The following is a 922746-nucleotide window of genomic DNA, read 5'->3' on the forward strand; positions in this document are numbered from 1 at the left end:
TTTCACTTATGAAGCGACAGCGGGTGCAAATGCGGTATTCACGCTTACCGTTAATACCGATGGTAGCTATAACTTTACCTTGCAGGGACCAATCGATCATGCGCCAAACAGCGATGAATTGATCCTCAACTTCCCAATCATTGCGACAGACTTTGACGGTGATAGTACAACGGCAACGATTCCTGTCACGATTGTAGACGACAAGCCAACCATTACTGACTTAGATGCGATTTCTGTTGATGAAGATGATTTAGCGACGATTGGTTCAGATGGCACAGACCCAGTTTCAATTGATGGCAACTTCACGACGACGCAAGGCTCTGACCGCGTGGTGAGCTACCAGTTAGACGGTTCTGCAACTCCTGTCGATGGTCTGAAATCGCAAGGTGTCGATGTCACATTGGCGGAAACCGCAAATCCAGACGGTAGTTTCACTTATGAAGCGACAGCAGGCACTAACGCGGTCTTTACGCTGACGGTAAACACTGACGGTAGCTACAACTTCACCCTGCAAGGTCCAATTGATCACGCTCCAAACAGTGACGAGTTGATCCTCAACTTTCCAATCATAGCGACAGACTTTGACGGTGATACAACAATCGCGACTATCCCAGTTACGATTGTGGACGACAAGCCGGTCATTACTGATGTCGATGCGATTTCTGTTGATGAAGATGATTTAGCGCCGATCGGTTCAGATGGCTCTGCCCCGGTTTCAATTGACGGAAACTTCACTACCACACAGGGCTCAGACCGAGTAGTGAGCTACCAACTAGAAAGCTCTGCAACACCAGTTGATGGTTTGAAGTCGCAAGGTATCGACGTCGTTCTGAATGAAACTGCAAACCCAGATGGTAGCTTTACTTATGAGGCAACAGCGGGTGCTAACTCGGTGTTTACGTTAACGGTCAATACCGATGGCAGCTACAACTTTACGCTGCAAGGTCCGATCGACCATGCACCAAACAGTGATGAGTTGATCCTTAATTTCCCAATTACAGCAACAGATTTTGATGGGGATACGTCAACAGTCAGCATCCCAGTCACGATTGTTGATGATAAGCCAACCATTACTGATGTTGATGCGATTTCTGTCGATGAAGATGATTTAGCGAGTATTGGCTCGGACCAAAGCAATCCGGTTTCCATTAATGGTAACTTTACGACGACGCAAGGTTCAGACCGAGTAGTGAGTTACCAGTTAGATAGCTCTGCAACACCAGTTGATGGCTTGAAATCGCAAGGTGTCGACGTCGTTCTGAATGAAACGGCAAACCCAGATGGTAGCTTCACTTATAAAGCGACAGCAGGCGCTAATGCGGTCTTTACGTTAACGATCAACGCTGATGGCAGCTACAACTTTACGCTGCAAGGTCCGATCGACCATGCATCAAACAGTGATGAGTTGGTTCTTAACTTCCCAATTACAGCAACAGATTTTGATGGGGATACGTCAACAGTCAGCATCCCAGTTACCATCGTTGATGATAAGCCAACCATTACCGATGTTGACGCAATCAGCGTGGACGAGGACGATTTAGCGGCTATCGGCTCAGATCAAAGCAATCCGGTTTCCATTGATGGTAACTTTACGACAACACAAGGCTCTGACCGAGTGGTGAGCTACCAACTAAACAGCTCTGCAACACCAGTTGATGGTTTGAAATCGCAAGGTGTCGACGTCGTTCTGAATGAAACGGCAAACCCAGATGGTAGCTTCACTTATGAAGCGACAGCAGGCGCAAATGCAGTCTTTACGCTGAAGGTCAACACCGATGGCAGCTACAATTTCACGCTGCAAGGCCCAATCGATCACGCTCCAAACAGCGATGAGTTGATCCTTAATTTCCCGATTATTGCGACCGATTTTGACGGCGATATAACAACGGCAACGATTCCTGTCACGATTGTGGACGACAAGCCGGTCATTACTGATGTCGATGCGATTTCTGTCGATGAAGACGATTTGGCGAGCGTTGGTTCGGATGGTTCAGATCCAATTTCAATCAATGGTAACTTTACGACGACGCAGGGCTCTGACCGAGTGGTGAGCTATCAGCTTGAGGGCGCTGCAACGCCAGTCGATGGTTTGAAGTCGCAAGGAGTCGACGTTAGTCTAAACGAAACGGCTAACCCAGACGGTAGCTTCACTTATGAAGCGACAGCATGGGCAAATCCCGTATTCACTCTGACGGTGAACCCAGATGGCAGCTATAACTTCACGTTACAAGGTCCGATTGACCATGCTGCAAACAGTGATGAGTTGATCCTCAATTTCCCAATTATCGCGACCGATTTTGATGGTGATAGCACAGCGGCAACGATTACGGTTACGATTGTTGACGACAAGCCAACGATTGCTGATGTAGACGCAATCAGCGTGGATGAGGACGATTTAGCGACTATCGGTTCAGACCAAAGTAATCCGGTTTCCATTGATGGTAACTTCACGACGACGCAAGGTTCAGATCGCGTGGTGAGTTACCAACTAGACAGCTCTGCAACACCAGTTGATGGTTTGAAATCACAAGGTGTCGACGTCGTTCTGAACGAGACTGCAAACCCTGATGGTAGCTTCACGTATGAAGCGACCGCTGGGAGCAATGCGGTCTTTACGTTAACGGTCAACACCGATGGCAGCTATAACTTCACGCTACAAGGCCCAATTGACCACGCGCCAAACAGTGATGAATTGATCCTCAATTTCCCAATCATCGCTACTGATTTTGACGGTGATAGCACAACGGCAACCATTCCAGTCACGATTGTGGATGATAAGCCAACCATTACTGACGTTGACGCAATCAGCGTGGACGAGGACGATTTAGCGACTATTGGTTCAGACCAAAGTAATTCGGTTTCCATTGATGGTAACTTCACGACGACGCAAGGCTCAGACCGAGTGGTGAGCTATCAGCTTGATGGCTCTGCAACGCCAGTTGATGGTTTGAAGTCACAAGGTGTCGACGTGACACTAGCGGAAACCGCAAACCCAGATGGCAGCTTTACGTATGAGGCGACAGCAGGGAACAGTGCGGTCTTTAGGCTGACGGTAAACCCAGATGGCAGCTACAATTTTACGCTGCAAGGTCCAATCGACCATGCGCCAAACAGCGATGAGCTGATCCTTAACTTCCCAATCATTGCGACCGATTTTGATGGTGATACGTCAACGGTAAGTATCCCAGTCACCATCGTCGATGATAAGCCAACCATCACTGATGTTGATGCGATCAGTGTGGACGAGGACGATTTAGCGAGTATTGGCTCAGACCAAAGTAATCCGGTTTCTATTGATGGCAACTTTACGACGACGCAAGGCTCAGACCGAGTAGTGAGTTACCAACTAGACAGCTCTGCAACACCGGTTGATGGTCTGAAATCGCAAGGTGTCGACGTGACACTAGCGGAAACTACAAACCCAGATGGTAGCTTTACCTATGAGGCGACAGCAGGCGCTAACGCGGTATTCACGCTTACCGTTAATACTGATGGCAGCTATAACTTTACGCTGCAAGGTCCAATCGACCATGCGCCAAACAGTGATGAGTTGCTCCTCAATTTCCCAATCATTGCGACCGATTTTGATGGTGATACGTCAACGGTAAGTATCCCAGTCACCATCGTCGATGATAAGCCAATCATCACTGACGTAGATGCGATTTCGGTGGATGAAGACGATTTGGCGAGCATTGGCTCGGATGGTTCAGACCCAATTTCAATTGGTGGCAACTTCACGACGACGCAAGGCTCAGACGGTGTGGTGAGCTATCAGCTTGATGGCTCTGCAACACCAGTTGATGGTTTAAAATCGCAAGGTGTCGACGTGACACTAGCGGAAACTGCAAACCCAGATGGCAGCTTTACCTATGAAGCGACAGCTGGTGCTAACGCGGTATTCACGCTTACCGTTAATACCGACGGCAGCTATAACTTTACGCTGCAAGGTCCAATCGACCATGCACCAAACAGTGATGAGTTGCTCCTCAATTTCCCAATCATTGCGACCGATTTTGATGGTGATACGTCAACGGTAAGTATCCCAGTCACCATCGTCGACGATAAGCCAACCATCACTGATGTCGATGCGATTTCTGTCGATGAAGACGATTTGGCGAGTGTTGGTTCGGATGGTTCAGACCCAATTTCAATCAATGGTAACTTTACGACGACGCAAGGCTCAGATGGTGTGGTGAGCTATCAATTAGATGGTTCTGCAAACCCTGTCGCTGGACTGAAATCGCAAGGTGTCGACGTGACACTAGCGGAAACTGCAAACCCAGATGGTAGCTTTACGTATGAAGCGACAGCAGGCGCTAACGCGGTATTTACGCTTACCGTTAATGCTGACGGCAGCTATAACTTTACGTTGCAGGGACCGATTGACCATGCGCCAAACAGTGATGAGTTGATCCTCAATTTCCCAATCATTGCGACAGATTTTGATGGCGATACTTCGACAGCAACGATCCCTGTTACGATTGTGGACGACAAACCCAACATTACTGATGTAGATGCAATCAGTGTGGACGAAGATGACCTAGCGAGTATCGGTTCCGACCAAAGTAATCCGGTTTCCATTGATGGCAACTTTACGACGACTCAAGGCTCAGATGGTGTGGTGAGCTATCAACTAGATGGTTCTGCAACCCCTGTCGCTGGACTGAAATCGCAAGGTGTTGACGTTACTCTCAATGAAACCGCTAACCCTGATGGCAGCTTCACTTATGTGGCGACAGCTGGGGTGAATGCAGTATTTACGCTAACGGTTAATACTGATGGCAGCTATAACTTCACGTTGCAAGGTCCGATTGACCATGCGCCGAATAGTGATGAATTGATCCTCAATTTCCCAATCGTCGCTACGGATTTTGACGGCGATACTTCAACGGCAACCATTCCTGTTACGATTGTGGACGACAAGCCAACCGTTACTGATGTTGATGCACTCACTGTCGATGAAGATGACATCACAACCATTGGTTCTGACCAAAACGACGACGCCTTTATGTCAGGCATGTTCACGACCACAGAAGGTTCTGACGGCGTAGTGAAGTATCAATTAGATACGACGGCAGATCCGGTTGCAGGGCTGAAATCTCAAGGTAATGACGTAACACTTGCTGAGACCGCTAATCTTGATGGCAGTTATACCTACACAGCCACGGCTAATGGTAGTGCTGTATTTGAATTAGTTGTTAAGCCTGACGGTAGCTATACGTTCACCTTGCAAGGTCCACTTGACCATGCGACCAACAGTGATAGTTTGCAGATTGACTTCCCGATCATTGCGACCGACTTTGATGGTGATACATCATCTGAAACGCTTCCTGTCACGATTGTGGACGATAAACCGACACTTGGCGGTATTGTTGATACCAGCACGCAAACAGTGGATGAAGATGACATTCCAACGATAGGATCTGATGGTGCTCAATCGAATAGCATTACGGGTAACTTTATCGCGAATGATGGTTCTGACAGTATCGTTGAGTATGAGGTGTCCGATCTAAATTCTCCAGTTCAAGGTTTGCAGTCTGGAGGGCAAGACCTAGTGATGGTTGAAGTCTCTAATTCAGGCGGTGTTTCTGTTTATGAAGCGCGTATTGATGGGACCACGACACCAATTTTCCGCGTTACGCTTGATGCATCGGATGACAGCTATCAGTTTGATTTGCTTGGTGCGCTAGACCATCCTGATGCGGACGGAGAAAACCAGATCGTCATCAATTTACCTATCCAAGCGACCGACTTTGATGGTGATGTTTCTAATACGCAACTGCTACCGATTACGGTTGTCGATGATGTTCCAATCATTGATGGCGTAGTGGCTGGCAGCGAGCAGATTGTGGATGAAGATGACTTGCCGGCAGGCACTGACGCGGCAAGTGCCGAAGATACTGTCATCACAGGCACGCTGGATATCAATGAAGGCGCAGACCAAGTCGCCTCTATCCAGCTTAGCGATTTGACCACGCCAGTTGCGTCATTAATGTCTGATGGTCAGCCTATCTCTCTTGTGTTGAGTTCAAGTCTCAATGGGGTCAATGTTTACCAAGGCATTGCTGGTAACCCAGCAGAGGTGGTATTTGAGCTGACGTTAGATGCGACAGATAACTCTTATGAGTTTGACCTACAAAAACCACTTGATCATCCAGATGGTAATCAGCAAAACACCATTGTTATTGACCTTCCTGTTACAGCGACAGATAACGATGGCGATACGTCACCAGTGTTTACGTTGCCGATTACGGTAGTGGATGATGTTCCAGTCGTTACGCAAATTGATAGCTTGCAAGTTGACGAAGATGACCTTCCTTTGGGTTCAGATTTGTCGAAAGAGCCTCTGACCGTATCCGGTGAGTTTGAAGTAACCAGTGCCGATGGTATTGATTCGTTTGTTTTGGATCTGAGCACAAATCCAGTTCCAAACCTGAAATCGGGTGGGGAGGATGTCACCATTTCACCGGATGCAAGCGCGTCAACGGCAGATGCACTTGTCTACATTGGTCAAACTGCGAATGGAGCAACGGTCTTTACCTTAACACTCCACCAAGATGGTAAATACGACTTCGAACTGTCTGGTCAACTTGATCATGCGGTTAACTCAGACCAAATACTATTGAATCTTCCTGTTCAAATTACAGATGGCGATAACGATACAATTACAGCAACGTTGCCTGTTACCATTGTGGATGATAAGCCAACGATTGATGCCATTCGTCCTGGTAGCATCTTGTCAGTGGATGAAGATGACATCCCAAGTGAAGGCTCAGATACCACGCCTGAATCCAATGTTATTGGCGGTAACTTCGATGTTACTGACGGCGCTGACTCTATCGTGAGTTTCCAATTAGATAGCTTAACATCGCCTGTTTCAGGACTAAAATCAGGAGGTCAATCCCTTGAGTTGGTTGAATTCTCTAATGCTAACGGTGTCGTTGAGTATCGTGCTTACGTCCAAGGGACAACCGACACAGTATTTAAACTGACGCTTAATGGCTCTGCAGACAGTTATGAATTCGAGTTATTGGGGGCTTTGGACCATCCATCAGGCAGCGACCAAAACTCGCTAGTGATTAACTTCCCTGTCAATGCGACCGATTTTGATGGTGATGTCTCAAACAACATTACCTTACCGATCACCGTTGTGGATGATGTCCCGGCGATTATCAAAGTCGCGGACACAAGCGAACAAACAGTGGATGAAGATGACTTGCCAGGAGGCTCGGATACCACTAGTGGTGATTCTCGCGTACTTAATGGTGGTTTTGACGTTGTCGACGGTGCGGATGAGATTGTTAGTTATCAAATCTCTGATTTTGATGCGGTGGTATCTGGACTAACTTCGAATGGTTTAGATCTTGAGTTGAAGCCATTGCCTTCTGCCGGTGGTGTGACAGGTTATGAAGCCGTCATTGTGGGAACTTCAACGCAAATCTTCACGCTGACACTCGATGCGAATAACGACAGTTATCAATTTGAGTTATTGGGTCCGCTCGATCATGCGGTGGTTCAAGGTGAGAACACGCTAACGATCGATATTCCAATCACGGTCACCGATTATGACGGTGATACGTCTGCTTCACTTAATCTACCGATTACCATAGTGGATGATATTCCAGAAATTAAATCGGCGGATGCGCTTGCCGTGGATGAAGACGACTTAGCCAATGGCTCTCAAGCAACGGGTAAAGATAGCTTAGAAGCAACTGGCAATTTTGATACGGTTGAAGGGGCAGATACGGTTGTTTCTTATCAGCTTGATCTGACTTCGAATCCTATTCCTGGTGTCACTTCGGGTGGGTTAGCGGTGACTCTGGTACAAACTGGGGTAAGCAATAATAACTACACCTATCAAGGACAAACGCCAAATGGCAGCTCCGTGTTCACCTTGGTACTCAATGCAGACGGCTCTTACAAGTTTACGCTTGAAGGTGTCCTTGACCATTCTGTGCAGGGTGAAGACACTTTAATCCTCGACCTGCCTGTCTTTGCTACAGACGTGGATGGAGATACTGCGGGCATTAATTTACCTGTAACCATAACCGATGACGTCCCAACGTTATATGACGCATCGATTTCACGTGTTGAAGGTCAAAGTGGACGCACGGTTCGCTTGTTTAGAGACCCAGTAGAAGGCGACGATGATCTTGGCGCCGATGGTGCGCAAATTACCTCTTTCTCAGCGGACAATTCCGGAATTTACTTCAAGCAGAATGGTGTTGACTCCAGCTCAGTTGACCTCAATGGTAGTAATCAAACCGTCTCAGTCCATAAAGTATTAGATGGTGCCGATGCCGAAATCGGTGTTTTGATTGTTCGCACTAATGGTCGTGTGACATTCCGCCCTAACGACGACTTAGATCATACCGAAACAGATTCTATTGATTTCACTGTCAACGTTGTTGCTACCGATGGTGATGGTGATACAAGTGATGCAGATGTAGATATTTCGGTAAGAGATAGAAATGCTGAAATTAAAACGTCGACAGTAACCGCGTTTGAGGACCAAGGGCGCGGTGGTGTTGTCGCTGGTGTTGATTCAGCGAATACACAAGACAACCTGTCAACGTTAGATATCACTCCTGCAAAAGTGGACCTCGTCATTGATCTGCATGATATCGATCGTAATGAGAGTTTAGGCGATATCATTATTCGTGACGCGAACAGTTACGAAGGTACTTTCTTCTACCTAGATAGTGCTACTGGTAGCTATGTGGCGCTAACGACTAGCGGTAACAATGTTATTTTGGATGGTGCGAATGTCGAGCAGTCGTTCAGCGGCGAACTTGTGTCACTCGATAATCTATATTTCGTTCCTGACCGCCATGCTTCAACAGATGCAGCAGGTGTTGACCCTCGTATTCGTATTGAAATCCTCAACAACGGCGTAAGAGATCACTTTGTTGATGGTCGTTTAGATATTGAGGTGGATGCTGTTGCGGATATTGCTACGTGGAAAGGGACCAGTGACTTTGCGTATACGGTTGATGAGGATGCTAACAACGTCTCATTAAACATTGAAGCTGAAACGCAAGATAACAGTAATCCGGAAGCAATAGCCTATGAGTTTGTATTTACTGAAGGTGGTGCGAGCGCAACACTTGTGTACTCAGATGGTTCCGCTATCCCAGAAGTGGGTGGTAAATATCTTGTTGACGCAAACCGAATTGGTGAAGTCCAGGTTGATCCTGCAGATAACTTCTCCGGTCAGATCAAAATCGATGTGACAGCGATTACGACGGAAGGGAATAACCCGCTTGCTGGTAAAGATACCGCTCGCTCTGTGACAGAAGAAATTGTGATTGACGTGAATCCGGTTGCTGATGCCGGTAGTTTTACTGTTAACCGCATTAATATTTTTGAGGACAATGCGAGAACGCAAGACACCGTAGACCCAGTGACAGATCATGATCCACTTCAACTCAGTGAAGTGATTAAGATGACGCCTTCTGCAGATATAGATGGCTCGGAAGAGTTGTTTGTACGCATCGATAACTTCTCAATTGATGGTGTCACCTTAGTGTGGCTTGATAGCGGTAACCCAAGCCAAATCAACGTTGTTACTGACTCTGGTGGCAATGTTCTGTATTACGAAATTCCAGAATCGAATCTAGCGGATGTTGAGGTGCTTCCTCCAATTCACAGCAATGAAGACTTCACTTTCAATGTCGAAGGTATTGTGAAAGACAACGCATCACTTTCTTCTGGCGCCGCGCAGGATATCCGCTCATTAGGTACCCAGTCAGTGATCGTTTCAGTCAAAGGTGTTGCCGATATCCCGGACATTGAGCTGAACGATAAAACAGGGGTTTGGAATGTTTTTGATGATGGTAACGTTCGTGGTATCGAAGCAACCATTGACGAAAATGGTCAAGTCGATCTTGCATTTAGCGTGGTTTCCGGAGAACTGAAGGATAACCCTGCAGACAGCTCAGAAACCATTACGGTTCTTCTGTCGAACATTCCAGACGGTGTTGAACTGTTTGATAGTGATGGCTCATCCATCGATTTGACGTTTGTTGGATACGACGGTGCTGGTGAACCGATTTACGAAGCGAACATTACGGACGCAAATGTGAATTCAGGTATTGTGATTCGACCTGAAACCTCATCTACGGAAAATATCACGATCACGGCGACCACTATCGTGACAGAAAACGATGGTCATACTCGCTCTGTGGCGGGTGAGATCCGCGTTAAAGTGGCACCAGTTATTGATGCTCAAGACAACTATGTGGTGAGCTCTGAAGGTAATGAAGATACTCGCATCAATATCGATTGGGAGCCAACTGCAACACAAAGTCCGGATGCGGACGAATTCTTTGCCGAACTAACCATCAGTGGCTTCCCGAATGGCAGCACCGTATATGTTGGTGGTGTTGCTCAAACGGTAACAGGTGGCAGCATCACGTTGACGCCGGGAACCAATGAGTCAGAGCAAGATTTCTCGGCGCGAATAACCCAAGACGGATACATTCAGGTGCAATTGGAGCAAGACTCTAGTTTAGACTTCGATTTGAGCACGCAAGTGACGGTGAAGGAAATTGATGCTGAGTACGTAGATTCGGGTAATCCGGGCGAGGGCATAGCATCAACGGTCATCAATGGCACGGTCAATGTTCAAGTTAACCCAGTGGTTGAGCCAGAAGATTTAACCGGTCCAGTTTCAGGTCAAACACGTCTTCTTGTTGAAGGTACAGGCGGTGCTGTTACTGATACGGTACAGTCCGATACTCAGGGACGAATTGATTTCACTATTAATACTGCGGCTGGTGGTTCTGCTGATGCAAACATTATCAAGTATCAGGAGTTCGATAACTCTTCAGATGAAGTGGTCACCCAACTTGTGGTGCAGTTTAGTAATACTTCTCCAGAGATCTTGAATCAATTAGTTATTATTGGTGCTTCTAACGAAGGCGGTGGTCGTTGGACTATTACCGATGAAGAAAACTTCTCAATCATTGCGCCTGCTGGCTTAGATTTGACGCCAAACGACAACACGGATGACGGAGCAAACGGTGGTATCTCTTCGATTGGTCTTACCATCTATGCTCAAGTTAACGATTTAGGTGAAGATGCGTCAGAAGTCGACGCAACCGTGACGCGACAAACCGATATCACACTGGAGTTCCCAACTGATATCACGCCTCAAACTAGTGTAGCGGCTGATATAGAGCTTGATAACACGGTCCAAATTGATGGTAGCGAAGACAATGTCATTGATTTAGGTGTTCAGTTGGCATCGAAAGTCAGCACTATGAATGGCGATACAGTAGAAGACGTGCTGACGTTAGTGATAGACCCAACATCTCCAAGTGTACCGCCAGGTCTTGTTATTGGTGGTACCGATGTCGACTTTGTTAATGGCAAATATGTGTTCCAAGCGACGGTTGATGCAAGTGGAAATATCACTGGTTTGGACGGTCTCACTCTACGTGTGGCAGAAGACTGGGCGGGAGACTTTACCCTACCAGTACTATTTGTAACGACTGACACGCAGTCCGGTGACGAAAACTCAACGCTTGAGTCACTTCCTGTTCAGATCCTACCCGTTGCAGACGTACCAGGGTCCTCTGTTGATCAACCTCTTGATAGCGACGTCACTCCGGATGTGACGGTCGACATCACTGGCACACTTGGTCTTGATGCTAACAAACAACCAGTTAATGACCTCAATAGCGATGTTCCAACGAACGATGGTGTTGGCTACGAAGATGGCTTGATTCAGTTGAATTTGAACGTTGATTTTGCTGACGACCGTAACAACCTTCAAGCAGGACAAGAAACACTCACTAACGTGAAGCTTACGGTTGCCGATACAACACTGGGTGAGTTTGTTGATGCAAATGGCAATCCACTTGGTACAAGCATTGAGTTTAATGCTGCTGAGATTGCGGCAGGTGCACTTGATGAGGTGTTGTTTAAACCGAAAGAAAACTACCCTGTCGGTGGTGGTCAAAATACAGTTCAAATCAATATTGAAGGCGAGATCACCGATACTGCAGTTATTGACCAGACTACATTGGCAAACCCGGGTGATGATACGGACGTACGCAACTTCACCGACAGTGTGTCATTTGAAATCACTCCTGTTGTGGATGACATCACTATTAGCGGTGCCGATCCAACTCAGCCTATAGTGGTGACGGGCGATGAAGATACGTTGATTTCCTTAGCGCAATCAGGCTCTGGTGTGTCAGTGAGCCTGAATGACAATGATGGTTCGGAACAGTTTGTATCGCTGAAACTGACGGGTTTACCGACTGACTTTATCGTCACTTCAAATTCTCCTGATTACACCGTGAAGAACAATGGCGGCGGAGAGTGGAGTATTCAGTTGAAAGACTTGACGCAAACGTCAGTTGATCTCAGCGCTATTCAAATTCAACCGCCGAAAAACTTCAGTGGTGAAGCGGAGATCGGAATTACAGTCTTTACGCAGGAAGAATTACTTAAAGTTCCTACTGAACATACTGGTAATTTCAAAGTTGTGATTGACCCAATTGGTGATGATGTCGACGTTAACCCAGATACGCTTGTGTCAGGTAACGAAGGCGAAGACATCGATATCAACATAAATGCTCTAGTGGTCGACAATAAAGAGTCGATTGGTGATGGTGCAACGTATCAAGAAAATGACCCAGAAACACTTCGCGTCGAAATTTCAAACGTGCCAGATGGCGCAACCATTGCACTGGCAGATGGTACTCAGTTTGTGAACCAAGGCAGTGGTGTATTCGTCCTAGAAATCGATGCACAAGATTTGGATAAAGTGGTCTTCAATTCGGGTGATCGTAACGATAACTCTTGGAATGGTACGCTTGAGTTTAAAGTTCAAGCCGTGGATACCGGTCTAGATGGAAGCCAAAGCTTAGGCACTCCACAGCAATTTGATGTGAATGTTGAGGTTGAGGCGATTAACGACCGTCCTGAATTCGTTAATACCGTAGATGTTGAAACGCCGGAAGACACACCATTACTCCTTGATGGCTTTAGTGTTTCGGATGTTGATGCCGTTTTGGATGATCCGAGTGCTGAGTACGTATTGGATGTGACGGTCGATAGCGGTACGTTGGTTCTGGACCCTGCGCTTGTCACTACTTACAACTTAACTGTGCAAGGTGATGGCTCTGATACTCTTGAATTGAAAGGGACAGTGGCTGATCTCAACAATGCTATTGCCAATGGTTTGATAGAGTTCAACCCTGATTTGAACTTCTTTGGTGACGTTACCGTTGGCGTTACTGTCGATGACCAAGGTAACGAAGGTCTAGTGATCAGTGGCGTCGATGACACACTCAATACCAACAGCACTAGCTTTAATATCGAAGTGACTGAGGTCAATGATACACCAGAGACAACACCAGTTACCTTGCCGGATATCGAAGAAGACAGTGGCGTATTCTCTATTTCTGAAGCAGACCTAATTGCGAACGCGACGGATATTGAAAACGACAACCTCACAGTAAGTAATGTGCAGGTGGCGGATCCAAACGCTGGTAGCGTGAATTTTAATAATGTGACGGGAGAGTGGGAGTTCACGCCAGCGTCGGATTATAACGGTCCAGTCGAGCTCACTTACACGATAACAGATGATGGTACGACAGACGGCGCATTGGATCCTAAGTCGGTAAATGGCACCGCTTCATTCAATGTAACGGAAGTGAATGATGTACCAACCACATCACAAGTTGCGCTCTCTGACATAGCTGAAGACAGTGCGGCGGTCGAAATTACCCAAGCCGATCTGCTCGTTAACGCATCTGACATTGAAAACGACACCTTGACTGTAAGTAACGTGCAATTGGTTGATCCAAGTAGTGGCTTACTCACCTTTGATAGCATTGCGGGTACATGGTCTTTTACACCAGCGCCAGGTTACAACGGCACAGTAAATCTGACTTACGACATTACCGATGATGGTACAACCAATGGCGCTTCTGACCCACAGACTGCGTCAGGAACCGCAACCTTTGAGGTGACGGAAGTCAATGATGCACCAGTGACCTCTGAAGTGACGCTGAGCAGTGCGGAAGAAGATGGCGGGACAGTGACAATTACGGCGACAGAATTGTTAAGTAATGCCACGGATCCTGAATCGGACAACCTGACCATTAGTAACCTTGCTCTCGCTAATCCTACTGAAGGCGTTTTAACTCAAGTGAGCGCAACGGAATGGACGTTTGAACCTGCTTCAAACTTCTTCGGAGATGTGAATTTTACCTACGAAATCACCGACGATGGTACGACCAATGGTTCACCAGACCCAATTACGGTCGCTGGTACAGCAGTGATTAATGTTGAAGCTACCAATGATGCACCACAAATTATGGCAACATCGGTTACGGATACCATTAATGAAGCAGATGGGCAGAAAATCACAGGTATCAGTGTCAGTGATATCGATTTTACAGGTGCACAAGCGAACGAAATTATGACAGTAACACTCAGCTTGACCGAAGGCGATGTTCGTGTTGAGCCACCTGCGGGCAGTGGTGTCACTGTTGGAAATGGGATGGCGGGTGAAGTTATTCTTATGGGGACGCCTGACAATATTAATGCCGTTCTTGGGGCAACGGATGCTGCTGAAGGTGTATTTGTGGATGCAGGAAACGTTAACGCGGCTTCTATCTCGTTGTCTGTCAAAGTCGAAGATAATGGCGTCTACTTTGAGAATACAGCAGGCATGGCGCTAGAGGCAAACCAGGACTTTGCTATCAACGTGACACCGGTAGCTGACGCTCCGACATTAGGTATTGACCCTCAGTTTAACTACATTCGTCAAATTGCGGCGAGCCAAACGGCGAGTGCTCAAGGTTTAGCCATTGTCGGTATCATGGCGGCACTGACGGATATTGATGAAGTGCTATCTCTTGAATTAACCGGCGTACCCGCGAGTGCGAACGTGACCAGTGGTATTGCACCGTCAAACATTACGTTTGATGGCACAACATGGACGGTTCCAAGTGATGAGATTGATACACTGCAAATTGTCGCAACGGATACAAACAGCGGTATCGATGTGGGTAGTTACGATATCTCCGTAACGGCGGTATCAACCGAATCTAATGGCGATGAAGCGCAATCATCACCCGTTCAAATTAGTTTAGATGTTAGTAGCGATGGAGACGACATTGATCAATCGAGCGCATCGGATGACAGTTACCTCGCTGGTGGCGATACGGGCATTAGCCTAACTGGTGGTGACGGTGACGACCTGATCGTTGGTGGTGATGGCGATGACGTCCTTATCGGCGGTTTGGGTTCCGATATCCTAACTGGTGGCGATGGTAGTGATATCTTTAAATGGACAATCGATTCCGTAGATGAGGGGGCGATTGATACCATTACGGACTTCACCCTTAACGAAGACAGTATCGACCTACGCGAAGTAATTTCTGACCTAAGTAGCCCAATGATCGATATGGATGATTTGTTGAGTCATATCTCTGCAGACTACGATGCGTCAACAGAGGCTGTGTCATTGAACATCACGACCGATGCCAATGTTCATCAAACTATCGTGGTTGAACATCTAGGTGATTCAATTGATTTCAATGGGTTAACCTCTAATGAAATTGTTGAGTCATTGTTGAATAATAACGTTCTTGCCAATGGTTAAACGAGTGTAAAAGCAAAAGCGCGATAGCTCATAGAGTTATCGCGCTTTTTTGTGTTCAGTTTGTTGCTGTTCGACCGCTGACTGCTGGTAGATTACCGTTGCTCGCAGGTATTAATTAGGAGTGGCTTAAACGTGGATATCGAGTAAGCTGCCGATGACTTCGTTGTTTTTATCAACAACGGAAGCACCAATGCGATTGTAGGTTGAAGCTTGGGTGAGATTTACCAAGGGTTCGATTGGGTTAGAAGGCAAATCAGAAGCCTTATTGAACTCAAGTTCGTTGCCTTTTACTAAATCAACTTTATTGAAGGCGAGATCATTTTCTTTTATGAAGTCTTGCTGAATTTCATGCGCAGCACCTTCAGCCATCTTATGCGATAGCTGAATCATATTATATCCGGACTGTATTCCTGATACTGGCATGGTTACTCTCTCACTTGTTATGCTTTTGTTAGCATAGGAAGTGTTGATAATTCGTGCAAGTGCTTTATTTGAACTGTTTGATTACGCAAACAGTTTTGAAAGCATATCACGCTCTTCCGAAGAAAGAAGCGGACTCTCTTTTTTATTAAGGGATAGATTAATTTCACCTTGAAGTGACTTTAACTGAGAAGCCGTCAGTTCATTAATCTTCTTTCTTAATTCATAAAATTCTTGAGTAGTCATCGTGACCTCCCCACATTTCTTGGGTTTCTCCTTCATCAACCCACCTCAGCGACCCTCATGGTCACAATCAAACAGTGTTCTAATATGGTTAGATTAGATTTTGAGTGGTGATTTTTTGTCCGAGAAATGTCAGATGGTGTCAAATGACATGTAAGAATATTCTTATGAATAAGTCTGCTAATCATAAAGGAGTAGAATCATAACCTACTCCTCTGGAACAGTGTTCTTAATCAGTTTACGCGCACGGCAAACTTAGAAGCCAGTGAATGCAACTCGGGTAACATGCGATAGATTAGGTGAAGCTGTTGAAGCACCATTCGTGCAGAATGATCATCTTCATCACGCCACTCATTTAATCGTTGTTCCAAATTCGTGTCATCGATCGAGGACAAATCGCATTCTTCACAGTGTTGATGCAGTTGTCGGTACAGTACGTCTAGGTGCTGGTGAATACAACGGTGTGCATCCAGAACGAGTTGGTGAATTGACTCATCCTCAATCCTTGTCCGGTGTGCGCCCAGTGCTGAAATGTAACTCAACATCGCGTGGTTTAGCGTAAGGAAGCGGAAACTCTCATCCACGGCTGTACGGTACTTACCCGGTTCCGCCAGCATAGTGCTGATGGCTGAAGATAGGTTGGCATCGGTATTGTGCGCCTGACGACGAGCAATTCGATAGCTCAAGTTATCTTTCTTACCAATTCGGTACTGACCGATGATCTGTCCAAGATATTGCTTGTTGGCGTCGATTGCATCCGACATGACTTTATGCAGACGTTTTGATTGCCAATCAGGCAGAATCACCATAACAGCACCAACCGCTAACACACAGCCAATCAAGGTATCTGCAAGGCGAGGGAGCACCACAGCGTAGCCTTCGCCCAATTGGTTAAATAGGAACAGCACGAGTAAGGTGATAAAGCCTGTCGCATAACCATAGTTGTTGATGCGAAACGCAAAGAACATCACGCCGGATATCACAATGAAGACCAACTGGCTTTCTTGGGAAGGAAAGAAGGTGAGCAGTGGTACGCCAATCAACAAGCCCGCTAACGTGCCAATTACGCGCGCAGTAAGCTTCTGTCTTGTCGCACTGTAGTTTGGCTGGCAGACAAACAACGTGGTCAGCAATATCCAGTATCCACGATCAATATCGAACGCTTGAATGATCCCATACCCTGCAGTAAGCGCAATCGACATGCGTAAGGCATGACGAAACAACATTGAATCCTTGTTCAAGTTAGCTGAAATGCGTTGCCACATTGCTTTAAGCGTGTGCGGATTGGTGTCATCCAGCACGTCTTCTTCCAATCGTTCAGCATCTGGGTTGTTGATGTTACTCAACTGCTTTTCTACGGTAGCAAGGTTATTGAACAGGTACGTTAACTGAGCCAATAAGCGCTTCCAGTGACTTTGCTGTTGTTCTTCTAAATAACCCAATGAGTTTTGTAATTCCGCTAATGCCAATATGGATTGATCAGTGTGCGTGTACTCGTTTCCCAACCGAATCGCATGAGCGATATCGCGGCAAGCTTGGGCTTGAGACTCAAGCAAATACTTAAAGCGGAATAAGACGTCAGAGCGTTCGAATTCCGTCGCCAAATCTTGATAGCGATAATGGCTGGAACTCACGCGCTCGTGAATGTCTTGTGCAATAAAGTAGATATTGAGGAAGCGGTCACTCGGACCATCAATATGCCCGCGTTTGGAGCGGCTAAGCAGGGTTGCTTTACAAGCATTCAATGCATTTACGGTGGCTGCGTTTAATCTTGCTGCTTCAATACGCATCGGCTGCGGGGTTAAGTTCGTTACTGGATGAAACAGCTTGGCTTTCGCATCAAGGTAATTGGCGATTTGCAGGAACACAGTTGCCAGACTTTGCTGAACAGGCTGCATTGGCCAAAACATCTGCCAAATCATCGACATAAAGTAATACCACGCAGCGCCCGTTAAAAGCAGCAATGGTTGGAACCAAATATTGGTACTCTCATGTGCCCCAAGCATGGTGTAGATGGCGATCAACAATGAGCCAAATGCAATGCTGGCGTACTTAGGTCCGATTGCTCCTAGCATGATGAAGCCGAACGTCGAGATAAACAGACCGATCGCAAATGCCCATGGCGTATCAAATAAGATCTCTATTGAGAAAGCAGCAACCGCAAAACAGATAAAGGTGAGAAAGAGGGCTTTTATCCTACCTGTAAAGCTGTCATCACTCTCTGCAAGTGCAGCGGCAATGACACCTAGAATCAGGGGCGTGATTAATGTGTTTTGCTGGAAGTACCATGCGGGGATCACGACGCCTAGTAAAGTGATCAGAATAAGAATGCTGTAGTTGAGAGTTTTGTTTGCCCAAAAGAGGCGGAATTTTAAAGCTGCTTGCACGATGCGCCTTTCGTTGCCGGTGGAAAACGAGAGAAGTTTAACAAACTCACTATAGCGCGTTTATGACCTAATTTAATAAAAATCGTCACTTGCTCAGGAAATCAACAGATTTGTCATTGACTTAACGAATCTACACGGATGAAAGAATATACCGTTGTTCACAAATTCAACAGTAATGTGAATTTTAATTAAGAATACAGGCAGAAGGCGATTTGTGCTTCATCCATCGCTACAATTTAGCGGTCTAAAATGATATAAAACGGGAACCTCTATATCAAAAGGCGCACCTTTCATGCAGCTTACTGCCTCTAATAAAGCACAGTTTTTTATTCAAAATGAGTATTACCAAGTCGAAATAAAAGAAAACAGTGTTTTATTAAGCTCAGTGGGTAGTGAAGAACACATCCCGTTTACGATTTGGAATGGCAAAGTTAGCGTGAAACGTGGTCTTCTCTGGAGCTCACTTCAGTTTTTCGCTCATGAGCAAGATGGCAAGCAACAAAGCTGGCTTGTGCAAGGTTTACCTTGGCCGCAATGTCGTAAGTTTGCGGTCGAAGCCGTGCGTCAGTATCAAGATTGGCATAACACCCAATGCCGTAAACTCGCGGAATATCTACCCAAGTGGGAAGATGAGCTGTATCAACTCAAACATCTTCCAGCCTACTTACCTCACTCAAAAGTGCAGTCTTGGGTGACTCAACTGAACGAAGAGCTCATTGAAATCAAAACCAGTTTGGCAGAAGCGAAAATGCGCATGCCTAAACGTATGGCGGAGATTGAACCATGGCTTGCACAAACCTCGCAGACGTTGAGTGAGCGTAACCATGAATGGTTAGAGAACGAACGCCCAAACTGGGAAGTGCTGTTTAGCCGAATTGAATCTTCGCCGCTTAACCTTTCTCAGCAGCATGCGGTGCTCCTTAACGATGACCATAACTTGGTACTAGCCGGAGCTGGTTCAGGTAAAACTAGTGTGCTGACAGCGCGTGTGGCGTACCTTCTACAAAGCCATCAAGCGCAAGCAGAAGAGCTGCTGATGCTGGCCTTTGGTCGTGACGCTGCCAAAGAGATGAAAGAGCGATTGGTCGACAAAGTTGGCTTGGCGGCAGAAAGTGTTCGCGTTAATACATTCCATCAACTTGGTTTGCGCATCCTAAATCAAGTTGAGACTCAACCCGTCGAAATCAGCCCATTAGCGCTCGATGATAATCAGCGCTCAGCCTGGTGTATTGATTGGCTTAAGAAACATTGGATGACGCCAACAAACTTTAAGCGTTGGCAAAAGCATCTAGATAAATGGCCGATTGCGTACTTGAAAGGTGACGATGAGCTCGGCAGTCACTCGGAAAATCCTAAACTGATTGCTTGGTTAGATAACCAATTGTCTCAACTTGCATCGGTTGGTTTAACTAAGAAACAAGTACAAGAAAAGCTCGTTAATCACCAAGACTACACTCGTTTAAACAGTGAGTTGGCACTTTGCTGGCCGTGCTTTAGTGCGTGGCAAAAGATGCTCAAAGAAACCAATCAAGTGGACTTCCCAACCATGATCAGTCGTGCGACCGATTACGTTAAGAAAGGGAAATTCAGTTCACCTTGGCGTTTTATTATGGTGGATGAATACCAAGATATTTCTCCTGATCGCTTGGCGTTGATTGAGGCTCTATGTGAATCCACAGAGAAGCAAGCAGGTGCAACCTTGTTTGCTGTAGGTGATGACTGGCAAGCGATCTACCAATTTGCGGGCGCAGATGTGGATTTGACGACAGGATTCCAAGATAGATTCATTCATTCAACGGTGCATCACTTGGATACGACGTATCGCTTCAACAATCAAATTGGTGATGTAGCAAATACCTTTGTGCAAGAAAACCCGTCGCAATTACCGAAGACACTAAACAGTCACAAACAACGTAAGCAGAAAAGCGTTCACACAGCACCAAGCAACCAAGTTGAGAAGATTCTTGACCAGCTTAACCAACAGGCGAAGAAAACCAAATCTGTGTTGTTGTTAGGACGTAATCATTACCACAAACCAGACTTATACGATGACTGGTTGAAGCGATTCCCGAACTTGGATATTCGCTTTATGACTTGTCACGCGAGTAAGGGTAGAGAAGCAGACTTTGTAATTATCCTATCAGTGGACGAAGGGCAATTCCCTGCGAAGAAAAAACAAGCTCATATTGATGGTGCGCTATGTGAGTCGAAAGACAAGTATCCATACGCAGAAGAACGTCGTTTATTCTATGTGGCAATTACGCGTGCGAAGGAAAAAGTGTGGATCACGCACACGGGAGCTGGGTCCTCATTTGTACAAGAACTGGTAAATGGTGATTATCCCATCGTGACGTCAAGATAAGGTATACCTGTTATCTGATTACAACAAAGGCGATACTCAGTATCGCCTTTGTTTTACTTGTGATGAGTTTTATTTGTGACGAGTCGATCCGCTCAGAGGAATTAAGTGCGCTCTGCTATATATGCGTCGTAGTCTGGCACTTCAATATCAACTTCTTGGTCGATCAGTGGAGAGTTGAATAGGAACTTCGCTGTCGCGCGGTTCGTTGCTACAGGAATGTTCCAAACACTTGCAATACGTAGTAGTGCCTTTACATCTGGGTCATGTGGTACAGCATTTAGCGGATCCCAGAAGAACACAAGAACATCGATATTGCCTTCAGAAATCAGCGCTCCAAGTTGCTGGTCGCCTCCCATTGGACCACTGATCATGCTCTTGATCGCTAAGCCCGTTTCTTTGCTTAGCATGTGACCCGTTGTGCCAGTCGCATACAAGAAATGGCTTTGTAGCTTTTCTTTGTTCTCTTTTACCCAACGAAGCAGTTCAGGTTTGCAATTATCGTGGGCAACCAATGCCACATGTTTGTGCGCAGGCATGGTACGAGTTGTTTTTTGCATCAAGTTATTTCCGTTTTTATGATTTTAAAGTCGTTACGGTTCAATAAAACACACTTTTTGCCTATCAATCAACAGCCTTAACGCTGAATGTCGGCCTATATTCTGACGGAGATAACGATTCTTCAATTGTATCGTCGTGAAGTGTCTTTGGCGTCAATGGTTTGATCTGTGGAGACGCATGTTTTTCATACGGTTGATGACGCAAATAGTGCGTCGCTTGAAGGACAGACAAACGGCCTTGTTCCACCATCTTATCGGTTGGAGCGAATAACACCTTATGACGCAATAGTCCACGATACACACCATGACTGAGATACACGGAAACCAAACCAATGTCCTTGGTTTTGTTTGCACTGCGTAGTTCACTGATCGCGGCTTCGATCGCAACGGCACTACCGACAATGTAGTCGATATCGCCCATATCAATAACACGCTGAACTAGGTTACGCTGTAACTCTTTGTCATTGTCAGCCCAGTAAGAATCCACGATGTGAATATCGCTGTTCTTTATTGCTTCGTAGAAACCTGTGGTAACCGGTTTGGTACCACCACGCGTTCTTGGACCAAGCAGTAGGGCAATATTGGTTTTACCCGAGCCTTTAGGGTGCTTTTCTGCAAGGTATTTGCCGGCTTCATAGCCCATCCAATACCAGTCCACACCAACTACGCCTTTAAGCAGTTTGGTTTGCTCTGCATCAAGGTCGAGTTGATTTACGGTAGCAAATACAGGCGTATTACCAACCCAGTTTCTCAGGTTGTGCTCATAAGCTTGTGGATCAACGGTACCAAGGATAATGGCATCGGCACCCCATTGAGTGCACAAAGCCAATTGTTGCTCTTGGCGCGTTTTATTGGGATAACCGCCTGCCTCAAGTACGCGCAGGTTAACACCCAGTTTTTCCGCTTCGGAAACCATTCCATAGTTTACTGATAGCCAGTATGAATCCTTTAAATGAGGGTAAATGGCACAGATTTTCTCTGCTGCAAAACTCGGCACTGAAGCGAAAAGTGTCATTGCTAGCGCAGATTGTTTGAAAATTGTGCGAAATGAACGCTGATTTATAACCATGAAATGAAGTTCGTTGGCATAGATTAAGTAAACACTGCAAAATATAACGTAATATGTCGCCGAACACGAATATTAAGGTCAGGAAAATATGTTGCTAGCTACCGCAAGCATCGGTCGTAAACTGTTATTGTCCTTCATTGCGATGGCAATGTTGGTGATGTTATCAGCATTAATCGGTGTATCAGGGTTTTCTCTGGTGGCAAAAACGGAAAGGAACGTGGTAGATGCTGCCATACCAGCAATGATTGAAGCTCGACAAGTGTCAGAGCTCAGTACTCGCATCATTTCATCGGTTCAAATGTTGTCCAATGCGCAAAACGAACAAGAGCGTAAAGAGGCGGGGCGCGTCTTATTTGATCAGCTTGAGTCCTTACTTACTCACATCAAAGAGCTGGGTGGAGAGTCTTTTGATTCACAATTGCTAGAGGCATTGGAAAATAACGTCCAGAACGTCATTAACAACCTGGCGGAGTTAGGTGTCACGGTAGAACGCAAGCTTTGGCTAGCGAAAGAGATCGATACGCGTGTAGAAGAAATGCGCTTATTGAGTGAAGAGTTGGAGCAACTTACGCGTACTCAAGTGCAAAACACCAGTACCATTGCCGTTGCGAACGTGACGCATATTTATGATTTGCTTGAATCCAACAAGAAAGATCAAGTGTATCAAGCGCTAGATGCGTTAGTGGAAGTCGACCTAGACCTGACCGAACGACTTCACGAGCTGCATTTACTCGCCTTCAAGATGCTCAACCAAATTGAAGAAGCGCGCACACTGACTAACGTAGACCGCATTCAACAGATCCAAACAGCGTTCGAAGACAACCTAAAAATCATGAAACGCCGAGTGTTAGCGGTAGAAGACCCAACGCGCTCAGAGCAAATGAGCCAACTTCTTACTGAACTGGGTAAACGCCAAGTTGTCTTTACCATTTTGCTTCAACAATATGAGAACAACGAGCAGTCTCAGCAACTAATGCAAAAAACGCTTGAGCTTTTCTCTGAGTTAAACAGCACCGTAAACAAGCTGGTGGATGATTCTAACCAGACTACCCGTATTGCGGTTGAACAACTGACAAGTACCTTGAAATTTGCTCAGTGGTCGCTGACGGTCATTTCGATCATTGGTTTGATCATTGTTGTGCTTATTCTTTGGCGTGTGGTTTACGTGTCGGTCGTGAAGCGCTTGACAGAATACTCTTCGGCGCTGCTTTCTGTTGCGCAGGGCAACCTAGCGGTAGAGCTGGAAGTGAAAGGAAAAGATGAGCTAGCGCATATGGGGCAAGCCATCATTACTGCTCGTAATACGGCGCAAGCCCTCAAGGTGGTTGCTGAGGGCGAAGCGAAAGCCAAGCGTGAATTGGAAGAGCATAAAGAGCACCTCGAAGAGCTGGTTGAGCAACGAACTTCTCAGTTGAAACAAGCAAATCGCCGTTTGAATGAAGAGGTGTTGAACCACGCGAAAGCACGTAAGCAAGCAGAACAAGCCAGCCGAGCGAAGTCTGCCTTCCTTGCTACTATGAGTCATGAGATTCGTACGCCGATGAATGGTGTGCTTGGTACGGCACGTCTGCTGATTGATTCCGGTCTGAACCCAATTCAAAAGCGTTACGCAGAAATCATCAACCGCAGTGGTAAAACGTTGCTGGCGATTTTGAATGACGTTCTGGATTACTCGAAAATCGAAGCCGGACATTTGGAGATCCGCAGTTTAGGTTTCGACTTGCACCAAATGATAGAAGACACATTCCAGTTGATGAACGGCAAAGCGCAAGAGAAAAAACTGCTGTTCTCTTACCATATCGAAAGTGATGTAGGGCGTTACTGGAAAGGGGATGTTACGCGCATCAATCAAGTTCTAAATAACTTAGTGGGTAATGCGATTAAGTTCACCGAACAAGGTGAGATTGACATCTATGTCAGCTTAAACCCAGAAGATGAATCGCAAGTTCTGTTCGAAGTCTCGGATACCGGTATTGGCATTGCAAAGAAAGACCAAAAAACCTTATTCGATGCCTTTACACAAGCTGAAGGCGGTTTGAACCAAACTGGTGGTACCGGGTTAGGTCTTGCTATTAGCCGCCGTATTATTCAAGCAATGGGGGGCCGTTTGGATGTGGATTCGGATGAAGGACATGGTAGCCGTTTCTGGTTCTCCATTCCTTTAGAAGAGAGTGAGCCTGTAGAGACGGTTTCCATCGCGAGCGCTCGTTGTAAAGTGAAAGCGAAAGTTCTGCTAGTAGAAGACAATCCTGTAAACCGTGTTGTGGCGGAAGGTTTCTTAGAGAGCATGGGACACCAAGTTATCATGGCAGAAAATGGCTTAGAGGCGGAGCAGATCATTGACAAGCACGATTTCGACATTGCACTGGTCGATATCAACTTGCCAGATTGTAACGGTGCTGATTTAATCCACCGCCTTAAACGCATAGAGCGCAACAAACCAGCGGATAAAGCACTTGCACCAACGCCAATGGTGGCGGTTTCTGCTCATGTATTTGCTGAAGAAGTGGAAAGCTATTTGGCGGCGGGATTTGATGGCTACTTACCAAAACCTATGGAAAAAGAAGCTCTTGCTGCGCTCATCCAAGATATGTTGGATGGCAAACAGTTGCTGCTTCCTCAAAGCGGGGAATGCATCCCACATGATGAAATAACAACAACGACCGACAACAACGAATCGGCGGTCACAACAGACACGATAGCAGAGGAGCCAGCAATGGTTATCATCAACCCTAATGTGATTCAGTCAGACATGAAGATTTTGGGCAGAGAAAAGATGCTGCACATCATTGATTTGTTCAGACAAACCAGCGCTGATGTACTAAGCCAAATGGAAACGTCTTCAGAAAGCGGTGACAGCCGAGGCGTGAAAGATCTTGCCCACAAATTGAAAGGCAGCGCAGGCAGTTTAGGTCTGACGGCACTAATGAATACATGCCAATGTGTTGAGATTGCCGCTGAGCCATTGGAGGCGTACGCCACACACCAAGGTGCGCTAAAAGAGCAAGTTGATGAGTCGATTCATGCCCTTGATAACCTGATGGCTGAATAAACGTCTATTTTGCTACCTGCTTGAGCCAGAAGGTAAATTCGAGCAAGCAGATCAATGCCGATAAACAAAAACCTCCGGTTTACGCCGGAGGTTTTTTTCTATTCGGTCAGATCATCTTCCCACTCAAACCGAGTGTCTAATGCATAAGGATCATCTTCGAACGGATGCTCCATTCTGCCACGCAAGTATTCGAGTTGGTGCTCAAGCATGTTGACCGTATCGTAATCCCCCTCTGAGCAAGCAACGTAAATCTGTTGCTCGAGAGCGGCAATGTTGTCTCGGATACTCATGAGAACCCCCTTAAATCATCATCGATTCTCAAAACGATTATAGTCAAGTAAACCAAATTCGATCGGTTGATTTGTACGATACCAATCGTGGATACGATCGCTAAACGGCCAGAACTTTTCTGAGCTTCGGCGAATCGCAAAATTATCCAGTAACTTAACGTAATCTGACTCGGATTTTAGAGCACTAAATTGATCGACAAATTCTTTTACCTGATTTTCGTTAATTGAGAAAAACGCAGCTGGGTAACTGCCAACAACACCTCGAACGATGGTCATATCATCATTTGCGAAGTCACGGTTACTTTCTTCATCAAACAAACTAGAAATATTGATATGCGCGTTATTATGCAGCAGGGTAAACAGCTCATCTTGACCGGAATTACTGCGCACCATCAGCATGGTGATTTGCGGCACAGTTTGGAGTCCCTCTCCACGAACTTGGTTGATGCTTGCCAACTGCTGCTCACTCTCCACCGTTAGTGCGGTATCTACAATGTCATAACGTGGTAACAGGATAGGTGAAACCTGCTTGCGCAAGATGTCGAGCAGTTCGGATTTCGGGTCGTCAGTATGGTACACAACGCTAGTCGGTTGGCTAAATGGTGCGACATTACGCTGCAAAAAGTCGCTTAGCTGACGCGGTTGATCTTGGTACCAACTTGAGTGCTCTTGATGACGCATATCGGCAGGCAATAGGGCAATAAAATTACTCTCCCCTTCAAGACGAAGGAAGTCCATGAACATACGAGTGATCAACTGATGACCAAAGTTGCCGTAAACATCAAACCCAGCAACGAGAAGGTAGTGAATTCGCTCAAGTAGGGCATAGTCCAGCACCCAAGCTGTTTTTGGTTGTTCTCCGACTAAACCCTGCACGACAGATGCACTGTCAAAGTGGCGGAATACCGTTAGCGCTGCATTCGGATTGGTGTCGTTACCATCCCAAATCACATCCGTAGAAAGATGCTCGCCGTTTTTGAACCATTTGTTGATGAAGTCTGATTTAGCCTCTAGGTAACGAGCTTGCTGGCGTGAGTACTTCACCCAGTTTGTTACTGGTACGGTATTGCTTTCTAACTCGCCCGGAAGCTTCAAATTGTCTGCTTGGGAACGATAAAACTCGTTCACCTCGGGAATATCCGCTTTGTCTGGATCGAGGAAGAACACCCAGAAACGGTCGTTAATTACATTCAATGCTAATTGACCGCGACACACTGGGCCTTTGATGTAAGCCATAATGGTGTTTTGTGCATTATCCAGCATGAACTTGAAGCGAGATTTCACTGGTAGGTCAATGAATGCAGTCATCGGGTTAGCAGCGACTTCTGGCTCGTAGCTTGGCAGTTGTGCCACTTTGTAATCGGCATCAATGAACCACTTTTTCCAGTTATCAATGCGTTGTTTATTCAAGGCAAACGGCATGTGGGTCTTATCCACGATAGTGCCTTGCTCTGGAATAATACGGTAGTAAACGCGTTCCACTTTGGGGTCATCATATGGACGACGTGTGGTAATGCGTTTTACAGGCTCGCCGGGAGGCGTCGCAGAGCGAACTAATATAAAGAATCGAGGTTGTTCTCCATCTAATTCAGAGAAATATAGGTGAGATAAGAACAGATGTTCGTAAATGTAACGAGCAGCAAGTTGATTCTTACGAGAGCCCTTGTTGAGTAACGCTTCGTACTTGTCTACTTCTGTTTGTTGTTGCTCGGTTAACGGTACATGTGCGTTCATGATCGCGCCGTTCTTTAACCAAAGCATCAATGTTTGATACTCCGCTGAAGTTAAGTTCGGCATACCAAAAGGCATTCCCCATGTTGGGTTGTCTTGCTCATATTGCGCGTATTCTTCAATGGTCGGACAGGTTTGTTCACGATCGATAGAAAAATCGAAGCCTTCTAGCTGAACTTGGTCGGGAAGAGGGTGACGTTCCTTTTGTTGCAGCATTCGTGCAATTAGACCTGCATCCATGTTAGCCGCCATGCTCTGCTCACGTTCGTTAAGCACAGGATGGAAGCCAGCGTCACGCCACTCCTGAGTGGTTTGTGCATCTTCAAATAGACGAGTTGGGGCAGCGGCAGTGAGGCGAGTGCCTTCATATACTAAAGCTTTGCTTGCTCCGCGGTCTATGCCTTCTACGGAAGAAAGTTTGAGCTGACAAGGGGCATCGTAGCAGGCATGGCAAACCACACAGCGATTATCAACAATAGGTTTGACGTCATGTTGAAAGAAATCCGCTTGTGGCGTATCAATCGTTGCGGTTCGCTCGCGAACTTGCTCAGGACCAAACAGTTTATCGTAGTTTAGTCCTGCATAGGTCGCACAACCCGCAAATAGAGTGGCAATAGACAGTGTAAAAATTAAACGTAAATTCATTGAGTTATTTTGAGTAAATTGAATTTGCGTTAATTAAAGCAAAATACGCCGCTAAATACCAAAAATCGGAGCAATTCGCCCCGATTTCTGAGTTGTTATCGTTAGCTCAATGGCAATGTACTCACTCGAACCTAGAACGCGTAAGTGACGTTAAATCGGAAGTCTCGACCAGGGCTCGCATACCCTTGTGCTACTGGGCTTCCGATGTATGCCATGTATGAGGCATGGTCGAAGTAGTACTTATCAAAGACGTTCTTCACCGATAGGGTTAAGGAAAGTTCTTCATCAGCTAATGGCATCCAGTATGCGTAAACGTCATGCACACCATAGCCTGGCTTTTCTGGATGGACGGTTGGATCCGCTACATCGGTCAAGCGTTCAACAAATCGAGCATTCCAACCAAACTCAAGGTTTTCCATTGGTTGGTAGATAAGATCAAGTACCCAAGTATCACCAATCGATGTTCCCAATGTGGAATCTTCATCAGAAAGCGGTGTGCCGTTTAGCTCTGGACGGGATTGGTTGTAACTCAATCGAGCTGATACGTCAGCAATTGCATAGCCTAAGTAAGCGGTAACACCTTGGTTATCTAAATCGCCCACGTTGGTGTAAACCGCGCCTTGGTTTGTTACCACGTCTTTGATTGTGCTATCGAAGAAGGTGACGCCAGCAAAGAAATCATCGTATTGGTAATTTGCCCCTAGCTCTAAGTTGCGTGCTTCCTCAGGCTTACGATTTGGGTCATTTTCGCGGTAATCGATAACAAACAGTTCTTTGATTTGTTGACCACGGAACGCTTCCGCATAACTAGCAAATAGGTTCAAGCCTTCCAACGCATTGTAATTAATACCTACGTTAGGGCTAAAACCGTTTGAGTCGAAGTCTTGGTCCTTGTTATCGGTTAACTCGTACCAATCGTAACGAGCACCAGCGGTTAGAATGATGGTTTCTGTTAACATCCAATCATCTTGGACAATCAGACCATAGACTGTGCCTTTTTCTTCATCATCCTTTTTACCATCGTAGTTGGTTTCAAATTCCGATTTGTCTTTCTTGTAATCCAAGCCATAGACCAAAGTGTGGTCAGTCAATTTACTCGTGTTGAATATCTTTATACCAGTAGTCTGGGTCGAACCATCACTGGTGCCCCAGCGGGGGTGATCTTTATGAGCTAAGCGACTATCGGTGTAGTAGAGCGTGGTGTCTAAATTAAACGATTCGCTTGCTGCGTATTTGTGATTCAGAGTAAAAGTAGAACGATCGGTTTCTTGATCGAGAGGCGCATTTTTAAAGCTTGGCTGGAAGTGAGGGCGATTTAAACGTCGACCATCATCATTGCGGTAATCGTAACTGATAGATAAGTAATGTTCGTCATTCAACTGACCAGAAAGCTTTAGAAGCGCAATTTGTTGCTCTAACGCTGTGTAGGGTTGTTCCTGACCTTTACCGTCTTCGATGTTATCGCCGTCGACGTAACCAAATGAAGCCAGAAGACCAAGCTGATCAGCGACTTCTCCGTATAAACTTGCTGAAACCTTGTAACCCTCATTATTGGTGTAATAACCGCCTTTTAGCATCGCACCATAGGTTTCACCTGCGGCAAGGAGATCGTGTGCATCTTTAGTGGTGAACTTAATCGCGCCACCGAGTGCACCTGGTCCGTCTGTTGCACGACCTGTACCTGCACTCACATCAACTTGCTTGAGAAGTTCAGGTTCAATAGAGAGTCGACCTTGATGGTGGAATAGGTTACCGGATTGCTCCGCACCGTCGATAGATACATTCAACATGGTATCTTCCAGACCACGGACATAGACCTTTTGAGAAACGCCAGAAGAGCCACCGACGCTAACTTCTGCATCTTTACGGAAAATGTCGTTCAAGTCTTGCGCTTGGGATTTAGCGAGCTGATCGGAATCGATTGTGATATCGACGCCTTCAGGCGTATGCCCAGTAACTTCGACAATTTCGATGTCATCCTTGGCGTATGTCGCTTGTGATGCAACCAAAAGCGCGATGGTAAGTGGGCTTAGCTTAAATACGGTTGAAGCAGACACCGTAACCTCCATTGTTAATGAGAATTATTATCGAGTGAGATTTTGGTGATTCTTACACTCTGAGTAAACGACTTTTACAACTGTTACAATCCTTGCAGTGAGCTGGAGTTAGCGTCGTTTAGGTAATGAAATATCCATCGTCAATCCCTTTGGTTTTGCGTTGTAAGCGGTGATCTTGCCGCCTACTGCTTCGATGTGGCGCTTGGCGAGCGCAAGACCTACACCAAAGCCTTTTCGGGATGTAACTTGGTTATTTGCTTTAAAGAAGGGTTTGAAGATTTGTCGATACAGACTAGGGTCGATACCCGGACCTGAATCAGTAATCAAGATTTGATAATGATTGGATTTGGTGAGAACACGAATGTCTAACGTTTCTTTTGTTTGCGTGTATCGCAGACCGTTACGAATGATGTTCTCCAAAGATTGGCTGAGCGCCATTTGGTTCGAATCTTGTAGAGGAAGAGAATGATCTTGCAGCAATGAAACCTGTTTATCCGGGTATTCAAAACGCGCATCTTCTACGATGATTTCAATTAGCTCGGCGAGATCAAACGACTCGGTTCTTAAGTTTGGTTGCTCATTTTCAATCCACGCAAGGGTCAGTGTGTCTTCGGCGGTCGCTCGCATTTTTTGAGTATCGCTTTTGATTCGTTCTAGCATTTGCTCGCGTTCGATATTTTTATTTACGCAGTCAATTGCCATCTCAATTCGAGCGAGTGGGGTACGTATCTCATGTGACATGTCCGCAATAAGGTTGCGGTTGTGCTGAATTACATCTGACGTTCGTTCCGCCATTTTGTCGAAAGTACGAGCGACTTGGCTAATCTCGTCGCTGCCTAGTTTCATGGTATGCCCAATACGAGCAGAGTAATCGCCCTGACTGAAGGCTTGGCTGGCACGATGAAACTGCTGTAAGGGGCGCATAACATAGCGGTACAAATACACAGTAAGTGCTAGTAGAGAAAGAAAGGGAATCACAAAGCGAAACAACCAAAACGCGTGAGACATGTAGGTTCCCGGTCGCATTCGATCTGGTAGCAGAATCAAAAAATGGTATCCGAATGGAGAGAGTGGGACTTCCATAATTGGGTTGTCTGGGAAATCGAGGTGAATCTTCCACTCTACACTTCGACCAATTCCATAACCTTGCCAAAAACGTTGGTTGAGCGGGTTCCCTCCTTTTACGTCAAGATGGGATTGCAACACGGTTGCCCAAGTTGATTCTTTGATAGCAAGCTCTTCCAGCCAAACATCAAGTCCGTGCCAATCTTGTTGGTCAATGAAGGTTTGTGCGGTATTGCCCCAATCTAAAATTTGTTGACGATGAGACTTCTTTAAATAGCTCATTTTCTCGTTAGAGAGGATGGCAGCACTATGAATCAGAGAGAAAAAGATCACCACTCCAAGGGATAAGACGATAAATAGCCGCCAAAACAGCATTTTTTTCATTTAAAAATGTATCCCTTGCCATGAACGGTTTGGATGCGGTCGTTAGACATTCCCTCTGCGATGAGGCGCTTGCGTACTCGGCTTAAGTGCATATCAAGAGCACGGTCGTATTGACTGAACTGACGCTCTAGAACGGTCTGATAGAGAAAGGGTTTACTTAACACTTCACCGCGATGTTCGATTAAAGTCCAAAGTAACTTGAACTGAATCGGTGTGAGTTGAACAGGTTCCATTTCTGGGCGGTGATGAAGCGTAACGGAATGCGTCTGCTTACTGAGAAGAAGCTCTCTATCAGTGAGTTTTGTGGCAGAGTTAGGTTGTTGAATCAGTTGGGTTCGGCGCAGTATCGCTTCAACACGTAAGCTAACCTCGGTGAAGTTACAGGGTTTAGTAATGTAATCATCAGCACCACATTTAAGACCTTGAATCCGATATTCTTCCGCACCGTAAGCGGTGAGCATGACAACGGGGGTTTGCGACTGAGATCGAATCACATTGAGCACTTCAAATCCATCAAGGTTAGGTAGGTTCACATCTAAAATCACCAAGTCGAACGTTTGTTGATGAAATGCGCTTACTCCATCGTCACCACTGTACATAGAACTCACGCTGTAACCTTGCTCTTTGAGTAGTTCTGTGAGTTGAAGGTTGAGGTCGAGATCATCTTCAACTAACAAAATAGAAGGAGCAGTTGAGGGAGCACTAGAAGACCAGTTTTGATGAGAAGTGCTAGTGGCTGACGTTGGACTGAACATGTTGATGCATTACTCATTACTTGATAATGCGAACTATTATCAAAAATCAACTGGTGAAAATCAATGTGCTGAATGAGAAAGCTATCAGTTATTAGTAATAGAGCGTCAAAGTGCGACCTAATTAGAAGTTTCGTTATCTGAGAGGGAGGTGATGCGAACGTGTGATATAGGGCGGTCAATTATTAAAGAACAAGCGACCAACGGCTAAAAGTGAAAAAAGAAAACCCACCAGGCTGGCGGGTTTTTTCGGTAGTAGCAAAAGAAACTATTTCATTTTCTTAACTTCTTGCTGCAGTTGTTCTAGCTGTTTCATTTTCCCTTGTAGACCAAGAGATTGGTAGCTAATTGATGCAGGGTTCATCATTTGACCTTGCTGCATTGGGTAATCCGGTAGTGTCTTGAAGAACTCACCTAGCACGTCTTGGATAGGTACGAACAACCACATGTTGTCAGCCATCCAGCGCAGGTACATACCAGACTCGTGAGGCGCTTTCTCGAATGGGTCAGCACGTAGGTGGATGATCTTCGGCCAGTTTGGTGCGAAGCGTACAGCGTCCGTAATGTTACCTTCTAGTGTTGCGAAATGCAGTTTCCAATCGTTCCAGCGAACTGCGTTTAGCTCACCGTTTGCTGTGAAGTACAGTAGTGATTCACGCGGACCTTTCTCTTCTTTACCTTGGAAGTAAGGCATGAAGTTGTAGCCATCAATATGTACGCGCCAGTCTTTGCCATTTGCTTTGTAGCCTTTAGCCAGTTTCTCTTTCACGTCAGGAACGCCTGCTGCTGCCATCAGTGTTGGTAACCAGTCTTGGTGCGCCATCATTTCGTTGATCTTAGTACCTGGTTCGATTACGCCAGGCCAACGAACGAGCTGAGGAACACGCATACCGCCTTCCCATGTCGTGCCTTTTTCACCGTGGAATGGTGTTGCACCACCGTCAGGCCACGATACAGTCTCTGCACCGTTATCGGTTGAGTAGATAACGATGGTGTTGTCTGCGACGCCTAGCTCATCCAATTTGTCCAGTAGAATACCCACTTGATCATCATGCTCTAACATGCCGTCGGCGTAGATACTGATGCCAGATTTACCTTGGTATTTCTCTTGAAGGCGAGTCCATACGTGCATGCGTGTTGTGTTATGCCAGATGAAGAAAGGCTTGTCCGCTTTTACGGCTTTTTCCATGAACGCCAATGACGTTTCTAGGAATTCTTCATCGGCATGTTCCATACGCTTACGCGTCATAGGACCTGTGTCTTCGATCTTACCGTCAGCAAATGATTTGATTACACCACGAGGACCGTAGTTTTTACGGAATTCAGGGTCTTTCGGGTAGTAATATGTTTCTGGCTCTTCTTCAGCGTTTAGGTGGTAAAGGTTACCAAAGAACTCATCGAAACCATGGTTAGTTGGCAAGTGTTGGTCTTGGTCACCCAAGTGGTTCTTACCGAACTGAGCCGTCATGTAGCCTTGCTCTTTTAGCAAGTCTGCAATGGTCGGTGCCCAATCAGGGATACCGTGAGTTGAGCCTGGCATACCAATTGTAAGCAAGCCAGTACGGAACGGTTCTTGGCCTGTGATGAATGCTGCACGGCCTGCAGTACAAGATTGCTGACCGTAGTGATCAGTAAATAGTGCACCTTCGTTTGCGATACGGTCGATATTCGGGGTTTCGTAACCCATCATACCTTGGTTGTATGCACTGATGTTCCAGTAACCAACATCATCACCAAAAATCGCTAGGATATTCGGTTTGTCTGCCGCCACTGCTGCGCTTGAGGTTGCCAGTACGCCGAGACCGACAGCCAGCTTGCTCATTTGGTTAGCCATAAAAACTCCAAATTGGTTGAAAGTTGGAAGAGAAGCGTAGGAACCGCCTACGCTTCGTTGGCTATTAAGTTAATGATGCAATTGAAGAATGTCGCTTTATAGTGTTTATAACCATAAGTTATGCAGACGCGTAACTCTTTGTTTTCTTGGTTTAATATTCAAACCTTACCTTTTGTATGGAAAACTGAAGCGAGACTTGGGTCACGTTAATTTCCCTTTGGTTTAGAGCTTATAAGACCTTAGTTTTAACTTAATTTTAATTATGCTATTGGATTCGCATTAGTTTGTTTTGTGAGCTATACGTTTGTGTGCAGGATGCACTTTTCTAATACAGACAGAGGTTTATATGACAGCGAATTATGGCGTTAAACGCCGATTAGCGATTCTTGCCGCTGCTTTTATCGGCGCGACAAGTAGCAGTATCGCAGCAGAAAAACCGAACATTCTGGTTATCTGGGGTGATGATATTGGTCAGTCGAATATCAGCGCCTATACGTTCGGCCTCATGGGCTACAAAACCCCAAACATCGATAGAATCGCAAAAGAAGGTATGATGTTCACCGACTACTATGGCGAACAATCATGTACCGCAGGTCGCTCCACCTTTATTACGGGTCAAACAGTGCTGCGAACCGGCTTGAGTAAAGTTGGTCTTCCGGGGGCTGACCTAGGCTTGCAAGCAGAAGATGCAACGATTGCAGAAATGCTTAAACCTTTAGGTTATATGACGGGGCAATTTGGTAAAAACCACTTAGGCGATAAAGACGAACATCTTCCAACAAATCATGGCTTCGACGAATTTTTTGGCAACCTTTATCACTTGAACGCCGAGGAAGAACCGGAAAATGTTGATTACCCGAAAGACCCAGAATTCCGTAAGAAATTTGGTCCTCGTGGTGTCATTAAATCCTTTGCTGATGGCAAAATTGAAGATACGGGACCGCTCACTCGTAAGCGAATGGAAACCGTAGATGAAGAAACGCTAGATGCGGCACTTGATTTTATGGATCGTGCGGTGAAAGCTGACAAACCGTTCTTCGTCTGGTGGAATGCCACACGCATGCATTTCCGCACTCACGTTAAAGAAGACAACTTGGGCAAAACTGGCATCAGTTTTTATGCCGACGGCATGGTTGAGCACGATAACCATGTTGGTCAGCTATTGAAGAAAGTGGATGATCTTGGCATTCAAGATAACACTATCGTATTTTACTCCACTGATAACGGTCCACACATGAACTCGTGGCCAGATGCAGGTACAACGCCATTCCGTGGTGAGAAAAATACTAACTGGGAAGGCGCATTTCGTGTTCCCGCTATGGTTCGTTGGCCGGGTAAAATTGAGCCGGGAAGCGTGTCTAACGAGATCATGCATCATATGGACTGGATGCCAACATTCCTAGCGGCAGCAGGCGATGATCAAATCAAAGAGAAACTCCTGAAAGGCTATAAAGCAGGAGATAAGACGTTCAAAAACCACCTTGATGGTTACAACTTCCTGCCTTACCTAACTGGTAAAGAGGACAAAGGGCCACGTGAAGAAATCTTCTACTTTACAGACGATGGTGATTTGAGCTCACTGCGTTTCCGCAACTGGAAGATCGTATTCCTAGAGCAGCGCGCGAAAGGTACGTTGCAAATTTGGGCTGAACCGTTTACACCGTTGCGTGTGCCTAAGATCTTCAATCTACGCATGGACCCATACGAAGTCGCAGATATTACGTCGAACACGTATTACGATTGGTTGATCGACCATGCGTACATGCTTGTTCCTGCACAGGCTTATGTGGGCAAGTTCTTAGAAACATTCCAAGAATTCCCTCCAAGGCAGAAAGCTGCGAGCTTCTCACTTGATCAGGTGATGGAGAAACTGCAAGAAAGTCACAATAAATAGATTGATTGCAACCAAATGTGGGGCTCTTCGGAGCCTCTTTTTTTGCGCCTCGTTTGAGTTTTTCTTAAAACCTATGTAATTGCTTGTCTAAAAAGAAAAAACACTTCTATCTTTGATCAGAGAATAAAAAGAATCACACAAGGACAGTTATGACTCAGTGGGCAAGTTGGAAGCAGATCTTAATTGGTCTTGCAGTGCTCGTCAGTTTTTCTCTGTTTGCGCAGGAAACACCGCAATCAACCGCATCATCAACGCTCACTTACGTAGGCAGTGAAGCTTGCGTAGATTGTCACCAAAAAGAAATCAAAGCGTGGCAAGGATCTCATCATGATATGGCGATGAGGCATGCTGATGCACAGTCCATATTGGGTGACTTTAACGAGCACACATTTACATTCGAAGGAAAGCCAAACCGTTTTTATCGAAAAGGGGACGAGTATTGGGTCAATATCCAAGGTCCAGATGGAGAGTGGCACGACTACAAAATTAGCTACACCTTTGCGTGGGAACCGCTTCAACAATACATGGTGGAGTTTGAAGATGGACGAGTTCAGCTCATTCCTTTTGCATGGGATTCGAGAACCAAGCAACAAGGTGGTCAGCGCTGGTTTCACCTATATCCAGATACCACGCCAAAAGATGAATTCTACTGGACGAATACGGGGCAAAATTGGAACTTCATGTGTGCCGATTGCCACTCAACGAATCTAGAAAAGAACTACGACGCCAAAACCAATACGTATTCAACCACGTGGTCTGAGATCAATGTGGGTTGTGAAGCGTGCCATGGCCCTGCCAGCGAACATGTAGAGCTTGCCAAACAAGCGGAAAAATCTGGAAATACCATCGTCTCAGCGAATCACTATGGTTTTGATCGAGATTTAGGTCTGGCTGTAAAAGAATGGGTCTACGAAGAAGGGCGTAGTACGCTCCAGCCAAAAGAAATAGCGATGACGCACCAAGTTCAAACGTGCGCGCAGTGCCATAGTCGTCGTACGCAGCTCAACGAAACTGAAGATCACGTAAAAGGTTCGTTCCTAGATAAATATCGTCTTAGCTTAATCACACCAGAGCTCTATTATCACGATGGTCAAATCTATGACGAAGATTACGTCTACGGTTCATTTTTGCAATCTGCCATGGCAGAAAAAGGCGTTACTTGTACTAACTGCCATGATCCGCATACCGCAGAGTTGAAGATCCCAGAAGAAGCGGTTTGTGCTCAGTGCCATATTGCGTCTGACTACATGCCGGAAAATCACACTTTCCATGAGGCAAATACTGAGGCATCGCAATGCACAACTTGTCACATGTCAGAAACGACTTACATGCAAGTGGACCCGCGTCGTGATCACAGTTGGCATGTGCCGCGCCCAGATTTGAGTATGCATATTAATACGCCAAACGTCTGTACGTCTTGTCATGAAGACGAAACCAATCAGTGGGCAGATAAGAAAATAGGCGAATGGTTCCCGAATTCAAAATACCGAAATCAACAACACTTCGCGGTCGCATTTTACGCGGATTCTATTGGTCATCGTGGTGCGCCTGATGCATTAGCATATTCGGCTCAAGACGCATCGTTAAGCGATATTATTCGTGCGTCTGCTTTAGAACGTATGGGTGGCAATGCCGGACAGAACACTTTGGTTTCATTAGCGAGGGCAGTAAAACATGAAAGCGATATGATCCGTTTGGGTGCCGTTGCTGGTTCTTCTGGTTATGAATTTAGCGATCGTTGGCAAATTCTCGAACCATTACTAACTGACCCAGTATTGTCCGTTCGCGCTGAAGCCGCGGCTGCTTTGGTTCGTCATTATCCAGAAATGAATCCGCTGCAACGCGACAAGATCAAACAGCCGTTGGAAGACTACATGGCAATCCAGCGTTTCAATGCGGATCGAGGTTTTGGACGAACCAACCTAGCAAATGTCTATCGAGATCTTGGAGAAACAGGTAAAGCCATTGCGTCTTATCAAAAAGCCATTGAAATAGAGCCTTACTTTGAAAACAGCTACGCCAACTTAGCGGATTTGTACCGTACACAAGGTAACGACAGAAAAGCACTAGAAACCTTGATGGCAGGGATTGAAGCGCAACCTAAATCGAGTGCTTTGCCTTACAGCGCTGGTTTGGCATGGCTTCGTGTTGGAGATGGCGTTAAGGCAAACCAATATTTGAAACAAGCGGCTGAAACGGCAGAACACAACCCGCAATATTGGTATGTGTATGGCTTGGCGTTAGAGAAGAGTGACATACTCGCGGCAAGCAAAGCACTGAGCACAGCCTACCAAGTGGGTGGAAATCCGCAGCATTTGTACGCCGAGTGTGAAGTGTTAGCGCGCAACTATAAACAAGGGGCCGTAGCTTTTGCTTTTGAACAATGTGTTAAGCAGCTTGCAGAAGTGGCTCCAGCGGAGGTTGTTCAACGCTTGAGAGCCTCTATAAATCAATAGGTGCTGGATTGGTAGACTCCAACTGATGTTGAATTTGTTCTCTTAAGCGTTGATGGGCAGGGTTGTGCTCGTCGCGCTTATGGTAGACAAATTTATAAGGAATACGCTCTATTTCTATTGGACAATCAAGCACTTGTAATTTAAGTGCTTTACTCCATTTCATCGCAAACGAGCGTGACACGACACCGAGGCAATCACGTTGTGCTACATACATTGCCATACCTGCTAATGATGACGTCACGATCTCGACATTTCGCTCCTGAATCGGCTCTTTTGCCAACTGTTCAAAACCGGACGTGTTATTCCATTTTCCTGAAAACATGCAGTGATTCTCATGATAGAAGGCTTCTTTGCTGAGCGAACCTTGAATCCTAGGGTGGCTTTGGCGACAGATCACCATGGCGGGCTCGTCGTAAGCCGTTTCTATCACGAATGAGGAGTCCTTAGTGATGATAGTATCAATCACCAAGTCCATTTTCTGTTGGCGAATCTGTTCAAAAAGTAAGTATTTTTCCGGTGGAGATTCGTGGAATACCACGTTCTCAATTGGATTTAAGCTATGGAGCAAGGTTTCGGAGCAGCAAACTTGAAAAGAGGTACGTTCAGAAATGGCGTTGTCGACAATACTTACGGCTTGGCGAAACTGCGGCATCAATTGATAGGCAGTCGAGGTTGGTGCAATACCACGACCTTGTTTCACAAACAGCTGCTTGCCTACTACTTGCTCTAGTCGCTTTATTGAGGCGCTAACAGCAGGCTGTGTAACTCCTAAATGGTCTGCTGCTTTGGTGTATGACTGGTACTCAGCGACAACCAAAAAAGTCTGAATCAAGTTTAAGTCCATCTTCTTATCCATAAACTGAATTTATGTATTAACGTATCTGAACTCTATTTATCCGTCAAATTACAAGTTTTATCTTAATCAAATCTTGGCATCTGATTTCTCCCCAAGATTAGCAGCAACGGATTTATGGAGCTCTTTTATGGCAAACCACGATAAAAAACGCGGCAAGAAGTTGGTATTAAACGCTTGCACTCTTGCGATTGGAGCGGCATCAGCGACCGCTTATTCAGCAGAACAACCCAACATTCTCGTTATCTTTGGTGATGACGTCGGTTACTGGAACTTAAGTGCTTACAACGGCGGTATGCTGGCTTACAGCACTCCAAACATTGATAGTATTGCTAGAGATGGCGCTAAGTTTACGAACTTCTACGCTCAGCAAAGCTCAACCGCAGGTCGTTCGGCGTTCATTACGGGACAAATGCCAAAGCGTACTGGCTTGTCTAAAGTTGGTTTGCCGGGAGCGAAAGAGGGGATTTCTGAGAAAGATCCAACTATAGCGACATTGTTACGTGACCTTGGTTACGCAACGGGTCAATTTGGTAAAAACCATCTAGGTGACCGTGACGAACACTTGCCAACCAACCACGGTTTTGACGAGTTCTTTGGTAACCTTTACCACTTAAATGCAGAAGAAGAGCCGGAGAACGTAGACTACCCACAAGATCCTGAATTTAAGAAGAAGTTCGGTCCTCGTGGAGTGATCCATTCTTATGCGGATGGCAAGATTGAAGATACAGGTCCATTGACCCGCAAACGTATGGAAACAGTCGATGATGAGTTCTTAGATGAAGCAGAGAAGTTTATCGAGAAACAAGTCAAAGCTGACAAACCATTCTTTACGTGGTTTAACACCACGCGCATGCACAACTTCACGCACGTTCCTGATGAATACAAAGGCAAAACTGGCGCTGGCTTCTACGCCGATGGTGTGAAGCAACATGACGATCAGATTGGTCACTTGCTCAATAAGGTTAAAGAGCTTGGTGTCGACGACAACACCATCATTGTTTACACCACAGATAATGGTCCAATGATCAACTTATGGCCGGACGCAGGTATGACGCCATTCCGCAGCGAGAAAAACACGGGCTGGGAAGGCGGTTTCCGCGTTCCTGCATTGATCAAATGGCCAGGTCATATCCAAGCTGGCACAACGCTTAATGGCATTGTGTCTCTGGAAGATTTCCTACCAACCTTAGTAGCTGCGGCGGGCAATAGTAACGTCAAAGAGGAGCTACTCAAGGGTAAGAAAGTGGGCGATATGAATTACAACGTCCACTTAGATGGCTACAATCAGCTGCCATATCTAACGGGGAAAACGGGCAAGTCTGCTCGTAACGAGTTTGTCTACTGGAGCGACGACGGAGATTTGTTGGCTCTGCGCTACGGTAAGTACAAATATCACTTCATGATCCAAGAAAATGAAACGGGCTTGGATATCTGGAAGAAACCATTCACCAAACTCCGCGTACCACAAATTTATGATTTGAGTATCGACCCATTTGAGCGTGGCGATACTGGTATGGGTTACGACCGTTGGATGTACGAACGTTCGTTTTTGATGATGCCTGCCATCGAGAAAGTAAAAGAGGTCATGGAAACTTTCAAAGAGTACCCGCCGCGTATGGCTCCGGGCTCGTTTGTTCCGAAATAACGTTTTGTCCACAGGTCGATAGACCCTAGTTATTGTCCTTAAATACAGCGCCCAAATTGGGCGCTGACTTTCTTCTGCTTTCGAGATCGTTCTTTATGAAAAAACAAACTTACATTCATACCACTCAAATGGCATTAACTCCTCTCAAAACGGCATTTGCATCTAATAGTGATAAAGTCGAACGACGTTTTCACGTGATGGCGAAACCGGGCGGAGCAAAATGCAACATCGATTGTCAGTACTGTTTTTATCTGCACAAAGATGAATTACTCAATCAAGGCACTCAACCAAAAATGGATGATGCAACACTTGAGGCATTCATAAAGAGCTATATCGAAAGCCAAGACGGTGACGAGATTGTGTTTTCTTGGCAGGGTGGTGAGCCAACATTATTAGGTTTGGATTACTTTAAGAAGATTGTTGAACTGCAGAACAAATACGCTAAACACGGCGTTCGTATCGAAAACGACCTTCAAACCAATGGTCTTTTATTGAACGAGGCTTGGTGTCAGTTTCTGCATGACCATGGGTTTCTGGTTGGTCTATCGATAGATGGTCCTGAGTTTATCCACGATAAATACCGTAAAACCCGAAGTGGAAAGCCGACCTTTCAACGCGTCATGCAAGCCGTTGATTTGATGAAGCGTCATAATGTGTCATTCAACGCTTTGGTGACAGTAAACCGCTTTAACGCCAAATATCCGCTCGAAGTGTATCGCTTTCTTACTCAAGAACTCCGTGTCACTTATATCCAATTCACACCTTGTGTTGAACCTCGATCTTTCACTCAAACCGCTCCCCATTTCTGGAAAGAAAACATGTCTCCAAAACTTGGCAGCGAATTAGCAAAGCCGGGGCATTTGATGTCGGTCGTTACGGATTGGTCGGTCGATGCAGAAGAGTGGGGCGAGTTTCTGATTGCTGTATTTGAAGAATGGGTGAACAACGATCTTGGCAGAGTCTTGGTCAACCTTTTCGAAACCGCCGTCGCGCAAGTGATGGGGATGCCTTCGCAGTTATGTGTTAGCGCAGAGTTCTGCGGCAAAGGTCTAGCGATTGAACACAATGGAGATGTGTTTAGCTGTGATCATTACGTTTATCCGGAATACCAACTGGCTAACATTCATGACCGATCTCTGAATGAAATTGCTATCTCAACTCGTCAATACAGCTTTGGCATGGCGAAAAAGTCTTCTTTGCCGCAATACTGCCTCGATTGCCCGTATTTGAAATATTGCTGGGGAGAATGCCCAAAAAATCGGCTACTTACCGCGCCGAATGGTGAGGCTGGTCTAAACTACTTGTGTCCAGGAATAAAAATGTTCTTTGACCATTCGCTGCCAATTTTGGTTGGTATATCTACGTTAATAAAGTCTTACAACTCAAGTGAATATAGCGAATATAACCTTTAGTTATTACTTTCAGTCTTATACTCAACTTTTAACGCTCAGGCTCCCGTAAACTCAATAGGTAGACTATGAACCACGCACAACAAGCCATTAATGAATTAATCGAACAAACTGAAAAAAGTGTCATTGGACAAAGCCATGTGGTTCAGGCTTTGGTGATAGGGTTACTGACCAATGGTCACGTACTTTTGGAGGGTTTACCGGGGACGGCAAAAACGCGCTCGGTGAAATCGCTTGCCAATCTACTTAATACCAGCTTTGGTCGTATTCAGTTTACCCCCGACTTGTTACCTTCAGACGTTACGGGTACCGAAGTGTACCAAGAACTAGATGGCAAGCCTCAACTCCACTTCCAACCAGGTCCAATCTTTAACAGCATCGTATTGGCGGACGAGGTGAACCGTGCGCCAGCAAAAGTACAAGCTGCACTGCTAGAAGCGATGGCAGAAGGTACGATTACAGTGGGTGATAAGACGCACGTCTTGCCAGAGTTGTTCATGGTGCTTGCTACGCAAAACCCAGTTGAACAAGAGGGCACTTACCCATTGCCAGAAGCGCAGATGGATCGCTTTATCATGAAAGTGACCGTCGACTATCCAGAAGATGAAGCTGAGCGTGACATTATTCGTTTAGTGCGCAGTGAAGAGCTGGGTTCAGAAACCAGTAGTGAATTAGTGACGCCAAAACACATTGAGCCAGAGCTTGTGATTGAAGCGCGACGTCAACTGCCAAATATTACTGTTTCCGATTTGGTCGAGAACTACATCGTTGCGCTTGTGATGGCGACGCGTAAACCAGAGCGCTACGCGGATTCCCAGCTACAAAAATGGATCGAAATCGGCTCAAGCCCTCGCGCATCAATTTCGTTGGACAAATGTGCTCGTGCTTACGCATGGTTACAAGGGCGTGACTATGTAACGCCTGATGACGTACGTGCGATGGTGCCATCGGTACTTGGACACCGATTCTCACTTTCTTACGATGCACTTGCCGATGGTGTTGATCACCAGCGAGTGGTGCAAGAGCTGCTTGATTGTGTAGAAATCGGATAAGCAGGAGGGACTATGGCAAAGCCAACGCTTGCTCCTCAATCCCAAGGGCTCGATCCTCGCTTGTATTGTGATTACGCTCGCTTAGTGCGTTTACAAGCACAAGCCGAATCCTTCAGCCTGCTGCCTCACTTAAAAGCGGGCAGTGTGCTTTCTGGGCGGCACAACTCATTATTCCGTGGGCGTGGTCTGAACTTCGAAGAGCTGCGTCATTACCAGCTAGGGGACGACATCCGAAACCTAGATTGGAAAGTCACCATGCGCACAGGCAAGCCCCATGTGCGCAGTTACACCGAAGAAAAAGACCGCAATGTGATTGTTTGCGTTGATCAGCGCAGTGCGATGTTTTTCGCCTCTACCGAGGTCATGAAATCCGTGGTCGCTGCTGAAGTCGCGGCTATGTGTGGTTGGCGAGTATTGAAAGACGGTGATCGAGTGGGATTTGTTATCGCTTCTGACTCCGTTCTATATCACAGCAAAGCCCAGCGTTCACAAAACGATCTGCTTGCACAACTGAAACGACTCTCTCAAGTTAACCAGCGCTTAAATGTGGACTCGATTGATGCAGATAACGTGACGTTCAGTAAATGGATAGAACTCATCAAACGCATGAAACTAAAACAATCCACATTGATTTTTATTAGTGATTGGCGTGATTGCGAAGAGCACCACCTAGATCACCTTAAGCAGCTTCAACAACACAACGATGTTCTCGCGGTGATGGTGAGCGACCCTTTAGAGCAGTCGCTTCCTCAAGATTTGGCAAAAGTGAAATGGGTGATTGGTGACGGTCGTTACCAGCTCAACTTAGACAGCAAAGCCAAAGTCGACGCCGCCAGTGCCAGTTTGGTTGAGAAAGCGCAGTTAAAACGCCAATCACTGGCGCAACTAATGGCGATGAAAAAGCTGCCTCATATCGAAATCGATACATCAGGTGACCACATTACTCAATTCCAAAAACTCGTTGGAGGTCGATAAATGACAGACTTACACACGCCTCCAAGCACGTATATTCTGCGTGAGCTGCATGACGTTGCGGTGCCAGAAAGCGTAAGCTGGGTACCACAAACCATTGGTTGGAAGATCCTTGCCGTCATTGGTGCGATTGTACTTATGTATCTGGGTTACCGACTGCTGCACCATTGGTGGGATAACCGCTACCGTAAAGAAGCTATTGAAGCCATTTCTCGTTTGAATCCAGATGACGCGAGTATGCCCAAAGCCCTGTTCTCGATTTTGAAAATTGTATTGATTCATCTTGATAGCTCTCATGCTCGCTTGTTTGACACCGCGTTCCTGCGCAAGTTAGATGCGCTTAACCCTAAGCATAAAATGTTTGATGACGAAGTCTCTAAACGATGGCTGCAAAGTATCGTTGACCCAAGTGTTGAACTGGAAAAAACAGAGTGTTTACAACTTCTTGAACGCGCCACTAAGTGGGTGAAAGAGCATGATGAGAACGCTCAAAATATTGAAAAGCGCACGCTTGCCTACAAAGCGCGTGTATTAAAAGGAGGTCGCCATGGGTGATCTTCTTGCTTCATGGCTGGGCATGAGCAGTTTTGAGTTTGAGCATCCGCTTTGTTTCATCATCTTGCCACTGCCTTTGGTGGTGTATTTCCTCGTTCCAGCTTACCGCACCAAACAAATGGCCATCAAAGTGCCGTTTTTTAGTCAGCTTGTGGACGCCATTGGCGAAACGCCATCAGAAGGCGCAAGCCAACTGACTCCGAGCTGGTGGCAGCGTGCGACGCTGATTATTTCTTGGCTTTTAGTCGTGACCGCAATGGCAAAGCCGACAGTACTTGGTGAGCCACAGGTGCGTGAAAGCTTAGGGCGTGATGTCATGGTCGTTGTCGATTTGTCTGGCTCAATGGCAGAGCAAGACTTCACGTCCAAAACCGGAGAAAAGATCACTCGCCTTGATGCCGCCAAAGAAGTGTTGAGCGATTTTGCTAAAACGCGCAAAGGCGACCGCCTAGGTCTGATCTTGTTTGGCGACGCAGCATTTGTGCAAACTCCGTTCACGCCTGATCAAAAAGTATGGTTAGAGCTGCTTAACCAAACGGATGTGGCGATGGCAGGGCAGAGTACCCACTTAGGTGATGCAATTGGTTTAGCGATTAAGGTGTTTGAGCAAAGCGAACAGTCACGCACCGACGTAGAAGAGAACAAAGAGAAAGTCGCCATCGTGCTAACGGATGGTAATGATACGGGAAGTTTCGTGGAGCCGATTGATGCTGCGAAAGTCGCGAAAGCGAAAGATGTACGTATCCACGTGATTGCAATGGGTGATCCACAAACTGTGGGTGAAACTGCGCTAGATATGAATACGATCAAACGTATTGCGAAGGAGTCCGGTGGTGAGGCGTTTGAAGCGCTCAACCGTGACGAACTTGCTAAAGCCTATGATGAGATTGGTAAGTTAGAGCCCCAGCTTTATGAAAGTACCACGTATCGCCCCAAGCAAAGCTTGCATCATTATTTAATGGCTTTAGTCGTTGTGATGTACTTGACCGCGTTCACGTTAGCGACATTTAAGCGTCGTCGACTATCAGTGACCAGTGGAGCTTCCACGCAAGCAGAAAACGGAAAAGGGGAGCGCCATGTTTGATTCTCCTTTCTCTAGCATGGGACTAGAACAGTTCTTCACACAGTTCCATTTCATTCGTCCAATGTGGCTATTGGCGTTCATCCCAATGTTTCTTTTGCTTTGGTTAAGGTGGCGAGAAGAAGCCAAACCTAGCTGGAAAGACATTCTTCCAGAGCACTTACGTAAAGCCTTAACGATTGGTGATTATGGTTGGCGAAAGCAACTGCCGCTCAAGCTACTTATGGTGATAGTGGCGATTGCCATCGTCATCTGTGCCGGCCCTTCGTGGGAGCGCCAAGCTTCTCCATTTGGAGAGGATAAAGCCTCCATGTTGGTGGTGTTGGATAACAACGATTCGATGTTGCAAAAAGACCTTCCGCCAAGCCGTTTGGAGCGCTCTAAGCAAAAGATCCGCGACCTATTGGCAGCAAGAAAAGGAGGCAGTACTGGGCTAGTTGTGTATGCGGGGTCTGCTCATGTTGCGATGCCTGTGACGCAGGACAGTAAAGTATTCGAACCGTTTCTTGCTGCGATAACACCAGAAATTATGCCGGTTGAAGGTAAACTTGCTGAAACGGCGCTGCCTTTGATTGACCGACAATTACAAGATCAACCGGGTTCGACGATTCTGTTGGTCACGGATGGGGTTAATCCTGCAACTATTACCGCTTACAAAAACTACTTCGCTGACAAGCCTTATCAATTGCTTATCTTGGCTGCGGGTAACTCAGACATTGTTTCTAACAACCCGGTCGATTTGGACTCGTTAAATAATCTTGCCAGCGCGACTGGTGGACGCCTTGTGGAAGTGACGGTAGACAATAGTGACATAGAGAAGCTGAATCGTTTTGTTGAGCGAAACATGCAACTCAATGGTGAATCCTCAATGCCTTGGAAAGACATGGGTTATCAACTGTTGTTCCCAATTGCGCTCATCATGATGCTTTGGTTCCGCAAAGGGTGGTTAGTGCAATGGTGTGTTGTCGCGATGGTGTCAACGTCTTTGTTTATGACGCCAAAAGTCATGGCTGAAACGGTCTCGCTCAAAGCGGATAAGCCCGAAGTGGTGCAAGAGGTTACGGTCTGGGATAAAGCGTCTCAATGGTGGTGGGATTTATGGCTTACGCCAAACCAACAAGGGCAGCGCCTGTTCAACAAAAACGAATACCTTGAGGCAGCAAAGCACTTTACGGATCCGTTGCGAAAAGGGACGGCTTATTACTATGCTGGCGAGTACAAACTGGCTCATACGGCTTTCTTGGAGATGCAAAACAATCCATCAGATGCGGTAAAAGACTATGGCTTGTACAACGCTGCGAGTGCGTTGGCGCGTCAACGTGAGTATTTGGCAGCGCGTAATTTATTGCAAACACTGGCAGATAAAGACACCTTGAGCGATCAATTGCGACCAGACGTCGAGCACAACCTAAAAGTCATTGGTGGTATTGTCGAAGAGATAAACCGCACCAGTGAAAGCCAAGCGGGGACAACAGATGGACCCGAAGAGTCATTTGAACTGGGTGACAACCCGCAAACGGCAGATGGGGCAGACGAAAAAACCGCGGCTGAATTAATGCTGAAAGAGAAACTCAATGCGAACGAAATCCTTGGCAGCCAAGAACTGGCGGATAAGTGGTTAAAACGCGTAGAGGCCGACCCTAAGTACTTCTTGCGCGCTAAATTCCAAATTCAACTGCGTGAACCCGTGAAAGCGGAGCCGAAGCCACAACCGCAACAACAAGAAGAGGAGCAAGCACAATGATGAATGTATTCAAACTTGGCGCTGATTCTATTGTTGCGCGTCTAAGCACTATCTTGATGGTGTTTACTTTGTTTTTTACTGGTTTGGCGAACGCACAAGACATTCAAGACTTGCAGCGCAGCGATAATGTTGAATTGTTAGCATGGGTCGGTAAACAGGGAGCAGGGGCAGATACGAAAGAAGCGCCTAAGTTCAGTGTGAATGAGCAGGTGATCTTGTACATCGAAGTCGCAACGCCTCGTTGGTTCACCGGTGGTACACGCATTGGCAGCGTAGAAATCCCTAACGTGATTGCAAAGCAGCGTAACCAATTAGCAACCAACTATACCGAGCGTAAAGGGGGGAAAACATGGTCTCGTCAGCGTTGGGAAATAACCCTGTATCCGCAAGCCTCGGGACAATTTGTAATTCCACCGGTCGCCGTTGGTGTGCAAGTCTCTGCGCCTGATGGTTCGAAGGTCGCTGGCACGCTTTATACGCAGCCAATTAAGTTTGAAGCGTCTATGCCTTCTGGATTGCTCAGTGATGAGTCTGAATGGTTTACTGCGACTAAGGTGAGTGTGGGTCAGAAATGGACAACGTCTAACGATGAGCTGAAAGTCGGTGATGCAATCACTCGCACCATTACGATCAATGCACAAGACAGTTTGTCAGTATTGCTTCCAGACTTGTTATCCAATGATTCTACTGCCAGCTATCAAGCCTATCCTCAACCAAACCGCTTAGATGATAAGCAAACGCGTGGCGATTACCAATCGAGTCGCATCGAAGAAAGCGTGTATGTGATCCAACAGGGTGGTGAGTTCACCTTGCCTGAGCATACGTTCCAATGGTGGAATAGCCAGAGTAAACAGCTGGAAACGGTGGTGATTGAGGGTAAGACCTTCAAAGCCAAGCATACATTCAAATCCTTTGTTCGAGCTTATTCTGGCTGGTTGATTGGCTGCGCAGTGACGCTATTTGTTCTCGTTATCGCCGTCTTGAGCATTCACCGTTATTATCGTTCTCGTCCTACGCCTCCTTGGTTAGTGTTCAGACGAATGGTGAAAGCAAACCGATGGGGTGATGTTCGAGCAAGCTTGTATAAGCAGTTGAGAAACAACACAGGTGGTCTTGAAATGAGTAAAGCCAGTGACTCTGACGTTTGGCAGAAGCGTTCACAGCGCCTACAAGAGGGGCAGGAGGACGCAAGCTTGATGAATGCTCTTTGGAAAGGGATACAAGCGTTGAAGCCAAAACGCTTCAAGTGGGCGATACCTAAAGCCTTGCCACAACTCGATAAGCAGGCAAGCAATAAGAAATAAAAACGAAAAGGACGCTAGTAAAGCGTCCTTTTTTATATCCTTTAATAAACGTCATGTTGTTATTTTTGCGTGCTACAATGAGCGTGACCAAATAATATATTCTACATATATTTAATTCTTGTCACTTCGACGTTCTGCTTTTGATCTATTTTATCTTTATATTAAACAGGTTTATTAATCGGCTATATATTAAAAATAGTATATTTAAGATTATATAACCAATAAATCACTTTAATTCCTTTCGTGATGGAGTGTCACTTCCATGTGACAAGCTTTTCGTCTTAACCCTGATAAAGACGGCTTATTCAATGTATATTTCATTTTTGATTTGTTCAAATAAAATAACACTTCAAAAATGGAATGATAATTTGCAAGTTTTTCGATTTAGATTATTAAAATTATCGGTGTATATTTCTGGGGAAACGGAAATACGGAGTGATTCCGTTTTGATTTTTAAATATGTGAATAATAATTATCAGATTAAATTTAATTCTGTGTATTAAATTTATCTTAATATAATTCGTCGTCACTAGGCAGCTTTATTTTGTGAAGTTTAATTATCAGAAGTTTTAATTCGATATTATTTTAAAGGGTGATTTATGGAAGCTAATATTCACGACGACCCAATATTGGTGGCAGGCAAGAGGATTCTGATTGCTCAAGCAGCTTTGGGTCTGGTATTCATCGCGTATGAGTACATGCGAAGCGGGACTCTAAGCGCTGAATCAGCAATCACTGGGGTACTGATTGCGATTCTTCCATCTCTGTTTGGCATGGTATTCGCGTCCATTAAATCTAGGGTGAAACCAGAAGAGAGTTTGCGTGACCTCATGCATCTGAGTCGAAATATCAAAGTCATTTACACCATAGTGATGTTTGTTTTGACGTTTCGATTTATGGCTCTTCGCAACATCGTGGTCCTGATAGGCTTTTGTGTGACGATGTTTGGTCACTTCTTAACGCCGCTGTTCAGAGACCGCTTCGAAAGGAAGGCATAAATGGAGACTGTCCAGTCCGCTCATGAATATATTGAGCACCACTTGACCTTTCTCACCGCCGGCGACGGTTGGTTTGGAATTAACCTTGATTCCATGATCATGGTCTGGTTGACGGGGCTCGTTTTCATCCTTTCATTCCGTTATGCGGTGACGAAAGGAACGAAAGGAGTACCAGGACGATTCCAGTGTTTGATCGAGATAATATTTGAGTTCGTCGATGACATTGTAAAAGAAATATTTCAAGCGAAGGACAAGTTAATTGGTCCTTTGGCACTGACAATATTTGTTTGGGTGTTATTAATGAATGCCGTGGATTTGTTACCGATTGATTTAATTCCTGCACTTACTCGTGCTGTAGGGGTTGAACACTTCCGTGACTTACCATCCGCTGACGTCAATATTACGATGTCGATGGCATTAGGCGTATTTATTTTGGTGTTAGGTTATACGTTTAAAAACAAAGGCGTGAAAGGTTTTATTAAAGAGTTAACTACTCAACCATTTTCACATCCGTTGTTATATCCAGTGAACTTAGTTCTTGAATTGGTGACGTTAATTTCTAAACCAATATCTTTAGGTCTTCGATTATTTGGCAATATGTATGCAGGTGAAATGATCTTCATTCTAATTGCATTAATGCCGTGGTGGATGCAATGGGCACTAAGTGTTCCTTGGGCACTGTTCCACATTCTTATTGTTGTTCTTCAAGCATTTATTTTTATGGTACTGACCGTGGTTTATCTCGGCATGGCTGTTGAAGAGCATTAATTTCAAAAATCTTTTTTATTAATTAAAAAATTCAATTCTAGGAGTTGTTATGGATATCGTTAGCGCAGTTCTTTACGTGGCGGGTGCACTACTGATCGGTCTTGGTGCAGCGGGTGCCGCAGCAGGTATCGGTAACCTTGCAGGTAAATACCTTGAAGGTGTGGCTCGTCAACCTGATTTGACCCCAATGCTTCGTACTCAATTCTTCATCATGATGGGTCTTGTGGACGCGGTGCCAATGATCGGTGTTGGTATCGGCTTGTACATCATCTTCGCTGTAGCGTAATTCGAATTAATAATTTTCATAACGTTATAGAAGAGAGGGTGCTATGAACTTAAATGCCTCAATGTTTGGTCAGGCGATCTCCTTCGTGATTTTCGTTTGGCTGTGCATGAAATATGTCTGGCCACCACTTGTAAAACTGCTTGATGAGCGTCGTGCTGAAATTGCCCAAGGTCTTGAGCAAACAGAAAAAGCAGCACAAGAGTTAGAACTGGCAAAAGCGAACGGTGAAGCGCTGCTGACAGAAGCTCGCTCAAAAGCTCAAGCTATCATCAACCAAGGTAAGCAACGTCAAGAACAGATGGTTGCGGAAGCGGTTGATCTGGCAAATCAAGAGAAAGCGCGCATTGTCGCAGAAGGCAAAGCAGAAGTGGAAAGCGAACGCAGCAAAGTTCGCCAAGAGCTGAAAGATGAAATGGCGGATCTGGTGATTGAAAGTGCCAGCAAGCTGATTAATCGCAATCTGGATAGCTCGGCTAACCGCGACTTGGTGAACCGCTTCATCAACGAAATGTAGGAGGGCACATGTCCGAATTGACAGTGGTAGCTCAACCCTACGCAAAAGCGGCGTTTGATTACGCACGCGACGCAGAATGCTTGGACGATTGGCAACAAATGTTTGCGATTACCCAAGTGGTCTTGGAACAACCTAACACGCTTCTGGTCTTGAATGACCTTGATGAAGACGGTTCTGAACAACCATTGTTGGATCTGATTCTTCATGCTGGCGGTGAATGGTTGAATCAAAACTTCGAGAATTTTCTTCGCATTATGGAAGAGAACAAGCGCCTAAAAGCGCTCAGTGAAGTAAACGTTCAGTTCCAAGAGATGAAAGCGGATTACGAACGAACCATGACAGTAACAGTGCGTGTTTCAGAACCTCTGGATGAGGAACAGATGGCAAGGCTTAAACAAGCGTTAACCGAAAAGTACGGTAAAGCCATCACACTAGAAACACAACTGGATCCATCCCTTGTAGGTGGTGTGGTGATCACAGCAGGGCAGACCGTGTATGACGGCAGTGTCCTCACCAACCTGAGCCGATTGGCGACCAACCTACATGTGTAACGGGGTATAGAAATGCAATTAAATTCAAATGAAATCAGTGAATTAATCAGAGAGCGAATTGTTAACTTCAACCTCGAAAGTGAAGCGAGAAATGAAGGTACTATCGTCTCTGTGAGTGACGGCATCATCACAATTCACGGTCTTGCAGACGTTATGCAAGGCGAGATGCTAGAACTGCCAGATAACCGCTTTGCGTTGGCTCTGAACTTAGAGCGTCATTCAGTCGGTGCTGTTGTGATGGGTCCATATGCGGACTTGTCAGAAGGGATGAAAGTAAAAGGCACCGGTCGTATTCTCGAAGTGCCAGTTGGTAACGGTCTGCTAGGTCGTGTCGTGAACACGCTAGGTCAACCAATCGATGGTAAAGGCGCAGTGTCATTCGATCGTATGGACCCTGTAGAGGTCATTGCCCCTGGTGTTATCGACCGTAAATCTGTCGACCAACCAATCCAAACCGGTTACAAAGCGGTAGATTCCATGGTGCCAATTGGTCGTGGTCAACGTGAGTTGATCATCGGTGACCGTCAGACAGGTAAAACCGCGATGGCGATTGATGCCATCATCAACCAAAAAGAACTGGGCGTTAAATGTATTTACGTCGCAATTGGTCAAAAAGCATCGACGATTGCCAACGTGGTTCGCAAGCTTGAAGAACACGGCGCACTAGAAAACACCATTGTGGTGGTTGCGTCAGCATCAGAAGCGGCAGCACTGCAATACCTAGCGCCATACGCAGGTTGTACCATGGGCGAATACTTCCGTGACCGTGGTGAAGATGCGTTGATCGTATACGATGATCTATCAAAACAAGCGGTGGCTTACCGTCAAATCTCCCTACTTCTAAAACGTCCACCAGGTCGTGAAGCCTTCCCGGGTGATGTTTTCTACCTCCACTCACGCCTTCTAGAACGTGCAGCACGTGTTAACGAAGAATACGTTGAGCGGTTCACTAACGGTGAAGTGAAAGGCAAAACCGGTTCTCTAACCGCACTGCCAATCATCGAAACCCAAGCGGGTGATGTATCAGCATTCGTACCAACCAACGTAATCTCGATTACCGATGGTCAAATCTTCCTACAGACTCAGCTATTCAACTCAGGCTTACGTCCAGCGGTTGACCCAGGTATTTCGGTATCTCGTGTAGGTGGCGCAGCGCAAACCAAAGTGATCAAGAAGCTGTCGGGGGGTATTCGTACCGCGTTGGCGCAATACCGTGAATTGGCAGCATTTGCTCAGTTCTCTTCTGACCTAGATGAAGCGACACGTCGTCAGCTTGACCACGGTGAGAAAGTAACGGAACTCATGAAGCAAAAGCAGTACGCACCAATGACCGTTGCTGAGCAAGCACTGGCGATCTTTGCAGCAGAGAAGGGTTACCTCACTGATGTGGCGTTAAACCAAATCTCTCGCTTTGAAGATGAGTTGATGGCATTTGGTCGTACAAACGCGCAGCCGCTACTGGACAAGATCAACCAATCCGGTGATTACAACGACGAGATCGAGAGTGAGCTACACAGCTTGTTGAAAGAGTTCACTGCGCTGCAATCGTAGGACCACTAACAGGAGTCCGTTATGGCAAATACCAAAGAGATTCGCACCAAAATTGCTAGCGTGAGTAGCACGCAAAAGATTACGAGTGCGATGCAAATGGTCGCCGCCAGCAAAATGCGCAAAGTGCAGGAGAACATGCAGGCGTCCCGTCCTTACGCGGAGAACATGCGTAAGGTTATCGGTCACGTCTCGTCCGGTACGCTGGAGTACAGCCATCCTTTCCTTCAAGAACGCGAAGTGAAGCGAGTGGCTTACATCATCATCTCATCCGATCGAGGTTTGTGTGGTGGCCTGAACAGTAATTTGTTCAAAAAAGTATTGGCAGAAATGCAGGACTGGCAAGAGAAGGGCGTTGAAGTAGATACGACGCTTATTGGTTCGAAAGCAATCAGCTTTTTCCAGTCCCTCGGGAAAGTAATGGCACAGACTTCTGGGCTTGGTGATGCACCAAAACTGGAAGATATGTTGGGTGCGGTTAACGCCATGATGGAGCACTACTCCGAAGGCAAAATTGACCGCTTGTTCCTCGTTTACAACCAGTTTGTAAACACCATGGTGCAAAAACCAACGGTATTGCAGATGTTGCCGTTCCCTAAAGAAGACATTTCACGTGATAAAGAGGCTCGTTGGGATTACCTCTACGAGCAGTCTCCTCAAGACATTCTCAACCACCTGATTCAACGCTATGTGGAATCACTGGTTTATCAGGGGGTGGTTGAGAGTATCGCTTGTGAACAAGCCGCGCGGATGATGGCAATGTCTGCCGCGACGGATAACGCAGCGCAACTGATTGAAGACCTGCAACTGGTTTACAACAAAGCGCGTCAAGCGGCGATTACTCAAGAGTTGAGTGAAATTGTATCCGGCGCACAAGCGGTTTAGAGAGAGAATTTGAGGTTTAAATTATGAGTATTGGCAAAATCGTCAAAGTCATCGGTGCGGTGGTCGACGTCGAGTTCGAACAAGGCAAAGGTCCGAAAGTTTACGACGCACTGAAAATCAACGATGGTAGCAACGGCTCACTGATGTTGGAAGTTCAGCAGCAGTTGGGTGGCGGTGTGGTTCGCTGTATCGCAATGGGTTCTTCGGATGGTCTGAAACGTGGCCTAGAAGTGGAATCTACGGGCAACCCAATCACGGTACCTGTGGGTGAGGAAACCCTAGGTCGTATCATGAACGTGTTGGGTCACCCAATCGATGAATGTGGTCCAATCGGTGAGCAAGTGTCTTACGAAATCCACCGTGATGCACCAAGCTATGAAGAGCAATCTAACAGCACTGCGCTACTGGAAACGGGCGTTAAAGTTATCGACTTGATTTGTCCGTTCGCGAAGGGCGGTAAGATCGGTTTGTTCGGTGGTGCGGGTGTAGGTAAGACGGTAAACATGATGGAGCTTATCAATAACATTGCTAAAGCTCACTCAGGTTTGTCGGTATTTACCGGTGTAGGTGAACGTACTCGTGAGGGTAACGATTTCTACTACGAAATGAAGGAAGCGGGCGTTCTCGACAAAGTAGCCATGGTTTACGGTCAGATGAACGAGCCACCGGGTAACCGTCTACGTGTTGCGCTAACGGGCTTGACCATCGCAGAGCGTTTCCGTGATGAAGGTCGTGACGTACTGCTATTCGTGGATAACATTTACCGTTACACATTGGCAGGTACTGAGGTATCGGCGTTGCTTGGTCGTATGCCATCTGCGGTAGGTTACCAACCAACACTGGCAGAAGAGATGGGTGTGCTGCAAGAGCGTATCACGTCGACTAAAAATGGTTCTATCACGTCTATCCAAGCGGTTTACGTACCAGCGGATGACTTGACTGACCCATCACCAGCAACCACGTTTGCGCACTTGGATGCGACGGTCGTTCTGTCTCGTAACATCGCTGCTTTGGGTCTGTACCCAGCGATTGACCCATTGGATTCGACATCACGTCAGCTTGATCCTCAAGTCGTTGGTCAAGAGCACTACGATGTGGCGCGTAAAGTTCAGCAAACGCTGCAACGTTATAAAGAGCTAAAAGACATCATCGCTATCCTGGGTATGGATGAGTTGTCTGAAGAAGATAAGCGCTTGGTATCTCGTGCTCGTAAAGTTGAACGTTTCCTAACTCAACCTTACCACGTAGCAGAAGTGTTTACGGGTCAACCGGGTGTATTCGTTCCACTAAAAGACACCATTGCAGGCTTTAAAGCACTGCTTGATGGTCAGTACGATGACATCCCAGAGCAGGCATTTATGTACTGCGGCAACATCGACGAAGTGCTTGAAAAAGCGAAAAAACTGTAAAGCGCGGGAGGCAATATGGCCATAGCGGTTTCACAAAATACGTTTCAACTGAATGTGGTAAGTGCGGAGGGCACTCTTTACTCAGGTCCGGCACATGCTATCGCGGTAGCGGGTGCGGATGGTGAGTTAGGTATTCGTCCGGGTCACTCACCGCTTATCAGTAAAATCAAGCCGGGCGTTGCTCGTATTACTGGTGACTTGTCCAAGCCTGAAGAGATCCTGTATGTCTCTGGTGGTTTGGTCGAAGTCCAACCTGATGTGGTTACTGTATTAGCGGATACTGCGCTTCACGGTAAAGACATCGACAAAGCAAGGGCTGAAGAAGCTCGTAGAGCAGCGGAAGAAAACATTCGTGCTCATGTAGACGATATCAGCTTTGCACAGGCACACATGGAGTTGAACAAAGCATTGGCTCAGCTTCGTGCAGTTGAACTAACGATGAGAATTCGTTAGTCAACACTTCGGAATGCGGTCTGAAGGGTAACCAAACGGGGCAACTACGGTTTGCCCCGTTTTTTTATTTTTTATGGGGATTAGGTTTAGCAATGAGTCGTTTGTTGAGATAAGACGTATCAGTATTGCAAACACTTTTATATAGCGAGGAAAGCATGCTGGCGTTAGAATCCATCACCCAAATTCTGAATAACGAGTATCAAATTCAAATGAACCAACAATTTATGCTTCGTGCGTTGGAAGTATCACGCAACGCGCTGCCTGCCTGTCAGCCAAACCCGCCTGTCGGATGTGTGCTGGTCAAAAACGGTGAAATCGTATCAGAAGGGCACACACAAGCGATTGGTGGTAATCATGCAGAAGTGGAAGCCCTAAACGCATACAACGGAGACCTAAGTGACGTAACCGCGTACGTAACACTAGAGCCATGTTCATTTGTGGGTCGCACGCCAGCTTGCGCTAAAACCTTAGTGACTTGTGGTATCAGAAAAGTAGTGGTTGCTATGCTTGATCCTGATCCCCGTAATGCTGGTCGCGGTATCGAAATCCTAAAAGAAGGTGGCGTTGAAGTAGAAGTTGGCTTATGCGGTGAAGAGGCGAGTGCATTCTTGACCTCTTACCTAGGAAAATCCTGAGTGATTTTCAGAATATTCTTCGTCAATGCGAGGTTAAAACTCGCGAAAACATGCATAGACGCTCAAATCTAGTGTTCTGAGTCGTTAACTATCATACTGTTAGCTAAAATAAGGTCATGTCCTGTTTTATGTTTGCAAAATGAAGAGCACCGACTTAAACCTTATCCCCATTTTCGTGGCGATTTATGAAGAGCAGAACCTGTCTAAGGCTGCTGCTCGTCTTGATATTAGCCAACCTGCGGTGAGCAAAGCACTCGCTCGTTTGCGTGACATTTATGATGAGCCACTGTTCCACCGCAGCACATCGGGTGTCGAGCCGACCAGTTTTGCTATGGATATTTATCCTGCGATGGTCGCTGCGCTCAAAAACTTTACTTCTACCTTATCCGCCTCGAGCAGTTTTGATCCTAAAGTATCCAATCGTATTTTTTCCATCGCCTGCGTCTCAGTTGCCAGTTATGAGTTAATGCCGCAGCTCCTGCGCCAAATCCGTAAAAACGCGCCGAGTGTCGGTTTGGAAGTGCATCCTTTGTTCACGGAAGATTACGAAAGCGATCTGCGTTTACAACGATATGATTTGATTATCGATATGCCACCGCGTGGTCGTACTGTCCTCAAAGTAGAGCCTGTGTTTTCCGAGCGTTTGATGGTGGTGTGCAGTGCCGAGCATCCACGAATTCATGACTCTTGTTCTGTAGAACAATTTTTGGCGGAAGAACACGTCGTGGTTTCGCGTTGGCATGCGCGTAAAAGTTTGATGAATGAGGAAGATATTGCAGACCTAGCGCAAAGGAATATCGTGTATCGCGCATCTGGTGCAATGGAAATGCTGCCAGTCATTAATGGTAGTGAATACATCGGTATGCTGCCGTTGTCGACCATTCAACACTTTTCAAAAACGTATAATATTAAAGCCGTCCCGCTTCCTTTTAGTGACAAAATTCATGACCTTTGTGCAATCTGGCATTCTAGTCGTCACAATGAAAGTGCGCATCAATGGTTGAGAGCTCAACTCAAGCAAGCAGGGAAAGCAATCGAAGAGTAAAGGACCAGTATGAAGACAATACGAGCCATTCTAAACGGTAAGAAAGCCGGAACGCCTGAGCTTCGCAGTGAGATCATGCGAATGCGAGAACAAGGTGTGGATCTGCAAGTTCGGGTCACTTGGGAATCACAAGACATGACTCGTTTAGTGAGTGAAGCGGTCAATCAAGGAATGAAACGTATTGTTGTTGCTGGTGGCGATGGCACCGTTAACGAAGCGGTAACAGCTTTGAATCAGATTGAGGCGAACGTTCGTCCAGAATTGGCCATTATCCCAATGGGTACGGCGAATGACTTCGCGACTGCTACGAAAATCCCAATCATGATTCGAGAAGCCATCGAACTTGCCGTCAATGGTGACGCTGTTGCGGTAGACTGCGTTCAAGCTAATGATCGCTATTTTATTAACATTGCTGCAGCTGGCTTTGGAGCAGAAATTACCGCTGAAACACCAGTTGAACTGAAAAACTTTCTGGGTGGTGGTGCCTACACATTAACCGGTCTAGTGAAGGTGCTTGGCTTTAAACCTTATGATGGCTCCCTCATAATTGAGCAGGGCAGTTATCAAGGGGAGATCTTGGTTGGGGCGTTTTGTAATAGTCGCCTTGCGGGAGGAGGTCAAGAGCTTGCGCCAAATGCATTGATAGATGATGGCTTAATGGACATTACTTTGGTGCATCCATTCTTGCCCCATGAGCTACCTCAGGTCATTGATGAAATTCAAAATCCAACTGAGACTGGGCAGTTTGTTAAGCATACTCAGGCGAGTTGGTTGGAGATCGATTTCCCTAAAGCACTGCCTTTAAATCTTGATGGTGAGCCTTATCGTTCCCGTAAAATTCGATTTGATGTTAGATCTAAAAGTATTCGCTTGGTCCTACCGCCCAATTGCCCATGCTTGAGCGTTTGTTAAGAGACGCACAAAAGCCACCCAATGCGGTGGCTTTGTACTTAACAAGAGTAAGGATCTCGTTTGAACGTGTGGCTTATAGCTTTTGAATCGTATCGACGTCGATTTGAGTCTTTGTCCATTCAGAGTCTACTTCACCACGAATGGCAACGCGATCTTGCGGTGATACGTCTTGACCCATCCAGTCTTCGTTATCGATCTCGACTTGAATCTCACCTGTGTTGTCTTTGAATAGGTAAGTCTCATTACCAAGTGCTTGAACGATGTTACCTGTCAACAGTACATAGCTATCATCAGATGCATTTTGCGCCGCTTTTACAGTGCTGATTGCTGCGGTTTCAGGACCGTTGAAGGCAGCCAATGCAGAGCCAGAAATTAGGGCTAATGTTGTCGTAATAATCAGTTTTTTCATGCTAATGGCTTCCTAAGTTAGAAGTAGTAAGTAGAGCCTACGTTGATTGATGCTGTGTTTGCGTAGCTATCAAGCTGGTATTTTGCGTTCGCGCCGATGGTCAATTGAGGGAAGATTTTGTATTCCGCACCGATAGATAGCATTGCACCGAGCTCATTATTTTTTTCAGAACGGTGGAACAAGGTGTTGTTCATTTCGACGTCGTCATTCATAACAAGCTCATGTTCTTCTGATTGGCTTGCTTTGGATTCGTACTGAGTGTAAGTCAAACCTGCTTTAACTTTTGTTGTCCACTTTTCGTTTAACGCATAGCTAAACACAGGCGCTAACGTAATTTGTTTGGCTTTGATTGAAGCGTCCCAATCCATTTCATGATGGTATTTTTGACCCTTGATATCGACAATTCCAAGATTTTTGGAACGACCATCATCAAGATCAAATTGGTTATAACCCAGTTCTACAGCCCAAGAATCATTGATAGAGTAGCCAATGAAGCCACCAAAAATACCGTCTTCCAATTCAGGGTTCAGATTCACACCGTCAGCTTGAAAAGATGGTTCAAAATCGTGATCTGTGGTGCCGAATCCGTATTCCAAACCCACGTAAGGTGCTGCTGCAACCGAAAATGAGCTTGCTGCGAGAATCGTCAGGACTGTTTTTTTCATTATATATTCACCTCTTCGTTTCGATGGGAGGCATTTTGTGTGAAGAGTCGTGAAGTGTTCGTGAAGAAAAGACTAACGTTTGAAAATTAATAAAAAAACTCCTCACTAAGGAGGAGTTTGTCAGTTGCAAAGGTATGGTTAATACACCGTGCACCACTCATTTTTCATGTCAATGAGGTGCCAGTTATCACGCTGATTGGCTTCATCCATTGCTTTATCTAAATGACCCACGCTGGACTTGCGGTCGTATTTCCACTCACGCTCTTCGTCGGTGTGGTGAACGATCATCGCCATAGAGTTTGGTTGACTGGTTGCCCATTGCATCATCGCGTGGTCACCGTCTGAGTTACCAATCGCGAGAACGGGTTTCTTACCGATGATGTGCTGAATGTTCTCAACTTTACCGGCTTTGTCATCAATCGTGAGGATTTCACCTAACTTGGTCACGGTTGGCTTACCGTCGTTGTAGTCGTACTTGTATTTTAGCGCGCTGCCAATGATTTGCTCTTCGGGAATACCGTACACCTCTGGCGCCCAAACGCGCATAAAGTCCACACCGCCACCTGATACGATGTAAGTCTTAAAACCATGCTCTTGCAGGTAGCTGACCATTTCGCGCATTGGTTTGTATGTAAGTTCGGTATAAGCTTTGCCAAAGCGTGGATCTTTCGCGACTTTCAGCCAATCGGCGACTTTTTGCTGATATTCCTCTACCGTCATACCACTATGAGTGACCTTGACGATCTCAAGTAGCGCTTTTTCACCGCCTTTGAAGACGCCTTCAATATCGTCATTCAGTACAGATTTAAACGGTTCTTGTGTCTTCCATTCTGGATGGTCTTTTGCCATCAGTTTCACTTCGTCTAGCGCATACGCCAGTTGGAAGTAAAACGGTTTTTCTGACCATAACGTACCGTCATTGTCGAACACCGCGATGCGGTCTTGTTCTGCAATGAAGGTTTTTTTCGAAGCATCAGTAGATTGATCAACATAGTTAACAATCGCAGATTTACTTGCGCCATCTTTCCAAGAAGGTAGTAAGTTTGGATCGCAATCTAAAGCCATCGCCGAGAATGATAAACCAGATAAGACTGCAAGGGCACAGATGTGTTTCTTCATATTATTATTTACCTAAGTTAGAATGTATTGTTTGTATACATTTGAGGTTAAATGAGAACAACGTAGGTTTAGCCTCTTTCCCTAACCATTTCCCTAACCAAGAGACGTCTTAATTGGTAAGAATGCGCAAAGGGGCAGTCACGTCGTTTCTCATGCGTAGTCGTGCTTAATCAGCATCTTTCGCAAGGCGAAGTCCCATGTCCGACATAATTATAGACTGGCTGGCGAAGTCTCGGCGGAAATTCTCTGATTCATCAGCATCATAGGCAAAACTGCCGCCTCGTACGGATTTGTGTGCTAAGCCTGCTTTTTCGTCTTTAGCGTTGTTTGGATTTTCGGTTGGACCAAAGCGGTAGAAGGTGTCGTCATAAGCATCAATAACAAATTCACCAACGTTGCCTGTCATGTCATAAAGACCAAGTTCATTGGGTTGCTTTTGACCAACGGGGTGAGCTTGGTTTTTAGAGTTGTCCGCATACCACGCCACATCAGCAATGTTGTTCGAGCCTGCGTAAGTGAAACCTTGGCTCTTCTTACCGCCTTTCGCGGCAAACTCCCATTCTGCTTCTGTCGGCAAGCGGTAGTTTTCACCGGTCAATTCGTTCAACTTCTCGATGAAGTAATTCGCCTGCTGCCAACTCAAGTTATTAACCGGAATGTTTGCACCTTGGAAGTAACTCATTGAAGAACCCATGACAGATTCAAACAATTCTTGAGTGACCTCGAATTTGGAAATGTAGAAGCCGTCTACCTTTACTTCGCGTGCTGGGGTTTCTGCCTTCTTGGCGGAGTCGCTGTCCGATCCCATGACAAATGAACCGCCTTCAACCAACACCATGTCTTGATCAATGTTGAGCGCGATAGGATGCGATGATTGAGTTGCACAACCACTCATTAATACGCTGAATGATAGAATAGAAAGTGCGGTTAACGATTTGCTTTTAAATGATTTCATCAATAATTTCTCGCCAAAAAAGTCACGATAAATATTAGCAATAAACGCTATGAAAAAAGGTTATAAACGGTATAACAAGCCTCATGTATTAATGGGATTTATGATTAGGTCATCAAGGTGAGAATGGCACGCTTATGAGTGTTCTCAGCTGAATTTCATAACGAAAAAGGTGACGTATGCACATTACTCAAGGCCCTCAGTTCAACGGTAAAGCTTCTAAGCGTTTACATGTCATGGCAAAGCCTATTGGGGCGGCTTGTAACATTGATTGCACTTACTGCTATTACCTCAGCAAGCAGGACTTACTTGAGTATAAAAAAGGCTGCACGCCTGTGATGGATGAAGAGACGTTAGAAACCTACATTCGTCAGTACATTGAAGGGCAGAACACGCCGGAAATCATCTTCTCTTGGCAAGGTGGTGAACCAACGATGTTGGGCTTGGATTACTTTAAAAAGATTGTTGAGTTTCAATCTAAGTACAAGCCTGAAGGCGTGGCCATTTCTAACGATCTACAAACCAATGGCACCTTACTCAACGACGATTGGTGTGCATTTCTGAAAGCAAATAACTTCTTGGTCGGTTTGAGTATCGACGGTCCAGAAATGATGCACAACGCTTACCGAACCAACCGCGCAGGTCGTGGTACCTTTAACCAAGTGATGAAGGCTGTTGAACTGCTGCACAAACACGAAGTGAAGTTCGCAACGCTGACTTGTGTAAACAATCTAACCAGCCGCAATCCTCTTGAGGTATACCGATTCCTGCGTGATGAAGTACGCTCACCGCAAATGCAGTTCATTCCCATCGTGGAACAAAAAACGTTTCGTACTACCGCACCTCAAACATGGCAGCCGCAAGAGCAGCTGAAACAAGGTGACAAGCGTCTTATTCCTGGTCACAAAGACTCTGTAGTAGAGCCTTGGTGTGTGGCAGACGAGGCGTGGGGTAACTTCCTTATCGCGATTTTTGATGAGTGGATTCAACACGACATTGGCAAAGTGTTTGTGCAGTACTTTGAAGCGAGTGTCGAGACTTGGATGGGGCGCAAAAACCCACTTTGTACACTTGGCGAGATTTGTGGCAAAGGCTTGGCAATGGAACCAAACGGTGATGTTTTTGCTTGTGACCACTACGTTTATCCAGAGTACAAGATTGGCAACATCCACCACGAAAAATTAGACAAGTTGGCCTATGGTCCTGAGCAGCAAAAGTTTGGCTTTGCCAAGACTCGCTCGTTAACCAAGCAGTGCCAACAGTGTGATTACCAATTTGCTTGCTACGGTGAGTGTCCGAAAAACCGTTTCATCCGCACCAAAGATGGTGAACCCGGGTTGAACTACCTGTGTGCAGGTTGGAAAAAGTTCTTCTCTCATGCTGATAAGGCAATGGCATACATTCTTCGTGCAACGGGTAACCCTGTGGCACATGGCAAATACAGTGATTCAGTGCTACGCCAACAAGCGGCGAAGCGTCCTGTATTCGAAACCAAATTTTAAGGGGATTGATATGACATTCTCAAAAACACTGTTAGTTGTCGCTTTAGGTATCCCCGCAAGCCAATCTGTCATTGCACAAGATGAAACCTTGCTCGCACCAGACCAAGTCTCATCAGCGAGCGTGACAAGCGCTCAAAAAGCAAACTCAGCGCAGATGTCGCCACAGCAAATGGTTGCGAAGCTGTCTTACCAAGCGCAGGACATCAAACAACCCGTTGAAAAGCGTATTGAAGCACTGCACGAGTTGGCGAACTACCCAAGTCAAAACGCGCTGGTAGCGGTTGCACGCAGCCTTCAAGACCAAGATCCTGCGGTTCGTGAAGCCGCGATTGTTGGAGCAGAGCCATATACGATTGAACATCGTTGGCGCATGATTGAGCCATTATTGAGTGACCAAGAAACCATGGTTCGCATTACTGCGGCGACCAACTTAGTGCGTGACTTTTCTAACGTGAGCAGCGAGCAGAAGCAAACGCTTGAAGCCCCGGTTGCTGAACTGATCAGCTATTTAGAGAACAAGCAAGATAACGGTTCCAAACTGTTATTGGCGGATGTCTATCGTTGGCATCATGAATGGGATAAAGCGGATAAAATCTATCAAGCTTTGGTGATCAATCAGCCGGAGAATTCACAAATCTGGTTAAGCTTGGCGGACAACTACCGAGCGCAGCAACGCGATGCCGATGCAGTAAAGACGCTGGATTCTGCAATTAAGCTTCATCCTGACAACGCATCTTTGCATTACTCGAAAGCGTTAACGCTTGTGCGTCTTGATGACAAGAAGAGTGCAGCTTTAGAGATTGAGAAAGCAGCCAGCATGGCGAAAGATAACAGTTACTTCTGGTACCTCAATGGTGTATTGCAAGAAGAGTACAACCTAGACAAATCGGTGAAGTCTTTTGAGCAAGCGTATTTGATTTCTGGCGCGCCGGAGCAGCTTTATGCGGTTTGTGACATTTATGTTCGCTACGACAACCCGAAAACAGACGAGTGCTTGGGCGAACTAGAGAAAGTCGCACCAAGCTACGTGATTGATCAATTGAAAGAGAAGAAAGGGCAGAAGAACGCCAAAGTAAGTAACTAAGACCATTCTGGCTCTTTTCTAAGCTTGTGCTGTTATACCCAAGTAACCTCGAGATGCTAGGTTCAGCGAGAATGACTTGGTTTGTAGACGCGGCGGCGATTTAAAGATCTAGTCACTCTAAATCAAGAATCGACAACAAAGTATACAAGCCAAGACAGCTCGCCCTTCGGGAGCGTGTCATTGCCCCGGCCTCTGCGTCAAATAACTTGGAAAGAGCTGGCTATTACGCGGCGTCGTTTTCCTTGACCTCGAATCAATGACAACGCTCTGAATCCTGCATCTTGAAGTTACTTGGGTATACATAACAGACTGAGAACGGTACATTGAGGCGATTGAACTCCTTGATCCAACGCCATTGGTTATCTTGGAGTTTATCGCCTGGACCTTTCACCTCTATCCATTCAAATTTCCCTTCTTTAAATGCAATCAAATCCGGCATGCCGTTTCGATAGAGTTTCAGATCACTCAACTGCACGTTAAACAGTTCGACCAACAGGTCATTAGGGATGTGTTCAAGAGCTAGGGATATCAGCTCTTCGTTCACGTATGCCCAACTGACGAAGGGATTACTGATCCCAACTTTATCCCGGTATGTATCAAACAACGCCTGCGTCTTCCCTTGTTGAACTTGCTCAAGCGCATTGTCGATAAGTTGCTTTCTTTTGTCGGCAAAATCGGCGTGATACAAATCCAATGGTCGATGTTGATAAGCGTTAATAAATGCCCCCTCTATTGGTGCAAAAATCGCATCCCACAAAGTTAAGCCTAACAAGCCGTTGAGTAGGGTATTCTCAGAATAGAAAACGGTCCAACCTAAACTTTCGAAATGTGCCTTGGTTGCCAGTTCAACACGTTGCCGTGATAGATCCAATTCGATGTGGTATTCGCTGCATTTAGGCTTGGTGGCTCTCGGGACTTTCAAGCCTTGTTTACGTTTAACGCGTTGTTCGAGCTTCTGTGCCACCTCAAACTCAGAGACATCAATAGGGTGGGTAAGCATATCAGTGACAATGTCACTAAATAATTCGTTTTGTTCTAGCTTGTCGTATATGCGAGCACGACGCTCTCGGCTTGGCGCGAGTGTGGTCGTCTCAAACAGCGCAATTGCCATCTCAAGTTCGTTTATGCGTTCGTAATCACGGGCAATGTCGTTAATCATGTGCTCACGTTTACGGTCGACGTAGTGATGTTCAACCCGTTCTGGCATCGCTTCGATAAGAATGTCGAGATTCGCTTTTTGTTTTTTGTCACATTGCCAATAGAGATTGGAAAGTTCGTTGAGTTCGATAAGGCGATCGATTTGCTCTCTGCTCTCAAAGAATCGGCGCGCTTTACTTAACTGGTATTGTTCGAATTGGTGTAAGCCTAAATCGTCGAGCACGAACTGGCTGAGGTCTTGATGGGTATTAGCAAAAAACAGCGTCAGCAAAACATCAATCATGTGTGCGGAGTTAAGCTTAATCACCGTGAAATCCAGAGCCTCAAATAGCTCAAAACGCTCTTCACTCAGGCATGCTACTAATGCTTCTTTCTTGAGGGATTTAGGATGCTCAGGATAGAGCATGACGATCTCTGGCTTGGTCAGTAGATTCGCTGCTAATTCTTGCGTTGTTAGGTCAGGGGAGAGCGAGACAAAATCATGAGTTGCCAATTCATCCAAAGCCGACTGGATGTTCTCAATTTCTTGGTAGTTGAGTTTGTCGCTGCGAAACCAACACCCTTTACGGCTGTATAGGCGTACAAGAAGGCACTGCGCAGGCTTGCTTAAGCTCTGAAACGCGGATAGCCATTGATGTTCATCTTGGCTAAGTAAATCGCTGTACCACTTGGTAGCGTGCTGTGTGAGCTTAAAGAAGTTATCGAGATAGTAATCTGGTGCGAGTTCGACGGTGTTTTCCATAACCAACTAACAATAAAAAAGGCTTAACCCATAGGTTAAGCCTTTTTCGAATCAATTTCTGCAGATCTACTAGATAAATAGAACTGGACTGGCAATTAAGCGTTTTTCAGTTGTGCTACTTTCGCTTCAGTCAGTGGCTTAGTGATGAACGCCAGTACGATACATACCGCCATCATTGCCGCTGAGATAGTGTAAGCAAGCGTGTAACCGTCACCGTTAGTCATTGAGAAACCAACAACAGCAGCACCGATTGCACCACCGATACCCCATGCTGTGTATAGCACGCCGTAGTTAGTACCGTAGTTCTTCAGACCGTAGAATTCAGCCGTTAGAGTAGGGAATACTGCTAGAAGCGTACCGTAACCTACTGCTGCGATTGCTGTACCGATGATCAGCGTAAACTCAGTTTTGAACGTTGCGAACAGAACCATGTTGATGCCCTGTAGAACGAATGCTAGAAGAAGAGTACGAACGCCACCGATCTTGTCTGCAAGCATACCTGCTGCTACACGACCGCCTGAGTTAAATACCGCAAGGATAGACGCTAGGTAAACCGCGTTTGGCAGGTTCGCTTGAACGCTTGCAATAGTCGTGATGTTACCGATGATCATAAGACCAACAGAAGCTGCGAACGCGTACATGATCCATAGAGAGTAGAACTGTGGCGTTTTAAGCATTGCTTTCCAAGTTAGGTCGTCAGACTTCTTCACAACCTTAGGCGCTTGACCTTCTTTTACTGTAGGCTCTGCTGGCGTGTAATCCGCTGGTGGGTTGTTGATTGTTGCAGCTAGAGGAACTGCGATAGCAAGGATACCAACACCAAGAACTAGGAAGCTCGTTTGGATGCCCATGCTGTCAATCAGCGCAGAAGTCACAGGAGCTAGGTAGATAGCTGCTAGACCGAAACCTGCTGCAATGATGCCGTTAACCATACCTTTCTTAGATGCGTGGAACCACTTCATTGCTGAAGGAGAAAGACACGCATAACCAAAACCGATACCTGCACCAGTGATCACACCGAAAGTGATGTTCAGCATTAGTGGTGAGTTTACAAAACCAGACGCGATCATGCCTAGACCTGTTAGAACAGTACCTAGGATAAGGATCAAACGTGGACCCATACGGTCTTGAAGAATACCTGCAACAAGAAGACAGATAGAGAAAGTAATAGTTGCAGTCGCGTAAGGTGCAGATGCTTCTGCTGCGCTCCAGCCTGACTCAGTCACTAGTGCTTTGTTGAATACACTCCAAGCATACAGGATGCCAAGACAAAGGTTGATACAGAATCCTGCTAGCAGGATGCGCATAGCTTTATCAATCTTGCTCATTTTTGTTCTCAGTAATACCTCTTGGCAGATAGCAAAGAGGAGTCGGTTTAAAGATAGGGTTTACTCAAAATAAGTTTGCATTTTTCAACGCATAACGTAATGAGCGCGGATTATAACCAATAAATGTGTGATTGGAATCTCTTTTTACCCCTATTACTAAAAATAATTCGAAGCATTAAAAATGGTTGTAATGAGAGCGTTTTATATATGAAGGAAATGTTGATCTAACGTAAAGAATCGTTGGTTTGGTAGTGAGATCCTAAGTGAAACAAGGTTTATAGCTAGAGCATGGGTATTTGGCTCACAGTTTAAGCAAAAAGTTTCAAAATATTTTAGTGTTAATGTTCTGTAACAAAAGTGGGCAAAATAGAGACTGTTTTCTGTAAGTGCAGGATCTAAAGGGTTTATAAATTAGAGAATGTTAACTGCTTGTAATAACTCGATTCAAAAGGAGAGGGTGAACATAAATTGAGCAAAAAATGTGCTTGTAATTGCTAAATAGATAAGCAAAATAGGGCGCAAAATGAGTTTTCATTAATGAAAGGATGCTTTTCTCTACTCGTAGTGAGGTGACTTATGAAATTGTTCCTATTACTTATGGCTTCTGTTTCTGCAGGTGTCGCATCAGCAGATCACATCCATTCATTCATGCTAGGTCTTTCTATTGCATCGCTTGCAGTAGGTAGCTGCTACTTCTTCGCATTCCGTAGTTCGCGTTTCCCGCAGCTTGCTTTGTTCTTACTGATCTGTGGCATGTTATCTAAATTGACGATTACGGTAATTGGCGTAATGTGGGGTATGTCAGCCGAGCTTATTACATCTCCAATCGTGTTTGCTTTGTCTTACTTGTTCTTCTCATTAGCGGTAACCTACTTGTGGTTCAGCTATCGTCAAAGCATCACTAAGATTCCAGAGCGCTTTAAAGCTGCTTAATCAGCGTCACTTATAGCCGAATACAAAAACGCCAGCGATCATCGCTGGCGTTTTACTTTTTGCAGTTAAAGCGTCACGGTAAGCGGCGGTTCTGGAACTTCCAAGAAACACGCTATCACGCGGTACAATTCGCCTTCCGCGACGGTGATCTTACCATCAGACTCAATTGCTAAACGACACGCCTTAACGAACTGTCGCCGTTGAAGGGGTTTAAGTTGCAACAACAGCTCCAATGCAGCGCGACTTAAACGCCAGTTGTTGTTTGGCGCTTCCAATGTCGTTTCTGCAAATCCTAGCGAGGTGAGCGAAGCGTTGAATGCGCGTTGTGCGCCTTCTCGTTCTGAATGCGTGACCCACGCCAATTCACGTAGCAACCAGTGCACGCTTTCTTGGAGTTGCTTGAATGTCTTGTTTTGGCGAGTAGAGCCAAAAGGCGCAAGAAGCTGCTTTTCCAGCAAGTTAATGACGCACCATTCACCCAGTGAGTAGTGATTGTCCGTTTGAGACAACTCTCGCAACACTTGGCAAAGTCTGTTTTTCTGACCTTCACTCATTGATTTAAGTGCTGGGATGGCGAGCTCTAGCAGAGGAAGTCTTAAGTGCAGGGGCAAATCGTAATCCAGCCATGGTAACAGCTTTGCGTGCGAGACCATTGGAATATGACCTTTGATCATCTCACGTTGCACATCGCTGCCATCAAAGATCAGGAGCAATGCAATAAAGCGCGAACTGTAGGGTTCACGCGCAATGTCTACCAAGTCTTGGGGCAATTGGCTGATCAGTTGTTTTCCTGTGTCACTTAGTTCTGAGGAAGTTGGAGTGACACTTTGTGGTTCATGGTCTTGAGAGCCGAAATCGGCATCCGAAGCAAATCCGCTGACTTGTTCATGAGCAAACGTCGAAGCTTGGCTATGATTTCTGCGCGAAAAACTGCCGTCCCAGTTGGGTTCAATGCGACGGATTCGTTCTTCAAGAGGCGGGTGAGTAGCAAAGAAACCGGTGAAGCCAGACAAGCTGCTTTGTCCAAACATCATGTGGCTCATTTGGCTGCTCGCTTGCGCATCCAAGCTAGAGCCAGATGCGTGACCGCCAATCTTTTTCAACGCACCTGAAATACCTTGGTCATTACGAGTAAACTGAACTGCACTCGCGTCCGCCAAGAACTCACGTTGCCGTGAGATAGCTGCTTTGATCATTGAGCCAAATAAAGTACCAACCCAACCGAGCACCAAACACACAACCGCGATCAGCATGATGACAGCGAAGCCTTTATCGGAATCGGAAGAGCTTCTTGATGAACGGCTAGTGTAGTGTGTATTGTCGAGAACCAAGTGACCCAAGTGCGCAATACAAGTAATGCCGAACAAGACGCCAATCAAGCGCGTGTTCATGCGCATGTCGCCATTCAATACGTGGCTGAACTCGTGGGCAATGACGCCTTGCAGTTCATCACGAGAAAAGCTGTCGAGCGCACCTTGCGTGACACCTATAACGGCATCATCAATGCTCATACCTGCAGCAAAAGCGTTAATGCCTCGCTCTTCTGGCATCACATAAACAGGGGGGACAGGAATGCCAGAAGCAATCGCCATCTCCTCTACCACATTAAGTAATTGGCGGTGTTTTGTGTCCGTTGTATTTGAGGAAATAAGCTTACCTCCAATACTTTCAGCGACGCCACTACCGCCATTGGAAGAAAGTTCAGATAGGCGGAACATAGAGCTGATTGCGACGACCAGTGCCACACCTGCAAAGCACAGCAAGGTGTAAGTAATAGCGGTGCGTTGATCAAATGGCTCGCCGGTTACTACGTAATAAATAGTAATGGATAGTACGCTGACCAAACTTGTGATGATTAATACTGCTAAGGAGAACAGAAACACCAAAAGCCCGGTACGCTGACGTGCGGTATCTTGATGGTCGAAAAAATCCATTAGAACTCAACCTTTGGCGCTTCTTGGATTGCTTCGCTGTCTGCAAACTCCAGCAACTTACCATCTTGGAAGCCAAACATATTGGCAAACAAGACTGGTGGGAAAGTCTGTTTGTAAGTGTTGTAGCTGGTAACAGCATCATTGAAAGCTTGGCGAGCAAAAGCGACTTTATTCTCCGTGCTGGTTAGTTCTTCTTGCAACTGAGTCATGGTTTCGTTGGCTTTCAGTTCTGGGTAAGCTTCAACGACGACGTTTAACTTACCTAGTGCATTTTGTAGCATGCCTTCTGCTTGTGCCAGTTGGCTAATTGCCGCATCGCTGTCTGGCGCGTCACTTGCTGCTTTCAAGCCCGAAATTGCCTGGTTACGCGCTTGGATGACTCGCTCGAAGGTTTCTTTTTCGTGTTCCATGTAACCTTTCGCTGTGCTGACAAGATTTGGGATCAGGTCGTAACGACGTTTTAACTGAACCTCAATCTGAGCAAAGCTGTTTTTAAAGCGATTACGCAGCGTCACTAGTTTGTTGTAAATGCTGACCGCAAACACCGCGATAAGCAAAATGATGACGATGAAAACAATAAGTGAAGTCATAGTAAGTTCCATTTTGTGAATGTATTTGGACTTTATATAAGTAGTTGAGATATTAAGCAAATTAGACTTACTTATAATGTGCAATGTTTTGTAATTATGGGACGTATTGCGTATTCAGTACGAGGTGTCAAAGAGGGGAAAGGTGGTGACAAGGTCTGTGGAATAGAAATAAAAAAGCCCGACAAAACTGCCGAGCTTTTACGAACTAGATGATTGTGATTAGCGCTTACGCTGACATTGGTACAAGAACCATAGTACCGATGATCACAGTAATCAGACCCGCTAGAACTGGCACTGATGTGCGTTTTACTACCTCAAATGGGCTGATGTTTGCCATACCTGAAGTAGCAACGATTACGCCAGATACTGGCGAGATAGTACGACCTAGGTTAGAAGCTTGTAGCATTGGGATGATTAGGAACGCAGGGTTCAAACCCATTTTCGCAGCCAGTGAAGGAGCAAGTTCAACGAACGCGTAGAATGGTGCGTTACCAGAACCCGTTGCAATTGCTGCCGCCACGGTTAGACCTGTTAGGATAAGCATTAGTGCGATACCGCCTGCGCCTGCGTTATCCGCTAGGTGAAGAAGGTTGTCGATCGCACCGATAGACATAAGACCTTGAGCAAACACACCAGCAGCAACCAAAAGCATTACTACACCCTTAAACGCATCCGCCATGCCTGTGTAGCACGAGTCTAGATCTTCAAGAGATTTCTTACCGTCGAATTTATTAACAACGTAATGAATAACCGCACCTAAGAAAATCGAGCCAACCACGATCGTGTAGATATCTAGGCTTAGACCAGGGATTGTGCGACCGTTGAATAGGAAAACACCGATGATAGGTAGGAAAGGTAGCGCAGCGTAGAATGCTGGAGCATCTGCTTTGATCTCAGACACGTCGATTCTTTCCATTGGTGTGTTATCTTTCTTATCTAGGTATTTGTTCCAGAAGAAAGCGGCTGCCGCCATTACGATGATTGCACAGATAGAAACAGGAAGTACGGTTTGAACCGCAAATACGTCAAGCGCGAGACCAGATTTTTCTGCTGCGATAACCACGTCACCTGATGTTGGCGACAGAATGATTGCCGCTGGTGAAGCACACACTGCCACTGCCGCTGGACGAGAAATACCCATTGCCGTCATCATAGGGAATAGGGTCGCCATTAATAGCACGCCCAGACCTGTTGCTGAACTCACTGCAAGAGACATCAAACATGCCACGATGTAAGCCGCTACCAAAAGGACGTATGGAGACTTGATAACAGAAAGCGGTTTAGAGAACTGTTTTACAACAACATTGTTTGCGCCGATGTGTGTCATGTAAGACGCAAAACCACAAAGTAGCATGATTTGCATACCAAGACCGCCGCCACGGTATTGAAGCATGTATTTTACGTACTCTAGTGCGTCCGTCACCATATTACCCGTTGAGGTTACTTTTGATGGCAGAACGTCATGGCCAAGAATGCCAGTCATAAGAAGCAAACTAATACCTGCGGTTAATAACACGCCAGCAGCTTTGTAGCCTTTGACAATGAAATAACCCACAGCAATGGTCACTACCAAGCCAATTAAGAGCTCTAACATAGGGTTGTCTCCAGATATTATGAAAAAAAGAAAGAAACTGTTTCAGTTTATGTCTGGGAATTTACAGAATTCTTTCCTGTGGCACGAGACTAAATTAGAGCTAGCATGATCTAAAACAAATAATAGATTAATAAATAATTGCATTGGATTATATTGTTTAAATTACGTTTTTTAGGTGTTATGTACTAGTTTTCTGGATTTTAAAGAAACGAAAATATGAACATTCAATCGAATAAAAATTGCACTAAATGATTAAAAAGTGAGAAAAGCGATAGTTCGAGCTAGATCACGTTAAAGGGGCTTGGTTGAACAAAAAAGCTCCGAATTAACGGAGCTTTTGTTTTGACGTCTTTATATTGAAGCGCGATTTACACGTTACGCGTAGCGACGCACTAAGAGATTCCAACTGCGTTGTTGACGTTCAAATTCTTCCTTAATTTGTTGGTACTTTAATTTGGAAACGGAGCGCTCGTACTTTTTCACTACTGTTGCCGTTTTCTCGCCAAGTACTTCTTTGCGCGCTTCGTAGTACTCCTGCATGTGATGCACTAATGCGTCGAACTCCTTCTGAAGCTGATCGCGAATCGACTGGCTGTTTGGCTTACTCTCTAGTTTTTCTTTGGCTTTCTTCAATAACTGCGTCGCGCGTGCTTTTTCTATGCGAAACGTTGACGTCGTACGAAGCTTCGTTGTTAACCCCAGCCAAGAACAAGATTTGATCAGCCATTTGGTTGGATCGTAGTGCCACCAGTAAACGCCATTACGGTAATCGTTCTCAAAGATGTGATGGAAGTTGTGGTAGCCCTCACCAAAGGTAAAGAATGCCAAAATGCCATTGTCACGAGCAGTGTTTTTATCGGTGAAGGTTTGTTTACCCCAAACGTGCGCCAATGAGTTGATAAAGAAAGTGGTGTGATGGCTCAAGAACAGACGAGCAGCACCGACAATTAGGAACATTCCCCAGATATCACCGTATAGAAGCCCAAGAGCTAGTGGGAAACCAATGTTCGTTGCGATAGCCAAAGGGACATAATATTTGTGCTGCCACACGACGATTTTATCTCGCTTCAAATCTCGACAATTAGTGTACTCGTTCTCTTTTGATTTGTTGTAATCACGAAGCATCCAACCGATATGTGAATACCAGAACCCACGTTTTGCTGAGTATGGGTCTTTGTCGTTGTCGTCGACATGTTTGTGGTGAACACGATGATCGGATGACCAATGCATTGCACTGTTTTGAAGAGAGAAAGCACCACCGATGGCAAAGATGAATCGTAAAACTGGGTGAGCTTCGTAGGTTTTGTGACTCCAAAGGCGGTGATAGCCCGCTGTAATAGAGAGGTTGGTGAAACTAAAGGCAATAATGCCCCAGATCAGATGCTCCCAGCCTAAACCGAAGTGGTATGCATACCAAGGCAGTACAATAAAGGTGAGAATAAAACTGGCGGAAAATATCAATATATTCAACCAGATAAGTGGTGGTTTATTATGCTTCACAATGTGCCCCTAACTTTGAGCTAACAACTGTACGCCAGAATATCAGCGTACACGTGTAAGTCAAACTAAAGTTCGATGACTTTGTTTCGAGTTGTGACATTTCTATCGTTAAGCGAAAACTCGCAATAATTGGGTTTCGTTGGTGGGATATTTTGCTTTTAAACGAATAATGAGTAGTATTAATCAATGAGCTGTGGCTATAGATTTGTAAAATCTGCCAATAATATGCAGTTAATGAGGTGGAAAATGCCAAAGCTCGTTAGAGAAGCAATACAAGAACATAGGAATACGTAATGGAATTACGATTAGCGGAATATAAGGATTATGAACGCATAGCGCAGTTACACGCAGACAGTTGGAAGCGCCACTACCGTGGTGTGTTGAGTGATGGCTATTTGGATAGCGAAGCCATCGACGACAAACTGTTGATATGGCAAACGCGCTTAACCAATCCACCATTCAACCAACACATTGTTTTAGCCGAAGAGGGTGGTCTTCTTCTTGGTTTTGTTTGTGTGTTTGGTAATCATGATTTTGAACGTGGCAGCTTTATTGAAGCATTGCACGTAGATGACAGTTATCGCGGAAGAGGTATAGGCAAACAGCTACTTCTTGCGGTAGCGGAATGGCACCAGCAATACTTCAAGGACAGTGGTTTGTATCTTGAAGTCGTCTCTCAGAATGAACCTGCGGTTGAGTTTTATCAACATATTGGCGGGCAAGAGTGTCAGGAGCGAAACTGGAAAACTCCGGGCGGAAATGAAGTACTCGAAAAAGTGTTTCGTTGGTCTAACGCGCAATCACTAGTGAGTGGCATTGAAGAGAATGTTATTTACTCGTAACTCAGATTGAGTTTCCTTTAAACATACAAAGAGCAGCACGTCGCTGCTCTTTTTTGTCTGCATAGGGATACCACTTAGAAGGTGAGTCCTAGGGCTTTGAGTTCTTGTTCACATTGTTCAGCATTCTCAAATTGAATCGCAGAGATTCCAAGTTTTCGAGCGCCTTCTACGTTATAAGGCATATCATCAAGAAAAACCGTCTCAGCAGCGATAAGTTGATGAGTATCAAGCAAGCTCTGATAGATCTCAGGCTGAGGTTTTAGCAAACCAAGCTCGGCGGAAACCGTCGTTCCATCAAATAAAGGCCAAAACTCATAGGTTGTTTTTAAGTGTTCAACAATCTCAACAACATTATCGGTTAATGCATACACGGAATAACCAGCACTTTTGATGCGTGTGAGGAGTTCTACGCTGCCAAAGATCAGAAGTTGTGTTTGCTTAACATAGTAAAAGAATCGCTCACATTCGTTGAGAGACAGCTGTTTCTCTGATTGGTAACGCTCTTTCGCCTCAGCTTCTGTGATTAAGCCTTTGTTTAAATCTAACCATATATCGTTTGCGAATAATGCTTTAGCTTTTGCCTCAGCATCAACGTGGTTGCCCAATGTCAATCTGACGATTTCTAAAGGTGACCATCTCACCATGACGTTGCCGATATCAAATACGACATTCTTAATTGAGTTAGCTTGCATAGGTATCCTTGGGTTAATTTGATTAGGTACGTGTTCAAATTCCGGCAATATCTTAATTGCAATATGTTTATGTAAAAATTGTTGCGTATAATCCGGTTTTTCAAATACTTTTCGATGTTATTTGACTAATTATCACCTTTATGAATGTAACGGATTGAATTTAAAGCAGACCGTCATAAACTTTTGAACAACACCTCGCTGTTTATGTGCGATAACTAATATATAATTATAAGAAAACAATGTAATAGACAGTTAAACGTTAGGGCTGAGTTAATTAAGTAATAATATGGACGCGATTCGCAAAGTTTATCAGTACGCAGAGCCAAACCTTACCTTAGTAGGGTGGATGGGCTTTGTGGGCTTCCCAATTTATTACGTGGTATGGGAATTCATGTTCCCACAACCGTACGAAAACTTGCCACTGAGAATTCTCTGCTCTTTCTTGTTCTTTGGTATCATTTATCGTAACCGCTTACCATTCGAGTGGCGAAAGTATCTGCCGGCTTTTTATCAAGTCGCAATTACCCTTTGTTTACCTTGTTTCTTCTTCTATATGTTGTTGATGAACAACTGGTCAAATGTTTGGGTAATGTCGTTTATGTCGGCGATATTCCTTCATATTTTGTTGGTTCATATTACTTGGGTTATGTTTGCCCAGACCTTTGCTGGTATTGGTTTGGCGACGTTTTTCGCTTGGGTAGCTCAAGGCTTTCATATTGAGCTCACCATGGATTGGACGCATGTACCAATCTTCTTGTTCATTTATCTATTTGGTAACTTGTTCTACTTCCGAAACCAAGTGGAGCACGAAGCAAAAGTTTCCTTGGCTAAGTCTTTTGGTGCGGGCATCGCCCATGAAATGCGAAACCCACTCAGCGGCTTGTTGACTTCAATTGATGTGATTCAATCAGTGTTGCCCAACCCGAAAGAGGGAAGAAAAGCGCAATACGAGCTGAGTGACGAAGATGTGACCTTATTGCGTGAAGTCAGTGACGATGCAATGAAAATCATTCACTCAGGTAACGAGACCATTGATTTACTGCTAACTTCAATTGATGAAAACCGAGTGTCGCGTTCGACGTTCCAGAAACACTCGGCTCAATCTGTCGTTGAAAGTGCAATTGAAAGTTTTAGCTACAAACGAGCGACTGACCGTTTTGCCATTTCGTTGGATATGCGTAGTGAATTTGATTTCTTGGGCAGTGATACGCTGTTGAAGTACGTCATGTACAACTTGTTTAAGAATGCATTTCACCACCGAAGTTCGGAAGATTTTCATATCCACGTTACCATGTACAGTGACGATTTCAGCAATCAAATTGTGGTTACGGATAATGGTTCAGGCATCGCGCCTGATGTGTTACAAAGCATTTTCCAAGACTTCTACACTACAGGCAAATCGGGTAGTTACGGCTTAGGTTTGCCTTTCTGTAAAAAGGTGATGCGTTCATTTGGGGGGGACATTCGGTGTCAGTCAGAAGTGGGCGAGTGGTCGCAATTTACGATGACCTTCCCGGCGATTAACTCAAATGAAGTCAAAGAGATCAAAAGTGAGTTAACCAAGCTAAAAACCACACTCTTTGTGAGTGAGCAAAACATTCTAGTGTCTAAAATGACGGACATTGCTCGGTTTATGGGCTTTAGCCTTACGGTGTTAGACGTTGATGCTCTGCTCAAGAAGAAAGAATATGAATTTGAATACGATTTGATCTTTGTCGATATCGAAAGCCTAGACGCCCGAGGCAGTCATATGGACAAAATGGAGTCACTATTTTCATTCACTGAAGCTCGTATTGTTTATCTGTTTGAGCACCACCCAATTCAGAGAGCCAGAAAGGCATCTTTTGCGCCGATTTGGGTGGAAACACAAGCGTGGTTACTCAACACAAAAGCAACCATTGATCGTTTGCTATACGACGCCAACTATGTGGTTCCTCAGGTATCAACGAAGCCGCTAGATGCAACGAACAAACGAACGATTATGGTCGTTGATGATAACGAATCCTTGCGTAAGTTCACGGCAATGTTACTTGAGAAGCAAGGGTTTGAAGTGATCCAAACCGAAGACGGTCAGCAAGCTATAAGCGCATTAGATACAAATGACATTGATCTCATCTTAATGGACATCGAAATGCCAGTGATGGATGGGGTAGAGACATCTCGTCGAATTCGAGCGTCAAACAAACCTTATGCTTCCGTGCCTATCATTGCCCATACGGGAGACAGTTCACCAGTGACTCTCGATAAAATTGGCTCGTCTGGCATGTCAGATTTTATTGTCAAACCGGCAGATAAAAACAGACTGTTCGATAAGATAGCGAACTGGATTTAATTCCATCGCCTAACGCACTCATTGCCTAGCATCATTATTGAAGAACGGAATGACGATAGAGCTCAGCATTGTGCTGAGCTCTTTGTTTTTCGGCAGCGACAAGCTTCCATTCAATTGTGCCGTTATCGATTCGTTATGCGAATTCTAGTTCTGGATGGTTAAATGCTTCCTGACAAGCGGTAAGTACGTGGTCCACATCGCGAGAAGTCATATCTGCATTGATTGAAAATCGGATGATGTTTTTGTTCTTACCTGTTGCTGGGCGACAGAATACTGCACCAAACACATTACGTTCTTCAAGAAAGTCACGTACACGTTCCGTATTTCTCTCGCTACCGCACTCCAAAGCGACAATTTGAGATTCACTACGGATATTAAAGCCAATTTGTTTTAATCCTGTTCTTAGCTCTTTAGCTCGGTTGAACAGTAAGGTTCGTTTATCGTCAGCTCCCTTAATCACCTCAAGCGTTTTTTCTAAGCGAATCACTTCTTGCGGCAATACCGTCGAGCTAAAAATCGCTGGATACGCGACAAATGGGAGTGTCTTAGCCAGCTTCTCAGGACCAAGAATAGCCCCCGCACGGTATGCGAATGTCTTAGCCAAACTTACCGTAATGAAATCAACTTGATCGGTTAACCCTAACGCTTTCACAAGACCAGCGCCATTTGGACCGTGAGTTCCAAGTGAGTGGGATTCATCGACGACCAATGCACAATCAAATTCACGTGCCATTTCGTAGATGTCGTGAAGTGGGGCGATAGTACCAATCGTGCTATAGACCGAATCGACAACAATCACACCGGAGCCATGACGTTGGATCTGTTTACGCAAGTGGTTCATATTGTTGTGCATAAATGCATGCGCGTGTGCTCCCGCTGCTCGAATACCTTCCCATAACGACATATGCGCAAAAAAGTCGATATAGACGGGCGTATTTGGTGGGCAAATCGTTTGCAACAACCCGATGTTTGCCGCCCATCCTGATTGTGAGAGCAAGCAACTTCCCATTCCCACGTAATCGGCGAGTTGGGTTTCAAATGCAGGCTTGGAAGTATCATCTTGCAGGAAGATTGCAGACATTACTACGTTGTCGTCATGCTCGGTAATTGCATCACGATGTGCCTTTTGAATCAGTTGGTTGTGGGATAACGATAAGTAGTCGTTGCTTTGCATGACCACTGCTCCGGATTGTGGTCGCTTACCCAAAACCAAGTGCTTCTGGTTCTCGTTTTGTTCGATCAAGTCTTGAATATAAAAGTCTAGGCGTTCCTCAACAAAAGAAGGAAGAGGTTTCGTTTTCAGTTTATCACTCATAATAATTTCTCTTAGTAATACGAAAAACGCCAGCGCTGACAGTTATATAGTTTTAACTGATATGAGAGATGTGTCATTGCCAATGTTGCATAAGTTTGCGTACGCTTGCAAACTCGGTATTTAAGGGTTGGGTGCGGTTTGGAATTCCTTACCTTTCGGGAGTCTAACTATGATGGAGCTTAGAAAATAACCGTTAAAATTCATAGTAAATCACTATGAATTTGTTTGGTTTTTTCTACAAAAATTAACGAATAGATGTCAAATCACAACGCCATTTTGTGGCGTTTTAGAGTGGTTCGTTCCATTTAATGTGGTTAACGAGTCTGTGGATTTTCAAGCTGATAAAAAAGATATACCCACGTGACTTCGAGATGATGTCTTCAAGATGAGGATTTCAGAGTGTTGTCATGGATTTGAGAGCAAGTACAACCATCAAGTGGAGTATCAAGCTCTTTTCAGATTGTTATAAACCTGGAAAATAGGCGAAAAAAAGCGCGTATAAAACGCGCTTTAAAACAGTGATTGAATAGGAACTATCGTTTGTTTCGTAGGTAACGCTTACGACGTTCTTCTTTGCGTTTTGCTTTCTCTTCTTCTTTACGAGCGGTTTCGATTTCTACTTCGATCAGCTCTTGAGTAATCATCTCTGGCAACTCAAGGGTGATTTGCCCTAAGGTGCCCTGACGAAGTTCGTGTAGAAGGATTTCAGATACCTTGTGTAGGTCAACACGACCACCCGCACGAAGTGCTCCACGACGACGACCAATTTCTTCCATGATTTCGATATCAGACTCTGGAAGCTCTTCGATTTGATAACGCTCTTTAAGCTTCTCTGGGTAATGAGCAGCTAGGTATTCGACCGTGTAAAATGCCACTTCATCGTATTCCATTGCGGTATCTTTCACCGCACCTGTTGCTGCGAGTCGGAAACCACTGTGCGGGTTTTCAACTTTTGGCCACAAAATTCCTGGGGTATCTGAAAGTACGATGCCATTTTGTAGGTTAATACGCTGCTGACGACGAGTGACCGCTGGTTGGTTGCCTGTTACGGCAATCGTGCGACCTGCAAGAGTATTGATAATGGTCGATTTACCAACGTTTGGAATACCCATGATCATGGTACGAATGTTCTTACCAATTTCTTCACGGTGAGGCGCTAGCTTGCGGCAAAGCTCCATAATCTTATGTACTTCACTCGTCTCTGACGTAGTGATTGCCATTGCTTTTACGTTTTGCTCTTTCTCAAGGTGATCAATCCACACTTGAGTTAACTCCGGATCGGCAAGGTCGCGTTTATTCAGTACCTTTACTACTGGTTTATCACCGCGAATTTGGGAGATCATCGGGTTTTCACTACTGAAAGGAATACGAGCATCCAGTACTTCGATGATCACATCCACTTGCGGGATTGCTTCTTCGATTTCTTTACGCGCTTTGTGCATGTGGCCAGGAAACCACTGGATAGAGTTGTTAACCATCTGAAAAATCGCCTTATTGTTTCATGGTTATGCTGGTGGGTTAATCAATTTACCTACATCACTAACGAGGATGTTAAGGGGAGCGGGGTATGTTTCCCCACTCAATACCACTACAGCGAGTCATGTGAGGATCTTAACACTTTATTGGATGGGCGGAAATGTTAGAGCAAGCTGACATCGCGATATTTAAGGGCTTGAGCGTTGCTTTGGCTTCGCTTTGGTTAGTTTCGAATCGAATATCAATGCCTCGGTAATGATGTGCCTTATCACGATAAAGAAAATGACATCCGGGTGATTCGAGCGTCAGACCAACAAGGTGAGTTATGAGGCATGTTTGTTTAATTCTCTGATCAGCTCTGCGCGTTCAGTCCTTGCTGCTAACATCATTTGCATGTTCACCAGAGGAGGGCGCGCTTTTCTGATGTATTGTGCGTAATCAACAGGAACGCCATCAACGATCAACTCTATGTGCAGGTGAGGTCCGGTTGTTCTGCCTGTGTTACCTGAGCGACCAATAGCTTGTCCTTTCGTTACGTGGTCACCTACGCGAACGTTGCTGCGTGATAAGTGCAAGTAGCGGGATATAGAGCCATTTGTGTGACGGATGTTTATATAGTTGCCTGCAAAACGATTGTAGCGTGATTTGATGACGACACCGTCTGCAATACTTTTTATCGGCGTTCCAATTGGGACTGCATAATCTGTCCCTAAATGAGGAACAATCAAACCGGTTACTGGATGTCTTCTCTTTAAATTAAAGCCGGAGCTAATTTTGTAAGCTTTCGCTAGTGGAAATGAATAATAAGGCTTTTGAATTAGCTTATTTCCATATTCATCGTAAGCATTGTCTTTACCATCATTAATAATGAAAAAGTCTCTTTTACTACCTGAGTAGTAAAAAGAACTAATGTATCTTTCATTATAACTATTGGTTTTGATTTTTACTGAAAATCGGTCGCCTTTCTGTGCTGAACCAATAATGTTGAACTCATCTTCGATTAACCTGAACAAAGATTTGATCTCATGCGGGGACAATCCGGAATTAATTAAAGAGGCAACAAACGAGTAATCAATAATACCTGTGGTGATCTTGGTGCGTTGAAAGTGTGCTTCATAAGTTTGCTCGATGCTATTACTATTTATCTTATTGTAACTTGCTGTTTTTGCTGTTGATTTGGTGGGAGTGATATGAAGTTCTGGGGTGAGCAAGTAATGAGTCAAAGATACGCCAGCAATGATAACGAGTGCAATAAGAACAAGGGGTAAAGCAATGTGCTGAGTCTGCTGTCTTAATATTAAACTTGTCATTAAATCGAAATTATGCTTAGAGGCTAAAAATTGAGGGGAGTATAATATTTAAAATAAAATCTTACACGCCTTTAAAGGCAATTCCTGTGTTTTTACTAATTAAATAACGATAGATGTGAAGTGGCGCTGCTAAAGAGATTGAAAACTGCCTATTTTCTTAGCGTTTATGTTTGATTTTATGGTTATTTTGTCACGTTGAGAAAATTCTAGACAATAATATAATCGCGGCAAAATATACTCTGCCAAATTACTATGATCACTAAAAATACGCTAAAACCAACGTTAGGTCTCATGGCTGCTTCACTATTATTGAGTGCATGTGGCGGTGGGGGTGGGGGTGACAGCACGCCGCCAGCTAGGAAGACAGGAAGTATCTCAGGAAACGTTTTTGACGCTCCCGTCAATGGTGCGAAGATCGAGGTGTTTGAATACAAGAACGGAAAAGTTGGCAGGTTGCTTGCCAACACGACTTCTAACGCCTTCGGTGATTACAAGCTTGAATTCGAATCTTCATCGATGCCTTTGTATGTAGTTGCGCAACAAGGAAGCTATACCGATCCGCTTACGAAAGAGATCGTGTCGTCAAGTGCAGGTAAGACTTTGCGCCTAGAAGGTGTCGTCAACTTTAGTGAAGGCAGTAACCAGACATTAATGCTGACGCCTTTAACTAATATTGTTTCTGGTTTGGCAAAGTACAAAATTGCAGAAGGGGCATCTGGGGCGGATGCTATTTCTAAAGCATTGAGTAGTATCAATGGTATGTATGGGTTCAATGTCAATGAAACCACACCGATTGACATAACTAAAGGCGGTCAGAGTAGCTTTGCTACACCCGGACATCAGTACGGTGCGTTGCTAACGGCTTATTCTTCTTACTCTTATGATTTGATAGAGAAATACGGTCAGTCTAAAGACAATATATATACCTCAATGCATCTTGCAGACATTCAATTCCGCGATGTTATTGCAGACGGTCTTTTAGATGGCTTAGAAATTAGTGAGTCTACAGGTGCTGTTACTCCACTTACGTTTGGTCAGCAGAAAGTCACCAGTGACGTTTATACGCAAGATCTTTCGCAGCAAATTTTAATTGTGGTGAACGATCCCAAGCTCAATGTTTCTGGAACCGATGCTGATGATTACGTGGCGTTTAGCCAACAAGTCAATGATTTGGGGACTCATGGTCAGACTGATGGCGTTATTCCGCCTCGCGACGAGACGGAAATTGACACAATTCCGCCAACTGTTACTCGCACAGATAGTGACGTTTTAGCTGGCACAGATAACGTCGATCTCAGAATCAACGACGATATTGGCGTTCAATCTATTTCTGCTTATGTTGAATACAAGCTAAACGGCATTTGGTCAGGAGAATTTAAATGTAGTGACCAGCAAACTTCTGGTAGTGAGTTCTGTTCGGTAGATGCTGGCGGCTTTGAAGTTGGTGTTCGTGAAACAAACATCAAAGTAAGCATTGATACCAATGCGATTGATGCTGTAGAGCGTGATTCGGATACTGGTCTTTCTAATGTATCGGATGCTCGTTTGGTCTTTTACACTGCAGACGTTTTAGGTAATGAACTTGTTCCTGGCAGTAACAAAGGTCACTACGTTAATTTTTATTGGGATAATGACGCGCCTGTTATTACGGTGAGTTCAGCGAGCGCGATCAACAAGCAGCTTCCCGAATATGTGTTAAAAGGGACTGTTAAAGAGGCATCTCAAGACATTAAATCGGTTAACGTCTCCTTCAAAAACGGTTTACCAGAAGAGCTCAGTTGTACTCCGGTTATCACTGAGTCAGGCAGTGCTTGTGAATTCACCAGTAAACCTTATTCGACAGAAGAATTCTTATCTACGACCACGTTTGATATTACGGCGAAGGACACAAAAGATAATGTCGGTAAGCTAACATTTACCGTCAGTCGCGATGACCAAGCTCCAGCTCAGATCGTTGCTTACCCTGAAGGGGCGTCGATGAACTACGTCAATGTAAACCTTGATGGGGAGCGATCGACATACGAGGGTGTTTACACACAAGATACTTATACTTCTGATAACGTGCAGTCGAGTCGAGACTACTTGAAAATCGACTACGTCTACGCAAGCTCAGGTTTGAAATCTCTTGATGGTGTCGACTTCGCAAACTTTAACGTTAACTTATTAAAAGAAAAGAAAATTCCTTATGTAAAGGTTCGAGTTTCCGATGTGAGTTCAGACACTGTCTTGGGAACGAGTGCTGACAAACTGAAGCTAGTGGTCAAGTACTATGTAAGCCCAAACAATGATGGTCAATATGCCTTCCAAGAGAGAACACAAACAGTAGCTTCAACAGAAGACGTTACCGCAAATATTCCTCACGAAACGATCATGGACAGCAACGGTCGAGTCAGCGAAGTTATCTATTATGTTCCTTTCGTAAGAGAAATCCTTGGTGAAGGCTTTAAGAACGTTTCTGAAAACGCGAGCCAAAAGCTGGAAATCCAAACCATCGATGAATCTGAAAACGTGAGTGCTGCGCAAGTCGTTTACTTCAGAAGCAGTTTTGACTTGCCGACAATGACCGTCGTGACGCCTTTTATTGGTGCGCGAGTGCAATTAGAAGGGTTGAATCCCAATGGCGAATTCACATCTTTAGCTAGTTGTACCACCATCCAGCAACCTGAAAGCGATCAGACAACCGCGCTTGACGTCGCGGTGTGTGAAACCACAACTGATGTGGTGAATTACGAATTCATGCGCGTACGTTTAATCGGTGTAGAAGGGACGGATCCTCATTACTACCAATGGAAAGATGATGAGGGTAAAAAGGCGAGTGTAAACTTAAATAACGCCAATATAGGTGCATATTTTGAGCTTGATGGCTCAAACACTTATTACATCACTGAGCTTGCAACCTACCAAACGGGTTTGTTTGATTATCGTTGGAACCAAGTAGAAGCAGGAGATAAAACGTCAGAACGTGCATCGCAAATTCTTACTGATGTGAAATACGCTTTATCGGGTGCCAACAGTAACAACAGCTCATTCTTTGGCTTTGACCCGACCGTGACGGCTTATGCCACGAACGAGATGCTAGAGAAACCAATACCTAATGTTTTGACCAATGACTACTTACATCGATTCCTTGTTGAGGCCATCGATGGTTTGGCGCAAAACCTGCCGAGAAACAACTCTTCTGATTTTGCCTCTGCTATCTATGATGATCTTAGCTACGATGGTAAAGCAAATGGTCTTGGAGCTGGTGGTAACAAAATCAAACTAGATGATTATGAGTTCAGTTCTGACACTTACAGGAAAGACCTTGCTCAGTCGTATTACAACATCATGACGGGTAAGTATCAGATTCCTGATAATATTGCTCAGCTATATGCTGATGATATTTCACAGGCAAACCCAAAACTTGGCAATGACAGTATTTTTGATAGTGAAGGTGGAAGTATTGATGTATATCCACCGGAGAAAACGTTGAAGATAGTAACTGGTCGCCAAACGATGGTTGGTAACAAACGTTATGTCGCGGGGGAAGTGGTTTCCCAAGTCGTTTTGGAAGACCCATCAGGTATTGTCGAAAAGGGCGATAATGCACCTAAATTCAAAAGTATGTGGTATGCGGGAAGCAATCCAAATACGGCTATTCCACTGGATCTAAACATAGAAGAGTCAGGCGAGAGTGGGAAGTTCAAAAAAGAGTACTTCTTTACGCTTAACTCAGAGTCATCAGACTTAAAGGATATTATTGAATTTGCACTGGAGATAAGTGCGTTTGATACCAAAGGCAATGGTTATTCTGAGTCCAACCCACATGTAGAACGCCTTTATGTAGATAACGATTATCCGAAGGCGAGTTATGAGCCTCCCAAAGACATCAATGATGAAGAAATCAAAGATGGTGTTTACCTAAGCGTTAAGAATAACATTCACGATCTGACTTTTATCTTAGATGATGTCGTTGGTGATAAGCTCGATAAGCGTAGTCTTCTACTTTACAAAAGTTCAGGCGAAAAATATCCAGTTTCGTATGAGCAGTTTTATAAGAATGAAACAAAACGATTTGTAGTACGACTATGCAGCCAGAAAGACTGTTCGGGTCAAGGAGTCACCATCAACCCAGGGGATGGTAACTGGTTCGCAGTCGCTAGCGCAGAAGATAATTTGGGCAATGCCGTATCTGATGCCGATAGCGGTGCACCAAGGTTCCGCATCTACATCGATTCTGAAGCTCCAGTTGTTAATGATGCGAATATTGCTGAACGATTGGGTGGCAACAGTGTTTGGACACCGATCATTGATTGGGGCGAACTCAGTCAGGGAAGTAACGTAAAGATTGAGTTGAGCAAAGGTTCGGGTCAGACCCAGACATTAGAGGCGTGTGACCCTGTAGCAAGTAGTTGTGATGAACCGTACCTTGTTGGCGAGCAGCCAGATATTAAAGTTCAGTTGGTTGCAAATGCCTTTAGTTATGATGCTACCAATGAATTCTACGTGACGGCGACAGATACAGCGTATCCGAAAAACGAAAGTAGAAAAGGTACGTTTACCTTCAAAGTTGATAACGAAGGGCCAACTATTTTACTTTCTACCCCTTGGGTTGAAGACGCTTTAACAAAGGAAAATGCAGTCGTTGGTCGTAATTTCAACGTGCTTTTTGATGGAGTGACAGATGATTCGAAAATCACGGAGGTCTCGTTATTCCAAGTTGGACAAGCAGATGCGCTGAAAACATTCAAACCCGCAGAACCAAGCCAAAAGTTTCCCATGCCACTTGTCGAGAGTGATACTGACAAAATTGATATGCCGGGTGAAGGGAACAGTGTCAGCCTTTACGTCAAAGCGAAAGATATTCATGGCTTTGAGAGTCAATCCAACACAAATAGCGTCATTTTTGACAATCAAGGTCCAGATTTTAACTTGGTTGGTCACGATGAAAGTAGCTATTACGTCAACGATTATGTGTTTGAGCTGAGAGCCGTTGACTTGGGCGCAAGCGGCAATGTTTCTGTTGAAGGTGTTGATAGAGAAAATCTAGAGTTCTGGATATTTGAGGATGCAGAGCCGCCTTTTGGTACGCAAGGTACGGACATAGTTAATGCCGAAACTCTAAAGGTTCCTTTAGGTGGTTTGAGTGATGGTGAGCATACTATTAGGATCAAAGGTCTTGATGTTCGTGGTAACTCTTCCCAAAAAGATTTCCGGTTTAATGTAAGTAACAAGGTTCCTCAACTGGATTTAAAAATCACTAACGTTGCGAACGGTGAAACAATAGATCGCGTCGTATATGACGAAGGTGACATAAAGCTGACGTTAAAAGTAACGGATGTGAGTGGTGTAAAGAACATTGTTTCTACTTATAAATACTCCGGTGAGAGCAAAGCTACGGACTTTCAGTTCGATGAAGTTGTGGGTGAAGAGGGTACGTGGACTGCTACCTTGAAAGAGTCTGAGTTAAAAGCTGATGGTAACTATGAACTCAGTATTAGTGTTTACAACAATGTCCAGCATAACAGCGACGATAATCCATTAGTCAGCAAGATAAACCACACGCTTAGTGTTCAGCGTAATGGTGTTGCTCTTGATGTATTAAAACCAACTCAAGACTTTCAAAACTATGTCTCTAATGGTGTGCTGGATGTCACATTCACAACGCTAAGTGAAGTTAAAGCGCAGCAAATTCAGTGCTGGGTTCGTCAAGAGTACGATGGTAATGAAGCCCCTGATGAGAACGAAAAGCCAACTTCTGGCAAGAAGAATATATCTCCAGGACAAGAACCTAGTTGTACCGTTGACTCTGAAAGTACCTCATTGTCACCGGCAATATTGATTGTTCAAACTAAGGGGACGAATGGCGCGGTAGCGGTTCAGAAATTTGACTTTAAAATGATGGACTCAGACTCCCCAGTAGTCACTCAACCAGCTACTGATACTTATCAATTCTCTGGTGGTGAAGTAACCCACAACCCTGGTGATGACACGAAGTTTCTAGCGTTCGAGCTTATGTTTAAAGATGAATTATCAGGAGTGAACATCACCAATGAAGACAACTACCCTAAAATAATTCGGAAAGCGGGAGCGATTCCTTTTAGCGCAGAAAGTTGTGTATTAAATGCGGATGGTCAGGTTGTGTGTCGCTACAAGGAAAAGTACTCCGACATTATCCAAAAGACCGCAGTTACACATGATTACAAAGTAACAAACATTAAAGACAATGCAGGTAATTTAGCCCTAGATCATGAGTTTGAATTTTTGTTACCGACTGAAGATCCAATCGTTGAAATTATCAGCCCAAGTGAAGGCAACGTTCTAAATGGTAAAACTCTTGATGTAGAGTTTAGAGTGAAACTGAGTAAAAATTCAGAACTAGAAAACGTAGAAGTCACCTTTGGTGAAGAGTCCTACAATCTCAAAACGGATGATAACTTTGAAAAGTTCAAGCCTTGTGGTGTTGATGGAGAATATCGTTGTTCTATTTTCCATAGTGACCAATTAGAAAGCTCTCTAGAAAACAAAGCACTGACTGTAAATGTGACTGCCACAGATGTTTGGGATAACCGTGGAAGTGCAGCAGTTAAAGACATTCGATTCGATAATACAGCCCCAATTATTGGGGATGTGATCACGGTTTCAGAGCAACCAAACGATAAGGTTAGGTTCACTTTTGATGAGATGAGAGATGAAGTCAGTGGACTCGCTACGGTTAAATACACAGTGCGTGTGCTCAACTTTGAAGAAGAAAAAACGGAGAATGTGACCTATTTCGAGTTGCCTAAAGATCAGATCGCAGGTCGTGATGAAATCAGAGTTGAGGTTATCGCGACTGATGCTGTCGAAAACTTTGAGTCCGCAACAAAAACTGTTTATTTAAAAGCGCCAACAGTAACACTTGCTTTTGATGGCATTGCTGGCTTGCAAGGAAACAAGCTAGCGTTTGTAGATGAGAATCAATCATTTACGATTACCTCTAAAGATAGTGAGCACGTCAAGGCTTCTAGCTACTCTGTAGATATGATTCCGAAGGTTGGGGATACGCTTAATTTCAAGGGAAATATAACGTCATCAACGGTGTCAGGCACTATGGTGTTTGATGCCGATGACCAGGCTGAGTACACGTACAAAGTCACTGTCATAGATTCCATAGGACGTTCGATTACAGACTTTGAGCTTTTCGATAAATCTTATGATGCCAAAGGTCTCGACTCTGTTGTTGACCATGAGATACCAGTTATCACGGGTGTTCGCGCTGATCAAGTTTCTATGACTCCGACAGGTGATAAATACAATTTGGATGTAACCGCTTATGTTTCAGATAAAAACTTAAGTTCAGTCACATCAACGGCTGATAATGGGGCAGGGGTAATTGTTGGTCCACAATCAATCACACAGCCTGCCAACGATAGCGACCCGTATGTAATGCACTACCTATTATCAAAAGGAGACTACACGATAAAAGTAGTGGCGTCGGACCTCGTCAACCATAAGGCTGAAGAAACGATAACGCCGACAGTGGAAGCTGCAAGTGTCCCTGAACTCACAATATCGAGCTCTGGGAGTGCTCCATTAGCTGGTGGTGTTGAAGTTCAGCTTACGTTTAAGTTTACGGAAGACGTCAAAAACTTTGAGTTCTCTGATGTAAAACTCGAAGCAAGTGATGGAAGTGATGTTGGAGAGCTGAAGCTTCTATCTTGGAACAAAACTGATGACAAAACATGGACTGTCAACTACTTAACTCCAGAGAGGGCGGATAAAGATATAACCATACGAGTCGATGATGGTAGCTATGAGAGCGTCAATACTATCCCCGGAATTGGGGATAGTTTGCTTCTAGGGGTTGAAGGTGTGTTGCCAACACTGACTAAGGTAACGTTTGACCCGATACATCAGGAAATCGGCAAATCTGTCAACATCCAGCTTGAGTTCGACAAAGAGTTGCAAGAAGCGACTGCATCACTAGGAAGCAATAACGTTACATCACTAGCGGTGACCGCAAATAAGAAGGTGTGGACAGGCACAGTTGAGGTTCCGAATGTACCGGAAGCTAGCGTTGGTCTTGTTGTCAGTCAATATAAAGACTTAGTGGGTAATGTGGGCGAAAACAATGCCTCAAACGCATTGCCAATAACTCCAACCTTAACAGTTGAGAATATCCGTGATGTCAATTCAACTGACGCTGCGACAGTAGCAGTCAATGGCGGGAGCACACGCTTCGTAACCACCGACACATTAACCATAAAAGCGGTTGATACGGACGGTAAAGAAGTCACGAAAACCACCAGTGCGAATGCTCTAGGTCAATGGAGCACATCCTTGGATGTCACGAGTCTAAAAGACGGCACCATTACCGTGACTGTTAATGGCACGAACGATTTGAAAGCCGTGGCGAAAGAGGTGTCTACAATGTTCACTTTGACGCAAACCAAACCAACGGTTGATGATAGCCAAACGACTATTTCACCGCAGTACGCTGCGGCGGGTGAGACCGTCACAGTGACAGCTACATTCGATAAAGAAGTGACGACTCCAACAGGTTCAACTCTAGGTACTGCCGCGATCAACTGGACGCCACAGGTTGGCACTCACACCCAATGGGAAGGTTTAGTTCAAGTGGCAGCGGTAGCCGATTCAGTGAAGAGCGTAGAGTTAACGCTGCAAGGCTTTGAGGATGCAACTGGCAATGCTGGTGAGCCGTTCACATTGAGTAAGGCGTTAGCTATGACACCAACTTTAACGGTTGAGAATATCCGTGATGTCAATTCAACTGGCGCTGCGACAGTAGCAGTCAGTGGCGGTAGCACGCGCTTCGTAACCACCGACACATTAACCATCAAAGCGGTTGATATGGACGGTAAAGAAGTCACGAAAACCACTACTGCGAATGCTCTAGGTCAATGGAATACGTCCTTGGATGTCACGAGTCTAAAAGATGGCAGCATTACCGTGACTGTTAATGGCACGAACGATTTGAAAGCCGTGGCGAAAGAGGTGTCTACAACGTTCACTTTGACGCAAACCAAACCAACGGTTGATGATAGCCAAACGACTATTTCACCGCAGTACGCTGCGGCAGGTGAGACCGTCACAGTGACAGCTACATTCGATAAAGAAGTGACGACTCCAACAGGTTCAACTTTAGGTACTGCGGCGATCAACTGGACGCCACAGGTTGGCGCTCACACCCAATGGGAAGGTTTAGTTCAAGTGGCAGCGGTAGCCGATTCAGTGAAGAGCGTAGAGTTAACGCTGCAAGGCTTTGAGGATGCAACTGGCAATGCTGGTGAATCGTTTACTTCAAGCAAAGTGTTAGCTATCACGCCAACCTTAACGGTTGAGAATATCCGTGATGTCAATTCAACTGACGCTGCGACAGTAGCAGTCAGTGGCGGTAGCACGCGCTTCGTAACCACCGACACATTAACCATAAAAGCGGTTGATACGGACGGTAAAGAAGTCACGAAAACCATCACTGCGAATGCTCTAGGTCAATGGAATACATCCTTGGATGTCACGAGTCTAAAAGATGGCAGCATTACCGTGACTGTTAATGGCACGAACGATTTGAAAGCCGTGGCGAAAGAGGTGTCTACAACGTTCACTTTGACGCAAACCAAACCAACGGTTGATGATAGCCAAACGACTATTTCACCGCAGTACGCTGCGGCGGGTGAGACCGTCACAGTGACAGCTACATTCGATAAAGAAGTGATGACTCCAACAGGTTCAACTCTAGGTACTGCGGCGATCAACTGGACGCCACAGGTTGGCACTCACACCCAATGGGTAGGCTCTGTCCAAGTGGCAGCAGTAGCCGATTCAGTGAAGAGCGTGTCGTTAACGCTGCAAGGCTTTGAGGATGCAACTGGCAATGCTGGTGAATCGTTCACATCAAGCAAAGCGTTAGCTATCACGCCAACTATTATGCTCGAAACCATCAATGATGTATCAGGTGCGACAACGGTAACCGTCAATGGTACCAGTACTCGTTTTGAGGTAGATGACACAATCGAAATCAAAGCTGTTGATAGTGCTGGCGTAGAAGTAACAGGGAATACACTTGTGCTTGTCGGCGGAGCATGGACGATCGATTTAGACCTTTCAACCCTAAAAGATGGTGTCATTACTGTCTCCGCAAAAGGCACTAACGCGTTATCTGCGACAGCTGATGAGGAGAGCACAACATTCAATTACGACAGTACGACGGCTCTTGTTATTCCAACGTCTTGGGATAAACATCATGGTGATATCCCCTTGCTTAATGCAGCCTAATTGAAAGCGAGCTCTTAGCTCGCTTTTTTTACCTAGATTTAAGTGATCTAAATCAAACGATTCGCTTTTTATAATAATTTAACCGGATGATTCAATGGTCTTTCTACAAGGTGAATTATCTAGAATACCTATAAGTATTTTGTTTTTAGATGGTGTTGGTGTGATTGTGGTGGTCAATTTAGATATGTAATGGTGAATATGCCACGTTGAGAATATGTCGCAATATTATATAGTTACGGCTGATTGCTATACCCCAAGTATAGAGTTCTGCAAACGATAGGGTACAACCTATCACTTGTGTAATCGTATTGAAGTGACACCAACCTAGCATCACGTCAAAACGGTTATGCGTTTTTGTGGGTGTGATAAGCACTCACCTTTTTATTCACGCTTTCTCAGTAGTAATTAACCAACGTATTGTTACTGGGGAAGCTGCTCCCTTTAGAGCCTTGGCTTGCCGCTATATTTTGGTCTATTGAAATTGTTAACTTCTGCCCAAAAACGAAAAAAAAACCGATTTCTGAAAATATAACTTTTGAAAGGTTTGGGTGGTTATTGTGTCTTTATTGCTAGTGATAATTACCAATAAGCCTGTCTTTTTGTTGTTTTTAATGGTTTTAACTTTTTCGTCGTTTTCTCTATCTGATTGAATGTTATAAATTTAATTAGTAGCATTGAGCCACCAAATCGTACTTGTAAGCCTTATCAGCTTAAATGTCACCGCAACCATATTTACGATGTTGGTTGTGGAGAATCCAAATGCATTTAGTTTGCAAATTTATACCTAGCTCGAAGCTATCCTCCAACGAGCTATCTTATGTTCTTACGCCAGACGAGTGTATAGGGCAGCTTTCGCGTTTGCGAAATTCAGATGACATTCTTAGAAACCTCCCTAAAGAGTTTGCGCAAAAGATTTCTCTCTCTGCCAAGAAAACGACCAGCGGATTGTTAGCTGCGATCAGAATCGAATTGGGCAAAGGTAGCTGGGTTCCATTATCTTCCTTCGCTCGTAGGTCGCCATTAACGGATTCTCAGTTGCAAAGTTTCCCTAGGCTTAAAACACTCGTTGACTCTGTTTCTGCTTCGAATGAAAGCAAAGTTTCCAAAGCGGGTTATAAGCAGGTTACTGATGATGTAGCTCTAGTCCGCAGTTACACGCATGTACCTTCTGAGCCAAGCCCAGAACAAAAAATCGTTGTCGAGTTTGCAGGTCAGTGGGCTAGCAATGCAGCATGTTTGATGTTGGGTAAAACTGACGCTCAAAAAGAAAAAGTGACTGTAGGCAGGGTCGATACCGAGAACAAACACCGCAGCCTCGCGACGTTTAAAGATCTCGATGCTGAAGGCAAAACGCTTTATATCAAAATTCCTTGTTCCGACCAGCCTCAGCCAATCTTGCTTAAACTCGCCGAAGACCTTCAGCCCGTTGATAAAGAAACTCAGATGGATGAGTGGGATAACGTGTTAGTGCCAGTAGTTCCTCTATACAAATCGGGTTCTTCATGGGATGGCTACACATCAGGGCGTTTTTACGTTATTTGGAAAGGAGAAGTCTGGCGTGAGTTGCAAGTAACTAGCAATGGTTATTTTGCTGATGTAGACATAAGCAATAGCCGAAAAAAAACAACGGACACAAGACATGTCAATATTGATGGCTCTTCATTGTTCCCCGGTGAGAACGTTGCATTTGAACCATTCTCAATTTTGCAAGATGGGGTAGAAGTCTTTAGCGGTGAATTAGACATCAATGAGCAGGCAAGAGTGTTTAGCTTGGTTGCTGAGGAGGTCGAGATCAAGTTTGCCGGTTTTGCACATGAGCAAATTTTGGTTTCGACGAACCTTAGTCCCATGAAGGCCTCTTCTGCGCCGAGTGGTGAAGTGTTGGGTTATCCGCTGCCTCATATCTGGCTACCATACAAAATTAAAGGCGAATGCCAAGATGTGTATCTGTATTACTCGTCTCAAGCCTTGAGTGATGGTGCTGTCTCTGAGTTAGAGAGTAACTATCAATCGATGGCAATTTCACTATCCGAGATGTCGGATTACAGCAGCTCTAAAGGTTTTTACTCTACAAACGGTTTTTAAATTACCAACGCTATCTGAAAGTCAAAAAGTGAAGGCGGTTGTTAATGAGCAGAACAATTGTAATGTCGCGGCAGTAAACATACCGCCTTCTGGAAGCGAGATCATATTACGCTATCGAGTCCTTGCCTCCACCGATCAGCCCGATGATTATTTTATGTTACAAAATGAAGAACATGGATGGTCACAAAAAGCTTACTTCAGGTGTGCCACTGCTGATGATGATGGTTACCTAAATTTACGATTTTTCGGCTGGCCTGAAAAGGTTAAAGAAGTCGATATTTTAAGGGGGGCTCATGCATCACGAGGGAATGAAACTCTCGAAACGTTTAAGTTGCGCGAAAAAGTAAAAGTTACGGATTTATTAGGCTAAAAAATGAAAAAAACACTACTAATCACGTTATTAGGCTTAGCAATCATTGGTTGTAATGACCAATCTCAACAGAGTGCTTCCCCTGTTTCGAGTTCTGCGCAAACAGAGCAAGAAAAACACCCAGAACGTGTTTATGTCGGCGAGCAAAACTACTACGTAATGGAATCGGCAGTCACCAATGAGAATTGGGTATCCGATGACAAAATAAAACCTATGCCGGGTCAGTTCCCTAAATACTATATCTTTAATTCAGATGAATGGCCTAAGGAAGATATCAGCGATGCTAGCTCTTATGACCTGCCGCGTTTTCAATTTGCGTGGGCTAATGATGAAGACAAAGTGAACTTAAAAATTTGGAGCATGAAGACAGATGGTACAGATTTACGTTTAGTCGTAGAAGATACCGTTGGATATGGGGTTGTGCTAATTCGACGCTCTCCTAATTTACGTTACGTTTCATGGATTGACAGTGGTACTGGTAAGTACGTATACGATTTGGAAACAGGAGTGACAACTAAATTACTTGGAGGGGGCTATCCTGGTATGGTTTGGTCGGAGGATAGCCGTTTTCTATATTTTCACACAATGCCTGGGCAGAAAATTGATGCTTATAATGCGCGTTGGGATTCTGAAACAGGAAAAATAGAACCAATTGATTTTGGAATTGGTCCTGCGGCTGTTATGAAAGACAATCAGTTGATCACACTTAATGATTACGGATTAGTAAAAATAGACTTAGAAACTAAAGAAAGAAGCTATATCGACTTCGTTGATAGATTACCGGATAGCGACATCTTAATGAAATTTCGTTCGATAAGTCCTGATGGTCATTACGCTTGGGGAGAAAATAGTAAATACGATTTCTTCTTTGATATTAAAAACAACAACGTTAAAAAGTTCGCAGCAGAAGATGATTTCTTAAGGGCTCTCATTTTAGGGGCAGGTGCTCGCTTTAGCGCGCGTGACCGAGTGTCTTACATATCAGTAGTTGATCGCGAGAAAAAACAAACCTGGCAATGGTATGCATTGGGTACTGGCGAAATAGGCGTTGACTCAAATATGAGCCTGTACAATGGCTTGGCGAATGATGGCTTGTGGTTTAAAGGAGTTTCGCGATGAGTGACTTGCATACTTACGATAGGTCGTTATACCTCTTAGGCGCAACTTATCATAGAAGCAGAGATAAAGATCGAAACGTTGTCTTTTCCGACTGGAACCAAGAGAGTGATTTGACTGGTGACATTCAGTTAAAAAATGTTAGACCGCTCTCTTTTACCCCAATACTAATAGATGCACTATCTCAAGACTCTTTAACTTTGCCTAGGTTTTGGGGAAGTGATCAATATGGCAGGCTATGTAAGGTGTCTTACTTAAGTGAAGCCATAGAGGGTAAACCGCAAGTACTTCTTCGCCACAATAGCCCACTAACAACTATTGATGATGATCAAAGTTATGAGATGCTATTTCCACCCACTAATTTAATTGGTCAACTGGCACAAAGTTCATCCTCTATTACTCAAATTAAGGAACGCGTAAAATCCCTCTACACCAAAATGAGTCCTCGGAACAATAACCCCAGGCTTTTTAAACCGTCAAAAATTTCAGTAAAACAACTTGCAAGGCCATATGACGATGAACATGGGCAGTGGCTTACACAAGAGGAGAAGAACTACAACCAATGGTATGCAGACATCCAGTCGTCTGGTGTTGAGTTTATTGAAGGTTTCGTTGTTCCTACTGTAAATACAATCAGTATTGTATTTAGCAGCGATGTTTATGTTGGTGCGGAAGTGTCTTTACTAAAGTACGCAGATACCTTGAGTGATGCTCAGCAAGAAACAGAAGTTGTAATTGCACGTGATATAGTTAGGCTGCCATTTTATGTAGGTGAGGATAGAAGCTCTGAGGACTTTAACAACACGCTTCCGTCTGTAACATTTAATTTGCCCTCTGTAATAGACAAATCGATGGTAGACTCCCTAAACGACGAGCAAGAATTTGTTGTCGGGGATGGCTTCTACGGACTTAGAGTCCAATTCTTTGTTAAAGATTATTTAAAAGCGAATGAACGTCTTCAAAATAAAGTTCCTGAAGTTATTCAGTCTGGGAGGCTTCGATTTGAACGTAATAAATCCTCAGCGGTTACTGGTGTAGCAGATCAGGATTGTTATACCTACGAACTGAACGAAAAGGTAACGTTTAAATCAATCAGTGGTTATGGAAAACTTGCTATTGTGTGCGGTGACATGATCTCTCTTGAAGAATGTTTGTTTTATCAGTATCCCCAAGCGTTACCCTCAAATTACAGCGAGCTGATGACAAAAACTGGTAAATCCGACCCTCTCTCTGGTACGGGTGTCAATACACTCGGTTTAGCGTCAGCAATCAAAAAGAACGCGGAAAGTTTAGGCGAAGGCTTCCTAATGGGAGGGAATCCATTCTCAGAAGGCCTGAAAGAGACAATGTTCAGTGTAGCTAAAGGCATCTGGTCGGATATCGAGCAACAAAAATTGCCTGATTTAATGACTAGCAGCGTTGCGCTTGCTTTTGGCTTTTCAGCATTTAAGGAAAGCCGTAAAGAATTAGCCAAAGCGATAACATTTGCTAACCAAGGACTCGATTTTAACCAGGCGGCAGCCTTGGCGTTTCGCAAGAGCGGAATGAACATATCCTTTATTAAGCGTGAACTCGATGTGATAAAGGCTAGCTTGATCACGGGTACATTCAGTGAGAACTCAACACGACTCGCGAGGTCATGGTTTAATGGCTCCGTAATGGAGAAGATGAATCGCGCATTTCCGATTCTTGAATCTGGTTCTAGCCTAGTTGATTTGTACGATTTAGTACAAAAAGAAAACGAGCTTGAGAAGAAATCTCTTGAAGCCAAAGAAGATTTCGATGCGGTATCCCAAAGCTACCTTCAATCTATTTCGGTTATTAAAGCGTATCAAGAGTGGGCACAAGCGTTGGACGACGCTAAAAAACTCATCAATGGTGGTAATGGTGAGTCGATAGCTCACATAGTTGAGGACCGCCAAGGGTTGGCGATTCACATCAATTTTAAGTTCAACGAATGGCAATATGGCAATGAGCACGGCAAGCTGAGAACAGATATTAAACAAGTGTGCCAGAATTTGGCGCAATTGATGCTTGATAATCCGAGTTATAAGCTATCGATAGAGGGGCATGCGGGTAGGATTGGTTCTTCTGATGCGAACGATATAGTGGCTGCTAAACGTGCAAAGACTGTTACTAACGCGATTATCTCCATTGACTCCAACTTGGAAGAAAGGGTTTACACAGCGTCTTATGGCAATACTCAGCCGCTAACGGCTGATGGTACCAAGAGCGATATGTCGCAGACCGGAGACAGTGCACCTGCCGCCCTAGATCGACGAGTTGAAGTTCGATTGATTATTCCTAATTATCAAGTTGCTTTACCACCAAGCCGCAGTGGTATGGTGGAACTAGAGAAAGCACGCCAGTTACAGCAGGCATTGGATGTTGGCTTAGATGATACGCAGAAGGCGCAAGTCGCGGCGGTGTTAACTACTCTTAACGGGTTTGCGATGTTTACACCGCTAGCTCCGCTTGCTGCGGGCCTTTTGTACCTAAGGTCGGGAGCAGAGCTAGCAGACTGCGCGCTATCTGTGTTGGACGAGCTGATTACTGAAAAAGCCTATTCTGACTTTAAAGGACGTTATCAGAATATCGACCAACTAAACCAGTTAGGTAAAATCCATATCCGAGTCCTTCAGCAGTACAGAGATCTAGAAGTAACGATTGAGCGTAGTGAGATAAAGACACTTGATGAAGTTGAATCTCACCTGAAGAATAAAGAAACAGTGCAAGAGCTGCAGAAACGATTTTTACTCCGTGCACTTGCGCTTAATGGGCTTGTGGAACTGCTTGCTCGAATTTCACTTTGGAACCCTAATGTTCCTAAGTTGCAAGGGTTGCTTGAGGAATATCGGGTTAAGGATTACATCGATGTTTACGTTATCAATGATAACTGGGAGGCTCCGTTAAGTAGCTACAACACCATGGCTCAGAATTGGATACAACGAGTTAGGGATGATAAGTCAGGTGCAAGTGCTGCCCGTGCTTTTGCGCAATCTTGGAAAAATGAACATTCGCCACAATTGTCACCTTTGTTGAAGAGAGCTCGCATTCAAGGGGAGTTCAATAAAGGCTTCCCAGTACAAGCCCGTCTATATCAGGGGGATACGGACAATGGCTTTTCCGATTTCGCGAAAATGTTCGATAACAACGTGGAGGCGATTAAATCGGACGATATCGGCTTCAGCCGTTTGCTAGTTGATAGTAAAGGGGATGGGGTTTCTTGGAAGCCGCTTGAAGAGTGGATTTCCCCAAATAAAACCAATCGAATTACGCCTTTTACACGTGTTAAAGTACAGATCGTATTATCAAGTAATGCCTCTAAATCCAAGAAAAAGATATTTAAGACAACGCTGCAATACTGTTGTGAGCGGTCGCTTTGGGACTTTAAAGGGCCAAGCTTTGAGGTTTTGATGGCGCCGCGAAAAGCGGATGATCTAACTTTGTGCGGAAGCAACGATAAACTAAAAAGTTACTTTGACCAACACGCAGTTGAAGAGCATCTGACATGTGTTGAATTTGATCCAACATATTGGTTCGGTGAGTATGAAATCCCAGGTCTTAAGCCTTTATACTCAAATTACGAGATGCAAGACTTTGATAAGTGGAAACAAAGTGGAGAAGCTCGCTCAATGCAATACTATTTCACTGCTGATGGGAATACGTTGTCTCTAGCTGGTATTGAACAGCAGTTATCCAAGTTTAACTATGGTGTCGATGACAATAATACCTATGGCAAGCAGTGTTATCTGAATGGTGATGGAGAAGTCGAGTTTGATGGCTTACCACTTGTTCTATACGACGGTTTAGCGAATAGGCAAGTGGTGATTAACGAATATGATTTACTAATCGAAGAGTTTGTTAAAAGTGCTTCTGCTAAAAAAACTGAAGGTATTGCTCCGTATCTAAAAGGTGATGTTTCGAGCTTTAGTGCTGTTTCGAAAGGGAGTAGTTTTGAGTGGTTCGATGACAAAGCGCCAAAATCCTCCGCGCTTGATTGGTCCAATGACAAACCAGTTACCATATATGTCGCTTTGCTTTCCGAAGGCGGCGAAAAAGAGACATATAAGCGCATGATGGGAGAGGGCTATAGGGTGCCAATGCGGTTATCTTTGTCGATTGAAGAGCAAGAATCGATGTTTTCAAAAGATGCGACTGAAGGACCAAGTTTCTTTGGTTCACTGCTTGAAGTAGGCGAGTACACTTATACGAAAGAAGTCCCTTCTCCTTATGCAAAAGTAGAAATTAAAGAGGTGAGTTTCACTGAGGCTGATACTGAGGTTACATCGGACCTAGCATCTTTTGTGGAAGAGTTTCAGTCGAAAGTCAAAGACGCTCCTAATCGATACTTAGACCCATTTAATGACCGCAGAACGCTACACATTGTTAAGTTTGAGCTTAGATACACATCTCCTACGGGACGACGAGTGCCTACTTTGAGACCATTTGGTCCTATTGTAGACAAGAAAAAAGCAGAGTTCTTACCGGTGCATATTTCGGTATCCTCGCTATCGCAAACGGGGCTTGCACCCGGTGTAGGGGAGTATCCTATAAAGCAGTCTCAGAAATTGTCTTTGCCTGGTGGTCAAAAATACAGTGTGCAAGGCGTGCCTTGGATGGAAATTGAGGGAGATGCTTCTCGAATGAATGATTCGGCTTTTCTCTATTGGCAAAAAGAGTTAGCGAACAACCCAGTGAAACGAAAAGCGTGGATCGAGGATTGGATTGTGAAAGAACCGATGAATGTTAGTGCTCCGCAGCAAAAATCAATATAAAAAAACCGCCTTCGGGCGGTTTTTCTTTTCTTATCAATGAAAACTGAAGTAGGAGTTCTCGTTTCTCCAATCAACCCGCTGCAGAAATATCGTATTTTTTCATCTTATGGTTGAGGGTACTCATTGGTAGAGCCAACTGTTCGGCGGCTTTCTTGGTGTGCCAGTTGCAGGCATTTAAGCAGTCGATGATCACTGTGCGCTCGTACTGACTGACCACTTCCTTAAGACCCATCAAGCCATCGTCAGAATCAGAACGCCTTGGTTCTTGAACTGGCTGTTCAGGTTGCTCGGTAGCAGGGGAGACAGCATTAACTTCGAAGCTTGGCACATCTTCTAGTATTTGTTCGCCAAACTCGATGTGAGTGATGGTTTCAAAATCGGACAGTAGCACTGAGCGTTCGATGATGTTTTTAAGCTCGCGCACGTTACCTGGATATGGATAAGCAAGAAGCTGTTTACGGACGTTGGCACTTAAGCCTGGTGCCTGTGGTAAACCTAACGTGTTAGTCGTGTGCTGAACAAAATGTTCCGCAAGTGGAATAATGTCCGACTGACGTGCTCTCAGCGGTGGTAAGGTAATCGGGAATACATTCAAACGGTAGAACAAATCGGCACGGAATCGGCCATCTTTGATTTGCTGCATGAGATTACAGTGGGTGGCCGCGATTACGCGAACGTCTACCTCAATCTCTTTGCTAGCACCGATAGGGCGAACCTTACGCTCTTGTAGCACACGCAAAAGCTTTGCTTGCAGTAGCATTGGCATATCGCCGATCTCATCTAAGAAAAGCGTACCACCATTGGCTGCTTCAAACAGACCGACTTTGTCTTTATCTGCACCAGTGAATGAGCCTTTCTTATGACCGAAGAGTTCCGATTCTAATAATTGCTCTGGGATTGCGGCACAGTTCTGAACGATCAAAGGTTGCTCTGCTCGGTTAGAGTTTTCGTGAATGTATTTCGCGATCACTTCTTTACCAGCGCCCGTTTCACCACGCAATAACACATCGACAGGAAGGGATAACACCTTATCAAGTCGATTCAAGACATTGAGCATTTCTTCGCTCTCTGCAATAGGACCCTGATAGGTTTTTTGGGTACGCTTTTTGAGTTGAGTGTTCTCACGAAGCAGTGCTTGGTTATCGGCACTCAGGCTTTTGATCACTTGCCCATATTGCTCTAACCAAACCGCTTGGCGAATATTGCTTGCGGCCATGCGACAGAACTCGGTGAGTGCGGCTTCGTTGTCGATAACACTTAAGTCGAGCAAGACCAAGAGTCCAATGGTCTTACTTTCGCTATCAATCAAAGGCCAAGCCAGTAAATTCTCGCTCTTTAATCCAAGCGTCTGCTCAGTTAGATAAATGCTGTCACAGTCGTAGCCGTTGTACTTATACAACTCGTTAATCAACACCACCTCACCATTGCGAATGGCAAAGTTAAATGGGTCGTTCTCACTAGCGGAATCTATCTGCAATGCCTCCCAAGGGTGGGAAACAATCGTTTTATCGTTATGGTGAGCGGTACTTGGAATCAACGCCTGGCCAGTCTGATCCAAAACATAAATGATGCCGTGCTTTGCGAGGGTCATTTGTCTCGCAGCAGTCAACACGGCATCTAAGGTTTGGGTAAGCTGGCTGCGATCAGCCAAAGATTGACTGATCGCAAGTAGGGCGTTGCTAAGTTCGCTATGGTTAGCTGAACGCATAGGTTAGTGTTCCTTGCTCATCGACAGACACTTCGATTTGCGTATGTGAATCATCCTTGTCATGCACTAGTAGCTGAGTCGATAGCTGAGGCAGTAGTTGACGGTTGATGACCGCATCAATGTTACGCGCACCTGTTTCAGCAAGACGACAGTTACCAAGTACGAACTCAACCAAGTTATCTTCGTAGCTCATAGACAACTTATGATGACTCTGTAGACGCTGAGAGACTTTGTTGAGTTTGTGGTGAATGATTTCTGTCATTGCTTCATCAGACAGCGGAACAAATGGCAGTACCGACATACGTGCTAGGAGCGCTGGTTTGAAGTGTTGGTTCAACGTCGGGCGGATGGCTTCTGCGATGATGTTGGCATCGATGTCTTTTGATTGATGAACCAAAGATTCAATCTCATGCGTTGCAAGGTTGCTAGTCATGATGATTAGCGTGTTCTTGAAGTCGATAGTACGACCTTCACCGTCGTTCAGTGTACCTTTATCGAACACTTGGTAGAACAGGTTCAATACTTCTGGATCCGCTTTTTCAACTTCATCAAGCAGCACAACTGAGTATGGACGTTGACGAACGGCTTCTGTGAGCATGCCTCCTTCACCGTAGCCTACATAACCCGGAGGTGAACCGATTAGGCGAGATACCGTGTGCTTCTCTTGAAACTCAGACATGTTGATGGTCGTCATGAAGCGCTCACCACCAAACATTTGGTCGGCAATTGCACGAGCGGTTTCGGTTTTACCCACACCGCTTGGACCAACGAGCAGGAATACACCTGTCGGTGCGTCTGGGTTTCCTAGGCCGGCTTTTGCAGTTTGGATACCTTCAGACAGTGCATCGATAGCGTATTCTTGACCTTTGATGCTTTGTGCTAGGCTTTCTTTTAGTTTAAGAGTGGTTTCTGCTTCGTCTTGAAGCATCTTACCCATTGGAATACCAGTCCAGTCCGAGATCACGTGGCTGACTTCATCTGGACCCACTTCAAAGTGAACCAGTGGGTTGTCATTGCGGATTGCGTCTAGCTGTTCTTGGCAGGCTGAAATTGCAATGCGAACCGCTTCTTCATCCATTTCTGCGCATGGAGAAATGTCTTGCTCATGTTCTGATTCTTCATCAGTAATCTGCTGTTCTTCGTCGGTTTCACCAGACACTAACTCATGTAAACGAGAACGTAGTGCAATCATTTCTTCGATTTGCTCTTTCTCTTTGTGCCATTGTGCTTCTTGTTCTGCTAATTCTTCTTTTGTTGCTTCCATTGCCAGTTTTAGGTCTGGAATATTAGCAAGACTGTGTTTATCGCCTGTTTGTTGTAGCGCATCTCTCTCAAGGGCTTCGAGCTCGCGCTGTTGTGCAGCAAGCTCTTGTTGAAGTGTTTCTACAGACGCAGGAATGGCATTTAGACTGATGTTCACACGCGCGCATGCTGTATCTAGAACATCAATGGCTTTATCTGGCAGTTGGCGACCCGAAATGTAACGAGCTGAGAGCGCTGCAGCTGCGGTGATGGCATCATCGCGAACGTATACATTGTGTGATTTTTCGTAAGCAGGGCGCAAACCACGGATGATCAATGCCGCTTGTTCCGGAGAAGGCTCGTCGAGTTTCACAAGTTGGAAACGACGCGCAAGGGCAGGATCTTTCTCGAAGTACTTTTTGTATTCCGACCAGGTTGTTGCTGCGATTGTCTTGACTTCACCACGGGCTAGTGCAGGCTTTAGCAAGTTTGCAGCATCGCTGCCGCCTGCTTGGTTACCACCACCAACAAGTGTGTGTGCTTCATCGATGAAAAGAATGATAGGGGTTGGCGAGTTTTTCACTTCATCCAATACAGCGTTTAGGCGTTTCTCGAATTCACCTTTTACGCTTGCCCCGGCTTGTAGAAGTCCCATATCCAAGCCATAAAGCTCGACACCTTTTAGGTTGTCAGGCACATCGCCTTGCACGATCTTAAGTGCTAGTCCTTCAACGACGGCTGTTTTACCAACGCCAGGCTCACCAACCGCAATAGGGTTGTTTTTGCGACGACGGGCAAGAATGTCCACAATTTGGCGGATCTCTTGGTCACGGCAGAATACTGGATCGATTTCGCCTTTGCGTGCTTTACCAGTGAAGTCGGTCGTGAACTTGCTCAGTGCTGAGCCATCTTCACGAGCTTGAGTGTTTTCTGACGTGGCGACTTGCGCTTCGATAGAGTGGCTCGTTAGCTCTGCAAAGTTGCGTTTGAGACTATCAGGATTTACGGCTTCAAGGATAGAGGCGTAACTGTGTTGACCGTAACGTAGAGGGTTGCTAACAAGAGTAAGGAGCAGAGCACCGGAGCGGATTTGTGTTTCAGACAGATCTAAAGAAGAAACCAGCCAGCTTTCTTGTAACCATTCAATTAATAAAGCAGAAAAAACGGGTTTGCTGCCATTCCCTTTGGCGTTGGTATCGAGAGTGGATCGAACCGATTGTCTTAATAAGTTCTCTGAACAATCAAAATGACTTAATAAGACGTCAAAATCACTATTTGGTCTTTCTAATAGACTCAATAAATAGTGCTCAATTTGAACTTCGTTTGCTTTTTCAGAAACTGCAAGTGCAGCTGCGTCTTCTAGTGCAACTTTTGCTATCGGGTGTAGACGCTGAATTAATGAAGAAAGGTTTATATTTATCATGACCATTTAATTCTTTAGAGGAAAAGATGTAATGGCTATTATACTAAAAGTGACAATGCTCTTTTTTTATCAAGATGTTTTAACTAGCGTTTATTGGTGATTTTAATGAGAGTATTAGTGGTAATATTTATCGTGGCGAATCATACTTTGTTATTTTGAATTAATTAATAGTGAATATAACCAAAAGGCTAGGTTTATTAACTTTATTGTCTTGTTGTTATATGGTTATTTCCACTTTTTATATTCGAAACAATTTATTATTATTTGAATCCAATTTTTTTGTTTTTCAACCAATAAATTGTACTTAACAAATAGGTAAATAATGGCTGACTTCTTGTAAGTTATTGTATTTTATTGTTTATTTTAGTTGGCATGGAGTTTGAATATACTAAGTAGTCGCGGTGATAAGCGATTTGGTGATTAAACAAAACAGATTTTAGAAAAGGAAATAGCGATGCCAACTCCAGCATATATGTCTATCAACGGTGAAACTCAAGGTCACATTACAAAAGATACTTACTCTGCGGACTCTGTAGGTAACACATGGCAAGAAGCTCACGTTGATGAGTTCCTAGTGCAAGAGCTTGATCACGTGCTAACTGTTCCACGTGACCCACAAAGCGGTCAGCCAACTGGTCAGCGTGTACACCGCCCACTTGTTGTAACTAAAGTTCAAGACCGTTCTTCTCCACTACTATTCAACGCACTAGTATCTGGTGAAAAACTTCCTGAATGTGTGATTCGTTTCTACCGCACTTCAGTTCAAGGTAAGCAAGAGCACTACTACTCAATCAAACTGATTGATGCGCTACTTGTAGATATCCAAACTCGTATGAACCACTGTCAAGACGCAGCAACTGCTGACCGTGTGACAGAAGAAGTACTTAAGTTCACTTACCGTGCAATTGAAGTGACTCACGAAAACTGTGGTACAGCGGGTAACGACGACTGGCGTGCTCCACGCGAAGCTTAATTGCTCTTTGCGTAAAGATTCAGGGCCAACAATTGTTGGCCCTAATCCGATTATTTGTATCAGGTAAAAGATATGGTGAATGACGTAGAATTTAAATTTGAAGTGCCTGGATGTGGGCATGAATTTCGAGTAGAAAGTTTTCAAGTGAATGAAGAGCTTTCGAAACCTTTTCACATCAGTCTCTCATTACTTTCACTTGATCCAGATATCTCTTTTGATGCGTTAATACGAAAAGCGGGCACATTAACCCTTTATGGACAAGGTGTTGGTGCTGCACGTGTATTTAACGGTGTCGTGAATGAAGTTCGCTATTTGGGGACTGGGCGCCGTTTCTCTCGATACCAATTGGTTTTGGTGCCGCAAGCTTGGTTTTTATCTCAGCGTCAAGATTGTCGAATTTTCCAGCAGAAGTCTGCGCAAGATATTATTACTGAAGTGCTGGATGATGGGGCTGTCACCGATTATCGCTTCGAGCTTTCAGGCATATATCCTCCCAAAGAATACGTTCTTCAATATCGTGAATCGGACTTGCATTTCGTTCAGCGCATGATGGCTGAGCACGGTATGTGGTACTACTTCGACCATACTGATGCAAATCACACCATGGTAATAGTGGATAGTAATGATGCGATTGCACCTTTGGTGAGTTCGCCAATCAATGCTTCTTACATTGGACCGATTGTTTATCATGCTGATGGTGGTGGCGTTGCCGATCGTGAGCACATCTCCGATCTAGAGTTAGTTAACCGGGTGCGAACGGGTCAGGTTACGTACACGGATTATAACTATGAGCAACCAAAGATCCCGCAAGAGATGACGCATGCGGGCGATCTTGACCAAGACTTGAAGCAGTTTGATTACCCTGGTCGTTACGTGGACCCTGCGATGGGGCAGGTAAGAACGACGGAATGGATGTCTGAACATATTGTTGATAATCAACAGGTTGAAGCGAGCAGTGATGTGATGCGTTTAGCATCTGGTTACAGCTTTAATGTCAGTGAACATCCTCGCGCTGAAATCAACCGTGACTACCTCATGTTATCTGTCATGCACACAGGGCAAGATCCACAGGTGCATGAAGACGAAACGAGTGGTATGCCAACCACTTACTACAACCAGTTCTCTTGTATTCCACGCGATGTGGTATTTAGAGCGCCTAAATTGGCTGCACCTGTTGTTGATGGTCCACAAACCGCTGTTGTGGTTGGTCCTGCTGGTGAGGAGATCTACACCGATAAACTCGGACGAATTAAAGTTCAGTTCCATTGGGATCGCTATGGTGATAACGATGAGCACTCAAGCTGTTGGATTCGTGTAAGTCAATCGATGGCAGCGCCAACTTGGGGGGCTGTGTATTTGCCGCGTATTGGTCATGAAGTGGTCGTCACGTTCCTTGAGGGTGACCCAGATCGTCCGTTAGTGACTGGGGCTGTGTACAACGGTCTGCATTTCCCTCCTTATGCGCTACCTGAGAACAAAACGCGTACTACGTTCCGTACCCAAACACACAAGGGGACAGGCTACAACGAGCTGAGTTTTGAAGACGAAGCAAACCAAGAAGAAGTCTACATTCATGCTCAAAAAGATATGTCGACTAAAGTACTCAACAACCGTTACCGCGATATCGGTCAGGATGAGTTCTTAAAGGTAGCGCGTCATCAAACCAACGAAGTGCATGGTGACCACAAAGAAACCATTGATGGTCATAAGACTACGCAAGTAAACAGCACATTTACCGAGACTGTAGAGCAAGATGTAACCGTCACTTACAACGCCAACGAAACTCAGTATGTAAAGAATAACTCTGATTTAGAAATTGGCGATAACCGCACGACTAAGATCGGTAAAAACGACGATTTGGATGTGGGTGAAAACAGTAACCTGACGGTAGGGGCGTCTAAGAGTTCGGACATCGGTGCCGATGACAATCAAACCGTAGGCGGCAATTTAACGGTATCGGTCAAAGGTAACACATCATACAAAGCCGACGGTGCGACGCAAATCATCAGTGGTGACAAGATTGTGTTGAAAACAGGCGGCTCTTCATTAGTGATGAACAGTGATGGCTCAATCAAGCTGTCTGGCTCTTCAATCACCATTGAGGGCAGCGATAAAGTCGTCGTGAAGGGTGGTAACGTAGCGATTAACTAATGATGGAAAAACAACCACTTACTACAGAAACTATCACGAAACAGCAAGCCGATACTCCGGCTTGCTTTTCGCGCTTTGGAACCATAGTCGCCATCAACGAATCCACAGGCAGTGTTCGAGTTGATTTTGATGGAAATCCATTTAACCAACCACTTACCGCAAGGTTAGGGCGTGGCTTTCGTCGTTCTGAGTTACAAATGGCCATCGATAACCAGTTAAGTTGTCGAATTGAATTCCTGAACGAAGACTTAAGCTTGCCATTCGTGACGGACATATTCTTTTCCATTTTGGATGATTCTGACGAATTTGTATTAAGAGCCAAAAAGATGGTGATTGAGACAGAACAGGAGCTGATCGTCAAAAGCGGAGAGACAGAAACTCGCTATAGCGGGCGCGATGGTCGTATCACCACAAAGGCTAAGTACGTCACCTCTCAAGCAGAAAAAGCACAAAAAATTCAAGGTGGAACGATAGCAATTAACTGAGCACAACGAGCTGATTGTTAATAACTAACTAACCATTACTAACTAATTGCTACTAGTTGACTGCTATCGCGTTCTCGTACGCTAACAATGGATAAGTAGATGCGACAAAGAATCGGTGTCGAGCACCTAAAGGCACCTATAACCAATCAAGACGTTGAAGGTGCGTTGGCGAAAGCCGAACGTGCAGTGAGCGACCTTTCCCAACTGCCAGCAACATGGCTGACCTTTTGCAACGAAAAGCTTTCTATCGCCTCAGAGAGCCTCGGATTCTTAATTAGGCAAAGAGTCCAAATTCATAAACGTGGTTATCCAAGTCGTGAATTGGAGTATCTCAAGCTCATTGAGCGCCAAATTGCTGAGCTCAAGCAGGTTTACTTATCGTTTTATCGATTAGCACCGGGGTTGATTCATCAATTAAGAAACCAAGAGCCAGAAATCTATACCTGGATCATGCTTCAAGGAGAGTTAGGCTCAGAGCTTGATAACCTTTTGTGTGGTCTGAGTTTACTCGAAGAGCTAGACAGGCATACCGCTATGGTGATTGTTACGCAATCGCCAGTAGAGCATATCGATAGTGTGATGTCTGAACTTATCGAAGGTAAAGTGAAAGCCAGCGCGTATTATTTTGAGTGCCTACGTGTCCGCCAAGCATTGAGTGTTGCGTTGATTAAACGTTGGCACAAAGCGGAAATCATCCTTTCCAATATCGCTTTGCCATTACTGGCGTTGCAGGATGTGGAAGAGGGTATTGAATGGATCAACGACAATGCTAATGGCGAACAGTATCTGTTTGAACGTTTGATTACTAAACGCGACCGAGGCACTTGGTTCCGTCAGTATTTTGGTACTGAACGGAGTCAGTTGCCTTCTGATCAAATACTCACTTTTGCAAAATTATTGGAGCTTAGAGAGTTTGAAGTGTTTGATATTTCTTCTTCGTTAGCTCCTGTCGATTTTGCACTGAGTGGGGATCACAGGCTAGTACCTAGAATCATCGAACACTTGCAAAGTTTAGAAGAAGATGAAGGCGAAGTTTGGATTCAAGCATTGTATGTGGTCTACGGAAAACGTCTTCCCCTGACTCCGCAAGACATTGGTGTTGAGCATGAGTGGGGAGAGATTATCGATTTGCTTAACGAGTGGGTGGAAGATGAAAAGTATGTCCAAAACCTACCCAGTCGTATGGGTTATGCATTGAGCTTCGAATCTACTTTAGCGGCGATGCAAGATGCCAATGTTGATGTCATGTTCCGCGATTGGCTATGGCGTCAAATCTGTATTCAATCAAGAGCTTATGTGCCATGGGATATGGCTATGCCGATCCATCAGCAAGACTGGAACTTTAACAATTTAAAAGCCGCACCTTCGGCGATCGAACGATTCAACTTAAGGAATAGCAATGCAGTTATGGGATATTGAAGCCAACCCAGAGCTATCACTTAAAGGGCGTTTTCAACGTGATGAAAACGGCGATGAAGTGTGGGTTGTTGTCGCTAAACGTACTTGGCAATTCGATGGTGTGGTTTGGCACGAATTAGGTGAAAGTGAAATCTTCGATGATCCCCAATATTTGGGCGAAGAAGGCTTCTCTGCGATGAAAGTTGACCACGAGTTTGCGTATACCAAAGACAACACAGATGTACTTGTTTACGGCAAAGCGCGCAGCTACGCGAAAAAGCCAGTGACATACCAAGAGTGCCGAGTTCTGATTGATGGTCATATCGATAAAACTCTCGCTATCCACGGAGAGCGCGTGTGGGTTGAACACGGGGGGAGTATCACACTCAGTAAACCGACGCCCTTTATAGAAAGAGATATTGATTACACCTGCGCGATCGGTGGTGACTTACGTAACCGAATTGGCGGTGGTGTCGCTGATTCCAATCAAGCGTTACTTGAGCAGAAAGTGCCCTCGGTTTTCTACCCGAGAGAAGAGTGGAGTGCTACTTCAAAAAATCTGCGAGTGGCGGGCTTTGGACCTATTCCCCCATTTTTTGAGTCTCGCCAAAAACTGGCTGGCACGTTTGATGAAGATTGGATTGAAAATCGCAAACCAATGCTACCGCTGGACTTCGATAGGCGCTTTTTTCAAAGCGCGCCCACCGACCAACAATGCAAAGGTTTTCTTCATGGAGGCGAGCGTTTAATGATGAGCGGCTTTTGTCATGATGACACGCTTTCATTTCGCATTCCTAAAGAGAAGTATCGTGCAACCGCCACTTTCAAAGACGGCAGCTACCAGGTCGATATGGCGATGTATACCTTGTTCGTTGATACTGAAAAGCAAGCCGTATCAATCACTTATACAGCCGCGTTTCCCTGTCAAGGCAAAGAACATTTGTTGGTCTCTACGTCTATCACCCTATTAGAAGAGGTAAGCGAGCATGCCTAATTCAACCGGTCGTTACGTGTTAGGCATGGAAGTCATGACGCCTACAGGAATGAACCTGGACGTTGCTACTAGCGTGGCTAAGACGGACTTAGCTAGGTTTGATCAAATGGTCGGTAAAGACGGTATTGAACGATTTACGTTTGCCACAATCGAATACACGAAAGAGAGCGAATTATTTGGAAAAACCTGTGAGCTAACGGCTCACTTACTGGATTCCCTTTTGGTCCAACTACCTCGGTCCTTGAAGCCGATTCCGTTACTTATTTCTGTGCCAACGACAATTTCATTAGCGAAAATACAAGAGTGGCTCGGTGAAAGTGACTATTCTGACTTTCTTTCTGTGGTTGAAGCCGTGCATACAAGCGGTCCTAGCTTCGTGCTACAGGCAATGAAGTCTATGGATAAATACGACGCCATGATGTGCATTAGCGTGGACTCTACGGTGAGTTCGATGCAAGAGCTTATTGACGATGCGATGGTAATGAGTACGAATAACCCATGGGGTGTTATTCCGAGTGAGGGGGGAGCGGGGTTAATTCTTTGCAGAAGAAATACTTTAGAAACATTGAAACTTAAGCCTCAAGCACAGCTTGGTTATATCGACACAGAATTGAATACCGCAGACCGAAGAGGCATGTTTAGACTTGTGCAGCGAGTGAGTAAAAAACTTGATTCGTTTGGTGAAGTTTATTCAGACATGACAAACCTGCGCGCGCATACGGAAGATTATGGTTTTGCTCTAGGTGCTAAAGCAGAACGCTTTATTGATCCAGAACAACCTAATCTTATCAATGAGTTATGGGGGACGATGGGCAGTTGTTCGTCACTTGCGCTTATCGCGTTTACGGTTAAAAATCATCACTTTAACCAACCGGCATCGTTATTAATGTTTGATTTTAATGGCGACAAAGGGATGCTTCAATTATTGGCATGCTAGTGTGATTCTTAAAGTAATATCCTTGAAGTCTTTTCAAGAACCTTTACTCGATAAAAACAACATAATTGATGTAGTGAAAGCGTAAGTTAATGAGTCTAATAACTTAGTAATTATCACTAAAGTAATAGGTTTACCGTTCGTTTTAAATACCAGCCTTGAAACAAGGATGTTTCAGCAAATATTATTTCGGCCTAATAATATTTGTTCGATAAAAGAGTGCAAAGTGTCAGATAAGCAGGGAGCAGCCAAAGGTTATATTGATCAATTGGTTGTTAAAGCCATTGAGAAAAAGAAACAGAACGAGCAAAGATTGGCGCAAAAAAATAAGCCAAAGCTTGAGTATGTACTTTTTTCACAATTTGATGTGCTAGACACACTGTTATCGAAAAATGGTAGGACGACCGTCTATCATCTCGCCAAAAAGGGTCAACCAGAAAAACAAATCTGCTGTAAAGTCGTCAATGAAGACGCCCCAGATATTGCCAATAAAATGTTGGTCAATGAAGCAAGCAGATTAGAGCTCTCTCAGCACCCAAGCGTCGCTGATTTTATTAAGATCGGTAACGAATTCGAACGCCCATATTTAATGTACGAGTGGATTCAAGGTGAATCACTGGCAGAGAAGATGGAACGCCATTCCTCTAAAGGTTTTCGCCACGACCACATTGCTTGGTTAGTGTATCAACTTGCGGGTGCGCTGGAGTTTATGCACACCCGAGGTATTTGCCATCTTGATATTAAGCCGTCAAATGTTCTTGTTAGTGAGGGCGACTACGTTAAGTTGATCGACTTTGGTGCCGCGCGCTACATCGGTGAAACCGAGTCTCATGCTGAAGCGAGTTTGAGTTATGCGTCCCCCCTTTATCTCGAGACAGGTACGACAGAACCACAAGACGATGTTTATTCGCTCGCGCTATTAACTGGTCATCTATTTATTGGTTCGATCTTTGGTGATGCTTGGCACAAACAGTTAAAAGATCGCAAACGTCCGGCATTAATTCCAAACCATATTTGGAAACTGCTTAAGCAGGTGATTAATAACCCAAGAGGACACGGCTACACGGCAATTTCCTTTGCCCAGCAACTTGCACGTATTGACACTCAATCTATTGATTCACAATCGAATGCACCTATTTTTAGCAGTTTGCGCAATGCCGATTTATTACTGACACACTGTAAACCACAAGATAAAGCGAGTTACGGTCGCTTTAAAGTGCTAGAAGCGAGTTTGGTATTGAGTGTGGTGGCAGTAACGGGTCACTACTTGTACCAGCAGAATCAGCCAGAGTGGAAAACGATCGTTAAGTCGCAGCCTATCTCGCAAACGGAAACACCACTGGTGAGCACCATCAAACCAGCGCAAACGGCTTCTTTTTTGGCTCAACCCCCTTGGGCGATTGAAACTGCACTTAACGATATGGAAAAAGACGTGATTTCGACTGCGCCTTATCGTGAAGCTTACCAAGTACAACAAATGAAACTGTCTAAGTTGTACAAAAAGAATCAGGCTCAATTGACGTCTTATCAAGCTTTGGCGGATGAGTTACCAAAAACGCTGGTGGATTTACGCAAAGAGCTGGTCACGCTGCGAGAAAAACTCGTTGATGATGGAGCATTATTCCCATACGCAGACAAAACCTTGACCAAAGTGATGGCTGGTTTGAATGTTGCTTCGATAGATTCAATGAAGATCTCTGCTGTTGCAGGAAGTAAAGACGAACAGATTGCGAACTTAATCCTCGATGGCGAAGCAAAGCTTGCAGACGAAGAAATGAAAGCTGCTTGGTTATTAAATCAATCTGAAGCTTATTTCTATAGCCAAGTCTTGCCAAATAAAGTGATGGAAAATATCAATGCGTCTATCGATTCACACGCAAAAGATCACTTCTATACCAAAGCCATTGAAGAGGCTAAAGCCGCTAAAGCTTACTTTGGTAATACGCCAGAGCTCAACAAAAAGGTGACGGATCTCATTGTTGCTCGAAGCGAGTTCATTTTGTTTAGTACCGTCACTGAGCAATCCGTATTTGATAAACAAAAGCTGCACGATTCACTATCCGACCTTGAGCGAAATGCCCCAAAGAAATTTGGCGAAATTACCGACCTGCTTGAGAGCATGGCTAGAGACTCCATTGATAAAAGTCATCAACTTTCTCGTCCTGCGCGTGGTGCAATCGCGGTTGAACGCGCTCTGAGAGACTACTTAGCAGAGGGGAGAAGTTAATGTCAGTCATTGAAATTGAACGCTTGCTCGCTCCCATCTCTGATTCCGCACCTGTAGGTGAGGATGCTCGCTACGAATTTTGCTATGAAATGATGGAATCCGAAGTAAAGAAATTCGGCTCATTGTTTGGTGAAACGGTAGATTGGAGCGTCGTAAAAACACATGCCACTGAAGTTCTAGAGCATCACAGCAAAGATTTAAAAGCAATTTGTTACCTCGTTCGCGCTCTAACAGAAGAGTTTGGACTGCAAGGCTTTGAACAAGGTCTGAAGCTGCTTAGTGAGGCGTTAAATCGTTTTGGTGTTGAACTGTATCCGTCGCGAAAGCGAGGTAGAGATGGCGCAGTGGAGTGGCTGAACCATCAATTTAAGTTGGTGAGCAGCAAGTTGGCTGAAAGCCCTCAGTCTTGGGAATTAGTTTCAAGTTGTATTTCAACCATCGAAGATGTACAGCGTCAGTACGACGACGTTTATCAAGACTCGGAAGCGGACTTCTTCGAGATTCGTACGCAGTTAAATGTGTTGTCTCAACAAGTTGCTGTCGACAATCAGAGCGACGATGCAACAGCAGCTATAGAACAAGCGACACCAGCAGCACAGCCTGCCAAAGCCGAAGTGTTAGAAACGCCAGCGCAGAGTGATGTGCAAACTACGGCATCTAACACGGTTTTGCAGACTTCTAAACCTGCACCAGTTAAGAAAGCCGTCACAAAAGAAGTCGATATCGATACGGACTTCTCGTCGCCAACCGCTTCGAAACGCACCTTGAAGAAAGTCGCGGAAGTGATGCTTCATGCCAACCCAAGTGATCCTCTGGCTTACCGAATTTATCGTCATCTAACGTGGGATGACATTGACGGTCTGCCTGATCATCAAAACAATCAAACGCCTTTGAGTTTGGCGGTATCGTCCGATCAACAAACGGAATACCGAGATAAAGCCAATCAAGAATGCGATATCGACACCATCAAACGCTTGGAGCGCACATTAACTGATGCGCCGTTTTGGCTGACGGGTCACTACTTGGTGTCTTTGATGCTCAATAACTTGGGTTTTGATGACGCAGCAATTGCTGTGAAACAGGAAGTGAAGCGTTTTGTTGATTCGCTAGAGGGCATCGAGTACCTCACATTTAAGAATTCTTTGCCATTTGCAGATGAAGCTACCTTGAGCTGGTTATCGACTCAAGATGCAACTTCTTCGTCTTCTCAACCCGTTGTTCAAACGGTTGTGATTTCTGAAGAAGATTCGCTGCCGATGGAGGATATCACTCTAGAAAATCTAGGGGAATATGCCGCTGAACTTGCCCGCAAACTTGAGCTGGATAGCTCGGGACGTGGACAGTTCATGCTGTATTTACAATTGATAGCAGCTTACCAGTCTGTTGGATTATACCCGTTGTGTCTGCCTTATCTTGAGAAGGGTTGGGAAGTACAAAAAGCGTTTAATCTCGCGAGCTGGGAACCCCACTTATCGTCACAGTTAGAAGTCCTGATTCGAAAAACACTCCATCAGTTATTCAGAAGTAAGGACCTTTTGCCTGAGAAGTATGAAGAGTGGAAAGCAATTTATGACTAATTAAAGAGTTAAATAAGGAACTAATTATGTCACGTGACGGCTCGGTGGCTCCTAAAGAGCGAATTAATATCCGTTATGTTCCAGCAACTGGTGATACGCAAGATGACGTAGAGCTGCCGCTGAGCATGATGGTTGTTGGTGATTTTACTGCACGTGCAGATGAGACGCCAATCGAAGAACGTACTCCAATCAATATCGATAAAGACAACTTTAACGAAGTGCTAGAAGGCATGTCTCCAAACGTTAAAGTTAACGTTGAAAACCGTCTTTCTGATGAAGAAGGTGGTCAAATCGGCGTTGATTTGACGTTCCAAAACATGAAGGACTTCTCTCCTGAAGCGATCGCGAAAAGCGTACCTGAGCTAAACAGCCTGCTTGAGCTTCGCGAGGCCTTAGTTGCACTTAAAGGTCCTCTAGGTAACGTTCCAGCGTTCCGTAAGAAGATCGCATCGGTTCTTCAAGATGAAGAAGCGAGAAAGAAACTGTTGGATGAACTAAGCATTGGCGATGACCAAGAAGCGAAAGAAGAGTAAGGGATACCATGTCTGCAGAAGCACAAGCGCCAGAACAAGAAGCAGCCTTAGTTGAATCAGGCTCACTTCTGGATAGCATTCTTAACGAAACTCGTTTAAAGCCAAGTGATGAAGGTTTTGACGTTGCGAAACGCGGCGTAGAAGCATTCATCAGTGAGCTACTAAGCAGCTCGAACACAGAGAAAGTAGATCAATCTTTAGTTGATTTGATGATCTCTGAAATCGACCAAAAATTGTCTAAGCAGGTTGATGCGATTCTTCACAGCGAAGAAGTTCAAGCGATTGAATCAACGTGGCGTGGTCTTAAGTACCTTGTTGACCACACCGACTTCCGTGAGAACATTCAAATTGAACTGATCTCAGCGAAGAAAGATGAAGTTCTTGATGACTTCGAAGACGCACCAGAAGTGGTGAAGTCTGGTCTTTACAAACAAATCTACACGCGTGAATACGGTCAATTCGGTGGTAAACCTGTTGGTGCGGTAATCTGTGACTACGACATGTCAGCGTCGTCGCCAGACATCAAACTGATGGAATACATGGCGAACGTAGGTGCAATGTCTCATGCTCCATTTATCACGTCAGCATCGGCTAAATTCTTCGGTTTAGACAGCTACGAAGAATTACCAAACCTAAAAGATCTTAAATCTGTATTCGAAGGGCCACAGTACGCGAAATGGCGTGGTCTGCGTGAGCACGAAGATGCGCGTTATCTAGGTCTATGTACGTCTCGCTTCATGCTACGTACGCCTTACTCTGTAGAAGATAACCCAATTAAGGCGTTTGACTACGATGAGCAAGTGACAGATAGCCACGACAACTACCTATGGGGTAACTCAGCGTACGCAATGGCGTCTAAGATCAGTGAATCTTTTGCTAAGTACCGTTGGTGTCCTAACATCATTGGTCCTCAAAGTGGTGGTGCAGTTCAAGACCTACCGGTTTACAACTTTGAAGCAATGGGTCAAATCGAAACTAAGATCCCAACCGAGATCCTTGTTTCTGACCGTCGTGAGTATGAGCTAGCAGAAGAGGGCTTTATTGCGCTAACCATGCGTAAAGGTTCTGATAATGCAGCATTCTTCTCTGCAAACTCAGTTCAAAAACCAAAAGTGTTTGCGAACACGCCAGAAGGCAAACAAGCAGAGATGAACTACAAGCTGGGAACTCAGCTTCCTTACATGTTCATCATCAACCGTCTAGCACACTACATCAAAGTGCTACAACGCGAGCAAATCGGTTCTTGGAAAGAGCGTTCTGACCTAGAAATCGAACTGAACAAATGGATTCGTCAATACGTTTCTGACCAGGAGAACCCGCCAGCGGAAGTTCGTGGTCGTCGTCCACTGCGTGCTGCTAAGGTTGAAGTATCAGACGTAGAAGGGGACCCTGGCTGGTATAAAGTATCAATGTCTGTGCGCCCTCACTTTAAGTACATGGGCGCAAGCTTCGACTTGTCTCTAGTTGGTAAACTAGACCAATAGCCCTTTGCTTAAACCAACAAGCAGCCAGTGAAGACTGGCTGCTTTTTTCGTAGGACCGAACATGGAAAAAGGTTATCGTCTTTTAGAGCGGATCGAGCTAGGTGAACCAAAGAATTGCTACGAGAAAGTGATGTCTCACAAGCATTTGATCGAGTCCATTCATTCTCATCTTGCTGATTTGCTGAACACGCATTCTGGTAACGCGATGATAGACAGTGATTATGGGCTGCCAGATTTTAACGACGTGCTTTCCAACAATACGAACCTCGTTCGTCATATTCAAAAGAACATCACATCAACCATAGAACGCTTTGAGCCGAGGCTTCTGAATGTCGAGGTTCATTACCGTGAAGATCACCATAACCCACTACAACTCGGTTTTGGTATTCACGGCGAAGTTTCCCATAACGGCGGTAAAGTCCCAATGTCGATCGATGTCTACATGGGAACCGACGGTCAATTTAACGTTTAGTAGGTGCCACTTGAGTAACAGTAAATACTTTCAAGATGAACTCACGTATTTGCGCGAGTCGGGGAGTGAGTTTGCCAAATATCACCCGAAGTTAACTCACTTTCTCTCTGAAGGAACCTTCGATCCAGATGTCGAGCGACTGCTTGAAGGTTTTGCTTTTCTGACCGGGCGTATTCGAGAAAAGATAGACGATGAGCTACCAGAGTTAACACAATCGTTAATGACGTTGCTTTGGCCCCACTACATGCGCTCGATTCCGTCTTTGTGTATCAGTGAACTCAAACCACATACGGGCAGTGTTACTGAGAAAACCCTAGTAAAACGTGGCGCAGAGATGGCAAGCGAACAGGTGGAAGGTACTCAGTGCCTTTTCCGCACTTGTTACGATGTAAATCTATACCCAATCACGATTGCCAACATTGAACAAACCAACAGTCGCACCAGTTCGGCGATTGATGTCACGGTGTCAACCGAGCATGGACTTGAATTGTCTCGCATCGGTTTGGATACGTTGCGCCTACACCTGCATGGTGAGATTCATATCACTCGCACGGTGTTTTTATGGTTATTCCGTTATTTGGAATACGTTGAACTGGATGTCGGTGGCGGCTACAAACATCGTCTTGGTCCAGAATACGTTAAGCCAGTAGGGCATGAAGAAGATGAGGCGCTGCTGCCTTATAGTAAAAACTCATTTGCGGGTTATCGTTTGCTGCAAGAGTTCTTTTCTTTGCCAGATAAATTTATGTTCTTTGATATAAAAGGACTCGAGTGGCTAAAAGGCATCCCACAGCGTAGTACGGTGAAAATCAAATTCCACTTTAAGCGCGCATTGCCATCAGAAGTCGTGCTTAAAGATAAACATTTAAGGCTGCATTGCACACCCGCCGTAAACTTGTTCCAAAAGGATGGGGATCCAATTCGTTTAGAGCACCGCCGGAATGAATACAAAGTTCGCCCGCAGAGCAGCACCCAAGAACACTATGAAGTGTATTCGATTGAGCAAGTAGAGAGCTGGAGTAAAGATGAGCGCCGTCGCAAACCGCTTATCGAATTCGAGTCTTTTGAGCACCAAATCAACCAACGTGATAAACGAGAGTTCTACAAATCGAAGGTAGGCGAGCGAGTAAGCGGAAGGGGTTTAGAGCGCTATATCTCGTTCCATACTCACAATGGTGACATTGCGGATTTAGGTACCGAAACAGTATTGATGAAACTGCAATGCAGTAACGCGGACCTAGCCGAACGTCTGTCGGTAGGTGACATCACTTATGCAACCCATAAATCACCAACGTATGCGACGTTTAGAAACATCACAAAACCGACCCAATCGGTCAGCCCTCAGGTAAACGGCGAGCTTCAATGGCAGCTGATCGCCAATATGTCGCTCAACTATTTGTCTTTAGCGAATATCGATGTGTTGAAAGTTCTGCTCTCTACTTACGACTTTCATTCTCGTGTAGACAGGCAAGCACATCGCGCGTCGATTCATCGACTTGATGGCATTATTTCTTCAGAGATGAAACCAATCGACCGTGTGTTCAGAGGCGTTTCAGTACGTGGTAATCAATTTAAGTTGGTTACTAACTCTCAATTCTTCGTAAACGAAGGCGATATGTTTCTCATGGCAACGGTACTGAACGAGTTCATTCGTCTGTATTCGAGTGTGAACTCTTTTACCGAGCTGGAAGTGTTTGATGAAGCAACCGGGGAAGTTTACAACTGGGCAAGCCTCATTGGGCAGCAGACGATTCTATGATTAATACACTTTCTGATAAGTCGAATGAGTTTAGCTTCTACCAAGCGGTGTTGCTGCTTGAGAAGCATTACCAGCTTGAACCAAATTCTAACTTTATCGCAGTCGGTGAGAGCAAATACTTTCATCAAGAACGTATCGAGTTCAGTGTGTCGTCAAACCTTTGCTTTCCAAAGAGCGATATGGAATTTATCACCCATATGGAAAGAAACGGGCAGCAGTATTCACGCGTAGAAACGAACTTTCTTGGATTGCATGGTTCTAGCTCACCACTGCCAGCTTCTTATACTGAGAAACTTGCAGGGCGAGACCCAGATGACAATCCGGTAAAAGACTTTTTTGATTTCTTCCATAATCGCTATACCAGTTTGCTGTATCGCGTATGGAAGAAATACCGTTACCATGTACAGTATCAAAGTGGTGCGAACGACGCTTTTTCCGGGCGTATACTGCATTTGGCTGGTCTATCCGGCGTAATGCAAGATTGCGACGTCGCTGAGTTAGATCGAGCGAAAATTCTCTCTTACGTGAACCAACTGTCCACACGCACACGTTCTCCTAAGTTGATTTCAGGTATAGTTTCACACTACTTTTCGTTACCTAGTGTCCGTATCGAAGAGTGGGTATATAGACGTGTTGAAATTGCTGAGAGTCAGCGAAACAAACTAAACCGTTCCAATTGTGTGTTGGGTCAAAGCTTACATTTAGGGCAAAGCATTGCAGACTTAAACGGTAAGTTTAATTTGTGCATCGACAACATTGATTTTGAAACTTTTAAGCAGTTTTCTTACGATGGTGAGTTACATAAAACCTTAGTAGGTTTGATGCGTTTTATTTTGCGTGACCCGATGTCTTGGGATCTTAAGTTAACGGTTAACCTCGATACTATCCCTGAAAACCAACTGGGGAATGGGGAAGGGAACCAGCTAGGGCAAACATTTTGGCTTGGTAATCCGGGTGACAAAGACGCTAAGATTCGCCTGATTGGCAGCATCTAATGCTTAGCATATGATGGGGAAAACGCCAGTTACAATAAAGCCGCGAGTTGTTCGCGGCTTTTTCGTCTGTATAGAAGATTTGGCGGGAACCAAAAACTTATCGGCTGATTGGTTGATGAAGAACAACCGTCGTGTCGAGCTTCTGAATACCGCTAAAAGATTCAATCTCATTACATAGATGGTGAATAGACTGAAGGTCTGGTGCTTCTATAAGCGCGATAATATCGAAGCTACCACCTACAACGCTTGTCAGTCGTACCTCTGGAATTTCTTTAAGGGCATTTGTTACGTCGTTTTTTTTGCCCTTTTCGCAAGAAATCAGCAGGTAGCTGGCAGCTTTGCGACCTTCATTTTCAACGCGGATTTGTGCAGTGTAGCCTTTTATAATCCCCGTTTTTTCCAATCTATTAATTCTTTCTGCAACAGCAGTACGAGACAAACCGATATTTCGAGATAGATTCGCAATCGACTCTCGCCCGTTAGATAACAGACTGGAAAGTATTTTACGATCTAACTTGTCTAAGCCTTGTAAAGTCATGTTTGAAATCATGTGTTCTGCCTATTCTGGTTTTTATATTGTTATTAAATCGACTCTGGGAGTGTAAAGTTATACAGCTCAGCTAGAGTGAATGGGTTTTTCTGTGTCAAAGGGGTGATACGAAGGCTCAAATCCCTTCCTGACACTTTTATGTCACTGACGAAGCTACCGTTATGAGTGTTTGTCAGGGTCGAATCACCTAGCAATCTGTATATCGCCCACTGACCACTCTTATTTAGAACGTGTTGTTTGCCTTCGTCTGTCACATCTTGGATCGTGATTCTTATATTGAAGTCACCGTTCTGCGGCGGCCACTCCATTTCACGAATTCGGCTCGGACCATGATAGTAGTTGATATCAGTGTCTGAAATTTTCAGACTGGCTCTGATAGCACTGGAATCAAGGTCTAGTACTTTCGCACTGAACGGGATGTAAACTCGGTTTGTGCTCTTATTGATTAACGTATCGCGGATAACGTTGTAGTTGCGCAATTGCACCAATAGGGCAGGAGAAAGAGGCATGGTTTCGCCATCTACCTGTTTTGGTGTCCACAAGTTAGTATCGTAAAACGGTGCGAAGTTCTTCTGAATAAACGTGTCTAATAAACCACCTGATGCGAACAACAGCTCGAAGTCTTCAATTGAGATCTCTTCTGTCGCGTTCAGATCAAATGGGTATTTACCAAGCCCTAGCTCTTTAAACTTGGTGTAAATCTCGCTGTACCATTGGGTTTGAATGCCTTTTGCTGATTCTTTGATCATCACTGACCAGCTTTGCTGAACGACATCAAGTAACCAACTGCGCACTGGCTCTGGCGATTTCTGAGCAATCTGCTTAAGTTTAATCAATGGATCGGCTTCAGTGCTGTTCATTCGGTGCTGGGCTGCAGCAAGTGCGGCCATTTGCGGGTCTGGCGCATCAGCGATGTCTTTCATATAAGTACGAACACGGCTTAATGCTGCAATCGTTTCATCCCACGGAGTAGGGGAGTTAGGTGTTTCACTGACTTGAAGTTGGTTCAACAGGTGGAAGGCTTGTTCGACACGCTTCATTAACAAGTAGTCAGGCTTCACTACTTCTTCTACTGCTTCTGATGCCGAATCTGCTGCTTCTGCCAGTTTCGGGTTTACTTTGGCAATCAATGCATTCTTCTCGCCGACAGGAGAGAACTGAGTGTTGGCGTAGACTTGCTTTAACACCGTGGTCATCGGCGAAGATGGACCTGAAATTAAGTCGATAGCATTGGTTAGATCACCGACATTGTTGTAATGGTGGACTTTCAGTTCACTCAGTGCATTACGCCAGTAGTTGATGTAGTCATCGGTGTACTTCTTACGGACTTGAGTTTTGAACGCTTCTTGTTCTTGTTTCGTAGGGATCACGTGGTTAGATAAACCAAGAACCCAGTTGTCACTGATCACTTGTTGTGACATCAAATCCACACGAGGGCGATAGAAGGTACTAAAGCCTGTTGAAGTGTAAACCTTATCGATGACCAAGCGGTTATCGTCGAGTGGTTCGTTGAAAACGTTATTGAATTCGAAGCCAACCGCGCGTTGAAGATCGAGCGTACCAAGGTCGATGGCATCTGCTTGGTTCAATATACCAGCATAAACAAGATCTACGTTAGAGTGAGCAAGCAATGAGCGTCGAGTAGCGCGAACAATGTCCATGTTGATGTCGACAGGGGCAAACTGGGTACGGAAATAAGCATCCAAGTAACGCATTGCCTGATTCACAATATCTGGTTTGTCACTCAAATCGTTTAATGTTTGTAGCGTCTGACGACGTAGGAATTGAATATCGCGCTTGGATGGATCATTCAGCATTAAGTAGCCTTTGAGTAAAGGCAGTGTCGCAGTAATGTCGTGCTGATTATGAGTCAGTTCCAGACGGTAGCCTTTCTCAACAACTGGCATGAGCTGTTGTGAGACTTCTTTGAGCAGTGCTTCGTAGGCCAGTCTTGTCGTTTGGTCCAAGCGGCTGATGTTCAAAGGTAGTACTTCTTCATCAAGCGCACGAGAACCTTCTAACCATGCGCTGTATGAAGGTTGAATTGCACGAGTCGCACTCACTAATAGCTGATTAAAGCTTGCTTCTTGTTCTACCTGCCCTTTGTCGTCAATGCCGAGCAGTTGGTTAATCACACGCAAGTTGCTATCTAGTGTTGTGACAAAGAAATAGCCGCCGCCAGCTAATAGAATAATTGATGCCAGCATAGCTAAATGGCTTTGGCGCTGAATCAAGCGCAGATACGTTTTGTTTTCTCCCGCAAAGTCGCTCTCCGGTAAGATCTGAGAATCAATCAAGAAACGAGAGAAGTAAGGGGTTTCTGTAAGTTGTGTGTGCTCAGAAGCAATGATCGGCAAATTGAAGTAATTGCTGCAGCTTTTCGCCAACAAGTTGTACTTACGACCGCCTTGCAAGCTAGAACAGAAGAAGATCTCACGAATATCGAGAGAGTAAACACCACTGTTTGCATCACAAAGGCGTTCAAGTACATAACTAATTTCTGCTTGGCAAAGTTCAAACTGTTTTGGGAAAGCAAGAATGGCTTGTTTTTCGTCGATATCCGCTGAGTTTGCGGATGCGTCTAACGCATTCGTTTCCAGCACTTTCACTAAGTTACGGAATCCGTCACGATAGTACTCAGTGATTACGCCTTTCGCTTCTTTTAAAGGAATGGAAAGAAACTCTACTCGAGTCTTAAGAGAGCTGAAATGAACGTATTCTTTGAAACCATCTAGCTTATCAAGCTTAGACATCATCATGTAAACAGGCAGTGCTGAAGACGTTTTCTCGCTGATAGAGCTTAGTCTCTGCAACAGGGCAGTAATCGTGTAGTCTTTTTGTTCTGATTCTGAAACGATCATGAATTCAAAGTCTGTAAAGAATAGACATCCAGAAAATGGTTTTCTTGGGCGATGACGAATAACTTCATCAACGAATGTATTCCACAGTGATGCGTCGCTACTGGATACCTCTTGAAATACGAGGCGTTGGTCTGGTTTGACATAAACGGCACTGTCAGACTCATACCATTCAAAGAAGTCATTTTTTGCCGTACGAGAACGGTCCATCGGTTTAATCGCACTGGAATTAAACAAAAATTGGCGTCGTCCAGAACCTTTATTACCAATCATTAGATAAATTGGCTTTTTTCCAGCGTTAGAAAGAAGAGGGCGAATCACCATTGAAAGCGCCTCTTCTTCGGTTTCTAAACGTTGTGCTTTTGAGTTGTTCTTTTTCTTAAGCCACAGTGAAAACTGGAATATAAGATAAAAAGCAGCAATGACTCCTAGACCAATCCATAGATAAAGCTTATCTGCATCTTCGAGTAAGAATAAATATACTGCTGCAAATATTACAGCCAAGATTAAAGCCACTATGGTAGAAACCACGATCGGGTTTCTGAGTATTTTTTGTTTGAACATAAGCCTATAACTTCTTTACTTGTATTGTTATTTATTGTCGTTTGACGCAGTTTTTAACTGATTAATCTTATATAGGTAGGTGTTCAGTAAAAGGAGGGAGCGCTCAATTTCCTTTTGCTGCGCATTTTTTTCTGCAAACTCTATTCGACCCAGAAGGGGAAATAGCGAATTGCTATACTCATACGCCTTCTTAGAGTCTTTATCTGAATTCTGATTAGCGACATTAGCGAATACCGTCCTAGCATAGGTAAAGCGTTTGTATATGACATCGAATTCATTTTCGAAACGAGAACGTTGATCTAAAAAATTCTCACGAAGTTGTTGAGCTGAAGATGAGTCAGGGTAGATTTCCGTCAATTCATGAGTGAGCTCATCAATCGTATTTACTCTGCTTACTTTTACAGGATCGAGCGTCCAATCCGTCATCAACGTATCTAATCGTTCTATCGTTGCTGAACGTAAAGAGAGGGAGTGATCTTTGTTTTCAACGCTAAATGAGCCGACGATGTTCGTCAGCTCTGTCAAAGAGGCATGCTCAATCTCAACTTTTAGTGTCTGAAACTGATGTTGCTTATAAATAAAGTGAGAAGCCAAAGCCGCACCCAGTAGTCCAACCACGGAGAGCAGCACAACGCGGCTTGATTTGGATGTTTCAGGCTCTTGAGCTGGTGGTATATGTTTCGCATTGGTCTTCGGTGGTGGTGCGATATCAACTTTAATTCCAGTGACTGGTTTAGGCGGCTCTGGCTTAGTTTGCTTCGCTTCTAATGCCATGACTTCTTTGGCTTTCGCTTCCTTAATCTCTTCAATCCATTGATTCAAGATACGACGAATACGACCAAAAGATGGAGCCTTAATGCCATAGTGAAGACGCAACTCTTCCTCGATGCGTAAACATAATTGATGTGCCGCTTCGATGAGAGGAAGTTCTTCTGGTAAAACTCGTTGTTTTTTGATTCGTTTCTCGGTGTATTCAACCATCCATTCGATGGCATTGATACGAGCATTAGCCTTTGCGTGTTCAGGGTAGGCGGTGTACCAATACACGACACACAAATCAAGCAACGAGTTCAAACCCTCAACTAAGCCTTTTAAGCCATCGTTGTGGGTGGCGGCTACCGTAAAGTAACAGCTACATCGAAAGTCTTTACCTTGAGTGCTAAGAATCTTCTTTTGACAGAGTCTGAACAGTCTTCCATGAGACTCTTCCGGTTACTTTATTTAAGTTATTTATTTGACGCTTTATTTCGTCAAAATCATCTAAGCCATTAGGATTTGATCCACTAGGGTTACTTTCATCGATCGGTCTTCGAGTGAAGTCGCTGAAAAACATATTTTTTTTAATTCCAACTGATTATATGGAAGGCAGAAGTTGACCATTTAATTATAAATGCACTGCTATCATCTTTTTTTTGAGGGATTTTATAGGCAAAAGAAAGAATTTGAATCTTAAATAATATCTAAATCAATATAAATTAACTTAGTGTGATGTTCCTTCACAAAAAAAGTCGGTTATGTTGATTTGTTTGGTATTAGCTTTAGTGATGTATATTCCAATTGTTGAGACAAAAAATGAAATTAATGGATTTCCTAATATTAAGCGTAGTTATGAGAAAAGTTATTTTTTTGAATTAAGATCAAATTATTAAAATTAAGACAATGTCGGTCTCGAAAGTGTCTCAATATCGAAAACTAATCATTTGTTTAACATTTCTGAATCTAGATGATAGTGGGTTTTCTAATTAAGAGCGCGCTAATTTAGTTGTTTTGATTGTGACCACAATATCTGTACAAATAACCTTTGCCGATTTTATGAATATATCAGTAGTTATATTGCTTTTATTTATAGGTAATTTGCCTTATTTAATGGGGCTATTTTTAACCATATTGAAAAAGAAAAGAGACTTGATATCTTTCGTCCCTGAATATTATTACTAGGTTTTCCAAGAGGGATGAAATGCTAAAACCAAGTCAAGTTGGGCTAATCTCAGCCATGTGTTTGTTCTCTACTTTTGCTGTCGCGAAAGGTGAGCGGTATGGTGGCTCGGTCGGTATGCTTACGATTGAGAGCATTGACTATGACGAAGGTTCTAGCGGAGACGTAGATACGTTGCGGTATGGTCTTGTGCACACACGTCCGATCGACGAAAACAACAACCGCTGGCGCTGGTGGCTTGGTCTTAATTACCTTACGGAGGATGTTGACGCTCCTTCAAATGGGATTTACCAAGAGGTCACAAACTATGAGCTTCGTGTCGTTCCTCAATACGCACTGAGCTCTTGGAGTATCTTTACTCCATACGTTGGCGCCGGGCTTTCTCTTGGTTACTCGCAGTATTCGAATCGCTGGAAAGTAGACTCGGATGGCTTTCGTTACGAAAGTATTGATGACATCGACCAATTCGAACTTGGTGCAGTTGTTACTCTCGGCACTGCAATCAAACTGGGCAGTAACCCAGATGCACATATTCAGATTATTCCTCAAGCTTCCTACATTCTTCCGGTAGTCAATGACGGAGTTGGTGGGGTAGAGCTTTCTGTCTCTTTACTATTTTAAGGTTTAGCAATGCAAACACATCAGCTAGTCCTATTCATTTCAAAGTGTCCAGAGGAATACACGGGTGCCAAGCATATTGAAATGCCAGAAGGTGGCGGTTCAGTTGGTAGAGCGCCAAGCTGTACTCTCGCTTTGACAGATCACAACCGTTTTATTTCTGGTACACACTGCTTGGTCAGCGTATACGGAGACACTTTTTACATCAGTGATGTGTCTACAAATGGCACTATGGTCAACGGTAACAAGATCCTCAAGAACCAGCCGGTTTCGATTGTGGACGGTGATGTGATTTCTCTTGGTCAATACGAGATTGGTGTGGCATTGGAGCATGTTTCGGCTGCTCAAGACATTGCTGCGGATATTGCTCCAGAGCGTGTTTCCAATGACCCTCTTGTTAATCTTGGCGAGGCTGTGGTCGAGGAAGAGGAAAAAGTCGGTGCATTGGAAGATTTGTTCATGGAAACAAAACAAGACGATGTGGACAGTGATGACCCGATCGCTCATCTGAAGTTTTCGATGCAACGCGACGACGACCATCTTATTTGTGATGTCGAAAAGCCAGATGCTTCTCATTCCAAACCAATCGGAAATACACGACAAGTTGTTGATGATAGCTTTAGCATTCACTCAGAATTCGATATCCCTAATTTGATTCCAGAAGATTGGATGGCAGGTACAGAGACGAGCCAGGCATCAGTTGGACCAGAAATAGTGTCCGCTCAAAATCGCACAGTTATCCCAGAGGATTTTGCCAACTCCGAACCTCTTGCATCTCAAGCAGAGAGGGGGCGACCTGAAATCCATCAGTCTGGTTCGCAACCATTCGAGCAACGCGCTAATCCCTCAATTCAGCCGTCTCCACAAAGATCAGAACCTGTCGGTCACAAGTGGGAAGAGGTAACACAAGCCTTTATTCCTTCGACACAATCGTCTCAACAAGAAGCGAAAACTACAGAAACGAAAGTGGGCTTTGTTAGCAATGAATCGTTGAACCCAGAGAAAGAAGGCGCTTCCTCTGACATTAGTAAAGCCTTCTACGAAGGTTTAGGGATCAGTAATCCAGATTTGATCAGCGACGAAGCCTTGCTGTTTAAGCAAATGGGAACGTGTCTTCGTCTGTGTATCGACAATTTGCAAAAAGACCTTCATGAGGTGGAATCACTTAAAGGTGAACAGGGATTAACTGAAGCGGATTCGAATCTTGCGGAACTGATGTTGACGCTAAACAGCCAGAACCTTCTATCTCCTAACGAATTGGTAGAGCAAATGTTGGATGAGCTCAACGACCATCAAATTATTTTTAATAAGGCACTCAATGAGTTGCTGATCGAGCAGTCAGAGACGAATGACCCTGTCACGTTTGCAAGCGATGTGGCAAGTAAATCTATGTTCACCACTAAATCAAAGTTGTGGGGTGAATATGTGGAGTTTTACGCCAATAACCGTCGCCAGATGAATGAGATGTCATTGAAAGGTCTGATCAAGAAAAACTACACCAAAGCGATTAAGGGAAGTCATGCGTAGTATTGCGATGTTGCTCGGATGTGCTTTGCTATCCGGTTGTTCCATGTGGGACCAATTTAAAGAATCAACGGGAATTACACCCGAAACGTCCTCAGTCGAATTAGTGATTGAGGCATCTTCTGTGCTTAATGTTCGTGAAGGTGGTCAATCCTCCCCAGTTATTTTGCGTGTTCATGAACTGACATCACCAGTGCTATTTCGCAGCTTAGATTTCTTCGCACTGTTTGAAAACGACAAAGCGTCGTTAGGCGATGAATACATCAAACGTTACGAATACCAAATGCAACCGGGTGACAAAATCCATGAATTTTTGGAGCTTGACCCTGCCACTCGCGCTGTCGGATTTTCGGTAGCGTTTCGCGATATTGATGGCTCTTCTTGGCGCAAAGTTGAAGTGATTGAAGAGAAGAGTGAGTACTACATCAAACTTAAGTTAGAAGGCAGTGAGTTAATTTCTGACAACACTCGCGGCATTGAACAAGTTTACTTTTAAGGAATAAAATCATGTCTTTATACAATCCAGTTGTTTGGCAAGATGGAATGTTCATGAAGCCGCAGCACTTTCAGCAACTCGATCGTTCGCAAAGTAAACTGTCGAGTATGTTGAGCGCTAATGCATCGCCTTTGCATTGGGGAATTAAGCGTTTAGAGATTAACTCTCAGCTGTTAGCGCTGGGCAAAATTGGTATTACCCGCGCTGAAGGCATTCTTCAAGACCGAACGCCTTTTGACCTGCCGCTGCTCGCTGAACTACCAGAAGTAAAAGATGTCGATCCTTCAATTGCCGATAAAGTGGTTTATCTTTGTTGTCCATTACCCTCTGAGCGTTCTGAACTATTCGGCACGAAGAAAGACGGTGCTCGTTATACGATGGAATCGCAAGAAGCGGTCGATGCTTGTTATGATTCGGAAGACATGGCAAACATCGTAGTCGGTAAGCTTAACTTTTGCTTGATGTATGACCATGAAGACAAGAGTGCGTACACATCTATTCCAATTCTAAAGATCTCAGAAGTGAAGCCAGATGGCAGTGTCATCTTAGATGAGAGCTTTATTCCGACTTGTATTGATATTCATGCTTCAACTGTACTGAACAAGTTCGCAACCGAGTTTGCCTCTATGTTGAAACATCGCGCAGAGTCTATCGTTCAGCGTTTAGGTGTTGTTGACCAGCAAGGCGTATCTTCAGTTTCTGATTTTATGCTGCTTCAAGCTCTCAACCGATATGAACCATTGTTTTGGCATTTCGCCAGTGCAGAAGGTATTCACCCTGAGTCGTTTTATCGCATTCTTCTTCAAGCAGAAGGCGAGCTTTCAACCTTGTGTTCTGCATCTCGTCGACCAGTCGAGTTCACTAAGTACAACCATGGCGACTTAACCAGTTGTCTATCGCGTACGCTTGATAGCGCAAAAATGACGTTAAGTGTGATGTCAGAGCAGCGCGCAATCCCACTGACGTTGAAAGACCAAAACTACGGTATTAGAACTGCAGCGATTCCAGACAGTAAGATCATCGACACAACGACCTTTATCCTTGCGGTTAAAGCAGATGTTACTTTGGATGTTCTTCACACCCAGTTTGTTAGCCAAACGAAGATCGGTTCTATCGACAACATTCGTGACTTGATCAATCTGCAACTGCCAGGTATCGAGATAAAACCAATGCCAGTTGTGCCTCGTGCGTTGCCTTACCACGCTGGCTACACCTATTTCGAACTGGATAAGACAGGTGAAGAGTGGGCGGCACTGAAAAACACTGCTGCGATAGCGGTTCACGTAGCCGGCGACTTTGCTAACTTGTCATTGCAACTATGGGCTGTTCGTCTATGAGTTACGCAGAAACCGACGTTACCGTAGTTTTATTCCAACCAGAGCCTGGCAAACCTATGGAGGTGATGCCAGCGCCGGACCTGTCTCGTAATATCGCGGTACAAGACTTAAACATCGAAAACATGGGCATCAACCCTTTGGTCGACCAGTTCTCATGGTTGATCGCCAGTTTATCTTGCATGTCTTCGATTCCTTGGCTTGATGACCCAATGCCGTTTCGTGAGCAAGTGGCTCGTGAGATAAGAAAAGGCGAGCGTAAGCTCAATGAAATGGAATTGGATCGCGCATCCATTTTGGTCATCCGATACTGTTTGTGTGCCGCGATTGATGAATCGGTCTGCCGACAAGAGTGGGGCGCTAACAGTCATTGGAGCCAGAACAGTTTGCTATCCGAGTTTCACAATGAAACATCTGGCGGTGATAAGTTTTTCGTCATTCTCGAACGTTTAAAAGCCGACCCACGCAAATACCGTCACGTTATTGAATTTTTGTACTTACTGCTTCAACTCGGTTTTCAGGGAAAATACGGTCGTGAAGAACGCGGTAACGAAAAGCTCGCTGAAATTGGCAATACCATTTATCGCTTGGTACGAGACGAACGCTTGGCAGAGCAAGAGAAAGTCTCTCTCGTTAACCTTAAGGCCAAGTATCTTAAGAAGCCGTTAAAAAGGGTTGTCTCACCCAAGCTAATTTTAGGTATCAGCGCGATTACCTTCGCAATCATGTATGCCGCGACCTACATCGTCATCGATTTAAAGTTCCAGCAACTGCTTGAAGTGTATCGATAAACAGGAGATCTCAAAATGAGATCTTCTGCCAGTTTTCAGCTTTATCGTGAGTATTACTAGCTTATTAGTGAAATTCACTAGGTATTTAGAGAGATTGCAATATGCGATCTCTTTTATTATTCAATCAACAAAATTCAAATGGATTGGTTATGGGCGTAACAGTTGGTGCAAATGGACTTTCGATAGTTCATAAAGGCTCAGGTGGTGAAGCGAATGCAACGCTCCCAGATGTTTGTTTAACGAAGGTCGGCAAGCCGATCGTTCCTATCCCTTATGGCAACAATGCTAAATCAGCAGACCTTGCTGGTGGCACAACGACTATCTCAATGGATGGCGGCAACAGTGTCGCAATCAAAGGCAGTACATTCTCAAAAAGTACCGGTGATGCGGGCGGCGATAAAAAAGGCGTCGCATCCGGCACTATAGAAGCCGAAGCAAAATTCATCTCAGCCTCACCAACAGTCAAGTTTGAAGGTAAGGGCGTATGTCGCCTGTCCGACCAAATGACCATGAACAAAGCCAATACCATGTGTCTTGGCGGCGCTCAAAACCCCTCGGTTTCTGTTACGGAAGAGCAGGAAGGGACCTATACGGTTGACTTATACCTCTCATACTCAGACGGTGAACCTGTTCAAGGCGCAACTTATACTCTAACCGACCAATCTGACGCCGTATTTGAAGGAACATTGGATAACAGCGGTAAGGCTTCGGTCGGTGGCATTGCTCCGGGTGAGTTTGCCATTGAGTACGGCGAGGACAGCCGAGACTTTATGCCGAATGTGCCAACTAAGACCAATCCGAACTTTAATCCGAGTGCGAACGCTCAACTGATCATTGAAGAAACAAAGAAAGGTGAAGTTGGCTTCTGGGAAAATGCTTGGACGCGAATGTCTGGTGCTGCCAGTTGGATTTGGGGCGTGATTCTTGGTGATTTCAACGATGATGCTTCCGTTGAGCAAATCATCGCCAATACAGCGCTGACGATGATCCCTGTTGTAGATCAAGCCGCTGACGTGCGCGATTTATCAGCGAACATTATGACTTTGTTGACTGAAGAAGAGCGCGATAAGCCTGAAAACTGGTTAGCGCTTTCACTTACTCTTGTCGGCTGCGTTCCTACATTTGGTAGTGCAGTAAAAGGTACGTGTAAAGTTGCGCTAAAAGGCGGTAAAGGAACATCAAAAGATACTTTGTTAGCTGTTTTAAGAGGCATGGGTAAAGGCGATCCAGAAAAATTCTTGCGCACGTTAGATTGGATGGATTACGCCAAGCAAACCAGCCAAATTGTTAGTGATGTTTTAAAACCTTGTATTGAAGTGGCAACTGAGTTGGCTTCATACGCAAACAGAATGGGCGCAGACGAGCTTGGTGCGTATTTCTTGAAGTTAGCGGATGAGGTAAAAATCATCGACAAGATGGTACCCGACAAACTAAAAGAAGCGATGGGCGAGTTTGATGATCTTTTTGCTCGTATCTTAGGTAAGGGCGAGAAAACTTATCCAGCAAAAGTGAAACATAATACGGGTGAGTCTGCTCAGTCAGGAAAGAACTCTGCAAAGGCAAATGAGGAGAAAGGGACTAAAACAGTTCGTTGTAGAGTGTGTAAGCGGGCAATTGCCGATAAACGACATAAGAAAAAATGTGTCCTTCCAGGAAGGAAAAAATGAGTATGAGCAATAACGGTTTTTCTCGACATGTTTCTGGTGAAGCATTATTAAAGGCCAATCATATATTAGCTGAAAAATGTGATTGTCCTCTTACTGGACATCATCTGATTAGCTTTAATTTGTTCGAAAAGCTATCAACTCAGCGAACAGAACAGATGCGAAACAAAGAATACAGTTGGAACAGTTTAGACAATATAGTAATACTTCCCAGCAGTGACAAAGGTACTGCTAAAAAGGTTGCGTGCAAGTATCGTTTGCCTTGGCATTCTAGTGGTCATACGGGTAGAAATACAGTAAGTAAACTGAATCTTAAGAGTGATGAACAAGTGTACTCTAATTCAAAGCCTACCTCGATGTTAAATGGGGGGAATCCAATGAAGAGGGCTAGTATGCTGAACAGAGACAAAAATAAGATTAAAGCATATCCTTCTAAAGCCTATCATAAGTTTGTAAAGCAAGAATTGCTAGAGACGTTGGAAAAGCTACACTGTGAAATGCCACCTCCTGTATATCGAAAAGAACTGAATGATCTTTCGGAAAGAATTTGTGACATGATAAGTGAATTTACGATATTGCTTCACAATACAGGAGATGACTTTTCTCCAAAAGGAAATGGTTGTAGAAGCTCAGATTGTCAGCAAAGAACACACAAAAATACGACTTGGCCGGAGATAGAAGAAATATGGAGTGGACTTTTTTATAAGAAAGCCCTTAAGTTCAATTATCTAAAGGTTGCTAGTAAATTATAGGTTTAAGATGGAAATAGCATACATAAATGAGGACTTTAACGAGGGTGAATCATTATTTACTGCCGTTGATAGTCGGTCGTCTTTCTATGATGATAATGATTTCACTCCCACTTCTTGTATAAGTGAGATTGTGTGGAAAGATGATGATATCTATGAAATTGAAGCATTAGATTTAATCAGAGGTGGTGCTTTTAATGTCACTAAGCCTATTGCTGAACTAATTATGAGTTTCGACCCATACGGTGTTGAAGTTTATCCCGCAAAATTAACCTGTTCCGGAGACGGAGTGTTAACTGAGCGCTACATAATAGCAGTAGATAACTTAGTAGATGTCGTTGATTATGATAAAAGCATAAAAGTGACTGACGTAACTACCCGTTTTTACTTATCTGATGAAAAGATTAAGGAACTTCCGGATAGCAAGAGGCACGTTTTTAAACCTGTCGGAATGACAAAAACGTTCTTCTCAATCGAGTTGTTTGAAGCGCTTGTCCGTTTAGATGAGGAGGGTAAAATAAGTACTAGTATCGTTGCCTTTTCATTTGATACATCCGAAGAGACGCCCCGAGTCTAGTGTAAGTAGGTAAATAGAATAATGACTAACTACATAGTTTTATCTAAACAATCTTTGACTGACTTCCCATTCCAGCAAAGCCCTAAGCCAATAGTGCCAGTAGAGCCAGATTTGCTTTTGGAAATGACCTTTTCTCCAAAGCTATTTATCATCAGTGATATTGCGTCAAAAGTAGAGAAACTGGTCGTACATGGAGTAGAGTGGCTAGACGCTCGTGTCGATTGTTCTCCAAGCCAACCATCTGATGATGAAATTAAAGTTTATGAAGATTATCGTATGCCTTACATCCATCAAACTTATAAATTGACGGATAAAGAAAAACAATACGGTAAGTTGAACTGGTTAGATATCGAGTCAACAGAGTTTGACTTCTCTAAATTAGAAAATATTCCCTTAGAGGAACGATTAATATTTAAACTAGAAGAAGATTTTGGCTTAGTTTTTATTCACCAAAGTGTGATTGACCTTCTGAAAAAAGACGTCAAAGACGTTTGGGTAAGAGATGTATAGAAAGCGCTGAAAGGCGCTTTTTCATTTGTTACAAGATGGAGTCTAAAGGTAGGAAAATAAACCATTTTAATAGCTAAGATAATGCTCCCAGTACTATAGAAGTAAAAGCATTTTTCTATAGTAGTCGTCGCTGGAAAAATAAAGTAGGGTATATATGTATTTTGCATTGATCTCAGAAGATTACTACGCATCTAGTACTAATTTCACTCCCGTTGATAACAGAGAGTCAATGTACAGTACGAACATTTATCATCCTTCTTCATCTGAGAACCCTATCATCTGGCAAGATCTTGAAGGAGGCAGTATCAATTCTGTTGGACCCATTGTTGATTGTGGTGACCTTTCTGTCAGTGCCAATTTTGCTCAAATGCTGATGAGCTTTGACCCTTATGGTATAGAAGTTTACCCTTCACTTTTGAAAGCAGATAATGGAGTTACTGAGGGGCGATATTTAATTGCAGTCAACAATGTAATAGATGTACTCGATGAGGAAAAGTCGATCATAAAAACTTCACCAAGAAGTGGGAAAAAATTGGTGCATGTGCTTTATCTTTCTGAAGAAAAACTAAAGAGCATACCACTAAACAAACGGATCGCCTTTCGAGTAAAAGGTGCTGAAACAGTGATGTTTTTTTGTGAAGAGTTTTTTAATGAGGTTGGCTCTTTATCGGAATTTGATGTTTTAAGAAAAGCTAAAGTTAGTACTCTAGATAGAGCACCAAAGTTTTAAGGAATTACGATGAAAGAACAATATCATTTATTAACTAAACAAGACTTAGGTAACTTCCTATTCCAACAAAGCCCTAAACCAATAGTGCCTGTAGAGCCCGATTTGCTTTTGGAAATGACCTTTTCTCCAAAGCTATTTATCATAAGTGATATTGCGTCAAAAGTAGAGAAACTGGTCGTACACGGAGTAGAGTGGTTAGATGCTCGTGTCGATTGTTCTCCAAGCCAACCAACAGATGATCAAATTAAAGTTTATGAAGATTATCGTATGCCTTACATCCATCAAACTTATAAATTGACGGACAAAGAAAAACAATACGGCAAGTTAAACTGGCTAGACATTGAGTCAACAGAGTTTGATTTTTCTAAACTAGACAATGTTCCTTTAGAAGAACGATTAATATTTAAGCTAGAAGAAGACTTTGGTTTAGTGTTTATTCACCAGAGTGTGATTGACCTTCTTAAAAAAGACGTTAAAGACGTTTGGGTAAGAGATGTATAGAAAGCGCCGAAAGGCGCTTTTTTAATACCTATGAATAAAAATACTATATACGTTGCTCTATAAAGCCAGTGTCTTAGTGTCACATTTATTACTAAACTTCGTTTAGTTAACCACGTGATTGCTTCATACATCCTTTTTGCTGTTCGCTTTTTATACTGCCTGTAAATCAATCACAACGACTTACAGGTAGTTTTAGATTATGAGTACGAATGCAAAAGCATGGGTAGAAGAGATTGTTTTACCGACTTACCCGACGGGCAAAGTTGACTCGAATCCGTTATTTTTGGAAAACCGTGTTTATCAAGGCTCTTCTGGCTCCGTATACCCTTACGGCGTGATCGACAGTATATCTGATCATCAAATAGAACAGACATATCAAGCGGTATATATCGAAAATGATTATATAAAAATCATGCTATTGCCTGAGCTTGGTGGGCGCATTCATCGTGCGTACGACAAGATGAAAAAGCGTGATTTTATTTACTACAACGAAGTCGTTAAGCCGGCTTTAGTTGGACTACTTGGTCCTTGGATTTCTGGTGGTATCGAGTTTAACTGGCCTCAACATCATCGTCCGACAACGTTCATGCCTACAGATTTTAAGATTGAAGAGCATGAAGATGGATCCGTTACCGTTTGGATTGGTGAAGTTGAACATATGTACGGTTTGCAAGTAACCGCTGGCTTCAAACTTTATCCGAACAAGGCGCTTGTCGAGATAACAGGCAAGGTATATAACGGCAACGATACTCCTCGACAGTTCCTATGGTGGTCTAACCCCGCGGTAAAAGGTGGTGATGATCATCAAAGTATCTTCCCACCAGATGTCACTGCGGTATATGACCATGGCAAACGAGATGTTTCGGATTTCCCAATAGCGACTGGGGAATATTACAAAGTCGACTATTCGCCGGGTACGGACATCTCGCGCTACAAGAATTTGCCTGTTCCTACTTCTTATATGGCAGATAAGTCCGCTTATGACTTTGTTGGCGCTTACAGTCATGATGAGAAAGGAGGGTTGTTGCATGTGGCTAATCACCATGTCTCTCCTGGCAAAAAGCAATGGACATGGGGAAACTGTGATTTTGGATTAGCCTGGGATCGCCAGTTGACCGACAGCAATGGACCTTACATCGAATTGATGACTGGGGTTTACACCGATAACCAACCGGATTTTACTTGGATTGATAGTCATGAAGAGAAAAAATTCACTCAACATTTCCTTCCATATAGCAATTTAGACAACGTTCATAATGCGAACACGGAAGTCGCGATTAAGTTGGATCGAAGCGGGAGTTTCGTTGAATGGGCAGTTTACGCTATTTCTGAGATTGCCAACTACGAGGTGGTTATTTCGGACAAAGCGAGTGTACTTGCTAAACACCAACTGACAATGACTCCAGGTGATGTGGTTGAAGAAAGCATAGAGCTTGCTGAGAGCACGCGCTTAACCATCACAATCTTGAATGAGGAGGGGAGAGTATGCCTGTCCTATCTAGAGCATATTGACGCTAAAGATGAACCAACGCCCGATCCTGCCTCCGCACCAGAAAAACCTGAAGATGTATCGAGCGTAGAAGAACTGTATTTCATTGGACAGCATTTACAGCAATATCACCATGCAACGAGTAATCCAGCGGACTACTACCAAGAAGCCCTCAAACGCGACCCAAATCATTATGCAACCAACGTCGCGATGGCTTCGCTTGCTTATGATCGAGCGGATTATCAAGGCACACTTAAATATTCTGATGCCGCTTTGGAGCGTGCTCACAAGCTCAACAAAAACCCTTTATGCGGCAGAGCAAGCTACCTTCGTGGCTGTGCAAATGAAAAACTGGGGCGTCTTGATTCTGCCTTTAGCGATGTATTTAAAGCAACGTGGAGTAGTAATTGTCGTGATACTGGCTTTTTCGCCGCTGCTCGCATTGCCACAAAGCAAGACCGTTTAAATGAAGCATTAGAATACGCGGAAAGAGCACTGGAACTGAATGGTACTCACTACCAAGCTGCAACATTGAAGGTGTTTTTGCTTAATGCATTGAACCGACACGCAGAGGCTCTTCGTTTTATTGATGAACAAAGTGAGATGCAGCCTCTTGGTTATGGCATTTCATTCGAAAAGTATCAGTTAACTCGCTCTGATATTGACTTATCAGCGTTTAAGCAACTTATGAATCAAAGAGAAGCTAACACGATTCATCTTATTAACTTTTATCTTTCGATTGATGCAAAAGAGCGCGCTAAAGCGGTCTTAGCTCTGAACGAGAGCACAGGTTCAATGAGTTTGATTTATAAAGCGTATTTAGTCGATGAACCCGAACAGGCGGAAGCCTTATTAGATGTCGCTGCCGATCGATTTAACGACAATGTTTTATTTCCGAATACCTTAGCCGAAGTTGAAGTTTTAAGTGCTTTTTCAGGGCATTACTTTACCCAATATCTACTGGGTTGCTTCTTCTATGCGAAACGAAGCTATTCAAGAGCGGTATATCATTGGGAAACAGTACTAAGGCTCAACTCACACTATGCGCCCGTACTTCGAAATCTATCTGTCCATGCCTATAACAAGCGTCGAGAGCTGGATAAAGCGATTTCTTTGATGGGGTTAGCATTCGAGTTGTCTCCGAGCGATGCCCGAGTTCTCTATGAACTGGATTACTTGAAAAAAGCGGCGGGTGATACGCCATTAGAACGACTTGCTTTCTTGAAGGCAAATCTAGAAGTGGTCAATCAGCGAGATGACTTAACTGCAGAGCTGCTTAATTTGTATAACATCTGTGGTGAGCTCGAACTTGCACAGACATGCTTATCTACAAGGCAGTTCCACCCTTGGGAGGGGGGAGAAGGTAAGGTGACAGGGCAGTTCATCGTCAATAAGCTGAGATACGCATTGCAGTTTATGCAACAACGAAGCTTCAATAACGCGCTTGAGTTATTGAATGACGCTCTGACTTATCCAACAAATTTGGGTGAAGGTCGCCTCGTTGGTCAAACTGACAATGATATCCACTATTTCTTAGGGCGTTGCTACCAAGAGTTAGGCGAAAGAGAGTGTGCCAATCAGCACTTTGCTCTTGCAACTCAAGGTAAACAAGAGATTAACCAAAGCCGTTACTATAACGATCAACCCGCTGATTACTTGTTCTATCAAGCGGCTGCAATGCACCAATTGGGAGATACCGCACAAGCAGTATCACTGTTTGAGGATATGGTGTCTTGGGCGGACTCAGAATGGAATGCGCCCGTAAAGGTCGACTTTTTTGCTGTATCACTCCCAGCGTTAATTGTTTTTGATAGCAATTTAACAACAGAACATCAGCAACACTGTTTATTTGTAAAAGCAATGGGTCAATTTGGCTTAGCTTTGACAGATGAACGTCATGGATTTGAAGATTTTGAACTTACATTGCAGGCACTGTTAGGACAAGCGCCTGCTCATACAAAAGCGAATCTATTAAAAGAAATCGCACAACATCGCTATGCGTTTGGCTGTAACAGTCAAAATTAATGGATAGGTCACTCCCGGTGACCTATCACCTGGGGTGACTCTAAAACAATAACTTTAATAGATATGTACCTCTACAAGGATTTACTATGCGTAAAACAAGCGATCAACTCAATATGAGAAACATATGGCTCATCAGTCTGGTGGCCGCCTGTGGTGGATTATTATTTGGTTATGATTGGGTCGTAATCGGTGGTGCCAAACCATTCTATGAGGCTTATTTCAACATTACGAATGCGTCATTGTCTGGATGGGCAATGAGCTCAGCGTTAATCGGCTGTATGGTTGGGGCATTTATTGCCGGCACCGTGTCTGACAAATATGGGCGTAAACGTCCGTTAATTTTAGCGGCACTGTTATTTGTTATTTCTGCATGGGGAACGGCCGCTGCCGATAGTTTTAATGCGTTTGTGGTGTTCCGAATTATAGGTGGCGTTGGTATTGGCTTAGCGTCAGCATTGTCACCGATGTACATTGCTGAAATTGCGCCTGCTGATAAACGAGGAAAATTTGTCGCGATAAACCAACTGACCATCGTTATTGGTGTACTTGCTGCTCAAATCATTAACTTATTGATTGCGGAGCCTGTTGCTTCCAATGCAGCGCAAGCGGATATTTTGCAATCATGGAATGGTCAAATGGGTTGGCGTTACATGTTTGGCGCCGAACTTGTGCCTGCATTTGCGTTTTTACTGCTCATGTTTGTTGTGCCTGAATCTCCACGTTGGTTAGTAAAAATGGGCATGGTAGACAAAGCGAAAGCTACATTGCTGCGTATTGGTAGCGAAAGTTATGCGTCTCGCACTGTGCAAGAGATCGAAAGTACCTTGTCTGCAGAAACTCGTTCACTTCCGTTTAGTGCGTTGTTTAAGCCAGATGTGAAGCCAATTTTGGTGATCGGTGTTGTTCTTGCTGCTTTCCAGCAATGGTGTGGTATCAACGTCATCTTTAACTATGCACAGGAAATCTTTGCCTCTGCAGGCTTTGATATCAACGATACCTTGAAGTCGATCGTTGCAACAGGATTGATCAATCTCGTGTTCACCATTTTGGCGATTCCTTTTGTTGATAAAATTGGTCGACGTAAGTTGATGATTATCGGGTCGGCTGGCTTGACGGTGATTTATGGTTTGATGTCAGCCGCATATGCCTATGGAATGCTTGGTTTGCCGGTATTGATGCTCGTCCTTATCGCGATTTCTATCTACGCTTTGACGTTGGCACCAGTGACTTGGGTTCTTCTTTCTGAAATGTTCCCGAATAAGGTTCGTGGCACCGCGATGTCGGTCAGCACGTTGGCACTTTGGGTCGCGTGTTTCGCACTCACTTATACGTTCCCACTGCTTAATGCGGGGTTAGGTGCTTCAGGTTCCTTCCTACTTTACGGTGTTATCTGTGCCTGTGGTTTTGTGTTCATTTACAAACGCGTTCCAGAAACGAAAGGGCGCTCTTTGGAAGAACTGGAAAAAATCCTTGTTACTCGTGAAGCTGCGGTAGGTAAAGAGGTGAACGCATAACTCACTCAGTGCTCTCTATAGAGTGAAAATAACAGAGTAAGCTTCAAGAAGGTCGCTATTAAGGTGACCTTCTTTGCGTTTAAATTGGGAGTTACGTATAGAGGTTATCTAACTCTTGCTCAACCCATAGGTAGCTCATCCCGACTATTCGCTCAATTTGCGTTAAATGCCCGAACGAGACTACGGTGAGATCTTGTTTACGAGCATTCTCGTCTTCGAATGGATTAATGAGTGTTTGTTGTGTGATTGTCTTTAACCAACATTCACCTAGAGCACAAGTATTTCCATACAAGATGATTTTGTTGATGTTGAGTGTGATAAGAAAGTTATAGAGAGATTGTCCAAGAACTGTGGCTGCGTGCATTGCGACTTCCTGTGCAATTGGGTCGTCGTTTTGATACAGCTTAATAAAATCATCGAATACAAAGTCATCGATACGTACAAGCTTGGATGCGTTTTCCTGACGGGAAAGGTATTGCTTACAAAGCGCTGTGGAACTGGCTTCCGTCTCTAAGCAGCCTTCTCGACCACAGCCACAAATGATGCCGTTATTCGCGACTTTAATGTGACCAATCTGCCCACTGCCAAACATCTTTCCTCGGTATATGTCATTGTGGATCAAGAAAGAAGAACCGATACCGTAATCAACGTTGAGTACGCAAAAATCTTCACCGTGATGCCCGTCTAACCACTTTTCAGCTAAGGCTAGCATGACGCAATCATTGTCGACTAGGACCTCAACGAGCAAGCGTTGCTCAAGAAGATATTTTAGCTCGATAGGTTGTGTCCAAGGAGCTTGCGGCATTCGCATGGAAGATCCTACATGAGTATCCACTTGCCCGTGTACGGCAATAGAGAGTCGATAACTAGTATTTGGCTTGGACTGACGGCAAGCAACAATAGCCGTCACGATATCCTCAATTAGTTCGTCAGGTGTTTGTGGGGTAATGGCTTGATCAATAAAGTCCGAAGAGGGCGTCATTTCATTATCGACCATTACCGCTTGGATACGGGTAGGAGAAACACTCATGCACACGGTGTAAGGGCGATCACTTGATACTTTGTACAAGCCGCCAAAGTTACCCTTTGTTGCTTTGGATACACTGAAGTTTTCTACTCGACCTTGCTCAACTAAAGCATCAACAATCTTACTAATAGCAGGAATGCTAAGTTGTGTTTCACGAGCTAACTCTGATTTGGTCATGCCTTTGCTTTTATACAGCAATGCCATCACAAGGCGACAGTTGTAGTGTCGAACTTTTTGATTATTCAACCCCTTATGGGCGCCAGATTGAAATGGTTTGTTAGGCATTGTTCGAACATGGCTCTTGGATGGTTTAACGTAGAAGGTGCTAACTAAATTCTGTTTAGTTATCTCTGTGACTTTGTTATCAGTTGTTGAATATCTAACTGCATAAAGTAGCTATAAACAAACATATCATAATGAAGTGAAGGTTTATCGATGGCTACTCACACTCTGAATAATGGCAAGTTGAAGTTGGTCGTGAATGAGGCTGGAGGGTGTGTTGATTCATTTCAGTATATTAACGGATTCACCTTTGATGCGTTGAGAGCCAGAGTCAATACTTCCAACGGCTTTGCCGGAGATTCAAGTATGTTTCCCATGCTGCCAATGGCGAATCGTATTCGCGGAAATCAATTTGTTTGGCGTGGGCATAAAGTCGTGCTGCCGGTTAGTCGTGCCATCGATGATATGTTTTTCTTGCATGGAAATGGATGGATTTCTGATTGGGGATTACTGACCAAAAACGCAGGTGATGACTTTTTGGAATTAGAGTTAACGTCAAGTATCGACGGCGTATGTGAATACCATGCCAAACAGTCTTATCAACTGTGTGATGACGCCCTTATTGTTACCATGGTTCTGACCAACCTTGGGGATGATGCTTTTCCTTTCGGGGCTGGCTTCCATCCATTTTTCTCAGTTCAGCAAGATACACTTGTAGAATTCCCGGCGACAGGTTTTTGGTTTGAAGATAAGCAGAATCTTCCTGATCGTTTCGTTAGGCACATACCTTCAGATTACAACTTCAATAGCGAAAAAACAGTGCCCGATTTATGGATCAATAATGGATATCAGATGAGCGATAGCGGAGTTATGGCGTCGCTAAGGCACAAAAATGGGGTGTCAGTATTAGTGTCGAGCCCTTGCCGTTACCTGCAAGTTTATAAGCCCTCGGGTGAAAGCAACTTCCTTTGCCTTGAGCCTCAAAGTCATTATGTTGATGCGCATAACTTTGGTTGTGAAAGCCTGAGCGTTTTATCGCCGCAAGAAAGTATGCAAATCAGTATGTGTATACGAATTGTGACATGAACTTGATGTGAAATGTGCCATAAAAAAATTGGTATGAAAGCCCCTAGCGATAGGGGCTTATTCTTTGGAACCATTTATTCTGCAGAACTATTGGATAGCGAGTGTTAGAAATAATGGAATAGTGGAGGTTCGTGCATTAAGAAGTTTTGATGAGAGATGTTCCAAGCATAGGCGCCAGCAAGCGTGAACACGACATAATCTCCAATATCGAGGTGAGTAATGTTTTGATTTCTTGCAAGAACGTCTTTTGGCGTACAAAGTTGACCGACGAATGTCGCGTGTGAGTGCGTAATCGGCTGTGATATGACTTTGGGTTTATTACTCGCTAAAATCGCAAATGGATGATCGTGACTTTGTGCCGCAGGGGTGCGGAAGTGATGTGTACCACCACGCGCAATGACAAAGTTCTCGCCCAAGTTTTGCTTGATGTCTAACACTTCCATAACGTAATAGCCGCATGGTGCAGAGATGTAACGTCCGCATTCAAATCGCAGTTTCCAATCTTGAACTTGTTCTTTCGCGATCAAAAACTCTAACTTGTCGCAAAATTCAATCCAAGGGAAGTGCTGCTCATTATTTTGGTAGTTAATGCCCATGCCTCCGCCAAGGTTGATCATTACTTCATCCAGCTCAAATTGTGTTTGCCAAGCTTTAACGACTTGGAAGTAAACTTGCATTAATGCTAGGTGACGATCTACCTCGAGTTGATGAGACATTAAATGGAAGTGGAAACCTTTTAGGTGCACGTTTGGAAAATCATGCAGCAGAGTGAGGGCGTTACTTAACTCGCTTTCATCCAATCCAAAAGGCGTGGGTTTCCCACCCATGGCGAGTTTGCTTAAGGTGATATCGCCAATATCGATGTTCATTCGTAGAAAAATCGAGGCAGAACGGTTCAGCTTTTCTGTTAATGCACCAATGCGATGCAATTCAGTGAGACTCTCGACATGAATAGCATCTACGTTGAGCTCAATCGCTTGCTCAAGTTCGCTTGGCATTTTGCCCGGACCACCGAAGATCAAGGGCATATTGAGTTGCTGTTCGTGTAGATGAGCAAGCTCTCCGCCGGACGCAGCTTCGAAACCATCGACATAAGGCGCGAGTGTTTTCAAGATTGGCTCTGATGGGTTGGCTTTCGCGGCATAAAACAGCTCTACATTTTTGGGTAGAACGTGTTTCATCTGTTTAACGTGTTGCTCCAGCGCCTTTAGGTCATAAAGGTAGGCACATAGTGGCTGCATGTGTTGCTCTGCCAATTGCAAAACTTCTTGTTGGACGTGCAACGGAAGCTGTGAAGAATTAAGCATGATTGGCTCCTTGGTGATTCGCCCATGGCACTGGAACTTGGGTGTAGTTGGATTCTTTATCCGCTCTTTGCATTAAGCGCGTAGTAAAGTTGTTTTTGCTCGGGAAACTGCCGCCGTTTATCAAGGATTCAAGCTCAGGTTGTTTGCCATTGACGGATTGCCAGCGAACAATTGCGCTTTTAACCGAGTTCCAAAGCGTTTTCTCAAGCGTTTGGTCTCCTTCCGCAATAAAGAAAATGGCTTCACTGATGTTGTTGATGAAGGTACAGTAACCAATACGATTCCAACCTTGCGCCCGGCTGTAATAAACCGATTGGCGAGCGCGTTCAGAAAGCTGGTTCAATGACTCCGGTGACCAGAATTCTGGAAGCAATTTGGTGCCTTCTAGATCGCGTATCCACACGCAGCAGGGCATGCCTTTTTCAAACCCAATGAGTGTGTTTTGCAAATGAGGCTCAAATGCGACGCCATGTTTAAAGTAGTAGTTGAATACGCCGGGAATTAAGCAGTGTAAGTAGCGCTCAAACCATAAAGTCGCGATGTCGTGGTACGTTGTTTCTGATGCTTGTGCTTTGGTTTCTAATTGAGCAGCGATACAGCTGTCGCCATTGCGATCATAGGCAAATAGTGCTCCCGCTAACGTTGGTTCTAGTACATCAATTTCACACAAGGATAGGTTTTCTCGATATAGGATACCAAACGACTCTCGGGCTTTCGTCAGATCTTCTTTTTGCTCGGAATCAATCGATTCCAAGTTGATGGTAGTGGCAAAAGGTTCTGTCATCACTTTGAAAACCGGATTCTGTAACTGCTCACTTTCTTTTATCGGATGCAAAATCGAGCTCAGTTGCACCGCACTATCGAGTTCATACCATGCGTTTTTACGGACACAATTGGTCAAGCGGACGTTAATCGAGAACTTGGCGAACCATTCTGTTTCAGGGTGGTACATGGTACGCACCGATGATGTCGGCAGCATTTTTTCTCCGCCTAGCCCTAATGGCGTCATTTTGCCTTGTTCAATCGCTCGTTGAACTAATGGGTTTTGCAAGATCGTGTAGCTCTCCCATGGATGGCAAGGGTAGAGGGTGGCGTCTCCAGAGTGCGGCTTTTCCGGTGCCAATTGCTCAATCATCGACTTAGGAGTATGACGTTCATCCGAGCGAAGCACATCGAGCAACGTATTATCCACTTCAAACCAATATAGAGGGACGCTGGCTCCCACTTCTGGTGAGCATGCTAATAGATCATCCATACTCACGCCGGAACGGCTTTTTGGCGTTGGGTGGAAGGAGTGCCCCCAAAGCAATGATTGCTCTGAAGCGATAAAAGCATTGTGCTGTTGAGGTCTTGTGTTTGCGTTTAGAAATTGCTCCGTTACCAACAGGCTATTTTCCATTTGAGCCACAAGCTCGTTGTTGAATGGAATCGTTAACACTTGTTTTAGATAGTTCAGTAACAGTGTCAGTGTTTGGATTGCATCTAATTTATGCCATCCAGAGCCCGGCATTTTGCTCCAGGGCATATCAATCAGTTTGACTTTACCAAGCTGACTCACGTACTCAGCAGGCAACAACAAAACACCGTTTTGATGGGGAAGATGAATGCCCACGCGCTGTTGTTGTGAATAGTTACGCTTCAATGTTTGTGGTAAAGACGTTGAACGGTACTGCCATTCAACTTGCTTGTTAGGGATCGCGTATTCGCGTAGATAGCAGTTGACGACGCCCGTTATGGTGTTGAGCTGAGCTTTTCTATTGTTGAGTTGTGCTTGGCTTTTCGCAAGCGTTTCGCTTGGAGACAATGGCGTTTGTAACATGTTGATGTCCAAATTTTGAATGGATGATCAGTGCGATAAGAGTCAAAGTACTGACCAACGCAGAAAGGAGAAAAGGAACGTCGAGCGAATAGAAGCGGATAATAGAAGATGCGCTAAGACCTGCGGCAACTCCGCCCCATTTAGACATTGCATCAAAGCGAGAAAACACTTTGCCGCATTGTTGCCTATTAAGTCGGGTTGCAAGCGCTTGATGTAAACCTTGGTAACAGCAAACCATGCCACAGCCAAACACGATGCGAGCTACGATCAGTAAGACTTCATGTTGAACGAGGTGCATGACGCAACTGAGGGAGAGTAAGGCAAACCCCAACCAAAGTGTACGTTGCTGCTGGTGGCGGTTGATCTTCTCTGAAAGTGCATGAATCTTGGTTGCAAACACAAGATAAACACCATGCGGAAGCGCATACAAGAAGCCGATCCATGCCGGATTCACGTTGCCGTATTGCTCAACATAAGGCGAGAAGTACGGGAAGGTCACTACCATAGCGAAAGCAAAGCTAAACTGAGCACCAAACACCCAATATAAAGCACGTAACGAGCAGTCCGACATAACATCAGATTTGTCTACAAGAGCGTCCGATTGGGGGGAAGGCGTTTCGGTTTGATCGACGGGTAGGGTAAGCGTGATCGCAAATGCCACAAGTGGCAATACGGCTAACCACAGGTATGCATTCAGCGGGTTGGATTCCGATAACGTCCATCCTAGCCCAATGGGTGCCACTATCAGAGCCAAACGAGCAGATAGTTGGGTTTTATTGAGCGTTTTACTCAGTGCTTTCGCATCTTCTATTTGGCTTGAAAGGTAGCTATTAGACGCTGCCATTGTTCCGCCAAACGTTCCTTGAATAATGAGACCAAACACAAACATAGGTAGCGTTGTTGCTAAGCCACACAGCATAAACCCCGCGGCGAGACCAACTTGAGCGCGCAGTAGAGAACGGCGTCTGCCGTATTGGTCGGCAAACTGCCCCCAAAAACGAGCGGCCATAGCAGTGCAGAAGGTAGGGAGAATGAACAAAACACCTGCCCAGTCTGCATTTATGTGGGCTCCCAAAGTGGGTAACACCGTCGGTAAGAACAACGGCATGCCTAACGCAGCAAATGCAGCGATAAAATGGCAAAGCAGTACGCTGTAGATGAGTTTGGTCATGATTAATTAGCTCACGCTCTGTTTAATGGCAGTGAGATAAGCATGTTGAGCGTCTTCGCTGGTTAACAACAAGAAGTTGGGCGCGGATAACCCATAATATTTGTTGATATCGCTTGCTCCTGATGCTTCTTTGGAAAGTAGACTCCCTGAGCTCAACAAATATTTGGCGTACAAATCTGGGGAATCAAATAAGAGTTCGCGTGCCAATTTTGTTTCGTGACCTTGTGCGCCTAAGTCGTCGATATAATAAGCGAGGCTTCGTGCGACTACTGCGTACAAAGAGGCGCTTGAAGCAATCCCTTTCGCTGCCATTGCCTCTACAATCGCGGCAATATCCAGTTGTAGCGTAATCGTGGTAAACATCTGACCCAACGCGAGTTCATTATCGACCTTAATTCGTTGATCCAGTAGTTGATCGCACTGAACAGGGGAATGCTGTTCAAACGCTTTGAAACGATTTGGCCAGATACGAGCGGCGTCATTGTCCTTCATAGCTAACGTCATTTTGCCTTCTTTATTGAACGCAATGATGGCGTTTTGCTGATTGGATTCCAAAGCAATGCCATAACGCAACCAAAGAGTCAGATGCACTTTACATAACAGATCAACGTAGTCGGTAAACCAAGCCAATGTATCTTGCTGGTAGTATTGTTCAGCGAGATGCTCAAGGAATAAGCGACCATCAGGCATTGGACTGGCAAGGGCTGCAACAGGCACTAATGCTTGGTCTTCGCAGTGGTGAACAGGGTATTCGCGCACAATGTAAGCGAACGTTTTATCATCGCCAACGTGCCCACCATGCTTTTCGTTACAGTGGAAAAGCGTGCCACTTAGCTCACTATCACTTTGCTCTAAATGCGTTAACAAACGCTCAAACCAATGACCGTCATACAGTGTCGATGGTTTAATAAGACGAATGTTCTTAGTTCCTAACGAACGCATAATAAGTGGCACTTTTATATGAACATTCGGTGTTTGGTTCACTACCACAGTGCGCACCGATAAGGTTGGTGTCACCTCGAGAAAAGCGAGTGGCGCTTCAATCACGCCTTCAGGTAGTGACTCTAAACTGCGTAAAGTCAACGGATGAGCAGGGAACAAGTCATGACTCAGTGAAAAGTCGGCAGGCAATCCAACTTGCTCCATTGTTGGCCAGCACTCAGGAGGCGCAGAGGTTAAGGTCACTAGTGATTTATCAATGGCTAACCAACGCAAAGTAAAACTCTTGGCAAACTCCGGTGCATATTGCGCTAAGTCATTATCACTCAGTCCAAATTTTGCTCGAGCTGTCGGATAGTATGGATGATCCAAATATGAAGCGATTTGGTCTGCTTGTAACAGTTTACGTTCCCAACCATTGAGTTCCGATATTGGCTGCATCAATGCTGCTGAGTTTTGCTCGAATGCTTTGTCACATAAGCCTTTATGCTTTTCCGCACATTCGAGTTCTTGTAGATATCCATCGAGTAACGAATGAGAGCTTTCGTGAGCACAAGCTTTTAATACTTCAATCCAATCGCGGTAATGTTGTTGTGATTCAACGGCTCCATTTTTCTCTACAAACCAGCAGGTTGGCGCATGGTGGTTAGTCACGCCGTAGACCCATCGCTGCATGTAATAAAAAGGCGTAACAGGTAAGTAAAGATTTAAATCTTGTGTTGAGAAGGCGAGCCAAGTTTGGTCTGCGCCATAAGCATTGATGTTCAATTTGTTGGGTAAAGCATTAATGAAAGCGCCTTGAGAAACTAAACCAAATAAATCTTCGCGTAGACACGTATCGATTAAACGCTGGGTGAGATATAAAACGTTGTCGTTCATGCCGTTACCTCTTCGACTGGCACAAGGTTGAAAGTGGCGAGAGCCTGTTTGAGTGAAGGCTGCAATGACTGTCCGGATGGTGAGCTAATGGAAATCCTGGCTAGGTAGTCTTTGTTTGAATAGCTTTGTTGGATGTGCTCTCCAGCGGGCTTAAGAACCTGTTGTTGCGTAACAATATCGCCTTCTTGATGAATGAAAGATGTTGATGTACCCGCTATGGTTCCGCTCGTGTCGGCGACAACATAGTGCACTTGAGCGCTACCTTGGATAGTGAAGTCCAGTTCAAGTTTGTCGCCAAGATGCAGTTTTAAAATGGTGCTAAACCACTGATGATGGCTCAGGTTATTAAGTAGAAACTCGCGTCCATCTCCGATACTGCGATAATTGACCTCCACCAACACGGGACCGGAATCGGTGATAATAAATTCGCTATGGCACACGCCGAATCCGACACCAAAAACTTTCAACTGGCGGAGGCATTCGTCACGAAATTGGACGCTGTGAGTACCATTCCAACACGCCGCCATCTCGATAAAGTGCGGTGGGGCAGACAGTTCGACATCAAACCCACCAACGGCGAGTAAGTTATCGCCATCCCCTAATGTTTCTATTGTGATAAGCGGGCCCTGCAAAAACTCTTCAACCAAGACAGGAGTGGTTGGGTGTTTTTGCCAGAATGCATCGCAATAATCCCCAAGTGCGGCATCGGTGTCGCAGCGTTGAACATCCAAACTTGCAACGCCTTCCTTTGGCTTTGCGACGACAGGGAAATTGAGTGTCTTGCGAGGCGATGAGTCACCTTGATGCAGCAAGATACTTGGTGTGCTTGGCAATGATTTGTCATTGAGGACTTGGCGAGTTAGGTGCTTGTTCTTAGCTTTTAACGTCACAGTCCAGTCTTTAGCGGGCAAGTTAAAGAATTGAGCACAGATAGCCGTTGAAGTTTGCAAATGATCGCTGTTACTAAAAATAGCGCTAGGGTGTAATTCGTGCTCCGTGATGACCTCGATGAGTTCAAGTGGATTGAAAACATCACATTCTAGAATGTCATCGGGGGTGAACTGGTTATCTTCACTGGCCAACTTGAGATGGTTGAGCTTGTGGTCAGTGATTAACACGACGTGAAGACCCATCGCTTTTGCTGCAGGTACGAAGCCGTGGGTGACTGCATCATTAACGACATGACTCACGATGATCATCGTTGATTTCATGGGACTTTCCTAATTTTTCTAACGTTGTTACTGCGTGCTCACAGTCGGCTTCCAATGCGTCTCTTTCGCGGCATTTTAGGGAAAGCTTTTATTATTATTCTGATTTTATTGATTATTTTGTTATTTCCCCAGTTACATGGGGCAAACAAATATAGATCATAATTTTTATATTGCAAACACAAATGATATTGGTTTACATTCGCACCTGTTGGCAATTTTATAAACTAACGGAATTAAAAAAATGGAAATGAAGTTGACCTTATCCCCATTAGCATTAGCTATAGGTGGAACGTTAACTGCAGTGGCAGTCATGCCGAGTGTATCGGCATCGGAAAACGTTGAAGCGAATGAAACCGTACAAGTTGTTGGTCATAGGTACGAAGGTTACGCCGAGCACATGCCACAGTCAGGCACCAAAACGGACGTTGAATGGTTAGACGTTCCGCAAGCGGTATCGGTTGTGACTAAGACTGAAATGCAAGATCGCGGAGCAGTGCGCTTAGTTGACGCGCTAGATGGTGTCGCTGGTGTGAACAATACCTTAGGCGAGGGTAGCCGAGATCAGTTTGTGATTCGTGGATTCGACGCCCTTAATGATATGTATCGTGATGGAATGAGAGATGACGGTACATTGCAGTCCTACCGTAGTCTGGCAAACATTGAACGTGTCGAGGTGGTAAAAGGACCTGCTGGTGCGCTGTATGGTAGAGGCTCGGCGGGTGGCATCATTAATTTGGTGACCAAACGTGCTAATGGTGACAATTTCACGAATGTGAATGGCAGTGTTGGCAGTAACAATCAATTTGTTGGTCAGATTGATAGTTCTATGGCATTTAGCGACAAGGTCAATGGTCGTATTAACTTAGAGTATCGCCAAGCAGACTCTTACGTAAACCATGTCGATTCTAATGATTTCTTTATTGCACCGACGATTCGCGTATTGCCTGCTGATGGGCATACCATTGATTTTGATGTTGAATATGCCCATCAAGAGCTAGTTCCTTACCGAGGTGTGCCATCAAAAAACGGCAAGCCAGTTGACGTTTCAGAAAGCACGTTCTTTGGTGGAACCAATGACTACCAAGAATCGGACAGCCTTCGTATTGCAGTTAATTATGAATGGCGTTTAAACGATGAATGGGCTTGGACAAACCGTGCTTCATACAACCGCATTGAACTGGAACAAAAGGGCACTCGTCAAGGTGCTGTTGTGGGTGATGAAGTTTCTCAAACGGTGAACAATTTTGGCTACGACCCTCGCACAACAACGACTCTGCAATCTGAGTTAGTTTGGGAGACAGAATCCAACCAAATGATGATTGGCGCAGACTATAACCAGATCAATATTGATTTGACTTTAGCCAGTGACAAGACGCTGCCTCCAAAAAATATTTACAACCCTACAGTAGGACCAACGCCAAACCCTGGCTTTAAACCTTTCCGTGATAACACGACCACAACAGCGGGCATCTACATTCAAGATGTTTACACGTTTGGTGATCTTTCTGTGATTGGTAACGTGCGTTATGACTCAATGGATCTTGAGCAGCAAAAAGCCGGGGCAGCGAAAGAAGATCTCGACGATAACAAAGTCAGCTACCGTGCTGGTTTGGTCTACCGAATTAACTATGACATGTCTGTGTATGCGAGTTTAGCGCGTTCATGGCAGTTACCTTACTCTGGTATTTACATCAATCCAAAACTGGCTGAATTTTTCCATACCGACATGAAAGAAGTTGGCGCAAAAGCCTATCTATTAGACAACGCTCTAATGCTGAACGCTGCTGTGTTCCAAATCGACCAAGAACAACCGCAAACCAATATCGATGGTGATGTGATCAATAAGATTGAAGCTCGCCACCAGGGTATCGAATTGGAAGCGCGCGGTCAGATCACGCAGCAATGGGATATCTCAGTTGGTTATAGCTACCTTGATGCGGAAGACAAAGACACGGGTAAAAAACCAAATGACGTGTCTGACCATCTGTTCTCATTGTGGAGTACATATCAGCTTGATGACAACTGGCGTTTAGGCGGTGGTGTTAAGTACGTAGGTGACCGCTACGCTGGTAACGATGAAGCGGTGGCACTTGGTGATTACACTACAGTGGATTTGATGGCTGCTTACACAACAGGCCGTCACAAAATCCAAGCAAACGCTTACAACGTGTTTGATGAGAAATACATCCTAGGTGCCACCAATGGCAAGTCTGGATTGAACCAGATTGGTTACGGTGCGCCAGCAGAATTCATGCTCAGCTATGGATACCGATTCTAATTATTTTCGAATTCTCGCTACTTGTTAGCGAGCTTTCTTACCTCGTTTTGAGGATTGTTAGCCCATAGGGTCAAAGCCGCTTTTTTCTCTTTGACCCTTACTTCTCTTAAAGGAGACCCCCATGCTTTACCAAAATATGGATGGTAACCCCCAAGCTAAGCTGCGTTTAAGTTTGCTTGCGACCGCGATTGCTTCTGTCACCTCCATGAATGCACTTGCTGCCTCTGAACCTCAAACCACTACGATGGAGACGGTTGTTGTCACTGCGAGTGTTATCGGCAATTCAGCAATAGAAGATGTAAAAGAATACCCAGGAGCACGTACGGTCCTGACGAGTGAGCAAATTGAAAAGACGGCCGCTCATTCAATCGATTCAGCGCTGCAAAGTGTACCTGGTATTAAGGTGCAAGATGAAACTGGTACCGGTGTACTGCCTAACATTTCGGTTCGAGGCTTAAAAGCAAGTCGCAGTGGTCATGCTCAGTTCTTGATGGATGGTGTCCCTCTTACGCTGGCGCCATATGGTCACACCGGACAATCCATTTTCCCAGCAACGTTATCCATGATTGATCGCATCGATATTGTACGTGGTGGTGCGGCTGTTCAATATGGTCCAAACAACGTGGGTGGCGTCATTAACTTGGTGACTAAACCGATTCCAAACACTTGGCAGACTGAAATAAGTAATCGCTTAACTGTGTTTGAAGGCGGCGATACGCCACTGAACGACTTCTATTTAAGAACGGGCGGGTGGTTAACGGATACGTTTGCAATTCAATTAGAAGGTAACTTTTTAAAAGGCGAAAGCTTCAGAGAACATTCTGATACAGACGTAAAAAACTTCCAAGTTAAAGCAAACTGGTTGTTGAGCGACACTCAAGAGTTGCAAGCATTCATTCAAAGGTATGATGCGGACACACAAATGCCCGGTGCCTTGTCGCCAGACGATTATAAAAAAGATCGCAACCAATCTAAGCGTCCTTATGATGAATATCAGGGGAAATCAACGCGTTGGAGTTTGAAATACATTCAAGACTTAAATATTGCGGACAGTGCAGAGCTGCAAGTTCAAGCCTTTGGTCATAACTCTGAGCGTTTCTTCCAGTGGGGCTTTAATGGCGCAGGTGGTCACTGGGCAGATCCAGCTTTGCCTTCAACTGACGTGCGTACTTCCCCACGAGAGTTCAAAGTATATGGAGTAGAACCTAAGCTCGCGATGCACTTTGGCGAAGGCAGTGCGGTGACGCAAAACTGGATCGTTGGTGCTCGCTATGTAAATGAAGACATCGACTACAAGCTGACTCAAACTCCAATTGCTGGCGGTGCGACGAAAGTACCTCGTGATTGGCATTTGGATACCGATGCATTTGCTGGCTATATTAGCAATGAAGTAGGTCTGTTTAATGATACGTTAAAAGTAACTCCGGGCATTCGCTACGAGTCTGTCGACATGACGTTTGATGACTTAGGAAAAGCACAGAGTACAGATAACAAAGTGACGGAATGGCTACCGGGTCTAACGGTCGCGTATAATCTGACTGAGCAATGGGTTGGTTATGCGAACGCTCAGAAATCGTTGCGCGCACCTCAAATTGCATACATTCGAGGTTTAGGTAAAGAGGGCAGTGAGCTTGCGTGGAACTACGAGTTGGGTGCTCGTTATACACATGATTCAACCAGCTTTAACGCTGCTTTGTACCGCATTGACTTTAAAGACCAACTACAATGGCAAAGTGCAACCCAAACCTTTGAAAACATTGGTAAGACGCTTCACCAAGGTATTGAGCTATCGGCTCGTTACGTTCCTGAATCCGTACAAGCACTTAGCCTAGGTGCAAGCTACAACTACTTAGACGCAACGTTAGAAGAAGAGGGCGCAAATAAGGGCAATCAACTGCCTTATACGTCAAAACATCAGCTTAGCTGGGATGCTACCTACGCGTTCTCAAAAGTAGATACAACACTATCTGGCTACTATTTCAGTGACGCATATTCTGACAACGCAAATACGAGTGACGAAGACGTGACAGGTGCGAAGGGTAAAGTACCGGCTTACATGGTTTGGAACTTCAACCTTGGTACTGATCTGTACAAGGATGACAAGGGTAAGCTACGTATGAATGTTGCCGTGAACAACTTGTTTGATGAGGACTACTATTTCCGAGGTATTGATACCAGCCCTGTTGGTCGATACCCGGCGCCGGGACGTTCTTACACTTTGGATCTGAATTACCAGTTCTAACTCGTTATTGTTTGATGTTAACACAATTCAAAGTCGCTAATTTACGTTGGCGACTTTCACGATCTTAGTGTTGGGGATATAAAAACATGGAAAACGAATCTCGGTTTCTATCGATGAACTTACGGCTTGCTGCATTTCTCTTATTGTTCATAAGCGTTATGTCTTTTCCAAGTTCAGCAAAAACTCGTGTCGTACAAGATGAACAGGGGACATTTAAATTAGAAAGCACACCCAAACGCGTTGTCGTTTTGGAGTTTTCTTTTGTGGATGCGTTAGCAGCAGTTGGTGTGTCGCCCGTCGGTGTTGCAGATGACAACGATGCATCAAGAGTGATCACAGCAGTACGTGATTTAGTTCAGCCATGGCAATCTGTTGGTATGCGTTCTCAGCCGAGTTTAGAGGCTATCGCTGTGCTAAAACCGGATTTGATCATTGCGGATGCAGAGCGCCACCGCACGATCTATCAAGACCTCAATCGCATCGCACCCACGTTGCTGCTAAAAAGCCGTGGTGAAACGTATCATGAAAATCTAGAGTCTGCGCGTAAGATAGGAATCGCACTTAACAAGCAAAAAGCGATGAACAAGCGCATTCAATTGCATCAACAAACCATGGCTGAGTATAAGCGGCATTTTGCGCTTAAACAGACGGTACAGTTTGCGGTGGTGTCAGACAAAGGTATGTGGCTCCACAGCCCTAAATCCTATGCTGGTGGTGTTCTTAGCGAGTTAGGCATTACGAGTCCGCTAGTGCAGGCTACGGAAAAAGCTTATCTGCCTGCGAGCTTTGAATTGCTATTAAAAACAAACCCGGATTGGTTGCTGATTGGTGCATACTCGCAACCGAACATCATTGATGAATGGAAAAAGAACCCGTTGTTCAAGTTGTTATCTTCAGCAAAAGCACAGCATATTGTTGAAGTGTCACCGGAGCTTTGGTCTCTTAATCGAGGCATGCTAGCAGCAGAGAAAATGGCGCAGAACTTAGAACAGATTTTGGGTTCGTCATGAACAAAGCAACGATATTGAAAGAAAGCCCTCATCAGCCTCAAGTGCCATGGAAAGCGATGTTTGTTGTCGCTATTGTTTTGGCTTTGGTTCTGACAGGGTACGTAGCTTCAATGCTTGGCTGGTCAAACTTTTCACTCACACTCAATGATTTAGTGGGGTATTGGTTTTCATTTGATGAAACCAACATGAGCCATCAAATCCTTGCTACGTTACGTGCTCCGAGAGCGTTTGCTGGGTTAACAATTGGAGCTTGCCTCGCTGTTGCTGGTTTATTGATGCAGGGTTTGACGCGCAACGCGTTGGCATCGCCCTCAATTTTAGGTATTAACGCTGGTGCAGCGTGTTTTATGGCTTTCGCTGCCATTGGCGTGCCGATAGTCAGCGATATCAACCCAATTCTTAATGCTGTACTTGGCGCACTACTTAGTGGCGTTTCTGTAATGATGCTTGGTGGTTTTTTTTCTATTCGCTCGCATCCTCTGCGTTTGGTTTTAGCAGGTATAGCAGTTAGCGCTCTACTGCTTGGTCTTACCCGAGCGGCGCTTATTCTTGCGGATGACATGGCTTACAGTGTATTGCATTGGCTGACGGGGTCTTTAGCAAGTGTGGACGAGGAACAATGGAACCAACTGTGGCCGCCAGCATTGACTGGATTGGTTCTCGCAATGGGGTTGGCTCGCAATCTCAATTTACTGGCTCTTGGAGAAGAAGTCGCGGTTGGATTAGGTAGCAACATCCAGATGACTCGGCTCGTTACGGGCATCACTATTGTTTTATTGGCGGGAACGTGCGTTGCCATTGCGGGGCCTATTGGCTTTGTTGGTCTTCTTGTTCCTCACTTAGTAAGACCAATAGTCGGTCATAACTATCATTTACTGATCCCATGCTCGGCACTGATCGGGGCGGCTCTGGTTGCTTGGTCAGATGCATTATCACGTGCCATCGCGTTTCCCACTGAAACACCGGTTGGCGTGCTTACCGCGTTGATTGGCACACCTTGTTTTATCCTTGTTGCGATGAGGAGGTCTTAATGCTTCATCAAACAAAACTGGCATTGTTGTTTGGGTTTGTTGCTTTGGCTGCTGTTGCGAGCTTATTAGTTGGAGCCGCTTCGCTTTCTGCTTCTCAAGTCATGACGCTCCTTGTTTCTTTTTCAAACGACGACTTTGTTATTCATCAATACCGCTTTCCTCGCACTTTACTCGCAATTGGCGTTGGAGCTGGGCTCGGGTTATCAGGATTATTAGTTCAAGGTGTGATTAGAAATCCGCTAGCTTCTCCGGACTTGATGGGAATTAGCGCAGGAGCGGGGTTAGCGGCAACGGCAAGTTTGGTATGGTTTCCTAATACCTCACTCAGTTGGCTACCTTTGATTGCAATGGCAGGAGGTCTATTTGCAGCAGGTTTCATTGCGATGGCGGCTTGGCGTTCAAAACCTACACCTGCAAGATTAGCGTTAATTGGTATCGCCGTTAGTGCTTTTCTCGCCAGTGGTATCGACTTCTTGTTGGTCACGCATCCCATTGAAATCAACACTGCGATGGTTTGGTTAACAGGTAGCCTTTGGGGGCGAAACTGGCAGCAAGTGCCTTTCATTTGGGGGGCGCTCTTATTGCTGATACCGCTAGCGCTGTGGTTAGCATGGCGATTAGATGTCATGGGGTTGGGTGAAGAAAGCGCAACCACTTTAGGGGCGAAGCCAACGCAGATCCAAGTGGTTGCGTTGTTAGCAGCGGTGCTTCTAGCCAGTATCAGTGTATCTGTTGCCGGAACGATTAGCTTCGTCGGACTATTAGCGCCACATTTGGCCCGTTTGTTGTTTGGGCATAACCATAAATTGTTGATTCCCGGATCTGCACTGGTTGGCGCATTACTGGTTACTTGTGCTGATGCCTTGGCTCGTGGGATTCAACCACCGATTGAATTACCTGCTGGAGTGCTTACATCCGTTATCGGAGCGCCTTATTTTATTTTTCTTCTATATCGTTATCGAGGTTGGTAATCATGCTAAAGACGCAGAACCTTTCCGTCGCCTATGGCAAAAATACAATCATTCCGAATTTGTCAGTCTCAATACCAAAAGGGAAAATTACCGCGTTGATAGGACCAAACGGCTGCGGTAAATCGACGTTATTGAAGACATTAGTAAGGATTAACAAACCTTTATCTGGTGATGTCTTTTTTAATGAAAAACCGTTGTCGAGTTATGGAGATAAACGCCTAGCTCGCTCGTTATCACTGTTGCCCCAAATCTTAGTAAGCCCAGAAGGAATCACAGTAAGAAAACTGGTTGAGTACGGTCGTTCTCCCTATTTATCCCATTGGGGAAGGTTAGGGAAGGATGATAAAACGATTGTGGAACAAGCAATGCATGATACAGGCGTATTCGAATTTGCCGATAAACCGGTTGAATCATTATCCGGCGGGCAACGTCAAAGAGCATGGATTGCTATGGTCATGGCACAAGATACAGAGGTCGTGATGTTAGATGAACCTACCACCTACCTTGATATGTCGCATCAAGTCGAGTTGATGAATTTGATGCAACAAATGAATGCCAATGGAAAAACCGTGGTGGTTGTCTTGCATGATCTTAACCAAGCATGCCGTTACTGCGACCATCTCATTGTCCTTGAACAAGGTCAACTTATTGCAGAGGGGTCACCGGATGAAGTGTTTACTGAGTCATTACTTGATGAGGTTTTTGACCTGAAAGCGAAAGTATTCCGTGACCCGATTTCTGATACTCCGATGTGTGTTGCTGTCTAATAGACGCAAGATAACTTGCCCTTCAACAGTGACCAATTATTGGTTGCTGTTGATTGAAAACTACTACAAGTTTAATCGTTTCGATAAAAATTACTCAGCGTAAAATAAGGTGGTTTAAAATGAACCGATAGGGTGCTAATGGTACACTGTACTCATATAGATACATTGTCATTTAGCGTTTGAACCACTCCCCCCGCTAATTAGCTAACCAAGCGTTCAAACGTTGAGAAATACCTTATGCGTTTGTCGTTCAGCTTCGTTTTTGCTTCTTCATTTGGCGTTGTTACGCCTGTGTTTGCCAACTATGACCTCGATTCTCTGTTGGAGATGCCTTTGTGCTCTCTAGCGGAAACCAAAGTGGTCTCAGCTACTCGTACCTCTCAGTCTTTGGCGGATACGCCAGCGTCCGTTTATGTTATCACCGCTAAAGAGATCAAGCGCTCAGGAGCTCGCTCTGTCGCTGATGCGTTATCTTTGGCACCCGGTCTTCATGTCGCTAAATATTCTAACTATGATTGGGGCGTGACGGTTCGAGGCAATAACGAAACGCTCAACAATAAAATGTTGGTGATGGTCGATGGACGTAGCGTGTTCAACCCGATGTCGTCTGGTGTGGATTGGGATCTCATTCCAGTCAGTATGGACAGCATTGCTCAAATCGAGATTGTACTCGGTCCTGTTGGGACGGTTTGGGGGGGAAATGCCGTCACTGGGGTAATTAACGTTATTACAAAAGAAGCAGAGGGCTCACCAAAAGGGCAGCTAGCCGCCAGTTTCGGCAACTACGACTATCGTGAGTATCAACTTCATCATGCTGGTGCAGTTGGTGAGTATGCCAATTACAGTCTGTATGGTGAATTTGTAGACCATATGCCTTGGACCAGTGAAGAGGCTAGGGTACAACCGTTTCAACATTTCAATGTATATACCGAGCGTTTTGGTGGGCGTTTGGATTACCAGAAGCGTGAACACACCCTAAGTGTCCAAGCCGGCGGTATTCGTTCTCGTGAAGATTACAACTGGGGTAATTATCAGCCGCATATGATCATGCCGGGCTCTGAACCCATGCGTACCTACGAAACAGAAATGACGATGCAGGAGTATTTCGTCGGCGGTCATCATATTTTCGATCGTGCCAATGGTGATAGCTGGGAAAACGAAGTCTGGTTTACGTACAGTTCTAATGATAGCACTCATGCCAATGCGCAGTTTTTTCGAACCGACTTAGACTCTCACTATACCTTTTCCGATCTTTGGGGAACGGAGTTTACCATTGGTGGAAACATTCGCCTTATTGACGAAAAGTTCGGTACGTTTTCAAAGTATGATGAACTCACCATGCCATATTTGCGCGTGGCAGAAGATCCTGATTTCTTAAATCAATCTTATGGTCTATACGCAAACTGGAGTGTGCCACTGACGGACAGAACCAAATTAACCCTTGGTAGTCGATGGCAATATAACAACCTTACTCATGATATCGACCCACAACCCCAAGTTCGCTTGAGCTATGAGCTTGCCGATAACCAAAGGATTTGGGCTGGCTGGGGTAAAGCAATCGTAACCCCATCGCGTTTGGAGCTGAGTACCTACATGCGTGAAAATCAGTACATGCAACATGTGCTATTTAGCAATAACCAATATTACGATTATTACTACAGTGTGCTTCTCGAAGGAAATGAAGATTTAGATGTAGAGTCAGTCTCGACTTATGAAGTGGGCTATCGTCTTTGGGATGACAATGCATTGCAATTCAGCGTGGGAGGTTTCTATACCCGCCATGAGAATATTCGAGTTTATAAGACAGAATCTGCTACTCAGAACATCATCACGGGTGGTTCTTCTCCAGGTACGGTTGGCACCGTTGTGGAGCAATATACCTCCACGCTGGTTGATCCTATTTGGAGTGAAAGCTTTGGTGGTGAAGTTGCGGTCAAATGGCAGCCCCGAGATGATGTACAGATCAATGCTAACTACAGTTACAAACGCATTGTTGGTCATTGTGAAGGTGATATTTGTGGTACAAACAATGCGGTAAAACGCAGTATCGAAAACGAGCCAAATCATTTTGTGAACGCGCAAGTGATGTGGGATATCACAGCTCAATGGTGGGTGAGTGTCAGTGGGCAATATGTGTCTGAATCCAAGTTGCATAAAGACTACGAGTCTGCACTAAACCCAATCAACGTGGCGAACAAAGATTATAACTGGCCCGAAGTCGTGTCTTTTGATGCATCCATTAGCTGGCAGTATAACGACTGCCTGCCAGAGATCACGGCATCAGTTGAGAATTTAGGCGCTGACCAGAGCAAAGAGTTTCCAACTAACTACAGTTCTTTTGCTAATGGCACTCAATATTGGCTAACGCTAGATTGGAATTACGCCAAATGGTAAAACGAACAGAAAAGGTTGTCGTCGTTAAATGGCTGATAGCTTTTTGGGCGCTGCTTAGTGCAACATTTGCGTTTGCTCACTACGAAGATGCGGATTTAAAAGCCGTGTATTTGTATCGTTTTGCCCTGTTGGCGGATTGGGTGGCGACGGGCGAACCTGTTGCTCCTGTAGAATATTGCGTATCTGAAAATGACTCGGTCGCAGAGCACCTCCAACGGATCGTCGCACGCAAACCTCAATTGTCACGGTTTTATGATTTATCCAAAGGCGAGACGCCAAGTTCTTGCCATATTTTATATTTAACTCAGGCGGATAGTTCAAAAATAGCCACCAGACGAGAACAGTTTCCCCATTCACTCTTAATTGGTGACGGAGATAAGTTTATTAAAAAAGGCGGTATGGTGGCATTTGTGAAAGAGAACAACCGCATCCGGCCCATGATATCTCGCAGCCACATTGCTCCAACAAAAGTCCAACTACGCGCGCAATTGTTGAGTATTTCTATCTTAGCTGAAGATGAGGTGGCTCCATGATCCGTTCTCGCCTTGCTCGGCTGCCTTTGCGTCACAAAATGATGCTTCCAACGTGGTTGATGATAACTTTGATCGTGATTGGTTTAGGCACCTTAGCCATACAATACTTGGTGATTGCGCAAGAAAGTGCTTTAGATCGCCGAATCAATATCCTTGGTCAAGGCGTGGCAAATACACTTCAAGCATCCTTGATGTTTGACGATGCGTATTCTGCAAAAGAGCAATTGATTAACTTAAGCTTTGACCCAGATATTATTTCTGCTGTGGTGATCAACCAACACGACCAAACCATCGCTTCTATTGAAGATTTACCAAAAGAGTGTGCTTGGCATGGTCGTGAATTGTTGTGCGCTAATCAAAGCGTAGTCATGCGCCACAATGATGTATTGTTAGGAGGGGAGAAGCTCGGTGCACTTGAGATTTGGGTTTCGCTTGAAAGCTTGCTAATTCATGAACGTAAAATGTGGTTATCCTTGGGTGTGATTGTCCTGTTACTCTCAATCTGTGCTTGGGCATTAGCCAAATTATTGCATTCATTAATTTCGCTTCCTTTGTTGTCTTTACATCGCTCAGTTGAACATATGGGGCGGGTCGGTGTTATTCGCAAAGCATTACCGGTTTATCATCAAGATGAAGTGGGGAAACTGACCGAGTGTTTTAACGAAATGACAATGAGCCTTGCTGAGCGAGAATCTCAAGTGGCTCAAGTCTTGAAACGAGTTGAAGACAAAAACCGTTATATTCGAAGCGCGCTCGATGCGATGCAACGTTGCGTTCTTGTTGTATCGTCGAATGAGCAAGTAACCTATTTCAACCCAGTGGCAGAAAGCGAACTTCGTGGCATAGAAGTGAACTCCAATGCCCGCAATTTGTTGATGAACTACTTTGAGCCTCAGCTAAAAATCGAGCGCATTATGTTTGCTATTGACACGCATACCACGGTAGAAGGAATCGAGGTACGCAGTGTCGATAAAACTAAGCGCTACCTTATTTCTTGCAACCCGATGGATACTGAAAAGAGCAGTCTGATTCAGCTTCGAGATATCACGGAGCACGCGCTGTCAGAACAAAGACGCAAACTTTTGGATTTGATGTTTGACCAAAACCAAGACGCTATTTTAGTACTCGATCGTGCTTTGAATATTAAGACGCAGAACAACTCAGCGACGCAGTGGTTTGGTGAAGTGGATGCGCTTAAAACACTGGAATTGCTTTCTCCATTTGAAGCAACAAAAGCGATCAAGTTACGCTTATTAAAAACAGGACATTACAAAACGCATGTGGAGCTGAAAAACCAGCAAGGTCGGGTGATACCATGTGAGTTGAAAGTGCGAGTATTAAAAAGTGAAACGGGCAGAGCTGAAGCCTTTGTGGTTTCCTTTACTGATTTGACGATAGATATTGAACTCAAACGTCTCAATTATCAGGCAAACCATGATCCCCTGACCGGTCTTGCCAACCGTGCTAAAGCGGTTCGTCGACTCCAAGAGAAGCATGATGTTGGCGCATCACAACACATCTTATTTGTGGACTTGGATGGTTTTAAGGCCGTTAATGACCAATATGGACATGCAATTGGAGACCAATTGTTGAAGGTTGTGGCGCAACGATTAATGAACTGCGTTGCACGACGCGATCTGGTTTCGCGCTTGGCTGGAGATGAGTTTTTAATTGGGGTCCGTGATGCGTCGAGCAGTGAGCCTATTGCTAGGAGGATCATCGAGAGCCTCGAAAAACCGTTTCTTCTGGGAGACGTGACGTGTGAAGTTTCTGCAAGCATAGGTATCAGTTATTGGTCTCGTGAAGACTCTGCGACGTTAGATGAAAAGATCAACGAAGCGGATGTTGCTATGTATTTAGCGAAAAAAGCGGGGAAAAACCAGTACCACAGCGGCGCCGAAACGGTTTGTTTACTTGATTGACGGAAAACCATGTCCTTGGGCATGGTTTTTATATTACGCAATTTGTTGAACATGCGATAAACGTTGAGCTGTTTAGTTGTTGAACAGCACATTTCAGTTTAATGATGGGATATCCTACCCAAATATGTTGTAGTCCAAGGTGGATAATCTTGTCAGAATGTCCTGACTAAAATCAAAAAAATGCTTTTATAACAATGAAGTAAACACAATTCAAAAATTGTCGAAGTTTGACATTTATGCTGTGCAAATTAGTCTGATCTCCCAAGTTGTGGAAGTCGTTATGTTCAGCATTTTAAGAAAAACAGTCATACTTTTTGTCGCATTTATCGGCACAATCTCTCCGTCATAAATAAAAGCCTAATCTGCCACACTTTGCTTTTTTAACTGCGGCTCATATTTGATTGAATATGCAGTGGATAGCTCAACCTCCAAATGGTTTCTAAGGATGTAATTAATTCTCATTATTAATTATGTTGTGTTAGCTTCTTTTATCGAGTTTGCTCATGTAGAGCAGACTGATGAAAAACTCATCGACCTGCACGTTTATAGCCACTCTCTATGAACTTTACGGTTAGTCAAAGTAAACATGCTCACTTTCTATTTTTAGCTACATTCATAGTTATTTCTATGTTATACACGTATTGATATTATTTTTATAAATAATAAATTGTTTAAATAAATCACAGCTATGCAAGAAGAATGTTCTAAATTCCAATTCAAGGAAGCGATTCGAAAGGGTAGCAAGCATCATGGTAAGAAGGATTTATGACCAACCCTAAGTTAGTAATCGTGGAAGACGACCAAATTTTAAGTGAAATGCTACAAGAATATTTTGAGAGCCAGTCATTTGATGTTGTCAGGGTGGCTGATGGAGTAACAGCCTGTGAACAAATATTGGCGATTCAACCTGATATTGTGCTTCTGGATTTAATGCTCCCTGAAGTAGATGGACTCACGATCTGCCGTCAGGTGCGCAGGAGTCAATTTAATGGCAAGATTTTGATTTTAACAGCAAGTGACGACGATTTTGATCATGTGGCGGCGCTAGAAACTGGTGCTGACGATTTTGTAAGCAAACCTGTACAACAACGAGTTTTGTTGGCAAGGGTTCGCACATTGCTTCGCCGAAACCACGAACTATCACCTAACGATAATGAACTGCATTTCGGTAAATTGTCTCTAAATAAAACGACTAAGTCGTGTGTTTATGCAGGTCAAGACATTACGATGGCTGAGAGTGAGTTTGAATTACTTTGGTTACTAGCTTCCTCACCCGAGCAAGTGCTGTCACGAAGCTTTTTAACTCAGCAGATTCGCGGAGTAGAGTATGACGGTTTTGATCGTTTCATCGATAATAAAATAGTAATTCTTCGTAAGAAGCTAAACGATATAAGTATGCCACCAAAAAAGATTATTACCGTGCGCGGTAAAGGGTACTTGTTTGTTCCGGAGCGCTGGTAAGGGCGGCCATTTTTAATGCGAAGAATCTATTTTGAATACTTGGCGGGTTTAACGCTAATCTTTCTTATAAGTATATACTCCTATGCATTTCTCGTTTATCAGGTTGGCACAGACTATGAATATATTCTAAGAGACCATCAAGCTCAGGCTTCCCAAGAGCTGATCAATATCATTGCGAGTGAAAAGGGGATAGATGAAGCCGAAGCTATCTTGCAGGACTACGCAAACAAAACGCGGCAACTGTTGCGTATCGTGGACCATAAAGATGCACCGGAAATGGTGCAAAAAGCGTTTACCAATCGAGAAATATACGCTTATTACTATGAGGAAGACTTTCTTTGGTTGCGTTTACCGGGAAGTCAAAGCGTATATGAATTATCGGATGATAAAGAGTCGTTCCTCAGAAAGAAGATAAAACTGGAAAATCGTTTGATTTGGGTATTTGCGATTACTGGGTTTGCTTTTAGTGGTCTATTCTTAGTTTGGCGGATAAAACTTCGCTTAAAAAATCTTGAACTTGTAACTATCGCGTTCTCTAATGGCGACTTAATGCAGTGCGCTTCAGAAAAAAATAGTATTAGGCTTGGTACTCTTAACCGTAGCTTTAACGTCATGGCAGATAAAATACGTGACTTAATTAATAGCAACAAGTCACTAACTAATGCAGTTGCTCATGAGCTTAGAACACCAATTTTTCGCATTCAATGGCAAGCTGAGTTGCTCAGTGATTTAGCGCCAACGGACAAGCAGGCGAAAGCTATCTCACGCATTCTTGCAGATACACAAGAAATGGAAGATATGGTCGATGAGCTGCTCTATTACTCTCGACTAGAGCGTGGTAATTCTGAACTACAATTGCAACCCGTAGATTTGAATCATTGGCTAGAAGAGCGATGCGCACTATGGCAAAAAGAGACTCAACTTACTTTGGTGAAGGTGCCGCTTAACAAGACTGTTCCGTTACATGTCGACCTTAAGTTGTTTAATCGTGCTATTGATAACATCGTTCGTAACGCGTTTAAATTTGCTGAATCAAAGATTGTTATTGAACTGTGGTATAACGATGTGGAAGTCGTCGTGGAAGTTCATGACGATGGAAAAGGTGTCGAATCTCAGCATTGGCCGTTTTTATTTGACCCGTTTTACAGTGCAAATACCGCAAGAAGTAAAGGAAAAACAGGTCATGGTCTTGGACTTGCGATAGTAAAACAAGTATGTGAACGGCACCAGGCTCAAGTAGCGGTCAGAGATAGCTATCTTGATGGCGCTTGCTTTTCGCTCTCTTTTCCTCGTATTGACGGGTGAAGTCGCGTATCTTTGCTTTGCTATTATCTTCGTCTCTATGTTTCCCTTTTCCAAGAAAGCTGCTTTCTTACAGGGCGATTAGAGTTATTTCTTAACTCTAATCGCTCTGTGACACATCTTTGGATCGTATGTGCCATTTTTGTCGCGAGCGTCTCATACGTATCGGTTAAAAAGCCAGGGGAGTTTACGCCAGACTTTATGAATCATTTATTATGTTTTGAGATCATATTTCGCCCCCAAATATCTCGACCGATCAAGCTGACCTAAATTTATCCCCAATTAACTAATCAGTAATCGGATACTCTAGAGTGAGTAACTATCAAAATACAAAAAAAAGCTCAATTTAAAACGTCATTACATGCTTCCTTAATAGCTCAAACTAAAATCTGATGGAGCGACTTTGAAGCTTAAAATGAGCGCTTGAGTAACGATGTTGCTTTTGTTTCTTTGTTAATCATCTAGAGTCTTTTGTATTCCTATGTACGCAAATGTAACCATTTGACTACGTTTTATCATTAATTATATTGATGCGCAGTTGTTATAAATAGAGTTTGACGAAATAAAATGGTTGCATATTTATTGAAACGTTTCGCGTTAGTTGTACCGACGTTTCTAGGGATCACAATACTTATCTTCGCAATTACTCGCTTTGTGCCGGGAGGTCCGGTGGAGCGCATGTTGGCAAATATGCAGCCACAAGGTGATGGCGCTTCGGTTAGTGCTGTAGTGGGACAAAACTCTGCGCTATCTGAAGAGCAGTTGGCAGACTTAAACAAGTTTTATGGTTTAGACAAGCCAGTAACAGAAGCTTACGTTGATTGGTTGTATCGTTTGGTTCAATTCGACTTAGGTGAATCGACTCGTTACTACGAGCCAGTAACTGAGATGATCTTCGAGAGGTTGCCAGTGTCTGCGATGTATGGCGGTATCACTTTCTTTATTAGTTACTTCATTTCGATCCCGCTTGGTTATTACAAAGCATTAAAGCACGGTAGTGTTTTTGACTCCGTTTCGTCGATCATGATTTTCGTTGGATATGCGCTACCGGGTTACGTAGTTGGTGTGCTACTTATCACATTGTTCAGCTATCACCTAGAGTGGTTCCCTATGGGGGGATTTGTCGATGACGACTTTGATGATTTCACCACACTTTCTGAGCAGGTGACGGACATTCTTTGGCACGCAGTATTGCCTTTAATTTGTTACTTAATTGGTGATTTCGCTACGTTGACCATGACGATGAAAAACAACCTGATGGAAAACCTTTCTTCGGATTACATTCGAACAGCGATTGCTAAAGGTCTGCCATTTAGACAAGCAATTCGTAAGCATGCACTTCGTAATAGCTTGATTCCAATTGCAAGTCACTTTGGCAACTCGTTACTGTTTTTCATGACGGGCTCATTCTTAATTGAGGTGATATTCGATATCAATGGGATAGGTCTGCTTGGTTACGAGTCGATTGTAGAGCGTGATTACCCAGTAGTAATGGGCATTGTTGCGATTAACGCATTGGTGCTGCTATTTGGCAATATTTTATCTGATGTGTGCGTTGCGCTTGTCGATCCTCGCGTGAAGTTTGGAGCGTAATCATGTCTCGATTAAATCTATTCACTCTCAATCCGTTGACCAGGAAACAAATCAAGCGCTTCAAGGAGATCAAGCGTGGTTACTGGTCACTTATGTTGTTGTCGGCACTATTGATTTTATCTCTGTGTGCAGAAGTACTCATCAATAGTAAAGCGCTAGTCGTTCGTTACCAAGGTGAGTACTTCTTCCCAATCTTCTCGGATGTGTATTCGGGTAGCAACTTTGGTTTGGACTATGCGGCAGAAACCAATTATCGCGATCTTCAACAGAACTTTGAATATGAGAACAATGGTGACTTTGTGTTATTGCCATTAGTTCCTTGGAATGCGTTTGAGCAGGACTTTTCAGGTAGCTTTCCGCCGAATGCTCCGGATTTTGAAGCGCAACACTACCTAGGTACCGATGTTATTGGTCGCGACATTCTCGCACGTTTGGTTTACGGCTTTCGAACGGCGATGGGTTTTGCATTGCTGACAATGAGTATCGCCTACGTCATTGGTGTCACGGTTGGGTGTGCGATGGGTTTCTTTGGCGGGAAATTCGACTTAGTGGTGCAGAGGCTAATTGAAACTTGGTCTATGGTACCGTTCCTCTACGTGATTATGATTTTGGTCTCTATAGCGCAACCCACCTTTATGTTGTTTGTTCTGATCAACGTGGCATTCAGTTGGATGGGTATCACTTGGTATATGCGAACCATGACATACAAGGAGTCAGCACGAGAGTACGTGTTGGCTGCCAAAGCTTTAGGTGCCTCCACTGCTAGGATCATCTTCCACCATATCTTGCCCAATACCATGGTGATGATTGTGACGCTAGCTCCTTTCACTATTGCAGCGAACATAACTGCTCTAACTGCGTTGGATTATCTGGGGCTAGGTCTTATTCCACCAACGCCAAGTTGGGGAGAGCTGTTGCAACAAGGTAAGTCGAATTTAGATTCACCTTGGATTGTGGTGTCTGTGGTAACAGCGATTGTTTCTGTGTTGGTAATGGTGACCTTCATTGGTGAAGCTATTCGCACCGCCTTCGACCCGAAAAAATACACTCTATATATATAGAAACAAGGAAGTAATCATGTATAGATTTGCACTTATTTCACTGTTGCTCAGCGGCTTGGTTCAGGCAGGTGAGTTGCCGAGTGACCTGCAATGGCAAAGCAATTGGCAAGATCCTGTTTTTGCATCGGACGAGGCTAAACGTGGCGGAACTCTGCGTAGCTATATGCTGAGTTTTCCTCAAACTTTGCGCTCTGTGGGGCCTGACGCGAACTCCGGCATTCGCTTTTACATTATGGATGGCACGCCAAAGCTTGCTCAACGTCACCCAAATACGGGGAAGTGGATCCCTCAACTCGCTGATGAGTGGGCGTTTTCTGATGACTACAAAACCGCTTACTTCAAATTGAATCCTAAAGTCAAATGGTCTGATGGTGAAATGGTAACGGCAGATGATTACCTGTTCATGCTAACGTACTACCGCTCTAAAGACATTATTGATCCTTGGTACAACGATTTCTTCAGAAACACTATCGCAAGCGTTGAGAAATTCGATGACTACACGATCTCTATCACAGTCTCTGAGCCAAAGAGTAATGATGAACTGATGGTGCTACTTAACACACCAAATCACGGGTTACAGCCGCGCCCGCGGCATTACTTTGCCAATATCAATGACCAAAACGGCGATGGTATGGACGACAACTTTGTTCGCAAATACAACTTCAAAGCGGAGCCAACGACATCACCTTACTACATCTCAAAGATCAACAAAGGTCGCAGTATTACTTTCAAACATGTAGGTGACAATTGGTGGGGATATGGCAACAAGTATTATCAGAACCGCTTTAATGTCGACAAATTGCGCATCAAGGTGATTCGCGATTCAGACATTGCACGTAAACACTTTGAGAAGGGAAAGTTGGACACCTTTACCATGGTACTTCCGCAATTGTGGCATGAGAAGACGGATTCAGCCCCCTTTGCGAAAGGCTACATTCAAAAGTTTTGGGGCTTTAACCAAACATCGCAAGGTGCGGGTGGTTTGTGGATGAACACCTCGATGCCGCTACTAAGTGACATTAACGTTCGTAAAGGGATCACTTTCGCAACAGACTTTGACGGCATGATCAAGAATGTACTTCGCGGTGACTACTCACGCAAGCCTCATGCAATGGGCTATGGTCATGGCGATTACGACCTGCCAGATGCGAAGGCACCTGCGTTCGAACCAGAGCTAGCTATCGGTTATTTCGAAGCGGCTGGTTTTACCAACATCGGTCCTGACGGTATTCGAGTCAATAAAAACGGTGAGCGCCTCAGCTTCAAAATTACCTACGGTTACAATATTTGGACGCCTCGTATTGCGTATCTAAAAGAGCAAGCCAAGTTAGCAGGATTAGAGCTTAATCTGAACTTGGTGGATGGTTCGGCAGCATTCAAATATATCTTAGAGAAAAAACATCAACTGGCATTTTTAAATATGGGTGGCGGAGAGTTACCAGCATATAAAGAGTACTTCCACTCTAGCAATGCAAACCGGGTCCAGACCAACAACCATACGAACTACAGTTCGTTAGAGTTGGATCGTGAGATTGAGGCATTCAACTCCGAGTTTGATGCCGATAAGAAATATCAACTGTCGAGAGAGATACAGAAATTAATCTCAAATGCCTTTGTGATTGTGCCTGGCTACATGGTCCCTTATACGCGTGATGCACACTGGCGCTGGGTCAAGTACCCCAATAACCCGATGACTAAGAAAACTGGTGCGATGTTCAACATTTTAGGTACCAGCAATTTCTGGATTGATACCGAATTAAAACAACAAACTCAGCTGGCTTATAAAGAGGGCGAAACTTTCGAACCTGTCACTGTGATTGACGAGCGTTACAGGTTATAGGACGAAATACTAAATGAAGCAACAAACAGTACTAAAGGTACGCGATTTAGAGGTGGAGTTCAGCATCGATGAAGGTACCGTCAAGATCTTAAAGGGTGTCTCATTTGACGTGCGAGCAGGTAGAACTTTGGGCTTAGTTGGGGAGTCGGGTAGTGGAAAGAGCGTTACATCAATGTCGATCATGGGACTGTTACCTAAACCATACGGGCAGATAACTAAAGGTGAGATTTGGTATCGCGATACGGATCTGACCAAGATGGTCGAAAGGGATTTGTACCAGATGCGTGGTAACCGCATCTCAATCATATTCCAAGACCCAATGACGGCACTTAACCCAGTTCAAACGGTTGGTAATCAGTTGGTGGAAGTACTTGACCTGCACCATAGTCATATGTCTAAAGCAGAAAAGGTGGATTACTCGATCGGCTTGCTGGAAAAAGTAAAAATTCCTATGCCAGAGCTTAGGTTTCAAGAGTACCCGCATAACCTTTCTGGTGGTATGAGACAGCGAGTGATGATCGCAATGGCTCTTGCTTGTAAGCCTGATGTGCTTATCTGTGATGAACCGACGACGGCGTTGGATGTGACGGTTCAAGCCTCAATCCTAAAGTTAATGAAGGAGCTTCAGGAAGAGACAGGCATGGCGATGATTTTCATTACACATGACTTAGGTGTTGTGGCTGAGATCTGTGATGACGTTGCCGTGATGTATGACGGACGTATTGTCGAAAACGCTGATGTGTTCGAGCTCTTCGATTACCCAAAACATCCTTATACCAAGAGATTGCTTAGTCTGATACCTGACTCAGATTCAGAGTCCAAACAGGCGATACAGGTTGTTCCTATTGATCTTTCACTTTTCCCTGAATACCAGGGGGCATCGTAATGGCTGAGCTATTAAGAATTGAAGGGTTAAAACAGTATTACCTAACGGGTAAGGGGGTCTTCAAAAAAGGTTATGTGATCAAAGCAGTAGATGATGTTTCATTTAGTTTAGAGCAAGGCCAAACGCTCGGACTAGTGGGTGAGTCTGGCTGCGGTAAAAGCACACTTGGTCGCACTATTCTCAAACTGTACGAGCCGACGGAAGGTAAGATTTTCTTCGAAGGAAAAGAGATAACGCATTTGAACTCGAAGCAGATGAGACCGCTTCGACGCGAGATGCAGATTGTGTTTCAAGACCCATTGGAGTCACTAAATCAAAGACACACTGTAGGTGGTATCTTAGAAGAGCCCTATAAGATTCATGGTATTGGTACACCAGCAGAAAGAAAACGATGGGTATTGGAACTACTCGACAAGATCGGTTTGCCGCACACTGCAGTGAATCGTTATCCTCATGAGTTTTCTGGTGGCCAAAGACAGCGTATCGGTATCGCTAGAGCAATCGCACTTAAGCCAAAACTACTTATCTGTGATGAGTCAGTATCGGCTTTGGATGTGTCGGTGCAAGCTCAGATATTGAATTTACTGCTAAAGATACAAAAAGAGATGAACCTATCAATCATATTTATCTCACACGACTTGTCGGTGGTTAAACATATTTCAGACCACGTAGCAGTAATGAAAAAAGGGAAAGTTGTCGAAATGGGAACCGCGAAAGAAGTATATTCATCGCCAAAGAATGAATATACGAAAGAGTTGTTATCCGCTATTCCAATTACACACCCTTCACAACGAATAAAAAATACAAGTCAGGTGGCTAATAACTATTAAAAAGACAAACGGATTTAAATAGCAGAAGGACAGTATGAATAAAACAAAAGTATTGCCAATTCTATTTTTGGCAACGCCCTCTTTTGTGCTCGCAAACAACTTGAATGATGAGTGGGACGAGAGTGACAAAAAGAGCGCATGGTCAGGATATGTGAGTGCCGATTATTCGCGTAATGGCTACGAAGACAGTGCTTACTTAGCTAATCGTTCAGCTTCGGCTACGGGCGTATTACGCTATGCGGTTTCTGACAAATCTAGGTTGCAACTCGTGGTATCTGGATATCACCAACAGGATGGAGATGTTTATGGTACTCGCGGTCAGTTCTGGAATGACACCTCGTTATCATGGGCTTACAACGGATTGTTTAATCCGACAGAAGGTTCATCGGTAAGCGGTGAAATTAGAGCGATATTTCCAACCTCAAAGTCTTCTAAAAGAAATGACCTTCAGTTTGGAACGCGTTTAAAACTTCGGTGGAGTGCTGCATTTGATGAGTGGTTAGACGGTCTGACGCTTAGCAATACAGTTCTGCTACGAAAAAACTTCCATGAATACAAAACCGCTGGTGGTTATCAGTTGATTGAGTATAGGCTGAGTAATCAATTTTCTGTGGATTATGCATTTGCAGACGACTTTTACTTCAATATTTTCTTAATGCCGAGGCAGTCGTGGAATTATCAAGGTAACTCACTGGATCCGACTATTTTACATGGAGAAGAAATTGGTTACCAAATGACAGAGAGCATTTCTATGTCAGTTGGTATGACAAACAGTGTAGGTTATTACAATCCAGATAAAGGGCAAAACCCGCTGAATGATCTGATTGATTTAAAAAAGATGACCTATTACGCAGTGGTTAATTATCAGTTTTAGCGAGATAGCTAATTAATAAAAAGACATCGTTACTTAAGAAACGATATAACTATAAATACAGGGACATTATGTTTAGAAAAACAATAATTGTAGCAAGCATCGCTGCTGGACTCAGTGGATGTGGAGCCGAGGATCGCGCTTATGACACAGTTGAAAGATCCGCAAAAGAGGTGACAGTTCAATCTCTAGATACAGAATCGTTGTGGATGTACATGCCTTCAACTGGTGAAGCACCGCGTTACGCTTTAACGCAGCGTGGTTTTTTTCAAGGCGATCCAAAATTAGTGAAGCTACGTTTTGACGAAACCAATGGTATTTACGTCGAAGCGCTTGACCGTGACAAAGTTGATTCTCTGGAACCTAGTCGTTGGGACTCCGAAATCAACCGCGTACCAGTATTGAAAATTCCAGGTGAATTCAGGCAGTATCGTTGTGCCGAAAATGGTTACGGTGAATGTACCAACAAGGAAGAGATCAATAGAGACGAGAACGTCGATTGGTCGACTGCGACACACTTCATTCCGGATTACGAGAATATTGAATCGTTATCGGAAGACACGCTTAGCACTTGGTACACCGCGAGCAACGTAGCAGAGAGTGCCGATCCACGTGTTATCTCATACGAATACAACCCGGAAGAGGGTGTAATTAACGTCGAAATTGAGCGTACATATACAGCAAACCCGGATGATCAATATAAGTTCGGCGGTTTAGAAAACTTGTCATTCAAGACTCGTTTTTTCTACTCTCTTGTCAAGCTGGACAAACTAGCAAGCCCTAATTACAAACCTGTTTATTATCAAGGGCAAGATAGCGCGTATTACGGCTTCTTTAATGACAGCAAGGCAGTGAAAACACACACAGGTGAGAGCGATGTTCAAGGCTCACGTTTTGCTTACATTAACCGTTTTAACCCAAATCTTGAATCGATTGATTATTACCTAAGTGATACTTACTTTGATGAAGGTAATGAAGTCTACCGTCAGCTGACTATTGACACGATGAAAGAAGTTAACGAGTCACTCGAAGGAACTGGTGTACCACCAATCAGAATCGTCAATACCAAAGAGAAAGCAGGTATTAAATCTGGTGACCTACGTTACAACGTTTTCAACTTGATTGATGAACCAGTTGACAATGGCTTGTTGGGTTACGGTCCATCTGCAACTAACCCGTTAACGGGTGAAATCATTCATGCCCATGTTAACCAATACCTTGGTGTTATTCGTACCACTACTCGTCGTTACTGGGACGACTTAGCGATGCGTTATAATCGTCAAGAAATCGCTAAGCTTGCACCGAAAGATGACACTGCGACAGATAGTGGCGATGCTGACAGCGATACCGCACCTGTGGTCGCTGAGCGCACTGACATTGATGTGTTTAACGACATGATCACGGCTGACCGCGGTCCAGATCAGTTCGTACCCCAAGTGACTGAAGATGAAATGGCTTTTGTTGGAGAAGGTACGTTTGTAAATGAAGTGCCTAAAGCAGACCTAGATCATAAGTTCGATGTGGACAATAAAGAGCTCGCTCTACAAACCTTCTACAAGCGCCAAGATATGCTTAAGCGATTCTCAGAGCAGAACGTTTATAGTGAAGACGCTATGTGGTTAAGTACCAATGCGAAAGGTTTGATTTCTGGTATCGACTACGCTGATGGTGGTTATTTTGCTGATGCCAAGCAAAACACCATGAAAAAATGGAGTGAATTGAGTTTAGAGCAACAAAAGTTAGCCAGTGAAGCGATCTCTGAGCATATGTTTAAGTCTACATTGATCCATGAGCTTGGACACAATTTAGGTTTAAGACATAACTTTATGGGTTCAGTAGATAAGGCGCATTTCTACACAGCTGATGAGCTAGCAAACAGCAGCCTTGGTCACCAAGCTAAACCTGCGGCTTACAGCTCGATCATGGACTACGGTGCATCAATTTTTGATGAGTTGTTGGTGTTTGGTAAATACGATAAAGCGGCTCTAAAGTTTGCCTATGCCCGTGAAATCGAAACCAATGAGTTTATTGGTGAATCAGTTCGAGATAAGACGGGTGCCCAAGTTCGTAAGACATACTCACTTGCAGAATACGATCGCAAGATGAGCGAGGATTACAACACCTATCCTACAGGCGTAATTGCTCACTTGCGTGCGAATGTGGGTACTGACGATATACCTGAGTTGGCGAGCTACCGTTTTTGTACAGATGAACATACGACAACAAGCTTAACGTGTGATCGTTTTGATGAGGGCACATCGCTAACAGAGATCACTGAATTCCGAATTCAGCGTTACTACGACAGTTACGAAACGGCGAACCGTCGAAATGGTCGTGACTTTTTCTCTCAATATCACCAATACGAATACTTTTGGCAACGTATGTATGAATTCCAAAAGATACGTGACATAGTCGAAAATGTTGGTGAGATCGATTTTGTCTTCGCACGCTACATTGGTGCTAATACCACCAATAACAAGGGGCAAGTGTTTGAGGAGATTGCAGAAAACAATTGCTTAGATTGGCGTGGAAACCCTAAACCGCTAGACAGTATGTCAGCAGGGCTCCGTCCTATCTGTGATACATACAATGCGGCAAACTTAGCTGCTGACTTCTTCTTAGATGTACTGACAGCACCAGATAAAGTTTGTGAGCTTGAAGAGCTAAGTGGTATTGATGGTGTACCTAATCGTTATCGCTTCGCAAAATTGTCTGACCTTTGGCTGACATACCAAACGGGTATGTCACTGAACCGCGATGTTCCAACTAGCTGTTTCGATGAGGAACTCGTTCAAATACTTAAAAAGCAAGCCAACGAAATCGTGATGCGCTCAGAAACGCGTGATGGTCATATTTGGTCGAGCTTAAAAGCAAATAATCCATATCAGACAGCTTCTAACTCAGTAGACTTATTGGGCGTGTGGCCAGACAAACTGCTAGCTGCACAAATGTTGGTTCGTCGTGATTCGCCTTACATTGCTACAGAAAACTCAAGCTTGGCGCTGATTGATCTGTCAGACAAGATCACTAAACTGTATACGCACCTATCTGATTTAGCGGGTCGACCTGAAGCGCGTCAAGCGATATTCGTTGATGGTAATGGTGATTACGTTGAAACGGTGCTTCGCTACCAGCCGAGTTTGACTCAAACAATCGAGGCGGTTCCATCATACTTGTGGCCAATGAAACGTTATTTTGTCATGGGCGGACAAGAAGCATTCGAATATTGGACGGAAGGGTCGCCACAAGACTCGGTTGTCCCTTACTTCGGTACTTTGCTAGCAAACTTGATGAAGTACAATCGTGCCAATGAGTACGGGTTGGGTGACTCTGTACGTGGGCTAAGTGATTCAATTGCGATCAACCTAGCGAACAGTGCAACCGCAGATCCGAACGGTATTAACTTTACATGGAAGGGTATGAATTACTCCTTGAACTCACGTAACTCGTTAGCTAATGCGGTTGCTTCACGTGCTTTGTACCAAGATGAGCAAAAAGCTCGTGTTGAGAAACTAAATAGTTTGCCATATCGCGTTCGAAATGCATTGTCTGTATTTAAAAATACACGTGACCGCAATGAAGCCCGTATCATTGCAATTGGTGATAAAGATGCACTTGTAGCCCTTCGAGATACAACAGGTTTTGCACGTTTTACTATGTTTGACAAAATGTTTGAAGAGTACGAAGAAGATGGCAACAAATGTCTGCGCTTTAAGGTGGATGGTGAGTCTGATGAAGATCATATGAAGCGTAAGTGTAACTCTCTAACTCGCCTACAAACAGCTCAAAACAGTGCGATTGGTAAGTTTGAAGGTGATGAATTAGACAAAATGTTTGATGTAGCACAGATCTTTGGTGACCAAATTGCTGAGAACAATACGAGTTCTCTCAACGCCTCTCACAAAGAAGTATATGACTACGATCCAGAAGAGCTAAGGCTTTGGAGCTCGAATGAGTATGTAACGTATCGACGTGCCTTTGAGCAGTTCCCTTTGTATAGTGACTAAGTAAAAAGGCTAAGTAGGCAAGGGTGTCATATGCGTAAAAACCGGTTTAGCTTTTGGCTGACCGGTTTTTTTTGCATGGTTTTTTATATTGCGCAATTTGTTGAGCATGCGATAAACGTTGAGCTGTTTAGTTGTTGAACAGCACATTTCAGTTTAATGATGGGATATCCTACCCAAATATGTTGTAGTCCAAGGTGGATAATCTTGTCAGAATGTCCTGACTAAAATCAAAAAAATGCTTTTATAACAATGAAGTAAATACAATTCAAAAATTGTCGAAGTTTGACATTTATGCTGTGCAAATTAGTCTGATCTCCCAAGTTGTGGAAGTCGTTATGTTCAGCATTTTAAGAAAAACCGTCATACTTTTTGTCGCATTTATCGGCACAATCTCTCCGTCATATTCCTTTGCTAGCGATGAGTCTAGTGAAACCGTGCTTGTCGGTGTGATAGCGCTACGCTCAGAAGATCCAGAAATCGGCAACAAAATTGGCACTTATTATGGGATCAACCTCGATTACCTGACTAACATCGCCAAAGTGCTCAATCTTGAACTTGAGTTACGTTCATACAATACGATTCCAGAACTGTTCGCTGATATTGAGAATGGCACGATAGACGGTGCTGTTGGTTTTAGTAAGTCGCCGGACAGAGAATCTCGCTTTATCTTCTCGGATGCTTTTTTCTCTAGCACCATCGCGGTTTGGTATCGTGAAGACAGCTATTACCAACGTGATCCACGAGAACTCCAATGGGTTTGTGTTATCGGCACCGTTTACTGTGAATACCTCGAAGACATGGGGGCGACGAAAGTCCGCACAGTGGAAAGTCGCCCTAAAGCCTTTGAAGAAGTCAGAGGCGGTCGTGCAAACGCTTTGATCTCAAGTTACGTTGCTATCAACCAATATTTAGACGAGAACGACATTGTCAATGGTGCGGTTGATATTCCCAGTTGGCTGAATGAAGAAGAATCGAGATTTATAGCTTCCAAATCAAACCAAGCGCTTGTTGACCGTATTAACAAAATTTTAAGCTGGGAACGCAATGGTAAAAACATTCGCTCGGTTGCGTCTACGAACCCATATCATGTCAACGACAAACTGCTGGTGGAATACCGAAGAGATTTAGAAAACAAGCAAATCATTACCTACAGCAGCAGTGAAGAAGCGTTTCCTTTCTTATTCAGAAACCCTCACACCGATGAGTTGGACGGGTTTCTGCCTGATTTCATCGATTTGATCCAGTCTCGCACTGGCTTGAAGTTCGAATATCAAAAGCCTAGCAGCAGCTTAAACAGTGGATTGACGGCGTTCAATGCCGACTTAGTTCCTGTGGCTTATGTAGAGAATCCACCCTTATCAGATTGGTTAGTCACCAAGCCGTTCATGCACAACAACTTTGTTGCAATAGAAGCATTGGACCCGAAAGAGCATCCCGCACACGACGCGCGATCTGGCATTCTAATGAGTTTAAAAAAACAAGGTTTGGTCAATCTCGACTCATGGAAGGAAGAGCGCTTTACTCGCTATGAAGACCTTAGGCAACTGTTGACTGATCTCAAACAGGGCAAGATTGAAGTTGCGTATATCCCTGATGACATCGTGCATAGCATGATCGCGCAGGACAACATTGATGGGTTGCTGATCAGTGAAAAAGATACGCTGACCTTGTCGATTGCTTTTGCGGTAGCGGACCATAACACCAAGCTAAAGAAAATACTCGACAGCATCATTGATACCATTGATGCCAAAGAGATAGAAAAGCTTAATAGAACTTACCGAAACTTCAATCTCGTCTACGGTTACGATGAAGAACATATCTTCACCATGATACTGATTGTTGTGGTTGTGTTTGTGATCCTCTTGGCGGTTGCGTATTTCGTGTTGGCGCACCTTAAACTCAAAGTCAATTTGGCAGAGCTAAACGCAACGAATGAGGAGAAAGAGAAGCAGTGGTTGATGGAGATTATTCAAGAAATCAACAGCATTGTTTTTATTCACGGCGAAGATAACCAAATTCAAATGAGCAATTGCTCTTTATATAAAAACCATCGTTGCAAAGGCTGCACGATTCAAAGTCGAAAAAGTGCCAAACCTTTGGTCGACAATGTGATCGAATTGCGTCAGGTGATTGCAGGTAAACGCATCGCAGATATAACAGCATCCAATGGTTGTAAGCTTGGTATTCAGCATGTTTACCGAGAACGTAAAGCCATTCTTTCTCCAAGTAGCAAAAAGAAATTTGTCCTGACCGTACTTCAAGATATCACTGAGCAAAAAGAGCGAGAGTTTGCGTTAATTGATGCGCAAGAAAAAGCGCAAACTGCGGTTCGTTCTCGAGAGAATTTCTTGGCAACCATGAGCCATGAGTTAAGAACACCACTTTCCGCTGCGCATGGTCTACTCGACTTGTTAGACCGTCAGACCAGCAGTGAGGGGAGTAAAGAGCTTATCACCCAAGCGATGCGCTCACTAAACCACTTGAACCTGCTGGTGGACGAAGTCCTTGATTATTCCAAGCTAGAAGCTGGTCAGTTGAAAGTGACGCCAGTAAAAACTCATGCTGTAAACACCTTGTGTGACGTGATTCGTAGCTTTGAACCAAAAGCGTCCAGTAAAGGGTTAGAGTATCGAGTGACCTTCAAACCCTTCTTAAATCCATGGTTGAAAGTGGACGCAGTGCGCTTAGTTCAAATCGCGACCAATCTACTCTCCAATGCCGTTAAGTTTACCAACGAAGGAGAAATCAGCGTCAGCATTGCCGTTCATGAAGGGCGATTGATCTTAAAAATCGCGGACACAGGTATCGGTATGACGGAAACGCAACTCGAAGGTATTTTGCAGCCGTTTGTTCAAGCAGATGACACCATTACGCGCAGGTACGGAGGAACAGGGCTTGGCTTGAGTATTGTCGACCGCCTCGTGGACTGCATGGGAGGGGAGTTATGTATTAATTCCCAGTTCGGTCTTGGCACCACGATGGTTGTGAAGTTGCCTATTACCTTCTGTGAACCAGAGCCTCAAGCGGCACTGTCTTATACATTTTCACCGATGTTACCTGCCAATGTCCGTGATTGGTGCCTTGTGTGGGGGATGGCGTCGACAGATGTGAAGCCAAATTTGGTGGGGCAGTTTTCACCGCAAGGGAAATACCAAGGACTAAACCTTGATTGTGGCAGTAAAGGAAGCTGCGAGTTAACACCGTCAGAAGCCAAGTATCCAGATACCTTACTGGCGTTGCTGCGTCAAGATTGCACCTTAAAGCCGACAGCTGAAACGGAAGACACGAATAGCAATCTTGATTGGAAGCACGGCACTGTTTTGGTCGCAGAAGATAACCCGATCAACCAAAGCGTGATCACGATGCAACTGCGAGAACTTGGCATTGAGCCTGTCATCGTAAGTAATGGTCTTGAAGCATGGCAATACGTGAATCGCGATCATCAGGTGGCGTTGGTTCTTACAGATTTTCACATGCCCGAAATGGACGGTTTTGAGTTGGTGAAGAAGCTCAAAGCAGCACCAGAGCTGGCTTCAATACCTGTTATTGGTGTCACCGCGGAAGACTCTCGCTTAGCAAACGAACGGGCTAAACACATTGGCATCGATGACATTCTTTATAAACCTTATGACCTTGAAAAGTTAAGGTCAAAACTGCTGCCGTTCTTAGGGCAAGAGAAAATGGCACAGTGGCCAGAATGGATTGAGAAATTTAGAAAGCAAGACGCTAAGGAGATAGCCAACGTTTTTAAAAGCTCAATGACGCACGATGTGGCAAACCTAAAAGCTGCGACAAGCAAACAAGATAAAAAACGCATTATTCACGGCATAAAAGGCGCGCTTGGCGCCATTGGAGTAACTATTTTAGCGGAGTTATGCATTGAAGCCGAGAAGGCCAGTGATGGTGAGTTTGAAGTTCATGTCACCGACCTTATTGAGCGCATAGAACAAGAAATCAACCTTGCAGAACATTGGATTAGAGCACATGAATAAAGATCTTAAAGCGATGGTGATTGATGACCATCCACTGCAAATCACTTTGCTAAAGCAAATGTTATCTCGGCATGGGGTTGACGTCTCGACATTCGATAATGTTGATAGCGCAATTCAGCACGTCAAAACATCGGACGTGGACATTATTTTTTGTGATTTGCAGATGCCGAATAAAGATGGTGTCGACATGATGATGATGCTCAACCAAATCGGCTACCAGGGAAAGGTTGTGTTAGTCAGCGCGATGGAACTGATGATTGTCGCCACCGTTAGAGCGATGTGCGAATCGTTCAGTTTCGAGGTTCTCGGTAAACTTCTAAAACCTTACGATGAAGAGCAAGTGGTCAAAATGCTCAACAAGTCGGGTGTTCAACCAGCGAAATTCACTTCATTTCAGCAACAAGTTTGCGTGCAAGACCAAGAGTTTTTGTTTGCTTTGGCTGAGGGGCGAGTTAAAAACTACTACCAGCCACTAGCGGACGCAAACACGGGAGAGATCATAGGTTATGAAGCCTTAGCGCGTTGGTTTCATCCCATTTACGGCGTTTTAGCTCCGTACAACTTCCTTTCTATTGTGAAGCGCTGCCATTTATCTGCGGAGTTGTTTGATTCGGTGTTTAGTAATGCGTTATACGACATGAAGAACCGTGGGCTGAGGTTACATGTTTCACTGAATGTTGATCATGACAACTTAGAAGATCCGGAATTTGCGACTCGCTTTATCGAACGTTGCTGTGAGCATGGCATCAGTCCAGACCAGTTTACGATAGAAATTACTGAGCGAGACACGTTTGAGACCAACGCCGCACTTTACAAGAACCTACTTAAATTCCGAATGAGTGGAGTAACCGTCAGCATTGATGATTTTGGTACGGGATCATCATCGTTGGAAAAGCTCGCTCAACTGCCTTTTAACGAACTGAAAATAGACCGATCTTTCATTCAAGGTTTGGTCAATGACCCTAAAAAGAAAAATATAGTATTAGCCATCTGTGCACTCGCAAAAAGCTTAAACATTAGTGTTGTCGCAGAGGGGGTGGAAGACGAACCGACGCTAAACGCGATGCGCCAATACACGGTTGACGTATGTCAGGGCTATTACATCGATAAACCAATGCCATTAGAAGCAATAACGATACTGAAATAAAAGCATGATGAATAAACTGAACTATCTGATCTTTGATGATCACCCGCTGGTTTGCATTGCCATTAAATCTTTGGTCGAGAGCCTAGGCACTGCAAATGATGTTTTAACGGTAACCAATTCAAAAGACGCCTTAAAAATATTGAAAGAGCAACAAATTGGGCTGCTCATTTTGGATGTAAATCTCGCTGATTGCGATGGCTACGATTTCTACAAGCGCATTAAATCGCACGGTTTTGCAGGAAAAGTGATCTTCTTTTCTGCGGAGACAAGTCATATGTATAGCCAAATGGCATTTCGCTCTGGTGCTGATGGTTATGTATGTAAATCAGAAAACCACGAAATCTTAAAAGACGCGATTGAGGCTGTTTCCAAAGGTTATTCGTTTTTCAAATTCAAGCAGAGTGTTGAAGAGCATCGTAATGTACCAGCGTTATCCAGCCGTGAGAGTGCAGTGATGAAGTTATTGCTGCAAGGGAAAACCAATCGAGACATCGCGGATGTACTCTCGATCAGTGATAAGACTGTAAGTACCTACAAGCGCCGAGTTTTGGATAAGTACAATGTGAAGAATATCGTTGAACTCTCTAAAGTGCTCGGTACGTAGTAGGAGAAAGAATGAACCTGAGAAACGTTTATTTGTCATTCTTCTTTGCTGTGCTTTTGTTTGTGACCTCAATGACCATGATTGGAGCCATGCTCATTTCTCATGAGGTGAAGCAATTTAAAATCTACACACAAGGCATTTCAAAAACCAAACAAAAAGTCATCATGCTAGGGCTCTTATTGGAGTCTGAGCTAGCGCGTTATGAAGGAACTTCGGCTAAGGAGATTACTGATGCGACCGAGTTCAGCTTTCAAGATGCGATTTACAAGCTTGATCCAAAGAGCGAGCTAGACTTTGTAGAAGCCGTTGCGCGTAAAGTGCTACATGAAGCTGAAGGTTATTTATCCAATGTCTACGAGCGGATTGATATCGTCCTTTATTTTCGTTCATACACAGGAAACAAGTTGATTCTTGAAAATGCTATTGATGGACTACAAGATTTGACGGAGCCTTTTGATATTGATTGGTGTAAAGAGACAAATTCTTGTTCGTTGGCGGCATGGAAAGATCAGTTGTCTGACCGTATTCTGATTTCTAAACCTTTTAAAACCACCTATTCGGATAGTCGAGCCTTTAGCATTATTAGCCCGGTCTACTTCAAAGGGGAGTTGGTTGGTGAATTTGGAGAGCAAATCTTTCTCGATTCGCTAAAGGCAGAAGGAAAGCAACTCAAAGTCGATATTAATAACGGAAATAAGCACATTGTGGTGTACTTTCCTCATTATCCTTGGCCTGAGTTTGCATACACTCAAACGTACGTAGCAGATAATAATAACCTGATTGTGTACAAATACCCGTTTAGCAAGATACTTATCGATTTTGGCTGTTTGTTCTTTGTCTTTTTTGTTGTGATCTTTGCGTATTATTCAAAAGCGCAAGAGTCAAAAGAGAGCAAAATTCAACTGGCTAACGCAATCAGTGACGCAACGAAAGACGAGCTAACCGGGTTGTTTAATCGAAAAGTGTTCAAAGAGCAGGCTTTTAAGAACAAGATTAAGATGACACCGTTTACTGTGATTGCCATTGATGGCGATCGAGTTAAACGAATTAACGATAAATTTGGGCACCACGTTGGAGATGAAGTCATATCGATAATTGCTGACTCCATGAAAAAGGTCTTTCGGTCGACGGATTATCTTATTCGCACGGGAGGCGATGAGTTTATTGCGATATTACCCGATTGCAGTGAGAGCAAATCGTTAATTTTGGCGAAGAAATTACGCGCTGCAGTGAAAGAAAATCGCTTAAAAAGTATGGACGTAGAAGTGAGTGTCAGTACTGGTATTGCAATGAGCGCTGAACATGAGACGCTGAACAACGTCATCATGCGCGCTGATGAGGACCTTTATGAATCTAAGCGTCACCGTAGCTAAGTAGCTAAGTAGCTAAGTAGCTAAGTAGCTAAGTAGCTAAGTAACTAAGTAAACAAGTAACTCAGTATCCAAGTAGGTTAAGTAGCTAAGTAACTAACTTAAGACAGTGTCTTAAACCTGAAAATTGCTTTAACTGGCTTTAATGTCATTAAGCAACGGTATAAGAGTTTGATAAACTTGACCAAAACGTGACTTTGGTCTTCTATAGTAAAGCAGCCTTACTCATTAGGCTGCTTTCTGTGTATTTGGCTGAAGGTAAATAAAGAACTCAATTTTCATCTCTGACCCTATTTGGTAGCTGTGCTGTGAATAAAGATCTCGACCTAAACCTACTTAAAATACTGGTGCTACTGGAGCGTCATCGTCAATTGAAACCCGTTGCGAAAGCATTGGGCAAGAGCGAAGCCTCTATCAGCAAATACCTAACTCGCCTGCGTACTCAATTGGAAGATGAACTCTTTATCCGCCATGCACATCACTTTGAACCAACGGATTATCTAAAGCGTAAATTACCAGAAATTACTGATGCGCTAGGGCAGTTAGAATCTTGTCTAGTTCGCCGTGAGTTCGACCCTCTCTCGTACGAGAAAAGCATCTCAATCTGCTTGCCTCAATCAGCACAACAGTCATTTGGTGATCTGCTTCTTATTGATTTAATGGAATTATTTCCTAATGCCTACATCAATGTAGAAAGCAGTACGGATAGCACAATAGACGATATCTTGGTTGATAAAGTAGATATGCAATTGCATTACTTTAACGAAGAGTATCCAAAAACCATCCATCAACAATTTATTGGTTATGCGCCAGCTGTCATCGTGGTACCCGAAGAGCTTGGGATCAACGATCTCGAAACCGCGTGTAAGCTCGATTTCATTTTGCTTGAGTTAGCCGGTTGGAAGGATAGGGAGCAGGTGACCAAGCGAGCGCTCGAACAAAGTGGGATTAATATAAACCGTGTTGCGACGATTGGTAATATCACGAGTCTACTCAAAGTCATAAGAAGCAAGGCTGCAGCGACAATATTACTTGAGTATCAAAAGCCAATTGAAGGCTATACCTTTATCCCTGTACCGGAGAGTTTTTACCCTCAAGGGCGACCAAAGGTCGTGATACAAATGAAGCAATCTCATCGCTACAACTCGATGCATCAGCTATTAACCGATGCTATCGCGAAGTACGTTATTTCTTAGCAGCACAAGCTGCCGCATTCATCTTGCGGAAGTGTATTAAGTAGCTCTACAACGGACTCGGCATGGTATTTCTTCAATATGCGAGTCTTATAAGTACTGATGGTCTTTGCACTTAATGACAGCTGTTCAGAAATCTTCTTATTTGAATAGCCTTGAGCCAAATAATGGAAGACCATTGCTTCACGGTTCGATAAAGCAACGTTACCGCTTGATTGATTGTGCGTTGCTTTAAACATGGAATAACCACGCGTCACGCTAACAATCGCATCCATAATGGTCTCTTTCGATTCATTCTTATTTAAAAATCCATGCGCACCCATTTCAAACGCGGCTTTGGACAAGCTGCTGTAATCGCGAGAGGAAATAAATAAGATTCTTCCTTGATAACCAGTTGCCAGAATGTTCTTTGCCAAACGCATACCGTCTCTGTCACCTAAAACTACATCTAAAATAACCAAGTCAACAGGCTGGTTGCGAATGAGCTCCATAACTTCGGCACTGTCAGTTGATTCTACAACGTTCACAGTTTGGAAAGCGTTTTGAACAAGAGAAGCGAGCGCTTCGCTATATAACGGTTGGTCGTCGATAATAAGAACGTTATTCATATTTTGTGCCTCACCTTATATTTCAATTTACTTGCCGCTTCCATTCAGCACTCATTTAACGAGAAGGGATTGTAGGAAAAATCCTTGCCGTGTGGGTGAAAATGACAATTTCATTATTTGAAAAGGTGTGTCTCATTTTTTAGAAAGTGTCGCGTGGTAGATTATGGAATCAAAGAGATACGGCACGAAAGAATCACTGACCTCAGTTGAAGTACCAATCTTTCTTTGCTGTCGGAAAAGGCTTACATATTCGAATAAATTCAATAATAACAACAAGATAGTGTTGTTTGTGTATTGGGGCGAGTTTGCGACTTATCCGTTAGGTTTTTAGTATTTCCACTTGCTGTTGTTATGGAGTATGCGGAATGCTTAATAGAATTAAAAAAATAAAACATAAATTTTATCTGATCTTGAGTGCCGTTATTTTGGTGCTGTCTACAGTGTCTGCTGTTGGCTTTTTTACGACCAAACAGGTCAATTCAAATTTTATTCACTTTCAATCAATCGATGAGGCGGCTTTTGAAGCGACAGACGTTGAAGCAAATCTGTTGAAGGCTCGAATCAATGCATTGACGTATCGTACAAACCGCGACCCTCAATTTTTTAATCGAGCAATTGAAAGCTTGAAATTAGCGCAACAAGAGGCACAAAAGCAGGCTTTGAAGTCGACAGATAATGAACGGAAGGGGCGCTTTGAAAAAGTCACCTCGCAACTCGAAAGTTATATAACAAACTTAACTGAAGTTTCGCAATTAATGCGAGAACGTGACGCTTCTGTTCTTGAACTGGTTTCTTTTCAAAAGCAGATTGAAGCAAAAATATCGCGACGACTGAGTGAGTCAGAAGTGCTTAGTAAGCAACGTTCGGAAGTTTCTCGCGCAGCTATGGTATTTAAAGCGTTGACGCAAGAAGCTACGGAGTATCTGTTAACCAATAACGAGCAAGATTACGAACAGTTTCAAGATCAGCTATCGCAATGGAAAAGTGATTTGTCCAAGTTAAGCTTCGCAAGCCAAGAACAACTCATTGAACTGACAGAAGGCTTTGCTCACTCGTTGTCTCAAGTTGCCAGCACGATTCGGACTCGAAACGATCGTTGGGAAGTACTTAAAGAGATTGGTTTTGATATTGCTGAACAACTGAATGGCATCAGAGTCGATGCCGTTAATGATCAAAATGCATTGAAAGATGAGATTCAACAATCCACTGAAGAGGCAATCATCAATGTGACGTTAGCCTTGTTGATTGGATTGCCAATCGTCACCTTCTTATCTCTGTATATTTCGCATGATATTACCGCGAATGTTCAGTTTGCTAAGCAAGTAGCTGAAAAGCTGAGTCGTGGTGAAATCGGGATGAGGCATGATCAGGTGAAAGGGAATGATGAAATCGCTGAAATGCTTGATGCGTTGCACCATATGGAAGCGCAGCTGTATAAAACGGTGTCAGGTGTGGTGTCTTGTAGTGACTTGCTTGCTTCGGCATCAGAAGAGTTGTCGGCAGTAAACGGAGAAATTCTGACGAATGCACAAGCCCAGCAATTAGAAACTGATCAAGTTGCCACCGCGGTGAACCAAATGACGTTAGCCATCACCGAAGTCGCCCAAAGTGCGAGTGGGGCATCACAAGAAGCTGCGTTGGCGACGAATGTCTCTGAACAAGGACAGACTGTCATGCAACGAGCCATGGAGCAGGTGGGCGGTTTAGCCACGCAAATGGGAACCATGAGCCAAGAGGTGGCTACCTTGTCCAATGGGACAGCAGAGGTTGCGGATATTACGGAAGTGATTCAAACCATTGCTGAACAGACAAACCTTCTGGCACTCAATGCAGCGATTGAGGCCGCGCGTGCTGGCGATCAAGGTCGTGGTTTTGCTGTTGTAGCAGATGAGGTGCGTCAACTGGCTCAAGAAACCCAGAAGGCGGTAGAAAAGATCGGTCATCGCATCAGTACGCTGCAACAGAATACGACTCAGGTGGTTGATTCCATTAATGCTGGGCAACGCATGCTAGAAGAAACGGTACAGCAATCAGCCTCAGCGAATGAAGCCTTTGTGAGTATTTCGGGGAATATTGAACAGACGAATGCGCTTAACACTCAAATCGCTACGGCGACGGAAGAACAAAGTGCCACGGCTGAAATGATCAATCAAAGCGTGGTATCGGTACGCGATCAAGTGGAGCAAACCGTTAATATGATTCAAGACTGCAATCAGGCAACAGATGAGCTAGCAAGAATGTCGGTTAACTTATCTGATCAAATTCGATTCTTTAAGCTGCAATAGAGAGATGTTAGGAGCGAAATTTTACCTGATGGTGTATTTATACTTGCAGCTAAGCAATGAATCAGTAAAGATCGCGCTTTTACCTAAGTTTTGAGTCCGTTATGAGCCAATCTTCTTTTGAATCTATTGTTCATTCACGTCGTTCCGTTAGAAAGTACGATGCGAATGCCGAATTTAACCATGATGATGTAGCCAAGGCGCTGGCGTTGACCACGCTTAGCCCAAACAGCAGTAATATGCAGATGTGGGAATTTCATCGAGTGATTTCAGCGGAGAAGCGAGCGAAATTAGCCGACTTCTGCATGGGACAAAATGCGGCAAAAACGGCGAATGAGTTAGTCGTTTTTGTGGCGACTACTCATAACTGGGAAGAGCGCGCAAAGCGCAACGCAGAGACTGTGCGCCAAGCTTTTGAAGGCCGTGACGACGCTGCTGCCAAGCGCGCTCTAAAGTATTACGAAAAACTTATCCCAATGGTTTATAACAATGATGCATTTGGCATACGCGGAGTGGTACGCAAGTTATACAGCTGGTGGCTAGGTCGAAACAAACCGATGGTAAGAGAAGTCGCTAAAAGTGACGTACGTGTTTGTTTGCACAAGAGTGTTTCTTTGGCAGCGATGACTTTTATGTACGCGATGAGAGAAAAAGGCTATGACACTTGCCCAATGGAAGGCTTCGATTCAAAACGTGTAAAACAGTTGCTTAATCTAAGAGACAGTGATCAAATCACCATGATCATCAGTTGTGGTATCAGAACCGAAGAAGGGGTTTATGGCGAGCGTCATCGCGTAGATAACGAAGCGGTCATTAAAACTCACTGATTCTTTACTAATTATGGCTAAACTTTTTGTTTTCCCTGCCGTTAACTTAAGGAGCCCAGCTGCAATATTGAATACTTGAATGTGTTTTGTACAAAAATGAGACAAATTTTAAGCATTTGATATAGAAGTGTGCAGTCAGCATCCTTTTGATTATTTACAAATTCTGTCTCAACGACTACAAAAGGACTCTTGGATTTTTTCGCCTGTGAAGTGATTCTCTGTGGCATTGCATCAAGCCTTTTTCTTGGTGCGTATTTTGGATAATTGTGTTTATGAGTAACGTAACCAGCACTATATTGACTGAGAGTGGTACCAATGAGCTTGAAATCATTGAGTTCCACCTAGAAAAACAGATGCCAGATGGCAGCACAAAAACATGTTATTACGGTATTAACGTCGCTAAAGTTCGCGAAGTGATTCGCGTACCAGAGACTACCGATTATCCGAACGCACAACCGCATATGATTGGCGTGTTCTCTTCCCGTGAAGTGTTAACTCCGTTGGTGGACCTTGCTGGTTGGCTTGGCGTTCCGACTCGTCGCGACTTAGAGCGTAAGTTTGTGATTGTGACGGATTTCAACAAGATGACGAATGGCTTCTTGATTGACAGCATTTCACGCATCCACCGTATTTCTTGGAATGACGTAGAATCACCGAGCCAGTTCCTAGAAGCTGGTGAACAGGACTGTGTGGTTGCTGTTGTTCGCAAAGATGGCAATCTGATCATGATCCTCGATTTCGAGAAAATCATTGCAGACATCAACCCAGAGCTGAGTATGGAAAAATACGACGTAACGGGTGATAAATCGGTTGACCTTAACCAGCGTATGGTTGGTAAGCGTAATGCGAAAACCGTTATGGTTGTGGACGATTCAGCGTTTATTCGCTCACTGATTCAAGATACTTTAGCATCAGCAGGCTATAACGTGATCACATGCAAAGACGGCGGTGAAGCTTACGAGAAGTTAATGAGTCTCATCGAAGTAGCGAAACAAGAACAACTGCCAGTGCGTGAGCTGCTTGATGCTGTTGTTACCGACGTTGAAATGCCGCGTATGGATGGTATGCACTTGGTAAAACGACTACGTGAAACGGAAGCCTACAATGAAATGCCAATCGTGATGTTCTCTTCTCTGATGAGTGAAGATAACCGTGCGAAAGCACTATCGCTAGGGGCAAATGACACGATTACTAAGCCAGAGATTGGTCGTATGGTCAATATGATGGATAAATACGTGTTTAACTTTGCATAAGCAGAGAACAAGATGACAAAAGGCTGCCGATTGGCAGCCTTTTTTGTTATTTAGGACAAGGTAAAATTTCTAGTTTATAACTTTTGTTTTTACTCATCGGTGGTCCATATAAAATACCACATTGAGTAAGGCTTGCACGAGGGTCGTCTCTTGGAGCGATAACCATCTCTCGAGTAAAAGAACCGGCCTCGTGATGAAATGTCTTCCAGTCGGAATTGCTGCTCTCATTTATTCCTTGAATCAGTAGACCAATAGTGTGGTCATCTGCATCTGGGTAACCATATAGGAAAGTGCATTGCATCGAGTCACTTGTCTTACAGCCATCAAATGGCAGGTTAGTTGCAGGGTAATCTGTCTTTTTATTAGAGACGTAAGGTACGCTTTCTAGTCCCGCAGTTGCCATTTTTCCATACCCAATGGCAAGAGCTGATGCAATTGCACCTTTCATTCCTTCCAAACGCGCTTCGCGAGCATCATCTTGAATGTTTAAGAAGCGGGGTGCGGCAGTGACAGCAAGGATGCCAAGAATTACGATTACAACAACAAGCTCAATTAAAGTAAAACCTGATTTTCTTTTCATAAACCATCTTTAAGTTAGGTTGATACGATAGTCTAATATTTATTTGTTATTTAGTGTCTTAGACTGTGAAATTCTACGTGTGGTGAATTTTGATAGTGCATTCACTCTATAAAAGCCGCTGATTATAATGTCGATTTTGTGTTCTGGATAGAGGAGTATTGATAAATTAAACATTGCATCTTTGTACAAAATTCGAAGTTGCAGAAAGTGAGCCTCTAAAGTTCGGTTATTGAAATATTTTGATTGTGTTTTAGATAGGTTTGGTGAATCCTACGCAGGGCGAGAGTAGGTGAATAATAGATAATTTATATTTAACTAACTCTCTAATAAATAGATAAAATATAAGAACGCATCGATGGAATTCGATTCTACTAATTTGCTTGCAATGGGGCTGATTTTCCTCGGCTCTTATGTACAAACGGCTATTGGCTTTGGCTTGGCTATTGTCGCGGCTCCACTACTTATTCTATGGGCTCCGGAATACGTTCCTGCTCCCATCTGTTTAGTTGCATTGTTTATTTCATTAATGAATGCGATGAAGCACCGCAGTAATGTTGAACTCGGTGGTTTGAAGATGGCGTTGATCGGTCGTATTCCCGGATCGTTAGCGGGTGGGGCGCTGTTGTTTTATGTTTCGACAGAAGCGTTAACGCTTTGGATTGGTTTTCTCGTGCTTTTTGCTGTGGCTGTGAGTGTCTTACCTTTTCGCATTGAGCCAACACCAGGACGCATGACGTTTGCAGGTTTCTTTTCGGGGCTCTTTGGTACAAGCTCCGCGATCGGTGGACCGCCAATGGCGTTACTACTTCAGCATCAAGAAGCGAATCAGTTACGTGGTAACCTTTCTGCTTTCTTTGTGTTTAGCTCTATTATCTCGTTGGTGGTTCAAATTCCGGTGGGATTCTTCAATCTTCATCATTTGATCATTACTTTGCCCTTACTGCCTGCAGCCGCATTCGGCTATTGGTTGGCAATAAAAACAACACAGTCCTTGCCTAAAGAAAAAGTGCGTTTCGGTGCGCTAGCGCTGTGTTTTATTAGTGGAATTACCGCGGTAATTCAAGGCCTAGCCTTATAGCGAATATTGGTCCTTTTGTTTCGCTTTACAAACCAAATTTGCTCTATAGAATCGCGTCACTTTTTTATTTGTCGAGTCAGTTATGAACAACAATCGTTACGGCAATTTTATGGCTGCACTTTCCTTTGTTATCTGGGGATTGTTGCCTGTTTACTATCGCTTTCTGCCAAATGCATCAATGGATGAACTGTTGGCGCTGCGCATCATTGGCTCTGTACCTGTGGGGTTTCTATTGGTACTGGCGATCACGCATCACATGCCGAAATGGGCTGCTATCTGGAAAGATAAAAAGTCCCTTTGGTATACCTTTGTTGCAAGTAGCCTAATGTGTATTTCTTGGGTTGCATTCACTTGGGCGTTAACCAATAACCGTGTTATTGATGCGAGCTTAGGCTTCTTTATTGGACCTTTGGTTTCTGTTGCGCTGGGTGTTTTTGTCCTTGGTGATAAGCTGTCAAAAGGTCAGTTCATTGCCATTCTTTTAGCAACTATCGGTGTGGTTTATCAGGTTATCCAATATGGTCAGTTACCATTAGTGGCGCTGACAATGGGCTTATTCTTTTCTCTTTATGGCTTATTTAAGAAAAAGATTAACTTTGATTGGAGTACAACACTCTTTATTGAAGCGGTGGTGCTTACCCCAATCGCATTGGCATATCTGATGTTTAAGCAATGGACGATCGGTGAGTTATCTTCAACCGTCGATATGACCACGTTCATGCTTTATTTAGGAAGTGCGCCAGTAACTATTCTCCCACTGATTTTTTATTCGATTGCGATCCGAATTACTAACCTGTCGACAGTAGGGTTGATGCAATACATTGAACCGAGTCTTCAATTTGTATTGGCTGTCGTGTTCTTTGGTGAACTATTCGATAGTGTAAAAGCGGTGACATTTGCTTTTATTTGGGTGGGTCTGCTGTTCACGATCTGCGAAGGTATCGCCAAGCTTTCTAAGCGTAAAAAGCTCGCTAACCACTCTCTTTGATGATTTCTTTCTTTAGATTTATAGGGCTAATTTATACCCAAGCAACTTCGGGATGCCCGGTTCAGGTAGAATGCCTTGGTTTGTAGACGCGGCGGCGATTTAAAGATCTAGTCACTCTAAATCAAGAATGTATGTATTTTATAAATGTGTTTTTTATAGAATAATTAGCTCACAATAATATTTAAAGAAGGAAGTTTTATGGTTACCGCGCTTTACGCATCTATTCTCGCATTACTGCTCATCTGGCTCGCTTTTCAAGTCATCAAGCAACGCCGCAGCAACAAAATCGCTTACGCCGATGGTGGAGTTGAGGCGCTTCAAATCGCTCGCAGCGCACAAAGCAATGCCAGTGAATACGTTCCTATCACTCTCATTTTAATGGCGTTATTAGAATATAACGGCGCTTCGCTACTGTGGATACACCTTGCTGGTATTGTATTTGTGATTGGGCGTGTGATTCACGCAAAGGGAATTCTCGGTGAGGATTTAAAAGGTCGAATTACAGGGATGAAGTTAACCTTCTTTACTATGATTGGTTTAGTAGCCCTTAACTTGATCTATTTACCTTACGGGAGCTTATGGTAAAAAAATCGACATACTTACCGCCTGCATGGCTATTGGTGTTTGTTGGACTGGTTCTTAATATTGCTGCGATTATCTTAACCAGTGTTGTGTTAGATAAACTCGGTAAAGAGATCAGTTTACTGGCTGAACAAAAAGCCGATAACCTCTATTCGATACAACTCGCTTGGAATAGTGTCGAAACATTGGAGCGAAAGCGGGAAGTATTGTTGTTGCATTTGCACCTTGCTCAGAGTGAACCTGTTTCAGAAGAAATGAACCAAGTGTTGAGAGGGCATTTGTCAGCATGGACAGGGCAGGAAGTAAGTCCAATCCAAATTGAACAGTTACCTAATCTGATGTCTGAGATCAATCAGGCGCAAAATAACTATCGTAATCGTATAGACAGCTATTACCTTGCCAACTTGGAAACCACGGAAGTGATGACAGGTTTGGAAGAAAAGATGGCTTGGTATAAAAGTATTGGTTTGTTTCTTCAAGTCTTCGGTTTGGCATTAATTTTAGCGCGAGATCTCGCCCGTAAGCCATAAATGAATTGAAGATTGCATTTGCATATTGCAAGGTCTTGTTCGCAATATGCAATGAGTGGAAAGTGGTTAATGTGATTATTCGTTCAATTTGACTGCAAATGATTAAATAACAATCGGTTTTACTGCATCGAAAAGTTGGCATGTCTAATGCTTTAGTTTATATGACCCTTTTAAGCCGAGGGTCACCTAGCCAACTGACGTTGTTAGTGAACCAGATTGTTCACAGAAATATATAGCCAATCACCCGATTGTGATTGGCTTTTTTTATTCTTGTTAGCCAGGGAACACAGGTCCTGAAGTCTGCTGACTCTAGCGAATGTTGATAGTGTTGTCGCGCCTGTCGTACATGTCTGGGGTGGTGTGCAGACCGCCAGCATATCCAGCCGCTTCCAATGTTTCTCTCACTTCTCGCACATCTGCCGCCGTCACTTCCTGCTGTTGATCCCCGAGATGCATACGTACAAAGGTAATGAGCTCGGCTAAACGTGCGTCAGAGAGGATATCCTCAAAACTTGCCATCGGCATGAAGTTACGCTCCGGATCAATATAGGTAGGCTGCAAGCCACGCACCGTTACCGCAATAGTGTTGAATGGGTCACTGTGCATGATGATGCCATTATTCAAGAGCGTTGGTGCAATAGGGTCTCGACCTTTACCATCGTTCCCATGACACGCGCCACACGTTTGCTTGTAAGTAGCATAGATCGGATCTTGATAGGCAGCTTCATCGAACCCTTTCGGCTCTAAAGGCACCGCATCGGCAGCAATGAAGTTGTTTACGTCACCGCTGAGTAGGTAATAAGACATGGACTCGATGTCTTCGCGCGTCATCAAACTCAAGCTGTTTTTGACCACGTCAGCCATCCCGGCAAAAGCGGTACCTTTGTCTGAGTGACCAGTGTGCAAGAAGTCGGTTAGTGTTTTCTCATCCCAACCACCCACATACAGCTCTGTAGACGTAATGTCAGGTGCGTTCCAACCATCTATCAAGTTGCCTTGGAAGATGCGTTCAGGGATTAGCGCTTGAGCAATGTTACGCGGCGTATGGCACTCTGAACAGTGCCCTAAACCTGCCACCCAATATTTACCTTTCTGCCACTTCTCGACGTCCTCCACCACGCCCTCAAGCTCTGAAGGTAGGTTGTAGTCGATAGGATCGGTGTCCATAAAGACAATGTTCCAACCAAGGAGACCAAGGCGAATGTTCGATGGGAACATCATGTGGTTTTCATCGTTACGACGCGCCACGGCAGGGATAGACTGCATGTACTCCCACAAATCCGTCATATCTTGTTCAGTCAGATATTGATATGAGGTGTAAGGCATAGCAGGGTAGAGATAACCGTGTTTGCCTTTACCTTTCACGAGTGCATCACGAAAGTCATCATAGTTATACTCACCAATACCTTCACTGGCATGAGGCGTGATGTTAGTGGAGTAGATAGTACCAAAAGGCGTAACAAACGGCAGACCGCCCGCAAAAGGTTCGCCACCTTCCGCACTATGACAAGCGACACAATCACCGGCGTGTGCCAAGTACTCGCCACGTTCGACAGACTCGGCATTAAGCGCTGAGAGTTTTTGCTCTTCCTCTTCGCCTGCTTTATGGATGTAAGCGCCAATGGCGAGGATCTCGTTTTCGGAAAGCTGGTTTTCAAACGCTGGCATCAGATTGTTCAAACCGTAATTGATGGTGTGTTGAATCTCTTCGATGCTGCCGCCATGAAGCCAAACGCTGTCTGACAAATCAGGCACACCGGTTTGTTGGTTTGCGATGGAGCCATCTCCATGGCATGAAGCGCAGTATTCCACAAACAGACGTTTACCAAGTTCAACTTTTACCTCTGGCACGTCACTGTGGCGTTGATTGAGAGAGGCGAGGTAATAGGCGACTTTATTTACTTCGTCTTTTCTCATTACCTCTACCCATCCCGGCATAGCACCGTTACGCCCTTTTGCGATGGAGTGAATAATGGCATCGTCATCTCCACCATACATCCATTCTTTATCGATAAGGTTAGGAAAGTGTTTTTGCCCTTGCGCGTTATCTCTATGACAAGCGGCGCAATGGGTCTGAAACAGCATGCGTCCAGTGCGTACTATGTCGGTATTTTGTGCAAGTACCGCCAAAGAGGTGTTTGTTACTCGGCTAAACTGCTGATCGAGTGTGGTCGAAGGTGAGCTGAGTTTGTCATTTCCTTGGTCATAATTCACCAATCCTTTCCATTCACCTAGCCCTGGATACAACACTAAATAGCCTGCAGAGAGTAAAAACGCGACAGCGTAACTTATAAACAGCAGCTTAGGTGGTGGGGCATCTTTCTCATCTATGCCATCAAAAGAAGCAATGGTGTGGTCTTGATCTGCTTTGTGGTTGCTTCGCCAATACTTGACGATAACACTCACCATAAGGGCAAAAAATATTATGGTGCAGGCAACTGCCCACCAGTTCCAGAATGTGCTCATGGTGCCACCTCCTGTGCTGTGTCTTGACCAAGGCTTTGAAGGTAACGAATCAAAGCTTCACCCTTGGTTTTACCTCGAATTTGTAGACGTGCGTCTGATATCTCTTGGTCGGTATAGGGTACGCCTAACGTACGCAGTGTTTCCATCTTGTTGCCAATGGCATTACCAGACAGAGTGTGCTCAAACAACCAAGGGTAAGCAGGCATGATGGATGTTGGTACAACTTGGCGTGGATCGATAAGGTGCAATACATGCCATTGGTCCGAATATTTCCGACCTAGGTTGGTTAAGTCTGGTCCAGTACGTTTAGACCCCCACAAGTTTGGGAACTCGTAAATATCATCAGACTCTTGGTTAGCGCGACCATTGCGCTTGATTTCAGGTTCCAATGGGCGAACCATTTGTGTGTGGCACACATGGCAACCTTCGCTGATGTAGATATCGCGCCCCGCAAGCTCAATTGCGGTTAGGGGCTTAGCTAAACTGCCTTTGGCGATGTCATCCGTGCGAAGAATATTCGGCACAACCCAAACTGCGAGTGAAAAAGAAGCTACAACCACCGTGGTGATGATTAAGATGATAACCGAGTGAGTAAAGTCTTTGCTCATCTTATGCCTCCTTTGCCACTAGTACGGATGGAGAACGCACGGTCTTATACAAGTTAAACGCCATCAGGAACAAACCAAGTACAAAGAGTGCGCCACCGAAGAAACGTAAGAACAACCATGGCGCTTTAAAGTTCATGGCTTCAATAAAGCTGTAAACCAGTTCGCCATTCTCGTTTTGGGTTAGCCACATGTAGCCTTCGCCAATGCCTGCAACCCAAAGTGCGATAGCGTAGATGGCGACACCAGCATGGGCTAGCCAGAAGTGCCACTTGATCAAACGCTGCGACCAAAGTTCGGTTTTGTTCCAAAGACGAGGGATGAAGTAGTAGAACACCGCTATACCGGACATGCCTACCCAACCTAATGCACCGGAATGAACGTGCCCGATCACCCACTCGGTGTTATGCGCTAACATGTTGAACCAGCGAATCGCCAATAGAGGTCCTTCAAATGTGGCCAAGCAGTAGTAAAGAATTGCCGAGAAGAAGAACAGGCAAATGTAGTCAGACTTGAGCTTCTCTTTGTTTTGTAGAAGTGTCATCGCACTGTTGAAAGCGCCTGCCCAAGAAGGAAGCCAAAGGATGAGAGACATGATGATGCCAATGTTTTGCACCCAAACAGGTACTGATGAATAAACCAAATGATGAGTACCTGCCCAAGTGTAAAAACCAACCAAGCCCCAAAAGTGGATCACAGACAAACGGTAAGAGTAGATAGGGCGGTCAGCGGCTTTAGGTATGAAATAATAGTTCATACCAATCACACCGGCAGTCAGCAAAAAGCCCACCGCGTTGTGCCCCCACCACCATTGCACGATAGCGTCTTGCGCTCCGGCAAACACAGAATAGGACTTCATCAAAGAGACGGGCATGGCAAGGTTGTTCACGATGAAAATCATCGCAATAACAATGATAAAGGCGGCGAAGAACCAGTTCGCAACGAAGATATGGTCAACTTTCCGCTTCGCAATCGTGCCGAAAAACAGCACAGCGTAGAGCACCCAGACCAAGACGATCAGTACGTCGATTGGCCATTCTAATTCTGCATACTCCTTAGATGTCGTGTAGCCAGCCGGTAACGTAACGAGTGCTAAGAACAGCACCAATTGCCATCCCCAGAAAACCATCCAAGATAAACTTTGATTGAAGAGATTACAGCGTCCGGTGCGTTGAGCGATGTAGAGAGAAGTACCCATCAAAATGTTGACGACAAAACCGTATATCACGCCGGAAGTATGTAATGGTCTCAGGCGACCGAATTGGAAGTATTGAGAATCAAAGTTGAGCACGGGCCAATATAACTGCGCGGCAAGAATGACACCGATGATCATCCCTGCAATAGCCCACACTAACGATGCCAACACAAAATACTTCACAACTTGAGTGTTGTATTGAGTTGCTGCTTGTTCCATAAGAACGCTCCTCGTTTAAGGCTGCGGCTCGTTACCTAACTGTGAGTAGTAATGGGCGATGTCTTCGATATCTTGATCAGAAAGTGCGTCAGCTTGCTGCTGCATTAATACCGCCAGACCACTTGTGCGCTCACGCGCTTTGTAATCCTTCAAAGACGAAATTAGATAGCTCTTTTTCTGACCGCGCAAATTCGGGTAGGCGTCGATAGTAGAAATTCCGTCGGTACCATGACACGTCATACATACTTTCGCCTTTTCCTTACCAACCTCAAATTGAGCATCGGTATTGGTGTCGGATGCGAAGGTGATCGGAGAGAAGCACATAGTGACGACGAGAGTCGTCTTCAGCACTGTGCTCATGCATTGTGTGTTCTTTAATCTCATCACTGATTCCCTAGTAATTTGAATGCGTTTTCACTAACTTGGGCGTTTTACAAACAGGTTCTTCGCTCTTATTCGTGAGGTGAATGAACGGGTTTGTTTTTTATTGTTGTAGGTTAAAGAGTAAGCAGGTACTGGCGATATCGCTATGTACAAGCCGATTTAGTTGTGGTTTTCATTACTAATACGCGCCAACTCGATGGATTGGACAAAATCACTACCAATAAAACTAAAGTGAAAAGAGGTGCTTAGCTTTTGCCTTTTGAAAAATGGTGAGTTTTGTTTGATTTGAGTGGGCTCAGTATTGTTTTAAGAGGATGAAGGAAATTGAAAACCGCCCTGATTTATACCCACTAGACTTTTAAATCGCCGCCGCGTCTACAAACTAAGTTATTCTCGCTGAACCTAGCATCTCGAGGCTACTTGGGTATAAGCAAGAGCGGTTAGAGAATAGGAGATCTTTCAAAACACATTATCGACCGCGGTAGATCATCATGTCGTAGATATGTGTGATGGATATTGGATCGGCTTCGATAGTACTCACGCGAAAAGAGGAGATAAGACTAAACAGAGAGCCGAGCGCAATTGGAGCAATGATAAGCAAGGCGATCAGAATGAAAAAGAGTACGGTTGAATGTCTCATAAAGCACCTCCTGACGTCTGTTTTGTTTCGTTGCTATTGTAACATTTTGCCCCGAATTTAGACTTAGGTTATTCCGTACTGTATTTGAGTTTTTACCTAAAGGATTACTTGTTATTCTGATGGTTTCAAATAACAAAATAATGACAGGGTTTCACAGTAATTTTCTCGATGATGAATTAGTCACAATGTATACTGTGAACGCTTCGCAAACGTTAACACTCCTCAGTCTAAGTACACATTTAGTCCAGCATTTGCGATGTAAATATAACTAGCAATCACGCATTAAAATCAATGATATATGAACCCCTTACGAATCCTTCGTAGGGTCTTTTTTGTGAGTAATTATGTTTAACTCAGAACGCAAAGCTGCATTCGTGCTCGTCGCTACTACGATGATCGCGGCATTAGGGTGGATCTTCTCTAAAGAAACCATTCAAGGTCTCCCACCATTCGGATTTATCGGTCTGCGATTCACTATCGCTTCACTGTGTTTGTTGCCTCTGTGTATCAAACCGCTTCGTGCTGCCAATAAGAAAGATATTTTTGCCGCGGCAGGCGTTGGTGTGCTTTTGGGAGGCGCGCTGATGTGTTGGATCTATGCGATTTCAATCAGTGATACGTTAGGTGAGGGCGCATTCATCATGAGCCTATCAATGCTGTTCGTACCCATTGTCGCGTGGATTATGTTTCGTCAAAGACCTCAACGAATTTTTTGGGTGTCACTACCAATCGCGATTCTTGGCTTAGGGTGTTTGTCTTTAGCTGGTGGTTGGCAACAATCTAGCAGTCAGCTGTGGTTCTTAGGCGCTGCTTTGATGCTCGCTCTGCACTTCAACGTAAACAGCAAGTATTCGCAAAAATTGCCTGTGTTATTACTGACGTGCATCCAATTGTTTGTCACGGGTTTGATTGGTTTGTTGATTTCATCTTTGGTGGAAACGGTGCCAACTGAAGTATCGGCGTCTATCTGGATTTGGTTTGCGCTGAGTACGCTTTTGGCAACCAGCTTGCGTTATGTGATGCAAACCATGGGACAAAAGTTTGTCCAAGCGGGTAACGCTGCACTGATTATGATCCTTGAACCTGTCTGGACAGTGATCTTGAGTGTGATTTGGTACGGCGAAGTGCTGACCTACAATAAACTCGTTGGTTGTGCGCTTATCTTATTCTCTTTGGTGATCTACCGAACTGGCGGTAGACTCCGTTTTCCCAAACGGGCGTAATTCAGTTTATAGAGCCAGCGAATTAACCCTCGTTGGTTTTTCATTCCTTTTCACTTTTAGGCAGGATGCTTTCCATGGCAAACACAGAACATCAAGAGACGCTGGATTCACTCGATAAAATCAGCGTGTGCTTGTATCGCTTTGGTATTACTTTGTTTGCTATGGCGCTGCTTGTTTTTTCGGTTCTTGTCTCTGGTGCAATTTCTAGTTCACCATTGGTTTACCAAACCTCAGTCATTGCGCTTTGTGTGGCTGGTGCGTTATCTGCCGCGAACGTTCATGTTTACAGCAAACACGTACGGGCCGTGATCAGTTGGGCGTCTTGGATTGGCTTGGTATTGATGGTGAGTGACTTGGAGTTTCAGCGCACTTGGTTAGGGCTTGGCTTTATCTTTGTGACCTTTTCGGGCATTGCGCTTAAAGAGTCTTTTTGCTTTAAAGTGCCAGGCTTGAAGATGGTGCCCGCGTTTCTCGTTTTAGCAACGTTTGCGCTGTGGTTTAACCTTCCAATCCTTGCTGCCATTACTATGTTGTTGGCTGGCTTGGTAATGGGCTTTCTGTCTTTTGCTAAGTGGCGTATGCCGCTGCATTTTGATATCGGTATCAAAGCGAATTACGAGATCTAACGCTGCTTTAACGCCAGCGAGACTTTTGAGGTCGGTTGGCGGTTTAACTCTTCACTGATCATCCATCCGGCTTTTGCCAGCAACTCCAAATCTACTCCGGTCTCGATTCCTAAGCCTTGGCAAAGGTAGAGCACATCTTCGGTGGCAACATTACCTGACGCGCCATGAGCATAAGGGCAGCCCCCAAGCCCAGCCACACTACTATCAATGGTATTGATGCCCATCGTTAAGGCTTGGTAGATATTCGCCAACGCTTGCCCCCATGTGTCGTGAAAATGCACCGCAAACTTATTGGTTGGGACTTTTACTTGTACGGCTTCTAACATTTTAGCGATGCGTATCGGCGTGCCTGTACCTATGGTGTCTCCAAGTGAAACCTCATAGCACCCTAATTCCATCAGCAGGTGAGCGACTCTTGCGACTTGCTCGGGCTTGGTTGGCCCGTCGTAAGGGCAGTCTGCCACGCAAGATAAGTAACCCCGAACGGGAATGTTATGCTTTGCTGCCAATTCCATTACTGGTTCAAAGCGGGTAAGACTATCCGCAATCGAGCAATTGATGTTGTGTTGGCAAAAGCCCTCCGATGAGGAGGTGAAGATGGCGACTTGGGTAGCACCGGCTTCTAGCGCCTTTTCAAAGCCTTGCACATTAGGCGTTAGTGCTGAGTAGATGACGTTGTGGCGGCGGGTGATTTTCTTCATCACATCGAGTGAATCCGCCATTTGAGGTACCCATTTAGGCGACACAAAAGACCCTGCCTCAATATGGGTGAGTCCTGTATCAGAGAGCAAGTCGACTAAGCGGATCTTGGCTTGCGTGGACACCAGTGATTCGTTTTGCAGACCGTCTCTCGCACCCACTTCGACAATATTTACCTTGTTTGGCAAATTCATTTCTTGCCCTTAGCTGGCTTGTTTATCCAACCCGGTTCTCGTTTCTCCAGAAAGGCTTGCAAGCCATCTTGTCCTTGCGGCGATACGCGAATGTCGGCGATGAGCTGGCTCGTGTATTGGATAAGCTGACCATCAATCGGATTTTGGTGGCATTGATGACATAACGCTTTGGCTTTTCGCATCGCATCTGGGCTATTGAGCAGCAAAGAATCAATCAAGCTTTCTACCACGGCTTCGATTTTATCCAGCTTATGAACCTCATGCACAATGCCAAACTTTTCAGCCTTAGCGGCGTTAATCACTTCGGCGCTGAGTATGTAACGACGAGCTTGTCGGTTGCCCATTGCTCGCATGACATAAGGAGAGATGGTTGCTGGAACCAGCCCCAGTTTGACTTCACTCAAGCAGAAGTTTGCATTCTCCGCTGCGATGGCGATATCACAGCAACAGATCAAGCCCAATGCGCCACCAAAAGCGGAACCTTGCACAACCGCAATAGTAGGCTGAGGGAAAGCGTCCAATGTATGCATCAGACGTGCAAGGTTCTGCGCGTCTTCTAGGTTTTGCTTTCTGGTGCTACTTGCCATGGATTTCATCCAATTCAAATCAGCACCAGAGGAGAAATGTTTGCCGTTTCCTCGAAGCACTAAGCATCGAACATCGGTACGCAAGGCGAGGTAGTCCAGCCTGTGGATCAGCAGATCAATCATGCAGGCATCAAACGCATTGTGCTTCTCTGTGCGATTGAGCGTAAGCGTTGCGACGCCGAATTCATCGACGTTCCAAAGTACTTCATCTTGTCGTTGGGTATTGGGGATGATACTCGGTTGATGATCCTGCATGTGACGTCCTTTCTTCTCTACATTGCTACATTCTGAATATGCCAAAGTTGCTGTCAGGAATTGGCGCATTGAGCGCGGCTTTTAAGGCTTGAGCCAATACTTGACGCGTCTCTTTTGGGTCGATAATGCCGTCATCCCATAAACGCGCGCTGGCGTAGTAGGGATGCCCTTGAGACTCATACAAGTCTACGATAGATTCTCGGAATGCACTTTCTTCGGGCTCTGGCCATTCTTCACCTTGGCGTTTTTTCACTTCTCGACGCACTTGAGTGAGCACGCCAGCGGCTTGTTCTCCGCCCATGACGGAGATTCGTGCGTTTGGCCACATCCACATCATGGTTGGGTCATAAGCACGACCGCACATGCCGTAGTTGCCTGCACCGTAAGAGCCGCCAATAATCACGGTGAACTTAGGCACATCCGCACACGCAACCGCCATCACTAGTTTCGCGCCGTGTTTGGCAATGCCTTCCGCCTCAAGTTTTTTGCCCACCATAAACCCAGTGATGTTTTGCAAAAACAGTAGGGGAATTTTGCGTTTGGCACACAGCTCAATAAAGTGCGCGCCTTTCTGTGAGGACTCAGAAAACAAGATGCCGTTGTTAGCCACAATGCCAATCAGATGGCCGTGAATTCGTGCGAAGCCACATACTAAGGTCTTGCCATAAAGTGCTTTGAATTCATCGAAGTCTGAGTCATCAACCACACGAGCGATGATCTCTCTAACATCAAAAGACAAGCGCAGATTCGCATTGACGATGCCATACATCTCTTCGGCGTCGTAACGCGGTGGTAAAACCGGTTTGTCGCTTTGAATGGGGAGTGATTGATTGGTATTGGAGACAGCTTCGCGTGCCAGTTGCAATGCGTGCTGGTCGTTTTCTGCGTAGTAATCGGCAACGCCAGACTTACGACAATGCACGTCGGCTCCGCCTAGCTCTTCATCGGTGACAATTTCACCCGTTGCGGCTTTTACTAACGGTGGTCCTGCCAAGAAGATGGTGCCTTGTTTTTTGACCATGATGGAAACGTCCGCCATCGCAGGCACATAAGCGCCGCCTGCGGTACAAAGCCCCATCACAACTGCGACTTGAGGAATGCCTTGCGCCGACATTCTGGCTTGATTGAAGAAGATCCGCCCAAAGTGCTCTTTATCAGGAAAGACTTCAGCTTGATGAGGAAGGTTCGCGCCGCCAGAGTCCACCAAATAGACGCAAGGTAGTTGGCAACGTTGGGCGATCTCCTGCGCGCGTAGATGCTTTTTCACCGTGAGTGGGTAGTAGGTGCCGCCTTTGACGGAAGGATCGTTGGCGATCACCATGCATTGAATGCCTTCAATGGTGCCAATGCCCGCAACGACACCTGCGCATGGAATTGATTCTTCATAGACGTTCCAAGCGGCGAACTGTCCGACTTCAAGAAACTCGCTGCCTTCATCCAAAAGGTTCATAACACGCTCACGAACGGGCAGTTTTCCTTTCAGGCGTTGGCGGTCAATGGCTTTTTGTCCGCCACCTTGTTTGATGGCTTTGATATTGGCTTTAAGGTTGCTCACCAACTCGGTCATGACCGCTTTATTCGACAAAAACAGCTCGTCGGTTGGCTTGGTTTTACTTTTAATGATTGCCATAGTGACTTCCTTGTCGTTGGGTTAGCGAGATTCTTCGAACAACTCTCGTCCAATCAGCATGCGGCGAATTTCAGAAGTGCCAGCACCAATCTCATACAGTTTGGCGTCACGGAGTAATCGCCCAGTCGCGTATTCGTTGATGTAGCCATTGCCGCCTAGCAGCTGAATGGCATCGAGGGACATTTGCGTGGCAAGTTCGGCGCTGTAGAGGATCACGCCAGCGGCGTCTTTACGTGTGCATTCACCTCGGTCACAGGCGGCTGCGACAGCATAAACATAAGCTTTGGCGGCGTTCATGCGTGAATACATGTCAGCAAGCTTTCCTTGCACGAGTTGGAATTCACCGATGGATTTGCCGAACTGTTTGCGGTCGTGAACATACGGAACCACTTCGTCCATACAGGCTTGCATGATGCCAAGTGGACCGGCTGCTAATACCACGCGTTCGTAATCCAAGCCACTCATCAACACTTCGACACCACGGTTTAGTTCTCCCAAAACATTCTCTTTTGGAACGACACAATCTTGGAACACCAATTCACAGGTATTCGAGCCGCGCATACCAAGTTTGTCGAGCTTCTGCGCATGGCTAAAGCCTTCAAACTCCCGCTCAATAATGAAAGCGGTGATGCCGCGAGATCCACTATTGGGATCGGTTTTCGCGTAAACCACTAAGGTATCGGCATCAGGGCCATTGGTAATCCACATTTTGTTGCCGTTCATCAGATAATGGTCGCCTTTATCTTCGGCTCGTAGCTGCATACTAACCACATCAGAACCTGAGTTCGGCTCACTCATGGCTAATGCGCCGACGTGAGAACCATCAATGAGCTTAGGTAGGTACTTTTCTCGTTGAGCAGGAGAGCCATTGCGAAAGATTTGGTTAACACAAAGGTTGGAATGCGCGCCGTAACTGAGCGCGACAGACGCCGAAGCTCGGCTGATCTCTTCCATCGCAACAACATGAGCAAGATAGCCCATGCCTGCACCGCCAAACTCTTCGTCGACGGTTACGCCAAGCAAGCCCATTTCACCAAACTTGGACCACAGATGATTGGGGAATTGGTTGTCGCGATCGATGTCTGCGGCGATGGGGGCGATATGCTCGGTGGCAAACGCGTTGACGTGGTCTCGGAGCATATCGATGGTTTCACCAAGCCCAAAGTTGAGTGGGGTGTAGCTGCTTTTCATAACATTTCCCTGTTGAAAGTACTGCGGTTGTTAGTTCGAGTTACACTGCTTGGGCTTGGAAATTATGGTTATTCTTGTTTTAGTCGTTATAAGTTTGTAGTTATTGGCTGTTAGCTTTATTGTCGCTTAGCGCTTGTTTACAGCGCTCTTTGGCGGTTTCTAGCTCGTTCATCACAACGCTAATATCATCCAGTTGCTGCTGTAAGTGCGCTTGTTTTTCATCAATGATGGTTAGCATTTTAAGCAGCTGACCATCGCTTTGTTGGGTATCGTACAGCTCGAACAACTCTCGAATTTCCGCAAGCGAAAAGCCCAATCGCTTACCACGTAAAATCAGCTTGAGACGGATCTTATCTCTGCGTTGGTATACACGAATGTTGCCTTTTCGTTCCGGCTCTATCAGCCCGACATCCTCATAAAAACGAATACTTCGGGTCGTGATGTCGAACTCTTTGGCGAGGTCACTTATCTTGAATTTATCCACTCGGTTTTTCCCTCTAATGAATAGTTTTGGCTTCTTAAAATCCCTTCAAGCCTTGAACTAAACGGTCTAGCTAAAAGCATGAGAGTAAATTTGTGTTGTTATTAATGTGTTTCTTTACGTTAACGTAAATGTTAGTGCTATGCTTACGTAAACGTCAAGAAATCACAGTGCGAAAATTCATCGTTTTATGAGAGGCTGGAGTGACACCACATTCTGTGTGAAAGCTCCGTGGTAGCAGGTGTGAGGGATGAGTTCGTGAACTGTGAATTATCGTCAGAAGGGACGAGATCATGGGAAACGACATCTGGATTGTCAGTGCAAAGCGAACGCCAATCGGGCGCTTTCAAGGTCAGTTACAAGGTTATTCAGCACCTCAATTAGGGGCATTTGCTATCAAAGCGGCAATGGATGCGAGTGGTGTTAGCGAAGTTGACGAAGTCTATATGGGCTGCGTATTACCTGCGGGGTGCGGACAAGCACCAGCCAGACAAGCAGCGCTAGGTGCAGATCTTCCACTGACGACAGGCTGTACCACCATCAACAAAGTGTGTGGCTCTGGCATGAAAAGCGTCATGTTAGCTCACGATCTTATCAAAGCGGGCAGCATTCGCAGTGCCATTGCTGGTGGTATGGAAAGCATGACTAATGCGCCGTACCTGCTTAAAGAAGCACGTAACGGCATGCGAATGGGTCACCAATCTACTCACGACCATATGTTTCTCGACGGTCTTCAAGATGCGTATGAGGGGCACTTGATGGGCGTTTATGCGCAGCAAACGGCTGACCGCTCTGAGTTTACTCGTGAACAAATGGATGAATGGGCAATCCTATCCGCGACAAGAGCATTGGAAGCGCAAGAGCAGCGTCTGTTTGACGACGAAATCTCACCGGTAGAAATCACGACTCGTCATAGCACTTCAACATTGGATTACGACGAGCATCCACGCTCCATCAAGCTCGACAAGATTCCCCAACTCAAACCTGCGTTCGATAAGAACGGCTCGGTGACGGCTGCAAACTCAAGTGCGATATCCGATGGTGCTGCAGCCTTGGTGTTAATAGACTCGCAGGTGGCACAGCATCAAGGTCTAACGCCATTAGCAATCATCAAAGGGCACTCGACCCACGCCAGAAAGCCCGCCGAATTTACCCTCGCGCCCGTCTTTGCGATAGAGCAGTTGTTATCTCAACTCGATTGGTCAGTAGACGAGGTCGATCTTTGGGAGATCAATGAAGCCTTTGCTGTTGTCACGCAAGTCGCGGTACGCCAATTAGGCATCGATAAAGACACAGTAAACATCAAAGGCGGTGCGTGTGCGCTTGGGCATCCAATTGGCGCAAGTGGAGCTCGTATTTTAGTGACTCTCATTCATAGCCTGCGCCAACTGCAATCGCTTGGTGTAGATGGTGACAACAACAATAAAAAAGTGATGCGAGGTGTTGCATCACTTTGTATCGGTGGTGGTGAAGCCACTGCTATTGGTATCGAGATACCGCTTTAATTCCAATTACGACAAACGTTAACAAAGGACTAGATTATGACTCGCACGGTTCCCTTATTCATCGATGGTGAGTTTCGTGAATCTCAAGCAACGGATTGGGTAGAAGTGACAAGCCCTGCCACCAATGACGTGATTGCGCGCTTGCCATGCGCAACGGATGAAGAGATGCACGCGGCAATTGAAAGTGCAAAAGCCATCTTTACCTGTTGGAAAGATGTCGCCGTGTCTGAGCGTGCGCGTTTAATGCTGCGCTACCAACATCTACTTAAAGAACATCATGATGAATTGGCGACGTTACTTTCTCACGAGACGGGCAAGATCTTTGCGGATGCAAAAGGGGATGTGTGGCGTGGTATTGAAGTGGTCGAGCAAGCTGCCAATATCGCCAGCAACATGATGGGAGAAACCGTCGAGAATGTTGCGACCGATATCGACAGTTATTCGCTGATTCAACCGCTTGGGGTGTGCTGCGGTATTACGCCGTTTAACTTCCCTGCCATGATCCCTTTGTGGATGTTCCCAATCGCGATTGCGAGCGGAAACACTTTTGTTCTTAAACCTTCTGAGCAAGTGCCTCTCACGTCAATTCGCTTGGCTGAACTGTTCGAAGAAGCGGGTGCACCAAAAGGTGTGCTACAAATCGTGCACGGTCGTAAAGAGCAGGTCGATTTGCTGCTGAAACATCCCGATATCCAAGCCGTTTCTTTCGTTGGTTCTGTACCCGTAGCGCAATACATTTACACCACAGGCACACAGAACTTCAAACGTGTTCAAGCCTTTGCTGGCGCGAAAAACCATATGGTAGTGATGCCAGATGCGAACAAAAACCAAGTGGTGAACAACTTAGTTGGCTCTTCGGTTGGTGCGGCAGGGCAACGTTGTATGGCGATATCCGTTGCGGTGTTTGTAGGCAGTTCGAAAGAGTGGATTGCCGACCTAAAACAAGAAATGGCGAAAGTGCATCCGGGTGCTTGGGATGACGAGAATGCCGCGTATGGTCCTTTGATCAGCGCACAAGCAAAACAGCGTGTGCTTGGTTTGATTGAAGAAGGCAAACAACAGGGCGCGGTGTGTGAACTTGATGGTAGCCAATGTGAAGTAGAAGGCTTCCCTGAAGGTAACTGGGTCGGTCCAACCTTATTCAGCGGTGTCACCACCTCGATGTCGATTTACACCCAAGAAATCTTCGGACCTGTTTTGGTGTGTATTGAGGTCGACACGTTACAAGAAGCGATAGAGCTCGTGAATTGCAACCCATACGGCAACGGCACTTCCATCTTCACTGCGAATGGTGCGGCGGCGAGAAAGTATCAACATGAGATTCAAGTCGGTCAGGTAGGTGTGAACGTACCGATTCCAGTACCTTTGCCATTCTTCTCGTTTACTGGGTGGCGCGGCAGCTTTTACGGTGATTTGCACGCCTACGGCAAACAAGCGGTGCGCTTCTACACCGAGACCAAAACCGTGACGGCTCGTTGGTTTGATGACGATATCCCAACCGGTCCAAACCTGACTATTAACTTGCGCTAACGAAGTAAGGAGCTCATATGGATTTTGAACTCAACGAAGATCAACGTATGTTTGCCGACACGGCTCAGCAGTTTGCGGCAGAGCGTTTAGCGCCAATGGCAGCAGAGTGGGATGAAAAACAAATCTTCCCGAAAGACATTCTTCGAGAGGCAGGAGAGCTTGGTTTCTTGAGCCTCTATACCCCAGAAGAACAAGGCGGTTTGGGCTTAAGCCGTTTGGACGCGTCTATCATTTTCGAGCAACTCTCCATGGGGTGCACATCGACCACCGCATTTATGACCATTCACAACATGGTGACTTGGATGGTCGCGAGCTTTGCGACCGATGAAGTGAAAGACACGTTCTGCCCGAAACTTATTACGGGTGAATTCCTTGGATCTTATTGTTTAACCGAGCCAAACGCAGGTTCGGACGCGGCGTCTCTAACGACTTCTGCGACTAAGCAAGGTGATAACTACATACTCAATGGCGGCAAAACCTTTATCTCTGGCGCAGGCGATACCGACGTTTTAGTCGTGATGGCGAGAACCGGCGATGCAGGTGCGAGAGGCGTATCTGCGTTTGTTGTCCCCGCCGATGCAGACGGCATTAGCTACGGACGTAAAGAGCCGAAGATGGGCTGGAACAGTCAGCCAACACGCGCGGTGACCTTCGATAATGTTTCTATTCCTGCCTCACATTTGCTCGGTGAAGAGGGACAAGGGTTTGTGTTCGCTATGAAAGGTTTGGATGGTGGACGCATCAACATTGCTACCTGTTCGGTCGGTACGGCTCAGCAAGCGCTGAATCAAGCGGCGCAGTACATGCAAGAACGTAAACAGTTCGGCAAATCATTAGCTCAATTCCAAGCATTGCAATTCAAACTGGCAGATATGGCAACCGAGCTTGTCGCTGCCCGCCAACTGGTGCGGTACGCCGCAAGCAAGTTAGACCGAGGTGACCTAGACGCCACGACTTATTGTGCCATGGCAAAACGCTTTGCAACCGATGTCGGCTTTCAAGTCTGTGACCAAGCGCTACAGCTTTACGGTGGCTATGGCTACATCAAAGAATACCCAATGGAACGCTATTTCCGTGATGTTCGAGTGCACCAGATTTTGGAAGGCACCAACGAGATCATGCGGTTGATCATCGCGCGTCGATTGCTCGCAGAAGAGTCCGCATTGCTATAAGTGCAGCCGACAAGCTCTGCTTTTATTCATAAAGCTCAGGTCATTTTCATCAAGAAAGGATTCAGAGATATGTCACTAACAGAACAACAAGCGATTCAACATACCATCAGCAATCATGTTGCGGTGGTGACCATGAACAACCCGCCCGCCAACACTTGGACGTCACAAAGCTTAACCGCGTTGAAAGAGCTAGTGTTGGCGCTAAACGACAATAAAGACGTTTACGCTCTAGTGCTCACAGGAAGTGGAGAGAAGTTTTTCTCTGCAGGGGCAGACCTCAAGTTGTTTGCTGATGGCGATAAAGCGGTTGCGTTAGAGATGGCGCGTATATTTGGTGAAGCCTTTGAAACGCTCTCTGCATTTCGAGGGGTTTCCATTGCTGCCATCAACGGCTACGCCATGGGAGGCGGATTAGAAGTCGCATTGGCGTGTGATATTCGTGTGGTGGAAGAGCAAGCCGTACTGGCACTGCCAGAGGCGAAAGTGGGATTACTGCCTTGTGCTGGTGGTACGCAAAACCTAACCGCATTGGTCGGCGAAGGTTGGGCGAAACGCATCATATTGTGCGGTGAACAAGTCGGTGCAGCACAAGCGAGAGAACTTGGCTTAGCAGAAGAAGTGGTGGCAAAAGGTGGAGCGCTTAATAAAGCTATTGAGCTTGCAGAATCGGTTGCCAATCAATCGCCTTCTTCGGTAACCGCATGTAAAGCACTTATCCAAAACATGCGTTCAGCGCCACTCAAACATGGTCTGATTAAAGAGCGAGAGCTGTTTCTAAACTTATTCGATACCGAAGATCAAACCGAGGGAGTTCGTGCCTTCTTAGAAAAACGTAAACCCAACTGGAAGAATCAATAGGAGGTCGCATGACAGGGAAAGTAACCATTAGCGAAATAGGTTGTTTAGACGGCGTGCACCGAATTGGTATCGCGACGTTAGACAACACGGCTTCTTTGAATGCGTTGACTTACGACATGTTGGCAGAGCTCAACGACCAACTTATCGAATGGCAAGATGACCCTGATTTGGTGTGTGTCATCCTCAATGGCGCGGGTGAAAAAGCGTTTTGTGCAGGGGGCGATGTACGAACCATGTACCACGTCATGCACGAAAAAAGCAAAGAAGAAACTGCCGAGTTCTGCTCTAACTACTTCTCGCTCGAATACGAATGCGATTACCTGATTCATACCTACCAAAAGCCAATCATTGGTTGGGGAGAGGGCATTGTGATGGGCGGTGGCATGGGCTTATTTATGGGCACCAGCCATAGAGTCGTCACGCCTAAATCTCGTCTCGCGATGCCAGAGATCAATATCGGACTTTACCCGGACGTGGGTGGTACTTGGTTCTTAAGCCAAATCGACCCAGAGGTAGGTTTGTTCCTTGGGTTAACCGGTGCAATGGTGAATTCAAGTGACGCTGTCACTATAGGGCTGGCAGAATGGTTGCTGCTGGAAGAGCAATATCCGGCGCTGCTTGAAGAGCTGAAACAAGTCGACTGGGGCTCTGCCGATGCCAAATCGCTTGTCAGTGCGTTACTTCAGTTGATGGAAGATCAAGTCATCGACAGTAAGCCGACAACTCAGATTTGCCCTTATCTCGACCAAATTAAAGAAGCCTGCAAAGGCTATGACTTAAATCAGATTGCCAAAAATATTCAAGCAATGGAAGGCGAGACTCAATGGCTTGAGAACGCACAAAAATCATTTGTTGCGGGCAGTCCGATCACCGCACATATCTGTTTTAGGCAAGTCAAAGAGTACCACCGTTTATCGTTGGCGGATTGTTTCCGTCTAGAGCTAACCTTGTCAGTTCGCAGCGCATTACTCGGTGAGTTTGAAGAGGGCGTGCGCTCTCGGTTAGTTGATAAAGATGGCAATCCAAAATGGATGTTTAACAGCGTCAGTGAAGTCGATGAAAGCGTCATCGATAACTTGTTCACTTCTCTTTGGTCAGAAGAGGAACATCCACTTGCACAGCTAGGAAAATAAGGAGAAACAACATGAGTACCATTGCATTTATTGGCTTGGGCAACATGGGCAGTCCAATGGCACAAAACCTATTGGCGTCAGGGTTTCACGTGCAAGTGTTCGATGTGGATGTGAACGCGGCGAAGCAACTTGAACCGTTTGGCGCGGTGGTTGCTAGCACGTTAGAAGAAGCCGTAGATGGCGCAGGAACCGTTATCACCATGCTACCAGCAGGTGCACACGTGCGCGCGGTGTACTTAGGGGATTTACACGGTGGTGTCGGTCTGCTCAATATTGTGCAGGACAACGCATTACTGATTGACTGTTCGACCATCGATCCAGATTCTGCTCGCTTGGTGGCGAACGAAGCTCAGAACAAACGATTGTTGTTTGTCGATTCTCCCGTCTCTGGTGGTGTAGCAGGCGCAAAAGCAGCAACGCTGACCTTTATTGTTGGCGGTTCGGACGAAGCGTTCTCTAAAGCCAATGCGATCTTGCAATACATGGGCAAGAACGTGTTCCATGCTGGTAAAGCGGGCGATGGTCAGATGGCAAAAATCTGTAATAACCTGATGTTGGGCATTTTGATGTCGGGAACTTGCGAGGCGCTCAATCTCGGCATTGACCATGGTCTCGACCCGAAAGTCTTATCCAATATCATGCTGCAAAGCTCTGGTCGAAACTGGGCGTTGGAGCTCTATAACCCATGCCCCGGCGTGATGGACTCTGCGCCAGCGAGCAACCAATACAATCCGGGCTTTATGAGCAAGTTGATGCTAAAAGATCTTGGCTTAGGCTTGGATGCGGCGTTGCAAACCAACTCTTCTGTTCCGATGGGCTCTTTGGCTCGTAATCTTTATGCATTCCATAACGCAGCAGGTCATGCAGAACTCGACTTTTCAAGCTTGTTTGAATTCTATAAGAACCAAAAGGGTTAAAAGAGAGATTTCCTATCACGCTCGTTCCTCGCTGTAGGGAATGACGGTGTCGGCGAGGCTACGACTGCCATTCACCTTATCTGGACGAGCTCGATAGTTTCTAAGTAAATAGGTTCTAGGCAAACAGTTTTTTCTAGACAAGCTTTTAAGCATGGAAGTTATTCAGTAATGGAGTACAGATATGGATTTAAAAAACAGTGTCATTGCAATCACAGGTGCGGGGCAAGGGTTAGGGCAGATGATGGCAGTCAGCCTTGCTCAAGCGGGAGCGGATTTAGCGTTGCTTGATGTTAACGAAACGGGACTGCTGAATACCCAAGAACAATGCCGGATGCTCAGTGCCAAAGCATTGATCTATCGACTTGATGTGACCGATGAATCTGAAGTGGAAGATACCTTTAATGAGATTCTTCAAGACTTTGGGCAGCTAAATGGCTTAGTTAATAACGCTGGCGTTTTGCGAGATGGATTGTTAGTCAAAGCCAAAGACGGCGAGATCACCAAGATGTCGCTTGAGCAGTTCAACCTAGTGATGAACGTCAATGTCACGGGCACCTTCTTGTGTGGGCGAGAAGCGGCAGTCAAAATGATCGAGAGTGGCTCGAAAGGCGCCATCATTAACATCTCCAGCGTGGCGAGAGCGGGCAATATTGGACAAACCAATTACTCTGCCTCGAAAGCTGCCGTCGCAACCATGGCAACAACATGGGCAAGAGAACTCGCCAGATATGGTATTCGCTCTGCAGCTATTGCGCCCGGTGTCGTCAAAACGGCAATGGCAGATCAAATGAAACCAGAAGCCATAGACCGACTGCAAAAGATGATACCCGTCGGTAGGATGGGGGAGACGAGTGAGATTGCTCATGCCGTGAAATACATTCTCGAGAACGACTACTTTACAGGGCGAGTGCTCGAAGTGGATGGGGGAATGAGAATGTAGCATTGAGCTATTTGTTTCTAACAGCGAGCGCTAGTTAAGTAGCGCTCGTTTCTTTTTAGTGAGTTCATTCGATTAACAATTGAACCAAACATCACTCTCAAAAAGTACTTGGTATTAATCTGGTAAATTGGATTGCCTAAATAATCATTTGTCGTATAAATGTCATGTAAATAGTATGTGAATTCATAACTATGATGCTGGTCACGCTTTACTTAATTCGTACTTTCTAATGTAGCTCACACTCTCGCGCCGAATACGCAACTGATTACTCTTCTCGTTTGCGTTGTTTAAGTTACTGTAAAGAAAAGGATATACGTTGTAGTACGTTAATATTGCGCACCTGTTTTGCTATTCCTTTATCAATATTAGCTTTCATAAATGGAACGTTAGTTTCCATCTGTGGCTAATGAGCTTTCCTTTTTCCCTCCGCATAATGCGCTCGAATGTAACAATGTATTTCAAAGTGTAACAATAAACTCACGTTGTGAGTGTGGTTTTAACCATCAAGCAACTTGATACCTCCCACCAAGAAGTCCATTGCTGCACAAGCTCAACACAAAAATATTCTAATGACCAAGACAACCAATCGCAGGGCTTGCTCTGTTGTTGGCTAACCATCGAGAAAGTTAATGGAAGCTTCAAGATACAAACGCATCTTAGCGAGGATAAGTTTGGCAGGAACCATTCTTATGCTTTCAGGGTGTAACTCTGCTCTACTTGACCCGAAAGGTAGTATTGGCGTTCAGGAAAAAGAACTGATCATTACAGCGCTTTTACTGATGCTGATTGTCGTGATCCCCGTGATTTTAATGACAATCTACTTTGCTTACCGCTACCGAGAGTCGAACACTGGCGAGGAATACGCTCCAGAGTGGGCGCACTCGACCAAGATCGAAGTGGTGGTGTGGACGATTCCAATCATCATCATCGCGATTCTGGCAACCATCACTTGGCGTTCTACTCATGAGTTAGAGCCATCCAAGCCCATCGCAAGTGACGTCAAACCCATCACCATTGAGGTAGTGTCACTCGACTGGAAATGGCTGTTTATCTACCCAGAAGAGAACATTGCGACAGTGAACTACGTGGCGTTTCCGAAAGATGTGCCGGTTCAGTTCAAACTGACCTCAGACAACATCATGAACGCGTTCTTTATCCCGCGTCTCGGTACTCAGATATACGCGATGCCAGGCATGGTGACCAAGTTGAATCTGATAGCGAACCACACTGGGGATTACAAGGGCTTTGCTTCTAACTACAGCGGTAAGGGTTTCTCGCAGATGAAATTTACCGCAGCAGCAATGGAAGATCGCACTGCATTCCTGAATTGGGTTCAGCAAGTGAAAGCCAGCCCTGATCGAATCGAAGACTGGGATCAATTCCGTGCGCTTGCATCACCAACGGTGGCGGAGCCTGTGAAGATGTTCTCTAGTATTCCACCATTTTTGTTCACTGACGTCGTGACCCAGCATCCGGGTTCAATGAACTGTTTGCCGGAAAATCTAGGATAATCGCAATGTTTGGAAGATTAACACTTGAATCAATCCCTTATCACGAGCCGATTATTGTCGTCACTCTAGCGGTGATCGCGATCGTTGGATTGGCTGTCGTTGCGGCGATAACCAAAGCGGGTAAGTGGCAATACTTATGGAATGAATGGTTTACTTCGGTAGACCACAAAAAACTAGGCTTTATGTACATCGCCGTGGCAATGGTGATGTTGATTCGTGGCTTTGCTGATGCGGTCATGATGCGTAGCCAACAACTGCTGTCTGCGGCAGGCGAGAGCGGTTATTTACCACCACATCACTACGACCAAATCTTTACTGCCCATGGCGTAATCATGATTTTCTTCGTGGCAATGCCGTTGGTGATTGGTTTGATGAACATCATCGTACCTCTGCAAATTGGTGCTCGTGATGTGGCATTCCCTTACCTAAACAACCTAAGTTTCTGGCTGTTTGTTGTGGGTGTGATCCTCACCAACATGTCACTTGGTTTGGGTGAGTTTGGTCGTACTGGTTGGTTGGCGTATCCGCCGCTGTCTGGTATTGAGGCAAGCCCCGGAGTTGGGGTGGATTATTGGATATGGGCGCTGCAAATATCTGGTGTCGGCACCACGCTGACAGGCGTGAACTTCTTTGCGACTATTTTGCGCATGCGCACGCCGTCTATGCCAATGATGAAGATGCCAGTGTTCACGTGGGCTTCCCTGTGTGCCAACATCCTAATCATCATTTCATTCCCAATCCTAACCGTAACCATCGCGCTACTAACGTTGGATCGCTACATCGGTACGCACTTCTTCACCAATGACCTTGGCGGCAACGTAATGATGTACGTCAACCTGATTTGGGCATGGGGTCACCCAGAAGTGTACATCCTGATCTTGCCTATTTTTGGCGTGTTCTCTGAGGTAACGGCAACCTTCTCATGCAAGAAGCTGTTTGGTTACACCTCGCTAGTATGGGCGACCATTGTAATTACGATTTTGGCGTTCGTCGTTTGGCTGCATCACTTCTTCACCATGGGCTCAGGTGCAAATGTGAATGCATTCTTCGGCATCGCCACCATGATCATCTCTATCCCTACCGGGGTGAAGATCTTCAACTGGCTATTCACCATGTACAAAGGGCGAATCCGCTTTACCACGCCGATGATGTGGACGGTTGGCTTCCTGATTACCTTCTCTGTGGGTGGTATGACGGGCGTACTGATGGCGGTTCCGGGGGCGGACTTTGTTCTGCACAACTCCGTGTTCCTAATTGCGCACTTCCACAACGTAATCATCGGTGGTGTGGTATTCGGTTGTTTCGCAGCAATCACATACTGGTTCCCGAAAGCAACTGGCTTCACCATGAACGAAGCGTGGGGCAAACGTGCATTCATTTGCTGGATTGTCGGTTTCCTAATGGCGTTCTTACCGCTTTATGCACTGGGCTTTATGGGCATGACGCGTCGTCTAAGCCAAGACCTTAACCCAGAATACTTCCCATTGTTGGCAGTTGCAGCAGCAGGTACGGCAGTGATTGCGCTTGGCGTGGTTTGTCAGTTCATACAAATCTACGTGAGTGTTCGTGACCGCGAACAAAACCGAGACCTAACAGGTGACCCATGGGGCGGTCGTACCTTTGAGTGGGCGACGTCCTCACCACCGCCGTTCTACAACTTTGCACACCTACCAAAAGGTGATGTGCTAGACGCGTTCTGGTACCAAAAGCAGAGTGGCGAATTCGATCCAACCAAAGAAGTGGAATACGAACGCATTCACATGCCGAAGAACACACCAACAGGTATCTATGTGTCTGCATGGGCATTGGTATTTGGCTTCGCAATGATCTGGTACATCTGGTGGCTAGCAGCAGCAAGTTTTGTTGGCATCATCGTGACGTGTATCCAGCACAGCTACAACGACGACGTGGATTACTACGTTGAAGTAGAAGAAATCAAAGCGATTGAAGCGGAGCGTCGAGCTCAACTTGAAGAAGCGAAGAAAAACGAAGTGAAAGACAACGATAAGAAAGACGATCTGGAGGTGACCTATGCAAGCTAATGTTGCGGTTCACGACCACGATCATCACCATGATTCTGCAGGCATTAAGCTGTTTGGTTTCTGGATTTACCTAATGAGTGACTGTGTATTGTTTGCGACTTTGTTCGCGACTTACGCAGTACTAGAAAGCGGATCTATTGCGGGTCCAACCGGTAAAGACATTTTCGAACTGCCGTTCGTGTTTGTAGAAACCATGTTGCTGCTGTTCAGCAGTATCACGTTTGGCTTCGGCATGATTGCGATGAAGCGCAAAGACGTTGCAGGTTTAAAACGTTGGTTAAAAGTGACCTTCTTACTTGGCGCTGGCTTTATCGGGATGGAAGTGTACGAGTTCCATCACCTGATTGTTGAAGGCTATGGTCCACAAGAAAGTGCATTCTTGTCGGCGTTTTTCACTTTGGTTGGAACACACGGTCTGCACGTAACCTTTGGTTTGATCTGGCTAGCTGTGTGCTACCACCAACTGTCAACCAAAGGCTTGAACGATAACATGTCGATGCGATTCCAGTGCTTGAGCTTGTTCTGGCACTTCCTAGACATCGTTTGGATTTGTGTATTCACCATCGTTTACTTATTGGGGGTTATGTAATGGAACAACATCTAGATACAGGTGCCTCTGATTACGTAAAAGGCTTTATTGCGTCTCTGATCCTGACCGTGATTCCTTTCTACTGTGTGTGGGCGCAAGTGCTGCCAGATACCGCAACTTATGCCGTGTTATTTGGTTGTGCGATTGTGCAAATCTTTGTGCACTTTAAGTACTTCCTGCACATGGAAGTGAAAACGTCAGAAGGTCAGTGGAACGTGGTGTCACTGATGTTTACCGCCATTGTTGTGTTGATTCTGATCGCTGGCTCGATCTGGATCATCTACAACATGAACGTCAACATGAAGTTGTAGGCTAGGGTATGCTGAAAAGTTATTTGTCTATTACTAAACCGGGCATCATTTTCGGCAACCTGATTTCTGTTGCGGCGGGGTTCTTCCTCGCCGCAAAATCAGAACCCGTTAACTTTCTGTTGTTGCTAACAACGTTAGTTGGCGTGGGGCTTGTGATTGCATCAGGATGCGTGGTGAACAACATCTTCGACCGCGATATCGACCAAAAAATGAAGCGCACGCAAAACCGTGAATTGGTGATGGGAAACATCAACATCGACGCGGCGTTTGTCTATGCTTTGGTGTTGCTGCTTAACGGCACAGCGTTATTGTTCCAATTGGTGAATCCGCTCTCGGCTGTGGTTGTACTCTTGGGTTACGTGTTTTACGTCTTCTTCTACACCATGTGGTATAAGCGAAATTCGGTCTACGGCACTTTAGTCGGCAGCATTTCTGGCGCGGTTCCTCCTCTGGTGGGCTACCTTGCTGTGACGAACTACATCAGCTTAGAAGCGATTTTACTCTTCATTATGTTTTGCCTCTGGCAGATGCCGCACTCTTACGCGATTGCCATGTTCCGCATGCAAGATTACCGCGATGCAGGCATTCCTGTTCTTCCCGTTAAAGAGGGCATTACCAAAGCGCATCAACATATGAAGGCGTACGTGGTTGCTTTTGGTGTGGTTGCTATTGGGTTGTTTATGCTGGGTGAAGCGGGTTACGAGTATTTAGCGGTCTCGGCAGCAGTGTGCTTTATGTGGACACGAGTGACATTCCAAAAAGTGAATTACAACAACTACATCCAATGGTCCAAAGCGGTGTTTAAGGTGTCGTTATTGGTCGTGATGAGCATCAGTGGCGTGCTTGGCTTAGAGTTGATTCCACTGCCGTTTATTCATTAAAGAGCGTATCTACGTGATTTGCTCTTTATGATAAACATATGTATTGCATTTTTATTGATCTGTTGTCGAAAAAGTAATGCCTAAATTTTCTTACTAAGTAAAGCCTAGTTAAATTGGTTACGTTTAACATGTTTGTTCATAAATGAGTTTTATCATATTTCGACTAGGCAATATAAAGTGCTATTAATAATAGAGAAACCAGTAGGAAAAAATAGAGCTAACAAAAGTAGCGATGTAAGGAAAATCCAAGCCCTTCTAAATGTTTCCAATCGTAAAAAGGGTCTACCTATCATCAATATAACTGGAGTGTTTGACGAAAAAACATCAAAATCGCTGCTTAATTTTAAGAAATCCACCCAACATAAACAGCTATTAGATGAAAGTGTCACACCCAATGGGAATACTTTTAAAGCTCTTAAAGAAGTTTTAGCTACTACGTTTACAGTTAAGTCAATTAGTCCACCGAAAGAAGGAGTGTTAACTTGGAACTCGGAAGGTAATGAGGGAGGTAGGTTTCATAGTAGAAAACTACATGTACCAAGTGAAAACTCAGGGCTTACACTAGGGAGAGGTTATGATTTGAAGCTCAAATCAATCACAACAATTCGTCGTGACCTTGCATTTTCTGGGGTCAAGCAAGAGAAAGCCACAATATTACTCAAAGCTAGAGGTTTAAAAGGTGCTCAAGCGCGAAGCTTTATAATCGATAATGATTTATTAGATTTTGAGCTAACAACCGATGCTCAAATTAAGTTATTCAAAATTAGTTATGATCATGAAAAGTCAGAAGTCATTAGAATTTGCAGAAAGTTAGATGTAGTTAATCGCTACGGAGTTACAGATTGGGATAATTTAGATGAGAAAATAAAAGAAGTTCTTGTTGATTTAAAATTTAGAGGTGATTACAGTCCTGTAACGAGAGTATTAATTCAGCCTATTGTGGTAAGAAATGATGTTGAAGCATTCAAAGAAGTAATGAGTAATCGTGCTAATTGGCAGAGTGTGCCTCAAGATAGATTTGAGGCTAGAGCTAAGTTCCTACAATAGCCTTAAGGTGATTCCTATGACTAATTTGAAAAGTATCTTGTTGTGCATCGTATTTTTGATTCCTTCTAGTGCTTACGCTGAACTCCCTGCATCTTTAAGTTCTGTAAGTAGCTATCGAATAAATGAGCAGTTAGTGCGGATTGCGATTCACAATATGGAAATAAATCCTTTAATTGAGGTAGATACCATTGATACACCCAGTTATAGGCTCAATGATTCCAAGAAGATAAACTCTATTTTATTAGATAAAGAGGTTTTAGCTTTTAGTGACTCTGCAGGCGTTTTTGTCGAAGATTACGGAAAACGAGGCACTAAACTGTTTTTTGTATTGGATTATTTTTATTTGCAAAGTGGGAGTGTCCTTGTCGACTGCGAAGTCTCATTCAACAAAGGAAAAATCATGCAGCCAGAATGCTCAGTAAAAGAATACGAAGAGGTAGAGTAGAGTTTGTCCCGTTTACCTATTTATCTCACTAAACCTTAATCCAGATTAAAGTTTTGCCGCAGTTTCGGCGGTAAGGTTCGCGTCGCTCATCGCACTGAACAGAAATTCAGAGAAGGAACAGCCATGCTTTGTGTATCGCTGTTCCTTTTTCGTTCCTGCTCGGTAGTGATCTATACCCAAGTAACCTCGAGATGCTTGCATCAGCGAGAATGACTTGGTTCGTAGACGCGGCGGCGATTTGAAGATCTAGTTACTCTAAATCAATAATCGACAACAAAGTATACGAGCCAAGACCCTTACTATTTGCAAAGAGGGCCCTTCGGGAGCGTGTCATTAATTCGATCTCTGTGTCAAACAACTTGGAAAGAGCAGGCTATTCCGCTGCGTTGTTTTCCTTGATCTCGAATCAATGACAACGCTCTGAATCCTGCATCTTGAAGTCACTTGGGTATGTAGAACTAAAAGACAGATTTTAAGAGGACTGGACTTGAGCATTTTGTTTTCAGAAGCCCGCATTGGCAACATGACACTAAAGAACCGCTTTGTACGTAGTGCTACGTGGGAAAATATGGCGACAGAAGACGGTCATATGACCGATAAGTTGTACGACATTTATGAAGAACTTGCCAAAGGTGAAGTGGGTCTGATCGTTACTGGCTACGCAAACATCGTAGAAGAAGAGAAGCCGAACGCAGGCATGATGGGGATCTACAACGACTCTTTCATCGATGAATACAAAAAGCTGACGGATCTTGTCCATGAGCATGACGCTAAGATCGTCATGCAGATCGCTTACGGTGGCACAAAAACGACCTTCAACGTTGGTGAGCGTGTGATTTTTGCCCCAAGTGAAGTGCCAGAGCGCGGCACCAAAACGGAAGGCAAAGCGATGACTCAAGATGAGATTGACTACATCGTTAAAGCATTTGCGCTAGCGAGCAAGCGTGCGCAAGATTCTGGCTTTGATGGTGTAGAAATCCACGCGGCGCACACGTACTTGATCAACCAGTTTTTAAGCCCATACTACAACCGTCGTGAAGACCAATATGGCGGCAGTCTTGAGAACCGCATGCGTTTCCTTATGGAGATCTATGCCGAAACACGCAAGCTAGTTGGTGATGATTTCCCGATTCTGGTGAAGCTGACAGCAACAGAATTCTTCGATGGCGGTTTGACGTTCAATGAAACGCGCATTGTCTGTAAGAAGCTTGAAGAAGTGGGCGTGGATGCGATCATTGTATCGGGTAACATTCACGGCAACGCAAGCACCATGGTGGGTGAATCGTTCGACGGTTACACGCTACAAGAAGAAGGCTACTTCCATGAATACGGTCAAGTGATCAGCCAAGATGTGAACGTACCGGTAATTACCGTAGGTGGCTTAAACGACTTCTGTGCGATCGAAAACTTGGCTGTAAATACCAAGATTCAATTCTTCGCGCTTTCTCGTCCGTTATTGGCAGAGCCACAATTGATCAAGCGCTGGAAAGACGGCAACCGTGCTGAAGTGGACTGCGAACGTTGCTCTAAGTGTCGTACCAAGCGCGGCAACTTCTGCGTGGTTTACAAGCGCAGAAAGTAAAACATCCGAAACGGGCAGCTTGTGTGTAACTGCCCGTTTTATGTCTCCGGTCACTCCCTTTAGTCCAGTCATTGATTCTCCTTTCACAAACAATTCACGCTTTAATTGTTACAGTTTGCAGTCGAACAATCGCGAGAGCTGTGATAGTTTTCGCTCGCACTTTTAAATCTAATTGGTTGTATTAATGAAGAAAATTGTACGTTTGGTTGGCGTAGTCTCCACTCTTTGTGCCCAATCTACTTATGCCATGAGTGAGAAAGATTGGGACGTGTTGACCGATCTTGGCGCGTATGGCTTGGTCGCAACGGCGGCGGCTGTTCCGGTATACAAAGCGGACTGGGATGGCTTTTGGCAAGCTGGCTTTAGTATTGGTGCTGCGTCTGGTGTTGGCTTAATTGGTAAAACCACCATTGATGCTGAGCGTCCAGATAAAAGCGGCAACGACAGTTTTCCTTCTAACCATACGGCTAATGCTTTTGCTTCGGCTACTACTCTTTATTTGCGTTATGGTTGGGAAGCAGGTTTACCTGCATACGGTGTTGCCACATTAGTCGGCTATGGCAGAGTAGAGGCGAAGAAACACTATTGGCGAGATGTGTTAGCTGGTGCTGCATTGGGCACATTGAGTGCTTACGTGTTTACAGATGCTTATGATGAGAATGTTCAACTCGTGCCTTGGGTGACAAGTGAAGATGTCGGTGTTTCAGTTACTTACCGCTGGTAATTTGAGACCCGATAAAAAAGCCTCGGCATAAACCGAGGCTTTGTGTTACTAAATTCTAAAACGTTCGTGATTAGAACTGAGCTTTAATCCAGATCATGCGGTGGTCAGAAGAAACGTCCTTACCGCTCCCTTTCTCACCAATGCGAGGATCGTTAAATAGCTTACGACCTTCTTCATAAGATGCAGCCCAGTAAACGCCAGAATCCACAACGTTTAGGTTTGCTGATGGCATAGCGTAGTCAACACCTAGACCAAATGTTGAAGTAATGCGATTTGGAATTGGGTGAGTAGAACTGTCGTCCACTGCGTGTTCTGCTGCGCCAAAGCTTGTTGGGTAAAGCTCGCCATTCATCACGTCTTGGTTAACTAATGGATCATTGTGGAATGCTTGCATGATCTCACTAAAGCCATCACCATCCAATGGGTCAAGGTTTTGGTCGCCCATCATGACGAACTTCGCACCTTCTGCCAGACCGCCTTTCTTACCAGCATCATCGTAGAAGTAGTCTTTACCCTGTACGTAATGATGCCAGAACTCAACCTCTGCACCGTTTTGTACTTTGTTTTTACCTGTATCAAACACTGGTGGGGTCGGGTGTGACATAAGCAGGTGAACAACTTCATCGCCTTTTTCTGTTGGGATGATAATTGGTGCGTCTACGTGGTTTTTAGAAGACAGACGAATTTGCTCCCACTCTTCAGTAGTGTACCAATCGTCACCACAGTCCATGCCTTCAGGGAATTTGCTTGGGTCGTCGCATAGCGTGATGGTAGGGATCTTAGCGCCTTCCATATCTTTCCATTTAAACTCTTGGAAAGTACGTGTGTTGTCTGTGTCGATTTTGTATTTAGACATTAAAGCGAACGCGTATTGACCGTGGTAGTTACCAAAGCCCCAAGCGTCACCAGGTAGTTTGCCTTTTACGCCATCGTTATCTAAGTCTAAGCCACTATTTAAGCCAGTATTTGTCGAGTAAGACTCCGCGTACGGGTACTCGATAGGCTCTAGATCAGCTTTACCGCCTGCACCTTCAAGGCTTTGTGCGATAGAAAGGTAGTTTTTCTGGAAGCCCTCTAGCGCGGCTTTGTTTTCGCCAGTGCCATCGTTATTGTATTCCGCCATCATCAGAACATCAGGGCGGTTCTTCTGGATGATTGCTGCTACGTTACGGATCTGAATGACTTTCTCAGCCATTGCTTTGTCTTCCGCAGCAATTGATTTATCAAGGTACGCAGTAACGAGCTGAGTTTGTTTTGCTGGTTCAACTTGCATTTCTGCAACAAGAGCTTCGAAAGTATAGCGATCAAAAGAGAGGTTATAAGTGGCGATCTTTACTTCTTTAGGTTGAACATTCACATATTCAGTATCGTCATTGCATCCGGTAAGTAGGGTCGCACCAATGAGGAGAGCAAGAGGTGTTTTTATATATTTCATGAGTATGTCATACCTTATAATTGGATTCGCGCAAATACTAAAGTTATCAGTAGCTTTTGTAAGCGACATGAATCACACAAACGATTGCGAATTTGCATGCTTGTTCCGGTTTTGTGTGATTTGTGCAATAAATGCATCACTTTCAACAGCAGAAGTTTATATACAAACTGTTAAATAAAGGTGTTTATACCCAAGTGACTTCAAGATGCAGGATTCAGAGCGTTGTCATTGATTCGAGAGTAAGGAAAACAACGCAGTGTAATAGTTAGCTCTTTCCAAGTTGTTTGACGCAGCAATCGGGTCAATGACACGCTCCCAAAGGGCGAGCTGTCTTGGCTTGTATACTTTGTTGATGATTCTTGATTTAGAATGCTAGATCTTTAAATCGCCGCCGCGTCTACAAACCAAGTCATTCTCGCTGAACCCAACATCTCGAGGTTACTTGGGTATATTCTATTTAATTCAAATGAACTTATTTTTCTTATTAATCGATTCGACGTTTACGTGAAGTCACTTCAATTTTGTTGGTAAGCGCTTTTTATTTATAATGTGGATTCACAAGAAGTGAGGACGACCTCACCGCTCTTATCACTATCGGGGACGACCCCAATCATTTGGAATCTCTCAATGGCTTGGGCAATTCTATTTCTCGCGGGGCTATGCGAAGTGGCATGGGCGGTCGGTCTTAAATACTCGGAAGGCTTTAGTAAGCTTGCGCCGTCTGCCTTTACGGTCGGGTTTATGGTGTTAAGCTTTTGGTTACTTGGTATTGCACTTAGAACATTACCTCTAGGCATTGCCTACGGTGTTTGGGTCGGAATAGGGGCTATAGGAACTGCGATTGCCAGCATCTATTTATTTAATGAACCAGCCACGTTAATCAAGCTCATCAGCTTGCTGCTCATTGTTGCCGGTATTGCTGGCTTAAAGTTCGCCGCTTAATCTAGTTGAGCTGTCAAAAGAAAAGCCAGAGTCTTGCTCTGGCTTTTGTTGTTTGAAACAAAGGGGCTCCTTTATAAAGAGCTTATTATCGCTTCATAAATGGCAGTTTTAGGTGCTGTCCAAAGACATTAATCAAAGCGCCAGCCACGATGAGAGCTCCCCCCAGATATGTCCATGCCGCAGGCAGTTCTCCAAAGAAGACGATACCTAACACAACAGAAAAAATGATCTGTACATATGAGTAAGCCGATGCTTTACCAGCTTCTTGTGTTTGCATTGCCTTCGTTAACCCCAGTTGTCCTATCTGAGTAAACACACCAACCAAAACAAGCATCATTGTTAGATACAAATCCGGCATGACGAATTGATCGCCAATCAAAAGAATCGATGCAGGCAGCGCCACTAATGGGAAATAAAAGATGATGACAGAGCTGTCTTCTGTCTGGCTTAGCTTACGCACGATTACATACGCAATAGAGCTGCCAAATGCGCCTAAGATAGCAATCATCACACTGAACATTGGTAAGGCATGTTCGGCGTCTGGACCAGTTTCTGGTCGCACCATGACGTAGACCCCAAGTAAACAAAGGGCGATACAAATAAACGTCGAGAACTGGATACGTTCTTTAAGGAAGAAAACGGCGAGTAAGGCAGTAAAAACAGGGTGGATATACTGAAAAATGGTCGCTTCAGCCAGTGGCAAAGTCGTAACGGAATAGTACACGCACATCAGAGCCATGGTTCCAACGGCACCGCGAGCAAAGAGCAAGGGCTTATTATTACCCCAAACGGATATACCTTTACGTTTTACATCGAGATAGCTGATCACTAACGAAACCAGCGCCCTAGCGGCTACGATTTCAAATACGGGAATGCCGTGTAAGCTAACGTGCTTGACCGTGGCAGACATCAGTGCAAAACCAAACGCGGACAGCACCATAAAGCGCACGCCAATGGGAATCATTGAGTTGAGTGAGTTAGGCATCTTACTGCTCGTTTATTGCGGGAGATCGCACTTTAGCACACTAAACTCACAAAAAGATCAGTACGCTGGGATAAAGCCCGCGTTTCTTTTTGAACCGAGGTAGACTGTCTTGTTCAGAGTAAAAACAATAATTTCTAAAGGAAAAGTGGATGATTCCTATTCAAGCAACGCATGTGTCCGGTGTGGTGATTTCTGAATTCGACGGCATAAAGAAAATGCTATTACTAGAACGAGTGAAAGGCGGCTATTGGTGTCATGTCGCTGGTGGTGTCGAAGAGGGGGAAACTGGCTGGCAAACGATCGTACGAGAGCTTAAGGAAGAAACACAGATTGAAGATGTAGAGCTTCATACTGCAGACTTTCTCGAACAGTTTTATGAAGCGCACAAGAATCGAATCATGGTTATTCCTTGTTTTGTATTATTCTGCAAGCCAAATCAAACAGTAACGCTTAATCATGAACATACCGACTACCGTTGGTGCACGTTAGAAGAGGCAAAACAACTCGTACCATTTGCCAATCAACATCACCTGTACGAGCATGTATGGAAACACTATGTTGAAAGCGAACTGACGCCATTCACTTTGATCAAGCAAAGTTAACTACGGAATCACTATGTACCAAGGCTATGAACAACATCAGGCACTACAAATTACTGAGCGTATTTCCATTGAGCCTTTGCTGACTAAACATGCTTCTACCTTGCTCTCTGTGGTTAATGAGAGTCGGGAGAGTTTATCTCAATATCTACCTTGGACAGACTGGGTCACTAACCGTAGAGAAGCGGTGGCGTATATTTCTCAACGGATTAATTCCAATGCTCTCGATGCTTATTGGTTTGCGATAAACCTAAATCAAGAGTTTGTCGGTGTGCTTGGTATCAAAGGCATCGAAACACAAAGCAAAGCAACCGAGATTGGATATTGGTTGGCGGAGAAAGGTCGGGGTCATCAAATAATTGATTTGGTCTTGATGAGTTTGGTGCCACTGATTCGAGAAAGAGGCAATGCAAAAGCGATCCAATTTCATTGCATGGAAGACAACATACCAAGCATCAAAATTGCAGAGCGCGCTGGTGCGACGCTAAAGGAATACATTGATCATGATTTTGAGATGCTCGACGCCAGTCAGCGTTTGGGCATTTATGAATTGCATTTGAGAGAGTCGTAACGCATGAACATCAGTATAGATAAAATCACTTGGCAAGATGCGATGCCAATTCGCCATCAAGTACTTTGGGCAAATAAACCCATCGAACATTGCAAAGTAGAGGGCGACGAGGAAGCGGAGCATTTTGGCGCATTCGTCGACAGCGTATTGGTGGGGGTGGCGTCGATATACCGAGATGACAATCAAGCTCGATTGCGCAAGTTTGCTATCTTGCCTGAGTATCAAGGGTTGGGTATTGGTTCATCCATGATTCGATATGTGTTAGAAAGTCTTAAGTTCTCACCTGTTGAATATTTCTGGTGCGATGCGAGAGAATCCGCACTGGCTTTTTACGAAAAATTTGGGATGAACGTTGAAGGCGAACGCTTCTACAAATCTGACGTCTCTTACTACAAGATGAAATTTGCGCTTTAACCGAAACAAATCTGAGTTTGAACTCTAACTTCCTTATTGCGTTAATAGTCAGGATGTTGCCCTTATGTTAACTTTAAATCATACATAAGTGCGACATTGCCCTAGATTGGGTGCACAAGGAGAAAATCATGAATGCGATCGTCGACGTCGAAGTTGGTCAACTGCTGCAACAAAAATTGGATAAGCTCAAAGCTGCATACAATGCCGAACCTTATCCGGGTTTAGAGGCAAGAAAACAGAAGCTTAACCTTCTTAAGCAGACTATTTTGAATAACCAGCAAGCGCTAGTGGAAGCCTTAAGTGAGGACTTTGGTTACCGCTCAGAATTTGATACAGCAATGACGGATGTATTGCCGACGGTTGCTCAAATCAATTACACCTTAAAACGCCTTAATAAATGGTGTAAGCCAAGTCGCCGTCATTCTGGTTTGTTACTTGCCCCGTCTAAAGTCTCCGTTGAATATCAACCTGTTGGTGTGGTGGGTATCATCTCGCCTTGGAACTTCCCAGTAATCCTCAGCTTATCGCCATTAGTCACCGCGCTTGCGGCAGGTAACCGAGTGATGATGAAACTCAGCGAATTTACACCGATGACCAACAAGGTGATTTCTGAGATTTGTCGAGCATTGCCTGAAGATGTCGAGGTGGTTGAGGGTGAAGCCGAAGTGGCTCAAGCGTTCAGCAAATTATCGTTCGATCACCTACTGTTTACTGGCTCTACTAATGTTGGTCGCGCGGTTGCTCGTGCTGCAGCGGAGAATTTAACCCCAATTACCTTGGAGCTTGGTGGTAAGTCTCCAGTTATCGTGGCAGATGATGCTAACTTGAACAAAGCAGTTGATGCGATTTTGTTCGGTAAATGCATCAATGCCGGACAAATTTGTGTTGCGCCAGATTATGCCTTTGTACCAGAGGGAAGGGTTAACGAGTTCGTCGCACACTTCTTACAACGCTTTGAAGCGCTGTACCTCAAAGGTCAAGAAGAACAAGGTTTTACTCATATCATCAATCAGCGTCAGTACGACCGATTAAAGGCGGTATTGGAAGATGCCAAAGCCAAGGGCGCGGAGTTACATACCGTGCCTGAAACGAGAGCAGAAGGTCGACGATTATATCCGCACTTAGTCACCAATGTTTCGGAAGAGATGACCATTATGCAGGAAGAGATCTTTGGTCCTCTTATGCCAATCAAGCCTTACCGTGATATCCAAGAGGTCATCAGCTACATCAACCAGAATCAACGCCCACTTGCGCTCTACATCATGTCAGAAGATAAGAGCATTATTGAGCGAATTACCCGTAACACTCACAGTGGCGGGGTCGGAGTGAACGACACGATTTTGCACGTTGGCGCGGAAGACGCACCATTTGGTGGTATTGGTGAATCTGGTATCGGTCACTACCATGGCGAGGAAGGGTTTAGAACCTTTAGTCACGCCAAAACCATCCTGAATACACCAACGTGGCTACCTCGTGTAGGCATGTTGCTGGAACGTCGTGGCATGGCGATCAAAGCATTGCAAAAGTTCTTTATGCGTTAACGCTATTGATATTGGAACTTCAAGAAAAACGTTCTGCGGTAGAGCCGGAGGTCTATGACTGACTCATATTAGCTGCTGGGCAAACAAATAAGCGCACCTTAACATATCGTCGTGGTGCGCTTTTTCATATTTATACCCAAGTAACCTCGAGATGCTAGGTTCAGCGAGACTGACTTGGTTTGTAGACGCGGCGGCGATTTAAAGGTTTAGTGGGTCTAAATCAAGAATCGGCAACAAAGTATACAAGCCAAGGCAGCTCGCCCTTTGGGAGCGTGTCATTGACCCGATTGCTGCGTCAAACAACTTGGAAAGAGCTGGCTATTACACTGCGTTGTTTTCCTTGCTCTCGAATCAATGACAACGCTCTGAATCCTGCATCTTGAAGTCACTTGGGTATAGTTTCTTTGTTTCGTTAACATCACTAGCGCTAAACGCCGTCGCTATTCTAGATGTTTAAACTGCAACGCGACCAATCGTTGATACAGTTCACAGCTTTGCATCAATGATTGATGGTTACCGATATCAATCAGTTCGCCACCGTCGAGTACTGCAATTTTATCTGCGTGCTGAATTGTCGATAAGCGGTGTGCGATGATCAACGTAGTGCGGTCTTTCATCAAGGCTTCAAGCGCTTGTTGAACATGATGTTCACTTTCACTGTCAAGTGCGCTGGTGGCTTCATCAAGCAGCAGAATTTTCGGATCTTTTAGAATTGCACGAGCAATGGCAATTCGCTGTCTTTGACCGCCAGATAGCCTTACGCCACGCTCACCTAAAAAACTATGATAGCCGTCAGGTAGCTTTTCGATAAATTCATGAGCATGGGCTTTCTTTGCTGCTTCAATCACTTGTTCGTCTGTGGCTTCCGGATTACCGTAGCGAATATTGTGGAATACATCATGGCTAAACAATGCGGGTTGCTGTGGGACTAATGCCATTTGGCGGCGAAGATCGTTAGGATCGAACTGTCGAATATCTTCACCTCCAAACAATACATGTCCTTGCTGCGGGTCGTAAAATCGTTGTAGCAGCTCAAACAACGTTGTTTTACCGGCACCAGAAGGACCAACCAAGGCTAACACTTTCCCTTGTTCTGCTTTGAGATTTAATCCTTTAATAGCTGGCTGATCGGGGCGAGAAGGGTAGTTGAAGTTCACTGAGTCAAACGTGACTTCTGCAGGCATGCGGTCGGTAATAGTAAGGTGATGGCTTGGTGCACTGATATCACTCTCAACTTGCAGGATCTCAATCAATCGTTCGGTTGCACCAGCGGCTCGTTGCAATTCTCCCATCACTTCAGAAATAGTGGCAGTAGAGGATGCAACCATGATGGCATAGAACACAAACGCAGCTAAATCACCAGCCGACATCTTGCCATGAATAACGTCACTGCCACCTACCCAAAGCATGCCTGCAATAGCGCTGAAAACAATCACAATAACGCCGGAGATCAAGATTGCGCGCTGTTTGACGCGTTGTCTGCCTACCTCGTAGGCTTTTTCTACTTCGACAGCAAACGCTGCGCGTTCATGCTGCTCTGAGCTAAAGCTTTGCACCGTTTTTATGTGTTCTATCGCTTCGCCAGCGTAGCTGCCCACATCCGCCATTGTGTCTTGGCTTTGACGCGATAAAGCACGAACGCGCCGACCATAAACTAATATCGGCACCAAGACAAAAGGCACAGACGCCAAAACTATCAAAGTGAGCTTAACGTTAGTAGCGAACAACATAATGATCGCACCAAAGCACATCAATGCACTGCGCATCGCCATGGAAAACGACGAACCAATAATGCTCTGAAGTAGAGTCGTATCAGTCGTGAGGCGAGACATAATGTCGCCGCTGCTGTTGGTCTCAAAATAGCTCGGATGCAGGGTAATCACATGATTAAACACCGCAAGGCGAATATCTGCGCTGACGCGTTCTCCAACCGAAGAAACCAGGTAGAAGCGGAAGAACGTTCCAACGGCAATACATAAAGTGACGGCAACAATAAACTGAATCGCGTTGGTTAGCTCTTGTAATGATTGCTGAGCAAAGCCTTGGTCAATCAGGATACGTACGCCATAACCGACGGACAACGTTAGGCTTGCTGTCGCAACAAGTGCGACTAGGGCAGCAGCGACACGCCATTTATAAGGCGAAATAAAGGTGTTGAGTTTAAGAAGAATGCCAAGGTTTTTATTATTTTTACTGCTCATGAGTAGCTCACAAAGCTTTATAGGTACTTGGCATAGTAAGCGACTTTTTGAGACGTGACCAGTGGCGCGTCCGATTCGAGTCACGGTTCATTCGTTAGAAAGAATACAGTCTCATGGAACCTAATTTCTCACTATTTGTTATTGGCATATGCTAATAATGAGGGCTACAGTTCATATCCCATTACCAATGAATAAGCGCCTCTCGCCTTTGAATGTTGAGTTAGATGCATGATTCGTGAACGCTCTTATTAAAGCAGCTTAAGTTCAGAGACGTCTCAGATACAGAAGGATTTTATGTCACACCACAACCCCAAAAACCACCAGCAGTGTGCAGTGTGTTGCCAGCCATTTTTCAACGCCAACGATACTGTTCAGTTTTCCCAGATGCCGAATGGCGGCGTGCAGTGCGAAATCGTACCAACAGAGAAAGTTCAGGGATATCAAGGTGTCATGCAAGGCGGAGCAATCTGCGCTTTGCATGACACGGCTATGACCCACTGCCTTTTTGCTCAAAAGATATGTGCAATGACAGCAAAGCTCGAGGTTCGCTTTATCAAACCGGTTCCCCTTAATGCCATCATTCGCGTTGAGGCGCATTGCGTAAAGAGCAAACGAGGAATGTTTCTACTGCAAAGCGAAATCTATGTAGGGGAACAATGTTACTCAAAAGCAGAAGCGAAGTTCATGCAGCATGTTGTCGACGCCGAATATTGACCTCAAAAGCCATTGGGATTATCGATAACATAAACCCAACCTCCATCTACATAATGCATGACTTCCAATGCCGTTCCTTGTATCGCGTTTTTTGTCTGAGTTGCACCTTGCGAAGTGTTCATTATTTCCCAATCTGAACGCACCATGGCAATGTCATCATTAATGTGGATGGAAACGCGCTTTGTATGCATGGTGACATCGCCTTTCATAAAACCTTCCAATACGCGTTTTATCGCTTCTTGCCCTTTGGCTTGATTGCCTTCTTTATCCAAAATAAATACCGCATCTTGATGGAAAAGTGTTCCTAATCCCTCCAAATCTTTATCCGCAAAGTATTGACCAAATAATGCATGTAACTCTGATGGTGTTTGTGGCTTCGGATAGAGCGTCTCCGCATGTAAACCAAGTGAGACAAAAGAAATAAACAGAAAAATATATCGCATAACGTAATCCTCTAATTATTGCCTCAGGCAGTTTTCGTCCCTTTGCCTAATTGCCAATTCAAGATAGAACGGTTAGTTACGAATTAAAATTAGCTTCCCAAAAGTAACTAGTTACTCTCAGGTAACTAATGGTCTGAGGTGTAGTGTTTGATTACACTGGCGGTAAAAAACGGATTAGGGAAGGGCGATGTCGTCAAAAGTAAATCATCAAGTACAGCCTGTTGGCTATTGCAGCGTGGATAAATACTTAACATTGATATCGACTAAGTGGACTGCTCACATCGTTTGGTTGCTCGGGCAACAAGAAGAGATGCGATTCGGTCAAATTCGCAAGCAATTAGCGCTGGTTTCAAGCAAGGTGCTCACCGAACGCTTGAAGTTACTGTGCGAATATGGGTTTGTTTGGCGAAAACAAGAAGACACTATCCCTGTGACTGTGAATTACGGTTTAACCCCAAAAGGTAGAGAGTTTGCTAGTGTTGTCGACATCATAGTCCAAAAAGTTGATGACTGGGATGCCGAGTAGGTTACGCATCTAACCCTTTAGAACCCTTATGTAGAAACTAATAGATATGTTGATTGCATCTGATTGTGGAATGAGACTGAGAATTAACATATACCTGTATTACCGACCTTAAAAAAGAGTCACAATCATTACGGTTTTGACGGGTTGATTTATGAAATTTAATACATCTATTGACGATAATTTTGCTTCTTTCTACGACAGAGAGAACGACAACTATGTCTTTGTCGAAAGTACGGATAATGAAAACTTTGATGTAACAATAGGTACGGCAAGCGGCGCGACTTTGGTAGGTACTGTATCTGCAAAAAATAATGAGGAGCTGAATGCTAAGCTCGGAGCTCTGTATCAAGGTTTTATGATGAAAAACGAGCGCGATTCTTAACGATTAGGTATTTCTAATCATAAACAACCATAGATTATTTACCTTTACTATGATGCTTGAGAACAAACATCATAGTCGCGAGATCTAAGCGCGGTTTTTCGCGAGTAGCAGATCGACTTTCCCTTTCGCTGTTTTACTCACGGTTTGCATAAACTTAAAGCTTGGATTGTGAATGCCGGATTGCTCCAAGCCCTCGACCATTTCAATCCAGAGTTTTGCTGTCATCTGTGCATCGGCTAACGCTCGGTGAAAAACGCCGTCATTATCGATGTTTTTGAAGCGAACTAGTTCTCCGAGTTTATGAGAAGGAGCATCTTGAATTAAACGTCTTGCCACTAGCAATGAGCATGCAAACTCGCCTGAGTAACCACAGTTGATTCGTTCAAGCTCCGCATCGAGGAAGCGCTTATCAAAAGATGCGTTGTGGGCGATAAGATTTTCACCGGCAATGAACTCGCTGAATGATGCCATCACTTCATCGCAGCTTGGTGCGGTGCGTAACATGTTATTGGTAATGCCAGTGTAACCCTCGATGAAAGAACTGACTCTAAAGCCTGGGTTCATCAGTTGCTGAAAACTATCGACAACCTCACCGTCGACTAATTTTACTGCACCGATTTCAATGGCGCGGTCACCCATATTCGGAGAGAGACCAGTGGTTTCAAAGTCGAGTACGACAACAGAGTTAGCTTGGGGCATGAAAGTTTTCCAACTGAACGATAAGGGGCAAGAGTATCAACGAAACGGATACAAAAAGAAAGGTTATGATGGGTAGACTGTGTGAGTTAGGTTATTTACTATTCTTGATTCATTCCAACAAAGACATTGCGATTGCGCGCTCTTTAAACGAGCGCTTTTAGCTTCGAGGGAAATTATGGAAACGATCATCAAACAAGCAATTGAGCTGCGAAAAGAAGCTAAGTATCAAGCGTCGAGAGCGTTACTTACAACACTACTAGACGATGAACATTTTGCCGCAAAAGCGCACTTACAAATCGCTTGGTCGTACGACAATGAAGGCAAAGAGCAAGAAGCAATCGGTCATTACTTGTCTGCGCTTTCAGGAACACTCTCTTCGCTAGAAAGATTTGATGCTTTGTTCGGCTTAGCGAGTACCTACCGAAGCCTTGGCGAGTATTCAGAAGCATTAAGCTATTTTGAACAAACGTTGGATGAATACCCTAATGCGATCGAAGTTCAGCCTTTTTATGCAATGTGTCTTTACAATGTGGGTCGACATAAAGAAGCCACATCATTGTTACTCGAACTCTTAGTGTCCACCACCAACAGCGATGCAATTAAAGAGTATCAGCGAGCTATTTCTTTGTACGCTCGAGATCTCGATAAAACTTGGTAGCTTTTGGTTCTAGTAATCATCAAATATTCAAAAAAGATTCACTACGCGCGGCATTTACGCCTTGTTGTTTTTATCATTAAAGTGGTGTGTTAAAGCTTCATTAAGGCGCTTGCTCACCGTTTTAAAGTGTTACATCCATGGAGAGGACAATGGAATACTTTCAGTACTATGGGATCGACTGGGTTGCGATGGTACTTACGTTTCTTGCCATTTGGCAAATCGGAAACAAGAACAAAATTGGTTTCATCTTAATGATGTGCGGAAACACCAGTTGGGTTGCAGTCGGGTATCTCACAGGCAGCGTGGCAATGATAATCGCCAATATCATCTTCTTCTCTATGAACCTACGAGCCATCATCAAGTGGTCTCAACCTGACGACGAATCAAAAGTGACGCCAGTTGAGCAATAAGCGGTAAATTGAACAAGTGCAGGAGAGGGGACGGGTTTATTTAGTGTTCTTGTTATGTATTGAGTGTTTCAAATGCTCGACAAACGTTTCAAATGCTCAATAAACATCGGGATCTTCTTCGCTACGTGCTTTCTGGAAGCGTAAAAGGCGTATAACACCAAATCTTCTGGCTTGTATTCAAGTTCAACGACTTCCAGTACTCCGGATTGTACGTCTTCATAGCAGAACGCTTCGGGAAGAATAGCAAAGCCAAATCCTGCTAACGCGCCGGCTTTAGCAAGTTGCCCACTATTAACCTTAAATGCAGATTGTACTCGTTGAGTTATCTGCTCTCCTTCTGAGTTTTTGAAAACCCAAGGCATTCCTTTCAATGCAGTAAAACTGCTAATACAAGGAAGGTGTTTTAAATCGTTAATTTTGAAAGGTTTTTGGCATGCTTGCAGCAGTATAGGTGAGGCGACAACAACGCTAGACCAGCGCTTAATCTCTTTGGCAATCCAATTGCTGTCTTCAAGTTTTCCACGATGAAAACTCAAGATAACATCAAACCCATCAAGCAAATCCTCTTTAGGGCTTAGGTTGGTCTCGCAACTCAATGAAATCGCAGGGTGTTGAGAACAGAAAGAGACAACCGCTCGCGCCAACTCCGGTGAATCTGGCATTAAAACGTTAAGTTGTCCCGTGACTTGATGTGAGTGTTGCGTGACTTCTTCGAGCGCATCATTCAGTTTGTCCAAAAGAGGTTGCGTACGTATGTAGAGGTGCTCTCCGGCATCTGTAGCGCATATTCTTCGGGTTGTTCTATCAAACAATCGCACATCAAGTTGTTCTTCTAGTAAAGCAATATGGCGGCTGACATTTGAAGTCGGCAGGGATAAAAACTCGGCGGCTCTCTTAAAGCTATTGTTTTCATAGACACAATGGAAGCTCTTTAGCCATTGCTGATCAATTCTCTCAAGCATTTTGGTTTATCCCATATTATTGGATTATAAAGCCCGTAAAGTGCACTTTATTACTTGAAACAGGTTTATACAATGCTCGATAACATTATTTCTAAGTTGAAGGATCCCAATGAGTTGGCTAGAAAAGCTATTAGATAAAAAGAGCATCATCAGTACGCGCAAAGCATCCATCCCAGAGGGGGTATGGACCAAGTGTCATTCTTGCGAACAAGTTTTGTATCGGCTCGCCCTTAAGGAGAACCTAGAAGTTTGCCCAAAATGCCAACATCATATGCGGATGTCAGCGCGGCATCGTTTGGATAGCTTTTTGGATAAAGGGGAGCGGATAGAAATTGGCAGTGAGTATGAGCCAACAGATATGCTCAATTTTAAGGATAAAAAGCGCTACAAAGAACGTATCGCACTTGCTCAAAAGAATACAGGAGAGAAAGATGCATTAGTTGCAATGAAAGGCGAGCTACTAGGTTTACCCATTGTCGCCTGTGCATTCGAGTTTTCATTTATGGCAGGTTCAATGGGGTCGGTCGTAGGGGCTCGTTTTGTTGATGCTGTCGATACAGCAATAGAAGATAATTGTGCATTAGTTTGTTTTTCAGCTTGTGGTGGCGCTCGTATGCAAGAGTCCTTAATGGCGTTAATGCAGATGGCAAAAACCAGTGCAGCATTAGCACGTTTGTCTGATGCACGCTTGCCCTATATCTCGGTATTGACTGATCAAACGTTCGGCGGCGTCTCTGCAAGTTTGGCTATGCTGGGGGACATCAACATTGGTGAACCTGCAGCCAAAATCGGGTTCGCAGGGCGTCGTGTGATTGAACAAACCGTGCGAGAAAAGCTACCGGATGGCTTTCAACAAAGTGAGTTTCTACTTGAGCATGGCGCTCTTGATATGATCGTACAAAGGCAGGATATGCGAGAACGAGTAGGTGGGCTAATAGCAAAGTTGACCAATACAAGTATCCAGATAGATGCAGGGTAACTTTGTCTTGTTGACATATAAGCTTGCTGCTTTGTCACGGTTTTTTTACTGGGAAACAAGGAAGACCAGAAGCGCGGTCTTCCTTGATAGTCTGATACGAGAATATCTTCGAGAAGGGTTTAGCGTTATCTATTCGTCATATTGTACTGAATAGTTTGGCTAAAGCTTGGCAGTGTGACCTCTAGCAGTGCCACATCTGGCAGAGTATCACCGTCGCTGTTCTGGTATTGATAGCGGTATGTGCTGACTGCATCGCCAGCGGTTTGTTTCATTGATTTGATTGGATGGAAGGCAAGACCAAAGAAATCTAAGTCTACTTTCCACTCTTTCACTGGATCTACATAGTAAACACCATAAACCAATGAACCATCATCCACATACTCCATTTCAAAGGTTTTGCTGCCTTTGCCGAACAACTTCTGAGTTGCTTTTTTGATTTCGCCATTCGGGTAGTATTGCAGCAAGAGGGTACTCTTTTCCTTTGGTGTCGAGAGCTTAACCTCACGGATTTTTCTTAACTTACCATCTTCATGGTAGGAGTAATGAAATTCGCGAACAGACATATCGTCGCCAGACTGCGGTACTTGGCGGCGTTGAAGAAGTTTGCCATCAGCACTATACGTATATTGAATTCGATATGTCGCGATAGGTGTACCGTTAAGATCGGCAGCCTCATCCTGAAAGACTTGCTTATTCTCAACATCAACTTGACCGAGTTCGTTATAGCTGTATTGAGAGATGAAGTTTTCTTTGGTGTGTCTAACGTAACTGTTGATTGAGCCGTGCTTCATTAGCGCACGTGCAGATTCCAAAAAGCCTGCATCGTTATAGGCGTAGTCAAATGTACTGTCTGCGTAGTCGCGCTGTGTTACTCGTCCTAGCTGATCGTATGAGTACGCGCCAGCTACAGTCAGTTGCCCTTGGTTAGACTTTGCTATTTGTGTTAAGCGAGATTGGTTTGCAGTGACCAGACCTTGGTCAATGTAATCTTTAAACACAGAATAGTGTTCGTAAGCCGTAGCGTTAAATGCAGCGAAAATTGCCAGACCGGCGAAGCTTCTTTTAATGTTCATAGTTAGTAGCCTGTTATTTATGGTTTTTATTAATTTTTCAATCGGAAGAGAGGTTTAACTCGACCGATGTAAGTGTTCTCAATTTCAGTATCGAGAAGCAAAGCTGAGCTTATCAGTAGGATTTTATAAAGTAAGCACAAATATGATAATAATTATCATTTAAACTTATTTGTTTGAGATTGATTCAAAGAAAAAGCCAATGAAAACGCTCAGAGACCATAAAAAGAGGGGGCATTTTGAAACCAGAAGCAATGTGGTGAAGTGACCTGCCTACATTGCTGTATCGCCAATATCAGCATGCCCGGTCGTTGTTTAATCAGTTGCGCGGCAATGTCAGGGAATCTTACTAATATGCGAGCTTACTAACACGCCATACGTGACACTTAATGTATTCTTACTGGAAGCGAAGAAGAGGAATCTATCAATGTCAAAAAGCTCCAAGCTTCAGAATGAAGACAAACTGGTTAAGAAGGCACTAGAGATTGGCGGGAAGATGGCGAAGCTACAAGGTTTTGACCTTCCTCAGTCACCACAACCTCTAAGAGTAAAAGCGATTTATCTATTCTTGGTCGATGCAAAACAGATAACGCCACTGCCGGAAAGCAAGCTAGACGGCGCAAGCATCAAACACAGACTGGCAGTGTGGATACACAGTGCTTTGCCAGATAACGACCCTCTAAAGTAGAAAACTCAAGAAGTCGCATAGGTCATTAATTAACATAGACCATTAATTAACAAGGCGAGCCAAATGGTTCGCTTTGTTTGATCTTGGCTAGTGCACCGAGGCCTTCTAATGTTTCGTTATTATTGATTTACAAAACAGAATCAAAAGGACTAAAGATAAACCAAGAGAAGCGCTACAATGCACGCGTTGCGAGAGAGCAACCAAGTAGACTCATTCACAGAAACCTTAAAGTAACCATACATGTCTAAAGATTTCGAATTCACCACAGAATACACACTCGACAAACCATTCTTTGCTGAGTGTTATGATCAAACTAGCCAGCCAGTTAAGTTCCCACACGCATACCTGAAAGGGATCTTGTTTCTTATTTTTGGTGTGGTTTTATTGGAGTTTGAACTGCTACCTAACGGTTATGTGGGTTGGTTCTTTATCGTATTGAGTGTGATTGAAGCGTTCAGCGTGTACTGCAAGCGAACGTGGTGGCTGTGGCGTCAAACCATTAGTTCAAGCCGTGGCAACAAAGTGGTGTTTGAAGTTAACGCGGATGGCGTGCGCTACAAAAGCGGTAAAATCGATCGCAGCCTCGCTTGGAAAGAAATCGACCAACTCGAACAAACCGATTTGGGCTTTATCCTTCATATTGGTAAACAACGCCAATACATTAGCAAATCTTGCTTAAATGAAGAAGTCATCGCGTTTATGGTAGAGCAGCACGCGGCATCGAAAGCGAGCTAACAAATTCTTACTTTCAAAAAAGGCGAGCCAGTGGGTTCGCCTTTTTTACTCTTAGGATTTGGTGTTCATGAGGTAGCTCTGATTCTGACTCAAAAACTGAATCACTACATTCGGCGCCACAGATGGGTCATTCCAGCGAGCCTAGGCGAGACTAGGAATCTACTCACCGCGCGTTAGGTTCTAATAACAGAGCAAATTTGGGGGAGTTATTAAAATGACGTCAAGCAAACGTTTATCAAGAGCTGAATAGAAATTTTTATGCAATCAATTATATATCGCTTTTGAAGATTCAATTTTTACCTGTATGATGTACGGAAACTTGCAGCTCATGATTTAGCAAACTAATTAGTGGACCTTGTCCTAGCGGCTCATCTTTGCCCTATTGCGTTTTATCATTAAAACCCTTCACACTTTGTTACGCTTTCATTTGACCAAGTTTATCGAATAAATCAATATGCTATTTATTGACTACTAAGTGGATGGTTGTCAGAACCTATCTACCTCATTGATACAAAGGTAAAAACGTGGAATTTTTTGTTGGGGCTATCATCATTTATATTCTGTACAAGCTGATAACTGGGAACTCTAAGTCCAAAACTTCCAACAGCTATGAGTCTTCCCAAAATAATACAGTCTCAAAGCCTTCTGCTCAAAAGAGTGATGCTTACAGTACGCAAGCGATATCAGTTTCCTCTTATAATGATAGTGATGAAGAGTTTGCAACGTTTACAATTCGCACAAGTTTTGGAAGAGAAACTGAAAAATCGCCTAATAAACAAAAGGGTCGTTGGGTTGGCGAAAGTGAGCAACTGACCATTAACGGAAGAAGGCTTCACAAAGGTCTTTTTTACTGTGGTGGTGTAATGAAGTCACTTGATGGGTATGGGTTAGAACCATCTCTTGTTGATGAGGAACGTCCCGCATCAAAACCTTCAATGGACATCGGAGCGGAATTATATACCGACGAAACACTAGGGTACTGGCCAAGTTATTCCTCTTTATCAAAAGAGTGCAGAGGAGCCTATCTAGACTGGTTAGCATCTGACCGCTCTGACCCAAACACACCAATCGGATACGTGTTCATTTACTTCTATGGTTTTGAAAGAAGAATCATTGAAAATCAAGCTAACTCTCAGGTATCAGATCAAGAATTTACCATAATATTTGAAGAGGTATTACGTCTTCATAAAGTGTTCAATACAAACCGCTCTTTTAGAGGATATTCGGCTAATTTTCTTGAATTGATGGCTTTGCTCAGAGCTACTCTACTTGAACAACGGATTACAAAAGTACCAGACACAAAGAATGCACTGTCATTCAAGCTGAAACTAGCCAAAACCGTAGTTAATGAGCAACCTGTTGGGGCGGAGTTAGCGTTAGACTGGTTAACAAATTCACTTGAGTATTCACTAAAAACACCGGCTCGCCGGTGTGAAGATGAGTTTCGCAAACTTTTCGAAATAAGATTCTCTCAAAAATTTGGGGAGGGTATATCAGTTAAGCCAAACAAAACAAAGCTTCGACTCTCATATCATGCGGCAAGCAACGGGATTAATGGTTTCGACTTAAACCTGGAAGGGTTGCCTGATCCTAGTATTCTCAAAGGCCCTATAAACAAGCTTATTCCTATTGCAGAGCAGTGCACGGAAGAACTAAGTAGCTATAGTCGCTATTTAGGCAAGGCTGATACCTCGAAAAATGATATAGCCGCATTGATGTTACTCCCAGAAGAACTAGCAAATGAATCCAACTCATCAGTCATTGGATCTTTCAAATCATGGGCTGTTCAAGTGGTTCAGAGTAATAACGGGATAACGACAGTGAAAGAGTTTTGGTCTCACACTGGAATACCGCTTCCCAAGGCTATGAACAAGAAAGAAAACGAGCTCCTTATTCAACTTGCTGCTAAAGCTGATATAGGTATCGCCCCGGATATGCGTTTTCATCAAACAAAGTTCAAAGCTGATGGCAACATTGTATTGTTCTCACCAGGTCATGGTGAATTTTTTGAACCTAGTTCGGCTTTCAACCAAGTAAGTTTGTGGATGAGGCTTGGCGCAATGGTGGCTACTATTGACGGTATCGTTGACCAAGATGAAAAAATGACGCTGCAAAAATTACTTGAGCATGATGACCGACTCTCTCCATCCGAGAAACGCTCATTGAATGCTTACTTGACGTGGCGACTTAATACCCCGGCGAACACCGCAGGGTTAAAAGCAAGAATAGAGCAGCTCAACTCTCCACAAATTGATTCCTTAAAGAAATTTATGATTTCAATTGCTCTTTCTGACGGTAAGGTCGATTCATCTGAAATAAAACAAATAGAGAAACTCTATACATGTTTGGGATTGGATAAATCACTTGTCACGAGCGATATTCACGACCTAGCATCGACGAGAGTACCTGATTCCGCCTTTCCAAAAACGACCGACGAAATCGGAAGTAACTTCCAGTTGGATGAGAGCATTCTGGCGATGCATGAGAGTGATACGAGCGATGCTAAGAGCATGTTAGAAAGCATATTTGCGGTTGATATCGAACCAGAAATAGAGATGATGAACTCGTTCTCTACAGGTTGTGATGGGTTGGATAACGCGCATAAAAATCTGTTTGATATGCTACTGAGCAAAGAAACATGGCCGCGAAGTGAAGTTCAAAAACTATGTAGCAAACTGAACTTGATGGTTGATGGCGCGATAGAAACTATCAATGATTGGGCTTACGAAAAAGTAGATGCTCCTGTCTTGGATGATGATGGTGATATTTACGTCGATCTAGAAATTGTGAAAGAATTAGAAGGTTAAATGATGGTTGCAAAAAAAATACGTGCAAAAGAAAGAGATGCAATTATCCAATCGCTGAAATCTGGTGTAACTCCCAAAGTAGGGATTCAGCATATTCAAGTTGGTCGCGTTAACGAATTAAAAGCGCTTCTTCAAGACATTGAGCGGATTTCCGATGGAGGCTCAGCCTTTAGGCTTATTATTGGAGAGTATGGTTCAGGCAAAACATTTTTCTTGAGTGTTGTTCGGGCTATTGCTTTAGAAAGAAAGTTGGTAACTGTTAATGCCGACTTGTCTCCAGATAGACGAATGCATGCATCTGCTGGGCAAGCCAGAAATCTATACTCAGAGTTAATGCGTAATATGTCCACGCGAAATAAACCAGATGGAAATGCGCTAACTAGTGTGGTCGAAAAGTTTATCACTGAAGTGAGAAAGGAAGCTGATGCGACAGGAAAAAGCATCAATGCAGTTATCCATGAAAAGCTATCTTCAATTTCTGATCTTGTTGGCGGTTATGACTTCGCAAAAGTAATCGAGGCTTATTGGGTTGGACATGAACAAGACAATGACACTCAAAAGGCTAATGCCATAAAATGGCTTCGTGCTGAATATTCAACTAAAACGGACGCTCGCAAAGATTTAGGCGTCAGAACAATAATTTCAGATTCGTCTTTTTATGACGCGCTCAAAATAATGAGTCTATTCGTTCGCCAAGCGGGATATCAGGGGTTGCTCGTTAACCTCGATGAAATGGTAAACCTGTATAAGTTGAATAACACAACGGCTAGGACTTCTAACTATGAACAGATATTACGAATTCTCAATGACTGTCTACAAGGCACTACTGAGTATTTAGGTTTTTTACTTGGTGGAACGCCTGAGTTCCTCCTTGACCCTAGGAAAGGTCTTTATAGTTACGAAGCACTTCAGTCGAGACTCGCGGATAATAGCTTTGCGAAGCAAGCAGGCATTATCGACTACTCATCTCCAGCACTGCACCTTGCAAGCTTGACCCCAGAAGAGCTCTATATACTACTAAAAAATTTGCGTCATGTTTATGCCGAAGGTGACGAAAGTAAGTATCTTGTTCCTGACGAATCCTTAATCGCATTTCTAAAACATTGCAGTCAGACTATTGGACAAGCTTACTTTCGAACTCCACGTAACACGATAAAGGCTTTTTTGGATATGCTGGCGGTAATCGACCAAAATCCAACGATAAGCTGGGACGATCTGCTTCCAACGCTTGGAATTGAAGATGAGAAGCCTTCTGACGTTGAACTTGAATTAGATGAAAACGTGGATGGTCTCGCTGACTTCAAATTATGATAAATGAACATGAAAAGCTCGATGTTCGAGTTCAACGCTGGATATTTAAACAAGGTTGGACAAACCTACGAGAAATCCAATGCCTAGCTATTGAGCCGATTCTTTCAGCAAAAACTGACCTTGTTATTAGTGCTTCTACAGCTGCGGGAAAAACTGAAGCATTTTTTCTTCCAGCAATCAGTGCTATAGCTAGTCAGGATGAAGGAGTAGGTATCCTTTATATCAGTCCGCTAAAAGCTTTAATAAATGATCAAGATAGGCGTTTAGAAAGCCTATCAGACTTAATGGATATACCAGTAACCCCTTGGCACGGGGATAGCTCTAAAAGTCGAAAGAATAAGTTAAAAACGGCACCTGCGGGAATTGTCCTAATCACTCCCGAATCGCTCGAATCGTTGTTTATCCGAGATTCTGGCTGGGTGAAGTCTGCATTTTCTGATTTGAAATATATCGTTATTGATGAGTTTCATGCATTTCTTGGCACAGAGCGCGGACATCACTTACTTTCTTTGCTTCACCGATTGGAACATCTTCTTGAGAGTTTGAAGAAGCCGATTCCTAGGGTTGCTTTGAGCGCAACTCTTGGTGAGTTAGACAAAACACCGTTGTCACTTCGTCCTAATCAATCTATGCCATGTAAAATAATAACGGACTCGAATTCGACATCTGTACTTAAGGTGCAAGTCAAAGGGTATTTGAATCCCGCTCAGGTCGATAGTGAAATACCAATTGATGCTGAATACAAAATCTGCCAAGACCTGTTCAAGTTTTGTCGAGGAGGGAACCATTTAGTCTTTGCAAATAGCCGGAATAGAACTGAAAGCATTGCTGCAACGCTTAGCGATTTTTGTGAGCAGCAGTGCGTGCCGAATGAGTTCTTTCCTCACCATGGCTCGCTTGCGAAGGAGTTGAGAGAAGACCTAGAGAAACGTCTTCTAAAAGAGCAATATCCTACAACGGCGGTGTGTACCATGACTCTTGAGTTGGGTATCGATATTGGCAAAGTTAATTCCGTCATACAGGTTACGTCTCCTCACTCCATTTCGAGCCTGCGACAGAGAATGGGACGCTCAGGAAGGCGTGGTGATCCTTCTGTACTGCGAGTGTTGATTGCGGAGGATGAACTTACAAAAGATTCAAATGTTTTCGATATACTCCGCCTAGAGTTAATACAATCCCTAGCAATGATTAGGCTACTCATAGGTAGTAAATGGTATGAGCCCGCTGATACGTCCCTTTACCACTTTTCTGCACTTCTACATCAAATACTTGCTGTTATAGCTCAGTGGGGGGGCATTCGGGCTGCGCAACTATTTAACTTGCTCTGTAAAGAAGGGCCATTTCAGAAAGTTGGCGTAGATCACTTCAAAGGCCTTCTTGTCCATATGGGGAATACTGATCTAATTACTCAGTTAGGTAACGGTGAATTAGTTTTAGGTCTATTGGGTGAGCGTATTACAAGTCACTATTCGTTTTATGCTGTATTCAAAACACCAGAGGAGTACAGGATTATTAGTGGAACAAAAGCGCTGGGAGCACTTCCTATCGACTCACTTGTGTTAGTTGGGCAGAAAATTGTGTTTGGTGGGAAACGATGGAGAGTGATTGATATCGATAGTGACAAAAAAACCATTTATGTTGAACACGCTAAAGGTGGTAAAGCACCAAAATTTGGGGGTAGTGGGATTACAATCCATGACGTTGTTCGCCAAGAAATGTTTCGCATACTCAAAGATGGTGATTACAGAATTTCAGTAGGTAACACAAAAGTGGATTTTGCCGATTCGATTGCAAGAGAACAATTTAAGGAAAGTGTAACCTTTTTTCAACTATCAGATTTAGCGGAAAAACCGCTATTGAAAGCTGGTGACAGTACTTATTTGTTTACGTGGTTAGGTGATAAAGTAGTCAACACTATTGTAGCTCTCCTCATCATGAATGGATACGAAGCTAGTGCATATGCCGGAGTCATTGAAGTAGAAAAAACGTCCTTTGAGGGCGTTAAGTCGACTTTACGTATTCTAGCTTCAAGACAACTACCTAGTGAGACAGAGTTAGCCAAGTCTGTATTGGAAAAGCAAATTGATAAGTTTGACGAGTTTTTGCCTGAGGACATTCTCTCTATTGGGTATGGTACAAAGGCGTTTGATATTAACGGGGCTAAAGAGTGGCTTGTTCTTGTTTGATACTTAGATCTTCCCGATACCTGACTTAATCTATATATTTCTAAATTAAGTAGCAACACTAGCGAACTTCTGTCCAAAAATGAATTACAAAATCCTCATCCAACAAAAAGGCGAACCAATCGGTTCGCCTTTGTCTATTTAGATTCTACAAAAATTAATCTTCGTAGTTATCGATGCTTGGGCACGAGCAGATTAGGTTACGGTCGCCGTATACGTTATCTACGCGGTTTACTGTTGGCCAGTACTTCCAAGATTTGGTTGCTTTAGAAGGGAAGCAGCCAAGCTCACGAGAGTATGGGCGATCCCATTCATCTTTCGCTAGGTCAACTTGAGTGTGTGGCGCATTAACAAGCGGGTTGTTATCTAGCGGCCATTCACCATTCTTAACCTTCGCCATCTCTTCACGGATTGCGATCATCGCATCACAGAAGCGGTCTAGCTCTTCTAAGTCTTCCGATTCTGTTGGCTCAACCATGAGCGTGCCTGCTACAGGGAACGACATGGTTGGCGCGTGGAAACCGTAGTCCATTAGACGCTTCGCGATGTCTTCTTCGCTGATACCTGTTTCTTCTTTCAGTGGACGAATGTCAATAATACATTCGTGCGCTACACGACCGTTTGAGCCACGGTAAAGAACAGGGTAGTGAGGGCGCAATTGCTCCATCACGTAGTTCGCGTTCAGAATCGCTACTTTCGTTGCGTCTGTTAGGCCAGCTTTGCCCATCATTGCGATGTAAGCCCAAGAGATAGGCAGGATAGACGCGCTACCCATATCTGCTGCGGATACTGCGAAGTTTTCGCCGTCTGCACCGTTTTCAATATGACCCGGTAGGAAAGGTGCTAGGTGCGATTTTACACCGATAGGCCCCATGCCTGGACCGCCACCACCGTGTGGGATACAGAAGGTTTTGTGTAGGTTTAGGTGAGAAACGTCTGAGCCAATAAAGCCTGGCGTTGTTAGACCAACTTGTGCGTTCATGTTTGCGCCGTCTAGGTAAACCTGACCGCCTGCGGCATGAACCATTTCACATACTTCTTTCACTTGCTCTTCGTACACGCCGTGCGTAGAAGGGTAAGTGATCATGATGCTTGATAGGTTGTCTTTGTGCTTCTCGATTTTCGCTGCTAGGTCAGTGACGTCGATGTTGCCTTCTTCATCACACTTAACCACAACCACTTTCATTGACACCATAGACGCTGTTGCAGGGTTAGTACCGTGCGCAGAGCTTGGGATCAAACATACGTTGCGGTGACCCTCGCCACGGCTTTCGTGGTAGCGTTGAATCGCGATAAGACCTGCGTACTCACCCGATGCACCAGAGTTTGGTTGCAGTGAGAATGCGTCGTAGCCTGTGATTTCACATAGCTTCTCTTTCAGATCTTTTGCTAGTGCTGCGTAACCGGCTGCTTGTTCTGCAGGTGCGAACGGGTGGATCGAACCAAACTCAGGCCACGTTACTGGGATCATTTCTGCTGCTGCGTTCAGCTTCATCGTACAGCTGCCCAGTGGGATCATGCCGTGCGTTAGTGAGAAGTCTTTGTTCTCTAGCTGTTTTAGGTAACGCATCATCTGTGTTTCGCTGTGGTGTGTGTTAAACACAGGGTGCGTTAGGTATTCTGTTGTGCGGCGCAGTGCTTCTGGAATCGCTGCAAATTCGTTGCCAGCAATTTCAGTTGATAGTGCTGCGACTTCTTCTTTCACGCCGAATACTGCGAATAGGGCTTCTACGTCTGCCACGGTTGTGGTTTCGTCGAAGCTTACACCTAGCTGAGTACCCAACTTACGTAGGTTGATGTCTGCCGCTAGTGCTTTTGCGTATAGCTCTTCAGTTTGTGCACCAGTATTGATGGTGATGGTGTCGAAGAAGCTGTTGTGAGCAAGCTCGAAGCCGCCTTTAGTCAAACCAGCAGCTAGGATGGCTGTCATGTGGTGCGTACGACGAGCAATCGTACGTAAACCTTCTGCGCCGTGGTAAACCGCGTAGAAAGACGCCATGTTCGCTAGCAGCGCTTGAGCGGTACAGATGTTTGATGTCGCTTTTTCACGACGGATGTGCTGCTCACGCGTTTGCATTGCCATGCGCAGTGCTTGGTTGCCGTTGGTATCGATAGAAACACCGATAACACGACCTGGCATAGTACGCTTGTGCTTGTCACGTGTTGCCATGAAGGCTGCGTGTGGACCACCGTAACCCATAGGAACGCCGAAACGTTGTGCCGAGCCGATTGCTACGTCTGCGCCCATTTCACCCGCAGGTTTTAGTAGGGCAGAAGCCAATAGGTCAGTCGCTACCGTTACCAGCGTTTTGTTCGCTTGTGCTTTTGCGATGATGTCCGTTAGGTCACGAACTTCACCTGTTGTGCCTGGGTACTGAACTAGCGCGCCGAATACGTCTTGCTCTGGTAGTGATTCTAGAGAACCAACTAGGACTTCAAAGCCGATGAATTTCGCACGAGTTTTTACCACTTCGATGGTTTGTGGGTGAACGTCGTCAGCAACGAAGAATACGTTACTCTTGCTCTTACCCGCACGCTTACAAAGTGTCATCGCTTCTGCTGCTGCCGTTGCTTCATCGAGCAGTGACGCGTTCGCGATTTCCATACCAGTAAGATCCATTACCATTTGTTGGTAGTTTAGAAGCGCTTCTAGACGACCTTGTGAGATCTCCGGTTGGTAAGGGGTGTAAGCGGTGTACCAGCCCGGGTTTTCCATCACGTTACGTAGAATTACGTTTGGCGTGAAGGTGTTGTAGTAACCCTGACCAATGAATGTACGTTTAACTTGGTTCTGATCGGCGAACTTACGCATTGCTGCCAGCATGTCTGCTTCGCTTTTCGCTTCTGCCAAGCTCATTGGCTGCTCTAGGCGAATTTGCGCTGGTACGGTTTCGTCGATAAGCGCATCAAGGCTTACTGCGTTGATCGCTTCCAACATTTTTTGTTGGTCAGATTTGTTTGGTCCATTGTGGCGAGCAACGAACTCGTTTTGTGTGCTGAGGCTTTGAAGTAATTCAGTCATTGTCCTTTACCTACTCCTTGGTTCGGGTAACGGATTTACGCTACTGATAATCTAAATTATACGTCCGAACCTAGAAAAAAAGCTGTCCACTAATCGTTATGCTAGGGGACAGCTTTCGTCTCATCCTAATTACTCTTCTTCGATAGAGCTTAGGTATTCTTCCGCATCTTTTAAGTCATCCAACTCAGATGGGTTTGAAAGCTTCACTTTCACAATCCAACCACCTTCGTATGGTTCTTCGTTGATTAGCTCTGGGCTGTCTTCAAGCTCTTCGTTGATTTCAACTACTTCGCCAGTGATTGGTGAGTAGATGTCTGAAGCGGCTTTTACTGACTCAACCAAAGAAAAGCTTTCGCCCGCTTCGACTTCATCTTCCACGTCTGGTAGGTCAACGAAAACTACGTCACCTAGCATCTCTTGAGCGTGCTCTGAAATACCGATAGTTACTGTGCCGTCACCGTTGTCACGTACCCACTCGTGGCTATCTGTAAACTTCAGTGTTTTGTCCATTGCTTAATCTCCAAATAACTTGTCAGGATAGTTTCTGATTTAATAAATCTTTTATTGGTAAAGAGGGTAACGACTGCAAAGCTCTTTCACTTGCTTGCGTACGCGTTTTTCTACTTCTGCGTCACCTTCTGGGTTGTTCACCAAACCGTCCAGTACGTCACCAATCCAATTACCGATGAGTTTGAATTCTTCAGTGCCAAAGCCGCGGCTTGTACCCGCAGGCGTTCCTAAACGGATGCCCGATGTAATCATAGGCTTCTCTGTGTCGAATGGGATGCCATTTTTGTTACATGTGATGCCTGCACGCTCTAGTGCTTCTTCTGCTTTGTTACCTTTCAAGCCTTTAGGGCGAAGGTCAACCAGCATTAGGTGTGTGTCAGTACCACCGGTTACGATGTCGCAACCGCGAGTTTGCAATACTTCCGCTAGAACTTTTGCGTTGTTGATCACTGAATCAATATAAGTTTTGAATTCAGGACCAAGCGCCTCACCGAACGCAACTGCTTTAGAAGCAATCACGTGCATCAGTGGGCCGCCTTGCAGACCTGGGAATACCGCTGAGTTGATTTTCTTAATGATATCTTCGTGATTGGTCAGAATCATACCGCCACGTGGACCACGCAGTGTTTTGTGGGTTGTAGTCGTAACCACGTGTGCGTGAGGAAGCGGGCTAGGGTGCGCGCCTGTTGCGATAAGACCGGCGATGTGCGCCATGTCGACCATAAGAATCGCGTTTACTTCGTCTGCGATTTCGCGGAATTTTGCAAAGTCGATAGTACGTGGAATAGCACTACCGCCTGCGATGATCATTTTAGGTTGGTGCTCAAGTGCTAGTTGGCGAACGTCTTCGTAGTTGATTTCTAGTGTTTCGCGGTCAACGCCATATTGAACTGCGTTAAACCACTTACCAGAAAGTGCAGGGCGTGCACCGTGTGTTAGGTGACCACCTGCGTCCAGAGACATACCAAGAATAGTGTCGCCAGGTTGAAGTAGTGCCAGTTTTACTGCGCCGTTTGCTTGTGCGCCTGAGTGTGGTTGAACGTTTGCGTATTCACAATTGAAAAGTTTTTTCGCGCGTTCGATAGCAATGGCTTCCACTGTATCTACGTGCTCACAACCACCATAGTAACGGCGACCTGGGTAACCTTCAGCGTATTTGTTTGTTAGGCATGTGCCTTGAGCTTGCATTACCGCTTTAGACACGATGTTCTCAGAAGCGATAAGTTCGATTTGTTCGTTTTGGCGAGCGAATTCTGCCTGAATTCCAGCAAAGACAGCGTCATCTGTCGCGGAGAGGTTGGTAGAGAAAAAGTTTTCCAAGCTGTGGTTAGGGTAACTCTTGTTCATGGTAGTTGACCTTCCAAATCTGAAAATGAACCCGCAGTAGAAATAGTTGTTTGATTGCGATGGTGGCTCATTTGTCCTCAAAACAGCTGAACTGCATAGCAGAACAGAGTGACTTTCGACCCGAATAAGTGGGTTAAAACTCCGTCGGATTGTGGTTTCTCTTGTCCAATCTCTTACGGAAATGTGCATCTCTACATCTAACAAGTTGGTAACATAGCGCTTGCGGAACGAACAATCAACCAAAAATTTCCTATAGGAAACGAGATTTCTGGTTTTGTTAACAAGAGCACGCTTTAATTAACTCGGTGGACTTTTATCCATTATAGGGTTCATGCACAATGCTAATAGGAAGGAATAAAGGATATTTACAGAGGGATTTATGGCAGAAAGTATTTACGATGAATACCCGTCAATGACGTTGGCGAAAGAGCAACAAGACCAAAATATTGAACCGCTTAAGCTCGGTCAGCGCATTAAAGATATCCGCTCTAAACTTGGTATCACTTTGGAAGAGGCGAGCCAACGTACTGGACTTGCGCGTTCTACGTTAAGTAAGATCGAGAATGAACAGATTTCTCCTACCTTCCAAGCGATGCAAAAGCTAGCTCACGGATTGCAGATCGATATGCCGCAACTATTTGAACCGCCAAGGAAAAAGGTGGCAACTGGGCGTCGCGATGTGACCAAAAAGAAAGAGGGCAAACCGCACCCAACCCAAACTTACGAGCACGAGCTGCTGGCGACTCAACTTTCCAATAAGAAAATGATGCCTTTTAAGAGCCAAATCCGTGCCCGCAGTTTTGATGAATACAAAGACTGGGTTCGCCATGATGGGGAAGAGTTTTTACTCATCTTATCAGGTGAAGTTATGTTTTATTCTGAGTTCTATGAGCCTGTTGTATTAAGCGAAGGCGACAGTGTGTATTACGATGCGAACATGGGTCATATGTTGACCAGTGTGAGTGAGGAAGACGCGCACATTTTGTGGGTGACTGCCAAATAGTGATAAATAGTTGTAAATTTCCTATAGTGAAAGCAAACGATTGCTATCTGTTTTGAATGCGTTATGATGGCGCTCTGTTGATGATATCTCACTCAACAGAGCGCCTTTTTTGTGCGTTTTGTTGTGATTAAAATGTTAAAAGTCACACTTTTGAAAGTCGAGCGATGTCTTGTTCGTGCAAAATTGAATCAAGCGTGTTTATTATTGGAAACACATTGAATGCCGACAGCATTCTCGGGTCTATCTAAATGGAGACGAAAATGACTCAAGAACTTCTGAAAACACCACTGCATGCACTTCATGTTGAAGTAGGCGCAAAGATGGTCCCGTTCGCGGGTTACGACATGCCAGTTCAATACCCACTAGGCGTTAAGAAAGAACACTTACACACACGTGATGCAGCAGGTCTGTTCGATGTTTCTCACATGGGTCAACTTCGTTTGATTGGCGATGGTGCGGCAGCTTTCCTAGAGACGTTAGTTCCTGTTGATATCGTAGATCTAGGCGCAGGCAAGCAACGTTATGCGTTCTTCACTAATGAGCAGGGCGGTATCATGGATGACTTGATGGTCGCGAACCTTGGTGACCATCTGTTTGTGGTTGTGAACGCAGCATGTAAAGAGCAAGACATTGCACACCTTCAAGCGCATCTTCCTTCCGGCGTTGAGCTGGAAATCATCGATGATCGTGCACTGCTTGCGATTCAAGGTCCTAAAGCAGCAGAAGTACTAGCGCGTTTTGCTCCTGAAGTAGCAGAGATGCTGTTCATGGATGTTCGCAAAGTTGAACTACTAGGCGTTGAGTGCATTGTTTCTCGTAGTGGTTACACTGGCGAAGACGGTTACGAAATCTCGGTACCGGCTGACAAAGCAGAAGAGCTTGCTCGTAAGCTAACTGGCGAAGAGGAAGTAGAGTGGATCGGTCTTGGTGCTCGTGATTCACTTCGTCTTGAATGTGGTCTGTGTCTATACGGTCATGACTTAGATACAACGACGACTCCTGTTGAAGCAAGCCTATTATGGGGCATCCAAAAAGTACGTCGCGCAGATGGTGAGCGTGCGGGTGGTTTCCCTGGTGCAGACATCATTCTTAAGCAGATCGAAACAAAAGACGTTGCTCGTAAGCGTATTGGCTTGGTTGGTCAAACAAAAGCGCCTGTGCGTGAAGGTGCAGAACTGTACGATGCAGATGGCAACAAGATTGGTGTAGTAACCAGTGGTACAGCAGGTCCAAATGCTGGTAAGCCAGTTTCTATGGGTTACGTGCGCGCCGATCTTGCGGCTATCGGTACAGAGCTATTTGCAGAAGTACGCGGCAAGATGCTACCAATGACGGTAGAAAAAATGCCTTTCGTACCGCAACGCTACTACCGTGGTTAATTAAAGCTCGTCATTCCAGCGAGCCAAAGCGAGACTAGGAATCTACTTCCCACGCGCTGTATAGCTATAGTGTCGCGTTTAGGAATAAGCAACTATTAAGTAGGTTCCATTTCGTTTCCTCTTTGAAACGAAAAGCATAAACAAAAATGCCGAGCAAATTGCTCGGCATTTTTACGTTATTCTGAAGGTGTTGATTACGCGCTTAATTCTTCAATCGGGCAACACATATCGATAACCACTTCACTCAATTTGTCTGGGTGAATCATGTCTTCTTTATTCACACTAAATTGGCTTGCCATGATGGTGTTGAACAATTCCCAGTGTCTGATCAGCATCTTGTCGCGGTTGTTTGCGTCTTCTGGCCATGTCTCTTGCATCATTGGAGCTAGGCTAATCGCGCCATGAGCAAATACCAGCATTTGCCATTTTGATTCCCACTGATCGATTTGGTATTCAGGGTATTCAACATTGTAGTCCGCAAAGAGGTCGGTAAAAATCGCTGCAAATTCGTCTTTCGATCTTAAGAAGTATTGCAGTAGCGCATCATCGCCTTGGCGAATTGCGTCAGCAATCATCTGCACTGGGTGAGGGTTAACCAGCGCGAACGCAAGCATTCTTACCATGAATAGGTAAATCTTCTGATTAGACGGGGTGTTTGCTGGCATTTCGTTAACCAGCTGCGCCATGTAACCCTGCATGAACTCGTCCATGGCATCACTTACGGCTTGCCAGATCTTCTCTTTGCTTCCGAAGTGGTGGCGAATCAAACTATGGGAGACACCAGCCTTTTCACTGATGTTTCGAAGCGAAACTCGTTCATAACCTAACTCACAGAACATATCTGCCGCGACTCTAAGAATCAGGCACTTAGTTTGCTCAGCGGCTTCAGCACTCCTACGGCCTTGCTTTCTCTCTGTCATAGTTCGAATTTTCCCGAATATTATTCAACGCGCTTATTTTTACCAGAAACCGGACGATTTGACTAATTATTTTATTATCCATGTGGAAAATATGTTGATCATTTTTTTATTGTTCTTATACTGCACGGCTGTGTAGTAAATGAAAAGTCGATGGAGAAAGCCAGTGCGAAAACAATACCTAAAGCGCACATTTGTCGGAGCAGCGGTGGCATTGAGCCTCGCTACGATGCTGACAGGGTGTAACAAAGCCGTATCAGAACCGTCCGAGCCATTAATCAAACCTGTAAAATTACTTGCTGTTAATGATCTGACTGTTGCCGATTCCGATGCATTCCTTGCGCGAATAGATGCAACGTACAGAGCCCAACTTTCATTTCAGGTTGGTGGCGAAATTGAGAAGTTGATCGTCAGAATGGGCGAGGAAGTGAAGCAGGGCGATGTCCTTGCAACGCTAGACCCAAAAGATCTGCAATTGGCGCTTGATGCGTCGCAAGCGCAATATTCGTTAGCGAAAACCCAATGGGAACGCTCGAAAAGTTTGTACAACAAGAAGCTGATCAGTACTGATAGCTATGACCAGCAAGAAACCCAGTACAAAGCCGCACTGGCAAACCTTGAGCAAGCAAAAACAGATTTAAGCTACACAGAGATTCATGCACCGTTTGATGGTGTGGTTTCTTACACCTACGTGAAGCCGTACCAAGTTGTCGCGGCGAAACAAGAAATTCTAAACCTTATCGACAATACCACGTTGGATGTGTCGTTCACTTTGCCCGTCACGTATGCAGAAGCGGTGTCACTGAACACATTAAAAGACGCGGAAATGTGGGTAACGATGGATAGCGAACCAAACAATCGCATTCAAGGCACATTCAAAGAGATTTCGACTCAGCCAAACGCAGACACTAACAGTTATGAAGCGATTGTGACCATTACTCGTCCGTCTGATCGTAACTTGCTGACGGGGATGACAGGTCAAGTTCATATCGCTAAGCAAAATGTTTCGGATGCTGTGATGCTGCCAAGCGCGGCGTGGGTAAGCAAAAGCGAAACTCAAGGCGAAGTATGGGTGATGGACAGTGAAACACAACAGGTGAATAAAGTGACCTTGTCACTAAATGAAAATGGTGGTGTGGAGTCGGGTCTAGACAAGAGCGACTATGTTGTCATCGCGGGTGTTGAGCGCTTAGTTGAAGGTCAAGTGGTGAAAGCTTGGGTTCGTGAGGAAGGTATCTAATGAAACGTTCACTATTTACAGTTTCTGCTATTGCGCTTGCAGTGCTGACTGGTTGTAACAGCAACGAAGAAGCAGCTGTTGAACAACCTTTGTATGTGTCGACGGTCTCTGTCGATGTTCCAGTAAAGAGCCAGTTCCGCACCTTTAAAGGACAAGTAGTGCCTGCTGAACAAACTCCGATTGCGTTTCGCCGAGCCGGTGAGGTGCAACATGTGTTGGTGAAAGCTGGTGACACAGTCAAAGAAGGTCAGATGATCGCTAAGCTTGATGACAGTAAAGAGAAGCAAGCAGTCAATGATGCCGAGGCGCAATACACGCTTGCTATTCGTCAGCTTAAACGTGGGGAAGAGTTGCACAGCCGCCAAATGATTTCGAAAGCGGAGCTAGACGAACTAACGGCAAACAAGGAGCTGGCAGAAGCGAACTTCTATAACGCGACAAACCAGTTGAATTACACCCGTTTGTTTGCCCCGTTTGCAGGCAAAGTTTCTGACGTATTTAAAGAGCGTTTCGAGCGTGTTGCGATTGGTGAGCCGGTTTTAAACCTTTATCAAAGTGACAAAGTGTACGTTCGTATTGAGCTGTCAGATAACGTATTAGCAATGGTGAATCCAAACACTCAAAGCATTAGTTACCAACCTCAAGCAACGTTCTCAGGTGATGAAAAGCGGTATAAGTTGAACTACTTGGAGCACACCAGTGAGCCAAATGCGCAAACACAAACTTACCAAATGTACCTGACGATGCCTCAGCCTGAGCAAGAGATTTTGCCGGGCACAAGCGTAAGCGTGTCGGTTGATATGGTAGCGGCAGGCATTACGTCTATTGATGGCTACAACATCCCAATGACAGCGCTGCAAGCGGGCAGTCATGACGGTGAGTTTTTCGTTTGGAAATTAAATGGTGACGCGGTCACAAAAGTTGCCGTGACCATCAATCAAGTTAATGGTGAAGGTGCGATTGTGTCCTCGGGTGTTGCTCAAGGCGATGTATTAGTGAATTCCAGCTTACGCAAACTTCGTGAAGGTAAGCATGTGGACGTGGTGGAGAAAGTACAATAATGAGCATTGCTGAATACTCAATTAAGAACAAAGTCATCAGCTGGCTGTTTATCGTTATTCTTGCGATCGGCGGTGTAACGTCGTTCTTAGAACTTGGTCGATTAGAAGACCCGGCATTTACCATTAAGGATGCGATGGTGGTTGCGACTTATCCGGGCGCGACCTCTAAAGAAGTGGAAGAAGAACTAACTTATCCGCTTGAAAAAGAGATCCGTAAGTTGCCTTATATCGATAAGATCACGTCAACGTCTTCGAGTGGTATGTCACAGATTATGGTGAGCATGAAGATGGACTACGGTCCTGATGAACTGCCGCAGATCTGGGATGAAATGCGTCGTAAGATCAACGATTTGCAACCAACTTTGCCGCAAGGTGTTCAATCTCTGCAAATCATTGATGACTTTGGCGACGTGTACGGCGTGATGTTAATGCTCACAGGTGATGACTACGATTACATCGAACTAAAGCGTTACGCGGACCAACTTACGCGTGAGCTTGAACTTATCGACGGTGTGGGCAAAGTGGACATTGCTGGTGATCAGCAAGAGATGCTTTTCGTTGAAATATCTCTTGATCGTTTAGCTGCGCTTAACCTCGACATGAACGTGATTTCTGGTTTGCTGAACCAACAGAACAATGTGGTTTCTGCTGGTGAAGTGATGGTGAACGGCGAGAGTCTAATTATTCGTCCTAGCGGCACATTAAACACCGTAGAAGCCTTGGAGAACCTGATTATTCACGGTCGTGATACAGGTAATCTGATCCGCCTAAAAGATGTTGCAACCATCAGCCGTGGTATTCAAGAAAAACCGGGCAATGTTCTATTGTTCAACGGTAAGAAAGCGATCAACATTGGTATCTCGTTTGCGTCAGGTGTGAACGTGGTAGAAGTGGGGCAACGTATTGAAGCGGAACTGGCAAGCCTTGAAACGATCAAGCCTGCTGGTATCGATATGAACTATTTCTACAACCAGTCACAAGAAGTGGATGACTCGGTAAAAGCGTTTGTTATTAGCTTGGCAGAAGCGGTTGCGATCGTGATTATCGTACTGTTGTTCACCATGGGGCTGCGTAGTGGTTTGATCATTGGTTTGGTTCTGCTGTTGACGGTATTCGGTACCTTCATATTAATGAACTACAACAATATCGAGCTGCACCGTATCTCGCTGGGGGCACTTATCATTGCCCTCGGTATGCTGGTGGATAATGCCATTGTTGTTGTCGAAGGGATATTGGTTGGTCTTAAGAAGGGTCGTACTAAAGTTCAAGCGGCAACGGATATTGTAAAACAAACCCAGTGGCCATTACTTGGTGCTACCGTTATTGCGATCACTGCTTTCGCACCTATCGGTTTATCTCAAGACGCGACGGGTGAGTTTATGGGCTCGTTGTTCTGGGTATTGTGTTTCTCGCTATTTTTAAGCTGGATTACTGCAATTACGTTAACGCCGTTTCTAGCAGATCTTCTATTGAAAGAAGAAGACAAAGGCGCGGACGCTGAAGATGAAGACCCATACAAAGGCTGGTTGTTCGTTGCATTTGGTGCGTCTTTGAAACTTGCACTTCGTTTTCGTTGGTTGACCGTTGCCGGCATGGTGGCGTTACTTGTGGGTGCAGTGGTTGCGTTTGGTAGTGTTAAGCAACAGTTCTTCCCACCTTCAAATACACCGATGTTCTACGTTGATATGTGGATGCCTGAAGGCACAGATATTCGTGAAACCATCAAGAAAGCAGAAGAAGTAGAAAGCTACATTCGTACGCAAGATGATATTGATTTTGTTTCTGCCTCGATTGGTCAAGGTTTGCAGCGTTTCGCTCTGACTTACCAGCCGGAAAAGAGTTACGAAGCTTACGCACAGTTCCAAGTTCGTACTACGGACCGTGACAACATGTTCAAGCTTCTGCACAAGCTAGACGACAATCTAGCGAAGACGTTTGATAAGCCAACGTTTCAGTTCAAGCTGATGGAGTTTGGTCCGTCGCCAGCTTCTAAGATTGAGGCACGTATTACTGGTCCAGATCCACAAGTGCTGCGTGAGCTAGCAGTACAAGTAGAAGACATTCTGCACACTGACCCAGGCGCTCGCAATATTCGTCATGATTGGCGTGAGCGTACTAAAGAGCTTGTACCGGTATTTAACGAATCGAAAGCGCGTCGCTTAGGTATTTCGAAGCAAGATCTTTCAAGTACGCTACAAATGGCGTTTGGCGGTAGCACACTAGGCTTCTTGCGCGATGGTACGCATATTCTGCCTATCATGACGCGTCTACCAGAAGCGGAGCGTGTTGACTTTGAATCGCTGCAAAACGTGAACATTTGGAGTCCATCGTTACAGACGTACATCCCAGTTGATCAAGTGATTGACGGTGTGAAATTGGATTGGGATGAGCCGTTGATTCAACGTCGTGACCGTAAACGTACTCTAACGGTACTGGCTGACCATGACGTATTGAGTGACGATACCGCGGCAAGCTTGTTTGCTCGTGTACAACCAAAAGTGATGGCGCTACACATTCCAGAGGGGTACGAAATTACTTGGGGTGGTGAATACGAGTCATCAAAAGATGCGCAAGAAGGGCTGTTTGGCTCATTGCCAATGGGTTACCTATTAATGTTCATCATTACGATGCTTCTGTTTAACTCATTAAAGAAACCACTGGTTATTTGGTTCACGGTGCCGTTGTCTATCATCGGTGTGGCGTTTGGTCTTCTGACGACAAACATGCCATTCAGCTTTACTGCTTTCCTTGGTCTGCTGAGCTTAAGCGGTATGATTCTGAAAAACGGTATCGTACTTCTAGACCAGATTAACCTTGAGCTTGAATCAGGCAAGGATCCTTACTTAGCCATTGTTGATAGTGCGATTAGCCGTGTTCGTCCAGTAAGTATGGCAGCACTGACAACGATTCTGGGTATGATTCCACTCGTGTTTGATGCTTTCTTCGGTTCAATGGCGATTACGATTATGGCAGGCCTTGGTTTTGCTACAGTGCTAACATTGATTGTCGTTCCAGTCATGTTTGCAATTCTGTTTAAGATCAAACCAACCACTGCATAAGGGACCAACCTGACTTCTGTCAGATTCCTGCCTAGCCCTGGGGATTTTCCTCAGGGCTTTTTTGATCTTGGCGTATAGGGATGAGAAACGAGATTTGAGAAGAAAAAGAGTAGATAAAAGCGAAAAAGACAAAGTGGGTGGTTTGGTGAACACTTAACGGATTTTTATGATTTTCTTGCAAGCGATTGATAAATGATGCGTATACTAACAAAACATCATGATTAAAAGAGCGAACGCAAATGATAAATCGTGGATTACACGGACTCTTCCTTCTAGGTTCACTAACGCTTATTGGCTGTTCTTCTACAGACAGTGTTTCTACAAATACCACAGCTCCTGAAGCACCTGTGGAAATCAAAAGTGTCGATGCGGCAACTATCGCAACTTGGATCGACCAAAGCATTTTGAACCCTGAAGGGCTTTCTTTAGAAAACGATAAAATTCGTTACCTAACAGGCTCAGCGGATTTAAATAGCGATGGAGTAGCGGAGCACTTTGTATTGCTTCAAGATCGCTATTTCTGCGGCAGTGGCGGTTGTAGCGCGTATATGTTTGACAACAACGGCAAGGTTCTTAACCGCATGTCAGTTACGAGAACGCCAGTTGTTTTGGCTGACAGTTACAGCAATGGTTGGCAAGACTTTATTGTGTGGAGCAACGGCGCATATCGTCAAATGAGCTTCAATGGTTACACTTACCCAAGTAACCCGTCGTTAGAGCCAAAAATTGACCGTGATACTAAGGTACAGACTGCGCTTGCTTATGTGATGGCAACTGAACTGTACCAGCAAGATGGTTATGACATTATGCCGGCAGAAGACCAAGAAATTTGGACGCCAGCCAATGTTTATCATTTTACGTTTAAGCATTACGGCGACCCACACAGTGTCTACCAAGCGACGGTAGACATGAACACGGGGGATGTCGATATTGAAGCGGTACCGATGCAGAAGTAGGTCGTACAAAAGTACATGATGAAAAAATAAGTATCGGTTAAACAGACCCGAACAAGAAAAGGGCGACAGCTATTAAAATTAGTGTCGCCCTTTGTGGTTTCTATGTGTTTGCTTTTTCTTTGATTATTAGAACTTGTACGTTGCGCCCGCATAGAAAGAGCCGATCTGGATGTCGGTATCTTTGCTCGAACGGGTTGAATCGACGTTGAAGTGGTCCATCTCATACGCCGCACGGAAAGTGATGTTGCTAAGCTGATGTGGTGTATATTCAAGACCAGCGCCGACGCGAAGTAATAACTCGTCTTCGTCAGGTCCTAACCCTTCCGGGATATCAACCGAGATATATCCCAAGCCTAATGTCGCAAATGGTCGCAAACCGTTGTCGAAGGTATAACCAATATTTGCCGCGACGGAGACACTGTTTACATCCAAATCTAACGGGGTGTGCTTAAGCTTAATAGCACCATAATCTGTGTATTGTGCTTCAACACCAACGATACGATTGAACTGATACCCTCCGATAAGTTTAAAGGTTGTACCGTCACCATCGAGCTGTGTGAATGGGTCATCATCGCTATAGGTAGTATTACCGATACCACCTCCCAAATAAAAACCGGACACGTCTTTTGAGTCATTTGCTTGGGTTTGAATACTGCCTAGTGCTAGAAGAAGGATGACTGCTTTTCTCATTGTTATTTACCTCTGTATTACTGTCTGTCTTGTTGTGTTTAAAACAGTGTTCATTATCCGAGTGAGGCGATGAAAAACTAAACTAAAAGTAAACAAAAACCAAATAATTTCAATCGATTTAGATACTTACGAAATTGTGTGTTTTTTGTGTAATCAGTGGCTGTTCATCGTAATTTATTAATGATGCAATGCAGAGCTGCTGGGTGATTCAGTGCGATGGTGTGAATTGTGAACACTGAGAGATTTCTGATTTGATTTTGCAAACCTAACCTATAATTCAAGGAGTTGAGAAAATAGTGAGACTGTATGCATAGAATCTATTTCGCCAATTTAATCCTCGATCCGACGACAAGGAAATTGTCCAATTCACGAGGCAGTGATGTACCGTTAAGACCGCTCCCTTATCAAGTGTTGAACCTGTTGATTGAAAAGCAGGGTGTTCATGTCACTCGAGAGGAGTTATTTGAAACGTGTTGGGATGGTTCGGTAGTCACGGATCAAGCACTAACTAATGTCATCTCGGGCTTGAGAAAGAAGCTAGGGCAGTTGGATGCAAAAGGCGTAAAGATAAAAACCGTTAGCAAAATTGGCTATTTACTAGAAATTGATGACGACGCTAAACCCACTAAACAAAAAGTGCAGATCCCGGATTTAGAAACATTGGAACCAGAGTCCGCCGAAACGGTTAGAACTTCCGTTCAAAGACCAACAGAATCGCGAGATAAGGCATTGAACTTGGCACCAATGCTGAGTTTGCTACTTGTTTTAGCACTTGGAGCAGTATTGTTTTTTCGTCCTTTCGCGCCACATCCTGATTTCCTCAATAATTCTGAATATGACGACTTTTCCGTCTCTGAAACGGACTTTTATTTTTACGACCTCAAACATGATGAGCTTAATCTTTCGGCTTTGGCAACCAGTCTGAATGAGGATTCATTTCCTGTCTGTCCGGCAATTGTTTATTTACGCGTTTCCGAGTCAGCTTATCAAGAAGGTGCGTACATTTTGCGTGCCTTTGCGTTTGCTAAAAATAGCAATAAGAACGTCAACTACATTAACTTCTCACTTGAGATTGAATCGTTAAAAGAGACCATCTTGGAGAGCATGAGGAGGGCGGACGCAATATGCAAATGAACAAACTCGCCGTGCTTAATATCGGATTGACACTCGCTTTAGTTGGCGTTGCCGTACATCAAAAGTACTTTCAGTCGGATGAGATTACTGGGTCCCGCTGGGCTTGTGCGACCTATGAAGAGGACTTTATCACGAAAGGCTATCGACGATACGAGCACATCAAAGATCGCTCTGTAGTGGTGTTTAGCTCCGATAGGGATATGTATATCTTTCAAAAAGGTTCACTTCTGACTAAGACGGGTGAAAGTAAAGAATACGAAATGATTTTCAATGGTAAGTATAAGGTCGATGGACATGAGTTATCAGTGGATTATCAAAAGGTAAGCTGGAATCACCAACCGACAGAAAGCGAAGTGTTTATCCGCGACATGAACTCGTATGTTGGAACGAAAACGGACTTTATTTATAAAGTTGAAAATGACCGTTTGTTCTTTTTCAATCAAAGCGAAGCAGAGGAAAGTAACTTTGTTTGTTACCGCATTTAGTCATTCATTCGTTTTTTCATATTTAGTTATCTGACCACGCTTCTGTTCGCCTCTCTACAATAAAAAACACCTCCCAATGCCGAAGCAGAGGGAGGTGTCGAATGCCAAATCGAGGGAGGCATTGTTAATCGTTAATCAATCGTTGCCTAGGTGAGCACAAGCTGACCGTTGACGATTAAGCAGCGGCTTGTTGTTTCGCTTCTGCTTTGTTCTTTAGGAACGCGTAAGTGAAACCCGTTACCGCTGTACCTGCTGCGATTGCTACCAAGTACATCAATACCGGAGAAATTGCATTAGGGATTAACAGTACGAACAGACCACCGTGTGGTGCCATTAGTTTTGCACCGAACAGCATAGATAGTGCACCCGTTAGTGCGCCACCGGCCATACATGATGGGATTACACGCATTGGATCTTTCGCTGCAAATGGGATTGCACCTTCAGAGATAAAGCACAAACCAAGAACGAATGATGCTTTACCTGCTTCACGCTCGCTTTGTTCAAATTTGTTTTTCGCAATAAATGTCGCAAGACCCATACCAAGTGCTGGGACCATGCCTGCCGCCATGATTGCAGCCATAGGAGCGTAAGTTTGAGAAGCCAATAGACCTACACCGAATGCGTAAGCTGCTTTGTTTACTGGACCACCTAAGTCGAAACACATCATTGCGCCAAGGATAATACCTAGTAGTACAGCACTGTCAGAACCCATGTTGTTTAGGAAGTCTGTCAGACCGTTCATGATGCCTGATACCGGACCACCTACGATGTAAATCATAACTAGACCAGTGAACAAGGTTGCCACAAATGGGATGATCAGAATCGGTTTAAGTGCTTCCATCGATTGTGGAAGTTTCACTTTATCTGCAAGGAACTTCGCGGCATAACCAGCAATGAAACCCGCAGCAATACCACCAAGGAAACCAGCGCCAGTTGAGCTTGCAAGCATACCGCCGACAAGACCCGGAGCCAGACCTGGGCGGTCAGCAATTGAGAATGCGATGTAACCTGCAAGTACAGGAATCATCAGAGCAAAAGCGGAGCCGCCACCAATGTTCATCAGAGCAGCCGCTAATGTGCCTTCTTCTTTAAACGCTTCGATACCAAATACGAAGGATAGGGCGATGATCAAACCACCAGCAACAACCACAGGGAGCATGTGCGATACACCTGTCATTAGGTGTTTGTATGCGCCTTTCTTCTCTTCAGTCGCTGATGACGCGCTTGACGAGCCAGAATGTTGGTATACGGTTGCTTGTTCAAACGCTTTGTCCATCTCTTCTGCGGTTTTCTTCAGAGCTGGACCCGTTTTAGTGCGGTACATCTTCTTGCCGTTGAAGCGGTCTAGTGGCACTTCGATGTCGGCAGCGATGATTACCAAATCTGCGTCTGCGATTTCTTGGTCAGTGAGTTGGTTTTTCGCGCCTACTGAACCACGAGTCTCCACTTTGATTTGGTGACCGCGGCGTTTGCCTTCTTCTTCCAGTGCTTCCGCCGCCATGAAGGTATGCGCTACGCCTGTTGGACATGCCGTAATTGCAACGATTTTCTTCGTCGCTGATGCATTTTCAACTGGTGCCGCAACAGTTGTTGCTTGCGCTAAGGTTGCTGCGCTTTCTACTGCAGTTTGTAGGAAAGCAGATGCATCTTTAGCTACGTCGCTGATATCTGATAAGTAGACTTTTTTACCTACGAAACGAGAAGTATCAACTGGAGTGTTAGCCGCAATTACGATCGCTTCTGCTTGTTCAATGTCAGCTTCTGTTAGTCGTGTTGGTTCAATCACGCTTGATTGGCATTCAATCTTCGCATTCCAACCTAACTTAGCGGCTGCTTGTTCTAGTAGACCTGCCGCAATGATGCTGTTCGCAACACCACTTGGACAAGCTGTAATGATGGCAATATTCATACTGATAACCTTCTGTTCCTTAGTTTTTGTCTAAGTTAGTATTAGGGTAAAGCTCGGTTACTTGTGTTTGGAGCTTGATGTTCTCCAGTTCTTCCTGACTGGTTAAGCCAACGCCAACTTGGCTAACTGCAAGAGCAGAAAGCGCGGTAGCGAAGCGGAGTAAGTCGTTTTTCGGCATCACTTGCATGTGACCCCAGCACAAGCCCGCAACAAGCGTATCGCCTGCACCAACTGTGCTTACAACATTCATTCTTGGTGGTTGTGCGCGTAGCCATTCACCTTGGTTAAGCCACATCACACCGTCAGCGCCCATTGACACAACGATGTTCTCAATGCCTTTATCGCTAAGTGTTTGCGCCGCGATTTGGCATTGTTCTGGTGTGGCTAGGTGTTCGCCAACAAAATCACTGAGTTCTTCATCGTTTGGCTTGATCAACCAAGGATACGCTTCGATGCCTGCACGTAATGCGGCTTTACTGCTATCAAAAAGCACTTTCTTACCTTGTTGGTGCAGCGCTTCAATCCACGTTGCGCATTGCTCTGCGCTTACGCCGCCAGGTAGGCTGCCGGCAAGAACAAAGTAATCGTGTGTTTCTGCAAGGCGGAATAGGGTTTGTTCAAAGCGAGCGATTTCTTCTGGCGTGACTTGCACACCAGGGAAGTTGATATCGCTGACTTGACCATCTGCCTCAACCAGCTTTACGTTGATGCGCGTTGCGCCTTCGACTTCAACAAACTCGTTGTGAACCTTGATGTCGTCGAAAAGCTGGTGGAACAGTTCAGGATTGTCTTTGCCTAGAAAGCCAGTCACTGTCACGTCCGCACCTAAGTCACTCAGAACTTTGGCGACATTTACGCCTTTACCAGCAGCATGCAGGTTGCTCTTTTTTACTAGGCTGACCGATCCCACTTTTAGTGAATTCAGTGAACCCGTTAGGTCAAGGGCAGGGTTAAGCGTAATAGTCACGACTTTGTTTGTTGCTTTTGTCGATGAAATTGTTGCTGTCATGAATCCGTCCCTTAACCTTCACCAAGACCAGAAGCGATTGCTTTACCGATGGATTCGAGAGCTTGTGCTGCGTCTGGACCTTCAGCAGAGAATTGAAGCTGGTGACCGTGTTTTACACCAAGCGCAATAACTTTCATTAGGCTCTTTGCGTTTACTGGTTTAGCATCGCCATCTAAATTAGCAACACGGATGGTTGATTCGAATTTCTTCGCTTCCGCGACCAGCATTGCGCCCGGACGAGCGTGCAAACCGTGCGCGTTCTTAATCTTGAACACTGCAGTGTTGCCATCTTCAGATGCTTCGCTTGCTACTTCTTCGCCTTTGAATAACGCTAGAACTTGCTCTGCAGAAGCATCAAGTAACTTGTTGTGTTCGTTGTTAAACACAAGCTTTGAAATTGTGCTTAGGATCGATTGGTGCGCGTTATTGCAAGCAGCAAACGCAACTAGAGCACGAACTTTCTCGCCTTCAAACTCACAGTCATTCGCTGTTGATACAAAAGAAACACCAGTGCGAGTTACTTGCTTATCGCTACCGACTAGCCACAGAGCTTGACCAAGGTGCGTCGGTGTTTTCGTCACAAGATCCGCAACGAATTCTGCACCAGCACAACCTGTATTCTTAAGTAGACCACCCGCAACCGCGCTCATTTGAACCATGTCGCTTGCAGGGAAGAGAAGTTGAATTAGAGAGGCATCGAAATCTGCTTCTAGCTGAACGTCACCATGAAGTAGGGCAATGATGTCATCTTCGCTTTTCGCATTGCGTAAGCGCTCTTCAGCACCGTCTGCGCCCAATACTTTTGTTAGCTGCTTTAGGATGCCCAAGTGCTCGTCTGATTTTGCCGCGATACCAATAGCGACGAAAACCTTATTGCCGTCACCCCATTCAACACCTTCTGGGAAGTGGTGAACCGCAACACCCGTGGTTTTAACCATTGAGCGTGTGTCTGTGGTGCCGTGAGGAATTGCGATGCCGTTACCCAAGAATGTTGAGTTTTGGTTTTCACGGTTTAGCATGCCCTCTACATAGCCTTGTTCTACCAGACCTTTGTCTGTCAGGCTTTGAGCGATGTTTTTAATCGCTTCAAACTTATCTGTAGCGGATTGAGATAGGGTAATGTCGTTCTTACTTAGCTTAAGCATGGTGCTTCTCCAGCCTTAAGGTATCTATTTCTAATTCATCTTGGCTACGCGGCTCGTTCTTCGATGCGTAACCTTGTGTATCTATTCTTTGCTGAACCGCTGTTCCTGTTAACCAGTATTGTTTGCTACGAAACTGCTTAACCTTAACAATAAACTGAATCGATTCAGCAATTGGTCAAATTTTTTAAAACACTCAGCGAAACTGTTTTTAAAATCAAAACTTAATCATCCAGTGATTGATTGCCTATAAAGCCTAGCAAAGCAAACCTCACTTGCTGTTTTTTGGTGATTCTCGTCAATTTTTAAGTTTTGCTGAATCCTTTCAGCTTTTATACTGAATCGGTTCAGCATATAATTCAACTTATCGAAGGATCGTTGATGTATTAATATGATCCTGCGCACAGAATAGGGCTTAGAATATGACACTGGATGAAATAGCGAAATTAGCTGGGGTTTCAAAGACGACAGCAAGCTATGTGATTAACGGGAAAGCGCAGAAGTACCGCATTAGCGAAAAGACTCAAAAGAAAGTCATGGCGGTGGTAGAGCAGCACAATTACAAACCGGATCACGCGGCTTCTTCTTTACGTGCGGGAAACTCGCGTTCGTTCGGTTTGATCATTCCAGACCTAGAGAACACCAGTTACGCACGTTTAGCAAAACTGATTGAGCAAAACTCTCGTAAAGCAGGTTACCAAATCCTGATTGGTTGCTCGGATGATAATCCGCAAACGGAAGAGAAAGTGGCTGAGGCATTGGTTAGCCGTCGTATTGACGCATTGTTTGTCGCAAGTAGCATGCCGGCTGCCAGTGAGTATTACTTAAAGCTGCAAAACTCGGGCACGCCAGTTATTGCACTTGACCGTCCAATGGATGATGAGCATTTTTGCTGTGTGATCAGTGAAGATTTTGACGCGGCATTTGAGTTGACTGAGTCGGTTTTGTCCTCTGAAATCAAATCGATTGGGCTTATTGGCGCTTTAGTAGAACTTCAAGTTTCTAAAGAGCGTGAATTGGGTTTTCGTTCTGCTTGCCAACAAGAAAGCAAAGATGTGCTGGTAGGATATGGTCAGCATTTCTCGCGAGAAGAAGGCAAGAAAGTGCTAGAAAGTTGGATTGCGAATGACGAATTACCTGATGCGTTAGTGACTATGTCATACACCTTACTCGAAGGGGTGTTAGACGTTATGTTAGAAAAGCCGGAACTGATGGCGAAAGTGCGCCTAGCAACCTTTGGTGATAACCGTCTATTGGACTTTTTGCCAATCAAAATCAATTCTTTACCGCAGCAGTTTGAACTCATTGCCGACAGCGCGATGGAGTTGGCGCTTAATGCGTCTGCAAAACGCTACAAGGCTGGGGTTGAGTTGATTCCACGTAAGATTGTGAAACGCCACATCGACGCTAAAGCTTAATCTCTACCGTCAGCGCCACAAACGCGTGGTCGCTGGCGTTTTTATCTCGCTCAAAAGACGGGTTAATTAAGTGCGCATCCAGCACTTCATATCTCGTCACTTCCGCTATCGATATGTCTGCATGAGCATCGAATTCCTGCGATAGCAAGATGTAGTCCAACACATTTCCTTTTGCGAAGTGGTAATGCGTTGCTGGGCGTGGCTCCAGAGTTGGCGCTACTTGCAATTCCCACCCATCATTTAGTTGCAAATCAGTGACGCTGTCACCGTAATGTTCAATCAAAACCTTATTAACGCTTGTGGATGTGATGGCTTGGTTCATGTCTCCCATTAACACGGTGGGCATTGAGTCGCGTGCATACTGCTTTTGCATTGCGTCGCATAGCATGGCTGCTTCCCAACCGCGTTGTTGTGTTGATAGCCAGCGCGCAATTGGTTTGCTTGCATCTGCAGGTGCCTCTGAATCAGCCGGTCTTTGTGATTTTAAATGCGTAACATAAATTGCAATATGCCCAATGATAGGGTGAACGATGATTGCTCGAATTGGTTTTCGGCTGAAAGGGGGCGCAGAGAAATCACCGAAGGCGTTGAGCGTTTCTTTATCGAAAGTGACGGCTTCATAACTTTCAATTGGGAAGCGGGACGCGATTGCCACTACAGGACGAGAGTAGATGTAGTCACCCTCAATATGCGGTGTATCGACACTGGCAAAGTGCTGATATCCCATTGTAGTAAAGAAGGCTTTGGTTTCTTCAATGCTGAACACTTCTTGTAAGCCGATGACATCCGGGGCGAGTTGCTCGAGCTGTGATTTTGTCCAAGTGAGTTTGTCCTGCCAGTCGTCGAGGGAGTAAATGTTCTCGAAGTCATAATACGCGCCAGGTGGAGCAACAAAGTTGAACAGATTGGCGGTGGCAAAGGTAATGCAGTTCTTATTAGACAAAATATTGCTCGTTCAAGGAGTTATTGGGTGAGTATATACCCAATTGGACAAGTTGAGTGAAGATCACGTTTCTATTTGTACGCATTCCGTTTAAACTCCGTTCATCAAGAAAAATGAGTAACGAACATGACCCAAGATTACGAACACGAAGAGTATTTAGAAGGCGAAGAGATTGAGATCGAAGCGATCGGTATCGACGTCGACGCGCACCCAATTGAGCTGTACAAGCTTTTCAAAATCGCAAACTTGGTGAGTGGCGGTGGTGAAGCAAAACACATCATCGAAGAAGGTTATGTTGCGGTAAATGGTGAGCTAGAAACGCGCAAGCGTCGCAAGATGTATGACGGCGATTTCTTCGAGTTCAACCAAGAATACTATGTCGTTGTGTGCGATGCGCCAGTAACTGAGCCAGAAACTGCGGAGCAAAAAGCAGAGAAGAAGGCGAAGAAGGACGCACAAAACGCGCGTAAAGAAAAATCTCGTTCGAATAAGAATGAGAAAAAAGCTAAAGGTCCTCAATCGACGGGTCGTAAAGCGGCGCACAAAGAGCGTAAGGCACAGAAAGAAGCATTGTCTCAATCTGCCAAGAAAGGTAAGAAAGAAGACAAGCCTCAAGTGAGTCGCGATCCAAAGAGTGGGCGTAACTCTATCGACTTCTTCTAAGTGATTTACCTATAACACGGATAATTTCACAAGCGCCGCTTCGGTTATTGACCAAGGCGGCGCTTTTGTATTTTGCGGTTGTTGATTTGACTGATAAGAATTTGGGGCTGATTGGTTAGTGTAAAACTTCGCTGTTTTGCGCGTGTTTGGTCCAGTGGTTAATCGAGTTTGGCTTAGCTAGGTAAAAGCCTTGGTAGTAATCAAGATTAAGCGCTTGCATAGCGGAGAGCTGCATGTTTTCCTCAACCCCTTCAATAACAACTTTCGCATTCATCTCTTCAGCCAGTTCAACTGCATTGGCAATCGCAAGCGTATCGCCAGAGCAGTAATCAAGAAGGTAAGAACGGTCTATCTTGATAATGTCGGGACAGAGTTGCTTAACGCGTGACATATCAGAATGGTGGGAACCAAAGTCATCAATGGCGAAAAGAAAGCCATTAGCTCGCATTAGTTGTACCGCTTGGATCAGTAATTCAGTATCACCACACGACTCTTCAACCACCTCAAAGACCACATCAGAGGGTTCCATACCTAGCTCATGCAACCGCTTATACAGCAAACCGTTATCTTTAAAACCCATGTCTTTGGTCAGTGTTAATAAGGTTTGCGGCATGACGTTTAGAAATAGTTTTATCGGCGAACCTGCGAAATGACGTGCAAAGTTTCGGATATGAATTGCCCGAGATAGAAACTCCATACAAAGTCGGAAGTAGGTATCTATGCTGACATCGGCAAAGAAAAGATCTGGACGAATGTTGGCTCCGTCTGCGCCTCGAATGCGCAATAGGGCTTCCATCCCGATCATGTTTTGGTGTTTATCGAAGATTGGTTGATAAACACTATGGAAAGTATATTGATTGAGCACGACGTAATATTCGCCAAGGCTGTCCTGCCTTATGTATTGCTCGTAATCGGACTGCTTCTTTAACTCCATGAAAAACGCCAAAAAAATAGCATGAGAGCGAATGTAACAGGATGGAATTCGGATTTGAAGCGCTAGGCTGTCTTAATTTTGAAGCCCTTTGAGTTAATTTGAAATAGATTCCGATTTTTTCTCGATGTATCTAAAAAACATTGATAGACCGAAACAAATCAGAAAGTAAACCAAGCCCACAATTAGCCAAATTTCAAAAATGTAACCGGAAGAGTTTGCCATCTCGGTACCAACGAAGGTCATTTCTTGAATCGAAATCAGTGAGACGATAGATGTGTCTTTGACTAAGGAGATGGTTTGACCTGCCAATGCTGGCGTAATAGCTTTGAGCACTTGTGGGGCAATGATAAAGCGATATTTGACCCAACGAGATAAACCGAGAGAATCTGCGGCTTCCCACTGTCCTTTATCGACACTTTGTAAACCAGCACGAACCACCTCAGCAATGTAAGCGGAAGAGAGCAAGCCTACGCAGAGAACTCCTGACGCTAGGTTCTCCCACAAATTCGCCGGACCAAAGAAGAAGCTTTGCAGTGCATTGGGTTCGCCGCGATAGTTGCGAAGTAGATCTTCTAACCCAAGTAACGGGATTAATTGGTTTGAAATAAAAAAGTAGAAAATAAAGACGAATACCAATGGTGGAATATTTCTTACTAACTGAATAAACGCGTTGGCAGGTGTGCGAAACCAAGCCGATTCAGAGAAGCGGGCTAAGCCAAGTAGGGTGCCTAATATAAGTGCGAAGCTAATGCCCCATATACTCAAGCGTAACGTTGAAATCAAGCCTTGAAAAAAATATGGCAGCCCACCATCAGCACGCGGAGTAAACAACAAATCAATGGCTTCTTTCCAATGCCAGATGTAGTTCACCCCTACGGTGGAGCGGTGGTAAAGCCAACCCCCAACTAACGCGCAGATGGCAAGCAACACCCAATCAAGTAGGTTAAAACGGTTTAAGAAAAAGCCTGACTTTGTTTTGGTTGGTGCAACACGAGTGGTGGTTTGTCCGCTCAAGGTTTGACTCCGATAGTAAAGAGAGGACCGACCCTTCATTCGAGTCGGTCTGTGTATTTGATGTATTAGTTTTTACGTTTATTGACCGTGTGCCACTTGGTCTTGCCAATCCAGTGTTGAGAACCAGTATTCGTAGCGCTCATCTAACCAACCGTCTTGGGTACGTGCTTCAATCCATTTGTTAAAGAAGTCTTTTTTGTCTTCTTCACCTAAGCGAACGGCAAAGGCTTCGTTACCTTTGGATAGACGCTCAGTAAATGGAATGAACAACTTATCCGCGTGTTTGATCGCTTCATGCTCAGGTTTAGGGCTCGATGCAATCACCGCATGTGCATTGCCGTTTAGAACTTCTTGGAATGCTTGTGCGTCATCATCAAATTGAAGGATTTTTGCTTTCGGGAATGTTTCACGCGCTACTTGAACGGTAAAAGCACCACGACGAGCTGCAATTTTCACTCGGCGAGAATCAAAGTCAGAAAACTCGCTAAAGCCAGCTGCCAGTTCTTTGTTCGCTGCAACTTGAACACCCGAGTGTGAGTAAGGTTCAGTGAACAGTACGCTCTTAGAACGTTCTGGAGTAATCGACATACCGCCAATGATAACGTCAAATTTCTTGGCTAGTAGAGCAGGGATGATACCGTCCCATGCTGTTGGTACGAACTCAACCTTCAGACCAGAATCTGCGGCTAGGCGTTTAGCGACATCAATTTCAAAGCCAATCAGTTCGCCTTGTTTATTTCGCATTGCCCAAGGTACGAATGTCGACATACCAACGCGAAGTGTGCCTCGTTCCTTGATTTGATCTACGTTTGGTGTTGCTGCTTGCTCATTGGCTAACGAAGGTAGAGCAATCGCAAGCCCCAATAATGCAGTAATGGTCGCTTTGAATAACTTCATGTTATCTCCTTATAATTTGCGCCAACTGGCTCCTAGTTTGTGTTCTAGCCAAGCGGATAAGCCAGAAAGTGATAATGTGAGAGCAAGGTAGATTGCTGCCACAGTAAACCAAATTTCAAATGGCATCGCCGTTTCCGATACGATGTTTCTTGCCTCGGTCGTTAAGTCGAATATTGCCATAACACTCACAATCGAAGAGTTTTTAATCAATGACACGACTTCGTTCGTCAATGGCGGCAGGGTGCGCTGAAGCACCTGCGGTAGGATCACGTCTTTGTATGCAAAGAAAGGCGATAAACCTAAGGTCTTCGCTGCTTCAAATTGACCTTTTGGAATGCTGTTCAAGCCTGCTCGGAAGATCTCTGCCGTATATGCACCTTGGAAAAGCGACAACGCCAACACCGCAGTGCTGAATCGATCTAAACCAATGACTGGTCCAAACACAAAGTAGAGCAGGTAAATTTGTACCAACAGCGGCGTATTACGAATCAGTTCCACATAAGCTGTGCCAATCGCGTTGCCTACTTTGGAATTGCTCAAACGCAATAAAGCGGTGATTAAACCAATGACCAAAGTGAAGAATAGACTAATGGCAGAGATTTTTAAGGTAACGATGAGACCATCGACCAATTCTGCTGGCCACCATTCACCATCTTCGTAGAAGGCAATGTAGTCTGGCACGCGCTCCCATTGCCATTGGTAGCCCATGGCTTGAGCTCCTGAATCGAGCACCCAAATAATCGCAATCAAAAGAATCGCGATTTGTAATATGGCTTGTAAGACCGGTTTAAGGATTCGAACAACCATAGGCTAGTAGCTCAGGATTTGATTTAAGAATGCTTGCGTACGTGGGTGTTGTGGTGTTTCAAATAGTGCAACGGGGGAGTTCATCTCGATGATTTCACCTTCGTCCATAAACACAACACGATTCGCTACTTTCTTTGCAAAGCCCATTTCATGCGTCACACAAATCATGGTCATGCCGCTCTGCGCCAGTTCTACCATGACATCTAATACTTCGTTGATCATCTCTGGATCAAGTGCTGATGTTGGTTCGTCAAATAAGAGAAGGTCCGGCTCCATACAAAGCGAACGGGCAATGGCAACACGTTGCTGCTGACCGCCTGATAGTTGAATCGGATATTTGTTTGCTTGCTCTTCAATGTTGACGCGCTTGAGGTAGTGCATCGCTCGCTCTTCTGCTTCTTGCTTCGACAGTTTTAATGTACGAATTGGCGCGAGAGTAAGGTTTTCTAAAACGGTCAGATGCGGGAATAGATGGAAGTGTTGAAACACCATGCCGACTTTACCCGGCTTATGGGTTTTGGCGTTAGCTGGTTGCTCAAAGACGTTGAGTTCACCTTCTTGGATAGATTCTAAGTGATTGATACAACGAATAAGAGTGGATTTACCTGAACCGGAGGGACCACAAACAACAACGATTTCACCGGTATGTACTGAAAAATTAATATCTCTAAGTGCGTGGTATTCTCCATACCACTTGTTTACGCCGCTGAATTCAACAACGATATTTTTCTCTTTCAAGGCTGCCAACTTTTAGAATAAATTTCTTTCTACAATAACAAGTTATTAACCGTATTGCACCTGTTTATAAGGGTTAAACTGTCCAACTGGTGAGCAAATAACTCATTACAAAACTACCTGATAATGTAGTCAATTTTAAAGAAAACGGATCACTATCGCGAAGACAGACATGGTGATCAGAAACTGAGCTGAATAGTAGGTTGTCATGACGACTTGACGTGAAAATATCGAAGTGCTGCCAAAGCGCTCAAAGGCAAGCACAACGCCAGACATAGTGAAGATGAAACTGCCAAGCACCGCGAAAGCTGACGATTGTGTTTTACCACTTGCGTAATACTCCATCGCCATCCATAGCATCGTCATCAAAACAAAGATGTAGCTAGCAACGGACCATTTTTCTTTACCCAAGTCGGGCTTAAAGAATGAGTAAGCGCAAAGTCCAGCGCCGAATACAGCAAATGGGAGCCAAGGGGTGAAGTGCCAGGCTGCCATATTAATGAAGCCCAAGGCGTAACTGATCTGTGCGAGACAAAACAGTTTGATCCCAAAAACAAACTTATCTTTTGGGTGCATCATGATTAAATCACCGATCAGAGACAACGAAAGTCCGGAGATTACCCACTTTGTGTAGGGAAGGTGACTGGCTGGAGACATGAGTAACATGCCAATCATAGCGATGAGTGGCAGTGGTTTGGTCAGAAAGAACAGCCACTTTGGACCAGTCTTAATGCTGATGATATGTATGAGCGCACAAGCAATGACAATCAGCCACATACGATTAACTCTTGAATAGACGACATTACGCTCAATGTTTGATGAGCAAGCTAAAAAGGACACTTCGAATAGTAAGCACTTGGTTTGTTTTTAGTCATTGGCTTACATAAACACATCGAACTATCGCCTATTTGTTATTTTTCTAGCAGAAAAGTTCAATATTTATTGCATTGTCAGTGTTCGGCTAAATTAACATAAAAAAACGGTATTGTGTCTACGAGGACACAATACCGTTAAAAAAGGCAGTATTTTGATAGATTGAGTCGTTAAGCGACTGCTAGGTCAAGAATCTGGCGGCTGCTTTCAAGATCGATTGCTTGGTTTTCACCAAGAACAGTCATGCCATGTTTGCTCAGTTGTGCGATCACTGAGTCAATTGCTGCTTCGCGGTCATCACCGTAACCTTCTAATTGTGTTGCTACACCTAGTTGGTGGTAGAAAGCTTCGATCGCTTGGATCGTGCGCTCTGCCAAATCATCACCATCAGACAAACCAAATACGTTGCGACCCATTTGCTCAAGCTTAGGACGCTTAAATTGCATTTGGTTGCGAAGTAGGGATGGTTGAATGATTGCAAGTGAACGAGCGTGGTCAACATGCCACAATGCTGTAAGTTCGTGACCGATCATATGCGTTGCCCAGTCTTGTGGAACACCACTACCAATTAGACCGTTGAGTGCTTGGTTTGCTGTCCACATCAGGTTTGCGCGCCATTGGTCGTTGTCACGTTCTTCAAACTGTTCGCCCAGAACTTTTAGGTTTTTCAGTAGTGCTTCTGCATAGCCGTCTTGAACCATTGCACCAGTAGGCAGTGTTAGGTACTGCTCACAAACGTGTACCCATGCATCTACGACACCGTTGATCAACTGACGCTCTGGGAGTGTTTTCATTACATCAGGATCAAGGACCGCAAATTTAGGCTGCACGGCAGGAGCAAGAAACGCCAATTTATCTTGAGTTTCCTTTTTGGTGATAACTGCGCCCATGTTTGATTCTGAGCCGGTAGCTGGAAGTGTCAAAATCGCGGCTAGTGGTGTCGCTTCTGTCACTTGATGTTTGCCAACCATGATGTCCCAGCCATCACCGTCGTATTTTGCCGATGCTGCAACGTACTTAGAACCATCAATAACCGAACCACCACCTACGGCAAGGATAAAATCAACGTTTTGTTCTTTTACGATTGCAACGGCTTTATCTAGCGTTTCTTTGGTTGGATTTGGCTCTACACCTGAGAACTCAAGCCACTCGCGGCCTTCTAGAGCTTGCGCGACTTGGTCGTAAACACCGTTCTTCTTAATTGAACCGCCACCATAAATGACAAGTACTTTTTGACCGGTAGGGATCGCGTTTGTAATTGCGGCGATTTGACCTTGTCCGAAGAAGATTTGAGTTGGGTTGACGTATGAAAAGTTCATTATTAGACCTCTTGCTTCCATTGTGAGGAGAGTGAATACATGCATATTAGTATGCGTTGAGGTGCCTTAGTAGGTCGATTTCTGTAATTTTTTTGCCTATTTCTACAAATGTGCGTTCGTTGTGCTGGAACTGTAATCAGAACTCCAAGTATAGTGCGTGGAAAGTTATTGGAGTGACACAATGAAGACACTTGCTCAGATCATGCAACAGTACGCCACTAAATTTGATTTGGACAAATTAGAAGGCATTAAAGAAACCGCTATTGACGGCGTGTGGTTTTATCGCAGTAGCAAAGGCAACAACCGCCAACCTTTTGTTTATCAATCTGGAATCATTGTTCTCGGGCAGGGACACAAGAACATCCATATCGGTCAGACGCCAGTTCGCTACGGACCAGATGACTATTTGGTGGTTGGAGTTCCTATGCCTTTAGAATGTGAAGCCATTGCCGTCGATAATGAGCCGTTGCTCGGGATGTCAATTGATATCTCGCCTGCGATGCTGCAAAAGCTAGTAAAGAAACTGGAATCGCAACGCTATAGTAATGTATGTGAAGACGAGACCCGTTGTGGTTTGAAGTCAGTTCGAATGAATGAGCAGATGCTGGATGCGTGTAAACGTTTGATGACGGCTTTGTGCGATGATCTTGAAGTTGCAATGCTTGGCGACATGTTACTGGAAGAGATTGTCTATCGAACATTAGTGAGTGAGTCAGGGCATGTTTTGTTCGAATTAGCACATCAAGAAGGGTCATATGCGCGCGTGGCGAAAGCGCTTAACCGCGTTCATCAAGAGTACCATGAACAACTAAATGTTCAGACGCTAGCTGAAGAAGCGAACATGAGTGTTTCAGCGTTTCATCAAGCCTTTCGAAGCGTAACGCTTGAATCACCTCTGCAATACATCAAAAAGGTTCGCTTAAATAAAGCACGCGAATTAATTCAGTTAGAAGGAAGACGGGTAAACGATGCAGCACGTTTAGTTGGTTACAGTAGCCCATCACAGTTCAGTCGAGAGTACAAGCGCCACTTTAACGAAACTCCAAGATCAACAAAGGCTTAGTGATCTTTATTTCAAAATTACGACTTTTTTCGTCTTTTTTAATAAATTGCGATCGACATATTTATTTGAGTAATAAAATTAGTTATTGGTGCAAAATAAGATGTCTTTTGTTGCAACGTTTTAGTGGATTCTTGAGAGGTGTTGCTGAAAATTTATAAATATATAGTGTGAAACTCTGTAGTTGTACTTAAGTTATTTTACGTCGAAACAAAAGTAATAGTGCGCGGTAGTTAAGCGTATTTTGTATTGTATTAACAATAACTTAAGGAAGAGCAATATGCACCTTAGAAACGGGAAAGCAGTGAAGAGTGTATTTACACTCAGTACGTTAACTGCATCTTGTCTAATGGCTTTCAACACCTATGCGGCGGTTGATTGTGCCCCTCTAGAAGTTTGGGATTCGTCAAAGGTTTACAATGGCGGTGACCAAGTTCAACACGAAAACAACGCTTACAAAGCGCGTTATTGGACCCAAAACAACAACCCTGCGCAATCAGGTCAGTGGGGTGAATGGGAAAGCCTAGGCGCATGTGGTGATACGGGACCTGTCGATCCACCTGTGAATGAAGTACCGACGGTTACGTTAACATCACCTTCTGCGTCGGCTTCGATCACCGCCGGTGACGTGGTTAACTTAGCTGCGGATGCCGTAGATACTGACGGCACAATTAGTAAAGTTGAGTTCTTTGTTGATGGTGCGCTGGTTGGCACTGCAACAGCTGCGCCTTTCACGGCTTCATGGACGGCAACTGAAGGTGCTCACGAGTTCTCTACCAAAGCGTATGATGACAAAAATGCAGTGAGTGCGGTTAGTGCTGTCACTCTTGATGTAAATGCAGGTCAGCCAGGCAACGAAGCGCCAACCGTTGATGTTGCTCTATCTGCAACTTCTATCGAACTTGGTGGCTCAGTCACGGTAACTGCGAATGCTGCTGATGCAGATGGCACAGTCGCTAAAGTTGAGTTCTTCGCTGCGGGGGCGTTGATCGGCACCGCAACAGTTGCACCTTATGCCGTTGACTTTACGCCTGCACAAGCGGGTAGCGTATCTGTTTACGCGAAAGCAACGGACGATGCTGGCGCAACAACAGATTCTTCACTTGTTTCATTGACCGTCAATGGCGGCGCAGTGACGTCGAACTGTCGTCCTGACGGTCTGTACCAAACAGCGGGTCTAGATGTTCCTTACTGTACTATTTACGACGAAGAAGGTCGTGAAAAAATGGGTGCCGATCACCCACGTCGTGTCATAGGTTACTTTACTAGCTGGCGTAGTGGTGATGACCCACAAGCAGCATATCTAGTTAAAGACATCCCTTGGGATCAACTAACTCACATCAACTACGCGTTCGTAAGCATCGGCTCTGACGGTAAAGTTAATGTTGGGGATGTGAATGATCCAAATAACCCTGCGACGGGCAAAACGTGGCCGGGTGTTGAAGTAGATCCAGCGCTAGGCTTTAAAGGTCATTTTGGTGCATTAGCGACTTACAAACAGAAACATGATGTTAAGACTTTGATTTCTATTGGTGGTTGGGCTGAAACGGGTGGTCACTTCGGTGCAGACGGTAACCGTGTTGCTGACGGTGGCTTCTACACGATGACGACTAACGCAGACGGTTCAATCAACCATGCGGGTATCGAGAAGTTTGCGACATCTGCTGTTGAAATGATGCGTACATACAAGTTCGACGGTCTAGACATTGACTACGAGTACCCAACTTCTATGGCAGGAGCGGGTAATCCTTACGATAAAGACTTCATGGAACCACGTCGTCCATACTTGTGGGCGTCTTACCAAGAACTTATGAAAGTGCTTCGTGAGAAGTTGGATGCAGCATCAGCACAAGATGGTCATCACTACATGCTAACGATTGCAGCGCCTTCTTCAGGTTACTTGCTACGTGGTATGGAAACCTTCGACGTTACTAAGTACCTAGATTACGTAAACATCATGTCTTACGACTTACACGGTGCTTGGAACGACCACGTTGGTCATAACGCGGCACTGTTCGATACAGGTAAAGACTCTGAGCTAGCACAGTGGAATGTATATGGCACTGCGGCTTACGGTGGTATCGGCTACTTGAACACGGATTGGGCATACCATTATTTCCGCGGTTCAATGCCGGCTGGTCGTATTAACATTGGTGTTCCTTACTATACTCGTGGTTGGCAAGGTGTGACAGGTGGTGAAAACGGCCTTTGGGGTCGTGCAGCATTACCAAACCAGTCTGAATGTGCGCCTGGTACAGGTGAAGGTGAGAAGAACAACTGTGGTCACGGTGCTCTAGGTATCGATAACATGTGGCACGATACTGACCCTAAAGGCAACGAAATGGGCGCAGGTTCTAACCCAATGTGGCACGCGAAGAACCTAGAGAAAGGCATTTGGGGTTCCTATGCCCAAGCGTATGGTCTAGATCCAGTTAACGACCCTTCAGACCAATTGGTTGGTACCTACACGCGTAACTATGATGATGTTGCGGTAGCTCCATGGCTATGGAACGCAGAGAAGAGCGTATTCCTTTCAACAGAAGATAAAGCGTCTGTTGAAGTGAAAGCGGACTACGTTATCGATAAAGAGATCGGCGGTATCATGTTCTGGGAGCTTGCGGGTGACTACAACTGTTACGTACTAGATGCGAACGGCAACCGTACAACGATAGATGCAACTGAACAAGCGTGTGCTGCTGGTAATGGTGAGTACCACATGGGTAACACGATGACCAAGGCGATTTACGATAAGTTTAAGTCTGCAACGCCTTACGGAAACAAGATCGCGACAGGTCCGATTCCAACAGAAGCAGTAGACATCGCTGTTAGCGTTGGTGGCTTTAAAGTTGGTGACCAAAACTACCCAATCAATCCTAAGATCACGTTTACGAACAACACTGGTCAAGCGATTCCTGGTGGTACAGAATTCCAGTTTGATATTCCTGTATCAGCACCGGATAACGCGAAAGATCAATCTGGTGGTGGTCTAAGTGTGATTGCTTCTGGTCACACTCGTGCAAACAACATCGGTGGTCTAGATGGTGTTATGCATCGCGTATCTTTCTCTCTACCTGCATGGAAAGATTTACCAGCAGGCGGTACTTACGAGCTCGATATGGTTTACTACCTACCAATCTCTGGGCCTGCTAATTACACCGTAATTTCTGGCGGTAAAGAGTTTGCGTTTAAGTTTGAGCAACCAGATCTACCAATTGGTGACTTAAACTCTGGCACCGGTGGTGGTGGCGGTACTGAGCCTGGTACTTGTGACACTGCAGGGTTAGTTACTTACCCAGACCTGCCACAAACTGATTGGCAAGGTAACCCAAGCCATGCTAACCAAGGTGACAAAGTGATTCACAATGGTGTGGTATACCAAGCAAACTGGTGGACTGCATCAGAGCCGGGTAGTGATGGTAGCTGGACAACAGTATGTAATATCTAATCCAAATTGAGTGGATGACAAAAGCGCGCGATTTACATCGCGCGCTTTTTTATTTGGTGAGCTTGGTTTTTCTCTATTGATGATTACATGAGAGCAAAAAAGCTAGAACTGGTAACCTTCCGGAATAACTACGATGCCTTTTTCAGAAACATGGAATCGCTTTGCGTCTTCAATTTTGTTTATTCCAATTTGAGTATGAGGGGGAATTCGAACGTGCTTGTCGATAATACAACTCACCAACTGACAGCCTTCTCCAACTTCGACATCATCAAAAATAATGCTATCTACGACAGTTGCACTATCATGAATGCGCACATTTGATGCTATCACTGAGTGCTGAACAGACCCTCCCGAATTGATAACGCCATTGGCGATGATTGAGTTTATAAAAATACCTTCATTACCTGTGGCTGATGAAACGGTTCTTGCTGGTGGAAATTGCGCTTCATAAGTGCGAATCGCCCAGTTAGGCTGATACAAATTCATTGGTGGTACGGGTTCTAAAAGGTCCATATTGGCTTCATAGAAAGAGTCAATTGTACCTACATCGCGCCAGTAGCAATCTTTGTCTACACGACCTTTACTGCCACAGAATTTATAAGCGTAAACGGATTGAGTATCGATGAGCTTTGGGATGATGTCTTTGCCAAAGTCATGGTTGGAATCGTCGAGTTTCGCATCTTCTTCAAGAGCGTCTTGTAGTACGTCCATATCAAAAATATAGATACCCATAGAAGCCAAGCTTTGAGTTGGATCATCTGGCAGAGTAGGTGGGTTTTCTGGTTTTTCGACGAAAGATTCGACCAAACCATTCTCTTTGATGCCCATGACCCCAAAGGCGGTTGCATCTTCAACAGGAACATCCATACAAGCGACCGTTAACTTCGCACCGTTTTCTTTATGCTCTTCGAGCATCGCTGCGTAATCCATGCGGTAGATATGGTCACCAGAAAGAACGACGACGTACTTTGCATCGTTTCGCGAAAGTAGCCACATATTGTGGTAGATCGCATCGGCTGTACCTTCGTACCATGCACCACCTTTGCGCATTTGAGGTGGAACTGCCGTTATGTACTCACCAAGTTCGGGATTAAAGATGGACCAACCATCTCGCAAGTGTTTCTGTAGTGAATGTGATTTGTATTGAGTGAGAACCAATATCTTGCGTAAACCTGAATGAAGACAGTTAGTTAGCGTGAAATCAATGATACGATACTTACCGCCAAAAGGAACCGCTGGCTTGGCTCTATCATCGGTGAGAGGGCTTAACCTTGACCCCATACCACCGGCTAAAATTACCGCGAGTGCATCTTGCATAATCTTCCCTTTCCCTTATCTTACGTGCCTCGAAAGCGCTCTAAAGCTTGAGGAGTTAGCCAACTGCTGATTGCTATTCGATGTGCACAGTGAGTGTCCTTTAGTTTTTAGAAATCGTTTTGTTATATACCCTAGTACAAGATTCGAGCCATAGAATTTTATCAATGAAATCAATACATTTTGATAAATGAAGCGTTAACTTTGCACTACATTAGGGAGTGGGGAAATATGTCGTGCACTAAATTGGTGAGACCGGAGTGACCAAAGGTTGTCTATAACCCGATTTACAATGTAAAGCGGCGTTAAAACAATGAGGTAACGGGGGACGGGCAGAAATTAAAACAGGAGCTCAAAGGCTCCTGTCCATTGTAGAAAACAGCAGTGAGGCTATGACAGACCGATGATGTTACCTTGATCATCAAGGTCTAAGTTCATAAATGCAGGTTTGTCTGGTAGCCCTGGCATGGTCATGACGTTTCCTGAAAGTGCGTATACAAAGCCTGCTCCGGCACACAAGCGAAGTTCGCGAATCGGAACGTTAAAGCCACTAGGTGCGCCTTTAATTGCTGAATCTGTACTGAGCGACAACGGCGTTTTAGCAATGCACACAGCTAAGCCGTCAAAGCCAAGCGTTTCAAAGTGCTTGAGCTGCTGTTTTGCTAGATCGCTCATCTCGATATTTGATGCACCATAACCAGCTTCACAGACCGCCATCAGCTTTTCTTTCAATGATTGCTCTTTCGTGTAAAGAGGGGTGAACTCCGATGGATTCTCGCATGCTTCAACAACATGCTTAGCAAGCTCAACGGCACCGTCACCGCCTTTTGCAAATGCGGTGCTGATGGCAACTTTTACTTCAGGATTAAAGCGTTCTATTAAAGACTCTAATTCAGACAACTCTTCTATAGAATCTTGCGGAAATTGGTTGATCGCAACGACAGCAGGAATACCGTATTTATGAACATTATTGATGTGCCATTTCAGGTTTTCAAACCCTGCTTCTAATGCCATTTGATCGGGGTTGAAAATCGAATCCGGAATAGCCATGCCCGGACGCAAATCGTAGTGACCGGAGTTTGCTTTTAGGCCGCGTAATGTCGCAACAATCACAACACAATCAGGAGCTCGACCAGCCGCCGCCGCTTTTATATTACAAGCTTTTTCGAACCCCATGTCGGAACCAAAACCCGCCTCAGTGACAACGTAACTAGATAGTTTAAGAGCAATTTCGTCTGCAATGATAGAGGAATTACCGTGAGCGATATTAGCAAATGGACCTGCATGAATAAGGGTTGGCACACCTTCTAGGGTCTGCATTAATGTTGGAGCTATTGTCTCTTTGAGAGTGACAGCCATTGCACCTGCGACTTGTAAGTCTTCTGTGGTAACCGGTTGTCCCTCGATATCGTATGCCACGACAATACGCCCAATACGCTGACGTAAGTCTTTAAGATCTTTTGCTAGGGCAAGGATAGCCATAAGCTCAGAGGCTGCGGAGATATCAAAACCTTCACTACGTTCAAAACCGTTAATGGTCTTGCCTTCTTCATTCAGACCAATCTTCACCATGCGTAGTGCACGATCGTTGTGGTCCATTACACGTTTCCACGTGATTCGGTCAACATCGATTTTAAGTGCTTTTAGTCCAGTTCGTGTCTCGAACGCCGCGTAGCCTTCTCGTTGCTCGTGATAGAGACGAGCGTCAAGCGCGGCGGACGCAAGGTTATGCGCTGCGGTAACCGCGTGGATATCACCAGTGAGGTGCAGGTTCAACTCCTCCATTGGTGCAACTTGAGAGTAACCGCCGCCAGCTGCCCCACCTTTAACGCCAAATACTGGACCCATTGACGGTTGACGAATACATGCCATGACCGATTGATTGATTTTAGATAGCCCCTGAGATAAGCCGATTGTTGTAACGGTCTTACCTTCACCCAAAGGAGTAGGGGTAATCGCAGTGACCAACACTAACTTCCCGTCTTGATTTGTATTGAGGCGTTCAAGACATTGGGGATGAACTTTAGCTTTGTGTTTTCCGTGTGTATCAAATTCGTGCGGCAAAAGACCTGCATTTGCTGCGACAGTAGCGATAGAAGACAACGGTGTGTTTCGGCAAATTTCAATATCAGACTGCATGGATACTCCAAAAAAATGGCTAACACGTGGCGTTCAACATCAAGCAATCGAAAGACTGTATTGCTGTTGCGCAAACGTTTGCGCGAGAATAATACTGGTAAAATAAGAGGTGTAAAGCAGTTCGTGCGCCTTAGCGTGCTACATAATAACAAAAAACACTAAATACTGCGCTAGATCAAAACAAAAAGGTCACCAAACGGTGACCTTCGCATATTTTTCGCTCTAAGTGCTTGGTTCTTAGCGATCCCAGTAGGTTTCTTCTAGGCTATCTTCACGCTCTGGTAGAGCACGGGATAGGCGAGGAGAGTGTTGGGTTAGCACTTCGTAACTTACACGGTTAGCGTACTTACAAATTTGAGATAGCGAAGAGTAAGTCAGACAACGTACTTCGTGTTTTTCTGAGTTAGGAACTTCTTTCTGGTGGAAAGAGTTGGCAGCCATGTCGTGCAGAAGAGCAGATAGCGCTGCATCACCAGCACCGTTGGTATTCTTAATCTCAAGTGGTCCACCTAGGTAAGGACCGATATGAGAGTACACTTTCATCGGCTGTTTACAGTCTTCTTTGCGCATAGCACGGCTAAATTCGAACTTGTTGAACTCATCAATTGAGCCTTCAAGGATATCGTGCGTTGTTTCGCGTTTCACTTGTTCTTCGGTGTAACCAGCCATGTATAGACCATCAGGACCAGCAGTACACAAAACAAGGTCTACCCACTCGAGTGCTTTGTCTGCGGCAGCAAGTGGATCAGTTTCTCCAGTAAGCGCAGCGCCTTCTTCCTCGTTCATTGCAACAACAGATACGTTGTCTCGAATGTACTCTTGCCACCACTCAGCGTTGCCTTCGATCACGTATTTTGTACCCAGCGTTAGTACAACAGGGACGTCGTGCTTCTTAGCAAAGTCGATCGCTTTTTGAACGGCTTTTGGCATTGGGTCATCTTCTTTACCACGCATTAGGTAAGATGAAACGACAAGAGCAGAGGCTTTTTCAAACACCTCTTCAGGAATGCTGTCAGGAGCTAGTTGGTTCATGTGACCTTCGTTAATTGCGAAAGTACGTTCACCATCTTGAGAAATTAGGGTGTAGCAGCGACCAATAGGACCATCTACAGTTTGCAGGTGGTTAAGGTTCATGCGTGAAGAGGTGCGGCACAGGTAACGGTATGCGAAAGAACCGACTTGAATGTTCTTAGACATAACACCAAGTAGTACAGATTTGCTGTCTGCCAATACAGAGTAGTTGTGCAGAGTGTTACCGATAGTGTCGCCTGGGTATTGATGAGTAATCAGACCTTGCTCTACTAACTCTTCATATAGTGCGTCTGCTTTGCTCTCTTCAAGAACGAGAGAATGACCTTTGCTAAGGTTGTATTTTTCTAAAAACGCATCGTCTACGCGCGCTTCGATATCTACGATGGTTTGACCAACGCCGACAATCGTAGGGCGGTACAGCTTAGGCGCCTGTCGAATTTGGTTGACTAATGGATCTCGAGCGTGAGTTGGGAAGTAGTGTTTAGATTTACGCTGTCCAGGAAACTTCATGCTTGTTCTTGAGTGAGAAAAAAAGAGGCGGGATTGTATCACAAAATTTTGAAAATCGTTGTGTTTTATTACAAAGAAATTCGCCCGCTGAAAAATGCAGCGGGCTGGTGTTTTTAGCAGCGATTTGGGGTTAATTTGTAGGAGTTACAGTCGGTTCGACGTAAGCTTTCGTGCCCCATAATGGCACCGTTGACAAGCTATGTTTGAAGCTGCCCTCGGTCTCTTTCGTGGTGTATGACAAGTAAAGTAACGTTTGGTTCTCTGGATCGTAGATTCGACGCACTTTCATCGTTTTAAAGAAGATACTTTTCGATTTTTTGAATACCACTTCCCCTGACTTGCTCTTGTCTATTTTTGCAATCATTTCTGGTGTGATATCACCGGTTTGACGACAAGAGATTGAGCTGTCACTCGGATCAGACAAACTTAGGTTCGCTTCAATAGAAGCAATATGACAAGTTACGCCAGTTACGACTTCATCTTGTAGGTGACCAATTTTAATGTCTTTCATTGTGAACATGCCTAGTGAGACGTCGCCCACTTCATTATCACTACACCCAGCCAAGACCGTTACCAAACCTAAAGCAAGCAAGCTTTTTTTCATTTTTCATCCCTTAAATAGGCTAATTTATTGATTCAATTTATCAGACGCACACGATTAAAACAAAATTTGGCGTTACCTCAGGAGTTTAGCTAGGTTTGTAAGAGGCTTCATGCTAATGTACCGCTCCAGAGCAGGTGAGCACTACATTTCTAATCAAAGTCCTGTCTTTTTTACGCTGTCCAAAATTGAACTAGCAGCGCTTAAGGTAAGAAAATGAACGAACAACAGTTAGAAAGCATTAAAAGAAAAAACGAGTGGCTGCATGATTTAGTAGAAGTTGAATTCCCTACTAAAGAAAGTTTGGAAGGTCGTGAAATTTACAATCGTATGCTTGAGCAGAAAACCTACGAGGTGAGTAGTAATACGTTGCTCTTAGACAATGAGTCAAACTTATCGGTAGAAGACATATTCTTAGTTGATTTTCATCGACTTACCGTGATGTTTTCAATTCTTCAATCGCAGCGTTGGGCAGACAAGCACGAACAAGAAATGATTGTTGAGTTCCTTACCCAAATCATCCTTACACCAGAATTTGAGTTGTATGTCGGATTTAAAGAAGGGGAGCCGGTTGGTGCCGCGATTGTAAGTCAATATGAAGGCAACACCCTTATTTCTGATTTAGTGGTTTCTCAAAATTTAGATAAACGCCAGTTTGTCTGTGATTTAGGAAAAAAGCTGAACCACGATCAAAAGTTGAGTGAAACAATAGTCATTGAAAATTGATCGATATCGGTTCCCTAAAGGGAATCGATGTTTAGAATGTGCAAAATCTTCTTTTTCTCGGCTGGGTAAAACATGTTTAAGCGTTTGACGCGTTTATTGGGTCTTTTGTTGTGCCTAGGGACGGCCGCAGTCAATGCTGACAATACTGATTGGGAAATCGAACGAGTACTGGTGTTACACTCCTATGAGCCTTCATATCAATGGACCAGTGATATTCAAAAAGGCATAGAAGAGGGCTTCAAACAAACGAACAGCGAAGTAAAGCTGTCGATTGAATATCTGGATGCAAAGCGAGTGCATACCGATGGCTATTTTAGACGGATGGCCAATTACCTTAAGTTAAAATACAAAGACTATGAATTTGATGGTGTCATCATTTCTGACGATGCCGCATTGCAGTTTGCAAAGCGATACCTTGCGAATGATGAACGTTTTACCCCTCTCGTAGCGGTTGGAATAAATGACGCGGACGCCACGCTTGATACGTTGAGTTCTTCTGGGAGCGTGCTTTATGAACAAGACCGAGTCGCCGAAAATATTCTGCTTATCAACCAGCTACGTCCTCAAATCAAGAACCTTTATTACTTAGCTGATCGTAGCATGACGTCTGAGCTTATTCATGAGCGTGTCGTTGCGGAAATGAAAAAGTTTCCTCAGATCAACCTAATCGAGCTACGTGATCAAACCCTTGATGACGCATCAAAGCAACTAGAGAACATAAGCCCAAATGATGCGGTTCTACTCACTCATTTTAATACAGAGGCAGAGCAAGGGCATTACCACTCTTATCAACAAGTGGCGCATGTTATTGGTGCAAAAAGCGCCGCTCCTGTTTTTGTTCTGTGGGAAATGTACCTCGAAGAACCGGGCATTTTAGGTGGTTTTGTCAACCGCTCTGAACAATACGGCTACGAGGCTGCTGAGTTGATGGCTGGGAAATTGGGGTTGTCCATGACCAAAGTGGATGATGAGCTGATATCCGAGGCCGTTCTCGATTTTACTGCTATCCAAAAATACGGAATCAGCCGTTACGATATTCCTGAAAGTGCACACATCATTAATGCGCCACCACCGGCGATTCAAGTAAACATCAAATTGCTCTTGTTTGCTTGTGCGCTGATTATTCTGTTGTTTCTGGTCATCGTCAGTCAGTTTATGACCATGCGCCAACGTAAAGTCATTGACCAAAAGAATCGAAAGATCGTAACGCTACAAAAGCGAACGTTGAGTGTTCAAAAGGAAATGATTCACATATTGGGCGAGGCGATTGAATGCCGATCTGGGGAAACTGGGCAGCACGTAAAGCGCGTCGCGAGACTATCTGCCACTCTGGCGGAATTTTATGGTCTTAGCCATCGCGAAGTGGAAATGATTGAAGTCATAAGTCCAATGCATGATGTGGGGAAAATCTCTGTACCTGAATCCATCCTAGATAAAAAAGGTAAGTTGGATGCAGATGAATGGGAGATCATGAAGCGTCACACTACGAAAGGCTTTGAGTTACTCAATAATCGTGAAGGTGAAATCACCAAACTTGCAGCCATCGTCGCACACGAACATCACGAGCGTTGGGATGGAACTGGGTATCCAAATGGCTTAAAAGGTGAAGATATCCACTTGTTTGCGCGCATTGTTGCGATTGCAGATGTCTTTGACGCTCTATTTACCGAGCGATGTTACAAACGCGCATGGACAACTGAAGAGGTCGTTGAGCTGTTCAGGCAAGAAAAGGGCAAACACTTCGACCCTGTCTTGACTCAGCTTCTGTTAAATAATTTGGATGATTTTATAGAAGTGCGTTATTTGTACCCAGATAACGAAGTTTAATGCTAATTACCACGCTAAATGAAGTTTCATCTTTCTTAATTTTGGCGCTTCATTCGGTGATCTTGCTTAAAAAAATGTTAATTGCTCTTTCTCATTTCTACGAAATGCCAAGTCTGTCGTTTAAACATTTCTAAACTTACCTATCATGGGTATACATATTTAGTACAAATAAATAAGTCAATAAGTTCAAACTTAATTGAACAGCAGAGTGTGTAATATTCGTTGGCGGGGGACTGGCGTATGGCTATTAACAATATTAAATGCGTCATATTCGATTGTGATGGGACCTTGGTAGACAGTGAACGTTTGTGCTGCCAAGCATTGGTGAATGTGTTTAGTCAGTATGGCGCTGAAATGAGCTTCGATGAGTGTGTCGAGCATTTTAAAGGCGGTAAGTTGGCAGACATTCTCCGTGATGCGAAAGAGTTGATGAGCGTAAATGCCTCTATTGATGTTCTTGAACCGCAATATAGAGAAGAGTTACAAAAGCTATTTGTGCGTCACTTGCAACCAATGGACGGGGCAAAACGGCTTATTCAGTTCTTAGATTCGCACAACATTGAATATTGTGTTGCTTCTAATGGTCCTAAAGACAAGATTGAGTATTCACTAGAGCTGACAGGGCTATTGGACGCATTTAAAGGCAAAGTATTTTCTGCATTTGATGCGAATAGTTGGAAGCCGGAACCGGATCTCATTATGTACAGCGCAATGAATATGGGCTTTCTCCCTAGTGATTGCTTGTACATTGACGATACGCCTAAAGGAGTGGAAGCTGGTTTAAATGCAGGCGTAAGAACCATTCAGCTTTATAACGGCGCACCGATTAATCTAGTAAACGATGAGCGCGTTATTCAAATTTCACACCTTGATGAACTAAAAGAGCAGCTCTTAGGCTGCTCGGTTTAGTGACAAACATTGCTTAAACTATGGATGTGTTTGAATTTAGTTTGTAATAACGGGGTTTGATGCAAGCATTGGATAGATGAAAAGTTTTTTGTATGGAATCCACAAGAAGCACATGTGAATTTCTCGCCATCTGATGAAATCATATATTCATCGCATTGGCATAGGGGACACTGAAGATCATCAGTGTCTTTTGTTTTGTTGTAATTATTCATATTGTTCACCAGCAGCAAATTTTATTGGCAATATCTAGAATAGCGGAACGTCTAACCTTTGAACATTCTTTCATCAAGTTCAGAGAATTATTTCGATTCACTTCAAAGTAAAGTGATTTGATATCCAGATAATGCTTGATTAGCAAAATTTGTATACTCAAGTGCATCAAGGTTACAAGTGCATCCAGGTTACATAGTACCTTGCGTTGTTTTCCTTGCTCTCGAATCAATGACAACGCTCTGAAGTCACTTGGGTATAACAATAAAATCCACAACAAATAAAAAGGGCTCCTTACTCGGAGCCCTTTTTTGTCTTAATTTCGGTTATGCTGTGCGGTAGCGTTTCAATACTTCACCAAGCGAGACAGACGCTTGCGTTAACGCAGCAACCCCACTTGTTGATTGTTCTGCTACTTCTCTGATCGTATTAGATTGAGAACGAATGTCTGACAGTTCAGATGCAATGTCGTTTGCTACTGCGCTTTGTTCTTCCGCAGAGGTTGAGATTTGAATACTCATATCCATCAGTGAACGTGCTGAGTCAGCAATCGCTGTTACATCACCACCGATTTCATCAATCAGTTGGCTACTAGTTTGCGCTTGTTGAACGGTACGATCTGTAATAGAAGCAATGTTTTGGCTCTCGACCTGGAGCTTCTCAATCATAGCTTGAATTTCAACCGTTGCCTGTTGGGTGCGACTTGCAAGTGTTCGAACCTCATCAGCAACCACAGCGAAGCCACGACCTTGTTCGCCAGCGCGAGCCGCTTCAATGGCTGCATTTAGTGCGAGTAGGTTGGTTTGCTCAGAGATCGCATTGATGGTGGTGATAACGTCGTTAATTTGCGTTGTGTTTTCGTTCAAGCTGCCAACAGAAGCTGACGCTTGCTCAATGTAGCTCGATAAAGTTTCAATTTCGGTGATAACACTCTGTACGCGGTTACGACTGTTCTCAATCTGTTGCGCATCTTGGTCTGATTGAAGCGTTGCTTGCTGAGAAACACTCGATACTTCTTTGGCTGATGCTGTCATTTCTTCCATTGCCGTCGCAACAGAATCTAATGTCTGGTATTGATGTGCGATTTGCGTTTCGCTTAGCTTCATATCTTGTTCGAAGGAAGCCGATGTTTCGCTTAGGGTATTTGCGTTATCTTTTACGCTGTTTACTAGCTCGGTCAGAGTATCCATTGACTTATCGAGCGCACAACCGATAGTGCCGAACTCATCGCGCCCTGGATGAAAACCTAATCGTGACGTTAAATCGCCGTCGCCAATCTTTTCAGTTGTAGTGTACAACACCCACAAAGCACCACCAATAAAGGTTGCTACCCAATAAGAGAATAGGGCGAACGGTACAGCCCAAAGTAAGCTTAGAAGGAACGTAGTTAAAGCCCCTGACTTCGCTTGTTGATATTGGCTAGATAAGTTTTCAGTGAGTTGAATAGCTTGACCTGATTTTAATGAAGAATAAACGGTCACCGTACCGTTTTCAAACTTCGCATCGTTGACCGAGCTTACGTTCACAACGCCATTGATGCTGCGTAGGCTATCTGGTTGTGATTCGACCACACCCGAAAGCCGAGCTTGCGCAGCAATGATCGACTGCTGCTCAAATTGTTGAATGTCATTGAAATAGCGGCTGCCTGCCACTGAAGTTAAAGTCACTAGGAACAGAAGGAAAATGACCCACATTTTGTCGTTGATAGACATTTTGATAAACAATCTGTCTATCGTTCTAAACTCAACTTCTCTCATTTATAGCTCCATTTGAGATGAAAACGGTGTTGAACAAACTTATAGTTATATCGAAACAAAATATGCGCGGCTTATCAGCAAAATATGTAACAAGTGGCTAATCGATTTCAAAATATGAGATCTGAAGCCACCTATAACGGTACATCATATCTATTAATGACAGAAAACTAATTGAAATCTGACAATTGCATGCATATGAAATGGTAGTGCTTTGGCGTTGGTGTCTGGTTTTTTGGGAATATTGACCGCAAACGTTTACTTATGATTTCTGTCATAGCTTTCCAAAACTTTACTTTTCGCTGTCATGAATGTGTCATATAAAGGCTATAAAAAGGAGTTGCTGTCATCGATAAAGAAGAAGTTATGGCAGTAGAATCGAAGCATGAATGCTTCAGGAGATGTAACACAAAGGAGGTCACAATGAGCGACCAATACCAAAACGACGAATGCCTAGAGATGCTTGATGCACTCGAAATCGGTATTATCTTGTCGGACTACATTGGCTCAGAAGAAGAAGCCGAATAAGTACAATTAGTACTCTCACCGCGTCACTACAGACGTTATACTAAGTTCATGTAAGACGAGCCAAAAGGCCACTCACAGCGTCTAATGAACTTTCTAGCCCACCTGCATATTGCAGATCACTGTAATAGCCATTTAATGGGAAACTTGCTTGGAGATTTCGTAAAGGGAGATCCAAGCAAGCAATATCAAGCTGATATTTCCAATGGTATTAAACTCCATCGTTTTGTGGATCGTATCACCGATCACCACGCTATTGTCGAAGAATGCAAACCACACTTTACTGGCGTTGCACGACGCTTTGCACCTATCGCTCTTGATATGTTTTGGGACCACTGTTTAGCCAAGCATTGGCATTCTTTTAGCGAGCAATCTTTAGATTCCTTTGTTCAATATGCTTATCTTCAAGTGAATGAACAAATATCAGAACAACTGCCTCCACGATTTTTGTTGTTACATAGTCGTATGTGGAGTGGTGGTTGGTTGCAGTCTTATCAATACTTAGAAAACATCGAATTTGCCCTTCATCGGATGTCGCAAAGAACGCCGCGTATGGCAGACCTCACGACGACGTTTGAGGTTCTGGATAATGAATATGAACAATTGGAAGGGAAGTTTGCTGCGCTGTATCGAGATGTGTTGAGTCAATCTGCTGAGTATCATCAACAGCTAATTAATTCATAACGCATTGACTGCTAAAGGTAGTATGCCCAAAGGCGCTCTGGTAAACTCTGCGCTCCAAAAATTAAGAGGTTTATCATGTCCGTTAATTTCGCTGATCTTGGCATTGAACAACCGTTGGTTGAGACCCTAGGTGGTTTGAATATTGTTACGCCGACTCCTGTTCAGGAAAAATCGATTCCACACGTACTGGAAGGTAAAGATCTGCTTGCTGCTGCACAAACCGGTACAGGTAAGACAGCGGCATTTGGCTTGCCAATCATCCAGACTGTTCAGCAACAGAAACGTAATGGCACGCCGCAAGCACTGATTCTCGTGCCGACTCGAGAACTGGCTCAGCAAGTGATGGACAACCTCACGCAATACTCAGCAAATACTGATCTTAAAATAGTGTGTGTTTACGGTGGCACGAGTATTGGCGTACAAAAGAAAAAGCTTGAAGAGGGCACAGACATCCTTATCGCAACACCGGGGCGCTTACTTGACCATTTGTTTAATGGCAACGTAAACATTTCTAAAACAGGCATCCTTGTTTTGGATGAAGCGGATCGTATGTTGGATATGGGTTTTTGGCCTGATCTGCAACGTATCCTTCGTCGTTTACCACAAACGAAACAGACCATGCTTTTCTCAGCGACGTTTGAGAAGCGCATTAAAACCATTGCTTACAAATTGATGGATTCTCCGGTCGAGGTGGAAGTATCACCAGCAAATACGACGGCAGAAACAGTGAAACAAATGGTTTACCCAGTCGATAAGAAGCGTAAACGCGAACTGCTAGCGTACTTAATTGGTTCACGTAACTGGCAGCAGGTATTGGTATTCACCAAGACTAAGCAAGGCAGTGACGAATTGGCTAAAGAGCTTAAACTGGATGGCATTAAAGCGGTTTCTATCAATGGAGATAAATCTCAAGGTGCTCGTCAGCGTGCGCTTGACGAGTTCAAAGAAGGTAAAGTACGTGCGTTAATTGCAACTGATGTTGCCGCTCGCGGTTTAGATATTCAACAACTTGAGCAAGTCGTTAACTTCGATATGCCTTTTAAGGCGGAAGATTACGTCCACCGTATTGGTCGTACGGGACGTGCGGGTAAATCTGGTCTTGCGGTTTCTTTGATGAGTCGTGATGAAGAGTATCTATTGCACGCCATTGAAAACCTGCTTGACCAACGCTTACCGCAAGAGTGGTTAGAAGGCTTTGAACCAAGCTTAATAGAAGAAATTGAACCTGAACGTAATAGTGGTGGTCGTCGTAAGAGTCGTTCTGCAGAAAAACGTAAGATGAAGGCAAAACTGGCAATCCATAAAAACCGCGGAAAAAACCGAAAATAAAAAGGTGATTGCGATTATCAATAACCTTGATTACGCAGTCTTTGCTTCTTGGTACGCTTCAAGCGTTTGAGGCATTGCTAATAAGTAGCCTTGATACATATCGAAACCGAGTTTTTTCATTAAGTTAAGTTGATGCTCGGTTTCAATTCCTTCAATAACGGTTTTTGAGTTCACATCTCTCGCTAGCGAGAGTGCTTCCATCAAACACGAAAAGTCGCCATTTTCGTACCTCAATAGCAATGACCGATCTATTTTTATGATGTTCGGTTTTACGCATCTAACGCGCTCAATCGTTGAGGCATCAATTCCGTAATCATCAATGGCAAGCATATAGCCATTATCACTGAGCTCTTTCGTAGCTTTGTAGAGGAAGTTTTCATCACTTGCATCAAGTTCAACTAACTCCATGACGATTTGCTTTCGGCGCAAGCCGGCTTCGACGATGGATTGATTTAGCAAATTACTATAAGACATGTCTTTTGCCAGCATCTCTGCTGCTTTTGGTAAGACATTTAAGAACAGCTTTTTATTGCTAAACTTGGACTGACCGAAATTGCTGATGTGAATGAGTCGACTTAAGCGCTCAACATTGATTTGATCTTCACTGGGGATGCTCGTTGAGTGAAAGAATTGGTCTGGTCTAATCATGAGCCCATCTTGATTGCTGATACGTACCAGCGCCTCAAGACCGATGATAGAAAGATCTTTCTGATAGATGGGTTGAAATACGCTTCTCAACGTCAGTTGCTTATATTGTGCGACGTATTGTCCATCTAATTGTTTTGAAATGCAGCCCAGTAGCTGCGAGATACTCATCATTATTGTTTGTAACCTAGACCAAGATACTCTCACTGATGCCTAACTGATTGTTGTGCATCTAGTTTTACTTCAGTAAGTCGAATCTAATTGTGCTGAAGGGGTCAAGGCAAGAGAGTTAGCTTGTATTGAATGGAAATATCGATCAGCCTCAAACAAATAGATGAATAGGCTGATAATCTACCTGTTGCAATTTGATGTTACCACTGTAAAACCGCGTACAGTTGAAGGTACTTTCTGACCAGTTGTTGCTTGTTTGAGCGGCGCAAAGGATGTCCAAATTTAATGTAGCAAGGGCTGATACCAAAGCGCGTATCCAGGGAATGGGTAAGCTGTGACTCGCTGGTAAACAATGTGATGCCTTGCTCGGTATATTCATTAATTGGCTCAGGTAGCTCACCCATCCACCAATGTAATAACTCTCGACTGGTTTTACTACGGCTGATCCAATGATCGCTCACCAAAAATAGTAAGTCATTCGGCTGTAATGCATAGCCGTACTCACTTTGCCATTCAGTGATAGAAGAAAGTAGGTTTTCGCGGCATGAATTGCCTGCACTGACCATATGATGGCTTAATACCCAGACCGTACCAATTTCAGATGAGATGCGATAATGGTGAGGTAAATCTGGGGCATCAAGTACTTCAATTGGTTTGATGATACTACTGTAACCAAAGTGACGAAATGTGTGCTCCATACGTCGTGTAAATGCAAGACCGAGATGGTGTTCACTCATACCTTGGTTATGTACCGCAGGATAATGCTTCTCACACAGTTTGAGACAATCGTCCTGAAAATCATTGACACTTTGAATGACTAAGTCGAGTAGCAAAGAATATCCCTTAACGGTTAACAATATGAACGGCGAAAGGTTAGCATAGTCCTTTTAGGATAGACTAATTTAGATAGGCAACTTCTTGATCTAAACATCAAAATTGAGAATAGAGTTCCGTAGGTAAAATATGATCAAACTAGAAAGAGCACAAAAAGAAACATTGGCGACAGCCATTCAAGATTACATGCAGGACGAACTGAGCCTTGAAATCGGGCAATTTGACAGCGAATTTTTGATTGATTTCATCACAGAAAAACTCGCACCGATCTATTACAACAAAGGGATTGAAGATGCAAAAACAGTAATTGAACGGCGTATGTTAGAAATGAGCGATGAACTGTATGAAATAGAACAAGAAGTTCAGATCTAAGTTTACGTTTTACAAACGATTTTAAGTTCCTTCAAATTTTTCGAACAAGATGTTTTAACAAGCAATATTGGTTAGATGTAAAGGATGGTAAATAATCTGTTTCATACAAGGTAAATAAGTTAATGTTGTGTTTCTTGCTCAACATCAACTTAGGAACATATCTAGGAACGTGAGATGGAAACACTGGTAAAGAACTACAACCTACCTGCACGATTTATGCATTGGTTATCAGCACTTTGCATCATCGGTTTGTTTGCTGTGGGTTTGTGGATGGTCGACCTTAGCTACTACAGCGAATGGTATCGTACGGCGCCACATTATCACCGCTCTGTGGGCATTCTATTGGCAATACTTACTTTGGCTCGCATCGTGTGGAAACATGTGACGGCGTCACCAAAAGTAGAAGGTAAACCTTATGAAGTGGCTGCAGCAAAGGCGGCACATGGTGTGATGTACTTATTGCTCATCACTATCTTTATTTCAGGTTACCTCATCTCAACATCTGATGGTCGCGGTATCGAAGTTTTTAATTGGTTTACGGTACCAGGCGCAGGGGAGTTATTTCCCGGTCAATCAGATATTGCGGGTGAAATTCACTTCTATGCAGCTTGGGCTGTAATCCTAATGGCTGGTATGCATGCCGCTGCTGCACTAAAACATCACTTTATCGATAAAGACAACACATTAAGAAAAATGTTAGGAGCTTCAAAATGAAAAAGTCACTTTTCGCTACAGGACTAGCAATCGCTATGGCACTACCGTTTGGTGCTAACGCTGCAGATTACGTTATCGATACGAAAGGCGCTCACGCATCTATTAACTTTAAAGTAAGCCACTTAGGTTACAGTTTCATCAAAGGTCGTTTTAATACATTTTCTGGTGACTTTTCTTTTGATGAAAACAACATTGCTGATTCGAAAGTAAACGTAGTGGTTGATACAACTAGCCTTGATTCAAACCATGCAGAGCGTGATAAACACATCCGTAGCGGTGATTTCATCGATGCAGGTAAATACAGCGAAGCTACGTTTAAGAGTACAAAAGTTGTAGACAAAGGCAACGGTAAGCTAGATGTAACAGGTGACCTCACTCTTCACGGTGTCACTAAGCCAATCACAATCGAAGCAGAATTTGTTGGCGCGGGTAACGATCCATGGGGTGGTGAGCGTGCGGGCTTCATTGGTCAAACCCGTCTTGAGCTTGCTGATTTCGAAATCCCTGTAATGGGCTCATCGAGCTACGTTGATATGGAATTGCACATCGAAGGTATTAAGAAGTAATTTCTTGCTCTTGTGTGTATAAATAAAGAAAGCGCTCTAAATAGAGCGCTTTTTTATTGGTGCCAACTTTTGTTGTTAGTTGTTAGTTGTTAGTTGCTGGTTGTAATAGTTTTATGCTGTTTCTAGAACGTTATCTTCAACTAGGTTTAGACGCTCGCCATATACCGGACGAAGAGCTTTAAGAACTTCACTACGTGTCACCACACCAACCATCAGACCGTTTTCTAGTACAGGCAGCACTTGAGGCTTGCTTACTTTGATACTTTTCGCGCGTTCTTCTAAAGAAAGAGAAGTAAAGCGAGTCGCCATGCCCATGCTCGTCGTTGGGTAAAGTTGTTCTTTATCGATACATAAGAACTCAACAACGTCGACTAAGCGGTCATTTGCATCAATTGCTACTACGTCACGGCTCATCAAATCGACAACTTTTTGTTCTTGAGCTGGGATGTAATCTTGGCACCATAATTCAACCATTACGTCGTGTGCTGAGAAGAAACCAACCAAACGGTTTTCAATGTCAACAACAGGAGCACTGATTAGATTGTTGTCCAACAGGGTATCTAGTGCAGTTGATACTGGCATTTCTACGCTCAGAGTAACTGGGCTCGGGTTCATGATCTCTTTTACAATCGATGCGTTTTTCATAGTGCGTTCCTTAACTGACGTGAGTGTTGTAGTGTTTGTAATTGATGCAACTTTTGCTGCTTTAAGTTCTGGTCGACGGTAAATGCACCAGTTAGCTAAACCAACCAATACTGCACCACCAACGATATTGCCTAGAGTCACTGGAATTAGGTTTGCAGTGATGAAGTGACCGACATTCAAATCTGCATATTGAGAAGCTGGTACACCAACCGCAGTCCAGAAAGATTCCGGTGCGAAGTTTGCGATAACGATACCTAGCGGTACCATGAACATGTTTGCCACACAGTGCTCAAAACCACTGCTAACGAACATCGCGACTGGCATGATGGTCATTGCTGCTTTGGTCATAGCGTTTGCCGAGCTGAATGTCAGCCAGATTGCAAGACAAACCAATAAGTTACATAAAATGCCTAATGCAAAAGCTTGTACCAATGTATGGTGTAGTTTGTGCTGTGCGATGTTGAGTGCGTTTAAGCCCCATTGACCTGCATCCATTTGGTACAAGCCCGCCGCACTTACCAATGCAAGTAAAAACATTGCACCGATGAAGTTACCCACATAAACCTTGCCCCAAATCGACAACATTTTGCCGAATGAGATTTGTTTGTTTGCCCATGAGATGCTCGAAAGCACTGAGCTGGTAAACAACTCACCACCGCAAATGACGATGAGTATCAAACCCATACTGAATGCTAAACCACCAGCAAGACGGCTAAGACCCCAACCTGCATCCGCACTACCTGTTGTCACTGTGATGTAGAACAAGAATGCTAAACCGATGAATGCGCCTGCCATAATTGCCAAACCCAGTGTCATGCCGCTGGTTTTGTTTGCTTTACTAAGTGCAAACTTCTCAGCTTCAGCCATCATTTCTTTTGGAGAGAAATACTGGATATTTTGAGAGCTGGTCACCGCCATAATGACTCCTTAGTCTGTGGTTCCATATGAACTCCTTGGTTAGTGAAATCGAGACGTTTTCTGTACTCGAAAGAGAAGGTGTTATTGTTTTTTGTTGCGATGTTCCCGAACCGCATATCCAGATTAAGCAGGTCAGAGCTACAGGTAAAATTGATAATATTTAGAATCCTCATCAAATTATTTGATAAGTTCTTAAAGGCAGGTAAAATGAACCTCATTGCGTATCGACGCATGTATTTTTGGGTTGCGAGAGTATGGGGAATACTCGCCAATTAGGGAGGACACTTTGCGCTACTCACTTAAGCAATTAGCGGTTTTTGACGCTGTTGCAGATACCGGCAGTGTAAGCCAGGCCGCGGATAAACTGGCTCTGACACAATCGGCGACGAGCATGTCGCTTGCTCAGTTGGAAAAAATGCTTGGTAGACCTTTATTTGAAAGGCAAGGCAAACAAATGGCTTTAACACATTGGGGGATGTGGTTAAGACCAAAAGCAAAGCGTTTACTGCAAGACGCGCTACAAATTGAAATGGGTTTTTACGAGCAACACTTGTTGAGTGGGCACATTCGATTAGGCGCGAGTCAAACACCTGCAGAACACCTAGTTCCTGACCTTATCAGTATCATTGATAATGATTTTCCAGAGATGCGTATCTCCTTAGGCGTACAGAGTACTCAGGCCGTCATCGATGGTGTCTTGGATTACAAATACGATCTGGGCGTGATTGAAGGTCGCTGTGACGATAACCGTTTACACCAAGAGATTTGGTGTCGAGACCATCTTACTGTAGTCGCAGCGTCCCACCATCCATTTGCGCGTAACTCATCAGTGAGCTTAGCTCAACTTGAACAAGCGAAATGGGTGTTGCGAGAACATGGTTCTGGTACTCGCAAGATTTTTGATAGTTCGATTCACCATCTTATTGAAGATTTGGACGTGTGGCGTGAATACGAGCACGTTCCAGTTCTAAGAAGCTTAGTATCCAATGGTCAGTATTTGACGTGCCTGCCTTATCTTGATGTAGAACGTTACATTGAAGCTGGTGATTTGGTTGCGCTGAACGTACCTGATCTGAAGATGGATCGAACATTATCGTTTATATGGCGTGCTGATATGGCGGAAAACCCATTGGTTGACTGCATCAAACGTGAAGGCTTACGCATGATGAAAGGCAAACCTTCAGTGCTTTAAGCGATATTCGAAACAAAATGATCGCATCTTAGTAAAGGCTCTGCATTGTGCAGGGCCTTTTTTGTCATCTATTGCTTATTTCGCCCAATTTATTGTGATTTTGTTATTTTCGAAATCTGTTGATTTATCGGTTGCGTCAAATTTAACGTGTAAAACATGCAACGTTATAGGATGTTAATGCGATCTTGATCACCGAAGTCAATGAGGGATGTGCCTAGTATTGACTGCCTGATTTCAATGTATGAAGGCAGTTTTCGAACCAAGTGGTACGAAACTAGTCAAGCGGGTAAGAATACCATGACCACACTTTTAGCAATTTCAATTACAACTGGCATTCTCTCTGGCGTATGGGGCTGGATCGCTATCTCCCTTGGTCTGTTGTCTTGGGCAGGCTTTCTTGGCTGTACAAGTTACTTTGCATCCCCGACAAGTGGCTTAAAAGGGCTAGCAGAAAGTTTGATCACCAATATGACAGGCGTATTTTGGGCGTTGGTAATCATTTACGGTTCAACTTACGTAGGTGTAGAGATTATCGGTTATGTAATTACTGCTGTAGTCGCGTTCTTTATGTGTATTCAAGCGAAGCAAGCTTGGCTAGCGTACATCCCTGGCACTTTCATTGGCTCATGCGCCACTTTTGCTGCAGACGGCAATTGGCAACTTGTAGTGCCATCGCTGATTTTAGGTGGCGTGTTTGGCTACTTAATGAAAGCAACAGGACTTTGGTTACATGCGAAATCAGCCGCTACTTCTTCGCTCGCTGAGCAAGTACAGTAGTGAACCCCCGATCTTATTTGTATCCGCTGTGTGTTGAGACTTATCCCGCTCAATACAGTTAATCAAAATTACTGATTCTTGATACAAGCACACCAGGTTGGTGTGCTTTTTTTTATTTATACGCTTGTTAGGTGTTTCCGTTTGCCATGGTAACGACACGTTTCAACGTCCAGCGCAGTAGCACAGGGATGCAATCTACACCTCGCTCCTCACAATGAGCGACAATCGCTAAGGCGAGATCGGGTTTTGCTTGTTTCTTCAGAACGCGATTTACGACTTTCTTTGCTGGGATTGGGTGCTCATGAGGAACTTTGATAATGTCCTTAAAGAAAAGTTCGAAACCATTGTTATAGAGAAAATGCTCGATGTCTCTGTCAGGTAATTCCGTTAAGCGATGGCGTTCTTGGTCGTTATCCAAATGCGCTCTTACTGTATGAGCGTATTTCTTACCCGCAGGATCTCCGTCAGTGACGACGTGCCAATCTATCCCAAATTCTTTGGCGACTTTGATCAGAGACTTCAACCCAGACTGGGCAAATTCAACGATTTGTACGCCTTCTGCCGCTAAGTCATACCCGCATTGACGTGCCAGTTCGTTAAATAACCAAACTTCTGTTTCACCCTCAACCAATAGCCAGCAACGAGCAAATAGGGCACCAGCACGATGAAAACGAATGTGGAAGCCAATCCGACGGAGTTGGTCGACACTAAAGCGGTTTGTGTTGAGTGACTTTGCAATGGTTCGATCTGACAAACGAACTAATCGACGAATCGATGCCAACGGTACAGAGCCGAGTAAACGGGCACTGTTTGTGGTGAGAATCTTCTGCATCGGAAGCAGTTGCAACAAGCTCCAAGCGCGGGATAGATGAGTAGGATGTAAACGACCTTCTGGATCTTCAATGATCAAGATGGGACGTGCACAACGTCTTAAATCTGTCGGGCCTTTGGCTTGTAGGTACGCGTTTAACAATCCCATAAGTAGTAAGCGAGTTTGCTTGTTATTCGTCTCTTTCAAAAACTGCGATAACCCTTTTTCAGCAGAAGGGCTGGCATAGAACAGACCGTCTCGCGGTTTTCTCGGGTGACCTTTCTTCACGCTTCGGAATGCAAAATAGTGCTCGACTAACGTGTGCATTGAATCAAGACTGCTGCGAACTTCACCTTTGTTCACATGACCAGGCATAGCAAACAGGCGACGGCAGGTATTATTAATGCGTTTTTCTATACGAGCATTTTTGTTGTCACCATTAATGTGATTGGGTTCGGGGAAACGGCGTGAGTCGCGTAATCGGATTACTGGGTGAAGGGTCATCAGTTCAATTGCGAGTTTCTCTGCATGATGCAGTTGCTTCGCTTCGCCATCACAGTCCAAGAATGCGTACTTGGTTGTGATGTGGTGGCCATCTCTACTGGCACTTAAACGGTAATAAATGACGTGTTCGTTGTCTTCGTTGATGCACCATGTAGGTTTAATGCGACGATAACGTCCAGCATTCACTTCTTGTTTATCTTGAGATTTAAAACAGAGTACGACTTGAAGATGCTGTGTTTGTGGGTGCGAGATGGAATAGTCGACGTGGAAGTCCGTCATTTCAAATTGATAGAGAGAGCCATCTGCAGGTAAGGCGAGAGACAGGGCGTCGAGTAGGGAGGATTTACCCCAAGTGTTCTCACCGATTAAGGTCGTCAGTTCGTCAAAAGAGAGTGAAAGGCGTTTAATGCCTCTAAACCCAGAGATTTCGATGCGTTCTAGTCTCATCTCACTCCTCCTTGCAATTATTTGAATTATCGAGAGTTCTTTTGCTCCTCATAAGCATATATGAAATTGATCATGGCAAGTTAAGCTCAGTTCACAAATTTAAGAGCATTCATCCTATGAATAGAGACCGTTTAGGCGTAAAGTCACTTTCAAACTTGTACGCAAGATGAATCTTGATCACGTAAAAATGAAATGACAATTTCTCTGTTTCATAAAATTCATGATTCTGTCATGATTCAGTTCTAATAATGATGTCCAAGTAACCTCGAGATGCTTAGTTCAGCGAGAATGACTTGGTTTGTAGACTAGGCAACGATTTGAAAACCTAGTGACCCTAAGTTAAAAAGCGTTAACAACGTATACAAACCAAGTCAACTCGCCCGAAGGGAGCGTGTCACTGATTCAATTTCTTTGTCAAACAATTGGGAAATAGATGACTATTACGCTGCATCGTTGTCCTTGAACTTAAATCAGTGACATCGCTCTGAATACTGCGTCTTGAGGTCACTTGGGCATTTCGGAATGAAAAGAGAGAAGATGACAATGAATAAAAATCATAAGCCAGTCAGAATCAAACTGGCACACATCAATGACACTCATTCCTACTTTGAGCCAACGTCATTACAGCTAAAACTCAATATTGATAACGAACGCACACTAGAGCCTTACGTGAGCGCTGGTGGGTTTTCACGTATCGCAACACGCGTAGAACAGCTTCGTGATGATGCCCAACGTCAAGGTCAAGGCATGTTGTTTTTACACGCTGGCGACTGTTTTCAGGGCACTCTGTACTTCTCGTTATTCAAAGGCAAAGCAAACGCCGACCTATTAAACGCGCTTAACATCGATGCGATGGCTCTGGGCAATCATGAACTTGATATGGGTAATGAACCGGTTGCTTTGTTTTGTCAGCGTACCAACTTCCCGTTGCTTGCAGGTAACTGGGACTTATCCAATGAATTGCCAACTAAAGATCACCGCATGGGCGATTGCGATAACGTATTGAGCTTCGACACTGAGACTCAAAGCGCGCAATATCTGGTGAAAGAATTTCACGGAGAGAAAGTTGCCATCTTTGGTTTGTCTATCGACAAGATGAGCGATATTGCCAACCCAGATGCCGACACACCATTTATCTCTGCAATAGAAACAGCAAAACATACTGTTGAAAACATCCACCAAGCGGGTATTAAAAACATCATCCTTTTGAGCCACTTAGGTTATGAAGGGGATCTCGAGCTTGCAGCTCAAGTGGATGGCATTGGCATCATAGTCGGTGGTCACAGCCATAGGTTACAAGGTAACTTTACCGCTATTGGCTTAGGCGAAGATGACCCATATGGCGTCAAGGTAAACGATACTTATGTCGTTCAAGCTGGTTATCACGCATTAACCATGGGGCATTGTGTTCTTGAATTTGATGAAAATGGCACCGCGACCATGTTAAGTGGTCAAAATGAATTGCTACTCGGAAGACGCATTTTCTGGGATTCGACACTAAATGAGCAGCTTGACCAAGGTGTGTTTGAAGAAGCGTGTGACTTTATTCATGGTCAACCAAACGTAGTTGTTTGTAAAAAGCACCCAGAGACACAAGCGATCTTAAATGATAAGTACATCCCAAGAGTGCGTAAGCTTCAATCACAAGTAATTGCAAATGTGGCAGAGAAGAAGCGCCATGTACGTATTCCTGACGAATTTGGCGGAAGCGAACTTGCTCCAGCAGTAGCGCATTCATTCTTGTATGCGCTTAACAAGCGTGGGCACAAGGTTCAATTTGCCATTCATAATGCGGGAGGTGTGCGTACTTCTCTCAATCCGGGAAATATTACCGTGGCAGACGTTGCCGGACGATTGTTGCCATTTGCCGTTCCTATCGGTTTTTATGACGTACAAGGCAAAGTTGTTCGTTTAGCATTGGAAGGCGCGATCAATAATGCACTTAACAATGGTGTTGAAGGCACTGGTTCTGGTAGCTACCCATACACACATAATTTGAACTTTGAATATCAAGCCGATGCGCCAAAAGGACAACGCATTAAAAACCTAGAAATTTTTGATGGTAAGCGTTGGTGTGAGATGGAAGATGAGCTTTGGTACCGTGGTACTTCGTCTGCTTATACTATGAAAGGTAAAGAAGGTTATGAAGCGTTGCTGGATATGAAAGGTGAAGGCTTTGTCAGTAATCTTTCCATGGCAGATTGCTTTGTTGAACTACTAACGGACGAACCAAACTGTTTGAACCAAAGTCACAAACTTTACTCGCAGAAGAATCAATAACCGTTATTGGTATCTTTTTTGCTCACTCCCTAATGCACATGCGATGAAGAGGGAAGAGAGTATGTGGAAAAAAGATTGGGCTGACGCAGCGGTTGTCGTTGCTTGGGTCGCAGTTTGGTCAACACTGGTTTACTTTGTACCGCTAACTGGTTTTTAAAGATCGACTATTCAACAAATGAGGGGCGCATAAGTGCTCCTTTTTTGTATCTGAACCGGCTTGAATTCATGATGTTGATAAACATTCTCCACAAAATACTTTGTTTTTATCGATAACGATTTTTTGTTGGAGATCGACGCAAGCAGGGGTATGATGGCGGCGTTTGGGGAGTAGTTAGCGCAAGTTTATTTATCGTCATCTCGTTAAGCATCAGCTTATCCGGTAAATAAAGGTGTCACTTGATTCATCACGTGATCACTTCAACGAGACCAACGCATTCATTGGCTAGCAGACACATGGGTAATGTGACTGCTGGTTTGTATTGTTTGCGGAAGGTCAGCCCGAATAATGTCCTTCCGCGTGGGAGGAAGCATGTCTCTTATCGAAAATACCACCCAATTATCCCAGTCTGTTCCACTACAAGAATCACTGACAATGTACGGTGCATTCGGTCTATTTACTTTGGTTTTAGTCGCCCTCGATATCTATCAGACTCGTGGCGGCGTAATTACCATGAAAAAAGCAATTGGTTGGAGCGTATTCTGGTTCTTATTAGCGTTTGTCTTTGCAGGCTCTATCTATTTCTTCTGGGATTATTACGCGCCTCATAGCGTTTATACTCACGAAAAAGCGACCATATCATTCTTAACTGGTTACTTGCTTGAGAAATCGTTAAGTGTCGATAACTTGTTTGTGTTCGCAATCATCTTTGCGCAATACAAGGTGCCAGAGCATTTGCGTCCACGCGCTCTATTGTGGGGTGTGATTGGTGCGTTAGTTCTACGTGCAATCATGATCGCAGTAGGTGCTCAATTACTTGCTCAATACCATTGGGTGCTTTACCTATTCGCAGCATTCCTAATTTGGACTGGTATTAAACTGGCGCGAGATAAAGGCGAAGAAGAAGAGGTGAACCCATACCCTGAGCAGTTCATTCGTAAATTCTTACCAGTGACAGAAGAGTATCAAGGTAACCACTTGATCTTGAAACAAGCAGGTAAGTGGGTTGCAACGCCAATGCTGATCGTTGTTGGTGTGATTGCAGTGATGGACGTGATGTTCGCACTGGATTCGATCCCTGCAATCTTTGCGGTAACGCGTGAACCGTTCTTGGTATTAGCAGCTAACGTGTTCGCTCTGCTTGGTTTACGTTCTCTGTACTTTGTACTGCAAGCAATGTTGGACAAGTTTGTGTACCTAAAACCAGCGCTGTCAGTGATCATGATGTTCATTGGTGTGAAGATGCTACTGGTTGGCACGCAATACGAAATCCCAACGGTTTGGTCATTAACTTTCCTAGTAACAGTGATGACGACAGCGGTTATTGCTTCTATCTATAAGAACAAAGAAACCAATAGTTCTAGCGTTAAAATTACTAATCAAAACTCTTAATGATTTTGTAAATTCAAAATCCTTCGAAAGATTATTTGGTTAATTAATTGTTGCAAATAGACTTGGGTTTACCAGCCTAAATCCAAGTTATTCAACTAAAGATTCGCTTTGCTGAATAGATATTCAGCTGCTTGGGTTTTGTATTCTTAAGGGTTGTAACAGATTTGTTTTATAAGAAAATCTAATCTGAATGACTAAATTTTGTCATTTTTTGCTCAAAGAAAAAATGACTAATATACAACCAACAAAACAAATTACTGCTTTATAGAGAGGCAATCATGGCACAAGCAATGCAAATGACAAATGTAGCTTTACCAACCTCTATGGATAAGAAGACCTACGCGGTTAACTTCAAAGGATTGATTGCTCACTTACTGGATATTCTTTTCGTAGACAACTCTGCACCTCGCAGTTACTACGCAGAAGACCTATCTGCACACATTCAGAAAGACATCGGTATGTACCGTTAATCTGAATGGAAAGCGAATTCGAAATGCCGGCTTAATCGCCGGCATTTTTGTATCTGAAATCGCTACACCTAAGACCGCATTGAAAGCTATCTCTTGCTCGTACGGTCATAGTCAGTATCAAAGAAAAGGAGCTGCCTATGATTAACGCGATTGCACTTGCTGCTATTACCAGTCTTTCTGCATCACAAAGTTGGGTTCATGAAGGACAGCCCGCACAAGTGATAGAGCTATTTACTTCAGAAGGCTGTTCAAGTTGCCCACCTGCAGACAAATACCTTTCTACGTTTCAATCCAACCCTGATTTGTGGGAAAAGTACATTCCTGTCGCATACCACGTTGATTATTGGGACTATCTTGGTTGGAAAGACAAATTTGCAAAGCCTGAATTCTCTCAGCTGCAACGTTTGTATCGCGCTTATGGCGCGGTAGGGAGTGTCTATACTCCAGCATTTGTCGTTGATAGTGAAGAATGGCGCGGCTTTTTTAATTGGCGCAAGCGCGTATTACCCAGCAACGACAACGTAAAAGCCCAATCATTGACACTAGAGCGCTCTGGCAACCAATTCTCTTTACGGTTTGAAGAGAAAGGCTCGTATGACGCAACGATTGTGTTTCTCTCAAGTAATGAAACCACATCAGTTAAGCGCGGTGAAAATGGAGGGAAAGTACTAGAGCATGATTTCGTTGCATTGGAGAAACAACAAGGTCGCTCAAAGAGTGGAGAGTGGACGTTTAAGCTCAATCAGCCCATCAACAACATTGATGCTGTTGCGGCGTGGGTGACTGAGCCAGGGACTTTTAATCGTGTGCAGACTGTCGCGGGTGAGATTCGATAAATGAACTAGAGGGATGCCTTCCAATCCGAAAGCGCTTTGATGTGTTCTGGTCCAATACCGCAGCACCCACCTATAATGGTAGCTCCGCGCTGATACCACTCTTTTGCAAAGGTTAAGTATTCGTCTGTTGACAGTTCTCGCATCGCTTGTAATGCGCTGTTGGCTTCGTGATTAGATTTGATTGCGGTGAAGTTGTTCGCGTAAACCCCAATTTCAATATCTAGCTTGTGTTGGTCTAAAACTGCTCTGGTATCACTGACCGCTTTTGCCATTACTTCAGGTACCGAGCAGTTAAAGTAAACGCTGATGGTATTGGTGCTGTCTGCACTTTGGGCAATATGCTCAATAGCTTGGATAACGGTTTCCCCAGAGCGCAACAACGCGGTTTCCAATGAGTCATCACTTAAAGAAAAGGCATACGCAGTAGGTTTGGTGCTGCTTGTGAAGACTCTTTGTAAACACTTTAGCTCCTCTAAACTGCATATGGTCTCCGCTAGCCAAAGGTCTACATAATCTTCTTGAGCTTCAAACAAAGTCTTGAAAATGATTTCACCTAATTTGGGTTCGAACAGATCTGGTCGATAACTACCAAGCGCTGGTGGAATACAACCAGCTACTAGAACGCGTTCCGGTGACTTATCTGCACATTCACGAGCAATTTGGGCTGCAAAGCGTGCTAGTTCGCTACCTTGTTGTTCGTAAAGTTCTTGTCCCAGATGGAATGGTACACAAGCATAGCTGTTGGCAATGATGATCTCTGCGCCAGCGTGGATAAAGTTGTTATGCGCTTGGTAAACGAATTCTGGCGATTCAATCAGTGTTTGTGCGCTCCAAAGTGGTTGAGAGAATGGGGCTCCCATGCGTTTCAGCTCTCTTCCCATACCGCCATCAAGGATGGTTAACTTTTTCATACTACAGTCCATCTTAATTCTTCCTTGTTGAACCTTAAATGAAAACGGCTATGAACGAAAGTGACGAGCGGAAAAGGATAGGTCGTGTAGGTGGGTAGATTAGTAGTGAGCTAGATAAGACAAAAGGTGCGGACTGTAGAAACGAAAACGGGGTTCCAACTGGAACCCCGTTCAATTCGAAAGTAATGTTGGGATTACTTCTTACGGCAGTACTCAGCGATCACGTACATTGACTGACCACCGTTTGCCTTACCTGAAACAAGTTTAGGATCATCACCAAGGCTGATACCGCGAATAACAGTACCTTGTTTGATTACTTGGTTTGTACCTTTAACTGGTAGGTCTTTGATTACTGTTACATCGTCACCTTTCTTAAGTTCAGTGCCGTTGCAGTCAACAGTTTTATCGTCAGCAGACATACCTTTCATTGCCCAGTTCATTTGCTCTTCTTCCATGTACATCATGTCAAGAGCATCTTGAGCCCAGCTTTCTGTGTTTAGGCGAGTAAGTTGGCGCCATGCAGTTACTTGTACTGCAGGAACCTGACTCCACATGCTGTCGTTCAAGCAGCGCCAGTGGTTAATGTCTTTAGGGTCTTCGATCTCACCATGACACTTATCACAAACCATGATAGCAGTATCAACCGTTACGTTGCCGTGTGGTGGCACAGCGTAAGCAGTTAGTTGAGTTTCAGAAGAACACAGTTCACATTTTGACTCGCAGCGAGCAAGCAGAGTAGCTTCGATAGACATAAGGACTCACCTTAGTAATGTTTTTTGGTGGCGGTATTATCCACTTTATCCTGAGAAATAAAAGGGTGTTAGAGAATTAAAGGCGAGATTTTACAATATTCCAACCTGAAAGGAGTGAAGATGTAAAATATTGGCTAAACAAATAATACCTAGAATATAAATAAGGGTGTTGATTGTTTTGAATGATGAATCAGTTGCATTGATGAATGTTATCGATGGTAGGGAGATTGATTGAAAATGCCCCCTGACTTGACAGGAGGCAAAGGATCTAACGTTCGATAATTTGTACGATTTGGTCTTGTGAGATACTCATTTCTTTGCCATCCACGTCTTCATACTCGTACATGCCAGTATCTTCATTGAGATCTGGTTTGCCATACGAGGTGATGATTTTCCCTTCATTCGTTGACATAAGATATTGGCTGCTGCCGCAAGCGGCAAGAAGTAGTGCAGTGGCAATCACGGTCAATACGCGCATAGAGTTTTCCTTTTCAAACAAGTGAGTTAGACAAAGACATCGTTTTAACTATAGCAGAGGAAACTATGAGTGGGTCTGAAAGGCATAGAAACAAAAAAGCCCAGTAGAAACTGGGCTTTGAGGGGATGTACAAGATTATTTTAGTACTGTCGCATTACTTACTTTGCTTAGTGCATCATCCACTACAAAATCAGCATTCTCAGCCTGCATTTCTGCGTGGTGAGGAAGGTCTGCCAACGTACCTGCCGGAGAGGCAAACGTGCTGTGTGATGCCGTTGCGTTAAATTGGACAAAGCTTGCTGTTGCATTCACAGCAGTGTCTGAGCTGTTAACCGTTTTCAAGCCTAGCTTCTTCGCAAGTGGCTCGGTACCTGCAAATGGCGCATTAGGTACGTTGTTTGGAACGGTTGCATCACCATCTACTTCTGTCATGAAGAATGGTGTTGATAACGAACCAGTCTTCATAAGATCAGCAGCATTTGTGAACGGGTCAACGGTATCAAGTGTTGTTTGCGCAGCATAGATAAAGCTAGAGAAACCAGCGTTTAATTGAGCCAGAGCTTCAGGACTTGCGCCTTTCTCAAACGTTTCGTAACACACTTTATCGCTAAGTTCTGCACAAGATGCATCTGCATAACTAGCATAGTCTGCGGAAGCCGCGTACGCTAGGTTATGTTTGATTTGCGGACCAAAGTTGGAAGAGCCAAGCAGTAAGTTACCGATTTGACCACCAGAGTTTTGGATAGATGCACTACTGAAGTTGTACAACGCATCTGCTGATACTGAGCCCAGAGAGTTGTTTGCCGCTGCAACGGCTGACGTACCAACGATGCCTCCTAATGAGTGACCAAGCATCTTAACTTTTGAGCCAGTTGCTGGGTTAAACCCTTTAAGTGGGCTATTCGCAAGAAGACCCGCTTGAGCAGAAACCACAAGACTTGCGCGAAGACCTAATACGTCAAGGACACTTTGGCGAAGGTTATCACGCGCTACTGCCAAGTTAGACAAGTTCAAATATGCTAACACGTTTGAATTTGCAGAACGTTGGTCATCCAAGCTACGAGTGCCATGAATTGGTAAGTCGATAGCGATCACCGCTACGCCAGCTTTAACCATGTTAAAGGCAAAAGCGTAAGCATTTTCTTTTGCTGAAGTAATACCATGTTGATAAATCACAACGTTGGTCGGCGTGCCAGCTTCTGGAGTGAACAACAGGAACTCGACATCTTCTAGAGACTTAACCGCTGGCACTGGTGAGTATCGAGTGATCACTCGGTCACTATCCAGTGGAGTGCCGTCAGATAGTTTTAGATTGGCGCCAACAAGTTTTAGCTGCTCTGTAGGATCAGTAGCGAGCTTGCTCACATCAACAGGGTCATTTGCAAATTCACCACTAGACAACTGCTGAATTATGCCTGCTTGTTCATCTTTGTTTGATAAAGCGGCTTGCAGTTTCACAAGGCTTGGCATTGCTGAAACCATTGGCTGCATGTTCCAGTCAGCACCTTTCTCTAGATAGTAAGGTAGTCTCACCACACCCTGAGTTACGTTGACTGAAACACCGGCATTCGTGTAAAGCCCTTTTATTGCGGTCTTTGTTGAGTCTAAGTCACTGATGTATTTGTTGAAGTCTTCATCTGCGTCTAACGCAGTAATGAAGTCTTGAGTCGCACCCAATGACATCGTGTATGCAGTCGCAAGGTCGACCGAACCTGGGTTAGTGTCATTCTTGTAAACCGTGTTGAGCGTGTTTGCTCCGGTAGCAAAACCGGTTGCGGTTACGCCTTTCACTGCTGCAAGTGTGTCACCTACCGACTGTGTGCTAAACCATGATGAGTAGATGATGTCTGAAGGTACAACGTTTAGTAAGCCAGATTGAGTAGCAAGACCAAAGATTCCTTCAACCGCCGTTGTTGCAGCTTGTAGAGAAGCAAGATCACCAGATTCGTATACGACTTCTTTCGATTTTGCCGTCGCGTAACTACCGGATGTACCGATTGCGTCGCCATTTACATCTTTTACTGCTTGAGTCACTGCAAAAATGTATTCGCTTGATTCATCGAATGAGTCTGCGAATTGGATGTAAAGACTCTTACCACTTGATACGACTTGGAAGTCTGCATCAGCAGTTGCGCCATCTTGGATCTTTAAAACTTTTTCGATTGGGTTTGTCTTACCATCCCAATCGGTGATGCGTTGATTTAGCTTAATAACGCTAATACCCGACGTTACTAAACCATCAGCGAAGCCTGCACCGTTGAAATTCAGAACGATTGGCATTGATGTTGACCAACCATCCATGGTGTTCATGGCGGCGCGAGGGTTGGTTAGCGCATCATCACCACCAGTCGGCAGACCGAGCGTGCCATCTGTTTTATCCATTAGCAAGTAAGAAGGCGCTGGTACATCAGCATTCGAACCTTGAACCGTGAAACTAACCGACGTGTTACGGTCAAGTAGTGCCTGAACCGCAGGTTCAAACGTTGTGGTATCTGAAGTGCCTGAGCTAGAAGTGTCGTCACCACAACCTGCAAGTAGGATTGCAGAACAAAGCAGTGATAATTTAAACGTATGTTTCATTGGTTTACTCCGTTAATCCTGATTATTTGAAGGTGTAGTTCATCTGTACAGCACTGATGTAAGCCGTACCTTCTGAATCAAATGTGATCTCTTGATCTGCTGCGTTTGTTTCAGTGAACGAGCCAGACTTACTCTTAACAAAGGCAAAACCAGCATCGAAGCTTAAGTTTTCTTGCATTACATAAGTCACACCCGCGCTGTACCAGAAACGGTCGCTATCAGGAATACTCAACGTCGCTTTACCCGCTTGTTCGTCAAATGCGATACCAGCGCGTAATGTCCATTGATTGTTCAGAGTATATGTACCACCGAAAGAGTAGCGGTTATTGTCTTCGTATTTCTCAGGTTTAAAGAAACATTGACCAGCGGTGCCGTCGTTACATTGTGGGCTCGTCGCTTTTAGTTCTTTAAATGTGCTCCAATCTGTTTGCTGCCAACCGTAGTGGATAGCCCACTTGTCGTTTAGTTGGTGGAATGCAGAGAGTTCGATGATAGAAGGAAGCGAAATTTGTAGTCGACCATCGACTTTTGGTGCCGTTGCGATGCCAGAGTCATAGCTACTGAACTCACCATTGTCGAAGTCTAAATCCACTTTAGAGCGATAGCCGAAACCAAAGCGGTTATTTTCGTTGTACTCATATAGCGCACCGATGTTCCAGCCCCAGGCAAACGTATCGCCTTCCATACCAATTAGGTTGTCAGACTTTTTACTACCAGGACCAAATAGGGGAGCTAGGGCACCTTTATGGCGAGTCAATTCCGCTTGTGCGTAGACAAGGTTAATACCACCACCAACACTGAATTGTTCATTGATGCGGTAAGCAATGTTTGGGTTGATATTTACAGACAGCAAAGAAGTATCGCCTGCCATATCACCGGCAGAGATATCATTCGGGTAGTCAGTGGCAACACCGTAGGTTGTGAACATACCAAGACCCCAAGCCCATTGATCGTTAATAGGACTAATGTAGTAGCCAGCAGGAACGATTTGCAGCGGAGCTACGTCTTTTGCATGTTCTTTATGGTAAGTGTCGTAGACGTTAACTTCAGGATCGACGATGGATAGCGCACCTGAAAACTGAGCTTCTTTAAAAAGTGTCATCGCAGCCGGGTTACGCGCTAAAACGCTTGCGTTATCCGCAACCGCGCCTTCACCTGAAAATGCTCTACCAAGACCAGATGCCGAGTGTTCAGCAACCTGAAAGCCCGCAGATTGGGCATTACACGCAAACAATATTGAAATTGTAAGCAGAGAGCAGTGCTTCTTGTTCATCCTTGACCCTCCTAGGGTGTCATTATGTTAGACCGAAGTCTTTGTATTTGTTGTATGCCTTTTACACCAGTTGCTGTCGGTTAGAATTACAACTGCAATGTAAATATAATGTTAATTGTATGTTTATTATCTTGTCAAAGATTAGACGTATATTGCGTTTTAAATTTGATGCATAGGTCAAACAGCAATTAATAAGGTCATGTATTATGGTGATATTTTTATAGCAAATGGTACGACCAGACTTGTTTTGTAAATCTTATGGTTAATCGCTAACCAAACACCTGTTGTTAACATGCTTTGCGTTCTATTCCATTACAGGCATAATTCCCACTTTGTGTTTATCGCATTGGAAATCGCGTTGGAATTACTACACATCGAATTTTTGGGGAAATCGCTTAGGCTGGAAGGTTCTATGGCGGGTTGGCAACAACTGTTTTGGGATAACACTTTGGTATCACAAATTGATGCTAGTGATGATGATTCCGGCAAGACGCAACATCAATTCAAACTTTCTTCTGGAGAGCAGGTATTGACCTGCCAACTGAGCTGTGAGTTAAATTGGCAACCTTTTGACTTCAAATATCAAGCTACGGTTAATGAGGCTCTTGTGGCTGAAGGAACTCGCAATGAAAAGGATATTGAGCAACAAGTTCCAGTTGAGCCGCCACCAACAGAAAAGCGCTTTAGCATCATTGGTCTTATGTCGCTGGGAATGAAAGCGCTTAAGAGTGCGAAAGTGATTAAGGTTGCGTTAGCGTCTGCGAGTTTAGCTGCCTACTCATGGTTGTTCTCGATAGAGTTCGCGCTTGCGCTCGTTGCATGCCTGGTCTTTCACGAATACGGGCATATCCGTGCAATGAAATACTTCGGTATGAAAACGAAGGGGATATATCTCATTCCTTTTTTGGGCGGGTTGGCGCTGAGCGATGAAAAGATCAATACACGCTGGCAAGACGTTGTTATCTCGATCATGGGACCTTTCTTTGGATTGGTGTTGAGTATTGTATTTACAATTTTGTACTGGGTGACGGGAGAGATGATCTTTGCCGGCCTTGCGGTATTTAACGCCTTGTTAAACCTCTTTAACCTATTGCCGATTTTACCTCTAGACGGTGGACATGTACTGAAGAGTATTACTTTCTCCATGAACTCATGGATTGGTCTAGCCGGTAGCGTCGCGACTGCAGCATTGGGTATCTATATTAGCTACGCATTCGGTTTAACGTTGTTGGGATTCTTGCTCATCATGGGGATGTTGGAAGTTGTGGTGGAGTGGCGCACAAGACACCATAGTCATTTGTTGCCTTTAACTCGATATGGGCAGCTTTTCTCTTTCGCTTGGTATCTAGTGTCCATTGGAGGCTTCATTGCTATCATTTGGTATTTTGCGGGTCTTGGCGACAGCCTGTTAAGCCTGCCACTGCAAATCCTTGGTACGTAAAGAGCTAATGCGAATTAAATAAAAAGAAAGCTCCCAATGGAGCTTTCTTTTTGACTTCTATTTGCTCGTTTAACTCGTTTGAGAAAGCGAGCTAGAGAGTAGTAGGTTGCTTACACTAGATTGGCTAAGCAATTTAACCACATTTCGGTGCTTTTACGTTTGAAGCAGGCAGCGTTTTAATCGTCGCCTGCAAATCACGAATACGCGTGCTGTGTGATGGGTGAGTAGAGAAAAATTCTGGCGGTTGGGCGCCACCAGCCGCGCTCATATTTTTCCAAAGATCGACGCTTTGATTTGGATCGAAACCTGCTTTCGCCATGTACCCTAAACCCACGATATCTGCTTCGGACTCTTGCGTACGACCGTAAGGTAAAATTACCCCATATTGCACGCCAACACCAAGCGCTGCCATTGTCATTTGTTGGTATTGTTTATATTCAGATGCACCAATTGCGACATTGGCTAGAGACAATCCAGCATTTGCTAATTGGCTTTGAGACAGACGCTCATTACTGTGGTCAGCAAGTACGTGTGCAACCTCGTGACCAATTACGGTCGCTAGCTGATCTTGGTTCTTCGCCACTTTCAATAAGCCCGTGTATACACCAATCTTCCCTCCAGGAAGGGCGAAGGCGTTGACTTGGTCACTATCAAAAACGACCACTTCCCAATCTTTAAAGCCCGGCTGAGGAGGGATAGTGTCTGTGATTTGCTTCGCCACGCATTGAACATAAGCGTTGGTCTTTTTGTCTTTGCTAATCGGTATTTCTTTCTTCATTTGCTCGAAAGATTTGGCACCGAGAGAAGACATCTCTTGGTCGGAAAACATCAAGATTTGGTTTCGACCTGTCGGTGAAGCGCTACATGCTGTTAAGCCAGCCACGGTCATAAGAATTGAGGCTTTAATCCATGTTCTCATAATGGGGTCCATAAGTATTTTTTCTGTTTTGTACCAATAGTATAACGCTTAGTAAAGAAACTTTAAGCCATTCTCGCTTAACGACGTATCTCTAGGTTATTTGGGAATACATAAATCACATTATGTGATGCGTTGCGCCTTGAAGTAACGATGCATTCAGGTCTATGCTAGACGCACTTTTAAAGACTGAGCACCAGTGCAATACTGGATGAGATAAGAGCGAACAAATGAGTATCTGGAAAAAGCCAATCGACTTGGACATTCTTAACGCCACATCAAAAAACACCATGATGGAACACCTGCAAATCGTTTACACCGATTTTACTGATGATTCGCTATCAGCAACCATGCCTGTTTGCAGTTTTACACATCAGCCACTGGGTATGCTTCATGGTGGTGCGTCTGTCGTCTTGGCAGAGACTTTAGGCTCGCTCGCTGCAAACTTTTGTGTTGGAGAAGGCAGTTATTGCGTTGGATTAGATATTAATGCTAACCACGTCCGTGCAATGCGCAGCGGCTATGTCATTGGCACTGCAAAGCCCGTTCATCTCGGCGTCTCAACTCAGGTGTGGCAAATCGACATCGCTGATGAACGAGGTCGATTAGTTTGCACCAGCCGACTGACGATCGCCGTGAAACACCAAAAAGAAAAGTCACATTAACGAGTAGAAGACGAACATGGTTATTGAATTTTCTCTTGGTAAAATCATCGCAACGCAGCGAGAAGTCGTTATTAAACTCAATGGTAGCGGCATGGTTACAATGCAAGCACAAGTCGATGCGATTCAGTTACTTGGTCGTGGTGCAAACGTTGTTTTGGCACATGGTGCAGAAACAAAATGGTCGATCAAACTCGATGATGAAGATCAATTACGCCAACTAGCGCAAGAAATTGGTATCGACATTCAATAATTTGCATGTCTAGGTTTGCACTTTTTGCAAAAAATGAGGAAACTTAGTTTATCGTTATGAAAACTAAAATTTCCTCTTTATGAGTAGCCCTCGTTTACGTGTTCAATTCGAAACACTGTTTGAAAAATTCTCTGGTAATAACACGGAAGTTCAACTCGAAGATATTACCGATGCACTTTTCTGTACTCGCCGAAACGCTCGAATCGTCCTCAATAAATTAGAGGAAGAAGGGTGGATTGAATGGCATCCAGCCGCTGGTCGAGGAAAGCTTTCTACACTCATTTTTAAACGTAATCGCAGTGATGTTAGCGAGAACCTCGCACGCCGTTATCTAGATGAAGGTAAAATTGGTCAAGCGTTGGAGGCACTAGATAATGACGCCGCCAAGCTTACCCAAGTTATTCAAGGTTATCTTGGTCTCCAACATCGTCAAGGTGAGCAAGTTGTGCGTTTGCCGTACTACCGACCACTTGCGATGTTGAACCCTCAAAAGCCGATGCGCCGTTCTGAGCAGCATATCGCGCGTCAGGTATTCAGTGGATTAACTAGACTGGATGATAATGAACACCTCCAACCGGATTTGGCGCATTATTGGGAAGCGCTTTCAGACACTCATTGGCGTTTCTATTTACGTCGAGGTGTTCGTTTTCATAACGGTGAACTACTGACTACCGACTGTGTCATTGAGAGTATTAGTGCGTTAAGCGAGTTGAATCTTTTCTCTCATATCGAAAATGTAATGTCGCCAGAGCCTTGGACGGTGGATATTCATCTTGTTCGTCCAGATAAGTACTTACCACTCGCTCTGAGTGAATCCCAAGCAAAAGTACTCTTACCGAGCACGCTGCGTTCGGAAGAATTCGATAGAAAGCCAGTAGGGACTGGACCATTCCAAGTGAAAGTAAATGACGACAAGCGCTTAATTTTGACTGCGTTTGATGGCTACTTTGGGTTACGTCCTCTGTTAGACCAAGTAGAGGTGTGGGTGATCGATGAAGCCTATTCGTCAATGGTTTACCCAAGCTTGACCAAACCCCAAATGGATAAACAAGCCTCTACTGACGAGGTTGAGCTGGATCCCGGTTGCACTTTCTTACTACTGAATAAAAATACAGGTGTTGCAAAAGACCCACGTTGGGCTGAGTTTCTTAGTCAAACATTAAACAGTTACCAGGTGTATGCTCATGTACCTCAAGACAAAATCATAGAGCTGGGTGTGTTACAAGCCTTTGGCTTAAAGCCGGGCTGGATCGATCTGAGACCAAGTGTTGCGGGTGAAGTACCTCAGAAAGAGAAAGTTATTTGCGTCGCTTACCAAAAGAAGCACCCAATGTTTCCTGTTATTGCTAAAGCGATCAAAACCTTGCTAAAGCCACATGGTGTTGAGGTTGAGTTCATCCGTTATGACACGCAACCACCGTCACCAGAAGAAGTGGATATTTGGATCAAAGCAATGGGGATCGCCACCAACCGTAACGATGCGCTCGCAGGATGGTTGTTAGATTACAGTGACATTGACAAATTCAGTGCTGGATATGATTTCTCTGGTTGGGCAGGGCTGGTGGATCAATGGCGTGCTGGTCAACACAGCGATTTCCCAGCTCGTGAGTTAGGTAGGCAACTTGTGAAGAGCTGCCAAGTGATCCCTATGTTCCATTGTTGGCTAGGCGTAAACAAAGACCATAGTGGTGCGCTACAAAACGCCAAATGCAATGCGCTAGGGTGGTTCGATTTCAGCAACGTATGGGTAAAACCAAAAATAGAGAAAGATGGCGAAACCGAATAAGAAGCAACCGACTAAAACCGTCGAGATATATTGCGCCAAATGTAAAGCGCAGCTGTTCAAGTACCGCAAGGGCGGCAAAGGTGCCCTCGTTAAATGTTTTAAGGAACGTATTGTTGAAGACTTTACCAACACGCCTTGCATTTGCCCTGGTTGTGAACAAGAGTTTGCAAGAGACACCTTAGTAAGAGGAACGCCTGCCTACAAGATGATTGGTGGTAAGGTTACGATGAAGTAAGAGTAAGTTATGAGCGAACAACACGAATACTGTATGGTCTTGAGTACTTCTGGTACAGAGAAGAACCGGGACGAAATCATCAAAGGGCTACTGGAAGGGCAGTTAGCCGCTTGCATTCAGACGATGGCAATAGAGAGTCATTATGTGTGGAAAGGTGAAGTCTGCAGCGACAATGAATGGTTGTTGATCATCAAGACACGCAAAGATCTCTATGCATTAGTAGAAGATAAAATAAAAGACCTGCACGAGTATGAGGTCGCTCAAATCGTACAGGTCCCAATTGTCGAAGGTTTTAACCCGTATTTAGAATGGCTTCGCCAGTCTACGCTGAGTTGTCAGTAAAAGTAACGACACAATTGCTCCCATGGTGTCGCACAACATGTCTTTCTGGGCATCCCATATATCACCCTGTGAACCCAGAAAGGCAATACCCTCATCACCACCAGCTATTGCCGCATACCACCATTCAATGATTTCGTAACCAGCTGCGAGTGACATAATCGCAAACAACGCAAACCAAGATGCAAATCCGGAACTGATCCTTTTCTTATTAATTAGATATTCAGCAATAGGATAGGCATACAAGCCGATAGAAAAGTGAGCGACGCGGTCAAAGTTATTACGCTCAGAGCCAATTAAGTTATTAAACCAATCAAATGGGACTTCTGCGAAGGTATATTTTGCGCCGATCGTATGAAGGCATAACCAAATAAACATCAGTACATAGGCTGTGTTACTAAACTGATAGCGAATAGACAGTGCCCAAATGGCAATAAGAATACCAATAGCTGGTACGATTTCCGCGAACCAAACTGCGCGTGAACTTGGCTCGAGTGCAGAATATAGAAAAACGATGGCGTAGAAAATGGTCAAACCCAACAGGGTAGAAGTGCTTTTCATACAGAAATTGATCCTTCAATTAAATACTGTCTCTATGATTACACTTAATTGAACGGTGTGCAATTAATAAATTTAACAAGGAGATGATTACTTTTTATGTTGATATATTGCCAAACTGCTCAACAATAAAACGTTTGCGCGTAAACATTTCATTAAAGTTTGATTTACAACATACCCATCCATAGAATTCACCGTTCAGTCTAATAAAAAAGAAGTAAAGTCATGAAACTGGAAACTGTCGATTATCTTGCTGACGATGCTGCTCAACAGTTCGTCACCTCACTGCGCGAAACGGGTTTTGGTGTTCTTAAGAACCATCCAATTCCTCAAGAGCTGGTCGAATCTATTTACAAAAACTGGTACGAGTTTTTCTGCTCAGAGCAAAAGAACGATTTCCACTTCAATGTTGAAACACAAGACGGATATTTTCCACCATCAGTTTCTGAAGTTGCGAAAGGTCATTCAGTCAAAGACATCAAAGAGTACTTTCACGTGTACCCTTGGGGTCAGATGCCAGAACAGTTAAGAGAAGAGATTTTAGAGTACTACGAGCGCGCTAATGCATTTGCTCAAGAACTGCTTGGTTGGGTAGAAGAATACGCACCAAAAGACGTTCAAGAGAAATTCTCAATTGCGCTGTCAGAGATGATTAACAACAGCGATAAAACGCTACTTCGTGTTCTTCACTATCCACCAATGACGGGTGAAGAAGAGCCTGGCGCAATTCGTGCTGCCGCGCACGAAGACATTAACTTACTAACGGTTCTGCCAGCAGCAAACGAACCTGGTCTGCAAGTAATGAGCAAAGAAGGTGACTGGTTAGATGTGCCATGTGACTTCGGTAACTTGATCATTAACATCGGTGATATGCTGCAAGAGGCGTCTGGTGGCTACTTCCCGTCAACAACGCACCGCGTGATTAACCCAACTGGCGGTCGCCAAGAAAAGTCGCGTATTTCGCTTCCGCTTTTCTTGCACCCGAAACCAGATACGGTACTTTCAGAGCGTTACACTGCGCACAGCTACCTGATGGAACGTTTAAGAGAATTAGGCGTTATTTAAGTTAACGAGATCTTGCTTCAAAAGGCTGATGGTTTATGACTGTCAGCCTTTTTGTGTTTATGGTACAAATTGACTAGCTTTATATAACAGGTACTTAAACGGTTAGGGGATACATGGACGAACAACTCAATGTTTGCCAAAACAGTCAGCAATACATGGAAAACCCATTGTTGTGGCCCATTTTAGACATCCTCAGAAAGCAGCCTTCAAATTGGAAGGTGCATACTTTAGCTCATGAGCTCAGCCAAAAGGGCTACATACAACAGTTAGATGAATCTCCGGATAAAGATCTTTTCAAGCGAAATTTCTTATTAATGAACGCGCTCTATCAATTGCAAGAAACGCTTTATCCCGATGGTTGGTTGCAAGTCGAAGCAATGAATATTGTGCTTATGTCCGCCATAGAAGCCTCTCGCCACAGCGTTGATACCAATGATCCCCTAAGAGAGTATTACCTTGATTGGAAGAACTACGAAGCGGACGAAGGCGAGGTGCGCCGACTACTTAATGATTTCTGGAGTCGATATCAACGTTACATCGGGGGAAATGTCTCTGATGACCTAGACCGAAGTAAAGCACTACATTTGTTTGAGCTAGATGCAGACGCAACCCGAACTGAGATTCGCCGACAATGGCGTAAGCTGGCATTACGTTGGCACCCAGACCGAGAGAACGGTAATGCAGATAGGTTTAGAGTGCTATGCAATGCTTGGAACGTACTTCGAAACGGATAATGAATTCATTTTAAGTTACATTGTCACGTATTGGGCGTCATGATTCGTACAAGATTAAAAAGGCAGCGTTTATCGCTGCCTTTGTTAGCTGTTCGTTGGGTATTAACGAGAAGGTTTGAACTGAGACTTACGCATACGGTTCAGCGCTGCCATTACGTCCAATGTACGAGGTTTCGCTAAGTCGCCTTGTTTAGGCAAGGTCGCGTACCATTCACCAGTAAGCATGTCTTCGATTTCTTTTGCAGGGTGGTTACACCAACCCGGAAGTTGAGCAATTTGGAACCACAACCAACCAATCGTGTTTACTTCATCCGCTGACTCAAGTTGCTCAAGCGCACTTAGATCTGCGAATTCTTTACCGAAGCGAAGAGAATCTTTGCCTTTTGCATTCACACGGAACTTGCCGTCTGTCAGGATGTTCATTAGCGCTACACGGTTTAACGCACGAGGGCGGAATGTTTGCAAGCTTTCTTCTGACTCGTTGTGGCGCTGAGTCGGATGCTGTGCAATAACTTGCTTCGCTTTTTCTGTTACATCAACTGCTTGGTAATCGTGCATTTGGATAACGGTATCTGCAACGTCTAGGTAGTCACCTGAGCCACCCATAACGATGATGGTCGAGATTTCAAGCTCATCACGCAATTGTCCGATGCGATCTACCAAAGGCGTTATAGGCTCGTCGCCTTTGGCAACCAATGCCTGCATACGTTCATCACGAATCATAAAGTTAGTTGCTGACGTATCTTCATCAATAAGCAGTGAACTAGCGCCGGCCTCGATAGATTCTTGCAACCAAGCGGCTTGAGAGGTTGAACCAGAGGCGTCTTGCGTAGAGAAATCTGACGTATCTTTACCCATTGGTAAATGGTTGATGTAGTTAGATAAATTCAAGTGATGAACGCAGCGACCGTCTTCTGCACGAATCTTCATCGCGTTCGCATCAGTGACGATGTATTCGCGACCATCACCAGGGATGTGATCGTAAATAGAGCGTTCAATTGCATTTAGCAACGTTGATTTACCATGGAAGCCACCACCAACAATCAATGTGATGCCTTTTGGAATACCCAAACCTGTTACGTAACCTTTGTTTGGCGCATGCAAAGTTACTTGAAGTGACTCTGGCGCTTTAAATTCAACCGCGTCTTTCATCGGCAAATCACAGTTACCTGCAATACGCGGAAGGATGCTGCCATTCGCCACAAAAGCGACTAGATTGTTTGCTTCAAGTTGCTCGCGCAGAGACGCTTGGTCTTCAACCACTTTACAGTGCTCAATCAATGCGTCTTTGTTCAGCTCGCGCTCTAATGTTGCGCGACGAATAAACTTCGGCAAGTAGAAAGTCAGAATGTTATTCGCTTTTTTGCCAAGAACAGAGCGACCTTCGGCAGGCAGGTTAACACGGAAGCGAAGCTCAATACCTTCGTCAGTGAAAAGTACTGCCGTATTGTCCAAAACGGTTTGACCGCTAAGTGAGATAGCTACGGTATTCTCTTGCTTTGCAAACTCATCAAAGCTACGTGCAATGAAGTCACGAGCTGCACGCTGGAATGCTGGAGATTCATCTTTTAGCCATTCGAGACCGGTCAAAGACCACGCGCGAGTTGCACGTAGGCGAGAAGCAGATGCGTACGGGTCACCTTGTACGTAGTCGATGTACAAGTCGAAATCACCGAAGTCGTATTGACCTTTGATTTGTTGGTATGCGCGGTAGTTCTGCTTTTCGATTTTTTTAAGCGTGGCAGTCAACTGATCCATGAAGATAATGGCCTTTTTATTGGAAGCGGGCGGCGATTATAGAAACCACCGCCAACAGAGTAAAGGAAATGCTTAGGAAGAATAGGTGTATTGACCACCTAATAGGTTTTGATTAAACAAACTTTGTTCGAATTCATTACAAGGCATTGGCTTACCATACAAAAAACCTTGTCCGATATCGCAGCCTTCACCAATTAGAAACTGCTCTTGTTGGCTGGATTCAATACCTTCAATGACAACTTGGAGATCAAGCTTTTTAGCAATATGGATAATGGAACAAATGATGGCTCTGTCATCGTCGGATTTTTCCATCTGCTGAACAAAGCTTTTATCAATTTTAATCGCGTCAAAAGGGTATTTCTTCAAGTAACTGAAAGAGGCATAGCCTGTCCCAAAGTCATCTAGTGACAGTGTAACACCAAGCTTGTGTAGTTTATTCAACGTGTTACGTGCAACGACTTCATCTGCGATTAAAGCGCTCTCAGTCACTTCTAGCTCAAGGAAGTGTGCTGGTAGATGGAAGGTTTCAAGTAGATGTTCTATCTGTTCGGCAAAGTTAACGTTTTGCAATTGTATAGGCGAAACATTAACGGCAATTTTGAAGTTATCCACTAACTCAGACCATTGCTTGGCTTTGTCTATGGCTGTGCGTAAAACGAATGAACCCACCTCAAAGATCAAGCCGTTTTGCTCTGCCATATGAATTAGCGCTTCATTTGAGACATCACCCAAGACAGGATGACGCCAACGTAACAGCGCTTCTGCACCTATCCATTTGTGTGTGTGGGGAAGCACCTTAGGTTGGAAGTACAACATCAGGTCATCATTACGAACTGCCTGTAGAAGATAGCTTTCTAATTGATTGTGGTTGTTGAGATCTTGCGTATGACTTTCGCAGAAATAATTGTATGACTCGCCAGACTCTTTGCACAACAACATTGCATAGCAAGCATTTTGCAGCAGTTGCTTGGCATGGCTGTTTCGATGAGCTTGGACGACACCAATGTAAGAATGAAGATGCACTTCATTGTCATCGATATAAAAATTGCCAACGCTCACATGAGTAATTTCGTCGAGTAAATGTTGGACTTTCGGCTCGATATCCTCGCCTGAAACAATGAGCACAAGATCGTTGGAGCTTGGTCGCCCTGTGACAAAATAACTGGATTCACTGTGACCAAGACGAAAGCGAAACTCCTTCAACACTTCGTCGAAAGCTTCGAATCCGTATTTGGTTTGGATGCTACGGGCGTTACTGAATCCAATGTTAATCACGACCAAAGATTGCTCGTCATGGTTGATGGACTCAATGACTTCGTCTAGTTGTTCTTCTAAAGCAGCGCGGTTAAGAAAGCCAGTGCCTTGGTCATGAGTTTGTTGATAGTTGACTTGTTTCTCGGCAGCTTTGCGTCTGTCGATCTCTTTCGTCAATGAATAACTGAGTTGCGCAAGGTCGGTTGTGCGCGTTTCGACTCTGTTTTTTAGTTCGCTATTTAGCCTTACTAATTTGTGTTGCTGGAATACAACCGCAAGTTGTGCCTCGATAGATTCTTTGAAAGAACTTAATAACTCACGGTAGGTATCGCTGTATTGGTTCTCTTTAGTATCTAGCATACAGATGGTACCGAAGGTTTCACCGTTCGGCCAGTACAAGGGCAGACCACAATAGGAGATCATACCAAGTTTGATATCCGGGTTGTCTTTCCACTCCTGGTCTTTGAGTGCATTTGAGACCATGAGTTCGCGCTTGTGTTGAATGACATGTTCACAATACAGACCATGTCCAAGGGCTTCTTTGTCACCCACTTTATAGGGGTTATTTTCCGTTTCGCTAGAGGTATTGACTTCGATATGCTCTGGATGCACACGCATGATAAGCGTAGTGGGAACATCCGCAATGCGGGCTAACAAGTTGACGATGTTTTGCCAACTTCTCCGCATCGAATCGGGGATCTCATAATCCAAGGTTTGCAATGTGCCCATAAAGGTAATCCTTTCCCGTAAGTTCACGTCCTGTGAATGAAAGTCGTTGTAATTTTTATGTGAGCTTATTCTTGTTGTTGAGTAGTTATTTAACCATTCGTTTAGTTTAAGTATAGGGGCGGCAGAACCCGAAACAAAAAAAAGTCCTGAAAACCTTTCAGGACTTTGAAATACTTGGCACTATCTCAGTAGTGAGACGCTAGAATCCAAGTGCAAGCTTATGGCTTGAGCGCCTTGAGTGCTTTCATCGATATATCTTGAGAGTAATCGACGCCTTCAAAGTTGAAGCCATTTAGCTTCATAAATTCGTCTTTGAATCCAGCATAGTCACCCACTTGTTTGAAGTTATCTGCGTTCATTTGTGAAAGAAGTTCACTGACTTCTTTCTGAACTTGAGGATCTAACTCCAGATCATCGATTCGAATCAAACGTTCACCATCGACAGGTACTTTTTCTTGGTCGTACAACTTCGTCGTGAACAGACGTTGCATTTGCTCGATACAACGTTCGTGGGTGCCTTTTTCCTTCATCACACGATACAGAGCGAGTAGGTAAGGACTGAGAGCAGGAATAAAAACACTCGCTTTTGTGACAAGCGCTTTACACACGGTCGCGTAAGCGCCACCACCAAAGTTTGCCATCTTTATGTTCAATGCATGACTGGTTTGGTGTAAATCGACTTTTGCACGACCTAGCGTGCCATCAAGATAAATTGGGTGTGTGACTTCGGGTCCCATGTAAGAGAAGGCGATCGTTTTGCAGCCTTTTGCCACCGATTCAGAGTTGATCAGCGTATCGATCCAGCTTTCCCAATCTTCTCCGCCCATCACCTTAATTGTTGCTTCAGCTTCTTCCTCTGATGCTGGAGCAAGAGTGGAGTCTATCCACTGATCGTTTTCCAGCATAATCGATGCACCAGTGACAGATTCACCAATAGGTTTGATGACACTGCGCCAAAAATCGTCAGATTCTGCCTTCGGACGAACACCAGTCGCCAAGCTGTAAATGACTAAATCTACTTCACCTTCAAAGTGAGTTTCGATAGCTTCGATTACTTGGTTGCGCACAGAATCAGAAAAAGCATCGCCCACGATGTTTACTGCTGTTCGACCGTGATGAGTTGCTTCTTCTTTAAAGTAAATGTTGTTGTACCAACCAGCACTACCAACGCCCTTATCAGATGGTCCACGCTCGAATGAAACGCCGATCGTGTCGGCCTCAGCGCCGCCAAAGGTGAGGGCGATGCGAGCAGCCAATCCGAAACCGGAAGACGCACCGATGATCAAAACCCGTTTGGGACCATTTTGGATCTGCGGAGCTTGTTTTACGTAATTAATTTGCTCTTTGATGGAAGCGCGGCACCCATACGGATGTGCCGATCGAGCTACAACACCTTGAATTAACGGTTCTATTTGCATTGTTATTATCTAACCTTGGTGAATAAGATGCCGAGTAGAGTAACGTAAAGTTTGGTAAAACTTATTGAGCTAGACCATCAAAATTAGAGATGTTTAACCAATTCTTGCGCAACGAAGTCTGCGATAAAAGGCTGAGCTTCTGGTTTTGGGTGCAGACCATCATCCATCATCCATTCAGGTTTAATGATGACGTGCTCTAAGAAGAAGGGCATCAGAGCCACTTTTTGGTGTTCAGCAAGCTTAGGGTAAATATCGTAGAACATATCGCTATAGCGCTTACCGTAGTTTGGTGGCACACGGATTTGCATCATCACAACATCCGCACCAGAATCTTTGATCATGGTAATCATTTTCGATAAGTTCGACGTAATAAGTTTAGGTGGGAATCCACGAAGACCATCGTTGGCACCGAGTTCAATAAGCACAACGTCAGGAGTGTGCTGCTCAAGGAGAGCTGGCAAACGCGCAAGACCATTACCTGTGGTGTCCCCTGAGATACTGCCATTTACAACTTTTACATCTTGACCATGTTCTAGTAACGCATCAGGAAGTAAGCTAGGCCAACTCTCTTCGATTGGCATTTGATAGCCAGCGCTTAGGCTGTCACCCAAAACAAGCAACTTTTCGTTCGCCTGCGCAGAAGCGGAAAGACAGAAAAAAAGAACTAAGGAAAGTATACGAATCATGCAAACACCTGTACTTAAAGCACCTATTGTTCAAGCTAATTTAGTTTCTAAACAAGTCTCTACTAATCAAGAACATTTAACAATCCTTAAAAATGTAAATGTTGACATTAGAAAGGGCGAGAAGATTGCCATTGTTGGTACCTCTGGCGCGGGCAAGTCTACATTGATGACACTGCTCGCTGGATTAGATACCCCAACCTCAGGCGAAATCACCTTATTAGGGCATGAGCTTTCAAAGTTAGACGATGAGGCTCGTGCAAAAATTCGTGCGGACTCGTTGGGCTTCGTATTTCAAAGCTTTCTTCTCATCCCAAGTTTGAGCGCATTACGAAATGTCACGTTACCTTGTCTTCTACGTGGTGAAGCTGAAGATGATGCAAGAGCAAAAGCATTGCTGACAGCGGTTGGGCTGGAAAAGCGTCTCGACCACTTACCAAGTCAATTGTCGGGGGGAGAACAACAGCGTGTCGCTCTTGCAAGGGCATTTATGACTCAGCCAGAACTGCTGTTTGCCGATGAACCAACGGGAAACCTCGACCATCAAACCGCCGAAAGAGTCATCGAGCTTCTGTTTGATTTGAATGAACAGCATGGCACAACCTTAATACTGGTTACTCACGACAGTCATTTAGCCAGTCGTTGTGACCGTGTATATCGAATGGAAGCAGGCGAGTTGCAGGAGGAGGTGATATGTCCGTGATCTCTTCAAGTGAGCAAGACTCAACTCAGATGCCTAAGCAGGCTAAACAATCGCCAAACAAAAGCTTAGTACGTTGGAGTTTGGGTGAAATCCGTCAAGGAAATCTATGGCCGATCAGTGTTGCCTTGATTCTCGTGATTGCCAGTATTTTTGCGCTCTCGGCTCTGGCAGAAAGAATGGAGCAGGTGATCGTTAAGCAAGGTAAAGATGCGTTAACAGCTGATGCTGTTTTTGTGTCTGCTAACCCTATACCAAATACTTTGTTGGCTGCTACCGACGAGATGTCACGCTCTACCATGACACGATTCGCTACCATGGCATTCAGTGATACTGGCATGCAGCTTATCTCTGTTCGTGCCGTTGATGAGCAGTACCCTCTGATGGGTGAATTAGTCTTGGACAATAACTCAGCCGGCCACGTCAAAGAAAACCAGCTATGGCTTGATGAACGCATCATGGCGCAGCTTGATGTTAAAAAGGGTGACGCTGTCACTATTGGTGATGCGGACTTTATCGTTTCAGGTGTAGTTTTGATGGAACCAGGTTTGAGCTTTAACCCATTCCAACAAATGCCTTCAGCCTATATTCATCAAAGCGATGTTGAAAAAACAGGGGCAATCCAGTTGGGGAGCCGTGTTCAATATCGTTTGTTTTTAAAAGGCGACGATGCAACATTAACGCAACTGCAAGACAGTACTGAATTGTCACCAAGTGATCGCTGGAGAACGCAAGATACTGCAAGTCGAAGTAACGAAGTCTTCGAACGAACAACTCAATACCTGTCTTTGACGGTTGCTATTGTTATCATCATGGCGGCAACGACGTTGGTTTTGACTTGCCAAAGCTACGTGAACAGCCGAACGCAAACCATCGCAATGTTGAAAAGCTTGGGGGCGAGTCGCCGCTGGATTGAAAAGTGGCTTTTGATTCAAGTCACTATTTTGCTGCTTAGTGCCAGTATTGTTGGTCTGCTATTAGGTAGTGGTTTGGAGTATTTATTGCGAATTCCCCTCAGGGATTTGTTGCCTAATCCACTGCCTAGTTACGGTGTCACTCCTATCTTGATTTCAGTTGTATCAGCGGTTCTTATTACTGTTCCAGCGCTTGGGATTCCCTTACTCGGATTAATCAAAACACCTGCTCTAGAAGTTCTTCAACAAGGTTCTGGCAAACGCTCTTGGAAACGCATGTGGCTTATCTTAGTGCCCGTCGTGCCTTTGCTTATCCTTTATGCAAACAACACTCTGGTTTGGATTGTACTTGCGGGCATTGCGATGTTATTTGTCGTGCTTGCGGCAACGAGCGTTGCGCTCACTAAGTTATTTGCTCGAGTTTCTACTCGGCCAGCAATGAAGCTTGCACTCAGTCGAATCAATCGCACACCAGTTACCAGTGGTTTGCAGTTTGGCGCTTTATCGCTTTCTCTGATGTTACTTTCGATAATTTGGTTAGTACGTAGCGATATTCTTGCTGATTGGTCGAGAACACTTCCTGCGGACGCACCTAACGTATTTGCTTTGAATATCGCTGATTACGAACTAGACAGTTATCTAGAAACATTGGACAAAAACAACGTGACGCGGTCACGAGCTTTCCCAATCATTCGTGGTCGATTAGCAGAAATTAATGATGTAAGCGTTAAAGAGATTAAATCAGAGGGGCAAGGCTCAGATGCCGTGAGTCGTGAACTTAACCTCACTTGGGGGGAGACACTTCCTGAGTACAACGATGTCATATCTGGTGAGTGGAAAAACAAAGCCAGTGTATCGGTAGAAGCACAGGTTGCAGATGAACTGGGTATCGAACTTGGTGACAAATTGCGGTTTGTTATTAACAGCCAAAACTTCGATGCCACTGTTGATAGCATTCGTCATGTTGAGTGGCGTGATATGAAGCCTAACTTCTATTTCATCTTTTCGTCTGACGTGATGGCAAGCTTACCAGGCTCTTATTTGATCAGTTATCGTATCGACGATGATAACAATGCATTGTTGACGTCGATGTCACGTGCACATCCGACGGTCTCCGTACTCGATATTCGAACCATGGGTGACAAAATCCAAACACTTATCCAACAAATTGTATCGGCAATCACCATATTGGCATTGCTTGGTGTAGTGGCTGGTCTTTTGCTGATATTTACATTGCTTCGTTTGAGTTTGTCTCAACGCCAGCAGGAAATTCGACTCTATCGAACATTGGGGTCAAGTAAGAAGCGTATCAACACTACGCTATGGGCTGAATACGGCATTATGGCAATGGTGGCGAGTGGCGTTGCAGTGTTTGCAGCAGAGGTCTGTGTTGCTGCTGTGATGAAATATGGCTTTGAGCTTAATGCGCAGATCCACCCTGAATTGTGGATAGCTTTACCTTTCGCTACGTTTGTTGTTCTTGCTTTAGTGGTAATGAGCCTTTTGAAAAGATTGTTAACGCCAGTAAACACTTAATTAGCCTCCGTTTAACTACCGCGGATGCACTCCATGACAGTTTTATTTTAGTTATCCACAAAAACGGTGGATAACTTTTGGGATAACTGAGTTGTTAGTAAAGTGGGGTGTTTCCGCAGGCTTTATGCCATGGGTGTTAGCGTAAAAATATTATTCACACAGGGTCAAAAACACGCTTTCCTAACAACCTCGTCAAGCACTTTTTTCGGAAATTTTTTGCTCTCAAAAGTAACTTTTGACGTATACCGTTAACAAACGCAAACCCATGAACTTTTTGTGATTTTAATCATACTCAAACCCGAGTAGAATCGACACTAAGTAAAGATTTCTCCTTATAAAATTTTCAGTGAAGCAATGAAGTCTGAGTTTCCAAATCGTAAAGATAAACACATCGCTATCGTTGGTGGTGGCGTAGCAGGTTCAACTGCTGCGATTCACTTTGCCGAGTTAGGTTTTAAAGTGTCCGTAATCGAAAAAGGGGTATCGTTGGTGAATGGTCCCCCAATATGCCATTTGCATGCCGGCGGCAACCTGTATCGAGAGATTTCTGAACAACAATGTTTAGATCTTCTAACCCAGTCTATTGAGACGATTCGCTTGTATCCCCATTCACTGAATATTCGTCCGACTATTATTGCTGTTCCGTATTCAGACGGTGGTGATCCAGAAACTTTGTTACCACGACTGGAAGTGATTAAACGTGCTTACCAAACGCTGGTTGTCCAAGACGCTCGAAACCAAGTTCTAGGTGAACCTGATGAGTACTACAAACTCTACTCGAAGGAAGCGTTACTACAACTTGCGAGCCAAGCTCAACCAGAACAGCCTCAAAGCATTGATGAATGGTGCATCCCATTTGCTCAGCATGCCGATCTAGATGAGCTTAAATACCCGGTTGTGGCGGTTCAAGAGTATGGTTGGAGCGTATTCCGTCTTGCTGCAATCGCGAACATGACTTTAGAGCAGATGCCAAACGTCGATGTAATTACACAAGCGGAATTGGTGGAGTCTCATTGGAATGGTTCTGCTTGGACTTTGGCTTATACAAAAGATGGCTCTGAACATGCGTTGAACTGCGACTTCTTAGTGAATGCGTGCGGTTTTGAAACCGGAGTCGTGGACGACAAGGTAGGTGTCCGGCGTGAACGTCTTGTTGAGTTTAAGGCAGCATACGTCACTCGTTGGAACGAATGTACTCAACAATGGCCAGAGGTTATTTTCCATGGTCCTCGTGGTACTGATAAGGGCATGGCTCAATTAACACCTTATGGCGATGGTTATTTTCAACTACATGGGATGACCAAAGGTATTACGTTGTTTGACGATGGTTTAGTCGAAAGTTCACAGGCTTCTGCGCAGCCAGAACTACCGACAAGTTTGTTATCGAAAATACGACATGGTTGGCGTCAAGAGATACTTGATGAGCGTACCGACAATGCGATAGCACACATGGCGCAGTTCATTCCAGATTATCATACGGCAGTAAGAGGTGGTAAGGCGTTATTTGGTGCTCAGCAGATCCCAGGGACAGATCCAGTACTGCGAGCCGCGGACGTCACGTTTGAAGAAAATAACTACGCGCGTATCGAAGTGGTTAAAGCGTCGTCTACATTACTCGCTGCGCAGAAAATGGCGCAATATTGGTTTGATATTGAACCTAGCGATAACGTCGAGCAGCAGCATCCTGTGACTGTCCATTGGACTGATCAAGAAGTAGAGGATTGTGCGATCAAACTGACCTATGAGCGTGGTTATCCGCAAGCATTAGCAGAGCGCTACGGTATGTAACATCCGCGCTTGATACTAAACTACAAGAAGGGCTCAATAACCAAAAAATTGAGCCCACTGACACCATACATCTTGTAGACCTTGTCTATCTCCTCGTATAAAGCTCACGGATTGTCCCGGTTTTGCCTGAGCCAAGCGCGGCAAATCAATCCTAGCGACGCAGCCAAACTTAGGATACCCCCCAATAGTCTGATGATCATTTAACAAAATGATTGGTTTCCCGTCGTTTGGTATTTGGATAGACCCAAGCGCAATACCCTCAGATAAAATGCCATCGTAAGGAGGAGTGATAGTTTCACCTTCTAGGCGATAACCCATGCGATTCGAGTTTGGCGATATTTCAAATATCGTGGAATAGAAACGGTCGATCGCTTCTTGAGAGAAGTCGTTGTATTGATAACCCTCAATAACGCGAAGCTTGATAGGAAGGTTATAATCAGGCTTAAAACGAAAAGTCATTTGCTTGGACTTTCGGCTAGGGAGTGCGTGTGGGTTGAAACTTAAGATGTCTCCAGCTTTCAATGCCAAGCCATTTTGTTCGATGCCTCCTAAGGATTCTCTTAATACTGTTGATGAACTTCCTAAATGTTTCTCGACATTAAAACCGCCTTTCACGGCTAAGTAAGCTCGAAGACCATTGCGTGGCATTCCAAACTTAAGTGTTTGTCCTTTTTTTAACGAAAAGTCAGACCAATTGGTGAGTGCTATTCCGTCAATAGAAGCGTTTAAATCGCCCCCACAAATAGAAAGGTGACAGTCTTCTAGTGCTTTGAAGCTGGCATTCCCAAGCGTAATTTCAATGACTGAGCAATTTACAGGATTCTTTAATAGATGATTTGCCCAACTGTAAGCGTAATCATCAACCGGACCGCCTTGCGTAATACCAATATGAGCGAGCCCAAAACGACCGAAATCTTGAATCAATGAGAGTGGACCTGGTTTCTCTACGATTAAACCTGAAAAACTCATAATTTGCCCCCTAAATTGATGTATTCCTGTCTTGTGATTGAACTAAAAGTGACCTTGTCACCAACTTCAAAAGGAATAAATGGAGGCGTATCAGTGAACAACGAGATGGGTGCTCGACCTATGATGTTCCAGCCTCCAGGGCTATCTGAAGGGTAGACAGCGGTTTTACTGTCCGCTATCGCGACGCTGCCGGCTGGAACGTGAGTGCGGGGGGTATTGTGTCGTGGCATGTGTAATGCCTTTGGTAAGTCTGAAAGAAACGCGAACCCTGGCGCAAAGCCGATTGCTGATACCGTGTAAACCGTTTTGGTATGCAACTCGATCAATTCAGCCAACGGCAAACCAGCATCGTTGAATCGTTCTAAATCGAGCGCGGTCTCTTCTGAGTAGTAAACCGGAATGGAAATGTAGTTAGGTTGCTTATTATCCATCGAGCGGACATCAAAACGAGTAACGAGTTGGTTCAATTCTTTGAGGATGATGGATTCGTTAATTCTAAAGGGCAGGTAATCGATCAAAATAGTTCGGTATGACGGAACAACATTCATGATAATGAGGTTAAGTTTATCGGCAATCTGATGTGCTAACTCACCAATGTGTTCGACGGTCACCGCTTCATGAAAGCGAATCAGAATACTGCATTCAGAGATAGGAGAGATTGAAAACTGCCCTTGATTCATTAATTTCCTCCGGTGTAGAGACTTTGGCGAATCTTTTGAATCAATGCGATGGATTCGTCATTATCTCCGTGGACACAAATTGTGTCAGCTTCTAACAAAATATATTGACCCGATGCCGTTTTGACTCTTCCTGATTCAGCAAGCATTTTGACTTGTTCTAATATAGCGTGTTCGCTGTTTAAGACCGCATTAGGTTGTGTTCTGGGTGTGAGCATTCCATCATCTTGATACAGACGGTCCGCAAAGGCTTCAAATAACAGAGGTACATCAAAATCATCTGCTATTTCGAGATACTTTTCATTTTCTTGAGAGGCGAGGATCATTAGTGGAACTTTAAAAAGTGCCGCTGCTTTCACTACGGCGAGAAAAACGCCATCGCTTTGCATCATATCGTTATAAAGCGCACCATGGGGTTTGATATACCCTATGTCGGTATACTGCGCTTTGCACAAAGCTTGTAACGCGCCAACTTGATAAATCACCATGTTGGTAATTTCATCATTGGTCATTTTTAAGCTCCGACGACCAAAGCCTTGTAGGTCGGGATAACCAGGATGAGCACCAATTTCAACGTCGTGTTGGTTAGCGAGAGTAATCGTATCGTGCATGACATTAGGATCAGATGCGTGAAATCCACAAGCGATATTCGCCATGTCAATGTGAGGCATTACACTCTCATCGGCACCCATTTTCCACGCGCCAAAGCTTTCGCCCATGTCGCAATTCAGTGTCAGTTGCTGGTTATTCAATGTCATACGTTTATAAAAGTCCAAAGTATGCTCTAAAAATGCAGGAAATTACGTTTAAGTTCAGTGACTAACTTCATTCTTCAAGAAGAAGATTATCAAATGAAGTGGTGAAAAGATCGTCGTGTTCTTTGAAATGATCCGAAATTTTAAGAAAATCATGACTAATCAGTCTAATAATTGAGATTTACGGCTTCATTTCAAGATTTGTCGTGTTAGTCTTGGCTCTTCTTTTTTGTGTGATAGTTTGCATAGCAATCCTTTCGTTATTTTGATTGCTTTCTGCGACAGGAATATATATGTCATTACGAGCAAAGCTAATATGGCCGATTCTCGCTTTCATCACGGTCATCTTTGTTACATCTCAAAGTTACACGTCATATAACACTTATCAGTCCGCCAAACATGAATTGGTCGAACAGACCAAAGTTCTGATCAATGATGCTTCTCACTCAATTAAAGATGCGCTTGCAACAAAGAACAAGCCAAAAGCGCAAACCATTTTGGCTGATCTGCTTAAGAAGCCAAACGTATCACGCGTAAAGCTTTACGACAAAGACAATAATCCATTTGCTGTATTTGCTTTGGATGGCTTTGCTGCACCTTCGCCGACAGTTAAAGAGCGAAGTCGTCTGCATGAAGTAGGATACGCACTATCTGCACACTTTCTGTACGTTTTTGAGCCTATTATTCACGAAGGACAAGTCATCGGATCGATTAGGGTGACGTTGTCACGAATCCCATTGTTCGAAGTACGAGATGCATTGCTACAAGACGGTGGGCTGTTCTTAGTCATTCTTTTAGCTGGTGGAGTTATGTTCTACTTTGGGGTTGAACGACGAGTTCTTCGTCCCATAGAGGAAGTCAATCGAGCGTTGCAAGATTTAGCTAACGGGCATCACCTTAGTGGAAGGATTCACCATAAATCAAAAGACGAGGTCGGTGCATTGGTCGCTTCTTTCAACTTTATGGTTGAAAAACAGCAGCGACTTGAAAAGCAGCGCAAACATAGCTTGGAAGTGCTAGAGCGCCGTAAGGTGTTCGCCGAAGAAGTGATTGATTCTATTCAGGATTCGTTAATAGTCACGGACAACTTAGGGAGAGTGATTCATTGTAATACTGCTACGCAACGTATTTTTGAACATACTTACCAAGGGATAGAAACGGCAAACATTTGCGATCTAATCCAGACCAAGACGCCAAACGAGCTTGGACAAATACTAAGCCGAGGGCTTGAATGTGATGATATCCACCTGGAAAGTGGTGAAGGGAAGCAACAGCTAAGTTTAACCAGTCGACGCTTAGCGAAAAACGGCTATATGCTTTTCGTAATTCAGGACATCACAGAGATTGAAGAAGCGATGAATCGCCAAAGAGTAGCGGGTCGTGTATTTGAAAGCAGTCAAGATGGTTTAGTGGTGCTTAACCACCAAGGCATTATTACCATGGTTAATCCAGCAGTGACGAAGCTCGTCGGTGTAGAAGCTGACCAATTAGTGGGTAAGCCGTTCATCAAATCAATTCGCTGGAGAAAGCTACAAGCTATGATGCCGAGCATTCAAGAATCTATTGAAAACTATGGTATGTGGCAAGGAGAAGTGATTGAGAAGAACCATCTAGGTCAACTCGTTCCAATGTTTGCAAAGGTTAATTGCATTAACAAGAGCGATGACCAAAACACTTATGACATGGTCATCATTCTAACCGACCTATCAAGTGCAAAAGAGATGGAGCGTTTGGAGTATCTTGCACATCACGACGCCTTAACCGGGTTGGCAAATCGTTCTAAGTTCCACCTAGAGCTCGAAGAATTGGTACAAAGATCAGGCTATTTGCGCGACGAATTCGCGGTACTTTACTTGGATTTAGATGGCTTTAAGAATATCAATGACACTTATGGTCATGATGCAGGTGACGAAGTGCTCAAACAAGTGGCAGACCGGATGGCTGCGGCAACTCGGCATAGCGATTTGATTGCTCGTTTATCGGGAGATGAATTTGTCATGTTGGTCAACCCAGCAAATCAGAAGGTCGTAACAAGGATTGCAGAACAGTTACTTGAAACGGTTTGCTCTCCAATTGAATACCGAGGATCCCTGCTTAAAGTTGGCGTGAGCATTGGTGTGAAACTGGTTGGCGTTAACGAGCGTGACGCAACGCGTATTCTTAAGAGTGCCGATACAGCAATGTACCAAGCTAAGAAAGCAGGTAAAGGTCAAGCAATTTTAATGGGTTGCGAATCCCCAGAGACTGTTTAACTGTGGGCTAAAAACCTTTAGACTAGCGCGATTCGCGTCAGAAGGATATATAACATGAAAGTACTTGTTACGGGTGGTATGGGCTACATTGGCAGCCACACTTGTATTCAAATGATCGAAGCTGGTATGACGCCAGTGATCCTTGATAACCTATACAACAGCAAACCTACAGTGCTTGAGCGCATTGAAAAGGTTTGTGGTGCAAGACCTGAGTTTATTGAAGCGGACATCCGCGACAAAGCCGCGCTTGTTGAAGCAATGAGAGCGCACAACATTGAAGCTGTTATTCACTTCGCCGGTTTAAAAGCAGTGGGCGAGTCGGTAGAAAAACCGCTTGAGTACTACGATAACAACGTTAACGGTACGCTAGTGCTTGTTGATGCTATGCGTGAAGCAGGAGTTAAATCCATCGTATTTAGTTCTTCAGCGACAGTATATGGTGATCCTGCATCTGTGCCTATCACTGAAGACTTCCCAACTAGCGCAACTAACCCTTACGGTCGTAGTAAGTTAATGGTTGAAGAGTGTCTAACAGACTTCCAAAAAGCGAACCCAGATTGGAGTATTACGCTTCTCCGCTACTTCAACCCTGTTGGTTCTCATCCAACGGGTGAGCTAGGTGAAGATCCTCAAGGCATCCCAAACAACCTAATGCCTTTTGTCTCGCAAGTCGCAGTAGGTCGTCGTGAGTTTTTATCTGTGTTTGGTAGTGACTACCCAACAAAAGACGGTACTGGTGTGCGTGACTACATCCATGTAATGGACCTATCTGATGGTCATGTCGCCGCTCTTGAAAAAGTTGGCAATAAAGCTGGCCTGCATATTTACAACCTTGGTACCGGTAATGGTTATAGCGTTCTTGAAATGGTTAAAGCATTTGAAAACGCATCAGGCAAAGAAGTGCCGTTTAAGTTAGTTGATCGCCGCCCTGGTGATATCGCGGAATGTTGGGCTGACCCTTCAAAAGCTGCAAACGAACTTGGTTGGAAGGCTGAGCGCACGTTAGAAGAAATGACAGGTGATACTTGGCGTTGGCAGGCAAATAACCCTCAAGGTTACCCTGACGCTTAAAAAATCAAGTTTTACATATTAATAACAAAAAGGCGCACTTCTGCGCCTTTTTTGATCTAAATCGGAAAAATTCGTAAATTACTGGTTAAAAGGTAGCTTAGATAAATAGAACTGCTAAACTATGTCCGACTCTTAATTTAGGTCGTAAATTTTCTTAAGACTATCGGGGTAGTTCATGGAACTTGGTCTAATCATCGCTTTCATCGTGGCAGCAGCAATCATGGTGAAAAAAGAGATGGCAAAGCAGTAAGTTTTCATTTTTCATTCTTTTCTTAACATTTTTGAAATGAAAACGCGTAAAAAAGTCAGCATATTGCTGGCTTTTTTGTTTTTGTAGCGCAAGTTCTTCGTTTATGACTCATTTATCAATCATTTTCGCAATGTCGCTGCAGATAGTTAGCTTTGTTTGAAAGTGGAAAAACAAAAAAGCACCCAACTAAGCGGGTGCTTTACGAACAGTTTTATAAATTGATGTCACTTAGAACTGGTAATCTACAGAAATTGCCCAGTTACGACCCGGTAAGCTATGGAAGTCTTTGTTGTCCGTACTTTCGAGACCGCGAACATCTTGGTATGTCCAGTATTTCTTATCAAATGCATTGAACAAGCCTGCTGTCAGCGTTAGGTCTTTGATAGGCATGTAATATGCGGTTAAGTCCATTACACCGTAACCTGCCGAGTCAATTTGGTCATCACTAGACCAGTCATCTTTCTTAGCTGCAAGCTTAAGAGATGCAAGACCACCAAAATGATGCTCGACGTTGTCGTAACCTAAACCAAGTACAGAAGACAAAGGAGCGACACTATCTAGTGCTTTACCTGTTGTTTTATCTTCACCATCTAGGTATGTCACAGATACTCTCGTGTACATACCTTTAGGGGCGTCAAAAGCTTCATCTAGCAAAAGTGTAGAACTAAATTCAACACCAGAAATGTCGACTTCATCTCGGTTTACGATCGTGAATCGGTCTTTATTTGGATCGATTTTTGGTAGTTCTTCTGAGTCGATAAAGTCTTTGTACTGAGTGATAAAGCCTGTAAGTTCAAACTGCGCAAAGTTGTTTTGACCACGGAAGCCAATTTCGTAAGAAAGGCTTTTCTCGGCTTCTAAATCTGGGTTAGGAACGAATTCAGCACCAGTGTCGTATTCATAGTAAAGCTGCTCAACTGTAGGTGCCTTAAAGCCCTGACTGATTTGGGCAAAAGTACTTAGTTTGTCGTTAAGGTGGTAAACCGCGCCCAGTTTCCCAGTAAATGCGTCATTACTGTTCTTACCTCGTTCGGTAGTAAAGCCTGCGTCAGATGTTGGATCCGCTTCAAATGAATCGTAACGGATGCCCGCATTTAGTACTAATGTATCGTTAAGTAAGAATGCATTGTCTTGAAGGAAAATACCCCATTCGGTGACGGTGGCATCAGGGATTGTCGTTGAGCCAGGTTTACTAGTGCCATTGTCGTGGTAAATATCCACATTCGTTAGACTAAAATCTGTCACCACAGAATTTAGACCGTAGGTCAGTTCGTGAATTGCATTTCCGGTTGTGATTACCTTGTCGAACTGAGCATCAAACTGAAGCGACTCGTCTTCAGCTTGACGTAGGCGAGTGCGATCCCCGTTATAGCCAATGTAACCTAAATGGTCAGTGACATTAGCGAAGTTAGAGTTTTCGCTCTCTGTGACCTGATAGTTAAGGTCTAATTTCATTGAGTCGAAAGCTGCATTTGCTTTAGTGAGTTCGTAGTTTACGCCATAACGCGTACGTGTCATTTCATCACTAGCTTTTGCGTTAGCATAAGTAACGCCAGGTCTTGGACCAAAATTAAGTGTGTAGTTGCCACGACGATCGTTTTCATCGTAGTTGTAGTTATAGCGCTCGAAGACAAAGCCGAGTTTGTTGACATCGTTAATGTTGTAATAAGCTTTTGCCAAAATGTTATTTAGATCTTTGTCTGCTGGGTTCTCAAGACCACGTGCTGAACCATCAATGTCGGAACCATCACCGTAGGTTTCAAGCTCGCTGCCGGTAGAGTAAGTTCCCATCAATAGTGTTTCAAACTTGCCACGGCGCATTGCCCAAGTTAACGTGTTCTTGAATTGTTCGTCTGCAGAGAAGTAGCTCGATTTAATGCCAAAACGAGTCTCGTCACCGTCAGTTTTTAGAACGTCTGAAGGATCTTTTGTCTTAAGAACAACAACGCCACCCATTGCATCAGAGCCATATAGGGTAGAGGATGGACCCTTGTTAATCTCTATACTGGTCAGTGTGTCGAGTTCAATCGCGTTCGGATAAATTGCTTGAACCGCACCGCCCCCTGGATTGAAAGGAGTAGCTTGCTGAACGCCATCAATCACAACTTTCACGCGGTCGCCTTCCATGCCGCGAATGTTAAAGCCCGAAATGCCAAAACGACCGGAAGTGGTTGCTTCCACTCCAGGGGTATATTGAACGGCATCATAAAGGTTCTTTGAAAGTGTGCGGTCAATATCTTTTGACGATACGGTCTCAACTGAAGCTGAAACATCATTAACGTTTTGTTCGGTACGAGTTGCAGAGACGACAACTTCATTGAAAGTTGAGCTTTCTTCTGCGTATGCACCTTGTGATAGGGCAATGAGAATAGAGGCTGACAAAATTGATTTTTTATACATTGGCTTCAATACCTTAAGTCCATAATAGGCAATAACAACGTGCGGTATCTTAGTTTATGCAAATGGTAATTACTATCATTACTATTGTTATTTAGTGTTATTTTTGTCAATGGAAATTTGTGCTATGCGCAACCTAGTCTTTATTTATCAATCTGTTATATTGTTTAAAGTCATTTTCTAGTATAAATTTTTAAATACCACTACTGTGATTTAAATCACGCAAATAGGGAGCTATAGTGCAGAGCCCAATCACTTTAGAAGCACTTCATATCTTGGATGCTATTGATAGAAGAGGAAGTTTTGCTGCTGCTGCGAACGAATTAGATCGCGCGCCTTCTTCGCTTAGCTATCAAATTCAGAAACTGGAACAAGATCTCGATATCATCATTTTCGATCGTTCAGGTCACAAAGCACATTTCACAGAAGCCGGGAAGTTAATTCTTGAGCGTGGTAGGGCAATTCTGCAAGCTAGTGAGAAGCTTGTTAATGATGCAACGCTCCTGGCCAATGGCTGGGAACTTGATATTACGGTGGCTTTTGATGGAATTATTCCTATTTCAAATTTCTTCCCAATGGTAGATGCGCTATCTAACGTGAGTAGTACAAGGGTGAGGTTACAAGAAGAGATTCTTGCGGGAAGTTGGGAGTCGCTAAATACCGGAAGGGCAGACTTATTGATATGTCCGGCTCTCGATACACTTCCGCAAGATGTTAAGGCCGAAAAAATTGGTAAAATGAGTATGGTTTGGGTCGCCGCTTCTGATCATTATGTGCATAAACGAAGTGGGGATTTTGATGACAATGCCCGAGAAAAATATCGCGTTATTGCGATTGCTGATACGGCAAGAGAGCAGCCAGCGCTATCAATCAATGTAATGCAAAAACAGCCAAGACTCACAGTGACCAATTTCCCTGCCAAAGTTGAAGCACTAACTTCCGGGTTAGGTATTGGGACGCTACCAAGTCAAATCGCGGAACCTTTAATAGAGAGTGGCGTTCTTAAACGCATTGAAGGTACGGAAGAACAGCCAATTGATATTATTTTAGCGTGGCGCAGAAATACGATGGGCGAAGCCAAATCTTGGTGCGTACAATACCTTAAGAAAAATTGGCGTCTCAAATAAAAAAATCCCAGCATATGATGCTGGGATTTTTCGTTAAGAAGTGTGTTGATAACTAAAATTCGTACTTCGCTGTAATAGCCCAGTTACGACCGGCTTGTGTTAGGTCTTTATTCTCAGTTTTCATTCCGCTTACATCATTCCAACTGTAGTATTCTTCGTCTGCCACATTAAATACTCCCGCTCGCAGGGTGAGATCTTTAATTGGCTTGTAGTATGCAGTTACGTCAACAACAGTTGCTGAAGAAATTGGTAGGATGTCATCACCATTGATATCACTGCTGTCTTTCGACGCAGTGTAGTTAACCGTTAGTGAAGAACCCCAGTTTTGTTCAGAGTCGTAGTTGAAGCCAGCAACTAGATTCCATGGGTTAACACTGTTTAATGGATCGTTGTTTCCGTCTTCACCTTCAGTATAGGCTGCAGCAACTCGAGAACTAAAGCCTTTTACTGGCATGAACTTATCCCAAGACAGTTGGTTGGAAAATTCAATACCTTTGATTGTTGCTTTACCAATGTTCACGGATTGGTAAACCGCAGGGTCGATACCTGGAATGAAGCTGCCTGAAACTTGTTGTCGCTCGATAAAGTTATCGTAGTCACTGTAGAATACCGCGACTTCACTGCTTGAAATGTCGTTGTTGTGGCGCCAGCCAAACTCATAAGAAATACTTTCTTCTGCTTTCAAGTCTGGGTTTGGTTTGTTTATGTAACCGTGCATCGGGTTACCAAACGAGTAATACAGCTCTTGAAAATCAGGTGCGCGGAAACCTTGGCTTATCTGGGCAAACAAACGGTGTTGTTCGTTTAGTTTGTAGATCGTGCCTAAACGAGCAGTAAACGCGGAGTCAGAGAACTTTTTGTATTCGTTATCAGGGTTACCACTTGGGTTGTCGCTAGCGTTGCCAGGATCGGTTTCGAATGAGTCGTAACGAACACCAGGAGTGATGATGAAGTTGCCGACGGTAATCTCATCTTGTAGGAAGACTCCGTAACGACGTTCACTTGCCGATGGGATGTAGAAGATCTCTTTATCCGTCCCACCGCTATTGAACTCTTTGTTTATGTTCTTAATGTCTTTATCTAAGTAAGACGCACCATAAACGATGTAATGTTCAGTGCTACCAAGCGTTAGGTACTTATCTAACTGCACGTCGAACTGGAAGCCTTCATCGCTGTAGGTGTAATCTTTGCGTTGATTGTTCAAGCCTTTGACACGATGTGTTATACCAGTTTCGTCTTTACTTAAGTAATCTAGTTGCCACGTTAATGTGTCAGCAATTGATGCTTGAGCGTCCCAAATATGCTTAATACCGACTTGATATTGTTCAGTTGTATCTTCGCTTCGTCCATCCGTGTAGCCATCATATGATTGAATGCCATCACCTTCATTGCGAATGTAGTTACCGCTAAATTCAAGTCTATGTGCTTCGTTTAACTGATATTGTAATTTCACTAAAAGGTTATTGGCAGAGGTATCGGCATCCGCTAAATCACCAAAGTTATCAAGCTCGCTACCATCACGGCGAGTGTAAGCAACTAAAGACTCAAGGTCCCCGGTTTTGTTTGCAAGAGCTACCGATTCGCTGAATGTATTGTCTTCTGAAGAGTAGTTAAATTTCGCATGACCACCAAAATCACGACCCTTTAAGAAGTCCGAAGGGTCTTTCGTTTCGAAAGCTACAATGCCACCAATTGCGTCAGAACCATGCAAAGATGATGCTGCACCTTTTACGATTTCCACTGCTTTAACAAGATCGGTGTCAACTTCAACACGAGAAGAGTTAATAAAGTTATTGCCTGAATCGAACTGGTTACCTTGAGCAACACCATCAACTAGAACTTTAATTCGGTTGCCTTCGATACCACGAATGTTGATACTTTGAACACCTTGTCGGGCATTCGTCTCGACGGTAACTCCTGGCGTGTATTTAAATAGATCATCAAGACCGGTAATCATGCCATCTTCGATGTCTTGGTCTGTGACGACTGCAACTGACGCAGCAGTATCCTCGATTTGGCTATTTGTACGTGTCGCAGTAACAACGACTTCGTTAAAAGTTGAGTGTTCTTCTGCTTGTGCACCGTGAGCTAGAGCTAATAAAATTGATGCTGACAGAATTGATTTTTTATACATTGGTTCTAACACCTTATATCCATGATAGGCAATAACAACGGGCGATATATTATTTCACGCAAATGATAATTACTATCATTATTGTTATCACTAAAGTGGTGGTTAGGTATGTAAGAGAAATGACCTTTTTGTATTTAGTACATAAAATTCAACAAGATAGCTTTTTATGACATAAGCTCGACGATAAGTTCTATAAAATTAGCAAATGAGATGTCGGTCACGTAAATTGCAGTTTGATGAAAAAGCAGGCATGCGCCAGTGTGATTTATTGGTGTTTACGTATTGTTGTGGTGCATGGGTTATGGCGGTAGTTATGCATGATTTGCGATTGGTTTATTATTTTATGAAATGTTTACTCAGGTTATCCAACAAAGTCTGAAGTTAGGAGAATAGGTAGGGCTGAAAACTTACAGCCCAAATCTTTGCTTTATCAGATATCATTTTCGTTTGAGTGGTAACACCATATCTGCAGTGCCATCTGCAAATTGTACGTCCAACTCAAATCCTAAACTTTGTGCGAGTGACAGCATGCCTCGATTGGTTGGCATTGTCATTCCGGAAATCTGCTTGGTGCCTTTTGCTTGGCAGTAACTAATGATTTTTTGCATCAGTACTTTGCCCAGACCTTTACCCTTTAAATCTGATCGGACCAAAATCGCAAACTCTGCATCACTATTATCCGGTGTTATCAGAGCACGAGATACACCAATAATGGAAGGTCCATTATCATCAAAGGCAACAGCAACAAATGCCATTTCACGGTCGTAATCAATTTGGGTTAAATTTGCGAGTGCCTCATGATTGAACTCCCCAACATCGGAGAAAAACCGATTGTAGAGATCTTCTTTAGATACGCTATTTATAAATTGAGCGTGAATTGGCTCATCCTCAGGAAGAATTGGGCGCAACAGAATAGGTTGCCCGTCACGTAATGTCACTGTCTCAACAAACTCTGCGGGGAAAGGACGAATAGCTAAGCGTTCCTGCGCATCTCCATGGTACTTTTTGAGTGTCACGTCTGCGTCGATTATGGTTAATTCACTACCTGATACCAATACTGGATGTATATCCAGGCTTTCTATTTCTGGTAGTTCAACCGCCATTTGAGATATGCGAACCAGAAACTTTGACAGTTCGTTCACATCAATCGCGTCTTTATGCTTTTGCAAGCGAACTTTCCCTGATTTCAACGCAATTACCACTAAATAACGAGCTAGGTTCATATTCAGTGGTGGCAATGCCGCAACCGCATCTTGAGTGATGTTCCAATCTGAGCCTCCTTGTCCGAGCAAAATCACTGGACCGAATACTTTATCAACCGCGATACTAATTCTGAGCTCCTCAGCACTACCTAGTTTCGCCATTCCTTGGACCAACAACCCTTGTAGGTTCGCCGCTGGATAGCTCAACTTTGCGGTGTCGAGAATGGCTTGCGCGGCGCTAGATACCTCTTGGCTATTACGCAAATTGAGTGCAACACCATGTACATCAGACTTATGAGGAATATCGGGAGAGCGAAGCTTTACCGCGACCGGGTAGCCAATATTTTCCGCCATATGGACCGCTTCAGTAACTTCAGAAGCGATCCAAGTCGGAAGAATATTAAAGCCAAACTGTTCAAACAAAGGGCTGGTTTGATGCGTATCCAGCATTACTGTTTGTTTGTCCAGTAATTGTTCGTTTACCCATTCACGAGCTGAACTCACGCTACCGGAGTGTAAAGGTTCAGCGGTTGTTGGAGTTTCCATCAATTGTTTTTGATTTCGTCGGTATTCGACCAAATGCATGTAAGCAACGACAGCACTTTCAGGTGTTCTATAAGTTGGAATGCCCGCACGTGTAAAGGCTAGCCGAGCCTCTCTCGATGTCTGCTCACCAGACCAATTGGTTAATATATTGAAATGCTTATGTCGGGGATGAGCTTGAATTGCTTCAATCACAGCGTTCGCGGTTTCTAATGAATCCGACACCGCTGAAGGGCTATGCATTATTAAGATGGCATCAGCACAGTCTCCGTTCATCAGCGCGTTTATGGTATCGACATAACGTTTCTTTGTTGCATCTCCTGCAAGATCAATAGGGTTAACACCACGCCAACTAACAGGCAATGCGGACTTTAGTTGTTCGACAGACTCTTCATTTAACGTTGCGAGCTTGCCGCCTCTTTCAAATAGAGTATCGACTGCCATGATTGCAGGACCGCCGCCATTGGTTACGATAGCTAGGCGTTCGCCTCGAAGCGGAACCGAATGTGTCAACGTTTCTACTGCCGCAAATAACTCGTGCGTATTACCCACACGCAGCATACCCGTTCTTCTTATCGCAGAATCGTAGATAACATCCAATGAATCAGTGTTGCCATCGCTAAATGGGCGAGCTTGTGATGACCTACCAGCTTTGAGAACCAAGATACGACGGTTTCGTGACGCTGCACGTGCTGCTGACATAAAGCGTCGAGCATCTTTAATTGAATCAACATAAAGAAGAATGGCTTCGGTCTTTGCATCCATGCTTAAATAATCAAGCAGTTCTGCAAAGTCGATGTCTTGCCCTTGACCGATTGAGATAAAAGAAGAAAAACCAATATTCTTGTCGTTTGCCCAATCAAGAACCGTGGTACACACTGCAGCGGATTGAGAGATGAACGCAATTTTACCCGGTTGCGCTGCCACTGGAGAAAAGGAGCAGTTGAAGTTATGCCAAGGAAGAATTATCCCGAGGCTATTTGGTCCTAAGACTCTTATGTTTAGATCAGAGAAATCGATACTTTCAACGTCATCTGAAATGACGATGGCAAACTCCGTGCCGCGCTGATCTAATTCAACAAGCAGTTGTTTATTGCGTGACACATTGGTACAAAGAATGGCGATATCTGGGGTATAGGGCAGGGAGGCGACGTTAGGGTATGCGATAACACCAGATACAGACTTATATTTCGGTGTCACGGGCATGATTGCACCACCGAACCCGCTCTGAAGAAGATTCCGCATTACTATTTGCCCTGCGCGTAACTCTTTTTGAGAGGCGCCGATTACCGCAACAGAATTAGGTTTGAAGAGTTTTTGTAATTTATTCATTCTTTCTCCTTGGCCTCTTACGCCTAGAACGGTTGGTCACTCCTCATACAATCATAAACGAATAAGCATCTCTTTAAATATGGACAAAGCAGACATTGGCTCAAAAGTGAGCCAAGCGTACAGAGTTTGTGTCACTCATCACATGAAAATCACAGTTTATTGTGTTTGGTGCTTGATAAAATGACCTGCTATCGGCATGATTTATCGTAATATTTATTTAGAGCGTTTGTTACTCCATGAAAAAAATCGCAATCATCGGCTTATCAGTACTGCTTTCTGCTTGTGCTTCGGAAACTTACATCACAGATGTAACCTCAGAAAGCTACCGTGAGGACTACCAAACTCCTTCAGTTTCAAAACCTATTATGTCGTCTGAAAGCGCTGTAGTAGAGAAAGATGTAGAACCAACAGTTGTTAAAATGACTGCGAAGCCTGAAGAGAAAAAGGTAGTTAAGCTGACACCGAAAGAGCAGGTAAAACCAGTTAAGATCGTACCGCCAAGCAAGAAACAAGCGGGTATCCAGCGTTTTGGCTATACCATTCAAGTTGTCGCGGTTGGAAGCCAAGCTAAAGTGGATCAGTTCGCTCGCCAGCTTCCTCAAAATGGTCAGCCAATTTGGGAAAACTACAAAGTAGTGAACGGTACTAAGTGGTTCTCGGTACTTTACGGAGACTACGCAACAAGTGCAGAAGCAAAGCAGGCAATTTCTTCTCTGCCTGGTCATTTTCAACAGCTTAAGCCATTTGTGAAGAGTATCGATGCCATTAAGAACTCGGCATATCCTACGCTTAATAAGCTAAATTAATTTACGAAGAGAAGGGAGCGAAATGCTCCCTTCTTTTTTGGTCAAATCCTATTCGAACAGCATTCCTCACAGTAAAATAACTGTACGTTACTACTCAAAGGTTTATCATACTGAATAGTATCTTTTGGAGATCACGGAAAGATTGATTCATGATTAAAAATATCCTTTTACTATGCGGTGGCGGCTCTTCTGAGCACGAAATTTCACTGTTATCTGCTAATTTTGTTGAGCAACAGCTAAACCTCATCGAAAACGTGAACGTTACGCGTGTAGAAATTAAAAATGAAGGTTGGGTGACTAACCAAGGTGAGTTGGTTTACTTAGATCTCAACACCAAAAAATTGTGTTCTGACAACTTAAGCTTAGAAGTCGATTTCATTGTCCCTTGTATCCATGGTTTTCCTGGCGAAACCGGTGATATCCAGTCTATGTTCGAAATCGCAGGCATTCCATATTTAGGTTGTGGACCAGAAGCAAGCAGTAACAGCTTCAACAAAATTACTTCGAAACTATGGTACGACGCGATTGGTATCCCAAATACACCTTACTTATTCTTGACTCGTAACGACGAGCAAGCTCATGCGCAAGCATTACAAGCGTTTGATAAATGGGGTAAAGTTTTTGTCAAAGCTGCACGACAAGGTTCATCTGTTGGCTGTTACAGTGTCACTGAAAAGGATGGTGTAATTCAAGCCGTTAACGATGCATTTGGCTACTCTGAGCAAGTTTTAGTTGAAAAGTCTGTGAAGCCGCGTGAGCTAGAAGTCGCAGCGTAGAAATGAATGGTCAACTGTTCATTACTAAGCCCGGAGAGGTCATTGCTCCAGATGGCGCGTTTTATTCTTATGATGAGAAGTACAGCAGCTCAAGCCACTCTTTGACAGAGGTTGAAGCAAAGAACTTAACAGCAGAACAAGTTGAAGCGATTCAAATTGCTTCTGAAACCGTCTTTAAACAGATGAATCTGCGTCACTTATCTCGCATTGACTTCTTCTTAACAGAAGATGATGAGATTTATCTGAATGAAGTCAACACCTTCCCAGGTATGACTCCAATCTCTATGTTCCCTAAAATGCTGCAGAACAACGGTCACAAGTTCCACGAGTTTTTAGCAGATTGTATTAATACTGCAATCTAAATAACGTTACCGTCGTTTGTTTTGTGGTAGAAATAGGCATAACTGAGCGATATAACAACATTAATGTTTGATTATTGCTCAGTTGTAATTATGATTGTAAAAAAGCACTAAATAGATGGCTCAGTGGTATGGCAATTTCAAATTATAGAGGTTTTAACCTGCAATCAGGCGGACCTGATGGTAGCGTTTGGAAGGTAAAAATCAAAAACCACGTTTTACAAGGCAGTTTGACGGCGGTAAAAAAGAGCATAGATTGGTGGTGCGACACCGCGTCTATTATTGATCCAAAAGAGTTTGCAACTTTAGGTCAACGCGCACAAAGCACTAACAGTCCACAAACTGAAATATTTAACGGCTACACGATAAAGAACGACACTGGCGAGCCAAACGCTTGGTATTGTATGTTCAATGGCAAACTGATCAAAGGCGGCAAAGCTGCGATTCAGCGCCATATCGAAGCGTATTTAGTTGCAAAACAGAAAGCGCTACAAGCTCAACAACAAAAGAAATAAGAATATGACACTCGTATATTCAACAGAAACTGGTCGAATCAAACCTGAAGAAGAGAAGATCGAACGTCCTAAAAAAGGTGATGGTATTGTTCGCATTCAACGCCAAACTAAAGGTCGTAAAGGCAAAGGCGTTTGTATCGTAACTGGTTTAGATTTGGATGACGCGCCATTAAAACTACTGGCAGCTGAACTGAAAAAAGTTTGCGGCTGTGGTGGCTCAGTGAAAGATGGAAGCATTGAAATTCAAGGAGATGCGCGTGATAAGATTAAAGCGCACCTTGAAAAGAAAGGCATGACAGTCAAGTTAGCCGGCGGTTAATAGTATAAAAGAAGCCCTATGAGGGCTTCTTTTTTTTTAATATCCAGGGATGCAATCTCAGTAGATAATCAATATTGAATACTGACTAGAACTCATACTTTTCTAAAAATCAAAGAGTGTGCTAATAGCAGAGCAAGCAATCGCAGATTGATAGATCCATATTAGCTATTTTATGGTAAATCGCGGTTATGTTTAATGACACTCATAAAAAGCCTCATATTTTAAAATCTGAGAGGGATAGGAGCCCAAACGAAGAAAGAATTGGCGTACGTTGATATTCTATTTAACATAACACATATAATGCGCACCAAGGGGTTGGAATTTAACAATTGCTAACTCTTTGATTAAGCCTTTCATAAGTATCTGATAACCAAGCCGTAATTTTTAATTTTGCTAGTTTTAAACGTTTAAGTCATTTGTACTATTGCTGACGATTGTTTTGCACAGTCCATTAAAAACGCCTAAATGCCCGACCGCCACATTATGATGCGTTCGGTTACGGCGAAAACAACAAGAAAAATATTTTTAGTCAGTTATCCAATATGCGAGCGTTGTCATGTTTCACGAATCATTCCGCACACTCTTTTGGCGTGAGTTTAAATCTATTAAGCAAGGCGCTGATTACTTTCACGTAACCAAACCAACCGTTGTTCGTTGGCTTGATGGCACTATGCCTGTTAATCCTATGGCAGAAAAGTTTCTACTCATCAAATCACTTGGTTACTTGCCTAATGATATTCGTTGGTCTGGTTTTCGTGTCTGTGAGAAACGAGCCATTATCATCACGCCGTCTGGTCGGGAATTCAGTCCGAAGGAATTGGAATGTTTTGTATTTTGGCGTGACGAACATCGCCAACTTGTTGAAAAGTTTGGGCATATAGACCAACCAAAGGTCTATCCTGCTAAAGAAAACGTGTTGCCGTTTGAAGGCGGTCGTCGAATGAAAGCCGCCAATTGGGTTCCAACAAAAACTAAAAGAATAAAGCACTAAACTGATTTTCTATGGCTCTCAAAGACTCACCCCAATTAACAGTAAGCATGCCTATGATAATTTGAATAATGATTAGAGCGAATACATACTTCGAATACTTCTTATGATACTGAAGGTTTTTTGCCTGTATGACTTCATTAATAATTTCTTTCTCGAGCATTATCTCTGCTTCGAATTTATTTGTTTTTTCTTCAATTTTCTTTAAGTATTTTTTTAAGTAATCTTTGTATTGCTTACCTTCGTAATACAAAAAGCCACTATTATTTATGTGTTCATTAAGTGTTGATAAGGATTTTTTTTGTTCGTTAACAAGCATACTTATCGCTTGTATTTTTTCATATTTTTTATTTATATCGAGTTTTTTTGTTAGAGTTAAACTATAATTTTCGTGGATTTTTTTATCTATCTTTTGTATGAGGAATAAAAACGCGTAAATATTATGGGAGTTTATTGCGTTATGATATGTTGAGCTAAAGTCTGGATTTAAATCACCTAAAAAGCTTTGTCTCTCTGAGTGATTATCTTCTCTCAAATATATGTAATCAAAATCATCTAAAAGTTTATAAGGACCTTTAGGGAAAAGAAGTTCATGATAGCTATTACTAAAGTCCATACTTAACGGCTTGATTCTGTCATCTATTACTGTTTTGTACCCTTTTATTTCATGTCTAGATTCATTAATGAATGACTCCTGTATATATACATCTAAGGACATCGAACTTTTATGTCTTACTTTCTTGTTGAGGTTTAATTCCTTTAAGATGGCGTCAGCGTAGTTTTTTGCCTCTGATTTTAGAGTGCTTAAATTGTTTTTTATTGTTGTTTCTGCTTGTTGTTCAACTAACTGATACTGATAGACACCGTAAAACTTACTAAGTGGGTTAATGGTTAAAGTTTTTTCTTTGGTGAGAGGTGGATGATGGGAATGTCTTTTATTAGTGCTGTAGCCTCATCGCTGGTTTTTAAGTATATAGATATATAAACCTTTCCGCGACTTAATGATATTCCTGACACACTACTATCATTAAACAGGGATGAGTTGTGTTTTATAGTTTTAGATGTGAATTTCCTCAGGGAATAATTTACATTTGCAGGCATGAAATACCCTAGGCTAACAGCGTGTTCACCTGATGATTGAGGTTCTAGTAAATACTTTTTTTCGCCGCTTTTTCTCTGCCACTTGTTTATTATATCGATGTCCCGAGTATTTAACTCCAAAAGCAAATGAACTCCAGCAACCCTCCATTTAATTTCTGGATTAATTAAGCTAATTGTATTGTAGTGGTGTTGTGCGTATGAAGATTCATCTGGCGAGCAGTAACCCTTAGCTGCGCATAATAATTTTCTACTAAAGAACTTTGGGTATTTCATTACGACATGCATAAGTCTATCGTGTATTTTAAATGTAATGCTCATTTTCAATAAGACTATGGTCAAGCAAAACAGTTGTTTGCTTGACCATTTTTCTGGTTAAGATTCAGATTCGGATAGTGAGAAAAAATTAGGTGACGTAGTGTTAATTATGACCTCTTCATCATCGAAGTTTTTTAATTTGATTAGTACTCCTTCAGTGCCCACTACTGTTAAACCGTAAGTTTTTTCTTCACCTTCGGTGCCTGTAATGATGTTTACTTTTTTTCCAATATACGGGCTAAACATTGTTACTACCTTATTTTTCAAACGAATATTTCAATTCACGCTACAATTGTAGCGATACTACCTGATAGTGCATCGTTTTTGTTGCATAAGCAAGATGTGGCATTCTCTATTGAACAAAAAAGCCGAACCCCATCGCTAAGGTTCGGCTTTTTTAGGCTTCTGATTTTGGTGGACGTCGATGAAAACGAATTGGAAGCCTGTCGAGGTCAGTCGACGTGCCAAATGTATTGGCTCCCTGCCCGTTGTTGGAATCCTCTTTGACACTGAGCGAAAAGACTAAGCAACCAATTGAAGCTGACTCCCTACCCATCTAACGCACTGTTAACAAAGGTACGTTTAGGATTACTGCTCCTTACTATTCCTTACATACATCAATAAGCCTCTCCTATATATTCTTTCGCAGCTCTAAATAAAACAATATAAATAAGACAAGACAGGTAGGAGAACCATCGTATGGTTATTTTCACAGCGGATTCGCTAGCATTGATGCTGGATTTATTAAAACAGGCAGATTTCAAAACCAACCATTTCTATTTTAACAATGGTCATCAGCAAGATCAGGTTGTCGGGTTAGACATCCAATATGAGGACTTTGAATGCAATGGCTCTTTTCAGCGCTTAGAGACCCGTTATCGCTTAAAGCTAACCAATGGTGAACGAGTTGAATTTTGGTTCAACCGTGGTCAAATGAAGATCAACACGATTAAAGCATCACAACCAATGACTGACATTGGTACCCCAACTCAAATTTCGCAATACAACTTCTAATTTTCTCTCTGCTTCATGCAAAAAAGCCGAACCCCATCGCCAAGGGTTCGGCTTTTTAATAGGCTTCTCACTGATCATTGGTACGTAAAACTTAACTTTCTTGAAGCCTGTCTAGGTCAATAGACATGACAAAGGTAGCGAGTCGATTGCCAGTATGTAAATCATCATTAGTGTAGGTCTGAAGCTCGTCGCAAGGTTTAAGTTTTTGGCTTAATGTTTGTACATGATGCTTAGACGGGTAATACATTCCTTTCTCGAAATAATGTAATTCAAACTTCTTAGTCTCGTTTCTTCCTGGTTCTTTTTTACTGCTCCGTGTGACCATCTAGAGATGTACGGCTATTTGAACGAGAGCGTGAATCTACACTTGGCTCTGTTCCAGTCTTTCGTTGTGACGCGGTAACTACTTAGTAAAACGCTTACCCCTCCATAGACACGCATAGATGTAACTTGAAGATCATTTACATCGATTCTACTGCTTTAGATTTTATTTCTTCATACCCCTAATCCGATTGTTTTTTGATGTCGCCTTATTTTAAGGCGGGAATTTGTGTCTCGACCAAATTTTGTTCGCAAGCGCTTACTGTTCTCTAATAGCCCGGTATTCACAAGCTAAGTTCTGAAAATTTGTTGTGACGCTGTCTCTTTTAGATTTTTACAGCATAAATCACTACCCAAATTATTCGCAAATAATCGATCTGTAATTAAATTACACAATGGTTGGTTGGCATTGTTCGTCGTGGAGATTTATTCTTTTGTAACTCATTGAAATATAATCTATTTGCGTTGTTTTTATGTGATTGTCATACATTCACACCAACCTGGGCGTGTGAGGGTTAATATAAATTAGTAAAATTTTACTAATTCACTACACTAGTGGTAACGGTTGTTTTGCACTTGCTTTTGGTGACGTGGTCACGTCGGATTTTAATTGATTGGCGGGACTATTGCTGCGGGAGGACTTGATTTTCGATAGATACAAAAAAGCAGGGTCATTGCCCTGCTCTTTGGAATTTTCTTAGCTTTGTTGCTTTGCTGCGTATTCGGCTCGAATCTGCTCTGCAACAATCTTGATTGCTTCTGCTGTGCTCGTCCCTTTCGTCATCAATTCTTGGATGCGCTCAACAGCTTGTTGTTGTTCTTCGTGGGACAGAGGTGGTAAATCGTCAAACATAAAAAAGCTCCTCATTGTGAGGAGCTGACTATAACGATTAGCTTAGTAGGTCGCAAGGAAATTAATTGAAGCCCCCATTGCGTCTTCGTTAGTGTACTGTGCGGCGATATCTACTTCGATTAGATTTAACGGTGACAGTCCGATACCTGCAGTAATTGTGCCTTCGTCATCCGAACGCGCTAGGTTTTTCATGTAACCGCCACGTAGAGCTAGTTGACGCAGTACATCGATTTCGAAACCGGCACGAATCATTTGAGTGTTGTCATCGAACGTAGAAAACTTTTTCTCTTCATTCAAATCGTAGTCAACGCTGAAGCTAAAGTAGTCCGCTACGTAGCCTGCACCCACAGTGTAAAGAGGACGCATGCTGTACTCATATGAATTGATGTTGTAATTATTTCCGCCCTGAGTGAACGTAAACGCTTTTGTTTTCACATCACGACCAATCAAGTTTTTAGCTGAAATACCTAATCGGTAAGGACCGAAGAACCATAACGCTCCGGCATCCAGGTTAAACATGGTTTCTGCGGTTTCATTTTCGCGAAGATCTTTGGTATCGAAAGACGCAAAACTTGTAGCGTATGAGTAAGTGTATATACGCTGCAGTTTTGGAGTGATACCAAAGGACAAGTGTTGATTCATGAAGTTAGCGTATTTCGCTAAAGAGATCCCCGCCTCTGCTACACCGATTGAAACGCCGCGAACGTAGTTTTTGTCAATGTCCGTAACGTCGTTAACTTCCGGTTGAACAAAGGATTCGGTATAGAGCTTGCCGTAAGCGGTCGCAGATAGGAATTTGTTAGGGATACCAACAGCAACAACACCACCGATATCGAAATCCATTTTTTGACCGTTGATGCCATTCAGACCTTTTGCGATCTCTGCTGGATCTGTAAGTTTGCCAATTCTTTCGATTTCATCAATCAGACCGTTTTGGTCGTTATAATTGATACCAAAACTTGGCACGATCATGCCTGCATCATCGTTACGACGATAGATTGCGGTCAGTGCTGGGTTAAAGAATGGCGCGGTTAGGTAAGAGGCAGATACAGTGCCCACTCCACCCATCGCATCACTGCGTGCTTCAATTGCGTAAGTTGCAGCAGAAGCAGCGCCGGAGAACAGCGCTGCAGTCATGGTGGTGGCTAAAATTTTGAATTGTGTCTTCATACTACACTTGTGTTTTCGTTCTTCCTGAACTTATATCGGCACAAATGTAATTTCTTTAGCTATTCTTCGAGAGAAACATCATAGGTTCGGCTAATAGTTTGAGCTTGCTCAACAATAATGTCACCTTGCCAACGACGACTGTTGATACTTACAGCTAAAACATAGCGATCATTTGGTATTCCCTCTAACTCTAATGAGTTTGGATAGTTCGACTCATACGTTTTTTTCCACACTTGTTCATACTGGCCTTCAACGTAATCGTAAAGTCCGACTTCAAGTTGTGGTAGAGGACAATGTGGGTTGCGTAGCGCGCTCTTTTCTACTTTCCAATTTTCTTTGGAGGTCCAACGAACATATTGTGAAGAATTTGAATCACCTAATATGACCCAAGTTCTGTAAGTGCGTTTGTCTTTTGTCGTCACAGATAGGTGGTATAAGCCAGCGTCTAGTTTACCCGTAAGGTTATAGCGCTTGAGGAAATTACGTTCGTTGGCTAATTCCGTCCCTTGTTGTGGCTCTTCGTAGTTAAAAGAACTATCCGCCGAGATTGAGCTATCAACCCAACGACGAAAAGAAATGTCATCGATGTCGGTTGTTGCACGTAGCTTAACGACTAAGCGATAGGTATCACGCCCGGGGCTTTGTATGGTTTGACGGATAACGTTAATCCCGCTTATCCACTCCGGTAGAGTCACTCCCGTTAAAGATTTTCCACAGTCTTTTGATAGTGATTGAGCAAGCAAGTCATTAAGGTGTGGTCTTAGTTCTTTATTAGGTTCACTTTGCCAAAGTTCGACAAGAGAGTTGAACATGCCACCGAGGTCATCTTCTAAAAGATGTTGGTGTGCTTGTGTCAGCGGTGTGTTGGATTGAAACCAGTCCGTTGCATGGACTGGTTTCACTAACAGTAATGATAGAACTACAGGAAGTAGTGTTTTCATTCTTGTTCTTACGCTTTCATCTTGTAACCAACGCCGCGAAGCGTTTCGATTTCAAGACCTGGTAACTTCTGGCGAAGCTGCAGTACGTGTGTGTCTACAGTACGTGTGGTTGGGAAATGGTTGTAACCCCATACATGGTCAAGTAGCTCATCACGAGTAAAGACACGACCTAGGTTTGATGCTAAGAACAATAACAAGTCAAACTCGGTACGAGTCAAAGTGATCATCTCCCCTTTGAAAACGACTTCGCGTGTTGCACGGTCGATTTCTAGGTCTTTAGTCATGACTTTATCGGCATTACCTTGTTCTGCTGAATCTGGTGCACGCAACTGTGCACGAATACGTGCAAATAGCTCCGCTTCAGCAAACGGTTTTGTTAAGTAATCGTTCGCGCCAGAGTCAAGACCCGCAACTTTATCTTTAACTGTCACCAGTGCAGTCAGCAGAATAACTGGGACATCTTTAATTTTTTTCCATTCAGGAAGTGATTGTACCGAATCACCATCAGGCAGTTGGCGATCGAGAATGACTAAGTCAGCCTTTTTCCATTGTGGCTCAACGTCTGAAATACGCTCCACATGTAAACACTCATATCCTGCTTGTTCCAGGCTTACTAACAGGCCGTCAGCCAAGTTTTTATCGTCCTCAACGAGAAGCAGTGTCTGTTTCACAAGGTATCTCCAATATAAAGGTTGTAGGTGGTCCCATTAGGGACATTTTTCCGCCCATGCGGCCTACCATTGATTCAACTATTGTTAATCCAAGCCCTAGTCCGCTCTTACTAACAAACGGTTTTCTTAGGTTTGCCCAATCTTTTGCAGTCAAGCTGCCGGCATCTATGACTTGGATAATGATTTTTTCTGCACTGGTTTCAACACGAAGTTCTACCGGTGCTTCGCCATACTTCAATGCGTTACGCAGCAAGTTATCGATACAGGTCCCGAGCCAATACACGTTAACTTTAGCAGCTACATCTTCATTAATTTTGAAAAGTACAGCGTTATCAAATTCTTCTTCAATCTTATATTCTAGCCATTCTGCAACGGATGGAACCCAGTCTGTTGCAAGCATTTGGTTATCAGATTGCAAATAATCTTTACTTGCTTCTGCTAACTGGCGTAATCGGCGCGTATCTTCACACAATCGACGGAATTCATCGTAGACACTTTCCGGAAGGTGTTCAAACTCTCGACGAAACCCTTCTACAGTTAGCGACAATGATGCGATCGGCGTTCTCAGTTCGTGCGTTAAAATTTGCAAAACCAACATGCGGCTACGCATTTCTTCACGTTTGCTATTCCAACGATATACCGCCCAACCGATCACCAACAAAATGTTGGCGATGACGAGGATGATCATACTGATCCGCAACACTTGCGAGTGATCTTCCACATCCCAACAAATGTTGCCACGTTTTACGAAGCAGCTTCGGCTTTCTGATGCTAAACCGTAAGACAGTCCTGCGTTTGCAACGTTCTCCTGCCATACGTTTTTAGCGAATACAAAATAATGGTCGCCACGGCGAAGCCACAGTTCTTTGCCTTCAATGAACATACTTGCGCCAGCGATGAGTGCATTAATTGCATCGTCATCCATGTTTTGCAGGCTAGAAAGCAGTTCATCCCCTTCATCATTACTTCTCTCTTTGATATGCATGTACTGAGCAAGTTTGTTACGTAGCTCAGGATACTTTTCCGCATAACGCGCTGCGTATGTACCACCACCAGGGTGGATCAGACCGCTTCGAGAAAACCAACGTGGTGTAAGCTGCGTCCCTTTACATATGGCACGCGTAAACACCAAAGGTTCAGTAATTAAAGGGCTTAACGGTAATTTTCCGCGACATGTGTTCGCCAAACGGTACAACTGCTGGATGTCTTTCAGCGGGTAATCTGCGGTTTGTGGCAGCATTGAATCCGGAGAAAGCAACTTAGTTGGGTAGTTAGATTGCAGTATGCGTATATCATACGATTTAAGAGCCACTTCATAATTAAATAGCTCTGTAAATGTATCTATTCGTTCTGGTAATGAATCTGCAAATGCGGGTGCCGAAAAAAGTGGCAGCATTAGAGCAGAACGGAGCAAAAACTGTTTAATCAAACTGTTACCGTTACTTGTTATATTAGCCAGAACTATACATCAATAAACAAGCAAATGACATTAGACGGCTTAAGGATTTGCAGTACTATAACATTGAAAGAGCACAAAAAAAGGCCAGCGAATGCTGACCTTGATTAGTTTTAAAGCAACTTATTTTAAAGTGCTTTGAAAATCGCCTCGACACTTTCTTTCGCATCACCGAATAGCATTGAGGTGTTTTCTTTAAAGAACAATGGGTTCTGAACACCTGCATAGCCAGTATTCATTGAACGCTTGAATACGACTACGTTTTGCGCGTTCCAAACTTCTAATACAGGCATACCTGCAATTGGGCTATTTGGATCTTCTAGTGCTGCTGGGTTAACTGTATCGTTCGCGCCGATAACAAGAACCGTATCTGTTTCTGGGAAGTCATCGTTGATCTCGTCCATTTCTAGCACGATATCGTAAGGAACTTTAGCTTCCGCTAGCAGTACGTTCATGTGGCCAGGTAGGCGACCTGCTACTGGGTGAATACCAAAGCGAACTTCGATTCCTTGAGCGCGTAGCGTTTCAGTAATCTCGTGAACAGGGTATTGCGCTTGAGCTACTGCCATACCGTATCCCGGAGTGATGATCACTGATTTTGAGTTCTTCAGCATTTCTGCAACTTCTTCAGCAGACGTTTCACGATGCTCGCCTTGCTCTTCATCACTGGAAATCACAACTTCTTGACCAAAGCCGCCTGCAATTACACTCACGAATGAGCGATTCATTGCTTTACACATGATGTAAGACAGGATAGCGCCTGAAGAACCAACCAGTGCACCAGTCACGATCAGAAGATCGTTTGCTAGCATGAAACCAGCCGCTGCTGCTGCCCAACCTGAGTATGAGTTCAGCATTGAAACGACTACTGGCATATCTGCACCACCAATCGATGCAACCAAATGGTAGCCGAATGCAAACGCTATTAGCGTCATGATGACCAATGCGAACATGCTGCCGTCAGCTTTTACGAAGTAAATCATAAGAAGCGTAGAAACGACGATCGCCGCAAGGTTCATTTTGTGCTTGTGAGGCAAGTTAAGTGGCGATGATGAGATGATGCCACGCAGTTTACCAAACGCTACGATAGAACCGGTAAAGGTCACTGCACCGATGAATACACCAAGGAATACTTCAACAAGGTGAATCACGTGTTCAGCGTGCATACCGGCAAGGTCAGTTGAAACTGGTGCTGGTGGCTCTAAGTAGCTGTTAAAGCCAACAAGTACTGCTGCCATACCTACAAAGCTGTGTAGAATCGCAACCAGTTCTGGCATTTCAGTCATTTCTACTTTCTTCGCGTAGTGGATACCGATACCACCACCGATCACCATTGCAATAATGATCCACGCAAAACCTTCCGCATTTGGGCTGAAGATCGTCGCGATAAGCGCGATCGCCATACCCGCAATACCGTAGTAGTTACCGTTTCTTGCCGATTCTTGTTTAGAAAGTCCCGCGAGACTCAAGATGAAAAATAGCGCAGCAATGATGTATGCCGCTTGTACTAATCCTGCAGACATTGGTTACTCCTATTATTTATCTTTGCGGAACATTTCAAGCATACGTTTGGTCACGGTAAAGCCACCAAAGATGTTAATGCTTGCAATGAGAACAGCAATGAATGATAGGAAGGTAACAACGCCATTACCCTGACCGATTTGTAGCAGTGCACCTACTACGATAATGCCCGAAATCGCGTTCGTTACAGACATTAGAGGAGTATGCAGTGCATGTGTTACGTTCCACACTACGTAGTAACCTACCACACACGCCAACACAAACACGGTGAAGTGAGACAGGAAAGCTGCTGGAGCGACAGACGCTACCCACGCAAACGCACCAACGCCTACTGCCAGTGCACCAAACTTCTTAACTGGAGACGTTGGTTCTTCAACTTTAGCTTGTGGCTTAACAGGTTCTTGTGGTTTAGCTTGTGGCTGCGCAGACACCTGAATCGGTGGTGCAGGCCAAGTAACCTCGCCTTCTTTCACTACAGTGACACCGCGAAGAACAACATCTTCAAAATCAATGTTGATGTTGCCATCTTTCTCTTTGCACAGCAGCTTTAGAAGGTTTACAAGGTTGGTCGCGTATAGCTGAGAAGATTGCGTTGGTAGTCGACCTACCATATCGGTGTAACCAACGATTTTCACGCCGTTAGCCGTTGTGATGACTTGATCTTTTACAGTGTATTCACAGTTACCGCCATTTGCTGCTGCAAGGTCAACGATAACGCTACCGGCTTTCATACTATCCACCATCTCTTTGGTGATTAGCGTCGGAGCCGGTCTACCCGGAATTAGTGCGGTGGTGATGATGATATCAACGTCTTTAGCTTGCTCTGCGTACAGCTCAGCCGCTTTTTTGTTGAACTCATCTGACATTTCTTTCGCGTAGCCGTCGCCTGAGCCCGAGTCTTCTTTGAAGTCTACAGTCAGGAACTCTGCACCCATCGATTCAACTTGCTCTTTTACTTCAGGACGAACATCAAAAGAGCGAACGATAGCACCAAGACTACCAGCAGCGCCGATCGCCGCAAGCCCCGCAACACCGGCACCTGCAACCAACACTTTCGCTGGTGGAACTTTACCTGCTGCCGTAATTTGACCAGTAAAGAATCGACCAAACTCATGTGCAGCTTCAACCACGGCACGATAGCCGGCAATATTAGCCATAGAAGAAAGTGCGTCTAATGCTTGCGCACGAGAGATACGAGGAACGGCGTCCATTGCCAGAACGTTAATGTTCTTGCTAGAAAGTTGTTCCATTAACTCTGCATTTTGAGCAGGCCAGATGAAGCTTACTAGTGTTGCGCCATCTTGTAGTAATGCGATTTCGTCGATGCCTTTCTCTTCATCCACGAGCGGCGCATTGACTTTAAGGATTAAGCCTGATGTCCATACTTCTTCACTAGATACAATTTTCGCCCCTGCGGCTTCATAAGCTGCATCGTCGAAACTGGCTAGCACCCCCGCTTGAGATTCGATAGCGACATCGAACCCCAACTTAATTAACTGCTCAACCGACTTTGGTGATGCAGCTACTCGCGATTCACCTGCGAGTATTTCTCTAGGTACACCGATTTGCAAAACGCATACTCCTTGTATACATATCAATAATTAGTCCCAAAACAGAGCGTAGCTCTACTCTAATTCTTTTTTATTTCTATCTGTTTACGACGCAAGATAAATGCAAACGAATGATGGTGTTTGGGGTCACCCACTTGCATAGTCACATCTTGACTAACAGCCCTGTTATTATTCTGTTTTTATCTAACGTCAATCTTGACTTCAAGTGTTTTGTAATAAAAATACTAAATTTCATTACATATAACGCCACGGAATGAATAATTCTCCACTTCGCGCTGAAAAATAACAACGATTAGCATGACTAAGCAGAGGTCTAACCAGACACGCTCTAACTGCTTATTTAACAGATATTTAAGCCTAAAAAAGAAAGAGAGCCATCAGCATATACACTAATGGCTCTCTTTAAGATGATTCGTATCAAGTTGCAGTGAATTCTTAATCGAAGATCTTTTCACCCATTTGGTCAATAAACATCTGCGATTTTTTGAGCATCAGTTCATTGGCGTCTTGCTCTGAACCCAATAAATCAGAACGGATAAAACGATGTGACTTCACTTCGCCATCAAAGTCTTTTTCGATACGTCCAGCAATACGGTACTGACCGCCTTCTGAAAGGCTTTCTTGATAGATTAGGTACCCTTTGTACTCAACTGGTTCAACCGTTTTTACTTCAGCAGCTTTTTCACTGCCACCGAACAAGCGTGAAAAGAATCCCACGGTTCCTCCTTGGGGATGCCCACTATCTGTACCTTCTCTTAGATACTAATGAACATCGATTATTTTATGTTGACGTTGAGGATCGGTTTTTCGAACCAATCCAGTTCTTTGTCTTCATCATAACTGGTATGGGACAAAATTACAGGCACATCATTGTTACGATTTTTGCGTCTGTCTTCTAGGATCATTGCCGCTGCATTTTGGACTGCGATATCAACACTTTGCTTAAACTGAGCCAGCTTTCGCTCAGGAAGTGCAGAAAGAAAATCGATGTCGTGTCGAATATAAACCGGTTTTAACTGTATAAGCGCGAGACAGGCAATATCGGCGAGCTGCTCATTGTCAAACTCATCGATATACTGCTCTGAAGCAAGCACCTGTCCTACCAAAGTTTCCATGTAATTGTGTACGTCTGAACTGATCTGCATCGATTTTCTCCTTTGTTCAACACTTTGAAAGTATAGCACCCACAAGTTACATGCAACTTGTTGATTGCTCTTAATTTAATCAACCTCTCTCTTTTTGTAAGCATTGACTGTAAAATGCTTGGAAATTTCCTAAATATACGTATTCTTGTTAGTTTTGAAAGCATGTGAATTTATACTGTTCACACGCGGTATTAATTGAATGCTTAATGTAACTCATTAGATATATTCAACTATTTGAAGGTAATTTGTAGTAGATGGCTTCATCTTTAATGACCTCCCCAGGCTTTAGGTTTCTATTCCCAATTTTGTTATTGGGTATGGTCAGCGTGGGTATGGATAGCATTATTCAGATGACTCAGTCGAACTGGGGAATCGCTGCAAACTTGCCGTATATTTTGCTCGGCTGTGCACTACTAATGTGTTACTCGTTCAAGCAAGGTCGCGAGTCCATGGTGTGTATCGCGATGCTCCTCGCTTATTTTGTGATTCAGCACCGCTTACAAGTACCACTTCAAACTGGCACAGCTCTTTTAGAGCTTACCATCCTCGCAAGTTTGCTTCCTGTGTCTTTCTTAGCTGTTTTTCTCTTCAATAAAGAAGGCTTCGATTCACGAGCAACCCTAACGTACATGTTGATGTTGATCCTGTTTGTGTTTTGGTCTTACGTAACATTGACGTATTACGTCGAAGGCGGCTTTGAACAGTGGACTAATGGTATCTTGTTTATCGTACCGAGTATCTCCAAGCTTCCTTTGGTCTTGGTGCTTTACTGCATTGGCATTGTTTGCTTTCTTGGAATCTTGGTGCTTAAGAAGAACAAGATCATCCATGCAATGACCTATTCTGCAATGGTTCTGGCATCAGCAACGTTTATTTTCTTCGATGTTCAATACATATCTAGCACCATGTTCACGCTAACTGGATTGTTGATCATCATCTATTCAACATCAGCAAGTCATCAGCTGGCATTTACTGACAGCCTGACGCTCATCCCAAGTCGTCGTGCATTAGATTTAGACTTAAAACATATGGGGCGAAAGTTCACCATTGCGATGCTCGATGTGGATCATTTTAAGAAATTCAATGACACCTATGGGCATGATACTGGTGATGATGTATTGAAGATGGTGGCTTCTCGCCTAATGAAAACCCAGGGCGGCGCCAAGGTATACCGCTTTGGTGGAGAAGAGTTCACGATCGTTTTCAAAGGCAAGTACACCGAAGATTGCGAAACGCATGTGGAAGAAGTTCGCGAACTGATTGCACAATATGAAATGATTCTACGCGATCAAGACAACCGTCCTGAAGATAACAAACAAGGTCGTAAAAAACGTGGGAATACCGTTCCGAAGAAGAAAACCGTGTCAGTAACGGCAAGTTTTGGTGTGGCAGACAGCCGCAGTGCTCGCAATCCTGCTGATGTTATTAAGTTAGCGGATGACGCCTTGTACAAGGCGAAAAAAGCAGGCAGAAACTGCGTTAGGTTCTGCCACGCTTAATCCGTATGACATCAATGTACGGACATTATGCTTGGTTGAAGAAAAGCACCAAGCTTCCCCCCTTGAATGCACTACCATAGTTCAGGCTCATCCCCACACCGATGTTAACGACAAACGGAATTTTGACTGGAGGAGTCATCAACCAGCCCATACTTGCTTCGTAGTAGTGGTCTGTGTTTAACGGCTTTTTCGTGTCTCCACCAATGTCTACACGATTAAAACTGGTATAAAACGATTGGACCATATTTTGCCAAATAGCCAACCGATAGAAGACTTTCACGCCATTGACCCAGTACCAACCTTCGGGATTAATAGCATCATCTCCCTTCCCTAGATTGATGCCAAAACCATTGAAATAGTGCGGTGAGGACCAAAAGTACCACTGTCCAAAATGACCGTAAGGGCTGTATTTTACAGTCGCGTTAAGTTCACCAACCATAGCTACAGAGCTCGTGTTGACATAAACGCCATCAATCTGGTCTCTATAGTCTTCTAATGTATCACTCCGGTACGCATAATTATTTTGGTAATACATGACGTGTGTACCTGCCGCCGCGCTTAACGTTACATTTCGGTTGAGATACGCTTCCTGTTCGACTTCTAAGTAGCCACCAAAAGTCAACTCATCCATTTCGTCGGGTGTACTCGACTCAAATGCGGATATTTTTTGTTGAGCAGACAGTAAATACCCCCTTCCATTTACCTTAGTTTGATAAGGAGAATAACGATAATGGTTAACGGGAACACTGAATGGCAAAGACATCACAGAGACTTTTTTTCGTAAATCGATGGATTCACTGTCACCCAAAGATTCATCATCAAGGTTAAGGAACTCATTAGGGTCGAAGTTTGAAAATCCAAACGTGAAAACGTCGCTGTCAGAAAGCACAATGCTGGATGCAAAGTTATAATCGAACTCTTTTTGAAGTTGTTTTTGAACCGTACTGGAATAAGAAGAAGTAGAGGCGAAAACCATCGCCAGACAAGCCAACTTACGCATAACTCTTATGTGTTTGCTATCGCCGTTCCATGACTTGGTTTATGTGCTTATGTTCCTATTAAGCAAAATGGGGCGCGATTTTGGCTTGGAGAAGAAATAAATGCAAATGTTTTCTTTATGCCTAGGAGGGGTTGCGTTTTCAAGCGGTTTTATGCTGGTTTATTAAGCAGTATTTGTTTGGAAGGCTAAACGACACAGTCCTTGCCTCGCCTAAAATAATTTTGACTAGGCGTCCCTCATCCGAACAAAATTCAACCGAGAGAGATAGACTGACTCCACTCTTGATTAAAGAACAAAACCAAACTGCCGCCTTTGAGTGCGCTGCCGTAGTTGATCGTCAGACCTAGTCCGACATTGTCAATCCAATCGGATTTGAATGGCGGTGTCATCAACCAGCCGACGCTTGCTTCATAATAATGTGAAGTATTCATCGGTTTACTGGTATCGCCACCTACGTCTACTCGATTGAAGCTTGTATAAACAGACTGAACCGTGCGACCTACCTTAGTAAAATCATAGAAAAGCTTTACGCCATTGACCCAGTACCAGCCCTCAGGGTTACCCACATCGCCATTATTACCTTCGCCCCAGCCGGCACCGTAAAAATAATGCGGCGAAGACCAAACATACCATTTCCCCCACTTTTCATTTTCTAAGTATTTGAGCTCAGCATTAACTTCACCAACCAATGCCCACGCATCGGTATTGAGGTATATGCCCTCTAGATAGGGCTTCAAGTTATCGAGAGCATCGCTACGGTAATCATAGTCGTTGCGATAATACATAAAATGGGCACCTGCTGCGGTGCTTAGCGTGAGGTGTTCAGAGAGAGTGTCTTGACGTTGTAGTTCATTGTACGCGCCTAGAATCAATTCTTTGTTTCGGTCAGGTCTTTTATCATCGTTTACCGTGACATCTTGATCAATACTGAGTGCGTACAACCTGCCTTTTAAGTTGTATCGAGCCTTCGTTTGTTCGTTGTCAGTCAGTGAAAGGTGATAAGGTAGCGTCGAAATTGCGACCTGTTTTCTCAAATCAATCGAATCTTGGGTACCAATATCCTCATTGTCGATATTTAGGTATTTGTTTGGGTCAAAATCGTGAAATCCTAACGTAAACACATCACTATCGGATAAGACGATGCCAATTGCGAAATTACGCTCAAACTCTTTTTGTAAGGTTTGCTGTACTTGCGCTGAATTTGCAAAAGTAACAGTCGAAATAAGTGACAATGTCACTAGCATGCATCTCATTCTATCGTGTTGATTTAACTTGCATTTACTACAGTGTACGTATTGCGACCTAGCGACTTTGATGTGTAAAGTGCTCTATCTGCAGTCGCATATAATTCAGCGACATTATCCTTACCTGTTGGCTGAAATGCAAATACACCCTGTGACACTGTCACTCTATTTGCAACGCTAGAGTATGCATGTGGGTAATCTAAGAAGTACATCGCTTCTTGGATTCGCTCCGCCTCTCTTTCTGCGGTCTGGGCGTCTGTACTGTTCAGTAAAATGACAAACTCTTCACCGCCGTAACGACCTACATATTCCCCTGAACGGCAGAATGTCGCTTTGAGTTGGTTTGCGATTGCTTGTAAGCATCGATCCCCCTCTATATGACCGTAGTTGTCATTAAATGGCTTAAAGAAGTCTACATCGAGAAGAATTAACGCCATCGGCATATGATGGCGACCATGCCACGCGATCATGGTTTCAAGTTTATGATCGATATAGCGTCGATTATACAGCTTTGTTAAACCATCTTCGTTCGCCTGTTGCTGCAGACGTGAATTCATTTCTTCAAGTTGCGCGGTTGCTTGCTTCAATTCACGACGCATGTGGGCAATACGCTGCATTGCCATAAGTTTGGAATTGAGCACCAATTTGTCGACCGGCTTTATCAAATAGTCATCACCACCCGCCTCTATCGCTTTCGCGATCATTTCTGGCTCTTCATGGCTACTTAAGAAGATAATAGGAATCCAATCCGGGAAGGTTTCTCTGATATGAAGCGATACTTCGAAGCCATTCATGTCGGGCATCGCAATGTCGAGCAATACGAGCTCTGGGTCGAAGCTTTCATAGGTATTGAGTGCTTCCAGCCCGCTTCCAACGGCTTTAACTATATGACCTTGTTGTTTTAATCGGATAGCCAACTGCATTCGGTCTAGTTGAACATCATCAACTAACAGAATGCGCATCGATGTCCCTGTCGGTTGCATAGCGCGTTCCATTCTTTTATCAGTCTTTATTAAACATATATCATACTCACAGACTTGTTGCATTACGCGACAAATTTAGTGCTATATTTTTTTGTTGAACGGTCACGTAATCAAATAGTTCTTATGGTAGCTATTTGATGCATTTGGTATTAATATTCCCGCCTTTTGTAACGAGAGCCACTGTAATCTGGTTACACTATGCACTAAAAGTAATGTGCGCACTTATGTACTAACAGGACTTACCATGTCAGAAGCAACTAACAACGAAAGTAAAAAAATCGATCTAGAAACTATTTCTCCAGAACTGCGCAAAGTTATCGAGTTTGACGAAGTTCCTGAGCAAATGTTCGAGATGGTTACCTCTATCCATGAAGTGTCTGAAGAAGCTGTTCGTGCATCTTGGGATGAAATGCCAGCGAGTGCACAAAACATTCTGGACAACTTCGAGCAATTCCACGCTCTAGTATCTGTTGGTCAAGCTTTTGCTGGCCTAAATGTAATGGAAGAATTCCCGACACTAAATCTGCCAGAAAACATGACAGATGAAGACAAAGAAGACTACCGTGCTCAACTGCTAGACAATGTTCTACACAACTGCGTGAAAGACATGGTTAAGCAACTTAAGAAAGCACGTCGCGATCCTCTTCTTAAACGTGAATTCAAAGAAGTATTCGTGAAGTAATTCCGAAACTCTTCAAAATAAAGGCCGCATCTGCGGCCTTTTGTGTATTTGAGGTTCTGGTAATCAGTGATGAGCTAACGCAATATCTCGTTGTGTAACACTTACGCCTTTTATCTGAGCGTAGACGGCATCGCCGACTTTTAGGTTCAAATCGTCCAATGCCCATGGCGTAATCGTTGCCCACAAATGGCACTCTTCATCTAGTTTGAGCGAAACGGTAATACTTTGCTTGTCTTCACCTGTATTCAGCTCTTCTATGGAAGCGACTGTTGCTGCCAATACGTTACGAATAGAGGTGCCAACAGGCTTCTCTAATGCAATAGAAACATCGTTCGCACGTACTTGAAGACGAATTGGCGTATTAGGTTCACCATCCACCTTTTGAACCCACAAACAAGCACATGGCGCGAGTTTTACACACGTCAATGCGTACTTATCATGATGCGTTGCGATCTTTCCTTCAAACAAACTACTGTGGTCTGAGAACGACTGCCAAGGGCGCATGGCATGAGAAGCCCACACATCTTCTAACTTGCCAGACATCATGATTCGCCCCTTGTCTAGAATCGACAGGTGCTGCGCTAAACGTAAGATTTCTTGCAAGCTATGCGTAACGTATACGATTGGAATATTGACTTGCTCAGACAGCTCTTCCAAAAATGGCATTACTTCACGCTTACGCGGCATATCTAGAGACGCCAAAGGTTCATCCATCAAAAGTAGATTAGGCTTGGAAAGAAGCGCTCTTGCAATAGCGACACGTTGCTTTTCACCACCGGATAAAGAGATTGGAAAGCGTTTCAGTAGCGGCTTAATAGCGAGCAGTTCTGTCACCTTATCAAAATAATCTTCATCTTTTTCCACGACACCGTAGAGTAAATTGCCTTTCACGGAGTAATGCGGGAATAAACGCGAGTCTTGGAAGACATAACCGATTCTGCGTTTATGCGTGGGTAAATTAATGCCAACATCGCTATCGAAAAGAACATGTTCCCCAATGGACACTTTGCCTTGTTGGGGTGTGACCAATCCGCTAATCACATTGATTAACGTTGTTTTTCCTGCTCCTGATCGACCAAATAAGGCACTTATTCCGTTACCCGGTAACGCCAAGTCAATATCAAAGTCAGTTTCGCCAAGTAATTGTTTAAATTGAATTTTGATACTCATCGCTTAGCTCCCAGACGTGAAGCCGCTTTACGATTTAACCATTCAGAGATCATTAAGGTCGACAGTGCTAAAGCAATGGAAATAACGCACAAACGAGCAGCTTCTATCTCTGCTCCTGGCGTTTCTATGAAGTTGTACATCGCCAAAGGAATGGTTTGGGTTTCGCCTGGTATGTTAGAAACAAAGCTGATTGTGGCACCAAATTCACCAAGGCTACGGGCAAAAGACAACATCGTTCCGGTAATAATTCCGGGAATGGTTAAAGGCAATGTGATCGTAAAAAACACCTTCAAAGGTGATGCGCCTAACGTCGATGCGGCATGCTCAAGTTTTGGGTCAACATTATCTAAACTCAGACGGACGGAACGCACCATTAAAGGTAGAGCTACAACAACACAAGCAACCACCGCTCCCTTCCAGTTGAAGCTGAATACCAAACCAAAATGTTCATATAGCCAATTCCCCAAAAAGCCTTGGCGACCAAGCGAGATCAGCAATAGATAACCTATTACTACTGGCGGTAAAACCAATGGCAGATGGATCAAGCTGTCTAGAATAGACTTACCTATAAACTCTTTTCGTGAAAGTAACCAAGCAAAAGCAATTCCCAAAGGAATCAACCACAGGACAGCATATGCTCCAACTTTAAGGCTCAGTATTAAGGCTTGGTATTCAAGTTCTGTCACTCTATGCCCTTTTTATTGAAAACCGTACTGTGCAAACACTTTTTTAGCATCGTCCGATTTCAAATACTCGAAAAATTGCTCGGATTGCGTAGAGTCTTTAACAATCGCTGCTGGGTAAATGATGTCCGCGTGAGAGTCATTTGCAAACTCGCCCACCACTTTTACTTTATCTGTTAAAAGTGCGTCCGTCTTATACACCACGCCCAATGGGGCTTCGCCACGTTCAACGAGCGCTAAAGCTAAACGAACGTTCTTTGCAGGTGCAATTTGGCGTTCTAGTTTCTTCCAAACACCAAGGTTGGTGAGCGATTCTTTCGCGTACATACCAGCAGGAACAGATACAGGGTTACCTAAAGCGAGACGATTACCTTCTAATGCTTGGTTCCATGCATTTGCATCTGAAAAATCAAAAGGCTCGATTGTTGAGGCTTTTGGTGCAATCAAAACTAGGCTATTTCGCACTAAATTAGTGACACTGTCATTTTTTACTGCTTTTGATTTTACTAAGTAATCCATCCACTTAGTGTTTGCCGAGATAAAAATATCTGCAGGTGCGCCGTTTAAAATCTGGCGAGCGATAGACGAAGAACCCCCATAAACAGGCGTGACCGTTACGTCATACTTTGTCTCGAATTGTTGTGCAATATCGTTGACCGCGTTGGTCATTGACGAAGCTGCGTAAACTTTTAATTCAGTTGCTGCGTTTGCTGCTGATGAAACGCTCAATATTGCCACTAGGCAAGCATGTATTTTCCATGCTTTCATAAAAACACTCCGGTTCTAGGCAGGCAGAAGTTGAAACTGTGGAGCTATCTGTCCACTTTTATTTGTGCTTCAAACAGTTAAAAACTGGTTTTATTTGAACAGAAAGTCAAGATTCATATGTTGTTCTATCGCATCCGCAATGCGATTAATGCCCTGTTCTTTTAACTCTTCAAAGTCTTGTTGTTTGATTTGAGTGCCGTTTACCCACTCTGAAACCAAGCTCAACACGTCTGCCTCATCGAAGAACCCGTGTAGGTAAGTTCCCATAATTTGGCCACATTCACTCAGCGATCCTTCTGCCTCCCCAGAATTTAACTTGAGAGGTTGAGCGCTCTTAACTTCAGTTCGACCAACGTGAATCTCATAGCCTTTCACGTCTGCTGTCTTACCGTTTAGGCAAAGCTGCGCTTGTGTATGCGTTAACTGTTTACTGTCGGTTAGAGTTGTAGTGATGTCTAACAAACCAAGACCTTCACTACAACCAGGCTGACCCTCTACGCCATTTGGGTCGTCAATTACGTTGCCAAGCATCTGGTAACCACCACAAATGCCAATGACTTTGCCACCCAGACGGATGTGACGTTGAATATCTTTATCCCAGCCTTGGCTACGTAGATAATCCAAATCGTCTCGAACTGACTTAGTACCCGGCAAGATCACGAGGTCGGCTTTGTCGATCTTTTCGCCCTTGCCAACGTAGCGAAGGTTAATGTCTGGATTAAGACGCAACACATCAAAATCGGTGTGATTACTAATGCGGGTTAATACTGGTACCACAACATTGAGTTTCACTTGTGAAGACAGCTCTTGCTGTGCCGTAATGGCATCTTCTGCTTCGAGGTTTAGCCCGTGAAGATACGGCAATACACCCAGTACAGGCTTGCCCGTTTTCTCTTCTAACCAATCCAGACCAGATTCAAGCAAGCTGATGTCGCCACGGAAGCGATTAATCACAAAGCCTTTGACGCGAGCTTGTTCAGATTTGGATAGTAACGCTAGCGTCCCATACAGATGGGCAAACACACCACCACGGTCGATATCCGCGATAATAATAACGGGTACGTCGGCTTCTTCTGCAAAGCCCATGTTGGCGATGTCATTTTCTCTTAAGTTAATCTCTGCCGGACTGCCTGCTCCTTCAATCATGACGGATTGGTATTCATCCACCAGTTTTGAAAATGAGTCCAATACGGTTCCCATTGCCACTTTTTTGTAATCATGAAATCCGACAGCATCCATGTTCGACAAAGCTTTACCTTGTAAGATGATCTGTGCACCTGTATCGCTGTTCGGTTTGATTAGCACTGGGTTCATGTGAACGGTTGGTTCGACATTACACGCTTGCGCTTGCACTGCTTGAGCACGCCCAATCTCCCCACCATCTTTGGTTACTGCACTATTTAAGGCCATGTTCTGTGGCTTGAATGGGGCAACCTTTATCCCTCTACGGGCTAGTACACGGCATAAACCTGCCACAAGGACGCTTTTTCCGGCATCAGAAGTCGTGCCTTGTACCATTAATGAAGGGATTGGTGATTTCATGAACGTTTAATAAGAGAAAAAAGAAGGTGAACAATCATAACGTTATCTCAGTATCGGACTCAAGAAAATGAATCGAATATGAATGTTCGAATCAGTAATGGTTCAAATACGGTTTGTTTTAATAGCACCATCAAAAACGAACACCTATATAGAGAAACCAAATTATGAAAAATACTGTAATCGCTACTATCGCTGCACTTGCTATCGCTCCTACTGTTGCAATGGCTAAAGACCACAACCACGGTCAATCAAGCATCCAATTTAATGGACCTGTAACGGTAGAAAAGGTAGATGCGTTGATCAAAGAATCAAGCATGTTTACAGAGAAAGACGTTGTCGTAGAAGGCAATCTACTACGTCAAACTCGTGCTGACCAATTTATCTTCAGCGATGGCTCTGGCGAAATCATGGTTGAATTGGATGATGATATTCGACTAACAACTCCTATTGACCAAACCACAAAAGTACGTCTATTCGGTGAGTTTGAAGGCGGAAGCAAACCGGAAATCGAAGTCGAACATTTAGTTGTGATGTAGTTCTGCCCTTTCAACGCCAATTTGGGCAATAAAACATTGATCATGCGCACTTTGTCCTAGTGCATAGGGTGACGGGAAACACCTATAATGATATTTTGTAAATCTTGGTCTGCATTTTGCAGGCCTTTTTTTCGTTCGTATTATTTTTTGCCGGAGACACCCATGCTAGGTAAAGCTCTAAAGGTAGCAACCTTTGGTTTGTGCGCTGTTTTGCCACTTGCCGCACACGCTAACAATTTCAATTACAACATGATGGAGTTCCGCATGGGTACAAGCCCAGGCACGTTTGGCGGCGAAGTCACAACATACTTTACAGAAAACACGCATTTTATTGGACGCGCAGACAGTGAGTTCAGTGGTGACTGGGACATCGCCGGTGGTATTGGCTTTAATGGTCCGGCAGGTCAGTTTGCTGATATCTATGGTCAAATGCTGGTTCACAACATTAAAAAAGACAGTGGTGATCTTGTCGGTGACGAATGGAAGACCGAAGTTAACATCGGTACTCGCGTTTGGTTTATGCAGAACATCGAATTGCACGGTCGAATTGGCCAATTAATCGATAATGACGATTCAAAAACGATTTACAACCTTGGCGCAAGGTTCCATTCGACTCAACAGTTATCTTTAGGTGCTGATTTGAAAGATAACGGTACTTACGGTCAACAACTTGTGTTGTCAGCGCGTTTCGCTTACTAACTTCTACAGGTTAACCAAGCGAACTAAAACTCGGTTAACTTATTGAAAAAATTAAAAAAGCCTCTCAGTTGAGAGGCTTTTTTTTGTTTCAGTTTCCAAACGATGAACTACTTACCGCTTGGTTTGTTTTGAACGTATTTTTTTGATACATCCACAACAGCGACATCTCGGAAAAAGCTACGTCCTAAGAGCATCGGAAACTTCATATGTCCACGCTCTGTTAGAGTAAACTCGGTTTGCTCTTTTAGGTCGCCTACCTGGATGTAAGCAACAACAACTGGACGTTTATCAACATCTTCCGAAGAAGACTGACGTATCTTTGCCCAACGCTCTACTGGAAGTTTAAATTCTTTACTTGCTTTACCGTTGATATCGATTTTGAACTGAACCCAATCTTTACCATCACGCTCGAACGGAACCACTTCGGTTGCGCTGATAGAAGACGTTGTCGCTCCTGTATCAATGCGAGCTTTAAATGTGCGGTCAATCGCTGGTACGTAAACCCATTCTTCTGCACCAAGGACCAGCATGCCATCAGGCGTTTTTTGAACCTTAGCTGGCTTTTCTGGTTTTGGCTCCGGCTTTTTCTCAGGTTTTGTTTCCGGTTTTTGTTCCGGTTTCACCTCAGGTTTTGGCTCGATTTCAGGTTTTACGTCCGGCTTCTCTACCGGTTGCTCCACAACTGGCGTTTCTGGCTCAGCAGGCTCAGTGGTTGTCGGTGTAGATGTACAAGCAATAAGACCGCCGCTCATCATTAGCGGCAGAATCAGTTTCCAGTTCTTCATTAACTCTCCCAATTAACGTTGAGATACTTTTTGGATCGCGTCAGCAACGTAAGGAATATGAGTTTCGGTCAAACCAGCGATGTTAATACGACCATCACCGACACCATAAATGCCATAATCTTCACGCAGTTGCGCCATTTGGTTTTCACTAAAGCCTAGCACAGTAAACATGCCTTTGTGGCTCTCGATGAAATCAAATTGATCTGTATTATGGTTGTTTCTCAATTCGTTACACAAAGTTTGACGAAGATTCAGCAAGCGTTGCTGCATTTCGCTCAATTCTTGTTTCCAAACTGAAGTAAGGTTGGCATCTTGAAGAATGGTTTTCACCAATGCTGCACCGTGATCTGGCGGCATAGTGTAAGTTGAACGTGCTAACGTCAGAAGCTTACCTTTTGCATTCGCCACGTCTTGCGTGTTTTTACCGATCACAATCGCAGCACCAGTACGTTCACGGTACAAACCAAAGTTCTTAGAACATGAGGTTGTGATCAGCATTTCTTCTACGTTGTCAGCCATAAAGCGGAGACCTTTTGCGTCTTCCTCTAGACCGTCACCAAAGCCTTGGTAAGCAATATCCACAAATGGGGTAAAACCGTTCTTTTGCGAAAGCTCTGTAATTGATTGCCACGCAGAAAAATCAATATCTGCACCCGTTGGGTTGTGGCAACAGCCATGCAGAAGCACGACGTCAGAAGGACCTGCTTTAGAGAGGTCTTCTAGCATTTTCGTTGTATCAACTTGTTTCGTTTCTGGCGAGAAGTAATGGTAGAACTTCACCTTAAGTCCGGCCGCTTCCATCACTGGCTTGTGGTTTACGTAGCTTGGGTTTGAAATCCAAACCGTCGTATCTGGTTGTGCAACCTTCATTAGGTCACCCAGCATACGCAACGCACCGCTTGCACCGGGCGTTTGAATCGCTGCCACACGATCTGTTGCTGACGTACCCGTCAGAAGTAGATCGATCATGCTTTGGTTGAATTCTTCACAGCCTGCAAGCCCAACGTAGGATTTGGTCTTTTGGCTTTCGACAACCACTTCTTGTGCCATTTGAATGGCTTTCATGATTGGCGTTTCACCAGCGCTGTTTTTGTACACGCCAATACCAAGGTCAACCTTGTTTGGACGCTTATCGCCGCGGTATGCGACGGAAAGAGATAAAATAGGATCTAATACGGGAGTTGGTAGATTAGAAAACATGAAAGTCATAACCCTTTGAAATTCAAGTATCGAACCTCACGGTAACACTTTCGTTAAAAATGGCGAAATGATTTTTCACACATTTCGCCAATTAGAGTACAAAATTCTGGTGCCTAGGGAATTTTATGAACTCAATCGGTCATAAAAAGAACGATTCACTCATTGAAGTTTGAATCTAGCTTACCGTTTTTCCTAAATTCGCGCGGAGTCATGTTGGACCAAGCTTTAAATCGTGTACTGAAGTTTGCGCCTGTTGGGTACCCTACTATTTCACCGATGTGCTGAATTGACCACTCTGTTGAGCGCAACAAACGCGCGGCATACTCCATTCTCATACGAGTTAAGTGTGCCATTGGGCTTCGCCCAAACTGTTGTTGGGTCAAACGATGCAAGTGGGGTTCAGAACATGGGTACAGGGCTGCAAGTTGTTCTACCGTCCATTCTTTATGGAGTTGTCTCTGAACCAAATCGAATACGCGGCGCAACTTTAACTGGTTGCGTGATATGGAATCTGAGTGCGGCATATTCAGCATGAGCTCTAACTGGGCAACACTGTGTGCGCCGACTTCACCACCGTAATCGATAGGTAGATTGATACTTCGCAATAGAGTCTGAATGCAGAAATACATCACTTCTGGTGCTGGTGTAAGTTGATACTCAATCTCTTCATTCACCATCGACCATTCTTTGTCTTGTGAGAGAAACACCCATGCGATTTGCCACGTTTCGTCTTCCATTCCAAAGCCATTTTCAATACCTGCTGGCACGATCACCAACGATCCTGGCTCCAGTTCATAACGACATGCTCCGCTCTCCAACCAGCCTTTGCCACGAACCGTGTACAACAACATGTGTTTCTTCTGATTTTTGCGATAAACGGAAAAGAACTCTCGGCAAGTGGCGATTCCACATTGAACGATGCCTCTTTCTTCAAGAGCAAGCACGCGAGTGTGGTCGATGAACTCTTGATAGGTCTTTTCTGAAATGGTGTAACGTTCTTGCTTCTCTTCCATGATTCGATGGCTCACAAATGCACTCACGGCAAACGTGTTCTATCAAACCACCGATAAACACTGGATAGTTTGACAAAACTTTTGGATGTCTTCGAAAAATACACCGCTAAATCATACGGATAAACTACTCGCATTGTTCTTAGAGGAGAAATGCGATGCTCTTAACACGTCAATACATAGACAAAGCATTTTGGAAAAAACTGATTGCGATCGGCGTTCCTGTATCGCTGCAATCCATGCTGTTTTCGTTACTTGGTGCCATCGATATTTTTATGGTGAGTCAGTTAGGTGAATCGGCAACAGCGGCGGTTGGCGTTGGTAACCGAATCTTTTTCTTTAATCTCGCCGTGGTGTTTGGATTGTGTGGTGCAGTAACGGTTTTAGCCTCTCAATATTATGGCTCTGGAAACCTTTCTGGCATACGCAGAACACTCGCCCAATCCTGGTTTATTTCGCTGGTAGTTACTTTGCCATTCATTTGGCTGTACGTGGTTTATGACAAAGAAATCGTCTCTTTTATGGCGGACGATCCTGAGTATGTTGGTTATGCGAGAGAATACTTAGTAGTGACTGGTTTGAGTCTCCTAGGTACCGCCGTAGTCGTTCCCATTGAGTCGGTATTGAGATCCGTCGGTGAGGCGAAGATGCCAACTTACGTCAGTATTGCCGCCATCGTTGTGAATGTCTTCCTCAATGCCGTTTTGATCTTTGGCTTACTCGGATTTCCACAATGGGGGGTGTTTGGGACTGCTGTCGGTACTTTTATCTCACGCTTTTTCCAAACTGGGGTGCTGGTTTACTTCTTTTGTCGTCGGTATTCACATCTGCTCCCTACTCTTTCAGATTGGCGTGAAGGCACAGTAAAGAAGTATCGAAACAAATATTTCAAAGTTTCTATGCCAATGCTGATCCACGATGCGTTGTGGACTGGCGGTTTGATTGTCTACAGCATCATTTATGGTCAGTTGGGCGTAACAGAACTGGCGATTATCTCGTTCCTATCACCAATTGAAGGCGTATTAATTTCAACCTTTATGGGATTCGCTGTTGCCGCTTCTGTACTGTTGGGGAATGACATTGGTGCCCAACAATATGACCGTGTAGAGAAAACCGCTTGGTGGTATGTATTAACGAGCGCAGTGTTGGCAACCATTTTGTTCTTTGCCGTATGGATTTGTTCACCTTTGATTTTGAATTTGTTAGAGATGAGCCCGCTCACAGACAAACAAATGGCGTTAAATGTATGTTTGGTACTCGCATTAGGCATGATACTGCGAGTGTTTAATATGGTTGGTATCGGAGGCGTATTAAAGAGCGGCGCTGATATTCGCTATAGCATCTTCATTGACACGTTTGGTCAATGGGCGATTGGTATTCCACTTACCTACTACACTGGGATGGTGTTAGGTTTACCACTGCATTGGGTGTTGATGTCCCTACTGGTCGAAGAATTAGTAAAAGGCATTCTAACGACTCACCGAATTCAGTCTAAGCGATGGATTAATAACATGGTTGATGATGACACTAGTGTGACAGCGTAACTGCATCGTTATGCTATAGTTGTTGAGTTGAGCTCAAAACAGAACGACTTCATCAATCAAAGCTTAAAAAGAACTCACACCAAAAGGGCACATTCGAAATATCCGAATGTGCCCTTTTTATGTTTGGCTTTTCTTGAGTTGGAACGCTTAAAGCTCAGTAAATCGATGGATAATTTGATTCGAGCTGCCTCGCCATTCTAGGTTGAGGTCTCGTTTATCTTGCTCGTATTTGCCATCGATTAATGTGTCGATGTATTGCGTCACTTCGCGCTGCGCATCGTCTAGCTCTTCAAGCGTGTAACCTGTCCAAACCCAAATATCTTTGCCTGGGCACTCTTCTCTTACGCGTTTTACAAGCTTAAGAATATGCGGCACGTTCGCTGGATGCAAAGGATCACCACCAGACAGAGATAAACCACGGCGTTTGATGCGCGTGTCGTTTAGGTCTGCAATGATTTTGTCTTCTGCTTCTTGCGTGAAAAACACACCAGAATCCAAGCGTTGCGTCGACTGGTTATAACAGCCACGGCACTGGTGTACACAGCCCGACACAAATAGCGTGCAGCGTGTACCTGGTCCGTTAACAACGTCAATTGGATAGTATTGGTGGTAGTTCATAATCGTGCCTTGTTTTGCTGGCTAGAAAAGAAAATCAACCCACGACAGGTTGATTTTCATTATTAGGTTTGAGCTTAAGTAAACCTTACAGGTGCTTAACTCGACGCTTCACTTCTTCTTGCTTGCCGAAGTTAAATGGACGCGCATCTGGGCTGCCTAGGTAGCCACAAACACGGCGTGTCACTGACACTTTGGTTGAATCGTGGTTGCCACAGCTTGGGCAAGTGAAGCCTTTACTTGTACAGTCAAACTCACCGTTGTAGCCACACTCGTAACACTCATCAATTGGCGTGTTTGTACCGTAGTAAGGTACGCGGGTGTAACTGTAGTCCCATACGTTTTCTAGTGCTTCAACGTTACGTTGCATGTTCGGGAACTCGCCGTAACAGATAAAGCCACCGCTTGAGATTTCTGGGTAAGGCATCTCAAAGTCGATCTTGTCGTACGGGTTCACCTTCTTCTCAACATCTAGGTGGAAGCTGTTGGTGTAGTAACCTTTGTCTGTTACGCCTTCAATTACACCGAACTCTTTCGCGTCGATGCGGCAGAAACGGCTACATAGGTTTTCACTTGGCGTTGCGTATAGGCTGAAACCGTAACCAGTATCTTCCGCCCAACCGTTTACTGTGTCTTTCAGGTGCTTGATGATTGCTACTGCTTTTTCACGTAGAACAGCGTCATCATAAACGTGCGCTTCTGTACCGAATAGCGCGTTAATTGTCTCGTGTACACCGATGTAACCAAGAGAAATAGACGCACGACCGTTCTTGAAGATATCTGCAATTGCGTCGTCTGCTTTCAGACGAACACCACACGCACCTTCCATGTAAAGGATTGGTGCAACACGTGCTTTCACGTTTTCTAGGCGAGAGATACGTGTTTCTAGTGCTTTACGTGCAAGACGTAAGCGATCGTTTAGAAGCTCGTAGAATTTCTCTTCACTGCCGTTTGCACGGATAGCGATACGAGGAAGGTTCAAGCTCACTACGCCTAGGTTGTTACGACCTTCGTGAATCAGCTCGCCGTTTTCTTCGTAAGTACCAAGAAAGCTACGACAGCCCATAGGTGTTTTGAATGAACCCGTTACTTCCACTACTTTGTCGTAGTTAAGAATGTCTGGGTACATACGCTTAGACGCACACTCAAGCGCAAGTTGCTTGATGTCGTAGTTTGGATCTTCTGATTTGTGGTTCAAGCCATCTTTGATGCCGAATACCAGTTTAGGGAATACCGCTGTTTTACGGTTCTTACCTAGACCTGCAATACGGTTCTTCAGAATAGACTTCTGGATAAGGCGTGATGCCCAGCTTGTACCAAGACCAAAACCAAACGTAACGAATGGTGTTTGACCGTTCGCCGTGTGCAGCGTGTTTACTTCGTATTCTAGAGATTGGAACGCGTCGTAACACTCTTTCTCTGTGCGCGCTTTTGCGAACTCTTCTGGCTCAGCAATGTTCCACTCTTTTGCGATCTCTAGATGTTTCTCGTAGCTTGTGATTACGTACGGTTCTAGAACTTCATCAATACGGTTGATGGTTGTGCCGCCGTAAATGTGGCTCGCTACTTGAGCAATGATCTGTGCTGTTACTGCTGTTGCAGTCGAGATTGATTTAGGAGTATCAATCTCAGCGTTACCCATTTTAAAGCCGTGCGTTAGCATGCCTTTAAGATCGATAAGCATACAGTTAAACATTGGGAAGAACGGAGCGTAATCCAAATCGTGGTAGTGAATATCACCTACTTCGTGCGCTTGAACTACATCGCGTGGAAGGATGTGCGTCTTCGCGTAGTGTTTCGCTACGATACCAGCCAACAAGTCACGTTGAGTCGGGATTACTTTACCGTCTTTGTTTGCGTTCTCGTTGATTAGGTCTAGGTTGCTTTCTTCGATCAGACCTTCGATTTCGCGAGTTAGTGCGCTTTGCTTTTCACGAGCGATGTCGCGATCGTGGCGGTATTCAATGTAAGAACGTGCTAGGGCTTTGTAAGGACCTTGCATGAGTTCATTTTCGACTAAGTCTTGAATCTCATGGATGTGAACTTCATCGTGATCCTGAAGCTGTAACTCAACTGCCAGAGCAACATTTAGTGCATAAATGGCGACATCTTTGTCTTTGTTTTCCGCTGCAGCTTCTACTGCTGCTTGTATACGATCCCTGTTGAACGGAGCTCTTGAGCCGTCACGCTTGATTACGATTGGTTTCACTTTTTCTCCTTACCCCAGCATACTCACAGAGTTATCCACAAACACACTATATGGGGTTATTTTTTATTCTGCTGACACAATATATTGTGGCGTATTTAACGAGAAGCACCAATTGAAAACATTGATTTTGATCAATAAAAAATGGGTAGCGAACAAGAACAAATCGATCTTATTGGCGTTGATCTCACTTGCGAAGAAAACTGTGAAAATTGCAAAATTGGAGCGAAATCCACTTGCTTTTTTTCGAGGTCTTATAGGATAAAGGATGGAAAGGAATGCGCTAAATTATAGGAGTGCGATAGACCAAAATGCGATCACTTTTTGTTACGGTAATATTACTTTTTAGTTCTCTTTCATTTGCTCAAAATTCCGTCAAATTAACCAGCTGGAATATTGAATGGCTATCTATAGATGGTGGAAAAGTGTCTAGAACACCACAAGATTTTGAAAAACTGACCCACTATGTGGATAAAACACAAGTCGATATTCTCGCTTTTCAAGAAGTCGAAAGTGTCGCCGCAATCCAAAAAGCCGTTGGCAATGATTTCACTATTTATCTGTCCGATCGTTCAAACGCCTCCAACCGACACCTTCAGTTCAATGACACCAATCAATACACCGGTTTTGCGGTACGTAATGGTATGAGCGTGTTGGACAAACCAGACTTTTCTATCACACGAGGCAACAGCAAGCTCCGCTTCGCCAGCTACCTTGTCTTGAATCCAAACCAAGACAACGAGACTCACCTACTCTCTGTGCATCTAAAAGCGGGATGCAGTGGTGCGTATCGCAATAATCGCGATTGTAAGATCGTGAAACAACAAGGACAGGCACTAGCCAAATGGATAAAAGCGCGCGAGGACAACAAACAACAATATGTGGTACTTGGCGACTTTAACCACAATTTGGGTTATCGAGGAGATTGGTTATGGGACGTGCTATCGGACAGTACCAATGCAAAGCTAGTGACCAAAAATACCAAAGCGGAATGTAAAGTGCGTTCTAATCGTAATCCGAATAAAACCCACCAATTCCGCTCTGTGATCGATCACATCATAGTGAGTGGTGATTTAAAGGCGTCGTCAGGTGTTCAAACCGTTTTTAAAACACAAGATGTGCTCGACTATAAGCTGAGTGACCATTGCCCAGTTTCTACTACGCTCTCATTTTAACGTTGAAAAACTCTTTTTAGCATTGAAATTCGCTCTTTATCGACTAACCATTGTTTTAGCGGTGAATGACCCAACCAACATTGCCGCAATAAATAGCAGAACTTGTGTGTTGCCAGTAAAAAGGCTGGCAACCGCAGGTCCAGGACACACACCGAGTAAGCCCCACCCAATACCAAACAGTGCTGCACCGCCAACTAACTTTTTGTCTATCGCTTTAGAAGTTGGACAGACAATCTCATCACCAAACACAGATTCGCTTCTTGGCTTTATTAATAAAAGATAAGCAGGAACGAACACCGCAAGTGCTCCGCCCATAACGAAGGCTAAGCTTGGGTCCCACGCGCCGGTAATATCGAGGAAGCCGATCACTTTTGCCGGATCAGCCATACCGGAAATCACCATACCAATACCGAAGAGCGCACCAGAAAATGCAACGATAGAAATTTGCTTAATACTTTTCATTACCTGAGTTTTCATAACGACACTATTCCTTACGAGACTAGTAAGACGGTTAACATGGCGGTTGCCATAAAAGTACACGTTGCGACTACAGAACGGATAGAGAAACGCCCCATCCCACAAATGCCATGACCACTTGTGCAACCATTACCGATACGTGTACCGACGCCAACCAGTAAACCAGCAACGACAACCAAACCAAGAGAGCCGCTGTACTCAGTTGGTACATACCCGCCAAGAGCATAAACAGCAAACACACCGCCCAATGCCATCGCAATTAAGAAGACAATTCGCCAAACTCGGTCCGCATTCTCAACGGCACCATTTAAGATCCCGCTGATTCCAGCGGTCTTGCCATTGAAAAGCATCAATACTACCGCTGATGCGCCAACCATGACGCCGCCCAAAAGCGACATCCAAGGAACTTCAAACATAACAGCCACCCGTATAAAGTTTTGAATTACTGCTTACAGAAAACTTGGTTAAACGCCTCGATCAGCGGACCAACTCTTTCATCAGAAATCGAATAGAACACCTGCTGAGAAACCTTTCGAGCTTTGATGATGTCGTGTTTTCTCAATACGGTGAGGTGTTGTGAAAAGGCTGATTGGCTTAATGTTGAGCCTTCAAACAGTTCACCGACCCCTTTTTCGCCTTCAATAAGCTTGCACATCACGATTAAGCGCTCTGGATGAGCCATTATTTTAAGTAGCTCACTCGCTTCGGTCGCACTTTGTAGCATACTGTCGCCCATTCTTATGCCTCTTCATCAATACGTTAAGTTTTATTAGATATTACTAATTAATATTATTAAGTCAATGCTAATGTAGCTAAATTAACATTAGACATGACTAATTTATTTAAGTAAGGTGTAGGCGTTTTCGATCATTCAGTAGGAGAAATCCATGAGCAAAATCGTGATTATTGGTGGTGTTGCTGGCGGTGCATCTGCAGCAGCTCGCGCTCGTCGTCTTAGTGAAGACGCAGAAATCATTATGTTTGAACGCGGTCCATTTGTGTCATTTGCAAACTGTGGCTTGCCGTACCACATTGGTGGCGATATCCAAGAACGCAGCAAACTGCTTCTTCAAACGCCTGAGAGCTTTTTAGCGCGTTTCAATGTTGATGTTCGTGTAATGAACGAAGTGGTTTCAATTAACCGCCAAGATAAAACGGTTACGGTTAAGAACCTACTTGATGGTTCAGAATACCAAGAGAGCTACGACTTCCTTCTACTGAGCCCTGGTGCAGGTCCAGTTGTGCCGCCTATTCCGGGTATTGATAACCCATTGACGCACTCGCTGCGTAATATTCCAGATATGGATCGCATCATTAAGACGATCGAAACCAACAAAGTGGAACACGCTACGGTCGTTGGTGGTGGTTTCATCGGTTTGGAAATGATGGAAGCCTTCCACCAGCTTGGCGTAAAAACCACATTGGTTGAAATGGCGGATCAAGTGATGACGCCCGTTGACCGAGAAATGGCCGGTTTTGCTCATGCAGAAATCCGAGAGAAAGGCATCGACCTGCGTTTAGGCGTTGCTCTATCTTCTGTTGAATTTGTGGCGAACCAATCTGTCGCTAACATAGAAGCGGGTGAAGATGACACACACCAACACCTTCAAGGAAAACTGACGCTGTCTCTAAACAATGGTGACCAGCTTGATACCGATATCCTGATCATGGCAATTGGTGTACGCCCTGAAACAAAACTCGCGCAAGAAGCCGGTCTTCAAATTGGTGCACTAGGCGGTATTTACACCAACGAATGCATGCAGACCAGCGATCCTTCTATCTATGCCGTTGGTGATGCGGTTGAAGAGAAAGACTTTGTCACTGGCGAACAAACCCTTGTTCCGTTGGCAGGTCCGGCAAACCGTCAAGGTCGTATGGCTGCAGACAACATGCTTGGTCGCCAAGAAACTTACCAAGGTACGCAAGGCACGGCGATCTGCAAGATCTTTGATTTAGCCGTCGCTTCTACTGGTAAAAACGAGAAACAGCTAAAACGTGACAACATCACTTATGAAAAAGTGTATGTCCACACAGCCAGCCACGCGAGTTACTACCCTGGCGCAGAAACTGTGTCGTTCAAAATGTTGTTTGATCCAGCAACCGGCAAAATTTTAGGTGCACAAGCAGTAGGTAAAGACGGCGTTGACAAACGTATTGACGTAATGGCAGTTGCTCAGCGTGCTGGTATGACAGTAGAACAACTACAACACCTTGAACTCACTTACGCGCCACCGTATGGTTCAGCGAAAGATGTGATTAACCAAGCGGCTTTCGTTGCGAATAACATCATTAAAGGTGACGCAACAGCGATTCATTTTGATGAAATCGACAACCTCTCAGAGGACCAAGTTCTGCTCGATGTTCGTAATCCGGGAGAATTGGAATCTGTCGGCTTCATTGATGGCGCAATCAATATTCCTGTCGACCAACTTCGCCAACGTATGAATGAACTGCCGAAAGACAAAGAGATCGTGATTTACTGTCAGGTCGGCTTGCGCGGTAACGTCGCTTATCGTCAACTGGTCAATTCAGGATTTAAAGCACGTAACCTACTTGGTGGTTACCGTACCTATAAGTTCGCAAGAGCTTAATCTCTGAATTTTAAATATCTAAGGTTTAGGACTGAAAATAAAAAAGGGGCACATTATGTGCCCCGTTCTACATTTCAGATTCGACCAAATGAATTATCTTGGTCGCTTTTTCGAAGTGATCGAGTTGATGAATTTGAATCCACCAAGTCGCCGCTTCCATCAATAACTCAGGATTGTCATTCTTATTAGCGAAAAAGGCATAAAAGGACACGCCAACATTGTCGCCTTTCTGCTCTATTTTCTTCTTACACACCTGAATGATTTTGTCTCTTAACGCGATGTTCATTGCCTTTCCCTTTCTCTTTGCGACAGCAAAATTAGCCCAAAAAATAGAATAACTGTATTTATATACAGTTATTCTTAGTAAGGCAAATAAACATAATCATCTAGATGAATATTCTCGCACGAAGACCTAATACCCAAGTGCTGCTTTTGTTCGAAAATGCTGGGTCTTTGATGTATTGAATATCCGGTGTGATTTGGATGTAGTCGTTCAACTGCATGTTGTAGTATAGCTCGGCAGTGAACTGTTCAGAGTCATCCACACCATAAGCGTGCTCTAGGTTATCGTTAACATGGCTCCAGTTAACCGCGAAGCCTAGGTTGTTGGTTGGTTTACCTAAACCAAAGTAACCAATCCCCACCGTTAGGGAACGATCATAAAGTGCCACATCGCCTTCCGAGAAGCCACCACGAACAAATGGCATTAATTGCTCTGTAGCAAAGTAGCTTGCTGAAAAGTTAATACCCTGCCCGCTGTCCTTATTCGTCAGGTTATGTTGCGTGTCGCCATCCAAATGCCAAGCGGTTAAATGAACGTTGTCGGTATAGATTTGGTCTTGTGACGCCGTCCAACCCAGTTCGAACGTCGTAAGCAGTTTATGATCGTTGAATAAGGTATCAAAGCCATCAAATGGTTCATCTGAACGCCCTTTACCATCTGCCACACCTGCAACCATATAGAAGTTATCAGTCAGCATGTGGCCGACAGCTAAGCCGAGAATTCCATCATCCGGTAGACCAATCGAGCCTCCACCAGTACTGAATGCAAGGTTACTGAATCCGGTCCACGGACTGGCTAAAGCGTATGTATCAACATAGTCAGTGGTATCTAAGAAACCCACCATGAACGAGGTTTTGCCACCATTGAGCTTTTGTTTCCAATATAGGTTAGTTAGACGAGCACCTTGATCACTGTATGCTGGACCAATCATGCCCGCGTAACCTAAACCGTTACCGATAAAGCTAAATTCTTTCGGTGACAGATCGCTATAAGCATGGCGGTGTTCGACTTTCCAAACCAATCCGCCCGTATTGCCAGATTCAAGTCCAACAAGATTCCAACTACCATAAAAACGAGCAACACCAGCACTTGCGGTATCTTCACCGCCAGTTTGCGGGTCTGACGCCGTTAAGCCAAGCGCTTGGTAATCCAAACCAAACGTTAAGTTATGATCTTCCGCTAGTGACTCTCGCCAAGTGCGTTTTTCACGAGCATTTTCAGCAATGGTATTATCAACCGTATCAGGGCTACCAAAGTTCGCCGCGTTAATCGATGACGCCATTACAAGTGAAAGAGCGATAAAACTAAGCTTTGGAACAGTTACTTTCATGTCTGGTTTCTCATTAAATTGATTTCTAGAAAAAGAGTTTAATGATTCAGCGTTTTGAAAATTGCCATTAAGTGACAGCTCACTGCTTTTTGTATTTTCGGTGGTGTACTCTTATCGATAAGGTCGAATTGAAACCTCGTCCATCTGGTAGATGGTTTCTACGTTCGAAGCTCCGTCGGAGTATGAAACATCCGCCTTAGTCTTTTTCACATGCAGATCCCCTTTCACCCAAATTGGCTCGTAAAGAGAAGTCAGTTTCAAACCTTTCGGATAATCGACCAAAACAATCTGGTTTGCAGGTGGCGGTGGCGTATGGATGCAAGCGCCCATAGTTGGAACAAGGAAAAATTTTGTGACAACGTCATTGTTAAATTCTACTGGCGTTACAAAGCCAGGAATTTCATAAGTATCTTCAGTAAGTGTTGTGTTTGGCATTGATGCCAACATACGACGATGCTGAGTAATCTCTTCGCGCTTTTTGAACAACCATTCAATGTCTAAGTCGTCAGCTTTTAAGCTGTCTTCTAATTCTTTCATGGTTTGTTTCTGTTGCTCATTAAGATTTTGAGCATCACGGTATCTTGCAAGAGAACCAAGTTCAAAAAGTTGTTGGTCTGTGAGTTTTACAAATGGGTCTTCAATCTGAGGGACATCCACTGGCAACAATTGCTCCCAGCTTAATTGATCGGCGGATACATTTGATGAAGCCAGCAAAACTAAGCCAGCCAATAGGTACTTCTTCATACGTTCCCTTGAATAGTTCTTTGTCTTTTAGAGAAAAATTTGGGGACAATAGCGCCCCCAAATAGTCGAAAGAGTTTACTACAAGGTATTCTTGTGGATCTTGCCGTCTTTCATAATTACTTTGAATTTATCTTGGTAATCGTTAAGAATTGTGATGTCCTGCAGAGGATTCCCATCCACCAGCACTACATCAGCGTAAGCGCCCGGCTCTACAACGCCGAGTTTTCCGTATTTATATGGATTCATGCCGCCCGACCAGCTTAGTACTTCTGCGGCATTCGATGTGCCCATCTTCATGATCTCATATGGTGTAAATCCGACTTTCTCCATCCAAACCATGTTGTCTGCTTGGCGCGTATTGTATGCAGGACCAAACATATCGCCACCAGTAACAATCAACAGGTCATATTTACGTGCCCATTCGAACATTTGCTTCGCGCCTTCGTTTACTTTGGTCGCTTTGGCTTTTTGGTCCGGACTGAAGAAGGTGATCTTTTCAGGTTCAGCAAAGGCTTCAAGAGACATCACCGCTTGTGCAGAAAGTGCCACACCCTTTTCTTTCATTCGCTTAATGGTTTCTTCGGAAATTAAAAAGTTATGCTCAATCACTTTTACGCCAGCATCAATGGCACGGTTAACCGAACGATCGTGATAAGCATGCGCCATAACGTAGGTACCGTAATCTTCTGCTACGCCAACAATCGCTTCCATCTCTTGTTTAGAGAATTGCGTCATGTGAATTGGATCGAACTCGCTCGCAACACCACCGCCAGCCATGATTTTAATCTGCGTCGCGCCCGAACGTAGGTTCTGACGTGCAGCACGACGAGCTTCTGTTTCGCCATCGACGATATAGCCAAAGCCGTGGCGTTCAAGATCGTCAACGCGTCCTGGAACATCGTTAAAGCTACCGGTATCCGCGTGACCACCAGTTTGACTCAAGAAGCCCCCCGCTGGGAACAATCGCGGTCCCTCAAGCAAACCATTGTTGATGGCTTTTGCGATACCAAGAATATTACAGCCTGCATCACGAGCCGTCGTAAAGCCTTGGTCGAGATACTGCATCATGGAAACATGAGCACGAGCTCCCATCGCCATTTGATCATAACCATCTCTACCAACCAACATGCCTTCTTGAATACACATGTGGGAATGCATGTCGATTAAGCCAGGAATCATGGTTAAGCCTTCGCCATTAATTGTCGTTGTTTGCTTATCAGCTTTAATTGGTTTCGGTGAGATTTCCTTAATCATGTTATCCACGACTAAGACATTCTGGTTTTGAAGTAGCTTTTCATCGGTGCCATTGAAAACATCAACGTTAGTAAACAGTGTCGATGCTGCATTCGCGTTTAAAGCAAATGCACAAGATAGCGCAACAAAAGAAAGGTTCTTCTTAGAAATTGTCATTATTACACCTACGTTTTTTGGATAGTTGGGGTCCATTTCCTATAACTTCCCTGTCAGAACAGCGGTGTTATGAGGGCATCTATTTCAGTGATCACCAAAAACGACTGATCAGGCAAAAAACATATGAAACAGACGGCTTACGTTAAAAACATAGAAGTCATCATGACGACTTTCAAGGCGGCTTAATTGCCTTTACACGACAACATGCGGATATTGTGAAAGAAATGCGAGTTGAGACAAAAACCTCCGATTATTCAGAGGTTTTATGTGTAACTCATTATGACAAGGATTGACGGTACGCTTTAGGTGTCATGTTCATCATTCGCTTAAATGCACGCGTGAAATGAGCAGAATCGGAGTAGCCTGTTTTGAGCGCAATGTGCGTAATACTGAGGTCTCGGTCCGCTAAAAGCTCTAGCGTTTGTTTAAGCACCAAGCCTTCTATCACTTCTCTATACGTCGTATCCTCATTTGCTAGCCTCCTTTGTATGGTGCGAGCATTCATGTCAATCAGTTCGCCAGCAAACTGGATAGAGATCTTACCCATCGAGAGATAAGGCGTGAGTGCCCTTGCTAATGCGTCACTGAACTTATCATCCTCTCCCCGAATACTTTTACTTGGCGCCGTTTGAGATGGCGTGAAAGCAATCGGCTGGTTAATCCATTCATTAGGGATTGAGATCGCAGTAACCGGTCTACCTGTAAAGAACTGCGCGCTTTTCATTCCTGGTAATAGATTGAATGGTTCGGCTTCTACATCTTGAATCCCGACTTCTGCCAATCGCCATTGGGAGCCAACAAGCTTTTTGAGCAACTCATTCATGAACATCGCGGAGAACATTTCTGCGTAGCGGAACCATTCTCTTTCTGCGTTCTGTTTTTCTCTGACCAGCCACCATTTCCCGCCGCGCGACTGAACAGAAAGACTCACGTTATCGGAGATTTGTTTAAGCAGTTGGGATACATCTTCTAGCGCTGCTTTTAGCGAGTGAGTTTGAGTAATTTGGTTTGCAAATCTAGGCACATAGATGTCGTGACAAAGTGTCCAAGTAAGCAAAGCAAACTTCTCTGGTGATGCTCTTTCACCTAAGGTTTGAAATACCGACTTTAATGCACTTTCTGGCACAAACGCATTAGAGGATTGGCTGGATAAGATATCCTGTGGCATACGTGCGGTTTCAAGTAAGGAATGAATATCACCATCAAGCTCATTGAGCATCGTGGCAAACAGCTTTACTTCTTCCGAGTGGACCAAAGGAATATCTGTATTGGGCATACAAGCTATCATCTTAAAATACCAAGGATTATTTTAGTTTAAGCACAAACTTCCGGGCTGTCATTAGTCACAATCCAAGTGCAATTTGATAATGAGAGACGACTCACTCTGAACAGAAGAGCCAACGCACATTGGCATTCAACATAGACCATTGCCTGTTCAAGAACTTGCCAATTCACGCCACAGATACGTTCTATTCACTTTTAAAGCACTATTTAAAGCGCTATTTATACTTCTATGAATGTGATGATTTTCACGCTTTCTTAATCAGCAATCGTTTTCTAGGAATTTTTCCTAGTCGATCTAAGCCCTCCTCTCATGTAGTTAAAAAGAGGACTCTCTACAATCGCCAGCAGTTAAAAGAAAGCGAGCACGCAAGTGCATCACACTAATACAAGAGAGTTCACGATGTTAAAATTCCTTGAACAAGTCCGGAAGCCTACCCTAGACCTTCCAGTCGAAGCGCGTAGAAAAATGTGGTTCAAACCATTTATCCAATCTTACCTAGTGGTATTTATTGGCTATTTGACGATGTACCTGATCCGTAAAAACTTCAACGTCGCACAAAACGACATGATTTCTACTTACGGTTTGTCGATGACAGATCTAGGTTTGATTGGTCTCGGTTTCTCGATTACTTATGGTATCGGTAAGACCGTGGTTTCTTACTATGCCGATGGTAAAAACACCAAGCAGTTCCTTCCTTTCATGCTTATCCTTTCTGGTCTGGCAATGCTTGGTTTCAGTTTCAGCATGGGCGGTGGCAGCGCAAGCTTGTTCTTGATGGTGGCGTTCTACGCACTAAGTGGTTTCTTCCAAAGTACTGGTGGTCCTTCTAGTTACTCGACCATTACTAAGTGGACACCGCGTAACAAGCGTGGTTCTTACCTAGGTCTTTGGAACATGTCTCACAACGTAGGTGGTGCGGGTGCTGCTGGTGTGGCTCTGTTTGGTGCAAACTACTTGTTCGACGGTCACGTAATCGGCATGTTCGTGTTCCCTTCTATCATTGCGATCATCGTTGGTTTCATCGGTATGCGCTATGGTAACGACTCTCCTGAAGCCTACGGTCTAGGTAAAGTAGAAGAGCTATTTGATGAAGCAGTCAGCGAAGAAGACGAAGCGGCTGAAGGCAATCAAATGACTAAGAAAGAGATCTTTGTTGAATACGTTCTGAAAAACAAAGTGATCTGGCTATTGTGCTTCGCAAACATCTTCCTTTACATCGTGCGCATCGGTATCGACCAATGGTCAACGGTTTACGCATACCAAGAACTTGGTCTATCAAAAGAAGCAGCAATCTCTGGCTTCACCCTATTCGAAGTGGGTGCGTTAGTCGGCACATTGATGTGGGGTTACTTATCTGACCTTGCGAATGGTCGCCGTGCGCTAGTGGCTTGTGTTTCTTTGGGTTTGATCATCGTATCACTTGAGTTCTACCAACACGCAACCAGTGAGTTCATGTACCTAGCGTCGCTATTTGTTCTTGGCTTCCTAGTATTTGGTCCTCAACTGCTTATCGGTGTTGCGGCGGTTGGCTTTGTTCCTAAGAAAGCAATCAGTGTGGCAGACGGCGTAAAAGGCACATTCGCTTACCTAATTGGTGACAGCTTCGCGAAATTGGGTCTAGGTATGATTGCAGACGGTACACCAATCTTTGGTCTAACGGGTTGGAAAGGCACGTTCGCTGCCCTAGATACCTCAGCAATGATTTGTATTGTTTTGCTTGCTTTCGTAGCTATCGCAGAAGAGAAAAAGATTCGTCAAAACAAGAAGAAGCTTGAACTCGCAGAAAACCAAGCTTAATCAAACAGCGCGCTTTGCTAGTCAAAGCGCGCTAGATCATTAAATAAACTTGGTCAATTTAGTATCATAGAAGGTTTTTATTGAGCTCTCTATATCAAAGGTGCCAAAGGATTGTCTCCTATCTAGCGCCGATTGGTATTGAGCTCATTTTCGTTTGTGTATTGCTGAAGTTTGGTATTTAAGATGATTAACGTAGCGCTTGTTGATGACCATGTCATTGTTCGTTCTGGATTTGCTCAGTTGTTGAGCCTTGAGCCAGACATGAATGTTGTAGGTGAATTTAGCTCGGTAGCAGAAGCTCGAGTGGGATTACCTGCGTGCAAGCCAAATGTAGTTATCCTAGATATCTCGATGGCAGACGAAAGTGGGCTTACCCTACTCTCCGAAATCCCTTCAGGCATTGCTTGTGTCATGCTTAGCGTGCACGACTCTCCCGCAATGGTTGAAAAGTCACTTAAACTCGGCGCAAAAGGTTACCTAAGTAAACGTTGTAGTCCTGACGAGTTGATTCAAGCCGTACGAACCAGTGCTTTGGGCGGTTGTTATTTAACGCCTGATATTGCGTTGAAGCTCGCGACACCAAGTGACAAAGCGGCAACGCTGACTCAACTGACTCGCAGAGAAAACGAAGTGTGCCAATTATTGGCTCGTGGTTTAGATGTCAAATCAATCGCCACTGAGCTTGGCTTAAGCCATAAAACCGTTCACGTTCACCGTGCAAACGCCATGGATAAGCTTGGCGTGAAGAACAACGTTGAGCTCGCCAAACTGTTCTCGCAAGAGTCGTTTTAATGCGTAGCTACACCATCACCTCCATTTGCGGTCTATTCATGACAGGATGCTCGTGGTTCTGTCTGTGGGTGATCGCTTATTACTTTGTGAACGATGCAGAGCTTGCGATCTTGTTGTTCCCCTTCGCGTTGCGTTTGGGTCTAACACTGCACACGCGCACAAAGTATTGGGCAACGATTTATCTCGCCGAATGGGGATTGACCGTTGCTCTTGCTCTACTTCTTGAACAGCCGCAATGGCTAATGGTGTTGGTTGCCAGCTTCCTGAGCATGCCGGTTGTTTACCTTGCTAAGCGTTATTACAAAGGCGATCAGAACCAGCATTTAGCGATTATGGCGGCCGTGTTGCTCGTGACGTCTTGTATTAACGTACTAGCGGTTGGTTATCATGTCCAATCTGTCTACATGGCATGGTTAGCTAGCATTGCTGGCGGTTTGTTAGTTCTGCCAATGTGCTATTTGCTTTGGAACTATCTCTTCCAAAGCCCTTGGTCACCGCTGACCTCGAATTTGTTAGCCAACGAAGTTCAGTTCAAAGTTCGTCATATTCTGCTATACAGTGTGTTGTTGATTGCCAGCATTTTGGTTCAAACCAGCCTGCCGGATGAGTTAAAACGCTTCGCACCTTTCTGCATGGCAATCCCAATCATTGTGCTTGCGCTACGCTACGGCTGGCAAGGTGCACTGCTTGCGACCATGTTAAATAGTATCGCGCTGATTGCTGCGCGAAGCGGTGTTTCGAATCTGGAAATCACTGACCTTCTGTTATCCCTTTCGGCACAAACCCTAACTGGCATCATGCTCGGTTTAGCGGTGCAGAAACAAAAAGATCTTAACCAAAAGCTTCGTGGCGAATTGTCGAGAAACCAAACCTTGTCTCGACAGCTCATCCAAGCGGAAGAGTCGGTGCGTCGCGACGTGGCAAGAGAACTGCACGATGAAATTGGTCAGAACATCACAGCGATCCGTACCCAAGCGAGCATCATTAAGCGGGTCGATAACGCTGAAATGAACACACGCTGTGCCGACATGATCGAAAACCTATCACTCAATGTTTATGACACCACCAAACATCTGCTGAGCAAACTGCGTCCGAAGATGCTCGATGATTTGGACTTAAAAGACTCCGTTCACCAGTTAACCCGTGAAATGGAGTTCGACAATCATGGCACTCGCGTTGTGCTTGATTGGCAAGGTGACTATGAGTCTTTGGGCGACACGCTAAAAGTCACCCTATTCCGTTTATGCCAAGAAGCATTAAACAACGCAGCTAAATACGCGAATGCGACGTCTATCGTTATCGAGCTCTCTATTAAGGAGAACATTTCGTTGAACATCGCTGACAACGGCATTGGTTTCAAAACCGAAGACTGCATGAAAGGTATGGGCGTTCGCGGCATGCAAGAACGCGTGCAAGCACTTGGCGGCAAAATGTATATCTACTCTTTGAACGATCATGTGGATGGCACGCAAATCGCCATCACATTACCTAAGGTGTAACGAGCATGTTTGGATTATTTCAGTCTCCGAGCTATAACCAAGCTCCCCTTAGCAAAGACCAAGTGGACGAACGCTACCGCTATTGGCGTCTACACATCATGCTGGGTATGTATCTTGGTTATGCCGGCTTTTACTTCACTCGTAAAACGTTTAACTACGCTGCACCCGCGATGATTGCTGATTTAGGTTTAGATAAAGCCGATATTGGTATGATTGGTACGCTTTTCTACATCACCTATGGTTTATCGAAGTTTATCTCGGGCACCATATCTGACCGTTCTAACCCTCGCTTTTTCATGGGTGTCGGTTTAATCGCGACGGGTCTTATCAATATCGCGTTTGGCTTCTCTAGCTCTTTGGTTGCACTCGCTGCTCTTTGGGTGATGAACGCTTGGTTCCAAGGTTGGGGCTGGCCTTCGTGCTCTAAGTTACTTACGACGTGGTATTCGCGCTCAGAACGTGGTTTCTTGTGGGCAATTTGGAACACCGCCCATAACGTAGGCGGCGCTTTAATTCCCCTACTCGTTGGATTTCTTACATTCCATTACAGCTGGCGAGAAGGCTTTATCGTACCGGGCGTTATCGGCGTCATTCTTGGTGTCATTGTTTGTTGGCGCTTACGCGATAAACCGACCACTCAAGGACTGCCAACGGTTGGTCAATGGCGTGATGACAAGTTAGAACTCGCGCAAGAAAATCACGGGCAAGGTCTGAGTTATAAAGAAATCCTCAAACAATACGTGTTCAACAACAAGTACATTTGGTTGCTCGCATTTAGCTATGTACTGGTTTACATCGTGCGCACCGCCATCAATGACTGGGGGAATTTGTACCTGACAGAACAACACCACTACAGTCTAATCAATGCCAACGCAGCATTGTCGATGTTTGAAATCGGTGGCTTTGTTGGTTCTCTAGTGGCTGGTTGGGGATCGGATAAACTGTTCGGTGGTAACCGAGGTCCAATGAACCTCTTGTTTGCCGCAGGCATATTCCTATCTGTCGCCGCACTGTGGTTGATGCCATTAACCAACTTCGCATTCCAAGCTGCTGGGTTATTCTCGATTGGTTTCTTCGTATTTGGTCCACAAATGTTGATTGGAATGGCAGCAGCGGAATGTTCACACAAAGATTCCGCTGGTGCAGCAACGGGCTTTGTTGGTTTGTTTGCCTACATGGGTGCCGCACTTTCTGGCTACCCATTAGCATTGATTCTTGAAGAATACAGCTGGACAGGATTCTTTATCACCATCTCGGTATGCGCAGCCGTTATTGGCTTGCTGTTGTTACCGTTCTTGCAGGCTCAACCTTCAAGAAAGCCGCTCGCTCCCAAGCTTAGGTTGTAGACACCTGGTTGTAGAAGCGACTTCTACACCTCTTAGGGTGAGTTAACCACTCACCCGTCCAATCTCCACTATTTTTTGCTTCCGATTCAGTTCGGAGGGTTTTCTACGGGTAAAATTCATGAATTCGAATACTATTTCATCAAAATGCTTCTTCAAAATGGACAATAAGATCCAAAACTACGACTGGGGAAGCCGCACGGCTATCCACGATTTATTTGGCTTTGCTAATGAAGCTCAACAACCTCAAGCCGAGGTTTGGATGGGTACGCATCCGAATGGTTGCTCTATCGTTAAACAAGGAAGTACTGCCGCTTCGAGTACAGTGGTTTCATTATCAGAATTGATCAATCAGGATCCGTCAGCGTTTCTATCGCAAAGCACGGCAGAAGCCTTTGGTGACCTACCTTTCCTATTCAAGATTCTTGCAGCAGATAAAGCCTTGTCAATTCAAGTGCACCCAAACAAGCAAGATGCTGAGATCGGTTATGCAAAAGAACAAGAGTTAGCTGTACCGCTGAGTGCATTCAATCGTAACTACAAAGATGCCAACCACAAGCCAGAACTGGTTTACGCCCTAACGGAATATCAAGCAATGAACGGCTTTCGTCCGTTTGATGAAATCATCGCTGAGTTCCGCCTGTGTGACATTCCTGAAATCAACGACTACCTAGAACAGTTTGAGCGCAATCCCAACCAAGATGGGTTGTGTCAGTTCTTCGTAGAGATTCTTTCCATGGAAGAAGCACGCAAGGTTAACGCAGTGGATCACTTATTAAGTTACGCAGCAGCCAACCAAGTACGCCCGGTGTGCGAATTGATTTTAGACCTTGCTGCTCAGTACCCGAATGACGTGGGTTTGTTTGCCCCATTACTGCTGAATGTTATTACGTTAAAACCCGGTGAAGCCATGTTCTTAAGCGCAAGAACGCCTCATGCTTACATCAAAGGCACTGGTCTGGAAATCATGGCGAACTCAGACAACGTACTTCGTGCTGGTTTAACACCAAAACACATGGATGTGGAAGAACTGGTTAAGTGTACCGACTTCATCCCAAAACCAATGAATACGCTACTAACCAAAGCAGCAGTCAACAGCTGTGAGCACAACTTCCCTGTCCCTGTACAAGACTTCAAGTTCTCTGTCTTCCAAGAGCCAAAAGATCAACAAGTTGAGATGAGCAGTGCGGAAATCTTAATGCCGATCGATGCAGACGTAACGCTTCTTGCAAAAAGCGGCGAAACCTTAGTGCTTGGTAAAGGGCAATCGGCTTTCATTCCTGCTTATGTGGGTAGCTACACAATCCGTTGTGAAGGTCGCGTTGCTCGTGCATTTAATGGCTAAGTTCATTTTCTCTTAAAGCAAAAATGGCGGAGACTTTTCACCTCCGCCATTCAAACCATTCATTTGTTTGCTAACTCTGTGCTTGAGCCAAACGAATACTCACCAAACTTGCCACCATGATGGCTAAGTAAAAGCTCCCGACTATCGCTTCAAAGAAAACGAAGAACTGAGCCACTGGAACCGTTGGTGAAATGTCACCATAGCCCACTGTCGTTAATGTGATAAAGCTAAAGTACAAAGCATTAAACAAGTTCGACAGCCAAGGTTTTGCTTCTAATCCAGTGAAAGAGCTTGGGAAAAACTCCAACACCAACAAGTAAATCACCGCCCACGCAAGCCCCAGTAGCAGATAGATACAAATCGAACCGATGATGTGGTTTGTCGTGACCGACTTGGTCAAAACCACCTGCTTTAGCGCCGAGTATATATGTGAAAACAAGAACACCAATAACGCACCTAGCGTCAAAATGGACAGATCTAAATGCTCTAAAAACGACATACCATAGGAGATGACGGCCACAATCAGTAACACACCATACCATGTACGATTGGATTTGTTCTTCTTGTTGATGCCTGCAATCGAAGCGCCTAGCGTCACCACCAAAATAGCAAGAACAAATTCCTGCCCATCTGGATAAAACTGATGCATCACGGCACAGCCAAAAAACAACGCAATAAGTGCAAAGAACAAAAAGTAAAAGTTATCTTCCCTGGTCATCGGTTTCATGATGCCACCTCTGCTTTGTCTTCCTCCTTCGCTTTTTGGTCCATGCTCAGTGCTTTGTTTGCTTCAGTGTCATCTTCATCTAACCAGTTCACCATCAACTGGTAAGTCAGGCTCAATACCACAGCACCAACAAACAGACCTACGATACCAGACATTGCCATACCACCCAGTGCACCCAACAGTGTCACAAGCATCGGTGTGTCAGAACCACGGCTTAGAAGTACTGGTTTCAGTACCGCATCACTCGCGCTCACCAAAATACACCAGACTAGGAAGATGCCAGCAACCAGTGTCGATTCGACGCTAAACACGTAAATAATCGCAGGAATCAATGCCAGAATCGGAGGCAACTGAACAATCGCAATCAGAATCACAGCAACCATCCAAAGCGCAGCAGCAGGAACGCCAACTGCGACCATACCAACACCCGCCATGACAGATTGAATCAGTGCAACGCCAATCACACCTTGAACGACACTGCGAACGGTCGATTTTGAAAGGTCAATCAACGCTTCGCCTTTCTTGTTGGTGAGGCGGTCTGCTAGCTTGGTAAAACCTTTTTGGCAAACTTCAGCATTGCTCATGAACGCACCTGCAATCATGGTCGAAATGATGAACTGGATGAAACCACCACTTACCGAGCCAACAATAGATGCTGCTTGAGAAAGGAAGCCTTTCACTTGTTCGCCATACTTAACCAAGAAGCCTTCCATGTTGGTCGATGCGTAGTTAATCACAACGAACATTTTGTCGCCCACGACAGGGATCTCTTTTAAGCTTTCTTGTGGCTTAGGTACAACTAAGGTGCCGTCTTGCAGCCCAGTGACGACCTCGGTACCACTGGTATATAGACCGGATGAGAGCGCGATAAGTGGGATTAAGAGTAACAGCACACCAATAGTGCTGAGGAGTGCGCTCGCCTTACCTTTTGAAATACCTAAGCGATTATGAAGGGACATCATGACTGGGTAGAGCGCGATGGCAATAATACCGCCCCACACGACCAACATAATGAATGGACTGAGGATAGAGAAACACCACCAGATCAGTAACGCTACGGCTCCGATCTTGATAGCGGCGTCTATCGCCTGTTTAGAGAAATCACTTGAAGCTTTCATAGCGTTACCTTTTCACTGTCTGTTAAGTGTTATGTTTGCAAAAACTTCCATTGTCGGGTTTCCAAAAAGAGTGATGCGAGGATCATGTACGTCCCGACCAACACCAATTGGAAGATTCGGATAAATGTATTGCTGTCGATATCTCCGGAGCTCATTAGCGTGCTGCCGATCAAGACAAGCAAGGTACTGAACGCCGTAGCGAATATCGGTGCCTTCTCTGGCACGGTGTAAATCTTCTTCCCTATCAATACCGCCAATAACGCAATAAAGGCGGTGTAAAAGAATATGCTTGGCACAATGGCAAGAATCGAGAATGCCAAGATGGCAAGTATCCCGCCGATACCGTTACTGATGATTAAGAACGCGCTTAATTTGACTGACTTCTCTGACGTAATCATCAAAGACAGCAACGCGACAAACATCATGGTGAGCAGCGCTTCTGAAATCTGAAAGATAAAGAAGAAGCACACCACAGGAAACGAAATCAACATGGCTCGAAATGACGCATGCCAACGTTGTTCTTTACCAATTGGTGGAGCCGCATAACCCGCGAACTCACTGTCAGGCTCTGGTAGATAAATATGAACCAGAGCAAAAATAACCACCGATACCGCACCAGAAATCGCCAAACCGCTCGCGAGCACCAAGGAAATCGCTGGGTTATTTATTGCCATAAACGGCAACATCAACACCGCAATCAACAAAATGGTCGCGAACAGATTCCATTTGGGGTCAGTAAACAAGTAGTAACCCCATGCCATCATCAAACCGACGGCAATCAGTAGAACAATTGGGTACTGAGTAATGCCTCCTGAAAGAAGCAGCCCCAACCCCATGGTGGCAATCAATGCCAGCAGCAACTCGTAAATCGTTTCTCTATGAAGGTTTGGCTTATCGACCAAGAACTTCGCGGTAAATACCGGCGCGACAAACGCCAGTTGCCAATTAATCCAAGCAGCGAGAAACACCGCCAGACCTACACCAATGGTGAAGCGCAGAATCCGGCGTTGAGTTGCGTTATCAATGCTCAGATTATCGGACATAAGACAGTACGCTCAGTAGACGAATCCAAAGTTTGCCGAGGGTGTTGAACACGAAGTTGTCACCGCTGTAAACAATCACGTCTGCTTGACCGCCAACACGTAGCATTCCTGTTACCTCTTCACGATCAAACTCGATAGCGATTGGTAGCATTTGCGTTTGGCGTAACCAGCCTGTTTGTTGGTTGGCTTGCGCGAGCTTACCCGCTTGTTGGTTTTGTCCCCAATCGACACCCCAGTCGATGCTGCTGACTTTGCCTTTGATGACTTTGCCAGGAACAAAATCGAGGGCGATTTCTACTTCGTCGCCAATGCTGACGTTGCCTAAGCTGTTTTCACGGAAGTACGCTTCAATCCAAATGTCTTCTGTCGACACAAACGTCATGATTGGCTGACCGGCTGAAGCGTAGAAGCCTTCGGTCAAACTGAAGTTCGAAACACCACCTTGAGTTGGCGCACGAATCACAGTACGTTCTAAGTTCAGTTGAGCTTGCTCAAGTGCCAGCAATGCTGCTTTGACTTGGCTGTTTTCTTCACCTTCTGCGCCAAGTTGTTGTTTCGCTTTTTCAAGATCCGCTTCTGCATTTACTACGTTTGCTCTCGCCGTTGCCAATGATGCTCTGGCTTTGTCTGCATCCGATTTAGAAACCACACCTTTCTCTGCCATGGCAAGAACACGGTTGGCTTGCGCTTCAGTGTTTTGGCGTTCAACAATCGCAGACGTTAACCTTGCTTGAGCCGAAGCGATTGATGCGGTTTGCGCGCCAACGTTTTGCCCTGCGATTTCAAGATTCTCTTCGGCTTGCTTTACCGCGATTTCATAGTCAGATTTATCGAGAACGGCGAGCTCATCGCCTTCTTCAACAAGTTGGTTCGGACGAACATTAATATTGAGGACATTGCCAGAAACCTGGGGCTTTATTGGCACGATATAACCTTTAACACGTGCATTGTCGGTCACTGGAATGATGCGATCTGACACAATGCTGAAGCCGAGCATGACAACAATAAATAAAAGCAGATAGTTGGTGACCGTCTTTACTTTGTCTTTTTTATTCGTCTCTTTGTTTTCCGCCACTTCCGTTGGCTGTTTCTCGTTTTCGTTCTCGGACATGTTATCCCCTTGCCATTGAATAGATTGAACATTTTAAGAATATACCGTCCTGTCCAACCTGCCATTAATTGAAGAATAAATAGCGAGCTATATCAAAAACCGTGCGTTATGCGCTAAGATTGGTTGAAGGTCACTTGGGCATACATGGAGTATTCGCTTGATGCCAAATCAAACATTTCATCTACCCGTTATTCAGACTAACTATGCTCGTATTCTGGTCGAGGTCTTTGCCGACTATGGCTTGGACAAACACAAATTGCTCAGTGATGCCGGTTTGCCTGCGGACTTATTCCAGACCGAGAGTGACTACATCCCATCTGAATCGATAAAGCGTTTGATTCATTTAACTTCTTCTCAACTGGGCATTACAAAATTTACCGACTTATTAGTGTTAGTCTTCCGCCGCCGCGTCATACCTAATGTCCTGCATCAGTTTGTGTCGTTTCAAACCATCGGCGCATCAATGCAGCACATTGATGAGATATTCAGTTTAGACTCCCCCGGCAGTAATGTTTGTTTCGAAACCCATCATGGTCACGCTTGGTTCTGTCGTTTCTCTGAACAAAAAGACACACAAATTGCGGACTGGTCTGAAGCATTTGCTGTTATTTACATCACGGAACTCATCAGCATTTTGACCAAAACCACTTGGCATCCAAGCAAGGTTCGCCTACAAGGAAGCAACAGTGACATCGTAAAAAGTGTTGTACCTAGCCAGTGCCAGATATTCGTAGGTCAAGAGAAGACTGGTGTTTACATTCCCGATGACATTCTTAACGTACCCATTCAAATATCAGACTCACAGTTAGGCACTGAACCAAGTCAGATTCAGTGGCATACGAGTTTTACCGATAGCGTGTTTGAACTCCTGCGCCCTTATGTGCGAGAGCGTAATTTGTCGATAGAAGAAGCGGCTCAATTGCTGAGCTATTCTGTTCGAACCTTTCAAAGAAAGTTAAAGAATGAAGGGACTTCTTTTCGACATATTAAGGAGTCATTGATGTTCTCTGTTTCTTGCGAATTGATGGAAGAAGGACACTCTCTCACTTATATATCCAATCAACTTGGCTACACCAGTATTTCGCACTTTTCGCGCGCCTTTAAAAGAGTGTCCGGGTTATCTCCTAAAGTGTATAAACAGTCTATTGCGCTGAACGCATCCAGCACTTCGTGACGTTATACTGCTCAATCCATTTGAGGCTTGGTACTTGGTAATTGCTTGAGCTTGGCTTGCATCAGTGTTGCGAGGTCTATCTCATCACACAGCACTTCTACGTCCTGAACTCGAAAGTAAACAATCATACGTTACCCTCAATTGAAAACGTGGGGCTATTATGCCGTGGCGCAAACCAAGTTATTTACCATTTTACGCCACTCAAACACATTTCAATCCAATCATTTTGAAGTCTCAAATTAGAGTAATTCATCCACTTTGCACAATCTTTACAATAGGAAGAATTTACCGACTTGCCCGTTTCTTATCTTCCTACGTCGACGTTATACATGCTTTATAATGCCGTATTTTCAATGCGTTATATTAATACCCCATCGTATTCCTTATTTGTTATCTGATCGATATCAAGCAATATTCCGCTCAAGCCGCGCATTGTTCAATTTGAAGCTGAGCAGCCTTTTGTTGCAAAACGTATACACGGGATTGTAATCACGTTTTGTATCACTACAATTCCAAACCAAATGAATAAAGAAACGTTTGTATGCCGAAATTAAATTTAGACAGCGCAAGGAAAAGCTCTGCACTTTCTGAGAATGGAACCTGCGAAAAAGTACAATCGGCATTAGAACCGAAATACCACAAGCCAGAAAAGAAACTTTGCCTCAGTGCAGGTCTGACGGAGAAGCACATTCAACGCCGTTGGAACGTGCTGGAATCGATGACAGACAAAGATCTTCTCTTAGATCCTTTCACGCAATCGCATTACCACCAATACGCCAACAACATTGAGCACTTTATTGGCACGGTAAACGTTCCTGTTGGTGTTGCAGGTCCTTTGCGTATTAACGGTCTGTACGCAAGCGACGACTATTTAGTACCACTTGCAACAACGGAGGCTGCATTGGTGGCGTCTTACAACCGCGGAGCCAACTTAATTACTGCTGCTGGTGGTGCGAGTACCCTTTTGATCAGCGAAGGTGTGAGCCGTACTCCCGTGTTTGGTTTCCAATCACTTGCAGAAGCAGCGCAGTTCGTCAGTTGGGTAGTGACTCAATACGATATCTTCCGTAAAGAAGCGGAATCAACCACTACGCACGGCAAACTCAAAGACATCAACGTTAACATTGAGGGCAATCATGTTTACCTCGTGTTTGAATACGTAACGGGCGACGCGTCTGGTCAGAACATGGTGACCATCGCGACGCACAAAGTTTTCCATTACATTCTTGAACACAGTCCAGTCACTCCGCTTGATGCTTACCTAGATGGCAACTTGTCTGGTGATAAAAAAGCCAACGCACACACGTTGCGTTCAGTCCGCGGTAAAAAAGTATCCGCTGAGGTTACAATCCCTGCGGCATTGGTTGAGAAATACCTGCACACGACACCAGATGCCATGGTGAAATTTGGCAAGATGAATACGGTCGGTGGATTACTAAGCGGCACTATCGGTATTAATGCGCACTATGCCAATGCCCTCACCGCTTTGTACATCGCATGCGGACAAGACGCGGCTTGCGTTGCAGAATCAGCAGTTGGTATTACTCGAATGGATGTGGATTCTAACGGCAATCTATATGCCTCCGTAACTTTACCAAACATCATGGTTGGAACTGTTGGCGGCGGTACTGGCTTACCAACTCAGAAAGCGTGTTTGGATATACTTGGCTTGCATGGAAATGGCAAAGCAAAAGCGTTGGCAGAAGTGGCAGCTGGTCTGTGTTTAGCGGGTGAGCTTTCTATTGTTGGTGCTTTCTGTGCCGATCATTTCTCCCGCGCGCACCATAAGCTAGCAAGAAAATAGTCTCACGAAATCCAATAAAACCACTCTTTTTTAGGCTCTGTTAACCTTTCGAACTGATTTTTGCAGCGAATTGTTGGTTACTTTTACAAGGCAAAGACTTTGCTGTGTAGATAGCCTACACGAGAAGTTGATAACGCAATACAAATGACCAACAAACGCTGCCCGAAGGGTTCGGTTAGTCGCCCCCGGCGAAAATCGTTTTATGCTTTGTTTAGGAATATTTGCTTAGAATGACTAGGCGTCCAATCCGAACAAAATTTAACCGCGAAAGAGCAACAGATCCTCATCGTAGAGTGGTTTCTATTATTAAACCCAAGAAACTACGGTTGCAGCGCACTACTGTATAAATACACAGAACACATAAAACCCTCATCTTTCGTGAACGGTTTAACTCGTCACGCTTGATGGTTTCATTTCTTATTCAAAATTTCTTTAAAAGCTCATAAAACCACAACTAAGTGTTATATCAATTTGCACTTTTCGGTCAAACCTGACTCAAACGTTCTCGTTCTCAAAGTATGAATTCAAAAAAGTTTCATATTTTATTTGAGATGGCTCACATCACATTGCTCACCGATTATTCAGTCACTTATTATTTTTTCTCATTAAAAATTAACCTTCAGCAAGACTATTTTCTGCAATTAACAACTTTGATAGTGATTTTTACCGTCTATAATCCGTTCTGCAGCTGCTTGATTTAACTGAATTTATTAATTAGCTCATTAAGAGCTTCATTACTCCCGTTAAATGGATTTAAGTCGTTCCTTTGGGTAAGAGAGTTAACGATGAAACGTCAGAAGCAAAATGAAATTTCTTGTTGGGTATTGGGCTTTGTTGCCATGCTGCTGTTCTTTGTGGGACCAGTGTCGGCTGACGAAGACGACCCTGACCAAGCGACCGCACGATTTTTATATCAAACGACATTTGGTCCAACTCCTGCTTTGATAGACCAGATAAACCAAACCAGTTATGACACGTGGATTACAGAACAAATACTTCTCCCACCCACCTATCACAGTGATCTTTACTTCACTCCTTTCAGCAAAGGAGCCCAAGCAAATAGAGAAAACGCTTGGTATCAAATTGTTTTAACCTCCGAAGATCAACTGCGTCAGAGAATGGCGTTTGCATTAAGTCAGATTCTGGTGGTCTCAAAAAATGGCGGTTTCTTATCGAGCAAGCCAACCGGACTAGTCAGCTATTACGACTTACTCGTTGAGAATGCGTTTGGCAACTATAAGGATTTGTTGCTCAAAGCGGCTAAACACCCTGCAATGGGAAATTACCTATCTATGATGGGGAGTACGAAAGAAAACCCAACAACCGGCGCACTACCTGACGAAAATTTTGCTCGCGAACTGATGCAGCTCTTCACTATTGGGTTATATCAACTCAACCTCGATGGCAGTGTTAAGTTTAATCATGACACCGAGCAACCCCTTGCTACCTATTCACAAAACGATATTCAAGAACTCGCTCGAGCTCTAACTGGCTGGAATAAGTCGGATGTCGACTTTGTGTTACCAATGCGAGTGGTAAACAGCCTTCATGATACCAACGAGAAAGTCGTGCTTGGGTCCACTATCCCTGCTGGTTTAAATGCAGAAGAAGAGCTCGAACTTGTCATTGATATCTTAATGGCTCATGACAACATCGCCCCTTTTGTTTCTAAATTGCTCATTCAGCGATTTGTCACCTCAAACCCAACGCCAGAGTACATTGCTCGCGTTGCTAGTACGTTCAATAACAATGGCAAGGGCGTGAAAGGCGATTTGCGCGCGGTAATTAAAGCAATTCTTCTCGACGACGAAGCTCGAGGATTGACATCGAACCAACCAATTAAAGTTAAAGAGCCAATCTTGGTCATCACTAATTTCCATCGCGCTGCTGGTTTTACTCTGACAGCGGCACGTTACGACAACGCAGTATCCTTGATGAATATCGCGAATCAAGGACCATTGCGCTCTCCATCCGTGTTCAACTTCTACTCTCCTGATTATCAGCCGTCAAAAGACTTTGTCTTTAATGGTTTAGTTGCACCGGAATATGAACTGTTTGATTGGTCGGTATACACCGAACTGGTGAACTTCATGCTTTATAGCGTGCGCAAAGGTTCCGAATCGACTTACACGCTCAATATGGATGAACTTTATCAACTCCTCGATGACCATAACGCTTTGGTTGATCGTGTCGACATGCGTTTCTTTGCCGGAACCGCTTCACCAGAGCTAAAACAACTCATGATTGAGGTGCTCGATAATTACCAAACCAGTTACGTACCGAAAACCAAACTTGCTTTAGTGATTTTCACAGCAATTTCGGGCAGCGAATTCTACATTCAAGATTAGGAGCGGATTATGAAACTCTCACGACGCAACTTTATGAAAGGTACCGCTTCTTTGGGTGCTTTTGCTTCTGTCGGCTTATCAGGCTACGCACTCGCAACACCGAGCAATGACTTCCGTGCTTTGATCTGTGTTTATATGGATGGCGGTAACGATGCAATCAATACCTTCTTGCCACTCTCCGACTTTCATTATGATCAATATGCCAGCGTGCGCGGTAAGTTATCGGTCGCAAAAAATACCGTCATTCCGATTGACTTAAACGCCAGAGATAATCGAGGAAATGACGTGCCTTTGGGGATGCACCCTAAGTTGGCTCGATTAGCGGAGGTCTTTGAAAATGGCGATGCGACGGTCGTCCTGAACAGTGGCGTACTTGAACAGCCAATGTCAAAGCAGATGATCGAGTCTGGCGAAGTGCCCTTACCGGATCAACTCTTTTCTCACAACTCGCAGACCAAAACTCTGATGCGTGGCGGTATGGATACGTTTTCAAACCTTGGTTGGGCAGGACGTATGCTCGACATAATGGGACGAACGTCTGAGATTACTCCACTCTACAGTGTTCATGGTGACTCCTTATGGTTGCGCTCACTTGAACATAGGCAAACAGTTTTGAAAAAGGACCGCGCCGTCCAGTTGAGTGCGATTGGAAACCCGCTTTACAAAGAAGTGTACGACCAGTTGTTAGCCACTTCTCCCGATAATCCATTCAGCGGGCATTTTAATCTCATGGTGGATGAATCAATGACTATGAGTGGTGTGTTAGCTGAGCAACTGCACAACGTCGACAATGCGCCACTTTTTACCTCTACAACGCTAGGGAAACAGATGCAGACGGTTTACAAGCTTATCGCAAGCCAGAGCCAATTAAACCAACAACGACAAGTGTTCTTTGTTAAACATACCGGTTACGATGTTCATGATTCACAGCTTTCAAAACATCCTGCATTGCTAGAAGACTTGGCGACTAACCTTTTCGCTATGTATCGCGCTATTGACGCACTTGGAATGCGTGACAATGTCACTACATTTACCATGTCTGACTTTGGGCGACGCATGACAAATAATGGCAATGGTACCGATCATGGCTGGGGTGGACATCAATTTGTGATGGGAGGCGCGGTAAATGGTTCTCAACCAATTGGAACTTGGCCCGAATTGATACTAGGTGGTGAAGATGATTACTCTAAAGGGCGTTTGATTCCAAGAATCGGCACTGATCAAGTAGGTGCAACCTTAGCTCAATGGATGGGCATTACTGATGGGACAGCAATGGATTACGTGTTCCCAAATATACGCAACTTCCCTTCCTCTAACCTTGGCTTTATGTCATAGCTGCTGCAATCCAGTACCCAAAAAAGGGAGCATTATGCTCCCTTTCATTTATTGAGTTTGATATCTCATTTAAGCGTCTTCGCTGCGTGGTCGTTCATTACATAGCTTGATTGCACGCTCTAGAAGTTCTAATGCGGTCTTATCGCTTTCTGGTAATGCCGCTTCACTTTCGCCAATTGGCGTTACGCGGTCACCCCATTTCAACACAGCAGCGCCCCATGTCAAACCAGCGCCAAATGCAGCCAATAACATGTTATCACCTGGCTTCACGCGACCTTGCTCAAGAGCTTCACACAATGCGATTGGCACTGTTGCTGCTGATGTGTTGCCGTAGTTTTGAATATTCACGAACGCTTTTTCTTGTGGGATACCAGAAAGGTCACACAGCGTTTGGATGATACGGATGTTCGCTTGGTGCGGGATTACCACGTCGATTTGATCTGTAGTTAACTCTGAAGCTTTCAGAACCGTTTTCGCAGCCAGCCCCATGCCTTTAACTGCGCGTTTAAAGATCTCTTGACCAACAAAGTTGAAATCCCAATAACCGTTGTCTTCAGCGAAGCGGTCCATGCATGTACCAAACTTAGGAACAGAGAGAATGTCTCGCCCTTTTGCATCACAACCAATTTGTGATTGCAGAAGACCCGTTTCTTGCTCTGTACGTGTCAGAACGACTGCACCAGCGCCATCACCGAACAATACTGCCGTATCACGCATTGCCCAGTCGATGTAGAAAGAAAGACGTTCCGCACCAATGATGATCGCATTACGGTAGTTGCCCGACTGGATCAAACGCGTACCAGTTTCAAGACCGTAGACAAAACCCGTACACGCCGCGTTTAAATCAAACGCGGCAGCAGAGCGAATACCAAGGTTTTGTTGCACCTTAGAGGCAATGTTTGGAATAAGAGAATCAGGAGAGCATGTCGCAACAATGATAAGGTCGATGTCACTCGCTTCCACGCCAGCACGAGCCATCGCATGTTGCGCAGCTACCGTTGCCATGTCCGACGTATTTACGTGGCTAATGCGACGGTTTTCAATACCAGTACGGGTGCGAATCCATTCATCTGAAGTTTCAAGGAAAGTGCTAAGGTCGTCGTTAGAGAGCGAAGCTGGTGGAAGGCATTTTCCCCAGCCAGTAATTTCAGCGTAGTAATTTGTCATCGCAGACCTATTTATTGTTGTATTTTAATGAAATTTCTTAGAACCTGTTCGGGTCCAAATACAAACCTGTCATATCGTATTTCGGCAGGCTAAAAAATAAGTATACAAATTATGAAGCAGACTGGTAAGTCATGTTTTCATCAAGTTGTCATAAAGGAAGAAGTCATGTCATCGTTTAAAACTCGTTGCCCGTCTTGTGGCGGTTTAAATCGTGTCCCTAATGAGCGAGTTGCAGAAGCTGCAAGTTGCGGTAAATGTAAGAACGCTTTATTTGATGGTGCGCCTGTAGAAGGCACCATCGATAACTTCTCAGCACTACTAGAGAGTGACACTCCAGTTGTGGTTGATTTCTGGGCACCATGGTGCAATCCATGTGTTGGTTTTGCTCCTGTTTTCTCGGATGTCGCACAAGAACAGACCGGAAACGCTCGTTTTGTCAAGATTGATACTGAGGCTCAACAACAATTGGCGGCTCAATTCGGTATTCGTAGTATCCCTACCATCATGGTTTTTAAGAATGGACAACGCGTTGACATGATCAACGGAGCATTACCAAAAACTCAATTCGATCAGTGGCTAAATCAAGCACTTAACAAATAAACCCCGTCGCCAGCCTCGCTCTCGGGCTGGCGTTTTTATGCAGCATTTCCTCATAGAATTTCGATAAATAACTTTTGTCGAAACGACTCAAATATATCGTTTTACTTGCCTATTAATTAGCCTCATATTCGCGCCGAATAACCCCTGATTTTTACTTAACTTATAGGCGCAAAACATTGGAAAACACAGCCATTCCTGCAGCATCACCACGAGTCACAGTTCCTGTCGTAGCACTGTCTCTTTATGCAGTGGCATCAGGCTATTTGATGAGCTTGATCCCTCTTATGCTTGGTGAATACAACATCTCTGCTGATTACGCGAGTTGGTTGGCGAGTGTGTTCTATGGCGGTCTATTGTTTGGCGCCATGTTCTTTGAGCGAATCGTTCGCAGTGTTGGGCACCGTAAAGCGTTTGTCGGTAGCTTGGCAGCCTTTTCTCTGACAATCATCGTTTTGCCGATTATTCCTAATGGTATGGTATGGCTATTTGCACGCTTTATTGCGGGCATCGCAGTAGCGGGCGTATTCGTCATCGTAGAATCATGGCTAATGTCTGGCGATGAATCCTCACGCGCAAAACGTTTGAGTCTATACATGCTTTCTTTGTACGGCGGTTCTGCGCTTGGTCAATTTGGCATTGGCATTCTTGGCGTAAGTGGTGGCGTCCCTTTTGTTGCCATCACGACACTGATCTTGATGGCGATGCTAGTGCTACTATTTATCGACTGTGAGCAACCAAACAGCCATGAGTCTACTGCACTGTCGTTCAAACAGATTTCTAAACTAAGCCACGCAGCAATCATTGGTTGTGTTGTTTCTGGTCTTACTCTGGGAGCAATTTACGGTCTGATGCCAGTAGAGCTCGCAAACCGTAAAATCAGCCACCAAGACATTGGTACTTTGATGGCGTTAGTGATTCTGGGCGGTATGTTGGTTCAACCTATGGTGACAACCTTAAACAAGTACATGGCACGTACTGTACTAATGGCGTTCTTCTGCATCCTTGGCATTTTCTCTATCGGACTGACTTTCATTTCTTCGTCAGCGGTGGTGTTGGCGTTGGCGTTGTTCCTATTGGGCATGGCGACATTTGCTCTATACCCAATTGCGATTAACCTAGGTTGTGAAGGCTTAGACGAGCGTTTCATCGTGTCTGCAACGCAAGTCATGTTGTTTAGCTACAGCGTGGGCTCAGTAGCAGGTCCAGTGGTTGCTGATAAATTTATGGGTCAAATGCACGGTTTGTTGGGCTACTTATTTGCAGCATTACTTGCAACTTGCATTTACATGCTAATCGCAGCAACTAAATCCAAGCACCAAATGGCGGCAGGTTTGTAATTTTTAACCTGTCCCAACCAGACAAAAGAAACGAGGGTTCATGCCCTCGTTTTTTTGTTTCTGAAATACTCTACTCTTTAAATCATTGGGGAATTAAAGCGGCTCATTAGTTTTGATTCTCCAATAATTTCTTGCGATAACGTGTTGGCGAACTGCCGTAGAACTTTTTAAATCGGTGCGTGAAGTTGTAAGGATCACGATAACCCAATCGGTTTGCTATCATGACAACCGACCAAGCTGGATACTGTAATAAGTCCGCCGCTTTGTGCATGCGAAGCTCAATTAACTTGCTCCTCGGACTCATGTTGAATAATTGTTTGGACAGTCGGTTAAACTGCTCTTCACTTATAAAGCATCGCTTTGCCATCTCGGCGACCGTCCAAGGTAGGTGCAGTTGCCCTTCCACTTCATTAAATAATGTTTGAACGCGAGAAAGCGAACTACTGATTGGCGTTTCGACACTTTTGACTAAACGTTGCACTTCGCTGATCAATAACTGACGAAAACCAGTACGACCGCCTATCTCATTGTAGAGCAAGGTCATTAACGCCCAAATTTGCTCTGAACCTTGGAAAGGCATGACCGTCTGACCAAGATCCGACAGATGCCGCCAAGAACCTGCATTCTGAGGTAGTAGCCAAACCATTTTCCAATGATCTTTGTCAGGATTCATTTCAAACCGAAAGCACGTATCGACAGGCAAAATGGTCAGCGTATAAGGTTCTATCTCTTTGACAGAATCGGGGGTTATCAGAACGCCACCACCTTCAACCGTAAACAACAAAGTATGCACACCAACTTTGTTTCTTTCGACATGATAACCATCACGTAACTCAGCCAAGCCTGCCATAAAAATGTCTGCACGATGCCACTCAGGAATCTCTGTCAAAGTGAGAAAGCGTTCCTTACATGCAGGAGCCAAGTACACGTCATCTTGCCATTCCGTTTTGGTTGCAAATTGCTCAATGACGGATTTGCACAGCTTTTGTGGTTTTTCACACATGTATTTCCTTTCCTATACGCTTTATATTCCTCTCAAAATTTGAGGAGTGACTATGGCAAACAACATTGGTATCGAAAATAGTGCTAACCCTTTATATAACGGGCTACTTAAGCAGATTGTCCGTTTGGGTTTTCCTGTCGCCATCCAGAGTGCTTTGGTAGCAATACTTGCCTTAGCCGATGTTCTCATGGTTAGCGATTTTGGTAAAGAAGCAACCGCAGCTGTGGGAATTGCATCAAAATGGCATTTTGTCGCCATAATGATCATGGCAGGTTTAGCATCTGCAAATGGCACACTTGTTGCGCAATATTGGGGACGAGACGATGCCGTAAGTGCAAAAACCGTCACCGGTATTGCGATTCGTTTTGGTCTAAAGGTGCTTATTCCTGTCACTCTAATTATCACAGTTGGCAGCGAAGTGATCATGCGCCTACAAACCAGCGATATTCAAGTCATTGACCTTGGTTCTACCTACCTTTGGTATGCGTTCCCTGTGTTGCTACTGACTCACATCATTATTGTATTAGAAGCCAGCATGCGCTCTTCTGGTGACACCGTCACTCCGCTATTAATGGGAGCAATGACTATTGTGCTCAATATCGCTCTGAACTTTTGGCTCATTAAAGGCGGGCTAGGTATACCTGCAATGGGTGTTGCAGGTGCGGCATTAGCGACGACGATTTCTCGCTTATTCCAAGTACTAGCCATGATTGGCTATATGCGTTGGCGTAAACATTGGTTATTGGAAGTAAAAGAAGGGGCTGAACGCCCCTCTTTGTGGCTCTCTTATCGCCGTTTGGCATTACCAATGACCTTAGGCGCGCTACTTTGGGCCATTGGTACGATGGTGTATCAAATGATTTTTGGTCACATGGGCACGACAGAACTCGCGGTGTTTAGCATGTTAGGTCCATTCGAATCTCTGTGTTATTCCATCTTTTTTGGAATCTCTGTTGCGTGTTCAGTGATGATTGGGCAGTCGTTAGGGCGTGATGAGTTTGAACAAGCTCAGCACATGGCAAGCTTCTTCATTAAAGCGGTGTTTGTGTTTGGTATTTCGATTGGCGCATTACTGCTACTAAATCGAGAGTTAATCATTGCAGCATTGAACCTAGATAACTCAGAACTTTACCCACTCGCGGCACCCGCAGTCGTGATTTTATGTAGCGCGATTTGGCTCCGCATGCTCAACATGATCATCATAAACGGCATTATTCGAGCGGGTGGCGATAACGTCTTTTGTTTACGCATGGACTTTATCGCGATGTGGATGACTGGATTGCCTTTGTGCGCCGTCGCCGCGTTCGTCTTAGACTGGGAGTTTAAATACGTTTACGCACTAATGATCGCAGAAGAAGTAGTGAAATTGGCACTGTGTTATCGTCGATACACGCAAAAGTATTGGATCAAGAATCTCACCGTTGTTACGACTTCTTAGTACGTTTTTAACTAGGCTTCTTGGCTTCGCGTTCTGCACTCATTCGTTTGTGGCGATTCGACACATTTGCAGCTGGTTTATTTGGAACCTCACGCTTCTCATGCACCAAGTGCCGAATCGCTAAGATCGGGTGCTTGAGTAACATTCTCGGTCCTGAATAACGCATCACTAAACGCATTTGCTCTTTAGGCTCCGGTTTATAGCAATGTATTGGGCATTTATTGCAAGTCGGCTTGTCTTCTCCGTAAGGACAACGATCAAGCCGAACTTCCGCATATTCTAACAATTCGCGACATTCCGCGCATAGCTCACCTTTTGTGCCATGGTGGTCTTTACAGTAAACCTCGACCATCGCCTTGACGGTTTTAAATTCAGTGGCGAGTTTACCTAACAAAATGTCGCTCATTTTTTTCCTCTAACTAAAACAGATTCATACCCAAGTGACTTCAAGATGCAGGATTCAGAGCCCTATCATTGATTCGAGAGCAAAGAAAACTACGCCGTGTAATAGCAAGCTCTTTCCAAGTTGTTTGACGTAGCCATTTGTTTGACTAAAAAACCAAGTCATTCACGCTGAACCTAGTATCTCAGGTTACTTGGTATAACCCAGAGACCTTAACAATAAGGCTTTGACTAAAAGGACTTTAGTTACTTATCTGGTTACAACTCCATCGTATAGAGCTGTAAAGTTCGACCATTATCGTAAGTCTGCTCAACGCGTTCAAACTGAAAACCCAATTTTTCTAGCAAACTTATACTGCGAATATTGTCATTATTGGTGATAGCGACCAAGTTTTCTATATTCATTTCCTCACGAGCAAAATCCACGACGACACTTGCGGCTTCTTTCGCGTAACCTTTGCCATAAGCGCTAGGCAGATAACCGTAACCAATATCAAACGCTGTTAATGTATCGCGTTTAACCAAACCACAAATGCCAACTGGCTGTTTATCATGGTTGGTTTCAACCACCAGCAAACTGACACCCTTAAGTTCCTGCATTCTTAACATGTTATCTTGGATGTAACGCTTGGCTTCTTCTAGGGTTCGAATTTGTTTGTCACCGACGAAACGATAAAAGTCTGGCTGGTTGTAGAGTTCTAAAATAAACGGCGCATCTTCTACACTGACAAGACGCAGTGTGAGGCGCTTGGTAGTAAGTGTTTTCATAGGGAATCCATTAGGGTTGTAACTTGGCGGAAAAATCACTATCCTGCCCCGCTAAATTAAAGGACCAACACCATGAACCGCAAGAAGAAAATTAATTCGATTTTAAAAGCGAAGCAGAAAAAACAAAATGCAAAGCTTCATAAGAGCAATAAGCCTCGCTACATCTCAAAAGCAGAACGCGCGAAGATGGAAGCGGAACAGCAAGCTAATGAGCAAACTTCACAAGCCACTGAAGAAACTCAAGCAACAGACGAAGCATAAAAGAAAAGCCGCATAACGCGGCTTTTTTTATCCAAATTTAACGTGCTTATTTGTATCTCAGATACGGACTTTTAGTACTCAAGGCTGTAGTTAAGCGTGAACGTACGACCTCTTCCCTTATAGTCATAAGCAGCAGACTCATAGTGAGTTGCGTATAGGATTTGCGCACGTTGTCCCCACACCGTGGTGTAATCCTCGTTAAACAGGTTTTGGATTCCGAATCCTAATTGACCAACAGGCAGTATCACGCTGCCTAGCAAATCAAATGTTGTGTATCCATCTAACTTGTTGTTCGCATCATCTTCGTAATCGAACATAGTTTGGCTTTGTAGACGCACAGAGTAATCGTTTTGGTACCATGCTGCCCAAGCGTTCGCTTTAGATGTACTTGCCTTACCAGCACTCAAATCTTCCCATTTACCATTGGTCTTCAGTTCAGATACGACATAATGACCGGAAGCACCAACAAGAATATCGCTGGTTACCCAGTAGTTAATGTTTGCTTCCGCACCATACACACGTTGTTCGTCATCCACACTGGTAATCAGCAAAGTTTTACGGTCGTATTTGATTGAGTTATCTGACAACGAGTAATAACCCGCTGCTTGAAGAGACAACGCTTCCTTATCTAAACGGTAACCAATTTCGTAACTGTCCGTTTTAATGCCTGACAATTTAGAATCAGATACATTGATGCTGTCCTTTAGTGCGTAATGACCATTTGCATCTACTGCATCGTAACTGCCCTGACCATAGTATTTCGCTGGGTCCGCCAGTTGGAAACCTTGGGAGAAGTTAGCCCAAACTTGCGACTCATCATTCAACCGATAGATAGTGCCAAGGTTGAATAGGTTAACTGAGTAATCTGTACTGCCACCTGGTACTGAATCAGCCGACGTTCCCGCTCCTGCAGCAATCTTCTTCTGCACACTATAAGCGACAAAGTCATCAACTTTGTTATCCATGTATTGATGGCGATAACCTGCTTGTACAGACCAATCCGAAGTAATTTGGTAGTCCCCTTGAATAAACAATGCGTAAGAGGACACGTCTACGCCAGGGTAACGACCAACTTGTGCATACGTCTTGTTTATCAAGTTTCCAGAATTATTAGCAATCGTCGAATCGAAGAGTGCTTGGTTACTGTCGAAACGATCAAGATAAGCATCAATACCATAGATAAGATTAAAATCGTTCCAATTCTTCGCTAACGCCAGACGCCCTGCAAAAACCTCTGTTTCTTGCTGAGAAGCACTTTGGAAATATGGTGTGAAAGTTTGGTCTTCACTTCGATAGGACAACTCACCAATCAATTGATGACCTAATACAGACTCATGGCTGTAACTTGCACTTAGAAGAACACGTTCTGTGCCGTGTTGGCGATCAGATTCAAATCCTTTACGTACATCGACGAAATCGCGCCCCACAATGTACAGACCATAAGGCGAGTCTTGTTGACTATCATAGTATTGCGCAACTAGGCTAAGCTGGCTTTCATCTGACGTTTGAATCTCCGCAGAGCCCATCACATCAAGCGTTGAATTGTACTGCAGTGAACCTTGTGAGATGTCCGGCGTGACAATGTCACCATTACCATCATAGAAACCCTGAGTTTCGCCGTACACCACCGAACCACGCGCACTTACTTTGTCGTTTCCGCCAGAGACAGATTGGGCAACCTTATAATCAAAATCGTCACCACCATTAAAACCGGTCGTACCGCTCACGTAAGATTCAAATGCAAGTTCATCTGACGTCGCTTTTTTTGTGACAATATTTATCACACCACCCGTTGCGCCGGCACCGTATATCGATGTCGCACCGGATAACACCTCAATACGTTCAATATTGAATGGGTCATTCGCGTCGAGTTGACGACTGATTGGGCGTGAGGATTGTAATGACACCCCATCGATCATAACCAACATTGCACGCCCACGGAGGTTCTGCGCGTAGTTAGTTCGGCCACCCGTACCAACGTCTAATGACGGAATCGTTGCCGATAAGATGTCACCAAGGTTTTTTCCTGCTCGGTATTGTTGAGCGATCTGCTCTTGATCAACTAACCAAACCGTACCCGGAATGTCTGAAATGGACTTAGGCATAACACTGCCAACCACCACTACTTGTTCATCCGCATTACTCTGTTTGCTTATATTAGATTCTTCTGCAAGTGCTTGAATTGCATAGCCACTGCTCATCGCAAGCATGATGAGATTTAAAGAAAACTTCCTTTTTATCATTGTCTTTATCTTTTTATAAATTACAGAGTCGACAATAATACTCATTCTCAATCATAAATCGAGCACTGTTACATATGTTATATGTTTGTTACTTTACGGTACTTCGAGATTTGACGAGTTGCTTATTTTCCTCTGTTCGAGGGCAATCTTCGCACAGTTTTCGCCCTTCACATTTGTAGACTAAACAGCAGCTTTTTCGGACTAATTTCAAAGGACGCTCGTCTGAAAAAGCGTACAGGGATGATGTATTTTCAGAACTTAACCCAAGCGCTTCCAACCACAACTTGGCATGCTGGTGAATGAGCTCGTCACTAAATTGAGGAAAATGTTGCTGGAGTCGAATCAAGCATGCCATCACACCATCAGACATCAATTGATGAGTAAAGCCCGGGCGTATACGAGTCCAATCACTCATTTGAATCTGATAGAAGTCATAAAGTGCACGTATTTGCTTACCAGCTTCGACAATCAGTTCTTCAACTTCACCATGAATATGCTGTTCATCAGCAAAGCGGTAACCCGTGACAAACCCTTGCTGCACGTATTGCCCCATCCCCCGTAGATTTGGCAAAGTGTGAAATCCATAGATCGAAATGAATGCCACATACATAGGCTGCCAACAAAGCAGGTCCCATGTTCGAGTTAGCCAATAGGCTTTACCCGCTTCAGGATGCGCTTGAGAAAGCGATTGGTAGAGTGATTGTACAATTGGATTGATGTCGTTATCGATATGGATTGCACTAGCACCAATCTCACCAATACTGCCATGTAAGAATGGCGTGACTTCCTTTGAGTAATGGAAGAGTTGCGGAAAAAAATGCTCAGACATTGTTGTGTTTACGTACGTTTTTGTTTGAACGCAGTTATACGCAAGCCAAGCAGTCAATGCAAATAATTATCAGTAATGCTTACGCCATATCACTTTGACGTGCCACAGGGCATTAAAATCAATAAAAAGTCCCAAATAAACGGCAGTAAAATAAACCATTAAACCGCGAAGATGCACCAAAATGGTTCGGTTTAACGTCAGAACTAGTGGATAAAAACATTCCAACAACACCAGCTCAAAGGCAGCGTAACACTTTGGCTCCGTAGCGTGAGTTATTCCCAATTATTAGACATTACTATTTCCTATGAAATGGAATGTGAACAAGGCTAAGTATTTTTTTCTTGAATATAGAAACAATAAAAGTCCCTGTTTCTAATAAGGAAATTAAACATGTTGTATCTTGAGTTTCTATTTTTGCTCGTGATGCTGTATATCGGTTCACGGTATGGCGGCATTGGTCTTGGTGTTGTTTCAGGTATTGGTTTGGTCATTGAGGTTTTTATCTTCAAGATGCCACCAACCTCCCCACCCGTCACTGTAATGCTGATCATCCTTGCGGTGGTTACTTGTGCTTCCATTCTTGAAGCCGCTGGCGGTTTGAAATACATGTTGCAGGTAGCCGAGCGCGTACTGCGTAAGAACCCTAAGCGCGTTACCCTCATTGCACCGTTCGTCACTTACTTTATGACCTTTCTACTTGGTACTGGTCACGCGGTATACTCCATCATGCCAATCATTGGCGACGTTGCGTTGAAAAACGGCATTCGCCCTGAGCGTCCGATGGCTGCGGCATCCGTTGCTTCTCAAATCGCAATCACGGCATCACCAATTTCAGCCGCTGTGGTTTACTACCTAGCACAGCTGTCTGACATTCAACACGAAATCACCTTGCTATCGATTCTTCTCGTAACAGTACCAGCAACCTTGTTTGGTACGCTGTTGATGTCGCTATACAGCTTGAAACGCGGTAAAGAGCTTGAAGATGACGAAGAGTACCAAGAGCGTCTAAAAGATCCGGTTTGGCGTGAGAAAATCTTAAACACAACGGCAACTTCTTTGGACGAAGTGCTTCCAGCGAGCGCACGCAACTCTGTTTTGCTGTTCATTCTGTCGATTCTTGTGATCGTCGTTATTGCGATGTGGCCGGAAGTGCGAACCATCGTCGATGGCGCGAAGCCAATCAGCATGGCGGTGGTTATTCAGATGATGATGCTCTGCTTCGGCGGTATTATTTTGCTTGCGACCAAAACCGACCCACGTGACGTGCCAAACGGCGTTGTTTTTAAATCCGGTATGGTGGCAGCGATTGCTATCTTCGGTATTGCATGGATGTCAGATACCTACTTCCAATACGCGATGCCTCAATTCAAGTCCGGCATTGTTGAAATGGTAACCAACTATCCTTGGACATTCGCACTCGCGCTATTCATCGTATCAGTAGTAGTGAACTCTCAAGCAGCAACAGCGCGTATGATGTTACCTGTTGGTCTCGGACTAGGCTTGGACCCTGCACTGCTTATCGGCTTAATGCCTGCGGTTTACGGCTACTTCTTTATCCCTAACTACCCTTCTGATATCGCGACAGTAAACTTCGATACTTCAGGTACGACTAAGATTGGCAAGTGGTACTTCAACCACTCATTCATGTCTGTGGGTTTAATTGGTGTGATTGGCGCTTGTTGCTTGGGTTACGTGCTAGGACAAATGATCATTCCTTCGTAACTAACCAACTTATAGTTTGGAGCGAGTCATTGTACGTTAATGTACAGCCTGAAGTGACTCGCCCTTTCTTTATTCTCAAAGCTATATACAGCGAGAAGAAGTTAAAGAAGAAAGTCGTCATCGACAGCAACAAAATGGTCCGCGCAATCAATCAAGGTTTGGGAAGTTAACTTTGGTACGCCATACACTGTGACTTTCTTGTTAAAGCGTTGCTGAATGCGTTCCACCAACAAACTAAAATCGCCATCGCCAGATACCAGAACCACTTCATCCACTTCCGGCGCAATCTCAATCGCATCTAGTGTAATACCTACATCCCAGTCGCCTTTCGAGCTCCCGTCACGACGTTGAATATAAGGTTTAAGCATCACCTCAAACCCAACACCACGCAAAATATGGTGGAACTGACGCTGTTTTGGGTCATTGCTCGCAATGGCATAGGCACGCGCACTCACCACTTCTTTTCCTTGTGTCGCGACATACCAAAACTGGTTGTAATCAAAATTGCTGCGGTACGCTTCACGACAGGTGTAATACACGTTCTGTACGTCGACTAAGATTGCGATCTTTTGTTTGCTTTCAGAGTTCATCTATTTAATACGCTTTATTTGTTTGCCGCATACCCTATGCCACTTTGGACCAAAGCACAATGAGCTAATTCCACTAAACTTACCGTATAACGTGATAAACGAAGTCTCGCGTTTCAAGGAGGGAGCCATGAACAAGTCGACGTTAGCCCTTTTGCTTGCATGCCTCATATCAGGCAATGCGTTTGGTTATCCAGCACACTCACAGTACTGGCCACATCGCAGTGTCCTATACTTTGCCCCTGCGAATGACGACCACGTAAAACAGTTTTTGCTCGAAGCTTTGATGAATGAATGTGAATTGGAAGACCGCGATGTGATCACTTTAGTGATTGCAGAGGACGGTTTTACTGAACCTTCATGGTTAAAAGAAGAGTTCGATTTGAAAATGCTGGCTGCTCTCTACGAAGTCAAAGCAGGTCAACACACTGCGATTCTTTTGGGTAAAGACGGAGAAGAGAAACACCGCTGGGGTGCGAAGACTGATTGGCAGTTCATCAACGATTTGATCGATGAAATGCCAATACGAAAAAGAGAGATGCAACAGAAACGCAGTCCTTGCGCGATCTAATGCTTAAGACTAAGTCTTCAGTTATTTTCCAAACCAATCCAATTTGCTGTGCAATTGCGTCACGCTGCCAACCACAATCAACGCAGGGCTCACTGCTTGTTCTGCCATATTAGATAGCTCGTTCAGCTTACCTTGGAATACGCGCTGCTCTGTACGTGTGCCGTTTTCAATGATAGCGCATGGCATCTCTGGGTCTAATCCATGTGTGATAAGCTTATCCATGATATGACCGCTTTGCTTCAACCCCATATAGAACACAAGCGTGTTGTTTGACTGCGCTAGCGAGTGCCATTCAATCTCACGGCCATCTTTTTGTACGTGGCCAGTAATGAACTGAACGCTTTGCGCGTGGTCACGATGCGTTAATGGAATACCTGCGTAAGCCGTTGCACCCGCAGCAGCTGTGATACCCGGAACCACTTCGTATTTGATGCCGAATTCTGCTAGCTCTTCTAGCTCTTCACCGCCACGACCAAAGATAAATGAATCGCCGCCTTTTAGACGTACAACGCGTTTACCTTCTTGCGCTTTTTGCACCAAGATTTGATTGATTTGATCTTGAGGCACGCAGTGAAAGTCCAACTTTTTACCTACGTAGATCATCTCTGCTGATGCGTGAGCCAATTCTAGAATGTCTTTCGACACCAATCGGTCATACACCACAACTTCGGCTGCTTGAATGGCTTTTAAGCCTTTTACTGTCAGTAAATCTGGGTCACCCGGACCTGCACCAACAAGAGAAACAAAGCCGCTGTTTAAAGATGAGTTAACAGTTGTCATATCAACGCCTATCGAAAAATTTAGATATAAAGAGAGACTCTTGGCAAAGAAACGCTTTTTATAGCCAAATAGCTTATTAGTATATGGGAACGAGGTTCCCTGCTCTGGAATCCTTCATTTAAGGAATGACAGGCTTTTCGCTTTGCTTGTTATCGCATTAGATGAGCAGTATTTGTTGAACTGCTCCTATATGAGTCATTCCCGAAAGCGACGAAGGAGCGTAGTCGGGAATCTCTCAGTTCAAGTCCAAAGAGAGTCCCGACTTGTTCATTATCTAATATTGGCAATAAACCTCGATTATTTAGCCATTGCAGGCTGTGCTTTTACTTCTTCTTCAGCATTGATAGAAGGCGCAGTTTTAGCGTGAGTTAGGTACAGTGGAATACAAGTCATCACTAGACCACCAACGATGTTACCTAGGATGGTTGGGATAAGGTTGAAGTTCAACCAAGTCGCAATACCGAAATCAGCACCTAGAATCATACCTAGTGGGAATAGGAACATGTTTACCACTGTGTGCTCAAATACTAGTGCGAAGAAGATGAAGATTGGGAACCACATCATTGCTACGCGACCAGATACTGAACGCGCTGTCATGTTGCCGATAACGCCTAGACACACCATTAGGTTACAGAAGATGCCGCGAACGAAACACGTGATCCATCCGTCCATACCCATGTTTTCGAAACCAAGACTACGTGCTGTAGAAACAGCGACGAATTTCTTCGCTACTGCGTTCAATTCTAGAGAGAAGTTACCTGTTAGAGAGATAGCCACTAGGTAAGCAACGATTAGAGAACCGATTAGGTTACCCAAACCAACCAACCCCCAACAACGGAAGATACGACCCCAAGTGATACCAGGACGGTTTGCAAATTTAGCTAGAGGAGCCAGACCAAAAACACCTGTTACTAGGTCGTAACCCATCACACTTAGAATCACGAAACCAACTGGAAAGACAAGCGCACCCACAACGCCCACGCCCGTTTGTACGATAGTCGTAATAGCCACAACCACCGCTAGCGACAGGATGATACCCGCCATTGTACCGCGGAGTAGCAAATCGCGAGTACTAGTGTTGGTTTTCGCTTCACCCACGTTGATCATGGTTTGAACGAATTCTGCAGGCTTAAAATCAGTAGACATGAATGTGTCCTTATTCAAAAAGTGAAAGTTAAAAAATTAAAGATTGAATAGAGAAAGGCTTCCCGTTAACTCAGTAACATCTCGCTTCCCTGTCCCCCGCAGATGACTCTGGAAAGCCTTTACCTATTAAATCTAGATGTCGGTTCATTCCCTCCCCCTTAGAGGAGGGAATGGAAACCACGCTTATGCAGAAATCTCTACTTCGCCGTTGGTTACGCGCGTTTTGTACGCTTTCACGCTAAAACGCTCGTCTTCCATGCACGCACCTGTAGTCAGGTTAAAGCGCTGCTTTTTAAGTGGGCTTGCAACCCAAAGCTCGCCTTGGTGCTCACAGATCAAACCGCGAGAAAGCACGTTTGATTGGAAGAACGGGTCTGTGTTGCTGATCGCCAGCACTTCTTCTGCTTGTTTTGGGCGGAATACCGCAACTTGCTGACCATCAACCAGTGCACAAACACCCGTGCCCGGTACGATGTCGCTGATTTGGCAAATCTTTTCAAATGACATAATCAACCTTCCCTTATGCTTCAGTGATCGCTACGTGTAGGATGTCGCCTTTCGCTTCAGGGTGTTTTTCCGTGAAGGTTGCTGGGCGGTGCTGTTCACGCTCTTGTACAAACACGACGTTTTCATCGCGCTTGTCAGAGTTGATGAAGTGCGCGAAGCGAGTCAGTTGTGATTCGTCGTTGATAGTCGCAGTCCACTCACACTCGTATTCGTCGACAAGCTTCGCTACGTCTGCTTCTAATTGCGCGTTGATGCCAAGTTTGTCGTCAACAATCACTTCGCGTAGGTAGTCAACGCCACCTTCCATGTTTTCCATCCAAACTGATGTGCGTTGTAGTGGCGCAGCAGTACGGATGTAGAACATCATGAAGCGGTCGATGTACTTGATTAACGTTTCTTTATCTAGGTCACTTGCAAGTAGGTCTGCGTGACGAGGTTTCATGCCGCCGTTACCACATACGTACATGTTCCAGCCTGCATCAGTCGCGATGATGCCAAGGTCTTTACCTTGTGCTTCCGCACACTCACGAGTACAGCCAGAAACACCGAACTTCATCTTATGAGGTGTACGAATGCCTTTGTAACGATTCTCGATGTAGGAACCTAGACCAACAGAATCTTGAACACCGTAACGACACCACGTTGAGCCAACACATGTCTTCGCCATACGAAGTGCTTTTGCGTACGCTTGACCTGTTTCGAAACCAGCGTCGATAAGCTTGCGCCAGATCTCTGGAAGATCGTCTTTTTGAGCACCAAACAGACCAATACGTTGAGCACCGGTTACTTTGGTGTATAGGTTGTATTCTGCAGCAACGTTCGCTAGCGCACCCAGTGCTTGAGGCGTTACTTCACCACCCGCCATACGTGGGATCACAGAGTAAGTACCGTCTTTTTGGATGTTACCTAGGAAGTTGTCGTTCGTGTCGTGCAGTTTAACCAGTTGTGGCTTAAGAATGTGCTCACCCCAGCAAGAAGCCAAGATAGAACCAGCCAATGGTTTACAAACTTCACAGCCATAACCTTTACCGTATTTTTCTAGAAGCTCATCAAACGTTTTGATCTCTTCAATGCGGATTAGGTGGAATAATTCTTGGCGTGAGTATGCAAAGTGCTCACACACGTCGTTCTTCACTTCGATGCCAGATTTAGCAAGCTCAGCATTTAGAACAGAAGTGACTAGAGGAATACAACCACCACAGCCTGTACCTGCGCCAGTCACGGCTTTGATGTCGCCCAATGTGTGGTGACCATCAGCAACCGCTTGTGCGATCTTGCCTTTGGTTACGTCGAAACAAGAACAGATTACTGCGCTTTCTGGTAGAGCGTCTGCACCTAGTGCTGGTTTCTCAGCGCCTGCGTGTGCAGGAAGGATCAACGCATCCGGGTGCTCTGGCAGGTCGATTTCATTCAACATAAGTTGAAGCAGGTCGCCGTAGTCAGAGGTGTCACCGACCATAACCGCGCCAAGTAGTTTCTTGTTGTCTTCAGAAACGATAAGACGTTTGTAAACTTCTTGCTCTTCGTTTTGGTAAACGTAACTCTTACAGCCTTCGGTACGACCGTTCGCGTCACCGATTGAACCTACTTTTACACCAAGAAGTTTCAGCTTCGCAGACATGTCAGCGCCTTCGAATTTGCTTTCTGTGTTACCTAGCAGGTGATCAACGGCAACTGTCGCCATCTTGTAACCAGGAGCAACCAGGCCGTAGAACATTTCGTTCCAAGACGCACACTCACCGATGGCGTAGATGTTCTCATCAGAAGTCTGACAATGGTCGTTGATAGCAACACCGCCACGAGGTGCCACTTCTAGCTCCATTTGGCGCGCTAGTTTGTCTTGTGGACGAATACCTGCGGAGAATACGATGAAGTCTGTTTCTAGCTCTGAACCGTCAGCAAAACGCATAACGTTGCGTGCATTTGTGCCTTCTGCCGCGATCTCAAGCGTGTTTTTGCTAGTGTGAACGTTCACGCCCATGCGCTCGATCTTTTGACGAAGTTGGTTACCACCAGCTAGATCAAGTTGCTCAGCCATTAGCTTTGGTGCGAACTCAACAACGTGCGTTTCTACACCTAGTGCTTTCAATGCACCAGCTGCTTCAAGACCTAGCAGACCACCACCGACAACAACACCTGATTTGCTCTTCTTCGCACACGCTTCGATCGCTTTAAGATCTTCGATAGTGCGGTAAACAAAACAGTCTTTGCTTTCGTGACCTTTGATAGGTGGAACAAATGGGAATGAGCCAGTAGCAAGAATCAGCTTGTCGTATTGAACTTCACGACCAGTGCTTGAGTAAACAATGCGGTTTTCACGGTTGATGTTAATCGCACGCTCACCGATCAACATGTTAATGCCGTGTTTCTCGTAGAAGCCTTCTTTCACTAAAGAAAGTTCATCTGCAGTATGGTGAGAAAAGTAAGAGGAAAGGTGCACACGGTCGTATGCGACACGAGGTTCTTCACAGAAAACCGTAATGTCCATATTAGACATATCAGCTTTCTCGACTAAGTCTTCGATATAACGGTGGCCTACCATACCGTTACCGATGACTACTAGCTTCAACTTGCTCATTGTACTTCCTAAGGGTTAGGTTCTTATAACTGAGCGCATTGTTAAATGTGAAAGAAAATTAATACATGATGTAAATCAATTACGGAATCAAACTACCCTAAAGGGGTAGATAGGTTAAAACCCTCGATTTAAAAGGGTCTAACGGTAAATTTGCTACATCTTTGTGTAGTAATTCATCACCGAGAAAATAAACTCTTAACATTTCTTCATAAATGAAATGAATCTATTTGGCTGGTACGTGTTGAAAACGGTTTAGCAGTATTGAATTTGCTTGAAAAAATTCAACATTTTATGATGCGATAGAACTAGCTCAGAGTAAGCCCTACTCTTTTACACCATTAGGCTGTGCTGATTATATTTCAATTGGTTTGTCCATAATCACAACGTTGCGTCCTTTATCTTTGGCTAGGTATAAGTTTTTATCCGCAACCTCAAAGGCTTGTTCGAGTGCTTTCTCGCATGCATCCACACTCGGATAAGGCGTTATTTTTGTCAGAGGCACCGCCCCTACTGAAATGGTCACAACTTGTGATGGAAGATTTTTGGCATGTGGAATGGCTAAAGCCTCTACGGCTTGTCTTAAATGTTCTACCTTTGCTTGAAGCACATCTAAGGTATTCCCGTAAACAAGCAAGGCAAACTCTTCGCCGCCTAATCGAAACGAAGGTTGGTCTTTACCTAAAAACGAGCGAAAGAGTTCAGCAACATCACATAACGCGTTATCCCCTTCGATATGTCCGTATGTGTCATTAAACTTTTTAAAGTTATCGATATCGCACAAAACGAAGCAGGCATAATTCATACTACCTACCGTTTGCTGAACAAACAGTGGTGCAGTACGTTTATACAAGTAACGCGACCCTAATCCCGTCAAGGCATCAGTATCAGTTTGTTGACGAAGAACGCGCAACTGGTTTTTGATTTTCGTAATCAAGCTGGAATATGAACGAGCTAAGTCACCAATTTCATCCGATCGCTGAATTTCAGGAATATACGATTGGTCGATCTTTTCAATGTCTTTTTTCATCGACATTGAAAGACGCTTGAGTGGGCTAACAATCCACATGGTGACCATGTATATCATCACCATAGAGATTAACGAAGCGATTAACGCCTCATTAAGCAGCTCTTTAATTAGCGTCGTTTTGATAGTGTCGAGTTTACTTGCATCTAATACCGCCCAAATGTAGCCACCGTTTACGTTTCTTAAAGGCAGACAAACATGAAGCACCGATAGATTGGCATCGTAGTAGAAGTCGGTTTGTCGAAGATAATCTTTTGTCCATGGCAGATTGGTATCTTGATTGAGCCCCTTGCTGATTTGTAGTGCCTCTAAATCAACCTTTGCTTTGTTGATAAGGTATTGGAGCTTATTACGCTTAATTTCATCTGTGTCAGGCGTCGCTGCCAAGATGTGCTCAAGGTTCCCCTTTTGCGCTTGGAGCGCCCTTACCTCCTGATCGCTGACATCAATTCGCCACACTTGATTGGATTGTGCCAAATATCGAACTGCCACTTTTTGTTCTTTGTAATCTGACGTGCCGGAGACCTCAACAAACAGTAGACCATCGATGGCTCTGAAGTTCTCTTTGGTCGAAGGCATCATCAAGTTTGCGTAATTACGACCCGCTATAGAGCCGGAGAGAAACGTCATTTGTGAAGACAGATGCGTTTTCGCCATAATCACTGCATGTTCGATACGCATATCCCATTCACTTTGGAAGCGCGTATAGGACAACCCAGAAATAATGGAAATCACTAAGACCAGATGCGATAAAAAAAGCATCTGGTTTATCGTCAACCAACCGAAAACTCGATTACTCACTTTGGACTACTGCTTATCTTTGTACACATCCAAAACGGGCTCTGCGCAAGTACCGTTTATACAGATGTCCTGATAAGTAGTATGGCAACTTTGACAAAACGAAGGCGCCAATGAAGGATGTGTATGGCTAATGTCTTTTCCTTTACGGTCATAGCTACCATAAATTGCCATACCTCCAATATGTTCTGTCACCCACACGATACCTTCTACTTCTGAAATCGCCACCGCAGTCGGTCCATCTGTATACGGACCGTGAGTTTTGTATTGCTCTATTTTGTTCGGATTCACTCGGATAGTAAGTGGTGACCCCTGACCATTGTTGATCCAGCTGTAGGCTCTTACGGATTCTTGAATAAATAGTGAAGTATCTGGCGGCAGGACAGTATCTGCAGGTAGGTTTTGTGACTCTTTAACAACGGGCCAATCTTGCCACCCTTCTGGGTAACTTGCCATTGACGCTGCAAAAGCAGTATAAGATGCAGTGCTCATCATCAAGACTACGATTTGCCTGCCCAATTGTGTTAACACGTGTGTTTCTCCATAAACCGAATACGCTCTTCCTGAGCAAAAAGACTAACACTTTCATATATTAACAAGTGTTAATATATGATGTTATCAATTAGCCCTTAGTAATGCACATAGTTTATAGACAACAACGTTCTGTTAATACAATTGAATGATCAAATTGGGATCATTGAGCAATTATGCCCAGCCAAAAATCAGGGTGAAATAGAATTAAGAGTTAGATGTAAAGGTTATTGATACTTTTATCGAAGAATCACAACGAAAAGGCGAATTCTCACGACCGATTGGTCAGAGGTCTGAATTGAAACAAGAAAGAGAATGGAGGCGCCTCCCGGAGTCGAACCGAGGTCCACGGATTTGCAATCCGCTGCATAGCCACTCTGCCAAGGCGCCATAGTGTTTCGTATTGAAACTTTGAAAGGTTCGTCAGAGCGTTTGCTCTTTCGATTATCACCACGTTACTAAACCGAGATAAAGTCGTTTATCTTCAACGACTTCGTTTTAATAAGCAGCAATTATACAGTAAACATTTAATAGATATGTAATGGTACTTTATTGAATGGAGGCGCCTCCCGGAATCGAACCGAGGTCCACGGATTTGCAATCCGCTGCATAGCCACTCTGCCAAGGCGCCTCAACTGGAGCGACACACGAGGTTCGAACTCGTGACCTCAACCTTGGCAAGGTTGCGCTCTACCAACTGAGCTAGTGTCGCATAATTTGAGATGGTGCCCCGAGCCGGAATTGATGGTCCGACACTTGGTCGGTCAACTCGACGGCGGGATATTAAATTCACCCACTCAATTTTCGGATGGTGCCCCGGGCCGGACTTGAACCGGCACAACGCGAACGTCGAGGGATTTTAAATCCCTTGTGTCTACCAATTCCACCACCAGGGCAACGCAATCAATGCGATGGTAACACCATCTGTTCTAACGACCTTCGCCGTGAGAACGAGGCGTACTTTAACGGATTAAGATTTTAGGTCAACAACAAATTTTGTGTTTTTGATTCATACGGTTAAAAAGCAAACTTATTAGATCATACAATCACCAACTCGAATAGTATTTCATCGCTCACTTTGCCAACCGCAAGCAGAATTTGAAAATTCTTCTGAACTAAATTCGATGTTGACGTGTAGATCTACGTCATTAAGTTTAAGAATTCAGCGTTTGAATTAACCCCAGGGTCAAAGTTTGATTTTAGTTCCCCATAATCGAAAACCGGGCACTAAGCGCCCGGTTCTTATACATACAAACGCTCAGTTTAAAGCTTAAATCGAGAAAGTTCCGATTTTAAGTTATTCGCTAAGAGGTTCAATTGTTGCGCTTGCCCAACAGCATCCACCGCATCACTTGCCATGACTTCACTCACTTCACGAACCGACTCAGTATTAGCATTTATTTCCGCAGTCACTAGTGATTGCTCTTCTGCAGCAGACGCTATTTGTGTTGCCATATCACTAATCTGCTGGATCGCCTCTCGGATTTTTGACAGACTCTCGCCAGCCAAGTTAACGTCATGGACACTAGTTTTTGCCATGTCATGACTTTGTGTCATCACTTTCACTGCACCATCTGTAGCTTGTTGCAAGCGCTTTATCTTATCCTCAATCTCTTCTGTTGAAGCATGTGTACGTTGCGATAGCACTCGTACTTCATCTGCAACGACAGCAAAACCGCGCCCTTGTTCGCCAGCTCGCGCCGCTTCAATAGCCGCATTCAATGCAAGTAAATTAGTTTGCTCTGCAATTTCTCGAATTGTCGCTAAGATGGTTGCAATCTGATTTCCATGTTCCTCAAGCTCGCTAATTATGGAAACAGCATTGGTAAGTTCATCAGCAAGTTCGTTGATTGACAACTGGCTTTTTTCCATTTGTTTAAAGCCTTGCTCACTAAGTTCAACAGAATGGCTTGCACTTTTCGCTGTGTTGTCAGCATTTGAAGCTATTTCAGCCGTCGCAGTCGCCATTTCAGTTACTGCGGTAGCGACCATTGTAATTTCATCTTGTTGCCTACTAACACTTTCATTACGTTGCGTCGCATTTACATTGGCATGATCAGCGCCTTTCGTCATCGCCGTCGAAACTTCGCTAACATTTTTCATCATTTGACGTAAGCGATCTACGAATACGTTGAACTTATCTGCCAATTGACCAACTTCATCTTGGCTAGATACCTGTAGTCTTCGAGTTAAGTCTCCTTCACCTTCTGCAATATCAGCCAGCGCCTCACTTACACGACCAAGTTCAACTAACTGACGCGCAACGAACCAAGAGGTAGCAATTGCCATAACAATTAGAACAAGCAGCCCCGTGGTAATTTGACTACTAATCATGTCAAATAACGGTTGTTCTAACACGCTCTTGTCCATTTCAATAACGAGTAACCAATCGGTATTTTCAATGGGTTCTGCCATCACGACTTTATCTTGCCCATCAACAGTAGTGAAAATTGTAGCTAAGTTTTGAGACGCTTGATTTAAGCTGTCAATATTTAGCTCAGGTGCAATCTCAGAGACCTGTTTCAAGATAAAGTCTTTGTTTTTATGCGCAACGACCGTACCTTGACGATCGATTAGAATTGCTTGACCAGCACCAGGCACCTCAATTGCCAACACGTCTTTTATCAACTTATCCAAAGCTAAATTAGACGCTGCGACACCGATAATTTGTTCATTTTCAATAACAGGGTCAGTAAGTGTCACAACGAGTGTTTGCATAGTTACACTAACATATGGTTTCGTTGTTATTGCTTTGTTTTCCGCCAACGTTTGCTTGTACCATCCACGTACGCGTGGATCGTACCCAGATTTGTTTAACGAAGGATCGTGACGAAACATCTCTCCTTGTTTGTTGCCGTAATAACTAAGACCGAAACCACCAGAGATTAAGGTTTGCCGTAAGTGAGGAACAATATCCAATGAAGTATCGAGCTGAATTTGTCGCTTCAAGCCATGTACCGCTTGCTTCTTGTCATAAAACCAATCACCAATACCTTTTGCATTTGCATGTAATATATTTCGACTTTCACTTTCTATTGCTTGCCAACTATTGGTTTGAAAGGTCTTGTAGCCAATAAAAAGAAGAATCGCAGATGTGATTGCAATTGCCAAAACGACAGAGAAAACCATTTTCCTCTTTAGACTTAATTGCATAAATAGAGCCTCTTATAAAACCACTGATAAAAAAGAATTTTCTCATCTAAGCAATTCTTTTTCAGCGATATAAATCTCACATCAATTCAATTGGTTACATATAATCATCCATTTGTGATTTGCATTCAATTGTGGGTACATATAAACAGTGCGATTTGTTTAATCAACCATTAGGCAATAAATCTAGTTAACGTTTTTCTTCTTATTCATGTCATTTTAATATTCTAGTTTTAAAATCTTCTCTTGATACCGACAAAGTAAATCAACGTGAAGCCATTAAAACGATACCAATACGAACGCTACGCCGTGCTGTGTAATCTCGCTTATCCCAGAGTATTTAGGCAGACACGTTATGGATTTGACCCTAATGGGCAGCGGATCATTAAAAACGAATTTGGCAAAACCATGATCCGTGTTTTATGGAGTAAAAAACGTACTGAGGTCGTTGTGGTTATTAAAGGCTCGCACAGTATTACCGATTGGTTGCTGAACTTTGCCATGTGGACTCGTAGCTGCAAGCGATTAGGACTTAACTATCGCATCCATGCAGGTTTCTACCATTTGTTGTTTCAAGAAAGCCAACCTTCTCGAAATGAAGATCGTCTCGGTTTGAGCGTGATTGAGCGGCTAGAAGCCACCGTTGTACCTCTGATTCTACAGGGTAAGCGCATCACCATTACTGGACATTCGTCGGGCGGCGCAATTGGCAGCGTGTTTGCCGACTATATCGAACGTAAGTACCCAAAAAGCATCAAACGAGTGGTGACATTTGGTCAACCAGCGATTGGTGATTGGACATTCAAGAAACGCTATCGTTTAAGCCACAAAACCTATCGAATCTGTTGCGACATCGATATTGTTACTTTTATGCCTCCGGTACCTTTTCTTTATTGGCATGTAGGTAAAATGTTGTGGCTTTATAATGGAAGAATTTATGAGAACACGCCAACGTTAATGCGCCTTGGGCGTTCTTTGGTAAGTTGGTTGATCCGCCCTTTTTCCTATCACTTAATGAGCAAGTACATTCGCAACAAAGACTTCTTTGATGAGCGTTAATCCATTACTTCGCTTTCTTGTGATTCAGCGACAGATACAAAAAGAGCCAGTATTAAACTGGCTCTTTGTTCTTGGTTCAGAATTACAAAGACGCAATTTCTTTATCAAGTTGGTATTTGTTGTCAGTAACGATGCGCTCTAATACTTCGACGCGCTGTTTCAGGTCGTCTATTTGTTTGTTAAGACCATCTCGCTCTTCTTGATTCATCAGTTTACGCTCAGAGATTTCGAGCGATTTTACTTCCTTGCGATGATTAAGAATCAACTTAACGATACCACCACCGAATATTGCACCGAATATAATCGCAATAGTTGCAACTTCCTGCATAGATTCCTTTCCTTAATCTGCCTACTGATAATGCTCAACAATAAAGTTACGCATTTGTTTCATGAATATCAAATAAGACATTGATTAAATGCATGCTATTTTCGAAATTGGTCACACCTGCAACTCTGCACTCGAGATTATTTAACGCCAACCCAAACAGAAACCGATCCGCCGTTCACTGGGAATTCCGCCCATCCACTAGCGTTAGTCCATACTTCTTCGGTACGAATACCTAGTTTATCGACATAACGTGTGCTCGGTGAACCCGTGTACATCCACTTTGTTCCGCCAGGACCATCACTCATGATAACCGCCATAGAGTTCGGATGTTCCGCATCCCCTTCTCGTGTCCAACCAATCACATCCCAGTGGTCAAGGTAAGAATGTTGTTTACCATAAGCATAATCTTTACGTGCTTTCACCAATTGCTCAATGTAAGGCACTTTCACCATGTTGATGTCGTGCCCTTTATCGCTGTATTGCGCACCGTAGTAATCTGCGTAGAAGACTGACGGATAACCTTCCTCACGAAGCAAAATGAACGCGTACGCAAGTGGTTTGAACCACCAATCCACCGGAGACTCTAAGGCCTGTAGTGGTTGCGTATCATGGTTCTCAACCAGTGTTACTGCTTTCACTGGGTTGTCTTTCATTAAGGTGCCATCCATGATTCGGCGCATATCGAAGTTGCCACCAGAGCGTGAAGCGTTATAGAAGTTCATATGTAACGGAGCATCAAACAATGACATGCTGCCAGAAGTCTTAGTGATAAAGTTGTGCAGATTGTTCACGTCGTAGTTCCAGTACTCACCAACGGTAAAGAGCTCTTTACCCGTTTTCTTACGCAAGTAATCGATCCACTCTTGTAGGTACTGATATTTGATGTGTTTAACCGCGTCCATTCGGAAGCCATCAACACCCGTCATGTTTAAGTACCATTCACCCCAATCTTTCAGCTCTTGCTTTACTTCTGGGTGATCCATGTCTAAGTCTGCGTACATGAGGTAGTCATAGTTGCCTTTTTCAGAACTGACTTCCCAATCCCATGCTTTACCATCACCTTTGAATTTAAAGATCGCTTTCTCTTTACCTGCGTCATCCCAATCGACGCCATCAAAGTGATACCACGTCCAATGGAAGTCTGAGTATTTATCGTTACGTCCTGGGAAGCTAAATTCAACCCATGCTTCAATCCATTTATCGCCAAGTTCAATATTGCGGTTATTCCAATCCACACGCTTGGTATCGACCCACGACTTGCCATCTGCACCGCCACGATGGTTGAACACTACGTCACCATAAATTTGGATATTGTTTTTGTGTGCTGCTTTGATGGCATTTAGATATTGGTCTTTGGTGCCGTACTTAGTTCGTACCGATCCTTTTTGATCAAACTCCCCTAAGTCATACATATCGTAAACACCGTAACCAACGTCGTTGCTACCACCTGCGCCTTTATATGCTGGTGGCAACCACAGCGCTGTAAAACCGTTGTCGGATAGTGCTGGCGCATTGTTTTCAACTTGTGTCCAGAGTGCGCCGTCATTTGGCACATACCAATGGAAATACTGCATCATAGTTCCATTTTGTGCCGCCAATACCGGCGAACTCAGCAGCAAAGTTAAAGGTAAAAGTGTGGGTTTAAGGTTGAATGTTTTCATTATTTTTCTCTCACGTTTTAGAACGAAGTTCGAACTTAGAGAGCCAACATGACGACTAGAAGAGATCCAACTAACCGTCTGTTGTACAACAAAAAGTTCGGACTACAATCGTGGAGAAATTATCACCAATCACCCTCTACAATTATTGAGTTGTGTAACATTTATAAAACCGATAACTAATTGAGCGCAATTATTGAATCACGATCAAATAATCAGGGAGGAGATAACCAAAAAGCGTAGCGAAATTGAGACTTAAGCGATGAATTATCATGCTTTAAAACGAAAAAAAGCCCGTCATGATGACGAGCTTTCGAAAATAATGGAGGCGCCTCCCGGAGTCGAACCGAGGTCCACGGATTTGCAATCCGCTGCATAGCCACTCTGCCAAGGCGCCTCAACTGGAGCGACACACGAGGTTCGAACTCGTGACCTCAACCTTGGCAAGGTTGCGCTCTACCAACTGAGCTAGTGTCGCATAATTTGAGATGGTGACCCGAGCCGGAATTGATGGTCCGACACTCGGCCGGTCAACTCGACGGCGGGATGTTAAATTCACCCACTCAATTTTCGGATGGTGCCCCGGGCCGGACTTGAACCGGCACAACGCGAACGTCGAGGGATTTTAAATCCCTTGTGTCTACCAATTCCACCACCAGGGCAACGCAATCAATGCGATGGTAACACCATCTGTTCTAACGACCTTCGCCGTGAGAACGAGGCGTACTTTAACGGATTAAGATTTTAGGTCAACAAAAATTCTTATAATTATCAACCAAATGAACAATAATCACCCTTTTTGACTGAATCGCAATCGTTAAGTTCAATAATCACCCATTAATATTGAGCTAACCGTACCACCTCACAGTGTCAACCAACCTGTTAACCATTGCTTCACAAACAAACGACCACACTAACCGCTATCTATCAGATAAACATCAGCTTTTATCCTTCTGCCTTTGTCGCCCCCATCCGCAGGTGAACACTGTGTACACCTCTTAACAGTTATTTTTGAATGCGCATTCATTAGTTAATTCATATTTTCAATGACTTAAGGTTTGGTTCATTTCTTGCTCTTAAGTGGGCAACCAACGCACAGTCTTTTGGGTGAATAATGCTAGCGTCACCTTAGAAGCTCGTTTGGTCAAGGAATGAGGGTTCTGCTCTTAAGTCGCTGATTAAGTGTCAGTCATACCGTAGACACTATGGTGTGTTCAGCCGCTCATATAACCCTCTTGTTCAAACTTTCGAATAAAAAGAAGGTCAATGATGGAACGATTAATACACAGCCGATTAAACAAGGTAATGAGTGTCATCCTTGTCAGTTCGGCAGCATTGTATGGCGTAACGAGTCATTCTCCTGCTCAAGCGGAAGCCTATAACCTCTCACCAACAGAAAAACTCTGTATGGCAGACGCTTATTTGCAAGAGCCGGGAAACTCATTACCAAGAGATGCTTTAAACTGTACCGCTAATGACGTCGAGATCACGCAAGTGATTCCCGTCGATCCGAATGCAGAATGTAACCTTGGAGATACCTTCTCTTTCCAAGCTGACGTTACCGTGCGAACCAACGCAAACGAACGATACGACACCACCTTTTATCTTCCTTTAACTGAAGCCAGCCCTCAGGTCGTTCAAGGTAATTTTAGAAACTGTAGCATGATCCTACCCGTGCCAGGAGGAAGTGGTGAGACTGCTGATGCTCAATTGGATGGCGACGCATGTGGTGACATCACTAAAGCTTTAGGTCCAGACGAATACACACTGCTTAACGAAACCATTACCATGCTCTGTTCAGATAACGACGGCGACAACCGAGCCGACTTTACCTATTGTGCGGCATGGGACAACATAGAGCGAGATAACTGTACGATCGATGAAGATCCGTACGCTGGTCAGATCCCAAATACCAAATCTAAATGTAACTGTGACACCTTTAATATTGATGTGTTCATTAAACCGTCACCACCAGATATCGTCAAATCTGAAGGTGCGCCTAGCTCTCACCCAGAAGCAGGCGGCGAGTTTACCTTTAATCTAAGCTTCACTAACCCTAACGCCCAAACATCGTTATTCATTAGTGCATTAACCGATGAAATCGACATTAACGGCGATGGAACTTATGACGTTAGCTTCGATCTTTGGGGAGCGACCTCTGGCCCTGCAATGGCTGACGGTGTTTACCTTACATCGACTAACTGTCCAGTCGGTACACCTCTGTATGAAGTGGCACCGAGCGCAACCTACAGTTGTGAGTTCAAAGTCTTTGTCGTAGATAGTGACCTTCCGGATATACCAAATCCTGAGCTCTATAAAGACGTTGTCAAAGTAACGTTACAAGACAAGAACGGCGATCCTGTTGTGAACGGCGATACTTGTCCCGTTGGGGTTGGCAACGCGGCACTTGGCGATCGTTGTAGTGTCGAACGACAAGTCCAGATTACCAATATCCCACCAGCGATTAGCGTAGTTAAGTCAGCGGATAAAAATGAAGTACTTGAGCCTGGAGAAAATGTCACATTTACGTTCGACGTGACTAACGACTCCGGTACATTTGATTCTCCTATCGAACTCGTGAGCTTAGTCGACACCATCTATGGTGATCTAAGCGCAATTGGGGCTGAGAGTGACTGTCTTGATAACCCTGTAACGATAGCATTTGGTGCAACATACAGCTGTACCCTAAGCGTTTTTGTTGCTGGCGATGCAGGTGATAGTTTCACAAATACAGTAACAGCAACTGCGAGAGACAACGAGAATGATACCGCGACAGACATGGATTCTCACACTATTTTGGTATTGGATGTACCTTCTATGATCACTCTAGAAAAAACAGCCAATCCGACATCAGTGTTTGAAACGGGTGATAACCCAACCTTGTTCAGAGATGTTGATTACACCTTCTACTTTACGGTCAAAGACACGATAGATGACGTCTCAACATCCGATACTGTGGTCTTCTCTAGCCTAAATGACGACCGTTTCGGATCACTCACAGACGAGTGTATGGTAGACATGAAAAATGGCGGCGCTATAACGCCAACCGGGTTAAACGGGTTTGAGTTAGACCCAGGCGAAACAGCAAGCTGTACCATCACATTACAAGTCCAAGGTAATGCCGGTGATAGTCACGTTAACGTTGCTACTATTAATGGTACTGACGAGGACGGTCTTGGTGTAAGCGCAATGGATGATGCAACAGTAACGTTTGATCCACTTGCTCCAGATACGGATATTGCCTTCGCACTTAGTGGTTTGATCATTATTCAACTTACCAACGCGTCTGAAGTGGACAATGTCACGTTAACTGGTTTGACTCTGCGTGGCGTTGATATTATCGACGGTAATGGCAATGCCAATTTTACCATCTTTAATACTCAAGGCGGCACCCACAGTGGTATGACATATCCACCTTGTAATATCGGACAAGAGCTCGGTTACAGCGGTTCTGGCAACAACGTTTACACCTGTGCGTTTACTGTAGAACTTCGACCTGGTCTGGAAAATACCGACCCTATTACCTTCCAAGCGCAAGGTGTACTTGACGGTATTGTAGCAACGGTTGAAGACGATGATGGTGATGCGTTAACCAACTTCGTATCTATCGAAGTCAACACTGTCGAGTAACCAACACATAGAACTTCACGTTCTTAACATTAAAGGGGCACCGTCATTGCCCCTTTTCTCAATCCATACAAGGGGATATCACTATGTTGAAGTATGGAAAAAGCATTTACGTTATGCTGCTGTCGGTTCCGCTGGTCATTGGTTGTCAACCAGCCAATGATGAGAAAGTTGAATCCGAATTAGTCGCATTAAGACAAGAAGTAAAAGACTTAAAAGCAAAGGTTGAAAGCATTAACTCAGACATTGAGTTAGCTAAAGAAAATGCAGCCAAAGCAGCCAAACCAAAATTCAGGACTTTACCCGATCAAAAAGACTTTGATGGCAATGGAACTATTCCGTCTATGGGTGATGACAACGCGACAATCGCGATCATCGAGTTTTCTGACTACCAATGCCCTTACTGTAAACGCTTCACCGACAACACATTCGCAAAGATTAAAGAAAACTATGTCGACTCAGGAAAGGTTAAGTACTTAACAAGAGACTTTCCACTTGGGTTTCATCCACAAGCTAAAGGTGCCGCAATTGCTGCCAATTGTAGCTTTAAGCAAGGTGAGTATTGGCCAATGCGACACGCTTTGTTTTCAAATATGCGCAACTTAAATACCGCTTTGTACCAAAAAACCGCAAGTGACTTAAAGCTGGATATCGACAAGTTCTCTGCGTGTCTTGAAGATCCTCAAATGGCAAAAAATGTAGAAAACGACATTGCCCTTGCATCCACTCTTGGTATTCGTGGTACACCAAGTTTTGTTGTCGGACGTATTGAAGATGGTCAATTAGTTGGCGCAAAACTGGTTGTCGGAGCTCAAGATTATCGCGTGTTCTCCGCACTGTTTGACGATCTTCTTAAGGCGCCTAAATAGCCGTTTCACTTAGCGCTAATATAAACCCAAAGAGGCAATAACTTTCGCTATTGCCTCCTCTATCGCGCAGCTCAACAAACTCTATTTACTGTTTCCTTTTCCCTTATTACCACCGCCCTCACTCGTGCTGCTTAACTGGATGGAAACCATTGCGGTCGCTGTATTTTGACCATCAGATATGGTGTAGCTAAAGCTATCGCTCCCTTTAAAATTCTTCGCCGGTGAATACACTAAGCGCCCAGAACTGTTTAAACTGACTGATCCCTTAGAGCCTTGAGTAAAGCCAACGACTTGCAGTTTATCTCCATCAGGATCACTGTCATTTGCAAGCGCATCAATCTCGGTCACCTCTTTTGCCGTCAACGCGACTGGATCATCATTAGCGACGGGAGATAAGTTTGCGATCACTAGGATGCGATATTCGACAACGCCATTAGCCACGCCTTCACCGCTTTCCGTTGATAACGCATGAACTTGAATCGAATACTCACCCTCGGTTGCATTCTCTGCAGAAGTAACCATCACCTCAACATTCGCCTTCTGCCCAGACTCAAGCGATAGTTGGCGAGTCGAGCTACTCCACCCACTTGGAACATCTGCAGAGATTGTGTACGACACAGAGTCGCATTCAGGACCATTCTGGCTCGTCAACGTCGCGGAATACACCAAGGTGTCACCGGCATTGCCCTCTTGAGTCAAAGAAGAAAAGGTCAACAATGGAGGGCTTAGCTCACAAGTAGGCGCCAAGTCAGCTACTTTATAAACACTGCTCGCTCGTGCATTATAACTAGCGTCTCGTGTATTGGTTGCTATCGCGTCAATGCTGTAACTTCCTGCTTCGGCCGAAACGTCAGAAGTAACACTCAAACTAATAGATGTCGTTTCACCCGAAGCTAGTGAAGCAACGCTGTTAGTCGTAACCCACCCTTCAGGCACATTGGCATTGATTTGAAAATTTGCTGGCTCACACGCTTGACTATCATTATTGGTAATCGTTGCGGTGTAGTTAGCTATTGCTCCCGGTTCGAACTCCGCCGCTGAGTTTGCAACGAGCGTTAACGTTGGATTAGCCATCTCACACGTCTGAACGCTTGGTTCAATTTGATAAACCGCTGGAATACTGGTGACCAATGCTAAATCAGTGCTATTTTCCGCCTTCAGCAGAATGTCGTAACTGCCTTCTTGTGCTGAATCACTCGACGTTGCGCTAATTTCTACCGCTTTCGTCTCACCAGAAGCCAGTGTCAAAGATGCATGCGTCGATGACCAACCAGATGGCATATTTGCGCTCACATTAAATGACGTTGACGAGCAAGCATTCGTATCGTTGTTCGTCACGTTCAACTTATAAGAGGCAGAAGAACCAGCAACACCACTCACCACTTGACTGGATGCAAGATCAATTGAAGGGCTTGCCTGTACGCATAATTCATTATCAAAGGTCACATGTATGCTAGCTGCATTGGCATTTGTCCACTCTGTCGTAATGGTAACGCCTGCTTGAACATCAGTATACGTTTGGCCGACAAGCAGAGCGGATTCATCAAGATCTCTCAGACCACTATTTGGAATCATATCTAGCATCAAGTTACTTTGGGGGTCATCTTCTGTCGCTAAGTGGAAAATTACCCCATCCGTAATGCCCGATTTGCCTTCAACAAAGCTATCAAACCCAATCGCTTGGCGATACTCAAGGTAATACCACAATGGTTTACCTGTTACTTCATCTGTGCCACGTCTAATTTTCAATCCTTTTGCACCACCACTATGCGGTGTTTCAACAGGTTCAAGTAAATACCTGCCGTCAGCCTCAACAGAAACAACGTTTCCTGAGTTTGTACTGATCCAGCCTAAGAGCTCCTTGCTAAAGGCATTAAAATGACCAGTGATGCCTGACATACCCATGATATCAAGCGCATCACCATATTCTGCCGACGCGCATCGATCACCAATAATGTCAGCGCCACAATCGAGATCTTTGGCGTGATGTAAGCCAAAGTTGTGTCCAAGTTCATGCCCTACAGTGCGCAGAGTTAAAGAACCATTCACATAAGCTTTTGATGGATTACCGCCAACGGTTCCTTTGCCTGTCCATCCGCATGCTGAGTTTTCAGGAAACACGTAAACAATTCGAGCATAATTACCAAAGTTAATGCCATTGTCTCGGGCAACATCTTCAGCGGTAGTGTGAATTGTCCAAGTGTCGCACGTAGCATTCATTGGCAAAGTATAGTAACCAGCGACATCGCCCGTTAACCATACTTGGTTATCTGAGTTTTCTTTATAAAAGTCATTAACTTGGCCGAACACAAGCTCTCGTGTTTCTTCGACTGACCATGGTGTCTGCGTGTTATCTAGAAAGTTCAATAACATCACCAAAGTAAGCTGTTCACCAAATGAACTCGTGGTCACTTGTGTCAAGCCAGTCCCGTCTGTAGAAGTCGTGTTACTTCCATCAGCCAAAACCAATACATTAGATGGGTCCTGATTCAATGCCAACACATCTAATTTTTTACCCGTTTTCTTGATGTTGATCCCGCTAACGCGTACGTTGTTGCCATCTCGCAACCCCTTAGCGACCGCGTGATTGGGAAATTTGACTTCGATTCGCGTGTTTCCAGAATTCAAGATGTAACGAAGACGACTGGAGTGCGTTTTCTCATCATCTTCATAAAACACTTCCAAAGCGCCTTCTAACTGCTGCTCTTGCTCAACAAAGCCTTGAAGCTCTGATGGAATAAGCTTGCGTTGCTTGTTGTTAAAAGCGACTCTTGTTGCAAGGTCTGAGTCGATGTCAGCCAATTGTGCAATAGTTTCCTGTCTCGACTTGAGCAACATTAATGCTTCTGAAAAATAACGTAATTTAGCTTCGCCATCATTATTCTTGTAATTATCAATCGCGACCAATAGCTCTGAGTTCTTCTGCTGTATTTTTCTTTTAAAACTTCTTTTATCAACAGAAATTTTCTCTTTTGATTCATGTACATCAAAATGTGTATGGTGGTGTTGGTGAGTATTTTTATTAGTTACATCATTTACATATACAGCCAAGGTGTTTGACGAAAATATAGCAAGGGATATAACAGCAAGTTTTAGAACGAATCTTTTATTTAAATTAACACTATTAACTGGTAAATAATTATTAAAATTAAACATAATTATATTTTAGATTTATATCTTATTATGGATAGAGAACAACAACGTCTTATGACTTATGATTCAAGTCAAAACGGGTTACTGATTTGCTTGCATTTCTACTACAGAAAGCCGTTCGACCAAGTACGACATTACTAAAATCAATGAGCAATAATACCCTCACCTATTTTTACAGAATTCAAATCTACATAGAGTGACGCACATTACTATAACTTCACATGGCGTATCTATGCGCATATAAAGAAATAGAACTGTATTAGGTATTAAATTTAAAGTACAAGTAACCCAAGGTTAATCTGAGTTATATTTAACCTGAACTTTAATTTTGGAGGACGCTGTAAGTAACTAATGCAACGATGCGGATATAAAATCCTTATAATTATTAATTCAATTTCATAATTATTACTTCCTTTAAATATCTCTCGAAGGAAATATTACCAAACAGAACGATTAAAAACCAAACAATTCATAACTCAACCTAATAGTTTTTAAAATGCATTTTTAAATCATAATGATAGAAAGCAACACAATACTGTCTTATTAATTCGATAGACTGGATTCCATGTGATCTACCTCTAAACAGACGTTCTCTGTAGGATTACAAGGTAAAAAACAAAAAGAGCCGCATATGTCAGCGGCTCCTAGAGTCAATACTCTTACCTTCTAAGCACAACAGTTACAGTTGCGCTTGTAGCGGTCCATTTTACCTATGCCTGGGTTAAAGGTGTTGGTCGGGTCAAGTTGATGATAGAACTTTTGTAGCGAGTTTTCTGCTTCATATAAGTGACCTACGTTGTGTTCTGCTGGGTATTTCGCGCCACGACTATTTAGGTGCTCCAGCATCAGTTTCTTCATCAGCTTGGTGTCTGTACCCTTCTTAAAGATGTAGTCTTGGTGGAACACATAACACATGAAATGCCCATAATAGAGAGACTTAACGAGGTTCTTACTTACTTCCTCAGGTAATGTTTCTAACCATTCTTCATCGTTACGACGTAACGCAATGTCGAGAGCAACAATGTCTTCCACTTCCTTGCGGTGAATGGTTTCGTAACGAATTGCTGCACCTGCCGCTGCAAAACGGTGTAGATACGCTTTCTTACCCTCTTCTGGTGTACATTCGAAGAAGTCACTATCGTGCTCAGCTGCCCAAACCTCTTTGAGGTATTTCTGCGCTTCGGCAATACCGCCGTCACTCATTTTAAGTACAAGATGGTGCTCGTACTTATCACGGTATTCCAACATGCGCTTAGGAAGGTGCTGTGGGAATAGCTTGCTTGCGTAGTAGAGAATAGTATCTGGCAGGTATTTACTGACTAACGGTACACGCTCTAAGAAGTTTTCAACCTTAGCTTTTAGCGAGAACATCTTAGGCAGATTGTCCGTGCCTAATAAATCGATAGAAAGGAACACGTCTTTACCGTATTTTTCCGCCATGTTGAAGATGTCACGGTGAAGGTACTCCCCCATCTCTGGCAAGTTTTCGAATTGAGTAAGGAAGTCTTTTCTCAGCTTGGTCAATTTCTCTGGATCGTTAGTGCCTAAATAGAACACCTGCTCTTTCTCTGGGATTGGATAGCTGTCAACACGAACCGCAAACACGCCCAGTTTACCCGCACAACCGCTCGCCTCGTACAGACGACGTTTGTCGGCATTAAAGCGCGATGGGATATCAGAAGTCACATCACGAACACGTTCGTCGTATTCTTTATCCGACGCCATGCGTTCATCATGAATCACTTTATCTGGGTCGAAATTACCATCTTGGATGTTCTGTAAGATCTCTTCAGGCGTCGAGCCTAATCCTTCAATACCAAGGTGGTTAACAAGATTGAGCTTACCGTCTTTGTCCACCTGAGCGAATATGGCTAATTCTGTGTAAGCAGGACCACGTTTAACCAAAGCGCCACCAGAGTTGTTCGCAATACCACCTACAACTGTTGCTCCAAGAGAAGAAGAACCAATCACCGAATGCGGCGCGCGATTAACTGCTCGCAACTCTTTTTCTAACGAATGCAGACTCGCCCCCGGAAGACAAACGGCTTGCTTACCCCCGTCTAACAGATAGATTTGCTTCATCTTGGTGATATTGATCACCACCACATCGCGGTCGTAATCACTACCACTTGGCGCTGAGCCTTCGGTCAGACCCGTCTTAGCCGCCTGCATGATGATGATGCAATTATTGTCGACACATTGTTGGATGACCTTCCACTGCTCTAGCAAAGTGTTAGGAAAAACCACCGCCAATGCAGTGCCACTTCCTGAGCGAAAACCACTGCGGTAATACTTGGTTTTGATTTGATCGGTAAGGACATTTTCTTCCCCAACAATGGTGACAAACGCGTCGATGAGCTGCTTCTGTTTCATATCCGTATCTCTAGTTATTATGCCCAGCCAATATAAGTAGTCCGAATCTGAACGTCCATGCCACCAAAGTCCGATAACGACGCCCAGATCAAGTTAACTACATTAATTACCCATACATTCAATCACTTAAAATTCTCAGACCTGTAAAATCAACAAAGAAACTTATCGTTTCCAAAAAGAAACAATAGCAAAGTACATTGTTAACAAATGTGCACGATATCGAAGAACAAGAAAGTTAAAAGGGATGACAAGGCTTTGTATTCCTGACCTTGTCAGAATATTGAGTCAGAACAAAACCACAACATGTGAATACCATGACGTTATAGCAGCGTTATATGGCTGTGACATTGCCGATCAGTGAAGAAAATAGTTAGAGTGGAGAGTTTAAAATTTAGAGCAAATCCCTTCAATCAAAGGAGAATCACTCCTTTGAGAAAAGTTGAGCCACTAGAATTGATGGCTACGACTTTGAAAGCACTGATAGAGATGCTCGATAAAGATCTTAATCTTTTCTGGTTGCTGACGAGTGTATGGGTACACGGCATAAATACCCAAGCACTTAGCCGTTTCGTCTTTAAACAACTGAATCAGTTTGCCTTGCTGTAAGTCTTCATAAACCAGCACCCGAGGCACATAAATAATACCTTGCCCTAGCAAAGCGACGTTACGTAACGCAGATGAGTTATTGGTACATAGATTCCCATCTACCTTAACCTGATACACCTCATCATCACGCTTGAAAACCCACTCACGTGCACCTGTCTCTTGATAGGCGTAAACCAAACAGTTGTGCTTAGTGAGATCGTCCGGCGTTTTTGGTCTGCCATGTTTGGCGACGTACTTAGGCGATGCACACACAATCCAGTTTGCATCAACAAGCTTGCGTGCGATTAGGCTTGAGTCTGGTAAAACCCCAGTACGAATGGCTAGGTCAAAACCTTCGTTGACGATGTCAGCAAACCGGTTGTCCAGTTCCATATCAATGTTGATATCAGGGTAGGCTTGGTTGAATTCAGAAATAACCGTAGGAAGGATAAGTTCACCAGAGATGGTAGGTACCGTAATCTTGATATTGCCGGATAGGTTCTTGCCTAATCCAACAATGGATTCTTCAGCAGTTGCGACGGCTTGGTAAACGCTACGTGCATGTTCGAAGAAGGATTGCCCTGCTTCTGTCAGTTTTAGCGTGCGTGTGGTTCGATAAAGCAGTTGAACGCCTATCTCCTGCTCTAATTTGGCAATACGCTTACTGACGACCGACTTAGTAAGTTCCATTTGTCTTGCTGCGGCGCTGAATGAACCTTGCTCAACCAAATGATAGAAAATAATGTAGTCGTCGGTATTTCTCATGTGTCTTCACTGCTTCCTTGTTGAAGAACATATTGTAAAGGGCTTTAAAGCTAAATGCTGGCTGAGAAGTCACACTTGAGAAGCGCATCTTTCTGTATGCAAACACTCAACGAGTGCTTGTTCAGCTTGCCAAGCATCAGATACAAAAAAACCAGCTTTCGCTGGCCTATTGGTGATGCTTCCTCATCTGGATATCGCCATTGCCATACCCAAAAATATGGAGGCGCCTCCCGGAGTCGAACCGAGGTCCACGAATTTGCAATCCGCTGCATAGCCACTCTGCCAAGGCGCCAAATTGTTTACGCTTAAAGGCTCTGCCCCGCTGCGTTGGTTGCTACTTTACGGATTCAGGAAATATAGTCAAACAAAAATCCAAAATTTCTGTTTGTTTGCTTTGTTTTAAACCAATCCGATGTTAATTCGACCTAAACCGTCCAGATTTACTCACTTTGGTTAAGACAAATCAAAACAGATAGACAAAAGAAAAGCGGCAATCAGTGCCGCTTTTCTCTCTTAACTCTCGTGGTTAACCGTTGGCAACGCGTTTAAACAAGCGTCCTACTACGTTTGGATGGTAAGACCAAGTGTGGTCAAACATCGACATTAACGCTGGGTTGCCGTACTTCGACAAGCTAATGGCATGGAATCGGTTCTTCTTCGCTTTTAACGCGTCGACTTTTGCAAGCAATTCATCTTGCTGTTTTGGCGCAATGAAGTCTGAAATAACAACCATGTCGGCGTTTTTGTATTTGTCGCTGTTCATCAAATCGATGGATTTAATCAACGTTGGCTCCAAATCCGTACCACCATGGAAGCTGTAAGTTAAAAAGTCGGCAGCTTCACGTAAGCCATCCTGACGCGTTAACTCGTAAGTAATGTGCTCAGTGGAGAAGATAATCACATAACAGTCACGTTGTTCAGCCAGAGCGATTTGCATCAGTGCATAAGCCATAGCTTTAGCACATTGCTCTGGGAAGCCACTCATCGAGCCTGACGCATCAACACAAACGATAAACGGTCCTTTTTCAACGTCCACCGCTTTATGATCTGGTTTGTGCGCTTTTACCTTACGCAGTGTGCGAGACTTACCTTGCGTGCGGTAGTTCATCAAGCGTTTATCAACCAAATGCTTGTAGAACACCACTTCCAGCTCTGGGTACGCCAAAAACATGGTTTCGTTCGGGAGCAGTTTGTTGAGGTCGTCACTTTCATGAATACCGACGATATCGTCTGTCGCTTCGTCACTCTTTTCCTCAACCATTTGCAGCTCTTCTGCTGGTGCGCGATTGAGGTCAGGATCGTTTACTTGCCCCGCCATGCGACCAAGCTGTTCTGCGATTTCTTGCAAGCCTTTGTGCTTTTTAAGGAACTCTGCGTGGCGCTTCATCACGGTTAAGTCTGTTTTACTCAACTTAGCTGAAGCCATATCCCATAAGCGCCCTACGCTTTCTTCGTCACCGGACTCCGTCACTTTATCCATGTTGCGCATGGTTTCCATACGTTGATAAAGGTCGTTGAGGACTTTTTCTTTGTTCTCTTCAAGCTCGGAAACTTGTGCTTGTTTGATTGCTTCTGCAAGGCTTTGATACCACTGGTCACAGAAGTAATGGGGGAACATTGGGTTGTTCACCCCCTTGTTCTTCTCCATCATGCGACGCGCTTGCATGTAAAACGCCGAGTGCCATTCAAGCTTCTTGATCACGTCATCAATGCGCTCAAAGAACTCGTTCTCATCCCAATAAATGACTTCTTGGTAGAGCGCGAGTTCTTGTTGAAAACGTTCTGTCTCACAGACTTTCGTCATGCGCTTTTTCACGTTGCCACGCCATTTGAGCAGGTGGTTTTTCACTGAGGATTTCATGCCTCGGTTTTCTGCCATCATCATGACTTGTGAACGCGCCATTAAATCGTTTACCGCACTATCAATGATGCCTGAATCCGCCACCATAAGCGCTAAGTTGAGTCCGTCTGCACCTAACATGTCGTCTCCTTAAGAGAAAAACTGATGTAAGTTTTTGAAGCGTTGAATGATCTTCTCGCTTTCACCTTGGATAGACTCAAGTCTCTGGCTCACTTGTTGCAGACTCGACTCCATTAGACGTGGTAACTCTGGATCCACGAAACTGTGTGGTAATGCGCCATGGAAGTTGGCTTTAACCTTACGCATATGATGTTCAGCTTCACTCAATTGGCTGACTGCTTTTTCGCTCTCTGCCAACCATTTCTGGTATAGCTCAACGTCTAAACCTTGTTGGGTAACCAAGCTCACCAACACGCCGCGGTTGGCAATGTCACGGATCACTAGGTTGTTGGCAGCATCGACATCAAAACGCAGACGACACATATTGGTGTTTTGGTTCACGTAACCATACACATCGCCATGACCTTCTTTGATCACTCGGTCAAGCTCGTCTTTTGGCACGTATACCCAGCGACTGTCGCCCTTCTCTGATTCAGAGACCGACATGTTGCTTTGCAGAATAACCAGCTTAACCAGATTCATCGCCGCGCCTACTTTGTAAGTTTTCGCTTTGGATGTATCGAAGCTCATGGTTTCTTTGCGAAGCAGACCTGTTGCCGCTTCTGCGTTTAGCGTCATGCGATATTTGTCTTCAAGTTCATGTTGAACATCAACCAAAGATTCACGACAGTATTCGATCTCTTGTTCTGCTTCTTGCTGGTCAAAGGCATGCTTAAGAGCGAACTCTTGAATCACACCGCGAACGACATCGCGTGACTCAGGGCTGTTCCATAAACAATCTTGAAGTAGCAGAAGATCAAGTGGATTGATCTCGTCACGCCCATTAAAGAACGCACTTGCTTTAAGCAGCTTGACCGCTTTCTTCCAACGGCGGTCTGACACGTACATGTCTGTTAATGATGCGTCGCCAAACTCAGACTCAACTTTGGTTTCCAACATGGTTTTTAGTTGGAACAGCTTTTCGAATGCGTTGTCGGTCAGAGTAAGTTTGTCGAGTTGCTGCTGCCAGCGGTGGTATTCTTCGTCTGTGATCGCCAAGCCCTCTGGAACTTGCGCTTCTTGAGACGTACCCACTGTCAGCATGGATTTGAAGTTTTGTTTATCCTGAATGCGGTTTACAAACACGCGCACCAACATACGGTCGTAAAGTGCGTCCAAGCCACTGTCTTCATCTGGCAGCTCGTTTGATGCAGAAACCAAAAGACGCATCGGTACACGTTCGATATCGCTACCGTTTTTAAATGTCTTTTCGTTCACAACGGTCAACAGCGTGTTCAGAATGGCAGGACCTGCTTTCCAAATCTCATCAAGGAAAACGACTTGCGCCGTTGGTAAGTAGCCTTGAGTAAGACGGACATAACGACCGTTGTCTTTTAGCTCTTGAATGCTCAATGGACCGAACACTTCTTCAGGTGTTGAGAAACGCGTCATGAGGTATTCAAAATAACTGCTATTATCAAAAGCTTGGATAAGTCGTTTTGCGATTAAGCTTTTTGCGATCCCTGGAGGACCAAGAAGGAAGACGCTTTCGCCGGCAAGAGCGGCAAGAAGACAAAGTTTGATGGTGTGTTCGCGTTCGTAAACGCCATCAGTTAACGCTTTCGCTAGCTTGTTGATACGCTCTGAAAGAAGCGCCTTTTCTGCATTAGATGCGAAAGATGGTTGAATCATAGAAGCTCCGGCTGTTGAACTGAGGCTGTATATATAATTTTATACATTTGTTATCACTTTGTTACAAGCGTATTTTTTAGTGAACCTCGTTTATACCAGATGCTCTTCGCGCGCGTGCGCGAGCAACCATAGTTTTCATTTATGAGACATAACTCACTGAATGGGCTGGTCTCGCAAGAGTATGAAACCATTTTCTTCTTTTGTTTCCGGTGGTTTGTGGTTAATGTGCAAAACACGTCAATGCGCGGTTACAGCTAGGATCCACAACTGCATGAGCAATACAATTCATAAATGGAAGCAGATTTCTCTGGTCGAAGAGGAAGTTAAACTACCAACTGGTCGGATGATCACACATACCACTATCCAACACCCCGGTGCTGCCGTTATCTTACCTATTACTTCAGATGGCAACATCGTTCTTGTTAATCAATTCCGCCCCTCTCTTAACAAATGGCTGCTTGAATTGCCTGCTGGCACACGTGAAGGCGATGAAGATCCTTTGCACTGTGCTCAAAGAGAGTTGGAAGAAGAAACAGGATACAGCGCCGAAAAGTTCACATCGCTTGGTCAAGTTACCCCTCTTGCTGGTTTCTGTGATGAAATCCAGTACTTGTTTGTTGCCGAACAACTGAACAAAACCAATCGATACGAGTGTGACGACGACGAAGTGATTGAAGTAGTGACATTGTCACGAGAAGAACTCGAACAACAAATTATTCAAGGCATTATTACGGATGCCAAAACTATCGCTTGCCTAAGCAAAGCTCGTCTTTGCGGTTATATTTAGGTCTTTTCGACCGAGGAGAGAATTATGGACTTTCGATCAGATACCGTTACGCAACCTACACAAGCAATGCGTGAAGCAATGTTTACCGCTCCTGTCGGCGATGATGTGTACGGTGATGACCCAACCGTTAACGAGTTAGAGCAATTTGCGGCTGAGCTTGCGGGCTTTGAAGCGGCAATGTTCACGACCTCTGGTACACAAGCAAACTTACTTGGCTTAATGGCACATTGTGAGCGCGGTGATGAATACCTATGTGGTCAGCAAGCGCATAACTACAAGTACGAAGCTGGCGGCGCGGCGGTACTGGGGTCTATTCAACCTCAACCGATTGAAAACAACCCAGACGGTACTTTGCCATTCGATAAGCTAGAAGCTGCTATCAAGCCAGATGACGCGCACTTTGCACGTACTCGCCTACTTAGTTTAGAGAACACCATCAACGGTAAAGTGATTCCTCTTTCTTACCTTGCAGAGGCTCGTGAGTTCGTAAACAAACATAACTTGCAGATGCACCTAGATGGCGCTCGCGTATTTAACGCAGCTGTCGCGCTTGATGTTCCTGTGAAAGAGATTGGTCAGTACTTTGATTCAATGACTATTTGTCTGTCGAAAGGATTGGCTGCCCCTGTTGGTTCGCTACTGCTTGGTAGCAAAGAGTACATCGCAAAAGCACGCCGCCTAAGAAAAATGGTCGGCGGTGGTATGCGCCAAGCGGGTATTCTTGCCGCAGCCGGTAAACTAGCCCTTACCGAGCAAGTAGAACAGCTAAAACAAGACCACATCAACGCAAAAACCTTGGCGGAAGGTTTAGCGGAATTGCCTGGTTTCTCCGTTAATCCTGAGTTTGTTCAAACCAACATCGTCTTTGCCAAGCTTGATCCACAAGTGGATATTGCTGGTATCGCAGAAAAGATGAAGGAGCAAGGCATCACGATTACGCCAGGAAACCCAATCCGCTTCGTGACGCACAAAGATATTTCGGCACAAGACGTCGATACCTTCCTATCTAGCCTTAAATCTCTGCTTTAACTTGATTTTGATCATTGAGCTTCCCCTAAGGGGAAGCTTTATTCTATGCGCTTTCAAGAACTACAATGAGTGCATTTCATGCTTAGATACGTGCTTCTAACGTCTCTTCTTCTTTCTTCCTCTGTTGTGGCGAAACCTTTTGGTGACGTTGATAAAGGCAAACTTAAATCGCCAAGCTGTGTTTACTGTCATGGTTCGAACGGCATGACGACAAACGACGCTTACCCTAATCTAGCCGGTCAGAATGCTCAGTACCTGTATGATTCTATGAAAGCCTATCAAGATGGGCTTCGCGTGGGTCCTTTGGCTGAGATGATGGCAGCCCAGTTACGCATGCTGAATGATGAAGATTTGCGCGATGTTGCCGCGTTTTATTCAGAACAAACACCCCATGCAGAAAAGTGAATAATTATGGGACTTGTGAATCACCACAAGTCCTAACTCCGTTTTCATTCGCACAACAACTAACCAAAACAATTAACCATTAAATCATTGATAAGCAACTCAACCCTCTCCAGATCAAATTATTGATGAATTTATAGTTCATCAAGTCAGTTAATATTGACTTTTTATTCTATTTTATCGATATTTCATGCTTTCTATAATTCGACGTGAAATAGGTTATGTCTCACACACACGCTCAGCCATCGGAATCGGCGGCAACCCCAAAATCATGGCAGATGCCTGATACCCTCATTTTGATCTTCATTGTTGGTATTCTTGCTGCGATTCTTACCTACTTAATCCCTGCTGGTCATTTCGATAGCCAACAGGTGACCTACATGGTCGACGGTGCAGAAAAAACTCGTACTGTTATCGATCCATCTTCTTTCTCTTATGCAACCGACGAAAACGGTGAATTGGTTTACAACAAGGTTGGACTGTTCGCTTCAGGCGGTGGCATTGGTCTAATGAACTTCCCATTCGAAGGTCTGGTTTCAGGCTCTAAATGGGGCAGCGCGATTGGCGTTATCATGTTCATGCTGGTTATCGGTGGCGCATTTGGCGTGGTAATGCGCACAGGCACAATCGACAACGGTATCTTACGTCTTATCGACAAGACCAAAGGTAACGAAGCGCTATTCATTCCAGTTCTGTTCTTGCTGTTCTCTTTGGGCGGCGCAGTATTTGGTATGGGTGAAGAAGCCGTTGCATTTGCGATTATTATCGCACCACTAATGGTTCGTCTTGGCTACGATGGCATCACTACAGTAATGGTGACCTACGTTGCGACTCAGATTGGTTTTGCAACGTCTTGGATGAACCCATTCTCGGTAGCAATCGCGCAAGGTATTGCTGGTATTCCGGTTCTGTCTGGTATGACTGTACGTATGGGTCTGTGGGCTGGCTTTACACTTATCGGTATTGCTTTCACTATGATTTACGCAGCGCGTATCAAAGCAAACCCTGAGCTTTCTTACAGCCGTCGTACTGACAAATACTTCCGTCAGCAAGAGCTAGGTGACCACGATTCTCGTTGGAACCTAGGTGACACCCTAGTTATCCTTACGGTTATCGCAACGACAGTATGGGTTGTTTGGGGCGTAGTGGCTAACGCATGGTACATCCCAGAAATCGCATCTCAATTCTTCACAATGGGCTTTGTCGTTGCGATTATCGGTACGATCTTCCGTCTGAACGGCATGACGCTAAACTGTGCGGCTGACGCATTTAAAGAAGGTGCAGCAATCATGCTTGCCCCTGCTCTATTGGTTGGTTGTGCGAAAGGTGTATTGCTTATCCTAGGTGGCGGTACTACTGATGAAGCGAGCGTACTGAACTCGATCCTGAACAGCGCTGGTGGCGTAATCAGCGGTCTTCCTGACGTTGCTGCGGCTTGGTTGATGTATGTTTTCCAATCGATCTTCAACTTCTTCGTGACTTCAGGTTCTGGTCAAGCAGCGCTGACAATGCCTCTATTGTCTCCTCTTGCAGACATCGCTGGTGTTACTCGTCAGGTTGCGGTTCTAGCATTCCAACTTGGTGACGGTTTCACTAACGTTATCGTTCCTACTTCAGCGTCTCTAATGGCAACACTGGGTGTATGTCGTATCGACTGGGGTGACTGGGCGAAATTCTGCTGGCGCTTTATGCTATTACTCTTTACCCTATCGAGCATTGTCGTCGTCGCAGCTCACGTGATGGGTTTTGCGTAAACTGATTACCAATATCCCCAAGCAACTTAAACGCGAAAGCGGAGTTTGGGTATAAAGAATAAGGCGAGACAAGTTCTCGCCTTTTTTAATTCAAGCCGTATGGCAAACAAGCATCGAAGTAAGATGTTTTGGAGTGACAACTTTAATGGCAACACAATTTCTGGATGACGTAATTCAAGGTCATCAAGTCATTCAATCTCTAGACGTAACAGACTTGCCTGCAGGCGAGCATAAGTTTTGGTTCCGTATTGCAACCAACGCCCTCTCTCAATGGCAACATTTGCCTGTGTTGGTTTTCAAAGGCGAAAAACCGGGTAAGAAAATCATGATCACAGCAGGTGTTCATGGTGACGAATACAACGGTGTTTTAGCGGCGCAAAAGACCGCTCGTGAACTGATTGGTAAAGACATCGCAGGTACTGTAACTGTCGTTCCGACCATCAACCTGACGGGTATGCTGAACCACAGCCGTGACTTCTTCTCTGCGGATCCAGATGCATCTCCTGCAAACTTAAACCGTTTCTTCCCTGGTGATGCAAACGGCAACGAAGCAAACCGCTTCCTGTTTGCTTTATGGAATAACCTTCTTAAGCCGAACGCAGAGCTGGCGATTGATTTGCACACTCAAACCAGTGGTGCTGCTTACCCACTGTACGTGTTTGCCGATTTCCGTATCGAGCAATCTCTGGAAATGGCTCGCCTTATTAACCCAGACGTAATTCTTAACGATCCGGGTGACGCAGGTGTACTTGAAACCGTCTGGAACAACAGCGGTATTCCAAGCATCACCATCGAGGTGGGCATGGGTCGTTACACAGAACAAGAGCTGATCGACCGTACCGTGACTGGCATCTTCAATATCCTTGCTCGTCATGACGTAGTGACCAGTGAAGTTGCAGAGATCACGCCTTGCCTAGAAGGCAAAGACATTATCAGCATTCGCGCTGAATTAGGTGGTTTTGTACTACCACAAGTGAAGATGATGGATAAGGTAGAACAAGGTCAATTAGTTGCGATTCAATACGACAGCTTTGGTGATGAGATTCAGCGTTACACTGCCCCAACAGAAGGCACGGTACTGAGCCACAACATTGAATCGATCCGAGCACCTGGCTCTTTGGTTGTTCGACTGATCAAGTAATACCTTTAAATTTAATTGTTTGTAATTTCAGACTGTTAGAATCAAACCAATAACACAAAGCCCTGCATAACTTGCAGGGCTTTTCTTTGTTGCTCTCTTCAACATGCTTCAGCTAGGCTCTGCGTGACAATGTCACCAATAAAACTAAAGCTGCACACAACATAAGAACAAATCCAAGGTTTTGAATCATTCCAGCTAAGCCTAAACCTGAACCAATCATCAAGTAGTACATTAATCCTAGCAATGCCCCTGCACTGCCCGCTTGCTCCTTGTAATCAACCAAAGCGGTACTCAGTACATTTGGAATGGCGATACCAAATGCCATCACAATGAATAACATTGGCGCCAAGAACCAAATCGATGTTTGCAGCATAAACACACCGAAGCCTCCGATGATCAAAAATGCTGATGCAATCCAAAGCAAATGCGTTTGTGAGCGACCTTTTGCTAACAATGACTTGTTCATCAAACTGCCGATTAAGGTACCAACGCCCAATATCACACCGCTGTATCCGAACTGCTCAGAACTTAGTCCGAGCTGCTCAAAAGTGAATGCGCCCAATTGGTAGTATGCGAATAAAGCAATGTTGTAGAGCGCAACTAACAACGCAGATTGCCAGATTTGAGCATCTTTCAACATTCGTCCAAGTAATGAACCGATGTTTAGCGGCTGCTTTTGAGTTTGTGTTTCAGGTAGATTAACCGCGTTGTAGCACAGCAAAACAAGCGCCAAAATAAACAACGTAAAGAACACGACCTGATAGCCACCGAGTGCTGTTAACTGACCACCGAGCAACATGCCAATCACAGGGCTAATGGAAATACCCATGCCCATAACGCTAAATACTTTGCTTAGCTCATCACCTGAAAAGCTGTCTCTTAGCATGGTTTGTGTCACGACCGACCCAACCGCAATACCAAAAGCACTGAACGCGCGAGCTATCATCATCACATCAAAGCTTTCTATTTGCATCGCGACCAAAGCAGATACGCCGTAGACCAGCAACCCTGCCAACATGGTCGGGCGTCTGCCCCACTTATCTGCCAAGATTCCCCAAATCACCACGCCAATAGCAAACGCGGAAAAATAGATAGATAGGGTTTGCGCCGCTTGTGAATACGTCACAGCAAATGACTGAGCAATATTACCTAGCGCTGGGCTGTATATGGTCTCCACAATTTGCGGAAACATCAGCATCACCACCATCAACCCAATAGAAGGTTTCGTTTTCATTTTTACCTCTCTGTCCCACTCCTACAGATGTTTAAGTGGGTAACGAACTTAACTTGGCGTGCAGTATAGAAGGCGTTATGCTTTACCCATTAACAACATTAAAACCAAAAACATCAAGATTCGGACAAATGGCAATTATTGAAGATAATACTCGATTTGATGCGGACGCGATTGCCGCGAGTGTAGTTGGCATCGCTGCGGATGTCGGCAAACATGATTCCGGTATGCACGAACACAAGAAAGGACAATTGCTTTATGCGCCACAAGGCTGCATGACGTTCGCACTCGATAACTCTATTTGTACCTTACCACCAACTAAAGCTGTATGGATTCCTCCACATACTTCTCACAGAGCCGTCATGACTAACGTTGTGGCTTACCGTTCACTCTATTTCGATTGCAGTAAATACACCTGCCCTGATGAGATAGTGATGATTGAGGTGAACGATCTTTTAAAAGCACTGATCGACAAAATGGCGTTATGGGAGTGGGATATTGAAGAAATAAAAACTCAGGCAACGAGCACTTTATTTTGGGAAGAGTTTTACCAAGCGAAGCAGTTTGAATTCTCTTTACCCTTGCCTTCTGATCGACGTTTAACAGGGTTTCGCAAGGCAATGACCAAGGGTGATTTTATAGCTCCTGAGTTAAACCAACTGTCACAAACCGTTGGCGCGAGCAGCAAAACTATCACTCGCCTATTTAAGGCTGAGACTGGCATGTCTTATCAAGATTGGCGTCAACAATGGCGGCTACTTAAGGCTATTGAGCTCTTATGTGAAGAAAGACAAGTCAGTGATGTTGCCCATTGTTTGGAGTTCTCATCAGACAGCGCATTTATTGCGTTCTTTAAGAAACAAACCGGACAGACACCACTGAGTTTTATGAAGCACAGATCGTTGTTATAAGGCGATCATTTCGTGTGTTATTTGGTTTGGTCTACGAGAATTAACTCGTCCAACGCAAAGCCTTTCTCTTTTGCTACTTGTTTAAAACGCTCGACGGTTGCTTTATCGACGGTTGGTGTGCGTGACAGTAGCCATAGGTAGTCGTGATTGAAACCAGAGATAAACGCGTAGTCGTAGTTCTCACCTAGCTCAAATACGATGTAAGACGAATAAAACGGACCGAAGAAAGACACTTTTAGATGCCCTGTATTTTCACCATCAACGAAATACGCTTTGCCATCAGCTTGCGTCCATTCTTTATCTTCTTCTGAATAACCTCGGTTGATAACCGTTACGCCACCATCCTCACGGAGCTCGTATTCAGCCGTCACATTCGATAAACCGCGCTCAAAAGAGTGATCAAGACGCGCAATTTCATACCACTTGCCTAGATATGGTTGAAGTTCAAAGTTATTGACTGGCTCCACACCGTCCGGTTTAGACGTACAGCCAAACAACGTTATAAGGGACAAAAGTAAAAGTGTTTTAAGAGATTTCATACAGCTACCTGAAATTAAACTAGGGTCTGATTTTACTATAGAAGATAAGAAATCGATCAAAAACGAATGAGCCTAAATTCTCCACAGGACAGTCCTACGTCTTGGAAACCTTGTAGTGCTTCAAACACATTAAAGTGGCTCACGACAACAACCTTTCGATATTGACGGTAGCATTCCAGCACCGACTCAGCCCGTGCTTTTAGCTCATCAACATGTTCGTAGCGACTGTCGGTCATTGGAATACCCGCTTTTAACAGCTCTCGGTATTCGAGCCAGCGTCGGTCTCTCTCATTCAATGTAATGTAGCCGCCTTCTTTGTCAGCACGCCACTCTCTCAAGTCATGCTCAACAAACAAAGGCAAATCGCGATGACGATTGAGAATTTCTGCAGTTTGAAGGGCTCTTGTATAAGGAGAGCTGATGATGATTTCAGCATCATTGAAGACTGGATGATTGAGTTTTTCTTGCAGCACGGGCAAGTGCTCTCGGCAAAGCGGCGCATAGTCCTTCTCAAGTTGGGTCATCTGCCGCTCATCCGATAACGTAAAATCTGGCACGCCATGCCTTACAAATACAATGTCCATATTGTGGTGATCGTCCTTGTTAAATTGCTATTGAGAAATTGGAGTCAGTTTTAGATAGGAGTGCACTTCTCCATTTTTGTATTCAATCGCAGAGTGGATGGAAGGTTCACGGTTTCCCACAACAGAAAGTTCGTAAGTATTTTCACCTTTATAGATCGTGATATGAAGTACACCAGCCTCTAGCTCCCAATGCCCTTTGGTATGAAGGCGTCCAAACAAGGTGTATTCATCGAGTGAACCAACCGCATGCAAGTGCACCTCTGTGATGTAGCCACCCGTGCAGCTCTTGATCCAGCAACGATCACTGACTTCTTCGAGGCGTATTTCTCTTTTGCTTGCCTTCCATTTTGAGAAACGTTCGGACTCTGCAAACGATGCTTCGATATCGGAATGTTCTTTGATGGGCGCACCTTCAAGCTCGCGTAAGCAAAGCTGAACCCAACTAGTTATTTGCATGGAATGTCCTTAAGGTTTCAATTGCCCTTTTTAAACCTAAACGTGGGCTGCTTAATACTGGAATGTCGACATCAACTAATGATGCAGCACCTGACATCGAAGCCTGTGCCAGTACGATTACGTCATAATCACGAGCCTTTTGCTCTATTACCGCTTTTATCTTGTCGTAATAGCCTTGGTTATCTTGGTCGAGAAAACGCTCCCAAGCCCCTTCAACCACAAACGTATCTAACTGACGGATACAATTGCCCTTACTTGTCTCAAGTAACGCCAAGCTAGGTTCAATGGTTGTCGATAATGCCGCGAGTAACAACACTCGCTCATGAGTGACAGCTTGGTCACCCATCGCGCGGTCGATACGCTGAACATTGGTTCCCTGCTCCGTAAGTGATTCAGCAAAGCGACCAATTGAGGAGCAGGTACAAACCACCAAGTTTGCTTGTTCAGAAAGCTCGCGTACTTTGCCTTGTACGGATTGTTCCACCTTAGATTCGTCCACCCCAGCAACCAGACGCTCTAACAAGCCAGCATCGGCAAAGTGTGCGACTTTTAAATCAGGTGCGAGCTCTGTCATCAGTTCGGAGAAAGGTGGAATGTGTACGGGTGAAGTATGAAGAAAATATAGGTCGTATGGCTTCATGCTAAGTCGTCGATTTTTAGTTCAATTTCGACAACTTAGCACAAGGCGATGGGAATTAATGCGATCAGAGTTACTGTTGTGCTTCCCAAAGACCAAGAAAGTACTTGCCGTAAACCACTTCGGTTTGTAGATGCATAATCAGTAAAAATGCAATTAAAGCTAATATAAAGCGATTGAAATAACGACTGACTTTGGTACGGATTTTTATATCGAATACACCGATATGGATACCAACATAGGCAAAGGGGTAAACCAACAAAACAGCGAGTAACCAACCTAGGTAGCCGGATATCGCCATTTCTTCGTAGCCGATCATAATACCTCCACAATGAATACGACGGGAACGTTATTGGGGTCTGTTAATCTCTCGAGCTGATTTTTGCAGCGAAAGGTCAACAGACCCTAGTATTCATCATCTAACGGAGGCGGAATGTCAGGATTTACACAGCTGCGAGCCGTTGCCAAAAAGTCACTTAAATAAGTTACTTATCTATTTATAAAATCTTGAGAACCAAGAAAATCTTGTGCCATTTTTGGTGAAGTGATGTGGATGAACTCGATAGGCGAACCTTTTAAGTCATCTTTCAATTTTAAATAACGCTTCCGATTCTTTCGGTAATTCTTAACCGACCACCAAATAATCGAGTCTGTACTCAAAAACGCTTTTCTAAAGCTTTCTCTATTGCCAGTTCCTTCCCAAAACTCTTCTTGAGTCCATGCCCTTTTAATAGCACGAGTTATGGAACGATAAGTGGTGATAGAACGTGAATAATCGAGCCAGATGATGGTATCGACTCTTTGCCATTTGTATGGTTGTGTTCGGCTGTAATTCCCGTCGAGTACCCAAGCGTCTTGTTGAGTTACGTCCACGACTTTATCGAAGAACGTCTCATCATCGAGTTCTTTCCAATCGGGAAGCCAGAACAACCTGTTCATTTCTATGTACGTGACACCTAATTTCATTGCAAGCTGCTTTGAAAACGTCGATTTACCGCTTGCACTGCTGCCTACTACATTGATCCTTTTCATTAAATCCTCCTAGGTGACCGTACCAAATTGACAAAGAGCGACGCATTCCAACTATAGGTAAGTCTGGAAAATGCGGAGGCGGGATATTAATGATTACGCTTTAAAGTTCTAGTGTAGGTTCAATAAGATGTGAAGTTACGCGCATAAAAAAGCCTCCAATTAAGGAGGCTCGCAATAATTCATGAGCTAATTACAACTTATCCCATGCGTCTGACCAATAAACGGTTTCACCAGGCGCATAAGAAGGGTTTGAACACCACCCAGTGTATGGCCATGGTTTACATTGATACAAGTTGCCATCTGAACCTGTGACAATGTCACCTGCTTCATACGCTTTTCCAGATTCATACGGAGGGTAACTGCTGCCATCAGAAACAATCACAGAGCGTTGAGCTGTCGTAGTTTGATTAGCACTGTCCGTTACGCGGTAAACCAAGTTGTAGACACCTAGCACGTTAATATCTACGCTGCCCTCCACACGCACTTGATCAGTCAAATCACCGTCTTCTGCATCCGTGGCTTTTACACCTGCCATTGGGTCAAATGCATCACCAAGCTGGATAGTTGTATCCGCGACACCTTCAAACTCAGGCACAAGACTGTAAACAACAACCGTTCTGCTTTGCTTGGTTTCATTGTTGTCGCTGTCTTTTACACTGTAAACCAAAACATAAGTGCCAACGGTGTTCACATCAACTGAACCTTCGACAGTAATGCTGTTAGTTAGGTCTCCATCTTCTTTATCAGATGCGGTAACACCTGCATACGGATCAAATGCACTACCGTGATGCACACGAACATCGTTGATGCCGCTAAACACCGGTTCGCCTTCACTTGGCGGTGGTGGAGTCTGACCGTGGATAAACGGACCGTAATCCTTCACAAATTTTTCACCGTACGCCTGACCATTCTTGTTGGTGCCCATATCCCAGTTAACTGACCATGTCATTACGCCACGAAGTGCCTGCCCTTGCGCTTTAAGTTGGTCAAACGCGTCGTAAAGATCTTGAGGATCTTGTACAAAGCCCGTTGCTGCTGCATCAATGTTAGATGGAATACCAAACACCAATTTGTCATGCGGAATTTTATGGAAACCACGTGTACCGTTCGATAGAGAGTCTGAAATGTAGTAAATGAATTCTTGTTTTAGCGCATCATTGTTTTGTGCAATCCAACCCACACCTTCAACCCAAATACCATCACCACCTTGGTTGTAAAATTGAGGGTTGATCCAATCATAGTACCCTTCTAATCCAGTAATATAAGGAACGTATTTGCCACCTTCTGTTAAGTATGGAAACTCAGGCGCCATCGTAATTAGGAAGTTTTTGCCCTGCTGTTGATAGTGTTCTTTTACAAGGCGAAGTGCAGCTGGGATTACTGTTTGGTTGTCTGACGCGGTTACTGCAGATTGCTCTAAATCGATATCCAGACCATCAAAGCCGAACTTATCAGTAAGGCGGATGATCTCTTGTGCGAATGCTTGCTCATCGCCAGTTTTCAGCTCGACGTGCGCATCTGCACCACCAAGCGCAATAAGAACGGCGCGTCCTTGTTGGTTTAGTGCGCTAATTTGATCAATAAATTGTTGTTCTGAAAGACCAATATTTGGATCGAGCTTAAAGGTTGGAATGCGGCCTTCGCTGGTATTGAACACCTTCATGAAAGAGACGTTAACCACATTGTACATTGGGTCAACTTCATCCAGCGTCACACACGGCGCATTACCGCCCTTGTAACCAGCCCCATCGCACCAGTTATGCCAATAACCGACTACAACACCGCCATCTGGATTCACCATTTCATTAGCGGATGCTACGTTTGAAAGACCACTCAAACCCAATGCTACTGCTAGATATAGCGCTTTTTGCTTCATCGTGTTACCTCTCATCCATTTTGCTTCATCACAACAATCATTCAGCACTTTATATTAGTGCCTAATGAATTTTTATTGGATTATATGGCTGTATTGCGAAAACAGATACACGTGCAAAGTTATGTTTTCCAAGTCTATTTTATAATTGTGATCTTAATTCACGACGCGAAATGAATAGGGAATTAGCGTTCGCTCTTATGCGTGACTTACTAGCAAAATTAGGCAAAAAGTTAACCAAAATCTATTTTTTGGAGCTCGCTCGCAACGATTTAATCAGGATTTAACCCTGTTCATATAAAAAGTTTGCACAACGTAGACATTGGGCTGGAACGCCAACTTATATAATGCGGGCTTACATAAATAGAGGTTATTTTTATGAAATTAAAAACAGTGTCAGCTTGCGCAATCTTGGTTTTGCTTGTCGGATGTCAGCAAAAAACTCAAGATGAAGCGACACAGTCAACAACCTCGGCAGATGTATGTAATACACAAGGAAATATGCCAGGTGGGTGGAACGAATTCGATGCTACCCCAGACGCTCAAAAGGCAATGGCCTTTGTCCTAAACAAAATGGAAACTCTCGCTTCGTTTAAACAGATCTTGTCCGTTCATGCACAAATTGTGAGTGGTGTGAACTACGCGATAGAGTTTGAATTGAATGACGGATCAGTTTGGAACACGGTTGTTTATCGCAACCTTGATGGTGAATATGCGATTACGCAATCACCGAAAGAAGGTCGCTTCTGCGAACAATAAATGCTTCGAAACTGAGAACCAAAAAGCCCCGCTATTTTACACCGTAATTTAGTGGGGCTTTTTGTTTGTTCATATTTTCCAGTACTGATTAAGAATCAAATGCCATCTGAGACTTCACAGAAACTGTAGAACCAAGTCGCGACGGTTCGACATCAATGCGTTGCGCCATTTGCTCTTTCAGCTCGGAAACGTGAGAAATCACGCCAATCATGCGACCCGTTTGTTGTAAGTCGACCAAGGTTTGAATCGCAAGATCCAAAGATTCCGGATCTAAGCTGCCAAAACCTTCATCAATAAACAGCGTATCCAAGCGAATACCGCCACTGTAAGACTGCACAACATCAGATAGACCGAGCGCTAATGCCAACGCTGCCATGAAAGATTCACCACCTGATAACGTCGCAACATCACGCGTTTTACCTGTGTAGCTGTCCTCTACTACCAAATCCAAGCCTCGTCCTGCCGCACCTTTAAAGCCTTCAGTTTTACGAGCCAAGATATAACGACCTTTACTCATCAGACTTAAACGCTGTGACGCTTGAATCAATACATCGTCTAATAACACACCAAGGACAAATCGGTGCAGACTGATGCGGCTACCCGTTTTACCGCTTGCAACGTCATACAAGGTGCCAAACACTTTATATTCGTCTTCTAACTTAGTGTTCTTGTCATGTAACGTCGCGATGTCATTACGGACTTTCTCTAGACGTTCAAACAAAGAGCGCGTGCTATCAAGCTGATTACGCGCTTCAACGTAACTTTGCTGATTGCTGTTTAGCTTAACGTTAAACCCTTCTAAATCTGGCAACACCAAGTCTTTCAACGTTGAACTTAAATCTGCCAATGTTTGTTCTAACTTGATTTGAGTCAGTTTGAACGCATCAATTTCTTTCTGCCAAACCTGCATCTCGGCTTCATCAGCTTTACATGCTAGGAATTGCGCTTCGTCCTCGAATGCACTCGCCAGCAAAGCCTGGTTCCAATCAGCTTTGGCTGTGTTCAAACGATCGAGTGCCTCATTCAACCACTGTTGATTGGTTGTCAGTTGGCTTTCAATATTGGTCTTCGCCAGCACCGCTTGTTGCAAATGGTTTTGTGCAGACTCGAATGCGGTATTTAACTCCGCAATCTGTTTTTGAATCGCAATAATATCTTGCTCAAGAACTTCAAGAGATGAGTACTTAGCATCTAACGAAGCAGAGAGTTTAACCAGTTGCTCTTGGTTCACTTTTATCGTCGATTCATTCGCTGCCATCTGGTTTTGCAGATCATTGATCTTACCTTCCCCAGTAACACAACGCTGGTTTAGCTCATTGACGCTTTGTTCCAGCTGAACCAAGTTAATCGATGACAATTGCTGTAAACGTTCATTGAGCTGCTGCATAGACGCTTGTAACGCGCTTAAATCCATTGATGCGGTTTGGCCAAGCTCAACGGATAGTTGCTCAATCTGCTGCTTGTATTGCCCGATTGCGATATTGTGCTGCTCCAATTGATTGCTCAATTGGTTAAGCGCAACTTGCCCTTCTCGCTCCGTATTTCGAGCACGCTGAACTTGCTCTTTTGTTACCTCTTCACCAACAAATTGAGCGGGTTGAGGGTGTTCTACACTACCGCACACCGGACACATTTCACCGGCCCGTAAGCGCTGAGCCAATACAGCAGCTTGAGCATTGTGCCAGCTCAATTCAAGTGTATCTGCTGAGCGTTGAAGTTCTACGTATCGCGCTTTTGCTTGGTCAACCGAAGCTTGTTTGCTAGGCGTCAATGCACCCAACTTAGCTAGCTCTTGGTTTAAGCCTGTTAGCTTCTGTAGGTCTTGCATCAAACGTTGTTGCTGTTTTATCTCTGCCTCTACGCTGCCAATACTAGCGACATCAAATCGAGCTTGATCCAGTGACTTCTGACCTTGTTGCGCCTCTAGCGTTAACTTCTCTTTCAGAGCGATATATTTCTTAAGCGTTACCTCAAACTCGGATTTTTGCGTCAAACCTGCGTTAATGGCTTTCTCTAGCTCAGACTTTTCAACCAACTTTCCTTTCATACCTTCAAGTTGGTATTGCTGCTCTGTCAGTTTTGGCAATTGTGCGGCTTGTTCTTTCGCGGTTTGCAATGCGCCTTCTTTGGATTTTACCGCGTCATTTGCCACAGTAAGATCTTGAGATAGCTTAGCTACTTTTTGCTCAAGTTCTTGCGTTTGCTTGGAGGCGCTTTGTAACGTGACATAAGGCAACTCAACCTTGCTTGCCTTCTTCGCATTGTCTAACTGCAATTGACGTGATGAGACAGCATCGCTCTGTTCCAAATGTTGCTTCAATGCAATTTCGGCTTGCTCGCGCTTTTTAAACTCATTGCTCAGCGCTTCTGCTTTTTGCAGTTCAGTTTTTAGAGCATTTAATTGCGCCAGAGATTCTTGCTCTTGCTTTTGTACAGATTCAAATTGAACAGATAAGGCTTCGCGCTGCTCTGTCAACTCCACTTCAGAAGAAACACCAGCCACCTGCAGTGCGCCTCGAATTTGGTTATCAAACTCGTCTTTGGCTTTGCTAATGGCACTCGCTTTGTCTTTCAGTGCATATTCAATCTTCTTGTAGATATCCGTTTGGAATAGCTGACCAAAGATCTCTTCCCGCTCTTTGGATGTCGCAAGTAACAACTCTCGAAACTTACCTTGTGGCAACACCATCACTTGGCGGAACTGAGTTTCGTTCAAGCCAATAATATTGGTCACTTCTGTCTTTACTTGCGTTGTTTTGCTAGTGATGAGCTTTTCTTCGTCCGTAATCTCATACAATGCTGCGGTATGCTTACGCACCGTCATGCCCTCACCACGCGCTTTTGGCGCTTCTTGTTCTGGTGAGCGAATCACTCGATAAGACTTACCGTGCAACGAGAACTCTAGTGTCACTTCAGTCAGCAACGTTGGTGCTGCCATATCGCAACGCATTTGAATACCTTGGCGCTCATTACCCGTCGTTTCACCATATAGAGCAAAACAAATCGCATCGAGGATCGAGGTTTTACCCGAACCAGTAGGACCGTTGATGAGAAACAAAGGGTTAGTTCCCAGTTTGTCGAACTCAATCGTTTCTGTTTGAGCAAACGGACCAAAAGCCTGCATTGTCAGTTTAATGGGTTTCATATTTGGTCCTTACTGAGCTTGCTGAGAAAGTTGTTTGATAATGTCACTGATCGCTTGATCTTGTTCTTGCGATAATTGGCCGTCTTGCGCTTCCGAAAAGAAGTCTCGGAACATATCTATCTCACTTCTCGCCAATTTCGCTTGCGCCATTTCTTGCTCGACACCAATTAACATGCCCGGTTTTTCTAGGTGCAAAACATTCGGGTAAACAGTACGTAGCTTTTCCATTGGGTTTAAGATCGCGTGCTTATCCATCAAACGTACCAACAAGTAGTCTTCGTTTTTCGGATCGGTTTTGCCCTGCTCTATCACTTGTTCAAGTTCACCTTCAACGATTCGCATCTCATGAGGTGCAGTAAGGTTAAAGTGCTCTGCCGAGACAAACCCGTTTTGGTCAATTTCCACCAGCGTGAAACCTTTCTTCTGATTTTGTTCACCAAAACTGTATTTCATCAATGAGCCAGAATAACGAATGTATTCTTCGCCTTTTTTCTGTGGCTGATGCAAATGCCCCAACGCCACATAGTCAAAGTTGAGGAAATGCTCGTGACTGACGCGGTCGGAACCGCCAATCGAAAGTGGACGCTCAGATTCAGACTCAATGGCACCATCGACAAAGCAGTGGCTGACCAACACGTTGCGTTGCTCTGGTTGGAACTGTTCAGCGATTTTCTCAGCAAGTAGCTTGTGCGCTTGGTCGTGGGTCGAAACGGGTTCTTGGTAGGTAAAACGGACTTGCTCTGGGTCGTTATAAGGCATGCCATAAAAAGCAACTTGCCCTGCACTTTCGGTTTCAATAACAACAGGGGTAAGCATGTCTTCGAAATTACTGATAATGTGAAGACCCGCATTTTTCATCTGTTCTGAACCAAAACCCAAGCGCTCAGCACCATCATGGTTGCCAGAAATCAGAATCATCGGCGTATTTAGCTCCCCACAGATTCGCTTCACCACTTTGTTAAGTAGTTCAATTGCGATAGTTGGTGGGACAGAACGGTCATAAATATCACCAGCAACAACAACCGCATCAACAGGGTTGTTTTCAATGTAATGGATTAACTGGTCAAGAACGGCTTGCTGATCGTCAAGTAAAGAGACGTTATGAAACTGTCGACCGAGGTGCCAATCTGAGGTATGGATAAACTTCATTCGAATTCACTTTCTGCCATCAATATGGCGCTATCTTATTATCCCACTAGGATATCGTGAGTTCGTAAGCTTTTCATGTGGTTTGTGGCGTATGCTGAAGTTAAAGTATAAACGAGCTAATTGTGCGTTCTTCAAATCTACCAACCATAAGCATCTGAGATTTGGCGATATAGTTCCTCATACGCATCTTCTTCATTTTGACATTCAGTTACAGACGTAATTCTTCCTTGACTGTTGTATACAACTTGCCAAGAATCATCTCGATTGACCACACACAAACACTCACCATTTTTTAGTCCATCTAGGCTATAGGATTGATGAGGTACTTTTTTCAATTTATCAGCATTCATAACAAAGCGAACTAGTGTAGAGTTTTCATTATTCATTTGCGTTTATATCCTTTGCCTAATTTATTTGCACAAACCCGCTCATTATTTAGGGGGAAAAGACATGCCCTAAGAACTCGGTTTACCTATCTAAAAATTCTACGTCCAACCGCTCGACACAGAGACAAATAAACTGGCCATCCAAATATGCATAATCAGACTCTAAAAAACCATCACAAATCTTAAGTCCAGCGTCTATGGTCCCACCGCTTAGTCTACCTAATAGCTTATAAGCATAGGTACTATCGACCCTTGTCATACTAGTTTCGTCTGCACTTTCCTGCTCTGTTAATTCAAAGTCCAACATTTCAAATGCAACGGGATATTCTTGCCCAATATACAATTCATAGGGGCACACCCCGGCAAAACAGGTTAATTCGACACCATTAACTTCAAGCGTAACTTCTTCTTCAATATCTGGGTTTAAGCTAAGAACTCTTGCCTTGTGTGTGATCACTATTCAGCCAAACTGATTGTTTAAAAGATATCTATCTAGATCGATACTGGGTAAACAAAAGAGCCCACAAAGCGTGAGCTTGAGTTTTGCTATGCAGGACGGGTTAATCTCTGTGACTTTTAAGGACATTGCCGACCATTGACGCCATATCGATAATTTCGGCTCCCCCTAAATCCGCCATAACCTGTAAAAATACATGTAGATCTTCTTTGGTCATAGCATCTGCGGACTTCTTGCCCCCCATAAATAGGTAAGGGGTAAACACCATCACTTCTTCTTTACCCACTGGACCATGTTTTTTAATCGCAGACGGAAAGAGAGGTTTTGAACTAACTTCTACGTCTATATATTCTTTATCTTGAAAACCGAAAAAGCTTTGAATTGCAATATTAGCATCGCCTTTAGAAATGTCTTTTGCGTGTCCTTGATTTGTCATTATCCAATTTAAGTGTGTCGCTATATCGAGTGACGTACCTGTTCGCTCTCCCCACAAATAGAGTTGACCATAGGCGCTTCGAGCGATCACATGGTAGTTGTCATAGTGTGCGAACTCTGTATCGTCGAGAAAAGATTCAAGCACATCTTCAAATTCTGCGGGATTGGTGATCCAGAATAGACCATCGTTAAAGCCAGAGAAACCGACCATTTGCCAGTATTTAAGTAGCTGATCTGGAAGTATGCCTCGATATGCTTCAACTTGTTGGTCAGTCGCCTGAATATGTTCGGTCGGCTCGCCAAACTCTTCTATAAACATTTCAAAATATTCGTCATTCAACTTATTTAATTCCACGTAATGGGCAGCGATCCAGCGAAACATTCATTTGGGTATCTGGTCCTAAAGTTTCGAATGCACGTTGCGCTTGCTCATCCGTCTGAGATAAGCGCGATTTTGTGCGCCACTGAGATCCCCGCCGGATATCGTGAGTTCGTAAGTTTTTCATGTGGTTTGTTTTGGACGAAACTTTAAGAATACAAATTATTTCCCCGAAAGAAGTGGTATCCTGATTATCAAAATTTTCGCCCAGACACTGCTCGATTCAATTACACTCCCTTCCTAATTTCTTCTTTAAGCTGAACTAATGAGTTTACGTTAGCTAACTCCAGATGAAATGAGTAATCCATGTCAACCACTTGGAGAGGTATCATGAGCAGAGTTTTCAATTGAAGAACAAAATCTAGACTATTATCATCAATTCCATCGACAGTTATTGTTTCGAGGTCATCACTCAATCGAACAATGTAACTCTCATTATTTACAGCGTACTCTGCCTCAAAAACAGAGCCAATAAAATTTCCTTCTTTGTCATTTCTAACACCTACTATCTTTCTAATTTGTTGAACAACGGTATCTTTATCAAATTGTTCATTTTCACCAATAAATAGTAATAGTTTACTCATATCATCCCCCTCCTGACTCTTTGATTGATGTCGTAACAACCTTAACATGCCCTGGTATTTTATATTTTTCGATTAGTGACTGAAAATAAGGCTTTGCTAGAGGCTCATTAATTCTCACCTCCAACTTGTTAAACGGAACCTCAGAATCCTTTAAAACAGCGTTCAATCGTTCAAATTCATGTGCTTGCTCCTTGCGAATTTTTTCACGCAAAAATGGCGGAATCTTAGAGTCTTCAATAAAAGGACTTCTGCTCTTTTTATCAACAAACTTTGCTTCAAGAATTACAGTTCCTTCATAGCCATCAATGTCTATTGATGTCCCCCCTCCAAAGACTCGATAGTTCCGAGGCCCAGTCTGTTCTATTTCAAACAGATTGGCAGGTCGGTTTGAAGGCGTGACTTTACTATAAAGCCGTGACACATAATCGTCTATATGCGTACTTACATTATCCGCGATATTATTGCCATGACCTTCAATTTTGTCGAGCTCACTGACATACTTAGTCGCCATAGCCCCTTGCCCGACAACAGGAACCATTGCAGAAAGTGACATTCCCGCGTTAACAAAGTCACCAGTTACTCCATACAAAAAAGTATTAACTGCGTCAGGAATAATTCCGACTCCGGGCAGCATACCCGCGGCATCGAGTGCCATATGAACATCGTTAATACTTAAAGCTGAATGATGCGGGGACGAATACGCATGTAGCTTGTAACTAGGTGAAGCTTGAGTAATTGTAGCTTGATAATTCCCCGAGCCCATTGCGTAGTACACCGACTTCTCAGGCGAATTATCGTTGCGCCCCGCTAGAACTGTATGCGACTCCTCTTTTGCACATAAACCCAAAGGATCAACCCACGAGACAGGGTTTGGTGCGAATTGATAGTGGTTAGTTCCACCAAGCAGCCCTAGGGGATCGGGTTGGATAAATCGACCTATTTGAGGATCATAATAGCGTGCTAAATTGTAATGCAGACCAGTCTCAATATCGAAGTACTGCCCCTGTAAGCGAAGGTTGTTTTTAACCGTCTCGATTTCAACGTGAGCAAATCCAAAGGTATCGTATGTTGCTTGCCAAACTACCTGCCCTTTAGAGTCCACCAAACGTTCTGGGGTTCCGATTTGATTACATTGGAAAAAATAACACTTGCCGTTTTCAATAAGAGCAAGCGGAACTACGCTGTTTGGTTGATATAGATACCACCGATAACCCGAACGCGAATACTCGCCGACTAGATGACTTCCTTGCCAAATAAACTCGGTGGTTCCATTTTCGCTGATTTGCTTCGTTCTGCGTCCTAGTGCATCATATTCAAATTGACACAACCGCCCTTCAGTCTCGACACTGATTAACTGTCCTTTTGCATCATAAGCACAATGCTGTTCCCACCCATTGCCTTGAGTGCGGATTCTATTGCCTAGCTCATCGTAGTCGTACCTTACGCCGTTATATTCAACCAGCCGATCATAGTCTAGCTGTGCACTTTCATCATTAAAATTACCAAAACTGTCAAAGGAATATGACTTTTCTAAAGTCTGTGTTTTTACTCTTTCTAATTGCCCAAGTTCATCATAACGGTAATGCAACGCCCCCTTTTCACTATCAACGATAAGAGACAATAAATGCTGCGCGTTGTAATGATACTTACGCTCGAAACCAGTCCATATTTGGCGCTTCAAGCGACCTATTCCATCGAACTCTCTTAGCTCTTTTCCCGCGCTATAAGTGATTATCGATAAACGTTGTAATTCATCGTATTCAAACTTAATTGAATCTTCTCTCTCAGAGCCGTTTGAATGAATCGTTAATCTACATACCGTGCCAAATTGGTCATGCTCATATAGAACCTCTGTTCCATCGTCATAGCGTTGAGAACGAAGTAAACCGTTATCTTGGTATTGATTGACGAAAGAAAAGCGTCCCTGCTCCTCACTCACCAATTTCGTGCCAGAATACGTATATGAAATATTAGAGAAACGGTTGTGCGCGCGAGTTAATTTACCACCTAGAGTATGTTGGTAATGGTTCTCTACACTTCGATTTTTGCCACTGGCTTTAACTTTTGCAACCTGTCCAAGCTCATCATATTGAAACGAGATCAGAATAGAGCAATGTGATATTTGACTTAACCTTTCAGCTCGGTCATAGGTGTAATTGGTCTTAATTCGATCGAAGTTAATTGTCTGGCTTATATGACCGTCAGGTGTGTACTCAAACTCATATTTGCAGCCATCCGAGCGCTCAATGCTCGTCAGGTTTCTTTCCGAATCATAAGAAAAAGAAAAAGCACTCTGATCTTGTTTCACTATCGCTGTTGGCTGGGCTAGATGCCCCCAAACAATATCTATAGAACCTCGTGGCGTGCAGATCTGTTTAACTCGACCAAAATCATCATATTCGTAACGATGCTCTCGAAATGTTTGATCTTTTTTACTTTGAAAATATAAACGGGTAAGTAAGTTGTTTTCATGTCGCTCAAAACCAGCAATCAAATCATGGGGATAAGAGATACCATTGATACGTTCATATTCGTCATAGCTATAACGAACCAAACACTGGTTTACTTTCTTTGCTAGCAGCTGGTTTGCCTCACTCCACCACCATTGAGTACGAGTTCCAACATCGCTGTTCTGCTCTACTTGTCGACCGTGTTTATCAAACAACGAATGTTCTTTTAGCCCGTTTTTGTATTGGTGCATGACCAACTGACCTAAAGCATTAAACTCTCTTATCTCAACTTCACCGTCAGGAAAACAATGCTTTATACATTGACCAAATTCATTGTATTCAAAATCTTCGATCGCCCCTGAAGAATGCACTTTTTGCTTCATCAAGCCAAACTCATCGTAGAAGTGGAAAGTGTAGCTTTTATCCGGATTAGTCGTGCACGCTAACCTCCCCATAGAATCGTGCTCATATGCCATAAGTCTGGATTCAGGGCTTATGCATTCAAGCAATTTTCCATTTTCATCATGCTTATATTGCCATCGGTTTCCTAACGAGTCCCAGTAAGTTGACTCGTATAACCCGATATCAAACCGATAGTCATAGACGCCTTCATCCCCCCAATTTCGAACACATTTTGCATCTTTTCCTTCACCCAACCATTCAAAATAATGAGAAAAACCAGTCGCTCGCGTTCGCTTAACCAGTAGGTTCGAGTCGTTGTATTGATACTTTTCTATGAGACCGTTTTCGTTCTTGGCACAGATTAAGCGACTACCTGCATCGTAATCATATTTTGCTAACACGTGGTTTGTTTTGGGGGTTCTGATTTCTACAAGCAATCCATGTTCGTCGTACTGAAGTTCAAGTTTTGGTTTCTGGTTGACACTGACTCCAACCACTCTGTGATTGCGAGAGTATTCAAGGTTCACGGTTTTCATGTGACCCAGACGAACTTCACGTGCGACCCACAACTCGTCTTTCAAATAAAACTTAATTTGAACTTCGTTTCTCAATGACACGAGTCGATAACCATTTTTGTGGAACAGGCAGCTTGCACCAGAATAAGCTTGATAACTAATTCCGCCGATCTCCACACTAGGAAATTGAATCGTGTCTCCTACTTCATCCATAAAAAGCCAACCTACCACGTTAGACTTTTCATCTAATACATCCATTAGCTCGTATTGAAATATATGCCTCCAGCCAAAGCCTAAAGATGTACTCGTATCACAGAGAGAAGAGCGATACGTACGTAACCACGTCAAATGAAAAGGTAATCTAACATCCACTAAAGATAAGTGTTCTTCACCTGTCACCATCGACACGGGATCGCCAGCTTTAACATGACGTTTACTGCTTTCATCTTGAGGAGAGAGACTTACAGAACTGCTCGCATTAACACGTTCAGAACGCGACAATACCCTCGCACCTTTTGACGCCTTTAGAGCGACAGGTTGTGGAATATTTGTTGGTGGATAGAATGTTTTAGGGAGTAACTTAGGCAGTTCTGATACAAACAAAACACGATCATATAACCCTTTAGCGAGTAGCTGGTCGAGCTCTTCTATGCCTTTATCTTCATACTCATGAGCAAATGACACTTCTTTACTCGTCCAAGAGGCGAGTTCTCTTAGGTCATCCAATGATGCAAAATGAAATTGCTCAATAAAAACCGCTGCACAGTTTTCGGTGCCAAATTCTTTTTCAATACCAACATTTAAACGTTGATGAGAAAAGCAAAATACGGCACCACTTAACGCTTTAAGTTTGACAATCCGTTGTAAGTTCATCTCTTCAAGTTACTCATTAACCCAGCGATACAAAACGCCTACGGCATATCCATACCGTTCAACGTCAATTTGCAATCCGCAATAATTTGATATGTTTCTATTTGCTTGCTGCTGGTAAACACAGAGCGCTTTTAATAAACCATTACAAGGACCTAAGGGACCCGTGATCGAATCTATTAGCTGATAGGAAGTATCCGCTGTTATCCAAGGAGATAAGAACTGAATAGACTCCAGCCATACTGGCTCTTCTCCTTCTATAGACAGAGCGAGTTCGTCTAGAAGATGAGTACAAACAAGCCCCAGTTGTTTGGTGATATTTGATGTCGCCGTATCAGTCCCTTCAAAGTCCAAATCAACAGCAACCTTGTAAGGACGTAGTCCTCTATGCCCCATGGAACAACGCGCCATAACTAACGAATCAAGACCATATCCAGAATCGATTGCGTTTATAGCGACGACCCACACTGAGTTATTTTTTTTGACCAAGCGTTCAATACTGTTAAGAGCCATCAAAAAAGAGGCATTACCATATGGATAAAGGGCAATTTTATCCGCCTCGACTTTGCTAAATATCGACAGAAACGAAGCGATAACTCTTCGCAGAATGTTCTTATCGGTGATATTTGGCAGCAACAAGAAAACATGACCTGAAATATCCCGCTTGCTCAGATAGTTAGAATAAGAATCAAGCGTATCAATAATAGAGAGAGAGTCGCTCTCTTCAAAGTTCGATACAGAGAATTCTGACGGCTTTAACGTATGATTAGTGAGCTGCGATATTGAAAATTCTTGGTCTCCCAACAAACACAAGCTTGGCTGAAACATAAGCCCCATCTATCCACCAATGACTACCGTTGGGTTGCCGACTAAAATTTTACCGCCGTGAGATGTCGAATCCCCTAGCCGTGCTGCCGGTTTCCCGTTGATTTTCACGCTAGAAGAACCCGAAGAGATGCTATCCGGTGGACCAACACAAATTAGCTTATCGCCTTTTCGTGCAGCAGGGAGGCCTGTGATTTTTACGTTTGCAGACCCCATTATGACAGGTCCTCCGACGTGAGGAATTTTCCCTGTCTTTTTGGGACATATGTGAAAGCTACCTATTACTGCTGCTGGTTTTCCCATTTCTGCGCGCCTTAATTAAGAGAAATTTGCCCGGCTTTTAGTGCGATGGCAGAGCCATTAATCGAGATCTTATTACCCTTAATATTGATCTCGCCAGAACTCGACATTTGAATCGACGCCCCACCAACCTTAATTTCAATACTTTTTCCTGCATTAATTGATAGTGCCTTACCAACATCTAAAGATTGATTCTCACCTACTTTAAGGTCGGCACTTTTACCCACTTCTTGGCGCAATTCATTGGTGACTTTTTCTTTTTTATTGTTCTCTATAGAAATATCTGCACAGTCTTCGATTACCATTTGAAACAGCTTTTCTGCGTGTAAGTAGACATGCTCATCTCCAGGCTTGTCTTCAAACCGAAGCTCGTTGTAGTTATTTCCCTCTTTTTGTACAGAGCGAGATTTGTAACCACTTTGAGAAGCTTGGTCCGGTAATTTGTATGGTGTCTCTTGAGTTCCATTGTAAAGAGAGCCGGTAACTATAGGCTGATCCGGGTCGCCATTAACAAAATCGACAATGACCTCTTGACCAACTCTTGGGTGGAAAATACTACCCCAGCCATTACCCGCGCTAGCGTGCGCAACGCGAATCCAGCATGAACTGTTAGCATCATATTTACCTTGTCTATCCCAATGAAACTGAACTTTAATTCGTCCATGCTTATCAAGGTAAATCTCACCATCCTCATTTCCAGTAACAATCGCGGTTTGAAGACCTCTAACTTGAGGTCTTCGAATATGAGTTTTTGGACGAAGCATGGTTTTTGAACCGACGCAGTGGAAAGACATTTTAAAACCTTGAGCTGACGTCCCACCTTGCCCAGTTTGATTGAGCACTGACGCAGACATGGAAACCGAAGAAAGGACAAACTCTTTACCTACACGGCTTACATCTTCATGTTTTTTAAATTTAAATAATTTACCAACAGTAAAGGTTCTGCAACTTGCTTCACCACTACATTGATAAGCATCTTGTTGTAGCGACTCAATTGCATGCTTGTTGCGTAAGGAAAAATCATCTTTAGTCTCAGTTTCCGCGAGATATTCATAGTGCTCACTAACTGGTACCGAAAAATATTCACTCTTTCCATTCGCTTGGTGCATCGGATGAGACAAAGGCTTAAGCATATCAAAGCCTGCTTTACATGTTTTTTTAGTCGTCAGTGTTTGGGTCTCATTCCATGAACTAATGTGGCTTACTTCACTCGTACCTGTTGAATGATTAACAAAGAACTCTTCCCCTGACTCGTAGTAATCAGCGTCATCAAAAAATTCAATAACATGGGAAGATTCTGTATGCGAAAAGCAATAAGCAACTCCCTCTTCAGACAGTAACCGCTCTATAAATGCCAGATCAGTTTCGTCATATTGAACTTTATACGCATACTTGGGGTAACTTCTTAGAGTTTTAAAACTGAACTCAACATCATGTTCTGATAGAATCAATGAAATTATTTCTTCTATGCTTTTATTTTGAAAAATACGGCAGTTAGTGCGGTAATCAGAAAATCGAATTTTAGGCTCGATATACAAATCTATGTTTTTGTAATTCTCACCATGCTCAACTGTAGTAACCCTTGAACCAGTTAATCTGGCTCTAGATACAACCCCATGAAAATAACGAGGTTTAGCGCTAACAGATGGATGATTATCCATCGTGATCAAGACCTCTTTTCCAATGATGTTATTCAATTCCTCATGTTGTTCGTTAAAATAAGCATGAGCATACAATGAAAAAAGTTGGGATACAGTCTCTTTATATTCAAAGGAATTAAGAATTAACGTATCACTCCCAAATGGTGAAGAAATTCGTATAAAGTTATTTTTCTGAGATGCTTTTTTCATTAGATACTTCTTTATAAAATAGCGGGAAGAAAGCTCTTCCCGCAATACAATTACATTTGCTGACCTTTAACACCGCTGTAGCCATATACTAATGGCGCAGATGTGTTGTTCTTATCGTCAGTAGGTGTAACTGTCATCATCATTTCAGTGTAAGAAATAGTGATTGTTTCAATTGGACGATCGTCCTGGATTGACACAGAGTAGTTTGAAATCATTGCATCGGTAAGTTCGATTTTCATGATCTCTTCTACCTTTTCACCTTGCTTGGTGATGTGGAATACCGCTGGTTTACCTTTACCAATGGTAGCTTCTTTAAATAGGTCCGGTGATGAACGGTCTTGAAGCTTAGTGATCGTCAAATCGTATAGACGTGTTGCACTTGCTTCGCGGTCCATCGCTGTACCAGTGTACGATGAAATTTCACGACCAACACTCCAATCTACAGATAGTAGAGTAATTAGATCCTTGTACTGTTCGGCTGTTGCCTCACCTTTAATATCTGCATATTTAAGATACGTGTTAGACTGCATGCTAATCTCCTATAGCATTATTAATGACATATTACATAGTAATTTTATATTTTAATCATCAATTAAAACTAATGATTAATGTATCAAAAACCAATTTTTAAATACGATATTTTATATCTTGTATTTAGATTTAATATAAGCGTTATTTTAAATGTAAAATGCTTATTACGAAGCAACTCTCATATTAATTTCATTTTGAAATAATTGTTATAAAAGTGAGACAGTTAAAGAATTAACTTCACCCTCGACCTTAATCTCTTTAAAATTCTTACCTTTAAGAATCGCCGTAAGGATTTCATGCGATATTTTAGGCAACAGTGTATTTTCAATGGTTGTTTGTATGACCCTTGCTCCACTTCCTGATTCATTACTACTAGCAACAATATTATTTATTAATTGATCACTCACTATCAGCTCTGAGGAATAGTTTTTTCTAATTCTATCTGAGATTTTTTTTACTTTTAGGTGAGTAATATTTTTCAATACTGTTTCGTCTAGTGGTAAGTAAGGTAGGACATTTACACGTCCCAAGAAAGCAGGTTTAAAGTCCGCAATTAAATCATCTCTCAACGCATTTTTTAGGGCGCCAACATCTGGTGCTAAGTCAGGGTCTTCAAACAATGACATTGTTGTATCTGTACCAGTATTTGCCGTCATAATGATAATGGTATTTTTGAAGTCAATGTCTCTACCTTCACCATCTTTGATCATTCCCTTATCAAACACTTGATAAAAGATATCTTGGACACCTGGGTGCGCTTTTTCCATTTCATCTAAAAGAATGACGCTGTATGGCTTCCTTCTCACCGCCTCCGTCAACACACCACCTTCACCATAACCGACATAGCCAGGAGGAGAGCCTAATAGTAATGAGACTTTATGTTCCTCTTTAAACTCTGACATGTTGATCGTGGTAACGTTTTCTTCACTACCATACACCTTTTCCGCTATTGCTAATGCGGATTCAGTTTTACCGACTCCGCTTGGTCCAATAAGCAGAAACACCCCGTTTGGCTTCGATTCATCTGTAAGTTGGGCACTTGCCGTTTTAATCACTTCCGACATGGTTTCAAGAGCATGATTTTGCCCTACAACTCGTTTAATTAAACTCTCTTTTAAGTTCAATACTGCCTTAATCTCGTCATCTTGCAGCTTACCTAGCGGAATACCAGTCCAATCAGAGATTACTTCGGCGATCAATGCATCCCCTACATGAGAGAACACCAAAGGCTGAGCATTCGTACCGAGTTGTTCTTCAATCTCGATCAATTTTTGTTTGTCAGAATCTGACGGAGATAGGAGGATTTTATTACGTAAGGCTTTTGCATCTTCAACCCAAAGTTGTTCTTGTTGCCATTGCGCCTCAAGAGTAAGTACAGAGTGAGAGAGCTGGTCAATCTCGATTCGAATATTCTCTATCACATCACTATGGTCGCGACCAAATTGAGACTCTTTAATCAGTTGTTCTAATTCTGCTTGTTTTAGCTGCATTGCCTTTTTGTTGTTATCCAATACACCGGGTATTGAAGATTGACTTAAGGCTACGCGTGAACACGCTGTATCTAATACAGACACCGCTTTGTCAGGAAGTTGTCGACCATTGATGTATCGAGAAGACAGTTGAACAGCGGCTTCTAATGCTTGGCTGGTAATATATACGCCATGATGGTTCGACATCACATTCAATAAACCGCGAAGCATATCCACTGCAACTTCCGGAGTGGGTTCATCTACTTTGACCACTTGGAAACGCCTAGTCAGCGCTGCATCTTTTTCAAAGTACTTTTTGTACTCAGCCCAAGTTGTTGCAGCAATAGTTCTTAACTCACCTCTTGCGAGTGCTGGCTTTAAAATATTAGCAGCGTCACTTTGCCCCGCCTGACCACCTCCGCCAATCAGACCATGAGCTTCATCGATAAAAAGAATAATCGGTGTATCAGATTGATTAACTTCTTTTATGACGTTTTTTAGGCGGTTTTCAAACTCACCTTTCATTCCTGCTCCGGCTTGTAGTAAAGCCATATCTAACGACTTAATAGCAACACCTTGCAATGCTGGAGGGACGTCACCTTCGACAATTTTTAGGGCTAACCCTTCTACTACAGCCGTTTTACCAACTCCCGCCTCCCCTGTGAGAATTGGGTTGTTTTGGCGTCTTCGCAGCAATATATCTACCATGAGTCGAATTTCGTTATCACGCCCAACAACTGGGTCAAGCTTTCCTGCTTTAGCTTGTGCTGTAAGATCAACAGTAAATTGCTCCAAGGCAGTGCTAGTTTGTTTTGCTGCAGAAGTTGCTACCTGCTGCGATTCATTGAATGCAGGCAATGTCGTCACTTCAATTTTATTTAATTCAGGACAAGGTTGATTTATCGCATTCGCTAAGGAATCATCCGATAGATAAGCACTTAATAGATGGATACAGTTGAGTTCATGTGCGTCAAACTCTATTGTTGCTATCATCACTGCATTTTGCATCACAGTAACAGTGTGGGTTGCAAGTCCCGGCACCGATTCACAACCCGTTTTGTATTTTTCCAATTGCGACAATAACTGTGTTTCAACCAGTTTCGGGTTTACATTAAACTTCTTAAATACTTCAACATAAATCTCTGCGGGATGCTGGAGTATGGATAACAACCAGTGGGTCATCTCTATACTATGATGAGTACGAGAACTCGCCATTGCAGCCGCTTGTTCAAGCGTTTCTTTAGCGACAGGAGACAACCTTTCGACCAACGCTGAAAGTGATAGTAAAGCCATTGTGATTCCTTTAAATGGTGATAGTTATTTCGCGATCTTCAGTTCGCTTATGTTTAGATAAAACCGTACCAATCCCTAGTTGACCATGTCGTTTAGTAATGCACACCTTGGGCAAATACTTATGACGTGTAGTGAGCTTCCACTTAATGGACTTATGTTTGCCTACATACTCATGGACCAAAGACTTAACTGTGTTTATGTATGGGTTATTGGGCAGTAACTGACTGACTTGCTCTGTACTCGTTGGTATTAGTTCGATCATCACTGCTGCATTTATGTTCCACGCCTTTGCGCCTATAGATGCGCCTCTACCGACTTGAGCAAATTGTCCTTCCGGCGTCGACTTTCCACCTAATCTCGTCTGTTCTTCCTTTGATAAACGTAACCATTGCCCTTGAAGCTCGTGTAACCTAACGTCACACCCTGTTAGGTCTTCAATAATGGTTTTTAGTGCGCCTTTACTTCTGTTTCTCGATGCAAATAAGCCGGCGTAGTGATTAATTAGGTGGTCAGAGTGACCTGAAACAGCTTCTAGACTGTTTATGAGAGGGGAACGAGCCCCTTTAGAATGTTCATGTGCCTGAACTGATATCTGACTCAACTGCCAACTACGGTAATACAACGAAAGTAAGCGGTGATTGAAAATATCGTAGAAATCCACCATCGCTCCGTCGCCTTCTTTTTGACGACTAATCGCAAGTTCACTGTAATGATGGGGTAACACGCCCTGTTCCCCTGTCAGACCAATTAAGTTTGTTTCTAGTATCAGCCTATCGTTGCCAGAGCGATGAACATTGGAAAGTTGTGCGTTTTCATAACCTAGCGTTGAGTTTACTTTTAGATCTACCTTTTCATTTTTAGGTAATGAATCGCTCCCCAATTGAGCCCCAGCTTTAAGTAATCCCAATTCAATGAGGTGAATCGCTTCAAACAATGGTCGCTTTTTCAATTGTTGAAAAAAATCCACCTCATTCATAACAATACCTTTTCACCAAGCATTGCAGGCCATCGATGAAATACTTTGTCCGTAGATTTCGTCTTTACCTCTAACTGTGTAAAAATATTTACCTCAGCAAATTGCGCAAAATACACTGAAAGTACGCATCCTAAGAAAAAGGTTTGCTCTTTAGATAGCATTTGATCAGAAACGGTAAGCACCAGCTTTACTCCATGAGCAAAACCAACTCTTCCCTGTTCATTAACCCTTCCTGTGGTTTGTTGATATTCTAATTTTACTAAGGCGTCGATAAGTGCTTTGGTCTCAGCTGTACCCGCAAATGCATAGAGTTTAAGTCGTTGTTTTAACGTTGCTAGACCTGTCTCATCAGTGAAGTGGGAAAGCGTTAATAATTTGGTTAGTTGCCAGCGGCTGCCTTCATCCATATCAGGTCTGATTGTTTCAGTCATTGAGACCAAACATTTTACTTGCTGAAAATTGTCACTTACTTTTGGTAGCAATACGTGTGGCAAACCGCCACCAAAAGGCAATTTTTGGGGCATGTTTCTATTACAACACTCTGCCTTAACTGAAAGTAACCAACTGTCATGGCTATCGAATTCAAACTGTTGATGTTTTTTATTAACAAAAGAAATATAGATATCCCTACCTGGTTCATCAAATCCCCCCGCCCAGTTCTTATCTTCTCGCCTCATTACCCAAAACAAATCACTTTTGTTCATATAATGGTTATGCTCGCCAGCGAAGTAACTGGGTAAATTCTTATAAGACTTGTTCCAGTTATTCAAAGTAACATCCGTGATCGCAACTACTTCACTGCAATCAGCACTTTGATGCCCAGGAGACATCTGATACTCATACTCTGAAGCTTCTAATCGTGTTGGCTCCATAGTGCTTTCGTACAAGTTAATGATTGGAACACACCCTAAAAGCACACTTTCTTCATCTACTTGTTTTGGTAACCAGTCATCGTCGATATCAAAGTAAAAACTAATATCGAGCTCGCCTTCTATCTCTAATCTTTCAAGTGCGAGATCCTGCAGCTCAAAAAACATAAACTTTTCAGGAAAATGTAAATACTCCACTAACATCCTCGCGGATGAAAAGCTGCGCTTACTATAAGGAATGACTTTGTGAGAATCATGAAATCCCACTGCGTGTAAGTGGCGTGATGTCAATGACGCAATTTCTTTGCCGTTTGCTGAAAGCGATATGCCTATCAGACTTTTGAACAGAAGTTGATATAGCCTTTGTGTGAGTTGAGTTTGACCATTCAGGTAAAAGCGCAGCGTCTCAACCCCCATGTCAGCAAATGTCGCCCCACTCTCATTTGAATTTAACCTCAACTTAAGCATCGAGTGCGCATTTGTTTCCCAACGAGAACCTATCGATGCCAAAGGGGCATTATCAAAGCTTCCTTGTGAAACGTCACAAGGGTAAATCTGTGTGTCATAACATGTTTTAAATTCGCACTCATCAAAACCGGGTGCACTGATCTTTACTTTTTCTCCAGCAGGTATATCAAAGGGTGATGACGTTGACCCATTACACTTCATTCTGATGATCGACATCGAGGGTATTGGAGCATGAAAGTCTGGGTGTAGTTGCCCCATTAAAGACTCAGTAAACTGCGGATAACTGTTATCCAAACTCTGGCGAATTCGCGCCGTCATGAACGCGCAACCTTCTAACAGCCTCTCTACATGAGGGTCATCTACTTGTTCTTCGTTAATACCCAAACGCGCAGCAATCTTTGGGTATTGCTCGCCAAACTCCTGCCCTTTGTGGCGCAAATATGCCAACTCGCGGTTATAGTACTTCAAGAACTCTTCGCTCATTTTGCTCTACTCAATTTCATGCCTAAATTTACGGGTTCAACTTCGGTATTAAACGTCACGTCGCGCTCACTATTTCCTATAAGGCACGTTGCATTTATCTGTAACCTTAAAGTGCGATTTACCGCACTCTTTTCCTGCAGTATATTGACAACCGGCGACGATAAACGCGGTTCAAATTCACGAATGGCCGCTCTTACAATGCCGCAGAGCTGCCCTTGTCCTTGCTGGCTACTGAATGGCATTGAAGAGAAATCAGGCAGACCATAATTTAAGATTGATTTATTCGCTTCTTTTAACTCAAACGGGACTTCTCTCCACCCAATCCGACTGTTCAACATCGACTCTAAATCTCTCAATAAATTGTCTATCAGCAACTGTTGAGTGAGTGGAAAGTCTTTATCTTCTCGGGATTGAGGATCATTATCGATTAGCTTATCAAGTAAGGATGCTGCCAGTGCCATCTAAACCTCTATGCAAGCTCTGCGATTTCTGACAATTGGTTTAGCTCAAAAATAGGTACTGCTTTGTCCCCAACCAACCAACACTTTTGTCCTGAACCTACGAACAACTCGCTAGCGCCAAGTTGTATCCAATCCGTTTCTTTGGCAAGCTTTTGGGCGTCTGTAGATGAGTCTATGTATGTGAGTGGCATGTGCCCCTCTCCTTCACCTAAACCCTCAATATCAAACTCCACAGGTCGCCAAACATTTTCAAGTAATGAGCTTGGATCCTTCACTTCTAAATATTTAATATTTTTAATTGGGACAAGAAAGTAGTTTCCCGCAGTAGAAAACAGCTCGACATAACCAGACAAACGGTCGTCGATATCCCTTACCTCATCGGTCATACTTCCATTTTGAGAAAAGCGTTTAGTGGTTCTTCCTTTTTCAAGCTGCTGCGCCAACTCATAACCACTTTCATAGTCTTTATTTTTGATGGCAAGATTCAACTCGATGATCAACTCGTTAACCTTTGAATCACCCTCAACAAACTGCGCAGTTGCAGCCCCCTCACTAAAGTCTTTACGGGCTTGCGCCGCTTTTACAAGATGACGCAATTGACTCGCACCTGCTAAATATTCCGGAAATAGCTTGATCGATTGAATCAGTTGATCGTCCGCTCGCTCCAAATCACCGTTAATACAAAGCAGCTCAATGAACGAACTTCGCAAGCTTGCATCTTTCGGGGCAGACTTTATCTCTTCAATTAATAGAGTAATAGCTTGCTGCAATTGACCTTCAGATAAGGCTTTTTTCCATGTTGTCATCGTTTTCCCTTACACCACCTGCTCCGGTGATAACTCCGTAATTAATTTGACCGCCGAAACCATTTGATCGAGTTGAAAATGAGGTCTTAAATGCACTACTGAAAAGTAATGCCCTGGCGAATCGCGTTTTTCTTTAACTGTTATTTTTGCTTCGTTGAGTGGATACTTTGCTCTGAGTTCATCAGAAGCTTCATCAGAAGCAGTTGTATATTGGTGAAGCCATTGCTGAAAATCCCGCTGGATTGAATCAGAATCTTGATACCCACCAACCTTGTCTCTTCCCATTACCTTTATGTAATGTGCGATTCGAGATACACATAATGTATATTGCAGCATCGAAGTCAGCTTAGCGTTCATCGTTATGTTCTGGTCTTCAAATAACTTCGGCTTATGGATAGACACACTGGATATCATGCCGACTAAATCGGTTTCTGCGACAGGTGACATCGTAATGAAACCGCAATCGGATATCTCTTTCTCTTTACGCTCTGATACCTTCAGATTTAAAGGGCTCCTATCTCGTGTGTTTTTACTCATAAGCTGAACAGAACTTCTTGTTGGAGCTAGAATGGCTCCTTGGGTGTAATCCCCTTGCTTCACACCTCTCATGTGAGTAAACCAACCATGTTCTTGATAGGTTCTAATTGCGATGGCGGCGAAACAAAAAGCGGCGCTACCCCACAACAACTCTTGTTCTGATTCAACAATCGTCTCCTCGAACTCAAACGCCTCTATCCGAGAACCATCTTTGATATAAGGCTGCCTAAAAAGAACATTAGGCGCTGCAATACCTATAAACTTTGTATCTTCTGATTCTCTCAAGCGTTGCCACTTCCCATACTCAACTTGATCAAATTGAGAAGTAATGTCTGTGGTAGATGACAACTCCGAAAAACGATCAACCCCAAATACACTTGGTTGCGCAGACATGACAAAAGGACTAAACGCAGCTGCTGCTGTCTGGGCAATCTTACCCAATACCGACAAATCCCGATCAAAGTAGTTTTGGTTAGGGTCATGTCGAAGCTCATAATCACCAACTATCAGTCCAAATGGCTCACCTCCAGCCATGCCGTATTCATTTTGGTAAAGCAGTTTAAACAAAGCTGACTGGTCGAATTCGATTGCTTTTAAAGCATCTTTACTGACTTCTTCCCATGTCGACGATAAAAGCTTTATTTTTACCAATTCACCAGATTGACCGTCTGTTTGTTCACACAGATACTTAACCCCCACCCAAGATCGCTCCAACTGCTGATATCTCGGGTGATGAATGATTTCATTTAGTTGTTTCTGTAACAATTGATCTATTTGATTGATGGTCATAATCAAACTGCGACGAAATTCAGCAACACTTCTGCTTTTGGTACCTTCTAACCAAATTTTTGCCGAGTGTATTGAATCTTCTGTTTCGACAAACCGAGTAATCCAGTAACTATTAAGTTCCGCACACCCAAGCGGACTAAACTCATGCTTTAGCTCGCTTGGGTCTAAGAAATTCAACGCTGTATCGTTAGTCATTTTTACACACCACAGGAGGGAAAGTGTGGTTGACCCATAAAGCCAACCACAATTCACTTAACCACCCGATTGAGGGATTTTTGCAACTAAGCGTAATGAAGTCGTAAGCTCTTCCATCTGTAACCAAGGCTTCAACCATGCTACTGCATTGTAAGAGCCTGGCGCGCCTGGAATCTCCTTAACCTGCACGCGAGCATCAGCCAATGGGTATTTCGCGCGGATTTCCTGACCGCCTCCTTCAGATGCGTTCACATAACTTAAGATCCAACGGTTCAACCATGATTCAACATCTTCTGCTTCCATGAAGCTACCGATCTTATCGCGAGCCATCACTTTCAAATAATGGGCAAAACGCGATGTCGCCATCATGTAAGGTAAGCGTGCGGAAATTGCAGCATTCGCTGTCGCATCCGGAGAGTCATGATTTGCTGGTTTCTGACAGGTTTGCGCACCAAAAAACACGGCATAGTTTGTGTTTTTGTAATGACATAATGGTAAGAAACCAAGTTTACCTAACTCCGCCTCTCTGCGGTCAGTAATACCGATTTCTGTTGGGCATTTCATATCAGGATCGCCATCATCACTCATGAAGAAGTGCGTTGGTAGATTGTCTACACGACCACCACCTTCTGCACCTCGAATCGCTGTACAGAAACCATACTTTGAAAAAGCATCTGTGAGCTTCGCACCTAGTACATACGAAGAGTTCATCCAACAGTAGTCGTTGTGTTCTGCATTAGTCGCAATGCCGGAAACAGCGTCAACATCAAACTCCTCAAACCCAAACTCTTCAACTGGAGAAGTCGCTTGACCATAAGGCAAACGTGCTAGCACTTTCGGCATGGTTAGGCTTACAAAACGCGAGTCAGCACTTTCGCGGAAGGAACGCCATTGTGCGTATTCCAATGACTCGAATACCTTATCCAAATCGCGAGGTTTAGATAATTCCGTCCATTCATCAAAGCCAAACAAAGCCGGTGAAGCCGCCGAAAGAAACGGCGAGAAACCAGAAGCAGCAACGTTAGACATCAGGCGCAATGATTCGATATCTTCCGGATGGTTTGTAAACTCATAGTCACCGATAAGCGCACCATAAGGCTCACCACCAGCACTACCGAATTCAGACTCATACACCTTCTTAAAGATTTGGCTCTGATCAAACTCAACCGCTTTGCTTAAATCCTTATGAAGCTCTTTTTTCGTCATGCTGATCATGCGAATTTTCAATGCTGAACTTGTTTCCGAGTTCATCACTAAGTAATTTAAGCCTCTCCAAGAGCCCTCAAGCTTTTGTAGTTCTGGGTGATGCATGACTTCAGACAATTGTTCCGAAATCTGTTGGTCAAGAAGCGTGATTGCTTCACGGAACGTCACCGTTAGGTTCTTATTCCAGGAAACGGTACCTTTCATTGCTTCTTCTGTTAATGTCTTGATCAACTCTTCGGCACGAGAAGCTTCTGTTTGCTTTGTTGCACCAATCGCCTGCTCTAGGAATGATGACGTTTGTTGCTCTACCGTTGGATCAAGTTGTTTGTCAATTTGAGTCGTCATTACTATGCTCCCTCTGGATTATCTACAGAGCTTGACTCGCCCAGCTTTAACTCTCCAGCCAACTTTGTCAGGTTTTCCGTGTTGTTTAATACATCCTCTAGAATGTTTTCTAACTCTTCTGAGCGGTCGACCTTCGTCATCAAGTCACGAAGTTTATTTCGGGTTTCCATCAGTTGGCGTAAAGGATCAACTTGATTAACAATCGCTGCGGGCTCGAAGTCCTGCATAGATTTAAAGCTTAAATCCACTTCAAATTGCGAGTCATCTTTCGCCAATTTGTTTGCGACTTTAAACTTCACTGATGGACTCATTTTTTTCAAAACATCATCAAAGTTGTCTCGATCAATCTGAATGAAACGTCGGTCTTTCAAAGGCTTCAACGCTTCGGTATTTTGTCCAGCGAAGTCGCCCATTACACCAACCACAAAAGGAAGCTCTTTTTTAAGCGTTGTTCCTTCGGTTTCAACATCATAGGTAATGTGAACACGAGGCTTCCTTACTCGTGACAGTTTCGAGTGAATACTCGTCATACCGTTCTCCCTTCCTTAATTTTCATTTTGTTCTGCTATGCCAACTAAACGGAAATAGCTTCTCTTTGCATCTCCGTCGGAGATCAATTCCGCCAGTAATTCCGGCAGAGGCATTCCACACCAACGAATAATCTGTTCGATGGAGTAAGAAACTGGTGAATGAGGCTCACTTTCTCTAAAGAAGTCTGCCACCTTTTGTAACTGTTCAATCGCTTGCTCGCGTGATTGCATATTTGTTATTAGCAATTCGCTGTTGTTAGCTGACTGGCTTGTGACCGTAGTCGGCTCGTTAGATTCCATATCAGCCTCTTCAATCACCTCTTTCGGTGCCTGAAAGCGGTCACCAAGCAAATGCTTTAATGCCGAGTGTATTGAATCAAGCTTTTTTGAGATGTAAGAACTTGGGGTAACGTCTCCAACAGCATCATCAAGCTTTTGGCTAAATTGGTTAAATGCCCTTATGCCGAACTCAAGATCAGTGATCAAAGTCCTGTAAAACTCATCAGAGGTGGATTTAACGGTATCGCTGATTTTCGACAGTTCCACAGCACCTTGCTCGACTTTGTAACGTCGTTTATCTTCATCAAGTCGCTCTAATTCAATGGCTTGTTGGTATTCCCAAAATGCGTAAGCTTGCTCTACCCCCATATCCGTAAGCGGAATCGAAGCCAGTGGAAAAATTAAGGTACCTTCACTTTCGATACCGTTTAATCCAATGATTGCAGAAATACGAGTCTCGATTCCGTCTTCATCAGGCATGGGATGCAGCTGTTCCCAGAAATGATCAATAAAGTGTGATGCTATCTCGTATCCGATCCCCATTCCGCGAAAGCCATAAATACGTGTCAGCGCCTCAATCAGCCAAGCGACAAGCTCCAAATCCTTTGACTGAGAAGTCAGAACTTCTGGAACTTCATCAATGAAAACACGCCAAAGGTTGGTGTGGCTGAGTATGCTTTCTTCTTCAATAATGGCGTTACGCTCTGTATTGCGCGCAGCCATCCTGTGGTCTTTTAATCTGTAATAAGCAGATTGAGGAGATACGTCCTCACGAGGGTCCACGCCCGTTGGTTGATCAGCAGAGACAGGTTGTAGTACTGGTTCTAACCACTCGAACGCTTTGATTAGGTCATCCACGCACTTTACTCCTCAAGAAAACAGGAATGGTCGCGTCATCTTGCTGATTTTCAGCTATTTCATTTTGATCACAGCATACTTTGACCAACGCACATGTGACGTTGTCACTAGCACCTCGAACTAACGCAGAGTGCATCAAGGCTAACCCTGCTTGATTGACTGAATCAGCATAGAGCGTGTTGTGTATCTCGTCATTGGTCAGTTCTTTAGAGAGCCCGTCGCTACACAACAGAAATTGATCACCGTTCGAGAGCTGACCGGAGATTTGGTCTATCGTTACTATTTCATCGACACCTATCGCACGAGTTATGACGTTAGCTAATGGGTGTGATTCTGCATCCTCAATCGCTAATAACCCTTGTTCGACCAGATCCATAACTTGGCTGTGATCTCTTGTTTTTTGCGTGAAGCTCCCTTCTCTCAGTTGGTATATACGGCTATCCCCAACCCACAAACAATGAAAATATCCGTCCTGCATAAATAACAGTACAAGTGTTGTCCCCATCGTTTTACCTTCTAAATGCTCTTTTGCGTAATCAAAGATCTCTTTGTTTGCTTGCTGAATAACACCTCTCAACTCATCAATGTGGGTTGTCTTATTGTCTTTTGCATAGCGGGCAATCTTATCGACCAACATCTGACTGGCGATGTCTCCTGCACAATGACCACCCATACCATCTGCTACGACCCACAAACCAAGTTCGGACATATCAAGTAATGCATCTTCGTTATATGGACGGACCTTTCCTGGATGAGTCCTCGAAAAAGTAAAGTAATTCCAATTCATTCGCTGATACCTACCAGTTCCACTCTTGCCAGTTTCCATCTAACATTGCCGCATATTGACCTATTGAAGGCAGTCCCGACGTAATCAGCATACAGGGCGATATAGTTGCCGACCCTTCAGTCCACCAAAAACAAGGTTTTTTGTATTCCTTACCTAATATCTGATTTAAAAGACCATTCGCAGATAACTGTGGGGTGTTCTCATAAATGGTTGAAAGTTTGCTTTTGTAATGTACTAACGGTACTTCTGCCGTAGGAACATCATCTAAAACTGTCTTATCCGAGTCAGTGAGTCTTCGAGCCCATGCATCAAATACAAAGTCGTCATTGAGTACAGCGACGGCAAGATCTTGACTATTTTGAGTCCACTGACTCTGTTCCCAATAATCCACAGCACTCCCTTCGACTGGTCTCACAACGGTGAAAAAGAAGTAGCGTCCCGCAGAGTCAACACTCGGTATGACACTCCCAATGTAAGTTGCGTCTTCCATGTAGGAGATATCCAGTGCAAAGTGCCAAATTGGAGCCGTGAGAAAGTATTGATGCCATCCTTCGCCCAATTGTTCTCGGCTAACAGCTATTATTGCTTGCTGCCAATCATGCCATCGTTCAGTAAACTCTTGAGAAAGCCCATTTTTAACAAAATCCCCTTTTGCAGGCATTTTTCCAATGTAGCCCCAACAGGGTGTTATAGCGTTTGAGGACATCGAAAACTCTCCATCTCGTTAGACCAAAACGGGTTGATCGCACTTGAAGGGATGAGTTCCAGTTGAACTTTGTTTCCTTTCAAATCGATCATAACGATATTGTCATTTCGCGACTCTGGACGCGCTTTTAGCGATTGATCAAGTAATTTGAAAATACCCCACTCACCTTCGTAGGTATGTGCAATCTCGCGTTTTGATTCTGGTGGAGTAAAGACGATTCGAGTTTGGTCTTGCCCTGCGGGCCAGCTTAATGACTTCGCGCGAGCAGGACCGTGCTTATAGACTAAATCTTGCCCACCCAGCTCCAGTACAAAACGAGTAATATGCTGATCTAAATAAACAGGTTTCATTCCAAATTCGACGCGCAAAGAATTGTCCGGCTCAAAGAAAGTTTGTCTTATCCGTTTGGCTTTCTGGAATACTGCGAGTGTTTCTGGACGAACACCAATTTCTTTTTCAAGCTTCCAACGTCGAGTTGAAGTGTCTACAAATGGTTCTAAATACTCCTTAAAGAAGGCATCCATCGTTCCGCCGTAACCGAAAAACCGCTTAAAATCTTTGAGGCGAACTTCCTTCGAGGCATTAGGAACAAATGGATAGCGACCAGCAATTGAGCTTCGATATGGTTTAACCACCTTTGTTAACCATAATTGATTCAAGTGATCTTTAGACCCATTCTCTGCAAACTTAACTGACTCTTGAGACAGTTCTCCTAACCATTGATTAAATGGCTTTGGTAACAACTCCCTTGCACGTTCAAACGACGCAGCAACATCTTGGGTAACTGTTCCATCGAGAATGCTCTTGTATGCAATTTTTTGATTGTTACCCGAACTTGATAAATCAGACAGGTAAGAGCGCAAATTGACCATTGCTGTCTGAATATCTTCAAAATCTTGTTCATCCAAACGTAAGATTTCAGTAAAGTGGGATTCGACTTCTTTACCTGGCAAGGAAACATTAAAGCTATTCTCTTCAGGTAAATACATATCTAACTTGTCAGCGGTATTGGAAAACTTCACTTTAGCAACCTTCCCTGCCACCTCTGACGCCGCTTTTTGGTTCTCTGACAAGACAACTTTGGTCAAACCAACCTCTTTTTGAATCGCACGCAATAATGATTCAATTGGTCTCTCAACCCCCGACAACACTCTTGCTTGAGTAGAGGCTAGATCAAGGGTTGGCGCTTGCTTAAGCTGAATGTCTTCAATTAAGTTTTTCCACTCATTCACATAATCTTGGTAGTAACGTGCTTGTACACCCTGGATTGCACTTGCTTGGTCAATTTCATGCGCTTTTAAATCGTCTCCATATACCCAGTTCTCTTCCATTAACCCTTTCACAGTGCGGTTAATTTGAATTTGGAAAATGCTGTGAAACCCGTTATACGTGTAAAAACCGGAGATCCCTTGAGACAGTGGTTTACCGCTCATTCGCTCAAATTGTTCTAACCCTTTTGGTCCCAGAACGTCTGTTAATCTGAATGACGGCACATGACTTTTTGAAAATTGTAACTTCATGCGTTGGTAAGCACGCTCAGGCAAAGACATTTGAGTTAACACTTCTCGAGCACTCTCTACAGCTGAGTCATTAAATGAGAAACCTCTTTCGTTGCTTTCCAGAAGGTTATTAGTGTGCGTCATTAGACGGTCTCTTAGTGATTCATTAAGAGCGCCTGGATAATGTCTTTCAAAATAAAAGCCAAACCACGCTAATACTTCTTCTTGTTGATACTTTTCTGGGTTAAACAACATTAGGTAAGTTTTAAGCGTTTCGTATAGATACTGACGATGCTCTTGGTTTCCTTCCATTTCTGAAATCAGGCTATCAAGCACCAGAGGAGCGAAGTGTTTGGTTAGAGCAGACGTGTAGGCGTTATTTGCCGCTTGAGAGACTTTGTCGCCCTGATACAAACCAAACTTCTTTATTGCATCCGAATTTCCGTAGTCGCTTTGCCTTCCCAAAGGTAAAGTCATGATTCGGTCGAGTGTTTCTATCGCGCTGATAATGTCTGATTCAAAATCTAAACTATCTGCACCGATCATTGCTTTTATATGACCTGTCTCTTTGTTGGTTTGGGTGATAAGTGTCGAGTTCCATTGATAACTCATAAACCACGTTCCAATCGCTCCGCATAACGCGACCGCACAGCCGATGTAAACGCCTCGATGGAGCCAACTGGATTGCTTTTGATAATGACGATTGACTGTCCCAAGCAGTTGCTCTTTGAAGATGACTTGATCAAACAAGCTTCTAACGAAATAGCTGTGAGATCCGTGGTGCTGAGCAGATAAACCTAACTTCCCTAGCCCGAGCCCGCTGCTCGATTCGTTCATTAGCCGGCTAACAGGGATACCGTCTTGAACCGAGCTAACCATAAACACGCCTCGAATAAGGGTGGGCTCTTCAAAGCTGTTCTGAGCAAATATTTCTGTAAGGAATTCATCTAGGTTTGCTTGAAGCACTCGAAGTTGCTTTGGAAATTCAAAGATCATCGCGCGCTTATCAAGATCATCCTCTGTTTCCAGAATGCGCAGCATTCGGGCGTCCAATCGCTCAAGTAGATGATGAAACTCTTTATTGAAAAGAGAAACGACACCGCGCTCATCTTCGCAATCTTTTGGGAACATAAAACCGAATAGCTCTTCACGCTCTTCTTTGCTCAGATCCGCGAAAAACTCATTAAACCCCGCCACCAGATCCATTTTTGTAAGAAGAACGTAAATTGGAAACTGCATACCCAGTTGGTTTTTTAGTTCCTGTAAACGAGACTTTATCGCCCTTGCATGCAGGCTCCTTTCCGTGCGTGTTTGCGACATAATGCTAGCTAAGCTGATTGTCACAATTGCGCCGTTAATTGGTCTCTGTGTTCGATATTTTTTTAACAGCCCAAGAAATCCATGCCATGCCTTAGCATCAACTTTTTCTTGGCTATCTTGTGTCGTATAACGACCAGCGGTATCAACAAGAACCGCTTTGTTTGCAAACCACCAATCACAATGGCGTGTTCCCCCAACACCTGCAACAGAGTCCGAACCTAATGAATCCGCTAACGGAAACTCCAACCCAGATTGCTTAAGAACTGTCGTTTTACCTGTACCAGGAGGACCAATCAGTACATACCAAGGTAATTCGTATAAGCTACGTTTACCTTTATGTGTTTTGGTAACCACTTTGATTGCCTGCTCTATTCTGTCTTGCAGCACATTAATTTCTGAGGCAGCTTCTTTATCAGATTGCGAGTCCACCTCTAACAGGCTTTGAATTGTTTCGTCTTCTTTTACTTTTTGCTTATGTTGCTTTGTAAGATTGAACACACCCCAAACGAAAACTAATACCAGGATGCTAACCAAACGCTGAAAGTCAGTTTTTAAGGGCTCATATCCCGCAACAGTGGTGAGGGGACCTACGACCCAAATAAAAATTGAGCACGCAGCAACACCGACTAAACCGATAAACCAACGTTGAGTAAATATTCTGCCTACTTCTCGGATACTCATTTATCTCACTTTCCTTAGTTTGCAACCATAAGGTCAATTTCGATTCGGCGGTTAAGCGCACGATTTTCATCAGTAGAGTTTTCAGCAAGGGGTCTTGCATCACCAAGCCCTTCAGGAAGGACTCTTCCTTCCAGTGCACTGTTCGCAATCAACTGTTCAGACATCGCCGTTGCACGAGCAAGGGAAAGATGCCAATTGGACGGATATTTACTGGTAAAAATAGGGTTATCGTCAGTATGTCCAGTGACCAAAATCTTCCCTTCGGTTGTTTCTAAAGTGCGAGACAACTTAGATATAACAGGTTGGATATATTCAACGACTTCCGCACTACCTGACTCAAACAAGTCTTGAGCTTTGAGAGAAATCCGAACTCTGTCGGATAGAGCCTCAACAGTCACCAGTTCTTTATTTATCTCGGTTGCTAGATACATAGAAACGCGTTCAGCAACTTTTATTACTTGAGAATCGGACGTAGGAGCCATCTCTGTTTGATTAGGTGAGATGAGATTAATTAAACTGGCAAAGGTTTGATTTGAAGCCTTGTTAAGGTCATAGCTGAAGAACATAAAGATACAGACCAATATTGCCAATGTGACAGAGCAAACCACCCATAAAGGCGCACGTTCCGCCACTTGCGAACCATTTAACAAACGGCTTTCAATATTGTCGCTTAAGCGTTGCTGTAACCCTCGACCGTTTGACTTTAAAACGCTAACAACTTGCTTTCTCAAACGACGGTGTGTTTCCAGACCATTTTTTTCTAATCGATATTGCCCTACGAAACCTAAAGACATACACACATACATGAGTTCCAAGAGATCAAGCTGAGTCTCAGGGAATGACATGCATGTTTCTAAATGCTGAAAAAACGCCTCCCCACCTTGACTGCTAGAATAGAAAGAGGTCAGCAACGAGTCGTGACTCCATGTCGATTGGCTACCCCAATTTGTATTCAAAACTGCTTCATCGATTGCGCAGCATAAGCAGTAACGAGCGGTATCTATTGTTTCCAGATTTATGTTTTGTTGACGTAGTCGGTTTTCGTAGTCTCTTAACTTTTGTGCCAACGTTTCTTTTAAAAACAAGACGTCAGAGTGACTCGCTGTTGCTCGAATCTGTCCAATAATAGAAAGTATGCCATTAGCTTCAGCTAAAATCGGGTTGCTGCCAAATGCGACCACTGAGTCATTGTTGACCACTTCAGGATTCTTTGAGATCACAACTGTACTATCGGCAGATTTTGGTACTGAGATATTAGCGTTTGTTGGTCTTCCACCTGGTGTTGGCTTTATTATTGTCTGTTCCATAATGACGTAACCTGTTATTGGTTAATGCTCCATAGCTCTATGTCTGAATTCGGGAATTGACCAGATAGCTGAAGAGCAATACCGCCACTCTCTTGGAGACGAACCCAGAATGGTCCTTTCTTAATCACTTCAAAATACACATACCCCGTTTGATAAGGGATCTGTCGAGGAACAACATTGAGTGGTGCAACGTTAATACCGTTGATTTGATTATTTATAAGATCTCTAATTTGTTCTGCTGGTCCCAACTTGAGTTGAGCTGGTACCAAACGTCTAATCTCATCAGTACTTGTATCTGCTTTTACTGCCAAAACAAACTGGCTTGATTCAAGAAGTCGCTTATCAGGTAACGGTGTCACTCGAATACCAAGTTGTCGAACCTCCAAAGGAAGTTTATTAGCCGTCTGATCTAGAACAACACTCAGGTATTGGCTTAACACCTGATTAAGCTCTGAAATCGTAGAGGTCAGATTTGAGTGTTCATAATCAATAAGCAAAGGAGCGCGCTTATTTTTACTCGAAAAAGTCGACAACTCACCAACATATCCTCGTAATAGCGTGACAAACTCTAAAGGGTGAACTTGTTCTAACTGCCCCAGATGTCTAAGAATCGTTTCGTAGCGATTGAGCATTTGAAGCATGATGAAATCGACAGCTGAAGCAGATGCCGCTTTGCCTTGCACTAAACGTTGAGAAACCACATCAGCACGGATTTTTGTCATTCCCGTTACATTTTTTAGGCAAGCCAACATTGCTTGATCTTTAAGCACATTGAGATGTGGCGGCGTATACTCTTCATCAAGAAGAATTGCGCCTTCCGCAGTGACTTCTTTAATTTTAAGAATCGGTAACTCAACAAAACCTGACAAGTTGTCATTGCTTACTTTAAGCGCAACATTCAACGACGCCACTTGAATGCGCTCTTCATCCTGACCAGTTTGCACGTCTATAACGTCTAGATCGTTTAACACATATCTGCTGACAACACCTTCACTAACATCCGCAATCGTTTTTTCTTTAAGGCTCGATGAAGCAACGACCACTTTAACTAATGTGTTTTGAGTTCCCTTTTCAACCAGTAATGGCGGAAGAACTTCATTAACGTTCTGCAATTCAATAAGAGTCATATCAGGAAGAATCGCTTCGAGTTTCTCGATTTCTACCACGCCTTCTTTCAAACTGTTCGGGTTTATACGAACTTGATACACGCCCCAATTATAAGGCTGTTGAAAACGGTTCAATCCCTTAAACTCATGCTCAATTGCACGCTCGCTTTGCTGGAAATGTTGAGGACGTAAAAACATCCCCTCACACCATGCTGTGTGGGAGTAATCTGCCATTGTTTAGTCGCCAAGTGAGGTTATTTAACGAATATAGAAAGGTCGTCTAGGTGAATTTGGTAAGTGTTGTAACCGGTCTGATCTACCTCAATCACCTGCCTCCAATTGGAGTTTTCGATGTCACGGAATGCCGCGACTAAACCTAAATACTGAGTTTTTGGTGACATGCTTGCGTGATAAATATCTTCCTGACCAGGCGTTAAAGAAATTTCATATTTGTTCACTAAATCAGGACCTAAAACCGTGTCATAGCTTTCGTACAGCGAAAAGAAATCCTGACTTTCAAAGACGGTTGAAGATGTCAATTCAAACACATAAATCACAACAGGCGACGGTCTGCCATTTGAATCTGGGTTGATATTATGTTTGGCGGTGAGCGCTAAATCAGCATAGGGATCAACTACTAGGTTTGCCGCTGAACAACCAACTAAAACTGCCGTAATAAATAGAAGTAAGGTCTTCATTATTGTTTTCATCATCATTCCTTAATTTTTACTTCTCAGTGCATTTTCATAATGCTTTGCAAAATCTTCCAAATAAAAAGGTGATTCCTTATTTATAATTTCATCCGTTAATTGATAATGAATACCTTCAAATTTCTTCCAGCTTTGAGCATATTTTCTTGCTGGAATTATTTTATTGAAGAAACTATCACTTGACATTGCATCGGAGTAAATACTTGATGGCTCAACTAACGACATAACACTTGAAACGGTACCTTCGACACCTTTCATCAACGCTTTTTCATGGTTTTCTATATCAACAAATGCTTCTTTAATTGCTATGTCTGCTCGCATAAAACTAGCAGTGTTTCGGTTGTATAAATTATGAATAGCATCTTCTAAATTAGCGGAAAACTTTAATGGATTATTTTCTGACTTTCGAAAAGCGGTATGGTTTAAACGATTATTTTGTTTAAACTCAGCTCGATTATGTAATGTTTCCATTAACCCCAGTAGCATCAAAGAAAACGACTGGCCTAGTTGCTCGAACCACTGTTCTCTATTTTCGTCTGGAACCATATTTGGGTTGATACCCAGACCTCTGACGAAGGCTTGTTGATTTTTGCTTTCATTTTTTACCAAAGGCTTCGGAGCGCTAATCGGGGTAGACGCATGAGGGGATACTTCTTCAACACTCGGCTCTTGTGCTTCTAAAAAGTCATCCATCAGACCAATATCAAGCTGAAACTCAGAAGGCGCACTGTCTCTTAACAGATCCGCTGCGTTCAAGCCAAACTCATCATGAGTTAAATTTCGGTCTACATCACCAACAGCTAACTCATTGATAGTATTGTGTACTCTATTGCTATCATCGATAATTCTTTCTTCTAAACTTACTTGAATTTGATAATCGCCGAGGGCCACGACATCGCCATGGTTGAGTGCCAATTCATTTCCTTGACCAACCGGCGTCACGGCATTATTTACAAAGGTACCATTCGTCGATAAGTCTTTAATCAAGTACTTTTCACCAAATTTGATCAGTTCACCATGCTTACTTGATATGACTCTTTCAGGGTCAGGCAATGTCCAATCACACTGTTCAGAGCGCCCAAAACTGACCTTGTCATGTTCACCTGTCGCATCAAAAACGAACTCAGTGTCAATCTCTGGAGTGAACTTATGAAAACTTGTAATGGTTAAAACCAACGTCATGTAAACCTCGCCAAAGGAACTGCTTAATATATAAATTTAGTTCTTAATAGTTAGGCAACCACTTATTAACACTAAGATTAATAATGCCTAATCAAATAATAATTGTATTTCACGAACGGAATAATGAATTAATTTCTCAGCAAAGCAATCTAGGATTATTACGCAGAACAAAATATACAACGAGGTTCAAATTTTTGACGCTTAACTTTTCATTCGTCAAAAAACCGATGTTAGCTTAACCGAGAAATCTTCATTTAATCATTTTTCATTAGCAGATGAGTTATATATTCACACCATCATTTTATATGGAGCCTCGTGATGGACGACAAAAATAAAGACAGTTCTATAAATAAAGAATGCAGTGGCGATAAAACCAAAATTGTAAAGACTCAAAAAAGAGAAAATACAAATGACAATAAGGGCAATATAAACAATGAAGGCTCTGCCCTAAATAATAATGAAACAAATACAAAAGTGTCTCAGAACCTAAACACAATTCCACCAGCAAATAAATTAGTGCGTAATATTGATAATGATGATAAGCAAACTCGATCTGATTCATTGCTCGGGGAGACGGTAAAAAACCGTTATGAAATTGAATCTTTGATCGGTCATGGTGGTTTATGTGACGTCTTTTTGGCGAAAGACAAAATTCTTGAATCTTCTGGAGCAGATGTCCCCTATGTCGCATTAAAGGTACTACAAAAAGAGTATGCGTCTCAGCCAGAAACCGCCCGCATGCTGATTCGTGAAGCACAACAAACTCAGAAGCTTAGTCACCCCAACATCATCCGAGTCTACGATTTTGGAGTAGACGGAGAAATCTATTTCCTCGTGATGGAATATGTTGATGGGGAGACATTAGAAGGACTTATTCAACGCTCTAGACCGGACGGGTTAAAGTACAACGCCACCCTTTCAATTCTGAGCCAAACGTTAGATGCATTATCGTATGCACATTCACTTGGTGTGGTCCATGCAGACTTAAAGCCCGCAAACATCATTCTCACTTCGGAAGGTAAAGTGAAGTTGCTGGACTTTGGCGTCTCTAAAACGCACCAACTGAAGCATGACCAATATGCAGCAAAACGAAAATCACAAGACACTGACACGCTGGGTTATACACCGAATTATGCCTCACTTGATATCTTGTCGGGCAAAGAACCGAAACAAAGTGACGATCTGTTTGCGTTTTTCTGCATTACTTTCGAGTTGCTGAGCTGCAAACACCCATACGGACGAACCCCAGTCAACGAAGCGCTTAAAAAAAGCGTTAAAGTAAGCAAGCCATCTCATTTTCCATTTTCAAAGTGGCGCATCTTCTCTAAAGCTTTTGCTACTGGTGTCATCCCTTCTCAGCTCAGCGCTACTGATATCAAGCACCTGTTAAATAAGAACCGTTGGTCACTTTATTCAGGTATAGCCGCCAGTCTTGCCTTAATGGGTTTGTTAGGTACGTTCTATCAACAACAGCAAAATACCATTAACCAACTCAACCTTACTCTCATAGAAAAAGATCAAGCCATCGAATCTGCAGAGCAACTGTTAAATACGCTTCCGGAGCAAACCAAAGCGTTAATTGACAACAAACAAGGGATACACCCAGTGATTGCTGCTGGTTTCCTACGTTTGTATAAACCGCATATCCTTGGAGAATTTGAAGCAAAGATCGATGACGTACTTAACTCTGATGTAACGACTTATCCAAACTACAAACAGATTGAATCCATCTTACAGCAAGCAAAAATCTATTACCCAGACTCCCATAAAATCGAAGTTTTGGCATTGGATATTCAATCAAGCAAACACTCTACTCTGCTTTCTATTGCGAGACAGATAAACAGCCACTTAGAAAAATCCTTGTACACCCAGCAAGACGAGGCTAAATCTATTTACGATCTCAAAAAGGAACTCCATGAAATACATAAAGAGTACCCTTTCACTCCTAGCTCGTTGGCAAGCGAAGTCTTTGGTCAACACCTCAATGAAGCGCTAAAAATGCGCGATGCAGCAGCTTTAGTCACACTCATCAAAGTTGGAAACTCCTTTTTTGCTGAGTCTGAAGAACATCAGCAAAATTTGGCGATCAGCAATACAATGAAAGATGCGGTATTGGAAATGAAACTTTACGAGACCGCAAAAGAGAGCTCAACGCCGTTGCCTTTCCCTGCTGATGCTGCACGATTGTTGTATCAGGAAGAGTTTGAAGGACTGCACTACCGACTCAACCAAGCTCGCACAACGGTTAACCTAGATAAGCTCGTCAAAGATATTGATGCATTTTCTGAAAATTTCCCGCCGGGTTTCCAAGATATTAATGATCTGCGATTCCAAACCGCCGATAAGTACCTACAGTTTTCTGACATTCTTTTAAACAAGCGGAAGTCTAAAAGTGCGAGGCGTGCGATGAAGAAGGCAAACGAGCTGTTAAAACGCGTCGAAACGGAAGCTGAACAGAGTTAATGACTACAAAAGTTGATGAGGGGCATATCGCCCCTTATTTTAACGTAAAAGCGCTTGCCTTTATGCAAACTGATGACTAATTTTATTTTAGAGTGTGCTAATCCGTATAAATAGGTAGAAGTTTGACCACAGGGAAGATCGAAGTCGATAACATCAGCATTTTAGTCATTGATGACTGTTCAACCTCTTCAACGTTGATCAAGCATCAACTCGTCTCGCTGGGAGCCAAAATATCCAACATTACCTGCGTTAACAATGCGCAGCAGGCGTTGAGTGCTACTAAGACTCGCTTTTACTCGTTCATCATTATGGATTATCACCTGTCTTCTAAGTTGACCGGGCTTGATCTAATTAACCTGATGAGTCGAGCGAAATTGATATCAGACACAACAGCCGTGCTTATGATATCTGGTGACGCTACGCAAGAAACCGTGCTCACTGCGCTTTCTGGTCGTGTTAGACATCTACTTACTAAGCCGCTTCAGACAAAAGCACTACAAACTAAAATGCTCACTGCTTTACAAGAGCAGCATCACCTTGCTGAAGTAAAACAATACCTTAGCAAAGTTTCAGTGCTTTCTCTCAATGATGTTGCGCAACTGCATAAGAAATACGCGACCAGTGTTTGTGTTGAATCACTCTTAATTGATACTTTGATTGAAGCGAAACAGTTTGAGGTACTAGAGAACTTCCTTCCTTTTTGCAACGACAAAGAACACGCGAGTCGAATTTGTGCTGAAGCATTCCTACTTCACCAAAAAGGTAAGATCCGTGAAGCTGTTGAAGTCCTTGCAAATTACGTCACACACAATCCGCTTTGCTTAAGGGCTATCGATAATCTTGTCGGGCTTTATGAAACCTTAGGGCAACACAATAACGCCTCTATACTTGCAAACCGAGCCTTTGAACTCACCCCTAGTAGCAGTGCAAGACTGATTACTGTATCTAGGGTTCTGTCAAAACTCGCTCAGTTCGAGCGACTGTACGACGTTGGTTACCTTTACGCATCCAATGTTTCATCCACGGATACTCAGTGGCTCGCTGCGATGAATACTTATGTTGACTTGATTAGTGAACATTTTAAGACACTCACTAATGCAAATGACAAAAAGAAAGTACTCCTAAAGCTCAATGAATTTTGTTTGCTCGCTGAGAAACAGCTTAATCGTAACCAACAAGTTGATTTAGCCGCTTTTAAGCAGATGATGCAATGTAAGCTTCTTTTACTAGAATCACGTCCGGAGTACGCCCACAGAAAGCTAATGCACTCACTTAGCTACTACTACGCAACGCCGAACAAAGCACCTTTACTGCTATTAAAACAAGCCATTCCTTTGATGGATTTTTTCGGCGAGTTTGCTATCAAGCGTTGCTTGTTAACCTTACTTGCAGCGAAGTCAGGAACCGCTTTAAAACTCAGCGAACAAAAGAACTCCGATGACGAGACATTAGGCAAAAGATACCCTTTCTCAGTCGAAATGCGCCTCAAGCGGCTATCGGATAACAACATTGAAGCGACAGACATCATTTTGGATGAGAGCATTGAATTCCTTTCTCAGCGTCCACTACCACCAAATTGGTCTAACTGGCTCAAAGATTATCTTTCGGGATCGTATTCGACCCAGTTACCAATACCTTTTAACTTACAAGCCACACAGTGGAGATGAATAATGATCAATTTCGAAGTGTTGAATACCTACATGGACAACGATGTCGACATTATCTTTGCTGTTTTCTCGACTTACATGGAAGACTACGAAGATGGATTAGAAAGAATCAACCAACTCAACGCAGAGCAGAACTGGGGGGACTTATTCTTATTATCACACAGCTTAAAAGGCATCCTTTCTAGCTTTGGAGAAGAGTCAGCTGTAACCGCATTGAGCAACATTGAGGAGCACACAAGAGACAATATCGCACCGGATAGCGGGGATCTAGCTATAGTTAATAAAGAGCTGGTGACGATAAACCAGCAAATAACAGATTACTTATCTAACATGGATCAGTAACAACACTATAAAAAATATACGTTAATTGGAATGCTAGGCTATGAATAACACGAATTTTAAAGAGTTGATAGATTCACTTAAGGATCTGACTCCAACTCAAAAAAAATACTTAATAAGTCAAACTCAACTCTCTTTGGACGAAAGCGAACTTCTTAAAAACAAGGACTTACTTACACCCGAAGAGCTTGAGCTTTTGCTTGCAGTGACAAACGCGAAGTGAAAGCGAGACGTTAGAAGCTAACCTACTCATTAGTTTACTTTAATGCTCTAGTTCACTTTGATTTCTAACTAGGGGTAAGCGAGCCTTACCCCTAGTTTTTATCAAATAGACACCCATCTTGAGGTTACTTGGGTATAGGCTTAATTTTCATTCATCTTGCCTTGGTATTCTTGCTGTAACTTTTCCTTTTGATCTGCTTTTACTTCCGCCCAGCTTCCGTTGTTTTCAATCGCTGTCACCCGAGCTTGGTATTTCTCTACTGCTCGATTTAAAACAGAATAAGGGTCAACGCCCTGCTCTTTTTCTAACGCCATCAGGATATTTAAGTAGTTCCACAACACATCGCCAAGTTCATCTTCTAGATAACACTGACGCTCTTTAGCGATCTCTTCGCTGACTTCTTCAAGCTCTTTGTGTAGCGCATCAAAATACGTTTCTGAGCCTCTATACCAAGTGTTGTTCTTGTCGTATTCAGCTTTGCGCTGAGCAATGTCAAACAAGGCTTTAAAGCTCTCCATTGCTTTCTCCTCTTTACACCAAGATTTGTGCTTTCAATTAGATAGTCACTCACTCTAAGTAATTTAAATTCAAAAAGAAAGCATCCGTTATTCACCTCATTTTTTTCAGTATCATCACAAACAAAGTGAACTTAAAGCCTCTCATTAATAACAATATGTTATGCAATCAATAACCAATGATAATTTCATGTTTTCAATGTTAGCCATTATCTTAATCCCAATGACGTTGTTTGTTGGGGCACGGTTGTTGTTCGAACAACACCTAACAAGCCGAGATAAGAAGGTTAAATATGAAATTTCTTCACACTATGATCCGCGTTGCTGATCTAGATAAGTCCATTGAGTTTTACACCAAAGTTCTTGGTATGAGCGAGCTTGATCGCTTCGAAAACACGGAATACCGCTACACGCTCGTATTTGTGGGCAACGCAGACCAACCAGACAGCGCGACGATTGAGCTGACTTACAACTGGGACACAGACAGTTATGACCTAGGTAATGCGTTCGGTCACATGGCATTAGGTTGTGAAGATATTTACGCTGCATGCGACAAAATCAAAGCACTTGGTGGCAATGTCGCTCGTGAACCCGGCCCAATGAAAGGCGGTGAAACTCATATCGCATTCATCAAAGACCCTGACGGTTACCAAATCGAATTGATTCAAACAAGCAAATAACGAGGTTAGTCATGAAAGATACATTGTTTCAACCTGTACAACTTGGTTCTCTAACGCTTCAGAACCGTATCGTTATGCCGCCAATGACTCGCTCTCGTGCAAGCCAACCTGGTAACGTCGCAAACGACATGATGGCTGAGTACTATGCACAGCGCGCATCTGCGGGCTTGATTGTTGCAGAAGGCACACAGATTTCACCTATGGGTCAAGGTTACGCTTGGACACCGGGTATTTACAGCCAAGAACAAATCGCAGGCTGGAAAAAAGTCACTGACGCAGTACACGCAAAAGGCGGTGCGATCTTCGCTCAGCTTTGGCACGTAGGCCGTGTGACCCACCCTGACAACATCGGCGGTGAGCAACCAATTTCTTCTTCTGCACTAAAAGCAGAAAACGTGAAAGTGTTTATCGATAACGGCACGGATGAGCCTGGTTTCGTTGACGTGGTAGAACCACGTGAGATGACGAAAGAAGACATCAAAGTGGTTATTGAAGAGTACCGTCAAGCGGCATTAAATGCGATTGAAGCGGGCTTTGATGGCATCGAGCTGCACGCAGCAAACGGCTACCTTGTAAACCAGTTCATCGATTCTGAAGCAAACAACCGTACAGATGAATACGGTGGTTCAGTTGAAAACCGTCTACGTTTCTTGGGTGAAGTGGTTGAAGCGATGACTCAAGCGATCGGTGCTGAGCGCGTTGGTGTTCGTCTTGCTCCGTTTACGTCACTAAACGGTACTGTAGATAAAACACCAGTAGAAACTTACACAGCTGCTGCGGCGCTGCTTGATAAGCTAAACGTTGTTTACATGCACATTGCAGAAGTAGACTGGGATGACGCACCAGATACGCCTGCTGAGTTCAAAACAGCCGTTCGTGAAGCTTACAAAGGCACTATCATCTATGCTGGTCGCTACAACACAGAGAAAGCGGCTGAAGCTCTAGAAAGTGGCCTGGCAGATATGGTTGGCTTTGGTCGTCCGTTCATCGCTAACCCTGACCTACCGAACCGTATCAAGAACGATTACCCATTAGCGGCTCACGATCCTGCGACGCTGTTTGGTGGTAACGAAAAAGGTCTGTTGGATTACCCAACTTACCAAGCAAACTAAATTGCTTCGCTTGCCTAGTTCAGCCGACTTATTTAAATAGGCAAGTTGAATAGACAAAAACCCCGCAGATGCGTTTGAGTGCATCTGCGGGGTTTCTTTTTAGCGTCCGGTGTTGTCTGACATTATGGTTTTGGCATTAGAGTTTTCTCTAACGACGCTGACAAGAAGTGCAACCACGACAAGCCGAGCGTGTGGTTTTATCCAACAAACTTCGCTGCACTTTGCAGTATGCGTTCTTTAATGCACGGCGAGCCGCAAACCAATCTTCAGGCTTAGTCAGAATCAAATAGCCATTGAAGCGCTTCACTAACTCCACTCTGTGTTTATCAATAAAGCGGCTGTCAAAACCAATATCGAAGTAATCCAAAGCTTCTTCGATACAAGTAAAGCTGGCAATCTTGGCTTGAATATCGTTTTGGCTCATAGCCTCGTTTCTGAGTTTGTTCACTTGGCTTTCAGTATAAAAACTTCCGTTCAACCGTTCTTTGATTTACATCCGTAGCACGTCATTTTGCTAGAAACCGCTGAGTTTTAAATTTTCAAAATGAAAATCAATATAAGAAGTCATCCTGCAAAACTCTTCTCATCTTCAGAATGCTTTTTAACTCACTGATTTTATGAGCCTAATTTTTGGTGCGCATTTTGCGTTAGTGAGTTTGTTGACTAGGGAGAGATGATGATGACTTACCGAGCAGAAATAGATGGATTACGAGCGATTGCCGTCCTATTAGTGATCTTTTTCCACGCAGACATCGAAGCGTTTGCTGGTGGCTTTATTGGCGTAGATGTGTTTTTCGTGATCAGTGGCTACTTAATTACCACAATTGTGATAAACGATTTGGATAAGAACCAATTCAGCCTTGCTGATTTCTACGAGCGCCGCATTCGCAGGATTCTACCCTTACTGCTGTTGGTTATTGCAGTGTGTTATCTACTCTCTTGGTGGCTGTTCCTTCCACATGCACACAAAGAGGTGGGCGAGTTTTCTGTGTCTTCCATTCTGTCCGCTTCTAATGTTTTGCTTTACCTCAAAGGGCACAATTATTTTGGGCTGGAAGAACAAGCCAATCCGCTCTTTCATACTTGGAGCTTAGGTGTAGAAGAACAATACTACATTGTCATCCCTCTTCTGCTTATGCTTCTGGCACGTGGCAAACTCATGTCTTACCTCACCTTCTTCATTGCGGTGTTTGCACTAAGCCTGATGACTATTTGGTACGCCAGTGGCGATCCTGATTTCGCCTTTTACATGATTTTCTCTCGTGCGTGGGAACTGGCGGCGGGCTCTCTGATTGCCCTAGTGATGCGCAAAACCGTCATCAAACCCAACAACACCTTAGCAATGATTGGTTTAACGCTAGTTCTCGCCTCTGCTTTGTTGTTTGATAAATCAAAAGATGGCGCTGGGCTCATGCTGTTAATCCCTGTGATTGGCACCGCACTTATCATCTTGTTCTCATCCAAAGACAACACGCTGGGTAAAGCTCTAAGCCTCAAATCAGTGGTTTTTGTTGGGTTGATCAGCTATAGCCTTTATTTATGGCATATACCATTGCTGGTTTTTTATCGCTACGTACTTACTGCCGGACAAGAGTTCAGCCTAGCGTTTTATCTTGTCGCTCTATTTGCCTTTTCTTACTTAACTTGGCGCTTTGTTGAAAAACCTTTCCGTAGCCGCAAGAAAATCGGCATGAGCACACTTGCTGCATCACTTGTGTTAGTCACCCTGCCGCTGCTTGCTTTTGGTGTCGTCGGTCATAAAAATGGGGGCTTTCCAGACCGTAGTGCGTTTTTCGAAGCTATGCGTGTAAACAATGGCTATGGCATTGCATGTAATGGTAATACAACCATCAACGACACTTGTTCATCATCTTCAGAGCCTACTGTCGCAGTATTGGGTAACAGCCACAGCATGGTCTTTGTTCAGCAACTCTCGAATGACACACCAACGGGAGTTGTCCAGCTTACGCAAGATTCTTGTGCGGTGGGTTATGTCGACATGATTGCAGGAGTCAATAATCTATCGTGTCGAAGCTTCTTCACCGATGCAGTAGAAACCATTCAGAATACGCCTTCAATTCGACGCGTGGTGATTTCTTCTAACTTCAATAAAGAGCTCTCTAAGCAAGACTACCAAGCTTCGCTCACCCATCTATTGAACGAGTTAGAAGACAGAGAAATCGTTGTCTTTGGTCCAACACCTTCTGCACCGCATGCTATTGGCGAATGCTTATGGAAAGCGCAATTGTTTGGTGACAACACAGGCAATGAATGTGACTTTTCGCCGAAGCAGTCACACCCGCATCATGTAGCGACGCTGGCAGCGTACTTTGACCAATTTGAACATGTGGAGTTTGTCGACCTTACTAACTACATCTGCCAAGAGGGTAAATGCGCAATGAAAGTGGGCAGCAACAATGCCATGTACACCGATTCAAGCCACCTCTCTTACAAAGGCGCAGAAATTGTATTGAGTAGCTATCAAAAGGAGTTGAGTGACAATCAACAACTCACTGCTCAACATTAACCCAATGACAAAAGGAAGAGAGCTCAGCGCTAACCCAAACGCTGAGCTTTTTTATTTAAAGATTCTTGGGTCGAAAGCAAAATCAAGCTTCTCTGCTTTCTTCAGGATCTCTTTCATCTTGGGATGGTTTGGATTGACGACGTAGTTGTTGTCACGAGGCGAAATCGTTGAAGGCACTTGCAGTGCAGCAAACTCAGGATGTGGATCGTTGAGAAACTGGTCGCCAATGTATTGTGTGGATTCACTAGCAGGAATGGAGCGCCAAGCGACTGGTAAGTCTTCTTCATCCAGTGCAGCAATTAAGTATTCCGGCATCTCGATACGATACAAATCGTAAAGCTTGGTTATCGCCGGATCGTTGTTTACATGAACGAAAACTTCTAGCGAGCAGAGAGATTCGGATTGAGAAAAGTACAGTGCTTCGGTTCCTTTGGAGTTCCATCGCCCACCGTATAACTTGGCACCGATTGGGCTAAATGGAGACTCAGAGAACTTCTTTTGAGTCAGTCGATAGAGCTTCATATTACGAGAATACCCCGTGCTCTAGTCTTCCAATCAAATCTTTGACGATTTCAAAATCAACCGTGGTTGAAACCATGTCTAATGGGCGCTTGCCGCCCAAACCGTAAACATTTTCCCGCATCCAACCTAGTGCGCGTTCTTCATCATCAAACAGTTCTGTTGCTAGCTTAAGTAGCATCGCTAAACGATAGATGGCATCACTCTCTTGCGTGTTGAAGCGTTCTTCGTTTTTGAGTCGACGTTTGATGGTGCTCACTGGGATCAATGTGACGTGTTGGAATTCGCTTTGAGAAAGCTTCACACGCTCGACGATATTACGGTATACCTTTGGCTCAAAGCCTTTATGAACCGCATCGGTACGACCGGTTTCGGCATCTTCAATGCCCAGCATAAACCAGAAGTTTGCCTTGTGAGGCAGCTTCGGTTTAAAGCTTTTTAATGTTGCCGTTGCCATACTGAGCTCCTATAGACCAAATGGTCTTATTATTATGGTCCATATGAGCTCAATTATCAATCGCACAAATTGCAGCCACAGTAAAACAGGCGCTAATCAGAGCAAGAGAAACGTTAAGGCTTGTCTACGCCTACGTATTTCACTCCAGAAAGCAACGCCATATCGCGATTCCAAGTGGCGAGGTCGTGTTGATTAAACTTGCTGAGATCATCGTGTCCACACGCTCTTGCCATCACTTGCATCAACTCAGCCGAGGCTTCAAAGAAGTTCTTCAATTGAACCGAGGCTTTATCCACATTCAACCGCTGTCTTAAGTCGACTTTTTGTGTCGCAATGCCTGCTGGACAATTGTTGGTATTACACATTCTCGCGGCTACACAACCTATCGACTGCATCGCACTGTTAGAAATCGCAACGCCATCTGCACCGAGCGCCATCGCTTTTACAAAGTCCATTGGAACACGCAGTCCACCCGTGACAATTAACGTGACACGGTCACTCATACCTTGTGCATCCAGATAACGTCTTGCTCTAGCGAGAGCGGGAATAGTTGGCACGCTGATGTGATCACGGAACATAGCAGGCGCTGCGCCCGTACCTCCTCCACGACCATCCAAAATGATGTAATCCGCACTGGCATCGAGTGCGAATTGAATATCTTCTTCGATATGGTTTGCACTGAGCTTGAAGCCTATCGGGATACCACCTGTCACTTCCCTTACCCGATCTGCAAACTTTTTAAAATCTTCTGCGGTATGCAGATCTTTAAACGTCGGGGGTGAAATCGCAGATTGCCCTTCGGGAATGCCACGCACTTGCGATATTTTACCCACATTTTTATTGGCTGGTAGATGACCACCAGTCCCTGTTTTTGCTCCCTGCCCACCTTTAAAGTGGAAGGCTTGAACATTGAGCAACTTAGATTCGTCGTAACCAAATTGCGCACTCGCCAACTCATAGAAATAACGCGAGTTCGCTGCTTGCTCTTCTGGCAGCATGCCACCTTCTCCGGAACAGATTCCGGTTCCGGCTAACTCCGCACCTTTCGCAAGTGAGATTTTGGCTTCTTCTGATAGCGCGCCAAAGCTCATGTCAGAGACAAACAATGGGATTTTTAGTACCAGCGGCTTCTTCGCTTTTGGACCAATCACCAATTCGGTTTTGACTGGCACATCCTCCATCAGAGGTTTGGTTGCCATTTGTGCGACCATCATTTGCAGGTCATCCCAATGTGGCAATTGGTCTCTCGGCACACCCATCGCCGTCATCGGTCCATGGTGCCCTAACTTTGATAGCCCTTCTCTTGCCAGTTGGTGAATAAACTCAACTGTGGGTTCTTCTTGCGTCGCCACTGCAATTGGGATCTCGTTATGTCCAGCTTGGATACCCGGACCTTCTTGTCCCACTTGCTCAGAGGTGAACTGCTTATGCGTCCCATCGCAGAAAGGCGCATTTGCGGTGTGTTTACACTGACACAGATACGCATCTTCATCCTTCTCAGCGACAAAGCTCATGGGTTTAAAATCGGTTCCGGCGTGGGAGCCATCACAATAAGGTTGGTTCTTAGATCGCCCGCATCGACAAAAGTAATATTCTTGTCCTTGCACAAGCTCAACTTTGATGGGTTTGTTATCCGCTATTACTGGTTTGCTCATTTTGCTTCCCTTTTTCAATGCCATACTCTGTGGTTGGCTTTCAGTAAGCGTAGAACAGCTCAAGTAAAGCGTCAGGGGAATAGAGATTTACCTATACTTTATGTGGGTCTCAACACTCTGGAGGCTAACATGACCATGTCAACCCGGCTCGACCACTATTTGACTGAGCATCATATTCACTTTCAAACCGTGAATCACAGTCATAGTAATAGTTCGCTGCAAAGCGGTGTTGCAGCGGGTATCCCTCTCAATAACTTGGCAAAAGGCGTGATTTTGGAAGATCACCAAGGTCGTCATATGATGGCTGTCTTGCCTGCGAATAATAAAATCAGCTTGTCTCGATTGAATGACGAGCTCAACGCCTCTTTCCATTTAATCAAAGAAAGAGAAGTCTATCGTTTGTTTACCGATTGCGATAACGGCGCGATACCTCCGGTGGGTAGCGCTTATCACATGGCAACCATTTGCGATGAAATGCTCGCCAATTTAGAGCATGTGTATTTGGAAGCAGGCGATCACGAAACCTTGATTAAGTTGGATAAAGAAGCGTTCCGTGAACTGATGGGAGAAAGTCGTTTTCTACGTTTTAGTAGTCAGGTATTTCATTAGTCTTAAGCTGCAATGAATGCAGTGCCTAGAACAAGTTGGCTCTTGTTGTGACGATTTCATTTTGAATTGCTTTCGCGACAAGAGCCTTTATTCGTCCTTATCTTCAGCGTCTTTAATCTCCTCAACCAAACCCGCCCTGTCAATTCGATAATGCGCGAGATCGTGAGCAAGAAAGAGATGACCAGAGTAAGCTGTTTGAGCTTCTTGCCGAATCTGCTCGATCGAGACTTCCGCTTCAGGGCTAAATTGATAACGAGGACTAAAGTGAGTGAGAATCAAGTTCGGGACTTGTTTTGCCTGCGCATAACTGGCGACTTGTGAGGAATAGGCGTGACCGACTTCTCCTGCTCGCTCTTTCATCGCTTCTGAGTACGTTGATTCATGTACCAACAGGTGCGCGCCTTCAATTAGACTATCGAGCGTTTCTGGTTTGTCGTTATCACCACAAATAATCACTTTTCTCGGTGGATGTGCAAGCTTAGTAAACGCCTTACTCATTAAGGTTTGACCTTGGTACTCCACATCATTACCCCGCACAAGTTCTCCCCAGATAGGTCCCCTCGGTATGTTCAATTGCTCAAGCTTATCGATGTCTGGATACATACGAATGGTTGACTCTTCAAAACAGTAAGCAAAGCTAGGAACACGATGGGAAAGTGCAGTTGCGGTAATCGTAAACTGACCAATTTCAATCGAATCAAACTGCTCTACTTCAATGAAGTGAAGTTCAAATGGTAGATAGAGTTTGGTGAACGCCTGAGTCGCTTCAAACCACTGTTTAATCCCCTCTGGCGCAATGATCGTCAGAGGATCTTTGCGGTTATTCATGCCTGCACTGGCGAGCAAGCCCGGTAAACCATAGCAATGGTCACCGTGAATGTGAGTAATACAGATAGCTCGCAAGTAATTCAGTGATAACGGAGTGTGTAGCAATTGGTGTTGAGTCGCCTCTCCACAGTCAATCAGAAACCACCCTTTCCCCTTGCTCTCCAGCAAAGCAATCGCAGAAACATTACGGGATTTAGTTGGAACCCCAGAGGACGTTCCTAAGAAATACAGCTCCATATGACTTCTCATTCCTTAAGTAAAAGCTCTAATCACTCATAAAGTTTAGCATTCGATTCAGTGATAAATTGCATGATTCTGACCGATTTTAACACTAAGCTTTAAATATCAATTAAACATCCGTTTAAAACAAGCGTACCAAAACACACTAATTACCATTCACTATTCTATAACACTTAAGCCGCACTTTTTGAGTGGACATCAAACACCACAGGGCTTTTTCGTGAAACATCCACGATGTATAAATAGAGCTTAACTATAACATTTACAGATATTTATACCCAAAACTACAAACCATTAGTTATATGAGATGGTAATAACAAATCCTGAAACTCAATGTTACAACTATGTTAATTATTTTTATGCTTGAGTTGAGTGTTTAGCAAATAACCTACTCATCCCCTGTATAGGTTATTAGGCACTTTTATTTAAAACGCATCCTAAAAACACATGGAGTTTCAGAGTGATATGAAGACAAGGAATGCAAAACTCGCGCTTGCAATAGGTATAGCGCTCAGCTCCCCTAAGTTATACGCCGCTGGATTTCAATTATCCGAACATTCTGCCGCTGGTCTAGGGCGCGCCAATGCAGGCGAAGCCGCCATAGCAGACGGCGCATCGGTGGTTGCCCATAACCCTGCTGCCATTACGATGTTCGATTCTTACCAATTGTCCGTAGGTGCTGCTTACATCATGCCAGAAGTTCGCGTAACCGGTAACGGACCTTCAGAATCCTTTAATAATCAGCTAACCAATAATGACGTCGTCGACAATGTGGTTGTGCCATCTTTTTATATCGCAGCCCCAATCAATGACTCGTGGTCATGGGGGCTTGGTATCTTCACAGACTTTGGTTTGGCAACCGAATACCCTGATGACTACTTAGCCGGACCGATTGGTGGGGAAACCAGTTTAGAAACGATTAATTTTAACCCTACCATCGCCTACCGAATCAACGACGAGTTCAGTGTTGGTGTTGGCGCTAGCATTGTTTATGGTAAAGCCAAGCTCACACGTACATTGGGTATTCTTGCCGATGCCATCAATGCCGATACGGGTGCAAACTTTGCACGCACAGATATTGCAAAATCACTCGATGGTGATGGCTGGGGTTACGGTTTTAACCTCGGCGCACTTTGGGAGATCAACGAGAGGCACCGTTTCGGATTAAGCTATCGATCTAAAGTGGATGTGAATTTCGAAGGCGATTATTACTCAGACATCCCAAGTGCGATTTCGATGCCGGGTCAAACCGTGACGGGTGACCTAACCCTAAACCTGCCGAGCATTACTGAGCTCTCTGGTTTCCATCAGATCACTGACCCACTGGCTATTCACCACAGTGTAATGATGACGGGTTGGGATGTGTTTGAAGAAATCCGCGCCACCGTTGATGGGCAAGAAGTTCTGCAAAAGGATGAGAACTTCGAAAATGCCTTCAAATATGCGTTTGGGGCAACTTACCAACTCAACCCTTCCTTCACTCTGCGCGCCGGTATTGCTTATGACGAAACGCCTAATGTGAACGACAAGAGCATTAGCTTGCCAGATTCCGACCGAATCAATTACAGCTTTGGTGCCACGTACGCCTTCAATCAAAACAGCCGAATCGACTTTGGATTCACCTTTATTGATGCCGAAGAAGTCACGTTCACTGAACCGCTTGAGCCGCACGCTCTACCGGGTGTTGATATCGCTTATCGCTCCGAAGGGGACGCCTACATATACGGAATCCAATACAACCACTCTTTCTAATTATTCCTGACTGAGTCAATAACACTAATTACAGGGAAGCAAATCATGCACGGAATAAACAAAACGGTTGTCGCTGCACTCATCAGTTCTGGTCTTTTGATGGGTTGTAACAGTGACGATTATGATGAACCGCAAACCTCTAGCGGTTATGAATTATCTGAATACGGTACACCAGAATTATGTGGCAACGGTCAGGAATGGGCGAGCGCAGAACAAGTCACCGCAATTGAAAACCTGGTCGAACTTGCCGAAGACAACAGCGTGGTAACACTGCCCGCTGGTTGTTTCAAAATGAACAATCAATTGACGGTCGATTCGAAGAATAACCTCGTCTTACGTGGTGCTGGTATCGACCAAACCTACCTCGACTTCAGTGGCGTGGATGGCAAAGACGGTATTGCCATCAGTGGTGGTTCGAACATCACCGTATCCGATCTCCAAATTGCAGAAGCCTCTAAGAACGGTCTTAAAGCCGACGGGGTTGAAGGCATCATTATTCGTGATGTCGCAGCGGTTTGGCTCGAAGTGCCTCGTGCACGTGACGAAGATGGCAACCTACGCGGCACTTACGGCATCTATCCAGTAAAATCTCAAAACGTCTTGATTGAAGATACATGGAGTTACGGCAGTGCCGATGCGGGTATCTATGTGGGTCAAACCATCGGTGCAGTTATCCGTGACAACGTAGCGGAAAAGAACATTGCCGGTATCGAGATTGAAAACAGTTCGAATGTGGATGTCTACGACAACTTAGCGCTAGGAAACACGGGCGGTGTGCTGCTGTTTGACCTACCGGGCGCTACCACTATTGGTCGCTTAATTGATGATGTACGTATCTTTGATAACGTCATTCGTGACAACAACTTAGAGAACTATGTTGATACCACGTGTCAAAATGGGCTTGGCGGCTGTGGCGTGGTAGGCATCGTCCCTCCTGGTACTGGCGTCGTCATTCTGTCCGGACGTAATAGTGAGTTCTTCAACAACGCGATTACTAACCACGACTCAATGGCACTTGCTATGACGAGTTACTTGTTGGTGAACGGCGATCCCAACGCTTACAGCCCTCTCAATGGGACATCTGAAGGCAATGCCGTTATGCAGGGCTGGAACCCTGTTCCGACCAACATGTATTTCCACGACAACACCATTACCAACACGGGCGCCAATCCAAATGGTTCTCTGATTGAGGATATGATTTTAGCGTACACATTGAATCATCAAGCCTTCCCTGCTCTGTTTTATGATGGCGCTGGTGAGTCACTGATTCGTTCACAGATGTTTGCACCATTGCGTGATGCGCTCAACGGTATGACAGGAACAACCAACTGGAATTACCTTACCGAGTTTACCGATGCAGACAGCAACTGTTTAGTGAACAATGGCGCAAGTGTCGGTGTATTGGTTGATAACATGGACCCAACCGCCATTGGTCGTTATGCGGAAAACCCAGCCAATGCAGATTTCTTATACGAGAAAGAGCAAACAACGCTACTTACCGCTGGTTGTGATTCTAAGACGCCATTAGACATCAATACCGTCACAATTAATGGCGTGGTGTATGGCTACAATCAAACCGAAGACGGAGCGACGGATCCTGATAATCCAGATACACCAAACGGTATCGTCGGCAACGCAAGCTGCGCCCTAGATGACGTGACGGGTATTAACTGGGATGCGATTACTCGTGAAAGCGCGACATACGGTGAAAACTGTGTGAGCTTGTCGCAATACAATCTGTTTGAAGATGCCAAAGATCCAACACAAAATCTTAACTTAGCGGCATCTGCGAAAGGTACTTTGTATGAGATGAACGTTGAACTCTTTACTGACTACGCACGCAAATACCGCTTTGTTGTGATGCCGAACGAAGCCTCTGCAGGCTATCGTGAGCAAGAGGTGTTCGACTTCCCAGTCGGTACCGTATTGATCAAAACCTTTGCGCTACCTTCGAGTACTGAGAATGCTCGTGGTGAAAACGAAGAGCTCATTGAGACTCGCCTATTGATTCGTCGTGACAGCGGTTGGATTGCCTTGCCTTACGTATGGAATGAAGACAAAACCGACGCTTACCTGACTGCCGTATCGGTACCCTTTGAGCGCAGCGTAGAACATAACGGCGAAACGCTTAATTTCACTTATGAAGTACCAAGCCGAAATGAGTGTACCTTGTGTCACAAAGTAGAATCTGATGTCTCCGATCCTACTGGTAACACACAGCCAAAAGGTTTCTCTCCTATTGGTCCTAAAGCTCGTAACCTAAACAGTGCTCAAGATGTCTCTGATGGCTCGCCAGTCAACCAACTTGTACATTGGGAAACGCTGGGGCTATTTACAGAAGCTTTACCAGATACACCAGAGAACTTACCTAAGACCCCTGTCTTTGATACCGAAGCGGGAGCAAGTAATCTAACGGATACTGAGCTACTGGATTACGCCAAAGCGTACCTTGATGTGAACTGTGCGCACTGCCATCGCACCGAAGGTAAAGCGGCGAGTAATCCATTCAAGTTTGAATACTGGCGTGAAGGGATCAGTGAAATGGGTATTTGCGCTCGTGGTATCACCTTCCACAAAGGCCCATCTCCGTATGTGATTGTACCGGGTAATCCAGAAAACTCTGTGCTGCACTACCGCATCAATGTCGACAACGGAAATATGATGCCAGAACTAGGCAGACACGTTGTTCACGATGAAGGTGTTCAGTTAATTGCCGATTGGATTAACTCAATTGATACCACGGGCTGGAGCTGTGTAGAGTAATAATATCAATGGCTACCAAGTGTTTAAGTAACCATTAACTTACTTCAACTAGCCGTATTAAAGGCAAACGAAATAGAAGAGCATATGAAAAGTCTCCAGCTATGCCGGAGACTTTTTGCGGTTTTATGCTTAATCCAAATTGATTTAGTCTTGTGGATTCTCTTTCGCGTTGATTTCTGCGTAGGTGTGAAGAAGCTCAGTTAGCGTTTTCACCCATGCAAAAACATCGTTTGGTGTATTTTCTAATAGCTTTTCAACTTGCGCGCAGTGCGTTTCAAGTGTGATCGCTTCTTCTAAACGGAATGAAATCGCGTAGAAATGCCACAGCACAAGCCGAGTCATTCGCTCACTGTTCTGCTTCGCATTATCGGATTCATCAAATGCTTGCTGAATTTCGCTTAGCGCGATTGCAGTCATACGTAACATTGCATCTAGGCGCGCCGATAACATACGGTCTTCGCTGTCTACTTCTTCTTGATCAAAGGTAAACAGCTCGTTCATCACATCTTCTGGCACCATTTTACTGATCATGCGAGCACTGAACTCTTCCAGTTCATGGCGAGGCATAGTCACAAGACAATCGAACGTGTAATCACGAAGCATAAAATCACTCTATATCAGTTATAACTTTTAGAGTGAGCATTCTAAGGGCTGTGATTTCAATTGCCAGTGTTTCTTTTGTTGGATGTCCAACGAATCTTGTTCACGTCGCCTTAGTCGGTAGATTTGCTCTTCTTAAAATACTGGAACACTTTCCAAACAGCGAACGCTGCCACGCCAACGATCAATGCAGAGCGAAGGAGAATGGGCGCATCGTGTTCGAGTTGGGTTGCGTGAGGGACAATGCTTGCAAACAACCTACTGGCAAAAAGCAGCCCCATCACCAACATAATAACCTTGTTCATACGCGCTACCTTTCAAAGTCGAGTCCCACGCACCAAACGCAGTTATCGAGTTATTTGCTAAATAAGAGCCTTAGCCCTGAGTTAACTTAAAAGAATGCGCGCCATGATTGTCGTCGTCAACACCGCCGAGGTCTGAAAGTCGGTAAGCTAATATTGCATATTTGAGGAAGCGCCAAGTGATGCCAATCAATTACTCTCTGGCTGCCAACCTTAACCCCCGAAGAACACATCCTGTCCCTTATTTGACCATAAATCGTAGTTTTTCATGACTTTGGAGAACTGGGAGCTTTGAATGTACCCGTGCAACCTCGCTTTTAACTTTGGGTAAGGGCTTTATAGAGATCACGAATTTTCATTTGAAATTCCACCACTTTCAAAAAGAGGAACTTGCCTCCATCAAAGTTCACCGCATTTAGTACGGCTTCCTGTGTTTACAATATTTATGAAATCAACAGCTTTCAAACGTAACACTCAGTAGGCTCACCTATGAACAACGAGGCAAAACAACTTTTTCACCATCTGTGTCATCAATACGACGAGCTGTCTCAAGACTTAGCTACTCGCCCTTTTCCTGAGCTATCGGAAACCATCCGTCACCCACTCGGTTATTGCTTTGTTCGTTGCTCTATCGGCAGTCAACGTTTTTCAATAGTGTCGATCAAGTTTGATCCTTCGGTACGAGGTCAAGGTGTGCTAACGGCTTTTATCAACTACATCAAAAGCAATCCACATCACTACCAAGGCGTTGAAGTTGCAATCATCGAAAACCAAAATTTAGCGAAAAGGTTACTGTCCCTTGGGTGGGAATACAAATCCTTGTTTAGCAAACTTTTCTTCTCCAAAAAGCCCACGCTCGTTAAAGACTTTCAATGCGCCTAGTCGTCGCCTTTTAGCATATCGATAAATGCTCGTCTTGATTCAGCAGACATATCACGATGTGTCGTGTATGCCACATGAGCACTTTCCTTAGCAGCTTTCGTAAGCTCAATGCTCCACAAGGCATTTATCTGGTTTGGCACTAGTGAGTAACGTACGTCAATGATACGCCGTTCATTGTTGGGATCTCGTACGACAAAGCCATCAGAAAACCATCGGAATCGCTCAATATCTGCGGCTTGCTGTGATGTACGGCTTAACCAAGGAAAATCTTTGCTGACATCTAATTTAGTCACAGATTCACCAGTATAGATTTTTATGTACGTCCCTACTCTTATGGCGTCCACATAGTAGTTACCATCAGCTTCGTAGATGACTTTCCAAACCAGAATGTTTGCGAACGTGGGTTTAGCTTCTAATCGCAACGGCACATGTTGTCTTGCTTTAGCCACCTTCCATCCAGCCTCTTCTGCTCTTTCTCTTTGAATCACTCCGAAGGAGAGATAAGCGAGAGTCCAAATTAAAGCGATTCGCCCGTACCAAGGGTTACGTTTCCAGAACGCAAACAGAACACCAATTAAAATTGGAAGCGTAAAGAGAAGATCGATAACAGAAACCGTATTCCACGAATAACGAGCATTGGTTAGCGGCCAGAACAGTTGAGTGCCGTAACTGGTGCACGCATCCAGTAAACCATGTGTCGCGTAACCAAGTGCGCAATACCACCAGCTTTGTTTGAACGATAACCCAAACCTTTTGCCGAGCATTGGGTATAAAGCCAATGCACAGAGCAAACTACCAATAGGAATGAACACCAATGAATGGGTGAATTGTCGGTGGTATTCAAGAAACAACAGCGGGTCGCTCGAAGACTGAATCAGAATGTCTAAATCTGGCGCCATGCCCGCAAGCATTCCAAGCACACCTGCCGCCACTAAATGCTGTTTTTTACTTGCCGACTGAGACAAAGATGCCCCAACGAGTCCTTGAGTTAACGGGTCCATCGGCTATGTTCTTTATTTTGTCTAAAAACCAAAAAGGTTGGCTGCATAAAATATCCGTATTTAGTGAACTCGAGAAAGGAACGACATAGCGCATCAAAGTGATTGAACCTCTGAGTTATTTGCACAAGAGCACTACCTTTAGTGTAGAAGGAGTCCGTTACTTCCGCCTCTATTACGCTATAATCTGACACCTTACCTTTTGAGTATAAGTTTGAGGAAACTCAATCAACGCCAATTCCGAGGAATGCCTTGCAATTAACCAGCTTTAAATACAAAACGCGAAAAGGTCCTGACTATCGTCATGGGGAGCAAGTGTCGTTCATCGATATTAAAGAGACCTTTGGCATTGGTGGTATCCGGATTGGCAAATGGGTTAATACGGAGGAAAAAGATCTCGCTGCAAACTTGATCTTTGATTCTTTGGCTGACTTAGCTTATCTCTTAGCGTTGCCACCTTCCGCCATAGGGCTAAGAGGCAATTTGAACCTCGCCTTCGGTACAGGTGGAAGTAAAGGTGTTCAAGCGCATTATGCACCGAATCAACGCGAACTTGCTTTAGCTAAGAATGCAGGTGCTGGTGCACTTGCTCATGAGTTCTGGCATGCGTTCGACCATTACATCGCAGAAAAAGCGTTTGATATTGGTGATAGATCAGGTCCACAACGTAAGACGATATTTGCCAGTGATTGCTGGCTGCATAACGCAGAGCATTTCCCTCACCCATTAAACGAGCGACTGCTTAAGATTTTCGATACAACTTTGCTCAGTGCCGACGGACAAGATAAGCACGATTACGTGACTCGAAGCGTTAAAGCGGATAAAGCAATGGGCGCTAGTTACTTTTCTCAACCTACGGAGATGATGGCAAGAGCATTTGAAGCCGTCGTCGAATCTTGCTCGGGCATCGAAAACTCTTATTTGGTTTCCGGCACAACTAAGGCGGACACCATTATCGTCTATCCAGACATTGCTCATCGCCAAGTCATTCACCAGGCACTGCAAGCTTATTTCAGACCGCTTGGTGAGGCATTGAGCCGATAGCAAAGAATAGCGACTATGCGCCACGAGATATCATGATTTCCCAGTACAGACCTTTACCACAGAACTAAAAAAGGTTTATACATAAACTTATATTATTCAAAGTGCTGATATTTCATGACGCTAAAACAAATTCTGCAAATCCGTAATGTCCGCTGCTTCTTAATGTTCCGAAGCAGCTACTTTGCGCGATTCTACTATCCAGTGTTCACTCTACTCTATTTAGATTACGGCTTAACACTGTCTCAATTTGCGATGCTCAACGTGGTTTGGGCTGCAACCATCGTGCTAGCTGAAGTCCCTTCCGGTGCATTTGCCGACACATTAGGACGCAAACGACTAGTGGTGCTATCTTCGATAGTGATGTTCATCGAAATTGCAATGATCGCCTTTGTCCCTACAGGAAATCCCACTTTTGTTTTCATTGTATTTTTGATTAACCGAGTGTTGAGTGGCTTAGCTATGGCATTGGCAAGCGGCGCAGATGAAGCGCTGGCTTACGACACGCTAAAAGAGCAAGGCAAAGAAGATTTGTGGCCACGAGTGCTGCAAATCCAACTTCGACTGTCTTCGAGTATCGGTATAGTCGTCACCCTTTTGGGTGCAGCCATGTACGACGTCAACTTTATGGCAAGCGTTTATCATTTCTTAGGATTCGCAGAGCCAGAGTCTACACAAGACATCATGAGAATCCCCGTCTATGCGACCTTGTTTGTAGCAATGATTGCTATCTACTCGGCATTCAGCATGAGAGAAGCGAAAAAAGTCATCCCGAGCAACAGCAGTAAGTTAGCGTCCACGATGGAGAGTATGAAGCTGACCCTCAACACGGCAAAATGGGTATTGTCGACGCCTTATGTATTGTTCATTCTTCTCTACTACAGCTTGTTTGAGCATACATCACGTATGTTTTTAACCATGAATAGCCAGTACTACCGTGCCATTGATATTCCGATTATTTACTTTGGTTTTATTGGTGCAGGCATCAGTGTGTTGCAGATTATGTTGGCAGGACAAAGTCGTCGTTTAGCAGAAAGCATGGCTCCGAAAACGTTCATTGCAATAATGGGGTTTGCGAGTATGGCGACGTATTATTGGATTAGCCTTGGATGGTCTATTTACGGCGTCATTCCGGCGTTGATCCTTATCTTCATCATTATGACGATGAACATTTTCATTAGTTATCATCTCAACAAGAAAACGGAATCTCACAACCGAGCGACGGTACTTAGCTTTAAAGGTTTAATGTTTAACCTAGGCTACGGCTCAATTGGTATTCTTTATGCCTATTACTACAAGTTAATCTCGCAAAACTATACGCAAGAACAGATCGCACAGCACATCGATTTCATCGCTTCGCTATCTTCATTCTTTTATTACTTTACGTTCTTGTTTATCGCCATCAGCGTATTTTTCTACTTTAAAGATAAGAAGCAGACCATTTTCTAACCGCAGATATTGGCGATTCAACCCCATCTAAAGATACCAAATAAGGCGAACCAAACGGTTCGCCTTTGTGTAAACAGATAGCGATTTCTAACTACCTCAATTCAAACAACTCTCGATGAAATGACTTCGCCGGTAAACCTAACCTTACAAATGCTTTCTCAAGTGTCTTGCCTAATTCTGATGGTCCACAGTACCACACACTGCAATGTCTAGTACCTTCTACACACTCTGTGACTTCTGCATTTCTGAATCGACCTTGTACACTTGTGTTCTTCGTATATAGCGTAACACCAGCCTTCTTTGCTCTTTGTTTTAGCTCCTCCAAAAGTGGCTTATCTTCTTCTCGATAGCTGTAAAACAAGTACACCGTTTTGCTCGTACCAACTGTCTCTATCGCAGTTAAAAATGGCGCAATACCAATGCCTGCGGCAAACCAAACTTGTCGTTCTGCATTATCTTGAAAATTGAACCGTCCATACGGTCCTTCAATACGCGCAGCTTGTCCAACCTTTAAAGAACCTTTCAACGCAGAGGTGTAATCGCCATTCGCTTTGATCATGAGCCTTACTTCACCATTTTGATGGTAAGCGGAAGCTAAACTAAAAGGATGTGGGCGCTCGTTATCACCAAAATCGACAAAGGCAAATTGACCTGGTTGATAAACAAACTCCGCTGAATCAACTTTGAGCATGACTTCAATGCCATTACTGATCGGCTTGATACTTTGTACTTTGGCATCATGGCATTTCTTCTTACCATTCAAATTAAAGATGGTCATGAAGCACCCTACCGTTGCTAACCCACTCATACATAAGAGAATGGCTCCGGAAGGGGTTATCCATAGACTCGCCTCAAAAAACATCACCATGTGTAAAACTAAAAATAAGTATAAATACGGAAGCACTTTGTGGGTGAGTTGGAAGACGTTGTGCTTAAACTTTTTAATCCATGCGATCAGAACAAACGCAGCGGAAAGGTAAAAGCCATACTCACCAATAAGCTGAGCAGGGTCGCCCATTGCATCTATTAGTTTCCAAAACGGAAAGGTTTCATTCTTTGGCTCGATGTAACCAAAATCCATCGCGAAATCATCGCTTAGAAATGCCCCCCAGTGAAACAGAGCTGAAAAGACTGCCGAGATCCCTAAGTATTTGTGCAGACGGTATTGCTTATCTAATCCGCCTAACCAGCGTTCCAATGGCCAATGTTTAACAGATAAAATCACGCACAACGACATAAGCAACATTGACACAATGCCGCTGTAGTTAACCAAATAAGTGCGCACCTGCCAAAATAGGGACCATTCAAGAGTTGGAGTTCCAATTTGCAACACAACATAAGGGACAAGTAACGTAATGAGTACAACACCAAAATTGAGCATCAAATTTCTATTCATACAACGAGTTCAATCCAATCATGACTTTAATCGTCACTAAGCTATCAATAGAAGTGTGAAAAACTTGTATAGCTCGAACCCTCCAGACCATCAGGGATGGGTTGAACGCTAAAGTTCGTTAACGCAGCGATAGACGCAGTACGACAATTCTATCGGGACGAGCTTGTTCAATGCCGTATTCACATTTCTTTTACACCGTCACCTACACTATGGAGACGACAATAAAAGACCTCTCTCAGATGAAATTAGCGCTTAAGGAGAACTCAATGAAAAAACTCATATTATGTATCGCCCTAACCGCTTTTGGTGTGTTAAGTCTGCCAAGTTATGCTGCCGCCGATGCAGAAATCATCAGTCAAGAAGATGCCATTAAAGCAGCGCTAGGGGCGTTAGATGTTGAGGTGCTAGGCATTCGTCACGATGAACCTGATACCCAGTGGGATGTGTTTATTAAACGTGGAGATAAAGCGTACGAAGTCGAGGTTGATGCTCTCACAGGTAAGATTGTTGCGGCGGAAGAGGAAAGTCTAGCCGAAGTTCAAGCAGAACTTTCTGGCGATCTTTCACATGAAGGCGTGATTGGCGATGTCGATAAATAACGAGTGAGTTAAGGGCAACATAAACCGCTCCTATTAATCTCACTTTGTGTATTCCGCCCTTCTAATAGCCCATCGAAAAAAGGCGAACCAAATGATTCGCCTTGGGCGGACAGTAGGAAAGGAATTTATCGAAGACAGTTACAGCTTATCAGCGTCAACGACTTTTATGGTTGTCCAATTAGAGTTGGCATCTTGGATGAAGCCTTGTGTATCTTCCAACCAGCGCTTTTGCACCGATTTATCAAGATTCAGATATAGTTTGCCGTCTTCAATTTTCCACGCTTGAGGGTCAGTTTCGAACTTTTTACCCATCGCTACACCAAATGCACAGTAACCACCGTATTGTGGTGCGTAAGCTTGTGGATCCGTTTTGAATTGATCACGGTTTGCCGCATTAGCAAAGTGGTAGATAGCATTGTTGTAAGTGGCTGAATATTCAGGCTTGCCTTGCACTGCGCCATTATCTGTAAAGTACGCAACTGGGTCATATCCCTTGATCGCAAGATCATTAGCATCAACGCTCATGCCTACATCCGCAGCCATTAATGAAAAACTGGTTCCGAGTAAAGCGGTCATTAAAGTGAGTTTTCGACCAGTTGATTTAATGCGTGACATAGTAAGCTCCTTGTCTGTTTGTTTACCTTGTGTGAATAAATTAGCGGACTCTTCCGGTCTAAAGAGGGACTAATGACCAAAAAAATACGCAAATCGTTCGGAGGTAAAATGGACTTGTTATCACAGCTGATGGAACACTTCTCAATACGGACTGGTGTTTTCTATTCCGGGCATTTGTGTGGCATTTCTTCATTTCAATCAGACCACCACAACAGAGGTCACCTTCATGTACTCAATGCGGGTGATTTAATCTTGACGCCTGCAGGAGAAAATCCAAAACGGCTCACACAACCTTGCGTTATTTATCTGCCGAATAATACCCCTCATCGATTGGAAGGAGGTGAAGACAGTAAATTGGTGTGTGCAAACGTGGATTATAGAGGTGGTCAGATAAATCCTTTGTTGTCCGTATTACCAGACGTGATAGTCATCCCCTTTGAAGCTGCGCCAAACTTAACACCGGTATTAGATATGTTGTCTCAAGAAGCCAGCAAGAACTCCGTAGGACAGGAGTTTTTGATGGACAAGCTAAGCGACACTCTGATGGCTTTGATCTTCCGTCACTTAATTCAAGAGCAGAAAATCGAGCACGGTCTATTTGCCGCCCTTTCCCACCCTCGCCTTGCCAAGGTCATTACTGAAGTGCATCAATTACCACCTCGTCACTTTCATATCAATGAAATGGCGTCCATCGCTGCGATGTCTCGGACTCAATTTATCGAGACCTTTAAACAAGTGGTTGGTGAAACTCCGGGGGATTATGTACAAAAGTGGCGAGTATCGGTCGCGCAATCGATGTTATTGCAAAATAAGCCGTTGAATTGGGTCTCTGATGAAGTCGGCTACAGTAGCTATTCTGGCTTCTCCCGCGCTTTTCAAAATGTCTCAGGAATGTCACCACGTCGCTGGTTACAAGAGCAAAAGGATGAAGTTGTTTGACGCAGCCATTTGTTTGACTAAAAAAGCGAGTCAAAGACATGCTCCCAAAGGGCACTCTTTGCAAATATAAGGGCCTTGGCTTGTATACTTTGTTGCCAATTCTTGATTTAGACCCACTAAACCTTTAAATCACCGCCGCGTCTACAAACCAAGTCATTCTCGCTGAACCTAGCATCTCGAGGTTACTTGGGTATAACTACCAGAGCTGAAAAAACGGCTATCGTCTCCCTGCGTACAAGTCCCTACCACCGAGCCAAGCACTGATAAAGCCGTAAAGAGCAAGATAAGGACAAACAACAGCATCTTATGCTTTCAATCCTCGTCAATCTGAGAAGTAACAAATTCATCGATGAACAGCTTTCCTGCAATCGAATCAATCGCGGCGATGGCTCCTCCCGAACCGTGGTAGGTTTCAGCATATAGATTGAATACTTGACCACAGGTTCGACAGGCAAAGTAGTTACAGATTAAATCATTCCACCCTTTCCGATTTACCATCTGAGAAAATGGCTCACCCCAACTGCCGTAACCCAAGTATTTAAGCGTTTTAGCCTCCGTTCTTTCATTGAGAAAGCACATTGCATTCGCCAAATCTTTAGGGTTGTTTATTTTTCTCACAGCATCTGAACAATCTTCACAACTCATTTTGGTTTTCCAGTTCACCTTTAACTAAATTTATTGCTGTCGTTCAAAATAAGTACCTAGCTCATGAACGATGTGTTGTTGTAAGCCCTCCCGATTGCAAAGCATGATCTGAAGGTCTCGGTTATGTGTTCGGAAAAAGAGTGATAAACCACTTTCATAAGGAACGAAGTTATGGTCAATAAACACCATTTCCTCATCAACTTGATACCGCTCACCGTTATAATCATAAAATTCTTTTTTGACTCGGTAGCGAACACCAGGATGTAAAACACTAAAACTCTTATTTTGACAAGTGTTGTTCATTTTTCTCAACGACCCTATTCTGTGGCGTTCAACCTAATATAAGTAATCCGGCGACCTAACCGCTAACAACGGAGCCAATAAATACCGTATGTTTCGGGTCATTGTTGAAGTCGATGATTGAAGTGCGATGCGCTTGTGTTGTTATCAGTAAGCGTTGCATTTGTTTCACGCTTTACCACAGCAGATAGCGAATCTATTAAGGTAAACGCTGGTATGTCAGGTTGGGAGCCAGAAAAACCTTGTCACAGCAAATTGATTCCGAATTGCTTTGCTACTAAGTTTGTCAAAGCAAAACAAGCTACCGATACTACGCAGCTAATTAATAGCGTCAGCCAAAAGGAGTATTTGGTTAGCAAATACGGGAAGAGTAAAAACATTGGCAACGTCGGCACGACAAACCAAAACGTGTAGAAAGCGTGGTTGGACAGTTTTTCTGTGCCTTGACCTTCAATATACATCCATACCAGCGCCAAAATAGTCACCGTTGGTAAGGCTGCTACCAAGGCACCAAGTTTGTCACTTCTTTTCGCCACTTCAGAAATTAATACGACGATTGCCGCCGTGGTTAAGTACTTGGTCACTATCCATAGCATTGTATTGCACCTTCAATTCACTTCGATCCGCTCTTAAAGTTAAACAAAAACAAGGCCTTGTTTACAAGCTGATAACCTAATATCTGTGAGTCTTCTCAGACATCAAGTAAAGCTATAGGCATACTATTTGAGACTTCATTCTTAACGAGTCCAACACACTTGATTTCGCCCTGAGTTTTTCGCTTTGTATAACGCTCGGTCCGCTTCTCTTAATGCGTCTTTTAGAGAGTCTGTGCCGTCAAAATAGGCGACCCCAATACTTACCGTGATATCAATGTACATATCATTGATAAACACGGGCGTATTCGCCACTGTTTTTCTTACTCGCTCGCAGTATAGGTATGCTTGTCGAGCGTTAGTGTTTGGCATCAACAACATAAATTCCTCACCACCAGTGCGAGAAAGAGTGAAATCATGGCTCGTGTTTGCTTCGCATAGCTTAGAGAACTGAGCTAATACGATGTCCCCCACCTCATGACCATAAGTATCATTAATGCTCTTAAAAAAATCGATATCAAACACAGCAATTGAGCCTGCCGTATTCTCTTTTCTTAACACCTCAAACTTAGTCTCAAGACCACGACGGTTTAGGAGTCCAGTTAAGTAATCGGTATGCGCTTCATTTTGCAGGCTATCTCGCTGCATTTCTGAATGACGAAACTTGTTGAAGTACCTCACCGGTGTTGTCACCAATATTAGTAGCGTCAACAAAGTGGCAAAAATAACCACTCGTGGGATCAAGCCACTGTCCTCTGGCGATATTGAGATTTGCCAATTGGTGTTAAAAATCGTCACGATGCCAGTATGAATGTCACAATCAATCTCACCTTTAGAGCTGATCACTTTGTCATAATAGTTGCTGTTATCAGGATCATAGCCAACAACAGAGTAACGATTCACGTGGTTTTGGTTTAATACTTGCTCTAGTTTGCTAACGATTGATTCTAAATAGATAACGGAAGAAGAAAAACCAATGAAATTCGCATCGTCTGAGATACCTTTTCTGAGGATGAATGCTTGCTTACCATTTTGAACTAAGGTGACGGGACCTATAATCGTGTTTTTCTTACAGTTTACAGACTGGTTTGCCCCAAGTTTTCGTGTTTGGTCTTCAAGAACGTTGTGACCAATTGCCGCTTTATGCTCGTCGTAGGGATAAGCATATTGCACGACCCCTTTTGGAAGGTATAACAAGGCATCCACATTGGTATAAGTGGATAAAAGCTTACGACTAAGTTTATTAAACTCTGCTGATGACATGTCATGGTTCTTAGAAAGCACCACAACTTCTTTCAATACTTCAGCCGTAATCAATGCGTCATTAAAGATGACTTTCATCTCTTTATTGATAGCACTGATAACTTGTTCAGATTCTTTTTCGTTATTGATGGCGGTTAGTTTTGTGGCGAGTAATTCCGTTAGCAATAATACCGAAATTAAAAATACTACTTTGATGCCCCAACTCATTACAACTGTCCTAGATTAACCCACTCTCCCTATCCCTAATTCAACAACTAAAATCCGTTTAGCTTTCATTCACTGCAATTCTGATCAAGATTTGAACTTGATGCATTTAAGAAGCGGCGATTATACGCATAATTGTATACTGTTCGATGATCAAAAGGTGTCGTTACGGATAAATATTTTTATCAATCAACAGTAAATTTCTATCGATCGATTTGATTGATCGACACAATCGATTCTATTAATTAAAAATATTGACCGACACGGCAAAAACTTAATGCCTAAACTGATGAATTTTCAAACAAATCTAGCCATTTTCTAGAATTGTCACTGATAATCGTCTGGTTTACATGAGCGACAGCAAACAGAGCCAAATTTACTCGTCAATTAAAGGCGAGCTAAAAACTCGCCTTTAATCTTATATCGACAATCAAGCTATGAATGATCAGTTAATGTCTTGCACCTTCATAACCAGTTCTTCCCAGTTTCTTTGGTTTTCGATATCGTGCTCTAAACCTTGGTCATCGGCAATTTGGAAGCGCTTAACCGCTGGCGTTTTACTGGTTGCTTGGTAAAGCCAGTAAGCTTCGGCTTTCAACGCTTCATCGATTGGCTTATCGATTGACTCGTACACCATTTGCTTACACGCATTAATAGATTCAGTTGGGAACTTGGAAATTCGCTGCGCTAACTCATCAACATAAGGACCAATCTCATCAGGCTCCAACGCTTTGTTTATGGTGCCGTACGCTTCTGCTTCGTCCGCATCGAAGTCGCGAGCACTCAAGATGATTTCTAGAGCACGTCCTAAACCAACCTGGCGTGCCATCCGAGATGCGCCACCACCGCACGGTAAGATGCCCATGCCAACTTCCATCTGCATAAATTTGTATTTACCGCGTGCGGCAAAGCGCATATCACATGCCAATGCAAATTCATGACCACCACCACGGGCAAATCCCTCCAACTTAGCAATCGTTGCTTGTGGTAGCTTGCTGATCCTTTCTAACACTGATTGAAGGTCAAGCAATTTCGCTTCTTCACGAGAAACAGCTTCTGTCGACATTTCTTTCAGCAATTCGGTGTCGTAATGACAAACCCAAATTTCTGGATTAGCAGATTGGAATACAACCACTTTCACGTTACGGTCACGTTCCAGACGTAGCGCTAAACCGTTCAAATCCGTCAACATTTCCTGCCCTTGTACGTTTACCGTTCCAAAATCAAACGTAACATAAAGAACGGCTTCTTCTTGTTTTGCAGTAAATGTTTTGTAGCCTTCGTAAGCCATATCCATTTCCTTTTTCCAATAAAAACATAACGTTGCGATTTACTTAAGCAACGCAATTAACGTTACGCCTCTGAAAAACATCAAACAATGATTTATAAATTGAAACAGTATTTACGAAAACTAAAAGGTTGTTTGTCCGTTTACGACTAATCGTTAAGTTTCCAGCACTGATTATTTGCATTCACAAGCAACTAGAACAGCGACCTTCTAGTTGCTCGAATGACTATCAACAAGCGCACTTCACATGGGCTTGTGCGATCCCACGGTCTAACTGCCTATTCATAACTAACTTAATCCTTGGACTCTTTAGCTTCTGTTTTCTCTTCCTGAAACTCTTCACTCTCTACGACATCAACAACGTCCTGAGTTTCCGTATCGACCCACTTCATAAACACCTGATAACCAGCAGCTAAGAATGCAGCGCCAATAAACATACCCAGTATACCGCCAGACATCATGCCGCCAACGGCACCAATAAGGACAATAGGCATCGGGACTTCTAACCCTCGCCCGAGAATCAATGGTTTTAAGAAGTTATCAATCAAGCTAGCGGCGATCAGTAAGATGGTAAAGATCACGTTATGAACCGTTCCGCTGTCCCCCGCCCACAACAAACCAACGGCGACTAAAGCAATAATAGTGACCGGAAGTTGAACGATAGCGAAGACTAGTGCGATAAGTGTAAACAAGGCTGCGGCAGGTACGCCGGATAATGCAACGACACCGCCAAATGCCATTGCTGTTAAGAAAGCAATACCAATGATGCCCACGGCGACTTGCCTGATAGTTGCAGTGGTAAGTTGGTGCAAATCCGGACCTCTTACTTCATCGGTAAAACTAATGAAGATCTTACGTATCGACCTAGCCGCAGGTTGTGCCCAAGCAAGCATGATCCCCGCAATAATAATCGCACCAATCAGCATAAACACACTTTTCGCCGCACCTGTCGCACTGTCAACAAACCAACTAAAGAACCCTTTAATTTGTGGCTGACGCTTTTCAATAAAAGTTGGTAGATCGTCCGCCGCTTCATACCAAACCGCATGAACTTTTTCACCGACCAACGGCCAGGTTTTCACACTGTCTGCTGGCTTGGTGATTACCAAAGTGCCATCTCGGTAAGACTCAAACGCACCTAAGGTTTTAGAAGCAAAAGAGTTGCCCACCATTGCTGTTGGCGTGCCGAGAATCAGCACACCAATAATCGCGATCAATGTTGCCGAGCGCGCGGAGCTTAATCCGAGTTTTCTTTCAATAACAAGTTTGACTGGATAAAGCGCAATAGCAAGGACTAACGCCCAGAGCAAAATAGGTAAAAAAGGTAAGAATGCCCACCAGCACACAATAACGATAAGCGTCGTGATTGAGAATCGTATCAAAGATGTGGTGAACGCTTTCGCCAGTATTTTCTCAAGATTTTCATTTGAATTATTCACTGTTTATCCCTTTGGTTTCACGTCATATCCCCATCATCTGATGATGGATAACGTGTCAATTTGTCCAAGCACAGTCATTGTCCGCGCATTACACAAGTGGATGTTTTAGAGCCCCACTCTGTAACGCAAAGCTCACTTATAAAACCTAGTACAACCTCCCGTACATTCAACGGTTTAATGTTGAGTTGTTTATGAAGTCGATGTTAAGAAGCGTTATTAAGTGACCATATTCTGATTTTGCGGTTCTCTATTTCCACTTGTATAACGCGCACTTTATATTGCTCACTTTGTTGCACTATTTAAGCAGTAAGGGCAAAAAGATGTCAGCACTCGAACTTATGCGTTCAGGAAAGGTTTATAACTGTCTAGACGAAGAACTTCAGCTCATGCGGGAGCGCACATGTGAGCTCATTTTCAACTTCAACCATGAACCCAACGCAGCAAAGCGTCATGCACTTCTCGTTGAAATAGGCGTCAATCTTGGTGAAGGTGCTTATATCCAAGCCCCGTTGCAATTGACGTATGGATGCAACCTTTCAGTGGGCTCGCATACTTACATTAATTGGGATGCCATCATCATAGACAACGGACAGGTAACCATTGGCGCGAACGTGATGATTGGTCCGCGAGTTCAAATCTACACCGCTGCGCATGCTTTAGAGACAGAGCAACGCCTTGCTGGTGATGAAACTGCAAAACCTGTAACCATAAAAGATAAAGTATGGATTGGTGGTGGTGCGATCATTATGCCGGGCGTGACGATTGGAGAAGAAGCTGTCATTGGTGCTGGATCTGTCGTAACGAAAGATGTGGCTCCGAGAGACCGCGTTGCTGGTAACCCCGCTCGCTCCATCAAAAAAGACTGACAAGCTTGTCAGCAGAGGGAATGGAAAACCGGAGAGATTCAACGGTTTGTAGAGGTCACCAACCGATATACTCTTTCTTTTCTTTCAAGGACTTGCTTTATGTCTTTTTCGACAAAGTCGTTAATAATAGCGTTCTCTCTCGCCACCAGTTCGGTGTCACTGGCGGCGACAATTGAAAACTCAGCTTCAAACGAAACAGTTTCCCAAGACGCGATTGCAAATAATGCAGCATCAACGACCTTTCCATCTACACAGACATGGCTAAACCACATCACAACAGGCTTAGCCCCTTACTGGAAGGATGAGAAAGCTTACGGAGAACCTGTTGGAAACTTCCCCACTTTCCGCTGCAACGATGGTCGCAAACTGAATACAGCCAATGTTTGTCCTGAGTTAGATCGAGGTTGGATTACTCCTTATTTTGGTCGTGAATATACGCGGATGAAGTCGCGCCAAACCTACGCCTATGGGGTGCTTTTCCACCTAACTGGAGACACTCAAGCCCTTGAACTAGCGAAGCAAGGGGCTTATTACCTAATAAATGAATTGCAAGACAAAGAGCATGGCGGCTTTATTTCGTTCACGCAAAACAAACAAGCTGGTTTAAAGTGGACACAGAGAACTTCGCAAGACCAAGCTTACGCACTCGTTGGGCTTGCAATGTATTACTACCTAACGGGCGATCCTCTGGTAGAAAAAGTGCTTATTGATCAGCAAAAATTTATCTTCGATAACTACAGACTAAACGATGAAGTAGGGCTTGCTTGGGTTTTACAAGATGGAGATGAGCAAAGTGCAAAACAGCATGAGTTGGTTGCACAATTAGACCAAATTAACGGCTATATGCTTTTGGTCGCTCCCCTATTGCCTGAGCCACATCGAACGAAGTGGCTCAGTGACCTGACCTGGTTAACAAATACATTAGTCCAACATTATCACTCAGATAAAGAGCAACGCTTCTACGGTGCAATTCATCATAAAGCCGTCATGCAGCCAAACGCCAAACATAACGATTTCGGTCACACCATTAAAGCGTATTGGATGACTTACCTTGTCGCAGAACAAATAAACAATGCCGATTGGAAACAATTTGCGAAACAAGGCATGCGAACGACATTAGAGCGAGCGCAATATCAACAACAGTTTGAACCAGTTAGCGCTTTTTTTTCTCCCGAACTGCAAAGCGAATGGGCGAATCAATCCATCCCTGCTTGGCAAAGCCGCCCTTATTCTAACGGCAGCTCTTCTTGGGAATGGGCAGAGCTTGACCAATCAGCAATGACACTTGCCATATTAGATAACAAGGTGGGAAATGTACTGCCATACACCACACGTACTTTTATGGATGCATGGGTTGATCATCAATATGGGGGCGTCGGTCTCGATCCAAAGTCAACCAAAGCGTTTCATTGGGGCAATGGTTATCATCAATTCGAGCACGCATTGATTGGCACCTTAACGTCTGGTGCACTAAACCATCAGCCAGTAACTTTGTATTATGCAAATGCGAGCAAAGGGCAATCCGATTTCACGCCTTATTATTTCCAAGGCAAAGTGGATAACGTCGAACGAACGGCGCAAGGCGAAATTCAAGCTGTGACCTATAGTAACATCACCCCATAACCACACTTTGGATACATATCGGCAAACAAAAAGGCGACTCAATGGTCGCCTTTTGCATGCTTGTTGTGGGTTAGATTCTGAACGAGCCGACGTAATGATCAAGCGTTTGCGAGAGCTCAGCCAGTTGTTGACTCGATTGCTCTAATTGCTCACTTGCATTTAGACCGAGCTTCACTGAATTGCTCACCGTATCCATGTTCATGTTGATCTCGTTGGCTACTGTCGATTGTTGTTCTGTTGCCGTTGCAACCTGAGTATTAATATCCAGTATGGTCATTACCTGTTTAGAAATCGCTTCTAGTGCTTGTCGAGCTAGCTCCGTCTCCGTAGTTCCTTCTTCGATCAGAGCTTTACTGTTCCCCATCGAATTCACGGCATTTTGCGCTTCGTCTTGCAAGCGTTTGATCATCAGGTCAATCTCATCGGTTGACTGCGCGGTTTTCGTCGCAAGGTTACGCACTTCGTCGGCTACCACAGCAAAACCACGGCCTGCATCACCAGCACGAGCGGCCTCAATTGCAGCATTAAGTGCCAATAAGTTCGTCTGTTCTGAGATACCTCGAATCACCTCAAGGATTGAACCGATCGATTGAGTATTATCTGCCAAACTTACGATGATGCTGGACGTGCTGTTCATCTCGGTTTCAAGGTTTGTGATTGCCGTAGTGGTCTTTTGCAGCATCTTGTAGCCTTCTTGCGTTTCATCCGTTGCAGTACTTGCCGCACTCGCTGCACCTGCTGCATTCGATGCAATTTCGTTAACCGTCGCAATCATTTCATTCATTGACGTCACCACCAGCATGGTTTGCTCGTTTTGCTCCTGCCCACGAGTCAACGCCTGTTGAGATTGCTCACGTAAGGCAGTTGCAGAGCCATTCAATGCAACACCAGTGCTCACCACTTGCGAAATAATGCCATAAACCTTTTCGACAAAGACATTAAATGCTGATGAAATCTGAGCCACTTCATCATTACCTTTTGTTGGCAAACGAACAGTCAGATCGCCTTCCCCTTGGGAAATGTCATGCAGTGCATTTTTCAATACAGATAACGGCTGCATTAAGTGGCTTAGCAGAAGTGAAAGTAGTAGCACGCAGAGTACAAATATCACGATCATTGAACCAAGTTGGTAACTAATAATACCGTTCGTTGCTTGGCTCACTTCCGTAATTGGAATACCGATATCGAACGTGCCGTAGAGTTGACCATTCACGTAGATTGGAGCCATGATATCGAACACCCACACTTGCTGCACATCCGCGTACCACTTCGAGTATTGCTGCACACCTTTGGTTGCACCCGCCACTGTATAGTCATCTTCGTACTTCTTGTTTAGCTTTTGTTTATCACTGTGTGCAACCGCCGAAACATTGCTATCGATTACAATGGCATAACTAACATCTGAGCGTTGCTTTAACTGGTCAACTAACGCTTGGAGATCTTGGACCGGATGGTTTGAGTTCTCTAAAATGTAACTTGCATTCTCAGCTAAGAACTCAGCCTGAACCTGAGATTTGTTCAAGATGATGTCATCGATTTTCTGACTGGAGATAAAGTAGGTAGACGCCATACTCGCCATGACAGCAATGCCAAACATGGCACAAACGGCTAATAGGATGATTCTTTTCATTATGGTTGTCTCAACGCAAGCGATTAATTTCTATCAACGGGGTTAATTAAGCCGATGACTTGGCATTACTCTCTTTGCCAACCCATTCTCCCGCGACACTGGTTTTAACTATTCAGTTACGTTATCCGCATCAAATGCAACAACTTTAATAAAATGAACCATTTTTATATCAGTATCACACTTTTATAGAATAACCATGTAAGCCGTGTAGATTTATCAACACCTAAATAAGTCATTGCTAATTAGCAAGTTTCTGACAAACAATACGCTCTCATAATCATTCAAATTGATATTCGAACATCATTAATGCACAGTTAATCACATCGAAAAAATCACCAAAATTAATCGATTTAATTCCTTATTAACTTTTATAAATCCGGACTAGTATCAAGGGGAACAACCGTTCAACGTATATAAGGCTAATAATAATGAAAAAGACTTTATCCACCCTAAGCATTGCGCTGGCGCTGTTTTCAAGTGCTTCATTTGCTGCTGACAACTACACATTAGATTCAAACTTTTCTTCAGTAAGCTTTGCTACCATCAAGAACCAGTTTGTTGTCGAGCCAGCGACCATCAATACTCTTTCCGGCACATTAGACAGCAATGGCAAATTTGATGTTGCTATCGATCTAAATAGCATTGAGACAGGTATCCCTATTCGTAACACCCGTCTTAATGAAATCTTCTTTGAATCTGCGAAACACGCACCAGTAAAAGTGACAGGAAAAGTTGATTGGGCTTCTCTGGGTGAAGGCTCACACAAGGTAAAAGTACCTGCTGAAGTAACGCTGTTTGGTAAGACAAAATCCGTTGAGTTTCCGGTTGTTATCCTAAACGCTGGCGATACGGTAATGGTGAGCTCAAGTGCACCTGTGATTATTGGCGCTGCTGACTTTGGTATTCCTAGTAAGAACTTAACTGACCTCGCGGCAACAGTTGGCGGGATTAAGATTTCTGATCGAGTTCCACTCACTTTGAATCTAACCTTTAAAAAATAGTTAGATTAAGTGGACACAAAGGCTTGGAGGCTCACCAAGCCTTTTTTCTTTCTACACGCCTTCAACCAACCGTACTGTGCGGCTTACGACGACTGACTTTGCTTAGTCACATTAAATGCCATACTCCGCAATACGTCGTTCTTATTCACAAAGTGATGTTTCAACGCTGCTAACGCATGTAGCAACACCAAGCTCGCGAGTGTGGCACAGCCAAAACGGTGAACCATAAAAAAGAACGCATTCACTTCGGCATTAGAAATTGGGTTTGGAATGGTAAACAGCCAAAAGAATGGATACTCATGTTTAAGCATTAGAAAGCCACTAACAAACACTACAAACATCACCAAATAGATAGCGCCATGTGTGAGTTTAGCGATGCTTTTCTGGGTATTAGAAACCGATTTTGGTAACTCTGGGGCTTTACGAAAGAATGACCACCCCCAACGTACAATCAATAACACGGAGGCGATGGTTGCAAACGACATATTGAGCGTAGATAGAACATGGAACACCTGCGGCATATCCATAACGAATAACATGCCGTAGCCTGCAAGCGTTGCATAAATGATAATCACCGCCATAGCCCAATGTAGCCATTTACTGAACGCATCGTAGTGTTGAGTGGAGGTATTTTGGACGCACGGAATCGCTTTCTGGTGCTGACCAGAATCTAATCTCGACATATTGTCACCACTTAATTAGTTTGAGATTTGCATGGGAATACGACGAGAGAAGGCTTTCCCATGATGAAGATTGAAGAAATAACGGAAGGCATTGAGCCTTCCGTCGTTCAAGTAGATTACAAGATGAGGTAGGTACTACTTACTTACATTGATCATGTCGTTAAAGTAGTCAACTTGTTCTGCCATACTCAAACCTTGGTTGTTTGAACCCAACGTCCACATGAAGAAACCACCATAACCGTTATCTTTCTGCCATTTAGCACGGTCTAGGTTGTTCTGACGCGTTTCAACAAAGTTACCACCTGGTGCCCACTGACTGTTGATCGTGTTACCTAAAACAATCTTCGACTTGTCTCCAATATATTCAGCATAGTTCGCCATCGCGACATCGTATAGGAAGTTTCGACCAGCGTCGTATGTCATGACGTTGAAGAAATCAAAGTCATTTTTAGTCGCTTTGAGTAGATCAATGACTTCACCATGATGCGATGAGCGACCAGATGGCTCAACATAAGAACAGTTTTCGAATACGTTTGCATTCATACACTCGACAGGGTCGGCACCTACATGATAAGTGGTCAGGGACAGCACTTTGGTGTTGCCGACTTTCTCACGGATCAGTTTGATCAATGCCGTTAAGTCTTGGTTCTCTTCGTCTGTGATTCGAGCGGCTTTTTCGAAGTCGAAATCCAACCCATCAATATGCACATAACCAGCTAACTGATACTTGCTGTAATCACAGCTGCCATCTGGTTTTGATGCAAGACACTCACCTTCCATCTCTTCAGGTTTCAGGTTCTTCTTGTACACAGGGAATGGCGTGTGGACCAATTCAACCAATCCAGTCGCGACCGCTTCACGGCTTTGTGGGGTGCTGATCGCCGACCAAATACTTTCGTAAGTTTGGCCCCCGAACGCTACCATCATCGTGACGTTTTCATTGTCATGCTTAAGCGTTGACCAAGCGAGGTACTGCGTTGGCATCCAATCTGGGTTGTAATCCGGCGGTGTGAGCATGCCGTCAGAGATCGTGATATTACCGCTTGAATCCCACTTACCAAATGACAATAGGTAACCGTCTCCTTCTGAGTTGAACAACTGCTCGTAGTCATTTAGACCCCAAGATGTTAGGTAACTGATAGAGCGATCTGGGTTATCAACTAAACCGCCACCGCCCGTGCTTTCTTTAACTGTAATGTTAGATGTCGCTGAGGTTTGCTCTTGGCTTGCTGTGTTTACCGCTTTTGCCGTGATGGCATAAGCCCCCTTCTGCGCACCTAGCCATTCATACTCGTATGGCGCTTCGGTATCTTTGAACAGTTCATTACCATTGGCGATAAAGCTTACAGAAGTAATATCACCTTCGTAGCTCTTTGCATCCGCTTTGATAGAAATCGCACGACCTTCGAAGTAGCTAGAACCATCGACAGGAGATGAAAGCGAAACCACCAAGTCCTTGTCAGTGATAGCCAAAGAAATTGGCGCAGCTTCTGCACTCGCACCTTGATCATCGTATGCAATAACCGTCAATGTATATTGACCTTCAACTTGAGCAGGAACCGTGATGGTATAAGTATCGCCCTGTGAAGGTGTGCCTGAGGTTGCTACCACTTGTCCATTCAACTGAACGTCAACGCGAGCAACTTCGGTATCATCCGTTGCATCAACTACCACATCGAATGCTTGGTTTGGTGCGATTTTTTGTCCATCTTGAGGGGACTGAACCTTAACAACTGGCACAGGGTTCGGATCACATTGCCCTACTTCATTCCATGCGTCTTTCCACGCATCAGGATAATCAGGGTGGCCGGTGCCCGGTGTCCAAACCGGATTACCACACCAACCCGCGACGGTACATGAGTAAATATTGCCAATATTCGTGACTTCATCGCCTACTTTGTATGGCACACCATCTTCGTACTGAGGAATATCGCCACAACTTGTGCCCGTGTCTGTGACCGTAATGGTTAGGCTCTTGCGTGAATTATGCTGCTCGTCATCCTGAGCTTCAGCGCGAAGCGTTGTTGACCCCGCAGTGTGTGCCGTCCAATCACATGAGAAATCTTGAGTCGCTTTCGCGTCTAACTGACATACTTCAGCATCGTTGGCGAAGAATTTGACGGTTGTTAAATCATCATCTGCATCAGAGACATTGGCCGAGATTGTAATGGTGTCACCTTTTTGGTGAGAAGAGCCAGCGTCTGGTGAGATAAACTCAATCACAGGTGGATTTGGTGCAGTAGATTCCGATTCAACCGTTACTTGAACCGTTTGTTCTGTCAGTTTCTTTCCACTCTCATCGAATGCCATGACCGCAATCGATGCTGCGCCAATAGTGTCAGGGAGCCAGGCCTGTTGATACTCTGTCGTGCCTTCTACAACAGGTTGCTCTCCCAATTTGATGTTGTTTACCCAGAACTCTAGTTTGGTTGCACCTTCACCCGCAATATCCGTGATGATGTCTACATTTGTGCCAGTATAAACCACTGAGTTTTGTGCAGGAGCCAAAATATCGAGCGAGAACTCAGGTGGAGGAACGACTTCACCATCGACTTTCACTACCACTGAATTTTCAAACGCATTCAGATCCGTCAACTCTCCACCGAAAGAAATCGTCAGTACCGCAGATTCTCCAGAAGCAAGCTCGCTATCTACCCAAGATCCTTGCGGAAACTTCAGCGCGACAGAGTTCAGTACACCGTTAGATTGTGTCGTATGAGAGATTTCCCATGACGGATACGAAAGGTGATTTGACGCCCAACCGATGTCATTGATTGCTACAGGCAATACGAACTCAATGACAGCTTCACGCATGTCTGCCGTTTCAGAACCTGTGTTCTTGATATCTAGCTTATAAGTGCTCCAGTATTCACTTTCTGATTGAGCAACCGCATCAGTACTAAACTCCGCAGCCATGGCTTGTGAAATAGGATTCAGTAATAAACCGGAGCAAAGCATTGTTAGCCCTAGCGTGCGATAACCAATGGAGTTTGTCTGCGTAGCACTGCTCTTTCTTAGATACATAATAAAGTCCTTAGTCTTATATTAATTATTTAGGTACTGCACAAAGACCTGCAATTAATGTTTCATTTGTGTTTTGCAAGCACACTTAATTTATAAATAAAAATAACCAAGGCAAAAATTCATTATTGTTTCTGGGATAAATATCAAAATTTATTTCTCTATAACTATTTATTGTTCAATTTATAAACCAATAAGTTATAAATGAAACATCAAAATAAAAGAAAAAGAATAAACTTAATTAGATTATATTAATTTAATCAAAAGCTAGCACTAATCACCGGTCACCACACACTATAAAAGCAACCAAAAAGAGAGTAAAAGCCTTTAAAAACAAAAAGATAGAGCCACCACCCTTTCTTAAAGCACTTTGCTCGCACCAAAAACAATGAACTAAAAGTCAGCGATTTAAAATCAACAATGAAGATATATTATCCACCCATTGATTGGAGTTATAAATTAAATCAAACAATAATGATTTAAAATAAATACACTTGGTAAAATAGGAAATAGTAGTAAGCAAAGACAATGGAACTTTATGGAATAAATATCACATATTTATATCGCGTAAAATGAGTTATGCTCCTATAAAAATAGAGTATAAATTCTATTTTTACTGTCATTTAAATGCAATAATTAACCGACTCATCCCATAGGCTTATTCTTCTGATATGCTTTATTTTTCATCTATTTTAAGAACCTAATACCTAGTTCGCTAAAAACAAAAAAGGCAAGCGAAAATGCTTGCCTTGATGCTGCTATACCCACTAAGAGGATTGTTTGTTCTGCATTGTTTGCGCACTACTGGCACTTTGCTCACGAGCAACCAAATCATCAAATTCAGAGACTCTTGCTAAAAAAGCTGGCTTGTCTTTAGTAGAAATGGAACTCGCTAATGGTAAATCCGCTTTCATAGCATCCACTGCACGATTACGTACCAACACTTCGAAATGAAGGTGTGGTCCAGTTAATCGTCCTGTCGCTCCCGACAATGCAATCTTCTGCCCACGCTTAACATGGTCGCCCTTTTTGACGAGAAAACGGCTTAGATGCAAATAACGCGTTTTATAGACACTATTGTGCTCTATCACTAAGTATTTACCCGCATAAGGATGGTTACGAACCGCTATCACCTTGCCATCGCCAGTTGAGTAAACCGGGGAACCAACTGGTGTTGCGAAGTCCGTACCGTTATGCGGAGAGATTCGTCCCGTAACAGGGTGTTTTCGGTAAGGGTTGAATGGAGAGGTAATACGACGGAACTGTTTGTCGATCGGATAACGGTTAAATGCTTGTTCAAGGCTGTTACCTGCTCTGTCATAAAAACGACCGTCCTCCGCTAAGAATGCTTCAACGTCTTTAGCTCGCATTTTGATCGCGATGCCCTGCACTTCTGCATTACCAGTAAAGTGATCATCAAGATATTGTCGATTCACCAATACATGAAAGCTATCACCAGCACGAAGCTCACGAGCAAAATTTACTTTGTCACGTAATACGCGAGTGATGTTAGCAATCTGCGTTGTGGTCAATCCTTGCTTATGCGCAGAAGAAGAAAAACTGCCATTGATCGTGCCTGAGTACATTTCTTCACGCCACTCTCCCGGCTCCTCAATAAAGTCATAAGCAAACGTGCCATCGTCGTTTTGCGTATAGACCGCGCGTTCGACAAGGCTTTCATGGAAAATCACTTGTTTTAGGGTCTTAGTATCTCTATCTACCACGAGCTCAAGGTGGTCGCCTGGTTTGATGGTATCGAGCTTCAGTGACGTTAAGTCAGCTTCAAGAAGCTTTTGAGTGGTGTCGTATGATACCCCCCATGAGGAAAAGATCGTGCTGAGCGTGTCACCAACTTTAACGAAGTAGTGAATACGCGCGATGTTGTCATGCTTTTTGACTTCACGTTCGGGATTTTGAGGTGTTTCATTTGTTTGAGTCTCGTTTTTTTGAGCGCTCTTTAGTTCTGAATAAGGCGTGACCTTAATGGTGATTTCTTCTGGTTTCGTTTCTGCTTGATAGGTGAGATAAGCTGCAAGAGAGAATGCGGTAGCAGCGACAGCAATTAAGGAATAACGAACAAACTTCATAGTACTAGGGTTAACTGAGAATAGTAATTGTTATGTTATAACATCATGCAGGAACAATTTAAACGTTACGTATTTGAGAACTTTGTTTCTAAGCTTTGCTATTCTCACTAAACGTCTATTTTGCTTAGATAAACCTTACAACAAAAAAGGGAAAATTATCTTACCCTTCCCTATGATTACTAAATCGTTTTGAAGTTCCATCCTCTTTGATGAATTGAAAAGTAAACAAACTAAACGCACATACCTGATTTCAGCACCGATCAACATAGAGCAACGGATACTCAGAAATGAGCTGAAGTTAAGGTACAAAGTACGCTTTTAGCTCTTCGATAAAGACTTTGACCTTTCTCGGTGTGTTAGAGCGTGCTCGATAAAGCGCGTAGACCGTTCTTGTTGGTAATTGGTAGTCTTTCAGTACTTCTATCAATTCGCCCTTACACAACTCATCTTCCGCCAATGCTCTTGGAAGCATCGCAACTCCATAGTTTTGTTTTAGCGCCGTTTTCACTGCCTGTACGCTGTTAACGGAAAGAGATGGTGACACCTGCACATCCAGCTCTTTTCCCGCTTTGTTAAATCGCCACACCTTATAATTCTTTAAATTTGGGTCTTCGATAATTCGATGAGAATGCAGATCTCTCGGTTGCAAAAGTGAAGAAGAGGCTTCTAAGTATTGCGGCGAGGCACATATGATATTCCTGTTTTCAGTGATCTTTGTTGCGATCAAATCTGAATCTTGCCTAACCAAACGACCAGATCGAATTGCTACGTCATACCCTTGTGAGGAGATATCATCTAAACCATCATCAAGCAGCAAATTCACTCTTAGCTCCGGATATTTATCACTGAAACCGCAAATAAACGGCATGAGCAAGATTTCTGTCAAACCATTTGGCGCGAGAACATTCAAGGTGCCAGAGATTTCATTACTATCAAACCTCATCGTGTCATTCAGCGCTTCAAGTTGCAAAATCAGAACATGTGCTTCTTGATAATACTGATGACCAGCGTCCGTAAGAGACAGCGCCTTGGTTGAGCGATTCATTAATCGCGTTCCAAGATACGTTTCTAGATCTCTAACATTGCGACTCACGAGAGATTTAGACACTTCTAGTTTCTTAGATGCGCCCGTAAAACTGCCTTCCTCTACGGTGCAAATAAACGATTTAATTAGCGTGATTAAGTTCATCAAAACATTCATTGTTTACTATTTGTTGACAGACTATCGACCTTATCTGATCTATTCAAGCTTCATTTTTTGATTAAAAATCCCAGCAATTCAACAAACAAAGAGAAGATAAATAAATGGAAAGTAAACAAGTCCAAACCATAAGAAATTACTTTAAGATTTGTGTTGACGGTAAGGCAACAGAACGTGTGGGGGAATTTTTCGCTGAAGATGCTCTTATTCACCGCCCTGATTGTGGAAAAACCTTAAAAGGGTTAGTCGAATTTGAAGCCAAGTTGAAATCTTGCGTAACTGAACGTTATGAGAGCCTTGAGACAAGCTTTCAACGCATTGTAGAAGCAGAAGATCAAGTGGTTGTCGCCCTGACTCACAAAGCCAAAAATGCAAATACGTGGATGGAGTTCGATGTATCAGGTAAAGACGTTACATGGACAAGCCTCACCTACTTTCGCTTTAACCAAGAAGGTAAAGTGATTGAAGAAATCGTAGAGCGCAACGAGTTAAGCATGGCAACTCAACTTGGGTTAACGATCACACAATAACCAATGCTGTTACGTAAATGTGAGGGCTCACAAATGGAGTCCTCTTTTTACATTCGATCTATAAGATTATTCAGGCTACCACTTCACGATACCCAGCGTGACTTTAACACCGCCGACTAACGTTGAACCACCATAGTCTTTTGCTAGGCGCAGCAAAGTGTCATGAAAGCCCAAGTTTGGAAATGCCGCTTCCACTTCTGCAATAACTTCTTTACTCAAACCCTTACGAACGCTGCCTTTGGTTGCATCAATCCAGTCTGCTTTTCGGCATGCTTCGATGACTTTCTGGTGCGGCCCTTTATACGGCGAAATCTTATGGTGCCAATGAATCGCACCGCACAAAGCATCAGGATCTAACCCCCACTCAAAGTGTTCATTATCTGCCAAAGCAACCGCTTCAGAAGGCTCGAGATAAGCCAATTCATGGTCAGTCCACAAACCAATGTCGTGATAAACAAATGCCGTTTCAACTAACTGCTCGTACTGCTCATCATTGCCGAGGAAATGCATCGCATAAGTGATGGTTCGATAAACATGATTACGATAGCCCGGAAAGTCATCTCCGATTTGATCTTTGTATTTGGCAAACAGCAATTCGACGCGTGGCCGATCTCGTTTGATTTCTATTTGCGACATGTTTGGTTTCCTCAGATAAAGTCTTTAAAGAATTATAGACTTTGTCTTTTCGTCGGGAGTTATCACCACCGTAAAGCAATTGCGCTCCCCTTGATGTGATACAGAAAACGCGTTTGTCATTTGGGCTATGAGCATCAAACCTCGCCCTGAAGGCATCCAACTCTCTTCATCGAATAGATTTGGCGTCTCAATTTGCTTTGAGATGTAACTTTGGAAGGTTTCATCAGAAATGCGATTGCCATAATCAAATACACGCACTTCTATGTTGTGCTGCTCACCTTGTGTTAGTTCGCATTCTAACTCAACCGTTTTTCCGGTTTGTTCTTGATAGGCATGGATGAAAGCATTGTTCATCAACTCAACCACACACAGCTCAAGGGTTTGCGCGACATGAGAAGAAACCGAATGTTGTTGAAGGAATTCAACCAATTCGAGACTCGCTTGGCGTGAAACTTCTAAAGACGCTTGATAGGATTTCTGGAATACCGAACTTGTCGACTTAACGGCTTGCGATTGTGCACAGCCCAACCATTGCACTTTCAACAAGCTCACATCATCGTCGATTTCTGGTTTTCCTTGCCAGTTTTGCACTTGCTCCAAAACGGCATTGGTCTGTGCCTTTTCTGGCATCGCTTTACTCTCTTCGATGTTGGATAGCAGCCGGTCAATGCCGTAAAGCTTCTCGCCTTGCTTGGCTTCCAATAAGCCATCGGAGAAGAACCAGAGCGCGTCATTGGGCTTGAGTTGGATACTTCCACCTTGGTACATCATCGGCTCCAATGCCCCGACGATGAAGTTGTTGTCGCCAACAAGTTCCAAGCAGTTGTGTTCCGTCTGTTGCCAAACAAATTTAGGGTGCCCTGCTGTGCAATAATTCAGTTCACCGGTTTCGGTGTTCAACACGGCATATTCGATAGTGAAATAGAGTTTGCTGTTTTGCGTTTGCTGGTAGCGTCGATTAAGCCTTTCAATCACAGCTGCAGGCTCACTGATGCGGTACTCGTTGTCGCTCCAGTCTAACGTTATCGACTCCGATTTGTTACGTTGTGACAAAGTTTGTTGAATCGAGAATGCCATTAACGCCGAAGAAATACCGTGCCCGGAAACATCGAAGACATAAAACGCAACGTGGGACTCATCGAGCTCGACATAGCCCAACATATCCCCACCGATCTTGGTACAAGGAACATAAGTGAAGCTAAATTGTGCCGTGTGAATCTGTTCTTCAACGGGCAAGAGTTGTTCCATTAACTCTCCGGCAGAATCCAAATCCTGCTGAATGGTCTGATACGCTAAATCGAGCTCTTGGTTTTTTGTCGTGAGCGTGTTGTGCAGTTCTAAGGTACGAAAGCCCGCACGGATACGCGCTTGTAGTTCCTCTACAGACGTCTTCTTGTCGACAAAGTCATCGGCGCCTGCATCCATGCCTTTGATGATGGATTCTTGATCGTTACGGGAAGAGAGAAGCACAAAGAAGATATAACGAGAAAACGCCGACGATTTAAGCTCACGGCAAAGCTCAATGCCACTGATGCCTGGCATCATCAAATCACTGAGGACAAACTGAATGTCAATTCGGTGAGTCAGCACTTCTAACGCAGACTCACCATCTTCAACGGCAATGACCTCGTACCCTTGCTTTTGCAATGCACTGGTCATGTAGAGCAGGACCGTTTTGCTGTCGTCAACCAACAATATGGACTTCATACCTCTCCTTGCCTGTTTGCTTTATTGCGGCACGCTACTCATGGATTGTGCATCTCTGAAACGGCTGTAATCTTCCGCTAAAAGTTGATGTTGATAACGAGTGTAAGACAACGCCTCATTCGAGATGACGATTTGGTTTTCTTTTTCCATCAATTGCCCACGCAGCAACTCGATTTGTTGATGCTGCTGACTGTGGTTTTGATACATGGCAACGAGTCCGCACACAGACGCTACGAGCAGCGTACACAACACGCCATTGATGGTTTTACTTCGAACACGCATAACCTCTCCTTGTCGCTTGGTGTCCTTCATTACTTGGTGAAGTCCAATAATGATTGGGACGTCTACAAACTAAGAACTCAAGGTTCCAAAACGCCGTGAGAGCCAATTGATGTTGTTTCATTAACAGAGTTAATTATAGGAGAAAGGCAGAAAAAGAAGAGAAAACCTGAACAAATTGAAGATCTTTGCGCTTAAAACGACAAAAAGCAGCAAGTCTACAAAAGCCTTGCTGCTTAGAAAAATCACGCTAGAAGTTAACCTTGAAACGCTTCACGCACCGATACTTGTTCAAACCAACGAGCAATATTTGGATAGGTTTCGAACACTTCAATACTCAAACCATTTACGGCAAAACCAACAAAAATGTAGCCGGTAATGTCTACGATGGTGAAGTTGTCCGTGGCGATGTGCTCACTTTCTGACAAGCGTTTGTCGAGAATTGGTAAGAATTCTAATACGCGGGACTTCGACTCATCACCCCACGCAGCCACACAGTTTTCACGGTCTTGGTAAATTGCTGTGATATTGCGAAACGCCTGAAAAGCCGTGTACAAACCTTGGAATTCGACAACACGATGCCACATTTCCACCTGAGCACGTTCAAGCTGGTTAGCACCAAACAGCGCCAGATCATTTTCAAACGCTTCATCTAGGTAGCGACAAATCGCCACGCTTTCGCAGATCGCTGTGCCATCATCCAGTTCTAGTAGAGGCACTTTACCGTTCACGCTTTTCGATTTAAACGGTTCAGATAGGTTATCGCCCTCACGAACGTTCAGCGCAATTCGCTCAACCTCGCCACCGATTTCCTTTAGAAAAATGCTAACTCGCTTACAACTTGGAGTCATTGCGGTTTCATAGAGCTTCATTTCACATCCTTTTATCTTTTTCTAACCGATTGGTTAGGATATACTGTAGCCAGTTTATAAACGATCAGTCAAGAACTTCACTATCAAAAATTTTCAAACAGTTGTGGGTCTGTTTGCTGAGCGAGATTTTTGATGCCGTTTGTGAGTTCACATGAATTTGGAGGCTGATACCCAAGAATAGATGGGTATTCATCATATTGGTTCAGTTCGAACGCTAGAGGTTCTCTGTACCATCCCTCCAAAGCAATTTAATTACCCGATAAGCAGACCCAGGCAGGTAATTTATGGCAAGAAAAGCCAACTTCGACCGAGATGAAAAGCTTCTCGTGGCTATGGATGTGTTTTGGCGCAAGGGCTTTGCGAACACGTCTATCTCGGATCTCACCGACGAGTTGAACATCAACCGCTTCAGTCTTTACAACACCTATGGTGACAAGCAACAGCTCTACTACGAAGCGCTCGATACCTACTTGAAAAAGGTCTCGCTACCGTCACTGAATGATTTGGAAAAAGACGACGCGTCCTTACCTGAGTTGGAATCGTTCCTTAAATCTTTTGCTGATCTGCAACGTAAACGCAACTGTGGGTGTTTTATCCAAAATGCGTTGATTGAGCACGCTGGTGAAGACGATGATGTACTGCGCAAAGGGCATTTTTTGTTTGACCATCTTATTGACATCATTGCGGATGCGCTGACCAATGCACAAAAAGAAACCTTAGTGCCGAAAACGCTGAAACCAGAAGAGCTTGCTCGTTTTGTTCTCAACAACATGCAAGGCATGCGCGTACTTGGCAAAGCCAAACGTTATGCCGATTTGGATACGGCGCTTGCCTGCTTGCTGGTTTTGATTAGGAAGTGACATGTCGATTGAAGTGATAGCGGTACGTCTTACCAAAGGCATGGACTTAAAGCTGAACCTAGCGAAATTGGTCGAGCAGTATGGTATCAAAGCAGGCTCGATTGCTTCATGCGTTGGTTGTGTCTCTGACCTCAACCTTCGTTTGGCAGGTGCAGAGAGTACGTTAACCAAACAAGAGCCATTTGAAATCGTCTCTGTGATGGGAACCCTAACGGCTGAACATCAGCACGTTCATATCTCGGTGTCTGATCGTGAAGGACGAGTCTGGGGTGGGCATTTGCTGGAAGGCACAGTGATTGATACTACCGCAGAATTGATCATCCATTCTTACTCAGAACTTGAGTTCACCAGAACGATGGACGACTCGACTGGCTATACCGAACTACAAGTGAATCCTTCCAAATAGTAAACAGCTCCAGAACCATACTGTGGTGTCTCTGGAGCTTTATTCGCATGTCTCTCACGCGAAGAATTCACTCATATCGAGCAAGCTAACTTCGGAGATCATTCTTCGACTAAATAACAAACCTGATTATCGTCAACCGTTACTTGCCACGTTTTTAGACAGTGCGCTTCGTCTTCCAAACACTGCCCGCTCTTTAAACTGAAATGCTGTTTGTACAGTGGTGATGCAACACACATCTCACCATCAATATCACCGACAATCCCTCGACTCATCACATAAGCCTTACCAATTGGGTCCCAATCCTGAACAGCGTACACACCGCTATCTGGAATGTAGAATAACGCGACATGCTCGCCTTCAATCAATACAGTGGCACCGATGAACGGCATTAAGTCATCAAGCTGACACAATTTCACTTTGGTTAAAGCTGCCATTTACACCTCCTGTTTCACTGGAATACGCTGACCGCGCACGCGCTGGTACGGCAAGACTTTGCTGCCTGACGTGCTGTTCAAGAAAGGACGGAAGCGTTGCAGTTTTTGAGGATTATCCAACGTACTCTTCCACTCACATTGATAGGTATCTACGACTCGTGCCATTTGCTCATCCAATGAATCACATAGATTCAGAGAGTCATCCAAAATCACTTGCTTAAGGTAATCTAAGCCCCCTTCCATGTTCTCCATCCACACCGACGTACGCTGCAAGCGATCTGCGGTGCTGACGTAGAACATCAATACTCGGTCGATCATGGTGATCAACTCTGATTTGGATAAGTCGGATGCAAACAAATCCGCGTGTCTTGGTCTCATGCCGCCATTACCGCAAACGTATAGATTCCAGCCGTTTTCAGTGGCGATCACCCCAATGTCTTTACTTTGCGCTTCCGCACACTCGCGAGTACAGCCCGATACGGCAAACTTAAGCTTATGGGGCGCTCGCAATCCTTTGTAGCGGTTCTCTAACTCAATGGCTAATCCAACTGAATCATCAACACCATAACGACACCAAGTAGAACCCACGCAAGATTTCACGGTGCGCACCGATTTCCCGTAGGCGTGCCCTGTTTCAAAACCGGCATCGATTAAGGTTTGCCAGATTTCAGGAAGCTGTTCTAACTGCGCGCCAAATAAATCCACGCGCTGACCGCCAGTGATCTTGGTGTATAGATCGTATTGCTGAGCAACTTCGCCTAGCACGATAAGTTTGTCTGGTGTGATTTCGCCGCCCGGAACACGAGGTACAATCGAGTAAGAGCCGTCTTTTTGCAGGTTTGCCATAAAGGCATCATTAGAATCTTGCAGAGATTGATGTTGAGGCTCCATGATGTGTTCATTCCACAAAGAAGCGAACACAGATGCCGCCGTTGGCTTACAGATATCACACCCATGCCCTTTGCCATACAGTGCAATTAAGGTGTCGAAGTCTTTGATTTGTTCCACTTGGCAAATATGGAACATCTCTTGGCGACTAAGCTCAAAGTGCTCACAAAGGTAGTTGTTAACCTCTACCCCCATGGCTGCCAATTGAGTATCCAATACCGACTTGACCATATTGCTACAGCCACCACAGCCTGTACCGGCTTTGGTGTTAGCTTTAAGGTCTGTGAGGTTGGTGGTTCCGGCTTGAATCTCGGCAACTAAGTCGCCTTTTGTGACGTTGTGACAAGAACAGATAATGGCGCTGTCTGGCATCTCTCCATCAAGCATTCCGGTATCAAACAGCAGGTTCGCTGCGTGGTCTGGCAGGACCGTTTTGTTCAAATAACACTGTAAGAGCGCATCGTAGTCACTGTTGTCACCAACGAGAATCGCACCAAGCAATTGGGTACCACTCGCATCTACCACCAGCTTTTTGTAGATGCCTGCAACCGCATCTTGCAATACCATTTCTTGTGCGCCTTCGGTTTGCATTTGTGCATCGCCGATAGACGCCACATCTACCCCAAGCAGCTTAAGTTTAGTGCTCATGTCTGCACCTTTGAAACCTTCGCTTGGCATCCCAGTCAAGACATCGGCAGTGGTTCTCGCCATGGTGTAACCGGGTGCGACTAAACCAAAGATCTTCTGCTCCCAAAGGGCACATTCGCCAATCGCGTAAATGTTCTCATCGCTGGTTTGGCATTGGTTATTAATCACAATGCCGCCTCGCTCGCCTATTTCTAGCTCAGCCAGCCTTGCCAACTCATCTTGAGGGCGAATACCTGCGGAAAAGACAATCACATCCACTTCGAGAGGATCTTTGTCTTTAAACACCATACGATGCTTAGCCGTTTCACCATCGCAGATTCGCTCCGTACCCGTTGAGGTGTGAACGGTTAACCCTAGCGCTTCAATCTTCTCTTTTAGCACTAAGCCAGCACCATCGTCTAACTGCACGGGCATCAGGCGAGGAGCAAATTCAATAACATGAGTTTCTAACCCCAATAGTTTAAGTGCGTTTGCCGCTTCTAAACCCAACAAGCCGCCGCCAATCACTGCGCCCGTTCTTGCGCCTTCACATGCTTTTTTGATTTGTGAAAGGTCATCAAGCGTGCGGTAGACAAACACGTTGTCTCGGTCTTTACCTTCAATTGGAGGCACAAACGGGTAAGAACCGGTCGCGAGCACGAGTTGGTCGTAACCCAGCACATCTTCACCATCAAGCAGAAGGCGCTTTTGTTCTCTGTCGATGCCTGTTACTTGGCTGCCAAGTACGAGTTGGATGCCATGCATGTCGTACCATTCTTGGTTACTCAGCATCAAATCATCATGAGATTTGCCCGCAAACAAAGAGGACAACTGTACACGGTCATACGCGATAAAGCGCTCTGCACCAATCACGGTAATTCGGTGCTCCAAATGCGCGTTTTTCTGTACCAATTGCTCGACAAGGTGTTGCCCGACCATACCATTACCTACCACAACGATGTGGCTCAATGCGTTCTTTACTGGGATCGTTAAAGGACTGTTCATTGCTGCCTCCTTATGCCGTTTGCGCTGCGGTTTTGGGTTTGTCTTCTTTCGAAGCAGGAATCTCGACTTTGGATTGCTTCTCGTAAAGGAACTTCAGCACTGCTTGTCGACACTTCTGATACTGCGCATCATCTGCCAGTGCGACACGCTCACGAGGGCGAGGTAGATTCACTTCTAACACTTCTCCAATGGTTGCTGCCGGTCCGTTAGTCATCATCACGATTTTGTCGGATAGCAACACCGCCTCATCCACATCGTGGGTAATCATGATGACGGTGTTGTTTAGCTCGGCTTGAATCTTCATCAGTGCATCCTGCAAATGCGCACGAGTTAACGCATCCAACGCGCCAAATGGTTCATCCATCAGCAAAACCTTTGGTTGAAGTGCCAGTGCTCTCGCAATGCCGACTCGCTGCTTCATACCACCAGAGATTTCATCCGGCTTTTTGTGCGCGGCATGCTGCATTTGAATCAACTCCAAATAGTGATTCACTTGCTCCTGAATCCACGCTTTGCCCTTTTTGCCGGCAATTTGTTTTACAGCTAGCTCAACGTTTTGATATACGGTGAGCCAAGGCAACAATGAATGGTTTTGGAACACCACTGCGCGGTCAGGTCCTGGTCCAGCTACTTCTCGTCCATCGACGATCACGCCGCCATCTGTTGGCATGTGTAGCCCTGCAACTAAGTTCAATACCGTTGATTTACCACAGCCAGAGTGACCAATTAGGGATACAAACTCGCCTTTATTGATTTGTAAATCGACGTTCTTAAGCGCGATGAACTCGCCATCTGGCGTTGGGAATCGCATCCCTAAACGCGTTAGATCTAATAATGCTTTTTCCATGATCGTTTCCCTTATCTCAACGCTTGTTGTTTATTCCAAGACAGCCACTTTTGAAGTTGCAGCATGCCTCTATCGAGCATCAAACCGATAAAACCAATGGTGATGACTGCCACCATGATGCGCCCCAATGATGCCGAGCTGCCGTTCTGGAATTCATCCCAAACGAACTTGCCTAACCCCGGGTTCTGAGCGAGCATTTCTGCCGCAATCAACACCATCCAAGCGATACCTAAAGAGAGACGTAAACCGGTGAAGATCATTGGAATGGCAGAAGGTAAAACGATAGTGCGAATGTGCTGCCACCACGAAAGTTGAAGCACTTTACTCACGTTGATTAAGTCTTTATCAACGCTCGTTACGCCCACAGCGGTGTTAATCAGCGTCGGCCATAAGCTACACAGCGCCACAGTGATCAGAGAGTTGATGAACGACTTAGCAAACATCGGATCATCACTCACATAAGTGGCACTCACCACCATAGTGACGATAGGCAGCCAAGCTAAAGGTGATACGGGTTTGAGCAGTTGAATGATTGGGTTGAACGCTTGATACAGCCCTTGATTCAGACCAAGCACGATGCCAAGTGGAATCGCAATGACAGTCGCCAACAGAAAGCCGGCAGTTACAGTCACTAGGCTTGTTATGATTTGGTCGAAGAACGTCGGCTTACCTGTGTAGGGACGAATCTTCACTGTCGCATCTGGATTTTTGGCTAATTTTGCAGCATTGCGCTTTTCCTGACGCTCGATAAACGCTTGTTCCTTTTCTCGCTCTTGCCAATGGTCATCGACAAGGTTGCTGAACTGCTGAAAAGTTTGCACCGGTCCCGGTAGCGTACCTAATGAGGTTTGCACTTCTCTCGCTGCTAAGTGCCACATTGCCAAAAAGATCAGCAAGCCAATAACGGGCAAAAGCACCAACCGACTTCGGTTCACTACCTGCTTAGCAGGAAAAAGGGAAATGACATTACTAGACATACTCACTCCTAAGAAATTTACATCCTTGTTGCCACAAGCGAATTCCCTCGCCTGTGGCGTTTATCGTTATGGTTAAACCTTGTCTTTTCCTTTAAGCCCGATAGAGAACTTCTCTAGATATTTATTTGGCTCGCGACCGTCATAAACGATGTTGTCGATAAAGTGTGTTTGCGGTGCACGGAAACCATCTTCAGCACTGAAATCTGGGAAGTCTTTTTTGCTCAACACACCATCTTCAATTAGCGCTTGAGCTGCTTGTTGGTAGATATCTGGACGGTAAACCTCTTTTGCCACATCCATGTACCAATCATCGGATTTCTCGCTTGAGATCTGTCCCCAGCGACGCATTTGGGTCAGGTACCAAATCGCATCGCTGTAATACGGATACGTGGCGTTATGACGGAAGAACACGTTGAAGTCTGGCACGTCTCGTTTGTCGCCTTTCTCATATTCAAATGTGCCCGTCATTGAGTTGGCGATAACTTCGGCATCGGCTCCGACGTATTCGCTTTTTGATAGCATCTTCACTGCCTCTTGGCGGTTGGCATTGTCGTTTTCATCCAACCAATGTGCCGCTCGAATCAAGGCTTTCACTACGCGAATGTGCGTGTTTGGATACTTCTCAGCCCAAGCTTTGGAAACACCAAACACTTTCTCTGGGTTGTTCTTCCAGATTTCGTAGTCGGTCACGACTGGTGTGCCAATGCCTTTGAATACGGCTTGCTGGTTCCATGGTTCGCCCACGCAGTACCCTTTGATCGTGCCCGCTTCCATCGTCGCTGGCATTTGTGGTGGCGGTGTAACACTCAAAAGAACATCAGCATCCAACTGGCCACTGTTATCGCCTGAGTCTGGTGCGTAAAAGCCTGGATGAATCCCCCCTGCCGCTAACCAGTATCGCAACTCATAGTTGTGCGTCGATACAGGGAACACCATCCCCATGTTGAACGGTTTGCCTTTATCCAGATAGCTGTCGACCACAGGCTTCAGTGCATCCGCTTTGATTGGGTGAACTGGCTTGCCATCTGGTTGCTTTGGAATGTATTGCTTCATCTGCTCCCAAGTATCATTGGAAACCGTGATTGCGTTGCCGTTCAAATCCATACTGAACGCGGTAATCACTTCTGCTTTTGTGCCGACACCAATCGTCGCGCCCAATGGCTGACCAGCAAGCATGTGCGCGCCCGCAAGCTCACCATCGATGACTCGGTCTAATAGCACCTTCCAGTTTGCTTGCGCTTCTAAAGTGACGTACAAGCCTTCGTCTTCAAAAAAGCCTTTCTCATAAGCAACCGCCAGCGGTGCCATATCGGTTAACTTAATAAAACCAAACTTCAGGTCTTCAATTTCTGGCTCACCCAACTCTGCCTTTACGCTGACCGTGGTGAATACCGATAACGAAATTGCTGACACTTTCAGCATCGAACTCCATTTCATTGGTTTGCTCCCATAAAAAAAGCGCCACTACTCCGAAGAGCAGTAGCGCCGTTGCTAAGTCTACAATTACCGCCGTTGATAATTGAGATAAGCGATTCAACAATAAACCCAATTCTTCTAATCCAATTACTGTGCCAACTTATTTTTTACAGTAAATACAATAGATTAGTATATCTTGTCGTTTGTTATTCCCTGTTATTGCTTGCTGATAGTGCAACACGCACCACGTTAGAAAACGCACCCTACCCCCAAAGTGGTAGAACAACTAATCCAACACTTCCAAAGTAGTTATCAAATTCTTGGCAACCTGTGCGAGCGTTTGGCTCGATTGCATGGCAGATTTTCTAAGCGCTTTATAAGCCTGATCTTCATCAACGCTGTGCATCTTCATAAGCAGACCTTTGGCTTTTTCCACCAGCTTGCGCTCTTCGATCTTATGGGTCAGCGATTCAATTTCCGATTGCATACTTTCGAATTTCGCTCTCACTAATGTCGCATGTTCAATCCAAGGTTGAAGCGCAAACTCACTATCGTGGGGCATGAGCACATAGTCCATTTTTTCTGATAACCGATTGATATCATTGGATGATAATTGCTTTAAGACGATAAGAAGTGGTGCCGATTTTCTGCGGCAGAAATCGACGATCAAACGCAGTTCCGCGGTTGGTTGCTGCCATCCAACCACAACGCTTGCTGACGGTTCTCGTTGCATTAACGTTTCTAGTTGTGCCAATTGGCAACCGATGATGTTGTCGTAATCTTTGCTCAATAAGCCGGACAATCGAGCCTGCTCTTCGAGGCTATCGCAGCATACTATGATGGGTGTTTTTGACGTTGATTGAGTCATGCACATTCCTTGTTTATATCTCACTCACTAAGAGAGACATAACAAGGAATGTGCCAACTAAAGTTGAAGCGTTTTAACTAGAGGCGAGATGTTCTTTGAAGAAGCCGAGTGTGCGTTCCCAAGCGAGTGCTGCTTCTTCCGGTGCGTAGCGTGCTGTTGAGTCGTTATGGAAGCCGTGGTTGACGTTCTCATACATTAACGCTTGATACTGTGCGTCGGTTGCGATCAATTGCTGCTCATAAGCAGGCCATGTGTCGTTAACACGCTTATCGAGCCCTGCAAAGTGAATCATCAACGGTCCTTTGACTTGCTTTTGGATCTCTTGCGCCGCTGGTGTTCCATAGAAAGGCACACCTGCATCGAGCTCTTCTGGCATTACCGCGGCAAGCATGTTGACAATGTATCCACCGAAGCAGAATCCAACCGCGCCCAATTTACCGTTGCCACCCTCGTATTGTTTGAGGAAGTTCGCGGCTGCAATAAAGTCTTGTTCGATCTTGGCTCTGTCCATCTCTTTCTGCATGGCGCGCCCCTCATCGTCGTTCCCCGGATAGCCGCCGAGTGGATAAAGTGCGTCTGGAGCGAAAGCAATAAAGCCATCTTTTGCAAGTCGTCTTGCGACATCTTTGATATAAGGGTTCAGACCTCGGTTTTCATGGATCACCAACACGGTCGGCGATTTTAAGGTCTTCTTCTGTGGCATCACCAAATAACCACGCCCTACTCCATGCCCATTTGGAGATGGAAAGGTTTCGTAAGTTGCTTTGATGTCAGGATCGTTAAATGAAACTTGTTCTGCAAGTGCGTAATTCGGGGTTAACGCATCGACCAGGGCTGTCATGCTAAAGCCAAGCACCGCAAGGCCACCGAGCCTGTTAAGAAACTCACGGCGCGTGATTTTTCCGTGGGCGTATTCGTCGTACCAATCGAAGGCTTCTTGCGGGATAGGATGAGAAGCCTTTTTAGTGGGAGTGGTATGTTTTAGAACCATTATCCATGTCCTCTGTGTCTTACCATATGGGAATTTCTAATTCTCAAACGCGAAGTAAAGAATGAGCGCAATTGAGGTCAAAACTGCAGTTTCACCTCTCTGATACGGAGCAAGGTGGTGAAACACATCACTGGTGAGCTAGGATCTTTAACCTTCTTCAAACAATAGATAATGGATTCAGATTCAACAACTTTGCGTTGTTTGTTTTGAGTGGATTTGTCTAAAACCAATACTTTGGTTTAGCCAGTCAACTCAAAATTACTCGTAATGACAGTACGTCTGCCAATAACTAAAGGCACGTTCAAAGGCTTTTTCTCGATCATGCATTTGTGCAAACAAGACCACTGTCATTGTGGCGAGAACCGTATTCGCCATTTGGTTCATGTCATCTTCTGACGTCCCAAACGGGCAGTTCGCAGGCATTGGCACCTCAGATAGCATTTGCTCCGTCCAGTAATGCGATGTCACACCGCTTGTTTGGCTTAACCACACTGTTTGGCTTACTTTTGGGTTGTATTCTGACTCACCTGATTGTCCTTTGAATGACACAACGGCATGAGCGGTTTGACCAATCTCGTATTCGACTTCAGCATGAAGTTGTTGGAATCCAGGATGGAAGCTACCACGAATACCAATCGTTGCTTGCCCCGGGTTCAATGCACGAACCACGGTATTGATCGGCGTTCTAAGCCCATAACGATTCTTCCAACCGATCATGGTTTCTGCTTGAGCCGCAAACGCACTCAGCGGCAGATACACAATGTTTTGTGTTTCTAACACACGCTTTGCGTCTTCTGCTGATTCCGCTTTCGTAATAGCAAAAGTGTCGAGGTAATCTTCGGCGTGTAAACGACCAGATTGACGGTCGTGATAGCCATGCATTAACACTTTATGACCATTATCGGCAAGGATCTTCGCTGCCAACAGGTGCCAAGGCTGACCTGCTGCTTCACGTTTGCCTGCATAACATGGCCAATCAATGTCTGCACCAATAGCTGGCATGCGGGATTGGAATGCTTTCACAAAACCAGCGATTTCTTGTTGAGTCTCGTTCTGTACGCGGATCAGCATCAATAACATCGCCATCTGATCGTCGTCGCACTCACCGTTTAGGTATTCATCCATAACTCGAAACGCTTGGTCAAAGTTCAGTGGTTTTCTGCCACGCTCGCCACGACCGACTGTTCTGATACATTCCAAAATGCTGCTCATATTCCCTCGTATTCCGTCACTGACTGTACGGTTTCTATTAGTTGTTCGCGCAGTTTGACAACTTCTCCCATCACAATCAATGCTGGGCTCACGCCTTTAAGTGTAATCGATAAATCATTGAGCTGATTGAGTTGTGTAGCGTGTACTTGTTGCTGTGGACTACAACCATGAGTGATGATCGCGACAGGGAAATCTTCTCTCAAACCAGAGCCTATTAAACCCGTTTGTATTTGCGTTGCTTTTTCTAACCCCATATAGAAAACTAACGTTTGTCCGCTTTGCATCAGTTGGCTCCACGCTTCAAATGCGCCTGTTACCACTTGCCCCGTAACAAAGGTAACGCTGCGAGCAACGCCACGATGAGTCAGCGGAATCAAGCTGTTTGCTGAACAACCAATCGCAGCGGTAATGCCGGGGATAACTTCGTACGCGATTGAGTGTTTAACGAGCGCTAACGCCTCTTCGCCTCCACGACCAAATACGAATGGGTCTCCCCCTTTTAAGCGTACAACTCGCTTTCCTTGTTGAGCGAGCGACACCATCAAATCACAAATTTCTTCCTGACCAATACTAGGTTGTCCGCATCTTTTGCCCACGTAAATCCAATCGGCTTGTGGCGAAGCCAACTCCAAAATATCTCTGTTAACCAAACGGTCGTACAGCAGAACCTCTGCCGACATAATCGCTTTCACAGCCTTCACGGTTAACAAGTCAGGATCGTGCGGCCCTGCTCCAACAATCGACACAAAACCTTTTTGGTTCGCATCTAGAGTTGCGTTGTTATTTTCTAAAAGTTGGTTCAGTTTGCTTGCTTGATCATGCTTAGAAAAGCGAGACGAGCGTTCTTGTTTCTGACTCGCTTGTCCTCTCTTAAACCAAGACTTTTGATAAGGCGCTTCCATGTGCTTATCCTCTTTGTGACTTACTTTATTTGAATAGCCAGACTTTGCTGGTTCGCTTGCTGCTTGCCCTTTTGATGCTGATGGCTGTCGACCATTTGTTTGATTTGAGAGACGCACGAGCCACAGTTAGTACCGCATTTGAGTTTGTTTTGAAGTTGGGTCACTGACGTGCAGTCTTGTTTCTCCATCGCGTCATGTATTTGTTTATCGGTGACGCGGAAACAACTACAGACCAGTTTGGCACTGCTTTGCGATTGAGTGATGGTAAGCAGTTGCGATAGCTCCATAGGTTTGCCAATCAAGCCAGTAAAGTTGGTGTAGTCGGTTTGAATTGGTTCACTAGACACCACTAAAACAGAGCGAATGATACGAGCGTCTCCAACAAGGTCGTAATCCACCGCTAGCCAACCCTGGGCAATATCTATCGTAATCCTGCGGCTCTTTTGCGTTCGACAAAAACTCTGCTTCTTTGGTCTTTTATCGTGTGCAAAGCGCCAAATGCCCAAATTGCTTTCTGCTTGAAATGCGCTGTAAAGAAATTTGCCGGAATCAAACTGTGTACCGATGAACATACCGTAGGTTTTTACCGCCGCGTCTTGCACTTCAACATAAGATGACTTAAACGCAGGTTGCCCAGAAATAGGGTCTTTTGCGCTGTTTACTATTGCGTTAACACCGCTTTCACCGCCATATCGACCTGCCCAGTGCATTGACATAAACAGCTCTTGAAAACCTAAACCTTCATCAATGGCAACTTTGGCATAAATACTGGTGTTTGAAGTGGGCTGGAACAGCTTGGTGAGTTGTCCTGCTTTTAAGCGACTTTGAGTAGCAGAGAGTGTGTTCATGTACACGGTTGGTTCTAATTCAGAGGCGGCAAGGTGTGCGATATGCCCTGTGCGCGTCATGGTATGCCATTGATCGCGTTGTCTGCCCGTATTTAGCCACCAGCCTTTTGTTCTCTCTAAGCGTTGAGGCAATTCGCTGGTCACGACAAAACGCGCTTTTCCATCTGGGTGTGAATAGACGCCATCAGAAAAAGGGCGTACTCCTCCCCATTGAGTAGGCTTCCAAGCTTCGTATTCTTGCTCGGTTAAGTTCGCGTGTTGAGAAAGATCTAGCTTCAATGGCGAATCTGCATTCATGCCTGTCATCGCCGCATACTCCCTGAATACCGCGTGTTCTGAGGTAAATGCAAAACCACTCTTGGTCTTCTCTAGTTCACACAAAGCTTGCCCAACTTGGTTTATCGCCCACCAATCCGATTTTGCTTCACCGGGAGGTGTTTGAAACTGACGCTGCCTTGAAAGTCGACGCTCAGAGTTGGTCACCATGCCTTGCTTTTCCCCCCACCCGGCGACGGGCAACAACAGGTTCGCGTAATGCGCTACATCCGAATCCGCTGTGATATCGGAAACAACCACAAATGGACAAATCTCTAGCGCACGTTTTACCAATTGGTTGTCTGGCAAAGACACAACTGGATTGGTTGCCATGATCCAAAGAACTTTAATCTCACCGCGCTCTACCGCCTCAAACAGCTCGACGGCTTTTAATCCGGGCTTAGTGGCAATCTCCGGTGAATCCCAAAACGCCTGCACTTGCTTGATAGACTCTGCGTCAAAAGCGCGATGAACCGCTAACTGGTTTGCCAATCCACCGACTTCTCGCCCACCCATCGCATTCGGCTGACCAGTTATAGAAAAAGGACCGCAACCAGCTTTCCCAATCTTACCTGTCGCCAAGTGTGTATTAATAATGGCATTGCCTTTATCGACACCATTTTCAGCTTGGTTAACCCCTTGGCAAAACAGCGTGATTGCGGTTGGGCTTTGTGCGAACCATTGGAAGAATGTCGTGAGTTTTTCTTCTGATATACCAATGGAAGACGAGAGATTAGTGACATCGTAACGCAAATCAGAAACTTCTTCTGCAAGCGCCTCAAACCCGTCGGTATAGGAATTTATGTATTGAGAATCAACGTATTGCTGCTCAATAAGAAACTTAAGCAGCCCGTTAAAAAGTGATACATCCCCATCGTTTTTAATCGGTAGATGCAAATCGGCTTGCTGTGCTGTGACCGTTTCACGCGGGTCAATGACCACCAGCTTGAGATTAGGATTGTTCTCTCTCGCTTGTTGAATACGTCGAAATAAAACAGGGTGCGTCCAAGCGGTATTAGCACCGCAAATTATCAATAGCTCAGTCTTATCTATGTCATCGTAATTGACAGGAACGACATCTTCACCAAATGCTCGTACATGAGCCGCAACCGCCGAAGACATACACAAACGCGAGTTAGTATCAATATTCGCGCTGCCGACGTAACCTTTCATCAATTTGTTGGCGATATAGTAGTCCTCTGTCAGCAACTGACCAGAAACGTACATCGCGACCGAATCCGGTCCAAACTCCGCTTTCGCTTGATGAATCTTTTCGGCAATCAGATCCGTGGCTTGTTGCCATTGCACTTCTTGCCCTTGAGGTCGCTGCTTGGTAACAAGCTTTGGATACAACAACCGTGACGGCATATTTAAACTTTCTGCCAATGCCACACCCTTTACGCACAATGAACCCGCATTCGCCGGATGACACGCATCCCCAACAATTCCTTTGGCATTAACCTCAACACCACATCCAACACCACAATAGGGACAAGTGGTTTTCTTGCATCCTTGCGACATTAAGCCCCCTGATTTTTGCTTCCAATGGCGAGCTAAAAGCGAAAAAAAACCTCTCCCGAAACGAGAGAGGCTGCATTGCCTATAAAAGCTCAAAAAAGTAATACCCTATCCGCTTAACCGCCTGCTAAGGGAAAGCGGCGCATCGAGTTAACGATGAACACAATCTAATTTGCAATCCCAATGCCAACTATGAATACCATTCATTTTCAATAACTTATAAAGATCCGTTTTCTCTTTATATTTGGTTGTGCACTGATTAGGTGCGGATTTGTTTCACAGAAGTGCAGCACTAGCGAGCGAATTGCATCACCAAGCGCGGTTCTTGATCGCCAAAATAGTTATCCTCTTCCGCGACCACAACAAAGCCAAGCGATGAGTACAGTTTGAAGGCAGGTATATTGTCAGGATCAACGGTCAGCTTCACTACTGAGCCTGTTTCAACTTTACTTAGCACCTTATCCACTAGCAAACGCGCAACCCGCTTGCCTCTGTGTGTCGCATCTACCGCTAATGACAGAATCCATTGCGTGTTTTGTTCATCACTTGTCGCCATCAGCACATAACCAGCTATTTGCCCTTCTTCTTTGGCCACCAACAAACCTTGAGACCAACAATCAAATGCTTGTCGAAAGAAAAATTGAGGGTAAGCGTGATGACCAAATAACTTGTGCTCCAGTGTATATAGAGCTGCTAAATCATTTTTATCTGCTGAGGTGATCTGCATTGGCAATGTTTCCTTATAAAACTCTCCGAGTGAATATAGTTGCAAAGCGCGATAAAACCTAACGATTTCATGCAGTTCACATTGATATACCCAAGTGACTTCAAGATGCAGGGTTCAGAGCGTTATCATCAAGTTGGGTGACGCAGAACTCAACTCAATGACATGCTCCCGAAGGGCGAGTCTCCTTGGGTATACTTCCTTTTGCTTTGGTCAGACCAATTCTTGATGATGAGAGCCAGTTTTAACTAATGGAACGTCATACCAGTTTTTATTTGATTGTTGGTCGTTTTTTGTTGAATAATCGCCGCTCTTATATACAAAAATAATAATAACGAGACGAAAGCAGTCGTCCTTATTGAGCAATCAGGCTCATTAGCAAGCGAGTGATTACGAAAATGTACCGCTAGCGTGTACGTCAGCGCTTCAATTAAGTTGTCATAATTAGAGTTGAATAATGTCGATGTCTGGATTCGAGCAAATCAACCCTTTGCTCGATTATAAAAATAAAAAGTGGTGGCAGTCTTTAGGCATTCAAACCCTAATTTTTTGCGCGATACAAGTCAGTTATAGCCTGTCTAATTTCTATGTTATCTCGCAAGATCGTGTCCATGTACTCTCTTTCACAGCCGCTTTTGTCGTTGCTGTGACCTTAAGATACAGTTGGCGAGTATTGCCGACCATTGTCGCGAGCCTGCTATTTTACTATACCGTTTTCTCCCAGCGTCCTTGGGAGATGGCGCTATTATTTGCCTTCTTTTTGCCCACCCTGCCATTACTATTTTGCCAACTTTATCGCGCTGCATTGAAGCGTGTACTGGCTTACAACTTCACACTAAAGTTAGGTTACTTCGCCATTTTAATCGGCATTCTTTACCCAATAGCGAACACCGTACTTTTGCTTCTGATCAGTACACTGCTTGGAGGAGCGCCAGATTTTTCTTTTGAGTTTATCGCCTATTCAGTTTTGAGCGCGATTTTAACGCAAATGGTACTGACCCCTTTATTAAGCCTAGGACTGAGCTACGTGTTAGATGGTGATAATGCGCCCTATTTAAAGCTCGACCGCGCCATGATGGACGCCCATTCCAGTCCTTTGCATTTCAGACTATGGCTGATGATTTGTGCGCTTTTCCTTGTGGCGGCTATATCAACGACTAACCCACTAACACTCAACACCTTGAGTTTAATTTTGCTTTGTCTGGTAGGCATGGCGTTAGGCAAGTTTGGCTTGGTACGACCAATGTTGGTAGGCGCCGCCACTTTATTGATTTGTATCGAAAGCATCATAAAACGCTTCAACGCCGATATTCTCTCTAGAGAGCAAGTTTACGCCATGCTTTTGGTGTTGTTTGTTCTCACCATGCTTACGTTTATGCTTGGCGCTCACACGATTAAAAACTACGTCACCACACGCAATGCCATTCGTAAAGAGCGTATCGACAGCTTCACGGGGTTGTACAATCTCGCGCAACTTAAAGACGATGTCGCAAAGCACACGAATGCTACTTTGATTTACATAGACCTTGAGCCTACGTTGTCGAAGCTAAGTGGTCTAGGGCATCATGGTAGAGCGCAATTAATGAAACAGCTCAGTCAATATCTCGCATCAAATACTGAGCACTTACAGCGCGCCTACCTGCCTCCTTTTGCGAGTGGTTTACTCTGCATCGCGCCCCGCTTACCAAACATGGAAAAAGAGCTCGATACTCTGATTAGCCTACTAGATAGCTTCTATTTTTACTTCGACGACAAAGCTATTAGTCTCGTAAAACGAACGATTCAGTGCGCTTCAATCTTTGGCAATAGTAACCTTGATCCACTTATCTCTAAACTGTGTGAGCAACAAGCTCATCAGCAAAGCTGTGTGAGTTGGGTAACCCACAACCACCAGCAATCTAACACACTCAATCAACTCAGCTTTATCCAACAGTGCTTTCGTGAGAATCAGTTTGAGCTCTATTGTCAGCCGTATCGCGCCCTGACGCTAACACCTCAAGCCGCGCATTTCGAAATCCTTCTGAGGTTAAAGCCAAGCCAAGGTGAGCTCATGTCACCTGCTGAGTTCTTCCCGTTGATCAATGAGTTTGGACTCGAATTAGAATTAGATCAGTGGGTTATTGAATACACGTTCAGCGCACTAAAGGCGCAAGTGGAAGATTGGAATCTTGTTGGACGCTGTGCCATCAACTTGACCGCTAAGGCACTCAATTATGAAGGGATGGCGGAAGACATACAGGCAGAAGCTAGGTTGCATCATATACCAATGGATAAACTGTGCTTTGAGATAACCGAGTCGGATGCGCTGCGCAATGAACCCATCGCTATTCACAATCTCGACCTTCTTCGCGCATCGGGGTCGACTATCGCATTGGACGACTTTGGTACCGGATACGCCAGTTTTGACTATTTACGTCGCCTCCCACTGGATGTGCTCAAAGTTGATGGCTCTTTTGTAAAAAATATCGTTGATAGTGAAAACGACCGAATTATCGTTCAAGCCATCAGCCAAGTTGCCACCAGCATGAAATTAGTAACCGTTGCCGAATTTGTGGAGTCACAAGCACATATTGACACCCTAGAGTCGCTAAATATTCAGTTTGCTCAAGGGTTTGGTGTTGCTAAGCCACTTCCCTTACATGATTACCTTACAAAGTTATCGAACAAAGCTTAACCACAACATCTAAAACCAAAAAATCGTTAAATTTCACGATATAGTTTCAGTTTTAATATGTAAAATTGAAACTATATATCGCTTTTTGCAAATTTTCATGGTTCGATAATTTACACCACTGCCTTTTCACCAGCATGATTCACCACTCCACCAATGTGATAACAATCACTAAAACATATAACATCCGCGCGATTATTATTTTTATAAAGGCGAGTTTTAAGTGAAAGAATCTCGAGAAACGTTAAATTTTAGTGAATTAAACACAACAAATAATTGGACAAAACATGATACTCACTGGGTATTAAGCTTGTTTGGTACTGCCGTGGGTGCAGGCATTCTATTTCTTCCTATTAACCTAGGCATCGGTGGTTTCTGGCCCTTAGTTGTTATGGCGATCCTCGCTTATCCAATGACTTACTTAGCGCACCGAGGTCTTGCTCGCTTTGTGCTGTCATCCAAAATCAAAAATGCAGACTTTACAGATGTTGTAGAAGAGCACTTCGGAGCGAAAGCTGGTCGTTCGATTTCGCTGCTGTATTTTCTTTCTATCTTCCCGATTCTACTTATCTATGGCGTAGGTATTACCAACACCGTTGACAGCTTTATGGTCAACCAAGCGGGTATGGAGCCACTGCCACGTGCCCTACTATCTGGCGTATTAGTATTCAGTTTGATTGCTATCATGATGGCGGGTGAAAAAGTGATGCTACGTGCGTTCGCTATCATGGTTTACCCGTTGGTTGCGATTCTGGCGTTTCTTTCATTTTATCTAATGCCAAACTGGAGCATGCCAGTGATGGATGCACCAGAAATGTCATCTTTCGCAAGCACAATGTGGCTGGCGATTCCAGTCGTCATCTTCTCATTTAGCCACGCTGCGGCGATCTCAAGTTTTGCGAATGTACAACGCCGACACTATGAAGAAGGTGCCGATGTAAAATCAGAGCTGATCTTGCGCCGCACAAGCATTATGCTGATCGCATTTGTGCTGCTTTTTGTCTTCTCATGCGTGCTTGCTCTTTCCCCGGAGCAATTGGCAGAAGCAAAAGCACAAAACGTATCGGTATTGTCTTACTTAGCTAACGCAACAGAAAACCCATTCATTGCAACTTTGGGGCCACTTGTCGCCTTCGTTGCCATTACTTCTTCATTCCTTGGTCACTTCCTTGGCGCGCGCGAAAGCCTGAATGGTTTGATCACTAAGCATTCTGATATGCCAAAACGACGTGTTGATCACATCAGTGTAGTCGTACTGTTTGTGTCTATTTGGATTGCAGCAATCATGAACCCAAGCATACTAGGCATGATGGAAGCTCTATCAGGTCCAGTCATTGCCATGATCTTATTTATTATGCCGATGTTAGCGGTATATAAAGTGAAAGGGCTGCAGAAGTATCGTGGGAAAGCATCTACATACTTTGTACTAATGACAGGTATTGTTGCAGTAAGTGCGTTGGTTTTTAGCTTGTTGAGTTAAGAAAAGAGATTTAGGCGAGATTTTCAGGGGAATACCTTATTTTTTATTAAGGTAATTCCCTGAATTTTGCTATGGTTTTCTTATCAGTGATGATTCGTTACTGTCTCATTGAATGAGAGTGAAAACACCTGCGATCATCAGTACTGAAGCAATACAAGTACGACCGATAATACCGAAGCGAGAAGGTTGAATCATTTCGTTGTGCATAGGCAATCTCCTTTTTGATGGGAACAGCCAGTTTTTCATGGCTTAATAACACTATGTCTAAAAACGCCTTTTTCCACAAGACATAGCAATATTAAATATTTATGACAACGAGATGAAATTTTAGAGATCAACCGTTTTTTTAAGGCAGATCCCTCTCTTTGTTTGCTAACTCACTCTCCTCTTTTAAGCTTCTAACAACTTCAGTTCGTTTATATCTGGTTAGGGTTCATCAGCCGACTCTCTCCTTTCTCCAAAGTCCTTCGTTTTTTAAATTCCCGTAATGTCAACCCTCTACAAACATTGATCTGATAAAGGTTTTACAAGCATAGATAGACTGCCTAAATCTATGGGTAATCACTCAGAATAAGTGATAGACTTCACATGTGTTTCAATTATAAGAGTCAGCTCTTATCACCAAACTAATGCTTTTCCCGCTTAAAACGTTACGAACTATTTTTCCGATTGTCCTAAGTACACTTTGTCTGTCTTCTAGCTTTGCCTCTGAACAACCAAACAAAGAGAGTTACCTAAGGCACCATATCGCTAAAGACGATTATCCGATGCTTGAGTTCTACTTTGACTCCATCGGCAAACCGCGATCAATTAAATCCAGTGAACTTTCACTACCTAAAGACGCCTCACCAGAATCCCAAGCTCTGTATTATTTTGCTCGTATTTATCTTGAGCGTTATGAAGGTGTTCCTCTACCTAAAATCCCAAACCTAGTCGAATTCGGTACCATTCATAATTTGCAGTGGGTTATTGCCGAGGCAAAACTGAATCAAGCAGTAGAATTGGTGGAGGCCGATGAAGTCTGGCAAGGTGAACTTCTTCTTCATGACGTTATTAATATCTCTCGAAAAATTGGCTATAACTCCCTTCAGGGACGCGCCTACCGTTGGTTGGGAAATGCCGAAGTTCAACGCTCTCAGGTCCAAACAAGTCTAAAGCACTATCTAACTGCTTATGACTTGTTGGAAAATTCAGAGTTCGAAATTCAAATCGCGATGACGCTCAACAACATTGCCTCTCTGTATATGGAATTATCAGATTGGGATCGTGCAAAGACTTATCTAGACCAAGCATTAAAAGGCTATTTAAACAGCCAAGAGAAGTACGACAATAGCCTTTTCTTAGCCATTATGTACGCAAACTTGAGTGTCATTAACTTTGGGATGGAAAAGTACGAGGAATCTGAGCGTTACTTCGAAGAAGCAGCCAAACTATCAATGGCGACAGGGTCAGTTAGAATTAAGCATAACTCGGTATCTAACCTATCCCAGCTACTCAGCACGCTTGGGAAAATGGAAGAATCCTATCAGTTGGCGCAAGCTTGTTTAGATTTACCCAATCCACAAAACCTAAAAGGCATGAAAGCAGCATGCTATGAAGCATTTTCAGAAGCTTATCTTCAAGATGGTAAGTTCGAGCAAGCGATAAAGAGTGCAAATCTCGCCTTAGAAGGGTTAAGTGAAACAGCAAGTGCAGAGACCAAACAAAAAATGGATCTGTATTTAGTTCTTATCCGAGCAAACCAACAGCTTAAGCATTTCGAAGAAGCATTCAACGCATTAGAGCTTCTACGCAATCTAGAAAAGAGCTTTGAAAATCATATTCATGGCGACGAGATGATTAATATCAAACTCGATTTGGAAGCAAAACTGGCACAAAAAGAACTGACTCTTTTAGAGGCTAAGAATGCTTTGCAAGCTTCTGAACTTGAGTCGCAGCGTTATCGCGAAATCTTCTACTTCTTTGTTGTCGCCGTCATTGGTTTTTGGTTGTTCCGTTATATCAGGCAGATGAACCGAATCAATGAAGTACTTGCACAAGAGAACACAACGGACCCATTAACTAAGGTACACAATCGCCGCTTCTTACCGAACTGGCTCGATAATATGGCGCGCAGAAGCCCAAGTCGTCGATTTGCTCTCGCGATCATCGATATTGATTACTTTAAAGTGTTCAACGACCAATATGGTCATGATTTGGGCGACAAAATGTTGATGCATGTGGCACGAATACTCGATGAAGCCACACGTTCTGGCGACTTGCTGGTTCGCTGGGGCGGTGAAGAGTTTGTGCTTCTCTTCGAAATTAGCCATGCCGACGACTGTGCAAAAACATTGGACCGTTTGAGACTTGCGGTTGAAAACAACAACCTATCGGTTGACTCTGACTCCATGGGCGCGACAATCTCTCTTGGCGCGGTTAATGAATTAAGCGCGCAAACCATCAAACAAGAGTGGGATAAGTGGTTTTTCGCTGCTGACCAAGCTCTGTATGATGCAAAGCAAGCTGGTCGTAACCAGTACAAGATTCACTCGACGTCATAGAGCAGAACAATGAAGAAAACATGGATTTTTGCTGCGATTGCGCCTTTGTTTTTAGCAGCATGCAGCAATCAACAAGCTGCACAACTTGGGATGAGAAGCAGCAGCGTCAACGTATACGCTCAACAGATGAGTAACATGCAGTTGTGTGAGACCTTGTATTACAATCGCGCTTCAAACCAAACTCGTGTTGCGATTGGTGCTGAGTTCAACCGTCGAGGTTTAAACAAGCGTTGGTGTGACCAACAATATAAGCAACTCTACATTGAGAAAGTGGTCGACGGTCTGTTGTCTCGTAAAGAGAAAGCCCCTACAGAACCTGAGGCAACCATACAACCTGCCATATAAATCACCCCATTCCATAAAAAGCAGGAAATTACACTAATATTCCTGCTTTTCAAACACGCTATATTTTCACCAAATATCTAGAATCTTACGTACCTTCAAGTGGTTAACACTAAGATACTGTCGTGCGTCGAAAAACAAAAGTAAATAAGATGTAAACAGTTTTCGTCTCCATTTTTAACCGCTAGCTTTGTTTAGACCTGTTTAAAGGAGTATCGAACAGGAAGAAAAATTCCAAACAAAGACATGAGGTCACAAATGGAAACACGCATTAATCGCCTATTCGCTGCGATGTTAGCAGTAGGCATTTCACCTGCCGTCTCGGCATACGATCCGCTCTATTCTGAGCAATGGCACCTAAACAACACCGGACAAACTGCGTTTGCAGCGAACCCTGCTGTTGCCGGTAACGACCTAAACACAACACTCACTCAAGCAATGGGCATTGCTGGTGTTGGCGTTAAGGTTGCGGTCATTGATTCAGGCGTACAGATCGATCACCCAGATCTTGCAGGTAACGTAGTCACAGGTAGCCGAAACTTCATCGAAGACTCTCCTTTCCCATCAGATTATCCGGTAGACGCAAATGGTCACGGTACCGCGGTTGCCGGTTTGATCAGTGCCGTTGGTAACAATGGCGAAGGGGTTCGCGGTGTCGCTTCTCGCTCTTCTCTTATGGGCTTTAACTGGCTCGCAAACCAAACTCTTGAAGGTTGGTTGATTTCTCACGGTGCAGATGCGTCAACAAGCGATGTTCGTGTATTCAACCAAAGCTACGGCTTTAGCCCTCTTTCCCCAATTGCTTTCGATGAAAACGATCCACAGTTCAAATTGGAAGTGGATGTGATGAAAGACGTCAGCGAGAATAACGCTTGGGGTCGCGGAGCCGTGTTCGTAAAATCAGCAGGTAACGGCTATCGTTACTTCAATACGGGTCGATTCTTTGTATTACCGGGTGACTTCTTTGCTGGCGGTGGCAACAAAGGGCTACCTATGCACAACGCAGTGCAGTCTTATGACAACTCAAATTACTACAACTTAGTAACCAGCGCTTTGCGTGCTGATGGTACCCGCGCAAGTTACTCTTCAGTGGGTTCAAACGTTTGGGTTGCAGCGCCTGCTGGTGAATACGGTCAAGATTTCCCAGCAATGGTCACCACCGACTTGATGGGTTGTGAACAAGGTCAAAACACCAGTGCTGATCTTGGTATTAACGGTCTCCATGGTGGTACAGAGCAAGATCCAAACTGTAACTACACCAGCACAATGAATGGCACCTCATCTGCAGCGCCAAACACTTCAGGTGCCATTGCTGCCATCATGTCAACTAACCACGCACTGACTGCTCGTGACGTTCGTGCGTTACTTGCAGAAACAGCAAGTGTGACAGACGAAGATCACCCAGGAGTGCCACTTGAGTTCGTTAATAATCAAGGCGAAGTTGTTAGCTATGAAGCGATTTCTCCATGGCAGACGAACGCAGCTGGCGTTAATTTCCATACGTTCTATGGCTTTGGTGCTGTAAACCTAGACGAAGCAATGAAACGTGCACGCATGACAAACAATGTTCTGCCAGCACAAATCATTACGCCTTGGGCAAGCAACTCGACAGAAGTCAGTGTTCCAGACGCAAGTCTAGCGGGCGGATCATCAGCCATCGCTATTACTGATGACATTACGGTTGAATCGGTTCAAGTGAAGCTAACACTGGACCATTCACGTCTACCAGATTTAGCAATCGAGCTGATCTCTCCATCAGGCACTCGCTCTGTTCTACAAACGCCTCGCAACGGTCTGGTTGGACAATCACTGGATCCAAGCATTGCGGGTTACGAGAACCAACTGATGCTTTCGAACCACTTCTATGGTGAAAACGCGAAAGGTGAATGGACGCTACGCGCTATCGATACTAATGGTGATGAAGTGTTCTCATTCATTGCATATTTCAATTCTTCAGCTATCTATGATGTACCGATGGCGAACAATGCTAAGCCAGGCGTTATCAAGAACTGGTCTATGCGTATCTTTGGTCACTAAGGAGTCATTCACATGAAATTTATGGCATTTTCGATTTTGGCTCTATCAACGTTGGCAACTGCCGTACAAGCAGAGCAACAATTAGCGGAGCAACCAACACCAGACTTGTTCATCGCGTCTGATGCAGTAGAAATTAACGGTCAAGATTACCGTAAACTGTCTGCCGACAACCTTTCAGAAGCCGCTGAATTGCATGCAGGTGACGAGGTGTTTAAGAATGCATTTAGCAATGTATCAAAAGCAACCGGCCTTATCTTTGTCACGGTAAAAAATCCAGCAGACGCTAAAGCAGTAGCAAAAGAACTCAAACTTGAAGTTGTTTTCGCTCAGGGCGAATCAGCAGTATTCAAAGCCTCTGAAGGACAAGACCTTTTGGGCATCAGTGACTATCTGAATGCTGACAGTCGCGTAAAAGCGTCTAAAATTGAATTAAACAGCGGTAAATACCGTGCACAATAATTCTCTAGCAAGAGAAGTTGGCTTTTAATCAAAAATACCTCAGCAATCGCTGAGGTATTTTTTTAAGAAATGAAGAAACACGTAAAACTAACGACTTTACAACAAGCTCGCTCCCGAGAAGCTATCAATCGACACCCATTCATTATTGAATAAAGTTGATTAGTTTCTTAGCGATATCCGTATTGTTTTGCGAACCAATAAACTGCTCAGAGCCTTTACCATAAGCGAAGACCTGAACATCGACTGCGGTATGTCCTTTCGTCGTCCAGCCGGTATAACTCTTCTTATTGATAATATCCTTCACTTCTTTGTAAAGCGCTTTAGCTGGCTCTTCACTCAACTTTGCGTATGCTAGTTGTCGACTTTGATCTTTAGTTAATGCCCAATCTACGGACTCATTCCACGTCGCGGTCATATCGTGAGATTTGGCCAAAGACATCGCCAACGGCCACGCTGTAGTATGAACGCCCTTAATAGCTTCTGTATCCCATAAATACTGACCATTAGCGCCGAGGGTTAAACCACCCGTGGAGTGGTCCGCCGTAACGACTAAAAGCGTATCTGGGTGAGCATCAACATAAGCTTTTGCCAGTTCAATTGATTTTGCAAAGTCATCCATTTCTGCCATCGCACATGCAATGTCGTTCGCATGAGCACACCAGTCTATTTGACTGCCTTCAATCATGACGAAAAAGCCGTTATCTTGGCGTTGAAGTAAGGACAACGCCTTGTTGGTCATCACTTGCAATCGAGTTGGGTTTTCATCCAATGCGAACGGAAATGCTTTATCTGCAAACAAGCCAAGAGCAGGCAAGGTTTGCAACGCCGGAAGTTGTTTGAAGTCCGTAATATACTGATACCCTTGCTCTTTAAACTCTTCAACTAAGTTACGATCATCTCGTTCGAAATAACGGACACCACCTCCGAGTAACAAGTCGACTGGCAATTGATCATCCACTTTATTGTCGACGTAATCATTGGCGATTTCATCATAGTTTCGGCGTGATTCGTTATGTGCGGCAAAACTCGCTGGGGTAGCGTGATTGATCTGCGAGGTTGCGACAAGCCCCGTCGTCATACCCTGCTCTTTTGCCATCTCTAACATTGTCTTAATTGGCTTCTTCTCAGCATCAACCGCAATCGCACCATTGTAGCTTTTGACCCCTGTGCTCAATGCCGTTGCACTCGCAGCGCTGTCAGTGACATAAGTAGCATCGTCTGGATAGGTTTTCGCCATACCGACTAAAATTGAGTCAAATACTGTTGGTTCTATTTCTTCTGTACTTGGATCATCGTGGTAGTAACGATATGCAGTCGTAAAAGCAGGTCCCATGCCATCACCAATCATGTAGATGATGTTTTTAGGGGCTTCATCCGCATAAGAAGTAGACGCAAATAAGCAGGCAGTAATTAGGGAATATTTAAGTTTCATATCTCATCCATGACATAATGCGATGGTGCTATTTATCCAAGTAACTGAGAGGTACTTGAGCATCGCACTCATCAACTTGGTTATCGTTCTAATTGATTAATCAATATTATCATGCAGTTGGATTGAAACATGGTGTTTCTTCATACTTTTACAACGCACATCATTTCTTGAAGACAATTACCTCGGTCAACAAATCTGCTTTCTCTGTCTCATTGGGGTTGTTCATATAGCGTTCGATCCCTAACGGCTTGGTTTTCACTTTAATGCCATTTTGTCGCGTTAGGTTCATCACCAATGACCACGCGTTACCTAAGAACCAGTATTCGCCCTTATGTTCAACGACATAAGTATCACTGGCGGGGATAGTTCCAGCAACAAACTCGCCAGTCGCCACGACTCCTGCTTGTACTGGCAAGCACGTGATAAACTCAAAATAACCACGCTTCATGTCCATCGAAAGGTAGTAGCAAAACAACTCTCCAGTAACGGGGAGGTTTTCTTTTTCTGCCATTTCAAACAAGCGTTCGACATGCTGCTGCATAATAGGACCAATCTCTGAAATAGTTCCTGCCCCAGCCAAGCCAATGTAGCTGACTTCGTTTTGTTTCCGGGAACCGAGGTCTTTAAGTTGAGATAAGACTTGCCCGGTTTCCAACTGGCTTTTTAGCATACGTAAACCGCGGTCATAATCCATTTCAATCATGGACTTAAACATCCCCTTAAGGAAGAATAAAAACCAAGGTACACGGGATTGCATCATCCATTCTACTGCACACCCCTTCTGTGACGGCGTCACAACCAATGTCACTTTCGCCTGACTTTTAAATGGTCGAAAGAAGTGTAACTCCATATCAAGGCGATGCTCTTGTGTACTTTCCAGTACCACTGCCCCTGTACCTATACGTTTACCATTCCATTGATATCCTGAGCCAACTTTTCCTTGTTCTTCGCTGTACGTAAGTTCGCAATCCGGTTCCAAAATTATCCATGGTGACCATTCGGGCCAATGGGTAAAATCTTTCAGATAATCGATGATTTCACTTTGCGTCTTTTCGATTTCGATACTTCGGCTGACCTGATAAGAGAGCATAACCATTCCTTGGGTTTCATTTTTACTCTTATGAGTCTAATTCAAATCGAGATTTTTTCTTGTTTCACTGGCAGTTAGGAACAAAAAAGCCAGAGTCGAGGCTCTGGCTTTACAACTAACCGTTTATGAGTGTGTTACCAGAATTTAATAATCTGATGACTTTACGATCGAAAATCAACCGTAGCGGTAAACCTTACGCCATCATCATCCAGTTCAAATGGCCAACTCATGCGCTCACAAATACGTTCGACAATAACTAAGCCACAACCATAACCTGCATTGTAGGTTTCATTACCATCGTGTCGATTAACAATAGTAAGTTGCGTGCCTATCAACACGATTTCAATATCGCCAATACTGTAGCTAAACGCGTTTTTGATCAGGTTATTAATTACAATCGTCACAAAACTCTCTGGGGCATGAACGAGCCCACTCTCATTTTCGCTCAGGTTGTATTCTGCTCCCTGTTTAGCAAATAGAGGTGCAAGCTCAGCTAACTGCTGTTTTAAGCATGTGGTTAACGCATGATCGGCATAGTGTTGCGGCTCTACCTTCTCTTTACCCAATAGTAAGAAGGCTTCCGTTAACACTCTCATTTCCTCACAAGCCGATTGCATACGTGTGATAGCTTTGTGAGCAATGGGCGGTTGATCCGGTACGCGAGCCAAAATGTCTGTTGAGCCTTTAATAACCATAATGGGTGTGCGCAGTTCGTGAGAAGCAAAGCGACTAAACTCTTGCTCACGACGAAAATACCCTGCGATTTCATTTTTACTATCTAACAGAGTCTGTTCAATATGACGAGTCTCGCTGAATTTGGTATCCACATCGAAACCCGGTTGGTCAGGTGGCATTCGCCCTATTTTGTCTTCAATCTTGGCAAGTGGACGCGACAAAATGCGCACCATATAGACACCGTAGCCAACCATGATCAAAGAAAACAATCCACCTAAAAAGAATGTAAATTGGTGCAGCGAGCTTTCGTATTCATCCAAGTAGTCATCCGAGTCATCTTGAAAGACAATGTACATCAAGCCTTTACCAGACGGGTGATCAAACACGACAAAATGCTTATCCTCCTCGCCTAAAAGGTATTCATAGAAACCGGGAAACTTGAAAGACAACAGCCACTCTGGTGTTGGTGCTTCACTCCAATAAGAATCAAATTCTAGAACGTTAGGAAGCGGCGCATCCCACCCCATGTTTTGGAAGTTCTCTTGGTACAGCTCTACCTCTGTATCTAACCAGTGGTGTAAGCTCAGTACTTCGAGTTTGTTCTCCGCTACATAAATTAACGACCAAAATAAGGTAAACATCGCAAAGGTCATTAAACCAAATCCCCAGCGGATCTTGCGATAAATACTTGGGTATTCTTTATGCTTTGAGTCGGTAACCTTGTCCATGAATCGTCTCTAGTCTGGAATCATCAAAACCCTTGTCGAGCGCCGTTCTTAAACCATAGATATGGCTTCTCAATGCATCGCTGCCTGGAGGCTCATCACCCCATACATTATCAATTACTTCGGTACGAGACACCGCTGCAGGCGCGCGCTTTAAAAGCAGCTTTAGAATTTTTGTTTGAATACGGCTGAGTTTGATGTGTTTACCATTGCGAGTCACTTCATCGGTTCTCACATCTAAGCTTATGTCTGCAAACTTTAACGTGCCAATATCTTGCCTTGGACCTCGATTGGCTAATGCATGTACTCTCAAGCTAAGTTCTTGCATGGCAAATGGCTTCATCAAATAGTCATCACCACCAGCATTGAATGCCGCGACTTTATCATCGAGAGTATCTTTGGCAGTCAAGAACAAAATTGGGGTACCACAAAGTTGCTCACGACGGAGTTTCTCGACTGTACTGATGCCATCAAGTTTTGGCATCATGATGTCCATAATGATGACATCATAATGATTTTCTTGAATTAAATTTAGCGCAGCCTCTCCATGGTAAGCGCAATCTATCGTCATTCCTTCGAGCTCTAGATAATCCGCAATAGTTTCTGAAACATTGTGATTATCATCGACAATTAATATTTTCATAGGCTCACGTTTCTTCACGAACACTTCACGATAAGCGCCATAAGATACAACCAAATTCATAAATAAGCTTTCAAAATAGGTCGATATCATGAAAAAATTAGCGCTTGTAGCGGCAGTGGGTTTGGCATTATCAGGTTGTGGTGGGTCTGGAGGTAGCGATAACCCTTCTACACATCCTACGGAAGGAGAGTCAACTCAACCTGTAGCGAAACCAAGTGCGGCTATCGGTACCGTAGAGTCTGTAAGTAGTGAAAACAGTTCAATCACAGTAAATGGCTACACTTACCGCGTATCAGAAGTTATGTATGGTGGTAAACAAACCAACCTTGCTTCTGTGAAGCCTAACATGATGGTTCAAGTTGGTTCTGGTCAGGAAAAATCGTCTAGTGCACCCGTTGTTGTAACACTAGAACCAACCATGACTGGTCACATTAAGATCATCGACAAAAACGCGGGCAAGTTCACCATCAATGGTTTTGAACTTGTCTATCCAGAACTCATTAACTCAGATATTGACAGTGGTGACTGGGTAATGGTGTCGTCTCTACCTGCGGCGAACAACCAATACAAAGTACTTTCAGTCGTAAAATTTGAAATCAGCTTGTCTGATCAAGATGAAGTTGAAGGTCGAATTTCAAGCATTGACCTTAATAAGAAAGAATTCAAACTTGGTGCAAATGTGACTGTCGCTTATGACCGCATTGCGGATCTACAAGTGGGTCAATGGGTGGAAGCAGAAGGCTCTTTCAATGGCAACGTTTTTCATGCCTCGTTAGTTGAAGTTGAAAGCTACAACCAACTACAAGGAGAAAATGATGTTGAAGGTATCGTCACTTGGGTAAACCAAGACCAGAGCGCCTTCGAGCTTAACTACCGCGGAACATTTATCATTGATGGCAAAACTTGCTTCCAAAATGATGATGACGCACCTTGTAACCCAGCGTTGATCGCCAATCTAGCCGTCGGCTCTGAAGTTGAAGTGACTTCTGTCATGGGAACATTGAACACCCCGGTTGCAACTCATGTCGAGTTTGAAAAGCCAGACTGGGCAGATGATAACGAAGAAGATTGGAACGTTAATGAGTTCGAATGTTCTGGCTGGGTAGCAAACCACAAAATTAACGGCGTGGACACCGCAACTTTCGACATCGATCATTGTTGGAATGATTTAAACCAAACTATCGATAACTCTAGCGTGGTCGTAAATAGCAAAACAATGTTTGAAGATGGTCTGTCATTTTCAAACATCGCTAATAAACATGTAGAAGTGGAAGGTACTATCATCAATAACACAAATGTTGCACTTGAGATTGAGCCTTGGGAATCTGACGACTAAGTCAATATAAATACAACAAACACAACTAAGAAGCACCGCCTTTGTGGTGCTTCTTCCCTCTCTCGTATCGTCTTTTCTTTTCAATTTTTACAACAGATACGTATGACCAAATGAGGGATTAACAATGCGTAAAATGACACTACCTCTAATTATGCTTTTCGGTGCTTGTATTTCAGCAAGCAGTTTCGCGGCAACAAACAACGATAATACATCAGAGCGATTAGAGTCTTTTGAGTGCACAGGCTTAGTAAACAGTTACGACGCAAACTCCCGAACTTTCGTGCTTGCTTGCCAAAACGATCATGGACCAGAATTCCAAACCAAAACGGTTGTGATTGATACCAATACTCAGCTTAATGGCGTACAAGAAGCGAACTTAGACGGTGCGACTATTGAAGTTGATGGTGTAGTTGTAAACGATCAAAATATCGCAAGAGAAATCGAGGTCGCGAACGACTAAGGCTCCGAAATTACAACAGAAACTCACAAGTGTCGCGTCTGCGGCACTTTTCTTTTCCTGCAAACTCATATCACTCAGTTACACTTAATCCATGTTGACATGAAGACGGTAACTGTAATGAGCAAACGTAACCTTGCCCTACTTCTCCTCCTATTTGGCGCAACCTCTGCGGACGCTGGCGTATTGGACCCAGACTGTGACGCAGAAAAAGCAGCCAAAGCAACAGCCACTAAAGCGGTAGTGGGAGTCGGTGGTCGATGCGCACCAAAAGAAGCCTTAAAAGACAGCACGGTGGAAGCCGGTAAAGACGCGCTACCCGAGGAAGGACTTGCAGGTAAGGCCGTCGACGCTGCAATGCCAGAGAAAGAGAAGAAACCTATTAAAAACACAACCAAGAAGATCATCACTGATTAATCGTCAGCCTGAAGTGAGTCGATTGGTGAAATATGGGTTTAGAGTAAATGAAAAGAGCGTCCATCTGGACGCTCCTTTGTTTTTCGTTCGCGATGCTTAAGCCACTTCGGTCTGACCAATCCAGTGGTAATGATGGTTGGCTTTCTTACCTACTAAACCAAGTTTAGCTAGTTCTTCAAATACTTTGTCGACTTCTTCTGCCGAGAGCCTAAACTGCTTCGCCACCGCTTTTTTGGTGCAAGTAATTTGGTGACCTTTTAATGCGTCACTCACCTGCTCTAATAACGTTTTTGACTCTTCTGGTTCAAGCTCTTGTTGCGCTTCAGGCTCGGCTTCCTCTTTGATATGAGGCAAGTATCCCGCTGGCTCTGGGTCAATATCTCGGATGTTTGCTAACGTTATCCCGTCGTTACGACGGAAGAAATGGCGGAAGCGATTCTCTTCACCAATCAAACCCACAAAGAAAGCAGCAAAGAAATCCAACAAGATAGATAAGAACACCACCAAGCCCAGCTGCGCCTGAGAAGATGTCGTTCCAAACGCTTTCGCTAAGCTGTCGATAAGACCAATCACCGAACCTTGCGCCACTGGCGGTAAGCTATCACGCTCTGTTGCTAAACGTTGCTGCTCTTCACGTAGCTTCTTGTTCTGCTCTTGAATGCGCGTTACGCCAGTCGCGATACGCTCCATCTCGATGTACTTTTGCGCCGCCATGTTGTTCAGTTCAATCTGCTTATCGATTGACGCGATCTGACGGTTGTACGCTTCCACTTTCGCTTGTTCTACAGAGATATGACTTTGGGCGCTGTTGGTCGCGCTGTTGATGCCACCGATACTGCCGCCAATAGAGATAGCGGCAAGCACCAAATAGAACACTAACGCCGTTATGGCTCCGGTGTAGTTTCTGTGTGCACGACGCTCACCGTATTCATACCAAGCGTAAAACTTACCCGCTTCAAAGATGATCGCCAGACCGCCAAATAGCGCCTGCATCATTGGGTTTTCGTCAATCGACAAAAACAGTAAAAGAGAAAAAATAGTCGATGCTAAAATCGCAGCGCCGGTAAACGCGTATACGCTCACCATTGCAAATCGACCTTTAGGATATCGATATCCGATCTGTTGTTCGTATTTCATTGGAGAAATTTCTTAAGATTCCGCAGCCCTTATATGACGGGCGCTTCAAGCAACTACAAAGGTGCGGAGAATACCGTATCCTTTATTAAATTACTGTCATAATTCCGTTAATGGAAAACAAGTGAGGAATAGATAATCAGTTTGAATTGAATCAGTGCGATTCTAGCACGCAAAATCACCAGCTCAATTTGCGACATTCAGCGCACCAATAGGTTTGATAGCTTTCCGAACGATAAATCTTTGCGATATGTGTTCTCAGAATAAAAAACCGCAAAACAAATAAAACACACTCACATCACCTTTTTATAAACTCGCGATTACAATTTGATGTTCGTTTGTTACTATCCTGCGCCGAAACATAGTCTTACAGCCAATTAGCGTATCTCCGCTTCATAATAAAAAGTCGTATGGACACACTCAGAACACAGCATGGAAAGAAAGCGATAAGCGCAGTCATGATCATCATCGCTGTGCTGTTTCAGCTGTACCTAACGTCTACTGCGGCACTGAACCCTACGCAAATCCACAGCGAGAATTGGCTAAACCAAGTTCAAGATGAAAAGGTGTTGCTGTGTACCGCTGATGGCTTTAAATGGGTGGATATTAACGAACTGATTGAAGCCAACGCACTGCCCAATTCTGAATTTGTTCAAGATCTTAACCTGCACGATGGCTTTCAGTTTGAATGTCCATTATTACAAGCGGCGCAATTCTTTATCGCTATCGCGTTCGGTCTGTATCTGACTACGCTCTCTTGGTTAAGACGCACCAAGCACGTTTTCACTCCCTATCATTTCGCAGCTTGCGGAAGAAAAGTTTACAAATACGTAGCGCCCAAGCAATCTCCGCCTTGTGTTTTCCACACCTAAATACTCAACGAAGTAGTCGGTAAATAAACATAACGTATTAATCCTATCAAAGAACCGATAGAGAACAGCCAGATTTAAAAAGGAAAACACAAATGATCAAACTGATGAAAACCACAGCCATCGCTCTTGTCGCTTTATTGGCAAGCCCACTCAGCCTTGCTCACGAATACGAAGCAGGCAAGATTCACATCGATCATCCTTGGAGCCGCGAAGCGCCACCAAATGCACCAGTAATTGGCGGTTTCTTCCAGCTAAGTAACCTAGGTGACGCTGATGACGCGCTGATTGCGGCTTCAACACCGATTGCTGACCGTGTTGAGATTCATACTCACACGAAAGAAGACGGCATGATGAAGATGATTAAGATTGATGAAGTTGTGGTAGAGCCTCAGCAAAAAGTGGAATTCAAGCCAGGCAGCTTCCATCTCATGATCTTCAACCCAACCCAAACGCTAAAAGAAGGCGACCGTTTCCCTGTGACTTTGACGTTCAAAAAAGCAGGTAAAGTGGAAGTCGAAATGGCGGTTGAGAAGAAAGACCACATGGAAAAGCACAAGCACCACCATTAATCGCTTAAACGAAAACAGCCCGCTACTTCAGCGGGCTGTTTTTCTTTTGGTGCCTATGATTCTAGCCGTGTGCACCTTTGGTTGTGCTGATGTGCACTTTAGAGATTCCCTACTCGCTCGTTCCTCGCTCTAGGGAATGACCCTATTTAGTCTTCTGTCAAAGTTTGAGTGGCTCAGTGCTCAGCACATTAGCCAAACTCCCCTCGTCATTCCTACGAGCCTAGGCGAGATCAGGAATCTAATAGCAGCTAACTCAGTCTTACTTAAAGCAAACCTCTGCCCAGCGCGCTAGACCTGCGGTGACCGAACCAAAGTAGTTGCCACTCACCACTGGAATGTTTGGCAATACTATCTGCACTGCATCACGCAAAATAGGTGAACGTGCCGAACCACCAGTCATAAAGATCGCATCCGGTTTTACGCCCGCTTGCTCTACTGCTTCAGTAACCAAAGCCGTCATCTTATTCTTCGGTGATTCAATCGCTTCAATCATCTCATCACGTTGAACATCGACTTCAATCAACTCAGACAACAAGTTAATGCCCGCACGGTAAGACGCTTGGTCAGACAACGCGACTTTGGCTTCTTCTGCGCGACGCACGATGTTGTAGCCTAGCGACTCATGGTAAACCTCTAACAAACGAGCCAGTTTCTCAGGCTCTTGTGCTTGCTTGTGCAGCAGTTTCAACGCCGCTAAGTTTTCACGTGAGTAGAAATCGCTCTGCGCTTCCACATTGTTGATCGCAATTGGATTCCAGAACTGCGTGGTTGGCATCATGATGCCCGATTCCATCTTGCTCTCCATACCGAATGGGAACATCAGTTGTTTGAATGCCAAGGCGATATCCAAATCGTTACCACCAATACGCTGACCACTGTGCGCCAACAGACTTGCGGTACGGTCGGCTTTACCTCGCCAAGATGGTCCCATCTGAATCAAAGAACAGTCAGTCGTACCACCACCGATATCGACCACTAGTATGGTTTTATCTTCGGTTAGCGTTGCTTCGTATTCCAGACCTGCCGCTACCGGTTCAAATTGGAATTCGATGTTCTGAAAACCAGCACGTTTTGCTGCTCTTAAAAGAATGCCTTCCGCTTGAATGTTCGCCGTCTCACCGCCACGACCGTGGAAGTTGATCGGACGACCAATCACTGCATCAGTAATAATTTGCTGCGCGCTGTTCTCTGCTTGCGATTTGATGTTGTCCATCATGGCGCAAACCAGATCTTCAAAGAAACTCAGCTGAACATCACGCAGACCAGAAGCACCGAGGAAAGACTTTGGTGACTTCACGTAATAGATATCGCGAGGATCTTCCAAGTAGCGATTCAATGCCGCTTGACCAAACGCCATGTCTTCTGGCTCAAGTTCAATACTTTCCTCACGATTAAGGTTAATCGCGCGACGCAAAACCTGCTCACCAACCTGATCGAAAGGTTTGATGCTGCGATGACGGAACAAGTGTTCAGACACCGATTCACGCGTTGGTGCAGCAAGGGTGGAAGGAATGTAAGGGCTATTCCCTTCAAGGTTTAAAAGTTGCGGTTCACCTTGTTCCATTTTCGCCACCGAACAGTTCGCGGTGCCGTAGTCAAAGCCGATATACATAAGTCCTCCCACTGACGAAAAAAAGGTCGGCAATCCTACCTCAACCTCAGTGGAATTACTACCGCAACTCAATGAAATAAGTGGCGCTTACTCTTTCTCGACAGGTTCTTTCTTCATTGATGGCAACACAACCGCAAGCAACAAAGCCAACAGCAGAAATACCGGAGTGAGCGTAAGCCCATGCCAAATGGAGTATCCGTCGTGGAACAACCAGAAAATGCCGACAGTCAGCAGGTAGGCAAAGTAACTGCAGAACACCAAACTGATCGCAACGAAGCGAGTACGATTGATGATTAAGATTCGCACCAAATACTGACTCATGATCCCCGCGCAGTGCACCGCCATTTGCCAATTAATGATGAAACACGCCAGTGCGACGAACCCAGATATTACCAAGGCATCGTGCGTGTTGAGAATGAAGTAGCTGCCAAAGCGACTGATGATGACGGAGTAATCGCCCTCGTACACTATCGACCATGATATGGCGTTTGCCGCAGCGACAAAATTGGCGAAATAAGCGATGGCATAGAAGGTAGTTTGAGAACTGAATGGCTGAAAGACCTCGGAGCAATAGCCCTGCCATTCTTTTTGATTTGACGTTGGTCCGACCCAGTTACGTTTTTTGTTCGGCACTCGCTCTGCAAACGCAGGACCATTACGAAACAACAACCAGAAAATATACAGCGCAAGTGCGACTAAGAGTATTGTAAGCATACCCTTTCCCCTCCAGAAATGTCCTTTTCCACTGCCAATGGCGTTGGGGTCGTAAACTGCACTTCCCTGTTTTTGTGCTTAATCTTGTTTTAATGCATTGTTAAACATCATAAACGTACTCAAAACGGCAGTGACGACTTTATCACTACCGTTATTAAGGTTTAGCACACGATGGACGGAATTGCTGAATCTGGATAGACCAAATAGGAGGGAAAGAAACGGTCTACCCAAACGAATTATGCTTCGAGCTTTTCTTCAAACACGCCAAGCTCACGACCTAACCAAATCGCACGCTCGGTATGATCACGCAGCTCGTTGTCACTGACTGGATGAATCAAAACCGAAAAACCGCCACGAATAGTATCAAGCCATGCGATAAACTCATCACTTATCGATTCAACATGCAGCTCAAACATCGGCATCTTATGTGGACCAACCAACTTGCACACTAAAGGGAAAACGCGCAAAACATCTTGGCGTTCTTGACGAATGATCTCATTCAAGGCTTGAGCTTTATCCTGCTGCTGAAGCGGGAAGTAAACATGAATGTGGTACATAACTTCTCCATGCGTATCACTGACTTTCATTAGTCGCCACACTACCTGCATTCAACTATCGAGGGAAGCGACAAATTCAAATCTATCGTCAAAGCGTGACGGAGAGATTAACGTGTTACTGGATCTGCGCGGATATGGTTGATAAATCACTCAACCTGTCGAATTTTACAGCATAATTTTATTACAAATTTCCTGTCAAACTCAGTGATTCCCTTCAACTTCGAAAACGTACAATTCAAAAAAGCAGTGTTTTATCCTAGAAAAGTACGGTGTAAGCGAAACTTTACTGTGGGTTACAACTCAAATTAAAGCATAATTTAACATTTTGTTTACACTTACTGTATCTGGTTATACCAAGATTCATCACTGGATTAGGCGGTGTAAACAGCAGTAATAAATGACGCCTTGTGTTTTACCAGAACACACTTTTGTTAGAGAGACGAGCACCAAAAGCATCGATAACTATCAAAACAACTGCAATCCTAGGTATGACCTTTTGCGCTGATATCAAAGCCTGAGTACCCATACAGGCTGAGATCGAAATAATGAGCAGCTGCAGTCCAAAAGACCCGCAGCGTCAAAAGGAGCTTGAGATGAACGTTCAGGCATTACCCATGCATCGGTTTATCGACCATGATGGGAACCTCGTCAGCCAACTACCCAACTGGGCTGATCTCGAAACACTGGTCGGGTTTTACCAAGACATGGTATTAACTCGCACCTACGATAACAAAGCCGTTGCCCTGCAACGCACTGGTAAATTAGGCACCTATCCATCACACCTTGGCTCGGAAGCCGTTGGGATAGCGGTAGGCAGAGCGCTAAAAGCCAGTGATGTGTTTGTTCCTTATTATCGCGACATGCCCGCCATGTGGTGTCGTGGCATAGGAATGGAAAAGAACCTGCAATACTGGGGAGGCGATGAACGCGGCAGCGACTTCGCTCCTGAAGGTAGCCCTTTTCCTAGCAAAGATCTGCCCTTCTGTGTCCCAATCGCAACCCAGTGTACCCATGCCGTTGGTGTTGCAGCAGCACTGAAAATCCAAGGCAATCACGATGCGGCTTTGGTGATGTGCGGCGATGGCGGCACTTCCAAAGGCGACTTCCTTGAATCCATTAACTGTGCGGGCGCATGGAACATCCCATTAGTCTTTGTGGTGAACAATAACCAATGGGCGATCTCCGTACCGCGCAGTTTGCAATGTGCTGCGGAATTTCTCTCAGAGAAAGCCAAAGGTGCTGGCATCCCCGGTATTACGGTGGATGGCAACGATGTCGTCGCGGTGTTTGATGCAACAATGACTGCCCTCGAACGAGCCAGAAAAGGCAAAGGTGCAACGTTAATTGAAGCAATAAGTTACCGCCTGAGCGACCACACCACCGCCGACGACGCGACCCGTTATCGAAACGAGGACGAGGTTCAAACTGCTTGGCAATATGAACCCGTTCGTCGACTTAAAGCCTTCCTCACCAATCAAGGTGTTTGGAGTAACGAGAAAGAGCAAGAGTGGCAAGCCCAGTGTAAAGAACAAGTTGAACTCGCCGTTGAACGTTATCTCAACATGCCGAATCAAGCGCCTGAAACGGGCTTCGATTTCCTTTATGAATCCCTACCCCAAGAGCTTCATGCGCAAAGGGATGAGCTAATCAACAAAGCAATGCGAATGCAGGGAGGGAAACATGGCTGAACTCACGTTAGTTGAAGCAGTGAACCTCGCACTGCACCATGAAATGGAACACGATCCGAATGTCATCGTCCTAGGTGAAGATGTGGGTGACAACGGTGGTGTATTCCGCGCCACTGTAGGACTCAAACAAAAATACGGTCTTAAGCGTGTTATTGACACACCTTTAGCTGAAGCGCTTATTGGCGGTGTCACTGTGGGCATGGCAACGCAAGGTTTACGACCTGTGGCAGAGTTTCAATTCCAAGGCTTTGTCTTTCCTGCCTTGGAACATTTAATGTGTCATGCGGCGCGAATGCGTAACCGTACTCGTGGTCGACTCACCTGCCCTGCGGTATTCCGAGCGCCCTTTGGTGGCGGTATTCATGCACCAGAGCACCATTCTGAAAGTGTCGAAGCGTTGTTTGCTCACACCGCAGGCTTTAAGGTTGTGATTCCTTCATCACCGCAACGCGCTTATGGTTTGCTGCTTGCAGCCATTCGAAGCAACGATCCAGTGATGTTCTTTGAGCCAAAACGTATCTATCGCACAGTGAAATCTGAAGTGGTGGATAACGGCGAAGCGCTACCTCTCGACACATGCTTTACCCTACGCAAAGGTCGCGACATTACGTTAGTGACTTGGGGGGCATGCGTGGTCGAATCACTGCAAGCGGCTCAAACGCTGTCCAATCAAGGTATCGAAGTTGAGGTGATTGATTTAGCCAGCATCAAACCCATTGATACCGCGACCATCTTCCGTTCGCTTGAGAAAACCGGACGCCTATTGGTGGTACATGAAGCCAGCAAAACCTGTGGTGTCGGCTCAGAACTGCTAGCCAGAACCGCAGAACATGCCATGTGCCTACTCAAAGCGCCACCAAAACGTGTCACAGGTATGGATACCATCATGCCGTACTACCGCAACGAAGATTATTACATGATTCAGGAAGAAGACATTGTGCTCGCCGCGCGCGAACTCGTGGAGGATTGGAAATGAAGACGTTTAACTTACCCGATCTCGGCGAAGGTCTCGCTGAGTCAGAAATTGTGAAATGGCATATTAGTGTTGGCGATATGGTCAAGCTCGATCAAGTGGTGCTTACTGTCGAAACAGCAAAAGCGACCGTGGACGTCCCCGCGCCTTATGGTGGTCGTATCGTGAGTCGTCATGGCGAAGAAGGCGACGTAATCAACATTGGTGCTCTACTTCTGGAAATCGATGAAACGGGTGCAGAGCAAACCGCCTCCGAACAGAAACAAACTGCCGATGCAGCAACCGTGGTCGGTAATGTCTCCCAACATGCACACAGCGTGAATGTGGATGATTTCTGGATTGGTGGCGAACACAATCCATCACCTGATAACCTCATTACTGCGCTTCCTTCTGCTCGCCTATTGGCGAAGAAACTGGGTGTGGATTTAGATTTGGTCAAAGGTAGTGGTCCGGATGGTTTGATCGTCGATGCCGATATCTACGATGAAGCGGGCAAACAACGTCCAGGTACAGAAGTACTCAAAGGCGCACGCCGAACCATGGTGTCGACGATGGCGGAATCTCACCATAATGTCGCAGCGGTCACCATTACTGAAGAAGCGGTGTTGGAAGGCTGGAAGCAATGTGAAGACATTAGTATTCGTCTGGTCCAAGCGATCGTGCATGCGTGTCAGGAAGAGCCTGCTATGAATGCATGGTTTGATGCTGAGACCATGACGCGTTGTGTCCACAGCACGGTGAACATCGGTATCGCAGTAGACAGCCGACACGGTTTGTACGTGCCTGTTCTTCGACATGCTGATGAATACGAACCTCAAGAGGTACGCCGTTGGTTGGACCAAACTGTACAAGGCATACGTGAACGCAAGATTGGTCGTGAGCAGTTGCAACATGCGACCATTACGCTTTCGAACTTTGGCGCAATTGCAGGCATTTACGCAACGCCTGTAGTCACGCCGCCACAAGTCGCGATTGTCGGTGCAGGTCGAATCATTGAGAAAGTCGTAATTCGAGACGGACAAGCTGTAGCAGTCAAAGCCATGCCGCTGTCGATTACGTTTGACCACCGTGCATGTACCGGCGGCGAAGCAGCAAGGTTCACAAAAGTACTGGCAGAGCACTTGAGAAAACCGAGTGTTTAGAGAACGTTTGTCATGAATAATAAAGGGCTTCCGATTGGAAGCCCTTTGTTTTGAGGGTGAATTTAAAGAGAGTTCCCTACTCGCTCATTCTTCGTTCTGGCGAATGACGCTGTGTGGTGTGTACTCAAAAAGAAGCACCGTAACAATCTGATACTTAGAAGGAAACTCTAGCGCGTCATTCCAGCAAGCCTAAGCACGACTAGGAATCTAATGGCAACCAAAGCTGAAGCAACTTCATAGACATAAACCCACAGCGCACTTTGATAGCAGATTCTGAATCACGCTCGTTCCTCACTGTTCAAAATGACGACTTAAAGTAGTGAGTAAGGAAGAGATTCCCTGATCGGTCATTCTTCGTTCTGGCGAATGACGCTGTGAGGTGTGTACTCAAAAAGAAGCACCGTAACAATCTGATACTTAGAAGGAAACTCTAGCGCGTCATTCCAGCAAACCTAAGCGCGACTAGGAATCTAAGAACAACGAACACCGAGGGTCTTTCGTAGCAATGAACCCACAGCGCACTTTGATAGCAGATTCTGAATCACGCTCGTTCCTCGCTGTTCAGAATGACGACTTAAAGTAGCGAGCAAAAAAAAGATTCCCTACTCGCTCATTCTTCGCTCTAGGGAATGACGCTGTTTGGTTTGCACTCTGCAAAAATCGCCTCAAAAATCTGATTTTCATAAGGAAACTCTAGCGCGTCATTCCAGCAAGCCTAGGCGCGACTAGGAATCTAATGACAACGAAAGCTGAAGCACCTTTATAGCAATAAACTAACCGCGCACTTTGACAATAGATTCTGAATCACACTCGTTCCTCGCTGTTCAGAATGACGACTTAAAGTAGTGAGCAAGAAGAGATTCCCTACTCGCTCATTCTTCGCTGTAGGGAACGGCGCCCGACAAATACCTAACTTAAACCTTCTCCAATAATTCCGGCATAATCTCAAACAGATCACCAACCAAACCATAATCTGCGACTTGGAAGATTGGTGCTTCAGGATCACTGTTGATCGCCACAATTACCTTGGAATCTTTCATCCCTGCCAAATGCTGAATGGCTCCGGAAATACCCACGGCAATGTACAGTTGAGGCGCGACAATCTTACCCGTTTGCCCAACTTGCAAATCGTTAGAAACAAAGCCTGCATCTACCGCAGCACGTGATGCACCAATTGCACCACCAAGCTTGTCGGCAAGCTGTTCCACCAGCGCGAAATTCTCTTTACTGCCTAACCCTCGACCACCCGAGACAACAACGTTTGCCGCAGGTAGTTCTGGTCTTTCACTTTCCGCTTTTTGCTGTGAAACAAATTCGCTGTACTCAGCCTTAATGACCGTTTCTAACGTCACGACATTCTCTATTACTGGTGAGTCAGACACCGCAATTGCGTCAAACGCTGAACTTCGAATCGTCATCACTTTGGTAGCATCGTCCGAACGAACTCTGGCTAACGCATTACCGGCATAGATAGGGCGAACAACCGTATCGAGCGATTCAATTGCAATCACATCTGACAGTTGCCCAACATCCAGTGAGGCAGCGACACGGGGCATCAGGTTCTTGCCGAAGGTACTCGCAGGGGCAAGGATATGCGAATAATCCCGACCAACTTCGGCAATCAAAGTAGACAGGTTTTCTGCCAATGCATGTTGATATTCGGAAGCATCAATCGCAATGACCTGTGAGATACCTTGCACACACTTCAACTCATTCAATACTGAGCCGCACTGATGCCCAACTAACAAGGCGGTGACAGGCAAAGAGGCACCGTTTTGTTGAATTTGAGAAGCTGCGCTCAGCGCACGTAACGTATCCACAGAAAGTGATTGGTTGTCGTGCTCCACCACGACCAAGGTTGCTAACGGTTTGTTTTCCATGGTTATGCCTCCTAAATCACTTTCGCTTCATTTTTGAGCTTGTCGACTAACTCGCTCACACTGCCAACCATCTCACCGGCTTTACGGGCAGGCGGCGTCATGACTTCCAGCACTTGCTGAGAGCGCTCAACACTCACACCAAAGAAGTCTGGCGTCATTACCGATAGCGGCTTCTTCTTCGCTTTCATGATATTCGGTAGCGAGGCGTAACGCGGTTCATTCAAACGTAAATCCGTACTGATGATCGCAGGCAAATCCAGTTTGAGCGTCTCTAAGCCACCGTCGATCTCTCGCGTAACCAGAACCGCTTCCCCTTCTACTTTCACTTCCGAAGCAAATGTCCCCTGCGGACGATTCGTCAGTGCCGCCATCATTTGCGCGACTTGGTTGTTATCCGTATCGATTGACTGTTTACCCAGAAGCACCAATTGAGCCTGCTCTTGCTCCATCACAGCTTTGAGTAACTTCGCGACCGCAAGCGGTTCTGGTGACTGTTCAACATCAATATGAATCGCACGATCCGCACCTAATGCGAGCGCTGAGCGCAATTGTTCCTGACAACTGGTGTCACCAATCGACACCACTAACACCTCCTCTGCTACCCCAGCTTCTTTGAGGCGTACTGCCTCTTCCACCGCTATTTCACAGAATGGGTTCATCGTCATTTTCACGTTGTTAGTTTCCACACCGGAACCATCAGATTTCACTCTTACTTTAACGTAAGGGTCAATTACACGTTTAATCGCAACCAGTACTTTCACATTCCCTCCTAGCAGATCGCAAAGCGATACGCGTCCTAGCAATTGGGTCATGCGTGACAAAGATTTTTGTTAAAGCTCAGTTTTTTCATTATCTTGCTAACAAAAAATGCATTGTGACATTGTCACTAAAAATCTCTATCACGCCCTATTACGTTACCATTTGAGCTTAGTTTAGTTTACGTTTACGTCAACTGGACTATAGTTCTTTATACGAGCACTGCGTAATAGAAGAAGCACCTGAAACACAGAGAAAGGTTTCGCATAAAGGAAGCAAGAAGATGGAAAGAGAATGCATGGAATTTGATGTGGTGATTGTCGGCGCCGGACCTGCAGGTTTGAGTGCAGCATGCCGCTTAGCGCAACTCAACCAAGAACGTGAAGGTGAGCCGCTGTCTATTTGTGTGGTAGAAAAAGGCTCAGAGGTTGGTGCACATATCTTATCTGGCGCGGTATTCGAAACGCGTGCATTAGACGAACTCTTTCCTGATTGGCAAAACATGGGCGCACCGCTTTCCGCCGCGGTAAAAAACGATGCCTTCTTGTACCTAACCACAGAGCTTAATCACGTTCGTGTTCCCCACTTTCTTACCCCCAACCCAATGCACAATGACGAAAGCAACTACATCATCAGCTTGGCGAACTTATGTCGTTGGTTAGCAGAACAAGCAGAATCACTTGGTGTCGAGGTCTATCCCGGTTTCGCCGCATCCACGATTAACTACGATGCGTTTGGTGCTGTTACAGGGGTAAACACCAGCGACATGGGTTTGGACAAGAAAGCGGAAGCCAAACCCAACTTTGAGGCAGGTATTGAGTTAAAAGCCAAATACACCGTATTCGCCGAGGGGTGCCGAGGTCATCTTGGCAAAGAGCTCATTCAACGATTTGGTTTAGACGATGATAAACAACCGCAACATTATGCGCTCGGGCTCAAGGAGATTTGGGAGTTACCTGCCGATGCCAAAGACCAATCAGGCAGCGTGATTCATTCTGCAGGGTATCCTCTGAGTGAGTCCAACACCACGGGTGGCGGTTTTCTCTATCACATGGAGAACAACCAAATCGCCGTCGGGCTTATTGTCGACTTGAATTACAGCAATCCTTACTTAAGTCCGTTTGACGAATTTCAACGCTTTAAGCACCACCCTGCTATCGAACAACATTTGAAAGGCGCTCAACGTATCGCTTACGGTGCAAGAGCCATTGCAAAAGGTGGGTTGTCTTCTCTACCGAAACAGCAATTCCCCGGCGGTTTATTGATTGGTTGTGATGCAGGTACCTTAAACGTCGCTAAGATCAAAGGCAGCCATACAGCGATGAAATCCGGTTTGTTAGCTGCAGAAGTCATTGCCGAAGCATTTATACAATCCAATTCGGAACCGGATTACCAAACCAAGTTTGAAGGTTCATGGTTGTATGAAGAACTTAGTGACACACGCAACTTTGGTGCGAACATTCACAAATTCGGCAGCGTACTCGGCGGCGCACTTTCCACCTTCGAACACAATTTGTGGCAGCCTCTGGTGAAAAAACCAATACCATGGACAATCACAGATCCTTCGCACGATCATGAGCAGCTGAAACCAATTGATGAGTGCCAACCTATTCAATACTCGAAACCAGATGGTGTAATCAGCTTCGATAAACCTTCATCAGTATTTTTGTCCGGTACACAACACGAAGAAAATCAGCCTTGCCACTTGCAACTCACCTATCCTCATATTCCGATTCAAGTCCATTTGAAGAAGTTTGATGAGCCGAGCCAACGTTACTGCCCTGCTGGTGTGTATGAAGTGGTAGAAGTAGAAGGCGAGCGAACATTTCAAATTAATGCCGCAAACTGTGTGCATTGCAAAACCTGTGACATCAAAGATCCATCGCAAAACATCACATGGAAAGCACCAGAAGGTGGCGGCGGACCAAGCTATCAAAACATGTAGAAACGTTAGTATGTTTACGATCTAACAAATGGATAAACAAACCGATTGGCAGAGCATCATTACTCCTGCCAATCGGCAAAATGATCAAGTAGAAAATCAATAGCCAATCGCGCTCGTAGAGGCAAAAAGTGACGATTCTGATACACAATCCAGCTGCTGTTGCCGCTTCCCCAATACGGCTCTAGGATTGGCACCAAACGACCAGACGAAATAGCATCGTTGAAACTGCTCTTCGGTAAGTACGCCACACCTAATCCTTCTGCACAGGCTTGCAAGACCGTGTTTGCATTATTGCTCTTCCATCTGCCCTGCACTTTTACGCCATCTAAAGGCTTGCCGTCTTTTTCAAACAACCAAACGTCTTTGTTGGCGATGATGCAGCTATGGCGCTTGAGTTGCTCGGGGTGCGTTGGTAAACCATGTTCATCGAGATAACGCTGACTGGCTGCCGCTGCCATGGGACGATCCACCAGCTTTCTCGCAACCAAGCCTGAATCACTCAACCTGCCATAACGAATGGCAAAATCGAAGCCATCTTCAATAAAGTTGACCATGCTGGTATTGAAGTTGATCTCTACCGTGAGGTTAGGATGTTGCTTGGCAAACGTCATCAAGGCAGGCGCTACATGGTTCTCAGAAAACGCACCAGCGGCGCTCACGCGTAACGTACCGCTCAATTGAGTTTGCTGCGTGGTGAGCTGTTCATTGGCTTGCTGAAGCCCAATCACCAACTCTTTGCACTGTTGATAATACGCTTGTCCCGCTTCCGTTAGACTCACCATTCTTGTCGAACGCGCTAACAAAGCGACACCTAGTCGCTCTTCTAATCTTGTGACTTGGCGGCTGACGTGACTAGTACTGCAACCTAACTGTTTTGCCGCTGCAGAAAACCCTAAGCTCTCAGCAACCGTAACAAACTCATTGATGCCTTCAAAACTGTCCATACTTACCTTTGCTATATAGCAATAATGTTTTGCCAATTAATCGTATTATCACTTATTTGTTTAGCAATTAGTATGAAGGTGTTCAACAAATACACGTAAGCCAAAAAGGAAACCATCATGAAGAAAGTACTCATCATTGTGACGAACCATGCGACTCTTGGTGAAACTGACCAAGCAAACGGAACTTACGCGCCAGAGCTCACTCATGCCCTTAGCGAACTACTAGGTGTAGGATTCGATTACGACATTGCCTCTATCAATGGCGGGCAAGCACCACTGTACGGAACCGACATCGAAGGTGACGCAGTGAACGAGAAAATCTTGGCAGATGATGATTTCCAGAACCGCATCAACAACACGATTCCAGTGTCACAAATCAACGGTGACAACTACGATGCGATCTTCTATCCGGGTGGTTTTGGTCTTCTTTCAGACCTGGCGAGCAACGAAGACTTTGCCAAAATTTCTGCGAAACACTATGAAGATGGCGGTATTGTGGCAGCAGTTTGTCATGGTCCGGGCGCTCTTCTCCCTATCACGCTTAGCAATGGAGAAAAACTGCTTGCGTCTAAATCAGTGACAGGTTTCACTCGCGAAGAAGAGATTGACTTCGGCACTATCAACGATATCCCATTCCTATTGGAAGAGTCCCTTGCACGCGGCGCAGCGCGTTATTCCAAAGTGCAACCATGGCAAGAGCTTGTGGTCGTGGATGACCGAGTCATCACAGGTCAAAACCCAACGAGCGCACATGGCGTAGGTAAAGCAATCGTGGATCTATTGAGCTAGTCCCTAGACACTCTGCCCACGAAGAGCAAAGGAAAGCCGCATTCATGTCGCTTTCCTTTTTGTTTGTCGTCTATTTCACTATTCAGCCAAGACCGTTCAGTTCCCTCGCCCCTTCCCAATACAATAACGAGTGATACCTCGCAAAACTTGAGTTACTTCAAACTCATCTACTTGTATTTCTTTGATTCATTGAAACTCACCAAAGATTGAATCAAGGTAAGTTAACAATTCAATAACAACAAGTCAGGACGACAATGAATAATGAATTAGTACTAAAAACACCTGATGTGCTCTCCATCCATGCCAGAGTTTTCCATCCTGAAAGCGAGGTAAAAGCTGGCATCATCATCAACGCAGCTACCGCAGTTAAGCAAAGTTATTATCAACGTTTTGCTCAATTCCTCGCGCAAAATGGTTATTTGGTGGTGACCTATGACTATCGCGGTATTGGTCAATCCGCCATTCAAGATACGCGCGATCCTCGCTTAACAATGCAAGCATGGGGAGAAAAGGACTTGGCTACCGTCATTGATTGGGCGACAACCCATCACCCTGCACTCGATTGGCATTGTATTGGGCACAGCGTTGGCGGTCAGATCATAGGTTTAGCGGCAAACAACACGGTATTTAAAAGCGTTTACTGTGTTTCCTCTCAAAGCGGATATTGGGCAAATTGGGAAGGCATTGCTAAACCGCGCATGTTTGCTATGTGGTATTTCGCCGTTCCAGTGTTATCAACGCTGTTTGGCAAAGTTCCCGGAGTCTTTCTTGGTGGCGAAGCTCTACCAGAATGCATTGCCAAACAATGGGCATACTGGGGACGCGATCCGCACTACATCATTGATGAGAACGGCACACCAATCCGCATTAATTTCGAGCAAATGATCTGTGATATTAAGTTCAAACTGATCGATGATGATATGGACTTTGCACCGCCGAAATCCGTCCATCAGCTTGCCAGCTTTTACTGCAACGCGAACGTCGAAATAGAGACAGTAAAAACAAAACAACTGGGCACCAAAGTTGGACACTTTGGCTTCTTCCGTAAGAAACATGAAGACGATCTCTGGTTAGATGCTCTAGCTTGGCTGAACAACCAATATCCGAGTCAGATAGAGTCGGTGGCGTAATGCGATATTATCGCCATTCCTCATCAATTCCGGATATAATGCCGCCCTTGTTCCAGCTGATGAATCATGACAATGCGAAAATACTACGTAACTGAAGGCGACACGACGTCTAAGAAAGAGAAAATTGCCTACCCAAAACTGGCGCTATGTGACCAATGTGTGGGTAGCTATGTTGTGATCAGTGAAGGCGAACGCACGTACGAAGAGTGCGCTAAATGCGGTGCGGACGATTAACGCTAACGCGATAAGTTAATGATACGAGGCAGGTTTGAATCTCTGCCTCATCTTACTCTTCCAGAACTGACTCTTCGCGCAATAAAACACAGCCTTTATAATCCATCAGCCCTTGTGTGACGTGCACTTCACCTTGTTTTGAAACAACCACTGCCTCGATACCCTGTTGCTGATTTAGGTACGACATCGATTCTTCTACGCTTGATAAAAAGCCGGCGGTACTCCAAATTTCACCATCGACAGACAGGCGAGAGATAATCGTCAAACTGGCGATATCGGTTGAGATTGGCATTCCCGTTTTGGTATCCAACAAGTGATGATAACGCTGCCCGTTGGATTCAAAAAATCGCTCATTGATACCCGATGTCACCATCGACATGCCTTGTAAAGGTACGACGCGAAGGACGTCACCACGCTCTGATAATGGGTTCTGAATGCCCACATTCCATGCTTTGTTACTGTTATCTGGCGAATGACCGATGGTCAGTACGTTCCCACCCAAACTGATAAAACCGCTTTGCACGCCTGCTTCAACCAGTTTGTTCTTTACCTGATCGGCGAAGTAACCTTTAGCAATCGCGCCCAAGTCTATCTCCACCCCCCTTTGAGCTAAGAACACCGAGTGGTCATCTTCGTTCAAAATGATCTTGGTAGGATCGACCAAGGATAACTTGTCGGTAATCACATCATGAGACGGCACTTTGGCATCCTTAAAACCAATTCGCCACGCTTTTACAAGCGGACCAACTGCAACGTTAAACGGGTTTCTTGTGTCTTCACTGTATTGTTTAGCAAGCTTAATCAGGTCAAATAGGTCATCTGCTACCACCACAGGCGCAATGCCCGCATTTTGGTTGACGCACATCAGCTCAGAGTGGGATTGATTGACCGTAAATCGCTCTGCATAATCGGCGAGTTGGGCATAGGCTTCTCTGATCAGTTGCTCACCATTCGAGTGATACACCACCACATCGATAAAGGTGCCCATCATCTGAAATCTGGAGCTGTATTTATTGATGCTCATCGATTTCTCCAAACGCTAAATACGGAAAAAGAGGGAAGCATCACTCCCCTCTTATTTATTACCTATCTTGCTCTGTTTCTCTCTTGAATGAGTGCTTAAACAAGATCAGAAACACTTTCACCAGCGATACGACCATAAGTGAAGATATCGATCAGCGCGTTACCTCCGAGACGGTTACCCGCGTGGATGCCACCCGTTACTTCGCCTGCTGCGTACAGACCTTGAATAACTTCGCCATCTTTACCAATCACTCGCGCCTTAGTATCAATCTTCAAGCCGCCCATTGTATGGTGAACTGAAGGCTGACGTGGCGTCGCGTAGAAAGGTGCTTTTTCCACTTTCAAACCGAATGCACTCTTATGGAACTCAGGATCCTGTCCTGCATCCACACAAGCGTTGTATTGTGCGATGGTGTTCGTTAGCTCTTGCGTCGGAACGCCAATTTTCTCAGCCAACTCTTCTAGCGTATCAGCTTGAATAATGATGCCTTCTTTGATTTCGCGCTCGATGGTTTCATCTGATGTATTCGCTGCGGTTTGACGAATGTTCTCATCCGCAATCATGTAGATCAGACCACCGTTATCGAAGAACGCCTCAGAAAGCACGTCACGGCTACCACACTCATCAACAAAGCGCTTACCTTGCTTGTTCACGAATACAAAGTTCTCTGGTGGCACAATCAGACCGGTTAGCAGCGCACCTGATTTAGGGTCACCAACTGGCATTAATTGCACAAAGCCCATGCCGACTAATTCTGCGCCCGCTTTCTCACCAATTTCGATGCCGTCACCAACCAATGCTGGTGAGTTTGTGGTCTTGATGTCGTCCGCGATTTCTTTCCAGTAGGTGTTGTACTTTTTGATCATCTGAGTGTTTGCGCCGAAACCACCAGAAGCCAATACCACGCCATGATTCACATGAAGGATAAGCTCAGTACCGTCCGCTTGAACCGCTTTGATGCCAACCACTTTACCGTTATCAACCATCAAATCCGTTGCACGTGTATCTGTGATGATGCGACCGTTTTGTTCTTGAATGCGTTTTGATAGTTTGTCGACAAACTCTACGCCTTTTGGACGTTTAGGTTTGTGTGCACGACGCCACAAGGCACCAACAGGAATCTCAACAACGCTACGGTCAAAATCAATGCCCTTCTCACTCAACCAATCAATGGATTCCATAGAGCGAGATGTTAGGGTTTCAACCAAATCGTATTGACCATAAATCGATTCACCGTTTAGGTCGGTACGTTTACCGCCAAGGTAGGTTTGAATGCGGTGTAACTCGACAGAATCAAACAAGTACTGCTTGCCGTTTTCAAGGTCTGTAAAGTAACCGTCTAGTTGTGCTTTAAGTACTTTGAAATCTTCAAGGTACTCACCCGCAAACTCGGATTCCGCTGTTTTCGCTAGCAGCATCAAGGTTTCTTTTTCGCCAGGGAGTGCTGGGAAATCACCTTGCCATTTTGGTTCTGCCGCGTTCACCCAACCGCCAGTACGCACCGTGTTACCACCGATTGCAGGGAACTTCTCAAGCAAAATAACCGACTTACCTTTGTCTAGTGCCGTCAAGGTTGCACTCAAGCCAGCACCGCCGCCACCAACAACCACGATATCCACGGTTTCTTCGATGGTTTTCGATGACCATGCCACCGCTTCTTTGGCTTTGCAGCGCAGTGCTTCTGAGTTACCGCCCGCCAGATCAACCGCGTTCGATACGCCGTCCAGTACCGCTTGGCTGCTGACTGTCGCGCCTGAAATCACATCGATGTTCAGTGTTTGTCCATCAAGAATTTGTTGAGGAATACGTTCAAACGCTGGGTTTGCGATGCCGTCCGATTCTTTTGAAGAGTCCACCACAATGTTGAGGATTTTATCTTCAGAGAAAGTAACGGTAACCGGCAAGTCACCATTGTGACCACGACCATACGCCGTGTATTCACCGGAGTTAAACTTGATTGGAACGTTCTGCAGCTCTTTGATGCGTTGGTGCTTCAATGCTTCTGCTGCGCTGTCCACAATCATGTAATCCATAATTTCCCAAAGTGGTGTTGGGATTTGCAGCGCTTCTTGTTGCGCGATGTCCGCGAACTCAGCACAGATCTCATCGTTAAGCGCTTTGTTTGCCCAAGTAGGTTCAACCAAATAACCTTTACCGACACTAACCATGTCGTAACCTTGCTCAAGTGCGTTTTCTGCATCTTTGCGTTGAGCAATGCCACCAACACCAATCACTGGCACTTTCGCCACACTTTCAGATTGAAGCTTACGGTATTTGTCGATTAGCGGCTCTTGGTCCTCAGGCGTAACGATCGAGTTACGTAACCAGCTACCCATTGAGAAATGGAAGTAATCCAAGCCGTGAGTCGCAAGCTTATCTAGTAGGAACATGGTGTCATCAAAGCGGATGCCCGGCTGTTCAATCTCTTCAGGAGAGAAGCGGTAACCGATGATGAAATCAGATTTGTTATGTTGCTCAGCCACTTGCTTAGTTTTTGCAAGTACAGCCAGTGGGAAAGAAGCACGTCTTTCAATGTTGCCACCCCATTTGTCGTTACGACGGTTTGAGTGTGGCGAGAAGAATTGCTGAATCAGGTATGTGTTTGCGCCGTGGATTTCAACGCCATCGAAGCCAGCAAGGATTGCACGGTTTACTGCATCACCAAAGCGCTCGATCATCTCTTCGATTTGTTCTTTGGTCATCTCAAGTGGTGTTTCAGCGTTGTCACGTAGCGCAGCGACAGGGCTTGCAGAAATCGGTTGGTGTCCGCCATTGAACTCAGGATTTGCCATACGACCCGCATGGTAGATCTGCAGAATCGCTTTGGAGCCTTTTGCTTTAATCGCATCGGCAAGTTTGGTTAAACCTGCGATTTTGCTGTCGGTATCAATACCAAGCGCACCAGGGAAAGCACGACCGTAATTTTCTACAAACGCACTCTCGACAATGATTGCCCCTGCATCACCAGAACGTGCCGCGTAGTAGTTGATCATCTCTTGCGTTACGCCGCCATCAAAGAATGCAGACTGAATCGTCATCGGTGCCATCACGATACGATTGTGCAGTTTGACCCCTGATTGAAATACAATTTCATCGACTAACTGAGCCATAAATAGTTTCCTTTAACAGATTAATTCTCATATCAAAGGCACCTCCAATTCGACCAACGCACCACAAGTGTTTTTGATATGAAAACCAACGCCCTCATTCGATAACCACAAAAATATTATTGATTTGACCGTATGAGTAAAATGAATACTTTGCATTTTAGCTATGAATGATGCGCATTAATTAAAGGCTAAGTGGTTTGATTTGAATGGTAAAAATTTCAGGAAATGAAGTGCAATGCCTTAATGTTTAGTTAGGCGTTAAACCTTTTCCAAACTGGAATATAACGAGTAATTTAAGTGCTAACTTGCGAAGAAAAGGTAAAAGCGAATGGGGTAACTAGACGAGTACTCAGCGACTCAACAAGCCTACGAGGTACGGATATTATCGCCGTTATCTGTACCCCGTATTTTTATGTTTCGGTACTATTGTTGACAGTAGGGTTACAAAACTCAGTGAAATAGCTCTAGAATTCGAGGGTCTATTTGAAACCAAGGTTTGTCATGTTTGAGCGCATATCTTTCTTATTGTTTGGCAGTTTACTGTCATGCTTGGCGCATGGAGAAACCTTGCAAAATCGCTGGCAAGAGCTCTACCAAAATACATGGCAAAACACTCCATATGCCCTTACACAGAACGAATTGAGTCGTTATCCACCAGCCTTATTAAAAAGTAGTGCACTCTATCCCGACTTCAAAACGTTTACTTGGCATGATTTACGACTCTTAAACGCCGCCGCGACCCAATGCCAAAGCATAAAGTCAGATAACGCCAAACTTAACCGAGCGATAGAGTTTGAACTGGCACTTTGTAGAGGAAAACAATTAAAGCCGGACTGGTTTAGCTCAAACAATGTCATGCACCCAGCAGGCGGTAGTTATGCCGATCGATACCTCAAAAAATATAATAACATTGAGCCACAATCATTAATGGCAATTGCACCATTCACCACAATTTCCAACCCAATTAACCCCTTACATCGGAAGCTGGGTTCCCTTTCTCCGCAAGGACGAGATGCCCTGCTAAATGGTTATCGAGCATGGTTAGAGGCTGATACCCTATGGCTTGGGAATGAAAGTGGCTTAAAAGCGGTGTCTGCTTCGGTTTGGCAGCCGCTAGCTCAAAAAGCCAATCTGTCTTTACAAGGTGAGAATTGCGCTTTTACTTACAGTAATTTATGCATCGCAGAAAGAAACACATCGACAATTTCATGGCAGATCGTGCTTACTCTTTTAGGAGGCATTTGCTTAGCTTTTATTGCTCGAGTGAGCTTTATAAAGCATAAACAACGTCGAGAAAAACGTTTTATTTTACAGTTGCTCACTCATGAACTTCGAACCCCTATCACTAGCTTAGGGCTAACTGTAGATATATTTCGCCATCAATTTGATGATATGGACGAGACATTACAAGATACGTTTTGGCGTTTGGTTTCAGATTATCAGCGCCTTTCGCAACTTACTGAGAACAGTAAGACCTATTTGAGCACCTCAACATCAGATAAGTTGTTGTATCAAACCGCATCATTAGAAGAATGGCTAACCTACTGCTGTGAGAAAAATAATGTGAGATATCAACTCAACCAAGATAAGCAACTCAGCTTACCTTATTACTGGTTAACCATTTGTCTTGAAAACTTAGTCAAAAACGCTCAACAGCATGGAGCCGGAGCCATCACTGTGCATGTTCAAGTTTCCCAAACACTGACGATAGAAGTGCAAGATGAAGGTCAGTTCCCTTCTTATTGGCAACGGTTATTTCCTTCAAAAGCGGCTCATTCAAACAACATGGGGATTGGTTTAGATATTGTGAAACATTTAATGAAGATGGCGAATGGAAAACTCATCATTCTTCGTAACCCTACTCGTTGTATATTGGAGCTACCTTATGAAGACCATTCTGCTGATTGAAGATGATGAACTACTCGGTCAAGGCTTGGTTGCCTTTTTCACATCTCATCAGTTCAAGTGTTTGTGGGCGACCAATGCCGAACAAGCCAACAAACTCTGGTATAAAGCGGATGTGATAATTTTAGATCGTCAGCTAAATGACGGAGATAGTTTACAACACTTAGCTCAGTGGCTATTGCTGAAAGCGGTACCTGTTATCGTTTTAACGGCAAAAATAGAGGTTGAGCAACGTATTGAAGGACTAATGGCTGGCGCAAAAGATTACGTTACTAAACCATTTTCTAGCGAGGAGTTACTTGCAAGAGTACTCACTCAATTGCGCCCTCTTGGTTCTAGTTTGTTGACATACGAGAATATCGAATTGGATTTAGGGCAAAGAGTAGCGCGAGTTAAACAGCTGAACATTGCGCTAAAACCGAAAGAATTCCAGTTACTATTGCTGTTAGTTCAAAACCAAGGGCGAGTTTTTCACCGAGATGAATTGCTGAACAAAATTTGGGGGTATGAAGCCTTTCCCAGCACTCGTACCGTAGACAACCACATATTGCACTTGAGACAAAAACTGCCAAGCTTGAACATTGAAACACATCGCGGTGTAGGTTATCGACTTCGTGAGGAACAAAAATGACACGAGTATGCAAAAGGCTCCTATTCGCTTTAGCCGGTGCGGGGACGGTTTTGTCGACTTATGCTCACGCAAACCTATTTACAGCCTCTCCGCTGGAACATACTTATCAAGCCACGTTGACTCATCAGCCTCAGTTGGCTTGGCAAGAGCTTTTTCTCGCTCTACGTCAGAATGAAATCAGTAGCAAATACTGGGTTCCTATCAAGAATGAACTCCTATCCCAAACCGCTTGTGGAACGGAGCTGAGTTCAGGGAAGAAATTGACGTCACAACTCACGCTTGGTGTGATTAGGCGATTTGGGCTCACCTCTCAAGGTTATCAAATCCGCCTTTCTGTTGAGCAATACACGAAAAATCAATCCGTTACACTCACATCGCCAAATGGTGTTGCATTACTTAAAGGTAACTTGATTGCCAACCCACAGTATCAAGAAATCGAGAGCATTGACCTGCTGCAAAAACCAGTCTCGGGAATTTACACCTTATCTCTTGGAAACCAGAAAATAGATTTACTGATTGCAATTCCGGAAGGTGCACCATGGTTATCTCTGGAAAATAAAGAAGGGCACAGAACAGTCGAAACAACTTTGCCAAGTAGCGTCTCATCTTGCCCAAAAGCCATGGCAACGTGGCAATGGTTTGATAAGAACTACAATTTGCTAGGCAGTACGATCCCATTTACCCATTCTCTTGAAGGCATTCCTAAACAACCGTTCACCGAGGACAAAGCAGAACATTTGACTGCAAGTGTTGAATTAGTTGAGTTTCAAAATGGCGTGCAAATTGAGTATATCCAGCGATTAGCCATCCCCTATCGATGAATAGAGACATATAGGTGACACGCGCAATATCGCACTTCGATTAAATGACGTTATCGTTAATTGGAGTTTAATTATGTCACCCAAAAAAGTTTTACTGTTTCTTTTTCTTAGTAGTATTAGTCTTATCGCAATCAGACCAAGTTTTGCCCGACCTATACACCTTCACGATCAAAACAACCAAATCTATATTGCACCGCAAACACTGGAAATTCGTTGGAATACATTATCCATAAACGAAGCCTCATTAACCGTCGACAAACAGAAGCAACAAAGTTATGAGATTCTTAAAATGGCAAAGAATCTTGTTTCTTGGAAGCTTATTCCTAGCCAAATAGAAGTCACAGCAAGATTATCAGACTCGAGGCTCGACCTTTCCTTTGACTCTGGATCAAACACGACCGTTTCTCGCCAAAAACCAATGTCTCTGAATTGGTTTGATCTCAATGAAAATCGAAGCCAAACGCTTCTATTACCCCTTAGCGAGGGAATGCGAATTCCTATCTCTAACGCGCAATGGGCTGCGTTCCTCGAAGATAACTATTCGGGTTCAAACACGACACAAGATCTCAAAATGCCATTTTGGACAGTCGAACAAAACGGCAAGTACATCAACTATCTCATTACAACGCCAACCAATAACCTACTCAACTTCGAACGCGTCAATGGACGAATTAATATGTCTGCGAGCCATCACTTTACGCAACTTAATAAAGATGAACCCTTTAAGTTGCAAGTATCGATTGATGACACGCAGTTGAGCGGAGCAAAAGCATATCGTCTATGGCGCCAACATGAAGGATTCAGCGATCCTCTCAGTGCAAAAGCAAAACGCAATGCCAATGTAAAGAAACTCATTGGAGCAAGCCACGTGTATTTGTTTGGTAAAGGTCCGCTTAGCATTAGTGATATAAAAGACTGGTGGGGTCTGAAGAGTTGGTATTTGACACAATCCAATTTGACAGTACCAAGCTCCGCAAAACAAGAGCTAGACGCACTAAAAAAACAGCAAAAATGGTTTAGCCAGTATCACAAGCAACTGCTGCTCGATTCAATTATTGACTCGTTAACGACAAAGTTCCCTGTCTCTTATCCAACCTTAGACAACAATACTATCCAAGATCAGTACCGCGCGGCTCAATCTATTAAGACCTACTTAGCAACGCATGCTGGTCGCTATTTGAATGGCACAAATACTTGGGGACAAGCGCTTTCATCTGGCATGCTCGATAACTTTCACAAAGCGGGATTAGCTCATCTTTGGCTTGGTTTTGATAATTGGATGCCAAGCTTCTATAACCCACAACTTATAGATACCGCGAAACAACAAGGCTATTTAGTTGGCGTATACGATTCTTATAACACTGCGATTCACAAAGGCAGTAACGACGGTTGGTTAACGGCAAACTTGCCTGAAGAAATGCGCCTAGGGTGCGCAATTGAACTCGCTAGCGGAAAAAAGAAATCTGGCTTTCGAGGGAATGGATATTATCTCAACCCGAACTGTCACTTGGACTATGTAAAGCGTCGGATGTTAGATATTGTTAAATATGGTCACTTTAATAGTCTTTTCTTGGATGTCGATGCGACCGCAATGGCAAGAGAGGATTACCGCGACAACAGTGGCGAAAATGACATGCTTGACGCGTTTAATCAAAGATTAGGTTGGTTGGCAAAACAAAGCGACCTTGTTTTGGGCTCTGAAGACGGCAACGGGTTAACCACTAAAGGCATTGCATTTGCTCACGGCTTAGAAACGGTTGGCTTTGGTTGGATTGACGCCGACATGACGAAACATCGCCAATCTGAGTATTACCTCGGTCGTTGGTACCCAGACCAAAAACCAGAGTATTTCTTTAAATCTGCAAAAGTAAAAGAGCCCTATCGTTCACTACTCTTTGCACCTCAATATCGTGTTCCCCTTTATCAAACGGTATTTCATGATGAAGTGATTAACTCTCATCATTGGCATACTGACAGTCTAAAATTCAGCAATGTAAAAATGGAGCGCGATCTAACTGCGATGTTGTACAACACCCCAGCGATGGTACATCTCACTCGAGATGAAGCTCTGACAGGTCAAAGCAAACGAATACAAGCGCTAAAGCACTATCAGGATGGCTTCGCTCCTATTCATCAACAGTTGTGGAACCAAGCGTTAGTGGATTTTTCTTGGTTAGATTCTGAGGGTAAGGTCCAGCAGACAACCTTTGAGAATGGCAGCCAAATCATTGCTAACTTCTCATCTTCTCCTTATGACAACAATAATATCGCCGTACAAGCAGGTTGCATTTATGCACAACTAAGTAATGGGCAAAAGATAAATTGGTGCAGTCAGGCGCAATAATCCAAAGGGAACAATCTAATTTCTACTGACACTTTCTCTACAGTGGTTACTTAGACGTAGACTAAGCAACCACTGTAGAGGGGTGACTTTAAACCTCTACCCCAGCTTCATCTTCTTCTACGATATCCGTTTCTTGACTCGCCTCTTCCAACCATTGCTTTAGAGATTCACTTGCTAGCGCCTTCTGTTGGTAAGCTTTGGCACCTTCCGATAACTCGATGCCATAAGTTTGGAAACGCAATGCCACAGGTGCATACATAGCATCTGCAATCGACCATTCTCCAAATAACCAGCCGTTCGGATGCAGCTTGGCTTGTTCTGCCCAAATAGCGTCAATGCGAGCAATATCTTTACGTGCACCTTCAGTTAAATCGACTTTTCTGCGCGCGCGGATATTCATTGGGAGTTCGTTTCTTAAATCAAAGAAACCCGAATGCATTTCTGAAGCGATGGCGCGTGCTTTAGCTCTTTCTGCAGAGTTGCTTGGCCATGCTCTACCTTGCAAGTATTGCTCGTTTACGTATTCCAAAATCGCTAATGAATCCCACACTGTTGCATCGCCATTCATCAAGACCGGTACTTTCGCCGTTGGTGTAATATCTTCCAAGGTCTTATAAAAATCTTCCGTGAATAACTTGAGCTTGGTGACTTTCACATCCAGTTTGAATTGAGAAAAGATCAGCCATGCGCGCAGTGACCAGCTTGAGTAGTTTTGGTTAGCAATAAACAGTTTCATGACGCCTCCATGCGGTTCGTGTTTTGATTACCCATTCACAATATCTGATTGTATTTAAGGGGACTAACGGATAGTTTTGATAGAACACTTCAACAAAAACGATGGATGAGTTTTAGATATGGATATCGATGCGTTGCGCAGCTTTCTTGCTTTTGTAGAAACGGGAAGTTTCACTCGTGCTGCCAAGCAGATCAATCGCACCCAATCAGCGTTTAGTGCACAAATGCGTAAGTTGGAAGACGAGCTCAGTGTCAGCTTATTTGAAAAAGAAGGTCGCAATCTTGTCTTAAGTGAAGCGGGATTGGCACTACGCTCTCATGCAGAGCAACTAGTCAGCTTGCATAATCAAGCGCTGAAACAGGTGAAACGCTATGAAAATAAGCGTCCTCTTCGCTTAGGTTGTCCAGAAGATTACAACGACAATATCCTGCCTAAAGTCATTCGTGTATTACAACAATCTGAACCCACGTGTTCGATTCAAGTCTTCAGTGAGCCCAGCATCACCTTGAGAGAAAAGCTGGATGAAGGAAAGCTAGACGCCGCTATTGTGACTAGAGCACCGGACAGTGAAGAAGGTTATTGGCTAGCAAGCGACAAAGGCGTGTGGATTGCTCACCCTGATTTTAGCATCGAGACCGCCCAACCTCTCCCTCTTGCCCTTTTCCAAACCGACTGCAAATACCATGCGGCAGCGGTAGACGGATTAACCAAACGTGGTATCCCTTATCAACTACTGGCGTGTTGCAATACAGCATCGGCACAAAGAGCGATTGTACGTTCAGGCATGGCTATCGGTGCTATGGGCAGTATTAGCGTTAGCGATGATCTCGAGATCTTAAACGATATGCCATCGCTGCCTTCCGTGGATATCGTTTTAGTCACGGGTGTTGAGCCTCATCCAATACTGGATAAAGAATGCTTGGCGCAATTGGTTGAGTTAATGGCTTAACCGGATTAGCTAGCCAATCACAAAGTTAAATTCGCCTGTTAACCGCCCGTCGATTCGTATAGTTTCAAACTGCAGATAATCACGGGCTTTACCTCCCCACCATTCATCGCCAGTATTGCCTTTCAAGTACAACTGAGTGGTCAGAAGTTCTTGATTATCTCGCCACAACTTAACGTGAATATGCGGTGGGCGAGAAGCATAACGTACAGGGTATAAGGTCTGAAACAAGTAGCGACCATCCGATTGAGTTTCGACTGCGCCAAAGCCAGCAAAGTGAGCATCAAACTTATCGTTATTTGGTTGCTTAGGATGATCGTAAATCCCCTGCCCATCGCATTGCCAGATTTCTACTTTGATGCCTGAGGCAGGGTTTCCCGATGTATCTAATACTCTGCCTTGCAACACGATAGGTTCACCGGCCAAGCCTTCTGATTGCAGAATCAAGTTTTGACGAAGAGGAATATCCACTACTGGATAAAATGGTCCTTCTGTTTGTGCTGGCGTCGACCGCATTGGTGTTTTCGCTTTTAAAGAGGGGGCGAACAACAATGTCCACAGTGCTAAAAAGTGTCTTCTTTCCATGATGCCACCAATGCAATTGGGTTGAATTAAGTTTGGTGGAACTCGAGGAATTTGCCATGACAAATATAAAAAATGCCCCTGCAAGAGAGTCATTCGCAGAGGCACTGTGGAACTAAACGATGAGTGTTGATTGAAGGATTATGCGGCTTCGAACGCCAATGCTTTCTTCTCTACCTGACGGAAAATGAGAGTCAGCACACCATTTACCGTTAAATAAAATGCGCCTGCAATACCAAATACCGTCAACGTATCGTAGGTTTGTGCGTTAATGCGCTGCGCATAACCCATCAGATCCATGATCGTAATCGTGCTTGCTAGTGACGTGCCTTTGAAGACCAAAATCACTTCGTTCGAGTAAGCCGGAACAGCACGGCGAATAGCGTATGGCAGAAGCACTTTCAGTGTTGCTGTTTTGTTCATGCCTAATGCACGACACGCTTGCCATTGACCGGAAGGAATCGCGTTAAACGCTCCTTTGAACAACTGAGTGCTGTAAGCAGCGGTATTGAGTGCTAGTGCTAGCATCGCACAGAACCAAGGTTGGCTTAACCATGTCCAGAATACGCTTTCTCTTACGACATCAAACTGACCTGGACCGTAATACACCAAGAAGATCTGCACCAACAAAGGTGTACCAGTAAACAAGGTGATGATGCCACGACTTAACCAATTCAAACCCGGAGTACGTAAGATCAGAGTCAGCGTCATCATCAAAGCTAAGAGACAGCCCACCACCAAAGAAGCGGCGGTCAATTGAAGGCTAGTGCCTAAGCCATCCAGCATTTGCCAAACGTGTTGTTCGTTCATGCGGTAGCCTCCTGTCCCATACTCATGCCTTGAATTGAGAACTTCTTATCAATCAGTTTTACGGCACGTTGCGTAATCAAAGTAATGCCTAAGTAAATCGCCGCAGCAGTTGCGTACCATGTAAACGCTTCATGCGTCGCTGCAGATGTTAGCTGTGCTTGCTTCAATAAATCCGTTACGCCAATCAGTGATACAAGCGCGGTATCTTTCAGCAAAACCAACCATTGGTTAGTTAAACCTGGTAGCGCGTGTCTTACCGCTTGTGGCAAAACAATGCGAACAAAAGCGTGTGCTTGACTGATGCCGAGTGCACTTGCTGCCTCTCTTTGCCCTCTTCCAACGGCTTTCAATGCGCCACGTAGAGTTTGAGAAGCATAAGAAGCGAAGATTAACGACAACGCCACCACGCCAGACAAGAACGGGCTAACCTCTATAAAGTCTCCGGTGATTAAAAACAGAACCTGCGTCGAACCAAAATAGATGAACAACACGACAAGGATTTCTGGCAAGCCACGTACAATCGTCACAAACGCCGTCATTGGCCATTTAACGAAAACGCGGCGAGACATTTCACCACTGGCGAATACCACTGCCAGAATCAAACCGACTAATAGGCTTGTGAAGGCTAGCTGGACAGTCATCCAACTAGCTTGAACAAGCGATAAAGAGTAACCCGTTAGTGCCATATTACTTACCGAAGTACTTGTTGTAGATTACGTCGTATTCGCCGTTTGCTTTCACTGTTTTCAGTGCTGTGTTCAGCTTGTTCACTAGCTCGTCGTTACCTTTGTTTACTGCGATACCGAAACCGTTACCGAAGTATTTAGGGTTAGTGACGTGCTCACCCACGTAAGCTAGGTTATCTTCTTTCTTGAACCATTCTGCTACGACTGCTGTGTCACCGAATACAGAATCAATACGGCCATTTTTCATATCGATGAACGCGTCTTGGTAGCTTGAGTAAGGAACCGCGGTTACGCCCGGCATTTGCTCAATCAGGTAGCTTTGGTGTGTTGAACCGTTTTGAACACCAACACGCTTACCTTCTAGTGCTTTTTGATCAGCCACTTTTTCTTTGATAGAAACAAACGCTGCTGAGTTGTCGTAGTAAGGGTCAGAAAAGTTCACTTGCTCCAAACGTGCATCAGTAATATCCATTGCAGAGATAGCCGCATCATAACGCTTGAATTTTAATGCAGGGATCAGGCTGTCAAAAGACTGGTTGTGGAAGGTACATTTTGCTTCCATTTCTTTACATAGTGCGTTCGCCAGATCCACATCAAAACCTTGGATTTGGTTGTTTTCATCCATGTATTCGAACGGTGCGTAAGTCGCTTCCATCGCAAATTTGATCTCTTCTTGTGCTGCTGCGTTCGCTGAGACAAGGCCGATTAGTGAAGCTAGTAGAATCTTTTTCATTGCAATACTCCGTGTGTACTTAGTGGGCTGACACTCGCAATGACAGCCGAGCTTATCTGTTAAATAGACTGAACTTTAAAAACGTAATTTAGTGATTTAGGTAATCGGCAAACTGAATGGTTTGCGGATTAACAAATGCGTCGTGCGTACCGTGCTCTACGATGTGCCCTTTTTCTAGGTATAGAACATGGCTAGCGATTTTCTTGGCGAAATCCACCTCATGGGTCACAACAACTTGTGTAATTCCCGTTTCGCTTAAATCATTAATGATCTTGACCACTTGATTCGTAATTTCAGGGTCAAGCGCTGCGGTAGGCTCATCAAAAAGTAAGACTTCTGGTTTCATCATCAGCGCACGGGCTATCGCCACACGTTGTTGCTGACCACCAGAAAGTTGCATCGGCCATGCATCCGCTTTGTCTGCCAAATGCAGCGTTGCGAGAATTTGCATTGCCTGCTTCTTCGCTTCTTCTTTATCCATGCCAGAGACTTTGACCGGAGCCTCAATCAGGTTCTCCATCACTGTCATGTGTGGCCATAGATTGTACTGTTGGAAAACCATGCCCACTTTACGACGAAGCGCTAAACCTTGTTTCTCTTTGATTTCAGTTGAAAAGTCGAATGCGTCATCAGCGATGTTTAATTGCCCGTTATCCGCGCCTTCAAGAAGGTTAAGAACACGTAGTAGAGAGCTCTTCCCTGCACCACTTGGACCGAGTAACACCAGCGTTTCACCGCTTTCACAATTAAAACTGACATCGTGTAAAACTTGGGTATCGCCGTAAGATTTATTGATACTTTCAACTTGAATACTCATGCTGCCATACTGCATTAATTGTCATCTGGGAGTTATACTAGCAAGAAAGAGATTTTATGCAATAAAAATGTATAAAAATTTAGATTGTTAATTTTTTGTATAATAAACAACCAACATAGCAGAGTATATGACTGGTGCAATGAGTTTAGGTTTTAACGAGATTTGTTGAAAAACCTAATGGAAAGGAAGTCAATGAAAGGCAATAAAAAGAGAGGCATGCGCCTCTCTTTCGTTGGTGTTAAGTCTTAATCTTGAACGATATAACTTAGTTCAACTTAAACATGCTGACACTATCACGAAGCTTATTCGACATCGCAATCAAGGCTTCTGATGTATCCACATTGTCTTGAACATCTACCGTCGTATCGCGTGCAAGATCATTCACGTTAATCACGCTTTCGTTGATCTCATGCGCCACCTGAGATTGCTCTTCAGCCGCAGTGGCAATTTGGTGGTTCATATCTTGGATTCGTTGGATTTCATGGCGAATCTGGTCTAGAGATAACGTCGCCTCTTCTGCCTTATCAAGCGTGCGTTTTGCACTGTCCGAGTTGTCTTGCATCAGCAATACCGACTTGTTCGCTTGCTCTTGCAGAACTTCAATCATCGATTGGATCTCATTGGTGCTTTGTTGCGTTTTCGTCGCAAGAGAGCGAACTTCATCCGCTACTACAGCAAAACCGCGACCATGCTCACCAGCACGTGCAGCTTCAATAGCAGCATTCAGTGCAAGCAGGTTCGTTTGATCAGCAATGCCACGAATCACATCCAGAATACCGCCGACATTTTCCGTTTCAGTATGAACGTTACGTATCACCTGTTGGACCTGGTTGATGTCGTTTACAAGCGTCGTAATATCAGAGTTCATTTGAGCAACAACCGTCAAACCTTGCTCTGAGCTGTTATGTGCATCGCTTGATGAGCTTGATGCCTCAACCGCACTCTGGGCAACCTCGGCCACCGTTGCTGTCATCTCGTTCATTGCGGTTGCAACTTGCTCCAGCTGCATCATTTGAGATTTAGATGAGCCATCCACTTTGATAGATGAACGCTCCAGCTTGCTCGACGCTTCAATAAGCTCTTCCGAAGACAAATTGATGTCGGTGATCATAGTCTTCAACTTATCTGCCATTAACAGTGTTGAACGATACACACCAATGTCACTGCCTTTTGCAGCTGGAATATCGGTCAGATCACCATTCGCAATCTTGTCGACTAGACGTTCAATCTCTTTCGGCTCACCACCAATTGGGTTGTATAACAACTTTTGAATTAACAATGACGCACCTAGCGTGCCAATAATAATGAACACGAGACCAGAAACTAAGTTGGTGATCACTGCTTCACGAGACGTCGCTTTAATGTCTTCCCAGCTCGCGAAAGCCCAAACGGTCCAACCAAGCGCTTTCGAACGTTCAGATACAACGTAAAACTCACCACGGTCTGGAACCGTGTAAGAGTGTGAGCTAGATGCATCACTCGCGTACTGCTTGTATGAAGGTCGTAACTCAAACAAATCTTCGCCGACAAGCTGCTCTTCATACGCCGCCATCAAGTAACCATCTTCACGAGCAACAAAAACATTGCTGTCTTCCGCCAACCCATTAATGAAGCGAGTCAAATCGTTCATCAGCAGACTCAAACCAACAATCGCCACGACCTCACCGTTTCGTTTTACCGGAATAACGAGAGAAATAGACATCTGTCCCGTGCTCGCTTTAAACGGCTTAGTTACGACTTGGTCCTGCCCAGACATCGCCTTTACATACCACTCCCTTTGCAGCTTTTTAGCATTAAAAGTTGGATGCAGACCTTTTGAATCTGAATCGTAAAGAGTTCCGTCAGGAAGCGCGATAAAGTAGTTGGAAACCCCTAGGCTCTTTGTACCTTGAACCAACATCTCCACCATACGGTTATCAATAGATGCAGTTTGGTTGTTGACTTCAATGGCAGACGCTGTCGCTTCTAAGCTCGTAAAGTAAGTTTGGATCTTTTGTTCAACAGCTGACGTTATTAAATGTGTACTGGTAGAAAGGTTAGTTTGGTAAGAGTTTGTGGAAGAAGAGTTAATTTGGTTGTAACTCAACACTGAAATAATAGTTACGATCGTAATTATTAAAATACCTATTGATGCTAAAAGTTTATTCTTTGCATTCATGCGACATTTATCCAAAAGGGTCAAATGTTTACTTATTGTAAACAAGCGATTAAATAAAATACTTATATTTTTTCTATCTGACTTTTATAAGTGTATATAGACAAAAAAAGTTAGTTTCATATGCACTTTCAATATAAGAAAGTGGCAATGAACTGAATAAACAAAAGGCGGCTAGCCGTGTGAGGACTATCTAGCACAACTTCGGATTTATACGCTCTATATGCCAAAACTGAAAGAACCCCAGCGAGGCGAACTATATTGCCACTCTATTTTACCTTTATGAGTTTATTTTGATAATCATTTTGATGAATAACTCAACAAAGATCACTTTTAAAATATAAAATCTGATGCTTATTTTAGCTCTTCATGAAATACCATCGTAAATACGTAAATTTTCATTTTGAAAAGAACTAGAAATATCGAAACTTTTATTCTTCAAGTTTCATTTTTGAGACAGTAAATATTAATTTTATAAATTACTGAATAGCGACAACTATTGATTCGATATAAAAGTGATAAACCAAAAGACACACTCACCCTTCCTTGAATTGGTCATACCTATCGCTAATACTTCTTCTTAATTTGATTCGCAATTTGAGTAATCAACATTTTTGATTGGGACAACTCAATGATGAAGCCAATGCATTTTATGCTCTCAGGTTTGGGCGCTCTGAGCTTACTTTCTGCGCCTATGACATGGGCAGCGACAGCGATCATTCTACCGGGGTTACATGAACAAGGCGTTGATATGCAAGATACCCCAATCTCAGCCGCTGCTGCTATTGAATGGGAGCTAGAGAATGCCGATGTTGTTTTTGGAACGTATCCAAACAAAGCCGATAACGAGCGCGTCAAAGCCATTGGCTACATGTACAGCCAAAAACTTGAACTCAATACAGGTTGGGTAGAAAACGATATTCGCAACGAGGCAGAGCTGAATGGGATTGATTACGAGGATTACTTTCTCCATTTTGCCGAAGACACCATCATCGCCGAGGTAGACAAAACTCATGGCGAAAATACCCTGCTTAATCGAAAACCGATGATCGTTGGCTATACCGCTAGCGCCGACCACGCCGGTTTTTGGCTATATCAATCACCGCCATGGGACGCTGACGTATTCGGTCAAGCTCATAATGGCGGGGCGCTCTATGTTTATCACTCAGAAAAGTTCGACCGCTTAGCTTTTAAGTTCACCCAATTTGCTCAAGGTGGCAGCTTCACCATTGAATACCCTTCCTCTGTCGATTCGTTCGGTCAGGTAACAGAATGGACAAGCTTCGATATTAAGAAAGACAAAACCGAGAGCATGACCAAAAACCAGACTGTAAACTGGTCTGTTCCTTCAGATTGGGTTCGTGCCACAACGCACGATGGCAGTGGACAAACCTATGGCGGCGGTCAGTACTTTGGTTCGACCTTCTTGCGAGATGGTGGTCGCTTGTATGTCGCGAGAGTGACTTGGCATGATGACAATATTAAGAATCGCCCTCACCTAAAAGAAGTGAAGCTCAAGAACAGTTTTCCAACCGTTAAGTTGACGAATGCACCAACGGCAACACCTGACGGAAAAACGATTCAACGTTGGCGCAAAATTCGTGGCTTTGATAAATCTGCGGATCTTAACCAAGACAGTTATCTCTCTTGGAATGAATATAAAAACCGCTCAAACAAAAATGCGACCGCTCGTTTCCGTTGGGAGTCTCGAGTCATTCCATTTGGGCGAATGTGGAACCAAACCTCCTCGTGGGCATTAACCAATCTCGGCAATCCCAACTTTGCCAACGCAGTTCACCACTATTACCAAGCAGAATGGGCGAAACAAGGCTTAAACGGTGCATACAATGACGATACAAACAAACTGCTTGGTGCAAATCAGTTCTACATCTATTCCGGTGGTATGGTAGATGAACTTGGTTTGGTTGCAGGAAGCCAAGCCGCTGATGATGCGTACAAAGCTCAGTTTTCGACATTTTTAAACAAACTGGCAACGCTGGATCCGGATGTGCTAATTGGTCTCAACATAGGCACGGCAAACTTATATGGTCGCAATGGACAGAGTCATTTAGTTAAAGCAGGTTCCCTGTACTTACGGGAGCACTATCTATTCCCTTCTATTGGCTTTAGTGGCTATGCAGGTTTGGCTAAATTCTGGGATAACGCCGCTCTCGCCAAAGTAGGTCAGAAAGTGATTTACCAAGCAACAACACGTTATGGTCGAGTTCAGTACTTCGGTAACACTGAAGACAATTGGAAGCAGGATCAATACTCTGCACTAGCAGCGTTCTACTTAAATCACCACTCGGGATACAGCTATTTTAATCAATGGAACAGCGGTTATCTGTACGGCAGCAACAACACCACTGTCGACAACTTCTGGAAAGCCGGAGTACCCAAAAACATCGCTTATCAACCAAGTGCATTACTTGCCGTTGATCTAGGCGAACCAGTAAATCAAATCCCAGAAGGCTTTACAGCAATACCTTTGATGATGTCTACCAGCACTCCTTCAGCCGCTGATTACACCGTGGTTGGTGACTCTTCCATGAATGAAGTGGTGCACGCAGATCTGCCCGATGGTCTTGCTCACGTCCTACCGACATATACCTATTTTGCCTTTCGCTCAGAGGAGTCCATAGTTTCCGATGGTCCAATTGAGATGGTGTTAGCAAGAGAATTTAGCAAAGGGCGCGTGTTATATCGCACAGATTTTTTTGGCAAAAGCGCGGACTATTTTACTGCGCCCAAAATCACCATCACGCTAGACAAACCAATGCGACCTGTCGACAAGGATGGCAATGTCGGAGACTATGTTTCCGACATTCATATTGGTGGATACGAAGGACTGTTCTTACTGTATTGATCCGCGACTTAAGCCCCCTTTCCCGCAACCTTGCTCAACATCCTTCATGTAATTATCGCACTTGATTATCAAATCATTTTTGACAGTGACTCAAAGCGTTCGCTATTTATCCCTTCCTATCTTGAGCCTACTATCACTTCGAAAACACAGTGCACGACTCAACTTCGCACGAATAAAAATAAGGAATTCAGTATGACTCAAACTAACACGTCAAAAGCTATAAAACTCGGTGTCACTAACCTCTCATTTCATCGTGTCACTGCTTCTCTTGTCAGCCATATACTCAATGATATGGGTTTTAAGGTCGAGCGTATTTATTCACCCCATGAAGAGAACTTCTCAAAGCTCAAATCTGGTGAAATCGACATGCTTTCTTCGGCTTGGTTACCATCAAGTCACGGCATTTACAAAGCATCGGTAGAAGAAGTACAACCCCTACTGGAGCTCGGCTTACACTACGAACCTTACGCACTTTGGGGTGTACCAGATTACGTTCCAGAAGCACTCGTATCAGAAGTGAGCGACCTGACTAAACCTGAAGTTGTAGCGAAAATGAAATCCGATATTCAAGGCATCAACCCTGGCGCAGGCATTACGCGCTTTTCGATCAAGATGATGGACGAATACTCGCTGACCGAAGCAGGTTATCGTTTCCACACAGGGACGGAAGAAGATTGCTTTACTGCATTTGAACAAGCGGTGAAAGAGAAACGATGGGTTGTTGTGCCACTTTGGAAACCTCAATTTCTTCACTATAAATACGCAATTAGAGAGCTCACCGAACCGAAAGGTTTGTTAGGCATTATTGATAAAGCCGTTTTACTACTGCGTAAGGACAAATCAGATAAATTTACTCAAGACGAGTTAAACCAACTGGACGCGCTCCGTTTCTCAAACGATATCATTGCGGAATTGGATTACAAAATCAGTCGTGAAGGGCGAGATTTAGACACGGTGACACGTGAGTGGTTGGATAACCAAGCGCAATAGACTTAAATACAATCTCAGTGCCTTGCCGTGCTTAACGCGTATGGCAAGGCTCGGTGCGCTAGTACATGGCATTCCCGTTTGCTGTCTCTTTCGGTATTTCCTGCAACGCATCCCAATGCTCGACAATCTTACCGTTTAGATCAAAGCGGAAGAAATCCATCGTTACATAGTCCACATCATCAGGCCACGTCTGATGAGTATGCAGTGCCACCAAATTCCCCTCTGCAACTGCGCGAACAAACGTAATATCTTTGTTGGGATACTCTTCCTGCATTCGCTCGAAATAAGCGATAAATGGCTCGGTACCGTTACCCACTAACGGATTGTGCTGAATGTATTCATCCCCCACGTACAGCTCGACCGCTTTTCTCGGTTCTCCTCGATACGCCATCTCATAGAAAGCTATGGCATTGCGCTTATTCTCTTCTATATCGATTTGCATGGTGCTCATTTGATTCTCCTTCGTCATGCAAACAACCTGTCATTAGCGTAGTTGAGAATCATAATCCTGCTTTATATACCCAAGTGACTTCAAGATGCAGGATTCAGAGCGTTGTCATTGATTCGAGAGTAAGGAAAACAACGCAGTGTAATAGCTAGCTCTTTCCAAGTTGTTTGACGCAGCAATCGGGTCAATGACACGCTCCCAAAGGGCGAGCTGCGTTGGCTTGTATACTTTGTTGCCGATTCTTGATTTAGAATGACTAGATCTTTAAATCGCCGCCGCGTCTACAAACCAAATCAGTCTCGCTGAACCTAGCATATCGAGGTTACTTGGGTATATTAAACGAAAAGAGGCAGCATTCAGCTACCTCTCTGTCTATTCCCAATGATGCCGTTTTGGTTGCGCTACACTAACTCGCCCGCGCCTTGCTCCGAGCGTTCACTGTTCTCAACAAGGAAGACTGTGGCAGTTTGTTTAAGAGCTTCCCATTCTGCGTCTTCAACAAAGATACCCTCTTCCCACGACGTTTTCTGCGCACGATTCAGTTCATCTCCATCAATATGAATTGCGTAACCTTGTGAACTTGCTTCGATATCAAAATCCGTTACGGCAAGCTCTATCGTCATACTGTGATAATCGGTACTGTTGTCTTCAATCTGATCAGAAAAGAATACCTCTGGTGCAATCCGCCCACGGTTTAACACATACAAGGTTCGCTTTGGGCTAGTGCCATTAACCCACTGAGCACGGCACGCAATGCCTTTGGCAGATAGCCTAACTAGCTCACTAAACGCTAACCAACGATTGTGGCATTGTTTGAGTGTGATGGTGACGCTCTTGCTGTTGACCATTTTCTCAAGCGCAAAATCCAACACCGCCGGTAAATGACAGGCGATACTGCCATTGTGTAACTCGACTTCGATATGAGAGTCGGTGTTACTCGTAATAGTGACCGCGCAATCTGAATCTAAGTTGAGAAACAGGCTGGCGTTGTTGAAGTGACGCACGCCGTGCAAACCCACCATTTGCAGATCCGCAACCATATTGGCAATCACATCAGCTTCACCGCAATGACGGCGCATACCAAGAAAAGCTTTGTTTACCGCTGCTACCAGCTCGTTATGCGAAACGATCATAATGCAAAACCTCCAGTGATTTTTTGATTGTCGCTTTGCGCGATTTCTTCATGCTCTGGCATGGTTGGGAAAATCCACGTATCGCTGAAACGCGGGTCCTGAATCTCATCAAGCAATGGTGCGCCTTGGAAAAAGGTCACGCGCACCCATCGGTCTGAACGCGGATCAAATTTAGTCGCACCAAAGATTGCTAATTTACAGCGTAGTAGATGCATCGGTAGTGCGTCTTCACGTAGTACATTCATCTGGATATCGCCCATTTCTCGATTGCCGAGCGTCCATACACGACGAGTGATTGCACGATACTGCGGATGCTGCAGTAAGAACTCCGCCAACGATGTTTCTGGCTGGCACGTTTGCAGCGCATGGTAGAGGCGGTTTACTTGTCGCCCTATATCGAGTGGCAACTCACGTTCTTCACCGATTTCTTCCCCACGAATGCCTAGTCTCGGTTCTTCTTTGTCTTGTGAGCGATACCAGAACCAATAGTTGTTCTCTGGTAACGTGTAGTCGGCATCGATTGACCAATGGTATTTGCTCTCTAGTATTTGCAAAACATCTTGAACGCTTTTACCACCAGGAATAGAGAGTGACTCATCGGTGTTCATTTGGTTTTCAAATTCATCAACCAAAGACGGGTAAAGCTCGATCAAACATGAAGTTAGGATTTCTTGGGCTTCCAAACTCATGGTTGTGGTTTGTTTGATCAAGCTTGCCCAATTCGAGTGCTCTGCCATCAAAGCATTTAAGTTAATTTGTAGCGCTTGGAGATCCGCAATCGCTTGATAATTAAGCTGATCTTGATGTTCATTGATTGTTATCACTTGCTCTAAGTGTCGCTGTGCTTTTTTAAGCAGGGCTTTTAACGGCAGCTCTAACTCGGTAGATTCACATGGCATGGCAAGCACATTGGCAATAGCACGCTCACGTGATGTCATCCATTGGTCGACAATACATGGATGGTTGATTAAATATGGCGCCATACCCAAACCAGTTGCATTCCCCACACCAAGATAGCGCTGCAGGCCTTTGTGAAGTGCAACTGCATTATCTCCGCCTTTTTTCGCAGCAAGGTAATGAACCCAATCTAAACTGAATTCACGCAGCATATAAACGGCACACATTTGTGCACTGAACGATTGGTTGAAATCAGGGTTGTTCTCCAGCAGTTTAAAATCGGCAATACCAAATTTACCGTTACCATAAACGGCGGTGGTTCTTAGGATGTAACCCACTTCTGCTAGTTCCGAAGGCTCTGGCTGCTCACCTTTAGAAAGCGCATTCACAATGTGTTCAAACACACGAACACTCTTATTCGCACGAGCAAGAACAAGCACGTTGTTTGGATTGCGCCCCGCTTCTTGCAAAGGCACATTGGCTCGAAGTTGCTCTAACAACTCAACATTAACTTCACCTTTGACCAGCGCAAAGGTTACGTCCCATTTTTCAGCAATGACTCGGTCGTTACGCTCTTCATCAGCAATTTCATCGCAAAAAACAACCAAGTGATAAACGTGTTCCGGCGTCGCTAATTTGTAAATCACATGACCAAAACCGCGTGGACACAATTGCCACTCATGCTTGCTCACTCGCCATTCCTGACTCGCCATTTTTCGGATCAAGCTTCGTACAAAGCTGATTCGATTTTGGTGCATAGCCCCTAGCCTGTCTGGCGCCATCACAATTGCAGCGTTGCGAAGTGTTGTTTCAGTGTAAGTAGAACGATGTGCATCCATTTTGCTCACCACCTATTTTTTATTGTAAGAATAAGGGCTTGTGCGGGTGTGGGGAGGCTTCACCCACACAAGCGCCACGTTATTGGGTTTGATCTTTTTGTTATAACCGTTGTTATAGCCCTTGCTCTTTCGCCATCTTCATAGCGATCTGCGGTGCATTCCAAAGTGACGGTAACAGAATTAATGACACTGGAACGGCTGTAATCACGATGAAGGATTGCAGGGCTGATATACCACCAGAGCCAAGTGAGATGAGAATCAACGCCGTGATACCCATAGCCACGCCCCAGAAAGTACGAATAATCGCATTTGGTTCTGTCTCACCACTGATCACAACACTGATGGTGTACGTCATTGAGTCACCGGTAGTAACGATGAAGATCGTGGTCAAAATCAAGAACAAGATTGAAACAAGTAGTGGCATTGGCAGTTGTTGAGTCACTGCGAGTAACGCGCCCGGTAAATTGAAGCCTTCAAATGCTGCACTCACACTGCCTGGGTTCGCAATTTCAAACGCTAAGCCAGAGCCACCAACAATGGTGAACCAAAAACATGTAGTAAGCGGAGCAACAATGCTGATCGTCGAGATAATTTGACGAATACTGCGACCACGAGAGATACGTGCAATGAAGATCGCCATCATCGGTCCGTAGCCCAAGAACCAGCCCCAGAAGAATACTGTCCACCAGCTCAACCAACCTTCATCACCACGGTAAGTTGCCATTGGGATAAAGTTATCCAGCATGGTACCCACGCCTTGAATATAGCCATTAAAGATAAAATCTGTTGGACCAAATAGAAGGATATAAACCATCAACACCAACGCGAGAATCACGTTGTATCGGCTCAGCATTTGCATGCCGCGGTTTAAGCCACTTAAAGCTGATACGGTGTACAACACAATCGCAAATAAGATGATGATCAACTGTGTGGTAAAGCCATCAGGGATATCAAACAATGCATTTAACGCGTAGCTAACCTGTAAACCTAGGAACCCAATCGGTCCAATGGTTCCAGCCGCTACGGCGATGATGCAACATGCGTCAATCAGCGCACCCGTTTGACCTTTTAGCGCTCGCTCACCCAGCACTGGATAAAGCAAGATACGAGGTTTTAACGGCAGTCCTTTATCGTAGTGTAAATGCATGACCACGATAGACGTTAAGCTGCCAACAATAGCCCACGCGAGAAAACCCCAGTGCATAAACGACTGTGACAACGCATTAATGGCACCTTGCTGAGGATTGTCTTGCGGACCATACAAAGGTGGAGGACTCACGTAGTGCGCGATAGGCTCTGCCGCCGCCCAAAATACGCCGCCGCCAGCTAAAAGCGTACAGAAGATGATTGCCATCCAACGAAAACCATCCATTTCAGGCTTCGTTGTTCCGCCTAAAATCACCTTGCCTGTTCGCCCTGCAGCCAAGCCAAGACCAATAAGAAAAGTGAGAAGAAGCAGTATCTGCCAGTACGGGCCGAAGACTTTTACTGACCACGCAAATCCCGTATTAACTAACGTTGATAGCAACTCTCCATCGTAAAGCGCGATAGCGACGAACAAGGCAATAAAGCCACCGCTATACCAAAGTGCCGGGTTACTTAACCCTAACTTATCCGGTGAATTTTCCGTTGCTGAAGTGTCGTTGTGTTTTGCTTGTTGCTTCTTTGATGACACGCTCATCGTTGAAGCTTTCATGCTATTGGTTAGATCAGACATACTCTGACTCCAGAGGTTTATTGCAGCTGCCATAACGGCTACAAAAAGTGACTTTAACACTCGCCTTGTTATTATTTTTTGAGCGAGCTATTCCATGTTTATTTGGGTTACGACCTAGCTCGCCTCCAGCCCTTCTTTAAGAAAGTTAAACCAGTTCTCACCCAGGATTTTTCCTGCCTCGGATTCACTGAATCCATGACGCATTAAGCCGTTGTAAATGTTCTCCATCCCTTTACTGCCACTAAACCAAGGCAAAGCATCAGGCCACCCCGCATTACTAGCGGAGCCTTCACCATAGTCCATTGCTTTGGACCAACGACCGTTGCGCATCCACTCAAGCACTTGTTGTGGTTGGTTTAAACAAAGATCACTGCCGATGCCTAAGTGATCCACACCGAACTGATCGGCAGTTTTCGCGACCATTTGGCAGAAATCTTCTAGCGTGCATTGGCTTCCGTTTGGAAGATGGAATGGGTAAAGACTAAAGCCAATCAAGCCGCCACGTTCGGTGAGCGCTTTAATGACCTTGTTCGATTTGTTGCGCAGAGCATCATGAGCAAACGTTGGGTTCGCGTGACTAATACAAATGGGACGTGAAGAAAGGTCAATCGCTTCCAACGTTGAACGCTCAGCACTGTGGGACATATCGATGATCATCCCGACACGATTCATCTCTTCGATGGCTTGTTTACCAAAACGCGTGACACCAGAGTCGTTCTGCTCATAGCATCCTGTCGCCAGCAAGCTTTGGTTGTTGTACGTCAACTGCATAATCAGCAAGCCTTGACGACGCATGACTTCTATTAAGCCGATTTCATCGTCAATTGGGGAGCAATTCTGTGCACCAAAAAAGACGCCAACCTTTCCCTCAGCTTTTGCTTTCTCGACGTCAGCCATCGAGTAAATAGGCATAATCAGGTCTGTATTTTGTTCGAATCTCAGGTTCCATTCGGCAAAGCGAGTTAAGGTTTCTCGTGCATTTTCATGATAAACAATCGTCGCATGCACAGCCGTAATACCACTCGCCTTCAGCGTTTGGAAGTATTCTCGATCCCAATTGCAGTACTGCAATCCATCAATCACAATCCGTTGTTGGTACATAACCACTCCTTAAACGTTAATAAGCCTTTAAGGTTGGGCAGCGGAATGCTCGGCTGCCCTATTTCACTTAGTAAGGACGTTGATAAGCGGTTTTCACCACGGTGTAGAATTCTTTTGCGTATTGACCTTGCTCGCGTGGACCAAAGCTCGACTCTTTACGACCACCAAACGGCACGTGGTAATCCGTTCCTGCGGTTGGTAGGTTGACCATGACACAGCCGGTTTGCACTTGTTGTTTGAAGATGGCGCTATTACGAAGGCTTTGCGTGATGATGCCGCCCGTCAACCCAAAGCGAGTATCGTTTGCTACAGCAATGGCTTCGTCCAAGTCAGAAACTCGAATCACGCTTGCCATTGGCGCAAACACTTCTTCTTGGTTCACTTCCCAACTGTTTTGCGTATTGAGGAAAAGAGTTGGCGACATGTAGAAACCGTCATGCTCTAAGTTCAAGCGCTCGCCACCGAACGCTAACTCGGCACCGCTTTGACGTGCTTTCTCGATCCATTCGAAGTTGGCATTCAATTGGTTTCCATCAACAACAGGTCCCATGAACACACCGTCTTCTAAAGCGTGACCGACTTTAAGTTCACTCATACGTTTGATCAGTGCTTCCACGTAGGCATCGTGAATACCATCCATGACGACAAGGCGAGAAGACGCGGTACACTTCTGACCTGCTCCAGAGAAAGAGCCTGCAATGGTTGCTTCAACGGCAATTTGAATGTCTGCATCATCGGCTACCACAAGTGCGTTCTTACTGCCCATTTCTAACTGACAGCGCACAAAATTCGGTGCCGTTGCTGCCGCTACTTTACGTCCGGTATCCACAGAGCCAGTAAAGCTCACACCATTTACATCTTTCGAGTTGATAAGCGTGTTACCCACTTGCGAGCCGCTGCCCAACACAAGGTTGAACGTGCCTGCTGGTAAGCCTTGACGATGGATAATCTCTGTCAGTGCAACTGCACTAGCAGGCGTTAGGTTAGCGGGCTTCCACACAACGCTGTTGCCGAAAGCAAGCGCTGGTGCGATTTTCCATGCAGCCGTTGCGGTTGGGAAATTCCAAGGAGAGATAATGGCGATAACGCCGACGGCTTCACGAGTGACCTCTACGGAAACGCCTGGACGGACAGAAGCTGCGTTATCGCCAATTTGACGCAGCACTTCCGCCGCGAAATATTGGAAGAATTGACCAGCACGGTAGATTTCACCGCGACCTTCAGCAAAAGGCTTGCCTTCTTCACGTGAAAGCAGCGTACCAAGCTCATCACAACGAGCAATCAGCTCATCACCAATCGCCTGCAAAACCGCTTGTTTGCGCTCAATCGGCGTTTTTTCCCACTCTGGCTGCGCAACTTTCGCGGCTTGAATGGCTTGTTCTACTTGACCTTCACTCGCTTGAGCAAAATCGCCTAAACTCTCACTGATGTCTGAAGGGTTAATGTTCGCAACCGTATTAATACCGGATTGCCATTCGCCTGCAATGTAGAGAGATTTCTCTGCTTGAACATTATTGATAAAAGTCATTGCTCTGTCCTTATTCTTCCTGACGTCTGGTGATCGCCACCAGCTCACTGATCTCACTGACAAAGCCCGGTGATGAGGCTTTGATTATTATTCTTTACTCTGGTTGACTCGCTGATGCGTACACCACAAACTCCACCAGCATCTCTTCACGCGCTAGTCCTGCCACAACCATAGCGGCACGATTAGGGTAAGGTGCGTCAAAATACTCAGCGTAGACTTGGTTAACCGTTTTTAAGTACTCACGATCCGTCACATAAATCAGCACTTGCAGAACAGAATCTAAAGACTCCCCTGCACACTCCAGCGTGTGAACGAGATTATTAAAGGTTTGACGAGTTTGCGCTTCGATACCGCCTTCCACGACAGCACCAGTATCATCAATCGGGATTTGCGCGGTGTATAAAGTACCATTGTTGACGATTGCCCATTCAAGCGGCGCTTTAGAGGCAAACAATGCAGTTTTGACTGGGTATTTTTTCGTAGAAGTATTCACGTGCCTTTCAACCTTTGTAACAACCTTGTTTCAAGATAGTTAAATACTGCACATTGACAGGCGATAAATCGAACGGTAAATTTTTTACATTTGATAAGAAAAATCTATCACCTTATTAAAACTAAGGTAAATAAAGGGATTGCAGAGGTTTCGCCGTGAGTATCAAGCTTCAACAATTAAAGCATTTTGTGATGGTGGTCGAGGAAGGTGGCTTTCGAGCCGCTTCACATAGAGCAAATCGCTCTCAAGCAGCACTGTCGACATCCATAAAAGAACTAGAAAAGATACTTGGTCAGAGCCTATTTGAATCTGGAAATAAATCCAAACTCACACCTTTCGGCGAGATCTGCCTGCCTAAGATCATTCAGTTTCTCAACATCTATAACGCACTGGATAATGACTTGAAAGCCGCCGCCGCAGGGCAGCAAGGGCGGGTACGCATCGCCAGCGTTCCTTCTGTTGCTGCCAAGCTGATTCCCAGTGTGCTCGGCGCATTTTGTGAACGATACCCGAATGTAGAAGTCAGCCTAATTGATGATAACGCCGCTGGCGTCGAAGCGCGTTTGTTATCAGGCGAAGTGGATTTAGCGTTGGGTAACCCATCACACTTGGACGAAGGCGGTATCGAGTTTACTCCGTTAATCTCTGACCCCATTGGTGTGGTGTGTTTGAAGGATAACCCTATCGCTCAGCATCCGGAAGGTATTGAGTGGCAAACGCTGTTGGAACAACCTTTTATTCGCAACGGAACTTGCACCCTACTCGATCCCACTCCTGCGCGCGCGTTGAGTGAACAAGCTTTGTATTCTGTTGAAAACATCACCTCTTTGTTCTCAGTCCTTGAGCTCGGTATTGGTGTCACCACCTTGCCAAAATTAGCGTTCCCAACCAATGAAACTCGATTAGTTTGGATTCCGCTTATTGATCCACCTTTGAAAAGGCAGGTAGGAATCTTTACCTTAACGGACCGAACAATATCGCCTCAAGCTAAAGCTTTCCATGAGCTGTGCATTCAATACTTAAACTACCAAGGGAATGAGGAGTAACAGTATCGATAAAATCGTTACTCGCCTCTCTCCAAGACGAAAAAAAGCCCTTTCCAACCGGAAAGGGCTTTGACTTAGTTCCCAAAATTTTTGCCGTTTTACAGCAGTTCCACCGACTGTTGAGCGATAACCCACTCTTCATTGGTAGGAATAACTAGCGCTTTCGCACCAAGTAACTCAGATGTAGCAACAACACCTGCGTTACCAAATCGTGCATCTTCATTACCTTTCACATCTTCAACAAAACCTAGAAGTTTTAGGTTGTTTAGGATTTCGCGACGAATTGGCATAGAGTTTTCGCCAATACCGCCAGTGAAGATGATGCCGTCGAATGAATCAAGAGCAGCAAGGTAAGACGCGATGTATTTAGACACACGGTATGTGAATACTTGGAATGCTAGAGCAGCGCCTTCGTGACCTTCTTCCATCGCTTCCAAAATACCGCGTGCATCGCTTGTTAGACCTGAAACACCTAAGAAGCCAGAAGCTTTGTTCAATGAGTTGAACACTTTCTCTTGAGACCAACCTTTCTTCAGTAGGTACTCAATGATGCCTGGGTCAAGGTCACCACAACGTGTACCCATCATTAGACCAGACAGTGGCGTGAAACCCATAGACGTATCTACAGATTCGCCGTTGTTGATTGCACAAACAGAAGCACCGTTACCAAGGTGAACAGAGATGAAGCTCGATTCTTCAACCGGCTTGTTAATCATCTTCGCAGCTTCGCGACTTACAAAGTAGTGGCTAGTGCCGTGGAAGCCGTAACGACGGATGCCGAAGTCTGAGTAAAGCTCTTTCGCGATTGCACCAGTGTAAGCTTTTGCAGGCATTGTTTGGTGGAAAGCAGTATCAAACACAGCAAACTGAGGTAGCTCAGGGAATGCCGCCATTGAAGCACGCATACCAATCGCATGAGCAAGGTTATGTAGAGGAGCCAAATCACTTAGCGCTTCTACGTCTGCAATAACAGACTCATCTAAACGGACCGTTTTGGTAAACTTCTCACCGCCGTGAACCACTCGGTGACCAACAGCAACAACATCTTCAATTAATTTGTACTCTTTTACTAACTCAACTAGTTTTGCTACTGCAAGTTGATGGTGATTCTCATCGCCTTGAATAGCGTACTCAAATTTCTCACCGTTGAATTTCCAGCTCATACGAGCGTCTGATAGACCAAAGCATTCGCCCAGACCACTTAGCACAGCATCGCCAGATTGAGAGTCGATTACTGCAAATTTTAGTGATGAGCTACCAGAGTTGATCACCAGTACAAACGAATTAGACATGAAATAGTTTCCTGTTGTGGAGCAGAGGTTGTAATTGCGCTTCCGCGCTGCGTACTTCTTGTTTGTGCTTTCTATTATTCAATAATTTTTTAATCTTTCAACTATCTTTTAGCATTACTTAATTAGTTGAACATTTTTTGTTGATCTACGACAAGTTTGAATTTTATTTGAAGACTAAAAAATATGTGTTGTTACAACAAATGTATGAATACTCATATTTGTACAAAACCTAAAGTATGAGCTACGTTGTTTATTGGGGAATGAAAATTAACAAACCTATCAATAGGTCAGAATGATAACGTGCCTACTTTTGCCTTTGTATTGGTCATCATAGGTCTCATGTTACTCTGCTGGGGATGGCAGATGACAAGAAATATTTGCTCGAAAACAGACGTTCCTGGTTGGATAGTTCTGTTGATTTTGATCACCGGGTTCATATTTGCTTATGCGGCTTTTCTTAACGAAATCATCCATAAACCTGCCGCTTCTTTACTCGAAACGGGAGTCGCTCTACTGTTGCTTGGCGGCAGCATATTCATCGTTTTGATGATTAAATGGAGCAACGATTCGATTTTAGAACTTCACGAAATCGCTGAACGCGAGAAGCACAATGCTGTTCATGATTCATTAACTGGTCTGCCCAATCGCAAATACTGCTTAGAATCGATAGACAACCGAGTTCAACAAGGAATCCCCTTCTCTGTCATCTTATTTGATGTCGTTAACTTCAAACAAATTAACGACGCCATGGGACACTTCTGCGGTGATCAACTATTGATTCAAATCGGTCAAAGGTTACAAGAAGAACTGGCAGGAGAAGACCGCCTCTTTCGTGTAGGCGGTGACGAATTTGTGATCCTCACTTCATGCGCTTGTGATCACACTGGCACTGCATTGATAGAAAAGTTAGACCATGCGATGGCTCAACGCTTCCATCTTGATGAGTTTCAAGTGTCATCACGTGTTGTATTCGGCTTAAGCACTTATCCGAGCGATGCAGAATCAAACGATCTTCTCATCAAATTTGCGGATATCGCCATGTATCACGCAAAACGCAATGGGCAATTGATGGCGTTCTACAATGAAGACATGAACGTTGGCGCGAAGTACCAGCTCGAAATCTCCTCACGCATCCAGTGTGCATTAGACAAAGAAGAGTTCCAGCTGTACTACCAGCCATTAATTGATGCGCGCTCTAACCTTGCTGTGGGCTTTGAAGCCGTCATCCGCTGGCGCGATAGTAATGGAAAAAATATATCCCCAAATGATTTTATTCCTATTGCCGAAAGAAGTAATCAAGTGCATAGCATCACCATGTGGGTGCTCAACCAAGTTGAAAAAGATTTGCACACTATGAGCGAACAAGGAATAAACCTACCTGTACACGTTAACTTATCGGCTAAGGATCTCTCTTCTAACCGCTTGTTTTCTAGACTAGATAAGATGCTGTCAGACAATCCGCACTTCGCCGATATGATCAGTCTTGAAATCACAGAGACCATGGCTATTGACAGAGTTCGGGAACTCAACCCTCTCATTCACCAAATCAAAGGACTGGGTATAAAAATCAGCTTGGATGATTTTGGTACAGGCTACTCTTCCTTGTCTTTACTGCGCGACTTGCCTGTCGATCAAATTAAGATTGACCGCTCTTTCCTTTGTACAGCAAGTAAGACTGAAGGCACTCGTTCGATTGTGGAGAACACCATTGCGCTCGCACACGGTCTTGGGTATTCAGTGGTTGCAGAGGGAGTCCAAGACATGGATACGCTTCACTTCTTACGTAGTCGAGGCTGTGACATCATCCAAGGCTACTTATTCTGCCCTGCACTACCGTTAAACGAAGTGATAAGTTGGGTAAACACCCATGACGAAGAACAAAGCCGCATTCGACGCGCATAAAAAAACCGAGCACTTAGCTCGGTTTTTAAATTTATCTAGTGATTAAGCAATTATGCTTCTTGTGAGCGACGACCACGACCGTGACCACGTTCACCACGGTGTGCACCACGGTGGTCACCACCACGGTTACGATCGAAACGACGTTCGCCACCTTCACGGTTACCATCGCGGTTGCCGTCACGGTTACCACGGAAGCCACCTTCGCGACGACCGCCTTCACGACGACCACCTTCGCGGTTGCCATCACGGTTGCCACGGTAACCGCCGCCATCACGACGACCGCCATCGCGACGACCACCGTCACGGCGACCACCACGAGACTCACGGAAGTCATCGAAGTCACATACTACAGCACCAACATCTTGTTGACGGATACGTAGCTTGCTTAGCTTGTTCGCAGCATCTGAAGTCATTGCTTTAGGTAGCTGAACGAATGTGTGACCTTGTGCTAGCTTGATTGCACCGATAGAGCCTTTACCTAGACCTAGTTCGTTTGCAAGAGCACCAACGATGTCTTTAACTTGAACGCCTTGCTCGCGACCAACTTGAAGCTGGTAAGTATCCCAGTCTTGGTTGTTGAAGTTGCGACCACCGTCACGACCACCTTCACGGCGCTCTTTACGACGTTGCTTGTCACGCTCAATCGCTTCAATCATTGGGTCTTCGCCAATGTAGAATAGCGGGCGTTTACCTTGCTGACGCTTAAGAAGCATTGCAGCAAGCATTGTTGGGTCGATTTCTAGAGAAGTTTGTAGCTTCTCAACAAGCTCTGCGAACTTGTCTAGAGCTTTGTGCTCTTTCTCTGCTTCCAGTTCAGCCGCTAGCTTGTTTAGACGAGCTTCTGCAACTTGGTCACGTAGAGGAAGTTGGATTTCTTCCATAGATGACTTAGTTACGCGCTCGATAGTGCGAAGCATACGGATTTGGTTAGTGCGAACTAGAAGGATCGCTTTACCTTTACGTCCAGCACGACCAGTACGACCGATGCGGTGGATGTAAGACTCAACATCGAATGGGATGTCGTAGTTAAATACGTGAGTAATACGTGGAACATCAAGACCACGTGCAACAACGTCAGTTGCAACTAGGATATCGATAACACCTTGTTTGATGTGATCAACAGTACGTTCACGTAGAGACTGAGGAATATCACCGTGTAGTGCAGCAGCTTTAAAGCCACGTGCAGATAGCCAATCAGCTAGACGCTCAGTGTCTTGACGAGTACGTACGAATACGATTGACGCGTCAGTTTCTTCAGTTTCAAGAAGACGAGACATAGCTTCATCTTTCTCTACACCCTTCACTACCCAGAACTGTTGTTGAACTTTGTCTACAGTGTGGTTTTTACCAGCAACGTCGATAGTTACAGGATCACGTAGGAAACGCTCAACAATGTTTTTAAGCATTGGAGGCATAGTTGCAGAGAAAAGAACGCGCTGTGCAGATTCTGGAGCGTGCTCCATGATTGCAGTTACGTCGTCCACGAAACCCATGTTTAGCATTTCGTCCGCTTCATCAAGTACGAAAGTGCTAACTTCGTCTAGATGCAGACGTTCACGGTTGATAAGGTCTTGTACACGACCAGGAGTACCAACTACTACGTGTGCACCGTTTTTAAGTGCACGCATTTGATCTACGATAGATGCACCACCGTAGATTTCTAAAACTTTAAGACCCTTGATGTTTTTACCAAGGTTCTTCATCTCAGCCGCAACCTGAATCGCTAGCTCACGTGTTGGAGCAAGTACGATTGCTTGTGGTTTACGTTGGTCAAGATCAAGCTTGTTTAGAAGAGGCAGAGAGAATGCTGCCGTTTTACCTGTACCCGTCTGTGCTTTACCCAGCGCGTCAGCACCTTCCAACAGGTGTGGGATTGCCGCAGCCTGAATTGGAGTTGGTGACACGAAACCCATTCCGTCTAGAGCAGAAAGGATAGAATCATTCAGAGATAAATCGCTGAATTGAATAACAGAATCTTGCATTGGGATCCTACTTAATTAAACAAAAAAACAGTCCCATATGCTCTTCCAATTCGATACTGATCCATCCAATTACTAAATCCGTTCAGACAGGAGCTAGTACAGTACACAACCGCGATAAGCCATTAGGGACGACTAAGGGAGGCGGATTATTCCTTAAATGCATAAAAAAAGCTAGAAAAAATTGAATTACATCACAATTTATTCTCACTAATGGTATTATTCGCATAAATTTCCACCTCTCCCCCCATTCTCCGGAGAGAAAAGCACCAACAAGCTGTTCAATTCATCAATAATTCACAGCGAATTTCTGTGCTTTAGGTAGTAATAATAGTGCGCAATGATTATAGTGTGCCCAATTCCAACGGTAAGTTAAGAAAAGATGTTTCAAGATAACCCGCTATTAGCTCAGCTTAAGCAGCAAATCCAAGAAAACCTGCCTAAAAAAGAAGGCTCAATCAAAGCAACCGATAAAGGCTTTGGCTTCCTGGAAGTGGACAGCAAAACCAGCTTCTTCATCCCACCTGCGTACATGAAAAAGTGCATGCACGGCGACAAAGTCGTTGCCATCATCCGCACTGAAAACGAACGTGAAGTCGCAGAACCACAAGAACTGCTAGAACAAGCCGTAACTCGCTTTATTGGCCGAGTAAAAATGTTCAAAGGCAAGCTAAACGTAGCTCCTGATCACCCACAGCTTAAAAAGCTTTCTCTTAAAGCAAAACTAAAGAAAGGTCTAAAACCTGACGAATTTGCTGAAGGTGACTGGGTTGTCGCGCATCTTATTCGTCACCCACTTAAAGGTGATAACACTTTCTTTGTAGAAATTTCGGAGAAGATTACCGATTCAAACGACAAGATCGCGCCTTGGTGGGTAACGCTTGCTCAGAATGATCTACCAAACTCTGAGCCAGCAGGCATCGAGAACTGGGAACTGAAAGACGACGCCGATCTAGAACGCGTAGACATGACACATGTTCCTTTCGTAACTATCGATGGTGAATCAACCAAAGATATGGACGATGCACTTTACGCGAAGAAAACAGAATCTGGTGATTTCGAACTGACTATCGCAATCGCAGACCCAACAGCGTACATCACACCTGAAGATGATATGGATAAAGTGGCGCGTGAACGTGGCTACACTATCTACTTACCAGGTCGTAACATCCCAATGCTACCTCGTGATCTAGCGGACAACCTATGTTCTCTAATTGAAGGGGAAATCCGCCCTGCTATCTGCTGCACAGTGACAGTAAATAAAGAGGGCGTGATTGGTGATGACATCAACTTCTTTGCAGCGAACATTAAATCACACGCTCGTCTAGCTTACGATCACGTATCAGACTGGCTAGAAAACGGCAGTTCAGACGTATGGCAACCGTCGGAAGAGATCGCGACTATCGTACGCGACCTATTCGACTTCTCTCGCGCTCGTGCTGAATGGCGTGAAAAGAATGCCGTGGTATTCCCAGATCGCCCTGACTACCGCTTCGAGCTAAGCGAAGACAACGACGTTGTTGCAATCCATGCTGACATGCGTCGCAGCGCAAACCGCCTAGTTGAAGAATCTATGATCACGGCAAACATCTGTGCGGGTCGTACGCTACGTGAAAAGTTCGAAACGGGTGTATTCAATACGCATGCTGGCTTCAAAGCTGAGAAGATTGAAGAAGTAGTTGAACTGGTAAACCCAGAAGGCGCACTAGAGTTCACTGCTGAATCTATCGCGACACTAGAAGGCTTCGCAGCGCTTCGCCGTTGGTTGGGTGAGCAAGAGACTTCTTACCTAGATAACCGTATCCGTAAGTTCCAAACGTACAGCGAAGTGGGCAATCAACCTCTTCCTCACTACGCAATGGGTCTTGATATCTACGCAACTTGGACTTCACCAATTCGTAAATACGGTGACATGATCAACCACCGCATGCTGAAAGCTGTGATTTTGAACAAAGAACCGGTTCAAAAGCCAGACGATGAAGTGGGCGAAGAGCTAGCTCTACACCGTAAACACCACAAAATTGCCGAGCGAAACGTGTCTGATTGGCTATACGCACGCACTCTTGCAGACGAGCCGAACAAGCAAACGTGTTTCACAGGTGAGATTTTCGATATTAATCGTGCCGGAGCACGTGTTCGACTTCTCGAAAATGGTGCAGCAGCCTTTATTCCTGGTAGCTTGATTCTTGATAATAAAGAAAGAATTGAGTGTAACGGCGACAACGGTACCATTTCTATCGATAAAGAAGTGGTATACAAGTTAGGTGATACATTGGAAATCGTTCTAGCAGACGTGAACCAAGAGAACCGCAGCATCGTTGCAAAGCCAACCCAGGTATTCGCTGATAAACCAGCACCACAAACAGAAGAAACTGTGAGTGAGTAATACCGATTGAAGTTTAAAGGCGCTCAATGGAGCGCCTTTTTTATATGTCATGCAAAAAGATAAGAACGAATATGCCGAACATTGAGATCATTCGCTTTAATCACTTCACTGCCCGCAAAAGTGAACGCTACACCGCCACTCACAATGGCTTATATGTTGTTGAAGAAGGCTCACTCATCATTAACCAACCAAGTGGTGAGCAAATTGAATTAAATGCAGGAGACTTCACTCTATATAATTCTGCAGACCTACGCAGCGCTGAAGCTAAGCCCGGAGTGTTTAAAGCACTCGCGCTTGTGTTTGATATTGGCTTGTTTAGCGAGTTTAAATCTACGCATCCAGGCGTACAGTCAGAGACAGAAGAGCGTCGCTTCTACCCTTTCTCTTCAGAAAGCCAATCATCAATTGTAAAGCTTAAAGACACGTTAATTCAGTTAGCAGACAATAAAGCGCCACAATACGCCCAAGGTCATATTGCGCTTTCCTTGTTATCACTGATGGTTGAAGTACAGCCGGACATCTTATCGATCATTGATGACGCAAGCAGTCTCACTGCCTCTCAGAAGGCAATTAAGTACATTGAAAAGAACATCGAGAAAGACATCACGTTGGAAGCGCTAGCAACACACATGAGCATGTCTATCGCGACATTGAAACGCAGACTAGCAGCAGAAAACCTTTCGTTCTCGCACATTTTGAAGGTGAAACGCATCAACCACGCAGCAACACAACTGCGAGTGTCACAAAAGTCGATTACTCAAATTGCATTTGAATCCGGCTTTAAGAGCGCCGCACACTTTAGTACTGCGTTTAAATCGATTTATAGCATTACACCAAAAGAATTTCGTAGCCAAATCGCAAAGTAACGCTTGGTACGTTACGCATTAGCAGATAGAGAAATCTGTTAATCCCAGAAACACGCTTGAGGATCGCTTTCTAATTCGGCGAGAAGCACCTCAAGCGTTTCACTACTTGGTAGCTTTTCATAAGGCACCCACATCAACTCCTCTCCACGATATGTAGGCACATAGAAACACCAAAGTTGAGTGTTGGCATCAAATAGAATTTTAGCGATGGGAGACGTGTATTCACTGTGTTGTGAATCAAGTAAGAAGTGTGCGTGATAAAGCTCTACACCGTTCTCTATGGGCTCGTATAAACACTTCCCTATCGCTTCTACTGGCAAATTGACATTACGCCTAGCGCAGAGCGTTTGAACCAACTTGTGCAAGCGACTGGTCGCCATTTGAGACACGGACATGAGCGTACTCCTGATATGTTGTTCTTAGTATATACCCAAGTGCCTGAGAGAGGCAGAAATCACCATCGGGGCATGCGCCCGCTCAAACCTAGAATAACACCCCATCTGATGCCGAAAAGCTAACTGTGTCACCTCTTTCGTTTCAAATCAGTAAAATCCACTCATCCTACATTACTGATAGTTATCAACTTAAAGTGAGTGCAATCGATCTTTCGCTATGGATATCAACGACCATTCACAAAAGTGTAACCTGAACGAAATATGATGAGCGCTGCTTTATACCGTATTTGGAGTTAAATATGTTACGTCTTTCTGTGGCGACCTTACTAGCCATGGCTTTGTCTCTTCCTTCTGCTATGGCAAAAGAAGTCAACATTTCAGGTTCTACCTCTGTGGCACGCGTAATGGATGTACTGGCTGAAGAATATAATAAAACGCACCCTGACGATTACATTGCAGTACAGGGCATTGGATCAAGCGCTGGTATCACTATGGTGAACAAGGGCGTGGTTGAAATTGGAATGAGCTCACGTTATCTAACAGAAAGCGAGAAAGGCGAAGATCTCAACGTATTCCCTATCGCTTATGATGGTCTTGCTGTTGTCGTTAACCGCACTAACTCTGTAACTAACCTTTCGGAACAACAACTGTTTGATATCTACAAAGGTAAAATCGACAACTGGAAACAGGTGGGTGGCTTAGACCAACCTATCGCCGTTGTAACGCGAGAAGCCTCTTCTGGCTCTCGTTATAGCTTTGAAAGCTTGCTAGGTCTCACTAAGATCATCAACGACCGTTTGGTATCAGACATCAATCCGAACAACTTGGTGGTAAACAGCAACAGTATGGTAAAAACCATTGTGAACCATAACCCACACGCTATTGGTTTTATCTCGGTAGGCTCAGTTGATCGCTCTGTAAAAGCCATTCAGTTTGAAGGTACAGACCCAACCGCAACTAACATCGCTAACCACAGCTACAAACTCGCTCGTCCATTCTTAGTTTTGTACAAAGTGGATGGTTTAGATAAAGCAGGTAAAGACTTCGTGAAGTTCCTGAAATCGGAGCAAGGTCAAAAAGCGATTGCAGATTACGGCTACACCCCTGTAAAAAGCTTTAATCAATAAAACGCAGACACAAAAAAGAGAGCCAATTTCGGCTCTCTTTTTCGTTTGAATCTTTGAATTCGATTAGAAGTGCAATTGAATCACTGAAACAACTACAGCACCAGGTCGACGTACGCCTTCAATTTCTACTTTGATTTCACGCTCAATCTCAAGACCTTTCTTAATTGGCGTAATTTTAGTTAGCGTACTTGATGCACGTACGTTGTTGCCCGCTTTTACTGGGTAAGGGAAACGTACTTGGTTCAAACCTAGGTTCACCACTAGTTTTGCTGTTGGGAACATTGGTTTTTCTGGATCCACAGAATCTGTCAACTTAGGCAACAGCGCTAGCGTTAGGAAGCCATGTGCAATCGTTGTTTTGAATGGAGATTCAGAAGCCGCACGCTCTGGATCTGTATGAATCCATTGCATATCTTCGGTTACAGAACCAAATTGATTAATGCGCTCTTGAGATACGTGAACCCAATCACCTACATGGATCACTTCACCCACCTTCTCGCTTAGCTCATTAAATAGAACTTGCGCTTCAGGCTTTAGCACGATTGGCTCAGGTTGGGGGATCACCTCTTCGTTCACCGCTGGTTGCTGGTGATCGCGAACTTTAGAAAATAGGAAGCTGCTTTGTGCTCGACCTAAGAAGTCACTCCAGTAATCGCGTAGCGTTGGAGACATCCAATTCATAAACTCTGATTGGTGAGCAGAAATCGCACCAACTTTGTCTTTAAATAGATTCGTGACTTTCATAAAAACCCTTAGATAAATTCAGCACAACTGGCTATACCAGTTAATTTTGAATTAGTTCACAATATGTTGCAAACACTTTCGGGCGAACACATGTTTACTCAAAGTCATTTTATTCTTACTTTTCATTAAGATAGCAATAAAACACTATTTTATTAAGTAACCACAACATAAAGTAAATACTCTACAAAATACTGTAACAAGCGCCCTTTTGAGCATTCCATCAGACTTCATCCGTCTATAGGTGTGACCACAAAACAAGCAAACAGTTCTTTTTCATTAAAACAATGCTTTACAACGTTTATGCCTCCCCCTATCATACGTCCCGCAACGGAGAGATGGCTGAGTGGTTGAAAGCACCGGTCTTGAAAACCGGCATACGTTAATAGCGTATCTAGGGTTCAAATCCCTATCTCTCCGCCATATTTAGAAAGCTCGTTGAGAAATCAACGAGCTTTCGTCGTTTTAGCATTTGGAAAATTACGGGATTTCTATATCCCTAATCGTGTGCGCCCCCAGCACTTCCCCACATTCCGGTAAAAAGCCCGCTAAGAGATTAGCGGGCTTTCCGTATTTCAATGATTTAAAGGGATTAGCCCAAATCCCTCCTTAAATGCAAGCCCAGACTAGGCGTCCCCGAACTCCGGCATATTCGCCGTGTGACAGCTAGGGAAGAGATTCGAGACTCCCTGCGATTCAGCGATTCATGATCAATATGACTTGCCCACCTGCGTTGGTGTTAGAGAGTAGAACTCGCCCATTCAGGTAATTCGCTAGCTCGTAAATAAGTAACATACCAATACCAAAGCCATCTTTGGGTGAAACGTCGTTAACCTTGCCACTATTGAAAGCCTCAATCGTGGCTGGTTCAAAACCATCGCCATCATCACTGATCTTTACAACGTCAACGTTTGGATAAGCCATAAATACAACTTCGATTTCAGAATGACTGTAACGACTCGCGTTCGAGAGAATGTTGAGTAGCAATACTTTAAGTACCCTCTTGTCGGTAAATACAAGTTGCTGTGTGTTCACACGTTTGATTTGTCGCTCACACCCCTGAGCCTCTAACGCAAGATCTAAAATAGCTTGAAAACTGATGAACTCTCGTTGTAAAGGGACTTCTTTGTTCAAGATTTTAAGTAGATGTAAGCTCGATTCACACAGAGTATTTAGGCTGTTTACCTGAGCCCCTAAACGATTCACCAAGAAGGTATTGTCCACACCTCCCTCTTCCATCATGTCGCTAGTAAGTTGAATAGCAGAAAGTGGAGTTCGTATATCATGAGGCAGAGCGGCAAAGATCATTTTTTGCCTTGTCATCAAAGAGTCGATAGCTTGTGCCATCTGATGTTGATTATTGATAAGTGTTTTGATCGCCTCCGGACCAACGACATCGGTTCTTGCCTTAAAATCACCTTTGGCATAACGACTCGATAGGTACTGGAGAGACTGAATGCCATTCGTCCACGTTCTCAGTGAAACAACCAGTACCAGTAAAGTGCATAGAATCTGAATTAAGTCTTCAGCCAACTCAACCCACATCAGCTTTTTGATGATGGGATCATTCTGATAAGCGGTACTATTAAAGGTCGCTCGAATATGGCGATCTTGATATTTTCTCGTCAGCGAGTATTCATCTTCATCTACGCGTTGTAGCTCACCGGTCGCGACATCACATTGAAACAACCAAATCGCATCTTTCTGTTCTTCCAAGGGAGGGCGAGACTCAAAACCATTCAGAACCAACTCCACACGATGAAAGTTAAACGCCTCTTCTAATGCATTTTTGTAATCTTGAATAAACAGTTTAGATAGACTGGCACTGATTGCATACCCCAACAGCAGTGATGCAAAGATTTGTAGGATAAAAGTTTTCATCTTACAACAACCGGATAGTTCAAATAGAAACCTTTCGTGCGGCGGTTTTTAACCAAGTCTATATCTGGAAGAAACGACGCTAGCTTTTTGCGGATAGAAGAAATTCGCATGTAGACCGAACGATCTTCACAGTGATAAGAAAAGCCATGAATTTGTTCAAATAATTCATGTACTGGAATCGGTCGGCTCTCTTTAGACAGAATTTCTAACAGCTCAAACTCTGAAGGTGTTAAAGGAATCTTTACCTGCTCGTAGAGCAAACATGTCGCCTTTCTTTCAAGTATAAAAGGGCGTTCATCGATACTTGGCACCTCGTGAGAATAGTGCCTCGCTAGTGTGATTTGTCTTTTGATTCGCTCTCGCAAAGCATTAGTGCGTATGGGTTTGGTAATGTAATCATTCGCCCCTAGTGCTAAAGCATTGGTTTCTGTGATTTCATTGTCATTGGCAGTCATCATAATTACTGGGTAGTGATGCCCCTGCTCTCTCAACGACTTGAGTACGCAAAGCCCCGACGTATGAGGGAGTTGAATATCGAGTAACACTAGCTCAGGATTTAATTCCACAATGTGTTCTACGGCATTCTCACCAGACGTAAGGCAACTGACCTCATAGCCCTCTACAGTAGAAAGAAAGTAACACAGCATGTCTCTCAACTGCTGATCATCTTCTACGATAATGACGTTTGGCATGGAATGGTTCTCCAAATTTATCGTTCGGTTAAAACTCAAAAGTCATGACTTAAAGTATATATACCTACGTGACTTCAAGATGAGGATTCAGAGTATTGGCTTGGATACTTTATTGCCGATTCTTGATTTAGGCTCACTAAACCTTTGAATCACTGCCGCGTCTACAAACCAAGTCATTCTCGCTGAACCTAGCATCTCAAGGTAGCTTGGGTATAAGCCATATTTGTTACTTGTATTGACTAACAGCGGTTGCCGCGCAGTGTATAGAGGTGAGGTTTCACTTTCTTTAAGCGAATGTAAGCACACGACGAAAAAGCGCTCGATATTGAGAGAAGATACTGAATTAACAGAAAAATTAATTTGAGAGTTTTAAAGAAACTTGGCATTCCTTTGCCAAGTAACCAACAGAAGAGTAAAAACTAGATGTGTTGTTTCGCGATGTTGATCGCTGCTTCTAGATCTGGAATGGTCGTTAGTTCAGGAACGCGTTGTACGAATAATATTTTATTGTCTTTATCCGTGACTACAATGCTTCGGGTTAGCAAACCTAGCTCTTTAATTTGAGAGCCCGTTTTTAAACCAAACTCATGCTCAGCCGCGTCTGAAAGGTAAGTAGCATTCTTAAGAGAATGGGCTTTGATAAAGCGTTGCTGAGCAAAAGGCGTATCTGCACTCACTGCATAAAACTCAATACCCTGAAGCTCACTTTGGTGCGCAGAGATGTATTTTGACAACTCTATTGCTTGTTGAACGCAAACTGGTGTATCGACAGAAGCAAGCACGCTATAAATCTTAACTTTGTCAGATTTAGCACTGGTATCGTATGAATTCAGTTCTGACGTCAGTAAAGTAGCAGAAGGCATATATTGCCCAACTTTTACTGACTCACCAATCAGGTTGAATGTGTTCTCTTTCTCAAGTGTGACAATCTCGCCTGCCCCCAACTTTGCGTGGTCAGTGCTTGTCATAAATTGAGCCAACGCGGAACCAGAAGCTAAAGCGGTAAGTAATAATGTAGCCAATTTCATCCTAGTACCCCAAAGCCTTCATCACTGCGTCGTAGTTTGGTTCCTCAGTGATTTCTTTAACCAACTCGCTATAAAGTACGACTCCCGACTCATCAATGACGACAACCGCACGAGATGCCAAGCCTTTAAGGGCACCTTCGCTAATGTTCACGCCGTAGCTCTGAGTGAACGAAGGGGAGCGGAAGAAAGAAGCAGTTTGCGCAATATCGATGCCTTCTGCACCACAAAAACGCCCTGTTGCAAAAGGTAAATCCGCTGAGATGTTAAGAATCTCAATTTCCTTTTTCGCTAGCTTCTGGTTAAAAGTACGAACACTAGTCGCACATACTGGTGTATCAATACTCGGGAAAATATTGAGTACAACTTTTTTACCGCTTAAGCTTTCTAACGGAAAATCGTTAAGTTCTGCTGAGCATAAAGTAAAGCTAGGCGCTTTCTGACCGACTTGCGGGAAAGAGCCTGTGATACAAACTGGATTTCCTTGAAAAGTTACCGACATGATTTCCTCTTTACGTATTTAATAATTTTAATTATGTGAGCGATATTTTTATCGCGGAGAAATAATACTCTCGTTCAAAACAAATCAAACTAAGCAAATGTAAGTGATAGACTAACTATTAGATTGAATCTGTGCGTTTAGGGCACGACCCTTTAATTCCAACTTGGTTAATAGAACACCAATGAGCAACGGAATTAACATGAATAAAGAATGGTCCGATATTACTTTACCGGTCATATGAGCGTTGATAGAAAGGGCTACTAAAGGAAATATTAGAAAACACAGTGAAGCGACGAAAGGAGAAGATACTTTACCTAGTTTAAAGTAAGCCACAATACCACCGACACTTGCAAACACGCCAAGGTAGCCAACAGCCAACATAGATTGGGTAGAAAACACCAAGGTATTTGGCTTTTCAAACAGGAATGAGCTGATTAAAAGCAGCAGCGCAGCAATAAAACTTGGTGTGGCGTTGTAGGTAATGACTTGAATATCAGCACAATACTTTTGCACCACCACATACATCACTGCATGAATCAGTACCGCAGTGATCAGCGCAACGGAACCAAGAATGATTGTCTCTCCTCCGATAGCAAGTTCATTCGACAAAATCACACACAAACTCACAACTGCTGCAAATACACCAAATATCTGATGCGCTGCTAAGCGAAGTCCAAGAAATATCATTGATGTCATCATGACCGCAATAGGCATGTTGGCAAAGATAATAGAAGCTAATCCAGAGGAGATAAACATCTCGCCCGCAATCATTAAGGTAAATGGGATAGCAAAATAAAAAATAGAGACCACAATAACCCAGTGTTCTTTACCTCTTGGAAATAACAATGGTTGGTTTAATAGTCTTGCCAAGAAAATTAGAATGGGGCAAGCAATAAGAAAGCGCATTCCCGTCGCAAATAAAGGAGGAATCGTCGATACGGCTACTTCCATAGCAAACCAGGTCGTACCCCAAATTATGCAAACCGAAAAAAACAATAATATTGTTAATTTGTTTTTGAACATCTTGAAACTCGTTATATAAACTTGAAAAGAAATTTTCGTCACTAAATATCGCCGCCTATCTAGGAGAACTTCGGTAACGTTTATCAGAACTGTCAGGTTTGAGGAGCACATTAGCGTCCACGTTGGCTTCCAGGTTCCGAATGAGGGTCACCATAGTGATAACATTTTTAACATTCAATCCGGGGTGTGTAAGTGCGGGTAAGGAATTGTCAGCCTCAATACTCAACAAGACTAATAATACGCATCTACTTTTGAGGTCACATTTCACCCAATAAACGGGCTTGTCTCGTAGCAAAACATTGGCATTAGAAAGAGTAAGCTTGGTATAACAAACAAAACGACAATAAATCATGGAAGAAAGACACAATGCCGATTCAATTTCATCAGCTTACTGCAAAGGAAAACACTTCTACTCTCTCTATCGACGATTGGCAGATTGACGCCGGACAATCTTGGGGAATTTTTAGCTCTGAAGGCGATATTGGCTCAATGCTTGGCGACCTACTGTGCGGAGAAATCAAGCCAGAAACAGGCGAATTGAAGCTCGAAGGTTACCATATCGCGCAAGTATCTCTTTCTGAACAGCAAAGGTTGTTGGAGTTAGAGATCGAAAAAGACGATACAGACTTTCTTGATCGTATTGACCAAGGTAGTTCAGTTTATCGATTGATTTTTGAGATCAGCCAAGATGACAACTTAACTCGAGCACTCATTGAAGACCTCGACCTATCTCATTTAACCGAAAGCGGATTTCGAGTGCTTTCAACGGGTGAAACACGACGCGTAATGCTTGCTAGAGCGCTTGCAGCAAAGCCTGACTTGGTGTTGTTAGATAACCCATTCACTGGTTTAGACGTCGCGCACCGTGCTTCACTAGCGGCTTATCTTCAAACATTGTCTCAATCAGTACAAATGCTGATTACCTTCTCCCGTGAATCTGACATGCCTGACTGGATAGAACGCATTGCGCTGTTCAACGGAGGCAAACTTGACAGCACCATGGGCAAACAAAGTTGGGATCAGCACCCTATCATCGCGCAAATAAAATCCCAGTCCGAGAAGCAAAGCGAAGAGATGATGACGTTGATTCGCCAACACCAGCATTCAACGCACTTCGATAATCCAATCTTCGAGCTAAAAAACGGTAAGGTGGAATACACCGAAAAGACCATTTTTACTGATTTAAACTGGCGTATAGATAAAGGTCAGCATTGGCAAGTAAAGGGACCAAATGGCTGCGGTAAAAGCACGTTGTTAGGGCTGATATTTGGCGACCATCCGCAATGCTATAGCAACGATATCCATATCTTTGGTAAGAAGCGTGGCACCGGAGAAACTATTTGGGAAATCAAACAACACATTGGCATGGTTTCTTCGGCGTTACATCTTCAGTACCGAGTCAACTGCAGTGCCTTGGAGGTGATTCTGTCCGGCTTCTATGACTCAATAGGTCTTTATTCACAACCAAGTAAAAAAGAAATCAGCATAGCCAAAGAATGGCTAACGATTCTCCACATGACGCAGTATGAGAAAACGTCGTTTAAACAATTGGAATACGGACAACAACGCTTACTTTTGATTGCTAGAGCGATTGTAAAACAGCCTACCCTGCTGATTTTGGACGAACCCTACCAAGGTCTGGACTACTTAGGACGAGTGCTAGTAAAGAACACCTTAGAGCTGATCGCCAAAGAGCACCTAAGCCAGCTTCTCTACGTTTCCCATTATCAAGAAGATGGCTTAGACAGCATTCAGAATTATCTCGAGTTTAAGTTTGATCAAAGGGCTCAATGTTACAAAGGGCACATCGAATAAGACGCCTACTTCGCATTGCCGACCACTTCTGCGTAAGGGAGTGGTTTGGCATACAAGTACCCTTGATGAAGAGTTACGCCTAGCGATCTTAAGTGGGCAGCTTGTTCCTCTGTTTCTACCCCTTCAGCAATAAGATCTACGTTCAGATCACCCGCAAGCCTGACGATAGCGTTGAGCACTGTCGAGTTCACGCTCTCGATGCCAATAGTATCAATAAAACACTTATCTATTTTTAGATAGTCTACCTTCATATGCTGAAGGACTGCTAAAGCTGTCTGACCAGTACCAAAATCATCTATCAGGACTGGTATACCATGCACTCGCAGCGCAGCAATGTGTTTTCTCGCACTGTCATCAATCAACTGCCTTTCAGTGATTTCTATGCTCAATTCGACATTGTTTGTTTTGAGCTTGCGATGAATGTTCTCGATCTTTCTTATTACCTGAGAACCAACGAGGTATCCAGGAGGCACATTCACTCCCAAATGAATTGGCGTTTCAAACTTAACTTTAGAGAAATCGTTCGACACTTTTTCGAGAACGTAATCGGTCAGCGATTCGACTAACCCATTGCTTTCTGCCGCAGGAATGAACTCATCGGGTGATATAAAGCCTCTTAATTTGTGAGGCCAACGAATCAACGCTTCATAACCAAATGCATGCCCTGTTGTCGCGTCATATTGTGGTTGGTAATAAAGCAAAAGATCTTGGCGTTTTAATGCCTTTCTTAGTTCGGAAACCAGACTACGTTGTGGGTCAACAAAACGATGAATAACGACAATGAGTAAGTAGAACACCAACAAAATAGGTACCGCAGAGATTGCGTAGGAAAGCAGTTTTTGATCGACATAGATATCACTCGCCTCTATCAGTGCGTCGTAATTAAACTCGTTTGAATGGGCTAATGACACCGCATTCTGTCCGTGCTTTGAAGCGTTTTTAGGTGCCGACGCTCCGCCAACAAACATCGCAGACCGCTTCAGACGTACATCGTTACGATAACCAACAGTGACGCCAAAATAATCGCGATCAACGACAGTAATCGCTTTATATTCCGGACGCTTTTCACTTTTGGTGATCAGAAAAAGAACCTGTTCTTCGTAACCTTTAAGATGACCGAAAGACAATTGCCCGTTGCTATAAATATGCGTGTAATCGGTCAAAGGTCGAGACATCGCGCCTTGTTTTGACGAGCACACTATTTGATCCCCCTTCACAATGAGCATTTCATCAATGTCACGTTCGAACATCAGGTTCTGTTGCAGGGCTTCACAACGCTCAGGGTTAATCAGTGCTGTCCTATTTTCGGTCTTGATCTGAGAGAGGATCTCGTCCGCCACTTGGACATTTTTATCCAATATATGATCGAGGTTTCTCTGAATGCTTTGGTTTGCTAAATAAAACACCTCCGCAACAATCAATGGCAGCGGGAGCATGTAGATAACGGCTTTTTTCAAAAGCTCTTTATTTATCATCAAAAAGATGCCTTTTTTCAATCCGAATTAGTAATATCAAACGATTACTCTTCATTTATCAGCAAGTTAGAAACAACGTTTCATTCACCCCACTGAAAGCACTTCCACTGATTGAGTATGGTTAACAAGACTCAAAGTGGCAAATATAACAATAACTTATTGATATGTAGCTCATTTGCGAGACAGAGGTTATCAGGTTTCTTTACTCAGGTACGATGCGTGAAGAGGAATTCACATAAAATTTGCGTTTGGTTGGTCACTCAAAATCTGGTTGGCTTTCGCTATCTCTAAAGAACAGTAACCATCAAACGAGGGCTGCCAATTTACCTCTAAAATATTAATATGCCATTTTCTCACTGTATGAGAATATCCACTTCTAATTATTTTCCTTTTCTCAGCAACTAAGAATTATAGTTGTTGCATACTCATTATCACGTTACAACACACTCATGACGACAAACAAAGCCAACGCTAACCAAGTCAACGAAAAGGCGCTGCAATTGCTAATGCAAGTCGCAGTTAGTCCATTCCCAGTGTCTGCGAAAACACTCAGTGAACAACTGAATGTGCCTTTAAGCAGTCTTTATAGACACTTAAAGCTCCTCAAAGAGTGGAACTTGATAGAGGAAAGCGTGCACGACAAAACATTTGTGGTTGGTCCTGCCGCCTTGCTGTTAATGCACAGCTATGAGACCGCTCAACACGGTTTGGACATGGTAGAAACCATCCTTGCTCGTTTGGTTCAGCAAACCGGCGAAATGGCAGCTTATATGGTGCCATCTGGTTATCGTGCGCTTTGTGTCAGACAAAAAGAGAGTATGCAGGCGCTTCGATGCAGCTACGTCCAGGGTCAAAGTCAACCATTGCTTCGTGGCGCCTCATCTAAGGTGATGCTGGCTTTCATGCCTCAAAGTCGTTGTGAAAAGATCTTACGCCACTTTGGTCAAGATCATCGTCTCAACGAGTGGGAACAGGAACTCAGCACCATTCGTAAGAACGGATACGCTGTCAGTACATCAGAAATCGATCCTGGTGTATCTGGCATCAGTGCACCAGTCATGAAAGGAAGTAAACTGATTGGCGCCGTCTCGGTCATGGCTCCGGCTCACCGAGTCGAAAAGGATAAGCAGCGTATCATTTTGCATGTGTTGCAGGCAGCGAGGGCGTTGCCGCCAGAAAGGTAATTCATCATGTTGAGCTTTTTCAAACGTTACAAATTTCATCGAGCTGACAAGCCAATTCATCACTACCCTTTTTCATTTATGACGGTATGTGAGCATTTAGCCCCAATGAGCCGCGGAACGTTTGAATTAGCTGATCAAAGCTTAGAAAATGCCAGCGATTGGCTATATCAGCAACATGATCAAGGCTCAGCAGCCAACCTTGGGCACTTTTCCCATCATCAAATCGAGACTGGTGATTTTCAAGAAGCACTGAGCTTATCTCTTTCTCGTCATTCCGTTCCCGTTGTGTTGTCCAATTGCACAGAAGCAGTGCTATCTATGCTGCCCGTTGTCGTTTGTGATGATGACGAAGTGGGCATTATTCACATTGGTCATAAAATGAATTTAAACCCAACACTTGAGCCTCGTGTTGGGTCTGCGTTCCATTTTGCGTTATCCCGTTACCAAAACGTGCGATTGTTCTTTGCAGGCTCTAGTGAGCAAGATACCAAACAAGAAGTATGGGAATACGCAGAAGACCAAGGCTGTGACTGGGTAACCGACCGAGAGTTCTGCTTTCGTCACCGCAACCATCTAAAACAACAAATGGGTAACTACTTAGATCACTGCAATCAAGTGATTGTCTCGATTGATTTGGCATCACTACTGACCAAAAACAGCCTTGATGGAACACCAGCTCTCGATATTCAAATGGTGTTACGCACCATTCGTTTGTGCTTGGTATCTGGCAAAGTAAAAGCCATTCAGTTAGTCGGCGATCGAGATAGACTTGTATACTCAAAACAAACCAAAGCGATCCTTGAAGAGCTGTACCAAATGGCACCTTTAATTGATCACGCAGCCTAATATCTTTGCCTACTGAAACTGAGAGCCAATGACCATTCGTTGGCTCTGCTGCACTTCGTACAAAAATCACCCTTTCTTATTATTTTTTAACAATTTATTACGTCAAAAGTGCGACACAGTTCAGCTCCACATCTTGAACTAAGATCACATTCAAGTTTTAATACTCATCATATGAACTTGGAACAACATACGAAATAAAAAATAACCACAGTTCAATAAGTAAGCGTTAAATAAAAAATAGTACAAGTCGTTGAATCATTCTCTGTGAGTCCATTGCTCACTCTCGCTTGGTGCCATTAAGTTCCACTAAATTTAGGACACTTGATGATGCGCTTTATTAGCATTTTAAGTACAGCATTACTCTTACCCGCGATGGCTGAGGCAAAAGTTTATGATCTTGCCGATATTCCAACGTTGAACGAAATTTGTGCGGGTGATGGATTCACAGTGCAAGGAAACCTCTACACCTGCTCTAGTTCCATTAGCATCCCTGAAGGTGCTCACATCACCAACTCAAAACCCACCCCTCAAACTGCAACGATCGTTGCTTACGGCAATGTTGAGCTCAAAGGGAAAAACAATATTGGCTCTGAAGCAACGCCCATTAATATCAAGACCGAAGGTGGGGACTTTGAGATCATCGTCGAAAATACTGGAGAACCAAGCAAGATAGTCGGTAATTTAACCTCGCATGGTCTGCTTTCTATCAAAGACACGATTGTTTTTGGTCATGTCAAAAGTGCAGGTGGCAGTATTTTAATCAAAGGACGATCCAACTTTGTGTTTGGCGACATTCATGCTCTTCGAAAAGTAGAACTTGAACAAACTCAGGTAGATGGTGACGTCTATGCCGATTCTTCGAGCTCGAACATGTTAGACACATCTCTATTGGCGAAAGACAGCGTGGTCAATGGCAACCTGAAGAGCGCCGGCAATATCAAGCTAGTTCAAGCAAAAGTCTGCGGAGATTTAAACTCAAAAGGTCAACACATCTTTTCAGAAGGCGGTCGGAGCCAAATTGTTGGCAATACGAGTGCATTTGCAACAGTCGACTTTAAGAATATCGATATCTTTGGTACCAACAACCTAACCAATAGCGTTAAAGGTAACAAAGTCACCATCGATGCCATAAGTAACGTTTACGCACCTAAATTAGCAATAAACTCATTTCAAAAAGCCACGCTGCAAGATACCTCAATATGTGGCTTTGTTTACTCTGCAGTTGCGATTGATACGGTTCCTGCAAACTACTGCGGCTTTGACGATGCAGATTGTACATACAGCAACCAAGTATCAAAGTTGTGTCCGATACCAGAAGAGATACCAATCTGCGATATTACACCACCAACTGATGACGATTATGACCTTATCGTCTCACCGACAGATGATATGGCATTAATGTGCGGTGACGATTTACCGGTTTTTACCGTAAAAACAACAAACAAAGGGGAAGCTGCGAGTGCAAAAGTTGTCGCTGCGTTATCTGATCCAAAATTGTTTTCGCTGCAAATGGTCGAAGGCAAAACCGAAGTTGACGAAAACACCTTTATTTCAAACGATGAAGGAACACTGATCATTAAGGTCATCCCGAAAGACATAGACTCAATCGCACTGGATGCAAGCTATAGCCTAACCTTCTCTCTGCTCGACGACACTAACAAAACTCAAGACGTAAAGTTCATGTTTACGCCTTTCATGTTTGAAGCTTACTCGGTCATGTCTGGGGAGTCTCTGGATGATATCAAAGTCATTGCGGGTAAGGAGAAAGATGTACACATGAGATTGCTCGCGTGTACCTCTGGAGATCAACCCGTTATCGCTTCCAATTACAATGGGTCACCCACAGTTAATCCAACAATTACACAACCTAAAAGTGGCAAGTTCGGTGATTTTAAGCTTTTAAACGACTTTAAGAATGGTGAATCAGAAGAGTCGAAGTTGAAAACCTATGAATCAGGGCAATTTAGAGTCGAATTATCGGATAGTTTTCAATGCGCTGATTATAAAGACTGTCCAAGTAGTGGCTCAGTCCCGGTCACAGGGCATTTCAACGTTAGTTCTCGTCCTTGGACTTTGGCTATCTGTGACGGCTCTACCCCACTTGCCTCAGGCACATCAGAAAGTGGAGAGGGTTTCATCGCGGCGGGAGACTACTTTTCTCTTTCAGTAAAACCCATCGTTTGGCAAAACAAAGCGCTGCATACGGATGAAGTAAATACCTCGAATTACTGTAACGCCAGAGTAACGAGTAACTTTATGATGGAGGATGCTCCTGCGGCCAGCATCGTCCTTACCAGTTCACAGCACACACCAAAGGCAACTGCCGAGCAGACTCATACCTTACTGCGCAGTTCAAATACCCTAAAACTGAGCCATACCGAGAGTGAAAACTCACGCTATTACTTCTCTCAGCTAGTTTGGGACGAAGTCGGCAGCTTAAAAATTAAAGCGCAGCTCGATACTACCTATCTGGGAATGACAGTGAACACAGGCTACCGAAATATCGGTCGCTTCTATGCCAAATACTTCGAGGCAAAAGATGCAGAATGGCAATACCCTGAGAAGCAAGACTTCATCTATATGAACCAGCCATTTGAGCAAGTTACCTATGATGTTGTGGCCCTTAACGCCAAGGAGAAAAACATCGAAAACTACGTGCATTTTAATCCCGCTTTGCGCGAGAGTTTTTACCTTGGGGAACTCAGTGACTATACGAACCGATTTATTCCACCAGCAGCAAACAGCGCGGTATGGAACCTAGAGGCAGGAGCAAGCGTTGGAACTTTCACTATTGTTAAACCAGCAAACCATGCGACTTGCGAGAACAGTCCTTGCTGGAAGAAAGATGAAACCGATGGACGCTATCCAGACGGACCATTCAACAAAGTAAAAGACAATACAACAACCAAGACAAAAATAGGTTTGGCTTTCATCAAGCCAGTCGACGAAATTCACTTCATTGACGACACTCATATTCTGAAAGAGCAGCCAGATATTCGCTTTGGTAGACTCAACTTTAAAGATGTCGGGGGCAACCAAGGCATGACCATAAAAGTCCCACTGGATGTCGAAGTTTGGCACAACGGACGCTTTGTTACCCACTTTGACGACAGCGCGACCACGGCAAATGGACAGCATCATTCACGCACGCCAATTTGGTCCAACTCTGCTCCTGACAACACTAAGTTATCTGGTGAAGGCACCATGTTGGCTGGCAGAACCTACGATATCGTAGCCAGCCAAGTCGATTCCGCACGAGAGCAAGTTCGATTCCACTTAGACTTAAGCGACAAGGGAAACAACTTACCTTGGCTTAAATACAATTGGGATAAGAAGAGCAAAGCCGAAGACAACCCACCCACTGTGGTCACCTTCGGGATTCATAGAGGGAATGACCGCATTATCTACCGCGGAGAACCGAACTTCATTGGTATGAATTAAACCGTTTGTATTTCCCCAGATCACCGAGGTGATGGTTAGGTATCGTAAGTATAAACACAAACAAAAACGCCCCTCGTCATGAGGGGCGTTTTTTATATTCTGAAGTTAGTTAGAAGAGCGACGTGCTTTCAAACGTTTTACCATTGCTAGGCGACGTTCAGCTGAACCTTGGTCTGTTGCCGATTGGTTCGGGTTGTTACGACGACCTTGGCGGTTCTTGAAAGCTGGTTTTGAGTTTAGCTTCTCAATGTACGTTTCACGTTGTTTTGGTTCGTAACCTGCAAGTTCGATACGGCGAATACGCTGTTGAATAAGGTTTTCAACCTGTACTACCGTTAGCTCTTCTTCGCGGTTAACAAACGAAACGGCGTGACCTTGCTTACCAGCACGACCTGTACGACCGATGCGATGAACGTAATCTTCCGCTAGGAATGGCATATCGTAGTTCACAACGTGTGGTAGATCTTCAATATCCAACCCACGCGCTGCAACATCCGTTGCGACCATTACACGAGCTTTGCCCGTTTTGAATTCTTCTAGCGCACGACGACGAGCACTTTGCGCACGGTCACCATGACAAACAACCGCTTTAATGCCATCAAGCTTAAGCTCTTTTACTACATCGTTCGCTGTTTCTTTGTAGTTCACGAACACCAATACTTGCTTCCAGTTTTTACGACCAATTAACTCAGAAAGCAGTTCTGTTTTACGTTCTTGATCCACTGGGTAAAGGACGTGCGCAACCGTCTGTGCAGTCGTGTTCGCACGCTCTACTTCGATACGTTTTGGCTTGCGCAGAATGTCTCTCGCCAATAGGTTTAGCTGGCTAGACGTCGTTGCTGAGAACATCATGATTTGTGGGTCAGTATCCACATCCAGCATGATCTTACGTACCGCATGGATAAAGCCCATGTCCAAGATACGGTCTGCTTCATCAAACACAAGAAACTCGATGTTCGCCACTGACACATTACCTTGTTCAATGTGCTCTTCAAGACGACCTGGCGTCGCCACTAGAATGTCAACACCGCGCTCTAATGCAGAAATTTGAGAAGACATCTTGCGACCACCAAAGATCGCAGCAACCGATAGCTCAGTATACTTAGTGTACGCTTTAATGTTATCTGCGATTTGCTCTGCTAGCTCGCGAGTTGGAGCCATGATAAGCGCACGTGCCGTTTTACGAGATGCACTACGACCAGATTCCAACAACTGTTGAATCATAGGTAGCGAGAACGCGGCAGTTTTGCCCGTACCCGTCTGTGCAGTGGCAAAAATATCATGACCTTTACGAGCCATTGGAATCGCCTTCTGTTGAATTGGCGTTAACTTCTCATAACCGCATTCTGCCAGTGCTTTTACCACTTCTGGCGCAAAACCTTGAGATGAAAATGACATTGAGCGTATTCCTTAAACAAATCACTAAATAGCTTTAAAAATTTTAGCGGTGCACTATACCCGAATTCGAGTGATTTATCTCACTTTTCTCATGCGTTCACGTAAAAACTCATGGAATCACGCGAGTTTCGATTCGGTACTCTTTATTTTATGCCCAACTTTCGTTTACTGAATGAAGAAATAACGATTTTTCCCCGATTTCTTCGCTTCGTACATCGCCATATCGGCTTGGTGCATGAGGTCATCAAACGTGCATTCCGGCTCGCAGGAATAGCAGCCACCTATTGAACTGGTCACTTGATGGAACTTGCCCTCTACCACTTCGATTGGGTCTTGAATTAAATGAATAAGAGACGCCGCGTAATGCTCAGGATTTTCCATATGTTCGGTATTGCTCAAAAGGATGGCGAACTCATCGCCACCTAAGCGAGCGAGCAACGCTCTAGAACCGAATACACGACGCATTACCGATGCAATGTGAACCAGTGTTTTGTCCCCTGCAGCATGCCCATATTCATCATTAATGAACTTAAAGCCATCCAAATCGAGATAGATCAAACACGCCTTTTTGCCCTCTTTAAAACAACGCGCTAGGGTTAGCGTCGCTTGTTCTTGAAATGCAGCTCGGTTCACTAATCCTGTTAAGCTATCGTGGTGTGCAAGGTAATGAATGCGTTGATTATCGGAGAAAGCACGTAGCTGGAATCGAGCGATAAAATACGCCAGAGCGACAGCCAAAACCATACCCACTTGTATTAACCATTGACGTTCGTAAATGCCAGTACTGATCTCTTTGCGTTTCGCAAAATCAACATAAGACACCAACTTCCATGCTGTTGAGCTGTTTTCGCTCACATGGTAATTCTGGAAACAATAGGGGTTAATTCTGTCCACAGCGCCAACAGACTCTATGGTCATGATGCCATGTTCAGTCTCAATCTGACCGGATTGCGTTTGCTTGATTTGAGCAGCTAATTCAGGGTAAGCATTGTAGACGGTCTCTTGTTGCCTATCGGAATACATAAACGCAAATTCTGCGTCTCGGTTTTGCTTGTTAAAAAGGAAATAGCCGTCTTTATTCAAAAGCATGTAGTTAGTACCCATGTCGAGATTGAACAACGCCATACCTTCCATCAAGTACTTGGCTAAGTAGTTAACCACCACGATCCCGCGCTTGTTTCCTTGCTTATCAAATACTGGCGTCGCCAAGCGGATCATTGGTTTGAGAGGAACTTCGATCTGTCCGTGTTCTATATTTAGGTCCAGAGGAGATACATAGATTTTACGGCATCCAAGTTTAAGGGCTTTTGAAAAATAGTAGCGTTTCGCTTTATTCTGTAATTCTTTCTTAGGTACGACTTCAGAATGACCACCATTAAAGTTGATTCGGATAACTTCATTACCCTGCATATCAAGATAGCGGAGCTGGTCATACACTTCTTTACGTTGACTCACAGCCTCTAGAATCGAATTCAAGCGAGATAATTCAGCACGTTGCGCTTGTTCAGAAGGAAGCTCAAGGGTTTCATAAACTCGTCTCGCTGCCATGATATCCGCCAACAGAGCCGTCTCTCTCACTACCGACCCCATCACCCACTCAATGTACTGTTTCTTGCCTTTTAATAGCGCTTGTTGCTGCACACGAATATTGCTTTTAGCCGCTTCTTCCGATGCTGATTTGTCGTAATGAATGATGGCGCCAAATACGGCAACTAACAAAAAGAAAATCGCGACAAAGCGTAAACAAAAGAACTTCAGTTCCGAGAGGGTAAAGGTAGGATTCAAGAGATCTCCGGTTTCTTATAGCGCGAGAAAACCGGCGATTATAGTGATACGCGTCGCATATATATAGAGCAACGGCGATAATAAATTTCTATCGTCTCAATAACAAGATTCTATCGAAAAAGACCCAAGTCGATACTCAGGTCTTAATTTTGAGCACTTAACGCTCAGTTATCGATGCCACAAAGCTTAAGTAGAATCGCTTCTAGCTGGTCCCATGGCATTAGTTGTGAGTCGATCACCTCAAGACGAGATTCGAAACCTTCTAGGCTCATTTGGTTTACCGACACCACGCCATTTGCCACGTTAAACGCGAAACAACCTTGGTCTGTGTTAACAACCGCTTTAACACGTTCTGCTGTCAGATCCGATAACATGGAGAACAGTTGATCAAAATTAAAGTGGTATTCGGCACCAAACAACCAACCACAGCTGTAATAGCCCTGTCCTTTGTTTTCTTTACGGATGAACGCTTCGCCAGGAGGCAACTGAAATTGTGGCTCTTGATGCGCGTGATCATGATGATGAGCTTCGATATGAGAAGAAGCACTACCGTGCACGCGTTCAATATCCAACACTTCAATAGGAAGATCACCATCATGAATCAGTTTGCTGAACACTTTTGAAGGCGATTGGTCCGTCACCCAATCGTTGAAAACATCAATGTCATGGCTGGTACACAGATCAACTTTGCTGCCAATAACCACATCCGCGCTATCTAGCTGATCGACGAAGTTCTTATTTGATAGGTACTTCTCAACGCTGAGGTTACGAGGGTCCACCAGCGCGATGGTCGCTTTTAAATCAACATACGGCAGGTACTGATCAGAAGTCAGCGTTGCAATGACTTGCTTTGGATGCCCCAAGCCCGTTGGTTCAATAAGAAGACGATCAGGTTTTTGGCGTAACAATGCTGTAATACCAACAGACATCGGCACACCAGCCGTACAACACATACAGCCACCAGGAACTTCTTTGATCATTGCGCCCTGGTCAGTCATCATCGCGCCATCGATACCAATCTCGCCGAACTCATTCACTAACACTGCCCAGTTTTCGTTTTCTGGTTTGTTTTTCAATAAGTTCAGAATAGTCGTGGTTTTACCGACGCCAAGAAATCCCGTCAGTATGTTGGTAGGTACTCGATTTGACATGCTTTTCTCCGACAAGCTTGTGCTTTAATGCTTAGCCAAAGTATACGGAGAATGTGACATGCTTCAACGCTTTTTATCTCGGGAGTTTAAGCCCTGATGAAGCGCTTTTGCTTTAGTTTGCTGTGATCGTTCGTAATAACCAAACGCATCTGCATTGCCTACGCCAGATAGATGCATGCTGGTATGAATGACACAAGTAAAGAACGCCACAATGGCAACGAGTATAGGAAGCAGTCCGAGAGTGTTTTCGAATTTTAGGGCCGCAATAGCCAAAGCGAAAACAACCGCAGAGGAAAGCGCAATGATCTTACTTCTATTGCTTTTCATGATAGTTCGCCTTTTTTATTGAAACGAGAGAGCAAAATGAATGAGTTAAACTCTTTCATCTGTCACCTCAATGCTACTCCTTTCATAGCCCACAAAATTTGAGCAACTTAACAGATACAAGAACACCGAGTGATGCGCCTAATGGCAGATGCTCGATGATATCTCATCAGCAAATCTGCCCTGCGGTCACGGCGATATCTGATTCATTATCTATGGCTACTTGAGCCAATCGCGCCAACCCTTCAACAATGACGTCCAGTGACATCGTAGGCTGGTTGCCCGAGCTATCTTGTTCTGGCAAAAGTGGGATATGCACAAAACCATGACGTACCGATTTATCGCGTAAATAATGTTGAACACCATAAAAGAGATGATTACATACGAAGGTCCCTGCCGTGTTTGAGACTTGGCATGGAATGTTTTCTTGTTGCAGTGCTCTTGTTATCGCCTTAATCGGTAACGTCGTAAAATAAGCATCCGGACCATCAGGGATCACTGGTTCATCTATCGGTTGATGACCACCATTATCCGGAATACGAAAGTCATCCACATTAATTGCAACGCGCTCAGGAGTAATCGCAGTACGTCCTGCCGCTTGACCAACTGTGATAACAATATCGGGCTGATGCAGTTCTATTGATTCAATCACTGCTTCAATGGATTCATATCGAGTAACAGGCACTTGGCACATTACCACTTCACCCCCGTCGAGTTTTCTACCGTTTAAGCGCTTTACGGCCTCTAAGGCAGGGTTGATAGATTCCCCACCAAAGGGGTCAAAACCAGTAATCAAAACTTTCTTCATAGTGGCGGGTCTCATAGTAGTGGTCTTAACGAATTGTTGATGATGAATTTACAACAGCTTAGCTTTAGAACGTGAAGCATTATTACATCGCTTTTCCCACCCACCAAAGATTACGCTGCGCTTCGGATTGAAAATCTGAGATCCACCCTGATTTCACCATTGCTTGCTTGAATTCAAACCACGCGCATGCCCCTGCTCCTCGTCTCTTGAGCCATTTGGTTAGTACAAATCCTTTCTTGGTTTCTGTCCGTAACTTAGGTAGAGTACGCGACCATTAAGTATCTACAATTCGAAGAGATTGAATACGATGAACATTGATAATCAAGTTATCGAAACACTAGAAGAGCTTGAAGCCTTCTTACACCTTATTGAAAGTGGCGCACTGGGTCTTGAGGGCGTAACCGGTGTGGCACTTGCGACAACGAACACAGATGGTCGTCCATTTGTGGCAGTATTGGGTGACAAACACCAATTGATCCTTGGTCGTTGGGTTTCTCAGCACGTTTACGATAACGGTAAAGACATCGTTCGTAACGGTCCACAGCGTAAACACTAATCGAATGTTTTTACCTCTAATCTTAGAGGATTCTAAAACAGTAAAGCTCGCTTAAACAGCGAGCTTTTTTATGTCTACTGTCAGAGGTTTAAGGTAATTCCTACAAGCCCTGTTTGGTTTCTAAGCTATTGTTCAAAAATAAAAAATAAGCTTGCCACCAACGACTTAACTCGTGACATTTCGCTGACAAAACTGCGAAAGAAACTCCTAGAATTTATCTCGGAAGCGATTCTAATGTTCGTTTCCGGACACCATCGCAGAGCAGTGTTCCTAGTTGCTCTGTTTGCCTCGTTTAGTCCGCTTGACAGCCTTGGACTAAGCGGGGCTTTTTTCTGGCATCAACGAAAAGATAACGGCTAATTAGCGAACCCAAGTGAGCTCGATTGTTTCTCTTCGTGAGAACATCTCGATATGAGAAGCCACAACAGCCTTCACTTTTACCAACAATTCTTCAGATTCCGCTTCACAGATAACCAAGAGGCACTCCCCTTCCAACCTAAATTCCGTGCTTCCGACAGGAAACGTCACTAAGCCCTTTTCGTCATTCCAAGTCGCAGGTACCTTGCGAGCAAAATGGCGACATAAGGTGACGAGGTATTTACTCGCATGCTCGCTTTCGATTTTCGTCGTTTCTTTGATCATTGGTTTACACTTCCCTTCATAAACAAATCTCTCTCGCTAGGCTGTACCTTTCGAGCTCTCCAGAATAAAAAATGGCTCTCTGATGAGAGCCAAATAGCTAAGGTTGTTATACCCAAGTGACTTCAAGATGCAGGATTCAGAGCGCTGTCATTGATTCGAGAGTAAGGAAAACAACGCAGTGTAATAGCTAGCTCTTTCCAAGTTGTTTGACGCAGCAATCGGGTCAATGACACGCTCCCAAAGGGCGAGCTGCCTTGGCTTGTATAATTTGTTGTCGATTCTTGATTTAGACCCACTAAACCTTTAAATCGCCGCCGCGTCTACAAACCAAGTCAGTCTCGCTGAACCTAGCATCTCGAGGTTACTTGGGTATATTAGAATTGATAAGCCGCCGATAACTTATAGTTACGCCCTGGCTCGTAATCATCCAAAGTAATACCTCGGGCCGTCCCCGAACGAGATGCATGAGACGTATATAGCTCGTCAAAGACGTTATCGATACCAAACGTTACCGATAGACCATCGATGTCAGAAGGCACCCATTGTGCGTACAAGTTATGTACATCGTAGCTGTCTTTCTTAGGTTGACCATCAAACACATTGTCTTCTTCAAGAACAAACATTGAGTTCCAACCAAAGATGGTTTCTAGCGAATCAGATTGGTAATCCAACGTCAGCGAGATGCTGTCACCCATATCAATACTGCGACCATTGCCGCCCGCGACAGGACCACCAGTATCTTTGTTCTCTGTATCTGATTTAGAGTATGACAGTTTGCTACCGAAGCTTTCATAACCATAGAAGGCACTTGCTTCGAAGCCCTTGATTTCCACATCACCCAAATTGTAAATAAGATAAGTTTTCGTAGTACGTTGGTACTCTTCAGCAATGTAGTTATCAATATCAGTTTGGAAGAAGGTTAAATTTGCACCAAATGAATGCGCATCCATGGTTTTGTCAAAGCGCACGCCACCTTGTGTGTTTTGCCCCGTTTCTGGTTTCAAACCATCTTGTAGGTAAGCCACATCTTGGTAAGCGATAAAGGTTTCCATTAATTCTGGACCTTTAAAGAGTGAACGAGAGCTTGCAAATAGCGTCCAGTCTTGTGTTATTGCCCACTCTGCTGCCAGTGCCCATGTCACTTCATCGTAATCGTTGTTACCTGTTTCTGCTTTGCGCTGGTAATCGTCAAAACGCAGCCCCGCTGTGATGGAGAGAGCATCAGAAATGAAGAATTGGTCTTCAACGAATAACGCTGTAGAGACCGCGGATTCATCCATGAACTTACTGCTGCCGTAGTAACTCTCCGAAGTCTTATCCATGTAATCAAGACCGTACGTCGCACGATGATCAAAATCACCCAATGTCAGCAGTGATTGGAATTTTGCACTCAAACCAAAGTTCTGGTTTTTCGCCGTGTTTTTCGACAAACGATTTGCCGGCCAACGCGGTGCCATTACGGATTCATCACGAACAATTTCAGTCTCGGTGTTGTAAAGTGTTACGTCACCTTGGTGTTGATCGCCTCGCAATTCATAACTAAGAGTGACCGTGTCACGATCATAATCAGTCGGAATCAATAAGTTGTTGGATAGACCATTGTTCGCGCCACCAGACATATCAGGTCGTGGATTGTAATCACCACTGTCACGGTACATGTCGTAAGAGATTTCAATGCGATGGATATCACCAAATTCGTACCCTAGTTTACCCAGGATATTGTAAACGTCACCTTCCGAGCCAAAGGTTTTATTTCCGTCACCATCTTTAAAGTCATCACGCGTCACATAGTGACCGTAGACCATAGCGTCCACGCTTTCAGACAACAGCCCATAAAGCGTTAAAGAGCCCTGTTGGTTATCATTAGACGCATAACCACCGTAAACACGCGCACCAAAGTTTTCATCGTAACGCAGCAGATCACGTGCATCTTTGGTTTCAAAGTACACCGCCCCACCAAGACCACTTTGAGTTACCGAGTTATTACCCACTTGGATATCCGCTGACTTCAAAATGTCCGGGTTAAGCGTAAGATTACCAATATGGTGGAACATGTTGGCGTGCTGAGAGGCTCCGTCCAAACGGATATCAAGGTCGGTTTCACCAAGACCGCGAATCGTAATGCGTTGGTTGACAGAGTGCGTACCACCCACATCAACGCCCGGAATATCACGAAGTAAATCCGACATGTGATCGGCTTGCTTGAGCGACATATCGTCAGCAAACATTGATTCGGTGTTGCTGGATACTTTCGTCCCCCATACAACTACCTCTTCGAAGTGAGAGTCTTGATCTTGAGCTAAAGCTGGATGGGCAAGCGCCATCCCCACTGCTAGGTATAGGCTTGAGAGCTTAATTGGTGAGCAAACTGGGCTTTCCATAAACGTCTTCCTAAATATAAATGATAATAATTCTCACGCATGATAGGATCTCAATTCATAAATACAAAGACGAATCACTTATGCAAAATCGCATAGGTGTTATGAGGAAACGTCAAATGGCGGCAGAGACCAAAAAAAGAACTAAAATTGCCAAAGTAGCTCTCACCAAAAAGCTTGAGCAGACGGAAAAACAAATAATTGTTACGCAAGGTCAAAGCAGCCAAACTCAGCTTGCTGAAGGGAAATTTCTCTCCTACCAATACAACGACCAGATCTTTGTCCATGGCGGACGATGCATCGAATTAGTCGATTCCAATATAGTCTCTACTGCCCATTCAGCCCTACTGATTACTATCCTTCTTGAGGGAAAGCTATCTTTTGGCTATGACGATCTTCAATTCGACTTTGACGCTAACAAAGCACCACAAGGTGTGGTTGTTAACCTAGCAAAACCCGCTAACTTCCGCCGCTCACTTATTCAAAATAACAGAATGAATAAGATCAACATTCTTATTAAACCACCTTGGTTAGAATCGAGAATGGCGGGAAATTGTGGACACAAGCGCTTCATTGAAACTCACCAAGCTTTTTACACACTGGAGCTTAATGAGACGTTAATTGAGCTTGCACGCTCTCTCACTCAACGTGAATCTCCGACAAATATGAAAGATCGTATAGAGGTCGAAAGCTTGATTTACCAAGTGCTTTCCCACTCAATCGGGCAAATGCCTGACGATTACTGCGCGGTATGTGAAAAACAGCATCGCTCCGCTGACACTCGCGTAGAAAATGTGGTCAGTTACATAGAAACACATCTCGATGAAGGTTTAACCTTAGAGCGTCTAGCAAAAGAGTTTTCAATGAGCGTTTCAAACCTCCAACGACGTTTCAAACAGGCTTTTAATATGACCATTAATGGTTACATCCGCCATCGCCGCTTAGAGATCGCTCGCCAGCATTTAGAACGCGGATTAGTGACTATCACAGAAGCGGCATACGAAGCGGGCTATCATCATCCATCAAACTTTACCAACGCCTTCAAGAAAGTATTTGGAGTTCCCCCACATGAAGTCGTCAACAGCCATTGAGTATACCCAAGTAACCTCGAGATGCTAGGTTCAGCGAGAATGACTTGGTTTGTAGACGCGGCGGCGATTTAAAGGTTTAGTGGGTCTAAATCAAGAATCGGCAACAAAGTATACAAGCCAAGGCAGCTCGCCCTTTGGGAGCGTGTCATTGACCCGATTGCTGCGTCAAACAACTTGGAAAGAGCTGGCTATTACACTGCGTTGTTTTCCTTACTCTCGAATCAATGACAACGCTCTGAATCCTGCATCTTGAAGTCACTTGGGTATATATCCATATAAATTTGCTCTCAAAGCTATTTGGGAAGACAAACACTTGGCGTTATACTCGCGAGAAAGGTTATCTGAAATACAGAGGTCATCATGAATATTGGTGCAGTTGCGAAACTAACGGGGTTGTCTTCTAAATCGATTCGTATGTATGAAGACAAAGGCATCATTTCATCACCAGCTCGTAGCGATTCAGGTTATCGCGAATATTCTGACAAACACATCCAAGAGCTCAACCTTGTTTCCCGGGCAAAAAATGCGGGATTCTCACTGCAAGAATGCAAAGAATTTGTGCAACTGGCGCATAATCCAAATCGCAAAAGTAGCGAAGTGAAAGCGCGTACGATGGATAAGCTTCATGAAGTGGAGCAAAAAATCGCTCACTTGTTGGAAATTAAAAAGCAATTAGAAGGTTGGGTTTCATCTTGTCCGGGCGATGCCGAGAGCCGATGTCCAATCATTGATGAGCTCACCAAGTAAGCTCATCAACATTTCTATTTCGGTTTACAGGGCTATTGTTCTAGTAAGGTACTGTTTTAACGTAATTCTGTTTTAGTAAATATAGCTTTAATGGTAAGTACACATACGCTTGCCATTAAGCTCAATGATATTAAAAGGTGTCTCGTAGATATCTTCTAGCGTGGACGCCTGAATTACCTCATCTACCTTGCCACTGGCAACCACTTTACCCTTCTTCAGAGCAAGGATCTCATCGGAATAACAAGCTGCAAAATTAATATCGTGGATCACCACCACCATAGCTTTATTCATATCATGCGCAAGACGTTGAACGACTCTCATGATTTGAAGCGAATGCTTGATATCAAGGTTATTCAATGGTTCATCGAGGAAAACATAATCCGTATCTTGGGCTATCACCATCGCAATAAACGCCAACTGTCGTTGACCACCACTCAATTCATCTAAGAACTTATCTTTAATTTCTTTCAGATCTAAGTAGTCGATTGCTTGGTCGATAATCGCATGGTCATCTTTGGACAAGTTGCCTTTTGAATAAGGGAAGCGCCCAAACGATACCAATTCTTTTACGGTAAAACGCATCGTAATCGTGTTAGCTTGACGTAATACCGCCAGCTTTTTCGCAAGTTCTTTGGTGTCCCAATCTGCAATCTCTTTGCAGTCGATCATGACACTACCACCATCTCGCTCGGTCAATCGTGACGCCATGGACAGCAAGGTACTCTTTCCTGCTCCGTTTGGACCAATAATCGATGTCACCTTCCCTTTCTCAAATTGGGTATCCGCGCCATCAACCACTTTGTTGGAACCAAATGCTTTGGTTAATTTATCTATAACGATCATGTTTATACGACTTTGTTTCTCAGCAGTAGATACAAGAAGTAGATACCACCAATAAAGTTAATCACTACGCTCAGCGTCGTTTCAAATGAAAAGACGTTTTCTATAATCCATTGCCCCGACAATAAGGCACAAATTGCCATCAAAGAACAACCTATTAACAAGGTACGATGCTGGTAAGAGCGGAACATCTCACGGCTCAAGTTTGTCACCAATAAACCAAAGAACATGATTGGTCCGACTAAAGCCGTCGAAATGGCAATGAGAACCGCAGAGAGAATAAAGACATTGCGCGTCACATTAGGGACATCAACCCCAAGACTCTTAGCATTGTCTTGGTCTAGCCAAAAAACATCTAAAGTACGATGCATGCGATACAACAACCAGCAAGCGATGAGCAATATTGGTGAACTGAGATACACCAAGTTCACCTTCACATTATTGAAACTCGCGTACAGTTTAGATTGCACAAACGCAAAAGTATTTGGGTCCATAAGAAGGGAAAAGAACACCGCAATGTTGTTAAACAACTGCCCAAAGATCAGCCCAACCAATAGCAAAGTGATGAGATTGCGCCCGCCTTTTGAAAAATAAAACCCAAACAGCAATAGCGAAAATCCCACCATGACCAGCACAGCAATCGAGAAGTTGATGTAGACATTCAGAACGAGAGCGCTTAAACCACCAAACAACAAAACAATCAGCACTTGCGTTAACACATACAACGCATCAAACCCCATGATGCTTGGAGTAAGAATCCGGTTGTGGGTAATGGTTTGGAACACCAACGAAGATTGAGCAATCGCAATACCCGCCAATACCATAGCTAACACTTTAGGCACACGTCGCGACAAAAAGTACTGGTAGTTATCTGCTGTTAAGCCAATACCAATAAACAAAAAAGCAAAAAGCAGCGCGACAGCTGCCAATAAGAACAGTTTCTTGGAATCACGCACTTTGCTTACCTCGCAACAACATCGCGATAAACACCACTCCGCCCAAGATGCTGATCACGATTGAAATCGGCATTTCATGAGGGAAGATGATCAATCGGCTAACCAAGTCACAAGCTAAAACAAGTATTGCCCCGTACATAGCGGTAAGCGGGATATTGCGTTTGAGATTATCACCGTAGAAGTAACTGACTAAGTTTGGCACGATAAGCCCAAGAAATGGCAGTTGACCTACGATCATCACCACACTGGCTGACATTACCGACACCAAAAGTACGCCTAACGTCACCACTTGCTGATAGTTCAGCCCAAGGTTTACTGCAAAGTCTTTACCAATGCCAACCGCAGAAATGCGTGCCGCAAATAGGTAACTTAAAAGAGCGACGGGAACAGCAATATAAAGCAGCTCAAAATCACCACGCAAAATGTTTGCAAAGTTTGCCACGCTCCATGCTGACAGGCTTTGTAGTGCATCGTATTTGTAGGCAATGAAAGTAGTAACAGCGTCAACAACGTTACCAAAGATGATGCCCACGAGTGGCACAAACACGACGCTTTTGAATTGAATACGTTGAATGAACTGGACGAACATCAAGGTACCCAGGATAGAGACAGCAAAGACAAGCCAAAGCTGTTCGCCATTACCAAAAAACACCACACTCATTACGTAACCAAGCATGGCACACTCAATCGTACCTGTTGTTGAAGGCGCGGCGAATCGGTTTTGGCTAATTTGCTGCATCACTAATCCAGCGATGCTTAGCCCTGCTCCCGCAAGAAGGATGGCAAATAAACGCGGAACCCGGCTAGTAAAGAAAAGTTCTAGTGCTTTTGCATTGCCCGAAAACAACTGTTGGGGTGTCATATTTGCCACCCCAACAAACAACGATGCAACGCTTAGAACAACAAGAACAAGCAATAACTTTTTCAAAGTTAACCTCAGCTAGCTTCGCTTACAGATCGATCGTGTGTTTAATTTCACTCACCATCTTTTCCGTTGCGGTCACGCCGGACATTGCTAAATACCATGCGTCAACATCTAGAAAAGTAATTTTCTTGTTCTTGTAAGCCGAAGTCGCTTTAACCAAATCGTTATCCAGCGCTTTAGCGAGGTCATGATCAGACTTTGCGTGAAGTGAATTTCTATCAATAACTAGAATATTTTTCGGATTAGCTTCGCGAATAAACTCATAAGAGATTACATCACCGTGCGTGCCTGTTTTGAGGTTCTTCACTGTTTCTGTAAAGCCAAAATCTGTGTAAATCGCCCCAAAACGAGATTTCGCACCAAATGCACTGATGTTGTCACCAATACTTAGAATCGTAAGCGCATCATTATTATGAGCTTGGTTATAATCACGAATTGCTTTGAATTGAGCGTCTAACTTTGTAATTTTTTGCTCGACCTTATTCTCGATATTGAAGATTTTGCCAATATTTCGCCATTGTGCTTTGGTCCCTTGCCAGTAATCTTCATTCTCGCCTGAAGCAAATACTACCGTTGGGGCAATTTCACTTAACTCATCGTATTTTGACGAACCGCGAGGACCAACCAAAATCAAATCTGGTTTTTGCATGTAGATGGTTTCGAAGTCTGGTTCGAACAGACTACCTGCCGATTTGTAATGAGCTTTACTGTACTTAGATAAGTACTTTGGAAGATGGGAGGCGTTCGATACTGCTACAGGGTCAATACCAAAACGATCGAGTGTATCGAGTGGACCAAAGCCAATCACAACCACACGTTTTGGCGATTGTTCGACTTCTGTCGTTCCCATGTAGTGATCGATTTTGACGGTTGCAGCAAAAGCAGGTGAGATTGTTAGCAGCGAAACAAGAGCCGCACTGACGAGTTTTTCCATTATCCTAAGCCTTAAATGAGATCCATTATCATGCGCATTCGCAATATATCGTTACTCAATCAGGCATTCAACCGATTCTTTAATAACTTTATACCCAAGTAACCTCGAGATGCTAGGTTCAGCGAGAATGACTTGGTTTGTAGACGCGCGGCGATTTAAAGGTTTAGTGGGTCTAACAACGAATTACACCTCACCAATATCGAATTTGAGACGGTAAGCGCAAAGTTATCAAATTAATATTTATCACTTTAATGAATGTTTATACTTCTTTTAAATGACTCACTAAAAAGGACTAGATAATGAAGAAGTTAGCATTGGTTTTATTTGTAGCAGCACAGCTAATGGCATGTACGGAAGTTGGCAGTGAAGCGTGGTGTAACGATATGAAAGAGAAACCAAAAGGCGATTGGACTGCTAACGAAGCTTCTGATTTTGCTAAGCACTGTGTTTTCTAATTCAGAAATAAGCGCTTATAGCTCTTAGTAAAAAGTGCTCATGATGACCCACAACATTGTATTTCGGAATTCTAACGTTGTGGGTTATTCGTAAGCATCAAGAAATGTTTTTAGTGCCGCTTCATCAACAATCTCAAGCCCCTGCTCGCCTTTTCTGATCAAACCTTTGTCCATCAGATCTTTTACCGCTCGACGATAAACGCGTCCTGACGTGCCAAATCTTTCCGCTTCTTGGTTTACTTTGTCAAACCCACCCAACAAGGTGTTGGTCTGCTTTTGTACTAGCAAATCATAAGCAATGTTGTAAGTAATTGGGTGCAACAAGCGATTGGTATAGATATCCATTGAATCTTGATAATCCTCCGCCAAAGCAGAAGCAAAGAAAAACATCATGTCAGGTTGCTGATGCAATGCCTCAGTCAGTTTTTGGATGCAGATAATATCTACTTGCATATGTTCATCGGCGACGACGTTCCACTGACAAGGCGTTTGCGTGAAGTACTCCATTTCACCATAGATATGATAATCGCAATTGGCTTCACCCAATTGAAAACGACGACCGTTGACAGCAATAATACTCATTGAAACTCGACCGACTGGCACAACATACAGATATTGAAGCTGCTCACCTTGGCGAAGGATCTCTTCACCAGAGTCAAAGTATCGACTGCCGATTTGGCATTGATAGATTAAGTCACGAAACTCGGCACTTTTCTGTTCTAGAAAGCTTTTGAAACGTCCGGTTGAGTAAGGGCTGATTTTCACGTGAGTTTCTCTTTAATGACAACAATCTCAAATAGATTGTACTCGCTAGAATCGTTTGATGACAGCCAATAAAAAAGCGACACCAAAGTGCCGCTTTAAAAATTAACTAAGCTGTGATCCAGTTAACTCTGCGCAATTAAGGCTTCAAGAGCAGCGTAAGACGCTAAACGCTCCCCTTCCATCATCACTTGCGCTTCGTCTACGTACTGTCCTACACCTTCTTTCACATCCTGCTGATACAAAACCACATTGTTCAAGATAGAAGCAACGTTTAGACCACGCAGGCGACCGACGGTAAACAGAGCCGAGGTTTCCATATCCGCGCCGAGAATACCTTTCTTGTTCCAGTATTCACAAATCGCTTCTTCGTCGTCGGTGTAGAAGCTGTCATGGGAGCGAACCACACCTAAATGATAGTGCGCCTCTTTTTCGGCTAAATAGCTATCCAGCGCTTTCAGTAACGAAAAGCTTGCGTAAGCCGGATACGAAGAGCGAACGTATGCTTTCGAACCACCTTCGTCTCTTACTGCGCCTTCAGCCACTATCAACTCACCGAGTTGAATGCCTGATTGCATCGCACCAGCCGATCCCACACGAATCACGTCTGTCACACCACACTGTTTTAGCTCTTCCACCGCAATGATCATCGAAGGGGCGCCTATGCCTGTACTGCATACTGAGATTTGCTTACCTTGGTATGTGCCAGTAAACACTCTATATTCACGGTTTTCAGAGACCAATTCTGCGTTATCAAACAACGCGGCAATACGGTTTGCTCGATCTGGCTCACCACAGACGATCACTCGCGATGCTATCTGGGTGTTGTCTACGCCAATATGAGGTTGTTTCATCATTGGCTTAACCTTGCGCTGTCGCTTGAGTTAAGGTCTTGTCACCATTGCGTTGCGCACTACGTGCCCATTCTCTTGTGCCGTTTGCTGCGATGAACATTAGAATCGCGTATTGAACCGACATTGCGTACACGCCTTGTGTTGCGTAAATACCAACGCTGATGATGTTGATTACGACCCAAAGAATCCAGTTCTCAACGTACTTACGTGTCATTAAGATCTGCGCCACGATAGACAGAACGGTCATAGTTGCATCCCAGAATGGGAAAGCATCTGGCTCCAACACAGGTTCAGACAAACCTGCACCGAACACATTTAACGTATCAACGGCAATGTTAGCCAACGCGAAAAAGAATGGGTCGATATAGATGGTTAACAGCGCAATCGCAACAATGCTTACTGAACCTGTCGCGATGAGCTTCTGCTTGCTTAACCAGCGCACCTCTAGTGTCTCACCTTGTGCATTTGGTCTTGTCCACGCATACCAACCATAAATGTTGGCGCAGAAGAAGAACAATTGAAGCAGAAGCAATCCGTAAAGCTGAATCTGGAAAAAGATAACGGCGAAAAGTGTTACGTTCAGCAAACCGAACAAGTAGTTAATGGTTTTTTCTTGGCTCGCAAACCAAATACAAAGCAGACCGAAAACCGTACCAAAAGCTTCGATCCAACTCATCGCATAGCCACCACCAATAGGAATATTAACAAGGGTGTTATTGATGTCTAACAGGGCAAATAGGTCCATGAAGATGTCCTTTATTATTGTGCTTGGGATGTGCTCATCTTATTGCCTCGCAGCAAACAAAAAGGAGGACATTTGTCCTCCCTTCGATGTACCCGATCATAAATCAGATCAATACTTGCTTTAAAGTGCCTGAACCACACTTATTCCTTCGCCACTATTTAGGATTCATGTCCCAAGTAACGCTTCTTGAAAGATGATGCCGCAGCAAATAGTGCTGTAGCTATGAACGTAAATGCGATACCCAATAAGTAAATGAATTCTTCATTGGCAAGCAACTCATAAACACTCAAAGAAAACACGAATAAGACTAAGAGAATATTGATACGGTGAAACCACGGTCTCTTAACTGAATGCAGTGCGTATCTCTTGACGAACATAAAAATTTTCCATTTGCTACAATAATTTATAAATCTATTTATAGACCCTTTTAATAATAAGCTTTTTGGAATATTTCTACACGAAATCTTTTACTTTACGCGCAAAAAATCACATTTTGTTGGGCTTATTGTTCAAAAGGCGTGGGGTTGCTTCCTAAATCCTTATAAAAAGCACCTTCAATAAAAGTATAGGTTTATAACTTATTGAGAATGAATAAATTTTGAGCTAAGAGAGACGCTTCACACTTTTACGTTCAATCAGTGTCGGCTCAAGTTGCACAACCTGAGCTTCGTCAGACTTATCATCCAATTTACGCAACAATGTCTCTACAGCAGCTTGTCCAAGACGGTACTTAGGCTGATGAATTGTGGTGAGGGATGGCGACATAAACTTAGCGATGTGGATATCATCGTAACCAATGATAGAAAGCTGCTCTGGTACTTGAATACCCAACTCATTTGCCGCGTTAATTGCGCCCATGGCCATCATGTCGTTGGAAACAAAAATAGAACTTGGTAACGGTCCACGTTCCGCCATTTTTTTGAAGGCTTGATAACCACCTTCGCATTCAAAGTCCGATTCAACAATCCAGTTGGCGTTGAACTCAAGCTCTGCTTCGATCATCGCGCGTTTGTAGCCTTCGTAACGCATTTGCGCTTGATGCTTAATTAATGGTCCAGTGATACAACCAATCTCTTTGTGACCACAATCGATAAGGTATTTGGCTGCCAAGTAACCACCACGAAGTGAGTTATCTTGGATCTTATCGCTTGTGAACAGCATTGGTCCCCAATCCATCACTACAACTGGAATATCAGGGTAACGTTCGAATACATCAATGCGCTCCCCTTCTAACGATGAACACATTAGAATCAGACCATCAACTCGCTTTTGTAGCAACGTATTGATGGAATCACGCATGCGTTCGTTATCGCCTTCAGTGTTACACAGGATCAGGCTATAGCCTTTATGGTAGCAACTGCGCTCAACACCTTTTACGACTTCACCGAAAAATGGGTTGGTTGAGGTAGTCACCAGCATACCAATGGTTTTGGTGCGATTGACTTTGAGGCTACGCGCCAAAGCTGAAGGCGCGTAGTAATTGAGCTCTTTGGCAGCGTTGTTGACTCGTTCCGAGATCTCTTCGCTGACAAAGCGAGTTTTGTTAATAACATGGCTCACAGTTGAGGTGGAAACCCCTGCCAGTTTTGCGATGTCTTTCATCGTTGCCATGTTATTACTCCTTAATTAGTTTTTAACCAGAAACTCCTCAACCTCTTTTCGGGTTGGAATGGAGGTTTGCGCGCCAAAGCGAGTTACTGAGATCGCTGCTGCTGCGTGGGCAAACTTAATCGCTGATTCTAAAGGCAAGTCTTCCAATAAACCAGTGACTAATGCCCCATTAAACGTATCGCCCGCCGCTGTGGTATCTGTTGCTTCTACGCGGAAACCAGGAATGATTTCACCGCGACCGTTTTGACTCAACCACACCCCTTTCGCACCGAGCGTGATCATTACAATTTCAATGCCTTTCGAATGCAGGATGTTTGCCGCTTCTTGTGCGCTGTCATCGTCCGTTACCGTCACACCTGTTAGTACTTCCGCTTCCGTTTCATTTGGTGTGATGACATCAATGCAAGACAGTAACTCATCAGACAATTCACGCGCCGGCGCTGGGTTCAGAATGACGTTGGTTTTGGCATCTTTCGCGATTCGCGCAGCTTTCTCGATGCCGCACATTGGCGTTTCTAGTTGCATCAACAAGTAATCAGCCTGACGAATGCGCTCTAGATCTGGCTCAATCGCCTCTGCAGTCAGCTTGGCGTTGGCTTCTGCGGAGATACAAATGCTGTTCTCGCCGCTGTCCGCCACTTGAATCATGGCAATGCCCGTTGGGCAGTTCGGCTGCATTTTCACGCCAGCAATATCGATGCCATCCATTTTGAAGTTCTCACGAATGTTGATGCCGAATGAATCATCACCCACACACGCAATAAAACCGATATCTGCGTTTAATCGAGCTGCCGCAACAGCTTGGTTGGCACCCTTGCCACCTGGGATAACTTGATAGTTGCGACCATGCAGCGTCTCGCCTGGACGAGGGAAAGAAGGCACTTGAAGAACATGGTCAGCGTTTACACTACCTAACACCACTAACTTATTCATACGGTTATCCTCGGTTCTGAATGAACCCTTTATATTTGAACAGGAGTAATAGGTTTACGCTCTTTGAAAAAACGTAAGCGTATTACGATTCAAATAGATTCAGTTTTCTAACGTACCATTTTGTTGTTTGGTATGACCCAACACATTCATTGGGTCATTCCATTATCTTCAACAAAGAAGAATCACTGAGTTGGGAGTTAAACTTACTTAGTCACGACTTTAAGCGGAACAGGAATGTACTCCTCAACCTTCTCACCTTTCAATACTTTGTCGGCCGTTTCTACACCCAAAGCACCAATAAGATCTGGCTGCTGCGCGATAGTTGCTGCTAGCTTGCCACGATTAACTGCTGCAATGCCGTCGTCAGTGCCGTCGAAGCCAACGATGAGTACATCTTTACCAGACGCTTGAACTGCGCGAAGCGCACCCAGTGCCATCTCATCGTTCTGAGCAAATACTGCTTGAACGTCAGGGTTCGCTGCAAGCAAGTTTTCCATTACGTTCAGACCTTTAGTACGGTCAAAATCAGCAGGTTGGCTTGCTAGTAGCTCCATGTTGCTGCCCTTCACTGCTGTCATGAAGCCTTCACCACGCTCACGCGCCGCAGACGTACCGGCAATACCTTCTAGCTGGATAACTTTCGCTTTCTCACCTACTTTTTCCATGATGTAGTGACCAGCCATTTCGCCACCAACTACGTTGTCAGAAGCGATGTGGCTCACTACGTCACCACGGCTTGCACCACGGTCTAGTGTCAACACAGGGATCTTAGAACGGTTCGCCATACGAATTGCGTTTGACACAGCGTCTGAATCTGTTGGGTTAATCAGAATCGCTTTTACGCCACGAATCGTTAGGTCTTCGATGTTTGACAGTTCTTTACTCGGGTCATTTTGCGAGTCCAGTACAATCAAGTCGTATCCCAGTTCTTTCGCTTTCGCTTCTGCACCGTCTTTCATCGTTACGAAGAACGGGTTATTCAATGTAGAAACTACAATCGCCATTGTATCTTGAGCGTGCGCCGCTACCGATACGGTTGAAGAAAGAAGTGCAGCAGAGATAAGAGTTGCGAGTTTTTTCATCGTTCTAGTCCTTTGTGTAGGGTGAGCCAGCACACGTCCTCTGGCTCGGTTTGTATTCAGGATGTAATGGAGCTCTTTATTTTAAATATCAATTACTTGTTTTTGTTGTCTACCAGTACTGCTAGCAAGATAACCACTGCTTTCGCAATCATTTGGTAGTAAGAAGAAACATCGAGTAGGTTCAGCGCGTTGTTTAGGAAGCCGATGATTAGAGCACCAATCAATGTTCCCATTATGCGACCTTTACCACCCATCAAGCTGGTACCGCCAAGAACAACCGCTGCGATAGCGTCTAGCTCGTAGCCCATACCCGCTGTTGGTTGTGCCGAAGACAGACGAGACGTCACGATAATGCCAGCAAGCGCTGCCAACATACCGCAGATGGCGTATACACCAATTTTTACACGGTCAACGTTGATACCAGAAAGGCGCGTTGCTGATTCGTTGCCACCAAGTGCGTACACGTAGCGACCAAAACGAGTGTGGTTCAGTAGGTACCAAGCTGCCGCAAAGACAATCACCATCAACCAAACTGGAACCGGGATACCAAGTGCGTAACCTGTACCAAACCATGCAAATGCATCTGCTGTGTCAGTAAAGCCCGTAGAGATAGGACGGCCGTCGGTGTAAACCATGGTTACGCCGCGTAGTAACGTCATGGTAACCAGTGTTGCGATAAAGGCTTGAACCTTACCTTTGGCAATGATGATACCGCTGATCGCCCCCAAAGCTGCACCAGCGAACAATGCAGTCGGAACTGCGATAAGCACAGGCACTTCTAATGCAATCATGCTCGCGGCAAACGCACCACATAGTGCGAGTACAGAACCTACGCTTAGGTCGATGCCTGCGGTCAGGATAACCAACGTCATACCTACCGCGATGATTGCGTTAACTGAGGTTTGACGAAGGATATTAAGAATATTGTCTACCGTAAAAAAGTTCGGGTTCAAAAATGACACGACAACAATCAAAAATAACAGTGCAATCAGTGACTTTTGTTCAATCAGCCACTCTTTAGTGAACAGCTTCTTGCTGCCCGTTTCGTTTGGTTTGCTCATGGTATTAGTACTCATGCTGCTTCCTCATTGATCTTCTTGCCTACGGCACAAGCGAGTAGTGTTTCTTGGTCGGCGTCTTTCGCATCAAATTCGCCCGTGATTCGACCTTCGTGCATCACCATTATGCGGTCACTCATGCCTAGCACTTCAGGCATCTCAGAAGAAACCAAGATGATGCTCATGCCATCGGCTTTAAATTTGTTGATTAGCTGGTAGATTTCTTTCTTCGCACCCACGTCGACGCCGCGAGTTGGCTCATCCAGAATCAGAACTTTGGGTTTGGTCATCAGCCCTTTTGCGATTGCCACTTTCTGCTGGTTACCACCAGACAGGTTGCCAATGATTTGGTCTCGGGTTGGCGTTTTGATGTTGAACAGTTTGATGAAGTCTTCTACCGCCACGACTTCTTCGCCATGTTGGATTTGGAAGCCTTTGGTAAGTTTATCCAGTGCACACAGAGACATGTTCTCCTTCACGGATAAGCCAAGCACCAAGCCATCGCCTTTACGGTCTTCAGAGATGTAAGCAATACCATTCGCCAAGCCATCTTGTGGGCTAACCGGGTTAATGGTCTTATTGTCTAAGTTGATGACGCCACGCTCACTTGGTAGCGCGCCGTAAATCACTTTCATCAACTCTGTACGCCCCGCGCCCATCAAGCCTGACACACCAAGGATTTCACCACGTTGAAGCGTGAAGCTAATGTCATGAACACCCGAGCCCGTCAAACCAATCACTTCAAGACAAACATCACCATGCGTCACATCGATACGCGGGTATTGCTCTTCCAACTTACGACCAACCATCATTTCGATGAGTCCATCTTCGTTGGTGTCTTTAACTTGGCATTCGCCAATGAACTTGCCGTCACGTAACACAGTAATGTCATCACAGATTTCGAAGATTTCTTTCAGACGGTGTGAGATGTAAACGATGCCGCAACCTTGGTCGCGAAGTTCGTTAATCACTTTAAACAGCGATTCCGTCTCTTTGTCGGTCAACGCATCCGTTGGTTCATCCATGATGATGACTTTGGATTCGAAAGACAGCGCTTTGGCAATCTCCACCATTTGCTGCTCACCAAGACTTAAATCACCAAGCAATGTTTTTGAAGAGTGCTTTACGTTAAGGCGTTGAAGCAACTTATCTGCTTCTTCGTACATTCTGCTCCACTGAATACGTCCCATCGTGCCGGTAAATTCACGACCTAAATAGATGTTTTCAGCAATCGTCAGCTCAGGGATCAAGTTCAATTCTTGGTGAATGATACTGATGCCCGCTTCTTGAGAATCACGCGGACCTTTAAACGCCGCTGGCTGACCTTGATATTTGATGCTTCCTGCATCCATGTGGTAGATGCCTGTAAGCACTTTCATCAAGGTCGACTTACCTGCCCCGTTCTCGCCCATCAGCGCCATCACTCGACCCGGGTATACATTAAGGCTGGCTTTATCCAACGCCTTAACACCCGGGAAGGCTTTCTCAATGTCGCTTAGTTGTAGAATGGCTTGAGTCATAATTTGTCCTCAATTAGTTGTGGCTTAAAACACCACGCCAGCTTGGAAAATCACGTTCGCATACGGTGTGCACTCGCCTGTTCTAACAACAGCGCGGCTTTGTTCTGTACGAACTTTAAAATCTTCATGCGATACATAGTTAATCGCGATTTGCTTACCTGTTTGCTCACTCTCTTTGGTTAGTTCAGAGATCAGCGCATCGTGGTGAACTGGGCTAACTGTTGCGAATTCTTCAGCAATGATGACCCCTTCAATTTGGGACTCAGACAGAATCACGCGAACGGTATCAAGGAAACCAGGTACGCCATGAGTCAACGCTAAATCAATACGTTGTACATGATCAGGAATTGGCAAGCCCGCGTCACAAATGGTGATTTCGTCGGTATGACCCAGCGTCGCCACCAAGTAAGAAATTTCTGAGTTAATTAGGGTACTTTTTTTCATCTCATCGACCTTTCGGTTACACGTTCATACAACTGTGAGTGTCTCTCTTGGACTAATTTCTATATTGACAAAACACTCATCGAAACGTTTCGATGCAATAATAGAACGCCAAGGAGAATTGACCAGTCGCAGATCGATAAGGTGTGAGAATGATCCGTAATTGAGTGCTAACTGATTAAGAAAAAGATATTGAGGTCACACTTCGCCATCGAAACGTTTCGATGATATCTATTGAACGGGAGAGAGACTTCCATTCAATCGGTATTAATCTGAATTCATAAGTCGGACGAATGAGTTGAAGACCTTTTCGCTGGAATAAATCTGTTCAATTTATGAGACGGTGACACCTGTGAACATGAAAAAACCTCACACAGCATCACAAATATCGGAAACCTGACTGACTTTCGAAAAACACACACTTACAATTTCCTCGAATACAAGGAAAGTATCATCATCCGTTCGATACCTCAGGTAGGCACCAATAGGTAATACTCTCAGGTTAGAAGCGTTTGTAGGGACACAAACGGAAAGTAAGAAATACATGAAATTAAGCAACAGAGTCGTTTTGCTTGTCGCCCCTGTCATTCTAATTAGCGCGCTGGTGTCGAGTTACATCATCTATAGCATTCAAAAAGTCACGCTAATCAAAAGGGAAGACAGCTATATCCAGCTGCAAATGGAAAAGCTCGCTGGACAGTTTCGCCAAGCCAACATTTTTCTCAACAGTTATGCCTATACCTTGGGTAAAAGCGAGGTACTGCAAGATTATTTTGTAAATCATGATAACCGCTATCGTGAGAGGCAACTGTTCAAACGTTTAGATGAAACCATAGAGGTGCTCAGCCACGGGTACCGAGGGGATGCCAACATGGCGATCCTCGATGGTAGACAAGACCTTCTCTACTACACCGAAAATCAATATTACGAATCAAATGGTCGAGTGGACCCTAAGATCCTTGAGTATGTCGACAAAAGCTATAAAGCCAATGGGGATGTCAGCCATACCGGTTTTATTTACAACAGCAGCGGGCAAAGCATTCTATTGCAATATGAGTTGTTTGATAAACGTACCGGAGAACCCCCGTTAAGCTTTGACCCACAAAACGTTTTCTTTGTTATCGTGTCTGTGTCACTCGAAGCGTTCAATGACATCAAACATGAGATCGAATTTGATACGCACAGCGTGATTACCTTTTCTGACAAGCCGATTATCTTAGATATTCCCCTCGCCCAGACGATTGAACTTCTACCCCATTTCTATGCCATTTTATCGCCAGCAGAATATCTGATGTGGAATAAGGTCGATAAGGTCTGGCTAGAACTGGCATTGTCGTTTGGCATTGCCTCGTTTTGTACCATCACATTAATTGTCTTGGTGCTGTATCGTTACGTACTTAGCCCGGTATCCCACTTAGACAAACAGCTTAGAGAAATTGAGTCCAACAAGCGTGCTAACATTGAAAAACTAGACACTGATGACGAGATTGGACGCCTTTCTTCTCGCTTCTTTGATATGTATGAAGAGCTGAACAACGTCTACCACAAGACCAAGCGTTTGGCAGAAACCGACCACTTAACTCAACTTGCTAATCGTCATCGCTTCCACGAACTTGCAAGCCGTGAACTGGCGGATCCTTCAGATCAGCTTTGGGTAATTTATATTGACCTAGATAACTTCAAATACGTCAACGACAAATACGGTCACGAACTGGGCGATAAGTTGCTGCAAGTCTTCTCCAGACACATCAAAAATGCGTGTCAGAAGTTCACTCAACAATACAATAGCCCATGTTTCGGTGCGCGTTTGTCCGGTGATGAGTTCGCAATCTTACTCAGTTCTAATCAAGAGAATAGCGATATACCCGATCTGTTTGCCGCGGAGTTGCTAAAGCCAATTAACAACTTAACTCAGTCAGCGAAAAACTCATTTCCAGTAACAGCCAGCGTGGGTATCGCTCAATACCCAACAGACGGTGGTGATATCGCCAAGCTCTTATCGAGTGCAGACGCAGCAATGTACCAAGCTAAGCGTGCTGGTAAAAACCAATACGCTTACTATTCTGCAGCACTCAATATCGAGGCTCAACGTCGTAGCCAAATTGAACGCGCATTGCGCAAAGCTAACGTTGAAGAAGAGTTTCATCTTGTTTTCCAACCATACATGAACAGTAATGCCAACGAGATAGAAGGCTTGGAAGTCCTATTACGTTGGGAAGCTGAAGGGATCGGTTCAGTACCACCAAAAGAGTTCATTCCTATTGCTGAACAAACCGGTTTGTTCGAAAAGATTGACCGCTGGGTATTCGCGAATGCCATGGCGGAATACCACCAGCTCAAAAATATCTTTGGGAAAGACATTATTTTGTCCATCAACTTATCGTCTGCAGAACTGAACTCACTGTCTATGGCGGAATTCATCCATGATAAAGCATCACAAAATGGTGTTCCTGCGCATTGTATTGAGCTAGAAATTACCGAAACTTTTGCGTCTGATAAACAAGGTACAGCCCTACTCGATGAGCTATCGAGACTAGGTTACAAACTGGCAATAGACGACTTTGGTTCTGGTTATACTTCTTTGACGCAGTTAGTGCAGTACCCGGTACAGAAAATCAAATTTGACCGGGAGTTTTTGTTAACCCTGATGAACACCGATAATGGGCATGTCATCAAACCAATTATAGAATTGTGTCATGCACAGAATAAGACCGTTACGGCTGAGGGCATTGAGCATAACGTGATGCACGAGTGGCTTTCTTCTTACCGCTGCGACTTTATGCAGGGCTATTTGTTTGGCAAGCCAATGAACAAAGAGCAACTCGATCATTGGTGGAAATCTGCAAACGATCAGCCGTTCAAGAGCACGCACATCGCTTAGTGGGTGAAGCAAATCTTCAAGAAAAAAGCAGCATTCTAAGTGCTGCTTTTTCGTCTTATTACGGCTTGCAAAAGTTTGCCGAACCTATTTTCAATTACATGCGTTTCAGCATATTCAGAGTAATGTTTGCAGAATTGTCTGCAGTTGCCTTCTTCAGGTCTGAGTAAACAACATCTGCTGAGCCATCCGCTTTATCAGAGATCGTACGGATAACCACGTAAGGTACGTTGAATGCATCTGCGACTTGACCTAGCGCTGCGCCTTCCATTTCTACCGCCATCGCGTTGTATTCTTGGTAAATACCGGTTACCTTCACTTTGCTCGCAATGAACTGGTCACCTGATGCGATAATGCCTCGATAAACACTCTCTTTCCCAAGTGTGTCAACGGCAGCATCGAATGCATACTTTTGCAGTGTTTTATCGGCGTAGAAGTAACGCTCTTCATAATCAGGCAGCAAGCCTTTCGGCATGTTAAATGCGGTTAGGTCCACATCGTGTTGCACCAAACGCGTAGAGACGACCACGTCTAGCGGATCCAATTTCGGATCACTTGCGCCCGCAATTCCTGTAAAAATAAGTTGGTCAACACCGAAAGATTCAATCAGAAGGGTTGTCGTCATCGCTGCATTGACTTTACCAACACCCGATTGAGTCACAACGACCGTTTTTCCCTCTAACTCACCCATATAAAAGCGATGGCTACCGATTTTCTTTACTTGTTGATTTTGGATTTTTGGTAATAGCGCTTCAACTTCAACATCCATCGCACCAACGATACCGATGGTAGAACCTGCAACGGAAGGAAGTGAGTACGCAGCAAGCATGAGAGCAAGAGATTTCTTCAACATGGGAGTCCTGAAATGTAATACGTGTCACCAAAGTGTGACGCGACGCAGATTATACAACACATCCCAAACCAAGCAATCGTTTGCATTGGTCAATGCATACTGATTGGCTAAGAAATTCTCAATTAATGAGAAAGACTTAGCCATTTTTGGTTTTCATTGAAGAAGCTACACGCTCTTTTGCGCTAACGGTTGGCATAAAATAGTCACACGCTGGACGTTTTGCATCAGTGGGATGCCCCCATGCACCGCAAATATCTGCGCTACCTTTTTGACGAGTAAACTGGCGGCATTGCCCGCATCGATAGTTCATCACTCTTCCTTGAGTTCGTTGATCTGATTAAGCCTGTTAAGCGAAGTCTCACTTTGAGTCGAGGGCTTTTTCTACCGCTGCTTTCGCGTGGATTTCAGTTGTGTCATAAAGCTTGACGTCAGTGTGCTGAGATTCAACTAACATCGCGATTTCAGTACAACCCAGAATGACTGCTTCAGCCCCCTGTTCCACGAGTTTCTCAATAATAGTAAGGTAGTGTTGGCGCGAATCATCATGCACTTCGCCTTTACACAATTCGTTGTAGATAACGTCATGAACAATCGTCTGGTCATCTGAACTGGGTACGACGACATCAACACCAAATTTATCGATAAGTCGCTGCTTATAGAAGTCTTGTTCCATGGTAAAACGCGTACCAAGTAAACCAACCTTCTTAATGCCATCCACCACAAGCTGCTCTGCGGTCGCATCGGCAATATGAACAAGCGGTACATTAACAGCCTGCTGAATTTGGTCTGCGACTTTGTGCATCGTGTTTGTACAAATCAAAATAAAATCTGCACCGCCCGCTTCCACTGATTTTGCTGCCTGCGCGAGAATGATTGCAGTATCATCCCAACGGCTTTGGTGTTGCAGCGTTTCAATTTCGGCGAAATCGACGCTGTACAAGCAGACTTTACCTGAATGCAAACCACCTAAGCGCGCTTTCACTTCTCGGTTAATAATTTGGTAATAGTTTGCGGTAGACTCCCATGACATGCCACCAATCAGACCTATCGTTTTCATTTTCTTCCTTGTATATTTAGCTTTTGTTCAACTTTTACAGAAACTAGCATAACTTACTGAAAGAAAGGTTTATTTTTGATCAATGTTTTATACCCAAGTAACCTCGAGATGCTAGGTTCAGCGAGAATGACTTGGTTTGTAGACGCGGCGACGATTTAAAGATCTAGTCACTCTAAATCAAGAATCGGCAACAAAGTATACAAGCCAAGACCCTTACTATTTGCAAAGAGTGCCCTTCGGGAGCGTGTCATTGCCCCGCTTTTTTAATTAAACCAATGGCTGCGTCAAACAACTTGGAAAGAGCTGGCTATTACACGGTGTTGTTTTCCTTGAACTCGAATCAATGACAATGCTCTGAATCCTGCATCTTGAAGTCACTTGGGTATACAATTCATTTAAACTATTTATCAGAAAAACTTTATTTCAAATGTACTCGTCATTTAATCATTAATTAAAAATATTATGACTATCCACAAACATTATTTATTGAGAAGTCATCATTAAATACCGATTTTTAATACATGCCTTAATCTTTGATATTCACTTAAAGCTATGCGATCCACTTCTGTAGCAACAGGCGCATTTATTATTGGATACCAATTGACAGATTCTGCTTCTAGGCTCTGAATATCTCCCACCCAATCAGTGACTACATAATAATGAAGCAATTGAAGTTCGGTGGTTGGGTGATATAAAGAACACAAATACCCGCACCTTTGCGGTCTGATGTTTAGCTCCTCGTCTAATTCTCTCAGCAATGTCATGGACTGACTTTCGCCTTGTTCCATGTGCCCACCGGGTATCGCGATCATACCTGGGTCAGAGTCCTTGTCCTTCGATCTTGTTTCTAATAACACTTCATCATCCTTAACTAGGATAAATGAGACACACTCATGAACTTCCATCTTCAATGCCTTCTGCTAACAGTTTTATAGCACGCTAACATAAAAAGTTTGGATGATGTGGATGGTGAACACGAATAACTTAACGATATACAACAATCTAGCTGGCCGTTTGGTTGAATATGCCCCGCAACCCATAGTAGCTATCAATACATTCACCTTTATTCAGTCATGATTTGTTACGACTAGGATCACAGTCTAAAAACTTTTCTCCGAATGACCAGTTAGAAATAAGTTCATTGAATTCAAACAATATTTTTATTAAAAGTATAATTAAACGATGTTTTATTGAGTATCCATCTCAGTAAATATTGGTAAACACAGTTTTATTAATTAGCCAAATCGGCTAGTATTTGTTCTGAAGATTTTTAAAGTCATCAATTAACCTCTCAATATTGATTAAATTCAGTAAGTTAGTTGGATAGTCTTTACCAAATACTAAAAATATTTGAGTAATAGGCGTCGCTACGCATAATAAGCAACATTGGGAATAGAGTTAAATTGATGAGCATGCTGTATTAACGACTGCACGAAGCAATCGCTAAATTTGTTGCACCAAGAGTTTTATTTAGTACAAATGAAAAAGCTATTTTTATTATTGATATGGACATCGCTGGCAGTTTCTCCTTTTGCCTTTGCTCATCATTCAGGCAAAGCGACAGAAACAAAAGCCACTAAACAACTTGTTGAAAAGACATATAAAGAAGCCAAGTTGGAAGGCGTCATTGACTTCAGTTTATTCAATGATGCGTTCTTAGCTTATAAGAAAACCTCAGACCGCAAAAAGCCACTTTTGACTATCATCGATTACAGTAAACCATCTACTGAAAAACGCTTTTATGTGGTCGACTTGGACAAGAAGAAGCTCATTTTTAATACTTATGTCTCTCACGGCGTAAACAGCGGCAAGAAGACCGCAACGAAGTTTTCTAATGTTGTGAACTCTCGTAAAACTTCTCTAGGAACATTCTTAACCGATACCACATACTATGGTTCTAACGGTTATTCACTTCGCTTGGATGGACTGACATCCGGCGTTAACGATAAAGCACGAGAGCGTTACATCGTGGTTCATGGTGCAGACTACGCGAATCCTTCTTTCATTAAGAAGAATGGTTATCTTGGTCGCAGTTGGGGTTGCCCCGCTCTACCACAGAAGCTATCACGAGAAATCATCGACACCATTAAAGGTGGCAGTGTTATCTACGCTAGCGCTTGAAGTTTCTTGACCTAATGTTGAAAAGGGAGCTGATACGCTCCCTTTTTTAATGCGACAAAAAACTGTTCATCCTTTCAGCAAGTCGTTAGTATACGCAAGCGCCACCTTCAGGCAGCAAACGAATATCGATTCCATAGTGTTTTAGGGTTAGTTTTGGTTCACGTATTTCGCCTTTTGCTTTTGTTGTCACTCTCCCTGTTCTCAGGGCAAATGCTTGCAGCGCAAAATCAGCCATCCTCAGAATTCCACTACACGCATTCAGAAAAGCTTTATAAGCTCACTCAATACGATTATCACGCAATAAAAGCGCCTTATCGTGCATGGAATACTCGCGACTCTTGGAGTCCAGACGGTTACTTTCGTCACCTAAAACGTGATTTGCTTGGTTTACTCCCTTGTCGCCGTACATCCGGTAACGATGGTGATTTACCACTAAATATAACGCCCGACTATCACCTGTTAGTCGCGTTTTTGTCTCCATCACTGTTGGACATAGCGCTCAAAGCAACGCCATTACCCGATGCTGCCGATGTATTTGCATACCGTCGCTCGTATCATCTAGCTAGATGGAAGCAAGCCAATTTACTGTACGTGTTTGCACACAGTCGCGACGCTTAGCTCGCACATTGACTGTACTGACACAATATGGAAACCGTCAGTACCAGCCATGGATGATCTCATCTGAACACCGAATTAACTCGAGATCCTGATTATGAAAAAAATCGCGACTATTGCCACTTTGGCGCTTATTACTTTATTCACAACAACTACGCACGCAGCAAAACCAGAAGAAATGAGCAACAGCGTTCTGATGGAGTGTGCCAATGCTTCTAACGCACGAACAGCGGTTCCTGAGCACCGTGCAATGTTTCGTCATTACTTAATGGCAGAACGTGGGTACACATTCAGCCAGCTTTCTTCGGCAGAGACCGAATTCAAAGCAAAAGGCATGGATGAAACCAAAATGGAACAGCTCTACAAAACTGAGTGCAAAGAAGCAGGCGAATACCTTTATAACAATGGTTACTGATTCCAGCTCATTTCAATTTACGTAGAGAACCAAAAAGGCGCGATCATCGCGCCTTTTTTGCTTTTCGAGCTTCAGGTTTATAAGACTATGGCAATTGCGGCGTGGTTTTCGATTTACTCCAAGCCTTACGCACCTTCACCAATACAAAGCTCATAATGGCAATGGTCAGGGTAATCACCGGTGCAGCCATCAATCCCATGGTCACAATCTTGTTAAGCTTCTCTGGCAGTAGAGGCAATAATAAGCCTAAACCACACAGCAGCAGCGTCCATAGAATCGCACTCAACCATGCGAAGTAATGGAACTTACTCACGCGATTAACGCGCAAACCCATCATTAAAGGCAGCAAAGAACGCACAACCGGAATAAAGCGCGCACAAAACAATGCAATCAAGCCATGCTTACCAAGTAACATGTCAACTTGCTCCAAGCGTTTTGCGGGAACTGCATTTACCCAACCCTGCACCTTTGGTAAACGGTTTAACCATTTGCCTTGTAGGTAAGCAGCCCAGCTTCCCATTGCCGCACTCACTACGATCACTAACATGATCATCACTGGGTCCAATACACCCACCGCCGCTAAAGTGCCTGAAAGCACAACAACACTATCACAAGGGAAAGGCGCCGCAGGAATAAAACCACTCTCAAGAAAAATAAGCGCACCCACAACAAAGTAGATAAGTCCTGCACTACCGGGTGCCATCAGTGCAGTAAAATCCTGGTGCCACAAAGCAAACAGCACCTGCGCAATTGAATCAAACATAACAAACTCCTAAACATCACAATCAAACTTCGAAAATTAATGAATAGGAATTACCGCGCATGAATAAAGCGATAGATCAGGTTGGACTCTTGCCCTGCCCCCAGCCGATATTTGGAGTGCGAATAAAAGATTTGAATGACAGGCAACGCTACGTCAGTAAACTCGCGTTTGTTGAAATCCTGCACGTCATTTAGCCAACGTGCAGGCAGCACATCGAAATCATCCGAATCTGGCGACGTATTGGAATGGTTGACGCGGAGTGCATTGCGGCTGAATAAACTCACAGCGACTTTACGTGAAGGAGAAAACGGTGCTTTCTCTAGATGCGCCTCACCATCAATCAATGAAGAGGTGTAACTGACGGCGTAGGAGATTTTTGGTGACGGTGAAGCCTGACTCAACCCAAAAGCCATCAGCGCAACAAAGAGTCCTAATACAGAGACTAAGTAAGCACGCACAGAATTCACCTAAACCACAACGATACGCTGTTGTAACTCCGTGCGTGCAAATTTGCAATTCAAATTCTTAATCGATAATAAAAAGAGCGTTTTGCAAATGATTGTTGGCGCGATTAGGCGATGATTTAACCTTCAATTTACTCTTTAGCATAAGGGTAGTTTTCAAACATTTTCGTGACTTCTTCCGAGATCAACTCTTCGCGCTTTTCAGTACTCATTGACTCGGTGAGCTTACGGCTAGAAACCCCCTTCCACACCACTTGATTGGCTTTAGTATCGACAAGCTCAACGACCAATTTGCCGTACTTCTTCTCTTTGTAACGCTCAGGACTGGACGTCACCACACCAAAACTGTTCCAACCGTAACCGACACTAAAACTTGAACCAGAAGATACGATCTCCGATTCTTTGATAATGTCGTGGTGCACATACAGATCACCGCCGCTTTTCACGCGCGACATTCCTTTTGATTCCAGTTGAGCTGCTAACCCTTGCTCAATGCGACGAGCATCCAAACTGGTTGGGGTGTCTGATTGTTCACCAAAATCAAACGTCTTGTAGGATGAGAAATCCGCTTGCTTGTCAACATCAGTGGTTACCGTGGTACAAGCAACCACCGAGATAGCAAACAACATTGCCAATAAACCTTTCCACATACTCTTTCTCCTCTCTCTATCGAGCCGGTCTCTCGGCAAGTTGTGGTATTCAATCTTACGAACCTGAGAAAATATTGAATCATTTCAACATTTAGTCTTGACCATGAATGCCAAGTGTTCAAATTCAAGACGTAATAGAGACTAAGAACAGAGTAAAACACTGGTTGAGAAAGAGAGTGAAATCGTATTCAGAGCGACATATTGCCAACAGTGCTGTGCGCTTTTTGAACGAATCGGTATTTATTTACTCACTAAGCAACTTATTGAGCAAAAAAGACTTTTCTTTTGCACTCAATCTGGCATATTGAATGAGTCCTATCGATGCGCGGGCATCGTATAATGGCTATTACCTCAGCCTTCCAAGCTGATGATGCGGGTTCGATTCCCGCTGCCCGCTCCAAGCTTTCCCTAAGCTAACTTTTTATCAGTTCCCTAAAATACCCTTTAAACTCGTACTTCATTGCTATCATGCTGTGGCTGTAATCGATCTCTGTATTTGCTACCTCTAACTGCAGGCATAAAAAAGCCCCTGCAGAGTGCAGGGGCGCGTCTTCGTTATTGTGTTCCCCATATCTTTGGGGTTAATCCAACTGAAGTGTCGTGAACGTGTCGTTTTTCAGCCCGCCACCAGCGCGTTTCTTCATGGTGACCTCAACCGATCGCTTCCCTTCATTGATGCGATAACGTATGGCTTGAGCGAGATATTTATCATTTCGCTTGAAGTCCCTAGCATCAATCTTTAACGTACGATTCTGACGATTCACCGTGCAGCGGTAATCCCAATCGTTTTTGCCATTTTTCAAAGCCAGCAAAATACGTTGACCCGATGTTCCCGCTGATTTAATCCCGCGAGGCTGCTTATCAATAGCCAGTGCCAACCCTGCTTTACACAACTGATCTGCACTAAAAGCAGGTGCTGCGTATGCGTACCCAGAGCTGAGCATAGCGGCGGTCATCGTTACAATTGAGAAAACTCGATTAAATGTCATCGTCCGTTCCTTAAAACTTACAAAACAACGTACGCATTAAAACAACATCACCGAACACTGTCAAGCATTAATGGTATGGCGTTTAGTTAATCATTCAGAACAGTTACTCAATTGTATCGGACGGTGGAGCAAACAAGCACCGCCAGCGCTGACGCCAAGACAAATTGGGACGGGTCACCTCTTTGAACATGTCTTTCCATTCTGCAAACGTCACGGTAATAGGATTAAAGCTGTTAACGGGCTTTGAGATGCCATAACGGACGGTTTCTACTTCAGGCTCGAACGTCCCGAACATGCGATCCCAGATAATCAATACACCAGCGTAATTTTTATCAATGTATTGACGATTCACACCATGATGAACTCGGTGATGGGATGGTGTATTGAAGACCCACTCCAAAGGGCCAAGGGACCGAATCGACTGAGTATGAACAAAGAATTGCAGACCAAGATTGAGCAGTACAACAAACACCACCCATTTAGGATCAAATCCAATAATGACCAGTGGCAACCAGAATAACCACATACCCGCTAGTGGGTACATCAGGCTTTGGCGAAATGCGGTACTGAAGTTCATACGCTCTGAACTGTGGTGCACCACGTGCGCTGCCCACATCCAACGGATACGATGGCTTGCTCGGTGGAACCAATAATAGAAGAAATCTTGCAAGACCATGAGTAACAGGAAGGTAGAAACCGTCATCTCGATATCAAACAAGCGCCAACCAAACCACCACAAATACAGTTTAGCGATCAGCAGTCCTGTTAAGATATCTGTCGCTTGATGAAGCCCAGCCAATACAAAGTTACACACGACTTCTGGCAAGTAATATCGCGCACTCTCAGGTAATCGACCACCACGTTGCCCAAACCAATATTCTGCCGCAATACAAAGAAAGAATATTGGTGCGAGCAACATCAACAATAAATCAGGATGTTCCGTAATCTGTGACCATTCCATAGTCCGTTCCTACCATTTCGCGTAATGATCTTCGGTGAGCCCCATCACCTCATCGAGTTCGTGTTTAATGCCATTGTCATCAATCAAATAACCAGAAAAGTAACCGACAAACTGACGAAAGTTACTCTTCAAAAACCAGAAGTTCTTTTTCTCTGATCGTTGATTTTTAGGCTTGAAGATCAAGTCGATGCGCTTGTCTTGTGAGGTAATTCGCCATGACGCTTCTTGATGCATGCGAGAAAACTCGAACTGTACAGGCGGCATCAAGTGGCGTTCGCCATCAATCCATATGACGTTTTCACAATACCCAGTTTCATTCACACCAGCCGCAAGGTTCAGTCCTATCCGTTTGTCTTCCCTTTGGTGATTGATGCTCGCCCATCGCCAACTGGTCTCTCTGCGCATGTAACCAGCAGAGAAATCATACCCAGCGACTGCGTTGGTGAGATCTTGTGGCTGCCCTTTCACACTCATTTGACCTTGTATAGCGAGCGCGTTGTGTTTTTGAGTGTAGGGTCCAGCCCGAATATGCTGTTGGCGTGCAGAGCATCAAAGGCAAACTTTCTGGCTCAGGCGTTAACCTTATGTCAGCTTGAATAAGGTCTGTTGAAAGCTGTATGTGCCAGAGTCCATTTTCAATGTTGAACTGGATGGTGTCACTGGCGAGATAGGCTTGGGCTGTTCCAACTAGAAGGTTGTGTTTGATAGCCCATATTGAGCGGCTTTAGCCACTGCTGCTCAACAAGTTCATGAGTTTCGATATCAAACACATAGCAAAAGCCAGACGCCAAATAGCGAATATCAGCAATCGCGACACCAATGATGTATTTCTCTGTCACGATCGAGATGAACTGGAATTGCTTATAGTCGAATCGCTTACGCCAACTCGATGCAGGCTGGTCCATCTCATTAAGATACTGAAACGCATCCAACTGAAGCGATTCGGGAATCGATGCTAAATGACCAAATTGAGGTAATCCATTCGCTTGAATAAAGGGATTCAAAGGCGTTTGCACATCCATGCTCGCTATTAATCAATGACACACCATTCGATATTAACATTAATTTAACAACAAACAGTTTGCGCCACTGCACAACATTGATTCACATACCGACTTAAAATGAACCAAAATGTGAAACCAGTCACCCATATTCAAACTATTAAACGGTTAATTAGAGCTTTATACCCAAGTAACCTCGAGATGCTAGGTTCAGCGAGACTGACTTGGTTTGTAGACGCGGCGGCGATTTAAAGGTTTAGTGGGTCTAAATCAAGAATCGGCAACAAAGTATACAAGCCAAGGCAGCTCGCCCTTTGGGAGCGTGTCATTGACCCGATTGCTGCGTCAAACAACTTGGAAAGAGCTGGCTATTACACTGCGTTGTTTTCCTTGCTCTCGAATCAATGACAACACTCTGAATCCTGCATCTTGAAGTCACTTGGGTATAACTTAGGTTACACAACAAGCAAGATTATGAAAGCTTCACCTCACTAACGCTTTTAATGGCTCATTCTCCTAATCCAATAACTCTGTCACGACGTCGGTCTTTACAGAGTTAGCGATAAAGCAGTTTTCATGTGCCATATGATGCATTTTTTCTAACTGTTCACGTGTCGGCTGTTTGTCTCCTGAAAAGACAATGTTTGGTCTAAGTGTCACTTTTGAAACCCACTCTTTACCATTTTCTCCCGTTGTAAGTTCGCCAACCGCTTCATCTACGTAGGAGTCGATCACATAACGGCGTTTAGCAGCAATAGAGAGAAAGACCAGCATATGACAGCTTGAAAGTGCCGCAATAAACGCTTCTTCTGGGTCCACATTCTCAGCTACAGATAAAGGCAATGGAACAACATGAGGAGATGGCGAAGCAGGAACACAAAGCCCACCATCAAACTGCCAAACGTGCGCTCGGCTGTATTGATTATCACTGAAAATTTCGTCGGTTTGACGTTGCCATTTAATCACTGCGGTATGTTGACTCATTGCAATTCCCTGCCCTGTCGTTTCGCACTCCAAAAGGAGATGATTTCAAAAGAGAGCTAAGTAGACCACAACCTAGGGCTTACTCCCACTCACAAGGCAGAAAATGCGGGTATAGAGCGATCAAATCACTTGGTTTGAATCTGTTTGTTGCTTTCGGCAACGGTCAATCAAACGCTGCCCTTGATGAATATTAACTTGCAGTCGGTTGATCAACTTTTGCAATTGTTCAATATCAGGAATCTGCTTGTTCTTAACTTGAGTTTCGATTTCTAGCGCCTGATTCGCCAGTGTGTCTAACCCAAGATTCAACGCCATCCCTTTAGCGGTGTGCAAGGTGCTGTAAAGTGACGATAAGTCTTCTGCCATGAAATACTCAATCAACTCATCAACCGATTTTTCGAAATCATTCACTATGCTTTCAAGCAGATCTAACAGTGCATCAGGCTCCTCTTTGAGCATTTCTACCGTCTCAGAATGAGTCAGCTCTTCTTCTGTCAGTCTCAGCCTCTCAATTGGTTCACGATGTAACTCAACCACGTTTTCAGCTTGATCCGATACGTCATTTTGCACAGGTAAACGAGAGGCAAACTGCTTGAGCGCATCAGCAAAGCTCTCTCGCTGCAATGGTTTGGTCAGTACATGGTCAGCACCCGCGTCGATAAAGTTATCGTGCGCTTCTCTAAACACATCGGCGGTGTAAGCAAACAATAAGGTCTTCACACCAAGCTTCTCTCGGATAAATCGCGTCGCCTCAACCCCATTCATCTCCGGCATGTGATTGTCCATCAGTATCAAGTCATATTGGTTCTCTTGTGCTTTCTTAGTCGCAATCAAACCATTCTCAGCAATCTCGACCGTATGCCCTAACTTTTCACAGAAACCTTTCGCTACAATCGCATTCACACGGTTGTCTTCGGCAAGGAGAATGTGCAGATTGCGTTTATTTTCCTGCTGTTGCTCGGCTTTGGTGTTTGGCATTGCCGGCTGTTCTTTCTCTACCCAAGGGATAGGAAGATCCACTAAGAACTGAGTCCCAATGCTCTCAACACTCTTGAGCTTAATCTCTCCACTCATCAATTCAGTGAGCTTTTTGACAATCGCGAGACCAAGCCCTGTACCTCCAAACTTACGCGTGGTAGAGGTATCAGCCTGTTCGAACGAGTTAAAAATGCGACCTTGTTTATCTTCCGGAATACCAATACCAGTGTCGTTCACCGAGAGGAGAAGACGTTTTCTTTGTTCATCAAGCTCAGCGCGGATCAATACATGCCCATCACCCGTAAACTTCACGGCATTGCCTGCGAGATTGAACAAGATCTGTCGAATACGCGCGCAGTCACCGTTAAACTCGATGTTTTCTGGCACTTCGTTCTCGACGTAAAGCTGAATGTTTTTCTCTTCGATTAAAGGCTGAATCGCACTACAAACTGGGGTTAGCACTTGAGGTAAATTGAATGGTGCGGCTTCTAGTTCCAACTTGTTCTCTTCAACTTTAGAAAAGTCCAAAATGTCATTGAGAATCGTCATGAGGTGTTGACCAGAGTCCAAGATCACTTTTACATGCTCTTTGGTTGTCTTTTCTTGAGTTTCGCTGGCGATGATTTGCGAAATGCCCAATACACCATTCATTGGCGTTCTTAACTCATGGCTCATGGTTGCTAAGAATTGTGACTTGGCTTTTGCCGCACGTTCCGCCTTTTCTGTCGCTTCAGTTAATTCGTCATTGAGATGTTTGAGCTTATTCACACGATGTTGAGTTTGCAGCACAAATACGGTTACCAATAAGATGATGGACAAAAGAACAAACACCCATGTGAGTCGAGCTTCACGCTGTGCGATCTCAAGTAACTGGTGTTCAGAATACTCAACAAACTCAAAATAATGGCTTTCTAAAATCTTGTTAGTAAGCAACTCTATCTTTCGCTCACTTTGGCGCAGTCGATTCAAGAACAATGAGATGTTTTGACTTTGAGGGTTATCGCCTTGTAATGCGGCATTGGTTAGAAAGTTAAAATAGTGCTTCTCTAACCAAGAGTCATCATTTTGCGCCGCAAACTGACGTTGATAAATATTGTGTAGAGTGAGTGACTCGTACTGGTTTGCAACTTGAACACCAATTAACATGTCCAGGGTTTGCGTCGCATCGCGAACCTTACCATCAAATTGAGCTACGATATTTTTTACACGATTTTTCGTAGGCGTAAATTCAAACCAAATTGACTGTTTGAAAACCGTACATAGATTCTCGGCGGCAAGTTCAAGCTCAACCAAACTTTCGGTAATTTCGTACGTTTTTCTCTCTTCCATTGAATAGCGATTGACGACTCTGTCTCGGGCTTCTATCAAATGGTGACCAATTTCAGAAAGCGATGCGTGCAACCCTTGAGTATTTTTTGAATTCACATGGCTCATGCACGCTAACACCGCCATTACGGCAATAACGACGAATAAGGCGGCGTTCACTAAACGGAATTTATTCATTTTCAAACACCTCCAAAATTGCAGGTCTTGGGGCGCTCAAGGTCTTAAGGAAGGCTTCGATATCTGCCACGTTATCGTCGCTCATCGTTACACCCAATTGAGTCTGCGACATGATTTGTATGGCATCCGATAACTTATCAATTTGCCCATTGTGAAAGTAAGGGCTGGTTTGTCCTACATTCCGTAAGCTTGCCACTCGAAAGTAGAACTTGTCTTCTCCATCAGAGGTTCTTAAATGCCGTCCTGTGTCGAGGTTGTCATCAGGTACTTGAAAATAGCCAAACCGTTGAATCATCGCCCCACCAATATTTCGTCCTTGATGACATTGAACACAACCCACTTGCTGAAAAGTCTCCCAGCCTCGTATTGCCTGTTCATTCATAGCATCTGTCTCACCAAGCAAATAAGCATCAAATGGAGAACTTGGTGTCTGGAGCCCTTTAACAAACTCCACAATTGCACGCTTAATGTTGTTCACATCAATACTTCGGTTATCCGCTTGCTTAAAAAGCGCCTGATATGACGGCTTGGTCTGAACATATTTTTCTATCTCTTCCCAATTAGAGTCCATCTCCAATGGGTTTTGAACTGGACCATCGATCTGAGCCATTAGCGAGTTTGCTGTACCATCCCATAGAAATCGATAATTTAAGGCGGCATTAAAAACGGAGATTGAATTGCGAGTGCCAACGCCATGCACCCCAGTAGAAACAGGTGTCAATTCTGCCCCATTCGTCGAGAGATCATGGCAAGTCTCACAACTGATCGTGCCATTAGATGAAAGCTTTGGGTCTCGGAACAAGTGCCAACCAACTCGAGCTAGATCCATGTCGATCGTAGGTTTGCCATCAATTGGTTGCACCAACTGAAAATTCACTTCGTCATCATGCGTAGTACCAGCAATAGCGAAAGCGCAAAAACCTATCATCAAACATCCACATAACCCTTTTGTGGTAAGCCTTTTGTTCATAGTTCTGGGTATCCTTACCTAACCTCTTAATATGAACTTAGTTGCTTTTGATTTTTTTTCCATTACTGCCCGTATGGATATTGAGCACCCTCCCATAACTTATTGATTAATCGTGCGCAAGTTTGCACAAATCCCCCTCTTTAATATCAAGCAGAACTTGTCGACAGGACAAACATCCTTGATTGGCGGAAAGTGGCGAAAAGCTATACGATTCCGCCCCCTTTTTTGGATTCCGTCCTTGGCTGGAAATTTGAACCTAGTGAAACTTTTCGCTTTCATCACCGCATTACTTACTACTCTTTCATTCAACGCCTTTGCTCAAGACTTTCTGAGCTTTGAAGAGAGAGAGTTTCTAAACAACAAAGAATCACTAAAAGTCGGTGTTCTCGAAGGTGACTGGCTACCCTATTGGGGAGACCTAGCATCAAAAGAAGGCATCAACATCGAATACGCGGAATCTATGTTGCACGACTTGCATGTTGGTGCTGAGTACGTGCCATATAAAAGCCTCAACACTTTATTTGATGGCTTGGAAAGCGGCGAAATCGACTTAACCGTCGGCTTTGTTGCGACTCAAAAACGTGCGCAACGCTTTCTGTATTCTCAACCTATTTTCAATACGCTAAGACTGATATGGCTTCGAGATGACAGCCTCGCAGACAAACCTCTTGATGAGCTGAAATGGGTTTGTGTTAAAGATTCCAGCGCGTGCGACCAAGTTCACGCTCTGGGGTTCAAACACGTTCATGCTGTTAAGAACAACTTAATGATGACAGCATCACTCAACAGTGGCGCTGCTGATGCTGCTGTCGTGGGTCTCTCTACACTGAGTTCTTACGGCTTTAAAAATCCGAATGGTGAACTTGTTGGTAAGGTGGTTTACAACCGATCTCTTAAACCGGGAGAGGTCACGGTGTTTACTGGCAAGAACTCACCAAAGCTGATGAGCATCATCGACAAGTACATTAAGCACTCGAAAGAGTCTAAACATAGTCGTTTACACATTGAAGCCAACATCAACATTCTTCACAACGAGTTGATGTTGGATATTTTGAAGCAGCAACAAGGGCACAAAACAGTTCGTTATACGATTCAAGATAACGTATACCCATTGTCTTACCTCGACCGAGAAACAGGTGAGCTAAAAGGCTATGTCCATGACTTATTAAAGCTTATGGAACAAAAGAGCATGATCAAATTCGAATACGTGCCAACAAATGGGCGTGATGTCGATTTGATGCTTCAAGAAAAGATGGTCGATTTACTGCCTGCAAGAAACATCAACCTAACAGATAAAAAGCGCTTTATTACCACTCGCACACTTGGGTTCCTTCAATATGGTTTTATTGAGTCACTCAACGAACGAGCGAAGAAATCCGTCGCGATTCTGGATCGTTCAGGGAACTTCTACCCTCATTTTCTCGAGCATCCAGAATATGAGTTTGCTGCGGTCTATAGAGAGTTTGACTGTTTGATGAAAGCGTTTGAAGACGGCGACATTTCTCACGCATTCGTCAACCAAAGCCTGATTGACAATCATTACTACGGTGGTCAAGGGGTGAAGTTTAAGCCAGCGACACCACCCAACGATATGCCGTTGAAAATCAAATTGGGTATGGAGTTAAGAAAAGACTCGGAGTTTCTGCGCAGAGTACTAAACACGGTACTTAAGATCACGACCGACGCTGAACTAAAACAGTTAATGGATCGCCACAATAAAGTAACGGTTCAATACGGTGTCGACAAAGAAACCGTCGTCATTTGGGCGTTGGGTGGCGTCTGCCTTTTATTGGTTGCAGTACTGATTTACATCGTTAGAACCGGACATCTGACTCGAACCATCAAACGCAAAGAATACGAAACTCAGATTCGCCAAAAGCAAAACAAGTGGTTGTCGTCCGTACTGGATCAACTGCCCAATAAAATTCTGATATCGGATGACAATAACAAGCAGATTCTGGCAAACAAGCCGTTTATTAACATGCTTTCGCGCTGCAATGTCGATAAGAGCATTCCAGATGATGAACGAGAGCAAGTGCTCAAGTTGACCCGAGAGTGCGTAAACACAGATTCAGAAAGCTCAGAAACGTCTTTATGCTCTTTGGGAGACAAACACTACCGCGTTCGTAAGCAGACCCTACTCCACCCGGAAGAAGGGGCTCAATATTGCATGACGGTTTTTGATGACATCAGTGAACTTAAACAGAAAGAAACCGCACTGAAAGCATCCAACTTAAAGGCAATGCAAGCGATCGAGGCTCGCGAGCATTTTCTAGCCGTGGTTAGTCACGAACTCCGCACCCCAATCGCTGCAATGTTGGGCTTAATGGAGTTGTTAGAACAAGATTTAGAACGTTCAGAAAGCAAAGAGCTGCTAAAAAGCGCAATGCAATCTGCAGAGCGATTACAGCTGCACGTCAACGACATTCTAGATTTTTCGAAGATTGATGCGAACCAACTTCAGTTGGATGTTCATGCAGGCAATGTTTATCAAGAGCTTGGTTCAACATTAAGAAGCTTTGAGAAAGCCATAGAGCAAAAATCGTTAGCGTTTGAGTTGAACTGGACTCCGACGCCGCATGCGTTGGTGGTTCTTGATTGGTTGCGAGTCAACCAGATCATCAATAACTTATTGAGCAATGCCGTTAAGTTCACCGAACACGGTAAAGTCATTGTGAGCGTCCATGTCAGCAAAAATCAGCTTGAATTTAGTGTACAAGACACTGGGTGCGGCATGAGCACGGCGCAATTGGCTGCTCTTTTCCAACCTTTTGTCCAAGGGGATAAAAGTATCAGTCGCCGCTTTGGGGGAACTGGGCTTGGTATGTCTATCGTCAAAAGCTTGGTCGACATCATGGAGGGCAGCATTAAGGTTGAAAGCCAAAAAGAGCAAGGCACAACCATCAAGGTGCAACTTCCGATGACCAGTCAACCGCTTGATTTGACTGCTTTGGTTCCGGTTTATACAGAAAGCAACCAAGTCCAGCGTTGGCTGAATACATGGCAAGTCACGCTAGATGAATTTGAGAGCAAGCATCATGTTGTCGAGGTAGATCCGCATTACTCTAATGTGTATCCCGATTTGATTTTGCAGAAATTGAACCGTAATACGACCACGCAAAGCCCTTTGGAACTAACAGAAGCGTATCATTGGGATGGTCGTGTGTTAGTCGTCGATGATGATGCTATCAATCGACTGCTATTTAAGCGTCAGTTTGAAAAGCTGGGGGTTAATTGCCAGCTTGCAGCCAGTGGCATCGAAGCCATTGAGGTGTTAGAACAAGCGCAAGGCGACAATACGATCACCTCTTTTAGTTTGGTGATTACTGACTGCCACATGCCTGATATGGACGGCTACCAACTGACTAAGGCACTCAAAGCAGATAGTAAGTTTGCCTCTATTCCCGTTGTAGCGTGTACCGCAGAAAACTCACGTAATGTGATTGAAAAAGCGGAACACAATGGCATGGAAGCAGTACTGTTTAAGCCATACAACTTGGGCGATCTACAAGCCTTATGCGAGCAATACTTATCGAGAGCGTTTAACAGTGAGCGTCAAGAAGGCTGGCTTGAAGACTACAGCTACGAAGAAAAGCTCGAAATGGCACAGGTGATTTGTGAGGCTTTGAGCAATGATATTGCGTTGATTCAATCTGGAGAAGAAAGCCTCAAGTCCATCGCGCACCGCATCAAAGGATCAGCCGCCGCCCTCAACTTAGTCCAGCTTGGATATGTGGCAATGCAATGTGAGTCTTCAGTAGGCAGTGAGCAAGAAACTCAGGCTCGCACCGCGCTTATTAACGAATTAGCAACCATAGTCAGTACCACACAACAGTGGCTGGAAATGAGTGAGAGCAATTAATTGAATATTTTGATTGTTGAAGACGATCGACTACAAGCAACTAATCTTAAGATTTTGCTCAATCGTCTGTTTGAGGGCACGATTACTATCGTCCATCGAGGTGCTGAAGTCACGACCATTTGCGAGACTCAGCCTGTCGATCTGATGTTCTGCGATATTGATTTGCCAGACATTAACGGGGTGAACCTGTTGTCCAACCTAGCAGAAAGCGCTCGCCCTAAAGGTGTCGTGATTTTAAGTGCAATGAGCCAAGATGTGGTCGAAATCACCTACAACATGTGTTTGTCTGCGGGTTATGGCTTTGTTCGAGCGTTAACTAAGCCGATCTCTCATCAGCAGTTGAATCAGATCTTTAATGAGTTCAAACAATACACATTGGAAGAACAAGTGGTGTCCTTGCCCATTTTGATGGGTAGGGATGAAATTAGCACTGCTTTTGAGCAAGGTTGGTTTCTCAACTATTACCAACCTCAATACTCCGCGAAAGATAACCGCCTGATCGGCGTCGAAGCATTGGTGCGTTGTCGACATCCACAACACGGCATTATTGCACCCGCACAGTTTATTACTGAGATTCAGGCTCGTAACGAGTTAGATAAGCTGTTCTGGATTGTATTAGAGAACGCGCTGCAAGACATGTCTCAACTGAAGGCAAATATCAATTTATCGGTAAACATGAATCAAAAAACACTCAAGCAACCTATGAGTGCTCGCTTGTTTGCGTTGTGCGATCAATACCAAATCGCACCTGAACGCATCACGCTTGAACTCACAGAGGACGAAGTATACGACTGCAGCGTCACGTCCTTGGCGAATCTCGCTAACTTACGTTTAACAGGCGTTGGCTTAGCGATTGACGATTTTGGTACGGGTTACTCATCACTCAGCCAACTGGCAACACTGCCATACACCGAGTTGAAAATTGACCGTCAGTTCATCAAAGATGCGTTGACGAACTTCAAAAGCCAGCAGATCACCATATCGAGCCTACATCTAGCTAAGTCTTTGGGGCTTAAGTCAGTGGCAGAGGGTGTGGAAGACACTGAAACGTTAAGTTATTTGCGCGAACTTGGTGTGGAACTGTACCAAGGATTTGTTCGCTGTCGCCCTATTCCCTTTGAGCAGTTGGAAGCTTTGATCTAATTCTAGCCAGTGGCTGTTCATTCGCGGTCACATGGTTCATATGATGAGTCTCTTTGAAATGAATACCAAATCTTTCTCACAGTACAATGTGTTAATCGTCGACGATGCACCTATCGTGGTACTGACATTACGTAACATGCTGACCAAGCTTGGCTTTTCTGACAAACGCATCTTCACCGCTCGCTTAGCCAAGGGGGCGGTTTCCATTGCTCACCAAGAGCGTATCGATCTGATCATTTGTGACTATAACTTCGGTCGAGGTATGAATGGCAAGCAGCTGTTTGAAGAACTAAAACATCTCAAATTACTCAACCATGACACGGTGTTTATTCTAGTGACCGGTGAAAGCTCTGCGACCATCGTACGCGCTATTATCGAGCTAAAACCAGACGAGTACCTACTCAAGCCTTTTAATTCCATTACGTTGCGAGAACGCATCTCAGCAGCGGTGAAACGCAAGAACGTGTTGCAGGCTATCTATCAAGCAGAACTCAATAACGACTCTCACGTCGGTTTAGAAGCATGTGAAGAGCTGATGCCTTTTCATCCCGAGTATTTTTTCATCATTGAGAAGTTCCGCGCTGATTTCTTAACGCGCCTAAAGTTGCATCACGAAGCCAAAATCGTCTACGAACAAGTTATCGAGCGAAAAGACGTTAACTGGGCAAAAATCGGCTTGGCGAACACATTGGTTTCTCTGGGGGAAAACGACGAAGCACAACGCCTAGTGCGTACTCTGCTAGAAGAGTCTCCGAACAACGTAGAAGTACGTGAATGTGCCGCGAACTTCAATATGCTGAACCGCGAAGTGCCACGAGCTATCAAACACTTGGAGCTAGCAAACAGCTTGGTTGAAGGAAATTCAGAACGTGAACTGGTGATTGTAAACTTATGCCTTGCAGAGCACGATTACCACTCAGCATTGCAGCACTATCATGCGTACATGGATATCAACAAAGATACCTATCGCAACAACACCTTCTCTAAGCTAAATTTGATCCGTAATTTGCTTTACTGCGTGCGAAAATTAGAAGGTCGTGAGGATTTGCTGGCTCAGGCGAAAAACTTGTTTAAGTCGATCACAAGCGGACCTGAAAACAAGGCAATTCAAGATGAACTCGATTTGATTGCAGCGCATATCGCCATTGAAGAAAATCAGTACGTTGCCGCATTTAAAGTGCTCAGCGATTTGTATCGCCGTAAACCTTTCGCTCACTTTTATGCACAATTTCACCTCGCTTGGTTATTGCATGAGATGAACTTCGAATCTGAGTTTTCTCAAGCCATCACTTGGTGTTTTGAAAACCTACAAACCGACTCAAGCGATACCATTCTATCGAGTAAAATTGCCCTCGGTCGCTCTTTAGAAACCGACAACGCGGAGCGCCAAGCTTGGATGCAGGAGCAATACAAGAAGATTCGTGCAGCTGAGCAAGATTACCAAGCCTTGATCGATGCCTTAATTGAGCTTCAAGCACGTTGCCCGTTGCTGAGAACGGTGTGTATTAACATCATCAAAGTGCTAACGCGTGCTTTCCCGAGCAACAAATCGTCATTGGAAGTCGAACTGCTAATTAAGCGCTGCGACAACATTGTGAAACAATTGGTTTCTAGTGAAGAGCTTGAGAAAAGCGGCTACGACAAGTTTCTTTTTCTGGCTCAAGATCGATGTCAACAGATGTCTGTGGTGAACACCCCACCTACGCAACCAGAACTGGCAAACTAGACAGTAAAAAGGGGCTCAATGCCCCTTTCATTTCGGATTACAGGTTGAAGAAACGGTTAATCCAAGTCACCTCACCAAACGCAATCAAATCGTAGATAGTGAAGAACACCGCACAGATAACGGCAAGCTTCACCAATCGAATCGCAATTAACATCATAACTTCCCACTTACCTTCTTGTCTGAGTGTCGTTGATTCCTCGCAGTTTACTGGTTTTCTTACGATCCACAACGCATGAAAACCCAGATTACGTGAGAAAGTGTGTATCACAGCCTAAGCACCTCCCCCTTGTACATTTGCTTATACATTTGGAGGCGACGGATAAATCCATTCTCTTGTCCACGCGTATCTATACCCAAGTAACCTCGAGATGCTAGGTTCAGCGAGACTGACTTGGTTTGTAGACGCGGCGGCGATTTAAAGGTTTAGTGGGTCTAAATCAAGAATCGACAACAAAGTATACAAGCCAAGGCCCTTACTATTTGCAAAGAGTGCCCTTTGGGAGCGTGTCATTGACCCGATTGCTGCGTCAAACAACTTGGAAAGAGCTAGCTATTACACCGCGTTGTTTTCCTTGCTCTCGAATCAATGACAACGCTCTGAATCCTGCATCTTGAAGTCACTTGGGTATATACTTTAAATAGCGTTTTCAATAAGTCCCAGTGGTAACACAAGGAGGGCTGTATGAAACAGATACGATTGTGGCTTCTTCCCCTACTCTTGTTTGCCAGCCAAGCGCTAGCGAGCACCGTTTGGGTATTGCCTGTCAAAGGCGCGATTGGTCCTGCCCTGAGTGATTATCTGTCGCGAGAAATTGAAGAGGCTCAGCAAAACGGCGTTGACCTCGTCATACTAAAAATGGACACACCGGGCGGGCTTGATAGCTCAATGAGAGACATCATTCACGCCATCACTACATCCACTATCCCTATCGCGACTTGGGTCGGTCCTTCAAGCTCTAGGGCAGCCAGCGCAGGCACCTACATTCTGCTCGCTAGTCATGTCGCCGCCATGGCAGAAGCCACCAATCTAGGCTCAGCTACGCCCGTTTCTCTAGGAGGTGCACCGCAACAGCCTTCTAGTGCCGACGACAAAGACAATGACGAATCGAATGATGAATCATCAGGCAAAAACTCCGACGAAGTACCTGCCAAAACCGCAATGGAAAAGAAAGTTATCAACGACGCCAGAGCATATATCAAAGGTTTGGCTCGCTTGCATGGCAGAAACGCAGAGTGGGCAGAGAAAGCCGTCAGCGAAGCTGCAAACATAGACGCTTCAGAAGCGCTAGAGTTAAACGTTATTGATTACATTGCTAACTCGCCCGAAGACTTGGTCACTGCCATCAATGGCACAGAGGTCAAAGTGAACGGCAAGCCGTATCAGCTGACGTTAGATAACCCAACGTGGGTGGAACGCGTCCCCGACTGGCGTGCAGAAATGTTGGCGGTGATCACCAATCCCAACGTGGCTTATATCCTGATGCTGATTGGTATTTACGGTCTGTTATTAGAGTTCTACAACCCTGGCATCGGCTTACCAGGTGTGCTCGGTGGGATATGCTTGTTACTCGCCATGTATGCCCTACAAATGATGCCAGTGAATTACGTTGGTTTAGGGTTACTGCTGCTCGGTATTGCTCTGATGATTACTGAAGCCTTTAACCCGAGCTTTGGCATACTCGGCTTAGGTGGTGTCGTTGCGTTTGTTCTCGGCTCGATCTTCCTAATGGACAGCGACATCCCCGGCTTCCAAATCGCTCTGCCATTGATCATTGGTATCGCTATTTTCTCTGTTGGGTTAATCGTGATTACCGTTGGCTTGCTGCTTAAAATTCGCAGCAAAAAAGCCACTACTGGACTAGAAACTTACCCGGGCAAGCTCGCAGTTGTGAGCGATGATTTTGTTGATGGAACAGGGCTTGTCCAGCTGGATGGTGCTTTGTGGCAAGCCAAGGCTGACGCCCAGCTCAAACAAGGAGACCACGTCACCGTGGTAACAATTAAAGGGTTGACCTTAACCGTGAAACCCAGTGACCGCCCTAAGGAATAGGAGGCGCGTATGATGCTCTACACTGTTGCCGTTATCATTGTTTTATTGGTTGCACTGGCAACGCAAATGTTCAAGGTGCTGCGTGAGTACGAGCGCGGCGTGGTGTTCTTCCTCGGTCGCTTCCAAGAAGTAAAAGGACCGGGCTTGATCATCTTGATCCCTTTCATTCAACAAATGGTTCGCGTTGACTTACGTACCATTGTGCTAGATGTCCCAACCCAAGATCTAATCACCCGTGACAACGTATCGGTCCGAGTCAACGCCGTGGTTTACTTCCGAGTTGTTGACCCACAAATGGCGATCAATAACATCGAAAGCTACAGCGATGCCACCAGCCAGTTAGCACAGACAACGTTGCGCTCGGTACTTGGTCAGCATGAACTGGATGAGTTGCTTTCTGAACGTGAACGCCTCAACAAAGATCTGCAATCCATACTCGACCAACAGACCGACGATTGGGGTATCAAGATCGCAACGGTTGAAGTGAAACATGTCGATCTTAACGACAGCATGGTGCGCGCCCTTGCCCGCCAAGCCGAAGCAGAGCGTAACCGCCGTGCGAAGATCATCCACGCAACCGGTGAATTAGAAGCTTCCAACAAGCTAAAAGAAGCGGCAGAAATGCTTAACGAAGCACCAAATGCGTTGCAACTTCGATACATGCAGACGCTCACTGAAATCACCACAGACAAGACATCGACCATCATCTTCCCGATGCCGATTAATCTCGTCGAAGCAGTTTCCGATATCGCCAAGGCTGTGAAGAAAAATCAGAGAGAGTCGGAACAAGAAAAAGAGTAAACCTGGTGGTCACTGAACAGGGAAGTAGAAAAAGGGAGTAGCTGTGTTCTACTCCCTTTACGAGTTCAACATTGATTGAACTTATGCGTCGGTGCACTCTTTCTTCATAATTGCCAATCCAGTTTCAAAGCAGTGACGCCATGCATACTCGACCCTTTCATCAAAGTCAGGATCACATTGGGCGACGGTTTCTAACAGGCTTTCAAACCAGACATCGATATCTTCAGGGGCGACGCCAATATTGTTATGCCCGTGCTTGTGCCCGTATTTCCGCATCATATCACGAGCATCTACAGAGGTATCCGCCATCATCACAAACACGATAGATCCTTTAAGCATCCGGATTTGCTTTTTCATGTCCACGCCATCGAACTTTTGTCTGAAGTTTTCACCTTTCGACCAAAAGTTCTCATAGAACAAATCAAAGAAGTCCTCATGGATTACGCAGCGTTCGTAGCTGTCGTTAAAAACTTCGATTACGTTCATCCCCTAGCCTCCAACCAACTTATCTATTTTCATTATGAATGTAATTTGATAATCCTACCAAGCTCGTTGGGACGGTTTTGTGGTTTCTGAACGTCGGCATACGAAGAATGCCAACCTGCCCTTCAGCCGTTCAAATTCGATTTTCAATAAAAAATAGAAAGTGATTTAAACGAAACACGTATTATCAATTCGATAAAAGTCGATATTATGGACTCACTTTCGAGGTACGCATGGTTGTCGATGCTAAGCGCATCCTCATTTGTCTAATAATATTAAGAGGATATAAACGTGTCTCATCAAATCATTACAGACCTAAACAATCGTTACACAGCTAAAAAATACGACGAAGAGAAACGCATCTCTCAAGAAGATATGGCAATCATCAAAGAAGCAATCCGCCTATCTGCGTCTTCTATCAACTCTCAGCCTTGGAAATTCATCGTAATTGAGAGCGACGAAGCGAAACAGCGTTTCCACGACACGTTTGCTAACATGCACCAGTTCAACCAACCGCACGCTAAAGCAGCATCTCACACTATTCTGCTAGCGTACGATCCACAATTCACTAAAGAGAAATTCGCGAAGCGTGTTGATGCTGAAGTGACTTCTGGTCACCTACCAGCAGACATGTACGACATGTTCATGGGTGCTTACGCATTTGCTGAAGCAAACACAGATGAGAACGGCTACAACGGCGGTTGGACGAAAGCGCAAGTTTACATCGCGCTTGGTAACCTACTGCACACACTAGCGCGTCTAGGTATCGACTCTACTCCAATGGAAGGTGTTGACCCAACGCTGATCGGCGAAGAGTTCAAAGCAGAACTAGACGGTCACGTATGTGAGGTTGCACTAGCAATCGGCTACCACAAAGACGGCGAAGACTACAACCACGGTCTACCAAAAGCGCGTCTAAACATGGATGACGTAATTACTACTCTTTAATGAGTCTCGTCTCCTAGCTCCTTGGTTCCTAGCCTAGAGCTTAGCTATCTAAATCATTGTTCAAATTGAAAGAGCCGTACTTCTTAGTTTCTAAGTCTAAGAGTACGGCTCTTTTTTTGTCTAAAATCCACTGCCTACATTGACGTAGATTGCGCTTTCTTCATCGCTTATCGCGTAGTCCATTCCTAAGTGCAACCCATAGCGACGAGCGATCTGATAACGAAAACCGACGCCACCCGCTTTTACTCTGTTTTCCTTTTCTTCAGACTCTTTTTGAATCGCTTTGCCTTCGCCATAAAAAGCAGAGACTTTCCAACGATGAGTAATGCTGTAGGTGAGCTGACCTTGTAGCGTTTCGATTTCATCCCCTTGATAGCGGTAAGAAGAGACACCGCGAAGCGAAACATAAGGCTTTGCCGTTGGAGACACAAATAAGTCATCTTGTTCGAAGCGCTGATAGTTTCCTGCTAAACCAAGTGTCCATTTCTCAGTCAAAGGAATGAAACCTTCCCCTTCGAGATTGAGATTACGATAGTTGTAATCACTGCCGATGGCATCATCGTAGAACATATAATCGGCACTGATCCTAGCGCCTTTGGTTGGAAAAAAGAGGTTATCTCTTGTGTCGTATTCCAGCTCTAATCCCAAACCCGATGTGAAATTCTCGTCCCCTAATGTCAGTTCCATGATGGTTTCAACGAGTTTGATGTCCGACTCAACCTTAGACTTTGCCAATAACTGTTTTACGCCAACCATGATAGGCGTGTCTGCAATGCGCACTTGCACCTTTTGTGAGAGTGCGGCAACCGAGGTGGTGGTGCCAAATCTTAAGTCTTTTTGAATTGGGCCAAACGATAACTGTTTATACAAGTCCAGATTTGCAACCCCAAAGCCACCAACACCGATGTAACGAACACGATCATTGAGCCATGAATGACGATGTCCCCCAAAGACAAACCATGTGCCATTTTCTGTCCCTAAAGCGCCAGCAACGGTCATTGCAGCAGGAACAAGTTGTGCACCACCATCAATCGCATCTAGTGCCGCTTGCTTGCGCTTGTTTTTCTCTTCTTCGGTTTCATGGAGAAACAGTCCTGCAACTCCACCACCATAACCAACGGCAGGTTCAGTAATCAAAATGGGAATAGGCAAAAATCCGTGGGCGTTTTCTGCGATGTAATGCCCCATATCAAATTGTCCGTCAATTGGGTCATAGAATGAGGCGAAAGATGGAAATGCCAATAAAACGGATGTAGAAAGTAACGCACCTTGGCGTTGGCGATTCATAATAAATCCTCAGATAAAAAAAGCCGGGCAGTAACGACCCGGCTGAAAATTCTGCATCCGTGCAGCAGACATATAGATAAAACACTTTTTGCTCTGGGTGACCCCATTCGCAAGGCTAGATTAAGGCAAAATAGTGATATCCCATACTCTCGTATAGAGGGTGTGATCCTTCAAAACTTCTAGCCGGATATTTCGAGTCAGATAAAACGAAAACAAGGCTCGAAATGAGCCTTGTTGGAATGAAATGAGTCTTTGGAATCAACGACGATGGCTGTCTTCGAATCGCTGGCGATAGTTATTTATCACGGTCATCAGCGATTGCTTGATATCACCAATCTGTTTGGAGTGTGGACACCATAGTGCAAAACCAAACTTGAACCCTTCAAGCATCTCGGCAGATTCGACAGGTTCAATTGAATGGTTGGCAAACTCAGTGTTAGCAAAGGTTTTAGGCAGTAACGCCCACCCCAAGCCCGCTTCGACCATTTTTATCACGAGGGCAAGCTGATCAACTTCTTCGTTATCAGAGCTAACGATGATCTTCTCCGCCATGCCTTCTTCGATAAATGAGCGTAAGACAAATTGCTTGCTGCTTTTCAATGCGGTTAAGACTTCATCTTTCTTCAACTTAGACAACTCTCCACCTTTTTGTGCAAAAGGGAAAAACTCGAAATGCCCAAGGAAGGTGGCATCAAAACTGTGCATCGCCTGACTATCATGAACATTCACGATACCGAAGTGGAACTCACCACTAGCGATCCCTTTTTTGATGTCCTGTTTATTCCGGACAAAGAAGTTCACTCGCATTAACGGAAAGTCACGTAACAACTGCTGGCGAATTTCAACCAAAGCACGATGCGGAATCACACTAGAATAGGCGATATTAACGCTTTCTAATCCACCGTAAGAAAGACTCAGTGCGACTTTATCGAAAGTACGAGCCTGTTCGATGGTTTGTTTAGCATAGTGGTACAGATGGTGACCATCTTCTGTTGGCTCTACCGAACGACCGACTCGTTCAAACAAGTTAACCGCAAGTTGGTCTTCAAGATTGGTAATTACCTGCCCTATTGTGGTTCGGTGCTTATTGAGTTTGACCGCCGCCTTACTAAATGAAAGCTGTTCATAAACGGTCACGAACGCGAGAAGTTGTTCAAAGCTAAAATTCATAGGTTGTGCTTACTTTTTAGAGTTATCTAATTAAATTATCACAAGATAGTAGAATTGCTACTCGGTAACGGTAACAAGCTGCGTTTGAATTCCTTCTCGACGACATAAAAAAACCTACTAAAGTCAGTAGGTTTCTTCCATCTTAGTTGTACTCAACAACGCGAGCCAAATAGTTAAATTCACCCGAGTCACCATGATAATCGCGGTAAACATCCACACTAAAATACTTGGGTTGATCGGCTTGAATATGGTCAACGATCTTCTGTTCTAATGACGTTAGCGTTTCACCCGTTTGCGAATACACAAACTGCTTGTTCACTTTTTCCAATTTGCGTTGCTTTGCTTCTTTGTGTGAGACATAGTTGTTGATCTCTTCCCACTTACCCACGTACTCGACCGCCACGTAACTCGAGTTCTCATCAATCATGATGAAGGCTGCACCTTCTTCTTTAATGGCAGACAGTTGCTGCATGTCGCTGTCGACTTTTTGCTGGTCAAGGTGAGCACCACTTTGTGCAAATGCAGTCGCAGAAGCAGTGAGCATCATTAACGTTAGAACGGCTTTTTTCATTGTGTTTTTTCCTGTATTAAGGGAGTTCAGTCACCCAAAGTTGTCCTTGGGTGGCTTTTTTGAATCCATATTCGTAAATCGTTAGCAAGTAATGTTGGTCGAACATGTCTTTCGTCACTTTGGCGTATCCGAAGTCTTGGTCGATGTAAGTAAACTGCATCTCAATATCGTTGATTTCACTGATGTATTTCATTCGATAGAGATCACCACGAGTTTGCGCTAACGTAAGGCTTGAGACACTTTTCGATACCAAGTCCAAACCTTTGTCTTTTAGTGGTCGGTACGGTGCTTTCAAAGCACCATTGCGAATCACATCCAACTGAGGTGCTTTTTCTAACCCCAGAGCCTCTGAAATTTGTTGATAGTTGAAGTTAGACGGATTAAAGAACACCTGCGCTGCGAGACCACCATCTACGTGTAACTCTTCAAGTGTCTCCCCATCATGTTCAACATCGATAAATTGTGGAGGGAAAACACCTGGGATCGATGCACTTGCGGCAAGCACTTTGTAGATCAATTCTGATTTGTCCGCTAAGTCGCTGTTCGCAATCGCGCCGATGTTCCAAATTACTAATTCACCTGAATCAAAATGGGTACTGCCGATAAAGAGGCGTTTACCATTGCGATGTTGCTGTGCCATCGCCTCAATCATTGGCTCAGGGTAAGCATCCGCAATGAAGTCATAAAGGTTCTCGCCATCAGTAAACGCATCCTTAAACAGTGTGTTTAAAAAGTTCTTTTTACCCAGAACGCTTTTGTCGTTGATGTTGAGCATGACCTCTTTCATCTTTGGCATTGCATCACCACCGATGAAAACAAATGGCGCAATTAACGCACCTGCGCTGATGCCGGTAATGATGGCGTAGTCTTTCAGCTCACTCTTTTCCTGTAAGCCCATCAAAACGCCAGCACCATACGCGCCGTTTACGCCACCACCCGATAAGGCCAAAATATTGAGCTGTTCACCTTCTACTTTGATTGGTGTGGTTTGATTGTGTGCCGAATAAAGGAAATCAGGCGCTTCATTGGCCCACATTCGAAGCGGTTCTTTCGGTGTTGAATTTGCGATTTCAACGTCTTTGTAGTTGCTTGGAGAAACGCGGACATCCAGCGTATGAGGTGAACTGCAAGCCGCTATCAAAAGCGAGAGTGCTATCGTTACACCAGAGGAAATTAAACGATTCATAGTCAGTCTCATTTAATGTTCTCTGGCGTATGACCAGAGACTCAGTTTGAAGTTAATTGGGTCAAAATGAAGTCCGTTTCGTTGTGTGGAGTTACTATAGCTAGACGCATCAAAACGCGTTAATCGCAGATGTAGGACGCTATCCATCAATGCAATAACGCACAGATTTTGTAACGCCGTGCCTAACTTCTAGTCGTCACTGTACGCATCCATCTGCGCCTTAGTACTAGGCGATTTTCACGACATTGAACTCATGAGTGGGTTCGACAAATTCATATTGGCCGTTGATCGTCTGCAGTTCCCATGTGCCATAGCCTTTGGTGATCTCTAATACGCCATAAACCGCATTGTGTGCATGACGAAATGCTGCGACAGGAGACATCTTCTTCACCAAACAAGAAGTGAAAATTGCAGAAATCAAATCCCCAACGCCCACTGGTTGCTGGTCAAAATCAATACTTGGACGCTGAGCTAAATAACACGCTTTCGGTGTCGCTAAGATCATACTGAAGGCATCATCTGTTAGCGCATGCAGGTGTTTCACCAATACCATCTTTGGTCCCAGCTCTAGGGCTTTTTTGCATGCAGTGACCGCATCATAAAGGGAGTCAATTTTCACGCCCGTTAGCTCACTCAGTTCAAACTGGTTTGGAACAATCACATCAGCGATGGGCAACAAACTATGGCTGATCGCTTCTTTGACGCCATCCTCTACAATGCAGCCTTTATCTGGATCACCCATCACTGGGTCGCACACGTAAAGCGCGCTGTGGTTACGCGATTTAACTAAACTGACGGCTTCAGCGACGGCGCGGCATTGCTCTGCGCTGCCTTGATAACCGGATAGTACCGCACCGCATTCACTGAGCTTTTCAATATTGTCCAAACCGCGCATTAATGAACGAATATCGTCAGAGCCGAATCGTTGTCCCGTCCAGCCTTGTTGGTATTGCGTATGATTTGAGAACTGAACCGTGTGAATTGGCCAGACTTCAAGCCCCATTCTCTGCATTGGGAAGACTGCAGAACTGTTTCCTGCGTGGCCATAAACCACATGAGATTGAATAGAAATAATGCTTTTCATAAGTCACTCTTAATTGGGAAGTTTGTTAGCTTGGCGACTAAATAAACACAATGCCGCGCACTGTGCTTATTTGGTCGGAATAGCCTCGACAACGCCGAGGCTTATTCTTAGTCAGGCTGGATTAATTAGCCTTGGAACTCAGCAAAGTACTCATCCAACACTTTGCGTGTTGCACGACCGATAAGCTCGTATTCGTGGTGAGTAAGGTTTGCTAATGAAACTCGAACTGATGCGTGCACTACATCGAAGCCTTGGCCTGGAAGTAGGATAACGCCGGTTTCATGTGCAAGGCGGAACAGGAAGTCTTTGCCCTTCTCGCTCGCTTTGAACCATTCAACGAAGGCTGGTCCGTACAATTTGCCGCCCAAAGTGTCGAGCTCAAGCAGTGTGTAGTAGTCCACACGATCTTTGTTTTCTTCAATTTCTACACCCATGTTTTTGTACAGAGTTTTGTAACGCTCGCGGATGATGCGTTTACATGCTTCTTTGTAGTTTTGTTCTGAGTCCATCAAGCAGTTCAATGAGAACAACGCCATTTGAACTTGTTGAGGAAGAGACAAACCTGCTGTGTGGTTAAGCGCTACGCTGCGGCTGTCTGCTACGATACGGTCAATAAACTTAATCTCACGAGGTTCCGGAGTCAGCGTTTTGTAACGATCGTCCAACTCAAGTTGACGCGCTTCAGGAAGGCTGCGCATTGCATCGTCAAACACGTTGTTGTGTTGAATCGCAATCGAGCCTAAACGCCAGCCTGTTGCACCGAAGTACTTAGAGAACGAGTAAACACAAAGCGTGTTGTATGGCAATTTCGCGAACAGTGAGACAAAGTCGTCCGCAAATGTGCCGTATACATCGTCAGTCACAATGAACAGGTCGCTACGTTCGTTGTTTACGAAGTTTGATAGGTTATCCAGAGTTTCGTCCGAGAACTTCACCGACGCTGGGTTTGCTGGGTTCACGACACAAAGCAGTTTGATGTCTGTATCTGCAAGTTTTTCGATTTCAGACATCGGCAGTTGCCATGTTGTCTCATCCAGACGTAGCTCAACGATTTCCAGTTCGTATTCACTAAGCTCTGGGATCTCTAGGTACGGCGTAAAGATTGGAGTGATTAGCGCAACCTTGTCACCTTTCTTTAATAGACCGTTGTTGAACATAGTTTGGAAGGTGTACGTCATAGACGCTGTACCGCCTTCAGTTGCAAACAGATCGAAGTCTGTTGTCATTGGCATTGGGCCGTACATCTCTTCTGCAATGTATTGCTTCACAACGGTTTCGATGTTCGTCAACATACGTGGTGGCACTGGGTAGTTACATGCAAGGTATGCGTTAACCAGTTCATTCAAGAATGCTTGTTTCTCTAGACCCAAACGGTCTTTTGCGTAGCTCAACGACTTTTCCAAGAACTGCACGCCTTGGTCTTTCTTATTGTCGTTTGCAAACGTGTCGAAGCGCTCAACAATGCCCACACCATCAGGAATGCCACCGAAGCCACCATCTAGGTATGAGTAAGTGCGCTCAGCTTCCAATACTGCGAATTCACCCAAACGAATGAACGCTTTACGTGGTAGCGTCGCTAGAAAGTTAGGGTTACCACGACCAGCATCTAATAAGGCGCGGTCAGGAACAGTTTGTGCCACTTCAATAAGTTTATCTTTTAATTCAAATGGGCTTAAATCTGCAAATTTTGAAAAATCAATTGTTGTGTTTTGCGTAGTCATAATATTTACCTGAATCTATTATTTAATGAAATTTGGATAATACTTCCCCTATCGCCTATTTAATTAGGCGATAAGCGTGTTCGAATTTATTTAAATTACATGCCTGCGTTTAAAGTAATAATGCCGACAATAATTGGACCCCATAGGGTAAGCAGTACATTAGCCACTGCATAAGTCACTGTGAATGAGAATACTGGCGTTGCGTTGCCTGTTTTTTCCATTAAAGCCGCGAATGCTGGGTTCGCACTTCGTCCACCTGTAACACAACCTAGTGCTTCAACTGGGTTCTTAATCTTCAATACAAAGTATGAGAAGAAGAACGAAATAAACTGAGGAATAATGGTCACAGCCATACCAAGGAACAACAGAGACATACCGTGTTCTTTGATGGTGTCGACCGCTTGAGGGCCTGCCTCTAGGCCAACAATGCCCACAAATGCTGCCAAACCGAAATCTCGAATGAAGTTCGCCGCACCTTCTGGGAACTGAGCAACGTGGGGATTGCGGCTACGCAACCAACCGACGATCAAACCTGAGATCAAACAACCTGCACCAGAACCGATGGTGACGGGAATACCTGCAATCTTAAAGCTGATGAGACCAATCAATAGACCAAGCACCATACCCATACCAAGCACAATAAAGTCCGTCATGGTTGCAGAGCCCATGCGTTGACCGATGTTTTTCTCAACGCGATTAATGTCTTTTGCTGTACCTGTAAGCTGGATGACGTCGTTTTTCTTCACCACAAGATCCGGTGTCATTTCGATAGAGCTGCCTTCACGAATGTAATCCGTCACATAAATACCGCGCATTGAACCTTGATTCGAAGCCTCTTTGATCTCTTGCAGCGACTTACCAATCAGTTTGCGGTTGTCTGCGATCAGTTGACGGTTTTCTTCAATAACTTCATAGCCTTCTGGAAGTGCAATCTCATTGTCAGCCAAACCATCTTGCAGCTGATGTACCGCATTACGACGACCTGTTACAACAATGACATCCCCTTCTTTCAGTGCTGTGAATTTGTCCACTTCTAGCACTTTGCCATCACGTTGAATCAATTCAATACAAGCAGCTAGAGCGTGTTGGTTTAACTGAGCTAGGGTTTTGCCTGCTAGCCCGCCATCTTTGCTCACTTTAAATGCTCGTGTAACCAGCGCGGTTACTGCGTTGAATTCACCCGGCGCTAGATCGCGCTTACCATTTGAGTTTTTCTCTTCTAGAGCAATCGCTTCTGCTCGGATATCCCACTTCATCAGTGTTGGGAATACCCATGTCACCATAAGAATTGGACCAAGCGAACCAAAGATGTACGTAACTGCGTAGCCTACTGCGACGTTGGTCTGCATTAGGTGTTTCGCTTCTTCTGTCACACCACCAAGACGTGCGATCGCATCACCCGCTGTACCGATAATTGCCGATTGAGTCAAACCACCAGCTGCAAGACCTGCTGCCGTACCTCTGTCTAGATCAAACATCCAAGCTGCCGCTAACACACAAAGCAGACCTGAAACCGTCATAACCACGGCAGAAAGTAGAATGTTGATGGTTCTAAAGTTCAATGCTTTGAAGAACTGCGCACCACCTTGATACCCTACTGCGTAAATAAAGAGCGCAAAGAAAATGCTTTTTACGCCGGGATCAATATGAACACCAAATTGCCCAATAATTACACCCATTAATAATGTTCCGGCAACACCGCCAAGAACAAATCGACCAATGGTAATTTTACCAACCATATAACCGAGAGAGAGCGTAATAAAGAGAGCAACAAATGGTGCCATGTCAAAAAGGTTAGAAATAATTTCCATGACAATTTTACTCTTATTAATAAATATAAAACTCAAATAATCTAACGAATAATCTGTCACTCATATTTGTTGGATTATTTAATTTAAAAAGCATCTCGTTTGCTTCGAAGCGAATATTAGGAACAAAAACTCACAACTCGTAATCCCATTTGAAGGACGAAACCATCACTTCGCATATTCAAACGCAAACATTGAAAAATAATTGTCGAAAATTTAATAACTTAGCGTTCTGCAATGAACATCAAATAAATCGCAAAATAATTTTATTTTTGTTTTCGCTCTCCAAAAAACGATTTGGTTGCATCATTCCCTCTATATAGCGCATAGCACCTTTCGTTTGATGGATTAGATCCTCCAAAAGCGATTATCACGGATGCCATCATTTGCCTTATCTTTCCATTCATCAAGTTAATAGAGAAAAACACCATGAACTCAATGCCACATGAACTTGTGTGGGGCGAAGTTTACTTCCCACCCTTGTTGCTGGTTATTGCATTGGCTTACATGCTCACCATTTTGGTCGGAACCGTTGCTACAAAACTGGGTATCCACAAATACGTTGCATTTCCTGCACTCGCAGAGCTGAGTCTAATTGTGATTTTTACTGGCGTTATTGGTCAATTCATTACCATCTTTTGAGGCAAACCCCGTGATTAAACGTTATCTCATCACATTGCTACTGCTTTGTGCCGCTGGCAGTGTGATTTTCAGCTATTACCAGTCGTACTCAAGCAGCCCTTGGACACGAGACGGTCAAGTCAGTGCATACATTGTCTCAATCACGCCGCGTGTGACAGGACAAGTCATTAACGTGTATGTTGAAGACAACTCTCAAGTGAAACAAGGCGATTTACTGTTTGAGATCGACCCAAGCATCTATAAAGCGGCATACCACAAAGCGTTGGCGACTCAAAAGCAAGCGGTCGCTCTGTTAGCAAAAGCAAAAAACGAAGAGCAGCGAGCACTTAAGTTAGAAAAACGCACCCCAGGCGCGGTACCAGTACTGACATTGAACAACCTAAACAATGCGGTAGAAACGGCGGTTGCCAACGTGGAACTTGCGAAAGCCAATGTAGAGGAAGCCAAACTGAACCTTGATTACACCAAGGTTTATGCACCAACGAATGGTTACATCACTAATTTGAACTTACGCGTCGGTTCTCAAGTGGTCGCCAACTCTCCGGTCGTTGCCTTAATTGATGAAGACAGCTTCTGGATAGAAGGTTACTTCAAAGAGACAGATCTGGTAGGCGTCAATCCTGAAGATACCGCTTACGTAACCTTGATGATGCACAACGATGTGCAACTAAAAGGTGAAATCAAAAGCATCGGCTACGGTATTGCAAAGCAAGATGGCAGCACAGGCAACGATCTCCTGCCAAACGTCAATCCGAACTTCCAGTGGATTCGATTGGCTCAACGTATTCCCATCAAAGTAAAACTGGATGAACTGCCAGACGATCTGCAACTTCGCGTGGGTATGACGGCTTCTATCAAAATCATTAAATAATTCGGTGATTGTTATGTTCAGCGCCTCTACCAAAGAAGCGATCAAAGCTGCGCTCTCTATCGTTATCGCGATCTGCCTTGCCTTATGGTTTCAATGGGAGAAACCTTACTGGGCGGCAATTGCGGTCGCGGTGATGGCATTGAACGAAAGCTTCGCACACTCGATAAACAAAGGTAATAACCGATTGCTGGGAACCTTATTGGGCATCGGTTATGCCTTCTTTCTTATCGCGATGTTCTCTCAAGACCGCTTTTTGTTCCTCACCTTCTTCACCTTGTTTTTGGGTGTGTGCATATTTATGTCGAGCGACGAGAAGTACGGCTATGTGTTTACGATCGGTTTTGCCGTGTGCTCAATTGTCGCCTGTATGGGGGGCTTTGATAATCAAGCAACATTTCACTTCGCCGTCCTTCGTATGCAGGAGACGATTCTTGGTGTGATCACCTTTTCGGTTGTGTATCGCTTAGTGTGGCCAGTAAACACGGAACAAAACTTCGTCCAGCGTTTTGAGACAAGCCGTGAGGCAATGCTTAACGCCATGAATAACCCTCACCACATTGATATCGAAGCACTGGAAACCAATACGACTAACATAGAGAAACTGTTCCAACTGATCAGCTTGCCGCTCACTGGTAGCTACCATTTAAAAGAGCATCGTCAGCTATGGCGCGCGCGTTTAAATGAGATGGCACAGCTCCAAGACCGATTGCTAGAACAAGCCGATAAGACGCAACGTAATGAGCTTGATTGGCCGACGTTAGCACAGCAACTTCAAAGCTTTGATATTAAAAAGCCAAGTACATCGTTAATTGGCGACGTCCCTTTTGTCATGCTAGGCGATAACAATACTATTTGGCATCATGAGCATCGAACCTTCATCCAGCATTTGAATGAAGACAGAAGAAAGGTACTGCAAGGTGTCTCCATGTTCGTGACGTCGCTGTTGATCTGGATTTACCTTCCTGTGCCCGGAGGGTTCATTTTCCCTATGCTGGCCGGTGTATTCTCATCTCTCGTTCCTACCATGCCTCCGAGCATTATTAAGGATGCTTTTTTTGGAGTAATAGGCACGGGGACGGTAATCCTTCTGCAATACATTTTCTTAATGCCAATGATGACCGAGCTATGGCAACTTGCCTTATTCTACTTCATCAACATCATCGTGATTTGGAAGGTCTTTTCCACACCAAAACTGATGGTACATAGAATTCTAGGCATTAACTTATTGGTTGTTTTGACATCGGGTGCGCTCAACTTAACCCCAGCGTATCGAATTGAAACGCCATTGCTGATGCTGGTAAACATTATGATCATTTTGATGATTGCCAAGTTGTTTACCGATCTGTTCCGTGTTCGCGTCACGGCCTAAGTGTCACCTCCGTTCTTGAAACTAAAGCCCTGCATTGCTTTTGCTCTGCGGGGCTTTTTGCTTTGTTCGCTGCCCTATTCCTGCCTCATTCATAAAGCGAGGATAGTATCCATCAAAAGCGATTAACGGGATTTCTCTCCCCCCCATAAAATCCTCTCATTGATTTACGAAATGCAATTAAAAACGCTGCATTCACAACATCAATCACAGCAAACACATCTATCTAACTGAACAAGAAGTTCAGTGACACATTAACTGTCTGAGTCTCGAAGGTTTGAGGCTATTCAGAGTGGAAATCGTCATGAGTTTTTTTGAAATACGCGCTAGCAAGACATCTTCTCTTACTGTGCTAGCGAGCGCACTAATGCTTACTACCCCCACTTTTAGCTTCGCCGCAGAAGAGACAACTTACAACGAAGTCATGGAACAAGGTCGCCAGCTCTTCGACAAATACGGTATCAGCCATGATCTACCGAAACTGGCCATCAGTTCACTAGTGCAAGGCGAGCACTTGGTAGAGCATGCTCACCGAACCGTTCAAATCGGCAACGAGGTACGTGATTCTTCGGTGTTCCTTGTAAAAAACACCGACAGCAAGGGCAATATTGATCTACGCATCAAATACAACCCTGAAGAGCTGGATAAGAACGAAAAAGTGTTGGATGAAATCGAAGCCTTCACACGCACAGAATATCGTCTGCGTAATTACGCAGAGAGCTTTGATTCTTCATCGGTACGAGCAAAAGAAGATCAAAACGGCAATGTCATTGTCAGCTTCAATTACTCAAAATACGGGCTTCCACAAGACATCGCCTATTTTCGTTTCTTAAGCGTCGATATTGAACTCGTTAACGGTGAGCCAAAACGCATGGTCATCACTAACGACAAGCCTTTCACACACCACAAATACAAGGTGGATACGTACCATCAAGAGATCCGCTTTCAAAAGCTGGATTCTGGCAAACTTGTGATTGCGAGCAAACACACTGAAATTGTTGGCTCAAGCAAAAACAAGCCATTGAAAATGGTCAGCACCCTTAAACCTGTCGCAATCTATGAGGATGACCTTGGTGTGCAAGTGCTGGATGAGAAACGCTTGAACGAAGTTTCTGACCCACGCATGCAAGAAGCCAGTGTAAAACTTGATCGTATCTTCCCGTTAATGGGCGATATGGTGCGTCGACAAGGCATTGATCTGCCTCTGCCGTTTGGTGTGTCAATGGCCTACCGTAACCAAGATATGAACATCCCATTCAATGACTTCACTATTGATGGCGTGCGTCTAAACGACCTATTCGACCCAGAAGACACCGTCGGGATTGTGAACGCAGAGAGTTTCAGTGTTCGTGGTGACGTGAACATCCTTCCTTTTTGGAACGTGTTTGGTTACGTCGGCAAAATCAATGTCGATGCGAACGTGGATGCGGGATACACAGGCGAAGGTGGCCAGTATCTAAAAGACAAGCTTAATGATCGTCTACCGGGCTTAGGCGACAAGTTTTGTGATGGTTTGTCTGCCCTATGTAATCGCGGGCGACTGAACGTACCCATTCACCTTGAATACGATTTGCGCGGTGTCGGCACAACACTCTCGGTTGGTTACAAAGAGTTCTTTGCTTCTGTAACTGGCACGTACTCTCAGACACGTTTAAAAGGCTTGGATGATTGGGGTGACGGCATTGTTACCGTTCAACCGATGCTTGGTTATCAGTTGGTCGACTACCGTACCCAGTTCTTTGTCGGTGCTGAATATCAAGGCTTGGACTCTCGTATGGATGGCCGAGTAAAAACCGGTGATATCGAGTTCGATTACGACATCGGTGTCGAGCTTAACGAGTGGGCATTCCTAACAGGTTTTAATAAGCAAATCGGTAAGAACTACAACCTGACCATGCTTTACAACAAAGGCGAAACACGTGACTCACTGACCTTGAACTTGGGTTACCGCTTCTAATCGCACAAAGAGATAACACACTTAGAAATAACACATTGGTAGGCCATTGGATGGTAGGACTGCATCCTACAAAGGCGATTATTGAAACTGTCACCGATGCCCTACCATTTGAGCCATCAATACAACAAGCCATCCAACCATTCACGGATTAATACCAAAGCGTCAGGACGTCGCTTGTTAGATGCCGTTTAACATTTTCGGTGTACGCACCAAATGACTTTTTGGACATAACAATGACTTTACTCAATCGTTCAACTTTAGCCATTACCATCACTCTTGCCTTAGCTGCCTGTAGTGATGATTCAAGCAAACCTAGCGTTCCTTACGAACCGGAGCCATTACAACCGTTACCACCAGAACAAATCTCTTTGGAAATTGGTGATGCGACCATTCAGACCACTAAAGAGTCCCTTGTCATCACGCCTCTTGATGAGGATGAAAAGCTGGCAGCGGTAGAGACGTTCAAAGGTATCCAATTTGCGCAAGCAGACCGCTTTCAGCACAGCATTGTTGCTCCACTTGAAGGCGATGTTGATGCGACTCAGTTCGGTGATGCGTGTCCGCAGTTAAAAACCACCACACAAACGCAGTCAGAAAATTGTTTGAACCTAAACATTTGGCGACCTGCCGGGACAGAAGCGTACGCAGATTTGCCAGTTTATGTCTTTATTCACGGTGGAGACTTTGAATACGGCGCAGGCTCAGAACCGCTGATTCATGGTGATATGGTGGTTGCACAAGGTGCTGACGATGGTAACCCGTTTATTGCTGTTACTTTTAACTATCGTTTGGGCTTGCTGGGCAGTGTTTGGGTCGATGGTTTGGACAACCCTGAGGGCGGTAACTTTGGCCTAGGCGATCAAAAACACGCGCTTGAATGGGTTCAACAAAACATAGAGGCATTCGGCGGCAATCCGCAAAACGTGACACTCATGGGTCAAGGTGCAGGTGCTATGTCGGTGGGAATTTTACAGCAATCAAAAGGCAATGCTGCAATCGCAGGTGAGCACTTTCAACGTGCCATCATGCAAAGCAACGCTTACGGCTTTGAATATAAAAGTTACGATGTTGCCAAGAGCCAAAAACCAGAACAAAGCGTTGAAGATCTTGCGTTACTGCCACTTGAAGAGGTTATGAAGGTACAGAGCGAGATGCTTGATCCTATTCAACGTCTTAAGAACTGGGTACTGACCGCCGCGAATATTCCGGTTATCAGTCCAACACGCGACAACAGCCCATTAGCTACGTTGATGCCATTTGCGCCTTACATCGAGCATCGCCCACCAGCGTTTCTAGTGAAAGAAGTACCAGGCTATCACTTTACTGAACAAGCGATTGAGAGTGAATGGATCGTACCGACGGTAATTGGCTCTAACAGCGCAGAAAGCAATACTCTGGGCATGCTACCGAGCCTGACATTTTTGATCCCAACTATTATTGAAATCTTGAGCCAAGAGGCGCCAGAAATCATTGAAAGTGGTGACGAAAACTTAATCGTCGAATACATGGTGGAGTGGCTAGAATCGGAAACGAACTTAAACCGTTTACGCGCTGAATATCGTTCATTACTCAGCGATTCAGCTTCGATTGAACTCGATATTTCTGACTTATTGGAACTGCTGCCTAGCACCGCTTATGAGGCGATGACTAAGTTGTTCTTCGGTTTGGGGAACTCCGACTCAACCACTGAGTTACTTGCTCTGGCTGACTTCTTCCCTAACGATGAAAGTGAACTGAATGGCGCGGCCAAAAACATGCAGCAATTCAAAACCACGTTGCATGATTTGCTCTTCACGGGTCCAAACCGTCATAAAGTTTCAACTGAAGAAGCAACAGGATCAACGCCAAGCTTCTACTACTTTGACTACACACCTGGATTCAACGTATGGACTTACAACACCAAAGGTGAAAATGGCGATCTCGACGTGGGTGATTTACTCAAAAGCATCAGTTGTATTGTGGGCGTTTGTAATGCATCGGAATTACCATTTGTGTTTAATAAGGCATTAAAGCTTGATGGTTCAAGTGTTCGCCCAGGTAGCAAAGACAAAGCAATGATGAACGAGCTCTCTCGTATGTGGTTTAGCGAGCGTTTATTTGAAGACTTCCAATACAACAGCGCGACTGATCGAGTATTGCTGATCGATAACGATGGCGGTATTCAATCCACACAAGACTGGGACAATGCTCATCACTCAGGCATCGATCCAAAACTGCGCCAAGGTCGCCTCAACGGTCTAGAGGAACTTGGGCTGATTCTGAGTTACATGTAACGTTATCTTCAGTTACTAAAAACTCGTTACCAAATACCTAAAAGCCAGTTCGCTGGCTTTTTTCATCCTTATTCCTTGAACATAATTAGGAAGGTTTACTCATGTTTCCTAACGCCTTTCGCGCTCTGCTGATCTTTACCTTCAGCGTGCTATTGGTTGGCTGTGCCCAGCCCTACCCTCAAGTTGAACCGGATTTTGAAGCCAATTGGCAAACGACTCAGCATCAAGCCGAAGTTTACTTAATTCCTACCGCTCCGGAAGCCTTTGCGCGTCGCGTTGAGCTGGTAAGAAATGCTCAGCAAAGTATCGATATGACATACTTTTCTTGGGAGAATGACACGCTTGGTTTGATGCTACTCAATGAACTCAAACAAGCAGCAGATAGAGGTGTGCAAGTTCGACTCACTCTCGATGATTTATTGGTGTTTAACGAGAAATGGCTTGCTGATCTCAGCGCTCACGACAACATTCAAATCCGTTTATTCAATCCGTTTGATTCACGTAAGTCAGGCTGGATTGGTCGCGCCGTCAACTTCTCTACTCACCAACAACGTTTGGACAACCGTCTACACGAGAAGTACTTCAACGTCGACCATCAATGGATGATTGTAGGTGGACGCAACATTGGTGACGACTATTTTGGTTACAGCCGCAAAGCCAACTTCTTTGATATGGATGTCTTGTTCAAAGGCAGCATTATTCGAGCGTTCGACCAGAACTACCAACAACTTTGGGACAGCGAGCATGTCACGCCAATAGAAAACATCGTTAAAGTTACCCCAAACTATTCCGCGTTTACTAAAGCGCTTAATAAAGGTGAGAAAGACAAAAGCATCATTCTGGCTGAAATTGAAAAGCAGGTAAAACAACTGACCAGTCCCGACTTCATCAACGCGCAAGTCACCCCCGTTTTCGACTCATTAAACAAGTTAGAAAACAACAAGCCCTACTTTAGAAAGCGGGCCGAACACCAAGTTTGGCAACAAATAACCTCTGCGTCCAAAGCAGTGATCTCAACGCCTTACGTGGTACCGAGTGATGGTGAATTTGCCTTTATTGATACCTTGATGGAGCAAAAAGCGGACATCACGTTAATGACGAACTCGTCTGCCTCTAATGATTCTGGCTTTATTCCGGCTTATTACGAGGAGCACCGCCAAACCCTGTTGGATAAGGGCGTTTATATACTTGAGTACAAAAACCAAGCGAAAAATGACGACCATTACTTCCGCGCGGATACTTATTATCACAACAAGACGGTGATACTCGATGATCGGCTGACTTATATCGGCTCATCAAACTTCGACCCAAGATCGGATTTCCTCAATGTGGAATTTGGTGTGTTGGTCCAAAGCGAAGCCTTTGCAGAACATGTCATGCACTACTTAACTCGACAACAAGATGAACTGTTTTGGCGAGTATCTCGAGATGGACAAGACCAAACTCAGTGGCAATCAATGAATGAAATCCATACTAAGAATCCAAACTATGGTGGATGGCATAAGGCGCCTAACTGGATATTCAAGAAACTGAATGGTGAGTTCGAACTCTAAACAATCAAGACTTAAAAAGGCTCTCTATCTGCAAGGATGAGAGCCTTTTTAATGCCCGCTAAAACTGCGTGCCTAGTGAGAAGTGAACGCGGAATTGGTCTCCTTGAGGAGCATCTAACCCGTAAGCAAAATCCACTTTGACGGGCACGTATTTTGAATTCCATATCAAACTCAACCCTGTACCACTTTTCCAATCCACCTTATCGTTGAAGGCATCACCGACATCATAGAATGCCCCAAGCCACAGTTGGCGGTAGACCTGATATTGATATTCCAGCCCAGCAGTAAACATGTAACGAGCACCGGTTAAATCGCCATTTTCATCTCTCGGAGAGATAGACTCATAACCATAACCACGAAGATTGCCATCACCTCCCGCAAAGAAGCGTAATGATGATGGGATATCGCTCAAAGTGTCAGCGACATTAATGCCAACATTGGAACGAGAGTGAAACTTGTGTTTTTCACTAATATCCCAAGACAGCACACTATTGCCCTCAATACGCAGCAAACGAGAATCGGAGAAAAAATTAGGGTCTGAGTATTCCAATGAGTAAACGTGACGGTGCTTTACTTCTAATTGATCGTTCTTGCGATCAAGCAGTGAAAATGTCACCCCCGGTAATAACAACTGTGATTCGTTATTCTCCGACGCTTGTCGATAACTCTCTTGCAAATAACGAACGTGCATGGTGCTTTGCCAATCACTGTCTAACTGCCAGTGCTTCTCAAACGATAAATCATTAGAAAAACTCGATGTATCTCGATAGTCGACATGCTTAGATTCAAACTGAATCCCGTAGTAATCCGTTAGAACATTTTGGGTGGGAATTTTGTAACCAAGTAATAGTGATTGTTCCGGTTTGGAAGCGTACGCTTGTGCCTCAAAACTGTGTCCACGTGAGTTGTACCAAGGCTTGGTCCAGTTCAGCGAAGCGCGTAATCCTAAGTCTGTCGAATACCCACCACCGACTTGCACAATATTGCGTGAATTCGGCTCTGCGAGCACTTCTATCGGCACCTTATGACCATCGGATATCTCCTCGAAATCCGCTTTCACAATCACACTGCGAAACCAATCAGTACTGGAGAGGTCGGCCTGATATTGACTCAATTTCAAAGTATCAAAATCGTCGCCCCGCTCAAACGTTCTCATCGCTTCTATTCGTGCAGCTTCGATACCCGACGTAAGGACAGACAGCTCTCCAAATTGGTAACGAAAACCACTAGAGAAATGCAGATTCACATGAGCTTGATTCAAACTTGGAATGACTTCCAAAGACGATTCGATAAAACGTCCATCCAAGTAACCTTTTTGCTGAGCCAAAGAAATCAAGTTTCGCTTTAGCGTATCGTACTCAGAATGAAGCAACGGCTGCCCTTGTTTAAGTTGAGCTTGATTGATTAGTTCGATGAAATCTTGATCGTTACTGGCCTCCCCCGACACAGCAATATTAGATTTTTTGACCAACATCACCTCCCCCGCGTCAACCTCAAGCGTGATGAGATCATTCTCTGATCTCTGAACTCTGAGCTTGGAATGGTAGTAACCAAAAGGATTTAACGCTGACCTAACCAGCTTATTGAGTTGGCTAATAGAAAGGTTTTCAGCCGGCACTTCAGCTAATGGCGAGAGGTAATATTCTAGGTTCTTCTCCAGTGGTTTTGATAAGCCTTGTATAGCAAATTCTGCTGCCAAAGCGTCACCAAAAGGAAGAGAAGCGAATACAGAAATTCCAACAAGTTTTTGGACAAGAGAAGCCACAGATCTGCCTAAGTGAGTTTGACACTCAACTAGGCTAAACGTACTACAGAAATCACGTTAATCGTGTATGTAGGATGATTACCTACAAACGCTTACGAGAAGATAACCTCATGCACCTTCCGCACCACTCTTACTCTTTCTCTCCTAAACTAAAACAAGTCACGCGATACACGCTTCAAACGTTTGATTTGTGAATACAGTAGAAACGGTAAAAGTCATAAACATAAATAGGAGATGCTCATGCCGACTGTGGACTTGCTTCTGAAAACTTCAATTATTCCATCAAGAAAGGTGCTGATAAAGACTCTTGTTTACGCCTCTAAGACAAATTCGCCTATCAAGATTTATGGAGAGGATTATCGTAGAAGCGAAGATCACACCTTTTTTGATTTCATTAGTGATAAAGCGCGAGATGCCAAGCGTACAAACGATAGATACTTAAATTGGACTATACAAGTACTTGAAAAAGTTGCTCTTATAGCGAAAGAAGAAGACTTAAAATACGAGCTAGATTTTATACATTTGGACGGACGGAAATGGATCTCACAGCTGATCAGAGAGTCAGGTAATAACAACACGCTCTTTGTTGACGCAAAGAGTATCAATATATCGCACGAGCTGATGTCAGCTTTGATAACCGAGAACAAAAACTTGTTCTTACTCACTGACAAGTCGTGGTCAACATCAACCCTAGTGCTCGGAGCGATAGATCCATTACACAGGGACGACGAAAGCGGCACTATAGATCGGGCAATAATCAAAGCAGGATTGCGTCTTTCTGACACACTGGCACAAAGTTTCAAGCTTGTTTATTGCCAATACGTCGCGGAATATTTGACAGAATTCAGTCGAGAAATATTACAAAGCCAGAAAGAAGGGGTATTGGACTTCCTCAAAGATAAAAAACTTAACTCGGTTCCCTTAACCTTCATCAGAGGAAACCCTGACTTCGCCCTTGTTGAAGCAGTGAAAATACACAAAGGAACGCTGTTAGTGCTTGGTGCATGCCGAAGAAGCAGCGCATCTCGTTACTGGATGGGAAGTACCGTAGATAGCCTATTACAATCTCCTCCATGTGATATGCTGCTCGTAGCTGAGCATTAAAAGCTACCTCTCCCTCCTATTACAAGGACGCAATTATGAGTTTCATAATCGAACATTGGGACTTTTCGAGTGAAAAACCGATAAAAAAGGAGAACTCAACTGAAGTCATAGAAGCTGATCATTGGTATCACTGTGAAAGAGGTCACCTCGCTATCCGAGGCTGGCTAGAGTTCAACGCAATACCAAGATCGACGATAGATAACTTGCTTGCAGACGAGAGCCGCCCTTCTTTCCATCAACTGGATGGAGAAAACTTTTTGCTCATCTTACGCGGTGTCAATATGAACGCTAACGCGTCACCAGAAGACATGCTTAGTATCCGAATTCTCTATTACAACGGCGCACTAATCTCAACACGTAAAACACCATCCCGAGCGATCATGGATATTAGAGAGGCTCTAGCGGAAAGGAAGGGACCGCAAAGCCTTGCTAGCCTGTTGAACTATATTATTGATGGGTTAAACGGCAAGATTGATACGTACTTGGATTTTATCGAGAATACATTGAACGAATTCGACGTAAGTGATGAGTCAACTTACAACCATATTTCAGCGCAAAAAGCACTGATTTCAATAAAGCGATTCATACGGCCGCAGCAATACGCGATTCGAGATTTGATTGAGTCTGAAGTCCCATTAGTGACAACAAGGCCACACCAGTATCGGTTTGCTCATAACAATATCATTCGAATTAACGAAACCATCGATTTCTTTCTTGGAGAGATCGAGCTGTTTCAAGAAGAAATTAGGCACCTACGGGATCAAAAGACAAACAAAAATAGTTATCTCTTCACCTTGGTCGCTACCATCTTCCTACCTACTAGCTTTTTAACTGGCCTACTAGGAATCAATATTGGAGGCATGCCTGGCGTCGACTCCTCGATGGCATTTACATGGTTTTGTATCGCTCTTGTTGTAATATTTGGGCTCGAGGTGGTTTTACTAAAGTATTTAGGCTTCACAAACAAAAAAGAGCCATGATAGCGGCTCTTTATTGTTCCAAAGTGTAATCGGCCTACGCTACTTGCTTGGACTTAAAGTTACCAAGCAGCGCGTCGTACAACTCATTATCACTCAACACACCCACTAGCTTGTTCTCTTCTACTAGCAATATCGGCTGGTTGCTGCGTTGCTTCAGTTCAATCGCCTCACGCATGCTGATGTCTGGGTTAGCTTGAACGACCGTGCTTTCGCCGATGTCATCGAGCGTGGTTGAATCGCTTTCCCAATTCACCAATGACTTATCGGAATCCACTAGCGTGACACCTTTCAGCTCTTGCTCGACCCAAATCTGCTTATCTGCACACACCAATACGCGGTCATTTTGCTGCTTAAGCTCGGTGCTGGCTTGCATCAATGAACGACCTTTCAACACGTTAAGCGGATTAGTGTGAGCCACAAAGTCCGCCACATAGTCGTTTTCTGGCGCAAGGATGATTTGCTCAGGCTTGCCGTGTTGAATCAGTTTGCCCGACTCCATAATGGCAATGTTGTTACCGATTTTCAGCGCTTCATCTAAGTCATGGCTCACAAACAAAATCGTCTTGTTGAGCTTTTCTTGCAGTTGAATCAATTCATCTTGAAGCTGAGCGCGAATCAGTGGGTCGAGCGCAGAAAACGGTTCATCCATTAGTAAGATATCGGTATCCATAGCAAAAGCGCGAGCCAAGCCAACACGCTGCTGCATACCGCCAGAAAGCTCATGCGGGAACTTACTCTCCCACTCGCTTAGCCCAACCATTTCTAGTTGTTCACGCGCTTTTTTTCGACGTTCCGCTTTGCCAATGCCCTGCATCTCAAGACCAAACGCCACGTTATCCAATACAGTCAACCACGGCATCAGCGCAAACTTTTGGAACACCATCGACACGCGATGAGTACGCAAGTTACGTAGAGTATGCTCGTCACAATTGGCAAGCTCTACCATATCTTCACCATCTTTGATTTTGAGGGAGCCGCGAGAGATCTCATTCAAACCATTAACGGCACGAAGTAAGCTGGATTTACCCGAACCGGAAAGTCCCATCAATACACAGATCTCACCTTGTTTGACGCTCATTGAGACCTTATCAACACCAACCACTTGTCCGGTTTGATCAATGATCTCTTGGCGCGACTTACCTTGGTCTAAAAGCGCTAATGCTTGCTCTTGCTGCTGACCAAACACAACGTCGAGGTTTTCAATTGTAATTGCATCCATGTTATGCCTCCTTTTGGTTTGGTGCTTTGCACAAACGGTCGAGAATTATCGCGACCAAAACAATCGCTAAACCCGCTTCAAAACCTTGAGAAATGTTCACGGTGTTCAGTGCTCGTACGACTGGTTTACCCAGACCATCGGCACCGACTAGCGCAGCAATCACCACCATAGAAAGCGACAACATAATGCACTGGGTAATACCCGCCATAATACTTGGCAGAGCCGCTGGAAGTTCGACTTTGAATAACAATTTCATGCGGCTGGCACCAAAAGCTTTACCCGCTTCAATCAGCTCTTCTGGCACTTTTGTGATGCCAAGGTAAGTGAGACGAATCGGCGCGGCGATGGCAAAGATAATAGTAGAAATCAGCCCCGGAACGATGCCTAAACCAAACAGAACCAATGTTGGGATCAGATACACAAACGTTGGTACGGTCTGCATTAAATCGAGTATCGGGCGCAATAAGGTGTACAACCACGGGCGATGCGCCGCCATAATGCCAAGCGGCACGCCAATTAATACGGAAATCGTTGTCGCAGCGAAGACGAGAACAAAGGTTTCCAGCATTTCTTGCCAGTAGCCGAGGTTAAGAATAGTCAGTAGCGCCAGCACGATAAACACAACTAAAGGAATGCTGCGGTGTAGGAACCACGCAATCGCTGCGGTCATGATGATAGGTGCTGCCGGTGGCATCCATTTGAAAATATCCACCACGAATAGAATGATGGTTTCGAGAAAAATAGAGATAGCATCAAAGAAACCCGACGCGTTCATGGTTAACCAATCCACGCCTGTTTCCATCCATTCGCCCAACGGAAGTTTGTTGTCCGTAATAAAATTCACAATAAAACCTTTGTGTTAATAGGCGGGCATCGCTGCCCACCTTTTCCTAAAGAGAGGAATGATTAAGCGTTTGTTTTTAGGTAAGAAGTAATCGCTTGTTTTGCATCTTTGCCGTCTAGCGTCTTCACGCCTTCTAGCCACGCTTCAAATTGTTGTGGGTTAGCATTCAACCATTCTTGCGCCGCTTTCGCTGGCTTTTGTTTTTGGTTTAGAATCGCTTCCATCAACTGGTTTTCCATCTCTAGGCTGAACTCTAGATTCTTAAGCAGTTGACCCACGTTTTGGCACTCAGATAGGTAATCTTGGCGCACGTTAGTGTAAACATTTGCACCACCATAGTTAGGACCAAAGAAGTCGTCACCGCCAGATAGGTATTCCATCTCAACATTGCTGTTCATTGGGTGTGGTGCCCAACCTAGGTAAACGATCCATTGGTTACGACGCACAGCACGAGACACTTGAGACACCATGCCCGCTTCGCTTGATTCCACTAGGCTAAAGTCTTTCAAGCCAAATGCATCGCTGTCGATCATATCTTGGATCAAACGGTTACCATCGTTACCCGGCTCGATGCCGTAGATACGATCTTTAAATTTGTCGGCATTTTTTGCCAAGTCTGCAAAGCTTTTCACGCCTGCGTCATACACGTACTTTGGCACAGCTAGTGTGTATTTCGCGCCTTCAAGGTTTGCGCGAACGGTTTCCACTGTGCCAGCTTCACGGTATTTGGCGATATCGCCTTCCATGGTTGGCATCCAGTTACCTAGGAATACGTCGATGTCGCCGTTTGCCATTGAAGAGTACGTCACAGGTACAGACAGAAGGTCGGTCTTGGTTTTGTAGCCCAAGCCTTTGAGCAGTTCAGAGGTAACCGCTGTGGTTGCAGTAATGTCTGTCCAGCCTACATCGGCAAATCGAACAGTTTCACATTGGTTAGCGTAAGCACCTGTCGCTACTGCACTCAGCGCGATAGATGAAAAGATTTTTGTCATCGTAGACATGTTTAAATTCCTTGTAATGATTACTGACTTTATGAGATTGAGCTTAAGTCTCTTTTCGGCGGACGCATTCTTTGCGTCTCTTGCCAGTTCGGAGCAATCCAAACCGGTGTGTTATTCGATTCTTCGAGTACGTTCCCCAAGATCATGTCCGCGGCACGCTCTGCGACCATGATGGTTGGAGCGTTTAAGTTGCCATTCGGAATGGTTGGGAAGATGGATGAATCCACCACGCGCAAGCCTTCAATGCCGCGCACCTGGCAGGCTTCATTCAGAACTGCCATTGGGTCATCGTCTGCACCCATTTTGCAACTACACGAAGGGTGGTAAGCACTTTCCACGTTTTGCTTCACCCATTCATCAATCGCTTCATCGTTGGTGATGTTAAGACCCGGTTGGATCTCTTCACCGCGGAACGCATCCATTGCAGGTTGGTTGAGGATTTCACGCGTTAGACGAATACAGTCTCGCCAATCCTGCTTATCTTGTTCCGTCGAGATGTAATTGAACTCGATTTTTGGCTTGTCATTTGGGTTGGCAGAAACCACTTCAACGCTACCGCGACTCTCTGGCTTGTTTGGACCAACATGTACTTGGAAGCCGTGACCATCAAATGCCGCACGCCCGTCATAGCGCATTGCTGCTGGTAGGAAGTGATATTGAATGTTTGGCGATTTCAATCCTTCACGAGAACGGATGAACGCACACGATTCAAAGTGGTTGGTTGCGCCCAGACCTTTGCGCGTCAAAATCCACTCCGTACCAATCAAACCTTTGCTGATCAAACCTAACTTGCTGTTAAGCGTTATCGGCTGTTTACAGTGATACTGGAAGTACACTTCGAGGTGGTCTTGCAAGTTCTTACCCACGCCTTCTAGAGCGTGTTTCACTTCAATGCCCGCTTTTTCAAGCACAGTCTTAGGACCAATACCCGAAAGTTGCAGCAGTTGTACCGAACCGATAGAACCTGCGCTCGACACCACTTCTTTGTTGGCGAAACACTGTTTGATCTTGCCGGATTGCTCGAACTCAATGCCGACCGCTTTCTTACCTTCAAGTAAAATGCGATGAGCAGTTACGCCTTTCATCAAGGTGAAGTTGCTGCGCTTTTTTGCACGGCTTAAGTAAGCGTTAGAGGTAGAAGCGCGCACGCCTTTGTCTACTGTCATGTGCATAGGGCCGAAGCCCTCTTGCTGGTAACCGTTGTAATCTTGCGTTTCTGGGTAACCTGCATCTTTACCCGCTTCGATAAATGCTTGGTAGAGTGGATTCAGCTTCATGTCGTTGCCGTTACACGTCCCTACTGGACCGCTGTCGCCACGGTATTCGTCTGCGCCGCCTGTCCATGTTTCCGCTTTACGAAAGTAAGGCAGACAAGCTTGGTAGTTCCAGCCTTTTGCACCTTCCGCTTCCCATTCGTCAAAGTCACAAGCATGACCACGAACATAAACCATGCCGTTGATCGAAGAGCTACCGCCTAACACTTTGCCGCGTGGACAATGCAGTTGGCGTCCGTCTAGTCCCTCTTCCGCAACAGTTTCGAACTGCCATGCGTACTTTTCGGTGTTCATTGGGTAAGACAGCGCCGTTGGCATTTGGATGAAGATGCTCTTGTCTGAGCCACCTGCTTCCAGCAGTAGGACTTGGTGCTGACCGCTTTCACTCAGGCGATCCGCCAAAACACAGCCTGCCGAGCCAGCACCGACGATGATGTAATCGTAGTGTTGTTGCATTACAAATCCTCCAGACTGATTACGCGTAAGGGCTGTCAAAATCGCCCAAATGCACTAACACGCTCTTGGTTTGGGTGTAATGCTTAAGGGTCTCAACGCCGTTTTCACGTCCAATGCCAGACAGTTTGTAACCGCCAACGGGCATTTCAGCTGGAGAGTCACCCCAGGTATTAATCCAACAAATGCCAGCTTGGATTTGATGAATGACGCGGTGTGCACGAGAGAGATTTTGCGTGAACACACCAGCTGCAAGTCCGTAATCGGTGTTGTTAGCGCGTGCAATCACGTCGTCTTCATCACTGAACTTAAGCACTGACATCACAGGACCAAAGATCTCTTGCTGCACGTGCGGCATGTCGTCTTCGCAATCAATGAAAACCGTTGGCACAACAAAATTGCCGCTCGCCAAACCGTTTTCTGTGACTTTGTAGCCGCCGGTTAGTAGCGTTGCTTTGCTTGCTTTCGCTTGTTCAATTGCGGAAAGTACTTTTGATTCGTGCTCTTTGGAAATTAGTGCGCCAATTTGGGTTTGCTCATCAAGCGGATCGCCAACCACCAGCAGTTCAGTACGCTTCTTAAGTTGAGCGACGAAATCGTCATAAATACCTTCATGAACGAACACGCGAGTACCGTGTGTACAAACCTCACCTTGGGTGTAGAAGTTTGCGACCATTGCTGCAGAAACCGCATCGTCTAGCTTGGCATCATCAAAAATGATCATTGGAGATTTACCGCCAAGCTCCATGGTCACTTGCTTTAGCGTATTGGCGCTGTCACCCATCACGACTTTGCCCGTACCGGATTCACCTGTGAAAGAGACTTTAGCGATGTCTGGATGTGCAGTGAGCATCTGCCCTACTCGGTAATCACCTTGAATGACGTTGAACACGCCATCTGGCAACCCTGCTTCGCTGTAGATTTCTGCCAGTTTGAGCGCGGTTAACGGTGTTTCTTCTGATGGCTTAAAGATCATCGCATTACCCGCAGCAAGCGCAGGGGCAGATTTCCACATCGCGATTTGAATTGGGTAGTTCCACGCACCAATACCTGCACAAATGCCCAGAGGCTCGCGGCGAGTGTAGAAAAACTGCGATTCATTCAGCGGTTGCTGTTCGCCATGCATGCTAGGCGCAAGGCCTGCGTAGTATTCAATGACATCCGCGCCCGTTGCAATGTCTACGCAATTCGCTTCCTGAATTGGCTTGCCCGTATCCGCGACTTCTAGTGCCGCCAGTTCATCGTTTCTTTCACGAAGTAGCGCCACCGCTTTAAGCAAAATGCGGCTTCGTTCTGTCGCCGTCATTGCAGACCAAATCGCAAAACCACGTTTGGCAGATTCAATTGCCGCTTGCATGTCTTGCTGGTTAGCCTGCTTCACATTTGCAAGCGGTTCACCATTGGCTGGATTGTATGTGGTGAAGTGTTCTTCTGAGCATCCTAGGTGCATGGCACCATCGATGTAGTGTGCTTTCATATCCATTTGAAGGTTTGACTCTTTATTTTAGTTTTGAGTAGAAGGTGAGCTGTTTATCGAGATAGTCGTTGATGATGACGCGCGCTTTCTCGGCATCGATGCCTTGCGGGTTGAGCGTTCCGCGCAGCCAAATGCCATCAATCAGTGACGCAATACCATGCGCTACGAGCTCTGCTTGGTCTTTATCCAGCAAAGCTTTTAATTCTTTTTTTAGATGAGAAAGGAGTCGTCGTTCATTCACTCGTTGCAGACGTTTGAGTTGCACGTCATGCATGGAGTACGACCAGAATGCCAACCAAGTTTTTGCCACTTGGTTCTCGGCTTGGAAACCCACAAAGTTGCCGTCGATGATGGCATTAATACGTTGATGATGCGCATCAGCTGGCAGCTGGCTTAAGTTCTCTTTGATGGTGGCAGAAAGCTGGCGCAGGATTTCACGCATGGTCTCTTCTAACAAGCCGTGCTTTCCACCGAAATAGTGATTAATGATCCCTGTTGATACCCCTGCTTCTTTGCTGATCAACGAGATACTCGCGGCGTGCAAACCTACTCTGTCGATGACCGACATCGTCGCTTTGACTAGCTGCGGTTTTCTGATTTCAGGCATCCCAACCTTGGGCATTTTGCATCCTTGTTATTTTTAATTGAACGGTTAGTTAAATATAAAATGCCTTAAATTTAGTTCGAACTCAAACTAATTATCTAGAAAAAATGACAGGTACAGCCGAATCATTTCGACTACAATCATTACTAAAACTTGAGAAAAGATAGAGCTTACGAAGATTTAATACGTAAAAACAGAAAAATAAAAACCTTTAAAATCAACAATTAGAATTTTTATAACGCAAATTATAGATACAAAGACTCATGAAGACCCCGTTCTTATCAAAAGTACAAACAAAGACAAATACAATGAGCTCAAATATTTTCTACACATTTTATTTTTAAGTTTGTTAATTGACCAAGGAATGGCATACCACTTCATCACATCAAGTTCATTGCACTAGGATGTAAACACCTTGTGGCAGTCAAGATCATTCAGTTTGATGACATTCTTTGTTTTTGTTGTCCGGTTTGGACAATAAAATGTCCGCTATCAACATGTGAAGTTCACTTTGCCAAAGACATACTGAATCCCATAAACGCAGATACTAATGAGGAGTCAGATATGTCAGCTCAACCACTTTACGACATTGACCAACCAGAAGCGGCGCTTCGTCCAACGTTAGAAACATTGAAAAGTGCTTTCTTAACCATTCCAAATCCAAGCGCTGGCATGCGTATTGAACGTCTTCAAAGACTGCACTCAGCTTTGTTAGCCTATCAAGACCGTCTCATAGACGCGGTAGATCAAGATTTCAATGGGCGCTCAAGTGCTGAAACCTTGATGATCGAGCTTCTGCCTATTCTTGAAGGAATTCATTACAACAAGAAAAACCTGCGTAAGTGGATGAAACCATCTCGTCGCAAAACGCCTTTGATGTTGTTCGGCGCGAAAACCAAAGTGCATTACCAACCACTCGGTGTCGTCGGCATTGTTGTACCTTGGAACTTCCCTATTTTCTTAGGTTTATCACCTTTGGCTGGCGCGCTGGCGGCGGGTAATTTGGCAATGATCAAAACTTCTGAATTTGCCCCAAAGACGGGTGAAGTGATGAAGCAAATGATCTCCGAATATTTCACCTCTGACGAGGTTGTCGTGGTCAATGGTGGCGTTGAAGTCGCGACTGAATTCACCAAATTGCCGTTTGATCATATTGTTTTCACTGGCTCAACTCAGGTTGGTAGCATTGTAATGCAGGCGGCAGCACAGAACCTGACTCCTGTGACTCTCGAATTGGGCGGCAAATCTCCTGCCATCATCCACGAAGACTTCCCTATTGAAGAAGCGGCTAAACGCATCGCTTTTGGTAAAGGTATCAACGCTGGGCAAGTTTGCGTTTCACCCGACTACATTTTAGTGCCAAATGGCAAGGTGGATGAGTTTGCAGAAGCATTCAAAAACGCCATCTCCAAGCATTATCCAACCATGCGTGACAACCCAGATTACACCTCCATTATTACAGAGAGGCAGCGCGATAGACTGGCTGAAAACATTGCTGACGCGAATCAAAAAGGCGCAGAAGTGATGGTGATAAACCCAGCAAACGAAGACTTCTCTGGGACTCGTAAACTGCCTATGCATGTGGTTAAGAATGTCACTCACGACATGCGAGTGATGCGTGAAGAGATCTTTGGTCCAATTCTGCCGCTAGTACCTTACGAAACGCTTGATGACGCCATTCAATACGTCCAAAGCAAAGATAGACCGCTTGCCCTGTACTACTTCGACTGGGATCAGGGCCGCATTGAGAAAGTGGTAGACAACACACATTCAGGCGGCGTGTGTATCAATGAAGTGATGACCCATACCATGGTCGATGATATGCCATTCGGCGGTGTAGGACCTTCGGGCATGGGACACTACCACGGTAAAGAAGGCTTCTTGAACTTCTCGAAAGCAAAATCGATTGTGATCAAAGGTCGCTTTGATGCGAGCCAGTACATCTCTGCACCTTGGGGAAATAAGATGTTCAACTTCTTCACCAACTTCCAGTTGAATCGTCTGAAGAAATTCTAGAACCAAACAGCCCTAATGACGCTCAAAGTCATTAGGGCTATTTGTTATCAACACGTTTTCTTAATGCTGCCAGGTGAGAAACCGAACTGCTTTACAAAGGCTCGAATAAAGCTCGCTGGCTCGGCATACCCTACTCGCCATGCGACGGTTTCTACGTTCAAACAAGAAGCTTCAAGTAACTGTCGAGCAATGATCAAACGCGTGTTGGCATACAGTTCTCGATAAGTTGTCCCTTCATCACTCAAACGCCTTCTTAAGGTTCGCTCTGTCATTGAGAGCTTGTCCGCGACCGCACTGAGCGTCTTCTCTTCTGCGATATCTTCGAGAACCACTTCTTTCACGCGCTCGGTCCACTGTTTCTCTTCACCTTCTCCCTGAGCCACAATGGCATCACACTGCTCCAGACAAAACTTCAAGGTAACCGGATCGCTTTTTGGCAGTGGCTGATTGAGCATAGAATGAGGAATCACCAACGCGTGGTGTGATTGCCCGCCTTTAACATGAATACCAAGAACCTGACTAAGTTTGTCGATGTGTTCCGGGTTATCTAGCGTGGTTTTCAGATAAAGGTCTTCCAGTGCGGACAAAGGTAATGCTTCACGCATAAAGTTAAGCGTAACGGCGGTATGCCTCTCTAAGATGAAAGGCGTTACTCGCTCAGACAAACCAGACATGCCAAAGCTCAGCTCACCACCTTCTTGCGTCTCTTTGAAAGTCAGTTTGGCAATCACCAAAGAGAGCGCGACATAGTCGATTGCTGTGTTGAACGCCGCACGCATCGTCGGACTGGTTAGTATCGCAAACCCCCAAATGCCGAACACATTCACATGCATTTGCTGACCTATTTCAGCACCGAGCCCCACTTCACTTGGCGCCAGTTTGACGTAGTTTTCTATCACCGCAACTTCTTGCGGCATGGTGAGTTTAAGATCGTCTTTGACAAGATCTTGCTCTGTCAGCCCTGTGCCCGCTAAGCATTCCTCTAAAGGAATACCTCGCTTCTGTGCGGTATCACAAATCAATCGTACGCTGGTTATCGATCTCATAAGTGTCTCTGTAGGTGAACAAGGCTTACGAGTTTGAATTTTAATGCAATCATGCACTTATGCATAAACCATAACTTCCTGATTCAGGTATTTCCTTTTAAGCGAGAGTACTGATAGAAGTATAGAGCGTCAATGCTGAGAAGATAGTCAAAGCACATTGCATTGATGTGAGCTATGTTTCTCGCTCAGTTCAGCCTTGACACTTACTTGTTGTATCGATTCATCTTCAGAGCTACACACTCGGTTTCGACCCAATGTCTTAGCACGATAAAGCGCTTTGTCTGCTCGGCGATAGCTTTGCTCTACAGAACGGCTGATCGTCGTAATTCCGCCACTGATCGTAATACCCAATACACTTTTCGATTGAATAATTTCTTTAAGACGATAAATCGCTTCAAATGCATTGCGAGTATTAGTCTCTGGCATGATGATAGCAAACTCCTCACCGCCAACACGTGCAACAATGTCTGTCTCTCGGCACTGCGCTTTCATCAAGTTCCCGAGGTCTTTAATCACCTCATCCCCAACATCATGACCGTGTTTATCATTAATCTGCTTGAAGTGGTCTATATCGATAATAACCAGTGCGGTATTAGACACCGCGTAACGATCAGCAATACTCGCATGACGCGCCAACTCCTTATCGAAACGACGGCGATTCCAACAACCCGTTAGTGGATCTTTTTCGGCAAGGTTCTTCAGTTTATTCTCCAACCGCACTCGATGGCTGATGTCTCGGAAACTAAGCACATAACGGTCGCTCATTCCCATCCCCATTTTATAATGAGTAATGTGCGTATCTAGCGTTAGATGGTCACCAAAACGGTTGGTCACTTTGATTTCACCTTTCCAGTTGGCTTTCGCGCCTAACTTGGTCATCGCTTTGTTTAAACAATTGAAGCCATACTGTCGCAGGTTTTCACCATTCAGTTGTTCGCGTGTATAACCTGTCAGCTTAGAAAAACTCTTGTTCGCAAAATCGACTCGTAAATCTTGGTCAAGAATGACGACACCAATCACCGAGTGCGCGGCAATACTCGCGATCTTTTCGTCAATGCGTTCGCTCTCAAGATAATAATTACGAATAACCATCAATAACCCGATGGCAAAAAGCATCAGTGCCTGCCAACTGTAATCATACGTAAGTGTGTAAATACCCCAGCCGGTTATCGTCAACAGATAAACAATGGGCAGCAACTTCCGTTTATTGTCGTTAGTAAATTGTCTCGCATTCATGACGTATGCTCCGAATAATTCAATGAGCAGAGGTTATTCAATTCGGAGAATAGAAATTTACCAATTCGCGCCACTGGTTTATCGCTAACCTCGCTCTGACAAAACAGACAAAGTGATTGATTGTTCGCAAATGTCGCTTAATGGCAATTTTTGTTATCCATTTCTCCCTACCTTATTCGTCAACTTATTTGAATTAGGAAACAGAAATGAAAGCACGCAATGCCCTTTTAATCTTATTGACGAGCACAATTGGCTTTAACGCTTACGCGATTACAGACGCCAGCAAGATCGGTGCGAATGCAGGAGCAATGAGTTATTGCTACGACCACGTCGCCTCTGGCAAAGACAAATCGAAATACCGTTTGTTGAAGCTGAAAACACTGGAAGAGTATCAAGACCTAGACAGCGGTGACCGAGCAAGAGCCTTAGTAATGAAGAAAGCCGCTGAAGATGGCGAATACCTTGGTGACCCGTTAGATAAATCTCGCTGTAACAGCTTAAGAAAAATGTTGTTCGTAAAATATTAGTCGATCAAGTGCCCGACAAAGCCATCACTGTTTAGTGGTGGCTTTTTTGTATCTGTAATCCACTCATCATAAATTCACCTTGGTTATTTATAACCATTCCAAGCAATACTCATTTTCTATCTTTACGTGCGAGGTGGCGCCAAATGGTAAGTCCCTAATCTCACTTATTCCTACTATATCGCTACAGGGTATGCATTGAGCGACAGGAGTCCCCCACTTAAAAATGAGAGACCAACATGACTTACGCAGAGTTCAAACAAACTGATTTACACACGTGCCTTACTGTTACTGGCGAATTGATTGTAACGATTGGTAAAGTTGCTTTTAAAGCCGTAAAAATTCTAAGCAAAGCCTTTGGCTGGTTGGTAATCAAAACCTATCGTTATGTGATGAAGTAAGCCCTACAAGCCCTTTCACCAAAACCTTTTTAGTCCGAACCGCGCCTTATTTAAGGCGCGGTTTTTTGTTTGCCTTGTTTGTATTTCATCAACCCTTTTATGCTTTATCCAAGTAGCCTTGAGATGCTTGGGACATCTCCTTCCCCTATCTTTTTTCTTTACGCACGCCAGCTAATAACCAACCAGTAACGATGTCGCGCTAAGAGATGAAATCTCTGCCTCTGTCTTCTCCTATACCGCTTAATTTATGGTGTTCTCCCTTCGACACTCCCGTGGTAGAACATAACTAAACTCAATGCTAGAAGAACACAAAGGCGCACTCGATAGCCAATACGGATGAGTTTAAAATGGGCACGATGGTTTAACACGAGTAGATGTTGGCAGTAAGAACCAAATGGATGAAGCCAACAATAGATTAGCCGAGAAGGTTTTTGAAAAGTGACATACACTCTAATCCCAAGACGCAAAAAAGGCGCTCGATGAGCGCCTTTGAAAACAGGATAACTTGTTTATAATGTGTTCTTATAAACCACACCATCTTTCATGATGACTTTCTTAGTTTCGTCTTTCATTACACAATCAACACCCTCAAGTGGATTCCCGTCGACGATAAGTAAATCTGCATACGCACCTTCCACAATTTGACCTAATTTGCCTTCTTGATAAGGGTGTTTGTAAGTCGACAATTCAAACAAACGGCCACAGTTTGAAGTTGCCATGCGCAGTGCAGTGATGGTGTCGAACGTTTTTTCAATCGCACCAAGCTCTTGCATCTGACTTTCATGAACGTTTGCTTTACCGACACAGTCAGTACCAAACGCTAGGTTTTGAATATCGTATTTCTTGATAAGCTCAGCAGACTTAAACATTGCCTTACCAACGCGTTCTGTCTTGCGGTAAGTCTCTTCGTTTGGCAGCGGGATCTTACGCTCCGCAATCAGTGATGACGTGAAGTATGACGGAACAAGCCAAATGCCTTTCTCTTTTACAATTTGAGCGATTTCATCATCCATAATAGTAGCGTGCTCAAAGGACATTACACCTGCTTCTGCTGCACGTTTCATCGCTGGTGCTGTGTGAATATGAGCCGCGACATAGGTACCATAGTCGCTTGCCGCTTCCACCGCTGCTTTCATTTCATCTAACGTGTATTGCAACGTATCCAGCGGGTCGAAGGTAGAGGATGCACCACCACCTGCCATCACCTTGATTTGGGAAGCACCCATAAACAGTTGCTCACGAACAGCTTTTAATACTTCAGCACGACCATCCGCGACTTTAAACGCGCCCGTTTTCATCAGTGGCGAGTCTTCATGACCGCTCGCTAGACGTTCTTGCGCTTGGTTTTGGCGGTAGTCTGAGTGACCACAAGTTTGCGAAATCGCCGCCATACAAGGCAAAATTCGAGGACCTTTGGCGTAACCTTTATCGATGCTGTTTTTCAAGCCCAGTGTGTTGCCAGCAACATCGCGAATGGTCGTAAAGCCACGCATCAACATCTCTTCAGAAATTCTCGCAGAACGAATCGCAATCTCTTCTCTCGTCATACCATCTAGCTCATTAAAGCCTGCTGAAAGCGTGATGTGTACGTGCGCATCAATCAAGCCTGGCATCACCGTTTTGCCTTCTGCATCGATGATTTGCTCAGCATTCGAGTCATCCACTTTCCCGATTTGTGTGATTAAGTTGTTTTCAATCAGAAGGTCCACGTTCTTCAGAAGTTGCTCATCCACACCGTTAAACACGTTTGCATTTTTAATTACGATACTCATGGTTTCTATCTCCGAGTCAGTTGTCTCAATACAGGTGCATCATATCGAGCGGTTGAGAGATAGAATTGCCATTTCACGACAAGTGCACATTCTTGGTCTAAGCAGTGAATCAACAACAACCAGAAAAAGTGTCGGAGTATGAGTGTTAAATACCAAGGAAGCAGACAAACAAAGAAACTCTGACCAAGAATTGTCAGAGTTTCTTTAGTTCACAGTAATCAGTGAGTGGCTTGGAGATGCTGCTCTACGTTGAGTTGAAGTTGATGGATTTGATCAATCGCACTAGGCGTACCTTTCGCGAAATCGAAAGGCTCATTATTCAGTGCGCACACCGTCCCAATAACTTCACCTTTAAAGGTGATTGGCACACCGTAATACACACCGAGACCAAATTTCACTAAGTCTTCATTGCCCTTCCACTCTTCATCCATACTTGCATCCGCCACCAGCAACGGCTGTGCAGTATCAACGACGCGTTCGCAGTACAGCTCATGACAGCCTTGTTGATTACTTTTAGGACCAGCATCACCAACGTGGTAAATAGGTTGCTCATTCGCCGCAAACACCACCATTTGATCCGGCTTAGATTCCATAATCAATAAGGAATGCAGTTGAAACTGATGGGCGATATTTTCGAGTTGAGCTGTCAGCTCATCACGATAATTGGCTAATTTGATAAAAGGCATCGTATTTCTTACTCCTATAGATAGCTATTCACTTAAATCCGTTTTCTTATGGGCTAACTGATACTTCACGGCATTGTCGTAACCCATGTATTTACCAAGCTTTTTCTCCGGCACCGAAGTCAGATCCACGACAATCAAACCATCTAGCGTATAGTTAAACGCTGGGTCGACATTAAAGCAGACTAACTTGCCATTCATGCTCAGGTACTGTTTGAGAAGCACCGGAATTCCCATACCACGTTCAAGACGACTGAGCACTTTGGATAACAAAGGCAACTGAGAGAGTGAGCTCAACATATCCGGTCGCCAAAATTCTTGATCGTTTCTCTCTAAAGGCGTTGTTGGCGAAACCAATTTGGCTTTGTCATTATCGTAATAATGAACCGACATAACGGAGGCGATGAGCTGCCTTGCCACTGGGCTATAATCGTTGCTGATGCTTACGGGACCAAAGAGATGGGTGTACTTTGGGTTGCGCTGAACAAAAGAGGCAATGCCCTTCCACAATAAGAGCAATGAGTGCATGTTGCGTTGGTATTGCTTCGCAACCACCGAGCGCCCCAGCTCAATCGAGCAACCTAGAGTTTTGATAAACGCCTCATCATATTTGAACAAACTGGTTGAATAGAGGGCATGAATTCCGCCTTGTTCAATCAGCTCATCAACCAGACCTAAACGATAAGCACCCACAAGTTCTCGGTTGGTTTTATGCCAAACAAAGAGCTGATGGTAGTTGGGATCAAAGAGGTCGACATCACAGCTCAAGCCGCTGCCTTCTCCAACATCTCTAAAGCTTTCTTCTCGTACGCGCCCAATCTCACGCATCATTTGCGGCATTTTTGGTGTAGGCGCACAGTACACTTCAAAATCAGCCTGCTCTAATAATTTAAACTCAGACAGATCCAGAAGTTCATTTTCTAAAGTCTCTGTAAGAATAGGCGCAATTATTGGTTCTGCATGAAGAGTTTGTTGAGTGAGCTCCTTGCGACTGTCCATACTTCCCATTAAATAGGTGTTCAAACGGAAGTACTGGGTAATATCTTCATCATTTTCAAACCCTTGTATCTCGCGATAAGGGATTGGATTGCCGACTGAAACAGAAATGATCTCACCCGACTTATTGAGAAGTTCTCGTCCCAGCAGTGCCGTTCTAAGAAGCGGATGAATTCTCCCTGCTTGATAAAATAATTTGCTGTTCATACCACTTATAAACAAAGGCACAGTCGTCGCTTGAGCATGCTTAACAAATTTTGCTACTGAGTGACTCCATGTTTTATCAGTGATTTTATTTTCACTGGCTTGCCAAGAAGAGACTTCTCCAGCAGGGAAGATAATCAACACCCCACCTTCTTTGAGATGTTGGTTCGCCGCTTTAATTGCTCGTCGATTGGTTTGCTTTGCCTTTTCACCACCAAACACATTAACACCAATAAACAATTCATCCAGCTCAGGAATTCGCTTTAACAGTTCGTTAGCAAGCACTTTGACATCCTTGCGCACTTGGGAAATCAAGGAAGCTAAAATGATCCCTTCAATTCCACCAAACGGATGGTTAGCAACAACCAAAACCGAGCCGTCACTGGGAATATTCTCTAAGCTGCCATGTTGAACTCGATATTGAGTACCAATTCGAGCAAGCGCTTCATGCATAAATGAATGACTATCTTCAGGTAACGGTTCTTGCTTGTACAAGGAATCTAACTTGGAAAGCCCAGTAGCCCACTCGACAACAGACTCACCTATTCCAAATGGCGTTTTTCTTGATAACCGGAAAGGACTTTCAACCATATTAGGCTCCTTTCATTAGCAAGGTGTTTGTAAAAGAGCCCTGAGCTCTAATATCGCGAATGGTTAAGAAAATAGCGGATAGCCAAACAAGGCAAGCCATACCAAATAGCAATCCACCATCATTACCTATCACTTCGCCCGTAGCGCTAAATTCAGGCATGACAACACCTAGCGGCGTAAACAAGTGGAATAAAATGGCTCCTGTCATAATCCCAACGGCCATTGTTGAACCAACACCATGGAAACGAGTAAACAGTAAAATGGCTGCAATTAACTCAGCAGTCCCAATTAAATACCCGCCATAAACACCAAACCAATGAATCCCTGACCATTCTCCTAACGTGCCAAAAATATGATCGGTTTCATATGAACCAGTAAACTTAAAAAATAATGATTGAATAAAAACGAAAGCAATAAAAATCGAAGGTAGATGTTTCTTTGGAATAAATGTCATGAGATGAACCTTATTATTTCTGAGTCTTATTACTGCTGAATCAATGTTGGCCAGTTTTTATCGGCTGCAGCAATATGTCCTGCGCGGTCATCATCCCACCACTGCTTCACTTCTGCGTCGTAATTTAGATACAGCTTGCCATCAACAATTGCCCATTGTTTAGGATCCGCAGGGGCAAAATCATTTTTAGCGGATACCGCCCATGCACAATAGCCACCATACTGTGGCGCATAAGCTTCTGGATTTTCTATAAATTTATTTAAATTATCTTGAGAAGAAAAATACCAGTCTGCCCCTTTGTATTCAGTTTTCCAGTTACTGTTTCCTTTCACAGGCTGACCTTCTGTAAAATAGGAGACCGTGTCATAACCGCTTAATGCCTTATTACTAAAAAATCCGGTATAAATTTCATCTTCCGCAAAAGAAGAGAAGCTGATTAATACCATCAGTAATGCGAATAATTTTCTCATCATTAAATTCCTTATTCGGAAATACGTTCTATCGAGGTATTGCCCTCACTAAGAAGGCATATTCACTGCGTGATTTCTTTGGTGCTAATAAAAAGACAGGACAAATGAGATAAAAATTACAAAGAATTGAAAATTAAATAAGAAAAGTACTGAATAACTGTTTTACGGCGTGAAGTTGAATAACAGATGTCCCCATTCATCACCCGTTGTTGGGGTATCCATACCCAAATAACCTCAAGATACTTGGGTATAGATCAATGCTTTTAGTCTGTCATCGGGTACAGCTGCGTCAGGACTTTCTCTTCTCGCCATGCTTGAATGAGAGCACCCAGTGTCGGCGTTTGATACCCTCGCAGCTTCTGCTTTGATCCGATTTGATAAAGTAATCGGTACTGCTTTAGCAATGTGGCGAAGATATGAGTTAGTGGTGTATCGCTATCCCAGATATGTGCCGCTTCACTGCTCGCACCATTAATCTCTAAGATATCAAAATGTTCACCATTCATTAGAGCATGAATATCTTTAAACTTGATATCCAATCGCCCGTAGTGGAATCCATTAAAATCCCCTAGCACTTGATCGAGCTTCTTTTCTAGCTCTTGCGTAATGAATCGGTTACCATCGCGAAAAATGGCACCACGTGAATGGCTTCCCGCAAAGGCTAGTTGAAATTCTTCACCTTTCGCGACGATCACTTCTAATTGCTCACTGTGCCTTGGTAAATAAAGGTGCTGTAACTTACCAGCCCTTGGACACTTCTCGATAAGCTGCTTAAGCGTAGACTGCCCATCACCAATCACTCGAGGGGAATATTTTAATGTCAGTGAGATGATTTTCCCTCGGGTTTCGCCTGGCTGCCTGACGTAAAATACCCCAGCTTCAGCGCTGTACTCTGATTTCTTCTGTAACAGGAAACGTCCATCAACGGGAAACGTTTTAATGTAGCTTCTTAGCTGTTCATCCGAACGCAATAACTTCACGCCAGCACCACGGCAACCAAGATCAGGTTTCGCCACCAATGGATACTCTAAACTCGATCGTTTTAGCTGCTGTGTTGCGTCTTCTAAAGCAGTTTCAAGCTGTTCATGCGTCTTAGTTAATGTGATAAAAGGCAATATCCACTGCTTAGTTTTGTCTCCCGAAGAAGCGAAAATGTCATGCTTGGACTCCCCCACCATACCGCTTAACTTGATTGAAGGGTTTGCGATCAAAGGTAATGCCCAATCTCGGTGGATAGCGCTGAGGACCGCGCTTTGAATCACCACGGGTGTATAAAAAAACCAAGCTGGTAAAAACTCAAACGGAGAGACTACTCGCTTTGGTTCTTGAAGAATGGGCATACCGGCATTAACCATTCCGTTTGGGATCATTTCAACGTGGGCGAGTTTCACCATATGTGTTCCTTAACAATGTTCTTGAAATCAGTTTGTTGAGCAGCAACATCACGACCAATCCAATCGGAATCAACAAACTGTTTATTTGATGTTGTTGAAGCCATTGCATGCTGCCTAGTTGGAAGAATGAGCCAAAAATCAACGCAGTCCATAAACTCGTCGCGCTTAACACGGCGATGAGAAACTTCATTTTGGGCACATCCAAAAATCCGCTAAGCGTAAATCCTACAGTTCTTAATCCGGGAATAAACCGGACGATGAATAACGTAATGAAAGCTTTATGATGAAGTGTGCGTCGCACGCGCCTAGCACGTTGATATCGAAGCAAGCGATAGCGGAAAAAACGTACCTTTTGTGCCAATTTCCCCAGCCAATAAAGCCCTATGTCTCCTGTGGCGATACCTGTAAAAATCGCCAATAACGCAAGAGGTGTTGGCATCACTTGCTCTACCGCTAAAGTAGCGGCAGTAACGATAGCCAAATCTTCAAGTAAGTATGACAACAATACGACTCCGAGAAATAGCATCGACAAAGGCACATTGCCTTGATACAGCCAAGCTTCTAACGTTGCCACTTCACTCATATTCTCTGTCCCATTGCTATTCACTCGTCATTCAAGGCCTCTACGAGATGATTTTTCGATCCATATTGATGAACAGAAATAACTAGAGGCTATGGTTAAAGACAGGATAATCAGTAACAAAATTTCACTGCAATACAGAGAAAGTCGATAACGCCCAACGTTGTTGCGTCAGTCGAATTCAGGAAGTTTCCAGTAACAGGAACAAAAAGAGCCGCGAAATGCGGCTCTTAAATGTGCTTGTTTATACCCAAGTAACCTCGAGATGCTAGGTTCAGCGAGACTGACTTGGTTTGTAGACGCGGCGGCGATTTAAAGGTTTAGTGGGTCTAAATCAAGAATCGACAACAAAGTATACAAGCCAAGGCCCTTACTATTTGCAAAGAGTGCCCTTTGGGAGCGTGTCATTGACCCGATTGCTGCGTCAAACAACTTGGAAAGAGCTAGCTATTACACCGCGTTGTTTTCCTTGCTCTCGAATCAATGACAACGCTCTGAATCCTGCATCTTGAAGTCACTTGGGTATACTAATAAGATTTAAAGGGGGAACGATGTCTTAGTTCATGTTCACCATACAAATGAACTTATTTGTATCAAATGCTTGATCCAATTCTTCATGCTTCTCCGATGAATACACTTTGCCATCTTTCGTCCAGTAATCTCCCGGAGATAGATAGGTGTAGAGGCGCAAGTATTCATAAGCGGCTTTGTTTGGCAAACGAGACGATAGACGCTCACAATATTTCTGTGCGTCAGCCTGGCTTAAGAAGATGTCATGAGACTTTTTGTTACCTCTGAATCTTGGCAATAGGTAAGTAAAGGCTTCATCTTTGTACAGTACCTTATTGGTGTAACGCTGAAGATCGGGCTCTTCTGCAGACTCCACCTCAGCGACGACTTTAGGCGGTAACAAACTCTCAGAGAACCTTACTGTATCTTTGGGTTGAGCCTTTTCACTGTTCGCATCAGTCTTGTCTTCTACCGCTAAACGCGTAGGAACCGCCTTCGGAGCACTGGCTTTACTCGCAAACGGGAAAAAGTAGTCGCCACCATTTTTAAGATTTAGCTTTAGCGACTGGGTTTTATGATTGTTCACGGCTCGCACACTATAAATACCCACATAGTTGCCCGTTACATCCACTCGCTCGCCAGAGCCGACTTCCTGGTCATTGATGTAAAAAACCGTTTGTGGTGAGTTTGAACGGAACACAAAGCGCACGTTATCAAGATCAAGTGCTTGTCTCAGTTCAACCTCTGTATTCGCACTGTAATTGTGCTTGTAGCTTGCGTCCGCAGTGAAAGAAAGGTCGCCGTTTAATTTTTGGTTTGCATCCACGACTTTAAAGCTCGTGAGTTTGATTCGAGATAAACCACCTTTGCTTAATACAAAAGCGTTCTTGATAGAAGGGAGATTTCGGTTTACGCACGTTGATAAACTTTCCGCAACGTTACACTGCAATTGACCAGAATAAGTATCGTTTATCACACGTTTTGATTCATTCAAATGACGCGCTTTTATCTTTTCGTACAGAGCAAGGAGTGCGTCATTCTTCACTCGCTCGATTTGACTTGCCTCTTGTTGGTCTTGTGACAATTGCTGCTTAGTTTCGACCAACAACTTCCCTGCGGTTTCAATTTCCTTTTTCATTGAATTCACTTTGGCAGACATATTGCGCAAAGTCAGAATTAAGGATTCGTCATATACACCATCAACCAACTTGTCTTTCAAGCGATTAGAGTCAGATTTGATCATCTCGACATTGGTCGCCAATTTGATCTTGGTGGACTCTATTTCAGCATTCAATTTATTGTAGTGCGAGATGTTTTCATCAATTCTCAGCGCACTGTACTGCTGGTCGTAAGCAGTATTAATGCTGTTTAATGTATCTTGCTCGTTAAAGTTAATGAGCTCTGAGGCAGCGATCGTACCACTCCACGCTACCCCCACCATAATGGCTATTATTGTTTTAGATTTACCCACTGCCACTCCAAATTGACCCACCACGACACCATTGTTGTTAATGCTTCACCTTGCGTTTTAGGCAAGGTGAACGCTCTACGATTAAAACCTATTCCGTTGGCTTTACTTCGTCTGGTTTTATTTGATCTGGTTTTGCCTGATCATTCTTAGAAGCCCATATTTCTGAGCGTCTGTTTTGTGCTCGCCCCTCAGCGGTTGAATTCGACGCAATCGGCTGAGTTTCACCAAATGAACGAACGACAATACGGCTTTTATCCACGCCTTGCGCAATCAAACCGTTAGACGTTGTCAACGCACGTTGCAAGCCTAACGATTGGTTATAGCCTTCAGAGCCCTTGCTGTCGGTATGACCATCTACCGCAATAGCACTATCGCTATTTTTAAGCGAACCTGCGAGTTGATTCAGAGCTTTGCTGCCCATTGGTGTTAAGTTGGATTTATCAAAACCAAAATGCAGACGCGCAACCAAGCCATCACCTTGATGATTGTTATTTTGATTGCTAATCCATGTCGTACAGCCTGTTTGATCCAACCCTAACTTTGATTTACCTGCCAATGCTTGTTTGAGCTCACCATTGTTAGACTTCTGCTCTATTTGCAAAAAGCCCTGTCGATGTTGAGCAATTCCGACAACGTCATCCACTTTGATACTATGTTGGTACTCGCTGAAGGTATTGTCGCAATAAACGCTGATCCCCTCTTCTGCCTTAACTATCAGGCTAAACGGCAACGTCGAGATAGCGAATGCACCAATGACTAACTTTTTCATATTTTCCTCTAGTACAACTTAGTTATTCCGCTTGTTTTTGAGCCTTTGCGGATGAGTTCTTCTATCTTTTCAATCAATTCATCTAAGTTAGATACATCAATGATGTCTTCACTTGGATTAACAACACAGTCTTGAAAACCACTTTGTTGAGATGCACGGAAATCGATACCAATAACACCGATGTATAAGCCCGGAATCTCTGCTCTGGCTTTATCACACATACCGTTGTCTACTAGCCCCTTTAGAATGCCGTTGTTAGGGCTTTCTTGCCCGTCACTCAAAATCAGCAACATCTTGATTTTCTTGTTGTAAGCTTGCTGCTCTTCTTCATCGGTACTGTTTGGGTCTCCATCATGAAGAACCTGAGACCCTCTTAATATGCCTTGAAACGCTGCGGTACCACCGTCTGCCCACATCGACTTAATCGAGTCCAAATCTGAAAGTTTGTTCGACAATTGAATGTTATAAAACTGCGATGAATTTGAAGAACCATGAGCATTAAACAGTCGGGTGCCGCTCACACCATAGAAATTAGGCTTTAATCCTGATTTATCAGTAAACATGGTCGATACTGAAGTCGGTAAATCAACATAGTTGTAGACATCAGCTACGGCGTAGCGATCTGCGTCGATAACATCACGAATACGCTTGGCATAATTGTGATTTTCTGCCCGAGGGCTTCGACAGCTCGACTGCCAATAAGCACAATTCTTCACTTCGCTTGCTGTGTACGTGCGCCAGTAGTCCCAATCGACATCGTTGTAGCTATAAGGTGACAAGTAAGCCTTGTACCCGTTCTTGTAACTTAGTTGGCTTGTCGCATTGGCTCTATTGCCTGCCACAATTTCTCTGGTGCGAACGTTAAACGGCACAAAACCAACTCGGTTAAGCAGTTTGTCCCCGGTGGTGTCTTCTCCTGGCTCATCACAAACGTCTTTCCACTCTCCGTCGACGAAGTCTTGGCGGATTTTTTTACAAAGAATCTTGTTTGATATCTGATCGATCGCGGTTTTCAAATCGTCAATTTTTTTGCTCCGACTTGAGCCCCACTTATCATTCATCGAGCCAGAAAAGTCCGAGACGAAAACGATATCAATGTTGTTATCCCCAAGATAAGCAGGGTACTTTCTTGCCAGCGATCGTCCGGCTAATTCCTGCTGCTTATCAAACGATGGGATAAAGCTGCTTGCAAACCAAGAGTCATGCGTTGTTCTGGCGTTCACTGTGTATTGGATATACTCAAGAGCACCAGTATCCTTGTCTTCCGCTTGATAAAAACGTTGAGCAGAAAGGTTGGTTGACTTGATGTCTCTCACATAGTTTTCGACATACTTCGTTGCCAGCGCACGGGCTGCACCCGGTTGGTCTTCAATCGTTACGGCCATTGCCGCAGCTTCCGCTGAATCCCTTAGTCGGCTCGACTCCTGCACATAACGGGTGCCCTCAACAGCCCAAAAAGTGACGCCCATAATAGGCACAAGCAACAAGCCCATCCATACAGCGGCGACGCCCTTTTGTTGTTGGAGACTTCGATGCTGATATTGCTGCATTCTCATTTCACTATCTCCCTGGCATTATTGAAGAAGAGCCAACTTTCACGGTTGTGCCGGTACCGCCATTAAAGAACGGCTTGAACCAAGAGCTTTGCTCCTCACAAAGGCTGACGCGGTACAATGGATACACCACGCCCTTTTCCACCGGAGCCAAATCTGCGTGTGCGAGTATTGAATCCGTTTTGCAATTTAGTCTGTTGTATTTACTGCTGGTAAATACCGCCACATTCACTTTATTGGTCAATGACTCGATTTTGATAGCTACATCGTTTGGGGGCGTGCCGAGCATTCGACTCGCGACTTTGGATAAGTCTTCTAAATCGGCATTGGTTACCGCTAGATTTTTTCCACCTAACACGTCGCCCTCAAAGTAACGCGAACGCTCTTTGATTACGTTCACCAACGCAAAGCTAGAACGATCAAGCTTGGCTCGCAAAAGCAACTGATAGCTCAAATCCGCGGCAAAAAGGTAAACACCCCATAACGCAGTAAGAATAAACACAAGCTCAACCATAAATGAGCCTTTTTGGCGTTTTGGAGAACATACACCTTGTTTACGGAGCGTCATCTTTCCACCCCTCATGCTCTAAGTTCAGTACCATTGTGCTTGAGATATCTCGATCTGCTGCACCGGCAAGTTTTATGATCGGAGAGTAACGATAAGTGACCGTTATCTCCGCTAAGTTGTAGTTGAAGTTCAAGCCCTCATCCGAATATCCTCTATTCGCAATGAAGTCATCATAGGTTTTGTAGTAACGACCTTTGATAGAAAATCGCGAGCTATCGATTAAGAAATGCCACAAGTTACCATCAGCTTCGATCAGAGATTTAAACTTGTCCTCGTACTGCTGATTTATGCCTTTGCCCTCGTAAATCTTGGTGTTTCGTATAGTTTCTCGAAGAGAATATTCCGTCATGTTCACAACATAGATTTGGTAACTCGACTCAAAGATGGCAAAAGTGGCAAAGAATAAAACGAGCGCGCCCATTACGAACTCGATCGCCGTTACCCCTTTTTGTTTAGAAAGCAATTTCATCATTAACTCCTATATTGAGTTAATTCGACGGCGATACTGTGGAGCTCTTGATCCGAAAAATCACCTTTGAGTAGTTTCTTCGCCGCATCCATCTGCTGCGCTTTCATAAGGGCAATCGCTAGGTTCGCCTTCACTACTTTATTTTCCGGGTTATCTTTTAGTACTGGCATCAGTGTTTCGATGGCTTGCTCGTATTCACCATTTGCCATATGAATCATCGCGATGTTGTTCTTGATCGCGACATCATCATAACCACGCAAACGTGCATTGTTCAGCTCTTGGTAGGCATCTTCGTATTTACCTAACTTGGCGTACGACACACCCAGTAATACATGGATTTGTCCCGATTCATTACCCGTTTTAATGGAAGATAAATACGCTTCTACCGCGCTATCAGTGTCATTTTTTGCATCAAACACTTGCCCTTCTAACTGGTACAAGTCAGGGCTCTCTACCCCCTCTTTTTGCAAATGCTGAACATAAAAGTTTGCCGACTCGATATCCCCTTTATGGAAATACGCCCATGCCAGCTTTTCTTTCACTTCTGGATCTTGCGAACCCTGCTCTAACTGAGATTTGTAGTAAGAGATTAAGCCATCGTAGTTTTTCACTTTTTCCATGCTCGCGACGTCATCTTGTAGCTGACTCTGTTGCGAAGGTGTCGATTGACAACCTGCCAACACGCCCACCGCTAACAAAACGAGAGAAATGCGTTTTCCAATCACTGGTTACTCTCCTAAATATTTAATGTCATTTGCATGATTCCCGGTGCGAGAATCAGAATAACGATCGGGAACATGATGAAGAGGATCAGCGGGACACTCATCTTAGCGGAGAGTTTGCCTACCTTTTCCTCAACGGTCAGGATTTGCACTTTTCGCATGTCTTCAGCGAGATCGCTCAACACCTGAGCCACTGATGTACCGTATTGCAAGTTTTGAATGATAGTCAGCACGAAGCTTCGTATTGGCGGCGTTGGAATACGATCACTGAGGTCATTTAGCGCTTTTTCTAGCCCGTGGATTTTTGCCGAATCTGAGGTGCGTTTAATTTGATAACAAAGGTCAGAGTCAAACTCAGCCAACTCTTTGCCCAGATAAACCAATGCCGCCTCAATCGTCATACCGGTTTGCACGCAAACTGACATCATGTCCAGCAAGTACGGTAACTGAGATGATGTCTTAAAGATCAACATTTTGCGTCGCATTTGAAGCAAAGTATCCGGCAAGACAATCACAGCAATAAGCGTAAAAATAATGATGATTAGCTGATTATTTGCTGTCATATCCGACAACAACACCAATCCTGTAACAACCACGAGCACCGCTAATTTGGCAGGGAAGTAGAACTTCGCCCACTCTGTGTTGTAATAGCCGGCCTCGATGAGTTTTTGTTCCAGCTCATGTCGATGCTCTTTACCGAAACGAACAAAAAAGCGGTTAACACGGGAAGGCGCACGTATAGCATCACCGCCAATATAAAGGGCGACTTTTTTGCGTCGTTGTTCTGTACGAAGCGAATCGAAAATCAAGAAAAGCAACGAAACAAACAGTACTATAAGGGCAATCAATAGCATCATGCGCGTACTCCTCTGACTAACAACCAAACAATGAACAAGCCAAATAACTCACTGCCAAGTACATAAAACAACACGATACGACCAGAAGGGTCATACAAGACGAAATTGACGTTGTCAGGGTTTACATAGTTAAGAATGATCATGAAAATCAACGGAATTGCCGCAACAATCTTGGCAGAAATTCGCGCTTCAGACGTCATGGCCATCTTCTTTTTCTCTAGGGTTCTTGCGTCCACCAAAACTCGAATAAGTCTTGCTAGTACGCCTTTCAGCTGACCGCCTCGCGCAATATTTGCTCTAAGGGTTACAGTGAAAAACAGAAACTCTGGGTAAGGGTAGTTTTTACACGAACGTTGAAGTACCACTTCCGGAGACTCACCCAACTTAAGTCGGTCCCCCATCAGTTTAAACTCGCGCCCAATCGAGTTATCCATCACCTCGCCAACATAACTGATGGCTTGCATTAAGCTGTCACCCGCGGTTACCGCACTCATCAGAATGTTTAGCGCATCAGGGAAAGTGTTTTCAAAATCACGTCGCCTTCTTGTCACTAGGTAGCGGTAACCCATAATGGTAAACACCAAAGACAAGCCTACGATCAACCCGGTATTCGTCATCAACAACAGCTTAACCACGACGTACCAAGAGGCGATGAGACTCGCCGTGATATACAAAGCGATATACAGCGATGAACGTGGTCCAAGTACTTTTAGTGTTGGAGAAATAGACTCTTTGAACTTTTGCCAACTTTGTTTTCGTACCAGTGATTTTACGTTGATAGCATTGAAGTTTTCCGCTTCAGCTTCTTCAATGTTGAAAAACTGATCGACCTTTTTGACCTTTGAGTCTCTGACCAAAAGCAGTACGAACGCAAAGAGGATAAGTGAGAGCCAAAGCATGTTATATCCCCTTAAACGATGCCATCAGCTCGTCATACAGCCCGAAGAATTGGGCTTTCTTTACAAGCTCAGATCGTTGCATGATGCCGCTGGTTACGAAGTCACCTTTAACGGTTTCTCCAAAATGTGCATCGTCATAACGGAAACGGTAGATCTCTTCCATCACCACACTATCGCCTTCCAAACCGACGATTTCAGAGATACTGGTGATCTTACGAGACCCATCGCGCAGTCGGTTAACTTGGACAATCATTTGCACAGCGCTGACGATGGTTCTTCGAATCGCATCAAGCGGCTGGTTTAAGTTCGCCATCATGACCATCGATTCCACACGCGCGATCGCATCTCTCGGTGTGTTGGCGTGCAGTGTAGACATAGAACCATCGTGTCCCGTGTTCATGGCCTGCAACATTTCAAACGCTTCAGAGCCACGACACTCACCAAGAATGATTCGGTCTGGACGCATACGAAGTGCGTTAATCACCAAATCACGCTGCGTCACCGCCCCAGTCTGCTCAACGCTCGAAGTTCGCGTTTCCAATCGAACCAAGTTAGGTTGTTGCAAGCGTAATTCCGCCGCATCCTCTATGGTGACAATGCGCTCATCTTCAGCGATGTATTGAGACAATGCGTTAAGCAGCGTCGTCTTACCTGAACCCGTACCGCCAGAAATCAGCACATTCATTCGACAACGAGACGCAATCATCAGCACTCTCGCCATGTCAGGAGACATAGAACCAAAACCAATCAAATCTTCAAAGCCGATGTTCTGCTCTCTGAATTTACGTATTGAAATCGAGGTCCCATCCAACGCAATGGGTGGGATAACGATATTCACACGGCTGCCATCTTCAAGTCTGGCATCAACCGTTGGAGACAGTTCATCAACACGTCGTCCAACACGCGAAGCAATGCGTTTAGCAATTGCTAACAACTGCTCTTCGTTGACAAAAGACACCTCTGACTTTTGGACTTTACCGTGTCTTTCAAAAAAGATGTTGTTAGGTCCATTTACCATGATGTCGGAAATAGACTGGTCTTCAACCAAAGGCTGCAATGGACCTAAGCCAAACAGTTCATCAATTAAGCTTTTCACCAAGCCTGACTTCATCATCGAAGTGATCGGACGTTGGTAGCTGTTTGCAAGAAGATCAACAGCGGCTTGGATTTGAGCCTCTAAGTCTCGGCGGCTCATTTTCTGAACCGCTTCAGCATCTAGTGCTTCAAATATTTGCCCGCGAAACGCGAGGTATAAGTCTTTATTCGAACTCATTTAGCACGCACCCTCTTCAACCAAGATCCCATGCCTTTTTGATCAACAGGTTGACCATTAATCAGCTTGACCAGTAGTTCCATAGAACGGTTAATATGACGATCGTGCTTATGACCTCGTTTGCCATCAATAATGATGTGCGACAACGACTTGCAGTACCCCACTTCGAGATCAACATCCGCACCTAAGTATTTGGTAAGGTCAGGACGTTGTAATACATACGCGTTTTCCGGACGGTGATAATTCACCAACGTAATCACACGAGTTCGGGACGATAATGTGAGCTGTAAATTGGAAATTTTCTCAAACAGTCGTTTGGCACTTCTTACGGAAGAAACCGACGCATCCAAAACCAGCACTACCACATCAAAGTTTTCTACCAAGAGTTGAGGTTCAACTTTGAAGTCCACACCGCCCGAGAAGTCTTCAATAATGAAGTTCGTGTTTCGAGCTAAAAGATCACAGAGCGTCTGGTTATAGTTGAGAATATCGCTTTGACTCATGTCGCCATCGATAGCCAACAGACGCAGATTTTTTCGTGCGTTAAACAGGTAGCTAAGTGCTCCCTCTTCATCCATTTCATGCAAGGGAGCAGTAAACTCATCGATACCGCGCGGTTTAAAATCTTTCAGTCCCAATAAAACATCGATGTTGGTATCTGCGTATTGGTGATCAACCAAAATGGTATCGGAACCTTGAGTGGATAGTAACGAACTCAATTCAGTAGTAATGAATGATGCACCAACACCACCTTTTGAACCCACCACTGCTACACGCTTCGCCTTACGCTTCTGGCTAACACCGGAGAACGTCTTCAAGTTCTTACTAACATGGTTTAAGAAGTCTGCGAACTCTTGTTTGTTCACCGGCCAAAAGACGTAGTAAAAGCCCATGTCTTTGAGGGAACGAAGCGTCGAAATTGCATCTTCTTTACCAATGACCACGACACCTTTGTGTGTTGGTAGTTTGCTAGCGAAAGACTTAGCATCTTCAACGACGTTGTTCGATTCGTTCAGTTCAAGGATAACAATATGACTGCTATGTTGTTCCGTCAGCTTGGTTAAGCCTGCGTTAGCTCTTACACATTCTGGGTCATTCCAACCTTCGAATCGAAACACTTCCTGAACAAGGTTTAAACACTCTTGTGATTGATAAAACAACGTACATCCAGCAACACCTGTCGTCGAAGACTGTGCCGGTTTTGCTTTCGTTGTTAATGCTTTAGTTAAATCAAACATTATTATTCTCCTACTAATCTAGACTTGTAGGACACTTGTTTAAGACGCATCGATTCAACAAAACAGTCTGGTTCACCTAACTGAACTTGAATCTGTGCAGGCGAGCATTGCTGGGTTTGCAAACGCGTTAACGTCACTTGGATATTCAGATCACTTGGTAAAGCTGGCGTATAACGATATTCCACTCTTTGCGGGGCAATAATGTGTGACGGATACTGCTCAAATGCCTTCTTTAACATCGTTTTACTGCGCGCGGATTTGTAATCGATCACGTAAGTGGCTTCTTTATCCATCGATTCGATTTTTTGAATCAGTTGCTTAATCTGCTTTTCTGTTTCTGCACGATTCTTTACTGCAAACTCAAAGCTATGATGCTCTTTATACACCACGGCTTCAGCGCCATTTCCGCCAAAATATCGCTCTGTTGCGCAACCAAAGAGTGACGATGTCAATAGAGCAATAAGTACTAGCTTCTTCATTGAATAAACCCTCCTTCAGATAGCAGACGAATCGTCGCATCCGATGACGTGTTAGAATTATCGTCAGAATCAATATTCAACCAACGCGCTAACGTTGAGGTTTTCTTGATGTGTGGCAACTGAATATCTTTCGGTTTGATTGGTTCCACGAGGTTTACTGTTGCCACGATGATCAACTCAGTTCGCTTTCTTTCTGTCGTTGCTTTACGAAATGCAGCACCAAGTACAGGAATGTCTCCAATGAAAGGAATCTTTTGCATTTTCTCTAAATCAGCACTGCTCATTAACCCGCCAAGGATGAAGCTGTCTCCGTCTGCCAGTTCAACGGTTGTCATTGCACGTCGTGATGACAACTGTGGCACTTTAATGCCTGCAGCTTCGACGTAGCTTTCTACTTCGCTCACTTCCGGAGCTAGCTGCATTCGGATTTTGTCTTGACTAAGTACTTTTGCTGTAAGGTCGAGCTTAATACCAAACTCTTTAAACGAAATATTCACGTTGTTGTTGTTCGACACAATAACGGGCACTTCGCCACCGACAAGGAAGCTCGCCGATTCACCGGAAAGTACCGTCAGGTTTGGCTCAGCCAAGACTTCTGCAACCTGATCGTCACCCAATGCAGTGATCAAGGTACTTAGGTTTGCCGCATCAAATTGGTCAAATACGAACTCACCCGCTTTAGAACCAATAGAACTCCAGTCGACCCCAACTGTTTTACTAAAAGATTCATTAACTTGAGCGACTGAGATTTTGACGTTTACCTGTTGTGTCGTTGCAACCTTAATGCGTTCAATGATTCCTTTCCAAGTCATATTGCGAGCGAAAACCATGCTCTCTGGCTCTTCATAATCTGAATAGTCAGATTTGAACTCCAGCTTTTCGACTTTCTCCCACTTCTCGGTTTTTTCTCGTCCGAGTAAGGTTGCCACCATGCGATAAATGTCATCACGAGTTTCTTCAGAATCAACAACACCACTCACTGCGACTTGCTCGCCCACCGATTGAACCTTGACTTTGGCATCAGGAAAATGGAACTTGAGTTGACGTCTAACCTCGCTTAGATCCAAATCAACGATGATGCGGTCAGAAAGCAACACATCATCGTCTGTTCCATAGACAATCAAGCGAGACTGACCAATGCCATTGGCAAAAACCACTAGCGTGTTGTCATTAATGATTTTGTAGTCGGCGATATCAGGGTTACTGATAAACACCTTTCCAATCGGCATCTTTAATTGAATGTGCTGACCGTCATTAAGTGTGATAGATCGGTCAGCAGCAAAAGTGTTTGTTATAGAAAGCAAGCCAATCAAAAGAGAGGTAAAGGAGACGCACAGTACTTGCTTAATTCGATGGTGTATCATCATTACAAAGCCTCTCTAGGATCATTAACGTTACCGCGTAACTCTTCGATTCCGGTATAATTGTCGATAACATTGCGTACTTCCGCGTATTCCGGCTGCGTATAGGTTTGGCTTCGATAAATTTCGATATGCATAGTTCGTTGAGCCAACGCTAGTTTTGCCAACTCATCTGGCTTCACTTCGATAACCACCGTCGTCATACCGTCTTCTTTATTTGGTGTTCGAGCGGTAATGTTGCTATTTTCACCCTCGCCATCACCAATATTGAGTACTTTGACATGTTTTAAGAACATGGACGCTTTTACACCTCGAAAGCGCTTCGGCTTATCCATATTTTCAGCAAGATTAGCGTTTGGAGAGCTCACGGTAAGAATGTCGATATATGAGCCAGGACGAATGTAATCTTTGATTAAGTTCTGATCACTCACTTTCAGTGGATACAAGGTCATGCCTTCCGTTACCAGTAGATCGATATACCCTGGTTGACCGGGAGAAACTTGGTACTCTGGTAACACAACATCGCCTGGATTTAGGCTTCGGTTTAATAAAACGGATGGTGAAAAACTGATTTGTGCGTCTTCTCTGACGCCAAGCGTTAGTGCTTCACTAAGTGGGAGCTGTTGTTTGATAACTCCTTGTGCACTAATCGCATGTCCTTTTTCATAAGCTTCGGTGGTCATCCATACAGCAACATGCTGTTCATCTTTGTTATCGACCACTTCAGCGACAGCTTCGGGTTGAGGTTGACTCTTGAACAAGTCGACAACGCCAAGCGCGCCTACGATCAAGGCAACAATAGCAACAAGTAAAACCAGTCGAGATCTCATAATGTGCCCATTCTTGGAGGTTTAAATATGTGGCGTATTTTGAGTTAAAATTATTAAATAAAATCCAACACTAATTGCTATCCCATACGGAATGCCTTCTTGGCTACTCGACGTGTTGCTTATTAATTTTCTAGTAATTAAATAAATAATCGCTAAAAAACCACCAGCAAACGCCGTCATAATATAGGCCCATGGTAGGTCATTGAGAGGGATTGTCAGTGACAACACTGCGGCATATTTAATATCACCAGCTCCAATCCAAATCAGAGCATAAAGTATTAACCCTATCCCTAGCACCAGCAAAAAGGTTGTAATCTGAAGATCTAATGGTGAAAGAAAACTCTGCAACAAGAGGAGTAAAAGCAAAGCGTTATTTTGTATTTTACGATGAAGAAAATCGGTAATAGATACATACAAACACGCGATTGCCAATACTAATAAATACAATTCATGACTCAAAATTAAGACTCTTGCCTGAATTTATCGAGATTAGCTTCAAATAACATTTATTAGATATTCTAAATTAACTGAGCCAGACCAATGAGAAACAGAGGTCTGGCACAAATATCTAGCGATATTATCTACATAAACCAGTAAGGTAATTACTTGGCTTATTTGCTCGCAGTATCGATAGCAGTCGCAACTTGAGCGAATGCACCTTCTAGCTTGCCGATGAAACCGTCTGAGCCTACTGCTGTAGTTACTAATACAGCCATTGCAACAGCAATTAGACCGTATTCGATTGCAGTTACACCGCGCTCGTCGTTTTTAAATTGTGACAAAAACAGGCTTGTTTTTACGTACAGTTTAGTAATCATGTTTAGTTCCTATGAAGTTGATTTACAAAAGCTTTGCCATTCTATTGAATACCAAAAGGTATGGAAAAATAGCCCCTATCGATAGAATCGATAGATTTGGCAAAGACCGGCACATCAAGTTATGCTGAAAAAATCATAAAGAACCAACAAGCACTTAAATTACAATAGCTTACAGACATATATCGAGTATTATTTACAATACTCGCTATAAGGTAATTAATTCACACGGTGAGACATAGATCATCAATAGAGTCATTACTTTATTATTTTCAAAAATTATTTTTATCAAAAAGATAGATAAATGTGATGATTGTTTATGCAATGTAGGAATATACTTACGTTGAATTTAGCACCAATAATTAATTTTGCTTTATAAAACGAGTTGAAATACGAGTTTCATCACGCTATTGTGTTGCAAATATACAAATTACAAATCAAAAACCTATAATTTGCTTGCTTTTAAAAGGTTGGTCGAATCATGAAACTACAATTCGAAAATATTGTTTCGTTCGTAGCTGTAGTTGAGGAAGGTTCATTTAGCTCCGCTGCTCGTAAGCTTGGAAAATCCCAATCTACTGTTAGCACTGCTGTTCAGAATCTTGAGTCAGACTTAGGCTTCAATTTATTTAATAGGCAAAATTCAAAAGTCTGGTTGACTGAGAAAGGGAAGCGTCTATTTCATTTATCCGCACCTGTTGTATCAAGGTACCGAGAATTGATTACAACAGCGATACAAATGAATATTTCAGAACAAATTGTTTACCGTGTCGGGATCGATCCATTGGTATTCAATAAAGATGTAAAAAAAACACTGTTGGATTTCTCGGAAGCCTTTCCAAATGTCGATTTGGTAGTAGTCACCAAGCCAAGCTTTATTTTGGGAAATTACATCAACGAGGGAAAAATAGATCTTGCCTTGGGGAACCCATACCACAAAACAAACAACGACTTTAACATTGACGAATTGTTTCACGTTAACTGTTGGTGGGTTGCACATGAAGATTTAGCCTCAGTGACCAGTAACCCTTCTCAGCGTGTTCTTCTTATGGATGGATGCGAAGAGTTGCTCAACTTATCGAACATTGCCTCATATAACTTGTGGAGATTGGACGATTTAGGCACGATTCTCGATTTATGCAAAGCTCAAAGAGGCATGGCATTTTTGCCAGAATTTCTTATTGAGAAGAACATGAAAGAGAATAAGCTAAAGATCATTACCGACCATCCCGACTTTTTTGGCAAGAGAGTTGTCGCCTCCCTTTTCTGGCCGGTGCATTCTGACTTTGGTTTGTTTAACCAATGGATCAAAGGTGAACTGCAGACTTGCGTAAGCAAAAAACAGACTTTTATTGCTGACTTAGCGCAGTAGTAAAAGCGACCTCATTGTACAAGCTGCTGTTCTAAAAACAGGATAAAAAAAGAGCCGCTCATCGCGGCTCTTAGTCTTTTTAATCTCTTAAAAACAAAGAGTTAATTTTTACTAAAGACTGTCTTCTCTTATTCGTTGATGATCATCTACAAAAGTGATGTCCACTCGCCTCTATAAAAGCATCAAGTAAGTTATAGCAACGTTGTTGAGAAGAACTTATCAAGCTTAATGACAGCTTGATCAACATACTTGGTTTGATCATATAAGTCGAAATGTTGCGCACCTTCAATCTTAAACAATTCAGCGTCAATACCAGCATCTTTGCCACGTTTTACTGCAACTTCGCTGAAGTATGCTGATAGCGCCTCTGTACCAACAATGGCTAAGAAAGGTGTATCTCCCAGTAATGCCATATTTTCTGATGGATTATAGGCATAGCGCGTATCTAGTGACATTGCAGCGCGCATAGGTGAGTAGTTTTCCGCACCACCACCACGTGCAGGGTTACGATAGTAATCTGCAGCACGCACCCAAAACTCATTCATCGATTTGGCTTTTTCTGCCGATGGGATTCCATCAACAAGCACAACCTCGCCGGTTTCGTAATACTTCTGGCGCGCATCACTAGCCATTTGAATTTGTTGGCGATATTGTTCAACAGGATCACCGGTAAGTTGGTCCATATATTGTGTTGCACCACCCATGCCGTAGTCAGTAAAGTCAACAAAACCGCTAACTGTCGCGACTGAATCTAAGCGGGTATCCTGCATCGCAACTTGCAAGCTGTAACCAGCACCTGAACAGATCCCCAGTTCACCGATACGCTGAGAGTCAACACCTGGGAAATGACTCAAAAATGTAATGGCATTTTTGATATCTTCAACTTTCATTGGCGCATTTTCCATACCACGTGGATAGCCGCCGCTTTCACCATAAGTACGATGGTCAAAAGCTAAGGTAATGTAACCTTTCTTTGCCATTTTTTCGGCATAAATACCTGCCGTTTGCTCTTTCACACCGCTAGCTGGCGTAATGACCACTAATGCTGGATAGTTTTTGCTCTTATCATAATTTGGCGGTAGAAACACATTGCCAGCAATACGAACATTTTCACTAAGGAAAGCAACTTTATTCTTACCATCATGATAGTCAGCCCCTAAGAAGGTTTCTGCTGCTACAGATGTTGTACCTAAAACAGCACTAGCAACTAATGAAAGGGCAAATAACTTTGTAGTTTTCATATCTTACTCCATTGATTTCTGAGGTTTACAACGTTCCCCGTTGCAACAGAGGTATGTTATGAAAAAGCACCGATGTTGATATATAGCAATTAAATCAAATCACTGTTGCCACTCAACAACAATATAAGGATATATACAGAAGTAGTCACCATAAGACCCTAAGTAAGGTGTGACTTGATAAGTTAGAGAGATAACTTAAAGCATGGCGAGAAAGTTTGGTTAGGTGCTAACCGCCGCCCTCACCCCTCATCTTAATGAAGTCAATAAATGCGTCGAGGTGCAACAGCGAGCAAACTATAAGTTTCACCACTAACCAAATTTTGATGAAAAGAACTCAATTAAAATAGTCAGTTAACTCGGAAGAGAATACGATGCCATCGAGCTGGTTTTGTTCGCATAAAGACTTGAGATGATCGGTACAGTATAAATTTGCCACACCTTCCAATCTCGTGGGGTTACCAGCTTTGACCACTTCCCCCCAAAAACGTGTCGTTATGCTCTTCTCTAGTCTATTTATCAACATCAACTTGGACAGCATGATCTTCAAACCACCAGATCTGTTACTTCTTTGTTTAACAACACAATTTACGCAAAAAAAAAGAGCCGCTATTAGCTAGCGGCTCTTAACTATTAGAAATTTCTGTTGAAACAACCATTAAATGATAATAATGAATCATTTAAAATCATACACTTAAATAAAAACAACCATATCTTGATATCGCGTAAAACAACCATAAATTGATATTTTTGTGAAACTAGTATTTCAGCGAAACTACCACAGTAAGAAAGTTACTTCCAGCTAGCTAGTAAGACTCATCAAAAGAACCACCTTAAGATTAGAAAAGATCTAATCATTACAGTTCCGATAACCTTGCATCAGTCACGTTCACCAACTCTCTAAAGAATCGGATACACTTGTTCAGTTCTTCACGCTTAACGATGTGAGCTTCAGTTATATCAGTTTGAGCGCGGTGAACTGCCTCTCCTCGTTTTTTTAACCATTTGTTGAGTTGTGCTCTAGCTTCATCAGCGGTTTGAAAATTGTTCCAAACCCAGGCTTCAGTAACATCAATACCGAAAAATTCTTCAAATAATGCTTTCGTTTTTCTAGAGCCAGGATTATGAAAATACTTAAGCTGCTCCTCTAAACGATTCTCTATAATTTGCCCTAGTTGAGAGCCCATAACTACCCCATACTTGGCATCAACAAGCTCTTTTGCTATGTCTTCTACATAGGTTTCCCATGCGGTAAGGGTCATTATCAAAGTAGCTCTCTTAAGCACCTCTGGAGGCTGAGAGTTGGAGTGACATCCGTTTAACTGATCGTAACACTCTAATAATTGCTCAGCGTCTGAGATCGCGTACTCAAAATTGGCTTTCGCTTGTGACATCCTTTTTCCTAGTTATCATGACTATATGCATAAAGTGGAATTTACCATATCTAGGACTAAATCAATGACAACTAGGTTCAATAAAGTTGAGTTACTTCAATAAGCTAATGACTTTTGGTTGCTAATCGCGCTGAAAGCAGACTGGCATCACCAAAGAGAGGCTAACGCTTTAAATCAACCCACTCCGAAAAGTAATGAATAGGGTCACAAATTTTGCTCATTGATGTGTAGTGAGAATTACCGATTTGTATACCGTGTACCTGTAGCCCCTGCTTCTCTCTTCGGTTGCTAATTTTCCGACTTAACCCCGAAGTCACTGGGAACCCACCATCACTCACTAACAAAACATCGGCTTTATGCCATTCTTCTGAATCACACTTTTCCAGCGCTTTGTTGAGTGGCCCTTCAGCATCTGTACCACCTCCAAAAGACATCGTGAGGAAGTTAAGTAGGTCATTAAACCCCGAAGCATCTAACGTCAAATCAAGCTCACTAACCTCCTTCTTACTTCCAAAGAGATAAACGTAGCAACGCCGTTGATCTTTGTAGGCCGCTTTCAAGCATTCCAAAACGGTCGCTTTGGCAATGTTTTCTGGTAATCCCTTCATTGAGCCTGAAGTGTCCAAACAAATCACCATCGGACCTCGGTTCTTATTGCTTTTATTGCCCTGCTTTTCACTAACGGATTCTTGATCTAGTTGCTCTACTGTTTCCAGCACCTCGGTCCCTTCCACTGAGTAAGAAAGTAAAGAATGCTCGGCTCGCTTAGCATGCCACAGTTTTTTAAGCACAGGATTGGTTAACCGTGACGCTTCTTGGGGTAACATTCTAGAGATCGAATCTGACCGAGTAATGCCTTTAGTCTCCATTGGAACAAGAGGTGTTGCTACATACTTCTCATGTCTAGTCGCGACACTCATTTTGATGACGATTTCTTCAAGTACAGCCCCTTCAGCTTGATCTTCACGCCCTAAGTCTCGAATCAAGCTTTGTAGCTTGGGAAGCTTTTTAACAAGCTTGTTTAACCGAACAATATCTAGCCAACCATGGCTTTGAAAAATGCCTTTTGATAAGTCAAAGCCTAAACCAGTAATCAACCCAAGTTCAGTAAATACCTCTTCTAATTGAGCCCATACCGTTAGCCTCTCTTGCCATATAACAGGCAAGATGCCATCAACATCCCGTTCAGAGAGCAGTTGCTGCCAGATCTCCTCCGAGGCTGTTTCGGCAATTCTTGTTTGCTGCGCATTAGTGAGAGAAATAGGTTTAGTTTGTTTGCGCTTGTTCTTTCTCTTCTCTAAAGCTTGCTTGATTTGATTTAACGCTTCATCTTCTAGCTGCTTAATCAAGTCACTTATCATAGGCGATGCCTTAGATTGAAGCTGGTCTATTGCCGTGAGAATGTCAGATAGCAAGGCATCAGTGACCTCTTCATTCTGTGCGCAATATTGTCTTAATCCAGACTCTTCTATCTCTTTGCAAATCACATTGGTAAGTGGCTGTGGTGTTAAGGGAAATAGACTTGCTGGACTTTCTCCTTGTAGAAGTTCATTTCTGGAATTCACTAAGGACTCGCACCGCGCTACTAACTCACCATTAGCACTTGAAATAACTGCCGGAAGAAACTTCTCCGGCACATTATCTAGGCATGTTAATTGGCTATCCAAGTTCAATAAGGGAGAGCGAATCTGATACGGTACTTTAATCACACAACTCTCCTCCCAACGGGCTATCAGAAGATACTAACTCTGCAATCTCAATACGCGGGTCTTCCTCCAACGGCAAACGACTAAATCCATCTACTAGTTTATTAGCTCTATTTAACAGTTTTTCTGCCTGTTTGAGTGACTCATTAAGTGAGTCGACAATTCCGGGTAACAAGTTACAATCTAACCAAAGGTGGTTATTAAAGTATTGTTCAACTGTCTGTAATTCTTGCTTCACGGCACCAATGTATTGATCGATGTTACTTGCTATTTCTTGAACGCTTAATACTCGGCTCTCGATATGAGCCTTGGAAAACTGAGCACTACCAATCAATGGGTCGTTCTCCACTTTTTCCATCCAAGGGGGATTGCGATTGTAATCGTGGCTCGTAGTTTTAGTTCCATCGTAAGCGTCTTTAAAGAGCAATCTACCATTTTTATCCTTCGCTTGACGTTCACTAGACTTTTTAGTCGTTTCATTACCATCACAATCGATATAGAGTAGTTTTCCTTGAGTATCTTTTTTATGCGGGCTGCTTTCTTCTGTTAACCTACTTTCCCATACACTCAAAACTTGTAATAGGCGTGATGGTGGAGTTTTTCCATCGACTGTCACCAAGCGCTTGTAAAGATCTTGAAGGCCCTCAAATTGCTCTGGTTGTTCCCATAAACAATGTGGAAGAATCCAAGTGTCGTAAATACTGGTTTCATTAAAGCCTGAAGTGAAAGCTGACACTTTCATTAATTTCACCAGCTTACGCCAACGGCGATCAGATACGTAAATCTCTTGTGACATTAAGTAATTACGAAATTCTTTACATACTTCTCTCGTTGCCACAGTCAACTCAACTTTCTCAGCTAAGCGCTGAACCTCATTTAGGTCTTCCACTTTCAAACGTACATTGAGGTCTGGGTCAAAACCCTCTAATGCCCCACAAAGTAATGCATCAAACGATTCCGTAGACACAGGCGACACATAAGAACGAAGAATGAATCGATCGTATAACGCGCTGAGCTCCTCACTATCCGGTAACTCGTTGCTTGCTGCTACAACAGAGATTAAAGGAACGTTGACTCTTCGATTGCCATTGTCGAACTGACGTTCATTTAGCAGCGTCAAAAGGCTATTCAATATTGCGCTATTTGCTTTGAAGATTTCATCAATAAAAGCCACCGATGCTTCAGGCAAATATCCACTGGTAAGTCTGTTGTAACGATCTTCTTCCAACGCTTTTATCGAAAGCGGTCCAAACAGCTCTTCTGGAACAGAGAAACGCGTAACTAAACGTTCAAAGTAATTAGCCTCAACAAAGACACTTTTCAATCGCTTTGCCAGTTCACTTTTAGCCGTTCCAGGAGGTCCAACGAGTAAGACATGCTCACCAGAAAGTGCAGCTAACATCATAAGTCGAACTTGGTGCTCCCTTTCCAATAATCCATCGCTCATCTGAGCCATTAGGGTTTGGAGCTTGTCTTTTCTGTTCATCGTTGCTGTACATACTGTCGTTGTCACAATAAATTCCTTTTTTGTTATTCTGAAAAGCGAGACATGTTTATAAGCACAATTGCCCTCGTGGTCGAAATGGTATTCAACATAAGAGTTAGGCTATGTTGTTATTTTATATAGTCATTTCCCTTTATTATGACATTTCCATTTTTCTCTTTGGGTGATATGCATCAGCATTTATAGATTTAAATGTCTTTACTGATACAACAAATACTTATATCTAATGAAAAGGGACATTCTAAGCCTCACAGATATGAGCATAACAATACGCTATGTAGACTTCGTACCTGATTATCTGTCTGAAGCGATTCCCAATAACCGTATTTAGAGCATTAATCTATCGTCTCTATCGTCTCTATCGCCACTTGCTAAATTTCAGACAAAAAAGAGCCGCTGGAAAGCGGCTCTTTATTTTCAAATACTAGCTAGTCTTTCAAAAGACAACTTCTTAAACCGGAGACTCACGTTGTGGGCATTTTATATTAGTCGGCTGCATTGGCATTGTGGAATGATACGTCCAATACTCGCCATTCTTAATCAGTCTCTGGTTAACGCAGTTTCAAGTTCAAACAGGGCGGCTATAGAAGAGGAAGGTAGAGCAGACATAATATAGCCTCTTCACGATTTTGTCGTAAACTTTCACAAGTTTAGACCATGAAGAGGCAATATCAAATTATGGCTGTACCAAAAATCAATATATGGTTGTAAATATCAATTTATGGATGTTTCAACAATTTCCGATATTCAGTCGACTTACTCTTTACCGAATACGTTGTTTTCTTGCTCTTGCACACGGATGAACGTCGTACGCTTGGTTAGCTCTTTAAGCTTTGCTGCACCTACATAAGTACATGTTGAGCGAACACCGCCAAGGATGTCTTGGATAGTGCCGTGAACACTGCCACGGTATGGCAATAATACGGTTTTACCTTCAGCTGCGCGGTAGCCAGCAACACCACCAGAGTGCTTGTCCATCGCGCTCTTCGACGACATACCGTAGAACTTCATGAACTTCTCGCCGTCTTTCTCGATGACTTCGCCGCCTGACTCTTCGTGACCAGCAAGCATACCACCTAGCATGACGAAATCAGCACCACCGCCGAATGCTTTCGCAACATCACCCGCACATGAACAGCCACCATCACCGATGATCATACCGCCAAGACCGTGAGCTGCGTCGCCACATTCGATGATTGCAGAAAGTTGTGGGTAACCAACACCGGTTTTGACGCGAGTTGTACATACAGAACCAGGACCGATACCTACTTTCACGATGTCTGCACCAGCAAGAATCAACTCTTCACACATGTCACCAGTTACGACGTTACCAGCAGAAATAACCTTGTCTGGGAATTCAGCACGAACACGTTGTACGTACTCCACCAAATGCTCTGAGTAGCCGTTCGCGATGTCGATACAGATGAAGATGAACTCATCAGAAATCGCCATGATGTCTTTAGTTTTTTGGAAGTCTGCATCAGACGTTCCCGTTGACACCATCACGTTGTTTAGCGTTGTTTTGTCTGCTGTTTTCGCAAACTCTGCCCAGTCTTCAACTGTGTAGTGTTTGTGAACAGCGGTCATTACACCATGCTCTGCTAGCGCTTTAGCCATTGCAAAGCTACCAACCGAATCCATGTTAGCCGCAATTACTGGTACGCCAGACCATTGACGACCACTATGCTTGAATGTAAAATCGCGGGTTAAATTTACTTGAGAACGGCTCTTAAGGGTAGATCGTTTCGGGCGAAACAGTACATCTTTAAAACCTAACTTAAGTTCTTGTTCGATACGCATTGTGTAATTCCTTGATTCATAAGTATATGTGTCATCTCAGAGTGCGTAGTGAAATCGTTGGCAGACGAGTTCACTGTTCTTCGGACACAAAAAAACCGGAGCGTTGGCAGACGCTCCGGTTTTCAGCATTATAGGCTGTGATTTATTTCCTACAAGTCTGATATTTGATTTTTTTTTGTGATACCATCTTGGAAATCGCATATCAAAAACACCTCCCCTCTTCCAAAAATCGCAACTTAATTAACAATATCAAACAGTTAAAACGCTCGATTATTTTATCCTTTGCGCAAACCTTTGCGTCATTTTCATCGTAGGTTACCGTTTAACTTCTCATAAACGCTCAAAATAACGTCAAACGAACCCAGTTAGTGCGATTCTTCAAAAAATATTTCTTCAAATTTTTCATGCCCAACATCACTTTTTTGCCTCTTCTTGAAAGCGAATGAGCTAAAAAAGCTCTGTTCAGTTCTTTGGTGTGTTGATGGCACATCGAAGAGATTCGATAACGTCACTCGCCAACAAGCCAACTTCACCACTTTGCTGGACATTAATATCGGCTGCATGACTATGAAGTATCACGCCTAAACGAGCCGCCACAGCAATAGGAAGTCCTTTTGCAAGTAGCGCAGCAATCACACCAGACAAGACGTCTCCCATTCCCCCACTCGCCATCCCAGGGTTACCCGCGAGACAAATATACATTCTGACACCGTCATAGATAAGAGTGCCCGCGCCTTTGAGTACAACAACTCCACCGTAGCGTTCATGAAGCTGCCTCGCCGCTGCAAAACGGTCCTGCTCTACCTCTTTTGTTGAAACATGGAGCAAGCGTGCAGCTTCTCCGGGGTGCGGTGTCATAACGCGTTGCTCGTCTCGTAAAAACACGACATCATTTCTCTGATTGAGCATAGCAAGGATGTTTAGTCCGTCAGCGTCCACCACTTTGAGTTTGTTTTTCTGAGATAAGAATTGATATGCCTGATGTGCCCATTCATCTTGCCCAAAACCAGGACCAAAGACAAGAACATCAGCCCAACGACTACACTTAACCAGCTCGTTATCGGTGTCTTTGAGCTCATCAAGTGTAATGCCTCGACTCATTATTTCTGGAGCTCCCACTTGTAACGGTAGTAGCGAGCTTGGATAGGTAATCGCTGCAGTTAAACCCGCCCCTGTTCTCGCTGCGGCAGAAGCACATAATCGAATCGCGCCTGCCATACCTTGATTACCTCCTACACAGAGGAGTTTCCCGTTATCGCCTTTATGGGCAGTGGCTTTCCTTTCCGGTAGCAGTCTACCGATAATCTGATGATCAATACCTAACGCGCTTTCTTCTTCAATCGACTCGAACTCGACGTTCACACCTAAGCCGGAAAAATGTAGGTCTCCAACGTAATCTCTTGCTTGCCCCGTGCACAAACCTTGCTTTACACCAATAAATGTCACGGTATGGTCTGCACGAATAGCCTCTCCCAAAACGGCGCCAGTATCAGCACTTAGACCCGATGGCACATCAATAGCGATTACAGGACAATGGACTTGATTGATTTGCTCTATATAGCGACGAGAGTCGGCTCTGACTTCTCCCATTAACCCTGTCCCTAACATGCCATCGATAATCACATCAGCTTCTAACAATGCACTATGCCAATCATCCCAAGCACTGTTCTCTCCATCGCTAGCTTGCCAATCTTCGAACGCTCTCAGAGCATCACCTTTCAAGGTTAAAGGGTCACCCAACTGAAACACGCGTACATTCAGCTGTGCCTGCTTTGCTAGAGTGGCAAACACATAACCATCACCACCATTATTGCCTTTACCGCACACCACCAACACATTTCGTGCTCTGGGATAAAGATGAAGAAAACGCTCATACACAGCCATTCCAGCGCGTTGCATAAGGCTATACATTGATACCCCCGCCAATTGAGCTGCCATTACTTCTCCATTTCTGACTTGTTCAGCGGTGTAGAGCTTGAGAGCGAGATTAAAGTCCATATGATTATTCTGCGCATTTGAAGACACGATTTAAGTATACAAAAAAGCCGAGGCGAACCTCGGCTTTTAATATCGTTATTTAATCAACCTTTAGTTGTGTTGCTGAGACATCAACGCTTCAGCCGTCGCATCTTGAATAGACAAGAACAAGGAATTGATTTTTCCTGTAGGTGTACGCATTGGGTTCAACGTTACGTTCTGGTACATAAACTCCGCTTGTTGTGTCACAGGACGCACGTTACGGCAGCGGAACAAATACGGACGCTGACGCCAAGTAATAAAGCTTCGGCAGCCCAAATCATAAACCGGCTTGGTTTTTAGCTTGAACCACTCTTGTGGGATCTCTGGGAAAATATCAAAAATGGAGCGACCAATTGCCTCGTGAGATTGCAAGCCACTGTGGTGGGTCATAAACCCATTCCATACTTGTACGTTGTAATCTTTATCGATCACAACCAAACCCATGTCGACATTCTGAACCATGTCGACCATCCAATGGAATTGTTCAAATTCTGCAGGTAGATTCAGCATTAGAAGTCCTCCATTAAATATGACAATTTGTTGTCTAGCAAAGGCAGCGACTCGTCAACGAACATAAACAGAAGATCACAACGAATTGATGTGCCTTCAATGTTGTAGCTCACTTCAAATGTCATGGTTCGACTAAATGCCCCCGTGGTTGATTCAATAATTGAATCGATGGAGATATGCTGCCCGAGCAATACAGGAGAACTTTGGAAGAATCGCACCTCAGATTGCTCACCTAAACCATTCAAGAATGCGCCTACCAAGATGTTAGAGATATCCATCAGCAGTTCGAGCTCTTCTAACTCTTCGCTATCTGCAGGCACCTTCATTAGCTTTTTCAAGTCAGAGACACTTGAGTCACTTAGGATAACCAGTGCTTCGCCCGCAATGCCTTCTCCACAAAACCCCTGACAAACACCTGAGACGTTGTCATGAGATGCTAAATCTCTCAATGCCATATGAAGCTCACTGACTTCGAAGATATTTACGTTTGGAAGTGGAAGCTGAACAAAAACATCAAAGTGACGCGCCAAGGCATCTGCCGCTCGACCAATCGACACGTTAGCCACTTCCATGTAAATATCACGACGACGCAGAATAGGCAGCTCAATCGTTGTAGGAGTGATGACCTGTGGACGATCATTAGGCTCAATCAGCTCTTTTAACGTCGATTTAAGCTCGTCTTTACCAATTGGCTTTTGAATAAACGCTTTCGCACCGAGTGCAAATACACGCTCTTTTGCTTTGGGTTGAATATCACCAGACACAACCACAACTGGCGTTTGAATGCCTAAGCGTTTCATGTTTTCCAATGTTTCAAAACCATCCATCTCTGGCATGGTCAAATCAAGAAACATCAGTTTAAATTCTTTCTGCGCTAGTTCTTCTAGCGCGTTTTTACCATGAATGGCAAATGTCACGTCTGCATTTAATGTTGCCGGCAGTGATCTTGCCATCTGTTTGCGTGCTAACGCAGAGTCATCACAGATGAGTACAGGAAAAGACATTCTACCACCTTTATATATTCAACAATCTGCGCAGGAGTCTAACAGATTGTCGCAGCACAAAGTACGAGAAAACTGACGAGGAGTTTTTATTATTTCTTGTTTACCGGACTAGCATACGCAATATGAATAGATGAGTGAACCAGTGAACCAATAAAAAACGCAATTCCCTATACATTTAGTGATGTTGCGCAAGTGTGATTAAAACTTCGACAAAGCCTGATACGCAAAGGGTTGCTCTTAGCAATTAGAATGAAAAAGATAATCTAGAAGGCAAAAAGGCACCCAATATATCCTATAACCTCGAAATGCGTGGTTACTTGGATATCAAGAGTGCCTAAGAAGATAAAACTGTTCGGTCTTTCTATGGCACACCGTGACCTTTTGAAGCGACCCAAACTCGGTACCACTGCTCACGCGTCAATTCAATATTCAGTGCATTAACCGCCGAGTGAACTCGCTCAATTTTACCCGAACCAATAATAGGCATTGGCTTCGATGGTAAACGACGAACCCAAGCGTAAATCACTTCATCAATACTGTTCGCACCGACTTCTTCACGAATCATTTCTAACTCGTTGCGAACACGAACCGCTTGCTCCGTATCACCCGTAAAGATTGAACCACCACCTAGACACGACCATGCCATCGGGCGCACTCGTAAAGTTTGCATCTGGTCTAACGTACCATCGTGTGCAACTTCAAAGTTAAGGGGGTTGATTTCCACTTGGTTAGTCACAAGTGGCTTGCTTAAGCGCGATTGCAAAAGTTCAAATTGACGAGGTGTGAAGTTAGAAACACCAAAGTGCTTCACCTTACCGACTTTATGAAGCTCCGAAAACGCTTCTGCCACTTCATCTGCATCCATCAAAACGTCAGGACGATGAATCAAGAGCACGTCAATCTCATCAACATTTAAACGCTCAAGTGAGTTGTTGACGGATTGGTAGATATGCGCCGCGCTAGTATCATAATGATTGATCTTACGCTCAGGTGTTTTATCACCACACAAGTTAATGTCGCATTTGGTCACGATCTGGATTTGCTCACGAACACTTTTATCCAACGCCAATGCTTCACCAAACAGCGCTTCACATTCGTAGTTACCGTAGATGTCAGCATGGTCGACAGTCGTAATACCTAACTCAATATGTTGCTTTAGGAATGACAAACGTTCTTGCGCTGTCATGCCCCAATCTACTGCACGCCAATATCCTTGAACCAGCTCAGAAAACTCTGGACCGTTTGGTGCAGTCACTACTTTTGCAACCATGGGTTTCTCTCCTTTTCTTAATCTGCTTTCATCCTAGTCTTGTTTTACCGTTCGCTCAACGGGTAAACTTTCGCAATTCGAACTGGAGTACGAAATATGTCTTTTGCCCAACGACTCGCCACCCTTATAGGCGAAGAAAGTGTCAGCGGCTTCGCTCGACGCGTCGATGTATCTGAAGCTTTGATCAGGAAATATCTCAAAGGAAGTGAGCCAAGTTTAACCAAAGCGAACCAAATAGCGATGCGAGCAAACTGCTCACTAGAATGGCTAGCGACGGGTTGTGGTTACTTATATCGCCAAGCCGAAGTAGTGGATATGGAGGCTTACAAACTCGCCTATCAACATGTCATGAATGGTGTAATTTCTGGGGAAGAAGAAGCGCAGCACCGCAAATTGGTTGCGGGTTATCAGTATCTACGCGCGCATAAAAAGTCGGATGGGTTTTTGGATGAATCTGCGATGGCGACATTTTTGGCTCTCCATCACGAAAACAAAACTGAGGCTTCAGACATCTAAAGCATAACACTTTAGAAACGAATCACCTTTAGTTCAATCATCTCGCCATCGCTGTTTAACATGACGTTTAATCTTGGCGTTGGCGTGCCAAACTCTTGTGCTAACACCCAATCGATACTACGTGGCGCTTGCTGTGGATAGCGATTAATAAAGACAATCAGATCTTTATCTACCTCTTCAGGCGTGGCGTGCCTCATCGCTTCAGAAATATCATATTGTTGCCCATCAATCTCCACCTTCTGCATCACCAGCCCATCTTTCCTCAAATTTAAAATCAGCTCGCTCAAACTCTGGGGTTGGTACTCGGTAAGAAAAGACAAATAGACCTCACGATCTTCTATTGTTGACTCTCCGTAGAGATGCTGATGGTAGTAGTGAAAATCATCCAAACAAAACGCTTCGGTACTATCTTGTGTCTCACATCGATACCAAGCTCCACCTGTCGTTATCGCTTGTTGGATTTGTTCAACAGGAGCACTCGATAATATCGCCTGCCACCATAGATCTTGAGCCGATGTAGTTTGAGAAAATAACCCGGAGAAAATGAGCAAACAAAGAGAAAAGCGCGACATGGTATTACTTGACGATTGAATTTGATGTTATCGAAAACGCTATCTTTGCCCCTATACCTAAGATAAGCAAGTACTCAGCTCGAATTTCAGACACAAAAAAGCGGACCTTCTAGCCCGCATCAATCTTTGTATAAAGCCTAAACCGCGTAATCCATCACGCCGAGAACCATTACGAGAAAACAGAATGCCATACCAAGTTGGGATTATCAACACTTCGTACGGTTATTTAAAATAAGTAAAGGGGAAGATTATAGGCATTAAAAAGGCGCACCTATGCGTGCGCCTCTGCCTCGTGACTCAATCGTGAGTATGCGAATCGGGAAGTCTATTGATGCATCCCGAACAAATAACGAGGAATTTCTGTAGGGTTTGAATCCATCCAAATTGTGTGTAAAACCTCACATCCCTCCTTCTGAAGCAGTCATGTTGCTTTACACTTAAAGCATGGTTCATTTTGCTCAGAAAACAAGTTTTACCGATAAAAAAATAGTGCCATATATGGGATCAATAGCACAAAGTTTATCAATATTTAGACAATCGACACTTGAACCGCTCAATAGTGGAAAGCTAAATTGCATCTTTATTGATTAGGTCTAGACTCTCCTGAGCGTATAATTTCTTCCGTCCCTTCCAATCTGTAGTCAGGAGAATCTGTTAATGACCAAACGCGAGAGAATTGTGAAATCTGTGTTAGCGCACGTACCTAAAGATGCGATTAACCAGTTTGTCTCTCGAGGGTCAACGCCAACTTCATTTTCCGTCCTCTTTATGGCGGCCATCGTTGGTACGCTAGCAGGTCTTGTCGGCACTTACTTTGAGATTGCTGTTCACTTTGTTTCTGAAACCCGTACTGAGTGGTTAAAAAGCGAAATCGGTAGCGTGCTGCCTTTGTGGCTGGCCGCAATCTTAATCAGTGGTGCATTAGCATTCATCGGTTACTACCTTGTGCACCGTTTCGCACCAGAAGCCTCTGGCTCCGGCATTCCTGAGATAGAAGGTGCAATGGACAATATTCGCCCGGTACGTTGGTGGCGTGTCATCCCGGTGAAGTTCTTTGGCGGCATGGGCGCACTTGGCTCAGGTATGGTTTTAGGTCGTGAAGGTCCAACTGTACAAATGGGTGGCGCGGTTGGTCGCATGGTTACCGATATCTTTCGTATTAAAGACGATGATACTCGCCACTCTCTATTAGCATCCGGTGCTGCCGGTGGTTTAGCCGCGGCGTTTAATGCACCGTTAGCAGGCATCATGTTTGTTGTTGAGGAAATGCGTCCTCAATTTCGCTACTCTTTAATTTCTATTCGAGCAGTGATCATTTCGGCGATCATGGCAAACATTGTGTTTCGCGCGATTAACGGTCAAGAAGCGGTAATCACCATGCCGCAATACCAATCACCGGAATTACAATCATTATGGTTGTTCTTGCTACTCGGTTCTTTGTTTGGCGTATTTGGTGTGATTTTCAATAAGCTGATCACCATCGCGCAAGACAGCTTTGTTGCCCTACATAAAAACGACCGTAAACGTTACTTGATCACAGGTACTATTTTGGGCGGTGTGTTTGGCTTGCTACTGCTTTATGTTCCTCAGCTAACCGGCGGCGGTATTGGCTTGATTCCAGACATTACCAACGGCAACTACTCAATTTCTATTTTAGTTATGCTGTTCGTTGGTCGTGTGATCACTACCCTACTTTGTTTTGGTTCTGGTGCACCTGGTGGTATCTTCGCTCCAATGCTGGCTTTGGGCACATTGTTTGGCTATGCATTTGGAGCAAGTGCAGACATGCTGTTACCTTCATTGACTATCGAACCAGGTGTCTTCGCAATTGCAGGCATGGGGGCTCTATTTGCCGCAACAGTACGTGCGCCAATCACAGGTATCTTACTGGTTATCGAGATGACCAATAACTACTACCTGATCCTACCACTTATTATTACCAGCTTAGGCGCAGTAATAGTGGCGCAATTACTTGGTGGACAACCAATTTACAGCCAGTTGTTACATCGTACGCTTAAGAATGACAAGCTACGTCAACAAGACCTGCCTGAAAACCAAGCTTAACCTAATATACCCAAGGGACTTCAACGTACTTGGGTATACCGGCTCCAAATTATCTTTCGCCATTAAGATTCTTTTGGAGCCAGTAATTCTACTTTTTTGCAAGTCTCTACATAAATCTCCTACCAAACTCACAAAATTCCCATTCTCTGGAATTTACCTATCATAATGAAAGGTAAGAAGACGTTAAACTTGTTAGTATTTGCGCCTCAAATTAGAGCAATTAACCCATTTCTGGAGTCGTTTTGAACTGGAAAAGACTTGTGCAGTTTTATAGTGTTCCACCGTCACAAGCGGCGTTAGCACTAGGCATGATAGGGCTTGGACAAGCTTGGGCTTTGTACATTCCACAGATTGGAGAACCAATAAGACCATTCCTTGCTGCACTCGGAGCTCTTCTTCTTACCCCGGTTCTACTTAAATACGCCACCAGCCCTCGACTGTTTATGGCGGACATCAAGCACCCACTGAGCGGTAGTTTAATGGCGCCAATGAGCATGGCGTTACTCATGCTGTGTGACTATCTTGCCGTGGTAACGCCAATCATTGCCTACCCGCTGTGGTTTATGGCGGTGTTACTGCACTTCACGATGATGGTGCTGTTCTTTGCTTTTCAGATCATTAACTTCAAGATGTCGAACATAGTGCCAAGCTGGTTTCTTTACCCTGTGGGCTTGATCAGCTCTTCTCTTGCTGGCTCTCAGTTTGGACACAATGTGTTTTCTGAAACTTTGGCGATGATGTGTATCGGCATTTACTTCTTCATGTTGCCTTTGGTGTTGTATCGCTTGGTATTCTTTGGCTCTCTGCCGCGTCGAGCACGACCAACACTCGCGATCATGGCTGCGCCTGTGAATCTTTCTCTGGCTGCGTACCTAGTCAACTTTGCGCAACCAGATCCGATCCTGACGGGCGCACTGGCAGGCATCGCCATTACGATGACCTTGTTAATTTATCTGTGTTATTTCCGTTTGATGCGTTTGAAATTTCAACCATCTATCGCAGCGGTCACCTTTCCTTCCGTGATCAGTGCGATTGCAATGCATCGTCTCACCACATTCTTCGCGGAATCTCACCCGCATTGGCATTGGTTACACGATTTTGGATTTCTAGAACTAAGCATCGCAACCGTGCTCGTGGTTTGGGTGTCTGCTGGTTATGTCAAAATGTACTGGCCAGAGCTTGTTAGGACACCATCGAAACAAACATAAAAAACGGCCTCATTGTGAGGCCGTTTTCTTTTGTCTTCAACGAGCAACGTTACCCGATGAACTTCGACACAAAATTGCTGATGTTGGTCATACTTGATGCCGCCATTACCACCACAATCGCAATACCCGTAAAGGTTAAATAGACCGGATGCTTGTAGTCACCCACAATATCTTTTCTGCGTGTCGCTACCAACATCATGCCTAGTACAATTGGCAAAATAATGCTGTTAACCAAACCTGCAAGCATAAGAAGTAGAATCGGCATGTTCATGGTCACTGTGCCAAGTGATGTGATAATGATAAAGCCAACGCACCACACTTTCTCGTTACGAGCCACGATTGGGAATAGAGTTTTGATCAGGGAGATGGCCATGTACGAGTTCCCCACAACCGAGGTAATCGACGCGACAAATAATACCAAGCCAAAAATGAAGTAACCCACTTCGCCAGCACCTTGACGGAAGGCATCAGCAGCCGGGTTTGCAGAATCCAACGTTGCGCCTGTCGCAATCACACCAAACACGGCTAAGAACAGCAGAATACGAATCACCACTGCAATAGAAATGCCCGCCCAAGCCGCGGTTTTAATCGCCGGAACCTTGTCTTTGCCTTGTAAGCCGATATCAACCAAGCGTTGTGCGCCCGTATAGTAACCACCGACGGCACCACCCACAATGGTCAGTGTTGGGAGCAGTAAGCTACCAATATCTGTCGGCATCACCGCTGCGTTCATGGTTTCACCCATTGGTGGCAAACTGGTCATTGCAACGTAAGCAATCAGAATGATCATAAACAGACCAAGATAGCGCGCCATCTGATCCATACGTTTAGATGCATTGTGCACCACAAACAGCAGGCATCCCACAACCCCGGTAAACAAAGCCCCCCAGGTAGTATCAACCCCTGTTAGCACATTGATGCCAAGTGCAGCTCCACTCACGTTGCCAAAGTTGAACGCTACCGCACCAAGAGCAAGGAGAATACCCACCACGTAGCCCATGCCCGGAGCTACTTTATTGGCAATGTCTTGAATACGCATGCCAGATACACCCACAATGCGCCATAAGTTCATCACGATACCGAAAGTAATGAACATGGATGCAAAGACTGGAAACGCCATGTCGATTTTGTAGATATTGGTGAAGACTGCTGTCTGAGTTAAAAAGCCAGGACCAACAGAGGTAGTCGCCATTAGGAATGCGACACTAAGAATAGCTTTCTTTTGCCAGCTATTTTCCGAGGCTTGTGCAGAAGTCGGAATAGAAGAGTGAACGGTAGTTTGTGTGGTCATGCCAAGTCTCAATATTGTTGCCTTTCTATTATTAGAAAAAAGAAAGACAACTGACCGAGATCAGCTGAACTTGAAGAATCAGATAAGCAAATCAAATAAGAGAGAAAACCCTCGCAACCGTTTGCTGGGCGCGGATATTAAGGGCAACTCAAATAACTGTCAACACGAAGTTCGATAAATGATTTTTGTCGTCTCAAATCCATCTTATCTATGACTTTCAGATAGATAAAAAAAGGATGGCATTTACCATCCTCTTAGAAACTTGCTTGATTACTTAGCGTAAACCGTGGAGAAACTCGGCACGTGTCGCTGGGTTGCTTTTGAAAATACCACCCAATGCTGTTGTCGTCGTTTCGCTGGTTGCATCCATAACACCACGAGATTTCACGCAGTAGTGCGTTGCATCAATAGTCACCGCCACATCATCTGAACCTAGCAACGTTTGAAGTGCTACAAGAATTTGCTGTGTCATACGCTCTTGAACTTGAGGGCGCTGTGCAAAGAAGCGGACAATACGGTTGATCTTAGACAGACCAATGATTTTGCCACGTGGGATGTAAGCAACGGCAGCTTTGCCATCGATCGTAACAAGGTGGTGCTCACAAGTACTGGTCACTGTGATGTCTTTCACGCGAACCATCTCACTTACATTCATCTTGTTTTCAATCACAGTGATTTTCGGGAAATTGGCGTAATCCAGACCGGAGAAGATTTCGTCCACGTACATCTTAGCGATACGATGCGGCGTTTCCTCTAGACTATCGTCAGTTAGGTCAAGTTGAAGCAAACTTAAGATCTCACGCATGTGGTGTTCGATCTTCTCTTTCTTCTCTTCACGGCTTACGTTGTTTGGGCACATTGGCGTTTCCAAACCACGTTGCTCTAGCGCTTCTTTTACTAACTTCGCTGACTCGCTAAGACCTGACATTCCACTTCCTCTTTTGTTACTTCAGCCGATTGTACAAATCCAACCAAAATTGCATTCATACTTTTCGCTTTGAGTTGCTCAGTTCGTGTCTTTACACCAAGTCACATCAAATGAAGGTACTGAGCTGATTTTCTTGAGCTCCGCAGGTTTTTTACCCCTTTCGGATGGCTGACAAGGATACTCGGATTTTTGAATAATTACACCCATATTTTATAGGTGGACATTCTTAGGGTCTGTTGATCTTTCGAGCTGATTTTTGCAGCGAATTGTTGGGCATTTATACTAGGCAGAGACTTTGATGTGTAGTTAGTCTTCATGAGAAGTCGATAACGAAGTAGAAATGACCAACAAACGCTGCCCAAAGGGTTCGTCTAGGCGCCCCATCCGAACAAAATTTAACCATGAAAGATTAACAGACCCTACTCAGTCCCCTTTTTATGGTAAAGTTGCCACAAAACAAAAGAACACAGGATTTTCTCAATGGGCTGCTGCGACGCACCTGGCTTGATGCCAATTGAAGAAGCGATGGATAAAATGCTATCGCGAATCAAACCTATCCAAACCACTCTTTCTCTTCCACTTGCTGATGCTCTTGGCTTTGTACTGGCAGAAGACATCTTGTCTCCTATCCATGTGCCACCATTCGATAACTCAGCAATGGACGGTTACGCAATTCGCATTCAAGATCTTGAGTCGTCTTCGGTACTGCCTTTGGCGGGCAAATCATTCGCAGGGCAACCTTTTGAAGGTGAATGGCCTCAAGGTACCTGTGTTCGCATTATGACTGGCGCAAAAATCCCTGAGGGTTGTGACGCCGTTATCATGCAAGAGAACACCGAAGTAACGGATGCAGGTGTTCAGTTCAACCAAACGGACGTGAAGCCACAAAACAACATCCGCCCAACAGGTGACGACATCAAGCAAGGCGACATTGTACTTGCGCAAGGTGCTCGTTTAACGCCGCGTGATATTCCAATGATTGCGTCTCTTGGCGTCAGCCATGTGACCGTCGTTCGTAAACCAAAAGTGGCGTTTTTCTCTACTGGTGATGAGCTAAAACCACTGGGTGAATCGCTAGAAGAAGGTCAAATCTACGACAGCAACCGTTACGGCATCAAACCGTTGATTGAAAACTTTGGTTGTGAAGCCGTCGATTTAGGCATCATCCCCGACTGCCCAGAAACACTCAAAGCGACCTTTGAAAAAGCACAAACGTTGGCTGATGTCGTTGTTACCTCTGGTGGCGTCAGCGTTGGCGAAGCGGATTACACAAAAGACATTCTTGAAGAACTTGGTGAGATCGGTTTCTGGAAGCTGGCAATCAAGCCAGGTAAGCCTTTCGCCTTTGGTAAGCTGAGTACTGCTTGGTTCTGTGGTCTGCCGGGCAACCCTGTTTCTGCGGTGCTAACCATGTACGTGCTTGTTCAACCGATGTTGGCAAAACTCGCAGGACATACAGAGTGGAAGGCTCCGGAGTCTATTCCAGCGACAACCAAAACAGCATTTAAGAAAGCACCGGGGCGTACCGATTACCAACGTGGCATCTATACCTTAGAAGATGGCAAGTTTGTGGTTGAAACAACAGGTAACCAAAGCTCTGGTGCATTCCGATCAATGAGCCTAGCGAACTGTTTTGTTGTATTGGAGCGTGAGCGCGGCCGCGTCGAAGTAGGCGAAACGGTTCAGATTCAACTATTCAACTCAACCCTTTACTAGGAAGTCGTTGTGGATATTCTTTCCGATCAGGAAATGTTGCGTTACAACCGCCAAATCATTCTTCGTCAATTTGACTTTGATGGGCAAGAAGCACTTAAGCAAGCATCGGTATTGATGCTTGGTGCTGGCGGTTTAGGCTGCGCCTCAAGCCAATACTTAGCGACTGCCGGTGTAGGTAAAATCACATTGATTGATGATGATATCGTTGAGCTATCTAACCTACAGCGTCAAGTGCTGCACCACGATGCAGATATTGGTCGTAAGAAGGTCGCGTCAGCGGCTGAGGCACTAAGGGAGCTAAACCCACATATTGCCGTGGACACCATTGCAAAACGCCTTGGTGATACTGAGCTCAAAGAACTCATCGAACAACACACTATCGTTGTAGATGCATCAGATAACGTAGATACACGCAACCAACTCAACCGCTTGTGTTTTGAAACAAAAACACCATTGGTTTCGGGTGCCGCAATTCGCATGGAAGGGCAAGTAAGCGTGTTCACTTACGATGATCCTACTCAACCATGTTACCAGTGCTTAAGCGCCCTCTTCGGCAGTGGCACGTTAAGCTGTGTTGAAGCCGGTGTAATGGCACCTGTCGTCGGTATTGTCGGTGCAGTCCAAGCAATGGAAGCCATCAAGGTGATTGCTAACTACGGGCAGCCAAAGAAAGGAAAAATTCTTATTTTGGATGCGCTAAGCATGTCTTGGCGAGAAATGAATCTGATGAAAATGCCAACCTGTCCGGTTTGTAGTTAGCTCTCTACTCAATCATTCCCAAAAAGCCCAACTCAATGTTGGGCTTTTTTTCATTTTGACAATCAGAATTAAAACCTGCCTATCTAATAATCATAATTCATTAAAAATCATAACCTTAAAATATGGCACATTCCTTTCATTGCATATATCACGAACCAATGAGAGGGCGAATTATGAAAAGGACATCACTGTTACTTGGGACTTTAATGGCAAGTGCGTATGCTCAAGCCACGCCGTTCGACACCTGCCCAAGCAAAGCATACCTATTTCAATCAACCCCAGTTCAAATCTATGGCGTCAATTTGGTTACAGGTTCTACTACTCTTTTGGAGGACGACACGGGTTTAGCTTCGGGTATTAACGGCGTGGGCTTTGACTTCACTGACCGTTACATTTATGGCTACGACACTACGAACAAAAAGATAGTTCGATTAGGGAAAGACTTTCAAGCAGAAACACTGAACGTTTCCGGTCTACCTACCGATCACACCTTCTTTGTGGGTGACGTCTACAATCACGTTTACTATTTGTACCGTAAAGGGAAAGGTCTATTCTCCATTGACCTCTCCCCACTAGACTCGGATCCAAACGCAACATTAAACATCGTAAAGATTAGCTCGACGGCGACTGTCAACCTTACCGACTTTGCGTTCCATCCCGGTGACGGTTCTCTTTATGGTATCGACAACAACTCTGGTGTCCTATACCAGTTCAATCCATCAAATGGCAATGCAACTGCAATCGGTGATACTGGCGAGACAGGCACATTCGGCGCTGGTTATTTCGATGTAAACGGCAACTATTATGTATCACGTAACCAAGACGGTAAGATCTATCGTATCAACTTGTCTTCAGAAAACGCCGCTAACATTGCAGCAGGGATTGTTCCGGCAGTTGAGTTTGTCTCAAACGGACCAAGCTCAAGTCAGAATGATGGTGCACGTTGTGCAAATGCACCTGTTATTGATGAAGACGATCCTATCGATTTTGGCGATGCACCCGATAGTTACAGTACAACTCTAGCTTCTAACGGACCTCGTCACGAAGTCGACGACGTAACTTGGCTTGGTTCTGTCGCCCCAGATGGTGACGCTGACGGTCAAGCAAATGATAACTCCGTGGGCACAGCAGATGAGGATGGTGTTGGTTTTGTATCCGCGCTTGATCCTGGCTTAAGCTCCATTGTGAATGTCACCGCCTCCACTTCTGGTTATCTGTCTGCGTGGTTTGACTGGAACCGCGATGGTGACTTTGATGATGAAGGCGAACAGGTCTTTACCGATGAACTGCTTTCAGCCGGAAATAATCCACTGCCATTCGTTGTTTCTACTGCGGCAACAGAAGGTTCGAGTTGGAGTCGATTCCGCTTCAGCCAACAAACTGGGTTGAATTACGACGGTGGTTCGACATCTGGTGAGGTCGAAGATTACCCTATTGCGATCACGGGAAATGGGTATTCTGTTGAATACTTCCCAAGTGCAGAAAGCTTCGCCACCGTTGCTTATGAAGATAACTGGCCCTACACAGCAGACTACGACATGAATGACGTTGTCGTGACCTTCCAAATCACGGAAACTAGCTTAGATGGTCATGTAGAGAACATCCAAATCACTGGTGACTTGGCTGCGTACGGTGCAGACTACAAAAATGGGTTCGCCATCCGCTTACCGGGTATCTCGAGAAGCGCGATTGAAAATGGTCTCACAACACTCTCTTTTAATGGCATTGAGCAGGCGTCCAACGGGCTAGAAAGCATTTCTGACGAAGCAATATTCATCATTAGTGAAGACTTGAGCCAACATGCCTCGAGCGGTTGTAACTTCTTTAGAACAGAAGCTGGGTGCGACGACAGCGTGTCTCTCACCTTTACTCTAAACGTCTACTTTACTGAAGGCTCTGACCGTTCATCCATACAAGCGATGCCTTACGACCCGTTCATCTTCGCGACTCCAGGAACTTACCATGGTGACGGCATTACTTTCCAACCAGGACGTAAGTGGGAAGTTCACTTAGCCGACCAAGCGCCAACAGAGCAATTTGATGACCAAAACCTCTTCGGTGTTGGTGTGGACGCAAGTAACCCTTCACAAGGTGTGTACTTTAAAACTGCGAACAACCTACCTTGGGCACTATTAATCGTTGAGGATTGGGATTGGCCACTCGAACGTATCGATATGGTTGAGGCTTATCCTCAGTTCAAAACATGGGCTGAATCTGCTGGCGAGTTAGGTACAGATTGGCATACCGCTCCAACACCAAACAAGTGCTACATTCCATAGGGAGAGAACATTATGAGAACTTTAATTACAATCATCATGGGATTAGCTTTAACAGCATGTGGCGGCGGCGGTGGTGGAGGCGGTACGAGTGCGCCCCCTCCACCGACACAGACTGCAGTGCCAGATGAAGATCCTACAATGCAAGATCTTGAAGTGCCCGATGGCTTTAACTACAACCCTGTAGTACAAGGCTCATTAAATGTGGATATCAGCGGTTTCTCTTCACAGCGTGCACACCTAAGCGTTTACAAAGATTTCAAAGAGAGTGGTTCTGGAAAATACGACGCAAAATATCCGAGCAAAGTGGTCTCTGTACCTCTGAATAACGGAACCGCAAACTTTGACTTCAACGTCTCAGACAGCCAAGGGAATCTTCTAGTAGAAATCTGGTTTTATGATGGCTCGGATCCAATACAGAAAGTGATTTCTTCAGGTGATAGCAGTTGGATTCTTTAGCCAAAACAAACTGAAAACGTGAAGATAGAAAACAACTCACACTTAAAAATCGCATCGTTCTTTTGAACATGCGATTTTTTTGTTGTAAAACAGTAAGATTATTAATGCGGCGGGAAAAATACGTTGGACAACCCCAAAACCTACATCTTGGCTTTTGTTAGTGCCATTGTTCTGTTGTGTTTGGCTCTATGGCTAACGTCCTCAGAAGAAAAACAGTTAATTACAGCGGAAGTTATATCGAACACCTTAACGCAATCACTGGACGGTCAAAGACGTTACTTAACAGTAGAATCTGACGTTTTGGGGCTCAAACGAGTCGCAGTACCCACAAATGTTCAGTGTTCAGAAGGTGCCATCGTCACATTTAGCCAAGCGACTGATTCTCTCTTCGAGCAACCGCTCACGTTTATAAACTGCGAATGAGCTTAAGCTGTTCACGCCAAAACATTCCATACTACTGTGAGGAAACTAAAGACGATGCAAGCACTGATCACAACAGATGAACTCAAAGAGCTCATCAGCCAACCCAATGTCAAACTCCTAGACGCCAGCATTGCTTTTCAGATCCCATCAGAAGGCAAAAAGATCAAAGATAAATGGATACCTAACACTTTGCGCTTTGACTACGACAACGACTTCTGCCTACCTAACTCCAACCTGCCTCACATGATGCCAACAGAGCAAGGCTTTAATAGCAGTGCTCAACAACTTGGGTTAAATAACGAAGATGTGATTGTGGTGTATGACAATTCCGGCACTCTTGCCGCACCAAGAGCTTGGTGGATGTTCAGAGCGATGGGTCATCACAACGTATGCATTCTAAATGGGGGGCTTCCGGCTTGGGTTGAAGCAGGATTACCTATTGTCGATACCTTGTCTCAACCAACAGAGATTGGCAACTTCACAGGTAAACTAAACCCAGATGCATTCTTAAGCGCGCATACCGTGTTAACCCATTCTAATAACTGCAGTGCAAATATTGTCGATGCTAGAGCTAAAGCCCGCTTCCTAGGTGAAGTTCCTGAGCCAAGAGAAGGGTTACGCAGTGGACACATTCCTAATTCAGTTTGCTTGCCGTTTCAAGAACTCTTAACGGACGGTCACATTAAGCCAAATTCCGAGTTGCAACAGATATTTAGCCGATTAACATTAGACAGTGATAGTTCAATCATTTTTAGCTGTGGTTCCGGCGTGACCGCGTGCATTTTGTTGCTCGCCGCCTATCAAATTGGTCTGCAGAATTTATCAGTCTATGACGGCTCTTGGACTGAGTGGGGTGCCGATGAATCCCTACCAATCGAGCATTAATATCAGGAGCAGTAATACGATATGATCGGCTTAAAGAAGAACATTTGGACGCTATATCTGACACTTTTTACCATCAGTGTCGGTTTGTTCTCTCTGTTTGGTCATTATCATTATCAATCCATACTCGATAAATACAAAGACAAGCAGCTCTTGCAATTAGAGCTGTTTGCTTCATCTGTACAGTCACTGTTTAAAGGACAAGAAACCTTACTGGAAGTTGTCGGTCACCAATTGATTGAACAGAACGACTTTACTCGAACCGCCTCATTGCAAATGCGACCTCTTCTGGATGAGCTGATGGATATCCACCCAGCGATCGCCGCATTTGGTCTTACAAACCCACAAGGCGATTATTTAGCGATAAGCTCGAATCTGGACCTACAAAAACTGCGTAACTTGAAGCAAGATCCTCAAACAAGAGGAACGTTTGAAGCCGCACTACAGTCTGATCACATGGTGGTTGGTAGAACTTACTTTATGCCTGCGCTCGACTCTCTTGTTATCCCCATCCGAAAAGCTATTCGAGATAAAAATGGTAAGGTTCTCGCGGTGATGACGGCGGGTTTCAACATGAACTCCTCTTTGGTTTTTCGAAGCGACGTTCACGCAAATGAACACAATCGAGTGTCATTAAATCGTGAAGATGGTTATCTAACCTTTACTTCGGCTGAACAAGCAAACCTTAACAGTTACAGCCATCCTGCTGACGGGCATACCAAGGCTATCGTTTTCGAACAGATCGAAAACAAGTATGGATGGAGCCGAGATACAGTCAGAACACTTGCAAGCGCAGTAAACATTGTTGCTGATGACCCAAGAATTAATCAACTGGTCACATTGAAATACCTACCAGATTATAAACTTTGGGCATCGTCTTCGACGGATCTTCGGTATATCCAGAGCGGTTTTTTCGATCAGTTCGCACTATACTCGCTCGTGTTCCTATTTATTCAAGGTGGGTTCTATGCGCTGGTTCGTTCCATTGCGAATAATGAATTGGGTACCCGACGAAAACTCTTATATCAAGCGCATCATGACCACCTCACGCTACTCCCAAATCGAGAATATCTGCGCGCACATATTGGACACTGGGTGAATGGCTCAGCCACGCCATTTAGCCTGATGTTTATCGACATCGATAACTTTAAATCCGTGAATGACACCCATGGTCACGAATTTGGGGATGAGGTATTGAAGCTGATCGCACAACGCTTAAAGACCTTTGGTTGTGATGGTCGTCTGATCGTTCGAGAAGCAAGTGACGAGTTTATACTGCTTGTTAACCAAACCGACGAAGGTACGGTGAGAGCGTTGGCAAAAGAGCTGATCAATTACCTATCCGAACCCTACTTAGTTCAAGAAAACCAATTTCTGTTGAGTTGCAGCGTCGGTATTGCTCTTTACCCTTCTCACGGTCAAAACTTAGATGCCTTGCTTCGTTCTGCAGATATCGCTATGTATCAAGCAAAAAAAGAGCGCAATGCATACAGTATTTTTGACCAACAAATGCAGGCAAAACACCTTCACAAGATGAAGATGGAACAACGTTTAAGGCTAGCGATAGAACGACAAAATCTATTCTTAGTTTATCAACCGCAATTGAACGTTAATGGCAAAATTTATGGTGTTGAAGCCTTGGTGCGTTGGCAAGATGAAGAGCTTGGGTTCGTCCCACCCAATGAGTTTATCCCAGTAGCGGAGAGTTCAGGTCTGATGGTGAGATTGGGGGAGTTGATTATCGAGAAAAGCTTGATCGACATGGCTCGCCTTACGGAAATGGCAGCGCAGCCAATTCAGATGTCGATTAATATCTCGGTAAAACAGTTTATTCAAATAAACTTCATTGATGACTTAGTGGCGTTAATAGACAAATATAAAGTCGATCAACACCGCATCACGCTTGAAATCACTGAGAACTTATTCATTGAAGACCTCGATAAGTTCGCACCTATTTGTGAGCGCTTGCATGCGCTCGGTTTTAAAATCTCTCTCGACGATTTCGGTACCGGGTACTCTTCCCTCTCGATGCTAAGAGCACTTCCGATTGATGAAGTCAAAATTGACAAGAGCTTTATTGATAATATCGAAGATGATGAAAAAGCACTTAACATGGTGCAAAACATCATTGCGATTGGTAAGAACTTTGGCATGAAAGTTCTCGCGGAAGGCGTAGAAACTCGTCAGCAACGTGATCAGTTAGCCGCGTGTGGCTGTGACTTGATTCAAGGATATTTCTACTCAAAGCCATTACCTTTCAAACAATTAATCGAATTCTCTGAGCAAAACCAAAATGAAAAAGCCGTCGCAGAATAACGACGGCTTTAAGAACAAACAATAATTTGACGTTTTACAGATTAATTCTGCATTTCCTTATACATCACTTCAACAAGCTCGCCTTTCGGATCACCTGATAGCTCCCACGTAAAGATGCCACCAAGATTCGTTTGCTTTGCCCAATCCGCTTTGGCTTTGATAGAGCGTTGATCTTCGAATGAAATGAACACTTTTTTTTCAGGGTTCCATAAATAAGGGGCTTGAGATTGTTCATCGTACTTATATTCGTAACCTTGTTTTGCGCTGTAGTTCTTCATAAGGTCCCAAAACATGAAGTAGCCATTCTCACCAGTACCAAACTGCGCGCCTTTCTCTGACAATAAATCTTGAGTTGGTAAACCACCGGAGAAATCTTTGGTTCCTTGCCAACCGCGACCATAAAACGCGGCACCAATCACCAACTTCTCACTAGGAATACCCAGCTCAATCATTTGATTAATGAACACGTCAGCGCCCATGCCCCACCAACTGCGGTCAGTGGCATGCAAGTTTGTTGTGTGCCCTGTTTGTTGTCCCCAACCACCAAGGAAGTCATACGTCATGGCAAACATATTGGTTAAGTAGGGCTGCGCCGCTTTCCAATCAATGCCCGCGGCTTTTGGACCAACACCCACTGCTGTTGAAAGCTCGTACTCGCGCTTGGTCTTTTTCGCTAACGCGTCTAAATCACCACGCATAGTCTTAACTAGGTAAGTGAAGGCGTCACGCTCTTGTGCTTTTTGCTCATCCGTCAGCTTGGTATCTGGGTTCCAAGGAGACGTAGTCAAGCCGCCACCTCCTGGATACTCCCAATCCAAGTCAATACCATCAAAGAAATCGTATTGAGCAACCAGCTCGACTGCTGTTTTAGAGAACTGATCCATCGCTTGCTGGTTTTTTGCCATCGCGTGGAAAGGTTCAGACATGGTCCAACCGCCAAAAGAAGGGAGAATTTTCAGATCAGGGTGTTGCTTCTTAAGTTCGGCTAATTGAGCGAAGTGCCCTTTATATGGAACGCCGACAGAGACCGGACCAAAATCTTTTTCAAGTGCCGCCTCGGTATCAACCAGAATCGCGGTATACGGCTCTTTACCTTCACACTGTTTTGCGACCAGTTTTTGTACGGTTTCTGAGGCACCAGTGTGAGGACCACACATGCTCAAAAACGCATAGATAATATGAGTCAGGTTATCAGCCGGAATATCTTTAACCGTATAAGGGTTGTCTGCGTTTGCATACTGCCAGTCAGCAAAATAGCCTGCGACGACTTTTTGCTCGGCGTGCGCTATGCCCGTTAACCCCGTAAATAAAGCAGCTGCGAGAAGTGTCTTTTTCATCGTTTCCTCCAGAGTAATTAACTACAAATTACTCCTGAGGATTATTTTTAACTTGGAAACGAAATCAGGTTGCGAGTCATTTATAAATCCTCATCACCTGATTACATAGTTTGCATATTATTTGTGCTAAACCTCTGATGCACTGTTGCCGTGCATCTGCTCATCCAAGTTAAGAACCGTCAGTGCGTTACTTACGCTGGTTGCAATCACATCAATGGCTCCGGTTCTTAACGCTCCAAGTAGCGCCAATGGCTTACTGTTTTCAGCTGCAATCGCAATCACTTCTGCAATAGGTCTAAATTCTTCAATACCCAAGCCTATGACACGGTCACTCATCACCGTATTTGCTACGTTGCCGTGAATGTCAAAGAAGTCATAACCGGCAAAGTCCCCTACGACACCTTGCATCAAGCGAGATTGAACCACTTCATCTGGAGTGAACCAACCAAGGTCAACCATGTAGCTGTTTTCACTCATATCACCGATACCAACAAGAGCGACATCCGCTTTGCGCGCCAAATCTAGGGTTTGCTTAACCGTGGCATTTTGCATAAAGGCAACCTTCTGCTCGCGGTTTTCAGCATAGGCAGGCGCGTATAGGGTTTCCGATGTGCCGCCGTATTTCTTGGCAAATTGTCGACATATATGGTCGGCGTTGAACATACCGCCACGAGGGTGAATCCCGCCGATACCGCACACAAACTTACAATCGCGCGGCGTAATAACACCAATGTGGTGCGCCACAGAAGATACGTTACGCCCTTGCCCTACCGTCACCACCATGCCGTTCTTAAGAGTACTCGTCAGGTAATTAGAGACTAAACCAGAAACTTGCAGGCGTTGTGCTTCTTCATTAGGTTGGTCCAAAGCAACCAGCGCTCGCTTCACACCAAAGCGCTCGATGAGGCGCTGCTCTATCTTGGCACTGAACACAGGGTGATATTTTACGGTAATCTCAACAATGCCTTCGTCACGAGCCTGTTTCAGCATTCGCCCAACTTTGGCACGTGATATGGAAAATTTTTTCGATATCTCTTCTTGTGTCGCACCATCTTGATAATAAGCAACGGAGATCTCCGTCAACAAGTCTGTACTTTCAATAGAAATATCTTGGTTAGAACTGCTCATGATTTTTCTCGCCCTTTTAGAGGATCGACATTGTATGCATTAGTGAGCATCTGCTCATTGACTTAGCATATGTTACCTACCAATTTTACTGCGACATTTGCTCACTGCAACGACATTTTCTCACTATGTCATTTTATTAATCTTACTGCTGCTCAAGCCTTGAACAATAAGGGCAAACGTTTATTTGGGTCACGCTCTGAACACACAGCAAAAAAACGTTGATGAACTTCACTTAAAGTCGGTTTCGACGATTGACTTTCAGCATGGATAGGATAAATATGGATTCATCATTTACTCAGCTACCGATCAAATGTTCAAAGCAAATGTTCGGTACCGAAATTTTCCGTAGTTGGCTGAGCAGATGTCTCGTTAATTATGATGAGACGATTAGCCGACACGCTTGCAAATGCACAAGCTGTGGTACTCAAAACCACACTTAAGCCCATTTATATAGGATGATCGATTATGAGCAACAAGTTAGAGCAACTTCGTAAACTAACAACTGTAGTAGCGGACACTGGTGAAATTGACGCAATCAAAAAGTACCAACCTGAAGATGCAACAACGAACCCATCTCTTATCCTAAAAGCGGCTCAAATCGAAGAGTACGCACCTCTAATCGACGCTTCTATCGAATACGCAAAAGCACAAAGCAACGACAAAGCACAACAAGTACAAGACACTTGTGACATGCTTGCAGTAAACATCGGTAAAGAGATCTTAAAAACTATTCCTGGTCGTATCTCTACAGAAGTAGATGCTCGTCTTTCTTACGACACAGAAGGCAGTGTTGCTAAAGCGCGTCAACTTGTAAAAATGTACAACGATGCAGGCATCACTAACGACCGTATCCTAATCAAACTGGCTTCTACTTGGGAAGGTATTCGCGCTGCAGAGATCCTTGAAAAAGAAGGCATCAACTGTAACCTAACGCTTCTATTCTCTTTCGCACAAGCTCGTGCATGTGCTGAAGCAGGTGTATTCCTAATCTCGCCATTCGTTGGTCGCATCATGGACTGGTACAAAGCGAAAGAAGGTCGTGACTTCGAAGCTTCAGAAGATCCAGGTGTAATCTCAGTAACAGACATCTACAACTACTACAAAGACTACGGTTACAACACAGTTGTTATGGGCGCAAGCTTCCGTAACATCGGCGAGATCCTAGAACTTGCTGGCTGTGACCGTCTAACTATCGCTCCTGCTCTTCTTGCTGAGCTAGAAGCTGCTGAAGGCGAAGTTGTAGAGAAACTGGTTGATTCTAAAGGTTCTAAAGAGCGTCCAGCTCCAATGTCTCACGCTGAGTTCCTATGGGAGCACAACCTAGACGCAATGGCTGTTGAGAAAGTAGCTGAAGGTATCCGTAACTTCGCGGTTGACCAAGGCAAACTAGAAGACATGATCGCAGCTAAGCTTTAATTGCTTACCAAAAGCGAGTAGCCAGCCTACTCGCTTTTAGCATCAGCGCTTTATTCAAAAAATTCTATTTGAACTTGTTCCGACGAGTTCCCTCTATTTAAATCAAATATCGAGAAGTAACTACTATGGATCGTAAATACCTTGCAAATGCAATCCGTGCACTAAGCATGGACGGTGTTCAACAAGCTAACTCTGGCCACCCAGGCGCACCTATGGGTATGGCTGACATCGCTGAAGTTCTTTGGCGCTCTCACCTAAACCACAACCCATCAAACCCAGAGTGGGCTGACCGTGACCGTTTCGTACTGTCTAACGGTCACGGCTCTATGCTTATCTATTCTCTACTGCACCTTGCAGGCTACGAGCTATCTATCGACGATCTTAAGAACTTCCGTCAGCTTCACTCTAAGACTCCTGGTCACCCAGAGTACGGCTACGCACCTGGTATCGAGACTACAACGGGTCCTCTAGGTCAAGGCATCACTAACGCTGTTGGTATGGCAATGGCTGAGAAAGCACTAGCGGCTCAGTTCAACAAAGAAGGCCACGACATCGTTGACCACTTCACTTACGTGTTTATGGGCGACGGCTGTCTGATGGAAGGTATCTCGCACGAGGCTTGTTCTCTTGCTGGTACGCTAGGTCTTGGCAAACTGATCGCATTCTGGGATGACAACGGCATCTCTATCGACGGTCACGTTGAAGGTTGGTTCTCTGACGACACGCCTAAGCGTTTTGAATCTTACGGCTGGCACGTAATCCCTGCTGTAGATGGTCACGACTCTGAAGCGATCAACGCAGCAATCGAAGCGGCAAAAGCAGATCCACGCCCTACACTTATCTGTACTAAAACTATCATCGGTTTTGGTTCACCAAACAAATCTGGTTCACACGACTGTCACGGTGCACCACTAGGTGCTGAAGAAATTGCAGCGACACGTAAAGAACTAGGTTGGGAGCACGGTCCTTTTGAAATTCCGCAGGAAGTCTACGCAGAATGGTCAGCGAAAGAAGCAGGCGCAGCTAAGGAAGCAGCGTGGGACGAGAAATTTGCAGCTTATGAAGCAGCGTACCCTGAGCTGGCAGCTGAATTCAAACGCCGCGTAAACGGTGATCTACCGGCTGAATGGGAAGCAAAAGCAAACCAAATCATTGCAGACCTTCAAGCAAACCCTGCGAACATCGCATCACGTAAAGCATCTCAAAACGCACTAGAAGCGTTTGGTCAAATGCTTCCAGAATTCATGGGCGGCTCTGCTGACCTAGCACCTTCTAACCTAACTATGTGGTCTGGTTCTAAGTCTCTAGAAGCGAACGACTTCTCTGGTAACTACATCCACTACGGTGTACGTGAATTCGGTATGACAGCGATCATGAACGGTATCGCACTACACGGCGGTTTTGTTCCTTACGGTGCAACATTCCTAATGTTCATGGAATACGCTCGTAACGCTATGCGTATGGCTGCTCTGATGAAAGTTCAGAACATCCAAGTTTACACGCACGACTCTATCGGTCTTGGCGAAGATGGTCCAACTCACCAACCAGTTGAGCAAATCGCGTCTCTACGTCTGACTCCAAACATGAGCACATGGCGTCCATGTGACCAAGTTGAGTCTGCAGTAGCATGGAAACTGGCGATTGAACGTAAAGATGCACCATCTGCACTTATCTTCTCTCGTCAAAACCTAGCACAACAAGAGCGTACGGCTGAGCAAGTAGCGGACATCGCGAAAGGTGCTTACATCCTGAAAGACAGTGATAGCAAGCCTGAGCTAATCCTAATTGCAACTGGTTCTGAAGTTGAACTAGCAGTGAAAGCGGCTGAGCAACTAACCGCTGAAGGTAAGAAAGTGCGCGTTGTTTCAATGCCATCAACAGATGCATTCGACAAGCAAGACGCAGCTTACCGTGAATCAGTACTGCCATCTGACGTAACTGCACGTATCGCTGTAGAAGCTGGCATTGCAGACTTCTGGTACAAGTACGTTGGTTTCGACGGTCGTATCATCGGTATGACAACATTCGGTGAATCTGCACCGGCTGACCAACTGTTCGAAATGTTTGGTTTCACTGTAGAAAACGTAGTGAACACAGCAAAAGAACTGCTAGCTTAATCGCTTAGTATTATCAGTTTTCTCTATTGCGAATTTGAAAACTGAAAAGCCCCGCTTCGGCGGGGCTTTATTTTATCTAATCATTTTTCAACAACGATTCAGCTAACTGGTTGGAATCACTTCTCTTCAAACTGAATGGCTAGTCGATAGAAATCTTGGACTTGCTCTTTCAACTGCTTACTGTTTTGCTCTACAGAATGTGTTGCCGCTAAGTTCTGCTCTGCTGTCGAAGCAATAGAATGAATGTGCTGATTTACGTCGCTAGAAAGCTGCAACTGCTTATTAGCAGAGTCCGCGACATTCACCATCAAACCACTCATGGTTTGCATCATCTGCTCGACTTCAGATAATCGCAATGCACTTTGCTCTGCGACATTTGAACAAGTGTCCGTTTGTTCTTTGTTGGCAATAATGTCTTTCTGCCAACCTTGAATCGTTGTAAGCATGGTTTCAATGGATGCTTTAATTTGCTCAGTCGCATTCGAAGTACGCCCTGAGAGCGCTCTTACTTCATCAGCAACAACAGCAAAACCACGACCTTGTTCACCCGCTCGCGCAGCTTCAATTGCAGCATTAAGTGCTAGCAGATTAGTTTGGTCGGCAATCCCGCCAATCTCTTCCATTAATTGGCTTACCTTTTGCGCTTGATCGCTCAATTGATAAGTCGTTTCTGTCGCTTTCTCAGCTTGTAAGCTAAGTTGCGCTAAGTTGGTATGAGTTTGGTCGATGGTCTTTTTCGCCATCAGACATGACTGCAACGTATCGTCTATCAGTAGATGCGCGTCGTTAGTACTGGATGAAACTGAATTTGCAGACGCTTCCATCGACTCTGTCGCATCGCGAACTTGCCGAATGTCTATGTTCTGCTGAGTTAGCGCTGATGAAACTTCTGCCGTCGTGCTGCTAAGCTCTTCTGCGCAACTTTGTAAAGGCAGAGCTGAGTCCGTCATACGTCCTAACACGGTGCGAATACGGGCAGAGAGCATCTTGATATGGAAATCTGCAATCGAGAATGGTTTATTTCCGGAATACACCAGACGACTTACACTGTCGTACTGCGCTTGTAACCTTTTAAATTGCAGAGGCGTATCAACAAGTTCCTGGCGGAAGAGAACAGCTAAAACACCTGCCGGTAACAATGCCGTTAACCAAGCAAGAGGACCTTCAAGTGACAGAGCCAAGCTCGTTACTGGTGCTACTAACGCACCAAGAAGAATTGCATAGCGCAAGGTGTCATTTAACTTCAACGCCCACGCTCGACCGGATTTCTCTGCTTTTAGAAGCCCTTGGTACGCTTTAGAAGCGATATCCACCCACTCTCGCTTGGGCTTAACACGAACCGATTGATAACCCACAACTTGATGCCCTTCATAAATTGGGGTTACGTAAGCATCGACCCAATAGTAACCACCCGACTTCGTACTGTTTTTTACAATTCCGCGCCACGCTTTACCTTGTTTTAGGCGAGCCCACATATCACCAAAAGCGGCTTTGGGCATATCTCCGTGGCGAACGATATTGTGGTTTTGTCCGAGCAGTTCATCGTGACTGTATTCAGCAATTCTGCAAAACGCATCATTGCAATAAGTGATAACACCTTTGAGATCGGTGGTGGAGACCAGTTCGTCAGAATCTCCTACGAGGTTTTCTTGAGCTTTATTGAAAGTTGAGGCTGACATAGATGAGACTTCTATAGTTTTTATTAAATTGCGACAGGATATATACACGATTGTTATATTTATTACAAAATGCTAGAGAAAAAATCTTACCGATGCGACATTTAAAGCCCAAAAAACTCACTTAGATAACAATAATTAATCAATAATGTTACGGGTTGTGAGCTGATAGACAAAAAAGACCCGGCCTTAATAGTTGGGTCTTATAAAATTTTGAACTCAGTTTATGCAATTTGAGATTCAGAATTATTATTCGTTTTAACAATAAAGATTGCCATCACCAATAAGACAAAAGGTAAGACGTACAAATTCAAATTTTGCCACCCTACTGTCGACTCCAACCAACCAGACAAAAGTGCAGTAATGGTGACGCAACTAAATACGAAGAACTCGTTGAACGCCTGCGCTTTGCTTTTATTTTTCACTTCATAGCTCTGACTAAACAAACTGGTTGCGGCAATGAACATAAAATTCCATCCAACACCAAGTAAGATCAACGCCGTACTGAAGTGCCATAGAGATAACCCATGCATGTTAATTGCTATGCACGCGATGAACAGCACACCACCAGCTAAAATCATTTTCTTTGCACCGAATAGTTCAATTAATCGACCAGTAAAAAAAGCAGGCACAAACATGCCCAATACATGCCATTCAATAACCCCAGCAGCTCTTGTGAAATCAAACCCACAGCCAATCATGGCTAACGGTGTCGCTGTCATTAGTATATTCATCACGGCATAGGCAACCATCGCTGCTAACACCGCAATCATAAAGTTAGGACGATAAATAATGTCCTTGAGAGAGTCTGGTTTTGCATAGCAATTTTGCGTATGCGCCGCTGGAAATCGTATCGTCTGTAGTAAAACTAATGCCGTTATATACAAGACAATGAGTACAGCAAAAGCACTAATATAAAGCCCATCTGTCGACCACTTTTGCGAATAGATAGCGAGGTTTGGTCCCAAAACGGCAGCTAGCACGCCACCTGCCATAGAAATCGAGATCGCTCGATGCCGTGCTGATTCATCACACACTTCTATCGCAGCAAATCGATATAAAGTACCAAAGCCAATCCCTACCCCTAGCAAAAAGGTGGAAGCACAAAACAAAGTAAAGTTTTGCAGAGATAGCGCATAGGTTGCCAACGACGCTCCAGCTATACCTATGATGTTACCTAAGCTAAAACCCAGACGGCGTCCCAGTTTTCCCATAATTAAGGACGCCGGGATCGTCGCAGACATTAATCCGAGAAACTGCAACGCTACTGGCAAAGTGATCATGCTTGAAGAAGGCGCAATTTGTTTACCGATAAGCGCAATGACAGAAATCAGAAGTATGTTTCCCGTCATCAATAAGGCTTGGCAAAGTGATAATAGCCAGACGTTTCTATTCATCTCATTCCTTGAGTGTTTTTTAATCTACCCAGACACCTTAACGGATTTAAGGCTAAAACACATGGGTTATGTGCGACAGGTTAAGCCATGACATAGCTAACTACTCTCTACTTAAACTAAAAAAGCCAGCGAGAAGCTGGCTTTTTGTGAGTGTTATTCGCTCAATTTTTATTTGGCACGACGCGCTTTTACTGCGTCGGATAGCTGACGTAGCACTGTTTCCGTATCTTCCCAGCCGATACACGCATCAGTAATCGATTGACCGTAAGTTGAAACTTTGCCATCAACCAAGTCTTGACGGCCTTCAACAAGATGCGACTCAATCATCACACCGAAAATAGCATCTTCACCGCCGGAAATTTGCTCTGACACATCATCAGAAACTAACATTTGGCGTTTAAATTGCTTAGAGCTGTTCGCGTGGCTGAAGTCGATCATCACTTTCTTAGGCAGACCGGCAGCATCCAGCTCATCCTTAATTTGACCTACATGAGATGCGCTATAGTTTGGCTCCTTACCACCACGCAGAATAATGTGGCAATCAGGGTTACCTGCCGTTTCAACGATAGCAGAATGACCGTACTTAGTGACTGACAAGAAATGGTGAGATGCGCTTGCCGAACGGATTGCATCACTTGCGATCTTGATGTTGCCATCTGTACCGTTTTTAAAGCCAACAGGGCAAGACAGACCAGACGCAAGCTCACGGTGAACCTGAGACTCTGTTGTACGAGCACCAATCGCCCCCCAACTGATCAGGTCGGCAACGTATTGCGGCGTGATCATATCTAGAAACTCGCTTGCCGTTGGAAGCCCCATATCAGTTAAATCAAGCAGAAGCTTACGTCCGATGCGAAGACCGTCGTTAAGTTTGTAAGTATCGTTTAGGTACGGGTCATTAATCAGACCTTTCCAACCTACCGTAGTACGTGGTTTTTCAAAGTAAACGCGCATCACAACTTCTAGTTGCTCACCGAGTTCATCACGAAGTACTTTCAGTTTTTTACCGTACTCTACCGCCGCCTCTGGGTCATGAATAGAACATGGACCAACAATCACTAGTAGGCGATCGTCTTTACCTTCAAGAATATTGTGGATGGCGTTACGACATTCAAAAGTAGTTGTGGAAGCAGTTTCGGTCGCCGGAAATTTTTCAAGCACTGCAACAGGTGGCAATAGCTCTTTTACTTTATTAATTCTTACATCATCAGTTTGAAACATTACTTCTACTTCCTAATTACTATCCAAGTCCCACTATTTTGCTCAAACTTTACTCACTGCAACATTGTTCACAAAGCAAGCAATAGTAAGGGCTGTGGGCTCATTTAATCGTGTCAATGCAAGTAACTTATCGACTTCGCCGACCGCTTGCAATCACTTTTTTCAAAAAAATGCAAATTAACAACTAATGTTCAAAACAAAACACAGCGTAAATTTTTATGTACACGGAAAGTTCAAAATTATCATATATTTTCCTGTAACTTTGAAAATCTTGTCTACAATGTAAGAAATATCAGAAGTTTGTGAGGTATTTGGCGACGAAAAGTGTAGCAAGATCTAAGATATTGTTGCTTGATGTTAATTTAAATGAATATTAAACTTATTTCTTATTAAACTAATTTCTTATAACTACCTAGTTTTACTCAAGTTGTAAAAACAAAGTAGAAACTAATATGCAATCAATACAAGGAAACATTATGAACAAAGTAGCAATTGCAGTAGCAGCAGTGGTAGCTGGTGGTTTAATTAACTCTGCTCAAGCTGAAATGTATATCGGGGGCAAAGTGGGCATGACTACGCTAGATGATGCTTGCTATTTAAACAGCCCTTGTGATGATGATGCTTTCGGTGCCGGAATGCACATCGGTTACGACTTTACCGATATCATTGGCCTTGAGTACGGTGTTGATTACTTAGGTGACTACGAAGCTAATTTCAAGTCAGGGGCTAATACAGTAAATACGATCGACGGTGATCTTTGGGCATTAACGCTTGCGCCTAAATTCAACTGGCATCTAAACGATACGTGGAACCTATTCGCGAAAATCGGTGGTGCTTACATGATTTCGGGTGACGAAAAAGATTTCGTTCCTACAGGCTCGCTTGGTGCTGAATACACTATCGATAGAAACTGGAGTGTTCGTGCTGAATACCAACGTTACCAAGATATCTCTGATGATGTCCTAGATGATATGGATGCAAACTTCTTTGGTATCGGTGTTAACTACAAGTTCGCAGCAGCACCTGTTGTTGCAGCAGTAGTAACAGAAGAAGTGGTTGCAGAGCCAGAACCAGTAATGATGACGAAGACGCACAAAGAAGAGTACGGTACAGGTACGTTTGAATTCGACAGTGCGAAGCTAACTGATTCAGTATCTGAGCGTCTAGACAACTTCGTAAACTTCTTGAACGAGTACCCACAAGCTCAAGTTGAAATCACTGGTTACACAGATAGCTCTGGTCCAGCAGCTTACAACCAAAAACTGTCTGAGCGTCGTGCTCAATCTGTTGCGGATTACCTAATTGCAGCAGGCATCGATGCAGACCGCTTCACAGTTACTGGTATGGGTGAAGAAAACCCAGTTGCAGACAACAGCACTCACGAAGGTCGCGAGAAGAACCGTCGTGTTGAAGTTGTCGTACCTGAGTTCCAATACGAAGAATTGGTACAACCAGAATAAGAGTTCCCGCTCTAATCTAGTCTAAGGGGTGCTTCGGCATCCCTTTTTGTTTGCTTCAGCTTTACCCTTCACTCTTTATCAAACTCATTCAGTTTCTCTGGTCGCCCTTCTCCATCCTATCTGGTTCCGACTCTTATACTAAAGGCGACCTGATGGTACGCTCGATTAAATATTTGATTTCAAGTTTGGTGAAAAGTAGCAGTTTTCTCAAAGACTCATAGTTCATCGCTCTTGGTTCCAAAACCAATATACCCAAATGATTCCACGACGCCGAATTCAGAGTATTGTCATCGCTCCCTTGATTACCGAAAGTAAGTAAGGAAAACAAGGTCGTGTCATAGCCGGTTCTTTCCATGTTGTTTGACACAGTAATCGGGTCAATCACACGCTCCCGAAGGACGAGTTGACTGGGGTGAGAACTACAGCAGCAGACCCTAGTATTGCGCCGTACAAACAAAAACTGCACCGGAGTTCGGTGCAGTTGTGAGCTTGCCCTTGTGTGGCTCTAGATCATAAAAACACACCAATATAGTGATCCACCAATAACGCAACAAACAGCGCCAATAAGTGATAGATGGAGAATTTAAACGTTTCCATTGCGCTATTTAATTCCGGTGAAAACTTTAACTTCCACGCGTGATACATAAAGCCAGCATTGAGGAGCAATGAAGAGAATAAATATACAGAGCCGACCATCCCCACCAGCACAGGCAAAATACAGACAAGCGTGAGTAGAATCGTATACAAAAGAATTGATGTCTTGGTGTACTCAATGCCATGAGTGACTGGAAGCATTGGGATATCCACTTTGCGATAGTCTTCGACACGGTGAATTGCGAGCGCCCAGAAATGTGGCGGCGTCCAAATAAAAATAATCATTACCAATAGCCAAGCATACGCGTGTAACTCTCCAGTTACCGCCGTCCAACCGAGTAGTGGCGGCATTGCGCCTGCAATCCCTGCAATCACAATATTCTGCGGGGTTGCTCGCTTAAGATACATGGTATAAACCACCGCATAACCTAACAAGCTTAAGAAGGTCATCCATGCCGTCAGTGGGTTGACCAATGCATGAAGCAACACAAACCCAATTCCCCCCAGAGCAGTAGCAAAAATCGCAACAGACAAAGGGTTAGTATCACCTGAAGGCAAAGGTCGCTTGTGCGTGCGAGCCATTCGCGCATCAATACGACGATCAATCAGATGATTAAACGCTGCAGCAGAGCCTGCCATTAGGCCGATACCAGTAAGACCAATGGCAGCTTGTAACCAAGGAAAGTCAGCAACCGGAGCTAAGCTCATCCCAACAATAGCCGTAATTAACATAAGAGCGACGACTTTTGGCTTTGTTAGTTTTAAATAGGTTGACCCAATCTTTCTCTTACCACTTTCTAGAGGTAGCGCGATCTCTTTACTCATAGCGAACTCCTTTCGCTTGATGACCCCAACGAGCTTTACCCTGCCATAGGTAGAACTGACTAACGCAAATAAGTGTAAGCATAATGGCAGCGCCGAGGTTGTGTGCCACCGCAACATAAATAGGGAGCTGGAACACAACGTTACTCACGCCCAATAAGATCTGACACACCAAGGTGAATCCAATCCAGATACCGAGGCGTTGGGAATGATGTGAATCTTGTTTTAATAGTAAGATGCAGTAAATCAACACCACGCATGCGGTAATAATGGCACCAATACGGTGGCTAACATGAATAGTCATTCTGGCAGGGTAATCTAGGACACCGAACTCATAGTTATCAAAACCTGTCTGCCAAAACGAAAATGCCTCTTTCCAAGACAAATAGCTTGTCCAGTTACCTTCACATATTGGCAAAGTGGTACACATTAATGCGGCATAATTTGATGATGTCCATCCGCCAAGCAACACCTGCAACACCACCACACCAAAAGCCATCAAAGAGAACGTTCTCACGCTCTTGGAAGAAGGAGAAAAGTAGAGGCTGTTTTTAGATTGTAATTGGCAGTAGAACAGCGCTTGAAGTGCAAGCAACGTAAAGCCGCCAAGTAGATGAAGCATAACGATCACTGGCATCAGCTTTAACGTTACCGTCCACATTCCTAGTGCCGCTTGGCCCAAAACAAGAACGCAAAGCAAAACCGGAATTGTCGGATCAACTCGCTCTGCTCTCACCGCCATGATTGCCATCATCAGAATGACTAAGCCTAAAGTTCCAGCGAAGTAACGATGAATCATCTCTAACCACGCTTTTCCTTGCTCCACTGCTCGCTCCGGAAACAGAGCATTTGCCTTAGTAACTTCAGCTTCAGTTTGGGGTACAAATAACTGACCATAGCAACCAGGCCAATCTGGACATCCCAACCCCGCATCAGCCAAGCGTGTATATGCTCCCAACATAATGACTACAAGAGTAAGACACAGGCTGAACTTAACCAAACGACTTAACGTCATATTGCACTCTCCCTAGCCTACGCGTGATAACTTCAATAGCTTTCGTAAGTCCGCCAATACATCTTTACTTAACCGCACCAAATCCTCGTTGGCTTCTGGCGTATAGGACATAACTAGCTGCCCGAGAGGGTCGACGATCAACATCTGCCCTGCTTTCACTCTCGATGACAACGAATCATTCATTTGCATCACCACAATGCTCTGGGCAACATTATTGGTCTCTTCCGAAGTCCAGATAACTGGCACCACACGCTCCTGATATTTACCTAATGCAATGTGGCTTTGTTGCATCAAATGTATTTGTTGTTGGCACTGTTTTTTACACTCCGACGGCAACACATACGCTAATTGCCAACCTTTTTCGTCTAATGGTGATGGCTGACCTAATTGTTCGAGCGTGATATATGGCTCAACCAATTCACCTCGATTGGTTACCCCCGTTTCGTACCAACCTTGACTCAATACAACCTTGGCAATAATCGCGGGGAGCGCAAATAGACAAATCAGAGACACCAATACAATTCGTCCTTTCGTGACTGCATTTGTCATTTCTCACCTCCTTGTGAGCGTGGTTGTCGAATCCAACGAATAAAAATCAGGATTGTGATAAACAAAAATACGCCAGACATAGCAAACCATTGAAAAGAATAACCAAAGTGCTTTGCACTGGTTAACGGTAAGGGATTCCAAGGAAATGGGTACGACCATTGCGTTAGATTGTCAGGTTGAATGACCGTAGGCATTAACTCAATATTAAGCAGTTGGCTAAGTTGATTAATGTTGAGGTTTTGCACTCTTATCGTATCGCCCATTTCAGCCATTAGGTCTGAACTTAGTGGATTAGTAGATTTACGATACAAACGCCCTGTGATGTCATATGGCGTTGTCAGATATTCAACCTTCGGAAGTACGGCTCTGGATCTTTTCCCCTTCACAAATCCAAGTTCAAGCAGCGTCAGAGTCGCAGGATCATGAGACATCGATACGATTTGAAACGCTAGGTAACCCACTTCACCCTGATAGGTCTGGTTATCTAATAAAATAATTGGGAGTGATTCAGGCGCCACATTTGCTTTTACTTTAATCCCTATAACACTTTCTTCTCGCCAATCGTTCTTTTCCAGTACTTCAGATATGTCCTGATAAGAGGTATTTTCCCTTGCTAAAATCGCTTGTTCCAAACGCTGCTTTTCATTACCACGTTCCAATTGCCAAAAGCCCAGTTTGACCAACAGAGAAAACACAGCCACAGTTAAAAAGACAGCAACCCAAACCCATTTCGATAATATCGACGACGAAACCGGAGGTGCCATGTCCACCGTATTTCTGTTTAAGTTAACGCTTGTCCTTTTGCTGCTTTTCATCATCTTTAACCTCGCAAAAGCGCTTATCGAAATGGTTCGCGAAGACCCAGAGGATTCATCGAAGAAAGGCAAACCAATGAGCCACTATCTCGGTCGTCGTGTCATGTTTTCTGCGTTAGTCGTGATTCTCCTTCTCGTAGCGTTAGGGGCAGGATGGATAGCCCCAAATCCTCGTCCTTACTAGCTTTACAGCACATAAACGAAAACAAATAAGCATAGCCAAACCACGTCAACGAAGTGCCAATACCAACTGCCAGCTTGGAATGCGAAATGGTCTTTCGGAGAAAAGTGGTCCTTGGCGATGCGGAATAACAGCACAATGAGGAAAATGGTACCGAGACAAACGTGCAAACCGTGAAAGCCCGTGAGCATAAAGAAGGTATTACCGTAAATACCGGACTGCAACGTCAGCCCAATATCTTGATAAGCGTGTGCATATTCAACGGCTTGGTAATAGAGGAAGAAGCCCGCCAAAACGATGGTGATTTCCAACCAGACAATCAGTGCAGTTCGTTTATCTTGCTCTAAACTGATGTGTGCCATATGTAATGTAATCGATGACAATAGCAGCAAGATGGTGTTGGTTAATGGGATACCCTGCCAAGGCATTGCTTGGGTCGTATCACCACCCGGCGTGGTGGTGAGTGGCCAGATTGCTTCGAAACTCGGCCACAATACCTCATGTGTCATTAAGTTATTATCTGCACCACCTAACCAAGGCACGGAAATCATTCTTGCGTAGAAAAGAGCACCAAAAAAAGCACCAAAGAACATCACTTCCGAAAAGATGAACCAGCTCATCCCTTGTCGAAATGAACGCGTGATTTGCGCACTGTACTTTCCAGTAAGAGATTCTGTGATGACGTTGCTGAACCACCCTGCCAGCATATAGAGCAAAAACAACATACCAATGGCGAGAATGATGCCGCCTAACGTACCAACCGCACCATCACTTTGAGTACCTTGAACGGTCATTCCGGCACCGACAGCAACGAGGAACAGCGCAAAAGCTCCTACGATTGGCCAACTGCTTTGTGCGGGAACATAATAGGTCTCAGGCTTGTTACTCATAAGTTCTCTCCTTACAGACGCGCTTTGGTTTGCGGCGTTAAGGTCTGTTTCTCGCTCCCTGAGAGGCTAGCTGTTGAAGACTCGCCCGATTGAGGAGGAAATTTGTAGAGTGTGTAAGACAAGGTCAACGTATGAATTGAATCCGGCACATCCGGCTCAATGTAGAAAATCAAAGGCATACTCGCTTGCTGCTTACCTTCCAATGGCTGTTGATTAAAGCAAAAACACTCGATTTTATTGAAGTAAGCTGCACCAGTACCCGGCGATACGGATGGCACAGCTTGCCCTACCAAATCTTCACCGCTCTGATTAAAAGCAAGATATTCGGTTTGAATCACTTCACCAGGGTGAACATCCATAAAAACGACTTTTGGTTTGAACTCCCAAGGCATGTCCGGGCTAACGTGCGCCATAAATTCCACACGAATCGTTCTGGTAATATCCGCCTGCATACCCGTCGGTTGAATTGCGGCCACATCACTGGTTTTACCGTTAATGCCCAATGCATCACACATGATGTCGTAGAGTGGCACAAGAGCAAAACCGAAGCCGAACATCAGCACTGTCGCTAGCAGCAACTTGATAGTGAGTCTCTTATTGGATGAATTACTTGGCATCTCACTCACCTCACTCTTCGGTTAATCGACTTTTGGCGGAGTTGTGAATGTATGATGTGGGGCTGGGCTAGGTACCGTCCACTCTAAACCCTCTGCACGTTCCCAAGGTTTTGCCGTTGCTTTTTCACCACCACGAATACATTTGATGACTAGCCACAGAAAGATCAATTGAGACAGACCGAAGGCAAAGCCACCTATCGATACGATTTGGTTAACGTCGGCAAACTGGATAGCGTAATCAGGAATACGTCTTGGCATCCCTGCTAAGCCCAAGAAATGCATTGGGAAGAACAACACATTGACCGAGATGATTGAACACCAGAAGTGCCATAGACTCAGCTTGTGGTCATACATATTGCCTGTCCACTTCGGTAGCCAGTAATACGCCGCGGCCATAATCGAGAACACCGCACCGGATACCAAGACATAATGGAAATGCGCAACAACAAAGTAAGTGTCATGGTATTGGAAATCCGCAGGTACAATCGCCAACATCAAGCCTGAGAAGCCACCTATTGTAAATAAGACAATAAAAGCAATGGCAAACAACATCGGCGTCTCAAACGTCATTGCGCCCCGCCACATAGTCGCCACCCAGTTAAACACTTTCACGCCAGTTGGCACTGCAATCAACATGGTGCAGTACATAAAGAAGAGTTCGGCGAATACTGGCATCCCCGTCGTAAACATATGGTGTGCCCACACTAGGAATGACAGCAATGCAATACTGCAGGTTGCGTAAACCATCGAATGATAGCCGAACAGTTTCTTGCCACTGAAAGCCGGAATGATTGCCGAGATAATCCCGAACGAAGGCAGGATCATGATGTATACCTCAGGGTGACCAAAGAACCAGAAGATGTGCTGGAACATCACAGGATCACCGCCACCAGCGGCATCAAAGAAACTTGTACCAAAGTATTTGTCGGTCAGAACCATGGTGACCGCACCGGCTAATACGGGCATAACCGCGATCAACAAGAACGCCGTGATTAACCAAGTCCAAACAAACATTGGTAGCTTGAACCAAGTCATGCCTGGTGCACGCATGTTTACGATAGTCACGATAACGTTGATGGCACCCATGATGGAACTGATACCCATGATATGGACTGAGAACACAAACAACGCCGTACTATCAGGACCATAAGTTGTGGAAAGCGGCGCATAAAAAGTCCAACCGAAATCAGGACCACCACCCGGTAAGAACAAAGAGCCGATCAAAATGAGGAACGCAAAAGGTAAGATCCAAAAACTCAAGTTGTTCATCCGTGGTAAAGCCATATCCGGGGCGCCAATCATCATTGGAATCATCCAGTTGGCTAAACCAGTAAACGCTGGCATGACGGCACCAAACACCATCACTAGTCCATGTACGGTCGTCATTTGGTTAAAGAACTGAGGGTCCACCAATTGCAGACCCGGTTGGAATAGCTCAGCACGGATGATCATCGCCATCGCACCGCCAGTGAGGAACATAGCAAAGCTAAACCATAAATAAAGCGTACCGATGTCTTTATGGCTGGTGGAATAAAGCCAACGCGCTAGCCCTTTTGGTGCGTGATGATGATCGTGGTCGTCTTCAATCGCAATGGTCGTGTTTGCAGTAGTTTGCGCTTCAGCAGGAGCAGACTTCACCGCTTTTTCAATTGGCTTACTCATATTTCCTCCTTGGCACTGTCTTGTGCCTTAAAGGCGTTAACATCGGATGCTTGAACGGTATCGCCAGTATCATTTCCCCAAGCATTACGTTGATAGGTAATTACAGCGGCAATTTCTTGATCGCTTAGTTGGTTAGCAAAAGCTTGCATGGCGGTGCCAGCTCGACCGTTCACCAATACATCGATGTGAGCAACAACCGGACCTTTGGCTATCTCGCTGCCTTTGATTGCCGGGAACGCGCCCGGAATGCCTTCGCCGTTCGCTTGATGACACACAGCACAGCGCGCGGTGTAAACCGACTCGCCTTGTCCCATCAAATCTTCCATTGAAAGGTCTTGCGTCAATGCTTCTTGGGCAGCCGCCTTTTGTAAGGCAATTTCTTGTTTCTTGTCTGCCATCCACTGGTCGAAATCATCTTCCGCCATCGCATGAACAACAACTGGCATGAAACCATGCGCTCGACCACAAAGCTCCGCGCACTGACCACGATATACGCCCGGTTCATCAATCTTGGTCCAAGCCTCATTAATGAAACCAGGGATCGTATCTTTCTTAACAGCGAAATCAGGTACCCACCAAGAGTGAATTACGTCATCAGAAGTCATTAAGAAGCGAACTTTACGGTTGATGGGCAAAACGAGCGGGTTATCCACTTCGAGCAAGTAGTGCGCCCCTTTCGCTTCGATGCCATCGATTTCTTTCTGGCTGGTAGCAAGTAGGCTGAAAAATTCGACATCCTCGCCGAAATAACTGTAGTGCCACTTCCATTGAGAGCCGGTGATCTTCACAGTAAGGTCAGATTGGCTGGTGTCTTCCATCGCCACCAGCGTTTTGGTCGCAGGAATTGCCATAGCGATAAGAATAATGACCGGAATAACGGTCCAGATGAGCTCCACTTTAGTGCTTTCGTGGAAATTAGCGGCAACTGCCCCTTTTGACTTGCGATGTTTGAAGATGGAATAGAACATCACACCGAATACAACAAAAGCGATAGCGCAACAAATGTAGAAGATCAGCATATGTAATTCATACACTTGCTCACTGATCCCCGTAACACCTCGCGTCATGTTGTAATCACTCTGCTCTGACCAACTGGACGAAGAAAACGTGATAAAAATCACATTCGTTAATAAGGCTAGAGTAGTTGCTAATCTTTTCAAAAGATCTCTCCTCTGCTCAGCCGCTGCGCTTGCGCGAGCTTCCTTGCTTCCCGATGCAAATATCGAACAAATTTACGAAAAATCACAAAAACTACGATTTCAGCACTCTTTGTTATATTTATGTTAAAAGGCTAGTTATAGTTCAATAGTTCTTCAAGAAATTAACTGTGAATAAATTCCGTACAGACTGAAAAATAAATTCGGTTTATCGATTGCCCTCTTTGAAATGTAATTGAGAACCATTTACATTAATTAAAAGAAAACATTGGGACGCTTTTAAGCAAAGAAGTGTCTAAACAAGTAGGCTCCCCCTACTAAGGAAAGACGAATATGACAGTACAAATTACTCAATGGCTAGCACGAGACCCAGATCCAAAAACTCGTGAAGAGCTTCAACACCTAGTCGATATAAATAACGAACAAGAACTGACAGATCGATTTGGTTCACGCTTAGCATTTGGTACCGCAGGTCTGCGCGGTAAAGTCGGTGCGGGTCCAAATCGCATGAACCGTTTAGTGATTCAAGAGACAGCAACAGGTCTCGGTCACTATCTGATTGAACAAGTGAAAGACGCATCGTCTCGCGGTGTTGTTATTGGCTACGATGGTCGCCCAGATTCTAAACAGTTCGCACACGATACAGCTTCTGTACTTACTGCTTTGGGCATCAAGGTTTACCTAACCTATAAAGTAGCAGCAACGCCAATTGTTGCTTTTGGTGTTCGTGAGTTAAATGCAGCCGCTGCTGTGGTTGTTACCGCAAGCCACAACCCACCAGAATACAATGGCTTTAAAGTGTACTGGGAAAATGGCGCACAGATTATTCCACCTCACGATTCTGGTATTGCTGCAAAAATCGATGAAGCAACAACAAAACCGCTTCCTCTGATGTCACTGGACGATGCAAAACAAAAAGGTTTGTTAGTTTGGCTTGAAGACGAGTACTACCAAACTTATCGCAAAACAATGAACGACAATGCCCTGCTAACACCGGACAGCAACACAGATATCTCGATTGTTTACACGGCAATGCACGGTGTCGGTGCGGACATGGCAGAAACGTTGCTCGCAGACGCTGGCTTTAAAAAAGTCGCAAGCGTTCCAGAACAGCGTGAACCGGACGGTACGTTCCCTACCGTAAACTTCCCGAATCCTGAAGAAGCAGGCGCAATGGACATGGTGATGGCACTGGGTAAATCTGTCGATGCGGACATTGCTTGCGCGAACGATCCTGATGCAGACCGTTTTGCTGTGGCTGTAAAACGCCCAGATGGCGAATATCAGATGCTAACAGGTGACCAAGTGGGTTCATTGTTTGGTGACTACTTACTGCAAGGTCAACCAAATGCGCTTGTTGGGAATACCATTGTGTCTTCTCGTCTATTGAGCAGTATTGCGAAAGCACACGGCGCAGAATACTACCAAACGTTAACTGGCTTTAAATGGCTAACTAACGTAGCAATGACACAAGAAACTGAAGCGAACCCATTCCTATTCGCTTACGAAGAAGCACTAGGCTACACAGTAGGTAATAAGGTATGGGATAAAGATGGTTTGTCAGCACTGGTCGCTTTCTCTCAATTGACAGGTAAATTGAAAGCACAAGGCAAAACGCTGTGGGATAAGTTAGAAGAGCTATACCGCCAACACGGTTTCTACTTCAACGCGCAGCGCAGCATTGCACTTGACCCTAAATCACCACCAATCGGTGACAAACTTCGCGCAAACCCACCGACAGAGATCGCGGGTAAACGTATCGAAGTCATTGAAGATCTGAAGTCATCACTTCGCTTCGTGACCGATGGTCCAACAGAAGCGATTAACTTGCCAGCAAGTGACGTACTGGTTTACCACTTAGAAGACAAATCACGTGTGATTGTTCGCCCTTCTGGTACTGAGCCTAAGTTGAAGTGTTACTACGAGGTAATCAGCGACTTCCCGGCTGAGATGGATTACGCGCAAGCTAACCAAGCTGCGGAAGCGAAAATGAACGCACTTATCGAAGCGCATCAACAAAGCTTGTAATTCGAGTTTGAAACATCGATTCTGTGACAGCTACAAATAGCAAAAGAGGCGCATCGAGCGCCTCTTTTTTATGCAATTCAAACCAAATCAAGCAATCTGTTTTTGCAGAAAATGTTTATCAATGCCTGCTGCTGGGTAGCCTGAATATTGCCCAACTTTTTCAAAACCCAATTTCAAGTAAAAATCGAGCGCTTGAAAGCTATAAGTATCGAGATACAAATGCGTGACTCCACGCGGTTTCACTTGCTCTTCCAGTAGAGCGATCAGCTTGCTTCCTAATCCCGAAGTGCGTGCCTCTGCATCAACCCATAGGTATTCAACAAACACGGTGTTATTAAACATTTCTCCCGTGAGTCCGCCAACAACCTTACCCTCGTCATTACGAGCAAAACAGCCAATGGCGTCTACGTCCCCATCCGGTAGATGCATGTTGTTATAAGCTCGGATGCCATCACGGATAAAATCGAGATCGTTTTGTTCTGGATTGAGTTTAAATTCAAGTTTCATACTGCCACTCCTTGGAAAATCAGTGTGATACTAAAACAAAAAGCCAGCGAGTGCTGGCTTTTGTTCAAAAATCTGATTGTTCCTACACATTACATCGCGAAGCTACTGAGCATCCACACCGCAAGGATAACGAACACTAAGCCCATTAGCTTACCTTGGTACATGCGGAATTTATCGTTTTCCAGCAACCCTTTGCCTAATGTCCCCGCCAATGCAACTAACAAAATATTGAATAGCAAGCCTAATACGTTTAGCAGCAAACCAAGCGCGAGCATTTGCTCACCCGACGATGCGGTAATGTTGCTAGAGACAAACTGAGGCAAAAACATCACGAAAAACACCAAGGCTTTCGGGTTCAGCAGGTTACTCATCAAAGCGCGTTGATAGTAAGTCGATGCCATCTTGTTTTTCTGGTCAAGTTCTGGTGCAACAGAAGCGTCCGCTCGTAGACAGTCCCAGCCCATTTTGAGCAAGTACGCGCCCCCCAGTAGATGAAGCACTTTTAATGCGATTGGACTCATTGCAATCAAGGTCGACACGCCCATTGCTGCCAATAAGGTTAAGATCACACCGGATGTCGCGTTGCCCAAGCTCGCAAACAGACCAACTTTTTTGCCATAACTCATGCTAGAGCTGGCAATCAACAACATGTCAGGTCCAGGCAACAAAAGAAGTGCAATAACAGCGGTGAGATAAACAGGGAGTACAGATAAATCGATCATGGTGGAACTGGCTTTCTAAAACAGGCGGCGGATCTTATACCAATGAATAGATAACAACCAGACCAAATATCTCTATACGAAGCAATATTCAGAAAATACAAAAGGTTTAATGCTCAATTTAAAAACAATTAACCTTTTTGATGTTTATTTTTAATACCAATAGCAATTTTGTACAAAAATAAGCAGGATGGATCCGGTAGACTCCAAATGATGTGGTGCTACTGTTTACGCTTGAGCTATTTGGACCGAGATGAAAGAAAAGAATAAGGAAATCGCGACTTTTAAGATTGCTCAAGAGTTGGGCGGGTTAGAGCTGCTCGATGCAAAATACGAAAAACAAAACTTCTCTCGCCATAGCCATGAAGGCTACACCATTGGTGTGATTGAAAAAGGCGCGCAGCAATTCTTTCGTACCGGTGGCAACCACATTGCACCGCAAGACAGTATCATTCTTGTAAACGCTGATGAGGTGCATAATGGTCACTCAGCGTCAGAAGGTGGCTGGGAATACAAAGCCATGTATCCCGTACCTGAGCAGTTTCAAACGCTTGGGGAAGAACTTGGCGCGCCCAATGTCGCTCAGCCCTACTTCCCGCAGCCCGTCGTTTACGATCCAGAGCTCGCGAATCAACTGCGATTAGTGTTCGATACTCTAGAGAAATCCGATAACCGCTTATTAAGAGAGACACTTGTCTACGGCACACTGATCAAACTTGCCAGCAAGCACAGTACACATCGAGCTCCCCTTAAAGATACGACAAAAGCGCAAAGGCAAGTGCACCTGGTCAAAGAATTTCTTGAAGACTTTCCTCAAACCGATGTCTCTTTAGAAGAACTTGCGAAGTTAGCAGGGTTGAGCCCCTTCCACCTGTTGCGTGAGTTTCAAAAGCAGTTTGGCTTTCCGCCGCACGCGTTTCAGATTCAACAAAGGCTAAGAATGGCGAAAAAGCTGCTCAAGCTAGGACAAAAGATTTCCGATGTTGCTCAAGAATGTGGTTTTCACGACCAAAGCCACTTGCATCGTCATTTTAAAAAAGCCATGGGGGTAACGCCTGGGCAGTACATCAAGCACTGTTAGCAATTTTGTACAAGGCAGCATGCTTAGGTCAGCCTACCTTAACAGCATGTTTTTCTATTCAAGTTGAAGTTATGGATACTACTTTGCCAACTCATCAAGACTCAAAATTCTCACTCTTTTTACAAGGTACCATCGCAATGATGCCATTAAGCATCGCCGTACTGCCTTGGGGATTACTTGCGGGCTCATTTGCCATCGATACTGGCTTACACCCGCTGGAAGGTCAGGCGCTTTCCGCCATTCTGTTTGCTGGCTCCGCACAACTTGTTGCCATGGGCATGATTAAAGCTGGTGCAGGCTTAACCACCATGTTGCTGACGACCTTTTTCATTACCTCTCGCCATTTTCTTTATAGTGTTTCGATGCGCAGTAAAATTTCGCCATTGCCCTTAAAGTGGCGTCTTTCACTTGGCTTCTTACTCACTGATGAACTGTTTGCCATCGTCGGGCACCAATCCGATAAACAATTTGAACGATGGTACGCCCTTGGCGCTGGATTAAGCTTCTACCTATTTTGGAACTTCGCAACACTTGCTGGCATCGCCGCTGGCAGTTTGATACCTGAATTGAATGAGCTCGGCTTAGAATTTGCCGTTGCTGCCACCTTTATCGCGATTGTGGTGCCAACGATAAAAAGCATTCCCGTGCTATGCAGTGTATTGGTAGCATTAGTTAGCTCAGTGACGCTGAATTATTACCAAGTGGAAGGAAGCTTGATGTTCGCGAGTATTCTCGCCATGTTGACGGGCTATTTGGTTGAACAGTTTACGACGAAAGCCCCAAACATTGAGAATACACCGGAGGAACGCCAATGATCTTTTTGTCTATCTTAGCCATGACAGCCTTGGTATTCACTAGCCGTTATCTATTTCTCGAACCCAAATTGCCGCTTAAATTAGGGCTAAGAACTCAAAAGATATTAAGCTACGCAAGCCCTGCAGTGCTCACCGCGATCTGGGCTCCTATCGTGTTTATGCCAGAAGGTGAACTGAGCGTCACATGGCAAAACCCATTTCTATTGGCTGCCCTATTAGCTGCTGCGATTGCATACCTCACAAAGAATGTATTGCTCACCACCATCGTAAGTATGGTCGCGTTTTTACTGCTTCGAATTTGGCTATAAGCTCGCGACTAAACAGCCAACCATTCAATCTCTAATAAGGTGATGTCTCCACACTTCAAACGTCCAAGGAAGACATCGCCTTGATGCACTTCACCCACGCCCTTTGGTGTCCCTGTCATCACGATATCGCCATCTTCTAGCGTTGTGTAGCTCTTCAACTCATCGAGAATGTTCATCGGTGGGTAAAGCATTTGCTTAACATGCCCTTTTTGAACATGAACACAGTTAATCAAAAGCTCTAAGTTGAGATCGTCAATATCGACACCTTGAAGAGAACGGAAACGGCTGAATACCGCTGAGCCATCAAACGCTTTGGCACGTTCCCAAGGTAATCCTTTTTCTTTGAGGTTAGATTGTAAACCGCGTTTGGTCAGATCTAAGCCGAGCCCAACCGCGCAGTATTGACCGTTTTTGATCACAAAGCAGATTTCGGCTTCGTAATGCAAAGGCTCTTGATGGAATGAGGTGAGTTTGGTTGAAACGGAAGTCGCCGGTTTATTGAACACTACCATTTGCTCTGGTACGGCATTATCTAGCTCTTGAATATGCTCAACGTAATTACGCCCGACGCACAGAACTTTGCCGACTTTGATTTTCTTCTCTTCAACCTGAACGACGCTCATTGCTCTTCCCTGCAAAACAAAAAACGCATAATAATCCAACACGTTACGTTGTTGACACTAGTTCTCGTTTCGAGGTGTTAAAAACAAGACATTCAGCCCGTTTTGAGTGAATCATCACTAAATTGAACTTCGATAAGGTAAGAACCACAGACAAAAAAAAGCCAGCACGAAGCTGGCTTCCATAGTAACTAGGACAGGTTACTATTATAGGTAGTAACGAGCACCAAGTGCCCATTTGTCATCTGTTTTACGATCGTTTGCATCGTTTAGGTCGAACTGGTAGCCAGCGTAACCAACAAACTTAGGAGTGAAGTTGTATTCAGCCTGTACAGCCATCTCTTCACGAGCAGTTTCAGTTTTAGAGTTCTTAAATGTTTTACCTTCAACCATTTCGTAGTTAATGCTTAGGTTAAGGCTGCTTGGTAGTGCGTAAGCTAGGAGCGCTTCGTACGCATCGCTATCAACTAAGCGATCACCAGTAGTGCTGAAGTTCATGTTCTCGTTTGAGCCGTAAACTGCTGCAATGTATAGACCTTGACCGTATGAGCCGTACGCTGCAGATACTAGGTGAGATTCAGCAGATTCTTTGCTCACGCCATCTTTAATGTCGCCGCCAGTGTATGTGTAACCGATCTTAGCACCCATGATTTCGTAAGAAAGAGCTGCTTGAACACGGTCATCGTAGTTTAGAGAGGTATCAGCGTCTGTTTGAGAACCTTGCCAACCTAGACCGAAGTTGATTGCACCAGCTTCGCCCAGCTCAATCGCGTTACGGTAAGAAAGCATCTTGTCCGCACGACCTGTACCTAGGTTACCGTGATCGTCGTAGATAAAGTCGTTCGCAAACGCGATAGGCATATCAGCAACGCCAGCTACATCGTAGTAAGGTGCCCACTGAGTACCACCAACTGCACGACCGTAAACATCGTGAGTTAGACCTAGGTAACCAAGACGAGTAGTAAATGTTTCGTCACCACCATCTAGGTAGTTAAGAGCCCATTCACCGCGAGCGTCAGCAGTAAAGCCGTTGCCTAGATCCTGAGTTGCTGTGAAGTTGATACGTGGAGAGTTAGTACCTACATCAGTGTCACCTTGCTCTGAACCGTTCACGTTAATAGATACGTGACCGCCAACAGAGAACGTTGTGCCATCGTTGTTGTAAAGCTCCACTGCTACTGCTTGTGTACCGAATGTTGCTGCTGCGATCGCTGCTGCTAGGAATTTTTTGTTCATTATAAAATCCATGTATTTATTCATTAGTTTATAAGTCAGTTTTATACAAAAGTAGATTGGGGCATCTTCTCCACCAATGTGCGTCACTTTTGATTAACAACTGCCAATCAATGTATTTCAGAAGTTCCCCAGAGCAGAGTGAAAAGATGTAATAAAAAAGAAAAATCGCAAACGTTTACCTTTTTTCTTTATACAAATTCTGAAAAATACACCCAAATTGGAAACAAATGCTTACATGTAACAACAAAAAATCCAGCTAAATCATTGTTAAAACAAACAATGAAAATTTAAACATGAAATCTTGAATTACAATTCGAGAAGAAAAAAATGATTAGGATCTTTTTTAAAAATATGTCGTTCGGTAGTCATTAGAAAAACATAAAAAAACATAAAACCCCCTTTTTCTCTTATTTTCATAAATAAGAAGGCATTCATACATTTGAAATAAATATGCAAACAAATCATAACTTAATAGAAATCTATCTTTAATTTTCTCGGTTTACCTTAGCGTCATCAATACATCGAGCAAGAAAGCTCATCGATTACAACTAGGGTAATAAGAAAATGAAAAAGGCAGCACTAACTACTGCAGTGTTAACAGCATTGGTATCAGCACCATCTTTTGCGGCGACAGTGTACAAAGATGGCGGCACTGAATTGAAGGTTGGCGGTCGCGTCGAGTTTCGTGGTGACTTTATTGGTTCAGGCGGTGCTGAAGTAGACGGTTCTATGGAAGATAAGTCACGTGCGCGTCTAAACCTAAAAGGTAAGGCTGACATCGGTAACGGTCTGTCTGCATTTGGTGTTTACGAAGCGGAACAAAAAACCGGTAAGAGCGAATTTAAAAACCGCTACATGTACGCAGGAGTAAGTGCAGATGCAGGTAGCTTCTCTGTAGGTCGTCAAGACATGGCTGCCGTTATCATCTCAGACATGACGGATATCACCGAGTTTTCTGGCGTTCAGCAAGTCATTGACTCATCTTCGGATAAGCAAGATAGCGTTTTCGCTTACCGTGGTGAATTCGATGCTCTACAAGTTCAAGCCACTTACCAAGCTAACTCCGAGGATAGCCAAGATAAATACGGCATTTCTGGTCTTTACTCTCTACCAATCGGTCTTGACCTAGGTCTTGCATACTCAGGCGGTGATGTAGACAAAGACAATTCAGAAGACCAAATCCTTGGTGGTATCGCTTACTCACTGGATAACCTCTACCTTGCAGGTACGTACTCACAAGGTGCACTGACAGATTCTGAAGACTTTACCGCTTATGAACTAGTTGCAAGCTACAAGATCGCAAGTAAGTTTACCGTCGCTGGTCTTTACACTTTCCAAGAAAACGATCCAAATGGCGCTGCAAAGTACGATGCAGTTGAAGGTTTTGAGCTTGTGGGATACTACAAACTGAATAGCAACTTCCGCACTTACCTTTCTTACTACATGAACCAACTTGATGAAGCGAAAGACGCGGAAGGTAAAGTAACCGAAGGCGAAGATACACTTCGTCTTGGCGTACGCTACGACTTCTAACTGCGGCTTCTGCCCAAGCCAGCATCGCAGCAAGTTTTTGACCGGCACTTCGTGTCGGTCATTTTCTATTTATTGAGATAAGACCGACAGCTTTTCTACTTAAACCTAACTGCCCTCTTTTAATGCATTTACTCCCGAAGTTAGTGCAATTCCTCTAGTAGCCGTTAGACACGCCCTTCTCACCCTTTAAAAATCAACACGTTAAAAGTTGGCACACTAGCTGCAATATTAAAAACGAGCAAATGCATGGCAGCGTTTGTGCTTCTCGTTCTTTGTACCTACTTCGGTAGGCACGTCCTTTGAATTGGTAATGTCGCCTCCCTCTGGGAGGCATTTTTTTATTGGCTACCCCAACATTAGAACGTATGATCCTATCTATTGTTTAAAACCGGAAATATCCAATTGAATCATCATCCTGTCCAAGGAGCATCTTGGATGCTTACCGCAGGCTTGGCTTTTGCCATCGTTAATAGCTTTGCTCAAATCGCAAGTATTCACTTTGGTGTGTCATCCACGACATTTGCACTCTTCCAATACGCTATCGCCTTTTTCGCTATCTTGCCGTATCTGCGAACATTAGGAATTCGTCAGTCTCTACGTACTAACCACTTTGGGTGGCATGCATTGCGCATCTTCTTGGCGGTTATCGGTATCCAGCTTTGGTTATGGGCTCTCGCTTATCCGGTTCCTATCTGGCAAGGCATCGCTTTGCTTATGACTTCACCGTTGTTTGCAACGGTAGGTTCAGGTTTAATTCTGAAGGAAAAAGTAGGTGTTGCTCGTTGGATCGCAACGCTTACTGGCTTTATTGGCGCAATGATCATTCTTGAGCCTTGGTCAGACTCTTTTACCTGGGCAACGTTACTGCCTGTCGGCGCGGCTTTTTTCTGGGCATCTTATTCTTTAATGGTGAAAAAGCTGTCGGTGAACGATCCACCATCAACCATGGTGGTTTACTTACTGCTCTTGATCACGCCCTTTAATATTTTGCTGGCGGCACCTACATTTGCAATGCCTGAAGGCTGGAACATTTGGGGAATCTTAATCGCCGCAGGCATACTTACGGCACTAGCCCAGTGGGCAGTAGTCAAAGCTTACGCTGTCGCTGATGCATCGTTTGTACAACCATTCGACCACGCGAAACTGCCCTTAAATGTCTTTGCAGGCTGGCTAGTATTCAACTGGGTGCCACCAGGTCGACTATGGCTTGGTGCTGCAATCATTATCGGCTCCATTGCTTTCATTACTCATTGGGAAGCGAAAAAAAGAAAGTAATTTGAAAGAAATTTCTCGGTTTTGAGTTCTATATTTTCAGGAAAGGAAATGAGGAGCATCTTATGACACAGCCAATCAAAATTACATTGTATCGTTGGGCCGGCAGTTGGGGACCATTCAAAGTCAATATCCCATGCGGGGAATGTACATTAACCAAAGATATTCTTGCTGACACATTTGAAAATGAATTAGCAGATGTGCCAGTCGAGCTAGAAGTGAAAGATTGGTTGTCTCATTGGTGGGAGCCATTAAAACTTGGAGCATGGCATGCCCCTATCCTAGTCGTTGAAGGCAAAGTCGTCAGCCAAGGGGAAGCGCTAAACCGAGGCGTGCTTGTTCAATCTGTCATTGCTGAATGGACCAAGCGAGATCAGCTTAAAGGCAACATCGTTTACGGTAAGGCGACATGCCCTTACTGTGTTAAAGCGAAAAAGTTGCTTGATGAAGCTGGCGTTGACTACAAATATCACGATGTAGTGAAAGACAGCGCAGCCCTATATCGTATGATCCCTGAAGTGAAAGCCATCATTGGTGAAAAAACACCAGTGACCGTGCCACAAATATGGTTAGACGGTAAGTACATTGGAGGCGCGGATAATCTGGAAAAGTGGTTGGCTGAGAAAGGATTAGATAGCGTGCCAGATAACGTTGTCGAGATCCCAAGTCAAACGGCCTAAATATATCGATTGAGATACCCAGAGCCAGAATGTAAAAAGCCCCGATATAACATCGGGGCTTTTCTTATTAATTCGCTAGTTTTTTCATTACGCGAGCAAACATAGAAGGCTTTTTCTTCTTCGCTTTACCGTAAAGCGCTTTGTGCATCGCGTCTTTAGCCATCATTTGACCAAAGTAAACACCACCAAGTTCGTAACCCATGACCTTCTCCTAAGAAGCAATTAACTGGTTTATGTTGTAATTTTACACCACACAAACCACAAAACAAGACATAGGTCACATTTATTTTGTAATTTAATTACAAAGATTTTTATCCTAGCGAATAAGAAACGTAATTAACGTTTAGGTTGCTGGTATGTTTTACCTGCTGCTTTGTAGGTGTCTTTCGGTTTAATTTCAAAGAAAGTCTCGAAGAACCAAGCCGCAAACTTGATCAGGTGGTCACCTTCATTCATTACATGCTCAACGAACTCTTTCTCTTCACCAGACTCATCTGCTTGAACCGTAATGTGGTAAATGCGTTTTTCACCTTCTACTTCAGCAAGACCGAATTGACCTGTTAGCGATTCAGCAGCCTGAGCGACTTCTTCTTCCTCAGATGCTTTTAATAGCTCTAGCGCTTGAGGTAGGTTTTCTTGTTGACCGATTTCTTTCAGTAGAGCTTCAAATTCGTTTTGTTGCATGATTTCACCTAACAATGAACGGGTGTTGTCGATATGCCACTATTAACCGAGTGTAGATAACGACACAATAATTGGTTGCGCATTTTAGAGAGGACAACATGCCCTTGCAACCACATTCAACTAAGAACGCTCTGGTTGGACTAAACCACCAGAAGGGGTACGGAACTGTCCAACCACCAGCACCAAACAAGAAATCACTGCAATCGAAATATAAAAGACGCCGAGTTGATGTTGAGTTGTTACCCAAGTTTCTACCAAATAGCCGCCAAATAACCCTGCTAAACACATCTGAATAGAACCCGACAATGCAGATACCGCACCTGCCTGTTGTTTATGAGGCGATAGCAGTAAACTGATCGAAACAGGGAAAGACATGCCTTGCGCGAAGCTCAAACACGTAAAGGCAATGAGCAAAGATGTCGCTGTAAACGGCAATATAAGAAGCATCACTCCTGAAAAGGCAACAATGACAAAACTCATCAAAAGGATCTGTTGCTCTTTGTATCGAGCATTGATGATGTTGAGAACTAAACTCCCCATCAATAAACCTGCCGAAGGCACAATCATCAAGGTACCGTAATCGGCAGCAGTGAGACCAAGCTCTCGTTGCATTAAGAACGGATAGAGAGACAGTGTCACCAAAGCCGATAAGTAACTCAACCAGTTGTAGCTTGCGCTACCTATTACTTGTTTGTTGGTCAACAACTCAAAGTAATTGCGCATCACACGTTTTGGCTCAAAGCGGCGTTTGGGGTATGGCAACGTTTCATGCAGCACAATAAAGCCAAGGGTAAAGATCGCCGTAAGATAAATAAGAACGAAGACAAAAACCGCATGCCAACTAATGTGATAAGCAATCCATCCACCAAACAAAGGCGCAACAATCGGCATCACAGAAGCGGTCACCGAGATGTATGACAACGCCTTGGTGAGCTGCGCTCCATCATAGCTATCTCGCAACACAGAGCGCCCAAGAACAGAGGCGCTCCCTGCCCCAAGACCTTGTAGTAGACGTCCGGTCTCAAGTGCAAAAATGTGGTCCGCAAAGGCAATACAGATGATGGTTCCGGCGAGATACACACTTTGTCCCAAGATAAATACAGGACGGCGACCAATTGCGTCGGATAAAGGACCATAAATTAGCTGTGAGACACCAAATCCGACAAGAAACAGCGTAACCAAGTTTTGAATCGTATGCTGAGGAAGATTCAAATCGTGACCAATCAAAGGCAAAGAGGGAAGATAGATACTGACGCCTACTTGACCAGTCGCGATGATCATCATCGCCAACAATAATGGTGTTTTACGCAATATACCCTCCTTACATCATGACAGTTTCACGACAGACAGTGTATATTTGATACTCAAAGATGATAATAAACCAAAATGGAAAGGGATTATTTCCCCTGAGGATGGAATAAGATGGATTGGATTCAGAGCGTTAATAGCTATATTCGCGTAGTCGAGGAAGGTAGCTTTAACGCAGCAGCGAGAAAACTCAACACCACCAGCTCCGCCATCAGTAAACGTATCCAATGGTTAGAGGACAAGATTGGTGTTCAATTATTAAAGCGAACCACTCGCTCGATCAGCCAAACTGAAGCAGGCGCTTTGTTTTATGAACGAGCCAAAGTCCAACTCGACTCTTGGCAATCCGTTTTAGATGAAACCCGCTCTGTTAACCAGTCACCAGCAGGACTACTTAAAATTGGTGCGACTTTGGCGGTAGGCTCTAAATTTTTAGTACATTATCTTGATGATTTTCTTGAAAAATACCCTGATATTAAACTTCAGTTGATCACCACGCTACCAGGTCAGATACCAGAACTTAGCCTAGATTTGTTTATCAGCCGTGAGTTGGAGCAACTCAATTCCCTCAGCTTTAAAGCCAGCCCATTGTTCGAGCACAAAGCTCAGTTTTATGCTGCGCCGAGTTATCTAGAGAAACACGGTACACCAAAAACAATCGAAGAATTGTCGCAGCATAACGTTTTAATCTGGGGTGAGAAACCAGTACGAGAAATCAAGACCAATCGTGGAAAACGTGTCAGCCTATCGGGAAATTTCGCCACGACGAACCCAGAAGCCCTCTTCCATGGTGCTAAACGAGGCATGGGAATCTTGCTGTCTAATAACGTGATGATCAAAGAAGACCTAAAATCCGGCGCTTTAGTACCCATTCTTCCGGAAGTGACCGCTGATGAAGCGACTGTATATGCCTACTACCCAAAGCTGGACTATCAACACACCCGAACTCAACTGTTTCTCGACTATCTAAAAACGCGCTTAGAAGAAGAGAAACGTGCCTAAACTTTTGACTCTCTGGTGCTTCAAGTACTAGAGAGTAACTAGCCTTCTCCAAAGCGACTACCACTTTGATGAGAGTTAGCTCCCCTAGCACCTCACCCTATGGTTGAAAATCACCAATAAAACGTATCTTGAGTTTGAAAAATCACCTGAAGTAAACAATAGTTAACGTGATGCATATCGATTAAATGAGAAAAGATCGTGTAATAAAGCCAACACAAACACGATATGGGTAAACACAACGTCGGGTGAAATGTTCAATGGATCATGAACAAAAAAGTATCCAGTTACTTGATGAAATTCTAAAGCTCAATGGTAGCGCACTACTCGACAGAGTAACGCTTGAGCTCCATCAGCAATTTCAAAGCTACTGTACTTGCGTAGTTGAGATAGCACACCTACAACATTGTGCGGTGACACTTTCCAACTCTAGTGGCGGAACCATCGCAGACAGCATGTGTTACGGATTAGAAGGCACTCCTTGTGAGCAAGTCGCACAAGACATTGGCGAACTCATCTTCTATCAAGATGAAGTTTACAAGCTATTTCCTGAAGACCAAATGTTTCAGGACGCTGGCATTCAAGCGTATATCGGACTTCCTTTAAAAACACATACAGGTGAAGTGTTAGGCATCTTAGTGTCAACATTTACTCACTCCATCAGTGAAGCTGAAGCCGAAGAAATCATCTTCCATCACCGTTTTTATGCAAACATCATCATCCATAGTTTGCGAGAAAAGTGGATCAGTGAACGCTCAGACAAACTTCTCAACCAACTCAGTTACGAAGTCTCTCATGACAATCTAACAGGGCTGCTCAATCGCAGTTGTTTAGCTGATACGTTGGAGACCTTAACTCAGCAGGCAACTCGCCCTTTTAGTCTTGCGTATCTAGATATCGACAACTTTAAATCCATCAATGACATCAACGGTAACTACATCGGTGACCAAATCATTAAGTTCACTGCAAATGCGATTCAACAAAGCTTAACCTCGCCCAACAATGCGTTTCGAGTCGCAGGTGACGAGTTTGCTTTTATTACCTATGACGAAGATCCTGTTAGCGTCTGCCAAGAAATCCTCGATAAAATCGAAGCAGGCTATTCAGACAAATCCAATCGTATTTCTTTCACTGTCAGTATCGGGATCGCGAGAGCGCCTGTGCATATGCTGAATAGTGATGACTTAATACTGAATGCGAGCCTTGCGCTAAAAGACTGTAAAAAACGCCGAGATACCCGTATTCAACATTACGACACCCACTTAAGTGCACTTTACCATCGCCAGACACAACTGATTGAAGCACTGCGTGAGCAGCTTCGTTTAAGCATTGATGAAAATGAAGAGCTTTATGTCGTAGTCCAGCCAATTGTTGACATCACCAGTGACCGTTGGGACTACTTTGAAATCCTCGCGCGTTGGAACAGCAGCGTTTATGGCAACGTCTCGCCAGTGGAATTTATTGAAGCCGCCGAACAATCGGGGTTAATCATTGAGCTAGGCGAGCGCATCGTGGAACTCGCCTGCCGCGCAAAACAAAACTTAGAACGACAACTGGGTTACACCGTCAAGCTTTCAATTAACTGTTCAGCTCATGAACTTATTGATTCTAATCGCTACATGAACTTCCTTACTCGGATTCTAGAAAAATACCATCACCAAGCTACAGACTTTGTTATCGAGCTTACAGAGACAGTCTTGCTGTCACAAAGTGGTCGAGAACAGATGGTATTGAATTCGTTACGCTATCTAGGCTTTAAGGTCGCATTAGATGATTTCGGCACAGGCTACTCAAGCTTAAACTACATTCACAACTACCCTATCGATAGCATCAAAATCGACGCGACATTTGTACGCAACATGCTCTCAAATACGACGTCAGAACAAGTCGTTTTGTTGATCGCTCAACTGGCTCAGTTGCTTGAGGTTGATCTTATTGCTGAGGGGGTTGAGGATGACAGAGCCTTACAAAAGCTCATTGAAATGGGTTGCCACCATATTCAAGGTTATTTTTATTCGAGACCACACAATGTTGACGAGCTAATTGGCATCATCAACGAAAAGCAGATGAAAAGCGCTTAAAAAAAGACCAAACAATGTTTGGTCTTTTTTGTGATTTATAAAACGGCTTGTTCTTTGTCTTTAAGCAGTTTGTCCATCTCGTCTCGAGTAGCAATAAAGCTCGCCATTTCCTTTTTAGGCACAGAGCTTGCCATCGGGATCTTCGCTCGCATTGCATTAACAGGACGACCGTATTCGATCAATTCGTAGTGAAGGTGCGGACCTGTTACACGTCCCGTTTTACCCGATAAGCCAATACGTTGACCACGAGAAACTTTCTGACCTTTCTTCACGAGGATCTTACTTAGGTGCAGATAGCGCGTCTTGTACTTACTGCCGTGCTCAATCACTACGTAGTTACCCGCATATGGGTGTTTACGTGTCATGATAACCGTGCCATCCCCCGTTGCTTCTACTGGTGTACCGATAGGCACAGCCCAGTCAGTACCGTTATGAGGTGCAACTCGACCCGTTACAGGATGAAGACGTTTCGGGTTAAAGCCTGAGCTGATACGCCAGCCTCGACTAACAGGGTAACGTTGGAAGGCACGCTGTAGGCTCTCACCTTTCGCATTATAGAATTGACCGTCGGTATGAAGATAAGCAGTCACTTCACGACCACGGTTGTAGATCTTAATTGCTTCGATTTCGTTCTTGCCAGTCGGCACGCCATCAATACTTTGAGAACGACGAACCACTTCGAATCGGTCACCTGCGCGTAAGTCTTTACCGAAGTTAACCTGCTCTTTTAGTAGGTTCACCACTTGGCTGATTTCCGCTGAGCTCAAGCCCAAACGATTTGCTGATGACGAGAAACTACCATGAATCACGCCAACTAAAGGTTCTTGATGCCAAACACCTGGGATTGAGATGTCCGAGAAATCGTAGCTGCCATCAGCATTACGACGATAAACGACTTTGTCGGCGATAGAAAATTGAAGCTCCATCTTTTCCAATTCACCCGTCGACTCATCACGCCAAAAACGCAATGTGTTGCCGGGTTTTAAAGTATCAAGAGCAAGGAAGTTCAAATCCGTCTCCATCACTTTCATCAACGAACTGTAGCCGAAGCCCAGTTGGCTAAAAATGGAGCTCAGGTTGTCACCTGCTTGGATTTGGTATTCAAAATTTGGGGGAGAGACAACTTCTGCTGTTGTCGCCTCAAGAATATTTTCTACAACTCGCGATTCAGGCAAGTTAAGGGCGATGGTTTTAGTAAGGGAAGACTCTTTGAGAGAGTTGGAAACACCAATCGCAACTAATACTGGCAAGGAGTACAACAGTAGCGCTTTACGACTTGTCAGATTCGGCAACCGTCTTGTTGTAATTTCATTTGTAGACACGGGAATTACTATCTCCTTTATAACAAGGCTCATAGCTTATGCATTCCCGCATAAGAAATCACTATGAAATTACGAGATCTAGCGCAGAAAACACTTATTTTTTACAGAAGACAAAAAAATTCATTACTGTTGCATATGTAAGTTATTACCTACACGTTTAAGAGTGGTTGTAATCAATTGATTTGGTTGTTCTGCCATCGCTTGATCTTCTCCATGTTGAAGATATGAAAGCGAAATTTGTGTATCGCTGTTCCATTTCAATGAAGACATCTTGATTCGATCACCAATGAAAACGCTGTTAAGCAATACAACACGGCTTGGTACAGCATCAAACTTAAATAAACCGATGTAGTAAAACGCCCCAGAGCCTTGTGTTGTCACGATCACAGGAGCCACAATCCAAGGGGTCTCACTTACGTTACGCTGCGCAATAAACTCGGTAGGTAGCAGTACCTCGCCTTTTGTTGCACCAGCATCATACTGACCTTTTAAAAAACCATGCTCTTTATCCCACTCATCAAGAAAAGTCACCGCACCCTGCTCTGGAACTTGAACAGTCCACGGATTTCGTGACTGAATACCCAGCACTTCCGCTACGATTGAATTAGATTGTGCCTGCGCTTGAGGAAACTTTGCCATGATCTCATCATCAGAAAGGCTAAACCGGTAAATGCCCGCAATAATAACCACAGCTAACAGTACGATTGGGATCAGGAGAATGAGGGGAATAGGTAGGATTCTCTTACGAGTCATGAAGACTTCCTTGTGTTCTTGTTCTCTGAATTATGTTCGGAGTATATACCATTTACAGAGCGAAGACCGCTCTGCCTATCCGTTCATTTTGACTCAAGTGTTTCAAAATTAAACTAAACTGTTTGGTGGGCAACCAATAGGTAATAACGATGACAAAAATCACCCACACATGCGAGTGTGCCTGTGGCTTAGTCCAACTGCGTTGCACGGCGGAGCCCATTCGCACTTCTATTTGCCACTGTTTCGAATGTCAAAAGCGCACGGGGAGTGTGTTTGGTGTTCAAGCTCGGTTTCACAAAGACCAAGTAATATTAGATGGCGATACCACCAGTTATACTCGTATCGCCGATTCAGGAAATCAAGTGCATTACGAATTTTGCCCGGCATGCGGTACAACAATGCGCTTACTGCTTTCAGACGTCCCAGACTACGTGGTGATCCCAATGGGATTGTTTAACAATAAAGAGTTTCCACAACCCACTATTTCCATTTATGAGCAAAGAAAACAGGGATGGGTCAGCTTTGATTGCACCATGGAACACGTTAGATAAATATTTGTTATGCAGAATTTGAACTCTCTCAACATTTGAGTTTGCTCAACAATAGTTGAGACTTTATTGAGAATGATCAACCAAGTAATCGCGTAAGTACTTTCGTTCCGCGCCACGAGCGCTATAATCTGCTCCTAACATTTGGTGAGGCTTTATTGTGATTTCCAGACTTCCTCGTTGGGTGGAATATGGCGCTTTTCTGCTTGCTCTTCTCGCAGGTTGCGTCAATGCCGTGGGTCTTCTCGGCTTTCAACATCAAGCGATAACGCATCTTTCCGGAACCGTAACTCAGCTAGGGAACAGCTTGCTAACAGGTGTGGATACAACCATTCACCTGCTCCTTATTGTATTTAGCTTTTTGATTGGCTCTGCATTTAGTGGATTCTTTATCGAAAGCAGCGCGCTCAAGCTTGGTCGTCGCTATGGTGTAGCTCTTTGCATAGAGGGTAGCCTGCTGTTGCTCAGCTTGGGCTTTCTGGTACAGGGTAATGTTTATGGTCAATACCTTGCCTCTGCCGCTTGCGGCTTACAAAATGCGATGATCACAACATTCAGCGGAGCTGTCGTCCGAACCACTCACATGACCGGTATTATTACTGACCTCGGTATTATGATTGGAGAGAGCTTGCGAGGACGTCAGTTTGACCGACGTAAAGCCAAGCTGTTTATCTTTATCTTCCTTGGCTTCTTATTAGGCGGTACAGCTGGTGCAGGTTTATTTAACGTTTACGAGCTGTACGCATTAGCCTTCCCGGCTCTGTTAGCTTTTATAATTGCCATTGCATACTGGAGTTACCTCTACTTGCAGAGCCGCAACCAAACCGTCTAGTTTTTAATGACGGTTTAAGCATTCGACTTAAACCGTCTTATCTCTCTTGTCACTCGGTTAGCCTATAAACCCTATCTACTGGCAGAAAACGCTGTCATTGGCTTGAGATCCCAATCACATTTGCTAGGCTTTTTATTGCTCTAGTCACACTGTACCCCTTAACACTCTGCACTGAGCAGCTTACGTGCTACAATTTTCTAACACGAGCAACAAATTCATATACAAGATTCTAGGTTTAGTACTTTTAGCCGAAAAAACGGCTGAATAACTAGATGTATTTAATGAATAGTATTGCAATGGATGCAGTTTGCGGGTAATCTCCGCACACTGTGATTAAATACGGATGTTTAGTGAATATTTATGTCATGGAATATGGCGAGTATTGACTAGTAGTAACACGAGACAAACAATGCATAACAACACTAATGCTGCTGAAGCGCCTAAGGGCAACTTTTGGATGTTCTTCATCCCATCCCTAATCGGTCTTCTACTTTTCATGGCACCAATCTCTTACGATGGTGGTCTGACAATCCCTGTCGCGGTAATGGCAAAAGTCATTCCTGCAGTTCTTGGCGATACTTTAATTGCTATCGTAACCGCTATTGTTGCTTTCATGGCGCTAGCTTCTGTTCTTTGCAAAATTTTCAAGCCAGCAGCAATCCTACGTAACGGTTTCTTGAACGGTCTATTTAATCCATCTCCACTTTGGTTGTTGGTTCGCCTAATTGGTGGTGCAGCGGTGCTGATGACGTTCTTCCAAGTGGGTCCAAAAGCAATTTGGGAAGAAAACACAGGCGGTCTTGTTCTTACTGGTCTGCTGCCAACGCTATTCGCGGTATTTATTTTTGCAGGTCTATTGCTGCCTTTATTACTTAACTTTGGTCTATTAGAACTGTTCGGTGCCCTACTAAGTAAAGTAATGCGCCCAGTCTTCAACTTGCCAGGTCGTAGCGCGATCGACTGTATGGCTTCTTGGTTGGGTGATGGTAGTGTGGGTATCCTACTAACCAGTAAACAATACGAAAACAACTTCTACACTCAACGTGAAGCTGCGGTTGTAGGTACGACTTTCTCAGCAGTATCGATTACCTTTAGTTTGGTTGTCCTTGCTCAGGTTCAACTAGAGCACCTATTCCTGCCTTTCTACGGCGCAATCTGTCTAGCTGGCGTTATTGCAGCAATTATCATCCCTCGCCTACCACCATTGAGCCTAAAGAAAGACCGTTACATGGATGGCAGTGAACCGAAAAAAGATGCGGACGCAGTACCTGCTGGTCACACGACTTTTTCTTGGGGTATGGATCTTGCGCTAAAACGCGCTGGTCAAGTGACTTCTGTACAGTCGGTATTTAAAGAAGGCGTACATAACGCAATCGACATGGTGTTTGGCGTACTTCCTGTGGTTATGGGCCTTGGTACCGTGGCATTAATCATTGCAGAATACACGTCTGTATTTGAGATCCTAGGTCAACCATTTATCCCTTACCTAGAGTTGCTACAAATCCCTGAGGCAGCAGCAGCGTCTCAAACTATCGTTGTTGGTTTTGCAGATATGTTTATCCCAGCAATCCTAGCGGCATCTATCGATAACGAAATGACTCGCTTTGTAATTGCAGCAATGTCAGTAACTCAGCTTATCTACATGTCAGAAGTGGGCGCTCTGCTTCTAGGTAGTAAGATTCCAGTGAACATCGTAGAACTGTTCGTAATCTTCATTCTACGCACGCTGATTACGCTACCAGTCATTGCAGGTGTAGCTCATCTTATTTTCTAAATTTGATGCAATTAATAAAGGCTCCGCTCTGTCGGGGCCTTTTTTGTATTTGTAACATCAGTTTGTTTTCTTAGCTCATATTTACCATATTCTTTGGTTCTACCCTCGCTTTCTTTACGTCTCATTTTTGATACATAACTTATAAATATCATTTCAAATTCATCTATTTAAATTAGTTAGACACCCAAGATAAGACTTGTTTCTATAAGGCTCAGTGATACCATTCTTATGTTTTTAACAGTTTAATGACGAAGTCCAACAATTCAGATCAAAGTCACAACTTTTAAATTCATCTAGGCTTTTTATCCCGTTTCGACAATAAAAGCCGTAAATAGCCTTCAGGTTTCTGATAAATCTGTCGATAAACAAAATAACAAACACAATTCTGTGTTCACATCTGCCGAAATCACCCAGGGAAGAAGAGGTGAAAGCAGAGTAAACCAGCCGGGAGACTCGAGAGGGAAAAGTATGAAATTCAGACATAAGGTTGTAACTGCCTCTTCTATTTTACTGCTTGTTACTGTGGCATTGCTGTCGACACAACAGGTTATGACTATCCGTTCGCAGATCGAAGAAAACATTGATACGAGTGTGAACGAAATTCTCTCCAGTGTGGGGAACACTGTAGAGTCCGAAATGAACGCGAAGAAAGATCTTGCTCAATCGATGACCGAGATCTTGGAAATTAATCCAAGCGATCACGATTACGTAAAAGATGTACTAGAAAAGCCAATGCCAAAATCAAGCTTCTTGGCAATCGGGTACGCATACGACCACGATGGTTCCTTAATCGAAAACGATGACGGCTGGGAAGCTGGTGCCGACTATGATCCTCGTGTTCGCCCTTGGTTTGTCTCTGCAAAAGCACAGGGCAAACTTATCGTCACTGACCCTTATGTTGATGTCTCTTCTAAGAAGGTCATTATTTCTATCGGTACGCCAGTTCGCGAAGCCGGTCGATTCCTAGCAGCGATGTTCTACGATATGGAGCTGACCACCCTTTCTGACTTGGTAAACCAAGTCAATCTATTTGATGCCGGCTACCTCTTCCTCGTTACTGCAGACGGCACGACGATTGCTCACCCAGAAGCGAAATACAATGGTGAGAAGCTATCGAGCTACTTGCCACAAGTCGAGATCAAACCTGGCGCTCAACACATTGAGATTAACGGCAACAAATACATGGCGAGCCTGTCGCACATTGCGGGTGAAAATTGGTATGTAGGCGCGCTTGTCGACGAAAGCATTGCGTATTCTGCAGTAGGTAAGCTGCGTAATAGTGCAATCATCTACTCATTGATTGCCGTGATTGCCTCTATCATCGCACTGACTATCCTTATCCGTACCTTGATGCGCCCTCTTGATGAGCTAAACACAGCAATCCAAGCCGTCGCATCAGGCAAAGGCGATTTAACGCAGCGTTTGGACACCAATACCGATCAAGAATTCTCTGAACTAGCAAAAGGTTTCAATACCTTTATGGAGAACTTGCAGCACCAGATCATCGAATCGAAGAGTATCTCTGATCAGATCCTCAGCGGAACGCAAATTACTGCTGAAGGTGCACGTGACTCTGCGTCTGCGATTCAGACTCAACTTCAAGAGCTAGAGCAACTTGCAACAGCTATGCACGAAATGTCAGTAACGGCAACCGAAGTAGCTAACAACGCGCAAGGCGCAGCAAGTGCAGCGAAAGAAGCGGATGAAGCGACCATGCAAGGCTCCTCTATCGTAAATGAGTCGACAGAAACGATTAACCTACTTTCTGACAGCATCGATCAAGCGGTTGAAGAAGTTCAAGGTTTAGAGTCTGCGACAGCTAACATTGAGACTATTCTTAAAGTTATCAACGATATTGCAGACCAAACGAACCTACTTGCACTGAATGCGGCAATCGAAGCGGCGCGTGCAGGTGAATCTGGTCGTGGCTTCGCAGTGGTAGCCGATGAAGTACGTACTCTTGCACAACGTACTCAAGAGTCTACGACCGAAATTCGCAGCATGATTGAGCAATTGCAATCAGGCGCATCTTCTGTTGCAAGCGCAATGCACCAAAGCAAAGGCAGCGCAGTAGAAGCGGTAGAAAAAGCAGGACACGCAAATGACGCTCTACAACGCATCCGCGATGCAATTCAACGTATCTCGGACATGAACTTGCAGATTGCTTCGGCAGCTGAAGAGCAAAGCTTGGTAGCAGAAGAGATCAACAACAACACGGTCAACATCAAAGATCTATCGACTCAAGTTGCTGACTCTGCAAACCGCACCAACGATGCAATGCAAGCGCAGAATGAAGACGTTCGTAAACAAGACGAAATCCTTAACCGCTTTACGGTGTAACACTTCTCTTACTTACAAATGCAAAACAGCGAGCACAGTGCTCGCTGTTTTTTTATCGATTACAACACCACATGAACATAACGATCTTTTGAACGCTTGTAATAATGCTCATCCACCTTCAGGTAGGTAAAGTTCCCGATCTGGATATACGTACTGCGCGGTGGAATACGCTTGTAGTGATAATAATAATGTTTTGGTCGTTTGTGTTTCACCACGACGACCTTTTTATGCTTGTGTTTATGTTTATGGTGATGATGACCGTGTTTATTATGATGATGCTTTGGATGCGCGGAAACATCAGCGCTGAACACTCCTAACGAAAGCATCATTCCAATCATGGTAAGAGAAAGTCGCTTCGACACTCAATTCCCCTTTTCTTAATAACTTGGGCGTTATGATAAAAAGAGAGGCAATCGCTCTTGTCAGGCGCTAGCGAGACAATTTCATCCCATGGTCAAATATCATCACGATTTATCAAGCCAAGGCCAATCCGATAAGAGCTACAGATGTATCACTCGCCAAAAGGCATAAAAAAGCCGTTTACCCCACGAGGCAAACGGCTTTTTAAAATTTGAGTCGCTTAAGCGTCAATCAATCAGTGGATACTACACCGCTTGTGCAAACAACAGGAAACAACCAAATAGGAAGATCACGCTCATGCCCATCGCACCGCCACCTGCTTCGTACACATTGTCATCATCCACAGGCACACGACGTACTTTCATCGTCATTGATAGTGGGACAAAAACTGCTAAGAACACGAGGATAATACCTGCGTAGCTTAGGATTGCGAGAAAGTGTTCTGGAGCAAACACGGCACCAAGCAGCGGTAGGATGAACGTTGTCACAAATACCACAGGCTTGCTAGCTTTAAGAAGGTCCGCATTTTGGTCATACAACGCCATTGCCACACCCAAGAAAGACGTTAGAAGCGCCAGACCAGTGAACATCGATAGAATGAATTCTAGACCCGAGTATTGTTGACCAAGCACAGAGATCAACTCAGATACGTTAGAGAATTGAATAAGCTCGTGTGGAGGTAGGTTACCCACGACTGCAAACAACCAAAGTAGGTAGCACACAAGAGGAATCGTAGAGCCAACAATGATCATGTTGCGCAGTTGATTCTTACTTGCTTCTTTGTTGTAGGTCACCAAAGAAGGAATCACCACCATAAAGCCGAAGCTGGTGAATAGAACTGAGCTCTGTTTAATCAATGCCATTTTGTCTGCGTTTACCACTTCACTTAGACCTTCAAACGACACATTTGGCGCAAGAGAGAATAGCGTTAGAATGAGCGCGACAATCATACCGATGAACAAGCCACGGTTTAGCTTATCCACCACACCAGTACCCGCAGATACGATAAGACCAACCAGCACAGTAAAGCCAACTTGGCTAGAAATCGTAGAAAGTGGTAGTCCCATTGACGTGGTGACTTTTTGTACCAAGTCACCCGCACCAATAATGTAAGCCATTAGCAGACAAACAAGTAGTGCATACAAAAGACCATTAGTAACAAGCTGACCACCTTTACCAAGGGTTTCGCGAGCGATTGCATTCATGCTGACACCACCACCTACTTTGCAGCTTGCTTCTAATAGAAGAAGTGCAGCGTAAGTTGTACCTGCCCAAATGAACAGCATAAGGAGAGTGCCCCAAAGAAGGCCAAATTGAGCAAGCACCATTGGTATGGCAAGCATACCAGCGCCAAGAGCAGTACCTGCTACGATCAGGGAGCTGCCGACAAGTTTTAGGTTCACGGTTAATACCTCTAAATTTAATCCGTTTTATTGTGACTTATCGTACTTTGGTTCGAAGTACGATCTACGGAAACGCCCTACCTTACAGCCCCAGAACTCAGCGCGAAGCCGGAATTCAGGATGCAAAAAGCTTAGACTCAAGACGGATCTATCCTGTCTGAGCATATAAAGGGTGTAGGGAATCATTTCCGGGCAGAGTTCGATTAACGGAACGTCTCACTTTGGGTTCGAAGCAAAATCAGCGCATCCTTTTTCGTCAATCCCATTCTCTGCTGAATGGATTTGGTTCGAAAGGATTGTAAGGCATAAATAGGACGATTGAAAAGCAAAAGCTCCATCTTATAGCCATATATTTTAACAACTATCATTTGATGCAACAGATATGTTGTAAAACCGCCGTTTATTTAGCCTTTTGTCGTCATAAAGAATAGAAAGTGAGCGATGGCACTCAATTTTTGAGGTGTACATGAAAATGTACACTTTGTTGGGAGGTGTTAGAAACCCGGAACATAGCCTAGATTCAGCAATATCGTTATTATTCGCTCCGTACCGACATGTTTCGGTTCACATACCTCTAAACACTGATTTACGGTTCGAAAATATAGGTAAATGAGTGTTCCGAATGCTGGGTTTGGTTCCCCAGCATTTGTATCCTTTCGTTAGTTATTCCAAGTGCTTTTATTTCACACAATTGCCTTTGTGGAGTTTCGCTCATTCGTATTTTGTTAAACGAACCAAACCTTCAACGTATTACATCTCCTTGTCTAGCGCATCAATAATGTATGTCAGCACAGCAATCCCCAAATCAGCAACCGAACGTTCCATCAAACTCAAGTGTTCATATGATTGAACTAACTCCTGTTGCTCAATATCACTGCGATGTAAAAACAGCTCTTTATAGTTCATCAATCGCTTTTGGGATTCTCGCGTTAGCCAAGTAACATCTAATCTTGTATCCCGGCTACGATTGCGAATTTCATCAAGCAGTTGATCTAAAATGCGTTGCATTTTGCGAATATTGACTTCGCCAGAAATTGATTTATAAAACTGATATTTTTCCATTTTCTGAAACTGACTGAATTCACGTTATTTTTTTGTGGAACGTCATTCTTATCACTATATCCATTCGGGTAAATATGGGGTGGTTAAACTGGTCCGGTTATTGCGTGCTTCAGGACAAAACTGTCCACTAAGGAGGAGCGATGCAAGTAGACCCGTTGATTGAAGTTCTGATTAGGCGACGCAAAATGAAAGGCGTGTCACGCGAACAAATGGCAAAAATTGCCGGAATGAGTGAAAAGACGTATCAGCGAATAGAGCGAGGCGAATCTGATTTAAAACTCTCACAATACCGTTCAATTTTGCGTGCATTAAACCTGACCGATTTAGACATCGCATTGGATGCAAGAGGTGTTGATAACATTTCTGCAGAAGACGTTGCGTCTGCGGCAAGATTACTTCCCCCAGAAGCACAGTCTATGCTGACCAAGCTTATCTTCTTAGTGCTAGAGCAAAAAACTAAGACATCCCAAAAGTAGTGCTCTAGACGCATGAATCAAACACAGTTATGGTGAGCTAAACTTAAAGATTAACGCTTCGATACTCCAAATTATGGGGGAATGTACTATGAGAAGCATCTGGGTAATCGCCACCACCATTCTCTGCTTGATTGGGTCAACAAACCTTTCTGCACAATCACAGGTGAAACCAGCAGTAAAACCGATAACTCAACCGGGTAACAAACACGATTTACGCCCAGTAAACCGCCCTTACCGTTCCATTAAGCCACCGCACCATTACCGTCCGCCTTACTACCGACCACCCTACTACCATCGGCCTCATTATGTCGTGAGACCACCTCGTTATCATTCGTCGTTTATCTATGTAAGACCGGGGTATTGGTATCCACCTTATCGTGGACGTTACTATTATTATCACAGTGATTTAGTAGACATTGCGACCTTTGCTGTCTTCGCTGGTATTACTTATGCCATTGTTCAAGATTCCTATTACCGTCGTGATGGTGTCCGCTATGTGTACGTTCGTTATCCACCAAGTGGTAACTACACCATATTGCGCGATGACCGTGTGATAACGTCATCGACGACCAATGATGCTCCGCCTTCAAGGCAGATCGTTTCGCCATCATTAAGCTCAAACACAGCAAGAGTGAGTCCAATACCACCAGCGCCAAAGCCTGAGCCAAGCCCCTATAAACTTGGTGAAATCGTAGACTCGCTGCCTCACACTAAAGAAACTGTCGTCGTTAACGGGCAAAGTTATTTCAAATATAAAAATACTTGGTTTGCACCACTCAGAGCCGAGCGCAAATTTGTTGTGGTAGAGCCTCCGTTGTAGTGCTTTTTGTTTCATCCTAAACAAACAAAACCCGCACGCTGCGGGTTTATGTCTCTTAGCCGATAACCATTTGGATCAATCGCTTCTCAATACAGCGCTTCGAACTCTGGAATTTTCGCCTTGCCCCTCAGCAGTAAGAAGTTCAAGAACCGGCTCGTGGATGTAGTGAGTATTTTCTCTTCTTCAACACCATGTTTTTCCAGCAAAGCAATGGCCAACTCTAACTTGGAAATCTCTTCACTGAAGTGAGCATCCGATCCCGTGGTGAAGTAAACGCCAATTTCTTTACCTAGCTCCACAATACGGTCACAGCGACTATCACTGCCCTTACGGCTTTTACCTGTCAAAGACGTATTGTTTACTTCTACCGCGACATTGTGCTCTTTTGCACAACGCAGAACCTGCTCCATATCGAATGGGTAATTCGGGTTACCTAAGTGACCGAGAACATCCACTCTGCCACTTTTGATTGCATTAATCAGAGCGGCGGTATGCTCAACTTCCGATGCAGGCTTAAACACGGGTTCATGAAAGCTCGCTATCACCCAATCAAGATGTTGATCAGAAGAAGGCGGTAAATCGATCTCCCCCTTCACATTCAGCGTGTTGGCTTCGACGCCACGAAGAATACCAACCTCATGTAAAAAGCGGGGCAAAATTCTTTGATTATTGAAATGCCAGTAGTGAGGGGCGCCTGGCATCTCGGGAGCATGATCGGTGGTACAAAGAAGTTTTAGCCCCTTATTCTTAGCAGCCAACGCATTCTCTAAAATTGTGCTATAAGCGTGTCCACTGGCAATAGTATGGGTGTGGCTATCAATCACGATATCCATGGTAACCTCCTGAGATTGTGGACGAACTATCGAATTTCGAACGAGCCGTTTTGATTAAGGAACAAAGATAAGTCAGCAGGAACCGAATGATTCAGAACTTTATCAACGTTGACCGCATCAGAACGTAAATAGAACTCCAATGCCGCTTCTGGGTCTGTACCGCCGCGGATTTTACGATTGACCAAACGATCTTGTAGAAACTCCGCTTGGGTATCAATAAACACCGTAAAATCTGCCAAACGATGCAGTTCTTTCCATACTGGTTCATCAAGCAGCAGCCAGTTACCTTCAACAACGACAATATTGCGATTAACTTGAATGGCATCATCAACTGGGTCATGTAAGTTGCGGTCGTAGTAAGGCCACTTACTGTCTTTCACTTTCAGTTGTTTCAGTTTGTCGATAAGCTCCGTGAGATTGAACGTCTCGTAAGAGCCTTTAATGCTGCGCAGTGGAACACGTTCACCATTACGCTCAATGGTGTTGCTGTCGAGGATTTCATTCGGGTAGTGAAAACCATCAAAAGGCAGAACCTGAAGTGGCTCTTGGTTTTCATCTTGTTCTGATAAATATTCCCAAAAGGCTGCTAGCGTAGACTTTCCACTACCCGGAGGGGCGCACAAGAACACAACAATACGCTCCTGCTTCTCGTGATAAAGGCGGGTAAACTTTTCGATAAGAGGTTGATGGATTCGCTTTACGTCGGCTTCAGGAAAGTTAGCTTCGGTCTCAAAACCACTGACGTTTAAATTCACTTTCATGGTGAACCCTTATTGATTTATCTCCCCTTCGATTCTTTCTATCAACATTTCACACGACAGCTTTAATACTGTTTTAATGAGGGCTTCGTATCTCATTTGTGAAAAGGACTCAAACGAAGAGAACTTAAGCTGATTGATCGACTCAAGATAAAAGCTGTCTTGCTGGGAAGAGAGTACTGATTGGTTTTTGATGAAGTCGTAAATCACGTCATCGGCAAACTCGACCTTTTCCGACTGAGTGACCGCGAACTCCAACACCTGATCGTACAACCCAATGTCAGCGTAAGTTTCCAGTGAGATCTTGCCCATTGCAAACATCAACTTAGACACCACATCGGTTGTTGCTAACGGACCATCTTCTTTCAATAAAGGATCCACAGCATACTCCTTCACGAGGTCGTCTTGAACGAACACTTTCGGAAGCAGTGCTTTTAACTTGAGGTTAATTATTTTGTTAGAAACCTGAAGAAACGCAGTGGCATTTTCGCACTCGTCCAGCTTCTCCAGTAATTCATCTTCACGTGACAACGTCTTATGACCTCTCCATTATGTGGCAGCACAGAGGCTACCACACAAATTCGTTGCAACTAAACCGTTAAGCTCACGTCATAAAACTCAAGTAACGCTTTTTCTGCATGAGCATTCCACACATAGTTGTTTGCGTTCAAAATTGCGTCTAATTCGACGAAGAACGGGTCTTGGTCTGCCAACGATAAAAAGTCATCAATCGCGGTCAACGGCAGGTCAATATGCGGGTAAATCAACTTTTTACCACCCGGAATATCCAACTGATTCAAAATCGTATGTGGCGCAGCTTGCAGACCACCAACGTGTGTGATCATGAACGATGGATTGATCTTACCTTGTGAAGACAAGTCGATAGACTCCACCATGTCGCCAGTTGAGCCACCAGACGTGCCCACAATATGCGTTGACTCGTAATGCACATTGTAGAAGTTAAACGGTACTTTAAATTTCTTATCGGTAGGTCCTGCGAAGAAGTTCAAGCAGCCGTCGTTACCCAACAGCTCGTCGGCTTGCTCTAATACTTGCGATACTGCTGCGTATACCATCACGTCATCGTAGCCTTTGCCGTCGTTAAGCGCTTTCAAATAAGTGACAGGATCATCAACTTGGGCTGTATTCACGTAATGCAGCTCAACGCCTTGCTCTTTTGCTTTCTCAACCGGAATTAAGCACTCTGCTCGGTCTAAACGTGCGGCGTCGATGTCCGTCACCACGATCAATTTTGGCTTCACTGGTCCGTTAATCGCGTAATCAATCGCGCCAATCCCCATTGGACCAGCACAAGCTAACAGCGCTAACGCACCACCCTCTTTGATACCCATATCGTGCTCGTACACGTATTGTTTAGTGTGGTAACTAGCATGGTAAGCGCCGATGATGCATGACATTGGCTCAGCCAAAGACGCATCTGCAAAGTAGTCACCGTGGTAAGGCAAAACGCAACCTAAGTCGATAGCGATTTTAGGAATGATAGAATACGTTGCGTTGCCGCCAAAAGTCTCATAGCTGTAGCCTGCCGAGTAACCAGTAGGCAAACCCATTGCAGGTTGCAGAACAAAGTAATCGCCTGCTCTGTATCGGTCTTTTAGGTTCTCACCGACTTCAACAATCACACCGGCGTACTCATGGCCCGTCATCACCGGTACTTCATCAATGTTCTCAGGTACGCGTTTGTGTTTGCTGCCTAGCAATGCCGCTTTGTAAGTGGAAAGGCAGATGCTGTTTGAAATGTTTTTAACCAGAAGTTCATCGGCTGAAATGTTTGGCAAATCAAAAGTTCTTAGTTGAACGTCTTTCTCGCCACAGATAACTGCTGCCGTTGTTTGTACCATGATTTCTCTCCTACATGGGGCGGAATGTTCCACCCCATACTGCATTGTTAGGCTGGTTGCTCAGTCGCGACCGTTTGTTGCTTAATCTTATCCATCAGCTCGTCAAGCGCTGGGTCATTAAGGAAGTTCTTAATTGTCACGACAGGCAAGCCTGTTGCGTTTACTGCGCGGCTTTCTAAACTTTCGTGTGTCACGACAATGTCGGCCTCACTAGGCACTTTTTCGATGGCAAAGTTCTTCACTTCAATATCAATCCCGGCTTGTACTAACTTGCGCTTGAAGGTTGAAGCCCCCATCGCGCTTGAGCCCATACCAGCGTCACAAGCAAATGCGACAAATGAAATTGGTTTGTTTACTTGTTGCGTTGCAGGTTTAATTGCACCTTCCGCTTTCATGTCTTTCATCTCAGAGACAGACTGTTCAAACTCGTCTTCTTTGTTTTCTGCTTTGCTCATCTTCAGAATCGCACTTGCGACAAGAAAGGAAACTATTGTTGCTGTTGTGACACCTGCGATGGTCGCTAGGAAACTGCCTTTTGGAGTAAGAGCTAGGTAAGAGAAGATTGAGCCTGGACTTGGACCTGCTACCAAACCTGCATCCAGTAGGTTGAAGGTTGCGATACCAGTCGCCGCACCTGCAATCATTGCCACAATCATAATTGGCTTCATTAGCACGTACGGGAAGTACAGCTCGTGAATACCACCAAAGAAGTGAATGATGATGGCACTTGGCGCAGAACGTTTAGACAGACCTTGACCAAACTTCGCGTAAGCCAACAGCATACCAAGACCCGGACCTGGGTTAGATGCCACCATAAAGAAGATAGATTTACCTGTTTCAGCTGCCGCCTGCAGACCTAGTGGGTAGTAAATACCTTGGTCGATGGCATTGTTAAGGAATAGCACTTTCGCTGGTTCATTGATGATCGCAAGCAAAGGAAGGAATCCCGTTGCCACCAAAGCTTCAATGCCCGATTTTACGAATAAGTTAGCCGCTGTTACTGCAGGGCCAACAATCTCGTAGGCGAACAGACACAGGATCATGCCCACAATACCTAATGAGAAGTTGTTCACCACCATCTCAAAGCCCGAAGGGATGCGGTGTTGGATTCGTTTATCCATTTGCACCACAACCCAAGCACTGAGCGGACCCATAATCATTGCGCCGACAAACATTGGAATGTCAGCACCAACAATAACGCCCATGGTACCGATGGCACCAGCAACCGCTCCGCGTTTGTCACCAACAATCTGACCGCCCGTATATCCAATTAACAGCGGCAATAAGTAAGTGATCATTGGACCAACAAGTTCACCAAATGCTTCGTTTGGCATCCAACCCGTTGGAATAAAGAGTGCAGTAATAAAGCCCCAAGCGATAAAGGCTCCGATATTTGGCAGCACCATGGCGGTCAAATGACCCCCGAAGGCTTGCACATTGGCTCGCATGTTTGGTTTCACGTTATATTCCTTTTTAGTATGCTTTTATTATGTCTAGCACTTGCTCCTTAGATGAGGCTTGTGCCAGCTTTGCAATGTTCTCTTCGTCCACAAACATCTCGCTTAACGCTTGAATCACCTCAATGTGGGTATCAGAGTCTTTTGCAGCTAGGGTAATAAGAATGTTGGCAGGACCAAGGTCCGAACCAAAATCAACTGGTGAAGGGAAGATATGAATGCCCAAGCCCGTTTTTAGCACACCGGTTTCTGGACGAGCATGTGGCATTGCCAGTCCTGGGCACAACACATAGTAAGGACCATTTTCTTCGGTCGATTGGATGATGGCATCCGCGTATTGCTGAGAAACGTAACCTTTGTCTTCTAGGTATTGCGTTGTCTTTTTAACTGCGTCTTGCCATTGGTAAGCGCGGTCATTAATAACATCTACTAGTTCGTGGTCGATTAATTCATACAGCATTTTTAAACCCTATCAACAGTTCGGTTTCGATGGGTTAATTATCAATAAGAGTAGCTAAACCACGCAACCACGCTCCTTTTGTGCAACAAATCACAATTAAATAGCTGTCAATTTGTTTTAATCAACGTAGTTCAAAAATAGACAAAGAAAATTAGCAACAAATTTTCTTTAAGCAACATGTCAATAGGCATAGTTTGAACCCACGCACCAATCCAAACATTTCTAAAATTTACCAATAATATAACTTGATCACATTACGACTCTTGACTCACTATTTATCGTGATTAAATTCAAACTTCATTTTCCACTAATTCGGCGCTAGTGAGTTTCAAACAGGGATAATCATCACACTTGTTTGCTAAAAGAAATCGAAACGTTGCTTAGTTTCAACATAGAGCGAGCTGAAGGTCGGAAGAGAAAAGACACAAAAAACCCGCCGAGTGGCGGGTTTGAGAAGAAATGCGTAATATCGCGCTTACGACTTATGACGTTTTGCCACCAGCGTAAACTTGTAGTCAGTCGATTTGAAGTAGTTGCGGCTGTATTCAAAAACCACATCCCCCTGCAAGAAACCGCGCGTGCGCTTTTCGATGATCGGCTCAGCCGGGTCAATATCTAGCAACTCTGCAATGTCTTGCGGTGGCAATACCGGGATGATTTCTTGCTCACTGCGATCAATCACCATGCCCTTCTCTTTCTCAATAAAGTGGTACTTAGAACCTTGCATCACTTGGTAGGTGAGATCAGGGAACATGTCTGTCGGCAGCCAAGTTTCTTCTACTGTGATTGGGTTGTCGTCAAGGTAACGAACGCGTTTCACGTAAAAGACTTTGTCATCTTCATTAATGTTCAGCGCATCAGCCATCGTGAGCGATGCTTTAGTAATCTCGAACGCGACCACATCGCTGTGCGTCACTGCATTTAGGTGCGCCCACTTCTCTGCAAAACTGGTCTGCTGGTAAATGTCGTAGTTAACCTTGTTCTCTTTCACATAGGTACCACTACCCTGCACACTCTCCAGTTCACCATTTTCAATCAGCAATTTTAACGCTTGGCGAACCGTGACTCGGCTACAAGAAAATTCTTCGCGTAACTGAGCTTCGGTAGGAAGAGCGGTTCCTACTTTGTATTCGCCATCGCTGATCTTCTCGCGAATCGCGTCCGCAATCTGGCGATACATTGGCAGTCTTGCCATGTTTACCTCTATAAAAACAATACAAATGACCATTCAAGTGAACTTGTTTGAGACAACTCAAGAACCGAGCACACTGGAGTGAACTATCATTGCAAAAAAGACTTGGTTTATGGGCTCTATAATACGAATTCAGGTCAACATGACAAGCACTTGTTCGCATATCGGCATACAAAAACAAGCCAAAACAATACAACAATAATACATATTTTAATTCAACTGCGATCCTGATCACGGATCATTTGTATTTAAAAGGTATTATTCACATCATTGTTGAATGCACAACAATGTCGAATGTGACAATGGGACAAAAGTTATGAAATTAACCTCTCTTACAAACCCATCGCTGATAAACCTACAAACGACGTTCGAAAGTCGTGACGCAGCGATTCGTGCACTTGCCGACCAGCTAGACCAGCAAGGCAAACTGCATAACAAGGAAGAATACCTACAAGCAGTGTTTGCTCGTGAAGAGCAAGGCCCGACGGCACTAGGCGAAGGCTTAGCAGTACCGCACGGTAAGACAGATGCAGTAAAAGAGGCGGCGTTTGCCGTAGCCACACTAAAACAAGACTTAAAGTGGCAAGGTCTGGATGAAGACGAAGACGTAAACCTGATCTTCCTAATCGCAATTCCAAATGCGGAAGCAGGTTCAACACACATGCACCTGTTGACCGAACTGACCACAACGTTAGTGGATGACGATGTTCGTGAAGCAGTGCTCAATGCTACAAATGTAGAACAAATTTTCGCTTTGCTTGATGGTCAAGCAGAGCAAGAAGAAAAACAAGACCAATTAGATACAAATGCACCAACCATCGTTTGTGTGACGGCTTGCCCTGCGGGTATTGCGCACACTTACATGGCAGCAGAATACCTAGAGAAGACAGGTAAGAAGCTGGGTTACAACGTGCATGTTGAAAAGCAAGGCGCAAACGGTATTGAAGATCGTCTGACTGCTGAACAGCTCAACAGTGCAACAGCAGTCGTTTTCGCGGCAGAAGTGGCAATCAAAGAGTTAGAGCGTTTTGACGGTATTCCTCGTGTAGAAGTACCAGTTGCTGAGCCAATCAAACACTCTGAGCGCATTCTTAACGAAGCGGTTGAAGCAGGTCGAAGCGCTGGTGCTGCAGTTGCAACCAACGACAAACCGAAGAAGCTACCACTTAAAACTGAACTAAAACAAGCACTGCTATCAGGTATCTCTTACGCAGTTCCTCTTATCGTTGCAGGCGGTACCGTACTTGCTGTTGCCGTGCTATTGGCACAAATGTTCAACCTACAAGATTTGTATGCAGAAGAAGGCTCTTGGCTGTGGATGTACCGCAAGCTAGGTGGTGGTCTACTGGGTACATTGATGGTTCCTGTACTGGCGGCATACACCGCTTACTCATTGGCAGATAAACCAGCACTTGGTCCAGGTTTTGCCGCAGGTATCGCTGCGAACCTTATCGGCTCTGGCTTCCTTGGTGGTGTTGTCGGTGGCTTGATTGCCGGTTACGTCATGCGTTGGGTAAAAGAAAACGTACGTCTAAACCCTGCGTTCAACGGCTTCCTAACCTTCTACCTATACCCGGTTATCGGTACTTTGGTTGCTGGTTCGTTGATGCTGTTCGTTATCGGTAAACCTGTTGCTTGGCTAAACCAAGGTTTGACAGACTGGCTAAACGGCATGTCTGGCACCAACGCCCTACTTCTAGGCGCAGTAATTGGTTTATTCGTATCGTTTGACCTTGGTGGTCCAGTCAACAAAGCCGCTTACGCATTCTGTCTGGGTGCAATGGCGAACGGCGTTTACGGCCCATACGCTATCTTCGGTTCGGTGAAAATGGTCTCTGCGTTCACGGTAACGGCTTCAACCATGCTTGCACCTCGCCTGTTCAAAGATTTCGAAATCGAGACAGGTAAATCAACGTGGTTGCTTGGTCTAGCGGGCATCACTGAAGGTGCGATTCCGATGGCTATCGAAGACCCAATCCGCGTTATTGGCTCATTCCTACTTGGCTCTGTCGTAACAGGCGCAATGGTGGGTGCTGCTGGCGTAGGTCTATCGACTCCGGGGGCTGGTATCTTCTCAATCTTCCTACTACACGATGCAGGTCTGGGCGCATTCACTGCTGCGGCAATCTGGTTTGGCGCTGCGCTGATTGGTGCAACTATCTCGACCATCACTCTCATCATGTGGCGAGCACACGCAGTAAAAAAGGGCAAATTTGTCACTGAGGCTGCCGCTCAACATTAATTCGAATTATTTATACCCAAGTAACTTCAAGCTGCTTGGTTCAGCGAGAATGACTTGGTTTGTAGACGCGGCGGTGATTTGAAGGTCTAGTGGGTCTAAATCAAAAATCGGCAACAAAGTATACATGCCAAGGCAACTCGCCCTTTGGGCGTGGGATTTCTGCGCCCTAAATATTCGTCGGCAAACATAAACGCCGCAAAAACGAATAGAAAACAATCAAATTTAAAACAAATTAACGGCAATTATTGCCTAAGACGGTAAAAGTTATGACTACATCTCGCGTTCATATTACTCCTCACATGCACTGGGATCGTGAATGGTACTTCACTACAGAAGAGTCTCGCATTCTGCTAGTGAACAACATGGAAGAAATCATGACTCGTCTGGAAAACGATCCAGACTACAAATACTACGTTCTAGACGGTCAAACCGCAGTTCTGGAAGATTACTTCGCAATCAAGCCAGAAAACAAAGAGCGCGTACGTGAGCTAGTACAAGCTGGTAAACTGATTGTTGGCCCTTGGTACTCTCAAACGGATACGATGCAAGTATCTGGCGAATCTATCGTACGTAACATGCTTTACGGATTGCGCGACTGTCTAGCGCTAGGTGAGCCAATGAAGATTGGTTACCTGCCAGATTCATTCTCTATGAGCTCTCAGCTGCCAGCAATCTACAACGGTTTTGGCATCAATCGCGCGATGTTCTGGCGTGGTTGTTCAGAGCGTCACGGCACAGATAAAACCGAATTCTTGTGGCAATCAAATGATGGCAGTGAAGTCTCTGCGCAAGTACTGCCACTGGGCTACGCGATTGGTAAATACCTACCGCAAGACGAAGAAGGTCTGCGCGCGCGTCTAGATAAATACTTCCCAGTGCTAGAAAAACCGTCGGTAACAAAAGACATCTTACTACCAAACGGTCACGACCAAATGCCTATCCAAAAAGACATCTTCGAGGTGATGGATAAGCTACGTGAAATCTACCCAGACAAAGAATTCAAAATGAGCCGCTTTGAAGAAGTGTTCGAGCGTATTGAAGCCGAGCGCGCTCAGCTTGATACCATCAAAGGCGAGTTCAACGACGGTAAATACATGCGTGTTCACCGTACTATTTCTTCAACGCGTATGGACATCAAACTGATCCACGCAGAAGTAGAAAACAAGATCGTAAACATTCTTGAGCCATTAGCGTCTATCGCATGGACACTAGGTTTCGAATACCACCACGGTCTAATCGAGAAGATGTGGAAAGAGAGCATGAAGAACCACGCTCACGACTCGATTGGCTGCTGCTGTTCAGACAAAGTACACGCAGAGATCTTGAACCGTTACATTCTTGCGGACGACATGGCGACCAACCTGATCAACTTCTACAAACGTAAGATTGTTGACCACATGCCTGCACGCGAAGGTTGCGACAAGCTAGCACTATTCAACCTATCGCCATACGCTCGTGAAGAAGTGGTAAACACCACCATCACTATCCGTGCAGAACAGTTCAACCTGTTTGATGAAAACGGCACGCCAGTTGAGTACTTCATCCAAGATCAACGCGTAATCGACCCAGGTAAGATTGACCGTCAAATCGTTCACTACGGTAACTACGACCCGTTCATCGAATACGATATTCAAATCAAGCACACTGTGCCAGCAATGGGCTTCACTACCCTACACATTCAAGCGAATGAGAAAGGCACACAAAAAGTGGCTGAGCAGAAAGAGTTCCTTCTTGAGAACGAATTCTACCGCATCAACGTAAACGCAAACGGCACTCTGAACATCTTCGACAAAGAGACAGAGCACCTTTACGAACAAGCGCTGCGCATTGAAGACGGCTCTGACGATGGCGACGAATACGACTACTCACCTTCGCGTAAAGAGTGGCTACTGTACTCAGACGAATTCGACGCGGAAGTGAATGTGAAGCACGAAGGTTTCCAATCTGTGGCAACCATCAAACTGCGCATGAACTTGCCTGAGGATCTACAACAACGTGAAGAGCGCACAGGTCAAAACGGTTACCTAGACGTGAACTGCCAAGTGGTTCTAAAACAAGGTACACGCCGTATTGAAGTTCGCATGGAGCTGGATAACCAAGCTGACGACCACCGCGTTCGCGTATTGGTGCCAACGCCGTTTGTGTCTGAGACCGTAGTAGCGGACAACCAGTTCGGTTTGATCACTCGCCCAACGAACGATCCAGAAATGGCGAACTGGGAAGCAGACGGCTGGAAAGAAGCACCAGTGCCAGTTTACCAGCTAATGAACTTTGCTGCGGTTGAGAACGCACAAGGTGGTATGGCGCTGATGAGCAACGGTCTGCGTGAGTTTGAAGTAATTTCAAGCCAAGGCAATGAAGAGCGTGACACATTCGCCCTAACCCTTCTGCGTGGTATCGGCGTGTTGGGTAAAGAAGAGTTGTTGCTTCGTCCGGGTCGTCCATCTGGTATCAAGATCCCGACGCCAGATTCACAAGTACGCGGCAAGATCGTTTGTGAGTTCGCACTATTCGGTTTCGCGGGCAACCACATCGAAGCAAACGTAATGGCGGCGGCGCGTGACAACGTGACTCCAATCCAGTGCTATAACAAGATCCCTTACAACGCGATGAAGCTGAACGTAGGCGAGCAAAACCTACCGCTAACGCACAGCTTGCTAAACAAATCGCTTGAAGGCGCGGTACTGAGCGTACTGAAGAAGGCGGAAGACGAGGATGCACTCATCCTGCGCGTCTACAACCCATCAGAGAGCGAAGTGATTAAGGACACAGTGACGTTTGCTTCAGAAGTAACGTCATGGAAAGAAACACAGCTAGACGAGAAAGTGCTACCAAATGAGGTAGACGCAGCATCGTTCGGCACGCTGAAACCGTGTCAGGTTAAGTCTTTCCAAGTGAAGTTCTAATCCGGCTATCAGGATAAGGTCATCAACTAGATAACCCGTCCAAACCGACTCAGGCTTGCTCTAATTGTGGAGCAAGCCTCTCCTCTTCTTTCGTTCCAATCAAGAGAATATCGCCATGCAACATGCTCTATTCAAACTGGACAATGTGATTCAAAACTACGCTTGGGGTAGCCACACGTCGATTCATGATTTATTCGGCATCGACAATCCAGCGAACGAGCCACAAGCAGAAATCTGGATGGGTGCTCATCCAAACGGTTGTTCAAAGCTTGCTGACACCAAACAACTGCTGTCAGAAGTCATCAACCAAAACAAAACGCAATCGCTGGGTGATTACACCGCAGCACGTTTTGGTGAACTGCCGTTCCTATTCAAAGTACTGGCAGCTGAAACACCGCTGTCTATCCAAGTACACCCTAGTAAGCACAAAGCAGAAATGGGCTTTGCTCGTGAAAACGAACAAGGCATTCCACTTAATGCTGCAAACCGTAACTACAAAGATCCAAACCATAAACCGGAGCTGGTTTACGCGCTGACATTTTACAAAGCGATGAACGGCTTCCGCCCAATTGAGCAGATCTTATCTCTGTTTGAACAAGCGAACATCACTGCTCTAGAGACTGAAATCAACGCACTGAAAGCGACACCAAACAGTGAAGGTCTTAAAGTGTTCTTCTCTGCAATTATGTCGTTAGAAGGCGAGCGCAAACAACAGGCGTTGAATGAGCTTTACGCAATCCTAGAGCGCCCGGCGAAAACCGCTATGGCACGAGAAGCCTATGGCTATATTCAAGACTTCCGTCAGCATTACGCGGACGATATTGGTCTGTTTTCGCCATTGATGTTGAACACGATTGAACTGGCTCCGGGCGAAGCGATGTTCCTCCATGCAGAAACACCACACGCCTACGTTCAAGGGACAGGTTTGGAGATCATGGCGAACTCAGACAACGTGCTGCGCGCTGGCTTAACACCGAAGTACATCGACGTTCCTGAGCTTATCGACAACACCATCTTCAACGCGATTGACCCAGAACAAATCAAGCTCGCGCCCGTACATAAACAAGGCAAGCTTAGTTACCCAATTCCGGTGGATGATTTCGGTTTTGAAGTGATGGCAGTTGAAGGCACTGCAACGACTCAATTCGTGCGTAGCGCAGAGATTTTATTTTGTATTGAAGGGGAAATCTCGGTTTCTAGCCAAGACGATCACATCACTTTGAAAGCGGGTGAATCGGTATTCGTCTGCAGCAACTCAGTGAAATACGTTTGCCAAGGTCAGGGCACCTTAGCTCGCGCCTTTAACTGATTGGCGAAATGAACTGACAGCTTATTGGATAGCCGCTTTCTGTTATCCAGTAAGCACGCTCCTAACCTAGGTTTGCGCTGATTTTGTCAGTGGTCAGCAATAACCACCTTGTCACGCTCCACTTCGATGACGCTTTTCGAAGACGAGCAGACCGTTACCGTTAATATTCATGGTCCACTCCATCACCAAGACTTTTGACCATACCCACCAGTGTCGAGCGAAGCACATTGGTGGGATTTTTTTACTTTAATCTGCCGACCACACCGAGCGAATATCCGGCCAGCCCCAGTTGGTTAGGGCAACGTCTTCTAGAACACCTTGAAAGCGTAAAGTTTGCGTATGATGGAACATAGGCGCTATCCAATACTCACTGACCAATGTTGAGGCGATCGGCTCTAACGCTTTGAGATAATCCTCTAACGCCGTATAGCCACGTACATTCTCTAGTTGCTCATTCAACCATTCGGCATTCTCTTCTCCCAAGGTGTGATGTAATACGACGTTGCTGAAAAAGTTAGTAAACGCCGAAGCGTGGCGATTGTCATCCAAGTTGATATTGGTGATCACTAACGTCTCATCAAGGGTACCATTTCGAGCTTTTTCACTTAACTCTCGGTAGGTGTACATGACGATATCAACCTTACTTCCCGTTCCCTCTAAACGACTCGCGATTGCACGCGCGCATCGACGCAATGCCGTATAGTTATAGCCGGCAATGGTGATGTTTTTTGGTAGTTTGCTCTCTTCACCAAACGGACGTAATACAGGCTTCCAGTTTGGTAGCAAGTTGTAAGCAGGCACGCTTCCAAACACAATATTTTCTTTGCGCATGACCTCCGTAAGTCGCTCCGGTTGGATTAACTCGGCAATATAGCGACGTTGACTCTGAGAAAGCGGATGCCTAGCATGCTGATTAAACAGAGCGAACAAACATCCATCCTCAGTGCGACTATGTTGGCTTGCAGGTGCAGACTCTGCATCTTGGGTCGACATATAATGCCCACACATGCTCTCAGAAAGCTCATCTCTGACTTTTTCCACCTGCTTTTGAGGGGGATTTGCGGCTAAGGATGGGTTTTCCATCCTCTCGTCATTGACGATCCAGATCGTGACCATGTCGGTCAGTACTCGACATGCGTAATAACCATCGAACGCCTGCAGCTTTAACCGATGAGCACTGTGCTCAATCACAGAGAACGGACCACTACCAACGACCAAGTTGTTGTTGGCAACGTTGACTTGGCTAACGGGTTGAATGCCATATTTCACACCAGAGATTAGCCCTGCAAACCCCAAGTCTGGTTTACTAAGGGTAAAGACCACTTTTAGAGGATTTGGCGCAGTAATGTTTGCCACATGGGCAAGTTCTTTTTCATACAGTTCGAGTGAACTGAGTTTGGCAAAAAGACTAACGACTGTATCGGCATTTATCGGTGTACCATTGTGGAATGTTAGCCCCGGACGAAGATAAAACGTCCACTCATAGCTTTTCTCATCATATCGCCAATGGTGTGCCAGCTCTGGCTTCACCACACCGTAGTAGTCACTCGATACCAAGCAGCAATAAATTTGGCGCAAGAAAAAGCGTTCACTGCTGCGGTGCAATTGGTGCGGGACAATACGTTCAAACATGCGTTTATAAGTGAGCTGAATATTGAGTCGACCTTCTTGAACGGATGCACCCGATGTGCTCTTGAGTAGTCGACCAAATGCCGCCTCGTCTTCATCAAGGATCGCTAGCGCTTTTTCATATTTCCCTCGTTTGATCCGCTCCAGTGCGAGGCTTTCCTTTAGTGCGCTCAGCTCAATATTTAACAGAAGCGTCGAACGTTGATTTCGCCCTGCTTTTGGTTGCCAACTCAACCATTCTTGCTCCTGCATTTGAGACAGCAAGCTGCGTGCATGGCGAGGAGAAGTAAACAGCAAGTCAGCAACTTCCTGCAATGTGGTTTTGACTTCACCACCAATGCCAAGTGGAGTAAGCCGTTGGTAATAACGAAACAAGTTGAGATCAGACACCGAGCGCCCTCAATAAGTGGGTATAAGTTTATTTTACTCAACTTCATCCGTAGAAAATAAGAAAACTTCCTATCACTTTGTTCCTCTTTTTGCTCCCCTGATAATAAAAATTGGTGATTTAGCGCACTTCCCGCACCTAATTAGGAATAAACACCAGAAATCTACTCTCTTTTTCAGCTCCTCTTTTCTTTGCATACTGAATTCATCAGCAACAAGGAGGAAATGTCATGCGATGTAGAAGCACAACTCAATCGACTGAAACGTTGCCTACCATGGCAGCTTATTTCCAAAAGCGCGTAGCGCAATCAGAAAACAAACTTGAAGTTTTAGCTCTGACTTACATGATCGAATTGTTTAATTGGTCATAACGGAAAGAACAACACCAAGCAGAACTTAGCTCCTGATACCACACCCCCACTTCGTTGTATCTTTAAGTTCTGCTTTTTCTTTTCCCATCTTTTATTCTTGCCATTTCCGACTAGGTTACTAAAAGTTAACTAGTTGAAATGCTTCGAAACAGGGTCTACATTGAAGCTTAAATCTCCAACCCAATAGCTGCTATTGAGAAAGGAGGTTCATGGATAATGACCGATTCAGGAGTCAATATGGCAACTTCAGTAAAACTTAAAGCGGGCGACAATTTCCCTTCTCTTCAAGCAACTTTGCTAGATGGTTCAAGCGTGACATTAGGTCAGCCGCAAGGTGATGCGACTTGGCAAGCTGTATTCGTTTATCGTGGTAAGCACTGTCCTCTGTGTACCAAATACCTCAACGAGTTAGAGGGATACAAACAAGCTTTCGCGGAAGCGGGCGTTGATATTCTTGCAGTTTCAGGCGATTCAAAAGAGCAGCTAGAAGGACACCTAGAGAAACTCGAAATCAGCTTCCCTATTGCTTACGGACTCACCGAAGAGCAAATGAAAACGTTGGGTTTGTACATTTCCATACCGCGTTCAGAACAAGAGACCGACCACAATTTCGCAGAACCCGGGTTGTTTGTGGTGAATGAACATGGCAACTTGCATGTCGTCGATATCTCAAACAACCCGTTTGTTCGACCAGAACTTGGGGCGTTATCACGTGGTTTAGCTTGGATCCGTAATCCAGATAATAACTACCCTATCCGAGGTACGTTAGATTACTAAACACCTCTCGCTAGACAACAATCAGACATAAAAAATGCCAGCAATACGCTGGCATTTTTATTGGCTTAAACGGTGAATTCGTAGTGCTAAACCACTATTCGGCTATTACTTTCGTAACTCAATTTGGTGTGTTTCAGACCAAATTCGCAAATCATCAAGGATCTTAAGTGCCGTACGCCCAAATTCGGTCAGCTCGTAACTGACTGCTATTGGGCGGTCACTGATAACTTGGCGTACTACCATGCCTTCGGCTTCCAACTCTTTTAAACGTTGGTCAATCATCTTCTTACTGGCACCGCCAAGCATTCGCGCTAAATCATTGAAACGAACTGGACCATCTTTCAAGTGATAAATCAGAGAACCTTTCCATTTGCCACCAATTAAGCGCATTCCTTTTTCAATAGCACACGGCTCTGAGCACACATTCGCCACAGACTTGCGACCTTTGTTATCCACACTGATTCTACTTTCCACGATTCACCTCAAGATACGCACCTAATCTAGGTAACGAAAAGTACGTTAGTTACATTTCGTGCTTTAGAGTAATAAAAACATTCCCTCGCCGCAAACAAATAAAAATGGACCGCATACAGCAGTCCACCTTAATTCATCAATTACTCTAGGATAATTAGAAGTTTTCGTTTATATGCGCTTCGAAACGAGCAAAATCATTTTCAATGTCGCCATTCTTCATTACGTCATAGCAAGCAAAAGTCGGTAGTGCACCCATACCAAAGAAGCGGAAGTTAGCGTGCATATGAAGCATTAAATCGTCCACACTTTTACCTTGGAATAAGTATTCGTTCTCATCATCAAACGATTCTTTTGGTGCATTGAATGTCAGTGACAGCATGTATTTGCTGTTTGTTTGAGTACCACCCGTACCATAGTTTTTCTTTGGGTCCTCTGCACTACGTCCATCGAAAGCACATAGCGCGCCCCCCATGCCAGCAGTAAACACGTCATCCATGTATTTTTTGAATGACCAAGGCACAGACATCCAGTTTATTGGGCTTTGGATGATCACTCGATCAGCCCATTCAAAGTGCGCGAGTTGCTCCTCTACGTTGATTTCATCTTGCATTGTCACAACACGAACCTCATGGTCTTTTGCTTGTAGAAGCGTCTGTGCTTTGTCGACAAGAGAAGCGTTTAGACGACCTTCAGAGTATGGAGATGGCTCGTGTGCATTGATGATCAGTACATTGCTCATGGGATTACCTTTAAATAAGTTCACAAGATGACGCGATAACCGTGGTGCGCCTCATGTGGTTTATTATGGTAACCTAGAGCTACAATGCAATTAGTTAACTTTTAGTAACCTACTAAGATTTTTCATATGACTTTGTTTTTGAAAGAAATATTTCTTAAACTTTTTCTTTATCGTGATTTCCCGATTAAATTTCCATTGAATTGTTGCATCTTACATAGAGCAGGCGTACACTTTATCGCAATTCGACGATTAACTATTAAGGCTTGTCAATGAGTGATAAATGCAACACAACTTGCGGCGTAGCTTTTGAGACCACACAGCAGCAACTTGAGAAGGAACAAGCGTTAGCGGCTCAAGCTAAGGCGCTGTCACATCCCGCTCGTTTGCGCATCCTTCATATTCTGCATACGCTTGATACCATGGGCGGTTGCCTAAACAGTGATTTGGTCTCTGAGCTTGGTCTTGCACAATCTACCGTTTCAGAGCATTTACGTATTCTTAAGCAGGCTGGCTTTATCAGTGCAGAGCCAAATCCTCCTAAGGTTTGCTACCGCATTCAGCGCGACGCGTTTGATCAATTCAATCTAGATTTTTCCAAACTATTTAACTAATTGTCTTTGTGTGCTGGTACGGCGCACAAAGATAAACTATACCTTTAACTATCGCCTTTCGACGATAAACGAATAAGAGAACACTATGACTACTCAAGTTTTAAATAGTGCCAGCGACAAAATGAGCTTCTTGGACCGTTACCTAACGGTTTGGATTTTTGTGGCAATGGCAATCGGTGTAGGTATTGGCGCTACATTCCCTCAAGTTGCAGAATGGAACGAGTCAATGTCTGTTGGCAGTACAAACGTACCGTTAGCGATTGGTTTGATTTTGATGATGTACCCACCACTCGCAAAAGTGAACTACAACCTACTAGGCACGGTGACTAAAGACAAAAAAGCCATAACGCTGTCCTTGGTCATGAACTGGATTGTCGGCCCTATTTTGATGTTCATCCTTGCATTGACTTTCCTAGGTGATCATCCGGGGTACATGGTCGGCATTATTCTTATCGGTCTTGCTCGCTGTATCGCGATGGTATTGGTGTGGAACGACATTGGCGGCGGTAACAAAGAATACGGTGCAGCGTTGGTTGCGTTGAACAGTGCATTCCAAATCGTGACTTACAGTGTGATGGCATGGCTATTCATTACTGTCTTGCCACCTGTCTTTGGTTACGAAGGTTTCGTGGTTGATATCTCAATGATGGACATCGCTGAAAGCGTGCTAATTTACCTTGGTATTCCATTTTTAGCAGGCTTCCTAAGCCGTAAATGGCTGGTCGCAGCAAAAGGTGAACAATGGTACAACGAGGTATTTATTCCGCGCATTTCACCAATTACTTTGATTGCCCTTCTGGCGACGATCGTGCTGATGTTCAGCTTGAAAGGCGAAATGATTCTAGAACTGCCAATGGACGTATTCCGAGTGGCCATTCCGCTCGCAATCTACTTCGTATTGATGTTCTTCGTGAGTTTCTTCGTTGGTAAGAAAATGGGTATCGATTACGACAAGAACGCATCAATTGCCTTCACCGCAACGGGTAACAACTTCGAACTTGCTATTGCAGTTTCCATTGCAGTATTCGGTCTGAACTCAGATCAAGCGTTTGCAGGTGTAATTGGTCCGCTTATCGAGGTCCCCGTATTGATTGCTCTGGTGAACGTTGCGCTTAAAATGAAGCAGAAATACTATAAATAACAACTCGTAATCATCGCTCAAAAACGCCTTTCATAAATGTGAAAGGCGTTTTTTGTTTGTGTTAATAGGCATAACGCGCTCAACAAATTCTAATATGCTAACTTGAGGGTTAAACAATGTTCTAAATTGAAGATTCAAAAGGAGTTTGGGTATGAATTTAGAATATAAAAAACTGAAGTGGCATGCTGTTCTCAAGCTTTCCCAAGAAACGATTAAATACTTGAATGAAGAAAACAGCAGCAAGCTGAATGACACCGATAAAGTCAGGGCGAACGTTCACGCAGCACAGTTACTTCAGCAACTCTTAACAGAACTCGCTACAACCGATTTAACCCCGCTCCCACCGCAACAAGGGTTCAAGTGACCTGAATGTTGTCGTCGGATTTAGTTCACAACAACCGTTTTGATGTAATCGCTTGGAGTAAGTCCAAACTTCCCTTTGAAGCGTTGGCTAAAGCGTCCTTCGGATTGGTAACCACACAATTGTGCCAACATGGCAACGTTGTAGTGACCGTTTTGCATTAAATACAGAGCATGATTTAAGCGTACTTCCGCGAGAACTTCTCGGTATTGCGTTCCCTCTTGCTTGAGCTTTCTGATCATGGTTGCTCGGCTCATTGCAAAACGCTCAGCGACCCCTTCTAGTGAGTGCTCTTCACCAGGTGAATGTGATAAGTAACGGCTTAATTTTTGACTGAACGTAGTATTGGCGCTGGCAAACAAGTGGTGCAAAACACCTCGTTCCGCGAGTTGTTGATACAACCCCATCACCCAGAAGGTCTGGGTTTCTTGACTCATCGACTGCTGGTCAAATGAAAACAGGGCGTTTAACGTATCTTCCAATGCTTTATCCGCCAACAGTGTCGGTTGTTCGCCTTCTCCACCAATGCTCATACTAAGTTCAAGCATGGTCTCTGTTGGCAAACAGTGGAAACTGAACATTCGCGAAAGGAACTTTCCTTTCTGTGGCAAGTTCTCAAAGCTCAGCGATGCAGAGGCTTCACACAACAGTAATTCAGAATGAGAGAGATCCAGTGCCGACTCTTTCCAAAATAAACGCTTACTGCCCGTGATGATCTGCACAATACTAGGGGAATGAATCCTCACATTACGCAGTTTTTGTAACTGCTCTGCACGAAACAACGTGACTTGATATTGGTGGCTCATCGATTCCCCTCGCCCTAATTTCTGCTGCACTTTAGCGGGTGTAAGTCGCCGTCAGCTTAGCTTTGTCTAACGCCATGCTATTCAGTGTGAAACCAACCACAGCTGCTGGTGTATTTTCATCTAAATTCAGTTTATCTGTTGGCAGTGCCCAAACCGTAAATTGGTAACGGTGCATACCGTCAGCTTCTGGAGGGCATGCGCCACCGAAACCAACAGTTCCATAATCGATGCGAGATTCTTTACCACCCAATTTAGCAATATTAACATCACGAGGTAACTCACTTACTGACGCCGGGATATTGAATGCAATCCAATGCCAAAAGCCACTACCTGTTGGCGCATCTGGGTCGTACGCCGTGATAGCAAAGCTCTTTGTACCAGCCGGTGCATCTTTCCACATCAATTGTGGTGAATGGTTTCCACCATCACATCCCCAACTGTTGTATTCAAAAGTCTTCGCCATTGGGTGACCTTCTTGAATATCTTTACTCGACAGCTCAAACGCTTGAGCCGAACCAATGGTAAGTAAACTGAGTGCCAATACGGATTTAGTCATTGCTTTCATGATAATGTTCCTATTTCTTAAGTTCGGAGTTAGTGTATTCCCGAATAGAGATAGCAACCTTTCAATAAGTATCACACTAAATCAGTTTAAGCCAATTTTTGACACTTTAAGTTAAAGCATCACTTAAATGCTTCTCGACACCGAGTACAGACTGATCTGGTTAGCTCATTACCAATGAACAAGGAAGAACAGATGGAATTAGATATTTATATCGTCGACGCATTTACTGACACTCAGTTTAAAGGTAACTCTGCTGCAGTCGTCCCATTAAAAGAATGGTTAACCCCAGACCTCATGCAGAGCATTGCTACTGAAAATAACCTTTCTGAAACTGCTTTTCTCAAGTCCGTCGGTGAAAACCAATATGAGATTCGCTGGTTCTCGCCAATGACAGAAATCGATTTCTGCGGTCACGCCACTCTCGCCGCTTCACTGGTGTTGTTTGAGAAATTAGGCGTACAGGAAAAAATCGAGTTTCATACGTTAGAAGTGGGAACACTCAGCGTAGAAAAAAACGCATTGGGTAAGATCGAAATGACCTTCCCTTTACGAATCCCTCAACCTATTTCCGATATTCCACAAGCACTGATTGAAGGCTTAAGCTGCAAAGTAGAGCGCGTGTTATTGAGCTCACAAGCGTACTTTGTAGTGCTCGAAAACCAAGACGAAATACTCGAGGTTCAATATCAATCCGAACAGCTTAAAACACTTGCTCCTTATGATGTTGTCGTCACAGCAAAAGGAGAAGAGCATGATTTCGTTTCACGCTACTTTTGGCCAGCTAACGGCGGTGATGAAGATCCAGTAACTGGATCAATTCATGCCGGCTTGGCACCTTTGTGGGCAGAAGAACTAGGAAAAACCTCTCTCGTGGCGTATCAAGCTTCCACACGCGGAGGCATTCTTCATTGTGAGGTTAAAGCAGAGCAGGTAAAAGTCTCGGGCGATGGTGTGCTTTACATGCAGGGAAAAATATTCGTGTAATCGCTTTACTGCATATAGAAAAAGTATCACTTTCGCGAATTAAGATTATCTTCATTTCGTTGAAAGTGATTTTAAACTTTTCGATGTTCTATCCCTAAAGTAGATAGGATAAGGTTTATGAGTTACAGTTTGTTACAGCAATTAAAAGTCTTTCATTCTTATAGCAAAAATAGTTTAGACGCTTAGCAAGGATCCTCATGATAAATAAAAAAGTCCTCATTCTCTTTGCGCATCCTTCCCAGCATCGCTCTGAAGTGAATGCTCCTCTTTTTAAAGCAGCTAATACCGTTGAAGGCGTGACCTGTGTCGATCTCTACGCAGAATACCCGCACTTCAATATCAACATTGACCGCGAACAGCAGCGATTGCGTGACCACGATGTGGTGATCTTTCAATTCCCATTGTACTGGTACTCCACACCAGCCATTTTAAAAGAGTGGCAAGATCTCGTGTTGGAATATGGCTTTGCTTATGGCTCTGAAGGCACAGAGCTTCATGGCAAAACCCTACTTTGCGTGTTATCTGCTGGCGGTAAAGAGGAAGCGTACAAAGCTGAAGGTTATAACCATTTCACCATTCGAGAGCTGCTTGCTCCAATCGAGCAAATGTCAGCACTCACGGGGATGAATTACATCGCACCACTCGCGCTATTTGGTTCTCGTACTGCACAAGAAGAAAACCGAATCGATCAGCATGTTGAACGCTACAAAACACTGCTCAATGCGTTAGTTAGCGACACGCTAGACATTGAAGCCGCTGCTTCGCTTATCAAGCTAAACAGCGCACTACCACAACTAATTAAGGAAGCGTCATGACAGGGATATTCTTACAAGCCTTTGTTTATCTTATTGCCGCCGTCATAGCCGTTCCTTTAGCAAAACGTTTAGGCTTAGGCTCGGTGCTTGGGTATCTCATCGCCGGAGTGGTTATTGGTCCAATCATTGGTTTAGTTGGTGAAGAAACAACGACAATTCAACACTTTGCTGAATTTGGCGTAGTGATGATGCTGTTCCTAGTTGGTTTGGAGCTTGAACCCAAAATGCTCTGGGCGATGCGTAATCGCTTAATGGGCTTAGGTGGACTCCAAGTTGGTGGTACAGCAGCACTGATCATGGCGATTGCGCTTTACTTTGGTCAGCCATGGACGATTGCATTAGCGATCGGTCTGATTTTTGCGCTTTCATCCACGGCGATTGTTTTGCAAACCTTTAGCGAAAAAGGGTTAACTAAAACCGAAGGGGGTCAAAACGCATTCTCGGTACTGCTTTTCCAAGATATTGCCGTTATTCCAATGTTGGCATTCATTCCACTATTGGCACTCCCTGAACTTGTTGAGCAGGCACAGTCTGCAGCGCAATCTGCGGCGGAGCATCACGAAGAGCTCAGCTTAGTTGCTGGACTTCCTGGCTGGGCGTACGGCATGGTCATTACGGCTTCCATCGCTATCGTAGTCGTTGGTGGGCATTTTTTAAGTCGTCCACTATTCCGCTACGTCGCAAGCTCTGGATTACGTGAAATCTTTACTGCTACAGCATTGATGCTAGTGATCGGTATCGCTGCGTTAATGAGCTTAGTCGGTCTCTCCCCTGCTCTAGGTACTTTCCTAGCAGGCGTAGTATTGGCGAACAGTGAATTCCGCCACGAGTTAGAATCAAACATAGAGCCATTCAAAGGGCTCTTGCTTGGTCTGTTTTTCATTACCGTCGGTGCTGGCATCGACTTCTCTGTGCTGTTCAGCGACTTTGGTTTGATCATCGGCTTGACGCTTGGCGTAATGGTCCTGAAAGCGGCGATTCTCTTTATCCTTGCTTTTATCTTCCGTATCAAAGGCAGCAACCGTTGGTTGTTTACCTTGAGCTTGGCGCAAGCGGGTGAATTTGGCTTCGTATTGCTGAGCTTCTCAGTTCAAAACCACGTCATTCCGTTCGAACTTTCGCAAACACTGGCATTAGTCGTTGCGATCTCTATGTTCCTAACACCCGGCTTATTTATCCTATTCGACAAGGTTATTCTTCCTCGCTTCGAGAGTGAATCGAATGAGCGTGAAAGTGACACCATTGAAGAACAAGGCACAGTCATCATTGCGGGCATCGGTCGTTTTGGTCAGATCATCAATCGCTTGTTGGTTTCTAACGGCGTTCAAACGGTCGTATTAGACCACCAAGCAAGCCAAGTAGATAACATGCGCCAAATCGGCACACGCGCTTACTTTGGTGATGCTATGCGCCCAGATATGTTGCACACAGCAGGCATTGAGCACGCAGCAGCACTTGTGGTTGCCATAGATAACCAAGAAGCGAGTGTTGAATTGGTCAAATACGTTAAGCACACCTATCCGAAAGTGAAAGTGATCGCGCGCGCTTTCGACCGTGGTCACGGTTATCTGCTTCGACAGGCGGGTGCTGACATCATTGAATCCGAAACATACCACTCCGCTTTAGAAATGGGCGGTCATGTGATGAAGTCTTTAGGGATTCATCCGTTCTTCGTTGAGCAACAAAAAGCGACTTACAAACGAGTAGAAGATCGTAAGTCCGACATGCTTTATGAAGCGTGGGCAGATGATTCGGAAGGCGAACGTTACGACAATAACTTCCGTCAGTTATTTATTCATCTAGAAGAAAAAATGGCAGAGGAAATGCAGAAGGATCGTCACGATAAGCTTTCGCGTTCCGAACGTGGTTGGACTCCACCACCAAAAGGGTACGCGGACGACTTCAACGAAGAAAATGTTCAAGAACTTCACCTTCCGAAAGAAGACGCTCAATAAACGCGAAAACCTCCCACTGGGAGGTTTTTTATTGCCCCAAAAACAACCGCGTTACATAAGATCACTCATTAAGATCTCGTACTCTTCATTCGCTTCATCCACTAAATGGGAAAGCTCTAACGCATCGGTCTTAGCAAGATTAAACTGCCATGGGACCGTATCTTCTTTACCACAAATACGAGTTTGAGCACCGCTACTTTCAAAAGAAAGATCATCAAACTCGGTAGTATGGTGCTCTTGAAGTTCGACAATTTCGACTTCCAATTTGCCGACGGGATTGACTTCAACATGGGCGTGTAAATCTGGGCTATTCGATAAACAATACTCTCGATGAACTGCAATCATGGCTGCCTCCTTGGTCTGCCAACTGACAACTCATCAAACAGTGTAGCCGAGGGAGTTTGAACGTGGGGTGAAATAATGATGAAGATTGATCCCAAATAAAAATGCAGCGGATTAATGCTCGTTACATTCTCAATTTTGATGGAGTCAAACTCTTAGCTTCTGCATGTAATCACTTGCTCAATACGTTCTTCAATTGCTTGAATCGCTAATGTCACAGACATCGGCACATGAGCATGATAAGGATGTAATACGTAAATTGGATTCACTTTTGAGGCTTGTGCATTAGGTACTGGTTCAAGGAGTGGATTCGAGTCCAGAATAAAATCAGGAACAACCCCAAAGCCCAATCCCATCTCTAAAAGACTCACCACATCAAACACGCTGTTCGCTCGATGCTTCACTGGGTATTGAACTTGGTGGTCTTGTTTCTCCAAAAAGAACGTATGAACAATGGGTTCGACCTGCCAATGTTGAGCGATATAAGAAGCATCTTCAATGTCAGATTGCTCCCCTCTCGCGCGGCACAATACGTCACAAAACTGCCCAACTTTCCGCTGTTTAATGTTTGAATCACCAGACGCTCCAACTCGGATCGCAAGGTCAATATTCTGCTGAATGATATCGACATGTTTATCATCACTGATCAAATTTAAATGCACATCGGGGTAATCGGCAAAAGCAGCCGTTAAGGCAGGTAATACGATCGAGCGCATTAATGCGTTGGGAGCCGTCACGGTGATCACTCCCACTGGGATTTGCTTCAACTCTGCTGCTTCTAGCCATGCCTCTTCCGCTTGCTTCGTCATTTGCGCGCACTGCTGATAAAAGCGCTCACCAGAGGGTGTCAACGTTTGCTTTCTGGTCGTGCGTTTAAGTAAACACGTATCCAACTCCCCCTCAAGTTGTTTGAGTGCAGAGCTCAGTACAGATTTAGAAAGTTCTAACTTCTCTGCGGCTTTGGAGATCGACCCACACTCTACAATATGAACGAATAGAGACATCAAACGCAGCTTATTCATCACTTTTCCTCACTGTTCTATTTAGCAGAACATTCTGTTCTTATTCGTTTGTTTTTCTAATTCAATTCTACCTCTATGATTGCCACATAAACAAACACCAAACACAGGAATTTCAGGATGACTCAATCAGTTTTAGAACGCGCTCAAGCAGGCATTTCAGCATGGCAAATCGCTTTTAATAATCAGGACGCTGCAGGATGCGCAGCACAATACGCCGAAGATGCAATCATGGTTGCCAAACCTTTTGGTACATTTGAAGGTCGTGAAGCAATTCAAGCATTCTGGCAAAACATCATGGACCAAGGTTTTAACAACGTGGACTACACCAACACGAAATGGGAACAAGATAGCGAACAAGGTTACATTCTGACGTCCGATTGGACGATGAACAAAGCGTTTGGTGTGGTGCATAAAGAACTATGGGAGATCCAAGCTGACGGTCTTTCTCGTCTGACCTATGACGAGTTCGAAGTACTTGGCGAACGATAAAAGTTATTGATAGTTATCGCAAATATTTATTCAGTTACATTGACAATAAAATAACCAATCAATATCATTTCAGCCGGAAAAATGTGAACGAACATCACAATAATTATAATTATCCGTCTATTAATAAACAATTGGTTGAATATTTAATCATGTCAAAACTCTTTTTTGCGTCACTTTTGATGCTTTTATCATTTCAGTCTGCGGCGTTTACGCCCAAAGAAGTGTGCTTCGATCAAGATTCGGAGTTTATTGGATGGCTTACCGACGAAGAGTGTGCCGCTTTAAATGGCAACAGTCCTGATGACTTTACTCAAAACTCGGAATATTCACATCCTACGCGAGAGCCAATCGCAGAATCAGAAGAACCCGTAGTCATTGTCTTATAGTAATTAAGCCTCGACCATGAACATTCTTCCGAAAACAAAGAGCCCATTTCGCTGTATTTAAATGGGCTCTTTTTGTTTCCTTATCCCTGACAGGCGCATCCGGTAAACATAAAAAATCCCCAAGTCTGAATGACTTGGGGATTTTTGTTATTAAGTAATCGTGCTTATCCCGTCTAACTTTTATTAAGCAAAGATAAAGCTGTATAAGTAACCCGCGCCCATTGCCATACTTAGGATGACAAATAGGAAAGCTGCAATCATTTGGTTCTTAAAGATAGATTTCAACAAAATCACTTCTGTAAGACTTGCGCCAGCGCTACCAATGATCAATGCCATAACTGAGCCCAATGCCATACCTTTTTGTACTAACGCCGCACTTAGTGGAATCACTGCCTCTGCACGGATGTACAATGGAATACCAATGATTGCTGCTACCGGAATCGCGTACCACTTCGCTTCACCTGCGTATTCTGCAATCAGATCCGTTGGGATGAAACCATAAATGAATGAACCAATCGCAATCCCCATCATTAGGTAAGGGAACACTTGTTTAAAGTCTTTCCAAGTTGAGTGCCAAATACGAACCCAACGGCTTGGTTGCTTCTCTTCGACAATCGTCGCTGTTGCAGTACCGTCTGATGAACAGCAAGATACTTCCACTTTAGGTTCAGCTTTTGGCGCTTCACCACAACAAGATGTTTTCGCCACAACTGGAGCTGGTTCACCACAAGCGCTGGTACCACAGCTAGATGCTGGTTTCGCTTCTTCTTTTTTCTTGCTTGAGTCACCGCAAGAAGTACCGCATGAAGAAGAACCTACTGCTTCGTATGCTTCTGGTTTTACGTAGCGCTCAAACCCAAGTTTTTCAAGTACATAACCTGCTACTACTGATACTGTCATCGCAATAGCAAAGTAGAATACTGCCACTTTCCAACCAAAGGTCACCACAAACAAGCCAATGATCACTGGATTAAGCAGTGGACTTGCAAATAGGAACACCATCATTGGTCCAAAACCCGCCCTTGCACGCAACAATCCTTTTAGGAAAGGAATCGTTGAACATGAACAGAAAGGCGTAATCGAGCCTAGCAACGCTGCAATAAAGTAGCCCTTACCCTTTTTAGAGCTCAGGATAGACTGAATTTTTTCTGGTGTTAGAAAGTCTTGCAACACACCTACGATATAGCTAATTGCTAGGAATAGAATGATTAGTTCGGTTGCAAGAAACGCAAACATATCAAGCGCTTCTTTGGCCATTGTCATGATTTCTGGATTCATATTTTATCTCCTACTGATGTCACATCAGTAACTGTAAATTTCCTAATGAAGCTGAATTCTTCATTTCTATTTTTCTCGAATTATAGAATTAAAAATCGATGCGTCAACCATTATATTTCGATAAATATCGAAATATAAATTTAACCCTTACTAATCAATAAATTAGATATTGAAATTTTCTTGTTTGCTATTCATCTACACTTTCACTATCATCGAAATGTATTTATCGTCAGTCATTCCAAGAGGTCAGTATGGAACTCGAAGCTGTAGCAAAAGCGCTCAAAGAGCTAGGACACCCTACCCGTCTATGTATCTATAAAGAGGTGGTTAAAGCGGGCTATGAAGGTATCGCAGTTGGTGGCGTACAAGATAAACTTGGCATTCCAGCTTCTACTCTTTCTCATCACATCTCGAGCCTTGCCTCAGCTGGCTTAATCAGTCAGCGTCGTGAAGGTCGTACTTTGTATTGTGTTGCTGAGTATGAATGTTTAGATACGGTTATTGGCTTCCTGCGTGACGAGTGTTGTATCAATGAAAACTGCTAACCTTGAATCGATTTGGAGCGAATACGAACACGCTATTCACGCCTTCTTGCGCTCTAAAGTCAGTAATGAAGATGACGTAGACGACCTCAAACAAGAGATCTTACTTAAGACTTATCAGAATCTTGGGGATATTCGTGATGTATCGAGCATCAAGTCATGGCTATTCCAAATCGCTAATAACGCCATCATCGATTTCTACCGCAAACGTGCACGAAACCAGCGTGATAATGACCTCATCGCTGAAGATCTGTGGTTTGAAGAACAAGCAGCGAGTCTTAAACAAGAGTTGTCAAAGTGCATTGCACCGTTTGTGCAGGCGCTACCAGAAGAGCAATCGCAACTGCTCTCTTCTATTGAGCTTGAAGGTATGAGCCAAAAGAAGCTCGCAGAACAGCAAGGCATCAGCTACTCGACTCTCAAATCACGTGTTCAAAAAGGACGGGTAGAATTGAAAAAGCTGTTTGAGGAATGTTGTAGCTTCTCATTCGATAAACAAGGTCGCATGACAGATTGCAACCAAAACGGTTCTTCTTGCGATAAATGCTAAGCAGTTTTTAAACCTGCTTATCAAACCATTCGGTCACCAACGCCACCAGCTTTTGATGCACAGGGCTTAACGTATTGCCTCGCTTTAATAATACATAACCTGCACGACCTTCGTTCGCCATAAAGTCTATGTTTAAAGGGACAAATTCGCTCTTTTCATCATGAGCTTGCACTAAATGATGAGGAAGCAAGGCAAAGCCATCATTTTTCAATAGTCGCATCAACACATCAATGTTGCTGATTCGGGAGATATTTGGTGACATCACCTGTTGATTGCCAAGTGCACTGGTACTGAAATTCTCTGCAATGTATTGGTGATGTGATGCGAGGTCCTGCAGAGTCACAACGGGGTTCTGCGCTATCGAGCTTTTCCGATGTGCATAGAAGGTAAACCTCGGATAGCCCAAGTTTATAAAAGACATCCCTTCAGTTGGGAACGCTTTACCACTGTTAAGTACCACCGCAAAATCCGCGTGTTTCGCCATAAGCATGTCTAGCGCTTCATCTCGGCTGCGATGTAACCAATGAATCGCCGTATTTTTGTATTGCTTGCGCAGAGACAGGTCGATGTCTGCGATGGCATCACACGGCACCGACATGTCGTGACAAATCGTTATTTCCGGAACATCCCCTTGAGAGTAGCTATCACAAGAAAGTTCTAAAGACTGCATTTGGTAAAGGATGTGCTTGGCTTGAGTAACTAACGTCGCCCCTACTTCCGTCAAGACTGGTGTTCTTCCTTTGCGTTCAAACAAGATCACATCCCAATCAATTTCGAGATCGCTGACTTGGTGATGCAGCGTCGCCCTGTCTTTCCCGATTACCCTTGCGGCTTGGCTAAACGATCCATGCTCCGCGACAGCAACAAATGCAGTAAGTTGGTCAAAACTGGCTCTGGGCATTAGAAGATCCTCAAATAATAAACCCGTTTATCTTAGCTCAACCGACATTCTTTTGTTGCAAAGTTTGCAACATAACTGAGATTACATGGTGAATATTCCACGTAATAATGACCTCGTATTGAAACGTTACGAGGGCAATTCAATGAAAGGTTTTAGCAAAAAAGTACTTCTAGCAGCATCAGTCGCAATGGCAGTCGGCAGCATCTCTACCGCAGCAAATGCGTGTTCACGTTTGGTTTGGGAGACTCAAGACCACGGTGTATTTGTCTCTCGTACCATGGATTGGATGGAAGCCAATCAGCCAACTATTGACGTTCGCCACGCAGGTCAAACCTACCGTGGATACGATAAAGGCGATGCGCTTACGTGGACATCGAAATACGCTTCTATCGGTGTGAGTATCTACGGCGTGGGCATTATTGACGGCTTTAACGAGAAAGGCTTTGCGGCTAATGCATTGTTCTTGGATGAAGAGAACCCTGGCGCGCCACAAGCGGGAAAACAACAAGTTGAAAACTCGCGCTTTGTCGCTTACCTGATCGATAGTTTTGCATCCGTTGATGAAGCATTGAAGCACCTAGATTCAATCCAAATACAACAGTTCAGTCACAATGGCATTGAAATGAAGGGACATTACTCACTAGAAGATGCAAGTGGCGATTCTGCCGTATTGGAATACATTAATGGTGCTTGGCAAGTGCATCATGGCAAACAATATGACGTGATGACTAACAGCCCAGAGTACGCGCAACACTTGAAAAACTGGCAAGAAGCGCAACCAAAAGCGAAGAGTGATGTGAATGGTGAGTTCCCAATTCCGGGTAACATCAACTCTGCTCAGCGCTTTATCTGGAACAGCTATATGAAGGATCAGCTTAAAGAGCCAAGTAGCTACACCAATGGCATTGCGAAACTCGACAGTGTGACCTACAAAATCCCATTGGATGCAGCAAACCGCCCTGTGAATGGTGAAATGCGCGGCTACGCGACCATCTATGGTTTGGTGTACAACTTAGACCAAAAAGTGATGAACGTACGCTATCAGTATGATGACAGCTACACACAGTACTCAGTGGACTTTAATAAGTTGAATGACGGTCATAACTACACGATCAAAGCCGACTTACCGGATCTGTTTGGTGACATTTCATCTCGCTTAGAAAAAGGCGACGGTGTAATGGGTCAGCACTTAGTGAAATAGCTCTGATTATGTAAAAAAACAGAACTTGAAAGGTGTGTGGACAAAAGCACCATTCAAAAAAGCGCCGACATGCTCGGCGCTTTTCCTTTCTATTCGTTTTGTACTCAATGACGCTGCTCTCGATAATGCCCAGGGGAGACTCCCCTCCAAGTGCTATACGCTCGAATGAATGAGTCGGCAGGTAACTTGGCGTATGCCAGCACCAATTGCGGGTCGATATCCATATCGTCAAGCAGCACTTTCCAACTCTGAGGTACGCTGAACTGACTCGCTCGCTTGATCATATCTGATTCCTAAGCACTTTTCTCCATAGTTTGACGCGATATTTTTAGCACCAATTTTCTTGGTAGAAAAGGGACGATCCACTCAAGGATGAACTTCAAACCGCCTTCGTTGAACGCCACCAACTTGCCTTGTTCCATCGCGCTATAGCCACACTCAGCAACAGAACGAGGAGACTTAGCATTTTTGAAGACTTCCACTCCTTGTAGATCCCCTGCGGCAACAAAACCCGTCGCTACCGCACCCGGACACAAAGCTGTGGCAGTTACGTTGGTGTCTCTAAGCTCTTCTGCTATCGCTTGGGTAAACGAAGTAACATAAGCCTTAGTTGCGTAGTACACCGCTTGCAATGGACCTGGCATAAACGACGCCGTTGATGACACATTTAAAATCTTACCGCGATTGCGTGCCACCATGCCTTGCAGGTACAAGTGAGTCAGATTGGTTAACGTCACCATATTAAGTTGCATCATGGCTTGGTCCGCCACGAGATCACGTTCATGGAATTTTCCGTGACCACCAAAGCCAGCGTTGTTAATGAGCATATCAATTTGCAACCCTTGCGCTTCGGTTTGTTCAAACACACGTGAAGCAGATTCAGCTTCAGTCAAATCTTCTGCAATGACAAAAACTTGTACCTTATGTTTGTCGCGAAGCTCTGATGCCAGTGCCTCTAGCTTGTCTTTAGAGCGGGCTACAAGCACTAAGTCTCCACCCTTTTCGGCGTGTATACGCGCTAATTCTTCACCGATACCACCTGATGCGCCCGTAATAAGTGCTGTATTTGCCATGTGCCTGTCCTCTTAATGCTCTGACTGATTCGCTGTTGGTCACAGCGTAGTTGGTATGGACACAGTTTATGCAATCCAATCACGCCACACATTGGCAAAAGATGCCATCTTGCTCGCCAATCGTGCCACTCATTAAGAGACCTCTGATTACAGAAATTTATTACATTCAAAACAAATGATAATTTTTAGCTCACTTATGTGATGGCTAACATATCGAAATGACTTCAAGGTGCGTGGGAATACGCATCGAACAACATGGAAATTTCCAACTATTCTAACTTTGTTGGGCTGCATAAATCTGGGTTCCAAACCCTCTGGGGAAACGAATGAAAGCAATCACCTATCAAAAAGATCAAGATACCTTTACCTATACTGACATCGATACGCCAGAGATAAACGGCAGCTTCGATGTACTAGTGAAAGTTCATGCCGTTGGGCTCAATCCTGTCGATGCAAAAGTAAACCTTTGGCACGAGATGGTCGACGGGATAGATGATACATTCGTTGGTGGTCTCGATGTTTCGGGGGAAATCGTTGCCATTGGCGACAAGGTATCAGGTTGGCAGGTGGGCGATCGCGTACTCTACCATGGCAACATGCGTCGAATGAGCGGTGGCTTTGCCGAATACGCAATTCAGGACTCGCGCACGCTGGTTACGCATCCTGATGTTGATCCAGAAATCGCAGCCGCTTCTCCATGTGCAGGTTGGACGGCTTATCGAGCCCTTGTCGACAAGCTGAACATTTCTACCCGTAAGAGTATCTTTATTGCGGGCGGCTCTGGTGGTGTTGGTAGTTTTGCTATTCAGTTAGCTCGCTTCTTTGGCGTAGAAACCATCATAACCACAAGCTCTGCTGCAAACCATGAGTTCGTACGTTCGTTGGGTGCAACACACGTAATTGACTACAAACAAGAGAATGTACGTGAGCAAGTTATGTCAATTACTGAAGACTTAGGAGTGGAAGTTTCTTTGGATTGCGTTGGTGGCGACAACGACATCTTATGCGCCTCTGTGCTTGGCTTTGAAGGTGAAATGGTTGAACTAGTAAGAACAACTCGCGCAACAGAATACCCAGGCGCTTTCCTGCAAGGACTTACTTTTCATCAGTTGAGTCTAGGCTCAGGGCATGTTCATGGTGAACAAGGCTTTGCTTCTATGGTTAACGCTGGGGTGGAATTCTCGCATATGTTAGAACGCGGAGAGGTTATGGTGCCAAAATTGGAAGTGGTAGAACTAAAAAACGTCGCTCAAGCTCTAGTCTTTATTCGTCAGCAACGAACGGTCGGAAAAATCGTCGCGAAGCTCATCGACTAAGCACTCAATCCCAAGCGACAAAAAGGAAAAGAAAGCGCAAACTCTAAAGCAGTTTGCGCTTCAAGGGGTATTATTTCTCTACAAGCAGCATCGCCGATTTTGCTGCCACTTTAATCTCTTCAGTACAAGGCATCTCTTCGCCTGTCATCATGTCTACCAAGGCTTTATTCAAGGTAAGTTGTAGTGATTGCGCTCGTGAAGATTTATTCAGCACTAAGATGCCCTTTTCACCACGTTGCAACACCAACATATCGTCGTTACCTTCAAGCACCGTCATCGGTTCACCATGCACTAGGTTATGGAATGCTACCATCTTCGCCATACGCGCATCTTTCCACGCATTTTGCCATCTTGGTCGACCATCTGCGCCCTTTATGCCACTGGTATCCAAATCTGTGTAAACAAGTGGTACACCTCCATCACGACCTAGGATGTAGGCATACGCTAGCCACTCGTTCTCTTCATCCATGACTAAATCCAAGAATACATCGTTATTTGGAATATCGTGAGTGATGGCAAAAGTAATGGCTCGACGGTTCGACAACGCTTGACCAAAACAGTACGGGTCGATCAAAGACTTAAAGCTGCCTTTCTTTGAGAACGCCTTAAAGATGGTTGAGAACAACGGAAAGTCATATGCACCCAATCGTGTCTCTTTCAAATACGGTTCCAAGAACAGCTCATACTCTTCTTCTGTTGCGCCACCATCGGTGATGATCTCACCAAAGATATGCACATCTCGCGTGATCTCTTCTGTCCAAACCAGCTTTAGGTGCTCTAGGGTCATATGCTTCGCAGCATCGATACGGAAACCTTTCACACCCATTGACTTAAGCGCCTTTAAATACGCTCTTTGCTGCTCAACAACGTGCTTGCATACACGCAAAGTTGGTAAGCCAGGATCGGTAGGACCACCAGTGATTCGACCGTTTTGCACTTGCCATTTGTCTTTCCAGTCTTTGATCCCAAAGGCTTCAACAAAGTCATTTTCGTCAAATAGCGGCTCAGATAAATCGCCAAATAGAATCAGATCTTGATACTTGCTCGCATTTTGTTGGTAGTCGTCCATCACGCCTTGACGTGGATACTGTAGATCCGGACGAAGGTGCGCTTCGTTCGCCATATGATTAAAAACGACATCGGCATAAACCAGTACGCCTACATGATTGAGTGCTTCAATCATGTTTTTGAAATCTACTGTGTTACCGAGTGCATTGTCGATAATCCGATAATCTTGAGGTTGGTAACGCTGCCACCAGCGTTCGTCTTGTGCGCTTTTCATCGGTGGAGAAACCAACACCGAGCCATAACCTAGCTCGCTGATTTCCGATGCGCGTTGGGCAATGTCAGCATACTTCCAATCAAAAGCGTGCAAGATAACATTTGCACCTGTTGATAGTGTTTCCTGTAAGCCACTCATGTTTCTCTCCTCGTCGCGTTCGCTCACCCATTGTTACTCAAATTCGTCGTGAGCGAATCCAATAGCCGAAATTATAAGAACTATTGACGCGTCGCCCTCACCCCTTTTGTGTTTCTGCTAGGGGGAAAAACAAGGCGTAGCTCATCCCTTGTTAAGGGTTAAACGTGTGTTTAAAAGCACTTTAACACCATGGAGATAACTAGACATGAAAACATGAACCACTAAGCATCTGTTTTATAAATACTTTATTGAACTCATCATAACCCATGCTTAATCGAGCTAATACGCCTTTTCTCAATAAGAATGAGAGAAAAGAGCGCAACAAGACCATATGTAACAAATATTTAAGAAAGTGAAACTGCTGCTTACGTCACAGTTGGTGCGAATAATAAAACGTTCAAAATGAAACCTATCCCTTTAATCACCCTTTAGATGGATAAAGAATCCATCAAGTTCAACACTTTAGAACCACACAGCAATACATAGAGCAATGAAACTATGAAGCGCGTCGTCACCTAACTATAGGGTGGTCACCTTTTAAAACTACATATGCAACAATTTGTGCTTATTTTTGAGTGCATGAGGAAAAACATGTCTTTTTGGGGAGTTACATTCGCGATCTGCATTCAGCTGGTTACTGCAGGCATTTTTGGAATGGTCGTAGCGGCTTGGATTGCTTTTAAAGCAGAAACTTATGATAAAAACGATTACCAACATATGTTTTTCCTCGTTAATTTTATCTGCTTTATCCTAGCGCTATTTGCCTCTGTCGGGTTATTAATCTACGGTCTTATTTTTAGTGACTCATCTCATTACTATCAATATCTAGGGCTGCCTTGGTTTTTTGCTCTGACTGGTTTTTCGTACCACATATACTGCCATTTAAGGTACAGCAAAGCATACCGCATGAAGGAAATGCAAATGTGGCGTGAGCACTGGTATGAGACGTTAGAAATAGAAACCGATGAGGATTTATCTAAGTTCAAACTTGACGATGTCATTCGATTTGGCGCTTGGAAAGCAAGCTCAGAAAAGCAAGCCTCTTGTCTCGATATTTTACCTGCAGGAGAAGAGGTCTATCAGCGGGTTCAACAAGCAAAAGCACTGGCGGTAACCAAAGTACCAGCAGACGACCAGACGGTGCTCAATAAGCTAAAAGAGTTCGAAGCCTCTGTTTCAACAGTGTATCGCCTCTCATACAAAGCAAGTCATGCGTTTGGGTTCAAGAATGACGAATTTCACTCCTTTCAACGTAATGTCCGTAGAGGGAACAAAGATACCTACCCAGACCTTGAAGACGAAGTGTCGAAAGTACTGGATGCTCTAAATGAAATTGCCGTCGTCACGATATCCAACAACGCGGGCGAGACAATGATCGATGCGCACATCTTTTTGCAATATGCATTAGAAGGGTTATTTGGTGAGCAGGAAATACTGACGAACTATGTACTATGGACTTATGTAGAGCACTTTTATCACGTTAACCCATTCCAATTAGCACTAGAGTTATCGCAAATGGGCGTGAAGGTCCTCAAAAAAGACGGTGAAATCTTTGTCTTTGTCGAAGAGCCAGAACAATCATCGCTACGGTTAGAGGACTTCAATTCAGGAACTCAGTATGCAATGAGTACTAGCTAAAGAAAAAGCCAAGTGATGCTTGGCTTTTAGTAAAAGTAGACCATGTCAGATATAGCACTAGCGTTATGAATGCAGTAAAAGCTTAATTTGAACAGCCTACTAACGCATTCCATAGTTCCTCGTTAATAATTTCCACGCTTACTCCTTCGTCTCGCAATGAGAGAGCGGATTCGATCTTTCTTCCGTAACTAGTAAAGCGCCAATCCCTACTAGCAATAGATCCTAATACGAGAATATCTATACTTTTTGAAACGGTCCCTTTTATTTCAGCACCAAGAGCATTAGCTCGCTGTTCTTGAACTTTACGAGTACCACTCAAGAATTTACCTGTAAAACAGACTCGCTTACCGTTGATACACAAACGACCATCTTGCGTAGTGGAAAAATCGGCAGTCATTCCATAAGCTAAGCCAGTATCAAGCATTGATTGACCAGAGACTGCTTTTATTAGATCTAACAGTTCTTTCCTTTCGTCTTCATCAACCAAGTCATCAGCTAAAATAGCATCTAATCTCTTTTTAATCGCATTAGCGGGCCAGATACTTGATAGAGTTTTATCTTTTTCAAGTAAACTCGAAAGGCGTTCAATTTCCATATCACAAATGGTGTCATCCGCGCTAATTCCACTTAAAAAGCCAAGAAGATGATTAACGGTACTCTCGTAGCCTCCATCCTCTAAATCTCCATAGTCGAGAATATCTTGAAGCATTTGTTGTATGTCTTTCAACTCGGAAGCTGATATCACGCCATCTTCTAAAATGTCTTCAATTTGCTCATGAATATCAACGAAGTCCCCATCTCTGAAGTTGAAAATGTCATTGTCTTTCCACGCTCTCAAATAGATTTCTTCAATAGGGTTTAAGTGCTTATCAGCATGAATTCCATCTAGAATCCCTTTTAGAGTCAAAATAGCTTTTGCTTTATTTCTTTTATAATTAAAGGCAATGCTTTGCGGTTGTGCGTGGTCATCCAAGTGCTTCAAGTCTTTTACAGTCATGCTCTTCACCAAAATAAACAACTAGATGCATACTTAATACATCATTGACAGTTCAACATTCAATATGAATGACGGTTAATTGTTAGAGAGGTAACAAAACGAGTCGTTTTAGGCACAAAAAAAGCACCTAACAAGGTGCTTTTTAAATGCGATTCAAACTAAGTACGGTAAAGAACCTTCACAACGTGCCAGCCGAATTTAGTTTTTACTAGGTGCGGAGTTAGAACCTCACCTGAAAAGCAAACTTTGTCGAACTGTGGCACCATTTGACCACGGCGAAACTCACCTAGGTCGCCACCACGTTTACCAGATGGACAAGTTGAGTATTTCTTTGCCAACGTCTGGAATTTAGCACCTTTCTTAAGTTGCTTAATGATGTCTTCAGCTTGTTCTTTGTGCTTTACCAGAATGTGTAAAGCGGCTGCTGTATTTGCCATGTGTTTGTCTCTCACTGTTCGGGTGGCGCAAGTTTACCGAAACGCTTCAATATCGCAATGATTTCTCAAATTCAGGCTCTATCTTCATCCATTAATGATCGGAACTCGCGGACAAGTTGATGAAAAGTTACCCATTATTGAACGTTATTTCTCTCTTTATTTGTTCTATTTCCTAAAAAGCTCATTTTTCCACGCTCTACGGTTGAAGCTGTCGCCTTATAAGATTAGATTAGTTACATAAATCAGTGATATTGATAAGGTTATTTTCATGGCAAAAGTCGCAAGTAAAGCGAACCAATCTCAGGGCATGTTGGTGTTTAAACTCACCCTGCAACAGAACTTCGCAATTGGCACACTTAAAGTCCGTGAAATTGTTCCTTACATGCCAACGACCAAGATTCCATATTCTCATCACCACGTGATTGGGACCGTCACGATTCGTGACTTAACGGTACCAGTGATTGATATGGCAGCAGCGATTGGATTCCGTCCGATTCAAGAAGAGGAATACAAAAACTGCTATCTGATCGTGACAGATTGCTTGCGCACGGTGGTTGCGTTCATGGTACGAAGTATCGAGAAAATCATCGAATGTGACTGGAAAGCAATTGAAACGCCACCAGAAAGTGCAGGTCACAACATCTTTGTTACTGGCATTACTCGCTATGAAGAGAAAATCGTCCAAATGTTAGATGTCGAGCTTCTGCTTTCGAAGATCTACCCTCAATATGAAAACACTAAGATTCCTATGCTGACAGACATTGAGCGTGAACGCCTGAAAGCCTTGAGTATCCTTTTAGTTGACGACTCTTCGATTGCGCGCAAACAGTTAAGTGACGCGTTGGATCGCATCAATATCCCTTATCAAATTTGCAAAAATGGCTCTGATGCACTCGATTTAATGAAGCGAGAAGCAGAAGAAAACCGCCCTATTGATCTTCTAGTAAGTGATATCGAAATGCCAGGATTGGACGGTTATGAACTTGCATTTGAAGTTCAAAACGATTCCGCACTGAACAACTCTTACCGTATTCTTCACACCTCTCTCTCTAGCGAGATTTGTGTTGACCGAGCTCACCAAGTTGGCGCTCATGAAGCACTAGAGAAGTTCAATGCAGGAGAATTGATTGAAGCTATGCTGCGCGGCGCAAAAGAGCTAGAAGCAAAAGCGATGGCATCATAACGACTTTAGTTTGTCTCGTTATTTACTTGGCATCGTGTAGCTGCGAGACACAAACTCCGTTTCTTCCACTTGATAAATGTGATTGATATAGGAAGCCAAGCTATAAAGCACGTTAGCTAGCAGGTTTGAATAGCGGAACAAAATTGGGGCGGGTTGCTTCTTACCTGAATGCTCTACCGCAACCAATGCGCGAACGACCTTCTTGGCTTGGCAGCGACACAAATGTAATTGGCTGGAAGTTGGGTGACCACCGGGAAGTACAAACCCCTTAAAACCACCGTCAATGCGCGCTTTGATTGCGTCGTAGTCAGCTTTTAACTCATCAACTTCCGCTTCTGTGATTGCGAGCTTGCCGCGGATAGAGCCGTTCACATGGTACACGTTTGGCTGCATGCGAGTTAGGACGTCGCGACTAAAATCATCTAACTCCATCGATAGCACAAGCCCAATTCGACTGCACAACTCGTCTGCCGTAATTTCAAAATCGCAGACCGGACTGTCTTCATAAATGAATGGGTAACAAATCTCGCCAAGTTCCTTACTTACTGGTCTCATGCTCTTTCTCTGTACTTTTGGTCTAATAAAAAGGGAGTTATTATAACCTAACTCCCTTTGGGCATTCACACCCGTTTAGACGCTCATAAGTTAGAAAGCCAGCTTACGCTTTTTCGACTCTCTTGTGACCTTCTTGAAGGTGAACAAAATCAACCAAATCATCACCAGACACTTGGTAAGCCTGACCAAAACCTTTTACGAATAGACCTTGCTCTGCTTTTAGGTTAAATAGAACAAAGTCTTCTAGTTGGCTTAGACCGTCGATGATTTCACCAAAACGATCTTTCATTTGACCAACAACTTGCTGCCACATTTCAGAGTCACGTTCTACAACTGTCGCAACCGCATCAAACGTTAGACGCTTGCGAGCAAACAACTGCTTAGATGAATCCTCATCTTCAATCATCATCAAAGATACGTTTGGATTCTCAAGCAGATTGCGCGCGTGACGAGCAATCTGAGAAATAAGAACGAAGTAACCTTCCTGGTTTTGTACGTATGGGGCGTAACTTACGTTTGGACGACCTTCCGCATCAACTGTTGCTAGTTGAATCGTACGGCGCTCCTGACGAAATTCCTTAATTTCTGGTCCTAGACGACCTTGTAAACGCTCTTGTTTAACTTGCTGATCCATTTTGATACCTAACTTTACTTGTTTTGTGTTTCCGAATTTAAACTCGGTTATTCTTTGATAAACGACGCCACCCCACCTGTTGGCGGATGGAGCAAGCGTCGTATGCATTTAACATTATTAATTCTATGTTGGAACTACTGATTGAACTCAGCTTGCATTGCGCGAAATGCCGTTACTTGCTCTTCAATCAGTTCGCGCTTTTCATTACGACCGAGGTAGATCTTAAAGATGGTGCTACCGCACTCTGAGAAGAAACCAAAGTAGTGGCTTTCACGCCCCATAAACGGCTTACTTACTAACGCGATGTTTTTCACGTTATCCAGTTTAAGGTGACCGTGAAGCTCCCCTTCTTTGCCCATTAAGTTGTAGTAACCACGTGCCACTTTGCCTTTCGGGAAGGGTGCTTTCACTTCAAAGATTGAGCCGAAAGAATGAACAATCGTCGTTACAGGACCAAAGCCTACAAGACCTTCTAAAATGCTTTGAGCTTGCTCTCCCGGAGCCACCGCTACCATTTCTTGAGGTAGTGCTGCAACCACATCAAATTCCGATACGCCAAGGCGCTCTGCCATCGCCGCAGGTAGCAGTTGCGGTTCTTGTTCTAGTAGGCTTTCAACCTGTTGCTTAATTGATTCCATTGGTTTTTCCATTTCTTTTAGATGTTAGATACTTTTGGTACGTTTTCGTTCATTTCCGACGTTAGTACCTGAATACATGCCTGTGCGAGAGAAACAGCCCAGAAGCTCCCTGCAAGGGTTAGCACTAAGCTACGCTCTTGAAGCTCGACCAAGCCCTTGTCGTGCCATACTTTGAACAACGGCATTAGGAAGTTAAAGGTGTCTTCACCCATGAAGTTTGGCAGTTTGTTCCCTTGAACAATGCCACGGTCGAAACCTGACTTTAGCGCAGCAAAGAGTGGCTCTAGCGGGCTCTGTTTCATCATCATCGCGATGGTGCTTTGCCCTTCATTGACGGCTTTGACATAAGTGTCTAGCGTGCGATGTTGCATCATGCCGTAACCACCGATGTTACCGCCGGCACCACAACCAACCGGAAGCACTTCTGCATACGTTTTCGCTAAGCTGTTGTATAAGCTGCGTTCACGGTTATCGATCGCCCAATGGTTTACACTGAGCTGCTTCATATGGTGTTTCGACATGAATTTCGCACCGAGCTCGTACATACCAGCTTTTTCAGGCGTGGTTGCCGGTGGCGGCATCTTACCCTTCTCAACTAGGTTCAACATTGGGGCTGTCCCACCAACAACCAGTTGATATAGGTCCAAACCGTGCGCGCCAGTAGACATAAAGTCGTGCAAATCTTGTTCGAGCACTTCCTTTGTCTGATAAGGCAAGCCATATAGCAGATCTATAATGACGGGAATTTTGTCTTCTTTAGCGAGCTCAGCAACGCGGTTCAAGACATCTTCACGATCATCTAAACGCTTAGCACTACGACGTACTTTGGTATTGAAGCTTTGCACACCAAATGAAAAACGGTTGAAACCTCCGTCTAGCGCTCCCTGATACAGCTCGTCCGAGAATCGGTTAATACGTCCTTCTAGGGTAATTTCACAATCGGCGGCTAAAGGGAAATAGTCATGAATTGCCTGACCAAGAATACGAACCTGATCTGCAGATAAATCTGTAGGCGTGCCCCCACCGATATAGACCGCATGAAAAATGCCACTTTGTGTCCATGGCAGTGCTGCTTTCTCTTTCAGCTCTTTCATCAGCGCTTCAAAGTACTCATCAACAAGCTTACGGCTCGCAGCATTTTGGAAGAAGTTACAAAAAGTGCAGCGCACACGACAAAATGGCACATGAATGTACAAGCAACGCTTATTGTTCTTTTGCGTTGTTTCAGAAGTGATCCGTGACAGGATTTCACCTTGTTGTGGTGGTGGCACAGGCATACTGCTACCACCCGCGTGCGCAGAGTGTTTTTTTACAAACGCAAAACGCAGCGGATCGGGGCTGTCACTCCCGAGAATTGATTCGTCAAATTTATAAATGTCGACGCTCATATTTACTCACTTAAAGCCCACCACACAAAGGATTGAGGCTCATTTCAAAAAAACTGTAAAGATCATAATTTGCACGTAATGATAATGCAATTGATAATTGATCTTATTTCCTTTTCGAGCAATAATCTTCCCACTTGATAATGATTCCTACTACCGAGATTTACCCGTGAACGTAAAAAGATATGCCATTGCCGGTGGCGCCTCTTTAGTGGTGCACGCAGCGCTTCTTTTTGTCTCCCAAGAGACAAAAGTGTTTGCAATGCCAGCAGGCAATCCCACCAGCTCGGTAAGCTTGAATTTAGTCTCAGCGCCAAAACCGGTACAAGCGGCTCCTACGCCACAAGAAGTGGTGGAAGAGAAGCACCCGGAGCCAAAGAAACAACCTGAGCCTCCGAAGCCAAAACCAAAGCCTGAGCCGATTAAAAAGACGGTAGAAAAGCCGATCGTAAAAAAAGAAGCGGTGAAGAAAAAACCAGTCCAAAAGAAACCTGAACCGGTTAAAAAACCTCAACCACCAAAACCCGTTGCAAAGAAAGATCCGCAACCAAAAGAAAAAGTGGAAGAGAAAATCGCAAAAGAACCTCAACCACAACAAGCGGCTCCTACTGATCAATCGAAAGGGGCGACATCACAGCCTGTAATGATTGACCAACCGACGTTTGTTTCTCAACCAGTACAACCTCGTTACCCACGTTCAGCGCAAAAGCGTGGTATTGAAGGGGTTGCGCTGTATGAAATTTGGCTTGACGAAAACGGCAACCAAATTAAACAAGTACTTATCGAATCATCTGGTGCAGAAATGCTCGATCTTTCTGCTCTACGTGCCATTAAACAATGGCAGTTTTCACCTCATATTTCTGGCGGGCACAAAGTCGCTCACCGAGTTCAAATCCCAGTTCGTTTTAAGTTGGATGGATAATGGAACAGCTACAACATTTACAAACCCAATTTGGTCTTATGACTTGGCCTTTAGTTATTTGCTCTGCACTTACAGTCATGATCATTGCGGAAAGACTCTTTCAAGTATTCATTAGCCTAGGAGTCGGTAAACGCGCGATTCGCCAAAAGCTGACCAAGCTTGACCCAACCAACAACAAAGACATCGAAGCACTAGCGGATGAGTTTTCGGGTAAACGACCTCTTTTATATCGTGGTGTTGCAATGCTGCTTGCGCATCACTCTTTTTCTAAATCACTGCGTGAAGATGCGGCTGGTATTTGGCTTCAAGAAAAACGTCATCAGTTGCACTCAGGTCTGCGTCTGTTGACCTTGATTGGCGTGATCAGCCCCCTGATTGGTCTATTAGGTACAGTTCTTGGTCTTATCGACATGTTTAAAGGTATTGCTTCTTCTACCGGTAACATTACGCCAAACGACTTGGCAGATGGCTTGGGTCTTGCGATGCGTACGACTGCAGCTGGTTTGATCATTGCGTTACCTGCTATTTCTGGCGCGCAACTGATTGGTCTTTGGGCAGATCGTGTTATCGCTAAGCTTGAACACACTCTGAACTATGTAAATCTGTGGCTCGAAGGCATTTCTCTACAGCATGTATCTCCGGAAAACAGCAAAGAAGTCGCGACTGTTGCAAATCATGTTGAAGCGAGAAGTTCATGATTAAGGCACCACAAGACAGCAACAGTCATGGCTTAACACCAGACTTAACGCCAGTGCTCGACATCATTTTCATCGTAATGGTGTTTTTGATGCTAACTGCAGCAGTGAAGTTAGATTCCCTAGATGTGAGCCTACCAAGCACCGATTCCCAAGCTGTGGCTGAGGTGGACAAACAATCAATCACGGTGAACATCCTTAAAGAAGAACCACACTGGGCGATCAACGGTAAGGCGTACATCGATTGGGAAAACTTTACGATGGCTCTGTTAGAAGAGAGCAAATCAACCGACAAACCTATTGTGATTGGTGCGGAAAAAACCGCAGACATTCAGTCACTGGTTAAGCTTCTTGGCTTTTTACAAGAAAACGGAATTCAAGCGACTCAACTGCTCACTGAAGAGTCGCAATAGAAGAACATAAGATTGAGAACACACTAATGAATAAAACACTTTCGCCCGTTCGTACCGCATTGACTGCAGCCATTACTATGCTTGCTAGTGCGAGCCTATTTGCCAACGAAGCTCCATCAAATGAACGCGTGGTCAGTGCCGGCAGCGCTGTCACTGAACTGTTACTTGCTCTTGATGCAAAAGATAGCCTTGTTGCTGTCGACGTAACAAGCCAACTACCGGAAGGTATGGAGTTGCCAAAAGTTGGTTACCACCGTCGTCTTTCTGCTGAAGGTCTACTGGGATTAAGCCCGACTAAATTGATTGGATCAGATGAAATGGGACCAAACACCACGCTAGACCAATTGAAATCAGCAGGTGTTGATGTTGAAGTCGTCAATACAGAAGCAAACGTGGAAGGTTTGGTTGATCGTATCGACCAAATTGCGACCATCATGCATCGCGAAACTCAAGCGACAGCACTAAAAACTGAAGTTGAAGCACAAGTGAAAGCACTGGAAGGCAACCAACCAGCAAAAGCTGATAAAAAGAAAGTACTTTTCCTACTGATTCACGAAGGTCGTCCAGCAAACGTAGCGGGGTCAGAAACAACACCAGATGCAATCATTCAACTTGCAGGTGGAGAAAACCCAGCAGCAAGCAAACTCTCTTCATACAAGCCACTGTCAACAGAAGCTATGGTCGAGATGCAACCAGACGTGATTCTTGTGAGTGGGCGTAGCTATCAAACAATGGGCGGTGCAGATGCCATTCTGAAAGCAATGCCTCTCCTTGCCGCGACTCCAGCAGGTATGAACAAAAACATCGTGACAATTGACGGTCATGCGCTTGTTGGTGGTTTAGGACTTAAGAGCCTTTCAGAGGCGAAGCGCCTAAACGAGCTGCTTTACCCGTAGAGAGATTCAATGCTGTTAAGACGAATTCCTTTATCTACTACCCTACTCGCGTTATCTGGCATTTTAGCTTTTATCGCAGTAGCGTCCATTACAGTAGGTCCAATGAATATTAGCTTCTCAGACAGTCTGAGAAGCTTAACAGGAGCAGGTTCAGACCTTGCTCCTCATATTCAGTTAGTCATCAACGAAATCCGCCTTCCACGCACCATTCTTTGTATGTTTATTGGTGCGATCCTCGCTATCTGTGGTGTTGTGATGCAGGGGTTATTCCGAAACCCTCTAGCCGAGCCAGGCATCATCGGTGTTTCCGCTGGCGCGGCGCTTGGTGGCGCATTTGCAATCGTCGTATTTGCCGATTTCAGTCAAAACTACCCGACACTAATGAACTTAGCTGCCTTGCCATTTTTCGCCTTCCTCGGCGGTGCAATTACCACGGTATTAGTTTACTGGTTAGGTACGAATAAGTTTGGTACTTCAGTCACCATCATGTTGCTTGCGGGGGTTGCAATCAGCGCACTCTCGGGCGCTGCGATTGGTTTTATGAACTTCATCGCCGATGATCAAATGCTGCGAGACTTAACTCTTTGGTCGATGGGATCGCTGGCTGGGGCAAACTGGTCAGGGATTGGTTTAGCTGCGGTGACTCTCATCATCTTGATGTTCTGGTTCCAGAGAAAAGCCATGTCATTAAATGCGTTGCTTTTGGGAGAATCCGAAGCCAAACACCTAGGTGTGCCAGTACAGAAGCTCAAACGCCAACTTATCCTGTTGTCTGCAGTTGGTGTGGGTATTACGGTGAGTATCTGTGGTGCAATTGGATTTATCGGTCTGGTGATTCCGCATTTAGGTCGTATGCTTGCCGGTCCAGACCATCGCACGCTGCTGCCTATTTCAGCGCTTATGGGCGCACTACTTCTTACCGCTGCTGATATGTTTGCACGAGTCTTTGTTGCACCCGCAGAGTTGCCTGTAGGCATTGTAACCGCATTGATTGGCGCGCCATTCTTTATCTACTTACTGTTCCAACAAAAAGGGAAGATTCTGTAATGAATGACATCGTTCTGTCTGGCAGAAACATCTCCATGAGATATGGGAGCCGAGTGGTACTAGACGACATCAGTATTGATATTCGTGCAGGCGAGGTCACCGCATTATTAGGTCCTAATGGCGCGGGTAAGAGTACGCTGCTGAAGTTATTGTGTGGCGAGATTCCGTCTCAGAATGATATCCAGTTCTTTGGTAAACAAAAAAACGACTGGGAGCCTTCAGAGAGCGCCAAACACGTGGCGATGTTGCCGCAGCACAGCACGCTGACCTTCCCGTTCTTAGCGAGAGAAGTGGTCGAACTAGGTGCGATTCCTCTGTCCATTTCTAATAAAGAGACCACGGAGCTTGCTCTGCAATACATGAAGCAAACCGATGTTTTGCATTTGGCTGATAACCTCTACCCTGCTCTCTCTGGTGGTGAGAAACAACGTTTGCATTTGGCTCGCGTGTTAACACAACTTCATCTATCCGGTGATAAGAAGATCTTAATGCTGGACGAGCCTACCTCTGCATTGGATTTAGCTCACCAGCACAATACATTAAAAATCGCTCGTCAAGCGGCAAAAGAGCACAACGCAGCGGTTGTAGTCGTATTACACGATCTTAATTTGGCCTCCCAGTATGCAGATCGCCTTGTACTACTGCACGACGGTAAACTTGTCTGTGACGATACGCCATGGAACGCATTAACACCGGAACGCATAGAACAGGTTTACGGCTATCACTCCATTGTGACCAAACACCCTACGTTGGATTTCCCACAAGTTCACGCTGCGGCATAACCTTTATCGATTAACCAAACGATTCATGTCCAACAAAGCCCAATGTTCAATATTGGGCTTTTATTTTGCCTAAATAACACTCAAATTTTCGAGTCTAATCTGTTTTAATCATTCAATAATGTTTTGGATACACAAATAACTAAATTGAACAATAGGTAAATTCTGAATTGCCATTTAGTTATCAACAATAATACATATTGGGAATTAGAATAATTTATCATTTAATTAATAATCACCCGCATCAATATCGATTAATTATTAACTTATTTTCAAACGAAAGATGAACATTAAGTTTCCAACTTAATTCAGGTTGCGATAAAATTTTTTGCGACATTCATCACACAATATATCTATTCTCCCCCTTAGACTCCGGACTTTTCAAGCCCCCCAAATTTGCAGTGAGTCTATGAAGCTTTCTAACTTAAGTATTAAAAGTAAAATTAGTGCGTTGATATTAATTATCTCCGCCGCCGTAATTGCACTCTCTTTCTTCTTTAACTCTCAAATTAAATTAATCGACGGAAAGATGTCGGAATTTTCTGACACCACAGTTCCGAGTATTTTGTTAGTTAAAAACATTGAAATCGAAGTCGGCATTTTAAGAAAAGATGAATTTTCTTTATTGACGAATGTAAACCATGCTGAGTTTAAAACATGGTTGAAAGGTCTAGATGAATCAGAAAGTAAAGTTGACAACTATATTAAAAAGTATGGTCAGTCGTTATGGGATCAACGTGACCGTGATGCCTTCAACCGTGTCAACGATGCATGGGAAAAATACCGTAGCTTCAATGAAAAATACTCCGCACTGCTTCTAACCAAGCAAGTTGATGAAGCCAACGCAATGCTGCTTGATGGCTTCCCTGCTTTCCAAGAGCTACAAAACGCTATCATCGCTCTTGTTGAGCTAAACCAAACCTTCATTAAAGAAGACATCGACAGCACGCATATCGTGGTAACCGATGCGATTACTTATGGCATCATTGCTATTGTAGCCTTGTTAGCTTTGGGTTTTTCTCTAGGGCTATTCCTTACCAAGCAAATTTGCTCGCCACTTAACTATGTTGTTGAAATGGCGTCTAAGATTGCCTCTGGTGATCTTACTTACCAACTCCCACGCAATAAGATTGGTAATGATGAACTTGGTATCCTTGCCGATGCATGTATCGATATGCAGGCGAAGCTTTTAAGTCTGGTTGACAGCATTTCTTCAACTACCGCACAAGTAAGTACAGCAACAGAAGAAGTGAGCGCGATTTCGGAACAAACTTCATCTGGTATGGACGAGCAGCAACAACAGCTTAATCTGATTGCAACCGCAATGAACGAGATGCAAGCAACAGTTAACGATGTCGCCAACAATACCGAAGCCGCATCTGAAACCGCGAATGGTGCGTCGAACGATGCGAAACAAGGTTTAGAAGTCGTTCAAGAGTGTATCTCGCAAATCAATGAAGCATCTGTTGCGATCCAATCTGTTGGCACCATGGTCAGCGAGCTTGAGCAAGACGCATCAAACATCAGCGTTGTCGTCGACGTGATTCAAGATATTGCTGAGCAGACCAACCTTCTGGCTCTCAATGCAGCGATCGAGGCAGCACGCGCTGGCGAACAAGGTCGAGGCTTCGCGGTTGTTGCAGACGAGGTACGTACACTAGCAAGTCGCACGCAATCATCTACAGAAGAGATCGTCTCCATCATTAGCAAGCTACAAAACTGCTCTAAAACCGCAGTGTCTGCGACAAACAACAGCAATGATTTGATTCAAGTGTGTGTTGAACAAGCACAAAACGCAGGTGCAACCATTGGTCAAATCGAGCAAAGCGTGGACAACATTGCAGAGAAAAGCATTCAAATTGCAAGCGCATGTAGCGAGCAGAGCTCAGTCACTGAAGAATTGCATCGTAACGTAGAACACATCAATCAGTTCTCTAGTGAAGTGGCAACGGGCTCTCGCCAAACCGCGGTTGCTTGTCGTGACTTAAGTGAGCTGGCTGTTGGTCTACAAGAAATTGTAAGTCAATTTAAAACGGCTTAGCCAATCATTAAAGGCTTCTAGCCTACCTTTACTCGCATATCCAAAGCCCAATGTTCATTCATTGGGCTCTGTTTCTTTTATCGCTTCAGAGAAAACCCGATCGCCGTCTCGATTCTCCAATTTATCCCACCGAAACCCACCAGCATCAGGGTAACCCACTATGATTATTCTTTGTGGCGTATAAAGTGTAAAAACTATTGCTATACCCAAGTAACCTCGAGATGCTAGGTTCGGCGAGAATGACTTGGTTTGTAGACGCGGCGGCGATTTAAAGATCTAGTCATTCTAAATCAAGAATCGGCAACAAAGTATACAAGCCAAGGCCCTTATATTTGTAAAGAGTGCCCTTTGGGAGCGTGTCTTTGACTCGCTTTTTTAGTCAAACAAATGGCTGCGTCAAACAACTTGGAAAGAGCTAGCTATTACACTGCATTGTTTTCCTTACTCTCGAATCAATGACAACGCTCTGAATCCTGCATCTTGAAGTCACTTGGGCATAATAATTAATCAATTGATGAATATTGAGGGAATTATCGCCCTAGCCGACTAAAACTTGTCCACGTTACACTGAATACAGTCCCACATTCTTCTGCAACCTGACCTACGATCAGGCTCAACTTCTTGAGGAAGCATCGCATGATGAAGCGAATCATTCTTGGCACCTTTGTTATCACCCTTTTGACCGCTTGCTCAAAAGACGATGGTCAGCAAGCTCTTGGCACACTAGAACGTGACCGCGTCACCTTTACAACCACCTCAAGCGAAATCATTCGTGCTCTACCCATTAAAGAAGGCAGCCAAGTAACTGAAGGTGAGGTGCTAGTTCAACTCGATACTAAGAACCAAGAAGCGATATTAGCCCGCGCCGTAGCTGAGCAAGCTAAAGCAGATGCTTACCTATTAAAGCTGACCAATGGCGAACGTCCTGAAGATATTGCAGCAGCCCAAGCAAGAGTTGCAAGAGCAGAAGCGCAATTAACCGAAGCTCAAAAGAACTACCAACGTAAAGCAGAATTGGTACGTAAGAAGCTCATCAGCCAATCGGAAAAAGACACCGCATTGGCAGCAAGAGATTCTGCGCGTGCCGAGTTAGACTCGTCACAAGAAGAGTTCAGCAAACTAACCGCAGGCTCACGTCCAGAAGACATTGAACAAGCCAAAGCCGAACTGATGGCAGCAAAAGCAGATGTGGCTCTTCAACAGCAAAAACTAGCAGAGCTAACCATTACCGCTACCCGTGATGGTTTGCTCGACAATCTACCTTTTAACTTAGGCGAGCGCGTTCCAGTCAATGGCATCGTTGCCGTGATTCAAGCAAGCCGTGTCCCTTATGCACGTGTTTATGTCCCTGCGACTTATCGAGTTAACTTTATTCCCGGTAAAGCCGTACAAGTCCATGTGGATGGCGTCGAAAAACCTTTAGAAGGAACCGTGCGCTGGGTTGCTACTGAACCATCATTTACCCCCTACTTCGCCCTAACAGAGGAAGAGCGTTCACGCTTGATGTACCTTGCAGAAGTCGATTTACAAGACTCTGCTGAATCTCTACCTTCAGGCATTCCTGCACAAGTGGATTTAGTGGAGTAAACGATGACTGAATACGCAATTCAAGCAGAGAATGTGGTAAAGAAGTTCGGTGACTTTACTGCCATCAATAACATCACGCTCAATGTGCCCAAAGGCAGTATTTATGGCTTTCTGGGTCCAAATGGTTGCGGTAAATCGACCACCATTCGTGTGTTAACGGGTCTACTCAGCCCAAGTGAAGGCAATGTTGATGTTTTAGGGTTAGAGATCCCAAGACAATCTGAGCTATTGCGACTCAAAATTGGTTACATGACGCAAAAATTCTCCCTCTACGATGATCTTTCCGTTCAAGAAAACCTCGAGTTTATTGGGCAGATCTTTGGCATGGATACTAAAGCACTTAAAGTTCGCATCGAAGAACAATTAGCGACATATGGACTTGATCAATTACGTAAGCAACGCGTTGGTGGCATGAGTGGTGGACAAAAGCAGCGACTTTCTCTTGCGGCAGCGACCATGCACAAACCTGAACTGTTGTTTCTCGATGAGCCAACCTCCGCCGTAGACCCGGAGAACCGTCGTGACTTCTGGGAGCAATTATTTGATCTCTCCGATCAAGGCACCACAATTTTGGTCACCACTCACTATATGGACGAGGCAGAACGCTGCCATCGACTTGCTATTATGGAGGCTGGAGAAATCCGTGCTGATGGTGAGCCGGAGCAACTCATGGCGCAAATGGGTGTGAATATTGTCGAGGTCAAAGCGGATAACTTGCGTGAACTGAAAGAGAAAGTCATAAAACGTGAAGAAGTCCGTTCTGCTGCCCAGTTAGGTATCCGCTTACGCATCCTAATTCATCAACATATCGAACAACCGATTAATTGGTTAATACAAACCTTCCCAGAGCTTGAAGGCTGCGAGATGAACATCGCGCGTCCTAGCTTAGAAGATGTATTCGTTAGTGTAACGGGGGAAGGTCGCCAATGATGAAGTCCATTGCTCGAATGAAGGCGGTGATGATCAAAGAGATTCGACAGCTTTCTCGTGACCGAATCACCTTTGGCATGGTAGTCATGATTCCTCTGATCCAATTATTGTTATTTGGATTCGCCATCAATACCGATATTCGCAATATTCCCGTCGGCGTTGTTGACCAAAGCGGTAGCACCGCAGGTCGCGTTATTACTGAATCGGTAAAAGTGACCCAAGTTGTCGATGTGGTCGAAACCTTTGCCACCGCTTCAGAGGCGGAACAAGCGATACAAGACGGTCTCGTGCGCGCGGCACTCATTCTGCCAAGCGATTTAACTCAGCGTATGGTGCAAGGTCGAGAGCTGGGACAGTGGATTGTAGACGGCTCTGATACCATGATCAGTTCAGCCATTCTCTCGCTGCAGACCATGCCATTGACTGATTTCGACTTTGAGATCCGCCCTGCTCCCACCAAAACTTTTGAAGTCGCGTTGTATTACAACCCGAGCCGGCGCTCAGCAGTGAACATCGTACCCGGTTTACTTGGGGTCATACTTACAATGACGATGATCCTGTTTACCAGTGCTGCCATTGTGAGAGAAAGAGAACGAGGCAACTTGGAATTACTCATCACCACACCAATTCACTCTATTGAGCTCATGGTCGCGAAAATTATTCCGTACATCTTTGTCGGTTTAATTCAGGTATTTATTATTCTTGGCTTGGGGCATTGGATCTTTGGCGTGCCGATAAATGGAGCCATTAGCCAAATATTATTTGGCACCTTGTTGTTTATAGCCGCCAGTTTAACGCTCGGTTTGGTGATATCCACCATCGCCACAACACAGCTTCAAGCCATGCAGATGACGGTATTTATTCTCCTCCCGTCTATCCTTCTGTCTGGTTTTATGTTCCCTTATGAAGGGATGCCAGTCGCAGCTCAATGGATATCAGAGGCTCTGCCCGCGACCCACTTTATGCGCATCATTCGTGGTGTGGTGCTTCGTGGTGCCGATTTAATGGAGTTATGGCGAGACACAATATGGTTGCTTGGTTTTACCGTGGTGGGCTTAGTCGTCGCTTCTTTGCGCTTTAAGAAATCACTCGATTAGAGCAGAAACAAAAATGCCACTCCGTTCAATACGAGTGGCACTTTATCCCTAAGTAACCTCGAGATGCTGGGTTCAGCGAGAATGACTTGGTTTGTAGACGCGGCGGCGACTTAAAGATCTAGTCATTCTAAATCAACAATCGGCAACAAAGTATACAAGCCAAGACCCTTACTATTTGCAAAGAGTGCCCTTTGGGAGCGTGTCATTGACTCGCTTTTTTAGTCAAACAAATGGCTGCGTCAAACAACTTGGAAAGAGCTCGCTATTACACTGCGTTGTTTTCCTTACTCTCGAATCAATGACAACGCTCTGAATCCTGCATCTTGAAGTCACTTGGGTATATTATCTCGATAAAACCTAACGATGAGCCGTTACTGGTACTTTTCACCCGCAGCTGCAACGAACGCCATTTCTACTAAGAGTTCAGGATTCGCCAATTCAACTTTGACGCAAGCACGGCTCGGTGCGCAGCCCTCAGGGAACCACGCATCCCACACTTCGTTAAGGGCATCGAAGTTAGCAAAATCTGTCACGTAAATCGTCACAGATAGAATGCGCGACTTATCGCTGTCAACACTTGCTAGCATTTGCTCAGCTTGGTCGAAAATCTGTTGTACTTGTCCTTTCATATCCGCAGTTGTATCTGCTTCTGCCACCTCAACAAAGTTGGCAATACCGTTGAATACCGTTACATCAGACCAACGTTTGCATGGATTAATACGATGAATTGTCATGTTATTTCTCTTAATTACGGCTTCTCAACCAAACACACAGGCGCACCGATGTCGCATGAGTATCCGGTTGGAGTGATAACGCCAGTTTCCGGATTCCTATGGAAGCTAGCGACATTATGTGAATGTTGATTGGCAACGAGCATCCACTGCCCATCACGGGATAAAACAAAATCTCTTGGGAACGCGCCACCACAATCGGACGCGGCAATTTGAACCGGAATATCACTCGTTACATCAAATGTACTGATCAGATTTTGCGCACGGCATGAGACATAGACAAAGCGCTCATCCGCAGAGAGACGAATAGCAGACGCCGCTTCTTTGTTCTCCTCGTCGGTTAGCAACTTAACTTGCTGAGCCAGATTCCATTGCCCCCTTTGCTTGTGAAGTACCGCTAGCGTTTCGGACAGTTCGCAAACAACGTACGCGACAGACTCATCACTATCGAAGACCAAATGACGAGGACCAGAACCAGGAGGCATCGCGATGCTTTGAGAAAGTGAAAACTTAACTGTCTCACCATCTTTTTTATAGTCATAGAAATGAACACTGTCTGTGCCTAAATCGACCACAGCAAGTTGCTCGGAGTGGTTGAGAAACGTTGCTTGATGCGCATGAGGCGAGGCTTGACGATCAGCATTGGAACCACTGCCTCCCACATATAATTCTGCGATGGATTTCAGGGGCTTACCTTGCTCATAAAGTTGGTAAACACTTACATTACCGGAACCGTAGTTTGCCACAGCAAGCAGCGAGGCTTTGATATCAATATGGCAAGGATAGTCGCCTTCAATTGGTAATGCATAGCTGTCTGTTTTTTCAGCAAAAATCAGTTCTGCACCTTCCAAGCGTTCTACTTCATTAAAGGTATATAACCCCTCTCCTTTGAGCGCAAGGTAAGAAGGGTTACGAACCGTTTTCACCGCTTCAGGAACAAGTTCATTGGTGAGCGTTAATGCGCCAGTAGCAATATCGAGAGAAACACACGCGATGCCCTGACTTTGGCTTGGTGAATCGGTATAGGTGCCTACATAAAAATGTAAGTGACCATTTACTGTCATGAGAAAACCTTTGGGAGATATAAGAGTGCTTAAACGATAAGATGCCGCCTGCGTTACCAGACGGCAATCCCTTTTAGTTATCAATCGGTTAAAGTGTGAAGCAACCGCTCAGTTGGTACGACAATAGCGACAATGGTTTCATCAAAGATAATCGCATTTTCATTGATGATTTGTTGATACGCTTTAGCGTCAGATTGACTAATACCACGGCCCTGCTTGGCGAGCTCAATCAAGGTTAAACTTAAGTCGGCAACTTTGATGGCAGACTCTGCAACTGGCACCGTTTCTACTGACGCCACGTTGGTCGCGAAAATAGGTTTGGCTTGCTGCGCCGCTAACTTAACGCTTTGATAATGCATCGCTAACGCATCCAACGCGGTTTTATCACCTTGAGCATAAACTGCGACCAAATCTTTCATCTCGTACACTGCTAGGCTTTCTACTGGCAATGCATCCGCAAAGCGGTTTAGTCGCTCATACTGGTTGTACAAATCACCCTCGTTTGGCGTAGAGATCCACTTCTCCCAGTGACGAGCGTAGTATTGAGCCGGCTCGATGTACTTCGCTAACGTTTGTAGCGGTGCTTCGTCCGCACCATTAGCAAGACGTTTCAACATCATATTGGCATCGGCATGATGGCGCAGACCAAGCGAAATCTCAGACCATGTATCCATCACCTTCATGCGCTTGTACATGCTGCGCTCATCGGTCAGGTCTTGGCTCGACCATAGGCGCTCAGCAATCGCGTAGCTTCTGGGCCATAAACGTTGCTCGATGGTCATTGAATCGAGGTTCTCACCCCAAATGGTAATTTCTCCACCTAAGATTAGCTGCTGTTCTTTCTCGGTCAGCTCAGCCGGATAGCCACCGTTTGGCTCAGGAATGACACTCCCTGCCATGTCACTGCTCGCGACCAACTCTCCAGTCGCAGGCCAACGAACATTGCCTATCAACTGGTAACTAGTGTCTTTCAACTTGCCATCCGCGAAGTCATAGTTGAATTCGGTGTAAGACATAAAGTTATCGAAGTGCCCTTTAAACTTCACACCCGGCACATACTCAATGATGAACACCTCTTCGCGGGACTTACCATTGTAATCGGTAAACGCACGATAGCTGCCATCTTTCGCTTCTATAATGGTTAGATTGCCAGTGCGCGGACCGCCTTTGTTGCGCGGTTTCACCCAATCGTAAGTCGCGAATTTCTCACCTTGATGAAGTTGATCATCAACGGTGATTCCTTTCGGCATTGGGTCATTGCGATAGTGGTAACTGGTTGGCTGCGGCTGATCTAGGTAATAGCCTGTTGAGAGAATACCTTGGTAGCCCTCTTTTGCTGCTCGACCTATACTGTCGTGCCCTTGCCAGCTTTGAATCACAATCGAGGTTGGAAGGTCTTTGTGCCAGATTTCATCCCAGCCAGTCATCTTCTTACCGCGCTGTTCCAGCATCTGTTCAACCTTGGTGTTCAGATACGATTGCAGACCACGCTCACCATCCAGATTGTTGTCTTTGATGAATTGCTGAATCTTCGGGTTGTCTTTCCACTGTTGGTAATTTGGTTCATCGCCGCCGATATGGAAGTACTCATCAGGGAAGAGCTCAACCACTTCGTCGAACACGCTCGCCAGCATCTTGTAGAGTTCAGGGTTGGTCGGGTCCATTAACGGCTCAAACACACCCCAGCCACGTTGATGCGGATAAGACTGCTCACCCATACCAGACATTAATTCAGGGTAAGCGTGCGCTACGGCCGAAGCATGTCCCGGCAGAGAGATTTCAGGGATAACTCGAATGCCAAGGTTATGCGCGTAATTCACCACATAGCGAATTTCATCTTTGGTGTAGTAATCACCATCTGCGGTGTCTTGCCACAGCTTTTGGTAATTATCGAGCTGGATACGAATCGCTTGGTCATCCCAAATATGCCAATGGAAAACGTTCATTTTTGCTGATGCCATCGCATCGAGTTGGCGAAGAATCACATCAAGTTCGATAAAGTGACGGGAAGTGTCGTAAGAAACGCCACGCCAAGGAAAGCGCGGCTGATCTTGAATCGACACCGCAGGCACAAAGTAGCCAGTCGCGTCCGTAGTCACCAACTGCAAGAAGGTTTCTAAACCATGGAAAGCACCGTAAGGGCGCTCGGAGCGAATGATGATCTGACCGTTACGCGATTCAAGTTGGTATGATTCATCACTGTTAATGCCTTGCACCTCGGACTTGGGCGCATTACGAATATCAATCACCAAGGTCGCGTCTTTTTCCGACTCGGCATGCCAGTTCAACATCGGTAAGCCGGTTTGACGATATAGACGATCCATGCTGCGCTTGGCGTTGAACTGCACGCGCGGTGAATCGTAGCCTTTGATGTAAATACTGAAGGATTTATCCAGTGTGATTTTACCCTGCCCCAACTCTACATTTTGTGGGTAAGGCATTAGGTTAAGATCGGTGTTGGGAGTCATCGCCATCGCTGCCGTTGGAATTGTGATTAAGCCTGAAATGAGTAGTGCTAATGTACCTTTGTTCATCCGCGCCATCCTATCGCCGTTATTATTGTTCAACCCAAGTCACGCTATTTAATGGGGTCTGGTGACTTGGGTAAAAGAGCTCAGTTTGAGTTACGCAACCAGCTCTACTGCTTCACGAACCAGCTTGCCAATTTCGTCCCATTGTTCGTTTTCAATTAAGCTCGGTGCAACCATCCAAGTGCCACCGCAACAAACCACACGGTCGATGGCTAGGTAATCATTGACGTTGCTTTTACCGATACCGCCTGTCGGCATCAGACTCACATCAACGTATGGAGCCAGTAGCGACTTCACCATCGCGATACCACCGCTCGCTTCTGCCGGGAAGAGTTTGAGGAAGTTCAACCCCAACTCTAGTGCTTGCTCAACCTGACTTGGGTTATTCACACCCGGCACGATTGGCATGTTAATTTCTTGGCAGCGACGCACGGTATTTGGGTTCAACCCCGGCGCGACAATAAACTCTGCACCCGCGTCTTTCGCTTGGGTAATTTGCTCTGGCGTCAATACCGTGCCAGCACCGATGCACATTTGCGGATAAGCATCACGCATGGCTTTAATCGCATCGGCAGCGGCTTCTGTTCGAAACGTCACTTCCGCAACTGGCAAACCGTTTTCTACTAACACTTTCGCCAGTGGAATCGCGTGCTCAACCTTATTGATTTGAATAACAGGAATAACTTTGAATTGCTGAAGTTGCTGAATCATTGCTTGGGACATAATACGTTCTCGGAAATTATCGAATTAGATGAGTCATGGCGTCGTTTGGAATGATCGCGCCAGGATATTGAATAACGGTTGCTGCTAGTGCGTGACCGAGTTGGGCAGACTGCTCACAGCTTTGTCCGGTCAATCGTCCTGCAAGGTAACCAGCAGCAAATGAATCGCCGGCGGCACAGGTGTCGATTACTTTGATGACCTTCTCGGCAGCTACGTAAGCACTTTGCTTGTCGTCACCTTGCGACCAAACCAGTTTGCAGGGCTCACAGCCACGTTTAATCACGATTTCTTGGCAACCGAAGCGAAGGCAACGCTGCTCGGTACTTTCCTCTTCACCCCATACCAAGACATCATCGTCTTCAGTGATAAGTGCAATGTCGACTAAAGGCAAAATTTGGCTGTACCAATGCTTTGCCTCTGTTGCAGACCAAAGTTGAGGACGGAAGTTGTTATCGAAGATAACCTTGCCTCCAGCTTGCGAGAACTGACTTAACGCCTTTTTAAGCCTTACTTTGCTATCGTCATTTAGAATCGCAATGCTGATGCCACTCAAATAGAGATAATCCAGCTCTCGGTTCGCAATCGCGGCTTCTAATTTGTTGAACGAAGAGGTAGAGAAGTAACTTTTAACGGCTGAGCTGTCACGCCAGTATAGAAAGCTGCGTTCGCCTTCTTGGTCGGTCTTCACCATGTACAAACCCGGAAGCTGAGCTGGGAATATCTCGACAAGATCAGTCGCAATGCCTTCTTGTTGCCAGTTTTCCAGAAGCTCTTGAGAAAGTACGTCCTCCCCAAGACCGGTCGCATAAGACACTTGGACAGGCTGCTGAGCAGTGAGTCGAGAGAGGTAAAGTGCGGTATTGAGCGTGTCTCCACCAAAGCCTTTGCGAATAGGGTCGCCGCTCAGTTCAATCATGCATTCGCCAAAGAAAGCAATTTTAGTCTGGGATGAATCGGTCATCGTTCACCTACTTTGGATAAATTTAGAATGGTGGCTCGGGGGAGCCACCAGTTTGTCAGGAGCTTATGAGCGAGTTTCTGTTCGAGCCGGAAACTCTCTGCTGTTAAGCATTTTGATTTGCCGCCGTTGCGCGGTTTTGTAGAGAAGCGTCTTCTTCCAGAACACCTTTGTCAGACAGTTCCATTTCCATCAGCGCGCGCTCATCATCAAGGATTGCTCGTGCCATTTCTGGTGATACTTGGTTAGCTGGAGTCACTAGGCTCACTGCTACGCCCGCTGTTAGGGCAAACAAACAAGATGGAATGACTGGGTTGCCCCAGAAAGCGGTTAGGTCTGGGCTCATCATTACAGCAAATGAAGCGATAGACGCACCTGCCAATGTTGCCAATGCACCTTGCCAGTTGTAACGCTTCCAGAAGCGACCCAACATACCGCACACGAACATGCCAGACATAACTGTCGAGATCATCTTAGTGATGTAGCCGATGATGTCGTTCGAAGTTAGCGCGAACAGCAATGCACAACCGATCACCACAACCAAAGCCAAGCGAGAATAATTCAACATAGATTCTTTGTTTGGCACGCGACCGGTGAACATGACGTAAACATCACGCAGTAGGATAGACACGCCCGCAATCGCATCGGAACTTGCACTCGACATGGTTGCCGATAGACCTGCAATAAGAACGATAAGACCAACGCCTACTGGCAATACTGTTGCCGCGATGTATGGGAAAGCAAAGTTCGCGTTGTTCAACTCAGGGTCAATTGCATGCGCTGCCATACCAATAACTGCAGGGATGATGGAGAAGAACAAGTACAGCACACCAGAAGCCACGAACGAACGGCGGATGGTTGATACATCTTTGCCTGAGTAGATGCGTTGGCGGAATGAAGGCGTTGCAAGTACACCCACACCAATAACAACAGCAAGAGAAACCGCAGGGATTAGACCAAGCTTATCAATCGCAAGGAAGCTAACCGCTTCTGGGTCCATGGCAGAGTACAGGTTATCCAAGCCGCCAATGTGTTGCACAGACAGTACCGCCATTAGGATGAAGCCAACAAACAAGATGATAGCTTGAATGGTGTCCGTCCAAACCACCGCAGTGTAGCCGCCAATAACCACGTAAATAGTAAACGCTGCTGCGATGATCATCTTCGCAGTGCTCAGCTCAATATCAGCAATCCACGCTAGGTACATACCACCACCAAGGATGTGTGCGCCCAACCAGCCAATAGAAGCGATAAAGATAAGCAGACCAACCACGTTCTTCACGATGCGGTTTGCACCTACGTAGTATGCGAGCTCTTCACTCATGGTCATAAAGTTGAGTTTACGAACTGGCGCGAACCACAGCGCCAATAACAAGATACCAATTGCGCCGCCAATGCCGTAAAGCGCACCAGCCCAACCGTTTGAATAACCAAAGCCAACCGCGCCCATACTTGAGCCCGTGCCAACCATGGTTGCTACCGTGGTACCTAATACGAGGAACAGAGGTAAGCCTCGACCACCGAGTAGAAAGTCTTCACCTGATTTTTGATTGCGAGAGACAAACCATCCCAACCAAATTAAAAATAAGACATACGCACCGAAGCCGGTAAGAAAAAGTGTACTGTTCATTGAACACCTCTCATATCAAAATCCATCTTTCAGATTGATATAATTCCAGCAGCAAGTATTAGATTTTATTCCAGAAATTATCTAATTTTATTTTTATAGCTTTTGCTAAATATATTAGGCACTACTGCTTTATGAAATTATATTTATGTAGGGAGTGAGAGTGCCAAAAAGATAATAACAGGAAAGTAATTATATTTGGCACTCATTAAGTAAAATGTGAACTTTATCGGCGATCTTCGCGGTAGCAAGTCACATCGACTTCGACTTTCACGTCCACCACGAGATCACACACCATGCAAATACGTGCAGGTGGGTGATCACCAAAGAACTCTCTGAACACTTTATTGAACGATTGGAAGTAACGAGAATCCGTTAGTACCACTTTTACGTGCACCACATCAGCTAGCGTGTAGCCTGCTTCTTCCATAATATCGACACAGTTTTGAATCGCTAGGCGAGACTGGTCAACGATACCACCTTCTACCACTTCGCCGTCAGTCATTGGTGTTTGACCCGATACGTATAAGAAGCCGCCCGCTTCTGTTGCACGTGCAAATGGTAAATGTTGACCGCCAGTACCTACGCCGCCTTCTACACCATAACGTTTAATTGACATAATATTCTCCAGTGATAATGCTTAATCTATAAAATTAATTAATTTAATAAGTTATTGATGGGTATTATTTCTATAAATAAATACGCCATTTCTATTTTCGGTGACTTTATCTTTTAAATAAGATAACTCGCCATTTACAAATACAGATTCAATACCTTGCGCGACGGAAATTGGATTTTCGAACGTTGCAGTATCTTTAATTGTATTTGGGTTAAATAAAACCAAGTCTGCGTAAGCGCCTGTTTTTATTTCCCCACGATCTTTCAATTGGTAGCGTGTTGCTGACATCCCCGTCATCTTGTGAATCGCTTCTGCCAATGGGAAAAGCTGTTCTTCACGGCAGTAATGCCCCAAGACTTTCGGGAATGTGCCCCACAAACGTGGATGAGGATGCGGGTCATTTGGTAATCCATCCGAGCCCACCATGGTCAACTTATACTTAAGGACACGTTTGACGTCGTTTTCATCCATGCAGTGATAAACCGCACCCGCAGGTTGCAACGCTTTTGCTGCTTCCATAAGAGGCAGTTGCATCTCGTCAGCAATGTCTTTCAGCATCTTGCCAGCGTGTTCAGGTTTGCTTTCAGACCAAGTGATGAAGATGTCGATTTCATCCGTCACCTGTTTTAAATCCAGCGTTGAAGAACTGGCGGAATATGGGTAGCAATCGCAAGACACGTCTTGATGCTCAGAAACCTTATCCATCAAATCCAGCACTTCTACCGTGCGTCCCCAGTTGCCTGCGCCTGCACATTTCAGATGAGAAATCACCACGGGCACTTTGGCGTACTGCCCAGTTTCAAAGGCTTCTTCCATTGCGCTGATGATTTCTTCAAACTCAGTGCGCATGTGTGTGGTGTAGATACCACCGTGATGACCGAGAATTTCCGCTAAGCGCATCACTTCATCCGCGTTGGCTTGCTTGGCACTCGCATAAGCAAGACCCGAGCTCAAACCCAGTACGCCCTCTTCCATCGCTTGTGCCAGTGTTTGGCGCATTTGCTCGATTTCTTCATCGGTTGCCGTGCGCAGTAAGTCGTCCATCACGTTGTTACGTAAAGTTGTGTGACCGACTAACGCTGCAACGTTGACCGCAGGGTTCGCTGCTTGCACCGCCTTCGCATACTCCGCAAAGGTTGGGTATTTGAAATCTTCCTGCTTGCCCAATAGGTTCATTGGATCTGGCGGAGTATCACTGAGTACCGCAGGGCTCGCGCTAATTCCGCAATTGCCTACGATTACCGTCGTCACGCCTTGGCTGATCTTTGGCAAGCAGTCAGGGTAACGAATCACATTGGTGTCATCGTGCGTGTGCACATCAATAAATCCCGGAGCCAACGCAAGACCCTGACCGTTGATAACCTTCTTTGCAGAAAGCTCGTCTAGCTGCCCTACTTGCTCAATACGATCTTGACGAATCGCAACATCAGCAATGAATGGTGCTGCACCCGTACCGTCAAATACCTCTACGCTTTTGATAATGGTATCGAACAACATACTTCACTCTCTTCGTCCGTCGTTAACATGATTCCATCTTAATAATTCTTGAAACTTAAACAGTGAAGAAACACACAAAAGACTCAGATTTGTTTGATACTTTCTAACATATTATTTATGGTAGTTAGCAACAAACACTTAATATCAATCACTTAGACCATGTTAGAAGTAGGTACGCCATGAAAGACAATCGCCAAAAGTGTGATAAAAACTATCATAATGAGTGTGTTACCACGCCAGGTTACGGAGAGAAGGCTCAACCTGTTGCGTGCAATTCCGATGGGTTACACAGTTTGATCCGTGAAGAGATCACCCTGCCCGCAGCGGTGATCAAATCTTCTTCATTGAAGAACAACCTCGATTGGATGCAGCGTTTCGCCAATCAGCACAAAGTGAAACTGTCACCGCACGGTAAAACCACCATGACTCCCGCTTTCTTCCAGCAACAATTAGAAAACGGCGCTTGGGGCATTACCGTCGCAACGCCAGCTCAGGCAGAGGTTGCGGCACTAGGCGGAGCGAAAAACATCATCATGGCGAACCAACTAGTCGGTCGTGCTAACATGACCATCATCGCCAACTTGGTTGAATCCCACGGGGTCAACTTCTATTGCTGTGTGGATTCAAGCCGAAACGTCAAAGCGCTAGAGCGTGCCTTCGCTGAACATCAATTGCCGCTTAATGTACTGATTGAGTTTGGTGTCGAAGGCGGTCGCTGTGGATGCCGTAATCAACAAGATGTGGTTGAGCTCGCCACACTCATCCACCAGCAACCTCACCTTACACTCAAAGGTATCGAGGTTTACGAAGGTGTCATTCATGGTGACAATGCTGAGCAGGACATCCGTAACTTCCTCAACACCACATTAGAAATCGCAGCCCAACTACAAAACGACAAGTTGATTGAGTCTAAACCTCTGGTCACAGGTGCCGGCTCTGCTTGGTATGACGTAGTTTCTGAATGCTTTGCCAACCTAGAAGATTTTGACGCCATCATTCGCCCAGGTTGCTACGCAATTCATGACACAGGCATTTACCTAGACGCACAAAACAAAGTCATGCAGCGCGCTGAAAACAACCAAGGTGCCGCGTGTGACTTAGGTGGTGATCTGGAATCAGCACTAGAGCTTTGGGCTTATGTGATTTCTCGCCCTGAGCCAACCAAGCTAGTTGCCGGCTTCGGTAAACGTGACGTGGCGTTTGATGCTGGATTGCCAATCCCTGAGCGCGCATACCGCGAAGGTGAGTCAATCTCTATTGAAAGTGCGGTAACGACCGCGGTGATGGATCAGCATGCGTTCATCGAAGTAGACGCAAACAGCGACCTTCAAGTGGGTGATATGATTGCCTTCTCAACCTCTCATCCATGTTTAACCTTTGATAAGTGGCGTGCCGTGGCGGTTTGTGATGATGAGTATCAAGTCACTCATTGGGTGAAAACCCGTTTCTGATGATGAGCTTAGTGAGGCTTTTCGTTATACTTCATGCCAAACCAGTGGAGGCGGCACAATCGCCTCCATGCAAAAGATAGGAACACAGCTTGAGTTTAGAAGTCGATATTATCTCTCAAATCACTGAACGTTTCAGTGCGCTGCGCGATGCCGAAAAGAAGGTCGCGAAGTTGATCATGGACGACATTCAAACTGCCGCCAATGCCAGCATTACTGAACTGGCAGAAAGCGCAGAAGTGAGTGAAGCCACTATCACCCGTTTTGCCAAAGCTATTGGCTGTAAAAACGTACGTGATATGAAGATCAAACTGGCACAAACCTTAACGGTTGGACAACGATTCATCCTTGAGCCACCTGATCAAAGTGGCTACCAAGGCATTTATGAGTCGATCAAGCAATCCCTTGATGTAAACCGCAGTTTGATTGTTGAAGAAGATATCGACACTGCTGTGAACTGGTTGCACAACGCAAGGCAAGTAATCTGTATTGGTATGGGTGGCGGCTCAACCATTGCAGCACAGGAGATGCAGCATCGCTTATTCCGTCTCGGCTACCCTGTTGTGGCGTACAACGATGGCTTGTTATCGCGCATGATTGCGGCGACGGCAGACGCGAATGATGTGTTGGTGATGATCTCAGCCACTGGCTATACCCCTGCCATCATAGAAACCGCGCAATTAGCCAAGCAGTACGGCGTAAAAGTCATTGTGATTACTCCAAAAGACACGCCTTTGACTGAGCAAGCCGATTTGGTTCTGCCTATTGAACACCAAGAGACGGACTTCATCTACAAGCCATCCGCTTCTCGCTACGCGATGTTGGCTTTGGTTGATGTACTTTCGATGGCATTAGCCGTTAATCATAAGCGACGCTCACGCGATAAACTTCGTCGACTCAAAGTTGCCCTTGACTCTTACCGTGGCGGTTTGGAAAGACAGCCTCTCGGGGATTAAACCGAGGTAACTCATATCGATGACAGTCGAATCCGGAAACGACAAAGCCCGATATTCAACATCGGGCTTTTGTTTATTCGCTACTTGGTAAAGGGACGATTGAAAGATATCAACGACTCACCATGCTATATACAAGTGACTTCAAGATGCAGCATTCAGTAGTATTCGCCCCAAGAGCAATCATGCAAATCAGAGATTATGTAGCTTCTTAGTGAGTTGATTTTAAAATTGAAGACTACTTGCTTGCAGACATTTCGGCTGCGGTCGCTGTAAGTGATATAACCTTCACTGTAAGCCCGCTTACCGTTGGTCGAGGTAATGTCGGCATTGAGTTCTAGATGAGCTTTGTGCTCTTCTACACGCGCCATCATCTCATGTACGTCAAGCCACTCTTCACGATTGGCCATTTGGATCAGCATCGATTCCGCCTGTGTTTCTAGCTTTTGCGGATAAACGTAAAAACGGTTATAGGCAAAATAGGCGCTCATTAAAATAAGTATTAACACTGCTGAGGTAGTTCTTGTCATACAAGTTGCCTCTTATCATTATGAATTTCTGCTTTTCTCTATATTCTCAGTATAGGAAGCGGATGGAGTTTAGGTTAAAGAATTCACCCAAATAACAACTTAAGGTCAGAGTCCGTCAATTCCATGACAAGCCACACCGCGATTTAACCTAATTCTAAATAACTAGACACTTTGCCAATAAAAAGTACTAACTCATTGCCCGATTAGAGTCGTCACCAACCTGTGATCAGAACCATTCGGTTGATTTGTCGATGCTCTTGAGCAGATCATCCGATTTGAGTTTTCTGACTTAAGCCAGAGGTGATCAATCCCTATCATGGCGAAAGCAGGAACCGGCAAGCCTTTCACTGATGTTGGCCAACTGGCTACGGGTTGAGTTTGGAAACGAGAAAACAGCCCATTAAACCTCGGGCTTGCAGCAGAAAGATTGAAATCCCCTATCACGATCATTTCCGGTGTTGGGTACAAATCAGTAAGGGTTTCTATGGTTCGAATCAGGGCATTACGGCGTTGCCATAACGGCTCAGTTCTTGGCGAAGGAGGATGCGCCGGCAACAGGGTAATAGGGTTGTCCACTTGCCATGTTGCTCGAATCACCTCTTGACCATCTGGGGTGTGATAAACCGAAACTGGCTCCAAAGGATAACGGCTCAAAATCATCTGATTTGATGGATAACCAACACCGCGCTGGCCGCCGTAATAGAAAGGATAAACATCGTCGAGAAGATGAAGTTTCTCCCCCACTTGAGGCGAGAGCTCTTGCATCACCACCAAATCTGCAGGGTGTTTAAGCAAGTAATTGATGAACTGATTGATGTCCGGATTTTCGTAGAACAGGTTGAATTGGACTATTGTCAGCGGATTTTCGCAGGTTTGGTTGTTTGTGATTTGAGAGGGTAAGGGAAACGCAATAGAAGCGAAGCCGATTAAAGCAGAGAAAATGGCTTTCGCCCAGTGACGACAAACCAAAAGTACCAGAGCAAAACCTAGGTAGACGAATAAAAGGAGAGCGGGAATCGAGGTTAGATTCTCCGCCCACCAAATATCATGATATTGCCTTGCCACCAGCCAAATTGAAGCAGGTAAAAACAACACAATCCATTTAATAACTCTCAGCACACGCACGGCTCATTTAGCGATTACATATCATAAGCTTATATGTAATCGCCCAACTCGCCAGTGCGCTGCTGAACTGTATCTAAACAGATTGGTTTAAATGGAATGAACCGCTTCCGTTGCAGGCTATGTAAGCAGCGCTTTTTCGCTCACTTCGACTTTAACCGCAGCGACCTTGAACTCAGGGATCTTCGCATGCGGGTCAGTTGCCGTTGTCGTTAGGCGGTTGACTGGCGATTCAACAAAGTGGAAAGGAATGAACACCACACCTTTTTGAATCCGCTTGGTCACAAAGGCATCAATCTCAATGCTGCCGCGACGTGTAGACACCGTCAGACGCTGACCATTACTGATGCCAAGCGCTTCTGCGTCTTCCACGCTCACCATCGCACGTGGACCAGCAAGGTTATCCAACCCTTTGGTTTTGCGCGTCATGGTGCCAGTGTGGAACTGCTCAAGTACACGACCTGTAGTAAGCACCAGTGGGTACTCTTCATCTGGCAGCTCAGCCGCATAACGGAACGGTACGCCCACCATTTGCCCTTTACCACGAGTAAACTGAGTTTGGTGCATGATGCGAGTACCGGCAGGGTTGTTCTTGTTGCTCGGCCACTGCACACCGTTTGGCGTAATGGCATCCCAACGAAGACCCGCGTATTGAGGCGTCACTCGTGCGATTTCATTGGTGATATCAGACACGCAATGGTAATCCCAATCACTGCCCATGGCATTGGCGATTTCTTGGATAATCCACCAATCTTCTTTCGCTTCACCCGGCGCCGTTACGACAGGATTCACACGCTGAACACGACGCTCCGTATTGGTGAAGTGACCCGCTTTCTCTGCAAACGAGCAAGAAGGCAGAACCACATCCGCGTATTGCGCGGTTTCCGTTAAGAAGATGTCTTGAACCACCAAGAAATCGAGCGCTTCTAAACCTTCAATCACATGCGCTTGGTTCGGGTCACTCAACACTGGGTTCTCACCCATGATGTACATACCACGAACGTCACGATGGCAAGCCGCATCAATGATTTCTGTCAGGGTTAGACCTTGCTCAGAAGGCAGATTTGGTGCGTTCCATTCAATCGCAAACTTCTGACGCACAATTGGGTTGTATACCTTTTGATAGCCCGGGAAGCTGTTTGGCAAAGCGCCCATATCACACGCGCCTTGCACGTTAGATTGACCACGTAGCGGGTTAATACCACCACCTTCAATACCGATGTTGCCACACAGCAATTGCAGGTTAGCGATAGAACGCACGTTGTCATGACCTGTCGTGTGCTGAGTGATACCCATCGAGTAGTAAACAGCCGTACGATCTGCCGTACCGATCATGCGCGCCATTGCTTGAATGTCTTCGGCTTTTACGCCCGTAACCAACTCCACTTTATCGAGGTTGTAAGCTGGTGACATTACTTCTTGCAACAAGGTATCAAAGCCGTCGACACGTTCTTCGATGTACTCTTGATCGTACCAACCGTTCTTGATGATCTGCTGCATGACGCCGTTCAGGAGCATCACATCCGTGCCCGGACGGTGCGCCATATACAGCTCTGCATGCTCTGCCATATCGACACGTTTCGGGTCAGCCACAATCAAACGAGCGCCGTGGTGACGAATTGCTTGTTTGATATGTGAAGCGATAATCGGGTGCGCCGATGTGGTATCCGAACCAATAATAAAGATCACATCAGAGTGCTTAATGCTTGGAATGTCGTTGGTCATTGCACCACTACCCAGTGACGCCTCAAGACCAGTTACACTCGATGCGTGACACAAACGCGCACAGTGGTCGACGTTGTTAGTGCCTAGTTCACGACGGACAAATTTTTGGAACGCGTAGTTGTCTTCGTTGGTGGTTTTCGCTGAAGAGAAACCCGCTAATGCGTTGCTGCCAAAATCTTGCTTGATGCCAGAGAACTTGCTCGCAATCAGTTGAATCGCCTCTTCCCAACTTGCAGGCTGCAACCAACCATCTTTACGAATCAATGGCGTGGTAAGACGCTCTTCACTGCCAATGAAATCAAAACCAAAGCGCCCTTTCACACACAGCATGCCTTGGTTCACCGGCGAGTCACCGCCTTTCACGTAACGAATCGTATTGGTTGCTTCGTCCACGAACATAGTCAACTTACAGCCCACACCACAGTATGTACAAATGGTGTCGACCGCTTTCAGATCTTCAGTACGACCTTGCGAACGGTCACGACTATCGACCATCGCACCCGTTGGACACACTTGAACGCACGCGCCACATTGCACGCAGTTCGAATCACCCATTAGGGTTAAGCCATTCTTGTTACTTCCAAAGTGTGGACGATCATCAGGACGTAATGCGGGACGACCTTGTTTATCGCACACGAAGTTCAGTACACCGTGCACGGCTTTGTCGCGACACGCTTGGATGCACTGACCACAGCTAATACAGCGGTTAGCATCAAACTCAATAAACTCAGAGCTGCGGTCAACTTCGTACTTATGACGCAAGTCTTTCGCACGAAGATCTAACCAATCTTGATGTGATTTAATCTGCAAGGAGAAGTCAAAGCTCTGCTCAGCTTCATATTCGGTGGAGTAATCTCGCAACGCACAATCGGTATTTGCCTGACAGCCACATTCAAGGCAGCGTGCTGCTTCTTTCATCGCTTCTTCGTTATCAAAGCCCAACTCCACTTCAGCGAAGCTTTGCTCGCGTTGTGCTGGAGTCAGTTCAGGCATGATAGATCGAGCGACTTTCTGGATGTTCTCGAAGTGAAGCGGATCGACTTGAGAGAGTTTCTTCTCTTTGCGCGAGTTGAACGCCGCCTTTGGCATATCTGCCATATCGCCATTCAAAAACAGATCAATGGCTTTTGCCGCAACACGACCATCACCCACCGCTTCAACTGCCGTTGCTGGACCACGGCGGAAATCACCAATACTGAAGATATTGCCCGTGCCGGTGTGCATGGTCTTTTCATCTGCATCAGAGGTGTTCCAGCGCGTAAGTGGAATCGACAAATCTTCACCTTCGAGGAAGCTCAGATCTGGCTTTTGCGATACTGCTGCAATCACGGTGTCGAACTCTTCGGTAAAGAACTCGCCAGTTGGTTTAGGGCTGCGACGACCAGATGCATCCGGCTCACCCAACGCCATGCGCTCTAGACGAATCGCACTCACGCGTCCGGTTTCATCGGCAAGGTTTTCTGCGGGGTTGGTCAAGAAGTGGAATTTCACCCCTTCGTGTTCCGCTTCGACAATCTCGTAGTCTTCTGCCGGCATTTCGTCACGGGTACGACGGTAAATCAACGTGGTGTCTGCACCAGCGCGACGCGCAGTACGAGCACAGTCAATTGCCGTGTTACCACCACCGATCACCGCGACTTTCTGACCCGTTACATAGTTTTGCTCGGTAACGTAATCTTTTAGGTAATCAACGCCTAAGTAGCAACCTTCAAGTTCGCTACCAGTGTAATGCATTTCAACCGCTTGAGACGCGCCGACAGCCAAACACACTGCGTCGTATTCTTCGCTCAATTGAGAAAGCGTGAAATCCACACCCAGCTTTTGATTAGTGTGAACTTGCATGCCATTACGGCACATCAGTTCGATTTCTTTATCGAGAATGTCTTTTGGCAAACGGTATTCAGGAATACCGTAACGCAACCAACCGCCCGCTTTTGGCATGGATTCAAAGACCGTAACGTCGTAGCCTTCGTTCGATAAGTAATAGCCAGCCGTTAGACCACCAGGGCCACTGCCGACGACGGCAATGTTCAAACCTTTGCTTGGTTTCTTTTCTGGTACGTAGGCTTCATGCGCAGACAAATCCGCATCCGCGGCATGACGTTTTAGCTGACGAATTGCAATAGGCTCATCGACTAACGAACGGCGACATTCGCTCTCACAAAATGCAGGGCACACACGACCAATCGATAACGGCATAGGAAGCGTACGCTTAATCACTTCAATCGCTTTTTGATGATCGTTCTGTGCGATGTGATAAAGGTACGATTGTATATCTACGCCTGCTGGACACGCGGTTTTACATGGCGCTTCACAATCGGCGTAATGGTCCGTCATGATGCGGTTGAGTGCATTTCTGCGGTGCTCGCTTAATTGTTCTGATTGCGTGACCACATTAAGGCCGCGGTAAATTTCGAGTTCACACGCACGCTTAGTACCGCCGCTTTCGACTTCAACTACACACAAGTCACACGGTACTTTTTCATTACTTTTGTTCATTCCGCACAGCGATGGGATTTCGACCCCACACACTTTTGCTGCTTCTAAAAGGGTTAGACCCTCTTCTACAATTCTATATTTTCCATCGATGACAATTTCTATCATGCAACCCCCGCAGCAAAGCAAATCCAAATCTGCACAAGTAAAACCATGCATTCTATAAGGATAATCATTTGTAAGACAAGTTAGTGTGATGTAAAACTTATAAACCACATTTTTCACGTGTCATAAAAAGCGAGGGCTTCTTTCGCTAACTTTCAACACTCGGTGTTTAACAAACGTTTTACTCCCTCGAAAGTGCGGAAACTGAAGGGTTGGACTATTTTGATAATAAGAGTAATAAATGATTGACCTTACCCTTAGGTTAACCTTTAGAATCGAAGGGTTTTCATCATTTTCATCAAACACATGGGAAAGGGTATGCACTTAAAATCGCTGCATACAATCTGGTTAACTCTCTTCACGACGCTAGTACTATTGGTATCTAGTGTGGCGAACAGTGAGCCGTTGATGAATATTCAAATGATGTCTACTGGCATGGCTCACCATCCTTCTATGATGAGTGACAGCGAACACTGCGGTATGCCTGGCATGATGGACGTCTCCATGACTGACGCTTCTATGTCCGAAGATGGAGATGCAAGAGAAACCAGCATGAACTGTGGTGGAGGCTCTGGCATGGTTCATACCTGCTGTACTGCCGCGTGTACGATAGTTTTCGTCCCCCTACCGAATCCTGTCAATAGCCCGATGCCCGTCGTCTATCGCGCAACTATTACTCCTGAAGTTGCTTCCCCAGTCGTACACGTCAGCCGCGACCTATACCGACCTCCTATAGCCTAAATCCGTCCTAGCATTCGACCCTGCGCGTGTATCGCAGGTTGTTTTAATGCGCCTGAACGATGAGGTAACAAGGCTTTACTGTTCCCGCAATAAAATCCGCACCTCCATCGATCCGGCGAACACTGGATTTAGATTATGGATATCAAACCATACCGCTTAGCTGCACCTATTTTTATGGTGGCTCTGGTCGCTGCGCCAACCTTGGTTAACGCCGCAGGTAAAGAGACGCACGCAGCGCAAAATTCCGCATCAAGTGAGCGAGCTTCAACGACCAAGCTTGCCCAACTGATCAACGTCGCTTTGAGTAACGATGGCAATCGTAAGCAATACTCAGCGCAATCTGCAGCCATGCGTGAAACGGGCGTCGCGAGCGCGACCTTGATGGACCCAAAACTGAAAGTGGGTTTTGGTGGCTTGCCTGTCGACAGCTTCAAATTCGATGAAGACCCAATGACCAACATCTCCGTTGGTTTAATGCAACAGTTTGAGCGTGGCTCTACGCTTGATTTACAGCAGAAGAAAGCTAATCAACAAGCCGACGGCCTTGGGCTTCAAGTTCATGCTCGTGAGCTTGAGGTAGCCAACAGCATGACTCAACTTTGGTTAGAGCTTGGTTACCAGCAACGCGCGGAGCAAATCATGCTTGAGAACCGCAAGTTGATGAAGGAGATGGAAAGCTTTATTCAAACCAACTATTCGATTGGTAAGAGTGAAGCGCAAGACCTACTCAACGCTCAATTACAAGTCAGCAAGTTGGATGAGAAACTGCAAGCCAACGCACAAATGCAACGTCGTCTTATCTCTCAACTCTCCGAATGGTTGGGGTCAGATTGGTTGGCAAACGAACAGGCTTTGCACGCGAGCAACCAATTGAACTGGGACACACTGAACAGCAAACTTGCTGCGAGTCAGAATTCCACCAAGCATTATCAGCAACTCAGCCAACACCCGATGGTTAAGATGGCCGACGTCAGCATTTCTGCAAATAAAACGCAGGTGGAAATTGCTGAGCAAGCCTACAACCCGCAGTTTGGCGTCGAAGTAATGTACGCCTACCGCCAAGCCGAAAACATGATGGGTGAGCCCGCCTCTGATTTGGTTAGCGCTTACCTCACCATGGACATTCCACTGTTCACAGGTGACCGCCAAGATCGCAATCTCGCGGCCGCTCAATACCAAGTTGGCGCGGCACAATCGCAAAAAGACACCTTACTAACGCAGATGAATGCCAAGGTGAACACTTTGCTGGTTGATCGCGGCAACTTAACCCAACGCTTAGAACGTTATCAATCCACCTTATTGCCTCAAGCGAAAGCGCGCATTCAAGCCGTCGAGCGGGGTTATCAAAACAACACAGCGCAGTTTAACGATGTGATTTCTGCCACGACTGACGAGTTGGCTCTGCAATTAGAGCAACAACGTCTGCTGACCGATCTCAACATCGCAAACAGCAATTTAGCCACCCTACTCGGTGGTTTCGACTACCAAGTGGCTTCACCGGAAGCTCGCTCTATTTCGACATATTAATTTGTGATTCCCCAAGACAGTTGGGGCTACAGCTAGGCGGCAAACGAGAGAATCCCATGAGCACTTTCCCTTATAAACCAAGGGATCTTCTATGTGATTTGGGTGAACGAGAGCAGGCAACAACGCTGTAGCGTCAAATGTGAAGGGGAAAATAAGGTAAAACAATGAAAACATTTAAGATTGCAACCATCGCGCTGATTGTTGGTGGTGCTTTAGGGTTTGGTGCTAATCATTTTCTTACGAGCTCGGCTCACGACATGAGTGCGATGGGTGGCGAGTCTGCTGCAAACTCTAATGACCCGCTTTACTGGGTTGCCCCAATGGATCCGAATTACAAACGCGACAAACCGGGTAAATCCCCAATGGGCATGGATTTGATCCCGGTTTACGCAGAAGACCTATCCGGTGAACAAGACGCATCAGGTACTGTGACTATCGACCCTTCAATAGAAAACAACCTCGGGGTTAAAACCGCAAACGCAACACTACAACAGCTATCACCACGCATCGAAACGGTTGGCTATATTGCCTTTGATGAAAGTCTGTTATGGCAAACCAACGTTCGTGTGGCGGGTTGGGTAGAAAAACTCTACATCAATGCCGTGGGTGAGAAAGTGAAGAAAGGCGATGTGCTTTTCACGCTCTACTCTCCTGAACTGGTTAAAGCACAAGAAGAATTGCTGAATGCGTACCGCACTGGCCGCAAAGGTCTTGTAAAAGGCGCGACCGAACGCTTGGTAACGCTTGGTGTTGACCGCGCTCAAATCAAATCCATTACTCGTAGTGGTAAAGCATCGCAAACCATTGAAATAAAAGCGCCTGCTGATGGCGTTATCGCGAGCTTAAACGTGCGTGAAGGTGGCTATTTATCCCCTGCTCAAGCGGTGATCAGTGCAGGTCCTTTGGACAATGTTTGGGTTGATGCAGAAGTCTTTGAGCGTCAAGCGCACTGGATGAAAGCGGGTTCTCAAGCCACGATGACCCTTGACGCGATTCCGGGCAATGAATGGCAAGGTGTCGTGGATTACGTGTACCCAATCCTCGATCCGAAAACACGTACGTTGCGTGTACGTCTTAAATTCCCTAACCCAGATGGCGCATTGAAGCCAAACATGTTCGCCAATATTGCCTTACAACCTGTCACTGACGACGCAGTGTTAACGATTCCTAAATCATCTGTTATCCGCTCTGGCGGTATGACTCGCGTTGTTCTGGCTGAAGGCGACGGCAAATACCGCTCAGCTCGAATTGGAGTTGGCCGCGAAGCTGGCGAACAAATCGAAGTATTACAAGGACTTAAACAGGGCGACAAGATCGTTACTTCATCTCACTTCATGCTCGATTCTGAATCAAGCCAGTCGGCGGATCTGTCTCGCATCAATGGTGTAGAAGCAGCGGCAGAAACAGCATGGGCCAAAGGTGAGATCACGGATGTGATGAAAGATCACCGCATGCTGACCATCAACCACCAGCCTGTACCAGAATGGGATTGGCCGGGCATGGTAATGAACTTCACTTTCGCAGATGGCGTTGAAATGGGTGACTTGAAAAAAGGTCAGGCTATCGAATTTGAAATGCAAAAGACGGAGTCCGGTCAGTACCAAATCATCGACTATAAGGCAGACAACAGCGTCATTGCCGCAGAAGTTTGGCTAACTGGTGACATTAGCATGCTGATGGCTGATTTTGGCATGATCACCTTAAACCACCTACCGGTTGCAGAATGGAACTGGGATGCTGGCGAGATGAACTTCTCTGTGGGTGAAGACGTTGATCTATCGGGTTTTGAAGAAGGACAGAAAGTTCGGTTTCTAGTTGAAAAACAAGGATCTGACTACGTTCTTAAACAGCTAATTCCTGCAACAATAGCCGTCGAGGGTTAATTATGATCAATGCTATTATTCGTTGGTCACTGAGCAACCGATTCCTAGTGTTGGTCGCGACCTTAGCCCTTGTATTAGGCGGACTTTACAGTGTAAAGAATACGCCTGTTGATGCGATTCCGGATCTTTCTGATGTGCAAGTGATCATCAAGACAAGCTATCCGGGGCAAGCTCCTCAAGTCGTTGAGGATCAAGTTACTTACCCACTCACCACCGCCATGCTTGCCGTGCCGGGTGCTGAGACAGTTCGTGGCTACTCCTTCTTTGGTGATTCTTACGTTTATATCATTTTCAACGATGATACCGACATGTACTGGGCACGTTCACGCGTGTTGGAGTACTTAAGCCAAGTAGCACCAAAGCTGCCACCGAACGCAAAACCAACCCTAGGTCCTGATGCAACGGGCGTGGGCTGGGTTTACAGCTACGTATTACAAGACAAAACCGGCAAGCATGATTTGGCGGATCTTCGCAGCCTGCAAGACTGGTTCTTGAAGTACGAATTGCAAACCGTGGATGGCGTTTCTGAAGTCGCTACCGTGGGCGGTATGGTGAAGCAGTATCAAGTGCAGATTGATCCTGCTAAGCTGCGTGCGTACAACCTCACTTTGCAACAAGTGAACATGGCAATCCAAAACGGCAACCAAGAAACCGGCGCGTCCGTTATCGAAGTTGCGGAAGCCGAACACATGGTTCGTACCACGGGTTACCTAACCAGCATTGAAGACATCAAGTCACTGCCGCTAAAAGTCACTGAGAAAGGCACGCCGTTGCTATTAGGTGATATCGCAGACATTAACCTTGGCCCACAAATGCGCCGTGGTATCTCAGAGCTGAATGGCGAAGGTGAAGCTGTGGGTGGTGTTATCGTGATGCGCTTTGGTGAAAACGCCAGTGAAGTGATTGCGAAAGTCAAAGACAAACTCGCAGACTTACAACGCAGCCTACCAGAAGGCGTGGAAATTGTTGCAACCTACGACCGTTCTACCCTTATCGATTCAGCGGTAGAAAACCTCTGGAAGAAGCTTGCAGAAGAGTTCATCGTCGTCGCGATTGTGTGTGCGTTGTTCCTGTTCCACATTCGTTCTTCGTTGGTTATCGCTCTGAGCCTACCGGTCGGCATTCTCACTGCGTTTATCGTAATGCATTGGCAAGGCATCAACGCCAACATCATGTCCCTTGGTGGTATCGCGATTGCCATCGGTGCCATGGTAGATGGTGCAATCGTGATGATTGAAAACGTTCACAAGCACATTGAACGAACGCCACTGACCGAAAAAAACCGCTGGCAAGTAATTGGCAAAGCCGCAGAAGAGGTCGGCGCACCGCTGTTCTTCTCGTTGCTGATCATTACACTTAGCTTCGTACCGGTGTTCGCCTTAGAAGGTCAGGAAGGCAAGATGTTCTCGCCGCTTGCGTTCACTAAGACTTACGCCATGGCAGCGGCAGCAGGTTTGGCAATCACACTCGTCCCTGTTCTTATGGGCTACTTCATTCGCGGTAAGGTGTTACCGGAACACAAAAACCCGGTTAACCGCAGCTTGGTCGCGTTGTACCGCCCGCTGTTGAATACCAGCTTAAAATACCCTAAGACCATGATTGTTATTGCATTAGGTCTAATGGCGTCGGCTTACTACCCAACCAGTAAACTGGGTAGCGAGTTCATCCCACCGCTGGATGAAGGCGACTTGATGTACATGCCAACGACCTATCCGGGTATCTCGATTGGTAAAGCGCGCGAGCTTCTGCAACAAACCAACAAGCTGATCAAAACCGTTCCAGAAGTGAAAACCGTATGGGGCAAAATTGGCCGAGCTGAGACCGCAACCGATCCAGCACCACTCACCATGATTGAAACCGTGATTCAGTTGAAGCCACGCGATCAATGGCGTGAAGGGGTAACAACCGAGTCACTGCGCAAAGAGTTCGACAAGCTGGTTCAGTTCCCTGGTCTTACTAACGCTTGGGTAATGCCGATCAAGACCCGTATCGACATGCTGGCAACGGGTATCAAAACCCCTATCGGCATTAAGATCGCCGGACCCGATCTGAAAGTGATTGAGAAGATCGGTTCTCAGTTGGAGCCAATTCTTAATGGCGTACAAGGCACGGCATCGGTTTACGCAGAACGTGTAGCAGGTGGTCGTTATGTCACGATCGACATTAAACGTCGTGCAGCGGCGCGTTACGGCTTGAGCATCAAAGACGTTCAGCAGGTGATCTCGACCGCGGTGGGCGGCATGAATGTAGGTGAAACCATCGAAGGCTTGGAGCGTTACCCAATCAACGTTCGTTACCCACAAGACTACCGTGATTCAGTGGTTAAACTGCAAAACCTGCCGTTAGTGACACCAAATGGCGCCCGTATTGCGCTGGCTGATGTAGCGGACATTCGTTACGAAGACGGCCCTCCGATGATCAAGACAGAAAATGCGCGTCCAAACGGCTGGGTATTTGTCGACATTGATGGGCGTGACCTTGGCTCTTACGTCGTGGAAGCACAGCAAGTCGTGGCTGATCAATTGGAACTTCCTGCGGGTTACTCGCTGGCTTGGTCTGGTCAATACGAATACATGGAGCGTGCGAAAGATCGCTTGAGTGTCGTGGTACCAATCACCATCGCCATCATTATGCTGCTGCTTTACTTTAGCTTCCGTCGCGTTGGCGAAGTAATGATCATCATGCTTACCCTACCGCTCGCTATGGTCGGTGGTTTATGGCTCATGCATATCCTCAACTACAACTTCTCGATTGCCGTTGGGGTCGGCTTTATTGCCCTAGCAGGTGTCGCGGTTGAAATTGGGGTCATCATGCTCGTCTACCTCAACCAAGCATGGCACTACAAAAAGCTGGATGCGGAAGAGAGTCAACAGAAGCTTGAAGCGAAAGACCTAACTGATGCTATTCGTGAAGGTGCAGGCCTGCGTGTTCGCCCAGTAATGATGACGGTACTGACGGTCATTATTGGTCTGATTCCGATCATGTACGGCGAAGGCACAGGGTCAGAAGTGATGCAACGCATCGCCGCACCAATGATTGGCGGTATGGCATCAGCACTGCTGCTGACGCTGTTAGTGCTTCCAGCCATCTTCAAGCTGTGGAAACAACGTGAGTTGCGCCCAAACAACTCAACTCCGAGCCAAACAAGCACGCAAACTGGCAACCAAATCGAAAACGCCGACAGCACAGGTCGCACTGGCAACAAGGCTTAATCCCTACCTTCCCCTCAATCAATTCGTTTGGGGGGAAGCAACCAAGTTATTAATGAATTAAAACAAGGATATAAAAATGAAAAAGACACTAATCACTCTTGCTCTAGCCCTAACAACAACGACTGCGTTTGCCCAAATGGATCATTCAAACATGGACCACGCGAACATGGATCATAGCAACATGAAGCATGAAAATATGGACCACGGCAGCATGAAGATGGACCACAGTAAAATGGACCATTCAAACATGATGGATATGCCGGGCATGTCGGCAGTTGGTATGCCTGCAAAAGGGGCAAAGCCAGACAAAGTGGTACACGTTATCTTAGGTGATGACATGACAATCAAGTTCAAGAAGGACGTTAAGATTGAGCCAAACGATGTGGTGCAGTTTGTAGTCATGAACACGGGTAAAATCGACCACGAGTTCACTATCGGTTCTGCCAAAGAGCAGCTAGAACATCGTGAAATGATGAAGACAATGACTGGTGGGCACATGCACGACTCAGGCAATTCTGTGACGGTAGAACCGGGTAAAGCGAAGCAGTTGCTGTGGCATTTCCACGGTGACAACAACGTTGAGTTCGCGTGCAACATTCCGGGTCATGCGGAAGCTGGCATGGTTAAAAGTATCGAGCTGTAGTATCAAATCAGATATACAAAAGGAGCTGTTCATTCAGCTCCTTTCTCATTCAATAACGATTTTTATCTCATTACAAACAGCTCTTCGTGATAGCTTCTTTCAATATTAAATTGACACGCCTCGAGCTCTTTTTTCAATGTTTTTGAGAACGCTTCAGGTCCACAGAAGTACATTTCATACTGATTTAAATGACCACATTGCACGATGATACGCTCAGCATTTAAACGTGGTGCTTTCAGTGTGTCTATCACATGCAAGTTGACGTTGGCTTGGTGAGCAAGGTGCCATAGCTCATCAACTAAATGGCTATCCACACCACGTGTACAATAAAACAAGTGCACGTTATTGTTACTCGCTTTCGTTTTTAATGCTTCCAAAGCAGCAAAGAAAGAAGCAATACCTACCCCACCAGCAACCCAAATTTGCGGTTTATCTAAATCAAATGCTAAACGACCGTAAGGACCTTCTATCGTGACTGCGTCCCCATTTCGCACTCGTTCATAAAGCCCAGTGGTAAAGTCGCCCAGCTCCTTGATTAAGAAACGCAGTTCGTTACTTTCACTACCGGATACGATGGTAAATGGATGCGCATCTTCGTCACCAAAACGCAAGTAGGCAAATTGCCCCACATTGTGCCCTTGCCAAGACGCGTCTGGTTTTAAAACTAACTCCATCACCTCTGCTTGTGGGAAGTAACGTGTAGAAGTCACCATAGCGGAGTGTTTATTCCGACGTCCAACCAAGCCAAACAAACTGTAAAGTGCGGCGATCGAGCCAACGACTGCAAAGGCGACCGTAACGTAGTAAACAGGCTCACCCCAGTACGCGCGTTTTAACAACAGCACGGAATGGATAGCAATCAATAGATAAGCAGCCGACATCAAACGGTGAGAGAGTTTGAACGGTTTGTATTTTATCGCACTCCACAAAGAAACCACCAACAACACCAACAGTAAGTAGAAGCCCCACTCACCAAGGCTCTGCCCAAATTCACGTAGACCACTAACCCAAGCTTCAATACCAGACAAATTACCAGCAGGTCCTGCTCCTGAGTGTTTTACTGGTCTCGCCAATACTCCCGACATAACCAACCATTTCGGCACTTGATACCAAAGCCAGTGCACAATACCCAATGCAACACCGCTAATACCTAACCATTTATGCACTCGATACGCTTTGTCCATGCCATGTAGCCAGTTTTCAACCACAGGCAGACGCATTGCCAACACCATGGTGACCGACATCAACATCAAAGACAAAATGCCTGAATATTGGATCATGGCAGATCGCCATTCAAAGACATTGCTGGAAGAGAAAAGCTGCGGCTCCATCGCAAACCATAATACGGACATCACGGCGATCATTGCCCAGATGATATTGCGGATTGTTTTCATGATTGGTTACTCGGTTAATCGACAACTTTACTTTAGTCCTTCACATGTAAAACAACGTCAATAAGCGTAAAAACGGGTAAAGCTTGGCATATGCAAAGATTCCTACAGAAAAAAGACATGAATCTAACAGTTATTAGAGTATTCACTCGTTATAGTTCCGGGTAATGTCACCAGAGTAAGAACTGGTATTAATAACACTAAGAAAATCAACGATGAAAAAGCTATTTCTGCTGCTCGGATTGTTAGCCTGTTCAAGTGCAACTTACGCCGCCAAAATCAATGAAGACCTCGCTGCAATAGAAGAACATATCTCAGGTCGCATCGGTGTTTCGGTTTGGGATACACAAACCGATGAGCATTGGGATTATCGTGGCGATGAGCGCTTTCCCATGATGAGCACCTTCAAAACACTCGCATGTGCGACCATGCTAAATGACATGGATAATGAAAAGCTCGATAAGAACGCGACCGCTAAAGTAGAAGAACGCAACATGGTGGTGTGGTCTCCGGTGATGGACCGCATGGCTGGTCAAACGACTCGCATTGAGCATGCTTGTGAAGCCGCGATGCTGATGAGTGACAACACCGCAGCCAACATTGTTTTGCGCAGTGTGGGTGGACCTCGTGGTGTGACAATGTTCTTGCGTACCATTGGAGACAAAGCAACCCGACTTGACCGTTTTGAGCCGAGATTGAATGAAGCGAAACCGGGCGACAAGCAAGACACGACAACACCTAACGCCATGGTAAACACCCTACACACCCTACTAGAAGGCGACGCGCTATCGTATGAATCTCGCATTCAATTAAAGATCTGGATGCAAGACAACAAGGTATCTGACTCTCTAATGCGTTCTGTGTTGCCTAAAGGCTGGTCAATTGCAGATCGTTCTGGCGCAGGCGGTTTTGGCTCACGTGGTATCACCGCGATGATCTGGAAAGAAAATCACAAGCCTGTTTACATCAGTATCTATATCACCGGCACCGATCTGTCACTGCAAGCTCGTGACCAAGTGATTGCTCAGATTAGCCAACTGGTGTTGGACGAATACAAAAATATTTAACACTAACTTTATGATTAACAACGGAGCTCTCAGGCTCCGTTTTTTTATATCTACGATCTTAGTTGACATAGGTAGAACGATCGCTCTACCCTAAAGTAGAACATTCATTCTACCTTAAGAAAACGCTATGTTGAAAGAACAGATCGCCGCCAATTTAGAACAAGCTTTTAGCGAACTTGGGTTTGCAGAGCCGAGTGTCGCGCAGCTCAAAGCCGCTTGTGGCGTGAGCTTGCGAACTTTGTACAAGCATTATCCTTCGAAAGAAGAAATGATCGTTGCCGCACTAGAACACCGTCACCAACGCTACCTGAATTTCCTGTTGGATAACTCTCCACAAACAGGGGTAGAGGCGACTCAGCATATCTTCAGTAAGCTCAAACAATGGATGGAAGACTACGCACCGCATGGTTGCATGTCGATGAACGCGGTTGCGGCATTTCCCGAACACGACATCATCAACCAAACCGTGAAAGCACATAAAGAAGACGTTCGACATTTTTTGGGTAAACAGAGCCTTCGCCAAGACCTCGCCACACAGCTGTTCTTATTACACGAAGGGGTATCCAGCGCTTGGCCGGTACTGGGTAACGAGGCTCTGAACTCTGCGCAACAAGCTGTTTTAAGATTGCTAAAGGAAGATTAATCATGACAACACTACCAACCACAATGAAAGGTGTTCTATTGACCGGTCACGGCGGACCAGAAATGTTGGAATACCGCCAAGATATTCCTGTCCCAACGCCAAAAGAGAACGAAGTGCTGATTCGTGTATCCGCAGCGAGCGTGAACAATACCGATATCAATACGCGTATTGGCTGGTATTCAAAAGGCGACAACAACAGCGAGGATGCAAGTTGGAGCGGCAATGCACTGGTTCTTCCACGCATTCAAGGCGCTGACGTCTGTGGCGAGATCGTTGCCGTGGGTAGTATGGTAGATGAACGCCGCATAGGTGAACGCGTTCTAATTGAGCCTTGCTTAAGCGATGTAAATGGCGAAACCATTAATCCACCTTGGTACTTTGGCTCAGAATGCGACGGTGGATTTGCTGAATACACCGTGGTTTCAGCTACGCACGCATACAAACTAAACACGAATTTGAGCGATGTAGAGCTTGCGTCTTTCCCATGTTCGTACTCAACGGCAGAAAACATGCTCACGCGCTCTCGTGTTGCCAAGGGAGATCGTGTCTTGATTTCTGGTGCTTCCGGCGGGGTCGGTTCTGCAGCGATTCAACTTGCCAAAGCACGCGGTGCCATCGTTATTGCCATCACAAGTCCAAGCAAAAATGAACAAGTGCTAGAACTGGGCGCAGATGAAGTCGTGCCACGCAACGCAAATCTTGTTGAAGCACTTGGCAACAACAGCGTCGATGTGGTGATTGATTTAGTTGCTGGCGACCAGTGGTCACAGTTTCTCGATGTATTACGCCCGAAAGGTCACTACGCGGTCTCAGGTGCCATTGGCGGCGCGATGGTTGAGTTAGATGTGCGCACTCTGTATCTCAAAGATCTCAGCTTCTTTGGTTGTACCGTCCTTGAGCCTGAAGTGTTTGGAAACTTGGTTCATCACATTGAACAAGGCAACATCAAACCATTGGTCGCGCAGACTTTCCCACTTGAAGACATCAACCAAGCGCAAGCGGCATTCCAAGAGAAGGGGCACATAGGCAAGATGGTCCTTACCGTGAAATAATACTGATGATGAAGCAGTACTTATGACGAAACCTGAAGATATATCATATATGTAAGCTATCTCAGGATGAAGATCGGAAAGTAGACTCCAACATGAAAACGGTAGGTTTTGTTTGGCGATGCAACTCAAACACGTACTACCGTTTTTAAGTTCCCGCTTATCTGCAATGAATTTTTAGAGCAAAAACAAATGCTGATAAGGTGATTGGCGCATGTATTGACCCCGAAATCTCCAATCAATTAACTGATTAACGTCAACTCCCCCTTTATCAATTCAAAGCAGTACCCCGCTCAAATCAACAAAACAACGACCATGGCTAACAGGCCACCTTGATAGGTTTTGGTTAATCTTGCTACACACAAAACAAATAACGAAAAGCAGGTAGTTATGCAAGGTGTTACTAATGTTTCTCCTATCAGTCGACCAATCATCTCTACACCAGTTACACAAGCACAAAATCAAGGTCAACTCGGTGGTTTGAGTGTGAGCACACAAACACCGTCAGATGCGATCCGCAATATGATGCTAGAACGTCTTAATAACGTTGTAGCAGCCAACCCAGCACCGATCAGTTCATTATCTCTGAAAAGCGCGACACCAGAACAAAGTGCAGAACCTAGATCAAGGCTACAAAACTTTAAAACAGCAGTACAAACTCTAGGCGATCGTATTTTGCATGCTCTGGTCAGTACGAAAACCGCTTCGTTACGCAATTCAGTAGCAAAACATAACGGCGAGGTAACCATGCAGCTCTCCCAAGTAACGGGCAGCATCAAAAACGCCATTTTGAAAGACACCAATACCTCTGGCGGATGCTGTGAAGCACTCAGCGCACATTGGATGAAGGCAAGAGCGGAAGGTTCTAATTTAGGGGAGCAGTTATTTCAATCAGGAACAGCAAGCGATAAAGGCAAGTTGAATAAAGAGACAATGCAGTCCGTCGCGCAACTGCAAACCGATGGCATGCTTGGCAATCACCAAGAAACTATCACAGAAGGTTGGTTAAGAAGCAATAACATCGAATCGCCTTATAGAGAACTCGGTTCATTATCACGCGTGAGTGGGCAAACAAGCCGTGGCAAAAATGGAGCGGCAGAACTCGCTGCGAAGATCGTTGATAATGGTCCTAAAACATCACTATTTAAGAAGATTGGTCTGGAAGGACCAAGTAATGCACATGCCGTTGCTGCGGCTGTAGATGGGGATAACGTGACGTTCTTTGACCCTAACTTCGGCGAGTTTTCTTTCTCAAGCAAAGAAGATTTCACCAACTGGTTTACTCAGGATTTCTGGCATAAATCAGGCTACGACCTACCAAAATTTGGTTTATCCGGAGAGTTTAGCATCGTCAACTTGGAGGCTAACCATTAATGACAACCACATTCGAGTACCTAGTTAGCAGCTTTTTTGAAAAGAATGGTCTAGAGAGCCCAATCGTAAAAGATGGCATTTACAGTCTGCTGATCAACGAAAAATATCAACTTCACTTCACGCATCAGAATGAAGAGTGGATGGTCCTATATGCAGAGCTGGGTGAGATGAACCCAATATCAGAGCAACTGGCAAAGAGCAATATCTTTGGTGAATATTGGCCTTCTCACGTTGTTTCTCATCAAGAAAACACCGCGGTTTTATGGTCTCAACAACCTATTGCGATGCTTAATGTGGCAGCATTAGAAGCATGGGTAGAGTGCTTTATTCAGGACCTTATCGAAAAACAGGCTGCGATTTCTGATGTGGATCCAACCCCAGAAAACACTCAGCCAACAAATATCCGACCGCATATGATCTCAGTGTAAATACACCCAAATAACCTTGAGATGCTAGCTTCAGCGAGAATGACTTGGGTATAGACTTAGCATAAGTAACGCCCGCGTGATTGGGCGTTACTTATTTGTGGATGGAGCGCGGCAACACCAGATTGCCTTATCTCTTTTACCAGTAAGCAGGACTATCCAAACCTTGCACGCAAGAAGATGTGCCTTGAGTTGGCGTCAACTCACCTGTAAGTGATTGCGCCAGCCAACCATGTGGAAAGCTCAAGGCATGTGGCGCTTTGAACTGTTCCTCGGAGACTTGTTGGAACCCAACGCGCGAATAGAAGTTAGGATCGCCGTAGGTAAATACCAACTCAATGCCTTGCTGTTTTAAGTGTTCCAGACCAAAGTTGATCAAGGCTTGTCCTACGCCTTTTCCTTGGCATTCTGTCAGAGTTGCCATTGGTGATAACAGATAACCTACTTCACCACTCTCAAAGCGTAGTGGCGTAAACAACACACCTGCAATTAAACGTTCACCTTGTTTAGCCACAAAGCCTTTTAGCTCCTGTTCTGGGGTTGTTGTCAGTAAGTCACCGACGAGCGAGCCGATGGTTTTGCCTTCTACTTCGCCTTCAGAATCAGAAAAGGTTTGAGTAAATAAAGCGATCATCTCGCTGCTCATTACTCTCTCGTAAGGAGAAAATGTGTAGTTTGTTTTTTGTGTGTTTTGATTTGTTGTTTCGTTCATTTTTCTATCAATCTTTTTGTAAGATATACATCTGATACGCCACTTCGTTACGACGGCGTTTAACGATATCTAATTCAACTTGTATGTCTTTTAATGCTTGCGATTCCAGCATCTCAGCTTTCAAACTTTGCACACGCTCATCTAAAGGAACGTAGTAGTTATCCCATGCCTGTTGGCTAATTGGGAACGTCTCTAGCGCATGGTATCCCGCTGCATTTGCTTGCTTAATTCGCTTCTCGACACTGCCCACATCTGGGTACTCTTTCTTCCAGAACGCCACCGTATCTTCACTTGGAGTCTCGGTGTTCCAAACCAAATCG

The 922746-nt window shown here is 44.5% G+C and carries 762 protein-coding genes, 10 tRNA genes and 4 pseudogenes (2 of these 776 cut by a window edge); 356 read left to right on the top strand and 420 right to left on the bottom strand.

What is annotated here, in order from left to right:
* Nucleotides 1-15628, top strand: the 3' portion of a protein-coding gene (locus J4N44_RS20450) for a retention module-containing protein (protein WP_252045676.1). Its footprint begins 5150 nt before the window's first position; the window shows 15628 of its 20778 coding nt (coding positions 5151-20778); its start codon lies beyond the left edge, outside the window; its stop codon occupies nucleotides 15626-15628.
* 126 nt (nucleotides 15629-15754) lie between these two features.
* On the opposite strand, the gene J4N44_RS20455 is transcribed toward J4N44_RS20450, so the two are convergent.
* The 3 genes from J4N44_RS20455 to yccS all read right to left on the bottom strand — a co-directional run bounded on the left by J4N44_RS20455 (nucleotide 15755) and on the right by yccS (nucleotide 18678).
* Complete coding sequence (locus J4N44_RS20455; RefSeq protein WP_005447226.1) at nucleotides 15755-16018, bottom strand: hypothetical protein; 264 nt, start codon at nucleotides 16016-16018, stop codon at nucleotides 15755-15757.
* Between the two features lie 114 nt (nucleotides 16019-16132).
* Nucleotides 16133-16294, bottom strand: coding sequence for a hypothetical protein (locus tag J4N44_RS20460; RefSeq protein WP_009697258.1), 162 nt, complete (start codon nucleotides 16292-16294; stop codon nucleotides 16133-16135).
* Nucleotides 16295-16524: 230 nt separating this feature from the next.
* Nucleotides 16525-18678, bottom strand: a complete 2154-nt coding sequence (gene yccS, locus J4N44_RS20465) for a YccS family putative transporter (RefSeq protein ID WP_252045677.1) — start codon at nucleotides 18676-18678, stop codon at nucleotides 16525-16527.
* Between the two features lie 292 nt (nucleotides 18679-18970).
* Between yccS and helD the strand changes: the two genes are divergently transcribed.
* Entirely contained in the window at nucleotides 18971-21040 is a 2070-nt protein-coding gene (gene helD, locus J4N44_RS20470; RefSeq protein ID WP_009697256.1) for a DNA helicase IV, read from the top strand.
* 101 nt (nucleotides 21041-21141) lie between these two features.
* Here the strand turns inward: helD and J4N44_RS20475 are convergent, their stop codons facing one another.
* Together J4N44_RS20475 and torT are read right to left on the bottom strand one after the other, a co-directional pair.
* Complete coding sequence (locus tag J4N44_RS20475) at nucleotides 21142-21597, bottom strand: methylglyoxal synthase (RefSeq protein WP_005447220.1); 456 nt, start codon at nucleotides 21595-21597, stop codon at nucleotides 21142-21144.
* Between the two features lie 64 nt (nucleotides 21598-21661).
* Nucleotides 21662-22711, bottom strand: coding sequence for a TMAO reductase system periplasmic protein TorT (gene torT / locus J4N44_RS20480; protein ID WP_080573709.1), 1050 nt, complete (start codon nucleotides 22709-22711; stop codon nucleotides 21662-21664).
* Between the two features lie 43 nt (nucleotides 22712-22754).
* On the opposite strand from torT, the gene torS reads away from it, so the two are divergent.
* A complete protein-coding gene (torS, locus tag J4N44_RS20485; RefSeq protein ID WP_009697255.1) occupies nucleotides 22755-25718 on the top strand; it encodes a TMAO reductase system sensor histidine kinase/response regulator TorS in 2964 nt (987 codons plus the stop codon).
* A gap of 98 nt (nucleotides 25719-25816) precedes the next feature.
* On the opposite strand, the gene J4N44_RS20490 is transcribed toward torS, so the two are convergent.
* From J4N44_RS20490 to J4N44_RS20515, 6 genes are all read right to left on the bottom strand, one after another.
* On the bottom strand, nucleotides 25817-26008 hold the full coding sequence (locus J4N44_RS20490) for a hypothetical protein (RefSeq protein WP_005447215.1): 192 nt from the start codon (nucleotides 26006-26008) through the stop codon (nucleotides 25817-25819).
* 18 nt (nucleotides 26009-26026) lie between these two features.
* Nucleotides 26027-28384 carry a fatty acid cis/trans isomerase gene (locus J4N44_RS20495; protein ID WP_017819210.1) on the bottom strand — a complete coding sequence of 786 codons (2358 nt, stop codon included), beginning with the start codon at nucleotides 28382-28384 and terminating at the stop codon, nucleotides 26027-26029.
* Nucleotides 28385-28515: 131 nt separating this feature from the next.
* Nucleotides 28516-30441 (bottom strand): TonB-dependent receptor domain-containing protein, encoded by a 1926-nt coding sequence (locus tag J4N44_RS20500; RefSeq protein WP_252045678.1) that lies wholly within the window; start codon nucleotides 30439-30441, stop codon nucleotides 28516-28518.
* A 108-nt stretch (nucleotides 30442-30549) separates the two neighbouring features.
* A complete protein-coding gene (locus J4N44_RS20505) occupies nucleotides 30550-31890 on the bottom strand; it encodes a sensor histidine kinase (RefSeq protein WP_252045679.1) in 1341 nt (446 codons plus the stop codon).
* Nucleotides 31887-32645: a response regulator transcription factor gene (locus J4N44_RS20510; RefSeq protein WP_252045680.1), complete on the bottom strand. Its 759-nt coding sequence runs from the start codon at nucleotides 32643-32645 to the stop codon at nucleotides 31887-31889. Before J4N44_RS20510 ends, J4N44_RS20505 begins: the two co-directional genes overlap by 4 nt.
* Nucleotides 32646-32910: 265 nt before the next feature.
* A complete protein-coding gene (locus tag J4N44_RS20515) occupies nucleotides 32911-34476 on the bottom strand; it encodes an arylsulfatase (RefSeq protein WP_005447193.1) in 1566 nt (521 codons plus the stop codon).
* 346 nt (nucleotides 34477-34822) lie between these two features.
* Here J4N44_RS20515 and J4N44_RS20520 point away from each other — a divergent pair, with 346 nt between their 5' ends.
* Both J4N44_RS20520 and J4N44_RS20525 read left to right on the top strand, forming a co-directional pair.
* Nucleotides 34823-36370 (top strand): arylsulfatase, encoded by a 1548-nt coding sequence (locus tag J4N44_RS20520; protein ID WP_005447192.1) that lies wholly within the window; start codon nucleotides 34823-34825, stop codon nucleotides 36368-36370.
* A 149-nt stretch (nucleotides 36371-36519) separates the two neighbouring features.
* A complete protein-coding gene (locus tag J4N44_RS20525) occupies nucleotides 36520-38826 on the top strand; it encodes a multiheme c-type cytochrome (protein ID WP_252045681.1) in 2307 nt (768 codons plus the stop codon).
* On the opposite strand, the gene J4N44_RS20530 is transcribed toward J4N44_RS20525, so the two are convergent.
* Complete coding sequence (locus tag J4N44_RS20530) at nucleotides 38813-39682, bottom strand: LysR family transcriptional regulator (protein WP_033001469.1); 870 nt, start codon at nucleotides 39680-39682, stop codon at nucleotides 38813-38815. The two genes, J4N44_RS20525 and J4N44_RS20530, sit on opposite strands and share 14 nt — an antisense overlap.
* A 127-nt stretch (nucleotides 39683-39809) precedes the next feature.
* Here J4N44_RS20530 and J4N44_RS20535 point away from each other — a divergent pair, with 127 nt between their 5' ends.
* The 20 genes from J4N44_RS20535 to yegS all read left to right on the top strand — a co-directional run bounded on the left by J4N44_RS20535 (nucleotide 39810) and on the right by yegS (nucleotide 59448).
* A complete protein-coding gene (locus tag J4N44_RS20535) occupies nucleotides 39810-41327 on the top strand; it encodes an arylsulfatase (RefSeq protein WP_252045682.1) in 1518 nt (505 codons plus the stop codon).
* A gap of 95 nt (nucleotides 41328-41422) precedes the next feature.
* Nucleotides 41423-42739: an anaerobic sulfatase maturase gene (locus J4N44_RS20540; RefSeq protein ID WP_252045683.1), complete on the top strand. Its 1317-nt coding sequence runs from the start codon at nucleotides 41423-41425 to the stop codon at nucleotides 42737-42739.
* Nucleotides 42740-42804: 65 nt separating this feature from the next.
* Complete coding sequence (locus tag J4N44_RS20545; protein WP_009700217.1) at nucleotides 42805-43788, top strand: AAA family ATPase; 984 nt, start codon at nucleotides 42805-42807, stop codon at nucleotides 43786-43788.
* A gap of 12 nt (nucleotides 43789-43800) precedes the next feature.
* Nucleotides 43801-44763, top strand: coding sequence for a DUF58 domain-containing protein (locus J4N44_RS20550; RefSeq protein ID WP_252045684.1), 963 nt, complete (start codon nucleotides 43801-43803; stop codon nucleotides 44761-44763).
* Complete coding sequence (locus J4N44_RS20555; protein WP_017819203.1) at nucleotides 44764-45315, top strand: DUF4381 domain-containing protein; 552 nt, start codon at nucleotides 44764-44766, stop codon at nucleotides 45313-45315.
* On the top strand, nucleotides 45308-46399 hold the full coding sequence (locus tag J4N44_RS20560; RefSeq protein ID WP_252045685.1) for a vWA domain-containing protein: 1092 nt from the start codon (nucleotides 45308-45310) through the stop codon (nucleotides 46397-46399). Before J4N44_RS20555 ends, J4N44_RS20560 begins: the two co-directional genes overlap by 8 nt.
* Nucleotides 46392-48140, top strand: coding sequence for a vWA domain-containing protein (locus J4N44_RS20565; RefSeq protein ID WP_252045686.1), 1749 nt, complete (start codon nucleotides 46392-46394; stop codon nucleotides 48138-48140). Before J4N44_RS20560 ends, J4N44_RS20565 begins: the two co-directional genes overlap by 8 nt.
* Nucleotides 48137-49444, top strand: coding sequence for a BatD family protein (locus J4N44_RS20570; protein ID WP_252045687.1), 1308 nt, complete (start codon nucleotides 48137-48139; stop codon nucleotides 49442-49444). The genes J4N44_RS20565 and J4N44_RS20570 overlap by 4 nt, the downstream gene beginning before the upstream one ends.
* Nucleotides 49445-50043: 599 nt before the next feature.
* Complete coding sequence (locus tag J4N44_RS20575) at nucleotides 50044-50442, top strand: ATP synthase subunit I (protein ID WP_005447171.1); 399 nt, start codon at nucleotides 50044-50046, stop codon at nucleotides 50440-50442.
* Nucleotides 50443-51210: a F0F1 ATP synthase subunit A gene (atpB, locus tag J4N44_RS20580; RefSeq protein WP_005533315.1), complete on the top strand. Its 768-nt coding sequence runs from the start codon at nucleotides 50443-50445 to the stop codon at nucleotides 51208-51210.
* A 49-nt stretch (nucleotides 51211-51259) separates the two neighbouring features.
* Complete coding sequence (gene atpE, locus J4N44_RS20585; RefSeq protein WP_004727739.1) at nucleotides 51260-51496, top strand: F0F1 ATP synthase subunit C; 237 nt, start codon at nucleotides 51260-51262, stop codon at nucleotides 51494-51496.
* Between the two features lie 43 nt (nucleotides 51497-51539).
* Complete coding sequence (locus J4N44_RS20590) at nucleotides 51540-52010, top strand: F0F1 ATP synthase subunit B (protein WP_005431830.1); 471 nt, start codon at nucleotides 51540-51542, stop codon at nucleotides 52008-52010.
* An 8-nt stretch (nucleotides 52011-52018) separates the two neighbouring features.
* Complete coding sequence (locus J4N44_RS20595; RefSeq protein ID WP_005431763.1) at nucleotides 52019-52561, top strand: F0F1 ATP synthase subunit delta; 543 nt, start codon at nucleotides 52019-52021, stop codon at nucleotides 52559-52561.
* 12 nt (nucleotides 52562-52573) lie between these two features.
* On the top strand, nucleotides 52574-54112 hold the full coding sequence (gene atpA / locus J4N44_RS20600) for a F0F1 ATP synthase subunit alpha (protein ID WP_009699258.1): 1539 nt from the start codon (nucleotides 52574-52576) through the stop codon (nucleotides 54110-54112).
* A 21-nt stretch (nucleotides 54113-54133) separates the two neighbouring features.
* Entirely contained in the window at nucleotides 54134-54994 is an 861-nt protein-coding gene (gene atpG, locus J4N44_RS20605; protein WP_005431811.1) for a F0F1 ATP synthase subunit gamma, read from the top strand.
* 23 nt (nucleotides 54995-55017) lie between these two features.
* Nucleotides 55018-56403 carry a F0F1 ATP synthase subunit beta gene (atpD, locus tag J4N44_RS20610; RefSeq protein WP_017188899.1) on the top strand — a complete coding sequence of 462 codons (1386 nt, stop codon included), beginning with the start codon at nucleotides 55018-55020 and terminating at the stop codon, nucleotides 56401-56403.
* A gap of 15 nt (nucleotides 56404-56418) precedes the next feature.
* On the top strand, nucleotides 56419-56856 hold the full coding sequence (locus tag J4N44_RS20615) for a F0F1 ATP synthase subunit epsilon (RefSeq protein ID WP_005431788.1): 438 nt from the start codon (nucleotides 56419-56421) through the stop codon (nucleotides 56854-56856).
* 209 nt (nucleotides 56857-57065) lie between these two features.
* Nucleotides 57066-57491: a bifunctional diaminohydroxyphosphoribosylaminopyrimidine deaminase/5-amino-6-(5-phosphoribosylamino)uracil reductase RibD gene (locus J4N44_RS20620; protein ID WP_049537191.1), complete on the top strand. Its 426-nt coding sequence runs from the start codon at nucleotides 57066-57068 to the stop codon at nucleotides 57489-57491.
* Nucleotides 57492-57630: 139 nt separating this feature from the next.
* Complete coding sequence (locus J4N44_RS20625; RefSeq protein ID WP_017188901.1) at nucleotides 57631-58536, top strand: LysR family transcriptional regulator; 906 nt, start codon at nucleotides 57631-57633, stop codon at nucleotides 58534-58536.
* A 9-nt stretch (nucleotides 58537-58545) separates the two neighbouring features.
* The gene (gene yegS / locus J4N44_RS20630) at nucleotides 58546-59448 is read left to right on the top strand and encodes a lipid kinase YegS (protein ID WP_252045688.1); all 903 of its coding nucleotides are present in this window, start codon (nucleotides 58546-58548) and stop codon (nucleotides 59446-59448) included.
* A 73-nt stretch (nucleotides 59449-59521) separates the two neighbouring features.
* Here yegS and J4N44_RS20635 read toward each other — a convergent pair whose 3' ends face one another.
* The 4 genes from J4N44_RS20635 to J4N44_RS20650 form a co-directional block, all read right to left on the bottom strand.
* Nucleotides 59522-59857 carry a YgiW/YdeI family stress tolerance OB fold protein gene (locus J4N44_RS20635; protein WP_005447161.1) on the bottom strand — a complete coding sequence of 112 codons (336 nt, stop codon included), beginning with the start codon at nucleotides 59855-59857 and terminating at the stop codon, nucleotides 59522-59524.
* Nucleotides 59858-59874: 17 nt separating this feature from the next.
* Nucleotides 59875-60522 (bottom strand): AcfA family outer membrane beta-barrel protein, encoded by a 648-nt coding sequence (locus J4N44_RS20640; protein ID WP_005447160.1) that lies wholly within the window; start codon nucleotides 60520-60522, stop codon nucleotides 59875-59877.
* A gap of 138 nt (nucleotides 60523-60660) precedes the next feature.
* Entirely contained in the window at nucleotides 60661-61641 is a 981-nt protein-coding gene (locus J4N44_RS20645) for an HAD family hydrolase (protein ID WP_053052617.1), read from the bottom strand.
* 166 nt (nucleotides 61642-61807) lie between these two features.
* Nucleotides 61808-62596 carry a formylglycine-generating enzyme family protein gene (locus J4N44_RS20650; protein WP_252045689.1) on the bottom strand — a complete coding sequence of 263 codons (789 nt, stop codon included), beginning with the start codon at nucleotides 62594-62596 and terminating at the stop codon, nucleotides 61808-61810.
* Between the two features lie 176 nt (nucleotides 62597-62772).
* On the opposite strand from J4N44_RS20650, the gene J4N44_RS20655 reads away from it, so the two are divergent.
* Nucleotides 62773-64095: an anaerobic sulfatase maturase gene (locus J4N44_RS20655; RefSeq protein ID WP_252045690.1), complete on the top strand. Its 1323-nt coding sequence runs from the start codon at nucleotides 62773-62775 to the stop codon at nucleotides 64093-64095.
* 10 nt (nucleotides 64096-64105) lie between these two features.
* Nucleotides 64106-65179: a tetratricopeptide repeat protein gene (locus tag J4N44_RS20660; RefSeq protein ID WP_252045691.1), complete on the top strand. Its 1074-nt coding sequence runs from the start codon at nucleotides 64106-64108 to the stop codon at nucleotides 65177-65179.
* A gap of 253 nt (nucleotides 65180-65432) precedes the next feature.
* Here J4N44_RS20660 and J4N44_RS20665 read toward each other — a convergent pair whose 3' ends face one another.
* Complete coding sequence (locus J4N44_RS20665) at nucleotides 65433-67079, bottom strand: VRR-NUC domain-containing protein (protein ID WP_252045692.1); 1647 nt, start codon at nucleotides 67077-67079, stop codon at nucleotides 65433-65435.
* 95 nt (nucleotides 67080-67174) lie between these two features.
* Nucleotides 67175-68407 (bottom strand): L-lactate MFS transporter, encoded by a 1233-nt coding sequence (locus J4N44_RS20670; RefSeq protein ID WP_252045693.1) that lies wholly within the window; start codon nucleotides 68405-68407, stop codon nucleotides 67175-67177.
* Between the two features lie 576 nt (nucleotides 68408-68983).
* Between J4N44_RS20670 and J4N44_RS20675 the strand changes: the two genes are divergently transcribed.
* Nucleotides 68984-69340, top strand: a complete 357-nt coding sequence (locus tag J4N44_RS20675; RefSeq protein WP_005447150.1) for a hypothetical protein — start codon at nucleotides 68984-68986, stop codon at nucleotides 69338-69340.
* Between the two features lie 65 nt (nucleotides 69341-69405).
* Here J4N44_RS20675 and J4N44_RS20680 read toward each other — a convergent pair whose 3' ends face one another.
* From J4N44_RS20680 to J4N44_RS20695, 4 genes are all read right to left on the bottom strand, one after another.
* Nucleotides 69406-71274, bottom strand: coding sequence for a M48 family metallopeptidase (locus J4N44_RS20680; protein ID WP_017819193.1), 1869 nt, complete (start codon nucleotides 71272-71274; stop codon nucleotides 69406-69408).
* A complete protein-coding gene (locus J4N44_RS20685) occupies nucleotides 71274-71864 on the bottom strand; it encodes a LemA family protein (RefSeq protein WP_005447146.1) in 591 nt (196 codons plus the stop codon). The genes J4N44_RS20680 and J4N44_RS20685 overlap by 1 nt, the downstream gene beginning before the upstream one ends.
* Before the next feature lie 226 nt (nucleotides 71865-72090).
* Nucleotides 72091-73458: an anaerobic C4-dicarboxylate transporter DcuC gene (gene dcuC / locus J4N44_RS20690; protein WP_005447145.1), complete on the bottom strand. Its 1368-nt coding sequence runs from the start codon at nucleotides 73456-73458 to the stop codon at nucleotides 72091-72093.
* A gap of 375 nt (nucleotides 73459-73833) precedes the next feature.
* On the bottom strand, nucleotides 73834-74958 hold the full coding sequence (locus J4N44_RS20695) for an acyl-CoA desaturase (protein WP_017188909.1): 1125 nt from the start codon (nucleotides 74956-74958) through the stop codon (nucleotides 73834-73836).
* Nucleotides 74959-75251: 293 nt separating this feature from the next.
* Between J4N44_RS20695 and J4N44_RS20700 the strand changes: the two genes are divergently transcribed.
* Nucleotides 75252-75800, top strand: a complete 549-nt coding sequence (locus J4N44_RS20700; RefSeq protein ID WP_005447141.1) for a GNAT family N-acetyltransferase — start codon at nucleotides 75252-75254, stop codon at nucleotides 75798-75800.
* Between the two features lie 74 nt (nucleotides 75801-75874).
* Here the strand turns inward: J4N44_RS20700 and J4N44_RS20705 are convergent, their stop codons facing one another.
* Entirely contained in the window at nucleotides 75875-76492 is a 618-nt protein-coding gene (locus tag J4N44_RS20705; protein ID WP_252045694.1) for an HAD family hydrolase, read from the bottom strand.
* Between the two features lie 286 nt (nucleotides 76493-76778).
* On the opposite strand from J4N44_RS20705, the gene J4N44_RS20710 reads away from it, so the two are divergent.
* Nucleotides 76779-78824, top strand: coding sequence for a hybrid sensor histidine kinase/response regulator (locus J4N44_RS20710; protein ID WP_017819191.1), 2046 nt, complete (start codon nucleotides 76779-76781; stop codon nucleotides 78822-78824).
* A 133-nt stretch (nucleotides 78825-78957) separates the two neighbouring features.
* On the opposite strand, the gene cqsA is transcribed toward J4N44_RS20710, so the two are convergent.
* From cqsA to J4N44_RS20725, 3 genes are all read right to left on the bottom strand, one after another.
* The gene (gene cqsA, locus J4N44_RS20715; RefSeq protein WP_026000191.1) at nucleotides 78958-80139 is read right to left on the bottom strand and encodes an alpha-hydroxyketone-type quorum-sensing autoinducer synthase; all 1182 of its coding nucleotides are present in this window, start codon (nucleotides 80137-80139) and stop codon (nucleotides 78958-78960) included.
* Nucleotides 80140-80672: 533 nt separating this feature from the next.
* The gene (gene ylqF / locus J4N44_RS20720; protein WP_005447133.1) at nucleotides 80673-81617 is read right to left on the bottom strand and encodes a ribosome biogenesis GTPase YlqF; all 945 of its coding nucleotides are present in this window, start codon (nucleotides 81615-81617) and stop codon (nucleotides 80673-80675) included.
* Nucleotides 81618-81938: 321 nt separating this feature from the next.
* A complete protein-coding gene (locus tag J4N44_RS20725) occupies nucleotides 81939-82925 on the bottom strand; it encodes a peptidoglycan DD-metalloendopeptidase family protein (protein WP_252045695.1) in 987 nt (328 codons plus the stop codon).
* A 291-nt stretch (nucleotides 82926-83216) separates the two neighbouring features.
* Between J4N44_RS20725 and J4N44_RS20730 the strand changes: the two genes are divergently transcribed.
* The 4 genes and pseudogenes from J4N44_RS20730 (at nucleotide 83217) to J4N44_RS20745 (ending at nucleotide 101531) form a co-directional block, all read left to right on the top strand.
* The gene (locus tag J4N44_RS20730; RefSeq protein WP_252045696.1) at nucleotides 83217-93182 is read left to right on the top strand and encodes a tandem large repeat; all 9966 of its coding nucleotides are present in this window, start codon (nucleotides 83217-83219) and stop codon (nucleotides 93180-93182) included.
* Between the two features lie 759 nt (nucleotides 93183-93941).
* Nucleotides 93942-95637, top strand: a pseudogene (locus J4N44_RS20735) (hypothetical protein).
* 3 nt (nucleotides 95638-95640) lie between these two features.
* Nucleotides 95641-96756, top strand: a complete 1116-nt coding sequence (locus J4N44_RS20740) for an SMP-30/gluconolactonase/LRE family protein (RefSeq protein WP_074051591.1) — start codon at nucleotides 95641-95643, stop codon at nucleotides 96754-96756.
* Nucleotides 96753-101531: an OmpA family protein gene (locus tag J4N44_RS20745; protein ID WP_252045697.1), complete on the top strand. Its 4779-nt coding sequence runs from the start codon at nucleotides 96753-96755 to the stop codon at nucleotides 101529-101531. The genes J4N44_RS20740 and J4N44_RS20745 overlap by 4 nt, the downstream gene beginning before the upstream one ends.
* A gap of 70 nt (nucleotides 101532-101601) precedes the next feature.
* On the opposite strand, the gene J4N44_RS20750 is transcribed toward J4N44_RS20745, so the two are convergent.
* Together J4N44_RS20750 and tssH (J4N44_RS20755) are read right to left on the bottom strand one after the other, a co-directional pair.
* On the bottom strand, nucleotides 101602-103239 hold the full coding sequence (locus J4N44_RS20750) for a sigma-54-dependent Fis family transcriptional regulator (RefSeq protein WP_252045698.1): 1638 nt from the start codon (nucleotides 103237-103239) through the stop codon (nucleotides 101602-101604).
* Nucleotides 103226-105904, bottom strand: coding sequence for a type VI secretion system ATPase TssH (gene tssH, locus J4N44_RS20755; protein ID WP_252045699.1), 2679 nt, complete (start codon nucleotides 105902-105904; stop codon nucleotides 103226-103228). Before tssH (J4N44_RS20755) ends, J4N44_RS20750 begins: the two co-directional genes overlap by 14 nt.
* A 454-nt stretch (nucleotides 105905-106358) precedes the next feature.
* Between tssH (J4N44_RS20755) and J4N44_RS20760 the strand changes: the two genes are divergently transcribed.
* The 13 genes from J4N44_RS20760 (at nucleotide 106359) to tssG (J4N44_RS20820) (ending at nucleotide 121886) form a co-directional block, all read left to right on the top strand.
* A complete protein-coding gene (locus tag J4N44_RS20760) occupies nucleotides 106359-106877 on the top strand; it encodes an Hcp family type VI secretion system effector (protein WP_005449492.1) in 519 nt (172 codons plus the stop codon).
* A gap of 72 nt (nucleotides 106878-106949) precedes the next feature.
* The gene (locus J4N44_RS20765) at nucleotides 106950-109028 is read left to right on the top strand and encodes a type VI secretion system Vgr family protein (RefSeq protein WP_009696465.1); all 2079 of its coding nucleotides are present in this window, start codon (nucleotides 106950-106952) and stop codon (nucleotides 109026-109028) included.
* Nucleotides 109028-109513, top strand: coding sequence for a hypothetical protein (locus J4N44_RS20770; RefSeq protein WP_009696466.1), 486 nt, complete (start codon nucleotides 109028-109030; stop codon nucleotides 109511-109513). The genes J4N44_RS20765 and J4N44_RS20770 overlap by 1 nt, the downstream gene beginning before the upstream one ends.
* Nucleotides 109514-109612: 99 nt before the next feature.
* Nucleotides 109613-110932, top strand: a complete 1320-nt coding sequence (locus J4N44_RS20775; RefSeq protein WP_252045700.1) for a hypothetical protein — start codon at nucleotides 109613-109615, stop codon at nucleotides 110930-110932.
* Nucleotides 110913-111905, top strand: coding sequence for a DUF2169 family type VI secretion system accessory protein (locus J4N44_RS20780; RefSeq protein WP_252045701.1), 993 nt, complete (start codon nucleotides 110913-110915; stop codon nucleotides 111903-111905). Before J4N44_RS20775 ends, J4N44_RS20780 begins: the two co-directional genes overlap by 20 nt.
* Complete coding sequence (locus J4N44_RS20785) at nucleotides 111898-112842, top strand: hypothetical protein (protein ID WP_252045702.1); 945 nt, start codon at nucleotides 111898-111900, stop codon at nucleotides 112840-112842. Before J4N44_RS20780 ends, J4N44_RS20785 begins: the two co-directional genes overlap by 8 nt.
* A 223-nt stretch (nucleotides 112843-113065) precedes the next feature.
* Nucleotides 113066-115066: a serine/threonine protein kinase gene (locus J4N44_RS20790; RefSeq protein WP_252045703.1), complete on the top strand. Its 2001-nt coding sequence runs from the start codon at nucleotides 113066-113068 to the stop codon at nucleotides 115064-115066.
* Entirely contained in the window at nucleotides 115066-116643 is a 1578-nt protein-coding gene (tssA, locus tag J4N44_RS20795) for a type VI secretion system protein TssA (RefSeq protein WP_252045704.1), read from the top strand. The genes J4N44_RS20790 and tssA (J4N44_RS20795) overlap by 1 nt, the downstream gene beginning before the upstream one ends.
* 26 nt (nucleotides 116644-116669) lie before the next feature.
* Nucleotides 116670-117176 carry a type VI secretion system contractile sheath small subunit gene (gene tssB / locus J4N44_RS20800; RefSeq protein WP_005449476.1) on the top strand — a complete coding sequence of 169 codons (507 nt, stop codon included), beginning with the start codon at nucleotides 116670-116672 and terminating at the stop codon, nucleotides 117174-117176.
* A gap of 8 nt (nucleotides 117177-117184) precedes the next feature.
* The gene (tssC, locus tag J4N44_RS20805) at nucleotides 117185-118660 is read left to right on the top strand and encodes a type VI secretion system contractile sheath large subunit (protein WP_005449474.1); all 1476 of its coding nucleotides are present in this window, start codon (nucleotides 117185-117187) and stop codon (nucleotides 118658-118660) included.
* Nucleotides 118661-118721: 61 nt separating this feature from the next.
* Complete coding sequence (gene tssE, locus J4N44_RS20810; protein WP_005449472.1) at nucleotides 118722-119132, top strand: type VI secretion system baseplate subunit TssE; 411 nt, start codon at nucleotides 118722-118724, stop codon at nucleotides 119130-119132.
* Nucleotides 119133-119142: 10 nt separating this feature from the next.
* Nucleotides 119143-120891, top strand: coding sequence for a type VI secretion system baseplate subunit TssF (gene tssF / locus J4N44_RS20815; RefSeq protein WP_252045705.1), 1749 nt, complete (start codon nucleotides 119143-119145; stop codon nucleotides 120889-120891).
* A complete protein-coding gene (tssG, locus tag J4N44_RS20820) occupies nucleotides 120888-121886 on the top strand; it encodes a type VI secretion system baseplate subunit TssG (RefSeq protein ID WP_252045706.1) in 999 nt (332 codons plus the stop codon). Before tssF (J4N44_RS20815) ends, tssG (J4N44_RS20820) begins: the two co-directional genes overlap by 4 nt.
* A 97-nt stretch (nucleotides 121887-121983) precedes the next feature.
* On the opposite strand, the gene J4N44_RS20825 is transcribed toward tssG (J4N44_RS20820), so the two are convergent.
* The 3 genes and pseudogenes from J4N44_RS20825 to J4N44_RS20835 form a co-directional block, all read right to left on the bottom strand.
* Nucleotides 121984-122436 carry an Lrp/AsnC family transcriptional regulator gene (locus J4N44_RS20825; RefSeq protein WP_005449466.1) on the bottom strand — a complete coding sequence of 151 codons (453 nt, stop codon included), beginning with the start codon at nucleotides 122434-122436 and terminating at the stop codon, nucleotides 121984-121986.
* 32 nt (nucleotides 122437-122468) lie between these two features.
* Nucleotides 122469-125858 (bottom strand): type VI secretion system membrane subunit TssM, encoded by a 3390-nt coding sequence (tssM, locus tag J4N44_RS20830; RefSeq protein ID WP_069218592.1) that lies wholly within the window; start codon nucleotides 125856-125858, stop codon nucleotides 122469-122471.
* 27 nt (nucleotides 125859-125885) lie between these two features.
* A pseudogene (locus J4N44_RS20835) lies at nucleotides 125886-127191 on the bottom strand (type VI secretion system ImpA family N-terminal domain-containing protein).
* Nucleotides 127192-127815: 624 nt separating this feature from the next.
* On the opposite strand from J4N44_RS20835, the gene J4N44_RS20840 reads away from it, so the two are divergent.
* The 13 genes from J4N44_RS20840 to J4N44_RS20900 all read left to right on the top strand — a co-directional run bounded on the left by J4N44_RS20840 (nucleotide 127816) and on the right by J4N44_RS20900 (nucleotide 142316).
* Nucleotides 127816-128415 (top strand): hypothetical protein, encoded by a 600-nt coding sequence (locus J4N44_RS20840; protein WP_252045707.1) that lies wholly within the window; start codon nucleotides 127816-127818, stop codon nucleotides 128413-128415.
* A gap of 9 nt (nucleotides 128416-128424) precedes the next feature.
* The gene (locus J4N44_RS20845; protein WP_252045708.1) at nucleotides 128425-129939 is read left to right on the top strand and encodes an FHA domain-containing protein; all 1515 of its coding nucleotides are present in this window, start codon (nucleotides 128425-128427) and stop codon (nucleotides 129937-129939) included.
* A complete protein-coding gene (gene tssJ, locus J4N44_RS20850) occupies nucleotides 129932-130432 on the top strand; it encodes a type VI secretion system lipoprotein TssJ (protein WP_005449460.1) in 501 nt (166 codons plus the stop codon). The genes J4N44_RS20845 and tssJ (J4N44_RS20850) overlap by 8 nt, the downstream gene beginning before the upstream one ends.
* Before the next feature lie 11 nt (nucleotides 130433-130443).
* Nucleotides 130444-131769, top strand: coding sequence for a type VI secretion system baseplate subunit TssK (gene tssK, locus J4N44_RS20855; RefSeq protein WP_005449459.1), 1326 nt, complete (start codon nucleotides 130444-130446; stop codon nucleotides 131767-131769).
* Nucleotides 131766-132557: a type IVB secretion system protein IcmH/DotU gene (gene icmH, locus J4N44_RS20860; protein WP_025505396.1), complete on the top strand. Its 792-nt coding sequence runs from the start codon at nucleotides 131766-131768 to the stop codon at nucleotides 132555-132557. Before tssK (J4N44_RS20855) ends, icmH begins: the two co-directional genes overlap by 4 nt.
* 149 nt (nucleotides 132558-132706) lie before the next feature.
* Nucleotides 132707-134224, top strand: coding sequence for a PAAR-like domain-containing protein (locus J4N44_RS20865; RefSeq protein WP_252045709.1), 1518 nt, complete (start codon nucleotides 132707-132709; stop codon nucleotides 134222-134224).
* A 2-nt stretch (nucleotides 134225-134226) separates the two neighbouring features.
* Nucleotides 134227-134973, top strand: coding sequence for an AHH domain-containing protein (locus tag J4N44_RS20870; RefSeq protein WP_100224515.1), 747 nt, complete (start codon nucleotides 134227-134229; stop codon nucleotides 134971-134973).
* A gap of 7 nt (nucleotides 134974-134980) precedes the next feature.
* Entirely contained in the window at nucleotides 134981-135547 is a 567-nt protein-coding gene (locus tag J4N44_RS20875) for an imm11 family protein (RefSeq protein WP_005449454.1), read from the top strand.
* Nucleotides 135548-135568: 21 nt separating this feature from the next.
* Nucleotides 135569-136057: a hypothetical protein gene (locus tag J4N44_RS20880; RefSeq protein WP_023624963.1), complete on the top strand. Its 489-nt coding sequence runs from the start codon at nucleotides 135569-135571 to the stop codon at nucleotides 136055-136057.
* Between the two features lie 229 nt (nucleotides 136058-136286).
* Nucleotides 136287-136787 carry an imm11 family protein gene (locus J4N44_RS20885; RefSeq protein WP_009696128.1) on the top strand — a complete coding sequence of 167 codons (501 nt, stop codon included), beginning with the start codon at nucleotides 136287-136289 and terminating at the stop codon, nucleotides 136785-136787.
* Nucleotides 136788-136796: 9 nt separating this feature from the next.
* Nucleotides 136797-137288 carry a hypothetical protein gene (locus tag J4N44_RS20890; protein ID WP_029839655.1) on the top strand — a complete coding sequence of 164 codons (492 nt, stop codon included), beginning with the start codon at nucleotides 136797-136799 and terminating at the stop codon, nucleotides 137286-137288.
* 199 nt (nucleotides 137289-137487) lie between these two features.
* Nucleotides 137488-140802, top strand: coding sequence for a DUF5107 domain-containing protein (locus tag J4N44_RS20895; protein ID WP_252045710.1), 3315 nt, complete (start codon nucleotides 137488-137490; stop codon nucleotides 140800-140802).
* 86 nt (nucleotides 140803-140888) lie between these two features.
* The gene (locus J4N44_RS20900) at nucleotides 140889-142316 is read left to right on the top strand and encodes a sugar porter family MFS transporter (RefSeq protein ID WP_005449432.1); all 1428 of its coding nucleotides are present in this window, start codon (nucleotides 140889-140891) and stop codon (nucleotides 142314-142316) included.
* Nucleotides 142317-142407: 91 nt separating this feature from the next.
* Here the strand turns inward: J4N44_RS20900 and J4N44_RS20905 are convergent, their stop codons facing one another.
* Nucleotides 142408-143628: an ROK family transcriptional regulator gene (locus J4N44_RS20905; RefSeq protein ID WP_252045711.1), complete on the bottom strand. Its 1221-nt coding sequence runs from the start codon at nucleotides 143626-143628 to the stop codon at nucleotides 142408-142410.
* Between the two features lie 150 nt (nucleotides 143629-143778).
* Between J4N44_RS20905 and J4N44_RS20910 the strand changes: the two genes are divergently transcribed.
* A complete protein-coding gene (locus tag J4N44_RS20910) occupies nucleotides 143779-144651 on the top strand; it encodes an aldose 1-epimerase (RefSeq protein ID WP_252045712.1) in 873 nt (290 codons plus the stop codon).
* 104 nt (nucleotides 144652-144755) lie between these two features.
* Here the strand turns inward: J4N44_RS20910 and J4N44_RS20915 are convergent, their stop codons facing one another.
* From J4N44_RS20915 to J4N44_RS20935, 5 genes are read right to left on the bottom strand one after another with little or no spacing between them, the layout of a single operon-like run.
* Entirely contained in the window at nucleotides 144756-145958 is a 1203-nt protein-coding gene (locus J4N44_RS20915) for a type III PLP-dependent enzyme (protein ID WP_252045713.1), read from the bottom strand.
* Nucleotides 145951-147777 (bottom strand): IucA/IucC family protein, encoded by a 1827-nt coding sequence (locus J4N44_RS20920; protein WP_252045714.1) that lies wholly within the window; start codon nucleotides 147775-147777, stop codon nucleotides 145951-145953. Before J4N44_RS20920 ends, J4N44_RS20915 begins: the two co-directional genes overlap by 8 nt.
* Entirely contained in the window at nucleotides 147713-148948 is a 1236-nt protein-coding gene (locus tag J4N44_RS20925) for an MFS transporter (protein ID WP_252045715.1), read from the bottom strand. Before J4N44_RS20925 ends, J4N44_RS20920 begins: the two co-directional genes overlap by 65 nt.
* Before the next feature lie 6 nt (nucleotides 148949-148954).
* Nucleotides 148955-150766 carry an IucA/IucC family protein gene (locus J4N44_RS20930; RefSeq protein WP_252045716.1) on the bottom strand — a complete coding sequence of 604 codons (1812 nt, stop codon included), beginning with the start codon at nucleotides 150764-150766 and terminating at the stop codon, nucleotides 148955-148957.
* The gene (locus J4N44_RS20935; protein WP_053053131.1) at nucleotides 150763-151977 is read right to left on the bottom strand and encodes an ATP-grasp domain-containing protein; all 1215 of its coding nucleotides are present in this window, start codon (nucleotides 151975-151977) and stop codon (nucleotides 150763-150765) included. The genes J4N44_RS20930 and J4N44_RS20935 overlap by 4 nt, the downstream gene beginning before the upstream one ends.
* A 241-nt stretch (nucleotides 151978-152218) precedes the next feature.
* On the opposite strand from J4N44_RS20935, the gene J4N44_RS20940 reads away from it, so the two are divergent.
* From J4N44_RS20940 to J4N44_RS21050, 23 genes are all read left to right on the top strand, one after another.
* Entirely contained in the window at nucleotides 152219-154255 is a 2037-nt protein-coding gene (locus J4N44_RS20940; RefSeq protein ID WP_252045717.1) for a TonB-dependent receptor, read from the top strand.
* Nucleotides 154256-154376: 121 nt separating this feature from the next.
* Complete coding sequence (locus J4N44_RS20945; RefSeq protein ID WP_252045718.1) at nucleotides 154377-156497, top strand: TonB-dependent receptor family protein; 2121 nt, start codon at nucleotides 154377-154379, stop codon at nucleotides 156495-156497.
* Between the two features lie 86 nt (nucleotides 156498-156583).
* The gene (locus tag J4N44_RS20950; protein ID WP_009696141.1) at nucleotides 156584-157507 is read left to right on the top strand and encodes a Fe(3+) dicitrate ABC transporter substrate-binding protein; all 924 of its coding nucleotides are present in this window, start codon (nucleotides 156584-156586) and stop codon (nucleotides 157505-157507) included.
* Nucleotides 157508-157563: 56 nt separating this feature from the next.
* Nucleotides 157564-158538 carry a FecCD family ABC transporter permease gene (locus tag J4N44_RS20955; protein WP_053053138.1) on the top strand — a complete coding sequence of 325 codons (975 nt, stop codon included), beginning with the start codon at nucleotides 157564-157566 and terminating at the stop codon, nucleotides 158536-158538.
* Nucleotides 158538-159509: an iron chelate uptake ABC transporter family permease subunit gene (locus J4N44_RS20960; protein WP_252045719.1), complete on the top strand. Its 972-nt coding sequence runs from the start codon at nucleotides 158538-158540 to the stop codon at nucleotides 159507-159509. Before J4N44_RS20955 ends, J4N44_RS20960 begins: the two co-directional genes overlap by 1 nt.
* Before the next feature lie 2 nt (nucleotides 159510-159511).
* Nucleotides 159512-160276 (top strand): Fe(3+) dicitrate ABC transporter ATP-binding protein FecE, encoded by a 765-nt coding sequence (gene fecE / locus J4N44_RS20965; RefSeq protein ID WP_017819178.1) that lies wholly within the window; start codon nucleotides 159512-159514, stop codon nucleotides 160274-160276.
* A gap of 237 nt (nucleotides 160277-160513) precedes the next feature.
* Entirely contained in the window at nucleotides 160514-162670 is a 2157-nt protein-coding gene (locus J4N44_RS20970) for a TonB-dependent receptor plug domain-containing protein (protein WP_009696145.1), read from the top strand.
* On the top strand, nucleotides 162664-163203 hold the full coding sequence (locus J4N44_RS20975) for a YfiR family protein (RefSeq protein ID WP_049537136.1): 540 nt from the start codon (nucleotides 162664-162666) through the stop codon (nucleotides 163201-163203). The genes J4N44_RS20970 and J4N44_RS20975 overlap by 7 nt, the downstream gene beginning before the upstream one ends.
* Nucleotides 163200-165125: a diguanylate cyclase domain-containing protein gene (locus J4N44_RS20980; protein WP_252045720.1), complete on the top strand. Its 1926-nt coding sequence runs from the start codon at nucleotides 163200-163202 to the stop codon at nucleotides 165123-165125. The genes J4N44_RS20975 and J4N44_RS20980 overlap by 4 nt, the downstream gene beginning before the upstream one ends.
* 765 nt (nucleotides 165126-165890) lie before the next feature.
* A complete protein-coding gene (locus tag J4N44_RS20985) occupies nucleotides 165891-166586 on the top strand; it encodes a response regulator (RefSeq protein WP_029789534.1) in 696 nt (231 codons plus the stop codon).
* 15 nt (nucleotides 166587-166601) lie between these two features.
* Nucleotides 166602-167891: an ATP-binding protein gene (locus J4N44_RS20990; RefSeq protein ID WP_252045721.1), complete on the top strand. Its 1290-nt coding sequence runs from the start codon at nucleotides 166602-166604 to the stop codon at nucleotides 167889-167891.
* A gap of 564 nt (nucleotides 167892-168455) precedes the next feature.
* On the top strand, nucleotides 168456-169481 hold the full coding sequence (locus tag J4N44_RS20995) for an ABC transporter permease subunit (RefSeq protein ID WP_029789536.1): 1026 nt from the start codon (nucleotides 168456-168458) through the stop codon (nucleotides 169479-169481).
* A 2-nt stretch (nucleotides 169482-169483) separates the two neighbouring features.
* Nucleotides 169484-170542 carry an ABC transporter permease gene (locus tag J4N44_RS21000; RefSeq protein WP_252045722.1) on the top strand — a complete coding sequence of 353 codons (1059 nt, stop codon included), beginning with the start codon at nucleotides 169484-169486 and terminating at the stop codon, nucleotides 170540-170542.
* Between the two features lie 16 nt (nucleotides 170543-170558).
* Nucleotides 170559-172382, top strand: a complete 1824-nt coding sequence (locus J4N44_RS21005) for an extracellular solute-binding protein (protein WP_252045723.1) — start codon at nucleotides 170559-170561, stop codon at nucleotides 172380-172382.
* A gap of 13 nt (nucleotides 172383-172395) precedes the next feature.
* Nucleotides 172396-173268, top strand: a complete 873-nt coding sequence (locus J4N44_RS21010; RefSeq protein WP_252045724.1) for an ABC transporter ATP-binding protein — start codon at nucleotides 172396-172398, stop codon at nucleotides 173266-173268.
* Nucleotides 173268-174098, top strand: a complete 831-nt coding sequence (locus J4N44_RS21015) for an ABC transporter ATP-binding protein (RefSeq protein ID WP_074051565.1) — start codon at nucleotides 173268-173270, stop codon at nucleotides 174096-174098. Before J4N44_RS21010 ends, J4N44_RS21015 begins: the two co-directional genes overlap by 1 nt.
* A gap of 34 nt (nucleotides 174099-174132) precedes the next feature.
* On the top strand, nucleotides 174133-174972 hold the full coding sequence (locus tag J4N44_RS21020; protein WP_029789541.1) for a hypothetical protein: 840 nt from the start codon (nucleotides 174133-174135) through the stop codon (nucleotides 174970-174972).
* Nucleotides 174973-175040: 68 nt separating this feature from the next.
* Complete coding sequence (locus tag J4N44_RS21025; protein ID WP_114320433.1) at nucleotides 175041-178976, top strand: zinc-dependent metalloprotease; 3936 nt, start codon at nucleotides 175041-175043, stop codon at nucleotides 178974-178976.
* Between the two features lie 335 nt (nucleotides 178977-179311).
* The gene (locus tag J4N44_RS21030) at nucleotides 179312-182968 is read left to right on the top strand and encodes an ATP-binding protein (RefSeq protein WP_252045725.1); all 3657 of its coding nucleotides are present in this window, start codon (nucleotides 179312-179314) and stop codon (nucleotides 182966-182968) included.
* The gene (locus tag J4N44_RS21035; protein WP_252045726.1) at nucleotides 182961-184115 is read left to right on the top strand and encodes an EAL domain-containing response regulator; all 1155 of its coding nucleotides are present in this window, start codon (nucleotides 182961-182963) and stop codon (nucleotides 184113-184115) included. The genes J4N44_RS21030 and J4N44_RS21035 overlap by 8 nt, the downstream gene beginning before the upstream one ends.
* A gap of 4 nt (nucleotides 184116-184119) precedes the next feature.
* Complete coding sequence (locus tag J4N44_RS21040; protein ID WP_005449405.1) at nucleotides 184120-184719, top strand: response regulator transcription factor; 600 nt, start codon at nucleotides 184120-184122, stop codon at nucleotides 184717-184719.
* Nucleotides 184720-184730: 11 nt separating this feature from the next.
* On the top strand, nucleotides 184731-186092 hold the full coding sequence (locus tag J4N44_RS21045; protein ID WP_252045727.1) for a GGDEF domain-containing protein: 1362 nt from the start codon (nucleotides 184731-184733) through the stop codon (nucleotides 186090-186092).
* Between the two features lie 305 nt (nucleotides 186093-186397).
* Entirely contained in the window at nucleotides 186398-187285 is an 888-nt protein-coding gene (locus J4N44_RS21050; protein ID WP_005449401.1) for a LysR family transcriptional regulator, read from the top strand.
* Here J4N44_RS21050 and J4N44_RS21055 read toward each other — a convergent pair.
* A complete protein-coding gene (locus J4N44_RS21055) occupies nucleotides 187282-187890 on the bottom strand; it encodes a response regulator transcription factor (protein WP_005449400.1) in 609 nt (202 codons plus the stop codon). The two genes, J4N44_RS21050 and J4N44_RS21055, sit on opposite strands and share 4 nt — an antisense overlap.
* Nucleotides 187891-188255: 365 nt before the next feature.
* Between J4N44_RS21055 and J4N44_RS21060 the strand changes: the two genes are divergently transcribed.
* From J4N44_RS21060 to J4N44_RS21070, 3 genes are all read left to right on the top strand, one after another.
* Nucleotides 188256-190175 (top strand): HAMP domain-containing methyl-accepting chemotaxis protein, encoded by a 1920-nt coding sequence (locus J4N44_RS21060; protein ID WP_005449399.1) that lies wholly within the window; start codon nucleotides 188256-188258, stop codon nucleotides 190173-190175.
* Between the two features lie 101 nt (nucleotides 190176-190276).
* Entirely contained in the window at nucleotides 190277-190999 is a 723-nt protein-coding gene (locus J4N44_RS21065; protein WP_050903210.1) for a nitroreductase family protein, read from the top strand.
* A gap of 272 nt (nucleotides 191000-191271) precedes the next feature.
* Entirely contained in the window at nucleotides 191272-192252 is a 981-nt protein-coding gene (locus J4N44_RS21070) for a chemotaxis protein (protein ID WP_005449396.1), read from the top strand.
* Nucleotides 192253-192298: 46 nt separating this feature from the next.
* Here the strand turns inward: J4N44_RS21070 and J4N44_RS21075 are convergent, their stop codons facing one another.
* A complete protein-coding gene (locus tag J4N44_RS21075) occupies nucleotides 192299-192832 on the bottom strand; it encodes a type II secretion system protein (RefSeq protein WP_114092475.1) in 534 nt (177 codons plus the stop codon).
* 355 nt (nucleotides 192833-193187) lie between these two features.
* Between J4N44_RS21075 and J4N44_RS21080 the strand changes: the two genes are divergently transcribed.
* The 4 genes from J4N44_RS21080 to J4N44_RS21095 all read left to right on the top strand — a co-directional run bounded on the left by J4N44_RS21080 (nucleotide 193188) and on the right by J4N44_RS21095 (nucleotide 196010).
* Nucleotides 193188-193910, top strand: coding sequence for a sulfite exporter TauE/SafE family protein (locus tag J4N44_RS21080; protein WP_005449394.1), 723 nt, complete (start codon nucleotides 193188-193190; stop codon nucleotides 193908-193910).
* An 82-nt stretch (nucleotides 193911-193992) separates the two neighbouring features.
* Complete coding sequence (gene rarD, locus J4N44_RS21085) at nucleotides 193993-194898, top strand: EamA family transporter RarD (protein ID WP_009696156.1); 906 nt, start codon at nucleotides 193993-193995, stop codon at nucleotides 194896-194898.
* 198 nt (nucleotides 194899-195096) lie between these two features.
* The gene (locus tag J4N44_RS21090) at nucleotides 195097-195483 is read left to right on the top strand and encodes an MAPEG family protein (RefSeq protein WP_005449392.1); all 387 of its coding nucleotides are present in this window, start codon (nucleotides 195097-195099) and stop codon (nucleotides 195481-195483) included.
* Nucleotides 195477-196010, top strand: coding sequence for a hypothetical protein (locus J4N44_RS21095; RefSeq protein WP_038898728.1), 534 nt, complete (start codon nucleotides 195477-195479; stop codon nucleotides 196008-196010). Before J4N44_RS21090 ends, J4N44_RS21095 begins: the two co-directional genes overlap by 7 nt.
* Before the next feature lie 309 nt (nucleotides 196011-196319).
* Here J4N44_RS21095 and J4N44_RS21100 read toward each other — a convergent pair whose 3' ends face one another.
* From J4N44_RS21100 to J4N44_RS21120, 5 genes are all read right to left on the bottom strand, one after another.
* On the bottom strand, nucleotides 196320-198476 hold the full coding sequence (locus J4N44_RS21100) for a cytochrome c (RefSeq protein WP_252045728.1): 2157 nt from the start codon (nucleotides 198474-198476) through the stop codon (nucleotides 196320-196322).
* Complete coding sequence (locus J4N44_RS21105) at nucleotides 198473-199084, bottom strand: cbb3-type cytochrome c oxidase subunit II (protein WP_252045729.1); 612 nt, start codon at nucleotides 199082-199084, stop codon at nucleotides 198473-198475. The genes J4N44_RS21100 and J4N44_RS21105 overlap by 4 nt, the downstream gene beginning before the upstream one ends.
* A gap of 1 nt (nucleotide 199085) precedes the next feature.
* Nucleotides 199086-200495 carry a cytochrome-c oxidase, cbb3-type subunit I gene (ccoN, locus tag J4N44_RS21110; protein ID WP_005451576.1) on the bottom strand — a complete coding sequence of 470 codons (1410 nt, stop codon included), beginning with the start codon at nucleotides 200493-200495 and terminating at the stop codon, nucleotides 199086-199088.
* A 15-nt stretch (nucleotides 200496-200510) separates the two neighbouring features.
* Nucleotides 200511-200879, bottom strand: a complete 369-nt coding sequence (locus tag J4N44_RS21115; RefSeq protein WP_050936004.1) for a c-type cytochrome — start codon at nucleotides 200877-200879, stop codon at nucleotides 200511-200513.
* Nucleotides 200880-201348: 469 nt separating this feature from the next.
* Nucleotides 201349-201519 carry a hypothetical protein gene (locus J4N44_RS21120; RefSeq protein ID WP_009696160.1) on the bottom strand — a complete coding sequence of 57 codons (171 nt, stop codon included), beginning with the start codon at nucleotides 201517-201519 and terminating at the stop codon, nucleotides 201349-201351.
* Nucleotides 201520-201863: 344 nt separating this feature from the next.
* On the opposite strand from J4N44_RS21120, the gene J4N44_RS21125 reads away from it, so the two are divergent.
* Nucleotides 201864-202742: a DMT family transporter gene (locus J4N44_RS21125; RefSeq protein ID WP_252045730.1), complete on the top strand. Its 879-nt coding sequence runs from the start codon at nucleotides 201864-201866 to the stop codon at nucleotides 202740-202742.
* 74 nt (nucleotides 202743-202816) lie between these two features.
* Nucleotides 202817-203368: a DUF2301 domain-containing membrane protein gene (locus J4N44_RS21130; RefSeq protein ID WP_252045731.1), complete on the top strand. Its 552-nt coding sequence runs from the start codon at nucleotides 202817-202819 to the stop codon at nucleotides 203366-203368.
* On the opposite strand, the gene J4N44_RS21135 is transcribed toward J4N44_RS21130, so the two are convergent.
* From J4N44_RS21135 to J4N44_RS21155, 5 genes are all read right to left on the bottom strand, one after another.
* The gene (locus J4N44_RS21135; protein ID WP_252045732.1) at nucleotides 203365-204261 is read right to left on the bottom strand and encodes a hydroxymethylglutaryl-CoA lyase; all 897 of its coding nucleotides are present in this window, start codon (nucleotides 204259-204261) and stop codon (nucleotides 203365-203367) included. The two genes, J4N44_RS21130 and J4N44_RS21135, sit on opposite strands and share 4 nt — an antisense overlap.
* Nucleotides 204258-205103: an enoyl-CoA hydratase-related protein gene (locus J4N44_RS21140; RefSeq protein ID WP_017188970.1), complete on the bottom strand. Its 846-nt coding sequence runs from the start codon at nucleotides 205101-205103 to the stop codon at nucleotides 204258-204260. Before J4N44_RS21140 ends, J4N44_RS21135 begins: the two co-directional genes overlap by 4 nt.
* 25 nt (nucleotides 205104-205128) lie before the next feature.
* Nucleotides 205129-206733 carry a carboxyl transferase domain-containing protein gene (locus tag J4N44_RS21145; protein ID WP_252045733.1) on the bottom strand — a complete coding sequence of 535 codons (1605 nt, stop codon included), beginning with the start codon at nucleotides 206731-206733 and terminating at the stop codon, nucleotides 205129-205131.
* Nucleotides 206734-206754: 21 nt separating this feature from the next.
* Nucleotides 206755-207924, bottom strand: coding sequence for an isovaleryl-CoA dehydrogenase (locus tag J4N44_RS21150; RefSeq protein ID WP_252045734.1), 1170 nt, complete (start codon nucleotides 207922-207924; stop codon nucleotides 206755-206757).
* 100 nt (nucleotides 207925-208024) lie between these two features.
* Complete coding sequence (locus J4N44_RS21155) at nucleotides 208025-208408, bottom strand: MerR family transcriptional regulator (protein ID WP_005440681.1); 384 nt, start codon at nucleotides 208406-208408, stop codon at nucleotides 208025-208027.
* Between the two features lie 290 nt (nucleotides 208409-208698).
* Between J4N44_RS21155 and J4N44_RS21160 the strand changes: the two genes are divergently transcribed.
* The 16 genes from J4N44_RS21160 (at nucleotide 208699) to J4N44_RS21235 (ending at nucleotide 225592) form a co-directional block, all read left to right on the top strand.
* The gene (locus J4N44_RS21160) at nucleotides 208699-209910 is read left to right on the top strand and encodes a thiolase family protein (RefSeq protein ID WP_252045735.1); all 1212 of its coding nucleotides are present in this window, start codon (nucleotides 208699-208701) and stop codon (nucleotides 209908-209910) included.
* A gap of 36 nt (nucleotides 209911-209946) precedes the next feature.
* Nucleotides 209947-211440: a CoA-acylating methylmalonate-semialdehyde dehydrogenase gene (locus J4N44_RS21165; protein ID WP_252045736.1), complete on the top strand. Its 1494-nt coding sequence runs from the start codon at nucleotides 209947-209949 to the stop codon at nucleotides 211438-211440.
* Nucleotides 211441-211457: 17 nt separating this feature from the next.
* Nucleotides 211458-212612, top strand: a complete 1155-nt coding sequence (locus J4N44_RS21170; RefSeq protein ID WP_252045737.1) for an acyl-CoA dehydrogenase family protein — start codon at nucleotides 211458-211460, stop codon at nucleotides 212610-212612.
* A 69-nt stretch (nucleotides 212613-212681) separates the two neighbouring features.
* Complete coding sequence (locus J4N44_RS21175; protein WP_045477661.1) at nucleotides 212682-213470, top strand: enoyl-CoA hydratase; 789 nt, start codon at nucleotides 212682-212684, stop codon at nucleotides 213468-213470.
* A gap of 8 nt (nucleotides 213471-213478) precedes the next feature.
* On the top strand, nucleotides 213479-214603 hold the full coding sequence (locus J4N44_RS21180; RefSeq protein ID WP_252045738.1) for an enoyl-CoA hydratase/isomerase family protein: 1125 nt from the start codon (nucleotides 213479-213481) through the stop codon (nucleotides 214601-214603).
* 11 nt (nucleotides 214604-214614) lie between these two features.
* A complete protein-coding gene (gene mmsB / locus J4N44_RS21185; RefSeq protein ID WP_005451602.1) occupies nucleotides 214615-215520 on the top strand; it encodes a 3-hydroxyisobutyrate dehydrogenase in 906 nt (301 codons plus the stop codon).
* Nucleotides 215521-215701: 181 nt separating this feature from the next.
* On the top strand, nucleotides 215702-216460 hold the full coding sequence (locus J4N44_RS21190; protein WP_252045739.1) for an SDR family oxidoreductase: 759 nt from the start codon (nucleotides 215702-215704) through the stop codon (nucleotides 216458-216460).
* Nucleotides 216461-217089: 629 nt separating this feature from the next.
* A complete protein-coding gene (gene cyoA / locus J4N44_RS21195; RefSeq protein ID WP_152164222.1) occupies nucleotides 217090-217971 on the top strand; it encodes a ubiquinol oxidase subunit II in 882 nt (293 codons plus the stop codon).
* A gap of 5 nt (nucleotides 217972-217976) precedes the next feature.
* Complete coding sequence (cyoB, locus tag J4N44_RS21200; RefSeq protein ID WP_252045740.1) at nucleotides 217977-220013, top strand: cytochrome o ubiquinol oxidase subunit I; 2037 nt, start codon at nucleotides 217977-217979, stop codon at nucleotides 220011-220013.
* Nucleotides 220003-220602: a cytochrome o ubiquinol oxidase subunit III gene (gene cyoC, locus J4N44_RS21205; protein WP_005451611.1), complete on the top strand. Its 600-nt coding sequence runs from the start codon at nucleotides 220003-220005 to the stop codon at nucleotides 220600-220602. The genes cyoB and cyoC overlap by 11 nt, the downstream gene beginning before the upstream one ends.
* The gene (cyoD, locus tag J4N44_RS21210) at nucleotides 220602-220913 is read left to right on the top strand and encodes a cytochrome o ubiquinol oxidase subunit IV (protein ID WP_005443825.1); all 312 of its coding nucleotides are present in this window, start codon (nucleotides 220602-220604) and stop codon (nucleotides 220911-220913) included. The genes cyoC and cyoD overlap by 1 nt, the downstream gene beginning before the upstream one ends.
* Nucleotides 220914-220921: 8 nt before the next feature.
* A complete protein-coding gene (gene cyoE, locus J4N44_RS21215; RefSeq protein ID WP_252045741.1) occupies nucleotides 220922-221794 on the top strand; it encodes a heme o synthase in 873 nt (290 codons plus the stop codon).
* A 177-nt stretch (nucleotides 221795-221971) separates the two neighbouring features.
* Nucleotides 221972-222841, top strand: coding sequence for a DUF8812 domain-containing protein (locus tag J4N44_RS21220; RefSeq protein WP_154202565.1), 870 nt, complete (start codon nucleotides 221972-221974; stop codon nucleotides 222839-222841).
* Between the two features lie 16 nt (nucleotides 222842-222857).
* Nucleotides 222858-223286, top strand: a complete 429-nt coding sequence (locus tag J4N44_RS21225) for a hypothetical protein (protein ID WP_230845188.1) — start codon at nucleotides 222858-222860, stop codon at nucleotides 223284-223286.
* A 487-nt stretch (nucleotides 223287-223773) separates the two neighbouring features.
* Nucleotides 223774-224868: an NADH:flavin oxidoreductase gene (locus tag J4N44_RS21230; RefSeq protein WP_252045742.1), complete on the top strand. Its 1095-nt coding sequence runs from the start codon at nucleotides 223774-223776 to the stop codon at nucleotides 224866-224868.
* Between the two features lie 184 nt (nucleotides 224869-225052).
* Nucleotides 225053-225592 carry a phosphatase PAP2 family protein gene (locus tag J4N44_RS21235; RefSeq protein ID WP_252045743.1) on the top strand — a complete coding sequence of 180 codons (540 nt, stop codon included), beginning with the start codon at nucleotides 225053-225055 and terminating at the stop codon, nucleotides 225590-225592.
* A gap of 70 nt (nucleotides 225593-225662) precedes the next feature.
* Here the strand turns inward: J4N44_RS21235 and J4N44_RS21240 are convergent, their stop codons facing one another.
* Nucleotides 225663-227027: an endonuclease/exonuclease/phosphatase family protein gene (locus J4N44_RS21240; RefSeq protein ID WP_252045744.1), complete on the bottom strand. Its 1365-nt coding sequence runs from the start codon at nucleotides 227025-227027 to the stop codon at nucleotides 225663-225665.
* 627 nt (nucleotides 227028-227654) lie between these two features.
* Here J4N44_RS21240 and J4N44_RS21245 point away from each other — a divergent pair.
* The gene (locus J4N44_RS21245) at nucleotides 227655-227969 is read left to right on the top strand and encodes a DMT family transporter (protein WP_005451619.1); all 315 of its coding nucleotides are present in this window, start codon (nucleotides 227655-227657) and stop codon (nucleotides 227967-227969) included.
* Between the two features lie 85 nt (nucleotides 227970-228054).
* Here J4N44_RS21245 and J4N44_RS21250 read toward each other — a convergent pair whose 3' ends face one another.
* A complete protein-coding gene (locus J4N44_RS21250; RefSeq protein WP_252045745.1) occupies nucleotides 228055-228954 on the bottom strand; it encodes a DMT family transporter in 900 nt (299 codons plus the stop codon).
* A gap of 149 nt (nucleotides 228955-229103) precedes the next feature.
* On the opposite strand from J4N44_RS21250, the gene J4N44_RS21255 reads away from it, so the two are divergent.
* The 4 genes from J4N44_RS21255 (at nucleotide 229104) to J4N44_RS21270 (ending at nucleotide 232079) form a co-directional block, all read left to right on the top strand.
* Nucleotides 229104-229556: an NUDIX hydrolase gene (locus J4N44_RS21255; RefSeq protein WP_005451621.1), complete on the top strand. Its 453-nt coding sequence runs from the start codon at nucleotides 229104-229106 to the stop codon at nucleotides 229554-229556.
* Between the two features lie 13 nt (nucleotides 229557-229569).
* On the top strand, nucleotides 229570-230124 hold the full coding sequence (locus J4N44_RS21260) for a GNAT family N-acetyltransferase (RefSeq protein ID WP_239924711.1): 555 nt from the start codon (nucleotides 229570-229572) through the stop codon (nucleotides 230122-230124).
* A 3-nt stretch (nucleotides 230125-230127) separates the two neighbouring features.
* On the top strand, nucleotides 230128-230538 hold the full coding sequence (locus J4N44_RS21265) for a GNAT family N-acetyltransferase (RefSeq protein WP_239924712.1): 411 nt from the start codon (nucleotides 230128-230130) through the stop codon (nucleotides 230536-230538).
* Between the two features lie 128 nt (nucleotides 230539-230666).
* Entirely contained in the window at nucleotides 230667-232079 is a 1413-nt protein-coding gene (locus tag J4N44_RS21270) for a coniferyl aldehyde dehydrogenase (protein ID WP_252045746.1), read from the top strand.
* A gap of 440 nt (nucleotides 232080-232519) precedes the next feature.
* On the opposite strand, the gene J4N44_RS21275 is transcribed toward J4N44_RS21270, so the two are convergent.
* A complete protein-coding gene (locus J4N44_RS21275) occupies nucleotides 232520-234280 on the bottom strand; it encodes an ABC transporter ATP-binding protein/permease (RefSeq protein ID WP_252045747.1) in 1761 nt (586 codons plus the stop codon).
* Between the two features lie 294 nt (nucleotides 234281-234574).
* Between J4N44_RS21275 and J4N44_RS21280 the strand changes: the two genes are divergently transcribed.
* Nucleotides 234575-234994 (top strand): PaaI family thioesterase, encoded by a 420-nt coding sequence (locus J4N44_RS21280; protein ID WP_047515694.1) that lies wholly within the window; start codon nucleotides 234575-234577, stop codon nucleotides 234992-234994.
* Nucleotides 234995-234996: 2 nt separating this feature from the next.
* Here J4N44_RS21280 and J4N44_RS21285 read toward each other — a convergent pair whose 3' ends face one another.
* A complete protein-coding gene (locus tag J4N44_RS21285; protein ID WP_009696756.1) occupies nucleotides 234997-235437 on the bottom strand; it encodes a YybH family protein in 441 nt (146 codons plus the stop codon).
* A 187-nt stretch (nucleotides 235438-235624) separates the two neighbouring features.
* Between J4N44_RS21285 and J4N44_RS21290 the strand changes: the two genes are divergently transcribed.
* Nucleotides 235625-235963 carry a winged helix-turn-helix transcriptional regulator gene (locus J4N44_RS21290; RefSeq protein ID WP_005451632.1) on the top strand — a complete coding sequence of 113 codons (339 nt, stop codon included), beginning with the start codon at nucleotides 235625-235627 and terminating at the stop codon, nucleotides 235961-235963.
* 151 nt (nucleotides 235964-236114) lie between these two features.
* Nucleotides 236115-236345 carry a hypothetical protein gene (locus J4N44_RS21295; protein WP_009696755.1) on the top strand — a complete coding sequence of 77 codons (231 nt, stop codon included), beginning with the start codon at nucleotides 236115-236117 and terminating at the stop codon, nucleotides 236343-236345.
* A gap of 84 nt (nucleotides 236346-236429) precedes the next feature.
* On the opposite strand, the gene J4N44_RS21300 is transcribed toward J4N44_RS21295, so the two are convergent.
* Nucleotides 236430-237044, bottom strand: a complete 615-nt coding sequence (locus J4N44_RS21300) for a 3'-5' exonuclease (protein ID WP_009696754.1) — start codon at nucleotides 237042-237044, stop codon at nucleotides 236430-236432.
* A gap of 175 nt (nucleotides 237045-237219) precedes the next feature.
* Here J4N44_RS21300 and J4N44_RS21305 point away from each other — a divergent pair, with 175 nt between their 5' ends.
* Nucleotides 237220-237702, top strand: a complete 483-nt coding sequence (locus J4N44_RS21305; protein WP_050925196.1) for a tetratricopeptide repeat protein — start codon at nucleotides 237220-237222, stop codon at nucleotides 237700-237702.
* Nucleotides 237703-237851: 149 nt separating this feature from the next.
* Entirely contained in the window at nucleotides 237852-238112 is a 261-nt protein-coding gene (locus tag J4N44_RS21310; protein ID WP_009696752.1) for a nicotinamide mononucleotide transporter, read from the top strand.
* A 68-nt stretch (nucleotides 238113-238180) separates the two neighbouring features.
* On the opposite strand, the gene J4N44_RS21315 is transcribed toward J4N44_RS21310, so the two are convergent.
* Nucleotides 238181-239074, bottom strand: coding sequence for a LysR family transcriptional regulator (locus J4N44_RS21315; protein ID WP_252045748.1), 894 nt, complete (start codon nucleotides 239072-239074; stop codon nucleotides 238181-238183).
* A gap of 109 nt (nucleotides 239075-239183) precedes the next feature.
* Here J4N44_RS21315 and accD point away from each other — a divergent pair, with 109 nt between their 5' ends.
* Nucleotides 239184-240053 carry an acetyl-CoA carboxylase, carboxyltransferase subunit beta gene (gene accD / locus J4N44_RS21320; protein WP_252045749.1) on the top strand — a complete coding sequence of 290 codons (870 nt, stop codon included), beginning with the start codon at nucleotides 239184-239186 and terminating at the stop codon, nucleotides 240051-240053.
* A 125-nt stretch (nucleotides 240054-240178) separates the two neighbouring features.
* On the opposite strand, the gene J4N44_RS21325 is transcribed toward accD, so the two are convergent.
* Entirely contained in the window at nucleotides 240179-241126 is a 948-nt protein-coding gene (locus J4N44_RS21325) for a hypothetical protein (protein ID WP_252045750.1), read from the bottom strand.
* A gap of 424 nt (nucleotides 241127-241550) precedes the next feature.
* Between J4N44_RS21325 and J4N44_RS21330 the strand changes: the two genes are divergently transcribed.
* From J4N44_RS21330 to J4N44_RS21350, 5 genes are all read left to right on the top strand, one after another.
* A complete protein-coding gene (locus J4N44_RS21330) occupies nucleotides 241551-241811 on the top strand; it encodes a DUF5062 family protein (RefSeq protein ID WP_025557554.1) in 261 nt (86 codons plus the stop codon).
* Nucleotides 241812-242051: 240 nt separating this feature from the next.
* A complete protein-coding gene (locus J4N44_RS21335) occupies nucleotides 242052-242546 on the top strand; it encodes a YcxB family protein (RefSeq protein ID WP_188052690.1) in 495 nt (164 codons plus the stop codon).
* 524 nt (nucleotides 242547-243070) lie between these two features.
* Nucleotides 243071-245353, top strand: coding sequence for a tellurite resistance TerB family protein (locus J4N44_RS21340; protein WP_252045751.1), 2283 nt, complete (start codon nucleotides 243071-243073; stop codon nucleotides 245351-245353).
* On the top strand, nucleotides 245354-246664 hold the full coding sequence (locus J4N44_RS21345) for an ATP-binding protein (RefSeq protein WP_252045752.1): 1311 nt from the start codon (nucleotides 245354-245356) through the stop codon (nucleotides 246662-246664). It abuts the gene before it with no gap.
* Entirely contained in the window at nucleotides 246661-248850 is a 2190-nt protein-coding gene (locus J4N44_RS21350) for a DEAD/DEAH box helicase (protein ID WP_252045753.1), read from the top strand. The genes J4N44_RS21345 and J4N44_RS21350 overlap by 4 nt, the downstream gene beginning before the upstream one ends.
* A 154-nt stretch (nucleotides 248851-249004) precedes the next feature.
* On the opposite strand, the gene gcvP is transcribed toward J4N44_RS21350, so the two are convergent.
* From gcvP to J4N44_RS21365, 3 genes are all read right to left on the bottom strand, one after another.
* Entirely contained in the window at nucleotides 249005-251869 is a 2865-nt protein-coding gene (gene gcvP, locus J4N44_RS21355; protein ID WP_252045754.1) for an aminomethyl-transferring glycine dehydrogenase, read from the bottom strand.
* Nucleotides 251870-251998: 129 nt separating this feature from the next.
* Nucleotides 251999-252379 carry a glycine cleavage system protein GcvH gene (gene gcvH / locus J4N44_RS21360; protein ID WP_005451648.1) on the bottom strand — a complete coding sequence of 127 codons (381 nt, stop codon included), beginning with the start codon at nucleotides 252377-252379 and terminating at the stop codon, nucleotides 251999-252001.
* A 51-nt stretch (nucleotides 252380-252430) separates the two neighbouring features.
* Nucleotides 252431-253726 (bottom strand): serine hydroxymethyltransferase, encoded by a 1296-nt coding sequence (locus J4N44_RS21365; protein WP_252045755.1) that lies wholly within the window; start codon nucleotides 253724-253726, stop codon nucleotides 252431-252433.
* Nucleotides 253727-254105: 379 nt separating this feature from the next.
* Here J4N44_RS21365 and J4N44_RS21370 point away from each other — a divergent pair, with 379 nt between their 5' ends.
* Complete coding sequence (locus tag J4N44_RS21370; RefSeq protein WP_005431308.1) at nucleotides 254106-254729, top strand: helix-turn-helix domain-containing protein; 624 nt, start codon at nucleotides 254106-254108, stop codon at nucleotides 254727-254729.
* Between the two features lie 260 nt (nucleotides 254730-254989).
* Nucleotides 254990-256108 (top strand): glycine cleavage system aminomethyltransferase GcvT, encoded by a 1119-nt coding sequence (gene gcvT, locus J4N44_RS21375; RefSeq protein WP_009696728.1) that lies wholly within the window; start codon nucleotides 254990-254992, stop codon nucleotides 256106-256108.
* Between the two features lie 194 nt (nucleotides 256109-256302).
* Here the strand turns inward: gcvT and J4N44_RS21380 are convergent, their stop codons facing one another.
* On the bottom strand, nucleotides 256303-257028 hold the full coding sequence (locus tag J4N44_RS21380; protein ID WP_005451652.1) for a TetR/AcrR family transcriptional regulator: 726 nt from the start codon (nucleotides 257026-257028) through the stop codon (nucleotides 256303-256305).
* A gap of 163 nt (nucleotides 257029-257191) precedes the next feature.
* Between J4N44_RS21380 and J4N44_RS21385 the strand changes: the two genes are divergently transcribed.
* The 4 genes from J4N44_RS21385 to J4N44_RS21400 all read left to right on the top strand — a co-directional run bounded on the left by J4N44_RS21385 (nucleotide 257192) and on the right by J4N44_RS21400 (nucleotide 263341).
* The gene (locus tag J4N44_RS21385) at nucleotides 257192-258265 is read left to right on the top strand and encodes an efflux RND transporter periplasmic adaptor subunit (RefSeq protein WP_005451653.1); all 1074 of its coding nucleotides are present in this window, start codon (nucleotides 257192-257194) and stop codon (nucleotides 258263-258265) included.
* On the top strand, nucleotides 258265-259326 hold the full coding sequence (locus J4N44_RS21390) for an efflux RND transporter periplasmic adaptor subunit (protein ID WP_252045757.1): 1062 nt from the start codon (nucleotides 258265-258267) through the stop codon (nucleotides 259324-259326). The genes J4N44_RS21385 and J4N44_RS21390 overlap by 1 nt, the downstream gene beginning before the upstream one ends.
* The gene (vmeV, locus tag J4N44_RS21395; RefSeq protein ID WP_252045758.1) at nucleotides 259326-262385 is read left to right on the top strand and encodes a multidrug efflux RND transporter permease subunit VmeV; all 3060 of its coding nucleotides are present in this window, start codon (nucleotides 259326-259328) and stop codon (nucleotides 262383-262385) included. The genes J4N44_RS21390 and vmeV overlap by 1 nt, the downstream gene beginning before the upstream one ends.
* 239 nt (nucleotides 262386-262624) lie before the next feature.
* On the top strand, nucleotides 262625-263341 hold the full coding sequence (locus J4N44_RS21400; RefSeq protein WP_252045759.1) for a COG3650 family protein: 717 nt from the start codon (nucleotides 262625-262627) through the stop codon (nucleotides 263339-263341).
* A gap of 126 nt (nucleotides 263342-263467) precedes the next feature.
* On the opposite strand, the gene J4N44_RS21405 is transcribed toward J4N44_RS21400, so the two are convergent.
* Nucleotides 263468-264031, bottom strand: a complete 564-nt coding sequence (locus J4N44_RS21405; RefSeq protein WP_050933074.1) for a porin family protein — start codon at nucleotides 264029-264031, stop codon at nucleotides 263468-263470.
* A 306-nt stretch (nucleotides 264032-264337) separates the two neighbouring features.
* On the opposite strand from J4N44_RS21405, the gene J4N44_RS21410 reads away from it, so the two are divergent.
* Together J4N44_RS21410 and J4N44_RS21415 are read left to right on the top strand one after the other, a co-directional pair.
* On the top strand, nucleotides 264338-265165 hold the full coding sequence (locus tag J4N44_RS21410) for a winged helix-turn-helix domain-containing protein (protein WP_009696723.1): 828 nt from the start codon (nucleotides 264338-264340) through the stop codon (nucleotides 265163-265165).
* Nucleotides 265156-265650: a hypothetical protein gene (locus tag J4N44_RS21415; protein WP_252045760.1), complete on the top strand. Its 495-nt coding sequence runs from the start codon at nucleotides 265156-265158 to the stop codon at nucleotides 265648-265650. Before J4N44_RS21410 ends, J4N44_RS21415 begins: the two co-directional genes overlap by 10 nt.
* A 175-nt stretch (nucleotides 265651-265825) precedes the next feature.
* On the opposite strand, the gene fruA is transcribed toward J4N44_RS21415, so the two are convergent.
* Genes fruA through fruB form a run of 3 tightly spaced genes read right to left on the bottom strand, consistent with a single transcriptional unit; the run spans nucleotide 265826 to nucleotide 269713 of the window.
* On the bottom strand, nucleotides 265826-267559 hold the full coding sequence (gene fruA, locus J4N44_RS21420; protein ID WP_005451669.1) for a PTS fructose transporter subunit IIBC: 1734 nt from the start codon (nucleotides 267557-267559) through the stop codon (nucleotides 265826-265828).
* 19 nt (nucleotides 267560-267578) lie between these two features.
* Nucleotides 267579-268568, bottom strand: a complete 990-nt coding sequence (gene pfkB, locus J4N44_RS21425; protein ID WP_252045761.1) for a 1-phosphofructokinase — start codon at nucleotides 268566-268568, stop codon at nucleotides 267579-267581.
* 11 nt (nucleotides 268569-268579) lie between these two features.
* Entirely contained in the window at nucleotides 268580-269713 is a 1134-nt protein-coding gene (gene fruB, locus J4N44_RS21430; RefSeq protein ID WP_252045762.1) for a fused PTS fructose transporter subunit IIA/HPr protein, read from the bottom strand.
* Nucleotides 269714-270132: 419 nt separating this feature from the next.
* Between fruB and cra the strand changes: the two genes are divergently transcribed.
* Entirely contained in the window at nucleotides 270133-271128 is a 996-nt protein-coding gene (gene cra / locus J4N44_RS21435) for a catabolite repressor/activator (RefSeq protein WP_252045763.1), read from the top strand.
* On the opposite strand, the gene J4N44_RS21440 is transcribed toward cra, so the two are convergent.
* Nucleotides 271118-272071 (bottom strand): endonuclease/exonuclease/phosphatase family protein, encoded by a 954-nt coding sequence (locus J4N44_RS21440; protein ID WP_252045764.1) that lies wholly within the window; start codon nucleotides 272069-272071, stop codon nucleotides 271118-271120. The genes cra and J4N44_RS21440 overlap by 11 nt on opposite strands.
* Before the next feature lie 126 nt (nucleotides 272072-272197).
* Here J4N44_RS21440 and J4N44_RS21445 point away from each other — a divergent pair, with 126 nt between their 5' ends.
* Entirely contained in the window at nucleotides 272198-272734 is a 537-nt protein-coding gene (locus J4N44_RS21445) for an RNA-binding S4 domain-containing protein (RefSeq protein ID WP_009696717.1), read from the top strand.
* 115 nt (nucleotides 272735-272849) lie between these two features.
* Here J4N44_RS21445 and J4N44_RS21450 read toward each other — a convergent pair whose 3' ends face one another.
* The 7 genes from J4N44_RS21450 to J4N44_RS21480 all read right to left on the bottom strand — a co-directional run bounded on the left by J4N44_RS21450 (nucleotide 272850) and on the right by J4N44_RS21480 (nucleotide 279313).
* Nucleotides 272850-273668 (bottom strand): EAL domain-containing protein, encoded by an 819-nt coding sequence (locus J4N44_RS21450; RefSeq protein WP_252045765.1) that lies wholly within the window; start codon nucleotides 273666-273668, stop codon nucleotides 272850-272852.
* A gap of 93 nt (nucleotides 273669-273761) precedes the next feature.
* The gene (locus tag J4N44_RS21455; protein WP_252045766.1) at nucleotides 273762-274682 is read right to left on the bottom strand and encodes an amino acid ABC transporter permease; all 921 of its coding nucleotides are present in this window, start codon (nucleotides 274680-274682) and stop codon (nucleotides 273762-273764) included.
* A 78-nt stretch (nucleotides 274683-274760) separates the two neighbouring features.
* Complete coding sequence (locus J4N44_RS21460; protein ID WP_050921442.1) at nucleotides 274761-275579, bottom strand: transporter substrate-binding domain-containing protein; 819 nt, start codon at nucleotides 275577-275579, stop codon at nucleotides 274761-274763.
* A 9-nt stretch (nucleotides 275580-275588) separates the two neighbouring features.
* Nucleotides 275589-276386, bottom strand: coding sequence for an amino acid ABC transporter permease (locus J4N44_RS21465; RefSeq protein ID WP_009703114.1), 798 nt, complete (start codon nucleotides 276384-276386; stop codon nucleotides 275589-275591).
* Nucleotides 276387-276389: 3 nt separating this feature from the next.
* Nucleotides 276390-277124, bottom strand: a complete 735-nt coding sequence (locus J4N44_RS21470) for an amino acid ABC transporter ATP-binding protein (protein ID WP_009696713.1) — start codon at nucleotides 277122-277124, stop codon at nucleotides 276390-276392.
* A 135-nt stretch (nucleotides 277125-277259) separates the two neighbouring features.
* Entirely contained in the window at nucleotides 277260-277898 is a 639-nt protein-coding gene (locus J4N44_RS21475; RefSeq protein ID WP_005451697.1) for a lysoplasmalogenase, read from the bottom strand.
* A gap of 266 nt (nucleotides 277899-278164) precedes the next feature.
* Entirely contained in the window at nucleotides 278165-279313 is a 1149-nt protein-coding gene (locus tag J4N44_RS21480; RefSeq protein WP_005451698.1) for an iron-containing alcohol dehydrogenase, read from the bottom strand.
* Between the two features lie 181 nt (nucleotides 279314-279494).
* Here J4N44_RS21480 and J4N44_RS21485 point away from each other — a divergent pair, with 181 nt between their 5' ends.
* Both J4N44_RS21485 and J4N44_RS21490 read left to right on the top strand, forming a co-directional pair.
* Entirely contained in the window at nucleotides 279495-280376 is an 882-nt protein-coding gene (locus J4N44_RS21485) for an AraC family transcriptional regulator (protein WP_252045767.1), read from the top strand.
* Between the two features lie 277 nt (nucleotides 280377-280653).
* A complete protein-coding gene (locus J4N44_RS21490; RefSeq protein ID WP_252045768.1) occupies nucleotides 280654-283818 on the top strand; it encodes a chitinase C-terminal domain-containing protein in 3165 nt (1054 codons plus the stop codon).
* A gap of 102 nt (nucleotides 283819-283920) precedes the next feature.
* Here J4N44_RS21490 and glgC read toward each other — a convergent pair whose 3' ends face one another.
* From glgC to J4N44_RS21510, 4 genes are all read right to left on the bottom strand, one after another.
* Complete coding sequence (glgC, locus tag J4N44_RS21495; RefSeq protein ID WP_005451706.1) at nucleotides 283921-285135, bottom strand: glucose-1-phosphate adenylyltransferase; 1215 nt, start codon at nucleotides 285133-285135, stop codon at nucleotides 283921-283923.
* Nucleotides 285136-285522: 387 nt separating this feature from the next.
* Nucleotides 285523-287271 carry a formate--tetrahydrofolate ligase gene (locus tag J4N44_RS21500; protein ID WP_050937805.1) on the bottom strand — a complete coding sequence of 583 codons (1749 nt, stop codon included), beginning with the start codon at nucleotides 287269-287271 and terminating at the stop codon, nucleotides 285523-285525.
* Nucleotides 287272-287508: 237 nt separating this feature from the next.
* Nucleotides 287509-288813, bottom strand: a complete 1305-nt coding sequence (locus J4N44_RS21505) for an inosine/guanosine kinase (RefSeq protein ID WP_009700365.1) — start codon at nucleotides 288811-288813, stop codon at nucleotides 287509-287511.
* A gap of 130 nt (nucleotides 288814-288943) precedes the next feature.
* Nucleotides 288944-289417: a CreA family protein gene (locus tag J4N44_RS21510; protein ID WP_005451711.1), complete on the bottom strand. Its 474-nt coding sequence runs from the start codon at nucleotides 289415-289417 to the stop codon at nucleotides 288944-288946.
* A 213-nt stretch (nucleotides 289418-289630) separates the two neighbouring features.
* Between J4N44_RS21510 and J4N44_RS21515 the strand changes: the two genes are divergently transcribed.
* The 3 genes from J4N44_RS21515 (at nucleotide 289631) to J4N44_RS21525 (ending at nucleotide 292876) form a co-directional block, all read left to right on the top strand.
* Nucleotides 289631-290140: a hypothetical protein gene (locus tag J4N44_RS21515; protein ID WP_009696706.1), complete on the top strand. Its 510-nt coding sequence runs from the start codon at nucleotides 289631-289633 to the stop codon at nucleotides 290138-290140.
* A 72-nt stretch (nucleotides 290141-290212) separates the two neighbouring features.
* Nucleotides 290213-291967 carry an HD domain-containing phosphohydrolase gene (locus tag J4N44_RS21520; RefSeq protein ID WP_252045769.1) on the top strand — a complete coding sequence of 585 codons (1755 nt, stop codon included), beginning with the start codon at nucleotides 290213-290215 and terminating at the stop codon, nucleotides 291965-291967.
* A gap of 240 nt (nucleotides 291968-292207) precedes the next feature.
* The gene (locus tag J4N44_RS21525) at nucleotides 292208-292876 is read left to right on the top strand and encodes an HAD-IA family hydrolase (RefSeq protein WP_026000203.1); all 669 of its coding nucleotides are present in this window, start codon (nucleotides 292208-292210) and stop codon (nucleotides 292874-292876) included.
* A gap of 536 nt (nucleotides 292877-293412) precedes the next feature.
* Here the strand turns inward: J4N44_RS21525 and J4N44_RS21535 are convergent.
* Nucleotides 293413-294843, bottom strand: a complete 1431-nt coding sequence (locus tag J4N44_RS21535; RefSeq protein WP_009696704.1) for a methyl-accepting chemotaxis protein — start codon at nucleotides 294841-294843, stop codon at nucleotides 293413-293415.
* 609 nt (nucleotides 294844-295452) lie between these two features.
* On the opposite strand from J4N44_RS21535, the gene J4N44_RS21540 reads away from it, so the two are divergent.
* Nucleotides 295453-296049: an acyl carrier protein phosphodiesterase gene (locus tag J4N44_RS21540; protein WP_033007646.1), complete on the top strand. Its 597-nt coding sequence runs from the start codon at nucleotides 295453-295455 to the stop codon at nucleotides 296047-296049.
* A gap of 75 nt (nucleotides 296050-296124) precedes the next feature.
* Nucleotides 296125-297378 carry a DEAD/DEAH box helicase gene (locus J4N44_RS21545; protein ID WP_199479567.1) on the top strand — a complete coding sequence of 418 codons (1254 nt, stop codon included), beginning with the start codon at nucleotides 296125-296127 and terminating at the stop codon, nucleotides 297376-297378.
* A 30-nt stretch (nucleotides 297379-297408) separates the two neighbouring features.
* Here the strand turns inward: J4N44_RS21545 and J4N44_RS21550 are convergent, their stop codons facing one another.
* Nucleotides 297409-298197: an EAL domain-containing protein gene (locus J4N44_RS21550; RefSeq protein WP_009696701.1), complete on the bottom strand. Its 789-nt coding sequence runs from the start codon at nucleotides 298195-298197 to the stop codon at nucleotides 297409-297411.
* A 197-nt stretch (nucleotides 298198-298394) separates the two neighbouring features.
* Complete coding sequence (locus J4N44_RS21555; protein ID WP_050937648.1) at nucleotides 298395-299027, bottom strand: hypothetical protein; 633 nt, start codon at nucleotides 299025-299027, stop codon at nucleotides 298395-298397.
* 130 nt (nucleotides 299028-299157) lie between these two features.
* Here J4N44_RS21555 and J4N44_RS21560 point away from each other — a divergent pair, with 130 nt between their 5' ends.
* From J4N44_RS21560 to J4N44_RS21570, 3 genes are all read left to right on the top strand, one after another.
* Entirely contained in the window at nucleotides 299158-299400 is a 243-nt protein-coding gene (locus tag J4N44_RS21560; RefSeq protein WP_009696700.1) for a DUF2164 domain-containing protein, read from the top strand.
* Nucleotides 299401-299574: 174 nt separating this feature from the next.
* On the top strand, nucleotides 299575-300114 hold the full coding sequence (locus J4N44_RS21565; RefSeq protein WP_017819592.1) for a cytochrome b: 540 nt from the start codon (nucleotides 299575-299577) through the stop codon (nucleotides 300112-300114).
* Nucleotides 300111-300680, top strand: coding sequence for a YceI family protein (locus J4N44_RS21570; RefSeq protein WP_005451734.1), 570 nt, complete (start codon nucleotides 300111-300113; stop codon nucleotides 300678-300680). The genes J4N44_RS21565 and J4N44_RS21570 overlap by 4 nt, the downstream gene beginning before the upstream one ends.
* Nucleotides 300681-300791: 111 nt before the next feature.
* Here J4N44_RS21570 and focA read toward each other — a convergent pair whose 3' ends face one another.
* Nucleotides 300792-302243 carry a formate transporter FocA gene (gene focA, locus J4N44_RS21575; protein WP_005451736.1) on the bottom strand — a complete coding sequence of 484 codons (1452 nt, stop codon included), beginning with the start codon at nucleotides 302241-302243 and terminating at the stop codon, nucleotides 300792-300794.
* A gap of 286 nt (nucleotides 302244-302529) precedes the next feature.
* On the opposite strand from focA, the gene J4N44_RS21580 reads away from it, so the two are divergent.
* The gene (locus J4N44_RS21580; RefSeq protein WP_005441888.1) at nucleotides 302530-303435 is read left to right on the top strand and encodes a LysR substrate-binding domain-containing protein; all 906 of its coding nucleotides are present in this window, start codon (nucleotides 302530-302532) and stop codon (nucleotides 303433-303435) included.
* Nucleotides 303436-303732: 297 nt separating this feature from the next.
* The gene (locus J4N44_RS21585) at nucleotides 303733-304212 is read left to right on the top strand and encodes a DUF1097 domain-containing protein (RefSeq protein ID WP_005451739.1); all 480 of its coding nucleotides are present in this window, start codon (nucleotides 303733-303735) and stop codon (nucleotides 304210-304212) included.
* Nucleotides 304213-304339: 127 nt separating this feature from the next.
* Here the strand turns inward: J4N44_RS21585 and J4N44_RS21590 are convergent, their stop codons facing one another.
* Complete coding sequence (locus J4N44_RS21590; RefSeq protein ID WP_252045770.1) at nucleotides 304340-305974, bottom strand: DUF2813 domain-containing protein; 1635 nt, start codon at nucleotides 305972-305974, stop codon at nucleotides 304340-304342.
* 537 nt (nucleotides 305975-306511) lie between these two features.
* Here J4N44_RS21590 and J4N44_RS21595 point away from each other — a divergent pair.
* The 4 genes from J4N44_RS21595 to J4N44_RS21610 all read left to right on the top strand — a co-directional run bounded on the left by J4N44_RS21595 (nucleotide 306512) and on the right by J4N44_RS21610 (nucleotide 311109).
* Nucleotides 306512-308254, top strand: a complete 1743-nt coding sequence (locus tag J4N44_RS21595; protein ID WP_005451743.1) for a bifunctional metallophosphatase/5'-nucleotidase — start codon at nucleotides 306512-306514, stop codon at nucleotides 308252-308254.
* 529 nt (nucleotides 308255-308783) lie between these two features.
* Complete coding sequence (locus tag J4N44_RS21600; RefSeq protein ID WP_017819595.1) at nucleotides 308784-309803, top strand: TerC family protein; 1020 nt, start codon at nucleotides 308784-308786, stop codon at nucleotides 309801-309803.
* Between the two features lie 278 nt (nucleotides 309804-310081).
* On the top strand, nucleotides 310082-310273 hold the full coding sequence (locus tag J4N44_RS21605) for a hypothetical protein (protein ID WP_005451745.1): 192 nt from the start codon (nucleotides 310082-310084) through the stop codon (nucleotides 310271-310273).
* Between the two features lie 137 nt (nucleotides 310274-310410).
* Nucleotides 310411-311109, top strand: coding sequence for a DUF1223 domain-containing protein (locus tag J4N44_RS21610; RefSeq protein WP_252045771.1), 699 nt, complete (start codon nucleotides 310411-310413; stop codon nucleotides 311107-311109).
* 5 nt (nucleotides 311110-311114) lie between these two features.
* Here the strand turns inward: J4N44_RS21610 and J4N44_RS21615 are convergent, their stop codons facing one another.
* The 5 genes from J4N44_RS21615 to J4N44_RS21635 form a co-directional block, all read right to left on the bottom strand.
* Nucleotides 311115-312032, bottom strand: a complete 918-nt coding sequence (locus J4N44_RS21615; protein ID WP_252045772.1) for a homocysteine S-methyltransferase family protein — start codon at nucleotides 312030-312032, stop codon at nucleotides 311115-311117.
* A gap of 182 nt (nucleotides 312033-312214) precedes the next feature.
* Nucleotides 312215-312772, bottom strand: a complete 558-nt coding sequence (locus J4N44_RS21620) for a PhnA domain-containing protein (protein ID WP_005451748.1) — start codon at nucleotides 312770-312772, stop codon at nucleotides 312215-312217.
* A 268-nt stretch (nucleotides 312773-313040) separates the two neighbouring features.
* The gene (locus J4N44_RS21625) at nucleotides 313041-313250 is read right to left on the bottom strand and encodes a YgdI/YgdR family lipoprotein (RefSeq protein WP_005451749.1); all 210 of its coding nucleotides are present in this window, start codon (nucleotides 313248-313250) and stop codon (nucleotides 313041-313043) included.
* A gap of 135 nt (nucleotides 313251-313385) precedes the next feature.
* The gene (locus J4N44_RS21630) at nucleotides 313386-315830 is read right to left on the bottom strand and encodes a VolA/Pla-1 family phospholipase (protein WP_252045773.1); all 2445 of its coding nucleotides are present in this window, start codon (nucleotides 315828-315830) and stop codon (nucleotides 313386-313388) included.
* A gap of 22 nt (nucleotides 315831-315852) precedes the next feature.
* Complete coding sequence (locus J4N44_RS21635) at nucleotides 315853-317103, bottom strand: outer membrane protein transport protein (RefSeq protein ID WP_005451753.1); 1251 nt, start codon at nucleotides 317101-317103, stop codon at nucleotides 315853-315855.
* 412 nt (nucleotides 317104-317515) lie between these two features.
* Here J4N44_RS21635 and J4N44_RS21640 point away from each other — a divergent pair, with 412 nt between their 5' ends.
* Nucleotides 317516-318544, top strand: a complete 1029-nt coding sequence (locus J4N44_RS21640) for a site-2 protease family protein (protein ID WP_252045774.1) — start codon at nucleotides 317516-317518, stop codon at nucleotides 318542-318544.
* Nucleotides 318545-318677: 133 nt separating this feature from the next.
* On the opposite strand, the gene J4N44_RS21645 is transcribed toward J4N44_RS21640, so the two are convergent.
* Nucleotides 318678-319463, bottom strand: a complete 786-nt coding sequence (locus tag J4N44_RS21645) for a M48 family metallopeptidase (RefSeq protein ID WP_005451756.1) — start codon at nucleotides 319461-319463, stop codon at nucleotides 318678-318680.
* A gap of 227 nt (nucleotides 319464-319690) precedes the next feature.
* Between J4N44_RS21645 and J4N44_RS21650 the strand changes: the two genes are divergently transcribed.
* The 5 genes from J4N44_RS21650 to cutA all read left to right on the top strand — a co-directional run bounded on the left by J4N44_RS21650 (nucleotide 319691) and on the right by cutA (nucleotide 322738).
* A complete protein-coding gene (locus tag J4N44_RS21650; RefSeq protein WP_009701824.1) occupies nucleotides 319691-320125 on the top strand; it encodes a hotdog fold thioesterase in 435 nt (144 codons plus the stop codon).
* A gap of 16 nt (nucleotides 320126-320141) precedes the next feature.
* Nucleotides 320142-320375 carry a DUF3389 domain-containing protein gene (locus J4N44_RS21655; protein ID WP_005451760.1) on the top strand — a complete coding sequence of 78 codons (234 nt, stop codon included), beginning with the start codon at nucleotides 320142-320144 and terminating at the stop codon, nucleotides 320373-320375.
* Between the two features lie 79 nt (nucleotides 320376-320454).
* Nucleotides 320455-322161 (top strand): SgrR family transcriptional regulator, encoded by a 1707-nt coding sequence (locus J4N44_RS21660; protein ID WP_045487832.1) that lies wholly within the window; start codon nucleotides 320455-320457, stop codon nucleotides 322159-322161.
* Entirely contained in the window at nucleotides 322145-322396 is a 252-nt protein-coding gene (locus J4N44_RS21665; RefSeq protein ID WP_005451762.1) for a hypothetical protein, read from the top strand. Before J4N44_RS21660 ends, J4N44_RS21665 begins: the two co-directional genes overlap by 17 nt.
* Nucleotides 322397-322405: 9 nt before the next feature.
* Nucleotides 322406-322738, top strand: a complete 333-nt coding sequence (cutA, locus tag J4N44_RS21670) for a divalent-cation tolerance protein CutA (protein WP_017189039.1) — start codon at nucleotides 322406-322408, stop codon at nucleotides 322736-322738.
* Here cutA and J4N44_RS21675 read toward each other — a convergent pair.
* Entirely contained in the window at nucleotides 322700-323296 is a 597-nt protein-coding gene (locus J4N44_RS21675) for a DUF2238 domain-containing protein (RefSeq protein ID WP_005451764.1), read from the bottom strand. The two genes, cutA and J4N44_RS21675, sit on opposite strands and share 39 nt — an antisense overlap.
* Nucleotides 323297-323518: 222 nt before the next feature.
* Here J4N44_RS21675 and J4N44_RS21680 point away from each other — a divergent pair, with 222 nt between their 5' ends.
* Nucleotides 323519-324358, top strand: coding sequence for an isopenicillin N synthase family dioxygenase (locus J4N44_RS21680; RefSeq protein ID WP_005451765.1), 840 nt, complete (start codon nucleotides 323519-323521; stop codon nucleotides 324356-324358).
* 113 nt (nucleotides 324359-324471) lie between these two features.
* Nucleotides 324472-325092 (top strand): DNA-J related domain-containing protein, encoded by a 621-nt coding sequence (locus J4N44_RS21685; protein ID WP_005451766.1) that lies wholly within the window; start codon nucleotides 324472-324474, stop codon nucleotides 325090-325092.
* Nucleotides 325093-325194: 102 nt separating this feature from the next.
* On the opposite strand, the gene J4N44_RS21690 is transcribed toward J4N44_RS21685, so the two are convergent.
* The 4 genes from J4N44_RS21690 to tesA all read right to left on the bottom strand — a co-directional run bounded on the left by J4N44_RS21690 (nucleotide 325195) and on the right by tesA (nucleotide 330937).
* Entirely contained in the window at nucleotides 325195-326850 is a 1656-nt protein-coding gene (locus J4N44_RS21690) for an ABC-ATPase domain-containing protein (RefSeq protein ID WP_252045775.1), read from the bottom strand.
* 72 nt (nucleotides 326851-326922) lie between these two features.
* Nucleotides 326923-328833, bottom strand: a complete 1911-nt coding sequence (locus J4N44_RS21695) for a bifunctional diguanylate cyclase/phosphodiesterase (protein ID WP_199449439.1) — start codon at nucleotides 328831-328833, stop codon at nucleotides 326923-326925.
* Nucleotides 328834-329051: 218 nt separating this feature from the next.
* The gene (fabV, locus tag J4N44_RS21700) at nucleotides 329052-330251 is read right to left on the bottom strand and encodes an enoyl-ACP reductase FabV (RefSeq protein ID WP_017819605.1); all 1200 of its coding nucleotides are present in this window, start codon (nucleotides 330249-330251) and stop codon (nucleotides 329052-329054) included.
* Between the two features lie 83 nt (nucleotides 330252-330334).
* On the bottom strand, nucleotides 330335-330937 hold the full coding sequence (gene tesA / locus J4N44_RS21705) for a multifunctional acyl-CoA thioesterase I/protease I/lysophospholipase L1 (protein ID WP_033008165.1): 603 nt from the start codon (nucleotides 330935-330937) through the stop codon (nucleotides 330335-330337).
* Here tesA and J4N44_RS21710 point away from each other — a divergent pair.
* The 3 genes from J4N44_RS21710 (at nucleotide 330936) to J4N44_RS21720 (ending at nucleotide 335872) form a co-directional block, all read left to right on the top strand.
* Nucleotides 330936-331637, top strand: a complete 702-nt coding sequence (locus J4N44_RS21710; protein ID WP_005451774.1) for an ABC transporter ATP-binding protein — start codon at nucleotides 330936-330938, stop codon at nucleotides 331635-331637. The genes tesA and J4N44_RS21710 overlap by 2 nt on opposite strands.
* The gene (locus tag J4N44_RS21715) at nucleotides 331628-334084 is read left to right on the top strand and encodes an ABC transporter permease (protein WP_252045776.1); all 2457 of its coding nucleotides are present in this window, start codon (nucleotides 331628-331630) and stop codon (nucleotides 334082-334084) included. The genes J4N44_RS21710 and J4N44_RS21715 overlap by 10 nt, the downstream gene beginning before the upstream one ends.
* A gap of 354 nt (nucleotides 334085-334438) precedes the next feature.
* Entirely contained in the window at nucleotides 334439-335872 is a 1434-nt protein-coding gene (locus tag J4N44_RS21720; protein WP_252045777.1) for an FAD-dependent oxidoreductase, read from the top strand.
* 33 nt (nucleotides 335873-335905) lie between these two features.
* Here the strand turns inward: J4N44_RS21720 and J4N44_RS21725 are convergent, their stop codons facing one another.
* Genes J4N44_RS21725 through J4N44_RS21735 form a run of 3 tightly spaced genes read right to left on the bottom strand, consistent with a single transcriptional unit; the run spans nucleotide 335906 to nucleotide 338276 of the window.
* A complete protein-coding gene (locus J4N44_RS21725) occupies nucleotides 335906-336841 on the bottom strand; it encodes a 5-oxoprolinase subunit C family protein (protein ID WP_017189044.1) in 936 nt (311 codons plus the stop codon).
* Nucleotides 336838-337521, bottom strand: coding sequence for a 5-oxoprolinase subunit B family protein (locus J4N44_RS21730; protein ID WP_252045778.1), 684 nt, complete (start codon nucleotides 337519-337521; stop codon nucleotides 336838-336840). Before J4N44_RS21730 ends, J4N44_RS21725 begins: the two co-directional genes overlap by 4 nt.
* Nucleotides 337521-338276 (bottom strand): 5-oxoprolinase subunit PxpA, encoded by a 756-nt coding sequence (locus J4N44_RS21735; protein WP_038898935.1) that lies wholly within the window; start codon nucleotides 338274-338276, stop codon nucleotides 337521-337523. The genes J4N44_RS21730 and J4N44_RS21735 overlap by 1 nt, the downstream gene beginning before the upstream one ends.
* A 290-nt stretch (nucleotides 338277-338566) precedes the next feature.
* Between J4N44_RS21735 and J4N44_RS21740 the strand changes: the two genes are divergently transcribed.
* Together J4N44_RS21740 and galE are read left to right on the top strand one after the other, a co-directional pair.
* Nucleotides 338567-340525 carry a diguanylate cyclase domain-containing protein gene (locus J4N44_RS21740; protein ID WP_017819611.1) on the top strand — a complete coding sequence of 653 codons (1959 nt, stop codon included), beginning with the start codon at nucleotides 338567-338569 and terminating at the stop codon, nucleotides 340523-340525.
* Between the two features lie 54 nt (nucleotides 340526-340579).
* Entirely contained in the window at nucleotides 340580-341596 is a 1017-nt protein-coding gene (gene galE, locus J4N44_RS21745; RefSeq protein WP_049537356.1) for a UDP-glucose 4-epimerase GalE, read from the top strand.
* Nucleotides 341597-342074: 478 nt separating this feature from the next.
* On the opposite strand, the gene J4N44_RS21750 is transcribed toward galE, so the two are convergent.
* Entirely contained in the window at nucleotides 342075-344246 is a 2172-nt protein-coding gene (locus J4N44_RS21750) for a TonB-dependent hemoglobin/transferrin/lactoferrin family receptor (RefSeq protein ID WP_017189048.1), read from the bottom strand.
* Nucleotides 344247-344482: 236 nt separating this feature from the next.
* Between J4N44_RS21750 and J4N44_RS21755 the strand changes: the two genes are divergently transcribed.
* Nucleotides 344483-345370: a LysR family transcriptional regulator gene (locus tag J4N44_RS21755; RefSeq protein WP_029789342.1), complete on the top strand. Its 888-nt coding sequence runs from the start codon at nucleotides 344483-344485 to the stop codon at nucleotides 345368-345370.
* A 52-nt stretch (nucleotides 345371-345422) separates the two neighbouring features.
* Here J4N44_RS21755 and J4N44_RS21760 read toward each other — a convergent pair whose 3' ends face one another.
* Together J4N44_RS21760 and J4N44_RS21765 are read right to left on the bottom strand one after the other, a co-directional pair.
* Entirely contained in the window at nucleotides 345423-347504 is a 2082-nt protein-coding gene (locus tag J4N44_RS21760; RefSeq protein WP_252045779.1) for a TonB-dependent hemoglobin/transferrin/lactoferrin family receptor, read from the bottom strand.
* Nucleotides 347505-347941: 437 nt separating this feature from the next.
* Nucleotides 347942-350581 (bottom strand): bifunctional acetate--CoA ligase family protein/GNAT family N-acetyltransferase, encoded by a 2640-nt coding sequence (locus J4N44_RS21765; protein WP_050934171.1) that lies wholly within the window; start codon nucleotides 350579-350581, stop codon nucleotides 347942-347944.
* Between the two features lie 236 nt (nucleotides 350582-350817).
* Here J4N44_RS21765 and J4N44_RS21770 point away from each other — a divergent pair, with 236 nt between their 5' ends.
* The 5 genes and pseudogenes from J4N44_RS21770 to J4N44_RS21790 all read left to right on the top strand — a co-directional run bounded on the left by J4N44_RS21770 (nucleotide 350818) and on the right by J4N44_RS21790 (nucleotide 354347).
* Nucleotides 350818-351387 carry an SPOR domain-containing protein gene (locus J4N44_RS21770; protein ID WP_005451792.1) on the top strand — a complete coding sequence of 190 codons (570 nt, stop codon included), beginning with the start codon at nucleotides 350818-350820 and terminating at the stop codon, nucleotides 351385-351387.
* A gap of 149 nt (nucleotides 351388-351536) precedes the next feature.
* Nucleotides 351537-352525 (top strand): annotated as a pseudogene (locus J4N44_RS21775) (D-alanine--D-alanine ligase).
* Between the two features lie 128 nt (nucleotides 352526-352653).
* Nucleotides 352654-353037, top strand: coding sequence for a DUF3319 domain-containing protein (locus tag J4N44_RS21780; protein WP_005451794.1), 384 nt, complete (start codon nucleotides 352654-352656; stop codon nucleotides 353035-353037).
* A gap of 4 nt (nucleotides 353038-353041) precedes the next feature.
* Nucleotides 353042-353356: a stress response translation initiation inhibitor YciH gene (gene yciH, locus J4N44_RS21785; RefSeq protein ID WP_252045780.1), complete on the top strand. Its 315-nt coding sequence runs from the start codon at nucleotides 353042-353044 to the stop codon at nucleotides 353354-353356.
* A gap of 556 nt (nucleotides 353357-353912) precedes the next feature.
* A complete protein-coding gene (locus J4N44_RS21790; protein ID WP_252045781.1) occupies nucleotides 353913-354347 on the top strand; it encodes a phage protein in 435 nt (144 codons plus the stop codon).
* Here J4N44_RS21790 and J4N44_RS21795 read toward each other — a convergent pair.
* Both J4N44_RS21795 and J4N44_RS21800 read right to left on the bottom strand, forming a co-directional pair.
* A complete protein-coding gene (locus J4N44_RS21795) occupies nucleotides 354328-355062 on the bottom strand; it encodes a hypothetical protein (RefSeq protein ID WP_252045782.1) in 735 nt (244 codons plus the stop codon). The two genes, J4N44_RS21790 and J4N44_RS21795, sit on opposite strands and share 20 nt — an antisense overlap.
* Before the next feature lie 173 nt (nucleotides 355063-355235).
* On the bottom strand, nucleotides 355236-355718 hold the full coding sequence (locus J4N44_RS21800) for a hypothetical protein (RefSeq protein WP_252045783.1): 483 nt from the start codon (nucleotides 355716-355718) through the stop codon (nucleotides 355236-355238).
* Nucleotides 355719-356459: 741 nt separating this feature from the next.
* On the opposite strand from J4N44_RS21800, the gene J4N44_RS21805 reads away from it, so the two are divergent.
* Nucleotides 356460-356774: a hypothetical protein gene (locus J4N44_RS21805; protein WP_005451803.1), complete on the top strand. Its 315-nt coding sequence runs from the start codon at nucleotides 356460-356462 to the stop codon at nucleotides 356772-356774.
* Nucleotides 356775-357792: 1018 nt separating this feature from the next.
* On the opposite strand, the gene J4N44_RS21810 is transcribed toward J4N44_RS21805, so the two are convergent.
* From J4N44_RS21810 to J4N44_RS21850, 9 genes are all read right to left on the bottom strand, one after another.
* The gene (locus J4N44_RS21810; protein ID WP_005446846.1) at nucleotides 357793-357948 is read right to left on the bottom strand and encodes a YoaH family protein; all 156 of its coding nucleotides are present in this window, start codon (nucleotides 357946-357948) and stop codon (nucleotides 357793-357795) included.
* A gap of 42 nt (nucleotides 357949-357990) precedes the next feature.
* On the bottom strand, nucleotides 357991-359118 hold the full coding sequence (locus J4N44_RS21815; RefSeq protein ID WP_005446848.1) for a conjugal transfer protein TraF: 1128 nt from the start codon (nucleotides 359116-359118) through the stop codon (nucleotides 357991-357993).
* A gap of 59 nt (nucleotides 359119-359177) precedes the next feature.
* Complete coding sequence (locus tag J4N44_RS21820) at nucleotides 359178-360059, bottom strand: DUF2861 family protein (RefSeq protein ID WP_005446850.1); 882 nt, start codon at nucleotides 360057-360059, stop codon at nucleotides 359178-359180.
* Nucleotides 360060-360067: 8 nt separating this feature from the next.
* On the bottom strand, nucleotides 360068-360730 hold the full coding sequence (vxrB, locus tag J4N44_RS21825; RefSeq protein ID WP_005446851.1) for a response regulator transcription factor VxrB: 663 nt from the start codon (nucleotides 360728-360730) through the stop codon (nucleotides 360068-360070).
* Nucleotides 360705-362126 carry a sensor histidine kinase VxrA gene (gene vxrA, locus J4N44_RS21830; protein ID WP_301182665.1) on the bottom strand — a complete coding sequence of 474 codons (1422 nt, stop codon included), beginning with the start codon at nucleotides 362124-362126 and terminating at the stop codon, nucleotides 360705-360707. The genes vxrB and vxrA overlap by 26 nt, the downstream gene beginning before the upstream one ends.
* Nucleotides 362127-362314: 188 nt before the next feature.
* Nucleotides 362315-363709, bottom strand: a complete 1395-nt coding sequence (pntB, locus tag J4N44_RS21835) for a Re/Si-specific NAD(P)(+) transhydrogenase subunit beta (protein ID WP_252045784.1) — start codon at nucleotides 363707-363709, stop codon at nucleotides 362315-362317.
* 12 nt (nucleotides 363710-363721) lie between these two features.
* Nucleotides 363722-365278 carry a Re/Si-specific NAD(P)(+) transhydrogenase subunit alpha gene (locus tag J4N44_RS21840; RefSeq protein WP_252045785.1) on the bottom strand — a complete coding sequence of 519 codons (1557 nt, stop codon included), beginning with the start codon at nucleotides 365276-365278 and terminating at the stop codon, nucleotides 363722-363724.
* A 435-nt stretch (nucleotides 365279-365713) separates the two neighbouring features.
* Nucleotides 365714-365995, bottom strand: a complete 282-nt coding sequence (locus J4N44_RS21845) for an HlyU family transcriptional regulator (protein WP_005446863.1) — start codon at nucleotides 365993-365995, stop codon at nucleotides 365714-365716.
* 59 nt (nucleotides 365996-366054) lie between these two features.
* Nucleotides 366055-366423 (bottom strand): late competence development ComFB family protein, encoded by a 369-nt coding sequence (locus J4N44_RS21850; RefSeq protein ID WP_005446871.1) that lies wholly within the window; start codon nucleotides 366421-366423, stop codon nucleotides 366055-366057.
* Nucleotides 366424-366677: 254 nt separating this feature from the next.
* Here J4N44_RS21850 and J4N44_RS21855 point away from each other — a divergent pair, with 254 nt between their 5' ends.
* Nucleotides 366678-367922 carry a GGDEF domain-containing protein gene (locus J4N44_RS21855; protein ID WP_110415810.1) on the top strand — a complete coding sequence of 415 codons (1245 nt, stop codon included), beginning with the start codon at nucleotides 366678-366680 and terminating at the stop codon, nucleotides 367920-367922.
* 25 nt (nucleotides 367923-367947) lie between these two features.
* On the opposite strand, the gene J4N44_RS21860 is transcribed toward J4N44_RS21855, so the two are convergent.
* From J4N44_RS21860 to J4N44_RS21870, 3 genes are all read right to left on the bottom strand, one after another.
* Nucleotides 367948-368922, bottom strand: a complete 975-nt coding sequence (locus J4N44_RS21860) for a Solitary outer membrane autotransporter beta-barrel domain (protein WP_252045124.1) — start codon at nucleotides 368920-368922, stop codon at nucleotides 367948-367950.
* Nucleotides 368923-369173: 251 nt separating this feature from the next.
* Complete coding sequence (locus J4N44_RS21865; RefSeq protein ID WP_252045125.1) at nucleotides 369174-370175, bottom strand: Solitary outer membrane autotransporter beta-barrel domain; 1002 nt, start codon at nucleotides 370173-370175, stop codon at nucleotides 369174-369176.
* A 14-nt stretch (nucleotides 370176-370189) separates the two neighbouring features.
* Nucleotides 370190-371149: a diguanylate cyclase gene (locus J4N44_RS21870; RefSeq protein WP_005446879.1), complete on the bottom strand. Its 960-nt coding sequence runs from the start codon at nucleotides 371147-371149 to the stop codon at nucleotides 370190-370192.
* Between the two features lie 244 nt (nucleotides 371150-371393).
* Between J4N44_RS21870 and J4N44_RS21875 the strand changes: the two genes are divergently transcribed.
* Nucleotides 371394-371831: a DUF3069 domain-containing protein gene (locus tag J4N44_RS21875; protein ID WP_005446880.1), complete on the top strand. Its 438-nt coding sequence runs from the start codon at nucleotides 371394-371396 to the stop codon at nucleotides 371829-371831.
* A gap of 63 nt (nucleotides 371832-371894) precedes the next feature.
* Here J4N44_RS21875 and modC read toward each other — a convergent pair whose 3' ends face one another.
* From modC to J4N44_RS21895, 4 genes are all read right to left on the bottom strand, one after another.
* Nucleotides 371895-373001, bottom strand: a complete 1107-nt coding sequence (gene modC, locus J4N44_RS21880; RefSeq protein ID WP_101905362.1) for a molybdenum ABC transporter ATP-binding protein ModC — start codon at nucleotides 372999-373001, stop codon at nucleotides 371895-371897.
* On the bottom strand, nucleotides 372998-373687 hold the full coding sequence (gene modB / locus J4N44_RS21885; RefSeq protein WP_009696664.1) for a molybdate ABC transporter permease subunit: 690 nt from the start codon (nucleotides 373685-373687) through the stop codon (nucleotides 372998-373000). The genes modC and modB overlap by 4 nt, the downstream gene beginning before the upstream one ends.
* Before the next feature lie 12 nt (nucleotides 373688-373699).
* A complete protein-coding gene (gene modA, locus J4N44_RS21890; RefSeq protein WP_252045126.1) occupies nucleotides 373700-374452 on the bottom strand; it encodes a molybdate ABC transporter substrate-binding protein in 753 nt (250 codons plus the stop codon).
* Nucleotides 374453-374542: 90 nt separating this feature from the next.
* The gene (locus J4N44_RS21895) at nucleotides 374543-375994 is read right to left on the bottom strand and encodes a cobyric acid synthase (RefSeq protein WP_038898948.1); all 1452 of its coding nucleotides are present in this window, start codon (nucleotides 375992-375994) and stop codon (nucleotides 374543-374545) included.
* A gap of 164 nt (nucleotides 375995-376158) precedes the next feature.
* Here J4N44_RS21895 and J4N44_RS21900 point away from each other — a divergent pair, with 164 nt between their 5' ends.
* Together J4N44_RS21900 and J4N44_RS21905 are read left to right on the top strand one after the other, a co-directional pair.
* Nucleotides 376159-376530, top strand: a complete 372-nt coding sequence (locus J4N44_RS21900) for a YgiW/YdeI family stress tolerance OB fold protein (RefSeq protein ID WP_005446886.1) — start codon at nucleotides 376159-376161, stop codon at nucleotides 376528-376530.
* Between the two features lie 162 nt (nucleotides 376531-376692).
* Nucleotides 376693-377229, top strand: a complete 537-nt coding sequence (locus tag J4N44_RS21905) for a hypothetical protein (protein ID WP_005446887.1) — start codon at nucleotides 376693-376695, stop codon at nucleotides 377227-377229.
* A gap of 107 nt (nucleotides 377230-377336) precedes the next feature.
* On the opposite strand, the gene J4N44_RS21910 is transcribed toward J4N44_RS21905, so the two are convergent.
* The 3 genes from J4N44_RS21910 to J4N44_RS21920 all read right to left on the bottom strand — a co-directional run bounded on the left by J4N44_RS21910 (nucleotide 377337) and on the right by J4N44_RS21920 (nucleotide 380227).
* On the bottom strand, nucleotides 377337-378014 hold the full coding sequence (locus J4N44_RS21910; protein ID WP_005446888.1) for a putative ATP-dependent zinc protease: 678 nt from the start codon (nucleotides 378012-378014) through the stop codon (nucleotides 377337-377339).
* A 12-nt stretch (nucleotides 378015-378026) separates the two neighbouring features.
* Nucleotides 378027-379214 (bottom strand): amino acid aminotransferase, encoded by a 1188-nt coding sequence (locus J4N44_RS21915; RefSeq protein ID WP_252045127.1) that lies wholly within the window; start codon nucleotides 379212-379214, stop codon nucleotides 378027-378029.
* A 155-nt stretch (nucleotides 379215-379369) separates the two neighbouring features.
* Complete coding sequence (locus J4N44_RS21920) at nucleotides 379370-380227, bottom strand: AraC family transcriptional regulator (protein ID WP_029789325.1); 858 nt, start codon at nucleotides 380225-380227, stop codon at nucleotides 379370-379372.
* Nucleotides 380228-380382: 155 nt separating this feature from the next.
* On the opposite strand from J4N44_RS21920, the gene J4N44_RS21925 reads away from it, so the two are divergent.
* Complete coding sequence (locus J4N44_RS21925; RefSeq protein ID WP_252045128.1) at nucleotides 380383-381768, top strand: MATE family efflux transporter; 1386 nt, start codon at nucleotides 380383-380385, stop codon at nucleotides 381766-381768.
* A gap of 147 nt (nucleotides 381769-381915) precedes the next feature.
* Here J4N44_RS21925 and nrdG read toward each other — a convergent pair whose 3' ends face one another.
* Nucleotides 381916-382386 carry an anaerobic ribonucleoside-triphosphate reductase-activating protein gene (gene nrdG / locus J4N44_RS21930; RefSeq protein WP_005435220.1) on the bottom strand — a complete coding sequence of 157 codons (471 nt, stop codon included), beginning with the start codon at nucleotides 382384-382386 and terminating at the stop codon, nucleotides 381916-381918.
* Between the two features lie 85 nt (nucleotides 382387-382471).
* The gene (nrdD, locus tag J4N44_RS21935; RefSeq protein WP_017189067.1) at nucleotides 382472-384592 is read right to left on the bottom strand and encodes an anaerobic ribonucleoside-triphosphate reductase; all 2121 of its coding nucleotides are present in this window, start codon (nucleotides 384590-384592) and stop codon (nucleotides 382472-382474) included.
* Between the two features lie 308 nt (nucleotides 384593-384900).
* On the opposite strand from nrdD, the gene J4N44_RS21940 reads away from it, so the two are divergent.
* The gene (locus J4N44_RS21940) at nucleotides 384901-385764 is read left to right on the top strand and encodes an endonuclease/exonuclease/phosphatase family protein (protein ID WP_005446894.1); all 864 of its coding nucleotides are present in this window, start codon (nucleotides 384901-384903) and stop codon (nucleotides 385762-385764) included.
* Nucleotides 385765-385800: 36 nt separating this feature from the next.
* On the opposite strand, the gene J4N44_RS21945 is transcribed toward J4N44_RS21940, so the two are convergent.
* From J4N44_RS21945 to J4N44_RS21955, 3 genes are read right to left on the bottom strand one after another with little or no spacing between them, the layout of a single operon-like run.
* Nucleotides 385801-386241 (bottom strand): YeeE/YedE family protein, encoded by a 441-nt coding sequence (locus J4N44_RS21945; protein ID WP_045487474.1) that lies wholly within the window; start codon nucleotides 386239-386241, stop codon nucleotides 385801-385803.
* Between the two features lie 14 nt (nucleotides 386242-386255).
* Nucleotides 386256-386657 carry a YeeE/YedE family protein gene (locus J4N44_RS21950; protein WP_005446896.1) on the bottom strand — a complete coding sequence of 134 codons (402 nt, stop codon included), beginning with the start codon at nucleotides 386655-386657 and terminating at the stop codon, nucleotides 386256-386258.
* A gap of 26 nt (nucleotides 386658-386683) precedes the next feature.
* Complete coding sequence (locus J4N44_RS21955; protein WP_009700376.1) at nucleotides 386684-386977, bottom strand: ArsR/SmtB family transcription factor; 294 nt, start codon at nucleotides 386975-386977, stop codon at nucleotides 386684-386686.
* A gap of 151 nt (nucleotides 386978-387128) precedes the next feature.
* On the opposite strand from J4N44_RS21955, the gene J4N44_RS21960 reads away from it, so the two are divergent.
* Entirely contained in the window at nucleotides 387129-388832 is a 1704-nt protein-coding gene (locus tag J4N44_RS21960) for an FAD-dependent oxidoreductase (protein ID WP_252045130.1), read from the top strand.
* Nucleotides 388833-388899: 67 nt separating this feature from the next.
* Here the strand turns inward: J4N44_RS21960 and J4N44_RS21965 are convergent, their stop codons facing one another.
* The 5 genes from J4N44_RS21965 to J4N44_RS21985 form a co-directional block, all read right to left on the bottom strand.
* Nucleotides 388900-389118 carry a DUF6500 family protein gene (locus J4N44_RS21965; RefSeq protein WP_029789318.1) on the bottom strand — a complete coding sequence of 73 codons (219 nt, stop codon included), beginning with the start codon at nucleotides 389116-389118 and terminating at the stop codon, nucleotides 388900-388902.
* 100 nt (nucleotides 389119-389218) lie between these two features.
* The gene (locus J4N44_RS21970) at nucleotides 389219-390445 is read right to left on the bottom strand and encodes a carbohydrate porin (RefSeq protein WP_252045131.1); all 1227 of its coding nucleotides are present in this window, start codon (nucleotides 390443-390445) and stop codon (nucleotides 389219-389221) included.
* A 111-nt stretch (nucleotides 390446-390556) separates the two neighbouring features.
* Nucleotides 390557-391189 carry a DUF3299 domain-containing protein gene (locus J4N44_RS21975; RefSeq protein ID WP_005446901.1) on the bottom strand — a complete coding sequence of 211 codons (633 nt, stop codon included), beginning with the start codon at nucleotides 391187-391189 and terminating at the stop codon, nucleotides 390557-390559.
* A gap of 78 nt (nucleotides 391190-391267) precedes the next feature.
* Complete coding sequence (locus J4N44_RS21980; protein ID WP_005427103.1) at nucleotides 391268-392599, bottom strand: metal-dependent hydrolase family protein; 1332 nt, start codon at nucleotides 392597-392599, stop codon at nucleotides 391268-391270.
* 277 nt (nucleotides 392600-392876) lie between these two features.
* Complete coding sequence (locus tag J4N44_RS21985) at nucleotides 392877-393875, bottom strand: helix-turn-helix transcriptional regulator (RefSeq protein WP_252045132.1); 999 nt, start codon at nucleotides 393873-393875, stop codon at nucleotides 392877-392879.
* Nucleotides 393876-394283: 408 nt separating this feature from the next.
* On the opposite strand from J4N44_RS21985, the gene uhpT reads away from it, so the two are divergent.
* The 5 genes from uhpT (at nucleotide 394284) to manA (J4N44_RS22010) (ending at nucleotide 400660) form a co-directional block, all read left to right on the top strand.
* Nucleotides 394284-395681, top strand: a complete 1398-nt coding sequence (gene uhpT / locus J4N44_RS21990) for a hexose-6-phosphate:phosphate antiporter UhpT (RefSeq protein ID WP_005446907.1) — start codon at nucleotides 394284-394286, stop codon at nucleotides 395679-395681.
* Between the two features lie 183 nt (nucleotides 395682-395864).
* On the top strand, nucleotides 395865-396473 hold the full coding sequence (gene uhpA, locus J4N44_RS21995; protein WP_017819640.1) for a response regulator transcription factor UhpA: 609 nt from the start codon (nucleotides 395865-395867) through the stop codon (nucleotides 396471-396473).
* Nucleotides 396473-397972 carry a signal transduction histidine-protein kinase/phosphatase UhpB gene (gene uhpB, locus J4N44_RS22000; protein ID WP_252045133.1) on the top strand — a complete coding sequence of 500 codons (1500 nt, stop codon included), beginning with the start codon at nucleotides 396473-396475 and terminating at the stop codon, nucleotides 397970-397972. The genes uhpA and uhpB overlap by 1 nt, the downstream gene beginning before the upstream one ends.
* Before the next feature lie 5 nt (nucleotides 397973-397977).
* Nucleotides 397978-399318: an MFS transporter gene (locus J4N44_RS22005; RefSeq protein WP_005435249.1), complete on the top strand. Its 1341-nt coding sequence runs from the start codon at nucleotides 397978-397980 to the stop codon at nucleotides 399316-399318.
* 118 nt (nucleotides 399319-399436) lie between these two features.
* Nucleotides 399437-400660: a mannose-6-phosphate isomerase, class I gene (gene manA / locus J4N44_RS22010; protein ID WP_252045134.1), complete on the top strand. Its 1224-nt coding sequence runs from the start codon at nucleotides 399437-399439 to the stop codon at nucleotides 400658-400660.
* 70 nt (nucleotides 400661-400730) lie between these two features.
* On the opposite strand, the gene J4N44_RS22015 is transcribed toward manA (J4N44_RS22010), so the two are convergent.
* Genes J4N44_RS22015 through J4N44_RS22030 form a run of 4 tightly spaced genes read right to left on the bottom strand, consistent with a single transcriptional unit; the run spans nucleotide 400731 to nucleotide 404659 of the window.
* Nucleotides 400731-401387: a potassium channel family protein gene (locus J4N44_RS22015; protein WP_252045135.1), complete on the bottom strand. Its 657-nt coding sequence runs from the start codon at nucleotides 401385-401387 to the stop codon at nucleotides 400731-400733.
* A complete protein-coding gene (locus J4N44_RS22020) occupies nucleotides 401384-402505 on the bottom strand; it encodes an AI-2E family transporter (protein WP_252045136.1) in 1122 nt (373 codons plus the stop codon). The genes J4N44_RS22015 and J4N44_RS22020 overlap by 4 nt, the downstream gene beginning before the upstream one ends.
* A 29-nt stretch (nucleotides 402506-402534) precedes the next feature.
* The gene (locus J4N44_RS22025; protein ID WP_252045137.1) at nucleotides 402535-403548 is read right to left on the bottom strand and encodes a DUF2955 domain-containing protein; all 1014 of its coding nucleotides are present in this window, start codon (nucleotides 403546-403548) and stop codon (nucleotides 402535-402537) included.
* On the bottom strand, nucleotides 403538-404659 hold the full coding sequence (locus tag J4N44_RS22030; RefSeq protein WP_005446916.1) for an HlyD family secretion protein: 1122 nt from the start codon (nucleotides 404657-404659) through the stop codon (nucleotides 403538-403540). The genes J4N44_RS22025 and J4N44_RS22030 overlap by 11 nt, the downstream gene beginning before the upstream one ends.
* Nucleotides 404660-404819: 160 nt before the next feature.
* On the opposite strand from J4N44_RS22030, the gene J4N44_RS22035 reads away from it, so the two are divergent.
* From J4N44_RS22035 to J4N44_RS22050, 4 genes are all read left to right on the top strand, one after another.
* Nucleotides 404820-405833 (top strand): helix-turn-helix domain-containing protein, encoded by a 1014-nt coding sequence (locus J4N44_RS22035; RefSeq protein WP_009696645.1) that lies wholly within the window; start codon nucleotides 404820-404822, stop codon nucleotides 405831-405833.
* Between the two features lie 541 nt (nucleotides 405834-406374).
* The gene (locus J4N44_RS22040) at nucleotides 406375-407637 is read left to right on the top strand and encodes a hydroxymethylglutaryl-CoA reductase (protein WP_017189080.1); all 1263 of its coding nucleotides are present in this window, start codon (nucleotides 406375-406377) and stop codon (nucleotides 407635-407637) included.
* A gap of 785 nt (nucleotides 407638-408422) precedes the next feature.
* On the top strand, nucleotides 408423-409985 hold the full coding sequence (locus tag J4N44_RS22045; RefSeq protein ID WP_252045138.1) for a DUF1800 domain-containing protein: 1563 nt from the start codon (nucleotides 408423-408425) through the stop codon (nucleotides 409983-409985).
* Nucleotides 409986-409994: 9 nt separating this feature from the next.
* Entirely contained in the window at nucleotides 409995-411320 is a 1326-nt protein-coding gene (locus tag J4N44_RS22050; protein ID WP_252045140.1) for a DUF1501 domain-containing protein, read from the top strand.
* Nucleotides 411321-411389: 69 nt separating this feature from the next.
* On the opposite strand, the gene J4N44_RS22055 is transcribed toward J4N44_RS22050, so the two are convergent.
* Nucleotides 411390-412487: a ketoacyl-ACP synthase III gene (locus tag J4N44_RS22055; protein WP_017189083.1), complete on the bottom strand. Its 1098-nt coding sequence runs from the start codon at nucleotides 412485-412487 to the stop codon at nucleotides 411390-411392.
* A 165-nt stretch (nucleotides 412488-412652) separates the two neighbouring features.
* Between J4N44_RS22055 and trxC the strand changes: the two genes are divergently transcribed.
* Entirely contained in the window at nucleotides 412653-413087 is a 435-nt protein-coding gene (gene trxC / locus J4N44_RS22060) for a thioredoxin TrxC (protein WP_005446926.1), read from the top strand.
* Between the two features lie 176 nt (nucleotides 413088-413263).
* Nucleotides 413264-414424, top strand: coding sequence for an MFS transporter (locus tag J4N44_RS22065; protein ID WP_252045141.1), 1161 nt, complete (start codon nucleotides 413264-413266; stop codon nucleotides 414422-414424).
* A 106-nt stretch (nucleotides 414425-414530) separates the two neighbouring features.
* Here the strand turns inward: J4N44_RS22065 and J4N44_RS22070 are convergent, their stop codons facing one another.
* Nucleotides 414531-415427 carry a helix-turn-helix domain-containing protein gene (locus tag J4N44_RS22070; protein WP_029789304.1) on the bottom strand — a complete coding sequence of 299 codons (897 nt, stop codon included), beginning with the start codon at nucleotides 415425-415427 and terminating at the stop codon, nucleotides 414531-414533.
* 52 nt (nucleotides 415428-415479) lie between these two features.
* Here J4N44_RS22070 and J4N44_RS22075 point away from each other — a divergent pair, with 52 nt between their 5' ends.
* Nucleotides 415480-416865 (top strand): MATE family efflux transporter, encoded by a 1386-nt coding sequence (locus J4N44_RS22075; RefSeq protein ID WP_252045143.1) that lies wholly within the window; start codon nucleotides 415480-415482, stop codon nucleotides 416863-416865.
* Between the two features lie 7 nt (nucleotides 416866-416872).
* Here J4N44_RS22075 and J4N44_RS22080 read toward each other — a convergent pair whose 3' ends face one another.
* A complete protein-coding gene (locus J4N44_RS22080; RefSeq protein ID WP_005446930.1) occupies nucleotides 416873-417271 on the bottom strand; it encodes a nitrous oxide-stimulated promoter family protein in 399 nt (132 codons plus the stop codon).
* Nucleotides 417272-417525: 254 nt separating this feature from the next.
* A complete protein-coding gene (locus J4N44_RS22085; RefSeq protein ID WP_009696653.1) occupies nucleotides 417526-418035 on the bottom strand; it encodes a GNAT family N-acetyltransferase in 510 nt (169 codons plus the stop codon).
* Between the two features lie 72 nt (nucleotides 418036-418107).
* On the opposite strand from J4N44_RS22085, the gene J4N44_RS22090 reads away from it, so the two are divergent.
* A complete protein-coding gene (locus J4N44_RS22090) occupies nucleotides 418108-418296 on the top strand; it encodes a DUF2986 domain-containing protein (protein ID WP_005446933.1) in 189 nt (62 codons plus the stop codon).
* Between the two features lie 71 nt (nucleotides 418297-418367).
* Here the strand turns inward: J4N44_RS22090 and J4N44_RS22095 are convergent, their stop codons facing one another.
* Both J4N44_RS22095 and J4N44_RS22100 read right to left on the bottom strand, forming a co-directional pair.
* Nucleotides 418368-420539: a TonB-dependent receptor gene (locus J4N44_RS22095; protein WP_252045144.1), complete on the bottom strand. Its 2172-nt coding sequence runs from the start codon at nucleotides 420537-420539 to the stop codon at nucleotides 418368-418370.
* A gap of 88 nt (nucleotides 420540-420627) precedes the next feature.
* Nucleotides 420628-421368, bottom strand: coding sequence for a siderophore ferric iron reductase (locus J4N44_RS22100; RefSeq protein ID WP_252045145.1), 741 nt, complete (start codon nucleotides 421366-421368; stop codon nucleotides 420628-420630).
* Nucleotides 421369-421758: 390 nt separating this feature from the next.
* On the opposite strand from J4N44_RS22100, the gene J4N44_RS22105 reads away from it, so the two are divergent.
* Nucleotides 421759-423090 carry an anaerobic C4-dicarboxylate transporter gene (locus J4N44_RS22105; RefSeq protein WP_005446939.1) on the top strand — a complete coding sequence of 444 codons (1332 nt, stop codon included), beginning with the start codon at nucleotides 421759-421761 and terminating at the stop codon, nucleotides 423088-423090.
* 101 nt (nucleotides 423091-423191) lie between these two features.
* On the opposite strand, the gene J4N44_RS22110 is transcribed toward J4N44_RS22105, so the two are convergent.
* Nucleotides 423192-423680, bottom strand: a complete 489-nt coding sequence (locus J4N44_RS22110; protein WP_005446941.1) for a LabA-like NYN domain-containing protein — start codon at nucleotides 423678-423680, stop codon at nucleotides 423192-423194.
* A gap of 127 nt (nucleotides 423681-423807) precedes the next feature.
* Between J4N44_RS22110 and J4N44_RS22115 the strand changes: the two genes are divergently transcribed.
* Nucleotides 423808-424248, top strand: a complete 441-nt coding sequence (locus J4N44_RS22115) for a DUF4174 domain-containing protein (RefSeq protein WP_252045146.1) — start codon at nucleotides 423808-423810, stop codon at nucleotides 424246-424248.
* 21 nt (nucleotides 424249-424269) lie between these two features.
* On the opposite strand, the gene cobA (J4N44_RS22120) is transcribed toward J4N44_RS22115, so the two are convergent.
* From cobA (J4N44_RS22120) to J4N44_RS22170, 11 genes are all read right to left on the bottom strand, one after another.
* Nucleotides 424270-425028, bottom strand: a complete 759-nt coding sequence (cobA, locus tag J4N44_RS22120; RefSeq protein WP_252045147.1) for a uroporphyrinogen-III C-methyltransferase — start codon at nucleotides 425026-425028, stop codon at nucleotides 424270-424272.
* A 297-nt stretch (nucleotides 425029-425325) separates the two neighbouring features.
* Complete coding sequence (locus tag J4N44_RS22125) at nucleotides 425326-426174, bottom strand: formate/nitrite transporter family protein (RefSeq protein WP_005446948.1); 849 nt, start codon at nucleotides 426172-426174, stop codon at nucleotides 425326-425328.
* A gap of 183 nt (nucleotides 426175-426357) precedes the next feature.
* Complete coding sequence (gene nirD, locus J4N44_RS22130; RefSeq protein WP_252045148.1) at nucleotides 426358-426681, bottom strand: nitrite reductase small subunit NirD; 324 nt, start codon at nucleotides 426679-426681, stop codon at nucleotides 426358-426360.
* Nucleotides 426682-426694: 13 nt separating this feature from the next.
* Nucleotides 426695-429259, bottom strand: a complete 2565-nt coding sequence (nirB, locus tag J4N44_RS22135; RefSeq protein WP_009696659.1) for a nitrite reductase large subunit NirB — start codon at nucleotides 429257-429259, stop codon at nucleotides 426695-426697.
* Nucleotides 429260-429611: 352 nt separating this feature from the next.
* Entirely contained in the window at nucleotides 429612-430964 is a 1353-nt protein-coding gene (locus J4N44_RS22140; protein ID WP_080971581.1) for a sensor domain-containing diguanylate cyclase, read from the bottom strand.
* Between the two features lie 126 nt (nucleotides 430965-431090).
* On the bottom strand, nucleotides 431091-431576 hold the full coding sequence (locus J4N44_RS22145) for a hypothetical protein (RefSeq protein WP_110415895.1): 486 nt from the start codon (nucleotides 431574-431576) through the stop codon (nucleotides 431091-431093).
* A 352-nt stretch (nucleotides 431577-431928) separates the two neighbouring features.
* Nucleotides 431929-432002 (bottom strand) — tRNA-Cys (locus J4N44_RS22150).
* A 167-nt stretch (nucleotides 432003-432169) separates the two neighbouring features.
* Nucleotides 432170-432243, bottom strand: a tRNA-Cys gene (locus J4N44_RS22155).
* 5 nt (nucleotides 432244-432248) lie between these two features.
* A tRNA-Gly gene (locus tag J4N44_RS22160) sits at nucleotides 432249-432324 on the bottom strand.
* A 97-nt stretch (nucleotides 432325-432421) separates the two neighbouring features.
* Nucleotides 432422-432508 (bottom strand) — tRNA-Leu (locus tag J4N44_RS22165).
* A 367-nt stretch (nucleotides 432509-432875) separates the two neighbouring features.
* Complete coding sequence (locus tag J4N44_RS22170) at nucleotides 432876-434765, bottom strand: methyl-accepting chemotaxis protein (RefSeq protein WP_029790853.1); 1890 nt, start codon at nucleotides 434763-434765, stop codon at nucleotides 432876-432878.
* Nucleotides 434766-435032: 267 nt separating this feature from the next.
* Between J4N44_RS22170 and J4N44_RS22175 the strand changes: the two genes are divergently transcribed.
* Nucleotides 435033-435821: a lipase family protein gene (locus J4N44_RS22175; RefSeq protein WP_029790851.1), complete on the top strand. Its 789-nt coding sequence runs from the start codon at nucleotides 435033-435035 to the stop codon at nucleotides 435819-435821.
* Nucleotides 435822-435903: 82 nt separating this feature from the next.
* Here the strand turns inward: J4N44_RS22175 and J4N44_RS22180 are convergent, their stop codons facing one another.
* From J4N44_RS22180 to J4N44_RS22200, 5 genes are all read right to left on the bottom strand, one after another.
* Nucleotides 435904-436149: a nitrite reductase gene (locus J4N44_RS22180; RefSeq protein WP_252045149.1), complete on the bottom strand. Its 246-nt coding sequence runs from the start codon at nucleotides 436147-436149 to the stop codon at nucleotides 435904-435906.
* A 137-nt stretch (nucleotides 436150-436286) separates the two neighbouring features.
* Nucleotides 436287-437810, bottom strand: coding sequence for an alpha-amylase (amyS, locus tag J4N44_RS22185; RefSeq protein ID WP_005446966.1), 1524 nt, complete (start codon nucleotides 437808-437810; stop codon nucleotides 436287-436289).
* A 320-nt stretch (nucleotides 437811-438130) separates the two neighbouring features.
* Nucleotides 438131-438204: transfer RNA gene (locus J4N44_RS22190), tRNA-Cys, on the bottom strand.
* 5 nt (nucleotides 438205-438209) lie between these two features.
* A tRNA-Gly gene (locus J4N44_RS22195) sits at nucleotides 438210-438285 on the bottom strand.
* Between the two features lie 97 nt (nucleotides 438286-438382).
* Nucleotides 438383-438469 (bottom strand) — tRNA-Leu (locus J4N44_RS22200).
* 604 nt (nucleotides 438470-439073) lie between these two features.
* Between J4N44_RS22200 and J4N44_RS22205 the strand changes: the two genes are divergently transcribed.
* Nucleotides 439074-441437: a CLIPPER-2 domain-containing protein gene (locus tag J4N44_RS22205; RefSeq protein WP_252045150.1), complete on the top strand. Its 2364-nt coding sequence runs from the start codon at nucleotides 439074-439076 to the stop codon at nucleotides 441435-441437.
* Nucleotides 441438-441520: 83 nt separating this feature from the next.
* Nucleotides 441521-442303, top strand: a complete 783-nt coding sequence (locus tag J4N44_RS22210) for a DsbA family protein (protein WP_252045151.1) — start codon at nucleotides 441521-441523, stop codon at nucleotides 442301-442303.
* A gap of 81 nt (nucleotides 442304-442384) precedes the next feature.
* Here J4N44_RS22210 and J4N44_RS22215 read toward each other — a convergent pair whose 3' ends face one another.
* The 6 genes from J4N44_RS22215 to J4N44_RS22240 form a co-directional block, all read right to left on the bottom strand.
* On the bottom strand, nucleotides 442385-445141 hold the full coding sequence (locus tag J4N44_RS22215; protein ID WP_252045152.1) for an Ig-like domain-containing protein: 2757 nt from the start codon (nucleotides 445139-445141) through the stop codon (nucleotides 442385-442387).
* A 981-nt stretch (nucleotides 445142-446122) separates the two neighbouring features.
* Nucleotides 446123-447829: a D-lactate dehydrogenase gene (gene dld, locus J4N44_RS22220; RefSeq protein WP_252045153.1), complete on the bottom strand. Its 1707-nt coding sequence runs from the start codon at nucleotides 447827-447829 to the stop codon at nucleotides 446123-446125.
* A 447-nt stretch (nucleotides 447830-448276) separates the two neighbouring features.
* Nucleotides 448277-449179: a LysR family transcriptional regulator gene (locus J4N44_RS22225; RefSeq protein WP_005446973.1), complete on the bottom strand. Its 903-nt coding sequence runs from the start codon at nucleotides 449177-449179 to the stop codon at nucleotides 448277-448279.
* 218 nt (nucleotides 449180-449397) lie between these two features.
* A tRNA-Cys gene (locus tag J4N44_RS22230) sits at nucleotides 449398-449471 on the bottom strand.
* A 234-nt stretch (nucleotides 449472-449705) separates the two neighbouring features.
* Entirely contained in the window at nucleotides 449706-451160 is a 1455-nt protein-coding gene (gene viaA, locus J4N44_RS22235) for an ATPase RavA stimulator ViaA (protein ID WP_005443815.1), read from the bottom strand.
* Between the two features lie 9 nt (nucleotides 451161-451169).
* Nucleotides 451170-452831, bottom strand: coding sequence for an ATPase RavA domain-containing protein (locus J4N44_RS22240; RefSeq protein ID WP_252045154.1), 1662 nt, complete (start codon nucleotides 452829-452831; stop codon nucleotides 451170-451172).
* Between the two features lie 271 nt (nucleotides 452832-453102).
* Here J4N44_RS22240 and J4N44_RS22245 point away from each other — a divergent pair, with 271 nt between their 5' ends.
* The 5 genes from J4N44_RS22245 (at nucleotide 453103) to J4N44_RS22265 (ending at nucleotide 457944) form a co-directional block, all read left to right on the top strand.
* The gene (locus J4N44_RS22245) at nucleotides 453103-453618 is read left to right on the top strand and encodes an NUDIX hydrolase (RefSeq protein WP_017818795.1); all 516 of its coding nucleotides are present in this window, start codon (nucleotides 453103-453105) and stop codon (nucleotides 453616-453618) included.
* Between the two features lie 24 nt (nucleotides 453619-453642).
* Entirely contained in the window at nucleotides 453643-454647 is a 1005-nt protein-coding gene (gene ltaE / locus J4N44_RS22250) for a low-specificity L-threonine aldolase (RefSeq protein ID WP_252045155.1), read from the top strand.
* 78 nt (nucleotides 454648-454725) lie between these two features.
* Nucleotides 454726-455052, top strand: a complete 327-nt coding sequence (locus tag J4N44_RS22255; RefSeq protein ID WP_252045156.1) for a c-type cytochrome — start codon at nucleotides 454726-454728, stop codon at nucleotides 455050-455052.
* A gap of 218 nt (nucleotides 455053-455270) precedes the next feature.
* A complete protein-coding gene (gene yfcC / locus J4N44_RS22260) occupies nucleotides 455271-456803 on the top strand; it encodes a putative basic amino acid antiporter YfcC (protein ID WP_005443800.1) in 1533 nt (510 codons plus the stop codon).
* A 145-nt stretch (nucleotides 456804-456948) separates the two neighbouring features.
* The gene (locus tag J4N44_RS22265; RefSeq protein WP_199478799.1) at nucleotides 456949-457944 is read left to right on the top strand and encodes a succinylglutamate desuccinylase/aspartoacylase family protein; all 996 of its coding nucleotides are present in this window, start codon (nucleotides 456949-456951) and stop codon (nucleotides 457942-457944) included.
* Between the two features lie 112 nt (nucleotides 457945-458056).
* Here J4N44_RS22265 and J4N44_RS22270 read toward each other — a convergent pair whose 3' ends face one another.
* A complete protein-coding gene (locus J4N44_RS22270; protein ID WP_252045157.1) occupies nucleotides 458057-459178 on the bottom strand; it encodes a multidrug effflux MFS transporter in 1122 nt (373 codons plus the stop codon).
* A 128-nt stretch (nucleotides 459179-459306) separates the two neighbouring features.
* On the opposite strand from J4N44_RS22270, the gene J4N44_RS22275 reads away from it, so the two are divergent.
* The gene (locus tag J4N44_RS22275) at nucleotides 459307-460086 is read left to right on the top strand and encodes an AraC family transcriptional regulator (protein ID WP_252045162.1); all 780 of its coding nucleotides are present in this window, start codon (nucleotides 459307-459309) and stop codon (nucleotides 460084-460086) included.
* Between the two features lie 17 nt (nucleotides 460087-460103).
* Here J4N44_RS22275 and J4N44_RS22280 read toward each other — a convergent pair whose 3' ends face one another.
* From J4N44_RS22280 to J4N44_RS22310, 7 genes are all read right to left on the bottom strand, one after another.
* The gene (locus tag J4N44_RS22280; RefSeq protein ID WP_252045163.1) at nucleotides 460104-460625 is read right to left on the bottom strand and encodes a lipocalin family protein; all 522 of its coding nucleotides are present in this window, start codon (nucleotides 460623-460625) and stop codon (nucleotides 460104-460106) included.
* A gap of 56 nt (nucleotides 460626-460681) precedes the next feature.
* Nucleotides 460682-461209, bottom strand: a complete 528-nt coding sequence (locus J4N44_RS22285; RefSeq protein ID WP_252045165.1) for a histidine phosphatase family protein — start codon at nucleotides 461207-461209, stop codon at nucleotides 460682-460684.
* Between the two features lie 27 nt (nucleotides 461210-461236).
* Nucleotides 461237-461665 carry a hypothetical protein gene (locus J4N44_RS22290; protein WP_252045167.1) on the bottom strand — a complete coding sequence of 143 codons (429 nt, stop codon included), beginning with the start codon at nucleotides 461663-461665 and terminating at the stop codon, nucleotides 461237-461239.
* On the bottom strand, nucleotides 461652-462305 hold the full coding sequence (locus J4N44_RS22295; RefSeq protein ID WP_252045169.1) for an aspartate/glutamate racemase family protein: 654 nt from the start codon (nucleotides 462303-462305) through the stop codon (nucleotides 461652-461654). Before J4N44_RS22295 ends, J4N44_RS22290 begins: the two co-directional genes overlap by 14 nt.
* Nucleotides 462306-462375: 70 nt before the next feature.
* Complete coding sequence (locus J4N44_RS22300) at nucleotides 462376-462621, bottom strand: hypothetical protein (RefSeq protein ID WP_005446994.1); 246 nt, start codon at nucleotides 462619-462621, stop codon at nucleotides 462376-462378.
* Nucleotides 462622-462791: 170 nt separating this feature from the next.
* Nucleotides 462792-463334: a P-loop NTPase family protein gene (locus J4N44_RS22305; protein ID WP_252045171.1), complete on the bottom strand. Its 543-nt coding sequence runs from the start codon at nucleotides 463332-463334 to the stop codon at nucleotides 462792-462794.
* Between the two features lie 190 nt (nucleotides 463335-463524).
* Nucleotides 463525-465210: an immunoglobulin-like domain-containing protein gene (locus tag J4N44_RS22310; protein ID WP_252045173.1), complete on the bottom strand. Its 1686-nt coding sequence runs from the start codon at nucleotides 465208-465210 to the stop codon at nucleotides 463525-463527.
* 375 nt (nucleotides 465211-465585) lie between these two features.
* On the opposite strand from J4N44_RS22310, the gene J4N44_RS22315 reads away from it, so the two are divergent.
* Nucleotides 465586-465966, top strand: a complete 381-nt coding sequence (locus J4N44_RS22315) for a cystatin domain-containing protein (RefSeq protein ID WP_009699049.1) — start codon at nucleotides 465586-465588, stop codon at nucleotides 465964-465966.
* Nucleotides 465967-466054: 88 nt separating this feature from the next.
* On the opposite strand, the gene J4N44_RS22320 is transcribed toward J4N44_RS22315, so the two are convergent.
* From J4N44_RS22320 to tagH, 27 genes are all read right to left on the bottom strand, one after another.
* A complete protein-coding gene (locus J4N44_RS22320; RefSeq protein WP_252045175.1) occupies nucleotides 466055-469111 on the bottom strand; it encodes an AAA family ATPase in 3057 nt (1018 codons plus the stop codon).
* A 9-nt stretch (nucleotides 469112-469120) separates the two neighbouring features.
* A complete protein-coding gene (locus J4N44_RS22325) occupies nucleotides 469121-470260 on the bottom strand; it encodes an exonuclease SbcCD subunit D (RefSeq protein WP_252045177.1) in 1140 nt (379 codons plus the stop codon).
* A 137-nt stretch (nucleotides 470261-470397) separates the two neighbouring features.
* Nucleotides 470398-470646: a hypothetical protein gene (locus J4N44_RS22330; protein ID WP_005447016.1), complete on the bottom strand. Its 249-nt coding sequence runs from the start codon at nucleotides 470644-470646 to the stop codon at nucleotides 470398-470400.
* Nucleotides 470647-470728: 82 nt separating this feature from the next.
* Nucleotides 470729-471103, bottom strand: coding sequence for a UCP019853 family protein (locus J4N44_RS22335; protein WP_005447018.1), 375 nt, complete (start codon nucleotides 471101-471103; stop codon nucleotides 470729-470731).
* Nucleotides 471104-471206: 103 nt separating this feature from the next.
* Nucleotides 471207-471920 (bottom strand): GAD-like domain-containing protein, encoded by a 714-nt coding sequence (locus J4N44_RS22340; RefSeq protein ID WP_252045179.1) that lies wholly within the window; start codon nucleotides 471918-471920, stop codon nucleotides 471207-471209.
* Nucleotides 471921-472144: 224 nt separating this feature from the next.
* Nucleotides 472145-472501, bottom strand: coding sequence for a hypothetical protein (locus J4N44_RS22345; protein ID WP_005447021.1), 357 nt, complete (start codon nucleotides 472499-472501; stop codon nucleotides 472145-472147).
* A 1-nt stretch (nucleotide 472502) separates the two neighbouring features.
* The gene (locus J4N44_RS22350) at nucleotides 472503-476741 is read right to left on the bottom strand and encodes an RHS repeat-associated core domain-containing protein (protein WP_252045180.1); all 4239 of its coding nucleotides are present in this window, start codon (nucleotides 476739-476741) and stop codon (nucleotides 472503-472505) included.
* A 9-nt stretch (nucleotides 476742-476750) separates the two neighbouring features.
* Nucleotides 476751-477566, bottom strand: coding sequence for an NAD/NADP transhydrogenase beta subunit (locus tag J4N44_RS22355; protein ID WP_252045181.1), 816 nt, complete (start codon nucleotides 477564-477566; stop codon nucleotides 476751-476753).
* Nucleotides 477567-477575: 9 nt separating this feature from the next.
* Nucleotides 477576-477866 carry a PAAR domain-containing protein gene (locus tag J4N44_RS22360; RefSeq protein ID WP_017818782.1) on the bottom strand — a complete coding sequence of 97 codons (291 nt, stop codon included), beginning with the start codon at nucleotides 477864-477866 and terminating at the stop codon, nucleotides 477576-477578.
* A gap of 11 nt (nucleotides 477867-477877) precedes the next feature.
* On the bottom strand, nucleotides 477878-479713 hold the full coding sequence (tssI, locus tag J4N44_RS22365; protein ID WP_252045182.1) for a type VI secretion system tip protein TssI/VgrG: 1836 nt from the start codon (nucleotides 479711-479713) through the stop codon (nucleotides 477878-477880).
* Between the two features lie 50 nt (nucleotides 479714-479763).
* Nucleotides 479764-480243: an Hcp family type VI secretion system effector gene (locus tag J4N44_RS22370; RefSeq protein WP_005447029.1), complete on the bottom strand. Its 480-nt coding sequence runs from the start codon at nucleotides 480241-480243 to the stop codon at nucleotides 479764-479766.
* 207 nt (nucleotides 480244-480450) lie between these two features.
* Nucleotides 480451-483006 (bottom strand): type VI secretion system ATPase TssH, encoded by a 2556-nt coding sequence (gene tssH / locus J4N44_RS22375; RefSeq protein WP_101960669.1) that lies wholly within the window; start codon nucleotides 483004-483006, stop codon nucleotides 480451-480453.
* Between the two features lie 10 nt (nucleotides 483007-483016).
* On the bottom strand, nucleotides 483017-483982 hold the full coding sequence (gene tssG, locus J4N44_RS22380) for a type VI secretion system baseplate subunit TssG (RefSeq protein ID WP_005447032.1): 966 nt from the start codon (nucleotides 483980-483982) through the stop codon (nucleotides 483017-483019).
* Nucleotides 483979-485802 (bottom strand): type VI secretion system baseplate subunit TssF, encoded by a 1824-nt coding sequence (tssF, locus tag J4N44_RS22385; RefSeq protein ID WP_222324809.1) that lies wholly within the window; start codon nucleotides 485800-485802, stop codon nucleotides 483979-483981. The genes tssG (J4N44_RS22380) and tssF (J4N44_RS22385) overlap by 4 nt, the downstream gene beginning before the upstream one ends.
* Nucleotides 485799-486263 (bottom strand): type VI secretion system baseplate subunit TssE, encoded by a 465-nt coding sequence (tssE, locus tag J4N44_RS22390; RefSeq protein WP_252045183.1) that lies wholly within the window; start codon nucleotides 486261-486263, stop codon nucleotides 485799-485801. Before tssE (J4N44_RS22390) ends, tssF (J4N44_RS22385) begins: the two co-directional genes overlap by 4 nt.
* Nucleotides 486264-486271: 8 nt before the next feature.
* Nucleotides 486272-487069, bottom strand: coding sequence for a type VI secretion system accessory protein TagJ (locus J4N44_RS22395; RefSeq protein WP_017190828.1), 798 nt, complete (start codon nucleotides 487067-487069; stop codon nucleotides 486272-486274).
* A 9-nt stretch (nucleotides 487070-487078) separates the two neighbouring features.
* On the bottom strand, nucleotides 487079-488590 hold the full coding sequence (tssC, locus tag J4N44_RS22400) for a type VI secretion system contractile sheath large subunit (protein WP_005447039.1): 1512 nt from the start codon (nucleotides 488588-488590) through the stop codon (nucleotides 487079-487081).
* A gap of 57 nt (nucleotides 488591-488647) precedes the next feature.
* Complete coding sequence (gene tssC, locus J4N44_RS22405) at nucleotides 488648-490141, bottom strand: type VI secretion system contractile sheath large subunit (protein WP_005447040.1); 1494 nt, start codon at nucleotides 490139-490141, stop codon at nucleotides 488648-488650.
* A 2-nt stretch (nucleotides 490142-490143) separates the two neighbouring features.
* On the bottom strand, nucleotides 490144-490671 hold the full coding sequence (gene tssB / locus J4N44_RS22410; protein WP_005447041.1) for a type VI secretion system contractile sheath small subunit: 528 nt from the start codon (nucleotides 490669-490671) through the stop codon (nucleotides 490144-490146).
* A 15-nt stretch (nucleotides 490672-490686) separates the two neighbouring features.
* Nucleotides 490687-491808 carry a type VI secretion system protein TssA gene (tssA, locus tag J4N44_RS22415; RefSeq protein ID WP_005447042.1) on the bottom strand — a complete coding sequence of 374 codons (1122 nt, stop codon included), beginning with the start codon at nucleotides 491806-491808 and terminating at the stop codon, nucleotides 490687-490689.
* Nucleotides 491801-492595: a PP2C family protein-serine/threonine phosphatase gene (locus J4N44_RS22420; protein WP_017818775.1), complete on the bottom strand. Its 795-nt coding sequence runs from the start codon at nucleotides 492593-492595 to the stop codon at nucleotides 491801-491803. The genes tssA (J4N44_RS22415) and J4N44_RS22420 overlap by 8 nt, the downstream gene beginning before the upstream one ends.
* Before the next feature lie 10 nt (nucleotides 492596-492605).
* Nucleotides 492606-493301: a type VI secretion system-associated protein TagF gene (gene tagF, locus J4N44_RS22425; RefSeq protein WP_017190833.1), complete on the bottom strand. Its 696-nt coding sequence runs from the start codon at nucleotides 493299-493301 to the stop codon at nucleotides 492606-492608.
* Nucleotides 493283-496801, bottom strand: coding sequence for a type VI secretion system membrane subunit TssM (gene tssM, locus J4N44_RS22430; protein WP_252045184.1), 3519 nt, complete (start codon nucleotides 496799-496801; stop codon nucleotides 493283-493285). Before tssM (J4N44_RS22430) ends, tagF begins: the two co-directional genes overlap by 19 nt.
* A gap of 14 nt (nucleotides 496802-496815) precedes the next feature.
* Complete coding sequence (tssL, locus tag J4N44_RS22435; RefSeq protein WP_017190835.1) at nucleotides 496816-498108, bottom strand: type VI secretion system protein TssL, long form; 1293 nt, start codon at nucleotides 498106-498108, stop codon at nucleotides 496816-496818.
* A gap of 14 nt (nucleotides 498109-498122) precedes the next feature.
* A complete protein-coding gene (gene tssK / locus J4N44_RS22440; RefSeq protein WP_114321657.1) occupies nucleotides 498123-499448 on the bottom strand; it encodes a type VI secretion system baseplate subunit TssK in 1326 nt (441 codons plus the stop codon).
* A gap of 20 nt (nucleotides 499449-499468) precedes the next feature.
* Complete coding sequence (gene tssJ / locus J4N44_RS22445; protein ID WP_049537511.1) at nucleotides 499469-499924, bottom strand: type VI secretion system lipoprotein TssJ; 456 nt, start codon at nucleotides 499922-499924, stop codon at nucleotides 499469-499471.
* A 9-nt stretch (nucleotides 499925-499933) separates the two neighbouring features.
* The gene (gene tagH / locus J4N44_RS22450; protein WP_053049077.1) at nucleotides 499934-501106 is read right to left on the bottom strand and encodes a type VI secretion system-associated FHA domain protein TagH; all 1173 of its coding nucleotides are present in this window, start codon (nucleotides 501104-501106) and stop codon (nucleotides 499934-499936) included.
* Between the two features lie 318 nt (nucleotides 501107-501424).
* Between tagH and J4N44_RS22455 the strand changes: the two genes are divergently transcribed.
* From J4N44_RS22455 to J4N44_RS22470, 4 genes are all read left to right on the top strand, one after another.
* Complete coding sequence (locus J4N44_RS22455) at nucleotides 501425-503569, top strand: serine/threonine-protein kinase (RefSeq protein WP_252045185.1); 2145 nt, start codon at nucleotides 501425-501427, stop codon at nucleotides 503567-503569.
* 122 nt (nucleotides 503570-503691) lie between these two features.
* Nucleotides 503692-505236, top strand: a complete 1545-nt coding sequence (locus tag J4N44_RS22460) for a response regulator (protein ID WP_017190839.1) — start codon at nucleotides 503692-503694, stop codon at nucleotides 505234-505236.
* Between the two features lie 3 nt (nucleotides 505237-505239).
* Entirely contained in the window at nucleotides 505240-505578 is a 339-nt protein-coding gene (locus tag J4N44_RS22465; RefSeq protein WP_005447056.1) for an Hpt domain-containing protein, read from the top strand.
* Between the two features lie 40 nt (nucleotides 505579-505618).
* The gene (locus J4N44_RS22470) at nucleotides 505619-505798 is read left to right on the top strand and encodes a hypothetical protein (RefSeq protein ID WP_005447058.1); all 180 of its coding nucleotides are present in this window, start codon (nucleotides 505619-505621) and stop codon (nucleotides 505796-505798) included.
* Between the two features lie 140 nt (nucleotides 505799-505938).
* Here the strand turns inward: J4N44_RS22470 and J4N44_RS22475 are convergent, their stop codons facing one another.
* On the bottom strand, nucleotides 505939-506316 hold the full coding sequence (locus J4N44_RS22475) for a MazG nucleotide pyrophosphohydrolase domain-containing protein (RefSeq protein ID WP_029789708.1): 378 nt from the start codon (nucleotides 506314-506316) through the stop codon (nucleotides 505939-505941).
* A gap of 290 nt (nucleotides 506317-506606) precedes the next feature.
* Here J4N44_RS22475 and gloA point away from each other — a divergent pair, with 290 nt between their 5' ends.
* Together gloA and J4N44_RS22485 are read left to right on the top strand one after the other, a co-directional pair.
* Nucleotides 506607-506993 carry a lactoylglutathione lyase gene (gloA, locus tag J4N44_RS22480; protein ID WP_009699026.1) on the top strand — a complete coding sequence of 129 codons (387 nt, stop codon included), beginning with the start codon at nucleotides 506607-506609 and terminating at the stop codon, nucleotides 506991-506993.
* 11 nt (nucleotides 506994-507004) lie between these two features.
* A complete protein-coding gene (locus J4N44_RS22485) occupies nucleotides 507005-508105 on the top strand; it encodes an alkene reductase (protein ID WP_050941227.1) in 1101 nt (366 codons plus the stop codon).
* A gap of 148 nt (nucleotides 508106-508253) precedes the next feature.
* Here the strand turns inward: J4N44_RS22485 and nifW are convergent, their stop codons facing one another.
* Nucleotides 508254-508529 (bottom strand): nitrogenase-stabilizing/protective NifW family protein, encoded by a 276-nt coding sequence (gene nifW, locus J4N44_RS22490; RefSeq protein WP_005441361.1) that lies wholly within the window; start codon nucleotides 508527-508529, stop codon nucleotides 508254-508256.
* A 255-nt stretch (nucleotides 508530-508784) separates the two neighbouring features.
* On the opposite strand from nifW, the gene J4N44_RS22495 reads away from it, so the two are divergent.
* Nucleotides 508785-510632 (top strand): acyltransferase family protein, encoded by a 1848-nt coding sequence (locus tag J4N44_RS22495; protein WP_252045792.1) that lies wholly within the window; start codon nucleotides 508785-508787, stop codon nucleotides 510630-510632.
* A 51-nt stretch (nucleotides 510633-510683) separates the two neighbouring features.
* On the opposite strand, the gene J4N44_RS22500 is transcribed toward J4N44_RS22495, so the two are convergent.
* From J4N44_RS22500 to J4N44_RS22510, 3 genes are all read right to left on the bottom strand, one after another.
* Nucleotides 510684-511154 (bottom strand): RES family NAD+ phosphorylase, encoded by a 471-nt coding sequence (locus J4N44_RS22500; RefSeq protein ID WP_050938225.1) that lies wholly within the window; start codon nucleotides 511152-511154, stop codon nucleotides 510684-510686.
* Between the two features lies 1 nt (nucleotide 511155).
* Entirely contained in the window at nucleotides 511156-511608 is a 453-nt protein-coding gene (locus tag J4N44_RS22505) for an Xre family toxin-antitoxin system antitoxin (RefSeq protein WP_005426938.1), read from the bottom strand.
* A gap of 113 nt (nucleotides 511609-511721) precedes the next feature.
* Nucleotides 511722-513263: a glutamate synthase-related protein gene (locus J4N44_RS22510; RefSeq protein ID WP_252045186.1), complete on the bottom strand. Its 1542-nt coding sequence runs from the start codon at nucleotides 513261-513263 to the stop codon at nucleotides 511722-511724.
* Between the two features lie 129 nt (nucleotides 513264-513392).
* On the opposite strand from J4N44_RS22510, the gene J4N44_RS22515 reads away from it, so the two are divergent.
* Nucleotides 513393-513872: an aminoacyl-tRNA deacylase gene (locus J4N44_RS22515; RefSeq protein ID WP_009699021.1), complete on the top strand. Its 480-nt coding sequence runs from the start codon at nucleotides 513393-513395 to the stop codon at nucleotides 513870-513872.
* Nucleotides 513873-513959: 87 nt separating this feature from the next.
* Here the strand turns inward: J4N44_RS22515 and J4N44_RS22520 are convergent, their stop codons facing one another.
* Nucleotides 513960-514937 (bottom strand): ribonuclease Z, encoded by a 978-nt coding sequence (locus tag J4N44_RS22520; RefSeq protein WP_252045187.1) that lies wholly within the window; start codon nucleotides 514935-514937, stop codon nucleotides 513960-513962.
* A gap of 468 nt (nucleotides 514938-515405) precedes the next feature.
* On the opposite strand from J4N44_RS22520, the gene J4N44_RS22525 reads away from it, so the two are divergent.
* The gene (locus J4N44_RS22525) at nucleotides 515406-516692 is read left to right on the top strand and encodes an outer membrane protein transport protein (protein WP_252045189.1); all 1287 of its coding nucleotides are present in this window, start codon (nucleotides 515406-515408) and stop codon (nucleotides 516690-516692) included.
* 45 nt (nucleotides 516693-516737) lie between these two features.
* Nucleotides 516738-519455, top strand: a complete 2718-nt coding sequence (locus J4N44_RS22530; RefSeq protein WP_252045191.1) for an SO2930 family diheme c-type cytochrome — start codon at nucleotides 516738-516740, stop codon at nucleotides 519453-519455.
* A gap of 144 nt (nucleotides 519456-519599) precedes the next feature.
* Here J4N44_RS22530 and J4N44_RS22535 read toward each other — a convergent pair whose 3' ends face one another.
* Together J4N44_RS22535 and J4N44_RS22540 are read right to left on the bottom strand one after the other, a co-directional pair.
* Nucleotides 519600-520058 carry a hypothetical protein gene (locus J4N44_RS22535; protein WP_009699017.1) on the bottom strand — a complete coding sequence of 153 codons (459 nt, stop codon included), beginning with the start codon at nucleotides 520056-520058 and terminating at the stop codon, nucleotides 519600-519602.
* Nucleotides 520059-520168: 110 nt separating this feature from the next.
* A complete protein-coding gene (locus J4N44_RS22540; protein WP_005447081.1) occupies nucleotides 520169-520360 on the bottom strand; it encodes a hypothetical protein in 192 nt (63 codons plus the stop codon).
* A 486-nt stretch (nucleotides 520361-520846) separates the two neighbouring features.
* Between J4N44_RS22540 and J4N44_RS22545 the strand changes: the two genes are divergently transcribed.
* Nucleotides 520847-521239, top strand: a complete 393-nt coding sequence (locus J4N44_RS22545; protein ID WP_009699492.1) for a hypothetical protein — start codon at nucleotides 520847-520849, stop codon at nucleotides 521237-521239.
* Here the strand turns inward: J4N44_RS22545 and J4N44_RS22550 are convergent.
* Nucleotides 521236-522240 carry a metal-dependent hydrolase gene (locus J4N44_RS22550; protein ID WP_252045193.1) on the bottom strand — a complete coding sequence of 335 codons (1005 nt, stop codon included), beginning with the start codon at nucleotides 522238-522240 and terminating at the stop codon, nucleotides 521236-521238. The genes J4N44_RS22545 and J4N44_RS22550 overlap by 4 nt on opposite strands.
* A 249-nt stretch (nucleotides 522241-522489) precedes the next feature.
* On the opposite strand from J4N44_RS22550, the gene J4N44_RS22555 reads away from it, so the two are divergent.
* Both J4N44_RS22555 and J4N44_RS22560 read left to right on the top strand, forming a co-directional pair.
* Nucleotides 522490-523281 (top strand): CLCA_X family protein, encoded by a 792-nt coding sequence (locus J4N44_RS22555; RefSeq protein ID WP_026000380.1) that lies wholly within the window; start codon nucleotides 522490-522492, stop codon nucleotides 523279-523281.
* Between the two features lie 114 nt (nucleotides 523282-523395).
* Entirely contained in the window at nucleotides 523396-524727 is a 1332-nt protein-coding gene (locus J4N44_RS22560; RefSeq protein ID WP_252045195.1) for an MFS transporter, read from the top strand.
* Between the two features lie 91 nt (nucleotides 524728-524818).
* On the opposite strand, the gene J4N44_RS22565 is transcribed toward J4N44_RS22560, so the two are convergent.
* Complete coding sequence (locus tag J4N44_RS22565) at nucleotides 524819-526123, bottom strand: ferredoxin reductase family protein (RefSeq protein ID WP_252045196.1); 1305 nt, start codon at nucleotides 526121-526123, stop codon at nucleotides 524819-524821.
* A gap of 266 nt (nucleotides 526124-526389) precedes the next feature.
* On the opposite strand from J4N44_RS22565, the gene J4N44_RS22570 reads away from it, so the two are divergent.
* Nucleotides 526390-526722 carry a PepSY domain-containing protein gene (locus J4N44_RS22570; protein ID WP_017818757.1) on the top strand — a complete coding sequence of 111 codons (333 nt, stop codon included), beginning with the start codon at nucleotides 526390-526392 and terminating at the stop codon, nucleotides 526720-526722.
* 138 nt (nucleotides 526723-526860) lie between these two features.
* On the opposite strand, the gene J4N44_RS22575 is transcribed toward J4N44_RS22570, so the two are convergent.
* Nucleotides 526861-527337, bottom strand: a complete 477-nt coding sequence (locus tag J4N44_RS22575) for a YHS domain-containing (seleno)protein (RefSeq protein WP_009699010.1) — start codon at nucleotides 527335-527337, stop codon at nucleotides 526861-526863.
* Between the two features lie 108 nt (nucleotides 527338-527445).
* Between J4N44_RS22575 and J4N44_RS22580 the strand changes: the two genes are divergently transcribed.
* Nucleotides 527446-528276, top strand: coding sequence for an AraC family transcriptional regulator (locus J4N44_RS22580; protein ID WP_009699681.1), 831 nt, complete (start codon nucleotides 527446-527448; stop codon nucleotides 528274-528276).
* A gap of 312 nt (nucleotides 528277-528588) precedes the next feature.
* Here J4N44_RS22580 and J4N44_RS22585 read toward each other — a convergent pair whose 3' ends face one another.
* The 6 genes from J4N44_RS22585 to J4N44_RS22610 all read right to left on the bottom strand — a co-directional run bounded on the left by J4N44_RS22585 (nucleotide 528589) and on the right by J4N44_RS22610 (nucleotide 534008).
* Nucleotides 528589-528921 (bottom strand): hypothetical protein, encoded by a 333-nt coding sequence (locus J4N44_RS22585; protein ID WP_050925219.1) that lies wholly within the window; start codon nucleotides 528919-528921, stop codon nucleotides 528589-528591.
* 30 nt (nucleotides 528922-528951) lie between these two features.
* Nucleotides 528952-529224 (bottom strand): DUF3601 domain-containing protein, encoded by a 273-nt coding sequence (locus tag J4N44_RS22590; RefSeq protein ID WP_005447097.1) that lies wholly within the window; start codon nucleotides 529222-529224, stop codon nucleotides 528952-528954.
* Nucleotides 529225-529466: 242 nt separating this feature from the next.
* Nucleotides 529467-529817, bottom strand: coding sequence for a DUF3147 family protein (locus J4N44_RS22595; protein ID WP_005447099.1), 351 nt, complete (start codon nucleotides 529815-529817; stop codon nucleotides 529467-529469).
* Nucleotides 529818-529958: 141 nt separating this feature from the next.
* Nucleotides 529959-531284 (bottom strand): sensor domain-containing diguanylate cyclase, encoded by a 1326-nt coding sequence (locus tag J4N44_RS22600; protein ID WP_053050771.1) that lies wholly within the window; start codon nucleotides 531282-531284, stop codon nucleotides 529959-529961.
* A gap of 442 nt (nucleotides 531285-531726) precedes the next feature.
* The gene (locus J4N44_RS22605; protein WP_009703030.1) at nucleotides 531727-532572 is read right to left on the bottom strand and encodes an enoyl-CoA hydratase/isomerase family protein; all 846 of its coding nucleotides are present in this window, start codon (nucleotides 532570-532572) and stop codon (nucleotides 531727-531729) included.
* A gap of 290 nt (nucleotides 532573-532862) precedes the next feature.
* Nucleotides 532863-534008, bottom strand: a complete 1146-nt coding sequence (locus J4N44_RS22610; RefSeq protein ID WP_017818753.1) for an AI-2E family transporter — start codon at nucleotides 534006-534008, stop codon at nucleotides 532863-532865.
* Nucleotides 534009-534328: 320 nt separating this feature from the next.
* On the opposite strand from J4N44_RS22610, the gene J4N44_RS22615 reads away from it, so the two are divergent.
* Both J4N44_RS22615 and J4N44_RS22620 read left to right on the top strand, forming a co-directional pair.
* On the top strand, nucleotides 534329-534874 hold the full coding sequence (locus J4N44_RS22615) for a sugar O-acetyltransferase (RefSeq protein ID WP_050936230.1): 546 nt from the start codon (nucleotides 534329-534331) through the stop codon (nucleotides 534872-534874).
* 99 nt (nucleotides 534875-534973) lie between these two features.
* The gene (locus tag J4N44_RS22620; protein ID WP_252045198.1) at nucleotides 534974-536497 is read left to right on the top strand and encodes an AGE family epimerase/isomerase; all 1524 of its coding nucleotides are present in this window, start codon (nucleotides 534974-534976) and stop codon (nucleotides 536495-536497) included.
* 70 nt (nucleotides 536498-536567) lie between these two features.
* Here J4N44_RS22620 and J4N44_RS22625 read toward each other — a convergent pair whose 3' ends face one another.
* Nucleotides 536568-538127: a methyl-accepting chemotaxis protein gene (locus J4N44_RS22625; RefSeq protein WP_252045199.1), complete on the bottom strand. Its 1560-nt coding sequence runs from the start codon at nucleotides 538125-538127 to the stop codon at nucleotides 536568-536570.
* Between the two features lie 428 nt (nucleotides 538128-538555).
* Between J4N44_RS22625 and J4N44_RS22630 the strand changes: the two genes are divergently transcribed.
* Complete coding sequence (locus J4N44_RS22630) at nucleotides 538556-539128, top strand: YceI family protein (protein WP_005447112.1); 573 nt, start codon at nucleotides 538556-538558, stop codon at nucleotides 539126-539128.
* An 83-nt stretch (nucleotides 539129-539211) separates the two neighbouring features.
* Here the strand turns inward: J4N44_RS22630 and J4N44_RS22635 are convergent, their stop codons facing one another.
* The 4 genes from J4N44_RS22635 to J4N44_RS22650 form a co-directional block, all read right to left on the bottom strand.
* A complete protein-coding gene (locus J4N44_RS22635) occupies nucleotides 539212-539811 on the bottom strand; it encodes a cytochrome b (RefSeq protein WP_009703574.1) in 600 nt (199 codons plus the stop codon).
* 135 nt (nucleotides 539812-539946) lie between these two features.
* Nucleotides 539947-542835, bottom strand: a complete 2889-nt coding sequence (locus J4N44_RS22640) for an Ig-like domain-containing protein (protein WP_252045201.1) — start codon at nucleotides 542833-542835, stop codon at nucleotides 539947-539949.
* A 764-nt stretch (nucleotides 542836-543599) separates the two neighbouring features.
* Nucleotides 543600-544919, bottom strand: a complete 1320-nt coding sequence (locus tag J4N44_RS22645; RefSeq protein WP_050902727.1) for a peptidoglycan DD-metalloendopeptidase family protein — start codon at nucleotides 544917-544919, stop codon at nucleotides 543600-543602.
* 298 nt (nucleotides 544920-545217) lie between these two features.
* Nucleotides 545218-546108, bottom strand: coding sequence for a LysR family transcriptional regulator (locus J4N44_RS22650; RefSeq protein WP_009696291.1), 891 nt, complete (start codon nucleotides 546106-546108; stop codon nucleotides 545218-545220).
* 116 nt (nucleotides 546109-546224) lie between these two features.
* Between J4N44_RS22650 and J4N44_RS22655 the strand changes: the two genes are divergently transcribed.
* Nucleotides 546225-546650 (top strand): ester cyclase, encoded by a 426-nt coding sequence (locus J4N44_RS22655; protein ID WP_047515949.1) that lies wholly within the window; start codon nucleotides 546225-546227, stop codon nucleotides 546648-546650.
* 75 nt (nucleotides 546651-546725) lie between these two features.
* On the opposite strand, the gene J4N44_RS22660 is transcribed toward J4N44_RS22655, so the two are convergent.
* The 4 genes from J4N44_RS22660 to J4N44_RS22675 form a co-directional block, all read right to left on the bottom strand.
* The gene (locus tag J4N44_RS22660; protein WP_252045202.1) at nucleotides 546726-547286 is read right to left on the bottom strand and encodes a phosphohydrolase; all 561 of its coding nucleotides are present in this window, start codon (nucleotides 547284-547286) and stop codon (nucleotides 546726-546728) included.
* Nucleotides 547287-547310: 24 nt separating this feature from the next.
* Nucleotides 547311-548993 carry a SpoIIE family protein phosphatase gene (locus J4N44_RS22665; protein ID WP_252045203.1) on the bottom strand — a complete coding sequence of 561 codons (1683 nt, stop codon included), beginning with the start codon at nucleotides 548991-548993 and terminating at the stop codon, nucleotides 547311-547313.
* A gap of 21 nt (nucleotides 548994-549014) precedes the next feature.
* Complete coding sequence (locus J4N44_RS22670) at nucleotides 549015-549275, bottom strand: hypothetical protein (protein WP_017190864.1); 261 nt, start codon at nucleotides 549273-549275, stop codon at nucleotides 549015-549017.
* Nucleotides 549276-549529: 254 nt separating this feature from the next.
* The gene (locus J4N44_RS22675; protein WP_039839521.1) at nucleotides 549530-550144 is read right to left on the bottom strand and encodes a glutathione S-transferase; all 615 of its coding nucleotides are present in this window, start codon (nucleotides 550142-550144) and stop codon (nucleotides 549530-549532) included.
* Nucleotides 550145-550428: 284 nt separating this feature from the next.
* On the opposite strand from J4N44_RS22675, the gene J4N44_RS22680 reads away from it, so the two are divergent.
* On the top strand, nucleotides 550429-551004 hold the full coding sequence (locus J4N44_RS22680) for a TetR/AcrR family transcriptional regulator (RefSeq protein WP_252045204.1): 576 nt from the start codon (nucleotides 550429-550431) through the stop codon (nucleotides 551002-551004).
* 1 nt (nucleotide 551005) lies between these two features.
* Nucleotides 551006-551410, top strand: a complete 405-nt coding sequence (locus tag J4N44_RS22685) for a PPC domain-containing DNA-binding protein (RefSeq protein ID WP_252045205.1) — start codon at nucleotides 551006-551008, stop codon at nucleotides 551408-551410.
* A gap of 98 nt (nucleotides 551411-551508) precedes the next feature.
* Here J4N44_RS22685 and nirD (J4N44_RS22690) read toward each other — a convergent pair whose 3' ends face one another.
* From nirD (J4N44_RS22690) to J4N44_RS22740, 11 genes are all read right to left on the bottom strand, one after another.
* The gene (nirD, locus tag J4N44_RS22690) at nucleotides 551509-551844 is read right to left on the bottom strand and encodes a nitrite reductase small subunit NirD (RefSeq protein WP_017820230.1); all 336 of its coding nucleotides are present in this window, start codon (nucleotides 551842-551844) and stop codon (nucleotides 551509-551511) included.
* Nucleotides 551845-554364: a nitrite reductase large subunit NirB gene (gene nirB / locus J4N44_RS22695; protein ID WP_252045206.1), complete on the bottom strand. Its 2520-nt coding sequence runs from the start codon at nucleotides 554362-554364 to the stop codon at nucleotides 551845-551847.
* 10 nt (nucleotides 554365-554374) lie between these two features.
* The gene (locus J4N44_RS22700) at nucleotides 554375-555211 is read right to left on the bottom strand and encodes an ABC transporter ATP-binding protein (RefSeq protein WP_005450080.1); all 837 of its coding nucleotides are present in this window, start codon (nucleotides 555209-555211) and stop codon (nucleotides 554375-554377) included.
* A gap of 11 nt (nucleotides 555212-555222) precedes the next feature.
* Nucleotides 555223-556188 (bottom strand): ABC transporter permease, encoded by a 966-nt coding sequence (locus J4N44_RS22705; RefSeq protein WP_252045207.1) that lies wholly within the window; start codon nucleotides 556186-556188, stop codon nucleotides 555223-555225.
* A 72-nt stretch (nucleotides 556189-556260) separates the two neighbouring features.
* Nucleotides 556261-557625 carry a CmpA/NrtA family ABC transporter substrate-binding protein gene (locus J4N44_RS22710; protein ID WP_005375887.1) on the bottom strand — a complete coding sequence of 455 codons (1365 nt, stop codon included), beginning with the start codon at nucleotides 557623-557625 and terminating at the stop codon, nucleotides 556261-556263.
* A gap of 265 nt (nucleotides 557626-557890) precedes the next feature.
* Nucleotides 557891-558472 carry an ANTAR domain-containing response regulator gene (locus tag J4N44_RS22715; RefSeq protein ID WP_252045208.1) on the bottom strand — a complete coding sequence of 194 codons (582 nt, stop codon included), beginning with the start codon at nucleotides 558470-558472 and terminating at the stop codon, nucleotides 557891-557893.
* A gap of 73 nt (nucleotides 558473-558545) precedes the next feature.
* The gene (locus J4N44_RS22720) at nucleotides 558546-559463 is read right to left on the bottom strand and encodes a dienelactone hydrolase family protein (protein ID WP_252045210.1); all 918 of its coding nucleotides are present in this window, start codon (nucleotides 559461-559463) and stop codon (nucleotides 558546-558548) included.
* Between the two features lie 258 nt (nucleotides 559464-559721).
* Nucleotides 559722-560675 carry a glycosyl transferase family protein gene (locus J4N44_RS22725; protein ID WP_252045211.1) on the bottom strand — a complete coding sequence of 318 codons (954 nt, stop codon included), beginning with the start codon at nucleotides 560673-560675 and terminating at the stop codon, nucleotides 559722-559724.
* Nucleotides 560672-561577: a uroporphyrinogen-III C-methyltransferase gene (gene cobA / locus J4N44_RS22730; RefSeq protein WP_252045213.1), complete on the bottom strand. Its 906-nt coding sequence runs from the start codon at nucleotides 561575-561577 to the stop codon at nucleotides 560672-560674. The genes J4N44_RS22725 and cobA (J4N44_RS22730) overlap by 4 nt, the downstream gene beginning before the upstream one ends.
* Before the next feature lie 20 nt (nucleotides 561578-561597).
* Nucleotides 561598-564261 (bottom strand): nitrate reductase, encoded by a 2664-nt coding sequence (locus tag J4N44_RS22735; RefSeq protein WP_252045214.1) that lies wholly within the window; start codon nucleotides 564259-564261, stop codon nucleotides 561598-561600.
* 289 nt (nucleotides 564262-564550) lie between these two features.
* A complete protein-coding gene (locus tag J4N44_RS22740) occupies nucleotides 564551-564985 on the bottom strand; it encodes a GNAT family N-acetyltransferase (protein WP_252045216.1) in 435 nt (144 codons plus the stop codon).
* A 454-nt stretch (nucleotides 564986-565439) separates the two neighbouring features.
* Between J4N44_RS22740 and J4N44_RS22745 the strand changes: the two genes are divergently transcribed.
* The 6 genes from J4N44_RS22745 to J4N44_RS22770 all read left to right on the top strand — a co-directional run bounded on the left by J4N44_RS22745 (nucleotide 565440) and on the right by J4N44_RS22770 (nucleotide 574514).
* The gene (locus J4N44_RS22745; protein WP_252045218.1) at nucleotides 565440-567656 is read left to right on the top strand and encodes an EAL domain-containing protein; all 2217 of its coding nucleotides are present in this window, start codon (nucleotides 565440-565442) and stop codon (nucleotides 567654-567656) included.
* Nucleotides 567657-567876: 220 nt separating this feature from the next.
* On the top strand, nucleotides 567877-569133 hold the full coding sequence (locus tag J4N44_RS22750; protein WP_009696312.1) for an aromatic amino acid transport family protein: 1257 nt from the start codon (nucleotides 567877-567879) through the stop codon (nucleotides 569131-569133).
* A 629-nt stretch (nucleotides 569134-569762) separates the two neighbouring features.
* Entirely contained in the window at nucleotides 569763-571676 is a 1914-nt protein-coding gene (locus tag J4N44_RS22755; RefSeq protein WP_503064198.1) for a tetratricopeptide repeat-containing diguanylate cyclase, read from the top strand.
* A gap of 9 nt (nucleotides 571677-571685) precedes the next feature.
* Nucleotides 571686-572021: a hypothetical protein gene (locus tag J4N44_RS22760; protein WP_005450107.1), complete on the top strand. Its 336-nt coding sequence runs from the start codon at nucleotides 571686-571688 to the stop codon at nucleotides 572019-572021.
* Nucleotides 572022-572276: 255 nt separating this feature from the next.
* Nucleotides 572277-574055, top strand: coding sequence for a S8 family peptidase (locus J4N44_RS22765; protein WP_252045220.1), 1779 nt, complete (start codon nucleotides 572277-572279; stop codon nucleotides 574053-574055).
* A gap of 12 nt (nucleotides 574056-574067) precedes the next feature.
* On the top strand, nucleotides 574068-574514 hold the full coding sequence (locus tag J4N44_RS22770; RefSeq protein ID WP_252045221.1) for a serine protease external chaperone: 447 nt from the start codon (nucleotides 574068-574070) through the stop codon (nucleotides 574512-574514).
* Between the two features lie 142 nt (nucleotides 574515-574656).
* On the opposite strand, the gene J4N44_RS22775 is transcribed toward J4N44_RS22770, so the two are convergent.
* From J4N44_RS22775 to J4N44_RS22790, 4 genes are all read right to left on the bottom strand, one after another.
* Nucleotides 574657-575946: an alkaline phosphatase gene (locus tag J4N44_RS22775; protein ID WP_239924838.1), complete on the bottom strand. Its 1290-nt coding sequence runs from the start codon at nucleotides 575944-575946 to the stop codon at nucleotides 574657-574659.
* 160 nt (nucleotides 575947-576106) lie between these two features.
* Nucleotides 576107-577036 (bottom strand): SRPBCC family protein, encoded by a 930-nt coding sequence (locus tag J4N44_RS22780; protein ID WP_239912485.1) that lies wholly within the window; start codon nucleotides 577034-577036, stop codon nucleotides 576107-576109.
* A gap of 161 nt (nucleotides 577037-577197) precedes the next feature.
* Nucleotides 577198-578439, bottom strand: a complete 1242-nt coding sequence (locus J4N44_RS22785; RefSeq protein WP_005450118.1) for a sensor histidine kinase — start codon at nucleotides 578437-578439, stop codon at nucleotides 577198-577200.
* Nucleotides 578411-579079 carry a response regulator transcription factor gene (locus J4N44_RS22790; RefSeq protein ID WP_005450120.1) on the bottom strand — a complete coding sequence of 223 codons (669 nt, stop codon included), beginning with the start codon at nucleotides 579077-579079 and terminating at the stop codon, nucleotides 578411-578413. Before J4N44_RS22790 ends, J4N44_RS22785 begins: the two co-directional genes overlap by 29 nt.
* An 88-nt stretch (nucleotides 579080-579167) precedes the next feature.
* On the opposite strand from J4N44_RS22790, the gene J4N44_RS22795 reads away from it, so the two are divergent.
* From J4N44_RS22795 to J4N44_RS22805, 3 genes are all read left to right on the top strand, one after another.
* Nucleotides 579168-580415, top strand: a complete 1248-nt coding sequence (locus J4N44_RS22795) for a DUF5666 domain-containing protein (RefSeq protein WP_049537605.1) — start codon at nucleotides 579168-579170, stop codon at nucleotides 580413-580415.
* Nucleotides 580416-580539: 124 nt separating this feature from the next.
* Nucleotides 580540-580875, top strand: coding sequence for a hypothetical protein (locus J4N44_RS22800; protein WP_017190880.1), 336 nt, complete (start codon nucleotides 580540-580542; stop codon nucleotides 580873-580875).
* 117 nt (nucleotides 580876-580992) lie between these two features.
* Nucleotides 580993-581289, top strand: coding sequence for a hypothetical protein (locus tag J4N44_RS22805; protein ID WP_252045222.1), 297 nt, complete (start codon nucleotides 580993-580995; stop codon nucleotides 581287-581289).
* A gap of 96 nt (nucleotides 581290-581385) precedes the next feature.
* On the opposite strand, the gene J4N44_RS22810 is transcribed toward J4N44_RS22805, so the two are convergent.
* The gene (locus J4N44_RS22810) at nucleotides 581386-582426 is read right to left on the bottom strand and encodes a Preprotein translocase subunit SecY (RefSeq protein WP_252045224.1); all 1041 of its coding nucleotides are present in this window, start codon (nucleotides 582424-582426) and stop codon (nucleotides 581386-581388) included.
* A 407-nt stretch (nucleotides 582427-582833) separates the two neighbouring features.
* Here J4N44_RS22810 and J4N44_RS22815 point away from each other — a divergent pair, with 407 nt between their 5' ends.
* Both J4N44_RS22815 and J4N44_RS22820 read left to right on the top strand, forming a co-directional pair.
* Nucleotides 582834-583295 carry a hypothetical protein gene (locus J4N44_RS22815; RefSeq protein ID WP_039985069.1) on the top strand — a complete coding sequence of 154 codons (462 nt, stop codon included), beginning with the start codon at nucleotides 582834-582836 and terminating at the stop codon, nucleotides 583293-583295.
* Nucleotides 583296-583387: 92 nt separating this feature from the next.
* Entirely contained in the window at nucleotides 583388-583864 is a 477-nt protein-coding gene (locus J4N44_RS22820; protein ID WP_252045226.1) for a copper chaperone PCu(A)C, read from the top strand.
* 259 nt (nucleotides 583865-584123) lie between these two features.
* Here the strand turns inward: J4N44_RS22820 and yegD are convergent, their stop codons facing one another.
* The 3 genes from yegD to J4N44_RS22835 all read right to left on the bottom strand — a co-directional run bounded on the left by yegD (nucleotide 584124) and on the right by J4N44_RS22835 (nucleotide 586747).
* Entirely contained in the window at nucleotides 584124-585476 is a 1353-nt protein-coding gene (yegD, locus tag J4N44_RS22825; protein WP_252045228.1) for a molecular chaperone, read from the bottom strand.
* Between the two features lie 87 nt (nucleotides 585477-585563).
* The gene (locus J4N44_RS22830; protein ID WP_061011048.1) at nucleotides 585564-586190 is read right to left on the bottom strand and encodes a hypothetical protein; all 627 of its coding nucleotides are present in this window, start codon (nucleotides 586188-586190) and stop codon (nucleotides 585564-585566) included.
* Between the two features lie 236 nt (nucleotides 586191-586426).
* Nucleotides 586427-586747 (bottom strand): DOPA 4,5-dioxygenase family protein, encoded by a 321-nt coding sequence (locus J4N44_RS22835; RefSeq protein WP_005450131.1) that lies wholly within the window; start codon nucleotides 586745-586747, stop codon nucleotides 586427-586429.
* Between the two features lie 593 nt (nucleotides 586748-587340).
* On the opposite strand from J4N44_RS22835, the gene pdhA reads away from it, so the two are divergent.
* From pdhA to J4N44_RS22850, 3 genes are read left to right on the top strand one after another with little or no spacing between them, the layout of a single operon-like run.
* Nucleotides 587341-588435, top strand: a complete 1095-nt coding sequence (gene pdhA / locus J4N44_RS22840) for a pyruvate dehydrogenase (acetyl-transferring) E1 component subunit alpha (RefSeq protein WP_252045229.1) — start codon at nucleotides 587341-587343, stop codon at nucleotides 588433-588435.
* The gene (locus tag J4N44_RS22845; protein ID WP_009696326.1) at nucleotides 588428-589411 is read left to right on the top strand and encodes an alpha-ketoacid dehydrogenase subunit beta; all 984 of its coding nucleotides are present in this window, start codon (nucleotides 588428-588430) and stop codon (nucleotides 589409-589411) included. The genes pdhA and J4N44_RS22845 overlap by 8 nt, the downstream gene beginning before the upstream one ends.
* Nucleotides 589408-590550, top strand: a complete 1143-nt coding sequence (locus tag J4N44_RS22850) for a dihydrolipoamide acetyltransferase family protein (RefSeq protein WP_252045230.1) — start codon at nucleotides 589408-589410, stop codon at nucleotides 590548-590550. Before J4N44_RS22845 ends, J4N44_RS22850 begins: the two co-directional genes overlap by 4 nt.
* Before the next feature lie 914 nt (nucleotides 590551-591464).
* Here the strand turns inward: J4N44_RS22850 and J4N44_RS22855 are convergent.
* Nucleotides 591465-592430, bottom strand: coding sequence for an electron transfer flavoprotein subunit alpha/FixB family protein (locus J4N44_RS22855; RefSeq protein WP_252045231.1), 966 nt, complete (start codon nucleotides 592428-592430; stop codon nucleotides 591465-591467).
* A gap of 11 nt (nucleotides 592431-592441) precedes the next feature.
* A complete protein-coding gene (locus tag J4N44_RS22860) occupies nucleotides 592442-593191 on the bottom strand; it encodes an electron transfer flavoprotein subunit beta/FixA family protein (RefSeq protein WP_252045232.1) in 750 nt (249 codons plus the stop codon).
* Between the two features lie 278 nt (nucleotides 593192-593469).
* On the opposite strand from J4N44_RS22860, the gene J4N44_RS22865 reads away from it, so the two are divergent.
* Nucleotides 593470-595131, top strand: coding sequence for an electron transfer flavoprotein-ubiquinone oxidoreductase (locus tag J4N44_RS22865; protein ID WP_252045233.1), 1662 nt, complete (start codon nucleotides 593470-593472; stop codon nucleotides 595129-595131).
* Between the two features lie 59 nt (nucleotides 595132-595190).
* Here the strand turns inward: J4N44_RS22865 and J4N44_RS22870 are convergent, their stop codons facing one another.
* Entirely contained in the window at nucleotides 595191-596075 is an 885-nt protein-coding gene (locus J4N44_RS22870) for a LysR family transcriptional regulator (RefSeq protein ID WP_252045234.1), read from the bottom strand.
* 117 nt (nucleotides 596076-596192) lie between these two features.
* Between J4N44_RS22870 and J4N44_RS22875 the strand changes: the two genes are divergently transcribed.
* The 3 genes from J4N44_RS22875 (at nucleotide 596193) to J4N44_RS22885 (ending at nucleotide 598228) form a co-directional block, all read left to right on the top strand.
* The gene (locus J4N44_RS22875; protein ID WP_252045235.1) at nucleotides 596193-596864 is read left to right on the top strand and encodes a type 1 glutamine amidotransferase domain-containing protein; all 672 of its coding nucleotides are present in this window, start codon (nucleotides 596193-596195) and stop codon (nucleotides 596862-596864) included.
* Between the two features lie 254 nt (nucleotides 596865-597118).
* On the top strand, nucleotides 597119-597994 hold the full coding sequence (locus J4N44_RS22880) for an alpha/beta hydrolase family protein (protein ID WP_252045236.1): 876 nt from the start codon (nucleotides 597119-597121) through the stop codon (nucleotides 597992-597994).
* A 66-nt stretch (nucleotides 597995-598060) separates the two neighbouring features.
* Nucleotides 598061-598228 carry a hypothetical protein gene (locus J4N44_RS22885; protein WP_153303268.1) on the top strand — a complete coding sequence of 56 codons (168 nt, stop codon included), beginning with the start codon at nucleotides 598061-598063 and terminating at the stop codon, nucleotides 598226-598228.
* A 52-nt stretch (nucleotides 598229-598280) separates the two neighbouring features.
* Here J4N44_RS22885 and J4N44_RS22890 read toward each other — a convergent pair whose 3' ends face one another.
* Nucleotides 598281-599252: an FAD:protein FMN transferase gene (locus tag J4N44_RS22890; protein WP_252045237.1), complete on the bottom strand. Its 972-nt coding sequence runs from the start codon at nucleotides 599250-599252 to the stop codon at nucleotides 598281-598283.
* Between the two features lie 95 nt (nucleotides 599253-599347).
* Nucleotides 599348-602362, bottom strand: a complete 3015-nt coding sequence (locus J4N44_RS22895; RefSeq protein WP_252045238.1) for an NADH-dependent flavin oxidoreductase — start codon at nucleotides 602360-602362, stop codon at nucleotides 599348-599350.
* 501 nt (nucleotides 602363-602863) lie between these two features.
* Here J4N44_RS22895 and J4N44_RS22900 point away from each other — a divergent pair.
* From J4N44_RS22900 to J4N44_RS22915, 4 genes are all read left to right on the top strand, one after another.
* Nucleotides 602864-604270 carry an ATP-binding protein gene (locus J4N44_RS22900; protein WP_252045239.1) on the top strand — a complete coding sequence of 469 codons (1407 nt, stop codon included), beginning with the start codon at nucleotides 602864-602866 and terminating at the stop codon, nucleotides 604268-604270.
* The gene (locus J4N44_RS22905) at nucleotides 604248-604898 is read left to right on the top strand and encodes a response regulator transcription factor (protein WP_252045240.1); all 651 of its coding nucleotides are present in this window, start codon (nucleotides 604248-604250) and stop codon (nucleotides 604896-604898) included. The genes J4N44_RS22900 and J4N44_RS22905 overlap by 23 nt, the downstream gene beginning before the upstream one ends.
* Complete coding sequence (locus tag J4N44_RS22910) at nucleotides 604895-605719, top strand: DUF2861 family protein (RefSeq protein ID WP_050924706.1); 825 nt, start codon at nucleotides 604895-604897, stop codon at nucleotides 605717-605719. The genes J4N44_RS22905 and J4N44_RS22910 overlap by 4 nt, the downstream gene beginning before the upstream one ends.
* Before the next feature lie 73 nt (nucleotides 605720-605792).
* Nucleotides 605793-608063: a glycoside hydrolase gene (locus J4N44_RS22915; protein WP_252045241.1), complete on the top strand. Its 2271-nt coding sequence runs from the start codon at nucleotides 605793-605795 to the stop codon at nucleotides 608061-608063.
* 88 nt (nucleotides 608064-608151) lie between these two features.
* Here the strand turns inward: J4N44_RS22915 and J4N44_RS22920 are convergent, their stop codons facing one another.
* Complete coding sequence (locus J4N44_RS22920; protein WP_252045242.1) at nucleotides 608152-608799, bottom strand: glutathione S-transferase family protein; 648 nt, start codon at nucleotides 608797-608799, stop codon at nucleotides 608152-608154.
* 118 nt (nucleotides 608800-608917) lie between these two features.
* Between J4N44_RS22920 and J4N44_RS22925 the strand changes: the two genes are divergently transcribed.
* The gene (locus tag J4N44_RS22925) at nucleotides 608918-609748 is read left to right on the top strand and encodes a LysR family transcriptional regulator (RefSeq protein ID WP_005450154.1); all 831 of its coding nucleotides are present in this window, start codon (nucleotides 608918-608920) and stop codon (nucleotides 609746-609748) included.
* Nucleotides 609749-609757: 9 nt separating this feature from the next.
* Here J4N44_RS22925 and J4N44_RS22930 read toward each other — a convergent pair whose 3' ends face one another.
* The 6 genes from J4N44_RS22930 to J4N44_RS22955 all read right to left on the bottom strand — a co-directional run bounded on the left by J4N44_RS22930 (nucleotide 609758) and on the right by J4N44_RS22955 (nucleotide 615531).
* Entirely contained in the window at nucleotides 609758-610330 is a 573-nt protein-coding gene (locus tag J4N44_RS22930; protein ID WP_252045243.1) for a dioxygenase family protein, read from the bottom strand.
* Between the two features lie 138 nt (nucleotides 610331-610468).
* Complete coding sequence (gene artM, locus J4N44_RS22935) at nucleotides 610469-611137, bottom strand: arginine ABC transporter permease ArtM (RefSeq protein ID WP_252045244.1); 669 nt, start codon at nucleotides 611135-611137, stop codon at nucleotides 610469-610471.
* Nucleotides 611134-611823: an arginine ABC transporter permease ArtQ gene (gene artQ, locus J4N44_RS22940; protein ID WP_005388570.1), complete on the bottom strand. Its 690-nt coding sequence runs from the start codon at nucleotides 611821-611823 to the stop codon at nucleotides 611134-611136. The genes artM and artQ overlap by 4 nt, the downstream gene beginning before the upstream one ends.
* Nucleotide 611824: 1 nt before the next feature.
* Entirely contained in the window at nucleotides 611825-612556 is a 732-nt protein-coding gene (locus J4N44_RS22945) for an arginine ABC transporter substrate-binding protein (RefSeq protein WP_005443853.1), read from the bottom strand.
* A gap of 88 nt (nucleotides 612557-612644) precedes the next feature.
* A complete protein-coding gene (artP, locus tag J4N44_RS22950; RefSeq protein WP_286037170.1) occupies nucleotides 612645-613373 on the bottom strand; it encodes an arginine ABC transporter ATP-binding protein ArtP in 729 nt (242 codons plus the stop codon).
* A 265-nt stretch (nucleotides 613374-613638) separates the two neighbouring features.
* The gene (locus tag J4N44_RS22955; RefSeq protein ID WP_252045246.1) at nucleotides 613639-615531 is read right to left on the bottom strand and encodes a methyl-accepting chemotaxis protein; all 1893 of its coding nucleotides are present in this window, start codon (nucleotides 615529-615531) and stop codon (nucleotides 613639-613641) included.
* Between the two features lie 628 nt (nucleotides 615532-616159).
* On the opposite strand from J4N44_RS22955, the gene J4N44_RS22960 reads away from it, so the two are divergent.
* Both J4N44_RS22960 and J4N44_RS22965 read left to right on the top strand, forming a co-directional pair.
* Entirely contained in the window at nucleotides 616160-618394 is a 2235-nt protein-coding gene (locus tag J4N44_RS22960; protein WP_252045247.1) for a hypothetical protein, read from the top strand.
* 192 nt (nucleotides 618395-618586) lie between these two features.
* Nucleotides 618587-619384, top strand: coding sequence for a glycine betaine ABC transporter substrate-binding protein (locus J4N44_RS22965; protein WP_252045248.1), 798 nt, complete (start codon nucleotides 618587-618589; stop codon nucleotides 619382-619384).
* A gap of 58 nt (nucleotides 619385-619442) precedes the next feature.
* Here J4N44_RS22965 and J4N44_RS22970 read toward each other — a convergent pair whose 3' ends face one another.
* From J4N44_RS22970 to J4N44_RS23000, 7 genes are all read right to left on the bottom strand, one after another.
* Complete coding sequence (locus J4N44_RS22970; protein ID WP_252045249.1) at nucleotides 619443-619835, bottom strand: nuclear transport factor 2 family protein; 393 nt, start codon at nucleotides 619833-619835, stop codon at nucleotides 619443-619445.
* 398 nt (nucleotides 619836-620233) lie between these two features.
* A complete protein-coding gene (locus J4N44_RS22975) occupies nucleotides 620234-620965 on the bottom strand; it encodes a DUF3726 domain-containing protein (RefSeq protein WP_252045250.1) in 732 nt (243 codons plus the stop codon).
* Complete coding sequence (locus tag J4N44_RS22980) at nucleotides 620962-622701, bottom strand: hypothetical protein (protein WP_252045251.1); 1740 nt, start codon at nucleotides 622699-622701, stop codon at nucleotides 620962-620964. Before J4N44_RS22980 ends, J4N44_RS22975 begins: the two co-directional genes overlap by 4 nt.
* 112 nt (nucleotides 622702-622813) lie before the next feature.
* Nucleotides 622814-624382, bottom strand: coding sequence for a BCCT family transporter (locus tag J4N44_RS22985; protein ID WP_370445504.1), 1569 nt, complete (start codon nucleotides 624380-624382; stop codon nucleotides 622814-622816).
* A gap of 150 nt (nucleotides 624383-624532) precedes the next feature.
* On the bottom strand, nucleotides 624533-625519 hold the full coding sequence (locus J4N44_RS22990) for a membrane dipeptidase (protein ID WP_085319390.1): 987 nt from the start codon (nucleotides 625517-625519) through the stop codon (nucleotides 624533-624535).
* Nucleotides 625520-625586: 67 nt separating this feature from the next.
* Nucleotides 625587-627047 (bottom strand): aldehyde dehydrogenase family protein, encoded by a 1461-nt coding sequence (locus J4N44_RS22995; RefSeq protein WP_009702066.1) that lies wholly within the window; start codon nucleotides 627045-627047, stop codon nucleotides 625587-625589.
* A gap of 94 nt (nucleotides 627048-627141) precedes the next feature.
* On the bottom strand, nucleotides 627142-627540 hold the full coding sequence (locus J4N44_RS23000) for a RidA family protein (RefSeq protein ID WP_009696349.1): 399 nt from the start codon (nucleotides 627538-627540) through the stop codon (nucleotides 627142-627144).
* Between the two features lie 155 nt (nucleotides 627541-627695).
* Here J4N44_RS23000 and J4N44_RS23005 point away from each other — a divergent pair, with 155 nt between their 5' ends.
* Nucleotides 627696-628586 carry a LysR family transcriptional regulator gene (locus J4N44_RS23005; protein WP_005450182.1) on the top strand — a complete coding sequence of 297 codons (891 nt, stop codon included), beginning with the start codon at nucleotides 627696-627698 and terminating at the stop codon, nucleotides 628584-628586.
* Nucleotides 628587-628684: 98 nt separating this feature from the next.
* Here the strand turns inward: J4N44_RS23005 and J4N44_RS23010 are convergent, their stop codons facing one another.
* Nucleotides 628685-629878 carry an acetate/propionate family kinase gene (locus tag J4N44_RS23010; RefSeq protein ID WP_009696351.1) on the bottom strand — a complete coding sequence of 398 codons (1194 nt, stop codon included), beginning with the start codon at nucleotides 629876-629878 and terminating at the stop codon, nucleotides 628685-628687.
* A 363-nt stretch (nucleotides 629879-630241) separates the two neighbouring features.
* On the opposite strand from J4N44_RS23010, the gene J4N44_RS23015 reads away from it, so the two are divergent.
* On the top strand, nucleotides 630242-631780 hold the full coding sequence (locus J4N44_RS23015; protein ID WP_017190904.1) for a putative bifunctional diguanylate cyclase/phosphodiesterase: 1539 nt from the start codon (nucleotides 630242-630244) through the stop codon (nucleotides 631778-631780).
* A gap of 50 nt (nucleotides 631781-631830) precedes the next feature.
* Here J4N44_RS23015 and J4N44_RS23020 read toward each other — a convergent pair whose 3' ends face one another.
* Nucleotides 631831-633762 carry a DEAD/DEAH box helicase gene (locus tag J4N44_RS23020; protein WP_009696353.1) on the bottom strand — a complete coding sequence of 644 codons (1932 nt, stop codon included), beginning with the start codon at nucleotides 633760-633762 and terminating at the stop codon, nucleotides 631831-631833.
* Between the two features lie 379 nt (nucleotides 633763-634141).
* Here J4N44_RS23020 and rnb point away from each other — a divergent pair, with 379 nt between their 5' ends.
* On the top strand, nucleotides 634142-636145 hold the full coding sequence (gene rnb / locus J4N44_RS23025) for an exoribonuclease II (protein ID WP_005452178.1): 2004 nt from the start codon (nucleotides 634142-634144) through the stop codon (nucleotides 636143-636145).
* Between the two features lie 71 nt (nucleotides 636146-636216).
* Nucleotides 636217-637011 (top strand): AraC family transcriptional regulator, encoded by a 795-nt coding sequence (locus J4N44_RS23030; protein ID WP_005452179.1) that lies wholly within the window; start codon nucleotides 636217-636219, stop codon nucleotides 637009-637011.
* 38 nt (nucleotides 637012-637049) lie between these two features.
* Here J4N44_RS23030 and J4N44_RS23035 read toward each other — a convergent pair whose 3' ends face one another.
* A complete protein-coding gene (locus tag J4N44_RS23035; RefSeq protein ID WP_005452180.1) occupies nucleotides 637050-637406 on the bottom strand; it encodes a DUF3024 domain-containing protein in 357 nt (118 codons plus the stop codon).
* A gap of 299 nt (nucleotides 637407-637705) precedes the next feature.
* Between J4N44_RS23035 and J4N44_RS23040 the strand changes: the two genes are divergently transcribed.
* Nucleotides 637706-638533, top strand: coding sequence for a phosphate ABC transporter substrate-binding protein (locus J4N44_RS23040; RefSeq protein ID WP_252045252.1), 828 nt, complete (start codon nucleotides 637706-637708; stop codon nucleotides 638531-638533).
* 63 nt (nucleotides 638534-638596) lie between these two features.
* Here the strand turns inward: J4N44_RS23040 and J4N44_RS23045 are convergent, their stop codons facing one another.
* Nucleotides 638597-639277, bottom strand: a complete 681-nt coding sequence (locus J4N44_RS23045) for a MaoC family dehydratase (RefSeq protein WP_005452183.1) — start codon at nucleotides 639275-639277, stop codon at nucleotides 638597-638599.
* Between the two features lie 329 nt (nucleotides 639278-639606).
* On the opposite strand from J4N44_RS23045, the gene J4N44_RS23050 reads away from it, so the two are divergent.
* Nucleotides 639607-639697 (top strand) — tRNA-Ser (locus tag J4N44_RS23050).
* Between the two features lie 273 nt (nucleotides 639698-639970).
* On the opposite strand, the gene J4N44_RS23055 is transcribed toward J4N44_RS23050, so the two are convergent.
* The 5 genes from J4N44_RS23055 to J4N44_RS23075 all read right to left on the bottom strand — a co-directional run bounded on the left by J4N44_RS23055 (nucleotide 639971) and on the right by J4N44_RS23075 (nucleotide 644397).
* Complete coding sequence (locus J4N44_RS23055) at nucleotides 639971-641155, bottom strand: sensor histidine kinase (protein ID WP_074051390.1); 1185 nt, start codon at nucleotides 641153-641155, stop codon at nucleotides 639971-639973.
* The gene (locus tag J4N44_RS23060) at nucleotides 641152-641847 is read right to left on the bottom strand and encodes a response regulator transcription factor (RefSeq protein WP_009696026.1); all 696 of its coding nucleotides are present in this window, start codon (nucleotides 641845-641847) and stop codon (nucleotides 641152-641154) included. The genes J4N44_RS23055 and J4N44_RS23060 overlap by 4 nt, the downstream gene beginning before the upstream one ends.
* 419 nt (nucleotides 641848-642266) lie before the next feature.
* A complete protein-coding gene (locus J4N44_RS23065; RefSeq protein ID WP_005452210.1) occupies nucleotides 642267-642875 on the bottom strand; it encodes a thiol peroxidase in 609 nt (202 codons plus the stop codon).
* Nucleotide 642876: 1 nt separating this feature from the next.
* Entirely contained in the window at nucleotides 642877-643374 is a 498-nt protein-coding gene (gene tpx / locus J4N44_RS23070; protein WP_005452211.1) for a thiol peroxidase, read from the bottom strand.
* 111 nt (nucleotides 643375-643485) lie between these two features.
* On the bottom strand, nucleotides 643486-644397 hold the full coding sequence (locus J4N44_RS23075; RefSeq protein ID WP_017190695.1) for a DMT family transporter: 912 nt from the start codon (nucleotides 644395-644397) through the stop codon (nucleotides 643486-643488).
* A 366-nt stretch (nucleotides 644398-644763) separates the two neighbouring features.
* Between J4N44_RS23075 and modF the strand changes: the two genes are divergently transcribed.
* Complete coding sequence (gene modF, locus J4N44_RS23080; protein WP_252045253.1) at nucleotides 644764-646212, top strand: molybdate ABC transporter ATP-binding protein ModF; 1449 nt, start codon at nucleotides 644764-644766, stop codon at nucleotides 646210-646212.
* 5 nt (nucleotides 646213-646217) lie between these two features.
* On the opposite strand, the gene J4N44_RS23085 is transcribed toward modF, so the two are convergent.
* On the bottom strand, nucleotides 646218-647687 hold the full coding sequence (locus tag J4N44_RS23085; RefSeq protein WP_050936190.1) for an EAL domain-containing protein: 1470 nt from the start codon (nucleotides 647685-647687) through the stop codon (nucleotides 646218-646220).
* 449 nt (nucleotides 647688-648136) lie between these two features.
* Here J4N44_RS23085 and J4N44_RS23090 point away from each other — a divergent pair, with 449 nt between their 5' ends.
* The 3 genes from J4N44_RS23090 (at nucleotide 648137) to J4N44_RS23100 (ending at nucleotide 653158) form a co-directional block, all read left to right on the top strand.
* Nucleotides 648137-648871: an IclR family transcriptional regulator gene (locus J4N44_RS23090; protein WP_005452217.1), complete on the top strand. Its 735-nt coding sequence runs from the start codon at nucleotides 648137-648139 to the stop codon at nucleotides 648869-648871.
* Nucleotides 648872-648877: 6 nt separating this feature from the next.
* Complete coding sequence (locus tag J4N44_RS23095) at nucleotides 648878-649717, top strand: arginase (protein WP_009696019.1); 840 nt, start codon at nucleotides 648878-648880, stop codon at nucleotides 649715-649717.
* A gap of 324 nt (nucleotides 649718-650041) precedes the next feature.
* A complete protein-coding gene (locus J4N44_RS23100) occupies nucleotides 650042-653158 on the top strand; it encodes a polymer-forming cytoskeletal protein (protein ID WP_252045254.1) in 3117 nt (1038 codons plus the stop codon).
* Nucleotides 653159-653263: 105 nt separating this feature from the next.
* Here the strand turns inward: J4N44_RS23100 and J4N44_RS23105 are convergent, their stop codons facing one another.
* From J4N44_RS23105 to pcp, 5 genes are all read right to left on the bottom strand, one after another.
* Nucleotides 653264-654556, bottom strand: coding sequence for a DEAD/DEAH box helicase (locus J4N44_RS23105; RefSeq protein ID WP_009696017.1), 1293 nt, complete (start codon nucleotides 654554-654556; stop codon nucleotides 653264-653266).
* Between the two features lie 165 nt (nucleotides 654557-654721).
* On the bottom strand, nucleotides 654722-656341 hold the full coding sequence (locus J4N44_RS23110) for a sensor domain-containing diguanylate cyclase (protein WP_252045255.1): 1620 nt from the start codon (nucleotides 656339-656341) through the stop codon (nucleotides 654722-654724).
* Nucleotides 656342-656505: 164 nt separating this feature from the next.
* Nucleotides 656506-657492, bottom strand: coding sequence for a CobW family GTP-binding protein (locus J4N44_RS23115; RefSeq protein WP_009696015.1), 987 nt, complete (start codon nucleotides 657490-657492; stop codon nucleotides 656506-656508).
* 63 nt (nucleotides 657493-657555) lie between these two features.
* Nucleotides 657556-657819 (bottom strand): hypothetical protein, encoded by a 264-nt coding sequence (locus tag J4N44_RS23120; RefSeq protein ID WP_005452225.1) that lies wholly within the window; start codon nucleotides 657817-657819, stop codon nucleotides 657556-657558.
* A gap of 166 nt (nucleotides 657820-657985) precedes the next feature.
* Nucleotides 657986-658624: a pyroglutamyl-peptidase I gene (pcp, locus tag J4N44_RS23125; RefSeq protein ID WP_252045256.1), complete on the bottom strand. Its 639-nt coding sequence runs from the start codon at nucleotides 658622-658624 to the stop codon at nucleotides 657986-657988.
* Between the two features lie 307 nt (nucleotides 658625-658931).
* On the opposite strand from pcp, the gene J4N44_RS23130 reads away from it, so the two are divergent.
* The gene (locus tag J4N44_RS23130) at nucleotides 658932-659180 is read left to right on the top strand and encodes a hypothetical protein (RefSeq protein ID WP_005452227.1); all 249 of its coding nucleotides are present in this window, start codon (nucleotides 658932-658934) and stop codon (nucleotides 659178-659180) included.
* Nucleotides 659181-659540: 360 nt separating this feature from the next.
* On the opposite strand, the gene J4N44_RS23135 is transcribed toward J4N44_RS23130, so the two are convergent.
* Both J4N44_RS23135 and J4N44_RS23140 read right to left on the bottom strand, forming a co-directional pair.
* Nucleotides 659541-659822, bottom strand: a complete 282-nt coding sequence (locus J4N44_RS23135; RefSeq protein ID WP_017818692.1) for a DUF2218 domain-containing protein — start codon at nucleotides 659820-659822, stop codon at nucleotides 659541-659543.
* 374 nt (nucleotides 659823-660196) lie between these two features.
* Nucleotides 660197-662203, bottom strand: coding sequence for a TonB-dependent siderophore receptor (locus tag J4N44_RS23140; protein WP_252045257.1), 2007 nt, complete (start codon nucleotides 662201-662203; stop codon nucleotides 660197-660199).
* Between the two features lie 116 nt (nucleotides 662204-662319).
* Here J4N44_RS23140 and J4N44_RS23145 point away from each other — a divergent pair, with 116 nt between their 5' ends.
* Entirely contained in the window at nucleotides 662320-663291 is a 972-nt protein-coding gene (locus J4N44_RS23145) for a helix-turn-helix domain-containing protein (protein ID WP_252045258.1), read from the top strand.
* Nucleotides 663292-663651: 360 nt separating this feature from the next.
* Entirely contained in the window at nucleotides 663652-664038 is a 387-nt protein-coding gene (gene cueR, locus J4N44_RS23150) for a Cu(I)-responsive transcriptional regulator (protein WP_005437780.1), read from the top strand.
* A gap of 87 nt (nucleotides 664039-664125) precedes the next feature.
* Here the strand turns inward: cueR and vctC are convergent, their stop codons facing one another.
* Genes vctC through J4N44_RS23170 form a run of 4 tightly spaced genes read right to left on the bottom strand, consistent with a single transcriptional unit; the run spans nucleotide 664126 to nucleotide 667693 of the window.
* Entirely contained in the window at nucleotides 664126-664881 is a 756-nt protein-coding gene (vctC, locus tag J4N44_RS23155) for an iron chelate ABC transporter ATP-binding protein VctC (RefSeq protein ID WP_005452233.1), read from the bottom strand.
* 2 nt (nucleotides 664882-664883) lie between these two features.
* Entirely contained in the window at nucleotides 664884-665834 is a 951-nt protein-coding gene (gene vctG / locus J4N44_RS23160) for an iron chelate uptake ABC transporter permease subunit VctG (RefSeq protein WP_252045259.1), read from the bottom strand.
* Nucleotides 665827-666762: an iron chelate uptake ABC transporter permease subunit VctD gene (vctD, locus tag J4N44_RS23165; protein ID WP_009696070.1), complete on the bottom strand. Its 936-nt coding sequence runs from the start codon at nucleotides 666760-666762 to the stop codon at nucleotides 665827-665829. The genes vctG and vctD overlap by 8 nt, the downstream gene beginning before the upstream one ends.
* A gap of 22 nt (nucleotides 666763-666784) precedes the next feature.
* Complete coding sequence (locus tag J4N44_RS23170; protein WP_252045260.1) at nucleotides 666785-667693, bottom strand: siderophore ABC transporter substrate-binding protein; 909 nt, start codon at nucleotides 667691-667693, stop codon at nucleotides 666785-666787.
* Between the two features lie 299 nt (nucleotides 667694-667992).
* Between J4N44_RS23170 and J4N44_RS23175 the strand changes: the two genes are divergently transcribed.
* A complete protein-coding gene (locus J4N44_RS23175; RefSeq protein ID WP_005452237.1) occupies nucleotides 667993-668148 on the top strand; it encodes a DUF3012 domain-containing protein in 156 nt (51 codons plus the stop codon).
* An 84-nt stretch (nucleotides 668149-668232) separates the two neighbouring features.
* Here the strand turns inward: J4N44_RS23175 and J4N44_RS23180 are convergent, their stop codons facing one another.
* The 10 genes from J4N44_RS23180 to rbsD all read right to left on the bottom strand — a co-directional run bounded on the left by J4N44_RS23180 (nucleotide 668233) and on the right by rbsD (nucleotide 677157).
* Complete coding sequence (locus tag J4N44_RS23180) at nucleotides 668233-668913, bottom strand: Crp/Fnr family transcriptional regulator (RefSeq protein ID WP_005452238.1); 681 nt, start codon at nucleotides 668911-668913, stop codon at nucleotides 668233-668235.
* A gap of 122 nt (nucleotides 668914-669035) precedes the next feature.
* Entirely contained in the window at nucleotides 669036-669767 is a 732-nt protein-coding gene (locus tag J4N44_RS23185; RefSeq protein WP_053053869.1) for a nucleoside phosphorylase, read from the bottom strand.
* A 4-nt stretch (nucleotides 669768-669771) separates the two neighbouring features.
* Nucleotides 669772-670509: a nicotinamide riboside transporter PnuC gene (pnuC, locus tag J4N44_RS23190; protein WP_045487393.1), complete on the bottom strand. Its 738-nt coding sequence runs from the start codon at nucleotides 670507-670509 to the stop codon at nucleotides 669772-669774.
* 158 nt (nucleotides 670510-670667) lie between these two features.
* On the bottom strand, nucleotides 670668-670886 hold the full coding sequence (locus tag J4N44_RS23195; RefSeq protein WP_005452242.1) for a hypothetical protein: 219 nt from the start codon (nucleotides 670884-670886) through the stop codon (nucleotides 670668-670670).
* A 226-nt stretch (nucleotides 670887-671112) separates the two neighbouring features.
* Nucleotides 671113-672120 (bottom strand): substrate-binding domain-containing protein, encoded by a 1008-nt coding sequence (locus J4N44_RS23200; protein WP_005452243.1) that lies wholly within the window; start codon nucleotides 672118-672120, stop codon nucleotides 671113-671115.
* A gap of 15 nt (nucleotides 672121-672135) precedes the next feature.
* The gene (rbsK, locus tag J4N44_RS23205) at nucleotides 672136-673053 is read right to left on the bottom strand and encodes a ribokinase (RefSeq protein ID WP_005452244.1); all 918 of its coding nucleotides are present in this window, start codon (nucleotides 673051-673053) and stop codon (nucleotides 672136-672138) included.
* Nucleotides 673054-673256: 203 nt separating this feature from the next.
* Nucleotides 673257-674135: a ribose ABC transporter substrate-binding protein RbsB gene (rbsB, locus tag J4N44_RS23210; RefSeq protein ID WP_005452246.1), complete on the bottom strand. Its 879-nt coding sequence runs from the start codon at nucleotides 674133-674135 to the stop codon at nucleotides 673257-673259.
* A 92-nt stretch (nucleotides 674136-674227) separates the two neighbouring features.
* Nucleotides 674228-675211, bottom strand: coding sequence for a ribose ABC transporter permease (gene rbsC, locus J4N44_RS23215; RefSeq protein ID WP_005452248.1), 984 nt, complete (start codon nucleotides 675209-675211; stop codon nucleotides 674228-674230).
* On the bottom strand, nucleotides 675208-676713 hold the full coding sequence (gene rbsA / locus J4N44_RS23220) for a ribose ABC transporter ATP-binding protein RbsA (protein WP_005452250.1): 1506 nt from the start codon (nucleotides 676711-676713) through the stop codon (nucleotides 675208-675210). The genes rbsC and rbsA overlap by 4 nt, the downstream gene beginning before the upstream one ends.
* A gap of 24 nt (nucleotides 676714-676737) precedes the next feature.
* Complete coding sequence (rbsD, locus tag J4N44_RS23225; protein ID WP_009696124.1) at nucleotides 676738-677157, bottom strand: D-ribose pyranase; 420 nt, start codon at nucleotides 677155-677157, stop codon at nucleotides 676738-676740.
* 541 nt (nucleotides 677158-677698) lie between these two features.
* On the opposite strand from rbsD, the gene J4N44_RS23230 reads away from it, so the two are divergent.
* Complete coding sequence (locus J4N44_RS23230; RefSeq protein WP_047516149.1) at nucleotides 677699-680035, top strand: putative bifunctional diguanylate cyclase/phosphodiesterase; 2337 nt, start codon at nucleotides 677699-677701, stop codon at nucleotides 680033-680035.
* A gap of 94 nt (nucleotides 680036-680129) precedes the next feature.
* Here the strand turns inward: J4N44_RS23230 and J4N44_RS23235 are convergent, their stop codons facing one another.
* The 4 genes from J4N44_RS23235 to J4N44_RS23250 all read right to left on the bottom strand — a co-directional run bounded on the left by J4N44_RS23235 (nucleotide 680130) and on the right by J4N44_RS23250 (nucleotide 682847).
* The gene (locus tag J4N44_RS23235) at nucleotides 680130-680885 is read right to left on the bottom strand and encodes a 5'-methylthioadenosine/adenosylhomocysteine nucleosidase (RefSeq protein ID WP_005452257.1); all 756 of its coding nucleotides are present in this window, start codon (nucleotides 680883-680885) and stop codon (nucleotides 680130-680132) included.
* Nucleotides 680886-681021: 136 nt separating this feature from the next.
* Nucleotides 681022-681195 (bottom strand): hypothetical protein, encoded by a 174-nt coding sequence (locus tag J4N44_RS23240; protein WP_009696122.1) that lies wholly within the window; start codon nucleotides 681193-681195, stop codon nucleotides 681022-681024.
* A 48-nt stretch (nucleotides 681196-681243) separates the two neighbouring features.
* Nucleotides 681244-681942 carry an aspartate/glutamate racemase family protein gene (locus tag J4N44_RS23245; RefSeq protein ID WP_252045261.1) on the bottom strand — a complete coding sequence of 233 codons (699 nt, stop codon included), beginning with the start codon at nucleotides 681940-681942 and terminating at the stop codon, nucleotides 681244-681246.
* Between the two features lie 500 nt (nucleotides 681943-682442).
* Complete coding sequence (locus J4N44_RS23250) at nucleotides 682443-682847, bottom strand: NUDIX hydrolase (protein WP_252045262.1); 405 nt, start codon at nucleotides 682845-682847, stop codon at nucleotides 682443-682445.
* A 574-nt stretch (nucleotides 682848-683421) separates the two neighbouring features.
* On the opposite strand from J4N44_RS23250, the gene J4N44_RS23255 reads away from it, so the two are divergent.
* From J4N44_RS23255 to J4N44_RS23265, 3 genes are all read left to right on the top strand, one after another.
* Nucleotides 683422-684063 (top strand): murein L,D-transpeptidase catalytic domain family protein, encoded by a 642-nt coding sequence (locus J4N44_RS23255; RefSeq protein ID WP_005452264.1) that lies wholly within the window; start codon nucleotides 683422-683424, stop codon nucleotides 684061-684063.
* Nucleotides 684064-684273: 210 nt separating this feature from the next.
* Nucleotides 684274-684681 carry a hypothetical protein gene (locus tag J4N44_RS23260; RefSeq protein ID WP_009702315.1) on the top strand — a complete coding sequence of 136 codons (408 nt, stop codon included), beginning with the start codon at nucleotides 684274-684276 and terminating at the stop codon, nucleotides 684679-684681.
* A gap of 94 nt (nucleotides 684682-684775) precedes the next feature.
* Complete coding sequence (locus J4N44_RS23265; protein ID WP_252045263.1) at nucleotides 684776-685093, top strand: hypothetical protein; 318 nt, start codon at nucleotides 684776-684778, stop codon at nucleotides 685091-685093.
* An 85-nt stretch (nucleotides 685094-685178) separates the two neighbouring features.
* On the opposite strand, the gene J4N44_RS23270 is transcribed toward J4N44_RS23265, so the two are convergent.
* From J4N44_RS23270 to J4N44_RS23280, 3 genes are all read right to left on the bottom strand, one after another.
* Nucleotides 685179-685856, bottom strand: a complete 678-nt coding sequence (locus J4N44_RS23270; RefSeq protein ID WP_252045264.1) for a DedA family protein — start codon at nucleotides 685854-685856, stop codon at nucleotides 685179-685181.
* Between the two features lie 50 nt (nucleotides 685857-685906).
* Complete coding sequence (locus tag J4N44_RS23275) at nucleotides 685907-686314, bottom strand: hypothetical protein (RefSeq protein WP_005452269.1); 408 nt, start codon at nucleotides 686312-686314, stop codon at nucleotides 685907-685909.
* 137 nt (nucleotides 686315-686451) lie between these two features.
* Nucleotides 686452-686970: a DUF4136 domain-containing protein gene (locus J4N44_RS23280; protein ID WP_252045265.1), complete on the bottom strand. Its 519-nt coding sequence runs from the start codon at nucleotides 686968-686970 to the stop codon at nucleotides 686452-686454.
* A 325-nt stretch (nucleotides 686971-687295) separates the two neighbouring features.
* On the opposite strand from J4N44_RS23280, the gene J4N44_RS23285 reads away from it, so the two are divergent.
* Nucleotides 687296-687370: transfer RNA gene (locus J4N44_RS23285), tRNA-Gly, on the top strand.
* A 181-nt stretch (nucleotides 687371-687551) separates the two neighbouring features.
* Here J4N44_RS23285 and J4N44_RS23290 read toward each other — a convergent pair.
* The 6 genes and pseudogenes from J4N44_RS23290 to J4N44_RS23315 form a co-directional block, all read right to left on the bottom strand.
* Nucleotides 687552-687959 carry a hypothetical protein gene (locus J4N44_RS23290; RefSeq protein WP_074051372.1) on the bottom strand — a complete coding sequence of 136 codons (408 nt, stop codon included), beginning with the start codon at nucleotides 687957-687959 and terminating at the stop codon, nucleotides 687552-687554.
* A 103-nt stretch (nucleotides 687960-688062) separates the two neighbouring features.
* Nucleotides 688063-688920 (bottom strand): sterol desaturase family protein, encoded by an 858-nt coding sequence (locus J4N44_RS23295; RefSeq protein WP_005452272.1) that lies wholly within the window; start codon nucleotides 688918-688920, stop codon nucleotides 688063-688065.
* 9 nt (nucleotides 688921-688929) lie between these two features.
* Nucleotides 688930-689942, bottom strand: a pseudogene (locus tag J4N44_RS23300) (DUF2804 domain-containing protein).
* Between the two features lie 495 nt (nucleotides 689943-690437).
* Nucleotides 690438-690905, bottom strand: coding sequence for an OsmC family protein (locus J4N44_RS23305; protein WP_005452274.1), 468 nt, complete (start codon nucleotides 690903-690905; stop codon nucleotides 690438-690440).
* 120 nt (nucleotides 690906-691025) lie between these two features.
* On the bottom strand, nucleotides 691026-693386 hold the full coding sequence (locus J4N44_RS23310; protein ID WP_017190713.1) for an ATP-binding protein: 2361 nt from the start codon (nucleotides 693384-693386) through the stop codon (nucleotides 691026-691028).
* Nucleotides 693379-694356 (bottom strand): cytochrome-c peroxidase, encoded by a 978-nt coding sequence (locus J4N44_RS23315; protein WP_252045266.1) that lies wholly within the window; start codon nucleotides 694354-694356, stop codon nucleotides 693379-693381. Before J4N44_RS23315 ends, J4N44_RS23310 begins: the two co-directional genes overlap by 8 nt.
* Nucleotides 694357-694615: 259 nt before the next feature.
* On the opposite strand from J4N44_RS23315, the gene J4N44_RS23320 reads away from it, so the two are divergent.
* From J4N44_RS23320 to J4N44_RS23340, 5 genes are all read left to right on the top strand, one after another.
* Complete coding sequence (locus J4N44_RS23320; RefSeq protein WP_252045267.1) at nucleotides 694616-698218, top strand: ATP-binding protein; 3603 nt, start codon at nucleotides 694616-694618, stop codon at nucleotides 698216-698218.
* Nucleotides 698219-699361, top strand: a complete 1143-nt coding sequence (locus J4N44_RS23325) for an EAL domain-containing response regulator (protein WP_252045268.1) — start codon at nucleotides 698219-698221, stop codon at nucleotides 699359-699361.
* A gap of 58 nt (nucleotides 699362-699419) precedes the next feature.
* Nucleotides 699420-701087 (top strand): response regulator, encoded by a 1668-nt coding sequence (locus J4N44_RS23330; RefSeq protein WP_252045269.1) that lies wholly within the window; start codon nucleotides 699420-699422, stop codon nucleotides 701085-701087.
* Nucleotides 701088-701769: 682 nt separating this feature from the next.
* Nucleotides 701770-703137 (top strand): NfeD family protein, encoded by a 1368-nt coding sequence (locus J4N44_RS23335; RefSeq protein WP_252045270.1) that lies wholly within the window; start codon nucleotides 701770-701772, stop codon nucleotides 703135-703137.
* 9 nt (nucleotides 703138-703146) lie between these two features.
* Nucleotides 703147-703938 carry a slipin family protein gene (locus J4N44_RS23340; RefSeq protein WP_009700456.1) on the top strand — a complete coding sequence of 264 codons (792 nt, stop codon included), beginning with the start codon at nucleotides 703147-703149 and terminating at the stop codon, nucleotides 703936-703938.
* An 81-nt stretch (nucleotides 703939-704019) separates the two neighbouring features.
* Here the strand turns inward: J4N44_RS23340 and J4N44_RS23345 are convergent, their stop codons facing one another.
* Nucleotides 704020-704424: a globin family protein gene (locus J4N44_RS23345; protein WP_252045271.1), complete on the bottom strand. Its 405-nt coding sequence runs from the start codon at nucleotides 704422-704424 to the stop codon at nucleotides 704020-704022.
* 288 nt (nucleotides 704425-704712) lie between these two features.
* Here J4N44_RS23345 and J4N44_RS23350 point away from each other — a divergent pair, with 288 nt between their 5' ends.
* Nucleotides 704713-705369 carry an NAD(P)H-dependent oxidoreductase gene (locus J4N44_RS23350; protein ID WP_252045272.1) on the top strand — a complete coding sequence of 219 codons (657 nt, stop codon included), beginning with the start codon at nucleotides 704713-704715 and terminating at the stop codon, nucleotides 705367-705369.
* Nucleotides 705370-705489: 120 nt separating this feature from the next.
* On the opposite strand, the gene J4N44_RS23355 is transcribed toward J4N44_RS23350, so the two are convergent.
* The 7 genes from J4N44_RS23355 to aspT all read right to left on the bottom strand — a co-directional run bounded on the left by J4N44_RS23355 (nucleotide 705490) and on the right by aspT (nucleotide 714199).
* On the bottom strand, nucleotides 705490-706656 hold the full coding sequence (locus tag J4N44_RS23355; RefSeq protein ID WP_252045273.1) for a BamA/TamA family outer membrane protein: 1167 nt from the start codon (nucleotides 706654-706656) through the stop codon (nucleotides 705490-705492).
* Between the two features lie 258 nt (nucleotides 706657-706914).
* A complete protein-coding gene (locus J4N44_RS23360) occupies nucleotides 706915-707826 on the bottom strand; it encodes a LysR family transcriptional regulator (RefSeq protein ID WP_045490940.1) in 912 nt (303 codons plus the stop codon).
* Between the two features lie 142 nt (nucleotides 707827-707968).
* Entirely contained in the window at nucleotides 707969-708397 is a 429-nt protein-coding gene (locus tag J4N44_RS23365; RefSeq protein ID WP_033906184.1) for a hypothetical protein, read from the bottom strand.
* A gap of 16 nt (nucleotides 708398-708413) precedes the next feature.
* Nucleotides 708414-709583: a patatin-like phospholipase family protein gene (locus tag J4N44_RS23370; protein WP_252045274.1), complete on the bottom strand. Its 1170-nt coding sequence runs from the start codon at nucleotides 709581-709583 to the stop codon at nucleotides 708414-708416.
* Nucleotides 709584-709809: 226 nt separating this feature from the next.
* Nucleotides 709810-710667, bottom strand: coding sequence for a pyridoxal kinase PdxY (pdxY, locus tag J4N44_RS23375; protein ID WP_009704101.1), 858 nt, complete (start codon nucleotides 710665-710667; stop codon nucleotides 709810-709812).
* 125 nt (nucleotides 710668-710792) lie between these two features.
* A complete protein-coding gene (locus J4N44_RS23380; protein WP_009703165.1) occupies nucleotides 710793-712388 on the bottom strand; it encodes a bifunctional aspartate transaminase/aspartate 4-decarboxylase in 1596 nt (531 codons plus the stop codon).
* A 95-nt stretch (nucleotides 712389-712483) separates the two neighbouring features.
* Complete coding sequence (gene aspT, locus J4N44_RS23385; protein WP_031781104.1) at nucleotides 712484-714199, bottom strand: aspartate-alanine antiporter; 1716 nt, start codon at nucleotides 714197-714199, stop codon at nucleotides 712484-712486.
* A 426-nt stretch (nucleotides 714200-714625) separates the two neighbouring features.
* Between aspT and J4N44_RS23390 the strand changes: the two genes are divergently transcribed.
* The 6 genes from J4N44_RS23390 (at nucleotide 714626) to J4N44_RS23415 (ending at nucleotide 722858) form a co-directional block, all read left to right on the top strand.
* Entirely contained in the window at nucleotides 714626-714838 is a 213-nt protein-coding gene (locus J4N44_RS23390) for a DUF1656 domain-containing protein (protein ID WP_252045275.1), read from the top strand.
* Nucleotides 714839-714848: 10 nt separating this feature from the next.
* A complete protein-coding gene (locus tag J4N44_RS23395; protein ID WP_005435679.1) occupies nucleotides 714849-715709 on the top strand; it encodes an HlyD family secretion protein in 861 nt (286 codons plus the stop codon).
* 13 nt (nucleotides 715710-715722) lie between these two features.
* Nucleotides 715723-717078, top strand: coding sequence for an FUSC family protein (locus J4N44_RS23400; RefSeq protein ID WP_045490949.1), 1356 nt, complete (start codon nucleotides 715723-715725; stop codon nucleotides 717076-717078).
* Nucleotides 717079-717379: 301 nt separating this feature from the next.
* Entirely contained in the window at nucleotides 717380-719032 is a 1653-nt protein-coding gene (locus J4N44_RS23405; protein WP_252045276.1) for a hypothetical protein, read from the top strand.
* 233 nt (nucleotides 719033-719265) lie between these two features.
* On the top strand, nucleotides 719266-721305 hold the full coding sequence (locus J4N44_RS23410) for a carboxylesterase family protein (protein ID WP_252045277.1): 2040 nt from the start codon (nucleotides 719266-719268) through the stop codon (nucleotides 721303-721305).
* Nucleotides 721306-721406: 101 nt separating this feature from the next.
* Complete coding sequence (locus J4N44_RS23415) at nucleotides 721407-722858, top strand: phospholipase D family protein (protein ID WP_252045278.1); 1452 nt, start codon at nucleotides 721407-721409, stop codon at nucleotides 722856-722858.
* A gap of 58 nt (nucleotides 722859-722916) precedes the next feature.
* On the opposite strand, the gene J4N44_RS23420 is transcribed toward J4N44_RS23415, so the two are convergent.
* Nucleotides 722917-724623: an autotransporter assembly complex protein TamA gene (locus J4N44_RS23420; protein ID WP_286037171.1), complete on the bottom strand. Its 1707-nt coding sequence runs from the start codon at nucleotides 724621-724623 to the stop codon at nucleotides 722917-722919.
* A 240-nt stretch (nucleotides 724624-724863) separates the two neighbouring features.
* Between J4N44_RS23420 and J4N44_RS23425 the strand changes: the two genes are divergently transcribed.
* Nucleotides 724864-725727, top strand: a complete 864-nt coding sequence (locus J4N44_RS23425; RefSeq protein WP_252045279.1) for a universal stress protein — start codon at nucleotides 724864-724866, stop codon at nucleotides 725725-725727.
* Between the two features lie 35 nt (nucleotides 725728-725762).
* Nucleotides 725763-726707 (top strand): CorA family divalent cation transporter, encoded by a 945-nt coding sequence (locus J4N44_RS23430; protein WP_252045280.1) that lies wholly within the window; start codon nucleotides 725763-725765, stop codon nucleotides 726705-726707.
* A gap of 34 nt (nucleotides 726708-726741) precedes the next feature.
* Here the strand turns inward: J4N44_RS23430 and choV are convergent, their stop codons facing one another.
* From choV to betI, 6 genes are all read right to left on the bottom strand, one after another.
* Complete coding sequence (gene choV, locus J4N44_RS23435) at nucleotides 726742-727926, bottom strand: choline ABC transporter ATP-binding protein (RefSeq protein WP_252045281.1); 1185 nt, start codon at nucleotides 727924-727926, stop codon at nucleotides 726742-726744.
* A 1-nt stretch (nucleotide 727927) separates the two neighbouring features.
* Entirely contained in the window at nucleotides 727928-728770 is an 843-nt protein-coding gene (gene choW / locus J4N44_RS23440; RefSeq protein WP_038888377.1) for a choline ABC transporter permease subunit, read from the bottom strand.
* 62 nt (nucleotides 728771-728832) lie between these two features.
* Nucleotides 728833-729771 carry a choline ABC transporter substrate-binding protein gene (locus J4N44_RS23445; protein WP_005530544.1) on the bottom strand — a complete coding sequence of 313 codons (939 nt, stop codon included), beginning with the start codon at nucleotides 729769-729771 and terminating at the stop codon, nucleotides 728833-728835.
* Between the two features lie 29 nt (nucleotides 729772-729800).
* Nucleotides 729801-731501 (bottom strand): choline dehydrogenase, encoded by a 1701-nt coding sequence (gene betA, locus J4N44_RS23450; protein WP_252045282.1) that lies wholly within the window; start codon nucleotides 731499-731501, stop codon nucleotides 729801-729803.
* 19 nt (nucleotides 731502-731520) lie between these two features.
* Nucleotides 731521-732981: a betaine-aldehyde dehydrogenase gene (gene betB / locus J4N44_RS23455; RefSeq protein WP_252045283.1), complete on the bottom strand. Its 1461-nt coding sequence runs from the start codon at nucleotides 732979-732981 to the stop codon at nucleotides 731521-731523.
* A 16-nt stretch (nucleotides 732982-732997) separates the two neighbouring features.
* Nucleotides 732998-733597 carry a transcriptional regulator BetI gene (gene betI / locus J4N44_RS23460; protein WP_252045284.1) on the bottom strand — a complete coding sequence of 200 codons (600 nt, stop codon included), beginning with the start codon at nucleotides 733595-733597 and terminating at the stop codon, nucleotides 732998-733000.
* 546 nt (nucleotides 733598-734143) lie between these two features.
* Between betI and J4N44_RS23465 the strand changes: the two genes are divergently transcribed.
* The gene (locus tag J4N44_RS23465; RefSeq protein ID WP_252045285.1) at nucleotides 734144-735595 is read left to right on the top strand and encodes a coniferyl aldehyde dehydrogenase; all 1452 of its coding nucleotides are present in this window, start codon (nucleotides 734144-734146) and stop codon (nucleotides 735593-735595) included.
* A 47-nt stretch (nucleotides 735596-735642) separates the two neighbouring features.
* On the opposite strand, the gene J4N44_RS23470 is transcribed toward J4N44_RS23465, so the two are convergent.
* Nucleotides 735643-736641: an AraC family transcriptional regulator gene (locus J4N44_RS23470; protein ID WP_252045286.1), complete on the bottom strand. Its 999-nt coding sequence runs from the start codon at nucleotides 736639-736641 to the stop codon at nucleotides 735643-735645.
* A 147-nt stretch (nucleotides 736642-736788) separates the two neighbouring features.
* Nucleotides 736789-737877, bottom strand: a complete 1089-nt coding sequence (locus J4N44_RS23475) for a sensor domain-containing diguanylate cyclase (protein ID WP_252045287.1) — start codon at nucleotides 737875-737877, stop codon at nucleotides 736789-736791.
* A 206-nt stretch (nucleotides 737878-738083) separates the two neighbouring features.
* Between J4N44_RS23475 and J4N44_RS23480 the strand changes: the two genes are divergently transcribed.
* Together J4N44_RS23480 and J4N44_RS23485 are read left to right on the top strand one after the other, a co-directional pair.
* Nucleotides 738084-738404 (top strand): hypothetical protein, encoded by a 321-nt coding sequence (locus J4N44_RS23480; RefSeq protein ID WP_005452298.1) that lies wholly within the window; start codon nucleotides 738084-738086, stop codon nucleotides 738402-738404.
* A 236-nt stretch (nucleotides 738405-738640) separates the two neighbouring features.
* Nucleotides 738641-738802 carry a hypothetical protein gene (locus J4N44_RS23485; RefSeq protein ID WP_252045288.1) on the top strand — a complete coding sequence of 54 codons (162 nt, stop codon included), beginning with the start codon at nucleotides 738641-738643 and terminating at the stop codon, nucleotides 738800-738802.
* Between the two features lie 509 nt (nucleotides 738803-739311).
* On the opposite strand, the gene J4N44_RS23490 is transcribed toward J4N44_RS23485, so the two are convergent.
* From J4N44_RS23490 to J4N44_RS23595, 22 genes are all read right to left on the bottom strand, one after another.
* Nucleotides 739312-740574, bottom strand: coding sequence for a metal-dependent hydrolase family protein (locus tag J4N44_RS23490; protein WP_005452300.1), 1263 nt, complete (start codon nucleotides 740572-740574; stop codon nucleotides 739312-739314).
* Nucleotides 740575-740792: 218 nt separating this feature from the next.
* Nucleotides 740793-741260 carry a GAF domain-containing protein gene (locus J4N44_RS23495; RefSeq protein ID WP_005452302.1) on the bottom strand — a complete coding sequence of 156 codons (468 nt, stop codon included), beginning with the start codon at nucleotides 741258-741260 and terminating at the stop codon, nucleotides 740793-740795.
* A gap of 24 nt (nucleotides 741261-741284) precedes the next feature.
* Entirely contained in the window at nucleotides 741285-743048 is a 1764-nt protein-coding gene (locus J4N44_RS23500) for a bifunctional lysophospholipid acyltransferase family protein/GNAT family N-acetyltransferase (RefSeq protein ID WP_252045289.1), read from the bottom strand.
* Nucleotide 743049: 1 nt separating this feature from the next.
* Nucleotides 743050-743502 carry a hypothetical protein gene (locus tag J4N44_RS23505; protein ID WP_029788541.1) on the bottom strand — a complete coding sequence of 151 codons (453 nt, stop codon included), beginning with the start codon at nucleotides 743500-743502 and terminating at the stop codon, nucleotides 743050-743052.
* 29 nt (nucleotides 743503-743531) lie between these two features.
* Complete coding sequence (locus J4N44_RS23510) at nucleotides 743532-743972, bottom strand: YHS domain-containing (seleno)protein (protein ID WP_005452306.1); 441 nt, start codon at nucleotides 743970-743972, stop codon at nucleotides 743532-743534.
* Nucleotides 743973-744235: 263 nt separating this feature from the next.
* On the bottom strand, nucleotides 744236-745366 hold the full coding sequence (locus J4N44_RS23515) for an ATP-grasp domain-containing protein (protein ID WP_252045290.1): 1131 nt from the start codon (nucleotides 745364-745366) through the stop codon (nucleotides 744236-744238).
* Nucleotides 745344-745949, bottom strand: coding sequence for a DedA family protein (locus J4N44_RS23520; protein WP_252045291.1), 606 nt, complete (start codon nucleotides 745947-745949; stop codon nucleotides 745344-745346). Before J4N44_RS23520 ends, J4N44_RS23515 begins: the two co-directional genes overlap by 23 nt.
* A gap of 553 nt (nucleotides 745950-746502) precedes the next feature.
* Nucleotides 746503-747897, bottom strand: coding sequence for a hypothetical protein (locus J4N44_RS23525; RefSeq protein WP_252045794.1), 1395 nt, complete (start codon nucleotides 747895-747897; stop codon nucleotides 746503-746505).
* Between the two features lie 118 nt (nucleotides 747898-748015).
* A complete protein-coding gene (locus J4N44_RS23530; protein ID WP_005452313.1) occupies nucleotides 748016-748696 on the bottom strand; it encodes an OmpA family protein in 681 nt (226 codons plus the stop codon).
* Nucleotides 748697-748704: 8 nt separating this feature from the next.
* A complete protein-coding gene (locus tag J4N44_RS23535) occupies nucleotides 748705-750252 on the bottom strand; it encodes a TadE/TadG family type IV pilus assembly protein (RefSeq protein ID WP_252045292.1) in 1548 nt (515 codons plus the stop codon).
* 4 nt (nucleotides 750253-750256) lie between these two features.
* Complete coding sequence (gene tadF, locus J4N44_RS23540) at nucleotides 750257-750817, bottom strand: tight adherence pilus pseudopilin TadF (protein WP_009700149.1); 561 nt, start codon at nucleotides 750815-750817, stop codon at nucleotides 750257-750259.
* Complete coding sequence (locus J4N44_RS23545; protein WP_009697305.1) at nucleotides 750804-751286, bottom strand: TadE/TadG family type IV pilus assembly protein; 483 nt, start codon at nucleotides 751284-751286, stop codon at nucleotides 750804-750806. The genes tadF and J4N44_RS23545 overlap by 14 nt, the downstream gene beginning before the upstream one ends.
* Nucleotides 751287-751288: 2 nt before the next feature.
* Complete coding sequence (locus tag J4N44_RS23550; RefSeq protein WP_045490988.1) at nucleotides 751289-752011, bottom strand: tetratricopeptide repeat protein; 723 nt, start codon at nucleotides 752009-752011, stop codon at nucleotides 751289-751291.
* 11 nt (nucleotides 752012-752022) lie between these two features.
* Entirely contained in the window at nucleotides 752023-752865 is an 843-nt protein-coding gene (locus J4N44_RS23555) for a type II secretion system F family protein (RefSeq protein WP_045490991.1), read from the bottom strand.
* The gene (locus tag J4N44_RS23560; protein WP_005452326.1) at nucleotides 752862-753764 is read right to left on the bottom strand and encodes a type II secretion system F family protein; all 903 of its coding nucleotides are present in this window, start codon (nucleotides 753762-753764) and stop codon (nucleotides 752862-752864) included. The genes J4N44_RS23555 and J4N44_RS23560 overlap by 4 nt, the downstream gene beginning before the upstream one ends.
* Nucleotide 753765: 1 nt before the next feature.
* Nucleotides 753766-755037, bottom strand: coding sequence for a TadA family conjugal transfer-associated ATPase (locus tag J4N44_RS23565; RefSeq protein ID WP_005452328.1), 1272 nt, complete (start codon nucleotides 755035-755037; stop codon nucleotides 753766-753768).
* Nucleotides 755034-756275: a CpaE/TadZ family protein gene (locus tag J4N44_RS23570; RefSeq protein WP_009697303.1), complete on the bottom strand. Its 1242-nt coding sequence runs from the start codon at nucleotides 756273-756275 to the stop codon at nucleotides 755034-755036. The genes J4N44_RS23565 and J4N44_RS23570 overlap by 4 nt, the downstream gene beginning before the upstream one ends.
* Nucleotides 756276-756277: 2 nt before the next feature.
* Nucleotides 756278-756754 (bottom strand): hypothetical protein, encoded by a 477-nt coding sequence (locus J4N44_RS23575; RefSeq protein ID WP_050921093.1) that lies wholly within the window; start codon nucleotides 756752-756754, stop codon nucleotides 756278-756280.
* Nucleotides 756751-758121 carry a type II and III secretion system protein family protein gene (locus J4N44_RS23580; RefSeq protein WP_029788546.1) on the bottom strand — a complete coding sequence of 457 codons (1371 nt, stop codon included), beginning with the start codon at nucleotides 758119-758121 and terminating at the stop codon, nucleotides 756751-756753. The genes J4N44_RS23575 and J4N44_RS23580 overlap by 4 nt, the downstream gene beginning before the upstream one ends.
* Nucleotides 758121-758945, bottom strand: a complete 825-nt coding sequence (gene cpaB, locus J4N44_RS23585; protein ID WP_009697301.1) for a Flp pilus assembly protein CpaB — start codon at nucleotides 758943-758945, stop codon at nucleotides 758121-758123. Before cpaB ends, J4N44_RS23580 begins: the two co-directional genes overlap by 1 nt.
* A 21-nt stretch (nucleotides 758946-758966) precedes the next feature.
* A complete protein-coding gene (locus J4N44_RS23590; RefSeq protein ID WP_005452337.1) occupies nucleotides 758967-759404 on the bottom strand; it encodes an A24 family peptidase in 438 nt (145 codons plus the stop codon).
* 152 nt (nucleotides 759405-759556) lie between these two features.
* Nucleotides 759557-759763: a Flp family type IVb pilin gene (locus J4N44_RS23595; protein ID WP_005452340.1), complete on the bottom strand. Its 207-nt coding sequence runs from the start codon at nucleotides 759761-759763 to the stop codon at nucleotides 759557-759559.
* Between the two features lie 478 nt (nucleotides 759764-760241).
* Here J4N44_RS23595 and J4N44_RS23600 point away from each other — a divergent pair, with 478 nt between their 5' ends.
* Entirely contained in the window at nucleotides 760242-761132 is an 891-nt protein-coding gene (locus J4N44_RS23600) for a LysR family transcriptional regulator (protein ID WP_005452341.1), read from the top strand.
* 191 nt (nucleotides 761133-761323) lie between these two features.
* Here the strand turns inward: J4N44_RS23600 and J4N44_RS23605 are convergent, their stop codons facing one another.
* From J4N44_RS23605 to J4N44_RS23645, 9 genes are all read right to left on the bottom strand, one after another.
* Nucleotides 761324-762373: an alpha/beta hydrolase gene (locus J4N44_RS23605; RefSeq protein ID WP_252045293.1), complete on the bottom strand. Its 1050-nt coding sequence runs from the start codon at nucleotides 762371-762373 to the stop codon at nucleotides 761324-761326.
* 854 nt (nucleotides 762374-763227) lie between these two features.
* A complete protein-coding gene (locus J4N44_RS23610) occupies nucleotides 763228-763764 on the bottom strand; it encodes a HEPN domain-containing protein (RefSeq protein ID WP_045491000.1) in 537 nt (178 codons plus the stop codon).
* 161 nt (nucleotides 763765-763925) lie between these two features.
* Complete coding sequence (locus tag J4N44_RS23615; protein WP_045491003.1) at nucleotides 763926-765473, bottom strand: VWA domain-containing protein; 1548 nt, start codon at nucleotides 765471-765473, stop codon at nucleotides 763926-763928.
* Entirely contained in the window at nucleotides 765466-766983 is a 1518-nt protein-coding gene (locus tag J4N44_RS23620) for an AAA family ATPase (protein WP_252045294.1), read from the bottom strand. Before J4N44_RS23620 ends, J4N44_RS23615 begins: the two co-directional genes overlap by 8 nt.
* Nucleotides 766984-767730: 747 nt before the next feature.
* Entirely contained in the window at nucleotides 767731-768774 is a 1044-nt protein-coding gene (locus tag J4N44_RS23625) for a GMP reductase (RefSeq protein WP_005452348.1), read from the bottom strand.
* Nucleotides 768775-769236: 462 nt separating this feature from the next.
* Nucleotides 769237-770772 (bottom strand): NAD(P)H-hydrate dehydratase, encoded by a 1536-nt coding sequence (locus J4N44_RS23630; RefSeq protein ID WP_252045295.1) that lies wholly within the window; start codon nucleotides 770770-770772, stop codon nucleotides 769237-769239.
* Between the two features lie 90 nt (nucleotides 770773-770862).
* Nucleotides 770863-771303, bottom strand: a complete 441-nt coding sequence (locus J4N44_RS23635) for a PAS domain-containing protein (RefSeq protein WP_005452351.1) — start codon at nucleotides 771301-771303, stop codon at nucleotides 770863-770865.
* Nucleotides 771303-772307, bottom strand: a complete 1005-nt coding sequence (locus tag J4N44_RS23640; RefSeq protein ID WP_154202799.1) for a response regulator — start codon at nucleotides 772305-772307, stop codon at nucleotides 771303-771305. Before J4N44_RS23640 ends, J4N44_RS23635 begins: the two co-directional genes overlap by 1 nt.
* Before the next feature lie 361 nt (nucleotides 772308-772668).
* Nucleotides 772669-773577, bottom strand: a complete 909-nt coding sequence (locus tag J4N44_RS23645) for an aldo/keto reductase (protein WP_005452353.1) — start codon at nucleotides 773575-773577, stop codon at nucleotides 772669-772671.
* Nucleotides 773578-773673: 96 nt separating this feature from the next.
* Here J4N44_RS23645 and J4N44_RS23650 point away from each other — a divergent pair, with 96 nt between their 5' ends.
* Complete coding sequence (locus tag J4N44_RS23650; protein ID WP_009697298.1) at nucleotides 773674-774093, top strand: helix-turn-helix transcriptional regulator; 420 nt, start codon at nucleotides 773674-773676, stop codon at nucleotides 774091-774093.
* Nucleotides 774094-774104: 11 nt separating this feature from the next.
* On the opposite strand, the gene J4N44_RS23655 is transcribed toward J4N44_RS23650, so the two are convergent.
* Nucleotides 774105-774665, bottom strand: a complete 561-nt coding sequence (locus J4N44_RS23655) for a hypothetical protein (RefSeq protein ID WP_009697297.1) — start codon at nucleotides 774663-774665, stop codon at nucleotides 774105-774107.
* 657 nt (nucleotides 774666-775322) lie between these two features.
* Here J4N44_RS23655 and clcA point away from each other — a divergent pair.
* Nucleotides 775323-776729 carry a H(+)/Cl(-) exchange transporter ClcA gene (gene clcA / locus J4N44_RS23660; RefSeq protein ID WP_009697296.1) on the top strand — a complete coding sequence of 469 codons (1407 nt, stop codon included), beginning with the start codon at nucleotides 775323-775325 and terminating at the stop codon, nucleotides 776727-776729.
* Nucleotides 776730-776971: 242 nt separating this feature from the next.
* Nucleotides 776972-777937: a TDT family transporter gene (locus tag J4N44_RS23665; protein ID WP_086028182.1), complete on the top strand. Its 966-nt coding sequence runs from the start codon at nucleotides 776972-776974 to the stop codon at nucleotides 777935-777937.
* Between the two features lie 49 nt (nucleotides 777938-777986).
* Here J4N44_RS23665 and J4N44_RS23670 read toward each other — a convergent pair whose 3' ends face one another.
* A complete protein-coding gene (locus J4N44_RS23670) occupies nucleotides 777987-779228 on the bottom strand; it encodes an NRAMP family divalent metal transporter (protein WP_050904194.1) in 1242 nt (413 codons plus the stop codon).
* 274 nt (nucleotides 779229-779502) lie between these two features.
* Nucleotides 779503-780156: a GTP cyclohydrolase I FolE gene (gene folE, locus J4N44_RS23675; RefSeq protein WP_005452362.1), complete on the bottom strand. Its 654-nt coding sequence runs from the start codon at nucleotides 780154-780156 to the stop codon at nucleotides 779503-779505.
* Between the two features lie 480 nt (nucleotides 780157-780636).
* Here folE and moeA point away from each other — a divergent pair, with 480 nt between their 5' ends.
* From moeA to J4N44_RS23705, 7 genes are all read left to right on the top strand, one after another.
* Nucleotides 780637-781872 carry a molybdopterin molybdotransferase MoeA gene (gene moeA, locus J4N44_RS23680; RefSeq protein WP_005452364.1) on the top strand — a complete coding sequence of 412 codons (1236 nt, stop codon included), beginning with the start codon at nucleotides 780637-780639 and terminating at the stop codon, nucleotides 781870-781872.
* 9 nt (nucleotides 781873-781881) lie between these two features.
* Entirely contained in the window at nucleotides 781882-782631 is a 750-nt protein-coding gene (moeB, locus tag J4N44_RS23685) for a molybdopterin-synthase adenylyltransferase MoeB (RefSeq protein ID WP_053053498.1), read from the top strand.
* Nucleotides 782632-782804: 173 nt separating this feature from the next.
* Nucleotides 782805-784910 carry an LruC domain-containing protein gene (locus tag J4N44_RS23690; RefSeq protein ID WP_033007705.1) on the top strand — a complete coding sequence of 702 codons (2106 nt, stop codon included), beginning with the start codon at nucleotides 782805-782807 and terminating at the stop codon, nucleotides 784908-784910.
* Nucleotides 784911-784922: 12 nt separating this feature from the next.
* A complete protein-coding gene (locus tag J4N44_RS23695; protein ID WP_252045296.1) occupies nucleotides 784923-785366 on the top strand; it encodes a hypothetical protein in 444 nt (147 codons plus the stop codon).
* 123 nt (nucleotides 785367-785489) lie between these two features.
* Entirely contained in the window at nucleotides 785490-785789 is a 300-nt protein-coding gene (locus J4N44_RS28225; protein ID WP_009697291.1) for a hypothetical protein, read from the top strand.
* A 54-nt stretch (nucleotides 785790-785843) separates the two neighbouring features.
* Entirely contained in the window at nucleotides 785844-786674 is an 831-nt protein-coding gene (locus J4N44_RS23700; protein WP_047513785.1) for a sulfurtransferase, read from the top strand.
* Nucleotides 786675-786695: 21 nt separating this feature from the next.
* On the top strand, nucleotides 786696-788987 hold the full coding sequence (locus tag J4N44_RS23705) for a bifunctional diguanylate cyclase/phosphodiesterase (RefSeq protein ID WP_005452370.1): 2292 nt from the start codon (nucleotides 786696-786698) through the stop codon (nucleotides 788985-788987).
* A 41-nt stretch (nucleotides 788988-789028) separates the two neighbouring features.
* On the opposite strand, the gene J4N44_RS23710 is transcribed toward J4N44_RS23705, so the two are convergent.
* Nucleotides 789029-790324, bottom strand: a complete 1296-nt coding sequence (locus J4N44_RS23710; RefSeq protein ID WP_009697289.1) for a glycoside hydrolase family 18 protein — start codon at nucleotides 790322-790324, stop codon at nucleotides 789029-789031.
* A gap of 126 nt (nucleotides 790325-790450) precedes the next feature.
* Entirely contained in the window at nucleotides 790451-791452 is a 1002-nt protein-coding gene (locus J4N44_RS23715) for a sugar-binding transcriptional regulator (protein WP_005452372.1), read from the bottom strand.
* A gap of 465 nt (nucleotides 791453-791917) precedes the next feature.
* Between J4N44_RS23715 and tal the strand changes: the two genes are divergently transcribed.
* Complete coding sequence (gene tal / locus J4N44_RS23720) at nucleotides 791918-792868, top strand: transaldolase (protein WP_005425862.1); 951 nt, start codon at nucleotides 791918-791920, stop codon at nucleotides 792866-792868.
* A 125-nt stretch (nucleotides 792869-792993) separates the two neighbouring features.
* Nucleotides 792994-794985: a transketolase gene (gene tkt / locus J4N44_RS23725; protein WP_252045297.1), complete on the top strand. Its 1992-nt coding sequence runs from the start codon at nucleotides 792994-792996 to the stop codon at nucleotides 794983-794985.
* Between the two features lie 116 nt (nucleotides 794986-795101).
* Here tkt and J4N44_RS23730 read toward each other — a convergent pair whose 3' ends face one another.
* The 3 genes from J4N44_RS23730 to aroG form a co-directional block, all read right to left on the bottom strand.
* Nucleotides 795102-796664 carry a methyl-accepting chemotaxis protein gene (locus J4N44_RS23730; protein ID WP_047513789.1) on the bottom strand — a complete coding sequence of 521 codons (1563 nt, stop codon included), beginning with the start codon at nucleotides 796662-796664 and terminating at the stop codon, nucleotides 795102-795104.
* A gap of 221 nt (nucleotides 796665-796885) precedes the next feature.
* Nucleotides 796886-798058, bottom strand: a complete 1173-nt coding sequence (locus tag J4N44_RS23735; protein ID WP_252045298.1) for an MFS transporter — start codon at nucleotides 798056-798058, stop codon at nucleotides 796886-796888.
* 168 nt (nucleotides 798059-798226) lie between these two features.
* Nucleotides 798227-799279, bottom strand: a complete 1053-nt coding sequence (gene aroG / locus J4N44_RS23740; protein ID WP_009696367.1) for a 3-deoxy-7-phosphoheptulonate synthase AroG — start codon at nucleotides 799277-799279, stop codon at nucleotides 798227-798229.
* Nucleotides 799280-799755: 476 nt separating this feature from the next.
* Between aroG and J4N44_RS23745 the strand changes: the two genes are divergently transcribed.
* Nucleotides 799756-800739, top strand: a complete 984-nt coding sequence (locus J4N44_RS23745; RefSeq protein ID WP_005452383.1) for an OmpA family protein — start codon at nucleotides 799756-799758, stop codon at nucleotides 800737-800739.
* Between the two features lie 510 nt (nucleotides 800740-801249).
* Here the strand turns inward: J4N44_RS23745 and cyoE (J4N44_RS23750) are convergent.
* From cyoE (J4N44_RS23750) to J4N44_RS23765, 4 genes are read right to left on the bottom strand one after another with little or no spacing between them, the layout of a single operon-like run.
* Nucleotides 801250-802158 carry a heme o synthase gene (gene cyoE, locus J4N44_RS23750; protein WP_252045299.1) on the bottom strand — a complete coding sequence of 303 codons (909 nt, stop codon included), beginning with the start codon at nucleotides 802156-802158 and terminating at the stop codon, nucleotides 801250-801252.
* Nucleotides 802151-803170: a COX15/CtaA family protein gene (locus J4N44_RS23755; RefSeq protein ID WP_050936990.1), complete on the bottom strand. Its 1020-nt coding sequence runs from the start codon at nucleotides 803168-803170 to the stop codon at nucleotides 802151-802153. Before J4N44_RS23755 ends, cyoE (J4N44_RS23750) begins: the two co-directional genes overlap by 8 nt.
* A gap of 12 nt (nucleotides 803171-803182) precedes the next feature.
* Nucleotides 803183-803719, bottom strand: a complete 537-nt coding sequence (locus J4N44_RS23760; RefSeq protein WP_252045300.1) for a redox-active disulfide-containing membrane protein — start codon at nucleotides 803717-803719, stop codon at nucleotides 803183-803185.
* Nucleotides 803716-804483, bottom strand: a complete 768-nt coding sequence (locus tag J4N44_RS23765) for an SURF1 family protein (RefSeq protein ID WP_252045795.1) — start codon at nucleotides 804481-804483, stop codon at nucleotides 803716-803718. The genes J4N44_RS23760 and J4N44_RS23765 overlap by 4 nt, the downstream gene beginning before the upstream one ends.
* Between J4N44_RS23765 and J4N44_RS23770 the strand changes: the two genes are divergently transcribed.
* Nucleotides 804482-804718, top strand: a complete 237-nt coding sequence (locus J4N44_RS23770; protein ID WP_005452392.1) for a DUF2909 family protein — start codon at nucleotides 804482-804484, stop codon at nucleotides 804716-804718. The two genes, J4N44_RS23765 and J4N44_RS23770, sit on opposite strands and share 2 nt — an antisense overlap.
* Before the next feature lie 2 nt (nucleotides 804719-804720).
* On the opposite strand, the gene J4N44_RS23775 is transcribed toward J4N44_RS23770, so the two are convergent.
* From J4N44_RS23775 to coxB, 4 genes are read right to left on the bottom strand one after another with little or no spacing between them, the layout of a single operon-like run.
* Nucleotides 804721-805605, bottom strand: a complete 885-nt coding sequence (locus tag J4N44_RS23775) for a cytochrome c oxidase subunit 3 (RefSeq protein WP_005452393.1) — start codon at nucleotides 805603-805605, stop codon at nucleotides 804721-804723.
* A gap of 11 nt (nucleotides 805606-805616) precedes the next feature.
* Nucleotides 805617-806222, bottom strand: a complete 606-nt coding sequence (locus tag J4N44_RS23780; RefSeq protein WP_005452394.1) for a cytochrome c oxidase assembly protein — start codon at nucleotides 806220-806222, stop codon at nucleotides 805617-805619.
* 21 nt (nucleotides 806223-806243) lie between these two features.
* The gene (gene ctaD, locus J4N44_RS23785) at nucleotides 806244-807884 is read right to left on the bottom strand and encodes a cytochrome c oxidase subunit I (RefSeq protein ID WP_005452395.1); all 1641 of its coding nucleotides are present in this window, start codon (nucleotides 807882-807884) and stop codon (nucleotides 806244-806246) included.
* The gene (gene coxB / locus J4N44_RS23790; RefSeq protein WP_252045301.1) at nucleotides 807881-809044 is read right to left on the bottom strand and encodes a cytochrome c oxidase subunit II; all 1164 of its coding nucleotides are present in this window, start codon (nucleotides 809042-809044) and stop codon (nucleotides 807881-807883) included. Before coxB ends, ctaD begins: the two co-directional genes overlap by 4 nt.
* A 330-nt stretch (nucleotides 809045-809374) precedes the next feature.
* On the opposite strand from coxB, the gene J4N44_RS23795 reads away from it, so the two are divergent.
* Nucleotides 809375-811069 carry a phospho-sugar mutase gene (locus J4N44_RS23795; protein WP_252045302.1) on the top strand — a complete coding sequence of 565 codons (1695 nt, stop codon included), beginning with the start codon at nucleotides 809375-809377 and terminating at the stop codon, nucleotides 811067-811069.
* A gap of 87 nt (nucleotides 811070-811156) precedes the next feature.
* Here the strand turns inward: J4N44_RS23795 and J4N44_RS23800 are convergent, their stop codons facing one another.
* Both J4N44_RS23800 and J4N44_RS23805 read right to left on the bottom strand, forming a co-directional pair.
* On the bottom strand, nucleotides 811157-811576 hold the full coding sequence (locus tag J4N44_RS23800; RefSeq protein WP_005452398.1) for a GNAT family N-acetyltransferase: 420 nt from the start codon (nucleotides 811574-811576) through the stop codon (nucleotides 811157-811159).
* Nucleotides 811577-811665: 89 nt separating this feature from the next.
* Nucleotides 811666-812298, bottom strand: coding sequence for a LysE family translocator (locus J4N44_RS23805; RefSeq protein WP_050924618.1), 633 nt, complete (start codon nucleotides 812296-812298; stop codon nucleotides 811666-811668).
* A 250-nt stretch (nucleotides 812299-812548) separates the two neighbouring features.
* Between J4N44_RS23805 and J4N44_RS23810 the strand changes: the two genes are divergently transcribed.
* From J4N44_RS23810 to J4N44_RS23820, 3 genes are all read left to right on the top strand, one after another.
* Entirely contained in the window at nucleotides 812549-813376 is an 828-nt protein-coding gene (locus J4N44_RS23810; protein ID WP_009696376.1) for an AraC family transcriptional regulator, read from the top strand.
* A gap of 71 nt (nucleotides 813377-813447) precedes the next feature.
* On the top strand, nucleotides 813448-814191 hold the full coding sequence (locus J4N44_RS23815) for an AzlC family ABC transporter permease (protein ID WP_252045303.1): 744 nt from the start codon (nucleotides 813448-813450) through the stop codon (nucleotides 814189-814191).
* Nucleotides 814188-814499 carry an AzlD domain-containing protein gene (locus J4N44_RS23820; protein WP_017190766.1) on the top strand — a complete coding sequence of 104 codons (312 nt, stop codon included), beginning with the start codon at nucleotides 814188-814190 and terminating at the stop codon, nucleotides 814497-814499. Before J4N44_RS23815 ends, J4N44_RS23820 begins: the two co-directional genes overlap by 4 nt.
* Nucleotides 814500-814507: 8 nt before the next feature.
* Here the strand turns inward: J4N44_RS23820 and J4N44_RS23825 are convergent, their stop codons facing one another.
* Nucleotides 814508-815122: a fumarylacetoacetate hydrolase family protein gene (locus tag J4N44_RS23825; RefSeq protein ID WP_017818634.1), complete on the bottom strand. Its 615-nt coding sequence runs from the start codon at nucleotides 815120-815122 to the stop codon at nucleotides 814508-814510.
* A gap of 204 nt (nucleotides 815123-815326) precedes the next feature.
* Nucleotides 815327-816355, bottom strand: coding sequence for a porin (locus tag J4N44_RS23830; RefSeq protein WP_009696379.1), 1029 nt, complete (start codon nucleotides 816353-816355; stop codon nucleotides 815327-815329).
* Between the two features lie 564 nt (nucleotides 816356-816919).
* On the opposite strand from J4N44_RS23830, the gene J4N44_RS23835 reads away from it, so the two are divergent.
* From J4N44_RS23835 to J4N44_RS23845, 3 genes are all read left to right on the top strand, one after another.
* Nucleotides 816920-817888, top strand: a complete 969-nt coding sequence (locus J4N44_RS23835) for a porin (RefSeq protein ID WP_009696380.1) — start codon at nucleotides 816920-816922, stop codon at nucleotides 817886-817888.
* Nucleotides 817889-818323: 435 nt separating this feature from the next.
* Complete coding sequence (locus J4N44_RS23840; protein WP_005452406.1) at nucleotides 818324-819163, top strand: DMT family transporter; 840 nt, start codon at nucleotides 818324-818326, stop codon at nucleotides 819161-819163.
* Between the two features lie 62 nt (nucleotides 819164-819225).
* Nucleotides 819226-819840 carry a glutaredoxin domain-containing protein gene (locus tag J4N44_RS23845; protein ID WP_005452412.1) on the top strand — a complete coding sequence of 205 codons (615 nt, stop codon included), beginning with the start codon at nucleotides 819226-819228 and terminating at the stop codon, nucleotides 819838-819840.
* A 67-nt stretch (nucleotides 819841-819907) separates the two neighbouring features.
* On the opposite strand, the gene J4N44_RS28165 is transcribed toward J4N44_RS23845, so the two are convergent.
* From J4N44_RS28165 to J4N44_RS23855, 3 genes are all read right to left on the bottom strand, one after another.
* On the bottom strand, nucleotides 819908-820042 hold the full coding sequence (locus tag J4N44_RS28165; RefSeq protein ID WP_005452414.1) for a hypothetical protein: 135 nt from the start codon (nucleotides 820040-820042) through the stop codon (nucleotides 819908-819910).
* A 134-nt stretch (nucleotides 820043-820176) separates the two neighbouring features.
* A complete protein-coding gene (locus tag J4N44_RS23850) occupies nucleotides 820177-820524 on the bottom strand; it encodes a hypothetical protein (protein WP_005452418.1) in 348 nt (115 codons plus the stop codon).
* 120 nt (nucleotides 820525-820644) lie between these two features.
* Nucleotides 820645-821835, bottom strand: a complete 1191-nt coding sequence (locus J4N44_RS23855) for a multidrug effflux MFS transporter (RefSeq protein WP_252045304.1) — start codon at nucleotides 821833-821835, stop codon at nucleotides 820645-820647.
* Between the two features lie 111 nt (nucleotides 821836-821946).
* Between J4N44_RS23855 and J4N44_RS23860 the strand changes: the two genes are divergently transcribed.
* Together J4N44_RS23860 and J4N44_RS23865 are read left to right on the top strand one after the other, a co-directional pair.
* Nucleotides 821947-822834 (top strand): LysR family transcriptional regulator, encoded by an 888-nt coding sequence (locus J4N44_RS23860; RefSeq protein WP_017190772.1) that lies wholly within the window; start codon nucleotides 821947-821949, stop codon nucleotides 822832-822834.
* 257 nt (nucleotides 822835-823091) lie between these two features.
* Entirely contained in the window at nucleotides 823092-824912 is a 1821-nt protein-coding gene (locus J4N44_RS23865; protein ID WP_005452427.1) for a putative bifunctional diguanylate cyclase/phosphodiesterase, read from the top strand.
* 35 nt (nucleotides 824913-824947) lie between these two features.
* Here the strand turns inward: J4N44_RS23865 and shyA are convergent, their stop codons facing one another.
* Together shyA and J4N44_RS23875 are read right to left on the bottom strand one after the other, a co-directional pair.
* Nucleotides 824948-826204: a peptidoglycan DD-endopeptidase ShyA gene (shyA, locus tag J4N44_RS23870; RefSeq protein WP_017818632.1), complete on the bottom strand. Its 1257-nt coding sequence runs from the start codon at nucleotides 826202-826204 to the stop codon at nucleotides 824948-824950.
* 153 nt (nucleotides 826205-826357) lie between these two features.
* On the bottom strand, nucleotides 826358-826987 hold the full coding sequence (locus J4N44_RS23875) for a hypothetical protein (protein ID WP_252045305.1): 630 nt from the start codon (nucleotides 826985-826987) through the stop codon (nucleotides 826358-826360).
* 149 nt (nucleotides 826988-827136) lie between these two features.
* Between J4N44_RS23875 and J4N44_RS23880 the strand changes: the two genes are divergently transcribed.
* The 4 genes from J4N44_RS23880 (at nucleotide 827137) to J4N44_RS23895 (ending at nucleotide 832481) form a co-directional block, all read left to right on the top strand.
* Nucleotides 827137-827538 (top strand): GFA family protein, encoded by a 402-nt coding sequence (locus J4N44_RS23880; protein WP_005452431.1) that lies wholly within the window; start codon nucleotides 827137-827139, stop codon nucleotides 827536-827538.
* Nucleotides 827539-827695: 157 nt separating this feature from the next.
* A complete protein-coding gene (locus tag J4N44_RS23885; RefSeq protein WP_005452432.1) occupies nucleotides 827696-828367 on the top strand; it encodes a YoaK family protein in 672 nt (223 codons plus the stop codon).
* A 409-nt stretch (nucleotides 828368-828776) separates the two neighbouring features.
* Nucleotides 828777-830141 carry a YjiH family protein gene (locus J4N44_RS23890; RefSeq protein ID WP_005452434.1) on the top strand — a complete coding sequence of 455 codons (1365 nt, stop codon included), beginning with the start codon at nucleotides 828777-828779 and terminating at the stop codon, nucleotides 830139-830141.
* Between the two features lie 468 nt (nucleotides 830142-830609).
* Nucleotides 830610-832481, top strand: coding sequence for a methyl-accepting chemotaxis protein (locus J4N44_RS23895; protein WP_009696385.1), 1872 nt, complete (start codon nucleotides 830610-830612; stop codon nucleotides 832479-832481).
* A 59-nt stretch (nucleotides 832482-832540) separates the two neighbouring features.
* Here the strand turns inward: J4N44_RS23895 and J4N44_RS23900 are convergent, their stop codons facing one another.
* The 3 genes from J4N44_RS23900 to J4N44_RS23910 form a co-directional block, all read right to left on the bottom strand.
* Nucleotides 832541-832843 carry a VPA0510 family protein gene (locus tag J4N44_RS23900; RefSeq protein WP_079325282.1) on the bottom strand — a complete coding sequence of 101 codons (303 nt, stop codon included), beginning with the start codon at nucleotides 832841-832843 and terminating at the stop codon, nucleotides 832541-832543.
* Between the two features lie 243 nt (nucleotides 832844-833086).
* Nucleotides 833087-834244, bottom strand: coding sequence for an amino acid permease (locus tag J4N44_RS23905; RefSeq protein ID WP_005452440.1), 1158 nt, complete (start codon nucleotides 834242-834244; stop codon nucleotides 833087-833089).
* Nucleotides 834245-834994: 750 nt separating this feature from the next.
* On the bottom strand, nucleotides 834995-835306 hold the full coding sequence (locus J4N44_RS23910; RefSeq protein WP_005452442.1) for a hypothetical protein: 312 nt from the start codon (nucleotides 835304-835306) through the stop codon (nucleotides 834995-834997).
* Between the two features lie 140 nt (nucleotides 835307-835446).
* Between J4N44_RS23910 and J4N44_RS23915 the strand changes: the two genes are divergently transcribed.
* On the top strand, nucleotides 835447-835782 hold the full coding sequence (locus J4N44_RS23915) for a helix-turn-helix domain-containing protein (protein ID WP_017818627.1): 336 nt from the start codon (nucleotides 835447-835449) through the stop codon (nucleotides 835780-835782).
* Between the two features lie 88 nt (nucleotides 835783-835870).
* Complete coding sequence (locus J4N44_RS23920; protein WP_050940896.1) at nucleotides 835871-836602, top strand: hypothetical protein; 732 nt, start codon at nucleotides 835871-835873, stop codon at nucleotides 836600-836602.
* Between the two features lie 86 nt (nucleotides 836603-836688).
* Here the strand turns inward: J4N44_RS23920 and J4N44_RS23925 are convergent, their stop codons facing one another.
* The 7 genes from J4N44_RS23925 to J4N44_RS23955 all read right to left on the bottom strand — a co-directional run bounded on the left by J4N44_RS23925 (nucleotide 836689) and on the right by J4N44_RS23955 (nucleotide 843167).
* A complete protein-coding gene (locus J4N44_RS23925; RefSeq protein WP_005452445.1) occupies nucleotides 836689-837435 on the bottom strand; it encodes a phosphatase in 747 nt (248 codons plus the stop codon).
* Between the two features lie 26 nt (nucleotides 837436-837461).
* A complete protein-coding gene (locus J4N44_RS23930) occupies nucleotides 837462-838196 on the bottom strand; it encodes a nucleoside/nucleotide kinase family protein (RefSeq protein ID WP_050938546.1) in 735 nt (244 codons plus the stop codon).
* A gap of 9 nt (nucleotides 838197-838205) precedes the next feature.
* Entirely contained in the window at nucleotides 838206-838724 is a 519-nt protein-coding gene (locus J4N44_RS23935; protein ID WP_029788584.1) for an MltR family transcriptional regulator, read from the bottom strand.
* 59 nt (nucleotides 838725-838783) lie between these two features.
* On the bottom strand, nucleotides 838784-840055 hold the full coding sequence (locus J4N44_RS23940) for a zinc-binding dehydrogenase (RefSeq protein WP_047513828.1): 1272 nt from the start codon (nucleotides 840053-840055) through the stop codon (nucleotides 838784-838786).
* Between the two features lie 47 nt (nucleotides 840056-840102).
* Nucleotides 840103-841515: a PTS mannitol transporter subunit IIBC gene (locus tag J4N44_RS23945; RefSeq protein WP_005452449.1), complete on the bottom strand. Its 1413-nt coding sequence runs from the start codon at nucleotides 841513-841515 to the stop codon at nucleotides 840103-840105.
* Between the two features lie 13 nt (nucleotides 841516-841528).
* Nucleotides 841529-841972 (bottom strand): PTS sugar transporter subunit IIA, encoded by a 444-nt coding sequence (locus J4N44_RS23950; RefSeq protein WP_005425097.1) that lies wholly within the window; start codon nucleotides 841970-841972, stop codon nucleotides 841529-841531.
* A gap of 475 nt (nucleotides 841973-842447) precedes the next feature.
* Nucleotides 842448-843167, bottom strand: a complete 720-nt coding sequence (locus J4N44_RS23955; RefSeq protein ID WP_020194774.1) for a GntR family transcriptional regulator — start codon at nucleotides 843165-843167, stop codon at nucleotides 842448-842450.
* 313 nt (nucleotides 843168-843480) lie between these two features.
* Here J4N44_RS23955 and mngA point away from each other — a divergent pair, with 313 nt between their 5' ends.
* The 3 genes from mngA (at nucleotide 843481) to manA (J4N44_RS23970) (ending at nucleotide 849621) form a co-directional block, all read left to right on the top strand.
* Nucleotides 843481-845406: a PTS 2-O-a-mannosyl-D-glycerate transporter subunit IIABC gene (gene mngA, locus J4N44_RS23960; protein ID WP_252045306.1), complete on the top strand. Its 1926-nt coding sequence runs from the start codon at nucleotides 843481-843483 to the stop codon at nucleotides 845404-845406.
* A 266-nt stretch (nucleotides 845407-845672) separates the two neighbouring features.
* Nucleotides 845673-848312 carry a mannosylglycerate hydrolase gene (gene mngB / locus J4N44_RS23965; protein ID WP_252045307.1) on the top strand — a complete coding sequence of 880 codons (2640 nt, stop codon included), beginning with the start codon at nucleotides 845673-845675 and terminating at the stop codon, nucleotides 848310-848312.
* Nucleotides 848313-848427: 115 nt separating this feature from the next.
* Entirely contained in the window at nucleotides 848428-849621 is a 1194-nt protein-coding gene (gene manA / locus J4N44_RS23970; RefSeq protein WP_199479141.1) for a mannose-6-phosphate isomerase, class I, read from the top strand.
* 246 nt (nucleotides 849622-849867) lie between these two features.
* Here the strand turns inward: manA (J4N44_RS23970) and J4N44_RS23975 are convergent, their stop codons facing one another.
* Nucleotides 849868-851640, bottom strand: coding sequence for an SgrR family transcriptional regulator (locus tag J4N44_RS23975; RefSeq protein WP_252045308.1), 1773 nt, complete (start codon nucleotides 851638-851640; stop codon nucleotides 849868-849870).
* Nucleotides 851641-851867: 227 nt separating this feature from the next.
* On the opposite strand from J4N44_RS23975, the gene J4N44_RS23980 reads away from it, so the two are divergent.
* Nucleotides 851868-852008, top strand: a complete 141-nt coding sequence (locus J4N44_RS23980) for a hypothetical protein (protein ID WP_009696400.1) — start codon at nucleotides 851868-851870, stop codon at nucleotides 852006-852008.
* A 237-nt stretch (nucleotides 852009-852245) separates the two neighbouring features.
* Nucleotides 852246-852785: a redoxin domain-containing protein gene (locus J4N44_RS23985; RefSeq protein ID WP_009701413.1), complete on the top strand. Its 540-nt coding sequence runs from the start codon at nucleotides 852246-852248 to the stop codon at nucleotides 852783-852785.
* 105 nt (nucleotides 852786-852890) lie between these two features.
* On the opposite strand, the gene J4N44_RS23990 is transcribed toward J4N44_RS23985, so the two are convergent.
* Both J4N44_RS23990 and J4N44_RS23995 read right to left on the bottom strand, forming a co-directional pair.
* Nucleotides 852891-853259 carry a winged helix-turn-helix transcriptional regulator gene (locus J4N44_RS23990; RefSeq protein ID WP_017190783.1) on the bottom strand — a complete coding sequence of 123 codons (369 nt, stop codon included), beginning with the start codon at nucleotides 853257-853259 and terminating at the stop codon, nucleotides 852891-852893.
* A 154-nt stretch (nucleotides 853260-853413) separates the two neighbouring features.
* Nucleotides 853414-853998 (bottom strand): NAD(P)H-dependent oxidoreductase, encoded by a 585-nt coding sequence (locus J4N44_RS23995; RefSeq protein WP_009696403.1) that lies wholly within the window; start codon nucleotides 853996-853998, stop codon nucleotides 853414-853416.
* 269 nt (nucleotides 853999-854267) lie between these two features.
* On the opposite strand from J4N44_RS23995, the gene J4N44_RS24000 reads away from it, so the two are divergent.
* The 3 genes from J4N44_RS24000 to J4N44_RS24010 all read left to right on the top strand — a co-directional run bounded on the left by J4N44_RS24000 (nucleotide 854268) and on the right by J4N44_RS24010 (nucleotide 856114).
* The gene (locus tag J4N44_RS24000) at nucleotides 854268-854609 is read left to right on the top strand and encodes an ArsR/SmtB family transcription factor (protein WP_005452482.1); all 342 of its coding nucleotides are present in this window, start codon (nucleotides 854268-854270) and stop codon (nucleotides 854607-854609) included.
* Between the two features lie 85 nt (nucleotides 854610-854694).
* A complete protein-coding gene (arsB, locus tag J4N44_RS24005) occupies nucleotides 854695-855750 on the top strand; it encodes an ACR3 family arsenite efflux transporter (protein ID WP_199451041.1) in 1056 nt (351 codons plus the stop codon).
* A gap of 151 nt (nucleotides 855751-855901) precedes the next feature.
* Nucleotides 855902-856114, top strand: coding sequence for a hypothetical protein (locus J4N44_RS24010; protein WP_005452486.1), 213 nt, complete (start codon nucleotides 855902-855904; stop codon nucleotides 856112-856114).
* 20 nt (nucleotides 856115-856134) lie between these two features.
* Here the strand turns inward: J4N44_RS24010 and J4N44_RS24015 are convergent, their stop codons facing one another.
* Complete coding sequence (locus J4N44_RS24015) at nucleotides 856135-856917, bottom strand: helix-turn-helix transcriptional regulator (RefSeq protein ID WP_017190784.1); 783 nt, start codon at nucleotides 856915-856917, stop codon at nucleotides 856135-856137.
* Nucleotides 856918-856948: 31 nt separating this feature from the next.
* Complete coding sequence (locus tag J4N44_RS24020) at nucleotides 856949-857482, bottom strand: YbhB/YbcL family Raf kinase inhibitor-like protein (RefSeq protein WP_005452491.1); 534 nt, start codon at nucleotides 857480-857482, stop codon at nucleotides 856949-856951.
* A 192-nt stretch (nucleotides 857483-857674) separates the two neighbouring features.
* On the opposite strand from J4N44_RS24020, the gene J4N44_RS24025 reads away from it, so the two are divergent.
* The 3 genes from J4N44_RS24025 to J4N44_RS24035 all read left to right on the top strand — a co-directional run bounded on the left by J4N44_RS24025 (nucleotide 857675) and on the right by J4N44_RS24035 (nucleotide 861236).
* A complete protein-coding gene (locus J4N44_RS24025; RefSeq protein ID WP_050936381.1) occupies nucleotides 857675-858466 on the top strand; it encodes a PhzF family phenazine biosynthesis protein in 792 nt (263 codons plus the stop codon).
* A 197-nt stretch (nucleotides 858467-858663) separates the two neighbouring features.
* On the top strand, nucleotides 858664-859281 hold the full coding sequence (locus J4N44_RS24030) for an NAD(P)H-dependent oxidoreductase (RefSeq protein WP_005452493.1): 618 nt from the start codon (nucleotides 858664-858666) through the stop codon (nucleotides 859279-859281).
* Nucleotides 859278-861236 (top strand): monovalent cation:proton antiporter-2 (CPA2) family protein, encoded by a 1959-nt coding sequence (locus J4N44_RS24035; RefSeq protein ID WP_005452494.1) that lies wholly within the window; start codon nucleotides 859278-859280, stop codon nucleotides 861234-861236. Before J4N44_RS24030 ends, J4N44_RS24035 begins: the two co-directional genes overlap by 4 nt.
* 51 nt (nucleotides 861237-861287) lie before the next feature.
* On the opposite strand, the gene J4N44_RS24040 is transcribed toward J4N44_RS24035, so the two are convergent.
* Entirely contained in the window at nucleotides 861288-861581 is a 294-nt protein-coding gene (locus tag J4N44_RS24040) for a hypothetical protein (RefSeq protein WP_005452495.1), read from the bottom strand.
* Between the two features lie 152 nt (nucleotides 861582-861733).
* Nucleotides 861734-862600: a LysR family transcriptional regulator gene (locus J4N44_RS24045; protein WP_252045309.1), complete on the bottom strand. Its 867-nt coding sequence runs from the start codon at nucleotides 862598-862600 to the stop codon at nucleotides 861734-861736.
* Between the two features lie 117 nt (nucleotides 862601-862717).
* Between J4N44_RS24045 and J4N44_RS24050 the strand changes: the two genes are divergently transcribed.
* The gene (locus J4N44_RS24050; RefSeq protein ID WP_050938539.1) at nucleotides 862718-863089 is read left to right on the top strand and encodes a YybH family protein; all 372 of its coding nucleotides are present in this window, start codon (nucleotides 862718-862720) and stop codon (nucleotides 863087-863089) included.
* Nucleotides 863090-863238: 149 nt separating this feature from the next.
* Nucleotides 863239-863475, top strand: coding sequence for a hypothetical protein (locus tag J4N44_RS24055; protein ID WP_005452502.1), 237 nt, complete (start codon nucleotides 863239-863241; stop codon nucleotides 863473-863475).
* A gap of 183 nt (nucleotides 863476-863658) precedes the next feature.
* Here the strand turns inward: J4N44_RS24055 and J4N44_RS24060 are convergent, their stop codons facing one another.
* A complete protein-coding gene (locus J4N44_RS24060; RefSeq protein ID WP_017818611.1) occupies nucleotides 863659-864753 on the bottom strand; it encodes a permease in 1095 nt (364 codons plus the stop codon).
* Nucleotides 864754-865004: 251 nt separating this feature from the next.
* On the opposite strand from J4N44_RS24060, the gene J4N44_RS24065 reads away from it, so the two are divergent.
* Together J4N44_RS24065 and sigZ are read left to right on the top strand one after the other, a co-directional pair.
* Nucleotides 865005-865298, top strand: coding sequence for an ArsR/SmtB family transcription factor (locus J4N44_RS24065; protein ID WP_005433559.1), 294 nt, complete (start codon nucleotides 865005-865007; stop codon nucleotides 865296-865298).
* Nucleotides 865285-865845 (top strand): RNA polymerase sigma factor SigZ, encoded by a 561-nt coding sequence (gene sigZ, locus J4N44_RS24070; protein ID WP_009703482.1) that lies wholly within the window; start codon nucleotides 865285-865287, stop codon nucleotides 865843-865845. Before J4N44_RS24065 ends, sigZ begins: the two co-directional genes overlap by 14 nt.
* A gap of 7 nt (nucleotides 865846-865852) precedes the next feature.
* Here the strand turns inward: sigZ and J4N44_RS24075 are convergent, their stop codons facing one another.
* Entirely contained in the window at nucleotides 865853-866746 is an 894-nt protein-coding gene (locus tag J4N44_RS24075; protein WP_005452507.1) for a LysR family transcriptional regulator, read from the bottom strand.
* An 85-nt stretch (nucleotides 866747-866831) separates the two neighbouring features.
* On the opposite strand from J4N44_RS24075, the gene J4N44_RS24080 reads away from it, so the two are divergent.
* Nucleotides 866832-867947 carry a linear amide C-N hydrolase gene (locus tag J4N44_RS24080; RefSeq protein ID WP_050941280.1) on the top strand — a complete coding sequence of 372 codons (1116 nt, stop codon included), beginning with the start codon at nucleotides 866832-866834 and terminating at the stop codon, nucleotides 867945-867947.
* Nucleotides 867948-868051: 104 nt separating this feature from the next.
* Here the strand turns inward: J4N44_RS24080 and J4N44_RS24085 are convergent, their stop codons facing one another.
* Together J4N44_RS24085 and J4N44_RS24090 are read right to left on the bottom strand one after the other, a co-directional pair.
* A complete protein-coding gene (locus J4N44_RS24085; protein ID WP_053049280.1) occupies nucleotides 868052-868231 on the bottom strand; it encodes a hypothetical protein in 180 nt (59 codons plus the stop codon).
* A 9-nt stretch (nucleotides 868232-868240) separates the two neighbouring features.
* The gene (locus J4N44_RS24090) at nucleotides 868241-869020 is read right to left on the bottom strand and encodes an SDR family NAD(P)-dependent oxidoreductase (protein WP_053049281.1); all 780 of its coding nucleotides are present in this window, start codon (nucleotides 869018-869020) and stop codon (nucleotides 868241-868243) included.
* 326 nt (nucleotides 869021-869346) lie between these two features.
* Here J4N44_RS24090 and J4N44_RS24095 point away from each other — a divergent pair, with 326 nt between their 5' ends.
* Nucleotides 869347-870336 carry a zinc-binding dehydrogenase gene (locus J4N44_RS24095; protein WP_061066584.1) on the top strand — a complete coding sequence of 330 codons (990 nt, stop codon included), beginning with the start codon at nucleotides 869347-869349 and terminating at the stop codon, nucleotides 870334-870336.
* Nucleotides 870337-870406: 70 nt separating this feature from the next.
* Here the strand turns inward: J4N44_RS24095 and J4N44_RS24100 are convergent, their stop codons facing one another.
* Entirely contained in the window at nucleotides 870407-871756 is a 1350-nt protein-coding gene (locus J4N44_RS24100) for an alpha-amylase family protein (RefSeq protein ID WP_252045310.1), read from the bottom strand.
* 591 nt (nucleotides 871757-872347) lie between these two features.
* On the opposite strand from J4N44_RS24100, the gene J4N44_RS24105 reads away from it, so the two are divergent.
* Nucleotides 872348-873394: a hypothetical protein gene (locus J4N44_RS24105; RefSeq protein ID WP_252045311.1), complete on the top strand. Its 1047-nt coding sequence runs from the start codon at nucleotides 872348-872350 to the stop codon at nucleotides 873392-873394.
* Nucleotides 873395-873476: 82 nt separating this feature from the next.
* Here J4N44_RS24105 and J4N44_RS24110 read toward each other — a convergent pair whose 3' ends face one another.
* A complete protein-coding gene (locus tag J4N44_RS24110) occupies nucleotides 873477-874391 on the bottom strand; it encodes a BRCT domain-containing protein (RefSeq protein WP_017818602.1) in 915 nt (304 codons plus the stop codon).
* Nucleotides 874392-874549: 158 nt separating this feature from the next.
* Nucleotides 874550-874843, bottom strand: a complete 294-nt coding sequence (ppiC, locus tag J4N44_RS24115; protein ID WP_079722410.1) for a peptidylprolyl isomerase PpiC — start codon at nucleotides 874841-874843, stop codon at nucleotides 874550-874552.
* Nucleotides 874844-875096: 253 nt separating this feature from the next.
* Between ppiC and J4N44_RS24120 the strand changes: the two genes are divergently transcribed.
* Complete coding sequence (locus J4N44_RS24120; protein ID WP_005452523.1) at nucleotides 875097-876011, top strand: chemotaxis protein; 915 nt, start codon at nucleotides 875097-875099, stop codon at nucleotides 876009-876011.
* Between the two features lie 18 nt (nucleotides 876012-876029).
* Here J4N44_RS24120 and J4N44_RS24125 read toward each other — a convergent pair whose 3' ends face one another.
* From J4N44_RS24125 to hutW, 4 genes are all read right to left on the bottom strand, one after another.
* The gene (locus tag J4N44_RS24125; RefSeq protein WP_005452525.1) at nucleotides 876030-876566 is read right to left on the bottom strand and encodes an ATP:cob(I)alamin adenosyltransferase; all 537 of its coding nucleotides are present in this window, start codon (nucleotides 876564-876566) and stop codon (nucleotides 876030-876032) included.
* 103 nt (nucleotides 876567-876669) lie between these two features.
* On the bottom strand, nucleotides 876670-877200 hold the full coding sequence (gene hutZ / locus J4N44_RS24130; protein ID WP_005452526.1) for a heme utilization protein HutZ: 531 nt from the start codon (nucleotides 877198-877200) through the stop codon (nucleotides 876670-876672).
* A 134-nt stretch (nucleotides 877201-877334) separates the two neighbouring features.
* On the bottom strand, nucleotides 877335-877838 hold the full coding sequence (gene hutX / locus J4N44_RS24135; RefSeq protein ID WP_252045312.1) for a heme utilization cystosolic carrier protein HutX: 504 nt from the start codon (nucleotides 877836-877838) through the stop codon (nucleotides 877335-877337).
* A gap of 17 nt (nucleotides 877839-877855) precedes the next feature.
* Nucleotides 877856-879226, bottom strand: coding sequence for a heme anaerobic degradation radical SAM methyltransferase ChuW/HutW (gene hutW / locus J4N44_RS24140; RefSeq protein WP_009701463.1), 1371 nt, complete (start codon nucleotides 879224-879226; stop codon nucleotides 877856-877858).
* Nucleotides 879227-879392: 166 nt separating this feature from the next.
* Between hutW and J4N44_RS24145 the strand changes: the two genes are divergently transcribed.
* From J4N44_RS24145 to J4N44_RS24190, 10 genes are all read left to right on the top strand, one after another.
* Nucleotides 879393-880145, top strand: a complete 753-nt coding sequence (locus J4N44_RS24145; RefSeq protein WP_049537875.1) for an energy transducer TonB — start codon at nucleotides 879393-879395, stop codon at nucleotides 880143-880145.
* Nucleotides 880145-880843 carry a MotA/TolQ/ExbB proton channel family protein gene (locus J4N44_RS24150; RefSeq protein ID WP_005452532.1) on the top strand — a complete coding sequence of 233 codons (699 nt, stop codon included), beginning with the start codon at nucleotides 880145-880147 and terminating at the stop codon, nucleotides 880841-880843. The genes J4N44_RS24145 and J4N44_RS24150 overlap by 1 nt, the downstream gene beginning before the upstream one ends.
* The gene (locus tag J4N44_RS24155; protein WP_252045313.1) at nucleotides 880840-881253 is read left to right on the top strand and encodes an ExbD/TolR family protein; all 414 of its coding nucleotides are present in this window, start codon (nucleotides 880840-880842) and stop codon (nucleotides 881251-881253) included. The genes J4N44_RS24150 and J4N44_RS24155 overlap by 4 nt, the downstream gene beginning before the upstream one ends.
* Before the next feature lie 26 nt (nucleotides 881254-881279).
* Nucleotides 881280-882149: a heme/hemin ABC transporter substrate-binding protein gene (locus tag J4N44_RS24160; RefSeq protein ID WP_029788606.1), complete on the top strand. Its 870-nt coding sequence runs from the start codon at nucleotides 881280-881282 to the stop codon at nucleotides 882147-882149.
* Nucleotides 882150-882158: 9 nt separating this feature from the next.
* Nucleotides 882159-883196, top strand: a complete 1038-nt coding sequence (locus J4N44_RS24165) for a FecCD family ABC transporter permease (RefSeq protein ID WP_252045314.1) — start codon at nucleotides 882159-882161, stop codon at nucleotides 883194-883196.
* Entirely contained in the window at nucleotides 883196-883978 is a 783-nt protein-coding gene (locus J4N44_RS24170; protein ID WP_009696422.1) for a heme ABC transporter ATP-binding protein, read from the top strand. The genes J4N44_RS24165 and J4N44_RS24170 overlap by 1 nt, the downstream gene beginning before the upstream one ends.
* Nucleotides 883979-884384: 406 nt before the next feature.
* Entirely contained in the window at nucleotides 884385-886016 is a 1632-nt protein-coding gene (locus J4N44_RS24175; RefSeq protein ID WP_005452538.1) for a methyl-accepting chemotaxis protein, read from the top strand.
* Between the two features lie 636 nt (nucleotides 886017-886652).
* On the top strand, nucleotides 886653-887603 hold the full coding sequence (locus J4N44_RS24180; RefSeq protein WP_413771955.1) for an HlyD family secretion protein: 951 nt from the start codon (nucleotides 886653-886655) through the stop codon (nucleotides 887601-887603).
* 3 nt (nucleotides 887604-887606) lie between these two features.
* Nucleotides 887607-888533: an ABC transporter ATP-binding protein gene (locus J4N44_RS24185; RefSeq protein ID WP_252045315.1), complete on the top strand. Its 927-nt coding sequence runs from the start codon at nucleotides 887607-887609 to the stop codon at nucleotides 888531-888533.
* A complete protein-coding gene (locus tag J4N44_RS24190) occupies nucleotides 888533-889630 on the top strand; it encodes an ABC transporter permease (protein ID WP_005452544.1) in 1098 nt (365 codons plus the stop codon). The genes J4N44_RS24185 and J4N44_RS24190 overlap by 1 nt, the downstream gene beginning before the upstream one ends.
* 371 nt (nucleotides 889631-890001) lie before the next feature.
* On the opposite strand, the gene J4N44_RS24195 is transcribed toward J4N44_RS24190, so the two are convergent.
* The 8 genes from J4N44_RS24195 to J4N44_RS24230 all read right to left on the bottom strand — a co-directional run bounded on the left by J4N44_RS24195 (nucleotide 890002) and on the right by J4N44_RS24230 (nucleotide 899380).
* Nucleotides 890002-890364 carry a RidA family protein gene (locus tag J4N44_RS24195; protein ID WP_005452545.1) on the bottom strand — a complete coding sequence of 121 codons (363 nt, stop codon included), beginning with the start codon at nucleotides 890362-890364 and terminating at the stop codon, nucleotides 890002-890004.
* A gap of 14 nt (nucleotides 890365-890378) precedes the next feature.
* The gene (locus tag J4N44_RS24200; RefSeq protein ID WP_252045316.1) at nucleotides 890379-891425 is read right to left on the bottom strand and encodes a lactonase family protein; all 1047 of its coding nucleotides are present in this window, start codon (nucleotides 891423-891425) and stop codon (nucleotides 890379-890381) included.
* An 80-nt stretch (nucleotides 891426-891505) separates the two neighbouring features.
* A complete protein-coding gene (locus tag J4N44_RS24205) occupies nucleotides 891506-893959 on the bottom strand; it encodes a family 20 glycosylhydrolase (RefSeq protein WP_252045317.1) in 2454 nt (817 codons plus the stop codon).
* 90 nt (nucleotides 893960-894049) lie between these two features.
* The gene (locus tag J4N44_RS24210; RefSeq protein WP_252045318.1) at nucleotides 894050-894679 is read right to left on the bottom strand and encodes a bifunctional 4-hydroxy-2-oxoglutarate aldolase/2-dehydro-3-deoxy-phosphogluconate aldolase; all 630 of its coding nucleotides are present in this window, start codon (nucleotides 894677-894679) and stop codon (nucleotides 894050-894052) included.
* Between the two features lie 16 nt (nucleotides 894680-894695).
* Nucleotides 894696-895640, bottom strand: coding sequence for a sugar kinase (locus tag J4N44_RS24215; protein ID WP_252045319.1), 945 nt, complete (start codon nucleotides 895638-895640; stop codon nucleotides 894696-894698).
* 103 nt (nucleotides 895641-895743) lie between these two features.
* Nucleotides 895744-897267: a sodium:solute symporter family protein gene (locus J4N44_RS24220; protein WP_038895509.1), complete on the bottom strand. Its 1524-nt coding sequence runs from the start codon at nucleotides 897265-897267 to the stop codon at nucleotides 895744-895746.
* 223 nt (nucleotides 897268-897490) lie between these two features.
* On the bottom strand, nucleotides 897491-897883 hold the full coding sequence (locus tag J4N44_RS24225) for a RidA family protein (RefSeq protein WP_005425100.1): 393 nt from the start codon (nucleotides 897881-897883) through the stop codon (nucleotides 897491-897493).
* 51 nt (nucleotides 897884-897934) lie between these two features.
* Nucleotides 897935-899380, bottom strand: coding sequence for an N-acyl-D-amino-acid deacylase family protein (locus J4N44_RS24230; RefSeq protein ID WP_252045320.1), 1446 nt, complete (start codon nucleotides 899378-899380; stop codon nucleotides 897935-897937).
* A gap of 179 nt (nucleotides 899381-899559) precedes the next feature.
* Between J4N44_RS24230 and J4N44_RS24235 the strand changes: the two genes are divergently transcribed.
* Nucleotides 899560-900831, top strand: coding sequence for an amino acid deaminase (locus J4N44_RS24235; RefSeq protein ID WP_252045321.1), 1272 nt, complete (start codon nucleotides 899560-899562; stop codon nucleotides 900829-900831).
* Between the two features lie 89 nt (nucleotides 900832-900920).
* Nucleotides 900921-901784, top strand: a complete 864-nt coding sequence (locus J4N44_RS24240) for a MurR/RpiR family transcriptional regulator (RefSeq protein ID WP_252045322.1) — start codon at nucleotides 900921-900923, stop codon at nucleotides 901782-901784.
* Between the two features lie 155 nt (nucleotides 901785-901939).
* Here J4N44_RS24240 and J4N44_RS24245 read toward each other — a convergent pair whose 3' ends face one another.
* The 3 genes from J4N44_RS24245 to fdhF all read right to left on the bottom strand — a co-directional run bounded on the left by J4N44_RS24245 (nucleotide 901940) and on the right by fdhF (nucleotide 907762).
* Nucleotides 901940-902311, bottom strand: coding sequence for a hypothetical protein (locus J4N44_RS24245; protein ID WP_005452561.1), 372 nt, complete (start codon nucleotides 902309-902311; stop codon nucleotides 901940-901942).
* Nucleotides 902312-902503: 192 nt separating this feature from the next.
* Nucleotides 902504-903430 (bottom strand): endonuclease/exonuclease/phosphatase family protein, encoded by a 927-nt coding sequence (locus J4N44_RS24250; RefSeq protein WP_252045323.1) that lies wholly within the window; start codon nucleotides 903428-903430, stop codon nucleotides 902504-902506.
* A 123-nt stretch (nucleotides 903431-903553) separates the two neighbouring features.
* A complete protein-coding gene (gene fdhF / locus J4N44_RS24255; protein WP_252045324.1) occupies nucleotides 903554-907762 on the bottom strand; it encodes a formate dehydrogenase subunit alpha in 4209 nt (1402 codons plus the stop codon).
* A gap of 315 nt (nucleotides 907763-908077) precedes the next feature.
* Between fdhF and J4N44_RS24260 the strand changes: the two genes are divergently transcribed.
* The 5 genes from J4N44_RS24260 to copI all read left to right on the top strand — a co-directional run bounded on the left by J4N44_RS24260 (nucleotide 908078) and on the right by copI (nucleotide 915765).
* Nucleotides 908078-908500, top strand: coding sequence for a hypothetical protein (locus J4N44_RS24260; protein ID WP_039840344.1), 423 nt, complete (start codon nucleotides 908078-908080; stop codon nucleotides 908498-908500).
* Nucleotides 908501-908635: 135 nt separating this feature from the next.
* Nucleotides 908636-910027, top strand: coding sequence for a TolC family protein (locus J4N44_RS24265; protein WP_252045325.1), 1392 nt, complete (start codon nucleotides 908636-908638; stop codon nucleotides 910025-910027).
* A gap of 164 nt (nucleotides 910028-910191) precedes the next feature.
* On the top strand, nucleotides 910192-911910 hold the full coding sequence (locus J4N44_RS24270; RefSeq protein ID WP_252045326.1) for an efflux RND transporter periplasmic adaptor subunit: 1719 nt from the start codon (nucleotides 910192-910194) through the stop codon (nucleotides 911908-911910).
* A 2-nt stretch (nucleotides 911911-911912) separates the two neighbouring features.
* Nucleotides 911913-915122, top strand: coding sequence for an efflux RND transporter permease subunit (locus J4N44_RS24275; protein WP_252045327.1), 3210 nt, complete (start codon nucleotides 911913-911915; stop codon nucleotides 915120-915122).
* A 76-nt stretch (nucleotides 915123-915198) separates the two neighbouring features.
* Nucleotides 915199-915765, top strand: a complete 567-nt coding sequence (gene copI / locus J4N44_RS24280; protein ID WP_252045328.1) for a copper-resistant cuproprotein CopI — start codon at nucleotides 915199-915201, stop codon at nucleotides 915763-915765.
* Between the two features lie 62 nt (nucleotides 915766-915827).
* Here the strand turns inward: copI and J4N44_RS24285 are convergent, their stop codons facing one another.
* The gene (locus J4N44_RS24285) at nucleotides 915828-917159 is read right to left on the bottom strand and encodes a ferredoxin reductase family protein (RefSeq protein WP_252045329.1); all 1332 of its coding nucleotides are present in this window, start codon (nucleotides 917157-917159) and stop codon (nucleotides 915828-915830) included.
* 212 nt (nucleotides 917160-917371) lie between these two features.
* Here J4N44_RS24285 and blaCARB point away from each other — a divergent pair, with 212 nt between their 5' ends.
* The 5 genes from blaCARB (at nucleotide 917372) to J4N44_RS24310 (ending at nucleotide 921717) form a co-directional block, all read left to right on the top strand.
* Nucleotides 917372-918223 (top strand): CARB/PSE/RTG family carbenicillin-hydrolyzing class A beta-lactamase, encoded by an 852-nt coding sequence (blaCARB, locus tag J4N44_RS24290; RefSeq protein WP_005452579.1) that lies wholly within the window; start codon nucleotides 917372-917374, stop codon nucleotides 918221-918223.
* A gap of 127 nt (nucleotides 918224-918350) precedes the next feature.
* The gene (locus J4N44_RS24295) at nucleotides 918351-918866 is read left to right on the top strand and encodes a TetR/AcrR family transcriptional regulator (protein ID WP_252045330.1); all 516 of its coding nucleotides are present in this window, start codon (nucleotides 918351-918353) and stop codon (nucleotides 918864-918866) included.
* A gap of 2 nt (nucleotides 918867-918868) precedes the next feature.
* On the top strand, nucleotides 918869-919918 hold the full coding sequence (locus J4N44_RS24300) for an alcohol dehydrogenase family protein (protein WP_503064199.1): 1050 nt from the start codon (nucleotides 918869-918871) through the stop codon (nucleotides 919916-919918).
* A 387-nt stretch (nucleotides 919919-920305) separates the two neighbouring features.
* The gene (locus J4N44_RS24305) at nucleotides 920306-921289 is read left to right on the top strand and encodes a YopT-type cysteine protease domain-containing protein (protein ID WP_252045331.1); all 984 of its coding nucleotides are present in this window, start codon (nucleotides 920306-920308) and stop codon (nucleotides 921287-921289) included.
* Nucleotides 921289-921717: a CesT family type III secretion system chaperone gene (locus tag J4N44_RS24310; RefSeq protein WP_017189509.1), complete on the top strand. Its 429-nt coding sequence runs from the start codon at nucleotides 921289-921291 to the stop codon at nucleotides 921715-921717. Before J4N44_RS24305 ends, J4N44_RS24310 begins: the two co-directional genes overlap by 1 nt.
* A gap of 136 nt (nucleotides 921718-921853) precedes the next feature.
* Here J4N44_RS24310 and J4N44_RS24315 read toward each other — a convergent pair whose 3' ends face one another.
* Both J4N44_RS24315 and J4N44_RS24320 read right to left on the bottom strand, forming a co-directional pair.
* Nucleotides 921854-922426, bottom strand: a complete 573-nt coding sequence (locus J4N44_RS24315; RefSeq protein ID WP_051177488.1) for a GNAT family N-acetyltransferase — start codon at nucleotides 922424-922426, stop codon at nucleotides 921854-921856.
* A gap of 7 nt (nucleotides 922427-922433) precedes the next feature.
* Nucleotides 922434-922746: the 3' portion of a MerR family transcriptional regulator gene (locus tag J4N44_RS24320; protein WP_026138307.1), read on the bottom strand. Its footprint extends 851 nt past the window's final position; 313 of the gene's 1164 nt are visible here — the last part of the coding sequence; its start codon lies beyond the right edge, outside the window; its stop codon occupies nucleotides 922434-922436.

The organism is Vibrio sp. SCSIO 43155 (genome assembly GCF_023716605.1).
Taxonomy (GTDB): Bacteria; Pseudomonadota; Gammaproteobacteria; order Enterobacterales; family Vibrionaceae; genus Vibrio; species Vibrio harveyi.

Coding starts and splice junctions, on each gene's coding strand:
- J4N44_RS21985 (WP_252045132.1), bottom strand. CDS start 393,875: ATGCCCAATACAGATATTCCTTTGGTCCACTCGGAAGAAGTAAAGCTG.
- J4N44_RS23315 (WP_252045266.1), bottom strand. CDS start 694,356: ATGAACAAAAGGCTTACCACAAAAGGGTTATGTGGATGTTTGATGATA.
- cpaB (WP_009697301.1), bottom strand. CDS start 758,945: ATGAGATCTCGACTGGTTTTACTTGTTGCTATTGTTGCCTTGATCGTA.
- J4N44_RS22355 (WP_252045181.1), bottom strand. CDS start 477,566: ATGTTTCAGCCAAGCTTGTGTTTGTTGGGAGACCAAGAATTTTCAATA.
- J4N44_RS21270 (WP_252045746.1), top strand. CDS start 230,667: ATGAATGCGATCGTCGACGTCGAAGTTGGTCAACTGCTGCAACAAAAA.
- hutZ (WP_005452526.1), bottom strand. CDS start 877,200: ATGGATCAGCAAGTTAAACAAGAGCGTTTACAAGGTCGTCTAGGACCA.
- tssJ (WP_049537511.1), bottom strand. CDS start 499,924: ATGAAAACAATAATGAAGACCTTACTTCTATTTATTACGGCAGTTTTA.
- J4N44_RS21475 (WP_005451697.1), bottom strand. CDS start 277,898: ATGTGGCTGATTGTCATTGCTTGTGCGCTCATACATATCATCAGCATT.
- J4N44_RS22320 (WP_252045175.1), bottom strand. CDS start 469,111: ATGAAACCCATTAAACTGACAATGCAGGCTTTTGGTCCGTTTGCTCAA.
- J4N44_RS22045 (WP_252045138.1), top strand. CDS start 408,423: ATGAAACGTCAGAAGCAAAATGAAATTTCTTGTTGGGTATTGGGCTTT.
- J4N44_RS22670 (WP_017190864.1), bottom strand. CDS start 549,275: ATGCGTGTTCGAAGTAAAACCATCAATGGCGTGTTGTGTACGCTGCTC.
- J4N44_RS23280 (WP_252045265.1), bottom strand. CDS start 686,970: ATGTGGAAAGGTTTATTGGCAATGTTGTTTGCTATCTCGGTGGTTGCT.
- J4N44_RS21805 (WP_005451803.1), top strand. CDS start 356,460: ATGGTTATTTTCACAGCGGATTCGCTAGCATTGATGCTGGATTTATTA.
- J4N44_RS23795 (WP_252045302.1), top strand. CDS start 809,375: ATGACAGTACAAATTACTCAATGGCTAGCACGAGACCCAGATCCAAAA.
- J4N44_RS23910 (WP_005452442.1), bottom strand. CDS start 835,306: ATGGAAAAATATCAGTTTTATAAATCAATTTCTGGCGAAGTCAATATT.
- J4N44_RS24300 (WP_503064199.1), top strand. CDS start 918,869: ATGACAACACTACCAACCACAATGAAAGGTGTTCTATTGACCGGTCAC.
- J4N44_RS24215 (WP_252045319.1), bottom strand. CDS start 895,640: ATGACCGATTCATCCCAGACTAAAATTGCTTTCTTTGGCGAATGCATG.
- J4N44_RS21605 (WP_005451745.1), top strand. CDS start 310,082: ATGGCACAAGCAATGCAAATGACAAATGTAGCTTTACCAACCTCTATG.
- J4N44_RS20700 (WP_005447141.1), top strand. CDS start 75,252: ATGGAATTACGATTAGCGGAATATAAGGATTATGAACGCATAGCGCAG.
- J4N44_RS21055 (WP_005449400.1), bottom strand. CDS start 187,890: ATGAATAACGTTCTTATTATCGACGACCAACCGTTATATAGCGAAGCG.
- J4N44_RS21035 (WP_252045726.1), top strand. CDS start 182,961: ATGAATAAAGATCTTAAAGCGATGGTGATTGATGACCATCCACTGCAA.
- J4N44_RS22865 (WP_252045233.1), top strand. CDS start 593,470: ATGGAAAGAGAATGCATGGAATTTGATGTGGTGATTGTCGGCGCCGGA.
- J4N44_RS22605 (WP_009703030.1), bottom strand. CDS start 532,572: ATGGCTTACGAAGGCTACAAAACATTTACTGCAAAACAAGAAGAAGCC.
- tssH (WP_252045699.1), bottom strand. CDS start 105,904: ATGATAAATATAAACCTTTCTTCATTAATTCAGCGTCTACACCCGATA.
- J4N44_RS20670 (WP_252045693.1), bottom strand. CDS start 68,407: ATGAGCAAGATTGATAAAGCTATGCGCATCCTGCTAGCAGGATTCTGT.
- J4N44_RS22675 (WP_039839521.1), bottom strand. CDS start 550,144: ATGAAGCTCTATGAAACCGCAATGACTCCAAGTTGTAAGCGAGTTAGC.
- J4N44_RS22925 (WP_005450154.1), top strand. CDS start 608,918: ATGGATATCGATGCGTTGCGCAGCTTTCTTGCTTTTGTAGAAACGGGA.
- cqsA (WP_026000191.1), bottom strand. CDS start 80,139: ATGAGTGATAAACTGAAAACGAAACCTCTTCCTTCTTTTGTTGAGGAA.
- atpD (WP_017188899.1), top strand. CDS start 55,018: ATGAGTATTGGCAAAATCGTCAAAGTCATCGGTGCGGTGGTCGACGTC.
- fdhF (WP_252045324.1), bottom strand. CDS start 907,762: ATGATAGAAATTGTCATCGATGGAAAATATAGAATTGTAGAAGAGGGT.
- J4N44_RS21135 (WP_252045732.1), bottom strand. CDS start 204,261: ATGAATTTGCCAAACAAGGTAAATATTGTCGAAGTGGGTGCGAGAGAC.
- J4N44_RS21345 (WP_252045752.1), top strand. CDS start 245,354: ATGATGGTTGCAAAAAAAATACGTGCAAAAGAAAGAGATGCAATTATC.
- J4N44_RS22830 (WP_061011048.1), bottom strand. CDS start 586,190: ATGCTTACAATACTCTTAGTCGCACTTGCGCTGTATATTTTCTGGTTG.
- J4N44_RS23145 (WP_252045258.1), top strand. CDS start 662,320: ATGGCGGCAGAGACCAAAAAAAGAACTAAAATTGCCAAAGTAGCTCTC.
- tssL (WP_017190835.1), bottom strand. CDS start 498,108: ATGGAACAGACAATAATAAAGCCAACACCAGGTGGAAGACCAACAAAC.
- J4N44_RS23995 (WP_009696403.1), bottom strand. CDS start 853,998: ATGAGCAATGTACTGATCATCAATGCACACGAGCCATCTCCATACTCT.
- J4N44_RS22870 (WP_252045234.1), bottom strand. CDS start 596,075: ATGGACAGTTTTGAAGGCATCAATGAGTTTGTTACGGTTGCTGAGAGC.
- J4N44_RS22205 (WP_252045150.1), top strand. CDS start 439,074: ATGATGGAACGATTAATACACAGCCGATTAAACAAGGTAATGAGTGTC.
- J4N44_RS23510 (WP_005452306.1), bottom strand. CDS start 743,972: ATGAGAAAATTATTCGCATTACTGATGGTATTAATCAGCTTCTCTTCT.
- J4N44_RS22105 (WP_005446939.1), top strand. CDS start 421,759: ATGTTGTATCTTGAGTTTCTATTTTTGCTCGTGATGCTGTATATCGGT.
- J4N44_RS22535 (WP_009699017.1), bottom strand. CDS start 520,058: ATGCTTCGTGATTACACGTTCGATTGTCTTGTGACTATGCCTCGCCAT.
- J4N44_RS23520 (WP_252045291.1), bottom strand. CDS start 745,949: ATGAGTGAAGTGGCAACGTTAGAAGCTTGGCTGTATCAAGGCAATGTG.
- J4N44_RS21720 (WP_252045777.1), top strand. CDS start 334,439: ATGAAGTCTGAGTTTCCAAATCGTAAAGATAAACACATCGCTATCGTT.
- rbsD (WP_009696124.1), bottom strand. CDS start 677,157: ATGAAAAAAAGTACCCTAATTAACTCAGAAATTTCTTACTTGGTGGCG.
- J4N44_RS22995 (WP_009702066.1), bottom strand. CDS start 627,047: ATGACTTTTATCAATAATGTTCAAGCAGAGAAATCTCTCTACATTGCA.
- J4N44_RS23840 (WP_005452406.1), top strand. CDS start 818,324: ATGCTTACCGCAGGCTTGGCTTTTGCCATCGTTAATAGCTTTGCTCAA.
- artP (WP_286037170.1), bottom strand. CDS start 613,373: ATGAGTATTCAAGTTGAAAGTATCAATAAATCTTACGGCGATACCCAA.
- uhpT (WP_005446907.1), top strand. CDS start 394,284: ATGTTAAAATTCCTTGAACAAGTCCGGAAGCCTACCCTAGACCTTCCA.
- J4N44_RS23595 (WP_005452340.1), bottom strand. CDS start 759,763: ATGATTACTAAACTGTACGTAAAAACAAGCCTGTTTTTGTCACAATTT.
- J4N44_RS23250 (WP_252045262.1), bottom strand. CDS start 682,847: ATGGAAGTTCATGAGTGTGTCTCATTTATCCTAGTTAAGGATGATGAA.
- J4N44_RS24020 (WP_005452491.1), bottom strand. CDS start 857,482: ATGAAAGCAATGACTAAATCCGTATTGGCACTCAGTTTACTTACCATT.
- J4N44_RS21480 (WP_005451698.1), bottom strand. CDS start 279,313: ATGAACTTTTCATACGTCAACCCAACTCAAATCTTCTTCGGACAAGGT.
- fruA (WP_005451669.1), bottom strand. CDS start 267,559: ATGAATATTGCCATCATTACAGCTTGTCCAAGTGGTGTTGCGAACAGC.
- J4N44_RS23020 (WP_009696353.1), bottom strand. CDS start 633,762: ATGCAAGATTCTGTTATTCAATTCAGCGATTTATCTCTGAATGATTCT.
- J4N44_RS24275 (WP_252045327.1), top strand. CDS start 911,913: ATGATCAATGCTATTATTCGTTGGTCACTGAGCAACCGATTCCTAGTG.
- J4N44_RS20870 (WP_100224515.1), top strand. CDS start 134,227: ATGAGCAATAACGGTTTTTCTCGACATGTTTCTGGTGAAGCATTATTA.
- cyoB (WP_252045740.1), top strand. CDS start 217,977: ATGTTTGGAAGATTAACACTTGAATCAATCCCTTATCACGAGCCGATT.
- J4N44_RS20930 (WP_252045716.1), bottom strand. CDS start 150,766: ATGAACGACAACGTTTTATATCTCACCCAGCGTTTAATCGATACGTGT.
- J4N44_RS22055 (WP_017189083.1), bottom strand. CDS start 412,487: ATGACAAATTACTACGCTGAAATTACTGGCTGGGGAAAATGCCTTCCA.
- focA (WP_005451736.1), bottom strand. CDS start 302,243: ATGGCGGTGACCAGCTCTCAAAATATCCAGTATTTCTCTCCAAAAGAA.
- J4N44_RS23695 (WP_252045296.1), top strand. CDS start 784,923: ATGAGAACTTTAATTACAATCATCATGGGATTAGCTTTAACAGCATGT.
- J4N44_RS21850 (WP_005446871.1), bottom strand. CDS start 366,423: ATGCAGATCAGTTCAGACGTACACAATTACATGGAAACTTTGGTAGGA.
- tssK (WP_005449459.1), top strand. CDS start 130,444: ATGTCTTTATACAATCCAGTTGTTTGGCAAGATGGAATGTTCATGAAG.
- J4N44_RS22740 (WP_252045216.1), bottom strand. CDS start 564,985: ATGCAGATCACCTCAGCAGATAAAAATGATTTAGCAGCTCTATATACA.
- J4N44_RS24235 (WP_252045321.1), top strand. CDS start 899,560: ATGAAAGACAATCGCCAAAAGTGTGATAAAAACTATCATAATGAGTGT.
- J4N44_RS23545 (WP_009697305.1), bottom strand. CDS start 751,286: ATGAAATTGCTTTCTAAACAAAAAGGGGTAACGGCGATCGAGTTCGTA.
- J4N44_RS23015 (WP_017190904.1), top strand. CDS start 630,242: ATGACAAGAAATATTTGCTCGAAAACAGACGTTCCTGGTTGGATAGTT.
- J4N44_RS24200 (WP_252045316.1), bottom strand. CDS start 891,425: ATGACAGTAAATGGTCACTTACATTTTTATGTAGGCACCTATACCGAT.
- viaA (WP_005443815.1), bottom strand. CDS start 451,160: ATGTTAGGTGCAGACGGACTCAACTTAGCGCTTATGGTGGCGGATTCA.
- J4N44_RS23850 (WP_005452418.1), bottom strand. CDS start 820,524: ATGCAACAAAACGAATTTGAAGCTCTACTGAAAGAAATCGGTCAACAA.
- J4N44_RS23230 (WP_047516149.1), top strand. CDS start 677,699: ATGAAATTAAGCAACAGAGTCGTTTTGCTTGTCGCCCCTGTCATTCTA.
- modF (WP_252045253.1), top strand. CDS start 644,764: ATGCCGATTCAATTTCATCAGCTTACTGCAAAGGAAAACACTTCTACT.
- J4N44_RS22345 (WP_005447021.1), bottom strand. CDS start 472,501: ATGAGTAAACTATTACTATTTATTGGTGAAAATGAACAATTTGATAAA.
- modC (WP_101905362.1), bottom strand. CDS start 373,001: ATGAGTATCAAAATTCAATTTAAACAATTACTTGGCGAAACTGACTTT.
- J4N44_RS22765 (WP_252045220.1), top strand. CDS start 572,277: ATGGAAACACGCATTAATCGCCTATTCGCTGCGATGTTAGCAGTAGGC.
- J4N44_RS21650 (WP_009701824.1), top strand. CDS start 319,691: ATGAGTATCTGGAAAAAGCCAATCGACTTGGACATTCTTAACGCCACA.
- J4N44_RS22815 (WP_039985069.1), top strand. CDS start 582,834: ATGGACACACTCAGAACACAGCATGGAAAGAAAGCGATAAGCGCAGTC.
- J4N44_RS22515 (WP_009699021.1), top strand. CDS start 513,393: ATGACCATGTCAACCCGGCTCGACCACTATTTGACTGAGCATCATATT.
- J4N44_RS24025 (WP_050936381.1), top strand. CDS start 857,675: ATGGAATTAGATATTTATATCGTCGACGCATTTACTGACACTCAGTTT.
- J4N44_RS22835 (WP_005450131.1), bottom strand. CDS start 586,747: ATGTACCACATTCATGTTTACTTCCCGCTTCAGCAGCAGGATAAAGCT.
- J4N44_RS21190 (WP_252045739.1), top strand. CDS start 215,702: ATGGATTTAAAAAACAGTGTCATTGCAATCACAGGTGCGGGGCAAGGG.
- J4N44_RS21240 (WP_252045744.1), bottom strand. CDS start 227,027: ATGAAATATATAAAAACACCTCTTGCTCTCCTCATTGGTGCGACCCTA.
- J4N44_RS24015 (WP_017190784.1), bottom strand. CDS start 856,917: ATGAGCCACCAATATCAAGTCACGTTGTTTCGTGCAGAGCAGTTACAA.
- J4N44_RS22705 (WP_252045207.1), bottom strand. CDS start 556,188: ATGTCTAGTAATGTCATTTCCCTTTTTCCTGCTAAGCAGGTAGTGAAC.
- helD (WP_009697256.1), top strand. CDS start 18,971: ATGCAGCTTACTGCCTCTAATAAAGCACAGTTTTTTATTCAAAATGAG.
- nirB (WP_009696659.1), bottom strand. CDS start 429,259: ATGAGCAAGTTGAAGCTAGTAGTCATCGGTAACGGTATGGTAGGCCAC.
- J4N44_RS21040 (WP_005449405.1), top strand. CDS start 184,120: ATGATGAATAAACTGAACTATCTGATCTTTGATGATCACCCGCTGGTT.
- J4N44_RS21800 (WP_252045783.1), bottom strand. CDS start 355,718: ATGAAATACCCAAAGTTCTTTAGTAGAAAATTATTATGCGCAGCTAAG.
- J4N44_RS20655 (WP_252045690.1), top strand. CDS start 62,773: ATGCACATTACTCAAGGCCCTCAGTTCAACGGTAAAGCTTCTAAGCGT.
- J4N44_RS24100 (WP_252045310.1), bottom strand. CDS start 871,756: ATGAGTGGCTTACAGGAAACACTATCAACAGGTGCAAATGTTATCTTG.
- J4N44_RS21295 (WP_009696755.1), top strand. CDS start 236,115: ATGAAATTTAATACATCTATTGACGATAATTTTGCTTCTTTCTACGAC.
- J4N44_RS22715 (WP_252045208.1), bottom strand. CDS start 558,472: ATGACTCAATCAACGTCAAAAACACCCATCATAGTATGCTGCGATAGC.
- J4N44_RS24305 (WP_252045331.1), top strand. CDS start 920,306: ATGCAAGGTGTTACTAATGTTTCTCCTATCAGTCGACCAATCATCTCT.
- J4N44_RS23345 (WP_252045271.1), bottom strand. CDS start 704,424: ATGAACGTAATCGAAGTTTTTAACGACAGCTACGAACGCTGCGTAATC.
- nirB (WP_252045206.1), bottom strand. CDS start 554,364: ATGAACAGTCCTTTAACGATCCCAGTAAAGAACGCATTGAGCCACATC.
- J4N44_RS22550 (WP_252045193.1), bottom strand. CDS start 522,240: ATGGACCCGTTAACTCAAGGACTCGTTGGGGCATCTTTGTCTCAGTCG.
- J4N44_RS23245 (WP_252045261.1), bottom strand. CDS start 681,942: ATGAAAACGATAGGTCTGATTGGTGGCATGTCATGGGAGTCTACCGCA.
- J4N44_RS23610 (WP_045491000.1), bottom strand. CDS start 763,764: ATGTCACAAGCGAAAGCCAATTTTGAGTACGCGATCTCAGACGCTGAG.
- tkt (WP_252045297.1), top strand. CDS start 792,994: ATGGATCGTAAATACCTTGCAAATGCAATCCGTGCACTAAGCATGGAC.
- J4N44_RS20900 (WP_005449432.1), top strand. CDS start 140,889: ATGCGTAAAACAAGCGATCAACTCAATATGAGAAACATATGGCTCATC.
- J4N44_RS21570 (WP_005451734.1), top strand. CDS start 300,111: ATGAAAAAGTCACTTTTCGCTACAGGACTAGCAATCGCTATGGCACTA.
- betI (WP_252045284.1), bottom strand. CDS start 733,597: ATGCCCAAGGTTGGGATGCCTGAAATCAGAAAACCGCAGCTAGTCAAA.
- cutA (WP_017189039.1), top strand. CDS start 322,406: ATGAGCGAACAACACGAATACTGTATGGTCTTGAGTACTTCTGGTACA.
- J4N44_RS21965 (WP_029789318.1), bottom strand. CDS start 389,118: ATGAACATCGCGTTAAGAGACAAAATCATTCAGGTGTGTAAGAAGAAA.
- J4N44_RS20650 (WP_252045689.1), bottom strand. CDS start 62,596: ATGAAATCATTTAAAAGCAAATCGTTAACCGCACTTTCTATTCTATCA.
- artQ (WP_005388570.1), bottom strand. CDS start 611,823: ATGGCACTAACGGGTTACTCTTTATCGCTTGTTCAAGCTAGTTGGATG.
- J4N44_RS23700 (WP_047513785.1), top strand. CDS start 785,844: ATGCAAGCACTGATCACAACAGATGAACTCAAAGAGCTCATCAGCCAA.
- J4N44_RS22735 (WP_252045214.1), bottom strand. CDS start 564,261: ATGTCGCAAGGATGCAAGAAAACCACTTGTCCCTATTGTGGTGTTGGA.
- J4N44_RS21465 (WP_009703114.1), bottom strand. CDS start 276,386: ATGGTTGTTCGAATCCTTAAACCGGTCTTACAAGCCATATTACAAATC.
- J4N44_RS24120 (WP_005452523.1), top strand. CDS start 875,097: ATGGCAAAAGTCGCAAGTAAAGCGAACCAATCTCAGGGCATGTTGGTG.
- J4N44_RS22035 (WP_009696645.1), top strand. CDS start 404,820: ATGCCAAATCAAACATTTCATCTACCCGTTATTCAGACTAACTATGCT.
- J4N44_RS21165 (WP_252045736.1), top strand. CDS start 209,947: ATGACTCGCACGGTTCCCTTATTCATCGATGGTGAGTTTCGTGAATCT.
- J4N44_RS20570 (WP_252045687.1), top strand. CDS start 48,137: ATGATGAATGTATTCAAACTTGGCGCTGATTCTATTGTTGCGCGTCTA.
- J4N44_RS24245 (WP_005452561.1), bottom strand. CDS start 902,311: ATGACAAGAACTACCTCAGCAGTGTTAATACTTATTTTAATGAGCGCC.
- tagF (WP_017190833.1), bottom strand. CDS start 493,301: ATGTCCTCAAACGCTATAACACCCTGTTGGGGCTACATTGGAAAAATG.
- J4N44_RS21710 (WP_005451774.1), top strand. CDS start 330,936: ATGCAAACACCTGTACTTAAAGCACCTATTGTTCAAGCTAATTTAGTT.
- J4N44_RS20760 (WP_005449492.1), top strand. CDS start 106,359: ATGCCAACTCCAGCATATATGTCTATCAACGGTGAAACTCAAGGTCAC.
- rbsK (WP_005452244.1), bottom strand. CDS start 673,053: ATGAATAAGTTAGTGGTGTTAGGTAGTGTAAACGCTGACCATGTTCTT.
- J4N44_RS28165 (WP_005452414.1), bottom strand. CDS start 820,042: ATGGGTTACGAACTTGGTGGTGTTTACTTTGGTCAAATGATGGCTAAA.
- J4N44_RS22270 (WP_252045157.1), bottom strand. CDS start 459,178: ATGAAAACGAAACCTTCTATTGGGTTGATGGTGGTGATGCTGATGTTT.
- J4N44_RS23415 (WP_252045278.1), top strand. CDS start 721,407: ATGTTTCCTAACGCCTTTCGCGCTCTGCTGATCTTTACCTTCAGCGTG.
- J4N44_RS21090 (WP_005449392.1), top strand. CDS start 195,097: ATGGTTACCGCGCTTTACGCATCTATTCTCGCATTACTGCTCATCTGG.
- J4N44_RS23390 (WP_252045275.1), top strand. CDS start 714,626: ATGAACTCAATGCCACATGAACTTGTGTGGGGCGAAGTTTACTTCCCA.
- J4N44_RS23140 (WP_252045257.1), bottom strand. CDS start 662,203: ATGGAAAGCCCAGTTTGCTCACCAATTAAGCTCTCAAGCCTATACCTA.
- J4N44_RS21525 (WP_026000203.1), top strand. CDS start 292,208: ATGGCTATTAACAATATTAAATGCGTCATATTCGATTGTGATGGGACC.
- J4N44_RS23825 (WP_017818634.1), bottom strand. CDS start 815,122: ATGAGCGTCGTTCAGGTTGAAGAGAAGAAAATCAAAGTCGGCAAAGTT.
- J4N44_RS24060 (WP_017818611.1), bottom strand. CDS start 864,753: ATGAATCCAGAAATCATGACAATGGCCAAAGAAGCGCTTGATATGTTT.
- rbsB (WP_005452246.1), bottom strand. CDS start 674,135: ATGAAAAAACTCGCAACTCTTATCTCTGCTGCACTTCTTTCTTCAACC.
- J4N44_RS20495 (WP_017819210.1), bottom strand. CDS start 28,384: ATGAATTTACGTTTAATTTTTACACTGTCTATTGCCACTCTATTTGCG.
- J4N44_RS21870 (WP_005446879.1), bottom strand. CDS start 371,149: ATGCAACCGACAGGGACATCGATGCGCATTCTGTTAGTTGATGATGTT.
- J4N44_RS22965 (WP_252045248.1), top strand. CDS start 618,587: ATGACTCAAACTAACACGTCAAAAGCTATAAAACTCGGTGTCACTAAC.
- J4N44_RS21060 (WP_005449399.1), top strand. CDS start 188,256: ATGCTTAATAGAATTAAAAAAATAAAACATAAATTTTATCTGATCTTG.
- J4N44_RS21820 (WP_005446850.1), bottom strand. CDS start 360,059: ATGAAAACACTACTTCCTGTAGTTCTATCATTACTGTTAGTGAAACCA.
- J4N44_RS23980 (WP_009696400.1), top strand. CDS start 851,868: ATGCGATGTAGAAGCACAACTCAATCGACTGAAACGTTGCCTACCATG.
- J4N44_RS22855 (WP_252045231.1), bottom strand. CDS start 592,430: ATGGAAAACAAACCGTTAGCAACCTTGGTCGTGGTGGAGCACGACAAC.
- J4N44_RS21180 (WP_252045738.1), top strand. CDS start 213,479: ATGACAGGGAAAGTAACCATTAGCGAAATAGGTTGTTTAGACGGCGTG.
- J4N44_RS22485 (WP_050941227.1), top strand. CDS start 507,005: ATGAAAGATACATTGTTTCAACCTGTACAACTTGGTTCTCTAACGCTT.
- J4N44_RS20745 (WP_252045697.1), top strand. CDS start 96,753: ATGAGTGACTTGCATACTTACGATAGGTCGTTATACCTCTTAGGCGCA.
- J4N44_RS22920 (WP_252045242.1), bottom strand. CDS start 608,799: ATGAAACTGTTTATTGCTAACCAAAACTACTCAAGCTGGTCACTGCGC.
- J4N44_RS23780 (WP_005452394.1), bottom strand. CDS start 806,222: ATGCCAAGTAATTCATCCAATAAGAGACTCACTATCAAGTTGCTGCTA.
- J4N44_RS23515 (WP_252045290.1), bottom strand. CDS start 745,366: ATGGTGAAACTCGCCCACGTTGAAATGATCCCAAACGGAATGGTTAAT.
- nifW (WP_005441361.1), bottom strand. CDS start 508,529: ATGAGCCAAAACGATATTCAAGCCAAGATTGCCAGCTTTACTTGTATC.
- J4N44_RS22955 (WP_252045246.1), bottom strand. CDS start 615,531: ATGAATGCAAAGAATAAACTTTTAGCATCAATAGGTATTTTAATAATT.
- J4N44_RS24050 (WP_050938539.1), top strand. CDS start 862,718: ATGACTCAATCAGTTTTAGAACGCGCTCAAGCAGGCATTTCAGCATGG.
- moeA (WP_005452364.1), top strand. CDS start 780,637: ATGGGCTGCTGCGACGCACCTGGCTTGATGCCAATTGAAGAAGCGATG.
- J4N44_RS24315 (WP_051177488.1), bottom strand. CDS start 922,426: ATGAACGAAACAACAAATCAAAACACACAAAAAACAAACTACACATTT.
- J4N44_RS22560 (WP_252045195.1), top strand. CDS start 523,396: ATGACGCTAAAACAAATTCTGCAAATCCGTAATGTCCGCTGCTTCTTA.
- J4N44_RS22215 (WP_252045152.1), bottom strand. CDS start 445,141: ATGTTGCTCAAGTCGAGACAGGAAACTATTGCACAATTGGCTGACATC.
- J4N44_RS22885 (WP_153303268.1), top strand. CDS start 598,061: ATGACAATGCGAAAATACTACGTAACTGAAGGCGACACGACGTCTAAG.
- J4N44_RS24090 (WP_053049281.1), bottom strand. CDS start 869,020: ATGGCAAATACAGCACTTATTACGGGCGCATCAGGTGGTATCGGTGAA.
- J4N44_RS22595 (WP_005447099.1), bottom strand. CDS start 529,817: ATGCTATGGATAGTGACCAAGTACTTAACCACGGCGGCAATCGTCGTA.
- J4N44_RS21335 (WP_188052690.1), top strand. CDS start 242,052: ATGTCTAAAGATTTCGAATTCACCACAGAATACACACTCGACAAACCA.
- J4N44_RS23875 (WP_252045305.1), bottom strand. CDS start 826,987: ATGACTCGTAAGAGAATCCTACCTATTCCCCTCATTCTCCTGATCCCA.
- J4N44_RS21365 (WP_252045755.1), bottom strand. CDS start 253,726: ATGAACAAGAGTTACCCTAACCACAGCTTGGAAAACTTTTTCTCTACC.
- J4N44_RS22465 (WP_005447056.1), top strand. CDS start 505,240: ATGATCAATTTCGAAGTGTTGAATACCTACATGGACAACGATGTCGAC.
- accD (WP_252045749.1), top strand. CDS start 239,184: ATGAGTTGGCTAGAAAAGCTATTAGATAAAAAGAGCATCATCAGTACG.
- J4N44_RS21390 (WP_252045757.1), top strand. CDS start 258,265: ATGAAACGTTCACTATTTACAGTTTCTGCTATTGCGCTTGCAGTGCTG.
- J4N44_RS21250 (WP_252045745.1), bottom strand. CDS start 228,954: ATGCCTAACTCACTCAACTCAATGATTCCCATTGGCGTGCGCTTTATG.
- J4N44_RS24010 (WP_005452486.1), top strand. CDS start 855,902: ATGAATTTAGAATATAAAAAACTGAAGTGGCATGCTGTTCTCAAGCTT.
- J4N44_RS23605 (WP_252045293.1), bottom strand. CDS start 762,373: ATGAAAACTACAAAGTTATTTGCCCTTTCATTAGTTGCTAGTGCTGTT.
- nirD (WP_017820230.1), bottom strand. CDS start 551,844: ATGGCAGCTTTAACCAAAGTGAAATTGTGTCAGCTTGATGACTTAATG.
- J4N44_RS24165 (WP_252045314.1), top strand. CDS start 882,159: ATGCTGTTAAGACGAATTCCTTTATCTACTACCCTACTCGCGTTATCT.
- J4N44_RS23055 (WP_074051390.1), bottom strand. CDS start 641,155: ATGAAAACTTTTATCCTACAAATCTTTGCATCACTGCTGTTGGGGTAT.
- J4N44_RS21245 (WP_005451619.1), top strand. CDS start 227,655: ATGGCTTGGGCAATTCTATTTCTCGCGGGGCTATGCGAAGTGGCATGG.
- J4N44_RS24160 (WP_029788606.1), top strand. CDS start 881,280: ATGAATAAAACACTTTCGCCCGTTCGTACCGCATTGACTGCAGCCATT.
- J4N44_RS21615 (WP_252045772.1), bottom strand. CDS start 312,032: ATGGACTGTAGTATGAAAAAGTTAACCATCCTTGATGGCGGTATGGGA.
- cyoD (WP_005443825.1), top strand. CDS start 220,602: ATGGAACAACATCTAGATACAGGTGCCTCTGATTACGTAAAAGGCTTT.
- J4N44_RS20565 (WP_252045686.1), top strand. CDS start 46,392: ATGTTTGATTCTCCTTTCTCTAGCATGGGACTAGAACAGTTCTTCACA.
- J4N44_RS20845 (WP_252045708.1), top strand. CDS start 128,425: ATGCAAACACATCAGCTAGTCCTATTCATTTCAAAGTGTCCAGAGGAA.
- gcvT (WP_009696728.1), top strand. CDS start 254,990: ATGACTCAAGAACTTCTGAAAACACCACTGCATGCACTTCATGTTGAA.
- J4N44_RS22395 (WP_017190828.1), bottom strand. CDS start 487,069: ATGACAACATGGAAAAAAGCCTTATCTGAAGGTCAATTGCAGCAAGCT.
- J4N44_RS22630 (WP_005447112.1), top strand. CDS start 538,556: ATGAAAAAGACTTTATCCACCCTAAGCATTGCGCTGGCGCTGTTTTCA.
- cobA (WP_252045213.1), bottom strand. CDS start 561,577: ATGGAAGCGCCTTATCAAAAGTCTTGGTTTAAGAGAGGACAAGCGAGT.
- J4N44_RS20490 (WP_005447215.1), bottom strand. CDS start 26,008: ATGAGTATCCGAGACAACATTGCCGCTCTCGAGCAACAGATTTACGTT.
- J4N44_RS21520 (WP_252045769.1), top strand. CDS start 290,213: ATGTTTAAGCGTTTGACGCGTTTATTGGGTCTTTTGTTGTGCCTAGGG.
- J4N44_RS22880 (WP_252045236.1), top strand. CDS start 597,119: ATGAATAATGAATTAGTACTAAAAACACCTGATGTGCTCTCCATCCAT.
- J4N44_RS20780 (WP_252045701.1), top strand. CDS start 110,913: ATGCAGTTATGGGATATTGAAGCCAACCCAGAGCTATCACTTAAAGGG.
- J4N44_RS20935 (WP_053053131.1), bottom strand. CDS start 151,977: ATGAAATCAACGATGATCATCGTGAGTCATGTCGTTAATGATGCAGTC.
- J4N44_RS22285 (WP_252045165.1), bottom strand. CDS start 461,209: ATGGACATTGTATTTGTAAGGCATGGCGTGCCAGATTTTACGTTATCG.
- J4N44_RS23255 (WP_005452264.1), top strand. CDS start 683,422: ATGAAAAAGCTATTTTTATTATTGATATGGACATCGCTGGCAGTTTCT.
- folE (WP_005452362.1), bottom strand. CDS start 780,156: ATGTCAGGTCTTAGCGAGTCAGCGAAGTTAGTAAAAGAAGCGCTAGAG.
- J4N44_RS24185 (WP_252045315.1), top strand. CDS start 887,607: ATGACTGAATACGCAATTCAAGCAGAGAATGTGGTAAAGAAGTTCGGT.
- J4N44_RS24045 (WP_252045309.1), bottom strand. CDS start 862,600: ATGAATAAGCTGCGTTTGATGTCTCTATTCGTTCATATTGTAGAGTGT.
- J4N44_RS22330 (WP_005447016.1), bottom strand. CDS start 470,646: ATGAATAATGAAAACTCTACACTAGTTCGCTTTGTTATGAATGCTGAT.
- J4N44_RS22095 (WP_252045144.1), bottom strand. CDS start 420,539: ATGATAAAAAGGAAGTTTTCTTTAAATCTCATCATGCTTGCGATGAGC.
- sigZ (WP_009703482.1), top strand. CDS start 865,285: ATGAAAACTGCTAACCTTGAATCGATTTGGAGCGAATACGAACACGCT.
- J4N44_RS23865 (WP_005452427.1), top strand. CDS start 823,092: ATGGATCATGAACAAAAAAGTATCCAGTTACTTGATGAAATTCTAAAG.
- J4N44_RS20785 (WP_252045702.1), top strand. CDS start 111,898: ATGCCTAATTCAACCGGTCGTTACGTGTTAGGCATGGAAGTCATGACG.
- J4N44_RS21970 (WP_252045131.1), bottom strand. CDS start 390,445: ATGAAAGTAACTGTTCCAAAGCTTAGTTTTATCGCTCTTTCACTTGTA.
- J4N44_RS22685 (WP_252045205.1), top strand. CDS start 551,006: ATGTCGATTGAAGTGATAGCGGTACGTCTTACCAAAGGCATGGACTTA.
- J4N44_RS22970 (WP_252045249.1), bottom strand. CDS start 619,835: ATGAGCACCATGCAAATCGATATAGAAGAGAATAAGCGCAATGCCATA.
- J4N44_RS21305 (WP_050925196.1), top strand. CDS start 237,220: ATGGAAACGATCATCAAACAAGCAATTGAGCTGCGAAAAGAAGCTAAG.
- J4N44_RS22495 (WP_252045792.1), top strand. CDS start 508,785: ATGACTTACCGAGCAGAAATAGATGGATTACGAGCGATTGCCGTCCTA.
- J4N44_RS21070 (WP_005449396.1), top strand. CDS start 191,272: ATGAGTAACGTAACCAGCACTATATTGACTGAGAGTGGTACCAATGAG.
- galE (WP_049537356.1), top strand. CDS start 340,580: ATGAAAGTACTTGTTACGGGTGGTATGGGCTACATTGGCAGCCACACT.
- J4N44_RS24225 (WP_005425100.1), bottom strand. CDS start 897,883: ATGTCAATTAAACGTTATGGTGTAGAAGGCGGCGTAGGTACTGGCGGT.
- J4N44_RS24055 (WP_005452502.1), top strand. CDS start 863,239: ATGTCAAAACTCTTTTTTGCGTCACTTTTGATGCTTTTATCATTTCAG.
- pnuC (WP_045487393.1), bottom strand. CDS start 670,509: ATGGACCTATTTGCCCTGTTAGACATCAATAACACCCTTGTTAATATT.
- J4N44_RS21265 (WP_239924712.1), top strand. CDS start 230,128: ATGAACATCAGTATAGATAAAATCACTTGGCAAGATGCGATGCCAATT.
- J4N44_RS23770 (WP_005452392.1), top strand. CDS start 804,482: ATGTCCACCGTATTTCTGTTTAAGTTAACGCTTGTCCTTTTGCTGCTT.
- J4N44_RS23355 (WP_252045273.1), bottom strand. CDS start 706,656: ATGAATCGCCAACGCCAAGGTGCGTTACTTTCTACATCCGTTTTATTG.
- J4N44_RS23625 (WP_005452348.1), bottom strand. CDS start 768,774: ATGCGTATCGAACAAGAACTTAAGTTAGGTTTTAAAGATGTACTGTTT.
- J4N44_RS21945 (WP_045487474.1), bottom strand. CDS start 386,241: ATGAAAACTCAGGTAATGAAAAGTATTAAGCAAATTTCTATCGTTGCA.
- J4N44_RS22240 (WP_252045154.1), bottom strand. CDS start 452,831: ATGATTCAACCATCTTTCGCATCTAATGCAGAAAAGGCGCTTCTTTCA.
- J4N44_RS22820 (WP_252045226.1), top strand. CDS start 583,388: ATGATCAAACTGATGAAAACCACAGCCATCGCTCTTGTCGCTTTATTG.
- J4N44_RS23580 (WP_029788546.1), bottom strand. CDS start 758,121: ATGATGATACACCATCGAATTAAGCAAGTACTGTGCGTCTCCTTTACC.
- J4N44_RS22930 (WP_252045243.1), bottom strand. CDS start 610,330: ATGGAAAGAAGACACTTTTTAGCACTGTGGACATTGTTGTTCGCCCCC.
- J4N44_RS22245 (WP_017818795.1), top strand. CDS start 453,103: ATGAGCAATACAATTCATAAATGGAAGCAGATTTCTCTGGTCGAAGAG.
- J4N44_RS20635 (WP_005447161.1), bottom strand. CDS start 59,857: ATGAAAAAACTGATTATTACGACAACATTAGCCCTAATTTCTGGCTCT.
- J4N44_RS21020 (WP_029789541.1), top strand. CDS start 174,133: ATGAATAAAACAAAAGTATTGCCAATTCTATTTTTGGCAACGCCCTCT.
- J4N44_RS21130 (WP_252045731.1), top strand. CDS start 202,817: ATGGCAAACACAGAACATCAAGAGACGCTGGATTCACTCGATAAAATC.
- J4N44_RS21875 (WP_005446880.1), top strand. CDS start 371,394: ATGTCAGAAGCAACTAACAACGAAAGTAAAAAAATCGATCTAGAAACT.
- J4N44_RS20640 (WP_005447160.1), bottom strand. CDS start 60,522: ATGAAAAAAACAGTCCTGACGATTCTCGCAGCAAGCTCATTTTCGGTT.
- J4N44_RS23955 (WP_020194774.1), bottom strand. CDS start 843,167: ATGGCAAGACTGCCAATGTATCGCCAGATTGCGGACGCGATTCGCGAG.
- hutX (WP_252045312.1), bottom strand. CDS start 877,838: ATGGAATCAATTAAGCAACAGGTTGAAAGCCTACTAGAACAAGAACCG.
- tssB (WP_005447041.1), bottom strand. CDS start 490,671: ATGACGAGTATTCACTCGAAACTGTCACGAGTAAGGAAGCCTCGTGTT.
- J4N44_RS21560 (WP_009696700.1), top strand. CDS start 299,158: ATGATCAAACTAGAAAGAGCACAAAAAGAAACATTGGCGACAGCCATT.
- J4N44_RS21160 (WP_252045735.1), top strand. CDS start 208,699: ATGGGAAACGACATCTGGATTGTCAGTGCAAAGCGAACGCCAATCGGG.
- J4N44_RS22030 (WP_005446916.1), bottom strand. CDS start 404,659: ATGTCCGAGAACGAAAACGAGAAACAGCCAACGGAAGTGGCGGAAAAC.
- atpA (WP_009699258.1), top strand. CDS start 52,574: ATGCAATTAAATTCAAATGAAATCAGTGAATTAATCAGAGAGCGAATT.
- atpG (WP_005431811.1), top strand. CDS start 54,134: ATGGCAAATACCAAAGAGATTCGCACCAAAATTGCTAGCGTGAGTAGC.
- J4N44_RS22520 (WP_252045187.1), bottom strand. CDS start 514,937: ATGGAGCTGTATTTCTTAGGAACGTCCTCTGGGGTTCCAACTAAATCC.
- J4N44_RS22915 (WP_252045241.1), top strand. CDS start 605,793: ATGTCACCCAAAAAAGTTTTACTGTTTCTTTTTCTTAGTAGTATTAGT.
- J4N44_RS21760 (WP_252045779.1), bottom strand. CDS start 347,504: ATGTATAAAAAATCAATTCTGTCAGCATCAATTTTATTAGCTCTAGCT.
- J4N44_RS22210 (WP_252045151.1), top strand. CDS start 441,521: ATGTTGAAGTATGGAAAAAGCATTTACGTTATGCTGCTGTCGGTTCCG.
- J4N44_RS22090 (WP_005446933.1), top strand. CDS start 418,108: ATGAACCGCAAGAAGAAAATTAATTCGATTTTAAAAGCGAAGCAGAAA.
- J4N44_RS24190 (WP_005452544.1), top strand. CDS start 888,533: ATGAAGTCCATTGCTCGAATGAAGGCGGTGATGATCAAAGAGATTCGA.
- icmH (WP_025505396.1), top strand. CDS start 131,766: ATGAGTTACGCAGAAACCGACGTTACCGTAGTTTTATTCCAACCAGAG.
- vxrA (WP_301182665.1), bottom strand. CDS start 362,126: ATGCTGCCACTTTTTTCGGCACCCGCATTTGCAGATTCATTACCAGAA.
- vctC (WP_005452233.1), bottom strand. CDS start 664,881: ATGATCGTTATAGATAAATTAACCAAAGCATTTGGTTCCAACAAAGTG.
- J4N44_RS23295 (WP_005452272.1), bottom strand. CDS start 688,920: ATGGAATGGTCACAGATTACGGAACATCCTGATTTATTGTTGATGTTG.
- J4N44_RS23820 (WP_017190766.1), top strand. CDS start 814,188: ATGATCTTTTTGTCTATCTTAGCCATGACAGCCTTGGTATTCACTAGC.
- J4N44_RS21695 (WP_199449439.1), bottom strand. CDS start 328,833: ATGGGCACATTGCAAACCTTGGATTATGAGATCCCCGATTCGATGCGG.
- J4N44_RS20940 (WP_252045717.1), top strand. CDS start 152,219: ATGGAAATGAAGTTGACCTTATCCCCATTAGCATTAGCTATAGGTGGA.
- J4N44_RS21080 (WP_005449394.1), top strand. CDS start 193,188: ATGGAATTCGATTCTACTAATTTGCTTGCAATGGGGCTGATTTTCCTC.
- J4N44_RS22575 (WP_009699010.1), bottom strand. CDS start 527,337: ATGTCACGCATTAAATCAACTGGTCGAAAACTCACTTTAATGACCGCT.
- J4N44_RS21450 (WP_252045765.1), bottom strand. CDS start 273,668: ATGGAGTTAAAGAAGCAGTCCGATTACGAGCAATACATAAGGCAGGAC.
- J4N44_RS22785 (WP_005450118.1), bottom strand. CDS start 578,439: ATGGACAAGGTTACCGACTCAAAGCATAAAGAATACCCAAGTATTTAT.
- arsB (WP_199451041.1), top strand. CDS start 854,695: ATGACTACTCAAGTTTTAAATAGTGCCAGCGACAAAATGAGCTTCTTG.
- J4N44_RS20520 (WP_005447192.1), top strand. CDS start 34,823: ATGACAGCGAATTATGGCGTTAAACGCCGATTAGCGATTCTTGCCGCT.
- J4N44_RS23095 (WP_009696019.1), top strand. CDS start 648,878: ATGTTGAGCTTTTTCAAACGTTACAAATTTCATCGAGCTGACAAGCCA.
- J4N44_RS23265 (WP_252045263.1), top strand. CDS start 684,776: ATGAAAAAAATCGCGACTATTGCCACTTTGGCGCTTATTACTTTATTC.
- J4N44_RS23890 (WP_005452434.1), top strand. CDS start 828,777: ATGCATAACAACACTAATGCTGCTGAAGCGCCTAAGGGCAACTTTTGG.
- ccoN (WP_005451576.1), bottom strand. CDS start 200,495: ATGGAACAAGCAGCAACTCAATACAACACTCAAGTTGTGAAGTATTTT.
- J4N44_RS21920 (WP_029789325.1), bottom strand. CDS start 380,227: ATGGAAGAGAAGCAAGAACGTTACACCATTTCAGAAAAGACCTATCAA.
- J4N44_RS21125 (WP_252045730.1), top strand. CDS start 201,864: ATGTTTAACTCAGAACGCAAAGCTGCATTCGTGCTCGTCGCTACTACG.
- J4N44_RS20505 (WP_252045679.1), bottom strand. CDS start 31,890: ATGAAAAAAATGCTGTTTTGGCGGCTATTTATCGTCTTATCCCTTGGA.
- uhpA (WP_017819640.1), top strand. CDS start 395,865: ATGATTAACGTAGCGCTTGTTGATGACCATGTCATTGTTCGTTCTGGA.
- J4N44_RS22720 (WP_252045210.1), bottom strand. CDS start 559,463: ATGGTTCTAAAACATACCACTCCCACTAAAAAGGCTTCTCATCCTATC.
- J4N44_RS23915 (WP_017818627.1), top strand. CDS start 835,447: ATGCAAGTAGACCCGTTGATTGAAGTTCTGATTAGGCGACGCAAAATG.
- J4N44_RS22700 (WP_005450080.1), bottom strand. CDS start 555,211: ATGGAAAAAGCATTATTAGATCTAACGCGTTTAGGGATGCGATTCCCA.
- tpx (WP_005452211.1), bottom strand. CDS start 643,374: ATGTCGGTAACTTTTCAAGGAAATCCAGTTTGTATCACAGGCTCTTTC.
- tssG (WP_005447032.1), bottom strand. CDS start 483,982: ATGAATGAGGTGGATTTTTTTCAACAATTGAAAAAGCGACCATTGTTT.
- J4N44_RS21690 (WP_252045775.1), bottom strand. CDS start 326,850: ATGGATCAGTTGACTGCCACGCTTAAAAAAATCGAAAAGCAGAACTAC.
- J4N44_RS21925 (WP_252045128.1), top strand. CDS start 380,383: ATGCTCTTAACACGTCAATACATAGACAAAGCATTTTGGAAAAAACTG.
- J4N44_RS21630 (WP_252045773.1), bottom strand. CDS start 315,830: ATGAAACATACGTTTAAATTATCACTGCTTTGTTCTGCAATCCTACTT.
- nrdG (WP_005435220.1), bottom strand. CDS start 382,386: ATGAACTACCACCAATACTATCCAATTGACGTTGTTAACGGACCAGGT.
- J4N44_RS23030 (WP_005452179.1), top strand. CDS start 636,217: ATGCCGAACATTGAGATCATTCGCTTTAATCACTTCACTGCCCGCAAA.
- J4N44_RS23060 (WP_009696026.1), bottom strand. CDS start 641,847: ATGCCAAACGTCATTATCGTAGAAGATGATCAGCAGTTGAGAGACATG.
- J4N44_RS20905 (WP_252045711.1), bottom strand. CDS start 143,628: ATGCCTAACAAACCATTTCAATCTGGCGCCCATAAGGGGTTGAATAAT.
- J4N44_RS21255 (WP_005451621.1), top strand. CDS start 229,104: ATGATTCCTATTCAAGCAACGCATGTGTCCGGTGTGGTGATTTCTGAA.
- J4N44_RS21290 (WP_005451632.1), top strand. CDS start 235,625: ATGTCGTCAAAAGTAAATCATCAAGTACAGCCTGTTGGCTATTGCAGC.
- manA (WP_199479141.1), top strand. CDS start 848,428: ATGCAACATGCTCTATTCAAACTGGACAATGTGATTCAAAACTACGCT.
- cyoA (WP_152164222.1), top strand. CDS start 217,090: ATGGAAGCTTCAAGATACAAACGCATCTTAGCGAGGATAAGTTTGGCA.
- J4N44_RS21585 (WP_005451739.1), top strand. CDS start 303,733: ATGACCACACTTTTAGCAATTTCAATTACAACTGGCATTCTCTCTGGC.
- J4N44_RS22340 (WP_252045179.1), bottom strand. CDS start 471,920: ATGTTTCGCTGGATCGCTGCCCATTACGTGGAATTAAATAAGTTGAAT.
- J4N44_RS23645 (WP_005452353.1), bottom strand. CDS start 773,577: ATGGTTGCAAAAGTAGTGACTGCACCAAACGGTCCAGAGTTTTCTGAG.
- J4N44_RS22295 (WP_252045169.1), bottom strand. CDS start 462,305: ATGAAGCCATACGACCTATATTTTCTTCATACTTCACCCGTACACATT.
- J4N44_RS20890 (WP_029839655.1), top strand. CDS start 136,797: ATGAAAGAACAATATCATTTATTAACTAAACAAGACTTAGGTAACTTC.
- J4N44_RS23505 (WP_029788541.1), bottom strand. CDS start 743,502: ATGACATTTATTCCAAAGAAACATCTACCTTCGATTTTTATTGCTTTC.
- tssC (WP_005447040.1), bottom strand. CDS start 490,141: ATGACGACTCAAATTGACAAACAACTTGATCCAACGGTAGAGCAACAA.
- J4N44_RS22775 (WP_239924838.1), bottom strand. CDS start 575,946: ATGAAACTTAAATATTCCCTAATTACTGCCTGCTTATTTGCGTCTACT.
- J4N44_RS20995 (WP_029789536.1), top strand. CDS start 168,456: ATGGTTGCATATTTATTGAAACGTTTCGCGTTAGTTGTACCGACGTTT.
- J4N44_RS21610 (WP_252045771.1), top strand. CDS start 310,411: ATGATTAACGCGATTGCACTTGCTGCTATTACCAGTCTTTCTGCATCA.
- J4N44_RS23635 (WP_005452351.1), bottom strand. CDS start 771,303: ATGCTGAATCTACCTGCAGAATTTGAACAATTCCATTGGATGGTCGAC.
- ltaE (WP_252045155.1), top strand. CDS start 453,643: ATGGACTTTCGATCAGATACCGTTACGCAACCTACACAAGCAATGCGT.
- J4N44_RS22875 (WP_252045235.1), top strand. CDS start 596,193: ATGAAGAAAGTACTCATCATTGTGACGAACCATGCGACTCTTGGTGAA.
- manA (WP_252045134.1), top strand. CDS start 399,437: ATGAATTCGAATACTATTTCATCAAAATGCTTCTTCAAAATGGACAAT.
- J4N44_RS24285 (WP_252045329.1), bottom strand. CDS start 917,159: ATGAAAACAATCCGCAATATCATCTGGGCAATGATCGCCGTGATGTCC.
- J4N44_RS23120 (WP_005452225.1), bottom strand. CDS start 657,819: ATGAAAAGCAATAGAAGTAAGATCATTGCGCTTTCCTCTGCGGTTGTT.
- J4N44_RS20620 (WP_049537191.1), top strand. CDS start 57,066: ATGAACCAACAATTTATGCTTCGTGCGTTGGAAGTATCACGCAACGCG.
- J4N44_RS23135 (WP_017818692.1), bottom strand. CDS start 659,822: ATGATCAAAGAAACGACGAAAATCGAAAGCGAGCATGCGAGTAAATAC.
- J4N44_RS22905 (WP_252045240.1), top strand. CDS start 604,248: ATGAAGACCATTCTGCTGATTGAAGATGATGAACTACTCGGTCAAGGC.
- J4N44_RS23765 (WP_252045795.1), bottom strand. CDS start 804,483: ATGGCACCTCCGGTTTCGTCGTCGATATTATCGAAATGGGTTTGGGTT.
- J4N44_RS22790 (WP_005450120.1), bottom strand. CDS start 579,079: ATGAAAATATTAATTGTCGATGATAATCACAATGTTTCAGAAACTATT.
- J4N44_RS22795 (WP_049537605.1), top strand. CDS start 579,168: ATGAAAAAATTAGCGCTTGTAGCGGCAGTGGGTTTGGCATTATCAGGT.
- J4N44_RS23260 (WP_009702315.1), top strand. CDS start 684,274: ATGCTTGCAGCGCAAAATCAGCCATCCTCAGAATTCCACTACACGCAT.
- J4N44_RS24035 (WP_005452494.1), top strand. CDS start 859,278: ATGACAGGGATATTCTTACAAGCCTTTGTTTATCTTATTGCCGCCGTC.
- J4N44_RS23130 (WP_005452227.1), top strand. CDS start 658,932: ATGAACATTGATAATCAAGTTATCGAAACACTAGAAGAGCTTGAAGCC.
- J4N44_RS22650 (WP_009696291.1), bottom strand. CDS start 546,108: ATGAACTTAATCACGCTAATTAAATCGTTTATTTGCACCGTAGAGGAA.
- gcvP (WP_252045754.1), bottom strand. CDS start 251,869: ATGACTGAATTACTTCAAAGCCTCAGCACACAAAACGAGTTCGTTGCT.
- modA (WP_252045126.1), bottom strand. CDS start 374,452: ATGAAAGCATGGAAAATACATGCTTGCCTAGTGGCAATATTGAGCGTT.
- J4N44_RS23270 (WP_252045264.1), bottom strand. CDS start 685,856: ATGTTTGATTCAATTGCGCAGGTGCTGTTTGCTTTGTGGCACCAGGAT.
- J4N44_RS23330 (WP_252045269.1), top strand. CDS start 699,420: ATGAATACCAAATCTTTCTCACAGTACAATGTGTTAATCGTCGACGAT.
- J4N44_RS22305 (WP_252045171.1), bottom strand. CDS start 463,334: ATGAAAAGGATCAATGTAGTAGGCAGCAGTGCAAGCGGTAAATCGACG.
- J4N44_RS21980 (WP_005427103.1), bottom strand. CDS start 392,599: ATGACAATTTCTAAGAAGAACCTTTCTTTTGTTGCGCTATCTTGTGCA.
- J4N44_RS21545 (WP_199479567.1), top strand. CDS start 296,125: ATGTCCGTTAATTTCGCTGATCTTGGCATTGAACAACCGTTGGTTGAG.
- trxC (WP_005446926.1), top strand. CDS start 412,653: ATGTCATCGTTTAAAACTCGTTGCCCGTCTTGTGGCGGTTTAAATCGT.
- tssF (WP_222324809.1), bottom strand. CDS start 485,802: ATGAGCGAAGAGTTCTTGAAGTACTATAACCGCGAGTTGGCATATTTG.
- J4N44_RS21795 (WP_252045782.1), bottom strand. CDS start 355,062: ATGTCCTTAGATGTATATATACAGGAGTCATTCATTAATGAATCTAGA.
- J4N44_RS22640 (WP_252045201.1), bottom strand. CDS start 542,835: ATGTATCTAAGAAAGAGCAGTGCTACGCAGACAAACTCCATTGGTTAT.
- J4N44_RS22275 (WP_252045162.1), top strand. CDS start 459,307: ATGGCAATTATTGAAGATAATACTCGATTTGATGCGGACGCGATTGCC.
- J4N44_RS20475 (WP_005447220.1), bottom strand. CDS start 21,597: ATGCAAAAAACAACTCGTACCATGCCTGCGCACAAACATGTGGCATTG.
- J4N44_RS21910 (WP_005446888.1), bottom strand. CDS start 378,014: ATGAAGAACTGGAAACTGATTCTGCCGCTAATGATGAGCGGCGGTCTT.
- J4N44_RS20990 (WP_252045721.1), top strand. CDS start 166,602: ATGCGAAGAATCTATTTTGAATACTTGGCGGGTTTAACGCTAATCTTT.
- torS (WP_009697255.1), top strand. CDS start 22,755: ATGTTGCTAGCTACCGCAAGCATCGGTCGTAAACTGTTATTGTCCTTC.
- J4N44_RS20455 (WP_005447226.1), bottom strand. CDS start 16,018: ATGATTCAGCTATCGCATAAGATGGCTGAAGGTGCTGCGCATGAAATT.
- J4N44_RS21410 (WP_009696723.1), top strand. CDS start 264,338: ATGCATAGAATCTATTTCGCCAATTTAATCCTCGATCCGACGACAAGG.
- J4N44_RS22590 (WP_005447097.1), bottom strand. CDS start 529,224: ATGAACAACACTTGTCAAAATAAGAGTTTTAGTGTTTTACATCCTGGT.
- J4N44_RS21675 (WP_005451764.1), bottom strand. CDS start 323,296: ATGAAAAGCACTTCTACCCTGTTGGGTTTGACCATTTTCTACGCCATC.
- J4N44_RS22910 (WP_050924706.1), top strand. CDS start 604,895: ATGACACGAGTATGCAAAAGGCTCCTATTCGCTTTAGCCGGTGCGGGG.
- J4N44_RS23670 (WP_050904194.1), bottom strand. CDS start 779,228: ATGACCACACAAACTACCGTTCACTCTTCTATTCCGACTTCTGCACAA.
- J4N44_RS21765 (WP_050934171.1), bottom strand. CDS start 350,581: ATGAATAAATTACAAAAACTCTTCAAACCTAATTCTGTTGCGGTAATC.
- J4N44_RS22170 (WP_029790853.1), bottom strand. CDS start 434,765: ATGCAATTAAGTCTAAAGAGGAAAATGGTTTTCTCTGTCGTTTTGGCA.
- J4N44_RS20825 (WP_005449466.1), bottom strand. CDS start 122,436: ATGATTTCAAACATGACTTTACAAGGCTTAGACAAGTTAGATCGTAAA.
- J4N44_RS24175 (WP_005452538.1), top strand. CDS start 884,385: ATGAAGCTTTCTAACTTAAGTATTAAAAGTAAAATTAGTGCGTTGATA.
- rarD (WP_009696156.1), top strand. CDS start 193,993: ATGAACAACAATCGTTACGGCAATTTTATGGCTGCACTTTCCTTTGTT.
- J4N44_RS22645 (WP_050902727.1), bottom strand. CDS start 544,919: ATGAAGTTTGTTCGTTATTCCTTAATTGCTGTCGCTGCTACCGCATTC.
- J4N44_RS22015 (WP_252045135.1), bottom strand. CDS start 401,387: ATGAAACCGATGACCAGGGAAGATAACTTTTACTTTTTGTTCTTTGCA.
- J4N44_RS21515 (WP_009696706.1), top strand. CDS start 289,631: ATGAACGAACAACAGTTAGAAAGCATTAAAAGAAAAAACGAGTGGCTG.
- tssH (WP_101960669.1), bottom strand. CDS start 483,006: ATGGCTTTACTATCACTTTCAGCGTTGGTCGAAAGGTTGTCTCCTGTC.
- J4N44_RS21655 (WP_005451760.1), top strand. CDS start 320,142: ATGGTTATTGAATTTTCTCTTGGTAAAATCATCGCAACGCAGCGAGAA.
- tssJ (WP_005449460.1), top strand. CDS start 129,932: ATGCGTAGTATTGCGATGTTGCTCGGATGTGCTTTGCTATCCGGTTGT.
- J4N44_RS20730 (WP_252045696.1), top strand. CDS start 83,217: ATGGCTGCTTCACTATTATTGAGTGCATGTGGCGGTGGGGGTGGGGGT.
- J4N44_RS22625 (WP_252045199.1), bottom strand. CDS start 538,127: ATGAAAAGAATCATCCTATTAGCCGTTTGTGCCATGTTTGGCATTGCT.
- tssM (WP_252045184.1), bottom strand. CDS start 496,801: ATGAGTATCCGAGAAGTAGGCAGAATATTTACTCAACGTTGGTTTATC.
- J4N44_RS21565 (WP_017819592.1), top strand. CDS start 299,575: ATGGAAACACTGGTAAAGAACTACAACCTACCTGCACGATTTATGCAT.
- gloA (WP_009699026.1), top strand. CDS start 506,607: ATGAAATTTCTTCACACTATGATCCGCGTTGCTGATCTAGATAAGTCC.
- J4N44_RS22280 (WP_252045163.1), bottom strand. CDS start 460,625: ATGAAATCTCTTAAAACACTTTTACTTTTGTCCCTTATAACGTTGTTT.
- J4N44_RS23775 (WP_005452393.1), bottom strand. CDS start 805,605: ATGAGTAACAAGCCTGAGACCTATTATGTTCCCGCACAAAGCAGTTGG.
- J4N44_RS23470 (WP_252045286.1), bottom strand. CDS start 736,641: ATGAGATCGATAACCAGCGTACGATTGATTTGTGATACCGCACAGAAG.
- J4N44_RS22665 (WP_252045203.1), bottom strand. CDS start 548,993: ATGAAGTCCATATTGTTGGTTGACGACAGCAAAACGGTCCTGCTCTAC.
- J4N44_RS21275 (WP_252045747.1), bottom strand. CDS start 234,280: ATGAGCAGTAAAAATAATAAAAACCTTGGCATTCTTCTTAAACTCAAC.
- J4N44_RS23405 (WP_252045276.1), top strand. CDS start 717,380: ATGAGTTTTTTTGAAATACGCGCTAGCAAGACATCTTCTCTTACTGTG.
- J4N44_RS21105 (WP_252045729.1), bottom strand. CDS start 199,084: ATGAGCAAAGACTTTACTCACTCGGTTATCATCTTAATCATCACCACG.
- J4N44_RS21300 (WP_009696754.1), bottom strand. CDS start 237,044: ATGCCCCAAGCTAACTCTGTTGTCGTACTCGACTTTGAAACCACTGGT.
- artM (WP_252045244.1), bottom strand. CDS start 611,137: ATGAACGAACAACACGTTTGGCAAATGCTGGATGGCTTAGGCACTAGC.
- J4N44_RS22800 (WP_017190880.1), top strand. CDS start 580,540: ATGCGTAAAATGACACTACCTCTAATTATGCTTTTCGGTGCTTGTATT.
- J4N44_RS21150 (WP_252045734.1), bottom strand. CDS start 207,924: ATGAAAAGCAGCTACACCCCACTCAACTTTGGGCTTGGTGAAACCATC.
- J4N44_RS23830 (WP_009696379.1), bottom strand. CDS start 816,355: ATGAACAAAAAATTCCTAGCAGCAGCGATCGCAGCAGCAACATTCGGT.
- J4N44_RS22080 (WP_005446930.1), bottom strand. CDS start 417,271: ATGAGCGACATTTTGTTAGGTAAACTCGCCACTGAATTTAAAACCGTC.
- J4N44_RS24310 (WP_017189509.1), top strand. CDS start 921,289: ATGACAACCACATTCGAGTACCTAGTTAGCAGCTTTTTTGAAAAGAAT.
- J4N44_RS21725 (WP_017189044.1), bottom strand. CDS start 336,841: ATGAGTTTTTCAGGTTTAATCGTAGAGAAACCAGGTCCACTCTCATTG.
- J4N44_RS22890 (WP_252045237.1), bottom strand. CDS start 599,252: ATGAGCATCAATAAATACAGCTCCAGATTTCAGATGATGGGCACCTTT.
- J4N44_RS22680 (WP_252045204.1), top strand. CDS start 550,429: ATGGCAAGAAAAGCCAACTTCGACCGAGATGAAAAGCTTCTCGTGGCT.
- fabV (WP_017819605.1), bottom strand. CDS start 330,251: ATGCAAATAGAACCGTTAATTCAAGGTGTTGTAGCTCGATCGGCACAT.
- tal (WP_005425862.1), top strand. CDS start 791,918: ATGAGCAACAAGTTAGAGCAACTTCGTAAACTAACAACTGTAGTAGCG.
- J4N44_RS22075 (WP_252045143.1), top strand. CDS start 415,480: ATGGCAAACAACATTGGTATCGAAAATAGTGCTAACCCTTTATATAAC.
- yfcC (WP_005443800.1), top strand. CDS start 455,271: ATGTCTCACACACACGCTCAGCCATCGGAATCGGCGGCAACCCCAAAA.
- J4N44_RS21175 (WP_045477661.1), top strand. CDS start 212,682: ATGTCACTAACAGAACAACAAGCGATTCAACATACCATCAGCAATCAT.
- J4N44_RS21790 (WP_252045781.1), top strand. CDS start 353,913: ATGTTTCACGAATCATTCCGCACACTCTTTTGGCGTGAGTTTAAATCT.
- J4N44_RS20840 (WP_252045707.1), top strand. CDS start 127,816: ATGCTAAAACCAAGTCAAGTTGGGCTAATCTCAGCCATGTGTTTGTTC.
- J4N44_RS23565 (WP_005452328.1), bottom strand. CDS start 755,037: ATGAGTTCGAATAAAGACTTATACCTCGCGTTTCGCGGGCAAATATTT.
- J4N44_RS22140 (WP_080971581.1), bottom strand. CDS start 430,964: ATGCGTATCGAACATGCAGTGATTATGGCGAAAACGCATCTGTCTTCA.
- J4N44_RS20525 (WP_252045681.1), top strand. CDS start 36,520: ATGACTCAGTGGGCAAGTTGGAAGCAGATCTTAATTGGTCTTGCAGTG.
- J4N44_RS22805 (WP_252045222.1), top strand. CDS start 580,993: ATGAGCAAACGTAACCTTGCCCTACTTCTCCTCCTATTTGGCGCAACC.
- J4N44_RS23305 (WP_005452274.1), bottom strand. CDS start 690,905: ATGAGTCAACATACCGCAGTGATTAAATGGCAACGTCAAACCGACGAA.
- J4N44_RS23500 (WP_252045289.1), bottom strand. CDS start 743,048: ATGGTTGAAAGTCCTTTCCGGTTATCAAGAAAAACGCCATTTGGAATA.
- J4N44_RS24085 (WP_053049280.1), bottom strand. CDS start 868,231: ATGATCAAGCGAGCGAGTCAGTTCAGCGTACCTCAGAGTTGGAAAGTG.
- mngB (WP_252045307.1), top strand. CDS start 845,673: ATGACTACATCTCGCGTTCATATTACTCCTCACATGCACTGGGATCGT.
- J4N44_RS20660 (WP_252045691.1), top strand. CDS start 64,106: ATGACATTCTCAAAAACACTGTTAGTTGTCGCTTTAGGTATCCCCGCA.
- J4N44_RS23640 (WP_154202799.1), bottom strand. CDS start 772,307: ATGTCTTTTCCTGTACTCATCTGTGATGACTCTGCGTTAGCACGCAAA.
- nirD (WP_252045148.1), bottom strand. CDS start 426,681: ATGTCATTTGAAAAGATTTGCCAAATCAGCGACATCGTACCGGGCACG.
- J4N44_RS23800 (WP_005452398.1), bottom strand. CDS start 811,576: ATGAAACTTGAATTTAAACTCAATCCAGAACAAAACGATCTCGATTTT.
- tssC (WP_005447039.1), bottom strand. CDS start 488,590: ATGACTAACGATACAGCGTTGAATTTCTTAGACCCAAGCGAGCTAAAG.
- J4N44_RS22985 (WP_370445504.1), bottom strand. CDS start 624,382: ATGAGCGTGTCATCAAAGAAGCAACAAGCAAAACACAACGACACTTCA.
- J4N44_RS23045 (WP_005452183.1), bottom strand. CDS start 639,277: ATGAAAGTCACGAATCTATTTAAAGACAAAGTTGGTGCGATTTCTGCT.
- J4N44_RS23555 (WP_045490991.1), bottom strand. CDS start 752,865: ATGATGCTATTGATTGCCCTTATAGTACTGTTTGTTTCGTTGCTTTTC.
- J4N44_RS23705 (WP_005452370.1), top strand. CDS start 786,696: ATGATCGGCTTAAAGAAGAACATTTGGACGCTATATCTGACACTTTTT.
- J4N44_RS21005 (WP_252045723.1), top strand. CDS start 170,559: ATGTATAGATTTGCACTTATTTCACTGTTGCTCAGCGGCTTGGTTCAG.
- rbsA (WP_005452250.1), bottom strand. CDS start 676,713: ATGACTCAAGCCATTCTACAACTAAGCGACATTGAGAAAGCCTTCCCG.
- J4N44_RS20680 (WP_017819193.1), bottom strand. CDS start 71,274: ATGGATTTTTTCGACCATCAAGATACCGCACGTCAGCGTACCGGGCTT.
- J4N44_RS23655 (WP_009697297.1), bottom strand. CDS start 774,665: ATGTCGCGCTTTTCTCTTTGTTTGCTCATTTTCTCCGGGTTATTTTCT.
- J4N44_RS21645 (WP_005451756.1), bottom strand. CDS start 319,463: ATGAGAACATGGATTAAAGCCTCAATTCTTATGACCGTGGCTGGCTTA.
- J4N44_RS22255 (WP_252045156.1), top strand. CDS start 454,726: ATGCTTAGATACGTGCTTCTAACGTCTCTTCTTCTTTCTTCCTCTGTT.
- J4N44_RS22225 (WP_005446973.1), bottom strand. CDS start 449,179: ATGAGAAATACCGACGACTACATTATTTTCTATCATTTGGTTGAGCAA.
- J4N44_RS22085 (WP_009696653.1), bottom strand. CDS start 418,035: ATGAAAACACTTACTACCAAGCGCCTCACACTGCGTCTTGTCAGTGTA.
- J4N44_RS22455 (WP_252045185.1), top strand. CDS start 501,425: ATGGACGACAAAAATAAAGACAGTTCTATAAATAAAGAATGCAGTGGC.
- J4N44_RS22660 (WP_252045202.1), bottom strand. CDS start 547,286: ATGTCGCAAATAGAAATCAAACGAGATCGGCCACGCGTCGAATTGCTG.
- J4N44_RS21235 (WP_252045743.1), top strand. CDS start 225,053: ATGAAGAAAATTGTACGTTTGGTTGGCGTAGTCTCCACTCTTTGTGCC.
- J4N44_RS23690 (WP_033007705.1), top strand. CDS start 782,805: ATGAAAAGGACATCACTGTTACTTGGGACTTTAATGGCAAGTGCGTAT.
- aspT (WP_031781104.1), bottom strand. CDS start 714,199: ATGGAAATTATTTCTAACCTTTTTGACATGGCACCATTTGTTGCTCTC.
- J4N44_RS21960 (WP_252045130.1), top strand. CDS start 387,129: ATGAGCAAAATCGTGATTATTGGTGGTGTTGCTGGCGGTGCATCTGCA.
- J4N44_RS23340 (WP_009700456.1), top strand. CDS start 703,147: ATGATGCTCTACACTGTTGCCGTTATCATTGTTTTATTGGTTGCACTG.
- J4N44_RS23175 (WP_005452237.1), top strand. CDS start 667,993: ATGAAGAAGTTAGCATTGGTTTTATTTGTAGCAGCACAGCTAATGGCA.
- J4N44_RS23365 (WP_033906184.1), bottom strand. CDS start 708,397: ATGAAAAAAGCCGTTCTAACGTTAATGATGCTCACTGCTTCTGCGACT.
- J4N44_RS23575 (WP_050921093.1), bottom strand. CDS start 756,754: ATGAAGAAGCTAGTACTTATTGCTCTATTGACATCGTCACTCTTTGGT.
- J4N44_RS21855 (WP_110415810.1), top strand. CDS start 366,678: ATGGCTTCATCTTTAATGACCTCCCCAGGCTTTAGGTTTCTATTCCCA.
- J4N44_RS20460 (WP_009697258.1), bottom strand. CDS start 16,294: ATGACTACTCAAGAATTTTATGAATTAAGAAAGAAGATTAATGAACTG.
- cra (WP_252045763.1), top strand. CDS start 270,133: ATGACACTGGATGAAATAGCGAAATTAGCTGGGGTTTCAAAGACGACA.
- J4N44_RS23745 (WP_005452383.1), top strand. CDS start 799,756: ATGAACAAAGTAGCAATTGCAGTAGCAGCAGTGGTAGCTGGTGGTTTA.
- J4N44_RS23895 (WP_009696385.1), top strand. CDS start 830,610: ATGAAATTCAGACATAAGGTTGTAACTGCCTCTTCTATTTTACTGCTT.
- cyoC (WP_005451611.1), top strand. CDS start 220,003: ATGCAAGCTAATGTTGCGGTTCACGACCACGATCATCACCATGATTCT.
- J4N44_RS21740 (WP_017819611.1), top strand. CDS start 338,567: ATGTCATTACGAGCAAAGCTAATATGGCCGATTCTCGCTTTCATCACG.
- betA (WP_252045282.1), bottom strand. CDS start 731,501: ATGCAACAACACTACGATTACATCATCGTCGGTGCTGGCTCGGCAGGC.
- cyoE (WP_252045741.1), top strand. CDS start 220,922: ATGCTGAAAAGTTATTTGTCTATTACTAAACCGGGCATCATTTTCGGC.
- J4N44_RS21665 (WP_005451762.1), top strand. CDS start 322,145: ATGGCGAAACCGAATAAGAAGCAACCGACTAAAACCGTCGAGATATAT.
- J4N44_RS24095 (WP_061066584.1), top strand. CDS start 869,347: ATGAAAGCAATCACCTATCAAAAAGATCAAGATACCTTTACCTATACT.
- J4N44_RS21285 (WP_009696756.1), bottom strand. CDS start 235,437: ATGCGATATATTTTTCTGTTTATTTCTTTTGTCTCACTTGGTTTACAT.
- J4N44_RS23570 (WP_009697303.1), bottom strand. CDS start 756,275: ATGTTTGATTTAACTAAAGCATTAACAACGAAAGCAAAACCGGCACAG.
- pntB (WP_252045784.1), bottom strand. CDS start 363,709: ATGTCTGCAGGATTAGTACAAGCGGCATACATCATTGCTGCGCTATTT.
- copI (WP_252045328.1), top strand. CDS start 915,199: ATGAAAAAGACACTAATCACTCTTGCTCTAGCCCTAACAACAACGACT.
- rnb (WP_005452178.1), top strand. CDS start 634,142: ATGTTTCAAGATAACCCGCTATTAGCTCAGCTTAAGCAGCAAATCCAA.
- J4N44_RS23425 (WP_252045279.1), top strand. CDS start 724,864: ATGCCGACTGTGGACTTGCTTCTGAAAACTTCAATTATTCCATCAAGA.
- J4N44_RS23930 (WP_050938546.1), bottom strand. CDS start 838,196: ATGAAAGTGAATTTAAACGTCAGTGGTTTTGAGACCGAAGCTAACTTT.
- J4N44_RS23925 (WP_005452445.1), bottom strand. CDS start 837,435: ATGGATATCGTGATTGATAGCCACACCCATACTATTGCCAGTGGACAC.
- J4N44_RS20705 (WP_252045694.1), bottom strand. CDS start 76,492: ATGCAAGCTAACTCAATTAAGAATGTCGTATTTGATATCGGCAACGTC.
- J4N44_RS22710 (WP_005375887.1), bottom strand. CDS start 557,625: ATGAAATGGAGTTCGATGCTGAAAGTGTCAGCAATTTCGTTATCGGTA.
- J4N44_RS22265 (WP_199478799.1), top strand. CDS start 456,949: ATGGCAACACAATTTCTGGATGACGTAATTCAAGGTCATCAAGTCATT.
- J4N44_RS20880 (WP_023624963.1), top strand. CDS start 135,569: ATGACTAACTACATAGTTTTATCTAAACAATCTTTGACTGACTTCCCA.
- J4N44_RS23730 (WP_047513789.1), bottom strand. CDS start 796,664: ATGTCAGCCTCAACTTTCAATAAAGCTCAAGAAAACCTCGTAGGAGAT.
- J4N44_RS21330 (WP_025557554.1), top strand. CDS start 241,551: ATGTCAAAAAGCTCCAAGCTTCAGAATGAAGACAAACTGGTTAAGAAG.
- J4N44_RS22745 (WP_252045218.1), top strand. CDS start 565,440: ATGTCGATGTCTGGATTCGAGCAAATCAACCCTTTGCTCGATTATAAA.
- J4N44_RS22980 (WP_252045251.1), bottom strand. CDS start 622,701: ATGGATGCACATCGTTCTACTTACACTGAAACAACACTTCGCAACGCT.
- J4N44_RS22300 (WP_005446994.1), bottom strand. CDS start 462,621: ATGATCGGCTACGAAGAAATGGCGATATCCGGCTACCTAGGTTGGTTA.
- J4N44_RS20945 (WP_252045718.1), top strand. CDS start 154,377: ATGCTTTACCAAAATATGGATGGTAACCCCCAAGCTAAGCTGCGTTTA.
- J4N44_RS23480 (WP_005452298.1), top strand. CDS start 738,084: ATGAAAGCACGCAATGCCCTTTTAATCTTATTGACGAGCACAATTGGC.
- J4N44_RS22470 (WP_005447058.1), top strand. CDS start 505,619: ATGAATAACACGAATTTTAAAGAGTTGATAGATTCACTTAAGGATCTG.
- amyS (WP_005446966.1), bottom strand. CDS start 437,810: ATGAAAACATTCAACCTTAAACCCACACTTTTACCTTTAACTTTGCTG.
- J4N44_RS21260 (WP_239924711.1), top strand. CDS start 229,570: ATGTACCAAGGCTATGAACAACATCAGGCACTACAAATTACTGAGCGT.
- rbsC (WP_005452248.1), bottom strand. CDS start 675,211: ATGAGTACTAATACCATGAGCAAACCAAACGAAACGGGCAGCAAGAAG.
- J4N44_RS22960 (WP_252045247.1), top strand. CDS start 616,160: ATGATGAAGCCAATGCATTTTATGCTCTCAGGTTTGGGCGCTCTGAGC.
- J4N44_RS21715 (WP_252045776.1), top strand. CDS start 331,628: ATGTCCGTGATCTCTTCAAGTGAGCAAGACTCAACTCAGATGCCTAAG.
- J4N44_RS22350 (WP_252045180.1), bottom strand. CDS start 476,741: ATGAACTTACAACGGATTGTCAAACTTAAAGCGTTAAGTGGTGCCGTA.
- J4N44_RS22025 (WP_252045137.1), bottom strand. CDS start 403,548: ATGTCCGATAATCTGAGCATTGATAACGCAACTCAACGCCGGATTCTG.
- pdhA (WP_252045229.1), top strand. CDS start 587,341: ATGAACGTTCAGGCATTACCCATGCATCGGTTTATCGACCATGATGGG.
- J4N44_RS24110 (WP_017818602.1), bottom strand. CDS start 874,391: ATGACTGTAAAAGACTTGAAGCACTTGGATGACCACGCACAACCGCAA.
- J4N44_RS23370 (WP_252045274.1), bottom strand. CDS start 709,583: ATGAATCGTTTAATTTCCTCTGGTGTAACGATAGCACTCTCGCTTTTG.
- J4N44_RS21895 (WP_038898948.1), bottom strand. CDS start 375,994: ATGAAATCACCAATCCCTTCATTAATGGTACAAGGCACGACTTCTGAT.
- J4N44_RS20555 (WP_017819203.1), top strand. CDS start 44,764: ATGACAGACTTACACACGCCTCCAAGCACGTATATTCTGCGTGAGCTG.
- J4N44_RS23040 (WP_252045252.1), top strand. CDS start 637,706: ATGTTACGTCTTTCTGTGGCGACCTTACTAGCCATGGCTTTGTCTCTT.
- J4N44_RS22760 (WP_005450107.1), top strand. CDS start 571,686: ATGAAGAAAACATGGATTTTTGCTGCGATTGCGCCTTTGTTTTTAGCA.
- J4N44_RS24295 (WP_252045330.1), top strand. CDS start 918,351: ATGTTGAAAGAACAGATCGCCGCCAATTTAGAACAAGCTTTTAGCGAA.
- yegD (WP_252045228.1), bottom strand. CDS start 585,476: ATGTATATCGGCTTTGACTACGGCACCGCGAACTGTTCGGTGGCGAAA.
- J4N44_RS23495 (WP_005452302.1), bottom strand. CDS start 741,260: ATGCCTTTTATCAAATTAGCCAATTATCGTGATGAGCTGACAGCTCAA.
- J4N44_RS22770 (WP_252045221.1), top strand. CDS start 574,068: ATGAAATTTATGGCATTTTCGATTTTGGCTCTATCAACGTTGGCAACT.
- J4N44_RS20685 (WP_005447146.1), bottom strand. CDS start 71,864: ATGACTTCACTTATTGTTTTCATCGTCATCATTTTGCTTATCGCGGTG.
- J4N44_RS23940 (WP_047513828.1), bottom strand. CDS start 840,055: ATGGTACAAACAACGGCAGCAGTTATCTGTGGCGAGAAAGACGTTCAA.
- J4N44_RS24220 (WP_038895509.1), bottom strand. CDS start 897,267: ATGAACAGTACACTTTTTCTTACCGGCTTCGGTGCGTATGTCTTATTT.
- J4N44_RS21490 (WP_252045768.1), top strand. CDS start 280,654: ATGCACCTTAGAAACGGGAAAGCAGTGAAGAGTGTATTTACACTCAGT.
- J4N44_RS20560 (WP_252045685.1), top strand. CDS start 45,308: ATGGGTGATCTTCTTGCTTCATGGCTGGGCATGAGCAGTTTTGAGTTT.
- hutW (WP_009701463.1), bottom strand. CDS start 879,226: ATGAGCGTCGACATTTATAAATTTGACGAATCAATTCTCGGGAGTGAC.
- J4N44_RS23805 (WP_050924618.1), bottom strand. CDS start 812,298: ATGATCGATTTATCTGTACTCCCTGTTTATCTCACCGCTGTTATTGCA.
- J4N44_RS21325 (WP_252045750.1), bottom strand. CDS start 241,126: ATGAACATTAAAAGAAGCTTCGCCGGTCTGGCAATTTTCGCTGCATTT.
- clcA (WP_009697296.1), top strand. CDS start 775,323: ATGACCAAACGCGAGAGAATTGTGAAATCTGTGTTAGCGCACGTACCT.
- J4N44_RS20950 (WP_009696141.1), top strand. CDS start 156,584: ATGGAAAACGAATCTCGGTTTCTATCGATGAACTTACGGCTTGCTGCA.
- J4N44_RS22620 (WP_252045198.1), top strand. CDS start 534,974: ATGTCTTTTTCGACAAAGTCGTTAATAATAGCGTTCTCTCTCGCCACC.
- J4N44_RS23235 (WP_005452257.1), bottom strand. CDS start 680,885: ATGTTGAAGAAATCTCTTGCTCTCATGCTTGCTGCGTACTCACTTCCT.
- J4N44_RS23525 (WP_252045794.1), bottom strand. CDS start 747,897: ATGGTGGGGGTAGCGTGGAGTGGTACGATCGCTGCCTCAGAGCTCATT.
- gcvH (WP_005451648.1), bottom strand. CDS start 252,379: ATGGACAAAACACTGAAGTTTACAGATAGCCACGAGTGGGTACGTGAC.
- J4N44_RS23170 (WP_252045260.1), bottom strand. CDS start 667,693: ATGGAAAAACTCGTCAGTGCGGCTCTTGTTTCGCTGCTAACAATCTCA.
- J4N44_RS24065 (WP_005433559.1), top strand. CDS start 865,005: ATGGAACTCGAAGCTGTAGCAAAAGCGCTCAAAGAGCTAGGACACCCT.
- J4N44_RS23410 (WP_252045277.1), top strand. CDS start 719,266: ATGACTTTACTCAATCGTTCAACTTTAGCCATTACCATCACTCTTGCC.
- J4N44_RS21600 (WP_017819595.1), top strand. CDS start 308,784: ATGTCTCTTATCGAAAATACCACCCAATTATCCCAGTCTGTTCCACTA.
- J4N44_RS21140 (WP_017188970.1), bottom strand. CDS start 205,103: ATGCAGGATCATCAACCGAGTATCATCCCCAATACCCAACGACAAGAT.
- J4N44_RS24075 (WP_005452507.1), bottom strand. CDS start 866,746: ATGCCCAGAGCCAGTTTTGACCAACTTACTGCATTTGTTGCTGTCGCG.
- J4N44_RS21310 (WP_009696752.1), top strand. CDS start 237,852: ATGGAATACTTTCAGTACTATGGGATCGACTGGGTTGCGATGGTACTT.
- J4N44_RS23465 (WP_252045285.1), top strand. CDS start 734,144: ATGTCAGCTCAACCACTTTACGACATTGACCAACCAGAAGCGGCGCTT.
- J4N44_RS21045 (WP_252045727.1), top strand. CDS start 184,731: ATGAACCTGAGAAACGTTTATTTGTCATTCTTCTTTGCTGTGCTTTTG.
- J4N44_RS21350 (WP_252045753.1), top strand. CDS start 246,661: ATGATAAATGAACATGAAAAGCTCGATGTTCGAGTTCAACGCTGGATA.
- J4N44_RS21485 (WP_252045767.1), top strand. CDS start 279,495: ATGAAGACACTTGCTCAGATCATGCAACAGTACGCCACTAAATTTGAT.
- J4N44_RS20710 (WP_017819191.1), top strand. CDS start 76,779: ATGGACGCGATTCGCAAAGTTTATCAGTACGCAGAGCCAAACCTTACC.
- J4N44_RS21030 (WP_252045725.1), top strand. CDS start 179,312: ATGTTCAGCATTTTAAGAAAAACCGTCATACTTTTTGTCGCATTTATC.
- atpB (WP_005533315.1), top strand. CDS start 50,443: ATGGAGACTGTCCAGTCCGCTCATGAATATATTGAGCACCACTTGACC.
- J4N44_RS23485 (WP_252045288.1), top strand. CDS start 738,641: ATGACTTACGCAGAGTTCAAACAAACTGATTTACACACGTGCCTTACT.
- J4N44_RS24000 (WP_005452482.1), top strand. CDS start 854,268: ATGAGTGATAAATGCAACACAACTTGCGGCGTAGCTTTTGAGACCACA.
- J4N44_RS21750 (WP_017189048.1), bottom strand. CDS start 344,246: ATGTATAAAAAATCAATTTTGTCAGCCTCTATTCTCATTGCCCTATCA.
- J4N44_RS23735 (WP_252045298.1), bottom strand. CDS start 798,058: ATGAATAGAAACGTCTGGCTATTATCACTTTGCCAAGCCTTATTGATG.
- J4N44_RS20515 (WP_005447193.1), bottom strand. CDS start 34,476: ATGGCTAACCAAATGAGCAAGCTGGCTGTCGGTCTCGGCGTACTGGCA.
- J4N44_RS21770 (WP_005451792.1), top strand. CDS start 350,818: ATGAAAAAAATCGCAATCATCGGCTTATCAGTACTGCTTTCTGCTTGT.
- J4N44_RS23985 (WP_009701413.1), top strand. CDS start 852,246: ATGGCAACTTCAGTAAAACTTAAAGCGGGCGACAATTTCCCTTCTCTT.
- J4N44_RS22070 (WP_029789304.1), bottom strand. CDS start 415,427: ATGTGTGAAAAACCACAAAAGCTGTGCAAATCCGTCATTGAGCAATTT.
- J4N44_RS21915 (WP_252045127.1), bottom strand. CDS start 379,214: ATGTTTTCTAATCTACCAACTCCCGTATTAGATCCTATTTTATCTCTT.
- J4N44_RS22145 (WP_110415895.1), bottom strand. CDS start 431,576: ATGATGAGCACTGCATCTTATACTGCTTTTGCAGCGTCAATGGCAAGT.
- J4N44_RS22565 (WP_252045196.1), bottom strand. CDS start 526,123: ATGAATAGAAATTTGATGCTCAATTTTGGTGTTGTACTCATTACGTTA.
- J4N44_RS20625 (WP_017188901.1), top strand. CDS start 57,631: ATGAAGAGCACCGACTTAAACCTTATCCCCATTTTCGTGGCGATTTAT.
- J4N44_RS21380 (WP_005451652.1), bottom strand. CDS start 257,028: ATGACAGAGAGAAAGCAAGGCCGTAGGAGTGCTGAAGCCGCTGAGCAA.
- tssE (WP_252045183.1), bottom strand. CDS start 486,263: ATGGCACTGGCAGCATCCTTACTTGATAAGCTAATCGATAATGATCCT.
- atpE (WP_004727739.1), top strand. CDS start 51,260: ATGGATATCGTTAGCGCAGTTCTTTACGTGGCGGGTGCACTACTGATC.
- J4N44_RS23380 (WP_009703165.1), bottom strand. CDS start 712,388: ATGACTACGCAAAACACAACAATTGATTTTTCAAAATTTGCAGATTTA.
- J4N44_RS22510 (WP_252045186.1), bottom strand. CDS start 513,263: ATGAGCAAACCAGTAATAGCGGATAACAAACCCATCAAAGTTGAGCTT.
- J4N44_RS20925 (WP_252045715.1), bottom strand. CDS start 148,948: ATGACCAAACTCATCTACAGCGTACTGCTTTGCCATTTTATCGCTGCA.
- J4N44_RS20595 (WP_005431763.1), top strand. CDS start 52,019: ATGTCCGAATTGACAGTGGTAGCTCAACCCTACGCAAAAGCGGCGTTT.
- J4N44_RS23360 (WP_045490940.1), bottom strand. CDS start 707,826: ATGAATTTTAGCTTTGAACAACTTCTCGCGTTCGTGACCGTTTATGAA.
- J4N44_RS21535 (WP_009696704.1), bottom strand. CDS start 294,843: ATGAGAGAAGTTGAGTTTAGAACGATAGACAGATTGTTTATCAAAATG.
- J4N44_RS23835 (WP_009696380.1), top strand. CDS start 816,920: ATGAAAAAGGCAGCACTAACTACTGCAGTGTTAACAGCATTGGTATCA.
- J4N44_RS23195 (WP_005452242.1), bottom strand. CDS start 670,886: ATGTTCGTCAAGAGATACGCACTGCATTCAGTTAAGAGACCGTGGTTT.
- J4N44_RS20590 (WP_005431830.1), top strand. CDS start 51,540: ATGAACTTAAATGCCTCAATGTTTGGTCAGGCGATCTCCTTCGTGATT.
- J4N44_RS22360 (WP_017818782.1), bottom strand. CDS start 477,866: ATGGGAAAACCAGCAGCAGTAATAGGTAGCTTTCACATATGTCCCAAA.
- J4N44_RS20885 (WP_009696128.1), top strand. CDS start 136,287: ATGTACAGTACGAACATTTATCATCCTTCTTCATCTGAGAACCCTATC.
- J4N44_RS21280 (WP_047515694.1), top strand. CDS start 234,575: ATGTCACACCACAACCCCAAAAACCACCAGCAGTGTGCAGTGTGTTGC.
- J4N44_RS20575 (WP_005447171.1), top strand. CDS start 50,044: ATGGAAGCTAATATTCACGACGACCCAATATTGGTGGCAGGCAAGAGG.
- J4N44_RS21445 (WP_009696717.1), top strand. CDS start 272,198: ATGACCCAAGATTACGAACACGAAGAGTATTTAGAAGGCGAAGAGATT.
- J4N44_RS21315 (WP_252045748.1), bottom strand. CDS start 239,074: ATGCTTGAGAGAATTGATCAGCAATGGCTAAAGAGCTTCCATTGTGTC.
- J4N44_RS22290 (WP_252045167.1), bottom strand. CDS start 461,665: ATGCAAATAACTAGTTGGGTTCAGCTTTGCTTACGCGAGCTTGAAGGT.
- uhpB (WP_252045133.1), top strand. CDS start 396,473: ATGCGTAGCTACACCATCACCTCCATTTGCGGTCTATTCATGACAGGA.
- J4N44_RS22600 (WP_053050771.1), bottom strand. CDS start 531,284: ATGAGTTGGGGCATCAAAGTAGTATTTTTAATTTCGGTATTATTGCTA.
- J4N44_RS23760 (WP_252045300.1), bottom strand. CDS start 803,719: ATGACAAATGCAGTCACGAAAGGACGAATTGTATTGGTGTCTCTGATT.
- J4N44_RS21145 (WP_252045733.1), bottom strand. CDS start 206,733: ATGGCAATCATTAAAAGTAAAACCAAGCCAACCGACGAGCTGTTTTTG.
- J4N44_RS21860 (WP_252045124.1), bottom strand. CDS start 368,922: ATGCGTAAGTTGGCTTGTCTGGCGATGGTTTTCGCCTCTACTTCTTCT.
- J4N44_RS21780 (WP_005451794.1), top strand. CDS start 352,654: ATGGCAATTTCAAATTATAGAGGTTTTAACCTGCAATCAGGCGGACCT.
- J4N44_RS20915 (WP_252045713.1), bottom strand. CDS start 145,958: ATGCTTAATTCTTCACAGCTTCCGTTGCACGTCCAACAAGAAGTTTTG.
- J4N44_RS20530 (WP_033001469.1), bottom strand. CDS start 39,682: ATGGATAAGAAGATGGACTTAAACTTGATTCAGACTTTTTTGGTTGTC.
- J4N44_RS20775 (WP_252045700.1), top strand. CDS start 109,613: ATGCGACAAAGAATCGGTGTCGAGCACCTAAAGGCACCTATAACCAAT.
- cueR (WP_005437780.1), top strand. CDS start 663,652: ATGAATATTGGTGCAGTTGCGAAACTAACGGGGTTGTCTTCTAAATCG.
- J4N44_RS22580 (WP_009699681.1), top strand. CDS start 527,446: ATGGACTTGTTATCACAGCTGATGGAACACTTCTCAATACGGACTGGT.
- J4N44_RS24195 (WP_005452545.1), bottom strand. CDS start 890,364: ATGACAATTCATCGTATTAATCCATGCAAACGTTGGTCTGATGTAACG.
- J4N44_RS22545 (WP_009699492.1), top strand. CDS start 520,847: ATGAACAACGAGGCAAAACAACTTTTTCACCATCTGTGTCATCAATAC.
- ylqF (WP_005447133.1), bottom strand. CDS start 81,617: ATGGTTAACAACTCTATCCAGTGGTTTCCTGGCCACATGCACAAAGCG.
- J4N44_RS24080 (WP_050941280.1), top strand. CDS start 866,832: ATGGTGAATATTCCACGTAATAATGACCTCGTATTGAAACGTTACGAG.
- J4N44_RS22050 (WP_252045140.1), top strand. CDS start 409,995: ATGAAACTCTCACGACGCAACTTTATGAAAGGTACCGCTTCTTTGGGT.
- aroG (WP_009696367.1), bottom strand. CDS start 799,279: ATGTTTCAAACTGATGATGTAAGAATTAATAAAGTAAAAGAGCTATTG.
- J4N44_RS22370 (WP_005447029.1), bottom strand. CDS start 480,243: ATGCAGTCTAACACGTATCTTAAATATGCAGATATTAAAGGTGAGGCA.
- tssG (WP_252045706.1), top strand. CDS start 120,888: ATGATTAATACACTTTCTGATAAGTCGAATGAGTTTAGCTTCTACCAA.
- choV (WP_252045281.1), bottom strand. CDS start 727,926: ATGGATGCAATTACAATTGAAAACCTCGACGTTGTGTTTGGTCAGCAG.
- J4N44_RS23200 (WP_005452243.1), bottom strand. CDS start 672,120: ATGGCAACGATGAAAGACATCGCAAAACTGGCAGGGGTTTCCACCTCA.
- J4N44_RS22850 (WP_252045230.1), top strand. CDS start 589,408: ATGAAGACGTTTAACTTACCCGATCTCGGCGAAGGTCTCGCTGAGTCA.
- J4N44_RS20910 (WP_252045712.1), top strand. CDS start 143,779: ATGGCTACTCACACTCTGAATAATGGCAAGTTGAAGTTGGTCGTGAAT.
- tadF (WP_009700149.1), bottom strand. CDS start 750,817: ATGACGCTCCGTAAACAAGGTGTATGTTCTCCAAAACGCCAAAAAGGC.
- tssK (WP_114321657.1), bottom strand. CDS start 499,448: ATGGCAGATTACTCCCACACAGCATGGTGTGAGGGGATGTTTTTACGT.
- J4N44_RS21815 (WP_005446848.1), bottom strand. CDS start 359,118: ATGAAGACACAATTCAAAATTTTAGCCACCACCATGACTGCAGCGCTG.
- J4N44_RS23710 (WP_009697289.1), bottom strand. CDS start 790,324: ATGAAAAAGACACTTCTCGCAGCTGCTTTATTTACGGGGTTAACGGGC.
- J4N44_RS23085 (WP_050936190.1), bottom strand. CDS start 647,687: ATGATAAATAAAGAGCTTTTGAAAAAAGCCGTTATCTACATGCTCCCG.
- J4N44_RS23475 (WP_252045287.1), bottom strand. CDS start 737,877: ATGAATGCGAGACAATTTACTAACGACAATAAACGGAAGTTGCTGCCC.
- J4N44_RS23815 (WP_252045303.1), top strand. CDS start 813,448: ATGGATACTACTTTGCCAACTCATCAAGACTCAAAATTCTCACTCTTT.
- mmsB (WP_005451602.1), top strand. CDS start 214,615: ATGAGTACCATTGCATTTATTGGCTTGGGCAACATGGGCAGTCCAATG.
- J4N44_RS21505 (WP_009700365.1), bottom strand. CDS start 288,813: ATGAAGTTTCCTGGACAGCGTAAATCTAAACACTACTTCCCAACTCAC.
- J4N44_RS22780 (WP_239912485.1), bottom strand. CDS start 577,036: ATGCTCTCTTATCAGGTCAGCCGAAGTATCGAAATCGAAAAGACGCAA.
- J4N44_RS20920 (WP_252045714.1), bottom strand. CDS start 147,777: ATGTTACAAACGCCATTGTCTCCAAGCGAAACGCTTGCGAAAAGCCAA.
- J4N44_RS23075 (WP_017190695.1), bottom strand. CDS start 644,397: ATGTTCAAAAACAAATTAACAATATTATTGTTTTTTTCGGTTTGCATA.
- J4N44_RS21115 (WP_050936004.1), bottom strand. CDS start 200,879: ATGAGATTAAAGAACACACAATGCATGAGCACAGTGCTGAAGACGACT.
- J4N44_RS23035 (WP_005452180.1), bottom strand. CDS start 637,406: ATGTCCGTGTCTCAAATGGCGACCAGTCGCTTGCACAAGTTGGTTCAA.
- tssA (WP_252045704.1), top strand. CDS start 115,066: ATGTCAGTCATTGAAATTGAACGCTTGCTCGCTCCCATCTCTGATTCC.
- J4N44_RS22100 (WP_252045145.1), bottom strand. CDS start 421,368: ATGTCTGAGCATTTTTTTCCGCAACTCTTCCATTACTCAAAGGAAGTC.
- J4N44_RS21075 (WP_114092475.1), bottom strand. CDS start 192,832: ATGAAAAGAAAATCAGGTTTTACTTTAATTGAGCTTGTTGTTGTAATC.
- J4N44_RS24150 (WP_005452532.1), top strand. CDS start 880,145: ATGGAACAGCTACAACATTTACAAACCCAATTTGGTCTTATGACTTGG.
- J4N44_RS23950 (WP_005425097.1), bottom strand. CDS start 841,972: ATGCTGTATGAATTAATCGACCACGAACTAGTAGATGTTATTAATGAC.
- J4N44_RS23065 (WP_005452210.1), bottom strand. CDS start 642,875: ATGAAATTGGCTACATTATTACTTACCGCTTTAGCTTCTGGTTCCGCG.
- J4N44_RS23880 (WP_005452431.1), top strand. CDS start 827,137: ATGACAAAAATCACCCACACATGCGAGTGTGCCTGTGGCTTAGTCCAA.
- J4N44_RS22540 (WP_005447081.1), bottom strand. CDS start 520,360: ATGAACAAGGTTATTATGTTGGTGATGGGGCTGCTTTTTGCCAGTAGG.
- J4N44_RS20725 (WP_252045695.1), bottom strand. CDS start 82,925: ATGACAAGTTTAATATTAAGACAGCAGACTCAGCACATTGCTTTACCC.
- J4N44_RS23105 (WP_009696017.1), bottom strand. CDS start 654,556: ATGTCATTTTCATCTCAAGGTTTTGCGCCAGAAGTGGTAAAAGCACTG.
- J4N44_RS21730 (WP_252045778.1), bottom strand. CDS start 337,521: ATGAATCAAGGGCAGTTTTCAATCTCTCCTATCTCTGAATGCAGTATT.
- J4N44_RS22990 (WP_085319390.1), bottom strand. CDS start 625,519: ATGTACCAACAACGGATTGTGATTGATGGATTGCAGTACTGCAATTGG.
- J4N44_RS21685 (WP_005451766.1), top strand. CDS start 324,472: ATGGACGAACAACTCAATGTTTGCCAAAACAGTCAGCAATACATGGAA.
- blaCARB (WP_005452579.1), top strand. CDS start 917,372: ATGAAAAAGCTATTTCTGCTGCTCGGATTGTTAGCCTGTTCAAGTGCA.
- J4N44_RS20985 (WP_029789534.1), top strand. CDS start 165,891: ATGACCAACCCTAAGTTAGTAATCGTGGAAGACGACCAAATTTTAAGT.
- J4N44_RS23010 (WP_009696351.1), bottom strand. CDS start 629,878: ATGTCTAATTCGTTTGTACTGGTGATCAACTCTGGTAGCTCATCACTA.
- J4N44_RS22125 (WP_005446948.1), bottom strand. CDS start 426,174: ATGTCTACTGATTTTAAGCCTGCAGAATTCGTTCAAACCATGATCAAC.
- J4N44_RS23100 (WP_252045254.1), top strand. CDS start 650,042: ATGATGCGCTTTATTAGCATTTTAAGTACAGCATTACTCTTACCCGCG.
- J4N44_RS22020 (WP_252045136.1), bottom strand. CDS start 402,505: ATGAAAGCTTCAAGTGATTTCTCTAAACAGGCGATAGACGCCGCTATC.
- J4N44_RS21900 (WP_005446886.1), top strand. CDS start 376,159: ATGAAAAATACTGTAATCGCTACTATCGCTGCACTTGCTATCGCTCCT.
- betB (WP_252045283.1), bottom strand. CDS start 732,981: ATGGATATGAAAGCACACTACATCGATGGTGCCATGCACCTAGGATGC.
- J4N44_RS21120 (WP_009696160.1), bottom strand. CDS start 201,519: ATGAGACATTCAACCGTACTCTTTTTCATTCTGATCGCCTTGCTTATC.
- J4N44_RS20770 (WP_009696466.1), top strand. CDS start 109,028: ATGATGGAAAAACAACCACTTACTACAGAAACTATCACGAAACAGCAA.
- J4N44_RS20955 (WP_053053138.1), top strand. CDS start 157,564: ATGTTTGTTGTCGCTATTGTTTTGGCTTTGGTTCTGACAGGGTACGTA.
- J4N44_RS22040 (WP_017189080.1), top strand. CDS start 406,375: ATGCCGAAATTAAATTTAGACAGCGCAAGGAAAAGCTCTGCACTTTCT.
- J4N44_RS21735 (WP_038898935.1), bottom strand. CDS start 338,276: ATGACATTGAATAACCAGCAACTGACACTGAATTGCGACATGGGCGAA.
- J4N44_RS23755 (WP_050936990.1), bottom strand. CDS start 803,170: ATGACGTTAAGTCGTTTGGTTAAGTTCAGCCTGTGTCTTACTCTTGTA.
- J4N44_RS24260 (WP_039840344.1), top strand. CDS start 908,078: ATGCACTTAAAATCGCTGCATACAATCTGGTTAACTCTCTTCACGACG.
- J4N44_RS23290 (WP_074051372.1), bottom strand. CDS start 687,959: ATGACATTTAATCGAGTTTTCTCAATTGTAACGATGACCGCCGCTATG.
- J4N44_RS23715 (WP_005452372.1), bottom strand. CDS start 791,452: ATGAGCAGTTCTAACCAAGATATTTCTATTGAAAGTACAGACTTGTTG.
- fecE (WP_017819178.1), top strand. CDS start 159,512: ATGCTAAAGACGCAGAACCTTTCCGTCGCCTATGGCAAAAATACAATC.
- J4N44_RS23860 (WP_017190772.1), top strand. CDS start 821,947: ATGGATTGGATTCAGAGCGTTAATAGCTATATTCGCGTAGTCGAGGAA.
- J4N44_RS22635 (WP_009703574.1), bottom strand. CDS start 539,811: ATGTCGAGATTAGATTCTGGTCAGCACCAGAAAGCGATTCCGTGCGTC.
- J4N44_RS24170 (WP_009696422.1), top strand. CDS start 883,196: ATGAATGACATCGTTCTGTCTGGCAGAAACATCTCCATGAGATATGGG.
- J4N44_RS21640 (WP_252045774.1), top strand. CDS start 317,516: ATGGCGGGTTGGCAACAACTGTTTTGGGATAACACTTTGGTATCACAA.
- J4N44_RS23560 (WP_005452326.1), bottom strand. CDS start 753,764: ATGCTTTGGCTCTCACTTATCCTCTTTGCGTTCGTACTGCTTTTGGTC.
- J4N44_RS20895 (WP_252045710.1), top strand. CDS start 137,488: ATGAGTACGAATGCAAAAGCATGGGTAGAAGAGATTGTTTTACCGACT.
- J4N44_RS23400 (WP_045490949.1), top strand. CDS start 715,723: ATGTTCAGCGCCTCTACCAAAGAAGCGATCAAAGCTGCGCTCTCTATC.
- yciH (WP_252045780.1), top strand. CDS start 353,042: ATGACACTCGTATATTCAACAGAAACTGGTCGAATCAAACCTGAAGAA.
- J4N44_RS22725 (WP_252045211.1), bottom strand. CDS start 560,675: ATGAGCAGCATTTTGGAATGTATCAGAACAGTCGGTCGTGGCGAGCGT.
- J4N44_RS21100 (WP_252045728.1), bottom strand. CDS start 198,476: ATGAGCACATTCTGGAACTGGTGGGCAGTTGCCTGCACCATAATATTT.
- J4N44_RS23530 (WP_005452313.1), bottom strand. CDS start 748,696: ATGAAAAAGTTAGTCATTGGTGCATTCGCTATCTCGACGTTGCCGTTT.
- J4N44_RS21500 (WP_050937805.1), bottom strand. CDS start 287,271: ATGCAGTCTGATATTGAAATTTGCCGAAACACACCGTTGTCTTCTATC.
- mngA (WP_252045306.1), top strand. CDS start 843,481: ATGAAATTAACCTCTCTTACAAACCCATCGCTGATAAACCTACAAACG.
- J4N44_RS22755 (WP_503064198.1), top strand. CDS start 569,763: ATGCTTTTCCCGCTTAAAACGTTACGAACTATTTTTCCGATTGTCCTA.
- J4N44_RS20765 (WP_009696465.1), top strand. CDS start 106,950: ATGGTGAATGACGTAGAATTTAAATTTGAAGTGCCTGGATGTGGGCAT.
- J4N44_RS21540 (WP_033007646.1), top strand. CDS start 295,453: ATGAACTTTCTAGCCCACCTGCATATTGCAGATCACTGTAATAGCCAT.
- J4N44_RS21015 (WP_074051565.1), top strand. CDS start 173,268: ATGGCTGAGCTATTAAGAATTGAAGGGTTAAAACAGTATTACCTAACG.
- J4N44_RS21065 (WP_050903210.1), top strand. CDS start 190,277: ATGAGCCAATCTTCTTTTGAATCTATTGTTCATTCACGTCGTTCCGTT.
- J4N44_RS21000 (WP_252045722.1), top strand. CDS start 169,484: ATGTCTCGATTAAATCTATTCACTCTCAATCCGTTGACCAGGAAACAA.
- J4N44_RS20750 (WP_252045698.1), bottom strand. CDS start 103,239: ATGCGTTCAGCTAACCATAGCGAACTTAGCAACGCCCTACTTGCGATC.
- J4N44_RS24155 (WP_252045313.1), top strand. CDS start 880,840: ATGATTAAGGCACCACAAGACAGCAACAGTCATGGCTTAACACCAGAC.
- tesA (WP_033008165.1), bottom strand. CDS start 330,937: ATGATTCGTATACTTTCCTTAGTTCTTTTTTTCTGTCTTTCCGCTTCT.
- J4N44_RS23185 (WP_053053869.1), bottom strand. CDS start 669,767: ATGATGAAACAACCTCATATTGGCGTAGACAACACCCAGATAGCATCG.
- tagH (WP_053049077.1), bottom strand. CDS start 501,106: ATGACGTTGGTTTTAACCATTACAAGTTTTCATAAGTTCACTCCAGAG.
- J4N44_RS22475 (WP_029789708.1), bottom strand. CDS start 506,316: ATGGAGAGCTTTAAAGCCTTGTTTGACATTGCTCAGCGCAAAGCTGAA.
- J4N44_RS21595 (WP_005451743.1), top strand. CDS start 306,512: ATGACAATGAATAAAAATCATAAGCCAGTCAGAATCAAACTGGCACAC.
- J4N44_RS22530 (WP_252045191.1), top strand. CDS start 516,738: ATGCACGGAATAAACAAAACGGTTGTCGCTGCACTCATCAGTTCTGGT.
- J4N44_RS21680 (WP_005451765.1), top strand. CDS start 323,519: ATGAAACTGGAAACTGTCGATTATCTTGCTGACGATGCTGCTCAACAG.
- J4N44_RS22895 (WP_252045238.1), bottom strand. CDS start 602,362: ATGGCTCAGTTAGTCGATGAAATTGTATTTCAATCAGGGGTCAAACTG.
- J4N44_RS20740 (WP_074051591.1), top strand. CDS start 95,641: ATGAAAAAAACACTACTAATCACGTTATTAGGCTTAGCAATCATTGGT.
- J4N44_RS21400 (WP_252045759.1), top strand. CDS start 262,625: ATGATAAATCGTGGATTACACGGACTCTTCCTTCTAGGTTCACTAACG.
- cyoE (WP_252045299.1), bottom strand. CDS start 802,158: ATGAGTAAAGAGATCGCGCTACCTCTAGAAAGTGGTAAGAGAAAGATT.
- J4N44_RS22975 (WP_252045250.1), bottom strand. CDS start 620,965: ATGATCGTTTCGCATAACGAGCTGGTAGCAGCGGTAAACAAAGCTTTT.
- J4N44_RS20550 (WP_252045684.1), top strand. CDS start 43,801: ATGGCAAAGCCAACGCTTGCTCCTCAATCCCAAGGGCTCGATCCTCGC.
- J4N44_RS22110 (WP_005446941.1), bottom strand. CDS start 423,680: ATGAACTCTGAAAGCAAACAAAAGATCGCAATCTTAGTCGACGTACAG.
- J4N44_RS24180 (WP_413771955.1), top strand. CDS start 886,653: ATGATGAAGCGAATCATTCTTGGCACCTTTGTTATCACCCTTTTGACC.
- J4N44_RS21025 (WP_114320433.1), top strand. CDS start 175,041: ATGTTTAGAAAAACAATAATTGTAGCAAGCATCGCTGCTGGACTCAGT.
- J4N44_RS22420 (WP_017818775.1), bottom strand. CDS start 492,595: ATGAATTGGAATTACTTTACTTTTTCGAGGACTCATCCAGGAAAGGTC.
- J4N44_RS21660 (WP_045487832.1), top strand. CDS start 320,455: ATGAGTAGCCCTCGTTTACGTGTTCAATTCGAAACACTGTTTGAAAAA.
- J4N44_RS22505 (WP_005426938.1), bottom strand. CDS start 511,608: ATGGCAACGGCAACATTAAAAAGCTTTAAACCGAAGCTGCCTCACAAG.
- J4N44_RS20535 (WP_252045682.1), top strand. CDS start 39,810: ATGGCAAACCACGATAAAAAACGCGGCAAGAAGTTGGTATTAAACGCT.
- J4N44_RS22945 (WP_005443853.1), bottom strand. CDS start 612,556: ATGAAAAAGATTCTACTAGCTTCACTAATCGGCCTTGTCTCAGCGAAC.
- J4N44_RS20615 (WP_005431788.1), top strand. CDS start 56,419: ATGGCCATAGCGGTTTCACAAAATACGTTTCAACTGAATGTGGTAAGT.
- J4N44_RS21590 (WP_252045770.1), bottom strand. CDS start 305,974: ATGAGACTAGAACGCATCGAAATCTCTGGGTTTAGAGGCATTAAACGC.
- J4N44_RS22810 (WP_252045224.1), bottom strand. CDS start 582,426: ATGAAATACGAACAACAGATCGGATATCGATATCCTAAAGGTCGATTT.
- J4N44_RS24125 (WP_005452525.1), bottom strand. CDS start 876,566: ATGAGACCAGTAAGTAAGGAACTTGGCGAGATTTGTTACCCATTCATT.
- J4N44_RS20980 (WP_252045720.1), top strand. CDS start 163,200: ATGATCCGTTCTCGCCTTGCTCGGCTGCCTTTGCGTCACAAAATGATG.
- tssB (WP_005449476.1), top strand. CDS start 116,670: ATGTCACGTGACGGCTCGGTGGCTCCTAAAGAGCGAATTAATATCCGT.
- J4N44_RS23920 (WP_050940896.1), top strand. CDS start 835,871: ATGAGAAGCATCTGGGTAATCGCCACCACCATTCTCTGCTTGATTGGG.
- pdxY (WP_009704101.1), bottom strand. CDS start 710,667: ATGAAAAGCATTATTTCTATTCAATCTCATGTGGTTTATGGCCACGCA.
- J4N44_RS24270 (WP_252045326.1), top strand. CDS start 910,192: ATGAAAACATTTAAGATTGCAACCATCGCGCTGATTGTTGGTGGTGCT.
- J4N44_RS21620 (WP_005451748.1), bottom strand. CDS start 312,772: ATGTCTATCGAAGCTACTCTGCTTGCTCGCTGCGAGTCAAAATGTGAA.
- J4N44_RS22005 (WP_005435249.1), top strand. CDS start 397,978: ATGTTTGGATTATTTCAGTCTCCGAGCTATAACCAAGCTCCCCTTAGC.
- pfkB (WP_252045761.1), bottom strand. CDS start 268,568: ATGACAGCAACAATTTCATCGACAAAAGCAACAAACAAAGTCGTGACT.
- J4N44_RS21415 (WP_252045760.1), top strand. CDS start 265,156: ATGCAAATGAACAAACTCGCCGTGCTTAATATCGGATTGACACTCGCT.
- J4N44_RS24230 (WP_252045320.1), bottom strand. CDS start 899,380: ATGTTGTTCGATACCATTATCAAAAGCGTAGAGGTATTTGACGGTACG.
- J4N44_RS21635 (WP_005451753.1), bottom strand. CDS start 317,103: ATGAACAAGAAGCACTGCTCTCTGCTTACAATTTCAATATTGTTTGCG.
- J4N44_RS21940 (WP_005446894.1), top strand. CDS start 384,901: ATGCGATCACTTTTTGTTACGGTAATATTACTTTTTAGTTCTCTTTCA.
- J4N44_RS21810 (WP_005446846.1), bottom strand. CDS start 357,948: ATGTTTGACGATTTACCACCTCTGTCCCACGAAGAACAACAACAAGCT.
- J4N44_RS23335 (WP_252045270.1), top strand. CDS start 701,770: ATGAAACAGATACGATTGTGGCTTCTTCCCCTACTCTTGTTTGCCAGC.
- J4N44_RS23115 (WP_009696015.1), bottom strand. CDS start 657,492: ATGTCAAATCGAGTACCTACCAACATACTGACGGGATTTCTTGGCGTC.
- J4N44_RS23535 (WP_252045292.1), bottom strand. CDS start 750,252: ATGAGAATGCAGCAATATCAGCATCGAAGTCTCCAACAACAAAAGGGC.
- J4N44_RS20875 (WP_005449454.1), top strand. CDS start 134,981: ATGGAAATAGCATACATAAATGAGGACTTTAACGAGGGTGAATCATTA.
- fruB (WP_252045762.1), bottom strand. CDS start 269,713: ATGCTTAAGCTAAGTAAGAACGACATTACCCTATCTCAATCCGCTACA.
- glgC (WP_005451706.1), bottom strand. CDS start 285,135: ATGCAAGATGCACTCGCGGTAATTTTAGCCGGTGGTATGGGGTCAAGG.
- J4N44_RS20675 (WP_005447150.1), top strand. CDS start 68,984: ATGAAATTGTTCCTATTACTTATGGCTTCTGTTTCTGCAGGTGTCGCA.
- J4N44_RS22500 (WP_050938225.1), bottom strand. CDS start 511,154: ATGAAGCTCTATCGACTGACTCAAAAGAAGTTCTCTGAGTCTCCATTT.
- J4N44_RS21975 (WP_005446901.1), bottom strand. CDS start 391,189: ATGAAGAAGTACCTATTGGCTGGCTTAGTTTTGCTGGCTTCATCAAAT.
- J4N44_RS21170 (WP_252045737.1), top strand. CDS start 211,458: ATGGATTTTGAACTCAACGAAGATCAACGTATGTTTGCCGACACGGCT.
- J4N44_RS22655 (WP_047515949.1), top strand. CDS start 546,225: ATGGAAAGTAAACAAGTCCAAACCATAAGAAATTACTTTAAGATTTGT.
- J4N44_RS23430 (WP_252045280.1), top strand. CDS start 725,763: ATGAGTTTCATAATCGAACATTGGGACTTTTCGAGTGAAAAACCGATA.
- J4N44_RS20960 (WP_252045719.1), top strand. CDS start 158,538: ATGCTTCATCAAACAAAACTGGCATTGTTGTTTGGGTTTGTTGCTTTG.
- J4N44_RS22310 (WP_252045173.1), bottom strand. CDS start 465,210: ATGAAGCAAAAAGCGCTATATCTAGCAGTAGCATTGGGTTTGAGTGGT.
- J4N44_RS23845 (WP_005452412.1), top strand. CDS start 819,226: ATGACACAGCCAATCAAAATTACATTGTATCGTTGGGCCGGCAGTTGG.
- J4N44_RS21095 (WP_038898728.1), top strand. CDS start 195,477: ATGGTAAAAAAATCGACATACTTACCGCCTGCATGGCTATTGGTGTTT.
- J4N44_RS21550 (WP_009696701.1), bottom strand. CDS start 298,197: ATGATGAGTATCTCGCAGCTACTGGGCTGCATTTCAAAACAATTAGAT.
- J4N44_RS21905 (WP_005446887.1), top strand. CDS start 376,693: ATGCTAGGTAAAGCTCTAAAGGTAGCAACCTTTGGTTTGTGCGCTGTT.
- J4N44_RS21865 (WP_252045125.1), bottom strand. CDS start 370,175: ATGAGATGCATGCTAGTGACATTGTCACTTATTTCGACTGTTACTTTT.
- J4N44_RS22845 (WP_009696326.1), top strand. CDS start 588,428: ATGGCTGAACTCACGTTAGTTGAAGCAGTGAACCTCGCACTGCACCAT.
- pcp (WP_252045256.1), bottom strand. CDS start 658,624: ATGAAGAAAGTTTTGATTACTGGTTTTGACCCCTTTGGTGGGGAATCT.
- ctaD (WP_005452395.1), bottom strand. CDS start 807,884: ATGAGTAAGCCAATTGAAAAAGCGGTGAAGTCTGCTCCTGCTGAAGCG.
- J4N44_RS22615 (WP_050936230.1), top strand. CDS start 534,329: ATGTCAGCACTCGAACTTATGCGTTCAGGAAAGGTTTATAACTGTCTA.
- J4N44_RS23600 (WP_005452341.1), top strand. CDS start 760,242: ATGAAACTACAATTCGAAAATATTGTTTCGTTCGTAGCTGTAGTTGAG.
- J4N44_RS22900 (WP_252045239.1), top strand. CDS start 602,864: ATGTTTGAGCGCATATCTTTCTTATTGTTTGGCAGTTTACTGTCATGC.
- tssI (WP_252045182.1), bottom strand. CDS start 479,713: ATGAAAAAAGCATCTCAGAAAAATAACTTTATACGAATTTCTTCACCA.
- J4N44_RS21010 (WP_252045724.1), top strand. CDS start 172,396: ATGAAGCAACAAACAGTACTAAAGGTACGCGATTTAGAGGTGGAGTTC.
- J4N44_RS24030 (WP_005452493.1), top strand. CDS start 858,664: ATGATAAATAAAAAAGTCCTCATTCTCTTTGCGCATCCTTCCCAGCAT.
- J4N44_RS21950 (WP_005446896.1), bottom strand. CDS start 386,657: ATGTTTGAAGTTCCTTGGATGTCGCTTTTGGGCGGCGTCATGGTTGGC.
- J4N44_RS21405 (WP_050933074.1), bottom strand. CDS start 264,031: ATGAGAAAAGCAGTCATCCTTCTTCTAGCACTAGGCAGTATTCAAACC.
- J4N44_RS20970 (WP_009696145.1), top strand. CDS start 160,514: ATGCGTTTGTCGTTCAGCTTCGTTTTTGCTTCTTCATTTGGCGTTGTT.
- J4N44_RS22115 (WP_252045146.1), top strand. CDS start 423,808: ATGAACAAGTCGACGTTAGCCCTTTTGCTTGCATGCCTCATATCAGGC.
- J4N44_RS21955 (WP_009700376.1), bottom strand. CDS start 386,977: ATGGGCGACAGTATGCTACAAAGTGCGACCGAAGCGAGTGAGCTACTT.
- J4N44_RS23240 (WP_009696122.1), bottom strand. CDS start 681,195: ATGAACTATCGATGCGGGCAATGCCGCCAGTTTACTCGTCAAAAAGGT.
- J4N44_RS20540 (WP_252045683.1), top strand. CDS start 41,423: ATGAAAAAACAAACTTACATTCATACCACTCAAATGGCATTAACTCCT.
- J4N44_RS24105 (WP_252045311.1), top strand. CDS start 872,348: ATGTCTTTTTGGGGAGTTACATTCGCGATCTGCATTCAGCTGGTTACT.
- J4N44_RS23630 (WP_252045295.1), bottom strand. CDS start 770,772: ATGGACTTTAATCTCGCTCTCAAGCTCTACACCGCTGAACAAGTCAGA.
- J4N44_RS23490 (WP_005452300.1), bottom strand. CDS start 740,574: ATGAGTATCGTAATTAAAAATGCAAACGTGTTTAACGGTGTGGATGAG.
- J4N44_RS21225 (WP_230845188.1), top strand. CDS start 222,858: ATGACTAATTTGAAAAGTATCTTGTTGTGCATCGTATTTTTGATTCCT.
- J4N44_RS23310 (WP_017190713.1), bottom strand. CDS start 693,386: ATGAATAAATTCCGTTTAGTGAACGCCGCCTTATTCGTCGTTATTGCC.
- J4N44_RS24040 (WP_005452495.1), bottom strand. CDS start 861,581: ATGATTGCAGTTCATCGAGAGTATTGTTTATCGAATAGCCCAGATTTA.
- J4N44_RS22585 (WP_050925219.1), bottom strand. CDS start 528,921: ATGAGTTGTGAAGATTGTTCAGATGCTGTGAGAAAAATAAACAACCCT.
- J4N44_RS20865 (WP_252045709.1), top strand. CDS start 132,707: ATGGGCGTAACAGTTGGTGCAAATGGACTTTCGATAGTTCATAAAGGC.
- J4N44_RS21460 (WP_050921442.1), bottom strand. CDS start 275,579: ATGAAGTTATTCAAAGCGACCATTACTGCATTATTGGGGCTTGCGATT.
- J4N44_RS24210 (WP_252045318.1), bottom strand. CDS start 894,679: ATGTCCCAAGCAATGATTCAGCAACTTCAGCAATTCAAAGTTATTCCT.
- yegS (WP_252045688.1), top strand. CDS start 58,546: ATGAAGACAATACGAGCCATTCTAAACGGTAAGAAAGCCGGAACGCCT.
- J4N44_RS22570 (WP_017818757.1), top strand. CDS start 526,390: ATGAAAAAACTCATATTATGTATCGCCCTAACCGCTTTTGGTGTGTTA.
- dld (WP_252045153.1), bottom strand. CDS start 447,829: ATGAAACAGAAGCAGCTCATCGACGCGTTTGTCACCATTGTTGGGGAA.
- J4N44_RS22525 (WP_252045189.1), top strand. CDS start 515,406: ATGAAGACAAGGAATGCAAAACTCGCGCTTGCAATAGGTATAGCGCTC.
- J4N44_RS21510 (WP_005451711.1), bottom strand. CDS start 289,417: ATGAAAAAAAGCTTGCTTGCTTTAGGTTTGGTAACGGTCTTGGCTGGG.
- J4N44_RS20975 (WP_049537136.1), top strand. CDS start 162,664: ATGGTAAAACGAACAGAAAAGGTTGTCGTCGTTAAATGGCTGATAGCT.
- J4N44_RS21625 (WP_005451749.1), bottom strand. CDS start 313,250: ATGCGCGTATTGACCGTGATTGCCACTGCACTACTTCTTGCCGCTTGC.
- tssM (WP_069218592.1), bottom strand. CDS start 125,858: ATGTTCAAACAAAAAATACTCAGAAACCCGATCGTGGTTTCTACCATA.
- tssE (WP_005449472.1), top strand. CDS start 118,722: ATGGAAAAAGGTTATCGTCTTTTAGAGCGGATCGAGCTAGGTGAACCA.
- J4N44_RS22325 (WP_252045177.1), bottom strand. CDS start 470,260: ATGAAGTTTATCCATACCTCAGATTGGCACCTCGGTCGACAGTTTCAT.
- J4N44_RS22180 (WP_252045149.1), bottom strand. CDS start 436,149: ATGCAGGAAGTTGCAACTATTGCGATTATATTCGGTGCAATATTCGGT.
- vmeV (WP_252045758.1), top strand. CDS start 259,326: ATGAGCATTGCTGAATACTCAATTAAGAACAAAGTCATCAGCTGGCTG.
- J4N44_RS20545 (WP_009700217.1), top strand. CDS start 42,805: ATGAACCACGCACAACAAGCCATTAATGAATTAATCGAACAAACTGAA.
- J4N44_RS20645 (WP_053052617.1), bottom strand. CDS start 61,641: ATGAAGAAACACATCTGTGCCCTTGCAGTCTTATCTGGTTTATCATTC.
- J4N44_RS24265 (WP_252045325.1), top strand. CDS start 908,636: ATGGATATCAAACCATACCGCTTAGCTGCACCTATTTTTATGGTGGCT.
- cobA (WP_252045147.1), bottom strand. CDS start 425,028: ATGACAACTGTTAACTCATCTTTAAACAGCGGCTTTGTTTCTCTTGTT.
- J4N44_RS24205 (WP_252045317.1), bottom strand. CDS start 893,959: ATGAACAAAGGTACATTAGCACTACTCATTTCAGGCTTAATCACAATT.
- J4N44_RS20665 (WP_252045692.1), bottom strand. CDS start 67,079: ATGGAAAACACCGTCGAACTCGCACCAGATTACTATCTCGATAACTTC.
- J4N44_RS23445 (WP_005530544.1), bottom strand. CDS start 729,771: ATGTCTACGATGACAAAAATCTTTTCATCTATCGCGCTGAGTGCAGTA.
- J4N44_RS23650 (WP_009697298.1), top strand. CDS start 773,674: ATGTCTTTTGCCCAACGACTCGCCACCCTTATAGGCGAAGAAAGTGTC.
- J4N44_RS20510 (WP_252045680.1), bottom strand. CDS start 32,645: ATGTTCAGTCCAACGTCAGCCACTAGCACTTCTCATCAAAACTGGTCT.
- dcuC (WP_005447145.1), bottom strand. CDS start 73,458: ATGTTAGAGCTCTTAATTGGCTTGGTAGTGACCATTGCTGTGGGTTAT.
- J4N44_RS22315 (WP_009699049.1), top strand. CDS start 465,586: ATGAAATTAAAAACAGTGTCAGCTTGCGCAATCTTGGTTTTGCTTGTC.
- tssC (WP_005449474.1), top strand. CDS start 117,185: ATGTCTGCAGAAGCACAAGCGCCAGAACAAGAAGCAGCCTTAGTTGAA.
- J4N44_RS21370 (WP_005431308.1), top strand. CDS start 254,106: ATGGCAGAAAGTATTTACGATGAATACCCGTCAATGACGTTGGCGAAA.
- J4N44_RS23810 (WP_009696376.1), top strand. CDS start 812,549: ATGAAAGAAAAGAATAAGGAAATCGCGACTTTTAAGATTGCTCAAGAG.
- J4N44_RS23090 (WP_005452217.1), top strand. CDS start 648,137: ATGACGACAAACAAAGCCAACGCTAACCAAGTCAACGAAAAGGCGCTG.